This is a genomic window from Zestomonas insulae (assembly GCF_016901015.1).
Lineage (GTDB): Bacteria > Pseudomonadota > Gammaproteobacteria > Pseudomonadales > Pseudomonadaceae > Aquipseudomonas > Aquipseudomonas insulae.
In genome coordinates this window covers 1-919,687 of sequence record NZ_JAFEUP010000002.1, presented here as the reverse complement: position 1 = coordinate 919,687, position 919,687 = coordinate 1, and the positions used below count along the sequence as shown (strand labels likewise).

Below are 919,687 nucleotides of genomic sequence, written 5' to 3'. Positions count from 1 at the left end.
CCGTGCAGCTGTAGCGGTCGCCGCCTTTGCCGAGCAGAACGTGCGAATCGGCGCACGTGATTACCCCGACTGGCTGGTCCTGGAAGGCCGTCTCCGTCAGCGTTTGCGGCGTCTACTCAACGCCCCGGGCAGCGCCGACATCGCGCTGGTGAAGAACACCTCGGAGGCGCTGTCCTTCGTCGCCTTCGGACTCGATTGGCGCGCCGGCGACCAGATCGTCATCAGCAACGAGGAGTTCCCTTCCAACCGGGTCGTCTGGGAGGCCCTCAAGCCGCAAGGCGTGGAAGTCATCCAGGTCGCCCTGGATGGTGACGACCCGGAAGGCGCACTGCTCGCTGCTTGCGGCCCGAGAACCCGACTGATTTCGATTAGTGCCGTGCAATACGCCAGCGGCTTGCGCCTCGATCTCGAGCGCCTGGGCGCCGGCTGCCGCGCCCGCGACGTACTGTTCTGCGTCGACGCGATCCAGCAGTTGGGCGCCCTGCCGCTGGATGTCCAATCCTGCGATTGTGCCTTCGCGATGGCCGACGGCCACAAATGGATGCTCGGTCCGGAAGGCCTCGGGGTGTTCTATTGCCGCAGCGATCTGCGCGAGCAACTCACCCTGCATGAATACGGCTGGCACATGCTGGAGCACGCCGGCGACTACGACCGCGTCGACTGGAAACCGGCGCGCAGCGCCAAGCGATTCGAATGTGGCAGCCCGAACATGCTCGGTGCCGTCGCGCTGGAGGCCAGCCTGTCGCTGCTGGAGGACGTAGGCCTGAACAATGTGGAAAGCGCCCTGCACGAGCGTGTGCAATGGCTGCTCGACGGCCTCGACAAGCTCAACGGCATCAGTGTCGTCAGCGAGCGAAATGTGGCGCGGCGCGCGGGAATCCTGACCTTCCGCTTGGACGGCTGGGACAATCAGAAACTGTTCGAGAAGCTGAAAAGCGAGCAGATCGTCTGCGCCCAACGCGGCAAGGGCATCCGCTTTTCGCCGCACTTCTACACCGAATCGCGCGTCATCGACGAGACTTTGGCAGCGCTGAGCCAGCTCGCAACAAGATGAGCACTCAGCAGCGCGGCAGGTATTCCAAATCTGTTTAAAAAACCAACGGAATTGATCTGGACGGGCGCCAAACTTCACCAATACTCAAAGAACTGGCGTGCGACACCTCCCCCCAAGTGTCCCGCCAGCCAAGGTACCGTGGACTGCGTACCTTGATTTACTCCTAATGGTCTTGACCCGGATTCATCCCCCAGAACCCGGGTTTTTTTTATGCGCGATTTACCCGCGCCAGAGGGAAAAGCCGCTGGAAATTGGCGGTGGTCTGCGCTGCCAGGGTTTCGGTATCGACGCCGCGCAGCGTCGCAAGAAACTCGGCGACCTCATAAACATACTGCGGCAAATTGGGCTTGCCTCGATACGGAATCGGCGCGAGATAGGGAGAGTCAGTCTCGACCAGCAAGCGGTCGACGGGAATGCGCCGCGCGACGTCGCGCAGCTCATCGGCATTGCGGAAGGTCACGATGCCGGAAAGGGAAATGTAGAAGCCGAGGTCGAGGGCAGCCTTGGCCATCTCCCAATCCTCGGTAAAGCAATGCAATACCCCGGCCTGCGGCAGTGCCGCTTCGCGCAATAGCGCCAGTGTGTCGGCGCGGGCCGCTCGCGTGTGCACGATCACCGGCTTGGCGGTAAGACGCGCAGCCTCGAGGTGCAGGCGGAATGCCTCGCGCTGCAAGTCCGCGGCCTCCGGCTCGTAGTGGTAGTCGAGCCCGGTTTCCCCGATGGCCACCACGCGGGGATGCTCGAGCTCTCCCAGCAACCACTCCAGCGCCGGCGCCGCTCCCGGCTCGAGATCCAATGGATGGACCCCCACCGAGCAGTCCACATCGGCGTAACGATCAGCCAGCGCCTTGACTGCCGCAGCGTTGTCCGCGCTTACCCCAATACACAGGAAGTGGCCAACGCCGCGCGCCCGCGCCGCATCGAGGGCGGCGTCGAGTGAACCAGCGTGAGCGGAAAGGTCGAGGCGATCGAGGTGACAGTGGGAATCGACAAGCATGGCGAGGGACAGCGCTTACATCGTGTGGGTGGGGCGATCGGAGGTCAGTGCACCGGCCAGGTAGGTTTCGATTTTGTTGCGCGCGGTGTTGTCGCCATCATTGAACTGCACGCCAACGCCGGCAGCGCGGTTGCCTTGTGCGCCCTTCGGGGTGATCCACACGACCTTGCCGGCAACCGGAATCTTTTCCGGCTCTTCCATCAGGTTGAGCAGCATGAACACCTCGTCGCCCAACTTGTAGTTCTTGTTGGTCGGAATGAACAGACCACCGTTCTTGATGAAAGGCATGTAGGCGGCATAGAGCACGGACTTGTCCTTGATGGTCAAGGACAGAATCCCATTACGGGGGCCAAGATTGGGTGGCAGGCTCATGCGGCGTTCCTAGCTGACGATTCCAGTCCGATTCTAGCCTTGTCCAGGCAGGCTTGCCCACTTCACCAGCAGGGCTTCGAGAAGCAACACACGGTTGAGATTACCCTTCGCCAGCACTTTCTGGCGCTGTTCGAGCAACCAATCCTGCAACGCCAGCAACCGGGCCTGCTCGGACTTGTCGGCCAGATACTGCACGACCTTGCGCATATCCGCCGCACCGAGCCCTTGCTCGTCCTTGCTCAACTGGTAACGCAGCACCAGATGCGCCCATTCGCAGAACCAGTTAAACAGCAGCAGCAATGGAATGGCATTCCAGCCTTCCGCCAACTGACTGGGCCCCTGCTGCTGCTTCAGCAGCTTCTTCACGCCCTCAACGACCAGTGCGCGCTGCTCGCGTACGCCCTGCTCCTGCAAGCGCGCCGCAGACAGCGGTGAGCCGGCGGCAAGCGCCAGCAGCTCACCGCGCTCCTCGTCGCTCAAGCCTGGCAGCGCCTGCGCCAACCAACGCAGGCCGACGGCCTCGTCCGGCACCGGGCAAGCCAACTGCACGCAGCGACTCTTCACTGTCGGCAGCAGACGGCTGGGCTGGTGACTGATCAGCAACAGCACGGTATTACCGGCCGGCTCCTCGAGGCTCTTCAACAAGGCGTTGGCCGCATTCAGGTTCATCGCCTCGACGGGCTCGACGAGCACCAGCTTGCGCCCACTGAGCTGGGCGGTCTGAGTCACGAAGCCAACCAGATCACGCACCTGGTCGACCTTGATCGCCTTGTCGGCTTCCTCGGGCTCGAGAGCGAATGCGTCTGGGTGTGTGCCGGCGGCGAGCAGCAAGCAGGCCTTGCACTTGCCACAGGCCTCGAGATTCTGCGGGCTTCGGCAGAGCAACAGGGCCAGCAGGCGTTCGGCGAACGCGCGCTTACCAATGCCCGCGGGACCGTGCAGCAGGTACGCGTGGGCGTGCTGCTCACGTCCGGCCAGTTGCCGCCACAGCTCGTCCTGCCAGGGATAGGTATCAGCCACCGATACGCTCCAGCAGCTGCGGCAGCAACGCATCCAGCGCTTGCTGAACCTGGTCCAACGGTTGCGCAGCATCGATCACCCGGTAACGCTCCGGCGCCATGCTGACGCGACGCAGATAGCTCTGGCGCACCGCCTCGAAGAAGGTCCGCCCTTCCTGCTCGAAGCGATCGAGCCGGCCGCGCGCCGCTGCGCGTGACAGACCGATCTCCACCGGCAAATCGAAAACCAGCGTCAGGTCAGGCTGCAGCGAGCCTTGAACAAAGCGCTCGAGCTCAGCAATGCGCGCTTCTGGCAATCCTCTGCCACCGCCCTGATAGGCATAGGTGGCATCGGTAAAACGATCACAAAGCACCACAACTCCACGCTCCAAGGCCGGCCGGATCACCGCTGCCAAATGCTGGGCGCGCGCGGCGAACACCAGCAGCAGTTCGGCATCGGCAGCCATCACCTCGTCGCTCGGGGCCAGCAGCAGCTCACGAATGCGCTCGGCCAGCGGCGTGCCGCCAGGCTCGCGGGTGAGCAAGACTTCAACGCCCCGCTCACGCAGGCGCTCGGCCAGGTACTCGCGATTGGTGCTTTTGCCGGCACCTTCCGGGCCTTCCAGCGTGATAAACAAACCGGTCACTGGCTGTCCTTTTTCTCTGCGGCGTCCGGCAGCGGTGCCGGACTGGAACGATAATCGGCGCGTCGATTGAGCTGAAACTCGCGCACGGCGCGATTGTGCGCCTCGAGGTCGTCGGAAAACACATGGGAGCCATCGCCGCGCGCGACGAAATACAGGCTCTTGCCGGGCTCAGGATGGAGCGCCGCGTGGATCGCCTCACGGCCAACCAAGGCAATCGGCGTTGGCGGCATACCCGCGATGACATAGGTGTTGTAGGGCGTTGCTTCACGCAGGTGGGCGCGCGTCAGCTTGCCGTTGTAGCGCTCGCCGAGACCGTAGATCACCGTGGGATCAGTCTGCAGCAGCATGCCCAGCGCCAGACGCCGGACGAACACCCCGGCGATCTGCTGGCGCTCGGCCGGCACACCGGTTTCCTTTTCCACCAGCGAGGCCATGATCAAGGCCTGATACGGCTCGGCGTACGGCACGTTGTCGGCGCGTTGCGCCCATTCCTCCGCAAGGACTTCCTCAAGGCGGGTATAGGCCTGCTTGAGCAGCTCAAGATCGCTCATACCGCGTACGAAGCGGTAGGTGTCTGGGAAGAAGCGTCCCTCGGGATACAGGCCCGGGTGACCGAGACGTGCCATCAACTCAGCGTCGCTGACATCCTTGAGGGTCTGCTTGAGCTTTTCCTGCTTCGCCAGCACGGCGCGCACTTGGCGGAAGCTCCAGCCTTCGACGAGCGTCAGGCTGTATTGCACGACCTCACCGCGTCGCCACGACTCGATTAGGTCGATGGCACGCTGACCGGGCACCAGGCGATACTCGCCGCTATGCAGTGGCTGCGCAGAAAGATTGAAGCGCCAGTACAAGCGCAACCAGAAAGCGCCATGCAGCACGCCATCGGCTTCGAGGCGATTGAGCATTCCGCTAGGGGTGGCGCCGGCCGGAACATCCACCATGCGCTCTTCGGTGACGACCAACGTCTGCTGCAAGGCTTCGCGCTGCTGCCATGCAGCGAGGCCAACTAGCAATCCAGTCAACAGCAGGCCGGCTTCTAGCAATAGAAGCAATCTACGTATCACGACTCAATAGCCCAGATCGCGAATGATGCCCTGCAGTTTACGGGTGAGCGGTCCGACCGGCCAGTCGCGCGACGCCAAGGCCCGCACCGGCCAGATACCGAACAGGCTGTTGCACAGGAAAAGCTCGTCCGCAGCCAGCAGCTCCGCGTACTCGATGTCCCGCACCTGACACGAAATGCTCCGGGACACGGCACGCTCCAGCAGCTCGGCACGCATCACCCCCGCCACGCCGCAACGCGACAGATCGGCCGTTAGCAACACGCCATCTTTGACCAGAAAAAGATTGCTGAATACGCCCTCGATGACGCGTCCACTGGTGTCGCGCATCAGTCCTTCGCCATGCTCAGCATCCTGCCACTCGGCACGAGCCAGCACCTGCTCGAGGCGGTTGAGGTGCTTCATTCCCGCCAGCAGCGGCTGCTCGGCAAGGCGCGTCTGACAGGGAAACAGGCGCACACCTTGCGCGGCATGCTCTGGGGGATACGTCGGGAAAGCGCTGCTCTGCAGCAATCGCCGAGGCTGCTCGGTTGTGGTCGGCGCGTAGCCGCGCTGGCCATCGCCGCGCGTGACGATGAACTTGGCCACCCCATCGCCCACCGCCGCGGCAAAGCGCTGCAATTCAGCATCAAGCATTGCCAAGTCGCAAGAAATGCCGAGGCGCTGGCAACCATCGCTCAAGCGATGTAAGTGGCGGGACAACAGGGGCGCCCGCCCACTTCGCACGGCGATGGTCTCGAACAGACCATCGCCGTAGGCCAGGCCGCGGTCCTTGACGGAAAGTGCATCCGCCGGAATTCCGTCGACCCAGTTCAACATCAACCCTGGAACCGGCTGAACACCAGCGAGCCGTTGGTACCGCCAAAGCCAAAGGAGTTGGACAGCACCACATCGATGCTCCGCTCCTTGGCGCGGTGCGGGACGAAGTCCAGATCGCAGCCTTCATCGGGCTCGTCGAGGTTGATGGTCGGCGGCGCAATCTGATCGCGAATGGCCAGAACGCTGAAAATTGCCTCAACCGCGCCCGCTGCGCCAAGCAAGTGACCGGTCATCGACTTGGTCGAGCTGACCGACAGCTGATGCGCATGCGCGCCAAACACCGACTTGATCGCCGACGCTTCGGCCAGGTCACCGGCCAGTGTGGAGGTGCCATGGGCGTTGATGTAGTCGACCTGCTCCGGATTGAGCCCGGCATCGCGCACGGCATTCGCCATGCAGCGTGCAGCACCGGCGCCATCCTCGGGCGGCGAGGTCATGTGGAAGGCATCGCCGCTCATGCCGAAACCGACCAACTCGGCGTAAATCGTCGCGCCGCGGGCTTTCGCATGCTCCAGCTCTTCGAGCACCAAAGCGCCTGCGCCGTCGGACAGCACGAAACCGTCGCGCTGCTTGTCCCAAGGGCGACTGGCCAAGGTCGGCTCATCGTTGCGCGTCGACAGCGCACGGGCTGCCGCAAATCCACCAATGCCGAGACCGCAAGCGGCCATCTCGGCGCCGCCAGCGATCATCACGTCAGCTTCGCCGTAGGCAATGTTGCGCGCCGCCATACCGATGCAATGGGTGCCGGTGGTGCACGCAGTGGCGATGGCGTAATTCGGCCCCTGAATCCCCAGATGGATCGACAGGAAGCCGGAAATCATGTTGATGATCGAGCCAGGCACGAAGAACGGCGAGATGCGCCGTGGGCCTTGGTCGAACAAGACTTTGCAGTTGGTTTCGATATTGGTCAGGCCACCGATACCCGAGCCCATCGCGACACCGATACGTTCGCGATTGCCGTCGGAGACTTCCAGACCGGAATTGCGAATCGCCTGGAAGCTGGCAGCAAGGCCGTACTGAATAAACAGATCGAGCTTGCGTGCTTCTTTGGCAGAGAGATACTGCTCGACATCGAAGTCTTTGACCGAGCCACCAAAACGCGTGGCGTAGACAGAAAGGTCCATGTGCTCGATCGAGGCGATACCGCTACGACCTGCCAGAATCCCCTGCCAGCTGCTCGGTACATCGGTACCCAACGGCGATACCATGCCCAAACCAGTGACTACAACGCGTCTACGCGACACAGCACTCTCCTTCGTCTCAAGCTACTGCCATTTCATTGCACTTAAAGAAAAACCGCACGCCGGATAAGGGCAGTGCGGTTTTTCGAGTCGGAGACCGACGATTAAGTCTTATTGCGCGTGCGCAGTGACGTAATCGATAGCTTCCTGAACGGTGGTGATCTTCTCGGCTTGTTCGTCCGGAATCTCGGTCTCGAATTCCTCCTCGAGAGCCATCACCAGCTCGACGGTGTCAAGAGAGTCAGCACCCAGGTCTTCGACGAAGGAAGCACTGTTGGTTACTTCCTCTTCTTTAACGCCAAGCTGCTCAGCGACGATTTTCTTGACGCGTTCTTCGATGGTGCTCATACCTTGTTTTCACTCCTAATGAACAAATCCAGGCGGCTGGTCTGGGCTAAGTGTATAGAAAGGGTTTTCCGTATTTCAAGCTGAAAGCCCTGAGCCCTCTTCACCCATCCAACCATCTGTCTATAAATCGGTGCCACTTTATAACGGATTCTAGACAGCAGCTATGACAGCTTTCTGAAGACTCCGGTCACATTCAGCTCATGTACATTCCGCCGTTGACCGGAACGGTAGCGCCGGTGACGTAGGAAGCATCGTCCGAAGCCAGGAATGCGACCACCTTGGCGATCTCCTCGACCTGGCCCAAACGACCAAGCGGAATCTGGCTCTGCAGCGCCTCGCGCTGCGCTTCAGGCAGTTCGCGGGTCATATCGGTATCGATGAAGCCGGGGGCAACCGAGTTCACGGTGATTGCACGGGAACCGACTTCGCGCGCCAGCGCACGACTGAAACCCTCCAGTCCTGCCTTGGCTGCCGCATAATTGGTCTGCCCGGCGTTACCCATGGCACCGACCACCGAGCCGATGTTGATAATCCGCCCCCAACGCGCCTTCGTCATGCCGCGCAGTACGGCTTTAGACAGACGGTACAGACTATTCAGGTTGGTATTGATGACATCGAACCATTCGTCATCCTTCATGCGCAGCATCAGGTTGTCACGAGTGATGCCGGCGTTGTTCACCAGAATCAACGGCTGACCTAGCTGCTGCTGAATTTGCTCCAGGACGCTGGTTACCGATTCGTTGCTGCCGACATCCAGCATCAGGCCAGTGCCTTCAACACCTGCCGCCTTCAGCGTTCCAGCGATACGCGCCGCCCCCGCTTCAGTGGTGGCCGTCCCAATGACAGTGGCACCCTGGCGCCCCAACTCCAGAGCGATAGCCTGGCCAATACCACGGCTCGCGCCAGTGACCAGGGCAACTTTACCTTGCAGACTCATGCGATCTTCTCCTCGATTCAGGCCAACGCTGCACGCGTCGCGGCAAATGCATCCGGCGCATCCAGACTGTAAGTCTCGATACCTTTAACGCAGCGCTTATTCAGCCCCGACAGAACCTTGCCCGGCCCGCACTCGACCAAGGCGGTTGCGCCCCGCTCCGCGAGACAGACTACCGACTCAACCCAACGCACCGGACTATAAAGCTGCGCCAGCAGGTCGCGCTTGAGCGTGTCCAGATCAGCAACCACGGCGGCACTGACGTTCTGCACCAGCGGAATCTGCGGAACCTGCCAGGCCAAACTGGAAATAGCCTCAGCGAACTGCTCGGCCGCACCCTGCATCAGTGCGCAGTGCGACGGCACGCTGACCGGCAGCGGCATTGCGCGCTTGGCGCCGCGCGCCTTGCACGCTTCAACGGCGCGAGCGACGGCAGCGGCAGCGCCGGCGATCACCACCTGCCCCGGGGCATTGAAGTTGACCGCACTGACCACTTCACCCTGCGCCGCCTCGGCACAAGCGGCTCGCACGTCGTCGTCCTCGAGACCGAGGATGGCGGCCATACCGCCCTGCCCGGCCGGCACCGCCTGCTGCATCAACTGACCGCGCCGCTCCACCAGCTTCACTGCATCGGCAAAAGCCAGACTATCCGCTGCAACCAGTGCCGAGTACTCGCCAAGGCTATGACCGGCCAGCAGCGCGGGACGCGCGCCACCCTCTGCCAGCCAAAGACGCCACAGCGCCACGGAAGCAGTGAGAATTGCCGGTTGCGTCTTGTCGGTCTGGTTGAGCTGTTCTTCAGGCCCGCTCTGGGTCAGAGCCCACAGGTCATAGCCAAGTGCTTGGGAGGCTTCAGCGAACGTATCCAGGATGAGTTGATGCTGAGCACTCTGTTCGGCCAGCATGCCGAGCGACTGCGAACCCTGGCCGGGAAAGACGAATGCGAAAGATGCAGACATTGCAGAGATCCTTGAGGTCTGATCATCGGGAAACGCGCAGGCGAACCGCCCCGCGCAACAGACTGAGAGTTGGATGACCCACCGCACAAGGCGGTCACATCCTAGAGCAGAAGATGCTCCAAGCGTTCATGCAGGCGTTGAGGCATATCTTTCTCCACCTCAAGCAAGGCGCGCCGAATGGCGCTCAAGAAGCCATCCGCATCCGCAGAACCATGACTTTTCACCACGATGCCCTGTAAACCCAGAAAGCTCGCGCCGTTATGCCGAGACGGGGCCAGCTCGCCTTGTAAACGACGCAACAGCGGCAAGGCTAACGAGCCCGCCAGGCGAGAAGCCAGGCTCTGTTTGAACAGCGCCTCCATTTTCGCCGAGATCATACTGGCGAGGCCCTCGCTGGACTTCAGCAGGATATTGCCGACAAAGCCGTCACACACCACCACATCGGCCTCACCGCGGTAAAGACCATCCCCCTCGACATAGCCGATGTAGTTCAAGCCCTCGGCTTGCTGCAGCAGGCTGGCCGCCAGCTTGACCTGCTGATTACCCTTGATGTCTTCAACGCCGATGTTCAGCAAAGCCACTCGCGGACGTTCGATGCCCTGCAGTTCTGCAGCCACCGCGCCCATCACCGCAAACTGGTAGAGATGCTCGGCACTGCAATCGACGTTGGCCCCCAGATCAAGCAGATAGCAGGAGCCACGCTCCGTCGGAATGACCGTCACCATCGCCGGGCGATCGATCCCCGGCAGGGTTTTCAGCACATAACGCGAGAGCGCCATCAAGGCGCCGGTGTTGCCCGCACTGACGCAGGCATGCGCCTGACCGCTGCGCACCAAATCGAGCGCCACCCGCATCGAGGAATCGGGCTTGCCGCGCAGAACCTGCGCCGGACGCTCGTCCATGCCAATGGTTTCCGCGGCATGCACAATGCGCAGGCGCGACGGATCCACACCCGCATGCTGGGCCAGGATGGATTCAATAGAGGAGGATTGGCCGACAAGGACCAGGTGCAGCGAGGGGAATTCAGTCAGCGCAGGGATGCTGGCCGGAACAATGCAGCGGGGACCGAAGTCCCCACCCATTGCATCAATCGCGATGATCGGAGCGGACAAGGATTACTCGTCTGCGCCCTTGTCGATCACTTTACGACCGCGGTAAACGCCTTCAGGAGAAACATGGTGGCGCAGGTGCACTTCACCAGTGGTTTTCTCGACGGACAGTGCGTTGGCCGAGAGCGCGTCGTGGGAACGGCGCATGTCACGGGCAGAGCGGGATTTTTTGTTCTGCTGAACAGCCATAATCAATTAACTCCTAAACGTTTGGGTCACGCTTTAACTGTGCCAATACACTGAACGGGTTGGACCGTGTTACCTCGTCCTCGCTCGGCTCGGGCTCATCAAGTCCTACCGGCTGCTGGCAATCTTTTGGATCATGGAGTGGCACGATAGGCAAGGCTAGCAACAACTCATCCTCGACCAACCCCAGCAAGTCCAGGGGATCCTCGCCCACTTCCAGCACGTCATAGCCTTTCGGCACTGACTGGGTATTCGCACCCTCCCTCACCACGGCGTAATCACATTCGCTGTGGATCGGCAGAGTAACCAGCTCCAGGCAACGCTGACAAACCATCTTGACCTCAGCGTCGAGCGTGCTGCGGATTACGACCGCACCGCGCTCTTCGCGCTCGAAAACAAGCCGTGCACGAACGGCGCCGAGATTATCGGCAAGCGGGTCGCAGAATCGCGGCAAGTCAGCCAGCGGCACTTCGCCATTCAGCGTGGCGCCACGATCGGCCAACTTGCGGGGATCAACGTGAGGTGGAATCGGCCCATTCAACATAGGCGCGGCATTTTAGGGAGACACCCTGCCAGTGTCAAAGGAAATTCCCGCTACCCGCTACTCGGCCGCATCGCTAAAATCGCTCGCCAACCCCGAGGAGCGTGCCATGCAACCACTCATCCTTGCCTCCAGCTCGCCCTATCGTCGTGAACTGCTGAACCGGCTTCGCCTCCCTTTTACGTGCGCCACCCCCGATATCGACGAAACGCGCCATGCCGGAGAAAGCGCTCACAATCTGGTGCAACGCCTGGCCGAAGAAAAAGCCCGAGCACTGGCCACACAGTTCGACGACCACCTGATCATCGGCTCCGATCAAGTCGCAGTGATCAACGGTGAAATCCTCGGCAAGCCGCACAACCTGGAGCGCGCCGCACGCCAATTGCAGGCGGCAAGCAACTCCAGCGTGAGCTTCCTGACCGGCGTAGCCTTGCTCAACTCGAAAAACGGCACCTGCCAGGTCGATTACGTGCCCTTTACCGTGCACTTTCGTGCCCTGAGCCAGGCCGCGATTTTCCGCTACCTGGAGGCGGAACAACCGTTTGACTGTGCTGGCAGCTTCAAGGCAGAGGGCCTGGGCATTAGCCTGTTCCGCTCCACCGAAGGGCCGGACGCCACCAGCCTGATTGGCCTGCCACTGATTCGCCTGATCGACATGCTGTTGCAGGAGAATGTGCAAATCCCCTGACAAGCAACAAAAAAGCCCGATCAGATCGGGCTTCCTTTATTACGCCAAGTCAACCTTATCGCAGCACAGGCCCCTGGAACCCCGCCCACAGCGATAGACGCTCAGCCACACTGGCGCCGATTTTCTTAGCAAAACGGTCGAATGGCGACTCCTGCACAGTGAAGTCCACCAAGTCCTTGGCACCTACCACATCGCGCGCGACCGAACTGGCCGTGCCCAAGGCGTCAACCAGCCCCAGCTGCAGCGCCTGCTCGCCGGACCACACCAAGCCAGAGAAAAGCTCCGGATGCTCGGCATCCTTCAGCCGATCACCACGCCCCTGCTTGACACTGGCAATGAACTGCCGATGAGTAGTATCCAGCACGCCCTGCCAGAAGCGCGTCTCCTCCACCTTCGGCGGCTGGAAAGGATCCAGGAAGGCCTTGTGCTCGCCAGAGGTATATATCCGCCGATCGACACCCAGCTTATCCATCGTGCCGACGAAGCCAAAGGTCGCCGCCGTCACGCCGATCGAGCCGACCAGACTGGCCTTGTCCGCATAGATGGCGTCAGCAGCACTGGCAATGTAGTAAGCACCAGAGGCGCCCAAGTCGGTAATTACCGCATACAGCTTGATATCCGGATGCTCCGCGCGCAGACGACGAATTTCGTCATAGATATAGCCTGACTGCACCGGACTGCCGCCAGGACTATTGATTCGCAGCACCACACCCTTGGTGTGCTTGCTTTCGAACGCCTCACGCAGACTGGAAATAATATTGTCGGCGCTGGCCGCCTCTTTGTCGGCGATCATGCCGCGCACCTCGATCAGCGCCGTGTGATCCGCACCACGCGATGTGCCGCCCTGGATGTCGAAGCGCGGCGAGAACAGCGCGAGCGCAACGAATAGATAGAGGAATGTCAGCACCTTGAAGAAAATCCCCCAGCGCCTTGAGCGTCGCTGCTCCTGCACGCTGGCGAGCAGCACCTTCTCCAGCAACTGCCAGCTTTTTCCCTCGCCTTCCGCCTTCTCCGGCGCCTTCCATTCATTCGACACAGTCACCCACCTCCTCCGACAACCTAACCGCTCCCTGCCCAAGCCAGGCAGCCAGCTCACCAAATGACTCAATAGCCAAGCGCGGTTGCTCTTCACGCAACAGCCAAAGCGGCTGTGCGCCGTAGCCGACCGCCACCGCATCGACTCCGGCGTTGTGCGCCATGCGCAAGTCGAATACCGAATCACCAACCATCAACGCCTGATCCGGCGCGACACCGCAAGACGCCAGAATCTGGTGCAGCATCAAGGGATCCGGCTTACTCGCCGACTCATCCGCACAACGGGTTATATCAAAGAAGCCCTGCCAGTCGCGCCCAGCCAGCACCGCATCCAACCCACGCCGACTCTTGCCAGTGGCGACAGCCAACAGGTAGCCCGCCTCGCGAAACGCATCGAGCGCCTCGGCCACTCCGCAATATAGCGGGGAAGGCGTCGACTCAAGCACCAGGTAGCGCTCACTGTACAAGCGCCGGAAGCGCTCAATGCAGCGCAGATCCTGCAAATCTGGATACAGGCTGCTCACCGCCTCAGGCAGGCCCAGGCCGATAATGCCGCGAATCGCCGCGTCGTCACGCCACGGCAACTGGCAACCCTCCGCCGCGAAGCGCATCGAGTCGACGATGCGCTGAATCGAATCGACCAGCGTGCCATCCCAATCGAAGATCAGCAGCCGGTAATCACGCACCGAGACGCTCCAGCGTACCCGCCCACATGGCGTCCACCGGCGCCTCGAGCTGCAACTCCCCACCATCGGGCAGCGGCACTCTCAGCGAATATGCGTGAAGAAATAATCGCTTGCCGCCCAGCTCACGAACGTCACGGGTAAACAAGTCATCGCCGTACTTCGAATCACCGGCAATCGAGTGCCCCGCATGCTTGGCATGCACGCGAATCTGATGGGTGCGCCCGGTCACCGGACTAGCCTCAACCAGGGTCGCAAACTCCCCGAAACGCCGCAGCACCCGAAACAGCGTGAGCGCCTCTTTACCCTCAGGATTCACTTCCACCATGCGCTCGCCCGAACGCAGGTTGTTCTTCAGCAACGGCGCACTGACCCGCTTCTTCGAAGTTGGCCAATTGCCGCGAACCAGCGCCATGTAACGCTTGTCCACGCCACCTTCCCTGCGCAACGCTTCGTGCAGATGACGCAGCATGCTGCGCTTCTTGGCCACCATCAGCAGCCCCGAGGTATCGCGATCCAGGCGATGCACCAACTCCAGCTCCTTGGCATCCGGGCGCAACTGACGCAGCGCTTCGATCACCCCGAAACTCAACCCGCTACCGCCGTGCACCGCAACGCCGGTGGGCTTATTGATCACGATGAGCGCTTTATCTTCGTACACGATGGCCGCCTCGAGCCGCTCAAGCAGCCCCTGAGCAACCGGCGCCGGCTCATCACGCTCCGCCAGACGAAGTGGCGGCACACGCACAACATCGCCGGCCTGCAGCTTGTATTCAGGCTTGATGCGCCCCTTGTTCACCCGCACCTCGCCCTTGCGCAAGATGCGATAAATCAGGGTTCTCGGAACACCCTTGAGGCGAGCCAGGAGGAAATTATCGATTCGTTGGCCGGCATATTCCGGCGCAACCTCGAGCAATTGAACGCCGGAGGCTGGAGAGGCAGGTTCTGTCATCCATTCATCATAACAATTTTTTATTGAATTGAAGCACTTAATCAGAGCTGCTATAGTCGCCAACGCCGCCAAAAACGGCCCGGTTAACCGATGATTGCTATAGCCATCATTTCTGACCGAGAGCAAACGACATTCCAAGGACGTCAGGCCGTCCGACGGATCGCTCGCCGCACATAACGCGAACGTCCGAAACCCTGCCTTTGTTATGACGCGCGCCTCAGCCCTTTGGGCGACTGCGCTTATTGCCAACCCGCTGCGGATTCTGCGAGCGGCACCCGATTTTCAGCGATGCGTGTAGGGTGGAGATGCACAATTATCGGCATGCGTAGCACTGGCTTTTATAAGACGCTCACGCGTCCGCAACCGATGATTGATTCCTCCTCCTGACTGAGTGCTTCTGTCAACACAGCAACCAGGAGACGTCTGTCGCGACCCCGGCCCTGCTGGCCGACGTCGCTTGACACTGGAACGACTTACAACCGTTCCCGACGCACACCTGACACCGACCTGAGAGTCGTGTGTGCCGAACGCCGTTTCCGGCAGCCCGGAAACCGACGGTACTACATGAAAAGAATGCTAATTAACGCAACTCAACCCGAAGAGTTGCGTGTTGCCCTGGTAGACGGCCAGCGCCTCTACGACCTGGACATCGAGTCCGGTGCCCGTGAACAGAAAAAGGCCAACATCTACAAAGGGCGTATCACCCGCGTAGAACCCAGCCTTGAAGCCGCTTTCGTCGATTTCGGTTCCGAACGACATGGCTTCCTCCCCCTCAAAGAAATCTCCCGCGAATACTTCAAGAAGGCTCCCGAAGGCGGCCGCATCAACATCAAGGACGTCCTGAGCGAAGGCCAGGAAGTCATCGTTCAGGTCGAGAAAGAAGAACGTGGCAACAAGGGCGCAGCCCTGACCACCTTCATCAGCCTCGCCGGCCGCTACCTAGTGCTGATGCCGAACAACCCGCGCGCCGGCGGCATCTCCCGCCGCATCGAAGGCGAAGAGCGCAACGAACTGCGCGAAGCGCTGAACGGCCTGGTCGCCCCCGCCGACATGGGCCTGATCGTGCGCACCGCCGGCCTCGGCCGCTCAAGCGAAGAGATGCAGTGGGACCTGGATTACCTGCTGCAACTCTGGACTGCGATCAAAGAAGCCGCGCAGGATCGCGTCGCGCCGTTCCTGATCTATCAGGAAAGCAACGTCATCATCCGCGCCATTCGCGACTACCTGCGCCAGGACATCGGCGAAGTACTGGTCGACAGCGTCGAAGCCCAGGAAGAAGCCCTGAGCTTCATCCGCCAGGTGATGCCGCAGTACGCCAGCAAGATCAAGCTGTATGAAGACAGCGTGCCGCTGTTCAACCGCTTCCAGATCGAAAGCCAGATCGAAACTGCCTTCCAGCGCGAAGTGAAACTGCCTTCGGGCGGCTCCATCGTCATCGACCCGACCGAAGCCCTGGTGTCCATCGACATCAACTCGGCGCGCGCGACGAAAGGCAGCGACATCGAAGAAACCGCCCTGCAGACCAACCTGGAAGCGGCCGAAGAAATCGCCCGCCAGCTGCGCCTGCGTGACATCGGCGGCCTGATCGTCATCGACTTCATCGACATGACCCCGGCGAAGAACCAACGCGCCGTGGAAGAGAAAGTCCGCGAAGCACTGGAAGCCGACCGCGCCCGCGTGCAGGTCGGTCGTATCTCGCGCTTCGGTCTGCTGGAAATGTCCCGCCAGCGCCTGCGTCCGTCGCTGGGCGAAACCAGCGGCATCGTCTGCCCGCGCTGCAACGGCCAAGGCATCATCCGCGACGTCGAATCGCTGTCGCTGGCGATCCTGCGCCTGATCGAGGAAGAGGCGCTGAAAGAGCGCACCGCCGAAGTCCGCGCTCGCGTACCAATTCCGGTAGCCGCGTTCCTGCTCAACGAAAAACGCAACGCGATCACCAAGATCGAACTGCGCAGCCGTGCACGCATCGTCATCCTGCCGACCGACCACCTGGAAACGCCGCACTTCGAAGTCCAGCGTCTGCGCGACGACAGCCCGGAAGTGCTCACCGGTCAGTCCAGCTACGAGATGACCGCACCGGAAGCCGAAGAGGACCAACCGGTCAGCGCCACGCGCACCCTGGTTCGCCAGGAAGCCGCGATCAAAGCTGCACCGCGTACTACGCCGATGCAGCAAGCTCCGGTCAGCGAGGAAGCCGCACCGGTCAGCACCGCAGCCCCGCAACCGAGCCTGTTCAAGGGCCTGGTGAAGTCGCTGGTTAGCCTGTTTGCCAGCAACGAAGAGCCGAAGCCGGTCGTCGTCGAGAAGAAAGCGACAACTGAACGTCAGCCGCGCAGCGATGAGCGCCGCAACGGCCGTCAGCAGAACCGCAACCGCGGCGGTCGTCGCGATGAAGATCGCAAGCCGCGCGAAGAGCGTCAGCCGCGTGAAGCCCGCGAACCACGTGAGCCCCGCGAGCAGCGTGAAGTGCGCGAAGTGCGTGACGAGCAGCCACGCGAGCAGGTCCGCGAAGCACAGGAAAACCGTCGCGAGCGTCCGCCGCGCGAAGAGCGCAAGCCTCGCGAAGAGCGCAAGCCACGCGAGGAGCGCGTACGCGAACTGCGCGAGCCGCTCGACGCACAAGCACCCGCGGGTGAAGAGCGTGCCGAGCGCAAGCCGCGCGAAGAGCGTCAACCGCGTCCGCCGCGTGAAGAGCGCCAGCCGCGTCCAGTTGCCGAGCCAACCGAAGTCGATGCAGAAGCCCTGCCCAATGAAGAGCTGCTGAACGACGACGAGCAGGAAACCAGCGAAGGTGGCGAGCGCCCGCGTCGCCGCTCCCGCGGTCAGCGTCGTCGCAGCAACCGTCGTGAACGTCAGCGTGATGCCGATGGCAACCTGATCGAAGGTAGCGAAGACGGCACCGACGGCGAAGCCGAAGGTGGTGAAACCGTTACAGCGGCAGCCGTCGCCGCCGTGGTCGCCAGTGAAATTGTTGGCGAGCAATCGGCAGCCAAACCGGCCCCGCAAGCCACCGAAGCTGTTGAAGCTGTTGAAGCTGTTGAAGCTGTTGCCAGCATCGCCCCTGAAGCGCCAGCAGTCGAAGCTCCGGTCGCAGCCGAAGCCCCAGCATCCAGCGAAAGCGAAGTGCAGGCAGCAGTCGCTGCGCCGATCGAGATCGCCGTCGCACCCGCGGCGGAAGTGGAAAGCGTTGCCGTGGTAGAGGCGCCGACTGTGGACGCACCGATCGTCGCCGAGGCACCCGCCGCCCCGGCAGCTACTTCGAGCGGCCGTGCGCCGAACGACCCGCGCGAAGTGCGTCGCCGTCAGCGTGAAGAAGCCGAACGCCTGGCCCGCGAAGCCAGCCAGCCGGCAAACGTGGAAAGTACGCCAGCCCCGGTCGAACCGACCAGCGCGCCGGCAGTGGCTGCAGAGCCTGCTGTTGAAGCCGAAGCACCAGTTGCCGACGCTGCACCGCAGGAAGCGACTGTCGAAGCTGAAGTGCCGGCCAATGGGGAGTCCGCTGCCGAGGCTGCTGAAGAGCATGCCGACAAGGACGCGAGCAAGCCGCTGGTGTAACGCTTAGCTGCACAACGAAAAAGGGATGCGCAAGCATCCCTTTTTTTGTGGCCGGACTTTTTAGCTGCTGCCGCAGCAGCTCCAGCGGAACACTGGCGGCTAGAGTACGTTCGGCTCGATCTCCAAGCGCACGCCAAACCGTACCTCGATATCGGCCTGGATACGCTGTGCCAGCGCCAGCAGCTGTGCCCCACTGGCCGCCCCGTAGTTCACCAGAACCAATGCCTGCAACCGGTGCACACCTGCATCGCCATCCCGAAAGCCCTTCCAACCGGCCCGCTCGATCAGCCAACCGGCCGCCAGCTTGACCTGCCCTTCGCCTGCCGGATAGCTGACCAGGTCCGGATGCGCGGCGCGGATGCGCTCCGCCAGCACCACTGGCACCAGGGGATTCTTGAAGAAACTGCCAGCATTGCCGAGTTGCGCTGGATCTGGGAGCTTCTCGCTGCGAATCGCGCAGATGGCGCGACTGACATCGACGGCCGCCGGCGTCTTAATACCCTCAAACTGCAGACGCTGGCGTACCGGACCGTAGTCGAGGTGCAATCCGGCACTGCGGCTCAAGGCGAAGCGCACGCGCAGGATCAGCCAGCGCCCGGGCTGCTGCTTGAACAGGCTGTCGCGGTAAGCGAATCCGCATTCTTCGAGGGAAAAGTCGCGCAGTGTGCCGTCCTGGCGATCCAGCGCAGTCAAGCCAGCGAAGACATCCTTGATCTCCACGCCGTAGGCGCCAATGTTCTGCATCGGCGCCGCGCCAACGGTACCCGGAATCAAGCTGAGGTTTTCCAACCCCGCCAGGCCCTGAGCCAGGCTCCACAGCACAAAGGGGTGCCAAGCCTCCCCCGCCTCGGCCTCGACCAACACCCGATCGCCATCGTCACTGAGGATGCGCAGGCCAGAACTGGCCATACGCAGCACCAGCGCCTCGACATCCGCGGTCAGCAACAGGTTGCTGCCACCGCCGATCACCAGCAGCGGCAGACCACGCTGCTCGGCCAAAGCCAAGGCTTCACGGGCCTCGGCGTCGCTATGCGCCTCGGCGAACAGGCGCGCCGTAACGTCCACGCCAAAGGTATTGAAAGGCTTGAGCGAACGGTTCTCGTGCAGCTGCAGACTCACAGGCGCCCCTTGATCTCGAGCAGCAGCGCATCGCTGGCCTGCTCGATCAGATCCAGCACCTGCTCGAAACCATCAGCACCGCCGTAATAGGGGTCGGGCACCTCGTCCAGGGCCAACTGGTAGCGGCGCAGGAACAGATCAAGTTCGGCGCCGCCGGCCGGGCGCATGGCCTGCAAGCGTGCGAGGTTGTCGTGATCCATGGCGAGGATCAGGTCGAAGCGGGTGAAGTCGTCCACGCACACCTGGCGCGCGCGCAACACTGACAAGTCGTAGCCACGCGCCGCGGCCGCCTGCCGCGAGCGGCCGTCCGGCGCCTTGCCGACGTGCCAGTCGCCGGTACCGGCGGAGTCCACTGTCACCCGCGCCTCCAGACCGGCCGTCGCTAGGCGCTGGCGGAAAACACCTTCGGCGGTCGGCGAGCGACAGATATTGCCCATGCAGACGAACAGAACCTTCATCAGCCCCCCAGCAGGCGACGCACCCGCTCCAGGTCTTCCGGGGTATCGACACCGGCCGCCGGGGCTTCCAGCGCGTCGGCGACATGGATGCGCACGCCGTGCCACAGAGCCCGCAATTGCTCCAGGCATTCGGTGTCTTCCAGCCAGCACGGGCCCCAGGCGACGAAGTCGTGGAGGAAGCCCGCGCGGTAGGCATAGATGCCGATATGGCGGCGGTATGGCACGCCGGCAGGCAGTTCGTCGCGGCTCTTGGCGAAGGCATCCCGCGCCCAGGCCAGCGGCGCGCGGCTGAAGGTCAGGGCCAGGCCCGTCTTGTCCGAGACGACCTTGACGATATTCGGATTGAACAACGCCTGTACATCGCTGATCGGCTCGGCCAGCGTGGCGATGCCGGCCTGCGGGTGGGCCGCCAGATTGGCGGCGACCTGATCGATGATGCTCGGCGGAATCAGCGGCTCGTCGCCCTGTACGTTGACCACGATGACGTCAGCCGCCAGGCTCAGCTGACTGGCCACCTCGGCCAGACGATCGGTGCCAGAGTTGTGGTCGACGCGGGTCAGCAGCACCTCGGCGCCGAATGCCTGGCAGGCCTCGACGATGCGTGCGTCGTCGGTAGCGATGACCACGCGCTCGGCGTGGCTCTTGCGCGCCTGTTCCCAGACATGCTGGACCATTGGCTTGCCGGCGATATCCTGCAGCGGCTTGCCAGGCAGGCGGGTGGAGGCAAAACGTGCGGGAATGACGACGGTAAACGCCTGACTCATTTCTCCAGCCGCTCTTCTGCGCTCAAGCTGCGCGCCTCGCTCTCGAGCATCACCGGAATGCCGTCGCGGATCGGGAACGCCAGGCCGGCGCCCTTGCTGATCAGTTCGGTCTTGTCCTCGCTGAGCTTGAGCGGGCCCTTGGTGATCGGGCAGGCGAGGATATCAAGCAGTTTCAGGTCCATCGGAACATCCTTTGAGGTCGGGGCGCCCGGGAAGCAGGCGCGCCAGTTGCGCATCGAGCCAGGCGACAAAGGCCGGTGACGGGGCGGCGTCGACCGCCAGATACCACCAGTCCGGCGCAGCGAAGCTCCGGCACTTCACGGCATCCTTCTCGGTCATCACCAGCGGCAGCGCGGGAGCGAAGGTCAGCGACTGCCGACTGTACAGCGCATGGTCGGGAAAGGGGTGCGGCACAGGCCGCCAGTTTAGCGCTTCGAGCGTAGTGAAGAAACGCTGCGGGTTGCCGATGCCGGCGACCGCGTGCAGCGCCTGGCCGGGCGAGAAATGCCCGAGCGCCACGCGCTGATCGCTGGCCAGATTGACCAGTTCGCTGGGCTGCAGGCGGAAGGCAAAGCCACCTTCATCGTCCTTCGTGGCACCGTTGAACAGCAGGGCATCGACCTCCGCCAGTCGCTCGACTGGCTCGCGCAGCGGGCCGGCCGGCAGGCAGCGCCGATTACCTAGCCCTCGCGCGGCATCGATCAGCACCAGTTCCAGGTCACGGGCCAGCCGATAATGCTGCAGCCCGTCGTCACAGAGGATCAGGTCGAGCGGCTCGGCGGCGAGCAAGGCGCGCACGGCGCGGGGACGATCGGGGTCGATCATCAGCGGCACGCCGGTGCGTTGCACAATCAACAGCGGCTCATCACCGGCAACGGCGGCGGCCTGCTCGGCGGCGACGCGCCACGGCAAGTGCGGCGGCTGAGCGCCATAGCCGCGACTGACGACACCGACCTTGAGACCACGACGCCGACAATACTCGATCAGCCAGAGAATCAGCGGGGTTTTGCCCGTACCACCGACGGTGATGTTGCCCACCACCAGCACCGGCACAGGGGCACGGTAGATATCGCCCTCGCCCGCCAGGAAACGCAGGCGCTTGCGCTGCACCACCGCGCGATAGAGCAACTCCAGGGGACGAAGCAGGGTAAGCGCCGGATGCCCGGCGTACCAGGCCGCAAGCAGGCGGTCGGCGAAGGCCATCAGGGCGCCGCCTGGGCCTCGATGGTAGTGATGCGCAGGTGGCTGAAGCCGAGCTTGCCGGCAGCATCCATGGCGGTGACCACCGCCTGGTGGGCAGCCTTGCCGTCGGCGCTGATGGTCAGCGGCAGGCTGCTGTCACCTTCCGACTGCTTCTGCATGGCTGCCATCAGGGTCGTCAGATCGCTTTTCGCCAGGGTCTGGCCATTCAGGCTGTAGGTGCCATCGGCGCTGATCGCCACTTCCAGCTGCTTGAGCTCGGTCGCTTCGGCGGGTTCGCCACTGGCGGCCTCGGGCAGATCGATCTTCAACTGGGTCGGACGGCTGAAGCTGGTGGTGACCACGAAGAACAGCAGCAGCACGAAGATCACGTCGATCATCGAGGTCAGGTTGAGAAACACCTCTTCCCGGGCCACATTGCCCGCGCGGCGGCGGAATTTCACGCTTTGGTCACCTCGGTGAAATCGACCTCACGATCGCCCTGCACCACTTCGACCAGTTTGATTGCTTCCTGCTCCATGGCGATCACCAGCTCGTCGACTCGGCGCAGCAGGTAGCGATGGAAGAACACCGCCGGAATCGCCACGACCAGGCCGGCGGCAGTGGTGACCAGGGCCTTGCCGATACCGCCGGCGAGCATTGGCGCGTTGGCCATGCCGTTGCCCATGAAGCCACTGAAAATCTCGATCATGCCGATCACGGTACCGAGCAAGCCGAGCAGCGGCGCCATCGCGGCGATGGTGCCGAGCGCGTTGAGGTAGCGCTCCAGCTCGTGGATGACCCGGCTGGCGGCCTCCTCGATGCATTCCTTCATGATCTCGCGGCCATGCTTGGAGTTGGCCAAGCCGGCGGCCAGCACTTCGCCGAGCGGCGAGGACGCACGGATTTCCTTGAGCTTCTGCGCGCTCATCTGCTTGTCCTTGATCAGACGCCAAACTTGGCCAAGCAGGTGGGGTGGCGAGACGCGGCTGATGCGCAGCGTCCACAGGCGTTCAACGATGATGCCCATGGTGGCGATAGAGCAGAGGATGATCGGCAGCATCAACCAGCCACCCGCTTTAATCAGTTCCCACACGGCATTGATTCCCCTTGGAAAATTGGCGCCACTCTAGCATAGGGAATCGGCCCCGCCGACCGCCTCGGTTCTCATTTTTCCCGCCAGAATCGTGGCTCACTGCGCAGCCCGTGAATGCCGCCATGAGCACCCAGCTCCAGCTGCAAGGCGCCCTCCTCTACGCTGTCATGAATGGCGACGCCCAACGCCCGATAGCGGGCCAGCACCTGCGGGTGCGGATGACCGAAAGCATTGTGATTGCCCCGGGAAACCAGCACGGCGCGCGGCCGCACGGTCTTGAGGAATACTGCCGACGAGGAACTGCGGCTACCGTGGTGCGGCGCCAGCAACCAATCGGCCTGTACCGCGCGCTTGGCGTTGAGCAGCGCGCGTTCCGCGGCGGCGTCGATGTCGCCGGTGAGCAGCAAGCGTTCGCCATTGGCCTCGACGAGCAGTACGCAGCTGGCCGGATTACCCTCCGGCGCCTCGCGCCAACGCCAAGTAGTGAAGCGCACGCCATCCCAGCTCCACTGCGCATCGTCGACGCAGGGCGCCGCCTGCAACTCAGGCGCCAGCGCGCTCGCCTCGCCGCTCAGCACACGCCCGACCGCCAAGCCATGCTGCACCGCCAGCGCCCCGCCGGCATGATCGGAGTCCGCATGACTGATCAGCATCAGATCGAGACGAGAGACGCCGAGCGCGCGCAACGACGGCAGCACCACCCGCTCGCCGATATCGAATTCGCCATAACGCGGCCCGGCGTCATACAGCATCGCGTGGTTGCGGGTACGCAGCAGCACCGATAAGCCCTGCCCGACATCCAGCACCGTCACCGCCACGCGACTCACCGGCGGCGTCGGCGTTGGTGGGCAGAGCATCGGCAAGAGCAGCGCCAGCCCGAGGCCCCGCAGTGGCACGCCACTCGGCGCCAGCAACAGCGCAGCGCCTAGGGCTCCGAGCACGACCGCCCACCAGGGCAGCGCCGGGGCGCTCCATGCCGGTAGCCAGGCAGCAATCCCAGCCAGAAGGCGAAACAGCAGCTCCAGTGAACCGCCCGCCAGCCACAGCAGACCGTCCCCCAGACCGAACAACGGCAGGGCAAGGGTGCCGAGCAGGGCCAGCGGCACCGAGATGAAGCTCACCCAGGGCACCGCAATCAGGTTGGCCAGTGGTCCGCTGGCGCTGACCGGCAGGCCCAGCGCCAAGAGCATGGGCAACAGACCGATGGCCATGGTCCATTGCGCCCTGCCCCAGCTGCGCCACCAACTCCAGGCCCCCAGACGACCGGCGAACACCCAGGCGAGCACCGCCACCGCGGCGAACGACAGCCAGAAGCCGGCTTGCAGACTGGCCAGTGGCTCGGCGAGCAGCACCACATTGAGCGACAGCAGCCAGGGCAGCCAAACGCCCAGATGGCGAAAGCGCAGGCGCCAGAGCAGCACCATGGCGATCATCACGCAGGCGCGCCGCACCGGCACTTCGAAGCCGGCCAGCACGCCATAACCAAGCGCAGCGCTGAAGGCCAGCAGGCAGGCGCTCGGCAACCAGGGCAGCACGCGTGGCCACAGGCCGAGCCGGGCCAAACCGGCGACCAGCGCGTAGACCAGCGCCGCCAGCAGCGCCACGTGCTGACCGGAGATCACCATCAGATGCACCGTGCCGGTGTCCTGCAGCAGCCGCCAGTCGGCCCGCGACAGGCCTGAGTCATCGCCCAGCACCAGCGCTGCAATGGCACCCTGGCGATCGAAGGCGTCGACCGCGAGCAGCCGCTGGCGCAGCGCATCGCGCCAGGCGGCGGGACCGACCGCCGCGCTCAGCCGCTCACCGCGTTTGACCGTTCCGGTGGCGCCGATGCGCTGCGCAAGCAGCCAGGCCTCGTAGTCGAACGCTTGCGGATTGACCAGGCCACGCCCGCGCTTGAGCGTGACCGCGAGGCGCCAGCGCTCGCCGGCGTGCAGCGGTGGACCGCCATACCAGGACAGGCGCAGGCGCTGCGGCAGCTGCGCACGGCGCGCCGTGGCGTCTTCAAGCTGAAAGCGCACCACCCCATCGTCGCGCTCCGGCAGGCCACTGACCTGCCCCTCCAACCACAGCGTGCGACCGTCCAGCTCAGGCGCCAGGCGCGCATCCAGCGCCGACTGCGCGGACAGGCAAGCCCAGCACAAGCCGAACAGGAAGAACGCCAGCGGATAGCTGCGAAACGGCAGGCACATCAGGCCGAACACCGCCCCGGCGAACAACCAGCCGCCCGGCGGCAACTCCGGAAGAAACCGCAGGGCGAGCAGCCCCACAGCAAGCGCCAACATCCCTGTGCGCATGTGAACTCCTGACTCTGATCCTTGAGTCGGTAAGCGGGCACTTATTTGCTGTCACAAAGTGCCCGATGGTGCCGCCTACAATGCAGGGCATAATACCCGCGCTCCACGCCGACCGAGAATGTTCATGCCGCGACATCTGTTCAAGCGCTACATGCCCAATCCGCAAAGCATTCGCGAACACAAGTCGCTGCGCTTTCTCGGCACGCTGATGCACGACCCCAATCTGTGGCACCTCAACCGCCATTCGGTGGCGCGCGCGATGGCCATGGGCCTGTTCGCCGCGTTCGTGCCGATTCCCATGCAGATGCTGCTGGCCGCCAGCCTGGCCGTGCTGGTGCGCGGCAACCTGCCGATTTCCGTGGGCCTGGTCTGGCTGACCAACCCGATCACCATGCCGCCGGTGTTCTACTGCACCTACAAGCTCGGCGCCTGGATCATGCAGGTGCCGGCCGGGCAGATCGGCGAACAGGTCTGGCCGCGCATTGCGCACATCTTCGACGAGCCGTCGTGGGAACTGATTCAGGTGATGTGGAAGCCGATCCTCGAACCCTTTCTGGTCGGTTCACTGGTCTGCGGGGTGCTCGTCGGCGCCTGCGGCTATGTGCTGACCATGCTCTACTGGCGCTGGTGGGTGCAGCACAGCTGGGACAAACGGCGCGCCACCCGCAAGCAACGCGCCCAATGAGAAACGCCGCTGATTAGCGGCGTTTTCGTTTACTCATAGCGCAAGGCTTCCGCCGGCTGGATTTGCGCGGCCCGCCAGGACGGATACAAGGTGGCGAGGAAGCTCAGGCTCAGCGCCGCGCAACAGATCATCAGCACATCCGAGCCCTGCAGGTCGGAAGGCAGGTTGCTGATGAAGTACACGTCCGAGCTGAAGATATGCTGCCCGCTGACCCGCTCCAGCCAGCCGACCAGGCTGCTGACGTTGAGCGCCGCCAGCACGCCGAACACCGCGCCGAGGCTGGTGCCAATCACCCCGATGATCGAGCCCTGCACCACGAAGGTCGCCATGATCTGCCCCGGCGTGGCGCCGAGGGTGCGCAGGATGGCGATGTCCGCGCCCTTGTCGGCAACCACCATGATCAGCGTGGCGATGATGTTGAACGCCGCCACCGCGACGATCAGCAGCAACAGCAGGCCGATCATGGTCTTTTCCATCTTCATCGCACTGAACAGGCTGCCCTGGGTGTGCGTCCAGTCACTGGCCTGGTAGCCCTGCCCCAGCTCTGCGGCGATCGCGGTCGACACCTGCGGCGCCTGGTACAGGTCCTTGAGCGCCAGGCGCACGCTTTGCACGCGACCGTCCGGCAGACGCTGGATGCTCGCCGCGTCGGCGACGTGGATCAGCGCCAGGCTGCCATCCAGTTCGGCACCCACCTTGAACACGCCGACCACGGTCAGGCGCTGCATGCGCGGAGTGATACCGCCCGGCGCGCTGCTGACCTCGGGAATGATCAGGGTCAGCTTGTCGCCGACGTTGAGGCGGAAGCGCCGCGCGGTGATCTCGCCGAGTACCACCCCGAACTCGCCCGGCTTGAGGTCCTCCAGGCGGCCCTGAACGATGTGCTGGCCGATGATCGAGACCTTGGTCTCTTCCTGCGGATCGACGCCGTTGACCTGAATCGACTGCATCGCCCCTTTATAAGAGAGCATGCCGTCCAGTTCGGCGAACGGCACCGCCGCCAACACCTGCGCATGGCGCTGCGCGGCGGTGGCCACCGCCTGCCAGTCGTCCAGCGCCTGGCTATTGCTGACGGTCGCATGCGGCACCATGCCGAGGATGCGCGAGCTCATTTCCTTCTGGAAGCCGTTCATCACCGACAGCACCACGATCATCGCCAGCACGCCGAGCGCCAGGCCGATCATCGAGGTCAGCGAGATGAAGGAAATGAAGTGATTGCGCCGCTTGGCCCGCGTGTAGCGGCTGCCGATGAACAGCGAGAGGGGACGGAACATATCAGGCCGCCACCAGCTTGCCGTCTTCCAGGCGCAGGATGCGATCCATCTGCCCAGCCAGCTCGGGGGAGTGGGTCACCACCAGGAACGCGGTGTCCGACGAGCTGCTCAGCTCGCGCATCAGCTCCTGGATGCCCAGGGCGGTGTGGTGATCGAGGTTGCCGGTCGGCTCGTCGAGCAGTACCAGGCCGGGGCGGTTGACCAGCGCGCGGGCGATCGCCACGCGCTGGCGTTCGCCACCCGACAGCTCGGCCGGCTTGTGCTCCAGGCGATGACCGAGGCCGACCCGCTGCAGCAGCACCGCGGCACGCTCTCGCGCCTCGGGGATCGGCGTCTTGCCGATCAGCAGCGGCATGCACACGTTCTCCAGCGCGGTGAATTCTGGCAACAGGTGATGGAACTGATAGACGAAGCCGAGCTGGCGGTTGCGCAGCAGGCCGCGGGCCTTCTCGCTGAGCGCCGACAGCTGTTCGCCGGCCAGCCAGACGCTGCCCTGGCTCGGCGTGTCGAGGCCGCCGAGCATGTTGAGCAAGGTGCTCTTGCCGGAACCGGAGCTGCCGACGATGGCCACGCGCTCACCGGCGCACAGCTCCAGGTCGAGACCGTCCAGCACCACCACCGACTGCGGACCCTCGTCGTAGCTCTTGCCCAGGTTGCGGCAGCTCAGGACGACTTGCTTACTCATAACGTAACGCCTCCGCAGGCTGGGTGCGCGCGGCACGCCAGGCAGGATAGAGAGTGGCGAAGAAACTCAGGATCAGGGCCGCGGCGCAGACCAGCACGACGTCTTCGCTGCGCAGTTGCGACGGCAGGTAGTCGATGAAGTACACGTCGGCATTGAGGAACTTGATGCCCAGCAGGCGCTCCAGCGCGGCGATCCAGCTGCTGATGTTGAGCGCGGCGACGATCCCCGCCAGCGCGCCAAGCAGCGTGCCGATCACACCGATCACCGTGCCCTGGACCATGAAGATGCGCATGATCTGCGCCGGCGTGGCGCCGAGGGTGCGCAGGATGGCGATGTCACCCTTCTTGTCGGTGACCACCATGACCAGCGTGGAAATGATGTTGAACGCAGCGACCGCGACGATCAGCAGCAGCAACAGGCCGATCATGGTCTTTTCCATGCCGATGGCCTGGTACAGGTTGCCGTGCGAACGGGTCCAGTCGCGCGCGTAGTAATCATTGCTGCCCAGCCGCTGGGCCAGCTCCCAGGAGATGCGCGGCGCCTGGAACAGGTTGTCGAACTTGAGGCGCAGGCCCTGCACCTGCTCGGGCTTCCAGCGATGCAGGCGGGCGACGTCCTGCAGGTTGGCCATCGCCACGTAGCCGTCGATCTCGCCGGCGCCGACATGGAAGATGCCGACCACGGTGAAACGCTTGAGGCGCGGGAAGATGCCGGCCGGGGTCACCGCGACTTCCGGGGCGACGAAGGTGACCTTGTCGCCGATTCCGACGCCGAGCTTGCTGGCCGCCTTGTCGCCGATGACGATACCGAAGCCGCCGGCCTGCAGGGCGTCCAGGCCGCCCTCACGGAAGAAGCCGTCGATGATCGAGACCTTGCGCTCTTCGGCCGGATCGATGGCGTTGATGAGGATTTTCTGCACCTGGCCCTGGTTGGTCAGCAGGCCCTGCATCTGGGTGAACGGCGCCACCGCCACCACCTGCGGCTGCTTGCTCACCTTGGCGGCGAGGCTGCGCCAGTCGTCGATCGGCGTCGGCGATTCGATGGTGGCGTGCGGCACCATGCCGAGCACGCGGGTGCGCATCTCGTAGTCGAAGCCGTTCATCACCGACAGCACCACGATCATCACCAGCACGCCCAGGGCGAGGCCGACCATCGAAGTCAGGGAGATGAAGGAGACGAAGTGATTGCGGCGCTTGGCGCGCGTGTAGCGTGCACCAATGAAGATGGACAGCGGTCTGAACATAGAGGGATTCGATTCGCCGGCGAAAGAAGAAACGTCCTTGTGGCGGGGCTTGGCGAGCAGCCTTACACTCAGACCACCACTGCTGCCATGGGTTCGCCATGACGACACAAGACGAAGATGATCGCCGCGAATACTACCGGATCGACGACACGATCGCACTGGAATTCACCCAGCTGAGCGGTGCCGAAGCGACCGCCAGCGACGAGCTTCATGACGGCTCACCGCTGTTCAACCTGCTCAGCGAACTGCACGTGCTCGACTACGAGTCGCAGCACCTGCTGCGCCACATCAGCGAACGCGACCGCACCCTGGCCAGCTACCTGAAAGTCCTCAACAAGCGCACCGACCTGCTCGGCCAGGCGCTGGCGCAGAGCCTGCTCCGCGAAGTCGGCAGCCCACGTCCGGTGACCATGTCCGAAGGCGGGCTCAGCTTCGACCACCCCCAGGCGATCGCGGTCGGCAGCCACCTGGCGCTGAAGATGGTGCTAATGCCGCAAGCCCTCGGCCTGCTGTTGCGCGCGGTTGTGATCCATTGCCAAGCGCTGGACGACGGCGGCTATAACATCGGCACCGCATTCGAAGCCCTGAGCGACGCGCAACGCCAGCTGCTGGCCCGCCACATCCTGCAGAAGCAAGCGCTGCAGCGCCGTCAGGCCCGCCAGCAACCCTGAACGGAGACCGGCCATGCTGCCGCGCGCCCTGCTGCTCCTCGCGCTCCTCACCCCGCTGAGTACCCCGGCGGAGGTGCTCACCATCCCCGTCGGCCAGCAAGGCGACACCCACCAGCCACTGCCGGTGCGCGGCCAGACCCAGCGCGCCGTACTGGATCGCTTCGGCCTCGCCGACAAGGAACATCCCGCCGTCGGCAAGCCGCCGATCACCCGCTGGGACTACCGCGAATTCAGCGTCTATTTCGAAAGTGGTGTGGTGGTGGACAGTGTCCTGCATCATCAGCCACGCAACCCCATTCAACCGCCGGCCAGCGCGCCGCAACATGAGGAATCTCCGTGACGCAGATCTACGGCCATCGCGGCGCCAAGGGCGAAGCCCCGGAAAACACCCTGGTCAGCTTCCAGAAGTGCCTGGAGCGCGGCGTCCGCCGCTGCGAACTGGACCTGCACCTGTCTCGCGACGGCGAGCTGATGGTGCTGCATGACCCGACCCTGAAGCGCACCACCGGGCAGCGCGGCAAGGTCACCGAGCATGACGCGGCGGAACTGATCCAGTACGACGCCCGCCAGGGCGGGCCGGGCTGGCCACAGCCCTGCCGCATCCCGCGGCTGGCCGAGCTGTTCGAGAAATGCCCGTTCGAGCACTGGCAACTGGAGGTCAAGAGCGCCTCGCGCGACCGCGCTGCGCGTACCGTGCTGGCGATTCAGGACCTGGCCAACGAGTACGGGGTGATCGACAAGGTCACCGTCACCTCCAGCTCACGGGAAGTGCTGCGCGCGCTCAATCACCTGACCCCGCAATTGGCCCGCGGCCTGGTCGCGGAATACGCCTGGCTCGACCCATTGAAAGTTGCGCAGAGCTACGACTGCAGCCTGCTGGCGCTGAACTGGACGCTGTGCACCCCGGAGCGCCTGGTGAAGGCGCAGAAGCAGGGGCTGCATGTCTCGGTGTGGACGGTCAACGAACCGGCGCTGATGCGCCGGCTCGCCGATTTCGGCGCGGACAGCCTGATTACAGACTTTCCCGGTTTGGCCATCGCCACGCTCGGGAATCGCTGAAGAAATCCCCTCCGACCGGCTCAGGCCACCGGTCGGAGCCGCTCAAAAAAGCCGGTTGAGACCGTCGAACGCCGCCACCCGATAGGCTTCGGCCATGGTCGGGTAGTTGAAGGTGGTGCTGACAAAGTACTTCAGCGAATTCGCTTCGCCCTTCTGGTTCATGATCGCCTGGCCGATGTGGACGATCTCCGACGCCTGGTAGCCGAAGCAGTGCACGCCGAGGATTTCCAGGGTCTCGCGGTGGAACAGGATCTTCAACATGCCCACCGGTTCGTTGGATATCTGCGCCCGCGCCATGCCCTTGAAGAACGCCTTGCCCACTTCGTAGGGGATCTTCGCCTGGGTCAGCTCCTTCTCGTTCTTGCCGATCGAGCTGATCTCCGGAATGGTGTAGATGCCGGTCGGCACGTCGTCGACGAAGCGCCAGCTGTCGTTCTCGGCGATGTTGCCGGACGCCGAGCGGCCCTGGTCGTAGGCGGCGCTGGCCAGGCTCGGCCAGCCGATCACGTCGCCGGCGGCGTAGATGTTCGACACCGAGGTGCGGTAGTTGTGATCGGTCTCGATCTGCCCGCGGCTGTTGACCTTGATGCCGATGTTTTCCAGGCCGAGCTTGTCGGTATTACCGGTGCGCCCGTTGCACCAGAGCAGCGCGTCGGCCTTGATCTTCTTGCCCGACTTGAGGTGCAGGATCACCCCGTTGTCGATGCCCTCGATGCGCTCGTACTCCTCGTTGTGACGAATCAGCACGTTCTGGTTGCGCAGGTGATAGCTGAGTGCGTCGGAAATCTCGTCGTCGAGGAAGCTGAGCAGCTGGTCGCGGTTGTCGATCAGATCGACCAGCACGCCAAGACCGCTGAAGATCGACGCGTATTCACTGCCGATCACCCCGGCGCCGTAGATGATCAGCCGACGCGGGGTGTGCGTCAGGCTGAGGATGGTGTCGCTGTCGTAGACCCGCGGGTGGTTGAAGTCGACGTCCGCCGGACGGTAAGGGCGCGAACCGGTGGCGATGATGATGTGTTTGGCCACCAGTTTTTCCACCACGCCGTTCGGGCAGACCACTTCGATGGTCTGCTCGTCGGCGAAGCTGCCGGTGCCGAAGAACATGTCGATGCGGTTGTGCGCGTAGTAGCCGGTGCGCGAGGTGACCTGCTTGGCGATCACCCGCTCGGCACTCTTCAGCACGTCGGGGAAGGAGAACCAGCGCGGCTCGCCGATCTGGCGGAACAGCGGGTTGGTGTTGTACTGCATGATCTGCCGCACCGAGTGACGCAGCGCCTTGGACGGGATGGTGCCGAGGTGCGTGCAGTTGCCTCCGACCTCGCGGCGGCTGTCCACCACCGCCACCTTCAGACCGCTCTTCGACGCGTTCATCGCCGCGCCTTCGCCAGCTGGGCCCGAACCGAGCACCACCACATCGTAGTTGTAGACTGCCATGCTTACTCCTTCAGAACATGCCAGGGCACGCTGTCGCCCCCTGGCGTTGCCGCAGCGCCCGCTACGGCCAAAAAATCGGTAACGCCACCCAACCAACACTGCCGTGCAGCTTAGCCGTGACGCTCGGCGCTGCACATTAGCGCTTGGTCGTGGGGTAGGCGAATTTTGTCGGTACTACATGCCTCGCTCAGCGTGCCGTCGGCAACGCGTGAAAGGCTGTGCTCGCCTGCGCCTGGAAACCCTCGGCCTGCCGGCGAATGAACAAGGCGGCGATGCCCCGCTCTTCGGCGAACGCCAGACCGCGCTGGGCGCCGAGCACCATCAACAGGGTCGACAGGCCGTCGGCGCGCAACGCCGAACCATCGACCACGGTGACCGACGCCAGGTCGTGCTCGACCGGCGCGCCACTGCGTGGATCGAAGGTGTGCGAATAGCGCCGCCCGTCTGCGGTGAAGTACTTGCGGTAGTCGCCGGAGGTCGACACCCCGTAGCCATCCAGCTCGAGCACCCGCTCGGCTTCCAGGCGATCCTCGCGCGGCGTCTCGATCGCCACCCGCCACGACGAACCGTCCGGCTTGCGGCCGCGCACCTTGAGCTCACCGGTGATGTCCAGCAGGTAGCTGCGCAGGCCGAGCGCTTCGAGCTGAGCCGCGACTCGGTCGACTGTGTAGCCGGCGGCAATGCTGTCGAAGTCCAACTGCACCGCGGCGTCCTTGCAGAGCTGTGCACCATCGACGCGCAAATGCTGATGGCCGACCAGCCGGCGCACCTGTTCGATCTCCACCGTGCCCGGTACCCGCTCGCCGCGCGACTGCGGGCCAAAGCCCCAGAGGTTCATCAGCGGCTCGACGGTCAGGTCGAACGCCCCACCGCTGTCGTCCGACAGGCGCGTGCCAAAGCCCACCAACTCCTGCACCGGCACCGACATGGCCGCGCAAGCGCCGGCCGGCAGCGCATTGAAGCGCGCCACCCAGGAATCGCCACGGTAGGTGGACATCTGCCCATCCACCTCGGCAAGGATCGCCTCCAGTACCTGTTGCAGCTGCGCGCGCCCCGGTCCGCCAGGCTCGACGACGTACTTCAGCGAATAGCGGCTGCCCATGGTCGGGCCGCCGAACTCTTCGACGCGCGCACCGCAACCGGCCAGCAGCAACCCTGCCAGCACCGCCACGACGCTGCGCCCTATCCTGTGAATTCTCTTCAACACCTGACACCACAATGCAAAACGGGAGCCGAAGCTCCCGTTTTGTCGTACCGCGATTAGCGCGGGAAGGCCGGCGGATTGACCCCAGCCATGTCTTCCATCACGCGCACCACCTGGCAGCTATAACCGAACTCGTTGTCGTACCACACGTAGAGGACAACACGGTTGTCGTTACAGATGGTTGCTTCGGCGTCGACCACCCCGGCGTGGCGCGAGCCGACGAAGTCGGTGGACACCACTTCCTGGGAGGCAACGAAGTCGATCTGCTTCTGCAGGTCCGAGTGCATGGCCATCTGGCGCAGGTACTCGTTGATCTCTTCGCGGTTGGTGGCCTTTTCCAGGTTCAGGTTGAGGATGGCCATCGACACGTTCGGCGTCGGCACGCGAATCGCGTTGCCGGTCAGCTTGCCCTTCAGCACCGGCAGCGCCTTGGCGGCGGCAGTGGCGGCACCGGTCTCGGTGATCACCATGTTCAACGCGGCGCTGCGGCCACGACGGCTGCCCTTGTGGAAGTTGTCGATCAGGTTCTGGTCGTTGGTGTACGAGTGAACGGTTTCGACGTGGCCGTTGATGATGCCGTACTGATCATTGACCGCTTTCAGCACCGGCACGATGGCGTTGGTGGTGCAGGAAGCGGCGGAAATGATCTTGTCTTCAGCGGTAATTTCGCTGTGGTTGATGCCGTGCACGATGTTCTTCAGCGCGCCTTTGCCCGGTGCGGTCAACACCACACGGCTCACACCCGGGCACGCCAGGTGCTGGCCCAGGCCCTCGGCATCGCGCCATACGCCGGTGTTGTCGACCAGCAGGGCGTTCTTGATGCCGTACTGGGTGTAGTCCACTTCCTTCGGATCCTTGGCGTAGATCACCTGGATCAGGTTGCCGTTGGCCGTCAGGGTGTTGTTTTCCTCGTCAATGGTGATGGTGCCATTGAACTTGCCGTGCACCGAGTCGCGGCGCAGCAGGCTGGCGCGCTTGACCAGGTCGTTGCTGGCGCCTTTGCGGACGACGATGGCGCGCAGACGCAGGCCGTCGCCACCACCGGTTTTCTCGATCAGGATGCGCGCCAGCAGGCGGCCGATGCGGCCGAAACCGTACAGCACCACGTCGGTGCCTTCGCGGCCGGAACCGTTCTGCTTGCCGACCACGTCAGCCAGTTCGTCCTTGACGAACTGCTCGAGGCTGCGGCCGTTGCCGTCAGTCTTGAACTTGCTGGCCATCTTGCCCAGGTCGACCGAGGCGGCGCCGAGCTTCAGCTCGCTCATGGTCTTGAGGATCGGGAAGGTATCGTGCACCGAGAGGTCACCCTCGTCGGCGAGACGGTGACGGGCGAAGCGGTGGGCTTTCAGAATGTCGATCACCGAACGGTTGATCAGACCGCGGCCGTAGATCGAGGTCACCACGCTGTTGTTGCGGTAGAGCTGGCCGATCAGCGGAATCATCGCTTCCGCGAGCGCTTCACGATCGATCCACTCACCGAGACATTGGTCGGGCTTCTGAGTCACGGGCATTACCTTCCACATGTAGGGGGTGAAAAAAGGGGCTACATTATGCCGGCGCGTCGATACGGCGGCAATCCGCTGCGGCGTTAACACTGACAGCAGGTCATCCGGATAGTTACAATCCGCCCGGTCCACTTCCCCACCGGAGTCACGACCGACCGTGCCCGTACTGCGTCTACCGCCACTGCCGGCCAGCGCCGGCAGGCAGCACTGGGGCAATCTGCCCGGCGCCGCCCAGTCCCTCGCCATTGCCGAGGCCGCCAGCGCCGCCAAGCGCTTCACCCTGTTGCTCACTGCCGACAGCCAGAACGCCGAGCGTCTGGAGCAGGAGCTGCGCTTCTTCGCGCCCGATCTGCCGGTGCTGCACTTCCCGGACTGGGAAACCTTGCCCTACGACCTGTTCTCGCCGCACCAGGACATCATCTCCCAGCGTGTAGCGACCCTTTATCGCCTGCCGGAGATCCAGCACGGCGTGCTGGTGGTACCGATCACCACGGCCCTGCACCGCCTGGCGCCGACCCGCTTCCTGCTCGGTTCCAGCCTGGTGCTCGACGTCGGCCAGAAGCTCGACGTCGAACAGATGCGCCTGCGCCTGGAAGCGGCTGGCTACCGCTGCGTGGACACCGTCTACGAACATGGCGAGTTCGCCGTGCGCGGCGCACTGATCGACCTGTTCCCGATGGGTAGCGACCTGCCGTTCCGCATCGACCTGTTCGATGACGAGATCGAGACGCTGCGCACCTTCGACCCGGAATCCCAGCGCTCGATCGACAAGGTCGAATCGATCCGCCTGCTGCCGGCGCGCGAGTTCCCGCTCGACAAGAAGGCGGTCACCGACTTCCGCGGACGTTTCCGCGAGCGCTTCGACGTCGATTTCCGCCGCTGCCCGATCTACCAGGACCTCGCCTCCGGCATCACCCCGGCCGGCATCGAGTACTACCTGCCGCTGTTCTTCGAGGAAACCGCGACGCTGTTCGACTACCTGCCGCAAGACACCCAGGTGTTCTCGCTGCCGGGCATCGAGCAGGCCGCCGAACAGTTCTGGCACGACGCGCGCAATCGCTACGAAGACCGCCGCGTCGACCCCGAGCGCCCGCTGCTGCCGCCGACCGACGTGTTCCTGCCGGTCGAAGACTGCTTCGCCCGCCTCAAACAGTGGTCACGAGTTATCGTCAGCCAGGAGGACCTCGAACCCGGCGTCGGCCGTGAGCGTTTCACCGCCCGCGGCCTGCCTGACCTGGCGATCCAGGCCAAAGCCAGCGAGCCGCTAGCCGCACTGCGCCGCTTCATCGAGGAATTCCCCGGCAAGGTGCTGTTCAGCGCCGAATCCGCCGGGCGCCGCGAGGCGCTGCTGGAACTGCTCGCGCGCCTCAAGCTGAAACCACGTGAAGTCGGCGGCTGGCCGGAGTTCGTCGCCAGCGGCGAGCGCCTGGCGATCTGCATCGCCCCGCTGGACGAAGGCCTGCTGCTCGACGAGTTGGCGCTGATCGCGGAAAGTCCGCTGTTCGGCCAACGCGTGATGCAGCGCCGGCGCCGCGAGAAGGCCCGCGACGGCGGCGACAACGTCATCAAGAACCTCGCCGAGCTGCGCGAAGGCTCGCCGGTGGTGCACATCGACCATGGCGTCGGCCGCTACCTGGGCCTGATCACCCTGGAGATCGAAGGCCAGGCCGCCGAGTTCCTCGCCCTGCAATATGCCGAGGAAGCCAAGCTCTACGTGCCGGTCGCCAGCCTGCACCTGATCGCCCGCTACACCGGCAGCGACGACGCCCTGGCGCCGCTGCACCGGCTCGGCTCGGAAACCTGGCAGAAGGCCAAGCGCAAGGCCGCCGAGCAGGTGCGCGACGTCGCCGCCGAGCTGCTCGACGTCTACGCCCGCCGCGCCGCTCGCGAAGGCTTCGCCTTCACCGACCCGCGCGCCGATTACGAGACCTTCAGTGCCGGCTTCCCGTTCGAGGAAACCCCGGACCAGCAGACAGCCATCGAAGCGGTGCGCGACGACATGCTCGCCGCCAAGCCGATGGACCGCCTGATCTGCGGCGACGTCGGCTTCGGCAAAACCGAAGTGGCGATGCGCGCCGCGTTCATCGCCGTGCACAGCGGCAAGCAGGTCGCCGTGCTGGTGCCCACCACCCTGCTCGCCCAGCAGCACTACAACAGCTTCCGCGACCGCTTCGCCGACTGGCCGGTGCGCGTCGAGGTGATGAGCCGCTTCAAGACCGCCAAGGAAGTCGAGGCCGCGGTGCAGCAGCTGGCCGAGGGCAAGGTCGATATCGTCATCGGCACGCACAAGCTGCTGCAGGACGACGTCAAGTTCCAGAACCTTGGCCTGGTGATCATCGACGAAGAGCACCGCTTTGGCGTGCGCCAGAAGGAACAGCTGAAGGCGCTGCGCAGCGAAGTCGACATCCTCACCCTGACCGCCACGCCGATCCCGCGCACCCTGAACATGGCCGTGGCCGGCATGCGTGACTTGTCGATCATCGCCACCCCACCGGCGCGCCGGCTGTCGGTGCGCACCTTCGTCATGGAGTCGAACAAGCCGACCATCAAGGAGGCGCTGCTACGTGAGCTGCTGCGCGGCGGCCAGGTGTACTACCTGCACAACGATGTGAAGACCATCGAGAAGTGCGCCACCGACCTCGCCGAGCTGGTGCCGGAAGCGCGCATCGGCATCGGCCACGGGCAGATGCGCGAGCGCGAGCTCGAGCAGGTGATGAGCGACTTCTACCACAAGCGGTTCAACGTGCTGATCGCCTCGACCATCATCGAGACCGGCATCGACGTGCCGAGTGCTAACACCATCCTCATCGACCGCGCTGACAAGTTCGGCCTGGCCCAGCTGCACCAGTTGCGCGGCCGGGTCGGGCGCAGCCACCACCAAGCCTACGCCTACCTGCTCACCCCGCCGCGCAAGCAGATGACCGACGACGCGCAGAAGCGCCTGGAGGCCATCGCTAACGCCCAGGACCTCGGCGCCGGCTTCGTCCTCGCCACCCATGACCTGGAAATCCGCGGCGCCGGCGAACTGCTCGGCGAAGGCCAGAGCGGGCAGATCCAAGCGGTCGGCTTCACCCTCTATATGGAAATGCTGGAAAGGGCCGTGAAAGCCATCCAGAAAGGCGAGCAACCAAACCTCGAGCAGCCGCTCGGCGGCGGTCCGGAAATCAACCTGCGCGTGCCGGCGTTGATCCCCGAGGACTACCTGCCCGACGTGCACGCCCGGCTGATCCTCTACAAGCGCATCGCCAACGCGGTCGACGAAGACGCGCTGAAGGAGCTGCAGGTGGAGATGATCGACCGCTTCGGCCTGCTGCCGGAGGCGACCAAGAACCTGATGCGCCTGACCCTGCTCAAGCTGCACGCCGACAAGCTCGGCATCACCAAGGTCGATGCCGGGCCGCAGGGTGGTCGCGTCGAGTTCGCTGCCAACACCAGCGTCGACCCGCTGACCCTGATCAAGCTGATCCAGAGCCAGCCCAAGCGCTACAAATTCGAAGGCGCCACGCTGTTCCGCTTCCTGGTGCCAATGGAGCGCCCGGAAGAACGCTTCAATCACGTAGAGGCGTTCTTCGAGCGCCTCGCACTGCAATCTGCATAAAGGACTGACCCCATGCGCATCCTCCGACACGCGGCGCTGCTGCTCGCCCTCCTCGCTCCCGCCGCCTTCGCCGATGGCCAGTTCCAGGTCGAACTGATCGTGTTCCGCCAGGCCGGCGACACGGTGCCGGCCAGCCAACCGGCCCCGGACGACTGGGCGATGGGCGCGCAATCGATCGCCGGCAGCGAGCGCGGCACCGCGTTGAACGACGCCGCCGCCAAGCTCAGCCCGAACCAGGGTTATCAGGTGCTGCTGCACAAGGCCTGGACCCAGAACCTGTCGGCCACACCGAGCAAGGTGTCGCTGTCCACCGGCGACCAGCAGTTCGGCCACCACCCGGTGGAAGGCACAGTCACCCTCACCCAGGTGCGCTTCACCGATGCCACCGTCGAACTGTGGATCAACCAGTTCGACGACAACGGCCTGCTCACCGCCAGCGAACGGGTGAAGCAGACCGCGCGCCTGAAGAACGGCGAGCTGACCTACCTGGACCATTCCAACCTCGGCCTGCTGATCAAGATCGTGCCGCTGTAACCGGCCGATGGACGACCTGAGCACCTTCGTCGCTCGCCTGGGTGAGCTGCCCTGGCGCGAGGCGTTCGACGCCGCGACGCTGGAGCGCGGCGAAGGCTATGCCCGTGAAGGTCGTCCACGCTTGGTCGAGTTCCACGACGGCCAACTGGTCTCTAGCTGCCGCGGCTCCGGCGAGCAGTTCTACCGCCAGCGCATTCGCATGGGCGGCGCCGGTTCGCCGGTGATCGGCTTCTGCAGCTGCCCAGTGGGTTACAACTGCAAGCACGTCGCCGCCACCCTCCTGCACCTGGAGCAGGCGCCGACGCTGCACCGCCTGCCAAGCCGCCCGAGCGCACGCCGCATCGAACACGTGCAGCCGACGCCGGTGCTCAGCCTCGGCAGCCTGCTCTACAGCCAGTACGACCCGCGCAGCCGGCGCATGCTGCGCGTGCATCAGCACCGCGCCGGCCTGGCGTTCGACTATGACGGCGCGCGCGCCCATGGCCGCGCCAGCAGAAACGCCGCAGTGCAACACACCCTCGCTGGCGAGCCGGTCCAGATCACCCGCCAGCCACAGGTCGAGCAGACGCTGCGCGACACCCTGCAGCATTTCGGTTTCAGTGTCGCGCTGCGGCAGAGCCAGGCGCTGCCGCCGGATTCCGCGGAGATGTTCGAGCTGGGCAGCGACAACGCCTGGCTGCAGTTCGTCCAGCAACGCTTGCCGACCCTGCGCGCGCAGGGCTGGACGATCGAGATCAACCCCGGCTTCGCCTTCGACCTGACCCCGGTGGACAGCTGGTACGCGCAGATCGACGAAGCACCCGATCAGGACTGGTTCGACCTGGAACTGGGGATCATTGTCGACGGCCAGCGCATCAGCCTGCTGCCGGTGCTGCTGCGCCTGCTGCGCAGCAGTCCCGAGCTGCTCAGTGCGCAGCACCTGGCGCTGCGCGGCGATGACGAGACACTGCCGCTGCAGCTCGACGCCCAGCGCGCGGCAGACGGGCATCCCTTGCAGATCCTGCTGCCCTACGGGCGCCTCAAGCCGGTGCTGGCCACGCTCGGCGAGTTCTACCTGCGCGATCAGCCGATCGGCCCCAGCGTGCGCATTCCCGCCCCGGATGCCGCACGCCTCAACGGCCTGAGCGGCCTCGACCTGAGCTGGCAGGGCGGCCAGCGCCTGCGCGAGTACGCCCGCAAGCTGCGCGACAGCCCGCACACCCTGACCGCCGCCCCGGCTGGCCTGAATGCCGAGCTGCGCCGCTATCAGCAGGAAGGCCTGAGCTGGCTGCAGACCTTGCGCGAACTCGGTGCTGGCGGGGTGCTGGGCGACGACATGGGTCTGGGCAAGACCCTGCAGACCCTCGCTCACCTGCTCGTCGAGAAGCACGCCGGGCGCCTCGACCGCCCCGCCTTGGTGGTGATGCCGACCAGCCTGATTCCCAACTGGCAGGACGAAGCCGAACGCTTCACCCCGCAGTTACGCGTGCTGACCCTGCAAGGACCACAACGGCGCAAGGACTTCGCCCACCTGGCCGACTACGATCTGTTGCTGACCACCTACGCGCTGCTGCCGCGCGACCTCGAGCACCTGCAGCGGCAGCCGCTGCACGCGCTGATCCTCGACGAGGCGCAACACGTCAAGAATCCGGGCAGCAAGGCGGCCCACGCAGTACGCCAGCTGCACACACGGCAACGCCTGTGCCTGACCGGCACGCCGCTGGAAAATCACCTGGGTGAGCTGTGGGCGCTGTTCGATTTCCTCCTGCCCGGCTGGCTCGGCGACAGCCGTCAGTTCAGCCGCGATTACCGGGTGCCGATCGAGAAACTCGGTGACGCCGAGCGCCTGGCCCAGCTCAATACGCGGATCAAGCCGTTCCTGCTGCGCCGCAAGAAGGAAGACGTGGCCAAGGAGCTGCCGGCCAAGACCGAGATCGTCCACTGGGTCGAGCTCAGCGAAGCGCAGCGCGACCTCTACGAGACCGTGCGCCTGGCGATGGACCGCAAGGTTCGCGAAGAAATCGAGCGCAATGGCCTGGCGCGCAGCCAGATGGTGATCCTCGAAGCTCTACTGAAGCTGCGCCAGGTCTGCTGCGATCTGCGCCTGGTCAAGCAACAGTTGCCGGTGCGCCGCACGGGCAGTCATTCCAGCAAGCTCGACAGCCTGCTGGAGATGCTCGGCGAGCTGCGCGAGGAAGGCCGCCGGGTGCTGCTGTTCTCGCAGTTCACCTCGATGCTGGCGCTGATCGAAGAGGAACTGCAGCGCCGCGACTGGAGCTACGTGCAGATTACCGGGGCGACCCGCGACCGCCGCACGCCGGTGCAACGCTTCCAGAACGGCGAAGTGCCGCTGTTCCTGATCAGCCTTAAGGCCGGCGGCACCGGCCTCAACCTGACTGCCGCCGACACGGTGATCCACTACGACCCGTGGTGGAACCCCGCCGCCGAGCGCCAGGCCACCGACCGCGCCTACCGCATCGGCCAGGATCGCCCGGTGTTCGTCTACAAGATGATCGCCCGCGGCACGGTCGAGGAGAAAATCCACCAGCTGCAACAGCACAAGGCCGCGCTCAGCGCCGGCGTGCTGGAAAGTGGCCAGAAGGCCGACTGGCAGATTCTTCCGGAAGACATCGAGGCATTGTTCGCCGCCCAGCCTGGGGCGCCGGCGAAACGCCCCGAACCGCTCGCTTAAGCCGCCAGCACGCGGGCCAGCACCGCCTTGACCTGATCCATGCCGTCGCCGAGGGCACGCTCGATCTCGGCCATGGTGATCACCCCGGACGCCTTGCCGGCTGCCGGATTCACCACCAGCGACAGGCTGGCGTAGGGGAGTTCTAGCTCGCGGGCCAGCACCGCTTCGGGCATGCCGGTCATGCCGACGATGTCGCAGCCGTCGCGCTCCATCCGCACGATTTCCGCCACCGTCTCCAGGCGCGGCCCCTGGGTGCAGCCGTACACGCCCTGCCCGCTGTAGGCGCAGCCTTCGGCGGCCAGCGCGGCGATCAGCAGCTCGCGCAGGCGTGCGTCGTAGGGGTAGCTGAAATCGACATGAGTGACGTGATCCAGCTCGCCGGCGAAATAGGTGTGCTCACGCCCGGAGGTGTAATCGATGACTTGATCCGGCACGCAGAAATGCCCGGTGCCCATGGCTGGGTGGATGCCGCCAACGGCGTTGACCGCGAGAATCGCCTCGGCGCCGGAGTGCTTGAGCGCCCACAGGTTGGCGCGGTAGTTCACCTGGTGCGGCGGAATCCGGTGTGGGTGGCCGTGGCGGGCGACGAACAGCACCTCGCGGCCGGCATAGTCGCCGCGCAGCAAGGGTGCCGACGGAGCGCCGTAAGGGGTGTCGACGTTCAGCGCGGCGCTGATGGTCAGGCCTTCCAGCTGGGTCAGGCCGGTGCCGCCGATGATCGCGTAGACAGTCATGTAAGCTCCTCAGTCGATCAGTTGCGCAGTCCGCAGCTCGGCCACCGCGGCCGACCAGCGCGGATGCTGCCGGTATTCAGTAGAGGCGAAGCCCTGGCCGCGCATGCGCGCGAGACGCGCCGGCGGCTGCACACGCAGGCGCTGCAGGGCGCTCAGTGCCAGCTCCGCGGCGGCGCGGTCGTTGCACACCAGGCCCATGTCGCAACCGGCACCCAGCGCCGCCTCGATGCGGTTGGCGGCGTCACCGACCACATGGGCGCCAGCCATCGACAGGTCGTCGCTAAAGATCACCCCATCGAAGCCCAGTTCGCCGCGCAGGATGTCCTGCAGCCACCGCCGCGAGAAGCCGGCGGGCTGTGGGTCCACTTGCGGGTAGATGACATGCGCCGGCATCACCGCCGCGAGCTGCTGGCTCAAGCGCGCAAACGGCTGCAAGTCGGCTGCACGGATCTGCTCCAGGCTGCGCTCGTCGGTCGGGATCGCCACATGGGAGTCGGCTTCGGCCCAGCCGTGCCCAGGGAAATGTTTGCCGGTGGCGGCCATCCCCGCGGCGCTCATGCCGCGGATAAAAGCGCCGGCCAGCTGCGCGGCACGCTGTGCATCGCCCTCGAAGGCACGACTGCCAACCACTGCACTGCGCTGGTAATCGAGGTCGAGCACCGGCGCGAAGCTCAGGTCCAGACCTACCGCCAGCACCTCTGTAGCCATCAGCCAACCGCATTGCTCGGCGAGCCACTCGGCGTTGTCGTTGTCGGCGATCGCGCGCATCGCCGGCAGGCGCAGGAAGCCTTGGCGCAAGCGCTGCACGCGGCCACCTTCCTGGTCGACGGCCAGCAGCAGGTCCGGGCGTAGCGCGCGGATCGAAGCGGCCAGCTCGCGAACCTGGCGCGGGTGTTCGATGTTGCGGGCGAAGATGATCAGCCCGCCGACCTGCGGTTGACGAAGAATCTGCCGGTCTTCGGCGGACAGCCAGGTGCCGCCGATATCCAGCATCAGAGAGCCCTGCAGGCTTGCAGTCATAAACAATCCTTAAGCGAGTTCAGCCGTCGCCCACTGCGGACACGGCGCTTCATCGATCTGTACCGCGCAATGCGCGGGCACACGGGGAAAGAGTTCCAGCAGATCGGCGTTCCGCAGGCGGATACAGCCATGGGACAACGGCACGCCCAGAGGTTCACTGTCGGGGGTGCCGTGGAGATAGACGTAGCGACGGAAGGTATCCAGCGCGCCCAAACGGTTGCGGCCAGGCTCGCAACCACTGAGCCAGAGGATGCGGGTCAGAATCCAGTCGCGACCGGGAAACTGCTCGGCGAGCGCGGGGCTCCAGACTTCGCCGGTCCAGCGCCGCCCCCTGAGCACCGCGCCCTGGGGCAGGCCGTCGCCGATCTTCGCCCGCACCTGATGGCGGCCACGCGGCGTACAGCCGGAGCCGTTGCGCTCACCGGCGCCGTTCAAGGCAGTCGAGACTGGCAGACGCAGCAGCAGCTGACCATTGGCGAATCCGTAGAGGACCTGGTCAGCAATAGAGATATGCAGGAAATCGAGGGTACGCATGGGCGGCTAGCTTAGCCGAACGCGGCCAGCGCGCCCACTGCGCGAATGTCAGGCCTTGGCCGGCTGCAGCGCGGCCGACTTGGTCCGCGGCTTGAGCTGCGCCGCGGCCAGCGACTCATCGCTGAGTCCGCTTTCCGCGCGCATTGCGGCGGCAAGGAACGGCACCATCAGACGCATCACCTGCTCGATCGACGTGTTGACGCCGAAATCGGTCTCGGCGATCGCTCGTAGCGCCTTGATCCCGGACATGCTGAACGCCGCCGCACCGAGCATGAAGTGCACGCGCCAGAACAGCTCGATTGGCGGGATGCGCGGCGCAGCTTCCTGCACCAACAGCATGTAGCGACGGAACACTTTGCCGTAGACGTCTTCCAGGTAGCGCCGCAGGTGGCCCTGACTCTGACTGAACGCCAGCCCGAGCAGACGCATGAAGATCGACAGATCGTTGCCACTGCGCGGCTTCACCGCCAGCGCATGTTCGACGAGGATTTCCAGCAGCTCTTCGAGGCTTGCCTTCGGCTCAGGCTTGGCCTGGCGACGATCCAGCTCACGTTCGAGGCTGGCGCAGAACGGCCCAAGGAAGCGCGAGAACACCGCCTGGATCAGGGCCTTCTTGGAGCCGAAGTGATAGTTCACCGCCGCCAGATTGACCCCGGCCTTGCTGGTGATTAGACGCAAGGAGGTTTCAGCGAAACCCTTCTCTGCAAACAACTGTTCTGCTGCATCGAGAATCCGTTCGACGGTTTCTGACTGGGCCATGGCGAAAACTACCTAACAAACACTTGTTTGAAACATACGTATCGCTCTGCTGCCTTGTCAAGCAACGGCTTGGATTTTCAGCCCGACTTCTTATAGCCAAGACGCTGGCCGTCACTTTCAGGTAACAAGCCTGTCCGAAATGCCCGATCGCGCGAAGTCGCTTGCCACAGGACAATGACTGTATATAATCCCAGTCACTGTATAAAAAAACAGAGCCAAGCCATGCTAAAACTGACGCCGCGACAAGCCGAGATTCTCGCCTTCATCAAGCGCTGCCTGGAAGAAAACGGCTTTCCCCCGACCCGCGCAGAAATTGCGCAGGAGCTCGGCTTCAAATCGCCGAACGCCGCCGAGGAGCATTTGAAAGCCCTCGCGCGCAAAGGGGCGATCGAAATGACCCCGGGCGCATCACGCGGCATTCGCATCCCGAGCTTCGAGCCCAGCAACAGCAGCGACGAAGATGAAGGCCTACCAGTGATCGGCCGGGTCGCCGCAGGCGCCCCGATACTGGCACAAGCCCACGTGGAAGAAACCTGCCGGATCAACCCGGACTTCTTCCACCCTGCTGCTGATTTCCTGCTGCGCGTACGCGGCATGAGCATGAAGGACGTCGGCATCCTCGACGGCGACCTGCTGGCCGTTCACAGCATTCAGGAAGCGCGCAACGGCCAGATCGTAGTGGCGCGCCTCGATGACGAAGTCACCGTGAAGCGCTTCAAGCGCGAAGGCAACAAAGTCTGGCTGATCGCGGAAAACCCCGAGTTCGCCCCCATCGAAGTGGATCTGGAAACCGACAATCTCGTGATCGAAGGTTTGAGCGTCGGCGTCATTCGCCGCTAAAGGAGTTCCTATGCAGTTCCCGCAGTCTCTCAGCCGTACGCAACTTCCGCTTTTTGATGCGTTGCTCGCTCAACCGGCAGCTCTGATCGGTGAGGCGGCGGACCCCGTCTGGCTCGATGAGCCGGAAACATTCAGTGAACTGACACTGCGCGGCGCAGCCGGCAACCGGCTGCATCTGCTGGCGCCAATCCTGCGGGAACTCAGTGATAACCAGGATGCGCGCTGGCTGACGCTGATCGCGCCACCCAGCAGCGTGACGCAGGCATGGCTGCGCAAGGCGGGACTGAACCGCGAGCGCATCTTGATTCTGCAACCGCGCAAGGACCAATCCGCGCTGGAGCTAGCTTGTGAGGCCCTGCGCCTGGGCCGCAGCCACACCGTAGTCAGCTGGCTCCACCCGCTACACAGCCCCGCCCGTCAGCAGCTGGCCAGTGCGGCCAGCCTGGGTGAAGCCCAGAGCTTGAACATCAGCCTGGGTTGATCGAACCGCCGAGAGCTCGGCGCCCCTCGGCACATGGATGTGCCACCTTTATCAGCGCGGCATCCGTTCAGCGCTAGTGCAATACCCGCGGACCATCCTCGTCGCGCTCGAAATCACCCTCCGCCAAACGCCCCGCCATCTGAACACCGACGTTCAACATCGCCTTGGCGACCTCAACGTGATAGCCCTGCAGGAACGACTTTGCTTCGCCGGAAAACTCCAGCGTGACCAAGGTTTCTTCATCCTCGGCCCGACGCAAGGCGATGCGCCCGTCAGGTAATTCGATGATTTCAAGAAAAGAAGTAGGCATCAGAGACTCCAGAACAATGCCGAGAAGTGGAGCGAGCTCGAGGCAGGTCGAGCCGCAACGTCAAGCGACTCAGCACTCACTGAGTGATTCGCGGAAACGCAGAGCCAGGCTCTTCAGTTGTTGGCGCCAGTCTTCCAGTTCCTGACGGGCCAGAGCGGGCGGTTCGTCGACCAGGCTGACCGACTGAATCAGCGGCAGCGTCGGATCGACCTTGGCAGTTTTTGGCGCCTGTGGCGGCTGAAACAGCGCCGCGTAAGCCGTCAGCAACTGCGCCAGCCAAGTTGACGGCTGCTGCGCCAGTTCGACCAGCTCTGCCAGTTCGGGGCTAGGAGCCGACTCCAGCACAGATGGCGCCAGCAGCAACTCGGCACGCGGTGCGGCAGCCTGGGCGAGCCGATAGTACCCGGCGATTTCATGGCATAGGCCCAACAATGCGCCGTACAGATGGAACAGCGCTGCTTCGCGCTCGGCCTGCACCAGCGCCTGCGCATTCATCATGCGCCCCTCCTCCGCTTGCTGCCAGGCATTGAGCGCCAGGCCGGCGAAGAACAGCTTTTGATTCGTGCGGGTATAGAGTTCATGGGCCACTGCCGCGCCCTCCCAAGCAAATACGTAACTATACGCGTGCCGGCTCAGCCAGCCGGCACACGCTCATCCGATTGTGTTCAGCGCTTGTCTTCGACCTTCCAGGCGCCATTGGCGTAGAACGCCCGCCAGCCGGTGGGCTTGCCATCCACTTCGGACTGCACGTACTGCTCCTTGGTCTTGCGGCTGAAGCGGATTACCGCCGGGCGGCCGTCCGGATCCTTGCCCGGCGCTTCCAGCAGGAAGTGGTACTTCGGATCCAGCTCGGCCTTGTGCGGAATCAGCTCCAGCACCAGCGGCGCACGGGTTTCGCGATTCTTCGGGAACTGGCTGGCGGCGAGGAACAGGCCGGAGGCGCCGTCACGCAGCACGTAGGTATCATCGACCTTCTCGCACTTGAGCTCCGGCATCTTGATCGGATCGATCTTCGGTGGCGCCGCCTCACCGCTCTTCAGCAGTTTGCGGGTGTTCTTGCAGCCCGCATTGGTGCACCCGAAGAACTTGCCGAAGCGGCCGGTTTTCAGCTGCATCTCGCTGCCGCACTTATCGCATTCCAGGCTCGGCCCTTCGTAGCCTTTGATGCGGTACTGGCCCTGTTCGATCTCGTAGCCGGCGCAATCCGGGTTATTGCCGCAGATGTGCAGCTTGCGGGTCTCATCGAGCAGGTAAGCGTCCATCGCCGTGCTGCAGATCGGGCAGCGATGCTTGCCGAGCAGCACCAGCGACTCCGACTCACCCTCGTCGTCCGCGGCGATCTCGTCGCCGGGAATCAGGTTGATGGTCGCCTTGCAGCGCTCTTTCGGTGGCAACGCATAGCCGGAGCAACCGAGGAATACCCCGGTGGAGGCGGTACGGATCATCATCGGCCGGCCGCAGTCGCGGCAGGCGATGTTGGTCAGGGTCGGCTGGTTGGCACGCATGCCATCGTTGGCAGCTTCGGCCAGCTCGAGCTTCTTCTTGAAGTCGCCATAGAACTCGTCGAGCAGATGCTTCCACTCGCGCTCGCCCTGGGCGACGTCATCGAGGTGCTCTTCCATACCGGCGGTAAAGCCGTAGTCCATCAGGTTGGCGAAGCTCTCGTTGAGCCGCTCGGTGACGATGTCACCCATCTTTTCGGCATAGAAACGGCGGTTCTGCACGGCGACGTAGCCACGGTCCTGGATGGTCGAAATGATCGCCGCATAGGTGGACGGCCGGCCGATTCCGCGCTTCTCCAGCTCCTTGACCAGGCTGGCTTCGGAGTAGCGCGCCGGCGGCTTGGTGAAATGCTGGCTCGGGTCGAGCTTGAGCAGCTTCAGCGCTTCGCCTTCGGCCATGTCCGGCAGCACGTCGTCTTCGCCCGGCTTGCTCTGCTGCGGCAGGACACGGGTGTAACCGTCGAACTTGAGGATGCGGCCCTTGGCGCGCAGCTCGAAGGTGCCGGCCTTGACGCTGACGGTGGTCGACAGGTACTCCGCTGGCGGCATCTGGCAGGCCACGAATTGACGCCAGATCAGCTCGTACAGACGCTCGGCGTCGCGCTCCATGCCGGACAGCTGAGTCGGCTTGGTGTTGACGTCGGAGGGGCGAATCGCTTCGTGCGCCTCCTGGGCGCCCTCTTTGCTGGAATACACGATCGGCTTGGCCGGCAGATACTTCTTGCCGAACTCACCTTCGATGTAGGTGCGCGCCATCTCCACCGCATCCTGCGAGAGGTTGGTGGAGTCGGTACGCATATAAGTGATGTAGCCGGCCTCGTAGAGACGCTGCGCCATCATCATGGTCTTCTTCACGCCGAAGCCGAGGCGATTGCTCGCCGCTTGCTGCAGCGTCGAGGTGATGAACGGTGCCGACGGCTTGCTACTGGTCGGCTTGTCCTCGCGCTTGACCACGCTGTAGTTGGAAGCCTTGAGCTTCTCCAGCGCGGCAGTGGCCTGGGCTTCATTGAGCGGCTTGAAGGCTTCGCCATTCTCGCGAGCCACTTCGAAGCGCACGGTGGCGCTCTTCGCAGTGCCGAGGTCGGCATGCACTTCCCAATATTCTTCCGGCACGAAGGCGCGGATTTCCTTCTCACGCTCGACGACCAGCTTCACCGCGACCGACTGTACGCGACCGGCGGACAGGCCGCGGGCGATCTTCGACCACAGCAGCGGCGAGACCATATAGCCCACCACACGATCGAGGAAGCGCCGCGCCTGCTGGGCGTTGACCCGGTTGATATCCAGTTCGCCGGGCTGCGAGAAGGCCTCCTGGATGGCCTTCTTGGTGATTTCGTTGAACACCACGCGCTTGTAGCGGCTGTCATCGCCACCAATGGCTTCGCGCAGGTGCCAGGCGATGGCCTCCCCTTCGCGGTCCAAGTCGGTTGCGAGATAGATGGTGTCGGCATCCTTGGCCAGGCGACGCAGTTCGTCGATGACCTTTTCCTTGCCGGGCAGAATTTCGTACTTGGCCTTCCAGCCATTCTCCGGGTCGACGCCCATACGCGAGAACAGCTGGCGCTTAGCCTTCTCCTTAGGCGACAGGACCGGCGCTTCGGCCGCCGCGGCCTTGCCGCGCTTGGCGGGCTCCTTGGTGGCAGAACCCGATCCGCTGGTAGGCAGGTCACGGATGTGGCCGATGCTCGACTTCACCACGTACTGGTTGCCCAGGTACTTGTTGATGGTCTTGGCCTTGGCCGGGGATTCCACGATGACCAGCGATTTGCCCATGGAGAGGAAATTTCCTGAATTCGAGAGAAGAAAAAGGCGGGGCGCCTGAGCGGCACCGCTATATATAGTGGCGAGCAAGGCAAGGTCAAGGCTTGCCCCGAGCTCACGGACGCCCGAACAGCTCCGCTTCGGCCTGCACCAAAGCAAAGCGTGGAACGGGCTGGCCGTCCACTTCGACCGTTTCGCGGAACATGCTCAGCGGCCGCACCCACAGGCCGTACTCGCCGTACAGCGCCTGATAGACCACCAGCTCTTCCTCGGTTTCGGAATGATGCGCCGTGCCGATGACACGGTATTCCGGACCCTTGTAGTGGCGATAGAGACCTGGCTGCAGCGACATGAATGCTCCCGACGACCGACTGAAAAAAGAAAACCGGGGCACAAGGCCCCGGTTCGTTCCATCCCGATGCGTTAGACGCGTTCGAAGACGGTGGTGATGCCCTGGCCGAGGCCGACGCACATGGTGGACACCCCGAAGGTACCGCCATTCTGCTTCATTACGTTCAGCAGGGTGCCGGAAATACGCGCACCGGAGCAACCGAACGGGTGGCCCAGCGCAATCGCGCCACCGTGCAGGTTGACCTTCTCTTCCATCTTGTCGAGGAGTTTCAGGTCTTTCAGCACCGGCAGAGCCTGCGCCGCGAAGGCTTCGTTGAGCTCGACGAAATCGATGTCAGCCATGGTCAGACCGGCGCGCTTGAGCGCCTTCTGAGTGGACGGCACCGGGCCGTAGCCCATGATCGCCGGATCAACACCGGCCACCGCCATGGCACGCACCACGGCCATCGGCTGGATGCCGAGGTCCTGGGCGCGCTGGGCGCTCATCACGATCATGCAGGAAGCGCCGTCGGTGATCTGCGAGGAAGTACCTGCAGTCACGGTGCCGCCTTTCGGGTTAAACGCCGGCTTCAGGGCCGCCAGGCTCTCGACGGTGGTCTCCGGACGAATGGTTTCGTCGAAGTTGAACACCTTGAGGAAGCCGTTCTCGTCGTAGCCTTGCATCGGGATGATTTCATCCTTGAACTTGCCTTCGACGGTGGCCTTGTGAGCCAGACGATGCGAGCGCTCACCGAAGGCGTCCTGCGCCTCACGGGTGATGCCGTGCATCTTGCCGAGCATTTCGGCGGTCAGGCCCATCATGCCCGACGCCTTGGCGGCGTACAGGGACAGGTGCGGGTTCGGATCGACACCGTGCATCATGCCGACGTGGCCCATGTGCTCCACGCCACCGACCACGAAGACATCGCCGTTACCGGTCTGGATGGCTTGTACCGCGGTGTGCAACGCGCTCATCGACGAACCGCACAGGCGGCTGACGGTTTGACCGGCAGCGGTGTGTGGAATCTGGGTCATCAGCGACGCCATGCGTGCAATGTTCCAGCCTTGTTCCAGGGTCTGGTTAACGCAGCCCCAGATCACGTCTTCCACTTCAGCCGGGTCCAGCTTGGTATTGCGGGCCAGGACGCCACTGATCAGGTTCGCCGACATGGTCTCGGCACGGGTGTTGCGGTGCATGCCGCCCTTGGAACGACCCATCGGGGTACGACCGAAGTCGACAATGACTGCATCTCTAGGATTCAGGCTCATAAATTCACTCTCGCTCTGTTCGTTCCGCGATTAACCGAAAAACTTCTGGCCGTTTTTGGCCATTTCGCGAAGCTTGGCGGTCGGGTGGTACAGCCCGCCCAGATCGGCATATTTGTCAGCCAGGGCAACGAATTCGGCTACACCGATGCTGTCGATGTAACGCAGCGCACCACCACGGAAGGGCGGGAAGCCGATGCCGTAGATCAGGCCCATATCGGCCTCGGCAGCGGTTTCGACGATGCCGTCTTCCAGGCAACGGACGGTTTCCAGGCACAGCGGGATCATCATGAAGTTGATGATGTCCTCGTCGGTCACTTCGCGCTGCTCGGTGACGATCGACTTGAGCAGCTCGTAGGCCACCGGATCGGAGACCTTCTTCGGCTTGCCGCGCTTGTCCATCTCGTAGGCGTAGAAGCCTTTGCCGTTCTTCTGACCGAGGCGGTTGGCTTCGTACATCACGTCGACGGCAGTCTTGCCTTCCACGGCCATGCGGTCCGGGAAGCCTTCAGCCATCACGTCACGACCATGGTGACCGGTGTCAATACCGACCACGTCGGACAAGTACGCCGGGCCCATGGGCCAGCCGAACTTCTCCATCACCTTGTCGATGCGCACGAAGTCGACACCGAAGCCCAGCAGCTTGGAGAAGCCGCCGAAGTACGGGAACAGCACGCGGTTGACCAGGAAGCCCGGGCAATCGTTAACCACGATCGGGCTCTTGCCCATCTTCTTGGCGTAAGCCACGGTGGTGGCCACGGCCACTTCGCTGGACTTCTCGCCACGGATCACTTCCACCAGCGGCATCATATGCACCGGGTTGAAGAAGTGCATGCCGACGAAGTTTTCCGGACGCTTGAGGGCCTTGGCCAGCAGGCTGATGGAGATGGTGGAGGTGTTGGAGGCCAGGATGGCATCTTCCTTCACCACGCCTTCCACTTCAGCGAGCACGGCTTGCTTGACCTTCGGGTTCTCGACTACGGCCTCGACCACGATATCGACATTGCCGAAGTCGCCGTAGGACATGGTCGGACGGATGGCGTTGAGCGCAGCAGCCATCTTCTCCGGCTTCATGCGACCCTTCTCGACCATCTTACCGAGCAGCTTGGAGGCTTCGTTCAGACCCATTTGGATACCCTCTTCGCGGATATCCTTCATCATGATCGGCGTGCCTTTGGAGGCCGACTGGTAGGCGATACCGCCACCCATGATGCCGGCGCCGAGCACGGCGGCCAGTTTCACGTCTTTGGCGATCTCGTCGTGGTGCTTGGCCTTCTTCTTCAGCTCCTGGTCGTTCAGGAACAGGCCGACCAGGCTGGCAGCGACCGAGGTCTTGGCCAGTTTGACGAAGCCAGCTGCTTCCACTTCCAGCGCTTTATCGCGACCGAAGTTGGCGGCTTTCTGGATGGTCTTGATCGCTTCGACCGGGGCCGGATAGTTCGGGCCGGCCTGGCCAGCAACGAAACCTTTCGAGGTTTCGAAGGCCATCATCTGCTCGATGGCGTTGAGCTTGATTTTTTCCAGCTTCGGCTGACGCTTGGCCTTGTAATCCAGCTCGCCGGAGATGGCGCGCTTGACCAGGTCCAGGGCGGCTTCTTGCAGCTTGTCAGCCTTGACCACGGCGTCGACCGCACCCACTTTCAGGGCGGCATCGGCCTTGTTTTCTTTACCGGAGGCAATCCACTCGATGGCGTTATCGGTACCGATCACGCGCGGCAGACGCACGGTGCCACCGAAGCCCGGGTAGATGCCCAGTTTGACTTCCGGCAGACCGATCTTGGCGGTTTCCGCGATCACCCGGTAGTCGCCGGCCAGGCACATTTCGAAACCACCGCCGAGCGCGATGCCGTTGATCGCCACAACGGTCGGAACGCCGAGGTCTTCGAAGTCGCTGAAGATCTTGTTGGCTTCGAGGTTGCCGGCCACCAGCTCTTCATCGGAGAGCTTGAAGTTTTCGGTGAACTCGGTGATGTCGGCGCCGACGATGAACACGTCTTTCTTGCCGCTGGTGACGATCACGCCTTTGATCGAACCGTCGGCCTTGATGGCATCCACCGACTGGCGCAGATCGGCCAGGGTCAGACGGTTGAATTTGTTGACGGACTCACCCTTGAGGTCGAAATTCAATTCGACGATGCCACTTTCAAGAGCCTTAACCGTGATGGCTTTACCTTCGTAAATCATCAACTGATCTCCACGGTATGGAAGCTGAACAGTACACGTCAGACGCCTGAAGCGCCGGGTGTTCCCCGTCGCAGAGCCTTCGATGGCCCGGCACACCCGCCGACGCGATAGTCGGGTTACCGTTGAAAAAAACGTCTGCCACAGCGGCAAACAGTCATTTCATACGCCCGTTTGATTTGGGTGCGCACACCATCGGGGAAAAGCCGCGGAATGTCAATTGGCATCACCCGTTCTGATGAGGCGCAGCCGCTCAAGCGCCGTGCTACGCGGCAAAACCAGCACTCATCTATGAGCAGTTATAAATCCAAATGATGATGCTTATGGCCACTACCCAGGCATCGGCAGGATGTGATGCGCCGCACGCCTAGCCAAAGCACAGCGGCCTAGGTACATTCGTTCCAAACTCCGGATCGACGGATAACAACAAGACCCCAAAGGGGTATCAAGGAGTGCCACCCATGAACAGACGCCTGTCTGCCATTCTCTTGGCGAGCGTCCTTTCAACCCTGCACGTCAGTGCCTTTGCCGATTCCGCCGACAACCTCCTGAAGCTGCACCAAGTGCGCCTCGCCGCGCAGAAGACCCTTGGCGACTTCTATATGTACAACGGCATGGAAGGCGATCTGCGCTACGCCCACGCGATCGAAGCCTCACTGCAGCAAGCCGACGAATCCCTGAAGCAGATGAGCACCATGCCGGGCGAGTCGTCCCAGGCGCTCCACACGCAGCTGAATACTCAGTGGGCGGGCTACGAGTCGTCGCTCAAGACCCTGGTGGCGCAAATCAAGAACCAGGGCTTCCCCGATCTGCAGCCGATCGCCGACCTGGCTGCGCGCAACCAGACTCTGATCGACTTGAGCCAGGAGCTGTACAGCAAGATCCAACAGGAAAGCGGCGAGCAAGTCCCGCCCCTTACCCAGCAGAGCCGCGACCAGAGCGTGCTGATGCAGACCATTTCCGTGGACTACGCCTCGCGCAGCGCCTCGGTGGGCGGTTCGTTCTTCGGCGGTAACGAAGACGCGCGACCGATCGACGAACTGGTCAAGGAGTTCGCCGGCAAGCTGAACAGCATGGAAAGCGCGCCGCAGAACACTCCGCAGATCAAGCAAGGGCTGGAAAGTGTCAGCACCAAGTGGCGCTACATCGAAAAGTCCCTGCAGAACTACAATGAGAACAGCGTGCCGTTCCTGGTCAACAAGTACTCGGACAGCATCATCGACGGGCTGGAGGCGGTCGCCGCCCAATATGCCGTCGCCAAGCTGTAACACTTCGAATTGATTCCGGCCTGCCTGGCCAACTTGAGACCCGGTGATTGCACCGGGTTTTCTTTTTCAGGCCAGCGCGCGCAGCACTGCCGCGATGCGCTCCAGAGCTGCGCTGTCGCCGCGCTCGCCCCAGCACAAGGCGACCATCTGCCGGTTCGCCTCGACCTTGTAGACATCCGCCGGCAAGCCGGACAGCTGCTCGAGCAGCGCAGCGTCCGTGCACGGCTCCTGCCATTGATTGCGCCACTCGCCCGCCGCGACCTGCCAGTAGCTCCAGTCATCCGCGCGCCCCGGCCGGCGCGGCCGGACGTACTGCGCGCAGGGACTCGGCGGCTGCAGCGGCAGCCAGTGCGGCCAGTCCTGGCGCGCCAGGTGCATGGTCAGGCCCATCTTTCGGGCGGCAAGGCGGGTGTTCATCTGCTCACCCTGACGCCGCGAGGGACGCAGCCAGATCAGCGGGCTGAGCCCCGCGGCGAGCAGTAATACGATGATCCAGGCGGTCATAATTGATGTCTCTCACGTAAAACACTGCTGTCGACGGCCAAGATGGCCATACTTGGACTCAAACGAATCACCTCAGGAGGAGTTTCCATGACCTATCAGCACATTCTGGTTGCCATTGATCTGTCCGAGGAGTGCCACCCGGTGATGCTGCGCGCCCAGGCCCTGGCGCAAGCCAGTCATGCCCGACTGTCGCTGGTGCATGTGGTCGAACCGATGGCGATGGCCTTTGGCGGCGACGTGCCGATGGACCTGTCGATGCTCCAGCAACAGCAGTTTGACCAGGCACGCGAACGCTTGAACACCTTCGCCGGGCGCTACGACGAACTGACCGCCGACAACCGCCACCTGGTCTACGGCCAACCGCGCCAGGAGATTCACCGCCTCGCCTCCGAACAAGGCTGCGACCTGGTGGTGGTCGGCAGCCACGGCCGTCACGGCCTGGCCCTGCTGCTTGGCTCCACCGCCAACGACGTGCTGCATGGTGCGCCGTGCGATGTCCTCGCCGTGCGCCTGAAGAAACCGGAGTAGCCGCAAGCGGCGGGCTGCCCGCGGGTGGCCCGCCCTACTCCAGCGCGTCGCCGGCACTCATCACCAGCGGGCGGATCTTCTGCAGCTGGGTTTCCAGTGAATAGGTGATGCTCGACGACATCGAGAAAAACGTCAGGAACGCCTTGAGGTTGGAGTCGCCCTCACAGGTGTCGTGAATCCGCTGCCAGAACGCCTGGTTGACCAGCTGCAATTGCTGGAACGCACGCACCAGGCCCTTCAGATCCCAATCCGCTCGGCGCCCTTCGCGCAGGTTGAAGTACTGCCGCGACAGGTACAACGACACCGCGCGCAGCACGAACTCCTGATTGCTGGCGAACGGCAGGTGGTTCTGCGCCATCGGCTTGAGCTTGCCGAGCATCGGGCAGGCACTGGTCGCCATGATCACCCCGAGCAAAGCGCGCAGTCCCTCTTCCAGACCGGTTTCCTTGCTGTACTCGCGCTCCGGCGTACGCACCCAGAAGCGCGCCCGCTCGAAGGCCGGCAGGCCGCGGAAGTCCTCGATCACCCGATGCAGATCGACTGCCGCCGGGCAGTGACTGAACTGCTCGCGGCTCAGCGGGCAGTTGCTGCACTGCTGGTGTTCCAGGCGCGTCCAGGCCGGCGCCACAGCGATGCGCTCGCTGTCGTAGCCCCGCTCCAGCTCGATGCGGTAGTTGAACTCATAACCGCTATCGAGGCTGATGCGATACTCGATGGCCATCCCTGTCTCCTAATGTCAGTCGTCCAGCTCTGCCCAGCGTTCGAGCAGAGCATCCAGCTCTTGTTGTAGCTCCTGCAGACGCTGCAGGGCCGCGGCGGTTTCGTTGGCCGGGCGCTGATAGAAAGTCGGGCTGGCGACTTCCGCGTTCAGCGCGGCAAGTTTTTCTTCCTGCGCTTCGATCAGTCCGGGCAAAGCCTCCAGTTCGCGCTGCAGTTTGTAGCTGAGTTTCTTCTTCGCCGGGGCCGGCTCGGCGGCGGCCACCGGTGCCTTGGCCGACTCAGGGGTCGGCGCGATCATCTCGGCCTTGCCCGACTTGCTCTCGCCGACCCCCAGCAAGCGCGGCGAACCGCCCTGGCGCAGCCAATCCTGATAGCCACCGACGTACTCGCGCACCCGCCCTTCGCCCTCGAACACCAGTGTGCTGGTCACCACGTTGTCGAGGAAGGCCCGGTCGTGGCTGACCATTAATACTGTGCCCGGGAAGCTCAGCAACACCTCTTCGAGCAGTTCCAGGGTTTCCACATCGAGGTCGTTGGTCGGTTCGTCGAGTACCAGCAGGTTGGCCGGCTTGCTGAACAGCTTGGCGAGCAAGAGGCGTGCCCGCTCACCGCCGGACAGCGCCTTGACCGGCGTGCGCGCACGCTGCGGGCTGAACAGGAAGTCACCGAGGTAGCTGAGCACATGGCGGCTCTGGCCATCGATGGTGATGAAATCGCGGCCTTCGGCGACGTTGTCGATCACCGTCTTTTCCGGCTCGAGCTGGTGACGTAACTGGTCGAAATAGGCCACTTCCAGTCGCGTTCCGACTTCGATACTGCCTTCGGTGGGCTGCAGATCGCCGAGCAGCAGCTTGAGCAGCGTGGTCTTGCCGGTGCCGTTGGCGCCGAGCAGGCCTATGCGGTCGGAGCGCTGCAGCACCAGAGAGAAGTCGTCGATCAGCTTCGGTCCGCCTGGATGGGCGAAGCTGACCTGCTCGGCCACCATCACCTGCTTGCCGGACTTGTCCGCGGTTTCCAGCTGGATATTGGCCTTGCCCTGCCGCTCGCGGCGCTCGGCGCGCTCGGCACGCATCGCCTTCAGCGCACGCACACGGCCTTCGTTACGGGTCCGCCGGGCCTTGATGCCCTGACGAATCCACACCTCTTCCTGGGCCAGGCGCTTGTCGAACAGCGCGTTGGCGGTTTCTTCCGCCGCCAGTTGCTGCTCCTTGTGCACCAGGAAGCTGGCGTAGTCGCCGTTCCAGTCGATCAGCCCGCCGCGATCCAGCTCGAGGATGCGCGTGGCCAGGTTCTGCAGGAAGGAACGGTCGTGGGTGATGAACAGCACGGCGCCTTGGAAACCGAGCAGCGCCTCTTCCAGCCAGGCGATGGCGCCGATGTCGAGGTGGTTGGTCGGTTCGTCGAGCAGCAGCAGATCAGGTTCGGAGACCAGCGCCTGGGCCAGCAGCACGCGACGGCGCCAGCCACCGGACAGTTCGGCGAGGGTCTTGTCCGCCGGCAGCTGCAGGCGACTGAGGGTGCTGTCGACCAGCTGCTGCAGACGCCAGCCGTCGCGCGCCTCGAGGTCCTGCTGGACGTGCATGAGCTTGTCCAAGTCGGCGTCGGAGTGAATGTTCTGGCTCAGATGGTGGTACTCGGCGAGCAGCGCGCCGACCCCGGCCAGGCCTTCGGCGACCACGTCGAACACCGTCCGCTCGTCGGCGCGCGGCAATTCCTGCGGCAATTCGCCGATCTTCAGCCCAGGCGCACGCCAGATGTCGCCGTCGTCGGGCTGCTGATCACCCTTGACCAGCCGCAGCAGGCTGGACTTGCCGGTGCCGTTACGGCCGATGATGCAGACCCGCTCGCCACGGGCGATCTGCCAGGACACCTGATCCAGCAGGGGCATGGCGCCATAGGCCAGGGATACGTCGGTGAACTTGAGCAGGGTCATGAGGGGCCTCCGAAAACAGGGGGCGGATTCTACAGGAGTTGGGCAAGCGCCGGCGCGGCGCGCGCAGGGCATTTTTTCCTGATATTTCTGCGCCGGTGCGACGCTTCCTCCTGCTCCGGGCAACGGCTAAGCTAGGCGTCATTCGATGCCGGCACGCCGTGCATCTTCTAGTGTCTGCTATCCCGGAAGTGCTATGCGCGGTCGTCTGCTCTGCCTGTTGTCCTGCCTCGTGTTCCCCCTCGCTCATCTCAGCGCAGCTCAGGCCGCCAGCCTGCAGCAACAGCGGCTGTACTACACCGAAGCCAAGCGCGCCCTGGAAAAAGGCAATGCCGGCCCGTACCGGATGTACGCCCGCGCGCTCAGCGACTATCCACTGGAACCCTACCTGGCCTATGACGAGCTGACCGCGCGTCTGAAGTACGCCAGCAACGCCGAGATCGAGAAATTCCTCACCGAACATGGCGACCTGCCCCAGGCCAACTGGATGAAGCTGCGCTGGCTGCGCTGGCTGGCCGACCGCGGCGAGTGGCAGACCTTCGTCAATTATTACGATCCGAAGATGAACTTCACCGAGCTGGACTGCCTGTACGGCCAGTACCAGCTCACCCACGGCCAGGTCGGCGAAGGTAGCGCCACCGCCGAGAAGCTCTGGCTGGTCGGCAAGTCGCAGCCGGAATCTTGCGACGTGCTGTTCAACATGTGGGCGGCTCGCGGCCAGTTGACCGAAGAGAAGCGCTGGCAGCGCACCAAGCTCGCCGCGGAAGCGCGCAACTATGGGCTCGCCGGGCACCTGGCGAAGACCCTGCCGACCCTCTCCAGCCAGGGCCAGCTCATGGTCGACGTGGCGCAGAAGCCGCTGATGCTCACCCAGGTGAGCCGCTTCACCCCCGCCAGCCAGACCATGGCCGACGTGGTAGGCCTCGGCCTGCGCCGCCTGGCGCGCCAGGACCCGGACAAGGCCCTACAGCTGCTCGACGTGTACAGCAAGCGCCTGCCCTTCTCCACCGAGGAGAAGGTCGCCATCGCTCGGGAGATCGGCCTGACCCTGGCCAAGCGCTTCGACTCGCGCGCCCTGCCGCTGATGACCCAGTACGACCCGGGCCTGCGCGACAGCACCGTCACCGAGTGGCGCATGCGCCTGCTGCTGCGCCTCGGGCGCTGGAACGAGGCCTATCAGCTGAGCCTGAAACTGCCGCCCGAGCTGGCCAAGACTACCCGCTGGCGGTACTGGCAGGCGCGCAGCCTGCAGCTTGCGCAGCCCAACAGCCAGGAGCCGATCGCCCTGTACCGCTCGGTGGCCGCCGAGCGCGATTTCTACGGCTTCATGGCCGCCGACCAGATCAAGTCACCCTACCAGCTGAAGAACCAGCCGCTGGCACTCGACCCCAAGCTGATGCAGAAGGTGCGCAACACCGCCGGCATTCGTCGCGCCCTGGAGTTCTACGGCCGCGGCGAGATCGTCAACGCGCGGCGCGAGTGGTACCACGTCAGCCGCCTGTTCAGCCGCGACGAACTGGTCGCCCAGGCGCGCTTGGCCTACGACATGCAGTGGTACTTCCCGGCGATCCGCACCATCAGCCAGGCGCAGTACTGGGATGATCTCGATGTGCGCTTCCCGATGGCCTACCGCCCTGCCCTGCAACGCGAGGCGCGCACCCGCGGCCTGCATTCCAGCTGGGTATTCGCAATCACCCGCCAGGAAAGCGCGTTCATGGCCGACGCGCGCTCCGGCGCCGGTGCGCTGGGCCTGATGCAACTGATGCCGGCGACCGCCTCGCACACCGCGAAGAAATTCGGCATCTCCCTCGGCTCGCCGCAACAGGTGCTGGTGCCGGAGAAGAACATCCAGCTCGGCGCCGCCTACCTGAGCCAGGTGCATGGCCAGTTCAACGGCAACCGCGTGCTGGCGTCGGCCGCCTACAACGCCGGCCCGGGCCGTGTGCGCCAGTGGCTGCGTGGCTCCAACCATCTGTCCTACGACGTCTGGGTGGAAAGCATTCCGTTCGACGAAACCCGCCAGTACGTGCAGAACGTGCTGTCTTATGCGGTGATCTACGGCCAGAAGCTCAACGCGCCGCAACCGCTGGTGGAATGGCACGAGCGCTACTTCGACGACCAGTAACGAAAAAAGGCGCCCTACGGCGCCTTTTTTCATGGCCGCCGGCGTCTCACTCGAGCACTTCCACCGGCATGCCGACCTGCAGCTCGCCCTCGCCCTGATTGATCAGGTTCTGCCCGAAGAACACGTCGCCATCGCGCTCGCGATAGGTCTTCAGGGTAGTCAGCGGTTCACGGTCGGCACTCCGCTCGCCGGTGCGTGGATCGAGGGTGGTCAGGATGCAGCGGCTACAGCCCTTGACCACGCGGAACTCCAGATCGCCGATGCGGATGCGCTTCCAGCTGTCCTCGGCATAGGGCGCGCTGCCCTCGATCACCAGGTTGGGCCGGAAGCGCAGCATCTCCAGCGGCCGACCGACCCGCGTCGACAGATCATCAAGCGACGCCTGACCGATCAGCAGCAGCGGGAAGCCGTCGGCGAAACCGACCTTCTCGCCCGCCTCGGCATAGCCGGTATCGACCTGCCTGGCCCGCTCCAGCGGCACCTGCACCAGACGGAACGGCTTGCCGAGCAACTCGCTGAGCCAGGCCGCCGCTTCGTCGCCAGCATCCGGCACGCGCATGCTGTCGCTCCACACCGTCACCCCGCGCAGCTCGCTGTCAGCACCGGGCAACGCTACGTCCAGATTCGGCCGCCCCGGCGCCTGCAGCGTGAGGCCACCGCTGGCGTTCCAGTGCGCGGCGATTTGCGACATCTTGGGCAGCGCGCGCTGCGACTGGAAGCGTCCGCTGGCGGCATCCACCACCATCCAGCGGCGATCGCCGGCCAGACCGATGGCGTCGACGTGTGCCTGCTGCAGCGGCTCGGCGATGCCGGACTTGAGAGGAAAGCGGTACAGCGCGGAGAGTTTGAGCATGGCCTGCATCCTGCCGTGGCGGTCAAAAAACCGTTATACGGAAGCAGCCATGCCCAGCTCAAGCCCGAAGCGCGGAATGCGCAGCGGCGTTTGGCGAATTTCGCCCGGTGTGCGCCTCAGGCGTCGAGGGCCAGGCGCTCGCGGATCACGTCGACCAGCTTGTCGGGCTGGAACTTGGAGAGGAAGTTGTCGCAGCCGACCTTCTGCACCATGGCCTGGTTGAAGCTGCCGGACAGCGAGGTGTGCAGCACCACGTAGAGGTCGCGCAGACGCGGGTCGTTGCGGATTTCGGTGGTCAGCCGGTAGCCGTCCATTTCCGGCATTTCCGCGTCGGTGAACACCATCAGCAGCTTGTCGGTCATCTTCTCGCCGGCGTCGGCCCAGGCCTTGAGCATGTTCAGACCCTTCAGGCCGTCACTGGCGACATGCATCTTCAGCCCCAGCTGGGTCAGGGTATCGCGCAGCTGCGCCAGCGCCACACTGGAGTCGTCGACCAGCAGCACTTCGCGGCCACGGGCCTTGCCCAGCAGCGGGTCGTCCAGGCGTTCCTTGGAGATCTTCGCGTTGTACGGAACGATCTCGGCCAGCACCTTCTCCACGTCGATGATCTCGACCAACTGCTCCTCGACCTTGGTGATCGCGGTCAGGTAATGCTGGCGCCCGGCTCCGCCCGGTGGCGGCAGGATGGATTCCCAGTTGAGGTTGAGGATGCGATCGACGCCGCTGACCAGGAAGGCCTGCACCGAACGGTTGTACTCGGTGACGATGATAGTGCTGCGTTCATCGGCGACCTGCGGGCGCATGCCGATGGCGCGCGACAGGTCGATCACCGGCAGAGTCTGCCCGCGCAGGCTGACCACGCCGCAGACGAACGGGTGACGGTGCGGCATCAGGGTCAGCTTGGGCATGTGCAGGACTTCCTGCACCTTGAACACGTTGATAGCGAACAACTGGCGCCCGGCCAGGCGGAACATGAGAATTTCCAGCCGGTTCTCGCCCACCAGTTGGGTACGTTGGTCCACTGCGTCGAGAATACCGGCCATCGTTTACTCCTGGGCTGAAATGAGCTGCTGCGGGGGTTATCGGCAACCACCGACAAAGCTGAAGCGCCGCAGATAATGGCACAAAGACATCAACACACGGAATCATCCGACGCCGAGTAATGGCGAGTCCGGCGGCAGGTGCACGCGCAGCGCCGCGGGCCGCGCGCTGAAGCGCAGGTGCGAACTGCTCAGTGGCTCGCCATCCAAGTTGAGGTACAGGCCTTCCGGGGCATCCACCTCGAGCCACGGCAGGCGCGCGCGGATCGACACCGACTCCAGGCCGAGGATGCCGCCGGACAGCAGCGTGCGCAGCGTGCCGCCGACATCCTGGGCGGCCGGCACGATGCACAGGTCGAGCAGGCCGTCGTCGGCCAGCGCCTGCGGACACAGCAGATGGCCGCCACCGGCCTGGCGCCCGTTGCCGATGCCGAGGGCGAGAAACTCGCCTTCCCAGTCGAAGTCCGGCCCACTGAAGCGGCCGAACGAGGAATGCACTTCGGGGAAACGGGTCAGCCCGGTGAGCAGGTAGGCCGCGCCACCGAGCACCTTCTTCAGGTCCTCCGAGGTATTCGCGGTGACCATCGAGCCGAAGCCGCCGGTGGCCATGTTGAGGAACAGCTGGTCGCCCGCCTCGCCCAGATCGACCGGGCGCGGCGCCACGTCGAGCAGCGCTAGCGCCTCGCCGGGAATCAGCGGCACGCCGGCGGCGCGGGCGAAGTCGTTGGCGGTGCCCAGCGGCAGCAGCGCCAGGCTGGCCTCGGTGGTGCTCTGCGCGAGTGCCTCGGCCACGTCGCGCAAGGTGCCGTCGCCCCCGCCGGCGATCAGCGTCGGATAGCCGGCGGCCAGCGCCTCGTCCACCAGGCGCCTGGCGTCACCGGCCTCCCAGGTGAGGCTCACGGCCAGCTCCCAGCCAGAGTCGCGGCACGCCTGCACGGCGCTGCGCACCTCGTCGTTGAGCGCCTGCTTGCCGTGCAGAATCAACAATGCCCTGCGCTGCGCCATGCCCAATCCCCCTCGCCCGTGATTACCAGGGATAGACCACCGCGACGGGCGAATCGTTGCTGCGGATGCGCGCGCCAGTCGCCTATTGCGGATAGCCGGTGATGGCGCGAATGCTCTGGTAGAGGGGTTTCAGCTGCTTGTACATGCGCTGGTAGACCTCGCGATACAGCCGCTGATAGGTCTGCCGAGCCTGTGGATCGGGCTGGAACACACGGCCGACGCGGGTCATCGCGGCGATCGCGCTGGGGAAGTCGGCATGCAGGCCGAGGCCGACCGCGCAGGCGATGGCTGCGCCCAGCCCGGAGGTTTCGTAGGTGTGCGGCCGCTCGGCGGGCAGGCCGAAGATATCGGCGGTGAGCTGCATCGCCGCATCGCTCTGCGAACCGCCGCCCGATACGCGCAGACTGGTGACCCGGGTGCCCGAGCGCCTCTCGATGCGCTCCATACCCTGGCGCAGGGCGTAGGCCAGGCCCTCGAGAATCGCCCGATAGATGTGCGCGCGGGTGTGCACGTCGCCGAAGCCGATGATCGAGCCCTTGGCCTCCAGGCCTGGCTCGCGGATGCCCGGCGACCAGTACGGCTGCAGGGTCAGGCCCATCGAGCCGGGCGGCACGCTGTTGACCAGCTCGTCGAACAGCGCCTCCGGCTCGACGCCCAGCTCGGCGGCGCGCTGCATCTCGCGCAGGCCGAACTCCTGCTTGAACCAGCTGACCATCCAGAAGCCGCGGTAGATCATCACTTCGGTGTTGAAGTGATCGGGGATCGCCGCCGGGTAAGGCGGAATCAGCGGGATGGTTTCCAGGTAGCGCTTGCGCGTGGTGTTGATGGTCGCCGTGGTGCCGTACGACAGGCACGCGGTGCTCGGCTCCACGCCACCGGCGCCGAGCACTTCACAGGCCTTGTCGGCACCTGCGGCGATCAGCGGCAGGCCCTGCGGAATACCGGTGTGGTGGCTCGCCGCCGCGGAAATCTCGCCGAGCCTCTCGCCCGGCTTGTACAGCTCCGCCAGTTGCTCGCGGCGCACCGGCATCGCCTGCCATTTCCAGTCGCGCGGCGCGGCCCACTTCAGGCGCTTGTAGTCGAACGGCAGGTAGGCGACGCAGCTGGTCAACGAGTCGACGTAGCGATCGACCAGCCGGTGAGTCAGAAAGCCCGAGAGCATCAGCACCTTGTGGGTCTTGGCCCACACCTCGGGCTGGTGCTGGGCGATCCAGTTGACCTCGGCCTGGGCGCGAAAGTAATCGACCGTCGCCTCCTCGCCGATCGCCTTGAACAGCCAGCCCCACGGCCCCTTGATCTTGCCCTCGACCTCGGCGCGACGCTGGTCGAGCCAGAGCATCGCCGGGCGCAGCGGCTGGCCGCTGGCGTCGACGTTGATGATGGTGCCGCGCTGGGTGGTCAGCGCCACGCCCTTGATCCGACTGCGGTCGATGTCGACCTGTTGCCAGAGCAGCCGGCAGGCTTCGCCGAGGCTCTGCCAGTAGTACTCCGGGTCCTGCTCGGCCCAGCCGGGGTGCCGCGAGTAGTAGGCCTGCAACTCGACCTTGCCCTTGCCGATCAGGTTGCCGGCGAGGTCGAACAGCAGCGCTCGCACGCTCTGGGTGCCGTTGTCGATGGCCAGCAGGTAGCTTGTTTCGCTCACGTCGCGATCCTTGTTGTTATTCGTATCGCCAAACATCCATTCGATGGGTATCGCAAGCTCAACCCATCAACTGCCATCCGGCAGGCTGTAGCAGCTGCGCCACAACGCCAGATAGCGCTGCACCTCTTCTTCCCAGCGCACGTCATCCCAGCCCAGGCGGGCCTGGCAGAGTGCGCGGATGTGCGGCAGTTCGGCAGCGGCACCCTGCGCGAGGAGCAGGCCGATGCGCGTGCGGCGCAGCAGCAGATCATCCAGGTGCAGCACCAGCTCCTGTTCGGCGGCCAGCGCCAGCTCGGCCCACAGCGTGTCGCTGCCGCCGATGCAGGCATCACCCAGTTCTTCCAGCAAAGTGCGCAGGCGCACCAGCTGGCGACCATGACGACCGGCCAGGCGGCGTTGCTGCAGCAGTGGCAGGCCGGGCAGCTCGACGGCCGGCGGCGAGCGGAACACCACGCCGCCCTGATCGTCGACGCCGCACCCCAGCCACGGCGCGCAGGCGCGCAGCACTTCCAGGGCGAGCAGGCGAAAGGTGGTCAGCTTGCCGCCGGCCAGCGTTACGCAACCCGGCTCGATCCACAGCGCATGCTCACGCTTCTCGTCCGAGGGCTTGGTCCCCGCCGCGCCGTCACTGACCACCGGGCGCACGCCGGCCCAGGTCGACAGCACGTCGTCACGCTCGATATGTGCCGCGGGAAACTGCTGGGCACAGGCCGTCAGCAGGTAGTCGACCTCGGCCGCGCTGATCCGCGCGTCCTGGTCCAGCGTGTCGCGGTGATCGAGGTCGGTGGTGCCGATCACCGTGGCGCCTTCCCAGGGGAAGACGAACACTGGCCGGCCATCGGCCGCGTGCATGAAGCTGAAGGCATGCGCCAGCGGCAGGCGCCAACCCGGCAGCAGCAGGTGGCTGCCGCGCAGCGGGCGAATCTGCTCGGCTCCGCTCGCCTGGCGCAGGCGGTTGGCCCACGCACCGGTGGCCTGCGCCACCACGCGGCTGCGCAAGGTGAAGCGCTGACTGGACTCGACGTCCTCGGCGATCAGCCCGACCACCTGGCCGCTTTCGCGCAGCAACTCGACGACGCGCATGCCGTTGAGCGCCTCGCCGCCGTCGCCGCGCGCCTCATCGAGCACGCGCAGAACCAGCCGCGCATCGTCGGTCACCGCGTCGTAGAAGCGCGTGCCGCCGAGCAACTGCGCATCGTTGAGGCCCGGCGCCAGGTAGCGGAGCTGCTGCAGCGGGTAATACAGATGGTTGCGTTTGCCGGCCATCGCGTCGTACAGCGCGAGCAGCCCGCCGAACACCCGCGGGCCGGGAAAGCCGCCCTGGTAGTGAGCCATCACGAAGCTCAGTGGCTCGACCAGCCCCGGCGCCTCGCCGAGCAGACGCTGACGCTCGCGCACCGAATCGCGGGTCAGCCGCCACTGGCCCTTGGCGATGTAGCGCAGGCCGCCGTGGACCATCTTCGACGAACGGCTCGAGGTGCCCCAGGCGAAATCGCGCTGCTCCAGCAGCAGGCACTTCCAGCCGCGCCGCGCCGCCTCGCGGAGGATGCCGGCGCCGCTGATGCCACCGCCGATGACGATCAGGTCCCAATCGCGCGCGGCCAGTTCGGGCAGCGCGCACTCACGCCAGGCGGCGTTCCAGGTGCTCACGGTCAGTCCTGCAGCAGCACGCCAGGGTTGAGGCGGCCGTGCGGGTCGAAATGCCCGGCCAGCTGGCGCAACACCGCCATGCCCTGCTCACCCTTCTCCAGCGGCAGATACGCCGCGTGATCACGGCCGACGCCGTGCTGATGACTGATGGTGCCGCGGTTGCCGGCGATCACCTGGCTAGCAGCGTGCTTGAGCTGGCTCCAGCGCGCCAAGGTGCCGGCGTAGTCGGCGGCCGGGCGGAACACGTAGGTGGTGTAGATGCTCGAGCCCTCGCCGTAGACATGCGAGAGGTGGGTGAACACGTGCACGCGCTCGCCCTCTTCACGCAGGCCGTCGCGCAGGCTGGTCTCGACCTTGTTCAGCAGCGAGTCGACATTGCTCCAGTCGGTGGCGGTTTCCAGGGTGTCGACCACATAGCCGGCCTGCCACAGCGCCTCGCGCAGGTAAGGGAAACGGAAGCGTCCCTCCGCCCATTTCTTGCCCAGCAGGGTGCCGGTGAATACCCCGCCATGCCCCTTGAGCAGGCGTTTGGCCTGCTTCAGCGACGCAGCATTCTGCAGGCGGTTGCCGGTCACGCCGAAGGTCAGCATGCACTTGCCCTCACCGGCGCCACGCAGCGCCAGGTACTTCTCGAGCAGGGCGATCTGCCCCGGGTGCCCGGCCAATGCCAGTTGCGTGCGGGTTTCGATGGCGTTCGACAGGCGCGCCATGGACAGCGGCACGCGCGCCTGGGCCAGCTCGCGAATGGCCTGCAGCGCCTGCGCCCACGACGGCAGGAACACCGCGTAGAAGCGCTCGTCCTCGGCCAGCTGGCTGATCCGCACCTTGACCTCGGAAATCACCCCGAAGCGCCCTTCCGAGCCGAGCACTAGCTCGCGCAGGTCGGGGCCGGCGGCGGACGCCGGGAAGGTCGGCAGGGACAGCGTGCCGCTGAAGGTTTCCAGCTTGCCGCCGGCGAACAATTGCTCGATGCGCCCGTAGCGCAGCGACTGCTGACCACTGGAGCGACTGGCCACCCAGCCGCCGATGGTCGACAGCTCCCACGACTGCGGGAAGTGGCCGAGGGTATAGCCGTGCGCACGCAGCTGGCTTTCCACCTGCGGGCCGTTGGCGCCGGGGCCGAAAGTGGCCAGGCGGCTCTCTTCGTCGAGATCGAGCAGGCGATTCATGCGCTCCAGCGACAGGGTCAGCACCGCTTGGGCGCCGGCCTGCGGATTGATGTGGCCGGCCACCGAGGTGCCGCCGCCGTAGGGAATGACGATGACTTCCTGATCCACCGCCCAGGCCAGCAGCTCGCGAATCTGCGCGGCAGTTTCCGGAAAAGCCACGCCATCGGGGAACACCGCGAAGTTGCCTTCGCGCATTGCCAGCCAGTCCGGCAGGCTCTGGCCACGGGCGTGGCGCACGCGGGTCTCGGCGTCGGTACTGATCAGCGCATGGGCCGGCAGGCGCGAGGCCGGCACCTGCGCCAGCACGCTCGCCAGACTGGCATCCGCGAGGCGCCGGCCTTCACCGATCAGCTCCTGCAGAAATGCCGCGCCGTGCGCCGGCAATTCCATGCTCGTCGCCTCATCGCCCCAACCGTTCCAACGCCGCATGCCATTCTCCTGTGCATTTTTAGCTGCTTATACTAGCCAGCCGCCGACGCTGGTCACTGTCGGATCAGGACAGCGCGAGTTGCCAATCAAGACAGCGAATAACAAGAAGTCCGCCATGCACGCACTGGGTTACACCTCCGTTCCCGCCCTGCTCAAGTACCTGCGCCTGGCCGAGCGCCAAGGCCTCGATCTGGACGCCGCGCTGAGTGCCGCCGGGCTCAGCCGCGCCGACCTGCAGGACAACGGCAGTCGCCTGCCCAGCGAGGCGCACGAGAAGCTGCTCAACCATCTGCTGGCCGCCTCCGGTGATCCTCTGTTCGGCCTGCACGCCGCAGCGTTCGTGCAGCCCGGCTCGTGGAGCGTGCTCGGCTACATCACCATGAACTGTGCCACCCTCGGCGAAGCGATGAGCCGCATCGTGCCCTACGAAAAACTGGTCGGCGACATGGGCGTCAGCCGTCTGGAGGCGGCCGGTGATCACGTACGGCTGATCTGGACCTGTCGCCACCAGGCCGCCGACATCCGCCGGCACATGGTCGAGAACGTCCTCGCCTCCTGGCTGCTCTACGCACGCTGGATCGCCGACATGGACCACTCGCCTCGCGAAGTGTGGTTCGAGCATGCGCAGCCGGCGGGCACCACGCTGAACGACTACCAGGCGGTGTTCGGCTGCCCGGTGCACTTCGGCCAGCCGGTCAACGCCCTGCTGGTGCCGCTGGAATACCTGCAGGTGCCGCTGCGCCAGGCCGACCCCAATCTGCTGCGCACCCTCGAAGAGCACGCCCTGACGCTGATGGCCGGGCTGGACAACGACGAGCCGCTGCCGCTGCGGGTGAAGAACGCGCTGCGCCTGCTGCTCAAGGAAGGCCTGCCGCGCAAGGAGCGGGTAGCCGAACGTTTCAACATGACCGTGCGCACCCTGCAACGCCACCTGCAGCTGGCGGGCACCAGCTATCAGGAAATCCTCGACCAGCTGCGCCAGGAACTGGCCGAGCACTACCTCACTCGCAGCGAGCTGGCCGTGCAGGACATTGCCCAATACCTGGGCTTCACCGAATCGCGCTCGTTTCATCGCAGCTTCAAGAGCTGGACGGGGATGACCCCCGGCGAGTTCCGCGAAAGCCACAAAGGCTGAGCGTGGGAGCGGCCCACGGCCACCTCCCACGCCACACAAGCTGCGGATTACACCAACAGTTCGCTGAGCGGAATGAAATCGACCAGCTCGCCTTCCGCGAGGGTGCGACCTTCGCGCACTTCCACCAGGCCGTCGGCCCACGCCACACCGCGCAGCACGCCGGAGCTCTGGTTCTTGTAGAGCAGTGCGCGGCCCTGCTCGAAGCGCGCGCGCAGGAACTCGCGGCGGCTGCCCGGCTTGCTCCAGGCGAACCCCGCAGGCACCGGGAAACGCAGCGGTTCGACACTCTCCACGCCGAGACGGCGCAGCAAATACGGCCGCGCCAGCAGCGCGAAAGTGACCAGGGTCGACGCCGGATTGCCCGGTAGGCCGAGCAGCGGCACGCCTTGGTAGCGGCCGAAGGTCAGCGGCTTGCCCGGCTTGATCGCCAGTTTCCACAGCGCCAGCTCGCCGTCTTCGCGCAGTACCTGACCGAGAAAATCCGCCTCGCCGACCGACACGCCGCCGGTGGAGACGATCAGGTCCACCGCATTCAGCTCCGTGAGCCGCGCGCGGGTCAGGGCCAGGTCGTCCGGCAGGATGCCGCCATCCACCACCTCGCAGCCGAGCTGTTCGAGCCAGCTGCACAGCAGACGTCGATTGCTGTTGTAGATCTGCCCGGGGCCGAGCGGCTGACCGGGCTCGACCAGTTCGTCGCCGGTGGACAGCACCGCGACCCGCGGCCGGCGGACGACGCTCAGCTCTGCCGCGCCGAGGGTGGCGCAGAGGCCCAGCTCGACCGGACTCAAGCGCGTACCGGCGGCCAGTACCGTTTCACCCTGACGGGTTTCCTGGCCCTGCGGGCGCACGTGCTGGCCGGCGGTGAGGCGCTCGAGGAAGCGCACGCGGCCGTCGTCGAGCAGCTCGGCGTTCTCCTGCATCTCCACGCAATCGGCGCCCTCGGGCAGCGGGGCACCGGTGAAGATCCGCGCGCAAGTACCCGGCTCCAGCGGCGCGGGCGCCTGGCCGGCGAAGATGCGCTGGCTGACGCGCAGCGGCTCGTCCTGCCAATCCGCCAAGCGCAGGGCGTAGCCGTCCATGGCGCTGTTCGGCCACGGCGGCAGGTCGAGCTCGGCCACCAGGGGTTCCGCCAGCACGCGTCCACAGGCGGCGGCCAGCGGCAGGATTTCGCGTTCGCGGATCGGCGCCGCCTCGGCCAGCTGCAGCAGCCGCTCGAGCGCTGCCTCCAGCGGCATCAGGCCGGGATGCTCACAGCCACTCATCCACGCGACTCGCAGGGCGCTACCGGCTTGAGGTGGGCGACGAAATTGCACGGCCGATGGCGGGCATCCAGCTGCTCGGCGAGGATGCCGTCCCAACCGGTACGGCAGGCGTTGGTCGAGCCCGGCAGGCAGCACACCAGGGTGCCGTTGGCCAGGCCGGCGAGCGCCCGCGATTGAATGGTCGAGGTGCCGATATCCGGCACGGAAATCTGCCGGAACAGCTCGCCGAAACCATCGACCTGCTTGTCCAGCAGGCAGGCCACGGCTTCCGGGGTGCTGTCGCGGCCGGTGAAACCGGTGCCGCCAGTGATCAGCACGACCTGCACTTGCTCCTCGGCGATCCAGGCGGCGACCTGCGCGCGAATCTTGTACAGATCGTCCTTGAGCAGCACCCGCGCGGCGAGCGTGTGGCCGGCGGCGCTGAGGCGATCGACGAAGAGTTGGCCAGAGGTGTCGGTGTCCAGGGTACGGGTGTCGCTGACGGTCAGCACGGCGATGTTGAGCGGGACGAATTCCGCATCGGCCTTGTGGCTCATGATTGGGTGTCCGATTGTGGAGAAAGCAGGCCAGTGTTATATCACAGGCCCTCCCAGCCGGCTCCGGAGCCCGCCCCATGCCTAGCGCCACCGCCCTTCCCGCCTGCTCCGTGCTGCTCCTCGCCGGCGGTCGCGGACAGCGCGTCGGCGGTGCCGACAAGGGCTTGCTGGACTGGCACGGCCAACCGCTGATCGCCCATCTGCACGCCACCGTGCGGCCACTGACCGACGACCTGTTGATCTCCTGCAACCGCAACGCCGCACGCTACGCGCCCTATGCCGATCGCTTGGTGCACGACGCATGCGATGACTTTGCCGGCCCGCTGGCGGGCATTCGTGCTGGGCTGGCTGCGGCGAAGCATGACTGGCTGCTGGTGCTGCCGTGCGACGGGCCACGCGTCGATGTGGCGTTGATCGCCGCACTGCGCCATGCCGCGCAGACACAGCCACAGCAGGCCGTGATGGTGCGTCAGGGTGAGTACTGGCAGCCGCTGTTCAGCCTCTGGCCGCGCAGCGTTGCGCCAGCCCTGGAACAAGCCTGGCAGGCCGGCGAGCGCAGCCCGCAGCGAGTGCTTGTGGCGCAGGGCGTGACGCCGCTGGATTGCCCGCCGGACGACCCGCGTCTGGCCAACCTCAACACCCTGGCCTTGCTGGCTGACGAGGGTTCGGCGGACCGAGTCGCGGATCGACAGTGAACCCTGAAGACGTTTCTCCGTCAGATAAACGGTAAACATCCCGTTCTTAAGGAGACTAACGATGACTCAACGGATTCTTCTCGCGGCCCTGCTCGGGCTCGGTATCGGCACCCTGGCAGGCTGCTCGTCGCCTTCGGTGATTACCCTGAACGACGGTCGGGAAATCCAGACGGTCGATGCACCCAACTACGACGACGAAGCTGGTTTCTACGAGTTTGAACAGCTGGATGGCAAGCGCGCGCGGGTGAACAAGGATCAGGTCCGCACGGTCAAGGAACTCTGACAAACAGCGCCGGCGGAAGCCCTCCGCCGGCGCTGTTTAGCACGTTTTTTTTCGATCCGGCCGCGCTGCCCCGCACAAAAAAATCTACATAACCTCTTGTGCAACAAAAGTTTTTCGGTATTATTGTCGCCACTTCGGAGTGTAGCGCAGCTTGGTAGCGCGTCTCGTTCGGGACGAGAAGGTCGCAGGTTCGAATCCTGTCTCTCCGACCAAATTGAAAAACCCGCCTCAAGGCGGGTTTTTTATTGCCTGCGATTTTTCGCGGCACGCCGCTCACTGCAGGAAATTGGCCACCTGTTCGCCATCGAACGGCCAATCCAGCTCGGCGCCGGTGTCGCAGCGGCGCAGCACCGGAATGCGCAAACCGTAGCGCTCGACCGACTCTTCGTACTCCGCGATATCGATCAGCTCGACCAGCAGGCCATGCTCGACAAACGGCATCAGCAGCGCCTCAGCCACTTCACACAGATGACAACCGAGGGTGCCGAAAAGTTGGCATTCTGGGAGCATAAATCGACCTCTCAAGCGCAGAGGCCGCAGTTTAGCACCTGTCCACCGCCGCTCTACCCAGGTGGCCGCACTGTGCTTTGCTGAGTACGACGACCGGTTCGCGCCGTTCGCATGACGGGCGCAACACGCCAGGGAGATGCACCGTGTTCACCAACCTGCTGATCATCTTTTCCGCCTCGCTGGTGGTGATCGCCCTGTTTCGCCGCCTCAATCTCCCACCGGTGCTCGGCTACCTGTTCGTCGGCGTGCTGATCAACCCCGCCGCGCTGGGCTGGGTCAGCCACAGCGAAGACCTGCCGCGCATCGCCGAACTCGGCGTGGTGTTCCTGCTCTTCACCCTCGGCCTGGAGTTTTCCCTGCCGCGCATGCTGGCGCTGCGTAGCGTGGTGTTTGGGCTGGGCAGCCTGCAGGTGATCGCCTGCACCCTGCCGCTCGCCGCCCTGCTCTACTTCGTCTTCGACCTGCTGCCGGCAGCCGCGCTGCTGATCGGCGGCGGGCTGGCACTGTCATCGACGGCGATCGTCAGCAAGGAACTGACCAGCCTCGGCGAGGTGTTCAGCAAGCACGGGCAGAACGCGATCGGCGTGCTGATCTTCCAGGACCTGGTCGCCGTGCTGTTGCTGACCATGCTGCCGGCGCTGGCCGGCGGTGGCAGCGACAGCAGCTGGTACATGGCCCTCGGCGTGACCCTCGGCAAGACCGCCGTGCTGTTCGCCGGCCTGTTCCTCACCAGTCGCTGGTTGCTGCCGCGCCTGTTCCACGAAGTCGCCTCGGCGCGTTCGCCCGAGCTGTTCGTGCTGCTGGTGCTGGTCCTGGTGCTGATGACCGCGGCGCTGACCCACCTGCTCGGCCTGTCGCCGGCGCTCGGCGCCTTCCTCGCTGGCATGCTGCTCGGCGAGAGCCACTACCGTCATCAGATCGAGGCGGACATTCGCCCGTTTCGCGACATCCTGCTCGGCCTGTTCTTCGTTAGCGTCGGCATGCTCATCGACTTCCACCAGTTCCTCAGCGACGGCCTGCTGATCGCCGGCCTGACCCTGGCGCTGATGCTTACCAAGGGCGCAGTGGTCGCCCTGCTGGTGCACCTGCGCGGCGGCGATGCCAACAGCGCCTGGCGCACCGGCCTGGCGCTGGCCCAGGGTGGCGAGTTCTGCTTCGCACTGGTCACCCAGGCCGGCCAGGTGCGACTGCTGCCGGCCGAGGTCGGCGGGCTGCTGCTCGCCGCGACATTCTGCTCCATGGCGCTGACCCCGCTGCTGCTGCGCGCCGCGCCGAAGTTCGCGCGCTGGCTGCAGCGCCGCGACGCCAAGGACACGGTGCTCGAGGTCGCCGCCGCCAGCGAGGCACTCGATCAGCACGTGGTGATCTGCGGCTACGGGCGGGTCGGCCAGTCGATCGGGCGCTTTCTGCGCCGAGAGAAGATCGCCTACATCGCCCTCGATGACGACCCGGTGCGCGTGCAGGAAGCCGCCGCCGGCGAGAGCTGCGTGCACTACGGTGACTCGCGACGTGCCGATCTGCTCGAAGCGGTCGGCCTGGTGCGGGCACGCCTGCTGGTAGTGGCGGTCGACAACGCCCAGGCGACCCTGCGCATCGTCGAGCTGGCGCGCGAGCTGCACACCGCGCTGCCGATCCTCGTGCGCACCCGCGACGACAGCCACCTTGCCGCTTTACAGAAGGCCGGCGCCACCGAGGTGGTGCCCGAAGTGCTGGAGTCGAGCCTGATGCTGGCCTCCACCGCACTGGTCCTGCTCGGCCTGCCGCAAGCGCAGGTACAGGCGCAGATCGACGAGGTGCGACGTAATCGCTACAGCCTTCTGCACGGCTATTACCCGGGTGCACAGAGCGATCTGCTCAGCTCGCCGGACCAGCAGAAGGTGCTGCTGCACGCGGTCAACCTGAACGAAAACGCCTATGCCTGCGGCAAGCAACTCGACGAGTTGCAGCTGGAAGAACTCGGCGTGGAGGTGCAGGCCGTGCGCCGCGACGGCGAGGAAATGGTGGTGAGCGGCGCCGCGCAACTGCATCACGGCGATGCGGTGATTCTCTCCGGCCCGCTGGATGCCATCGAAAGCTGCGAAGCGCGCCTGCTGGCCGGGTTGCGCTGAGTCAGACGCCGGCGGCGGCGAGCAACTGCTCTGCGGCGGCCTTGGCCTCCAGAGCCTGGTTGCCGGGGCCCATGACATGTGCCATGGCCATCGCGCCTTCCATCAGAAACTGCAGCTGACGCGCCAGGCGCTCGGGCTGCGGCGCCTGCAAGCCCTCGAGGCAACGCAGGAAATGCGCTTCGGTCAGCGCCTTCTGCAAAGCCGCCTCGCGGTGAATCGAATGTTCGCGGTCATGGAATTCGGCCGCCGCATGGATGAACAGACAGCCGCAGAAATGCTCCTGGCTGATCATCTCGTGAATGCGGTCGAACACCGCCAGCAGCGCCTCCCGCGGCCCCAGCCCATGCAGGGTCTCACCCATGACCTCGAGCATGTGCAGACGGCGTTGCTCGAGCACCGCGACGATCAACTCGTCCTTCGACTTGAAGTGCTTGTACAGGGTCATCTTCGCCACGCCGGACTCCGCCAGGATCCGGTCGATGCCGGTAGCGTGGTAGCCCTCGCGGGAGAACAGCTCGAAAGCGGTCTGCACCAGTTGTTCGCGTTTGCTCGTTGCCATCTGTCCTCTCCTGAGCGGCGCATTATCCGCGTCCGGCTAGTACGGCTCAAACCTCGTTCCGGCCATTGTGCAGCTGAAAATGGACGTGACGGTTGAAATATACAGACTTGTCTGTCTAACATCCAGAAACGCTCAACCGCTATGGCCATGAGCGACCCGCAAGTGCGGCTCGGAGGCGACGATGCACAGTCCATTTCACCCCGGTGAACAAGCCATCCAGCGCCACGTCGGCGTGCGTGAGCAGATGGAAGCGGTCGGCCAGCGGGTGATCCGCGATTACATGCCGGATCAGCATCGGCAGTTCTTCGCCCAACTGCCGTGGCTGCTGGTCGGCAGCCAGGATCACGACGGCCAGCCACAGGCCTCGCTGCTGTGGGGCCAACCCGGGTTTGCCCACTCCCATGCGCCCGACCATTTGCGCATCGACGCCCTGGCGGAGCCCGACGACCCGCTGTACGCCAACCTGCGACCCGGCGCGCGTCTCGGCCTGCTCGGCATCGAGCTGCCGACCCGGCGCCGCAACCGCATGAATGGCGCGCTGCTGGAGCAGGACGACAGCGGCTTCAGCGTCGCGGTGCAGCAATCCTTCGGCAACTGCCCGAAGTACATCCAGATCCGCGACTGGCAGATCGAACACCGCGAGCCCGGACCGCTGGAAAGTGGCGTGGGCCTGGATCGACGCTGGCTGGAGCTGGTGCAGCGCAGCGACACCCTGTTCATCGCAAGCCAGCATGGCGACCCGCACAGCGGCGGCGTCGACATCTCGCATCGGGGCGGCGCGCCGGGCTTCGTCACGCTCGGCGCCGATCAGCGCCTGTGGCTGCCGGACTACAGCGGCAACCTGATGTTCAACACCCTCGGCAACCTGTTGCTCGACCCGCGCTGCGGCCTGCTCTGGGTGGACTTCGCCAGCGGCGACCTGCTGCAACTGGAGGCCCGCGCCGAACTCTACTGGCCGGACCAACTGACGGCAGTCGGCGTCACGCTGCCGGCTGGCACCGAGCGTCTGCTCGCGCTCAGCCCGGGCCGCTGGCGCCTGCGCCGCAACCGCTTGGCGTTGCGATTCGGCGCCCCACAACGCTCACCCTATCTGCCATAAGGACATCGCTAATGCGCCGGCTCCCACTCTTGTCATCCCTGGCCATGCTGGCCGTGTTCAGCCTCGACCTGCAGGCCGCCGAGCTGCGCTTCAGCCTGGTCAAGACGGCCGAGGCCGAAGCGCGCGAGGCCCTCACGGTCGAGGACGGCGCCTGGACCCGCGAGGTCAAGGTGACCCACGTCGCCGTGCTGATTGAGCACCACGCCGCCACCTTGCTGTTCGATACCGGCCTGGGCCGCCAGGTCGACAGCCAGTTCACCGAGATGCCCGCCTGGCTGCGCCCGCTGATGCAGTATGGGCCGGTCAGCCCGGCACGCGACCAGTTGGACAAGGACGGCATTCGCATCGATCGCATTCTGCTGTCGCATGCGCACTGGGATCACGCCTCAGGCTTGGTCGACTACCCGGAAGTGCCGGTGTGGGCGCCGTACGAAGAGATCGAGTTCGCCGAGATTTCCACCCCGCCGGCGATCCTGCCCAGTCAGTTCCAGCACCCGGTGAAGTGGCGACCGTTCGTCTACCAGCCCACCCCCTTCATGGGCTTCGACGAGAGTCTCGACATGTTCGGCGATTGCAGCGTTGTGCTGGTGCCGCTGAGCGGTCATACGCCCGGCTCGGTGGGCCTGTTCCTGACCCTCGCCGACGGCCGCAGGTTCTTCTTTACCGGCGACGCCAGCTGGCGCCTGTCCGGCTTCACCGGCCCGCACGAGAAGTTCTGGTTCAGCCGCAGGCTGGTCGACAACGACCGCGATGCCACGCGGCAACAGCTGGAGCGCGTCCACGATCTGCTGGCCAAGCAACCTGGCCTGACCGTGGTCCCGGCCCACGATGGCGAAGTGCAGGAAAAGCTGGGGTTCTACCCGCACTGGGTGGAGTGAGGGGTACGCAAAACTCCTGCCGACTAAGGTCTAAAAGCCACTTTGTTCATCCTGTGCTTTATTTCTGGGTGTAACAGTACGGTCACAAGCCGCCTGTCATACCCACGAGGAGAAAACACAATAATGAACACCTCCCCTCTAGCCCGTGCCGTGGCCTTCGCCACTCTCGGTGCCGGCGCGGTCCTCCCCAGTCTGGCCCATGCCGAGTTCATCAAGGACAGCAAGGGCACGCTCGAACTACGCAACTTCTACTTCAACCGTGACTTCCGCCAGGACACCCCGGTACCTGCCCAGTCGAAACAGGAAGAATGGGCGCAGGGCTTCATCATGCGTCTGGAATCCGGCTTTACCGAAGGTTCCATCGGCGTAGGCCTGGATGCACTGGGCCAACTGGGTCTGAAACTCGACTCCAGCCCCGACCGCACCGGCACCGGCCTGCTCAAACCGGACGCCCAGGCCGGCCAACCTGCCCACGACGAATACAGCGAGCTGGGCCTGACCGCCAAACTGCGCGCGTCGAAGAGCGTCCTCAAGCTCGGCACCCTGGCGCCGAAGCTGCCAGTCGTGCAGGCCAACGACACCCGCCTGCTACCGCAGACCTTCAGCGGCGGCTCGCTCAACTCGCTGGAGATCGACGGGCTGACCTTCGACGGTGGTCGCCTGCGCCAGTACAACCAGCGCAACTCCTCGGACTACGAGGACATGATCCTCAACAGCGCCGGGGGCCGACGCAACTTCACCGGCATCGCCGGGGTGACCGCAGACAACTTCGACTTCGCCGGCGCCACCTACAAGTGGAACGACAGCCTGAGCACCAGTTACCACTACGGTGCCCTCGACCAGTTCTACAAGCAGCACTACTTCGGCCTCATCCACGTGCTGCCGATTGCCGATAAGCAGACGCTGAAGTCCGACATTCGCTTTGCCCGCTCCACCGACGATGGCGACACCAACGTCGACAACAAAGCGCTCAACGCCATGTTCACCTATACCCTGGGCTTCAACGCCTTCGGCATCGGCTATCAGAAGATGAGTGGCGACACCGGCTTCGCCTACATCAACGGCACCGACCCGTACCTGGTGAACTACATCCAGATCGGCGACTTCGCCAACAAGGACGAGAAATCCTGGCAGGCCCGCTACGACTACAACTTCGCCGGCCTGGGCATTCCCGGCCTGACCTTCATGACCCGTTACGTGACCGGCGACAACGTCGACCTGATCACCACGCCAGGCGAGGGCAAGGAGTGGGAGCGCAACATGGACATCGCCTACGTGTTCCAGGACGGCCCGCTGAAAAACCTCGGGGTGAAATGGCGCAACGCGACAGTGCGCACCAACTTCACCAACGACCTCGACGAGAACCGTCTGATCGTCAGCTACACCATGCCGTTGTGGTAACTGGTCCGGCATGAAAAAGCCCGCCAATCGGCGGGCTTTTTCGTTGCGGCAGCCGCTTACTCGTGGCTCATCGCGCCGATTTTGTGGATCGACAGGTCGGCGCCGTAGTACTCCTGCTCCTGGCTCAGGCGGATGCCCACGGTCAGCTTGATCACCCCGTACACCAGGAAACCGCCGAGCAAGGCGACCAGTACGCCAAGGCCAGTGCCGATCAGCTGGCTGATCAGGCTCACCCCGCCGATCCCGCCCAGCGTCTGCTGGCCGAAGATGCCACAGGCGATGCCGCCCCACACGCCGCACAGGCCGTGCAGCGGCCACACGCCGAGCACATCGTCGACCTTCCACTTCACCTGGGTCGCGGTGAACGCCCAGACGAACAGCGCACCAGCCACCAGCCCGGTGGCGAGGGCGCCGATCGGGTGCATCAGGTCCGACCCGGCGCACACGGCAACCAAGCCGGCGAGCGGACCGTTGTGCAGGAACCCCGGGTCGTTGCGACCGACCAGCAGCGCGGCGACCGTGCCGCCGACCATCGCCAGCAGCGAGTTGACCGCCACCAGGCCGCTGATGCCGGCAATCGACTGGGCGCTCATCACGTTGAAGCCGAACCAGCCGACGATGAGAATCCACGAGCCCAGGGCGAGGAACGGGATGTTCGACGGCGCGAACGCCACCAGGCGCCCGTCGCGGTAACGGCCGTCACGCCGGCCGAGCAGCAGCACCGCGCCGAACGCCAGCCAGCCGCCCATGGCATGCACCACCACGGAACCCGCGAAATCATGGAAGCTGGCGCCGAAACGTTCGCTCAGCCAGCTCTGCAGGCCGAAGTTGCCGTTCCAGATCAGCCCCTCGAAGAACGGATAGACGAAGGCCACGATCAGCAAGGTCGCGCACAGCTGCGGGCCGAATTTCGCCCGCTCGGCGATGCCACCGGAGATGATCGCCGGAATCGCCGCGGCGAAGGTCAGCAGGAAGAAGAACTTCACCAGCGCATAACCGTGATCGGCGGTGAGCGCCGCGGCGGGTTGGAAGAAGGTCACCCCGTACGCAACCCAGTAGCCGACGAAGAAGTACGCCAGGGCCGACACGGCGAAGTCGGAGATGATCTTCGACAGGGCGTTGACCTGGTTCTTCAGGCGTACCGTGCCGACTTCGAGGAAGGCGAAACCGGCGTGCATCGCCAGCACCATCACCGCGCCGAGCAGGATGAACAGGGTATTGGAACCGTGGATCAGGTTCTCCACAGCGCTATTGATATCTTCCATCGCACAGGACTCCTGCGTTGGGAAAAGCACCAAAGAGAATCACACCCCGGCCTGGACGCACCATTTGAAGGCTCACGCGCACCGTGAGGAGCCACGCGAACGTTCCGAATTGGCGCACCGAGATAGACAGGAAGAAAAGAAGCTCTATGCTTTTCTTATATTTTTCAGTTACTTGTTTATATTTCGCGAACTGATCGGCGCCTAACAACCGCACAACCTCAGGGCAAACCAGCCGCTTTACGCACCAGCACAATGCAAGCGCTATACCAGCCGCCAACCGGCAGCAACAGGCGAGGAACCATCCTCAAGCCACTAGACTCATACCCTTGAATGCCCCACTGCATGGAGAGACCGCATGGCCCGCAAGACTGCGAACGAACAGGACACCCTCTTGGCCGAATTCAAGGCGCTGGTGAGTGAGACCGAAAAATTGCTGCAGGACTCCGCCGCGCTGGCCGGCGAGGAAGCCGATTCCCTGCGTCTGCAGGTCAACGACAGCCTGACCCGCGCCCGAGAAACCCTGCAGGACGCCGAAGAGGCGCTGCGCGGCCACGGCAAGGCCGCGCTCGCCGCGACCGAAGCCTATGTCGCCGAAAACCCCTGGCAGGCCCTCGGCCTGGCCGCCGGCATCGGCGTGCTCATCGGCCTGCTCGCCTCGCGTCGCTGATCATGAGTGAAGCTATGGAAAGCCAAGCTGCCGACGATCGCCACGGCGCCTCGCCGCGCCGCCTGGGCGCGGCCGTACTGGGGTTGCTGCACGATCACGTCGAACTGTTCGGCATCGAGTTGCAGGAACAGAAAGGCCGCAGCCTGCGCCTCCTGCTGTTCGCCGGCTTCTCGCTGATCTTCGGCCTGCTGCTGATCGTCGGCCTGTCCTCGGTGCTGATCGTCGCGCTGTGGGACACCGAGTACCGGATGCCGGCGATGATCGGCCTGTGCCTGCTCTACGCGATCGCCACCGGCTATTGCGCGGTGCGCCTGCACGCCGCGGTCACCGACGAATCCTCCCCCTTCAGCGCCACCCTGCAAGAGCTGGCGCGCGACCGTGAGCGCCTGCAGCCATGACCCCGCCCGAACTCCCCGCCCACGCCAGCCGCCAGGAGCTGCGCAAGGCGCTGATCCGTCTGCGCCTGGAGATGCATCGCCAGGAAATCCGCCACGAGACCCGCCAACTGCTGCAGCCGCTGCACAAGGCGCGCAGCTTCACCGGCAGCCTGCCGCGCAGCCTCGGCCTGGGCAGCGCACCAGCCTGGGGCATCGGCGCACTGGCAGCCCTCGGCCTGCTGACCCGCAAGCGTCGCGGCCTGGTGCGGCTGGTGCGCATCGGCACCCTGCTCTACCCACTGCTAATGGTGGCGTTGCGCCGTCCAGGCAGCCCGCCCAGCAACGAACCACCGGCAAAAATCTGAGCAACTGGCCACCTTTTTGCTAACGGCTTGAGCGGTCGGCCTTTGCGCCGCCGCTCAAGCCGTTCGTACGGCGATCTTCCGAAGCAAGTCAGCCAGTGCATGTTCCCACGGTTGGGAACAGCGACTTAAGGAGTCACCGTGATCGATGGGCAACCTCTTGCCTGTTTTCAGCCCTTCATCGATACCGCCACCGGCCTGATCGCCGGCGTCGAGGCGCTCGGCCGCCTGCGTCAGGCCGACGGCCAACTGCTCTCCGTCGGCCCATTGTTCGCCGACCCCAAGGTGCCGGGCACCGCGCTTCGCCGCCTCGACCGGCAGATTCGCGACGACGCCCTGCGACGCCTGCACGAGGCACCCGCCGACTGGTTTCTCAGCCTGAACATCTCGCCGCGTTGGATCGGCCGCCTGCGCCCCAATCAGCAGCTGCCGAGCCTCAAGCAATTGCAGCAGTGCGGCGTGCCTGCCGAGCGCGTGGTGTTCGAGATCACCGAGCTGGGCGGCGGCAGCTTGCGCCTGCCTGACGTTGTCGCGCGCTACCGTGAGGCCGGCGCGCGGATCGCCATCGACGACTTCGGCGCCGGCTACTCGCAGCTCGACCGCGTTCTGGCGCTGCAGCCGGACATCCTCAAGCTGGACATGCGCCTGTTCCAGGCCGCCGCGCGCGGTGGGCCAAGCAGCGAAGTGGTCAAGGCGCTGGCGCAGATGGCGGAAAAGACCGGCTGCTGGATCATCGCCGAAGGCGTGGAAACCGAGGCCGAGCTGAATTTCGCCCTGGAGTGCGGCGCGCGCTATGTGCAGGGCTATCTGTTCGCCAAGGCCGAACTGGAGTTCTTCGCCGCCGATGCCTTCGTGGCGCGCTTCGCCGCGCTGCGTGACCGCTACGTGCAGCAGAAACTCGCCGAACGCGCGCGCCTGATGAGCGTACGCCAGCAGCTCGCCGAACTGATGGGCAGCCTCAAACCCTGGGCCGAGCAAGGCGCTGTACGTGAGCTGCTGCCCGCGCCGAAGGGTTACCCGTGGCTGCTGCGCATCTACCAGTGCGACCGCAACGGTACGCAGATCAGTGCCAACCTCGACTGGCGCGACGACCGCTGGCAGGAGGACGACCGCTATTTGGGCCACAACTGGTCGTGGCGCCCGTACTTCTACCAGTTGCTCGCCGAAGGCTGGGACGAACGCCGCTTGATCCTCTCCAGTACCTACCGCGACGCAACCAGCAACCAGTACTGCCTGACCGCCGGACAGTTCATCGACAACGGCAAGCGCCTGCTGCTGGTGGACATCGACGCGGCCGGGCTGTAACTCGCTCGCTTAGCGTGCGATGCCGTCCGCATCGCTAGGCGCTGCGTCGGCGGCGGGCGCAATGGCGCTATCCAGATTGGCGACCATGGCGTCGACCGCCGCCGGATCGGCCTGGCGCACGTCGTCCAGGGTCGCCAGCTTCACTGCCGCCGCCTCACTGCCGCGACGCGCCGCCACGGCGTACCAGGCGTAGGACTCGAGCTCCGGCTGGATCGATGGAAAGCGCCCCTGCAGGAGGTTGTCGGCGTACTCGCTCATCGACGCCAGGTCACCCGCCAACGCGGCACGCTTGACCGCTTCGGCCTGCGCCTCGCTGTCGGCGACGCTGGGTAGGCCCGGCACCGTCTCGCTGGCGAACGGCTGCTCGACCACCACCGCCTCGGCCGTGGGTTGTGGCTGGCGCTGCGCCTGCAGGTAGATGCGCTCGGCCTGCACATCGCCGGCGCGGCTGGCGACGTCGAGCAGCTCGAGGCCGCGCTCGCGGTTATCCAGGCCCGGTGGGTAGACGTTGAGGTACAGCAGGCTCAGCTCACGCAATGCACGGTCGTTGCTGCGCGCGGCTTTTTCCATCAGCCGGTTGCCATACACCGTATCGCTCTGCACGCCCTTGCCCAGCAGGTAGTTCCAGGCCAGCACGCGGGTCGCTTCGGCGTGGCCCATGGCATCGGCGAGGCTGAGGTGCGACAGCGCGGCATCCAGATCGACCGGCACGCCTTCACCCACCTGGTAGATCCGCGCCAGCTGATAGTGCGCCTCACCGTTGCCGGACTCGGCGGCCTGCTGCAGCAGGCGCAGCATGCCCGCCTGGTCGCCGGCCTCCGCCGCGACGCGGGCCTTGTCCAGCAGGTCCTGGCCGGGTTTCGGCAGCCGTTGCACGTTGCGCGCCTGGCCCTGCACCTCGCTCGGGCTGGCCAGCGGCGCCAACCACACTTGCGGCGGCTCATAGCTGGCCACGCCGTACACCGGAGCTTCCGGCGGCGCGGGACGATTCGGTGCAACGACCGCGGGCTCACCGCGCAGCGGCTTGAAGTTGGAGGCGCAGCCGGTGCACAGCACGGCGGCGAACAGGCAGGACAGAACAGGCTTGAACATCATCGGGACCGGATAGCCACACACAAAAAAGCGCGCATAGCATCCCAGACCCCGCCCGCCCCGCCAACCCGCGGGGCGACGATCAGCCGGCTAGCGGCGTACCGCGTGCCACAGTTTTCCGACCCCAGTGACCAGCGCCAGCGCCACGGCGCCGGCCGCCACGCCGATCAGGGTGTTAAGCAGCGACGGAGCGATCCACTCGAGCGCCGGCCCCACTGCCGCCAGCGCTCCGGCCGCCTCGGCCGCCTCATCGATGCCATGGTGCAACGCCGCCACGCCGTGGGTGAGGATGCCGCCGCCAACCATGAACATCGCCACGGTGCCGACCACCGAGAGGGTTTTCATCAAATAGGGCGCGGCATGCAGGATGCCGTGGCCGAGGCTGCGCAGCAGCCCTCCTTTGCGGCTGAGGTAGAGGCCGCCGTCGTCCAGTTTGACGATGCCGGCCACGATGCCGTAAACGCCGATGGTCATCACCAGGGCAATCCCGGCCAGCACGATCACCTGCTGCAGAAACGGTGCATTGGCCACGGTGCCGAGGGTGATCGCGATGATCTCCGCCGACAGCACGAAGTCGGTGCGGATCGCGCCGCCGATCTTGTCCTTCTCTAGGGCCAGCAGGTCGACCGGCTCTGGGCTCGCGGCCAGTTCGGCGAGGGCCTCGGCCTCCCGATCGTGCTCGCCGTGCAGGAAGCGGTGCGCGAGCTTCTCGAAGCCCTCGTAACAGAGGAAAGCGCCACCGAACATCAGCAGCGGGGTCACCGCCCAGGGCGCCACGGCGCTGATCAGCAAGGCCGCCGGGACCAGAATCACCTTGTTGCGCAGCGAACCCTTGGCCACCGCCCAGACCACCGGCAGCTCGCGATCGGCATTCACCCCGGTGACCTGCTGGGCGTTGAGCGCCAGATCGTCGCCGAGTACCCCGGCGGTTTTCTTCGCCGCCACCTTGGTCATCAGGGAAACATCGTCGAGCACGCTGGCAATGTCGTCGATCAGCGCGAGCAGGCTGGTAGCCATGAAGAAGTCCTTGTCGTGAATGCCGCCAATAGCCTGACAACCTAGCAGTCTGCTGGCCACCGGCCAAGGCTTGCAGGCGCGCGGCCGAACCACCAAGCTAGGTAGCTATCGGCCACTGATTGGCGAGGACAGCCTTGGACTGGCACACCCTGCTCACCCGCGAACGCCTCGGCAAGCCGGTGCACAGCACCGACGAACTGGGCCGCAGCCCGTTCCACAAGGACCACGACCGCATCATCTTCTCCGGCGCCTTCCGCCGGCTGGGACGCAAGACCCAGGTGCATCCGGTCAGCAGCAACGACCACATCCACACGCGCCTGACCCACTCGCTGGAAGTCAGCTGCGTCGGACGTTCGCTGGGCATGCGTGTGGGCGAGATGCTCCGCGAGCAGCTGCCAGACTGGTGCGAGCCCGGCGACCTGGGCATGGTGGTGCAGTCCGCCTGCCTGGCCCACGACATCGGCAATCCGCCGTTCGGCCATTCCGGCGAAGACGCCATCCGCCACTGGTTCCAGCAGGCCGCCGGGCGCGGCTGGTTGGATGACATGAGCGATGCCGAGCGCGGCGATTTCCTCAACTTCGAAGGCAACGCCCAGGGCTTTCGCGTGCTCACCCAGCTCGAGTACCACCAGTTCGACGGCGGCATGCGGCTGACCTACGCGACCCTCGGCACCTACCTGAAGTACCCCTGGACCGCCCGCCACGCCGAAGCCCTCGGCTACAAGAAGCACAAGTTCGGCTGCTACCAGAACGAGCTGCCGCGCCTCGAGCAGATCGCCACCAAGCTCGGCCTGCCGCAGCTCGAGGAACAGCGCTGGGCGCGCCATCCGCTGGTCTACCTGATGGAGGCAGCGGATGACATCTGCTATGCGCTGATCGACCTCGAAGACGGCGTGGAAATGGAGCTGCTCGACTACGCCGAGGTCGAGGCATTGCTCTTCGACCTGGTCGGCGACGACCTGCCGGAGACCTACCGCCAGCTGGGCCCCAACGACTCGCGGCGGCGCAAACTGGCGATCCTGCGCGGCAAGGCCATCGAGCACCTGACCAATGCCGCCGCGCGCGCCTTCGTCGATCAGCAACCCGCGCTGCTGACCGGCAGCCTGGCGGGCGACCTGGTTGAGCACATGCACGGACCGGCCAAGCGCTGCGTATTGCGCGCCAAGGCCATGGCCCGCGAAAAAATCTTCCAGGACAAGCGCAAGACGCTGCACGAGATCGGCGCCTACACCACCTTGGAAATCCTCCTCAACGCCTTCTGCGGCGCGGCGCTGGAACAGCACGCCGGGCGCGGTCTGTCATTCAAGAACCGGCGCATCCTCGACCTACTGGCGCACTACGCGCCAGCACCGGAATGGCCGCTGTACCTGTCGTTCCTGCGCATGATCGACTTCATCGCCGGGATGACCGACAGCTACGCCACCGAGATGGCCCGGGAAATGACCGGCCGCTCGAGTCCGACCTAGCCCATGCGCCACGCCCTGAAGCAAGCTGTCAGTTGGCACGCCGGGCCGCCCGCCTGGGGCCCTGCGGTGGTCGCCCTGCTCGGTTGCGCCCTGCCCCTGCTGCTCGGCCTGTTCACTGACCACTCGGGCTTCCTGTGGGCGGCCACCGGCGCCTTCCAGGCCGCCCAGGCCAATGCCCTGCACCGTTTCGGCATGCTGCGCATGCTGATGCTCACCATCCTCGGCGCGCTGAGCGCCGGCCTGGGCTTCTGGGCTGCCGGTCATCCGCTGCTCAGCCTGGCGCTGTTCGCTGCGTTCGGTCTGCACCTGGCCTGGCTGCAGCGCTTCGGCAGCGAAGCCGGCAAGCTCGGCGTCGGCCTGGCGGTGTGCCTGGCCCTCGGCCAAGGCCAGTTCGGCATCGGCAACCTGCACAACCCCTACGCGGTGGGCATGCTGTTCATCCTCGGCGGGCTGTGGGTGATGCTCCTCGCCTTCGGTCTGCGCGGCGCGCACGGCCTGCGCATGTGGCCGCGCATGCCGCGCCTGATCGGCCTGTTCAAGGTGCTGCGCCGCCACGCCCGGCGCCTGCCGCGCCAGCAGTGGCGGGTCCATGCGCTGGGCTGCAGCCTGGCCTTCGCGTTGGCCGGCCTGATCATTCAGCTGGCGGCGTTGCCACGCGGCTATTGGCTGAGCCTGGCGGTGGTGGCGACCATGCAGATCGAGTTCCGCGGCAGCCTAGTGCGCGCCCTGCAGTCCGGCCTGGCCAGCCTGTGTGCGGCATTGCTGCTGATCGCCTTCGGCCACAGCCTGCAGAGTCCGCCGCTGATGGTGGCGACCATGCTGCCGCTGATCTTCTTCAGCCGCGCGTTCCAGGCCAACAACTACGGCCTGTTCGTCATGCAGAACACGCTGTGCTTCGTGCTGCTATCCGAGTGCCTGTCGCACGACTGGCACCTCGCCCAGGTGCGCCTGTTCAACAGCCTGCTCGGCGCCGCGCTGGCGATGTCGGTGGCCTTGGCGATGTACGGACTGCGTCAGCAGCTGAGCAAGCGGGCGCCGACGGAAAGCCCGCCCGAACACGGATAATTCGACGCGAAGCGAGGCCATCGCGGCGGCGCTTCGGGCATAATGCCGGCGAGTTCACGCCGCGGGTGCGGCGTTATTTCACTCGTCATCTTTTCCAGTTGCCTTCGGCCGAAGGATTTTTGCCAATGATCAAGACGCTTCGCCACTTCGCCCTCGCCGGCCTGCTCCTGCCCATCGCCCTTCCGACTTTCGCCGCCACCGCCACTTTGCCCGCCACCGTTCAGCAAGCGCTGAAGAAGAGCAAGATCGGCACCGATTCGCTGTCGCTGGTGACCATTCCGCTGACCGGCCCCGGCACCACCAACATCTTCAATGCCGACGTCTCGGTGAACCCGGCGTCGACCATGAAACTGATCACCACCTACGCCGCGCTGGAAATGCTCGGTCCGACCTACCAGTGGAAGACCGAGTTCTACGCCGACGGTCCGCTGAAGGACGGCGTGCTGCAGGGCAACCTCTACCTCAAGGGCGGTGGCGATCCCAAGCTCAATCTGGAGAAGCTCTGGCTGCTGATGCGCGACTTGCGCGCCAATGGTGTGCAGAAGATCACCGGCGACCTGGTGCTCGACCGCAGCCGCTTCGTCCAGCCGCAACTGCCGGTGTTCAACGATGACGGCAACGATGACAACAAGCCGTTCCTGGTCGGCCCCGACTCACTGCTGATCAACCTCAAGGCCGTGCGCATGATCACCCGCAACGACGGCGGCAAGGTCAGCGTGGCCATGGACCCGCCGCTGACCAACGTGCGCATCGACAACCAGGTCAAATCGCTGCCAGCGGCCAAATGCCCAGGCTGGCCGGACGTGCGCTTCAACCCGGTGACCCAGTACGACGGCACCACCCTGGTGGTGACCGGCAAGCTGGCGGCGGGCTGCAGCGCGCAGACCTACCTGTCGCTGCTCGACCACCCGGCTTACGCCGCCGGCGCAGTGCGTGGCATCTGGCAGGAACTGGGCGGCAGCATCGCCGGCAAGGACCGTCTCGGCGAAGTGCCGAAGACCGGCAAACTGCTGGCGCGTGCCTACTCGCCGGACCTGGTCGAGATCATCCGCGACATCAACAAGTACAGTAACAACACCATGGCCCGGCAGCTGTTCCTCAGCCTTGGCGCACAGTTCCGCACCTCGGCCGACGGCGACGATGCCAAAGCCGCGCAGCGGGTGATCCGTCAATGGCTGGCGAAGAAAGGCATCACCGCGCCGCACCTGGTGATGGAGAACGGCTCGGGCCTGTCGCGTGCCGAACGGGTCAGCGCGCGGGAGATGGCGACCATCCTGCAAGCCGCCTGGAAGAGCCCCTACGCGCCGGAGTTCATCAGCTCGCTGCCGCTGGTGGCGATGGACGGCACCATGCGCAAGCGCCTGAAGCGCACCCCGCTGGCCGGCGAGGCGCACATCAAGACCGGCACGCTGAACACCGTGCGCGCCATCGCCGGGTTCAGCCGCGACGTCAACGGCAACACCTGGGCGGTGGTGGCGATCCTCAACGATCAGAAGCCCTGGGGCGCCTCGTCGATCCTCGACCAGGTGCTGGTCGACCTGTATCGCCAGCCCAAGCAGGCCAGCGCCACCGCCCAGCGCTGAGCCCTGCGCCGATGAAAAAAGCCGCCTGATCAGGCGGCTTTTTTGTTTGCGGACAACGCTCGCGCTGCTACTTGGCGACGATGCGCCAGGCGCGGTGAATCTTCGGATTGCGCGCGAAGTCGGCATCGATGGTCTGCGGGCTGATCTCTTCCACTGTGTAACGCGCCGCCAGGCCCTCGTCGAACAGGAATTTGCGGAAGTTGTTGGAGAAGTACAGCACGCCGCCCTTGGCCAGGCGGGCCATGGCCAGATCGAGCAGTTGCACGTGGTCGCGCTGCACGTCGAACACCCCTTCCATGCGCTTGGAGTTGGAGAAGGTCGGCGGGTCGATGAAGATCAGGTCGTACTCCTCGCGGTCCGCCGCCAGCCACTCCATCACATCGCCCTGCTCCAGGCGCTGCTTGTCGGAGAAGCCGTTGAGCGCCAGGTTGCGCCGCGCCCAGTCGAGGTAGGTCTTCGACAGGTCGACGCTGGTGGTGCTGCGCGCACCGCCCTTGGCCGCATGCACGGTGGCCGTCGCGGTGTAGCAGTACAGGTTGAGGAAGCGCTTGCCGGCCGCCTCGCGCTGGATACGCAGGCGCAGCGGGCGGTGATCGAGGAACAGCCCGGTGTCGAGGTAGTCGGTCAGGTTGACCAGCAGCTTGGCACCGCCCTCGCTGACTTCCATGAACTGGCCCTGCGCCGCCTGGCGCTGGTACTGCTTGGTGCCGCTCTGCCGCTCACGACGCTTGACCACCACCTTGGCGGTGTCCACGCCGAGGGTCTGGGGAATCGCCGCCAGTGCATCGAGCAGGCGCGCCTGGGCCTTGTCCGGGTCGATCGAGCGCGGCGGCGCGTATTCCTGCACGTGCACCCAGTCGCCGTACAGGTCGACCGCCAGCGCGTACTCGGGCATGTCCGCATCGTACAGGCGATAGCACTGCACGCCCTCGCGGCGCGCCCACTTGCTCAGGGTCTTGAGGTTCTTCTGCAGACGGTTGGCGAACATCTGCCCGCCTTCACTGAGCCGTGCCAGCTCCCTGACCGGCGCCGCAGCCGGCGTCGGCGCGACCGGACGCTCGCCTTCGCTGTCGTTCGCTGCGCGGCGCTCGCCACGTTCGCCGGTGACGAACTGCTGCACCTGCACCTTGAACAGCAGCAGCTTGCACGGCAGCGCCCCGTTCCAGAAGGCGTACTGCTTGTGGCTGCGGATGCCCATGCGCTTGCCCAGTTCCGGCGCGCCGGTGAACACCGCGGCCTCCCAGTTCAGGCACGACTGGCGCAGCCGCTCGCCGAGGTTCTGGTAGAGATAGAGCAGACTGGCTTCGTCACCCAGGCGCTCGCCGTAGGGCGGGTTGCAGATGATCAGGCCGGTCTGGTTGCGATCCGGGCGCGGCTCGAAGGTCGCCAGCTCGCCCTGGTAGATCTTCACCCACTCGCTCAGCCCGGCGCGCTCGATGTTGTTGCGCGCCGGCTGGATCAGCCGCGGGTCCGCCTCGTAGCCGCGAATCCACAGCGGCGGCTTGGCCAGGCCGGCATCGGCGCGCGCCTCGGCGTCGGCGTGCAGGCGCTTCCACAGCGCCGGCACGTGACCGAGCCAGTTGGAGAAGCCCCAGCGCTCGCGCTTGAGGTTCGGCGCGATATCGGCGGCGATCATTGCCGCCTCGACGAGGAAGGTGCCGACCCCGCACATCGGGTCCGCCAGCGCCCCGCCTTCGGCGGCGATGCGCGGCCAACCGGCGCGGATCAGCACCGCGGCGGCAAGGTTTTCCTTCAGCGGCGCAGCGCCCTGCTGCAAGCGATAGCCACGCTGGTGCAGGCTGTGTCCGGCGAGGTCGAGAGACAGAATCGCCTCGCCGCGATCGAGGCGCAGGTGCACGCGCACATCGGGATTGATCTTGTCGATCGACGGCCGCTCGCCACTGTCACGGCGCAGCTTGTCGACGATCGCATCCTTGACCTTGAGCGCGCCGAAATGGGTGTTGTCGATGCCGGAGCCGTTGCCGCTGAACTCCACCGCGAGGCTGCCGCCCGGCGACAGGTGCTCCTGCCAGTCGACGGCGAGGATGTTGTCGTAGAGGTCGTTGGCGTTGCTCATGTTGAAGCGCTTGAGCACCAGCAGCACACGGTTGGCGAGGCGCGACCACAGGCACAGGCGGTAGGCGGTTTCTAGATCGGCGCTGCCGCGGATCGCTGCCGTGTGGGTATTCACCTGCTCCAGGCCGAGGCTGGCGGCCTCTTCGGCGAGCAGGGTTTCCAGGCCTTTCGGGCAGGTGAGGAAAAGTTCGTATTGGTCCGACATGCAGGCCTCGCGGCGTTGTGGCGCACCCTCGCGGGCACGACCTGGGTTGAACAGCTGCGGTCCATCCGCAGCTGCGCGACACGCGGGTGTCGCTCGCGCCACGTGGCCCTGAGGCCGTGTGGGGCGTATGCCGGAAACATCCCGTGACGTCTCCAGCGCGTTCGCCGCCATCCTGAACAACGGAGGCGATATTGGAATGATGACAAAAGGTCGCAGTTCACGCCCTTCGTCGGAACACTTCGCATTGCGCTCCAAGCCACGGAGCACGCTGCCATCACGCTGAAGCCCCCATACAGCGGACTCTAGGCGGGAAATGCCGGTTGCGGTATCGCCTTGCCTTATTGCCCCTATCCCCCAAACGTTACGTGCTTATGACAAATCGATCATTCCCACGGGGGGTGGCATTGGTTAGAACTCAACTCAGGCCTTCGGCGCAATGTCGTTGGCGATGGGCTGTAACGCCGGCAGCAGCCCCACTGGTAGTTACCATTGCTACCAGGCCTCATCCAGAGGCGAAGAGGACATAACAGTCAAACAGTAGAGGGCAACACCCTATGAGAAGACTTAAGCGTGATCCTTTAGAAAGAGCTTTTGTGCGCGGCTATCAATTCGGTCTGCACGGCAAATCCCGCGATCTCTGTCCTTTCACCTTACCGTCCGTACGCCAAGCCTGGATCAACGGCTGGCGGGAGGGTCGCGGCGACCAGTGGGACGGTCTGACAGGCACTGCTGGTATTCATCGACTCAACGAAATTAACGCTGTCGGTTAATAAAGGATCCCGACTTCTTTACCATGCGCGCCCCATCCGGGCGGCGGGCGAGAGCCCAGGGCTCCTTTGGGAGCCCTTTTTATTGCCTGCAACAAATCGAGCCAGTTGACGATCTCGCGAGCTAAGGTCAGCCACCTCTAGCGCCGCAGGAGCGCAGCAGGCTCAGCGCTTGCCCTGCAACGCGCCTATGGCATCCACTGCCTCGCGAATCAGCGTCGGGCCCTTGTAGATGAACCCCGAGTAAATCTGCACCAGGCTCGCCCCAGCGGCGATCTTCTCCGCCGCATGCGCGCCCTCGGTGACGCCGCCGGCGGCGATGATCGGCAGACGCCCGCCCAGCTCGCCCGCCAGCACCTTGACCGTGTGGGTGCTCTTGTCGCGCACCGGTGCGCCGGACAGACCACCCGCCTCGTCGCCAAACGGCAGGCCTTCGACGCCTTCGCGGCCGAGCGTGGTGTTGGTGGCGATCACCGCGTCCATGCCCGCTTCCACCAGCGCGGCAGCGACCTCGGCGATTTCCTCGTCGCTCATGTCCGGGGCGATCTTGATCGCCAGCGGCACGCGCTTGCCGTGCTGCGCGGCGAGGTCTTCCTGGCGCTGGCGCAGCGCTTCGAGCAGCTGCTTGAGCGAGTCACCGAACTGCAGGCTGCGCAGTCCCGGGGTGTTCGGTGAGCTGACGTTGACCGTGACGTAGCTGGCGTGGGCATAGACCTTATCCAGGCCGATCAGGTAGTCGTCCACCGCGCGCTCGACCGGCGTGTCGAAATTCTTACCGATGTTGATGCCCAGCACGCCCTTGTACTTGGCGGCCTGCACCCGTGCCAACAGGTGATCAACACCGTGGTTGTTGAAGCCCATGCGGTTGATGATCGCCTCGGCTTCCGGCAGGCGGAACAGACGCGGCTTGGGATTGCCCGGCTGCGGGCGCGGCGTCACGGTGCCGATCTCGATGAAGCCGAAGCCCAGCTGACCGAAGCCGTCGATGGCGTCGCCATTCTTGTCCAAGCCCGCGGCCAGGCCGACCGGGTTGGGGAACTCCAGGCCCATGACGTTCACCGGCAACGGGCGCGGGGTCTTGCACAGCAGACCGTTGAGCCCGAGTCGACCGCCGGCACCGATCAGGTCGATGGACAGTTCGTGGGAGGTTTCCGGGGAAAGTTGGAACAGCAGCGCGCGGGCCAGGTTGTACATGGTCAGGCTTAGCTCGGTAAGGACGAGGGGCGGCGATTATAGCCGCGCCGGCCCTGGCCAGGCGAGGCGCGCGACTCAGTCGAGACGCCGCAGGCTGAGCAGCGCGCCGCTGGCATCGAAGTCCAGGGCGAAACTGCCGTACACCCCGGCATGGCTGACGAAGGGCCGCAGGTGGTGCACCGGCAGGCTGACCCGTTGACCGTCGCGACTGCGCAGCAGGATGCGGTTGGCCTGGCCGCGATAGACCGCGTGCAGGCGCTCGGCAGGGACGGCGATATCCAGCAGCAGGCTGGCCATGGCAATACTCGTGAAACGGACCGCAGCCATACTGCCACAAACGCTCTAGCGCGGCGCTGACCGTGCAGCAATGGCGATCGTCTGCCACACTGGCACCCGAGTATCCGGAGTCCCCTTTTTTCATGAGCCTGTCCGAATCCCCGCTCAGTCTGTCGGCGCGCCTTGGCAATCTGGCCAAGCGCTTCGGCCTGGGCGGTCGGGGCACGCGGCAACTGCGCGAACGAGCGGCGGCCTTACGCCTGCCGTTTCCACCGCTGCCGGTGGTGCAGCCGAGCATCTGGTGGCGCAGCGGCCCGCAACTGCAGCGGCTGGTCGAGCTGCCGCGCGGCGCGCTGTCCGGGCCGGTGCAGGAAGACAAGGCCGATGCCCACGCATTGCTGATCCGCCTCGTCGTCCAGGAGCGCCGCAGCGTCGACAGCCTCGACCTGCGCCTGATCGACGGTCTCGCCGGCGGCCTGCGCCAGCCACCGTGCGCGCACTTGGAAGACTTCACCAGCACCGAAGCCTGCCGCAGCATCCGGATCATCAGCTACAAGGACTTCGTCAAGACCATCAGCCTGGCCCTGCCGCGCTTTCTGGCCGGCGAAGCCATCCAGTTGCTGGAGGCCGACTGGTTCGGCGAACGCCTGTTCTGGGACGGCGAGCAACACCACGAAGCCTTCGCCAGCGCCATCGTCTATGCCCGCCTGCGCGGGTTGGAAACCTCCCTGCCGGCGTCGATCACCCGTTACCGCTTGAGCAGCAGCGGCCTGGCCGAACTACGCGCGCAGTACCACGTGCTGGCGATGCCGGAACTGGCCTGGAGCGATCCGGCGTTCATGGGACTGCTGCTCGATAATGGCCTGCCCTATGCGCGGCTGTCGCTGCTGCAGAGCGGCGGCGCACCGGAAATCCTCCTGCTGCCACGCCGCCACGAAGACGCCAACGCGTTCGGCGACGGCCTGCGCCAGGCCGGCGCGCCAGACGTGACGGCGTTCCTGCAAAGCCTGCAACGACGCTGACCGCGGCCTGCGGGAGCGACGCTCCCGCAGGCCCTGCCCTCACGCCGCCGCGCTGGTGCGCGCCGGGCTCTGCGCCAAGTCAAGCAACTCGCGATTGGCCACCACGTAGATGGCGTAGTCGGTGCCGCTGGTGGCGCGCAACTCGTTGAGCATGGCGCGCCAGCGCTCGACCAGCGCCTTGTGCTGCTCCAGCCAGAACGCCACGCGTGCCTCGATCGCCTTCGGCCCGTCGACCATCTGCAGCACCGACACGGTGATCGCCCGTTGCTGCCAGTCCAGCTCGTCGCGGAAGCCTTCGCGGGCCATCGCCTGCCAGGGATTTTCCACCGGCAGGTTGGTGATCTGCTGCAGGTACCAGGTGAGGTCGAGGGTGTTGCCCACCGCGAAGTAAGCCTTGGCCACGTCGGCCGGCTCCTGCTTGGTGACGTCGGCGGCCTCGATAATCGGCAACAGGGTGTACAGGTGACTGACGCCGGCCACCATGCGCGCCAGCAGCTCCGGCACGCCAGCCTCGACGAAGCCCTGGTAGCGCCCCTGCCATTGCTCCAGCGTCGGCCCCTCGAGCAGCTCGTTGAGCTTGAGGCCAAGCGCCGCGACCTGCGGGCCGAAATGCGCGACATCGCGGCCGGCATTCTGGTCCTCGCGGCGGCTGCGCAGGAACCAGCGGGTGGCGCGCCGCCCGAGGCGCATCAGCTCTTCCATCAGCTGCAGCTGCACATCGGCCGGCACCTTGGAGTCGAGCGCCTCGATCTGCCGGAACCAGTGCGGCAGGTGGAAGATGTCGCGCACCACCACGTAGGCGCCGGCGACGTTGGCCGCGCTCTGCCCGGTGGACTCCTTGAGGCGCTGCACGAAGGTGATACCCATGTGGTTGACCAGGTCATTGGCGATCTGCGTGCTGACGATCTCGCGGCGCAGCCGGTGGCGACGCATCTGCTCGGCGTACTTCTGCACCAGCAGCGGCGGGAAGGCGGTTTCCATGTCGCGCAGCAGGTAGGCGTCGTCCGGCACCAGCGACTTGATCAGCGCTTCCTTGAGGTCGATCTTGCTGTAGGAGATCAGGACCGACAGCTCCGGACGGGTCAGCCCCTGGCCGTTGGCGGCGCGCTCGTTGAGCTCGTCGTCGGCCGGCAGGAACTCCAGCGCGCGGTCCAGCTTGCCGCGCCCTTCCAGGTCGCTCATCAGCCGCTTGTACTCGCCGATGCGCTCGCGCGCCCGGCGCTGCGCGAGGGACAGCGCCTGGGTCTGCTTGTAGTTGTTGCCGAGCACCAGGCCGCCGACCGCATCGGTCATCTCGGCCAGCAGCACGTTGCGCTGCTTGCCGGTCATGTCGCCGCCGGCGACGATCTCGTTGAGCAGGATTTTGATGTTCACCTCATGGTCGGAGCAGTCGACGCCGCCGGCGTTGTCGATGAAGTCGGTGTTGCTCGCTCCGCCGTTCAGGCCGTACTCGACCCGGCCGAGCTGGGTCATGCCGAGGTTGCCACCCTCGCCCACCACCTTGGCGCGCAGTTCGCGGCCATCCACACGCAGCGCGTCGTTGGCCTTGTCGCCAACATCGGCGTGGCTCTCGCGGCTGGATTTCACGTAGGTGCCGATGCCACCGTTCCAGATCAGATCGACCGGTGCCTTGAGCAGCGCATTGAGCAGCTCGGTGGGCGCCAGCTTGTCGGCCTGGATATCGAAGCGTTCCTGCATTTCCGGGCTGATGGCGATGCTCTTCGCGCTGCGCAGGAAGATGCCGCCGCCGGCGGAGATCAGCTTGCTGTCGTAGTCGGCCCAGCTCGAGCGCGGCAGGTTGAACAGGCGCTGGCGCTCGGCAAAACTCTTCGCCGGGTCCGGGTTGGGGTCGATGAAGATGTGCAGGTGGTTGAAGGCCGCGACCAGCTGCAGCTTGTCCGACAGCAGCAGGCCGTTGCCGAACACGTCGCCGGCCATGTCGCCGATGCCGATCACCGTGGTGTTGTCCTGCTGCACGTCGATGCCGCGCTCGCGGAAGTGGCGCTGCACCGAAACCCAAGCCCCCTTGGCGGTGATGCCCATGCCCTTGTGGTCGTAACCCGCCGAGCCGCCCGAGGCGAACGCGTCGCCGAGCCAGAAGCCGTATTCCAGGGCGATGCCGTTGGCGATGTCGGAGAAGGTCGCGGTGCCCTTGTCGGCAGCCACCACCAGGTAGGGATCGTCCGGGTCGTGGCGCACCACGTTCTCCGGCGCCACCACCTTGCCCTCCTTGAGGTTGTCGGTGATGTCGAGCAGGCCACTGATGAAGATGCGGTAGCAGGCGATCGCCTCGGCCTGAATCTCGTCGCGGCTGCCGCCCACCGGCAGGCGCCGTGGAATGAAGCCACCCTTGGCGCCAACCGGTACGATCACGGCGTTCTTCACCTGCTGCGCCTTGACCAGACCGAGCACTTCGGTGCGGAAGTCTTCCTCGCGGTCCGACCAGCGCAGCCCGCCGCGCGCCACGTCGCCGAAGCGCAGGTGCACGCCTTCGACGCGCGGGCTGTAGACGAAGATTTCGAACTTCGGCACCGGTTTGGGGATGTCCGGAATCGCCCGCGGATTGAGCTTGAAGCTGAAGTAACTCTTCGCCTGGCCGTCGGCCGCCGGCTGGTAGAAGTTGGTGCGCAGGGTCGCCTTGATCAGGTCAAGGTAGCGCCGCAGGATGCGGTCCTCGTTGAGCACCGCGACGTTGTCGAGGGCGACCAGAATCGCCTGCTCGAGCTTCTGCTGCTTATCGGCCAGATCGTCGGCGGCCAGCTTGCGCGCCAGGTAGAAGCGCGTCTTGAACAGGCGCACCAGCTCGCGGGCGATGTCCACGTGGTTGACCAGGGTGCTGGCGATGTAGCCGAGGTCGAAGCCCAGGCGAATCTGCTTGAGGTAGCGCGCATAGGCGCGCAGCAGGGCCACGTCGCGCCACGGCATCGCCGCGGTCAGCACCAGGCGGTTGAAGCCGTCGTTCTCGGCAGCGCCGCCAACGATCTGCACGAAGGCATCCTGGAAGGTGTCGTTGAGTTGCTGCAGGTCGACGTTCAGGCCTTCGGCGTAGGTGAAGGCGAAGTCGTGAATCCAGAATTCGCGGCCGTTGCGCTGCTGCAGGCGGTAGGGGAACTCACCGAGCACACGCAGGCCGAGGTTCTCGAGGATCGGCAGCACGTCGGACAACGCCAGCGGCGTGTCGGCGTGGTACAGCTTGCAGTGCAGCTGCTGGCCGTCGCTGGCCAGCGGCTGGTAGAAGCTCATCACCAGCGGCTTGTCGTCCGACAGGCTGAGCAGGTGCTTGAGGTCGACCACCGCCGACGGCGCGGAAAAGCGCTCGCGGTAGCCGGCCGGGAAACTCTTGGGAAAGTCCGCCAGCACCCGGTTGCCCTTGGCCTCGCCGAACGACTCGATGACTAGCCCGGCGTAATCGTCCTTCCACGAGCGGCAGGCCTGGATCACCTCGCGTTCGAGCTGCTGCGGATCGATGTCCAGCTTGGTCTTCGGGTCGACGCGCAGGATGAACTGCACGCGCGCCAGCAGCGACTCGGAGAAGTAGGTCCAGAACTCGCAATCGGTGGCGTGCAGGCGGTCGACCAGCACCTGCTGGATGCGCAGGCGCGTCTCGGTCGAGTACACGTCGCGCGGCACGTAGGCCAGCGCGTAGACGAAGCGGCCATAAGGGTCCATGCGCAGGAACAGGCGGATCTTGTTGCGCTCCTGGATCTGCACGATGGCCAGCGCGGTGCTGTACAGCTCGTCCACCGGGGTCTGGAACAGGTCGTCGCGCGGCAGCACGTCGAGCACCTTGACCAGCTCCTTGCCGAGGTGGCCCTGGGCGTTGAAGCCGGACCGTTTCTCCACTTCGGCGACCTTGCGCCGAATGAACGGAATCTCATGCACGCTCTGGCTGTACACCACCGAGGTATAGATGCCGAGGAAGCGGCACTCCTTGACCACCTTGCCCTTGGCGTCCAGTTCGCGGATCGAGACGAAATCCGGGTAGGCCGGACGATGCACGCGGCTGGGCATCGCGGCCTTGGCGAAGGACAACAGCATCGGTTCGCGCAGGTAGTTCACTGCGTAGGGCTCGATGTGCAGGTCACGGCTGGTCAGCCCGGTGCGCAGCAGTTTGGAGAGGCCGAGCAGCGAGGCTTCGTCGTACTGGATGTAGCCGCCATCGGCCTCGTCGTGGACAGTGAATTCTTCGTAGCCGAGGAAGGTGAAATGGTTGTCCAGCAGCCACTCGAGGAACACCTTGATCTCGGCAACCTCGGTCTTGTCGGCCTTCAGCTTGGCCTTGCCCAGCCAGGCCAGCAGCTCGCTGGCCTTGGCCTTCATCGGCAGGAAGTCGGCGACGGTCAGGCGCACTTCGCCGAGCACCTCCTGCAGGCCGCTTTCCAGCGCACGCAATTCGCCGACCACCCCGCAGCGGTCGATCTCCAGAAACATCATCGATTCCTGGCTGACGTCCTTGCCGGTGCTGCCCTTGGGCAAAACTTCCAGCAACTCGCCCTTGGCGTTGCGACGCACGCTCAGCACGCTGTTCTGCAGGGTATGGATGCTGTGACCGCGACGGTTCACCTCCATGCGTACCGAGTCGACCAGGAACGGGATGTCCGGGTGCAGCACCAGAATCGCGGTGTGCGTCGACTGCCAGCCGTGCTTCTCGTAATCCGGGTTGAACACCTGCACCTGCGGTTGCGTCGGGACGAAGCGCTCGAGCAGGCGCCAGGCCGCCAGCGTGCAGCCGACCAGGTCCGAGAGACGCCGCTCGGTGAGTTCGTCGAGCGCGACGATGCCGAAGAACTGTTCGGCGAACAACGCCACTTGTGGCAACGCCTGTTCGCTGACGTGCTGCGCCAGGGCCGCCTGCAGTTGGTGCTGGAAGTCGGCTTTGCTGGCTGCGGTGAAGAACGACATGCTGATACTCCGCTGGACTTGTTGTACGGGAGGCGCCCATGGCGCAGCCCGGCCTACGGCTTCCAAGCAGTCTAGGTGACCGCGGAACCACCCGTACGCGGGGCGACCAATGAGTCACGCACAGCTTAGCCACGCCCAATCGGCCGGGCTTGCTGCCCTGCGACATATTCGGTCAACCCCTCGAAGGAGTGGTTATGGCGCAAGGCCACTACAGCTGCTAGGGTGTCTGCCACCGGGGTGCCCGACTGGCGTCCCTGCCGGTGTACGGAAACCATGGCCCCTGCTCCTCTCCGCCGCGCGCTGATCTGCACGCACAAGAACCTGCTGGTAACCCTGCTCGGCGTGATCTTGCTCGGCCTGGCCGGGCTTTACGCGCGCGGCTGGCTGCCCTGGCTGCTGGTCGGCGGTCCGCTGGTCTATCTCGGTATCGGCCTGCCGCTGCTGGTCGGCCGCCGCGAACGCCTGCGTCGCGCCAGCGAACTGCACGCGCGCAGCCTGCGCGACTGGGGCTTCGCCGGTCGCGATCGCGACGGTCCGTGGCTCAACTACATCGACCATGCGCTGGTCTACGACTGCCCAGAGCTGCGCGGCCGCTACTTCTATGCCGAGTGGCTGGTGATTCACAACGGCCGGCTGATCATCAACCCCGGCGAAGCGCAGCCCGCGCTGGCCAGTCGTAGCGTGCGCTATGCCTTCGAGCGGTCGCGCACCTACGCCTGGGACGGCTGCTCGCCGAAGATCGTCTTCTACTGGCTGGCCCTGTTCGGCTCACCGGACTGGTGGGAACGGCGCACGCCGGTGCTGCGCATCCAGCATGGCCACCTACAGGCGGGCGAGGTGTTCTGGCCGCTGGCCCACCACGCCAGCCTGGTGCATGACGCGCTGTACCAGTACCTCCACGTCGTGCCCGTGAGCAAGCGCCAGGCCGACCGACTGTTCCAGCGCATGCTGCGCGAAGCCGGCATGCCCGCCTGGCTGGCCGCGCTCTACTTCCTCGCGGTACACCTGTTCGGCGCGCCGCACCTGCGCGGCCTGCGCAATCCCAACAGCGTGCTGCGCTGTCTCACGCCACTCCCCGGTAACCGCAGCAACGCGCGACAGGACAGCGGCGAGCGAACTGTGGCCGAGCCCTTAGTCGATCATCCGGCAATAGATTAAAGTAGGCGCCCCGGCAGCCCGTTCAGCCGGCCGCAGCCCACTTTCAGGAACGATCCGATGGAACACCGTGAAGCGCTCGTGAACTTGCGCACCTTCCTGGCCACCCAGATTCTCGGCCAGGAAAAGCTCATCGACCGCCTGTTGATCGCCCTTCTCGCCGACGGCCACCTGCTGGTCGAAGGTGCGCCCGGGCTGGCCAAGACCAAGGCGATCAAGGAGCTGGCCGAAGGCATCGACGCCGAATTCCACCGCATCCAGTTCACCCCCGACCTGCTGCCCGCGGACATCACCGGCACCGAGATCTACCGCCCGGAAACCGGCAGCTTCGTGTTCCAGCAGGGGCCGATCTTCCACAACCTGGTGCTGGCCGACGAGATCAACCGCGCGCCGGCCAAGGTGCAGTCGGCGCTGCTCGAGGCGATGGCCGAACGGCAGGTCTCGGTGGGCCGCTCGACCTACGACCTGTCGCCGCTGTTCATGGTCATGGCCACGCAGAACCCGATCGAACAGGAAGGCACCTACCCGCTGCCCGAGGCGCAGCTCGACCGCTTCCTGATGCACGTGAAGATCGGCTTCCCGGACGCTTCGGTGGAACGCAAGATTCTCCAGCAGGCGCGCGGCGATGCGCTGCACGGCGAGACCAAGCCCGAGCAGCGGGTCAGCCAGCAGGCGATCTTCGCCGCGCGCAAGGAAATCCTCGGCCTGTACATGGCCGATGCGGTGGAGGAATACCTGGTGCAGCTGGTCATGGCCACGCGCACGCCGGCCAAGTTCGACGCCGAACTCGCCGAATGGATCGCCTACGGCGCCAGCCCACGCGGCTCGATCGCCCTCGACCGCTGCGCCCGCGCGCATGCCTGGCTGGCCGGACGCGATTTCGTCAGCCCGGAAGACATCCAGGCCATGCTCTTCGATGTGCTGCGCCACCGCATCATCCTGTCGTTCGAGGCGGAAGCCGCCGGTATCGACCAGGACCGCGTGGTCCAGCGCGTGCTCGACGTGGTCGCGGTCGCCTGATGCGCGCGCCGACCGCAGCCCATTGAGCGTCCGCATGGACATCCTGCCCAGCCAGCCCGGTGTACGCAGCAACCTCGCCGAACTGATCGAGATGCGCCACCACGTCCGCGAGGTGCAGCTGTTCTCCACCCCCAGCCGGCGCAGCCCGCTGATCGGCCTGCACCACTCCAAGCTGCGCGGCCGCGGCGTGGACTTCGACCAGGTGCGCGTCTACCAGGCCGGCGACGACGTGCGCACCATCGACTGGCGCGTCACCGCGCGCACCCAGGAGCCGCACACCAAGCTGTTCCACGAGGAGCGCGAGCGACCGATCTTCATCATGGTCGAGCAGAGCCAGCGGCTGTTTTTCGGCAGCGGGCTGATGTTCAAGTCGGTGCTCGCCGCCCAGGTCGCGGCGCTGATCGGCTGGGCGGCGCTCGACCACAACGACCGGGTCGGCGGCCTGGTGTTCGGCGATGCCGAGCAGCACGAGATCAAACCGCGGCGCAGCAAACAGAGCCTGCTGCAGCTGCTCAACCGCCTGGTGCGCGCCAATCAGGCGCTGCACACCGAACTGCAAGCGAACCGCGAGGCCTTCGGCCAGGCCCTGCGCCGCGCGCGCGAGGTGCTGCGTCCTGGCAGCCTGGTGATCGTGGTGTGCGACGAACGCGCGCTGACCGAAAGCAGCGAGCAGCAGCTCAGCCTGCTCGCTCGGCACACCGACCTGGTGCTGTTTCCACTCTCCGACCCGCTCGACCATGCGCTGCCCGCCGCCGGGTTGCTCAACTTCGTCGAGCACGGCGCGCAGCTGGAGCTCGACACCCACGACAGCGACCTGCGCCAGACCTATCGCAGCCTGGCCGACACCCGCCAGGCGGCCTGGGTGCGCCTGGCGCAGAAGCTCGGCGTGCCGCTGCTGCCACTGAGCACGCAAAGCGCGCTGGTCGACCAGCTGCGCGACCACCTCAACACCTTCCATCCGCGGAAGCCGCAATGAACCCGCTCGACCGCCTGGAGCCACTGATCGCACCGCCTCCGATCGGCTGGTGGCCGCCCGCACCGGGCTGGTGGGTGCTGGCCGCGCTGTTGCCGCTACTCGCCTGGGCCGCCTGGTTCTGGCGACGTCGCCTGGCGCGGCGCCAGCAGCTGGCCGCCGCCGAGGCGCCGCTCGATCCGCAGCGCGCCGCAGCGCTGGAGGAACTGCAGCAACTGCGCAGGCCTTACGACGAGCCGGCCGGGCCCTGGCTGCAGCAGCTCAACGCGCTGCTCAAGCGCGTATGCCGCAGTCACTACCCGAACCATCCCTGCCACACGCTGAGCGGGCGCGCCTGGCTGGCGTTCCTCGACAGCCGCTGTCCGGCCGCCGGCCTGACGCGCTGGATGGTGCTGGTCGAGGGTACCTACAAACCGCAGTGCACCCTCGACGACAAAGCCGTCGACGGCCTGCAGCACGCCGTCGAAACCTGGATCCGCAAGCATGTTTGAGTTCGCCTGGCCGTGGATCTTCCTGCTCGCCCCGCTGCCCTGGCTGCTGCGCCTGCTGCTGCCGCCGGCGCCCAGCGGCGAGGCGGCACTCAAGGTCAGCTTCCTCGGCGAACTGGAGTCGCTCGCCGGCCGCCGTGCGCGCAGCCACCTGCCGGGCTGGCGCCAGCAGGCACCTTTCGTGCTGCTCTGGCTGCTGCTGCTGACGGCCGCCGCGCGTCCGGAATGGGTCGGTGAACCACAACCGGTACCGGCCAGCGGCCGCGACCTGCTGCTTGCGGTGGATGTCTCCGGCTCGATGGACTACGCCGACATGCAGTGGAAAGGCAGCGACGTGAGCCGCCTGACCCTGGTCCAGCACCTGCTCGGCGACTTCATCGAGGGTCGCCAGGGCGACCGCGTTGGGCTGATCCTGTTCGGCAGCCAGGCCTACCTGCAGGCGCCACTGACCTTCGACCGCCACACCGTGCGCGTCTGGCTCGACGAAGCGATGATCGGCATTGCCGGCAAGAACACCGCGATCGGCGACGCCATCGGCCTGGCGGTCAAACGCCTGCGCCAGCGCCCGGCGCAAAGCCGCGTGCTGGTGCTGGTGACCGACGGTGCCAGCAACGGCGGCGAGATCGAACCGCTAACCGCCGCGCGTCTGGCGGCAGAGGAGCAGATCAGGATCTACACCATCGGCATCGGCGCCGACCCCGAGCAGAGCGTCACCAGCGGCCTGTTCGGCCTCAACCCGAGCCTCGACCTGGACGAGGAGACCCTGCAGGCAATCGCCGAACAGACCGGCGGCGCGTACTTCCGCGCACGCAGTCAGCACGAGTTGCAGGCGATCGAAGTGGCGCTCGACCGCCTCGAGCCAGTCGACCAGAGCCCCACCCAGGCGCGTCCGGCCAAGGCGCTGTTCGCCTGGCCGCTGGCCGGCGCCCTGCTGCTCAGTCTGCTGCTCGCGGTCGACGGCGCCTGGCCGCATTGGCCGCGCCTGCTGCTCGAACGCCGCCCGCACTGGCTGCTGCGGAGGCGCCCATGAGCGCGCTCTGGCCCCACTGGCAACGCCCGTTCTGGCTGCTGCTGTTGCCGCTGCTGTGCTGGCTGCTGTGGCTGCTCTGGCACCGCCAGCGGCGCATCGGCCGCTGGCAGATGCTGCTGCCGCCGGCCTTCCACAGCGCATTGCTGCACGGCGGTGAAACGCGCAGCAATCGCCTGCCCTGGATCGCCCTCGGCCTCGCCTGGCTGCTAGGTCTGCTGGCACTGCTCGGGCCGAGCTGGCAACGCATGGAAATCGCCAGCCAGCAGCGCGCCGATCCGCTGGTGGTGCTGTTCGAACTGACCCCGCAGATGCTCGCCAGCGACGGCGCGCCGACCCGCCTGGAACAGGCTCGGCGCAAGCTGCTCGACCTGCTCGAGGCGCGCCGCGACGCGCAGACCGCGATCGTCGTGTACGCCGGTAGCGCACACACGCTGGTGCCGCTGTCCGACGACCTGGCCACCAGCCGCAACCTGCTGGAGGCGCTGAAGCCCTCGATCATGCCGGAGCCGGGCCAGCGTGCCGACCTGGCCGTGGAGAAGGCCGTGCAGTTGCTCGAACAGGGCGCCCAAGGCCACGGCCAGTTGCTGCTGCTCACTTCATCATTGAGCGACGCCGAGCGCGACGGCATCCGCAAGGCGCTGCACCGCCAGTCGGTGCCGCTGCACATCCTCGGCATCGGCACCGCTCAGGGCGCACCGATTGCCCAGGAGGACGGCGGCTTCCTCAAGGACGCCAGCGGCGCCATCCTGCTGCCGCGCCTGGACAGCGCTGGGCTGTCGCGCTTTGCCCGCGCCATGGGCGGGCGCTACGCGAGTGCGCGCCTGGACGAGCGCGACCTGCGCAGCCTAGGCCTGCTCGACGGCCCGCAGGCTCTGCGCGAGGGACAATCCACCCTGCTCTCCGGCTGGAGCGAACAGGGTCACTGGCTGCTCCTGCCGCTGCTGTTGTTGGCTGCCTGCGCCGGGCGGCGCGGTTGGCTGTTCTGTCTGCCGCTGTTGCTGCTGCAACCGCAACCCAGCCAGGCCTTCGAACTCAACGACCTCTGGCTGCGCGCCGATCAGCAAGGTCAGCGCCTACTGCAAGCGCAGCGCCCGGCGGAGGCCGCCGCGCACTTCGAGAATCCACAATGGCAAGGCCTGGCGCTATACCAGGCCGGCGACTTTGCCGGCGCCGCCCGCCGCTTCGCCCAGGGCGACAATGCCGCAGCGCACTACAATCGCGGCAATGCGCTAGCCAAGGCCGGCGAGCTGGACGCCGCCCTGGACGCCTACGAGCAGGCGCTGGAGCATCAGGCAGACCTGCCCCAGGCACTGCACAACAAAGCTCTGGTCGAGGAGCTGCTACGCCAGCGCGAACAGCAGCAACAAGCCGCGCAACAGGCTGAGCAAGCCGAGCCGCAGGCCGGTGAACCGCAACCCGGGGCTACCAGCGAAGGGCAAAGCGAGCCAGCACCGGCAACCAGCGAAACCGACTCGCAATCGGCCGAGGCATCGCCCGCGGAGTCCGCCAATCAATTGGCCAGCAGCGGCCAGCAAGCCGGCAGCGACACGCTGAGCGACGGCGACAACCGGGCCATCGCGCTCGACAATCAGCCGGCCCTGGACGGCGAACAACGCCAGGCCATGGAGCAATGGCTGCGACAGATCCCCGATGATCCGGCCGAACTGCTACGCCGCAAGTTCTGGCACGAACAACAACAGCGTCAGGAAAACACTCGATGATCCGCCTGCTCTGCGCCCTTGCTTTCTCGCTGCTGACCCTGGTGGCGCACGCAGCCAGCCTGACGGCGAGCGTCGACCGTGCGCGGCTCAGCGAAGGCGAAACGGTCGAGCTGACCCTGGAATCCGACGATCCCACGCAGTTCGGCAAACCTGACCTCTCGCCGCTGGACGCTGCCTTCGAGGTCCTCGGCACCCGGCAGATCAACCGCCTCAGCACCCGCGAAGGCCTGACCGCGGCAACCACCCGCTGGATCATCACCCTGCAACCGAAGCAGTACGGCACGGTGGTCATCCCGCAGCTGAGCCTCGGCGAACTGCACAGCCAGCCGATCAGCCTGCAGGTGCTCAAGGCCGGCAGCGAATCGGCGGGCAAGAAGGTCGCGCCGATCTTCATCGACGCCAGCCTCGATCAGGAAAGCGTCTACGTGCAGGCCCAGGTCGTGCTGACCCTGCGCATCTACCACTCGGTGTCGCTGTACGACGACAGCAGCCTGACTCCGCTGCAGATCGCCGATGCGCGCATCGAGCAGCTCGGTCAAGCGCGCACCTACGAGAAGGAAATCAATGGCGTGCGCCATGGCGTGATCGAGTTGCGCTACGCCATCTATCCGCAGCGCAGCGGCGAGCTGCAAATCCCTGCCCTGCTGTTCAGCGCCACCACCGTCGCGACCGGCCAGGCCGATGAGTTCCAGCCGTTCGGCCCGCGTCCGGGCAAGCTGGTCAAAGTGCGCTCGCCGAAGATTCCGCTGACGGTGAAGGCCAAGCCGGCCAGCTATCCGGCCGATGCACCGTGGCTGCCTGCCCGCGCGCTGAGCCTGGTGGAAACCTGGAGCCCGGAACCGAACCAGGTGCAGGTCGGCGACTCGCTGACCCGCAACCTGCTGGTCAAGGTCGACGGCCTGTCCAGTGCGCAGTTGCCCCCGCTGCCGGCCACCCAGGTCGACGGCCTGCGCCGCTATCCGGATCAGCCGCAGCTGAACAATCTGACCAGCGAGCGCGGCCTGGTGGGCAGCCGCGAGGAACGCGAGGCACTGGTGCCGGGACGCAGCGGACGTATCGAACTGCCGGAAGTGGAAGTGGCCTGGTGGAACACCCGCGAGGATCGTCTGGAGCGCGCGAGCATCCCGGCACGCACCCTCGAGGTGGCGGTCAATCCGGTGCTAGAGAGCGAATCCAGCACGGTCAGCCCCTCGGCCCCGGCCGTGGAGCGCGATGAGCAGTTGCTGTGGCCCTGGCAGCTGGCCTGCGCCGCCCTGGCACTGACTACCCTGCTCGGCTTCGGCCTGTGGTGGCGAGCCCGTCGCCAACCGGCGATCCGCCCCACCGCGCAGAGCGGCCCCAGCCCGCGCACGTTGCTCGACGACCTCAAGCGCGCCTGCCAGAGCAACGATACCCACGCGACCCGCCAGGCGCTCGACGCCTGGGCCCGTCAGCAGCCGGAGACGCTGGCCGACATGGCGGCGCGCTTCGTGCCGCTGTCCGATGCCCTGGACGGCCTGAACGGCGCGCTGTACAGCGAAAGCGGCCAGCAGTGGCAAGGCGACGAGCTCTGGCAGGCGATCCGCAACCTGCCCAGCACGCGACCGCACACCCCAATCGAGGACAACGCCAGCCTGCCGCCGCTGTATCCGCGCTGATTGCTGCCGTATAGCGTATCGCTACCCGCCCCAGTGCAGCTGCACATCGCTGGCGGAACGTAGACGCGCGCCCGGCCGGTCCAGGTGAAGCTGCCGAGCGCTTCGCTGCTCCCCCATCCGCGGGCACGGCGCACCGCTACCTTGCCAACGTCTCCGCTGCGACTCCAAGCTCGCGCCCTGCCCGCGCACCTGGACTGGGAGCACCAACCATCCCAGAACCCACCTCGCATTCACGATCACCGCTGCAACGCGTCGGCCGAACTGGCGCGCCAGTCGCTCCGCCTCCTCAAACCTGCAGGCATAAAAAAACCGCGGCCTGGGCCGCGGTTTTCTGGGTTGCCTGCGAGCTTAGTGAGCCAGCAGCGAACCGCCTTTCTTACCGGCCAGTTTCTCCGGTTTGATCAGGAAGCGCGCCAGTGCCGGCAGCAGCCACAGGGCACCGAACATGTTCAGCAGGAACATGAAGGTCAGCATCAGACCCATGTCGGCCTGGAACTTGATCGCCGAGAAGATCCAGGTCGCTACGCCGATGGCCAGGCACAGACCGGTGAACAGCACCGCACGACCGGTGGACTTCAGCGTCTCGTAGTAGGCCTCTTGCAGCGGCAGACCGGCACGCAGGAAGCTTTCCAGGCGACTGTAGATGTAGATGCCGTAGTCGACACCGATACCCACGCCCAGCGCCACCACCGGCAGCGTCGCCACCTTCACACCGATGCCGAGCGACGCCATCAGGGCGTTGGCCAGGATCGAGGTGAGGATCAGCGGCAGCACGATGCACACCGTCGCTGCCAGCGAGCGGAAGGTGATCAGGCACATGCCCGCCACGCAGAGGTAAACCAGGATCAGGATGGTCAGTTCGGACTTGGCGATCACGTCGTTGGTCGCCGCCTCGATGCCGGCGTTGCCCGCGGCGAGGATGAACTGCAGGTTGTCCTTGTTGTTCTCCGCGGCGAACTCTTCAACGGCCTTAACCGCACGCTTGAGCGTCGCAGCTTTGTGGTCGTTGAGGAACACCAGCACCGGCGCCAGCGAGCAGTCGGTGTTGAACAGGCCTTCGGCACGCGCGATGGAGTTGTTCAGCACGTCCTTGTTACGCGACAGCGCTTCCCACTTCAGGCTGCCTTCGTTCATGCCCTTGATCATCTGCTTGGAGACGGTGACCAGGGAGATGGCCGACTGCACACCTTCGGTGTTGTTCATCTTCCACATCAACTGGTCAATCGGTGCCATGACGTCGTAGGTCGAGCAACCTTCGGCCGTGGTCTTGACCATCACCACCAGCACGTCGGAGCTGGTCGAGTAGTTCTTGATGATGAAGTTGTTGTCCTGGTTGTAGCGCGAGTCCGGACGCAGCTCCGGCGCGCCCTGATCGAGGTCACCGACCTGCAGGTGCTGCTTCTGGTACCAGTAGGCACCCACACCACCAGCCAGCGCGATGACCACCGAGAGCGGCGCCACCACCGGATGGGCGAAGTTCGACAGCACGCGCCAGAACGGATGGTCGCGGACCGCGTCGCGCTTGCTGCGCTCGATGGCCTTCTTGCTGATACCGACGTAGGAAATCGCCACCGGCAGCAGGATCAGGTTCGTGAACACGATCACCGCCACACCGATGGATGCACCGATGGCCAGCTCGCGAATCACGCCGATGTCGATGATCAGCAGGGTGATGAAGCCCACGGCGTCGGCCAGAATCGCGATCATGCCCGGCAGGAACAGCTGACGGAACGTGCGGCGGGCGGCGGTCAGGGCGTTGTCGGCGTCGCTCGACTGCAGTGCGATACCGTTGATCTTCTGCACGCCATGGGAAATACCGATGGCGAAGATCAGGAACGGTACCAGCATCGAGTACGGGTCGAGACCGAAACCGATCAGGTGGATCAGACCGAGTTGCCAGATCACCGCCACCAGGGTGGTGATCAGTACCGCGATGGTGCTGCGGATACACCAGGTGAACAGGTACAGCGCCACCAGGGTGATCAGGAACGCCGCGCCGAAGAACGCCACCACCATGATCAGACCATCGATCAGGTCGCCGACTTTCTTGGCGAAACCGACGATGTGGATGTCGACGTTGGGGTTCTGAGCTTCGTACTTGTCGCGGATCTTCTCTTCCAGCTCATGGGAGAACTGGCGGTAGTCGAGTTTGAGCAGCTTGCCCTGGTCTTCCGGGTCCGGGTACACCTCGAGCAGCGGCACATCGACGATGCTCGACTTGAAGTTGTTCGCCACCAGGCGACCAATCTGGCCGGACTTCAGGATGTTGTTGCGCAGGTCGTTGAGGCTGGCCTCGGAACCGTCGTAAGTCTGCGGAATCACTTCGCCGCCGGAGAAACCTTCTTCGGTCACTTCGGTCCAGCGAATGCTCGGACTCCACAGCGACTTCAGACCGGAACGATCAACGCCAGGCACATAGAACACTTCGTCATGCACCTGACGCAGGGTTTCCATGTATTCCTTGGAGAAGATGTCGCCGTTCTTGGCTTCCACCGAAATACGGATGGTGTTGCCGCCCAGGTTAGCCAGGTCGTTCTTGTGCTCCATCATCTTCTCGATGAAGGGATGGTGCAGCGGAATCATCTTCTCGAAGCTGGTCGAGGGGCGAACCTGCATGGCTTGGTAGAACAGGAAAATACTGACCAACAGGCAGATCAGAATCACGACCGGCCGGTTGTTGAAGATCAGGCGCTCGAGGAACGTCGCCTTATCCTGGTGATGAGTTGTCATGGCTGTCATATCTCAAAAGACCCGGCGTTATTATTGTTGGCCCAACTCGGCACCTGTCGGCGCGGCGACTTGCACACCCGCCTGACCCACCAGAATCAGCTTGCCATCGTCAGCCGCAGTCACCGAGGACAGGGACAGGCGATCGGAGCGGTTCACCAGCGAGAAGGTTTGTCCGTCGTCGGTGCTCTTCAGCACGCTACCGCCATGCCCTACCAGGACGACGCTGCCGTCGCTCAGGTCGGTACCACCCGCCAGACCGTAATCCATCCCGCGGTTACCAGATTTCAGCGCCACTTTGTGCCAGCTGGTGCCGAAGTCGGTGGAACGGAACAGGTTGCCACGCAGACCATAGGCCAGCACGGTGTTGGCGGTTTGCGTGCCGGTGACACCGAACAGCGAGCCTTCGTACGGGCCCTTGACGGTTTCCCAGGTCTGCCCACCATCACGCGAGCGGAACATGCAGCCGGTTTCGCCGACGATGAACAGCCCGTCGCCCTTGATCGGCGCGATGGCGTTGAGGTGATAACCATCCGGGTTGTCCAGACGGTCAGAGACGTCTTCCCAGTTCTGGCCGCCATCAGTGGTGGCGAACAGCGCACCGTAGGAACCAACAACAAAGCCGTTGTTCTCGTCGGTGAAGGCTACGTCGAGGAACGGAGCGCCTTCTTCGCGCTCGATGTCGACCAACTGCTGCGTCCAGGTGGCACCGCCATCCTGGGTCACAAGGATCTGCGCATCGTGACCGACCGCCCAACCCTTCTTGTCGTTGACGAAGGTGACGGCGGTCAACAGCTGGCGAGTCGGTACGCGAGCTTGCGTCCAGTTCTTGCCTTCGTCGTCGGAGTAGATGATGTGACCACGCTCACCCACGGCAACCAGGCGCTTGCCGGCGTGCACGACGCCGAGCAACAGGCTGTGAACGGCCCGCGGCGATTCAATGGAATAGGTGATGGTCGATTTGGATTCGTCATCCGCCTGCACAGGGAGTGCGGCGCAAGCGAAGATGGACAACACACTGCACAGCGATAGCATTTTTGCGACCGGCGAGCGGAAATGGCGCGCCGGTGCTACTGAAGCGTGACCGGGTTGGGTGCGCCACAAGACGGGCTCACTCATAAACCTTCTCCCTTATTGTTATGGGTATGTGTCTCACTGGGACGCGCTATCCTAGCCAGCTTTGGAAATCGCTGACAATCAGACGGACGTTATGTTTTGTTAAGCATCGGCGTCGATCGTTACATTATCAGCGCCGCAAAAGCAAAAAAGCCGCTACATGGGTAGCGGCTTTTTGTTGCGCGTGACGCTTAGCGGGTACCGCGACGACGCAGCGCGGCCGGCTTGAAGTAGCCGTCATCCGGAATCGCCTGACTGAAGTCGATGGTGGTCGGCTCTTCGTTGTCCAGGTTCTGCACGTAGTAACGACGCGATTGCAGATCGTGGAACACGTCCAGCGCGGACCAGGTGGTCGGCAGCTCGTAGTAGTTCTTCAGGTAGGCCAGCGATACGCGCCACAGCTCGCCACGACCGTCGTACTGGTCGATGGCAGCGGCTTGCCAGCTGTCTTCGTCGAGGTACATGGTGCGCTTGGAGTAGATGTGGCGAGCGCCCGGCTTCAGGGTGCCTTCCACTACCCAGACGCGGTGCAGTTCGTTGCGGGTGAACGCCGGGTTCAGGTGACCGACTTTGAGCAGGTCCTTGTACTTCACGTCACCGCTGGAAACTTTGTAGTTGTTGTAAGGAATGTAGATTTCCTTCTTGCCAACCAGCTTCCAGTTGTAGCGATCCGGGGCACCGTTATACATGTCGGTGTCGTCGGCGGTACGCAGGCCATCGGCCGCGGCGATCGGGGTGTCATAGGCCAGGTTCGGCGCACGACGCACGCGACGCTGACCGGCGTTGTAACCCCACGCCTGACGCGGCTCCTTCACCTGATCCAGGGTCTCGTGAACCAGGGTCGCACCACCAGCCAGACGCGCCGGGCTCTTGGTGAAGGACAGGTAGTAGAACATGATGTTGTTCAGGTCAGCGAAGTTGCCCTTCGGCAGGTAGTACTTGAACAGTGCTTCCTGTTGCGAGGTCACCAGGCTGAAGTCACCGTTGCGCTGCACTGCCACTTCCGAGGCACGACGCACGATGTAGGTACCGCGGTAGCGCGCGATGTGGTTCCACACCGCCTCGACACCGTTCTGCGGAATCGGGAACGGAATTCCACCGTAGGCGTCGGCAAAGCCGTTACCGCCGTCCAGCAGCTTGGCAGTGGTGGCGTTCTTCACAGTGTTGTCATACACCCACTGCGGTGCCGAACCGGAGCGACGGCTCTGGTACACCGGCATCTGGTAGGTATCCGGATAGGCTTCGAACAGGGCGATCTGGCCAGGGGTCAGGTTGGCCTTGTATTGCGCCAGGTTGGCCTTGGTGATGGTGAACAGCGGCTTGTCGCCAGCGAACGGATCCGGATGGTGCTGGCCCGGGCCCTTGTACTCAGCCGGCGCCTTGGTGATACCACCAGTCCACTCAGGGATGGTGCCCGCGGCGTTAGCGGCTTTTTCTGCGCCGAACGGGGTCAGGGTGGTGCCCAGCTTGGCGGCTTCCGCCGGCGAAACCGACGCCAGCGCCTGGCCAGCGGCCAGAGTCAGCGCGATCGCTGCGCCCATCAGCGTGTGCTTTTTCAGCATTGCAAATCTCCGTGAGGATTCATCGGCCGGACGCCCGTGGGCATCCGGCACTTTCTAGTAATGGTTCGACTTAGAAGGAGTACTTGACGTTGACACCGACGTTGTCGCGATCACGCGCGCCGTTGTTCTCGCCGGCGCCGTAGAACTCGGTGTATTGCAGCTCGGCTTCCAGGCTGTTCAGGTAGCTGGCCTTGATACCCAGGGTGTAAGCCTTGCGGCCTTCGATGAAGTTGCCGAGCTGATAGGAGTTACCCGAGAAGTCATCCTTGTACACGGCGTACGGCGACAGGTTCACACCAGCGAACACGTCGTTCCAGGTACCCGAGAGCACCAGGGTGTAGCCGTAGGCGTTCTTGTTGACCTGATCGTCACGATTGTCGCGGTCGGGGTTGCCCGCATAGGAGTTATTTCCGCGGCCCGAGTAATAACGGTTCTTTCCGTTGAAATCGGTGTACTGCAGGTCACTGCCACGCAGATGCTCAGAAGCGAGTTCTGCTACGCCAAACAGCGAATCGAAGCTCAACGCCGGACCGAAGTTATAGATGGTGCCGATCGAGCTATTGAACATCTCGACGCGTTCATAGTTGTGGATCTCGTCGCCGAGGTGAACGCTCTGCCCACCGACATTGATGCCCCCCCCGCTGGCCAGTCGCGGCGCCTGTTGCAACAGATCACCCAGCAGGTCATTGGTGGTGGCGATGCCGATCGGCATGTTAGGACGGTAAGCCAGCTCACCGAATACCGAGGCATTGCCGACGGTGGTGTTGAAGCTGAAACCGTACATGCGGATGTCTTCGACATACTCGCGACGAGCGTTGACGGCGTTGGCGACGTCCATGGTGGCGAGGCCGCCAGCAGCGGTCAGGAAGTTACCGTATACCGCCGGGTTGTTGCATGGGGTACCAGGAGGAGTGGCCGCGGCGCACGCGCCCTGGGCAATGGCCGCGATATCGAGACCTTGGTAGGCCCCGAGATCAGCCGCAATAGTCGGCTCTTTAGCATGGTAATTAACGAAGTAGGCACCGAACTCCGTCGAGTTCAGTTCCTCGGCAATGTACTTGAAGTTGACGCCGAACTGGCCGTCGTTCTTGGCATTGATGTCTTGGCCAACAGAGGCAACCTTGATATTGCCATTGGCATCGACGTTGCGGCCGCCCTGCAGGCCGCCAGCATGTGCGGCACTTAGCCCCGGATAGAGGGCGCCAGCGGCAATCAGCGCCGGCTGAGTCGAATACGCGGTATTACCGCCATCAGCGAACAGATCCGTCTCGGAGAAGTAGGTACCGGCCGGATCGATGGCGGATTCTTTCCAGTTCCACTGGTAGAACGCTTCCATCGACAGGTTGTCGGTCAGACCCAGGCTGCCGCTGATAGCCTCAACCGGCACCAGCACTTCCTTCAGCTCAGAACCCGGCAGACGGAACTTGGCGGCGTCGATCGGATTGGTGGTGTTGACACCACCGCGGTAGAACACGCTCTCACCCCAGTTGAACACCTGGCTACCGACACGACCAGTCACCGGCATGTCAGCGACGTCCCAGTTGCCATATAGGTAGGCGTCGAGAATCTGCGCATCACGGCCGGCCTTGTGGCGGGTCTCGTGGGTGAAGCTATCGTCTTTCGGCGAATTCTGGCTCGGCTGAATCGGGCTGTTGTTGTCCAGGTAGTCGTTGCGCTTGTCCATGATCTGGGTGTCATAGAACGCGGTGCCGCGGACGAACATGCCGTAATTCTGGTAGGTCGCTTCCAGGTCGGAAGTGATCTTGTACACCTCGGAAACCAGGCCGGTATCGAAGTTGCGATTGCCGTCGTTGGTGTTGATGTCGTCGTTGTTCTTATCTTGACCCTGTACGCGCCACAGTTGGCCGTAGGACACGGTGGTGTCGATCGAACCGCTGACTTCGTTGTCGGCGAAGCTGAATTCCACCGCTTGCGCCTGAACGGCGACCAGCAGCGGCAGAATACCGGCCAGGGCGAAGCCTGCCTTGGACGGTGCGAAACGCATAGGACTGGTGGACTTGAATTCCATCGAGGCTTTACTCCAGGGACAGATCATTCTTCTTATTCGCAAGGCCGGTCGCCGGACTTGCAGTGCAGCCGCATGCTAGAGCGGCTTTGTTCGGCCGGAGGACCACCTCCAACACGCTGTTGCAATCCCCTTGGCGCTTATGCCTGCACCATTGCGGGGCTCAATCGGCGCTTGGCATTGCAACCAAGGTGCCAAAAGGCCATTTCCCTCGACATTTTTTCGGCGCCACGAAAACGACTATCACGCCCACTTTGTGACCGATCATTCACTGATCAATCCACGAAAACGAAACTGACCAATCGCCCAACTTGTCCTACAAGCTGGCGCGTTTTGTCACTCTTCCACCCAGCCCGGTATTCGGCTTGCGCAGATATAAGCCGCGCAGTCAAGCGCCCCAGCCCTATCCTAGGGCCAGGTACGAAATGAGAATTGGAGGGCTTATTCCAGGAAGTAACAAAAAAGTGTTACCGAGACACCTCGGTAACACTTCAAATTGCAGAACTGGTCTTAGGCTAGGCTTTTGCTGACCACTTCATAGACGTCGCTGGACAGCTCGCCGGAGGCAAGAATCCGCTCTAGTTCGGCCTTCATCAGCGCCTGACGGGCGGCATCGTACTTGCGCCAGCGGGTTAGCGGCGCCAACTGGCGCGAAGCGATCTGCGGGTTCAGCGCATTCAGGCTGATAACGATGTCGGCGAGGAAACGGTAGCCCGAGCCATCCATCTGGTGGAAGTTCACCAGGTTCTGACCGGCAAAGGCGCCAATCAGCGCACGCACCTTGTTCGGGTTCTTGATGCTGAACAGCGGATGCTCCATCAACTGCCGTACCCGTTCCAAGCCGCCAGGTAGAGCGCTCGCCGCCTGCACACTGAACCACTGATCCATGACCAGCGGGTTGTCCTTGAAGTGCTCGGCGAACGCCGTCAGCGCCTTATCGCGCTCTTCTGCGTGCGCAGAGTTGACCAGCACAGCCAGCGCGGTCAGCCGCTCGGTCATGTTGTCGCACGCGTCGAACTGCTCCAGGCAGGCGACTAATACTTCCGAGCGATGCGCGAGCATCAAATACGACAGCGCGATGTTCTGCAGGCTGCGGCGGGCGAAATGTCCGGCCTCGGCCACATAGGGCTGCTGACGAGACGCCTCGCGGTTGGCCTGGTAGCGCTTCCACAGCGGATCGAACAGCGCCTGGGCCAGCTCTGCACGGGCGAATTCGCGTGCTGCGTGAATGGCGTCGACGTCGGCCTCCTCGCTAATCTCAGTGAGGTAAGCCTCGCTTGGCAGCGACAGCATCTCGGCGACCATGGCCTGATCCAGCGCCTCGTCCTCCAGCACGCTGCGCAGTGCGGCGACCAGGCGCTGATCGAGCAACAGTGCTTCCCCGCGCTGCTGCTGGCCAATCAGCTCCTGCAGCACCTGCACCGCCAGTTGCTGGCCGGCCTCCCAGCGGTTGAAGCCGTCGGAGTCGTGCTGCATGAGGAACATCAGTTGGTCGCGGTCGTAAGGGAAGCTCAGCTTGACCGGTGCGGAGAAGCCCCGCAGCAGCGACGGCAGCGGCTTGGCAGCGAGCCCCTCGAAGGTGAAGGTCTGCTCCGCCTTGGTCACCGACAGCACGCGGGTTGTCCCCTGCGCGGTGTCTTCTCCTACGAGGCGCAACGGCAGGTCGGCGCCCTGCCCGTCCAACAGGCCCAGCTCCACCGGAATCACGAACGGTAGCTTCTCGCTCTGCCCTGGCGTCGCCGGGCAGCTCTGGCGGAAGGTCAGGCTGTAGGTGTTCGCCGCCGCGTCGTACTGCTCACTGACCGCCAGGCGCGGCGTACCGGCCTGGGTGTACCAGCGCTTGAACTGGGTGAGGTCGAGACCGCTGGCGTCTTCCATGGCCTTGACGAAGTCGTCGCAGGTCACGGCCTGGCCATCGTGGCGGGCGAAGTACAGGTCCGAGCCTTTGCGGAAGGTTTCCGCACCAAGCAGCGTGTGAATCATGCGCAGCACTTCGGCGCCCTTCTCGTAGACGGTCAGGGTGTAGAAGTTGGAAATCTCGATGAATGAATCCGGACGCACCGGATGGGCCATCGGGCCGGCATCTTCGGCGAACTGGTTGGTACGCAGGAAAGCCACGTCTTCAATGCGCTTGACCGTCCGCGAGTTCATGTCGGCGGAGAACTCGGCGTCGCGGAACACGGTGAAGCCTTCTTTCAGCGACAGCTGGAACCAGTCGCGACAGGTCACCCGGTTGCCCGACCAGTTGTGGAAGTACTCGTGGGCGACCACGCCTTCGACGCGCTGGTGCGCTGCGTCGGTGGCGGTCTCGGCCTTGGCCAGCACACAACTGGAGTTGAAGATGTTGAGACCCTTGTTCTCCATCGCACCCATGTTGAAGTCGTTGACCGCGACGATCATGAAGATGTCCAGGTCGTACTCGCGGCCGTAGACCTCCTCGTCCCACTTCATGGACTTCTTCAGGCTGTCCATGGCGTGCTGGCACTTGTCGATGTTTTCCGGTTCGACATAGATGCGCAGCGTCACCGGACGCTGACTCATGGTGGTGAAACTGTCTTCCACGCACCAGAGGTCGCCGGCGACCAGGGCGAACAGGTAGGCCGGCTTCTTGAACGGGTCTTCCCAGGTCGCCCAGTGCCGACCGCCCTCTTCCTGCCCGCTGGCCAGCAGGTTGCCGTTGGACAGCAGCACCGGGTACTTGTGCTGCTCGCCGCTGAGCGTGGTGGTGAACTTGCTCATCACGTCCGGGCGGTCGAGGTAATAGGTGATCTTGCGGAAGCCTTCGGCCTCGCACTGGGTGCAGAACATGCTGCCGGACTTGTACAAGCCTTCCAGCGCGGTATTGCTTTCCGGGTGGATGCGCACCGAGCTGTCGATCACGAAGCTCGCCACCTTCGGCTGCAGGGTCAGGTGACTGGCGCTCAGCTGGTAGTCGGCTGGGGTCAGCGCCACGTCGTCGAGCGCCAGCGCCAGCAATTCCAGCTGCTGGCCATCGAGCACCAGCGGCGGCAGCGTGCCCTTGTCGCCCGCGGCCTTCTCCGGATTGCGGCGCATCACCAGTTGCGCATGGACCAGGGTATGGTCCTCGAACAGTTCGAAGGTCAGGTGCGTCTCGTCGATCAGGTAATCGGGCGCCTGGTAGTCCTTCAGGTAGATCGTCTTCGGTTGTTCGGTGCGCATGGCTTGTGGCCCTTCTTCAGTGCGACACGGCGCCCATCACTGGTGGATGGCGAGTTGGTAGGCCGTGTACTTGCGGATATTGATGACGCCAGTATCGAACAACAGATACTGACCCTTGATGCCGAGCAGCGTGCCCTCGGCAATCGGATCCTTGTCCAGGTTGAAGCTGGTCAGTTTGGCCGGATAGGCCTCGACCGGGTAACGAATCTCGATGGGCTGCCCATCCGTCAGCGGCTGGATCGCCTGCAGCCCGAAGCGCTGCTGCAAGGCCTGCAAACCATCGGCGCAACGCTCGAACAACTGCTCGCGGATCGCCACGAGGTCCAGCGGTTCGGCGTCCCCCTTGAGCAGTGCGCGCCAGTTGGTGCGATCGGGCACCTGGCTGCGCAGCAAATCTTCGACCAGCCCGGATTGCTGGCGGGTGGCGACACGCAGGATCGGCAGCGCCTGGCTGGCACCCTGATCCAGCCAGCGCGTGGGAATCTGCGTGGCACGGGTGATGCCGACCTTGATCCCCGACGAATTGGCCAGGTAGACCACGTGATCGGTCATGCAGAATTGCTCGCCCCAACTCGGCTCGCGGCAGGTGCCCTGGTCGTAGTGGCAGCGTTCCGGGCTCATGATGCAAACGTCGCACTGCGCGAGCTTCTGCATGCAGGGGTAGCAATAGCCCTGGGCGAAGCTGGTCTTGGTGCGCCGCCCACAGTGGCTGCAGTGGATCGCACCGAGGTATTCCAGACGGATGCGCTGGCCGATCAGCGGATTGACCGGCAGCTGCTCGTCGCCCAAGCGAAAGGCGTACTGCACTGGAGCGTCGAGCTGGGTGGCCATCTTGCTCAACGCGCCGCGCGCCAGCTCGTTCATCAATGCAGGGTACCCGACGAGGTACTGAACAGCAGGTTCGGCACTGTCTCGGACTTCGAGCTGCATTCCTGCGGGCCCATGTAGCCGATGCGCTGGTCTTCCGGCAGGTTCTGCAGCTCCCAGGCGATCAGCGCCTGCAGCGACAGCTCCTTCTGTTCCTGGGTCAGCTTGCGACCGTCGGACCATTTGCCGATTTCCACCGCCAATTTGAGGCTTTCGTAGATATCGGGGGTGATGTTTTCGATCATTTCCAGAAAGGACAACATGCCAGCCTCCAAAAGCAAAGGTGCGCAGTTTAGCGGTGCAGACGGGCCAGCGCACCGCCCACCAGTCCAGTGGCACAGCCGATCAGCAGGCCGCCGACATGCGCACCGTTGGCAATCGCACCGAAGCCCAGGGCGGTAATCGCGCCCGACAGGCAGATCAGCAGCCAGATCAGCATCATCACCACCACGCCCTTGGGCAGGCGGTACGCCGGATTCGGCGCCAGCAGCTGGAAGATCCAGCAGTGGCCGAGCAAGCCGTAGAGCACCCCGGACAAACCGCCGAACAGCGACGGTCCACTCCAGCCGTACTGCACCACGTTCGACATCAGGGCGAAGGTCAGCGTCAGGCCGAGCAGCATCACGCCGCCCTGGCGGGCCTCGATACGCCGCCCGAGCTCCCAGTACCACATGGCATTCATCGCCAGGTGCAGGATGCCGAAGTGGATCAGCATCGGCGTGATCACCCGCCAATACTGACCGGCGGCCAGGCTCTCGCTCAGCGGGACAAAGCGGATGTAGTCGCCGTGGATGCTGAAGTCCTGAAAGCTCAACCAGCGAATCGTGGCGAAGTTCTCGCCGAGCAAGGTCACCGCGGCGACCACCAGGGTCAACAGCAGGATCAGCGCGGTGATCGGACTGTGCCGCAACTGGACCAGAAACCCGGTCGGCGCACTGGCTTTCTCCACCTGGAGGTCGGCCAGCTCACCTTGCGCATCGCCCTCCGGGTAGCGCTCGTAGAGCTGGCGCACCTGCCCGGCCAGGGCTTCGCCCGGCACCCAGAGGACCTGCTCGCCGCGCTCCTCGCTGACCCGATGTGGCACGCCGAGGCGCTGCAGCAGGGTGACGAAACCGCTCAGATCCTGTTGCGCCGGCAGGCGCAGCGCTTCGATGGCACTCATCGCAGCGCCTCCGGGCGATCCACGTCGACCCACACGAACTTGCGCGGGTCGAGACGGGTTTCCTGATCGAGCCGGTAAGCCACCAGCTTGCCGAACAGCACCGCACTGTAATCCAGGCAGGCCAGGTTCGGCCGGATCGGCGCCGGGCGCCCACTGCGCCAGTAATGCCCCACGAACAACATCGGCTCCTGCTCGCCATAACGCAGCAATTCGTTCTTCTCCGCATCGCTCAACGGGGTGCGCGCCACCCACTCCGGCAACGCGTCCGGTTGGAAGACGATATCGCCATAGGTTTGTGGGTCTTCTTCCCAGAACTTGGTACGGAACGAGCCGCGCGTGAAGCCATCGTCGCTGGTCAGGGTCAGACCATCCGGCAAGCGCATGTCGGTACCGCGCAACAGGCGGTTGATCACCCGCGAGGCGAAGCTGCCCGGCACCGCCGAGGCCTGGACGAAACTCTGGTCGATGCGCGCTTCGGGATAGGTCGAGCGCAGCGTGGCGATCAGTTCGCTGTCCCAGCAGGCATGCACCATGCGGAACCGCCCGGCATCGATGACCAGCGGCAACTCGTGGAACCACTGGAGGAAATCGCGCCAGTCCGCTGGATAGTCTTCGAACTGCTCGAGAGTCTGGCGAATCAGCCGCGCATGCCGCGGCGTGTGCTCGCGCACGAAGTGCTTGCCGCTGCCCGGTGCCGCCGGGGTGCTCCAGCCAAGCGCATAGAACTCGTGATTGCCCATGATGCACTGCGCCTGGCCGGCCTCGACCATGCCGTGCACCAGGTGCAGGGCCTCGCGCACTCGCGGGCCGCGATCGACGATGTCACCGAGGAACAGCGCCATGCGCTGCGGGTGGCGCCAGACGCCGCCCTGCTGCCGGTAGCCGAGCTGGTCGAGGAGACGCTGCAAGGTACGCGCACAGCCATGCACGTCGCCGATCAGGTCGTAGCTTCGCGCCGGATCGAGCATCAGTCGCTCCCGTTGCCCAGGCGACTGCCCCACCCCAGCTTGGTCCGACAGACTTCGTAATAGTTGTGGTCGAGCGGGTGGATCAGGCTGAGTTTCTGCGCCTTCTTGTTGACGGTGATGGTGTCGCCCGGCGCGCAGGTGAAGTGGTTCTGCCCGTCGCACGACACCAGCGGATAGATCTGCATGTCCTTGGCCACGACGATCTTCAGCTCGCTGTTGGCATCGACCACGATCGGCCGGCTCGACAGGGTGTGCGGGTACATCGGCACTACGACGATGGCATCCAGCTTGGGATGCATGATCGGCCCGCCGGCGGACAGCGAGTAGGCGGTCGAACCGGTCGGCGTGGCGACGATCAAGCCGTCGGCCTTCTGGCTGCAAACGAAATGGCCGTCGATGAACAACTCGAACTCGATCATCTTGGTCGACTTGCCGGGGTGCAGCACCACATCGTTCAGCGCGTCGCCCTGGCCGATCGCCTCGCCATGCCGGCGCACTTCCGCCTCGAGCAGGAAGCGGCTTTCCACCGAGTACTGGCCGTCGAGCACTTCGGCGACCTTGACCTCCAGTTCGTCCGGCAGGATGTCGGTGAGAAAGCCCAGGCTGCCGCGGTTGATGCCCAGCACTGGCACCTTGTGGCGCGCCAGCGCGCGGGCCGCACCGAGCAGGCTGCCGTCGCCGCCGACGACGATCACCAGGTCGCAGACCTCGCCGAGGTTACGCCGCGACGAGGTCTGCAGGCCGTGACCGGGCAGCGCTTCGGCGATGGTGTCCTCGAGGATCACATGCAGGTGCCGATCGAGCAGAAACTTCTTCAGACGGCGAATGGTATCGAGCGCCTGCGAACTGCCTAGCCGACCGATGACGCCGATATTGCGGAATTGCTCCATGGGAATCCTGCGCAGCTCTAGGACGGGATGTCGGAATTATGGGGGAAAGCCGGCAACAGCGGCAAACCAGCAGCCACACCCGCTATGCTCGCAGCATGACGCCCTTCAGCGCACTTGCCGACCTGCCCCTGCACCTGCGCCACCCGCAGGTGCGCGACCTTGCCTGGGTGCTGACCGCCCCGCCGCTGCTCGCCATCACGCCCAAACCGCAGCGCCACCCACTGCACGCCACAAGTTGGGCGCGCCAGCCGGGGCTGCTGGCCGACTGGCTGCGCGCCCTGGACGGCGACGCGCAGGCCCTGGAACGCTGGCTCGCCGAACACCCTGAACGGCGTCTCGGGCTCTACTACGAGCGTCTCTGGCAGTTCGCCGTGCAGGCGGCGCCGGATATCGAGGTGCTCGCCACCAACCTGCCGATCCGCCAGGAAGGCCATACCCTCGGCGAGTTGGACCTGCTACTGCGCGACGGCGAGGGCGTCCACCACATCGAGCTGGCGATCAAGCTCTATCTCGGCCTCGGCAGCCACGCGGCAGCCAACCCGCGCTACTGGCTCGGTCCCGGCAGCCACGACCGGCTCGATCTCAAGCTCACGCACTTGAGCGAACGTCAGCTGGCGCTATCGGCGCACCCGCAGGCGCAGGCGGCGCTCAGAGAAGTCGGCGCGACACAGGCCCGAGCTGCGCTGTGGATGGCTGGTTATTTGTTCTATGCCTGGCCGGAGCCGTGCGTCGTGCCGCCGATCGTCGATCCCCAGCATTTGCGCGGCCGCTGGCTACACCGGCACGCCTGGCCGGCCTATCAGGCCGCGCACGCCGGCCACTGGATGCCGCTGCCGCGGCCGGCCTGGCTGGCGCCGGCACGCCTCGAAGCAGGGCAACTGTGGGACGAAGCGCAGATCGCCAGTTGGCTGGAGGCGCTGGAGCCGCAAGCGCCAGCGCAACTGCTGGTGCGCCTCGAAGCCGACGGCGATGACTGGCGGGAAGCGGAGCGGCTGTTCCTGGTGCGCGACAGCTGGCCGCACTGATGCGGGCTACTCAGCGGCTACGGTCGACCCGCCCACCGGAGCGGGCCAGATAGCCGGCGCCGCTGTCGCACAGCAAGGCGTCGCGCTGCACCGCCGGCAATGCGTCGACGCCATCGCGCAGCACATAGCTGGTAAAGCCCTGCTGCGAGAGCAGGAAGGCCGCGCTGGCGCTGCGCTTGCCGCTGTCGCAGTAGCACAGGTAGGTACGCGCAGAATCCAGCAAGCGCGACTTCAGGCGCAGTAGGTGCAACGGCATGTTCAACGCCTCCAGGGCATGACCACGCTCGTACTCCTCCTGCAGGCGCACATCCAGCCACTGCGCTCCGTTGGAGAGCAGGCGAGCCGCCTCACCCAGCCCCACTTCGGCCACCACCGGCGCCTTGAGCAGGGCAAGGAAATCCTGGCGATCGAGGCGCATCACGCAACCCGCCTCGAGCAGGGTTACGCTGGCGTTACGCACACTGCCGGACAACAGCGCCTCCTCGCCGAAACAGGCGCCCATCTCCAGCTCCGCCAGCACTTGCCGATCGCCGTTGGCACCGCGCATCACCTGCGCACGGCCGCGACGGAGGAAATAGCAGCAGTCTCCAACCTCACCCTCGCGGACGACCGCCGCCCCCGCCGGCAACTCCATCGGCTGCAGACGTTCGAGCATGGCGCGGACATTTGCCGCCGGCACCTTGGCAAACAGCGGATTCTGCAGCAACGCCTCCAGCCAGCCATCACCATCGGCCTCCCCCGCCAGCTCCAGCAGCAGGTTGGCGCAGACTTGTCGCCAGGTCAGCAGACGGTCCAGCTCTGCGCTGTCGATCGCCAGCACGCTCGCATCGCTGAGCGCACGGACCTCGTGCTGGCGCGGCAGGCTGGGCGACAGCGGGTGACAGCTGGCGCGGCTGCCGGCCACAAGGCGAATCTCGCGGCCGTCGGCACTGCGCAGCAGCAACGTACCGGCCAGCAAGAAATAGCTGACCCGTGTCTGGTCTCCCAGACGACACAGCAACTGCCCGGCCAGCAGCGGCTGCGGCACCAACTGGCCGCGCAGTTCGCGCCACTGCTGCTCGGACAGTGCATCGAGCGGCGTCAAACCGCGCAGTTGCTCGAAACTCAGGGGGGCGCTCATCAACGGCTTGGCATCCCTACAGGACCCGGTGGCTCGCGCAGTGCTGCAAGCGATGCGGCACGGCCTTGCAGGCCCCCGGTGTGAACGAAGATCAATCGGCTACCGGCGGCAAAATAGCCGGCCTCAACATGCTGGCGCAATGCAATCAGCGCCTTGGCGGTGTACAGCGGCTCCAACGGCAGCTGCGCTTCGATCTCGGCCGCGCGCATGAACGCCACCAGCTCGGCGTCGACCTTGGCGAAACCACCACGACAGGCATCGATCAGCAGATAGCCCAGGTCGGGCCGCTCAGCCTCAGCCAGGACGGCGCGCACCTGCTCGACGACACCGTGGTCAGCAGGCACCGCCTGCGCGCCATACACCGGGTGTTGACCGTCTTCCGCCAGCACCAGCCCGGCCAGTGTGGTCCCGGTGCCGACGCCCATCCACCAGCCGTGATAGTCGTCCCAACCCAGCTCGCCGAGCTGGGCCTTGACCATGTCCAGCAAGGTCATGCAGCCCAGCGCGCCAAGCAGGCCGCCGCCACCTTCCGGCACTGGATGCAGTTGCGGATAGAGTTGCCCCCAAGGTACCCAGAAGTCAGCCTCATGACGTGCGCGATAACCGCCATAGCCCAACCAGTGCAGCTGCATACCGCAGGCCTGCAAATCGCTGACGGTGGGCGTGTCCTGGGGATTGCCACGGAGCAGGCCGACGGTAGGAAAGCCGAAGCGCCGACCGGCGGCGGCCAAGGCATGCAGATGATTGGAGTGCGCGCCGCCCAAGCTGATCAGCCCCTCGGCACCGCGCTCAGCCGCTTCACGCAGGTACTCGACGAGCTTGAACCACTTGTTGCCGGAAACCTGCGCATCGATCAGGTCCAGGCGCAGCACGGCGACCTCGATGCCGTACTGCTGCAACCATGCAAGCTTCAGCGACTGGAGCGGCGCCCACGGCGACCACTGGGGAACTACGAGCGGCAAGGTCTAGCTGACGGTGCGCAGGCGACTGGTGGTCTTGTGGCGTGCGCAGCAGTTGGAGTCGCCGAGAACGAAGCGGCTTGGCGCCTCCACCCGCTCGAGTGGTATGGCACAACGCTCGCCACCGGGCAGCGCCGCCTCGCACAGCGGACTCTGATAGTGCTCGAGCCACTGACGATACTGCTCTTCCGAGACGAAGCACTTGGCGGCGGCGTAGGCCAGCGGATTTTCCTGATAGCGCGCGACGTCCTGCAGCGGAATGGTCAGGTGCCCGGCACCCGGGTGATAGACCACGAAGACCACGCCGAGCCGCGCTAAGCGTTCGAGCACCTGATCACCACTTTGCCCGATCGACTCGTCGCGCTCGCGCTTGAGGCGCTCGAGCTCCTGCTGCATCTGGTTGTCCAGCTCGTTGCGGTAGGCCAGCTCGACATCGCGAATGGCAATTTGCTCGCGCAACTCAACCACCGCGGCGGCAATCTTCGCCTTCAGCTCGTTGTCGAACTGCGAACGCAAGATGTCGGCCTCGGCGCGGCTGTGGCGCTCGAGGGCGCGCAGTTGGTTGGTCATTTCCTCGCGATTTTTCTGGAAGCTGTCCGCCTGCTCGTTCAACTGCTGCTTGAGTGTGGCGTTCAGGCCCTCCTGCTGACGCAGGGTCTGGCGCAACGCATGGGTTTCCGCCAGCAGCGTTTTGCGCTGCTCCTCGCCGGCCAGCTTGAAGCGCGCCAGCTCCTCTTCGTGCTGCCGCCCAAGGCTGCTGATGCGCAGGCGCTGCTGCTTGATGAGTTGCGCGGTTTTCAGCCGGTGCTCCTGGTCCATCTTCGCGGCCAGTTGCTCAGCACCTTCCTTGGCCGGGTCCGGGGCATACCATTTGTCTTCGGAGGCGACCTGTAGGCGCTCCGGTGCGACCGCAGGGGCGCCCTCTTCCTCGACCAACAGGCCAAGCTGATTGCGCTTGACCGCATCGCGCAGCAAAACCAGATCATTCTGACCGGGCGCCAGATTCGGATCCCAGAGGTGCATCTGGTGCCAGGACACCGGGCATTGGCTGCGGCAGGCCAGCCGGATCGGCCCGGCGCCCATGTCGGGGCCGCGACCGGAGCGCTCGGCGAGGTGGCGCAGCGGGATGTTCCAGCCGCTGTCGGGGCGCCCGTCTTCATCGAAATCGAGGTAGAAGAACACCGCCGCGCGGACCATCAGGCGGGGGTTGATCAGCGCGTAGACCGCGCGCATCTGCTGATCGGCGAACTCGGGCATGTTGACGATGCCGTCGAGCAATGCCTCGAACTCGGGAAAGAGCATTTCTTTGCAGACACCGCGTTCAGTGAAGAACATCACGGCCTCTACCATCTGCGGCTTGTTCTGCATGCTCATCGAATCCCCTCCCCCGGCCGCCCTCATCTCGGAGTGCGGAAGCTGTCCAACGGCGGCGGATCAGGCGCCAGGCCGTGGTTGGGCTAAGTCTAGGGGAAAAAGGAAGGCGGGCAATGTGACTGGGTTGGCAGTCGCCCGCCGTGGCGCCTGAGTATCACCACGACGAGACGACGAACTGTGACGCGCTTGGAGGGAATCAGCGCGACTTGGCGGCGAGGAACGGCGCCAGGCGCCGACCCATTTCCTCGCCGAGCGCCTGCAGGCCGCTCATCGGGCGGACCATGACCTCGAACTCGACAATCTTGCCGGTCTCGTCGAAGCGAATCATGTCGATGCCTTTGAGCTCCCGCGACGCCACTTTGGCGCTGAACTCCAGGACCACGTTGAGCCCGTCTGCGGTTGCCAGCTCGCGATGATAGGTGAAGTCCTCGAACACCTGCAGCACGGTGTTGAGGATCAGGTTGACGGTCTGCCCACCGGGGTAGGCGGTATGCGCCATCGGCGAACGGAACACCGCCGCAGGGTCGAGCAGTTCCGGCAGCTTGCTCAGGTCACCGGCGGCGACCATGCGGTGCCATTGCGCCAGCGTTTCGGCTGCGGCCGGCTGCAGCAGCGAATTGATCGATGACATAGGAGTTCTCCTTGTTGTTCTGGCCATCAAAGACAACGCCCCGCACGAGGCGGGGCGTCGGGACTTCAGAGTTGCGCGGCGAGGCGTGAACCCTGGTTGATTGCGCGCTTGGCGTCGAGCTCGGCGGCCACGTCCGCGCCACCGATGAGGTGCACGTTCTGGCCGGCGGCGAGCAGCCCGTCATGCAGCTCGCGCAGCGGGTCCTGGCCGGCGCACACGACGATGGTGTCGACCGGCAGCACTTGCGGCTCGCCTTCGGCGACGCGGATATGCAGGCCAGCGTCGTCAACCTTGAGGTATTCGACCGAGTTGAGCATCTGCACGTCCTTGTTCTTCAAGCCAGTGCGATGGATCCAGCCGGTGGTCTTGCCCAGACCGTCGCCGACCTTGGACTTCTTGCGCTGCAGCAGGAACACCTCGCGGGCCGCCGGGTGCACTTGCGCCTTGATCCCGGCGATACCGCCACGGGCCTCCAGGCCGGTGTCGATGCCCCACTCCTTCCAGAACGCCTCGCGGCTCTGGCTGCTAGCTTCGCCCTGATGGGTGATGAACTCGGAGACGTCGAAACCGATGCCGCCGGCGCCGATCACCGCCACGCGCTGGCCGACCGGCTTGCGCTGCAGGATGGCGTCCAGGTAGCTGATCACCTTGCCGTGCTCGATCCCCGGGATGGCCGGCGTACGCGGCACGATGCCGGTGGCGAGGATGATCTCGTCGTAGCCGCCCTTGGCCAGCTCGTCGGCGCTCACGCGGGTGTTGAGGCGCACGTCGACGCCGGTGGTTTCCAGCTTGCGCTTGAAGTAGCGCAGGGTCTCGTAGAACTCTTCCTTGCCGGGCACACGCTTGGCGACGTTGAACTGCCCGCCGATCTCGCCGCTGGCATCGAACAACGTCACGCTGTGGCCACGCTCGGCGGCCACGGTGGCTGCGGACAGGCCCGCTGGGCCCGCGCCGACTACTGCGACTTTCTTCACTTGAGTGGTCGGGATGTAGTTCAGCTCGGTTTCATGGCAAGCGCGCGGATTGACCAGGCAGCTGGTCAGCTTGCCGCCGAAGGTGTGGTCCAGGCAGGCCTGGTTGCAGCCTATGCAAGTGTTGATCTCGTCGGCACGGCCTTCCGCGGCCTTGTTGACGAAGTCCGGGTCGGCGAGGAATGGGCGCGCCATCGACACCATGTCGGCGTCACCCTCGGCCAGCACCTGCTCGGCGACTTCCGGGGTGTTGATGCGGTTGGTGGTGATCAGCGGAATACCGATCTCCCCGCGCAGCTTGGCGGTGACCTTGGTGAAGGCCGCGCGCGGCACCTTGGTGGCGATGGTCGGAATACGCGCTTCGTGCCAGCCGATCCCGGTGTTGATGATGGTCGCACCGGCCTGCTCGATGGCCTTAGCCAGCAGGACGATTTCGTCCCAGGTGCTGCCACCTTCCACCAGATCGAGCATCGACAGGCGATAAATGATGATGAAGTTCGCGCCAACTGCCTCACGTACGCGGCGGACGATCTCCACCGGCAGGCGCATGCGGTTCTCGTAGCTTCCACCCCAGCGGTCGGTGCGCTGGTTGGTGTGCGCGGCGAGGAACTGGTTAATGAAATAGCCTTCCGACCCCATGATCTCGACGCCGTCGTACTCGGCTTGCTGAGCCAGCAAGGAGCAGGTGACGAAGTCCTGGATCTGCTTTTCGATGCCCTCTTCGTCCAGCTCCTTGGGCTTGAACGGGTTGATCGGTGCCTGGATCGCGCTCGGCGCCACCGATTTCGGGCTGTAGGCATAGCGCCCGGCGTGCAGGATCTGCATGCAGATCTTGCCGTCCGCCTCATGTACCGCGCGGGTGACGATCTTGTGCTTCTCCGCCTCTTCCGGCGTGGTCAGCTTGGCCGCGCCGGAATACACCCCGCCCTCGACGTTCGGTCCGATGCCGCCAGTGACCATCAGCCCCACGCCGCCCAGCGCGCGCTCGGCGAAGTAGGCCGCCATGCGCTCGAAGCCATCCGGCTTCTCTTCCAGACCGGTGTGCATCGAACCCATCAGGGTGCGGTTCTTCAGGGTGGTGAAGCCGAGGTCCAGGGGGGCAAGGAGGTGCGGATAGCGAGCGCTCATGGGGGAACTCCACAGCAAGCAGGTTTCACGGATTGCCGCCGCCTCGTGACGGGCGCGGTCAGTTATGGGGCAGACGATAGAGGCGCAACCGGACCCGCTCAATGATCCAAACTCACTAGTTACTGATCGAAAATTACAGCACCGCTTGGCAATCCTGACGCAGCCTCCTACCCTAGGCGTGAATTCGCCACGCAGCCCACCCATGCGCAAACTCCTTCGCACCCTGGCCCTGACAATCAGTCTCGCCATCCTCGCCAGCTATGCCCTGTGGACCGAGATGCGTCCGGTCGGCCATTACCTGTCGGACCTGCGCAGCGAGATCGCGCTCGATGAGGGCGAGAATGCCGACCACGGCAACCTACTGGGCATCCAGCCGGAGCTGTTCGCCGGCGACTACCAGAGTCGCGAACGCCTGGAGCTGAAACTCAACGCCTACCTGGAAAAGGCCCGCAGCGAAGGCCTGCTCAACGCCAAGACGGTAGTGGTGCTGCCAGAGCACGTCGGCACCTGGCTGGTCGCCGCCGGCGAGAAGGCCGAGGTCTATCAGGCCGCCAGCGTCAGCGAAGCGATGAGCTGGATGGCGATCAGCAACCCGCTGCGCCTGGCACGGGCCTGGTTGGCGGCGAAGGGTGACGATCGGCTGGCCGACGCGCTGTTCCGCATGAAGGCCAAGCGCATGGCACAGGACTACCAGCGGCTGTTCGGCGACCTGGCCAAGCGCTTCGGTGTCACCCTAGTCGCCGGCTCCATCGTGCTGCCCGAACCAAGCGTCGAGAATGGCCGCCTGCGTATCGGCAGCGGCCCGCTGTACAACATCAGCCTGGTGTTCGATGCCGACGGCCAGCCGCTCGGCCAACCGCAACGCAAGCTGTTCCCGATTCGCGACGAACAGGGTTTTACCGCCGCTGCGAGCGCCAACAATCTGCACGTCGTCGACACACCGGCCGGCCGCCTCGGCGTACTGATCTGCGCCGACAGCTGGTACCCCGCCGGGTATGCGGAGCTCGCCCGGCAAGGCGCGCAACTGCTCGCCGTGCCGGCCTTCCTGACCGGCAATGGCAACTGGAGCAAACCCTGGGGCGGCTACAACGGCGCGCCGACACCGGCGGATGTCACCCTGCACCCCGGCGAACTCAGCGAAGGCGAGGCCTGGCAGCGCCTGGCACTGGCCGGCCGCCTACCCGGCAGTGGCGCACAGGCGGGCATCACGGTGTTCATGCGCGGCCAGTTGTGGGACATGGGTAGCGACGGGCAGAGCCTGGTGGCCACGCCGACGCACCATCGCCTCGCCGCGGAAGGCCGCGGCGCGCGCCTGCTCAACCTGTGGCTGTAGCGTGATGAAACCCGCCCGCGTGCGCCTAGGCGATCTGGCGGTCGGCTTCATCGACAGCCTCGGCGACGCCGTGCGCAGCTACGCGCTCGATCCGCTGCCGCTGCTCGAGCAGTACGGCCTCGACGCTGCGCGCCTGGCCGAGCCACGCGCCCGCCTGTCGATTCCGCGCTACATGCGCCTCGGCCACGCGGCGATCCAGTTGACCGGCGATCCGGCGCTGGGCTTGCGCATCGGCGGCTTCAGCTCGATCAACCGTCTCGGCCTCGCCGGCGTCACCGCCCTGCAGGCGCCCACCGTGCGCGAGGCCGCACGCGCCCTGACCCGCTTCGAGCCACTCTATGCGCAGAACTACCGAGGTCAGTCGAGCCTCGAGGAAGATGCCCGCGGCGCTTGGCTGCGCTTCTATTCGATCAGCCCCTACAACGGCTATAACCGCTTCGTGGTCGATGCCGTCCTCGCCGCCTGGGCCTGCCAACTGAAGACGTTGAGCGGCGAGCAACTGCGCATCGAACGAGTGATGATCGAGTTTCCCGCGCCGAGCTATGCGGAACGCTATGGCGAGCTGTTCGGCTGCCCGGTGGAATTCGGCGCGCCCGCCAACCAGTTGCGCCTCGACCAGGCCAACCTCAGCCTGCGCAATCCGGGACACTGCCCGAGTACCTGGCGGCACCTGCTGCAGATCTGCGAAGCGGAACTGGTGCAGCTGACGCGTATCCGCAGCCTGCGCGAGCGCATCGTGCACCTGCTCGGCCCGCTGCTGCATGGCCGCGAGCCAGACCTCGAAGAAGTCGCCGCGCGCCTGCAGATGCCGACCTGGACCTTGCGCCGCAAGCTGACCGAGGAAGGCACGCAGTTCCGCAGCATCCTCAATGACACGCGGCGCGACCTGGCGATGGCCTACATCCGCGACACCGAACTGACCTTCGGCGAGATCGCCTACCTGCTCGGTTTCGCTTCGGCGGAAGCCTTCCAGCGCGCCTTCAAGCGCTGGAGCGGGCAGACGCCAGGCGAATTCCGCCGCATCCAGCGTCAGGCCGGCTGATCACATTTCGGTGGCGTCGTCCGCCACTTCGACGCTGTCCTGCTCGTCGGCATGAAAGTCGAGAAGTTCTTCCTGGTAGTCATCCATCGCATGTTCTCCTGCTCTGACGATTGGTCTGTAACAAAGACTATGCCAGGCAGGGTAAATATCCCGCATGAAGGAAAAATGTCGGGCAAAAAAAAGCCCCCAGATCTTGCGATCTGAGGGCTTTCGATATGGCGCAGCGGACGGGACTCGAACCCGCGACCCCCGGCGTGACAGGCCGGTATTCTAACCGACTGAACTACCGCTGCGCGTCGGTTGGACTTGCGTCCGGTGAAACCTGGAACATCTGGCAACTCGGCTTTCGCCTGGCGGCCTCACACCCCGAAAGGTGTGGAAATATGGCGCAGCGGACGGGACTCGAACCCGCGACCCCCGGCGTGACAGGCCGGTATTCTAACCGACTGAACTACCGCTGCGCGTCGGCCGGACTTTCGTCCGAAGCAAGGTTTGGTGGCTGATGACGGGATCGAACCGCCGACCCCCTGCGTGTGATGCAGGTGCTCTCCCAGCTGAGCTAATCAGCCTCGCCTTGCGAGGCGCGCAATTTACGCAGGGGCCCCTCCTAAGTCAACACCCTGCATGGAAATTTTCTAAAATCGGGTGTGACCCAGCACCATGATTGCGCCGACCAGGCGCACCCTGCCCCGGTACGGCGCACGAATCACGGATTGACGCGCAGGGTCAGCCGGGCGGCCACCTGACCGTCGTCGGCACGGTCCAGACCGGCCTCGTCGATGCGCACGCCCTGCCCCTCCAGGGCGGCGAACCAGCGCAGTAAACTGCCGAAGGGCGCCGGCTGTACGCTGACCTGTACGCCGCCATCCCCTTCGCCATCCAGTCGATCCACCGCCAGGCCCTGTTCGCTGGCGCTGGCGGTGACCAGGCCTTGCAGCTGCGCCGGATCGAGCGCCACCTGCGGGCGAGCCTTCACGTTGCGCACCAGCGGCGCCTGGGCCTGCAGATAAGCGCTCAGTTCACGCTGCTGCTCGAAATACTGCCGCGCCCCACTGCGCGCCTGCTCGGCCGGCCGCCAGAGCAGCAGGTAAAGCAGTACCAGCAGCACAAAGCCGCCGAGCAGCACCAGGGCCACCCGCTCGCGCGGCACCAGCCCCTGCCAGCGCTTGGCCAACGGTGAGTGCTCCAGGCGTGCCGCAAGCGGCGCGCTCAACCCCTTTATCGTCATCATCTAGCCTCCAATCACCAAGCGCGCACTGACACCGCCATCTTCCCGACTGGCCGACCCCAACTGCACCGCCAGCCCCGCCTCGAGCAGGCGCTGGCGCAAACGCTCCAGCGCGTCGAAGCCCGGCGCCTGCACCTGCAGGGCTAGATCGCCGCGGCTTTCACTGAAATCCAGCTGCTGCACGCGCACCTGCGCGCCGTCGGCAACCAGTGCGCCGACCGCCTGACCAAGCATACCGAGCAGGCGCCCCTGCCCTCCGCCACCGGTCTCGGCGAGGTGCTGATCGAACTGATGGCGCAGGTTGACCAGCCGCGTGTCGTCGGGGAACAGCTCGCGGTACAGGCTCGCGCTGGCCGCCGCGTAGCGGTCGCCTTCGCGTTGCAGGTGCCAGGCCTGAGCGAGATTGAAGCCCCACTGCAAGATCAACCACAGACCCAGCAGGCCAAGTACCGGCCGCCAACGTCGCCACGCCCCGCTCGCCTCGCGCACTGCGAACTCGGCCTGCGCCAGATCACAGCTGGGCCGCTGCGCCGCCAGCCAGGCATGGGCGTCGGCCAGCACCACCTGGGCGTCCACGCCCTGCAGCACCGGTTGATCGCGCGGGCCGCGTACCGTCTGCGGCGCCGGGCAGGCGGCTGCGATGGCGGGCCAATCCTCGCTGGCGAGTGCCAGGCGGGCGCTGCCTGCACCGCCGAGCAGCCAGCGCCCGTCCAGCCAGCAGAGCTGGCTGCCGTCTTCTGGCAGCAGGTCGGCATCCACCTGAATCGCCGCCGGCGGCCGATCACCACACAGCTCCAGCCACGCCTTGAGCCAGTCACGACGCACGGCGAACACCCGGCTGCGACCGTCAGGCAGCGTGCCGCCCAGCGCCAGATGGAACTGTTCGATGTCTTCGGCGAGCAGCTCTTCCACCGCAAATGGCAGCGCCTGACGCAGCCAGCGCGCCTTCTGCGTCGGCAGCGCAACGGCGCAGGCGGTGACCGCTTCGACCGGCACGATCAAGCGCCACGGCGCTGCCATCCGCGCCAACGCGCCGCTGAAGGTCGCTGTGCGCACCTGCCCCTCACTGATGTAATGCACGCCGAGTTCGGCCTCCACGGCGTGGCAGGCCGCTGGTGGCAGAAACACGCACCCCTGGCTCATGGCTCCTCCTTTTCCGCCGGTTGCGGCGGCAATCCTGATTGTCCGAGGTCGCGGCCAAGTACCCGCACTTTGCCCTCGCTGTCACGTTGCACCGTGCTGACCAACACCTGGCGGCGCTCGTCCAGGGCGACTTCGCAGATCACTTGAAAATAGTCGCTGCCGACCGCCAGCCCCTGCGCCTTCACGCCGAGCCCGGCCAGCGCTGGCTGCGCGAGAAACTCCTCGATCGACCGGTAGCCCTGTGCACCGCGCGCCGCGACCAGCTCCGCAGCAGCGCCGGCCGACAGGCCATCGGCCAGGGTCGAGAGCACCAGCGCACTGGCGGTGTTCACGTTCAGGCCCGCCGCTTCCGGCAGTGCACTCACATAGGGGCGCAGGCGCCGGTAGTCGCTCTCGCGCATACCCAGCAGCAGGCGCAATTCGGAAACATCGGCGATCGCACGGTTCGCCGCGCGGTAGGCCGGCTGCGCCAGCAGGTACTGATTGTCCTCGGCGCCTTCGCTGCCGGTCGGTTCTTCACCGGCATCCAGCCAGTCGACCAGCCGATCGGCGTAGGGCTGCTCAATCTCCAGCCGCAACAGCAGGCGGCGGAACTGCGCCACGGCCTGCACGTTGGCCTGGCGCTGGTGCAGCAGGCTGTTGAGGTTGAAGCGCCCGCTGGGGTCCTCGATGCGCACGCGCAGCTCGCCACCCTCCTCAAGGGCAAAGCTACTGAGCGGTTTCGCCCAGGCTTCGCCCAGGTGGTCCACCGGGCGGCGCGGGTCGCCCTGGCGCAGATCGCGAGCAAGCACCGCTTCGGCCAACCGCTCGCCGCCCAAAGCGTACTGCCAGGCCTGCCGCACGTTGAGTTGATTGGCACTGCTGCGGATGGCCAGTTGCTGGCGGGCGATCAGGCCGGCGCAGACCACCGTCACCACGGCCGCCACGAGCAGCACGGTGATCAACGCCACCCCGCGTTGACGGTTCATTGGGCAGCCTCCGGGCTAACCGCAGCGTCATCCGCCGCGCCCTCAACCTGCCCGTCGGCCGGCCCTTCGCCTTCGCCCGCCTGCTCGCCCACGGTCTCCGGCTTGGCGCCATCGGGCAGGCGCAGCAGCCGGCGCAGCTGGCCATAGCGGCGGTGCTCCAGGGTCAGCTCCACCGCTCGCGGCAGCTGCCGCAGATTGTCCTCACTGGTGCCTTCGCTGGGCGGCCAGCTGTCCAGCCAGCGGTTTTCCGCATCCAGGTAGCGCACGGAAAAGTGGATGACGCCGTCGAGCACCTGCTGCATCTGCGGCTGACTGTCCTGGGCCTGATCGAGCACCAGCCAGTAGCGCCTCTGCCACTGCTCGCCGCTCAGCTGCCAGCGCACCCGCTGCACCTGCGAACGCAATTGCCCGGTCGGGTTGCGCCAGCCGGCGCGAGTAAATTCCAGCTGCGCGCTATCGCCCGCCACGCCAGTCAGCGCCGGCAGCGACTCGCCGTTGCCGTCGCGTACCGGACGCGCCAACACCTGCAGCAGGTCGCGCTCGAACGCGCCGATCGCACGGGTCAGCTCACGCAGTTGTTGCTCCTGGACGCGAGTGGCGGCGTCGCTGCGCAGCACACTGTCGAGCATGCGATAGGTGGCCAGCGCCAGCAGGGCGAAGATCGCGATGGCGATCAGCAACTCCAGCAAGGTGAAGCCGCGCTGCCTCATGGTTGCCGCCCGAGAAAACCGCTCAGATGCACCACGGCGCGCTCGACGATGTCGCCGCCGCGTTCGCCCGCTGCAACCCAGATGGTCGCGCGGCGCATTTCCGGCTCGCTGGTCGCCTCGACCAGGCTACGCCACTGCCAGCGACGCCCGGCGAACTCCACCTGACCTTCGCTACGGCCATCCGCCGGTGGATTGGCCGCGAGCTGCAGTTCAGTGAGCTGGTTGTCGGCAATCCACATCGCCAGGGTCTTGTCTTCCAGGCGCGCGGCACCCTGCAGGCTGCGCGAACTGGCCGCCAGCACGCTGGCCGCGACCACAGCGAAGATCGCCAACGCCACCAGCACCTCGAGCAGCGTGAAGCCGCGCGCGCGCCTCAACTGGCACGTCCCGTGGCCAGCACTTCGACCTTGGGCAGACTAAAGCCGTCGCTGGACAACTGCAGCCGCAGGCCATCCCTGCGCCGTTCGACCAAGCGCAGGCGGAACGGACTGAATTCGCCACTGGAGAGAATCAACAATTGCGGCACCAGCGCGGCGGACTTCTTCTGCTCGCTGTCATCGGCCACCGGCCCTGGCAACGTCAGCGCCTGGCCATCCAGCTCGATGCTCAGTTCGGCCCACTCGGGCAAGCGGTGTTCGCGCTTGTCCAGCGGCTGCCAGGCGCCACTGCGCTCTTCGTAGCGCAGCACCTGATAGGCCTCCGGCGTCACCCACAAACCGTACTCGCGGTTATCCAGCACCGCCTCGTCGGCAAGCACGCCGAGCAGGCTGGCCAGCCGCTCGGCCTCGTTGTTCAACTCGCGCGCCGGCCCGGCCACCCCGGTGCTGAGCACCGCCAGGCCGGCGAGGCTACCGATGATCACCATGACCACCAGCAGCTCGATCAAGGTAAACCCCGCGGCGCGACGCATGCTGTTCAGAGGTCCCAGTTACCGATATCGGCGTCCAGCTCGCTGCCGCCTTCCTTGCCGTCGGCGCCGAACGAGTACAGGTCGAACGCACCTTTGCTGCCCGGTGCCAGGTACTGGTAAGGATTGCCCCACGGATCGACCGGGACCTTCTTCAGGTAGCCTTCCTTGTTCCAGTTCTTCGCCTGCGGATTGCCCGACGGTTTACGCACCAGCGCCTCCAGACCCTGCTGGGTGCTCGGGTAGACGTGGTTGTCCAGCTTGTACATGTCCAGCGCCGCGCTGACGCCCTTGATATCGCCCTTGGCGACGGTGACTTTGGCCTGATCCGGGCGGCTCATCACCTGCGGGACCACCAAGGCCGCGAGAATACCGAGGATGACCACCACTACCATGATTTCGATCAGCGTAAAGCCGCCTTGACGTCGTTTCACAGACTTACCCCACCAGTTGATTGAGAGAAAGAATCGGCAACAGGATGGCCAGCACGATGACCAGCACCACGGCGCCCATGAATACCAGCATGAAGGGCTCGAACAGGCCGACCAGCAGGGCCACCTGCGCGGCCAGGTCGCCTTCCTGGTTGCGTGCGGTGCGGGCCAACATCTGATCCAGTTCGCCGGAGCGCTCACCGCTGGCAATCATGTGCAGCATCATCGGCGGGAACTGGCCGCTGGCCTCCAGGGCGCGAGTCAGACTGCCGCCCTCGCGGACCTTCTGCGCGACCACCACAACGTGCGCGCGAATCACCCGGTTCGCAATCACCTCGGCGGCGATGCTCAGCGCCTCGACCAACGGCACGCCGCTGCGTGTGAGGATGGCCAGGGTCGAAACGAAGCGCGCGCAATCGGTGGCGCGGATCAACCGCCCCACCAGCGGCACATGCAGCAGGAAGCGGTGCCAGCGCAGACGCACGCCGTCGTCGCGCAACGCCTGGCGCAGACCCAGCACCGCCGCGACGATCAGCAAGAGCAGCAGCCAGCCCCAGTGCTTGACCAGGTCGCTGGTGGCGATCAGCACCCGGGTGAGCAGCGGCAAGGTCTGCCCCGAGTCGATGAACACCTTGACCACGTCAGGCACCACGTAGCCGAGCAGGAAGCCGACGATCAGCAGGGAGGTGACCATCAGGATCAGCGGATAGAGCAGCGCCAGCTGTACCTTCTGCCGCGACTGCTGGCGTTGCTCGGTGTAGTCGGCGAGCTGCTCGAGGACCGGACCCAGGTGACCGGCGTGCTCACCGGCCGCCACGGTGGCGCGGTACAGCTCGGGAAACGCGGCGGGAAACTCCTTGAGACTGGCGGCCAGGCTGTGGCCTTCCAACACCCGGGCGCGCACGGCCAGCAGCATCGACTGCACGCGCGGCGCACTGGCCTGTGCGGCCGCGGCGCGTACCGCTTCCTCGATCGGCAGGCCGGCTTGCACCAGGGTCGCCAACTGACGGGTCAGCAAGGCCAGATCGCGAGCCGACAAGCCGCGGGCAAAGTGGAAAACCCCACTGCTGACCGGCTCGCGGACCCGCGTAGGTTTCACTTCCAGCGGCGCCAGTTGGCGCTCGCGTAGCAACTGCCGCACCTGGCGCGCGCTATCGGCTTCCAGCACGCCTTTCTGCTGGCGCCCGGCGGGGTCCAGTGCAAGGTATTCGAAGGCGGCCATTTATTCTTCCCGTGTTACGCGCAGCACTTCTTCCAGCGTGGTCACGCCCTCCAGCACCTTGCGCCGCCCATCCTCGCGAATGCTCGGGCCATGGCTGCGCGCGTGGCGGGTCATTTCCTGCTCGCTGGCGGCGTTGTGGATCAGTGTGCGCATGCGATCGTCGAACACCACCAGCTCATAGATGCCGGTACGGCCGCGATAACCCTGCTGGTTGCACTGCGTGCAGCCCCGCGCGTGGTAGAGCTGCGGCGCCTCGTCGGGCGCCACGCCCAGCGTGCGGCACTCCGTCTCGCCGGCCACGTAGGCTTCACGGCAATGCGGGCAGAGCACACGGACCAGGCGCTGGGCCAGCACGCCGAGCAGCGACGAAGACAACAGGAACGGCTCGATACCCATGTCGACCAGCCGGGTGATCGCGCCGATCGCACTGTTGGTGTGCAGCGTCGACAGCACCAGGTGCCCGGTAAGCGAGGCCTGCACGGCGATTTCCGCGGTCTCGCGGTCGCGAATCTCGCCGACCATCACCACGTCCGGGTCCTGGCGCAGGATAGCGCGCAGGCCGCGTGCGAAGGTCATGTCGACCTTGGTGTTGACCTGGGTCTGGCCGATGCCTTCCAGGTGATACTCGATCGGGTCCTCGACGGTGAGGATGTTGCGCGTGCGGTCGTTGAGGCTGACCAGGCTGGCGTACAGGGTGGTGGTCTTGCCCGAGCCCGTCGGCCCGGTCACCAGCAGGATGCCGTGTGGCTTGCGCACGGTTTCTTCCATCAGTTCGCGGTCGCGCGCCGACATGCCGAGGTGCTGCAGGGACAGGCGCCCGGCCTGCTTGTCGAGCAGACGCAGCACCACGCGCTCACCGTTGGCCGACGGCAGCGTGGACACACGAATATCCACCTCGCGCCCACCGACCCGCAGGGAAATTCGCCCGTCCTGTGGCACGCGTTTCTCGGCGATATCGAGCTTGGCCATTACCTTGACCCGCGAGACCAGCAGTGCGGCCAACTCACGCTTCGGCTCGAGCACTTCGCGCAGGATGCCATCCACGCGAAACCGCACCACTAGGCGCCTCTCAAAGGTTTCCAAGTGGATATCGGAGGCGTTCTCCTTGATCGCCTCACCGAGAATCGCGTTGATCAGGCGAATGATAGGGGCGTCATCCTCCTGCTCGAGCAGGTCCTCGGTCTCCGGAATCTGCTCGGCCAGAGCCGCCAGATCGAGGCTGCCGCCAATGTCCTCGGCGAGCTGCATGGATGCCGAATCATGTTGGTAGGCCAGACCCAACGCACGCTCGAAGGCCTCCGCGGACAACGGTTGGAGCGGTAGACGACTGCCGACGAAGCGCTGGACTTCGGCCAAGGCGGTCAATTCCACCGTGGCGCGATGGGCCAGGCAGGTCCGCCCGGACTCGGTGACCAGGACCACACCATGGCGTTTGGCGAAACTGAAAGGCAATCGGCGCAGCGGCGCCTGGGAGAGCGGAACGATCATACGAAGCGACCTTCAAAGGGTAACCGTGGCAGCCTGCCAAGTTGTTCTTACAAGCTTAGGACCCGGTTCCGCATTTTTTGTTGTTATGCGTTGAGCAGCGTTTTTTTGCTGCGGGGTTATCTTTAACACAACGCTCTACGACGCACACCCACCCGAATTTTCAGTTGCTGGCTTGAGTCGCGCTGCTGCTATGATCTTTATCGGCCTTATTCACCCAATAACAAGAAAACATCATGGAGTGACACCCTTGGCCAACGCCCCCCGAACGCTCTCGATCCGGCGACACGCACCGCTGCTGCTTGGCGCGCTGCTGATCATCGCCATGAGCGTCAGCCTGGCCTGGCAAACCGCCGACTGGATTCGCCTGTTGCGCCACGCACCGACAGTGCAGAGCGCAGCACCGGCCACCCTCACCACGCGGGCACTCGAAAATCTGGACAGCCTGTTCGGCGCCAGCGGCCCGGCAAGCAGCGCGCCGCCGCCCTCGACCAACTTGCGCCTGACCTTGCGCGGCAGCTTCGTCAACGCCAATGCGCAACATTCCAGCGCCATTATTCAGCGCGAAGGCAGCAAGCCAGAACGTTTTATCGTGGGTTCGGAGATCGATTCAGGCGTGCGTCTGCACGGTGTCTACCGCGATCGCGTCGAGCTGGAGCGCGCGGGCCGCCTGGAAACCCTGACCTTCCCCACCCGGCGCAGTACGCCCCCCGCCGCGAGCGCGCCAACTGACAGCACTGCCGACGAGCTCTCTGCCCTGCAGGACGAAAACGCCGCAGAGCTGCGTGAACGCATGGAATCTCTCCGCCAGCAGATGGAAGCGGCCGGCACGCTGCCCGCCGAAGAAGCCCCTAGCGAAACGCCCCCAGAACCGCCTACGGAAAGCGATTGAACGATGCCAGCCCATTTCTCGCGCCTTACCTTCGCCCTCCTCGCCGCCGGCCTGCTCGCCACCCCGCTGGCCGCTTCCGCCGCCATCAATCCGGCGACAACGGGCAATAGCAGTACTCAGCAGGATGAACGCTGGACCATCAATCTGAAGGACGCGGATATTCGCGAGTTCGTTGATCAGGTCGCCGACATTTCCGGTGAAACCTTCATCGTCGACCCCAGGGTCAAGGGCCAGGTCAGCGTGGTGTCGAAAGCGCCGCTGTCGCTGACCGAGGTGTACCAGCTGTTTCTCTCGGTGATGGCGACCCACGGCTTCAGCGTGATCACCCAGGGCGGTCAGACGCGCATCGTGCCCAACGCCGAGGCAAAGGCCGAAGCCGGTGGTGGACGGCTGGGCGGGGAAACCATGGAAACCCGGCTGATCCAGGTGCAGCACACCCCGGTGACCGAGCTGATTCCGTTGATCCGCCCCCTGGTCCCGCAATACGGCCACCTCGCCGCCGTGACGACCGCCAACGCGCTGATCATCAGCGACCGTAGCGCGAACATTGCCCGCATCGAAACCCTGATCCGTCAGCTCGACCAGAAAAGCGATCACGACTACAGCGTCGTCGACCTCAAGTACGGCTGGGTCACCGACGTGGCTGACGCCCTGAACAGCGCTCAGGCGCGGGGGCAAACCAAGGGTGTCAGCGGCACCCAAGTGGTGGCCGACACGCGAACCAACCGCCTAATCCTCATCGGTCCACCGGCCGCGCGCGCCAAACTGGCTGGACTGGCCCGCTCGCTGGACACGCCGACCACGCGCTCCGCCAACACCCGCGTGATCCGCCTGCGCCACAACGACGCCAAGGCCCTGGCCGCCACGCTCAGCGAACTTTCCGAAGGTCTCAAGGCCCCGGAAGGCGAAGGCGCCGCGCCGGCCGGTGGCGGCCCCGGCAAGCCGCAGACACTGTTGATCCGCGCCGATGAAAGCCTTAACGCCCTGGTACTACTGGCCGAGCCGGACACCGTGGCAACGCTGGAAGAGATTGTCCGCCAGCTCGACGTGCCGCGCGCCCAGGTGATGGTCGAGGCAGCCATCGTCGAAGTCTCCGGCGATATCACCGACGCCCTAGGCGTGCAGTGGGCGGTCGATGCGCGCGGCAGCACCGGCGGGCTGGGTGGCGTGAACTTCGGCAATACCGGGCTCTCCATCGGCTCGGTACTGCAGGCCATCCAAGACGACCGCAATGACGTCGACAACCCGCTCCTCAACAACCTGCCCGATGGCGCCATCGTCGGCATCGGCACCGACAGCTTCGGCGCGCTGATCACCGCCTTGTCGGCCAACAGCAAGAGCAACCTGCTCTCCACACCGAGCCTACTGACCCTGGACAACCAGAAGGCCGAGATCCTGGTCGGCCAGAACGTGCCATTCCAGACCGGCTCGTTCACCACCACCACCGACGGCGCGAGCAACCCGTTCAACACCATCGAGCGCAAGGACATCGGCGTAACGCTCAAGGTCACTCCACACATCAACGATGGCGCCACCCTGCGCCTGGAGATCGAGCAGGAAATTTCCTCGATCGCCCCCAGCGCCACGCTGACCGCCCAGGCCGTCGATCTGATCACCAACAAGCGCTCGATCAAGAGCACGATCCTCGCCGAAGATGGCCAGGTCATCGTGCTCGGCGGCCTAATCCAGGACGATGTCACCCAGACCGATTCGAGGATTCCGCTGCTCGGTGATATCCCCTGGATCGGCCGGCTATTCCGCTCGACCAAGGACACCCATATCAAACGCAACCTGATGGTGTTCCTGCGTCCCAGCGTGATCCGCGATCGTGCTGGCCTGGCCGCGCTGTCCGGCAAGAAGTACGGAGACATTCGGGTCCTGGGCGGCGGTGACGACGAGCACCCGAGCATCCTGCCGGCCAATCCGCTGCAACTGTTCGATGGACGCGGCGCTCCGGCGGTCGATCTGCGCCAGAACTGAATTCGGCGCAAACAAAACAGGCGGCGAATCCCTCGGATTCCCGCCTGTTTTGTTATGTAGAAGCCGTGCGGCTTACTGGTAGATCATCTTCCGCGTCATGCCGCCGTCGACCAGGAACTCCTGACCGGTGACAAAGCCTGCGCAACCGGACAGCAGCCAGCCGACCAGCGCCGCCACATCCTCGACCGTGCCCACCCGCCCCGCCGGATGCTGCGCATGATCCTGCTCGCTGAGCGGATCGGCACGCCGCTCGCTGGGATCGCGCGCATCGATCCAGCCCGGACTCACGGCGTTGACGCGCACGTCGGGTCCGAGGCTGACTGCCAGTGCGTGGGTCAAGGCCAACAACCCGCCCTTGCTCGCCGCATACGCCTCGGTGTGCGCTTCGGACTGGTGACTGCGCGTCGAACAGATGTTGACGATGGCCCCACAGTGGGCGCGCAGATACGGCGTGCAGTACTTGGCCAGCAGCATCGGGCCAGTCAGATTGACCGCCAGGGTGCGCTGCCAGCGGCCCAGATCGAGGCTTTCCAGCGGAGAGTTGTGCGGGTCGGCGACCGCGGCATTGTTGATCAGCGCATCGAGCCGGCCGAACTGCCCCAGCACTTCTGCGACGGCGACGACCACCTGGCTTTCCTGCGCCACGTCCACGCCGACGAACCAGGCATTGGGGCCCAGCGCTTCAGCGACCTTCGAGCCACGACTGCGATCGACATCGGCCAGCACCACCTGCCAGCCTTCGACAATCAGCCAGGCCGCGATACCGAGGCCGATGCCATGCGCCGCCCCGGTGACCAACGCAACCTTGCCGTTGTTTGTCGGGGCACCCGTGAGCTGCAGATCGACCGTCGACTCCACCATCAGAGCGCTGCCAGTCCCCGGACCAGGTCGGCCTTGAGATCTTCCAGCTCTTCCAGGCCAACCGCGACGCGCACCAGGTTATCGGCGATGCCGGCCTTAGCCCGCTCTTCCGGCGACAGACGACCGTGCGAGGTGGTCGCCGGATGGGCGATGGTGGTTTTGGTGTCACCGAGGTTGGTGGTGATCGAAATCATCCGCGTCGCATCGATGAAGCGCCAGGCGCCAGCCTTGCCGCCCGCCACCTCGAAGCTGACCACCGCCCCGAACGCCGACTGCTGACGCTTGGCCAGCTCGTGCTGCGGATGGCTGGACAGCCCGGCGTAGTAGACCCGCTCGATGCCGGGCTGGCCTTCCAGCCACTCGGCCAGCGCCAGGGCGCTTGCGCTGTGCGCCTGCATGCGGATGCGCAGGGTTTCCAGACCTTTGAGGAACACCCAGGCGTTGAACGGACTCAGGGTCGGGCCGGCGGTACGGAGGAAGCCGACCACTTCCTGCATCTGCTTGCTGCGACCCGCCACCACGCCACCGAGGCAGCGCCCCTGGCCGTCGATGTATTTGGTTGCGGAGTGGATGACGATATCCGCACCGAGCTTCAGCGGCTGCTGCAGCGCCGGGGTGCAGAAGCAGTTGTCCACGGCCAGCAGCGCGCCCTGGGCATGCGCCACCTCGGCCAGCGCGGCGATATCCACCAGCTCGGCCAGCGGATTAGACGGCGACTCAACGAAGAACAGCTTGGTGTTGGGTTTGCACGCCGCACGCCAGCCGTCGACATCGGCGAGAGCCGGGTAGTCGACCTGCACGCCGAAGCGTTTGAGGTACTTCTCAAACAGGCTGATAGTTGAGCCGAACACGCTGCGCGAGACCAGTACGTGGTCGCCGGCGCTGCACAGGGCCATCACCGTGGCGAGAATCGCCGACATGCCCGAAGCGGTGGCCACCGCCTGCTCGGCGCCTTCCAGCGCCGCAATGCGCTCTTCGAAAGCCCGCACAGTGGGGTTGGTATAGCGCGAGTAGACGTTGCCCGGCACTTCGCCGGCGAAACGTGCCGCGGCATCGGCAGCCGTGCGGAACACGTAGCTGGAGGTGAAGAACAGCGGCTCGCCGTGCTCGCCCTCAGGCGTGCGCTGCTGGCCGGCGCGCACCGCGAGGGTGTCGAACGCGGCGCCTTCGAGGTCGCTGTCCAGCCGACCGGCATCCCATTCCTGACTCATCTCCCGCCCTCTTCAGTTGTTGTACAGGTCGATGATCGCGCTGACTGCCTGCGACTTGACCTTGCTGGCGTCGTTGCGCGCCTGCTCGATCTTGTTCAGGTAGGCCTCGTTGACATCGCCGGTGACGTAGTTGCCATCGAACACCGCGCAATCGAAATGCTCGATCTTGATCTTGCCGCCGCCAACCGCCTCGATCAGGTCCGGCAAGTCCTGGTAGACCAGCCAATCGGCGCCGATCAGCTCGCCCACTTCTTCGGTGGTACGGCCATGGGCGATCAGTTCGTGGGCGCTCGGCATGTCGATGCCATACACGTTGGGGTAGCGCACCGCTGGGGCCGCCGAGCAGAAGTAGACGTTCTTTGCGCCGGCCTCGCGGGCCATCTGGATGATCTGCTTGCAGGTGGTACCGCGCACGATGGAGTCGTCGACCAGCATCACGTTCTTGCCGCGGAATTCCAGCTCGATGGCGTTGAGCTTCTGCCGCACGGATTTCTTGCGCGCCGCTTGGCCCGGCATGATGAAGGTCCGGCCGATGTAGCGGTTCTTGACGAAGCCCTCGCGGAACTTCACGCCCAGTCGGTTGGCCAGCTCCAGCGCTGCGGTCCGGCTGGTATCGGGAATCGGGATCACCACGTCGATGTCGTGGTCGGGACGCTCGCGGAGGATCTTGTCGGCGAGCTTCTCGCCCATGCGCAGGCGCGCCTTGTACACCGAGATGCCGTCCATGATCGAATCCGGGCGCGCCAGGTAGACGTGCTCGAAGATGCACGGCGAGTACTGCGGATTGCGTGCGCACTGGCGGGTGTGCAGCTTGCCGTCTTCGGTGATGTACACCGCCTCGCCCGGCGCCAGGTCACGGATCAGCGTGAAGCCAAGCACGTCCAGCGACACGCTTTCCGAGGCGATCATGTACTCGACGCCCTCGTCGGTATGACGCTGACCGAACACGATCGGGCGAATGCCGAAGGGGTCGCGGAAACCGACGATGCCGTAGCCGGTGATCATCGCCACCACTGCGTAACCACCGAGGCAACGCTCATGCACGTCGCTGACCGCGGCGAACACGTCTTCCTCGGTCGGCTGCAACTTGCCGCGCTGCGCCAGCTCATGGGCGAACACGTTGAGCAGGACTTCGGAATCGGAGTTGGTGTTGACGTGGCGCAGGTCAGACTCGTAGATCTCCTTGGCCAGCTGCTCGACGTTGGTCAGGTTGCCGTTGTGCGCCAGTGTGATGCCATACGGTGAGTTGACGTAGAACGGCTGTGCCTCGGCGGAGCTTGAGGAGCCCGCGGTCGGGTAGCGCACGTGGCCGATGCCCATGTGCCCGACCAGGCGCTGCATGTGTCGTTGCTGGAACACATCGCGCACCAGACCGTTGTCCTTGCGCAGGAACAGGCGACCTTCGTGGCTGGTCACAATGCCGGCAGCGTCCTGGCCGCGATGCTGAAGGACGGTTAGCGCGTCATACAGCGCCTGATTGACGTTCGACTTACCGACGATACCGACGATGCCACACATGCGACGCAACCCCTGCTAGTAGTTCAGGCTAATGACGGGTGTCAGCGCTCGCTGCTGGAGCCAGCGCAACACCCCAACACAATGGCTTAACCGGGTATACCCAGGCCGCCATTCGAGAGCCAGCGACCGGTGAAGCTCAAAATGAGCGACTTCGACCAGTCGGCGACCATCAAGAAATGCGGCAGCAGTGTCGACTGCTGCCACCAGGAATCCTGCTGAACCGGTGCCAAGCTGAGCAGCCCCACGGCCACCACCACCAGCAAAGCACCGCGGGCGGCACCAAACACCATGCCCAGAAAGCGGTCTGTGCCGTCCAGGCCGGTGACCCGAATCAGCTCGCCAATGAGAAAGTTGACTAGCGCCCCCACCAGCAAGGTGACGACGAACAAGAGTACGCAGGCGGCGATTACGCGCGCCGACGGCGTTTCAATGAAATCGGCAAGGTGTTGCGCCAGCGCGCCACCAAACATCCAGGCTACGGCCCCGGCGACAATCCAGGTAACCAGCGATAGCGCTTCCTTGACGAAGCCGCGTCTCAAGCTGATCAGACTGGAAACCACGATGATGGCGATAATCGCCCAATCGAACCAGGTAAATGCCACGGCGCAGTCTACGAACGGGAAAGGCGCTGCATTTTAACAGACGCCCGCCCCTGGGGTAAGCCGCGCTCGGCAGTTAGGGCGCGACGAGGTTAGCTGCGCTCGGGCTGGAAACGCACGATGAAGCCGTTCAGCTTCTGTTGACGGTTGAGCTGGTCGCGCAAGCGGTCTGCCTCGGCACGCTCAATCACCGGCCCGACGAACACCCGGTTCATGCCGTCGGTGGTGCGGATATAGGCGTTGTAGCCCTTACTGCGCAGGGTCTTCTGCAGACTTTCCGCGCTGGCGCGATTTGACAGGCTTGCCAGCTGGATCGACCAACTGACCGGCAGGCTATTGGCATCCAGCCTGCTGGCCGGCGCGGATGGTGCTGCCGGCGCCTCGAAGGGCGGCACGACTACTGGGGCGGGAGTGGCCGCCGGAACTGGCTGCGGAGCCTGGGCTACCGGGGGCACGACCGGCTGCACCGGCGTCTCGCCCGCCTGCGACTCGGCAGGCACAGGCTCGTCGGGCAGCGGTTGCGGCTCCGGAACGATAACTGGATCCAGCTTGGCAACAGGAGCAGCAGGGGCTTGCGGCATCGGCGGCGCATCGACCACGACATGACGGGTCTCGTCCTGCCGTGACAGCAGCATCGGCAGGAAGATTACCGCCAAGGCCACCAGTACCAGCGCCCCCACGATGCGCTGTTTAAGCCCTTTATCCAGCAATGCCATCCTGCATGTCTCCCCTGGAATGGCGGGCCAGCCACTCCAAGGCCTCGGCCACGCAATAAAAAGAACCGAACAGCAGGATCTCATCTCCCGCCGCCGCATGCTCGCATTGTGCCACGAGCGCGGCCGCTACGCTGGAGTAGGCGGTCACGGAAGCACCCTGCTTGCGCAACGCAGCCTCCAATTCGGCAGCCGGCCGTGTGCGGCTGGTCGGCAGCGGCGCCACCGCCCAATCGCGCACCTGCGCGAGCAGCGGCTGGACAACCCCGCCCAGATCTTTGTCGGCGAGCAGGCCAAAGACCGCCAGACGCCGCGACGTGGACGCCAGGCGGCCGGCCAGATACTGAGCCGCATGGGGGTTGTGCCCCACATCCAGCAGCACGCTCAGCGGCTTACCTTTCCATACCAGCTGGCGGCGGTCCAGCCGCCCAGTGATTCGCGCCCCGACCAGCGCCTCGGCCAGCTCGTCAGCCCGCCACGGCAAATCCAGTAAGGCATAAGCCTGGAGGGCCAAGGCCGCGTTCTCCATCGGCAGGTCGAGCAGCGGCAGGTCATGCAACTGCACGAGCTGCCCCTGCCGATCATGACCGAACCAGTGCCAGCCGTTTTCAGTCATGGCCAGATCGTAATCACGCCCCCGCAGAAAGAACGGCGTGGCCAAGTTGGTAACCTGGGTCAAAAGGGATTGCGGCGGCTCAAGATCGCCGCAGAGAGCAGGTCGGCCTTGGCGCAGAATACCGGCCTTCTCGAACGCGACCGACTCTCGACTATCGCCAAGCCAATCCGCGTGATCCAGACCAATACTGGTGATCAGGGCCAGGTCAGCATCGATAAGGTTGACGGCATCCAGGCGACCGCCCAGCCCTACTTCCAAGATCGCGAAATCCAGCGCGGACCGCTCAAACAGCCAGAATGCCGCGAGCGTGCCCATTTCGAAGTAGGTCAGGGAAATCTCGCCGCGCGCGGCCTCGACCGCGGCAAACGCCTGACACAGCTCGTCGTCACCCATCTCACGGCCGTTGATGACGACACGCTCGTTGTAACGCAGCAGATGCGGGGAACTGTATACACCTACGGTGAGGCCCTGACGCTGCAGCAGGCTGGCAAGGAATGCACAGGTCGACCCCTTGCCGTTGGTGCCGGTCACGGTAATCACCCGTTTGGCGGGCCTCCCCAGACCGAGGCGCTGCGCTACTTCACGCGAACGCTCCAGCCCCATGTCGATGGCCGAGGGGTGCAACTGCTCTAGATAGCTCAGCCAATCGCCGAGGGACCTGGGCATCATGCGGCAGCGATCGGACTCGCCTGTCCCGTCAGCTTGGCCAGCACCTTGGCCAGGCGCTCGCTCAACTCGCGGCGATGCACGATCAGGTCGATTGCGCCATGCTCCAGCAGGAATTCGCTGCGCTGGAAGCCTTCCGGCAGTTTTTCGCGCACGGTCTGCTCAATCACGCGCGGCCCGGCGAAGCCGATCAGTGCCTTGGGTTCGGCGACAATCACATCGCCCAGCATGGCCAGGCTGGCCGACACGCCACCGTACACCGGATCGGTCAGCACCGAGATAAACGGCACGCCTTCCTCGCGCATGCGCGCCAGCACCGCCGAGGTCTTGGCCATCTGCATCAGCGAGATCAACGCTTCCTGCATGCGCGCACCACCTGAAGCCGCGAAGCAGATCAGCGGGCAGCGACGCTCCAGCGCCACATTGGCGGCACGCACGAAGCGCTCACCGACGATCGCACCCATCGAACCACCCATGAACTCGAACTCGAACGCACAGGTCACGACAGGCATGCCGTGCAAGGTGCCACCGATGGCCACCAGGGCATCCTTCTCGCCAGTCTGCTTCTGGGCCGCAGTCAGGCGATCCTTGTACTTTTTGCTATCACGAAACTTCAAGCGATCCACTGGCTCGAGGTCTGCACCAATCTCTTCGCGCCCCTCGCTATCGAGGAACATGTCCAGGCGCGCCCGGGCGCCGATGCGCATGTGGTAGTCGCACTTTGGGCAAACTTCGTAGTTCTTTTCCAGCTCAGGCTTGTAGAGCACTGCGTCGCAGGATGGGCACTTGCGCCAAAGCCCTTCGGGCACCGAGCTCTTCTTTACCTCGGAACGCATGATCGAGGGGATCAGCTTGTCTACCAGCCAGTTACTCATGCTCTCTTCTCCAAAGCTGTTGGTCAGGACATCTCGGCAGGTACCTGCCATCAGACATCCAGCTAGCGAAATCGTGTGCGCCGCGACGAAAAGATCGCCAACAGCAGCCACCTTGCGTCAAGACAGTTCGCTAGTGGACGGCAGCGGTGGATTTGCCGTCACACTTGCGCCTGTTTCACTTCGCGGATGAACGCACGGACCTTTCCGGCATCCTTGATGCCTTTGCTCGCCTCCACGCCGCCGCTGACGTCCACGGCATAGGGCTTTACCTGTTCGATCGCCTGCCGCACATTGGCCGCAGTCAGCCCACCAGCAAGAATGAGCGGACACTCCAGGTCGGCAGGCACCAAAGTCCAGTCAAAGGCTTCACCGGTGCCCCCCGGAACGCCGGGAACGAAGGTATCGAGCAAGATACCGGCTGCGCCGGCAAACTGACGCGCCTGCGCGGCGACATCGTCGCCGGCTTTCACCCGCAGCGCTTTGATATAGGGGCGATGATAGCCCTCGCAGTCTGCCGGCGACTCATCACCATGGAACTGCAGCAGGTCCAGCGGGACAGCACCGAGAATCTCGATCAACTCGGCGCGAGTAGCGTTGACGAAAAGACCGACAGTGGTGACGAACGGCGGCAATGCAGCGATGATCGCGCGCGCCTGTTGGACAGTGACCGCCCGCGGGCTTGGCGCATAGAACACGAAGCCGATGGCATCCGCGCCCGCCTCAGCAGCGAGCAGCGCGTCCTCGATCCGAGTGATCCCACAGATTTTGCTGCGAACAATCGACAACGCGGCGGCTCCTATCACGAAAGGCTTAGGATCTTAGCAAAAGCCCTATTGCACGTCAGCGGAGCAGTCTGGCAACCCGGACAGAAAATGCGGCCCCAGATAGCGCTCCGGCAGAACGAACTCTTCCGGGTACTCCACCTGCACCAGGTACAAGCCATAGGGATGCGCAGTAACGCCGCCCTCGCGTCGATCTCTCCCGTTCAGCACTGCCTCCGCCCAGCCCACAGGTTGCTCATCGGCGCCAATGGTCATCAGCACCCCGGCGATATTGCGCACCATGTGATGGAGGAAGGCTGTGGCACGGATATCCAGCACGATCAGCTTGCCGTGCGGAATGACATGCAAGTGGTGGATGTGCTTGATCGGTGACTTCGCCTGGCATTGGGTGGCGCGGAACGCGCTGAAGTCATGGGTACCCAGCAGACAACGACTGGCGTCGTGCATCCGCTGAACGCCCAGCGGCCGATGATTCCAGGTGACTTCCTGGCCCATATGCGCCGGCCGGATCAGGTCGTTGTAGATGACATAGCGATAGCGTCGCGCAACCGCCTTGAACCGCGCATGGAAGTGCGCGGGCATTAGCTGTGCCCAGGTCACACTGACGTCGTGGGGCAAGTTGGCGTTCGCCCCCATCACCCAGGCATTGAGCGGGCGCTGCACTTGCGTATCGAAATGCACGACTTGGCCGCTGGCATGCACACCGGCATCCGTACGCCCCGCACAAATCACGCTGACTGGCGAGGCCGCGACCTTGGACAGCGCCTCTTCCAACACTTGCTGAACGGACGACACACCCGAGGCCTGGCGCTGCCAGCCCCGATAGCGCGAGCCCTTGTACTCGACGCCTAATGCGACTCTGGAAAAGCCCGCGGCAGCCATTTCGGCTGCCGCGGGAGACACTACAACATCAGTCATGGATCTATGCGAGACGGGCGATCAACTCGCGCGCTTCCTGTTGTTGACCATCGTTACCCTCGGCAATCACTTCATCAAGGATGTCGCGGGCGCCTTCGGTATCACCCATATCGATGTAGGCTCGGGCAAGGTCGAGTTTGGTCGCGGTTTCATCAGTGCCCGACAGGAAGTCGAAGTCGTCCCCACCCTCGAGATCATCTTCAGCCACCAGCGTATCCGCGTGTGCCGCCTCGAAGGCCGGCATCGGCTCATCCAACTTGCCAAGTCCGGCACTGACTTCCTCCAGCTGAGCGGCAAAGCTATCCGCCTCCAGCGCAGAGGCCGGCAGATCGTCGTCCAGCGACAGATCGAAGTCAGCCGGCAGCTCTGCTGCGGCAGCCGACGGAGCTTCCGGCAATTCGAAGTCAAGATCAGCCAATTCCGCGGCCTTCGGCTCGACACTCAGCTCATCATCGAGACTCAGCAGGAACGAGTCGTCTTCTTGCGCCTGGGTAGGCTCGGCTTCAATGTCCAGACCGAAATCCGCCAGATCGTCACTAGCCGCAGCATCTGCCAGATCCAACTCGAAATCGGTGTCCGCGGCGCTTTCGGCCAGCACGGGAGCAGGCTCATCCAGATCAAAACCGATCAACGAGTCTTCCTCGGAAGCACTGGCGACCGCATCGCGATCCAGCTCTGCCTCCAGGTCATCGAGACTCAAATCAAAGGCATCATCCTGGGCTGGAGCCGGCACAGCGACGCTTGGCTCTTCATCAAAAGAAAGGTCGGCGAAATCGAGATCATCTGCCTGACTGGCAGACGCACTGGCTAGCCCCGCCACTCCTGCGGCGGTAGCCACAGTAGCCATCGAGGGATACCGGGCTTTCAGCTGCTCGACCTCCCCGGCAGCGCCGCCGATTTCGCGCAGTTCGCTTTCCTGGCGAGCGAAGCCGTCCCGATCACCCAACTCGGCCTGCACTTCCATCAGCTTGACGCGCAGGTCACTGCGGTGCGGCTCGTCATTGATCGCGTTCTGAAGCAATTCGGCGGCCTGATTGAAGCGACCATAGGCAATGTAGATATCCGCCTCGCCCAAGGCGTCGCTGGTTTGCGCAGTAACACGCTCGCCTGCGGATTGCGCGACGGGCTCCACCGACTCGATGTCGGTGAAATCCGACTCCGGCAGATCGAGCGTGGCGCCGAACCCATCGTCGTCCTGCTGGCTGGCCAGGCTGTTGTGCAGATCGCTCTCTTTCTGCGCATTGCGGCGCGATACCACCATCAACAGAATCAGCAGGGCGAGCAACGCACTACCACCGGCCACACCCAGGAACATCGGGTTGGCCATCACATCGTCAAGGAAGCCTGACTCAGGCTGTTCGACCACCACAGGCGCAGGAGCCGGTTCGGCTTGTTGAACTGGGGCAGTTTCAACTGGCGGCGCGGCAGGCGCTTCGGCCTGAGCAGCAGGTTGCGGAGTTTCCGTACTAGCAGCCGGAGTCGCCGGTGCAGTTTCTTCGCTGTAGTTGTAGTCCGGGGTGGCCGGTGCTTCTGCAGGCGCGGCAGCCTGAGGGGCTGGAGCCGGTTGCTCGGCGACCGGCGCAGCGGCGCTCGACGCAACCGGCGCGGCCTCCGCGGGTTTGACTTGCCCTTTGGCGGCCAGGTCAGCCTGCAGCTTGGCGAGCTGCTCGTCTTTCAACTGGATCAGACGCTGCAGCTTGTCGAGCTGGCCTTGCAGGTCGCCCATGCGACTTTTCAGCTCGTCGTTCTCGCGGCGCGTGGTGTCGAGACTTTCCTTGGTGACCGCAAGCTTTTCGTTCAGCGCTTTGGTGTCGCCAGAAGCGCCCTGGCTGCCTGCCTTGGTGGCGTCACCGGAAACCAGTTTCAGGCTGTCTTTGCTCTCGGCCTGCGCGGGGGCCGCTCCCGCGGCGGTACGCTTGGTGGCATCGAGCTGGCGCGCACTGCTGCCGGCCAGGCTGCGACCTTCGCGCCACGCCGAGTTCTGTGCGGCGACCTGAGCGATCGCCTCGGACTGCGAGCGGCTGGTGACTTGCTGGGCATCCGGCAGACGCAGCACCTGACCTTTTTTCAGGCGGTTGATGTTGCCGTCGACAAAGGCATCCGGATTCAGATCCTGGATGGCCAGCATGGTCTGATGGACGGAGCCAGAGGGACGAACACGCTCAGCGATCTGCCACAGGGTGTCGCTGGATGTGGTGCGGTATTCGTTGCCGTCCAGCGGTGCGCTGCTGGCAACCGGAGCAGCCTGGCGCACGACCGGAGCGCTGGCGACCGGCTGCGCCGGGCGAGTGACGGCAGGACGGGTTACCGGAGCGGCAACCGGCAACTGCGGTGCGGCCGCCGATGCAGTCTGCGGCGAATAGAGTGGCGGATCGAGCAACAAGGTGTATTCGCGCAAGAGGCGACCGCTTGGCCACAGCACTTCAACCAGGAAGTTCAGGTAGGGCTCGCGCACCGGCTTGGTGGACGTAACCCGGATGACACTCTTGCCGTTGGGCTTGAGGACGGGCGTGAACTTGAGGTCGGTGAGGAAGTACTGGCGATCGACACCAGCCTTGTTGAACTCTTCAGGTGAGGCGAGCTTCGGGATCAGCTCGTTCGAGGCCAGATCATTCACCTCGAGCAGGGTGATCTCGGCATCCAGCGGTTGGTTCAACGCCGACTTGAGTGTGACTTCCCCTAGTCCTAATGCGTGCGCCATACCGGAGGTGAATGCCGAAGCAGCCGCAATTGCCAGTACTAGTTTGCGTACCCGAACCATAGAGTTATCCCTTGTTTTATCTTTTTTTCTCGACGGGCGAGATGGCGTCAGTTGCTGCCGCTTCCGTCGTGTGACGGGTCCCCACCAGCAATCCGCTCAGTCAGTATTGCCAAGCTAGAAAATTTCTTCAAATTTCTAGATAAGTATCTTTTACAGATAGTGTTTTATCAATAATTCGCCCAACTGCACAGCGTTCAGCGCTGAGCCTTTCCGCACATTATCAGACGCAATCCACAAATTGAGTTCGGCATCATCGGTCAGCCCCGAGCGCAACCGTCCTACATATACCGCATCCTGCCCGACGGCATCACCGACAGCCGTCGGATAGTCGTCCGAGTCGACCAACTCCACCCCAGGCGCAGCTTCAAGTGCGGCCTGGACGGCCAGCAAATCGACGGCGGACACCAGCTCCAAGGTAACGCTCAGGCTATCGCCGAAGAAGACTGGCGCCTGAAGGCAGGTCGCCGAGACTTTCAACGCATCGTCAGCTAGCACGTGCCTTATATCGGCGGCGATCTGTAGTTCTGAACGGGTATGCCCGGTGCCCTGAATGGGCTCGGTGCGCGCCAACAGGTTGAAGGCGATCTGCCGGTCGAAGAAGCGAGGCTCCAGCGGGCGCATGTTGAGCAGCTCGGTGGTCTGGCGCGCCAACTCGGCTACACCCTCGCGCCCCGCGCCCGACACCGCCAAGCAAGCGGTGACACTGAGGCGCCGAACAGTCAGCAATGAACGCAACGGTGCGAGCACCACCGCCAAGGCAGTCGCGGTTGCATTCGGGCAAGCCACCTGAACCGGAACGGCGAGGCTCGCCAATACCTCGGCGTTGACCTCCGGCACGACGCGCGGCGCCTGGTCTGCCGGCAGCGCGCCACTCAGATCGATGACCGAACAACCGGCGGCCTGGGCGCGCGGCGCATAGCTGAGGGTAACCGCCTCCGCGGCCGCGAAGAACGCCAGCTGCACCTGGGAGAAATCGAACGCGTCGATGTCGCGAACCCGGACGTTCTTGCCCCGAAAGGGCAGCGACTGGCCTACCGACTCGCTACTGGCGAGCAGGTGCAGGTTCAGCAGGGGAAATTCACGCTCTTCGAGCAGCTGAACCAAAGTCTCACCGACGGTACCGGTGGCACCAATCACGGCGACATTGAATAACTTAGACATCGGGAGGCCTTACGCGAACTGCAGGAGGAGCGGCACTGTACCGCCCTCCTCTGCGCGCAGGCAATTTGGCGCCGACCATCTGTCGGCGCCAGGCGGGATCAACGCTCCAGCAGGATTCGCAGCATGCGGCGCAGCGGTTCGGCCGCACCCCACAGCAGCTGGTCACCGACGGTGAAGGCGCCGAGGTACTGCGAGCCCATGTTGAGTTTGCGCAGACGCCCCACTGGAACACTCAGGGTGCCGGTCACCGCAGTCGGCGTCAGCTCGCGCATGCTCAGCTCGCGCTGATTCGGCACCAGCTTGACCCACGGATTGTGCTGGCTGATCAGCCCTTCGATGTCGGAAATCGGCACGTCTTTGTTCAGCTTGATGGTCAGCGCCTGGCTGTGGCAGCGCATGGCGCCGATGCGCACGCACAGACCGTCGACCGGGATCGGGCTCTTGAAGCGACCGAGGATCTTGTTGGTCTCGGCCTGGCCCTTCCACTCTTCGCGGCTCTGGCCGTTCGGCAGTTCCTTGTCGATGTAGGGGATCAGGCTGCCAGCCAGCGGCACGCCAAACTGGTCGACCGGGAAGCTGTCGCCACGCATGGCTTCGGCGACCTTGCGATCGATGTCGAGGATGGCACTGGCCGGATTGGCCAGGTCGTCCGCCACCGCGCTGTTGATCGCGCCCATCTGCTTGATCAGCTCGCGCATGTTCTGCGCGCCCGCACCGGAGGCCGCCTGGTAAGTCATGGCGCTCATCCACTCGACCAGGCCGGCCTCGTAGAGACCACCCAGGGCCATCAGCATCAGGCTGACGGTGCAGTTGCCACCGATGTAGTTCTTCACGCCGCCGTCCAGCGACTGGTCGATGACCTTGCGGTTGACCGGGTCCAGCACGATCACCGCATCGTCGGCCATGCGCAGCGTCGATGCCGCATCGATCCAGTAGCCTTGCCAGCCGGCTTCGCGCAGCTTGGGGAAGACTTCGCTGGTGTAGTCGCCACCCTGGCAGGTAAGGATCACGTCGAGGCTTTTCAGCTCATCGATGCTGTAGGCGTCCTTCAGCGGAGCAATGTCCTTACCTACCGCCGGGCCTTGGCCACCGACGTTGGAAGTGGTGAAGAACACCGGCTCGATCAGGTCGAAATCCCGCTCCTCCAGCATTCGCTGCATGAGCACGGAACCGACCATGCCGCGCCAACCGATCAGACCTACACGTTTCATCGCAACTACACCTTTATTGGAATACCGATCCACCGCCGCAGCGGTGGGCCCGGAAGATTACAGATTACGCAAAGCGGCGACTACCGCATCGCCCATTTCACGGGTACCGACCTTGGTCTTGCCTTCCGACCAGATATCCCCGGTACGCAAGCCCTGATCGAGCACCAGGCTCACCGCTTTCTCGATGGCGTCGGCCGCCTCGGCCTGGGCGAAGCTGTAACGCAGCATCATCGAGACAGAGAGAATGGTCGCCAGCGGGTTGGCGATACCCTTGCCGGCGATATCTGGCGCCGAGCCGTGGCATGGCTCGTACATACCCTTGTTGTTGGCATCCAGCGACGCCGACGGCAGCATGCCGATGGAGCCAGTGAGCATGGAAGCCTCATCCGACAGAATGTCGCCGAACATGTTGTCGGTAACCATCACGTCGAACTGCTTGGGCGCACGCACCAGCTGCATCGCCGCGTTGTCGACGTACATGTGCGACAGCTCGACGTCCGGGTACTCCTTGGCCACCTCCTCCACCACCGCACGCCACAGCTGGCTGGACGCAAGCACGTTGGCCTTGTCCACCGAGCAAAGCTTCTTGCCGCGCAGGCGCGCCATGTCGAAGCCCACCTTGGCAATCCGGCGGATCTCGCTCTCGCTGTACGGCAGGGTGTCGTAGGCCATGCGCTCGCCGTTCTCCAGCACCTTGCTCTCGCGCGGCTGGCCGAAGTAGATGCCGCCGGTCAGTTCGCGGACGATCAGGATGTCCAGACCGGCAACCACTTCCGGCTTGAGGCTGGAAGCCTCGGCCAGTTGCGGGTAGAGAATCGCCGGACGCAGGTTGCCGAACAGGCCGAGCTGCGAACGGATCTTCAGCAGACCGCGCTCCGGACGGATCGCCGGGTCGATGGCGTCCCACTTCGGTCCGCCGACCGCACCGAGCAGCACGGCGTCGGCCGCCCGGGCGCGGGCCAGGGTCTCGTCGGCCAGCGGCACACCGTAGCGGTCGATGGCGGCGCCACCCAGGTCGTCATAGCTCAGCTCGAAGCCTAGCTGATACTTGTCATTGGCCAGCTCCAGCACCTTGACCGCCTCGGCCATGATTTCCGGGCCGATACCATCGCCAGGGAGAACCAGAATCTGCTTGCTCATGCTTTCCTCTCGTTAGACGCCCGTGGCGCCATGCAAATACTTAACGCTCGGCCCACAGCACCAGCACATCGGTGCTGAACGAGCCATCGGCGGCAATCTCAAAATACTCACGCACTTCTTCGCCCACTGCGCCCTGCAGCGCTCGAATGGCCGCGCGGAAGACCTCGGGCGTGCGCATCCGCTCGACCCAGGAGGTGAACTCCAGATGCAGGCGCTGACGGGCGTGGCTGGTCACCTGCAAGCCGGCATCGCCGACCAGCCGCAGCCATTCGGCGGCGGAGTAGTCGCGGACATGGCTGGTGTCGCGCAGCAGCTCGACGGCCTGCAAGTGACTGTCGAGCAGCGGCGAGCCCGGCGCAATCACATCGATGAACGCCGCCACGCCACCTGACTTCAGAACCCGGCGCACTTCACGCAGGGCCAGGCCGACATCGCTCCAGTGGTGCGCCGAATAGCGGCTGAAGACGAAATCGAAGCTGGCATCGGCGAACGGCAGGCGCTCGGCAGCGCCCTGCTCGGTGCGAATGTTGGCCAAGCCACGCTCGCCGGCCGCCGCAGCCACCACCGCGAGCATCTGCGCCGACAGGTCGTAAGCCACCACCTCGCCGACCAGCGGGGCGACATGAAAACTCACATGCCCGGCGCCACAGCCGAGATCCAGCACCCGTGCGGCGCCCTGCTTGGCCACCGAGGCCTGCAACTGGGCGAATTCAGCGCCCTGGGCGTGCACATTGCTGTTCAGGTACGCGCTGGCCTGTTCGCCGAACTGTACCTGGACGACCTGGGCATGGGACTTGTCGGTCATAGCGGTTTCCTTCATCGGTGACGCTGCACAGTGGCCAGCCGTAGCTGGCCCCGCGGCGTTACTTGATCGCCCCGAACAGCCACGGCTGGCTGCGCTGGTGCTGGCTCTCGAAGTCCTTGATCGCATCGGCGACCTGCAGGGTCAGGCCGATGTCGTCCAGGCCGTTGAGCAGGCAATGCTTGCGGAACGCGTCCACCTCGAAGTGGTACTGCTTGCCGTCCGGACGCGTCACGGTCTGCGCCTGCAGATCGACGGTCAGCTGATAGCCCTCGGTGGCCTCAGCCTGCGCGAACAGTTCGTCGACTTCCTGATCGTTCAGGATGATCGGCAGCAAGCCGTTCTTGAAGCTGTTGTTGAAGAAGATGTCGGCGAAGCTCGGCGCAATGATGGTGCGGAAGCCGTACTCTTCCAGCGCCCACGGCGCGTGCTCACGCGACGACCCGCAACCGAAGTTCTCGCGAGCCAGCAGCACGCTGGCACCCTGGTAGCGCGGGAAGTTCAGCACGAAGTCCTGGTTCACCGGGCGCTTGGAGTTGTCCTGGTTCGGCTGGCCGACATCCAGGTAGCGCCACTCGTCGAACAGGTTCGGGCCGAAGCCGCTGCGCTTGATCGACTTGAGGAACTGCTTGGGGATGATCTGGTCGGTGTCGACGTTGGCACGATCCAAAGGCGCGACCAGACCGGTGTGTTGGGTAAAGGCTTTCATGTTCGCTCTCCTCAGGCCTGGATCAGTTCACGCACGTCAACGAAACGGCCGGTGACGGCAGCGGCGGCCGCCATGGCCGGGCTGACCAGGTGGGTGCGCCCGCCGGCGCCCTGACGGCCTTCGAAGTTGCGGTTCGACGTCGAGGCGCAATGCTCGCCGCTTTCCAGGCGGTCCGGGTTCATCGCCAGGCACATCGAGCAGCCCGGCTCACGCCATTCAAAACCGGCCTCGATGAAGATCTTGTCCAGGCCTTCCTTCTCGGCCTGCGCCTTGACCAGGCCGGAGCCTGGCACCACCAGCGCCTGCTTGACGGTCGAGGCGACCTTGCGGCCCTTGGCCACTTCGGCGGCGGCGCGCAGGTCTTCGATCCGCGAGTTGGTGCAGGAGCCGATGAACACGCGGTCCAGCTGGATATCGGTGATCGCCTGGTTGGCGCTCAGGCCCATGTACTTGAGGGCGCGGACGATCGAGTCGCGCTTGACCGGATCGGCCTCGGCGGCCGGGTCCGGCACGTTCTGATCGACGGCCAGGACCATCTCCGGCGAGGTGCCCCAGCTGACCTGCGGCTTGATGTCTTCGGCCTTCAGCTCGATCACGGTGTCGAAGTGCGCATCGGCGTCGGAGACCAGATCACTCCACACCTCAACGGCCTTGGCCCAATCGGCGCCTTTCGGGGCGAACGGACGGCCTTCGACGTAAGCAATGGTCTTCTCGTCGACGGCAACCATGCCGACCCGCGCACCGGCCTCGATGGACATGTTGCAGATGGTCATGCGGCCTTCCATCGACAGCTCGCGAATCGCGCTGCCGGCGAACTCCAGGGCATGGCCGTTGCCACCAGCGGTGCCGATCTTGCCGATCACGGCCAGCACGATGTCCTTGGCAGTGACGCCGAACGGCAACTTGCCCTCGACGCGCACCTGCATGTTCTTCATTTTCTTGGCCACCAGGCACTGGGTGGCGAGCACGTGCTCGACCTCGGAAGTGCCAATGCCGTGCGCCAGCGCGCCGAACGCACCATGCGTCGAGGTGTGCGAATCGCCGCAGACCACGGTCATGCCTGGCAAGGTCGCACCCTGCTCCGGGCCGACCACGTGGACGATGCCCTGGCGCACGTCGTTCATCTTGAACTCGAGGATGCCGAAGTCGTCGCAGTTCTCGTCGAGGGTTTGCACCTGAATGCGCGACACCTCGTCGGCGATGGCTTCCAGGCCACCTTGGCGTTCGGCCTGGGTGGTCGGCACGTTGTGGTCCGGGGTAGCGATGTTGGCGTCGATGCGCCACGGCTTGCGGCCCGCCAGACGCAGCCCTTCGAACGCCTGCGGCGAGGTCACTTCATGGAGAATGTGACGGTCGATGTAGATCAGCGACGAACCATCGTCGCGACGCTTCACCTCGTGCATGTCCCAGAGCTTGTCGTACAGCGTTTTGCCGGCCATCAGATAACCCTCATCAGCGTCTTTCTATGCCCTTAAGGCTTGTGGGGATGATGCTATGTGCTTGCATTGAATAACTCAAATTCATATTTTTCATCCATTAGATAACCGACAGGAATTCGAGATGGACCTGGCCAACCTCAATGCTTTCATCGCAATCGCCGAAACCGGCAGCTTCTCGGAAGCCGCCGAGCGCCTGCATCTCACCCAGCCGGCGGTCAGCAAGCGCATCGCCGGCCTCGAGCAGCAGCTCAAGGTGCGCCTGTTCGATCGCCTGGGCCGCGAGGTGAGCCTCACCGAGTCGGGCCGCGCCCTGCTGCCGCGCGCCTACCAGATCCTCAATGTGCTGGACGACACGCGGCGCGCCCTGACCAACCTGACCGGCGAAGTAAGCGGTCGGCTGACCCTGGCGACCAGCCACCACATCGGCCTGCACCGCCTGCCGCCGCTGCTGCGCGCTTTCACCCGGGCGCATCCGCAGGTGGCGCTGGACATCCAGTTCCTCGATTCCGAAGTGGCCTATGAGGAAATCCTCCACGGCCGCGCCGAACTGGCGGTCATCACCCTCGCCCCGGAAACCCACACTCCGGTACTGGCGAGGGCGGTTTGGGACGATCCGCTGGACTTCGTCGCCGCGCCGGAACATCCGCTGGCGCGCAATGGCAGCGTGAGTCTGGCCGACATCGCCAGCCATCCGGCGGTGTTTCCCGGCGACCATACCTTCACCCACCACATCGTCCGCGGCCTGTTCGAGGCGGCCGGGCTGACGCCCAACATCGCCATGAGCACCAACTATCTGGAGACCATCAAGATGATGGTGTCCATCGGTCTGGCCTGGAGTGTGCTGCCGCGCACCATGCTCGACGACCAGGTAGTGCGCCTACCCGTATCGGGCATTCAGTTAACGCGCCAGCTCGGCTACATCTTGCACAGCGAACGAACGCTCTCGAATGCGGCCAAAGCCTTTATGCAACTGCTCGACGAACAACGCTTCGCTATTGCCTAGGCGGCGCGGCAGCGACTAAGGTGCGCCCCAAAACAACAATAAAAAAGGCCATTGCATGAACCCGCTTTGCCAGTATTGCGCGGGCCACGGAGTTCTCGCTCGCCGAGATTGCCGATGACCGACCGGACCCCGCCGCGCCCCCCGTTGTTTGTACCGCCGACCCTGGACGCGGTGGCCGTCGAGCAGCCATTGCAGGACTCCGCCAGCCTGCTCGCCGCCCTCGACGGCGCGGGCCTGGGCGCCTGGTCGTGGAGTGCCGGCGGCAATCGACTCAGCCTCTCCGATGGCGCCAAGGCGCTGCTCGGCCTCGACTCCTGCCAGCCGCTGACCCCGCACCTCAACTACTTCGACCTGATCCTGCCGGAAGACCGTGACGAATTCCGCCGGGTGGCGCAGACCGTACTCAGCAGCCCGGACGGCAATCATGTATTGCAACACCGCCTGCGCTGGCCGGACGGCAGTCTGCGCTGGCTGGAGGTCAGCGTCCTGGTCCAGCAGGATGTCGATGGTGAGCCCCGCCTGGTCGGCCTGCTGCGCGACATCACCGAACGCAAGGCGCGCCGGGAAGAGCTGCGCAGCAGCGAGGAGAAGTTCAGCAAGACCTTCTACAACAGCCCGGATGCGATCGTCATCACCGAACGAGAAAGCGGTCGCTTCGTCGACCTCAACCCGAGCTTTGAGCGGCGCTTCGGCTGGCAGCGCGACGAAGCCCTGCTGCAAACCTCGCAAAGCCTGGGCATCTGGGTCGACCCACTGGACCGCCAGCGCATGCTCGAACTGCTCAAGCACGACGGTCAGCTGCGCGCCATGGAAGCCCGCCTGCGCAGCCGCGATGGCCGGGTCAGCCTCAATCTGCTGTATGGCAGCGAAATCGAGCTGCACGGCCGCCCGTGCGTGGCCCTGACGGTGCGCGACATTACCCATTTGCGCGCGCAGGAGCAGGCGCTCAAGGACAGCCAGGAGCAATTGACCCTGGCCCTGGCCGCCGCCCACCTGGGCACCTGGGACCTGGACATCCCCAGCGAAACCCTTGAGCTCTCCGAGCATGCGGCAGCGCTGCACGGCATGCCACCCGGTCCCTTCTACGGCAAGATCGAGCTGTTCCTCGCCTACCTGCCGGACGATGACCGGGCGGCCATCGTGCGGATTTTCCGCGAGCTGATGAAAGGCCTGCGCAACGACTTCCGCTTCGTCTACCGCTCCCGGCAGAGCAACGGCGAAATCCGCTACCTGAAGACCACCGGCAAGGTCTACCACGACACTACCGGCCAGCCCGCCCGGCTAGTCGGTACGCTGGCCGACATCAGCGAGCAGGTGCAACGCGAGCAGCGCTTGAGCGCTTCCGAGGAGAAATTCGCCAGCCTGTTCCAGACCATTCCCTACCCGGTCTGCCTGGTACGGGCACGCGACAACACCTTTCTCGAGATCAACCCGAGCTTCACCGACACCTTCGGCTGGCACCCCGAGGAGGTCACCGGGCCCGACAGCAGCACGATCCAACTGATCGCCGATGCCGAGCAACGCCAGCGCCTGCCGCAGCTGCTGCTTGCCGAACCAAGGCTGGACAACATTGAGGTGCGCCTGCTGACCAAGGCCGGCGCCGTGCTGGTCTGCACCCTCTCCTGCCGCCACATCCTCGTCGATGGCGAAACCTGCATCACCATCACCTTCCGCAACATCACCGAGCAGAAGCGCGCGGAAGCCGAACTGCGCGCCAGCGAAGAAAAATTCGCCAAGGCGTTCCACAACAGCCCGGACGCCATCAGCATCACGGCACGCGATACCGGGCGCTACCTTGAGGTCAACGAAGGGTTCTGCCGGCTGACCGGCTACCAGATCGAGGAAGTGCTGGGCCGCACCCCCATGGAACTGAACATCTGGGGCTACGCCTTCGATCGCCAGGCGATGCTGAAGCGGCTCGATCAGGAGGGCCATATCCACCACCACGAAGTGTCGTTGTGCCACCGCGATGGCAGTGCGCGCCTCGTCGACGCCTCCATCGAGCCCCTAGACCTCAATGGCGAGCGCTGCCTGCTGCTCACCGCCCGCGATGTCGCCGAGCTCAAGCGCGCGCAGGAGCAGATCCAGCACCTCGCCTACCACGACCCGCTGACCAACCTGCCCAACCGCGCCTTGCTGATGGATCGGCTCACCCAGCAGATCGCCCTGATGCAGCGTCACGATCTGCGCGGCGCCCTGCTGTTCCTCGACCTCGACCGCTTCAAGCACATCAACGACTCGCTCGGCCATCCGACCGGCGACGCAGTACTGAAAATGGTCACGGCGCGCCTGGAAGCCAGCGTGCGCCTGGAAGACACCGTGGCTCGCCTCGGTGGCGACGAGTTCGTGATCCTGCTGTCCGGCCTTGAAGGCAAGCGCTCGCAGGTCACCCGTCACGCCCGCCAGGTGGCCGACAAGCTGCGCAAGCTGCTCGCCGAGCCGATGCTGCTCGACGGACATCGCCTGCAGGTCACGCCGAGCATCGGCATCGCGCTGATCCCCGACCACGGCGACACGCCGGCCGACCTGCTCAAGCGTGCCGACATCGCGCTGTATCGCGCCAAGGACTCCGGGCGCAACGCCATCCAGCTGTTCCGCACCAGCATGCAGGCCGCCGCCAGCGAACGCCTGCGCCTCGAGAACGAATTGCGCCAGGCCTTGCTGCGCGGCGAGTTCGAGCTGTTTTTCCAGCCCCAGGTGGATGCCCGCAGCGGCCAGGTCATCGGCGCCGAAGCCCTGCTGCGCTGGCAGCACCCGACCCTCGGCGCACAATCGCCGGCGCTGTTCATTCAGGTACTGGAGGACAGCGGCCTGATCCTGCCGGTCGGCGGCTGGGTGCTCAGCGAGGCCTGCAGGGCCTGCGAGCAACTGATCGCCGAGCAGCTGGTCGACGGTGATGATTTCAGCCTGTGCGTCAACATCAGCCCGCAGCAGTTCCGCCAGAGCAACTTCGTCGAGCAGGTCGCCGCCAGCCTGCGCGACAGCGGCCTGCCGAGAGCCATGCTGAAGCTGGAGATCACCGAAGGCATCGTCATTCACAACCTCGACGACACCATCGCCAAGATGCATCGCCTGAAGAAGCTCGGCGTCAGCTTCGCCATGGACGACTTCGGCACCGGCTACTCGTCGCTGACCTACCTCAAGCGGCTGCCGGTGGATGTGCTGAAGATCGACCAGTCGTTCGTCCGCGACGCCACCCATGACCCCAACGACGCGGAAATCGTCCGCGCCATCGTCGCCATGGCGCGCAGCCTGGGCCTGTCGATGATCGCCGAAGGCGTCGAGCAGCAGGAGCAGCTGGATTTCCTCCAGCAGCAGGGCTGCCACCTCTATCAGGGCTACCTGTACAGCCGCCCGCTGCCGCTGGCGGAGTTCCGCGCGCTGCTGGTCCACGCCAAGCAACGCCCGCAGTGACCCAGAAACCAACAGGGCGCCCGAAGGCGCCCTGTGGTGTGCATAGCCGCGGCTCAGTAATCGAGCGCCGGACGCTCGGTGCTGATGGGAATGCGCTTGGCCTTGGCCTCTTCCGGCACGATGCGCACCAGGTCGATGTTCAGCAGGCCATGCTGCAGCGCCGCGCCTTTGACTTCGATATGGTCGGCGAGGCGGAACGACAGCTTGAACGCGCGCTGGGCAATGCCCTGGTGCAGGAAGGTCACGCTGTCGCTGCCCTTGTCGCGCTTGGCACCGTTGACGGTCAGCACCCCGCGCTCGACCTGCAATTCCAGGTCATTGTCCTGGAAGCCGGCTGCCGCGATGACGATGCGGTAGCTGTCGTCGCCGTGCTTCTCGACGTTGTAGGGCGGGTAGGAACTGCCAGCTTCGCTACTGCGCAGGGCGGATTCGAACAGGTCGTTGAACCGGTCGAAACCGATGGACTGACGGAACAGCGGAGCCAGGGAAAGTACGTTACTCATGGAGCATCTCCTGAATTTCAGCGAGTGGTTAAGTGCGGGACCCGACTTCGGCATCCCGACACTCCCCTATCTGGAGACGCGTCGATAATTTTCAAGAGGACGGATTTTGCGCAACGGCGCAGGCGCCGACCGAACGTGTCGCTCACGCTAGCGCCAGGGGCGCCTCGTAGGTCACGCCGAGCAGGTGATCGATGAAGCTGCAGTCGTTCTCGCGGCGAATCGCCTCGAACAACTGCACCGCCTCGGGGTAGCTACGCGTCAGCAGCCCCACCCACTGCTTCAGGCGGCCTGGCGCATAGCGCGGCGACAGCTTGCCGCGCGCCTGCAGCCAGAAATCACGCAAGTACGGCAGCAGCTCGTTCCAGCTCATCGGCACCACCGTTTCGCCGGCCCGCGCGGCGGCAATCTGCCGCGCCAGGTCCGGCCGCGCAACCAGGCCGCGGCCGAGCATCACGTCGTCCACCCCACTGACTTCGCGGCAGCGTCGCCAGTCGTCCAGGGTCCACACCTCGCCATTGGCGATCACCGGCACGGCGACGGCCTCCTGCACGCGCGCCACCCACTCCCAGTGCGCCGGCGGCTTGTAGCCCTCGACCTTGGTCCGCGCGTGCACGACGATCTGCTGCGCGCCGCCTTCCGCCAGAGCCCGCGCGCAATCCAGGGCACCGTCCGGGCTGTCGAAGCCGAGGCGCATCTTGGCGGTCACCGGAATCGCCGCTGGCACGCTGCGCCGCACTTCGCGCACGATGGCGTGCAGCAGCTCCGGCTCCTTGAGCAGCACCGCACCGCCGCGCGACTTGTTCACCGTCTTCGCTGGGCAACCGAAGTTCAGGTCGATCACCGGCGCCCCGAGCTCGGCGGCGAAGGCCGCGTTGTCGCCCAGGCAGACCGGGTCGGAACCGAGGAACTGCACGCGCATCGGCGTTCCTGTCGCCGTGCGGGCGCCGTCGAACAGCTCGGGGGCGAGCTTCTGGTAGGTGGAAACCGGTAACAGGCGGCGCTCGCTGACGCGAATGAATTCGGTCACGCACCAGTCGATGCCGCCGACGCGGGTGAGCACGTCACGGAGGATTTCGTCGACCAGGCCTTCCATCGGCGCCAGGGCAATTTGCATGGGTCAGGGCTTCACGGGAAAAGGCGCGCAGTGTACGGCGATCGCCGGCGAAGCAAAAATCCGCGCACCGCGAGCTGCACCCCAGGCGACCAATGGCGGTCTACTGACCAGCCACTGAAGGAGACGCCCGATGCGCCTGCTGTTCGCCACGCTACTGCTGATCGCCACGACCACCAGCCACGCCGCTGCGCTCAACCCGCCACAGCCGGCACCGGCAGCCCAGGCCGAACTGGTGGTGACCCGACCGCGCGAGCTGCCGCTGAATGCCTGCGATGTCGGCCTGTTCGTGCAGAACCAGCTGGCCGCACGCCTGCACCCCGGCGACAGCATCAGCATCGCGGTGCCCAGTGGCGAGCTGGCCCTTGGAGTCGCGCAAGTCGGTTCGGCGTACTGCGCGGCCAGCCGCCAGCACATCCGCGGTCAGTCGACGCTGGTCGAACCCGGCGCCCGCCTGCATTACCTGATCGACGTCGACAGCGACGGCGTGTTTCTCGCGCCGACGCAATGATGCGTCACAGCTGTAGCGGATAGGGTTCGATCACCGCTGGCCCGTAGCCGTCGACGAACTCCTTGGGCATGCGCTTGGGCTTGCCGCTGGACAGCTCGATGCACACGAAAGTGGTCTGTGCACGCAGCAAGGTGGTGGCATCTGCCGGCCGCACCAGCTGGAACTGCCGGGTCATCTTCAGGCGATGGTCGGAGGCGACGATCCAGGTGCCGACTTGCAGCTCCTCGCCTTCGTAAGCGCTAGCCAGGTAGTCGATCTCGTGGCGCAGCACCGCCATCGCACGGTCCAGCGAGCGGTACATGGTCAGGTCGAGGCCGAGACTTTGCGAATGGCGCCAGGCGCAGCGTTCCATCCAGGTGACATAGGCGGCGTTGTTGGCGTGACCGAGGCCGTCGATATCCTCGGCGGCCACCTTGAGGTCGATGGTGAACGGATTGACCAGGTCCCAGCTCATGCGTGCGGCTCCAGGCTGTTGGCGAGTTCGCACGCTTCGGCGGCGAGCTGGGTGATCTGATCCCAGGCGCGAGCGCGGATCAGGTTGGCCGGTGCGACCCAGGTGCCGCCGACGCAGGCAACGTTGGGTAGGCGCAGGAAGGTCAGCAGGTTGTCCTGGGTGATGCCGCCGGTGGGGCAGAAGCGGATGCCGGTGAACGGTCCCTTGAAGCTCTTCAGCATCTTCACGCTGGCGTTGCCATTGGCCGGGAACAGCTTCAGCGAGCGATAGCCGTACTCCAGGGCCAGCAGCACCTCCGACGGGGTCATCACCCCCGGCAGATAGGGCAAGCCGGAATCCTCGGCGGCGGCAGCCAGGCGCTCGGTGCAGCCCGGGCTGACGGCAAACTGAGCCCCCGCCTCGCGCGCCTCGAGAAACTGCTCGGTATGAATCAGTGTGCCGGCGCCGACCAGCAGGTCGGGCAGTTCCTTGCGCACCGCCGCCAGGGCGTCCAAAGCGCGCGGCGTGCGCAGGGTCACCTCGAGCACCCGAACGCCGCCGGCGTGCAGCGCCCGGGCAAGGTCGAGGGCCAGGCTGATGTCCTCGATCACCAGCACCGGCAATACCGGGCGGGCCTGTTGCAGCACCACATCCATCGTCAGGCTCATATCGCGTTCCCCCTCATTCGTCCCGGCACAGACTCGTCGCCCCCTGATCGGCAGGCCCGACCAGGTGGCGCTGTGCGGCAAACAGTTCCAATCCATAACCTGCGGCAAGCGCCACCGGCGGCAACGCGGCGGTACGCGTCTGCAGCTCGGCGTCGCTCAACGCCACGCGCAGCAGCCCCTGCCGCGCATCGAGTTCGATCCAGTCGCCATCCCGCAACTTGGCCAGTACGCCACCGCGGGCCGCCTCCGGGGTCAGATGCAGCGCGCCAGGCACTTGCCCGGAGGCGCCGGACAAACGCCCGTCGGTGACCAGCGCGACGTGCTGGCCGGCCTGCTGCAGATTGGCCAGCAACGGCATCAGCTTGTGCAGCTCGGGCATGCCATTGGCGTGCGGGCCCTGGAAGCGCACCACGAGAATCAGATCGCCGATCAGCTCGCCGGCGGCGTAGGCGGCCTGAACCGCCGCTTCGCTGTCGAACACCCGCGCCGGCGCCTGCACGCGCCAATGCGCGGGGTCGACCGCCGAAGTCTTCAGCATGGCGCGGCCGAGGTTGCCCTGCAGCAGCACGAAGCCGCCATCGGCCACGAACGGCTCGCCGTGGCGGCGCACGATGTCGGGCGCCGGGCTCTGCGCCGGCAGCTCGCGCCAGGCCAACCGCTCACCGTCCAGCCACGGCTCGCGGGCATAGGCCTGCAGGCCCTCGCCAGCCGCAGTCGGCACTTCGGCGTGCAACAGGCCGGCGGCGAGCAGTTCGCGCAGGATCCACGCCGGACCACCGGCGGCCTGAAACTGGTTCACGTCGGCCGCACCGTTGGGGTAGACCCGTGCCAGCAGCGGCACCACCTGCGACAGCGCGGCAAAGTCCTCCCAGGTCAGCTCATAGCCCGCCGCACGTGCGATGGCCGGCAAGTGCAGGCCATGATTGGTCGAGCCACCGCTGGCCAACAAAGCCACCACGGCGTTGACCAGCACCCGCGCATCGACCTGCACGCCGAGCGGCAGGTAACGCTCACCTTGCTGGCTGTTGCGCGCCACCAGGCGCGCCGCCTCATCGGTCATGGCATCGCGCAGCGGCGTATGAGGGTGCACGAAGGCGCTGCCCGGGACATGCAGACCCATGGCTTCCATCAGCAGCTGGTTGGTGTTGGCGGTGCCGTAGAAGGTGCAGGTGCCGTCCTGGTGGTAGGCGGCCTGCTCGGCGGCCAGCAGCTCTTCGCGACTGACCTCGCCGCGCACGAAGCGCTGGCGGATGGCGGCCTTGTCCTTGTTGGCCAGACCTGAGTGCATGGGCCCGGCCGGGACAAACACCGCCGGCAGGTGACCGAAGGTCAGCGCGCCGATCAGCAAGCCGGGAACGATCTTGTCGCACACCCCGAGGTAGAGGCCGCCGTCGAAGATCGCATGGGTCAGGCCGATGGCGGTAGCCTGGGCAATCAGGTCACGGGAGAACAGCGACAGCTGCATCCCCGCCTCGCCCTGGGTGATGCCATCGCACATCGCCGGCACGCCAGCGGCGAACTGCGAGGTGGCCCCGGCGTGGGCCAGGGCGACCTTGAGCCGCTCGGGATAGTCGCGCAGCGGTGCGTGCGCGGAAAGCAGGTCGTTGTAGCTGGAGACAATGGCAATGTGCGGCGCGCCGCCCTGCTTCATGATCAGCCGCGCATCGTCGGGCTGCGCCGCCAGCGCGTGGGCCAGGTTGGAGCAGCTCAGCTTGCGCCGTGGCTCGCGCGCGGCGGCTGCCTGCAGGCGCTCAAGGTAGCGCGTGCGGCGCGCGGCGGAGCGTTGCTCCAGCGCGGCGGTGACCTGTTCGACAACGGGATGCAGCATGGCGATATCCGAATTGCGCTCAACCAGTCCCGTCAGTGTACCGGCTCAGGGCGCCCAATAAACCGTTAACGACGGTCCGGCGTTGTCCAGCAAGGCCTGCAGCGGCAACTCTCGACTACCCTGCGACGCGCTCAACGTCGCCTCCAGCAGCGCGCGCTTGGCATCGCCAAAGGCCAGCAGGCCCAGCCAGTCGCTGTCGCAGAGCATGCTCAGATTCAATGACAAACGTTGGTGCGGGGCGCTCGGTGCCATACCGACCAGCGCGCCGGCCGGCGTCGCCGGATCCAATGCCGCAGCGAGGTTCGGCATACCGGGAAACAGCGAGGCGAAATGGCCGTCTTCACCCATGCCGAGCAGCACGGCGTCGAAGCGCCGCCAGGTCTCCAACTGCTGCGCCCAGACCAGCGCAGCAGCCTCGGGCTGCGCGTCCTGGCGCGGGTCCAGGCAATGAGCGTGGGGCAAGCCCTGCTGGAGCAGGCGCCAGTTGCTGTGCGGATCGTCCGCCGCCACCCAGCGCTCATCGGTCGGGCTCAGGTCGATGCGCGGCCAATCCAGCGCCTGCTCGCGCAACAACGGCAGCAGCACCTGCGGGCTGCTGCCACCGGGCAGCAACAGACGTGCGCGCGGCCTGGCCGCCAGGGTTTGACGCAGCTGCTGGCCGAGGTCAGCAGCCAGATGCTGCACGCAGGAGTCTCGATCTGGAAAAGTCAGGAGGCGAGGCGAGAAGGTCATCACGAACGGCCAGGCAGACTAAGACGTGCAGCATGATGCGCCATTGCACCCGGCAGCCCAAGCAGCCGACACCAATGCATCGCGCAAAACAAAAAGGGCCATCCAAACTGGATGACCCTTCAGAGTCCTGCAGAGCAGGCAAAAATGGCGTCCCCTAGGGGACTCGAACCCCTGTTACCGCCGTGAAAGGGCGGTGTCCTAGGCCACTAGACGAAGGGGACGAAACCTTCGAAGAACAAGGCCAGCACTAGGGCTGGCCTTGAGTGGTATTTGGTGGAGCTAGACGGGATCGAACCGTCGACCTCTTGCATGCCATGCAAGCGCTCTCCCAGCTGAGCTATAGCCCCGAACTGCTTCGGCGTGCTCCAGTTTGCACTGGAGCTGCTGGAATATGGCGTCCCCTAGGGGACTCGAACCCCTGTTACCGCCGTGAAAGGGCGGTGTCCTAGGCCACTAGACGAAGGGGACGAAACCTTCAACCTTAAACGCGACCCACTTCAGTGAAGTGGTGGAGCTAGACGGGATCGAACCGTCGACCTCTTGCATGCCATGCAAGCGCTCTCCCAGCTGAGCTATAGCCCCGTCGCGAGGACGGGGCGCATATTAGGGGCGCCCCTCCAGGCTGTCAACAGAATTTTTCCACCACAGTGAAAAGAATTCGTCGTTAGAACAACCACTTACCGGGAAGCGGCCGGCAGGCCGCGACGACCGGCCAGGAAACTCACGGGATCGAAGCGTAGAGCTTTTCCCACTCTTTGGTCTCTTTCTTCGACACCCCACCCAGCAACTCGACCGCCTGACGCAGGCGGAAGCGCGACAGATCGGCGCCGAGGATTTCCATGGCGTCGAGTACCGACACCGAGCTGGCTTGCCCGGTGATGGCCGGGAAGATCAGCGGCATCACGTCGCGCAGCTTGAGCTCGAGGTGCTCAGCCACCGCCTGGATGCAGCCGGTGATGCGTTCCTTCTCCCACTGACGCAACGCCTCGAGCTTCCAGAGGATCAGTTGCAGCACCTGACGTACCTGCTCGGCACTGAGCTTCTTGTGCTCGAACAGCTTGGCGTCCGGCGCCACCCCGCCCATGAAGAAGAAGCTGGCCAGCGGCGCGATCTGGCTGAAGGTTTCCACCCGCCCCTGCACGTGTGGCGCGATCTGCATCAGGTGCTCGCGATTGAACGCCCACTTCTGCACTTCCGCGGCGAAACGCTCGACCGGCAGCTCGCGCAGCCATTGGCCGTTGAGCCAGGACAGCTTCTCCAGGTCGAAGATCGGCCCGCCGAGGGAAATCCGCGACAGGTCGAAATGCTCGATCATCTCGGCCAGGCTGAATTTCTCGCGCTCGTCCGGCATCGACCACCCCATGCGACCGAGGTAGTTGAGCATCGCCTCGGGCAGGAAGCCCATGTGCTTGTAGAAGGTGATCGAGGTCGGGTTCTTGCGCTTGGACAGCTTGCTCTTGTCCGGATTGCGCAGCAGCGGCATGTAGCACAGCACCGGCTGTTCCCAGCCGAAGTACTCGTAGAGCTTGATCAGCTTGGGCGCCGACGGCAGCCACTCCTCGCCGCGCAGGACGTGGGTGATACCCATCAGGTGGTCATCGACCACGTTGGCCAGGAAGTAGGTCGGCAGACCATCGGCCTTCATCAACACCTGCATGTCCATGCGATCCCAAGGGATCTCGACCGTGCCGCGCAGCATGTCCGGCACGGCGCAGACGCCCTCGCTCGGCACCTTCATGCGCACTACATAGGATTCGCCGGCGGCGATACGGCGCTGCGCGTCGGCCGGATCAAGGTGCAGGCAATGCCCGTCGTAACGCGGGGTTTCCTTGTTGGCCATCTGCTCGGCGCGCACCTGATCGAGGCGCTCGGCGGAGCAGAAGCAGGGGAACGCATGGCCCTTGCCGACCAACTCGTCGGAATACTGCTTGTAGATGGCGCCGCGCTCACTCTGCCGGTAGGGGCCGTGCGGGCCACCGACATCCGGGCCCTCGTCCCACTCGATGCCCAGCCAGCGCAGCGCATCATAAATCTGTTGCTCGGATTCACGGGTCGAACGCAGCTGATCGGTGTCTTCGATGCGCAGGATGAACTGGCCGCCGTGCTGCCGGGCGAAGCACAGGTTGAACAGGGCAATGTAGGCGGTGCCGACATGCGGATCGCCAGTCGGCGACGGCGCGATACGGGTACGAACGGTGGTCATCTGCAGGAATCTCGAATCAGCGGAGCGGTCAGAAAAGCGCGGGCGCGAAGGCCCGCGTCAAAGCGCCAATGTTAGCAGGCGGGCGGTTGCCGGCTCCAGCAACTGGCCCTCCTCCAGCGGCAGGTTGCCCATCAGGAAATCCAGGAAGGTTTTCACTTTCATCGCCTGAAAGCGTCGCGACGGGTACACCGCATGAATCTCGCCGACCGGCAGGCGCACCTGCGGCAGCACTTCGACCAACTCACCGGCGCGCACTCCGTACTCGCTGATCATCAGCGGCAGCGCGGCGATACCGGCGCCGGCCAGGGTGGCCTCGCGGGCGAAGGTGATGTTGTTGCAGGACAGCACCCGCTGGCAGGGCACGTTCTCACCCAGCAGCGGCCAGTAGCGCGGCGAATCCGAAGGCAACAGGATCGCGCGGTGCTTGGCCAGGTCCTCGACCGCCTCCGGCACGCCATGACTGGCCAGGTACTCGGGGCTGGCGCACAGGCGCCGGCGACTTTCGAACAGCTTGCGGGCAATCAAGGTGGAGTCCTGCGGCGGGCCGACCAGGATGGCGATATCGACGCCCTCCTCGACCGGATCGATATGCCGCGAAGTCAGCTCCACTTCGGCGGTGATCAGCGGGTATTGCCGCATGAACGCGCCCAGAACCTTGCCGAGGAACAACTGACCGAACTCGATCGGCGCGCTGATCCGCAACAGGCCGGACGGTTCCTGCTGCAACTGCATGACCGCCTGCTCGGCCTCGGCGAAATCCAGCATGATCTGCCGGCAGCGCTCGTAATACGCCTGCCCCACCTCGGTCAGGCGCAACTTGCGGGTGGTGCGATTGATCAGGCGCACGCCGAGGCGCTCCTCGAGCAACGCCAGACGCCGACTCACCGTGGACTTCTGCATACCCAGCGCCTGTGCCGCCAGTGTGAAGCTGTGGCACTCGACCACACGGGTAAAGACCAGTGCGTCATCCAGCCCCATGATTGTTCCTCATAAGCAACAAAGTTTCCGGAGTGTAGCGGCTACAGACTTGCAGGGAACACTGATAAATTCCCTTACACTTCTGCCCGAGTTTCGAGCCCCGCATGCCTGCCAAATTGCAACGCCGCCTGTTTCTTTTCCTGATTGCCCTCGGCCTGGTCATTGCCGCCTTGTTTGCCCACTGGCTGTTGGTCGGCCGCTTCGTCGAAACCACCGACAACGCCTACGTGCAGGGCGAGATCACCCGCCTGTCCAGCCAACTGAGTGCGCGCATCGATCAGGTACTGGTGCAGGACAACCAGCACGTGGAGAAAGGCGACCTGCTGGTGAAGCTCGAGGCCGATGACTTCCAGCTCGCCGTCGACCGCGCCCGCGCCAGCCTGGCCACGCGCGAAGCCGAGCGGGTGCAGGCTCAGAGCAAACTGACCCAGCAAGCCAGCCTGATCGCCGCCAGCCAGGCCGACGTCGCCGCCAGCCAGGCCACCCTCGGCCGCACCCAGCTCGACCTGTCGCGCGCGCAGACCCTGCGCAAGCCCGGCTACGTCTCGGAGGAGCGCGTTACCACCCTGGCCGCCGACAGCCACGTGGCCCGCTCGCGGGTGTCCAAGGCCGAGGCCGACCTGTCCGCCCAGCGCCAGCAGGTCGACACCCTGAATGCTGAACTCAAGCGCCTCGACGGGCAGATCGCCACCGCCCGCGCCGAGCTCGCTCAGGCCGAGCTGAACTTGTCGCGTACCGAAATCCGCGCGCCGATCAGCGGCATGGTCGGCCAGCGCGCGGCGCGCAACGGCCAGATTGTGCAGGCCGGCGCCTACCTGCTGTCGCTGGTGCCGGATCAGGACATCTGGGTGCAGGCCAACTTCAAGGAAACCCAGATTGGCAAGATGCAGCCCGGGCAGAAGGCCGAACTCGAATTCGACGCCTACCCCGACACCCCAATCGAAGGCCACGTGGAAAGCCTGTTCGCCGCCTCCGGCGCGCAGTTCAGCCTGCTGCCGCCGGACAACGCCACCGGCAACTTCACCAAGGTGGTGCAGCGCATTCCGGTCAAGCTGGTGTTCGCCGCGGACAACCCGCTGCAAGGCAAGATCCGCCCGGGCATGTCGGTAACCGTCAAAGTCGCCCTCGACTCCGCCAACCATGGCGGCTGATGCGCTGATCCGGCCCACCGCGGAGCCGACGCGCCGCGACTGGATCGCGGTGATGAGCATGATGCTCGGCGCCTTCATGGCGATCCTGGACATCCAGATCACCAACTCGTCGCTAAAGGACATCCAGGGTGCGCTGTCCGCCACCCTGGAAGAAGGCTCGTGGATCTCCACTTCCTACCTGGTGGCGGAGATCATCATGATCCCGATGGCCACCTGGTTGGCGCAGCTGCTCTCGGTGCGGCGCCTGGCGACCTGGGTGTCGTTCGGCTTCATCGTCTCCTCGCTGCTCTGCTCGATGGCCTGGAGCCTGGAAAGCATGATCGTGTTCCGCGCCCTGCAAGGCTTCACCGGCGGCGCACTGATCCCCCTCGCCTTCACCCTGACACTGATCAAGCTGCCCGAGCATCACCGTGCCAAGGGCATGGCGATGTTCGCCATGACCGCCACCTTCGCCCCCTCCATCGGCCCGACCCTGGGCGGTTGGCTGACCGAAAACTGGGGCTGGGAGTACATCTTCTACATCAACGTGCCGCCCGGCCTGCTGCTGATCGCCGGCCTGCTCTACGGCCTGGAGAAGAAGCCGCCGCACTGGGAGCTGCTGAAGAGCACCGACTACGCTGGGATCGTCACCCTGGCGATCGGCCTCGGCTGCCTGCAGGTGTTCCTCGAGGAAGGCCACCGCAAGGATTGGCTGGAGTCCAACCTGATCGTCGGCCTAGGCAGTATCTCCATCGCCGCGCTGACCCTCTTCGTGATCCTGCAGCTATCCCGACCGAACCCGCTGATCAATCTACGCATCCTGCGCAATCGCAACTTTGGCCTATCAAGCATCGCCAGCGCCGGCCTTGGCATGGGTCTGTATGGCTCGATCTATCTGGTGCCGTTGTACTTGGCACAGGTCCAGAACTACAACGCGCTGCAGATTGGCGAAGTGATCATGTGGGCAGGCGTGCCGCAGCTGTTCCTCATTCCGCTGATGCCCAAGCTGATGCAGATCGTCTCGCCCAAACTGCTCTGCGCTCTGGGGTTCGGCCTGTTCGGGCTGGCCAGCTTCTCCTCCGGCGTGCTCAGCCCAGACTTCGCCGGTGAGCAGTTCCATGTCGTGCAGCTGATCCGCGCGCTAGGCCAGCCGATGGTGATGGTCACCATCTCGCTGATCGCCACCGTCTACCTGCAGCCCGAGGACGCCGGCTCGGCGTCGAGCCTGTTCAACGTGCTGCGCAACCTCGGCGGCGCGGTCGGTATCGCCCTGCTGGCAACCCTGCTCGACAGCCGCGCCAAGGTGTATTTCGACTACCTGCGCGAAGCCGTGGTGCCGAGCAATCCGCAGGTGGCCGAGCGCCTGGCGTTGCTCACCGAGAAGTTCGGCAGCGACTCGGCCGCGCTCGGCAAGCTGAGCGAAACGGTGCATCAGCAGGCGATGATCATGGCCTACAATGATGCCTTCCATTTCGTCGGCATCGTGCTGGCCGTCAGCGTGCTTGCCATGCTGCTGACCCGCGCCCTGCCCGCCGGTGCCACCGGCAACGCCGACGCCCACTGAGTTCCACCGGCTGCGCCTGCGCAGCCGGTTTCGTTTCAGGCTTCCCATGACCGCCATTGCTTCCCGCCGCCGCACCCTGCTGATCGTCGGCGCCTTCGTCGTCATCTACATCGGCTGGGGCACCACCTACCTGGCCAACCATTTCCTCCTGCGCGAACTGCCGCCCTTCGTGATCGCCACCCTGCGCTTTCTCCTGGCCGGCAGCATCGCCCTGGGCTGGGCGCTGGCCAGCGGGCAAGCGCGTTTGAACCCGGGTGACGGGCGCAGCGCGCTGATCGGCAGCCTGTTGCTGATCGCCATCGGCCAGGGCGCCCTGCTGTATGCCAACCAGTACCTGCCCACCGGACTGCTGGCAATGCTCTACACCACCTTGCCGCTGTGGAGCGTGGCGCTGGAATGGCTGCTCGGCGATCGACCGCCGCTGTGGGTACTGTGCGGCCTGGCGCTCGCCTCGGCCGGCATCGTGTTGTTGATGAACAAGGGGCTGGGCAGCGCCGCCAGCGCCCAGCAGTGGTTCGCCGGCGCGCTGGTGGTGGCCGCCACACTGCTCTGGGCGATCGGCGCGTGGTGGATGAGTCGCCGCCCGCCGTTTGCCTCGCGCTGGATGGGCCTGAGCCTGCAGATGCTGATCGGCACCGCATTTCTGACCCTGTTCGGACTCCTGCACGGCGATTGGCACGGCGTGCAGCTCAGCGAGCTGTCGCTGCACGGCTGGCTGTGGCTGGCCTACCTGGTCCTGCCGGTCAGCCTAGGCGTCTATCCGGCGTACTTCTGGCTGCTGCGCGAGGTGCGGCCGAGCCTGGTGTCGACCTTCGCCTTCGTCAACCCGCTGGTGGCCCTGCTGCTCGGCTACCTGATCCTCGGCGAGACGCTCGGCACCACCGCGCTGCTGGCGTGCCTGGCGACCCTCACCGGGGTGACGCTGATCATCTTCGGCCGCCGCTGACCCTTGGGCGGTCACACCTGCAACAAGCGCTCGCGCAGGCCGTGGATTTCGTCGCGCACCTGGGCCGCCGCTTCGAACTCCAGGTCGCGGGCCAGCTGTATCATCTTCTCTTCGAGCTGACGGATGCGCTTGGTGATCTCGCTCGGCGAGCGCAGCTCGGAGTCGTAGCGACCGCTCTCCTCCGCCACCTTGGCCAGGCTCTTGCGCTTCCCGCTGCGCGAACCCGGCACCACGGCGCCTTCGAGGATATCGCGGACATCCTTCTTGACGCCCTTGGGCACAATGCCATGCGCCGCGTTGAAGGCGATCTGCTTGTTGCGCCGCCGCTCGGTCTCGCCGATCGCCCGCTCCATCGAGCCGGTCATGCGGTCGGCATAGAGAATCGCTTTGCCGTTGAGGTTGCGCGCAGCGCGGCCGATAGTCTGGATCAGGGAGCGCTCGGAGCGCAGGAAGCCTTCCTTGTCGGCGTCGAGGATCGCCACCAGCGCCACCTCGGGCATGTCCAACCCTTCGCGCAGCAGGTTGATGCCGACCAGCACGTCGAAGGTGCCGATGCGCAGGTCACGGATGATCTCGACGCGCTCGACCGTCTCGATGTCCGAGTGCAGGTAGCGCACCTTGACGCCGTGGTCGGCCAGGTAGTCGGTGAGATCTTCGGACATCCGTTTGGTCAGCGTGGTGACCAGCACGCGCTCCTCGACGGCCACGCGTTTGTGGATCTCCGACAGCAGGTCGTCGACCTGAGTGGTCGCTGGACGCACTTCGACATCAGGGTCGACCAGGCCGGTCGGGCGCACCACTTGCTCGATGACCCGCCCGGCGTGATCCGCCTCGTAAGGGCCGGGCGTCGCTGAGACGAAGATGGTCTGCGGGCTCGCCCCCTCCCACTCCTCGAACTTCAATGGCCGGTTGTCCAAGGCGGAAGGCAGGCGGAAGCCGTACTCGACCAGGGTTTCCTTGCGCGAACGGTCGCCTTTGAACATCGCGCCGATCTGCGGCACGGTGACGTGGGATTCGTCGATGACCAACAGCGACTCGTCCGGCAGGTAATCGTACAGGGTCGGCGGCGGCTCGCCCGGACCGCGTCCAGACAGATAGCGCGAGTAGTTTTCGATGCCGTTGCAGTAGCCCAGCTCGAGGATCATCTCCAGGTCGAAACGGGTGCGCTGCTCCAAGCGTTGTGCCTCGACCAGCCGGTTGTTGCTGCGCAGGTACTCCAGCCGCTCGGCCAGCTCCAGCTTGATCTGGTCCACCGCACCCAGCAGCGTCTCGCGCGGCGTGACGTAGTGGCTCTTCGGGTAGAAGGTGAAACGCGGCAGCTTGCGGATCACCTCACCAGTCAGCGGATCGAAGGCTGACAGGCTTTCCACCTCGTCGTCGAACAGTTCAACACGGATGGCTTCCAGCTCGGATTCCGCCGGAAAGACGTCGATCACATCGCCGCGCACGCGGAAACTGGCGCGGGCAAAGTCCATGTCGTTGCGGGTGTACTGCAGCTCGGTCAGGCGACGCAGCAGCGCACGCTGGTCCATTTTGTCGCCGCGGTCGATGTGCAGGACCATCTTCAGGTATTCCTCGGGACTACCCAGACCGTAGATGGAAGACACTGTGGCAACGACGATCGCATCTGGGCGCTCGATCAGCGCCTTGGTTGCGGACAGGCGCATCTGCTCGATATGGTCGTTGATCGAGGCATCCTTCTCGATGAAGGTGTCCGACGACGGCACGTAAGCTTCCGGCTGGTAGTAGTCGTAATAGGAAACGAAGTACTCCACCGCATTGTTCGGGAAGAATGTCTTGAACTCGCCATACAGCTGCGCCGCTAGGGTCTTGTTCGGCGCCAGCACCAGGGTTGGCCGCTGCACCTGGGCAATCACGTTGGCGATGCTGAATGTCTTGCCGGAGCCCGTCACGCCCAGCAGCGTTTGGTGCGACAGCCCCGCTTCCAAGCCTTCGACCATCTGCCGAATGGCCTCCGGCTGGTCGCCGGCAGGCTGGAAACGCGTGACAAGCTGGAACTCGGACATGACCTACCTCGGTATACGGCTGTGACGCACCCGCACAGACTACGTCAAAACCAGTGAACTGCGGGCATCGCTCAGCGGACAAAAGCGGCGCGACGCCTAGCTGAATTTCGCGCCGAAGGCCTGTATTTCAGGCGTTTCCACTGTCGCCGCCCACCCGCGGGGCCGTTATACTAGCGCCCCGTTTAGGTGCCCCCTAGCGCTTGCTCATGGGGACGCATGGCTTTCACCCTCACCTTCGAGCTGCCGCATCCATCATGAGTCTCTTCTCTGCCGTCGAAATGGCACCGCGCGACCCCATCCTCGGTCTCAACGAAGCGTTCAACGCCGACACCCGGACCACCAAGGTGAACCTCGGCGTCGGGGTCTACTACAACGAGGAAGGTCGCATTCCGCTGCTGCGCGCCGTGGCCGAAGCCGAAAAAGCCCGCATCGCCGCCCATGCGCCGCGCGGCTACCTGCCGATCGAGGGCATCGCAGCCTACGACCAGGCAGTGCAGAACCTGCTGTTCGGCGCCGACTCGGCGCTAATCACCGACAGTCGCGTGGTTACCGCCCAAGCCCTCGGCGGCACCGGCGCCCTGAAAATCGGTGCCGACTTCCTCAAGCGGCTGCTGCCTGACTCGGTGGTCGCCATCAGCGACCCGAGCTGGGAAAACCACCGCGCGCTGTTCGAGTCCGCCGGCTTCCCGGTGCACAACTATCGCTACTACGACGCCACCACCAACGGCGTGAACCGCGCCGGGCTGCTGGAAGATCTCAAGGCCCTGCCGCCGCGCTCCATCGTGGTCCTGCACGCTTGCTGCCACAACCCGACTGGCGTCGACCTGGAGCTGGACGACTGGAAAGCCATCCTCGAGGTCCTGCGCGAGCGCGAGCACGTGCCGTTCCTCGACATCGCCTACCAGGGTTTCGGTGACGGCATCGACCAGGACGCCAGCGCCGTGCGCCTGTTCGCCCAGTCCGGCCTGCAGTTCTTCGTCTCCAGCTCCTTCTCGAAGTCCTTCTCGCTGTATGGCGAGCGCGTCGGCGCGCTGTCCATCGTCACCGCCTCGAAGGAAGAAGCCGGGCGCGTGCTCTCGCAGATTAAGCGCGTGATCCGCACCAACTACTCCAACCCGCCGACACACGGGGCCACAGTCGTGGCCTCGGTACTCAACAGCCCCGAGTTGCGCGCCATGTGGGAGGCCGAACTGGCCGAAATGCGTGACCGCATTCGCGCCATGCGCCTGGCCATGGTCGAGCAGCTGGCAAGCCAAGGCGCCGCACGCGACTTCAGCTTCGTTGCCCGTCAGCGCGGCATGTTCTCCTACTCTGGCCTCAGCGCCGAGCAGGTCGAGCGCCTGAAGAACGAGTTCGGCATTTACGCTGTCGGTACCGGCCGCATCTGCGTCGCCGCGCTGAACACCCGCAACCTCGCAGCGGTGACCAGCGCAATCGCCCAGGTGCTGTAAAAAGCGATAAGGAGAAGTCGGCAGACGCTTGACTTCTCCTTTTTAATCAGTAGGATACGCATCGTTGTTCCGCGATAGCTCAGTCGGTAGAGCAAATGACTGTTAATCATTGGGTCCCTGGTTCGAGTCCAGGTCGCGGAGCCAAATTCAAAAGCCTCGGTTAATTCCGGGGCTTTTTCGTTTGCGCCAGATATCAGGCAAAGCTACTGCATGAAATGCAAAAGGCCGGTCCAAGACCGGCCTTTCTTCAGCAACGCTAACTAGCTCAGTTAATGCTCAGCTTCGCGCGATTCTTCTCCAGGGTCGCCGCACCAATCCCCTTGACCTCCAGCAGCTCGTCCACCGTCGCGAATGGGCCATTCGCCTCGCGATAGTCGACAATCGCTTTCGCCTTGACCGCTCCGATGCCGCTCAGCTCTTTCTGCAGCGTATCGGCATCGGCGGTATTCAGATTCACTGCATCTTCCACTGCCGGGGCAGCAGCCTCTTTAGCCGGTTTCGCGGCCGCTGCTACCGGCTTACTGGCTTGAGGTTTAGTGGTTTCAGCGGCGTTGACTGCTACGGAGACAGTAGCGAGAACGGCGAACAGAAGGGAAGAAACGTGTGCTTTAAGCATAGTGGAAATTCCATTTAGTTAAGTGATCGCGGCTCCATGTTCCGCGACCAACAACTTAACCGTAGAGTGGCACTAGCTTAAAGTTCGGCATCCTTGAATTTTGAACCACGTTGCAGATGCAACCAATCGACAATCTCCCCGGAGGGGGCATAACCACTGACCGCTTCCTGCATCAACTCTCGGACTTTCGGGTAGTCGTTCCCGCGAATAGCCTGATTCAAGAGGGCCAGCACCACCCTCATCCGCTCCCAAGGCAGGTACTCTTCGTCGGCGCGCATGATCATGCGATGCTCGGTACCCACCACGTTGTCGCCGATCAACAATTCCTCATAGAGCTTTTCACCATGGCGCAACCCCGTGAACTCAATGAGGATGTCGCCCAGCGGATTGCTCTCCGAGCGAACTGTCAGTCCGGAGAGATTAATCATCTTCTCGGCCAGCTCGGCGATCTTTACTGGCTGCCCCATATCCAAGACGAATACATCCCCACCCTGCCCCATTGAGCCGGCTTGAATTACCAACTGAGCCGCCTCAGGGATAGTCATGAAGTAGCGAGTGATACTTGGATGGGTAACCGTTACTGGACCACCACGCTTTATTTGTTTTCGGAACAAAGGGATAACCGAACCGGATGAACCCAACACATTGCCAAAGCGGACCATCGTAAAACGGGTCTTATTGACCTGATGGACTCCATCGGATTCACCAAACAACATTGGCGCCGGCTCGCGGCTGAGCGCTTGCAACACCATTTCCGCCAAACGCTTGGTGCTTCCCATGACATTGGCCGGTCGCACGGCCTTGTCTGTCGAAACCAGTACAAAATTCTCCACACCGGACCTAAGGGCGGCCTGCGCAGTATTCAGGGTGCCGAAGACGTTGTTAAGCACGCCTTCCGCAATATTTTGCTCGACCATGGGGACATGCTTGTAGGCCGCCGCATGGTAAACGGTCTTCACCTGCCAACCACGCATCACCTCAAGTAAACGCGCCGGGTTGCGAATCGAGCCAAGAATCGGGATGAGCTGAACCGGCAGCGATTCGCGCTCAACGCGCGCCTGCAATTCGTGGTGAATGCTGTAGAGATTGAACTCGCTGTGCTCGAAAAGAATAAGTGCACCTGGGCTGACAGCGACTATCTGACGGCACAGCTCTGCCCCGATAGACCCTCCCGCGCCTGTAACCATGACAACCTCACCGCGAATGCAGCGCTCGAATAGAGTCTGCTGCGGCGGCACCGAATCGCGACCCAGCAAGTCAGCAATATCAACTTCCTGGATATCCTCCACCTTTACTCGCCCACTCGCGAGATCCATGAATCCAGGCACGCTCCGGACATGCAGTGGGAATGGTTCCAAACACTCAAGTATCTCTCGTCGCCGCGCCCTTGAGACTGACGGCATGGCGAGCAAAATCTCCTGCGCCCCCGTCTCCGCGATCAAGTCCAAGACTTGAGAGGGCTTATATACTTTCAGCCCTGCAATCATCCGATTGACGATTCCCTCATCATCATCAATGAACGCAACCGGACTCATCGCCCTGCCTACACGCAAGGCAGCGACCAATTGATTCCCGGCAACTCCTGCACCGTAGATGGCTACTTTGGTCAAATGTTCGTCGCGCCGATCAGGCGAAGCGCTTAACCCCAAGCCATACCAATCCCCCCAGAAGTAATGCCGCATCAACAGCCGCAGCCCACCTATGAGCATTAAGCTCAACCACCAGTAGTTCAAGACCAGAGAGCGCGGGATCAACGCGGGCGCATCGCGATACCAATACACGACGAGGCCCAATAGTAGCGCTGACACGCTGATTGCTTTGGCGATGGTTACTAGAGCGTCATTGCCTACGTACCGCATGACTGCACGGTACAAACCAAATCTAATGAATAAGGGAATGGCGATTACTGGAGCAATGGCAAATAGCCAAGCATGCCCCTGGAACGGCTGAACCGAATCAACAGATCCCAAGCGCACGAAGAACGCCAGCCAAAGGGCTAACCATACAAGCACGGCATCGGCCGTGACTTGCAACAGACGCTTGTACTGCCGCGGCAATCCTAATAAGCGCTCACGCAACTTCATCCCTTTCCCACCTTTATTGGCGACGAACGCCACTTCGCCTTCAGGCTACCGCCTCCGCACCACCGGCATTTAGCCTTACCGCCAGCAAAATCAATGGAGCGTAGGCAACTAACAAACCCGCAAGACCATCCCCTCCCCACACCCCAACCCACAGAGCAATGGGGAGAAGCCAAATCAAATTGATGCCCGCGACAAGTAGTGTAACCGGCACGTGCCGCCCCAGACTGCGCGCGGCAAATTGATAAGCATGACTGCGATGCGCTTCAAGCACTCGCTCACCACGGAGCAGGCGGCGCAACAGCGTAACGGTGGCATCGACGATAAAGACCCCGAGGAGGATCAACCAGCACCAAAACAGCTGCGGTTCGATCGACGCTGCCTGCAGCGACAGAGCCCCCAGCAAGATGCCAAGAAAACCACTGCCTGCATCGCCCATAAATATTCTGGCCCGCGGAAAGTTCCAGCATAGAAATCCAGCTACCGATGACGCCAAAACCAAAGGCACCGCGCCGCACTTCCAAACCCCCAACAAGGCATACAACAGCGCGCCTCCTAGGCAGACACACAGCGCCTCAATACTGGCTAGCCCATCAATACCATCCATGAAATTGTAGAGGTTTAACATCCACACTAAGTACAGCGCACCCAGAACATAGCCAAACCAGCTCAAACTTACGTTAGTCCCAAATACATCGAACGACGGGAGCCCACCAGACCAAACCAATACCCATACCGCCCCAAGAAAGTGCCCGCACAAGCGCCAAGCAGGGGCAATATGGCGGTGATCATCCCAGAACCCGAGCGCCGCGACCCATGCTCCCCCCCCCAGGAGCGACCACATCCAGGGCCACGATAGCCAATCGGTTGCCGCCAAAGCAGGTAGGGCCGCTAAAAAAGTCAGCACAATGGCGACCCCACCACCTCTTGGCGTCGGGGTCACGTGTGAACTGCGCGCATTGGGGATATCCATTATTTGGCGAGCAAGAGAATAACGACGTAATGCTCCTGTCAGCATAAACGTCAAACCAGCAACAAACGGCAAACACCACCAGATGCTCATCTATTCTGGCTCTCTAAAAAATCAGCGACTGTTTCGCGCATCGCCTCATCGATACTTACTTTGGGTTGCCAGCCTAATAATTCTCGCGCCGCACTGATATCCACCTGCAGCGATCCACAAATTTTTCGCGAAATATCACGTCTACCCAATATCGAAGCCGCGGCATTTAACATCCAAACCGGCACCGGCACTAACAGCGCAGGCCTCCCAAGTGCGAACCCAATGCGCCGCAAAAGCTGAGTGGTCGAGAGGTCTTCACCGTCACTTACAAAAAAAGTGCGATTAGCCGCTGCGGGATGATCAATACACGTCACCATCAGATCCACCAAATTGTCCAGCGCGACCAAACTCCGCTTATTGTCAATCGCCCCGAATGGCAGCGGCAGACCGTGGTATACCCAACGAATCATACTGAGAAAGTTTGCTTTAACACCCCTCCCGTAGACCAGCGGAGGGCGGATGACAACAACTTCCAGCCCGGTCTCTGCGGACAACGCCTGTAAGCCAGACTCGGCCTCGAGCTTTGAAATTCCGTAAGGATCACAAGGACAGGTTGGTGAGTCGACGGTGTAAGGTGATCCCAACGCTGTAGCTTCGCCATTCGCCTTGACTGAGCTTATAAAGATGAAGCGGCGAACTCCCGCAGCAACTGCCTGCCGCGCTAAATTTAGAGTGCCCTCTGAGTTGATTTCACGGAAAGCAGCCACAGGGTCAACTGCCCCATCATCAAGAACATGCACTCGCGCAGCAGCATGCACTACGACGTCAACGTTATCGAGAGCCTCCGCCCAAGACACCGTCGGCTCAAGCCCCTTTACCTGGCAAAACTCCACACCCCCGGGATCCCCTATTGGAAGATGGCGCAGAGGCGCACGCACACTTAGCCCGGAAATAGTTATGACTCTTTCCAGAAACGCGCCACCAACAAAACCCGACCCTCCAGTGAGCAGCAATCGCACTATATGCGCCTTTCAAAAAGCTAAAAATAAAATAACAACCAGAGAACAACAAAACAAATAGAAAGTAGAAACATATAAAAACTAAAGAACCAGAAACCCAAAAGCCCCGGCCGCACAAACCCAATAAAACCATTCAATGAGAGAATCAAAGATAAAGTTTGAGAAAGTATTAGCTACACGAAGGGATAAAGTAACAATCGTGAACACCAAGCATAGTTAGCGCCGCCGTGTGCTCCAAACTAGTCTTCATTCACACGATCTCTTAGCTCTTTTCCAGGCTTGAAGTGCGGCACAAATTTCCCATCCAACCGCACCGATTCACCAGTCTTCGGATTCCGCCCAACGCGAGGCGCGCGGAAATGCAAAGAGAAGCTGCCAAAGCCGCGAATCTCGATACGATCCCCCGTGGCAAGCGCCTGCGACATCTGCTCCAGCATCGTCTTGATTGCAAGCTCCACATCTTTTGCGGACAGCTGCCCCTGGTGGATGACAATGCGTTCGATCAACTCCGACTTGGTCATGGTTTTCCCTTCTATTTCAAGCGGCTAGATCAGCTCAGCTATGGTTTTAGCATGATCGACGGGAGTTGAACAACCTAAAGTAGGGATACATTTCCAAGACGAAAAACGCCAGGCAAATAAAAAGGGCGACCAATGGTCGCCCTTTTTGAAGAGGATCAGGCGTTAGCCTTGATTCTCCATCTGTGCGCGAATCAGATCACCAATGGTGGTCGGACCGGTGCTTTCCACTTCCTGCTTGCGCAGGTGTTGCATGGCGTCTTTCTCGTCCTCAACGTCTTTCGACTTGACGGACAGGCTGATGACGCGGGATTTGCGGTCAACGCTGATGATCTTAGCTTCGACTTCGTCGCCAACCTTCAGCACATTGCGTGCGTCTTCGACGCGATCGCGGCTGATTTCGGAGGCCTTCAGTACGGCTTCGATGTCGTCGCCCAGGCTGATCACAGCGCCTTTAGCATCCACATCTTTCACAGTACCGCGAACGATCGAACCCTTGTCATTGAGGGACACATAGCTGGAGAACGGATCGTCTTCCAGCTGCTTGATGCCCAGGGAGATGCGCTCACGCTCCGGATCGACCGACAGGATGACCGTCTCCAGCTCGTCACCCTTCTTGAAGCGACGAACAGCTTCTTCGCCCGGCTCGTTCCAAGAAATGTCGGACAGGTGCACCAGACCGTCGATACCACCGTCCAAGCCGATGAAGATACCGAAATCGGTGATCGACTTGATGGTGCCGGAAATGCGGTCACCTTTGTTGAAGTGGCCGGAGAAATCTTCCCACGGGTTGGTCTTGCACTGCTTGATACCCAGGGAGATACGACGACGCTCTTCGTCGATGTCCAGAACCATGACTTCCACTTCGTCGCCAACCTGAACGACTTTCGACGGGTGGATGTTCTTGTTGGTCCAATCCATCTCGGAAACGTGCACCAGACCTTCCACACCCTCTTCCAGCTCGGCGAAGCAGCCGTAGTCGGTGAGGTTGGTAACGCGCGCCATGACACGGGTGCTTTCCGGGTAGCGAGCCTTGATGGCAACCCACGGATCTTCGCCCAGCTGTTTCAGACCCAGGGAAACGCGATTGCGCTCGCGGTCGTACTTCAGAACCTTGACATCGATCTCGTCACCAACGTTGACGATCTCCGAAGGATGCTTGATGCGCTTCCAAGCCATGTCGGTGATGTGCAGCAGGCCATCGACGCCGCCCAGATCAACGAATGCACCGTAGTCGGTAAGGTTCTTGACGATACCTTTGACTTGCTGGCCTTCCTGCAGGGATTCCAGCAGAGCCTCACGCTCGGCGCTGTTCTCTGCTTCCAGAACGCTACGGCGAGAAACCACCACGTTGTTGCGCTTCTGGTCGAGCTTGATGACTTTGAACTCGAGCTCTTTGCCTTCCAGGTGGGTGGTATCACGCACCGGACGCACATCGACCAGGGAGCCCGGCAGGAACGCACGAATGCCGTTCAGGTCGACGGTGAAACCGCCTTTGACCTTGCCATTGATAATGCCCTTGACCACTTCTTCAGCAGAGAACGCAGCTTCCAGAACAATCCAGGATTCCGCGCGCTTGGCTTTTTCGCGGGACAGCTTGGTTTCACCGAAGCCATCTTCAACCGCGTCCAGCGCAACGTGGACCTCATCACCGACCTTGATGGTCAGCTCGCCTTGTTCGTTGTAGAACTGCTCGAGCGGGATGACGCCTTCCGATTTCAGGCCGGCATGGACAGTAACCCAGTCACCATCGATATCAACAACCGTACCAGTGATGATGGCACCCGGCTGCATGTCGAGGGACTTTAGGCTTTCTTCAAAAAGTTCTGCAAAGCTTTCGCTCATTTTGATTCCTGAATTGATCAAGGGCGAGAATCCGCCCATCTGCCGCACTCCAGACTAATGCGGGGTCGTTTAAGTAAAAGAAGGCTTCGGGCTTTGCCTGGTATCCCGTAGGCCTACTTGGTCATCCGGCGAGGTCGCGATCAGCGACTTCACTCATGATGCATTCCAGCACCTGCTCGATCGACAGCTCGGTGGAATCGAGCTGAATTGCGTCAGGCGCCGGCTTGAGCGGAGCGACTGCGCGTTGCATGTCGCGCTCATCGCGCTCACGTATCTCGTCTAGCAGACTCGCAAGATTAACATCCTGCCCCTTACCCTTCAACTGCAGATAACGGCGGCGTGCGCGCTCTTCGGCGCTAGCCGTCAGGAATATCTTCAGCGGAGCGTCTGGAAACACAACGGTTCCCATGTCGCGCCCGTCCGCAACCAGCCCAGGCGCCTCTAGAAATGCACGCTGACGCTGCAGAAGCGCTTCCCGCACTGCCGGGAGTGCCGCGACTTGCGAAGCTCCGGCGCCCACCTGCTCGTTGCGAATGGCGTCGGTGACCTCTTCGCCCTCCAGGATAATGCTTTGCGACTGGCCTGGCCCCGCAGCAACAAACTGCACATCCAGATGGGCCGCCAGCAGCTTCAAGGCCTCTTCGTTGGTGAGGTCGACACCGTGATTGCGCGCGGCAAATGCCAACAGGCGATAAAGCGCGCCTGAATCGAGCAGGTTCCAGCCGAGCCGCTTGGCCAGCAGGCCGGCGACCGTGCCCTTGCCGGAACCGCTGGGGCCGTCAATGGCGATGACCGGAATCTGGATACTCATCACTGATCACCCTCAACGTGGACGCGAATACCGCTCTGGGTCGCCAGGCCAACGAAGTTGGGGAACGAGGTGGCGACGTTGGCGCAATCGTGGATGCGAATCGTCGCGCCAGCGCGCAAGGCCGCCACGGTGAACGACATGGCGATACGGTGATCACCATGACTCCAGACCTCACCGCCGCCAATCGGCCCGCCATCAATGATGATGCCGTCCGGAGTCGGCTCAGCCTTGACGCCCAGCGCGAGCAAGCCGTCCGCCATCACCTGAATGCGATCCGACTCCTTGACCCGCAGCTCCTCGGCACCACGCAGCACGGTGCGACCTTCGGCACAAGCCGCGGCGACGAACAGTACCGGGAACTCGTCGATCGCCAAGGGCACCAGATCCTCAGGAATGTCGATGCCCTTCAGTTTGGCTGAACGCACCCGAATGTCAGCCACCGGCTCACCACCGACTTCGCGCTGGTTTTCCAGGCTGATATTGGCACCCATCAGCTTGAGGATATCGATTACACCGGTACGAGTCGGGTTCACGCCGACGTGCTCGAGCAGCAGTTCGGAACCTTCGGCAATGCTCGCCGCGACCAGGAAGAACGCCGCAGAGGAAATGTCCGCCGGGACTTCGATATGAGTCGCGCTCAACTTGTGACCGGATTCGACCCGTGCAGTGTTGCCGTCCACTGCTACCGGATAACCGAAGCCCTGCAGCATGCGCTCGGTGTGGTCGCGGGTCGGCGCCGGCTCGCTCACCGCCGTTTCGCCGGCAGCGTACAGCCCCGCCAGCAACAGGCAGGATTTGACCTGGGCGCTGGCCATCGGCATCTCATAATTCATAGCGCTCAGCCGCTGACCACCCTTGATTTGCAGCGGCGGACGACCTTCCGGACCGGTTTCGATCACCGCGCCCATCTCGCGCAGCGGCTTGGCGACGCGATTCATCGGACGCTTGGACAGCGAAGCATCGCCAGTCAGCACGGTATCAAACGACTGCGCGGCGAGCAGGCCGCTGAGCAGGCGCATCGAGGTCCCGGAATTGCCCAGGTACAGTGGCCCGGGTGGCGCCTGCAGACCGTGCAGACCGACACCGTGGATGGTCACGCGACCGTGGTGCGGCCCCTCGATCACCACACCCATGTCGCGGAACGCCTGGAGCGTGGCCAGCGCGTCCTCGCCTTCGAGGAAGCCTTCCACCTCGGTGGTGCCTTCCGCCAGCGAGCCGAGCATGATCGAGCGGTGGGAAATGGACTTATCGCCCGGCACACGAATGCGCCCGGACAGGCTGCCGCCAGGATTGGCCAGGAAAATCAGATCGTTATTGTTCATAGCATCCACATAGGCCCGACGGGCCAGAATCTTGCTGAAATGCTCACGGGCGAAGCGAGCGCGGGTGAACACACCAAGCAGCCCATGCCCGTCCCCTGCGTCTACCGCGGCGCGCAGGGCGTCGAGGTCTTCGCGAAAAGCGTCCAAGGTACGCAGCACCGCCTGGCGATTGGCCAGGAAGATGTCGTGCCACATCACCGGATCGCTACCGGCGATCCGAGTGAAGTCCCGGAAACCGCCAGCGGCGTAGCGGAAAATTTCCAGATTCTCGCTGCGCTTGGCCAGCGAGTCGACCAGGCCGAAGGCCAGCAGGTGCGGCAGGTGACTGGTGGCAGCCAGCACTTCGTCATGGTGCTCGACGTCCATGTGCTCGACGTCCGCGCCCAAAGCACGCCACAGCTGGTCGACACAGGCCAGGGCCGTCGGGTCGGTAGCGGGCAATGGCGTCAGAATCACTTTGTGCCGGCGGAACAAGCCGGCCTTGGCCGCCTCCACCCCACTCTGCTCGGATCCGGCGATTGGATGGCCCGGCACGAAGCGCGCCGGCATATCGCCGAACGCCGCACGCGCAGCCTTCAACACGTTGCCTTTGGCGCTACCCACGTCGGTCAACACCACACCGGTGAGGTCGAGCTTGGCTAGCTCGGCCAGCACCTTTTCCATCGCCAGGATCGGCACCGCCAACTGAATGACATCGGCACCGACGCAAGCCGCCGAAAGCTCGGTCTCACAACGATCGACCACGCCCAACTCAACGGCCAAGCGGCGCGATTCGGTATCCAGGTCGACGCCAACCACCTCGCGGAACAGGCCTTTCTCGCGCAGCCCCTTGGCAAAGGACCCGCCGATCAGGCCGAGTCCCACCACCACCAGGCGACCCAAGGACGGACGGGCGATCACATCAACCACGAGCCAGCACCCGAGCCAAGGCTTCTAGGAAGCAGGCATTCTCGACCTGGGTGCCAATGGACACGCGCAGAAAAGTCGGCATGCCGTAGCCTGCCACCGGCCGCACGATTACGCCGGCCTGCAGCAGCGCCTGGTTGATCGGTGCGGCATCGCGCGCGAAATCCACGGCGATGAAATTGCCCTTGGAGGGAATCCAGCGCAGACCCAACATGCGGAAGCCCTGTTCGAGCTGGAGCATACCGGCGTCGTTGACGCGACGGCTTTCCGCCAGATAGTCGGCATCGTCCAGCGCAGCACCAGCAGCGGTTAGCGCCAGGCTGTTGACGTTGAACGGCTGGCGTACCCGATTGAGCACATCGGCGACTTGCGCAGAGGACAGCGCATAGCCCACGCGCAACCCCGCCAGCCCGTAAGCCTTGGAGAAGGTCCGCGACACCAGCAGGTTCGGGTATTGCGCCAGGTAATCGAGGCCGTCCGGCAACTCGTCGCCTTCGGCGTATTCGATGTAGGCCTCGTCCAGCACCACTAGCACGCGCTCGGGCACGTGAACAAGGAATTCGGCCAGCGCTTGCGGGCCGAACCAGGTACCGGTCGGATTGTTCGGGTTAGCAATGAACACCACGCGAGTCTGCTCGTCGATGGCGGCGAGCATGGCCTTGAGGTCATGTCCATAGTCTTTCGCCGGCACCACCTTGCCCTGCGCCCCAACCGCCTGGGTGGCGATCGGGTACACCGCGAAGGCGTGCTCGCTGAACACTGCATTCAGACCAGGCGCCAAGTAAGCTCGCGCAACCAGGTCGAGGATGTCGTTGGAGCCGTTGCCCAAGGTCACCTGGGCCGGCTGTACGCCACAGCGCGCGGCCAACTTGGCTTTGAGCTCAAAGCCGTTGCCATCCGGATAGCGGGTCAGTTCGTCCAACTCGACACGGATAGCCGCCAACGCCTTCGGGCTCGGCCCGAGCGGATTCTCGTTGCTGGCCAGCTTGACGATGCCCGCCGGGTCCAGATTCAACTCGCGCGCCAGCTCATCCACCGGCTTACCCGGCACGTAGGGCGACAGCTTTTGCACACCTGGCTGGGCCAGGGCGAGGAAATCGCAACTCATGTTCAGCTCCGCTGGGAGCTGGAAGCCGGCGTCCAGCTTCCGGCTTCCAGCTGCTGTTTTTAAAGCACCGCTTTCGGATACGAGCCCAGCATCTTCAGGGCCACGGCCTCGCTGTTGATCTTCTCCAGCACATCCTTGATCAACGGGTCCTTGTGATGCCCGACGAAGTCGATGAAGAACACGTAGGTCCATTTGCCGCTGCGCGACGGGCGGGTTTCGATGCGCGTCAGGTCGATACCGTTGGTGTGGAAAGGCACCAGCAGCTCATGCAGCGCGCCCGGCTTGTTGCGCATCGAGACGATGATCGAGGTCTTGTCGTCGCCGGTAGGCGGGACTTCCTGGCTACCGATGATGAGGAAGCGCGTGGAGTTGTCCGGGCGATCCTCGATTTTCTCGAAGAGTTTGGTCAGACCGTACAGGTTCGCCGCCATATCGCCGGCAATCGCCGCCGAGTTCCACTCGCTCTTCACTCGCTTGGCGGCGTCGGCGTTGCTGGAAACCGCCACACGCTCGACGTTCGGGTAATGCGCGTCCAGCCACTTGCGGCACTGCGCCAGCGACTGGGCATGGGAGTAGATGCGGGTGATCCGATCAGTCTTGGTGGTCTCGCCAACCAGCAGGTGATGGTGGATACGCAGCTCGACTTCGCCACAGATCACCATGTCGTGCTCGAGGAAGCTGTCCAGGGTGTGATTGACCGCACCCTCGGTGGAGTTTTCCACCGGCACCACGCCGAAGTTCACCGCACCGGCGGCCACTTCGCGGAACACTTCGTCGATCGCCGCCATCGGCGTGCTGATCACTGCATTACCGAAGTGCTTGACCGCGGCAGCCTGGGTAAAGGTTCCCTCGGGGCCGAGATAGGCGACCTTGAGCGGCTGCTCGAGGGCCAGGCAGGACGACATGATCTCGCGGAACAGCCGCGCCATCTCTTCGTTGTCCAGCGGCCCCTTGTTCAGCTCCATGATGTGCTTGAGCACCCAGGCTTCGCGCTCCGGCCGGTAGAACACCGGCTTCTCGCCTTCGGCCAGGGTCTGCATCTTCACTCGCGCGACGTCTTGAGCGCAGCGCGCGCGCTCGCTGATCAGTTCGAGGATCTTCTCGTCGAGGCCGTCGATGCGAACGCGCAGCGCCTTGAGCTGGTCCTGATCACTCATCAGCCGTGCTCCTTCTCGAACTCGGCCATGTAGGCCACCAGGGCTTCCACCGCATCGAGGCCGGTCGCGTTATAGATGGAGGCACGCATGCCGCCCACCGAACGATGACCCTTGAGGTTGAGCAGGCCGCGCGCCTCGGCGCCGGCGAGGAACGGCTTGTCGAGCTTCTCGTCGGCCAGGCGGAACGGCACGTTCATCCACGAGCGTGCGTTGATCGCGATCGGGTTGGTGTAGAAATCGCTGGCGTCGATGGCCTTGTACAGCAGGTCCTTCTTCGCCCGGTTGCGTTTCTCCATCGCCTCGACGCCGCCCTGCTCTTTCAGCCACTCGAAGACCAGGCCGGAGAGATACCAGGAATAGGTCGCCGGGGTGTTGTACATCGAGCCGTTATCGGCGGCGATCTTGTAGTTGAGCATGGTCGGGCAGACGCTGCGCGCACGGCCGAGCAGGTCGTCGCGAACTATAGCCACCACCAGGCCGCTCGGACCGATGTTCTTCTGCGCGCCAGCGTAGATTAGGCCGAACTGCGAGACATCGACCGGGCGCGAGAGGATGTCCGAGGACATGTCGACCACCAGCGGTACATCGCCCACCGACGGCGTCCAGTCGAACTGCAGACCACCGATGGTCTCGTTGCTGGCGTAGTGCAAGTAGGCGGCATCTTTCGATAGCTGCCACTCGTTCTGCCCGGGAATGGCGAAGTAGTCGTAGGGCTTGGCGCTGGCGGCGACGTTGACGTTGCCGTAGCGGCGCCCTTCCTCAATCGCCTTCTTCGACCAGATGCCGGTGTCGATGTAGTCGGCGACACCGTCTTCCGGCAGCAGATTGAGCGGGATTTCGGCGAACTGCTGACTGGCGCCACCCTGCAGGAACAGCACCTTGTAGTCATTCGGCACGTTCAGCAGGTCACGCAGGTCCTGCTCGGCCTTCTCGGCGATGGCCACGTACTCGTCGCTGCGGTGGCTCATCTCCATGACCGACAGGCCCTTGCCCTGCCAGTCGAGCATCTCGGCCTGGGCACGCTCCAGTACCGCGGTAGGAAGTGCGGCTGGGCCTGCGCAGAAATTATGGGCTCGCTTAGTCACGTCACTCTCACTCTTCGTTGCTTGGGGCTTCCGCAGCAGGGGCCTCATCGCCCTCCGCGGCTACCGCCACTTCGTTCAGCTCGGCGTCTTCGCCTTCCAGTTCGTCCTCGTCGACGCCGGATGGCTCCTGGACGCGCTCGAGGCCAACCAGGGTCTCGTCGGTCGCCAACTTGATCAGGGTCACACCCTGGGTGTTGCGACCCAGACTGGAGACCTCGTCGACACGGGTACGCACCAGGGTGCCCTGATCGGAGATCAGCATGATCTCCTCACCGTCCAGCACCTGGATTGCACCGACCAGTCGGCCATTGCGTTCGTTGCTGACCATGGCGATCACGCCCTGGCCGCCACGGCCGCGGCGCGGGAACTCGGCCATCGCCGTACGCTTGCCGTAGCCTCGCTCGGAGGCGGTGAGGATCTGCGCGCCGGCCTCGGGAATCAGCATGGAAATGATGTGCTGACCTTCCGGCAGGCGCATGCCGCGCACACCGCGGGCGTTACGACCCATGATGCGCACGTGCTTCTCTTTGAAGCGGATCACCTTGCCGCCATCGGAGAACATCATCACTTCGCGGGCGCCGTCGGTGACCGCCGCGGCGATCAGGGTGTCGCCTTCTTCCAGCTTCAGGGCGATAAGACCGACGCTGCGCGGCTTGCTGAACTGCACCAGCGGGGTCTTCTTCACCGTACCGTTGGCGGTGGCCATGAAGATGTAGGCGCCGGTCGGCTCATCTTGCTCGTCATCGGCGACGTCGGCGTCGCTGTCTTCGGCCGGCTCGGCCTCAACCACTTCGCCTTCGATCACTTGGCCGTCGATATCGTCCAGTTCGTCATCGGCGCCGGCGCTCTGTTGCAGCGCTTCCAGATCGACCTGCAGCATCGCGGTGATGCGCTCGCCGTCGGACAGCGGCAGCAGGTTGACCAGCGGCCGACCGCGCGCGGTGCGCGAGGCTTCGGGGATTTCGTAGGTTTTCAGCCAGTAGACCTTGCCCTTGCTGGAGAACAGCAACAGGGTGGCATGGCTGTTGGCAACCAGCAGGTGCTCGATGTAGTCCTCGTCCTTCACCCCGGTGGCCGACTTGCCGCGCCCGCCGCGACGCTGTGCCTGGTAGGCATGCAGCGGCTGGGATTTGGCGTAGCCGCCGTGGGAAATGGTGACGACACGCTCCTCTTCGGTGATCAGGTCGGCGATGGTCAGGTCGACCTGCGAGGCGACGATTTCGGTGCGACGCTTGTCGCCGAACTCGGCCTTGACCTTCTCCAGTTCCTCGCGAATCACTTCCATGAGGCGCTCAGGGCTAGTCAGGATGCGGATCAGCTCGCCGATCAGGGCGAGGATTTCCTGGTACTCGGCTAGCAGCTTCTCGTGCTCCAGACCGGTCAGGCGGTGCAGACGCAGGTCGAGGATCGCCTGGGCCTGTTCGGGCGACAGGTAGTACTTGCCATCACGCAGACCGAATTGCGGATCGAGGTCGTCCGGACGGCAGGCGTCAGCGCCAGCGCGCTCGACCATCGCCTGCACGGCGCTGGACTCCCAGCCGGTGGCGATCAGACGCTCCTTGGCCTCGGCCGGGGTCGGCGAGGTCTTGATCATCTCGATCACTGGATCAATGTTGGACAGCGCAACCGCCTGGCCTTCAAGGATGTGCCCACGCTCGCGCGCCTTGCGCAGCTCGTAGACGGTCCGCCGGGTCACCACTTCGCGGCGGTGACGGACGAACACCTCGAGCATGTCCTTGAGGTTCATGGTCTTCGGCTGGCCGTCGACCAGCGCCACCACGTTGATACCGAACACGCTCTGCAGCTGGGTCTGGGCGTAGAGGTTGTTGAGCACCACCTCGCCGACTTCGCCACGGCGCAGCTCGATGACCACGCGCATGCCGTCCTTGTCAGACTCGTCGCGCAGTTCGGTGATGCCTTCGATCTTCTTCTCTTTCACCAGCTCGGCGATCTTTTCGATCAGACGGGCCTTGTTCAGCTGATAAGGCAGCTCGGTGATGATGATCTGCTGACGATTGCCGCCCTTCTCCATGTCCTCGATTTCGGCACGAGCACGGATATAGATGCGGCCACGGCCGGTCCGGTAGGCCTCGATGATGCCGGCACGACCGTTGATGATCCCCGCGGTCGGGAAGTCCGGGCCGGGAATGTATTGCATCAGTTCATCGATGGTCAGCTCGGCGTTGTCGATTAGCGCCAGGCAGCCATCGATCACTTCGCCCAGGTTGTGCGGCGGAATGTTGGTGGCCATACCCACGGCGATACCGGACGAACCGTTGACCAGCAGGTTGGGAATCTTGGTCGGCATGACTGCCGGGATCTGCTCGGTGCCGTCGTAGTTGGGCACCCAGTCGACGGTTTCCTTGTCCAGGTCAGCCAGCAGCTCATGGGCCAGCTTGGCCATCCGCACTTCGGTGTATCGCATGGCCGCGGCGTTGTCGCCGTCCACCGAACCGAAGTTGCCCTGACCGTCGACCAGCATGTAGCGCAGCGAGAACGGCTGCGCCATCCGCACGATGGTGTCGTACACCGCAGTATCGCCGTGCGGGTGGTACTTACCGATCACGTCACCGACCACACGGGCCGACTTCTTGTAGGGCTTGTTCCAGTCGTTGCCCAGCTCGCTCATCGCGTAGAGCACCCGACGGTGCACGGGCTTCAGGCCATCGCGCGCGTCCGGCAGAGCACGCCCGACGATCACGCTCATCGCGTAGTCGAGGTAGGACTGCCGCAGTTCGTCTTCGATGTTGACCGGGAGGATTTCTTTGGCCAGTTCACCCATGAGAAGCCTGGTTCCTTTTTCTAGTGAAACGCCACGCCTTCCTTAATGGAGCGGAGCGCGCCGCTGAAGGCCTTTAGCCAGCAACGACTCACGACAAATCAAAGAGTTATGCCATGCATCGGCGCAGTCGTAAGAGGGCGATAGAAGCCCCCTTGAGAACTGCCGGAGATTACCACAAAGCCCGCCCCGCACCTACCCCGCCCAGCTGCCGCAATCGGGTTAGTGCAGGCGCTTGCGGCACATCAGCTGCGCCAGCTTGGCGGCATCGGGGCGCTCGACGATGCCGCGCTCGGTGACGATCACATCGATCAGGTCCGCCGGGGTGACGTCGAACACCGGATTGACCGCGGCAACCTCGGCCGCCACCCGACGCCCACCCATCTCCAGGAGCTCGCTGCCGGCGCGCTCCTCAATGGGAATGTCCTCACCGCTTTCCAGGCTCATGTCGATGGTCGAGCTAGGCGCCACGACCATGAAACGCACGCCGTGGTGCATGGCGCAGACCGCCAGCTGGTAGGTACCGATCTTGTTGGCCACATCGCCATTGGCGGTGATGCGGTCGGCGCCGACGATTACCCAGGTGATGCCCTGGGTCTTCATCAGGTGCGCAGCGGCCGAGTCGACGTTGAGGCTCACCGGCACGCCCTCGCCCGCCAGCTCCCAGGCGGTCAGCCGCGAACCCTGCAGCCAGGGCCGGGTCTCGTCGGCGTAGACCCGCTCGATCAGGCCATCGAGCCAGGCAGCCCGGATCACCCCCAGCGCGGTGCCGAAACCGCCGGTGGCCAGCGCCCCGGTGTTGCAATGGGTGAGGATGTTCTGCGGATTGCCTTGGTGCTTGCGGATCAGCTCGACGCCGTACTGCGCCATGGTCAGGTTGGCTTCGCGGTCGCTCTGGTGGATTTCCACCGCTTCGGCTTCCAGTGCCGCCAACGGGTCATCCTTGGCCTTCAAGCGGGCGAGGCGCTCACGCATGCGGTTCAGCGCCCAGAACAGGTTGACCGCCGTCGGCCGCGACTCGGCCAACCGGGTGAAGTCCTCTTCCAGCGCCGCGCGCCAGTCGCCACCGGCCGCCAGGCGCGCCCTGGCACCCAGCACCACGCCATATGCGGCGCTGATACCGATCGCCGGAGCGCCGCGCACGACCATGTCGTGAATCGCATCGGCGACTGCGGCCGCGGAATCGAACGCCAGCCAGCGCTCTTCCAGCGGCAACAGGCGCTGATCGAGCAGGTACAGGAAGCCGTCACGCCATTCGATGGCCTTGACCTTCTCCGCTGCCAACAACTGATCGCGCATGACCCACCCCCGAGCAACAAAAGCCGCGGATTATAGCGAGCCGCCCGTCCGGGCGCTCGGGTATACTGCCGCATCCGCCGAGATACCGCACTGGAAGCCGAAGATGTCCGACCTGTCCGCCCCCCTCGACCTGCTGCTGTTACCGACCTGGCTGGTGCCTGTCGAGCCGGCCGGGGTGGTCTGGAAGGACTATGCACTGGGCATCCGCGACGGGCGCATCGTGCTACTGGCGCCGCGCGAAGAGGCGATGCTGCACGCCACCAAGGAAATCCGCGAGCTGCCGGGTTGCCTGCTCAGCCCCGGCCTGATCAATGCCCACGGGCATGCCGCGATGAGCCTGTTCCGCGGCCTGGCCGACGATCTGCCGCTGATGACCTGGCTACAGGACCACATCTGGCCGGCCGAGGCGCGCTGGGTCGATGAAGAATTCGTCCGCGACGGCACCGAACTGGCCATCGCCGAACAGCTCAAGGGCGGCATCAGCTGCTTCTCGGACATGTACTTCTTCCCGGAAATCGCCAGCGAACTGGTGCACAAGAGCGGCATTCGCGCGCAGATGTGCATTCCAGTGCTGGACTTCCCCACCCCCGGCGCGCGTGACGCCGATGAGGCGCTGCGCAAGGGCCTCAAGCTGTTCGACGACCTCAAGCAGCACCCGCGCATCAAGGTAGCCTTCGGCCCGCACGCCCCCTACTCGGTGAGCGACGACAAGCTGGAAAGCGTGCGCATGCTGGCCGAGGAGCTGGATGCCGGCATTCATATGCACGTGCAGGAGACCGCCTTCGAGGTCCAGCAGAGCCTGGAGCTGCACGGCGTGCGGCCAATGGCCCGCCTCGCGCGCCTGGGCCTGCTCGGCCCGCGCTTCCAGGCCGTGCACATGACCCAGGTCGATGACGAGGACCTGGCCATGCTGGTGGAGAGCAACAGCAGCGTCATCCACTGCCCGGAATCCAACCTCAAGCTGGCCAGCGGCTTCTGCCCGGTGGAACGGCTGTGGAATGCCGGGGTCAATGTGGCAGTCGGCACCGATGGCGCGGCGAGCAACAACGACCTCGACCTGCTCGGCGAAACCCGCACTGCCGCGCTACTGGCCAAGGCCGTCGCCGGCTCGGCGACCGCCCTCGATGCCCATCGCGCACTGCGGATGGCCACCCTGAACGGCGCCCGCGCGCTCGGCCTGGACGAGCAGACCGGCTCGCTGGAGCTGGGTAAGCTCGCCGACCTGGTCGCCTTCGACCTGTCGCGCCTGGCCCAGCAACCTGTCTACGACCCGGTCTCGCAACTGATCTACGCCAGCAGCCGCGATTGCGTGCAGCACCTCTGGGTCGGCGGCAAGCAGCTACTCGACCACGGCCAACTGACCCGCCTGGACGAACAACGCATTCTGGCCACGGCCCGCAGCTGGGGCGAACGCATCGCCGCCGCGCGCGCCGCGGCCCACTGATTTCAGATTCACAGGAGTTGTCATGAGCAACGTCGATCACGCCGAAATCGCCAAATTCGAGGCCCTCGCCCATCGCTGGTGGGACCGCGAAAGCGAATTCAAACCGCTGCACGACATCAACCCGCTGCGCGTCAACTGGATCGACGAGCGAGCCAACCTGGCCGGCAAGAAGGTCCTCGACATCGGCTGCGGCGGCGGCATCCTCAGCGAGGCCATGGCCCAGCGTGGCGCCACGGTGACCGGCATCGACATGGGCGAGGCGCCGCTGGCCGTCGCCCAGCTGCACCAGCTGGAGTCCGGCGTGCAGGTCGAGTACCGGCAGATCACCGCCGAAGCCTTGGCCGACGAGCTGCCCGAGCAGTTCGACGTGGTCACTTGCCTGGAAATGCTCGAGCACGTGCCCGACCCCGCCTCGGTGATCGCTGCCTGCCATCGCCTGGTCAAGCCGGGCGGCCAGGTGTTCCTGTCGACCATCAACCGCAACCCCAAGGCCTATCTGTTCGCCATCGTCGGCGCCGAATACCTGATGCGCCTGCTGCCGCGCGGCACCCACGACTTCAAGAAGTTCATCCGCCCCTCCGAGCTGGGCAGCTGGTGCCGGCAGACCGGCCTGCAGGTGCAGGACATCATCGGCCTGACCTACAACCCGCTGACCAAGCACTACAAGCTGGCTGCCGATGTCGACGTCAACTACATGATCCATACGCTCAAGGAGGAGTGATGCGCCTGAGAGCCGTACTTTTCGACATGGACGGCACGCTGCTCGACAGCGCGCCGGACTTCATCGCCGTGGTCCAGGCCATGCGCAGCGACCGCGGCCTGCCGGCCCGCGATGAGCAGCTGATCCGTGACCACGTCTCCGGCGGCGCTCGCGCGATGGTTGCCATCGGCTTCGACATCGACCCAGAGCACGCCGAGTTCGAAGCGCTGCGCCTGGAATTCCTCGAGCGCTACCAGAGCCACTGCGCGGTGCTTACCCGGCCGTACGACGGCATCGCCGAGCTGCTCGAGGACATCGAGCAGGCCAAGCTGATCTGGGGCGTGGTGACCAATAAGCCGGTGCGCTACGCCGCGCCGATCATGCAGGAACTCGGGCTGACGCCACGCTCGGCGCTGCTGATCTGCCCGGACCACGTGCAAAAGGCCAAGCCGGACCCGGAAATGCTCGTGCTGGCCTGCAAGCAGCTCGACCTCGACCCGGCCAGCGTGCTGTTCGTCGGCGACGACCTGCGCGACATCGAGGCCGGCCGCGCCGCCGGCACGCGCACCGCGGCGGTCACCTACGGCTACATCCACCCGCAGGACAACCCGCGCAACTGGGGTGCCGACGTGGTGGTGAATCATCCGCTGGAGCTGCGCACCGTCCTCGACAGCGCACTGTGCTCCTGCTGACCACGATCTGTTTAAGAGAGAGTTTGTGATGTTCGACTACACCGCCCGCCCCGACCTGCTGCAAGGCCGCGTGATCCTGGTCACCGGCGCCGGGCGCGGCATCGGCGCAGCCGCCGCCAAGACCTTCGCCGCCCACGGCGCCACCGTGCTGCTGCTGGGCAAGACCGAAGAGAACCTCAACCAGGTGTATGACGCGATCGAGGCGGCCGGCCATCCGCAGCCGGTGGTCATCCCGTTTAACCTGGAAACCGCTCTGCCGCACCAGTACGACGAACTGGCAGCGACCATCGAAGACGCTTTCGGACGCCTCGACGGCCTGCTGCACAACGCCTCGATCATCGGCCCGCGCACGCCCATGGAACAGCTGTCCGGCGAGAATTTCATGCGCGTCATGCACATCAACGTCAACGCCATGTTCATGCTGACCAGCACCCTGCTGCCGCTGCTCAAGCTGTCGACGGATGCCTCGGTGGTGTTCACCTCCAGCAGCGTCGGTCGCAAGGGTCGCGCCTACTGGGGCGCCTACGGGGTGTCGAAGTTCGCCACCGAAGGCCTGATGCAGACCCTGGCCGACGAAATCGACGGTATCTGCGCCGTGCGCGCCAACAGCGTCAACCCCGGCGCCACCCGCACCAGCATGCGCGCCCACGCCTATCCGGCGGAAAACCCGGAGAACAACCCGCTGCCCGAGGCGATCATGCCGGTCTACCTGTACCTGATGGGTCCGGACAGCCAGGGCGTCAACGGCCAGGCCCTAGACGCGCAGTAACGTCAGAATCCTGCCGCTCACCCGAGCGGCAGGAATCGCGTCAGAAAGCCGACGATGCACCTGCCGCGACCGGCAAAGCCTTGCCTTCCCTTGCCAGTTTCCCGGCAATCGGCGTCGAAAACACGCCGACCATTACTAATAAACCACTGATATATATGGATTAATTTCCATTCCGAACGAAATGGCACGGAATTCGCTGTACACCAGTATCAGAGCGTTTCGCGCCAGAGGTTCAACAATCATGGTTCCCCCAAAGTCCAACACCATCGACTTCGACGCCGCCAAATTGCAGCGCCTTGGCTTTGCCGGGAAGCGCGGGCCGTCGTTGCGACCGCTGAGCCTCAACCAACTGCGCCAGCAGCTGAACCTGCAGCTGCAGACCAGCCTGGAACTGGAACGCATCCTGGAGCTGTTCTTCCGCGAGGTACAGCGCCTGATTCCATTGGCCGCCCTGTCCTACCAGCAGCCGGCCAGCGATCTGCGCCTGGAGCTGGGCGAGCGCGCCAGCCATTCGGCGAGCTACCACCTCAACCATGACGGCGAGTACCTCGGCGAACTGATCTTCCGCCGCAACCTGCGCTTCAGCGACGAGGAGCTCGGCCAGTTCGAGTCACTGCTCGGCACCCTCGTGTTCCCGCTGCGCAACGCCCTGCTGTACCGCACCGCGCTGCAGAGCGCCCTGCGCGACCCGCTGACCGGCACCGGCAACCGCATCGCCATGGAGCAGGCACTGCAGCGCGAAGTGGACCTGGCGCGCCGCAACCTCAACCCGCTGTCGCTGCTGATGCTCGACCTCGACCACTTCAAACAGATCAACGACACCCACGGCCACAGCGTCGGTGACGAGGCGCTCAAGGCAGTTGCCGTGGCGCTGAAGAGCCAGCTGCGCAACATCGACATGGTGTTCCGCTTCGGTGGCGAGGAGTTCCTCATCCTGCTGTCGAGCACCAGCCGCGAAGGCGCGGCGATGGTCGGCGAACGTCTGCGCCATGCGGTGCTCAGCCTGCAGTGCGCCGTGCAGGAGCGCCGCCTGGAGCTGTCGGTGAGCCTTGGCTGCGCCACCCTGCTGCCGGGCGAATCCGCCGACAGCCTGCTGCGTCGTGCCGACGGCGCGCTCTATGTGGCCAAACGCGAAGGGCGCAACCGCCTGACCATGGCCGGCTGAGTTTTCGCCAGGCAATAAAAAAGGGACTCAGTGAGTCCCTTTTTTATCGCCGGCTTACTCCGGCTTGCGCCCACGACCGAAGCCCGGGCGCTGCCCTTCGCCGGCTGGCGGACGACGCTTGGCCGGCGCCGGCTTGCGCGCCGGACGATCCGCCAGTTCGACACCAGGACGCACCGGCTTGCCAGTGCCGCGCTTCTTGCTGTCGTTCGGCCGCTCCGCGACCGGCGTGCCGCGCTTGCCGGCCGGGCGCGGAGCGCGCTCCGACGACTCGTCACGCGGTTTGCGGGCCGGACGATCGGCACCCTCATGCGGCTTGCGGGCTGGACGATCGCCGTCGCGCGGCTTGCGTGCCGGGCGCGCCGAGTCATCGCGCGGGGCGCGTGCAGGACGCTCACGCTCGCCTTCGCCACGCGGTGCCGAACCGTGTGCCGGGCGCAGCACGCGCTCCGGACGGGTCGCGCGACCAGCCGGCTTGGCCGGTTTGCCGGACTTGCGCTGCATGCGCTCGAGCTTGTCGCGGGCCTTTTCCGTCATCGGCGGCAGCGGCACGGCGGTCAGACCGACCTCGCCACTGAGGATGTCGACTTCGGACTGGCCCATCTCGCGCCAGCGCCCCATGCTCAGGTCGGAGGTGAGGAACACCGGGCCGAAGCGCACGCGCTTCAGGCGGCTGACCACCAGGCCCTGGGACTCCCACAGGCGACGCACTTCGCGGTTGCGGCCTTCCATCACCACGCAGTGGTACCAGTGGTTGAAGCCTTCACCGCCAGGCGCTTCCTGGATATCGGTGAAGCGCGCCGGGCCGTCTTCGAGCATCACGCCAGTCTTCAGGCGCTCCACCATCTCCTCGTCGACTTCGCCACGCACACGCACGGCGTATTCGCGGTCCATCTGGTAGGACGGGTGCATCAGGCGGTTGGCCAGTTCACCGTCGGTGGTGAACAGCAGCAGGCCGGTGGTGTTGATGTCCAGGCGACCGATGTTGATCCAGCGACCTTCGCGCAGCTTGGGCAGGCGGTCGAACACGGTCGGGCGACCTTCCGGATCGTCACGGGTGCAGATCTCGCCATCTGGCTTGTTGTAGATCAGTACGCGACGGGTGGCTTCGCTCTGCTCTTCGCGCTTGAGCAGACGGCCGTCGACGGAAATGGCGTCATGCAGATCGACGCGTTGGCCGAGGGTGGCGGCGACGCCATTGACCTTGACCCGGCCTTCGGTGATCCAGGCTTCGGCGTCGCGGCGCGAGGCCAGACCGATACGGGCAAGGACTTTCTGCAGTTTTTCGCCGCTGGGGCTGAATTCGGACTCACTCATCTGGGCACCTCCCGGTGTAAGCAATAGATGAAAGGGCGCGCATCATACGCGGATCGGCCGCGCACCGCACGGCTGCGTTGAGGCTAGTCGGTGGTGGCGGCTTTGCCCATCCGGGTCACTTGCGCTTGCGCCGGCCGATGGCATCAAGGCTCAGCAAGCGCAATGCCGCCTCAGCAAGGATGGCGCGGCGCGCCGGTTTGCCGAGTTTCTTCCAGGCTTTGATTTCCTGCCGGCTGCGCCCGCAGCCGACGCAGACCTCGTGGTGAAACGCGCAGACCTTGATGCACGGATCTTTGACGACACCCATCGTCCCCTCCCGCTACCGCCCCGGCGGCCCCAGTTCAGTGACGGGTCTCGTCGGGCAATTCGACGTCGGCCTCCTCGGGCTCGGTCGGCAAGTCGTCGAAATCGGTCTTCAGGTCCTGTTCCATGGCGTCCAGCTCGGCGAGCAGGCTGCTGAAACTGGTCTCACTGCCCGCTTCGGCCCCAGCTTCCTCGCCGAGACTGAGATCGGCCCGCGCCTGCAGCGCCTCGGGCACCGCCGCGTCGTCGTCGAAGGCCAGCACCGGCTCGGGCTCCAGCTCGCGCAGCGCGGCCAGCGGCGGCAGTTCATCGAGGCTCTTCAGGTTGAAATGGTCGAGGAACGCACGGGTGGTGGCGAACATCGCCGGCTTGCCCGGCACGTCGCGATATCCGACCACGCGAATCCACTCGCGTTCCTGCAGGGTCTTGACGATCTGGCTGTTGACCGCCACCCCGCGAATGTCCTCGATCTCGCCGCGAGTGATGGGCTGGCGATAGGCGATCAGCGCCAGGGTTTCCAGCATGGCGCGGGAGTAGCGCTGCGGGCGCTCCTCCCACAAGCGCCCGACCCAGGGCGCGAAGCGCTCGCGCACCTGCAGGCGATAGCCGTTGGCGACTTCCTTGAGTTCGAAGGCGCGCCCTTCGCAGGATTGCGCAAGAACCTCCAGGGCCGCCTTGAACACCTCAGGTCCGGGGCGCTCGCCTTCCTCGAACAGTTCGTAGAGGCGCTCCAGCGACTGCGGCTTGCCGGCGGCGAGGAGGATTGCCTCGAGCAGCGAGGCCAGTTCTTTGGGGTCCGTGAGGTTCATCATTCCACCCTTGCCCGCACGTGGATGGCCGCGAAAGGTTCATTCTGCACCAGCTCGGCGAGCGATTCCTTGATCAGTTCAAGCACCGCCATGAAGGTTACCACCACGCCCAAGCGGCCCTCTTCGGCGCGAAACAGCTCGACGAACGGCACGAAGCCGCCGCCCTTGAGGCGCTCCAGCACTTCGCTCATACGCTCGCGGGTGGACAGTGCCTCGCGCGTTACATGGTGGCTTTCGAACATGTCGGCGCGGCGCAGCACTTCGGCCATCGACAGCAGCAATTCTTCCAGGCTGACCTGCGGCAGCAGCTTGCGCGCCCGCGCCTGCGGCGCGTCGAGGCGCGGCACCTGGATGTCGCGGCCGACTCGTGGCAGCTCGTCGAGGTCTTCGGCTGCAGCCTTGTAGCGCTCGTACTCCTGCAGGCGACGGATCAGCTCGGCGCGCGGATCGTCCTCTTCTTCCTCGGCCTCGGCGGAACGCGGCAGCAGCATGCGCGACTTGATCTCGGCGAGCATCGCGGCCATCACCAGGTACTCGGCAGCCAGCTCTAGGCGCACCGACTTCATCAGTTCGACGTAGCCCATGTACTGCTTGGTGATCTCGGCCACGGGGATATCGAGGATGTCGATGTTCTGCTTCCGGATCAGGTACAGCAGCAGGTCGAGCGGCCCCTCGAACGCCTCGAGGAACACCTCCAGCGCATCCGGCGGGATGTACAGGTCGAGCGGCAGTGCGGTGACCGCCTGGCCGTAGACCAGGGCGAACGGCAGCTCCTGCTGAGCGCCAGCCTGGTCGGCGGAAGCCTCGTGCTCCTGCATGCAGTCCTCGTGCGCCATGGCGCCGTCGTATTAAGGAAGGAACCGGCCATTTGCCGGCATGGTCGAAGCGTTTAGAGCCACCTCGGCATTCTAATCGAGTTAAGGGAAGTGCTGCCGCAGGGCTCCGAACAAACTTGATCGGTAGAACGAGTCCATTGCGGACCCGAGGGAGAACCACATGAAAGTTCTGACGACGCTGTTCAGTGCCCTGCTCCTCCTTGTCAGCCTGGCTCAGGTGCCGGCTCAGGCGGCGATGATCGCCACCAATGACGTGGTCGCCAATCAGCAGGCTCAAGCCAACCGCGACAAAGTGCGCGACTTCCTCACACGCGCCAGCGTGCAGGAACAGCTCAGGGTCATGGGGGTGGATGCGGCACTGGCGAGGAGCCGGGTCGATTCACTGACCGCTCAGGAAGTCGCCAGCCTGGCCCAGCGCATCGACTCGCTGCCGGCCGGCGGCGCGCTGAGCACCACTGACGTGATCATTATCCTGCTGGTCGCCATCCTGGTCGCCATCGCCCTGTAAGCCGTTGCGCCCCGGACGCGCCTGCGCGGCGCGCCGGGGATTACACCAGTTCGGCGAACGGCGTCGGATCACCGCAGCCGACACGGAACACCTCGACCTCGTCGTCGACGAGGCCAATCACGGTCGAGGCTTCCAACCCGCCAAAGCCACCATCTATGATCAGGTCGACCTGATGCTCAAGCACCTGACGCATCTCGTAGGGATCGCTCATCGGCAGGCTCTCGCCGGGCAGAATCAGGCTGCTGCTGATCAGCGGCTCGTCGAGTTCGGCGAGCAGCGCCTGGGCGATCGGGTGCTGAGGTACGCGCAGACCGATGGTGCGGCGCTTCGGATGCAGCAGCATGCGCGGCACTTCGCGGGTGGCGTTGAGGATGAAGGTGTAAGGGCCGGGGGTGTAGGTCTTCAGCAGGCGGAACGCCACGGTATCGACCTTGGCGAACAGGCCGAGCTGCGACAGATCACGGCAGAGCAGCGTGAAGTTGTGCTTGTCATCGAGCTGGCGCAGGCGGCGGATGCGGTCCACCGCGCTCTTCTCGCCGATACGGCAGCCCACGGCATAGGAGGAGTCGGTCGGGTAGACGATCACCCCGCCGGCTTTGACGATCTCGACCGCCTGCTTGATCAGGCGCGCTTGCGGATTTTCCGGGTGGACCTGAAAGAACTGGCTCACATCAATTCCCTTTTCAGCGGGCAGCAAGAGTTCGGTGGCCATGGTCGAATCGCGTCCATAGCGGCGGCAAATCGTCCGGCAGCGGGCGGTACATGCCCAATTCAGACCAATCTCCCGGCGCATGAAAATCACTGCCGGCGGTGGCCAGCAGGCCGAATTCCCGCGCCAGGATGGCCAGGCTGCCGACTTGCTCCGCCGGCTGCATGCCGTTGACCACTTCCAGCGCGTGACCGCCCGCAGCTACGAAATCGGCGATCAGCTTGCGTCGTTTGCTGCGGGTGAAATCGTAATGCCACGCGTGCGCCAGGCTGATCCAGGCGCCCGCCTCCTTCAGCGTAGCAACCGCCTGTTCAAGTGTCGGCCAATGCTGCTTCACATCACCCAGCTTGCCGGCGCCCAACCACTTGCGGAACGCCTCGGCGCGGTCCCGCACATGACCGGCGCGCACCAGAAACTCCGCGAAGTGCGGCCGGGCCGGCGCGTTGGCACTGTCACCCAGCTCCTGCTGATAGGCGCGCGCACCTTCGAACGCGCCGGGCATGCCCTTGGCCTCGAGGCGCCGACCGATCTCTTCGGCGCGCTGCCAGCGGCCGTCATGCAACTCGCCGAGCGCCTGGCGTAGCGCCGGCGCGTCGGTGGCGAAGGCATAGCCGAGCACGTGGATGGTCGCCCCACCCCAGCCACAGGACAGCTCGACGCCGGTGATCAGCCGCATGTCCAACGCCTGGGCTGCGGCCTGCGCCTCGGCGAGGCCTTCGAGGGTGTCGTGATCGGTCAGGGCCAGCACCCGGACGCCACGTTCATGGGCGCGCGCGACCACGGCGGCGGGTGGCAAGGCCCCGTCCGATGCGGTGCTGTGGCAGTGCAGATCGACATGCATAGGGGCGGCTTTCGCGTTCAGGGTTGTTTGTTATTATGCCGGCACATCCCGTGCCTGGCTGCCACTGTGAAACAATTCGTCGACTTCATCCCGCTCATCCTGTTCTTCATCGTCTACAAACTCGATCCCCGCGCCGTTGAACTGGCTGACCACTCCTTTATGGTAGGCGGCATTTTCAGCGCCACCGCGATGCTGATCATCAGCTCCGTGGTGGTCTACGGTGCACTGTTCCTTTACCAGCGCCGCCTCGAGAAAGGCCAATGGCTGACCCTGGTCGCCTGCCTGGCCTTCGGCACCCTGACTCTCGTGTTCCACAACGAGACCTTCCTCAAGTGGAAGGCCCCGGTGGTCAGCTGGCTGTTCGCCCTGGCTTTCACCGCCAGCCACTTCATCGGCGACAAACCGCTGATCGAGCGCATCATGGGCCACGCCATCCAGTTGCCGCAGCCGATCTGGACGCGCCTGAACGTCGCCTGGGTCCTGTTCTTCCTGGTCAGTGGCGCCGCCAACCTGTTCGTCGCCTTCACCTTCCAGAGCATCTGGGTCGACTTCAAGGTGTTCGGCAGCCTGGCCATGACCCTGCTGTTCCTGCTCGGCCAGGGCATCTTCCTGGCCCGCCATATCCACGACGGCGAGACCGCGCCCTCCGCCAAATCCAAGGACTGACATGCTCTACGCCATCATCGCCACCGACGTCGCCAATTCCCTGGACAACCGCCTGGCCGCGCGCCCAGCGCACCTTGCCCGGCTCGAGCAACTGAAGAACGAAGGCCGCCTGGTGCTCGCCGGCCCGCACCCGGCAGTCGACAGCAACGACCCTGGCGCCGCCGGCTTCAGCGGCAGCCTGATCGTCGCCGAATTCGACTCGCTCGACGCCGCGCAGCGCTGGGCCGATGCCGACCCGTACCGCGCCGCCGGCGTGTACGCCGAGGTAGTGGTGAAGCCGTTCAAGAAAGTGCTGCCCTGATCCCCATTCAGCGATCCCGTTTGCGATAGTCGATAACCACCCGCAGGAAATAGGAGTTCCAATGCGTCACGGTATGTTGTCCCTGTTGTTCGCTACCCTGCTGATCGCTCCCGCCCTCAAGGCCGAAGAAACTGCGCCCACCGTCACGCCAGCGCTGGCGGACGACGGCCAACGCCTCGCCGCCCTGGAAGAACGCCTGGCGGACAGCGAGCGCCAACGCGCCGAACTCCACGAGCAACTGCAGAGCCAGAGCAGCGGCGAAGAGCGCGACGGCGCCCTGCTGACGCGTCTGCGCCAGGAGAACCAGCGCCTCAAGCTGCAGCTGAACAAGGCGCTCGCCGAGCAGCAACCGCAGTGGCTCGACGAGCAGCAGCAATGGTTTGCCGCCGGTGGCGGCGTGGCGCTGGTGGGTACGTTGTTCGGCGCGCTGCTGCGCGGACGGCGCAAGACCCGCCGCGAATGGTTGAACTGAATCGCCCATGAGCGACCTGCTGCTGATCGACGACGATTGCGAGCTGTGCGAGCTGCTGGTCGCCTGGCTGACCCAGGAGGGCTTCCGGGTCAGCGCCTGCCACGATGGTGTCGCCGCCCGCGCCGCCTTGGCCGCCTCCACCCCGGCGGCGGTGATCCTCGACGTGATGCTGCCCGACGGCAGCGGTCTGGAGCTGCTCAAGCAGCTGCGCAGCGAACACCCGGAGCTGCCGGTGCTGATGCTCTCGGCGCGCGGTGAGCCGCTGGATCGCATCATCGGCCTGGAGCTCGGCGCCGACGACTACCTGGCCAAACCCTGCGACCCGCGTGAGCTGACCGCGCGCCTGCGCGCCGTGCTGCGCCGCACCCAGCCGCCGGCCGCGTCCAGTCAGCTGGAGGTCGGCGACCTGTGCTTCAGCGCCGCCCGCGGCGTGGCGATCATCGGCGATCACGAAGTGCTGCTGACCCTCTCCGAAGGCCGCATCCTCGAAGCGCTGCTCAAGCAGCCCGGCGAGCCGCTGGACAAACAGGAGCTGGCGCAACTGGCGCTGGGCCGCAAGCTGACCCTGTACGATCGCAGCCTGGACATGCACGTCAGCAACCTGCGCAAGAAGATCGGCCCGCATCCCGACGGCCGCCCGCGCATCCTCGCCCTGCGCAGCCGCGGCTACTACTACAGCCGCTGAGCGGGGTAACGCTGGGTCAAGACGCACGCCGCGCGACTTTACCCAGGCTTTACCCTTGGCTGACTGCGCTTGACCTTGACCTCCCTAGACTGGGCTCATCCGGCAACTGGCCGGAATCGAGACAAGGAGATTCACATGCGCAAGACCCTTATCGCCGTACTGTTCGCCGCTACCCTGCCCGCCCTCGCCCTGGCCATGCCTGACGGTGGCCCGCGGCATGGCGGCGACCACGGCCCGCGCTTCTTCAAGTCACTGAACCTGACCGACCAGCAGCGTCAGGACATCCGCCAGCTGATGGGCGAACAGATGAAGAACCGCCACGACATCAACGAGAAGTACCTGGACAAGCTGCCCGCCGCCGAGAAGAAAGCCATGCAGGACGAGCTCAAGGCCCAGCATGACAAGACCCAGAGCGCCATCCGCGCCAAACTGACGCCGGAGCAGCAGAAGCAGTTCGACGAACTGCAGAAGAAGATGGAAGAGCGGCGTGCCGAGCGCGCCGAGTTCCAGGCCTGGAAAGCGCAGAAGGACAAGGCCCAGTAAGCGCCGCCCCGGTCCGTAACCACCCCGCCCGCCAGGCCACCACGCCTGGCGGGCTTTTGCCTGTTAAGGAGCCGCCGTGCGTTCATTGTTCTGGCGCATCTTCGCCAGCTTCTGGCTGGCCATCGCCCTGGTCGCCGGTCTGTCACTGCTGTTCGGTCACGCACTGAACCAGGACGGCTGGATCGTCGCGCGTCACCCGGCGCTCAAGTCGCTGCCCGAGCAGTGGGTCGAGGTCTATCGCGCGCAAGGCGGCCAGGCCGCCCAGGACCTGCTCGAGCAGCGCAAACGCAAGTTCCGCATCGACACCCAAGTCCTCGACGACAGCGGCGAGCCGCTGGTACGCGGCACCTTCCCGCCGCGTGCCGCCGCCTTCGAGGCGCGGCATGGCGAGCGCCTGCCGTGGCGTCGGCTGACCGAGGAATTCACCGGGCCGGACGGCGAGTCGTACCTGTTCATCTACCGCATCCCCTACCCCGAGCTCGCCGCCTGGCACCGCAGCAGCCTGCTGTGGCCGCTGGTCGCGCTGGGCATCGCGCTGGTGGTGCTGACCGTGTTCAGCCTCATGCTGACCCTGTCGATCACACGCCCGCTGGACCGCCTGCGCCGCGCGGTGCACGACCTCGGTCGTACCGCCTACCAGCAGAACAGCCTGGAGCGCCTGGCCCGCCGGCGTGACGAACTCGGCGTGCTGGCCGGCGACTTCAACCGCATGGGCCAGCGCCTGCAGGACCTGATCGGCAGCCAGCGCCAGCTACTGCGCGACGTGTCCCACGAGTTGCGCTCGCCACTGGCGCGCCTGCGCGTCGCCCTGGCGCTTGCCGAGCGGGCCGAACCGCGCGAGCGGGAGGTGCTGTGGCCGCGTCTAAGTCAGGAATGTGATCGCCTGGAAGCACTGATCGCCGAGATCCTCGCCCTCGCCCGCCTCGACGCCGACCCCGGCGCGCGCCAGCCGATCCAGCTGCGCGGCCTGCTCGAGCAACTGCGAGATGACGCCCTGCTGGTCGCCCCCGAGCAGGACATCCGCCTCAGCGGCGACGCCGACCTGGCCCTGCAGGGCTGGCCGGACATGCTTGGTAGGGCGCTCGACAACCTGCTGCGCAACGCGCTGCGCTTCAGCCCGCCCGGGCAGGCGGTGGAAATCGCCACCGGCAGCGAAGCCGGGGTGGCGGTGATCGAGGTACGCGACCACGGTCCGGGCGTCGCGGCAGATTATCTGGGTCAGCTCGGCGAACCGTTCTTCCGTGCCCCGCAGCAGAGCAAAGCGGGTCATGGCCTGGGCCTGGCCATCGCGCGTCGGGCGATCGAGCGGCACGGCGGTCGCTTGCTGCTGGACAACCATTCGGCGGGCGGCTTCGTCGCCCGCGTCGAACTGCCGGTCTAGCGCCCTCAGCCCCAGCTGGCGACGAAGTCCGCCGGATTCAGCTCCGGCGGCGTGCGCAACTCGCCGTCCACGCTGCCCAGGTACAGGAACGCGACAATCTGCTCGTGCGCGGCAAGCCCGAGGCCGTCGGCGACGAAACGGTCGTGCGCCATATCACCGGTGCGCCAGATCGCGCCCAGCCCCTGGGCGTGCGCGGCAAGCAGGATGCCGTGGGCGGCGCAGCTGGCCGCCAGCACCTGTTCGCTTTCCGGCACCTTGGGGCTGGCCTTCGGACTGGCGATGACCGCCACCAGCAAGGGCGCGCGCAACGGCATGTTGCGCGCCTTGGCCAGCGCTTCGGCGGGCGCCTGGGGATTCTTGTTCAGCACCGCCGCGGCGAACAGCTCACCCAGCCGCTCGCGCCCGGCGTCCTCGATGCAGAGGAAACGCCAGGGGCGCAGATAACCGTGATCCGGCGCGCGCAAGGCGGCGCGAAACAACACCTCGCGCTGCGCCGGCGACGGCGCCGGCGCCTGCAGGCGAGCCGTCGATACACGGTTGAGCAGAACGTCGAGTGCCTCCATGGGCCACCTCCTGAATCCGAAGAGGCGGCCATGATAGCCGATCAGGCGACCCTGTCCGGGCTCTCATCAGCGGCTGTTGCGGCGGGCTCAGGGCTGGCGCAATGCGCACACAAATCCCCTCCGCACGCCCGCCACCCAGCGCGCACAGTGCGGGCGCCAAACCGACCAATCCAGCGCGGTAGATGCGGCGCCGTGCCACCTCCTCTAAACTGCCGCCCATTCCGTCCACGAGCCCAACTTCATGGCCCTGCCGACTCTGCGCATCATCGGCTTCATCATCGGTATTTTCCTGATCACCCTCGCCATCAGCATGGTGGTGCCGATGGTGACCCTGCTGGTCTTCGACCGCGCCAGCGAACTCAACACCTTCCTCTGGTCGAGCCTGATCACCTTCATCGCCGGCTTGGCGCTGGTCGTCCCCGGTCGCCCGGAGCACGTACACCTGCGCCCGCGCGACATGTACATGCTGACCGTCAGCAGCTGGGTGACGGTGGGTGTGTTCGCCGCCCTGCCGTTCCTGCTAGCCCGCCACATGAGCTACACCGACGCGTTCTTCGAGAGCATGTCGGGGATCACCGCGACCGGCGCCACGGTGCTCTCGGGGCTGGACAACGCCTCGCCGGGCATCCTCATCTGGCGTTCGATGCTGCACTGGCTGGGGGGCATCGGCTTCATCGGCATGGCGGTGGCGATCCTGCCGATGCTGCGTATCGGTGGCATGCGCCTGTTCCAGACCGAGTCATCGGACCGCAGCGGCAACAAGATCATGCCGCGCTCGCACATGGTCGCGAAGTACATCGTCGCCACCTACGTCGGTATCACCCTGATCGCCACCCTGGCGTTCTGGTGGGCCGGGATGAGCCCGTTCGACGCGGCCAACCACGCCATGTCGGCGATCTCCACCGGCGGCTTCTCGACTTCCGACCAGTCGCTCGCCAAGTGGCAGCAACCGGCGGTGCACTGGGTCGCGGTGGTGGCGATGATCCTCGGCAGCCTGCCCTTCGCGCTGTACGTCGCCACGCTGCGCGGCAACCGCAAGGCGCTGATCCGCGACGCCCAGGTGCAGGGCATGCTCGGTCTGCTGGTGGTGACCTGGCTGGTGATGGGCACCTGGTACTGGGCCACCACCCAACTGCACTGGCTGGACGCCCTGCGCCACGTGGCGGTGAACGTCACCTCGGTGGTCACCACCACCGGCTTCGCCCTCGGCGACTACAGCCTGTGGGGCAACTTCTCGCTGATGATCTTCTTCTACCTCGGCTTCGTTGGCGGCTGCTCCGGCTCGACCGCTGGCGGGATCAAGATCTTCCGCTTCCAGGTCGCGTGGATCCTGCTCAAGGCCAGCCTGCAGCAGCTGATTCACCCGCGCTCGGTGATCAAGCAGAAGTACAACGGCCACCGCCTCGACGAAGAGATCGTCCGTTCGATCCTGGCCTTCTCGTTCTTCTTCACCGTGACCATCGCCGCCATCGCCCTCGGCCTGTCGCTGCTCGGCCTGGACTGGATCACCTCGCTGACCGGCGCCGCCAGCACGGTGTCCGGCGTCGGCCCGGGGCTCGGCGAGGTAATCGGCCCGGCCGGCAACTTCTCCAGCCTGCCGAACGCGGCCAAGTGGCTGCTGTGCGCCGGCATGCTGATCGGTCGCCTGGAGATCATCACCGTGCTGGTGCTGTTCATGCCGGCGTTCTGGCGCCACTGACCTCCCACTGCTGGCACAGAGAACGACCGTAGGAGCGGCCCATGGCCGCGAAGGCGCTTTCGCGGCCATGGGCCGCTCCTACAGCGTGAGATCTACAGCTGCGCGCGATACTCCCCCGGCGTGGTATCGAACCAGCGGCGGAAGGCGCGGAAGAAGTTGCTCGGATCCGCAAAGCCCAGCAGGTAGGAGATTTCCAGCAGGGTCAGGTTCGGCTGCGCCAGGTACTGCGCGGCCAGTTCGCGGCGCGTGTCGTCGAGCAACTGCTGGAAGCTGGTGCCCTCCTCCTGCAGCCGACGCTGCAGGGTACGCTGCGACAGGTGCAGCGCCTGTGCCACGGCATCGCGCTTGGGCTCACCCTGCGGCAGCAGCCGGCACAGCGTCTGCCGTGCCTGATGGGTCACCCGACTGCCGGAAAAGCGTGCCAGGTACTCGCCGGCAAAACGGTCGTGCAGTTGCGCCAGCGCCTCGTTGGCACTGGGCAGTGGCGCCTCGAGGTCGGCGCGCTCGAAGATCAGCGCGTAGTGCTCGGCATTGAAGCGCAGCGGCGCCTGGAACACTTGCCGATACGGCTCCAGATCAGCCGGCGGATCGCCCTGGAAACGCACTTCGCGTGGCCGCAGCGGCTTGCTGATCATCCAGCGGCAGAATGCCAGGGTATAAGCCATCGAGGCCTCGGCGCTCTGCCGTGCCGGCACCAGCCGATCACCGTGAATCGCCAGGATCAGGCCGTAGCCATCACCAACCGGGCGAAAGCTGAGGTCGGCGCCCTCGGCGACGATGCGCTGGTAGCGCACCAGGCGGGTGAAGCCTTCCTTCAGGTTGCGGCTGGACATCGCCGCATAGCCGACCACATGAAACGACGACGGGCGCACCACGCTGGCCATGTTCAGGCCGATCGCCGGGTTGCCGGAGAGCTGCACGGCGCGCTCCCACAGGCGGGTCATGCCGTCCTGCGGGAAGCGCGCATCGGCGTCGGTCAGCGCGGCATAGTCGAGGCCCAACTCGATAAACAGCGACTGGCAGTCGACACCACCCATTTCCAACGCGTGAACAATGCCCGAGGCCCAACTGGAGGATGTCGTACGTTCGCTCATGGCGCCTTCTTCTGACTACGAAACGGCTGCAGACGGCCCGCTCTTCGGCGGCGCATCAGGATACTAAACTGGCACCTAATGTCACTGGCCCGATGGGCCAGCGCCCCTATGCTGTCGTGAACACAATGACAGGAGGTGTGTGATGAGCACGCAAGCCGCCGATCGATTCCAGAGTTTCGCCGAGTTCTACCCGTATTACCTGCAGGAACACAGCAACCCGACCTGCCGCCGCCTGCACTACGCCGGCAGCCTGCTGGTCCTCGGCATCCTCGCCTACGCAGTGGTTACCCAGCAGTGGCTGTGGCTGCTGGCGCTGCCAATCGCCGGCTACGGCTTCGCCTGGGTCGGTCACTTCGTATTCGAGAAGAATCGCCCGGCCACCTTCAAGTACCCGTTCTATTCGCTGCTCGGCGACTGGGTCATGCTCAAGGATGCCTTCACCGGCCGCATCCCGTTCTAAGCCTCCCGACAATAAGAAAGAGAGAACGCCTGATGAACGCTCACGCCCGCTTCACCCACATGGAAGACGGCACCGCCGAGGACTGGGCCATCATTGCTCAGGATTTCGCCGCCTACGCCAAACAGCTGCCGGACCGCATCCTCACCCACCTCAAGCTGCTCGATGGCGACTTCGGCGGCTTCCCGGTGGATCGCCTGACCCATTCGCTGCAGACCGCCACCCGCGCGCACCGCGACGGTCGCGACGAGGAGTACGTGATCTGCGCGCTGCTCCACGACATCGGCGACACGCTCGGCTCGTTCAACCACCCGGACATCGCCGCGGCCATCCTCAAGCCGTTCGTCAGCCCCGAGTACCACTGGATGGTCGAGAAGCACGGCATCTTCCAGGGTTACTACTTCTTCCATCACCTGGGCATGGATCGGCACCTGCGCGAGCAGTTCAAGGACCACCCGCAGTACCTGGCGACCATCGAGTTCTGCGCCAAGTACGACGCGGCGGCCTTCGACCCGGAGTACGAGCACCTGCCGCTGGCGTTCTTCGAGCCGATGATGCGGCGCGTCTTCGCCCAGCCCAAGACTTCCATCTACAAGGCGGCGATGGAACAGGCCTGACCCAATACCCGTACCGGCGGCCCGCCTACTTGGCGGCCGCATTCAGGCTGGTTATGATCCCCGGCAGTCAGAATTCTGGCCTCGCCGCGACGGGGCCAGCCCGAGGTCGGACGAGGCGTCAGCCTCACCAGGGACAGTGCCCGCTCGATGAAGCCAACCAGCCCCACCCCGTCAAACGGCCTGCCCTCGTCGTCACTGCGCATGTACTACTCGCGCGCGCTGGCCTACCTGGCTACCGCGGCGACCCTCGCCGCCGGCACCTTCTCCCAGTATTTTGCCTACGACGTGCTCTGGCTGGTGCCCTACAGCCTGCTCTACCCGCATCTCGCCCACCAGATTGCTCTGCGCTTTCGCAACGACCACCCGCAGCAGGTGAAGACCGGGCTGCTGATCGTCGACGCCCTGCACGTCGGCGCCGGCGCGGTGCTGATGGGCCTTTCGGTGGTCCCCAGCCTGATGATGCTGCTGATCCTCACCTTCGCCGCGCTGATCGGCGGCAGCCTGCGCCTGCTCGGCGTGGTGCTGCTGACCGCGGGGAGCACCGCGCTGCTGCTCGGCAGCCTGCTGCAGCCGGAGCTGAAAGCCGCCACGCCAGTGCTGCCGGCGCTGGTCTGCATCCTGTTCAGCACCCTCTGCATCGGCACCACCGCCTATTACATGCACCAGCAGGGCTTGCGCCTGGCGCAGGCGCGCGGCGAGATCAAGCAGGAGCAGGAAAAGGCCGCGCGACTGGCGCGCAACCTGGCCAAGTACCTGTCGCCGCAGGTCTGGGAGATGATCTTCAGCGGCAAAAAGCACGTGCGCCTGGAAACCCAGCGCAAGAAGCTCACCGTGTTCTTCTCCGACATCAAGGGCTTTACCGAGCTGTCCGAGGAGCTGGAAGCCGAGGCGCTCACCGACCTGCTCAACAACTACCTGACGGAAATGTCGAAGATCGCCTTGAAGTACGGCGGCACCATCGACAAGTTCGTTGGCGACAGCGTCATGGTGTTCTTCGGCGACCCGAACACCCAGGGCGCCAAGAAGGATGCAGTGAACGCCGTGGCGATGGCCGTGGCGATGCGCAAGCACATGAAGGTGCTGCGCCAGCAATGGCGCGCCCAGGGCATCACCAAGCCGCTGGAAATCCGCATGGGCGTCAACACCGGCTATTGCACGGTGGGTAACTTCGGCGCCGACACGCGCATGGACTACACCATCATCGGTCGCGAGGTGAACCTCGCCAGCCGCCTGGAAAGCAATGCCGAGGCCGGCGAAATCCTCATCTCCCACGAGACCTATTCGCTGATCAAGGACGTGATCATGTGCCGCGACAAGGGCCAGATCACCGTCAAGGGCTTCTCCCGCCCGGTGCAGATCTATCACGTGGTCGACCTGCGCCGCGATCTGGGCGCCACTTCCAGCTACGTCGAGCACGAGTTGCCCGGCTTCTCCATGTACCTGGATACCAACGGCATCCAGAACTACGACAAGGAACGGGTCATCCAGGCACTCAACCAGGCCGCCGACAAGCTGCGCGACAAGATCATTCTCTGATCCGCCAGCTGGCGAACCACGCCTGCCCTGCTCTCGTAGGAGCGAATTCCTGTCCGCTCCGACAAGGGCGCGTATCCGTTGTAGGAGCGGCCCATGGCCGCGATGGAAGCCACGGCCCAGCGCACCCGCTCCTATGACCCGGATGTATCCGCGGAGACAACAGCTAGAGACTCACGCCACTTCCAACTCCGCCGGCAGCTTCGTCCGCGCCTGCGCCTCGGCCAGCCGATATAGCTCGATGCTGCCGTCGAGGTGCTCGATCAGCGCCGTGCAGGACTCCACCCAATCGCCGCAGTTGAGGTACTCCACCTCGCCGACCCGACGGATTTCCGCGTGGTGGATATGCCCGCAGACCACCCCGTCGAAGCCGCGCCGCACGCATTCGTGGGCGATCGCCTGTTCGAAGTCGCTGATGAAGTTCACCGCGGTCTTGACCCGGTGCTTGAGGTAGGCCGACAGCGACCAGTAGCCGTAGCCATAACGCTGCCGCCAGTGGTTCAGCCAGCGGTTGAGGGTCAGCGTCAGCTCGTAGGCCGAGTCGCCAAGGAACGCCAGCCAGCGGTGATAGCGGGTGATCACGTCGAACTGGTCGCCATGCACCACCAGCAGCCGGCGGCCGTCGGCGGTGCGGTGCTCGGCCTCGTCGACCAGCTGGATGTTGCCGAGCATCAGGCTGGAGTAGCGGCGCAGGAACTCGTCATGGTTGCCGGTGACGTAGATCACCTCGGTGCCGCGCTTGCTCATGGTCAGCAGGCGGCGGATCACGTTGGTGTGTGCCTGCGGCCAGTACACGCCGCTGCGCAGCCGCCAGCCGTCGATGATATCGCCGACCAGGTAGACCCGGTCGGTCTGGTAGCGCTTGAGGAAGGCCGCTAGGTGCTCGGCCTGGCAGTCGCGAGTGCCGAGGTGCACATCCGAGATCCACAGGGTCCGGACACGTTGCTTGCGGCCGGGCTTGGCCAGTTCTGCGCTTGTCATGGGGGCGTGCTCCCGCGGTTTTCGCCGAGCTTGCGGAAAGGTGGTGAAGTGTCGATGACGGCGCGGCGACAGACAGATGACAAGCCCACCCCCGCCGCAGGTAGACTGCCGCGATGCCCGAGGAGCCCGCCATGCACCCGATCCTGAGCCTGCGCTACTACGACCGCGACCAGATTGCCCACAGCCACGACCACGCCCAGCTGGTGTTCGGCCTGCGCGGCACGCTGGACTTCGAGATGGACGGCCACGGCAGCCTGGTGCAGCGCCATCGCCTGGCAGTGGTGCCGCCGACCACCCATCACACCTGCGAGAGCGCCCTGGGCGGCCACTGCCTGATCCTCGACGTGCCCGACGAAAGCTGGCTGCGCGACAACCTGGGGGCGCACCTGGACAGCGGCCGGCGGCTGATCGAGCACGCCACCACCACCGAGCTGGCGCCGGCGCAGATGCAGCTGGTCGACTGGCTCGCCGCCAGCCCCATCAACGACCCGGTCATCGCCCGCCAGGGCGCCGCCCTGCTGCTCGCCAGCCTCAGCGACGCGCAGCCCGGCGCAGTACCGAGTCACTTGCCACTGGCCCAGCTCGACGCCCATATCGACCGCCACGCCGGCCACCCGCTGCAGGTCGCCGACCTGGCCGGTCTGGCCGGGCTCTCGGTCGCGCGCTTCCACAGTCGTTTCTTAGCCGAAACCGGGCAGACGCCGATGGACTACGTGCGCCAGCACCGCCTGCAACTGGCCCTGCGCCTGCTGCGCGACACCTCGCTGGCCATCGGCGCGATCGCCGAGCGGGTCGGCTACGCCTCGCAGAGCGCCTTCACCGCCGCGCTGGTCCGCGAATACGGCGCCACGCCCCGTCACCTGCGCCGCGAGGCACGCGACAAAAGCCGCTAGTCCGGCGACAGACAAGCTTTCCGGGCGCCTCTAGACTGCACGCAACGGACCCGTCTGGAAGGCACCATGCAGTACATCGAGTGGCAGGACTTCGAGCGCGTCGAACTGCGCGTCGGCACCATCCTCAGTGCCCGCCCCAACGACAAGGCGATCAAGCCGGCCTACGTGCTGGAAGTCGACCTCGGCGAACAGGGCATCAAAACCTCCAGCGCCCAGCTCACCGCCCACTACGAAGCCGCCGAACTGGCCGGCCGGCAGGTGCTGTGCGTGTGCAACTTCGCGCCGAAACGCGTCGCCGGGGTGCGCTCGGAGGTGCTGGTGACCGGCATCTACGACGCCGACGGCAAGGTGGTGCTGGCCGGTTTCGACAAGCCGCTGCCCAACGGCGCACGCCTGGCCTGACGGCCTGCTGGGGCAGATCACCCGCCATGCCGTGTAAATCTGACGCGAGCACAAGCCGCAGTGCGACTGGACGACCGTCAACCGCCTCCAAGGACTCGACGTACCGATGCAAACTCGCCACGCCCTCCTCGCCATCCACCTCGGCGCCTTTCTGTTCGGCCTGACCGGCGTGCTCGGCAAACTGGCACAGACCACGCCGCTGATGATCACCTGCGGCCGCGCGCTGTTCGCCGTGCTCGCGCTGGGTCTGTTCGCCCGCCTGGTCGGCGGCAACAGCGGCCAGCGCCCCAATGCACGCGGACTCCTGCTGCTGGCGCTGGGCGGCCTGCTGCTCGGTGCGCACTGGCTGACCTTCTTCCACGCGGTGAAAATTTCCGGCGTGGCCATCGCCACCCTCGGTTTCGCGGCGTTCCCGGCCTTCACCCTGCTGTTGGAAAGCGCGCTGTTCCGCGAACGCCTGCACTGGCTGGAGTTCGTCGTGGTCGGTCTGGTCTGTCTGGGGCTGGCGCTGGTCACCCCGCACTTCGAGCTGGCCAGCGAGGCCACCCACGGGTTGATCTGGGCGGTGCTGTCCGGCCTGCTGTTCTCGCTGGTGTCGGTGCTCAACCGGTTCAGCACGCGTGGCGTCGATCCGGTGCAAGCGGCGCTGTGGCAGAACCTGACGATCGCCGCCTGCCTGCTGCCGTTCGCCGCGCCGGTCCTGCCGACGCTGAGCGCCCTGGACTGGCTGTGGATCGCGGTGCTGGGGGTGTTCTGCACCGGCTTGTCGCACAGCCTGTTCGTCGCCAGCCTGCGCGTACTGAAGGCGCGGACCACCTCGGTGATCCTCGCCCTCGAGCCGGTCTACGGCATCAGCATCGCCTGGGTGCTGTTCAACGAACAACCGACCCTGCGCATGCTGGCCGGTGGCGCCTTGATCATCTTCGCCATCGTGCTGTATTCACGGCATACGCCGACGACCAAGGCCGCCAGCAGCGTCTAGCCCTCTAACCGCTCGCCGAGCAGCCAGCGGCAATAGCGTTCGACACCCTGTTCCACGCGCAGGAACGGCTGCCGATAGCCGGCTTCGCGCAGCAGCTCGATGTCGGCCTGGGTGAAGCTCTGGTACTTGCCGCGCAGCGCCTCAGGAAACTCGCTGTACTCCAGCAGCCCCTGGGCGACCATCGCTTCGCGGCTCAGCGGCTGCAGGTCGTCCTGCGCGCGCAGGGCGTTGACCATGCTCACCGCCACGTCGTTGAACGGCTGCGCCACGCCGCTGCCGAGGTTGAAGATGCCCGAGCGCTGCGGCGCATCGAGGAAGTGCAGGTTGACCTTGACCACATCCTCTACGGAAACGAAGTCGCGGCGGTGTTCGCCGCCGGCGATGCCGTCGTAGTCGCCGAACAGGCTGACCTTGCCGCTGGCGCGGTACTGGTTGAAGCAGTGCAGCGCCACCGACGCCATGTGTCCCTTGTGCTGCTCGCGCGGCCCGTAGACGTTGAAGTAGCGCAGGCCGACGATCTGGCTGCGGGTCTGCGGCAGCAGGCGGCGGACCTTCTGGTCGAAGAGGAACTTCGAGTAGCCGTAGACGTTGAGCGGCTGCTCCAGCTCGCGGCGCTCTTGAAACACCTGGCCGCCGCCGTAGACCGCCGCCGACGAGGCGTACAGCAGCGGCACGCCGAGCGCCTGGCAGGCGTCGAGCAGCGTGCAGCTGTAGCGGTAGTTGTTGTCCATCATGAAGCGCCCGTCGCCCTCCATGGTGCTGGAGCAGGCGCCCTGGTGCAGCACCGCGCGGACCACGCCGAAACCGCCGCTGGCGAAGCGCTCGAGAAAGTCGCGCTTGTCGACGTAATCGCTGATTTCGCAGTCGACCAGGTTGCGGAATTTGTCACCGTCGGTGAGATCGTCCACCGCGACGATGTCGGTTTCGCCGCGCGCATTCAGCGCCTTGACGAGGTTGCTGCCGATGAAGCCGGCCGCACCGGTAACGATGATGCTCATGGCCTGTCCTGAAAGGTTTAAGTACCGATCAGGCTACGCCGCCCACGGCCGGCAACCTTGACCTGGAGCAACGCAGCGGCGCCGGACTACTCCGTTGGTCGGTCGTTGTGGCCGAGGTCGCGCTGCGGGTCGATGCGGTCGCGTACCCGCTGCTTGAGCACCTTGGCCTCCGGGAAGCCGCCGTCGGCCTTGCGCTCCCAGATCTGCACGCCGTCGCAGCTGATGTGGAACACCCCGCCGGTGCCCGGCGCCAGGCTGACCTTGCCGAGATCGTCGGCGAAGGTGCTGAGCAGCTCCTGCGCCAGCCAGGCTGCGCGCAGCAGCCATTGGCACTGGGTGCAGTAGGTGATGATGATCTCGGCTTTCGCGTTGGACATGGCAGCGGCTCTGGCATGGGGCTCGGACGCCTATAATAGCGCCGCCGACCGGCCGTATCCGCATCGTTCAAGGAAGCTTCATGCGTCGTCTGCTCTGTCTGTTGCTGCTCTGCCCCTTGCTCGCCCTCGCCGCACCGGAACGCCCGGGCGCCGGACCGAAGATCGGCCTGGTGCTGTCCGGCGGCGCCGCCCGCGGCCTGGCGCATATCGGTGTGCTCAAGGCGCTCGAGGAACAGGGCGTCCGAGTCGACGCCATCGCCGGCACCAGCATGGGCGCGGTGATCGGCGGGCTGTACGCCTCGGGCTACCGGGTCGAAGAGCTGGAACAGCTGGCGCTGAGCCTCGACTGGCAGCAGGCGCTGTCCGACGCACCGCCGCGCACCGACATTCCGTTCCGCCGCAAGCAGGACGACCGCGACTTTCTGGTTAAACAGAAGATCAGCTTCCGTGACGACGGCAGCCTCGGCCTGCCGCTCGGGGTGATCCAGGGCCAGAACCTCAACCTGCTGCTGGAAAGCCTGCTGGTGCACACCAGCGACGTCCGTGACTTCGATCGTCTGGCGATCCCCTTTCGCGCGGTGGCCACCGACATTGCCAGCGGCGACAAGGTGGTGTTCCGTCGAGGCCACCTGCCGCAGGCGATCCGCGCCAGCATGTCGATTCCCGCGGTGTTCGCGCCCACCGAGGTAGACGGCCGCCTGCTGGTGGACGGCGGCATGGTCGACAACATCCCCATCGACGTGGCCCGCGAGATGGGTGTCGACCGGGTCATCGCGGTGGACATCGGCACGCCGCTGCAGTCGCGTCGCGACCTGAAGACCGTGTTCAACGTGCTCAACCAGTCGATCACCCTGATGACCCGGCGCAACTCCGAGGCGCAGCTCGCCACCCTGCACGCCGACGACATCCTGGTGCAGCCGGCGCTGGCCGGCTATCCCGGCACCGACTTCGCCCATGTCCGCGAGATCATCGACGCCGGCTACCGGGCCACGCGGATTCTCGAGGCGCGCCTGGCCGAGCTGCGTCCCGAAGCGCTGCCAGCCAAGCTGAACGCCGCACGCGCCGCCGACGAGCGCGCGCCGGTGATCAGCGAGATCCGCGTGGAGAACAACTCCAAGGTCGGCGACGAAACCATCCGCCACTACATCCGCCAGCCGCTCGGTGAGCCGCTTGACCTCGACCGCCTGCAGGCCGACATGGGCACGCTGTACGGCCTCGACTACTTCGAGCAGGTGCAGTACCGCGTGGTCCACCAGGCCGACGGCAACGCCCTGGTGATCCGCGCGCGCGGCAAGCGCACCGGCACCGACTACCTGCGCCTGGGCCTCAACCTGTCCGACGACATGCGTGGCGAGAGCGTGTTCAACCTCGGCGCCAGCTACCGGGTCAACGGCATCAACCGGCTCGGCGCCGAGTGGCTGACGCGCGTGCAGCTGGGCGACCACCAGGAGCTGTACAGCGAGTTCTACCAGCCGCTCGACAGCGGCTCGCGCTACTTCGTCGCCCCCTACCTGTTCGGCGAGGCGCAGAACATCGACCTCACCGTGGACAACGACCCGATCGCCACCTACCGCCTGCAGCGCTACGGCTACGGCCTGAACGTCGGCCGGCAGATCGCCAACAACGGCGAAATCCGCTTTGGCATCGGCCAGGACTGGGGCGAGGCCGAAGTGCGCACCGGCGACCCGGCGCTGCCGAGCTTCAGCTTCACCGAGGGCTACTACCAGGCGCTGTATTCCTTCGACACGCTGGACAACGTCAACTTCCCGCGCAGCGGCGAGGACATCTCCCTCGACCTGCGCAAGTTCGACCAGTCGCTCGGCTCCGACGACAGTTATCGCCAGTGGCAACTGAAGCTGGACAAGGCGCTGAGCTTCGGGGTGAACAGCTGGGTGGTCGGCGGCCGCTACGGCCGCACGCTGGACACCGTCGAGGTGATCACCTCGAGCTTCGAACTGGGTGGCGCGCGCGAGCTGTCCGGCTTCCGCCAGGATGCCCTGGCCGGGCAGAACGTCAGCCTGGCACGGCTCATCTACTACCGCAGGCTGACGCCGGAAAGCGTGCTGCCGCTGGACTTCCCGCTGTACGTCGGCGGCAGCCTGGAGCGCGGGCGGATCTGGAACAACGACAACGAGTTCGACAGCGGCTACATAAACGCCGCGAGCATCTTCTTCGCCCTGGACACCCCGCTCGGCCCGCTCGACTTCAGCTACGGCCTCAACGATGCCAGCGAGCACGCGCTGTACCTGAACCTCGGCCAAACCTTCTAGCCGCAGACAGCACAACGCCGCCCGAAACGGCGGCGTTGTCGGTCACGCGTGACGGTCAGGCGATGCGCGCGAGCAAGGCGCGGGCTTCGCGCTGCTGCTCCGGGCTGCCGTCGCTGATCACTTCGTTGAGGATGTCGCAGGCGCCGTGCACGTTGCCCTGCTCGATGTAGGCCAAGGCCAGGTTGAGCTTGACCACGTTGTCGCGATCGCCGGCGAGGTGCGACAGGTCATTGCCGACCCGCCCCTGGCTCAGCTCGGGATCGTCGAACACGTCGAGGAACTCGGCGTCGAGCGTCTCGTCCAGCGGCGCGGCGTCGACCACCAAGCCGCCATCGAAACCCTCGAAGGACTGCAGCTCCTCGACATCCGGCAGCTCGTTGAGGTTGGAGCGAAAATCCGCATCCAGCTCCGGCAGCTCATCGGCGCGCGCCTTCTGCTTGGCCTTGAACGGGCTGACCAAGTCCCAGTCGGCATCCAGCGACAGCTCGTCGAGGTTAAGTTGGAAGTCTTCCGGCAGGACCGGCGCTTCCGCCACTTCGCTTGCCGCCACTGGCTCGTCGAGCAGCGCGGCCGGCGGCTCGCGCTCGTCGGTGGCGCTCGCCTCGGCGAGTTGCGGATAGCGCGCCTTGATCGGCTCGACCAGCTCCGCGGCGACGCCCAATCCGGATAGCACCACCAGTTGCCGAGCGAAGCCGCCGGCGTCGCCCATCTGCCCGAGTACATCGAGCAGGCGCAGTTGCACGTCGGTACGTTGCGGCTGCCGGTGCGCCAGCTTGCGCAGGATGCTCAGCGCCGCGCCGTAGCGGCCATAGGCGAGGTACAGCTCGGCGCCGTCCAGATCATCGCTGGGTGTGGTCACCGACCGGGCCGGCAATGGCGCCGCCTTGGCTTCGGCCAACACCTCGACCGCTGGCGGCAGCACTTCGGCCGCCGGGGCGACCGGCACTGGTTGCGCGGCGACCTGCCGATCGCGCCGATTGCGCAGGGTCAGCAGCGCCAGCAAGGCGGCGAGCAGCAGCACCAGCGCCGCACCGATCCAGGCCAGGCTGAAGCCCTGTTCGTTCTGCGTCTCCAGCGCGGGTGCCGGCGCCGGGGCCACGTTGTCGGCAGCCGGTGCAGCGGGCAGTACCGCCGCTGGCGGCGTCTCGACGCGCTCGCTGGAGGCCAGCTGTGCCTGCAGTGCGGCGAGTTGCTCGTCCTTGCTGCGCAGTTGCTGCTCGAGGGCATCGAGCTTCTGTTCCAGCTGAGCGACGCCCTGCTGCAGTTGCAGCTTCTCGGTAGCCTGGTTGTTCAACTCGACTTCGAGGCGCTGCTGCGCTTCGTTGAGCTGCTGCAGGCTCGGCCCTTCGTTGGCCGCGGCCGGCGTCGCCGGCAGCGGCTGGGCGGTGTCGACCGGAGGTGCCGCAGGCGCCAGCGCCGGGGCACTGACGCCGACCTCAGCCGGGGCCTGTGCGGCATCGGGCAGACGCAGGACCTTGCCGGCGATCAGCCGATGACTGTCGCCACCGATGAAGGCGTCGGGATTGAGCGCCTGGATGCCGCTCATCAATTCGGCTTGCGACTGACCGTTGCCGGCGGCCTGCACGCGGCGGGCAATCGACCACAGGCTGTCGCCACGCTGGACCTGGTACTGCTTGCCCTGCACCGCCGGCGGCGCGACACGGGCCACCGGGGCGCGGTTGACCCGTGGCGCCTGGCGCACGGGCTCGGCGACCGGTTGCGGCGCTGCCAGGGTGCGGTACGCGGTGGAGTCGGCCGGATCGAGCAGTAGCGTGTATTCACGCAGCAGGCTGCCACCCGGGCGGACCACTTCGACGATGAAATTCAGGTACGGCTCGCGTACCGGCTTGCTCGACACCACGCGAATGATGCTGCGACGGCCCTGCAGAATCGGCGTGAAACGCAGATCGCCAAGCGCGACGAAACGCTCTACACCTGCGCGCGCATACGCTTCCGGCGAGGCCAGGCGCACCGTCACTTCGTGGCTGGCGAGATCGCCGGGGGCGATGACCTGAATCTCTGCATTGAGCGGCTGGTTCAGTGCCGAGTGCAGGGTGATGTCGCCCAGGCCGATGGCTGAAGCCATGCTGGGATGCAACAAGGCGCCTGAGGCGAGTGTGAAGAGAAAATGACGAACCCGAGCCATGTGACCTCCCCGGTATTCCGGCTCGAACATCACGACCGCTCTATTCCCTTTGGGATTCCTTGAGCGGTCGAAAGCGACGCTGAAACGAATGACGGGGCGCGATCCTGGCACCCGGCTGCTGAAGAGTATGGATGTCAAACGCGCACCTTGCCGAAAAAGGCAATGTGCCATCACCCAACTATCAACATGATACGGGGTTTGGCCGCCGCTCAGTCAATAAACTGACAGCCCACTCGTCGGCCATTCGAAAGTGAGGAAAGCCACCCTCACTTGGCGCCAGATCCTCGACGCTCCAGATTGGCGAGGATTTGCGCGTGCACCGCCTGGCTGCGGCTCAGGTCTTCCGGGCTGATGCCGGAGAACAGCTCTTCGCGCAGTTGGGTGGAGATGGTCTCGATCTGCTCGATCAGCGGCTTGGCCTTGGGCCGCAGGCTGATCTTCTTCGCCCGCCGGTCTTCCTCCACAGCCTGGCGGCTGACCAGGCCCTGGGCTTCCAGGCCGTCAAGCAGACGGGCCAGGGTCGGCCCTTCGACGCCGACGCTCTGCGCCAACTCGCGCTGGGTCGGAGGCGCCTCGAAGCGGGACAGGTGCAGCAGCACCAGCCAACGGGCCTGGGACAGGCCGAGACCGACCAGACGCCGGTCGAGTTCGGCGCGCCATGCGCGGGAGATTTGCGACAACTGCATGGCGAAACGGTGTTTATCGAGGTGGGGCATAACGTGCATCAGGGCTCACGGCAAGGCTAATTATTAGTCAACTAACCATATCGTAAACGGCTAGGCAAGCCTTCACCACTTCACGTACTGGTCCTCGACGAACCCCCACAGGTTGTCGATGCTCACCGCCGGCCGGCCATGGGGGCGCAATTCACCACGGAAACGCCCGAAAATCTGCTTGAAGTTGCTCGCCATGATGCCCAGGTTCATGCGCTCCTGATGCAGCCCGTGCGCCTCGAAGCGCAGCTCGACCTGGCCGTCGAACGAGCGGATGGTCCAGGGCCGCAGCGGCTCGTCGCGGTCGAACTCGAATCGCACGGTATCGACCTTGAGCAATTCACCATCTAGCCAGAAACAGTTCTCGGTGAAGCTGGTTTCATTGACCCCGCAGGACAGATTGAGGCCAACCCGCAGCGCCCCCGCCTGCCCCGACAGGCACGCCCAGTTCCAGCAGGTTTCCGGGCGCATGTAGCCGGCCGACCAGTCGTGGTGAGCGAAGGCACCGAGCTCGGCCAGGTCGAACTCGCCCAGCTCGCTGGTGATCTGCCCGGTGCAGCGCACCCCGGCGACCTTCTGCGCATACACCCAGCCGTTGGTGGCGGTCGGCGTGTTGAGGCACATCGGCTGGAACGCCGGCTCGGCCTCGCTGAACTGTGCGTCGATGCGCGTCCCGTCGCGCAACTCAACCAGCAGGCGCTTGTCCGCACCGCGATTCTCCAGGCGCAGCAGGTTGCGCCCGCTGCGCAGTTCGCAGATGCCGTCATTGGGGCGCTGCGAGAAGTCGGTGCCGAAGCCCAGTGGCAACTTGAACTGATGCTCGAGCATGCGCCCGCTGGCTGGATGGAACAGGTAGACGAAGCCGATCCCGGCCAGGCTCAGGCTGGCCAGCGCGCAGCCTCCGATCAGTTGGTCACTGATCAGGCCGAAGTACTGGAACTGGTGGAAGCGCCGCCACTTGGCCAGGCGGCCGAGCGGTCGGCCCATCGGCGAGCGGAAATCGAAATCGCGGTAATTGATCTCGTCCGGGGCCTGCTCGAACAGACCGAAGTGCGGCTGGCCGTTGGCCTGGATCAGGCGCTGCATCAGGCCACCACCTGGTTGCGGCCGAACGCCTTGGCCTCGTACAGAGCGCGGTCGGCATGCGCGTACAGCTGGGCGAACTCGCCGCCGTCCGCCGGCTGTACGCTGGCCACGCCGATCGACAGGGTGACCATCTCGGCGGTATCGGAACGTTCATGGCGCAACTTCAGCGCCTCCAGTGCGGCGCGCAGTTCTTCGGCGCGCTGCAAGGCCTGTGGCTGGCTGATGTCGTAGAGCAGCACGGCGAACTCCTCGCCGCCCAGGCGCACCGCCATGTCCAGCGGCCGCCGGGCCGCGTCGGCAACCACCGCCCCGGCACGCCGCAGCACCGCGTCGCCGGCCTGGTGGCCATAGTGGTCGTTGTAGGCCTTAAAGTGGTCGATGTCGCAGAGCAGCAGCGCCAGGGGCAGGCTTTCCCGCTGCGCCTGGCGCCACAGGCGCTCCAGCTGGCGGTCGAAGCTGCGCCGATTGTGCAGGCCTGTCAGGGCGTCGTGATCGGCGAGAATGCGCATCAGGCGGACCACTAGAAAGTGCTCGCGCGACTTGTATTCCAGCAGGTAGCAACCGACCAGGCCCATCAGGTTGCCGAACAGCAGAAACAGTACGTTGTTGATCAGCCGCGGCAGCACCAGGCCGGCCAGCAACTCGAAGGCGACATAGCCGATCAGCACCACCACGGAACTGGCCAGCGCTTCGGTGAGGCGCAGACCAGCGAGGAAGTAGGCGACCATGCAGATCAGCAGCAGGCCTTCGTAGGGGTAGCTCGGGTCGACGGTGTGGGCGACCGCCACCACCGCGGCAGCGCCAAGACCGGGGGCGAGAATGCAGGTGACGCTGAGTGGCACCAGCAGATGAATGTGGCGGCGGATCAGCAGCAGCAGGCCGCAGGCCAGCAACAGGGCGAGTACACCGATACGAATGGCGAACATCCACCAGCGCTCGGTCGACGCCGGCACTAGGAAGAAATCCAGCACGGCGAAAGCCAGCCACACCAGCATGCCGGCGCACAGGGTCAGCCGCCGGAGGTCGAAGCTGTCCTCCAGCATGTAGCGGCGGTATTCCTGTTCCAGGGTGCGAACGAAACGCAGGCGGCGAAAGCCAATGGCGAGCTGGTCGGCATAGGGGTTGGGACGCACGTCGTCCAACCAGGCTTGATGTGTTGTCACGCTTACCTCTTCTTCTGGAGGCCTTTCGACACCATATCGTCTTGAGACGCTCGTCACAAGTTTGTCGTCAGCGTTTTGGCGTGCGCCGGATCACACCTCGAATTCGGACTGCAACGCCGCTCGCACGCAGTGCAGCACGCCCTCCGGCACGCGTCCGGCGAACATCTCGGCCAGCTCAGACGCCGGCGGCAGCTCGCCGTCGCCATCGAGGAAGGCTTCCTGGATTTCGCCGAGCAGTTCCTCTGGCAAGTCCAGCGCCTGCTCCAGCGACAGCTGCTGTTCGCCGATGGCCTCGGCCAGCAAGCTGTAGACATTCTTCTCGGTGCACTGCAGCTGGTTGGCGATCTGCGCCGGGGTCATGCCAGCACGGGCCAGGCTGACCAGTTCGTGGCGCAGGTCGGTGACCTGCTTGGGCGCCTCACCCGCCTCCGCGCCGTTGAGCACGTCGAGGAAGGCCGCGCCGTAGCGTTCCAGCTTGCGCGCGCCGACGCCACTGACCCGCGCCAGCTCAGACAGCGAGCGCGGCTGGCTGCGCAACATTTCCAGCAAGGTGGCGTCGGGGAAGATGACGTAGGGCGGCACCGCATGTTCTTCGGCCAGCTTGCGGCGCAGTGCGCGCAGCGCTTCCCACTGGTCGCGCTCCTCGCCACGCACCAACTGGCTGGCTGCGCTCTTCGACTGGCCCTTGCCGCCCTGCTGCGGCTTGAGATCGCGGCGCAGCTCCAGGCTGACCTCGCCGCGCAGCAGCGGCCGGCAGGCGTCGGTCAGGCGCAGGCCGCCGAAGCCTTCCAGATCGACATCCACCAGACCGCGTGCGACGAGCTGGCGGAACAGCGAGCGCCACTCCGTCTCGGCCAGCGCCTTGCCGACGCCGAACACCGACAGGTGCTGATGACCCAGCCCACGCACCTTCTCGTTGTCGCGGCCAAGCAGGATGTCCACCAAGTGGCCGACGCCATAGCGCTGGCCGCTGCGGTATATCGCCGACAGCGCCTGGCGCGCCGCCTCGGTGGCGTCCCAGGTCTGCAGCTCGTCGACGCAGGTGTCGCAATGCCCGCAGGGTTGCGGCAGCTCCTCGTCGAAATAGGCGAGCAGCGCCTGACGGCGACAGCTGACCAGCTCGCAGAGGGCGAGCATGGCGTCCAGCTTGTGCTGCTCGAGGCGCTTGTGGCGCTCGTCGCCTTCGGAGTTCTGCAGCATCTGCTTGAGGAAGATCACGTCCTGCAGGCCGTAAGCCATCCAGGCGTCCGCCGGCAGGCCGTCGCGGCCGGCGCGGCCGGTTTCCTGGTAATAGGCTTCCAGCGACTTGGGCAGGTCCAAGTGCGCGACGTAACGCACGTTGGGCTTGTCGATGCCCATGCCGAAGGCGATGGTGGCCACCATGATCAGTCCTTCCTCGTTGAGGAAGCGCTTCTGGTGATAGGCACGCAGCTCGCTGGCCAGCCCGGCGTGGTACGGCAGCGCCGGGAAGCCCTGTTCGCTGAGGTAGGCGGCGACCTCCTCGACCTTCTTGCGCGACAGGCAGTAGACGATGCCGGCGTCGCCCTTGCGCTCGGCGAGGAAGCCGAGCAGCTGCTTGCGCGGATTATCCTTGGGCACGATGCGGTAGAAGATGTTCGGCCGGTCGAAGCTCGACAGGAAGCGCTCGGCGTTCTGCAGGTGCAGGCGCTGGACGATCTCCTCGCGGGTGCGCATGTCCGCCGTGGCGGTCAGCGCGATGCGCGGCACGTCGGGGAACAGCTCGGCGAGCTGGCCCAGTTGCAGGTACTCGGGACGGAAGTCATGGCCCCACTGCGACACGCAGTGCGCCTCGTCGATGGCGAACAGGCCGATGTCCAGGCGCTGCAGGAAGGCCAGCATGCGCGGCTGTACCAGGCGCTCGGGCGCCAGATAGAGCAGCTTGATCTCGCCGCGGCGCAGACGCTCGGCGATTTCGCGCTGCTCGTCGGCGCTCTGCGTCGAATTCAACGCCACCGCGGCGACCCCCAGTTCGTCGAGGGTGGCGACCTGGTCGTCCATCAGCGCGATCAGCGGCGACACCACCACCGCCAGGCCATCACGCAGCAGCGCCGGGACCTGGAAGCACAGCGACTTGCCGCCGCCGGTCGGCATCAGCACCAGCGCGTCGCCGCCACTGGCCACGCGCTCGATGATCGCGCCCTGCTGGCCACGGAAACGGTCGTAGCCGAATACGTCCTTGAGGATGCGCAGCGCCGGTTCGAGCATGAAAACCCCGTGAATCGAAGGATCGGCGCCGCGGCAAGAGCCGTCGCCAGGAAAAGTCGCGCAGTATACGCGAGCCTCCCCCACCCGCGGCTGACGTCCATCGCGTTGCCACCGATCAGCCCTGGGCCAAGAATTTTCCCGCAACACGGGCGCTGGGCACGCTAACCGGGCTAAAATCCAGCCTTGTCATCTTCCCTCAAGGTAGCCGTACGATGTCCTTCGCCGAGCAATTGACCCGCCTGCAAGCTTTTCTCGATGCCGATGAGCTGCACGAGGAAGCCTTGGACTACATTGCCGCCCACGGCTACCTGACCGCGCTGTCGATCTGCCCGCAGCCGGTACCGGACCGCGAATGGATCGATGCGCTGTTCGCCGAGCCGCCGCACTACAGCGACGACACCCAGCGCGAAGCGGTGGAAAGCACCCTGGTGCAGCTCAAGGCGCACATCACCCGCCTGCTCGCCGCCGACGACGACCTCGAGCTGCCGTGCGACATCGACCTCGGTGACGATCCGGACGACTCCGACATCCGCGGCTGGTGCATCGGCTTCATGGAAGGCGTGTTCCTGCGCGAAGGCGTGTGGTTCGAGGACGCCGAAGACGAAGTCAGCGAGCTGCTGCTGCCGATCATGGTCGGTTCCGGCCTGTTCGACGAACAACCCGAGTTCAGCGACATCGCGCACAACCGCGAGCTGGCCGACGACATGGTCGACCAGATTCCGGAAGCACTGACCGCGCTGTTCCTGCTGTTCAACGCCCCGGAAGAGAAGCCTGCGCTGCTCAAGCCCCGTCACCACTGAGCCGATGAGCCGGACCCTGCGCCAGAGCCAGCACCGTAGCCTGCGCTATGTGCTGCTGGCGATCGGCTGGCTGAGCGTGGCGCTCGGCGTGATCGGCATTTTTCTGCCGGTGCTGCCCACCACGCCGTTCCTGCTCCTCGCCGCCGCCTGCTTTGCGCGCAGTTCCGAACGCTTCTACCGCTGGCTCACCGAGCATCCTCGGCTCGGCCCGTGGATCCGCGACTACCTCGATGGCAACGGCATCCCGCTCAAGGGCAAGGTTTACGCCATCGGCCTGATGTGGCTGAGCATCGGCTTTTCCTGCTACCTGGTGCAGCGCCCCTGGGCCCAGGCGTTCATGCTGACCAGCGCGGTGCTGGTCAGCGCCTACATCCTCAAGCAAAAAACCCTGCCCAGCCGCTGAATTCACCGCAAAGTAGTGGCGCATTGCCTAGACTTCTCGCATTCCCCGCAGAGGTTGGCGTATGCCCGCTCGGCAGCCCGCTCATGGACGACTCCGGCTCCCGCCAGGCCTGCGGCCCTGCGCGCTGCTCGTCCTTCTGGTAGCGCTGACGGCACTCAGTGCCGACTGGGATTTCACCCTCATCCTGCAGAACGCCGAAAAGCAGCACGGCAACCTCGGTGCTGCGCGCGAACGCATCCAGGCCTGGGGCCAACTGATCGACGCCAGTGTCGATTTGCCCGAGGCCGACAAGCTGAAGACCGTCAACGCCTTCTTCAATCGGCAACTGCGCTTCGTCGATGACAGCCGCAACTGGAGCCAGGCCGACTACTGGGCCACCCCGGTCGAGGCACTGATCAAGGCGGCCGGCGATTGCGAGGACTACTCGATCGCCAAGTACTTCACCCTGCGCCGTCTCGGCATCCCCGCCGAGAAGCTGCGCATCACCTACGTCAAGGCGCTGAAACAGAACCAGGCGCACATGGTGCTGACCTACTACGCCAGCCCGAGTGCCGAGCCGCTGGTGCTGGACAACCTGATCGGCGAAATCCGCCCCGCCTCGCAACGCAAGGATCTGCTGCCGGTGTACGCCTTCAACGCCGAAGGCCTGTACCTACCCGGCAGCTCGGGGAAGAAAAGCGATACCAAGAAACTCTCGCGCTGGCAGGACCTGCTGAAAAAGATGCGCGCTGAAGGCTTCGCCATTGGCGAGGGTTAGGAGGGAAGTATGTCTCTGCTCAAGCAACTGTTTATCGCCATCTGCCTGTTCATGGTGGTGGCGTTCACCGGCAGCTTCATTTCCGGGGTGGAAAACTCGCGCGAACAGCTGCGCGAACAGTTGCGCTCGCACGCCCAGGACGCGGCCACCGCGCTGGGCCTGTCGATGACACCGCACATCGACGACCCGGCGATGATCGAACTGATGGTCAGCTCGATCTTCGACAGCGGCTACTTCGCCACCATCCGCGTAGTGCGCATTCCCGGCGACGAGGTGATCGTCGAACGGCGCACCACCACCACGTCGGACAAGGTACCGCGCTGGTTCATCAAGCTGGTCAACCTGCAGCCGCAGGGCGGCGACGCGCTGATCATGCGCGGCTGGGAACAGGCCGCGCGGGTCGAAGTGCTCAGCCATCCGCAGTTCGCCCTCACCCGCCTGTGGGACAGTGCGATCGGCAGCCTGCTCTGGCTGCTCGCCTGCGGCCTGGTCAGCGCGGTACTCGGCGCCTGGCTGCTGCGCACCCAGCTGCGCCCGCTCGACAACATGGTGCAGCAGGCCCAGGCGATCAGCCGTCGCGAATTCTTCACCCTGCCCAAGGTGCCGCGCACGCCAGAGCTCAAGCGCGTGGTGCTGGCGATGAACCAGATGGTCGAGAAGCTCAAGACGCTGTTCGCCGAAGAAGCCTCGCGCAGCGAGAAACTGCGTGAGGAGGCCTACCAGGACAGCCTGACCGGGCTGGCCAATCGGCGCCTGTTCGACATCAGCCTGGCCAACCAACTGATCGCCAACGAGCAGAACACCGAAGGCTACCTGCTGCTGCTGCGCGTCAACGACCTCGGCGGACTCAACCAGCGCCTCGGCGGGCAGCGCACCGACGCGCTGATCAGCGCCATCGGCGAGCAGCTCAAGCGCCTGCTCGAGCCGGCCGAGCGCAGCGACTGGCTCGCCTCGCGCAGCCGCGGCGGCGAGTTCACCCTGCTCGCCCCCGGGCTGTCCGGCGAGGAAGCCGAGCGTCTGGCGCGGCAGCTGAGCGACGGCCTGGACAGCCTGCGCCAGACCGGCGCCAGCGACGTCACCCCGGTCGCCCACCTGGGCATCGCCGCGTTCCGCCCCGGCGAAGCGGCCGGCCAGGTGATCGGTCGCGCCGACCAGGCCCTGGCCCAGGCGCAGACTCACCCGGAACGCCCGTGGGAGCGTCTCGACGACTTCGCCAGCGCGCCGACCCAGGGGCTCAGCGACTGGCGCGGCTGGATCGACGATGCACTGAACAAGCGCCAGCTGCAGCTGTATTTCCAGCCGGTGATGACCTGCGCCGAGCAGCCCGAGCTGCTGCACTACAAGGTGCTCGCGCGGCTGCTCGATCCGCGGGGCGAAGCCATCGCCGCCGGCCGCTTCCTGCCGTGGATCGAACGCCTGGGCTGGGCCGCGCGCCTCGACCTCGCGATGCTCGAACACTGCCTGGCGCACCTCGCCCAGCACCCGCAGCCGCTGGCGCTGAGCCTGTCGTCCGCCACTGTGCATGACGCGGCGAGCTTCGGCCGCCTACTCGGCCTGCTCAAGGAGCACCCGCAGCTGGCCAGCCTGCTGATCCTCGAAGTCGACGAGCGCCACCTGCCACCGCCGGCCGAGCTGGAAAAACTCAGCCAGGCGATTCGCGACGCCGGCTTCGGCTTCGGCCTGCAGCACTTCGGCGGGCGTTTCAGCCTGATCGGCAACCTCACTCACCTCGGCCTGGCGTACTTGAAGGTGGATGGCACCTACATCCGTGCGATCGATCAGGAAGGCGACAAGCGCCTGTTCATCGAAGCGATGTTCCGCGCCACCAACAGCATCGACCTGCCGCTGATCGCCGAAATGGTGGAAACCCCCGGCGAGCTGGTGGCGCTGCGCGAGCTGGGCATCCATGGCGCAATGGGCCGCGCCATCGGCGCACCGGCGCCGTGGCCGACGGCGGACAGCTAAGCGCCGGTTTACCGCAGACCAAGCCGCTCAAGATCGGGGCTACAGAAAAACGAAACGCCGCATTAGCGGCGTTCGTTTTTCCGAGTATCCGTCAGACCGTGTCGACCTTCAGCGAGTGGTCATTCAGCATGTTGTTGATGATGGTCGCGCTGTCTCCGGCGGAGACGATGCCCCCGCTGTTCGGGGTAACCCCGTAGTGCGCGGCGAGGTCGACGCCCTGCAGCTCGATGTTCTGCACCTTCGGCCCGTCGGCGACCACGCTGGCACTGATCAGCGTGTTGCCGCCGGAGATGCTGAAGCTCAGCAGGTTATCCAGCGTGTCGACCAGGCTGCCCGACGGCACGCCGGAAAGCGCGCCCTGCAGCAGGTCGTGCAGGTTGAGCACATCCTTGTTGGCAGCATCGCTGGCCAGGGTGAAGTCGCTGATCACGTCATGTCCGGTGTCGCCGGCCAGCCACTTGAACACGTCGTTGCCGGCCCCGCCGCTGAGTTGGTCATCCCCCGCCCCGCCGATCAGCAGGTCGTTGCCGCCCTGGCCGAACAGCCAGTCGTTGCCGGCGCCGCCTTCCAGGGTGTCGTTACCGCCCGAATTGGCCACCGATGCGCCCAGTTGCTCGGCGTTGGTCTGCACGAAGCTCAGCAGTTGCGCCTGACTCGGCGCCACCCCGGCGTTCTGCGCGGTGAGGTAATCGACCAGCACCTGGTAGCCCGGCGTCGCGCTGCCATAGGCACCCGGCAGCCAGCTAGTGTTCAGCGAATCGCCGAAGATCAGGTCGTCACCGGCTGCGCCCACCAGATGGTCGTTGCCGAGGGTGGCCGGCACCGTGGTGGTGTGGCCCGGATCGAGCTCGGCGAACAGCGCGGTCGCGGTGGTGACGATGGTCGGTTCACCAATCGGCGCGGTTACCGACGAGCCGCCCTGCGAGTAGACCGCCGTACCGTGCGCATTGGTGTCGTCGAAGAAGCGCAGGATATCGGCGTTGACCCCGGTACCGATGCCGATGGCATGCACGTCGGCCCTGGCCATCAGCGTCGCCGCGTCGTCCAGCGCGTTGTTCACGTCGGCAAAGTTCACCGTGTCACCAGAGTTGGTGTTGCCGTTGTGCACGGTCGGGTTGCCGTCGGTGAGGAAGTACGCCAGGTTCTGGTAGTGATTGCCTTCGATACCGGCGAACCAGGCGTTGGCCTGCTGCAGCGCCGCCTCGTAGTTGGTCGAGCCCGTCGCCGTCAGCTTGTCGAGCGCATTGTTGGACTCGTCGAGCTTGGCCAGCACCTGCTCGGCGGTACCGGAAAGCAGCAGCACGGCCGAGGTATTGAAGCCGATCAGCGCCAGGTTGACGTGGCCATTGAAGCCCTCCAGACCGTTGACGAAGTTCTTCACCGCGGCCTTGAGCAGGTCGAGTCGGCTGGCGTAGCCGCCCTTGCCATCCGGGTCGTTGTCCATGCTGCCGGAGCGGTCGAGGATCAGCGCGATGTTGTAGTCCTTGCCGGGGATCACCCGGGTCTGGTTGCCACCCACATCGCCGATCAGCACGTCCTTGCCGTAGGTGCCGACGATGTCGCCGGCCTTGTCCGCATCGAACGGACTCGGCACGGTGTGCACCACCGTCGAACTGCCCTGGTCGTTGGCGTTGCTGCCGACCACCAGCACCGAAAGGTCGCTCTTCAGGCACAGCTCCAGGTTGGCGCTGGAGAGGTCGCCGTCGCCGTCCTGCACGGTGTAGGTGAACAGCTCGCTGAGCTTGCCATCGTCGTCGAACGGCAGGTTGGCATTGGCGGTGAAGCTGTACTCGCCGACCGGGTGACCGGCCACCGCCTTCAGCTGCACGGTCAGCGTGCCGTACTCGGTGACCAGGGTCAGCTTGCCGCCGCTGAAACTGGCGCTGAGCGCCCCGCTGCCACTGCCGCTGACCACGATGCCGCTGTCGCTGGCATTGAGGCTGTAGGTCTTGCCGTCGACTTCCACCGCAACGATCTTGTCGATGCCGTCGGCGCCGGCCACGTCGTTGCTGAGCAGGTTGCCGTGCACCTCGCCGCCGAGGTTGACCAGGCCGAGCAACGTGGTCGCCAGGTCGGCCGGCGAGCTGGTGATCGCGTCACCGCTGCTGGCGATCGGATTGAGGTTGGGCCAGTTGGACGACGAGGTCTCGATGCCGATCGAGTAGACCACCAGATTATTGGTGGCAGCATTGCCATCGCCATCAGCATTGCCGATGAAGGTGACCCACGGGTTGGTCAGCGCGCTGCCGGTGGTGCCGCGGTTCGGCTCGCCGTCGGAGATGAAGTACACGCGGTGCAGCTGGTCGCCGGTGTCCGGGCCGATGTCCGCCTGGATCTGCGTCTTGGCCAGAGCCAGCGCGGCCTGGTAGTTGGTGTACTGGTTGTCGCCCGAATACACCGCCAGCGTGTCGATCTTGGCCTGCAGCGCGGTGTAGCCGGCGTCGCTGGTCGAGTCGAACTGGTAGTCGCCGAGGTTGGCCGCGGCGGTGCCGAAGGTGATCAGGTTGACGTGCACCTGCGCACCGGACTGCGCGTAGGACTCGACCAGCTTGTCGACCGCCTCCTTCAACTTGCCGAGTTTGTCGCCGGCCATGCTGCCGGACAGGTCGAGCACCAGGGTGACGTTGACGGTCGGCGCGGTCTTGATGTCGATGCAGGCCGGCTTGTCGTCCTCGGCCTTGGGCGCGTCGTCGACGATGCGGATGTCCAGCGTCGCGTCGTCGGTCGAGCCGTTGGCGTCGGTGGCCAGCACGGTGAACTGCTTGTCGACGCCGGTGCCGCTGACCAGCGGGTTGTCGGTCAGCTGGTAAGTGTAGCTGAAGGTCTTGCTGGCCGCGTCGTAGGCGGTGATCTTCAGGGTGCCGACCGCATCGCTGAGGGTCAGCGGGGTGAAGGTGCCGTTGTTGAACACCACCTGGCCATTGACCGTCACACTGGCCAGGCCGTCCGGCGCGCTGACGCTAAAGCTGCCGTTCTGCAGCAGCGCACTCGGCTGCGGCGCGCTGCCATCGCCGAGGTTGGCCTCGTAGACGGTCACTTCGCCGCCCTGCACGTCCAGCCCATGCAGGGTCACCGGGTCGTCCTGGCCGGTGAGGTCGATGGTCAGCTTGGCAGTGGAGATGTCGCCGTCCTTGTCCTGCATGGTGTATTGCAGGCTGTGGCTGACCTGGCCGAGCAGCGCCAGGGTGTCCGGATCGGCGTTATTGAGCACGTACTTGTAGGTGCCGTTGGCGTTCAGAGTCAGCGTGCCGTAGCGGCTGAGCTCGGCGATTGCTGTGACATTCGCCGAGGCGTTCCAGCCGACGAACTGCTTGCCGCCGTCGGCGCCGGCCAGGTCATTGGTCAGCACGTTGCCGTTCACCGTGGTCGCGCTGCTGCCGGCGGTCAGGCTGGCATAGTCATCGACCGCTTGCGGGCCATCGTCCTTGAAGCTGAGCAGCTTGCTGATGTCCACCGAAGTCGAGGCGGAATCGCCGTCGTTGTCGGTAATCGTCCCAGTCAAGTGAATGACGTTGTCGTTGAGGGACTTGGCCTCGTCCGGATCGTTGGTCGGGTGGACGATGGCGCGCTTCTGATCGAGCGTCACCATGCCGGTGGCGGAGTCGATGCTGAGGCGGAACACCAGGGCGTTGCTATCCGCCGTGCGCCCTTCCACCGCAGTGCCGGCGGCGTTCAGCGAGAGCAGCACCTTCTGCCCGGTGGCGGTGTCGACCAGCCCGGAATCCACACCGTCGCTCGCCACGCCGAGCTTGTAGGTGAGGGATTTCGCTCCGTCGGCGCCGGCCTGGGCGATAAACACGCCGCTGAAGTCGTGCTGGGCATCGTCCAACAGGTTGCTCTCATCGACCTGCAACAGCCGGCCCCAGACCACGTTGACGCTGACGTCGTTGTAGTCGTAATCGGAGTTGTTGGTCTGGTCTTCCCAGTTCTGGTTGCCCGCCGCACTGGTGTCCTGCAGGTGTGCGCCGCCGGGATTCAGGCTGGCATCGCTGAACAGCACATTGGCGCCGTCCGCCCCCGTCAGCGGCGAGCCGCCTAGGAACGCTTGCCACTTGCCGCCGACCAGTTGGAAGGTCACGGTGTCCCCATTGTCCAGGCCGGCGTTCTGCGCCCCGTTGGGGATGATGAAGAAGCCCACCTGCTCCGGATCGAGACCGTCCAGGCTGGCACTGTCGCCGACATCCTGGTTGTGCACGTTGCTCCACAGCACCTTGCCGCTGACCGGCTCGCCATCCGCGCCCTTGATGTAGTAGCCGTAGCTGTTGCTGTAGCCGGCATCACTGCCCATGAAGGTGACCGAGGAATGCCCGTCGCCGAGGCCGCTGGCCTGGATGGTCGGTACATCGTCGTTGATGGTCACGCTGAGCGTGGCGCTGGCCTGGTCGTTGTCGCCATCGGTCACGGTGTAGCCGATCTTCAGGACGAAGTTGTTCTCGTCGTTACCCTTGGCATGCATGATCGGCTGCAGCAGTTCGACCGTGTAGGCGCCCGTCGCGGTGTCGGTGATCTGCACGCGGATCACCTCGCCACGCGCGGTGGACAGGGTCAGCGTGTGGGTCGCCGGATCCCACTGCGAATCGGTGACGTCCTCGGTGCCGAGCTTGTCCGGTCCGCTCAGTTCGATGGACTTGAAGCCATCGGCGCCGGCCTTGTAGCTCAAGGTGCCCTCGATCACGGTGTCTTCGCCCGGCACGTCGCCGAGCCCGGCGTTCGGAATGCCGTGAGCCAGCCCCTCGTCGTCCAGTTTGTCGGTGGCGGTGACGCTCTTGGCTGTGGGGATATCGTCCTGCACGTCGATCACGAAGTAGCCGGTGTCGAACAAGTCCTGCAACGGATCGCCGTCGCCATCGGTGGCGGTGATCAGCGTCGAGAAATCGATCGCCATGCCGTTGTCACCGAGCAGCTCGCCGTCGCCACCCTCGGGGTCCGGGTGGTCCAGTGGCCCGAGCAGCGTGAAGGAGTATCCGCCATCGGCGTTCACCGTCAGGGTGAAGACCGGATAGCCGTCGCCCAGCAGGTCACCGACATAGGCTGTCAGGGTGCTGCCCTCGACCTTGTAGTTCAGCTCCTGCTCACCGGAGGTCAGGTGCTGACCGATCAGGTTCTGCAACGCATCCGTTTCTTGGCTGAGGCCGAACTTGCCGGGGCCGTCGGCGCCGAAATGCACCATTGCGCTGAGCGCGCCGGGCCCGCCAACCACCGTGAGGCGCTGGCCAGGATCGTCGTTGCCCTCGTAGGGACTGTGCAGCGCATCTTCGTTGACGGTGCCGCCGACCGGGCAGTTGGGCGCCGCGGCCAGGGTCGGCACGTCGTCCTCGACGTCGATCACGAAGCTGCCGGCCGGGAAGCCGCCCTTGACCGGGTCGCCATCGCCATCCGTGGCCGTCAGCAGGCCGGAGAAATCGATGCCTTCACCGGTTGCCGAGTGATAGAACTCGCCGTCGTCGCCGTCCGTTTCCGGATGATCCAGCGGCCCGAGCAGCGTGAAGGTGAAGCTGCCGTCGGCGTTCACCACCAGCTTGAACACCGGGTAGGCACCGGCCTCAGTGCCGGACACCGACGCAGTCAGGGTGTTGCCGACCACGCTGTAGGTCAGCGCCTTGCCGCCGGAGGTGAGGTGCTGGTCGTTCAGCGTGCCCAGCGCCGCTGCGCTGCCGGATAGCCCGAAGCTGCCCGGACCATCGGCACCGAAGCTCACCAGGCTGTGCAGCGCACCCACGCCACCGACAACCTGCAACTGCTGGCCGGCGTCGTCATTGCCGTTGTACGGTGAATTCAGCGCGTCCTCGTTGACCACGCCGCGCACCGCCTCGAAGCCCTCGCCACACACCACCGGGGTGTCGTCGTCGACCCTGATGACCAGACTGCCGAGGCCCAGCGCGGTGTCGCCGTCGCCATCGGTGACCTGGTAGTTGAGGGTGAAGGTCACATCGTTTTCGTTCAGGCCCGGCGCGTGGCGCACTGCCGCCACCTGCTGCACCTCGTAGGCACCGGTGGCGCTGTCGAGGGTGACGCGGATGACCGTCGCGCCGCCCTGCTGGATCAGCAGCGCGCCTTCGTCGTCGACCACATAGCTGAAGCCCGCTGGCGCGCTACCCGGGGTCCAGGCGATGGTGCCGGGGCCGTCGGCGCCGAACTCATGGTTGAGCGTGCCAGTCGCGTTGACGGTGTCCGGATCGGCGTCGCCGGTGCCGCCCGGATTGCCGCCGTCTAGGGCGTCGTCGTCGAGGCGCACCTGCGGATTGCGGCCGACCAGCGGCATGTCGTCGACGATGTCGATGGTCAGGGTGCCAATCCCGGTATTGCCATTCTCATCGGTGACCAGGAACTGGAAGGTCTCGGTCGCCTGCTTGTTGTGGCCGTTGTCGCCGGTCGGGCTGCTGGCTGGCGAGGTCAGGGTGTAGGTGTAAGTGCCGTCCTCGTTCAGCTCCAGGTTGCCGTAGGTACCGCCAGCCGGGCTGATCAGGGTGAAGGTGTACTGGCCGACGCCACCGTTGCCGGTCAGCGTGCCGGTGGCAATTTCATCGGGACTGTTCGGATCGGTGCCGATGCTCAGCGCCGCCTCGCGGACGCAGGTGTCGGCCTGGGCGTCCACGCCACCGATCACCGTGATGCCGCCAACGTCGATGGTCAGCGTGGTGGTGCTCAGATCACCATCGGCATCGACGATGGTGTAGGTGAACACGTCCACCGCGCCTTCGCTCACGCTGTCGGCGGTGCTGTGGTAGCTGTAGCTGCCGTCGGCGTTGAGGATCAGGGTGCCGAAGCTGCCGACGATGCCGGTGCCGCCCAGGCCACCGCTGGCCGGGGTAAGCACGTCATTGCCGGCGCGCACGCCGACCACCGCGCTGGTACCCGGACCATCGGCGCCGAAACCGTCGGCCACCGAACCCAAGCCGTCGCCGAGCACCACGTTGCCTTCGACCGTGCCGCCTTCGACCACGGTCGCGGTATCCGCCTGCGCGGTGGGCGTGTCGTCGAAGATATTGATGGTCAGGGTGCCGATTCCGGTGTTGCCGTTGTCATCGGTCACCAGGAACTGGAAGGTTTCGGTCGCCTGCTGATTTTGGCCGTTGTCGCCGGTCGGCGTACTGGCCGTGCCGGTCAGGGTGTAGGTGTAGGTACCGTCCCCATTGAGCACCAGGTTGCCGTAGGTGCCGCTAGCGGCGCTGATCAGGCTGAAGGTGTAGCCACCCACGCCGCCATTGCCGGTCAGTGTGCCGCTGGCGGCTTCATCGGGGCTGTCCGGATCGGAACCGATGCTCAGCGCCGCTTCGCGCACGCTGGTATCAGCCTCGGCATCTACGCCGCCGATGATGGTGATGCCGCCGACGTCGATGGTCAGCGTGGTGGTGCTCAGGTCACCATCGGCGTCGACGATGGTGTAGGTGAACACGTCCACCGCGCCTTCGTTCGCCCCGTCGGCGGTGCTGTGGTAGCTGTAACTGCCGTCGGCATTGAGGATCAGGGTACCGAAGCTGCCGGCGATTCCCGCGCCGCCCAGGCCGCCACTGGCCGGGGTGCCGACGTCGCCGCCGGCGCGCACGCCGACCACCGCGCTGACGCCCGGACCATCGGCACCGAAGCGGTCGGCCACCGCGCCGACGCCATCGCCGAGCACCACATTGCCTTCGACCGTGCCGCCTTCGACCACGGTGGCGGTATCGGCCAGCGCGGTGGGTACGTCGTCGATGATTTCGATGGTGATCTGCGCCGGCAACGAGGTGGCGTTGGTGTCGGACACCGTCAGGGTGAACACGTCGATTTCCGCGCCCGGCCCGTCGGTGCTCGGCCCATTCAGCTCGTAGCTGTAGGTCGCCACGCCGGTGGCGGGGTTGTAGCTGAGCACCGTCAGGGTGCCGTGGGTGCCGGCGAAGGTGCTGCCGGCCAGCTCGGCGATGGCCACGGTGGTGCCGTTGATGGTCACCGAGACCAGGTCGCTCAGGCCGTCCGCATCGAACAGGCGGAAGCTGCCGCCGGTGAATTCGCTGTCGGCCGCCGCATCGCTGCCATCCGGGTTGAGCCCGGCCTCGAAGACGAAGGCCCGGTCGCCGCCGGCCTGCGGCGCGTCGTAGGTCACCTCGACCTGCGGCACGTTGTTGACCAGCAAGAGTTCAGGATTGAAATCATCCCCCACCAGGAACTCCGGCCCAGCGGCCAGTCCCTCGGTGGGGAAGCCGATATTCACATCGACCGCGCCGCCAATCTCACTGAGCAGCACGAAGGAGTGACCACCCCCAGCGCCCCCGCTACCACCACCACTGCCGCCCCCCGGACCGGCGGCGGTCGCCTCGGCCGCCTGGGTCGGGTCGACGCCCGCCTCGATGGCCGCCTGCAGCTTCTCGACGTCGGTGAGGTCCTGCTCGCTCGGCGTCGCCGGCGCCACGTCGGTCGGCGGCAAGGTCGCGTCCTGCGGGCCGGCGAGCAATTGCGGCGTCAGGGCCAGGCTGCTGTCGCGCCCCAGCGTGAGCTCACTGCCATTGCTGAGGTCGATGGCGATGGCGCCGGCTGCGCCGGTCACCAATTGCTCGCCTGCGAATACGCGATCACCTGGGTGGAGCAACCGGTTCGTTCCGTCGCTCGCTACCGCGTGGACCTCGCCGATTACCTGCCTGACGACACCGATCGAAGTAGCCATGGCTCCTTCCTCTCCTACTGCTGCCGAACTCTGCCGGCACACCTTCAAAAGGTCGGTTCACCCTTCAAAACCGCAGGCCCAGGAAGAAGGCAATGGAGTGGAAACAGGTGCTGCGTAAAGAAAAAACGTAACGCGCCATAAAACCGTCACGCCACCTACAACCCTGAAATCACACTCGATTCATCCCCGCCCTAACGCTCCAAATTCGTGCTCGACCACCTGTACGAATCACGAGACCGCCCTGAAATCGCGCAATAGCGGCTCCCTCCCGCTGAAGAATGTGCTGCTTCTCACAAAGGGCATAAGACTTTTTCGTCATAGGCGCAGTAACAATTTTTTCTTAGCCAGATCCCAAAGTTGTTCTTATCTCTGATGTTACGAATACGAAACACACAACAGCCAATAAAAGCCAAAAAATTGGCGACAGGAACCTAGGGCAATTAAACACGGAATGGAGAAGTACCATGCGCGCCTTGACCCCCCTATGCAGCGGAGTGCTGCTGACGTTGGCCTGCGCTTCTACACAAGCGATGACTCTTGCCGAAGCGATTCAAAGCACCGTCGACAATCACCCCCAGATCAGCGCCAGCGTGAACAACCGTCTGTCCGCCGATGAAGACATCAAGTTCGCCAGGGGTGGTTACCTGCCAACCGTCGATGTGCTGGCCGGCTACGGTCGTGAACGCAGCGACAACCCGGATACCCGGGCGCAAGGCAATCACCACAAGGAAACCCTGAACTACACCGACTCGCAGCTGCGCCTGCGGCAGATGCTGTTCGACGGTTTCAACACCCCCAACGAAGTGGGCCGCACCGAGCAGGTGGCCAACTCGCGCGCCTACTACATCCAAGGCACCTCGGAGACGCTGGCGCTGCGCACCGTGGAGGTCTACCTCGATGTGCTGAAGCGCCGCGAGATGGTGGCGCTGGCCAAGAACAACCTGCAGGCGCACACCCGCATCGGCGACCAGATCGGCCTGCGCAAGGATCGCGGCGTGGGCAGTGCGGCGGACCTCGACCAGTCCGATGCGCGTCTGGCCCTGGCGCAGAACAACCTGTACACCGAAGAGGTCAACCTCGCCGATGCCGAGGCCAGCTTCTACAGCGTGGTCGGGCGCATGCCCGATGAACTGGTCACCCCCGGCACCATCAAGGGCGAAATCCCCGCCGACCTGATCGGCGCCCGGCAATCGGTGATCGACAACAACCCGCTGCTGAAATCGGCACAGGCCGACGTGTATGCCGCCGAGAAGCAGTACGAAGTCGCCAAGTCGCCGTTCTATCCGCGCCTCGACGCCGAACTGTCGACCCACGCCAACGACGACGTGGGCGGCGAGGAAGGCCACGACACCGGTTGGCGCGCCGGTCTGGCGGTCAACTACAACCTGTTCAACGGCATGCGCGACAAGGCGCGGCTGGAGTCCTCGGCGCACCAGATCAACCAGGCGATGGACATCCGCAACAACGCCCTGCGTGAGATCAACGAGAACGTGATGCTGGCCTGGAACGCCATGGACAACGCCCGCAAGCAGACGCCCAAGGCGCGCGAGTACGCGGACTTCACCTCCCGGGTGCGCGAGGCCTATCAGCAGCAGTTCGGTCTCGGCCAGCGCACCTTGCTCGACCTGCTGGACAGCGAGAACGAACTGTTCACCGCCAACCGCCGCTACGTCGAAGTGCGCTATCTCGAAGAGTTCTCCATGTACCGCCTGCAGGCGGCCACCGGCGATCTGCTGCGCAAACAGGGCACGGTCCTGCCGGCCGAGGCTACCGCCTTGACCGAAGTGAAGAACCAGGCCCGCCTGCCGGAAATGAAGTAGGCCCAGCCGGCCCGCCGCTGGCGGGCCTTGCAGGCCGGGAGTACGCGAAGTGACAAGCATGGAACTGGCCGGTGCCAACGACCCCCGTTTGAGCCACGACGACCCGCTGCTGGACGGCCTGCTGATCCTCTGCCGCCTGCACGGCTGCGTCGCCAGTCGCAGCAGCCTGAGCGCCGGTCTGCCGCTGCCACAGCAACGCCTGAGCGCCGAGTTGCTGCCCCGCGCCGCCGCGCGGGCCGGCCTGCAGGCGCGCCTGCTGCGCCGCGAGCTGACCGCGATTTCTGCGCTCAACCTGCCGGTGTTGCTGCTGCTGCGCAACGGCCGCAGCGCGGTGCTGCGCCGCTGGAGCGACGACGGCCGCGCGCTGATCCTGCCCTGCGAGGCGGAAGGCGGCGAACAATGGGTGACACGCGACCAGCTGGCCGCCGAGTACAGCGGCCAGGCGCTGTTCGCCCGCCCCCGTCATGAGCTGGAAGACCTGCGCACCCCGCTGCTGCCGCGCGTGGAAGCCTGGTTCCGCGACACCCTGAAGCTGTCGCGCTGGCTGTACACCGACGCGCTCCTGGCCAGTCTGCTGATCAACCTGCTCGGCCTGCTGCTGCCGCTGTTCGTCATGCAGACCTACGACCGCGTGGTGCCCAACCAGGCGACCTCGACGCTGTGGGTGCTCGCCGTCGGCCTGCTGCTCGCCACCCTGTTCGAGCTGACCCTGCGCGTGCTGCGCGCCCACCTGCTCGACGTGGCCGGCAAGAAGACCGACGTGGTGCTCTCCGCCACGCTGTTCGAGCGCATCACCGGCATGGCCATGAAGGCGCGGCCGGCCAGCGTCGGCGGCTTCGCGCAAAGCATCCACGACTTCCAGGGGCTGCGCGAATTCCTCACCGCCGTGACCCTGACCAGCTTCATCGACCTGCCGTTCTCGCTGCTGATGATCGGCGTGATCGGTCTGCTCGGCGGCTGGATGGTGGCGATTCCGCTGCTCGCCTTCCCGCTCACGGTGATCTTCGCCGCGATCATCCAGACCCAGCTGCGCGACACCGTGGAGAAGAGCCTGGCGCTCGGCGCAGAACGCCAGGCGCTGCTGATCGAAACCCTCGGCGGCCTGGAAACCCTCAAGGCCTGCGGCGCGGAAAGCGAACGCCAGCACCAGTGGGAAAGCACCCACGGCGCGCTGACTCGCCTCGACAACCACGCGCGTTTTCTCTCCGCGCTGGCCACCAACGGCACGCTGTTCATCCAGCAGTTCGCCGGCATGGCCACGCTGGTCGCCGGGGTCTACGCGATCTTCGACGGCGCGCTGAGCGTCGGCGCGCTGGTCGCCTGCTACATGCTCGGCAGCCGCGTGCTCGCCCCGCTCGGGCAGATCGCCGGGCTGATCACCCGCTACCAGCAGGCGCAGCTCACCATGAAGAGCACCGACTCGCTGATGGCCCTGCCGCAGGAGCGCGAATCGCGCCAGCGGCCGCTGGAACGCACCCGCCTGCAGGGCGACCTGAACCTCACCCAGGTGACCTTCCACTACCCCGGCCAGGCCGCGCCGGCGCTAAACAACGTCAGCCTGCGCCTGCACGCCGGCGAACGAATCGGCATCGTCGGCCGCAGCGGCTCGGGCAAGAGCACCCTCGCCCGCCTGCTGATGGGTTTCTACGCCCCGGACGAAGGCCAGGTGCTGCTCGACAACCTCGACCTGCGGCAGATCGATGTCGCCGACCTGCGCAGCCAGATCGGCTACGTCGCCCACGACCTGCCGCTGCTGGCTGGCAGCCTGCGCGACAACCTGACCCTCGGCGCGCGCTACATCAACGATGCGCGGATGCTCGAAGTCGCCGAGCTGACCGGCGCCAGCGCGCTGGCCCGGCAACACCCGCAAGGCTTCAACCGGCCGCTCGGCGAGCGCGGCCAGCTGCTCTCCGGCGGCCAGCGCCAGGCCGTGCTGCTGGCCCGCGCGCTGCTGCTCGACCCGCCGATCCTGCTGCTCGACGAACCGACCAGCGCGATGGATTCCAGCAGCGAGGAAGCGCTGCGCGTGCGCCTGCAGGACTGGACCCTAGGCAAGACGCTGCTGCTGATCACCCACCGCGCCTCGATGCTCGCCCTGGTCGATCGCCTGCTGGTGCTGGACAACGGCCAAGTGATTGCCGACGGCCCGAAAGAGGATGTGCTGGAAGCGCTGCGCAAGGGGCACATCCGCCCCGTGGCGCCCTGAGGAGTACCCGTCATGTCCGTTTCGATGAGCGACTATTTCAGCCAGATGCGCCAGAACCGCCAGGACACCGAGTTCATGCCGGAAGTCGACGGCGCGATGCTCGAAGACACGCCTCGGCTGACCCGCATCACCGTCTGGGTGATCGCCGCGGTGCTGCTGGTGGCGCTGCTGTGGGCCAAGTTCGCGGTGCTCGAGGAAGTCACCACCGGCGAAGGTAAGGCGATTCCGTCGAGCAAGGTGCAGGTGATCCAGAACCTCGAAGGCGGCATCGTCACCGAAATCTTCGTCCGCGAAGGCCAGGTGGTCGACAAGGGCGCCCGGCTGATGCGCCTCGACGACACCCGCTTCCAGTCCAACAAGGGCGAGACCGAAGCCGACCGTCTGGCGCTGATCGCCCGCGTCGAGCGCCTCAGCGCCGAAGCCGAGGGCCGGCCGCTGCAGATGCCGACGGAAATCGAGCGCGATGCGCCGCAACTGGCCGCCGACGAAACCTCGTTGTACGACTCGCGCCAGCGCCGCCTGGAAAGCGAGCAGCGCACGCTCAACGAACAGCTGCGGCAGAAGACCCAGGAACTCGCCGAGTTCAAGTCCAAGGCCCAGCAGTACCGCTCCAGCCTCGGCCTGCTGCAGCAGGAGCTGAACATGTCCAGCCCGCTGGTGGGCACTGGTGCGATCTCCGAGGTGGAGATCATCCGTCTGCGGCGCAGCGCCGTGGAAGTGCGCGGCTCGCTGGACGCCACCACCCTGGCGATCCCGCGCGCCGAGTCGGCGGTAGCGGAGATTCGCAGCAAGATCGAGGAAAGCACCCTGGGCTTCCGCTCCGATGCTGCCAAGGAGCTCAACGAAACGCGCACCGAGTTGCAGAAGATCACCGCCACCAGCGTCGCCATCGAGGACCGGGTCAGCCGCACCACCGTGGTCTCGCCGGTGCGCGGGGTGATCAAGCAGCTCAAGGTCAACACCATCGGCGGCGTGGTGCAGCCGGGCAGCGACATGCTGGAAATCGTCCCGCTGGAGGACAACCTGCTGATCGAGGCCCGCGTGCGCCCGCAGGACGTCGCCTTCCTGCATCCCGGGCAGAGCGCCACGGTGAAGTTCACCGCCTATGACTACACCATCTACGGCGGGCTGAAGGCCAAGCTGGAGCTGATCGGCGCCGACACCGTGACCGACGACAAGGGCAACAGCTACTACCTGATCCAGGTGCGCACCGACAAAAGCCACCTCGGCACCGACGAGCACCCGCTGCTGATCATCCCCGGCATGGTCGCCAACGTGGGGATCATCACCGGCGAGAAGAGCGTGCTCGACTACCTGCTCAAGCCAGTGCTGAAGGCGCGCTGGGAGGCGTTGCGCGAGCGCTAGGTCTCAGCCCGACACCCTGCACGCGCATACGGCGGCAGCGCGCCGCCTTGACTAGCCTTGCCCGAGCAGGACCCGTCCGCGTACCGAAGTTCGAAAATGGTGCACGCCCTTCTCGCGCAAGGAGCACCCGCATGACCAGCAGACACGCCCCCTTCCACCCGATCATCTACGTGCGCGGCTACGCCATGACGCCCAGCGAGATCGATCAGACCAGCGCCGACCCGTTCTGCGGCTTCAACCTCGGCTCCACCGTGTACCGCGCCGTCGCCGAGAAGGATCGGCAACCGCGCAAGTTCATCTTCGAGTCGCCAGTGGTGCGTCTGGCTTCGGACTTCGGCTATCGCGACGTCTACGAGAACGGCCACGACATCCTCGACCCGGAATGGGCCGACGAGGCGCCGCCGCTGGCCAGTCGCTCGATCATCATCTACCGCTACTACGACGAGGCTTCACGATTGCTCGGCGTCGGCTCGGTGCCGAGCATCGAGACCTTCGCCAGCAAGCTCGGCGAGCTGATCCTCAAGGTGCGCGAGCTGGTCTGCGGCAATCCGGCCAACGGCATCGCAGCGGCCGATTTCCGCTGCTACCTGGTCGCCCACTCGATGGGTGGCCTGGTCTGTCGCGGCCTGCTGCAGAACGCCAAGCTGGACAAGAAAGGCGCGGCCAAGCTGGTCGACAAGTTCTTCACCTATGCCACCCCACACAACGGCATCGAACTGCTCGGCGCCAACACGCCGAGCTGGCTGAGCCTCTACGACATCAACAACTTCAACCGCGACAGCCTGGCGAAGTTTCTCGACCTCGCCGAGGTGTACAAGGCCACCGGCCGGGTCGACTGGCTGCCGGAGAGCCGTTTCCCCAGCGAGCGGGTGTTCTGCATGGTCGGCACCAACCGGCTGGATTACGAAGTCGCCCTCGGCCTGTCGCGCACTTTCGCCGGTCACGGCAGCGACGGCCTGGTGCGCATCGAGAACGCCACGCTGAACGGCCTCAACACCCAGGGCAAGCTGTGCGCCCCCTGCGCCAAGGCCTTCACCTACCGCGCGCATTCCGGCTTCTTCGGCATCGTCAACAGTGAAGAGGGCTACCAGAACCTGGTGCGTTTTCTGTTCGGCGACCTGCGTATCGACATCTGGCTGGACATCGATGACATCGCCCTGCCCGCCGAACTGCAGCAAGCCGAACAGGGCGGCCAGGCGATCAATGCCCTGTACCAGATCGAGCTACTGGCCGCGCCGCGCGGCAAGCTGTGGTTTCTCAGCCGGCGCACCAGCGAAGAGGATTCGGTGGCGTGCCTGGCGCACAAGGAGTGGAAGAGTGCGCCGAAGAAAAACGGCTCGCTGTACCTGTCGACCCTGGTGCTGGCGCGGCGTGCGCGGGTCAATCCGCGGCGGCCGTCGCTGGCCTGCAACCTGACCCTGAACGTGCGGGTGCCCGACTACGAGATCGAGCGGCGGTTGTGGGTCAACCAGCACTTCGAGGGCAGCTACCTGTTCCGCAACGCCGTGGTGCTCGACGTGGTGCCCGCGCAGAACGGCCAGGACTGGCAGATTCGCTACGCCTGGCAGGACCAGGGGGTCAGCCCGGCCAGCGAACCGCTCGACCCGCAGGCCCTGCGCAACGGCAAGCAGGTGGTGCGGATTCCCTTCTCCAGCGGCACTCGCCCGGGCATCACCGGCCAGCTGCGCCTGGTGCTTTCAGCGTGGAATCCCGATGCGCAGATGAGCGAATGAATGTGCTAGCGTGCCGTCCGAAATCTGACATGGAGTGCCATCATGGCCATTAGCAAAGACCAGTTGATCACCGACATCGCCGAAGCCACCGCCTCGACCAAGGCCAGCGTGCGCGCGGTTCTCGAGCAGCTGAGCGAGATCGTCGGCGACGCCCTGGAGAACGACGACGAAATCACCCTGCCGGGCATCGGCAAACTGAAGGTTTCTGAACGTCCCGCGCGTACCGGCCGCAATCCGCAGACCGGCAAGAGCATCGAGATCGCCGCGAAGAAGGTGGTGAAGTTCGTGCCGGCCAAGGCGCTCAGCGACTCGCTGAACTGATCGACTCGCCCGCCGCAACCACACGCTCGCGGCGCGCAGGCTTTTGCAGGAGCGCGGCCCCTGGCCGCGACCCGCGCTCGCGACCAAGGGCCGCTCTTACAGCCCGTAACCAGTCAGCAGGGCGAGAAACTCCGCCTCGTCGAGCACCTTGACGCCCAGCTCGCTGGCCTTGGCCAACTTCGAGCCGGCGCCCGGTCCCGCGACCACACAGGCAGTCTTGGCCGATACCGAGCCGGCCACCTTAGCGCCCAGGCCTTCGAGCTTCTCCTTGACCACATCGCGGCTCATCGCTTCCAGCGTGCCGGTCAGCACCCAGGTCTGCCCGGTCAGCGGCAAGCCTTCGACGACCTTCTTCTCGCTCGCCCAGTGCATGCCAAACGCCTGCAGCTGTTGCTCGATCGCTTCGGCGCGCGCCACCTGCTGCGGTTCGCTGAAAAACTCGCGCAGCGATTGCTTGGCCTTCTCGTTCAGCCCCTTCAGCACACTGAGCTCCAGCCAATCCCGGCTGAGGGCGATTACCCCGGCCAGGCTGCCAGCCTTCTCCGCCAGCTTCTGCGCACCGGTGGCGGCGATGAAGGGGATCTGCAGACGAGCGAGGAACTCGGCGAGCGTCACGCTGGCGGCGAACTCGGCGTGCACCTCACCCTCCTCCTGCAACTGCATGCCGCGCTCGCGCAGCTGGCTGATCACCGTGCGGTTGTGCGCGTCCTCGAAGAAGTTGTGAATCTCGTAAGCGACTTCCGCGCCGATGTCCGGCAAGTAGGTCAACACCTCGGGTAGCGCCTGGCTGACGCGCTCCAGCGAGCCGAGCGAGCGGGCCAGCACCTTGGCGGTTTCTTCGCCGACATCCGGAATGCCAAGGGCGTAGATGAAGCGCGCCAGCGCCGGCTGCTTGCTCGCCGCGATGGCGGCCAGCAGGTTACGGGTGGATAGGTCGGCAAAGCCTTCCAGCGCCACCACCTGTTCATAGGTCAGGGTGTAGAGGTCAGCCGGCGAGCCGATCAGCCCGGTGTCGACCAGCTGTTCGACGATCTTGTCACCAAGGCCGTCGATGTCCATGGCGCGCCGCGAGACGAAGTGGATGATCGCCTGCTTCAGCTGGGCGCCGCAGGCCAGGCGGCCGACGCAGCGATACACCGCGCCTTCGCTGACGCTTTCCTTGCCCTTGCTGCGCTTGATCAGCTGGGTGCGCTCGACCTGCGAGCCGCATACCGGGCATTGCTCGGGCACCTGCACCGGACGCGCATCGGCCGGACGCCGGTCGGCGACCACCGCCATGACCTGCGGGATCACATCGCCAGCGCGGCGGATGATCACCGTGTCGCCGATCATCACCCCCAGCCGCGCCACCTCGTCCATGTTGTGCAAGGTGGCGTTGGACACCGTGACCCCGGCCACCTGCACCGGCTTGAGCCGCGCCACTGGGGTCACCGCGCCAGTGCGGCCGACCTGGAACTCGACATCGAGCAGCTCGGTCAGCTCTTCGCTGGCCGGGAACTTGTGGGCGATGGCCCAGCGCGGTTCGCGGGCGCGGAAGCCCAGCTCGCGCTGCCAGGCCAGGTTGTTGACCTTGAACACCACGCCGTCGATTTCGTAAGCCAGCGACTGGCGACGCGCGCCGATGTCGCGGTAATACTCCAGGCAGTCCTCGACGCCCATCGCGCGCTTGAGTTCGCGACTGATCGGCAGGCCCCAGGACTTGAGCTTCTCGAGCAGGCCGACATGGGTCGGCGCCAACTCGCCGTCGACCCGGCCGACGCCGTAGCAGCAGAACTCCAGCGGCCGGCTGGCAGTGATCTTCGGATCGAGCTGACGCAGGCTGCCGGCCGCCGCGTTGCGCGGGTTGGCAAAGGTCTTGCCGCCGCTTTCCAGCTGCCGAGCGTTGAGCGCCTCGAAACCAGCCTTGGACATGAACACTTCACCGCGCACTTCGAGTACCGCTGGCCAGCCCTCGCCGTGCAGCTTCAGCGGAATATTGCGCACCGTGCGCACGTTGGCGCTGATGTCTTCGCCGGTGGTGCCATCGCCGCGCGTGGCGCCGCGCACCAGCTGGCCATGCTCGTAGAGCAGGCTGACCGCCAAGCCGTCGAGCTTGGGTTCGCAGCTGTACTCGACGCTGGCGCCGCCGCCGAACAGGTCGCCGGCCGGCAGCTCATCGGCCAGACCCTCACGCACCCGGCGATCGAACTCGCGCAGGTCGAGCTCCTCGAAGGCGTTGCCGAGGCTGAGCATCGGCACTTCGTGGCGGATCTGGCCGAATGCGGTCAGCGCCGCGCCCCCCACGCGCTGGGTCGGCGACTCCGCCGTGACCAGCTCGGGATGCGCGGCCTCCAGCGCCTTCAGCTCGTTGAACAGGCGGTCGTACTCGGCATCCGGCACGCTCGGCTCGTCCAGCACGTAGTAGCGGTAGTTGTGCGCGTCGAGCTCGCTGCGGAGTTGGGCGATGCGTGCGGCGGCCTGCGGGGTGGTGTCGCTCATGATGCGTCTCTCGGAAAACGAAAAGAGCAGCCTTGGCTGCTCTTTTACGGGGTCACTCTAGCCAAGCACTTCAGCGTTTCTGGGTGAGCAGCTTGCTGCGCTCGAACTCGACGATGCGCTGGCGGTAGTGCTCGATGGTCTGTGCGGTGAGCACGCTGCGATGGTCGTCCTTCAGTTCGCCATTCAGCTCGTGCGCCAGCTTGCGCGCGGCGGCGACCATCACGTCGAAGGCCTGCTTCGGATGGCGCGGGCCTGGCAGGCCGAGGAAGAAACTCACCGCACGGGTGCGGAAGTGGTCGATGTCATCGAGGTCGAAGGTCCCCGGCTTGACGCCGTTGGCCATGGAGAACAGCACCTCGCCGTTGCCGGCCATGCTTTCGTGGCGATGGAAGATGTCCATTTCGCCGAAGCGCAGGCCGCTTTCCAGAATGTTCTGCAGCAGCGCCGGGCCGCTGAAACCGTCGTCGTCGCGGGCCACCACGTTGATCACCAGCACCTCTTCGACCGGTGCCTGATCGACCGGCTCGATGACCGGTTCTTTCTTGGCCGCGCCTTTACGCTTTTTCGGCTCGTCTTCGACCGGGTTCAGCAGGGTCGGCGGCTCGTCGAGGCCGAGTCCGAGGTCGCCCTGCTGCGGCTCGACCTGCACGCCACGCCGGCGGTTCAGCTCGCGCGCACTCATGGCCGGCAGTTCTTCGGCATCGAGTTCGGGATTGTGTCGCGGTGTGATGCGCGAAGGGCCCAGCAGGTCCGGATCGTCGCCGTCATCCGGCAGGTTGGAGAAACTGTGGTCAAGCTTGAACTTGAGCTTGCCTTTGCCGCCGCGCATGCGGCGCCATCCGTCAAAGAGAATGCCGGCGATAACGATGATCCCGACGATGATCAGCCACTCGCGCAGACCGATATCCATGAATGCTCAACCCCTGAAAATGATGAAATGACCCAGGGCTTCCTCGCCCTTGTTAAACGCGGACAACTGTATGTTCTTACAGGTATTTTTCCGCTTATAAAATTGTTCGGCTAAAGCTAGCACGACGAACGGTAATTATGCACCGGGCCCTGCAATCGCGGAACCGTCGTGCTAGCACCAGCGCAGACCAAAATGCCCCGCGACGCAAATGTTTAGCTGAATCCAGCCGCTTCGCCGCGTCACGCGTCGACCATCGCCAACGCTTCCTCCACGTCCACCGTCACCAGCCGCGAGCAGCCGGGCTCATGCATGGTCACGCCCATCAACTGGTCGGCCATCTCCATGGCAATCTTGTTGTGGGTGATGTAGATGAACTGCACCTTCTCCGACATGTCCTTGACCAGCCGCGCGTAGCGGCCGACGTTGGCGTCGTCCAGTGGCGCATCGACTTCGTCGAGCATGCAGAACGGCGCCGGATTGAGCTGGAAGATGGCAAACACCAGGGCCAGCGCGGTCAGCGCCTTCTCGCCGCCCGAGAGCAGGTGGATGGTGCTGTTCTTCTTGCCCGGCGGGCGCGCCATGATCGTCACCCCGGTATCGAGTAGATCTTCGCCGGTAAGTTCCAGGTACGCGTTGCCGCCGCCGAAGACTTTCGGGAACAGCGCCTGCAGGCCGCTGTTGATCTGATCGAAGGTTTCCTTGAAGCGATTGCGGGTTTCCCGGTCGATCTTGCGGATGACGTTTTCCAGGGTCTCCAGCGCTTCCACCAGGTCGGCGTTCTGCGCGTCCAGGTAGCGTTTGCGCTCGCCCTGCTGCTGGTATTCCTCGATGGCCGCGAGGTTGATCGGGCCGAGCCGCTGGATGCGCGCGGCCATGCGCTCCAACTCCTCCTCCCAAGCCTGCTCGCTGGCCTCGGCCGGCAACGTGGCCAGTACGCCATGCAAGTCGTAGCCGTCCTCCAGCAGTTGATCCTGCTGCGCCTTGCGGCGCACCGAGAGGGTCTGCCAGTCCAGGCGCTGCTGCTCCAACTGGCCGCGCAGCAGTTGTGCCTGCTGCTCGGCCTGGCTGCGGCGCTTCTCGGCGTCGCGCAGCTCGCGGTCGGCATCTTCCAGCGCCAGGCGGGCCTGCTTCAGCTCGTCCTCGACGCCCATGCGCTTCTCGAGCAGCTCTTCGAGCTTCATGCGCAGCTCTTCCAGCGGTGCAGCGCCCTCCTCCAGGTTGAGGTTGAGCTGTTCGCGTCGCTCGTTGAGACGCTCGGCCTGCTGTTGCAGACGCTCGAGGGCCTGCCGGGTGGAATCGTGCTGGGCGCGGATCGAGCCCAACCGGACCGCCAGCTGATGGGCCTTGTCCTTGTGTTCGCGGGCCGCCTGGCGGACTTGGTCAAGCCGCTCGCGCAACTGATCGCGTTGCAACAGCAAGCGCTCGCGTTGCTCGGTGTCGATCGCCATGCTGTCGAGCGCCGCCTCGAGGACCAGGCGCGCCTCGCCGAGCTGCTCGACTTCCAGCGCGCGCTGCTCGTCCAGCTCGAGCAACTCTTCATCGAGGCGCCGACGGCGCAGGGTCAGCTGTTCGACCTTGGCCTGTCCGGCGGACAGCTGCGCCTTGAGTTCGCCTTGCCGGCGCGCTTCGTCCTGGGTGCGCCGGCGCTGCTGCTCGCGCGCGTCTTCCTGGGCACGCTGCTCGTCGCGCAGGGCAACCAGCTGCTCATCCAAGCCCGCCAGGGCGGCTTCGCGCTCCTCGCGCTCGGCGCCCAGTCGCTCCAGTTCCTGGCCGCGCGCCAACAGGCCGCTTTCCGCCTCGCTGGCGCGCCGCACGCGGAGGAAATTGCGCCCGACCCAGTAGCCATCGCGACTGATCAGGCTGTCGCCGTCGGCCAGTTGGGCACGACGTGCTAGAGCCTCGTCGAGGCTGTCCACCGGCTGCACGCGGGCCAGCCAGGGACGCAGATCGAGCGCCGAGTCGACCTTGTCGAGCAGGCTGCCCGGCACCCGGGCGCCGTCCGCCCCGGCTTGCACCAGACGCAAATCGCCTTGGGCGAAGCCGGACAGGTCGAGGCCACTGAAATCGTCGAGCAACACCGCTTGCAGATCGGCACCCAGCACGGTTTCCACCGCCAGCTCCCAACCCGGCTCGACGCGCAGGCCCTCGGCCAGGCGCGGGCGTTCGTGCAGTTGCTGCTCGCGCAGCCATTCACTGGCGCCCTTGCCGGGGTTCAGCGCGGCCTGCTGCAAGGCCTCCAGCGAGGCGAGCCGGCCGTTCAGGCGCTGCAGCTCGCCTTGCGCCTGCTGTTGGGTCTGAGTGGCTCGCTGCAGTTCGCCGCGCAGTTGTTCGAGGCGCTCGACCTGGGCCTGTTCGCTGGCGTGCAAGTCGTCGAGGGTGAGCTCGCTGACGGCGATCTGCTCGGCCAGCTCGAGAATCGCGGCATCCTCGGGGTCGGCGGCGAGCAACGCGCGCTCATCGGCCAGCCGGCGTTGGCGTTCAGCCAGGCGCTCCAGGCTCTGTTCGAGCTGCTGGATGCGCGTCTGCTGCACTTCGGCCTGGCGGCGCGGTTCGGCGGACTGCTGGTTGAAGCGATCCCACTGTTCCTGCCAGGCGTGCATGCCGCTGTCCGCTTCCTCCAACGCGGCGGCCGACTCCTCGGCGGCCTCGTTGACGATGGCGTGTTCCGGCTCGAGCATCGCCAACTCCTCGCCGAGCGTGGCGAGCAAGGTGCGGTCGTGGCCGAGGTGCGATTCGGTTTCCTGACGGGTGCGCTCGGCCTCGTTGAGGTCATCCTGCAACTGGCGCAGGCGCTGCTGACCGTGGTGGATGCTCTGCTCGACGCGGGCGATATCGCCGCCCACCGAGTAGAAGCGCCCCTGCACCTGGTTGAAGCGTTCGGACAGCTCGTGGTGGCCGTCGCGCAGGCGCTCGATGCTGGCGTCGGCGTTGCGCTGTTCGGCGATCAGCGCTTCGAAGGCCACTTCCTGGTCGCCGATGACTTTCTCGCGCAGCCCGGCCTGATCGTTCAGGGTGCGCCAGCGCAAGGCGGTCAGCTGCGCCTTGAGCTGGCGTTCCTCGGCCTTGTATTCCTGATACTTCTCCGCCGACTGCGCCTGGCGCGACAGGCGTTCGAGCTGGCGCTCCAGCTCTTCGCGCAGGTCGCTGAGGCGCGCCAGGTTCTCCTGGGTACGGCGGATGCGGCTCTCGGTCTCGCGGCGGCGCTCCTTGTACTTGGAGATGCCGGCCGCTTCCTCGATGTAGTTGCGCAGATCCTCGGGCTTGGCCTCGATCAGCTTGGAGATCATGCCCTGCTCGATGATCGAGTAGCTGCGCGGGCCGAGGCCGGTACCGAGGAAGATGTCGGTGATGTCGCGGCGCCGGCACTTCACGCCGTTGAGGAAGTAGGTGTTCTGGCTGTCGCGGGTCACCCTGCGGCGGATGGAGATTTCCGCGAAGCTGGCGTACTCGCCCCCCAGGCTGCCGTCGCTGTTGTCGAAGATCAGCTCGATGCTCGCGTGGGTCACCGGTTTGCGGGTGTTCGAGCCGTTGAAGATGACGTCGGTCATCGACTCGCCGCGGAGGTTCTTCGCCGAACTCTCGCCCATCACCCAGCGCACGGCGTCGATGATGTTGGACTTGCCGCAGCCGTTGGGACCGACCACCGCCGCCATGTTGCTCGGGAAGCTGACCGTGGTGGGATCGACGAAGGACTTGAAGCCCGCCAGCTTGATGCTCTTCAGACGCATGCGGGGCCCCTCACCGGTCGGCCAGGGCGGCCAGAACCATCTGGCAGTTGTGTTGGCTGTAGGCGGTGAGCACTTCGCGAATGCGCGCCGTGTCGCGGGCGATCACCGCGGCGAGCAGCGCGTCGAAGGCCTCGAGGAACTGGCCCATCTCGGTTTTGCGCCGCTCCAGCGCCAGGTGGTAGTTGCGGCTGACCGCCGGAATGAGGTTCTCCAGGGTTTCCTGCAGATAGGGGTTATCGGCGAACGGAAACGCCTGGCGCATCACCTCGAAGCTGTCGACGACGAAACGGTCGATGTCGTTGCGCGCGGCGTGTTCGGCCAGGCGGCGCTGCACGGCGCGCAGCGGGTCGAGGTCGGCGTCGCTGCGCCAGCGCTCGGCGACGTGGCGGGCGAGCAGGATGTACAGCTCGCCGACCAGTTCGTAGAGGCTCTTGATGTGATGCGGGGTGATTTCACTGACGTGGGCCCCGCGGCGCGGCGGGATCACCACCAGGTGGCGACGCTCGAGCAGTAGCAGCGCCTCGCGCACCGAACCGCGACTGACATTCAGCTCCTGAGTGACCTTCAGCTCCTGAATGCGCTCGCGTTCCTTCATCTCGCCGCGAATGATGCGCTCCGCAAGGTGATGGGCAATCTGTTCGACGAGGCTGTCCGGTGCCTTGAATGTCATGCTTTTCCTTGTTATTGGGAGGGCGCCAAGGCGGCAGTCTATCACCAGCCTAGAACCCGGAAAAAGCGACCGGACCGGAAGTGAAATTAACCGGGATTTGCCGCCCAGGACCGCGACAAAGTTTAGTGATCACTGAACCAAAGGTGCTGAGATTGCGATTTAACCGCTCTTGCCGGGCATGCAACCCTGCCAACGCCTGAGCCTCACGGCTCGCCACGAAGCTTCTCATGCGCGTTCCTATCGATTCCGCCACGCCTGTAGCATCCCGACCCTTTGCGGTCCCGGGCGCTGGCCGGCCCCGAGCGCGCCACCGCCTAGCCTCCACCGCCCTGCCCGTCGAACTGGCGTTCTGGGCGCTCTGGCACTGCCGTCACGCCCGTCCACCGGACGCTCTCCCGCACTGATCCATTGCTTTTGCTTCCGCCTCACCAATGAGGGCGGCCGGTCGTGCGTGCCTGCGGGCACTGGAGAAAATAACAACATGCAATTCGCCCACCCTGACGAAGCCCGCCAATTCCTCGCGGCGCATCCCGATATCGAAGCCTTCGAGCTGTTCATCCTCGACGCCAACGGCGTGCCGCGCGGCAAGCTGCTGCACCGCGACGAACTGCTCGCCGTCTACGAGAGCGGCCGGCCGCTGCCGAGCACCATCCTCGGCCTGACTATGCACGGCGAGGACGTCGAGAACTCCGGGCTGGTCTGGGAAGTCGGCGATATCGACTGCCGCGCCTATCCGCTGGCCGGCAGCCTGGTGTGCCTGCCTTGGCGACGCATGCCGACCGCCGCCGTGCAGGTCTGCATGCACCCCAGCGAAGGCCTGCCGGCCACTGTCGCCGACCCGCGCCACGTGCTGGTCAAGGTGATCGATGCGCTGAAGGCGGACGGCTTCCACCCGGTGATGGCCTGCGAACTGGAGTTCTACCTGCTCGACCAGCAGCGCGACGCCCAAGGCCGCCCGCAACCGGCCCTCGACGGCGACGGTGGCCGGCCACGCAGCACCCAGGTCTATGGCCTGCGCGAGCTGGAGCAGATCGAACCGTTCCTCGCCGACCTCTATGCCGCGTGCAAGGAACAAGGCATTCCGGCGCGCACGGCGATTTCCGAATACGCCCCGGGACAGGTGGAAATCACCCTGGAACACGGCGACGCCCTCGAGGCCATGGACCAGGCCGTGCGCTACAAGCGCCTGGTCAAGGGCGTGGCCAACCGGCATGGCATGCAGGCCTGCTTCATGGCCAAGCCGTTCGATCACCTGGCCGGCACCGGCATGCACATGCACGTCAGCCTGGCCGATGGCGAAGGCCGCAACCTGTTTGCCAGCGCCGACCCGGCCGGTACCCCGCTGCTGCGCCTGGCGGTCGGCGGCATGCTCGCGTCGCTGCTCGACTCGCTGCTGCTGTTCTGCCCCAACGCCAACTCCTACCGGCGCTTCCAGGCCAACAGCTACGCGCCACTGGCGCCGACCTGGGGCGTCGACAACCGCACCGTGAGCCTGCGCGTACCGGGCGGCCCGGCCAACACCCGGCACATCGAACACCGCATCTGCGGCGCCGACGCCAACCCCTATCTGGCCGCCGCGGCGATCCTCGCCGGCATCCACCGCGGCATCCGCGAGGAGCTCGACCCAGGCGCACCGGTGGAAGGCAACGGCTATGCCCAGGCCAAGGAATTCCTGCCGACCGACTGGCTGACCTCGCTGCGCGCCCTGGAAGCCTCGAGCTGGGCGCGCGAAACGCTGGGCGAGGATTTCCTCGGCGTCTACCTGGCCGTCAAGCGCGCAGAGTACCGCCAGTTCATGGCCGAAGTCGGCGAGCAGGATTGGCGCTGGTACCTGACCCAGGCGTGATGGGCTTCCAGTGCCCCGAGTGGGCCTACCCCTCACCCCAGCCCTCTCCCAGAGGGAGAGGGGGTAACCGGGGCCTGCCTGAAACATTGATTTTATTTTCAACCCCACGCCGCCCCCTCTCCCACCGGGAGAGGGTTGGGGTGAGGGGCGTAGACCAAGGAATAGCAATATGACCGCCGCACTCAAATCCGTCATCCCCGCCGCCGAGCGCTGCCCGTCCTACTACAGCGCCACGCTCAACGAGGAAACCAACTATCCGCGCCTGCAGGGGCGCATCAGCGTCGACATCGCCATCATCGGTGGCGGCTTCACCGGCGTGGCCAGCGCCGTGGAGCTGGCCGAGCGCGGCTACAAGGTCGCCATCGTCGAAGCCCACAAGATCGGCTGGGGCGCCACCGGGCGCAACGGCGGCCAGGTCACCGGCAGCCTGTCCGGCGACGAAGCGATGCGCAAACAGATGCGCGACAGCCTCGGCGACGAGGTCGACGACTTCATCTGGCACCTGCGCTGGCGCGGTCACGAGATCATCAAGGGCCGGGTGGAGAAGTACGGCATCCGCTGCGACCTCAAGCACGGCCACCTGCACGCGGCGATGAAGGCCAGCCACCTGGACGAACTGCGCGCCTCGCACGCCGAAGCGCAGCGCCGCGGCATGGGCGACGACGTCACCCTGCTCGACCGCGACGGCATGCGCGCTCACCTCGGCAGCGAGCTGTACCTCGGTGCGCTGAAGAACACCCGCAACATGCATCTGCACCCGCTCAACCTGTGCATCGGCGAGGCCAAGGCGGCGGCAAGCCTCGGCGCGCTGATCTTCGAGCACTCCGAAGTGCTGGAGATCGTTCACGGCGAGGCGCCCGCGGTGATCACCGCCGAGGGGCGCATCGACGCCAAGCAGGTGCTGCTGGCCGGCGACGTCTACCACAAGCTGGAAGCCAAGCAGCTCAAGGGCAAGATTTTCCCGGCGATGGGCGGCATCGTCACCACCGCGCCGCTCGGCGAGCTGGCCAAACAGATCAACCCGCTGGACCTGGCGGTGTACGACTGCCGCTTCGTGCTCGACTACTACCGGCTGACCGCCGACGGCCGCCTGCTGTTCGGCGGCGGCGCCAACTACTCGGGACGTGATTCGCGGGACATCGCCGGCGAACTGCGGCCGTGCATCGAACGCACCTTCCCGCAGCTCAAGGGCGTGCCGATCGAATTCCAGTGGAGCTGTGCGATGGGCATCGTGATGAACCGCATCCCGCAGCTCGGCAAGCTGTCCGGCAACGTCTGGTATTGCCAGGGCTACTCGGGCCACGGCATCGCCACCACCCACATCATGGGCGAGATCATGGCCAATGCGATGCACGGCGACCTCACCCAGTTCGACACCTTCGCCGCCTGTAAGCACATCAAGGTGCCGCTCGGCGACATCTTCGGCAACCCGATGCTGGCGGCGGGCATGTGGTACTACCAGCTGCTCGAGAAGTTGCGCTGAGCCGCGCGTAGCAGCGGCTTGCGTGCGTGCCGCCCACTGGACTCCCGCCTGCGCGGGAGCGACGGATGGGCGCGCGCTTCCCCCCTACCCCACAGCGTCATCCCCGCGCAGGCGGAGAGCCAGGCACGCCACGACTCAGCCCTGCCCCAACGCTGCCCACCCAGCCGATCCGTGCTCCACGTCGAACCTCGCCCCACACTCCCGCGCCTCGCCGCCAAGACAACCTGATCCGCCCGTCAAAACCCCGCTTCAACCCGTGCCGTTTAGCGCCACATCCCAGCGCTTAGCGGGCCCTGTGCCCCGCCAGGCACTACCCTTAAGACATGGCCCTGTTGCTTACCGGACTCATAACTTGAAGGCATGAGACTTGCTTGACTAAAGAGTCAAATATTTTGTTGACCCAAAAGTCAGTTTTCTCTAAATTCGTCTTCATACGAGCCCTCGTAAAAAACAATAAAGTGCCTGGAGGTCGCCTTGATCCAGTTTTTACTCAATCGGGAGCTGCGCACTGAGCATGCCCTCGATCCGAATGTCACGGTGCTGAACTACCTGCGCGAGCACCTCGGCAAACCAGGAACCAAAGAAGGCTGCGCTTCCGGCGACTGCGGCGCCTGCACCGTGGTAGTTGGCGAGTTGGACGGTGAGCGCATCCGCTACCGCACCCTCAACTCCTGCCTGACCTTCGTTTCCGCCCTGCACGGCAAACAGCTGATCACCGTCGAAGACCTCAAGCACAAAGGCCAACTGCACAGCGTGCAGCAGGCCATGGTCGACTGCCACGGCTCGCAGTGCGGCTTTTGCACTCCCGGCTTCGTCATGAGCCTGTTCGCCCTGCAAAAGAGTTCCGAGAGCTTCGACAAGGCCGACACCCTGGAAGCGCTGGCCGGCAACCTGTGCCGCTGCACCGGCTACCGCCCGATCATCGACGCCGCCGAGCAGGCCTGCTGCCAGAAGCAGCCGGACCAGTTCGACGCCAGCGAAGCGCAGACCGTCGCCCAACTGAAAGCCATCGCCCCGCGTGAAACCGCCGAGCTGAACAGCGGTGACAAGCGCTGCCTGCTGCCACTGACCGTTGCCGACCTTGCCGACCTGTATGCCGCCAACCCGGAAGCGCGCCTGCTCGCCGGTGGCACCGACCTGGCCCTGGAAGTCACCCAGTTCCACCGCGAACTGCCGGTGATGATCTACGTCGGCCACGTCGAGGAAATGAAGCGCGTCGAGGTCACCGCCAGCCACATCGAGATCGGTGCGGCCACCCCGCTGTCCGACTGCTTCGAAGCGCTGGCCGGCGAATACCCGGACTTCGGCGAGCTGCTGCACCGCTTCGCCTCGCTGCAGATCCGCAACCAGGGCACCCTCGGCGGCAACATCGGCAACGCCTCACCGATTGGTGACGCCCCGCCGCTGCTGATCGCCCTCGGCGCCGAGATCGTGCTGCGCCGCGGCAGCGACAGCCGCCGTCTGCTGCTGCAGGACTACTTCGTCGACTACAAGGTCACCGCCCGCCAGGAAGGCGAGTTCATCGAGAAGATCCTGGTGCCGCGCGCCGCCGCCAACCAGACCTTCCGCGCCTACAAGGTGTCGAAGCGCCTGGACGACGACATTTCCGCGGTGTGCGCCGCCTTCAGCCTGGTCATCGAAGCCGGCACCGTGCGCGAAGCGCGCGTCGCCTTCGGCGGCATGGCAGCAATTCCCAAGCGCGCCGCCGCCTGCGAAGCGGCGCTGGTCGGCGCCGCCTGGTACCCGGGCAGCATCGAACGCGCCTGCGACGCGCTGGCCAAGGACTTCACCCCGCTCAGCGACTTCCGCGCCAGCAAGGAATACCGCCTGCTGACCGCGCAGAACCTGCTGCGCAAGTTCTTCCTCGAACAACAGAGCCCTGCAGTCGAAACCCGGGTGACCGCCTATGTCTAACCATCTGCACATCAAATCGCAGGAAGAGCTGGCCGAACTGTTCCGCGCCGACATCACCACCGGCGTCGGCAAGAGCGTCAAGCACGAGAGCGCGCCGAAGCACGTCACCGGCGAAGCGGTGTACGTCGACGACCGCCTGGAGTTCCCCAACCAGCTGCACGTCTATGCGCGCATGAGCGACCGCGCCCACGCGCGCATCGTGAAGATCGATACCACGCCCTGCTACCAGTTCCCCGGGGTGGCCATCGCCATCACCAAGGACGACGTGCCCGGCCAGCTGGACATCGGCCCGGTGGTCGCCGGTGATCCGCTGCTCGCCGACGGCAAGGTCGAGTACGTCGGCCAGGTGGTCCTGGCGGTCGGCGCCGACAGCCTGGAAACCGCGCGCAAGGCGGCGATGGCGGCAATCGTCGAATACGAGGACCTCGAGCCGGTGCTCGACGTGGTCGATGCCTACCGCAAGAAGCACTACGTACTCGACCCGCACCAGCACAAGCGCGGCGACGCCAGCAGCGCGCTGGCAACAGCGCAGAACCGCCTGCAGGGCACCCTGCACATCGGTGGCCAGGAACACTTCTACCTGGAAACCCAGATCTCCTCGGTGATGCCCACCGAAGACGGCGGCATGATCATCTACACCTCGACGCAGAACGCCACCGAGGTGCAGAAACTGGTCGCCGAAGTGCTCGGCGTGCCGATGAACAAGATCGTCATCGATATGCGCCGCATGGGCGGCGGTTTCGGCGGCAAGGAAACCCAGGCCGCCGGCCCGGCCTGCCTGTGCGCAGTGATCGCCCACCTCACCGGGCGGCCGACCAAGATGCGCCTGCCGCGCATGGAAGACATGTCGATCACCGGCAAGCGCCACCCGTTCTACGTCGAGTACGACATCGGCTTCGACGATGACGGCCTGCTGCGCGGCATCGAGCTGCAACTGGCCGGCAACTGCGGCTACTCGCCGGACCTCTCCGGCTCGATCGTCGACCGCGCGATGTTCCACTCGGACAACGCCTACTTCCTCGAAAACGCCACCATCAACGGTCTGCGCTGCAAGACCAATACCGCCTCGAACACCGCCTACCGCGGCTTCGGCGGCCCGCAGGGGATGGTCGCCATCGAAGAGATCATGGACGTGATCGCCTGCCACATCGGCAAGGACCCGCTCGAGGTGCGCAAGCTCAACTACTACCGCAAGGACGAGCGCAACGTCACCCACTACTACCAGACCGTCGAGCACAACATGCTCGCCGAGATGACCGCCGAGCTGGAGGCGAGCTGCGACTACGCCAAGCGCCGCGAGGAAATCCGCGCGTTCAACGCCAACAGCCCGGTGCTGAAGAAAGGCCTGGCGATGACCCCGGTGAAATTCGGCATCAGCTTCACCGCCACCTTCCTCAACCAGGCCGGCGCGCTGATCCACGTCTACACCGACGGCAGCATCCACCTGAACCACGGCGGCACCGAGATGGGCCAGGGCCTGAACACCAAGGTGGCGCAGATCGTGGCGCAGGTGTTCAACGTCGACATCGAGCGCATCCAGATCACCGCGACCAACACCGACAAGGTGCCGAACACCTCGCCGACCGCCGCCTCGTCGGGCGCCGACCTCAACGGCATGGCGGCGAAGAACGCCGCCGAGACCATCAAGCAGCGCCTGGTCGACTTCCTCGTGCACCAGCACAAGGTCACCGAGGAAGACATCGAGTTCCGCAACAGCCAGGTGCGTGTGCGCGAGCGCTTCTTCTCCTTCGAGGAAGTGATCCAGCAGGCCTACTTCGGCCAGGTGTCGCTGTCGTCGACCGGCTTCTACCGCACGCCGAAGATCTTCTACGACCGCGACAAGGCGCGCGGCCGGCCGTTCTACTACTTCGCCTATGGCGTGGCCTGCTCGGAAGTGATCGTCGACACCCTGACCGGCGAGTACAAGATGCTGCGCAGCGACATCCTCCATGACGTCGGCGACTCGCTGAACCCGGCCATCGACATCGGCCAGGTGGAAGGCGCGTTCGTCCAGGGCATGGGCTGGCTGACCACCGAGGAACTGGTGTGGAACGCCAAGGGCAAGCTGATGACCAATGGCCCGGCCAGCTACAAGATCCCGGCCATCGCCGACATGCCGTTGGACCTGCGCGTGAAGCTGGTAGAGAACCGCAAGAACCCGGAACAGACGGTGTTCCATTCCAAGGCTGTCGGCGAGCCGCCGTTCATGCTCGGCATCGCGCCTTGGTGCGCGATCAAGGATGCAGTGGCCAGCCTCGCCGACTACCGCGTGCACCCGCAGATCGACGCCCCGGCCACCCCGGAGCGCGTGCTGTGGGGCGTCGAGCAGCTGCGCAAGTTGCAGCAGCAGACGGCCACGGAAGCGGTGGCTGCGGAAGTGGAAACGGTCTGAACCCTGGGCTGGGGGGGATGTGCAGAGCCACATCCACCCTACGCTCTGGATCCCCGCCTTCGCGGGGATGACGGGGAGGAAGCCCCAGCGTTCAACCGTCGTCCCCGCGAAGGCGGGGACCCAGCTAACCAGCAACAGCGCTGTACCTACTCGAACCGCGGTGCATAACAATGACAAGACACCCCGAACTGAACACCCGCCCCGCCGCGTCACCGCCGGTGCCGCTGCTGGAGCCCTCGTTGGCCAACTGGCGCCTGTCGCGTCCGGGCCAGACGTCGCCGACCTGGAGACTGAGCAAATGAGCTGGATCAGTGCCCTCGCCGAACTGCAGCAGCAGGGTGAAGCCTGCGTGCTGGTGACCATCATCGAGGAGCGCGGCTCCACGCCGCGCAACGCCGGCTCGAAGATGGTGGTCACCGCCGACCGGCTGTTCGAGACCATCGGCGGCGGCCACCTCGAGTACAAGGCGATGGAGATCGCCCGCGAGATGCTCAGCAACCGCAGCCAGGACACCCGCCTGGAGCGCTTCAGCCTCGGCGCCAGCCTCGGCCAGTGCTGTGGCGGCGCCACCGTGCTGCTGTTCGAGCCGATGGGCCAGCCGCAGGCGCAGATCGCCGTGTTCGGCGCCGGCCACGTCGGCCGCGCACTGGTGCCGCTGCTCGCCAGCCTGCCGTGCAAGGTGCGCTGGATCGATTCGCGGGAGAACGAGTTCCCAGCCCAGCTGCCGGCCGGCGTGCAGAAGGTGGTCAACGAGGAGGTGGTCGACGAGATCGACAGCATGCCGCCAGGCAGCTACTTCATCGTCATGACCCACAACCACCAGCTCGACCTCGAGCTGACCGCGGCGATCCTCAAGCGCAACGACTTTGCCTACTACGGCCTGATCGGCTCGCGCACCAAGCGCGTCAAGTTCGAGCATCGCCTGCGCGAGCGCGGTTTCCAGGCCGAGGTGGTGCAACGCATGCGCTGCCCGATGGGCATCGCCGAAGTCAAAGGCAAGCTGCCGATGGAGATCGCCGTGTCGATCGCCGGCGAAGTGATCGCCACCTACAACGCCACTTTCGGTCAAAAAGAGAGCGGCCAGGACACCAAGAAGGGCGAATCCACCGTCGCCAAGCTGCTGCCCGGCTCGCGCCGCGAGCAGGCCTGACCTACGCCGCTCCCGGTCATGGGAGAGGGGGTTGGGGCCGGGGGTTCGTTTGCCCACTCGCCCTCGCCCGAGCCCCCTCCCCCATGACCGGGAAGCACGCCTCCCAGCGAATATGAGACAGACATGACCAGCACTCTGAAAGCCTACCGCGCCGCCATCCTGCACAGCCTCGCCGACCCGGCCGAGGTCGGTGTCGAACAGTCCTATCAGTACTTCGACGACGGCGTGCTGCTGGTCGATGACGGCCGGGTGGTCGAGGTCGGCGCGGCCGAGCAGCTGCTGCCCAAGCTGGGCGGCGTCGAGGTGCGCGAGTACCGCAACGCGCTGATCACCCCCGGCTTCATCGACACCCACATCCACTACCCGCAGACCGGGATGATCGCCTCCTACGGCGAGCAGCTGCTCGACTGGCTGAACACCTATACCTTCCCCACCGAGCGACAGTTCGCCGACAAGGCGCACGCCGCCGACGTCGCCGGAATCTTCCTCAAGGAGCTGCTGCGCAACGGCACCACCACCGCGCTGGTGTTCGGCACCGTGCACAAGCAGTCGGTGGACGCCTTCTTCGAGGCCGCCGAGAAGCTCGACCTGCGGATGATCGCCGGCAAGGTGCTGATGGACCGCAACGCCCCGGACTACCTGACCGACACGCCGGAATCCGCCTACGCCGACAGCAAGGAGCTGATCGAACGCTGGCACGGCAAGGGCCGCCTGCACTACGCGGTGACCCCGCGCTTCGCGCCGACCAGCAGCCCCGAGCAACTGAGCCTGGCCGGCCAGCTGTTCGGCGAGTACCCGGACCTGTACATGCACACCCACCTGTCCGAGAACCGCGCGGAGATCGACTGGGTGAAGGCGCTGTTCCCCGAGCGCAGCGGCTACCTCGACGTCTACGACCACTACAAGCTGATCGGCCAGCGCGCGGTGTTCGCCCACGGCGTGCACCTGTGCGACGAGGAATGCCAGCGCCTCGCCGAAACCGGCTCGGCAATCGCCTTCTGCCCGACCTCCAACCTGTTCCTCGGCAGCGGCCTGTTCGACCTCGAGCGCCTGGAGAAGCACGGCGTGCGCGTCGGCCTGGGTACCGACGTGGGCGGCGGCACCAGCTTCAACCAACTGCAGTCGCTGAACGAGGCGTACAAGATCATGCAGCTGCAGGGCAAGAAGCTCGACCCGTTCAAGTCGCTGTACCTGGCGACCCTGGGCGGCGCCCGCGCCCTGTACCTGGACCACAAGATCGGCAACTTCGACGCCGGCAAGGACGCCGACTTCATCGTCCTCGACTACGACGCCACGCCGCTGCTCAGCTACCGCATGCAGCAGGCGAAGACCCTCGCCGAGCGCCTGTTCGCCCTGACCATCCTCGGCGACGACCGCACGGTGAAGGAAACCTTCGCCGCCGGCCGTTCGGTGCACCAGCGCGACTGAGCCACCCCGCGCCATCGCCGACACGCAAAAGCCCCGCTCAGCGGGGCTTTTTGTTGGTGGCGCGCAGCCTGTCGTCCGGTTTCCCGGCGCCGGATTGGTCAGCGACTAGGCTACGAGACATCAGACTTTAGTCTGATAGGCGGGGCGGTGCAGCGGGAAGAATCGCACCCTTGCCAAGAGGGACCTTTGCCCCTTTTTGCATGTGTCTCAGAGGCCAACCTCATGAACCAGCAACTACGCCCCCTGGCGCTCCTCTCTGCGCGCCCGTCTCGTCCCTTTGCCGTCCTCCGTGCGCCTGGTCTGCAGGCGCTGTTCGCGCTATCCCTGGCGGTGCTGACGCCAGCCGTCGAAGCCGCCAAATCCGATGGCTGCGAAGGCGGTGGCTTCACCGTGCAGTTTCCCAGCGGCGCCCGCAGCGGCGAGCAGAAAACCTCCGTGCCGGCCGCCGGCGTCGGCGCGAGCTTCCAGGTGATCGGCAAGTTCGTCACCTTCGAAGTGGATGCCGCGACCTTCGGCATTCGCAACTACACCTTCACCGGCGTGCCCAACTCCCTGGACCTGACCGGCGGCGTGCCCACCATGGTGTATGCCAGCAAGGCGCCCAACCACCGCGGCCTGACGCTGACCAGCGCGGTCAGCCTCGAGCTGGGCGAAGATGAAATCGAACTGGCGCGCACCGGCGCCGGCCTGAGCATGAAGATCCAGGCCAAGGATTGCGCCCAGGGCGGGGTGTTCCAGATGGAACCGGAACGCGGCGATGGCTCGGCCACCGACATCGTCCACGTGCTCGCCGACGGGGTGTTCTACTTCCAGAATCCGCGCTTCGACAATCCGCCGGCGCTGCCGCTGTGCGTGCCGCCGAACTTCAACAAGCAGTGCTACCCGGTGCCGGTGTCGCGACGGGTGAACTGGGGCAACGACCTGTCCAAACGCTTCGTCGGGCGTGACAGCGCGCAGGTGGCGACCAACCTGAACCAGTTCGGCGGGCTGTCCACCTGGCGGGTGGAAAGCGGCGGACGGATGGGCATGGTCACCGGCGAGGACGCCGTCGAGGTCGCCCCGCCACCGACCAACTGCACGCGCAAATGCCAGGCGCAGAATCGCGTGCGCGGCAAGTATCCAGTGCTAGGCTTTCCCTTCCCGATTCCGCTTGAGAGTCGGTTGACGCCCCGCCTGCCCTAACCCCGGAGCGGCAGGATGATCGGCCCCGCCAACACGGCCGGTCATCCGCCGAACAACCGATGAACCGCACCGCACGCCTCAGGTTCCAGATGCTCAGCCGCAGTTGCCGCGCCAGCACCACCCGCCAACTGCGCGCCCAGGCCGTCAGCGAGGCGGCCGTGCCAAGCGAACCCCTGCCGGAACACCCGCTACCGCTGGCCCGACGACTCGGCCTGCCGGGCGCGCCCCTCAGCGCGCGCGGCGGCAAGCTCGATCGCGACTGGACCTGAATCCACCCCTGAAAACGACAACGCCCCGCTAGGCGGGGCGTTGTTGGCAGCAGTCTGCGCTCAGCGATTGGCGGCGCTGCGCCCGGGCTTCTTCTTGGTCTGCAGCAGGTGCGAGAACACCGCGTGCAGGTCGTCCGAAGCGCTTTCCTCGTCGAGGTTGAGCTTGCTGTCGATGTGATCCATGTGATGCATCATCAGGTGCACCGCCTTGGTGGTATCGCGCGCCTCGATGGCGTCGAGCAGCTCGTTGTGTTCGTCGTAGGAGCAGTGCGAACGGCCGCCGCTCTCGTACTGGGCGATGATCAGCGAGGTCTGCGACACCAGGCTGCGCTGGAAGCTGATCAGCGGGGTGTTCTTCGCCGCTTCGGCGAGCTTCAGGTGGAATTCGCCAGAGAGGCGGATACCGGCGCCGCGATCGCCGCGCGAGAAGCTGTCCTGCTCGTCCTTGACCATCTGCCGCAGTTCGTTGATCTGCTCGGTGGTGGCGTGCTCGACGGCGAGTTCGGTGATGGCGCGTTCGACCATGCGCCGCGCGTAGAAAATCTGCCGGGCTTCCTCGACGCTCGGGCTGGCGACCACCGCACCGCGGTTCGGCCGCAGCAGCACCACGCCTTCGTGGGCCAGGCGCGACAGCGAGCGACGGATGATGGTGCGGCTGACGCCGAAGATCTCGCCCAACGCTTCTTCGCTCAGCTTGGTGCCGGGCGCCAGGCGCTGTTCGAGGATCACATCGAAGATATGGGCGTAGACGACGTCATCCTGAGTCCCGCTGCGATTGCTCTTGGCAGCGCGCGGTTGCTTCTTGAGAGGCTGCAATTCTTCGTTGTTCATTCTGGCTCGCGTCAAGGAAAGGTTCGGCGGTCAAGCGAGACTGTACTGCCTTTCGCCGGTCGGCTGGCAAGTGCCCGCGCAAGGCAGCGAAATAATGCTACTGGCATTGTACACAATTCAACCAATCCGCATACCACCCCGCCGTGTACCGGGCCGAACGGCCGACCTGGCCGTTCCAGCCACCTTCGAATCCTCAGTTTTTTTCCTTTCTATAACGCCATTTCATAGGCATTTTTTGACTTTAAGGACAGGAAAATACCGTGTGACGGCCCACGCCGACACCCGGCAGCGCCCTTTGCGGTTTTCGGGGAAAACTCCCATCTATCTGTTTTAAAAGCGTTTTATCGAAAGTTGTGGCTGTCGATTGTCGCGCAGAGTTCGCCGTGGGTTTTGCACACACCCGATAAGAGCATTATTTGCAACAGTGGAAACATTATTTGCTTTTTTTGTACACAAAAGCATAATCCGCTCGTGCACTTTCTGACCCTGGAGTCAACAACCAGAAGCGCACCACCACTTGCATCACCGACCTCGCATCCTGGGCCTCGGCGGCCTGCGGATACCGGGCGACCACAATAAAAAGCATGAGGAGATCCTCGCTGTGGAAAGCACCAAACAAGAACAACAACGTATCCCGCTCGCCCGCCCCGCCGGCACGGGTCTGCTTGAACGGCTGTTCAAGCTGAGCCAGCACGGCACCACCGTCAGAACCGAATTGGCCGCCGGTCTGACCACCTTCATCACCATGGCCTACATCATCTTCGTCAACCCGAACATCATGGCTGACGCCGGTATCGACCACGGCGCCGCCTTCGTCGCCACCTGCCTGGCCGCGGCGCTGGGCTGCTTCCTGATGGGGCTGTACGCCAACTGGCCGGTCGGCCTGGCGCCGGGCATGGGTCTCAACGCGTTCTTCACCTACACCGTGGTGAAGACCATGAACTACAGCTGGGAAATCGCCCTCGGCGCGGTGTTCCTGTCCGGCGTGCTGTTCATGGTGCTGACCTTCTCGCGCATCCGCGAATGGCTGCTCAACAGCATCCCCAGCAGCCTGCGCTTCGCCATGGGCGCTGGGGTCGGGCTATTCCTCGGGCTGATCGGCCTGAAGACCGCCGGCATCGTCGTTCCGCACCCGGCCACCCTGGTGCACGTCGGTGACCTCACCTCGCCCGGCCCGCTGCTCGCCGCGATCTGCTTCCTGATGATCGCCGTGCTGGAATACCGCCGCGTGTTCGGTGGCATCCTGATCAGCATCCTCACCGTCACCCTGATCGGCGTCGGCCTCGGCCTGGTGCAGTTCGGCGGGGTGTTCTCGATGCCGCCGAGCCTGGCCCCGACCTTCATGGCCATGGACATCAGCGGCGCCTTCAACGTGACCATGATCAGCGTGATCCTGGCCTTCCTGTTCGTGCACATGTTCGACACCGCCGGCACCCTGATGGGCGTTGCCCAGCGCGCGCAACTGGTCAAGGAAGACGGCCGCATCGAGAACCTGTCGAAAGCCATGAAGGCCGACAGCGCCTCCAGCGTGGTCGGTGGCATGCTCGGCGTACCGCCGGTGACCAGCTACGTGGAAAGCGCCGCGGGCGTCGCCGCCGGCGGCCGTACCGGCCTCACCGCTGTGGTGGTCGGCGTGCTGTTCATCGCCGCGATGTTCTTCGCCCCGCTGGCCGGCATGATCCCCGCCTACGCCACCGCTGGCGCGCTGATCTATGTCGCCATGCTGATGATGGGCGGCATGGCCCACATCGACTGGAACGAGCACACCGAGACCATCCCGGCGATCGTCACGGTGATCATGATGCCGCTGACCTTCTCGGTCGCCGACGGCATCGCCATGGGCTTCGTGACCTACGTGGCGATGAAGCTGTTCACCGGCAAGCGCAAAGACATCTCGGTAAGTTTGTATGCACTTTGCGCAATCTTTGTAGCCAAGTTTATCTTCCTGTAAGCTGAAGCTATACCCGAAAGGCCCGGCCGCGCTCAGTGGTCGGGCCTTTTTCATTTGCTTACGGAGACCACCATGAGCCTGGAAACCTGGCTGCTGTATTGCGCCGCCGCGCTGATCGTCATCCTGATTCCCGGCCCGCTGTCGTTGCTGATGATCAGCAACACGCTGAACTACGGCCTGCGCCGTTCCGCGCCCGGCTTCCTCGGTGGGGTGTCCGCCTCGGTGTGCCTGCTGAGCGCCTCGGCGCTCGGCCTCGGCGCCCTGCTGCTGGCTTCCGAACGGCTGTTCAGCGTGCTGAAGCTGCTCGGCGCGCTGTACCTGTTCTACCTCGCCTGGCAAAGCTGGCAGGACTCGCGCCGCGCCGCCAAGCCGGTGCAAGCCGAGGAGCAGCCGGTCAACCCCGGGTTCCGCAGCATGTTCTGGAAAGCCTTCGGCCTCGGCGCCAGCAACCCCAAGGACATCCTGTTCTTCGCCGCCTTCCTGCCGCAGTTCCTCAGCGCCGAACGCTCGCTGCTCGTCCAGTTGCTGATCCTGATCGCCACCTGGATCGTCCTCGATCTCGCCTGCAAGCTGTTCTACGGCCTCAGCGCCCAGGGCGCCGCGCGTTTCCTGCGCGCCGGCAAGGGCCAGGTATGGTTCAACCGCATCAGCGCTGGGCTGTTCGCCGGCGCGGGAACCGCGTCGTTGCTGAGCCGCTGATTGTCCATTCCGGTGGACGAAAGCCGGACGGCGTGAACAACGAACACCAGCTCACCAAAAATGTTAACGATGCAACGCGATCAGGCCCTGCGCGGCGGGCCGGGCAGGCGGACGCACCGGACCTAGATGTGGTACTCGATCGGCGGCGGCTCCGGCTTGGCCAGTTGCTGCAGAACCGGGGAACTGAGCCGGCCTTCGACCTGCGCCCCATCCGGCTTGGCCTGACGAACTGCGTTCGGCTTGCCCAGCCTGACCGCCTGCGGCAAGCACAGGTTCAGCGTGGCGCAAGTACCGAGACCGGACTGGCTCTGCAGTTCAAGAGTACCGCCCATGGCTTGCGCCAGACTGCGGCTCAGCGCCAATCCAAGGCCGGTGCCGCTGCGACCGATGCGCTGCGGATCAAGCCCCAGCCCGAACGGCTGAACTAGCAGGGGAATCTCGTCCTCGGTCATGCCGATACCGCTGTCGCTGATCTGCAGGCTGAGTTCGACATTGGCGTGGCCGCAGGGCACCGCCTGCAAGCGCACCTCTACCCGCCCGTAGTCGGTGAACTTGAGAGCGTTGTCGAGCAGGTTGTCGAGAATCTGCTCGAAGCGCTTCGGGTCGACCCAAACCTGCACCGGCAGCGTGAACTCGGGGCGATAGTCCAACTCCAGGTTACGTTGCCGTGCCCTGTCGGCATGACGCCCAATGCAGGCCGCAACCAGTGCACTGACATCTACCGGCTGTTCGTCGAGGGACAGCCGCCCCATTTCTAAACGCGCCAAGTCGCTCAGGTCGCTGCCCAGGCGCAGCAATTCAGCCACTGCCTGGCTGGCGACCCGCAAGGCCTCGCCGGCGCGCGGGCCAAGTTCCATATCCTGGAGAGCCAAGCGCAGCATGCTGGATACAACACTGAGCGGCGACTGCAATTCGCGGCCCATGCGTTCGAGGAAATGATTGCGCACCCGGCGGGCTGCCTCCGCCTGTAGGCACGCATCGCTGTACTGCAGCAATTCCTCCTCCCGCTCGGTGATGTCGAGCGCGCCGCAGATCATGCCGACCAGGGCGCCTTGGTCGTTGCGATAGGGCACACCCCAGTGCTGCATCATCCGGCGCTGGCCCTGGACATGCTGGGGCAGATCGAGCGAACACGCCTCGCCTCGGCAGAGCGACAGGGTGAAGCGGGTCTTGAACGCCGCCGCATCGTGTTCGTCGAGCCAGCCGAGCTCGTCCAGACGGCGCCCGCGTAGCCTTTCGAAAGGCTGCTTCAAGGACTCGCAGAATGTCTGGTTGGCGAACAGCAGGCGCCCGTCCAGATCGCAGACATACATCTGCGCCGGCATGCTATCGAGCATGCTGCGCAACAGACTGTCCTCCTCGGCGACTGGCATCACCGGCAGCGGCGCGGCGTTTCCCTCGTTGAGCAGCAGGCCACTGCTCCGCGCGATCTGGGCCAATTCGACCAGCGAGCCAGCGTGCAACTTATGCATCAAGCGCGTCTTGTAGGTACTTACCGTCTTGAAACTGATGGCCATCTCTTCGGCAATGGCCTGGTTGGACATGCCCTTGACCAGGTACTGCAGCACGGTGAACTCGCGTGCTGACAGCGGCTGGCGCTCCTCACCCGCCTCTGCTTCGCCATGGCTGAGCTCCAATACCTCCAGCGCCTCGCGTGGAAAATAACTGCGCCCCTGCAGCACCGCGCGCACAGCGCTGCGCAGTTCGAGCAGGTCGTCCTGCTTGCTGACGTAGCCGTCGGCACCGGCCTGCAGGCAGCGGGCAGCCAGCTGAGGGGTATCGCCGGCGGTATACACCAGCACCTTCAAGTTGCCGTCATGGCCCTTCAGCCGGCGGATCAGGTCCAGCCCGCCGAGCTGCGGAATGGCCAGATCGATGATCGCCAGATCAGGATGCATGTCGCGGCTCATGGTCAGCGCATCCAGGCCATTGTCCACCTTGCCGACCACTTCGTGGCCCGCCGCCTCCAACTTGAGACGCATGGCCCTACGAATGATCGGGTAACTGTCGACGATCAGAATCCGGCTCACCTTGGCCACCTCGTAGATTCGCTTGCCGCAATGTCACGATCGGCCAGAGGCCCGTGATTTCTGCGTTTCGAAGCGAGCATACCCACAAGTGCGACTGAAAAGCCGTCCACATAGTCAGCTTCGGATCACTCCTACATCAACTTGGGAAAACTCCTACAACGCACTGCCCCCGGCCTGTGGAAACTTAAGCTGCGGCCAGAATACGGCCGCCTCTTCCGTCCTCTGGAGGGCATGCCATGAGACTGCTGGTCATCGAAGAAAACGCATTCGCCAGTCACGACGTCCAGTTGCTGGCGAACGGGCTGGGCATCTTCTCGATCCACGTCCACGCCACGCTGGCACAGGCGCTAAAGGATGCCGAGCAACGCAACCTGGACTTCGACGTCGCCCTGCTCCACCAGGCAGAAGAGCCCTTCACCGACCTGCAGAACCTACACGCGCTGCACCACCGGCTGCGCGCCAGACATCTGCTGCTGATGGGGGTATACGGCGGCAAGCAGCGCGAAGGGCTGGTGCGGGCGGCGCGGCTCCGCCGGCTGCCGCTGCTCGACATCCTAGACCTGCCGCTGAGTCGCCCGCAGATGTTCCAGGCGCTGCAGCGCATTCCCGGCTTCATCCGCCATCTGGCGCACGACTGAGCCCGCAGCGTGAGACGGCGCCCACCCCTGGACGGCCAGACGCGCACCCGCCAGGCACACCGGGGCCTTGGCGAAGGCATCTCTATCCTGGCGGCTCTGGAGCTGAGTCTGTTGCTCGCCGGCCAACGGCGCTGGAGAGCCAGCGCCTTGCCTGAGGTCTAGTGGGTATGAATGGTGATGGTGGTGCGGCGGTTCGGTGCCAGGCACTGGATTACCGCAGGGGACTTCTTGCCGGGGCACTCGACCAGTGGGGCCGCCGCCCCAAGGCCGTCGATGCTGATCACTGATGCCGGCACCCCCTGCTCGATCAGGTACGACCGCACCGCCTTGGCGCGACTCCACGAGAGTGCCATGTTGTGCGCGTCGCTTCCGAAACGGTCGGTGTGACCCTCAATATCGATTGCCATCAGATCCATTTCATCCAGTTCATCAGCCAGGCGACTCAGGTCCCTCCCGCCCGCCGATCGCAGCTCCGCGCTGTTGAAGCCAAAGGTGGCATCGGCGGAGAGCATGATCTGCTTGACCCTCGGCTCATTCGCCGGCTCGGGTTCCAAACAGCTCTCTGGCTTGAAGAAGAACGAGCGGGCCAGCATCCCGTCGTCGAACAGGACCTTGTACTGACACACCTTGTCCGGTTGACCAAAACCCTGGCGGAACTTCAGCACGTAGTCCCATTCATGCACCCCTGCCAGTCCTTCCGAAAAGTGCGGAGGACCGATCAGCTCGAACAATTGGCGCTTGGTCATGCCCCCGTGGATCTTGTTCAGGTTTTCCAGGTTCACATAAGTGCCGTCGGCGCGGTTCGCGTCTTCGATGGGAGGGAAGACAGGATTGTCCGTCTCGCCCTGGCTATCGACCTTGCTGACCGTCGTGCCACACGCAGCCAGCATCACCATGGCGCAACCGACCAGCAGGCTCTGGCCGGTGGAGCGTTTGCTTTTCAACATGATTGCCTCGAAATATTCCAGATCGGTGGAAGGCCCGCTCTGCGCCGGACCTTTGCTCGGGAGCGAAGGATTACCACTGGTAGCCGACCCCCACCGCGGCACCGAAGTTGCCCTGTGTCGTGGTGCTGCCCTGCAGCTTGGTCACCCACTTGCCGTTGTCGGAGATCCGCGATACGCCAACCGCAACAGCGCCCTGGCCACGGTAGGTACCAAGCCCCGCAGCCGCCATGCTCGCCCCCGGAACATAGGGTTGCGGCAGACTGGCCATGGCCATGGCTCCAGCGATACCGGCGCTCAGGGTGTCGTCCTGCTCATCCAGATCGCGCTGCAGCGCGTTGTAACGCTGGTCCGTGTAGTTGTTGGCGTTGTTGGTGATGTCACCCACGCTCTGGTTGAGCTGCGCGACGTTCACTGCATCGGTATCCGCAGTGCCTTTAGCCACATGGGTGATCTGGCGCTCCGCACCGGCAGTACCTACCGATACGGTGTTGGCACGATCAGCCACCGAGTTGGCCCCGAGGGCAACCGAGTCCTTCGCCCTGGCGCTGGAGCCATTGCCCATCGCCACCGCGTTCTCACCCGCGGCTTCGGCCTTGGTCCCGACAGCCATGGCATTGTTGCCACTCGCCACAGCACCCGCACCGCCCGCAACTGAGTCACTGCCGGTAGGTGCCGGCTTCGGCAGATTGCTGGTGTTGTTCACCTGGAACATGCCGTCGGTGCCGTTCTTTATGTGGGTGACATCGCCCTCAATATTGCTGACCCGGCCATCAACGTTGGTTACCCGGCCATCAAGGTTGGTCACCGCTTCGTTGACTTCCGTGATCGAACTGTCGGTGTACTCGTTGGCCTGCGCCACGGCGCCGTCAAGCTGGCGCAGGTTGACCGCATCGGTTGCTTCCTTGGCATCGGCGACGTTGCTGATGGTCCGGGTCTCACCGGTTGCAGCATTCCCCACCGAGACAGTACCGACGGTGGCGTTGTCGACATTGGAGTACTTGCCGACATAGGTTTCCGCCCCACGACCACCATCGCTGGCGCCTTTGCCCAGGGCCACGCTGCCATCAGCCGTCGAGGTCGCCCCCTCCCCCATGGCCAGGGAGCCTTTGCCGGCAGCTTCGGCATCATTGCCCATGGCAACGGCGCCACTCCCACTGGCCTTGGCATTCGGGCCTACGGCGATGGAGTCGTCACCACTGGCAACCGAATCAGCCTTGCTCGATTTGGCATGGAAGTACTTGGTGCCGTTGTCGAAGACATTGGTGATGTTGGAGCCCAGTTGAGTAATGGCCTGGTTGGTCGCCCACAGTTGCGAGCCGTTCACCGCATCGGTGCTGGTCGCACTGATGCGGCCGGCGGCGAGGTTGCTGATGGTCCGCTCACGTCCCACCGAGCCCACGCTGACGGTGCTGGTCGGCGCGATGCCGGCAAATGCGTAGTCCACACCATTGATGGTGACCCCGGTGGTTGCCACTGCGGCAGCTGTCACCGAACCAGAACCCAGAGCAACGTCATCCTTGTGGTTGGCCTGCGCCTCACGGCCCAGGGCCAGGCTGCTTTCACCGATGGAGCTGGCGTTGTAGCCCACCGCGGTGCTGCCCTGCCCTTCGGCCGAGGAGTCGCTCTGCGCCAGACCGGCTTCGTTGGTCCGCGTATAACGGATGCCCACGCCATGGGCGTCGGTGTAAGTGACGCTGGTGTCGCCAGCGATGTTGGTGATGGTGTCGCCCAGGTTCGTGACGTTTTCATTTGTCTCGTTGAGCTGCGACATGTTCACCGCATCGCTGTCGGCTACACCGTTGGCCACGTTGGTGATGGTGGTGCCACCGGTATGGGTGACGCTGTCATAGGTGTCGCCACCTAGGGTGATGCTGTTGTGGGTGCTGTTGTCGTACATCACCGCATCGGCGACCGACGCAGTTGTGATGGCCTTGAGCTGAGCCACGTTGACGGCATCGGTATCATCCGCTCCGGCCGACAGGCCGGTGATGCGGCGGTGACCGACGTTCACTTCACCATTCGCGGTGCCGCCCACCAAGTAGGCTTCGTTACCCAGGGTGCTGCCATCCGCGACGGAGCCGGCGCCCAGGGCGACGCTGCCGTCGTGGCTAGCGATGGCGCCCATGCCGATGGCCACCGAGTCCACACCCGAGGCAACCGAGTCAGTGCCGGTGGAGTTGGCGTGGAAGTACTTGGTGCCGGTCTCGTAGATGTTGGTCACGCGGCCATCGAGGTTGCTGATGTTCGTGGTGTTGGCATCCACCTGCTGGTTGGTCTCGTGCAGCTGCGAACCGTTGATCGCGTCGGTGGACGTATCGCTGATCCAGCCATCCGCCACATTGGTCAGCACCTGCGCGGCGCCCGGCGCAGAGGCAGCGCCACCGGCCGCGATCAACGACAGCTGATCCGTTCCCGTGCGCTGCACCGGGCCGACCGTGCCGTTGTTGATGTTGTTGGTGACGTTGCTGATATCGGTGGTGTTCTGGTCCACCTGCTGGTTGGTGGCATACAGCTGCGAACCATTGATCGCGTCGGAGGAACCGGCGCCGATATCGCCGTCAGCCACGTTGGTGATTTTCTGCGGATCAGCCGTACCGTGGCTGGCATCGTAGGCGCCGAGCGCATCGTTCCACTGCAGTGCATCCTGCTGCAGGACAGTGATATCGCTGGTGTTCTGCGTCACACGAGCATCAATGTGGATGATGGCATCGCCAACGTTGTTCACCGTGACGTCGCCAACGTTGTAGGTTGGAGCAGTGATCGAACCGTCCGGGTTGACCACCGAACCGCCACCCATCGCGCTGGCTGTGGACTCGGCCAGGCTATACAACTGCGAACCGTTGATCGCATCGACGGAGGTCGAGTTAATCAAACCGTTTGCCACGTTGGTGATCTTCTTCGGATCAGCCGTACCGTGGCTGGCATCGTAGGCATCGAGCGCATCGTTCCACTGCAGGGCATCCTGCTGCAGGACGGTGATGTCGCTGGTGTTCTGCTCCACCTGCTGGTTGGTGGCATACAGCTGCGAACCATTGATCGCGTCGGAGGAGCCGGCGCTGATATCGCCATCAGCCACATTGGTGATTTTCTGGTTGCCTGCGTCGATACCATTGACGGTCACGCTCGGGCCGCCAGTAATGGCCAGGCCATTGGTGTCGAGGGTGGTATTGCCGGTGGTCACCGAGTCGAGCACGACGTTGTCGGCCATCAGCAGTTGCAGCTTGCCGTCGGCGTCCACTGCGGTCTTCAGGTTGTTACCCGAATAAGTGCCGGCCGTGGTACCTGCGCCTTCGATGGTGAAGGTATCGCCCAGCTTCTTGTCCGCCGAACCGGTATTACCGGCAAAAGTAATCGGGGTGTCCGCCAGGTCGTTCAACTGGTCGACGTTCACCGCGTCACCACCGTCCACGCCGGCGGCCACGTTCTTGATGCGGGTGCCGCCGAGCTTGGTGGTGCTGTCGTAGGTGTCGCCACCCAGGGTTACGCTGTTGTGGGTGCTGTTGTCATACATCACCGCGGCGTCGGTGGCGCCTTTCAACTGAGCGATGTTGACGGCATCGGTGTCGGCCCTGCCTGCGGCCACGCCGGTGATCTGGCGAGTCTTTCCACTGGCCGCATCGCCGATGCTGACGGCGCCCAGGGTGCTCTTCCAGGTAGCACTGGTGTCGATGGATGCCAGCTTCGTTAACGGGTCGTACCCCGCGATGCCGGCAGCGGTATTGGCCAGCGAGCCTGAGCCGAGGGCAACACCGCCGGTGACGGAAGCTGTCGCTGCGCTACCCAGGGCGATCGAGTTGACAGCTCCGCTCGAAGCCACCGCCGCGTTACCGATGGCAATGGCATTGGTAGCAGCCGTCTGTGCATTCGCATTGATACCAATGGCGAGAGTATTGGTCGCCGACGTTGTAGACTGATAGCCAATCGCGGCCGAATTGTCGCCGGCCGCATTCGATTTGTAGCCGATCGCAACCGCGCTGCCCTTGGACGCAGTGGCACCCGAACCCACTGCCGTACTGTAGGAGCCACTGGCAGTGGCCGTGTGACCCAATGCCAAAGCCGCAGGTCCACTCGCCGCGGCACTCACACCTACTGCCACTGTGTTGTTACTCGTCGCGGCGGCAGATGATCCGAGGGCCAACGCGTGGTCATTGGAAGCATTCGAATTCAGGCCAATGGCGATCATGTCGGTATGGGCTGGATTCACGCTCGACGCTACCGCGTTGTGCCCCACTGCAATGGTGTCGTTGTTGGTGGACTTCGCTGTATTCCCCACAGCGATGCCACTTTGACCCGTGGCGGTCGCGCCAATGCCAGCCGCCAATGCATTGATCCCGGTGGCACCGTCGTTGTTGTAGTTGCCGCCCTTGGTGCCGTTGTCGTTCACGCTGTAGTAATGGGTCGTTGCAGCTGTTACTGCATTTTTCAACTGAGCCACGTTCACGGCATCGGTATCCAGCGCGCCGGCAGCCAGATTCGTAATCTGGCGAGTCTTGTAGTTGGCGGAATCACCCACGCTGACAGCACCCAGACCACTCTTCCAGGCCGAGATGGCTTGGGTCGATGCAGCCTTGGTGATCGGGTCATAACCCGCCACGCCTGCGGCAATGTCAGCCACCGAAGACTTGCCCAATGCCACGCTGTCCGCCGCCGCGGCTTTGGTGTTAGTACCCAGCGCCATGGAGTAGTCGCCCAGGGCCTTGGCGTCGTAGCCGAAAGCGGCCGAACTCTGGCCGGTGGCTTTGGACAAGTATCCCGCGGCCAACGATCCTTTTTCCGCCAGGGCGGAGACGCCCAGCGCCGTTGAGTTTTGGTCCGTGCCAACGGCCCCGGCGCCCAGTGCCGTGGTATTCGCTGCATTGGCCTTGGCGCCGTAGCCCAAAGCGGTGGCGCCGGTGTCAACGGACTTGGCCCCATCACCTATGGCAATGCCTCCTGTGCCAGTCGATGCGACGGCCTGGTAGCCAATGGCGACACCGTAGGTGCTGCTCGCTTGCGTCGAGCGGCCAATCGCCACCGAGTTGTCGGCCGAGGCAGTCGCACCGTCACCAACGGCAATGGCCCCATCGCCAGATGCAACGCTGCGCCCTGCGGCGACGGACGATCCCCCGCTAGCAGTGGCCCTGTAACCCACAGCCGTGGAGCCGTTGGCGCTGGCCGTGGAGGACGGTCCGATGGCACTCGCGTTCGCGCTACCGGTAGCACTGCCACCATTGACGGAGGTATTACTGGCAACGCCGCCATCCAACGCAGGACTGCTGGTACCGGTCTCGGCGACCCAGGCATTGGCCGGCTCGACGGCCACCATGGCCGCCATCAGGGCACCGGTACGGCCCACGATCTTGAGCATCCGGCTGCTGCCAGCTTTGCCATCCGCCTTGGCAAATTCACATGCCACCATCCAGGCTCTTTGGCTCGCGCTCCAGACCAAACGGTAAATCTTGTTCATGACTATTCCTGGCCGGACCGCAAGGGGCCGGCTGTATTGCTTGCGTAATGGTTAATGGGGATTGGTTTGCAGCCTGGCGACGGTCCGCTCGAAGAGCGCTCGCTCGAAGAGCGCTCGCTCGACCAAATCGCGGAATTGCGGTAGCGCGCATGTCGCGTAGCGAGCTGTCAGGCAGGTTCTTGTCTGGCTCTTCGTAGACTCGTTTACCGCAACGCCACGAGCGCCCAGAGGCCCCGTGGTTCCTGCGTTTCGAGTCGAGCATATCGACAAGCACGACAGAAAAACCGTCCGTGCAGACAGCTTCGGAACACTCCTACGACAACTTGGGAAACTTCCTACAACGCACCGTTGGCGCGCGGGGGAAACTGCAGCTACGGCCGCTTTTCCGTGCTCTGGATGGCAGTCCATGAGGCGGCTGGTCATCGAAGAAGGCGCAGTCGCCAGCCACGTCCAGTTGCTGGCGAATGCTCTGGGCATCACATCCGCGCCACGCTAGCACTGGCGGATGCCGAGCAACGCGACCTGGACTTCGAGGTAGCCCTGCTCCATCAGGCAAGAGCCCTTCATGGACTGCATAACCTGCACACGCTGCATCAGCGGCGCGCGCCCGGCACCTACTGGTGATGGGGATATGCGCCGGCAAGCAGCGCGAGGCAGCGCCCGCTCCTGCATGACTCGGCGCCACACCTTTCGGAGTATTCCTACAGACGCCGGGGAGTAGTCCTACAGAACCGCCAGACCCGCTTGCCGAGACTGTCAGCAACGAAACCTTGCTGGTGTCTCAATCATGAAAAGCACCCCGCTGGAACAGTTCCGACGCAACAAACTGGCCCAAGCCGTGGCGCTGTCAGGCGCCACCTTGCTGGTGGTGTTCGGCACAACGCTTTCGCACGCGGCAACCATCAATGCCGGGCAGATCGTCACCGTACCGGGCTCGCACAGTACGCCGTGGAGTTTCCCGGATTCCCTGACGGTGGGCGATACGAGCAGCGGCACGCTAATCATCACCAGCGGCGGCAGCGTATCGAGTGGCTCGGGCTTTATCGGCCGCCGTATCAGCGGCACCGGCATGGTGACGGTGAGCGGAGCAGGATCGGAGTTCACCAGTGGTCCAGGGCTGTCCGTGGGCTTCGACGGTAACGGGACGCTGGCGATCCTCGACGGCGGCCACGTGACCAGTACGACCAACAGCTACATTGGCGTTTCACTCAACAGCATTGGCCTGGCGACGGTGAGTGGCGTGGACTCCCAGTGGAATACCAATGGGCTGCTGCGCGTCGGCCAGACGGGTAATGGCACGCTCGAGATTACCGACGGCGGAGTGGTGTCGAACACCCAGGGATATGTTGGCTATGAAACCGCCGGCACCGGCACGGTGTCGGTGAATGGCCCGGGGTCGCGCTGGAACAACAGCAGCGACCTGTCCGTGGGCACATCTGGCATCGGCACGCTGAACATTACGAACAGTGGGAGCGTTTCCGATACCGCCGGCATGATCGGTTCCACTGCGAACGGTCGGGGGGCGGTCACGGTCGATGGAGCCGGCTCCGCATGGACCAATTCCAGCACCCTCACGGTGGGTAACCTCGGCAACGGCGCGCTGACCCTTTCCAACGACGGTACCGCGAGTGCGGTGAGCGCCACGGTCGCCGCCAACAGCGGTTCGCGGGGCGTCATCAACATCGGCGCGGCGGCAACGGCCCCTGCGGCGGCGCCGGGCAAGCTGATCCTGACTGGTCCAACCCCGACCCTGACGCTGGGTGACGCCGGCTCGCTGGTTTTCAACCACACGGACAACAGCGGCAGTTACGCATTCACACCGGTCATCACCGGCCCGGGCAAGCTCGCAACCTACAGCGGCACCACGGTTCTGACGGGCGACAACAGCTATACCGGTGGCACGCATATCTCGGCGGGCACCCTGCAGCTTGGCAATGGCGGTACCACCGGCTCGATCGTCGGCAACGTGACGAACAACGGCACGCTGGCGTTCAAGCGCTCGAACACGATGACGGTTGGCGGCGCGATTTCCGGCTCCGGCGCGGTCCAGCAGCTCGGCACCGGCACGACCATGCTGACCGGCACCAACACCTACACCGGCGGGACAGCGATCCACAATGGCACGCTTGCCGTGGCCAACTCGGCGATCGACAGCATGAATAACCTGGGCTCAGGTGGGGTCCACCTCGCCGCAGGCGCCACTCTCGACGCCCATACCACGGGAGCGTTCACGTTCAGCAACGCCCTGACCGGATCAGGCGTGCTGAATGCGTCCAATGGCAACCAGGCGTTCTCCTTCACCACCGGGGCCGGAAGCGGCTTCAGCGGTACGGTGGCGCTGTCTGACAATACCTTCGACCTGTCGGGAAGCAATACCACGGCGCTGACCCATGCGACGCTGCGTACCGACAGCGGCAACGTGACGACGGTGGGCGATGGCGAACAGCAGATCGGTGGCCTGACGTTCAACGGTGGCACGGTGAAGTTCAATGCCAGATTGCCGGACCAGCAGCTAGCCTCGAGCACCATCACGACCAACACGCTGGACACCATCGGCACTGGTACAGTCAGCATTACCGTGCCGCAACCCTATGTGCCAAGCGCACCGGACACGCCTAACGCGCGCAATCTGCTGGTGCAGGACGACGCGAACATCGGGACGCAGCTGGTAAACGCCGCAAGCACCATAGGCACGGCTGGCGCCATCGTCCTGGTCGACCAGGATGGCCACGCGGTCTCGGACGCACGGTTGGTGGACATTGCCCAGGGCGGCGACACGGTGGCCAAGGCCACTTACGACTATCGCCTGAGCACCGCGCCGGGCGACGGCCTGTACGTCAACTACGGCCTGAAGCAGCTGGACCTGCAGGCCGGCCAGAGCCTGACGCTGGCTGAAGATACCGGCGCCACCGGTGCCGCGGCCGACATGTCGGCGAAGATCACCGGCAGCGGCAATCTGGCGATCGATGCCGGCGCGGGTCTGGTGTCGCTGTCGAATACCAGCAACGACTACTCCGGCGACACCACGGTCACGACGGGCATGCTGCGCACTGACGCGGACCATGCGCTGGGCCAGACCGATACGCTGCACATCGCCAGCACAGCAGCGGTAGGCCTGAACGGCACGACGCAAACCATCCAGCAACTCGATGGTCAGGCGGGTTCGACCCTGAACATCGATGGCGGTGCGCTGACTATCGCCAGTGGCGGCACCTCCGCGGGCAGTCTGAGCGGTTCGGGCCAGTTCAACCTGAATGGCGGCGTCCTGGACGTGCAGGGCCCCAACGCCGCCCTTTCGGCCAGCACCAGCATTGCCGCCGGGGCGAGCGCACGGCTGAACGACACCCTGGGTCTGGGCACGGGCGCCATCGCAGACGAAGGCACGCTGGAGCTCGATGGCGCCAGCGGCACACTGGCCAACGCGCTCAGCGGCATGGGTGAAGTGAATCTCGTCAACGGTGCGAACGTGACCGTGACCGGCGACAACGACGCCTTCGAGGGCCAGTTCGCCACGGCCGCCGGCACCACGCTGACCGTCGCGGAAGCCAAGCACCTGGGCCAAGCCAAGGTGGCTGACGCGGGCACGCTGGTGGTGAACGCCACGACCGACTGGACGCTGGGTAATGCGGTTTCCGGTAGCGGTGACCTGATCAAGCAGGGCAATGGCACGCTGACAGCGGGCGATGCGCTGAGCTACACCGGCAAGTCGGCGGTGGATGCGGGCACCCTGATCGTCGGCGATACCACTCGGCCGAACGTCACCCTGGGCGCTGCGGGTGCCGGTGAAGTCCGCGTGGCGCAAGGCGCGACACTGGCGGGCCTGGGCACGGTGAGCGGCCAGGTGGCGAACGCCGGCACGGTGGCGGCACTGAACGCGCTGGCGGGCCACAGCGCCGATCCGGCAGGTACTTTCACCCTGGGCAACGGCATGCTCAACAGCGGCACAGTGAACCTGGCGGGTAGCGAGGTGGGCAACGTACTGGTGGTCATGGGCGACTACGTGGGCAATGACGGCAAGGTGGTGATCAACACCGTCATGGGTGGGGACACCTCGTCCACCGATAAGCTGCTGATCGATGGCGGCCGGGCGTCTGGCAACACCGGGCTGGTGGTCAAGCACGCCGGTGGTGAAGGTGCGCAGACTACGCACGGCATCCGCGTGGTCGAAACGCGCAATGGCGGCACCACCGACGCAAGCGCCTTCGCGCTGGATGCGACCTCCGACGGCTACCGCCAGGGCGTAGGTTCGCTCGCAGCCGGTCCCTATGACTACCGCCTGGCGCGCGGGGGCAACGGCGGCGTGGCCGACGACTGGTACCTGGTCTCGCAAGGAGCCGACCAGCCAACCGATGACTGCACCAGCAGCCCAGCACTCTGCCCGACCCCGACCCCGAGCTTCCGTCCGGAAGTGGGCTCCTACCTCAACAACAAACTGGCGGCCAGCACCATGCAGTTTCATACGCTGCACGAGCGCCAGAGCCAGGCTCCCGGCCTGGTGGGCAAGAATCTGCAGGAGTCCAGCGACGCTAATGCCTGGATACGCGTGGTGGGGAAAACCAGCAGTCGCGAAGGCGCACTGAGCGCCAGCGACACGCAGTCCATGGTGCATCTGGGCAGCGATATCCTGCGCTTCAGCGACGGTGGCGAAGGCAGCATCCGCGTCGGTGCGATGGGCGCCTACGGTCGGAGCAGCAACCGGGCCGACAACGGCGCCCTCAGCTCGCGCGGCACCGTGGACGGTTACAGCCTAGGGGCCTATGCCACCTGGTATGGTCACCGCGACATTCAGTCGGGCCCGTATGCGGACAGCTGGGTGATGTACGGCAAGTTCGACAACAAGGTGAGCGGCCAGGGGCTGCCCACTGAACGCTACCAATCGAACAACCTGGCGACGTCGCTGGAAACCGGCTACTCGCTCCCGATCCATGAAACCGAGAGCATGAGGATGTACCTCGAGCCGCAAGGCCAGGTGATCGTGTCGAAGTTCCACGCGGACAACCACACAGAACGCAACGGCACGGTCGTATCGGGCCAGGCGGATACGAGCGTGACGACGCGCCTGGGCGTGCGCCTGCATGGTCTCGCGCTCGATGACACAGACATGAAGCAGATCCGCCCGTTCGCAGAAGTGAACTGGTGGCATGGCCCGGGATCGCAGACGGTGACGTTCGACGACATCGTCGTGCGCGACGGCCTGCCAACCAACTGGCTGGAAGGCAAGATTGGCCTGCAGGGCAACGTGACCAAGGCGGTGAGCCTATGGGGCAGCGTGGGTATTGAATCGGGAGACCATGAGTACACCGCGGGCGAGGCGCAGATCGGCGTCAAGTACAGCTGGTAACGCTCGTCTTAGCGTGGTGGTGAACAAGCCCCGGCTGATCCCCGGGGCCTTTTTTTTGTCGCAGCTCTCCCCGCAGCACATACACCGCGGCAGAGATACCGACGCCTGCCTGGCACTTCGGAGTACTCCTACAACCGTTCCGGAGTGATCTGACAGAACCGCCAGGCCCAAATGCCGAGACTGACAGCAACGAAACCTTACTGGTGTCTCGATCATGAAAAACAAAGCTCCCACTACCCTGTTGGAAAGATTCCGTAGCAACCAACTGGCCCAGGCCACCAGCCTGCTGCTGGCCAGTCTGGTCACCCTGCGTGTCGCCGAGGCGGAAGCCGACGAGGCGGTGGTCAGCGCCGATCCCGACGAGCAGAACCTGCCGTCACAGGCCAGCCTGGATCTCGGCCCGCAGGCGGCAGCGCCGCTGATGCGGGGTCGGCTCGGCGCCAATCCGCCGATCTACGTCAGCGGTGGTGGCACCGGCATCAGTGCCACGAGCGGAGCGCAGCGGTCGATCTCCGACACCAGCTTCATCTTCTCCGGCGCCAACGGCAAAGCGATCAACGCCAGCGGCATGGGCACGCAGGTGACTGCTGACAACATCACCATCACCGGTACAGCCAATCTTTACGGCAACAAATCAATCACGGTTGGCGACCATGCCATGGTCATGCTGTCCAACAGCCACATCGACGCCTACTCGCCTATCAACGTGACCCAAGACGGGCATCTGCAGGTCAGCGACTCAACCGTCGCAAGCACCGTGAATCTGGAGGGCAGTAACGCCAGCGCAGTCTTAACCGATACGCATCTGCAAGGTGCGCAGGGCGCGACCGTACTCTACGGCGCAAACTTTGACATGCAGGGCGGCCAAATCGACGCCAGCCTCCGCGGCATCCTTACCCTTGCCGGCCCTAGCGACAGTCAACAGACCCGCCTGAACGTCGAGAATGTCCAGATCGATGTCGAAAACCAGCCCAACAGCCGCGGCGTGGTCGGCCTCCTCCTGCAGGGCGTAACGCACAACACCGCGCTGCCGGCCGAAACGCCAAACCTGGTCACCACCGTCAAGGACAGCGAGATCCACACCCTCAATCACAGCGAAGGCAGCGAGAGCTGGGGGATCCATGCAAGCGGCAATTCGCTTCTGACCCTGGATAACAGCCGCGTCGAAGCGCACGCCACCGCCAATGCCGACCAAGCGATAGGCGCTGTTCTGATAGAGGACACGCAACTAGAAGCCCTCAATGGCAGCAGCATCGTCGGTCAGAACGCCGGGATTCAGATGCGTTTCCGCAACCAGGCAGTCGATGACAGCTTGCGCGTCAGCCTGGACGCCAGCAGCGTCACCGGCGAAACCGGTGCCGCGCTGCTCGCCACGCAATTCGCCAAGGCCGATGTGCTGGTCGCCAACGGCTCGACGCTAAGCGGCGGCAACGGCAACCTCCTGGAAGTGGAAGAGCAGTCCGAGGTCAATCTGACCGTCGATGCCAGCGACTTGCAGGGCAATATCGTCAGCGACCGTATACAAGCCGATCAGTACGTTGGCTGGGACTCTAACGGGGAGCCGATTTACCGCTCGTTCACCTCCACCGCCAACGTCACCCTGCAAAACGTCGCCCAGTGGACCGGTCAGGGCACCAACATCGACGCCATGGCCATCGACGCCAGCAGCCGCTGGAACATGACCGGCGACTCCAACGTCGCCAACCTGGCCACCCAAGGCACTGTGGCCTTCCAGCCCGGCGCTGCGTTCAAGACCCTCACCGTCGAGGGCGACCTGAGCGGCAGCGGCACGTTCGCCATGAATACCGACCTGGCCAGCGAACAGGGCGACCTGCTGAAAGTCCTCGGCAATACCAGTGGCGACCACAGCCTGTTCGTCGCCGACTCCGGACGCGAGCCGGGTGCCGCCAATGGTCAGCTCATGCTCGTCGACGCCAACGGCGGTGACGGCAGTTTCGCCCTCGCCGGCCGCCCTTACGTGGACGCCGGCGCGTTCCGCTACAGCCTGGAGCAGCAGGGCGACGATTGGTTCCTGCGCAATACCGCGCTGGTGCCGGTTGATCCGGTGAATCCTGTCGACCCGGTGAACCCAGTGAACCCCGTCGATCCGATCCAGCCGCCACATATCGACCCCCGCCCGGAAACCCTCTCCGACGGCGCCAACGCCGCCCTCGGCAACCAGTCGGCCACCGCTACCCTGTGGAATGCCGAGATGAACGCCCTGGTCAAACGCCTCGGCGAACTGCGCCTGGGTGAGGACAACGGCGGCGTGTGGGCACGCGGCATCGGCAAGACCTTCGTGGTCGACAACGGCAGCAGCCGCGGTTTCGACCAGGACGTGCACGGCATGGAAATCGGTGCCGACACCGCCATCCCGCTGGACAACGGCAAGCTCTATGTCGGCGGCATGGTCGGCGCGGCCAAGTCCACGCAGGACTACGGCGACGGCAGCCGCGGCGAAATCGACAGCAAACTGATCGGCGCCTACGCCACCTGGCTGGATGACGACGGTTACTACCTCGACAGCGTGGCCAAGTACAACCGCATGAACAACCAGGTGAAGACCCTGGCCAACACCGGCGAACAGGTCAAAGGCTCGTATGACACCGACGGCTACGGCGTCGACGTCGAAGCCGGCAAACACATCAAGCTGAAGGATGGCTGGTTCGTCGAGCCGCAAGCCGAACTGACCTACACCCACACCGACGGCGCCAACTACACCGCCAGCAACGGCCTGGAGGTCGATGCCAGCGATGCAGACTCGCTGCAAGGCCGGGTCGGCGCGCTGTTCGGCAAAACCCTCAAGCTCGATAGCGGCATGGCAGCGCAACCCTACGTCAAGGCGTCCTACGTGCATGAGTTCAAGGGCGACAGCACGGTCAAGGTCAACGGCTACGAGCTGGACAACCGAGTCGCCGGCTCGCGTACTGAAGTCGGGATCGGCGGCATCTTGCAAGTCAGCGAGAAGACCAAGGTCTCGCTGGATCTGGAACATGCCAAGGGCGGCCAGGTCGAGGAGCCCTGGGCAGTCAACCTCGGCGTGCGCTACCTCTGGTAGTTGAGCGCAGCACGAAAAGCCCCGGCCAACCGTCGGGGCTTTTTTATGGCCGCCATTACGGGCCCGGAGTTCAACCGGATTGGCGTCTCCGCTGAGGCAAACTCAGAAGATTCCTACAAGCGACTCGGATTAATCCTACAGAGACGCCGGCCCCATCTGCGCCACAGTACCTCCAGCAATTTGCGTGCACGCCCTGGAGGCACTGCCATGAGACTTCTGATCATCGAGAACAACCCGTTCATCAGCCATGACGCCCAGGTCAAGGCCAATGAACTGGGGGTCTATTCCCTGCAAATCTGCGACTCGGTCGAGGACGCGCAGCATCATGCGGCCCACAGCAGCCTGGGCTACGACCTGGCGCTGGTGCGTCAGGATGAAGACCCGTTCAGCGACCTGCTCAACCTCGAGGCGCTCTATCACAAGGGGCGGGCCGACCATGTGGCCTTGATGGGCAACTACAGCGCCCACCAACGCAAGGCGCTGATGCGTGCCGCGCTGGCGCGCAAGCTGCCGCTGCTGGCGATCATCCCCCTGCCGCTGAGCCAGGATGATCTATTCGACACCCTGCAACGAATTCCCGGCATCGCCCGCTTCGCCGCGCAAGACTGGTAGCACCCGCGCGACATCCAGCCAGTAGCCGTCAAGCGACTGCTGAACCTCTGCAAGGCCACCTCAGGCCGCAGTCCAAGCGGCCATGGGGGGCGTCCCGATCTGCGTTGAAACACTCCGCCCAGCGACGCCTCGCAGCGTCGCCTGGCATTCCCTCGCTCCTGCATCACGATCCGGCACGCGCCTTAGCGGCTTCGCTGGCGGCCGGCGCGTGCCTGAACATCCCTCCCCCCACCCCCGCTTTCGGACAACTCCTACATACAGCCCGGAGTAGTCCTACAGAATCGCCCCCGGCAACTCTTGAGACTGATGGCAACCCCCTTAAACGGAGAGCCGTCATGAAAAAGACCGCCTCGCTTCAGTTGACCTTGCTCCAGCAGATGCACCGCAACCACCTCGCCCAGGCCATCAGCCTGGTCCTGGCTGGCATGCTCAGCGGTGGTGTCCTCGCCGACACCACCGTGACCACCGCCGGCGACGCCGGCATCAGCACCTCCGGCAGCCACAGCGGCGAGACCATCAAGCAAGCCGCCACGCGCACCACCGGCATTGACGCCGGTGCCGGCACAGTCATCCAGTTCGACACCGGTCGCGTCGAGAGCAGCGCCATCAATGCCGCCCAGGCCAAAGACCAGATCGGCCTGCATGTGCACGACGGCGGCCAACTCGGCGCCATCGGCAGCCTGGTGATCCTCGAACCGAAAACGGTGGTCGGTGTGGTCTGCACAGCCAGCGACCTGACCGGCGTACTGGTCGAATCCGGCGGCAAACTGCAGCTACGCGACACCGATGTGGTGATCGGCGGCCTTGCCAAGGGCAACAACAACCGCGGCGTGGTGATTACCGGCTCCGGTTCCGAGCTGGACATGCACGGCGGCTCGGTCAGCACCTCGTCCTGGGGCGCGCCTGCCGTCACAGTCAACAACGGCGCTACCGCCACCCTCAGCGAGGGAACCAGCATCACCACCAGCGGTGCGCGCAGCGCCACCACCGCCGGCAGCCATGGCGTGGTGGTGAGCGGCGTCGGCAGCCAGCTCAGCGGCAACACGATCTCGGTCACCACCAGCGGCGCTTCGGCCTATGGCGTGCGGGTCGACGCCGGCGCCGCGGTCGAGCTGACCGACGCCAATGTCTCCACTGCCGGCGGTAACGGCCATGCGGTAATGGCCGATGGCACAGCCAGCCAAGTCGACCTGAAAGGCGGCTCACTCACCACCACCGGCAAAGGCTCGGTCGGTGCCTGGGCACGCAACGGCGCTACCATCAACCTGAGTGACACCGCGGTAAGCACCAGCGGTGCCGGGATCTCCACAGCCTCACCGGTCGATGGGGAAAAGACACTGAGCCTCAGTCATGGCCTGCTGGCCGGCGGCGCGGGCAGCACCATCAATGCCGACCACGTCGATCTGCAGATCGGCGCCGCCAGCGCCAGCGCGGCGCGCGCCGAAGATGGCGCGCGGATCAACCTGAGCGACAGCTCCGTAGCAGTCACTGCCGGCGCCAGCTCCACCGCCACCACCGCGGCCCTGCACGCCCAGAGCGGCGCGGTCATCGATGGCACTCGGTTGAGCGTGACTAGCAGCGGCGCCAACGTCGGCGGCGCCCGCGCCGAGGACGCAGGCAGCCAAGTGCAGTTGAAGGACAGCAACATAACCGTGCGCGGTGGCGGCAGCGTCGCCAACCCCGCCGCCGCGGCACGCGCCATGACCGGCGCCAGCCTGCTGATCGACAACAGCCTGCTCAGCAACGAAGGCCTGTACGGCCACGGCATCTCGGTGGAGGGCGCCGGTTCGCATGCCGACGTTAAGCGCTCCACGATCGGCGTCGGCGGCAATCGCTCGATCGGGTTGAACGTCACCGGCGGAGCCAGTGCCAAAGTCTCCGGCAGTAGCATCAGCGTCACCGCAGCTCCGGGCGCTGTCGGCCCGTTCGCCCCAGGCGTGCTCGTCGAGGGCGCCGGCTCCAACGTGGCGTTGAACGACAGCGATGTGCATACAACCCCGGGCTCCAGCCACGGTCTGCAAGCCACTAAAGACGCCGTGGCGACCATTAACTACGGCTCGATCACCACCGACGGCAACTATTCGGCGGGGATCAGTGCCGGTACTGCGACGGTCACCGCCAACAACGTCACCGTCACCACCCATGGCAACGACAACGCCATGGGCGTAGTGGCCAATGACAACGCGATCATCATCCTTAACGGCGGTTCGGTGACTACCACCGGCAATGGCTCGCCGACCCCGGGCAACCTGACCTTCCCGCATGCCCTGGCCTCGCGCAATCCGGGCGCACTGCTGATCGCCGACGGCACCAGTCTGCTGACCAGGGGCTCGCAAGCCTACGGTGCGGCCGTCGACGATGGCGGCAGCATGATCCTCAAGAATCTCTCGGTGAAAACCGAAGGGCAGTATTCACGTGGCCTGTACGCCGGTATCGGTTCGGCCAAACCCGGCAGCGTCAGCTTTACCGGCGACAACCTGACGGTCGAAACGCTCGGCGATTACGCTGCCGGCGCGCTCACCAGCCGCCAGTACAAGGCTGATACGGCGACGCTGGACCTGCGCAACTCGAGCATCCTCACCCATGGCGTGCAATCGCATGGTCTGCAGTCGGAGTCCGGCGCCGCGCTGACCGCCAAGGACAGCGTGGTGAGCACTTCCGGCCTCGGCGCTCTGGGCGCCATGGCCAACAACACGGCGACCATGAATCTCGACGTCGTCGGCATCAGCACCAGCGGCGACGCCGGCCACGGCGTGGTGGCGAAGAACGGTGGCAGCGTTACCGGCGGCGACGTGGTTGTCCACGCCAACGGCGATCAGGCCGCTGCGCTCTATGCGCAAGGCACCGACGCGCTGAAAGGCACGGTGAATCTCGATCGCGGCGTGCTCAACAACCGCGACGGCGCCACTATCGCCGTCGCCGGCGTCGCCGATATCGCCCTGAACAACACCATCGTCGGCGGCAGCGGCCAGTGGCTGAACGTCGACCGTGCGGTGGCGAGCAGCGGCACCAGCATTCCGGACATGGGCACCGGCCAGTGGCAAGGCGTCGGTCAGTCGTTCGCCAGTGACGGCAAGGCCAGCATCGATCTCGGCAACTCGCTGGTCACCGGCTCGGCACGCACCGCCACCGGCAGCAGTTCGGACGTGCGCATGCACGACACCAGCATCTGGCAGCTGACCGGCAATTCGAACCTCAGCCGCTTGAGCAACGACAGCAGCCTGATCAACTTCAGTGCGCCAGTGGCCGGCCAGTTCAAGAACCTGACGGTCAACGACTACCACGGCGCCAACGGCACCATCGCCCTGAACACCTACCTGTACAACGACGCCTCGCCCTCGGACCTGCTGGTGATCGACGGCGGCCAAGCCACCGGCAGCAGCAACCTGATGATCAAAAACGCTGGCGGCGCCGGTGCGCTGACCACCGGCAACGGCATCAAGGTGGTCGATGCGCTGAACGGCGGCACCACCGAGAGCAACGCATTCCGCCTGCTCAACCGCGTGATTGCCGGCCCGTACGAGTACACCCTGCACCGCTCGAGCCTGGACGACAGCAACGGCGAAGCCTGGTACCTGCGCTCGACCCAGGATGCGACGCCCGTGGACCCGACTGATCCGAGCGATCCGACTGATCCAGCCGAACGTAAATCGCCGAGCGAGCCGGTTCCGCAAGTACCCAACTACCGCCCGGAAACCTCGCTGTACAGCGGCATCCCGACCCAGGCCCTGCTCTACAGCCGCGCCATGGTCGACACCCTGCACGAACGGGTCGGCGAAGAGCGTCGGCGCGCCACGGTCGACCCGTTGCTCGACGAGGACGACAGTGAATTCGGTCCGTCGCTGGGCTGGGGCCGGCTGATCTACCGCACCGGCAAGGACTCCCGTGGCAGCTCGGACTATGACTACGACCTGCGTGCCTTCCAGGTCGGGGTCGACCTGTACCGCAGCGAAGACACCGACGGCAGCACCAACCAGGCCGGCCTGTCGCTGGGCATGGGCAAGGTCGACGGCGCCATCAAGCACACCAACGGCGCCTACGCCGGCGACGACGCACTGCGCGGCTACAGCCTCGGCGGTTACTGGACGCACTTCGGCCCGAGCGGCTGGTATCTGGACGGCGTGCTGCAGTTCCACCACTTCAGCGCCACCGCCAACCCGGACAGCGTCAACAAGGTGAAAACCCACGGCAATGGCGTGACCGCCTCGCTGGAAGCCGGCAAGCCGTTCGTGTTGAACCAGGAGAAGGAGATCTACATCGAGCCGCAGGCCCAGGTGATCTTCACCCGCATCAAGCTGCAGGACACCCATGACGACGCAGCCGACGTGCGCTTCGACGACGTCGACTCGCTGATCGGCCGCCTCGGCGTACGCATCGACCGCGACTGGTTCCGCACCGACGACAAAGGCGCAATCCATCGCACCAATGGCTGGGTACGCCCAAGCGTGTGGCACGAGTTCAAGGGCAAGCCGAAGACCGAGTTCTCCTCGGCCGATGGTTACATTCCCTTTGGCGTGGACATGAGCGGCACCTGGGGCGAGATCAACCTGGGCGTCGACTATGAGCACAGCGCCCGCACCACGTTTACCGGCTCGGTCGGTTACCAGAAGGCCTTCGATGGCGACAGCCGCAGCTACGAAGGAATGCTCGGCATCAAGATCAAATTCTGAGCCAGGGCCAGGCGGCCGCCGTTCAACAAAGGTTTGTTGGGCTGCGGCCGTCGGCGTATTTCACAGGGTCGCTTCAGCGGCGACGATCCGCACCACCGCCCGCGTACCGGCACCCAGTTCGCTGTGCAGCTCCAGGCTGCCCCCCATGGCCTCGGCCAGACGGCGACAGAGCGCCAGACCCAGCCCGGTATCGCCGCGCGCAATGCCGGCCTGATCGGGAATCAGGCTAAAGGGTTCGAACAGCAGCGACTGGTCCTCTGCAGCAATCCCCACCCCACTATCGATCACTTCCAGGGTCAGCTCGACTTGCGCCTTGCCCAGCGACTCGCTGCGCAGCGCCACGCTGACCTGGCCCTGCGGCGTGTACTTCAGCGCGTTGCCGAGCAGTTTGCGGAGAATCTGGGTGAAACGTCGCGCGTCCAGCCACACCCCGGCAATCTTCACGGCCGCGGCATCGAAGTGCAAGGCCAGTCCGCGCCGCTGCGCTTCAGCTTCGAACTCCTGCACGCACGCGCCGACCAACGCGCCGACGTCGGTAGCCTTCGGCTCGAGATTCAAGCGACCGCGCTCGAGGCTGACCAGATCGCCAAGGTCGGTGCTCAGCCGCAGCAGCCCCTGGGTAATCGCCTCCGCGCGCTCCAGCGACGCCTGGCCGCGCTCGCTGAGCGAGGCCTCGCCATGCAGCTGGCGCAGGTTGTTGCCCAGCGCACCCAGCGGCACGTAGAGGATCGAACCCAGCCGCTCGAGAAAATTGGTCTTGGCCCGATTACCCGCCTCGGCCTGCTGGCGCGCGTCACTGAGTTCCCGCAATTGCACTTCGCGCTCGGTGACATCCACGCCACCGCAGATCATGCCCAGCAGCTGACCATTGGCGTCGCGGTAGGGCACGCCCCAGTGCTGAGCCATGAGCGACTCGCCGCGCACGTCGAGGCGTAAATCCAGCATGTAGGGCTCCGCGCGGCGGAGAACCTCCAGGTAGCGCTCCTTGCTCAGCGACTTGCGGTCCTCACTGATCATGCCGACATCGGCGATGTGCCGACCGCGCATCATTTCCAGACTCAGCCCGGTGAACTCGCAGAACGCCTGATTGCAGAACAGCACATTGCCGTCCAGATCGCAGACGTAGGTGCGAAATGGCATCACATCGAGGATCTGTTGCAGCAGGCTGTCGCCGGCCGACGACTCCCGCGGCGCGGCTGGCTCACCATGGTCAGCCAGCAGGCCCTGGCGGCGGGCAATATCGGCCAGTTCGACCACCGAGCTGGCGTGCAGCTTTTGCAGCAGGCGCACCTTGTAGGTGCTCACCGTCTTGAAACTGATGGCCATCTGTTCGGCGATCGCCAGGTTGGACAGGCCGTTGACCAGGTGCTGCAGCACGCTGAACTCGCGCGGCGAAAGCTGCTGCCGATCGCCCTCGCCGGACGAGTCGACATGTCCATCGAGCTCCAGCAAGGCTTCGCGGGGGAAGTAGGTGCGTCCCTGCAACAGCGCGTGCAAGGCGGTGGACAGCTCATCCGGCTCGGTGCGCTTGCTGACAAAGCCATCGGCACCCGCCTGCATGCAGCGCGCCGCCATATAGCCGACATCGCCGTCGCTGTAGACGAGGATCTTCAGCGCCTGATTGAGCTTCTTCACCCGGCGGATCAGCTCCAGGCCGCCCAGCTGCGGAATGGCCAGGTCAAGCAGGATCAGGTCGGCGGCGGTCTCGCGGCACAGCCGCAGAGCGTCGCGGCCGTTGTCGGCCTCGCCCACTATCTCGTGCCCTGCCCCCTCCAGCTTGATGCGCATGGATCGGCGAATGATTGGATAACTGTCGACGAGAATGAACCGGCTCACGACGCTGCTCCTGTCCTGCAGAGATCTCCATTGCGCTAATAGCCTAGACCAGCGCGCCGGCAACCCCCGCCGCCTGGCCTCAGGCCCCGCCGCGCATGGCCCGCGCGTAACCCTCCGGGACGAAGCGCAGGGTCACCCCGAGCATCAGCACCACGCACACCGCGAGCAGTAGCCAGGAGGCCTGGAAATCGCCAGTCAGGTCGCGCAGCGCACCGGTGATGTAGGGAATGATCCCGGTGATGATGAAGCCGATGCCCTGCACGAAGGCCGCCAGACTGCCGGCCGCGCGCGGATCGGGCAGGTGATCGAGGGTCAGCGTCAGGCTCAGGGCGAAGCAGGCGCCGAGGCCGTAGCCGATCAATGCGACCCACAGCGCGGTGGCCTGCAGCGGTGCCAGCAACAGGCCGGCGAAGCCGCCGAGTTGAATCAGCAGGCACAGGCACAGCCAGGGCCGCCGGTCGAGGCTGCCACGAATCAGCAGCGGCACGCTGAGCGCGGCAAGCACCTGGAAGATGGTCATCAGGCCGATCAGCTGACCGCTGCCCTCGGCGCTCCAGCCGAGCTGGCGGTAATACAGCGGCAGCCAGGCGACCATGCTGGTGTAGCCACCGTTGATCAGGCCGAAGTACAGGGCCAGCAGCCAGGCGCGACGGCTGGCGAACCAGTGCTCGCCGACCGGAGCAGCGCTGTTCGGCTGCACTTCGCGCGGGCGCAGCCACCACCACAGCGCGATGCCCAGCAGCGCCGGAATGGCCCAGATGCCCAGGCCGCTCTGCCAGTGCTCGAAGCGCACCGCGACGATCGGCGCGAGCACCGCCGCGGTGCCGCCGCCGGCCATCAGCGAGGCGGAATACAGACCCATCGCCGACGGCACGCGGTCGGGGAACCAGCGTTTGATCACCCCCGGCACCAGCGCCTGGATGATCGCCACCCCGGTGCCGGCCAGCACCGCGCTGGCGATCAGCGCGACGCCGCTATCGAGCAACAGGCGCCAGACGCACGCCACGGCAATCGCCAGCAGGCCGCCGAGCATGCCGCGCGACTCGCCGAGCCAGCGCCCCAGCCACGGCAAGGCCAGGGCGAACAAGCCCATGCACAGCACCGGCAGCACGGTGATCAGCGACGCGCCCTGGAAGCCCAAGCCGGTAGCATCGCGGATTTCGGTAAGCAGCGGACCGACCGAGGTGAGGATCGGTCGCAGGTTGATGCCCAGGGCGACGATGACCAGCAGGCCGAGCCAGCCGACAGCGCCGGCCGGACGCTTGGCGTCAGTCATCCGCGATACCGTTGCCAGGCCTGGTACAGGCCCTCCTCGCCCTGCGGTCGCAGCGGGTGCAGCGGCAGCGACTGCTGCAGCGGCGGGCGGCTCATTTCCGCATAGACCCGCGCGGTGGACAGGCCGAACGGCTCGCCGTCGTCGTTGGAATAGGCGAAATACGCCGCCTGGATGCCGCACAGGTGCATAGCCGCCAGGCACATCGGGCACGGATGACCGCTGGCGTAGATCTCGCAACCGTCCAGGCGCGGGCTGTCGAGCAGCCGGCTGGCTTCGCGGATCGCCAGCAGCTCGGCGTGTGCGGTGGGGTCCTGGGTGCGGTGGATGGTGTTGACGGCGCGGGCGATGACCTGGCCGTCGCGGACCAGCACGGCGCCGAACGGGCGGCCACCGTCGGCGATATTGGCGCGTGCCAGGGCGATGGCTTCGCGCATGAAGTCTGCGGCTTGCATGAGTGCTCTCCTGCAATGATCCAGAGAGTTTGGAAAGTAGTCGGTGCAATACTGGCCGAGCTTTCGCTCCGCCCCTGTAGGAGCGAATTCATTCGCGATAGAACGGCCGCTCATGCTGCCAATCGCGAATAAATTCGCTCCTACAAAGGTGTACCGCCGGCACAACTGACCTGCCACGAATAAAAAAGCCCGCAGTGTGCGCGGGCAATGACTCTTCATGAGTCGGAGGGTAACGAGTCGGGAGACCTGCGCGGCGTCTAGCTGCCGCGGTAGGTGGAATAGCTGTACGGCGAAATCAGCAGCGGCACGTGGTAGTGCTCCTGGCCGGCGTCGATGCCGAAGCGCAGCACCACCACGTCGAGGAAGGCCGGGTTGGGCAGCGCGACGCCGCGGGCGCGGTAGTAGTCGCCGGCGTGGAAGTGCAGCTGGTAGACCCCGGAGCGGTAGGTGTCGCCCTGCAGGATCGGCGCGTCCAGGCGGCCGTCATGGTTGGTCAGCGCGGTGGCGACCAGTTCCTGTTGCGCGCCGTCGATGCGATACAGCTCGACCTTGATCTCGCTGCCGGGGCAGCCGTGCGCGGCATCCAGTACGTGAGTAGTTAAACGTCCCATGGCTTCAGGGCATCCGCATTCGACAAACGAACCCGGTGATGCCACACCTCCTCTAGTCGGTTGAATTCGGTGCGAGGCCGCTTGAAAGCCCCGGCGCAAAGCGAGCATAGCATGCTGTCGAGCGAATATAAGACATTTTTAAGACTAATTGTACACAATATTGCCGCCCTATTATGGCGCACCACCGGTCGGCATGACCCACTATGAATAGTCACCCGGATCAACAGGCACGGCGCTCCTGGCTCGCAGAACTGACCAAATGGGCAAGAAACTTGCTAAACCCTGATCTGCGGAAAAAGCGAAATTTTCGATTTACAAATCTCAACTCACTTTGTATACAATCACTCCATCGGATCGCCGCACACCTCTTCGACGGCCCCGGCGATCGCAACGAACATAAAAGGAACACCGCAGTGAGTTATCCCCGCGACCTGATCGGCTACGGCAACAACCCCCCCCATCCGCACTGGCCGGGCGACGCCCGCATTGCCCTGTCCTTCGTCCTCAACTACGAGGAAGGTGGCGAGCGTTGCGTGCTGCACGGCGACAAGGAATCCGAGGCGTTCCTCTCCGAGATGGTCGCGGCGCAACCGCTGCAGGGCGTGCGTCACATGAGCATGGAGTCGCTGTACGAGTACGGCAGCCGGGTCGGCGTGTGGCGCCTGCTCAAGCTGTTCCAGAAGCACAACATCCCGCTCACCGTGTTCGCCGTGGCCATGGCCGCGCAGCGCCACCCGGACGTGATCAAGGCGATGGTCGCCGCCGGCCACGAGATCTGCAGCCACGGCTACCGCTGGATCGACTACCAGTACATGGATGAGCAGCAGGAGCGCGAGCACATGCTCGAGGCGATCCGCATCCTCACCGAACTGACCGGCGAGCGCCCGGTCGGCTGGTACACCGGGCGCACCGGCCCGAACACCCGCCGCATCGTCATGGAGGAAGGTGGCTTCCTGTATGACTCGGACACCTACGACGACGACCTGCCCTACTGGGACCCGGCCAGCACGCCGGAAAAACCGCATCTGGTGATCCCCTACACCCTGGACACCAACGACATGCGCTTCACCCAGGTGCAGGGCTTCAACAAGGGCGACGACTTCTTCGAATACCTGAAGGACGCCTTCGATGTGCTGTACGCCGAAGGCGTCGAAGGCGCGCCGAAGATGCTCTCGATCGGCATGCACTGCCGCCTGCTCGGCCGTCCGGCTCGCCTGGCTTCGCTGGCGCGCTTCATCGAATACGTGCAGAGCCACGAGAAAGTCTGGATCGCCCGCCGCGACGACATCGCCCGCCACTGGCACGCCACCCACCCCTTCAAAGCGGAGAGCGCGAAATGAGCCGCTTCCAGACCCTGACCCCGTCCAGCCTGAGCCGCGATGCGTTCGTCGCCGCCTTCGCCGACATCTACGAGCATTCGCCGTGGGTCGCCGAACAGGCCTATGACCGTGGCGTCGACGATAGCCTGAATGACATCGACGGCCTGCATCAGCGCATGGCCGACATCCTGCTCAGTGCCAGCCACGCAGCACAGCTGGCACTGATCAACGCTCACCCGGATCTGGCCGGCAAGGCAGCCATCCGCGGTGAACTTACCGCCTCCTCAACCTCGGAGCAGGCCGGCGCGGGCATCCACGAGTGCACAGCCGAGGAATTCGCCCGCTTTACCGAACTCAACGATGCCTACAAGGCCAAGTTCGGCTTTCCTTTCATCAAGGCGGTGAAAGGCAGCAACCGGCACCAGATCCTGGCGGCCTTCGAGGAGCGCGTTCACAACTCCCCGGAGCAGGAATTCGCCACGGCCCTGGCCGAGATCAACAAGATCGCGCTGTTCCGTCTGCAGCAACTCTGACTGCACGCCGGCACCGCCCCTCCCACGCACGAGAAGAGTCCAATGAGAACCTACGCCGTACCTTTCGAGAAATACGTCAACCTCGCCGACGCCCGCCTCGGCACCAAGGCCATCTCCGTCACTGACGACTGGTTCGCCGACGTCAACCGGCTGTTCCAGCCGACCCCGGCTGTGTGGAAGGAGGGCGTGTTCGACGACAACGGCAAGTGGATGGACGGCTGGGAGTCGCGCCGCAAGCGCTTCGAAGGCTACGACAGCGCGGTGATCCGCCTCGGCGTGCCAGGCTCGATCAAAGGCGTGGACATCGACACCAGCTTCTTCACCGGCAACTTCCCGCCGTCGGCTTCGCTGGAAGCCTGCTTCGTCGCCGAAGGTGATCCGACCGACGCCACCGTGTGGACCGAAGTGCTGCCGGCCGTGACCCTGCAGGGCAACAATCACCACTACCACGAAATCAACAACGCGCAGGCTTTCACCCACCTGCGTTTCAACATCTACCCGGACGGCGGTGTCGCCCGTCTGCGCGTGTACGGCGTGCCGTTCCGCGACTGGAGCAGCATCGGCGACAACGAGCAGGTCGACCTGGCCGCCGCGCTGAACGGTGGCCGCGCGCTGGCCTGCTCCGACGAGCACTTCGGCCGCATGAGCAACATCCTCAACCCGGGCCGTGGCATCAACATGGGCGATGGCTGGGAAACCGCCCGCCGCCGCACCCCGGGTAACGACTGGGTGATCGTCGCCCTCGGCCATCCGGGCGAGATCGAACGCATCGTCGTCGACACCCTGCACTTCAAGGGCAACTACCCGGACAGCTGCTCGATCCAGGGCGCCTTCGTCAAAGGCGGCACCGACGCGCAGATCGAAACCCAGAGCCTGTTCTGGCGCGAACTGCTGCCGAGCCAGAAGCTGCAGATGCACGCCGAACACGAGTTCAGCGAGCAGATCGCCAAGCTCGGCCCGATCACCCACATCCGCCTGAACGTGTTCCCGGACGGTGGCGTCAGCCGTCTGCGCCTGTTCGGCAAGGTGGCGAAGTAAGCGCGTACTGACAGGTAGGAGCGACTTCAGTCGCGATGTTTTTCGCGAATGAATTCGCTCCTACAAAAGCGGTACCGAGGTCCTCTTCGCTAAACGGAGAGGCAGAAAAAACGAACGAACAAGCAGAACCCGCATGCGCAAACTGACCATCGAGCCTTTGAGCAAAGAAGCCTTCGCCCCCTTCGGTGACGTGATCGAAACCGACAACAGCGACTTCTTCATGATCAACAACGGTTCCACCCGCCGCTATCACAAGCTGGCCACGGTGGAGACCGCACAGGCCGAGGACAAGGCGATCATCAGCATCTTCCGCGCCGAAAAGCTCGAGATGCCGCTGACCATTCGCATGCTGGAGCGTCATCCGCTGGGCAGCCAGGCGTTCATTCCGCTGCTCGGCAACCCCTTTCTGGTCGTGGTCGCGCCGGTTGGCGATGCACCTGTGCCAGGTTTGGTCCGTGCCTTCCTCACCAATGGCAGGCAGGGCGTTAATTACCATCGCGGCGTTTGGCACCACCCGGTGCTGACGATCGAAAAGCGGGATGACTTCCTGGTGGTTGATCGCAGTGGTTCTGGCAACAACTGCGATGAGCATTTCTTTACCGAGAGCGATGTACTGCTCCTCGACCCCCACCAATAAGAGAAGACCCTGAAGCCGGCGTGTCGGCGACGGGTAAAGAGGAAACGGCTGTGGAAGCACATCTGACTGAGTGGCTGAATCTGGGTATCCGCTGGATTCACATGATCACGGGCATCGCCTGGATCGGCGCATCGTTCTATTTCGTCTGGCTGGAGAACAACCTCAATCGCAGCAACCCGCGCGAAGGGCTGTCCGGTGACCTTTGGGCGATCCACGGTGGCGGTATCTACCACCTGGAGAAGTACAAGCTGGCGCCGCCGAAGATGCCGGACAACCTGCACTGGTTCAAATGGGAGGCGTACTTCACCTGGATGTCGGGTGTCGCCCTGTTGATGGTGGTCTACTACCTCAACCCCAGCCTGTACCTGATCAAGCCCGGCGTTGAGCTGGCCGGCGGCGCTGCCGTGGCCATCGGCTTCGGTTCGCTGCTGATCGGCTGGCTGGTCTACGACCTGCTGTGCGACTCGCCGCTCGGCCAGAAACCCGCCCTGCTCGGCCTGGTGCTGTTCATCCTGATCATCCTCTCCTGCTGGGGCTATACGCACATCTTCAGCGGCCGTGGCGCGTACATCCACACCGGTGCGCTGATCGGCACCATCATGGTCGGCAACGTGTTCCGCATCATCATGCCGGCGCAGCGTGCGCTGGTTAAGGCGATCGAGACCAACACCACCCCCGACCCAGCGCTGCCGGCCAAGGGCCTGCTGCGTTCGCGCCACAACAACTACTTCACCCTGCCGGTGCTGTTCATCATGATCAGCAACCACTTCCCGAGCACCTACGGCAGTGAGTACAACTGGCTGATCCTCGCCGGTATCGCGATCCTCGCCGTGCTGGTCCGCCACTACTTCAACACCCGCCACGACAGCAACAAGTTCGCCTGGACCCTGCCGGCCGCCGCCGTCGGCATGCTCTGCCTGGCCTTCGTCACCGGCCCGAAACCGGTGGAAAGCAACCCGGCCGCTCAGGCCGCGCCGCAGTACCAGCCGCTGCCGGCGACCGCCGTGGGTGGCAAGACCGCCGCCCAGCTGAAAGCCGAGGAAGCCGCCAAGCCGGCTGCCGAAGCGCCGGCTCAAGCCCAGGCGCAGACTGGCGGTGCCGACTTCGAGAAGGTGCACAGCGTGATCCAAGAGCGCTGCGCGGTCTGCCATTCGGCCAAGCCGACCAGCCCGATGTTCAGCAGCGCGCCGGCCGGGGTGATGCTCGATACGCCGCAGCAGATCCAGCAACTGGCGCCGAAGATCCAGGCGCAGGCCGTGGCTTCGCAGATCATGCCGCTGGGCAACATCACACAGATGACCGCCGAAGAGCGTCAGCTGATCGGTCAGTGGATCGCCCAGGGCGCCCGCACCCAGTAACAGTCCCACGACTGGCAGGAGCTTTCCCCGGTCCGGCCAGATTTCAAAGCCCGCCTTGTGCGGGCTTTTTTTCGTCCGCACAAAACAACGCCGCGCCCTTCGGGAGGTGCGCGGCGTGTGATTGCGTAGGTTGGGTTGAGACGCGCAGCGACGATACCCAACGCTGCCGACCATCCGGCCACGTTGGATATCGGTAGGCGCCGCTAGCGCTGCAGAAAGCTCAGCAGATCGGCGTTGAGCTGGTCCTTGTGGGTGTCGGTCAGGCCATGCGGCGCGCCGGGGTAGACCACCAGCTTGGCGTCCTTGATCAGCTTGGCGGAGGCCAGCCCCGCCGCGCCGATCGGCACGATCTGGTCGTCGTCGCCGTGCAGCACCAGGGTCGGCACGTCGAACTTCTTCAGGTCCTCGGTGAAATCGGTTTCCGAGAACGCCTTGATGCAGTCGTAGGCACTCTTGTGCCCGGCCATCATGCCCTGCATCCAGAACGCGTCGATCATCCCCTGGGAGACCTTCGCGCCGTCGCGGTTGAAGCCGTAGAACGGCCCGCTGGCGATGTCCTTGTACAGCTGCGAACGGTCGGCCACCGAGCCGGCGCGGATGCCGTCGAACACTTCGATGGGCAGGCCGCCGGGGTTGGCGTCGGTCTTCAGCATCAACGGTGGCACGGCGGAAATCAGCCCGGCCTTGGCCACCCGTCCGGTGCCGTGGCGGCCAATGTAGCGCGCTACTTCGCCGCCGCCGGTGGAAAAGCCGAACAGCGCGGCGTTCCTCAGGTCGAGGTGCTCGATCAGCTCCGCCAGGTCGTCGGCGTAGGTATCCATCTCGTTGCCGTCCCACGGCTGGCTGGAGCGCCCGTGGCCACGGCGGTCGTGGGCAATTACGCGGTAGCCGTGGCCGGCCAGGAAGAACATCTGCGACTCCCAGCTATCGCCGTTCAACGGCCAGCCATGGCTGAAGACCACGGGCTGACCTTTGCCCCAGTCCTTGTAATAAATCTGGGTTCCATCGCGGGTGGTAATGGTGCTCATGAAGCGCTCTCCGTATGAATGGATAGGAATGGCAGTTCAGTGATGCAGGCGGGCCGGGGAAGCTGCGGCAAGACGCCGCGAACGTAACTTGAGCATCTGGTAGGTGAGACCGATGAGGAAGATCGCCACGGCGATCAGCAGCGCAGTCTGCACCGCCGGCGAGTCCGGCCCGTGCCCGATGGGGTCACCGGGCGGCACGCGGGACAGGGTTTCGTTGAGGCCAGGGATCATCAGCACGAAGTAGCTGAAGGTCATGCTGGCGACCTCCAGGTAGGGCCGGCCGTTGCCCAGCCAGGTCATTTGGTCGGCGTAGCGCCCGACCAGAATCGCCGCCAGGGCGACCAGGCCCAGCGCGTGGCCGACATTGAAGCCGCCGCTGCTGGACAGGCCGAACGAGGTGACCACCGAGGCGAGCATGCCGTACAGGTACCAGTTGCCCAGGCGCAGCGCCGGGGCGATGCGGCCGTCGCGACAGAAACCGTAGGCGCCGACGATCACCGGCAACAGGCTGAGCGCCGTATGAAGGATGCCGAGTGCGGACATGGCCTGCACCTCCTACAGTAATTCCGTCAGGGAGGCGCACAGCGCCCGCGGAAACACTCCCGAAGGCTCGCTGCAAGGGATGTGGACTACCGGCAAGACAGGCGCCCGCCGACCTATCCCCGGAGATTGCCCACCGGGAGAATTCTGATCGTAGTCGACAATTGGCCGCGCTACTGCCCGGCAACCGTACGCTCGTTCCATTTACTGCGAGAGATTTCCGGAGCCGCCCATGCAGCCCTATCAACCGCTGGCCTGCGAGCTGTACGACCACCTCGAAGTCGCCTGCCTGTATGGCTATCGGCTGAAGGTCGAGCTGACCGACGGCAGCACCCTCGAAGCCCAGGCGCTGACCACCCGCACCAATGCGGCGAAGGAAGAATTCCTCTGCCTGCGGGGCGCCGACGGCCCGCTGGAAATCCGCCTCGACCACTTGCTGGCAATCACCCCGCTGGACGCCGGCAGCCGCTTCGGCCGTGTCGAGCTGGGCGGTACGCGTTGCCCGAGCTGATCCCCCTACCCCAGGAGCCGCCGACCATGTCTGCACCTCGCTATTCCCGCGACCACACCGCCCTGCTGCTGGTCGATCCCTACAACGACTTCCTCAGTGAAGGCGGCAAGCTCAACGCGCGGGCCAAACCGGTGGCCGATGCGGTGAACACCCTGGCCAACCTGCGTGCGGTGGTGAGCGCGGTGCGCGCTGCGCAGCTGCAGATCTTCTACGTACCGCACCACCGCGCGCGCCCCGACGACTTCGCCGCGTGGAAGCACCCCAGCCCCTACCAGCTCGGCGCCAGCCGCGCGCAGGTGTTCGCCGTGGACAGCTGGGGTGGCGAATGGCACCCGAACTTCCAGCCGCAAGCCGGCGACGTGGTGGTGCAGGAACATTGGGGCGGCAGCGGCTTCGCCAACACCGACCTCGACCTGCAGCTCAAACAGCACGGCATCCAGCAGGTGATCCTGGTCGGCATGCTGGCCAACACCTGCATCGAGTCCACCGGCAAGTACGGCGCCGAGCTGGGCTACCACGTCACCCTGGTGCGCGACGCCACCGCCGCCTTCTCGCCGGAGGCCATGCACGCCGCCCACGAGATCAACGGGCCGACCTACGCCCACGCGATCCTCAGCAGCGCCGAACTGATCGCTGCGCTGCAAGGCTGAACCGCCATTCTGGCCGGCCAACCAGGCCGGCGAGGGGCGAAAGAACAGCGCGACCTGCCATGCTTTTGCCAGCAATCTTGTATACAAAAACAGTTTGAATCCACTACACATCCTGCGTATAAAGCTCAGCACCCCGCCGCGTCGCCCCGGTCAGCCATGGCTGCTCTGTGCCGGAGCGGCCACCACGACTGACAAGAACAACAATCGAGGTGCTGCATGTCCGAGGCTATCCCAGGCCGTCTCGCTCCATCGCCCGTGGATCAGCGCCTGCCGCTGCTGCAACTGCTGCTGGTTGGTTTCCAGCACGTCCTACTGATGTACGGTGGCGCCGTCGCTGTGCCGCTGATCGTCGGCCAGGCCGCCGGCCTGTCCCGCGAAGAAATCGCCTTCCTGATCAACGCCGACCTGCTGGTCGCCGGCATCGCCACCCTGGTGCAGTCGCTCGGCCTCGGGCCGATCGGCATCCGCATGCCGGTGATGATGGGCGCCAGCTTCGCCGCGGTCGGCAGCATGGTGGTGATGGCCGGCATGCCCGGCGTCGGCATCAACGGCATCTTCGGCGCGACCATCGCCGCCGGCCTGTTCGGCATGCTCATCGCTCCGTTCATGAGCCGCATCGTGCGCTTCTTCCCGCCGCTGGTGACCGGCACGGTGATCACCTCGATCGGCATGAGCCTGTTCCCGGTGGCGATCAACTGGGCCGGCGGCGGCAGCGAGGCCGGCAGCCACTACGGCGCCCCGGAATTCCTCATCCTCTCCTCGGTGGTGCTGCTCACCATCCTGCTGATCAGCCGCTTCATGACCGGCCTGTGGGTGAACATCTCGGTGCTGCTCGGCCTCGGTCTCGGCTACCTGCTGGCCGCCTGCTTCGGCATGGTCGACCTGGGCGGCATGGACAGCCGGCCATGGTTCGACGTGGTCACCCCGCTGCACTTCGGCGTGCCGGAATTCCACCTCGCGCCGGTGCTCGCCATGTGTCTGGTGGTGGTGATCATCTTCGTCGAGTCGACCGGCATGTTCCTCGCCCTCGGCAAGGTCACCGACACCGAGATCAGCCCGCAGCGCCTGCGCCGTGGCCTGCTCTGCGATGCCGGCGCGTCGTTCTTCGCCGGCTTCTTCAACACCTTCACCCACTCCTCGTTCGCCCAGAACATCGGCCTGGTGCAGATGACCGGCGTGCGCAGCCGCTACGTCACCGCCACCGCCGGGGTGCTGCTGATCGGCTTCAGCCTGGTGCCGAAGGTGGCCTTCCTGGTCGCCTCGATTCCACCGGCGGTGCTTGGCGGCGCCGGCATCGCCATGTTCGGCATGGTCGCCTCCAGCGGCATCCGCATCCTTCAGGAGGCCGACATCGGCGACCGCCGCAATCAGCTGCTGATCGCCGTGAGCATCGGCATGGGCATGGTCCCGGTGGTGCGTCCGGACTTCTTCGCCAACCTGCCGCACTGGCTGGAACCGATCACCCACAGCGGCATCGCCATGACCTCGATCTGGGCGGTGGCGCTGAACCTGCTGTTCAACATGTGCGGCCAGGACCGCCAGCACCTCTGCGGCAGCCACAGCCACTAAAGCGCCGCGCCACCGACAGTTGGTAAAGGCAGGGCGGGTCTATCCCGCCCTGGCTGTTTTCGTCGCTCCTCCTCGCGCTTCCCTGCCTGAATAAATGTGCACAATGCGCTAACAAATTGTTACCCATGCTGTGCACATATTGTTATAGTCGGTCCAACCTGACTTTCCGGACAACTTTTGACGTTGCCGGCGCTGCCCGTTCACGGCCAGCGGTAAGCCCACGACCGAATAACAACAAACGGCAGGCTGACAGATGACCCCACATGCATTGCGCGCACTCGCCCGCGCACCTGGCTATCGCAACCGCTCGCGTCGCGACTCCGGCCAATCGCTCTCCTCTCCGAATTCGTTGCTGCTGGTCCAGCCCATCTGACGCCTTGCGCCAGATGCGACGGACCGCGGCTGCGTTGTGTTTGCCCCACTCATAACAACACCAACCTGGAGATCCACTTCGATGAACCGTTTCGTGACCACCCTGATGTTGGCGGGCGGCCTGGCTTCCAGCGCGCAAGCGATGGCCGGCGACATGCTGCAATGGCAGGACAACAGCCTGACCTACCTGTACGGCGAGAACTTCCAGCGCATGAACTTCAACGATGAAGAGCAGCGCACCCAGACCACCTTCACCTTCGAACATGCCAGCGGCTGGGCGTGGGGCGACGTGTTCTACTTCCTCGACTACATCCGCGCCGACAACAGCCAGTACCGGGGCAGCTTCGACAACGGCACCTTCCGCCAGCACGAGAAGAACAGCTTCTACTACATGGAATTCTCGCCGCGCGTGAGCCTGTCCTGGCTGACCGGGCAGAACCTCGCCGCCGGCCCGATCAAGGACGTCAAAGCCGCCTTCACCCTGGAGAAAGGCGACGGCGGCCCCGGCACCGAGAACTACCTGTACGGCATCGGCCTGGACTGGAACGTACCGGGCTTCGCCTTCCTGCAGACCAACCTGTACCAGGTGAAGATCAACAACCAGGTGTTCTTCGCCGACAGCAACAGCAACGGCTACGCCACCCAGCTCACCGTCGCCGGCGCCTACCCGTTCGCCGTCGGCGATCAGGACTTCGTGGTCGACGGTTTCGTCGACTGGCGCTCGCCGTCGGACGAAGCCAACACCCAGACCTCGGTCGGCTCGTCGATCCAGATCAAGTGGGATGCCGGCAAGGAATTCTTCGGCGAAGGCCGCAAGCTGTACGTCGGCACCGAGCTGAACATGTGGCACAACAAGTACGGCGTGAAGCCGATCGACGGCTCCACCGACGGCTTCGATCAGACCGCGGTACAGGCGATCGTCAAGTACCACTTCTGATCGCACGGCGCGCGCCCTGCAGCACCGTCGGCCTGTACCGCGGGGCTGCAGGGCTTTAGCGCAGCGTCACTGCGCGCCGCGCACCCCGCGGCGCCGCACTCGGCTGGCGGATCAGCGCCGCCTGCCACTCGCCGGCGGTGAACGCATCGGCCGCCTGCAGCAACTGCACCTTGCCGGCCACCAGCGTGGCCACCGGCACCCCATCACGGAACAACAGGCGATTGCCGACCAGCGCCGGCACCTTGCTGCCGTTCAGCACGGTACCGAGCAGGTTGAGCGGATCGCTCGCCGACAGGCCGATCAACGTGCCATCCGCCGGGCGCTTGCGCACCTCGCGGAGCAGGCCGACCGCTTCCGGCAAGGCGAACTGCTCGCCGGACAGCCCGGCGACGAAGCGTCCGCCACGAATCTCGCCGCGCGCCTCCAGACGGTGATAGACCCGCAACAGCTCGCGCCAGGACGGCAGCCAGTCGGCCTCGCGTTCGAGCAGCCGCCAGCAGACCACGCCGTAGCGGCGCAGCAGGGTGCGCGCGATATGCTCCAGCGCCTCGGCCGGCACCCCGTCGCCCGCCTCCGCCTCGCCACGACTACGCAGCAGCGCCCAGCGTCCGGCGTCCTGCAGGCTGGTCAGCGCGGCCCGCGCACGCCGGTCGGTGCGGCTGCGCTTGGCCGCCGGCAGCAACAGCGAGCGCAGCCCGGCGAAGCTGTCGGCGTGCACAAGACCGAGACTGACCAGTTCGCCGAGGGCATCCTCCAGTTCGCTGCGCAGCAGGTGCGCATCGTCCATCAGCTCGTCGAAGAACAGCGCACCGTGGGTGAGCAGCGCCTGGCGCACGCGCTCGGCCCGGGGCGAAGGCTCGATGCTCGGCGCCGCACCCACGCAGCTGCGCCACAGCCCCAGACCGCGCCGCGGCAGCAGCACGATCGGCGTACTGCGCAGCGGCCCGCTGCTTGCGTGGTTGCGGCCTGAGGATGGCCGTCCAACTGGCCGTCCCGCGAGCCGACACCAGAGCAGGCGGCCGGCGCGGCACAGGTCGTCCAGCCAGGTGATGCCGTAGTCGGCCACCCGGCTCGGCAGGATCTCGCTCTCCCAGGCGCCGGCCGCCGCCTGGAAGCCCTCCAGCTGGCCGAGCACCCCGGCCAGCGCCTCGACCCCGCGCACCTGGCTGCTCGGCGCCACGCGCTGCCAGTCGAACAGAAAGCGCATGAAATCGGCACGCTCCACCGGTTCGATCTCGCGGCGCAGGCGCCGCACGGTGTAGCGGTGAATGCGCGCGAGCAGGTGGCGCTCGCACCACTCCTCCTCGCCCGCACCTGGCGTGAAGCGGCCGCGCAGCACATACCCTTCGCGCTCCAGGGCGAGCAAGGCGGACTGCACGCGTGGCGCCGCCAGCTGCAGGTCGGCGGCCAGGCGCGCCAATGGCAGCGGGCCGAAGCCGGACAGGCGCGCACGGACCACCTCGACCGCCGCCGCGTCGGCCTCCCAAGCCTGGTCGTAGCCGGCCGGCGCGCTGATCGTCGGCTGCGCCAGGGCTTCCGGCAGCAGCGCCTGCCACTGACTGAGGCGCTCGGCGGCCAGCCACAGCAGCGGGTGACCGTCCTGCTGCAGGCAGGCGGCACGCTTGCCCTTGGCCAGTTGCGCCAGCCATTCCGCCCAATCCGGTTGTGCGGCGGCTTCCGCCGGGGTGATGGCGGCCAGCGCCATCAACGCCTCGTGCATCTCGTCGAGGTTGCGCGCCTCCGGCCAGGCTTCCTCGGCCACCGCGACGATGGCCTCGGGGTCCAGCGCGCCGAGGTCGTCGCTCGCCGTCGGATCGCTCCAGCGCCGACTCTGCACCGCCTGGGTGCGTCGTTCTTCCAGCGGCGCGTCGTCGAGGTAGGCATAGGGCCGCGCGGTGAGGATTTCGCTGGCGAGCGCCGAGGGCGCCGGCAGGTCGCGGGCGAGCAGCTGTACCTCGCCACGTTCCATGCGCCGCAGCAGGGCCAGCCAGGCCTCGGCGTCCATCGCCTCGTGCAGGCAATCATCGAGGGTCTGCGCGACCAGCGGATGCTCGGGAATCTCGCGCTCGCCGACCAGGTTCTCCTGGCACGCCACCTGGTCGGGGAACACTGCCGCCAGCAGGTCCTCGCTGCGCATGCGCTGCAACTGCGGCGCCACTTTGCGGCCCGCCGAGAAGCGCGGCAGGGCCAGCGCGGTGGAAGCGTTCCAGCGCCAGCGCACGCCGAACAGCGGCGCATCGAGCAGCGCCTGGACCAGCACCTGCTCGGCGGTGTTCGAGTGCAGGTAGCGCCACACCTCGTCGAGCGGGAAGCTGTGGCTGGTGGACAGCGAGAGGATCAGCGCGTCCTCGGTAGCCGCCGCCTGCAATTCGAAGTTGAAGCTGCGGCAGAAACGCTTGCGCAGCGCCAGGCCCCAGGCCTTGTTGAGGCGGCTGCCGAACGGCGAATGGATGATCAGCTGCATGCCGCCGGACTCGTCGAAGAAGCGCTCCATCACCAACCGTCGCTGGGTTGGCAAGGCGCCCAGCGCGACGCGGGCGCGCGCCAGGTACTCGACGATCTGCTGCGCGGCCGGCTCGGCAAGGCCGAGGTCATCGGTGAGCCAGGCGATGGCGGCGGTCAGGTGCACGCCGTCCGCCAGCATCGTCTCCCCAGGGCCACGCGTAGGAGCGGATTCATCCGCGATCGGGGCGGCCTCAGCGCTGCCGGCATCGCGAATGAATTCGCTCCCACCTAGAGCGCTGTCCGCGCCCAATCGCTGTTCGATCTCCTCGCGCAAGCGCGCCACCCCGGCGGACAGCTCGTCGGTGCGCCCCGGCGCCTCGCCGAGCCAGAACGGAATGCTCGGCGGCATGCCATGGGCGTCCTCGACGCGCACCCGCCCCGGCTCGACGCGAAGGATGCGATAGGACTGGTTGCCGAGCTGGAACACGTCGCCAGCCAGGCTTTCCACGGCGAAGTCCTCGTTGACCGTGCCAATGCTTTGCCCCTGCGGCTCGAGCAGCACGCTGTAGTCGCCGGTCTCGGGGATGGTGCCGCCGGAGGTCAGTGCGGTCAGCCCGGCGCCACGCCGGCCACGCAGGCGGCGGTTCACCGCATCGCGGTGCAGGTAGGCGGCACGCACTCCGCGCCGACCGCTGTAGCCTTCGGCGAGGGTCTTGAGCAGCGCGTCGAAGCTCGTCCGCGGCAAGTCGGCGTAGGGCATGGCGCGGGTCAGCAGGCGGTACAGGGCGTCCTCTCCCCACTCCTGGCAGGCCACTTCGGCGACGATCTGCTGGGCCAGCACGTCGAGCGGCGCGCGGGGAATACGCAGCGCGTCCAGCTCGCCGCGCCGTACGCAATCGAGCAAGGCGGCGCACTCGATCAGGTCGTCGCGCGACTGCGGGAACAGGCGGCCCTTGGGCAACCCGCCGACGCTGTGTCCGGAACGCCCGACGCGCTGCAGGAAGCCGGCGATGCTGCGCGGCGAACCGAGCTGGCAGACCAGCTCGACGTCGCCGATGTCGATGCCCAGCTCCAGCGAGGCGGTGGCCACCAGCACCTGCAGCTCGCCGCGTTTGAGGCGCTGCTCGGCATCCAGGCGCAGCTCCTTGGCCAGGCTGCCGTGGTGCGCGGCGACCGCCGCCTCACCGAGGCGCTCGGACAGGTGGCGACTGGCGCGCTCGGCCAGCCGCCGGGTGTTGACGAACACCAGCGTGGTGCGGTGGCCGCGCACCAGCTCGGCGAGGCGGTCGTAGACGCTCTCCCAGGCCTGATTGCTCATCACCGCCTCGAGCGGCACCGGCGGCACCTCGATGGCCAGGTCGCGGGCCCGACTGTGGCCGATATCGATGATCGCGCAGTCGCGACTGCCGTGAATCGGCGTCTCCCGTGGCTCGGCGCTGGGCAGCTCGCCCTGGCGGCCCATGAGGAAGTCGGCAACGGCGTCGATCGGTTTCTGCGTGGCGGACAGGCCGATGCGCAGCAGCGAACGGCCGCACAACGCCTCCAGGCGCTCGGCGCTGAGCATCAGGTGGCTGCCGCGCTTGCTGCCGGCGATGGCGTGGATTTCGTCGACGATCAGGCTGCGGCAGTCCTTGAGCATTGCCCGCCCGGAGGCCGAACCGAGCAGCACGTACAGCGATTCCGGGGTGGTCACCAGGATGTGCGGCGCGCGCTTGCGCATCGCGCCGCGCTCGACCTGGCTGGTGTCGCCGGTGCGCACCGCGGTGCGGATGTCGACGTCGGGCAGGCCGAGGCGCTCGAGTTCGGCACGGATGCCGGCGAGCGGTTGCTCGAGGTTGATGCGAATGTCGTTGGACAGCGCCTTGAGCGGCGAGACATACACCACGCTGCAGCGATCCGGCAGCGCGCCGTTATGCGCCAGGCCCTCGTGGACCAGTTCGTCGATGGCGGCGAGAAAAGCCGTGAGGGTCTTGCCCGAGCCGGTCGGCGCGGCGACCAGGGTCGAGCGTCCGCTACGGATCGCCGGCCAGGCGGCGGCCTGGGCAGCGGTCGGCGAAGCGAAGCTGGCGTTGAACCAGGCGACAACCGCCGGATGGAAACCATCCAGGGCGGCGCCGAGATCGGGGGACGCGGAAGTCGGGGCCATGCTGCCCACTATGGTGCCGTGTGCAGCGGGTCTCAAGGCCGTTGATCAGGGGAGTCGCCTGCCCTCACCCTACGTGGGCCGCCCAACCCTCTCCCGGCGGGAGCAGGTCCGCGAAGTGCCTGACCTCGACACCAGTCCGGTCCCCTCTCCCCTTGGGAGAGGGCTAGGGTGAGGGGCGTACCGTTACTCGCCAATATCCTCATTCCACAGCTCCGGGCTGCGCGCAATGAAGGTGCGCATCAGCTCGACGCAGCGCGCGTCCTGCACCACCTCGACCTGCACGCCACGCGAACGCAACAGATCTTCCTCGCCGAGGAAGGTCTGGTTTTCGCCGACGATCACCTTGGGGATGCCGTACAGCAGGATCGCCCCGGAACACATCGAGCACGGCGACAAGGTGGTGTACAGCACGCTGTCGCGGTACACGCTGGCCGGCTGGCGCCCGGCGTTCTCCAGCGCGTCCATCTCGCCGTGCAGCGTGGCGCTGCCGTGCTGCACGCGGCGGTTGTGGCCGCGGCCGATGATCTTGCCTTGGTGCACCAGCACCGAGCCGATGGGAATGCCGCCCTCGTCCAGGCCTTGTTGCGCTTCATCGATGGCCGCCTGCAGAAATGCATCCATGGAGTCTCTCCGTTCGAGTGGGGCTGTGATCCGAATAGCGCTTAGAGCCGGTTTACGATCTTCTGAATTAGAGCCAGACAAGGCAAAAGGGGCCGAAAAAGCGCAGATTACGGCGTGTAAATGAGCATTTTTAGGCCACTTTTAACGCAGTATGGCCGCGAGTCAGGAGATCGTAGACCGGCTCTTGCGTTGCAAGGCGCACGCCAGCTCACGGCTGGGCGTTCGGCTGCTCCTTGGCGCGCTGGCGCTTGATGAAGTCGACCTTCCACTGCTCCATGCCGACGAACTCGGAGTTGATGTTTTCCTCGACGCGGTAACGGCTCTTGAGGGCAGCGAGCTCCTCCGGGTGTTCCTTGAGGAAACGGTCGAAGCGCTCGATCAGCTGCGGGTGCTTGAGCGTCGACAGGTGATAGGTGCCGCGGCTGTACGGCAGGCTGGAGTCGAACACCAGCGCGTTGGACGAACTGTTGCTGTAGTTGAGCGCGTGAATCGCCACCTCGACGTTGTAGTAGCCGCCGTCGGCCTGCTTCTTCAGCGTGGTCCGGATCATGTCGCGCAGGTCGCGGCTGTCGACGCGTGTCAGGTGCTGCGAGTCGATAGCCTCGCGGTACTGCTCCGGCGTCCAGCCGCCGACCACGGCGAGGCGCTTGAGGTGCTGGATTCCCTTGCCGCGCTGCAACGGCGCGACCAGCACACCGTCGATGAAGTCCGCGGTCGAGGTGCTGTAGACCACGGGTTTGCCGGCTTTCAGCTCCTTGGCCCAGTACGGGCTGTCGGGGTACTTGAGGTCGATGCGCCCGTCGAGCAACTCGCCGAGCAGGTGGCTTGGCTCGACCGGCTGGTAGCGCAGCTCGATGCCGGCATCGCGGGCGAAACGGTCGAGCAGTTCGCGAGCGAAGCCGCTGTAGCGGCCCTGCGCATCGACGCTGAAGTACGGCTCGAAATCGGCCTGCTCGACGCCGACCACATAGGTTTCGGCGTGGGCGATGCCGGGCAGCAGACTGGCGAGCAGGCAATACGGGAGGTAAGGCTTCACAGGACTCTCCATAGCGGGTGAATGCCACCCGGTAACACCTCGCGGGCGGCGGCGAATCCAATCAAGATTCGCGCCAGTTTCTGACTTATGGGACAGCTTTTTGCCAAAGCTGGCGTTTGCGCACAGATCGGCATGCGCAGCGCCGGGCGTTTATTGGGTTCCCGCCTGCGCGGGAATGACGCGGCTGGGGAGCTGCGTAGGAGAGAGGGAATGCCAGGTCCCTCGTCGTCCCCGCGCAGGCGGGGACCCAGTGGCGTGCAGCGTGCGCAGCGCAGTGATCAGCCCCACGCCCCGTTCTGGGTTCCCGCCTTCGCGGGAATGACGGGGTTCGGGGGCTGCGCAGGAGAGCGGGAATGCCGGCCCGGGCGATCACCGCCAGCGCTTTACTCGCCGCTCACCAGGCTATGCGCCAGGCTGTTGTGGCGCTCCAAGACGCGCGGCAGGTCGACGGTGACCAACTGGCCGTCGCTGACCACCACCCGGCCGTTGATCACGCTCCAGGCGACCTGGGCCGGCGCGCAGAACACCAGAGCCGCGAGCGGATCGTGCAGCGCGCCGGCGAAGGCGATCTGGTTCAGGTTGAAGGCCACGAAGTCGGCCGCCATGCCCGGCGCCAAAGCGCCGATGTCGTTGCGGTTGAGCACCTTAGCGCCGCCCAGGGTGGCGATTTCCAGCGCTTCGCGGGCGGTCATCGCGTCCGGGCCGAAGCCGACGCGCTGCAGCAGCAGGGCCTGGCGCACTTCGCCGATCATGGTCGCGCCGTCATTGGAGGCCGAGCCGTCGACGCCCAGGCCAACCGGCACGCCGGCGTCGCGCATCTTGCGCACCGGGGCGATCCCCGAAGCCAGGCGCATGTTCGAGCACGGGCAGTGGGCGACACCGGTGCCGGTGCGGGCGAACAGGTCGATGCCGTGCTGGTCGAGCTGCACGCAGTGGGCGTGCCACACGTCATGGCCGACCCAGCCGAGGTCTTCGGCGTACTCGGCCGGGGTCATGCCGAACTTCTCGCGGCTGTAGGCGATGTCGTTGACGTTCTCCGCCAAGTGGGTGTGCAGCGACACGCCGTACTGGCGCGCCAACACCGCGGCCTCGCGCATCAGGTCACGGCTCACCGAGAACGGCGAGCACGGCGCCACCACCACGCGCAGCATCGAGCCGTGGCTGGCATCGTGGTAGTCCTCGATCAGGCGCTGCGACTCCTTGAGGATGTCGGCTTCCTTCTCCACCACCGAATCCGGTGGCAGGCCACCCTGGCTGCGGCCGACGCTCATGCTGCCGCGCGCGGCGTGGAAGCGCATGCCGATTTCCTTGGCGGCGTGGATGCTGTCATCCAGTTTGCAGCCGTTCGGGTAGATGTACAGGTGGTCGCTGGAGGTGGTGCAGCCGGAGAGAATCAGTTCGGCCATCGCCGTCTGGGTCGACACCTCGATCATCTCCGGGGTCAGCCGCGCCCAGATCGGGTAGAGGTTGGTCAGCCAGTTGAACAGCTCGCCGTCCTGCGCCGCCGGCACCACGCGGGTGAGGCTCTGGTACATGTGGTGGTGGGTGTTGACCAGCCCAGGAATGACGATGTGCCCGGTCATGTCCAGCACCACGTCGGCGCTCTGCGGCAGCTCGTGGCTCGGGCCGACCTGCTTGATCAGGTTGTCCTCGATGTACAGGCCACCCTCTTTGATCTCGCGGCGACCGCCGTCCATGGTCACCAGCAGATCGGCGTTTTTCACCAGAAGCGTCTTAGCCATGCAAATAGTCCTCGGCCCCGGGGCGGGCGATGTTGTTGTCAAAGTTTAGAAGGCGAGACCGGCGTCATCGGGGCTGCTATGGCAAGGCGCGTCATCGAAGCGCAGCGCCCACTCCCGGCGGGCTTACTGCACTTCCCACATCCATGTGGGTCGCTGTACGACTAGTACGGCGAGATGGCGCAACGCCGCCAGAGCGGCTCCGAGGGCGTCGGTCAGCCGCCGGTCATGCTCATGAAGCGGACGACTTGCACTTGCTGGTCCGCTTCGAAGAAGTGCCGTTCGGGCTTCAGTCGCAGCGCCTCGATCAGCGCGCCGCGCAGCCGCTCACTGTCGCCGGGGTGGCGACGGATCAGCGCTTTGAGGTCGAGCGCGCCTTCATGGCCGAGGCAGAGCACCAGCTTGCCTTCGGCGGTGACGCGTACGCGGTTGCAGTCGCCGCAGAAGTTGCGGCTGTGCGGAGAGATGAAGCCGACCTGGGTGTCGCTGCCGAGCACCTGCCAGTAGCGCGACGGCCCGCCAGTGCGGTGGCTGCTCGGCAGCAGCTCGAAGCGCTGCGCCACCCGCTCGCGCACCTCGTCACTGGTGCACAGGGTGACCTTGCGTTCGTGGCTGGAGATGCTGCCCAGCGGCATCTCCTCGATGAAGCTGATGTCGATGCCCTGGGCGACTGCGAAGGCCACCAGGTCCTGCACTTCGTCGTCGTTGCGGCCCTTCTGCACCACGGTGTTCAGCTTGACGCGGCGGAACCCCGCGTGGCGTGCCACGGCGATGCCCTCGAGCACCTGGTCGAGGCGATCGCGGCGGGTGAAGGCGGCGAAGCGCTCGCGCTGCAGCGAGTCGAGGCTGATGTTCAGGCGGGTGACGCCGGCGGCGCGCAGGTCGGCAGCCATGTGCGCCAGCTGCGAGCCGTTGGTGGTGATCGCCAGGTCGTCCAGCTCGCTGCGCTGGCCAAGGCGGCCGAGCAGGCTGAGCAGGTTCTTGCGCACCAGCGGTTCGCCACCGGTGATGCGCAGGCGTTTGACGCCGAGGCCGATGAAGGCATCGGCCACGGTGTAGAGCTCTTCGAGGGAAAGTATCTGCGCCCGCGGGGCGAAGACCATGTCCTCGCTCATGCAGTAGGTGCAGCGAAAGTCGCAACGATCGGTGACCGACAGGCGCAGGTAGGTGATGCGCCGGCCATGCGGGTCGAGCAAAGCGTTGTCTTGCATCGTGGAATTCTGCCGCAGCACGCGCCGGAAGAGAGGCTTCGGCGGCATGGACGGATGGCCAATAAAAACAGAAAGCGATTTTTTTGTATACAGGTTTTCCGACCGATTTCCTGCCCACCGATCGCCTGCAAACCGCTGCGGAGCCGAGCGGACGCTTGCTTGAGCGCCGCGCAAAGCCGGTGCTACGATGCCCGACCGCCGTCGATCGCCCTGCGCGACGACGACAGATCTGGAGCCAAAGGGGCTTATGAGCAGCATACGCGAACGCAACAAACAACAAATCCTGCGCGCGGCCAGTGAAGAATTCGCCGACAAGGGCTTCGCAGCGACCAAGACCAGCGACATCGCGGCCAAGGCCGGCCTGCCCAAACCCAACGTCTACTACTACTTCAAGTCGAAAGAGAACCTCTACCGCGAGGTCCTCGAGAGCATCGTCGAGCCCTTGCTGGCGGCCTCCGCGCCGTTCAACGAAGGCAGCCATCCGCACCTGGTGCTGAAGGACTACATCCGCTCGAAGATCCGCATTTCCCGCGAACTGCCCTACGCCTCCAAGGTGTTCGCCAGCGAGATCATGCACGGCGCGCCGCACCTGACCGCCGAGCAGGCCGGCCAGCTCAACGCGCAAGCCAAGCACAACATCGACTGCATCCAGCGCTGGATCGATCAGGGCCTGATGGCCAAGGTCGACCCGCATCACCTGCTGTTCAGCATCTGGGCGGCGACCCAGACCTACGCCGATTTCGACTGGCAGATTTCCACGGTCACCGGCAAGGCCAAGCTCGACGACGCCGACTACGAGGCGGCCGCCGAGACCATTATTCGCCTGGTGCTGAAGGGATGCGAAGTGGTCGAGCCGGGTGCCAGCGAGCAGGTCAAAAGCGCCTGACCGCAGTGCTACACCGCTAAGAAGAAGCCCCGCCATGAGCGGGGCTTTTTAGTTACCAGTGGCCGTTGCCGTGACCGCGGCCACGACCGCCATAGCCGTCGCGACCATAGCCGCCGTTGTAGTAGTGCGCCGGTCCGTAATAGACCGGCACCGGACGGTAGTAGCGCGGCGGCGCGACGAACACCACCGGCGGGCGGTAGGCCGGATAGGCCTGGTAGTAGACCGGTTGCGGCGGCGGGTAATAGGCCGGCGGAGGTGGCGGATAGTAGGCTGGCGCCGGCGCATAAACGACCGGTGGCGGCGCAGGCTGGACATACACAGGTGCAGGGTTCGATCCGGCAACGATGGCTCCCCCGACCACGGCACCGACAACTGCGCCAATGGCGGCGGCATCGCTGTTGCTGTGGGCTGCCGCCTGGCCGGCAAGCACCAGTGAGCCGCACAGCAGGGCAAGTTGGGGAACACGGCTAAGCATGGCGCACCTCCTGAGATTCCGGCGCTATGCCGGTATCTATATGACAACCGGCCTAAGCGGATCGTAACGCCGCCAGGGTAAAGGTTATGTAAAAGGCGCCAGACGGTAGGCCCTGCTTTGCGGCCACAAAAAAAGGGGGCGATTGCTCGCCCCCTTTTCTACTTTCACCACAGCGAATTGCATGGGTGGCGCTACGCTCTACCCTCCTCCGCTCGGCCGTTACGCGGCCACTCCGGCGTCGGCCTTCAGGCCCGCCGATTCGACGCCGCTGATCGCGCACTGCTCGTCGATGTCCGAGGTGTCGCCGCTGATGCCGATGGCGCCGATCACTTCGCCCTGCGGATCGCGGATCAGCACGCCGCCCGGTGCCGGCACCAGGTTGCCGTCGGCCAGATTGTTCACCGCACCGATGAACGCCGGACGCTGCTGCGCGTCGGCGGCGATCAGGCGCGAGCCCTTGCCCAAGGCGACCGCGCCCCAGGCTTTGCCGATGGCGATCTGCGGTCGCAGCATGCTCGCTCCGTCCTCGCGCAACAGGCTGATCAGGTGGCCGCCGGCGTCGAGCACCGCGATGGTCAGCGGCGCCGCGCTCAACTCGCGGCCGGTGGCCTGGGCGCGCTGGGCGATGCGGGTGGCGGTTTCCAGATTCAACGTACTCATCGTTTTATGCCTCTTGTAGTGGATAAGAACTGTTGCGGCTCGCAAGGCGTCCGACTCTGGCAACCGGACGCAAGCCGTGCATGCGACCCACTATCCCACCTAAAACAAAAAACTCAATAGTCACATACAATTTTTGTTTTCTTTGTATACATACCTTCAGAATCGTTTGTAAAAAACCGCTGAAACCCCGATCAAACGGGCGTTTCAAAAGCCCTCACCCTGTCACGGAAAAATAGTTGACCGCCGAGTCGAGCCCTGCCTAGAATCCAGCCAAAGCAGTTTTGTATACAATCTCATAACAAAAGAGGCACAAGATTATGGCCAGAATGAGAGCAATCGAGGCAGCCGTCCTGGTGATGCGCCGCGAAGGCATCGACACCGCGTTCGGTATCCCAGGCGCGGCGATCAACCCGCTGTATGCCGCGCTGAAGAAAATCGGTGGCGTCGACCATGTCCTGGCCCGTCACGTCGAAGGCGCCTCGCACATGGCCGAGGGCTACACCCGCACCAACCCGGGCAATATCGGCGTGTGCATCGGCACCTCCGGCCCGGCCGGCACCGATATGGTCACCGGCCTGTACTCGGCCTCCGCCGACTCCATCCCGATCCTCTGCATCACCGGCCAGGCGCCGCGTGCACGCCTGCACAAGGAAGACTTCCAGGCCGTCGACATCACCAGCATCGTCAAGCCGGTGACCAAGTGGGCGACCACCGTGCTGGAGCCGGGCCAGGTGCCCTACGCGTTCCAGAAGGCCTTCTTCGAGATGCGCAGCGGCCGCCCCGGCCCGGTGCTGATCGACCTGCCGTTCGACGTGCAGATGGCCGAGATCGAGTTCGACATCGACGCCTACGAGCCGCTGCCGCTGAACAAGCCGAAGGCGACCCGCGCCCAGGCCGAGAAAGCCCTGGCCATGCTGAATGCCGCCGAGCGCCCGCTGATCGTTTCCGGTGGCGGGGTGATCAACGCCAACGCCTCGGACAAGCTGGTGGAATTCGCCGAGCTGACCGGCGTGCCGGTGATCCCGACCCTGATGGGCTGGGGCACCATCCCCGATGACCACAAGCTGATGGCCGGCATGTGCGGCCTGCAGACTTCGCACCGTTATGGCAACGCCACCCTGCTGGAGTCCGACCTGGTGTTCGGCGTCGGTAACCGCTGGGCCAACCGCCACACCGGTTCGGTGGACGTCTACACCGCCGGCCGCAAGTTCGTCCACGTGGACATCGAACCGACCCAGATCGGCCGCGTGTTCACCCCGGACCTGGGCATCGTTTCCGACGCCGGCGCCGCGCTGGACGCCTTCCTCGAAGTGGCCCGCGAGTGGAAAGCCGCCGGCAAGCTGAAGGACCGCAGCGCCTGGGTGGAAGCCTGCCGCGAGCGCAAGCGCACCCTGCAGCGCAAGACCCACTTCGACAACGTGCCGGTCAAACCGCAGCGCGTGTACGAGGAGATGAACGAGTTCTTCGGCAAGGACACCTGCTACGTCAGCACCATCGGTCTGTCGCAGATCGCCGGCGCGCAGTTCCTCCACGTCTACAAGCCGCGCCACTGGATCAACTGCGGCCAGGCCGGCCCGCTGGGCTGGACCGTGCCGGCGGCGCTGGGCGTGGTCAAGGCCGACCCGAGCCGTCAGGTGGTGGCGCTGTCCGGCGACTACGACTTCCAGTTCATGATTGAAGAACTGGCCGTCGGCGCGCAGTTCAACCTGCCGTACATCCACGTGCTGGTGAACAACTCGTACCTGGGCCTGATCCGTCAGGCGCAGCGCGGCTTCGACATCGACTACTGCGTGCAGCTGTCGTTCGACAACATCAACGCACCGGAGCTGAACGGCTATGGCGTCGACCACGTCGCGGTGGTCGAGGGCCTGGGTTGCAAGGCGATCCGCGTGACCGAGCCGAACGAAATCCAGGGCGCCCTCGCCCAGGCCAAGGAGCTGATGCAGAAGCATCGCGTGCCGGTGGTGGTCGAAGTGATCCTCGAGCGGGTCACCAACATCTCGATGGGCACCGAGATCAACGCGGTCAACGAGTTCGAAGAACTGGCCCTGACCGGCAAGGACGCACCGACGGCAATTTCGCTGCTGGATTGATCCCGCGGCTTTCTGGATCCCCACCTGCGCGGCGGCCCGCGCAGGGGGACCACGGAAGCCTCGTCGCCCTCGCGCAGGCGGGGGCCCAATCAACGATGTATTCCGGCCTTGCCGGGCTACGACAAAGGAGCATCCCATGCCCCGTTTCGCCGCCAACCTGTCCATGCTGTTCACCGAGGTGGACTTCCTGGCCCGTTTCGCCGCTGCCGCCGACGCCGGCTTCAGCGGTGTCGAATACCTGTTCCCCTACGATGTCCCGGCCGAGGAGATCAAGGCCCGACTGGTCGCCAACAACCTCGAGCAGGTGCTGTTCAACCTTCCTGCGGGCGATTGGTCGAAAGGTGAGCGCGGCATCGCCTGCCACCCGGACCGCGTCGCCGAATTCCGCGACGGCGTCGACAAGGCCATCGCCTACGCCCAGGTGCTCGGCAACCGCCAGATCAACTGCCTGGCCGGCATCCGCCCACAGGGGTACGACTGCGCGACCATCAAGCAGACCTTCGTCGACAACCTCAAGTACGCCGCCGGCAAGCTCGAGGCCGCCGGGATCAAGTTGGTCATGGAAATGATCAACACCCGCGACATCCCCGGCTTCTACCTGAACACCACCCAGCAGGCCCTGGAGATTCGCGAGGCAGTCGGCAGCGCCAACCTGTTCCTGCAGTACGACATCTACCACATGCAGATCATGGAAGGTGACCTGGCGCGCAGCCTGGAAAACAACCTGGCGGTGATCAACCACGTGCAGCTCGCCGACAACCCGGGCCGCAACGAGCCGGGCACCGGCGAGATCAACTACCGCTTCCTGTTCCAGCACCTCGACCGCATCGGTTACCAGGGCTGGGTCGGCTGCGAGTACAAGCCCCTGACCACCACCAGCGCCGGCCTCGGCTGGCTGAAAACCCATAACGCGATCTGAGGCTTGTTCATTGGATCCCCGCGTTCGCGGGGATGACGCAAGCCTCTCGATACCCGTCATCCCCGCGAATGCGGGGACCCAATAAAAACCCAGGAGACATTTCTCATGGCAAAAATCGGATTCATCGGCACCGGCATCATGGGCAAGCCCATGGCTCAGAACCTGCAGAAAGCCGGCCACACCCTGTTCCTCTCCGAACATCATGACCCGGCCCCGGCCGACCTGATCGCCGCCGGCGCCGTCGCCCTGGCCAACCCGAAAGAAGTCGCCCAGGAAGCCGAATTCATCATCGTCATGGTCCCGGACACCCCGCAGGTCGACGACGTGCTGTTCCGCAAGGACGGCGTGGCCGAAGGCGTGGGCGCCGGCAAGGTGGTGATCGACATGAGCTCGATCTCCCCCACCGCCACCAAGCAGTTCGCCGAGAAGGTCAAGGCCACCGGCGCCGCCTACCTGGACGCCCCGGTGTCCGGCGGTGAAGTCGGTGCCAAGGCCGCGACCCTGTCGATCATGGTCGGTGGCTGCCCGAACGCCTTCGAACGCGCCCTGCCGCTGTTCCAGGCGATGGGCAAGAACATCACCCGCGTCGGTGGCAACGGTGACGGCCAGACCGCCAAGGTCGCCAACCAGATCATCGTCGCCCTGAACATCCAGGCGGTCGCCGAAGCGCTGCTGTTCGCCGCCAAGAACGGCGCCGATCCGGCCAAGGTGCGCGAAGCGCTGATGGGCGGCTTCGCCGGCTCGAAGATCCTCGAAGTACATGGCGATCGCATGATCAAGGGCACCTTCGACCCGGGCTTCCGCATCAGCCTGCACCAGAAGGACCTCAACCTGGCGCTGGCCGGCGCCCGCGAGCTGGGCCTCAACCTGCCCAACACCGCCAACGCCCAGCAAGTGTTCAGCACCTGCGCGGCGATCGGTGGCAGCAACTGGGACCACTCGGCGCTGATCAAAGGCCTGGAGCACATGGCCAACTTCTCGATTCGCGAGGAGTAAGGCGGTTAATTGGGCCCCCGCATTCGCGGGGGTGACGGCCACCCCGTCATTCCCCTGCGCGGGCCGCCGCGCAGGCGGGAATCCAGTTCGACTGGCAGGTACGGCGAAGGGACTGTCTACCCCCAACGCCGTACCGACCGGCCCCGGTCACGAGCCGGGTGTTTCACACCGTGGGAAAGGCGTGGCGCAGCAAGGTCTGCCAGGTACTCCGGCACTTGGTCACGAGTCTCGGAAAGCTCGGATTGCCCGCCCCGCTACTCTCGCGGTACCCCTTTCGACCTCCCGGCCGGCGGTGTCACGGCCTGCCGGACGGGCTGGTCGATTCCAACCCTCAGCGCTTGCCAAGCCGAGCCCTGAGGATTGCAATCGGCCCATACACGCAAGAACAACACTGGAGCCTCCCATGTCCCTCGATCCGCAAGCCCTGCTCCGCGACCTGTTCGCCACCGCCATCGCCGCCGCCCATCCGCGTCAGGTACTCGCCGACCACCTGCCGGCCGACTGCAGCGGGCGGGTCATCGTCATCGGCGCCGGCAAGGCGGCCGCGGCGATGGCCGAGGTGATCGAGCGCGAGTGGCACGGCGAGATTTCCGGGCTGGTGGTGACCCGCTACGAGCACGGCGCCAACTGCCAGAAGATCGAAGTGGTGGAAGCCGCCCACCCGGTGCCGGACGACGCCGGCGAACGGGTCGCCCGCCGCGTGCTGGAACTGGTCAGCAACCTCAGCGAAAGCGATCGGGTGATCTTCCTGCTCTCCGGCGGCGGCTCGTCGCTGCTGGCCCTACCCGCCGAAGGCATCAGCCTCAAGGACAAGCAGGCGATCAACAAGGCGCTGCTGAAATCCGGGGCGACCATCGGCGAGATGAACTGCGTGCGCAAGCACCTCTCGGCGATCAAGGGCGGCCGCCTGGCCAAGGCCAGTTGGCCGGCCACCGTGTACACCTACGCGATTTCCGACGTGCCCGGCGACGAGGCCACGGTGATCGCCTCCGGCCCCACCGTGGCCGACCCGACCACCTCGGCCGAGGCACTGGCGATCCTCGCCCGCTACAGCATCGAGGTACCGGCGCACGTGCGCGCCTGGCTGCTCGACCCGCGCTCGGAGACGGTCAAGCCTGGCGATCCGTGCCTTTCGCGCAGCCACTTCCAGCTGATCGCCACGCCGCAGCAGGCGCTCGACGCCGCCGCCGCCAAGGTCCGCGCCGCCGGCCTGACGCCGCTGATCCTCGGCGACCTGGAAGGCGAATCGCGCGAAGTGGCCAAGGTGCACGCCGGCATCGCCAAGCAGATCGTCCTGCACGGCCAGCCGCTGGCGGCGCCCTGCGTGATCCTCTCCGGCGGCGAAACCACCGTCACCGTGCGCGGCAACGGCCGTGGCGGACGCAACGCCGAGTTCCTGCTCAGTCTCACCGACAGCCTCAAGGGTCTGCCGGGCGTCTGGGCGCTGGCCGGCGACACCGACGGCATCGACGGTTCCGAGGATAATGCCGGCGCCATCATGACCCCCGACAGCTATGCCCGCGCCGCGCGCCAGGGCCTGTCCGCCAGCGACGAACTGGACAACAACAACGGCTATGGCTACTTCGCCGCGCTCGATCAGCTGATCGTCAGCGGCCCGACCCGTACCAACGTCAACGACTTCCGCGCCATCCTGATCCTCGAGGTTCCTGCCAAATGACTCCCGACAAGAAAGTAAAAATCCTCGCCACCCTCGGCCCCGCGATCAAAGGCATCGACGACATCCGCCAGCTGGTCGAGGCCGGGGTCAACATCTTCCGTCTCAACTTCAGCCACGGCGAACACGCCGACCACGCGCTGCGCTACCAGTGGGTGCGCGAAGTCGAGCGTCAGCTGAACTACCCGATCGGCATCCTCATGGACCTGCAGGGGCCGAAGCTGCGCGTCGGCCGCTTCGCCGAGGGCAAGGTGCAGCTCGCCAAGGGCCAGGCCTTCCGCCTCGACCTCGACGCCACGCCGGGCGACGCCCAGCGCGTGAACCTGCCGCACCCGGAAATCATCGCCGCGCTGCAGCCGGGCATGAGCCTGCTGCTCGACGACGGCCGCCTGCGTTTCGAAGTGACCGCCAAGCATGCCGACGCCATCGACACCACGGTGATCGCCGGCGGCGAGCTGTCCGATCGCAAGGGCGTCAACGTGCCGGAAGCGGTGCTGCAGCTCTCCCCGCTGACCGCCAAGGATCGCCGCGACCTGGACTTCGGCCTTGAACTGGGCGTCGACTGGGTAGCGCTGTCCTTCGTACAGCGCCCCGAGGACATCGTCGAGGCGCGTGAGCTGATCCAGGGCAAGGCGTTCCTGATGGCGAAGATCGAGAAGCCATCGGCGGTGCAGCACCTGGAGGCGATCGCCGAGCTGTGCGACGCGATCATGGTGGCGCGCGGCGACCTCGGCGTCGAAGTGCCGGCGGAGAACGTGCCGCGCATCCAGAAGGACATCATCACCACCTGCCGCCGCCTTGGCCGCCCGGTGGTGGTCGCCACGCAGATGCTCGAATCGATGCGCTTCTCGCCGGCGCCGACCCGCGCCGAAGTCACCGACGTGGCCGCCGCCGTGGCCGAAGGCACCGACGCGGTGATGCTCTCGGCGGAGACCGCCTCGGGCGACTACCCGCTGGAAGCCGTGCAGATGATGAGCAAGATCATCCGCCAGATCGAGAACGGCCCGGATTACCAGGCCCAGCTCGACGTCGGCCGCCCGCAGGCCGAGGCCACCGCCTCCGACGCGATCAGCTGCGCGATCCGCCGGATCAGCGCGATCCTGCCGGTGGCGGCACTGGTCAACTACAGCGAGTCGGGTGCCTCCAGCCTGCGCGCGTCTCGCGAGCGGCCCACCGCGACCATCCTCAGCCTGACCCCGAGCCTGCACACCGCACGCCGCCTGACCGTGGCCTGGGGCATCTACTCGGTGGTCAATGCGCGGTTGAGCAAGGTCGAGGAAGTCAGCAGCACCGCGCTGGAAATTGCCCAGGCCCAGGGCCTGGCCAAGAAAGGCGACACCGTGGTGATCACCGCGGGCATCCCCTTCGGCCAGCCGGGCACCACCAACACGCTGCGCATCGAAACGCTGTCGTAACGCAGCTCGGTTGCTCGCGGATGAATCCGCTCCTACACAAGGCGCTCCCCCCCGCCTGTAGGAGCGAATTCATTCGCGATCATCGGTCCATGCCTACGGAATGATCCGTCCGACGGATTGCAACAGCTCAAACGCTCCCATCTGGCTTCGCGCCGGATTTCCAGGCGACCGGCTCCTCAACGGTCGCCTCTTTTTGCCGCTAGCGACCCATGACGCCCCTGCCTGATCGCCTCCTCCCCACCCTGCGCGCCCTGCTCAACGGCTGCAGCCAGATCTTCCTGCAACAGCACGCCCTGTGTGGCGCGCTGATCCTCGTCGCCATCGCCGTGGAGAACCTCGCGCTGCTGCCCGGCGCCCTGCTCGGCGCGCTGTCCGGGCTGCTGGTCGCCTGGCGTCTGGGCTATGGCGCCAGCGACCGCGACGCCGGCCTGTACGGCTACAACGCCACGCTGGTCGGCCTGCTGTTCGCCAGCCAGTTCCTCTGGTCGCTGCCGATGGCGGTGCTGCTGTGCGCCGCCGCGGCGCTGGCCACCGCTCTGCTGCATGCCCTGCTGCGCCGCGGCCGGCTGCGCGGCGGGCTGCCGGTGTACACCCTGCCCTTCGTGCTGTTCGGCTGGCTGAGCCTGGCCAGCGCCGAGCTGTTCGGCCTGGAGTCGCGCAGCGCCGCCGCGCAGGTCCTGCAGGGCGACGCACTGGGCCTCGGCGCCGCGCTGCTGCGCAGCATCGGTCAGGTGATCTTCCTCGGCTCGCCGCTGGCCGGCGCCTGCGTGCTGCTCGCGCTGCTGTTCGCCGGCTGGCGCTGCGCCGCCTGGGCGCTCGGTGCGGCCGCCGCGAGCCTGCTGATGGCGCTGAGCCTGGACGGCACCAGCACCAGCGCGCTGTTCGGCCTGGCCGGTTACAACGCGGTGCTGGTGGCCATCGCGCTGAGCCATCGGCGGATCTGGGCGCCGCTGCTCGGCATCCTGCTCAGCTGGCTACTGCAGCCCTGCTTCGGCGTGCTCGGGCTGCCGCCGCTGACCGCGCCGTTCATCCTCGCCTGCTGGCTGGTGCTCGCCGCCGGCCGCTCGCGCTGGTTGGCCCCGGCCGACGCCACGCTGCGTTCCTGACGCGCTACTGCGGGCCCTGCAGACGCGGGCTCCAGTCTTCCACCACACCGTTCTCCAGGCGCCGCGTCAGGGTGCGCCGCCAGGAGGCGGCGAGCGGCAAGGCCAGGCACTCGCGCAGCAGTTCAGTGTCGATGGTCGAGCTGAACAGCACCGCCGACAGGCGCGCCAGCGGCCACTCCGGCAACGGCCGCTCGAGGCGCTGCAACACGTCGCCGGCGCGCATCACACCGTTCTCGAGCACCCGGTAGTACCAGCCGGTGCGGCCGCTCTGCTGCACGCGCAGGGCCAGCTCCGGCACGCCGAAACGGTCGTTGAGCTTCCAGCACGGCATGCGCCCCTGGGACACCTCGAGCAATGCGCTGCCGGCGCGGATGCGGTCGCCGAGGCAGACGTCGTGCTCGGTCCAGCCCGAGGTGCTGAAGTTCTCGCCGAACGCCCCCGCTGTGCCCAGCAGCGCGTGCGCGCCCAGCTCGGCGGCCCAGGCGGCGTAGTGCTCGCGCGGATAGTGGTGGATGGCCTTGTCGATGCCGCCGTGCACGCGCAGGTCACCCTGCTCGTCGCCGGCCAGCCCGCTGCTGCTCACCGCGAGGGCCGCGTCGCGCGGCGTCTTGGCGATCGCACTGCGGGTCTCGGCACGCGTGTAGGCGACCGCGCGGCCGGTGAGCAATTGGTCGAGGACGATGCGCGCGCTCATCCGAGAGCCTGTTTAGGATTTTCTGGATTAGAGCCAGACAAGGAAAAAGCGGCCGAAAAAGCGCAGTTTACGAAGTGTAAATGAGCATTTTGAGGCCGCTTTTGACGCGGTCTGGCCGCGAGCCAGGAGATCGTAAACATGCTCTCAAGCCTCCTCTAACGGATGCGCATGCTCGCGGCAAATCAGTTCTGCCTCGGCGTGACTGAGCGGTTCGTGGGTCAGGCCGCAGAACGGCAGGCCGTCGACCGTCTGGTGGAAACGACAGGTGCGGCACAGGCCGAAGCTCGGCACGTCCTGATCACGCTGGACGTTGCGCAGCAGGTCGCCGAGCAGTTGCTCGAGCTGCTGCGCATCGGCGCCCATGCGTGCCGCCGCGGCGCTGAGAAACGCCGGCGGCATCACCGCGCCGAGCAGCGCGCGCGCCGCACCAGTCAGTTCCAGATGCACGCTGCGCTTGTCGCGCGCACTCGGCGCCTTGCTCAGCAGGCCCTTGCCCTCCAGCGCCTTGAGCGACTGCGACACCGTGCCCTTGGTCAGCCCGAGGTAGTCGGCGACCGCCAGCGGCGTGTTCGAGTAGCGGTTGCAGCGCGACAGGTAGAGCAGCGCGCTGAGTTGCACCGGCTGCAGATCGGCGAGCAGCGGATGTTGGCGGAACCACACGCGGGTTAGCGCGGAGAGGCGTTCCAGCAGGTCGAACAGCACGGCGGCACTCCGCAATCAATCAGAGCGATAAATAGTATCGAATAAAAACCATATTGACAAAGACCCGCCCGGGAGTAGCTTTACACACAGTTTCGATCCGATACCAACAGCAAGGAGATAGGCAGATGAAAGCCCGCACGTACGCCCTCGCCCTTGGCGCATTGCTCGCCAGCCAGTCCTGGGCCCATGACGCCGAAGGCATCCACAGCGCCAAGTCCGACAAGGCCGACGCCGCCTTCGACCTGGTCCACACCCGCGTCTTCAAGGACGGCAACGACCTGGTCTTCGAACAACTGGTCGACGGCCAGGCCGGCAGCCGCACGCCATCGCCCAAGGGCAGCTTCGCCCGCGCCGAGGTGTACAGCTACGTGTGGCCGACCAGCCTGGACAGCAGCGCGGTGGGCTTCGAGAAAGAATCCGGCATCCTCGCCCTGGCGCTGACCTCGCACCCGGACTTCGACGACACCCCGCAGCTCGACGAGAACCGCGACGGCAAGAAGGACAACGATGGCGGCCTGTGGCACTCGCACTGGGTGGTGCTGAGCAAGGACGCCAGTTGCGGACCGTCCGGCCTCAAGGTGCGCGACATTCCGGAAGGCGCCAAACCCAAGCTGCCGGCGACCTGGCCCGGCGCGCCGATCTACATCGACTCGCCCGGCTATGAGCTCAACGTCAAGGCCAACGCCGCGCAGATCCGCGTGCCGCTGGCGGCAGTCGGCTTCCCGGCCAGCTTCAACTACGACGGGGTGACCGCCGCGCTGCAGGTCAACGCCGACCTGCACAACCCGCTGCTGTGCGTCAGCAGTGTGTGGGACGTGGCATCCGGCGACCTGTCGCTGCCGGCCACCTGGAAACTCAAGGAGGACAAATGATGGACGTCAAAGTCTTCGATACCCACGTGCGCACCCGCGACGGTCGCTACCTGCACTTCGACGTGCTCACCCACGGCGGCGACGTCGAGCGCGCCACCGGCTTCGCCCGGCGCTTCCTCGCCGACCGGGGCCTGCAGGACGCCGACGTCGAGCAGAGCGAGTGCCTGTTCTGCCACAGCGAGTCGGCACCACCGGAGGTGGCTGCGGCCATCACGCAACAGGGCTACTTCATCATCCCGCTACAAGGCTGCTAGGAGGTTCTAATGAACAGTTACCGCCCCCTGAACTGCGATCTGCACGACTACCTGGAGATCGCCTGCATGCACGGCTACCGGTTGCGGGTCGAGCAGGTCAACGGCGCCAGCTTCGAGGCCCAGGCGCTGACCACCCGCACCGCGGCGAGCAAGGAGGAATTCTTCGTCCTCGAGACCGCCCAGGGCAGCACCGAAGTGCGCCTCGACGAGCTGCTCGCCATCACTCCGCTGAACCCCGGCGCCAGCTTCGGCCGGGTGGAACTCGCCGGCCAGTTCTGCGCGTTCTGATTGCACGGCCCGTCCCGGCTCCGCGCCGCGACGGGCCGTTTCCCTCGAACTGTCACTGTCTCATGCTATAGAACACTCATCGTCGTCCGCCGCGTGGGCCCATGTCTTCTCACCAGACGTCCCAGCCGATCAGCCTCCGCCAGGCCCTGCGTTTCTGGCTCAAGCTCGGCTTCATCAGCTTCGGCGGCCCGGCCGGGCAGATCGCCCTGATGCATCGAGAGCTGGTCGAGCAACGCCGCTGGATATCCGAGCGGCGCTTCCTGCACGCGCTGAACTTCTGCATGTTGCTGCCCGGCCCGGAGGCGCAACAGCTGGCCACCTACCTCGGCTGGCTGCTGCATCGCAGCTGGGGCGGCGTGCTGGCCGGTGCGCTGTTCGTGCTGCCGTCGCTGTTCATCCTTATCGGCCTGTCCTGGCTGTACATCGCCTTCGGCCACCTGCCGCTGCTCGCCGGCCTGTTCTACGGCATCAAGCCGGCGGTGACCGCCATCGTGCTGCAGGCCGCGCTGCGCATCGGCGGCCGGGTGCTGAAGAACGCCTGGCTGTGGGCCATCGCCGCCGCGGCATTCGTCGCCATCTTCGCCCTCGCGCTGCCCTTCCCGCTGATCGTGCTCGGCGCCGGGCTGCTCGGTTACCTCGGCGGACGCCTGGCCCCGCAGCAGTTCAGTCCCGGCGGCGGCCCGACGCTGACGAACGCCAGCTACGGCCCGGCGCTGATCGACGACGACACCCCACCGCCCGCGCACGCCCGCTTTCGCTGGCCGCGCCTGGCGCTTCTACTGCTGATCGGCGCCCTGCTGTGGTTGCTGCCGATGGGCCTGCTCACCGCGCTGTTCGGCTGGCAGGGCACGCTGACGCAGATGGCCTGGTTCTTCAGCAAGGCCGCGCTGCTCACCTTCGGCGGCGCCTACGCGGTGCTGCCCTACGTCTACCAGGGCGCGGTCGAGCACTACGGCTGGCTCACCCCAACGCAGATGATCGACGGCCTGGCCCTCGGCGAAACCACCCCCGGACCGCTGATCATGGTGGTGGCGTTCGTCGCCTTCGTCGGGGCCTACCTGCAACCGATGTTCGGCGCCGACCAGGCCTTCCTCGCCGGCGCGGTGGCGGCCGGGCTGGTCACCTGGTTCACCTTCCTGCCGTCGTTCCTGTTCATCCTCGCCGGCGGCCCGCTGGTGGAATCCACCCACGGCGAACTGCACTTCACCGCCCCACTCACCGCCATCACCGCCGCAGTGGTCGGGGTGATCGTCAACCTGGCGCTGTTCTTCGCCTACCACGTGCTCTGGCTACACGGCTTCGCCGGCAGCTTCGACTGGCCGTCGGCGCTGATCGCCCTGGGCGCGGCGGTGGCGTTGTTGCGCTTTAAGGTGGGGGTGGTGGCGGTGTTGCTACTGAGTGCGTTGGCGGGCTTGGTGGTTCGACTGTAGGTCGCCTGCAGAGGAACCCAGTGATCAATAGACAGACTGATGGCACATTGGTAGCGTCGACTGGCGACGCTGTACTTTGTCGCACTGGAGCTCGGCGTTTCTAGGCCGTGCAGTTGGCTGCCAATGTCGCATTTGCGGCGACTCTAACCAGCCAGACAAAGGCCTTTAGGGCGACAAGGAATGTTATGCGACACATGTGGCGGAAAACATTACCCCATATGTGTCGCCTACTTATAGTTAGAGCAAGGTATTTGATGAATTCGAAAACGAAATCAATGCTTATATTTATTGTTGCCGGTCCAATCATAGCAACAGTGCTTGGAAATGGCGGACACCCCATGGCGCTATTTCCCCCATACTTTTTTTCGCCATTATTATGAGCGCCCCTACGACTATATTAGCAGGAACTATTTTTAATATTACTTTAGCAGTGGCCGCAAAAATACCGTGCGTTTCTTATATCTGGTATGGCTCGGGAGCTTTAATGGGTGGAGCATCAGGCGCAATCGCAGCAAAGCTTACCATGTACTTCCCATTCGATAAAATGGACACCTCCAGCCATTATTTATTTTGCGGTGTTATTGGTGCAATTTGTGGAGCAATTTGCTGCATAAATGCTATTGACTTTGAACGGTGAGAAACTTCCTCTAACTAGTGGTTCAAGCCGTTCGCTTCGCTCACTCGGGACCGGCATAGCCGGCCCCTTAACCAAACGTCATGCACAAGGAAGGATCATGCGCACCATCAACATAATAATTATGCTCGGCATTACCGCCATAAGCGCACTACTGGGAACAATCTCGCTAATCACAGGTCTCAATAACTTCCCGAATAGCGTAGCTGCAACAGCAGCGCTAATTGGGCTTTTCATAATATCCATAGCTTACGCAATACTTTTACTTAGGGGCGCAACAAGAAGTAGCGGAGCACATCTTTTAGCTTTCCTATTGTACGCAGTAAGCGCTACCTCTGGGGTTGCCGCAAGCAGCAACATAGGTTTAATCCCGTACATCATGGAAAGCATGAAGCTTAATTTCACCTCAGCCTTAAGCTATGTTTTACCCATTCTTCCGATCTGCGCATCCATATCTATCGCGTCATATATAATTACGCACATATACATTCAACGCCAGAGCAAAAACCCCATGCAAGCCCCGAGCGCAAGCGCATAACAATGCGCTCAACTGACGCTCACTTCGTTCGCTGGACAGCCAAAAGCTGAACTTTTGGCTGTCCATTATCTTGATTGTTATGCTTCAAGGACAGATTATGGGCGAACTTTTATTACTTGCAGGCTTCCTCTTAATCTTCGGCTGGATTTGCTTTGTGTTCTTTACAAAGCGCGGCCGTGGACTGATGTTTGGTGCAAGATCGTCAAAACGTGGGATGGTGTGACAGGGAAGCGAAAAATTGTTACTGCACGAGTAAAGGTTCATGCGGTAAATGCAGCGCCCACTCTTCGCTTCGTCGGGCTAGAACTATCTGTGTCATCCATTGACGGCTATCAGATGGTTCCTATTTCGCTTCCCTCCCCCGAGGCGAAGCTTCTTGCTCAAATGCTCATCGAAGCAGCCAAGTATCGCGGCAGCGCAGTTGAAACATAGCACGGCACTCAAGTCGTTCGCTTCGCTCACTAGGACCGAGTGCCGCGGCCCATTAACCTGAACGTCAGACATCCCGATAAGAACGTATGTCCCTCACTCTTCTTTTACGCTGTAACAACTTGGACGAAACCCGCACGTTCTATCAGGCGGTGCTCTGCTTTGAGGTATTCGATACGCCAGGAACACTCACGGCCGAGAAGCACGACGGCAAACTCATCTTCACCGAACAAGACCTCTGGCAAAGCCAGCCGATGTGTTCCGGCACCCTCTACTTCACCGTTCCGGATGCGGACGGCTACTTCGCCTCGATCAAGGATGCAGTCACGGTCGCCTGGCCCATTCAGGACATGCCGTATGGCTCGCGAGAGTTCGGCATTCGCGACTGCAATGGCTATTACCTGGCGTTCCAACAGCAGGACTAGGCGTGCGCCGCCTGGCCGGAGAGGCGCACGCGGCAGTGGCGCCGGGACTAAACTGACGGCGTTTCCTGCAAGGGGAAACGCCCCGCTCCGTCCTTGTCAGCAAGCGCGTAGACGACCCGCCGGTACGCGCCCAGGCAAGCCCCGCGCGGCCACTCCACAGCAGTCCCGCCGGTGCATCCAGGACACTGCCGCACCGGCGCGTATCAGCAGGCGATTCACCGGCGCATCGCGTTTCCGCTGTCACCTTGTTGCACCGCCAAGCAGCGGCGCGCCCTGGGCGCCGGCTGCGGAGAGGAGGACAAGCAATGGATGAAGGCAAACTCAACGACTTCATGGGCAAGCTGGTTTCCGACATGGGTGGCGCGGCGATGCTCGCCAACATCATCCTCGGCGACGAACTGGGCCTGTACCGCGCGATGGCCGACAGCCGCGCCATCAGCCCCGAGGAACTGGCCGCCAAGACCGGCTGCAACGCCCGCCTGCTGCGCGAGTGGCTGAGCGCCCACGCGGCGTCCGGCTACATGGAGCACAGCGACGGCAAGTTCCGTCTGCCCGAGGAGCAGGCGCTGGCGCTGGCCATCGAGGATTCGCCGGTCTACGTGGCCGGTGGCGCGGTGGTGGTCGCGGCGCTGTTCCATGACAAGGACAAACTGGTCGCCGCCATGCGCGGCAACGGCGCGCTGGCCTGGGGCGATCACCACCCGTGCATGTTCAGCGGCACCGAGCGGTTCTTCCGCCCCGGTTACCGCACGCACCTGGTCGCCGAGTGGCTGCCAGCGCTGGACGGCGTGGTCGACAAGCTCAAGGCCGGCGCCAAGGTCGCCGATGTCGGCTGCGGCCACGGCGCCTCGACGGTGATCATGGCGCAGGCCTTCCCGGCTTCGCGCTTCGTCGGCTTCGACTACCACGCACCCTCCATCGACACCGCCACGCAGCGCGCCCAGGAAGGCCAGGTGGCCGAGCGGGTGAGCTTCGCCCAGGCCACGGCGAAGAACTACCCCGACAACGACTTCGACCTGGTCTGCTACTTCGACTGCCTGCACGACATGGGCGACCCGGTCGGTGCCGCGCGGCACGCCTACCAGTCGCTCAAGCCGGACGGCACGGTGCTGCTGGTCGAGCCGTTCGCCAATGACCAGCTGGACGACAACCAGACCCCGGTGGGTCGGCTGTTCTATGCCGCCTCGACGTTCATCTGCACGCCCAACTCGCTGTCCCAGGACGTCGGTCTGGGCCTCGGCGCGCAGGCTGGCGAAGCGCGCCTGCGTCAGGTATTCAGCGAGGCGGGGTTCAGCCGCTTCCGCCGCGCGGCGGAAACCCCGTTCAACCTGATCCTCGAAGCGCGCAAGTAGGTCTCAGCTGCTCGCCACTGGCGTTGTGCTGCGACGACGCCAGGGCAGGCTCCAGCCCTGCTGCATGCCGGCGGCGGCGAGCAGGATCGCTGCCACGCCGAGCCACTGCACCAGGCCCAGGCGATGGCCGAAGGCGAACCAGTCGACGAAGATCGCCGCGATCGGGTAGACGAACGACAGCGCGCCGGTCAGCGCCGCCGGCAGTTTCTGGATCGCGCTGTAGAGCAGCACGTACATCAGCCCGGTGTGCACGATGCCCAGGGTCAGCAGGCTCGACCAGGCGCCGGTGGTCTGCGGCAGGGTGGTCAGGTTGGCCCAGGGTGCCAGCAGCAGCGCGCCGGTAATTACCTGGATCAGCGCCAGCAGGTGCGGCGGCGTGCCGTCCAGGCGCTTGATGATCAGCGCGGCGATGGCGTACAGCAGCGCCGCGCCGAGGGCCAGGGCGATGCCGGCCAGGTAGTCGCTGCCACTCTGCCCCGGCTCGCCGTGGGCGCTGACGATGGCCAGCATGCCGACGAAGGCCACGCCGAGCCAGACCAGCTTCTGCACGGTGACTTTCTCGCCGAGGAACAGCGCGGCCAGGCCGACCAGCATGAACGGCTGGACGTTGTACACCGCGGTGCCGATGGCGATCGATGCCCGCGAGTAGGAGGCGAACAGCAGCACCCAGTTGCCGACGATGGCCACGCCGCTGAGCACCGCCAGGGCGAAGGTCGCGCGGGTCAGGATGCCCGGGCGCAGGAAGCCCAGCGCCGCGCAGATCAGCAGCAGGGTCAGCGCGCCAAACACGCAGCGCCAGAACACCACGTCGAGCACCGGCTGCCCGGACAGCAGCACCAGCCAGCCGATGGTGCCGCTGATCAGCATGGCGGCAACCATTTCCAGCGAACCGCGTTGCAGCGAATTGTTCATGACCCGCCCTCCTCTGTATGGGCAAAAGTATGCGCAGGCAGAGGAGTGCCGCTCCATGGCCAATCACAGGCTAAACTGGAGATGTGCCTTTACTATCCAGACATATTTCACACTTTGCCTAACGAGACAGCCATGACCGATGAAATCGACCAACTGCTGATCAGTGCGCTGATGGAAGACTCGCGGCGTTCGCTGAAGGCCCTCGCCCAGCTCAGCGGGCTGTCCTCGCCGAGCGTCGCCGAACGCCTGCGCAAGCTCGAAGAACGCGGCGTGCTCAAGGCCTACACCGTCGAGGTCGATCCCAAACACTTCGGCTATCTGCTTGAAGCCATCGTGCGGGTGCGCCCGCTACCCGGTCGGCTGCATGAGGTCGAACGACAGATCCAGGCGATTCCCGAGTTCACCGAATGCGACAAGGTGACCGGCGAGGACTGCTTCATCGCGCGGATGTGCGTGCGCTCAATGGAGCAGCTGGACGGCCTGCTCGACCGCCTCAACGATTACGCGGAAACCAACACCGCGATCGTCAAGAAATCCACGGTCAAGCGGCGCCTGCCGCCGATGGGCTGAACGCCGCCGCGCGGCGGGGGTCACAACCAGGGAGAGGGATGCCAGGTGCGTCCCCCACGACCTTCCGCCACGAAGGAGTACGTTCCATGGCTGCCCCTGTCACCCACTACAAGACTGCCGGACATCTGGCGTGCGGACGCCACGGCGACAACCTGGTCGCCACCCGCGAACTCAAGCGCGTGAAATGCCGCAACTGCCGCAACACCGAGGCCTTCAAGGAAGCCCGCCGCAACGAGCGCAACGCCGCACGACGCGCCGCGCGCCAGGCCAAGGCCAACGCGGCGCAAGCCACAGACTGGCGCTCAAGCTGGCGCCAGCGCCTGACCGACCTGCCCGGCCGTCAGCGTTTGCCACGCTGCTTCCCCGGCCAGCCCTACGTCTAGCAGGGCTGTTCAAGAACAGGCACCAGCTGCTCGCTCCGAGTCGCCAGTGAGCGCTCTGGATCCCCGCCTGCGCGGGGATGACGAGGCGGGAGGGCCATCGATAGCCGTAGCCCCGAGGCACGCGGGCAGCTTCATCGTTTCTCCCGCACGGCGCCACCCACCACCCCGTCATACCGGCACAGGCCGGTATCCAGTGGTCCGTTTCGGGCCACCAGCGAGCACGCTGGCCCCCGTCTGCCCGGGGATGACAAGGTGAGCAATCGGACGGCCGACCCTTGCAGTCGCGCGCCATGCAGGTCACCCTTACCTGTATATAAACCCAGCCCCAATTCGCCATGGCCGCCCCGCTCGACCCCAGCTTTTACTACCTGACCAACTTCCGCACCGCGCTGGCGTGGATCGACGCGCGCTATGCCGACCTGCTCAGCGCCGAGGAGCGCCAGTTCATCGACGCCTTCCACGGCCTCGTGCTGCCCGCGCAAGCGCTGCTGGTACGTCTGCTGATGCGCAAGGGTCCGCACTTTCGCGCCAGCAAACTGAGCTATGCGGAGATCGGCGCGATCGCCGAGGCCGCTGCGCCGTTGCTGGCGCTCGGCTGGCTACGCGACGACCAGCCGCTGGAGTTCGCCGAGCTGTTCGCGCTGCTGCGCAAGGACGAGCTGATCGCCGGCTTCCGCGACGCGCTGCCCTCGCCCGCATTGAAGAAGGCCGAGCTGTTCGAAGCCCTCGCCGCCCTGCACGAGCAGGCGCAGCCGTTCGCCGCCTGGTGCCCAGCGCTCGACGAGCCGCTGTATAGCCTGAGCGTCGGCGGCCTGTGCGACCGCCTGCGCCTGCTGTTCTTCGGCAACCTGCACCAGGACTGGTCGGAGTTCGTGCTCGCCGACCTCGGCATCTTCCGCTACGAGCAGGTGCCGTTCAGCGCCGATGCGCGCGGCTTCCGCAGCCGTGCCGACGTCGAGGCCTACCTGCACCTGTGGCAGTGCCGCGAGCAGTTCGCCCTCGGCCTGCCGGTCGCCGACGTGCTCGAGTTGCTCGCCGACTTCAGCAGCGACAACCCCTACCTGCAATCGCGCCACGCCAAGCTGCTGTTCCAGCTGGCCCAGCAGCTGGAGCGCGAAGGCGACGAACCGGCGGCACTGGCGCTGTACCGGCAGACGCCGTATGCCGGTTCACGGCAACGGCAGATTCGCGTGCTCGAACGCCTAGGCGGGTTCACCGAGGCGCATGCGCTGGCGTGCGCGGCCGCCGCGGCGCCGGAAAGCGACGCCGAAGCGCAGCTGGTCGAGCGCGCCCTGGTGCGCCTGCGTCGCCAGCTCGGCGAGCCGACGCCGCGTCGCCCGCGCCAGGCCGCCGCCGCGCGCCTCGACCTGAGCCTGCCGCGCCCGCCGGTGAGCGTCGAGTTCGCCGTGCAGGCGCACCTGCATGACGATGCGGCGCCGGTGCATTACGTGGAGAACACGCTGATCTGCAGCCTGTTCGGCCTGCTCTGCTGGGAGGCGATCTTCGCCCCGCTGCCGGGCGCGCTCTTCCATCCCTTCCACGCCGGGCCGGTCGACCTGCTCGCCCCGGACTTCCACACGCGCCGCGCCGCGCTGTTCGCCAACTGCCTGGCGCGCCTGGACAGTGACGCCTACGCGGAGGCGATCCGTCGCACCTACGCGGAGAAGCTCGGCACCGTCTCGCCGTTCGTGCACTGGGCGGTGCTCAGCGAGGAACTCCTCGAACAGGCCCTGCACTGCCTGCCGGCGGCGCACCTCAAGGCCTGGTTCCAGCGCCTGCTCGCCGACCTCAAGGCCAACCGCGCGGGGATGCCCGACCTGATCCAGTTCTACCCGGCCGAGCAGCGCTACCGGATGATCGAAGTGAAGGGCCCCGGCGATCGCCTGCAGGACAACCAGCGGCGCTGGCTGGCGTTCTGCGCCGAGCACGGCATGCCGGTGGAGGTCTGCTACGTGCAGTGGGACGATGAGCCTGCATGATCACCGGCAAAGAGGTGGCCAACGCCGCCTGAGCGGTTCAGATCAGCGCCAGTACCAGTAGCACCGCACACTCGCTCAACTCCACCAGAGCGCCGGCGGTATCGCCGGTGGTGCCGCCGAGACGCCGCAGCAGTGCGGCGCGCCACAGGGCGAACAGCAGCAGCGCGGTGCATAGCGCCAGCACGCCGCTCCAGCCGAGCAGCAGCATGGCTGCCACCTGCGCCACCAACACCCAGCGCAGCGCACGCCGTGGCAGATGCTCGGCGAGCGCCTGACCGAGGCCGCCAGCGCGCACGTACGGCGTGCTGAGGAACAGCAGCGGCAGCAGACAGCGCGCCACCCAGGGCGCCAGCAGCAGCGCCGACCAGTCGCCGCGCGGCAGCAGGGTGACCAGCGCGGCGAACTTGAGCAGCAGCAGCATGACCAGCACCACCACGGCGATCGGCCCGCTGCGAGGGTCTTTCATGATCGTCAGGGTGCGCTCGCGATCGCCGAAGCCGCCGACCCAGGCGTCCGCGGTGTCGGCCAGCCCATCCAGGTGCAGGGCGCCGCTGAACAGCACCCAGCCGGCCAGCAGCAGCGCCGCCTGCAGCAGCGGCGGCGCGCCGTGCAGGAGCAAGGCGAAGCCGACCAGCAGGCCGCCAAGCAGCAGGCCGACCGCCGGGTACCAGCACAACGAGCGGCCCATCTGCGCCGGCGTCGGCATCCCGGACAAACGCACCGGCAGACGCGAGAGGAACTGCACGGCGATCAACGCGGGAAGCAGCCAGGCCATCAGTCCGGCACCTCGGTGGTGGCCGGCAGGCTGAACAGCTCGCCATGACCGACCGCCACGCTAAGCAACTGCTCGCGCGGCAGGCCTTGCGCCTGCGCCAGCAACAGGCGCATCACCCCGCCGTGGCTGACCAGCAGCACCCGCCGCCCGGCGTGCTGCTGCGCCAGACGCTGCACCGCACTGCCGACCCGCGCGGCGAACTGCAGCAGCGGCTCGCCGTCGGGTGGTGTGTGGCCGTACGGGTCGGCCCAGAATTGCCCGAGCAGCTCGGCCTGCTCCTCCATCAGCGCGGCAGCGCTGCGCCCTTCCCAGGCGCCGAAATGCAGCTCGCGCAGATCGCTCTCCAACTGCAGCGGCACCGCCAGGCGCTCGGCCAACTCGGCGGCGAAGCGCGCGCAGCGCTGCAAAGGCGAGCTGACAATGACATCCCAGCTGCGCCCGGCCACTGCCGCGCGCATCTGCGCCCAGCCGACGGCGCTCAGCTCATCGTCGAGGCTGCCGCGAAACACGTTCCCCAGCGCGGTTTCGCCGTGGCGCAGCAGATCGAGCCTCATGCCGAACGCCCCGCCACGGCCGCTTCGGCGAAGGTCGCCATGTCGTTGTGCAGCTGGCAGGCCAGGCGCAGCAGCGGCACCGCCAGCGCCGCGCCACTGCCCTCGCCGAGGCGCAGGCCGAGCTCGAGCAGTGGCTCGCCGCCAAGCGCCGCGAGCAGCCGGCGATGGCCCGGCTCCGCGCCGCGATGGGCGAACAGCAGCCACTCGCGGCACGCCGGGTTGAGGCGTACCGCGCAGAGCGCTGCGACCGTGCAGATGAAGCCATCGACTAGCGCCGGTACGCCCTGCTGCGCACAGGCGACATAGGCGCCGGCCAGCGCGGCGAGCTCGAAGCCACCGAGGCAGCGCAGCACCTGCCAGGGGTCGTCGAAGTGCTCGGCGTGCAGCAGCAAGGCGCGCTCGATCACCGCCGCCTTGTGCTGCACGCCCTGCGGGTCGAGGCCGGTGCCCGGACCGACCAGCTCGTGCGCCGGGCAGCTGAGCAACGCACAGGCCACCGCGCTGGCCGCCGAAGTGTTGCCGATGCCCATCTCGCCGCCGATAAACAGCTCGGCGCCCGCCGCGTAAGCGCGGCCAACACTGTCGCGGCCGGCGGCCAGGGCGGCGTGCAGCTGTTCATCACGCAGCGCTGGCATACGGGCGAAGTTGGCGGTGCCGGCACCCAGCTGCAGGTGGCGCACGCCCGGCAGCGGCTCGAGCGGCAGCGCGCAGCCGAGGTCGATCACTTCCAGGGTCGCGCCCAGCTGACGGGCCAGCACGCTGATCGCCGCACCGCCGCCGACGAAATTGCGCAGCATCTGCACGGTGACCGCCTGCGGATAGGCCGACACGCCCTCCTCGACCACCCCGTGGTCGCCGGCGAACACGGCGATCCACGGCAGCTCCAGCTGCGGCCGGGGCGTGCCCTGCAACGCCGCGAGCTGCACCGCAACCTGCTCCAGCAGGCCCAGCGCACCGGCCGGTTTGGTCAACTGCGCCTGGCGCGCCAGCGCCGCCGCACGAACCTGCTGATCCGCGGCCCGGCAATCGTCCTGCCACCAGTTCGCGGCATTCATAGCGGCTGCCCCTTGAGCGTCATCGGCAAGCCGGCGACGGTGAACACCACGCGCTGGCAGCGTTCGGCGATGGCTTGGTGCAGCCAACCGGCCTCGTCGACGAAACGCCGACTCAGCGCACCGAGCGGGACCACGCCGAGGCCGGTTTCATTGCTGACCAGGATGATCCGCCCGGGCAGTGTGTCCAAGGTGCTCAGCAGCGCATCGCGCTCGGCGGCCAGGCGCGCCGCGTCTTCCAGCATCAGCAGGTTGGTCAGCCAGAGGGTCAGGCAATCGACCAGCAGACAGCGTTGCGGCGCCGCCTGCTCGCGCAGCACGCGGGCCAGTGCGATGGGCTCTTCGACCAGCGCCCACTCGGAGGGGCGCCGGCTGCGATGGGCGGCCACCCGCTCGGCCATTTCCAGGTCGAGCGGCTGGCTGGTGGCGATGTAGGTGACCGCCAGGCCGGACTCGCCGGCCAGCCTCTCGGCCAGGCGACTCTTGCCGGAGCGTGCGCCGCCGAGGATCAGTTCAAGCATGGGTGCTCCCCTCAAGGTCAGTGCTCCTCTCACGGTCAGCGCTCATAGCCCGCACCACTCGCGCAACCGCGCGGTGTCCAGATGTGCCTCCACCAGATCGGCGAGCCGCTCGATATCGCGCTCGCGCAACGCGTGGTAGTCGACCACCTGCACCTCGCGCAGGCCCGCCCAGCGCAACAGCGCGCTGCAGGCCGCGGGGGTCTCGAACAGGCCGTGCAGGTAGGTGCCGAGAATCTGCCCATCGGCGCTCTGCGCGCCGTCGCTACGGCCGTCGGCAAGCTGCACGGCGGGCTGCACCAGCGCCGCACCGCTACTGACCCCGGCATGGATCTCGTAGCCGCTGACCGGCGCGTCCTCCAGGCTGAGGCGGCCGCTGACGTTGCGCAGCTGCTTCTCGGCCTCCAGCACGGTGGCGAACTCCAGCAGACCCAGCCCCGGTGAGGAGCCGGCGGCGCCTTCCAGACCGAGCGGGTCGTCGATCGCCGTGCCGAGCATCTGCAGGCCGCCGCAGATGCCGAGCAGCTTGCCGCCGTAGCGCAGGTGGCGCTGCAGCGCGTCCTCCCAGCCCTGGGCGCGGAGGAACGCCAGGTCGGCACGCACGCTCTTCGAGCCGGGCAGGATGATCAGGTCGGCCGGCGGGATCGGCTGACCGGGGCCGACGAACTGCAGATCGACCTGCGGGTGCAGGCGCAGCGGGTCGAAATCGGTGTGGTTGCTGATGCGCGGCAGCACCGGCACCACCACCTTGAGCACGCGTTCGGCCTTGGCGCCCTGGCGCTGGTCGATGGCGTCCTCGGCTTCCAGGTGGAAATCCATCAGGTACGGCAGCACGCCGAGCACCGGTTTGCCGGTGCGCGCCTCCAGCCAATCGAGGCCGGGTTGCAGCAGGCCGATGTCGCCGCGGAAGCGGTTGATGACGAAGCCCACCACCCGCGCCTGCTCGCTTGGTGCGAGCAGCTCGAGGGTGCCGACCAGATGGGCGAACACACCGCCACGGTCGATGTCGGCGATCAGGATCACCGGGCAGTCGACCGCCTCGGCGAAGCCCATGTTGGCGATATCGCCGGCGCGCAGGTTGATCTCCGCCGGCGAGCCGGCACCCTCGACCATCACCACCGGGTACTGCGCGCTCAGCCGCGCGTGCGCGGTCAGCACCGCCTGCATCGCTACCTGCTTGTAGTCGTGGTAGGCGGCCGCCTCCATGCTGCTGATCGCCCGGCCGTGGATGATCACCTGCGCGCCGGTGTCGCTGTTCGGCTTGAGCAGCACCGGGTTCATGTCGGTGTGCGGCGCCAGGCCGGCGGCCTGCGCCTGCACCGCCTGGGCGCGGCCGATCTCGCCGCCGTCGGCAGTCACCGCGCTGTTCAGCGCCATGTTCTGCGGTTTGAACGGCACCACTGCGACGCCCTGGCGCTGCAGCCAGCGGCACAGGGCGACCACCAGGGTGCTCTTGCCCGCGTCGGAGGTGGTGCCTTGCACCATGAGTGTGGTCACTGTTCGGCCTCGGTTGTTGTAGGAGCGGATTTATCCGCGATCGCGGCATCGGCCTGAAAATCGGCGAGCGCCTGCTCCAGCCGCCGCCAGTCCGGCTCGCGCCCCGGCAGGCCAAAACGCAGGCTGGCCGGGCTGGCGAACTGGCGCACGAGGATGCCGCGCTGGGCGAGGAAATCGTGCAGCTGCGCGGCGCGTGGATCGGCGCACCACTGGAACAGCGCGGTGCCGCCGCTCGGCGCCCAGCCGTGGCGGCCGAGCAGCTCGGCCAGGCGCTGGCCCGCCGCTGCGGCACGCTGGCGCTGGACAAGTTGCGCGCCGCGGTCGCGCAGGCAGGCCTGGCCGACCACGCGGGTCGGCCCGCTGATCGTCCAGGGGCCGAGCTGTTCGGCGAGCTGCGCCAGGCGCAACGCACCGGCGACTACGAAACCCAGGCGCGCCCCGGCCAGGCCGAAGAACTTGCCGAACGAACGCAGCACAATCAGCTCGTCATCGGCGCTGGCCACCACGCTGTGCGCGGGGGTGACGTCGATGAACGCCTCGTCGACCACCAGCCAGCCACCGCGCTGGCGCAGTCGGGTGCGCCAGTCGAGCAGCAGCTCGGCCGGCAGCAGGCGGCCGGTGGGGTTGTTCGGATTGACCGCGACCAGCACGTCGAGGCTCGGCAGCGCGCGGGCTACCTCGGCATCGCTCAGCTCGACCACCTCGTGACCGGCCTGGCGCCAGGCGTGCGCGTGCTCGGCGTAACAAGGCGCCAGGACCCCCACCCGACCGCTGCGGCGCAGGCGCGGCAGCAGCTGGATCGCCGCCTGGGTGCCGGGTACCGGCAACACGCGCTCGACGCCGAAATAGCCGCAGGCCGCCGCCTCCAGGCCGTCGTCGGCCTCCGGCAGGCGCGCCCAGCTGCGGCTGTCCAGCGCCGGCACGGCGAACGGCCAGGGCGCGATTCCGGTGGACAGGTCGAGCCACTCCGCCACGGCAATGCCGTAGCGCTGCGCGGCCGCGTGCAGACGTCCGCCATGTTCAAGCATGCAGATAGCCCCCCACCGCCAGGATCAGCAACCACAGCCAGACGCCGCGCTGCACCAGCTCCAGCGCTTGGTCGATATGGCTAGGGTTGGCCGGCTCGCCTTCGCCGAGTGACGGCCGCGCGTGCAACTCGCCGTGATAGACCGCCGGCCCGCCCAGGCTCGCGCCCAGTGCGCCGGCGCCGGCGGCCATCACCGGGCCGGCATTGGGGCTGTCCCACTGCGGTGCCTGCAGACGCCAGCAGCGCAGCGCGCGGCGGGTGTCGCCAAGCAGCGCATAGGTCAGCGCCACCAGGCGCGCCGGCAGGTAGTTGAGCACGTCGTCGATGCGCGCCGCGGCCCAGCCGAAACGCTCGAAGCGCGCGTTGCGGTAGCCCCACATGGCATCCAAGGTGTTGCTCAGGCGATACAGCACCACGCCCGGCGCGCCGAGCACGGCGAACCAGAACAAGGCGGCGAGCACCGCGTCGCTGCCGTTCTCCAGCACCGACTCGGTGGCGGCGCGGGCCACTCCGCTTTCATCGAGTTCGGCGGTCTGCCGGCTGACCATGTAGCCGACGCGCTGCCGCGCCACTTCCAGCTCACCGGCGCGCAGCGCCTGGGCCACCGGCCGCGCGTGCTCACCGAGGCTGCGCAGGCCGAGCGCGGCGTACAGCGCCAGCGCCGCGACCAGCCAGCCGAGGTACGGCAGCTCGGCCAGCGCCCAGGCCAGCAGGGTCAGCGGCAGCACGGCGAGCAGCCAGGCCATCACCCCGTGGCTGCGCCAGCCGAGCGCGGCCGGACCCTCCGCCGCCTCATAGGGCCGATTGAAACGCTGCTCGAGGCGCGCCGCCAGGTTGCCGAAGGCCACCAGCGGATGCCAGCGGCGCGGCTCGCCGCATAGCGCGTCGAGCGCCACGCCGGCCACGGCCAGTAACGCCATGCTCATGTCGATGTTCCCCAATGGTTTTCGAACAACAGTTCCTGCAGCGGCCGCGGCGTCGCCCAGCGCTCCTCGACCAGCATCGGCTGCGGATAAAACTCGGTTACCGGGCCCAGGCACAACACCGCCTCGGCCTTGGCCCCGGCGGGCAGCCCGAGCAGCTCGCCGAGTGCGCGCGGCTCGAACAGCGACACCCAGCCCATGCCCAGGCCTTCGGCGCGCGCGGCCAGCCAGAGATTTTGAACGGCGCAGGCCAACGAGGCGAGGTCCATTTCCGGCAAGGTGCGGCGGCCGAACACATGCCGCTCGCGGTCGTCCATCAGCGCCACCACCAGCAGCTCGGCGCAGTCGCGGATGCCCTCGACCTTGAGGCGCATGAATGCGTCGCTGCGCTCGCCAAGCGCTGCGGCGGTGCGCAGCCGCTCCGCCTCGGCCAGCGTGTGGATGGCCTCGCGCAGCGCCGGCGCGGTGATACGGATGAAGCGCCAGGGTTGCATCAGGCCGACGCTGGGCGCCTGGTGCGCGGCTTCGAGCAGCCGTGCGAGCAGCTCCGGCGCCACCGTGCCGCCGGCGAAGTGGCGCATGTCGCGGCGTTCGGCGATGGCGCGATACACCGCCGCGCGCTCGGCGTCACTGAAGGCGTGCTCGGTCATGGGCGGAACAGCTCCGCCGCCGCCAGCGGATTGGACGGCAGGTAGAAGTGGATGTACGACGCGGTCAGCCGGCCCTGGCGGAACGCCGCCTCGGCGGTGCGCCGGTAATTCGGGCATTCGCCGTGGGCGAGCGGCGTCAGCGCCGAGTCCAGCGTCGAGTGGTGATAGGTATGGCCGCGCAGCCGCCCTTCCGGCAGTTCGACCTCTTGCAACGCCAAGGCTGCCACGCGCGGCTGCAGAGTGCCGCTGCCGGGCAGCAGGCCGAGCATGTCCGCGGACTGGCCGTGCTGGTCGGTCAGCCGTTCGAACAGGTAGAGCATGCCGCCGCATTCGGCATGGATCGGTTTGCCTACCGCGTGATGCGCGCGGATCGCCGTGGCCATCGGCTGGTTGCTGGCCAGGCTCGCCAGGTGCAGTTCCGGGTAGCCGCCGGGCAGGTACAGGCTGTCGACGGCCGGCAGCTCGTGGTCGGCCAGTGGCGAGAAGAAGCGCAGCTCGGCACCCAGAGCACGCAGCAGGTCGAGGTTGGCCTCATAGAGGAAGGCGAACGCGGCATCGCGGGCCACGCCGATGCGCACCCCGGCCAACACCGGCGGCAGCGGCGCGTCAGTCGGCGCGGCGAAGCGCACCGGCGCCGGCAACGTGGTATCGGCGCTGGCCGCCAGGGCATCGGCGGCGGCGTCCAGACGCGCGTCCAGATCCGCCAGCTCATTGGCCTGCACCAGACCGAGGTGGCGGCTCGGCAGCTCCACCGCGGCGCTGCGCGGCAAGGCGCCGAACCAGCGCAGCGATGGCGGCAGCGCGTCGCGGAGGATTTCGCCATGCCGCAGGCTGCCGACCTTGTTGCCGAGCACCCCGGCGAACGGCAGGTCGGCCTGGTAGCTGGCCAGACCGTGGGCCATGGCGCCGAAGGTCTGTGCCATGCCGGAACCGTCGATCGCCGCGAGCACCGGCACGCCGAAACGCCGTGCCAGATCGGCCGCCGACGGATTGCCGTCGAACAGGCCCATCACCCCTTCGATGAGGATCAGGTCGGCGCTGCCGGCCGCCTCCCAGAGCAGGCGCCGGCATTCCGCCTCGCCGATCATCCACAGGTCGAGCTGGTAGACCGGCAGGCCAGAGGCGCGGGCGAGAATCATCGGATCGAGGAAGTCCGGCCCGCACTTGAACACCCGCACCCGCCGCCCCTGGCGCGCATGCAGGCGCGCCAGCGCGGCGGTGACGGTGGTCTTGCCCTGGCCGGAAGCCGGGGCGGCGATCAGCAGGGCCGGACACTCGCGCGGCATCAGACCTCCGACTCCCGCTGCAGGCCCAGCCCGTTCCAGGCGCGCAGGCCGGTGTACAGCACCGCCGCCACGCCGACATACAGCGCCAGGTTGGCGAGGAAGCGCGGGTAGTAGTAGCCGATGCGCGGCAGAAAACCGGCCAGGGTCGGCTCCGGGTAGCGTCCGGAGAGGAAGTAGAAGCCGCCGCTGGACAGCAGGTGGCAGACCAACGCCGCCACCAGCACGCTCAAGGCCAGTCGCACCAGACTGCTCCAGTGCTCGCGGTGGCCGCGTGCGTACAGTCGCCCGCCGAGCCACAGCGCGCCGTAGGCCGGCACCAGCACCCAGTAGGCCGGCGATGTGCACCAGTCACCGACGGTGCCGACCGCGACCATGCTGAAGTCCAGCAGCGTGGCCTCGGCGAACAGCGCCGGGAACACCCAGCGCGGGCGCAGCCACACGCCGGCGAGGAAGAACACCGCCCAGGACGCGCTGGGCAGGTTGAGCGTGGCGAAGTGCTGACCGCGGGTGACCGCCATCAGCACGGCGAGGGCCAGGCCGAGGAGCAGTTGGCTGCGAGTAGAGAGCAGTGGCATGGGCGACTCCTTGGCTTACAGGGCCTGATAGCGCACGGTGAAGTACACCGCCTGGCCGGGCTGGTTGTAGCCGGCGGCGGTCTGGTAGTCGGCGTCGAACAGGTTGGCGACGCGGGTCTGCAGGCGCCATTCCGGGTTGAGCCGGTACTCGCCGCGCAGATCGAGGGTGGCGAAGCCGGCCAGCTCGGACTGGTTCTCCAGGTCGTCGTAGCTGGCGTCCTGGGCGCTGAGGCTGCCGCCGACGCTGAAGTCGCCGAAGGCCCGATCGAGGTCGAGGTTGAAGGTCTGGTCCGGGCGGCGGTTGAGGTCCTTGCCGTAGTAGGCGATGCCGTTCTTGCTGCGCTGCGAGCGGTTCTCCGCGTCGATCAGGCTGTAGCTGGCGTTCCACGCCCAGCCGAACAGCTCGCTGCCGAGCACCAGCTCGACGCCGCGAATGCGCGCCTCGTCGACACCCTCGGCCATGCTCACGGTCTTGCCGTTGACCTTGCTGGTCACCGTGGCGATCAGGTTGTCGATCTCGGTGCGGTAGGCGTTCGCCGCCCAGTGCCCCCAGCGGTGCTCGCCGCTTAGGCCGACTTCCAGACTCTTGGACTTCTCCGGCTGCAGGTCGGGGTTGCCGAAGTCCGGGTAGTACAGCTGGTTGAAGCTCGGTGCCTTGTAGGCGGTGCCGTAGTTGGCGGTGAAACGCAGCTCGTCGGTGAGCAGATAGCCCCAGCCGAGGTTGCCGGTGTCGTGGTTGCCGAACTGTTCATCGTCGTCGTGGCGCAGGCTGAGCTGCCAGTCCTGGCGGCCGAACTGGCCAAGGTACTGGACGAAGGCGCCGTGGTTGTCGCGCGAATCTTCGGCGTAACGGGTGCTGCTGTTGACCTCGTCACGCTGGAAGTCGGCGCCAAGGGTGAGCAGCTGGCCCTCGGCGAGGCTCAGGTCGTTCTGCCAGGACAACACGTCGCGGCGGCTGTCGAAGCGCGAGTAGAAGGCGCCGTCCTGATAAGCGTCGGACTTGTCCTCGCTGCGTCCGGCCTGCAGGGTGACCTGCCAGGGCTCGAGCGGGGCGAACCGCGCGCGGCTGCCGATGACCTTGGTCACGCCGTCGGCATTGGCGCCGAAGCCGGCGGTGCGTTTGCTGTTCACCGAGTCGTAGTCGTTGTGCGCCTTGGCCTGCAGCACATGGCCGTCCAGCTCGAGGCCGTTGGCGAAGCGGTAGCCGCCGTTCAGCGAACCGGACAGGTTGCGGTAGCCGTCGCTGTCGTCCTCGTAGCCGCTGACGCCGCGCGGCTTGACGTTGATGCCGTCGGTGTCCTGACCACTGACACCGAGGCTGTAGTGACCCTGGCCGTCCCCGCCACTGACCCCAGCGCTGCCTTCGTAGCTGTCGTGGGTGCCGTAGCCGGCCGAGGCGAACGGCTTGGCGCCCTGCCCGTCGCCCTTGCGGGTGAATATCTGGATCACCCCGCCAATGGCTTCCGAGCCGTACAGGCTGGAGCGCGGGCCGCGGACCACCTCGATGCGTTCGATCAGCTCGACCGGCAGGTCCTGCAGGGCGCTGCCGCCGCTGGTCACCGAGCCGGCCTTGATCCCGTCGATCAGCACCAGCACGTGGTTGGAGTTGGTGCCGCGCATGAACAGCGAGGTGGACTTGCCCGGCCCGCCGTTGTTGGCCAGCGAGATGCCGGGCACCCTGCGCAGCAGCTCCGGCACCGACTGGGCCTGGCTGCGCTCGATCTGCGCGCGGTCGATCACCGTGGTGGCGGCGAGGTTGTGTTGCGGCGTTTGCTCGACGCGGGCAGCGGTGACCACCTGCTCGTCGAGGGCGAATACGCGCTCGGCGGCGTGGCTGGATAGGGATGCGGAGAGGCCGCACAGCAATGCCGCTGTGGCCGTCAGAAGGGTCTTGCTCATTCGAGTTGTGTGCTCCGTCGCGCTCACCCGCACGACTCAGGCCGGGAAAAGCACACGAAGGACAGGCACGCACAGGAGCATCTCGCGACGGCCCGCACGCCAGACAACGCCCTCCGCGATGCTGTGGACTGCGACAGGCCGGTCTCCGGGCTTGCGAGTGGAACCCATGGGTTCCCCGATCGCGCCTTCCCGTGCGTGAGCACAGTGGCTGAATGCGATCGTCGACTCGCCTACCGTTGCGGGGGCAGCGCCGGAATTGTGCCGCGATCATCGCGGAACGCACCGGCTTCCCTGTTTCACCCTCTGGCCAATGGCCGGGGCACCTGTTGCAAGGCGCGCAGGTTAGTGGCTGAGGCGCGGAGCGTCAACGCGCAGCCGGCATGAACATGAGTGGTGCTCATGCCGCCTGCGTCTCAGCTGAGCTTGATTACCCAGCTCAGCGGCAGGGTGCGCATCAGCACGCCCATCAGGCTCCACGGCCAGCCCGGCACGCAGGCGTTGCCCGGCTCGCGCTCGATGCTGCGCACCAGGGCGCGGCAGCCGGTGGCCTCGTCGACGGCGAACGGCAGGTGCTTGGCGCCGGCGTTGAGGTCGGTACGGATGTACCCGGGGAACAGCGTGCTGACGCGAATCGGCGTGTGCAGCAGTTCGGCGCGGATGCCCTCGCCGAGGTGCGCCACTGCCGCCTTGCTCGCCGCGTAGGTGGTCAGGTGCTTGGGCAGGCCGCGCATCGCGCTCATCGAGGAGATGATCACCAGGTGGCCGGCGTTCTGCTGGCGGAAGATCTCCACCGCCGCCTCGCACTGCGCCAGTGCGGCGATGAAGTTGGTTTCCGCGGTGCGCTTGTTGGTCTCGAAGTGCCCGGTGCCGATGCGCCGCCCCTCGCCGATCCCGGCGTTGACCACGATGCGCTCGAGTTGGCCGAACAGCGCGGCGAACTCGCGGAACACGGCGAACACCTGTTCGTGGTCGTTGACGTCCAGCGCACGCACCTCGATACGCACGCCATGGCGCCCGCCGAGTTCCTCGCGCAGCGCCTCGAGGCGCTCGGTGCGCCGTGCACAGAGCGCCAGGTCGTAGCCGCGCGCGGCGAATTCGCGGGCCATGCCGGCACCCAGGCCGGAGCTCGCCCCGGTGATCAGGACAGTCTTGCGTGACGACATTTCGGTTCCTTTGTGTATTAGCGCCAGGTCAGCAGGTGCTGGGTATCGCCACGGAAGTGGCCGTGTTCGTTGAGGCTGAGCAGCATGCGCTCGCCGCGCGAAGTGGTCTGCACGCAGCTGACGCTGGCGTTGGCCAGGGTCCAGTTGACGCGCAGCGCCTTCTCGTCGCTGAGACCGAGCAGCGCCTGGGCGATCACCGAGATCACCCCGCCGGAGGTCACCACCAGATGGGGCTGCTCGCCGCGCGCCTCGCTGGCGACCTGCTCCAGCGCCTGCACGCAGCGACCCTGGAACTGCGCCCAGGATTCGTCGTAGTCGTGGTGCGCGCCAGCGGTCCAGCGCGCCATGGCGGCGCGGAACATCGCGGCGAAAGTTTCCCGCGGATTCGCGGCGCTGGCCAGGTCGGCGGACATCGCGCCGTGGTCGGCATAGCGCGGCTCGTGGCGGGCGATTACCTGCTGGTGGTCGAATTCGTTGAAGCCGGGCAGCGGCTCGCGCCCGGCCACCGCGCCGAGGCCTTCGAGCAGGCCTTCGGCGGTCTGCCGGTGACGGCGCATGCCGCCGGTCCACAGGGTGTCGACGGTTTCGCCGCGCGCCTTGAGCACCCGCCCGAGGTGGCGGGCCTGCTCTTCGCCGGTGCTGGACAGGCAGTCGTAGTCGGCGGCGCCGAAGGACGCCTGGCCGTGACGGACGAGGATGATGCGGGCCATGTTGAGCTCCTGCGCAAACGGTAGCGGACAGCGGCGCGGGCCGCTGCATTCTGGAATGCCGCGACTCTGGCGTGCCGGGCGCAGGCCGACAAGATCAATAAGTGGCCATGATCGTCGGCGATTCGCGACGCGGCGGCCGGGCTGCCATCAAAGCTAAACATTCACCTGCCAGGATGAGCCCGCTTCAGATCGACAGGATGCTCCCGTGAGCAACGCAATCCGTACCCTCCGCAAGACCCTCGACACCGTGGCCGCCAACAACGAGGCCGCTGCCATCGACGTGATGCGCGCCGCCGAACGCATCGCCGACGCCACCCTCAAGCAACAGCTGTTCGACGTGATCCACCGGATGAACGTCGACGCCGCCGAACTGCGCAGCGCCCGCGAACAGGTGGTCGAGAAGGAGCTGCGCCGTGCCTGAGCCCGACTACTCGTGGTGCGCCTCGCCGACGAAGGTCAGCGAGCTGAAGAAGCCCTCCTCGTCGATGTCCGGATCCCCCTTGACCGCCGCGTAACGCTCGGCGGCGATGATGTTGAGCCCGGCGTTGCGCACAATCACCGCCGCCCGACCATCGGCATCGGTGGTGGCGCTGACCGTATGCGGCGCGCTGCGGTAATCGCCGATCAACTCGACACCGACTGCCGGTTTGCCGTCCAGCAGTACCTGCACCGCTAGCGGCTTGCCGACGCCGACCCGCAGCGGATCGGTCTGCGGGACGATCTTCAGCCGCAGCTTGTCCAGCGCCGGCAGGTGCGCACCCTCGGCGTGGATCGCCAGGCTGTATTTGTAGGTGTGCAAAGCCTTAGTCGCGCCAGCTACCTGGCGGCGACCCTGGTTGACCCACTGGCCGTCTGCTGTCTGCGACCAGGCGCCATTGTCCAGCTCCACCGCGAGCACCGCCGGCGGCTTGAGCGGCGCCAGGCGAGCGTGGTCGGCGAGGCGTTCGACGGTTACCGGGATCAACTGGCCGGACTGCGCGTAGGCCCAGGCACCCCTGATCTTTTCGGCCTTGTAGGCGTCGTCCTCGGCGCCGTGCCCATAGATGACCTCGACGTGGCCACGGCGCTGCTCAGTCCACAGACCATGGGCCAGCACCGCGCCGGCGCCGAGGGTGGAAAACAGGCCGACGAGCAGCAGGGAAAGCGGTTTGTGCATGGGGAACTTCCTTGGTTTCACAGGTTTAGCGTCAGGCTGACGCTCAGGTTGCGCGGCTCACCGGGCATGACCCAGACACTGTTGTAGGCGCGCTCGTAGTAGTGGCGGTCGAACAGGTTGTTGAGGTTCAGGCCGAGCAGCAGCTCGTCGCTCAGCGGGTAATGGGCGAGCAGATCGACGGTGGTGTAGGCCGGCAGGCGGAAGTCGCTGCCGGCCTGGCCGGAGCGCTCGCCGACGTAGTGCACCGCCGCACCGAGGTCGGCGCCGTGCAGCGCACCATCCTGAAAGGCATACACCGCCATCAGGCTGCCGCTGTGGCGAGGGATACCCAGCAGGTCGCTGCCGATCGGCAGGGTGTTGTCCTCGGTCACTTCGGCATCGATGTAGGCGTAGGCGCCGATCAGCCGCACGGCGTCGTTCAGCTGGCCACTGAGCTGCAGGTCGAGACCACGGCTGCGCGCCTTGCCGGCGGCAATGCTGTCGCCGGGATTGGCCGGATCGGCGGTCAGCACATTTTTCTTGTCGATGTGGAACAGCGCGACGCTGGCGCCGAGCCGGCCACCGAGCAGGTCCAGCTTGATGCCAGTCTCGTAGCCGACACCCTCCTCCGGCTCGAACACCTGGCCCTGAGCGCCCATGCCGTTGGGCTTGAAGGAAGTGGAACCGTTGGCGAACAGGCCGACCTCCGGGGTCAGCTGGTAGAGCAAGCCGGCACGCTGGGTCAACGCGTCGTGGCGCTGCCGAGTACTGATGCCGCTGGCACGGTTCTGGGCGGTCTGCCGGTAATGCTCGAAACGCATCCCCAGCAACCCGCGCAGACGCTCGGTGAAGACGAGCTGATCCTGCAGGTTGAGCGCCTGGCTCTCGCTGCGCTCGAAGAAATCATTGGGCCGGGTCAGCGCCGGCTTGGCCTGGCCGTAGACCGGGGCGAAGACGTCGAGACCGTAGCCCAGCGAGGTCGCACTCTGCGGGTACTTCTGGCTGTTGCGGTAGTTCTCGTATTCGACGCCGGCGAGCAGTTCGTGGCTGATGCCGGCGGTGTCGAAGTAACCCAGCAGCTCGGCGCGGGTAATGCTGTCGTTCCACTCGAAATCGCGCTGGCGGTAGAAGCGCGAGACCTGGTGACCGGTCAGCGCCACCGTCTCCGAGCTGTTGCCATTCAGATGGCCCTGGTTGTAGTGACTGGCCAGCCGCAGCGTCCAGTCGCGGCTCAGGTCATGCTCGAGCGACAGCTGCAGCAGTTGGTTGTCGTTGCGGATCTGCCCATCGTTCGGCTCGCCGAGGTAGGTGCTGGGTGACACCGCGCCCATCTTGCCGCCCACTGCAGGGATGCCGCGATCGAACACCGACTCGGCGCGCGAGAACTCGGCGTCGAGCGTCAGTCGGGTGTCATCGCCGAGCTGCCAGCGCAGCGACGGGGTGACGACCTGGCGATCGGCCTCGACGTGATCGCGAAAGCTGTGGTTGTCCTCGACGGCGAGGATCACCCGCGACAGTACCCGGCCGTCGTCGCTCAGCGGCGTGTTGACGTCCAAGCTGCTGCGGTAGCGGTCCCAACGCCCGGCGCTGAGCTTCAACTGGCTGAAGGCCTCGGCCTGCGGCACCTTGCTGACAATATTCACCATGCCGCCCGGATCGCCGCGCCCGTAAAGGCTCGCGGCCGGTCCCTTGAGCACTTCCAGGCGCTCGATGCTGGCGACGTCCGGCGCGCTGTAGCTGCCGCGATTGATGGCGAATCCGTTGCGGTACAGCTCTCCGGTGGTAAAGCCGCGCACGCTGTAGTTGAGGAAGGTCAGCCCGCCGAAGTTGTTCTGCCGCGAGACGCCGCCGGCAAAGTCCAACGCGCGGTCGATGCGCGTCGCGTTCAGGTCCTCGATGACCTGCGCGGGCACCACCTCGACGCTCTGCGGCACGTCGCGGATGTCCGTGTCAGTGCGTGTCGCCGCCGCCGAACGGCTAGCCCTGTAACCGCGGATTTGCTCACCAGCCTCCTCCCCCATCGACTCGCCGATCACCGTCAGCGCGTCCAGTTCAACATTCCCTTCGGCGCCGGCAACAACCGGCGCACACGACCAGGCCAACCCGGTCAACCAGTAGCGAACGCTACGCATACCCACTCCTTGCATTCCTCGACTTTGGGTCGTACTGGGCTGCAGCGCGAGCAGGCACACGGCCCGTCCGGCCATGCGCGGTATCGACTTTTTAAATTGTTATCTTATAACATCTCTCTCAACAACCCCCGGAGCAAGAAATGCGGGACACGGATACAACACTTGAACAGCAGCGCGGCGCACGAAGCATTCGCGCGCCGGCCGATATCGAAAATGGAAGAGAGCCTAGCGTTAGCGGAGTGCGAGCTCGGCGACATCCGCGGTGTGGGCATCCCACTGCGCCGCCTCGAAGCGGTTACGGCCGCCCTCCTTGGCGCGATAGAGCAGCTTGTCCACCGCGGCAACGAAATCCAGCGCCTGCGCCGACGCCGTCGGCACGATGCTGCCCACCCCCAGGCTGACCGTGAGCAGCGGCGCCACCTGTGAGCGCGCATGCTGAATGCCCTGCTCGCGCACCAGCCGCCGGCAGCGTTCAGCCACCTGCGCGGCCGCGGCAGCGTCGGTCTCCGGCAGGATCAGCACGAACTCCTCGCCGCCGAAACGGCCGACGAAATCGCGTGGCCGACTGGCCGCCATACCCAGTGCCTGGCCGACGCTCTTCAGGCAATCGTCGCCCTGGATGTGCCCGTAGTGGTCGTTGTACTGCTTGAAGTAGTCGATATCGAGGAGGATCAGCGACAGCGGCTGCAGGCTGCGCTGGGCACTCGCCCATTCGACCTCCAGCACCCGGTCGAACATGCGCCGGTTGGCCACCCCGGTCAGGCCGTCCTTGTACGAATACTCTTCCAGCTGCTTCTGCAGATCGGCCAGGCGCTGCTCCGCCTGCTTGCGCTCGCTGATGTCGAACATGAAGCCGATCAGCGCCTCCACCTCACCGGCGGCATTGCGCACCACATGCACCACATCGCGAATCCACACGTACTCACCTGAGGCGGTCAGCGCCCGGTAGTCCGCCTCGTGGTCGGTGCCCGCCTGCGATTGCGACACGCAGAAGTTCACCACCGCCTCGCGGTCGTCCGGGTGCATGCGCTCGGCCCAGTCGTTGACGCCCACCCAACTGGACTGGCTCCAGCCGAGCAGCGCCTCGATCTGCGGGCCGATGTAGGCAAAGGTCATGCTCTGCCAGTCGATCTTCCAGGGAATCGCACGGGTCGATTCCAGCAGGGTTTTGTACACCGCGTCGGACGTTGCGATTCCATCTGGCATGACTGCGCCCCTGTGCTCGACTGCGCCGCACCACGCGGCAACGAAAAAGGCCCGCTTTACCGCGGGCCTTGGAAGGGTTGGTGGACCGAAGGAGGATCGAACTCCCGACCTCCGCATTGCGAACGCGGCGCTCTCCCAGCTGAGCTATCGGCCCGAACACGAGGAAAATTAGCCTGCCGCCGCACGCCGGACAAGCCCCTCAGCGCTTCCGACACAGGCTCAAGCCATCCCCCAGCGGCAGCAGCGACAAGTCGATGCGCGGGTCGCTGTGCAGTTTGCGGTTGAGCGCCTGGATCGCGCGGGTGTCCTCGCTGGTCGGCACCGCTTCGAGCACCCGGCCGCTCCACAGGGTGTTGTCGAACAAGATCAGGCCACCGGGACGAACCAGGGCCAGCGCTTGTTCGAGGTAGTGCAGGTAGTTGGCCTTGTCGGCGTCGATGAAGATTAGGTCGAAGAACTCCTCGGCGCCGTGGCTGCACAACCCCGCCAGGGTCTCCAGCGCCGGCGCCAAGCGCAGCTCGATGCGCTCCTCCATGCCGGCTTCGGCCCAGTAGCGCCTCGCGATGGCGTTGTACTCGCCGGGCAGGTCGCAGCAGATCATATGGCCGCCCTCGCCCATCGCCTCGGCCATGCACAGCGCGCTGTAGCCGGTGAAGGTGCCGACCTCGAGGAGCCGCCGCGCGCCGAGCAGCTTAACCAGCAAGGCCATGAACTGGCCCTGCTCCGGGGCGATCTGCCAGCGTGCCATCGGTAGCGCCTGGGTTTCCTCGCGCAGGCGCCGCAGCAGCGGCGATTCGCGCAAGGACACGTCGAGCAGGTAGTGGTACAGCGCGTCGTCAAGCTTGAGGGTCTGGCCGGTCATGGGCACACCTCGCGATCAGGGATGGCTGGCGAGGCTCGCCGGCGCCAGGATGCGCTTGGCGTCCAGATAGCTCTTTTGCCAGTAGGTGGTACTCAGGCTGTCCAGGCGCACCGTGCCGCCGGTGGACGGGGCGTGCACGAAGCGCCCTTCGCCGACATAGATGCCGGCATGGCTGACCTGGCCGCCGCCACTGGTGGCGAAGAACACCAGATCGCCCGCTAGCAGCGCATCGCGCGACACCCGCGGCGAACGCAGGGCCAGCAGTTCACGGGTCGAGCGCGGCAACTGCACGCCTGCCGCATCACGGTAGACGTAGCCGATCAGGCCACTGCAATCGAAGCCGGAATCTGGCGTGTTGCCGCCGTAGCGATAGGGCGTACCGACCAGGCCGAGGGCACGGAACAGCACATCTTCGGCGCTGCCATTGGCCTGCAAGGGCACGGTGTAGACAGGATTTTGCGGGGGAGGATTGCCAGCGCAGGCAGAGAGCAGCGCGACGAGGACCAGCAGGGTGAGGCGAGCCGGTAGACGCATGGGGCGGACAATCCTGTTCCGGAATGCGCCTTACTCTGCCGGCAGAGTGGGAAACGCGCAAGCCCGAGCGGGCTTACGCGCTGGGCGCCGTATCAGCGGTGGCTGACCGACGCCAGGGCCAGGGCGCGCTTGGCCTCGATGAAAGTGCGGCTCCAGTACTTGTCATCCAGGCTGTCGACCCGCACACCGCCACTGCGGCTGCTGGAGGAATGGATGAACTGGTCGTCGCCCAGGTAGATGCCGGCGTGGCTGACGCGACCGCGACCGCGGGTGCTGAAGAACAGCAGATCGCCCGGTTGCAGGTCCTTGCGCGCCACCAGCGGGGCATCAAGGTTGATCATTTCGCGGGTCGAGCGCGGCAGGCTCATGCCGGCTTCTTCCTTGAACAGGTAGCCGATGAAGCCGCTGCAGTCGAAACCGGTGTCCGCCGAGGTACCGCCGAAACGGTAACGAGTACCGACCAGCGACAGGCCGTGGGCCAGGATGCTGTCGGCGAAGCTGGGCAACTCGTAGGGCTTGGCCTGGGAAAAGTCCGGTAGCGGCTCTTCTTCCAGCGCGGCTTGCTGTTCCAGGGTGGCCGGCGGCGGCGCTGGATCATCCATACCGATGAATGCGCTCGGCGAATGGCCGGCGCAAGCCCCCAGAAGGAAGGTAAGTGCTAGTGGCACGAGGGGTGCGAAGCGCTTGAGCATGGGCACGACCGTGTCTGTAGTTCTTATGGAAGACGCGAATATGCCCGCTGGGAATGACGATTGCAAACTTTAATCGTGTCGAATGTGACCCAGTAGCTGCGACAAAATGTCTAACGCCCTTCCCTGCAGTCGGACGTCGACCAGGTCGCTGATATCGGTCATCGACGGGTTGATTTCCACCGTGAAACCACCGGCGGCGCGGGTGCGCAACAAGGGTTCGACGATGTAGGGAAAGCTCGCCGTGGTGCCGACGCTGAGCACCACCTCGAAGCCCTTGCGCAGCTCGGCGTACAGCTGGTCGATCGCCGCCTCGGGGAGCATTTCCTCGAACAAGACCACCGGCGGACGCAAGATGCCGCCACAGTCGGCACAGCGCGGCGGCAACGGGCGCTGCAGGTGAGCCGCCAGTTCAGCGCTCTCCGTGCCGCACGACTGGCAGTAGAGTGGCGCCAGCTGACCGTGAATCTCGATCAAGCGTTCGGCCGGGCTACCGGCGGCGCGGTGATAACCGTCGATGTTCTGGGTCAGTACCCAGCACTGCGGCTTGCGCCGCTGCAACTCGGCGATCGCCTGATGGCCGGCATTGGGCTGCGTACCGAGAGTCGCCTTGCCGAGTTCGGCGAGGTACTTCCAGCACAGCGCCGGGTCGCGCTGTAGCATCGGCCCGGACAAGGCTTCCTCAATCGGCAGCCCTTCGGCGGTCCGCCCGTTGTACAGGCCGCCCAGGCCGCGATAGGTCGGCAGGCCGGAGTCGGCGGAAACCCCAGCACCGGTAATGATCAGGATTCGCTCGGCCTGCTCGAGGGCGTGGGCGACACGGATGAGCTGCTGTTCCATCGATCCCCCGGTAGCGCGGTTCAGTGGTTGACGGTGTGCGCCAGCATGACCGACAGCTGGCACAGCGGACGCCCGCTCTCCTGATGCCACTGGTTGAACGCCGCTTGCACCAGCGCCAGGTCCTTGAGGCTGGTCGGCGCCTTGTCGATGATCTCCTGCGCCTTGAGCGCGGCGACCATGTCGTCGGTGGGAATAAAGGTGTCCTTGCCGACCATGCGCAGGAAACGCGGCGCGGACAAGCCGCCGAGCTGGCTGCCGCGCTTGGCCAGGAACTTCCACAGACCGACGATATCGGTGACCGGCCACTCGGCGATCAGCGCGCCGAAGCTGCCCTTCTCGCGCGCCACATCGAGGATGAACTGGGCATTGCGCGGCACGCTCTTGAGCTTGCCGAGGTGGCGGATCAAGCGTTCGTCGTGCATCAGCCGTTCGAGATGCTCGGCGCCCATCAGCACCACCTTTTCCGGGTCGAAACCGAAGAACACCTGCTCGAAGGCCGGCCACTTGGCATCCACCAGGCTGTGCTTGAGCCCGGCGCGGAACACGCGCAGGGCGATGGTCGACAGATAGCGGTCATCGCTGAGCGCGCGCAGCTCGGCGTCTGACTTCACCTGCGGCAGCCGTGCTTCCAGCGCCGCGCCCGAGCCGAAGCGGTTCAGGCAGTACTCATGCAGCCATTGATAGTCGCGCATCGATCCTTCGCCCTTTGCCGTCGTCGCTGATTACAGGTTCATCACATCGAGGAACCGCGGGGTGGCGTTGTCGTCGATGCGCAGGCTGGTGAAGTCAAACAGCTCGCGGTCGGCGAGCTGCGACGGCACCACGTTCTGCAGGGCGCGGAACATGATCTCGGTGCGCCCCGGCGACTTGCGCTCCCACTCCAGCAGCATTTCCTTGACCACCTGGCGCTGCAGGTTCTCCTGCGAGCCGCACAGGTTGCACGGAATGATCGGGAACTCCTTGAGCTCGGAGTACGCCTCGATGTCCTTCTCGCTGCAGTAGGCCAGTGGACGAATTACCACGTTGCGACCGTCGTCGGAGAGCAGCTTCGGCGGCATGGCCTTCAGCGTGCCGCCGTAGAACATATTGAGGAAGAAGGTTTCGAGGATGTCGTCGCGGTGGTGACCGAGCGCCATCTTGGTCGCGCCGATCTCGTCGGCGTAGGTGTACAGCGTGCCGCGGCGCAGGCGCGAGCACAGCGAGCAGGTGGTCTTGCCTTCCGGGATCTTTTCCTTGACCACCGAGTAGGTGTCTTTCTCGATGATGTGGTACGCCACGCCGAGCGCTTCCAGGTAGGCCGGCAGCACATGCTCCGGGAAGCCCGGCTGCTTCTGGTCCATGTTCACGGCCACGATCTCGAACTTGATCGGCGCGACCTTCTGCAGATAGAGCAGCACGTCGAGCATGGTGTAGCTGTCCTTGCCGCCGGACAGGCAGACCATGACCTTGTCGCCATCCTCGATCATGTTGAAGTCGGTGATGGCTTCGCCGGCCTGGCGACGAATACGTTTCTGCAGTTTGTTCTGGTTGACCGAAAGGGTGCCCATGGTGCGCTGGAGTCCGCGAGATGTGACGAAAGCCGATCATTTTACGCACAAAGCGGTTGCCGCCCCACCCCCGATGCTAGGCTCGGGCGATGAACAACGATTTCGATGGCGAGCTGGATCTCGCCGAGCAATTGCTCATTCTCTTGCGTGAGACGGTCGACGGCTGCAGCGAGCACCTGCTCATCCAGCGTCTGAAAAGCCGCCACTCCACACACATCCCGCACTTGCCGCTGACCGACAAGTTGGTGCTGTTCCGCACCCATTTCCTGGTGTTCAACGCGCTGTACCGGCTGCGCGATCAATTGTGGGCCCAGCAGAGCGGGCACCTGCAGATCGGCCCGCTGCATATCCAGCTGCTGCCCTACAGTCCGGGCGAAATGGCCTTGAGCGAGCATGATCCGCTGCGCGCGTACTACCTCGACCTGCGCAACCTGCGCGATACCCGCGAAGAAGACGTGGAGAAAATGCTCACCAGCTTCTGGACGCGGATGCAGGGCGGCGAGGAGAAACACGCCGCGCTAGAGCTGTTCGGCCTCGACACCAGCCGCAAGCTCGACCTCGGCACCATCAAGCACCGCTACCGGCAACTGGTCAGCGAGCACCACCCCGATCGCGGCGGCAGCACCGCCCGGCTGCAGTCGATCAACCTCGCGATGGAAATTCTCGAGCGCTATTACTCCTGAGTTTTAGAGAGCAATTCGCTCTAAAGCCACGGACGGCGCGGCCTCCAAGCCCATGCCATACTGCGACACACGGTCGCAGAGATTCGGCCCGTGCACCCGGCAGCGCTGACATGCGCCCCGGGCGCATCGCTGGGGGGCGATCGCATAACAAGAGGAGTGTTTGGCATGATCCATCACGTTCTGGGGCTTTTCACCCATCCCGACCAAGAGTGGCAAGAAATCCGTGGCGAAGAAGAATCCATCAGCCACATGTACCTGACCCACGTTCTCCTTCTCGCCGCGATTCCTGCGGTATCCGCCTACATCGGCACCACCCAGGTGGGCTGGACCATCGGCAACGGCGCGCCGGTGATGCTCACCGAAGGCAGCGCCATGGCCATGACCATCCTGTCCTACCTCGCCATGCTGGCCGGCGTGGCCGTGATGGGCGCGTTCATCCACTGGATGGCACGCACCTACGACGCCAGCCCGACCATGACCCAATGCGTGGTGTTCGCCGCGTACACCGCTACCCCGCTGTTCATCGGCGGCCTAGCGGCGTTGTACCCGAACCTGTGGTTGGCGATGGCGGTCGGTACGGCGGCGATCTGCTACACGGTGTACTTGCTGTATGTCGGCATCCCGACCTTCATGAACATACCCAAGGACGAAGGCTTCCTCTTCTCCAGTTCGGTCCTGGCCGTCGGCCTGGTCGTGCTGGTGGCGATGATTGCCCTGTCGGTGGTGTTGTGGGGTTCGGGCATCGGACCGATCTATCGCTACTGAACGCATGCCACGCAGGTTGCCTGACCTGCACCACCCTCACACAAGGCCGCCCACGGGCGGCCTTGTGCTGTCCGGGCCCGAGCGAAACATTGAACCCCTCGTCCGCTCCGCGGTTTCTAACCCTTAGGTAAACCGCTAGCACCCGCACACGACGAGGAGCTCTGCCATGAAGCCGCTATTGCTGACGCTGTTCACCAAGCCCGATCGCGCTTGGCACGACATCCGCCACACCGAAGAACAGCACCACCTGCACTACCTGGGGCACCTGCTGCTGTTCGCCCTGATTCCCGCCATCAGCCTGTACATCGGCAGCACCCTGGTCGGCTGGAGCCTGGCGGGCGACGAGACGGTCAAGCTCGGCTCGGCCAGCGCGCTGCAACTGAGCGTGCTGCTGTATGCCTACACGCTGCTCGGCGTGGCGCTGATGGGCGGGTTCCTGCGCTACCTCACCAGCCGGCTGGAGGCGCGCCCCAGCCTCAACGAGTGCATCGCCTTCATGGCCTACACCGCCATGCCGTACTTCGTCGCCGGCCTCGCGGCGCTGTATCCGATGCGCTGGCTGGCGGTCGTGGTGCTCGGCGCGGCCTCGGCCTACGCCACCTACCTACTGTTCATCGGCCTGCCGACCTTCCTGCGCCAGCGCCAGTCGGAGTCGTACTTCTACTTCGGCGCCACCTGGGGCGTCGGCATGCTGTTGCTGGTGACCTTCCTGGTCTCGGCGATCCTGGTGTGGAACTTCTACCTGATGCCCGACTACCAGCGCCTGACGCCCTGAGCCGGCGAACGGCGATTCAGGCCCGGCAGCGATACGGGCATAATGGCGCGCTCTGGAGTGCCCTATGCCCGAGTTGCTCAATGCCCGCGTCGAGGCCTGCTACCAGCAGGCCGAAGCCTTTTTCAAACGGCGTTTCCCGCGCCCCGAGGTCAGTTTTCAGCTGCGTGGCCAGAAGGCCGGCGTAGCCCACCTCACCGAGAACAAGCTGCGTTTCAACCCGCAGCTGTATCGGGAAAACAGTGAAGATTTCCTCAAGCAGACCGTCGCCCACGAAGTGGCGCACCTGATCGCTCACCAGCTGTTCGGCGCGAAGATCCAGCCGCACGGCGAGGAATGGCAGCTGATCATGCGTGGCGTCTATGAATTGCCGCCGCACCGCTGCCACAGCTATGACGTCAAACGCCGCCGGGTCAGCCGCTACATATACCTGTGCGCCTGCGCGGAAAACGACGAGTTCCCCTTCTCCGCCCAGCGTCACGCCCTGGTGGCCAAGGGGCGGCGCTACTACTGCCGGCGCTGCAAGACGACCCTGGTATTCAGCGGCCAGCAGCGGGTCGAGTAACCCGAGCCGCGCTGACTGACGTCGATCAGGCGATGACTTTCGCCGCCTTCAGCGTGGCGATCTGCTCGGTGCTGTAGCCCAAACCGTGCAAGACCTCCTCGCTATGCGCCCCGAGCGGCGCGCCGACATGCTGCGGTGCCGGCAGACCGGAGGAGAACTTGATCGGGCAGGCGATCTGCCGTTGCGCCGGCAGCCCCTCGCGCGGCACCTCGACCACCAGCTCGCGGGCCTTGAACTGCGGATGCTCGATCGCCTCGGCGAGGCCGAGCATCGGCTCCACGCAGGCATCCAGGCCGGCGAACAGCTCGCACCACTCGGCGAAATCGCGCAGTTCGAACTCGATCTGCAGCTCGCGCTTGAGCGCCGCCTGGTCTTCCGGCTTGCGCGACAGACCGCGCGCAGCCAGCTCGGGACGGCCCAGCGCGCTGCACAGCTGCTGCATGAACTGCGGCTCCAGGCTGCCGACCGACAACCAGCGCCCGTCGCGGCTGCGGTAATAGTCGTAGAAGCTGCCGCCGTTGAGGGTCTGGCTTTCCATCTGCGGCTCCTCGCCGCAGGCCAGATAACCGGCGCCACCCATGGCATGCAGGCTGAACGCGCAGTCGGTCATGCTGATGTCGATGTACTGCCCTTCGCCCGTCTGCTGGCGCTGGATCACGGCGGCCAGCAGACCCATCACCGCATGGAAGGAGCCACCGGCGATGTCCGCCACCTGCACGCCGAGCGGCAGAGGGCCGGTGTCGCGGCGGCCGGTCTGCGCGGCGACTCCGGACAGCGCCAGGTAGTTGATGTCATGCCCGGCGCGGTCCTTGTACGGGCCGGTCTGCCCGTAACCGGTAATCGACACGTAGATCAGCCGCGGGTTGATCGCCTTGAGCGCCTCGTAGCCGAGGCCCAGGCGCTCCATCACCCCCGGGCGGAACTGCTCGAGGACGATGTCGTAGTCGCCGAGCAGTTGCTTGACCACCTCGAGCGCCTCCGGGCGCTTGAGGTCGAGCGCGAGGCTGCGCTTGTTGCGGTTCAGGTAGGCGTGCGCCGTCGAGGCGCCGCCATCGTGCGGCGGCATCACCCGCAGCAGGTCCATGCGCGTCGGCGATTCGATGCGCAGCACCTCGGCACCCATGTCACCCAGCAACAGCGAGGCGAACGGACCGGGCAACAGGGTGGAGAAATCGAGAATCTTCAGGGACGACAGCGGGCCTTTCATTGCAACTCCTTCGGTCCAGTCATTGCCAGTGCAGCGGCTGGCGCACATCGAGGGCGGCCACCGCGTCGGCGAAGCGTGCTTCGAGCACGTTGCGGCGGATTTTCATGGTCGGCGTCATGCAGCCGTTGTCGATGGTCCAGGCGTCGCGCACCACCAGCAGGCTGCTGATCCGCTCGTGCGGCAACAGCCGCTCGTTGAGCGCGCCAAGTACCCCCAGCAAATCGCCGGCGACCTGCTCGCGGGCCGCCTCACGTGCCGACGGCGCCAGTTCGACCAGCGCCAATGGCTGATCCATGCCGCTGCCGATCAGGCAGACCTGCTCGATCCAGGTGCTCTTGGCCAGCTCGCCTTCGATCGGCGCCGGGGCGATGTACTTGCCCTTGCTGGTCTTGAAGATGTCTTTCAGGCGCCCGGTGATGGTCAGGTAGCCGCCGGCATCGATTTCGCCCTTGTCGCCGGTGTGCAGCCAGCCGTCGCGCAGGGTTTCGGCGGTCTTTTCCGGGTCGAGGTAGTAGCCGGTCATCAGCGCGCGACTACGGAACAGCACCTCGCCGCTGTCGTCGATGCGCAGTTCCAGGCCGGGCATCGGGCGGCCGACCGTGCCGAGGTGCACCTGGCCGGGCCGGTTGAAGGTGCCGTAGGCGAAGTTCTCGGTCATCCCGTAGCCCTCGCAGATGACCAGGCCGATGCGCTGGTACCACTCGAGCAGCGCACGGGGAATTGGTGCCGCACCGGACACCAGGATGCGCGCGCGGTCGAGGCCCAGACCACGGCGAATCTTGCGCGCCACCAGCCCGCCGACCAGCGGAATGCCCAGCAAGCGGTCCAGCTTGGCGGCCGGCAGTTTTTCCAGCACGCCCTGCTGGAAGCGCGTCCACAGCCGTGGCACGGCGAAGAACACCGTCGGGCGAACCTGGCGCAGGTCGTCGGCGAAGGTCTCCAGCGACTCGGCGAAGCTCACCGTGGCGCCGGCGCAGAGGCTCTCGAACTCGACCAGGAAGCGCTCGGCGGCGTGCGACAGCGGCAGGTAGGAGAAATACTGGTCGTCTTCGCCGATCTGCTGCTCGCCCACCGCGCCCTGCGCGGCGAACATCATCGCCCGCGCCGAGAGCATTACGCCCTTGGGCTGGCCGGTGGTGCCGGAGGTGTAGAGGATGCTGAGGATTTCCTCGGGCTGCTGCTCGTGGGCGACTACCAGCGGCGCGTGCTCGCGCAACAGCTCGTCCCAGTGGTACTGCGCCGGCAGCGTCGGATAGGGCATGGCAATGCGCTTGACCTCGGCGGGGATCGCCGAATCGAGCTTGTCCTGGCCGTCCAGCTTGCCGAGGAAGATCGCCTTGCACGCCGCGTGGCGCAGCACGTAGTCGATGCCGTCGGCCGACTGGGTCGGGTACAGCGGCACGCTGACCAGCCCGGCGAGCATGATCGCCAGATCGGCGACAAACCATTCCGCGCAATTCTTCGAGAACAGCGCCACCCGGTCACCCGGCTCGCAGCCCAGCGCGTGCATCGCGGTCGCCAAGCGCCGCGCCTGGTCGTCGACCTCGCGCCAGGTCAACGCATGCCAGACTCGCTCGCGCGGCTGGCGCAGCCAAACCGTATCGGGCTTCTGCGCCACCCACTGCGCAAAACGCTGCAACGGTAGTTGTTCAGTCATCGCTCAACCCTTCTTCTTGTTGTTGGGAGGGAACAGCATCGGGCGCGCGGCGCCCGTACCCTACTCTGCCTTCCTGAGCGGCGAAGACAAAGGCTCAGTGCGTAACGGAACGTTGCGCTAGTGCGCACGCGGATCAGAGCTTCATGCCGCGGCTGATGATCTCCTTCATGATCTCCGAGGTGCCGGCGAAGATGCGCTGGATGCGCGCGTTCGCGTACATCTTGCAGATCGGGTATTCCCACATGTAGCCCCAGCCGCCGTGCAGCTGCACGCCTTCATCGACCACCTTGCCAAGCAGTTCGGTGGTGAACAGCTTGGCCTCGGCGGCGACTTCCGGGGTGAGTTTCTTCTGGTTGTGGTCCATCACGCAGCGGTCGACGAACACCTGGGCGACGTCCACCTGGGTGCGCATCTCGGCCAGCTTGAAGCGGGTGTTCTGGAACTGCGCCACCGAGCGGCCAAAGGCCTGGCGCTCCTTGACGTAGTCGATGGTGGTCTGCAGCGCCGCCTCGGCGCCGGCCACCGCGCCGCAGGCGTTGGTCAGGCGTTCCTGGGCGAGCATGTTCATCAGGTAGAAGAAGCCGGCCTTGGCATCACCGAGCACGTTTTCCTTCGGCACCTTGACGTTGTTGAAGAACAGCTCGGCGGTGTCCTGGCTCTTCATGCCGAGCTTCTTCAGGTTGCGCCCACGCTCGAAGCCCTCCATGCCGCGCTCGACCAGGAACAAGCCCATGGCGTGCTTGTTCGACGGGTCGGTCTTCGCCGCGACGATCACCACGTCGGCCAGCAGACCGTTGGAGATGAACACCTTGGAGCCGTTGAGCAGGTAGTGGTCGCCCTTGTCCACGGCCGTAGCGCGCATGCCGGCCAGGTCGGAACCGGCGGCCGGTTCGGTCATCGCCACCGCGAGGATGGTCTCGCCACGGATAATTCCGGGGAGCAAACGAGCCTTCTGCTCGGCGTTGCCGTATTCGGCGATGTAAGGACCGCACAGCGCCGAGTGCAGCGGAATCATGAAGCCCGGCTCGTTGATGTTGGCCAGCTCCTCGCACATGACCTGCTCATAGCGGAAATCCTTGAGGCCCAGGCCGCCGTACTCCTCGTCCGCCCAAGGCAGCAGAAAGCCCATCTCGCCGGCCTTCTTCCACACCTCGCGATCGACCACGCCGGCCTCTTCCCAGGCCTCTTGATGCGGCACCACTTCCTTCTGCAGGAAACTGCGGAACGAGTCGCGGAACATGTCGTGTTCGGTTTCGAAGTGGATGCGTTGCATGGGGTGATCCTCGTGGATTTTTGTGCTCTCCGCAGGTTAAGCAGCCGCCCCCCCCCCTCTCAATGACGCATGCGCTCAGGATGCGTTGACGCATTCGCACAGCCGGAGGTGCGCCGTTACAACGACCGGGTTGTCCCTGCGCGGCGCGCTGACTACCATCGGGCGGCCCCGTCGACGAGCCCGAAGCCATGCGTGAACGCACCATCGCCAGCCATTTTGTCCGTGCCGCCCTGCGTGGCGCCGAGCGGCGCGGGCTGGACACCACGGCATTGCTGGCCGAACTCAACCTGCCGCCGGCGGTGCTCAACGAGCCGCGTGCGCGCATCGCCCCGGAGCAGTTCACCGCATTGATGCAGCGCGTGTGGGACGCCCTGGAAGACGAGTACATGGGCTTCGGTCGCGGCCGCAGCAAGCCCGGCACCTTCGCCATGGCCTGCTACACGCTGATCCATTGCCCGACCCTGGAGAAGGCCTGGGGCCGCGGCATGATGTTCTACGGGTTGTTCGAGGAAGCGCCGAAGCTCTCCCTGGAGCGCGACGGCGACAGCGTCTGGCTGCTGGTCGACGACAGCCGACTGAACGACCCCGACCATTTCCTCGTCGAGAGCCTGCTGCTGATCTGGCACCGCCTCGGCAGCTGGCTGATCGGCCAGCGCATCCGCCTGCTGGAAGCCGCCTTCAGTTACCCCGAACCGGCGCACAGCGGCGAATACGACCTGCTGTTCCCGGCGCCGCAGCGCTTTGCCGCCGGACGCACCGGCCTGCGCTTCCAGACCCGCTACCTGGACATGCCGCTGCTGCAGGACGAGCGCACGCTCAAGCAATTCCTCAAGAACTCGCCGGCCGACCTACTCGCCCGACCCGACGGTGGCGACAGCCTGACCAGCCAGATCCGCCGTCTGCTGGGGCGCGACTGCAATCAGTGGCCGGACCTCGACCACGTCGCCAGCCAGCTGCACACCAGCCCGCAGACCCTGCGCCGCCACCTGCGCGAGGAAGGCACCAGCTTCCAGGAGCTCAAGGACCATCTGCGCCGCGACCTGGCCATCTACCACCTCGGCCGCGACGGCCTGAGCCTGCAGGACATCGCCGAGCAGCTCGGTTTCTCCGAGGCCTCGGCCTTCCACCGCGCGTTCAAGAAATGGACCGGGCTGACCCCCGGCGCCTATCGCGCCCATCAGGACATCTAACTGCTCTGAGGCGAAGCGCCGTTGGTCGCCGACGCCACCCCGCGTTTTTGTCCTTATGAAATGCAGGGGCTAGGCTCAAGTCAGCCACATGGCTGGAGCCTGACCACCATGATTAGCGACGCTGGATATAAAGCAGACAAGGGCAAGGAAACCCGCCTGTTTCTCTTTCTCGTGATTTGCCTGTTTCCCTTGCTCTCCGTAGCCATCGTCGGTGGCTATGGGTTCCTCGTCTGGATGTACCAACTGGTCGTCGGCCCTCCCGGGCCGCCGGTGTAGGAGCGCCCGCATGCTCGCCCGACGCGCCTGGTTCAGGCGCCTCGGTGGTGCGCCCGTGGTACGCCGCCCGCCGTGGACTGCCAGTGATTTCACCGAACGCTGCACACGCTGCAACGCCTGCCTTGACGCCTGCCCGGAACAGGTGCTGATCGGCGGCGACGGCGGCTTCCCGCAGCTCGAGCTCAGCCACAGCGGCTGCTCGCTGTGCGGCGACTGCGCCAGCGTCTGCGAGGCCGGGGTATTCGACCTCTCCCGCGTCGCCTTTGCCTGGCACGCGCAGATCGACGCGCACTGCCTGGCGCTGGCCGGCATCCACTGCCGCAGCTGCGAGGACGCCTGCGCGGCGCGGGCGATCCGTTTCCAACTGCAGCTCGGCGGCCCCGCGCAACCGCAACTCGACCCGCTCGCCTGCACCGGCTGCGGCGCCTGCCTGGCGCCCTGCCCCAACCAGGCGATCCGCCTGATCGCCGAGGAACCCGCGCATGCCTGAACCCACGCAGATCGCCAGCCTGATCGTCCACACCCGCCCGGAGCACCTGCAGGCCGTGAAAGCCCAGCTGCGCCGCCTGCCGGGCCTGGAGCTGCATCAGGAAAGCCCGCTGGGCAAGCTGGTGGTGGTCCTCGAAGCCGAGCGGGAAAGCCAGATTCTCGACTGTGTGACCGCCATCCAGAGCCTGTCCGGCGTGCTCAACGCCAACCTGGTCTACCACGAAGTGCTCGAGGAGCCGGAGGCCGCGCACAGCAGCGCGTCCGTCCACGCTGGAGTAGCGCAACCATGAAGATGACCCGCCGTGAATTCGCCAAGGCCAACGCCGCCGCCATCGCCGCGGCGGCCGCCGGCCTGCCGATCCTCTCCACCGCCAGCAACCTGGTCACCGAGGCGGACATGACCCGCCTGGACTGGAACAAGGCGCCCTGCCGCTTCTGCGGCACCGGCTGCAGCGTGATGGTCGCCACCCGCGACGGCAAGGTGGTCGCCACCCACGGCGACATCAAGGCCGAGGTCAACCGCGGCATCAACTGCGTGAAGGGCTACTTCCTGTCGAAGATCATGTACGGCAGCGACCGCCTGACCCACCCGCTGCTGCGCATGAGCGGTGGCAAGTACGACAAGCAGGGCGAGTTCCAGCAGGTCAGCTGGGAGCAGGCCTTCGACATCATGGAGGAGAAGTTCAAGGCCGCGCTGAAGGCCAAGGGCCCGGAATCGGTGGGCATGTTCGGCTCCGGGCAATGGACGGTGTGGGAAGGCTACGCCGCCAACAAGCTGTTCAAGGCCGGTTTGCGCAGTAACAACATCGACCCCAACGCCCGGCATTGTATGGCCTCGGCGGTGATGGGCTTCATGCGCACCTTTGGCATGGACGAGCCGATGGGCTGCTACGACGACATCGAGGCCACCGACACCTTCGTGCTGTGGGGCTCGAACATGGCCGAGATGCACCCGGTGCTGTGGTCGCGGGTCACCGACCGGCGGCTTAGTGCGCCGCAGGTCAAGGTCGTGGTGCTGTCGACCTACGAGCACCGCAGCTTCGACCTCGCCGACATCCCCATGGTGTTCAAGCCGCAGACCGACCTGGTGATCCTCAACTACATCGCCAACCACATCATCCAGAGCGGCGCGGTGAACAAGGACTTCGTCGCCAAGCACACCAAGTTCGCCCACGGCGCCGAGGACATCGGCTACGGCCTGCGCCCCACCGACCCACTGGAGAAGAAGGCGAAGAACGCCGACAAGGCCAACACCTGGACGGACATCTCCTTCGACGAGTTCGCCGCCTTCGTCAAACCCTACACCCTGGAACGCGCCGCCAAGGAATCCGGGGTGCCGGCCGAACGCCTGAAGGCGCTGGCCGAGCTGTACGCCGATCCGAAGCGCAAGGTCATGTCGTTCTGGACCATGGGCTACAACCAGCACACCCGCGGGGTGTGGGCCAACAACCTGACCTACAACCTGCACCTGCTCACCGGCAAGATCAGCGAGCCGGGCAACAGCCCGTTTTCGCTGACCGGCCAGCCGTCGGCCTGCGGCACCGCCCGCGAGGTCGGCACCTTCGCCCACCGCCTGCCGGCCGACATGGTGGTGACCAACCCGAAGCACCGCGAGACGGCGGAGAAGATCTGGAAGCTGCCGCCCGGCACCATCCAGGAGAAGGTCGGTTTCCACGCCGTGCAGCAGAGCCGCATGCTCAAGGACGGCGTGCTCAACGTGTACTGGACGCAGGCCTGCAACAACATGCAGGCCGGGCCGAACATCATGCAGGAGACCCTGCCCGGCTGGCGCAACCCGGACAACTTCGTGATCGTCTCCGACGTCTACCCGACCGTCTCCGCGCAGGCCGCCGACCTGATCCTGCCAACCGCCATGTGGGTGGAAAAGGAAGGCGCCTACGGCAATGCCGAGCGGCGCACGCAGTTCTGGCACCAGCTGGTGAAAGCGCCGGGCGAGGCGAAGTCCGACCTCTGGCAGCTGGTGGAATTCTCCAAGCGCTTCACCACCGACGAGGTGTGGCCCGCCGAGCTGCTGGCCAAGGCCCCGGAGCTGAAGGGCAAGACCCTCTATGAGGTGCTCTACAAGAACGGCCAGGTCGATTCCGCGGCCAACGAGGAAATCGCCAAGGGCTACGCCAACGACGAGGCCGAGGCGTTCGGCTTCTATATCCAGAAGGGCCTGTTCGAGGAGTACGCGCGCTTCGGTCGCGGCCACGGCCACGACCTCGCGCCGTTCGACGCCTACCACGAGGCGCGCGGCCTGCGCTGGCCGGTGGTGGATGGCAAGGAAACCCGCTGGCGCTACCGCGAGGGCCACGACCCCTATGTGGTGGCCGGCAGCGAGGTGCAGTTCTATGGCTACCCGGACAAGAAGGCGATCATCTTCGCCCTGCCCTACGAGCCCCCGGCGGAGGCGCCGGACCAGGAATATCCGTTCTGGCTGTGCACCGGCCGGGTGCTCGAACACTGGCACACCGGCAGCATGACCGCGCGGGTGCCCGAGCTGTACAAGGCGGTGCCCGACGCGCTGGTGTACATGCACCCGGACGACGCCCGCGAGCTGAAGGTGCGCCGCGGCAGCGAAGTGAAGGTGATCAGCCGGCGTGGCGAAATCCGCGCACGGATCGAAACGCGCGGACGCAACAAACCGCCGCAGGGCCTGGTGTTCGTGCCGTTCTTCGACGCCAACAAGCTGATCAACAAGGTCACCCTGGACGCCACCGATCCGATCTCCAAGCAGACCGACTACAAGAAGTGCGCGGTCCGCATCGAACTGGTCAGCCTGGCCTGAGGAGCGCCGCCATGAACCGCATCTGCCTGCTCCTCACCGGCGCGCTGCTGTCGCTGCCGCTGCTCGCCGCCGATTACCCGCTGGACGCACCCGGCCCGGACGGCCGTCGCCCCGGCGGCCACCTCACCGAAAGCATGCCGGCACCACCGCTGGCCGACGAGGAAAACAAGGACATCAAACGCGAGCGCAACTACCCCGAGCAGCCGCCAACCATCCCGCACACCATTCGCGGCTACCGCATCGACACCAACAGCAACAAGTGCCTGTCCTGCCACAGCCGCGCGGCCAGCGCGCGCACCCAGGCGCCGATGATCAGCATCACCCACTACATGGACCGCGACGGCCAGGCGCTCGCCGCCGTGGCGCCGCGACGCTACTTCTGCGTGCAGTGCCACGTGCCGCAGAAAGACGTGAAGCCGCTGGTGGGCAACGTGTTCGAGGACATCGACACGATCCTGCAGCGCGACGCGGGCACCTCGACCGGCAACCCTTGAGGAGCGTGAGATGAAAGCATTGATCGCCTGGCTCCTCGGCTACTGGCAGGTGTTGCGCCGACCGAGCGTGCACTACAGCCTGGGCTTCCTGACCCTGATCGGCTTCGTCGCCGGGATCGTCTTCTGGGGCGGCTTCAACACCGCGCTGGAGGCCACCAACAGCGAGAAATTCTGCACTTCCTGCCATGAGATGCGCGACAACGTGTTCGTCGAACTGAAGGACACCATCCACTACAGCAACCGCTCCGGGGTACGCGCCACTTGCCCGGACTGCCACGTGCCGCACCAGTGGACCGACAAGATCGCGCGCAAGATGCAGGCCTCCAAGGAGGTCTGGGGCAAGATCTTCGGCACCATCAACACCCGCGAGAAGTTCGTCGAACACCGCCGCGAACTGGCCGAGCACGAATGGGCGCGGCTGAAGGCCAACGACTCGCTGGAATGCCGCAACTGCCACAACTTCGAGTTCATGGACTTCACCCGGCAGAGCCAGCGGGCCCGGCAGATGCACTCCACCGCGCTGGCCAGCGGCAAGGCGACCTGCATCGACTGCCACAAGGGCATCGCCCACCACCTGCCGGACATGAGCGGCGTGCCGGGCTGGAAATGACCCGCGGCGGGAAATCCGCGCGCGCTGGTCTACCCTTGTCGGTCCCGTCCGGAGGATTCGCCATGCGCCCGCTGCTCGCCCTGCTCCTGCTCGCCTGCGCCTTTAGCGCCCAGGCCGAAATCAAGACCCAAACCATTCCCTACCAGTCCGCCGACGGCACCAAGCTGATCGGCTACTACGCCTATGACGATGCCAAGGCCGGCAAACGCCCGGGCGTCATCGTCGTCCACGAATTCTGGGGCCTCAACGACTACGCCAAGCGCCGCGCCCGCGACCTCGCCGCGCTGGGCTACAGCGCGCTGGCCGTCGACATGTACGGCGACGGCAAGACCGCCGCGCATCCCAAGGAAGCCATGGCCTTCATGCAGGCCGCGCTGAAGGATGCCAAGGTCGCCGACGCGCGCTTCGCCGCCGGGGTCGAACTGCTCAAGGCGCAGCCGCAGACCGACCCGGCGAAGATCGCCGCGATTGGCTACTGCTTCGGCGGCCGCGTGGTGCTGGACATGGCCCGCCAGGGCATGCCGCTGCTCGGTGTGGCGAGCTTCCACGGCGTACTAGATACCAAGACTCCGGCCCAGCCTGGCGTGGTCAAGGCCAAGATCCTGGTCGAGCACGGCAGCGCCGACACCATCGTGCCGCCGGCGAGCGTCGCCGCCTTCAAGCAGGAAATGGACGCCGCCAAGGTCGACTACAAGTTCGTCGAGCAGCCCGGCGCCAAGCACAGCTTCACCAGCCCCGAGGCCGACATGCACAAGGACCATGGTCTCGACGTGGGCTACGACAAGAACGCCGACGAGAAATCCTGGGCCGACCTGCAGGCGTTCTTCGCCTCAATCTTCGGCTGAGCCGGCGGCGAATCTCAGGCAAAAAAAACGGGAGCCAATCGGCTCCCGCACTCAAACTGAGAAAACACCCGCCACCGACATCAGCAACGCTCTGGCGGCGGGATACAACCTCATCTGCACCTCAAACGAAGCGCGGCGCTAATCTGACACAAGCCCCCGCGGGCATCCGTTGCGCTTTGTTGGCGCTTTGCAAAGAAATGTAAACGCCGCGGCACGCTAGCCGCGCGGCGGCGCCATCGGCAGAATGCCCGCATGAATGCGCTGCCCGCCTGCTGCCCCGCCCTGCTCGACCATTGGCCGTTGCCCGTGCCGCTACCCGGTGCGCGACTGGTCAGCGCGACGTTCGATGCAGAGTTGCTGGCGCCGAGCGACTTCGCCGACTGCGGCCTCGCAGCACCAAAGGGTGCCGGTAAGCGCCAGGGCGAATTCCTCGCCGGGCGCCTGTGCGCTCGCGAGGCCTTGCACCTGCTCGGTCAACCGCCGCAATTCCCCGCGATAGGCGCCGACCGCGCGCCACAGTGGCCGGCCGGGGTGTGCGGCTCGATCACCCACAGCCATGGCTGGGCCGCCGCGGTGGTGGGTCAGCGCCAGGACTGGGCCGGACTCGGCCTGGACGTCGAGCGCCTGCTCAGCACCGAGCGCGCCGCGCGGCTGGCCGGGGAAATCCTCACTGCCAACGAACTCCAGCGCCTGCAGCGGCAACCCGCCGAGCAGCAGGCGCAACTGGTCACCCTAACCTTCTCGCTCAAGGAAAGCCTGTTCAAGGCGCTCTATCCGCTGGTGCTCAAGCGTTTCTATTTCGAGCACGCCGAACTACTGGAATGGTCGGCCGACGGCCAGGCGCGCCTGCGTCTGCTGCTCGACCTGTCGCCGACCTGGCGCACCGGTTGCGAACTGAGCGGGCAATTCAGCCTGTTCGACGGGCGCCTGCTCAGCCTGGTCGGCATTCCGACGGCTGACGCTTAAAGCCTGTTTCCGCCCACCTCGGCAGCACGGATCGCCCACGGCCACCTCACCTTCCGACCCGTGACCCCGGCGCAGGCCGGGGCCCAGAGGGCTTGCGGGCCATTCGGCGCGGGCAGCTGGATACCGGCCTGCGCCGGTATGACGGGCCTGCAAAAGGGGGCATCCAGAAAAACCGCGTCGCTTGCCGCGCCCACACAAAGAGCGCAAAACCGGCGCTTAGGACTCCAGAACAGGGGCGTCGCCGGAGGTCTGCTGGCGCGGCCAGATCAGGCTGAAGCGCGCGCCGCCGAGGCTCTCGCTGTCGCCGATCCAGGCCCGCCCGCCGTGCCAGTAGATGATCCGCCGCACGATCGACAGGCCCAGGCCATGCCCGCCGGAAGCCCGCGTGCGGCTGTTGTCCAGGCGTAGGAACGGGCGGAACAGCCGCTCACGCTCGCTTTCCGGCACGCCCGGACCATCGTCCTCGACATCCAGCCGGCAGCGCCGCACGCCGATCTGGTAGCTGAGGCGCACGCGAGACTCGGCGTGGCGCATGGCGTTGCTCAGCAGGTTCTGCAAGGCGCGGTGCAGGTAGCGGAACTCGCCCTCGACCACCGTGCTGCCGTCGGGGGCGGCGCGCATCTGCCCGCGCTCGACGCGGATGTTCGGGTAGAGCGGCGCCAACTCGATGATCACCTGGTCGATCAGTGCATCGAGGTCGACCTCCTGGAAGTCCAGCGCCGGCGCGCCCTGCTCCAGGCGCGCGTAGGTGAGCATCTCGTCGAGCAGCTTGTCGAGGTCCTGGATGTCGGCGTCCATGCCATCCATGTACTTGCGCCGCGCGGTCTCGGTCTCCGCGTCGCCGATCATCTCCAGACCGAAGCGCAGCCGCGCCACCGGGGTGCGCAGCTCATGGGACACCGCGCGGACCATCTCGCGCTGGATGGTCAGCGAACTTTGCAGGTGCTCGGCCATGGCATTGAAGGCGTCGGCCAGGCGGCCCACCGAGTCGGCATCACCGGAGGGCACCCGTGACTCCAGGCGGCCGCTGGCGATGCGCGTTGCCGCCCCTTCGAGGACCAGCAGGCGGCGCTCCAGGCGACGCACCAGCAGGTAGACGATCAGCCCGATCAGGCTCAGGCCGAGCACGCAGATCGGCCCGATCAGCTCCGGCGGGTAGGCATTCATCTGGTACAGCGGGCCGATTTCCAGCACCCAGGGCGTCGCGGTCACCCCGGAATAGACATTGATGGAGTCGCCGCCCTGGCCCAGGGCCATCACCGTATCGCCCTCGTCGATGCGGCGGCGCTGGTCGTCGTCGAGCTTGATGTTCTCCATGCGCACCAGGTGCAGGTCGAAGCCGAACTTCTGGTCTTCCTTGATCTGCGCCAGACGCGCCGGCTGCTCGGCGACCGGGAAGTGCACCAGTTCGTCGACCAGCAGGTACAACGTGGCGCGGGCCAGTTGCTCGCTGATCTGGCGGATTTCGCCGACCAGCACCACGCCCTCGCCGGCGCTGACCAGGCTGTAGACCTTGACCGAATGCGGGCCGGTCAGCTGGACCAGGACCTTGTTGCTGAACAGCTGGCCGCGCTCGCGGCTGTCCAGCGGCTGGTTCGCGATCGGCTGCAGTTTCAGCGGCACGCCGAGCAGACGCCCCCAGATCACCGCCGAGCGACGTCGTTCGACGTCACTCATGTGCTCCAGGTTGTGCGCCATCAGGCTGAAGGTGCCGCGCGCCAGGCGGTCGCGGTACTGATCGGAGCGCACCTCGTTGACCAGGTGCACAGTCAGCACGCCGAGCAGCGCGACCAGCACCAGCACGGCGAGCATGCCGCCGTAGATGCGCAGGAAGATCGAATTCATCGCGGGCCACCCTCTCTCTATATGGCCGGTCCGGGCCGTACGCCGCTCAGACCAGGCCTTCGGCCGCCTCGGCGACGAACAGGTAGCCCTTGCTGCGCACGGTCTTGATCAACCGCGGGTGCATCGGATCGTCACCGATCTTCGGCCTGATCCGCGAAATGCGCACGTCGATGGAGCGATCCTGGCCGTCGTATTCGATACCGCGCAGGGCGTTGAAGATTTCCTCGCGGGACAGGATGCGCCCGGCGTTGGAGGCCAGCAGCCAGAGCAGGTCGAATTCGGCGCTGGTCAGCTCGATGCTCTGCTCGCGCAGCCAGGCTTCGCGCATGGCGTTGTCGATCACCAGCGCGCCGAACTCCAGGCGCCGCTGGCCCTCGCCGCTGCCACCGGTCTCGGCCGCCTCGCTGCGCCGCAGCATGGCGCGGATGCGCGCCAGCAGCACGCGCGGGCGCACCGGCTTGCAGACATAGTCGTCGGCGCCCATCTCCAGGCCGAGCACCTGGTCCATGTCGTCGCTGCGCGCGGTGAGCATCAGGATCGGCCCGGCATAGCGGCCGCGTACCTTGCGACAGATGGCCAGGCCGTCTTCGCCCGGCAGCATCAGGTCGAGCACCACCAGGTCAGGCTGCTCGCGGAGGATACGTTCGGCCGCCCGCGCGCCGTCGGACTCGATGCTCACGCGCAAGCCGTTGCTCTCCAGGTACTCCTGGGTCAACGCGGCAAGGCGTTGGTCATCTTCGACGATCAGAATTTGCCAGGCTGTCTGCTCCACCACACTCTCTCCTGCACTGCACAGCGGCGGCATTGTATCAACGCCGGGCGGGACGTGACCGGGTGTTCACAAAAACCCCACATATAGTGTTCGCCTGGCATGCTCTGCGACGCCTGGCAAGGCCGAAATTTCGACCGCACATCCAACGACGAACGGCAGTAAGGGGGCAACCCCAGCAAGCACGGGCGTTCACGAAAGTTACCCCAAAGTAACCCACAGATTTATCCACAGGCTGGCTGAGAATGTCGGCTTGCCAACCCGGTAGCACCGCACTATCTTGTATCCCCATCGCGCCAGACACCTACATGTTGGGTTTTGGCTCACAATGAAACACAAGAAGAAGTTGCACCAACGGCTGGCAGAGAGCCCCGAAAATGTGCATAGAAAGTTTCGACATTCCGGCCTGGCGCTACCGCGCCGGCCACTACCCCGAGGAACGCGAGCGACGCGCCGGGGTGCAGCTTCACGGTAGGGCGGCGAACCCCGTTCCACCACTAGATGTAGTGCTGGCACAAATCCAGCAGCAGTGACTTGAGAGCCAGGGAAGTGCTTGAGTCGTGGCCTTTTCCTGACCTGCTTGTGTATTCCACGCGACCGGCCACCCAGCCGTGCGCATGGCGTTTTTGAGCGGAACGAAAGAAACGGCACCTCAAGTGTCCAGAGAATTCAATTAGAGAACACGGAGACCTCCATGCAGACCGAAACCACTCGCGAGAACCCGCAGGCAGGCGTGCCTCCGGTCGCTGACGCGGCCCAGGACCTGAACGCCACCGCCCCCGGTCAGCTGCGCGTGATCAAGCGCAACGGCACCGTGGTGCCGTACACCGATGACAAGATCACGGTAGCGATCACCAAAGCGTTCCTCGCAGTGGAAGGCGGCACCGCCGCCGCTTCGTCGCGCATCCACGACACCGTGGCGCGCCTGACCGAACAGGTCACCGCCACCTTCAAGCGTCGCATGCCCTCCGGCGGCACCATCCACATCGAAGAAATCCAGGACCAGGTCGAACTGGCCCTGATGCGCGCCGGCGAGCAGAAAGTCGCCCGTGACTACGTGATCTACCGCGAATCGCGCGCCCAGGTGCGTAAAGGCGGCGACAGCGAAGTCGCCCAGCCGCACCCGAGCATCCGCGTCACCAAGGCTGACGGCAGCCTCGCCCCGCTCGACATGGGCCGCCTGAACACCATCATCTCGGAAGCCTGCGAAGGCCTGGCCGAGGTCGACGGCGACCTGATCCAGCGCGACACCCTGAAGAACCTGTACGACGGCGTGGCCGAGAAGGACGTCAACACCGCGCTGGTGATGACCGCCCGTACCCTGGTCGAGCGCGAGCCGAACTACACCTACGTCACCGCCCGCCTGCTGATGGACACCCTGCGTGCCGAAGGCCTGGGCTTCCTCGGCGTAGCCGAGAGCGCCACCCACCACGAGATGGCCGAGCTGTACGCCCAAGCCCTGCCGGCGTACATCGAGAAAGGTGTCGAGTTCGAACTGCTGGACGCCAAGCTGAAATCCTTCGACCTGGAGAAACTGGGCAAGGCGATCAACCACGAGCGTGACCAGCAGTTCACCTACCTCGGCCTGCAGACCCTGTACGACCGTTACTTCATCCACAAGGACGGCATCCGCTTCGAACTGCCGCAGGTATTCTTCATGCGCGTGGCCATGGGCCTGGCCATCGAAGAGAAGCAGAAAGAAGACCGCGCCATCGAGTTCTACAACCTGCTGTCGTCCTTCGACTACATGAGCTCGACGCCGACCCTGTTCAACGCCGGCACCCTGCGTCCGCAGCTGTCCTCCTGCTACCTGACCACCGTGCCGGACGACCTGTCGGGCATCTACAGCGCGATCCACGACAACGCCATGCTGTCGAAATTCGCCGGCGGCCTGGGCAACGACTGGACCCCGGTGCGCGCACTGGGCTCCTACATCAAGGGCACCAACGGCAAATCCCAGGGCGTCGTGCCGTTCCTCAAAGTGGTGAACGACACCGCCGTTGCCGTAAACCAGGGTGGCAAGCGCAAGGGCGCGGTCTGCGCGTACCTCGAAACCTGGCACATGGACATCGAAGAGTTCATCGAGCTGCGCAAGAACACCGGTGACGACCGCCGCCGCACCCACGACATGAACACCGCGAACTGGATTCCGGACCTGTTCATGAAGCGCGTGTTCGACGATGGCCAGTGGACCCTGTTCTCGCCGAGCGAAGTGCCGGACCTGCACGACCTGACCGGCAAGGCCTTCGAAGAGCGCTACGAGTACTACGAAGCCATGGCCGGCTACGGCAAGATCAAGCTGCACAAGACCATCGCCGCCAAAGACCTGTGGCGCAAGATGCTCTCCATGCTGTTCGAAACCGGCCACCCGTGGCTGACCTTCAAAGACCCGTGCAACCTGCGCAGCCCGCAGCAGCACGTCGGCGTGGTCCACAGCTCGAACCTGTGCACCGAGATCACCCTGAACACCAACAAGGACGAGATCGCGGTGTGCAACCTGGGTTCGGTGAACCTGGTCAACCACATCGTCAATGGCAAGCTGGACCTGGCCAAGCTGGAGAAGACCGTCAAGACCGCGGTACGCATGCTCGATAACGTTATCGACATCAACTACTACTCGGTCCCGCAGGCGCAGAACTCCAACTTCAAGCACCGTCCGGTCGGCCTCGGCATCATGGGCTTCCAGGACGCGCTGTACCTGCAGCACATCGCCTACGGCTCCGACGCGGCCATCGAGTTCGCCGACAAGTCCATGGAAGCGGTCAGCTACTACGCCATCCAGGCTTCCTGCGACCTGGCCGACGAGCGCGGCAGCTACTCCACCTTCGACGGTTCGCTGTGGTCCAAAGGCATCCTGCCGCTGGATTCCCAGCAGATCCTCATCGAGGCGCGTGGCCAGAAGTACATCGACGTCGACCTGACCGAGTCCTTGGACTGGGCGCCGGTGCGTGCCCGTGTGCAGAAAGGCATCCGCAACTCGAACATCATGGCCATCGCGCCGACCGCGACCATCGCCAACATCACCGGCGTGTCGCAGTCGATCGAACCGACCTACCAGAACCTCTACGTGAAATCGAACCTCTCCGGCGAGTTCACCGTGATCAACCCGTACCTGGTGCGCGATCTGAAGAACCGCGGCCTGTGGGACTCGGTCATGGTCAACGACCTGAAGTACTACGACGGCTCCGTGCAGCAGATCGAGCGCATCCCGCAAGACCTGAAAGACCTGTACGCCACCGCCTTCGAAGTCGAGACCAAGTGGATCGTCGACGCCGCCAGCCGCCGTCAGAAGTGGATCGACCAGGCGCAGTCGCTGAACCTGTACATCGCCGGCGCTTCGGGCAAGAAGCTCGACGTGACCTACCGCATGGCCTGGTACCGTGGTCTGAAAACCACCTACTACCTCCGTGCCCTGGCCGCGACCAGCACCGAGAAGTCGACCATCACCACCGGCAAGCTCAACGCGGTGTCCAGCGGTGCGATCGACGAAGGCAACTTCGCCGCCGCAGCTGCCGAGCCGAAGCCGGCGCCGGTGCCGCAGGCCTGCTCCATCGATAACCCGGACTGCGAAGCCTGTCAGTGATAGGTGACGCACGAAGCTGAGCGGCGTGCGCGTTGTTGCCTGACTGATCGGACCCCATCACGTACAGCCGTACGCTCAGGGGCTCCGACCAGCCAGGCGCCTAGCGCCCCCTCGCTCAGCTTCGCGCTCGATTGGCACTACCGATCTGTTTTTACCCTCGCCCCTCTGGGGAGAGGGCTAGGGTGAGGGGCCAGCCTCTCCCCTGACGCACAACCCTCCCCTCTCCCGCTCGCGGGAGAGGGGCCGGGGAGAGGGCCAACTGCCCCACCCCGTTGCCACGCGCGCACTACGACATTTTGTGATTACCCGGCCGTGCAGTTCCGGCCCACACGACCAGACAGGAGAACCCCATGCTCAGCTGGGACGAATTCGATAAGGAAGACGGCGCCGACGCCGTTGTCGCCGCCAAGCCCGCCGCCGCGGTAGTCACCGCCGCCCTCGACAAGCTCGACGACGAAGCCGCCGGCTCCGTGGAAGAGGCGCGCGCCGTTTCCGCCAACGACTCCGAAGCGGTCGCCCGCGCCAAGCAGGCGCTGGACGCCCTCGACATCCAGGAAGGTCTGGACGACCTGGAAGGTGCCTCCGCGCGCGTGCACGTCGGCGACAAACAGATGATCAACGCCCGCGCCGACCTCAACCAGCTCGTACCCTTCAAGTACGACTGGGCCTGGCAGAAGTATCTGGATGGTTGCGCCAACCACTGGATGCCGCAGGAAGTGAACATGAACGCCGACATCGCTCTGTGGAAGAGCAAAGACGGCCTCAGCGAAGACGAGCGCCGCATCGTCATGCGCAACCTCGGCTTCTTCTCAACCGCCGACAGCCTGGTTGCCAACAACCTGGTACTCGCCGTGTACCGCCTGATCACCAACCCGGAGTGCCGCCAGTACATCCTGCGCCAGGCCTTCGAGGAAGCGATCCACACCCACGCCTACCAGTACTGCATCGAGTCGCTGGGCATGGATGAAGGCGAGATCTTCAACATGTACCACGAGATTCCGAGCGTCGCGAAGAAGGCGTCCTGGGGCCTCAAGTACACCCGTTCGATCTCCGACCCGGAATTCAAGACCGGCACCCCGGAAACCGACCGCCAGTTCCTGCGTAACCTGATCGCCTACTACTGCGTACTGGAAGGCATCTTCTTCTACTGCGGCTTCACCCAGATTCTCTCCATGGGCCGCCGCAACAAGATGACCGGCACCGCCGAGCAGTTCCAGTACATCCTCCGCGACGAGTCCATGCACCTCAACTTCGGCATCGACGTGATCAACCAGATCAAGATCGAAAACCCGCAGCTGTGGGACGCCCAGATGAAGGACGAAGCGACCCAGATGATCCTCCAGGGCACCCAACTGGAAATCGAATACGCACGCGACACCATGCCGCGCGGCGTGCTTGGCATGAACGCGGCGATGATGGAGGACTACCTCAAGTTCATCGCCAACCGCCGTCTGACTCAGATCGGCCTGAAAGAGGAATACCCGGGCGCGACCAACCCGTTCCCGTGGATGTCCGAAATCATGGACCTGAAGAAAGAGAAGAACTTCTTCGAGACCCGAGTGATTGAGTATCAGACTGGTGGAGCGTTGAGCTGGGATTGATTCCGGGTCACGTAGTTTTTCAACAAACACTGAAATCTTTTCACTGAATGTTGAAACGAACGCACCGAGACGGTGCGCAGCAGCTGCCTGGGGAGGCAGCTGCGCTAGCCATCTACGGCTGGCGTTAGCAACTGGGCAAGGCCATTAGCTCCAAAGGAATTGGGCAAAGGAAGTATGAAAAAGGGCCGGTGAGCATTTCTCACCGGCCCTTTATCATTGGCGGGTAATGCCGCTTTCGGCCAATAGCGGATTGATCGAACGTGCCTGAACTCGCCTTCTTGTGACGGTTCAAAATCTCTAGGAAATCTGGGGCAACTCAGATTGGGCGACTCGATACCAGTCGCGAGTGGATTTCAGTCCGAAATCTGTTCCGGAACGGTGCCGGCAGCGGGGTCTTGGATACACGCTTGCGGTTTTGACTGACGGAGTCGCGCTTGTCCACGCTGCCGCTGAGCCTGCTGCTTCGCGCGTAGTGCCTGAGCCGCCGTTACCAGGCCAACTGCCTGGCCGCTTAAATCCAAGCGCGGCGCATTCTCCGTCATGCTTGCCCAGTACCGACTTCCCCGACACCAGGTAGAGATGCCCAGCTTCAGCTGTTCGCTGGATATGCCAAGCAGTTCAAGGTGTTGCTCGGCATCTTTGAGAATGCCCTCCTTGAGCGGAACCTTGGGAGCCGGATTGACCGGGAAGGCCAATGGAAAGTGCTTCTGCAATCGCCAGATCGCTTCTACCGCAGGATCTTGCTCACGCGGCTTGGTTTGCGGTGAGGACTTCTGCTTGCGCTGCTTCGTGCTATCAGTCTTTACCTGCTCTTTTTCAGCTCGCAGGCGGTCGCGTAGCTCAGCTAGTTGCTCAAAACCCATGGTTCAGTTCGCAGCCTCAAGGTTGATTCGTGGCGCAAGGTTATCCCATGCAGTCCTTTGGAGCAGCCTGATCAGGCTGCGGCCCGACCAAGCGAAGTGATCGCGGCTCCCTGCCGCTCGCCGACGAGCAACGGAGCAGCGCGGCATGGGCAGTCCCAGACTGACTATGGATTAAGGCGTGCTTCTCGCCGGGAACGGAAGACCGGCGAGGAACGGACATGGATGCCCCCTAAGTTCCCATAATGAAACCTGTCCCCTACCCCTGTTCAAAATTGTCGACAAGCGACTACCGCGCAAGTTCTACTTCGGCCTACGGCTGCATGATCAAGTCATCATGCAGCGCGGAGCATTTCCGGAATAAACGCGAAGAAAAATAAAATGAACAAGAAAAACATCGCTTTGTTAGGTGGCGCTTTCGTCCTTGGCATTCTTTCGGGGTGTACTTCCGGCCCCTCCTTTGAAACCCCTTCAGGTCAAGCCGAGCTGGGCAATCCAGAGGCGCTCGTCTCCCTGGTTATGTCCGGTAGCATTGCCCCCGATGACTACCTGCCCGTTTATGAGGACGGCACTTTGGTAGCAAGGCCCCTTTGCTCGCTTTTCAAAAACCTTGGCGACACGCCGGGATATAACCTGCCGGGACATGACACTTCGGCTGCCATTGATTTTTTGCTTGAGCGAGACGCCGATGTAAATAAACCGTGTGCGATAAGCACCGACAACTCGGCCCATATGCGGATTGAACTGCCTCCGCCGCTGGAGTCGCTCTTCAAAATAGCCATGCTGCAAGAGATTCAGCTGGTACAGGGCGAGCAGCCCTATCAATCGCCTTCAGCAATCTACGCAGTCGCCGGCAAATTGATTCAGCGTGGCGCCACTGTGAATCCGCATTCATACCTGGGAATTAAGTTGGGTCTTGCAGAGCACGGTGTTGAGCGCATGCCCATTACCTTGGCCGTATTCCAAAACGTTGCAAAACGCGAAGCTTATCCAGCCGCAGAAGCCATGAGAGCTTCGGACGCAGAATATGCGGCCCAGCAGGAAGAAGAATCGAAGAACAGTTTATTCAGCGCAGAAAACATTGCTGGGATTGCCACCATTGCCTCGATGGCTGCCGACAATTATGCAGTGGCGCAAGCGATGAGCGACGCACAAGCAGTAAGCGCAGCCCTTCCACTGGCTCATGCCACGTCGCCTTCGAAGGCGGGTAGTGTGCCAAGCGCAAGCGCCACAACCATCATTGGCGCTGAAAACGTTAAGCCTAGTCCCCCCGAGCTATACACGAATAGCAGCCACACCGGCGGTGCCAATGTGTCTGACGCTCAAGCAGCACAACTGGGTGCCCAGTTAGCCGGCGTCTCCCTGAATTTCGCCGAGACCCACTCGCCTGTAAGCGCCGCCAGCATGCGACCGCACGAGACCGTGACTGAAGCTGCCACGCAACTCGCTAGCGCACCTGTTCAAGCGAACGCCCGGCCTTCTAGCAAGCTCATCATTCGGCAGTTAGGCAATGAGACGCCGCTAGCAGTCACGACAACGCTGCTGCCGGTCGACGAGTTCAGCTCTCCCATCTGCGGCAAGGTCTTCAAATGGCTTGGCAACTCAGATGAGGCATCGCTCAGCTTCTCCTGTGGCGACGGTGCCGTCGGCAAAGGCAGTTACGTGGATGGCAGTGAGCGCGGTGAGTTCGTTTGGGGCTACGCGCTGGAGGCCGATGGCAGCAAGGTGCGCGTGAAAACGTACGAAGAGTGGGAGGATCCAATGTTGCCTAAGTCGCAATTGCGCGCGGTACAGATTCTCTATCGCTACACCAGCGGCCCGAAAGAAGGGCAAAGCTACACCACGCTCACGGGGCCGCTGGAGAAAGGCGCGACGTATGGTTATTACATGTTCAGGGACTACTTCACGAATTAGTGGAGCACTTTCCACACCTAGCCCAATCGGGTACGGACTAAAGATTCGCCGTAGGGATTGTCCTCTTGCGGCCGGTAGCCTTCTCTCACGAACGAACGCTACCGGCCGATTCTGTTGAAAAAGTCGGCCTCGGTTACCACGGCGGAAAAGTTGGCGCCTGAGATTGAAATCCTAAAATTCGGCAGAGGATTGTGGGCCCAGATTTCACGTAGCGACGCGCAGAAAAGGTATTTTCATCGGTCACTATTGGGGCAGTTTGGGCAATGCGACTTTTTCAACAGAATCGGCCAATAGCGGATACCCAAATCGTCTACAAAAGTAGGCTCTTTTCACTAGTTAGAGGCACGTAGGACACCGCTCAAGAGAAAGGCCCAGGTGCGAACCTGGGCCTTTCTCTTTCCGGCAGCAGATGTCAGCTGCCTAGGCGTTGCACCGCTCCCGGGTCGATATCAGCATTGCCATTGCGGGCGCGCTCCTCGGCCAGGCGTGCGCCCTCGGCGGCGGTGAGCGTAAACAGTCGCTCCGGATCGCCGCTGCGCAGGTGCAGAGCAATCTTCTCGGTGCCCTCCACCACTTCAATGCTGCGCTGGCCGGCCGCCAGCCCCTCAACGATGCGCCGGGCGGCTTCCTCGGCGGGCATGCCGCTGTCGATATTGACGTCGGAGCGGCCGCGGCGAGCGCCGTCGCCGCCCAGCGCGTTGACCGCCACGCCGGTACGCACCGAGCCAGGCAGGATCACGCTGACGCGGATGCCATGGGCCTGTTCGACCTCGGCGCGCAGGGCTTCAAAGTAGCCGATTACAGCGTGCTTGGCCCCGCAGTAGCCGGTACGCAGCGGGGCGCCGACCTTGCCGGCCACCGAGCTGACCACTGCCAGTTGGCCGCCGCCCTGAGCGGCCAGGCGCGGCAGCAGCAGCTGAGTGAGGGCCACCGGTGCCAGGTAGTCGACTTCCATCAGCTCGCGGTACACCTCGAAGCGGGTATCCAGGGCTAGGCTGCGCTGGCTGACGCCGGCATTGTTGATCAGGCAGTCGATACGTCCCTGCCAGGCCCACGCCTGCTCGACTACCTGCGGCAGCGCGGCGTAGTCGGTGCTTTCGAAGGGAAGTACCAGGGCGCGTTGCGGCGCCTGCTCAGCGACGGCCTGCAGCGCAGCTTCGCGCCGGCCGGAGAGAATGACACGCGCGCCCTGTTGCAGCAGCAGGCGGGCCAGGGCCTCGCCAATGCCGGAGGATGCCCCGGTGATCCAGACCACTTGGTTGTCGAAAGCCATGTGCCACTCCTTCTCTTGGGTAGCCGCAGTCTAGTGCGCACCGCGTCACTCGCCCCATGGCCGCGCCGGCCAAGGCGCTGGCCCTGCGGCCACGAAATAGCCTGCAGGTTTCGGGTTGCTAGCTTTGCAGGAGGTTTGCGGCGTTCTGAGCTAGCACCACTCCGCCAGCCATGCCGAGGAACTAAGGCACTCCGGATTGCGTAGATTCTGGATGACCGGCATTAGCAGCCGAAAGTCGCCGTTAACGAAGGCTGCATCCGGCCAGTTGCGGACATACTCAGAGCCGCTTCAATATCTCATTACGCAGGGTTACGCCCGCGATACTGCGTCAGCAGGAATTCAGGAAGTCGAGCTACTGCCGTCATTGAAAAAATCATCACGAGCAACGCGTCCGAAATCGCTGAGATCCTGATCCTCATCGCTGAACATGAAGTTCACCATGCGCTCTCGTTTGAGGCCGGAAATCGTCCTGAAAAAGCAGGGCTCGCACAGATGGACCTCATAGCGCTCGCCATCGTGGGCCGAGCCATAACCCCAACTGGCGCGAAGAGTGCCGAACTGCAATCCATACCCTTCAACGCGTGTGCTGTCGCCACAAACGTCGCACAGAACATCACTGACCGATTCGGTCTGTTTCATAGCGGTGATCTTCATTGGCAATCTCCCACCTCGGTACATGTATGCCTTGGTTTATCCAGAACACGATACTCCTACTGAACCCTTCCTCGGTGGGGGGATGTGCTACCGCGAGTAGGTGCGGCTGGCGAATGTCCGTTTATGGCCGATTCTGTTGAAAAAGTAGCTGCTTCCCCATGCCGTCGGCAGAATTGCTCTGTCAGCGAGCGCGGGGGCGAACAGCATGATGGGACAGCTACCGAGTGGACAGCAGCGCCTGTTCTACTCGTTCAATCTGGAAGACCACGTTCCGCCCCAACACCTTTTACGTAGCATCGACCAGTGCCTGGATCTCAGCGATCTGCGTACAAACCTGACCGACTTCTACAGCCCCATCGGACGCCCCTCGATTGATCCGGAGTTGATGGTGCGCATGCTGGTCGTTGGCTACTGCTACGGCATCCGCTCCGAGCGACAGCTGTGCGAAGAGGTGCATTTAAACCTGACCTATCGCTGGTTCTGCCGGCTGGGTCTGGAAGACGAAGTACCCAATCACTCGACCTTCTCGAAGAATCGCCACGGCCGCTTCCGTGACAGCGGCCTGTTCCGCTGGTTGTTCAATGAGGTGCTGCGGCGCTGCATGGCGGCTGGCCTGGTCAAAGGTGAAGGTTTCGCTGTAGACACCAGCATCATCAAGGCGGATGCCAGCCGGCAACGTGGCGTGGCGGGAGATGAAGTCGATTGGCGTGATCCCGCGCTCAGCAACCGCGCTGTGCGCGAGTACCTTGAAGCCCTTGATGAAGAGGCGCTGGCTGAAACTCTTCCCAAGAAAGTCTCACTCACCGATCCGCTGTCCCGTTGGACTGCTGCGCCAGGCGGCCCGGCCTTCTTTGCCTACTCCACGAATTACCTGATCGATACTGAGCACGGCGTGATCATGGATGTGGAGGCGACTCCGGCGCACCGTACCGCCGAAGTCGATTCGACCAGGACGATGGTGGCGCGTGTCGAAGCGCAGTTCGACCTCACGCCGGAACGACTCATCGGTGATACCGCCTATGGCACTGCCCCGATGCTGGCCTGGATGGTCGAAGAAAAGAACATCGAACCGCATGTGCCGGTGTGGGACAAGACCGAGCGCAAGGACGACAGCCTATCCAGTAACGACTTCCACTGGAATCCAGAGGCCAATGAATACCGCTGCCCAGCCGGCAAACCGCTACGCAGCGAATGGCGCATCTTCACCCAGCAGAGATCGCGGGTGACCAAGGCCAACACCATCATCTACCGCTCCAGCCAAACCGACTGCGCCATCTGCCCACTGAAAACGAAGTGTTGCCCCAATACGCCGATCCGCAAGATCGTCCGCAGCATCCATGAGGCTGCCCGCGACGTGGCACGACGCATCGCCAATACGCCGGAATACCTTGTCTCTCGCTGCGAGCGAAAGAAGGTAGAGATGCTTTTCGCCCACCTCAAACGGATCATGAAACTCGACCGTTTGGCTTTTTCCCACGCTTTGGCCGCCGCTTCCGACTCCATCTGGTCGTCCAGTATCGAACCCATGAGGTGTTGGTTTTTCAGTAGTTTGCGGACGCTCGGCCGGCATAAGTGATTATCAGAGACCGAGAAAGCGGTCTGTACAAGAACCGATACGATTCTGCGGGCTCATATCAAAGCCGAAGGGCTACAACGTTTCGGGACTGCGCAACTGCGCCCGGTACCGACTGGGCGTGGTACCGGCCCATTCGCGAAAAGCTTTGACGAAGTTGGACGCTTCGGTAAAGCCCGAACGCTGGGCCACCAAGCCGATAGGCAAGTCGGTGGTCCGCAGCAACTGGCTGGCCATGTCGAACTTCACTTCCTTGAGGAGCTGACGAAAATGCAGATCCAAATCCTCCAAGCGGCGATTGAGGGTACGGGTGGACATATTGAAGTGGCTGGCCACTTCGTCGGCAGTGGGCGGTGCTTCGAGCAGATTGCGTAGGTGGCTACGAATGCGCTCGGGCAGCGAAATAGGCCGCAGGCTGCGTTGGCAGGCTTCTTCGCAGGCTTCCATGGCAGCGGGCAGGTAGGTGGGGCAGGAACCCACTAAGGGAATACGGGTGAGCTCACGGGCAACCAGAATCTGGCTGTGCTTTTGCGAGAAGCGCACCTTGTCGCCAAACAGCTCGCGAAAGGCTGTGCTGTCTTCGGGTTCGGGGTAATCGAATTCGACGAAGTAATCCAGTTCATGCAGTGGTCGCTCCAGACCGCGCGACAGGTTGTAAGCCAGCGATACCAGCCAGCTTTCCTGGTTGAAGTGGTAGTTGCTGCCCAAGGGGATCAGCTTGTTGGCGATCAGCGCCACGTAATTGGGGTGATCGACACGGCGCAGGTTGAACGCGCTACCGAGAATTTTCTGGTAACGGCGCATGATCTGGTAGCCGGTTTCCATGTCCGGCACACAGGACAGGGCCACCCCCAGTTCGGCCATATGGGCATGACGAATACGCTTGCCAAATTCGAAGCCCAGGCGAGGATTGCCGGTCAGTTGCAGGCCCCGGGCAATGATGATCGACAGCTGCTGGTAGCTGAACAGGTGCTGCGGTTGGGAAAAGTGCTCCAGTACCACGCCGGTGCCCTCGAACAGATCGTGGGCGCTCAGGCCTTGTTCGAGCAGCATTTGCACCAGTACGGCGGGCAGGTGTGGGGTGACCATCGGCGTGGTCATGGAGATATGACCTTCGAACGTTTCCATAGCGCGGCCCTTTTTGCTCGGTACGTTAACCATTGCTCCTCTGCCCGGCAACGCCGGATTGCTGATGGGGATAACACAAAATATCCGCCCCGACCGGACTAGCCAGGGCAGACAAAAGGGTGAGCGATCAACGCAACAGGTGCGAGCCACCGTCTACAAGGAACTCCGAGCCCGTGATATAGCCCGCTTCATCCGAGGCGAGAAAGGCAATTAGTGCCGCCGCATCGTTCGGCGTGCCAGCCTGGCCCAGCGGAATGCTGTTGGCGTAGCGCTGAATTGAGTCACGGGTGCTGGCGTCGCTGGTTTCCTGCAACTGGCGGGCGATATTGGCGATCATCTGTGTGGCGATCACACCGGGGTGCACCGAGTTACAGCGCACCTTGGCACCCTGGCTGCCGGCCAGCGCCACCGACTTGGTCAGCTGGGTGACCGCGCCTTTACTGGCGCCATAGGCAACGCTGTACAAGGTTGGGTAGTACGAGGCCAGCGAGGAGATATTGACGATCGAGCCACTGCCCTGCCCCTTCATCACCGGAAGCACTTCGCGGCAGCCGAGAAAGGTGCCGTCCAGGTTGATATGCATCACCCGCCGCCAGTCTTCCAGCGACGTGGCTTCCAGGCCGCCGGCATTCACCTTGCCTTCGATGCCGGCGCCATTGACCAGCACATGCACGCCGCCATGCCGGGCCACCACATCGGCGACCACCTGGCGCCATTGGCCTTCATCGGCCACATCCAGGCGCACATACTCCACGTCGCGGCTCAGCGCGGCGGTGGGTTCGCTGGCGATATCGGCGGCCACCACGGTGGCGCCACGTTGCTGCAACAGATTGGCCGTGGCCGCGCCGATGCCACCGGCGGCGCCGGTAATCAGCGCCACCTTGCCGGTAAATGAACCCATGGTTGTTCTCCTTGTTCGTTACACCAACTGCAACACGATCTTTCCGAAATGCTCGTTACGCTGCATGCGCTCCAGCGCCCGGGCGTAGTCGTCAAAGGCGAATACGGCATCCACCGGTAGCTTCAGTGCCCGCTTGGCAATGGCATCGCCCAGTGTGGTTTTGGCCGCCTGAATCACCTGCACGATCTCTAGCGGATTGCGGGTACGGAACGAGGCGCCGATATAGGTCAGACGCTTCATGTTGTGCAGGTCGAAATCAAAGTGCCCGCTCTCTCCGCCGAGGCGCCCGATATTGACGATGCGCCCGGCCACTTTGGTGGCGCGCATGGTGTCGTTGATCAGGTCGCCGGCGACGTGGTCGATCACCAGATCCACACCTTTGCCGCCCGTGGCATCCAGCACCTTCTGCACCCACTCGGGGTCGCGGGAATCCAGGGCCAGGTCGGCGCCGAATTCGCTTAAGCGTGCACGGCGCTCGGCATTGGTCGAGGTGCCGATCACCACGGTGGCACCCAGCTGTTTGGCCACTTGCAGCCCCATCAGGCCGACCGCGGTACTGGCGCCCTGAATCAGCACGCTCTGCCCCAATTTCAACTGACCGTTGCTGGCCAGGGCGTCGTGCATGGTCTGGATCGCTACCGGCAAGGTGGTCGCCTCGGCGTAGCTCATGCCCTCGGGAATCGGGTACATCACCCACTCGAAACCCAGGGTGTATTCAGCAAAAGCGCCCATGCCAGCCGACATCACCCGGTCGCCAACTTTCCAGGCCTTGACCCCTACCCCCAGCTCCACCACTTCACCGGCCCATTCCATGCCCATCGGCTGGTTGGCCTGGGCACTTTGAAAACCGTGGGTGGCGCCATTGAGCATCAGCAGATCGGCGCGGTTGAGGGAGCAGGCATGCACCTTGACCAGCACCTGATTGGCGCCGGGTTTGGGATTGTCGGTGTCGATAATCTGCGGGCCGTCGGCCCCATTGATCAGTGCGCGCATAGCGAATGTCCTTGAGTGATGTTGAAGGGAGCGCGGCCGAGTGAGGCCCCGGCCGCGCCTGCAGAAGACGAACTAGCCGACCTTGCGGATCGGGTCTTTGCCGTCCCAGTTCTGGGCAGCAGCCTTGATCAGTTCGAAGTACTTGCCCTTCTGCCCGCTGATATCGCTCAGCTCCACCACGGTGCCCGGATGCAGCTCGGTATCGAAATAGGAGAAACGCCCCTGGGGACCGCCGATCTGGCCTTCGTGGCCAACCTTGAGGCCAGCCTCGAGAGCCTTGTTGTAGACCTCGTCGTAGTTGGTCACCCAATAGGCCACGTGTTGCAGGCCTTCGTTACCGGCGTCGAGAAACTCCTTGTACATAGACGGTTCATCGTTGAGCTGCTGGATCAGTTCGATCTGCAGGTCGCCCGAGTTGGCCAGGGCGGCGCTGAACTGCATGCCGGAATCCACGCCGCGGTGACGGAAGTAGTCGGTCGGTACTTTTTCCACGTAAAACCACGGGCCAACGCCCAGCACATTGACCCAGTGGTCCATGGCGGCCTTGATGTCTTTGACCACGTAGCCGTTCTGCGCGACCTTGCCGAAAATCTTGCTCATCGTTGTGCTCCTGTCGGGGTTAGCGGGTGAGTTGGCCGTTGTTGTCGGCGTGCAACTTTTTCAGGTCGGCATCCAGCTCCACGCGGGTGGATTCGAGGAAGCGACTGACCATGTTGAAATACGAGCAGCAGAGGATCAGTTCGGTGGCCTGACGGCGGCCGTAGCGCTCCAGCAGCAGGGCCAAGGCCTCGTCACTGAGGCGCACATTCAGGGAGATTTCCTCTGCCACGCGACAGAGAAAACGGCCCTCTTCGTCGAGGCCAGTGACCGGGCCGTCGACGCCGATCTGGGCGATTTCGTCTGCAGTCACACCAACACGCTGGGCGATCAGCACATGCTGTTCCCACTCATAGCTGGAGTGGGTGACCTTGCCGATACGCAGGATGGCGATCTCGCGCTTGCGGGCATCGAACTGGCTGCCCATCAAAATAGAGGTGGCCAGCTGCACAAAACCCGGCAGGCTGGTGGGGGCATTGGCCAGCATGCGGAAGATATTGGCCTGGGGGAGCTGCTTGAGCAGTGCGGCAGTTTCCTTGGGCAGTTCCTGGTCGTCGGGCAGAGCAATGGTCAGGCTCATAACGGTTTTCCTGATAACGGTTTTGGGGGTTACGGGTGGGCTAAAGCCCGGTGATGCCGGAATCCACGGCCAGGTATTGGCCGGTCACATACACGCTTTCCGTGGACATGAAAAACAGCGAGGCATAGGCGATTTCCCAGGCCGTGCACTGGCGTTTGAACGGCAGTATTTCGCCGCTGCCGCGCGAATCGCGCCCGGCGCCGGCACTGCGGCCATTGGGGGTATCGACCAGGCCCGGCACCACCATGTTGCAGCGCAGATAGCGCCCTGCTCCGGCCCCGGCAAAGAAGCGCAGCAGGCCCATCAACGCGGCCTTGGTGGTGTCGTAGGCAATCATCTGCGAGCCGAATTTGAAGCCGGCCACCGACGAGGTAAGGATCAGCGAACCGCCGTTATCCATATGCTTGAGGGCCGCACGGCCGCAGAGCATGGCGCCGGTCTGGTTGATGGCCACCAGATGGTTCCATTCCTCCAGGCTGATATCCATGCCGACACGGCCGAAGGTGCCGACGTTGAACACCACGCCATCCAGCCCGCCAAGCGCCGTGCAGGTCGCTTCAAAAAGCACGTCCACCTGGTCGGGTTGCTGCACATCCACCGCCAGGGCCTGGGCCGTACCGCCTTCGGCACGGATCAGGCGCACGGTGTCTTCGGCGCTGGCCAGATTGACGTCGGCCACCGCCACGCTGGCGCCTTCACGGGCGTACAGCAGGCACATGGCGCGGCCGTTGCCGACCGGGTCGGTGGCGGCATCGAAGGTGCGCTGGCCGCCGCCGATCACCAGGATCTTGCGGCCCGTCAGGCGCCCACGGCCGGGGGCTTCGCCGCGTGACTCAGGGGCCAGCGGCAAGGCTTGCGGTTGGGTCATGGCGCAGTCCTCCGCTTAGCGCACACCGCTGGTACGCAGCGAGTTGGGGCTGAAGTTGGAGAATGGCGCCGACCAGTTGTATTCGGCCTTGGTGGTTTCTTCGTTGCGCAGGCCGGCGGTGAAATAGCGGCCGTTCTGCACGTCGTAGCAACTCTCGATGGGCATGGCCATGACCTTGATGTCGTACAGCTCGGTCAGGTAGGCCTCGGACAGGCGCCAGAAGTTGCCACGGCTGTCGTAGTGGTCGACCAGGGAAATCGCCCAGCTGTCCTCGTCGATATACATCTCGCGTTTGGCATACATATGCCGCTGGCCTTCTTTTAGCGTCGCCTCCAGCACCCAGACGCGGTGCAGCTCATAACGCACGTACTGTGGGTTGAGGTGGCCGGGCTTGATGATGTCGTCGTACTTCAGCGATGGGTCTTCGAGGGCGTAGTTGTTGTACGGAATGTAGAGCTCGCGCTTGCCGACGATCTTCCAGTTGTAGTGGTCGATGGCGCCGTTGAACATGGTGAAGTTGTCCGCCGTGTGCTGCGCGCCGCCGGTGGACGACGGGCCGTCATAGGCGATCTGCGGGGCGCGACGTACGCGACGCTGGCCGGCGTTGTAGCTCCACGCCGAGCGCGGTTCGGCCACCGGGTTGAAGGTGTCGTGGGTGACGAACACGTTCCCGGCGTAGATGGCCGGCGAGATATTGCGCAGCTTGTAGAACAGCGACAGGTTCTTGTTTTCCAGCTTGTCGTAGTCCGGCAGGTACGAGGCCACCTGGGCTTCCTGCAGCATGGCGTTGGGCGTGTAGCGACCATTGGCCTCGGGCACGGCGGTGATGGTCAGGCGGTGGTAGCCGGAACCCGATGGCCGCACCAGGTGGTTCCAGATCAGCTCGGCGCCGCTTTGCGGAATGGGAAAAGCCACGCCACGGAAGTAGTTCTGGATGCCATAACCGTCGGCAGTCAGTTGCGTGGTGGTGGCGTTTTTCCGGGTTTCGGCATAGATGTCGTCAGTCATCGCCAGGCTGCGATGGGTGGGATAGACGTTCATCTTGAAGCTCTGCGGGTAGCGCTTGAACATCGCCTGCTGGCCGACCGACAGCTTGTCTTTGTACTGCTCGACGTTGCTGGCATCGATCGTGAACAGCGGCTTTTCGTCCTTGAACGGATTGCTGCGGAAACCGCGCTCGTCGACGCTGCCGACGTTGCTGGCCAGGCCACCGGTCCAGGCCGGAATACTGCCGTCGGCATTGCCGGCGCGCTCGGCGCCGGTGGGGGTCAGTGTGCTGCCCAGTTGCGCGGCCTGATCGGCACTGACAGCGGCCATGGCATTGGCGCTTAGAAGCAGCAGGGCCACGCCGGCCCCGTGCAGCAGATGTTGGTAGTGATTCATGGGCAGGGTCCTTAGAAGTTGACGCCAAAGCTCAGCGCGACGAAATCGCGATCAACCTGGGTGTTGTATTTACCGTCGAAGTAGTTGGTGTACGACAGGCTCGCGGTGTAGAAGCTGCGCAGGTCGGCATCGACGCCGAGGCTGACCGCCTTGCTGCCCTCAATAAACGGCGAGATCGACGGGCCGTAGCCCTTCACGTCATGGGAAAAGGCCAGGGACGGACGCAGGTTCAGTTGCGGCAGTACATCGCGGTAATCGAGGGTGCCGCGCAGGCGATAACCCCAGGCGGTGGCGGTGGTGAAACCCTCGTCGTTGCAGTACTGCGGGTTGGTGGTGTTGGTGGAGGTGCGGCACAGCGCGTTGTCGGCCAGCACGCCTTGGCCAAAGGCACCGTCACGGCCAAAGCGCAGGCCGTATTTGTTGTCCAGCCCGCCGGTGTGCACGATCGCCGCTTCGCCAATCAGGATCAGCCGATCGGCACCGGCCACCTGGTTGAAGATATGCGTGGCGCCGCCTTGCAGCTGGGTCATTTCCTTGCGCTGGTAGCCGCTGATGGTCTGGTTGTTGGCCACCCCATACAGGCCGCTGCTGTACACCGGAGATACCGACGGCGTGCCGAGCATGGCCAGGGTCATATCGGTGCCGTTGATTTGCAGAGGCGCGTTGGGGCGGTAGGACAGCTCGCCCTGGATCGCCGTACCGGTGGCCAGGGTGGTGGCGAAGCTCAGGCCATACAGGCGGATATCTTCCGGGTAGTCGGCAAAGTACTTGGACGTGCCCAGGCGATAAGCGCCACCCAGGGCATTGGCCAGGCCGGAACAGGCCGCGCCGCTGACCCCGGCATTGGCGCACAGGTTGCCGGCAAAGCCGAAGTCGGCGGTATGCGGGCCGGTGATCATGCTGTAGTACGGCATGCGGCTGTGGTAGTTCATGAAATAGGCGGCGAACTCGGTGTCCAGCAGCAGCGAGTTCCAGCGCAGGGCCGCCCCCCACTGCCCGCTGTTGCGCGCATCGTTGTCGCCGGCGCGCTGAATGCGGATGCCTTCGGGCGTCAGGTCGATGCCTTCCGGGGTCAAGGCCGCCACCGCCGCCGGGTTGCCGGTGAGGTTGGCGCTGACGGTGTTGGCTTCGCAGCCATCGGCCATATTGTCGATGCCGAAGTAGGTGCCGCAGTTGTCCAGCACCACCTGTTTCCAGTCCAGTTGGTAGAACAGCTCCATCGAGGTGTTCTCGGTGAGGCTCTGGGTCAGGTAGAGCATTTCCACCGGAATCAGGCCTTCTTTCAGTTCTGAACCAGGGCGCCGCAGGGCGGAAATATCCACCGGGTTGATCGAGTTGATACCGCCACCGATAAAGGTGCTCTCGCCCCAGCTGACCACCTGTTTGCCCACGCGGAACGAGCCGGCCATATCGCCGACTTCGTAGTTGTAATAGGCAAACATATCCAGCAATTCCGCACCGGATGCCTGGGCGCCGCGCTTGCGGTTGCTGTCGTCGATGTCTTTGAACGGCCGGCTTTCATCCTTGAGTTCGAAGTCGTACCAGTACTTGCCACGGGCGAAAAAGCCGTAGTTCTGGTAGCGCAGTTCCAGGTCGTGCACGCCTTTGAAAATCTTCGAGAAAGTTTCGCCCTTCTTGAAGTTCAGGCGCCCGTCATCGCTGGTGGTGCTGCTGGCTTTGCCACCGTTGTTGGCGCCGATCAGGTGCTTGTCCGGCCCGCTGGCAGCCCAGCTGGCACCGATGGACAAGGAGGAGTCGAACTGCCCTTCCAGTTCGCCGTAGTTGAAGGTAAACGCGTTGGCTTTGCCGACCATTACCGAGCACAGGGCAAGGGTCAGTGCGCTGGCCTGAAAGCCGGCGGACTTGGCTGATAAATACATTTCACGCCTCATTATTTTTATTAGCGGAGATGAATCGCTACGCCCCGATCGTGATGCCGGTGGCTACGTAGTGGTGGCTAGCCTAAGCAGGCAGCGCGGGGAAAAATGGTGGTTCCACGCCAATTGATTGTGGTTTTTCGACAACCGTTCGAATTGGCGGCCTGGCGGCTGGCAGCGGCCAGGCTGGGGGTGGCATAACTGAAAGGGCGAAAACACGCCATGCAAAGCACGCATAAGCGTTGCTTCTGATGGTTTATATACGCCAGCAATAGTGCCGAGCGCGTGCCTGCTTCGGCCCTGCTGGTTTGGCGTCGCCGCCCTTGAACAGGTCCACTCATGAACAACAACAAAAAGACTGACTACCCCTCCCCCCTGCGCGCCTGGAGCATGGTGCTGATCCTGATGTGCGCGTACATCCTGTCGTTCGTTGATCGACAGATTCTCAGCCTGCTGGTGGAGCCGATCCGCCGCGACCTGCTGCTCAATGACACGCAGATCAGCCTGCTGATGGGCCTGGCCTTTGCGGTTTTCTACACCCTATGCGGCCTGCCGCTGGGCCGCGCGGCCGATTCACGTAGCCGACGCGGGCTGATCGCCCTGGGCATTCTGGTATGGAGTGCAGCCACCGCGTTTTGCGGCTTGGCGAAGAACTACTGGCACTTTCTGATCGGCCGTATCGGCGTGGGTGCCGGTGAAGCGGCACTCAACCCTGCCGCCTATTCGCTGATTGCCGACAGCTTTCCCGATGACCGCCGCGCCACCGCCATGAGCGTGTATGCCATGGGCGTGTACCTGGGTTCCGGGGTGGCTTATATGCTCGGCGCGCTGATCATCAAATTCGCCTCGGCACAGGGCGACCTGGTGCTACCGCTGCTCGGCGAAATCCGCCACTGGCAGCTGATCTTTATCATCCTCGGCGCCCTGGGCGTGGCCTTTACCCTGACCCTGCTGGCAATCAAGGAGCCGGTGCGCCGTGGCGTTGGCGCGGGTGTGGCGGTGCCGGTGAAAGACGTGGCGCGTTATCTGCGCAGCAACCGCAGCACCATCGTGCTGCACAACTTCGGTTTCGCCCTGCTGATGCTGGTGGGTTACGGCATGGGCGCCTGGGCGCCGACGTTCTTTATCCGCACCTACGGCTGGACGCCCACCGAGGTAGGGATGATCTACGGCACCATCGTGCTGGTGTTCGGTTGCATCGGCGTGGTGGCAGGCGGTCGCCTGGCCGATTATCTGCGCAAACGCGGCCACCGCGATGCGTCGATGCGCGTGGGATTTGTTGCCGCCCTGCTCGGCATTCCCTGCGCCTTTGCACCGCTCTCCCCCACGGCGGAAATTGCCGCGGCCCTGCAGATACCGGCGGTGCTGTTTATGAGCATGCCGATTGGCGTGGCAGCCGCCTCGCTGCAGGAAATCATGCCCAACTCGATGCGTGGCCAGGCCATTGCCTTGTATAGCCTGATTGCCAGCCTGATCGGCCTGGGGCTGGGGCCGACGGCGGTGGCGCTGATCACCGATTACGGCTTTGCCGACCCACTGGCGGTGCGTTACTCGATGGTGATCGTCAGCGTGCTGGGCCTGAGCTTCGGCGCCCTACTACTGGGCCGTGGCCTGGTGCATTTCCGCAAGACCCATGAGGACCTGGCCAGCTGGCGCCCGCCCGTCACAGCACCACTCGATATCGGCACCGCGCCGCTGACCCCCAATTTGGCCGAAAAGCATCACTAGCTGACGGAGCCGCACCATCGCCAACACGGTGCGGCCCTTACCATCGCCCTTCAAATAAAAACGACCGCGCCGGCGCCCTGCACCGCGCGTAAAAAAGCAGTACGCAAGGAGTCTGGATATGCCGATTGGTTACGAGCTTGAACCCAGCGGAATGTGGGACCGCTTCTACCGCTGGTTTGCCAAGGTGTCGTCGCGCTACGTCAACGGCGCCGATGAGTTGCCGCCAAAAGAAGCCCTGGCCGGCCACCTCGCCGCCCAACGCCTGGCCTATGACGCGGTGGTGCATGTGAGCAAGCAGTTGGTGGTCGGCATGACCGAGTTGGAAGCCGCCACCCTGCTGGAAAACTACCTCAAGGCACACGGCACCGAGCGCTACCTGCACCGCGCCTTTGCCTGGTTTGGCTCGCACTCGCGCTTCGATGAATACCAGTCCTACAGCGACTACCACCCCAGCGAGCGCGCCCTGCAACCGGAGCATGTGGTGATTCTCGATGTATCGCCGGTGGTGGACGGCTATATCGGCGACGTCGGCTACACCCTGTGCCTGCAACCCGATGCCGAGCTGGACAAGGCCAAAGACTTCCTCCTGCAACTGCGCGAAGACCTGCCAAAAATGTTCGCCAGCGAGCTGACTGCTGGCGAGATCTGGCTGCAGATCGACGAGCGGATCAAAAACGCCGGCTACGACAATGTGCACAGCAAATACCCGCATTGCGTGCTGGGCCATCGGGTGTTCCGGGTCAAACCCAAACAGGGCAAGCACCTGCGCATCGGCAATCGCTCGTTTGGCTGGTTCTCCCTGGAAACCAATATGGCCCTGATGAAGATGGGCCTCTCGGCTACCCTCACCCCCGAACATATCGGCCGCAAGCTCGGCCTGTGGGCCATTGAGCCGCATATCGGCTGGGCCGGCGGCGGCGCCAAGTTCGAAGAGATTCTGGTGGTCGAACCGACCCGCTGCTACTGGCTGGATGACAACGTACCCCACGTGCTGGAAGCCAAGGCCAAGCGCTGACGTGCCACGTATCGACCCTTGCAAACTGCTGGCCGTGGCGCTGCTGGGGCTGCTGATTGCGCTGTATTGCCTCAGCACCCCGCCGCGCCCCGCGCCAACCGACAGCCTTGGCCGTAATGGCGGAGACGTTCATGTCACTTAAGGTCCATCACCTCAACTGCGGCACCATGTGCCCGGCGTGCGAACGCCTGGTCAGCGGCCATGGCAGTTGGTCGCGCCCAGGCAAACTGGTGTGCCATTGCCTGCTGCTGGAAACCCCCGACTGCCTGGTGCTGGTGGACACCGGCATGGGCCTGCAGGACATCGCCGAACCGCGACGCCGTCTCGGCCTCACCTACCCGCCTCTGTTCAAACCGCTGCTGGCGCTGGAGGAAACCGCCATCCAGCAGATCCGTGCCCTGGGCCTCGACCCTCGGGATGTGCGGCATATCATCACCACCCACCTGGACCTCGACCATGCCGGCGGCCTGAGCGATTTCCCCTGGGCGCAGGTACATGTGCTGGAACCCGAGCTGAAGCAAATCCAGCAACCGGGTTTACGCGAACACCTGCGTTTTCGTCTGCCGCAGTTCAAGCACCGGCCCAACTGGGTGGTGCACCCGGAACGCGGCGAAAGCTGGTTCGGCCTGGACAGCATCCAGGCGATTGCCGAGCTGCGGGACCAGGTGCTGCTGGTGCCCCTGATCGGCCATACCAAAGGCCATACCGGCGTGGCGGTGAACACCGACTCGGGCTGGCTGCTGCATTGCGGCGATGCCTATTACCACCACAGCGAACTGACCGCCTCGCCCAATACGCCGGGCTTTCTGAAGTTCTTCGAAGTGCTGATCCAGGCCAAGCCAGCGGCGCGAATCGCCAATATCAAACGCCTGCGCCAATTGGCGGCCAACCACTCGGGCGAGATCGAGCTGTTCTGCGCCCACGACCCTGTAGAGCTGGCGCGCTATCACCGCCCTCAATAATAAGAAAGGACGCTCACTGTGCAAAACCATTACGACGTGCTGATCATCGGTGCCGGGCTGTCCGGCATCGGCATGGGCTGCCACCTGGTGCGCGAGTCGCCGCAACTGACCTACGCCATTATCGAACGCCGCCAGGCCATGGGCGGCACCTGGGATCTGTTCCGCTACCCCGGCATCCGCTCCGACGCCGATATGTTCAGCTTTGGCTACGGCTTCCGGCGCTGGGACAAACTCAAGACCCTGGCCGACGGCGCCTCGATTCGCCAGTACATTGCCGACACCGCGGCCGAGCATGGCGTGGACCACAACATCCATTACGGCCTGGCCAGCACCGAGGCCAACTGGTCCAGCACCGAGCGCCTGTGGACGCTGAAAACCCTCGATGAAAAAACCGGTGAAGTGCAGGTGTTCACCAGCCGCTTTGTGGTGTCGTGCGTGGGCTACTACAACTACGACAATGGCTACCTGCCGACCTTCCCCGGCAGCGAACGTTTTCAGGGCCAGATGATTCACCCGCAACACTGGCCCGAGAACCTCGACTACCGAAACAAGCGCATCGTCATCATCGGCAGCGGCGCCACCGCCGTTACCCTGGTGCCGGCCCTGGCACCCGAGGCCGCCCATGTGACCATGTTGCAGCGCTCGCCCAGCTACATCATTACTGTGCCGGGCTCGGACGCGCTGTCCGCCGTATTGCGCCATGTGCTGCCGATGCGCTGGGTGTCGGCGTTCGCGCGCAAACGCAATATTTGGCTGGCCCGCGCCATCTACAAGGCCGCACGACGTTGGCCAAACAAGGTGCGTGATTGGCTGCTGGCTAATGTGAAAAAGCAGGTCGGCGACGACATCGATATGCGCCACTTCACCCCCAGCTATATGCCCTGGGATGAGCGCCTGTGTGCGGTGCCCGATGGTGACCTGTTCAAGGTGCTGCGCAGTGGCAAGGCAGACGTAGTCACCGAGCATATTCAGACCTTTACCGAAACCGGCATCCGCCTGAAGTCCGGCCAGGAGCTGGAGGCCGATATCATCATCACCGCCACCGGCTTGCAGTTGCAGGCGCTCGGCGGTATGGAGCTGAAGGTCGACGGCCAGCGGCAGAACCTCGCCGAACGCATGACCTACAAAGGCGCCCTGGCCGAAGACATCCCCAACATGGCCTCGGTGTTTGGCTACACCAATGCCCCCTGGACGCTGAAAGCCGACCTGGTTTCCCACTACCTGTGCCGCCTTTACAACTACATGGGCGAGCACCACTTCGAGGTGTGCACCCCCAAGGCCCCGGAGGGTGAAAAAGAAGCCGGCAGCGTGATGAGCACCCTCGATTCCGGCTATGTAAAACGCAGTGCCAACCTGCTGCCACGCCAGGGTCGCCACCTGCCCTGGCGGGTACTTAACCACTATGAGCAGGACCGGGTGATGTACAAGCAACCGATTGCCGATGGGGTATTGGAGTTTTCGCCCATTTCGCGTCAAGCAACCGCGCCACGGAGCAATTCCCGCGCCACTGAAATCAGCTGAAGGAGCTGTCATGTCGATCAACCGTTTACTGATCATTCTGATCGTCGCCGGTTATGCCGTCGTCAATATCACCATGCAACTGGACTTCTTTGCCGGCCGCGACATCTTTGCCAAATACCAGGTGGCCAGCGATGCCGTGCAGGCCCTGCGCATCGCCCAAGAAGCGTATTACGCGAAAACCGCGTTTCTGCTGCTGTTGCTGATTCTGCTGACTTGTCGGGTATCGTTCGAACTAGGCTTCGGCCTGGCGTTTCTCACCTATGCCGTGCTGATGCTGGCGTTCTTCGGCCCGGGACGCTCTACCGGCATCTACTTGGCGGGGTCAGTGGCGTTGCTGGCCAGCTATCTCTGGGAGCGCTTAAGGAACAAGCAGCGCGGCAAGCTCAGCCCTCCGCTAGCGCGCTAAAACGAAATCACTGGCGGCGTACTTCTATCATCGGTAGTGGCTATCTGTTTCGGCAACGAAAGCAGCAACCGACGACGACAATAAGAACCGCCAGCGTGATGAAGGTCATGCTCATACCACGCTTCCTGCGGATCAAGTATTAAGACTCAGCTACGGCTCAGGAAGGACTAACACCAGGCGCGCCGCACCAAAACAGAAGGCAAGCGCGACTGGTGCTCCCTGACTTAACTCACGCCAGGCGGGATGCGTCGAAGTAGCCGCTGATTTGCTGAGCCAACATCAAATCGCCCTCGAGCTGGAGCTTGCCCCCCATGAATGCAGCCATTCCATCCAGATCACCTTTAAGCAGCGAGATCAGGTCTTCATCTGCCATGGTGAGGATGACATTTGCATCAGAGGCGGTACCGCTTTGAACGGTACATACGTCGTCGCTGATAGTGGCGAAAGCCGGCTCACTGATATTGAACTGGATGGTGCAGCGAACGCCTGATACAGCACCTTGGTTAAGGGCTGCGGGAAGGCGATGGAGAAATTCATTAGCACTCATTTGTTGTTAACTCCGCACGGTCATTGTCGTTGTGAAGGCACCCGCCGAAAGCTGTCCAATTGCAGCGCAGCGAAGTGCACCTGGGCAGCCGCCCGAACGGGGCTCCGACCTCGAATGGTAGTGAAGAGTCAACGCCGAGTATTGACCGAACCCGATCACTTATGACCCGGCAAAGAGACGCTCAAAAACGAGGCGTACGCAGGAGTAACAATGGACACCGAACGTGGGAACGAGCATTTCAGTGTTGCGGTACATTTTCTGCGACTGCTCACTAGCTACCTGGAGCAGCACGGTTGCGCGGCCCAGGAGCTACTCAGCCAGGCTGGGATTTCCCATGATTCGTTGTGCGACCCAAACGGTCGCATTCCCTTCGTTAGCTTTGATCACCTTTGCAAACTCGCTGCTGACGAACTGAACGACCCATTCCTGGGTTTGAAATTGGGCTTGAGTGTCCGCCCTGGTCATCTTGGCTCATACGGTTTTGCATTGATGGCGTGTTCCACTGGCCATGAGCTAATGCAACAGGCCGCGCGCTACTCCGTGTTGGCTATCGACGCAGGACACCACGTGGTCGAAATCCGAGGGGCCGAGTGCCTACGACACTGGCGTAGCAGCCTGCCTCACACGTTGCCGCTAGGAAGAATTCAAGACGAACTGAATCTGGCCACTTGGGTGACACTGGCACGCTGGTTCTACAACCGGCAAGACCTCCGTCCAAACTGGGTAGCGTTCCAGCATTCTCGGCCTGATGATACAAGTCCGTACGACAGGCTATTTCGCTGCCCAATAACGTTCGACGCTGCAGAAACCACCGTCGCTTTCGACGCGAACTACCTGCTAATGGATCTACCCCTGGCGGACGATAAGCTGCGACGCATCATGAATGACGTGTGCGAACAACTTCTCAAGCAGATGGGGGACGCGCTGGAGCCTTCCTGGTTGGCAATTGCCCGGCGCACCGTGTTGGACTCTTTCAGCAAAGGAGAGCCCAGCCTGCTGAAAGCGGCGAAGTCGGCGGGGCTAACCGAAGCCGAATTTAAAGAGCACCTCGCTCACCGCGGGCTGAGCTTTCGTCGCTTCGTCGATGAGCTACGCAGCTCCTTAGCAGTCGGATACGCCCGCGACCCAAGCTTGGGGCTGGTGGATATTGCTTATCTACTTGGGTTCTCCGAACAGAGCGCTTTTCAAAGGGCTTTCAAGCGCTGGACGAAGATGACTCCTGGCCAATATCGACGAAATCACTCCTCCTAACGGCTGGGCAATGCAACATCGCAGTGCCAGCTAGATGCCATCCACAAGGTCCGCTATTGGCCGATTCTGTTGAAAAAGTAGCTGCCCCACCCACGTCGCCGGCAGAATTGCTCTGTCAGCGAGCGTGGGGGCGATTCAAGTTCAACGCTGCCGTGACACCAATCGGAGCAGCGTCCCTCCTCAAAGAACTGATGACCATTTCCGCTTGAAGTCGAGTTGCTCGAAACGCTCGACCAAGAAGTCGATGAAGACACGGACCTTCATTGGTAAATGGTGCCGACTCTGGTAAGCAATGTTGATGGTCAGCGAGGGTAGCTCCCAGTCATCAAGTACTGGGACTAATCGACCTGCGACCACATCATCGAACACGATGTACATCGGAAGGATAAGAATCCCGAGACCGGCAAGTGCTGCCCTACGCAGCACTTGTCCATCGTCGCAGTCGAAGATGCTGTTCAGCTGGACTGATTGGCTTTCTCCACCCCGCTCCAGGTGTAGCTCATAGGGATTGTTAGCCAACGTGTAAACCATCATGTCGTGCTGCTTCAGATCTACTGGAGTCTTCGGCCTTCCGCGCCGCGCCAGATATCCGGGTGAAGCACAAAAGATCCGCCTCGTTTCCGCTAAAGGGCGCATAGCGATTCCGGAGGAAGGCTCGTGCTCCCGGGTACGAATTGCTACGTCGATTCCGGGGTTCTACCCCGTTCGCGTATCACCTGGAATTGGCGCTGCCTACATGGCGGCAAAGGCTGGAGCTGCACACCTGGTTAGGAGTGTGAGTATTCGCATTGGTTCCGACATCAATTCGCATGCCTAACCGACACTGATTCGCACGCAAAACCGACACAACACGGTTCTTCAAAACCGACAGCCATTCGCGCCCGTCGACACCTATTCGCACCCTCCGACAGCCATTCGCACGCCCCGACACCTATTCGCATCCTCCGACAGCCATTCGCACGCCCCGACACCTATTCGCATCCCTCCGACACCTATTCGCACACGCCGACAGTTCGCTTTGCCGACGCCCGGAGATATCCAGTCACTGACTCGCAGTTCCAAATGGCCTCTCGCTGATGACTGCTACCGGCCAATTGCAGTCGTTCGAGCCGCCGTGGCCAACGCCTGCTATGCAGCGAGGCGGTTCTTCACGTTGCCAACTCGACGCCCGAAAGCGGCGCCACAACGTTTGAAGTTAGGAACTGGCCGTAGGCAGATCTACCGAGGCCATCTCGGGCCTGTAAACTCCGTTAAAAAGGCGGATGCAGGGAGTGCAGATAATATGGCGAAGCAAGGCTCTGTAGGCCCCTCCAGAAGCGGCGACCAATTCCACTATCAATGGGCCGCCCGGCAATGCCTCGGGCTGCTTGCCGTGGCGGGTGGCCTGGTTGCGGTGGCGATCGAAGGCGCGTCACTGGACGAGGGGGATGCATCTACGAGCGCCGGCGACGAGGTCATTGACGTCGGCCTGTACTACGGGAGCGAGGACGTTATAGCGGCAAAGTCCATCCGCTATGTGCAGCTCAAACACTCGTCCAGGCAAGCGCAAGTTCCCTGGACGGCAAGCGGCCTCAAAGGAACCATCGAGGGTTTTGCAGCGCGTTTCGAGAAGTTGGAGGCGTCGCTTGGCCTGGACGTCCTGGCGAATAAGGTTCAGTTCATTTTTCTGACGAACAGGCCCATGGATGGAACTGTTCTTGAGGCGTTGGCCGATATCGCTGCGGGGGCGACAGCGCCGCGGCACCGTGAAATTGACGAGCTGCTGAAACGTTACGCGGCGTCAGCTGGCAGCAACGTACAGAGCTTCTTCTCCGCGTTCTCAGTTGAAGCTGGTGAGCCGGATCTATGGGAACAGCGCAATCTCCTAAGTCAGGACCTGAGCGCATACTTGTCCGAACCGGACACCGAGGCTGCGCTCCAGCTGAAGGAACTGGTCACCCGCCGGGCAACCGATGAGGGAGCGAAGGACCGCTCCGTCCGGCTCTACGACGTACTCCGCTCAATGCGGGTGACCGAAATCGATCTCCTGCCGGCGCCCTCGTTGATCTCGGAGCCGAAGCAGGTGCTTCCACGAGCGCAGCAGGCAGACATCCTGGCGACGCTGCTCACCGCACAACGCCCTGTTGTCATCCACGCAGACGGTGGCGTGGGCAAGTCAACTCTTTCTGCTCACCTGGCTCGTGCTATGCCTGCTGGGTCGGTGGCGGTCCTGTACGACTGTTTCGGTGACGGGACTTATCGCCAAGCCTTGAAGTATCGCCATCGGTACCGCGATGCCCTCGTCCAGATCGCGAACGAGCTTTCTGGACAGCAGCTTTGCCTGCCATTAATTCCGTCCGGCGGCACGGACCCCAAGCAGTTCATGTGGGCCTTCGTATCTCGGCTCAAGCAAGCCGTTGATCTTCTTAGAGCCCGCACGCCTCAGGCGAGCCTTTGTATCATCATCGACGCGGCCGACAACGCATACATGGCGGCACATGAGATCGGTGAGCGGGCCTTTGTTCATGACTTGATCAACACGGACATGCCCGACGGGGTGCGTTTGGCATTCACATGCCGATCACACCGGCAGAGCCACCTGGGAGCTCCCCTCGACGCCATCGTGATTAAGCTCGCGTCGTTCTCCAAGACTGAGACTGCGACACACCTACGGCTGAGCTATCCAGAGGCGACGGACGCGGAGGCTGCGGAATTCGCCTTTCTCAGCAGTGATAACCCCCGCGTTCAAGCACTGGCGATGGAGGGCACCCCGCCCATCGGTGACATGCTCAGGGCCCTGGGGCCAACGCCAACGACGGTTCAACTCGCGATTGGAGGCCTACTAACGAAAGCCATCGACAGGCTGAAAACCGAGTGGGGCCCGACAGAAGCGAATCAGATTGACCTCATCTGCAAGGGCCTCGCGGTGCTCCGGCCCCTGGTGCCCATTGCCATCTTGGCCCAGATCGCCGGCGTTCCAGAGAGCGCCGTCCGTACGTTTGCCACAGAGTTTGGGCGGCCGCTCTTCGTCAAAGACTCAGGTCTGCACTTTACGGACGAACCTGCAGAGACTTGGTTCAACGAAACGTATAAGCCCGATGCGGCCTCACTCGATGCATTTCTTTCAAAGCTGAAGCCGCTCGCGGCGACCAGCTCTTATGTGGCGGCGGCGCTGCCGCAGTTGCTGCTGTCGGCCGGCCGAATGGACGAGTTGATCGCGCTGGCGCTCTCAAATGAGAGCTTGCCCGAGCTCAACCCTCTCGAGCGAAGAGACGTCGAGCTGCAGCGATTGATGTTCGCGCTCAGAGCATGCTTGCAGCAGGGGCGATATGTTGCTGCCGCCAAGCTCGCGCTAAAGGTTGGCGGCGAGGTGGCCGGCGAGGCCCGCCAGAACACACTTATCCAGAATAACACTGACATTGCCAGCGTTCTGCTTGCGCCAGATCGCATCGAAGAAATGGTCTCCAGGCGCACGTTCGGCGGCGGATTCCTTGGCTCTCATCACGCCTATGAGGCGGCGCTGCTCGCCGGAAACGATGACCTCATCCCTGAGGCGAGAAGCAGGTTGCGCATGGCCTGGGATTCGTTGATCGCTTGGAGCAGGCTGCCACCCAAGCGCCGCAAGGAGGATGAGATTGACGACGCCGATATCGCCGAACTCGCTATCGGAGTCCTGAGATTGCAGGGCCCTGCTAAGGCTGCAGAATTCCTGAAATCATGGAATCCTAAATCCACCGTGTTGAGAACCACGAAACGCGTGGCCGCCCGACTTGCGGACGTCGGGGACTTCAAGGGAATCGATGCGCTCGCCGAGCACGCCGAGGGGAATGTTTGGATGATGCTGGGCCTAGCAACCGAATCGGCCCGGAACGCACATCTGTTACCGGCTGAGCCGCTGCGCCATCTGATGGGCATCTTGGTCGACCCTAAGGTCAAGTTACCCGAGGAAGATCACTCATGGAGGTCTAGGGGAAACGTACTAGACGGAGTCCGGTCTGCAATTACTCTCGCCCTCAGATGCCTCCCGCGCGACGATGCGACTTGGGCAGAGACGATACGCCGGTATTTGCCAAAAGATCCGCCTCACCAGCTCCATGACTTCGATGACGATCGAGCGGACTTCATCCGGGCCTACGCTTTGGAAGCCGCACTACGCGGAAAACGGATTGAGCTGATTGATCTGGCGCCCAAGGATGTTCGCCCTGAATTCGAGACGAAGGGCTCTCCCGTTAAGAGCCAACAAGCGTCTCAGCTACAGCAAGTGACTGGGGGTGTCCTCCCGTGGTTCATCTTGGCCGCTGAAATCGCTTGTGGCCGCCAGCCTCTCAAACTTGATCACGAAGTCGAGCTTGCGCTGAGACAGACGAAGTCTGCTTCGTCAAGTGACTACCAGCGGCGCTTCAATTTGGAGAAGACGGCTGCCATCGAGTGGGTACAGATTCTCCGCGATGCAGGTTCTGTTAAGCCTACTCAGATCGATGCACTACTGGGGTGGGTCGACAATAACGACCGCATCTACTCGAGCACTCTCACTCGAATGTGCCACATCGCCGCGCGAACCGCAGGGCTGGGTGACCTCTCACTGCAACTCAGTTCAAAGGCGTTCGATCAGCTCACGGCGTCGCGCAGCGATGCGGAGACACAGGTTGACGATCTTCAGGAGCTAGCGCGCGCCATCTTTTGCGTGAGCAGGTCGGAAGCGGCTGCCTATTTCGACAAGGCGATCGACATCGCCAGCAAGATCGGAGAGGAACACCTCTCTCGATGGACAACGTTCTTGGATCTCACGGACGCCGCGCATTGTCCGGGCCAGACCAGACCTCGGACCGCCTATCGACTAGCAAGGATTGCCGAACTCAGCTACGAGCATATGGCCCGAGACAAATACATGGACTGGGACAGATTGGTCGAGGGCTTGGTCGGCCTTTGCCCTTCATCCAGTCTCGCAATTCTGAGCCGCTGGCGGGATCGAGAGTTCGGCTTTGCTGGCGAACTATTTCCCGTCGCAATCTACAGTCTGATCGGCCGAGGACTCCTTCCAAAAAAGGCCGCGGTAGCCCTGAGTGGCACCGAGACGGGATGGAAGCGCGTCAGCGACATCAAAGCCGCCATCGAGGCGGAACCCGACAACAATCGGAAAAGATCAATCCTGCGGATCGCCTACCGATTCCTCCGTATCCAGTCCCACGAAACGCCTTCCTTGCGCGAACTTAAGGCTCTAGCCGACTCCGTGGCGATGTCGCTTCCTGATTTGGAAAGGCTGCTTCAGGCATCTGTGGCCAAACGAGCCAGTGAGTCAGTGACTGCTGCTCGAGCGTCCTGGTCGGGGCGTCGCAAAGAGGTGCAGGAGCCCGACTGGGATGCCATCTTCAACGACGTCGATCTCTGCGACGCAGCTGCGGTTCTCGCGGCACGGCAATCGCTCAAGAAAGTTGACGGTCGTTCGTACGTTCGCGAATTCTATGAGCAAGGCTGTCGGCGCGCGAAACTGTCGGAGATCGACGGATACCTCCGTGCAATCCAGTTGGACGACGAGTTCAGTGTGTTCAGCTTCATGGATGTCATCAGGCACCTCTCCGAGCCGAGCAAGAGGCTCCTGTCTGTCCGCAGCGAACTCAGAAAGGCAGCCCTTTTGCTGGCTGCAAGCGAACCTAACCGTGTGGGGCGCCGCGGTTGGGGTTCTAAGGGCCCATTTGATGGTCTCTATGCAGAGGGCATCATCGTGGAGAAGGACGTCGCGTCAGCTCGGATCAAGGGATACCTGTCGCAGCTCGACACACTTGATGAGAACGACTTGTTCCATCTGGTAGAGCCTCTCTCGCGGCACTTGACCAGCGACGAGGCCGATGAAGTGTTGAACTTCGGCTTTGACCTGCTTGAAGAAATTCTCGAAGGCGCGGACGGCGATGGCCCTTGGGACGAATCGCTCGCACCGTCATCCTCTTGCGAGGAAGCCTTAGCCGGCTACTTATGGGCGGGTCTGGCGCGCCCATCCACTTCGGAACGCTGGGAGCACGCCCACTGCATCCGCAACTGTCTTGAGCTCGACTGGCAATCTCTGTTGTCCGCACTGGCCACTCGCGCATTGAGCGCCGCCCCGCAGCCATTCGTTGACGGAGGCCTGGTTTTTTATGAGTGGCATGCCCGCCAATGGCTCTGCATTGCCTTGGCGCGGGGTGCCATGGACGCACCTCATGCCGTTGCTCCTTTTCTCGAGTTTCTTGACTCAGCCGTAAGGGAGCGACACGTCGTCATCCGGCACTTTGCCTCGGATACATTGAGGCGCCTGAACAAAGTTATTCCGCTGCCCTCGGATCTGCTTGCCATCGCAAACGCCGCAAACAGCTCTGCGCTTGCCACGGACGTCTATGCTCGTGGCGAGTGCAAGATTGTTGATGACGAGACCTTGGATGACGAAGCCACGGGCGAAGAAGAGAGGTACTCCTTCGGCGTCGACATCGGCCCCTATTGGTTCGCCCCGTTGGGCCGTGTCTTTGGTTTGAATCAGCAGTCGATCGAACAACGCGCACGGGCAGTCTTGCGTGGTCGCATGTCGCTAGGGTCTCGCCTTCGCATAGATGATCAGCGCTATAAACGCGGACTAATTCGATGGCAAGAGACAAACCACTCGCATGGAAGTATGCCCAGAGTTGAGGACTTAGTCGTCTACCAGTCCTATCACTCCATGATGTTCGTCGCTGGCCAGCTCTTGGAGACCAAGCTTGTACGTCGTCGCGCTGATGAGGAAGAGGATCCGTTCGGCGATTGGTTGAGAGGTCAGTTGCTCACTCGCGATGATGGCCGGTGGCTTGCGGACCGGCGCGATCCCGAGATCCTGAAGGCCGCCTCGTCGGGCAGCGATCGATCGGATGCTTCATGGTGTTGGCATGTCGATAGACAGTATCTGGATGACCAACTAACAACTGACGACGGTATGACGGCTCTCTGGGGGCATTGGACGACCACCGATGCGGTCAATGGTGAAACGGTGTCGATCAGGTCTGTACTCGTTCCGTCTTATCATGCGGCGGCCCTTCTAGCCGCTATGCAGACTAGCCCTAACCCAGGAGACATTTATCTTCCAGACGCGGATCACATCGACCATCGCGAGGAGGTTGATGATCCAGAGCTGAGGTTGCTCGGCTGGGTCAAGACGGAAAGCGACTCGTTGAGCCTTGACGAATATGACCCATGGGCTGGCAAGGTGGCCAACCCGGGCCCGCGGCCTTGTCAGGAAATCCTCAATGTCCTGAATCCGATGACGGATCCAGACGCGCGATCGTGGACGCTACCAGGCGGTGGTAGGGCTAGAAGCGAATCGTGGTCGCGCAGCACGGGCTACGGGGAGGAGCGCGATGTCCTGACCGGCACTCGGCTCAGCGCCGACGACAAGTTCATTCGCGCACTGTTGGATGGGCAACCGAGCACATCTCTGATCGTCTGCGTCAAGGTCCGCCGCAAGCCACCGAAAGACGAGACTGCCAGCGATGACTACTCCTTCTATAACTATCCCTACAACCGCTACTACTTGATCGGACACGATGGAATCACTAGATCGCTCTAAGGCTGTCATCGAGCTCGGCAAGCGGATCGTTGTCGGCTTGACGCTCGGCGACGATGTCACTGCCCAATGGATGGCGCACCTAGTAGCCGAGAAAATCTCCGCTGCCGAGGATGCGTCCGAAACCGCGCGCGATTCAGCGGTGGCGGAGTGCGTGGATGTCATCCTGAAACTCTGGGCACACCGGTACACATTGCCTCCGTACATGCGACCGCTGAGGGAGCTAAATCCTCTGCTGCGCACGCTCAACTCCTTGGGCGTGAATGAGGCAGATGAACTCAGGTTTTTCTCGCACCCGCCTAGCAGAGAAGAGCTTGAAGGTGCTACAGAGGACGAGAAGATGCTCTTCGAGTTCGCGATCGGCATCGATCACGCGGCCAGGGAGCTGATCCGTTGCGCACTCAGCGTTGCCGCCGAACGGTCAGTCAACGTGGTCAAGCCATGGCTAGAGGAGGTCGTCAAGGGCGGCTTGGAGGCAACAGTGGAAATGCGGGTCTCAAGATTCGTCGCAGAAGGCTTGCTGAAGCGCCAAAAAGAGGCAAATAAACAGGCCATGCTCAATCGAGCCGATAGGCTGGAGAGCTTTGCGAAAGTAGCTTTGTCTCTGGCCAGCGAGATGAGGGAGACGCTTCCGCAAGATACTGAGGAGGTGGATGACTGAGAAGAAAGGCTCCGCGATCCACTGAATAGCCCCGGATTCCCTAGAGACCTCCAAGCCTCATAATGAGGCCCACTAGGAGGTGCCATGAGCAACCAGCGTTTCCCCGAAGAATTCAAGATCGAAGCGGTCAGGCAGGTAACTGAGCGCGGTCTTCCCGTTGCCGAGGTAGCGGCCCGTCTGGGCATGTCTGCGCACAGCCTGTATGCGTGGATCAAGCGCTACAGCAAGCCAGAAGTCCAGCGTAAGCAAGAGGATGATCAGCAGGCCGAACTGCGTCGTCTGCGTGCCGAACTCAAGCGCGTCACTGAAGAGCGAGACATCCTAAAAAAGGCCGCCGCGTACTTTGCCAGGGAGTCCGGCTGAGGTACGCCTTCATCAGTCAGTTAGCAGCGAGCTACTCGATCCAGCGCCTCTGCCTGGCTCTGAACGTGCACCCCAGCGGTTACTACGCTTGGCGCGCCGAGCCCAAGTCGGCACGCGCCAAAGATGATCAGCGCCTGCTGGGTTTGATCAAGCACTCCTGGCTGGAGAGCGGTGGCGTCTATGGCTATCGCAAGATCCATGCAGACCTTCGCGAGCTGGGCGAGTGCTGCGGGCGGCATCGAGTGGCCAGGATGATGCGTGCAGAAGGATTGCGCTCGCAGACCGGCTACCGTCGGCGGCCTGGTCGTTATGGCGGCAAGCCTCCAATACCGGCGCCGAATCGACTGGAGCGGAAGTTCAATGTCAGCGAGCCGAACAGGGTGTGGGTCACCGACATAACGTACATCCGCACCTATGAAGGCTGGCTGTACTTGGCGGTGGTGCTCGACCTGTTCTCGCGGCAGGTCATTGGCTGGTCGATGAAGTCACGCATGAGTAGCGACCTGGCCATTGATGCACTGCTGATGGCCGTCTGGCGGCGCAAACCGAAGCAGGAAGTGATGATCCATTCCGACCAAGGCAGCCAGTTCAGCAGTTCGGATTGGCAGAGTTTTCTCAAGGCTAACCACTTGGTCGGCAGCATGAGTCGCCGTGGAAACTGTCATGACAATGCCGTGGCCGAAAGCTTCTTCCAGCTGCTCAAGCGTGAGCGGATCAAGCGAAGGATTTACGGCAACCGGGATGAGGCACGGAGCGATGTGTTCGATTACATCGAGATGTTTTACAACCCCAAGCGGCGACATGGTTTCACCGAGAAGCTGTCGTCGGTAGAGTTCGAGCGACGTTATTTTCTGAGGCAGGACGGTCTCTAGAAAAGCCGGGGCTATTCACTCACAACGAATGAAAAGCCACGCGTCGACGCTGCGCTACTACGAGGAGAAGGGGCTGATCCGCTCCATCGGCCGCAACGGGCTCAAGCGGGTGTTCAACGAATCAGTGATCCAGCGCCTGTCACTGATCGCCCTCGGTCGGGCGGCGGGCTTCTCGCTGGACGACATCGCCGGCATGCTCGCCGCCGACGGCCAGCTGAGCATCGACCGGACGCAACTGCAGGAGCGCGCCGAGCAACTGGATCGCACTATCAAACGGCTCAGCGCGGTGCGCGACGGCCTGCGTCATGCCGCCACCTGCCCCGCCGAAAGCCATCTTGACTGCCCCAAATTCCAGCAGCTGATGAACCTGGCCGCGCGCAGCGCCGCCAAGGAAAAAGCGCAGGCCCGGTGACGCCTCTGGGTTGATGATGGCCAGGCTAGAGCGTTGGCAGCAGGCTCGGCCAACCTTGCCGTGCGGCTGCGCAGACAAGACGCTGGCGCGCCGCACGGGTTAATCTCCGTCGCTGGAACAGCAGACCGGAGGTGCCGCATGCAGATCGAACACTTCACCATCGACGAACGCTTTTGCGGGCCGCCGAAGTCGGGCAACGGCGGTTACACCGCCGGGCGCATGGCCGCGCATCTGCTGGGCACGGTGGCCGCACGACTGAAGGCACCGCCACCCTTGGGCGTCGAGCTGCGCCTCGAGTCCAGCGCCAGCGAGGCACGCTTGTTCGACGGCACGACGCTGCTCGGCGAAGCCAAGCCGACCACCCTCGAGCTGACGCCGCCACCCTGCCCGCCCTACGCCGAGGCGGAAGCCGCGGTCGCCGGCTTCCCGGGTTTCACCACTCACAACTTCCCCGGTTGCTTCGTCTGCGGCCCGGAGCGTGCGGCGCATGACGGCCTGCGGATTTTCCCCGGCCCGCTGCACGGCACCACCACCCTGGCCGCGCCGTGGCTGCCGGACGCTTCGCTCGCCGACACCGCAGGCATCGTGAAGCCGGAGTTCATCTGGGCCGCGCTGGATTGCGCCGGCGCCTTCGCGCTCTACCCGATTCCCGACGGGCTGGCGATCGTGCTTGGCGAACTGGTGGTGTCGACCCTGGCCCCGCTCCAGGCGGACGAGCAATGCGTGGTACTCGGCTGGCCGCTGGGCAGCGAGGGGCGCAAGCGCTTCGCCGGCACCGCGCTGTACGGGGCCGACCAGCGCCTGGTGGCAGTGGCCCGCGCGGTGTGGGTCGAAGTGCCGGCGAGCAGCTGGAACTGAGTGCATAGCGGAGCGGGATTCACCCCTCCACCACTGCCGTTCAGCTAGCTGAGCTGATCGATCAGCACCGCGTTGGTGTACACCAGGCTGCCGTCGCTGGCGCGGTGGCCGACCAGGTGAAACTGCCCGCGGTGCTCCACGGTGCTCAGGTACACACGGAAGCGGCAGTCGCTCAGCGGGCCACAGTCCTCCGGCGGCACCAGGTGCAGCTCGGCGAGGTCCGCATCGATGGTCAGCTCCTTGCCGCCGCTCTCCTGCAAATGTTCTTCGGCGCGCTCCAGGCGCCGATGGTTGCCGCCACCGATGTCGAAGTGAAACTGCCCCATCGGCTGGGAACGCAAGGCGTTGTCGGGCTTGCACCAGCCTTCGATCGTCAGAGTGCTCATGGCACGCCTCCTCACGCACGACGCGATATCCGTCATCGATGGTTATAGAACCGATGCGCCACGCCTGGCGGGCGGACTGCCGAGCGGCAACCCGCGCAGAAGGTCCGGCTAAGGCGCGCCGAACACCGCCGTCCAGTAGATGCCGGCGTCGCTCTTCGGGTCGACCGCATAGGCGGCACCGACCTCGCTGAACTGCGGGCTCATCAGGTTGGCGCAGTGGCCGGGGCTGGCCAGCCAGCCGTCGACCACCTTGCGCGGGCTGTCGAGGCCGGCGGCGAGGTTCTCGCCGATCTGCGGGCCGCTGTAGCCGGCCAGTTCGGCGCGGTCGCTGGGGGTACGACCGTCGCGATCGCGGTGGTCGAAGTAATTGCCGTTGGCCATGGAGCGGCTGTGGCTCTCGGCGGTGCTGCCCAGCGTGGCATTCCAGGTCAGCGCCGGCGCGGCGGCGAAGGCTTGCCCGCCGCACTGGCGCGCCTGCGCCCGCGCGGCGTTGATCTGCTCGAGCACTTTCTGTCCTTCGGCCTGCCAATCGCCCAGACGCCCGGCCAGCAGCGGCCGCGCCAGGACAATGCGCCAGTCGCGGTCGGCGCGGCTGACGCCGATGTCGACGAACTGCGGATCGAGCACCACCTGGCAGAAGCTCTCGCGCACCGCGGTCATCGCCGACTGCGCATCGCGCGGGCCGGACAGGCTGATCGCCTGCACGTTGACCAGCGGATAGGCGGTGCTCGCCAGTTCGCGCTGCAGGTCCAGATCACCGCTGGCCGCCAGTACCAGGCGCGGATCGCTGGCCAGCGGCGGCAGTTCTGCGGAGGCCTGGCCGGCGCAGCGCTGCACCTGGCTACGGTAGGCGTTGATCGACTCGATCAGCTGCGCCTCGTCGGCGGCCAATGCGTCGTGGGCCGACAGCACGGCGAGCGCCACCCCGGCGAGCCGCACGGCGGATGAGATGCTGCGCATGGAGAACCTCCCTGGACCTGAATCGCCACATGATGCGTGATTCTGCCGGTTTTCTCGCCATTGCGGGCAAGCTCCACGCGTCAAACGTCGCCGCTGCGCAATCCTTGCAGCCGCTGCGGAACCTTTGCCGGCCGCCCCAGCCTAAGCCCCATCCGTCCCCTCACCATCGAGAACCACCATGCGCATCGCCGCCCGCCTGCTCCTGCTCTCCGCCGCCGCCCTGTCCCTGTCCGCCTGCTTCGAAGACAAGGCCTCGAGCGACCAGAGCAGCCTGTGCACCTACAACACCGACGCCCAGGCCGAGCGCTGCAAAGCCGGGCAGATGGCCTGGTTCCGCCCCGACGGCGACCAGTTGATCAGCGACCAACTGGCGCTGAGCGTGGCGGCGGCCTACTGCGACTTCAACCACCAGGTACTGGCGAACCGCGCCGGGGTGGTCTGCGTATTCACCGACCAGCGCCTCAGCGCGGTCAAGTAAGCCGCGGCCGGCTCAGCTCGCCGGGCTGAGCATGTCGATCTCGCGAATCTCGAAGTCGCGGCGCAGGTAGTCCATGCGCCGCGCGTGGAATTCGCGCATGTGCGGCAGCGCGCTGTGCACCGCCAGGTGCTCACGCGACTGCCAGACCTCGAAGAAGATGAACAGCGTCGGGTCTTCCCGATCGCGCAGCATGTGGTATTCGATGCAGCCCGCCTCGGACCGACTGGGTTCGACATAGGCACGAAACAGGCGCTCGAAGGCCTCGGCCTTCTCCGGTTTGGTGTGGGCGTGAAGGATGAAACCGTGCATGGGGTACTCTCCTGATAGCGGGGATTTACACCACCCTATCGCAAGAGCCATCCAATAATTCATGCCTTTCAGTCAAAAATCATTTGCCTCCGCGCGGCTGTTTCCACCCCTGAGCCATCGGTAGTCTGCCGCCATTCATTCTTGTGGAGGCTCCCATGAAAAAAGTTCTGCTCCTCAACGGCGGCAAGCGATTCGCCCATTCCGACGGCCGCTACAACAGCACCCTGCACGAAGCGGCCGCGGCGTTCTTCGACCGCGCCGGCTTCGACATCAAGACCACCGAGATCGACGCCGGCTACGACGTCGCCGAGGAAGTGCAGAAGATCCTCTGGGCCGACGTGGTGATCTACCAAATGCCCGGCTGGTGGATGGGCGCGCCATGGATCGTCAAGCAGTACCTCGACGAGGTGTTCACCGCCGGCCACGGCAGCCTCTACGCCAACGACGGGCGCACCCGTTCCGACGCCTCGCAGAAATACGGCAGCGGCGGCCTGATCCACGGCAAGCAGTACATGCTGTCGCTGACCTGGAACGCCCCGCAGCAGGCCTTCGACGACCCCACCGACTTCTTCGAGGCCAAGGGCGTGGACGCGGTGTACTTCCCCTTCCACAAGGCCAACCAGTTCCTCGGCATGAGCGCGCTGCCGACTTTCCTGTGCACCGACGTGATGAAGCAGCCGAACATCGAGGCCGACGTGGCCCGCTACCAGCAGCACCTGGCCAGCGTTTTCGGCCTGTAACCGCACGGCGTTTTGGCGCGGTTCGGCCCGCGCCGGCGACCCGAACAATCTGGCACTACCGTTCCACCTGAACTCGCCCTATGCTCCTCGGACAATAAAAAGAGGAGCGCGGCATGTTCGACATCCTGATCAAGAACGGCGTGTTTTTCGATGGCACCGGTGCCCCCGGCGCGCCACGCCACGTGGGCATCCGCCAGGGCCAGGTGGCGACGATCAGCGCCGAGCCGCTGGACGAAAGCGGCTGCGAGCGGATCATCGACGCCGCCGGCTGCTGGGTCACTCCCGGCTTCATCGACATGCACACCCACTACGACGCCGAACTGGTCGCCGCGCCCGCGCTCAAGGAATCGGTGCGCCACGGCGTGACCACCGTGATGATCGGCAGCTGCTCGATCAGCATGGTGCTCAGCGCCCCGGAAGACTGCTCCGACCTGTTCACCCGCGTCGAATCGGTGCCGCGCGAGCATGTGCTGCCGCTGCTGCAGGCGCGCAAGCACTGGCGCAGCGCCGACGAATACGTGGCCTTCCTGCGCCAGCATCCGCTGGGGCCGAACATCAGCTCCTTCCTCGGCCACTCCGACCTGCGCGTCGCCGTGCTCGGCCTGGCCCGCTCGGTAGATGCCGGGGTGACGCCCAGCGAAGCCGAGCTGCAGCGCATGGAGCAGCTGCTCGAAGAAGCCATGGACGCCGGGCTGATCGGCCTGTCGAGCATGACCAACCCGTGGGACAAGCTGGACGGCGACCGCCAGCGCTCCAAGTCACTGCCCTCGGTGTACAGCAGCTGGCGCGAGTACGCGCGTCTCAACCGTGTGCTGCGACGCCGCGGGCGCATCCACCAGGGCGCGCCGAACCTGGTGACCAAGCTCAACCTGTTCGCCTACCTGTGGGAAAGCATGGGCCTGTGGCGCAAGCCGCTGAAGACCACGCTGATCACCCTGATGGACGTGAAGACCGATCCCTGGCTGGCACGCATCCTCGGCCCACTGACCCGTTTCATCAACCGCGTGACCCGCGCCGACTTCCGCTGGCAGACCTTGCCGGTGCCCTTCGTCACCTACGCCGACGGCATGGAGTTCGTGGTCTTCGAGGAATTTCCCGCCGGTGAGGCGGCGCTGCACCTGGCCAGCCAGGACCTGCGCAGCGAACTGTTCCAGGACGAGAGCTACCGCCGCCAGTTCCGCCAGGAAGTCGACAAGCGCTTCGGCCCGCGCGTCTGGCACCGCGACTTCAACGACGCCTGGATCGTCCAGTGCCCGGACCCGAGCCTGGTCGGCCACAGCATCGGCGAACTGGCCAGCACGCGCGGCATGCACCCCGGCGATCTGTTCCTCGACCTGCTGGTGGAACACGGCAGCCGCCTGCGCTGGCGCACGCTGATCGCCAACCACCGCCCCGAAGTGGTGGAGAAGCTGGTCGCCGAACCAAGCACGCTGATCGGTTTCGCCGACTCCGGCGCGCACATCCGCAACATGGCCTTCTACAACTTTGGCGTGCGCCTGCTCAAACTGGTGCAGAACAGCATCCAGCGCGGCCAGCCGGCGATGCCGCTGGAAACCGCGATCTGGAGACTGACCGGCGAGCTGGGCAACTGGTTCAACGTCGACGCCGGGGTGCTGGCGGTCGGCAAGCGCGCCGACCTGGTGGTGATCGACCCGCAGCAGCTCGACGAGCGCCTGGCCGCCTATCACGAAGCGCCGATGGACGGCTTCGGCGAGCTGCAAAGGATGGTCAACCGCGGCGATGCGGTGCGCCAGGTGCTGATAAACGGCCGGCTGGCCTACGAGCACGGCGAGTTCGCCGCCGACCTCGGCGAGCAGCGCGGCTACGGGCAGTTCCTCCCGGCGCTCAACGCCTAGCGGCTCGCCCCTGGCGTCGGTGACTACGGCGCCAGGGGGAACTCGCCGGCGCCCGGCGCGGCCCAATGCTGTATCCCCGCAAGAGGAGCCAGCCATGGCCGACGACCGCGACGACGCACCGCTGGACGACGAAGCACCGGAGGGCGAGCTGATCGAGCACCTGCCCGACAAGGTGGTCGAGAACCTCGAGGAGGTTGCGCCGATTCCCGCCCCGCCGCCGGAAGAGCCCGAGCCAGACGCCTAGCGCCACACCTGGCGGCGCATTGCCGGCGAGGCCAGCTGATCATTTTCTGACCAACGGCCCCGCCGTTCGTCCCGGCACGCTTAACCTGCCGGCTCTCATGTCGATAATCCGGACGCGTGCTGACCATTCGTGATGACGAGTGCGTCTGCGAGCGGAGTCTCGATGCCGCCTGGATTCGCCCCGTGTCGGGCGTTGTGTGTTCGCGCCTTTCGGGATCGCCATGAAGAAGTCGTTGTTTGCCCGCCACCGCCGCCTGCTCGGCGTCGTTTCCCTTTGCCTCGCCCTCTCCGCTGCCGCGGGCTGGTACTGGCAGTCGAGCGAGGCCACTGTCGCCCCGCCCAGCGACGCCTCGGCGCGCATGCTCGCCGAATTGCAGCAGTCCACCGATGCCTGGACCGCGCAGCGCCGCGACCTTTCCACCCTGGTCGGCGACATGCGCGACGGCCGCATCGCCAGCGCGGCGCTGAGCGACGACGCGGTCTACGTGTCCACCCACGATGGCCAGCGCTACTGGCTCGCCGACCAGTCCGGACGCATCGGCGAGATGGTCCTGCGCGACTACGCCAGCGGCGGCCACGCGCTGTTCCCGGTGGCACTGTTCGACACCAGCGGCGAAGCGCCCTGGTACCACGCGCTGCTCAAGCAATGGCCGCTGTTCCTTTTGCTGCTGCTCGGCGGCGGCTTTGTCGCCTGGAAACTGCGTCCGCAGCAGGCACTGAAGCAGAGCACCGGCGTGCGCTTCGCCGACGTGATCGGCGCCGGCGAAGCCAAACTGGCGCTGCAGGACGTCACCGCCTACCTGCGCGACCCGGCCGCCTTCGCCACCCTCGGCGCACGGCCGCCCAAGGGCGTGCTGCTGACCGGCGAGCCGGGCACCGGCAAGACCCAGCTGGCCAAGGCGCTGGCCAGTGAGTGCGACGCGCACTTCATCCAGGTCACCGGCAGCGACTTCTCGTCGATGTACTTCGGAGTCGGCATCCACAAGGTCAAGTCGCTGTTCCGCACCGCGCGCAAGCATGCGCCGTGCATCATCTTCATCGACGAGATCGACGGTATCGGAAGGCGCGGCGAGCAGAGCCGCGCCAGCGACGCCGAGGGCAACCGCATCGTCAACCAGTTCCTCACCGAGCTGGACGGCTTCGCCGCCGACAGCGGCGTGCTGGTACTCGGCGCCACCAACTTCCCCAACTCGCTGGACCCGGCGCTGGTCCGCGAGGGGCGCTTCGACCGCAGCATCGCGGTGGGCCTGCCGAGCCTTGCCGAACGCGAGCAACTGTTCCGCCTGTACGCCGGCAAGATCACCGCGGCCGACGACGTCGACCATGCGCAGATGGCACGCAACAGCGTCGGCCTGACCCCGGCGGCGATCGCCTACATCGTCAACCACGCCGCGCTGCTCGCCGCGCGCAGCGGCGAGGCGCAGGTACGCATGAACCACTTCGCCGACGCGCTGGAAACCTGCCGCATTGGCGAGCAGCCGGTGGGCATGAGCATGCTCTCCGAGGTCGAACGCACGCGCATCGCCGTGCATGAGTCCGGCCACGCCATCGTCGCCGCCGCGCTCAACTGCGGGCGGGTGGAGAAGGTCACCATCCTGCCGCGCGGCCAGGCGCTGGGCGTGACCCTGGTGACGCCGGTGGAGGACAAGCGCCTGCATCTCGAATCCGAACTGCGTGCGCGCATCCAGATGCTGCTCGGCGGCCGCGTGGCCGAGCAGCTGCACTTCCACGAAGTCTCCTCCGGCGCCGGCCAGGATCTGCATGAGGCCAGCAAGCTGGCGCTGTCGATGGTCGGTGCGTTGGGCATGGGCCCGAAGGGTTCGCTGCTGAGCCTGCAGGCAGTGCGCGACGCACACCTCGACAGCGACCCGCGCGAGGCGCTGGAAGCCGCCGATCAGCTGCTGCTGCAACTCAACGCCGAATGCACCGCGCTGCTACAGCAGCTCAGGCCAGCCCTCGAGCAGCTCAGCGCGCGCCTCTTGGAGGAAGAAACCGTGGCCGGTGAAGAGGTGGTGGCCATCGTCACCCCGCTGCTCAGCGGCCTGCCCGCGCATGTCAGCCCGATCGCTGTGCGGCCCCGTCATCTGGAGCGAGTGGCGTTCGACGGCCACGACCCGTTGTTCGATCTCGTCGAAACCGACGAAGAGGACGACAGCGAACGACGTCCCGGCATGGTCTGACAGCGGCGCTTGGGCTAGGCTGTGCAGCTTCTTTGATTGGAGGAACACCCCATGGCCCGCGCCACTGCCCGTCACATCCTGGTTGCCACCGAAGACAAGTGCAACGAACTGAAAGCCGCAATCGAAGGCGGCGCCGACTTCGCCCAAGTGGCCAAGGACAACTCCAGCTGCCCGTCCAGCCGTGACGGCGGCAACCTCGGCTCGTTCGGCCCGGGGCAGATGGTCAAGGAGTTCGACAAGGTGGTGTTCAGCGCCCCGGTCGGCGTGGTCCAGGGTCCGGTGAAAACCCAGTTCGGCTATCACCTGGTCGAAGTCACCAGCCGCCAGGATTGATCGCCGCGCCTTCCTGCGCATCTGCGTGGGAAGGCCATCTCCCCGGCTAGCCGCTACCGCGCGGTTATCGCCAAGCTGAATAAACCTCCCCGCCGAAATACCCCCGCACCGCGCTAGCCGTGCCGCCCACGGGCATGCCCGACCAATGCCACCTGCCGCCGCCAAGCCCTGGTCTATTCTCCAGCTCCCATCGATAGGAAAGGAGGAGTTGCCATGAGCCTGTTCGGCAAGATTCTGAGTGCCCTCGGTTTCGGCGAAAAAGCCCATGCGACGGAAGCGGCACCACCGCCGTCGGCCCCCGAAGTGACCACGGCGCCCGCGCCTTCCGCGCCGACTCCAGTGACTGAAGTGGATGTGGTAGCCAAGCTGGAAGGTCTGGCGGCCAGCCACCCGGAGAAACTCAACTGGAAGACCTCCATCGTCGACCTGCTCAAGTTGCTCGGTCTCGACAGCAGCCTCGACGCGCGCAAGCAGTTGGCCGCCGAGCTGGGTTGCCCGGCGGACAAGATGGGCGATTCGGCGCAGATGAACATGTGGCTGCACAAGACCGTGCTGCAGAAGCTGGCGGCCAACGGCGGTAACGTGCCGGCCGAACTGCTGCACTGAACAACCAGCCGCCGCGGAGGCGCCAGCGCCTCCCGGCGATTACAACCCCGCCACGCCCTCAGGCGGCCACGCAGGTCGCCAGCCGCTCTGCCTTGCGCATCGCGTACTGCGCCAGCAGGCGCATCACGTAACCGATCTTGATCAGCGTCGGACCGAGGATCACTCCGCCGTGGGCGACCACTTGCTGGGGAATGCTCAACTGCAAATCGAGCAGGTAGGCGAACAGGATGCCGGCCAACGTCATCAGCGTGCCGACGATCAGTACATGGCTGGACAGGCGCAGGACGTTGTTCGGGCAGCTGAAGTAGTGGCTCATGACACGTTTCTCCAAGGGCGGGTAGGTGTTGCACTCGCCCTGGCTGTATCAGGAAGCGTGCCGCTTTTTGATGGCTTTAAAATCAATCACTTACAGCCACTCATGTGCTTTTGACCACATGCCAGCTGCAGTCACTCTGACTACACAAGTCATATCGACCACACCCGCAAGCAAGCCCGCTCGGCTAAACTGCGCCGCCCCGCCTTGCTGAAGATTTTGTCGATGTCCGCCACCACCCTGAGCATTTCCGCCGCCTGCCTGTTCGACCGCGAGGGTCGCCTGCTGCTGGTCCGCAAGCGCGGCACTCAGGCGTTCATGCTGCCCGGCGGCAAGGCCGAAGCCGGCGAGGATGCGCTCAGCGCCCTGCACCGCGAACTGGGTGAGGAGCTCAACCTGCGCCTGGCCGCCGACGCGCTGCGCCCGCTGGGCCGCTTCCACGCGCCGGCGGCCAACGAAGCGGATACCTGGATCGACGCCCAACTGTTCCAGGGCGAGCTGCATGAAGCAGTCAGCGCGGCGGCCGAACTGGAGGAACTGCGCTGGCTGCACCGTGACGACGTGCCGCCGGCGAGCCTCGCGCCGCTGCTGCGCGAGCACGTGCTGCCGCTGCTCTGGCCAAGCTGAACGCAGGTCCCCTCAACGCGCCGAGAAGCGCCGGTCGAGGCCCTGCAGGCGAAACTGTTCGACGACGAAGTCGATGAACAACCGGGTCTTCTGCGGCAGCTGCTTCTGTGCGGCGAAATGGATCGAGATCACCCCGGTGTCCACGTACCAGTCGGGCAGCACGCGAATCAGTCGGCCATCGGCGAGATACGGCAAGGCATGCGGCATCGCCACCAGGATGATGCCGAAGTCCATCAACGCGACATCGCACGCCGCTTCCGGGTCGTCGAGGAGGATCCGCGCGCGCAAATCGAGCGGGGTTTCCCGTCCATCGCCGCTCCGCAGCATCGCCGAACGGATGCGCCCGGTTTGCGGCGAGCGGATCAGGATGCCGTCGTGGCCGCTTAGGTCCTCCGGCTTCTGCGGTACGCCCCGCGCGGCCAGATAATTCGGCGACGCCAGCAACACCCGGTGCGCCGGCGCCAGTGCCCGCGCCACCACTCCCGGCGGCAGCTCGAAGCCGCCGCCGATGGCGGCGTCATAGCCTTCGGCGATCAGGTCCACCGGGCGGTTGTCGAAGCGCCAATCGGGCTGTACGTCGGGGTAGCGGGCCAGGAATTCCTTGAGCAGAGGCAGGATGTACAGACGCCCGAACGCGACCCCCATGCTGACCTTCAAGACCCCGGCGGGCTGGCCTTGGCGGCTGGCCAGGTTGGCCATCGCCACCTGAAGGATGTCCAGGCCACCGCCGGCTTCGCGCAGGAAATGCTCACCGGCCTCGGTCAACGACAGGCTCCGCGTGCTGCGCTGGAACAGCCGCACCTGCAGGCCGGCCTCCAGGCGCGCGACGTTCTTGCCCACCGCCGCGGGGGTCAGGCCGAGGCGCCGCGCCGCTGCGGCGAAGCTGCCCGCCTCCGCGCTGCGCACGAAACATTCGATGCAATTGAGGGTGTCCATTCACGGACTATAAACCAACATTATCGAAAGAAAGCCAGAAATACCGACTAATCAAAACACAATCCCGGGCAGATACTCGTTTCCACCAAACCCTTCCACCCCGGAGACGACCATGACTACCCCCACTTCCCTGCACGGCAAAGTTGCATTCATCCAAGGCGGTTCGCGCGGCATCGGCGCCGCCATCGCCCAACGCCTGGCCCGCGACGGCGCCGCCGTCGCCCTCACCTACAGCCAATCGGCGCAAGCCGCCGAAGCGCTGGTGAGCGCCATCGAAGCGGCCGGCGGCCGCGCCGTAGCGATCAAGGCCGACAGCGCCAATGCCGAAGCCATCCAGGGCGCCATCAGCCAGACCGTGGAAACCTTCGGCCGCCTCGACATCCTGGTGAACAACGCCGGCGTGCTGGCCATCGCGCCGATCGAAGAATTCAACCTCGACGACCTCGACCGCACTCTGGCCATCAACGTGCGCAGCGTGGTGGTCGCCAGCCAGGCCGCCGCGCGGCACCTCGGCGACGGCGGGCGGATCATCAACATCGGCAGCACCAACGCCGAGCGCATGCCCTTCGGCGGCGGCGCGGTGTACGCCATGAGCAAGTCGGCGCTGGTCGGTCTGACCAAGGGCCTGGCTCGCGACCTCGGCCCGCGCGGCATCACCGTCAACAACGTGCAGCCCGGCCCGGTGGACACCGAAATGAACCCGGACAGCGGCGAGTTCGCCGACGCGCTGAAGCAGCTGATGGCGCTGCCGCGCTATGGCAAGGCCGAGGAAATCGCCGCCTTCGTCAGCTTCCTGGCCAGCGCCGAAGCCGGCTACATCACCGGCGCCAGTCACCTGATCGACGGCGGCTTTTCCGCCTGATGTCAGGTGGCGCCGTAACCCGCTAGAATCTGCGTCCTAATTGTCCCGGGCCGGCCCGCACCGCGCCCGGGGTTGTCTAGTCCGCAGCCAGCGAGAGCACCGCCATGGGCGCCCAGTGGAAAGCCAAACCCAAAGAAGCCGCCGCCAATGCCCGAGGGAAGATCTTCGGCAAACTGGTGAAAGAGATCATGATCGCCGCGCGTAACGGCGCCGATCCGGACATGAACCCCAAGCTGCGCCTCGCCGTGCAGCAGGCCAAGAAGGCGTCCATGCCCAAGGACACCCTCGATCGCGCCATCAAGAAAGGCGCTGGCCTGAGCGGTGACATCGTTCACTACGAACGCACCCTGTACGAAGGCTTCGCCCCGCATCAGGTGCCGCTGATCGTCGAATGTCTGACCGACAACGTGAACCGCACCGTGGCGGAAATTCGCGTGCTGTTCCGCAAGGGCCAGCTCGGCGCGTCCGGCTCGGTGACCTGGGACTTCGACCACGTCGGCCTGATCGAAGCCGCCCCTGAAGGCGGTGCCGATCCGGAACTGGCCGCCATCGAAGCCGGTGCGCAGGATTTCGAACCGGCCGAGGAAGGCGCGACCCTGTTCATCACCGAACCGACCGACCTCGACGCGGTGAGCAAGGCGCTGCCCGAATTCGGTTTCACCGTGCAGTCGGCGCAGCTCGGCTACCGGCCGAAGAACCCGGTGAGCAACCTGACCGCCGAACAGCTGGAAGAAGTCGAAGCCTTCCTCGAGGCCATCGACAACCACGACGACGTGCAGAACGTCTACGTCGGCCTCGCCGGCTAAGCGCGCCCTCCGCCTCGCGCCGCGACTCCGGTCCGGCGCGAGCGCTCCTCTCCCGTCCCTTCATGCTCCGCCATCGGTCTCGCGAACAGTCGCCCGCTCGGCGACCAGCTATTCTTGAAACATTCATCCAATCCGGCTGCTGCAGCCAGGGAGGTGGAAATGGTCGAAACGCTGTCGCTCGTCACCACAACCACGTTCCGGAGGTGAATCATGAAAGGTCTCAATGCGCGCAAAGACGGCAAGAAAAAGCCGCTGAAATCCGCTCACGACAAACGCGCGGCCAAGCGCGCCAAACGCACCGGCGACAGCCTGTTAGGCAGTCACACGCCGACACCGTGAAACATCCCGCCCCGGCTTCAGCCGGGGCTTTCATTTCCACCCCGCGCCGCGCCATGCACATGGCTAGGCTGTGAGGAGCAGAACCCGCGACCCCGCAGCGGGTCGAACCCCGCACCAATCGCCGAGAATCTTGAAAGGAAGGCTCGATGGGAAAATGGATGCTGCTCACCCTGTCGCTATTGCTCGCCGGCTGTGCGTCGCACAGCTGCGATGATGAACCGCTCAGCGGCACGCCCTGCCGCGATGAACGACTGCTCCATCAGAACGACATGCTGCAGGCCAAGCTGCTGATCGCCAGTGGCGACCTGGAGAACTACGAGCTGGCCCGCGCCCTGCTCAATCGCGCTGCCGCCGATGACACCAGCGGCGAGGTGCCGTTCTATCAGGCAGTGCTGCTGATCCGCGAAGGACCTCAGGTCGATGAAGTCCTGCAACTGCTGGAGACCGCCGCCGGCCGGGGCCACCCGCACGCCACCGCACTGCTCTACAAGGTCTACGCCGAGCCCTACCTGATCAGCGAAGCCGACCCGATCCGCGCGCAAAGCTACCGCGCCGCCTACGCCGAACTGGATGTGGCGAAGAGCGGCTATCCCTCCTTCGAACAGGCGTTGCGGGTTGTCGACGGCCTGCTGGCCGCGCCGACCGCGGCGCAGGCCGTCGGCACACCCTGAACGCAAAGGCGCACTACACTGCTGTTGAGGTCAAAATTTGACCAAGGCTCCGGCGCTGTTTGGCCGGGGGTTCAATGGGAGTGGGGGGACTCCGGTGATAACCGATGGGAGGCAGGCCATGAACCGGCACTACTACATCAGTGACAACCTGGATGAACTCGAGAGTGTGGAGAACGAGTTGGAAGCCCGGGGCATCAGCACCGAGCAGATACACGTGCTGAGCGAGCGCGACGCCGAAGTGCAGCAGCACCATGTGCATGACGTACCGTCGTTTCTCAAGCGTGACGTGGTGAACAGCGGGCAATTGGGTGTCGCGGTGGGTGTGCTGCTGGCGGCGATCGTGCTGATCGGCGCCTACCTCACCGGTTTGACGCAAACTGCCGCCGGCTGGCTGCCGTTCATCTTCCTCGCCGTGGTGCTGGTCGGTTTCGCCACCTGGGAAGGCAGCCTGGTCGGTCTGCAGCGGCCGCACAATGCGTTCCGCCAGTTCGAAGGCAGTCTGCGCGAGGGCAAGCACGTGCTGTTCGTCGACGTGAAGCCCACCCAGGAAGCGCTGCTCGACCAAGTCACCAGCCTGCACCATCTGGAGCTGGCGGGTACTGGCAGTGCAGCGCCGGACTGGGCGGTGGCAATTGAACGCAAGTGGAACCAGTTCCGGCGTATGATGTGACACGGATCACGACCTGGCCGTTGCGTGCAACGTGCCAGGCCGACCGTACACCGCCGGGCAGAAATACCTAGGTAAATTAGCCGTCTGGGTGTAATGTGTCCGCACTGTGTTGCATGTGTCTCGATCCAACGGTTTCCTTACTCTTTGCACTCAGTCGTGGTCTGGGCTGTTCCAGCCGCGTTTACTTTGTTCAAGGAGCATCATCATGTCCGATCGTCAAACTGGCACCGTCAAGTGGTTCAACGATGAAAAAGGCTTCGGCTTCATCACCCCGGAAAACGGTCCTGACCTGTTCGTGCACTTCCGCTCGATCCAGAGCACTGGCTTCAAATCGCTGAAAGAAGGCCAAAAGGTCTCCTTCATCGCTGTTAAAGGCCAGAAAGGCATGCAAGCTGATGAGGTCCAGGTGATCTAATCACGCTGGCGCATCGAGAAAACCGGCCCTCGGGCCGGTTTTTTTCATTCTAGGGTTGCCGATTTCGGTGCCCAATTTGGAGAGGACGACTTCCATGCGTATCAAGGAATCCCACAGCAAGCCCAAGCCGCCACCGGCGGTGGAAACCCGTGAATCCATTGAGGCCCAGGTCGCCGCCTTCCTCAAATCCGGCGGTGAGATTCAGGAAATCGCCCGCGGCGTCAGTGGCCAGGTTTACACCCCCACCCGCCACATCACCCTCGGTAAGAAGTAACACCTCTCGCCGCCCAGCGCCGGAGTCTTCCGGCGTGCGGTGCGCGAATGCTCAAGCCCCCCGCTCCTCAGCACTCTCCCCCGGAAACGTCTTGTCTCCCGGATTCTTGCCCTGCGCCAATCGGTGTTCGATCACCGCATTCAGCTCCGCCCCAAACAGCAACACCGCCGCCGAAATGTAGAAGTACAGCAACAGCACGATGATCGCGCCGATGCTGCCGTACATGGCGTTGTAGTCGGCAAAGTTCTTCACGTAGTAACCGAACGCCAGCGTCGCGGCGATCCAGGCGATCACCGAGAAGATCGAGCCGGGCGTAATGAAACGAAACTTCTGCTTCACATCCGGGGCGACGAAGTACAACAGCGCCACCGCGACCATCATCAGCAGCACGATCAGCGGCCAGCGCAACCAAGTCCACAGCGTGACGACCACCTCTTCCAGGCCTACGTAGGCCGCCAGCCAGCCGGTTACCTGCGGACCGAGCACCATCAACGCCGCCACCGCCAACAGCATGCCGGCGAAGCCAAAGGTATAGATGATCGACAGCGGCAGCCGCTTCCACAGCGGGCGGCCCTCCGGTACGTCGTACGCAGCGTTCATCGCACTCATCGTCGAGCGCATGCCGGCCGATGCCGACCACAGCGCAATCAGAATCCCCACCGAAAGCAATCCACCCTCGCGCTGCTGCAGCTGGTCGACGATCGGGTTGATCATGTCCGCCGCCTGGCTCGGCAGGACGTACTGCACCTGCTCGCGCAACCAGGCAAAGAACTCCGGCAAGTGCAGGAAGCCCAGCAGGGCAATCAGAAACAGCACGAACGGGAACAGCGAGAACAGCATCTGGTAGGCCAGCGCCGAGGCATAGGTCGGCATCTCGTCATCGAGAAATTCGTGGAAGGTGGCTTTGAATATCTCCAGCGGCGCCAAATCGCGTACTGCCGACAACCCCATGCTCGCTCCTGCTCCGTTGCGCTGACCGTCCAGTTTGGAGCCAGGGATGGCGGACAGGTTCAGCCAATGCGACCACACATCTTCTGACACAGTTTTCGCCGGCACCTCCGCATATGCCGCTGGTCCATATCAAAGCGGTATTTCAGAATGATGTCAGACTGATAGTCAGCCCGGCCCGTTGGTCCGGTTCTTTGCGGATTCTCTCTGCCTTATCTCAGGAGTTCCTGTGCGTCATTCCAGCTCGCCTTTTCTCCAGCGTTGGGGCTCCCTGCTCGCTCTGGTAGCGCTGTTCTTGCTGCTACCGCTGCTCAGCCGTTTCTGGCTGGGCTGGTCGAATGGCTACGGCTATACCTCCGACCTGGCGATCGGCGGCTTGCTGGTCCTGCTGCTGCACAACCGCTCGCTGTGGCTCGGCGTGCCGGTGATGCTGCTGTGGGGCGTGCTGCTGCTGGGTAATGTGGAACTGGTCAGCGCGGTCAGCCGCATGCCGGAGCTGAGTGACCTGCAGTATCTGACCGATGCGCAATTCCTCAGTCACTCCACGGAAGGCGGCGGCATCAGTCACCCCGCCCTGCTGCTGGGCTTGGTCGCCTCCCTACTGCTGTGCCTCGCCTTCGGCTGGCGCCGTTCGTCGCTGCACCTTTCGAAGTACTGGTACGCACTGCCCGCGCTGCTGCTCGCCGGGCACGCCGCTAGCCAGTACTGGCAGCCGAGCGAATCCGATCAGTGGAAACAATTCAACCTGGCGCACAAGGTGCTGGCGGAAGGCCTCAGCGCTGCGCAATTCGCCGTGGAAGATCGCCTCAGCGCGGACGAACCGGAAGTGCCGCCGGACATCGCCGGCCTCACCCAGCTCGACCTCAACGGTGATCGCCTGCTGCCGGCCGGCAAGGCGCGCAACGTGCTGATCGTCACCCTGGAAGGCATCCCCGGCGCCTACATCGCGCGAAACCGCGAGGCGATCCGCAGCAGCTATCAAGAAAACCTGATGCCGCGCCTCAGCCAATGGGCAACGCGCAGCATGAGCACGCCGGACTATGTGCTGCACACCCACCAGACCATCCGCGGCCTGTACGCCATGCTCTGTGGCGACTACGACAAGCTCGACAGCGGCACGCCGAAGGGCGTGGAGATGCTCAACAACTCGCTGCGCAACCAGCAATGCCTGCCCGCGCAGCTCCACGAGCAGGGTTTCAGCACGCACTTCCTGCAGGGTGCCGGGCTGCGCTTCATGGCCAAAGACCAGATCATGCCGCACATCGGCTTCGACAAGACCCTCGGTCGCGACTGGTTCAAGAACAAGCCGTACCTTGAATTCCCCTGGGGCATGGACGACAAGGCCTACTTCGAGGGCGCACTGGGCTATGTCAAACAGCTGCGCCGGCAGAAGAAGCCGTGGATGCTGACCCTGCTCACCGTTGGCACCCACCAGCCCTACTCTGCGCCGGACGACTACCTGTCCCGCTACCCGAACGCCAAGCAGGCGGCCATCGGCTACCTCGACGACGCCGTGGCCGACTTCCTCGCCGGCCTGGAGAAACAGGGTGTGCTGAAAGACACCCTGGTCATCGTCACCTCGGATGAATCGCACGGCATCGACGATGTGCGGCTGGCGTCCGCGTGGGGCTTCAACCTGGTCTTCGCCCCCGAACAGGCGCAACTGCCGACGCTCAAGCAGGGGGTCTACGGGCATGTCGACCTGAGCGCCTCGGTGCTCGACTACTTCGGCTTCAGCGTGCCGTCCGGGCTGAGCGGACGCTCACTGTTCCGCAACTACGCCAGCGGCCGCGAGATCATCTCCTACACCAACGGCCTGCTGCGCGAGCACGACGGCAAAGGCAACCTGGTCGAGTGCGACTTCCAGCAGGTCTGCCGGCGCTACGCCAGCGACGGCTTCATCGCCGACAAGGCACGCTACCTGGGTCGCTTCGGCGGCAAGCAGGCGCGCCTGGTCAGCCAACGCGCGGCGCTGCTCGACCAGTCGTTGACGGGTGGCCAGGCCGGCCAGCACTACCAGTTCGCCAACAACGAGCGCATTCGCCTGCCAGCGGCGTTCGGCAACGACTGGGCAGACAACCTGATCGGCGCGCAGTACCTGGAACTGCCGAAAGGCACCCACACCCGGGTAACTCTGAAGATCCGCGCCCTGCGCCTGGACAAGCAAGGCGCCAGCCTGGCGCTGAAGACCAAGGAGTTCGACCGCGACGTCGCCGAGCTGGTCCCGGCGCTGCCGCCGCTCAAGCCCGGCAAAACCCTGGAAGTCAGCTTCGGCTTCGACAACCTGGAAACCCGCAAGGCGTTCTCCTTCCACCTGCTCGGCGCGGGACGCGGCACCATCGAGATCCGTGACTTCAGCGTGGTCACCGAGCCGCTGCTGGCCGCCGACCTGCTCGACCTTGAGCAGTCCGAGGAAAGCGCGGCGGCACGCCTGGTCGTACCGCAGACGCTCGATCCGCAACCGGTGTTCCCTGGCGCCGAACTGTAAGCGCCGCCCCCGCGGCGCGGCAGCTCAGCGCGCGCGCAGACCGACGCGCAACAGCTCGCCGTCCGCCGCATCGGTGAGCAGGTACAGGTAGCCGTCCGGCCCCAGGCGCACATCGCGAATGCGCTGATCGAGGTCTTCCAACAAGCGTTCCTCATGCACCACCCGATCGCCGTCGAGCTGCAGGCGAATAAGCGCCTGCTGCGCCAGTGCGCCGATGAACAGGCTGTGCTGCCACGCCGGGAAGCGCTGCCCGTCGTAGAAGGCCATGCCGCTGATCGCCGGCGACTTCTCCCAGACGTACTGCGCGGCCTCGGTGCCGGCCAGGCTCTTGCCCTTGGCTTCAGGGATCGGCAGCAGCGAATAGTTGATGCCATGGGTCGTCAGCGGCCAGCCGTAGTTCTTGCCGGCCTGCGGGATGTTCAGCTCATCGCCGCCACGCGGGCCGTGCTCGTGGGTCCACAATTGGCCACTCCATGGATTGAGCGCCGCGCCCTGCTGGTTGCGGTGGCCGTACGACCAGATTTCCGGGCGCACGCCTTGGCGGCCGATGAAGGGATTGTCCGGCGGCACGCTACCGTCCGGAAACAGGCGCACCACCTTGCCCTGCAGCTTGTCGAGGTCCTGCGCGGTGGGGCGCTGATTGTTCTCGCCTAGGGCGATGAACAGGTGCCCGCTTCGATCGAACACCAGCCGCGAGCCGAAATGGATGCCACTGGACAGCTTCGGCTGCTGGCGGAAGATCACCTGGAAATCCTCCAGCCGACCAAGGTCGTCAGCCAGTCTGCCGCGTCCCACCGCGGTGCCAGCAAGGCCATCCGCGCCGCCGCCTTCGGCAAAGGACAGGTAGACCAAACGATCGCGAGCAAAGTCCGGTGACAGCACCACGTCAAGCAGACCGCCCTGCCCCTTGGCGAACACCTGCGGCACGCCGCCCAGGGGCTTCGACAGCCGCCCGTCGGCGCCCACCACGCGCAAGCGCCCCGGCCGCTCGCTGACCAGCATGCGTCCGTCGGGCAGGAACGCCAGCGCCCAGGGATGCTCGAGATCACGGGCAACGACTTCGCTGGTCACCTCGCCGAGTTCACTGGGGTGCGTCCCCGGTGCCGCCTGCAATGCGCCGCCGAACAGCAGCGCCATCCCCCACCCAAGCCATTTCAGCATGCTGCCACTCCTCTTTCGCGTGGCCCAGAGTGTGGCCCAAGCGCCGCCTGCTCGACCGGCCGCAAGCGTTACCCGACGTGTCATCGGTCCGGTTGCCAGGCCAGCAAGCGCAGCGGCTTCAATACTGTGACGGTACTCATTCCCCCTGAACCTTTGCTTATAACTGCGGGTCGGTTGCAAGAGTGCCGCGCACAACGGGCTGGCACAGGAGATACCCATGAATCGCCAGGCCAGGCAGCTTTTTCCAGAGTCCGACGCCACGCTCAGCGCGCGACTGCAGCGGGTGCGCGCCACCAGCGAGGCGATCTGCGCGCCACTGACGGCGGAAGATCACGTGATCCAGAGCATGCCCGACGTCAGCCCGCCTAAGTGGCACCTGGCGCACGTCAGCTGGTTCTTCGAGGCCTTCCTGCTGCGACCCTACCTGCCCAACTACCGCACGCCAGAGCCGCTCTACGATCACCTGTTCAACTCCTACTACCAGACTCACGGCACGCCCTTCCCGCGCGCCGAGCGCGGCTTGCTGTCGCGCCCGACGGTCGCCGAGGTGCTGGCCTACCGCGCGCATGTCGACCGCTGCCTCGGCGAGCTGCTCGCCGCGCCACCGGCCGCGCACGCCGAGGAGATTGCACGACGCATCGAGCTCGGTATGCACCATGAGCAGCAGCATCAGGAACTGCTGCTGATGGACATCAAGCACATCCTCGCGCAGAACCCGCTGCGCCCCGCTTACCGCAGCGACCTGCCCGCACAGCCGTGCCGGCCGGCCGCCGAAGCGACCTGGCACGCCTACCCGAGCGGTCTCTACGAAATCGGCCACAGCGGCGCTGGGTTTGCCTTCGATTGCGAGCGACCGCGCCACCGGGTGTTCCTCGACGCGTTCCGCCTGGCCAGCCGTCCGGTGATCAACGGCGAGTACCTGGCGTTCATTCTGGACGGCGGTTATGCCCGCTCCGAGCTGTGGCTGGCCGATGGTTGGACCACCGTCGGCCAATGCGACTGGACGGCGCCGCTGTACTGGCGGCATGACGAAGACGGCTGGCACGAGCTGACCCTCGGCGGGCCTCGGCCGCTGGACCTGCACGCGCCGGTCTGTCACCTGAGTTTCTTCGAGGCCGACGCCTACGCCAGCTGGGCCGGCGCTCGGCTGCCCAGTGAAGCCGAGTGGGAAGTCGCCGCGCAGGACGCGCCGCTCTCCGGCAATTTCTACGACAGCGGCTTCCTGCAGCCGATCGCCGCCGACGTCACTGCCGAGCGCGAAGGCCCGCTGCAGCTGTTCGGCGATGTCTGGGAATGGACCGCCAGCGCCTACCGCCCCTACCCCGGCTTTCGCGCGCTACCCGGCAGCCTCGGCGAGTACAACGGCAAGTTCATGAGCGGCCAGATGGTCCTGCGCGGCGGTTGCTGCGCGACCCCCGCCGAACACATTCGCAGCACCTACCGCAATTTCTTCTACCCGCACATGCGCTGGCCGTTCACCGGCCTGCGCCTGGCCAGGGAGGCGTGAACATGCCGCACACCGTGCACTTCCACGACGAACAGCATCCCACCCTGCCATGCGCCAGCCTGCGCCAGACCACCCTGGACGGCTTTGCCACGGACCCCAAGTGGGCCTCGCCGAAGTTCTTCTACGATCGCCGCGGGTCGGAGCTGTTCGAGCAGATCTGCCAGCAACCGGAGTACTACCCGACGCGCACCGAAGAAGCCATCCTCGCCAGCGCCGCACACACCATCGCAGAGATCGCCGGGCACCAGGCCAACCTGGTCGAGCTGGGCAGCGGTGCCAGCCGCAAGGTGCGCCTGCTGCTTGAAGCGATGCACCCGGCCAGCTACCTGGGCATCGACATCTCCCAGGACTTCCTGCGCGACAGCACCGCTCGACTGGCCGACGACTACCCCTGGCTGGACGTGCACGCCGCCTGCGCCGACTTCTCGCAGCCGCTGCATTTGCCCGAAGGCTTCGACGGCGCGCACCCGCTGGCGTTCTTCCCGGGTTCGAGCATCGGCAACTTCACCCCCACCGAAGCCGCGGCCTTTCTCAGCAATTTGCACGAACTGCTGCCCAAACATGGCGGCTTGCTGATCGGTGTCGACCTGGTCAAGGACCGCCAGGTGCTGGAGGCGGCCTACAACGATGAAGCGGGGGTAACTGCAGCGTTCAACCTCAACCTGCTCGAGCGCATCCGCCGCGAGCTGGACAGCGACATCGATCCGAAACGCTTCGTCCACCATGCGTTCTTCAACGAGCGGGAGTCGCGCATCGAGATGCACCTGATCAGCCCGCAGGCGCAGCAGGTGCGCATCGAAAGCCAGCGGTTCAGCTTCGCCGCCGGGGAAAGCCTGCACACGGAGAATTCCTACAAGTACACCACCGCCAGCTTCTGCGACCTGGCCGGTACCGCTGGCTTCCGCTCGGTGGCCTGCTGGACCGACCCGCAGCGCCTGTTCAGCGTGCACTACCTGGAACGTGAGTAGCCCTGGGCCAGGAACGGCCCAGGGTGGATGCCTGCGCGCAGCGTGATGCTGCGCGTTTCGACCTAATCGCTGCGCACCGCCTGCTGCGCCAGCTCGTCGAAGACTTCCGGAACCAGGGCCGCCTCGCCCTGCGCGTCGAGCAGCTCGCGTGGGTGTTCGCTGCCGGGGTAGCTGGGGTCGATCAGCGCCAGCAATTGGGAGCCGCGTTCGGTGAGCACGAAGTTGTCGCCGGTGCCGCCTTCGCTTTCCGGACGCGATTCGATGAAGCCGCCGTTATAGAGCAAAGACTCGTAGTTGGTCGCTTCGGTCTTCAGGTGGTCGAGGTTGTCCACCGGCGCACCGGCGAGGTCACGCGCGGCGGCTTCCTCCTCGGCATAGGCGCGGGGGGCGAAGTGCTTGTCCGCCGAGTTCTGCACTTCGTGCAGTACGCGCGTCATCAGGTCCCAGTCGTAAACCATGTCGAACCTCCTGCAGCCAGAGCGGCCCCGTGAGCGGGGCCTACCTGACTACCGACCCGCCGCTGCGGCGGATGGTTCGAACAATCTGCCGGGGCGCGGCGACCTTACTCGGCGTCGGGCTTGCGACGCTTGAGCGGCGCCATGCCGTCGCCACTCACCAGGGCGGGCTTGTCGGCGTTCGGCCGCGGGCCGGACTTGCGCTTGGCAGGCGCCTTGGCAGCGCCTTTCTTGTCGAGCTTTTTCTTCTTGGTGCCGGCCGCCTTGCCAGACGCCTTGACCTTCTTCGGCCCCTGGTAGGTGCCCTTGTGTTCCTTGATCGTGCGCCGCTCGAAGGTCTGCTTGAGGTAGCGCTCGATGCTCGACATCAGGTTCCAGTCGGTGTGGCAGATCAGCGAGATCGCCAGACCTTCGCCACCGGCACGACCGGTACGACCGATGCGGTGCACGTAGTCGTCGCCGCTGCGCGGCATGTCGAAGTTGATCACCAGGTCGAGCCCTTCGACATCCAGCCCGCGCGCCGCCACGTCGGTGGCCACCAGCACCTTGTTGCCGCCCTGCTTGAGGCGCTCCATGGCCAGCTTGCGATCCTTCTGGTCCTTGTCGCCATGCAGCACGAAGGCCTTCACCCCTTTGGCGACCAGACGGCCGTACAGGCGGTCAGCGCCAACCCGGGTGTTGGTGAAGATGATCGCCTTGTTGTATTCCTCGTGCTCGAGCAGCCAGTGCACCAGCTGCTCCTTATGCCAGTCGTGATCGGCGGTGATGATCTGCTGACGGGTGCCTTCATTGAGCTGGCTGACGCTGTTCAGCTGCAGGTGCAGCGGATCCTTGAGCACCGAGGCGACCATCGCGCGCAGGCCGGCGCCACCGCTGGTGGCACTGAACAGCAGGGTCTGCTGGCGCTTGCTGCACAGCTCGGCGAGGCGCTGCACGGCCTCGGCGAAGCCCATGTCGAGCATGCGGTCGGCCTCGTCGAGCACCAGCACCTCGACGGCTTCCAAGTGCAGGGTGCCGGCTTCCAGGTGCTCGATCAGGCGCCCCGGGGTGCCGATCAGCACATCCGGCTCCTTGCGCATCATCGCCGCCTGCACCTTGAAGTCCTCGCCACCGGTGACCAAACCGCCCTTGAGGAAGGTGAACTGGGCGAACGCCTCGACCTGCTTGAGGGTCTGCTGCGCCAGTTCGCGGGTCGGCAGCAGGATCAGGGCGCGGGTGCGCACCTTGGGGCGGTCCTCGCCGAGCAGGCGATGCAGGATCGGGAGCACGAAGGCGGCGGTCTTGCCGCTGCCGGTCTGGGCGATAACCCGCAGGTCGCGTCCTTCCAGCGCCGGGGGAATGGCAGCCGCTTGCACGGGGGTGGGCTCGACGAATTTCAGCTCGGCCACAGCCTTCAGCAAGCGTTCATGAAGGGCGATTTGGTTAAACACGGGGTACCTCGAAACGAATCGGAACGAATTGGTGCATAGGTTACCGGTTGTCGGCATAAAAGACCGCTAATCTTGCTTTGAAGGGACTTCGGGTCTGAAATAACAGAATTCTGACGTCCATTTGCTTTTCGCCCCTAAAGCGTAAGCAAGCAGTTGATCTGACGCGGGAAACTTTTCGCTGTTGTTGTGGTCGAAGCATTGCGATCGCCGATCGCGATTCGGCTCCCGCTCCGGAGAAATCAGCATGAAACCAGCCTTGATCTACTACGTTGCGGCCAGTCTGGATGGCTACATCGCTCGGCCGGATGGCCGGGTTGACTGGATCCACTCGATAGAAGAAGGAGGCGAGGATTATGGCTACCACGATTTCTACTCCGGTATCGACGCCCTGCTGATGGGCCGAGTGACCTACGAGACCATCCTCAAGTACGCCGACAAATGGCCCTATCCGGGCAAGACCTGCGTGGTGCTGACCCGTTCGGCGCTGCCCGCGGCGACTTCCGACGTGCATGTCTGCCACTGGACGCCCACTGAGGCGCTGAACCGCCTCGGCGACATGGGCAGCAAGCGGGTCTGGCTGGTGGGCGGCGGTTCTTTGGCGGGTACCTGCTACACCGCCGGCTTGCTCGATGAGCTGGTGGTCAGCGTGATCCCGCACATGCTCGGCGCGGGCATCAAGATGTTCGCCACCGGCCTGGAGCGCGGCCTGACCCTGCAGACCCAGCGCAACTTCTCCACCGGCGTGGTGCAACTGCACTACCAGGTGCAGGGCGAAGCGGCCTGACCGCCACCCTCCCCGGCACGCAATCGACGGGCGGACGCTGAACCAGCGTCCGTCCGTGTCGTTTCTAGCGCTCGATCATGCCCTGGCGCGCCTGCTTGCGCAGCAGCCGCGCGCTGTCCCAACCGGTCAGCAGAATCGCCAGCCAGATCGGCAGATAGGTCCACAGCTGGCGCACATCGAACTGCTCGCCGAGTAGCAGCACGGCCACGCCGAACAGCAGGACCGGTTCGACATAACTGAGGATGCCGAACAAACCGAGCGGCAGCAGCCGGCTGGCAACCATCATCGCCACGAACGCCAGGGTGCCAAGCAAACCCAGGCCGGGCAGCAGCCACCACAGCTGCGGCGCCTGACTGAAGGCACCCTCCGGCGAATGCGCCCAGATCGCCCACACCGCGAGGGGCGCCAGCACCAGCATCTCGACGATGAAGCCGGACAGCGCATCCAGGCGCATCCAGCGGCGCAGCATGATGTAAGGCGGATAGCCCAGCGCAGTAGCCAGGGTCAGCCAGGAGAACGCGCGGGTCAGCCACAATTCGTGCAGCACGCCGAGCAGCGCCAGCAGCACGGCGACCAGCTGCAGCGGGCGCAAGCGTTCGCCATAGAACAGGCGACCGGCCAGCACCATCACCAGCGGCAGCAGGAAGTAGCCGAGCGACACCTCGAGCATGCGCCCCACCAGCGGCGCCCAGAGAAACAGCCCCCACTGGATGGCGATCAGTACTGCCGCCAACGGCACGGCGGCCAGCACCAGCGGCTCACGACGCAGGCGCTGCAGCGCCTCACGCAGCACCGGCCCCTGACGCAGCAGCGCCACCAGCAGCAACACCGCGGGAATCGACCAGAGCACGCGCTGGGCGAGAATCTGCACGCCATCCAGCGGCGCGAGATGGCGCACGTAGCCGGGCATCAGGGCGAACAGCACCGAGGCGACGACGGAGAACGCCACGCCGCGACCGGACAGCCTCACGGGCGCACCAGTCGACGGAAAAATGCGGAACAACGAGACATCGGTAACCTCACAGCGGGCGCTGACCTTACCCGAGCCTAGGCGCTTTCACCACGCGCCGGTCCGCGGCGGACGGGTTGCCCCATAAAAAAGTCCGGGCAACCAGGGGGATGGTTGTCCGGACGATGCGCCCAGGAGCCACAGGCGCGAGGAGAGTCAGCTTGCAGCGCGCGACTAACCGCCTGTTGCCAGGCGGGGCCGCGACGCTCGGTCAGGCGACTTCGGCAAGGCGCGCCTTGGCCTGCGCCAAACCTTTGTCGAAGAACTCGCCGCCCATGTTCAGGCCTTCGGCATGGATGAACTCGACATCGTGGATGCCGATGAAGGCCAGCGCGCGGCGCAGGTAGGGTTCCTGATGATCAAGGTTGCTGCCGGCGTAGATGCCGCCGCGGGTGGTCAGCACATAGGCGCGTTTGCCGGTGAGCAGACCCTGCGGGCCGGTCTCGGTGTACTTGAAGGTGACGCCGGCGCGCAGCACATGGTCGAGCCAGGCCTTGAGCGTGCTGGGGATCGAGAAGTTGTACATCGGCGCGGCCAGCACCAGCACGTCGGCGGCGAGCAGCTCGTCGGTCAGCAGGTTGGAGCGTGCCAGGGCGGCCTGCTCGTCGGCGCTGTGCTGATCGGCCGGCTTCATCCAGCCACCGAGAAGGGTTTCGTCGAGGTGAGGCACCGGGTTCTTGGCCAGATCGCGTACGGTGATTTGATCACTCGGGTGCGCGGCCTGCCACTGCACCAGGAATTCGTCGGTGAGCTGGCGGGAGATCGAGCCCTGCTGGCGGGCGCTGCTTTCAATCACGAGAAGGTTGGACATGTTGGCTGGCTCCATCGAGGGGTGAGGTGCGATTCGATGGGGTTAGCCTATTGATCTTCTGATCGATAAAAAAGCGTAAATAATCGCTGCAAAATATCGATTTATTAGATTTGTCTGGGAATTAAAAAGGCCCGGAGCGGCCAGCGCTGCGAGCCTTTCTGCCGATCACTCCTGCGGTTCGCAGGTCACCTTGATGCGCAGACGCAGGATGCTGTTGTTGAATTTGCTGGTCAGCGCGGCGTTCTCGCCCGGCTTCAGCGTGGCCCGACGAGTGCGCGGCGCCTCAGGGCCATTGCGGAACACCACCGTGCAAGCGGCGCTGGTACCGCCGTAGTTGTACAGGTTGAGCCCGCCGAGGTTGTAGTCGATTGCCTGCCCGGATGCGGACACTTCGGCGCCATTCATCTGCTTCTCGACTTCGACGGGATAGGTCGCGGCCAAGGCGGTCAACGGCAGCGCAGCAAACAACACACAGCACAACTTGTTCATGGCAGGTCTCCAACGAGGGAGGCCAGCTTAGGCGAACTGCCGGTCGAGCAAAAGCCTGCGGCCTGCCCTGTAACTGCCACAACGGCCGGCTCAAATGCCCTCCGCTCAAGCCGGATTGCAGGTCAGCTCGATGCGCATGCGGATGATCTGGCTCTTGAAGTTGCCGGTCAGCGTGGCGCTCTTTCCCGGCGCCAGGGTGACTTTGCGCACCCGCGGGGTATCCGGACCGATGTTGAACACCGCCTTGCACGCCGCCGCGTTGCTGCCGCGGTTGGTCAAGGCCATGACCCCGGAATTGAAGGTCAACGAAGTGGTTTCGTAGCTGACATCCACGCCATTCAACTGCGGCGTGACGTCGATGGGAAAGAACGCCGCCATCGCCGCTGCGCACGGCAACAACGCCAGGCCACACAGGAATCGTTTCATGATCGCTCTCCAGTGCGGCAACCAGGCTGTGACCAAGATCACTGCCGCTGCCGCCGTCCTAGCAGTGTAAGCCGCGTCGCCCGTGCCTGCCGGCGCCATTGCCCACCACGAACTATCGACGCGACTGCGATAAACCCGGCAAAAGCCCACAAATAGATTTGTTTCTTAGATATAGCCACCCTACTCTCTGAACCACAGATGGCCGCCGTCCCCCGCAGGGCGTTCGCCGCATCGAGCCAATGAGAGGAGCTGGCCCATGAAAGCCCCCCGCGTGACCCTGGACCAATGGCGCACCCTGCAGGCGGTGGTCGACCACGGCGGCTTCGCCCAGGCCGCCGAGACCCTGCACCGTTCGCAATCATCGGTCAGCTACACCGTGGCGCGCATGCAGGAGCAGCTCGGTGTGCCGCTGCTGCGTATTGACGGGCGCAAGGCCGTGCTCACCGAGGCTGGCGCGGTGCTGCTGCGCCGCTCGCGGCACCTGGTCAAGCAGGCCAGCCAACTGGAAGACCTGGCGCACCACATGGAGCAGGGCTGGGAAGCCGAGGTGCGCCTGGTGGTCGATGCCGCCTACCCGATTGCCCGCCTGGTCCGCGCACTGAGCGCCTTCATGCCGCAGAGTCGCGGCTGCCGGGTGCGGCTGCGCGAGGAGGTGCTGTCCGGCGTCGAGGAAGTGCTCCTCGAAGGCGTCGCCGACCTGGCGATCAGCAGCCTGAACATCGGCGGCTACCTGGGCGAGGAGCTCAGCACGGTAGAGTTCGTCGCAGTTGCCCATCCGCAGCACCCGCTGCACCTGCTGCAGCGCGAACTGACCTTCCAGGACCTGGAAAGCCACCTGCAGGTGGTGATCCGCGACTCCGGCCGCACCCAGCCGCGCGACGTCGGCTGGCTCGGCGCCGAGCAGCGCTGGACGGTGGGCAGCCTGGCCACCGCGGCGACCTTCGTCGGCAATGGCCTGGGCTTCGCCTGGCTGCCGCGCCACCTGATCGAACGCGAGCTGCGCGAGGGCCTGCTCAAGCCGCTGCCGATGGACAAGGGCGGTAACCGTCACCCACATTTCTACCTGTTCTCGAACAAGGACAAGACGCTGGGGCCGGCGACGCAGATTCTCGTCGACCTAATCAAGACCTTCGACAGCGCACCGTTGGATGCACCATTTGCCGCACCTCTGCCGACCACCTGATGCGCCACGGGGGCTCCCATGTCTTACTTCGATTACCAAGGTTGCCAGCTGCACTACGAGGAATACGGCCACGGCGCGCCACTGCTGCTGGTCCACGGCCTGGGCTCGAGCACGCTCGACTGGGAGTACCAGATCCCCGCGCTGAGCGCGCACTACCGGGTCATCGCCCTCGACGTGCGCGGCCACGGGCGCTCGGCCAAGCCGCGTGAACGTTACAGCATCGCCGGCTTCGCCGAAGACGTGGCGGCGCTGATCGAACACCTCCGCCTGGGCCCGGTGCACCTGGTCGGCATTTCCATGGGCGGGATGATCGGCTTCCAGGTGGGGGTCGACTTCCCGCAGCTGCTGAAGAGCCTGACCATCGTCAACAGCGGCCCCGAAGTGAAAGCCAGGAAGCCCGCCGACTACCTGATGATCGCCCAGCGCTGGACGCTGTCGCGGCTGCTCAGCCTGGAGCGGATCGGCAAGGGCCTCGGGGGTATCCTGTTTCCCAAGCCGGAGCAGGCCGAACTGCGCCGCAAGATCGAACAACGCTGGCCGCGCAACGACAAGCGCGCCTACAACGCCAGCCTCGACGCCATCATCGGCTGGGGCGTGCGGGAACACCTGGACCGCATCACCTGTCCTACGCTGGTGATCACGGCCGATCACGATTACACCCCGATCGCGATCAAGGAGGCCTACGTCAAGGAGCTGCCGAACGCCCGTCTGGTCGTGATCGCCGACTCCCGCCACGCCACCCCGCTCGACCAGCCGGAACGTTTCAACACCACCCTGCTCGACTTCCTCGCCGAAGTAGAGCGTCCCGAGAAGACCTAAAAAGAGCCTAACGATGCTGAAGAAAATCGCCCTCGCCGCTGCCTCCCTGCTGTTCGCCTGCCAGCTGTTCGCCGCCGGCAACCCGCACGTCCTGCTGACCACCAGCCAGGGCGAAATCGAAGTCGAACTGGACGCCGACAAGGCGCCGGGCACTGTGAAGAACTTCCTCGCCTACGTCGACGCCGGCCACTACGACAACACCATCTTCCACCGCGTGATCCCGGGCTTCATGGTCCAGGCCGGCGGCTACACCGCCGACATGGACGAAAAGAAAACCCAGGCGCCGATCAAGAACGAGGCCGACAATGGCCTGCACAACGTGCGCGGCACGCTGGCCATGGCGCGCACCCAGGTGGTCGACTCGGCCACCAGTCAGTTCTTCATCAACCAGAAGGACAACGCATTCCTCGACCACGGTGCCCGTGACTTCGGCTACGCGGTGTTCGGCAAGGTGGTACGCGGCATGGACGTGGTCGACAAGATCGCCCAGACCCCGACCACCATCCGCGCCGGCATGCGCGACGTGCCGGCCCAGCCGGTGCTGATCCTCTCGGCCAAGCGGCTGTGAGGGCTGGAGGGGCCGGGATGCACTCGGCCCCTCCGCGACCTTCCGCGGCACAGGAACCGCCGCTCACCGGCAGCCCGCTGCCGGTCGCTTTGCAGGACGTAATGCCATGCTCTTCCGCTACTTCGAACAACTGATCGACATCTTCCGCACCGACAGCGGCGAAATGCCGCCCACCCACGTCGGACGCTTCTATCTGCACTTCCTGCGACAGGTCTGGCCGAGCCTGCTGGCGCTGCTGGCCGTCGGCCTGGTAGTCGCACTGATCGAGGTGGCGCTGTTCAGCTTCCTCGGCCGGCTGATCGACCTGGCCAAGGACAGCGGTAGCGGCAGCGCGTTCTTCCGCGCCCACAGCGGCGAACTGATCTGGATGGCGGTGGTGGCGCTGCTGCTGCGCCCGCTGTTCAACGGCGTGCACGACCTACTGGTGCACCAGACCATCAACCCCGGCCTGCCAACCCTGGTGCGCTGGCAGAACCACAGCTATGTGCTCAAACAGAGCATGGGCTTCTTCCAGAACGACTTCGCCGGGCGCATCGCCCAACGCATCATGCACACCGGCAACTCGCTGCGTGACTCCTCGGTGCAGGCCATCGACTCGCTGTGGCACGTGGTGGTCTACGTGATCAGCAGCCTGGTGCTGTTCGCCGAGGCGGACTGGCGGCTGATCGTGCCGCTGCTGCTCTGGGTGATCGGCTACATCGCCGCGCTCGGCTACTTCGTGCCGCGGGTCAAGCAGCGCTCGGTGGTCGCCTCCGAGGCGCGCTCCAAGCTGATGGGGCGGATCGTCGACGGCTACACCAACATCACCACCCTCAAGCTGTTCGCCCACACCCGCCTGGAACAGGGCTATGCCCGCGAAGCGCTGCAGGATCTGACCGAGCAGAGCCAGCGCATCGGCCGGGTGGTGACCTCGATGGACTTCACCATCACCGTGATGAACGGCCTGCTGATCACCAGCACCACCGGCCTCGCCCTGTGGCTGTGGAGCGAGGGTCTGATCAGCGTCGGCGCGATCGCCCTGGCCACCAGCCTGGTGATCCGCATCAACGGCATGGCCGAGTGGATCATGTGGGTGGTCAACGGCATCTTCGAGAACATCGGCACGGTGCAGGACGGCATGCGCAGCATCGCCCAGCCGCACAGCGTGCTCGACCGCGAGGGCGCCCAGCCGTTGCAGGTGACACGCGGCGAGGTGCGTTTCGAAGACGTGCACTTCCACTACGGCAAGGGCAAAGGGGTGATCGAAGGCCTCGACCTGCACATCCGTGCCGGCGAGAAGATCGGCCTGATCGGCCCGTCCGGCGCCGGCAAGTCGACCCTGGTCAACCTGCTGTTGCGCCTTTACGACCTCGAACAGGGGCGCATCCTTATCGACGGCCAGGACATCGCCGAGGTCGGCCAGGAGAGCCTGCGTGCGCAAATCGGCATGGTCACGCAGGACACCTCGCTGCTGCACCGCTCGATCCGCGACAACCTGCGCTACGGCAAGCCCGACGCCAGCGACGCCGAACTGTGGGACGCGGCGCGCAAGGCGCGCGCCGACGGTTTCATCCCGCAACTGGCCGACGCCCAGGGCCGCAGGGGCTTCGACGCGCACGTCGGCGAGCGCGGCGTGAAGCTCTCCGGCGGCCAGCGCCAGCGCATCGCCATCGCCCGCGTGCTGCTCAAGGACGCGCCGATCCTGATTCTCGACGAAGCCACCTCGGCACTCGACTCCGAGGTCGAGGCGGCCATCCAGGAAAGTCTGGAAACGCTGATGCAGGGCAAGACGGTGATCGCCATCGCCCACCGCCTGTCCACCATCGCGCGCATGGATCGCCTAGTGGTGCTCGATCAGGGACGCATCGTCGAAAGCGGCAGCCACGCCCAGCTGCTCGCCCGCGGCGGCCTGTACGCGCGACTCTGGCAACACCAGACCGGCGGCTTCGTCGGCGTGGAATAGGACCGATCAGGCCTGCCGATACGGCAGCAACTCCTGCGCTTCCTCGGCGTAGGCGCGGATGCCGTCACGTTCCTCGTCGAGGAACTGGGCCACCGCCGTGCGCAGGCCGGGGTGGCTCAGGTAGTGCCAGGAGCGGGTGATCGACGGCTCGAAGCCGCGAATCAGCTTGTGCTCGCCCTGGGCGCCGGCATCGAAGCGACGCAGGCCGTAGGCGATGGCGTAGTCCATGCCCTGGTAGAAGCAGGTCTCGAAGTGCAGGCGGTCGAACTCGGCCAGACAGCCCCAGTAGCGGCCGTAGAAGGTCTCACCATCGACCAGGCTGAACGCCATCGCCACCGGCCGTGAGCCTTGCAGCGCGAGGACCACGCGGATCGACTCAGGCATGCGTTCGGCGAGCAGGCTGAAAAAGCTGCGCGTGAGGTACGGCAACTGACCGCGCACGTGGTAGGTATTGGCGTAGCAGGCATAGACGAAGTCCCACTCGGCCTCGCTGAGCTGATGCCCCGCGCGCCAGTCGAACTCGATGCCCTGTCCGGCGACCTGTTCGCGCTCCTTGCGCAGCTGCTTGCGCTTGCGCGACGCGAGACTGTCGAGGAAATCCTGAAAGTCGCGGTAGCCGCGGTTGTGCCAATGGAACTGGCAGCCGAGGCGCTCCAGCCAGCCGGCGCGCCCGTGCAGCAGGCTGTCGGCCAGCGGGTCGGTGAAGTTGATGTGCACCCCGGACAGGCCCTCATCGGCAAGCCCCGCCACCAGTTCGTCGAGCAGCGCGCCGGCGGCCTTCGGCAGGCCGAGCAGACGCGGGCCGCGCACCGGGCTGAACGGCACGGCACCGAGCAGCTTGGGGTAGTAGGCGATGCCGGCGCGGCGGCAGGCGTCTGCCCAGCCGTGGTCGAACACGTACTCGCCGTAGGAATGGCTCTTGCAGTAGGCCGGCAAGGCCGCCAGCAGCACGCCCTGGGCATCGATCAGCAGCCGGTGCGCCGGGCGCCAGCCACTGCGCCCGCCGACGCTGCCGCTCTCCTCCAGGCTGGCCAGGAAGGCATGGCGCAGGAACGGCTGGGCCTCCGGCAGCAAGGCATCCCAGGCCTGGGCCGGCAAGGCGGTCAGCGAGTCGAGAATCTGAATGGGCATGGCCAGCGTCCGATGAAGCAATGGCGCCCATCATAAGCTACGCGGCGACGCTGCCGAGCCGCAGCCACCAATGAAAAAGCCCCGCACGAGGCGGGGCAAAAGTTAGGAGCACTACGATGGGGTGGTGCTTAGAACACGTATTGCAGGCGCATCACGAAGCCGTCGCCATCATCATCACCGTTACGGTTGGTGATCTTGTCGGTCTGAGCCTTGGTGTACATACCACTGACCTTGACCGCTTCGTTGGCGTACCAGTTGACGCCCAGGTTGTGCACCTTGGCCTCGGTGTCGTCAGCCTCGCGGATGTAGTTGGTCGCGGTGACCGCAACACTGTTATCGGCCGAGATGTTGTCGTAGCGGTAGTAGACTTCCCACGCGCCGATCTGCTTGTTGGCCGGCTTGATCTTGTCGAACTTGCCGAGCTTGTAGTCACGCGCTTCGCCGGTCAGGGTGTAGGCGGCCTGCACGTAGTAACCGGTCGCCTCGAGGTCAGCCTGCGCACCAGCGGAATCGGTTTCACGCTTCATCCACTCACCCTGCAGGGAGAACGGACCGGTCGCCCAGGCGGCTTCCAGGCCCCAGGCACTGTCGTCGTCCCAGAACTGGGTGGCAGAGTTAGTGCCGGCAAAGATTGCCCGGTTGCCGTTCGGCGCGGCATCGTTACCGCCGGTGGTTTCCACGCCACGCATGCCCAGACGGGAGCGATAGCGCACGTCGGCAGCGGTCACGTCGTCCAAGCTGCGCTGGGCGAAGTTGGCGCCGAAGTGCAGAACGTTGCCCGGCTCGGCCATCGGCGCGACCACGGCACGTGCGTTGAACTGCTTGACGCTGTCGCCGTCGGCGTCGTTGATGTCCTTGGAGAAGGCGCCGGCCGAAACGTAGGCCCAGTTGCTGTAGGTGTAGGACGCCTGGGCACCCATGCCGTTCTGGTGGCCGTTGGTCCAGTCGATGATGTCGTAGAAGGCGTTACGCTCGAGAGCGGTCACCCACTTGGAGCTGGTGGCCTTCTCCAGACCGAACTCCGGGTCGAAGCGGCCGAACTTCAGCACCACCGGGTTGAAGCCGGTGTAAGAAATCGACGCTTCGTCGAAGTAGCCGTCGTCGGAACTGCCCGAGTTATGCGAGAAGTCGTAGTTGATCTGGTAGGCCCAGTCGGTGAACGCGATGCCACCGATTTCCAGGAAGGCGCGGCGGAAGTACGCGGCGTCGGCGCTGTTGCCGTTGCCGGTGTAGAAGCCGTCGAAACGGCTGTAGTCGGCCTGCAGGCGACCGCCCACTTTGAAACCGAAGGCCTTGTCAGTGGTAGCCACTTCCAGGCCACCCTTGGTCTTGATGACGATGTCGGTGCCGTCGGTGGTAACGGTACCAGCGAAAGCCTGGGCGGAAATGGCCAGGGCCAGGGCGCTGGCGGCAAAACCGGCGAAGTGCTTACGGATCATCGAAGGAATTCCCCTATTGGTCTTTAGCGTTAGAAAACACGCGGGCATCTGGGCCGTTGGTGTTGGAGGGGAATCTTGGCGGCGGGTTATTTCAGCGCGGTTGCTGATATATAAATGTTTTGTTACAGCGGAACTTTTTTACTCCGAAATGAAATAACGGAAAAGTCGCGGAATAGAGCCCTTGCGGCCCCATTCCAGGCTACGGCAGCAGCAGTTGCAGCTGGCTGGTGAACTGCCGGGGTTCGCCGGTCAGCGGATCGTCGAAGGCCAGCGCCCGCGCCAGCAATTGCAGCGGCCGGCTGTAGTCGTCGGCGGCCTCCGGCGCGTCGGTGAGCGTCGGGTAAAAGCCGTCGTAGCGTATCGGCGCACCCAGTGCGGCGAGGTGCACGCGCAACTGGTGCTTCTTGCCGGTCACCGGGTACAGCGCATAGCGCCACCACTCGGCGTGGCGCTCAAGCACCTCGATGCGAGTCAGGCTGTTGGCCTCGCCCGCCACTTCCTGCATGCGAAAGAACGGCTCGGCCGCGGCCAGGCGGGTGGCGCGCTGCAGCGGGAAGTCCAGCTCCGGCAGCGCCGGGGCGACCGCCTCGTAGGTCTTGTCGATGCGCCGCTCGCGGAACAGCGCTTGGTAGCGCGCGCGAGTGTCCGGGTTGGCGGAGAACAGCACCAGCCCGGCGGTCGCCCGGTCGATGCGGTGCAGCGGCACCAGGTGCGGATTGCCCAGTCGCCGGGTCAGGCGCGCCTGCAGGGTCTGTTCGACGTACTCGCCGGCCGGCATCACCGGCAGGAAATGCGGCTTGTCGGCGACGATCAGGTGCTCGTCGACATGCAGGATGCTTTCGACGAAGGGGATCGGCGTCTCGTTGGGCACTTCGCGGAAGTACTGCACGCGCAGGCCGACCTTATAGGGATGCTGTGCATCGATCGGCAGGCCGTCCGCACCGAGCACCTTGCCGCGCGCCATGCGCTGCAGCCAGACCTCGCGGGAGATCGCCGGGAAGTGCGCGCACAGGCAGTCCAGCACAGTGGCCCAGTCGCCGGACGGCAGGTGCAAGGTACTCGGGCGAACGGCGGGGGCAGTCGGCATGATGGCGGCAACAGCAACGGGCGAGGCGCCATTATGGCAAAGCCGCCCGGCCCCCGGCGAACCGACGGCGCGGCAGCCTCCGGCCACTCGGAAGGCGTTCACGAAATTTTCACCAACCCGGCCGCACTAATGAAGGCGCTGACGGACCAGCACCCCATCGAGGCCCATCCGCCGACTCGGAAAAGACGCAGAGCACAAGCGCTTTCCCGTGCTCCGGCGCGTGGGCCTTGTCCTGTCCGCGGCGCCAGGACGATTTCTGTTGAAGCCTTTCGGGTGCCCTTTGCACTATCTTGAATGGCATCGTCCCCGCCAGGAATCGCGCGATGTCCCGCGAGCTCAGTTTCCCCCCCGCTCAGCCCGACGATGCACTCCCCTCGCGTAGCACCCTGTGGCAGGCGCTGCGGCGCAGCCGTTCCGTGCACTTCGTCGTCGCCGCCACCCTGATCCTCGGCGTGACCATGGCCTTCGTCGGCCACCTGGTCGGCACGCGCATCGAACACGCGGCGGCGGCCAGCGCCGGGGAAGCGGCGGCGCTGTACATGGAAGCCTTCCTCGAACCCTATGTGCAGGAACTGGCCACCGACAACGAGCTGTCGCCGGCCAGCGTGCACGGCATCGATCGCCTGCATAACAGCACCTCGCTGAGCAAACACATCGTCTCGGTGAAGATCTGGAGCGCCGACGCGCGGATTCTCTACAGCAACGACAAGAGCCAGCTCAACCAAACCTTCCCGCATGAAGAAGTGGCGCGCGCCATGCGCGGCGAAATCGTCACGCGCCTCACGCCACTCGGCGACGACGAGAACCACTTCGAAGAGGACTTCGACCAGCCGCTCTACGAGACCTACGCGCCGCTGCGCCAGTTCGACACCGACCGCGTCCTCGCCGTCGGCGAGTTCTATGAGCAGAAACACGAAATCGAAACCCTGCAACAGGAAGTCTGGGCCGTGATCAGCGCGGCGACCCTGGCGATGCTGCTCCTGCTGTTCTACATCGTGCGCCGCGGCGACCTGATCATCGACCGCCAGCAAGTGGCGCTGCGCAAGCAGATGCAGGAGCAGGAACAACTGCACCGGCAGAACGCCTCGCTGCAGCAGAAAATCACCGCCGCCAACCACGAATTCGCGCGCATCGGCGAGCTGACCCAGCGGCGCCTCGGCGCCGACCTGCATGATGGCCCGGCGCAGCTGCTGACCCTGATCCTGCTGCGCCTCGACGAACTCAGCGAGTGGCGCCCGCAACCGCAGCCGGCGGCGGAGCTCGACGGCGACGACGCTCTGGAAACCATTCGCGGCGCCGCCAAGGATGCGCTGCGCCAGGTGCGCAACCTGTCCAGTGGCCTGGCGCTGCCGGAGCTCAACGACCTGTCGCTGACCGACGAGCTGATCCTCGCCGCGCATCGCCACCAGCAGCGCACGCAGAGCCAGGTGCTGCTGGATATCGCCGACCTGCCGGAACAGATGCCGCCGCTGCACAAGATCGCCCTGTACCGCTTCGTCGAGGAGTCGCTGAACAATGCCTTCCGGCATGCCGATGGGCAGGGTCAGCGGGTCAGTGCGCGCTGCAGCAACGGCCTGCTGACCGTCGAGGTGTGCGACAGCGGCCCGGGCTTCGACCCGGACACGCCGATCAACGGCACGCGCGGGCGCTCGCCGCTCGGGCTGGCCGGCATGCGTTATCGCATTGAGTCATTGGGTGGGTCGTTCAAGGTCGACAGCAGCCCGGGCAAGGGCACCCGGGTCAGCGTGCAGTTCGAGGTCTGATCAGCGCTCGCGCTCGTCACCGTCGGCCGCGTCGCTGCCGGCGATCAGCCCGCCAACGCTCGCCGCGCGCTGATTGGCCCAGTGCTGGCGCACCGCGGTGACCGCTTCGACGCGATTGCGCGCATGCAGCTTGGCCATCACGCTGCCCATGTGGTGCTTGACGGTCTTCTCGCTGAGGCCGAATTTCTCCGCCACCTCGCGATTGGTCAGGCCCTGCGCCACCTCGCGGATCACTTCTTCCTCGCGCGGGGTCAGCTCGACCTGACGGGCGCCGTCCTCCGCCGCGCGGCTCAGGCTGTTGAGCAGGCGATCGGCAATCTGCGGGGTGATGAACTGCTCGCCCTCGGCGACGTTGCGCACCGCCTGCACCAGCTCCGGACCGCTGACGCCCTTCAGCACATAGCCGTGGGCGCCCGACTCCAGCGCGGCGTACACGTCGTCTTCGGATTCCGACACGGTCAGCATGAGGATGCGCACCTGCGGCTGCGCCTCGGCAATCGCGCGCACCGCGGCGAAGGTATCGCCAGGCATGTTCACGTCCATCAGCAGCACGTCGGGCTGCTGTCGCTCGGCGATGGCCTGCGCGTCCTCTGCACAACCACCCTGCTCGACCACTTCGAAGCCCCTGACGCGGGCCAAGGTCGAGGCGACGCCCTGACGCAGCAGCGGGTGATCATCAACGATGCCGATCCGAATCTTGGAAGCCATACCGTCCTCGTTCATTGCCTGGCAGGCACGCGCTACGACTGGCGCGCCAGTTCCAGCAGTATGCAGGAGAATTGCCCAGCGTCTACCGCAGCTCCGCGCCGCCCCGCACGATGGCCTCTTCCGCAGTCAGCGCCGCCGGCAGACGCTCGTGGAGGAATTCCACCCAGGTCTTGATCTTCGCATCCAGGTACTGCCGCGAGGCGTACAGCGCATAGACGTTAAGGCGCTGCAGGCGGTAGTGCGGCAGCACGCGGAGCATGCTGCCGTCGCGCAGCCCGTCGACCGCCGAATACACCGGCAGCACGCCGATGCCCATGCCGCAGCGGATCGCCTCGGTCATGCCGTCGCCGACGTTGACCTGAAACGGCGAGTTGCCGAGGCTGAGCATCTCCTGACCGTAAGGGCCGTCGAACAGCCACTTGTCCAGCGCCATCACCGGACTGAGCAGGCGCAGGCAGTCGTGCTGGTTGAGGTCCTGCAGGTGCTTGGGCGTGCCGCGTTCGGCCAGGTAGGACGGCGAGGCGCACAGCACGCTGTAGGTCTGGCCGATCTGCCGCGACACCAGGCCGGAATCGGGCAGCTCGTTGGCCACCACCACCGCGACATCGAAACCCTCGTCGAGCAGGTCGGGCATGCGGTTGGCCATGGTCAGCTCGACCGACACCTCGGGGTATTGCTTGCGGTACTCGGCGATGGCGCGGATCACGTAGTGCTGACCGATGCCGGTCATCGAATGCACGCGCAAGCGCCCCGCCGGCCGCGCGTGGGCATCGCCGGCCTCGGCTTCGGCGTCATCGATATAGGCAATGATCTGCTCGCAGCGCTGCAGGTAGCGCTCGCCGACTTCGGTCAGCGCCAGACGTCGCGTGGTGCGGTTCAGCAGACGCGCGCGCAGCCGCGCTTCGAGCGCGGCGATACCGCGCGACACCTGCGCCACCGTGGTGTCCAACTGCTTGGCCGCGGCCGTGAAACTGCCGGTTTCCGCTACGCTGACAAAAGCGCGCATGGCTTGCAGAGTGTCCATGATTGGCCTCTCCAGGGAACATAAGCGGCGATTCTGGCACAGCAATCCCCGGGTATTTTTACAAATTCGACAATAAAGATTCGCAAAACGCCCTGCTTATGCCGACCCGTTCGAGTTCTTACAATCTGCCGGTAGCCGCCACTATTCTCGCGGCACCCCCACTCCTCTCCAGAGACCTCCGCGTGTCGCGAAAACTGAAGAACGGACTGATCTGCCTCGGGTCCTTTGCCATTTTTTCAATAATCGCCGGCTGTGTCAGCACGGGTGGGATTGCCCCGCACCAAGGCCACCTGGACCCCGCAACGCTGGCCACCGACAGCGCTATCCAGGCCGCCAACCGCGACGCCGGCTGGCCGCAGGAGCGCTGGTGGAGCGTATACGGCGACCCGCAGCTGGACGCCTGGATCGCCACCGCGCTGGACAACAGCCCGTCGCTCGCCGAAGCCTCGGCGCGCATCCGCCAGGCGATGGCGCTGGCCGGCGCGGCAGAAGCCGCCGAAGCCCCGCAGGTCAACGCCGAGGTCAAACTGCAGCGCCACAAGTGGCCGACCGACTTCTTCTACGGCCCTGGCGAACTGGCTGACACCACCACCTGGAACAACGAGGCCACGCTCGGCCTCAGCTATGCCCTCGACCTCTGGGGCCGCGATCGCAGCGACAGCGAGCGGGCCCGCAATGTCGCCTACATGGCCGCCGCCGAGGCGCGGGTGGCGCAGTTGGAGCTGGAAAGCAACATCGTGCGCACCTACGTGATGCTGTCGCTGCAGTACGCCGAGCTGGACATCGGCCACTCGATGCTCAAGCAGCAGCAGGAAATGCTCGAACTGGCGCAGCGCCGTCTGCGCGGCGGTATCGGCACCGATTTCGAGGTCAGCCAGGCGCAGGTGCCGATCCCGGAAACCCGGCGCAAGATCGACTCACTGGAAGAGGCCATCGCCCTCAACCGCAACCGCCTGTCTGCCCTCGCCGGCAAAGGCCCAGGCGCCGGGGCAAGCCTTCGCCGGCCACAGCTGAAGCTCGCCGCGGCCGCCGGCCTGCCCTCGCAGGTGCCGGCCGAACTGCTCGGCCGCCGCCCGGACGTGGTCGCCAGCCGCTGGAGGGTCGCCGCACTGGCCAAGGGCGTGGACGTGGCGCGCGCCGGCTTCTATCCGAACGTCGACCTGATGGCCAGCATCGGCTTCAACGCCGTCGGCGGCGGCATGCTCGAGTACCTGACCAAGAGCAAATTCAACTACTCGGTCGGCCCGGCGGTGACCCTGCCGATCTTCGATGGCGGCCGCCTGCGCGGCGAGCTGGGCGAATCCGCGGCGGCCTACGACGCAGCGGTTGCGCAGTACAACCAGACCCTGGTGAACGGCCTCAAGGACATCTCCGACCAACTGATCCGCATGCACTCCGCCGACCAGCAGGCGACCTTCGCCGCGCAATCGGTGCAAGCGGCAAGCACCGCCTACCAGTTGGCCAAGGAAGCATACGAGGGCGGACTGACCGACTACCTCAACGTGCTGCAGGCGCAGACCAGCCTGTTCCAGCAGCAGCTCACCGAACAGAAGGTCGCCGCCACCCGCCTGGCCGTGCATGCCGATCTGCTGGTGGCACTTGGCGGTGGCCTGATCGATCAGGGCGACAACCCCAAACCCGAGGCCCTTGCGCCGGAAACCGTGCGGGTCAAGGCGCCCGTCGATGAGTAAGCCGAGCGCCGGCGCGCCCGCCGCCCTGCCCGGCCTCGACGCCGTGCGCCGGGCGTTCTACGAATGGGCGCGCACCGACGGCACCACCTGGATCTACATCGCCAAGGTGCTGATCGCCGCGTTCCTGACCATGTGGCTAGCCATGCGCCTGGAGCTGCCGCAGCCGAGCACCGCCTGCGTCACCGTGTTCATCGTCATGCAGCCACAAAGCGGCCAGGTGTTCGCCAAGAGCTTCTACCGCCTGCTCGGCACGCTGATCGGGCTCAGCGTGATGATCGTGCTGATCGCCCTGTTCGCCCAGGAACGCGTGCTGTTCCTGCTCACCGCGGCGATCTGGATCGGCCTGTGCACCGCCGGCGCCGCGCGCTACCGCGACTTCCGCGCCTACGCCTGCGTGCTCGCCGGCTACACCGCCACGCTGATCGGCGTACCGGCCACCACCCACCCGGAAACCGCGTTCATGCAGGCGATCTGGCGGGTCATGGAAATCAGCCTGGGCATCGGCTGCGCCACCCTGATCAGCGCCGTGCTACTGCCGCAGACCACCACCGCGGCGCTGCGCAACGCGCTGTACGTGCGCTTCGGGACCTTCGTCGCCTTCATGTTCGACAGCCTCAACCTGAAGCTCGATCGGCGCGCCTTCGTCGCCGGCAACGTGCGCTTCGCCAGCGAGGCGGTCGGCCTGGAAGCGATGCGCACCGCCGGCGCCTTCGAAGACCCGCACACCCGCCTGCGCAGCCGCCGCCTGGCGCGCCTGAACAGCGAGTTCATGACCCTGACCACGCGCTTCCACGCCCTGCACCAGTTGCGCGAGCGCCTGCGCACCCACGGCCAGGAGCTGCTGCTGGCCAAGCTGCGGCCTTGCGTCGAGCCGCTCGAGGCGCTGCTCGTGCCGCTAAGCGAGCGACCGCTGACGGTGCCCGATGCCGAGCGCCTGGCACAGCACCTAGGCGGCCTGCGCGACGACCTGCGCAGCCGCATCCGCAGCGCGCGCCGCGAGCTCGGCGACGTGTCCGCCGACACCCTGCTGGACTTCGACAGCGCCGCCGAGCTGCTCTACCGGCTGGTCGACGACCTCTACAACTACGCGCAGACCCACGCCTCGCTCGGCGCCCACCACCACGAGCGCGAGCAGTGGGAACAGGAGTTCACCACCAAGGCCAACCCGCTCGCCGCCGCGGTGTCCGGCCTGCGCGCAGCCCTGGTGATCTTGCTGTTCGGCGCGTTCTGGATCTACAGCGCCTGGCCCAGCGGCGGCATGTTCGCCCTCAATGCGGTGGCGATCATGGCGCTGGTGTCGTCCTCGCCGAACCCGCCGCGCACCGCCATGCAGATGGCCCAGGGCACCGCGCTGGCGGCGATCTTCGGCATCTTCATCGGCCTGTTCGTGCTGCCGCGGATCGACGGCTTCGTGCTGCTCTGCCTGGTCATGGCGCCGGTCTTCGCCCTCGGCGCCTTCCTCAGCACCCGGCCGCGCTGGGCCGGGGTCGGCCCCGGCCTGCTGATCTTCTTCTGCGTCGGCTCGCTGCCGGCCAACCACACAGTGTTCGACCCGGCCGGGCTGTTCAACACCTACATCGCCATGCTGCTGTCGATGATCATCTCCGCCGCGGTAATCGCCGTGGTCCTGCCGCCCAACGCGCCGTGGATGTGGCGGCGCCTGGAGCGCGACCTGCGCCTGCGCATTCGCTACGCGGTCAGCGGGCCGATGCACAACCTGGTCACCGGCTTCGAGAGCGGCACCCGCGACCTGGTGGTGCAGGCCTACGGCCTGGCGGCGTCCAACCCCGAGGTGCAGCGCAACCTGCTGCGCTGGATGTTCCTGGTCCTCGAAGTCGGCCACGCGGTGATCGAACTGCGCCGCGACCAGGCCGATCTGCCCCACACGCCGGCGTACGCCGCCGACACCCCGTGGCGCCAGGCCAACCGCGCGCTCGGCCGCGCCCTGGTGCGCCTGTTCACCCAGCCGACGGCGGACAACCGGCTGCGCGCGGTGTGCGCCGTGCAACAGTCGATCGCCGCGGCGCAGGCGGCGGCCGAACCCTATGAGCTGCATTTCGAGCGCGCGCCGATCCGCCGGGTGCTGAGCTACCTGCACTTCATCCGCTCGTCGCTGCTCGATCCGCAATCGCCGCTGCCGCCGCTGCCGGCCGCGCCGGCGCCACTGCCCTCGCCACCCGAACCGGAACCCCGCCATGCCGCGTGAAATCGCCCTGCACGGGGTCTACCTGCCCACCGTGACCCTGCTGTTCCTGATCTGCCTGGTGCTGGTCTGGGGCCTCGACAGGCTGCTCGCCTGGGTCGGCCTGTACCGTTTCGTCTGGCACCCGTCGCTGTTCCGCGTGTGCCTGTTCGCCTGCCTGTACGGCGGCGCCGCCCTCTACGTCTATCGCTAAGAGTCCGATCATGACCCTCAAATCCGTCTTCAGCCTGTTGGCAACCCTGATCATCCTGGTGGCGGCCGTGCTGATCGGCCGCAACCTGTGGACCCACTACATGGACTCGCCGTGGACCCGCGACGGGCGGGTGCGCGCCGAGGTGATCAACGTCGCCGCCGACGTCTCCGGGCTGGTGGTGGCTGCGCCGGTGAAGGACAACCAGGCGGTGAAGAAAGGTGACCTGCTGCTGCAGATTGACCCCGAGCACTACCAGATCGCGGTCAAGCAGGCCGAGGCGGTGGTCGCCTCGCGCAAGGCCACCCTGGCGATGCGCCACGCCAACGCCAAGCGCCGCGCGGCCATGGACAACCGCGTGGTGTCGCGCGAAAGCCTGGACGACGCCAGCAACAACGCCGCGGTCGCCGAAGCCGACCTGCAGCAGGCCGAAGCCGCGCTGGAGTCGGCGCGCCTGAACCTGGCGCGCACCCGCGTGGTGGCGCCGGTCGATGGCTACGTGACCAACCTCAACGTGCACGCCGGCGACTACGCGCGAGCTGGCGAGGCCAAGCTGGCGGTGGTCGACCGCAACTCCTTCTGGGTCTACGGCTACTTCGAGGAAACCAAGCTGCCGCACCTGCGCGAAGGCGACCCGGTGGACATCCAGCTGATGAGCGGCCAGCACCTCAAGGGCCACGTCGAGAGCATCGCCCGCGCCATCTACGACCGCGACAACCCGCAGAGCCGCGAGCTGACCGCCGACGTCAACCCGACCTTCAACTGGGTACGCCTGGCGCAGCGCATCCCGGTGCGCATCCAGATCGACGAGGTGCCGGACGACGTGCGCCTGTCCGCCGGTATGACCGGCACGGTGATCGTCACCGCGCAGCGCGACGCCGCCAGCAACAACGCAGCGCCCCGTTGACCCAGGTCAAGCCACTCCAGCCCGCATAGGCCTAAAGTGGCTTCATCACAGGCCGTCTCCCTCTCCACACGGACCTGATGTTTCGGCCCTTCCCTGCAGCGTTCGCGCTGGCAATCGGGGAAGGGCCTTTTTCTTGCCGAGGTTCTCCATGCGCAGCCCTCTGTATGCCGTCGTCCGCGGCAGCCTAGTCATTCAGATTCTCCTCGGCCTGTGCGCCGGCATTGCCCTCGCCGTGTTCTGGCCCAACGCCGCGCTGAGTATCGGCCTGCTCGGCACGGTGTTCGTCACCGCGCTGAAGTCGGTCGCGCCGATCCTAGTGTTCGTGCTGGTCACCGCCGCCATTGCCAACCATCGCCAGGGCCAGCAAACCCACATCAAACCGATCCTGCTGCTCTATGCCATCGGCACCCTGGCCGCCGCCTGGGTCGCGGTGATCGGCAGTTTCCTGTTTCCCTCGCACCTGACGCTGGCCCAACCCACCGCCGAGCTGACGGCACCCGGCGGCATCGCCGAAGTGCTGAAGGCCTTGCTGCTGAGCGTGGTCGACAACCCGGTACGGGCGCTGATCGAGGCCAACTTCATCGGCATCCTGGCCTGGGCGATCGGCCTCGGCATCGCCTTCCGCCATGCCGGTGAGAGCACTCGCACGCTGCTCAACGACCTGGCCAGCGGCGTCTCGCTGATCGTCAAACTGGTGATCCGCTGCGCGCCGCTGGGCATCTTCGGCCTGGTCGCCGCCACCCTGGCCGAATCCGGACTCGGCGCTCTGCTCGGCTACCTGCACCTGCTCGCCGTGCTGCTCGGCTGCATGCTCTTCGTTGCCCTGGTGGTGAACCCGCTGATCGTGTTCTGGAGGCTTCGCCGCAACCCCTATCCGCTGGTGTTCACCTGCCTGCGCGAAAGCGGCATCACCGCGTTCTTCACCCGCAGCTCGGCGGCCAACATCCCGGTCAACCTGCAGCTCGCCGAGCGCCTCGGTCTGCACGAGGACACCTACTCGGTGTCGATTCCGCTCGGCGCGACGATCAACATGGCCGGCGCGGCGATCACCATCACCGTGCTGACCCTCGCCGCGGCGCACACCTTGGGCATTCAGATCGACCTGCTCAGCGCCCTGCTGCTCAGCGTGGTCGCCTCGATCAGCGCCGCCGGGGTGTCCGGCGTGGCCGGTGGTTCGCTGCTGCTGGTGCCGCTGGCCTGTGGGCTGTTCGGCATCTCCAGCGACATCGCCATGCAGGTGGTGGCAGTCGGCTTCATCATCGGCATCCTGCAGGATTCGGCGGAAACCGCGCTGAACTCCTCCACCGACGTGCTGTTCACCGCAGCCGGCTGCCTCAGCGGCGAGCTGGCCGAAGCGCCGCAGGAGCAATCGCGCGCCAGTATTTGAGACCTTGGTGCCAGCGCATACACTGTGCGAAATGGACCGCAGGTCGCGCCCAGTGACCTGCCTTGCGCTAGGAGTCTCGATGAACACCACCCGTTGGTTGCTGGCTGCGCTGTTGGCCGGCCCGACCTCGGCGGCCTGGGCCGCCACGATCGTCAAGTGCATCGACCGCAACGGCAACGTCACCTACACGCAGACCAGCTGCCCGCCCGAGCAGGCGCTGGACAAGGTGATGCAGATCCAGAACGACCGGCCGAGCGGCAGCGGGCCATCGGTGCCGCTGGCCACCCCGGCACCACCCAAACCGGAACTGCAGGAAGCGCCGCGCCAGCAGGTGCAGCCACCGCAGCAGGCGCCCGAGCCCTACGAAGAGGAAGAGGACGACTACGACGACGGCAGTTCGCGCAGCACCTACGACTCCTACGACCCCAACTACATCCCGCGCCCCCGGCCGCGTCCGCCCTATCCGGACCACCGACCGTACCCACCTTATCCGCCGTACCCGCCCTACCCACCGGTCTATCCGCCGGTGCAGCCGCCCATCGAGCCACCGGTGCAGCCGCAACCGCAGCCCAAGGGCGTCGGTGCGCCGCGCAACGCCACCAAGCACACCGGCCCGCAGCTCGACCGCTAGACCGCTAGACCGCACGTTGCGCAGGCACGGCGCACGCCGTGCCTGCGGCACTTCATTACAAATTGATCGTTCCGGCCCGGCGCAACTCGGGCTAGCCTAGGCACCCGTTCCCGCCAATGGATTGCGCCATGTCCGCCGACACTCCCCTCCCCTTCGAGCAGCAGCCCCTCAGTGCCACCGAGGTGCGCATCCTCGGCAGCCTGATCGAGAAGCAGGCGACCACCCCGGAAAGCTACCCGCTGACCCTCAACGCCCTGCTGCTCGCCTGCAACCAGAAGACCAGCCGCGAACCGGTGATGAACCTCGCCTCCGGCGCCGTCGGCCAGGCCCTGCGCGCCCTCGAGGAACGCCAGCTGGTGCGCCTGCAGATGGCCAGCCGCGCCGACCGCTGGGAACAGCGGGTCGACAAGAAACTCGAGCTGGCCCCGCCGCAACTGGCGCTGCTCGGCCTGTTGCTGCTGCGCGGCCCGCAGACCCTCGGCGAGCTGCTGACCCGCAGCAACCGGCTGTATGCCTTCGAGGATGTCGAGCAGGTCCAGCACCAGCTGGAACGCCTGATCAGCCGCGGCCTGGCGCTGCTGGTGCCACGCCAGAGCGGGCAGCGCGAGGATCGCTACCTGCACCTGCTGGGCAGCGCCGGTGATCGCGAGGAACTGATCGCCAGCCAGCGCAGCGATGCGCCGGCGGCGAGCGGCGGCAATGCGCAGTACGACGAGCGCCTGCAGGCCCTGGAAGCGCGGGTGGCGGAGCTGGAGGAAAAGCTGGCGCTGCTGGTCGGGAACTGAGAACGCCCGCAGCTGCCGACGCCAGCCTGCCTTGTAGGAGCAAATTCATTCGCGATCCCGACAGCGCGGAGTCGCCGGCATTCGCGGATTAATCCGCTCCTACAGCTCATCGCCGCCACCCGTCTCGGGCCGGCCTCAGGCCATCTACGTAATCGTCTTGCGGAAGCGTCGCAGCGCAGCGAGGAAGAACAGCGTGCCGATCGCCAGGATCGCCAGCAGCTGCGGCCAGACGATGGCGAGGTCGGCGCCACGGTAGAGGATCGCCTGCGCCAGACCGACGAAGTGGGTGGTCGGCGCCAGCCCACAAGTTGCCCCCTCACCCGAGCGCGCGAGGGGGCAAGAGGCGACCCGCGCTTAGCTGCGCGCCGGCAGCGGCACGCAGAGCATGTCGCGGCCGACTTCGCCGAGCAGGCTTTCCGCCACGCTGCCGAGCATCATCTTGCGGAACCCGGTGCGCCCGTGGGTGCCGATCACCACCAGGTCGGGATCGACGGCGACGATCGAGCGCTTGAGCTCGACCACGGCAAAACCTTCCTCGAGGTGGGTGCGCTCCGGCGGCACGCTCAGCTGCTGCTCGCGGAGGAAGCGCTGGAACTCCTCGCCGGCCTGCTCGCGGGCCTCGCGGCTGGCATGTGCGACCACCGCCGCCTCGGTCGGCGACATGAGCATCTGGCCCTTGGCGAAGGCTTCGAAGACATAAGTAGCGTGCAGTTCGCCGTCGCCCACCAGGCCCAGGGTGCGGGCGGTCTGCAAGGCATGCACGGAGCTGGCGGACAGGTCGCAGGCGAACAGCACGCGGCGGTACTGGTCCTCGCCGGCGCTGGCGACCCGCAGCACCGGCAGGCGGCTGCGGCGGATGATCCGCTCGGCGGTGGTGCCGCGAAAGATGTCGCGCAGCAGGCTGCGCCGCTGCATGCCCAGCACCAGCAGGGCGCAGCCGGTGCCGGCGGCCACCTCGTCGATGGTCTGCTCGACCGCGCCGCACTCGACCATCACCCGCGGCCGGCGTCCGGCGATCAGCGCCAGGCCTTCGACGCGGTCCTCGAGCAGCGCTCGGGCGTCGTGCAGTTGCCGCTCGATCAATGGCTGCGGCGCGTCGTCATCGATCACATGCAGCAGCGTCCACTCGCAGTCGAACTGCTTGGCGAGCAGCGCGGCGCGCTGCACGGCGAGATCGGAACGCGCGGAAAGGTCGGTGGCCACCAATAATCTGTTCATCGCACTGTCTCCATGGGCGTGGACTGATGCAGGCATTGCACCGCAGGCACTGCCGGCGGCCGTTGACCCAGATCAAGCCTGGACCCGCTCGGCGCGCTTACCGTGCAGTTCGCGGTGCCGAATCTGCCGTACCGCCGCGCCCCTTCCCGCAACCCGGAGGTGCACTATGCACGCCATCGTTTATCAGGGCCCCGGCGGCCCACGCCTGGAAGAACGCCCGCAACCGCAGCTGCAGCAGGCCACCGACGCCATCGTGCGGCTGCTCAAGACCACCATCTGCGGCACCGACCTGCACATCCTCAAGGGCGACGTGCCGACCTGCGAGCCGGGCCGCGTGCTCGGCCATGAAGGCGTCGGCATCGTCGAGAGCGTCGGCTCCGGCGTCTCGCGCTTCAAGCCGGGCGACCGCGTACTGATTTCCTGCATCACCGCCTGCGGGCGCTGCGATTACTGCAAGAAAGGCATGTACTCGCACTGCGCCGACGGCGGCTGGATTCTCGGCCACCGCATCGACGGCACTCAGGCCGAGTACGTGCGCATCCCGCATGCCGATGGCAGCCTGCATGCACTGCCGCCGGGGATTCCCGACGAGGCCATGGTGATGCTCAGCGACATCCTGCCGACCGGCTACGAATGCGGCGTGCTCAACGGCCAGGTCAGCCCCGGCGACGTGGTGGCGATCATCGGCGCCGGCCCGGTCGGCCTGGCCGCGCTGCTCACCGCGCAGTTCTACGCGCCGGCGGAAATCGTGGTGATCGACCTCGATGACCATCGCCTCGCCGTGGCCCGCCAGTTCGGCGCCACGCGGGTGCTCAACAGCGGCCGCGACAATGTCGCCGGAGAACTGCACAGCCTTACTGGCGGGCGCGGAGTCGACGTGGCCATCGAGGCGGTCGGGGTGCCGGCGACCTTCAGCCTGTGCGAACAGATCATCGGCGCCGGCGGGCATATCGCCGTGCTCGGCGTGCACGGGGTCAAGGTCGACCTGCACCTGGAGACGCTGTGGAGCCACAACATCACCCTGCGCACCGGCCTGGTGGACACCTTCACCACCCCGCAGCTGCTGAAGATGGTGCAGGCCGGCAAGCTCGACCCGCAGCAGATGATCACCCACCGCTTCGCCTTCGCCGAAGCGCTGCAGGCGTACGAAGTGTTCGGCCAGGCGGCCGACAGTCAGGCGCTGAAGGTGATTCTGGAGATGTGAGGCTTCAGGGCGCGCCACAAAGAGGCGGCCCGCGAAACTGTGGGAGCGAATTCATTCGCGATGACCGGCAACGCCCATCGCGGATAAATCCGCTCCTACATGGGCGAGTGACTCACCCACCGGGCGACCGTGGGGAACGGTCGCCGCGACGGGACGCAATCAGTGCTTGCGCAGGATCACGCTGCCGATCGAGTAACCGGCACCGAACGAGCTGAGCACGCCGAGGCTGCCGCTCGGCAGGTCGTCCTGGTGCTTGTGGAAGGCGATCACCGAGCCGGCCGAACTGGTGTTGGCGTAGGTGTCGAGGATCACCGGCGCCTCGTGCGGTTCGGCGTCGCGGCCGAGCAGCTTGCGGGCGATCAGCAGGTTCATGTTGAGGTTGGCCTGGTGCAGCCAGAAGCGCTTCACGTCGCTGACGTTCAACTGGTTCTCGGCCAGGTGCTCGCCGATCAGTTCGGCGACCATCGGGCAGACATCCTTGAACACCTTGCGGCCTTCCTGGACGAACAGCTTGTCGCGCTGGCCGATGCCCTCTTCCGCGGCGCGGTTGAGGAAGCCAAAGTTGTTGCGGATGTTGTTGGAGAACTGGGTCAGCAGCTTGGTGCCAACCACGTCCCACTGGTACTGCGAGGTCGCCTGGTCGGCGCGCTCGATGATCACCGCGGTGGCGGCGTCGCCGAAGATGAAGTGGCTGTCGCGGTCGCGGAAGTTCAGGTGACCGGTGCAGATTTCCGGGTTGACCATCAGCACGGCGCGCGCCTGGCCGGTTTGCACCGCGGCAGTGGCAGCCTGGATGCCGAAGGTCGCCGAGGAGCAGGCGACGTTCATGTCGTAGCCGAAGCCATTGATGCCCAGTGCGGCCTGCACTTCGATGGCCACCGCCGGGTAGGCGCGCTGCAGGTTGGAGCAGGCGACGATCACCCCGTCGATATCGGCGACGGTCTTGCCGGCGCGCTCGAGCGCCTGTTTCGCGGCGCCGACGGCCATCTCGCAGAGGATGCCCCACTCGTCGTTGGAGCGCTCGGCGATGCGCGGGACCATGCGCTGCGGGTCGAGGATGCCTTCCTTGTCGATGACGAAGCGGCTCTTGATGCCCGAAGCCTTCTCGATGAAGGGCGCGCTGGATTCGGTCAGCGCCTCGACCTCGCCGCGCTCGATGGCGGCGGCGTTGTCGGTATTGAATTGGCGGACGTAGGCATTAAAGGACTCGACCAGCTCTTCATTGGAAATGCTGTTTGCCGGGGTATACAGGCCGGTACCACTGATGACGACGTTATGCACGGTCGTTCCTCTCGAGAGGTTATTGATCGAATGGCGGCTATTGTGCCCCAAAACCGGCCAATTTCCCCATATCGAGAACGAACGTTCGTCCGACTAAATCGCCCTGCACGGCGCCGCCCGCTGGCCGCGCCGGCGTGCCAGCGGCCGCGCTCCGTCAGTACACGGAGAACTGGCGGAAATACTGGCGTTCGATGCGGTTGTAGGTGCCATTGCTGAGTATCACCGCCAGCGCCTGATTGAGCCGGGCTTTCAGCGCCTCGTCGCCCTTGCGCACCGCGATGCCCTGGCCGACGCCCATGTACTTCGGCGCCACCACCGCCCCGCCGACCCGGCCGAAGCCTTCGCCGCGCGGCGTGTCGAGGAAACTCATGTAGCCGGACACCGCGTCGTCGAGCACCAGGTTGACCTTGCCCTGGTACAGCGCATCGTAGGCTTCCTGCGCACTGTCAAAGCGCTCGATGGCGGCATATTTGGCGAACTTGTCTATGAGATAGCTGTCGTACACCGTACCGCGCTGCACCCCGATGCGCTTCCCGGAGACCCGCCGCGGGGTGATGAACACCTCGTTGATCTCGTCGTTCTTACCGAAGAAGTAGGTCGGCGTCTGGCTGTACTTGTCAGTGAAGTCGACCAGTTGCTGACGCTCGGCGGTGATCGACATCGACGCCAGGACCAGGTCGGACTTCTTCGCGTTGAGGGTCGGAATCAGGTCGTCGAACGGGAAGCGCACCAGCTCGCAATCGGTCTTCATCTGCGCGCACAGCGCGTTGGCGATGTCGACGTTGAAGCCCTTCAGCTTGCCGTCCTCGCCCACCTCCTCGAACGGTGGGAACGCCCCTTCCATCGCGACCTTGAGGGTCTCTGCCCGCAGCGGACCTGCCACCAATACACCCAGGGCCAAAAAGCCGATCCACCAACTGCGCATAGCTACTCCTCGATAAGTCATGGTCGCCATTGCCCGTGAGGGCCAGCGGCGAGCGGGCAAGCTTTGTCGCAGCGGCGGCAATTGTCCAGTCACGCCCGTCGCCGCCGGCAACGCCCGCGCTAGAGCGATGCAAAGGCAAGGCCAAGGTCGCTGAACGAGGGCGTCAGGCCGGCGCGGCGTAGGCCAGGCTGTGGGCGAGGATGATGCGGTTGCGGCCCTGGTGCTTGGCCTCGTACAGCGCGCGGTCGGCCTCCTGCAGCCACGCGGTGGCATCGGCGAGCTGTGCCGAATAACCGGCGATGCCGATGCTCAGGCTGACGCGCAGCTCCGGCGCCTGCTTGAAGCGCAGCGCCGCGACCTGATCGCGCAGGCGCTCGAGGATGTCACGGGCCAGGTCGGGGGAGGTGTTCGGCAGGCAGATGCAGAACTCGTCGCCACCATAGCGGCCGGCCAGGTCCTCGCTGCGCAGACAGGCGCGGATCTGTTCGCCGACGGTGAACAGCACGCTGTCGCCGGCGATGTGCCCGTGGCGGTCGTTGGTGGCCTTGAAGTGGTCGACGTCGATCAGCGCCAGGCTGGCGGTCTGCTGCAGGTAGCGACACTGCTCGAACTCCAGCTGCAGGCATTCCTTCCAGTAGCCGCGGTTGAACAGGCGGGTCAGGCTGTCGGTGCGACTGACCTCGCGCAGCGCCTTCTTGTGCTTGCCGAGCTGGATCGCCAGTTGGTAGAGCACCAGGCCGATGGTCATCGGGTGCACCACCAGCATCGGGATGCTCGCGTAGACCTGCTGCGGAGTGGTTTCCGGGGCGAAGCGCCAGCCCAGCAGCAAGGCCGCCACCGCCATGCCCAGCAGTTGCAGGAGAAATCCGCGCACCACGAAGCGCGCGCCGCCGGCCGCCGTGTTGTTCATCGCCAGCATCGACAGGAACATCACCGTGGGCAGCACGTTGTAGCCGATACAGGCGATCCAGAAACCGCCGAGCAGCGAGTCGAACAGCACATGGCGCTGCTCGGCGACGTAGGGCTGCCTGGCGGCAAAGGCCAAGCGGTAGGCGACGAACGGCCAGGCGTAGCAGTACAGCGCCAGCAGCAGCCACAGCCACAGTGGTTGGGCCTGGCCGAGCAGCACGCCGGCCACCGCGAAGGAGCCGACGCCCAGGCCGATCGCGCGCGGCAGGAAGGCCCGCCGCACGAACGACAACCCCGGTTTAGCCGCACCCCGCGCTCGGCGTTCACTCATGACCAGCCCCACCCCCGCCCTAGTCTGCGGGGACTATAGCCCAGCGCCATCATCGCCACCGCCGACATGCAGCCCACCAATCAGCCGCGCCGCCGCTGACCGACGCGCGGTCGCGCGCACTTCGGTATATCCTGCGCGCCTTTGCCGCCAGAGGATTACCAGGATGAAAGACGCACTCATCGAACTGATCGAGAAGATCAGCTCCGGCTGCCTGGGCGCCGAGGAAATCCAGCAGATCGCCGACGAAGCCGCGCAGGCCTACGCCGATCCCGCGGCGTTCCTCCAGGCCAACCCGGACATCAACTACGACGACAGCTTCCCCATCCCGCTCGGCGAATGGGTGGTGGTCGGCAGCCTGCCGGACATCGTGCTGTTCCAGGCCGACAGCCACGAGCAGCTGTTCGAGCAGATTCGCGCCTCGTTCGGCAGCGCGGTGAGCTTCGTGCTCAAGGCCAAGGACCTGCGCAAGGCCGAGCCGCTGGCCGCGCTGAAGCGCATTCAGGTGCAACTGAGCAGCCTCTACCCGGAAAAAGGCGGCTACGTGCTGGTCGACTTCAGCGAGCCGCTGGATGACGAACTGCAGGCCGTGCTGGTGTACAGCTGCGACCTGGAGCGAGTCCTGGCGCTGTGCGTGGAAATCGGCATCTACGCCGCGCCGGCCTACGAATCCCTGCTCGCCGCACAGGACGAGTAGCCTTTCCCCGCGCTGGAGATTGATGACATGGCCCTGCATACCTGGCTGATCTATTTCGTGGCAGTGCTCGGCCTGTCGCTGACCCCCGGCCCCAACGGCCTGCTGGCGCTGACCCACGGCGCGCTGTACGGCCACCGCCGCACGCTATGGACCATCGTCGGCGGCATCAGCGGTTTCGTCGCGTTGATGGCGCTGTCGATGTTCGGCATCGGCGCCCTGCTCAAGGCCTCGGCCCACGCGCTGATCGTGCTCAAGGTCGGCGGCGGGCTGTACCTGATCTGGCTCGGCATCCAGCTCTGGCGCGCCGAACCGATGAACCTGCAGCCCACCGAGCAGGCGCAGGCCAAGCCCGGCGCACACCTGCTCCGCCAGGGGTTCTTCTCCGCAGTGTCCAACCCCAAGGTGATTCTGTTCTACGGCGCCTTCCTGCCGCAGTTCCTCGATCCGGCCGGCAATCTGTGGCTGCAGTTCGCGGTGATGGCGGCAACTTTCGCGGTCACCGAGGGCCTCACCGAATACCTGCTGGCGCGCCTCGCGCACCGTGTGCGGCCCTGGCTGGAGCGCAGCGGCAAGGGCTTCAACCGCGCCTGCGGTGGCCTGTTCGGCCTGATGGGCGCAGCCCTGCCGCTGACCCGCTAATCACTGTGCCGGTTGTGGCGTGACCAGCGGCGTCTTGCCGTCCGAGAGCAGCCAGGCGACCAGCGTCGCCGGCGCGCTCTGGCTGGCGTTGCGGGTCACCCGGTGCAGCTGTCCCGGCGCCTCGTACCAGGCGTCGCCGGCCTGGTAGCGCTGCACCGGACCACCGTCCAGCGCCGACTCCACCTCACCGGACACCACCACCACGAACACCGGCCCAGGATGGCTGTGCGGCTTGGAGCTGGCGCCCGGGGCGAACTCGACGCGCAGTGCCTTGGCATTGGCACTCGGAGTGGCTGGCAGACTCGCCTCGGCCACCGGAGTGACCGTCTCGTCGCCCGCGCCGCCGTGGGCCAGGGCGACGCCACTGGCCAGGCTGAACAGTGCGGCGCACATCCACACGGAAGGACTGCGCATGCTCATTTCCCCGGCTGCATGGCGAAACCGACACCGAAGCGGTTCCAGGCGTTGATTGCGGCGATGGCGAAAGTCAGCTCGGCCAGCTCGCGCTCGTTGAACTGCGCGGCGACTTCGCGGTAGATCGCCTCGGGCGCATGTCGCTCGGCGACCAGGGTCAGGGTCTCGGTCCACAGCAGCGCGGCACGTTCGCGTTCGGTGAAGAACGGCGTTTCTTCCCAGGCATTGAGAGCGAAGATGCGCCGCGGCGTTTCTCCGAGCTTGAGCGCATCGGCGGTGTGCAGGTCGATGCAGTAGGCACAGCCGTTGAGCTGCGAGGCGCGAATCTTCACCAGTTCATGCAGCGATTTCTCCAGCGACGATTCGCCCAGGGCTTTCTCCAGGCCCAGCATGGCTTTGAAGGCGTGGGGGGCAGCTTCGGCGTATCTCAGGCGGGTGCTCATGGTCGTTCTCCGGTCGGTGGGGCCCGGCGCAGCGCCGGGGTTGGAGCTACTGTATTGCTCGCAGATATCGAGATAAATTGGCCTTTCCAGGAATCATTGGACGAGAATCCGCACAATGGCTTTCGACCGCTTTGAAGCGATGCGTGCGTTCTGCCGCATCGTCGAACTCGGTAGCTTCACCCGCGCCGCCGACGCCCTCGCGGTGCCGAAGACCACCATGTCCGGGCAGGTGGCGGCGCTGGAGAACCAGCTCGGCGCCAAGCTGCTGCACCGCACCACCCGACGCGTCTCGCCGACCACCGATGGCGCCGCCTACTACGAACGCGCCCGCGCCCTGCTCGACGACATGGACGAACTGGAATCCAGCGTATCCAGCAGTCGCGGCATCGTGCGTGGCCAGGTGCGGGTGGAGATGCCCTCGCCGGTCGGCCGCTTCCTGATCATCCCCGCGCTGCCCGATTTCGTCGCCCAGCACCCGGCAGTGCAGCTCGACATCGGCTGCAGCGAACGGGTCGTCGACCTGATCCAGGAAGGCGTGGACTGCGCCATCCGCGGCGGCCAGATCACCACCCCGGACCTGGTGTGCCGGCCGATCGGCCAGATGCGCTTCGCCCTCTGCGCCGCGCCCGCCTACCTGGCCGGCGCCGCACCGCTGCGCTCGCCCGCCGACCTCGCCGCGCACCGCTACCTGGCTTTCGTGTTTCCCGCCAGCGGCCGGCAGTTCCGCGCCGAGCTGCGCCGCGGCAGCGATTCCTTCGTCATCGAACAGCCGCCGGCGATGCGCTTCAACAGCGGCGGCGCCTACATCGCCGCGGCCGAGGCCGGGCTCGGGCTGGTCTCGGTGCCGCGCGCCGAAGCCGCGCCGCAGCTGGCCAGCGGTGCGCTGGTCGAGGTGCTGGCCGACTGGCGGTTGACGAGCATGCCGATGAGCCTGGTCTATCCCTATTCGCGGCATCTGTCGGCGCGGGTGCGCGCCTTCGTCGACTGGGCCGCCGTGGTGATGCGCACGCACCCGCTGTGGGCGCCCGACAGCCCGGGCGAAGCCGGGTAACATTCACCGCCCAGCCCCACGGACACTCATCATGGCCCGCGCCGCGCCGCCCGACCTCAGCCGCCCCGGCACGCCAGTGCGTGCAGTGGCGCGCAGCTACCCGCGCGGCTTGTACATCGAGCCGCACGAGCACGAGTGGGGCCAGCTGCTCTACGCGATGTCCGGGATCATGTGGGTGGAAACCCCGCACGAGGCGCTGCTGGTGCCGCCGCTGCGCGCGGTGTGGCTGCCGCCCGGCGTGCCGCATGCGGTACGGGTGGTCTCCGAGCTGGAAATGCGCAATATCTACCTGCAGCCCGAGCGCCTGCAGCCGCTGGCGGACACCACTCAGGTGCTGGAGGTCAGTCCGCTGCTGCGCGAGCTGATCGTCGCCCTGGTCGATCAGCAGGGCCGGCCGCAGGCCGACTACTACGACGGCCTCAGCCGCCTGACCCTGCTCGAGCTGCAGCGCGCGCGCCGCTCGCACCTGCGCGTGCCGTTGCCGGACAGCGCCGACCGCCGCCTGCTCGCCCTGTGCCAGGCGGTGATGGCGACGCCGAGCCTGGCGCTGTCGTTCGAGGAACATGCCGCGGCGGTCGGCGCCAGCGTGCGCACCCTCGCCCGGCTGTTCCAGACCCGCCTGGGCATGGGCTTCGCTGAGTGGCGCCGCCAGGTGCAGCTGGCCACCGCGGTCGCCGCGCTGATCCAGGGCACCCCGGTCGGGCGCATCGCCGATAGCCTCGGCTACCGCGCCAACAGCTTCAGCGACATGTTCCGCCGCGAACTCGGCGTTGCACCCTCCGACTATCTGGCCAGCCTCGCCGCCACGGATTGACCGGTATACGGAAGTCTTTGGCCGGTGTCTCTGCCGTTGCCCTTCTAGACTGACTCGCCTGAATCGCCGAGATCGTCGCCATGAGCTACCTGATTTCCCTCGCCGTCGGCCTCGCCGTGGGCCTGCTCTATCACCTGCTCGACGTGCGCTCGCCGGCGCCACCGGCGGTGGCGCTGGTCGGTCTGCTCGGCATGCAGCTCGGCGAACAGCTGCTGCCCTTCGGTCGCCAGTTGCTCAGCCACTGGCTGTCCTGATCCCCCCTCAACAAGGAGACACCCATGCGCGCCCTGCAATTCAACGCCACCGGCGACCTCGCCGCGCTGCACCTGGTCGAGCTGCCGACGCCGGTACCGACCACCGACGAGGTGCTGGTGGAGGTCCGCGCCGCCGGGCTCAACCCCAGCGACGTGAAGAACGTCCTCGGCCGCTTCCCCTACACCACCCTGCCGCGCGTGCCCGGCCGCGACTTCGCCGGGGTGGTGGTGCAAGGCCCGGCAGCGCTGCTCGGCCAGGAAGTCTGGGGCACCGGCAACCAGATCGGTTTCTCCCGCGACGGCAGCCATGCCAGCCACCTGTGCCTGCCGGCCAACGGCGTGGCGCGCAAACCGCAGTCGCTGAGCTTCGCCCAGGCCGCAGCCTGCGGGGTGCCCTACACCACCGCCTGGGATGCTCTGCAGCGCAGCCAGGTGCAGGCCGGCACACGCCTGCTGGTGGTCGGTGCCGGCGCGGTGGCGGCGGCGGCGATCAACCTGGCGGTGGCGCGCGGCGCCGAGGTGCTGGTCGCCGCGCGGCGCGCCGAGGTGCTGCAGGAGTACGAGCAGCGCGGCCTGCCCACGCTGTTGCTCGGCGAACCGGCGCATCTCGGCGGTCAGGTGGAGACCTACTTCCCTGGTGGCGCCGAGGTGATCTTCGACACCACCGGCTTCTGGCTGCCGGCCGCGGTGGCGGCGCTGGCCAGCTTCGGGTGCATCGCCTACATCGCCGCGCCGGTGGATGGCATGGTCCAGCTGCCGGCCCTGGCGCTGTACCGACGTGGCGGCATGCTGGTCGGGGTCAACACCCTGCTGTACAGCACCGCGGATTGCGCAGCGATGCTCGACGGCTTCGGCCAGCTGTTCGACCAGGGCAAGCTGCCGCTGCCTAGCGACCTGCAGGCCGTGCCGCTCAGCGAGGGTCCGACCTGCTACCGCGCGGTGCACGAGGGCAGCACCGCGAAGTTCATCCTCCAGCCCTGAGGCGCAGCGGCGCGCGTTTGCAGCGTCGGCGCGGAACGGTAAGCTGTCTAGCCTGCGGTGGCCCGGCGCATTCCAACGGGCCGCCTTCTCCTGCCGGCGCCGGCAGCCGCTCTCGGTCGAACGGAATCCGCATGCCCTTTCTGCTCATTGCGCTGTTGCTGTTGACCGGGACTGTCATGGCCGAGCAGCGTCCGCTGCGCTTCTCGATCAGCGACAGCTGGGCGATGCCGATGGTGCGCATCGAAGACGGCCGGGCCACTGGCGGCATTCTCTACGACCTGCAGACGCGCCTGGCGCAGAAGGTCGGCCGCCAGGCCGAGCAGCTGGTCAGGCCGCGCAAGCGCGTGCAGCAGATGCTCGCGCGCGGCGAGATCGACGTGCGCTGCTACGTCAACCCGGACTGGTTGCGCGAGTCGCACTACCAGTACATCTGGAGCGTGCCGTTCATGATGCACCGCGACATGCTGGTGGCGCCGACGCCGACCCAGGTGCGCCCGGAACAGCTGCACGATGAGGTGATCGGCACCGTGCTCGGCTTCAGCTACCCGCGCCTGGAGCCGCTGTTCGCCAGCGGCCAGCTGCAGCGCGACGACGCACGCACCCAGCTGCTGACGCTGAGCAAGTTGAGCGCCGGGCGCAATCACTACGCGGTGAGCAACGAGCTGGCGCTGGCCTGGTACAACCGCCAGCGGCCGTCCAGCGAGCCGCTGTACGCGGTAGAGCAGATTTCCGAGGACCTGGTCGCCTGCATCGTGCGCGACGAGCCGGATGTGCCGACCATGGCACTGCTACGCGCGCTGGTGCGGATGAAGCAGGACGGCGAGTTCGACGCCATCCTGGCCCGCTACCGCTGAACTACAGGTCCAGCTCGCCGCCGGCCAGCATGCACAGCGCGGTGAAATCGAGAATCTCGGTCTCCCGCCGCTCGATGCGCAGCAGGCCCTGCTTCTGCAGGCGCGAGAAGCTGCGCGAAACGGTTTCCACCGCCAGGCCCAGGTAATCGGCGATGTCGTGCCGCGACATGCTCAGGCGAAAGCGCAGCGCGGAGAAGCCGCGCTCGCGAAAGTGCGCGGACAGGTTGAGCAGGAACGCGGCGATCCGCGAATCGGCATTGAGCCGCGACAGCAGCAGCTTCATCTGCTGGTCCTCACGAATCTTCTGACTCATCAGCAGCATCATCTGGTGCGCCAGACCCGGCGTGCGCTCGGACAGTCGCTCCAGCTCGTCGAACGGAATGCGGCTGCACAGGGTTTTCTCCAGCGCCTGGGCGGACACCGGAAAGTGCCCTTCGCCGATGCCGGAGAAGCCGAAGATTTCCGTGGGAAAGTAGAAACCGGTGATCTTCTCCAGGCCCTGTTCACTGGTGGCGAAGGTCTTCACCGAGCCGGAGCGCACCAGGAACACGCTGTCGAACGGGTCGCCCTGGCGAAACAGGTACTCGCCGGCGTTGAGCAAACGCCCGGGTTTGATGATCGCTTCGAGTTCGTGGAAACGGTCCTCGCCGAGCGATGGCGGGGCCAGGCGGCAGTTGCGGCAATAGGGTTCCGGCGTGGTCACGTGGTTCATCAGGCTCCCCCAGAGAGCGTGCGCGCGCACGGTCCCGGTGCGACGCTTCTGCTATGACCTTAGCAACTGCTGCCGCAGATCACCCGCGCGGGCGCTGGCGCAACGGCTCGAGCAAGGCGCCCAGGCCGTTGTGGTCGATCTCATGCATCAGCGCCAGCAGGCGGCCCAACTCGCCCGCGGGAAAGCCTTCGCGGGCGAACCAGCCGAGGTAGTTGGCGGGCAGGTCGGCGATCAGCCGCCCCTTGTACTTGCCGAACGGCATGGCGCGGGTCAGCAGCAATTGCAGGTCTTCAGGCTTCACAACGGGTCTCGCGGCAGGTCAGGGCGTATCCGGGCGAATGGCGAAGCCGCCGGTGTTCTCGCTGACGATACGGAAGCGGTAATTCTCCCCCGCCGCCACCTGCACCGCCAGCTCGCGGTTCAGTCGGCCCTTGCCACACAAGGTTTCGTCCTGGGCATCGGCGGCGATGCCGACGATCCGATCACCCGCCGGCACCTGGAAGGTGGCGACTTCGCCGACGCCGATGCGCGCCGCCAGCTGCCGGTCGACGCGCACCTCGACGTAGCAGCCGCCGCCGAGGAAGCCGAGGTCGCGGTTGACGACGATCTCGCCGCCTGCCGCCTCGCTCTGCTGGAAGGCCAGCAGCCGCTCGCTCGGCACGGCTTGCACGCGATCCGGGTCGGCGCGGTACGACGAACAGCCGGCCAGCAACGTCAAAGACAAGAGGGTAACGATCGATCGCATGTCCAGCTCCTTGGGCGATGGGTCCAGGCAGTATTGGAGATACCTGCCCATCGCTCAAGTTTGCCGGCGCACGCGCTTCAGAACTCCAGGGTGCCGGACAGCTTGATCAGGCGCGGCTCGCCCTGGGTCAGGTAGCCGCCGAACGACGAGGCCCAGTATTCCTCGTCAGTCAGGTTCTCCACGTTGAGGCGTACCGTGACGTCGCGCGCCGCGGCCTGGAAGCTGTAGCGCGCGCCGACGTCGAAGCGGTTCCAGGTTGGGATGCTCAGGGTGTTGGCGGCATTCACCTCCTGGCCGCCGGTGCGCAGCATGCGTGCGTTGAGCGCCAGGCCGTCGAGGCCGGGCACGTCCCAGTCGGCCGAGGCGTTGAACTGGAAGCTCGGCACGCCGATCGCGTCGTTGCCGTCGTTGAGGCCGTCCTCGGTGTCCTCCAGCTCGGTGTCCATCACCGTCACCCCGCCGATCAGGCGCAGGCCGTTGAGCGGCTCACCGAACAGATTCAGCTCGACGCCCTTGTTGACCTGCTGGCCGTCGCGGACGAACACGTTGTCGGCATTGGTGAAGCCATCGGCCGGCTGCTCGATGCGGTACACCCCGAGCGTCGCGCCGTAGCTGCCCATATCGACCTTGACTCCGGCCTCGATCTGCTTGGTGCGCGCCGGCGAGAACACCTCGCCGACGTTGACCGTGTTGGCCGGCGCAGTCGGCCCCTGGGCCAGACCCTCGATGCGGTTGATGTAGAACGCCACGTGCTCCCAGGGTTTGAGGACGATGCCGTACACCGGGGTGGTGATCGACTCGTCGTACTTGGCGTTGCGCGCACCGTCGAAGCCCGGCACCCGCACGCCGTTGAAGCCGTCGTAGTTGTAGCCCTGCACCAGCAGCGACTGGCGACGCAGGCCGATGGTCACCAGCAGGCGATCGTCGCTGAAGCCGAGGGTGTCGGAAATCGCCGCGCTGCGTGTGGTGGTCTTGCCGGTCACCGCCGGATCATGGTCGTCGCCGCCGCGGAAGGTGCCCGGCAGGTTGGGCGGCGCCACGTCGACCGGGTCGTAGAGGTTGCTCGGCCGGGTACTGAGGTCGAAGTCGAAGGCGTTCTTCTGCTGCGCCCAGATACCGGCCAGGCCGAGGTTGATCTTGTGACTGACCGGCCCGGTCCAGGCCTCGCCGTTGAGCCCGGCCATCACCGAGGTGTTGTCCTCGTCGTGGGGAATGAACGAGCCGGACACCGCGGTGGTGCCGGCCTCGTCGAGCAGGCGCACGGTGGTGTAGCGGCCGACTTCGCGAGTGTGCTTGGCGCCACCCGCGGCGTACAGGGTCCAGTCGTCATTGAGGTCGTACTCGATGCGCGACATGCCAAAGGTGTCTTCCAGCTCGGTGAAGTTCCAGTCCGGCGCGTAGTTGGTGTCGGCGTCCGGGGCGTCGGGAATCGAGGTCAGCCCGGCACCGAGCTGGACGATGTTGCGCCCGCCGTTGACGCGCTGCTTCTGGTAGGCGAAATCGCCGGACCAGCGGAACGCATCGCCGCGGTAATCCAGGCCGATGGCGAACAGCTTGGTGCGCTGGGGCTCGTCGTCGACCGCCGTCTCGCCCTCGCGCTGGCCGAGGTTGAGGCGCGCGCCGAAGCGGCTGTCGGCGCCGAAGCGCTGGCCGAGGTCGAGGTGCTCGCCGACTCGGCCTTCGCCGCTGACGTCGAGGGTGAAGCGGCGAATCGGGTCGTCCTGGGCGCGTTTGGGCTGCAGGTTGATGCCGCCACCGATGCCCGAGCCGGTGGGGGTCACGCCGTTGATGAAGGCATTCGGCCCCTTGAACACCTCGACCCGCTCGAGCGCGTCGGTGGAGATGATCTGCCGCGGCAGCACGCCGTACAGGCCGTTGTAGGAAATGTCATCGGTGTTCACCGGAAAGCCGCGAATGACGAAGACCTGTGCGGCGTTGGCGAAGCCCGAGGCCTGGCGCACCGATGAATCGTTGAGCAGCACCTGACCGATGTCCTCGGCCTGCTGGTCCTCGATCAGCGCCTCGGTGTAGCTGCTCATGCTGAATGGCACATCCATGATGTCCTGGTTGCCCAGCACACCGAGCTGGCCGCCGCGGGCCACCTGGCCGCCCTGGTAGACCGGCGGCAGGGCGTTCTGGGCGCGCTGATCCTCGATGCGGGTTTCGCCGAGCACCACGGCGCCGGCCTGCCCCTCCGCTGCTTCCCGCTCGGCCTCGGGCGCCGCCTCGGCAGCCAGGCTCAGGGAACAGCACAACGCCAACCAGTTGAGACGCACGGGAACGGAATTAGCCATGTCGCAACCTCGCCAGAAAAGTTGGCCGGTTACCGGACACCTGTCTGACCCGCCGCCTTCCGGTCAGACCCGGCGCTCCAAATAGCAACCCCTTGCTGTTGCGGTGCCACCCTATTTGCGATGCAGTCGCATCAGCGTAGGTGGCTGTGCAAATTTTGGCCACTGCGCCGGCGCAGTTTGCGCACCACGAATCGCCATCTGCCTGTCATCGCCGCTTAACCCAGCCCGCCTACCCTCGGCTTGCTTGCCCATCGGCTGGGGCCAGGTATCGCCTGGCGGTAGTCCCGGAACGCTGCATTCCACTCCGAATAACGCCTTTGCACAGGGATTTCGCCCATGACCATTCGTACCCCGCTGGCTGTTTCCATCGCCCTCTCCGCCGCCCTGCTGGGCAGCGCGGTGCCCGCCTTTGCCGACAAATCCGCCGACAGCAAGAGCCTGCTCAACCGCCAGGCGCGCGGCGAGCTCAGTGAATTCGGCGGCGCCCGGCGCGTCACCGGTGATCTCACCGACGCCGTGCGTGCCTCGCTGTCCGAGCGCAAGGTGAAGAACGTCATCCTGCTGATCGGCGACGGCATGGGCGATTCGGAAATCACCCTGGCGCGCAACTACGCCGAGGGCGCCGGCGGCTACTTCAAGGGCATCGACGCCCTGCCGATCACCGGTCAGTACACCCACTACGCACTGCACAAGGACACCGGCCTGCCGGACTACGTAACCGACTCGGCGGCCTCCGGCACCGCCTGGGCCAGCGGCGTGAAGACCTACAACGGCGCCATCGGCGTGGACATCCACGAGCAGCCGCACGCCACCCTGCTGCAACTGGCCAAGCTGCGCGGCAAGGCCACCGGCAACGTCTCCACCGCCGAGCTGCAGGACGCCACCCCGGCCGTGCAGGTCGCCCACGTCACTGGCCGCAAGTGCTATGGCCCGGTGGCCACCAGCGCCCAGTGCCCGAGCAACGCCTTGGAGAACGGCGGCCGCGGCTCGATCACCGAACAGCTGCTCGACACCCGTCCGGACGTGACCCTCGGCGGCGGCGCGGCGACCTTCAAGGAAACCGCCAAGGCCGGCAAATGGCTCGGTAAGACCCTGCGCGACCAGGCCACGGCGCGCGGCTTCCAGGTCGTCGAGAACCTCAACGCGCTGAAACAGGTGCGCAGCGCCAACCAGAAGCAGCCGCTGCTCGGCCTGTTCGCCGCCGGCAACATGCCGGTGCGCTGGCTGGGCCCGAAGGCCAGCTACCACGGCAACCTCAACCAGCCTGCGGTGACCTGCCAGCCCAATCCGGAGCGGGTCAGCAGCCTGCCGAGCCTGGCCGAGATGACCGGCAAGGCCATCGAGTTGCTGAAGGACAACCGCAACGGTTTCTTCCTGCAGGTCGAAGGCGCCTCGATCGACAAGCAGGACCACGCCGCCAACCCGTGCGGGCAGATCGGTGAGACCGTCGACCTCGACGAAGCCGTGCAGAAGGCCCTGGCCTTCGCCAAGGCCGATGGCCACACGCTGGTCATTGTCACCGCCGACCACGCCCACACCAGCCAGATCGTCGCCCCGGAAACTTCGGCGCCCGGCCTGACACAGCTGCTCACCACCAAGGACGGCGCGCCGATGGCGGTCAGCTACGGCACCTCGGAAGGCGACTCGCAGGAACACACCGGCAGCCAGCTGCGCATCGCCGCCTATGGCCCGCGCGCGGCCAACGTCACCGGCCTGACCGACCAGACCGACCTGTTCTTCACCATCGTCAATGCGCTGGACCTGAAGTAAACGGACCGCGTGCCGCCCGCTCCCCACAAAGCGGGCGGCGCGCCGATGCGCGGCGAGTTGCTGCAGCGCAGCTCACCTAGACTCAACACAGATCGCCGAGCCCGGCGGATGCTCCGCCCCCTGCCATTGCCTCGCGCGCTCGATGTGCCGCCGCCCCGAGCCCTCCCCGGAGCGGACGATTCCGCCGGCGACGTCGTCGCGACTCGCCGCCCACGGCGCCCCTCTAGACCCGCTAGAGGCCCCGGAGGTATCCGATGAACACACTGCTGCTCCCGAGCGGGCTGCTCGCCTGCTTGCCGCTGATGGCCGCCGCCGAACTGCAACAGGACCTCAACGGCCTGGCCATCACCACCCTGCTCGGCGCCGCGCCGATCCACGCGGTGGAAGGCTCCGCCATCAGCCGCGGCGCCAGCCAGATCCTGCGCGTCACCAACCAGAGCGGGCAGACCGTCGAGTGCCGGGTGCAACCGGGACTGGCCGATGCCATGCGGCCGCTGGGCCGCAGCCTGACGCTGCCACCGGGTGATACCGCGACCCTGCTGGTCGACAGCCGCCCGATCGGCCGCGACACCGACGCCCGGCTGTTCTGCACCGCCGAAGACGAACGCCCCGGTTAGCCGGGCATGAAAAAGGGCGTGCCGGATGTCGGCACGCCCTTGCTCGGCAACTCCGCGCCAGCGCGCGTATCAGGCTCAGCCCTGGATGCGTTTGACCAGGCGCGCCTGGAGCTGCTCCAGTTCGCCGGCATCGGCGCGGTTGGTGGCGTGAATGCCGAGTTTCTCGCCGGCCATGCGCGGGATGATGTGCACGTGTATGTGGAACACCGTCTGCCCGGCCGGTGCGCCGTTGAACTGCGCCACCTGCACGCCGTCGGGCTGCAGCTCGTCGACGATCACCTGGGTGAGCTTCTGCACCGCGAGCATCATCTTGCTCAGGTTATCCGCGTCGATCTCCAGCAGGTTGCGTGCCTCGGCGCGCTTGGGGATCACCAGGGTGTGGCCGTAGGACTGCGGGAACAGGTCGAGAAAGGCCAGCACGTCGTCGTCTTCATACAGCTTGTAGCAAGGGGCATCGCCGCGAATGATCTGGGCGAAGATGTTCTGCGAATCGTAGTCGCCGTGCAGGCTCATGAAAGGACTCCACTTCCGGGTGATCGAGGGGGCAAACCATACCGGCTTCCGCCGGCGGGGAAAACGCCGGCGTGGCGGAACAGAGCGCCTGCCGGCCGCGGAACCAAGCCCTTGCGCTACTCCACCAGTTCGATGCGATCGGCGTGAATGACGATCAGGCCCTGCTTGAACAGGCCGCCGATAGCCTTCTTGAAGTTGCCCTTGCTGACCCCGAAGCGGTGGCTGATCTCCGCCGGCTCGCTCTTGTCGCTGACGAACAGCACCCCGTGGTTGTCGCGCAGCTGCTGGAGAATGCTCTCGCTCAGCGCGTCCGCGGCCTGGCGCCCGACCGGCTGCAGGCTCAGGCTGATCTTGCCGTCGGCGCGAACCTCGCGGATGTAGCCCTGGCCACGGAAGCCCAGGCGCAGCGGCTTGAACATCTCGTTCTTGTGCACCAGCGCCCAGTGCTGGTTGTCGAGGATCACCTTGACGCCCATCGGCGAGCGCTCGGCAGCGAGGAACTCCACCGCCTGACCGACCTTGTAGCTGTGCGGGGTCTTGTCCAGGTAACGGTCCAGCCGCGCGGTGGCGACGATGCGCTTGGTGTGCTTGTCCAGGTAGACGTGCACCACGCAGTAGTCGCCGACCTTCAGCTCGCGCTTCTCTTCGGAGAACGGCAGCAGCAGGTCCTTGGGCAGGCCCCAGTCGAGGAAGATGCCGAAGTTGTTGATCTCCGCGACCTTGAGGCTGGCGAACTCGCCGACCTGCACCTTGGGCTGTTCGGTGGTGGCGATCAGGCGGTCGTCGCTGTCGAGGTAGACGAACACGTTCAGCCAGTCCTCGACCTCGCTCGGCACGTCCTTGGGCACATACCGGTTGGGCAGCAGGATCTCGCCGTCCGGCCCGCCATCCAGGTACAAGCCGAAATCGGCCTCTTTGACCACCTGCAAACTGTTGTAACGCCCCACTAAAGCCATAATCGATCACCTCGTTGCGAGGTGGGGATTCTAGCCGAGATCGGCCCTCGCCACGCCGGCAAACACGACACGAACAGCGCACTGCGAGACGCTGACTGCACGCGGACCGCAACTGGCGATGGATGACAACTGTCTGGCCGCAGCCATTTGGTGAATAATCGCCTGTCCCTTGCCCGAGCCCGACCGATGACCAGCCCCCGCCCGAAAGACCCGCTGCACGGCATCACCCTCAAGGCCATCGTCGAAGCCCTGGTTGCCCACTACGGCTGGGAGCGCCTCGGCGAGCTGATCCCGATCCGCTGCTTCCAGAGCGAGCCGAGCGTCGAGTCGAGCCTGAAGTTCCTGCGCAAGACCCAATGGGCGCGGGAAAAGGTCGAAGGCCTGTACGTCGCCAAGGTCGCACCGAAACTCGCCAGCAAACCTGCCACGCCCTGACCCTCCCTGGAACGCCGCCCCATGTATCGTCGCCTGAGCCTCGCCCTGCTGATCTCGTTGTCCTTCGCCGCGCAGGCCAAGGTGGAAGTCCAAGCCGTCCAGCACGCGCGTCTCGGCCCGGTGCTGGCGGTCAAGGTCTCCGAAGACATCGCCCCCGGCGACTACGAAGCCCTGCTCAAGGGCCTGCGCGCCAACCCCGGCAAGTTCGCGCGCAAGGTCCTGCTGCTCGACACCATCGGCGGCAGCGTCGCCGAGGCCACGCGCATGGGCCGCCTGCTGCGCGAGTACAGCTTCGATGCACTGGTGCCGGAAGACGGCATCTGCCAGGGCAGCTGCATCTACCTGCTCGCCGCCGGCAAGAAGCGCACCGCGCGCGGCCCGGTCGGCCTGCACCGTCCGTATTTCCCGGGCGGCGATTCGGCACGCGACCTCGCCGGCGGCGGCGACGCGAGCCGCTACCTGCGTGAGATGGGCGTGGCGCCGAGCCTGGCGCAGGACATGCAGCAGATCGCACCGCAGAACATGCGCGCACTGTCGCAGGCCGACCTGACCCGCTACCGGCTCAACTGAGCCGACCCGCGGATTGGCTCGCAGCGCCCGCTTCCCCTAGTATTGCCGCCCCTTCGATCCCGCCGAGCGCGGCGCACCACGCTGCCGCCACAGGAACAGCATGAAACTCGCCCGTCTACGCGCCGATGTCCTGGCCGGACTCACCACGTCCTTCGCCCTGGTTCCCGAGTGCATCGCCTTCGCCCTGGTCGCCCACCTCAATCCGCTGATGGGCCTGTACGGCGCCTTCATCATCTGCACGCTGACCGCGCTGTTCGGCGGTCGGCCGGGGATGATCTCCGGCGCGGCCGGCTCGATGGCGGTGGTGATCGTCGCCCTGGTGGTGCAGCACGGCGCGCAGTACCTGCTCGCCACGGTGCTGCTCGGCGGCCTGCTGATGATCGCGTTCGGTGCGCTGCGCCTGGGCAAACTGGTGCGCATGGTGCCGCACCCGGTGATGCTCGGTTTCGTCAACGGCCTGGCCATTGTCATTGCCCTCGCCCAGCTCGAACATTTCAAGCAGGGCGACGCCTGGCTCGCCGGCACGCCGCTGTACTGGATGCTCGGCCTGGTCGCGCTGACCATGGCCGTCGTGTACCTGCTGCCGCGTCTGACCCGCGCGGTGCCGCCAGCGCTGGTGGCGATCCTTGGCGTCGGCCTGCTCACCTACGGCCTCGAGCTGCCGACCCGCACCCTCGGCGACATGGCGCACATCGCCGGTGGTCTGCCGAGTCTTGCCCTGCCGGACATCCCGTGGAGCCTCGACACGCTGCGCATCATTGCCCCCTATGCCGTGCTGATGGCCCTGGTCGGCCTGCTGGAAACCCTGCTGACCCTCAACCTCACCGACGAAATCACCCAGAGCCGTGGCCACACCAACCGCGAGTGCGTGGCGCTCGGCGCGGCGAACATTGCCTCCGGGCTGTGCGGCGGCATGGGCGGCTGCGCGATGATCGGCCAGACCATGATCAACCTCAGCTCAGGCGGTCGCGGGCGGCTCTCCGGGGTGGTCAGCGGGGTGATGATCCTGCTGTTCGTGCTGTTCTTGTCGCCGCTGATCGAGCGCATCCCGCTCGCCGCGCTGGTTGGGGTGATGTTCGTGGTCGCCCAGCAGACCTTTGCCTGGGCCTCGCTGCGGGTGGTCGGCAAGGTGCCGACCCATGACGCGCTGGTGATCGGCGCAGTAACGATCATCACCGTGTTCACCGACCTCGCCACCGCGGTGCTCTGCGGCATCGTCATCGCCGCGCTGAACTTCGCCTGGCAGCACGCCCGCGAGCTGTACGCCGACAGCGACCTGCAGGCCGACGGCAGCAAGCTGTACCGCCTGCACGGCACGCTGTTCTTCGCGTCCACCGCCCCGTTTCTCAGCCACTTCGAGGTGGCCGACGACCCCGCCCAGGTGACCCTCGATTGTCGCCACCTGAGCTTCGTCGACTACTCGGCGATCGCCGCGCTGAAAACCCTGCGCGAGCGCTACGCCCTGGCCGGCAAGCAGCTGCGCGTGGTGCACCTGTCGGAACGCTGCAAGCAACTGCTCAAGCGCGCGGGCATCCAGCACTAGAGCCGGGCGAACTTCTGCCGGTACTCCGCCGGCGTCAGCCCGGTCAGCTCCTTGAACATGCGCCGCAGGTTGGAATCGCTGCTGAAACCCAGCTCGGCGCTGATGCTGCTGACGGGCAGCGCCGTCAGGGTCAGACGTTCGCTCACCTGGTTCAGTTTGACCCGTCGGGCAAAGGTCGCGAGCGGCCGGCCGGTTTCGCTGCTGACCCGCCGCGCCAGGGTGCGTTCGGAGATGCCGAGCCGGCTCGCCAGCACCGCCACGCGGATCTGCTCGGCGGGTAGCTGCTCGATCAAGGCATGCAACTGGCGCAGCAGCGTGCCGGACTGTTCCATCAGGCTCGCGCCCTGAAACGCGGCGTGCGGCAACGCTGGTCGCGGCAGCACCATCAGCCGGGTGAGATCGCGAAAGATCGCGGCGCTGACCCGTCGCTCGATCAGCGCCTGGGCAATCGGCAGGTAGCCGTTCACCCCCGAGGCCGTGGCGGTCTTGGCGTTGAAAATGCAGTTCTGCTCGCTCTGCCAGTGCACCTTCGCGTGGCGCTGGCGCATGGTTTCCGCGAGCCACCAGGTCACCGTGGCCGGTTGGCCGTTCAACCGACCGGCTGCCGCGAGCAGGCAGACACCAGTGCAGTAACTCCACAGCTGCAGGCGCTTGCCAGCCTCCGCCAGGGCGCGCACCAGCGCCAGGTGCGCGTCGAGCAGCGCGTCCACCTGCGGCGCCGACTCCGCCCAGAAACCGGGCACCAACAAGGCGTCGAGTTCGACGCGCTCGAGACTGTCGGTGGCCAGCAAGCTCACCCCGTGGGCACAGGCAACCGGCCCCGCGTGCAGGGCGACATGGCGGGCCTCGAATAGCGTACGGCCGACGCGCCGATTGCTGGCATGCAGCAGGTCGGCGAAGGCGAACAGGCCCGCAGGCATGCAGTCGGGGTACAGCAGCAAACCGATGCGCAAGGGAGCAGCCATGGCTTAATCCGAATCAAATATGTCTGATCCTGCCATTATGGCCAGGCGCGCGGGTCCGCACCATGGGCACTCACTCAGAGGGCTTCCGATGAACATTCAGCAGATCCGCAATGCCACACTCATTCTCGAACTGGGCCCGCACCGCGTCCTCGTCGACCCGATGCTGGCGCGCAAGGATGCACTGCCGCCGCTGCGCCTGTTTGGCGCGCGGCAACGCAATCCGCTGGTCGAGCTTCCCGCCGAAGCCGACGCGGCGCTCGAGGGTGTCACCCATTGCCTGATTACCCATTGCCAGAAGGGCCACTTCGACCACCTCGATCGCGCGGCCATCCGCTGGCTGCGGAGCAAGCAGCTGCCGGTGATCTGTACACCTCACGATGCGCCGCACCTCGCCCGGCTCGGCCTGAACGTCCTGCCGCTCGGCGCGGACCACACGCAACCGGGTGAGTTTCTCGGCGGCCGTATTCGCACGGTGCGCTGCACCCATGGCTACGGCGTGGTTGGCCGGCTGATGGAGCACGGTGTCGGCTATCTGATCGAGCTGCCTGACGCGCCGAGCCTGTACCTGGCCGGCGATACCGTGCTGACGCCGACGATTCGCGAGTTCGTCTCGCGGCACCAGCCCGACGTCAGCGTGGTGCCGGCTGGCGGCGCGCGTTTCGACCTGGGCGGCGACATCATCATGGGTATCGACGAGGTCATCGAGTTCGTCCGCCTGTCGCGCGGCACTGTGGTGGCCAATCACCTGGAGGCCATCAGCCACTGCCCGGTGAGCCGTGCCGCACTCGCTGAAGCCGCGCGCCGAGCCGGTGTCGCGCAGCGTCTGCGCATTCCGGCGGACGGTGAAACGCTGAGCTTCGAGGTGCCGGTGGCGCGTCGCCACGCGGGGTGAGTCAGCCGCGCGCCCTCTCCGCCTAACGGCGCTGCAGGGCGTCCAGCCAGGCCGGATCGAAGCGGTTCTGTTCGACGTCGAGACCGCGCAGCAGCATCGCCTCGCGGTGCGCATCGATCTCGCGCACCTGCTGGCTGAGCTCGCTGGAGTTGCCGTCGAGCTGATGCATCTGGGTCAGGCCGAGGTGGTAGAAGCGCAGCAGCTTCATCGCATTGCTGTCGCCGGCGGCGACGCCAGCCTTCACCAGATGCATGACATTGGTGATGCGCATCAGGCTGCGCTTGAGCCGCCAGCCATAGGCGGCGGCCGCCATGATCGGCCGGTGCCACAGTTGCAGGCGTATCACGGCGATAGTCAGGCCCATGCCCAACAGCACGCCAAGCAGGTTCCATTTGAAGTTGGTGCCAGGCGCGCCGCCGAACAGCTGGGTGCTGGCGGTGGCGCAGAGCATGGCCAGCACCAGGAAGATGGCGATCACCACGAAGGCGCTGCGGCGGGTCTGCTGGCGATAGCGTTCGGGGCTGATGGGCTGGATTTCGAACATGCGGCGAGGTCTCGCGAGTGGGCGATAAAAAGGTCGCCACCATAGCGCCACTGGCCAAAACGGGACAGGCGAATCTGCCCGTTGGCGGCTAGTAAGGATAGTGAAAGTGCGGAAGCGCCAGGGTTAGCTTCGGTATTGTCCGAGACCTTGCGCCCGAGAAGATGGCGGCAAGCGCAAACCGCTGAAAAGAAAAGACCTGACCCGGATCGCCCGGGTCAGGTACAGGCTAGCGACTGATTGCGGAGGGCTTCAGACCGCTCGCGCCAGTTCGAAGCGATCGAGGTTCATCACCTTGGTCCAGGCGGCGACGAAGTCACGCACGAAGGTCTTCTCCGCGTCACGGCTGGCATACACCTCGGCCAGAGAGCGCAGCTGCGAGTTCGAGCCGAACACCAGGTCGACGATGGTCGCCTCGCTCTTCAGCTCGCCGCTCTTCGGATCGCGCCCTTCCAGCACGCCAGGGTTGGCGGCGGACTTCTGCCACTTGGTGTTCATGTCGAGCAGGCTGAGGAAGAAGTCGTTGCTGAGGGTTTCCGGACGCTTGGTGAAGCCCTCGCGGCGGGTGTGTCCGACGTTGGCATTCAGCGCCCGCAACCCGCCGACCAGCACGGTCATCTCCGGCGCGCTGAGAGTCAGCAAGTTGGCCTTGTCGACCAGCAAGGCGGCCGCGAGCTGTTCGTTGCCCTTGCGCAGGTAGTTGCGGAAGCCGTCGGCAATCGGTTCCAGCACGGCGAACGATTCCACGTCGGTCTGTTCCTGGGTGGCATCGGTGCGGCCCGGCGAGAACGGTACCTTCACGTCATGCCCGCCCTTACGCGCCGCTTCCTCGACCGCAGCCGAGCCGGCCAGCACGATCAGGTCGGCCAGCGAGACTTTCTTGCCACCGGCGGCGGACGCGTTGAACTCCTGCTGGATCGCTTCGAGCTTCTGCAGCACCTTCGCCAGTTGCGCCGGCTCGTTGACCTCCCAGTCCTTCTGCGGGGCCAGGCGAATGCGCGCACCGTTTGCCCCACCGCGCTTGTCGGTGCCGCGGAAGGTCGAGGCCGAGGCCCAGGCAGTGGTGACCAGTTGCTGGATGGTCAGCCCGGAGGCGAGCACCTTGGCTTTCAGCGCCGCGATGTCCTTGTCGTCGACCAGCGGGTGATCCACGGCGGGCACCGGGTCTTGCCAGATCAGCTCTTCCTTGGGCACGTACTTGCCCAGGTAGCGGCTGCGCGGGCCCATGTCGCGGTGGGTCAGTTTGAACCAGGCGCGGGCGAACGCATCGGCGAACTCGGCCGGGTTGTCCTTGAAGCGCCGGGAGATCTTCTCGTAGATCGGGTCCATGCGCATGGCCATGTCGGCGGTAGTCATCATCGGCGCGTGGCGCTTGCCGGGAATGTGCGCGTCCGGCACCAGGTTCTCCGCTGCCGGGTCCTTGGGCTTCCACTGGTTGGCGCCGGCCGGACTCTTGGTCAACTCCCACTCGTGACCGAACAGCGTCTCGAAGTAGCTGTGGTCCCAGGTGGTCGGCGTCGGCGTCCAGGCGCCCTCGATGCCGCTGGTGATCGCGTGGGCGCCCATGCCACTCTCGTAGCTGCTCTTCCAGCCGAGGCCGAGGTCTTCGATCTCGGCGCCTTCCGGCTCGCGCCCGACGTGGGTCGCGGGGCCGGCGCCATGTGCCTTGCCGAAGGTGTGGCCACCGGCGGTGAGGGCGACGGTTTCTTCATCGTTCATGGCCATGCGCTTGAAGGTCTCGCGCACGTCGCGCCCCGAGCCGATCGGGTCGGGATTGCCGTCCGGGCCTTCGGGGTTCACGTAGATCAGGCCCATCTGCACGGCGGCCAGCGGGTTTTCCAGTTGTCGGTCGCCGGAATAACGGCTGTTGGGTTTGTCACTGGTCGCCAGCCATTCGGTTTCCCCACCCCAGTACACGTCGTCCTGCGGCTCCCAGATATCCGGCCGACCACCGCCGAAGCCGAAGGTCTTGAAGCCCATCGACTCGAGCGCAACGTTACCGGCGAGGATCATCAGGTCGGCCCAGGAGAGTTTGCGGCCGTACTTCTGCTTGACCGGCCACAGCAGGCGGCGCGCCTTGTCGAGGTTGCCGTTGTCCGGCCAGCTGTTCAGCGGCGCAAAGCGCTGCTCGCCGGCCCCAGCACCGCCGCGACCGTCAGAGACCCGGTAGGTACCGGCGCTGTGCCAGGCCATGCGGATGAACAGTGGCCCGTAGTGACCGTAGTCGGCCGGCCACCAGGGTTGCGAGTCAGTCATCACCGCGTGCAAGTCCTGGATCACGGCGTCCAGGTCGAGCGAGTTGAATTCTTTGGCGTAGTCGAAGCCTTTTTCCATTGGGCTGGCCAATGGTGAGTGCATATGCAGCACCTTCAGGTTCAGCGCTTCGGGCCACCAGTTGGTGCTCGCGCCACCAGCCAGGTTGCGCTTGTGAGCGCCCGAGAATGGGCATGATTCAGCGGTCATGGTTATCTCCTCTCGTTCTTGTAGTTCACCTTACGACTCAATCCAGCTTGGACGCTGGGGACGGACCGTACAAATAGGTTTTGGAAATGAACCTGATAGTAGCCAGGGCATGTGAAGGCCATGTAACAGCGCGCCCCTGAGCAGGGGAGGCAGGCGCCTGCCGCGGGCTTGAGAAGCGTCAGCCGTAATGCCCGCACGATGTTGCGCGGCGTGGCGAGGCCCGGTCCTAACACATCCCGCGTGCTGACGCCCCATGCAATCAGAACGATGGACCGACCGGTTGATCGTCGCCGCACGGGTTCGTACACAACCCGACAGGAGGTCGCCCCTGCCCTTGACGTGCGGTGGCGTTTCCGGGAATCTATTTACATCGCATGCGATCTAGTCGTATGCGAACACAAGATATGACCTACCCCACTGTGAGAATTCGTCCCATGAGCAAGATCGAAAAAGTCCTGGTAACCGGCAAAACCCACACCACCGCCAGCAGCGCCGGCATCACCGCCCGTGGCCACGACGGCAGCCTGGACATCCAGCTCTCCTCGCCCTCCCTGGGTGCCGAGCCACTGCATGTGTTCTCCGCCGTCCAGCCGCACCCGACTGCGGAGCAACTGTTCGCCGGCGCCTGGTCGGCCTGCTACATCGCCGCCGTCGGCCTGGTGGCCAAGCAGATGAAGCTGACCCTGCCGGCCGATCTGGCGGTGGACATCGAAGTTGACCTGGGCCAGACCGGCTCGGCCTATTTCCTCCAGGCGCGCCTTACGCTGCGCGCACCGGGCCTGACCCATGACGTAGCGACCAACCTGGCCCACGCCGCCGATGAAATCTGCCCCTACTCGAAAGCCACCCGCGGCAACATCGAGGTGGCACTGAACGTCCTCACCGCGTGATCGACCCGCGCGGCCGGTGCGACGCTCGCCGTCGCAGCGGTCTCGTGGCCACTTTCGCAAGCGCCCGCCCCATCCCGGTGTGAAAACCGCGGTGGGGCGCCGTCGCGCAGGCCGCAGCATTCCGACACAATCGCATGCGAGGTATATTCCCCGCTTTGCCATCGCTAGGAGCCAGCCCGTGAAAGCCACCGACAAGGACGCACCCGAGCCTCTCAAGCTCGCCGACTTCCTGTGTTTTGCGGTCTATTCCGCGAACCTCGCCTTCGGCAAGGCCTACAAGCCGATGCTTGAGCGGCTCGGCCTGACCTACACGCAGTTCATCACCATCGTGGCGCTGTGGGAGACGGACAACCAGACCGTGGGCAGCCTGGGCGAAAAGCTGTTTCTCGAATCGAACACCCTCACGCCGATCCTCAAGAAGCTCGAGGCGATGGGTTATCTGGAACGCCAGCGCGACCCGGCGGACGAGCGTCAGGTGCGCATCAACCTGACCAAGAGTGGTCGGCAGCTACGCGAAGGCCATCCGGAGCTGAGCCTCGCCGACGCCACAGGCCTGGCGCCGGAGGAGTTTGGGCAGATGCAGAAGGCCATCGTCGCGCTGCGCAACAACCTCATCCGCTCGACGAAGTCGGCGGAGTAAGCACGCCAGCGCGCCGCAGCTACAGCGTCAGGCCTCGACGCTGCTCCACTGCTTGCTCATCCGCTTGTCCGACACCGCCAGCTTGGTGCCCAGTTGCTGGGCGAACAGCGATACGCGGTATTCCTCGAGCATCCAGCGATACAGCACCAGCTCCGCGGCGCGCTTGCCCTCCTGGGCATGCTTGGCGGCGCGCGCCTTGTACTGCTCCCAATAGCCGGTGAGTTCGCCGGTCCACACGCGGTCGCGCTGCAGCTGGGCGCCGACCTTGTCGAGGCGCTGGTCGATGGCCTTCAGGTAGCGCGGCACTTCCTTCAGCCACTCGCCGGGGGTTTCCCGGACGAAGCCCGGATAGACCAGGTTGGCGAGCTGCTGCTTGATGTCGTTGAGCGCCATGGCCTGGGCCAGGTCGATCTTGCCCTTGAAGCGCTTCTGCAGGCCGTGGGCAAGCTTGAGGATGTCCAGCACCAGCTTGGCCAGGCGCTCGGCGTGGGCGGTCCAGTCGCCGCGCTTCTGTTCGGCGAGGGTCGCCAGCGCAGCGCCGTCGCGTGGCAGCGGCGCGACGCCGTCGAGGATGCAGCTGTCCAGGCTGGCGAGGAGGATGTCCTCGACCAGCGCCTCGACGCGGCCCAGGTCGCGGTACAGCAGGCCGAGCTCGGTGAGCCCCGGCAGCTTGCCGCGCAGGAACTTGGCCTGTTCGCCGAGCTGTTGCAGCAACAGGCGCTGCAGCGCGCGGCGGTGCTGGAAGTCGGCTTCGGCCTGGGTCGGGAAGCGCCCCTCCTTGACCACTCCGCCCTCCTCCACCAGCGCCGGGAACACGGTCATGGAGAGTCCGGCGATCTTCTGCTGGGTCTTCTCGGCGACCTGGGCGAAGCCCTTGGCTTCCACCGCTTTCTGTTCCTTGGCCTGCTGCGGAATCGCCAAGGCAGCCTGGCTGGCCTCGTTGAAGCGTGCGGTGAGCTCGGCGAGGTCGCGGCCTTCGCCAAGGAACTTGCCGCGCGCGTCGACCACTTCAAGGTTCATCTTCAGGTGGTTTTCCAGCTGCACTTCGGCCTCGGCCCAGGCCTCCTCCGCCACCCGTGCGCCGGTCATGCGCTGCAGCTCGCGGCCCAGTGCCTCGCTCAGCGCGCCCTCGCCGAAGGTGATCTTGGCCAGCGCGGCGCCGACGAAGTCCGGCACCGGCACGAAGTTCTTGCGCAGCGCCTTGGGCAGGTTGCGCACCAGCGCCACGCACTTGGCTTCCAGCAGGCCGGGCACCAGCCACTGCAGGCGCTCGGCCGGCAATTGCGGCAGCAGCGGCGCCGGCACGCGCATGGTCACGCCGTCGCGCGGGTGGTTGGGCTCGAAGTGGTAGCTCAGCGGCAGTTGCAGCTCGCCGAGGCGCAGGCTGTCCGGGTACTGCGCGGCGGTGACTTCCTTGGCGTCGCGGGCGAGGACGTCTTCCTCGCGCATGATCAGCAGCTGCGGCTGCTGCTCGCCCTCGCGCTTGTACCAGCTCTCGAAGCTGGCGGTCTGGTAGATGTCCGCCGGCAGGCGCGCGTCGTAGATGGCGAACAGGGTTTCCTCGTCGGCGAGGATGTCGCGGCGGCGCGCCTTGGCTTCCAGCTCGTCGAGGCGCTCGAGCAGCTGGCGGTTGGCGCTCAGGCACTTGGCGCGGCTGTTGATCTCGCCACGCACCAGGCCCTCGCGGATAAACAGTTCGCGCGCCACCACCGGGTCCTGCGGACCGTAATGCACGGCGCGGCGGCCGACCACGATCAGCCCGTACAGGGTGACCTGCTCGAAGGCCACCACCTGGCCGCGCTTCTTCTCCCAGTGCGGTTCCAGGTAGTTGCGCTTGACCAGGTGCTCGGCCAGCGGCTCCAGCCAGTCCGGCTCGATCTTGGCGACCATCCGCGCGAACAGCTTGGTGGTCTCCACCAGCTCGGCGGCCATCACCCACTGTGGGCGCTTGCGGCCGATCACGCTGGACGGGTGCAGCCAGAAGCGCCGCTGGCGGGCGCCGAGGTAGTCGCCGTCTTCGGTCTTCTGGCCGATCTGGCTGAGCAAGCCGCTGAGGATCGCCTTGTGCACCGCGACATAGCTCTTGGCACGCTGCGCGGCCTCGCTGGCCTCGGCCTGCTCGCGGACGATGACGTTGACCTTGGTGTCGGTGGTCGGCTTGGCCTGCTGCGCGGCCTGGACCGTCTGGCCTGGCTTCGCGGAGCGGTCGCCCTTGTCGCGGGGATGGCCGCTGCCATCCGCCTTCCTGCCGCCCGACAGCTGCAGCTCGCGGGCAATCAGCACCAGCTGGCGGTGCGCGTCGCGCCATTCGCGCAGGCGCAGGTAGTTGAGGAAGTTCTTCTTGCACCAGTTGCGCAGCGGGTTGCTGCCCAGCTCCTGGCGTTTCTCCTCGAAGCCGCGCCACAGGTTGATCAGCGCGGCAAAGTCCGAGTCGACATCCTTCCACTGCGCGTGCGCCTGGTCGGCGGCCTGCTGGCGCTCCATCGGCCGTTCGCGCGGATCCTGCACGGACAGCGCGCTGGCGACGATCAGCACCTCGTCGAGGCTGCCGAGCTTGGCCGCCTCGAGAACCATGCGACCGAGACGCGGGTCGATCGGCAGGCGCGCCAGCTGGCGGCCAATCGGCGTCAGCTGGCTCTCGCGGTTGACCGCCGAGAGCTCCTGCAACAGGGTGAACCCGTCGCTGATCGCCTTGCCATCCGGCGGCTCGATGAACGGAAAATCGCCGATCTCGCCGAGGCGCAGATGGAGCATCTGCAGGATCACCGCGGCGAGGTTGGTGCGGAGAATTTCCGGGTCGGTGAACTCCGGACGACCGAGGAAATCCTCCTCGCTGTACAGGCGCACGCAGATACCCGGCTCGACCCGTCCGCAACGGCCCTTGCGCTGGTTGGCGCTGGCCTGCGAGACCGCCTCGATGGGCAGCCGCTGGACCTTGGCGCGGTAGCTGTAGCGGCTGATCCGCGCGGTGCCGCTGTCGATCACGTAGCGGATGCCGGGCACGGTCAGCGAGGTCTCGGCGACGTTGGTGGCGAGGACGATCTTGCGCCCGGCCATCGGCGCGAAAATCTTCTGCTGCTCGGCCGGGGTCAGCCGTGCGTACAGCGGCAGCACCTCGGTGAATTTCAGGTTGGCCTTGCGCAGCACTTCGGCGGCGTCGCGAATCTCCCGCTCGCCGGGCAGGAACACCAGCACATCGCCGGGGCGCTTGCCCTCGCTGCGCTCGAACGCCGCGATCTCATCCAGCGCGGCGAGAATGCCCTGGTCGACGGTGAGGTCGTCGAGCAGGCGCTCGCCCTCCTCGTCCACCTCGGCGGCCAGCGGGCGATACCAGGTGTCGACCGGGTAGGTGCGACCGGATACTTCGACGATTGGCGCTCCAGCGAAATGCGTGGAAAAGCGCTCCAGATCGATGGTCGCCGAGGTGATGATCACCTTCAGGTCCGGACGCCGTGGCAGCAGGGTCTTCAGGTAGCCGAGCAGGAAGTCGATGTTCAGCGAACGCTCGTGGGCCTCGTCGACGATGATCGTGTCGTACTTCTCGAGGAAGCGGTCGTGCTGGGTCTCGGCGAGCAGGATGCCGTCGGTCATCAGCTTGATCAGCGTGCTGTCCTTGCTCTGGTCCTCGAAGCGCACCTGATAGCCGACCAGCTCACCGAGCGGCGTGCCGATCTCCTCGGCGACCCGCGTGGCGACGCTGCGCGCCGCCAGGCGACGCGGCTGGGTGTGGCCGATCAGGCCGTGCTGGCCGCGGCCGAGCTCCAGGCAGATCTTCGGCAACTGGGTGGTCTTGCCCGAGCCGGTCTCGCCGGCAATCACCAGCACCTGATGCTTCTGCAGCGCGGCCTTGATCTCATCGCGCTTGGCGGCGATCGGCAGGGCATCGTCGTAGCGCATCGGCGGCACGCTCTGCCGGCGCGCCTCGACCTTGGCGCACGAGGCCTGGAAGCGCTCCAGCCACTGCGCCAGCTTCGCCTCGTCCGGCTGCGCCGAGTGCTTGTGCAGCTCGTGCAGTTGGCGACGCAGGCGATGACGGTCGGCGATCAGCGCACGGTCGAGGTTTTTCAGCAGGGAATCGAGGGAGGCGATATCGGTCATCGGGCAGGCGCGGGCATTCGGGAAAGGCCGCGATTGTCGCAGATTTGGCCGCCGCGCGGGCCGCGCTCAGCCTTCGAGGATAGCGACGTAGCGCGCGTGGGCGGTGAGCACCGGCTGCTCCGCGCAGCTCAACTGCACCGGCAGGTTGAGGCGCGCGCGGCCGCGGTTGCGCAACTGCTCGAGAAACGCCGGCCAGTCCTCGGGCAGCCGGGTGTCGGCGTAGAACTCGGCCGCCGCCGGGGCACGGTAGTTGCAGTCGAAGTGCTGGATCACCAGCGCGGCGTCCAGGCCTTCGCGCTGCAGCGCATCGAACAGCAGGGTCCAGCCGGCGGCGATGGCCAGGGTCGCCAGGCTGCCGCCGAACACCGTGTTGTGCGGGTTGCGATTCGGCGCGTGCGGCGCGCTCAGGCGCAGTTCGCCGAGCACGCTGGGCACCACGCGGATGGCCATCGCGGTGGTCAGCGGGATGTTGTCGTGCAGGTAGCGGGTCAGCGCCTCGGCGCGGGCGATGTCGGTGGCGGTCGGTTCGGTCATGGCGATCACGGCAGGGTCGGCGATGCCGTTATGGTAGGCGCGCCGGGCGATGCCGACCACGGCTTTCGCCGGCGAAACGGCGTGAACCGGCCGTTCAGTTCGCCGCGGTGGCCTGCGGTTCGATGCGCGTGTCGATGCTGGCGTCCACCGACATGCCGACGCGCAGGTGGCCGACCAGCGGCTGACCGGCGTCGAGGACGATCTTCACCGGGATGCGCTGCACCACCTTGGTGAAGTTGCCGGTGGCGTTGTCCGGGGCGACCGCGGCGAACGTCACGCCAGTGGCCGGGGCGATGCTCTCGACGTGGCCGCGCAGCACTTCACCGGGGAAGGTGTCGACGCCGACCTGCACCGGCTGGCCGGGGCGCACGTGGGTCAACTGGGTTTCCTGGAAGTTGGCCACCACATAGGCGCGCTCCAGCGGCACCACGGCGAGCAGCACGTCACCGGGTTTGACATAGGCGCCGGTGCGCAGCGCGCGGCGGCCGACCATGCCGTCCATCGGCGCATGCAATTCGGTGTGCGAAAGGTCCAGTTCGACGCGCGCCAGACTGGCCTTGGCGCGCTGCAGGGCAGCCTCGGCGGCATTGCGCTGGGCGACCAGCACGTCGGTCTGCTTGCGCACCGCGACCAGGCCGGCGCCCTGCTCGGTCTCGCGTGCCCGCGCGCTGTCGAAGCGGCTCTGCGCCTGCTGGGCGTTCTGTACCGTACCGGCGCCGCGGTCGACCAGCTGGCGATAACGCTGCAGCTCGTGCTCGGCGAACTGCACCTCGGCGCGATTGGCCTGCACCGAGGCGCCGGCCTGGGTGATCAGCGCCTGCTGGCGTTCGAGGGTGGCCTGCACGTTGGCCAGTTGCGCCTCGGCGCTGGCCACCTCGGCACGGGCGCCGTCGACCGCGGCGCGGTAGTCGCGGTCATCGATGCGCGCGAGCAGCTGGCCGGCCTGGACCCGCTGGTTGTCCTCGACCAGCACCTCGCTGAGGAAGCCGGAAACCTTCGGCGCGACCAGGGTGAAGTCGGCGCTGACGAAGGCGTCGTTGGTGCTTTGCGCGGTGGCGTCGCGCAGCAGGTGCCAGGCACCCCAGGCGGCCAGCGCGATGAACAGCGCCAGGGCGGTGAAGACGATTGGTTTGTGGGCGTGGCTGTCACTCATGGCAGCAGTCTCCGTGGGGGTCAGGCCGCGCGCGGCGGAAAGATCCGCGTGGGCACGAAGGCAATGGGCAGGATCAGCACGACCGCAAGCACGGCCATGTACAGGTAGAGGTCGGCGGAGGTCAGCACCAACGCTTGTCGGTGCAGGCGCGCGGTGAGGCCCGCACCGTCGAGCAGCGGGTTGTTGCCGAGGCGGTCGACCAACATGCTCGAGTGGAAATGCAGGCGCGCGGTGCTCAGCGCATCCAGCACGCCGCCGGCAAGCACCGCGGCGAAGCCCTTGACGGTGTTGAACCAGGCCGAGGCGAACGGCCCGTCCGCCGGCGCGATGCTGCCAGTGGAGAGCATCAGCAACGGCAACACGGCCATCGGCTGACCGAAGATCTGCAACAACTGGACGACCAGGAAGTCCTCGCGAACCCAGGCGGAGGTGAGGTGCGCGCCGAGCCAGCAGGCGGTCGCCAGCATGGCGAAACCACAGGCCAGCACCCAGCGGCAGTCGACCCAGCGCAGGTTGCACAGCGCCGCCACCAGCGGCAGCGCGAGGAGTTGCGGCAGCGCCACCACCAGCATCAGCGGCGCGGTCTGCAGCGGCCGGTAGGCCTGCACCTGAGCCAGGTAACTGGCCGGGATCTGCCCCGCCGCGAGGAGGATGAACAGCACGCCGCCGAGGGCAAACAGCGCGAAGCTGAGGTTGCGCAGCTTGAGCAGGCGCAGGTTGAAGAACGGCAGCGGATGGGTCCACTCGTTGAGCAGGAACAGGCCGAGCAGCAGGCTGCCGCCGCCGAGCAGCACACCGATCAACGGCGAGTCGAACCAGGCCAGCCGCTCGCCCTGGATCAGCCCGATGACCAGCATGGAGATGGCCGGAAAGCCGAGCAGCAAGCCGCGCCAGTTGAATTGGCGGAAGCGCTCGAGGCGCAGCGGGTCCTGCGGCAGGCCCCAGGCCACCGCGGCCATGGCCAGCAGGCAGAGTGGCAGGATCTGCCAGAACGCCCAGTGCCAGCCGACGAACTCCACCCAGAACGCCGCCAGCGGCGTGCCCAGGCTCGGTCCGAAGGTGGCGGTCAGCGCGTAGCTAGCCAGGCCGTAGAGCTTGATGTTGGCGGGCAGAAAGCGCAGCGCCACAGTCATCAGCATCGGCGGCAGCGCCCCGCCGGCCAGGCCCTGCAGGGCGCGCAGGAGCATCAGGCTGGCGAGGTTAGGCGCCAGCGGACAGAGCAGTCCAAGCAGCAGGAACGCGGCGATGGCGCAGAGGGTGAAACGGCGCAGCGAAAAGGTCACCGAGAACCACGGCGCGAAGGCCATCGCGCACACCGAGGGCGCCGCGTAGAGCGCCAGTAGCCAGGTGCCTTCGTCGTGGCCGATGCCCATCGCGCCACGGATGTCAGCCAGCGCGACCTTGGTGACGCTCTCGTTGAAACCGGCCACCAGCACCGCGAGCAGCACGCCGAGCAAGCCGACCACGATGCGCAGGCCGAACGGCGCGGCAAGCGGGCGCGCCGTTGCCGCGGCCGGTGCGGCTGGCAGGGTGAGCGCGGCGCTGCTCATCGGTGGGAGGCCCGCGACGCGGACGGTGACAGGGGCAACATGGACGGTTTCCGGAGTGCGGGACTAGGCGAAGTCTATGGCCCACCGGCAATGCCGAGAATTGCAATGTTCTTAATTAATGAGTGCACGAAACGCACTAGCCAAACGCTGCCGAGCGAACCGCTCAATCGAGCGGCAGGCCCTCCAGGCAGCACTGCTTGATCAACCCACGCAGCCAGCGGTGGGCGAAATCGTTGTCGAAGCGCGGGTGCCAGGACTGGCGCACCACCACGGTATCGAGCGGCAGCGGGATGTCGAAGGCGCGCAGCGGCAGGCCGAGGCTCTGACAGGTGCTCGCCACCAGGTCGGGCATCGGCAGGATCAGGTCGGAGTTGCGCAGCGCCAGCACCGCCGGGAAGAAACTCGGCGAGATCATCACCACGCGCCGCTCCAGGCCGAGCTCGGCCAACGCCTGGTCGATCGGCCCGCGCGCCAGGCCGCGCCGCGACACGCTGATCTGGTCGAAGGCGGCGAAGTGCGCGGGAGTGATCGGCGCGTCGAAGATCGGGTGGCCTTCGCGGGCCAGGCCGACGAAGCGGCTCTCGAACAGGCCCTGGGTCTTGAGCTCGGCGGTCTGCCGGGTGGACGCGCCGACGATCAGGTCGATGCGCCCGGCGCGCAGCGCGTCGTCATCGCCGTCGATTTCTGGGACGAAGCGCAGCACCACCCCGGGCGCCTGCTGGTGCACGCGCTCGAACAGGCGACCGCCGTAGCAGACCATGAAGATGTCGTTGGTGCGCACGTGGAACTGCCGCTCGAGGCTGGCCAGGTCGACCTCCGCCGAGCGGAAGAACCCGGTGGCCTGCTCGACCACCCCGCGCACCTGCTCGCGCAGCTCCAGCGCCCGCGGCGTGGGCACCAGGCCACGGCCGGCGCGCACCAGGATCGGGTCGCCGACCGCCTCGCGGATGCGCGTCAGCGTGCGGCTCATCGCCGGCGGGCTGAGGTGCATGCGCCGCGCGGCGCCGACCACACTGCCCTCGTCGAGGAGGATGTCCAGCGCGACCAGCAGGTTGAGGTCAGGTAGTTGCATCAGGCACAGCTCCCAGGGCGAACAGTTGCATTGCGTGCAACTGTAAAAGCCCACGACAGGGGCGTCGACCTAGAAGTCCTTGGATCGATAGACCTGCTCGCCGCCCAGCAGCGTCCACAGCACCTTGGCCTGGCCGATCTGGCTGGCCGGCAACCGGAAGATATCGCGATCCAGCACCAGCAGATCGGCCTGTTTGCCGACTTCCAGCGAGCCGGTGTCCTGCTCCTGGCGCAGGGTGTACGCCGCGCCCAGGGTGTAGGCGCGGATTGCCGCCTCCAGGTTGGGCAGACCGCGCACGCCGAGGCTCAGGGCGTTCTGCATGATGCCCAGCGGCGACAGCGGGTTCACATCCCAGTCGGAACTCAGGGTGACCCGCGCACCGCTGTCGTACAGCGCGCGCATGGGCAACATCTGCTCGGCGCGCGGGCCGATCAGCGGCCGGTTGTCCTTGAGGAAGGATGGCGTGAAGTAGCGGCTGGGCTGGAAGTCGGCGATCACGTCGAGCTGACGGAAACGTGGCAGGTCGGCCTGGTCGACCAGCTCGACATGGGTCAGCCGATGCCGCCCCGGCGTGGCCTGGGCGACGGCATCCAGGGCATCGCGCACCGCCTGGTCGCCAATGGTGTGGATGTGCAGGTCGAAGCCGGCCGCCGTCAGCTCACGGGCGTAGCGCTGCAGGCGCTCGGGAGTGAAGTAGTAGAGGCCGCGCGGATCGACGCCGGCCAGACTGTGCTGATAGGGCTGGCGCAGGCGCGCGGTGGTGTTGTGCACGATACCGTCGACATACAGCTTGATCTGGCTGATGTGCAGCAGGCTGTCGGCGGCGCCGGGGGCGTACAGGGCCTTGAGGTCGGCCAGTTGCTCGTCGTCATCCAGCTGCGGGTAGGCCCACAGGCCGAGCGTGGTACGCGCCTTGAGCCGATCCTCACGCGCCGCACGCTGCCAGGCCTCGAGATGGCCGCGGCGCCAGAACACCCGGGCATCGGCCACCGAGGTGATGCCGTTGCGCGCCAGCTGCTCCTGGCCATACAGCACGGCCTGGTAATACACCGCCTGCAACGCTTTCGAGGGCGGCAGGGCCTTGTCCATCACCAGGTCACCGGCGTTGTCGAGGACGATGCCGGTCGGCCTGCCCTGCTCGTCGCGCAGGATCACCCCGCCCTCGGGATTGCCCTCGAGCGCCTTGATGCCCGCCAGTTGCAGGGCCTTGCTGTTGAGCCAGTAGGAGTGCGAGGTCTCCTCCATGATCGCGATCGGCAGGTCAGCGGCGATCTCGTCGAGCAGCGCACGCGGACTGGCGCCGCTATCGAGCAAGGTGTGCAGGCTGAAACCGCTGCCCAGCAGCCACTCGCCGCGCGCCGCCTCAGCGCATTCGCCAATGGCCTCCAACCACTGCTCCAGAGAGCCGTCGGCCTCCAGTTGGCAGCCGCCCTGGGCCTCGGAAGAAGCATCGAGTACATGCGCGTGGCTGTCCTGGAAGCCCGGCAGCACCAGGCGTCCGTCGAGATCAACGAACTCGGTGTCCGCATCGGCGTGCTCTTCGACCTGGGCATCGCTGCCGACGGCGAGGATCTCGCCCTCCTCGCTGATGGCCAGGGCCTGGGCCCAGGGCTGCGCGGAGTTCACCGTGTAGATCCGGGCATTGTGCAGCACCAGGCTGGCAGCGGGCTCGGCAGCCTGCGCCAGGGGAGCCAGGAGCGCCGCGCAGAGCGGCAGACAGCGGAACATGGATCGGTCCTCAAGCACACAGCCATGCCCAGCCGGGTGGCAAGGCATGGCGTCAACGAGGGGGCTGATGGCCCCCGATGGAACAAGTAAAGCTCACCAACGGCTAGATCAGCCGCGGCATGTTCTTGGTCACGCAGTGAATGCCGCCACCGCCGCCGGCGATCGGGTCGATGTTGACCTGGACGATGGTGCGCCCCGGGTAGAGCTGGGTGAGCAAGTCTTTGCAGTATTTGTCCGCCGCGGCATCACCGAATTGCGGGGCGATCACCGCGCCGTTGATCGGCAGGTAGTTGATGTAGCCGGGGGCGAAGTCCGGGTTGTTCTGGCTGTACACGTTCTGGCGCGGCTTCAGCGGTGGCGGCAGGGTGTAGACCTGCAGCTTGTTGCCGTCGGCGTCGGTGGCGGCCTTGAGGATGTTCAGGTGGGTGCGCGTCACCGCGTAGTCGTAGGACTTGGGATCGTTGTCCAGGTTGGCGATGACCACACCCGGCTTGACGAAGCGCGCGTAGAAGTCGACGTGGGCGTCGGTGATGTCCTTGCCCTTGATGCCCGGCAGCCAGATGATCTTGCGCAGGCCGAGGTTGGCCTTCAGTTCGGCCTCGATCTGCGCCTTGCTCATGCCCGGGTTGCGGTTGCTGTTAACCCAGCAGCTCTCGGTCATGATCGCCGTGCCGTGGCCGTCCACCTCGATGCCGCCGCCCTCGCCGGTCAGCTGGCTGCTGATGTAGCTGGCATCCAGCTCATAGCTGAGTGCGTCGGCGACCAGCGTGTCGTTGCCGGCAGCCTGCTTGTTGCCCCAGCCGTTGAAGTTGAAGTCGACCAGGCCGCGCCCGCCCTGGCCGTCGAGGACGAAGCAGCCACCGTAGTCGCGTACCCAGATGTCGTTCAGCGGCATGGTGAGGAACTGGATATTGGTGGTGCCGCACTTGCTCTTCGCCTGGCTCAGCTGGTTGGCGCGGCACAGCACGGTAACCGGCTGGTACTTGGCGATGGTCTTGGCCAGCAGCGCCACGGTGTTGTTGACCGGTGTGGCCCAGTCCTCCCAGATCGACGCCGAGGCGGCGAAGGCGAGGAACACCCGCTCCTGCGCCTCGCCTTCATCCGGCATGTACCAACTGTTGGCCAGCGCCGCACGCACGCGCGGCGCGCTCACGCCCAGGCCCAGCGTAGCGACCGCACCCAGGCCGGCGGCCAGGCTCAGGTGTTTGATGAAATCACGACGTGTCGACATGGTGTGTCCCTCGGTGGTGGTGGGTGGAGCAACAACCCCCTCTCCCTCTGCCGGGAGAGGGAGCAAACCTAGAAGGTGCGGTTGACGCCGAGCACCAGGGTCGCCGAGCAGACATCGTCGAAGCCCATGTAGTTCGCGCACTCGCTGTCGCTGAGGTCGGTGTCGATGTAGCTGGCCGACCAGTTGAGGCTGAACAGCTCCTTGCTCACCTTGACCTGCCACTCGTGGTAGCTGTCGCGGGTGTCGCCTGCGTCATCGATGAGCAGCGGGTCCTTGAGGTCGACCTGGCCGTAGCGCAGATCCAGCGCCACCTCCGCCGGCAGCTGGGTGCCGTAGCCGACATAGCTGTACAGGTAGCTCTGGTCGCCGCCGAGGTTGTCCGAGTAATAAGCGCCGAGCTTGGCGCCGTAGACGGTCAGCAGGCTGAACACTTCGTCGTAGTTGAGCGCGCTCTGCCGCGGGTATTCGTAGCGGTAGTAGGCGGTGTCGAGGCTGACGTCATCGCTGATCTGCCAGTTGTAACCGGCGTAGTAGTCGAGCTCCTGGCGCGTCTTGCTGCCCAGGCCGAAGTCGACGTTGGAACTCCATACGCCGAGATACAGGCCACTGCTGTGGTTGAGGGTGGCCGAGCCCTGCAGCGCCGGGTCGTTCTGCGTCTGCGAGATGCCGCGGGTGCGGTAATCGCTGAACACCCCGGCATCCAGGTACAGGCTGAAGTCGTCGTTCAGCTCAATCGCCTGACTCAGCCCCCAGGGCGCGAGCAATGCGGTGGCCAGGGCGGCCGTGCGCAAGTGGTTCATCGGTGACTCCTTTCTTGTTGTTGTCGGATTCGCGGGCATGGCTACGCCGTAACGCCCGGCCGCGCGCGGCGGCGGGAGTCACAACGGCAGGCGACGGACGCCGCCGGCGCTCAATCGAGTGCGGTCTTGAACTTGGTCCAGGCGCGCATGCGCGCACGCATGTCGCGCTGCGGGATGTCCTTGCCGGCAATCAGCCGCTCGTAGGTGGCGTCGTCGACATAGATGTCCGGGTTGTTGCGCATGTCGGCATCGACGAGGGGCTTGGCCGTGGCACTGGAGGTCGGGTAGCCGGTGGCGTTGCTGATCGCCGCCATGTTCTCCGGGCGCATGACGAAGTTGATGAAGGCGTAGGCGTACTCCGGATGCTTGGCGTCCGCCGGGATGGCCATGGTGTCCATCCACACCGTGGTGCCCTCGCGCGGAATGCGGTACTGGAAGTCCGCCGGCTTGCCTGCCGACTGGGCGGCGCGCTGCGCCTGGGTGACGTCGCCGCTGTAGCCGAGCGACAGGCACAGGTTGCCGTTGACCAGGTCGGTGACCGGCTGCGACTGGAACTTGCGGATGTAGGGTTTGATCGACAGCAGCAAGTCGGTGGCCGCCTGCAGATCGTCCGGCTTGGCGCTGCGCGGATCGCGCTTCAGGTAGTGGAGCACCACGGCGAGCGTCTCATCCGGCGAGTCGATCACCGAAATACCGCAGTCGGCGAACTTCGTCGCGTTCTCCGGTTTGAACAGCAGGTCGAGGCTGTTCACCGGGGCATCGGCCATGCGCTGCTTGATCGCTTCGGCGTTGTAGGTGATGCCGATGCTGCCCCAGGTGTACGGCACGGTGGCGTGGCGTGAATAAGGGTACTGGGTCTGCAGACGCTGCAGGCCGGGTTCGATCTCGCTGAGGTGCTCGAGCTTTTTGGGGTCGAGTTTCTGCAGCGCACCGGCGCGCATCAGCCGCTCGGCCACGGTATCGCCAGGGAAGATCAGGTCGTAGCCGCTGTTGCCGGTCATCAGCTTGGCTTCCAGCGTTTCGCTGCCGTCCATCACGTCGTAGATCACCTTGATACCGGTTTCCTTGGTGAAGTTGGCGAGGGTGTCTTCGGCGAAATAGTCGGCCCAGTTGTACAGGCGCAGAGTCTTTTCCTCGACGGCAGCCGAGGCCTGGGTGCCGTACAGCGCCAGCGCAGCGATCAGCAGTGTGTTCTTGGCCTTCATGCTCAGACTCCTTGGTGATTCCAGCGCACATGGGTTTGCCGGCCGTCGAGGCCCAGCAGCGGGCCGTACATTTCCGGGCGGCGATCGCGGTAGATGCCCCAGGTCAGGCGTTCCTCGCGCATCGCCGCGAGGTCCAGCTCGCGCACCAGCACGCCGCTGCTGTCGCGGTCGGCCTCGGCGAGCAACTTGCCCTTGTGGTCGGTGATGAACGACGAGCCGTAGAAGCGCATCTGCAACGCCGGGTCGCCGGTCGCCACTTCGCGACCGATGCGGTTGGCGGCCACCACCGGAATGATGTTGGCGGCGGCATGGCCACGCTGGGTGAGCTGCCAGTGGTCACGCGAATCCAGCGCGGCGGCGCCCGGCTCGGAGCCGATGGCGGTGGGGAACAGCAGCACCTCGGCGCCCTGCAGGGCCAGGCAGCGTGCGGTTTCCGGGAACCACTGGTCCCAGCAGATGGCGACGCCGAGGCGGCCGAAGGCGCTGTCCCAGACGCGGAAGCCGCTGTCGCCGGGGCTGAAGTATTCCTTCTCCTGATAGCCGATGGCGTTGGGGATGTGGGTCTTGCGGTACACGCCGAGCAGCTGGCCGTCGGCATCGGCCAGCGCCAGCGAGTTGAAGTAGGCATTGCCAGCCTTCTCGAACCAGGACAGCGGCAGGACCACGCCGAGCTCCCCGGCCAGCGCGGCAAAGCGCTTGAGCACGCGGCTGTCGCGGTACTCCTCGGCGAGCGCCAGGTGCTCGTGGCGCTGCTCGATGCAGAAGTACGGGGTGGCGAACAGTTCCTGCAGCAGGATCACCTGCGCACCCTCGGCCGCGGCCTGGCGCACCAGACGCTCGGCCTGGTCGAGGTTGTCATCGAGGTTCCAGCTGCAGGCGAACTGGGTGGTGGCGACCTTGAGCATGCTCATCAGCTCCACACCGGCCAGGCCGGCTGTTGCTGGGTGATGCAGTGCACCCCGCCGCCACCGTGCGCCAGGTGGTTGATCTGTACCGGCACCACTTCGCGACCGGGGAACGCCAGGCGCAGGGTGGCCGCCGCTTCGTCGTCGGCGGCGATGCCGTAGGCCGGCATGATGATCGCGCCGTTGGCGATGTAGAAGTTGGTGTAGGAGGCGCAGAACACCTCGGCCTGGGTATCCACCGCCTCGCTGGCCTCGAACAGTTCGAGCATCTCGAAACGCCGTCCGCGCGCATCGGTGGCCAGCTCCAGGGCGCGACGGTTCTCGCGCGCCACCTCGGCATACACCGAGGACTGGTCGCGGGTGGCGTCGACCAGCAGCGCGCCGGGACGCACGAAGGCGCACACGCCATCGACGTGGCCATCGGTCATGTCGCCAGTGACATGGTCCGGATCGCCGGGCAGCCAGATGGTCTTCTTCACCCCGAGCAGACGGGCGAAAACCTCCTCAATCTCGGCCTTGCTCATCCCCGGGTTGCGGTTGGCATTCAGCAGCACCGACTCGGTGGTAATCAGCGTGCCATCGCCGTCGACATGGATCGCCCCGCCCTCGTTGCTCAGCGGCGTGCCGAAGCACTCCAGGCCGAGGCCGTTGAGGATGCGCCGCGCCAGGCCTTCGTCGAGGTCATGCTCGGACTTGCCGCCCCAGGCGTTGAAGCGCCAGCTGACCCCGGCCACGCCGCGCTGCGGGTGGCAGACGAAGCTCGGTCCGGAGTCGCGGCACCAGCTGTCGTTGACCGCCAGTTCGATCAGCTCGATGTTGGCGCCGCACAGTTCACGAGCGCGGAACACCGCCGAGTGATCGACCACCATTTTCACCGGCTCGAAGCGCGCAATGGCATTCGCCACGCGGGCGAAATCGACCTGCACCTCGGCGAGGGTCACCCCCCAACCGGATTCCCAGAGCGACTGATTGTGCGGCCAGACCATCCAGGTGGCGGCATGTGGAGCCCATTCGGCGGGCATGAACCAAGCGTTTTCGGGGGCTGCGCTGTGCTGCATACAAGTGCCTTCAGTTAAGTCATTGTTATCACTGAAAACCGCGAGTGCGGTGATGACTTGCATGCTAGGCCTGTGAAAACGCGGCAACAAACGATAGATTTTGCGCAATCCTGATTAGATGGGCTTATCGATCATGCTAAAACACTGGCCCCCTCTGAACGCCCTGCGCGGCTTCGAGGCCGCCGCCCGCCTGGGCAGCTTCCACAAGGCCGCCGAAGAGCTGCACCTCACCCAGTCGGCGATCAGCCAGCAGATCCGCAGCCTGGAAGGCTTCCTCGAACAGCCACTGTTCTTCCGCAGCGGGCGCAGCGTCAGCCTCACCGATGCCGGGCATGACCTGCTCAGCACCACCCAGTCGCTGCTGCAGCAGCTGGCCGTCGGCATCCGCCGCCTCGAGCAGTACCGCAAGCCCAACCAGCTGGTGGTCAACACCACCCCGGCCTTCGCCCGCCACTGGCTGGTGCCGCGCCTGGGCGAGTTCCACCGCCTGCACCCGGAAGTCGATCTGTGGCTGTTCACCACCGACGAGACGCCGGACATGGCCAGCCAGACCATCGACCTCGCCGTGCGTGACGACCTCAGCGCCCAGGCCGAATGCAGCTTCCGCGTGCTGCTGGAGGATCGCCTCTACCCGGCCTGCCACCCCAGCCTGCTGGACACCCCGGCGCAACAACGCACCACCTTGCACGGCGAACGGGAAATGGACTGGAGCCACTGGCAGGTGCAAGGCGGCGCGGCGATCGGTCAGCACAACCACGGCCTGAACTTCTCCGACCCCGGCCTGCTGCTGGACGCCGCCTGCCAGGGACTGGGCATCGCCCTGGTCAGCCAGTTGCTGGCCGAGCAGGCGCGCCGCGACGGCCTGCTGCAGCCGCTGGTGGAACAGACCATTCGCGGCCCCAAGTGGGCCTGGCTGATCCACCGCGACAGCGAACACAACAGCCTCACACGCAGCTTCAGCGCCTGGCTGGCGCAGGCGCTGCAGGCCGCTGCCTAAAAATCGCGGCATAAAAAAAGCCCCGCAGTGCGGGGCTCCTTTCGATCAGCGAAGCATCAGGCCTTGGCGGCGATCTTCTTCAGCTCTTCGTCACGCAGTTCACGGCGCAGGATCTTGCCGACGTTGGTGGTCGGCAGCGCGTCGCGGAACTCGACGGCCTTCGGCACCTTGTAGCCGGTGACGTTGGCGCGCATGTGCTCGAGCACCTGCTCCTTGGTCAGGTTGGCGCCCGGTTTGGCGACCACGAAGACCTTGATCACTTCGCCCGACTTCTCGTCCGGCACGCCGATGGCCGCGCACTGCAGCACGCCCGGCAGGGCAGCCAGCACGTCTTCCAGTTCGTTCGGATAGACGTTGAAGCCGGACACCAGAATCATGTCCTTCTTGCGGTCGACGATGCGCATGTAACCGTCTTCCTGGATCACCGCGATGTCGCCGGTCTTCAGCCAGCCATCGGCGCTGAGGACTTCGTCGGTGGCTTCCGGACGCTGCCAGTAGCCCTTCATCACTTGCGGACCCTTGACGCACAGTTCACCGATGGCGCCGAGCGGCAGGTCGTTGCCTTCGTCGTCGATGATCTTGCACTGGGTCGACGGCACCGGAATGCCGATGGTGCCGAGTTGGTTGTTCTGGAACGGGTTCACCGAGGCGACCGGGCTGGTTTCGGTCATGCCCCAGCCTTCGCAGATCGCGCAGCCGGTGACTGCCTGCCAGCGTTCGGCGGTGGCTTGCTGCAGCGCCATGCCGCCGGAGAAGGTGGCCTTCAGCGAGGAGAAGTCCAGCTTGCGGAAGTCTTCGTTGTTGCACAGGGCGACAAACAGGGTGTTCAGACCGACGAAGCCGGTGAACTTCCACTGCGACAGTTCCTTGACCGTGCCCGGCAGGTCGCGCGGGTTGGTGACCAGGATGTTGTGCGCGCCGATCAGCATCATCGCCATGCAATGGAAGGTGAAGGCGTAGATGTGGTACAGCGGCAACGGTGCGATGAGGATCTCGCTGCCCTCGTTGAGGTTGGCGCCCATCAGCTCCTTGCACTGCAGCATGTTCGCCACCAGGTTGCGATGGGTGAGCATCGCGCCCTTGGCCACGCCGGTGGTGCCGCCGGTGTACTGCAGCACGGCGATGTCGGCGGAGGCCGGGCTGGCCTCGCGCGGGCTACGGCCGCGGCCCTTGGCCATGGCGTCGGTGAACTTCACCGCCTGCGGCAGATGGTAGGCCGGCACCATCTTCTTCACGTACTTGACCACGCTGTTGACCAGCACGCGCTTGAAGGTCGGCAGCATGTCGCCGACTTCGGTGACGATCACGTGCTTGACGCCGGTCTTCGGCAGCACTTGCTCGGCCAGGTGAGCCATGTTGGCCAGGCACACCAGCGCCTTGGCGCCGGCGTCGTTGAACTGATGCTCCATCTCCCGCGCGGTGTACAGCGGGTTGGTGTTGACCACGATGAGGCCGGCACGCATGGCGCCGAACACCACGATCGGGTACTGGAGGATGTTGGGCATCTGCACGGCGATGCGGTCGCCGGGCTGGAGGTCGGTGTTCTGCTGCAGGTAGGCGGCGAACTCACCGGACAGCTTGTACAACTCGCCGTAGGTGATGGTCTTGCCCAGATTGCTGAAAGCAGGCTTGTCGGCAAACCGCTCGCAGGACAGTTTCAACACTGCCTGGACGTTGGCGAACTGGTCAGGGTTGATTTCGGCAGCAACCCCGGCGGGGTACTTGTCCTTCCAGAAGTTTTCGATCATGGAAGCCCACTCCTAAGCGACAGCTATTTCTTACCGCACGTTGGCGATTCGTTCTTGTGATAGTGGCGATTTCCGGCCGTTGAGACGGGAAAAAAGCGCGCCGAGAGTAGCAGCTTTGCCTAGGAGCGAATAGCACCAAGCAGCGCTGGCACGGTCAAAAAAAAGACCGAAAGCTGGGCTTTCGGTCATTTTTGGAGCAAACCTGCCGGATTGTCCGACAGGATTGCGTAGTGCACTGCGGGAGCACAGCCCCGCGTCTTCAGGCGATATCGCGCAGTTCGCGGCGCAGGATCTTGCCCACCGGCGACATCGGCAGCGCTTCCTTGAGGACGATCTGCTTGGGCACCTTGTAACCGGTGAAGTTTTCTTTGCAGTAGTGCTTCAGCTCGTCGACGGTCAGGCCGTGCTCGCGCGGCACCACGAACAGCTTGACCGCCTCGCCCGAACGCTCGTCCGGCACGCCGATGGCGGCACAGCTGGCGACCTTCGGATGAGCCATGACCACGTCTTCGATCTCGTTCGGGTAGACGTTGAAACCGGAGACGATGATCAGGTCCTTCTTGCGGTCGACGATGCTCACGTAGCCGTCGGTATCGATCACCGCGATGTCGCCGGTCTTCAGCCAGCCATCGGCATCCAGCACCTCGGCGGTGGCTTCCGGACGCTGCCAGTAGCCCTTCATCACCTGCGGGCCCTTGATGCACAGCTCGCCACGCTCACCGAGCGGCAGCTCGTTGCCGGCGTCATCGATGACCTTGAACGCGGTGCCCGGCACCGGCAGCCCGACGGTGCCCATGCGCCCCAGCGCGCCGCGCGGGTTGCTGCTGGCCACCGGCGAGGTTTCGGTGAGGCCGTAGCCTTCGCCGACGCTGCACCCGGTCACCCCTTCCCAGCGCTCGGCCACTGCTTTCACCAGCGCGGTGCCGCCGGAGTTGGTCAGCTTGAGGCTGGAGAAATCCAGGGTCTTGAATTCCGGGTGCTCCATCAGCGCGACGAACAGGGTGTTCAGGCCGAGGATCGAGGTGAAGCGCCACTTCTTCAGCTCGTTGATGAAGCCGGGAATGTCGCGCGGGTTGGTGATCAGCACGTTGAGGTTGCCGTTCACCATCATGCACATGCAGTTCATGGTGAAGGCATAGATGTGGTACAGCGGCAGCGGCGCGATGATGATCTCGCGACCGGCGTTCATCAGCGGCTTGCCGTCGTCGTCGACCTGCTGCAGGCAGGCCTCGACTTGCAGCATGTTGGCCACCAGGTTGCCGTGGGTGAGCATCGCGCCCTTGGCCACGCCGGTGGTGCCGCCGGTGTACTGCAGCACGGCGATGTCTTCGAGGCCGACCTTCACCGGCTTCAGCGCATGGCCACGACCCTGCTTGAGCGCGGCCTTGAACGACACGGCCTGCGGCAGGTGGTAAGGCCGCACCATCTTCTTCACATGCTTGACCGCGGCATTGATCAGCGGGCCCTTGAGGCCAGGCTGCAGGTCACCCATGCGCGCTTCGATGAGGTATTCGATCTCGGTATCCGGCAGCACTTCCTGCACCAGATGGCCGAACATATTGACGTAGACCAGCGCGCGCACGCCGGCGTCGGTGAACTGGTGGCGCATCTCCCGCGCGGTGTACAGCGGGTTGGTGTTGACCACCACCAGGCCGGCACGCATGGCGCCGAACACGGCAATCGGGTACTGGAGGATGTTGGGCATCTGCACGGCGATGCGGTCGCCGGGCTTGAGATCGGTGTGCTTCTGCAGGTAGGCGGCGAACGCAGCGGAGTGACGCTCCAGTTCGGCGTAGGTCAGCGTCACGCCCATGTTGCTGAACGCCGGGCGGTCGGCGAACTTCTTGCACGAGCGCTCGAACACCTCGACCACCGATTTGTAGGCGGTCAGATTCAGCTCGCTGGCCACGCCCGGAGCACGCTTATCGTTCCAGAATTCAGGTTGCATTGTTGTTATCCCATTGCCTGAAAAAGTGTCTGGCCCGCGCTTGCGGGACTCAGCGCAAGGTAGCAGCAATGCCTGGGTGCGCAAATACTGAGCACCGGTCCATAGACCTTGTGAATCTTTCACCCCGCCCGTGGAGTGATTGCGCTATATAGAAAGACGTCCCTGGCATAGCGAGCCCCCGATGTTGCGCAAGCCCAGTCTGTTGCTGGCACTGTTGATCCTGTCGCTGCTGAGTACCGCGCATGCGGCTGCGCTGCGTTTGGCTACCCTGGAATACCCACCCTACTGCTCTCAGGCCCTGCCCGGCGGTGGCAGCATTGTCGAACTGGTCACCCGCGCCTTCGCTACCCAGGGCCACCCGGTGCAGATCGACTTCATGCCCTGGGCGCGGGTGCGCGCCGAGCTGCACACCGGTCGCTATCAAGGCGCCCTGCCGCTATGGCCGCGGGAAATCAACGAGGAACGCCTGACCGCCTCGCGACCGCTGTTCTACAGCGAACTGGGCTTCTTCTCGCGCAGCGGTCAGCCGGTAAGTTTCACCACGCTCGACAACTTGAAAGGCCGCCGGGTCGGCCTGGTGCGTGGCTACGGCTATCCGCCGAGCCTGTTCAAACACGGCTTCATCGGGGAAGAGGCGGTCGACGACCTGACCAACCTGCGCAAGCTGGCCGGGCGGCGCTTCGACCTGGTGCTGCTGGAACGCGTGGTCGGTGCCTACCTGACCGCCCGCCATACCGAACTGCGCGGCCGCGTCGCCTGGCAGGAGCCGGCACTGGAGCGCATCCCGCTGCTGGTCGGCTTCCTCCCACCGAAGAACGGCGAGCCGGATTGGGCGGCGATCTTCGAACAAGGCCTGCGCGCGCTGCATGCTAGCGGCGACTACATGCGCATCCTGCAGAAGAACAGCGCCCAGCCCTGACCGGTCGGCGACCCGACGAAGCGGGCGCCTCCCACTCTTCTCGACTCGCACGGCGCCATGCACAATGCGCCGACCCCCGGCACAAGGAACCGCCATGCGCCACGATGATTTCTGGCTGACCTCGAGCGACGCCGCTCCCCTGTTCGTCAACTGTTGGCTCGGCGACAACACGCCGCGCGCAGTGCTGATGCTGTCGCACGGCATGGCCGAACACAGCGGCCGCTATGCCCGCTTCGCCGAGGCGCTGGTGAAGGCCGGCTTCGCGTTCTACGCCCACGACCAACGCGGCCACGGCAAGACCGCGCAGCGCGGCATTCTCGGCCACTACGCCGAACACAACGGCTGGCAGCGGGTGGTCGACGATCTGCACGACCTGCGCCAGCACATCCACCACCATCATCCGGACACGCCGATCTTCCTCGTCGGCCACAGCATGGGTAGCTACATCGGCCAGGCCTATCTGATGCAGCGCAGCGCCGAGGTGCAGGGCGCGATCCTCTCCGGCTCCAACTACCAGCCGGTCGGCCTGTACAAGGTGGCGGCGGGTGTCGCGCGTTTCGAGCGCTGGCGGCAGGGCCCGACCGGGCGCAGCGCGTTGATGGAATTTCTCTCGTTCGGCTCGTTCAACAAGACCTTCAAGCCCAACCGCACGCCGTTCGACTGGCTGAGCCGCGACCCGGCCGAAGTCGACAAGTACGTGAGCGATCCGCTGTGCGGCTTCCGTTGCACCAACCAGCTGTGGATCGACCTGCTCGAAGGCCTGCAACAGATCACCCCGAGCGCCGACCTGGGCAAGATCGCCCACGACCTGCCGGTGCTGGTGGTCGGTGGCGCGCGCGACCCGGTCAGCCAGGGCAAGCGCCTCAACGACCTCGCCGCCGCGCTGCAGGCCGGCGGCCTGCGCCAGGTCGAACTGAAGATCTACGCCGATGCCCGTCACGAACTGCTCAACGAAACCAACCGCGACGAAGTCAGCGCCTTTCTCATCGACTGGCTGGAACGCGCCCTCGCCCAGGTGCCCGCCGCGCCAGCCCAAGCCCTGGCCTGACCCCGCCCTTCAGCCGGTCGACAACAGACCGGCGCCGCGTACCGAAGGCTCCAGTTCGCCGATCTTCTCCAGCCGCGCCCGCACGATGTTGCGGCTGATGCCGAGCAGGCGGCCGGTCTGCAACTGGTTGCCGTGGCAGAAGCGGTAGGCGGTGCGAAAGATCGTCTCCTCAATGTGCTCGTAGAGCTCCGGCAGGTTCTTTTCGTACAGCGCAGCCAACGCCGCTTCCAGACTCGCCTCACTGGCCACCGGCAGCGAGGCGAGCGGCTCAGCGCGGCCGAGGCTTGGGCGCATGTCGGCGAGCTGCAGATCACCCGGCTGCACCTGCTGATTGCGGCACACCAGTAGCGCATGGTGAATGGCGTTCTCCAGCTCGCGAATGTTGCCTGGCCAGCTATGGGTCAGCAGTTTGCGCTCGGCCTCCGGACTCAGCGTGGCGCGCTGGTAGCCGAGGCGCTGGCAGTGTTCGTTCACGAAGAATTCGGCCAGCGGCAGGATGTCACCAGGCCGCTCACGCAGTGGCGGCAGGCGGATCGTAGCGACGTGCAGCCGGTAGAACAGGTCCTCACGGAAATGCCCGGCCACCACCGCGTCGGCGAGGTTGACGTTGGTCGCCGCGACCAGGCGCACGTCGATGGGGATCGGCGTGCGCGAACCGAGGCGCACCACTTCGCGCTCCTGCAGCACGCGCAGCAGCTTGACCTGCATGTTCAGCGGCAGGTCGCCGATCTCGTCGAGGAACAGCGTGCCGCCGTTGGCCGCCTCGAACCAGCCGGCCTTGCTGCTGGTCGCGCCGGTGAAGGCGCCCTTCTCGTGGCCGAACAGTTCGCTCTCCACCAGGCTTTCCGGGAAGGCGCCGCAGTTGACTGCCACGAAGGGTGCCTTGCTGCGCCGGCTGAGGTGATGGATATGCCGTGCCACCAACTCCTTGCCGGTGCCGGTCTCGCCGATGATCAACGCATTGGCCTCGCTCGGCGCCAGCCGCTCGATGCGATTGAGCAGCTCCTGCGAGCGCGGGTCCTTGAACACCAGAACGGTGGCACGGACCGACTTGGTCAGTTCACGAGCGTGGGGATGGGTGAGCAATGACATGTCGGCGAGTCCGTTTATGGCCAGATGAGCCGATAGTGCACGAATCTCTTATATATAAAAAATCATCAATATTCATTTGGTTATTCCTATAGGAGATAACCAGATTTTGCGGAAAGGCTGCTGCCCTGGCAGCAGTCGAGCAGCACCGGTTGCTGATTGAGCAGTAGCCCCGCGCGGCCTAGCGGCACCCATCTAACAAAATAAAATCGTTAAATATCAAACAGATAAAACAAAACAAACAGCCCATCAGCAACTCGGTACGGTTGTTGCGATAGCCCCAGTGCGCAGCTTTCAGCAGCCGCGCCGGATGCCCTGCGCCACAACCAGGACGCAGGCACCGCCAACACGACATTGCACGACGCCGCACTGAACTGCGACGTCCTGACCGAGCTAAGCAACTGGGGGCAACATGTTCAAACGCAGCACTCTTTCCACTGCCATCGCCTGGGCCTTGGGGGGCCTCGCCGGGGTCTACCTGACGGCAGGCCACGCCGCCGACGCGACGACGCCGGCAAAGGCTGCCGAGGAACAAACCACCGCGAGCAGCGCACCGACGCTGGCCAAAGTCACCGTCACCGCGCAGAAGCGCGAAGAGACCGTGCAGGAAGTGCCCACCTCGATCTCCGTACTGAGCGGCGACAAGGTGCGCGACACCTCGCTGCAATCGGCCAACGAAGTGACCCGCTTCATCCCCAACGCCTCCGCCGGCACCAGCGAAGGCCACGGCCGTCCGCGCTGGTGGATTCGCGGCCTGGGCACCGGTGACCAGGGCGCCAACACCGTCAGCCCGGTGGGCATCTACGTCGACGACGTGTACATCGCCAACATCAGCGCCACCGGCTTCCCGCTGTTCGACCAGGAACGCGTCGAAGTGCTGCGCGGCCCGCAAGGCACGCTGTGGGGCAAGAACACCACGGCCGGGGCGATCAACTTCATTTCGCGCAAACCGACCTTCGAGCAGTCCGGCTACTTCAAGGCCGGCATCGGCGACTACAACGACCGCGTGCTGGAAGGCGCGGTCGGCGACACCCTGGTCGACGAGCGCCTCGCCGCGCGCGTGGCGGTCCGCCACCAGGGCCGCGACGGCTACAGCGACAACCTGAATGACGGCAACGACAGCGGCACCATCGAAGACGACGCGGCGCGCCTGCAGTTCCTCGCGCGAATCAACGACGACCTCGACGCTACCCTTAACCTGCACGCCCGCAGCTACCACGACACCGGCGGCTACAGCACGGTCAGCTACGGCCTGCGCCCGAACGGCACCAACCAGTTCGGCTACTTCATCGACCCCGAGAAGGGCAAGGTGAACTACAACGCCAAGTACGAAACCGACATCGACCAGGCCGGCAGCAACCTCAACCTGGTCTGGCAGCTGGGCAGCCTGGAACTGACCTCGATCACCGCCTTCGAGCACTTCCAGCGCGAGAGCTGGAGCGACAGCGACAACACCCCGCTGGAACTGCAGCGCGGCTACGGCGACGTCGACGCCAAGCAGTGGTCGCAGGAATTCCGCCTGACCTCGCCGCGCGAGGACCGCCTGAACTGGGTGCTCGGCTTCCACTACTTCAACGAGGACCTGGACTCGGAAAGCGCCAACGCCGCGCTGACCAACCCCTACATCCCGCGCTCGTACAACAACACCACCTACAACCAGGGCACCGAGAGCTACGCACTGTTCGGCAGCACCACCTACAGCTTCACCGACGACTTCAACGTCACCGCCGGCCTGCGCTGGACCCGCGAAACCAAGGACATCGACTTCGTCCGCCGGCAGAACCAGGGCCAGGCCAACTTCAATGGCGCCGACTGGTGGAAGCTCGGCACCGTCAGCACCCCGCTGGTGGTCAACGCCACCCAGGACGAGAGCAACACCTGGAGCGACTACACCTACGACCTGACCCCCGAGTACCGCCTCTCCGACAACGCCCGGGTGTACTTCCGCTACGCCTACGGCTTCCGTTCCGGCGCTTACAACACCGGCGCAGTTAGCCAGGCCACCGTCGCCACGGTGGACCCGGAATACCTGACCTCCTACGAGCTGGGCTTCAAGTCGGAATGGTTCGACGGCCGCCTCAACGCCAACGCCGCGCTGTTCTACTACGACTACGAGGACATCCAGCTCAACATCGTGACCGCGGTGAACAACCAGACCGTCTCGCGCCTGGCCAACGGCGCCGAGGGCGAGGCCTACGGTGCCGAGTTCGAGCTGGAAGCCATCCCGGTGGAAAACCTGCACCTGAACTTCGCCCTCGGCCTGCTGCACACCGAGTTCACCGACTACACCTCGGGCAACGACGACTTCTCCGGCAACAAGTTCGTCCGCGCACCGAACGTCTCGGCGGTGATCGGCGCCGACTACCGCATCCCGCTGAATGTCGGCGGTGCGATCATCCTCGGCACCGACTGGAACACCCGCAGCCGCCAGTACTTCTTCTCCAACGACCAGAGCCAAAACATGCGTAGCGGCGGCTACACCCTGGGCAACGCACGGGTGACCTACGAGCTGCCCGGCGAGACCACCCGCGTCACCGCCTACGTGAACAACCTGACCGACAAGGAATACCGCAACCACACCCTGCCGGGCGGCTTCCAGACCGCCGCGGTGATGTTCGGCGATCCGCGCACCGTTGGCCTGTCCGTTACCACCGACTTTTGATCGACTGCCCGCGGCCTTCGCGCCGCGGGCCTCCCAGCGAGGTAATCGCCATGCACGCTTCTCCCCTCACCCGCCTGTTGCGCCGCCTGGCCCTGCTGCCGGCGGCTCTGCTGGCCGCCCAGGCGATCGCCGCCGAGGCGCCGCAGACCCTGCGCATCGCCACCGTGGCCTACGCCAACGCCGGGCAGATCACCTTCAACGGCCCGGCCTACGTGATGGACCGCGATCAATGGCTGCAGCAGGAACTGGCCAAGCGCAACGTCAAACTGGAATGGGTGCCGGCGGCCACCGCTTCGGTCGGCACCTTCGTCAATGAAGAGTTCGCCAACCAGCGCATCGACTTCGCTTTCTACGGCGACTTGCCGTCGATCATCGCCAACGCCTCCGGGGTGTCGACCAAGCTGATCGCCCCGGGCGGCAGCGGCAACAACGTCTACCTGGTGGTGCCGGCGAACTCCACCGCCAAGTCGATCGCCGACCTCAAGGGCAAGCGCATCGCCCTGCACCGCGGCCGGCCGTGGGAACTGTCGTTCGCCAAGTTGCTCGAATCCAACCACCTCGGCTTCAACGATTTCCGCATCTTCAACCTCAACCCGCAGGCCGGCGGCGCGGCGCTAAGCGCCGGGCGAGTGGATGCGTTCTTCACCTTGAGCGACGCCTTCCTGCTGGAAGACAAGCAGGTCGGCAAGATCATCTGGTCGAGCAAGCAGGCGCCGCGCGACTGGAAGATGCGCGCCGAACTGTGGGGCGCCAGCGAGTTCGTCGCCGCGCAGCCGGAGCTGACCCAACTGGTGGTCACCGCCTACCTGAAGGCCGCCTACTGGACCGCCCAGGACGCCAACAAGGACACCTACCAGGGCTACCTGTCGAAGTCCGGCCAGCCGCTCAGCGTGTTGCAGCGCGAAGTCGAAGGTGAGTCGTGGAGCAACCATTTCACCCCGCTCTACGACCAGGCGCTCAAGCAGCACTACGCCGACGGCATCGCCTACAGCCAGAAGGCCAAGCTGATTCGCGGCGAGGTCGACGTCAACGCGCTGCTCGAACCGAAGTTCGTCGAGCAGGGCTTGAAGGACCTGCAACTGCAGGACTACTGGAAAGACGTGCCGCACGACTTGGCGCAGCAGTAAGCGCAGCGACGTTGTCGCGGCCATGGGCCGCGCCTACGGACCGTGCATCGGTTGCACGGCTCCGTAGGATGGGTTGAGCCCGGCGATACCTATCACTCCGCGCGATGGGTATCACTTCGCTCAACCCATCCTACGAACCGCCCCCCAGCACAGGACTCGTAGGAGCGAATTCATTCGCGATCCGCGCTACCTCGCGGCTCCGCGCCGCCTGCTATCGCGGATAAATCCGCTCCTACCGTTCCGTCCCGTGCGCGCCTCCTTGTAGGAGCGGCCCATGGCCGCGAACGATTTCCTCGCGCCAGTTCTCGCGGTCACAGGCCGCTCCTACCGGTAATGCGAAGGGACTCGCCGCGCCGCGCCGGCTGATCTAGCATGCAGCTCCATCGGGGCGCCCACCTGCCGGTGCGCCCTTCACCCGCCGGAGCCTGCACCATGTCCCTGTCGATGTACCAAGCCTCCATCCCGACCTTCCGCCGTACCCTGACCAGCCTCGCCGCGATCCTCGCCAAGGGCGCCGCCCACGCCGAGGCCAAGCAGATCGACCCGAGCGTGTTCCTCAACGCGCGCCTGGCGCCGGACATGTTCCCGCTGGTGCGCCAGGTACAGATCGCCTCGGACGCCGCCAAGGGCGGCGCCGCGCGCCTGGCCGGCGTTGACGTGCCGAGCTACCCCGATGTGGAGACCAGCTTCGCCGAGTTGCAGGAGCGCATCGCCAAGACCCTGGCGTTCATCGACGGCCTCGACGCCGCCCAGTTCGAAGGCGCGGAAACCCGCAGCGTAACGCTCAAGCTGCGCGACCGCGAAGTGACCTTCAACGGCCAGGACTTCCTGTTCGGCTTCGCCGTGCCAAACCTGTACTTCCACCTCACCACCACCTACAACATCCTCCGCCACAACGGTGTGGAGCTGGGCAAGCGCGACTTCCTCGGCGCCTGATCGCGGCCTGTCCGGTGAAAAACGCTGCGCGGTTGGCCACCCGACAAATCAGCGACCCGTCCTGCGCGCTTGTGTAGGAGCGAATTCATTCGCGATTCTCGGTAGCCGCCATCGCGGATGAATCCGCTCCTACATGCAGACGTAGTTCTGCTTGCCCACCAGCCACAAAAAAGCCCTCGTCATGAGGGCTTTTTTGTGGGGAACGGAACGACGAGTCGTCCCATAACCGCGCCTCAGAAGTTGTAGGTGAGCTGCACCCCGTAGGTCCGTGGCGCCACATAGCCGGTGGGATACACGCCGCGCTGGTTGACGATCTGCGACAGCACCTTATTCGACTGATCGGTGACGTTCTTCACGAAGCCGGTCAGTTGCAGCTGGTTGTCCGGGGTGAAGTAGCTGATCCGCGCGTTGCCGTTCCAGTAGTCCCCAGTTTCCTGCACCGGGTCATCCTGCACTGTGGCGTTGTGGTAGATGTGGCTGCGGTACGACCAGTCGGTGCCGAGCAGCAGCTGGCCGAAGTCGCCGAGACGGATGCGGTAATCGGTGTCCAGGCGGAACGAGGTTTCCGGGGTGCGGTAGAAGTCGTTGCCGCTGGCATCCAGGGTGGTCGGCCCGACCGTGTAGACGAAGTCGGTGTACTCGCTTTTCAGCAGGCCGAGGCTCGCGGCCAGGCGCCAGTTCTCCAGCGGCAGCGCCTGCACTTCGAGCTCGACGCCCTTGACGTTGCCGTCCGACGAGCCGGCGGTGCTGGTGATGGTGGTGCCGGGCACCTGCTGCTGGATGTTCAGCTGCAGGTCCTTGATGTCGTAGTAGAACGCCGAGAGGTTGGCGGTCAAGCGCCCGTCCAGCCACGAGGTCTTCAGACCGACCTCGTAGTCGGTGAGAGTTTCCGGATCGGTCTCGATGATCTCGCCACGCACGATCGACTGGTTGAAGCCGCCGGAGCGGAAGCCGGTGGCGATGCGGATGTAGCCGAGGATGTCGTCGGTGAAGCGGTATTCCGGGGTGATGTCCCAGGTGGTCTTGGTCCAGCTCGCGTCGGTGCTCAGCTCCTGCGGCGCGACCACCCCGGAGCCGCGCACCGAGTTGATGCCACCGGGGCCGATGATCACGATGTTCTGGTTGCCGGCGGTGTCGGTGGCGGTCAGCGTGGTCTCGGTGATGTCCTTGGTTTCCCAGGTCTGGCGCAGGCCGAGGGTGACCGCCGCGCGGTCGGTGAAGCGGTACTTCACGTTGCCGAACAGTGCCCAGCTCTTCGCGTCCTGGTCCCACGAAGCCACCGAGAACTGCTCCTGGGTGTTGCCGCTGCGGTAGCGCAGGGTGTCGGTCGCCGAGTCGGCCTGCAGGTCGTAGTAGTAGGCGCCGGCGATCCAGCTCAAGGCACGGTCGGTCGGTGAGCTGAGGCGGATCTCCTGGGTGAACTGATCAGACGAGGTGTCGCCGTCCGAGGCGGTCTTGTCCAGCGTGCTGCCCGGCGGAATCTGCGGGTTCAGCCAGGTGTCGCCGTTGCCCTTGTTGAGACCGGTGATCGAGGTCAGGGTGTTCTCGCCCAGGTACCAGTTGAGCTTGAGGGTGCTGCCGTACCAGTTGTTCGAGCTGTTGGCCAAGGTGCTGAAGAAGTCGCTGGTGTTGTCCGGATCGTCGCCGTACGGCGGCAAGTAGGTGGTGCCGCCCTGGCTGATGCCGCCGCCGGGATTCGGCGTGGTCACGTTGTTCACGCTGGTGGCGCCGACGATGTAGTTCGGCGTGTTGCCGGTGTTCAACTTGCGCAGGTTGAGGATCAGCAGCGCGTCGAGGTTGTCGGTCAGGTTGCCGAGCAACTGGAAGCGCCCGTTGAAGTCCTCGAAGCGCGGCCCGGTGGTACCGGTGATCACGCTCTCCGCCCAGCCCTCGCCCTTCTCGTAGTAGATCGCCGCACGGCCTGCCAGCTTCTCCGGCACCAGCGTGCCGCCGACCGCCGCCTCGGTGAGGCGGCTGCCGTAATCGCCGACGCCGAGCTTGGTGTAGCCGTTGGTGTCGAAGGTCGGTTTGCGCGAGACGAAATGAATCGCCCCGCCGGTGTTGTTCTTGCCCCATAGGGTGCCCTGCGGGCCGCGCAGCACCTCGACGCGGTCGAGGTCGAACAGCGGGAAGCTCTGGTCGCCCTGCAGGCCGACCACCACTTCGTCGACATAGATGGCCAGTGGGCCTTCCTGGTTGGCGTTCGGGTCGTTGGTGCCGATGCCGCGCAGGAACCAGCGCGGCTTGCCGGAGCGTCCGCCGGTGTTGCCGCTCGACTGCGCGGACAGGTTCGGCGCCAGTCGCTCGATGTCCGACGAGGTGGTGATGTTCTTGTCGCGCACCGCTTCACCGGTCACCGCGGTGATCGGGATCGGCACGTCCTGGACCTTCTCGGCGCGCTTGGAGGCGGTCACCACCACGGTCTCCAGCTGGCCCTCCTGGTTGCCGTCCCGCTTGCCGGTCGGCGGCTCCGTGGCCCAGGCGCCACCGGCAATCAGGCCGGTGGCCAGACCGGTCAGGCAGGCGCGGGAGATCGCTGCCGCCAAGCGTTTGCGCGGCCAGAAAAAGTAAGTTGGCGAAGCGGTCGTTAATACAGCCGGAAGAGCGCGATACAACATCATTAGTTCCCTTTTAAGAATGCCAGATCTCTGCACGCAGGTTCATGACTTGCCGTCGAGAACAAAAGCGCAACAACTATGCCAGCCACTTAAAAGGTAAATAATTCAAACAACTTAGATAACAATTACAGCGTTGCAGCATTACAAATTCAAAAGCACTTTGCTGATCAACGAACACAAAACTGCTGGCCGATAGCTGCTCCGACAACAACCCGCCAAAAACCGCTCTACGCCTAGTGCCAAGCCTGACTTTGCGATGACTGCTGAGCCAGCAGCAGCCCGCCAGCAATGCTGCTCGCCACCCAGCAAATGCCTACTCAACAGGCAACTTTTCGACGTACTTAATTGCCGCCTAGCAAGCGCCAGCCACGCGATAAAAACACTTGCATATCAATAACCATCAGCACTTCGAGCGACAACTTCACCCGCTCATTACTGTCCTGCGAAGTTGCTGGCATGGAAGCTGCTCTTTCCGCCATGCCACCAATTCACCTACTTCGAGGGTCTTGTCATGCCATCCACTTCGGCACAACCCGTCCAGCTCTGGTACACCCGCTGCGGCGCCGCCACCGCTTCCGCCCTGGCGATCCGCAAGAACTGGCTGCAGGAAGAGTTCGCCCAGCCCGGCACCGTGCTGCACTCGCTGCGCGATTCGACCAGCCTGGAGGTGCGCAACTCGCACTACCACCACGGCCAGAGCGGCATGTTCCGCGAAGGCGGCAACATCCCGCCGATCTGGGCCAAGGGCAGCGGCCAGGACACCGTGGTACTCGGCATCACCTGGCTCGACGAGTACCAGGGCATCCTGGTGCGCGCCGACAGCGCCATCCATGACCTCGCCGACCTCAAGGGCAAGCGCCTGGGCATCCCGCTGCACAAGGGCGCGGTCATCGACTTCCAGCGCGGCGCGGCCCAGCACGGCTTCGCCACCGCCCTGTCGCTGGTCGGCCTGAGCACCGCCGACGCCATCCTGGTCGATCTCGAGGCGCCCAGCTACGACATGCACGACGGCCCGCGCCGCGAGCCCGAAGAGCGCCCCGACGTGGCCGTAGCAGCGCTCGAGCGTGGCGAGGTGGACGCCATCTTCATCCGCTTCGCGCGTGGCTACCGGGTCGCCCAGCAGCCGCACCTGCGCCAGTTGCTCAACCTCAACGAGCTGTCCGACCCGCTGCTGCGCGTCGGCAACGGCACGCCGCGGCCGATCACCGTCGACCGCGCGTTCCTGGAGAAACATCCCGAGGTGGTGGTGCGCTACCTCGCCGTGCTGCTGCGCACCGCCGAGTGGGCGGCGCACAACCGCAACGAAGTGGCCCAGCTGCTGCTGCCGGAAAGCCGCGGCGCCAACGTAGCCGACGTATTCGCCGCGCACGGTGCCGACGTGCACCTGTCGTTCACGCCCAAGCTGACCCAGGCCTACATCGACGGCCTGACCACCCAGAAGAACTTCCTGCGCGACTGGGGCTACCTCAAGCACGACTTCGACGTGAACGACTGGGTCGTCCACGAGCCACTGGCGCAGGCCCGCAAGCTGGTCGAGCAGGAGCGCGCGCAAGCCGCCGCCTGACCCTTCACATCCCCGAGGAACCTTGTCATGACCGATATCACCAACGACGCCGAGCTGGTCGCCTACATCGAACAGGCGCGCGCCGACGCCGTGCACGCCTTCGACACGCTGCGCGCCAACGGCACGCTGTCCGCCAGCCTGACCTTCCACATCTCGCACCGCATTCCGGGCACCGACCACTTGCTGGCGATCCGCTTCCCCGGCGGCCTGGCCCGCGACCAGGCGCCGAAGATCAGCGTGGCGTCGTTCGCCGAAAACAGCGGCTTGATCCTCCACGAGTCGCGCCTGGAAGCCGACACAGTGATCCATGTGCACACCGCCTGGCTGTCCGCCTGGTCGCTGGCGCACAAGGAGTTCCCGATCCTCTACGTCGCCGCCGCCCGCCACCTGCTGGCACGCACCATCCCCAACCATCTGGAGCGCACCCGCAGCGTGCTCGAGGTGATCGGCGAACGCCTCGACAAGCACCCCGAACTGGCCCCGCCACCGGCCCTGCTGGAGTCCAACGGCGGCGCCAACTTCTGGGGCAAGGGCATCCTCAAGACCTCGGAAACCATCCTGTTCGTCGAGGAAGCCGCGCGCTTCCAGGCCATCGCCGAGCAGATCGGCGGCGCCCAGGTGTACACCCCCGGCGCGCTAGAGCTGCAGTGGAAACGCACCGGTCTGCTGGAACAAGCCAAGAACTACGAAGGCTGAGCCTTCCCCGGGCCGAGGCCATCGTGGCCGCTGCCGTCACCCGTTGAGGACACCCTTCCGTGAGCGAACAAAAGCGCCAATTGGTGCTGAACATTTTTCTCCACCGCTTCGGCCACCATCCCGAGGCGTGGCGCCACCCGAGCTCCACCGACGACGGCCGGCCGAACCTGCACTGGTACATCGAGGCCGCCAAGCTGGCCGAACAGGCCAAGTTCCACACCTTCTTCATGGCCGACTTCATCGGCCGTTCCGGCGAGATCAACGCGCAGACCGGGCGCGCGGCGCCGAACTACCAGTTCGAGCCGTTCACCCTGCTCTCCGCGCTCGCCGCGGTGACCCGGCACATCGGCCTGGTGGCGACGGTCAACACCAACTTCGACCACCCTTACCACGTGGCGCGCAAGTTCGCCTCGCTCGACCACCTCTCCGGCGGGCGCGCCGGCTGGAACGTGGTGTCGTCGTTCGGCGCGCACACCGCGCAGAACTTCGGCATCCACCAGGAACCGACTCACGAGCAGCGCTACGCGCGCGCCGCCGAGTTCATCGAACTGACCAAGGCGCTGTGGGACAGCTGGGACGACGATGCCTTCGACCACCCGCGCCGCGACCTCGGGCAGTTCTACGACCCGCACGCCGCACACCCGGTGCGTCACCAGGGCGAGCACTTCGAGTCCGCCGGCCTGCTGGATTTCCCGCGGCCGTTGCAGGGCTACCCGGTGTTCGTCCAGGCCGGCAACTCAGAGACCGGCCGCGAGTTCGCCGCACGGGTTGCCGAGATGACCTATTGCTCGGCGCAGTCACTCGACGTGGCGCAAGCCTTCTACTGCGACGTGAAGGGCCGCATGGCCAAGTACGGGCGCGCCGAGGACCAGCTGAAGATCACCCCCGGCCTGTCGGTGGTGGTCGGCGAGTCCGATCAGGAAGCGCAGGACCGCTTCGGCGAGCTGCAGGAGCTGGTCGACATCAGCAACGTGTCGTTCGGCGGCTTCGACCTGTCCGGTTACCCGGTGGATGGCCCGCTGCCCGACCTGCCCTACCAGGAGGACGCCAACGGCAAGGGCCGCTTCCGCCAGCAGCTCGAACTGGCGCGCCGCGAGAACCTGTCGATCCGCCAACTGGTGCTGCGCTTCCGCGTCTCGCGCGGCCACCTGCAGGCCATCGGCTCGGTGAAGACCGTCGCCGACCTGATCGAGCAATGGTTCGTCGAACGCGGCGCGGACGGCTTCAACGTGGTGCCGCCGTACCTGCCGCAAGGCTTCGCGGACTTCACCCGCCTGGTGGTGCCGGAGCTGCAGCGACGCGGCATCTTTCGCACCGAGTACAGCGCCGGCACCTACCGCGACAACCTGGGCCTCGACCGCCCCACCAACCGCCGCGACCCGCGCAACGCCTGAGCCCTGCGGAGCGGCGCAGGCCGCTCCGCCCTCCCCTCAGCGGCCGCTCGGGCGGCACTGCTGCTCGATGGGTTCGCCTGCCAACTCCGTACGCGGAAACCACAACCGTAACCAACTGTCTGCTGACGCTTTACCTGCGAACCTCGAGTCCTGATCATCGCCGGCCGCAGATGGCATTGGGCCACGATTCATTCAACTGAATGACGCGCCGTTCCCGGCCGCTGCGTACGATCTCGATACCTACACTAGATTGCCCACGAGGGCGGCAGGGGAAATGACCAAGCAATTCATTCGGCTGGTAGCCGTAACTTTCGCACTCGGGCTGGCACTCACAGGCTGCAGCACCACCCCTTTCGTTCCGGCCAGTCAGCCTCAGTGGGCGATCAACAGCACGCTGAGCAAAGAGCAGATCTGGGGGCCCTATCGGGACTTGGCCGGGACGTCTTGGACCGCACCAGACCAGCACTCCCTGTCATATCGGTGGGTGGTACAGGACATGGTTCTGGCCGAAGAAATCCGCCATCCGTACTCGGGCCAGTTGCTTACCACGAACACGATCCTGCCAGGCTCGAGGCCTGGTGAGCTGACGTATTGGATTCCTGGCGGCGTGAAGTGGGACGGCAAAATGGAAGGGACGGACACCGCGACGTTTGCACTGAACGCCTTCGTCAAACACCCATTTCGCATTCAACGCACGAGCGCCGGAGCACTCGTGCGTGAGGGAGTGACACTGAGTGGGGATGTCGTAGCTAGCGTCGACTCCTCGGTGACGTTCACCTCTTCTGGCACTGCCCCAGCTGTCGCTTCAAGCGCGGCACCATCCACCATGGCTTCACCCTCCCGTCCTGCATCCACGCCTAGTGGAGTGAAGGCGCTCACCTACGGCGAGAAGACGGATGCCGTTCTCGATGCTCGGAGCCTGACGGCATGGCACGGCGCTCGCTATCACCTTTACTCGCTCCCGGCGCGCAAAGGCGAAAAGGTCGTTGTGGTCACCGAGTGTCACGTCTCTGAAAACTCCAACTGCTGGTACCTGAATACCGTCGGCGAAGAAGCCCTCATTGTCGGTTGGGATGACAAGATCCTCACACCGAAAGGCTCTGCTTACCTGTTCACTCTGGAAAGCGATTACGAGGTCATTCGAGTGGGCGGATACGACGATGTGGCCTACAAAATCTTCGCAGCGACCGGCGCAAGCGGAGACCAATTGTGGAGCGAGTACCGAACGGATCAGCAGGCATACGCTGAAGAAAAGGCCCGGCAAGCGCGGGAGGCTGAACGGCTAAGCGCAGAAAGCAGTTCGAACAACGCCGCCATGTTCAACGCCGTCATGACTGGCTTGAGCCAAGGTATGGCAGCAGGCGTTGCCGACGCGCAGGCGGCGCAGGCATCGCAAGACGCGTTGCTCAACAGCATTGCCTACACCGCCCAGGCGGCTCAGGCCCAACAGGCATATGCCGCCCAAGAAGCTGAAGCAGAAGAGACCTACGCGGAAGTCTCTTCCGACTCTTCAGATGAAGAAGCCCAACAAGATGCCACGGTTGCCGCCGCCCTCGCCCAGACTCAGCAGTTGGTCAGCGAAGGTGGTGGCGACCAAGCGACGCTTGCACAACTGGCAGAGGTGCAGCAGGGGCTGCAGCAGCGGCAAGCGCAGAGGAAGCAACAAGCCGGCACCAACAAGATTCTGCCCTCGAAAATTCAGCTGAGTACGGCAACCAACAGCATCACGCCGTCGGCGAATCTGCCGGATGCAGCACCCGCCGCGGACAATATGGCGCGAGGCAAGGTCCGCCTGTGCAATCGCCCGGGTGATGAAGGCCCCGCCCACTGGCCGACTTGCCCGCAGACTCGCGCCGAAGAGGTAGAGGCCAAGCGTCTGGCCGCTGCAGGTGGCAGCGGAGATGGGAAAGCTGAGTCCTCGCGCTCTTCATCCAAAAGCCGGAAAGGTTCAGGCTCGGGAAGTTCGGAAGGCTCAGGCGTTTCCGGCGGATCAGGAAGTGGATCGCAGAACTCGCCAGGCAAAGCCAGCACCAGCGACGACGAGACATTCGCGTGGTGCAACCAACCCATAGCGGGCAGGTTCAGGTGCTGGGGGCCAAACGCCAAAACTGGCACTTACGGAACGCTGAAGATCGCGCTAGACATAGCGGGTTGCCCGAAAGGCGAAGGGGATTCGCCCGCTGTTGGAGAGTCCACGTTCTTCCATTGCCATTCGAAGCTACCGCCGTGGCGCACAGGCGTACCTGAAAGCCATCCAGATTGGTAAGCGAAACAGCCCCGCCACTGCGGGGACTCAACTTTTTCTGCCACCAATGCACGAGAAAAGAACTGAAATGTAAAAAGGGGACGGATTTACTTTCATCTCTCTAAAGAAATAGATCTGTCCCCGCTCCGTGCGCACCCGCCGGGTAGTGAAGGGTCTACAGCGGCGCGGCATCCTCCGCACCGAGTACAGCGCCGACACCTACCGCGACAACCTCGGCCTCGACCGCCCCACCAACCGCCGCGACCCGCGCAACGCCTGAGCCCTGCGGAGCGGCGCAGACTGCTCCGCCCTCCCCTCAGCGTCCGACCGCTTTCGGCCGACTCTGTTGAAAAAGTAGCTGCCCCCCCACGTCGCCGACAGAATTACGCTGTTAGCGAGCGCGGGGGCGAACAGCATGATGGGACAGCTACCGAGTGGACAGCGGGCCCGGCCAGCTTCAGCATCGACCAGATCCAGTCCGATGTGGACAGGAAGATCGACGCGAATACGAAACAGCAGAAGCACTAATGCGACAACCCGGCGCCCGCCTCGTGCGGGCTCCTACTTCTGCGGAGCAATGTATTCACTGTCGAGGTTTACGGCTTCGCGACGGTTCCAGTGCCATTTTCTACCAAGCTTCCCCTCGGGGCACTGGTGGTCGGTCGGTGGCCGATCACGTGCAGCCCCGATTCTGGCCCGCTGAAGTAAACCTGCCACGGCTCGGCCGCTGAGGTGTTATGCAATAGCTTTGGGGTGTTCAGCTATTTGCGCCCAATCGGACCGCCCCTACGCTCCCTCTCGCAGCGAAATCTGTCCGCATCCCGACGGATTTCGGCAGCTTTCAGACGAGAGGAATCGAGGCATGATCCACGAGACAGCGGCCCAGCGCGTGGCCCGCGTGTTCGCCATCCAGCGCGAGGCGTTTGTGGCCCGACCGCAATCCTCGCTGGCCGAGCGCAAGGCCAAGCTGCGCGCACTACGCACCCAGATTCGGCGCTACCAGGACGCCATCGTCGTGGCGATGAGCGCCGATTTCGGCCACCGCTCCGCCGTCGACACTAAATTCCTCGATCTGATGGGCTGCGTTCTGCACATCAACCACACGCTCAAGCATTTGGGGCGTTGGATGAAGCCCAGCGCGCGGCCAACCGAGCTCCTGTTCAAGGGCAACAAGCTGTGGGTGGAGTACCAGCCCAAGGGCGTGGTGGGAGTCATCTCCGCCTGGAATTTTCCGGTCTATATCGGGATCGCCGGCCTCGCCAGCGCGCTCGCGGCGGGTAACCGGGTGATGCTCAAAATGTCCGAGTTCAATCCGCACACCAATGCGGTGCTCAAGCGCCTGCTGGCCGAGGTGTTCGACGAGGACGAAGTCGCGCTTGTCGGCGGCGAACTGGACGATCCCGGCCTGTTTTCGGCGCTGCCCTTCGATCACCTGGTGTTCACCGGCTCGCCGGGCGTCGGCCGCCTGGTGATGCGCGCCGCCGCTGCCCACCTGACGCCGGTGACCCTCGAACTGGGCGGCAAGTCGCCGGCGGTGGTGCTCGACGACTACAACCTGGTGGACGCCGCGCAGCGCATCGTCCATGGCAAGGGCACCAACTGCGGGCAGATCTGCATCGCCCCGGACTACGCGCTGGTGCCGCGCGCCCGCCTGGAGCCTTTCGTCGCCGCCCTGCGCGAGCGCTTCCAGGCGCTCTACGGCGCCCAGGCGGCGCGCAACGACGACTACACCTCGATCATCGACGAACGTCAGTTCCAGCGCCTGCAGGGACTGCTCGACGATGCCCGGGCCAAGGGCGCGCAGGTCACCGTGTGCGGCGACGTGCTGCCCGGGCACCGCCTGCCGCTGCACATCCTCACCGGGGTGACGGCGCAGATGCGCGTGATGCAGGAGGAAATCTTCGGCCCGCTGCTGCCGGTGCTCGCCTACGACCAGCTCAGCGAGGTGGTCGGCCACATCAACCGCGGTGAGCGGCCGCTGGCGCTGTATCTGTTCTCCACCGACACCCACGCGGTCGAGGGGATGCTCCGGCAGACCCACTCCGGCGGCGTCACCATCAACGACTGGGGCTGGCATGCGTTCAATCACGGCGCGCCGTTTGGCGGCGTCGGTAATTCCGGCATGGGCAACTACCATGGCGAGGAAGGCTTTCGCGAACTCAGCCACGCGCGCACGGTGTTCCAGCGGCGCACCTGGTTTCCCACCCAACTGTTCCATCCCCCCTACGGCCGCTGGCCGCAGAACCTCGCGCTGAAGCTCTACCTGGGTAGCGCCGATCCGAAAGTGAAGCCTTGAGGAAAACCGATATGAGTCAGCAGGTATTCGATTACGTAGTGGTCGGTGGCGGTTCAGGGGGCTGTCCGGTGGCGGCGCGCCTGAGCGAGGACGCCGAGGTCAGCGTATGCCTCCTCGAGGCCGGCGGCAGCGACAAGAAGGTCCTGATCCAGGCGCCGCCGGGCATTGTCGTGATGATGCGCGAAGGTTTTCACAATTGGTCCTTTGAAACCGTGCCGCAACCAGGGCTAGACGGCCGCAAGGGCTACCAGCCGCGTGGAAAGACGCTGGGTGGTTCGAGTTCGATCAACGGCATGGTCTATGTGCGGGGTCACCGCTGGGACTACGACCATTGGGCGGAGCTGGGCAATCCCGGCTGGAGCTACGACGAGGTACTGCCGTACTTCAAGAAGTCCGAGCATAACGAGCGCTTCGGTGAGAGCGAATTCCACGGCGCCGGTGGTCCGCTGAACGTTGCCGAGCTGCAGTCGCCAAGTCCGTTGTGCGAGGTGTTCATGGGCGCCGCCGAGGCGCAGGGCATTGCGCGCACGGACGACTACAACGGCCGCGAGCAAGACGGCAGTTTCCGCTACCAGGTCACCCAGAAAGACGGCGAGCGTTGCAGCGCAGCCAAGGGCTACCTGTGGCCGAATCTGGATCGCGGCAACCTGAAGCTCTTCCTCAATGCGCCGTTCCACAGCCTGATCTTCGAGGGCAAACGCTGCGTCGGCGTGCGGTACCACAACGGCAAGCAGGTCGAGGAGGTGCGGGCGCGCCGCGAGGTGATCCTCGCCGCTGGCGCCTTCGGAACGCCGCAGGCGCTGATGCTCTCAGGTATCGGCCCGGCCGAAGAACTGACACGGCTGGGTATTCCGCTGCGGGTGGACCTGCCCGGTGTCGGCCAGAACTTACAGGATCACATCGACTACACCGTGCCCTACAAGGCTAATCGCCCGCAGGGCTGCATCGGTCTCACCGTTGGCGGAGGCGTCAAGCTGGCAGCCGCTGCTGTGGAGTGGGCGAGCAAGCGCAGCGGCCTGCTGACCACCAACTTCGCCGAAGCCGGCGCCTTCTTGCGCTCCGATCCGGCACTGGACAAGCCCGACCTGCAGATGGTCTTCGTCACCGCCGTGGTCGACGATCATGGCCGCAAGCTGCACTGGGGCTACGGTTACAGCTGCCATATCGAAGTGCTGCGGCCGAAAAGCCGCGGCACCGTCACCCTGCGCAGCAGTGATCCGCTCGATGCCCCGGTGATTGACCCGCGTTTCTTCGAGCGGCGCGAGGACATCGACTTGCTGGTCAAGGCCGCGAAGACCCAGGCACGGATTCTCGAGTCCGAATATTTCACCCCATTCGAGCCGGAGCTCATCTACCCCGTCGACTGGAATGACGACCAGCAGATCGAGCAAGACATTCGCCGCCGTGCCGATACCCAGTACCACCCCGTCGGGACCTGCAAGATGGGCCCGGACAGCGACCCGCTGGCGGTAGTCGACGCGCGCCTGCGTGTGCGTGGCGTCGAGGGCCTGCGCATCGCCGACGCCTCGGTCATGCCGACCATTCCCGGCGGCAACACCAATGCGCCGACCATCATGATCGGCGAGAAGGCCGCCGCCATGCTCAGGGAGGATGCGCGCCGCGGTTGAACCCGCGAGCAGCGCGTCCCGCCGACGCGGGACGGCCACCCAGCAGTCAATAACTCCAACAAGAGAAGACTCGATGTATTACACCCAAGCATTGCACCGTGCCGTGCAGCAGCATCCCCAGCGCCTCGCCACCATCTTCGGCGAGCGCTGCCACACCTATGCCGAGTTCGGCGAGCGTGTCGCGCGCCTGGCCGCCGCACTGCAGGCGCTGGGTATGGCCAGTGGCGACCGCATCGCCATGCTGTCGCTCAACTCCGATCGCTATCTGGAGTACCTGTTTGCCGTGCCGTGGGGCGGCGGCGTGTTGAACCCGTGCAATACGCGCTGGTCCGCCGCCGAGATTCTCTATTCGCTGGACGATTCGGCATCCAGCATGCTGCTGGTCGATGACGCCTTCCTGCCGTTAGCCAAGGCGTTCATCGCCGACGCTTCGACCCTGCGCCAGGTGATCTACTGCGGCGAAGGCGACACCCCGGCGGGAATGCACAGCTACGAAGCGCTGATTGCCGACCACGCGCCGATGACCGACGTGGCGCGCCGCGGCGACGACCTGCTCGGGGTGTTCTACACCGGCGGCACCACCGGCTTTCCCAAGGGCGTGATGATCAGCCACAACGGCATGGGCTACTCGTCGCTGGCGTTGCATGCCGAGCTCGGGCCGACCCTGGCCGACGGCGTTTACCTGCATAGCGCGCCGATGTTCCACCTGGCGGACATGGCCGGCGGCAGCATGCACTGGCTCTGCGGCAATACCCACGCCGTGGTGCCGGCGTTCTCCGCCGAGGCAGTGATTGAGGTGATCGAGCGTCATCGGGTCACGCACACGCTGCTGGTACCGACGATGATCCAGTTGCTGGTGGATTCGCCGGCCCTGCAGGGGCGCGACCTGGCCAGTCTGAAGAGCGTGGTTTACGGCGCCTCGCCAATATCCGAGGCGGTGCTCGACCGCGCCTTCGGCAGGCTGCCGGGCGTCGAGTTCATGCAGGCCTACGGCATGACCGAGATGTCGCCAGTGGTTGCCGTCAACCCGGCCTGGACCCACCGCCCCGAGCATCGCGCCAGTGGCAAGCTGCGCTCCGCCGGGCGCGTTGGCCTGTGCAGTCAGGTGTGCATCGTCGACGCCGAAGGCAACGAGGTGCCGCGCGGCACCATTGGCGAAATCGTCGCGCGCGGGCCGAACATCATGCTGGGCTACTGGGGCAAGCCGGAGGCCACGGCAGACGCGATTCGTGACGGTTGGATGCAAACCGGCGATGGCGCCTACATGGACGAGGACGGCTTCATCTTCATCGTCGACCGGGTCAAGGACATGATTGTTACCGGCGGCGAGAACGTTTACTCGGTGGAAGTGGAGAACGTCGCGGTCAAGCATCCGGCCGTGCAACAGTGCGCGGTGATCGGTATTCCCGACGAGCGCTGGGGCGAACTGGTGCACGCCTGCGTGGTGCTCAAGCCGGGCATGACGCTGGAGCTGGAGGCGTTGATCGACCACTGCAAGCAGCACATCGCCAACTACAAATGCCCACGCAGCATGGAAGTGCTGGACAGCCTGCCCATCTCCGGCGCCGGCAAGATCATCAAGAACCCGCTGCGAGACAAGTTCTGGGCCGGCCGCGATCGCCGCGTTGGCTGAGGTTCGCAGCTCGTAGGATGGGTTGAGCGCAGCGATACCCATCAACCAGGCCGTGTGGGTATCGCTGCGCTCAACCCATCCTACGCATTGCTGGCGCCCTCGCCTCGGGCGAGGACGCCAGGCGAGGGCTTACAGCTGGCGGGCGATCAGGTCCTTCATCACCTCGTTGGCGCCGCCGTAGATCTTCTGCACCCGCGAGTCGACGAACAGCCGCGCGATCGGATACTCGTCCATGTAGCCGTAGCCGCCGAATAGCTGCAGCAGCTCATCGGTGACCTTGCACTGCATATCGGTGCACCACAGCTTGGCCATATAGGCGGCCTGGGCATCGAGTTTTCCGTCCAGCAGGCGCTGGATGCAGTCGTTGATGAAGGTGCGGCCGACGTGGGCAATGGTGGCGCATTCGGCCAATTTGAATTTGGTGTTCTGCAGATCGAACAGGCTCTGGCCGAACATCTTGCGGTCTTTGGTGTAATCGGTGGCCAGCTCCAGGGCCCGCTCGATGACCGCCACGGCGGGCGCCGCCAGCAGCAGGCGCTCGTAGGCCAGCTGGCTCATCAACTGAATGAAACCGTTGCCTTCCACCCGACCAAGCAGGTTGGCCACCGGTACGCGCACGCTGTCGAAGAACAGCTCGCAGGTGTCCGAGCCATGCAGGCCGATCTTCTTCAGCTTGTTAACGCTGAAGCCCTTGAGGTTCTCAGTCTCGACCACCACCAGCGAAATACCCTTGGCGCCATCGTCCGAGGTGCGCACGGCAACCACCACCAGATTGCCGCTGTAACCGTTGGTGATGAAGGTCTTGGATCCGTCGATTACATACTCGTCGCCTTCGCGGCGAGCACGGGTGCGCAGGGCCTTGAGGTCCGAGCCGCAACCCGGCTCGGTCATGGCGATTGCGGCGAAGAGTTCGCCGCTGGCCAGGCGCGGAATCCACTGCTGTTTTTGCTCCTCGTTGCCGTAGTCGAGTATGTAGTGGGAGGCAATGGAGTGCACGGCAGTGCTTGGCGGCAAGCCGGCGCGGCCGAGTTCTTCCACGGCGACCAACTGATAGGACAGCGGGGCGCCGGCGCCGCCGTATTCCTCACCGATCTCAGGTAACAGGAAGCCCATTGCCCCGAAGCCCTGCCAGACCTCGCGCGGGACGTGGCCCTGCTCGCGCCAGCGATCGTTGTGCGGGGTCATCTCGTTAGCGATGTAGCGACGCAGCTGGTCGCGGTAGGTCTCGATGTCCGAGTCCATCCAGGCATGTTGGTGCAGTTGGGGCAGCATAGGGTTCGATCTCCACGAATCATGTCGGCGCCACTGGGGAGGGGCGTGTCGTGGGCGAGCCTATGGCTTGTGCTGGCGCGCGCAAATAGCTATTTGCCGCAAAGCAATTGCCATCTACCTCAGGCGGTCAGAGGCCCTTGCGCACCTGCCCTGGCGGCTGGCCGGTCCAGCGCTTGAAGGCGCGCTGAAAGCTAGCGCTGTCGGCGAAGCCGAGCTCCTCGGCGAGCACCGGGATGGGCAGCTTGGTGGTCTGTAGGCGATAGATCGCCCAATCGCGGCGCAGGCTGTCGCGGATGTTCTGGAACGAGGCGCCTTCCTGGGCTAGGTGACGCTGCAACGAACTCGCCGAGCAATGCAGGGCGGCGCTGGTCTGCTCGAGGTCCGGCCAGGTCGCGTGGAGGGCGCGCTCCTCCTGCAGGTAGGCGCGCACCCGGTCGCCGACACGCGCCGGGATGGCAGGCACCAGCAGGTCGAGCAGCGACTTGTCCAGGTAGGCGTCAAGGTGGCTGCTGTCTCTGCGCACCGGGGCCTGCAGGGCTTGCGAATCGAACCAGACCGCCGAGTGGGGGGTGCTGAAGCGGACCTCGGTAGGGAAGATTTTCTGGTAGTCGCCGGCGTAGTCGGGGCGCGGAAACTGCAAGTCAACGCCCACCGGGCGCAGGTTTCCGCCCTCCAGCCAGGTCATGAAGCGCCACAGCTGGCGCAGAATCAGTTCATGAGCGAACTGCCGAGCCTGCATTTGTGGATTGCTGAAACGCAATTCGACCCGCACGCGGTGGCCGTCGTCCAGCAGCACGGGGTTGAGGTCGTCCTGCAGCAGTCGCAGCGTGTGGGTGAACTCGTACAGCCCGCCGACCAAGGTTCCGCCCGTCAGGGCCGAGCGCACCATCAGCGCGAAACTGCCGCGCCGCAGTTTGCGCGAGAACATCGCCACGCCTTCGTCGTCGAGCCCGGCAATGGTCCTGCGCAGCAGAGCGGCGTACTGGTCGACGGTGACGTGGTGATCGAGGTCTTGCGGCTGCTGCGGGTCGATGCCGGCCTCGCGCAGAAAGCCTTCAATCGCGTAGCCCTGCTCGCGGGCCGCAGCCAGCAGGGAGGAGACGAACACGGCGGCGAAGACAACGGGAGTAGGGGTCGACATTAGTGGATTCTGCAATGCATTTGCGGTGCTGGGACATTGGCGGGATTAAGGGCATCCCTAACATTAAGCCCACAACGCCCCGTGCTGACGCAACTCAATGCAGGAAGAGACCATGAGCCGCAATGTCTACGTGATCGGGGTCGGCATGATCCCATTCGTCAAGCCGGGTGCCAACGCACCGTACCCCGAGATGGCCGCTACTGCCCTGCGAACCGCCCTGGCCGATGCTGGCCTGGAATACGCCAGCATCGAGCAGGCCTACGTCGGCTACGTCTATGGCGATTCTACCGCGGGGCAGCGTGCGCTCTACGAAGTCGGCATGACCGGCATCCCGGTGGTAAACGTTAACAACAACTGCTCGACCGGCTCCAGCGCGCTGTACCTGGCCAACCAGGCAGTTCGGGGCGGCGCGGAATGCGTTTTGGCGCTGGGTTTCGAGCAGATGAATCCGGGCGCGCTGGGCACCCAGTTCGGTGACCGGCCGAGCCCATTCGAGCACTTCGACCGGCTCACTGACGAACTGGTCGGTAATGGAGACATCCCCTTCGCGTTGCGTTACTTCGGCGGCGCCGGCCAGGCGCACATGCGCGAGTTCGGCACCAAGTTGGAGACCTTCGCCAAGATCCGCGCCAAGGCCAGCCGCCACGCCGCGCACAATCCGATGGCGCTGTTCCGTAACGTGGTCAGCGCCGACGACGTAATGAACTCGCCAGTGATGTGGCCGGGGGTGATGACCCGCCTGATGGCCTGCCCGCCGACCTGCGGAGCCGGCGCGGCGATCCTCTGCTCAGAGGACTTCCTCAAACGCCATGGCATCCAGGGCGCGGTGCGCATCCGCGCGCAAGCCATGGTCACCGACACGCCGCAGGCCTTCGAGGCGCGCGACATGCGCGAAGTGGTCGGCTTCAGCATGGCGCGTAGCGCCGCGCAGCAGGTCTACGAGGCCGCCGGCGTCGGCCCGCAGGACATCCAGGTGGTCGAGTTGCATGACTGCTTCGCGCAGAACGAGCTGCTCAGTTACGAGTCGCTGGGCCTGTGCCCAGTGGGCGGCGCCGAGCGCTTCGTCGAGGACGGCGACAACACCTACGGCGGCAAATTCGTCACCAACCCCTCAGGCGGCCTGCTCTCCAAGGGCCACCCGCTGGGCGCCACCGGTCTCGCGCAGTGCACCGAGCTGGTCCAGCAACTGCGCGGCCAGTCTGGCGCCCGCCAAGTGGAAGGCGCACGCCTGGCCCTGCAACACAACCTCGGACTCGGCGGCGCTTGCGTCGTGACCCTGTACGAACGCCTCTGAGGAGCAACCCATGATCGACAAAAAGTGGATCGGCCACGAACTGGCCGCCACCACCATGACGCTTGAGCGCGGCCGGCTGTGCGCCTTCGCCCGGGCCATCGGTGAGACCGACCCGGTGTACACCGACCTCGCCGCCGCCAAGGACGCCGGCTACGCCGACCTGCCGGTGCCGCCGAGCTTTCTGTTCGGCGCCGAGCTGGACGCCGGCACCCTCGACCGCATGCTGGACGACCTGGACATCCCGATCGCCAAGATCCTCCACGGCGAGCAGAGCTTCACCTACCACAAGGCGCTGTGCGCCGGCGAAACGGTCATCGTGAAGTCGCGCATCGCCGACATCTTCGACAAGAAGAACGGCGCCCTGGAGTTCCTGGTGAAGACCTCGGAAGCCCGTAACGACAACGACGAACTGGTCGCCGAGCTGCGCACCGTACTCGTGGTCCGCCACTGATGGAGTTCTGCGCATGAGCAACGCATTGCAGAACGTGAAGGTCGGCGACCGCCTGCCGGAGCTGACCCTACCAGCGGTCAACCGCACCACCCTGGCGCTTTTCGGCTGCGCCTCGGGCGACCTCAATCCAATCCATCTCGACATCGACTTCGCGCGCAAGGCCGGCATGCCCGACGTGTTCGCTCACGGCATGTTGAGCATGGCCTGGCTCGGCCGCCTACTGACTCGCTGGGCGCCGCAGAGCCGACTTCGCAGCTTCGGCGTGCGCTTCCAGGGCATCACCCACCTGGGCCACATCATCACCTGCCAGGGGCGGGTGACCGAGATCGCCGAGGTCAATGGCGAGCGCTGCGCCCGTGTCGAAGTAGCCACGGTCAACCAGTACGGGCAGATCAAGATCGTCGGCGACGCGCTGGTCGCTCTGGGCTGATTCCCTGTTTCCGCATTTTCTAGGACTGACAAATGAGTAAGAAGCTCGACGGCAAAGTCGCCTTGATCACCGGTTCCGGGCGTGGCATCGGCCGCGCCATTGCGTTGAAACTCGCCGCCGATGGTGCCCGCGTGGTCGTCAACGACCTCGACGCCGCGCCGGCTGAAGACGTGGTCGCAGAAATCCGCGCCGCGGGCGGCGAGGCGGTGGCCTGCATCGGCAGCGTCTCCGCGCCGGACTTCGCCGAGCGCTTCGTCGGCACCGCGGTCGAGCACTACAAGGGCCTCGACATCATCGTCAACAACGCCGGCTACACCTGGGACAACGTGATCCAGAAGATGACCGATGAGCAGTGGTACGCGATGCTCGACGTGCACCTCACCGCTCCGTTCCGCATCCTGCGCGCCGCCCTGCCGGTGATCCGCAGCCTGGTCAAGGCCGAGCAGGAATCCGGCGTGCGCAACGTGCGCAAGGTGGTGAACATTTCCTCGGTCGCCGGCCTGTTCGGCAACGCCGGGCAGACCAATTACTCCACCGCAAAGGCCGGGATCACTGGGATGACCATGACCCTGGCCAAGGAGTGGGGGCGCCTGAACACCACCGTCAACTGTGTGGCCTACGGCTTCATCAAGACACGCCTGACAGAAGTCAGCGCCGACGGCAACGCCACCGCCAACATCGAAGGACGTGAGATCAAGGTCGGCGTCAATCCGGACTTGATGACCTCACTGGAGCGCACCATTCCGCTCGGTCGCGCCGGCACGCCGGAAGAGGCGGCGGGCTCGGTGTACATGTTCTGCATTCCGGAGGCCGACTATGTCAGCGGCCAAACGCTGCTGTGCAGCGGTGGGCTGACCGGGATCTGAGCCAGGCTTCCCACCGCATTGCTCATAACGCTCAACCACAGCAATTCAGCACCGAATGACGGAGAAGCCGGGGCCATGCGCGCTCGGCTGCGCCCATATTCGAGCTACCACGGGTCGCTGAAGGCACCCGAAATAACAACAAGGAGCAAAAATGAAAGACAAACGCAGCGGACTGTCGCGGCTGGTGCTGGCCGCATCACTCGCGGGTTTTTCGGCGCTGGCCGTGGCCGCGGACAAACCGAACATCCTGGTGATCTTCGGCGACGACATCGGCCAGACCAACATCAGCGCCTATGGCCAAGGCGTCGTCGGTTACGAGACGCCGAATATCGACCGCATCGCCAAGGAAGGCATGCTGTTCAGCGACTATTACGGCGAGAACAGTTGCACCGCCGGCCGCTCGACCTTCATTACCGGACAGGCTTCCTTGCGCACCGGCCTGACCAAGGTCGGTATGCCTGGCGCACCAGTGGGCCTGCAGGCGCGCGACGTCACCATGGCCCAGGCCCTCAAGGCACGCGGCTACGCTACCGGGCAGTTCGGCAAGAACCACCTCGGCGACCGTGATGAATATCTGCCGACCAACCACGGTTTCGACGAATTCTTTGGCAACCTCTACCACCTGAACGCCGAGGAAGAGCCCGAGCGCCCTTACTGGCCGAAGGATGACCCGGATTTCGTCAAGGCCGCTTCGCCGCGTGGCGTGATCCACTCCTACGCCGACGGCAAGATCGAGGACACCGGTGCGCTGACGTCCAAGCGCATGGAAACCATCGACGACGAAACCACCGCGGCGGCGCGGGCGTTCATCGAGAAGCAGGCCAAGGCCGACAAGCCGTTCTTCGTCTGGATGAACACCACGCGCATGCACCTGTTCACCCACGTCCGCCAGGCTCATCAGGGCCAGAGCGGCATGCCGGGTAACGAGTACGCCGACGGCATGCTCGAACACGACAGTGACGTCGGCAAACTGCTGAAGACCCTGGATGATCTGAAGATCGCCGACAACACCATCGTCGTCTATTCCACCGACAACGGGCCGAACCAGTTCTCCTGGCCGGACGCGGCGACCACGCCGTTCCGCAACGAGAAGAACTCCAACTGGGAGGGGGCTTTCCGCGTGCCGGCGATGATTCGCTGGCCGGGCAAGATTCAGGCCGGGGAAGTTGCCCGCGGGATGTTCTCCGGACTCGACTGGTTCCCCACGCTGCTGGCGGCGGCGGGTGATACCGATATCAAAGAGCGTCTGCTCAAAGGTGCCGACCTCGGCGGCAAGACCTACAAGGTGCACCTCGATGGCTACAACCAGCTGGACTACCTGACCGGCAAGACGAAAGAGAGCGCGCGCAAGGAGTTCTACTACTTCAACGACGACGGTGCACTGGTCGCCTCGCGCTTCGGCGACTGGAAGGCGGTGTTCTGCGAGCAGCGCAAGCCGGGCGGTTTCGAGGTATGGAGCGAGCCCTTCGTCTGCCTGCGCGTGCCGAAGATCTTCAACCTGCGCATGGACCCATACGAGCGTGCGGATGTGGTCTCCGATCAGTACTACGACTGGATGCTCAAGAATGTTTACCTGATCAACATCGCCAGCATGAAGGCTGCCCGGTTCCTGCAGACCTTCGTCGAGTACCCGCCGAGCCAACGCCCCGCCAGTTTCAGCATCGACCAGGTACGCAAGCGGGTCGATCAGCAGATCGAGGAAAAGATGCGGCAAGCGCAGTAGCGGGGTAAGGGGTGTCTGACTACCGACAGGCGCCTCCTCGTCCTGAACGTCCGCCCCGGCGCTTACCCGTTGTCGGTGCCGGCCGGGCGTTCCTTCTAGATCGCAGAGTCTTCCTCTCTCTCCCTCCAGCTACGAGCTGCCGCTCATGCGCCTTCGCAGATTACTTTGGGGACGTCCGAGGGCAGCCTCTGGCCGGTTAGCGCCCTTGCTCTGGCTAACCATCCTTGTCCTCCAGAACGCGGAGGACAAATCCATGAACTCCATTACCACCTGCAGTCATCAGCCCTGGAACAGTGGAGGGGCCGGCGGACAACCTATGCGGGGTTATGCGTCCTCCGGGACTAGCGATGATTGCGATAGCGTTGGGTCAAGGACTGCACGAGGGTGACGTAGGTTTGCGTCTCGGCGTAGGGCGGCACCCCGTTGTACTTGTCCACCGACAGTTCGCCAGCGTTGTAACCCGCCAAGGCCAAGGTCTGATTGCCGTTGAAGCGCTTGAGCAGCCAGGCCAGGTAGCGCACGCCGCCACGAATGTTCTGCCGCGCGTCGAACGGATCGTCCACGGCGAAGCGCTCGGCGGTGGCGGGCATCAGTTGCATCAGTCCCTGGGCGCCGGCGACGGAGATGGCGTTGGGGCGAAACGCCGATTCGGCATGGATCACCGCGCGGACCAGCGCCCGGTCGACACCGTAATGACCCGAAGCAGCTTCGATCTCCCGCCGATAGGAACGGGTGTCCAGGCGCAGTGAGGCGACCTTGAAGTCCTTCGGCGCCATGCACAGATAGCAGCCCTTGATGTAATAGAGATCCAGCACATCCACCCGTGCGGAAATCCCAACGGGGCGTCGACTGACGTACTGACGAACACCCTTGTGGACGAAGGTGTACACCCGCATCCGCCCTGCGCCTGGGTTGTCGTCCCTCACAAGCCTCGGCTGGGCCATTGCCTTGGCGCCGACGGCGCCGCCCGCCACGCCATCCACCCGGGTGCAGCGGGCGCTGGCGATGGTTTGGCTGTTGTAGCTGATGGTTCCGTCCCTGGCCTGGCACTTGAACATGGCGCTGGCGCACAGTGGCGCGACCAGCAAGGCCAGCCCGATGCAGCCAGGAAGGCTCTTGCGAGCCCATCGCCATGTTCTGGAACTCATCACATCGCTCCGCGCCGCAGGCGCCGATCAGGCCGGGGGCCTGGCCCGAGCAACCGGGAAGCACCCATTGGGGCTGCCGTTGCCGGCGGTAACCCCAAGCGAGCTTTGCGCACGCTCGCCGTGCTCCTGTTACTGACAGGACCCCAGGATTTCCCAGGCGCTGCCTTTGCAGGGCCCGGCCTGCGTGGCCCACCGTTGGTTATAGCCCGTGTAGCCGGCTTTGAAACCTGCTGTGACGGACGGGCTGCCGGCGCTCCCGCGTGACGCAGGCCTGAGTGCTCGGACGACGCGTCGTCCCGGCCTGTCAGGGCCGGGCGCACGTCTGATCCGCGGGTTACTATCGAGGCAACCTAAACGATATCGTCCACTACGCCGCCATCGACCCGTAACGCCGCGCCGCTGGTGGCGGACGCTTGGGTAGAGCAGACATAGACGACCATATTGGCCACCTCCTCGACAGTTGCCGCACGCTGGATCAAGGAGGTTGGGCGGTGCTGCATGACGAACTCGGCAGCGACAGCCTCCAGGGTTTTCCCGGATCTGACGCGCTCCTCGTCAAGCATATGGGCCAGCCCGTCTGACAAGGTCGGCCCAGGCAACACGCTATTGACGGTCACGCCGCTACCTGCGACGCGCTTGGCCAAGCCGCGAGACAACGACAGCTGCGCGGTCTTGGTTACTCCGTAATGAATCATGTCCGCCGGGATATTGAGGCCGGACTCCGACGAGATGAACACCACCCTGCCCCAACCGCGCTCGACCATGGCCGGCACTAATGCACGACTGAGCCGCACCCCCGACATCACGTTGGTCTGCCAATAGTTTTCCCAGCACGCATCATCGGTCTCGAAGAAATCGACCAGACCATAGATTCCGGCGTTGTTCACCAGAATATCTACCGCCGGCAACGCGGCGATCAGCGCGTCAACACCGTCCGCGTTGCTCAGATCAGCCACGGCCCCGCTCAAGCTGGCCTGCGGTAGCGCTTCGCGTATGCGCGCCAGGGCTTTCTGCACCGAACTGTCACTGCGGCCGTTGATGACCACGGTAGCGCCGGTGGCCGCCAGGCCTTGCGCGATGGCAAAACCGATGCCGCCTGTCGATGCAGTGACCAGGGCGGTTTTGCCAGTCAAATTGATATGCATGATTTGTCCCCTGCTAGCACCGGGTTCTGCCCGGCGGGTTGGTTTGGTCGCTGCAAAGCGTAGTAGCCCGCCGGCCTGTCCGTTGGCTGGCTACCCAAAGACCGCCACCGGGCAATTGGCGATGGAACGACCTGCAAAACCCCTGGCGCAGGCTGCAGTCCCTGGGGACCGGCCCCACCCGCATGGCCGGAGGCCGGACATAAAAAAGCCCAATCACCAGGATTGGGCGAAGCACACGATGAACCACAGCTTTCCAATCAATCACGGTATGCCGGCGCCCTTGTAGACCACCCCACCCTTCATCACCCAGCCAACCTTGGCGAAGCGCTTCACGTCGGCCAGCGGATCGCCATCCACGGCGATCAGGTCGGCGTACTTGCCGACTGCGATGCTGCCGATGTCCTGGTCGCGTTCGAGGAAGCGTGCGGCGTCGAGAGTCGCGGCGCGGACCGCCTGCAGCGGGGTCAGGCCGATCTCGACCAGCAACGGGAACTCCGAGGCGTTCTCGCCCGGAGGGCCGTCGGTGCCGTAGATGATCGGCACGCCGGCCTTGACCAGCTTCTGTGCGTTGCTCTGGTAGACCTCCAGCACCTTCTGCAGCTGCACCAGCGCCGCCGGCGAGGCGCCGACCGCCTTGGCGCGCGCCAGCGCGGTGCCGTACACCGACAGGGTCGGCACCACCACCTGATGCCGGTTGGCCTTGATCAGGCGAATGCCTTCGTCGTCGATCAGCGAGGCGTGCTCGATGGAGTCGACGCCGAGGCGTGCCGCCAGCTTCACGCCGTCGGTGGCGTGGGCGTGCACGGCGACCTTAACGCCGTAGCGGTGCGCGGTCTCGACCACCGCCCTCACCTCCTCCTCGGCGAACTGCGTGGTGGTCGGATCGGTGCCGCTGACGAAGCCGCCGGTGATACAGATCTTGATGAAGTCGGCGCCGTACTTGGCCTGCTCGCGCACCTTGCGCACAAAGCCTTCGGGGCTGTCGGCGACGCCCGGCGCGTCGACCGTCACGCCCGGCGCCAGGCGTGGTCCGCTGCAGTGCCCGCCGGTCACCGCCAGCAGGGTGCCGGCGTCGAGGATGCGCGGGCCGACCACATCGCCGTCGGCGATCGCGTCGCGCAGCGCCACCCCGGAGAAGCTCGGCCCCGCCCATGCTGCGCACGGTGGCCGCGCCCTTCAGCACGCCGCGCGCGACGCCGGCGTTGGGCCCGGCGCCGTTGGCGATGTGCACGTGGGCATCGATCAGCCCAGGCAGCGGCGCCCGTTCACCGAGGTCGATGACCTGTGCCCCGGCCGGCACCGGCAGCCTGCTCGGCGTTGCGCGCCAGCACCTGCGCACGCAGGGCATCGGCAGTGGGCGCGGCGAAGGCGCCGCTGGACAGGCCGAGCACGGCCACGGCTAGGCCCAAACGGCCTCTGGGGAGGAATGACATAGGTGGCTCCTTGCATGGATGCTTTTTGTAGGAAGAGGTACGGGAAGGAGGTCGGGCAGGCGAGGCAGGCATGACTGCGCCTGTCCCGAGACAACGAAACGCCGGTTAGCGGCGGAAAAAGATGGCGCCGCCGTCAGGGCGACGGCGGCGCGCGACGGGACTCAGGCCACGGCTTCGAGCAGCTTCTGCCCCTGCGGCCACAGGCCGGTCATCTTCCACTGCTGCTCGAGCACGCCGGGGCCGAACTCCTTGGAGCCGCCGAAGATCTCGGCCAGCCCCTGGAAGTAGGCGCCCTCCTCGATCAGCAGAATCAACTTGGAGGCCTGGATGATGCCGGTGCCCCAGAAGGTCGCCCCGCCGTTGGCTTCGAGGATCGCCGGGGTGTGCGGGTTGGCCTGGATCTGCTCGACGATGTAGTCGGCTTCCGGCTGGCGGCGGTCGATGTAGATCGGCAGCTCGCGCGCCAGGGTCACCCGTTGCGAGGCGGCATAGCGGATCGGCAGCACGCGGTGCGCGCTGGCCCAGCCGCCGAGGTACGGGGTGTGCACGTGGATCACCACGTTGACTTCCGGACGCTGCTGGAAGATCGCCGCGTAGCGCTTGCCATTGCCGCCGGCCTTGCTGCCGCTGAGCGGCGAGCTGCCGTCGATGCTCTCGTCGAGGGCCACCACGCCGTCGTAGCTGGCCACCACCGCGCGAATTTCCTGGTCGTCGGCCCACGGGCCTGGCGCGTGCAGGGCGATCACCAGTTCGCTGTCCGGCACGCGGACATAGGCCTGGTAGGTGTTGGTGGCGGTCAGCGTGCGGGTGTCCCTGAGTACGCGAAATGCCTTGGCGAAGTCGCGCTTGGCCTGGTCGAGCTGGCCGAGCAGTTGCGGAGTGAGGCTGGCGGTCATGGTCGAGCTCCTGTCTGGTAAGGGAAGCCACGCTCGGTTGCGCGGTTCTGCCGGGTCCTGAGCAGGACTTGTGCCAGCCAGTAAATCCCTTTTATTTCAACAGCTTGTAGAGATAGCTCAGCAACCTGCACGGCGCGGATAGCGATTCTGCTGCAGCCCCAGCAGCCGCTGCTGGCGAGGTGTTGCTGGATCAGCAATCGCCCCTCCAGCGAGCCCACCCACAACGCTGCAAGCCGCGCCAGACAAGGCTTACAGCCTTTCGGCACAGCCCTTGCTCCAGACCCTGCACCCCCAGCGCCGAGCCGCTGCGGATCTCTCAAGCAGCCACTGGAGCACCCTTCATGAGTACCGAATTCTTCTGGCGCCTGCCGCTCGGCAGCGACGGCCCGCAAATCGCCTCGGACAAGAACAACCGCGGCGTCGCCCAGTACCGGCCGGGCAACATCGCCCCCGGCCGCTTGCCGAATGGCGAGCCGGACGGCTTCACCTACATCGACTACGTCGCCCAGGTGGCCAAGGCCGCCGAGCTGGCCGGCTTCGAAGGCGCGTTGCTGCCGACCGGCCCCGAGCCGTGGATCGCCGCCGCGGCGCTGGCCCGCGAGACACGGCGGATCAAGTTCCTGATCGCCTTCCAGGCCACCTGGACGCTGCCGGCCTACGCCGCGCAGCAGGCGGCGATCCTGCAGAACCTCAGCCGCGGGCGCCTGGAGTGGAACATCATCACCGGCGGCAACCCGGCCAGTCAGCGCGCCAACGGCGACTTCCTCGAGCACGACAAGCGCTACCAGCGCACCGGCGAATTCCTCGACATCATCCAGGGCCTGTGGGCGAACGAGCAGTTCAGCTACCAGGGCGACATCTACCAGCTGGAGAACGGTTCGCTGCCGCTCGGCCTGCGCAACGAGCGCAAGCCCGGGGTGTACTTCTCCGGCTTCTCCGACCCGGCGCTGGACGTCGCCGCCAAGCACGCCGACGTCTACCTGAACTGGGCCGAGCCGGTCGACAAGCTCAAGCCGCACATCGATCGGGTCCGCGAGCTGGCCGCCAAGCAGGGCCGCGAGGTGCGCTTCGGCATCCGCATCGACCTGTTCGCCCGCGAGACCGAGGAAGCCGCGTGGAGCGAGCTGCGCCGCCAGTACGAGCGCATCGACGCCAAGACCAGCGCCTTCATCAAGCACTTCGCCACCGGTTCCGACTCGGTCGGCGCGGCGCGGCAGACCGCCTACCACCAGAACACCGACCGCTTCGATGACCTGATCATCGGCCCCAACCTGTTCGCCGGCTTCGGCAAGGCCAAGCCGGGGCCGACCATCGGCCTGGTCGGCAGCCACGAGAACGTCGCCGAGCGCCTCGCCGAGTACCGCGACGCCGGCTTCTCGACCTTCATCCTGGCCGGCAATCCGCACCTCGAAGAGGCCCTGCGCATCGGTCAGGAAGTGTTGCCTCTGGTGCACGCCAGCGCGCCGCAAAGCAACGGCCAACCCATCGCATCAACCGCCGCACTGAAAAGTGCCTGACCAGGAAGGAAATGAAGCATGAGCCAACAATTGGAAACGCTCTGGTACACCCGCTGCCCGGTACCGACCGGCCTCGGCATCGCCGTGCAGAAAGGCTGGCTGGAGGAAACCCTGGGCGCCCAGGGCACCGCCATCAAGTCACTGCGCGAGTCCGACAACCAGGCGGTGCGCGAGTCGCACTTCGACCACACCCTGCAGAACTCGGTACGCCACGGCGGCAACATCCCGGCCATCTGGGCGCGCGCCAGCGGCCGCGAGACGCGGGTGATCGGCCTGTCCTGGGCCGACGAGGTGCAGCTGATCCTCACCAACCCGGACAGCGGCATCAAATCCGCCAAGGACCTCAAGGGCCGCAAGTTCGGCCTGCCGAACTGGGCCAACGCGCAGATCGACTTCACCCGCGCACAGGCCATCCGCGGCCTGGAGAACGCGCTGAAACTCGACGGCCTGGAGGTCAAGGACGTCGAACTGGTCGACTACCTGCACGGCGGCACCTTCAGCGATGAAGCGGCGCAGACCGTCAACGGCATCTCCACTTTCGGCGGCCGCCGTCGCGGCGGGCAGAACGCCGAGCTGGTCGGCCTGCTGCGTGGCGAAGTCGACGCGATCTTCCTCAAGGGCGCCAGCGCCGCGCAGCTCGCTCAGCAGTTCGGCCTGCACACGGTGATCGACACCGGCTCGCACCCCGAGCCGCTGATCCGCGCCAACAACGGCACGCCGCGCACCCTGAGCGTCGACCTCAACCTGCTCGACCAGCACTTCGATGTGGCGGTCGGCATCCTCAGCTCGGTGCTGCGCGCCGAGGAATGGGCCTGGACCCACCCGGACGACACCCGCCGCTACCTGGCCCGCGAGACCAACAGCAGCGAGTACTGGGTCACCCAGGCCTACGGCGACGACGCCCACCAGCGCCTGCGCACCAACCTCGACGAGCGCTCGCAGCTGGCCCTGCAGGACTTCACCGACTTCCTGCAGCGCTGGAACTTCATCCCGCAGAGCTTCTCGGTCCGTGACTGGATCGACGCGCGGCCGCTGGAAGCCCTGCGCAGCGCGGTGGCCAAGCGCGCGGGTTGATTTCTCCCCTCGCCCTCCGGGAGAGGGAGACAAGGTCCGAATAGAACCGGCAACACCTTCCCCTCTCCCGGAGGGAGAGGGAACTAGATCGAGCAATCTCTGGAATTACGAGTTTTATGACCCACTCCCTCGATACCCTCTGGTACACCCACAGTCCGGTACCCACAGGGCTCGGCATCGCCGTCGAATCCGGCCGTTTGGCACAAGCCTTCCGCCCGTTCGGCACGCGCATCCAGGCACTGCGCGAATCCTCCGACCGCGAAGTGCGCGAGGCGCATTTCGACCACCACCTGCACAACTCGGTACGCCACGGTGGCAACATTCCGGCCGTTTGGGCCAAGGCCAGCGGCCGCGCCACGCGCGTGCTCGGCCTGTCGTGGAGCGACGAGGTGCAGCTGATCGTCACCACCGCCGACAGCGGGGTGAGCAGCATCCGTGATTTGAAGAACCGCCGTTTCGGCCTGCCCAAGTGGGCCAACGTGCAGATCGATTTCACCCGCGCCCAAGCCATCCGTGGCCTGGAAAACGCCCTCAAACTGGAAGGCCTGCAGGTTAGCGACGTCGAGCTGGTCGACTATCCCTACGGCGGCAGCTACAGCGACGAGCCGACCCGGCATATCCACGGCGCCCAGGTGACCTTGGGCGCCAGCCGCGCGCGCAAGCGCAACAACGAGCTGATCGGCCTGCTGCGCGGCGACATCGACGCGATCTTCCTCAAGGGCGCGCACGGTCTGCAGATCGCCGACGAGTTCGGCCTGCGCGTGGTCGCCGACATCGGCTCGCACCCCGATCCGCTGATCCGCGCCAACATCGGCACGCCGCGCACCCTGACCGTCGACCAGCAGCTGCTCGACAACCATTTCGAGGCGGCGGTGCTGATCCTCGATACCGTGCTGCGTGCCGAGCAGTGGGCCTGGGCGCATCCTGAAGAGACCCGCCGTTTCCTCGCCCGCGAACTGAACACCAGCGAGTACTGGGTGGCCAACGCCTACGGCGACGACGCGCACCTGCGCCTGCAGACCAACCTCGCCGAGCGCTCGATCGTCGCTCTGCAGGACCTCACCGATTTTCTCGAGCGCTGGGAATTCATCCCGCGCAGCTTCGATGTGCGCGCCTGGATCGAGCCGAGCCCCTTCGAGCAGTTGCTGGAGAAGGTCAATGTCGCAATCTGATTCCACGCGGCGACCCGCCGCCTTCCTCGCCAACTTCATGCTGCTCGCCGCGTTCAGCGGCGCGACCATCGGCATGGCGAAGATCATCACCACCCTGTACGCCATCGAGATCGGCGCCAACGCCATGCAGCTCGGCATCATCGCCGCCATGGAGTCGCTGGGCATGGTGCTGCTCACCCTGCCCGCTGGCTTCGTCATCGCCCGTTACGGCGCGCGCCGCGTGTACTTCCTCGCCAGCCTCGGGCCGATGCTGCTCAACCTGGCGATTCCGCTGTTCGGCGGCTGGGTCTGGCTGGCCGTGGCGCGCCTGTTGATCGGCCTGTGCATCCCGTTCCGCATCGTCGCCATGAACAGCGCGTTCCTGCGCCAGCTGAAACGCATCGGCAACGACAAGGCCGGCTGGTACCGCGGCTCGCTGACCCTCGGCATGGGCCTGCTCGGCCCGCTGCTGGGCAACTGGCTGAGCGGCAGCAGCGGCTTCACCTTCGGCTTCGTGGTGATCGGCCTGTGCTTCGGCCTGATGGCGGTGTACAGCCTGGGCTTCTGGGAGGGGGAGCAGATCGTCCCGGTTGACGCCGATGCGGCCGACGAACTGGGCGGCATCTTCGCCCAGGTCAAGGCCATGCTCGCACACGTCGAGATCGCCGAGAGCTGCCTGATCGAGCTGCTGTCCGGGGCCACCAACGCGCTGTTCGGCACCTTCATCATCCTGCTCGCCATGGACGTCGCCCAGCTGTCGCAGAACCAGGCGGTGAGCCTGGTGATGATCCAGGGCCTGGCCTCGGTGGTGGCGCTGTTCGGCTTCGGCTACCTGGTCGAGCGCAGCGGTCGTCGCTTCGCCTACATCGCCAGCCTGAGCGCCGCGCTGCTCGGCCTGCTGCTGCTCGGCAGCGCCCACGGCTACTGGCTGCTGGCCGCCGGCGGGGTGCTGCTGAGTGCGGCGGCGGCGCTGATCCACCTGGTCAACATGGCCCAGCTCGGCGAGCACAGCGTCGACAAAAGCAAGATCTCCGGGCTGTTCAACCTGGCCGGGATGCTCGGCGGCTTCTCCGGCGCGCTGCTCGGCGGGGTGATCAGCCAGCTGGTTGGGCTCGGCAACCTGTTCCTCTGCTGGATGCCGCTGGTACTGCTGGCCGCCCTGTTCTGCTGGCTGCGCAAGCAACGCCGGCTCCCATCCGCCGTCGCTCTGGAGGGCTAAGCATGCTCACCCTTTCCTTCAACCGCCTGAGCTGGCTGATCTCGCCGTTCGTCGTGCTGCTGGCCTGGGCGCTGGTGGCCAACGCCGGCTGGTTCCCCACCCAGTTGCTGGTGCCGCCGCAGCACGTCTACGAGGCGTTCGTCGAACTGCTCGGCAGCGGCGAGCTGCGCGAGCACCTGCAGAACAGCCTGTCGCGCCTGGCCATCGGCTTCTCCATCGGTGCGCTGGGCGGCCTGCTGTTCGGCACCGCGATGGCCCTGTCGAAGAACGTCGAGGCCTACTGCGCGCCGCTGTTCCATACCCTGCGGCAGATTCCGTCGATCGCGCTGATCCCGATGTTCATCCTGTTCTTCGGCGTCGAGGAGACCTTCAAGATCCTGATCGTCACCAAGGCGGCGTTTTTCCCGGTGGCCCTGGCCGCCAGCGAGGGCGTCAAGGGCATCCCGCGCAGCTACTTCGATGTCGCCAGCGTATACCGCCTGCCGCTGAGCAGCCTGCTCAAGGACGTGGCCTTCCCGGCCGCCGCGCCGCCGATCGTCACCGGCCTGCGCATCAGCCTCAGCCGCGCCTGGATGGTGCTGGTCGCCGCCGAGTTGCTGGCCGCCGACAGCGGCCTCGGGCAGATGATCGAGATGAGCCGGCAGATGATGCGCATCGACGTGGTGATGGTCGGCGTGCTGGTCACCGGACTGATCGGCTTCACCCTCGACTATGGCTTCCGCCTCCTGGAAAAACGTCTGTTCCGTTGGAAACCGCGCTCATGAGTACTGTCACGCGTTACCTCAAACCTCTGCGCGGCCTGCTGCTGCCGTTGCTGCTGGTCGCCGCCTGGGAGTTCGCCTCGCGGCAGGGCGCCAGCCATGCCTACGCCTTCGTCCCGCTCAGCCAGATCGGCGCCGGCCTCAGCGAGTTGCTGGCCAGCGGCGAGCTGTGGCTGAGCACCTGGGCGAGCCTGCAGCGCACTTGCCTGGGCCTGCTCTACGGGGTGCTCGCCGGCTTCGCGGTCGGCGCGCTGATGGCCCTGTCGAAGGTCGCCGAACGCCTGCTCGCGCCGCTCTACCACACCCTGCGCCAGGTACCGATCCTCGGCCTGATTCCGCTGTTGGCCCTGTGGTTCGGCAGCGGCGAGTTCTCCAAGGTGCTGATCGTCTCGCTGGCGGCCTTCTACCCGATGACCCTGAACACCTTCGAGGGCTTCAGCCACGTCGAGCTGCGCTACCGCGAAGTCGGTCGGGTCTACGCCCTGACCCCGCTGCAGCAGTTCACCCAGGTGCTGCTGCCCAGTGCGCTGCCGAGCCTGTCCAACGGCGTGCTGCACGCCCTGGCGTTCGCCTGGGTCAGCTCGGTCGGTTGCGAGCTGTTCCTGTCCACCGGCATGGGCCTCGGCAACCTGATGATGAACGCCGAAACCGGCTCGCGCATGGAAGTCGTAGTGATCGGCGTGCTGTGCATCGGCCTGCTCGGTTACGCCATGAACCAGGCATTTTCCCGCTTCAGCCGCCATCTGCTGCGCTGGCGCAATCTTCGTTAAAGGTGACCCGTGATGACTGCCATTCTTGACCAGCAATTGATCGGCGCCGTGGTGCGCCAACCCGGGGCCCTGCAGGTGCGCAACCTGAGCAAGCAGTACCGGATCGACGAGCAGCGCCTGCCGGTGCTGGAGAACATCGACCTGCAGGTGCTGCCGGGCGAGTTCGTCAGCATCGTCGGCGCCAGCGGCTGCGGCAAATCCTCGCTGCTGCGCCTGATCGTCGGCCTGGAGAGCGAGTACGACGGCGACATCCTGCTCGACGGCCAGCCCATCGCCGGCACCAGCCTGGAACGCGGCATCGTGTTCCAGGACCACCGGCTGTTCCCCTGGAAGACCGTCGAGGAGAACGTCGCCCTGGCACTGAAGAACCAGCGCCTCGGCAAGAAGGAAAAGGCCGAGCTAGTCGCCGAGCACCTCGCGCTGGTCAACCTGACCGGCTTCGAGAAGGCCTACCCGCACCAGCTCTCCGGCGGCATGGCGCAGCGCGCGGCGATCGCCCGGGCGCTGATCACCAAGCCCAAGGTGCTGCTGCTCGACGAACCGTTCGGCGCCCTCGACGCGCTGACCCGCGTGCATCTGCAGCGCGAGCTGCAGCGCATCTGGGTGCAGCAGCGCAGCACCATGATCATGGTCACCCACGACGTCGAGGAAGCGCTGTACCTCGGCGACCGGGTGGTGGTCATGGACGCCCGCCCGGGGCGCATCAAGCATGAGGTGCAGGTCGACCTGCCGCACCCGCGCGAGCGCCACTCGCCGCGTTTGCAGCAGCTGAAGAACGAGCTGCTCGCCGAGCTGACCGGCGCCTGAGCCCCCGCAACCCAAAAGCCCCCGGCCTTGTCAGCCGGGGGCTTGGTTTTTGCGCGGCGGAGCGTTGGAGCCGGGGCGGAGTTACCCGGGGCTGCCGGGCTGGTGTTGCAAGGTCGCCTGGGTGACGTTGCTGCCCGGTGGCACGCTGCGGGTCAGCCAGACGTTGCCGCCAATCGTCGAACCCTTGCCGAGGGTGATGCGCCCGAGGATGGTCGCGCCGGCGTAGATCACCACGTCGTCCTCGACGATCGGATGGCGCGCCTGGCCCTTGTGCAGCTGGCCGGTCTCGTCGGCGGTGAAGCGCTTGGCACCGAGGGTCACGGCCTGGTAGATGCGCACTCGGTTGCCGATCACTGCCGTCTCGCCGATCACCACGCCGGTGCCGTGGTCGATGAAGAAGCTGTGGCCGATCTGCGCGCCGGGGTGGATGTCGATGCCGGTCGCCGAGTGGGCGATCTCCGCGGCGATCCGCGCCAGCAGCGGCAGGCCGGCGCGGTACAGGTGATGGGCCAGGCGGTGGTGGATCACCGCGAGGATGCCGGGGTAGCAGAGCAGCACCTCGTCGACGCTGCGCGCCGCCGGATCGCCGGCGAAGGCGGCAATCACGTCGCTGTCCAGCAAACGGCGCAGGCCCGGCAAGGCGGCGGCGAAATCGCGGACGATCTGCACCGCCACCGCATCGCTGCCCGCCTCCACCTCGCCACGCTGGCGCGCGGCATAGCGCAACTCCAGGCGCGCCTGCTCGAGCAGGCTGTTCAGCGCGTTATCCAGGGTATGCCCGACATAGAAGTCCTCGCTCTCCTGGCGCAACCCGCTGGGCCCCAGACGCATCGGGAACAGCGCCCCGCACAGCGCTTCGAGAATGTTTTCCACGGCGGCGCGCGATGGCAGTTCACGACTGCCCAGCTCTCGCGCGCGACCGGTGCTGCTGCGCCATTCGGCGCGCGCCGCACGCAGCTGTTCGACGATCTGCTCGAGCTGCCAGTTGACCGGCTTGGTCACGGCATCCAGCGGGGTAGGCGTCAGGCCGTCGAGATCGGCCGAGAGTTTCTTGGACATACAGGCTCCTTGCCGGCCGCATGCAGGCGGTCCGCCCAGATCATTAAAGAACGTGCGCGCAGCACTGCACAGCGAGCTACCGCGTGACCGGCGTGGACACCGGGTGAGGCCGCGCCTTGTTGCCGGCCACTCTAGGCCGCTGACATATGCCAAATAAATAATTATTTCTTTTACTTACAAAACTTAATTGAATATATGAATTACCCGGCAAGACCGCTCCCCTTTCCGGCGGATCGCCGCGCTGTCGGCCGTGCTAGAGGCGTCGCATCGCTGCTGCGGGTTCGAAGCGTAAGAGAAGGAGTTAGCCCCCCGCTTCGGAGGAGGCTGGAGCGCGGCCAACTGTGGTACAAGACCCGGGCAATTTGCGGCGCGACGCTTCCGGCGGCGCGCCCACCGTCACCGTCTTACAAGAGAGAATCCGCATGCCGCAGATCACCAACGTTCCGTATGACAGCCTGGAAATCGGCCAGACCGCCAGCTACAGCAAGACCGTCGAAGAGCGCGACATCCAGCTGTTCGCCGCGCTGTCCGGCGACCACAACCCGGTGCACCTGGACGCCGAGTACGCCGCCGGCACGCCGTTCAAGGAGCGCATCGCCCACGGCATGTTCAGCGGTGCGCTGATCAGCGCGGCGGTCGCCAGCACCCTGCCGGGTCCGGGCACCATCTACATTGGCCAGACCATGAGCTTCACCCGTCCGGTGAAATTCGGCGACACCCTGACCGTGCGCCTGGAAATCCTCGAGAAGCTGCCGAAGTTCCGCGTCAAGATCGCCACCCGAGTGTTCAACCAGAACGACGAACTGGTGGTCGACGGCGCCGCGGAAATCCTCGCTCCGCGCAGCCTGCAGACTGTCACCACCGCCGAGCTGCCGCCGATCACCATCGGCTGATCGCAGCACCTGCAGCACAGGAGCGGCGCCCGTCCGCTCCTGCATTTACCCGCCTTTCGCGCAGGCAAAAAAAAGGGCGACCGAAGTCGCCCAAGTTGCCTTGCGTGCCCTGTGTGAAACGACTAGCTGTGTTTGTGCGAGTCGCTCCAGATGAAGTAGCCGACGCCGCCGAAAAACGCGCACATCAGCAGAACCGTACCGATACCTGCCAGAACTGCATGATCCATGAACATTTTCGCCCTCCTCATCGGTGTTCTTGATTCGATGGGTTCAAGGTACTCGCGATCGCCTTGGGGAAAATTGATCTGGATCAATAGTCGCCGCACTCCATTTGCGGGTGCGGCAGCCCGCCGCAGCTGATGGCGAGGCGGCCGATGATTCCTGTTCAACCGTTGCATGACGCCCGTGCAGGAACGGATTTATCCACGACCGGAGCTGCCGGCTATCGCGAATGAATTTGCGCCTACGGGATCGGGGGCTGGGCGCCACCTCAGTGGCGTGACCGTTGCACCGCGCCCTGTAGGAGCGGATTTATCCGCGATGGGCGCAGCCGACTAATTCGCCCCTAGCGGCTCGGCGGCGGGTGCGATGCGTCTTTATGAAGGGAATGAGGACTCGGCCAGCAGCGTGCCGGAAAGCAGCGTACTGACGTACGCCACGCCGGCGGCATCAGGAACGGCGGATCAGCGCTTCTTCGGCTTCTTGGCCTTCTTCTTCACCTTCGGCAGCGGCAAGGCACGCTCGAAGGCCTGGCGCATCTCGTCGAGGCGCTTGTCGTTGATGTCGTGGATGCGCTTGCCGCGCTCGGCGCTGAAATCGATCAGCTTGTCATCTGTGCTCATGCGGGCGACCGGATCAGGCGGAAGGTCAGGTTCAGACGGGGCGCGCAGGGGCTGCGCGTCTTCGCCACTTGATGCTGCCAATAATGCTGGGTTGCGCCGGCCATGACCAGCAGCGCGCCGTGCTCCAACTGCAGCGAATGCTCGATGCGCGTCGAGCCCTTGCGGCGCAGGTCGAAGCGCCGGGCGCCGCCGAGGTTGAGCGAGGCGACCAGCGGCTGCTCGCCGAGCTCGGGTTCGTCGTCGCTGTGCCAGCCCATCGAGTCCTGGCCATCGCGGTAATAGTTGAGCAGCGCGCCGTTGAGCGGCTGGCCGCACTCGGCTGCGACACGCCGGCGGATCTCAGTGAGCAGTGGGGTCCACGGCAGCGGCGTGTGGATCAGCCCGGAGTAGCGATAGCGCGCCTCTTGATCGCCGTACCAGGCGACCAGGCGCGGCACCGGGTAGTGGCGTCCGTGCAGGAACACCTGCGGCTGCTCCCAGGGGGTCTGCGCCAGCAACGCCTGCAGCCACTGGTCGGCCTCGGCGGCGGCAACCCAGCCGGGCAGGTAGCGCAACTCGGCATCGGCCAGGGTCAGCGGACACTCGGCGAACAGGCTCACGGCTCAGACCTCGACATCCACCCACAAGCCCGGGCGCGGCAGGTACTCGAGCAGGTCACGGTCCTCCTCGGCGACCTCGCCGGCGGCCAACTGCTCGGGGGTGTAGCGCTGGCGGCGGCGCTGCTGGTCGCGTTGGCGCTCCAGCTGGCGCTCGACCTCTTCCTGCGGGTCGCGCTGCTTGAGGCCGACGCCATCGCCGCCGGCCCCGGCTTGCGCGGGCGTCACCGGCGGCACGTCGGGACGCGGCTTGACCGGGTCCTGCTGCGCGGTGATCGGCGCCAGGCTGTGGGGGATGGGCGGCAACATGGCGGTTCATGCCTCCTGGCACGCTTCCTTTGGTCAGACTGTCGGCCGACGGCCCGTCGTCTTGAGGATGCGCTCGCTACACTTTTCCGACAAGACTCGCCGGCCCCGCCGTGCGGCTTTGGCCTGGGCCCGGTGATCCGTTACCATACGCGGCTTTTTCACCGGGGAGACAGGCATGGCGCAGTACGTACCAGGGCAACGCTGGATCAGTGACAGCGAGGCGGAGCTGGGGCTGGGGACCATCCTGACGCAGGATGACCGCATGCTCACCGTGCTCTATCCAGCGACCGGCGAGACCCGTCTGTACTCCCTGCGCAATGCCCCGCTGACCCGCGTGCGCTTCGCCCCGGGCGACGAGATCACCCATTTCGAAGGCTGGAAGATGGCCGTGCGCGAGGTCGAGGACATCGACGGCCTGCTGGTCTATCACGGCCTCAACGGCACGCACGCGCCGGTCACGCTGCCGGAAACCCAGCTGTCCAACTTCATCCAGTTCCGCCTGGCCAGCGACCGCCTGTTCGCCGGGCAGATCGACCCGCTGGCCTGGTTCACTCTGCGCTACCGCACCCTGGAGCACACCAGCCAGCAGTGGCAGTCGTCCCTCTGGGGCCTCGGCGGCGCGCGTGCGCAACCGATCGCCCACCAGCTGCACATCGCCCGCGAAGTTGCCGACCGCGCCGCGCCGCGCGTGCTGCTGGCCGACGAAGTGGGTCTGGGCAAGACCATCGAAGCCGGCCTGGTGATCCATCGCCAGCTGCTCTCCGGGCGCGCCAGCCGCGTGCTGATCCTGGTCCCGGAGAACCTCCAGCACCAGTGGCTGGTGGAAATGCGCCGGCGCTTCAACCTGCAGGTCGCGCTGTTCGATGCCGAGCGGTTTGCCGAGAGCGATGCCAGCAACCCGTTCGAGGACACCCAGTTGGCGCTGGTCGCCCTGGAGTGGCTGGTCGACGACGAGCGCGCGCAGGACGCGCTGTTCGCCGCCGGCTGGGACCTGCTGGTGGTCGACGAAGCGCACCACCTGGTCTGGCACCCGGAACAGGCCAGCCCGCAGTACCGTCTGGTCGAACAGCTCGCCGAGACCATCGCCGGCGTGCTGCTGCTCACCGCCACCCCCGAACAGCTCGGCCAGGACAGTCACTTCGCCCGACTGCGCCTGCTCGACCCGGCGCGCTTCCACGACCTCGAAGCGTTCCGCGCGGAAAGCGCCAACTACAAGCCGGTCGCCGAAGCGGTGCAGGAACTGCTCGACCAGGGCCGCCTCTCCGAGGCCGCCCACGCGACCATCGCCAAGTTCCTCGGCGCCGAGGGTGAAGCGCTGCTCGCTGCGGTCAGCGACGGTGACATCCAGGCTAGCGCGCGCCTGACCCGCGAGCTGATCGACCGCCACGGCACCGGCCGCCTGCTGTTCCGCAACACCCGCGCCGCCGTGCAGGGCTTCCCGGAACGCCAGATCCACCCCTACCCGCTGGCCAACCCGATCGAATACATGGAGCTGCCGCTTGGCGAACACGCCGAGCTGTATCCGGAAGTGCGCTATCAGGCGCAGGCCGACGACGGCGACGACGCGCGCTGGTGGCGCTTCGACCCGCGTGTCGACTGGCTGATCGACACCCTGAAGATGCTCAAGAAGTTCAAGGTGCTGGTGATCTGCGCCCACGCCGAGACTGCCATGGACCTGGAAGACGCCCTGCGCGTGCGCTCCGGCATCCCGGCCACGGTGTTCCACGAAGGCCTGAGCATCCTCGAGCGCGACCGCGCGGCGGCCTACTTCGCCGACGAAGAGTTCGGCGCGCAAGTGCTGATCTGCTCGGAAATCGGCAGCGAGGGGCGCAACTTCCAGTTCAGCCACCACTTGGTGCTGTTCGACCTGCCGACGCACCCGGACCTGCTCGAGCAGCGCATCGGCCGCCTCGACCGGATCGGCCAGAAGCACACCATCCAGCTGCACGTGCCGTACCTGGAAGGCAGCCCGCAGGAGCGCCTGTTCCAGTGGTACCACCATGCGCTGAATGCCTTCCTCAACACCTGCCCGACCGGCAACGCCCTGCAGCACCAGTTCGGCCCGCGCCTGCTGCCGCTGCTCGAGGAAGGCGACGACAGCAGCTGGAACCAACTGCTTGGCGAGGCCAAGGCCGAGCGCGAGCGCCTGGAAGGCGAACTGCACAGCGGTCGCGACCGCCTACTCGAACTCAACTCCGGCGGCGCCGGCGAAGGCGAAGCGCTGGTCGAGGCGATCGCCGAGCAGGATGACCTGTACGCCCTGCCGATCTACATGGAAGCGCTGTTCGACGCCTTCGGCATCGACAGCGAGGACCATTCGGAGAACGCGCTGATCCTGCGGCCCAGCGAGAAGATGCTCGACGCCAGCTTCCCGCTCGGCGACGACGAGGCGGTCACCGTCACCTACGACCGCGCCCAGGCGCTGTCGCGCGAGGACATGCAGTTCCTCACCTGGGAACACCCGATGGTGCAAGGCGGCATGGACCTGGTGCTGTCCGGCTCGATGGGCAACACCGCGGTGGCGCTGATCAAGAACAAGTCGCTGAAGCCTGGCACCGTGTTGCTCGAACTGCTGTTCGTGAGCGAGGTGGTGGCGCCGCGGCACCTACAACTCGGCCGCTACCTGCCGCCGGCGGCGCTGCGCAGCCTGCTCGATGCCAATGGCAACGACCTGGCCGCCAAGGTCGCCTTCGACAAGCTCAACGAGCAACTGGAAGCCGTGCCGCGCGCCAGCGCCAACAAGTTCGTACAGGCCCAGCGCGATCAGCTGACCGCGCAGATCAACGCCGCCGAAGCGAAGATCGCCCCGCGCCACGCTGAGCGCGTCGCTGAAGCCAAGCAACGCCTGGCCGCCGACCTCGACGAGGAGCTGGCGCGACTGAGCGCGCTGCAGGCGGTCAACCCGAGCGTCCGCGAAAGCGAGCTGGACACCGTGCGCAACCAGCGCGAGCAGGGCCTGGCCATGCTCGATAAGGCCGCGCTGCGTCTTGAGGCGATTCGGGTGATGGTCGCCGGCTAAGCGGGCTATCCCCCTAAAACAACAAGGCCCGCAGATGCGGGCCTTGTTGTTTCCAGCCTTAGACGATCAGGCCGTCGCCGCCATCCCCACGCGCATGCTCGTCGCATCGCGGCCGAAACTGCGCGAGGCCTGCAGCAGCGCCAGCATGGTCAGGAACATCGCCACCGGAATCAGGAACATCGCGCCGTGCAGACCGACCGCCTTGTGCGCCTCGGTCAGCGTGCTGGCACCTTCGGCGAGCATCGCCGCGTGCGCCGATTGGTCGGAGAGGAAGCCCACCACCAGCGGGCCCATGCCGCCGCCGAGCAGGTACAGGCCGGCGAAGAACAGCGCCATCGCGGTAGCGCGCAGGCGCGGCTCGATGACGTCCTGAATCGCCGTGTAGACGCAGGTGTAGAAGTTGTAGGAGAACAGCCAGCCGAAGCTGAAGATCGCCACGAACACCGCCACGTCACCCTTGTCGAGGGTCAGCGCAATGCCGGTGGCCAGCGCGGCGATCAGCATCGAACCCGCGCCGAGCAACAGGCGGCCGCGCTCAGAGCGCTGGTGCGCCTTGTCGGCGACCCAGCCGCCTAGGGTCAGGCCAATCAGCCCGGTGACCCCGACGATCAGCCCGGTGGCCACTGCGGCCTGGTCCAGCGGCATCAGGTAGTAGCGCTGCAGCATCGGCACCATGAACGAGTTGCAGGCGTAGGTGGCGAAGTTGAAGCACAGCCCGGCGACCACCAGCCACCAGAAGGTGCGCACCGCCAGCACCTTGCGCAGTGGCTTGTCCACCGCCACCGCGGAGACCTGCACGGTTTCCGCGGCGCCGCGCTGCGGGTCACGGATGAAGAACATGAACAGCGCGAGGATCAGCCCCGGCACCGCGGCGATGAAGAACGGCGCGCGCCAGGAGCCGAACGCCTCGACCATCGCGCCGATGGTGAAGTAGGCCAGCAGCAGGCCCAGCGGCAGGCCGAGCATGAAGATGCCCATGGCCCGAGCGCGCTTGTGCGCCGGGAACAGGTCGCCGATCAGCGAGTTGGCCGCCGGCGCGTAGCTGGCCTCGCCGATGCCGACACCCATGCGCACCAGCAGGAAGCTCCAGAAGTTCCAGGCCAGGCCGTTCACCGCGGTCAGCCCGCTCCACACCGCCAGGCCCCAGCCCATGATGCGGCTGCGCCGGCCGGTGTCGGCCATGCGCCCGAGCGGGATGCCGGCGATCGCGTAGATCACCGTGAAGGCGGTGCCGACCAGACCGATCTGCAGGTCGCTGAGGTGCCATTCGAGGCGGATCGGCTCGATGATGATTGCCGGGATGGTGCGGTCGAAGAAGTTGAACAGGTTGGCGAGAAACAGCAGGAACAGCACGCGCCAGGCGTTCGGAGCAACCGGGGTGTTGGACATCGGTGAAGTCTCTTCTTGTTATCACCATGCCGCCGAGCGGCACGCGGGGATGCTCAATCTAGAGCCATCGCACCGCCCTTGTCTGCCACCATTCAGGGGTGTGATGGCAGGCCACCACGGCTCGCTCAGCCGGCCAGCGCGGTGCGCCAGCGCGGCAGCCAGGCCAGGCTGGCCGCCGTGCCCTGCGCATCCGGCTTGTACTCCGCGCCCAGCCAGCCGGTGTAGCCGGCTTGCGCCAGCGCACGCAGCGCGGCGCTGAAATCGATCTCGCCGCTGCCCGGTGCGCCACGGCCGGGACAGTCGGCGAACTGCACATGACCGATGCGCCCGGCCAAGGTGGCAATCGCCGTGGGCAGGTCGAGACCCTGACGGGCCATGTGGTAGAGATCGAGCTGCGCGGCCAGGTTGGGATGATTGAGCGTGTCGAGCAGCTCGGCGAGTTGCTCCGGGGTGTTGATCAGGAAGCCGGGCATGTCCAGCGGGTTGATCGCCTCGACCACCACGCGGATGCCGAGCAGCAGGAACTCGTCGGCGGCCAGGCGCAGGTTGTCGGCCAGGGTGTGCAGCGCGTCGTCACGGGTGACGCCTTCGGCCAGGCGCCCGGGCAACACGTTGACGTAGCTCGGCCGCACCATCGCTGCGTAGGTCAGCGCCTCCTGCAGCGCCACTGCGAACTCCGCGCGCAGCCCCGGCACCCCGGCCAGGCCGGGACCGCCGCTCATCAGGTCGCCAGCCGGAACGTTGATCAGGTGCAGCGGCAGGCCGGCGGCCTCGAGTGCCTCCTTCAGGCGCAGCGCGGGCACCTCGAAGGGAAACTGGATCTCCACGCCGTCGAAGCCGGCGGCCGCCGCGGCGACGATGCGCTCGATCAGTGGCCGTTCGGTGAACAGCAGCGACAGGTTGGCGGCGATCTTCATGCCTGTTCCTCCCGGTAGAGTTGCACCAGGGTCGCCGGATCGCGGCCCAGATTGCCCTGACTGCCGTGCAAGCGCATCAGTTGCGCAGCCAGCCCGCTCATCGGCGTCGCCCGCCCCTGCTCGCGGGACAGTGTGACCGCGGTATCGAGGTCCTTGAGCAAGGTGCGCACGTGCCACTTGACCGGTTCGAAGCGGCTCTCGGCCATCTGCGGGGCAAGAATCTGCAGCGGCTTGGAGTCGGCGAAGCCACCGGCCAACGCCTCGGCGATCAGGCTCGCGTCGACCCCAGACTGCTCGGCCAGGGCCACCACTTCGGCGATCACCAGCGCATTGCAGGCGACGATCATCTGGTTGCACACCTTGGTCACCTGGCCAGCGCCCACCGCGCCCATATGGGTCACCCGCTGGCCGAGATGGGCCAAGATCGGGCGCACCCGTGTGAGGTCCTCGGCCTGACCACCGGCCATGATCGCCAGGCTGCCGGCCTCGGCGCCCGGCGTGCCGCCGGACACCGGGGTGTCCAGCCAACGCATGCCGCTGGCGGCCTCCAGGGCGGCGGCCATCTCTCGCGTGGCGGCCGGCTCCAGGCTGGAGAAATCCACCAGCAGCTGCCCCGCCTGCGCGCCGGCGGCAATGCCGTCGGTGCCGAACACCACCTCGCGCACCACCGCGGTGTCGGCCAGGCACAGCATCACCACGTCCGCCGCCTGGCACAGCTGCGCGGGCGTCGCCACCTGGCGCGCGCCGGCGGCCACCAGCGGCGCGCACTTGTCCGGCGAACGGTTCCACACGGTCAGCGGATAGCCGGCGGCAAGCAGGCGACGGCACATCGGCAGGCCCATCAGGCCGATGCCGGCGAAGGCGAGTGAGGGCAAAGCGGTGGTCATGCGGTACTCCACAACTGGACTTCAAACTGGGCTGGGCGCAGCGGCGTGCGCGGCAGCGGACGACAAGAATGCAACGGGCCCGCGCATGGCGGGCCCTGGACAGTACTCTGGAGGGTCAATCGCCGCGCAGCAGGCGGTCCAGATCGACCGGTTCGCCGGAATGCGCGTTGAGCTTCTCGCGGATGTCCTCGAACATCGCGTCGAACTCCTTGTGGCTGCGCACCACTGGCCCGAACTTCGGATGCAAACCGTGCTTGGCGGCGACGCGGGTGGCGACGCTGGCGAAGTTGAAGGCCGTGTCGCGGCGCAGTTCGAATTCTTCCTCGAACGGCTTGGCGTCGATTTCGCCGACCATGCGGAAGTGCATCACCGAGCCCTCGGCAGGGTCCTTGCGCACCTCGTAATAGAGGTCGATGGCGAAATCCTGCTGGCCCAGCCCCGGCAGGTTGGTGAGATGCAGATGACCCGGTTCAAACATGGCGACACTCCTGAAATCCTGAGTAAAGCGCAATCCGGCGCTGGACCTTGAAGAGGAACGCTGCGGGGAACGCTCCATCGAGTCTAGATCAGGCTGCTCAGTGCTGCGTCGGCGCGTCTTCACGCTCCTGGATCAGCACCCAGGGCGCCACCACCACCGCCCACAAAGCGGGATCGCGGGCCAGCAGATCCTCGGCGCGCGGCGCTTCGACCTTGCTCACCTGACCGCTCTGCAGCCAGCCCGCCAGCGTCTGCTGGTCGTTCTCCGCCAACGCCACGGCGACTGCAATCAGGTCCAACCCAGGCTCGACCCAGAGCAGCGCGCCACGGGCAAAAAAGGGTTGCAATTCTTGCCAGCCGATGCGGGCAGTTTCGCCAAGCAGCTTGGCATAGAGGGTGCTAGGGTTCTCTGTCATGACGGATTCGATCAGGCGTTGGGGACTACAAAAACGGGTCCGCCATGATACCGCCGTCTACGTCGCTGAATCGCCGTATTTCTGTACGTTTATTGCGATTTAGCGACACCAGCCCGGCCAGCCCATCCGCCTCGGCTTCCAAGCGCCGAAGTGGCACCCTACACTGTACCGGTACAGTTCCTGGGGTCTGTCCGGACGTATCCATGGGAGCCTGCCGCGCCTTGCGGCAGACAATAAAACTAAAGGGTTAGAGTGGAGCACATATGAACAAAACCATCCGCCGCACACTGCTATGCGCCGCCATCGCCACCATTGGCCTGACCGGCTGCTCGAAACAATCCGACACCGTGAAGATCGCTCTGGCCGGCCCGACCACTGGCGCCGTAGCCCAATATGGTGAAATGCAGTTCATCGGCGCCAAGATGGCCATCGAGCAGATCAACAAAGCCGGCGGCGTGAACGGCAAGCAGCTCGAAGGCGTGGTCTACGACGACGCGTGCGACCCGAAGCAAGCGGTTGCCGTGGCCAACAAGATCGTCAACGACAACATCAAGTTCGTGGTCGGTCACCTGTGCTCCAGCTCCACTCAGCCGGCTTCGGACATCTATGAAGACGACGGCATCCTGATGATCACCGCTGCCTCCACCAGCCCGGACATCACCAACCGCGGCTACAAGCTGGTGTTCCGCACCATCGGCCTGGACAGCATGCAGGGCCCGACCGCCGGCAACTACATCGCCGACGTGATCAAGCCGACCAACATCGCCGTGATCCACGACAAGCAGCAGTACGGTGAAGGCATCGCCACCGCCGTGAAGCAGACCGTGGAAGGCAAAGGCATCAAGGTTTCCGTGTTCGAAGGCCTGAACGCCGGCGACAAGGACTTCTCCGCCCTGATCGCCAAGCTCAAACAAGCCAACGTCGACTTCGTCTACTACGGCGGCTACCACCCGGAACTGGGCCTGCTGCTGCGCCAGGCCAAAGAGAAAGGCCTGAACGTCAAGTTCATGGGTCCGGAAGGTGTGGGTAACAAGGAAATCTCCGCCATCGCCGGCGAAGCTTCCGAAGGCCTGCTGGTCACCCTGCCGAAGTCGTTCGACCAGGATCCGAAGAACCAGGCGCTGGTCGAAGCCTTCAAGGCCAAGAACCAGGACCCGACCGGCCCGTTCGTATTCCCGGCCTACGCCGCAGTCCAGGTGATCGCCGAAGGCATCACCAAGGCTGGCGACACCGACACCAAGAAAGTCGCTGCCGCGCTGCGCGCCAACAGCTTCGAGACCCCGACCGGCACCCTGGCCTTCGACGACAAGGGTGACCTGAAGGACTTCACCTTCGTGGTCTACGAATGGCACCAGGACGGTACCAAGACCGCCGCGCAGTAATCCGCATGCAATGAACCCGAAACCCACTGGCCAGTTTGGCAGTGGGTTTTGTCTATCCGCGCTTTACGGGTCCTGCGCTGCGCCACAAGCGCTGTCATGCGCCAGGCTCGAGGAGTAGGCAAATGCCTGAACTCAATCACTACCTGCAGCTGTTGATCGACGGCTTGTCGGTGGGTAGCACCTACGCCCTGATCGCCATCGGCTACACCATGGTCTACGGCATCATCGGCATGATCAACTTCGCCCACGGCGAGGTGTACATGATCGGCTCCTACATCGCCTTCATCGCGATCGCCGGGCTGGCCATGCTGGGTATCCACAGCCTGCCGCTGATCATGATCGCCGCCTTCGTCGGCAGCATCATCGTCACCAGCGCTTACGGCTACAGCATCGAGCGCGTCGCCTACCGCCCCTTGCGCGGCGGCAACCGCCTGATTCCGCTGATCTCCGCGATCGGCATGTCCATCGTGTTGCAGAACACCGTGCTGCTCTCGCAGGACTCCAAGGGCAAAGCGATTCCCGACCCGATGCCCGGCGGCTTCGAACTGGTCGCAAACGGCGCCGTTTCGGTGTCCTACATGCAGGTGTTCATCTTCGTCATCACCTTCGTGGCGATGGCCGGCTTGACCTTGTTCATCTCCCGTTCGCGTCTCGGCCGCGCCTGCCGCGCCTGTGCCGAAGACATCAAGATGGCCAACCTGTTGGGCATCAACACCAACAACATCATCGCCCTGACCTTCGTCATCGGCGCCGCCCTGGCGGCTGTCGCGGCGGTGCTGATCAGCATGCGCTACGGCTTCATCAACCCCAACCTCGGCTTCCTCGCCGGCATCAAGGCGTTCACCGCCGCGGTGCTCGGTGGCATCGGCAGCATTCCGGGTGCCATGCTCGGCGGCCTGGTGCTGGGTGTGGCCGAAGCCTTCGGTGCCGACCTGTTCGGTGACCAGTACAAGGACGTGGTCGCCTTCGGCCTGCTGGTGCTCCTGCTGCTGTTCATGCCAACCGGCATCCTCGGTCGTCCGGAGGTTGAGAAGGTATGAACACGCCCATGCACAAACCTCTTAAGACCGCGTTTTTCAGCGCCCTGCTGGTGCTCGCGGTGGCCTATCCGGTGCTCGGTCTGAAGCTGTCCACTGTCGGCATCCGCCTGCAAGTCGAAGGCGCCAGCGCCAGCACCCTGGCGATCATCGCCGCGTGTGCGGTGCTGATGTTCATCTGGCAATTGTTCCGTGAGCGCATCACCGCCGCCTGGCGCGCCGGCCCTGGGCTGCCGCATGTCCCGGCCGGCGTCAGCTACCAGCTGACCCTGCCGTCGACCCAACGCTGGATCATCCTCGGCCTGATCGTCATCGCCCTCGCCTGGCCGTTCTTCGGCTCGCGCGGCGCAGTGGACATCGCCACCCTGGTGCTGATCTACGTGCTGCTCGGCCTCGGCCTGAACATCGTGGTGGGCCTCGCTGGCCTGCTCGACCTGGGCTACGTCGGCTTCTACGCGGTGGGCGCCTACAGCTACGCGCTGCTGTCGCACTACTACGGCCTGGGCTTCTGGGTGTGCCTGCCGATCGCCGGCCTGATGGCGGCGTTCTTCGGCTTCATCCTCGGCTTCCCGGTGCTGCGTCTGCGCGGCGACTACCTGGCGATCGTCACCCTCGGTTTCGGCGAGATCATCCGCATCCTGCTGCGCAACATGACCGACCTGACCGGTGGCCCCAACGGCATCAGCAACATCGACAAGCCCTCGCTGTTCGGCCTGAGCTTCGACCGTGTCGCGCCGGAGGGCATGCAGACCTTCCACGAGTTCTTCGGCCTGCCGTATGACTCGATCAACAAGGTGATCTTCCTCTACCTGATCGCCCTGCTGCTGGCCCTGGCTGCGCTGTACGTGATCAACCGCTTGATGCGCATGCCGATCGGCCGCGCCTGGGAAGCCCTGCGCGAGGACGAGATTGCCTGCCGCGCGCTGGGCCTCAACCCAACCATCATCAAGCTCTCCGCCTTCACCCTCGGTGCCTGCTTCGCCGGTTTTGCCGGCAGCTTCTTCGCCGCGCGCCAGGGCCTGATCACGCCGGAGTCGTTCACCTTCATCGAGTCGGCGATCATCCTCGCCATCGTCGTCGCCGGTGGCATGGGCTCGCAGCTGGGGGTGATCCTCGCCGCCATCGTGCTGACCCTGCTGCCGGAGCTGACCCGCGAATTCAGCGAGTACCGCATGCTGATCTTCGGCGCCTTGATGGTGCTGATGATGATCTGGCGTCCGCAGGGCCTGCTGCCCATGCAACGCCCGCACCTGGAGTTGAAACCATGAGCCGCCCGATTCTCGAAGTAAGCGGCCTGACCATGCGCTTCGGCGGCCTGCTGGCCGTCAACGGTGTGGCTCTGACCGTCCAGGAAAAGCAGGTGGTGTCGATGATCGGCCCGAACGGCGCCGGCAAGACCACCGTGTTCAACTGCCTGACCGGCTTCTACCAGCCGACCTCGGGCAGCATCGTGCTCGACGGCGAGGCGATTCAGGGCCTGCCCGGCCACAAGATCGCCCACAAGGGTGTGGTGCGGACCTTCCAGAACGTCCGTCTGTTCAAGGACATGACCGCGGTGGAGAACCTGCTGGTGGCGCAACATCGCCACCTCAACACCAACTTCTTCGCCGGCCTGTTCAAGACCCCGAACTATCGCAAGAGCGAACGCGCGGCCATGGAGCACGCGGCCTACTGGCTGGACAAGGTCAACCTGACCGAGTTCGCCAACCGCCCGGCCGGTACCCTCGCCTACGGCCAGCAACGCCGCCTGGAAATCGCCCGCTGCATGATGACCCGCCCGCGCCTGCTGATGCTCGACGAGCCAGCCGCCGGCCTCAACCCGCGCGAGACCGAGGACCTCAAGCAGCTGATCGGCATGCTGCGTGACGAGTACAACGTCACCGTGCTGCTGATCGAGCACGACATGAAGCTGGTGATGAGCATTTCCGACCATATCGTGGTGATCAACCAGGGCACGCCCCTGGCCGACGGGACCCCGGAGCAGATCCGTGGCAACCCGGAGGTGATCAAGGCCTACCTGGGAGAAGCCTGATGCTGTATTTCGACAAGGTTTCCACCTTCTACGGCAAGATCCAGGCGCTGCATGACGTCAGCCTGGAAGTTCGCCAGGGCGAGATCGTCACCCTGATCGGTGCCAACGGTGCCGGCAAGTCGACCCTGCTGATGACCCTGTGCGGCTCGCCGCGCGCGGCCAGCGGCAGCATCCGCTTCGAGGGCGAAGAGCTGGTCGGCCAGGATTCCTGCGACATCATGCGCAAGAGCATCGCCGTCGTGCCGGAAGGCCGCCGCGTGTTCGCCCGCCTGACGGTCGAGGAGAACCTGGCAATGGGTGCGTTCTTCAGCACCAAGGCCGAGAAGCAGGACATGCTCGACAAGGTCCTGCACCTGTTCCCGCGCCTCAAGGAGCGCTTCGAACAGCGCGCCGGCACCATGTCCGGCGGCGAGCAGCAGATGCTCGCCATCGGCCGTGCGCTGATGAGCAAGCCCAAGCTGCTGCTGCTCGACGAGCCTTCGCTGGGTCTGGCGCCGATCATCATCCAGCAGATCTTCGACATCATCGAACAGCTGCGCAAAGCCGGCGTCACCGTGTTCCTGGTCGAGCAGAACGCCAACCAGGCGCTCAAGCTGGCCGACCGTGCCTACGTGCTGGAAAACGGGCGGATCGTCATGCAGGGCAGCGGTGAAGCGCTGCTCAACGACCCCAAGGTGCGCGACGCCTACCTCGGCGGCTGACCGCCCTGCCCCACCGAAAAAACGGCCCCATGTGGGCCGTTTTTTTATGGGCGCCGAGCGGCCCGCTACAGCGGGCAGGGCTTGTGCAGCGCGTAGCTCTGCCCGTTCCAGCGCCACACCGGAAAGCAAGTTCCGGGGCCGCCGATCTCAATGTCCGGATAGCCCTGGTGCTTGGTGGTCAGCACGTTGTACATGCCGGGGAAGCCGAACTGGCCATGCCACTGGCCGTCGCGCCCCTTGATGTACAGCTCGAGCAGCACGCCGGCGCCACCGCCCAGGCAGATGCCGTGAATCTGGGTGAACACCTCGGGCTGGCCGTCCTGGTTGAGGTCGACCACTTCGGCGTCGTAATCCTGCGCCGCGCTGCAGCTCTCTTCGTAGTACTGGCCCTTGAGCGCGGTGAGCCGTCCACCGGTGGCTTCGCTGACCAGTTGGGCGTCGCTCGCCGCAGCCGCCCCGGCCAGAGTAGAGCTCGCCGCCAGCAGGCTGCCGGCGAGCAAACAGAGGTTCTGGCGCATCGGCGGGCCTCCCGTAGCGACGTCCGTTTCAGCGTAGTTCAGCGCGTGCCGCAGCCGAGGTCGGCGCATGCCTCCCGTCCGCCGGGGTCTGCAGCCGGCCACCGATGGTCTATTAGCAAATAGACGCTGTTGGATGATGCACACGCGGAGGAACCGCCATGGCCGACGAGCCGGGTGCGAAAAGCTGGTGGCAGACCCTGCCCGGCATGATCACCGCCACCGCCGGGCTGATCACCGCCGTCAGCGGCCTGCTGGTGGTGTTGTTCCAGCACGGCGTGCTGGGCGGCGCCGACAAGGCACCGCCCAGCGCACCACCGGTGGCGGTGGAGGCCAGCACGCCAGCGCCGAGTCGCACACCGGTAAGCGAGGCGCAGGCCCTGCTCAGCGGCCGCGACGGCAGCACGGTGAAGGTGCGCGCCGACAGCCTCAGCCACTGCATCAGCGTGCAGCACGGCTTCGATCTGCGCAGCGGCCAAAGCGTGGCGTTCGAGCGGATGCGTAGCTTCGCGGTGCTGGAGGCTGATCCCATGGGCGCCGCCGACGGCCGCGCCATCCTGCGCATCACCCTGCTCGACGGCACGGTGCTGGAGGACAGCATCGACGCCAACTGCGACCTGTTCGGCTACAACGCCAACGGCCGTTTCAGCACCACCTTCCAGCAGCTCAGGCAGGTGGACTTCCAGCGCTAGTGCGCTTCATCGGCGTAGCAGACCGGCGAACTGCCCGGTTGCTGGCGATCCAGCTCGTCCTCGAGGAACTCCGCCAGCACCGTGGCGTTGTTCAATTGCTCCTCGCGCGCGGCGAACAGCAGGGTCAGGGTGCCGCTGCGCGCCTTGTCGAGCAGCGGCCACCAGTGTTCCGGGTGCGCGGCCAGCTCGTTGCGGTAATGCAGGCGGAATTCCTCGAAACGCTCGGCTTCGTGGCAGAACGCCTTGCGCAGCGCGGCCGACGGCGCCAGCTCGCGCAGCCAGGCATCCAGGTGCAGGCTGTCCTTCTTGCAGCCACGCGGCCACAGGCGATCGACCAGCACCCGGTAGCCATCGCCAGCCGCCACCGCGGCATACACCCGCTTGCATTGAATCATCCGCGCCTCCGCCCTTGAGCTCCGCCGCCGCGCTGAGTAACGTGGCCGCTCCCGAATGGAGATGACCATGCGCGCCGCCCGTCCCTTATTGTTTGCCCTCTTGCCCCTGTTCGCCAGTTGCCAGGTGTTCAAACCAGAATCCACCTCGGCCACCGTCCTGCCGATCCGCCTGCAGGGCGAGCTGGTCATCAATGCCGGGCAGATGCTGTTCAAGCCCTGCGGCGAGCAACGTCAGCTGATCCTCGGTGACGACGGCAGCACCAGCCTCGCCCGCGACGCCGCCGGCCTGCTCGCCGACGGCCCCGGTCCGCTGTTCGCCGATCTGCGCGGCGTACCGGCGGCCAGCCAGGACGGCGGCAACGATGGCCGCCTGAGCGTGCAGCGGGTGTACCGCGTGCAGCGCGAAGGTCACGCCTGCAGCGACCCGGATTTCAAGCGCCTGGCGGTTCGCGCCAGCGGTCACGCGCCGGACTGGAGCGTCAGGGTCAGCCAGGGCGGCATGGTCCTCGAGCGCGCCGGTCAGGAGCCGCAGGCGCTGCCATTCGTCGAAGAGCAACTGCCGGAAGGCCGCCTGAACTTCAGCAGCGAAGCCAACGGCGAACGCCTCGAGCTGTGGGTCGCGCCGCAGCACTGCGTGGACGCCGCCAGCGGCGCGGTGCAGCACCTGAGCGCCGAGCTGCGCATCAACGGCCAGGTGCTGCGCGGCTGCGCCCACTACGGCGCCCAACGCGGCAGCTGAGGGTAAAGCCGCCCTCCTTCGGTCTGCCCGCCTAAGCTGAAGGCAGCAGTACCGAAGGAGAACTCCATGCTACGCATTGCCCTCAATGGTTACGGGCGCATCGGCCGCGCCCTGGTCCGCACCCTGTTCGAACGCGGTCTGGATCAGCAGATCCGCATCGAAGCCATCAATGACCTCGGCGACCCCGCCACCCTCGCCCACCTCACCCGCTTCGATTCGACCTTCGGCCGTTTCGCCGGAGCGGTCAGCCTTGACGCTGGCAAGTTGCAGATCAACGGCCAGTCGATTGCCCTGCTGCAGGAGCGCGATCCGGTCAACCTGCCCTGGGCGCACCTGGGCATCGACGTGGTGCTCGAATGCACCGGCAAGTTCAAGAAGCGCGCGCAGGTCGAGCAACACCTCACCGCCGGCGCCTTCCGCGTGCTGCTCGCCCATCCGCTGGACAGCGCCGACCTGACCGTGGTCTACGGCGTCAACCATGAGCTGTTGGGCAGCCAGCAGATCGTCTCCAACGCCTCTTGCACCACCAACTGCCTGGCACCGCTGGCCATGCTGCTGCACCGCGCGGTGGGCATCCGCCAGGGGGTGATCAATACCGTGCACGCCTACACCAACGACCAGAACCTGCTCGATAAGGCCCACCACGACCTCTACCGGTCACGCGCTGCCGCGCTGTCGATGATTCCCACCAGCACTGGCGCGGCGAAGAGCATCGGCCTGGTGCTGCCGGAACTGGCCGGACGCCTGGATGGCCTGGCGATCCGCGTACCGGTGCCGACCGTCTCGCTGCTCGACCTGAGCTTCACCGCCGAACGCCCGACCAGCCGCGAGGCGATCAACGACTGCCTGCGCCAGGGCGCGCAGACACTGCCGGCGGGGGTCATGGAGTGCAACGAGGTGCCGCTGGTGTCGAGCGATTTCGTCGGCTACCCGGTGTCCTGCGTAGTCGACCTCAACCACACCCGGGTGCAGGGCGATCTGGTCAAAGTGCTGGCCTGGTACGACAACGAATGGGCCTTCGCCAACCGCATGCTCGACGTGCTGCTGGCCTGGCTGAAACCCTGAGCCCGCTTAGTCCAGACCGACCTGCGGCAACTCGCCTGGTAGCGGCGCGCCATGCTCGGCGCAGGCCTCTATCGCATCGATCAGCGGCTGCAGCGCGTAGCCCTGGGCGCTCAACCAGCCGGCGTCGTAGTAGCTGGTGGCGTAGCGCTCGCCGCTGTCGCAGAGCAGCGAGACCATCGAGCCGCGCTCGCCGCGGCGCAGCATGCAGCGCCCGGCGAGGATCGCCCCGATCAGGTTGGTGCCGCTCGACGCGCCGACCCGTCGACCGAGACGCCGCGCCAGGTAGTGCATGGCCGCCAGCGACAGGGCGTCGGGCACCTTGACCATGGCGTCGATCACCTCCGGCACGAACGACGCCTCGACGCGCGGCCGGCCGATACCCTCGATGCCCGACCCGTAGTCCAGGGTCAGGCCTCGATCGCCGCTGACGTAGCTGTCGAAGAACACCGAGCGTTCGGCGTCGGCACACAGCACCCGAGTGTCGTGCTGGCGATAGCGCACGTAGCGACCGAGGGTGGCCAGCGTGCCACCGGTGCCCGGGCTGGAGATCAGCCAGGCCGGCACCGGATGCCGCTCGAAGCGCAGTTGCTGGAAGATGGACTCGGCGATGTTGTTATTGGCCCGCCAGTCGGTGGCTCGCTCGGCGTAGGTGAACTGGTCGAGGTAGTGGCCGCCGGTTTCGCGGGCCAGCCGCTCGGACTCGGCGTAGATCTGCGTCGGGTCCTGCACCAGGTGTGCCTGACCACCGTAGAAGGCGATCTGGGCAATCTTCTCCGGTGAAGTACTGGCCGGCACCACAGCGATGAACGGCAGGTTGAGCAGGCGCGCGAAGTAGGCCTCGGAGATCGCCGTCGAGCCGCTCGACGCCTCGATCACTGGCGCGCCCGGCTTGAGCCAGCCGTTGCACAGCGCATAGAGAAACAGCGAGCGCGCCAGGCGACGCTTGAGGCTGCCGGTGGGGTGGCTGGATTCGTCCTTGAGGTACAGCTCGATGCCCGGCACGCCGGCCAGCGGCAGGGGAATCAGGTGGGTGTCGGCGCTGCGCTGAAAGTCCGCCTCGATGATGCGGACCGCCTCACGCACCCACTGTCGCGTCGTGTTCATCGTCTGTCCTCAATCGAGAATGCCGGCCGGGGCCGGCGGTTGGCTGCGCCACTGACTGACCCCGACGCCGACGAATACCAGCCCCGCCGCCACCAGTTGCCAGCCGCTCAGGCGTTCACCGAGGAACAGCGCCGCGAGGACCAGGGTGAACACCGGAATCAGGTTGATGAAGCCCGACGCCTGGCTGGCCGGCAGGCGGCTGACGCCGAAGTTGTACAGACCGTAGGCGCCGACCGTGACGACGATGCCGAGGTAGATCACCGAGCCGAGCGCCAGCGGGCTCAGCTCACTCGGCAGCGGCGCGCTGACCCAGGCCACCGGGAGAAAGAACACGCTGCCGATGAAGGCCTGCATCGCGGTGAGGAAGAACGCCGAGTAGCGCGTGGTCAGGTGCTTGAGCGTCAAGGTGTAGCCGGTGGCGCAGAGCATGGCGACAAATTCGTAGAAGTTGCCTAGCAGCGGCTCGCTCGCATGTGCGTCACTTTCCCCGGCCAGGCTCAACCAGATCGCGCCGAGCACTGCGAGCAGGAAACCCGCCCAGGTGGTGCGCGCCACCCGCTCGTGCAGGAACAGGTAGGCGCCGACCGCGACCAGCAGCGGCAGCAACGCGGTGATCATCCCGGCCTGCGAGGCGCTGGTGCGCTGCAGCGCCAGGGCCTCGAAGATGAAGTACAGGCAGGGCTCGCACACCCCCAGGCCGAGCAGGTACTTCCAGTCGCCCGCGCGGTATTCGATGCGCCCGCGCCAGCGCCAGGCGAGCAGGAACACCAGGCTGCCGAGCGCCATGCGGCCGAAGATCACCCACATCGGCGGCATTTCCTGAAACGCCAGCTTCAGCGCGATGAACGAACTGCCCCACAGGGCCATGGCCAGAACCAGACATCCGAGGGCCAGGGCCCGTCCTTGCTGCTGCACGGTTGTTCTCCAAATCAATGCGAGCAGTATAGGAAGTCACCTCAGCGGCGACACAGGCACAGTGGCGCAGCAGAACTGTGCTGGCGGCATTCGGCGGGCAACAAAAAGCCGGCCCAGGGGCCGGCTTCTGTAGGCTGCGATCAGGTTCAGTGAGCGACGCGGCTGGTGCCGTTGACGGTCATGATGCGCACGCGCTCGCCGACGCGGAAGATTTCGTTCTCCTGCACTTCCTGCACATAGGCGCGCATGGTGCCGTCGTCTTCGCGCACGGTGATTTCCACGCCCTGGGTACGGGTGATGCCTTCCTCGGTCGCCGCGCCGAGCAGGCCGCCGGCTACCGCACCGATCACCGCTGCCACGGCACTGCCTTTACCGTGACCGATGGCGCTACCGCCGATACCGCCGACCACCGCACCGGCGCCAGCGCCGACCGGGGTTTTGGTGCCTTCGATCTTGACCGGACGCAGCGACTCGATGGTGCCCATGCGCACGGTTTGCACCTGACGGGCCTCATCGCGCGAATAGCTGTCACCGGTCAAGCTGGACTGACAGCCGCCCAGGACCGTGGCAACGGCGAGGACGGAGGCGGTCAAAATGATGGACTTACGCATTGCAGTTCTCCCGAAAGGACAGATACACCATTAGACCCCGGCGCCCCTCCTTCTGTCACGGTAGGCTGCGCGGGCAATTCTTGCCAGCACAGGCCCGTGCTAGGGTGTCGCCATGGACTACTTCATCGTTTTCATCACGACCGTCGCCGGCCTGTATTTCCACTGGTGGCTGTACGTGCGCATCAAGCGCTGGATGGATCGCGACCTCGCTCTGTCGCTGGCTGGCGGCGATGCGCACAAGCGCGCTTACATGTTGCAGCGCCTGCAGGAGGCCCAGGCCAGTGGCGTCAAACGCCGCGACCTGGCGCGCTGGCTGCAGCGCGCCGCCGACGAGTACGTGGCCTCCACCGCGCAGCAGCTCTAGCCGTTATCAGGGCGCCAGGCGCTCGCGCAGCCAGGTTTCGGCCTTCCGCCGGTAGTTGAGACGATCATGCAGACGGCTTGCCCGCCCCTGCCAGAACTCGATGCGCTCCGGCAGCAGGCGATAGCCGCCCCAGTGCGGCGGACAGTGCGGCGCCTGGTCGAGAAAGCGTTGTTCGGTATCGGCCAACAGGCCTTCCAGCTCGGCGCGATCGCGAATCACCCGGCTCTGCGGCGAGGCCCAGGCGCCCAGGCGGCTGCCCAGCGGACGGACCTGAAAGTAAGCATCCGACTCTTCCGCGGTGACCCGCTCCACCGCACCCTCGATGCGCACCTGACGCTCCAGCGCCGGCCAAAAGAAGGTCATCGCCGCATGGCCGGTCGCCGCCAGTTGCTCGCCCTTGGCGCTGTCGTAGTTGGTGAAGAAGGTAAAGCCACGTGCGTCGAGGCCCTTGAGCAGCAGCACCCGGCAATGCGGGCGGCCGTCGGCATCGACCGTGGCAAGCATCATGGCGTTGGGTTCGACCGGCAGTTGCTCGGTCTTCAAGGCATCGTCGAACCAATGCCGGAACAAGGCGAACGGCTCATCCGGCGCTTGGCTTTCGCTGAGGCCATCGCGGGTGTAGTCGCGGCGCATGTCGGCCAGGGACTGGGTCATCGCAGCACACTTCCTGTCGGACTGAATGACCCTAGCTTATCCAATCAGGCGCTATTTGGATTGACTTGACGCAAGCGCCGGCTCGGCAATCACCGGCTGGTTGTACTTGGCCAGCAGCGCCACCAGGGTGTTCTGCGGGGTCAGCACGACCTCCACGCGCCGGTTCAGCGCGCGGCCTTCCTTGCTGTCGTTGGCTGCCCGCGGCATGTCAGCACCCATGCCTTTGAGCATCAACCGATCGCGCTGCAGGCCGCTGAGGCGGAAGATCGCCGCCACCGCCTGGGCGCGCTGCTGGCTGAGCTCGCGGTTGCCCTTGGCATCGCCCGAGGTGTCGGCGTGGCCGAGCACCAGCACTGCGGTCTGCGGGTCACTTTCGAGCAGTTTGGCGACCTGGGTAATCGGACCCAGCGCCACCGGCAACAGCATGCCCGGACGACGTCCGACGTTGAACGAGGAATCCACCGGCGCGATGACCACCAGGATGTTGTCGCGCCGCTCGACTTCGAACTTGCTGCTCTTCAACGCCGCACGCAGGCGCGGCTCGTACTGGTCGAGCCAGGCTTGGGTGGCCGCCTGATCAATCTTCGCCGCCGGCTTTTCCGCCTTGTCGGCACCGAACGGCCACCACGAACGCCCGGCGTCGGCCTGCTCGGCCTTGCTGGCGGTACCGCTGGCCGCTTTGTCGTGGCTGAGGGTGCTGCAACCGGCGACGGTCATGCAGAGGACCAGGGTGGCGGTCTTGAGCAGTTTCGATGGCATGGCAGGGGCTCCGTCAGAGAATCGAACGCGGGCGCCAATGGTGGCACTTGGCTTCACGCAGTGCATTAAATTCTGGACGCAACCTCTTAATACACAAAGATTAATTAGACGTAACTGACGAATGGCTCAAGCCAGGCAGGCCTTAACCGCAACGGCCAGGCGCTGCGCGCGCGGGTCCATCAGCACATAGGGGCCGAGGGTGTTGGTGACGAAGCCGAACGCCACCTCGCGCTCCGGATCGGCAAAGCCGATCGAGCCGCCGGCGCCCGGATGGCCGAAGGCCTTGGGCCCCAGGCCGTAGGTGCCGTTGGCCACCTCCGGCTGGTCGAGCATGCAGCCCAGACCGAAGCGGGTGCGGGTGAGCAGGGTCAGGTCGTCGCCGACACTGTGCTCACGGGTCATCTCGTTGAGCAGCTCGGCCTCCAGCAGGCGGCCGTCGAGCAGGCCGCTGTAGAAGCCGGCCAGCGCCCGCGCGTTGCCATGTCCATTGGCCGCCGGCTGCTGCATGCGTCGCCACTCCGGCTTGTTGGTGCTGGTCATGATCGACGGCGGGTTGGCGAAAGCGCGTGTGGTCATTGAGGTCGGCTCGGTCATCATGGCCTTGATCAGGCGCTGCGCCGCGGCGTCGCCGAAGTTGCCCTTGCCGCGCGAGACATCCGAGACGCGGTGGAACTCGCTGTCGGCCAGGCCGACATGGAAGTCCAGCTCCAGCGGGCGCGCCGTGCGCGCGACGATCGACTCGCCCGGGCCGCGACCGTCGACCCGGCGCAACAGCTCGCCGACCAGCCAGCCGTAGGTGATCGCCGCATAGCCGTGGGCTTCGCCCGGCGTCCACCAAGGCTGTTCGGCGGCAAGTGCGGCGGTCATTGCCGACCAGTCGTACAGCGCCTCGGCCGGCAACAGTTCACGCAGCGCGGGCAAGCCAGCGCGGTGGCTGAGCAGCTGGCGCAGGGTCACGCGCTCCTTGCCGGAGGCGGCGAACTCGGGCCAGTAGCGCGCCACCGGCGCATCCAGTTCCAGCTTGCCCTCGCCGACCAGTTGCAGAGCCGCCACCGCGGCGAACGCCTTGGTGCAGGAGAACAGGTTAACCAGCGTGTCGCTCTGCCAGGCCTGCGCGCCCTCCTTGTCCGCACTGCCGGCCCACAGGTCGAGCACGGTCTCGCCGCCGACCTGCACGCACAGCGCGGCACCGCGTGCCTGTGGGTCATCGAACAGCGCAGCGAAGGCATCCTTCACCGCTTCGAACTGAAGATCGAAATAGCCCTGGATCTGCACGCCGTACTCCTGGTCGTGGGGAAGGATTTGCGATTGTCGCCGTGCCAGGCGCCGCCGTGCCCCTATCCGAGGAAGGGCGACGGCGCCGTGCGCGATGCGGGGGTTATGGCTTGGCCTTGTCGTTGGCTGGCGGCGTCGGGCTGGCTGGCGCCGGTGCAGCAGCACCGTCGGCCGGTTTCGCGGCCTGCTCCGCGGCGGCCTGCTTGGCGGCTGCGGCCGCGTTGGCGACCAGGGTCTTGCTGACGTCCAGGTTGGCCTTGCGCACTGCATCGACGAAGCCGGTGTACGGCAGGTCGGTGATGCTCACCAGGCCGAAGTGGCCGTTCTCGCCGTCCAGCAGGCGCCCGGTGGTTGGCTGGTCGAGGTACTGGAACCAGTGCGCCCCGACCACGATCGGCTCGGCCAGCGCCTGCTTGAGGTACTTGGCGTACGCCGGGCCGCGCTCCTCTTCCTTGTAGACCTCCTGCAGGCCACCCCAGAACGGGCCGCGATCGCGCGAGCCGAAGTGAAACTCGCCGATCAGCACCGGCTTGTCCAGCTGGCGCAGCGCGGCAAAGTCGTAACCCTGCTGCGGCTCGCGGGTATAGAAGTTGAAGCTCACCACATCGCAGTACTGGGCGCAGGAAGCCACGGCTTCCGGCGTCGAGCTGGCGAAGCGGCCGCCGAGCAGCATGTGGTTCGGTGAGTGCCATTTCAGCGAATCGGCGATGGTCTTGAAGTAGGTGTCGGCGAACAGTCGCTGGAAGCGCTGCATGTCCTCTTCGATGGCCGGATGCTCCGGGTTCGGCAGCGGCGCCTGGAAGCCCGGGTCTTCCATCAGCTCCCAGGCCGGCAGGTCGATGCCCCAGGCCGCCGACAGACCTTGCTGGTTGCGGTACTTGTCGCGCAGCTGTTTGAGGAACGCGCGCTTGGCCGGCACGTCGGTGGTCAGGCGCAGCGTGCCGTAGGCCAGCGCGTAACGCCCCTGGGCACCTTCGCCGGGGCCGGCCCAGGCCAGCTCGTTGTCGGCGAAGTAGCCGAGCAGCCACGGATCGTCGCGGTGATCGCGGGCCGCGATGGCGATGGCGCGCTCGGCGGCCATGGCGAAGCGCGGGTCGAACGGGTCGGGGATTCCGCCCCACCAGTCCAGGCCGGTGCTGATGGTGGAGTAGTCACCGCCGATCGACAGCGGAATGGTGTAGGGCATGCGCTTGAGCGGCGCCAGTTCGCTTTCGCTCCAGTTGCCCAGGGTGTTAAACCCCCAGGCCTGCAGACGATCGACGCTGTGCCGGGTCCAGCGCGCCATGTCGAACGTCGGATGCTTGCAGTTGGCCGAGGGGGCGACCTGCGGCTGCACCGCCACGGTCACTACCGGAGCCTTCGCGGGTTCATTGCTGGCTGGTTTGCTCGGTTCGCTCGGCGTGCTCGGCGTGCTCGCCGCGCTGGCAACTTCCGGGCAGGCCGGCTTGCCGTAGATGCGGCTGAGGTTGGCGCGGTAGTAGTCGTACCAGCGCCCGCGGTCGTAGGCGCGCCCCTTATTGGCGCCGGTGCCGCTGCGGCTGTCGCCGGAACCGTAGTAGGCGGCCAGCTCGTCACCTTCCTTGGGCAGGTCGAGGAACATGCCCTCGCGCCCTTCGACATAGGTCGCACCGTGGCCCGGGCTGACGGTGTTCACGCCGATCGAGAAGAAGCCGTGGCCCTCGGGCGTGACCAGGTACCAGCGGCCATCGCGTTTCTCGGTGCGGAAGAAATTGCTCGCTTCGAATTGCGGCCCGTCGAGCAGGCCGCCGTAGGTGTCGAGCTTCGGCTGCTCTTTCAGCCATTTGCCGAGCTGCGCCTGCTCCTTGGCGGCCGCGGCCTTGAGTTGTTCGGTGCTGTTGACCTTCTCCGGCCACTGCTGGCGGGTGGACTGGCCGAAACTGTCGACCAGCCCGGTGTACGCGGCCTGCTCGACGTCGTTGCCCTCGCGCACCGCGATGCGGCTGACCAGCAGGCTCTGCGCGGCTTGCGGGCGCTCCAGGGCGAGGCTCACGCCGACCACTTTGGCCGGGTCGAGCGCGCCTTCGACGGTGGTCGCCAGCAAGGTGCGCTTGCCCTTGAAGTTCCACGGCATCGGCGGCGCGGCACGCATGCCGTGGGCCAGCGGTGAGGTCGGCCAGAGTGGCACGATCACGTCCTGCGCCGGCCCGGCGGGCAGCGCCACGCGGCTGACCAGCACCTTGCCGTCGGCGCTCTCGACCTTGATCAGCAGCGTGATCGCCCAGTCCATCGCGCTTTGGATGCGCAAGTTCATCGCCCCGGCCTTCGACCAGTCCCACTGCCCGTTCGGAGGGGTGAGCTTCACGCTGGACAGGTCGCCGGCGTTGAAGGTGATGCGCCGCAGCGGCTCGCCATCGGCGGTGGTTTCCGCATTGACCTGCGGCAGCGCGGCGTTCTGCAGGCTGACCTGCGCGGCGTCGGTGGGCGTGACGAAATTGAACAGCTGCTGCTCGGCAGCACCGGCCCACAGCGGGGCTGCGCAGGCCAGGGCGATCAGGGCAGGCAGGGAACGGCGAATCATCTGGATTGAGCTCCTAGGGAACGCAGAAAGCGCCGCACTGGGCGCCTCCAAAAAAACCGACCAGAAGTAGACCACGGACCGGTGAAATGATGCCAAGCAGATTCATGCTATCTCGCGACGGAACGGCGGCAAGGCGTTGAGAATCGCCTTACCGTAGCGCTGGGTGACCACCCGGCGGTCGAGCAGCGTGATAGTGCCGCGGTCGGCCTCGGTGCGCAGCAGGCGGCCGCAGGCCTGCACCAGGCGCAGCGAGGCGTCGGGCACGGCGATCTCCATGAACGGGTTGCCGCCGCGCGCCTCGATCCACTCGGCCAGCGCCGCTTCCACCGGATCATCCGGCACGGCGAAGGGAATCTTGGCGATCACCACGTGCTCGCAATAGGCGCCCGGCAGGTCGACCCCTTCGGCGAAGCTGGCCAGGCCGAACAGCACGCTGGTCTCGCCGTCGTCGACCCGCGCCTTGTGCTTGTTCAGGGTCTCCTGCTTGGACAGGTTGCCCTGGATCAGCACGCGCTTGCGCCAGTCGCGGTCGAGGCCGTCGAACACGTCCTGCATCTGCTTGCGCGAGGAGAACAGCACCAGCGTGCCGCGCCCGCCGTCAACCAGCTGCGGCAGCTCGCGGATGATCGCCGCGGTGTGCGCCGCGGCGTCGCGTGGGTCAGCCTTGAGGTCGGGCACGCGCAGCACGCCGGCCTCGGCGTGGTGGAACGGGCTCGGCACCACGGCGGTGACCGCCGCCTTGGGCAGGCCGGCGCGCATCCGATAGCGGTCGAAGCTGTTCAGCGCGGTCAGCGTGGCCGAGGTCACCAGCGCGCCATAGGCGACGTTCCACAGGTTACGGCGCAGCGTCTCGGCGGCGAGGATCGGACTGGCGTTAACCTCGATGTCGAACAACGCACCGCTTTCCGCCAGAGTCAGCCAACGCGCCATCGGCGGGCTGTCCTGCGGGTCTTCGGTGGTGAACGCGGTCCACAGCTCCCAGTTGCCCTGGGCACGCGACAGCAGGCTGCCGAACAGCGGGTACCACTCCTCGGCCTGATGGCTGGCGATGCCCAGTCCACCCTCGCCGTCCATGGCCTGCTTGAGCAGCTCGGTCAGACGGGTGAAGACGTCGTTGAGCTTGGCGAAACCCTTCTTCAGCTCGATACCCAGCTCACGCAGGTGCTCCGGCACCAGCCCGCCGTCGAAGCGATGGCGCGGCCGCTCGCGGCCTTCCATGTCCTCGCCTGCCTTGAAGTCGGCAATCTGCTCGCAAGCGGTGAACATGAACTGCTGCTGGGTGCGCAGCTCGCGCGCCAGTTCCGGCACGCTCTCGATCAAGCGGCCGAGATCGCCCGGCAAAGGGTGCTGGGCGAGCAGCTTGGTGAGGTTCTTCTCCACCTGGCCCAGCCAGTCGGCGGTGCTGCGCAGGCGGGTGAAATGGGCGAAGTGGCCGATCGCCTTGTCCGGCAGGTGATGGCCTTCGTCGAACACGTACAGCGTCTCGCGCGGGTCGGGCAGCACGGCGCCACCACCGAGGGCCAGGTCGGCGAGGACCATGTCGTGGTTGGTGACAATCACGTCGACCTTGCCCATCCCCTCGCGGGCCTTATAGAAGGAGCACTGCTGGAAGTTCGGGCAATGGCGGTTGGTGCACTGGCTGTGATCGGTGGTCAGGCGCGCCCAATCGGCGTCTTCCAGGGCTTCCGGCCAGCTGTCGCGGTCACCGTCCCAGCGATTGCCGGCGAGCTTTTCGATCATCTGGGTGAACAGCTTCTGGCTCTGCTCATCGACGTCGATGCGAAAGCCTTCGTCGGCGAACAGCTGCGCCGTGGCGCTCTGCGCCTGGCCTTCCTGCAGCAGGCCATCGAGCTTGGACAGGCACAGATAGCGGCCGCGGCCCTTGGCCAGGGCGAAACTGAAGTTCAGCCCACTGTTGCGAATCAGGTCGGGCAGGTCCTTGTGGACGATCTGCTCTTGGAGGGCCACGGTCGCAGTGGCGATCACCAGGCGCTTGCCCGCCGCCTTCGCCGTGGGAATCGCCGCCAGGCTGTAGGCCACGGTTTTGCCGGTACCGGTACCGGCCTCGATGGCCACGACCGCCGGCTCACCGTCGCGATGCCCCTCGTCATTGCTCTTGATCGCGCCCAGTACCTTGGCCACTTCGGCGATCATCAGCCGCTGGCCATAGCGCGGCTTGAGGCTCTTGGCTTCGAGGAAGCGCGAATAGGCGCCCTGGATCTGGGACTTGAGTTCGGGGCTGAGCATGACGGCCTGCGGCGGGGAAAGCTGGATAAATTTTCAGTAGTTTAACCGGGCGGCTATGATAGCGCGCGTTCCCCCGACTGCCGACCGGAGATTGTTGATGCCCAGCCCCTACGCCTTCGTCTACGCCCTGCACCTGCTCGCCGCCTTGGTCTGGGTCGGCGGCATGTTCTTCGCCTGGATGATCCTTCGCCCCGCCGCCGTCAGCGCGTTGGACGCGCCGGCGCGCCTGCAGCTGTGGGCCGAAGTGTTTCGCCGCTTCTTCGTCTGGGTCTGGGTGGCGGTGCTGGTCCTGCCGTTCACCGGCGTCGGCATGCTGCACCTGCACTTCGGCGGTTTCGAACATCCGCCGCGTTACGTGCAGATGATGATCGGTCTGTACGTCGCCATGCTGGCGCTGTTTCTGCGCGTCCAGACCCTGCAACTGCCGGAACTGCGCCGCGCCATTGCCAGCCAGGACTGGCCAGCCGGCGGCGCGACGCTGGGACGCATTCGCCGGGTGGTCGGCTTCAATCTGCTGCTCGGGCTGCTGCTGGTCAGCGTGGTTGCCATCCGCCCGAGTTTCTGAAGCTCACTGCGGCGCGGCGGGGGCGAAACGCACCAACTTGAAGCTGCCTTCGCCACCTTGGGCACCGGCGTGACCAGCCTGGCCGGCACGCCCATCGCGTGCCCCTTCGGTGCGATACAGCAAGCAGCCCTTGCCGGAGCTACCACGCCCGCCCTGCCCGGCCATTCCGCCTTCACCACCTGCGCCGCCGTCCAGGCGGACCTTGACGCTGTCGGCGGGGAAGTCCGCCGGCACTTCCAAACGCACCTGACCGCCTGCCCCACCGGACTGCCCGTCGGCGCCGTTCTGCCCATCAGCCCCTCGCGCTACCTGGCCCCACAGGCACCCGCCAGCGTGCCCACTACCACCGTCAAGACCGGCAAAGCCGGGCGCCCCGACACCGCCGCGCACGTCCAGGGTCAAGTTGCTCAGGCTGGCCTGCTCCAGGCGGACGCTGAGGTTGCGTCCCGCTGTGGCCGGCTTCTGCGCAGTGCCCGTGGCACCCCGCGCGCTGATCTGACTGCCCGCCGCCAGTTCGGCATGCCGCGCCTCGAGGCGAAACTCCTCGGCACTGGGGGCGATGCCGATGCGCGCGTCCTGGCCGAGCAGCAGCTCGCCGACGCGTAGCTCATTCACCGTGCTGGGAATCAGCAGCGCGCCGGCATGGCCAACTTCCAGTCGATCGAGCACCAGCAAGCCGGTGGTAGCCGGCAGGCGTAACAGGGTGTGCGGCGCGACCACCACGGTAGCGTCGGCGCATGCCAGGGAACTGCAAAACAGGGCGAAGACGGCGAGGCTACGCATGGCTTACCTCCTCGGCGACGACAGGCTGCTCCACCGCTTCAGCTGGCGCGGCCTCGGGCAGGCTGAGCAGGTGCAGGATGCCAAACAGCATCACCCACAGGCGCTGTAGGGGGAGATTAGGATGGCCGGCAAGGCGCGCGGAGAACAGCATGAGCTCCAGCCCGTGCAGCAACAGCACGCTGGCCCCGAAGAGGTAGAGCATCCACGCGAACGGCTGAGCGAAGGGTTGAAACAGATTGACCAGCACCAGCAACCAGAACAGCAAGGCCACTGCCTTGCCCACGCCCAGAACGACTTTCATCCCCGCCCCCACTGATCTTGTTGTTAGCCCGCACCTTACCCGTTGGGCAGGCGCGAAACCAGCGTATCAGTCGAGACGGTGAGGCTTGGATCAAGAGCGGAAGAACAGGCGGGATATAGCCTGTTGCCGCGGCGCGGATGCGCCACGGCAACAGGTGAGGCGGGAGCTAGCGTTGAATCAGGATTTCCACGCGACGGTTCTGCGCGCGACCGCTATCGGTTGAGTTGTCGGCCACCGGCTGACTTTCACCGGCACCTTGCACCGACACGATGTTGGCCTGCGGCACACCCGAGCTGACCAGATAATCCGTCACCGATTGAGCTCGGCGCTCGGAGAGTTTCTGGTTGTAGGCATCGGAGCCGACGCTGTCGGTATGCCCGGTAATGGTCATACGGGCACTCGGCGCTTCATTTTTCAAACGCGAAGCGATGGTATCCAGCTTGGCTTTGTCGGCCGGATCGAGTTTGGCCGAGTCGAAGGCGAACAGCAGATCGTTGACCACGATGGTTTCTTCCTTGACCACCACGACCTCTTCGACCACTGCTTCGGCAACCGGCGGGCAGCCATTGGCGTCGACCGGGGTGTTCGGCGGTGTACCTGGGCACTTGTCGCGGCTATCCAGCACGCCGTCCCCATCCTCGTCACCATCGCCATGCACCCAGCAATAGGCCGCTGCGGTCGCACCACCAATCAGTGCACCCCAGCCTGCCCAGGTGCTGTTCTCGATTGAGCCCAGTCCTGCGCCGACCACACCACCTACCGCCGCGCACTTCGGCCAATCGGTCTTCTGCAGTCCCGCGCAACCGGCCAGAAGCGTACTGACTAGAATCAGGGGTAAAGCTGTCCTTGTAATGCTCATCTGCAAGTCTCCTCAGGGAATCGGCCGAAGACCGACGGTTTTCTGAGTAAAGACGGCGGTAATAAAAATCGCCAGCACTAGGCCATCTCTATACCGCACGCTAGTCTTTGCGCCCCTGATCGAGGATTTTCGATGACTGAAAGCTATTCCTCCCGCACGCCACAACAAGCCGTGGCCGCCCTGCTCGCGCGCTATGCCCCGCAACGCCTGCTGCAGGTGGGCGCGAGCGACCTACCGGCGCTGCAGGCCTTCTGTGAAGCGCACCCGGAGAGCCAGGTCGCCAAGGCGCCTGCCGGGCCGTTGCCGGCCGACCTAGCCGCGCAGCGTTTCGACCTCGCGGTGGTTGCCGACTGCCTCGAGCACCTGCCCAAGCGCACCGCGCTGGAGCTGCTGGGTGGCATTCGCAACCTCAACACCAGTCGCCTGGCGGTGCTGGTCGACCTGTCCGCGTGCGAATGGAAGGAAACCGATTTCTTCGCCCTCGCCTTACAAGCCAGCGAGCGCTTCCGCCGTGACCAACAGACCCTGACCCTGTTCACCTACGATCTGCACGAATACAAGCAGGTACCGGACTGGCTCAACGCCAAGTTCTGGGCCAACCCGCAGAACTTCGGAAAGTACTGGTGGTGACCATGGAACCGACCTGTCCCTGCGGAAGCGGCAAGCACCTGGATGAGTGCTGCGGTCGCTACCACGCCGGCACCCCAGCCCCCAGCGCCGAGCAACTGATGCGCTCGCGCTACAGCGCCTACGTGCTCGGCCTGACCGACTATCTGGTCAACACCACGCTGCCGGTGCAGCAATCCGCAGTCGACCGCGCCGCCATGGCAGCCTGGAGTGCGCAGAGCACCTGGCTGGGCCTCGAGGTCGAGAGTTCTGAAGTGCTGGGCGGCAAGCCCGAGCATGCGTTCGTCACCTTCACCGCACGCTGGCATGACGCCCAGGGCGAACACGCCCAGCACGAGCGCTCCGGCTTCGTGCAGCAGCAGGGGCACTGGTACTTCCTCGACCCCACGGTGCCGCTCAAGGCGGGACGCAACGATCCCTGCCCCTGCGCCAGCGGGCAGAAATTCAAGAAGTGCTGTGCGGGCTTTTTCTAGGAGCACCAAACAACAGGCCCGCTGATGCGGGCCTGTGCGTTACTGCTGCAGCTTCAGGTGCGAAGTGTCCGGCGGCGGCGCGGCAGGCGCCGGTTTGGCCTGGCCCATGTCGCTACCGACTGGCGCCAGGCTGAACTGCGACAGGTCGACCTGTGGCGCCTGCGGCTCGCCATGCGCGTCCTGCAGGTCGGCACCCAACGGGGCAATGCCGAAGTCGGGAGCGTCCACGTCGCTGAACGCCGCCATGTATTCGTCGCGCGGTGCCACCTGCAAGCGGCCCGGTGCGGCGGCTGGCGCAGGCTCGGCCGCTGGTGGCGGCGGCGCCAGCTCGACTTCCTCGATCTCGACTTGCAGCTCGATCACTTCGGCGCGGGCGCCAGCACGCTCCATCGCCGCGCGATACTTCTCCGCCGCCGCGGCATCGAGGTTGCTCTTGATGACGATGCGCCGCCCCGAGAACAACAAGGCAATGCGCTGGGCATCGGCCTGGAACAACTTGGCGAGATTGGCCCTGACCAGTTCCGGCGCGGCACCAGTCACCACCTGGCCGGAAAAAGCGATCTCGTAAAGACTCATGGTCACACTCCTGTCCCATTCAGGGCCCAGTATGGCGCAGCTTTTTTCTATCGAACAACATTGCAGCCGAGCAGTTGCTTGTTACACACTGCGGCAATCGAGTGGAGCAGTGGATATGTGGTTCCGGGCGCGAAACATAAGAATTATCAGCCTATTGATGGTTTTTGGCCTCATGATCGGCCTCGCAGGATGCTCAACCTTTTATTCAGGTTTCACGGACCCGGATGTCCGCCTCATTAAAGTTGATGTCGTCAGAGCAAAGCTGCTGGAGCAACGGTTCGTCCTGCGCTTCCGCATCGACAATCCCAACCCGTTCGCCCTCTCAGTGCGCGGGCTGAAGTATGCCGTCTCGCTGAACGAGATGAAGCTCACCGAGGGCGAATCCAACGTGAGCTTCAGCGTCCCGGCGTACGGTCATCACCAGTTCGACGTGCCGGTGCGCACCAACCTGTGGCGCCACGTCAAACCCATCGTCAAGTTGCTCGAATCCCCTGAACAACCGATCCGCTATCGCCTCGCCGGCGAGGTGAAGACCGGTTTCCTGTTTGGCCCGAGCGTGCACCTGAGTCGAAATGGCGAGATAATTCCCGGCGATTTCATTCCGGAGTAGTTTCACCATGACCCAGCAACCGCACGTCCACGGTCCCGATTGCGACCACGACCATGATCACCACGACCACGATCACGGCCATGTGCACGGCCCGCACTGCAATCACGGCCCGCAAGAGCCGGCACGCAACGCGCTGAAGGATGTCGGCCGCAACGATCCCTGCCCCTGCGGCAGCCAGAAGAAATACAAGAAGTGCCACGGCGCCTGACCACCGCCGTCACACCCCAAAGGCCCGCTTGATGCGGGCCTTTTGCTTGGTGCGCGATGAACGGTGGGGTGCCGGTGCGGTCGGCTGATCAGGGCTACCCTGAGCCTGCAGTTGGAATTTTCGGAGAGCGCGATGATCGACCTGTACTACTGGACCACACCCAACGGCCACAAGATCAGCCTGTTTCTCGAGGAAGCCGGGCTGCCCTACCGCCTGCACCCGATCAATATCAGCAAGAACGAGCAGTTCGCCCCCGACTACCTGAAGATCTCCCCGAACAACAAGATCCCGGCGATCGTCGACCCGCAGCCGGCCGACGGCGGCCCGCCGCTCGCACTGTTCGAGTCTGGGGCGATTCTCTTGTACCTGGCGGAGAAGACCGGACAATTCCTGCCCCACGACCTGCGTGGCCGCCAGGAAGCCCTGCAATGGCTGTTCTGGCAGATGGGCGGGCTCGGCCCGATGGCCGGACAGAACCACCACTTCAATCGCTTCGCCCCGGACAAGCTGCCCTACGCGATCAAGCGCTACGTCGACGAAACCGCCCGACTGTACGGCGTGCTCGACAAGCGTCTGGCTGACCGTGCGTTCGTCGCGGGCGAGCAGTACAGCATCGCCGACATGGCGATCTACCCGTGGATCGTGCCGCACCAGTGGCAGGAGCAGGACCTCGCCGACTTCCCCAACATCCAGCGCTGGTTCGCCGCAATCCAGGCCCGCCCGGCCACCGTGCGCGCCTATGCCCTGGTCGAGCAGGTCAATCCCGCCGCCGCCCGCAAATAAAGTTGCACTGCCGTCCGCCGCGGCTTGCGCCGCGGTGGTCGGCTCACTAACGTAGCGCCTGCCCAACGCCTAACGCTCATCCGCAGGAGCTGCACCCCATGGCCTCGCCAGCCCTTACCCGTTTCCTTCCCCGCTGCGTCGCAGCTGCCGCCCTGTTCGGCGCGCTCGGCCTGACCGGCTGCCAGAGTTGGCTGAACAGCCAATACGCCGACAGCCTGCCGCCGACTTCCGGCATCCAGCCGGTCAAGGGCCTGGCGCAGAGCGTCTCGATCCGTCGCAACGAGCTGGGCATGCCGTTGATCGAGACCAGCACCTTCCACGACGCGCTATTCAGCCTGGGCTACGTGCATGCCAGCGACCGCATCAGCCAGATGGTCGGCATGCGCCTGATGGCCGAGGGACGCCTGGCGGAAATGGTTGGGCCCGGGGTGCTGGAAATCGACCGTTTCATGCGCACGGTCAACCTGCGGCAGAACGCCGAAACCCTATACAAGAACGCCTCACCGCGCCTCAAGCAGTTCTTCGAGGTCTACGCCCGCGGCGTCAATGCCTACCTGTACCGCTACCGCGACAAGCTGCCGATGGACCTGGCTGAATCCGGCTACCGCCCGGCCTACTGGAAGCCGGAAGACTCGGTGCTGGTGTTCTGCCTGATGAACTTCGGCCTGGCGGTCAACCTGCAGGAGGAGATCGCCTCGCTGGTGCTGGCGCAGAAGGTCGGTGCCGACAAGCTGGCCTGGCTGACGCCGACCTACCCGGACGAACCGCTGCCGTTCGCCGAAGCGGATAAGCTCAAGGGCCTGGCCCTGAGCGGCCAGATTCAAGGGCTGAGCGCGGTCAACGCCGCCGCCAGCCAGATCGCCGACCTGGACATGCTCGGCGTCGCCGCCTCGAACAACTGGGCGATCGCCCCGCAGAAGAGCCGCAGCGGCAAGAGCCTGCTGGCCAACGACACCCACCTGCCGCTGTCGATGCCCTCGGCATGGAACTTCGTGCAGATTCGCGCGCCGCGCTTCCAGGCCGCCGGGGTCACCGTCGCCGGCGTGCCTGCCGTGGTGGCCGGCTACAACGGCAAGCTGGCGTGGGGCATGACCATGGTCATGGGCGACAACCAGGACCTGTTCCTCGAACAGGTCAAACGCCAGGGCAATCGCCTCTACTACCTGGCCGACGGCAAGTGGCTACCGGCCCGCGAGCGCCAGGAGACCTTCTTCGTCAAGGGCGGCCGGCCGCTGCGCGAAACCATCTACGAAACCCGCCACGGCCCGCTGCTGAACAGCGCACTGGGTGAGCGAAAGCACATGCTGCAGCCGCTGCAGCTCAGTTCCGGCTATGGCCTGGCGCTGCAGAGCGCGCCGGTCAATGACGACAAGACCCTCGATGCGTTCTTCAACCTGTCCCGCGCGCAGTCGGTGGACGCCGCCTTCGAGGCCAGCCGCGAGATTCGCGCCATCGCCCTGAACATGGTGTTCGCCGACGCCCAGCATATCGGCTGGCAAGTCACCGGACGCTACCCGAACCGTCGTGACGGCATCGGTCTGCTGCCCTCGCCGGGCTGGGATGGGCGCTACGACTGGGACGGCTTCGCCGACGCGATGCTCCACCCCTACGACCAGGACCCGCAGCAAGGCTGGCTGGGCACCGCCAACAACCGCACCGTGCCGAAGGGCTACGGCATGCAGTTGTCCAACTCCTGGTACTACCCGGAGCGCGGCGAGCGCATCGCCCAACTGGCCGGCAACGGCAAGCACGACGCGCGCAGCATGATGGCCATGCAGATGGACCAGACCTCGCCGTTCGTGGCCAAGCTGCAGGCGATGTTCGAAGCACCCGGCATGGCCCAGCCGCTGCAGAAGGCCATCGACGCGCTGCCGGCCACCGAGCGCGCCAAGGCTCGCGAAGCCTACGACCGGCTGCGCGCCTTCGACGGCCGCCTCGCCGCCACCTCGGCCGACGCCGCGCTGTACGCTGCGTTCCTCCACGAAAGCGCGCGACAGATCTTCCTCGACGAGCTCGGCCCGGACAACAGTCCGGCCTGGCAAGCCTTGGTGGAGACCGCCAACCTGTCCTACTCGGCGCAAGCCGACCACCTGCTCGGCCGCGAGGACAGCCCGTTCTGGGACGACCTGAGCACGCCGCAGAAGGAAGACAAGCCGGCGATCCTCGCCCGCAGCCTGGCCGCCGCGGTGAGCTTCGCCGAGAGCAAGTTGGGCAGCGACCGCAAGGCCTGGCAGTGGGGCAAGCTGCACACCTACAGCTGGACCACCGAAACCACGCAGATGGCGCCCTACATGAGCGCCAGCGACCGGGCCGGGATCAACACCATCAAGGACTACCTGGACCGCGGCCCGTACGCCGCCGGCGGCGACCACAGCACGCTCAACGTGTCGGCCTATCACTGGGGTCAGGACTTCGACACCTGGCTGATTCCGGCGATGCGCATCGTGGTTGATTTCGGCCAGGCCGAACCGATGCAAGGCATCAACAGCTCCGGCCAGTCCGGCAACCCGGCCAGTCCGCACTACGCCGACGGCATCCAGCCGTGGCTCAAGGGGCAGTACCAGAGCTTCCCGTTCCAGTCGCAGAACATCGACCGGGTCTATGGCAGCAAGCGTTTGACGCTGATCCCCGGCAAGTGAGCAAAGCCGGTCGTTCAGGGCGCCGACGCGCCCTTCGACCGGCCGCGGAAGAAATTTGCTGAACTTTAGCGACGCTGCAGGACTCACAACCCTGCATCGTTGATTAATACTCCAGGCGCCCCACGGGGCGCCTTTTTTTGTCTAGACCACCGGCGCCGGTGGCGGCTGATCCGGCACCGTGGGTTCACCCGGCTCCGTCGGCTCGGCCGGTTTGCCCGGCAGATCGGGGACATCCGGGTCTGGCTGTCCGGGAATTCCGCCAGAGATATGCAGCTGCGCCGCGCCAGCCTTCAGGTTCGATCTGACCATCCTTCACCTCCCATGCCCGGCCGCCAACCGGCCGCAGTGTTCACCAGTAGAGTGAGCGGGACGCCAGGGAATTCCAGGTACTTCGTCGGCCAGCTACGGTCAGCGAATCGCAGGCATGAAAAAGCCGGGCAGTGGCCCGGCTCGTTCAGCATGCAGCGCAATCAGGCTTTCGGCAGGGTCACGCCGGTCTGGCCCTGGTACTTGCCGCCGCGGTCTCGGTAAGACACTTCGCAGGCCTCGTCGGACTGCAGGAACAGCATCTGCGCCACGCCTTCATGGGCGTAGATCTTCGCCGGCAGGTTGGTGGTGTTGGAGAACTCCAGGGTTACATGGCCTTCCCACTCCGGCTCGAGCGGGGTGACGTTGACGATGATGCCACAGCGCGCGTAGGTGCTCTTGCCCAGGCAGATGGTCAGCACATCGCGCGGGATACGGAAGTACTCGACGGTGCGGGCCAGGGCAAAGGAGTTCGGCGGGATGATGCAGACGTCGCTGTTGATGTCGACGAAGCTCTTCTCGTCGAAGTTCTTCGGGTCGACCACCGCCGAGTGGATGTTGGTGAACACCTTGAATTCGGCGGCGCAACGCACGTCGTAGCCGTAGCTGGAGACGCCGTAGGAGATCACCCGGCTGTCGTCCGCGCCGCGCACCTGGCGCTCGACGAAGGGCTCGATCATGCCGTGCTCCAGGGCCATGCGGCGAATCCATTTATCCGATTTGATGCTCATGGCTGGTGTCGTCCTGAGTCGCGATTGGTGAAAAAGTGAGCGCGCATCTTACCGGGGTGACTGCCGACCGGCAAAGGTCGACGGTCACCCGCACCCGGCTCAGTCGTCGGAAACCATGATGGTCGGCATCGCCGGCGCGGCCTGCTCGCTGAGCGCGATGCGCGCCCCGACGGTACGCGCCATCTGCTGGTAGATCATGGCGATCTGGCTTTCCGGGTCGGCGATCGCAGTCGGCTTGCCGCCGTCGGCCTGCAGGCGGATGGCCATCGACAGCGGTAGCGAGGCCAGCAGGTCGACGCCGTACTGCGCGGCGAGCTTCTCACCACCGCCCTCACCGAACAGGTGCTCGGCATGCCCGCAGTTGGAGCAGATGTGCACGGCCATGTTTTCCACCACACCGAGCACCGGAATATTGACCTTACGGAACATCTCCACGCCCTTCTTGGCATCCAGCAGGGCCAGGTCCTGCGGCGTGGTGACGATCACGCTGCCGGCCACCGGGACCTTCTGCGCCAGGGTCAGCTGGATGTCACCAGTGCCCGGCGGCATATCGACCACCAGGTAGTCGAGATCGTCCCAGGCGGTCTGGGTGATCAGCTGCAACAGCGCACCGGAAACCATCGGCCCGCGCCACACCACCGGGGTGTTGTCGTCGGTGAGGAAGGCCATCGACATGACCTCCACGCCGTGCGCCTTGAGCGGCACGAACCACTTCTGGTCCTTGACCTGCGGCCGGGTGCCCTCGGGGATGCCGAACATGATGCCCTGGCTGGGGCCGTAGATGTCGGCGTCGAGGATGCCCACCTTGGCACCTTCACGGGCCAGCGCCAGCGCCAGGTTGGCAGCGGTGGTCGACTTGCCGACCCCGCCCTTGCCGGAGGCCACGGCGATCACGTTCTTCACGTTGGCCAGCGCCGGCACCTGGGCCTGCGCCTTGTGCGCCGCGATCACTGAGTCCACCTGCACCTGGGCGGCGCTCACGCCGTCGAGGTTCTCCAGGGCCATCTGCAGCATCTGCGCCCAGCCATTCTTGAACAGCGCGGCGGCGTAGCCCAGCTCCAGGCGCACGCGGACGCTGCCGCCCTGGATGTCGACTTCGCGCAGGCAGCCGGCGCTGACCGGGTCCTGGTTGTAATGAGGGTCGGTGAACTGGCGCAGGCAGGCTTCAACCGCTTCGCGGGTGATAGAGCTCATGGGGCGACTCCGAAAGGCTGAGCAAAACAGGTGGGCATGATACCAGCCGAGGCAGGCCGGCTCGTCGTGGCCGCGAATTTATTCGCCAACCCGCCCGCTCCTTCGCCCCACAAGTCACTCCTGTCAGGGCCGCCAGCGGCGCTGCGGATGAAAAAAAACCGCCGCGCCTATATAGTGGCCGACTTCCTTCGATTTCCCCGAACGGCCGATCACCATGTCCGAAGCCCGCAAGATTCTCGTTACCAGCGCCCTGCCCTATGCCAACGGTTCGATCCACCTCGGCCACATGCTCGAGTACATCCAGACCGACATGTGGGTGCGTTTCCAGAAGCTGCGCGGCAACCAGGCGATCTACGTGTGCGCGGACGACGCGCATGGCTCGGCGATCATGCTGCGTGCGGAAAAGGAAGGCATCACCCCGGAACAGCTGATCGCCAACGTGCAGGCCGAGCACACCGCCGACTTCGCCGATTTCCTGGTCGACTTCGACAACTACCACTCGACCCACGCCGAGGAAAACCGCGAGCTCTCCGCGGCCATCTACCTCAAGCTGCGTGACGCCGGCCACATCGCCACGCGCGCGGTGACCCAGTACTTCGACCCCGAGAAGGGCATGTTCCTCGCCGACCGCTTCATCAAGGGCACCTGCCCGAAATGCGCGGCCGAGGACCAGTACGGCGACAACTGCGAGAAATGCGGCGCCACCTACGAGCCGACCGAACTGAAGAACCCGCGCTCGGCGATCTCCGGCGCAGTGCCGGTGCTCAAGGAGTCCAAGCACTTCTTCTTCAAGCTGCCGGACTTCGAGGCCATGCTGAAAAGCTGGACTCGCAGCGGCACCCTGCAGGACGCGGTGGCCAACAAGATCGCCGAATGGCTGGATGGCGGCCTGCAGGAGTGGGACATCTCCCGCGACGCGCCGTACTTCGGCTTCGAGATTCCCGACGAGCCGGGCAAGTACTTCTACGTCTGGCTGGACGCGCCGATCGGCTACATGGCCAGCTTCAAGAACCTCTGCGCCAAGCGCCCGGAACTGGACTTCGACGCGTTCTGGGGCAAGGACTCGAGCGCCGAGCTGTACCACTTCATCGGCAAGGACATCGTCAACTTCCACGCGCTGTTCTGGCCGGCCATGCTCGAAGGGGCGGGCTTCCGCAAGCCGACCGCGGTCAACGTGCACGGCTACCTGACCGTCAACGGGCAGAAGATGTCCAAGTCGCGCGGTACCTTCATCAAGGCGCGCACCTACCTGGATCACCTCAACCCCGAGTACCTGCGCTACTACTACGCGGCCAAGCTCGGCCGTGGCGTCGATGACCTCGACCTGAACCTCGAGGACTTCGTGCAGAAGGTCAATTCCGACCTGGTCGGCAAGGTGGTCAACATCGCCAGCCGCTGCGCCGGCTTTATCCACAAGGGCAACGCTGGCGTGCTGGTACAGGCGAATCCTGAGCCCGAGCTGTGGGACGCCTTCCAGGCCGCCGCACCGAGCATTACCGAAGCCTACGAGGCGCGTGACTTCTCCCGCGCCATGCGCGAGATCATGGCCCTGGCCGACCGCGCCAACGCCTGGATCGCCGACAAGGCGCCGTGGGCGCTGAACAAGGTCGAAGGCAAGCAGGCCGAGGTGCAGGACATCTGCGCACTGGGCGTCAACCTGTTCCGCCAGCTGGTGATCCTGCTCAAGCCGGTGCTGCCGAACCTGGCGCGCGACGCCGAGGCATTCCTCAACGTCGCCCCGCTGAGCTGGAACGACCTGGCCACGCCGCTCGCCAACCACCAGTTGAACCCCTTCACCCCGCTGCTGACGCGCATCGAGCCGGCGAAGATCGAAGCGATGGTCGACGCTTCCAAGGAAGACCTGGCCGCCAGCGAAGCCGGCAACGCTCCTCAAGGCAACGGCGAGCTAACGAAAGACCCGCTGGCCGCCGAGATCAACTTCGACGCCTTCGCCGCGGTCGACCTGCGCATCGCGCTGATCGAGAAGGCCGAGTTCGTCGAAGGCGCCGACAAACTGCTGCGCCTGACCCTGGATATCGGCGACGCCAAGCGCAACGTGTTCTCCGGAATCAAGAGCGCCTACCCCGACCCGGCCAAGCTGCAAGGTCGCCTGACCCTCTACGTGGCCAACCTGGCGCCACGCAAGATGAAGTTCGGCGTTTCCGAAGGCATGGTCCTGGCCGCCGGCCCCGGTGGCGAGGAGATCTACCTGCTCGGCCCGGACAGCGGCGCCAAGCCGGGCCAGCGCGTCAAGTAACCCGGGCAGCGGGCGGCCGCACAGCGCCGCCCGCTTCGGCCGGATGGATGCCCAAGCGGGCATCCACCGGCTAGCCTTAACAGGTGTCCTCCCTCCCCGGCTTCGGTAGCGTCGATGACTGAACTCGCCCTGATCCTGGTCAGCTCGATCCTGGTCAACAACTTCGTGCTGGTGCAGTTCCTCGGCCTGTGCCCGTTCATGGGCGTGTCGCGCAAGATCGAAACGGCCATCGGCCTGTCGCTGGCCACCACCTTCGTGCTGACCCTGGCGGCGATGTGCAGCTACCTGGTCCAGCAGTACGTGCTCAAGCCGCTGGACCTCGAGTTCTTGCGCACCATCGCCTTCATCCTGGTGATCGCCGTGGTGGTGCAGTTCACCGAGATGGTGGTGAACAAGACCAGCCCGCTGCTGTACCGCGTGCTGGGCATCTTCCTGCCGCTGATCACCACCAACTGCATCGTCCTCGGCGTAGCGCTGCTCAACGCCAACAAGAGCGAGCTGAACTTCCTCACCGCCACCGTGCAGGGCTTTGCCGCCGGCCTCGGCTTCTCGCTGGTGCTGGTGCTGTTCGCCGCCATGCGCGAGCGCATCGCCATCGCCGACGTGCCCAAGCCGTTCCAGGGCGCGGCGATCGGCATGATCACCGCCGGTTTGATGTCGCTGGCGTTCATGGGCTTCTCCGGGTTGATCAAGCCATGAGCCTGATCCTCAGCGCGGTCCTTGTGGTGCTGGTGCTGTGCCTGCTGTGCGGCGCCGCGCTCGGCTATGCGGCGGTGCGCTTTCGCGTCGAGGGCAACCCGATCGCCGAACAGGTCAACGCGCTGCTGCCGCAGACCCAGTGCGGCCAGTGCGGCTATCCCGGCTGCAAGCCCTACTCCGAGGCGATCGCCGCCGGCGACAAGATCAACAAGTGCCCCCCCGGCGGCGCCGCGACCATCGCCGCGCTGGCCGACCTGCTCGACCTGGAGCCGGAGCCGCTGGACGCCGAGGGCGGCGAGGGCGGCGAGAAGCCGCCGCTGGTGGCCTTCATCCGCGAGGCCGAGTGCATCGGCTGCACCAAGTGCATCCAGGCCTGCCCGGTCGACGCCATCGTCGGCGCGGCGCGGCTGATGCACACGGTGATCGCCAGCGAATGCACCGGCTGCGACCTGTGCATCGAGCCCTGCCCGGTCGACTGCATCGACATGCTGCCGCTGGCCAGCGACCTGCGCAGCTGGAAGTGGCCGCAACCGGCGCGCCTGATCGCCACCGACCGGGAGCAGGCGGCATGACGGCCATGCAGCTGTGGGCGATGCCCGGTGGCATCCACCCGCCGATCAACAAGCGCCAGTCCACCGCGCTGCCGCTGCAGCGCCCGCCGCTGCCGCGGCGTCTGGTGCTGCCACTCAACCAGCACATCGGCGCACCGGCCGAACCGCTGGTGCAGGTTGGCGAGCGGGTCCTCAAGGGCCAGCTGCTGGCCGCCGCCAGCGGCTTCGTCAGCCTGGCGCTGCACGCGCCGACCTCGGGCACGGTCAGCTACATCGGCGCGCAGCCCTACCCGCACGTCTCCGGCCTGCCAGCGCCGGCCATCGTCATCGACAGCGACGGCCTCGACCAATGGTGCGAACTGCAGCCCTGCGCGGAGTTCCGCAGCCTGGCGCCCGGTGAGCTGCTCGCACGGATTCGCGGCGCCGGGATCAACGGCCTGGGCGGCGCCGGTTTCCCCACCGAGGTCAAACTCAGCGCGCGGCCGGCGGAGAAGATTCACACCCTGGTGATCAACGGCGCCGAATGCGAGCCGTACATCAGTGCCGACGACCTGCTGATGCGCGAACAGGCCGCCGAACTGCTCGGCGGCATCGACGTGCTCGCCCACCTGCTGCAACCGGAGCAGGTGCTGATCGGCATCGAGGATGACAAGCCCGAGGCCATCGCCGCGGTGCGCGCCGCGTTGGGCGAGCGGCCCTACCAGCTGCGCGAGTTCCCGACCAGGTACCCGTCCGGCGGCGAAAAGCAGCTGATCCAGATCCTCACCGGCGTCGAGGTACCGAGCGGCGGCCTGCCGGCGGACATCGGCATGCTCTGCCTGAACGTCGGCACCGCCGTGGCGGTATACCGCGCCGTGGTGCTCGGCCAGCCACTGATCTCGCGCATCGTCACCCTCACCGGCGCCGCGCTAGAGCGGCCGATGAACGTCGAGGCGCTGCTCGGCACTGCGGTCGCCGAGCTGCTCGAGTTCGCCGGCCTGCACCACGAGCGGCTGGACCGCCTGATCATGGGCGGCTCGATGATGGGCATAACCCTGCCGTCCAGCGACGTGCCGCTGATCAAGACCACCAACTGCCTGATCGCCGCCACCGCCGCCGAACTGCCCGCGCCGACGCCGGCGCTGCCGTGCATCCGCTGCGGCGATTGCGCCGAGGTCTGCCCGGCCAGCCTGCTACCGCAGCAACTGCACTTCTTCGCCCTCGGCGAAGAGCACGAGCAACTGCGCGCGCACAACCTGTTCGATTGCATCGAGTGCGGCGCCTGCGCCTATGTGTGCCCGTCGAGCATCCCGCTGGTGCAGTACTACCGCGCGGCCAAGGCGGAGATTCGCGAGCAGGAGCAGAAGCAGCTCAAGGCAGAACAGGCGCGGCAGCGCTTCGAATCGCGCCAGGAGCGCTTGCGCCGCGACGAGGAGCGCCGCGACAGCGAACGCCAGGCGCGTCTCGCGCGGGCCGAACGCGTCCGCGCGCCGGCCGAGGACACCGCCAGCGCGCCACCGACCGGCGACAACATCGCCCGCGTACAGGCGCAGAAGCCCGGACTCAGCGACGAGCAGAAGCGCCTGAAGATCGCCGCAAGCATGGCGCAGGTCGCCCTCAGCAAAGCCGAAAAACAGTTCGCCGTGCACGCCACGCCGGTGCTGCAGGCGCAGGTCGAGCAACTGCGCGAGGCGGCCAGCGCCGCGCAACAGGCACTCGACGCCATTCAGCCGGCCGCCGCCGCGATTCCGCCTGCGACCGGCAACGACGAGGCGGCGCGCAAGCAGGCGAAGATCCGCGGCGCCATGCTGCGCGTACAGTTGAAGAAGCTGGAAAGCGCCGCCGGTGCAACGCCCAGCGCGGAGCAGCAGGCGCAGCTGGAGGAGCTGCGCAGCGAATTGAGCGCGCTCGAAGCCGCCGCTGTCGTCGCGCCAACCTTGTCCCCGGCGGCGGACCATAGCGCGTTGAAGCGCGCCAAGATCGAGCTGGCGCTGAAGCGCGCCGAACTGAAGAAGGCCGAACAGGCCAACGCCCCGGCCGAAGAACTTGAGCCACTGCGCGCCGCGCTCAGCGCCGCCGAGCAGGCCCTGCATGCCGCCGAAGACGCGTCCGGCAAGCCCGCGCCAGTACTGGTGCGCACCGACAAGCGCCCGATCGACGAAATCACTAGGGCGCTGAAAACCGAACTGGCCTTCGCCCGCGCCGACCTGCGCAAACTCGAGCGCGACCCGCAGGCCGACGCCACAGCACTGCAGGCGGCGCAGACGCGGCTGGCCGAAGCCGAACATAAATTGCAGGAACATCAGAACGAACCCTAGGGTGGATCGAGCGCCGCTCAATCCACCCGCCAAACTCGCAACCTCGCAATCGCCCGGACCGGCACAGGCCATCCAGGCAACCAGCAACCCACCGGAGCCCCCATGGCCCTGCCCCGCATCACCTCGCCCCACACCACGGGGAGCAATCGCACCCAGCGCGTGATGCTGCAGGTGCTGCTCGCGGCAGCGCCCGGGGCCTTCGTGCTGTGCTGGCTGTACGGCTTCGGCACGCTGATCAACCTGCTCTGGGCCAGCGCCGTGGCGCTCGGTTGCGAAGCGGCGATGCTCAAGCTGCGCGGCCGGCCGGTGCAGTTCTTCCTGCGTGACGGCAGTGCGCTGGTCACCGCGGTGCTGCTGGCCCTGGCCCTGCCGCCCTACGCGCCCTGGTGGCTGACGCTGATCGCCACCGCCTTCGCCATCGTGTTCGGCAAGCAGCTGTACGGTGGCCTCGGACAGAACCCGTTCAACCCGGCGATGGTCGGCTACGTGGTGGCGCTGGTGTCCTTCCCGATGGCCATGAGCACCTGGCCGCAGGCGCAATTCGTCGGCCCCTGGGATGCCCTGCAGCAGATTCTCGGCATCACCAGCCTGCCGGACGGCTGGAGCCACGCCACCGCGCTGGATGCCCTGCAGCACAACCACAGCCTGACCATGGAGGAGCTGCGCAGCAGCAACCCGGCATTTGGCGGCTTCGGCGGCGCGGGCGCCGAATGGGTCAACCTGGCATTCCTCGCCGGCGGCCTGTACCTGCTGTATCGCAAGCTGTTCACCTGGCACGCGCCGGTCGGCATGCTCGCCGCGCTGGCGGTGCTGAGCCTGCTGTGCTGGAACGGCAACGGCTCGGACTCCAACGGCTCGCCGCTGTTTCACCTGCTCAGCGGTGCGACCATGCTCGGCGCGTTCTTCATCGTCACCGACCCGGTCAGCGGCGCGACCAGCAACCGCGGCCGGCTGATCTTTGGCGCCGGGGTCGGCATCCTGATCTACCTGATCCGTACCTGGGGCGGCTATCCGGACGGCGTGGCGTTCGCCGTGCTGCTGATGAACCTTGCCGCGCCGACCATCGACTATTACACGCGGCCGCGCACCTACGGCCACCGCAAGGCCGACCGCGGCTTCAAGATCGGGGAATGACCGTGCCCGTCACCGAGATCACTCGTTCGATGCTGAAAAACGCCCTGCTGCTCGGGCTGTTCGCCATCGTCACCGTGGGCCTGGTCGCCGTCACCCAGCAAGGCACCGCCACGCGCATCCAGCAGGCCGAACGCGACGCCCAGGGCCGCACCCTCGGCGAGATCCTGCCCGCCGGCAGCTATGACAACCACCTGCTCGACGACAGCGTGGAAGCCTTCGACCCCGAGCTGCTCGGCAAAGCCAAGCCGCTGCCCGCCTACGTCGCGACGCTGCGCGGCCAGCCGACCGCGGTGATCCTCCAGGTCACCGCGCCGAACGGCTACAGCGGCGCCATCCACCTGCTGGTCGGCGTGCTCGCCGATGGCCGGCTGGCCGGCGTGCGCGCGGTCAAACACAGCGAAACGCCGGGCCTCGGCGACCGCATCGAGCTGACCAAGAGCCCGTGGATGCACGGTTTCGACGGGCGCAGCCTGAGCGATCCTGGCGAGAGCGGCTGGGCGGTGAAGAAGGATGGCGGGCAGTTCGACCAGTTCGCCGGCGCCACCATCACCCCGCGTGCGGTGGTCAAGGCGGTGCAGCGCGCGCTGCAGTACTTCGACAAACATAAAGAGCAGCTGCTGGCGGCGAGGAGCGACACGCATGGCTAGTTTCCGCGAGATCGCCGTCAACGGCCTGTGGAAGAACAACCCGGGCCTGGTGCAACTGCTCGGTCTGTGCCCGCTGCTCGGCACCAGTAATTCGATGGTCAACGCACTCGGCCTGGGCCTCGCCACCACCCTGGTGCTGGCCTGCTCCAACGCCGCCGTGGCGCTAATCCGCCACAGCGTGCCGGACACTGTGCGCCTGCCGATCTTCGTCATGATCATCGCCGCGCTGACCACCTGCATCGAACTGCTGATGCGCGCCTACACCTACGAGCTGTACCAGATCCTCGGCATCTTCATCCCGCTGATCACCACCAACTGCATCATCCTCGGCCGCGCCGAGGCGTTCGCGGCGAAGAATGGCGTGCTGCACGCCGGCTTCGACGGCCTGATGATGGGCCTGGGCTTCGCCGCCGTGCTGCTGGTGCTCGGCAGCGCGCGCGAGCTGCTCGGCACCGGCGCGCTGCTGGGCAACATGCAGCTGCTGTTCGGCGCAGCCGCCGCCGACTGGCAGATCACCCTGTTCCCGCATTACCAGGGCTTTCTGCTGGCCATCCTGCCGCCCGGCGCGTTCCTCGTGCTCGGCCTGCTGATCGCCCTGAAGAACCATATCGACGAACTGGTCGCCGCCCGAGCCCCGCGCCCGGCCGACGACGCCGCGCCGGTGGCCAGCCGCCGCGTGCGGGTAACCGGAGTGATTGAGTGAACGCTGCCAAACGCCTGGAAATCTTCCGCCGCCTGCACGAGGACAATCCGGAACCACGCACCGAGCTGGACTACAGCACACCGTTCGAGCTGCTGATCGCGGTGATCCTCTCCGCCCAGGCCACCGACGTCGGCGTCAACAAGGCCACCGCCAAGCTCTATCCGGTCGCCAACACCCCGGAGGCGATCTACGCGCTGGGCGTCGACGGGCTGTCGGCCTATATCAAGACCATCGGCCTGTTCAACAGCAAGGCGAAGAACGTCATCGAGACCTGCCGGCTGCTCATCGAAAAACACGGCAGCCAGGTGCCGGACAACCGCGAGGACCTCGAGGCGTTGCCCGGGGTGGGCCGCAAGACCGCCAACGTGGTGCTCAACACCGCCTTCCGCCAGCCGGCCATGGCCGTGGACACACACATTTTCCGGGTCAGCAACCGCACCGGCATCGCCCCCGGCAAGACCGTGCTGGAGGTGGAGAAAAAGCTGCTCAAGTTCGTGCCCAAGGATTATCTACTGGATGCCCACCACTGGCTGATCCTGCATGGCCGCTATGTCTGCCAGGCGCGCAAACCGCGCTGTGGCAGCTGCCGGATCGAAGATCTGTGCGAGTACAAGAGCAAAACGTCGGACGATTGAGCGATTGATAAATTGTTGACCGATCGATTGAAAAAATCTTTTTTACCGGCCCAGCAATTGCCGATATAAGGTGCGCAAATGGCCCTGGTAGCCGGGAGTGCACATCATGAGTACTGGCAAAGAAGAGATCGAACTCGAAGACGACGTCACCGCAGACGACTCTGAGGATGCCGCCGTTGCCACCGTTGAAGTGGCAAAGACCAATCTGACAAAGCGCCGCATCATCGACAACCTGCTGGAAGAGCGTCGTCTCAACAAGCAGCTCGCCGAATACGATTTCGATCTGTGAGCATTGCGCTCAAGAAAAAGCCCCGCCAATGCGGGGCTTTTTTGTGCGCCGGAGCTCAGTCGCCACGAGTTGGCGAGAGCAACTCGATCTTGTAGCCGTCCGGGTCTTCAACGAACGCCAGGATGCTGCTGCCGTGCTTCATCGGCCCCGGCTCACGGGTGATCTTGCCGCCGCGCGCGCGGATGTCCTCGCAGGCCTTGTAGACGTCCGCCACTTCCAGGGCGATGTGGCCGTAGCCAGTGCCCAGTTCATAGCTGTCCACGCCCCAGTTGAAGGTCAGCTCGATCACGCTGTTGTGTGCCTCATCGCCGTAGCCGACGAAGGCCAGGGTGAACTGACCGTCCGGATAGTCCTTGCGGCGCAGCAGGGTCATGCCGAGCACTTCGGTGTAGAAGGCGATGGATTTATCCAGGTCGCCGACCCGCAGCATGGTATGCAGCAGTCTCATCTGATCTTCCTCATCGTTCGCCCTTTGCGGGCTTATAAAAGCAAACCCCGGCTCGTGGCCGGGGTTTGTCTGGCACGGGGCGTATAGCTTATCAGAACAGCTTGCGACCCTTGCCGGCCGCGATGCGCATGCGCAGCGCGTTGAGCTTGATGAAGCCTGCGGCGTCGGCCTGGTTGTAGGCGCCGCCGTCTTCCTCGAAGGTCGCGATGTTGGCGTCGAACAGCGAATCGTCGGACTTGCGACCGGTAACGATGACGTTGCCTTTGTACAGCTTCAGGCGCACCACACCGTTCACGTTGGTCTGCGAGGCATCGATCATCTGCTGTAGCATCAGACGCTCCGGGCTCCACCAGTAGCCGGTGTAGATCAGGCTGGCGTACTTCGGCATCAGCTCGTCTTTCAGGTGAGCGACTTCGCGGTCGAGGGTGATCGACTCGATGGCGCGGTGTGCACGCAGCATGATGGTGCCGCCGGGGGTCTCGTAGCAGCCGCGCGACTTCATGCCGACATAGCGGTTCTCGACGATGTCGAGACGGCCGATGCCGTTCTCACCGCCGATGCGGTTCAGCTCGGCCAGCACGGTGGCCGGGCTCATTTCCTTGCCGTCGATGGCAACGATGTCACCCTTGCGGAAGGTCAGCTCGATGTAGGTCGGGGTATCGGGAGCCTTCTCCGGGGAGACGGTCCACTTCCACATATCCTCTTCGTGCTCGGTCCAAGTGTCTTCCAGCACGCCGCCTTCATAGGAGATGTGCAGCAGGTTGGCGTCCATGGAGTACGGCGATTTCTTCTTGCCGTGGCGCTCGATCGGGATGGCGTGCTTCTCGGCGTAGTCCATCAGCTTCTCGCGGGACAGCAGCTCCCACTCACGCCACGGCGCGATCACTTTCACGCCCGGCTTCAGTGCGTAGGCGCCGAGTTCGAAGCGCACCTGGTCGTTGCCCTTGCCGGTGGCGCCGTGGGAGATGGCGTCGGCGCCGGTCTCGTTGGCGATTTCGATCAGGCGCTTGGCGATCAGCGGACGCGCGATGGAGGTACCCAGCAGGTACTCGCCTTCGTAGATGGTGTTGGCGCGAAACATCGGGTACACGAAGTCGCGAACGAATTCTTCGCGCAGGTCATCAATGTAGATTTCCTTGACGCCCATGGCCTTGGCCTTGGCACGGGCCGGCTCGACCTCCTCGCCTTGACCGAGGTCTGCGGTGAAAGTCACCACTTCGCAGTTATAGGTGTCTTGCAGCCACTTGAGGATCACCGAGGTGTCCAGGCCACCGGAATACGCCAGGACTACCTTCTTCACGTCCGCCATGCCATCAACTCCAGGGGGTGTTACCGAAAACCGGCGATTCTACTGGCCCTGAAAGCCAATTTACAGGGGCGCGACAGCTTGAGACGACGAGGCGACATATATTTGCAGCGCCGCGACGTCAGGAGGCGGAGGCGGTTTTGTTCGCCGGCGCGCTAGGGCTGGCTGGAGGAACGGCTGCCGGCGCGGCAGCCGGGGCCGGAGTGGGTGCCGGGACAGCCACCGGCGATGCGGTGGGAGCAGCTTCGGCGACGCGCGACAGGTGGACGGTCACTCGGCGGTTCTTCGCCCGGTTGGCCGTGCTGTTGTTGGCGACCAACGGGAACTGCTCGCCATAGAAGCGCACCACGATGCGCTCGGCCGGCACGCCATTGGCCTGGAAGTAATCCTGCACCGCCACCGCCCGCCGCCGCGACAGGTCGCGGTTGCTCAGCCGGCTGCCGCTGTTGTCGGAGTGGCCATCGAGCTCGATGTGATTGACGCTGGGGTCGGCCTGCAGGTACTGCAGGATGATGTCCAGCTGAGCCCGCGCCATGCCGTCCAGCGCCGTGCCGTTGTCGGGGAAACCGAGCTGCCGCTGCTTGACCTGGTCGAAATTGACCGGCAACAGCTTGCGCGTGCAGCCCAGATAGTCGTCGTAGGCCTTGGTGAATTTCACCGGCAACAGGCGCACTTCGAGGGTTTCGCCACCCTGCAAAGTTCGGTGACGGACTAGCGGACTGCGCCCGTCGAGCAAACCGCTGAGCAGGCGCCCGGCTTGCAGCTGGGAGCTGTTGAACGGCACCTCGCCGCCGCCGACACTGACCGCACCGAGGTTGATGTCGCCGCGCCCCGGCTGCCAGGGCGCGGCCGCCGCCAGCAGGGTCGCCGAGCCCGCCCCCATCCAGCGCTCACGCGCCTGCAAACGGAAGGTCGCTTGTTCGCCGGCACGGCGGACGAATTCGCCGACGCCGAAATCGGTGACGCTTTGCGAAAGCCGGCACTCGAACTGATCGCCCTCGACCTTCCATTCCGCCTGCTCCAGGCGGGTCTGAAAGGTGATGGCCTGCGCCGGCAAACACGCCAACAGGCTAAGCAGGACGAAACAACGCTGGCGCACGGCGAGCTCCACGGTAATACGGGTTCCTCTTGGTATCGGTCGCGCCAGGCAGAACTTGATAGCCGGTCGCCCAATCCCGTGGCTTGCGGGCGAAAATACGCCAACCGGCCGGAGGCCTTTTCCGGTAGCATTCAGCCACGTTTTACCCGCCTGGAACTCCCCATGTCCGACCGCTTGACCCTGCTGCGCCCCGACGATTGGCACATCCACCTGCGCGACGGCGCTGCGCTGACCCACACCGTCGCCGATGCCGCACGCAATTTCGGCCGCGCCATCATCATGCCCAATCTCGTGCCGCCGGTGCGCAACGCCGAGGAGGCCGACGCCTACCGCCAGCGCATCCTCGCCGCGCGTCCGGCTGGCAGCCGCTTCGAGCCGCTGATGGTGCTCTACCTCACCGACCGCACAAGCACCGATGAGGTGCGCGCCGCCAAGGCCAGCGGCTTCGTCCACGCTGCCAAGCTGTATCCAGCCGGCGCCACGACGAACTCCGATTCCGGCGTAACCAGCATCGACAAGATCTTCCCGGTGCTCGAAGCCATGGCGGAGGTAGGCTTGCCGTTGCTCGTTCACGGTGAGGTCACCCGCAGCGAGATCGATGTGTTCGACCGCGAGAAGGCCTTCATCGACGAGCACATGACCCGTGTCGTCGCGCGCTTCCCGACCTTGAAGGTGGTGTTCGAACACATCACCACCGCCGACGCCGCGCAGTTCGTCAAGGATGCCTCGGCCAACGTCGGCGCGACCATCACCGCCCACCACCTGCTGTACAACCGCAATCACATGTTGGTCGGCGGCATCCGCCCGCACTTCTATTGCCTGCCGATCCTCAAGCGCAACACCCACCAGGAAGCGCTGCTGGATGCCGCCACCAGCGGCAATCCGAAGTTCTTCCTCGGCACCGATTCGGCACCACATGCCCAGCACGCCAAGGAAGCCGCCTGCGGTTGCGCCGGTTGCTACACCGCCTATGCCGCCATCGAGCTGTATGCGGAAGCCTTCGAGCAGCGCAACGCGCTGGGCAAGCTGGAAGCCTTCGCCAGTCACCACGGCCCCGACTTCTACGGCCTGCCACGCAACCAGGAGCACATCACCCTGGTCCGCGAAGAATGGACCGCACCGGCCAGCCTGCCGCTGGGCGAACACAGCGTGATCCCGCTGCGCGCCGGTGAGAAATTGCGCTGGCGCCTACTGGAGGCCGCCCAGTGAGCGAAGAACAGTTCGACGACGAACTCGACGGAAGCCTGCCGTCCGGCCCGCGCCACCCGATGGCGGCGCGCTTTCGCGGCTACCTGCCGGTAGTGGTGGATGTCGAGACCGGCGGTTTCAACTGCGCCACCGACGCGCTGCTGGAAATCGCCGCGACCACCATCGGCATCGACGAGGGTGGATTCCTTTATCCGGACCATACGCATTTCTTCCGCGTCGAGCCGTTCGAAGGCGCCAACATCGAAGCCGCTGCGCTGGAGTTCACCGGGATCAAGCTCGATCACCCGCTGCGCATGGCGGTCAGCGAAGAGCACGCCTTGACCGAGATCTTCCGCGGCCTGCGCAAGTCGATCAAAGCTAACGGCTGCAAGCGCGCCATTCTGGTCGGCCACAACAGCAACTTCGACCTCGGCTTCCTGAATGCCGCGGTGGCGCGCACCGGCCTCAAGCGCAATCCGTTCCACCCCTTCTCCAGCTTCGATACCGCGACCCTCGCCGGCCTCGCCTACGGTCAAACCGTACTGGCCAAGGCCTGCCAGGCCGCCGGCATCGACTTCGATGGCCGCGAGGCGCACTCCGCCCGCTACGACACCGAGAAGACCGCCGAGCTGTTCTGCGGCATCGTCAACCGCTGGAAAGAGATGGGCGGCTGGATCGACGACGATTGATGAGCACGACAGCCGGCTAACAACCGGCTGTCGCCGCAAATGCGAAGCCACCCAATCTCGCTTTGACAAGCATTCTCATTAACATTAGTATCTTGCCCATCACGCCAATCCAGCTGTGTGGGTCCTTACATGTACGTCTGCCTCTGCCAAGGTGTCACCGACGGTCAAATCCGCGAAGCAATCTACGAAGGTTGCTGCAGCTATCGCGATGTCCGCGAGAACCTCGGCGTCGGGACCCAATGTGGTAAGTGCGCCTGCCTGGCCAAGCAAGTGGTCCGTGACACCCTTGGCGAACTGCAGAGCACCCAAGCGGCTCTCGCCTACCCCGCTGGATTTGTTGCCGCTTAAATTAGGCACCGATTACCCCAAAGCCGGACTCCAGTCCGGCTTTTTTGTGTCTAAAATTCAAGGATTTAGCGTCTAGACGCAGAACAAAAACATTCGTATTCAGATTAATTTTTACTTATTTTTCAATGATTTACGTTTGACAGCCCGAATAATCGATTCCACACTTCTGAAAATTCCCATTTCTTTGCGTGGCAGGAACGAACATGAAAGGCGACAAGAAAGTCATCCAGCATCTCAACAAGATCCTCGGAAACGAACTGGTCGCAATCAACCAGTACTTCCTGCATGCGCGCATGTATGAAGACTGGGGCCTGAAGAAACTCGGCGACCACGAGTACCACGAATCCATCGACGAGATGAAACACGCCGACAAGCTGACCAAGCGCATCCTGTTCCTCGAAGGCCTGCCGAATCTGCAGGACCTTGGCAAGCTGCACATCGGCGAGAACACCAAGGAAATGCTCAGCAGCGACCTCAAGCTGGAACTGAGCGCCGTGCCGGACCTGAAGGCCGCCATCGCCTACTGCGAGAGCGTCGGTGACTACGGTAGTCGCGACCTACTGGAAGAGATCCTCGAATCCGAGGAAGAGCACATCGACTGGCTAGAAACCCAGCTGGGCCTGATCGACAAGGTCGGCCTGGAGAATTACCTGCAGTCGCAGATGGAAGAGTAAAACCAGCGCCCACAAAAAAGCCCCGCATTGCGGGGCTTTTTCGTTAGCGTCGGGCGATCAGGCGCTGGCTTTCGCCGCAGCGTCCTTGATCAGGGCTTGCAGCTCACCCTTCTCGAACATCTCAACCATGATGTCGCTGCCGCCGACCAGCTCGCCGGCGACCCACAGCTGCGGGAAGGTCGGCCAGTTGGCGTACTTCGGCAGATTGGCGCGAATTTCCGGATTCTGCAGGATGTCGACGTAGGCGAACTTCTCGCCACAGCCCATTACCACCTGCGCAGCCTTGGCGGAAAAACCGCACTGCGGCGCATTCGGCGAGCCTTTCATGTACAGCAGAATGGTGTTGTTGGCGATCTGCTCTTTGATGGTTTCGATGATATCCACGGGGCACCTCGGCACTTAACTTCCCGACTCACCGGTCGGCACGATGGCGCGATTGTACAGCAAAGCCGTTCAATACGCGCAGCCACTCATACGCCCCGCTCACGCGGCCTCGACCTCCACCGGCACGCCGTTCAACGCCGCGTTGCCGGATACTGCGTCAAGGTGGCGCTCGTCGGTCAGGTCATTGGCACTGGCGCCCGGCTGCGCGGCGGCGATGGCCATGCGCACCCCCGGACGACCGTGCCCCCAGCCATGCGGCAGGCTGACCACACCGGGCATCATCTCGTCGCTGGCGGCCACTTCGACCTCGATCATCCCGACCCGCGAGCGGACCCTGACCAACTGCCCATCGCTCAGCCCGCGCCGCTGCAGATCGGCCGGATGCATCAGCAGCTGGTGCCGCGGCTTGCCTTTCACCAGACGGTGATAGTTGTGCATCCAGGAGTTGTTGCTGCGCACATGGCGGCGGCCAATCAGTACCAGCTGGCCGTCCTGCGGCAATGGCTGGACGGCCAGGCGCCGCAGGTCGGCGAGCAGCAGCGGCGGCGCCGCCTGGATGGTCTTGTCCGCGGTCTTCAGGCGTTCCGCCAGGTTGGTGCGCAACGGCCCGAGATCGAGGCCGTGCGGGTAGTCGCGCAGCGTCGCCAACGACAAGCGCTGCTCGCTGCGATCGCCGTAGGGGCCGAAGCGCAGGCCCATGTCGATCATCTGCTCCGGTGACATGGTGGGCTTCAGTTCGCCGCCAGTCCGCGCGGCGAACGCCTGGGCCAGGCCGACGAAGATTTCCCAGTCGTGCAGCGCGCCGGCCGGCTTGTCCAGCACCGCTTCATTGAAGCGGGTGACGTTGCGCACGGCGAACAGGTTGAAGGTGGTGTCGTAGTGATCATGCTCCAGCGGCGCGGTCGGCGGCAGGATCAGGTCGGCGTAGCGGGTGGTCTCATTGATGTACAGGTCGACGCTGAGCATGAACTCCAGGCCGTCCAGCGCCTGTTCCAACTGCCGACCGTTGGGGGTGGACAGCACCGGATTGCCGGCCACGGTGATCAGCGCGCGAATCTGCCCGTCGCCCGGGGTGAGCATCTCATCGGCGAGCGCCGCCACGGGCAGCTCGCCGCCGTACTCGGGCAAGCCGGAGACGCGGCTCTGCCAGCGGTTGAAGTGACCGCCCGAGGTGGTGGCGACTAGGTCCACCGCCGGCTGGGTGCAGACCACCCCACCCTCGCGGTCGAGGTTGCCGGTGACCAGGTTGATCAGCTGCACCAGCCACTGGCACAAAGTGCCGAAGGCCTGGGTGGAGACGCCCATGCGCCCGTAGCACACGGCCTTGTCAGCGCCGGCGAAGTCCCGCGCCAGCTGACGAATCTGCTCGGCCGGCACCCCACAGCGCTGGCTCATGGCCTCGGCGCTGAATTCTCCGATCGCCGCACGCACCTCGTCGAGGCCGGCCACTGGCAGCGTGGTGGCGCGGGTCAGGCCTTCGCTGAACAGGGTATTCAGCACACCGAGCAGCAACGCGGCGTCCTGCCCCGGACGGATAAAGATGTGCTGATCGGCGATGCCCGCAGTTTCGCTGCGCCGCGGATCGACCACCACCAGCTTGCCGCCGCGCGCCTTGATCGCCTTCAGACGCTTCTCCACGTCTGGCACGGTCATGATGCTGCCGTTGGAGGCCAGTGGGTTGCCGCCGAGGATCAGCATGAAGTCGGTGTGATCGATGTCAGGAATGGGGATCAGCAGGCCGTGGCCGTACATCAGGTGGCTGACCAGGTGGTGCGGTAGCTGGTCGACCGAGGTCGCCGAATAGCGGTTGCGGGTCTTCAGCTGGCCGAGGAAGTAGTTGCTGTGGGTCATCAGCCCGTAGTTGTGCACGCTCGGGTTGCCCTGGTACACGGCGACCGAGTTCTGCCCGTGACGGGCCTGGATGTCAGCAAGCTTTTCGGCGACCAGGGCGAACGCCTCGTCCCAGCCGATCGGCTGCCAGCTGTCGCCGCTGCGCCGCATCGGCTGGCGCAGCCGGTCGGGGTCATGCTGGATGTCCTGCAGGGCCACCGCTTTCGGGCAGATATGGCCGCGGCTGAAGCTATCCTGGGCATCGCCCTTGATCGACAGGATGCGCTGGCTGCCGTCGGCGTCACGCTCGGTTTCGATGGTCAGGCCGCAGATGGCCTCACACAGGTGGCATGCACGGTGGTGGAGGGTCTTGGTCATGGCCGGGCCTCTCATTCTTGTGGTTCGAGACGACCGGTCAGGTCGTCAAACCCTGACTATGGCGCCAGCCCGCCTTGCGCGCCAGAAGCGTTCGTCACATGAATCGCCTACCATCAGGCGAGCCAATCAGCGCGCGGGAAGGCATTGACGGCGGACAGGCGGCAATTTGCCTGGACGCGTCTTTTCCTTATAAGATCCCGACCTTCCCCCGTTTCGTCGCCCCCGCGCGGCCTCCAGCCGTGGCTTTTGTATTCTTTTCCGCAGCACGCCAAAGCCCGCCGATGTCAAAGGTTTGAATGATGAGCGCTAGACACTTCCTCTCGCTAATGGACTGCACGCCCCAGGAGCTGAATGGCCTGATTCGTCGCGGCATCGAGCTGAAGGACCTGCGCAACCGAGGCGCCCTGTACGAACCGCTGAAGAACCGCGTGCTGGGGATGATCTTCGAGAAGGCCTCGACCCGTACCCGCCTGTCCTTCGAGGCCGGCATGATCCAGCTCGGCGGCCAGGCGATCTTCCTCTCCCCGCGCGACACCCAGTTGGGGCGTGGCGAGCCGATCGCCGACTCGGCGATCGTCATGTCGCGCATGCTCGACGCCGTGATGATCCGCACCTACGCCCACAGCACCCTCACCGAGTTCGCCGCGCATTCGCGGGTCCCGGTGATCAATGGCCTGTCCGACGACCTGCACCCCTGCCAGCTGCTGGCCGACATGCAGACCTTCCTCGAGCACCGCGGCGCGATTCAGGGCAAGACCGTGGTGTGGATCGGCGACGGCAACAACATGTGCAACACCTATATCGAAGCGGCGATCCAGTTCGACTTCCAACTGCGCGTTGCCTGCCCGGCCGGCTACGAACCCAATGCCGCGCTGCTGGCCCAGGCCGGCGAGCGCGTGACCATCCTGCGCGACCCGCTCGAAGCGGTGCGTGGTGCACATCTGGTAAGCACCGACGTGTGGACTTCGATGGGCCAGGAAGAAGAAGCCGCCGCGCGCATGGCACTGTTCCGCCCCTACCAGGTGACCCGCGCCCTGCTCGACGCCGCCGCTGACGACGTGATCTTCCTGCATTGCCTGCCCGCCCATCGCGGCGAGGAAATCAGCGAAGACCTGCTCGACGACCCGCGCTCGCTGGCCTGGGACCAGGCGGAGAACCGCCTGCACGCGCAGAAAGCGCTGCTCGAACTGCTGGTCGAGCCGGCCTACCACCACGCATGAGCGAGCTACTGCTGAGCCTGCGCGACCTGGCGTGCGGCTACCGCGGACAACAGATCGTTCAGCAGCTCAACCTGCACCTCAACGCCGGCGACATTGGCTGCCTGCTTGGCCCGTCGGGCTGCGGCAAGACCACCACGCTGCGCGCCATCGCCGGTTTCGAGCCGGTGCAACAGGGCGAGATTCAGCTGGGCGGCGCGGTGATCTCCCGCGCCGGATTCACCCTGGCACCGGAGAAGCGCCGCATCGGCATGGTGTTCCAGGACTACGCGCTGTTCCCGCACCTCAGTGTGGCCGACAACGTCGCCTTCGGCATTCGCCAGCACCCGCAGCGCGAACGCATCACCGCCGAGCTGCTCGACCTGGTCAAGCTTGGCGCCCACGCGCGCCGCTACCCGCATGAGCTGTCCGGCGGCCAGCAGCAGCGCGTCGCCCTGGCCCGCGCGCTGGCGCCGCAGCCACAACTGCTGTTGCTCGACGAACCGTTCTCCAACCTCGATGGCGAACTGCGCCGGCGCCTCAGCCACGAGGTGCGTGACATCCTCAAGGCCCGTGGCACCAGCGCGATCCTGGTCACCCACGATCAGGAAGAAGCCTTTGCCGTCAGCGACCACGTCGGGGTGTTCAAGGACGGCCACCTGGAGCAGTGGGACACGCCCTACAACCTCTATCACGAGCCGCTGACGCCCTTCGTCGCCAGCTTCATCGGTCAGGGCTACTTCATTCGCGGCCAGCTGCTCGGCCCGGACGCGGTGCAGACCGAACTTGGCCCGATCCGCGGCAACCGCGCCTACACCTGGCCGACCGGCAGTGCGGTGGATGTGCTGCTGCGCCCGGATGACATCGTCCACGCGCCGGACAGCACCCTGCAGGCGAGGATCGTCGGCAAGACCTTCCTCGGCGCCGCTACTTTGTATCGTCTGCAGTTGCCGACCGGCACCCAGCTGGAATCGATCTTCCCCAGCCACGTCGACCACCCACCGGGTGCGCTGGTCGGCATCCGCGTCGCCGCCGACCATCTGGTGGTGTTCGCGGCCCAGGGCAGCGTGGCCGCGCACCTCGAGTTCGGCGATTCCGGCGTGCGCCGCACGCCCGGTGCGCCGGCCTGATGCCCCCGGGCGCTTGCTCTAGAGCGACTTGAGGCGGTCGCGCCCCTCTTCCTTGGCTTGATACAACGCCGCATCGGCGCGCTGCAGTGTGTCTTCCCAAGGCTCGTCGCCGCGGTAGGCACTGAGGCCGACCGAGAAGGTCAGCCGCAGCGCGCCGAAGCCTTCCCACAGCTTGTCGCGCAAGGCCTCCTGCAGACGCCCGACTAGGTGCTCGGCACCGGCGGTGTCGGTGCGCGACAGCAGCAGCAGGAATTCCTCGCCGCCCAGTCGAGCGATGAAATCGACGTCGCGCACGGTGTGGCGGAATAGCTCGGCCAACTGGCGCAGCACCGCATCGCCACCGGCGTGGCCGAAACGGTCGTTGACCGTCTTGAAGTAGTCGAGGTCGATCAGGCAGACCACGAAGCCGTACTGACCTCGGTCGGCCAGCGCCTTCTGCTGGGACATCAGCTCATTGGCGAAGCGGCGGTTGTACAGGCCGGTCAGCTCGTCGGTGATCGCCAGCTGCTGGATGCGCTCCAGCGCCTGATGCAAGTCGTGATTGCGCTGCTGCAAGACGTTGCGCAGGCTGCTCATCTCCAGCCCCAGCAGCGACACGCCGAGCACCAGCACGAAGAACTCCAGGGCCTGGATCAGCTCGACCCGCGGCTCGATGGCCGCGCCACGCCACCACAGCGCCGCCATCAGCACGGCATAGCACAGCAGGGTGAACAGGCCGACCCGCACGAAGCCGCCGAGACGCAGGCGGAAGGCGCCGAACATCATCACCACCAGCACCATCATCAAGAACAGCGCGCGCAGGTTCTCGACAAAATAGGCGCTGATGAACACCACGGCGATCGCCCAGCACATCTGCACCAGGGTCAGGCTGGGGTCGTGGAAACGCAGGTTGAGGTTGAGCCAGATACTCAGCAGGAACAGCACCCCGCTGGCCAGCACCACGAACGACAGCACCAGCATGCCGCCCAGGCTGAGCGACATGAACCCGGCGCCGAACAACAACCAGCAGAGCAGCAGATGCAGAATCGAGGCGGTGTAAGCCAGGAGGGTACGGCGCAGGCGCAGCAGTTGGTCGCGCGGGGGCAGCGTCATCGACAATCCTTTTCAATCAAACTGCCGGCAGTATAGACAGCCGCGCTGTCGCTCCCGTCCGGGGTCAGTCAAGCCAGAGTGTGCCGCTCGCGATGCGCACGGCATGTCCGGCGATCTTCACCCGATCACCCTCCAGGCTGCAATACAGCTCGCCACCACGCGCCGAGCACTGAAAGCCGTCGAGGCGCTGCTTGTCGAGCCGCGCCGCCCAGTAGGGGATCAGGCTGCAGTGCGTCGAGCCGGTCACCGGGTCCTCGTCGATGCCGATGCCCGGGGCGAAGTAGCGCGAGACGAAGTCATGCTGCTCGCCGGGCGCCGTGACGATCATGCCCAGCCAGGGCAGTGCCGCGACCTGCTTCAGGTCGGGTCGACAGGCGCGCACGCGCTGCTCGTCGGCAAGCACCACCATCAGTTCCTTGCCAGTGTCCAGCACCGCCTGCGGCGCCTCGCCAACCGCCTGCAGGATCGCCGCACTGGCTTCGATCGGCTGCGGCGGCAAGCAGGGGAAATCCAGCACCAGGCGCCCGCCCTCGCGGCTGACGCTGAGCGCACCGGATTGGCAGACGAACTCGAGTCGCTCGCCCGGCTCCTGATAGTGCTCGAACAGTACATAGGCGCTGGCCAGCGTGGCGTGGCCACACAGCGGTACTTCGCTGGTCGGGGTGAACCAGCGGATGTGCCAGCGCGCACCCTCCTTCACCACGAAGGCGGTTTCCGCCAGGTTGTGTTCCGCGGCGATGCGCTGCATCTGCGCCTCGTCCAGCCAGGCGTCGAGGCGATAGACCATCGCCGGATTGCCGCTGAACGGCCGCTGGGTGAACGCATCGATCTGGTGGAAATGCAGCTGCATGGCGACCTCGCGAAGGAAAAAAGTGTGCGCCCAGTATGCCGGCCGGCGCAGGCCGCCACCCGGCACAGTCAGGGGGCTTTCGTGGCGCTACAGTTCGCCGTCGCGCAGCCCGTAGCTGGCCAGCAGCACCCGCAGGCGACCGTTCTCGCGGTAGCGCTGCACGCCCGCCTCGAATAACGCCATGTAGCGCTGGCTGCTCGCCAGCTTGGGCGCAAAGGCCAGGTAGATCGGCACGTCTGGCGTGCGGCAGCCGGCGCGGCGCAGCACTGCAGGTGGCGCCCGCCGCGACAGGTAGCGGGCCATCACCCAGGTGTTCTCCAGGGTCGCATTGGCACGGCCGCGCAGCACCTTTTCGACGTTGATGCCCAGCGCCTGGTCGCCCGCGGCCGTCTGCACCCGTGTGTTGTCGTGCTCGTAGGCGTGGATGTAGCCGTTCAGTTCTTCGCCGTAGCTGTAGCCGTTGATCACCGCCAGGCTGATCGTCGCCAGCGATGCCAGGCCGTCGTAGCGCCAGTCCGTGCCCGGCTGGGTGTAGAAGCACATGCGCGAGATGGCTGGCGCGGTGGCGCTGAACAGGAAGTCCGGGGCGTCGTCGCGGCCGGCACCGATCAACGCATTGGCGCGGCCCTGGCGCACATCGAGAATCGCCCGCGCCCAGTTGACCGTCTGGTACTCAACGCGAATCCCCTCTTCGCCGAAGATCTGCTGCGCCAGCTCGACGAAGATGCCCGGTTTGGAGGCCTTCGCCGCGCAGTTGATCGGACACCAGACGTCGCCGGTAATGATCAAGGTCTCGCCCCAGGCCGGCGCTCCGCTCGCGGCCATCAGCAGCAGCGCTGCCCATCCGTTCCGAAACTTGCGCATCCTGCGTGACCTCTTCGTCGAACTCGTCTTTCAGGCGCCGCTGCGGACCCGCTGCACCGCATCCAGCCAGCCGGCATACAGCTTGTCGCGGTGCGCCTCGGCCATCCGCGGGGTGAAGCGTTGTTGACGATGCCAGTGACTGGCGATCTGCGCCAGGTCGGCATACAGACCGGCCTGCAGACCGGCCAGGTAGGCGACGCCGAGCGCCGTGGTCTCGGTGACCTCCGGGCGCTCCACCGGCACGCCGAGGATGTCGGCGAGGAACTGCATCACCCAGTTGTTCTCCACCATGCCGCCGTCGACCCGCAGCGCACTGGGCGCGGCGGCGCCGTCCTGGCGCATCGCCTCGAGCAGGTCGCAGGTCTGGTAGCACACCGACTGCAGGCCGGCGGTGACGATTTCCTTGATCCCGGTGTCGCGGGTCAGGCCGAAGATCGCCCCGCGCGCTTTGGGGTCCCAGTACGGCGCGCCAAGGCCGGTGAACGCCGGCACCAGGTAGACGCCACTGGCATCGCCGGTCTGCATCGCCAGCGCCTCGCTATCGCGCGCGTGGCTGATCAGCTTGATGCCGTCGCGCAGCCACTGCACCGCCGCGCCGGCGACGAAGATGCTGCCCTCCACCGCGTAGATGACTTCGCCGTTGAGGCGGTAGCCGACCGTGGTCAGTAGGCGGTTCTTCGAGGTCACCGGCTGGCGACCGGTGTTCTGGATCATGAAGCAGCCGGTGCCGTAGGTGCTCTTGACCATGCCGGCCTCGAAGCAGGCCTGGCCGATCAGCGCGGCCTGCTGATCGCCGGCCATGCCCAGCACCGGGATGCTCGCGCCGAGCAGCGTGGCCTCGGTGTGGCCGAACTCGGCGGCGCAGTCCATCACCTCCGGCAGCAGGCTGCGCGGGATGTCGAACAGCGCCAGCAGCTCGTCGTCCCACTGCTGGCTGTGGATGTTGAACAGCAGGGTGCGCGAGGCGTTGGTCGCGTCGGTACGGTGCGCCTGACCGCCGCTCAGGCGCCAGAGCAGGAAGCTGTCCACCGTGCCGAAGCGCAGTTCGCCGCGTTCGGCACGCTCACGGGCGCCGGGCACGTTGGCGAGAATCCAGCGCAGCTTGGTGGCGGAGAAATACGGGTCGATCAGCAGGCCGGTCTTGCTCGCTACCGCGGCCTCGTGGCCGGCGGCCTTGAGCTCGGCGCAGTAGTCGGCGGTACGCCGATCCTGCCAGACGATGGCCGGGTGGATCGGCGTGCCGGTCTGCGCATCCCACACCAGGGTGGTCTCGCGCTGGTTGGTGATGCCGATGGCGGCGATCTCGGCGGCGTTCAGCCCGCTCTGCTGCAGGGCCTCGCGACAGACCTTGAGGGTCGTCAGCCAGATTTCCTCGCCGTCATGCTCGACCCAGCCGTCTTTCGGGAAGTACTGCTTGAACTCCTGCTGCGCGCGCGCCACCGGCAGGCCCTGGGCGCTGAATACGATGGCGCGGGAACTGGTGGTGCCCTGGTCGATGGCGAGCAGGTACTGACTCATGCACTGGTCCTTGTGGTTGTGGCTCCTTGCCCGGCCGGGCAAGGAGAAAAGGCGACGTGGGTGGTCCGTGGCTTAAGCATGGCGGACCAATCGATCAGTCCCGTCCGATGGCGGCGAACTGCGCCTGGGTGTGCTGCGCCAGTACGCTGGCTGCCAGCTCCACTTCCAGACCACGGCGCCCGGCGCTGACGTAAATGGTCGGCTGCGCCTGGGCCGAGTCGTCGATGAAGGTGCGCAGACGTTTCTTCTGGCCCAGCGGGCTGATGCCGCCAAGCAGATAGCCGGTGGCGCGCTGCGCGGCCTGCGGGTCGGCCATGTCGGCCTTCTTCACCCCTGCGGCATGGGCCAGCGCCTTGAGGTCGAGGCTGCCGGCGACCGGCACCACCGCGACCAGCAACTCGCCCTTCTCGCTCGCCGCGAGCAGTGTCTTGAATACCCGCGCCGGCTCCAGACCGAGCTTTTCCGCCGCTTCCAGGCCGTAGGACGGCGCCTTGGGATCGTGGGTGTAGCTGTGCACGCGGTGCTCAGCCTTGGCTTTCTTCAGCAGATCGATGGCAGGCGTCATGTTCGATAGTGAAAATTAGATGACAATGCCGCCTTACCTTAGCCGTAATTGGCCAGCCGCAACAGCCTATAATCGTCGAAAAAACAGGAAGCCCGCATGGATCTCGCTCCCCGTCAGCAGCGCATTCTCGACCTCGCCCGCGAACGCGGCTACGTCAGCATCGACGAGCTGGCCCAGGCCTTCGCCGTCACCCCGCAGACCATCCGCCGCGACATCAACCTGCTGGCCGAACGCAGCCTGCTGCGGCGCACCCACGGCGGCGCGGCGAGCGAAGCCTCGAGCATCCACAACACCGCCTACGCCATGCGCGCCGGGCAGATGCGGGACGAGAAGCAGCGCATCGCCGAGGCGGTCGCCGCGCAGATTCCCGATCATGCCTCGCTGTTCATCAGCATCGGCACCACCACCGAGGCGATCGCCCGCGCGCTGCTCAACCACCGCGGCCTCAAGGTGATCACCAACAACCTGCACGTCGCTGCGCAGCTCAGCGCCAAGGCCGACTTCGAAGTGTTGATCGCCGGCGGCACGGTGCGCGACGACGGCGGCGTAGTCGGCCAGGCGGCGGTGGATTTCATCCAGCAGTTCAAGGTGGATTTCGCGCTGATCGGCATCAGCGGCATCGACGAGGACGGCAGCCTGCTCGACTTCGACTACCAGGAAGTGCGCGTTTCCCAGGCGATCATCCACAACGCGCGGCAGGTGTTGCTGGCCGCCGACTCCAGCAAGTTCGGCCGCAACGCGGTGGTACGCCTCGGCGCCGTCGAGCTGATTCACCAGCTGTTCACCGACAGCGCGCCGCCCTCCGCGCTGGCCCGTCGCCTGGCCGAGCAGAAGATTCAGCTGCATCTGGTCTGACGCTTTCCAGCTCGCCGATAAGGGCAGCGCCCGCCCACTGGGTCCCCGCCTGCGCGGGGACGACGGGGTGAAGGGTGACCCATCCTCGCTCCGTCATTCCCGCGTAGGCGGGAATCAATCGCTCGCTCGGCCTGAGCACCGACTGAACCCGCGCGAATCCCTATCGCTGCTATCACCCGACCACTGCCCAGGCGCAGGGCTGGCCAGTGCGCGTATTTCCCCCTACTATTTTCGGAAACGAACATATAAACGTTCACTTTCACTCCAAGGGGTCCGCGATGTCCGCCACGCCAACGCCCAGCGCACCGCTCGCCGAAGTCTACGATCTGGCCGTGATCGGCGGCGGTATCAACGGTGTGGGGATTGCCGCCGATGCGGCCGGGCGCGGGTTGTCTGTGTTCCTTTGCGAAAAGAATGACCTCGCGCAACACACCTCCTCGGCCAGCAGCAAGCTGATCCACGGTGGCTTGCGCTACCTCGAACATCACGAATTCCGCCTGGTGCGCGAATCGCTGGCCGAGCGCGAAGTGCTGCTGGCCAAGGCGCCGCACCTGGTACGACCGCTGCGCTTCATCCTGCCGCACCGCCCGCACCTGCGCCCAGCGTGGATGATCCGCGCCGGGCTGTTCCTCTATGACCACCTCGGCAAGCGCGAACAGCTGCCCGCCTCGCGCAGCCTGCGCTTCGGCATCGGCAGCCCGCTGAACAGCGAGATCCGTCGTGGCTTCGAGTATTCCGACTGCGCGGTGGACGACGCCCGCCTGGTGGTAGCCAACGCCATGGCCGCCCGCGAACTGGGCGCGCATGTGCACACCCGCACCCGCTGCGTCAGCGCACGGCGGCGCAAGGGCCTCTGGCACATCCATCTGGAGCGCGCCGACGGCAGCCTCTATTCGATTCGTGCACGGGTGCTGGTCAATGCCGCCGGCCCCTGGGTCGCCCGGCTGTTCGCCGAGGAACTGAAGCTGCCCTCGCCCTACGGCATCCGCCTGATCCAGGGCAGCCACATCATCGTGCCGCGCCTGCACGACGGCGAGCAGGCCTACATCCTGCAGAACGAGGACCGCCGCATCGTCTTCGTGATTCCCTATCTGGACCGCTTCAGCCTGATCGGCACCACCGACCGCGAGTTCCACGGCGACCCGGCTCAGGTGCGCATCAGCGACGAGGAAATCGACTACCTGCTGCAGGTGGTCAATGCCCACTTCAAGCACCGCGTGCAGCGCGCGGACATCCTGCACAGCTACGCCGGGGTGCGCCCACTGTGCGACGACGAGAACAGCGATCCGTCGGCGATGACCCGCGACTACACCCTGGACCTCAACGGCCAGCCCGGCGAAGCGCCGCTGCTGTCGGTGTTCGGCGGCAAGCTGACCACCTACCGCAAGCTCGCCGAAGCGGCGCTGGCCCAGCTCGCGCCATACTTCCCGACGCTGCGGCCGAACTGGACGGCCGACGTCGCGCTACCGGGTGGTGAGCAGTTGCGCGACCCGGCCGGGCTGGCCGAGGCGCTGTGCCAGCGCCTCGGCTGGCTCGATCAAGGTCTCGCCCGGCGCTGGGCGCACAGCTATGGCAGCCGCTGCTGGAAATTACTTGAAGGCGTGCAGCAGCCGAGCGATCTCGGCGACCACCTGGGCGGCGGCCTGTACACCCGCGAAGTGGATTACCTGTGCCGCCACGAGTGGGCCCAGGAGGCCGAGGACATCCTCTGGCGGCGCAGCAAACTCGGCCTGTTCCTCAGCCCCGGCCAGCAAGCGCGACTGCGCCAGTACCTGACCACCACACATCCCCCGCGGCCGGAGGATGTGCAGCCAGCCTAGCCTCAGGCGCGGCGCGGGTTGAGCAGGAAGTACGACAGCGCCGGAATCAGCAGCAGCGCACCGAGCATGTTCCACAGGAACATGAAGGTCAGCAGGATGCCCATGTCGGCCTGGAACTTGATCGGTGACCAGGCCCAGCAGATCACCCCGGCCGCCAGCGTGATGCCGACCAGCCCGACCACCCGCCCGGTGAACGCCACCGCCTTGCGATACGCCTCGGTCAGCGGCATGCCCTGCCGTTGGTAGTGCAGCTGCACGCTGAGCAGGTACAGCGCGTAGTCGACGCCAATACCGACACCCAAGGCGATCACCGGCAGGGTCGCGACCTTCACGCCGATACCCATCGCCACCATCAGCGCCTCGCAGAGAATCGAGGTGAGCACCAGCGGCAGCAATGCCACCACGGTCGCCCGCCAGCTGCGGAAGGTGATCAGGCAGAACACCGTCACCGCCAGGTAGACGTACAGCAGCATGGTGCGATTGGCCTCGCGGACCACGATATTGGTCGCCGCCTCGATGCCGGCGGTACCGGCGGCGAGCAGGAACTGGCGATCCTCGGTGCTGTTTTCCTTGGCGAACTTGTCGGCGATGGCCACCACTTCATCCAGGGTCGCCGCCTTGTGGTCCTTGAGGAAGGCGATCACCGGCATCACCGAGCAGTCGGTGTTGAACAGTTCCGGAGCGTTCACCGAGGCCTGCTGGGCGGCGTAGTTCAGCACGTTCTGGTTGCGCTGGATGCTGTTCAGCTTGGGATTGCCTTCGTAGGTGCCGGCGGTGATCTGCCGTACCGCGTTGACCAGCGAGGCGGTCGCCTGCACCCCCGGGTGCTGCTGCAGCTCCCAGGCCAGGCGATCGGCGAGCACCAGGGTCTGGTAGTTCAGGCAGCCTTCCGGCGGGGTCTTGATCATCACCGCGAACAGGTCGCTGGACAGCGCGTAGTGGCTGGTGATGTAGGCATTGTCACGGTTGTAGCGCGAGTCGGCGCGCAGCTCCGGCGCGCCGCTGTCGAGGTCGCCGATCTGCAGCTGCAGGCTGACCAGGAAGCCGCCAACCCCCAACAGCAGCGCCACCAGCAGCGTGCCGATCGCCCAGTTGCGGGTGGTGAAGCGGTCGAGCAGGTCCCACAGCTTGCCGAAACCGCGGTGCTCGGCGGCGCGGGTGTCGATGCGCAGCGCGCGCTCGGCGGCCTTGCGGCCGACGCCGACGTAGGACAGCGCCACCGGCATCAGCAGCAGCGAGGTGAAGATCAGCACCGCCACGCCGATGCTCGCGGTGATCGCCAGGTCCTGGATCACCGGGATGTCGATCAGCATCAGCACGGCGAAGCCCACCGCGTCGGCGAGCAGCGCGGTAACCCCGGCGAGGAACAGGCGGCGGAAGGTGTAGCGCGCGGCGATCAGCTTGTGGGTGCCGCGGGCGATGTCCTGCATGATGCCGTTCATCTTCTGCGCCGCGTGCGACACGCCGATAGCGAAGATCAGGAACGGTACCAGCACCGAATAGGGATCGATGGCGTAGCCCAGCCAGGCGACGATGCCCAGCTGCCAGACCACCGCGATCAGCGAGCAGCCGACCACCAGCAGGGTGCTGCGCACGCAGCGGGTGTACAGGTAGATGATCACCAGCGAAGTGGCCACCGCCAGGCCGAAGAACATCATCACCTGGATCAAACCGTCGATCAGGTCGCCGACCAGCTTGGCGAATCCGATCACCCGCACCTTGTACTTGCCGCTGCCCTCTTCGCCCGACTCACGCGCGGCGCGGTCGCCGGCGAATTCGATCTTGTCGCGCAGCTGCTCCTCGAGCAGTTGCGCGAACTTGTAGTAATCGAGACGCTGACCGCCGGCCGAAGCCTGGTCGAGCAGCGGCACGATTAGCATGGTCGATTTGAAATCGCTGGCCACCAGGCTGCCGACGATGCCGGCGCGGCCGATGTTCTGCCGCAGCTGCTCGATGTTCGCCGGGCTGCCCTGGTAGCTGTCGGGCATCACCGGGCCGCCCTGGAAGCCTTCCTCGGTGACTTCGGTCCAGCGCACCGCCGGGCTCCACAGCGACTTCATCCAGGCGCGGTCGACGCCTGGGGTGAGGAACAGCTCGTCGTTGACCTGCTTGAGCACCTCCAGGTACTCGGGGTCGAAGATGTCGCCCTGGGTGTTCTCCACCACCACGCGCACCGAGTTGCCGAGGCCGCGCAGCGACTTGCGGTTCTCCAGGAAATTCTGAATGTACGGCTGGCTCTGCGGAATCATCTTCTCGAAGCTGGGGCGCAGCTCCAGGCGGGTCGCCGCCATGTAACCGAGCATCACGGTGACCAGCGCCATCACCAGCATGAACATCAGGCGATGGTTGAACACCAGGCGCTCCAACCGGTTGCCGGAGCGGCGGTCGAAGTCCAGCAGTTCGCGGATCACCGGCATGGTGTCTTGTTTCAAATTGCCCATGTCAGGGTACTCGCTCTGATTTCTGGTTATTCAACGGGCAGCGTGCGCACGCCACGGCTGCCGACCAGCACCAGCGTGCCGTCGGCGGCCAGGGCGGCACCGGCTACCGGCGCTGGCGCCGGTTGCGGCACCAGTTGCAGCGGACCGTCGGCCTGGCTGGCCTGCAGCAGGTGACCGGCCTGGGTGAACAGCTGGTAGTCGCCATGTGCGCCGAGCAAGCCGGCGGTGATGCTGAGCTGCAGACCGGACGGCACTTGCTGCCAGGTGTAGCCGGCGTCGGTGCTGCGGTACACGTGGCCGCGCAGGCCGAAGACAATCACCTCGCCGGGCTGGCCGATCACGCCGAAATAGCTGCCCTGGTAGGGCGTGGGCATGGCAATGAAGCGCTCGAGGATGTCATCCCACTTGAGCAGCAGGCCCTGCTCGCCGGCGATGTACAGCGCATCGCCGGTCGAGGCGATGGCGTTCAGGTGGAAGTTCTGCGGGTTGTCGGTGCGGTCCTGGAACGGCGTCCAGCTCTGCCCGCCATCGGTGGTGCGCAGGATCAGGTTGAACACGCCGATCACGTAGCCGACCTGTTCGTTGGCAAACCACACGTCGAGCAGCGGCTTGTCGGCGCCCTCCTCGACCAGTCGCTGGCCTTCGGCGGCCAGCGCCGCCCATTGTTCTTTGCCCGGTTCGGCAGCGGCCAGGTCGCTGTAGTGCTTGAGCACCAGCGCGCCGATCTGCCGGCCATCGAGCTGCTTGGTCCAGGTTGCCCCGGCGTCGCTGCTGTGCAGCACCACGCCATCGTTACCCACTGCCCAGCCCTGCTGAGCCGAGGGGAAATGTACGGCGGTCAGATCGGAGCTGACCGGCACGACGGCCTGCTGCCAGGCTTGGCCGCCGCCATCGGAATAGAGAATGTGGCCACGCTGGCCCACGGCAACCAGGCGCTGCCCGGCACGTGCCAGGTCGAGCAACGGGCTGCGCTGCGCCAGCGCACTCGGCTTGGCCGGCAGGTCCAGCACGTCGACGTAGCCGGCCGCCTGGACGGCGCCCTGCGCAAACGCCAGGCACAGGCCCGCCGCCAACAGCAGACGCTTGTTGAATGAACACATAACGCGACCTCTTGAGAAAACCGCGCCGGGCGGCACTCGTTGGTGCAACCCGGCGTCGCCAGCGGGTGCCCGTACCAGGTGGTGCGGGCAGCCAATGAAGGGCGCTTAGCGGATGCCGGCGCCGGCGAGCGACTCGGCCGACCACTGGGCCTTGGTCAGCGGATCGATGTAGCGGATGCCACCGTACGGACCAACGATGCCGTTGATGTTGTACGAGTTGCCGACCATGTCGTAGACCATGAACGGCGTGGAGTCCGGTACCTGCTTGTCATAGCTCTGGCTGAGGAAGGCGAACGAACCACGGAACAGCTCACCGCGGGCGTCGTACTGGTCGGAGGCGAGAGCGACCCAGCTGTCCTCGTCGAGGTAGAAGCGGCGCTTGGCGTAGATGTGCCGTGCGCCGGCCTTCAACGTACCCTCGACGACCCACACGCGGTGTTTCTCCCAACGCACGTAGTCCGGCGCCAGGTGGTTCGGCGTGGTCAGCGTCTTCGGATCGGAGGCGTAGGTCAGCTTGTAGGTGTTGTAGGGAACGATCAGCTCCTGCTTGCCGACCAGTTTCCAGTCGAAGCGATCCAGCGCGCCGTTGAAGACGAACACGTCGTCGTAGGTGCCGGCACCGGCGGTACCCGGGTTCGGCGTGTCGTAGGCCAGGCTCGGCGCCAGTTTCACGCGGCGTTGACCGGGCAGGTACTGCCAGGCGCGGCGCGGCTGCTCGACCGCGTTGGCGGCGTCCTTGAGCATGATCGCCTCGCCGGCACGGCGCGCCGGGCCGGTGTAGTACAGCTTCATCTGGTAGTAGACGCCAGAGCTGTCGATCGGCTGGGCGAGGTTTTCGTAGATCGGGTAGTTGATGAACGCCTGACCGGTGGTGGCCAGGGTCGCCACGCCAGCGGAGTCAACGTTCCAGGAGTCGTACTTGGAGTTGATGGTCACGCCCTGGTAGCGCAGCAGGTGGTTCCACATCGCCTCGGCGCCGCTCTGCGGAATCGGGAACGGTACGCCCGGCAGCACGTTTTCGATCGCCAGACCGCCGTTCAGCGACTTGGCGCCGGTGGCGTTCTTCTGGCTGTTGTCGAGCACGGCCTGCGGCATCGCCACGGTGCGGTGGGTCGGGTAGACGTCGATGCGGAAGCTTGGGTAACGCTTGGCCAGCTCGGCGCTGGTGGCGGTCAGTTGGCCCTTGTACTTGTCGACGTTCTTGCCGTCGATGACCAGCTGCGGCTTCTCACCGGCAAACGGATCGGGACGCATGCTGTCGCCGGACTTGAAGCTGGCCGGCGCGGTGGTCAGACCGCCCTCGTAGGCGGGGATCGCGCCGTCGGCGCTGGCGCCTTTCTCGGCGCCGACCAGAGTCAGGCTGCTGCCCAGTTGTGCGGCCTGTGCCGGGTCAACGGCGGCGTGTGCGGTTCCGGCGAAGGCTACCACCAGGGAAGCCGCCATCAGAGTGGGTACGAATTTCATCTCGTAAATCTCCTGCCTGGGTGTTCCAGGCGCTGCGGTAATCAGAAGGTGGTCTTGAAAGTCAGGTAAACCGCGCCACGGTCTTCCGTGGTGGCGCCGCCGCCCGAGAAGGACGAATAGCCGCCGGCGTAGCAGGTGTAACGCTGCCCGGCGTCCAAAGCGTTAGGGGTGGAACCATCGGTCGAACCGTTGACGCATTTCTCGGCGTCACCGAAGGAGTCCACGTACTTGAGGTCGACGAAGTACTGGTTGTAGATCGCCGCGCCGACGCCCACCGCGTAGTTGCCGGTGTCTTCAGCGCCACCGGCAGCCACCGGGGAAACCCCGTCGATGCCGACGTTCACCGACATCGGCATGCTCAGGTCGACGCCCGGGAATACCTGGTACCAGGTCGGTGTGAAGTTGACCGCGACGCCCCAGTTGTCGCGAGTCGGCTGGTCGATACCGCGGTAGGTGCTCTTGCCCTTGTAGAGGGCTTCGTTCTTGCTATCGAGGCTCAGCAGGTTGCTGTAGTACACCTCGCCGAGCAGGCTGGCGGCGTCGAACAGCGGGGTGTCGCCGATCGCCATCAGGCCGTTGATGGTCCAGTGCAGGGTGTCGCCGGTGGCGCTGGCACTGTCGCCATCTTGCGGCACGTCGGTGATCACGCCGGTGCTCGGGGCACGTGCAGTCGGGAATGCACCCAGACCAGCGGCCAAACCAAGCGGACCCGGAGCACTGAGGAGTGCCGGAATGCTGGCCAGCGGCATGTGGTGACGCACGTTCAGGTCGCTACCGACGCTGACCCCGGCGAATTCCTTGGACAGGCTCAGGCCGTAGATGTCGATGTCGTCGCTGTAGGCGAAGTTGTAGCTGGTGCGGCCGACCGAATCGACCAGACGGCAGACTGGAACCAACTGCGGTGCCGGCGCCGACTGGCAGGAGGCGGGACCAGTAGCAACCGTCAGGCCACGGGCATCGAGCACGGCCTGCGGGAGGATGTCCGAGGTCTTGCGGTAGTAGAAGCCCAGGGTGCCATCCAGCCACTCCGGCGACCACTTGGCCATCAGGCCCCAGTCACCACGGTCTTCCGGCTCCAGATCATTGCCACGCACCACGTTGCTCAGTGCGTCGTTACCCAGCGGGCCGGCCGGGCGCGCGGTATGACCGAGCAGGAAGGATTGCGCGCCGAAGCCAACCAGGTCGGAGCTGCCGTAGTAGGTACCGGCTTCCGGCAGACGCGCGGCGTCCCAGCGGAAGAAGTACTGCGCGGCCAGGGTCAGTTCGGAGTTGACGGTAAAGGTGGTGGAAATCTGCTCGCGCGGCACGAACAGTTCCTTGGCCTCGGTGCCCGGCGACGCCGCCAGCTTGGCGAGGTCGAGGCCGGACTGGCCGTAGCTGATGGCATGCACCGGGTTGAGGAGGGTTTCGCCCCAGTAGACGTTGTGCTGGCCGGCCTTGACGCTGAACAGCGACTCGTCGCCGATCTCGGTGCTGTAGAACACGAAGGCATCGAGAATTTCGCCGGACGGACCGCTGTAGTAACGCTGCGCGTAGTTGCTCAGGTGGCGGTCACCGAAGCCGACGTTGTCGTTGGCGGTGAGTGCCCCCAGGGCGTGCGGGGCGACCAGACCACTGTTCGAGCCGTTGGTGTTGGCGAACGGGTTGGAATTGGAGCCGGTGTTGTCGTAGGCCTTGTCGTACCAGCTGGCGGCACTGACGCGGAAGCCCATGTTGTTCTGGTACACCACATCCAGCTCGGTCAGCAGGTCGATGCGGTTGGTGATGTTGGTGCCGGCCTTGCGGAAGTTGTAGTCGCCGTCGTTGTTGTTCGGCGTACCGAGCATGCGCTTGTCGGCACTTTCGGCGCGCACGCCGTAGTTGTACTTGACCGTGTTATCGAAACGCACCGCCCAGTCCGCGTCGTCCATGTGCAGCTCGACGGCATGCGCGGCGGGCAGCGACGCGGCCAGGATGGCCGACGCCAGCAAGCTGCGACGCAAAGGACCGAGGTTGTGATTCTTATTTTTATACATGCGTGTCTCCGCTGTTGTGTGTGTGGCTCTAACACCGGCTCGCATCCGTCAGGGCAACGGTGCGAGCCCTTGGTACTGCGGCTCAGGCCGCGACTGGCTACGGCGCGCTACGGCGCAACGTGCTGCCAGTCGTGCTGACCGAACCATCCAATTCGAGAATGAATTCCTCGGCCTGCGGCCATTCGCCGTAACCGGAGGCCGGGTTGAGGTGGCCGACCGCGCCGAGGTTGACCAGCTGGCTACCCCAGTCCTCGGCCATGTGGCAGGCGGCGTCGAAGCTGGCTAGGTGGTCGTTGGTGCTGGCGGCGATGATGCTCGGGAACGGCAGGCGCTTGGCCGGCAGCGGATCCCAGCCGTGGGCGCGCAGGCTTTCCGGAGTCGGGTAGCCTTCCGGCCAACTGGCTTGCAGGTCTGGCGGGGCGGCCAGCAGCGCGCCCTGGATCGGCCGGCGGTACACCGCGGCCCAGTGCGCCACCATCAGCACGCCGGCGCTGTGCGCGACCAGGATCACCGGGCCGTCGATCTGTTCCAGCTCGCGCTGAATGGCATCGACGCGGGCGGCGCAGCTGAGCTTGTCGTGCTCCAGCGGGGGCACCGAACGCACCTTGCTCAGCTTGGCTTCAAGCAGGGTTTGCCAGTGTTGCGGCACGTGCTCGCGCAGGCCGGGAACGATCAGCACAGTGGCATGGGTTTGCAGCTTGTCCACATCGACACCTTTACAGTTGCGACCGGCACTCGAGCTGGCCGGCTAGTCATTGCGGACCACAGTAAAGAGCGCCCACCCCCATCGCTTCACATTTCACGTCAGCCATTTTTCATTTGGTGACACGGCCTGCACGCATCGATGACGGCCGTGCCAAACGGCATGCCGAACAGTGCCTGAGCGCGTGCCCAAGGCGGCGCGCAGGCGGCATATCAGGCCGTCGTCGCGGGGTGAAATCGCCGAAAAAGACCGCCCCACTGCCGCGCTTCGCGTGCCGCCGCTCAGCTGTTCGCTGCTTGCCCGCTGCGCAACAGCGCCTGCAGCTGTTCCAGCGGCATCGGCCTGGCCAGCCAGTAACCCTGGCCGTGGTCGCAACCGGCGGCGCGCAGGCATTCGAGCTGCTCCACGGTTTCGATGCCCTCGGCGACCACGGTGATATCCAGGCTGGCCGCCACCTGCACCGCCGCCCGGACGATGGCCTGGTCGACCGCGTCGTTCGGCAGCCCGGCAATGAAACTGCGGTCGATCTTCAGCCGGTCGAAGGGCAATTGCTTGATCGAGCCGAGCGACGAATAGCCGGTGCCGAAGTCATCCATGCTGACCACCACGTCGCTGGCGCGCAGGCTGTTGATGATCTGCACCGCGTCGTCCAGGTTGCTCACCGCCACCCGCTCGGTGATCTCCAGTTCCAGCCGTGAACCGGGCAGGCCGGTGCGCGCCAGGCTGTCGCCGATCAGGCTGAGGAAGTCCTCGCGCAAAAAGGTCGAGCCACAGATGTTCACCGCCACCGGCACATCGAGCAGGCCGCTGCGGATCAGCGCCAGGTTGTCGCGGCAGGCGCGTTCCAGCACCCAGTGGGTGATCGCGCCGATCAGCCCGTACTCCTCGGCCAGGCCGATGAACTCAGTGGGCGACACCGCGCCGCGCTCACCGTCATGCCAGCGCAGCAGCGCCTCCATGCCCACCGGGCGCGGCTCCGCCTCGAGGGCGTACTGCAGCTGGTAGTGCAGCTGCAGGCGCTCCTCCTTCAACGCCTCGCGCAGCCGCTCGAGCATCAGCAGACGTGCCTCGGTGCGTCGCCGCAACGCCTGCTGGAACACCCGCACGCAATTGCCGCCGGCGGCCTTGGCCTGGTACATGGCCAGGTCGGCATCGTTGAGCAGGTGATCGAGGCCATGGCTCTCGCCCGGATACAAGCTGACCCCGACGCTCGCGCCGACGCTCAGGCTCAGGCCGTCGACCCGGAAGCGCGGCGCCAGGCACTTAATCAGCCGCTCACCGAGCTGCACCGACTCCTCGGCGCGCGCGCCGACTTCGGCGATCACCACGAACTCATCGCCGCCGACCCGCGCCAGCTGGTCGTTCTGCCGCAGCGCGCCACGCAGACGCCGCGCGACCTCGGCGAGCAGCCGGTCGCCGACCTGATGGTCGTGGCGGTCATTGACCTGCTTGAAGCCATCCAGATCGATAAAGAACACCGCCAGGCGCTGCCCCGTCGCGTCGCAGGCGCTGACCGCGCGCTGCAGGCGTTCGCGCAGCTGATGGCGGTTGAGGCAACCGGTCAGCGCATCGTAGGTGGCCAACTGAACCATGCGGTCATCCAGCGCACGGCGCTCGCTGATGTCGTGACAGATGCCGACGAACAGGCGCTGGCCACCCAGCTTCAGCGCGCCGACGCTCAGTTGCAGGGGGAAGCAGCTGCCATCCTTGCGCCGCCCCACCACCTCGCGGCGCGTACCGACCAGGTTGGCCGACCCGCCGCGGCGAAGGTTGGGCCGATAGCCGGTGCGCTGGCTGTAGTACGGCTCGGGCATCAGCACATTGATGTTCTGACCGAGCAGTTCGCTGCGGTCATAGCCGAAGGTATGCACCGCCGCCGGGTTGAGCTCGCGCACCTCGCCGTGCGCATCAATGACGATCATGCTGTCCACCGCAGTGTCGAACACCGCGCTGGCCAGTTCACCGAGGCCGAAATCCGGCTCGCGGTGCTTCGCTTGCGTATCCACGCGGCACCCCACTCAGGTATCGAAGCGCGCCACCAGCGCGTGCAGCGCATGGGCCGTGGCTTCCAGCTCGCCACCCAGGTGCGCGGAGCGGGCGGTGACCGCGGCGTTCTGCTCGGCGGCCGTGGAGATGTTGCTGATCTGCCGCGAGACGTCCTCGGCCACCACGTTCTGCTGCTCGGCGGCCGAGGCCATCTGCTCGGACATCTGATGGATGCGCTCGATGGCCACGGTGATCCCGCCCAGCGCCTGCTCGGTTTCGACCACCCGCGCGACGCCGGCGCGTGCCTCCTCGCTGCCCTGGTGGGCGATCTGCACCGCGCGCCCGGCGACGTCCTGCAGGCTGGCGATGATGCCCTGGATGGTGGTGGTGGATTCCTGGGTCTTCGACGCCAGGGCACGCACCTCGTCCGCCACCACGGCGAAGCCGCGACCCTGCTCACCGGCCCGCGCCGCTTCGATGGCGGCGTTGAGAGCCAGCAGGTTGGTCTGCTCGGCGATCGCGCGAATCATGTTGGCCGCCTGCTGGATCGACTGCGCTTCGCTGGCCAGACCGGCCACCGAGGCGCTGATGCCGTCCACCGTGTGCGCCAGTTTCTCCACCACCGCGCGGCTCTGTTGGGCCTGGCGCGTGCCATCGATGGACAGTTGATTGACCTGGCGCGCCTCCTCGGCGGTCTGCTGCACGTGCACGGCGACCTGGTTGATCGACGCCGCCATCTCGTGCATCGCGGTGGCCGCCATGTCTGCCTCGACGCGCTGCGCCTGCAGCGCCTGTTCGGCCTGCTGCACCAGCTGGCCGTTCTGCGACGCCTGGCTGGCGGTCCGCGTGGCGTAGTCGCCGAGCAGCCCCAGCGCGGTGCGAATCCGCGCGCCTTCGCTGATCATCGCCAGCTGCAGACGTGATACCGCGCCGGTGTCGTCGCTGTAGGTGCGCGCCACCAGCTCGCTGTCGAACGCCTTGGGCGCCGCCAGGGCGACCCGCCGCATGGCGCGCTTGACGAAGCGCATCGTCGCGGCGGTCTGCGCCAGCGACAACAGCACCGGCAGCGCCACGCCCCAGCCGCCCGCACCGGAGAGGTACAGCAGCGGGCCGAGCGTCGCACCGAGTAGCGGCAGCAACAGGAAGCGCGCCGCGACGCCAACGCGTTCGCCCAGCGAGGCTGCCGCGCGGCCCTGGTTCAACCGTGCGTACAGCGCGGTGGCGCGGCGCACCTGATCGGCGTCCGGCCTGACCCGCACCGACTCGTAACCGACCACCCGGCCGTTTTCGAGAATCGGCGTGACATAGGCATTCACCCAGTAGTGATCGCCGTTCTGGCAGCGGTTCTTGACGATACCCATCCAGCTCTTGCCGGCCTTGAGGTAGGCCCACATCTGCTCGAACACCGGAGCCGGCATGTCCGGGTGACGCACCAGGTTGTGCGGGCTGCCGATCAGCTGCTCGCGGGTGAAACCGCTGACGGCGATGAATTCGTCGTTGCAGTAGGTGATCTTGCCGGTGGTATCGGTGGTCGATACCAGGCGCTGATCGGCTGGATACAGGCACTCGCGCCCCGTGAGCGGCATGTTGATTCGCATCGTTACTCCCTGCGCGTAACCACGCGCGACTGCCTACGAAGATCACCTACCAGCTCCACCACCGGCGGCGTTGCACGGCCGCCGGGGCAGTTCGGTCCTGGCCCGGCGCAACCCTGTGCGGCCGGGCATCCCGGCCAGACGCACAGGTCGGCAGGATGCTCAGGAGTGTAAAAACGCCCCTCCCCCGCCGCTTCGCTTTAGCTGTCAGACACTTTTCATTTCGTGACCCAAGCTTGCTAAGCTGAGGGCTCAATTCGAGCCGCGCGGCCCCGCTGGAGCCGCCCATAAGCGAGCCACAAGATGACCGTGCAAGCCCGTTCCGCCGTGCTGACCAACTACCTGGAGGTGGCGAGCCACTTCGGGCTGAAATCCCACGCGCTGCTGTCCCAGGTCGGCCTGACCCAGGCCATGATCAGCGACCCCGAGCAGCGCATCCCGGTCTCGGCGGCGATCAGACTGATGGAAAACTCCGCGCAGCAGAGCGGTTGCGAGACCTTCGGCCTGCGCATGGCCGAGCTGCGCCAGCTCGCCGACTTCGGCGAGGTCAGCCTGCTGCTCAGCCATCAGCACAGCCTGCGCGATGCGCTGCAAGTCATCGTGCAGTACCGGCATCGGCTCAACGACTCGCTGGCCATCCATATCGAGGAAGCCGGCAGGACTGTGATCATTCGCGAGGAGCTGGTCAGCGACTATCCGACCCACAGCCGCCAGGCCACCGAGCTGGCGATCGGCGTGATGTACCGGTTCTGCGCCGCGCTGCTCGGCGCGCACTGGCAACCGATCAGCGCCAACTTCAGCCACGAGGCGCCCGCGGACCTCTCGGTGCATCGCCGGATGTTTTCCTGTGCGCTGGAGTTCGGCGCTGAGTTCAACGGCATCGTCTGCCCGGCGGCCAACCTGGACAGCACCAACCCGCTGGCCAATGCCGCCATGGCGCGCCACGCGCAGCGCTACCTGGACTCCATGCAGAATGCCGACGACCGCTCGCTGGCCCAGGACGTGCGCAAGGCCATCTACCTGCTGCTGCCGATGGGCCGCGCCACCATCGAGCAGATCGCCCAGGCGCAGGGCATGAACGTGCGCACCCTGCAGCGCCGTCTGGAGGAGGAAGGCGGGGTGACCTTCAGCGACCTGATCAACAGCGTGCGCCGCGAACTGGTGGTGCGCTACATGGAGAACCCCGGCTACTCGCTGGCGCGCATCGCCGACATGCTCGGCTATTCGCTGCCGAGCTCGTTCACCCGCTGGTTCATTTCGCAGTTCGGCATGCCGCCGGCCACCTGGCGCAGCCAGCACAACATCATCCCGCGCAAGAACAACTGAACCGGGCGCGACCGCTGCCCGCCCAGGCAGCGATCGCCAAGCGCCAGCTCAGTTGGCGTTGCTGGCGGTGCTCGGCACGTTCGCCTCGCCCGCCACGGTCAAGGCCAGCTCCTCGAGATCGGTGACCGCCCGGCCCAGATAGAACTCGGCGCCGCCATGGGTCTGGCTGGTGCTCTGCTGCAACTCGGCGCGCACGAAGTGGTAGCTGCTCTGGATCTTGCGCAGCTCGGCGAGGTGCGCGGGGTAGCGCGTCATCAGCGTGTCGAAGCGCTGCTCGATGCGCCGGTCGAGTGCCTGCAGGGCGTCGGTCGCCAGCGGCGTGCGGGTCTGCTCCGGCAACGGGTAATGGCGCAACTGGTAATCCAGCAGCAGGCTGGCCAGATCGCTGCTCTGCGCGTTGAGCGGCAGGCGCGCCTGGACCTCGGCCAGGGTCAGCGGGGCCTGCAGCTTGGCTGCCGCCTCGCGCAACTTCTGTTGCTCGGCGAGCAGTTGCTGGAGCAGCTGCGGATAGCGCTGGCGCTGGCTGCGCGGCAAGCCGTCGAGTTCGCGGAACAGCTGCTGCATGACCCGCAGCGGCTGTTCCAGTTCGGCCGGCTGACCGAGCTGGACGATGGTCGTGTCGAGGCTCTGCAGGTGGTAGAAGACCGCCGTCAGCGCGCGCGGATCGGGGTCGCGCTCCAGCGGCGTGAAGTACAGCAAGGCACTGGCACACAGCAGCTGGCTGCGGCTGTCCAGTTCACTCAACTGCTGGACACTGCGCCCATCCCCCCAGGCCAGCGTGCTCAACAGACTCAGCAGACACAGCAGCAATTTCGTTCGCATCTTCCCTATCCTCGCTTTTTGTTGTTATGGCGGGTGCTATGACGAATCGACTCGGTTGCTTCGGTTTACTCCCGCAGTGGTGAAACGCGTGGCGGCGACGCTGCGCAAGGCAGTCCGCCAGCCGGAATAAAAAAACGGTCGGCTGCCGAAACAGCCGCCGTAAAAATCCGGGGGCATCACACCCCGGAAAAGTGTCAACGCACCGCATGGAGTCACGGGCGTGTGACGCTTACCCCAGGATCTGGCAGCCAGTGGCGGCCTGCAGCTCCTCAAAACTCACGCCGGGGGCGATTTCCACCAGGCGCAGACCGTCCGCGGTGACATCCAGCACGGCCAGGTCACTGATGATCCGGTTGACCACGCCGACGCCGGTCAGCGGCAGGTCGCAACGCTCCAGGATCTTGTGCGCGCCGCCCTTGGCGCAGTGTTCCATCATCACCACCACGCGCTTGACGCCGGCCACCAGGTCCATGGCGCCGCCCATGCCCTTGACCATCTTGCCGGGGATCATCCAGTTGGCCAGGTCGCCCTGCTCCGACACCTGCATGGCGCCGAGCAGGGCCAGGTTGATGTGGCCGCCGCGGATCATCGCGAAGCTCTCGGCGCTGTCGAAGAAGCTGCTGCCCGGCAGCGTGGTGATGGTCTGCTTGCCGGCGTTGATCAGGTCGGCGTCGATCTCGTCTTCGCCGGGGAACGGGCCGATGCCGAGCAGGCCGTTCTCGCTCTGCAGCCAGACGTCCATGCCCTCGGGGATGTAGTTGGCCACCAGGGTCGGCAAGCCGATGCCGAGGTTGACGTAGAAACCGTCCTGCAGTTCCTGGGCGGCGCGTTGCGCCATCTCTTCACGGGTCCAAGCCATGATCAGTTCCTCACCGTGCGGACTTCGATACGTTTTTCCGGGCTCGGGTTGAGCACCAGGCGCTGGACGTAGATGCCCGGCAGGTGGATGTCGTCCGGCGCCAAATCGCCGATCTCGACGATCTCCTCGACCTCGGCGACGCACACCCGGCCGGCCTTGGCCGCCAGCGGATTGAAGTTGCGCGCGGTCTTGTTGAACATCAGGTTGCCGGCCTTGTCCGCCACCGCGCCCTTGATCAGCGCCAGGTCGGCGTTCAGCGCGCGTTCCATGACGTACCAGTGGCCGTCGAACTGGCGGGTTTCCTTGCCTTCGGCGATCAGCGTGCCGTAGCCGGTACGGGTGTAGAACGCCGGGATGCCGGCACCGCCGGCACGCAGCTTCTCGGCCAGGGTGCCCTGCGGGGTGAACTCCAGTTCCAGCTCGCCGGCCAGGTACTGGCGCTCGAATTCCTTGTTGCCGCCGACGTAGGAAGAAATCATCTTCTTGATCTGCCGGCTGTAGAGCAGCGGGCCGAGGCCGAAGTCATCCACGCCGCAGTTGTTGCTGATCACCGTGAAACCGCTCTTGCCGGTTTCCCGCAGCGCTTCAATGAGGCGCTCGGGGATGCCGCACAGGCCGAAGCCGCCGGAGGCGATGGTGATGCCGTCCTCGACGATGCCCGCCAGCGCGGCATGGGCATCGGGGTAGATCTTGTTCATGACAGTCCTCTGCTTGGATGGGGGCCGGGATCAGCGCTGCAGCACGTAGGTGCCGGGGGCGGCGCACAGCGGCGGGTATTGCGGCGAACCGAGCTGCTTGGGCGCCGCCTGAGTGGCGCCCGAACGCTCCTGAATCCACGCGCGCCAGTGCGGCCACCAGCTGCCGCTGTGGCGCTCGCCGGCGCCCTCCAGCCAGGCTTCGGGGTCGCTGGCACTGGCCGGGGCCGCGTAGAAATACGACTTGGGATTGCCCGGCGGGTTGACCAGGCTCTGCAGGTGACCGGCGTTGGAAAGCACGTAGGTGCTGTCCTCGCCGAACAGCCGGGCGGTGCCGTAGCAGCCCTGCCAGGGCGTGATGTGGTCGGTGGTGCCGCCGACCACATAGGCGCCGACCTTGACCTGACTCATGTCGATGGTCTCGCCGGCGATGCGCATCACCCCCGGATTGCTGTAGGGATTCAGGCGCATCAGATCGAGGTAGTCGGCGTGCAGCTGGGCCGGCAGCCGCGTGGTGTCGTTGTTCCAGGCGAGGATGTCGAACGCCGGCGGCTTGTTGCCGAGCAGGTAGTTGTTGACCCAGTAATTCCAGATCAGGTCATTGGGGCGCATCCAGGCGAACATGCGCGCCAGCTCCTGGCCGCTGAGCACACCCTTGCGCCGCGAGCTGGCCTTGGCCGCCCGCAGCGCGGCCGGGGTGGCGAACAATCCGAGGGTGGTGTCGTCGAGCGCCGCCGGCATGTCGAGGACGCACACCGCCCAGCTGGTATTGGCCACCTTGGCGCCCTCGCCGCGCGCCGCCAGCCAGCCCAGGTAGGCGGCCAGGGTGATGCCGCCCGAGCAGGAGCCCCACATGTTCACGTCGGCGCTGCCGGTGATCTGCCGCGCCACCTCGACTGCCTGATCGAGGCACAGCACGTAGTCGGACAGCCCCCAGTCGCGGTGCTTGGCAGTCGGGTTGCGCCAGCTGATGACGAACATCTGCACGCCGCTATCCTGGGTCCACTGGATCAGGCTCTTGTCCGGCGACAGGTCGATGGCGTAGTACTTGTTGATCTGCGGCGGCGACATCACCAGCGGCCGTGCATGCACGTTGGGCGTGGTCGGAGCGAACTGCAGCAGCTCGAACATCGCGTTGCGGAACACCACTTCGCCCTTGGCGTTGGCGACGTTCTCGCCGACCTTGAACGGCGCGCTGTCGACCTGTGCCGGCAGCCCGCGGTTGTGCAGCAGGTCGTGGGAGAACTGGCGTACGCCGCGCACCAGGTTCAGGCCGCCGGTATCGACCAGCTTGCGCAGCGCCACCGGGTTGGTCAGCAGCAGGTTGCTCGGCGCCAGCGCATCGCACAGCAGCGCGGCGATGAACTGCGCGCGGCCCTTGTCCAGCGGGTCGAGGTTGGCCTCGGCGATAAAGCGGTTGAGCTCCTGATTGCCGGCCAGGTAGCTCTGCATCAGCGCGCGAAGGAACACGTTGGACTGCCACGCCGGGTCGGCGAAGCGCTTGTCCTTGGCGTGCGGCGCCATGCTCGAGGTGCCCACGGCGATCTGCCGCAACTCGTTGAGGTAGCTGCCGACGTGCCGACCGGCCTTGAACGGCGTGCGGCCCACGGCCTTGAACAGCGAACCGGCAGCGCTGAGCAGATCGCTCGGGCGCACGCCCATCAACGGCGTGGCGGCCAGCGTATGGTTCAGCGCGCCGGCGGCCAGTTCGTGCTCCTGGACGTTGTCCACCGGTGCCGCCTCGGCGGGTTTACGCCGAGTGCTGCGCGCCTTCGCACGGGGCTTGCCGGCGCTGGCCGAAGGAGTGGTGGGGGACGCTTTACTCATAACAACTCTCTTGCTTGCAGCAGTGCATGCGAAGCGGCGACAGGCCGCTCACGCCGGTTCAACGAAGCGGATCAGAAGCCCCAGTGCAGCAACAGCAGCACCAGGGCGACGAGGAATACGGTTTCACCGACCATCAGCAGGATCGGCTTGATGCCCACCGCGGCCAGTTCCTTGATCTGGGTCTTCATGCCCAGGGCACTGATCGCCACCACCAGGCACCAGCGCGACAGCTCGTTGACCCCGCCCTGCACCACCGCCGGCACCCAGCCGGTGCTGTTCAGGCAGGCCAGGGCCAGGAAGCCGACGGCGAACATCGGCAGCAACGGCGGACGCTTGCCGGTGGTGTCGGCGCCCTGCAGGCGTGTAATGGTCGCCGCGGCGAGGATCACCGGCAGCAGCATCGCCACGCGCATCAGCTTGACCACGGTGGCGGTGTCACCGGTCTCGGTGGACATGCTGTAGCCGGCACCGACCACCTGGGCCACGTCGTGGATGGTAGCGCCGAGGAACACCCCGGCCTCCTGCGGTGATAGGGCGAACCAGTTGGCGATCATCGGGTAGACGATCATCGCCACGGTGGACAGCGCCGACACGCCGATCACGGTGAACAGCGTGGCGCGTTCCTTCTGCGGGTGGTTGGGCAGCGAGGCGGCCAGCGCCAGGGCCGCCGAAGCGCCGCAGATGGCGGTCGCGCCGCCGGTGAGCATGCCGAACAGGCGCTGGAAGCCCAGCGCCTTGGCCGCCACCACCGAAACCAGGATGGTCACCACCACCAGCGTGACCACCAGCGCCACCGGCTTCCAGCCGAGGCCGGCGATCTGCTCGAGGGTGATGCGCATGCCCAGCAGCGCCACGCCGATGCGCAGCACGCTGCGCGCGGTGAATTCGATGCCGGCCTTGCACTGGCCTTCGCCTGAAAGGAAGTTCAGCGCCATGCCGAGCAGCAGGGCGAACAGCATCACCGGTGCGCCGTAGTGCTCGGAGAGGAAGGTCGCGGCCGCGGCGACGATCAGGCTGACGGCGATGCCCGGCGCCAATTCGCGCGCGCGGCTTTGAATGCTGACAAGAGCGATGCTGCTCATGACGGGGATTCCTCGGAAGCAATGACAATGAACGTCTGGCCGTCGACCACTTCGACCGGATAACGGGCGACCTTGAGTTGGGTCGAGTTGAGCAGGTAGCCGGTCGCCAGGTTGAAGCGCAGGCCATGCGCGGCGCACTGGATCACCTGGCCCTCGAGGCGCCCGCCGCACAGCGAGGCGCCCTGGTGCGGACAGCTGTCGTTGATGGCATGCAGCTGGCCGCCGACGTTGAACAGCGCCAGGCTCTTGTCATCGAACTCGAACAGCGCGCGCTGCCCCACGGCCGGCACTTTCTCGGCCGGCACGGCAATGCGTCCGCTCATGCCGGCTGCCCCTGGGCGACGCCGAACGCCAGCGCCTCGCGCAGGGTGGCGAGCAACACGTCGGCCGGCTGCGCGCCGGACACCGCGAAGCGTCGGTCGATGACGAAGTACGGCACGCCGCTGGCCCCGCTGACCGCGCCGAAGAACGGCAGCGCATCGCCACGCAGGCAATCGACCACGATCGACGGGGCCAAGCCGCAGGACACGGCGATGGCCAGCAGCGTCGCGCGGTCGCCGAGGTCTTCGCCACGCTGGAAATAGGCGGCGAACAGGCGCTCCAGCAGCGCCTCGCACTGCGCCGGCGTGGCCACGGCGCTGGCGAGCTGCAGCAGGCGGTGGGCGTCGGCGGTGTTCGGCATGCGCTCGATGCCGACCAGGTTGATCTCCAACCCGGCTGCCGCCGCCGCTTGCTGCACCTGGGCCTGGCGCAGACGCACCGCCTCCGGGCTGCCCAGACGCTTGAGGTAGAACGCGGCAAAGGGTTCGCCCTGCGTCGGGATATTCGGCAGCAGCTGCACGCCCTGCCAGACCAGCTCAACCTGCACCTGCGGGTGGCTGCTGCGCAGCTGCGCCAGCGCGCGGTCCAGCTGGCGCTTGCCGATCAGGCACCAGGGGCAGATGAAATCGAAGGCCACTTCGATACGCAGCGTACGGTTCACGATTGCACCTCACAGGCCAGCGGGCCGACCTTCAATTCGCTAGGCGCGCCGCGCAGTTTCGCAACGTCGCGCAGGTAGTGGCGGCGGGCGTAGAAGAACACCAGCGCCGCGCCGATGCTGATCAGCGGCACCAGCTGGAACGCCGCCTGCAAGCCGATCACATCGGAGACCTTGCCGGTGATGAACGGGCCAGGGGCCAGACCGAGCAGGTTGTTGACCAGGGTCAGGGTGGCGAAGGCGGTGCCGTGTACCGAGTAGTGGGTCAGGTTGGCGACCATCGCGCCGGCCGGGCCGGTGGTGCCGGCGGCGATCAGCATGCCCAGGCCGATCAGCACCAGCTGGGCCGGGCCGACTGGCAGGGCGAAGGCCGCCGACAGCAGCAGGCAGCTACCCAGGCAGTAGGCGATGGCCAGGCTGACCTTGCGCTCGGCGTTCTGCCGGCACAGGCGGTCACTGAGCATGCCGCAGAGGATCATCCCGGCGCCGCTGCTCAGCACGATCAGCGCGGCGATGCCGGCGGCCTTGTCGGTGCCCATCGCGTAGTAGCGGTTCAGGTAGCTGGGCATCCAGACGATCACCGTGCCGCCAACAAACAGCTGCAGGCCGCTGCCGATATAGGTGGCGATCACCGAACGGCTGGAATACAGGGTGCGCAGCGGCCGCGCGGCGCTGTCGACGACCTTGCTGGCGGCGGTGGCGAAGCGCTTCGGCGAGGTGCGCGACTCCTTGACGATGATTGGATAGAGCACGGCGAGCAGCAGGCCGAACAGCGCCATGCCGGCGAACGCCCAGCGCCAGCCTAGGTGCGCGGCGAGCACACCGCCGATGGCCATGCCGAGCACCGAGCCGAACATGCCGCCGGCCATGAACGCGGCGGCCAGGGTGGCGCGCAGGTGTTTGGGGAATACCGAGAGCACCACGGCGATGCCGACGCTGCCGTAGGCGGCCTCGCCGACGCCGACCATGAAGCGCGCGATGAACATCTGCGGGTAGTCCTGCGCCAGGCCGCAGCCCAGGGTGGCCAGGCTCCACAGCAAGGCCATCAGGGCGAGGCTCTTGATCCGCCCGAAACGGTCGGCGAGCAGCGACAGCGGGAAGGTCAGCAGGCCGACCATCAGCGCGACGATGCCGCTGAGCAGGCCGAGCTGGCCGTCGGACAGTGCCCACTCGCTTTTCAGCAGCGGGAACACCGCGTTGAGCACCTGCCGCGACATGTAGTCGGAGAGCAAGAGGCCGAACGTCAGGGCGAAGACCACCCAGGCGTAGGTGCGCGGAATACCGACCGAGGTGTCGATATCATCATCCGCGGGGCTGTGGTGAAAGGCCATGTTGGCTCCTCGCTCTCTTCGAGCGCACTGCTGTAATGCTGATGGGGTGACAAACCAGCCTGTGAAAAAGCTCCGCCCCGCCCCTTGTGGGAGCGGGCTTGCCCGCGATTGCCGCGACCTGCATCGTGGCGCATGCGTGGCCACGGGCATGGCAGAAGCTTTTTCACAGCCTGTTCGTTGTCAGCCCCCTGCCTGGCAGGGGGCTGACGCCTGACTCAACCGCGCTGCGGCACACCTTTCTGGCCCGGCTTGCAGTTCGGCGTTATGCCGTTGGCCTGCCGGGTCTCTGCGACGCTGCCGTCAACTGCGGGTCAATCACTTGCGCAGGAAGCCCTGGTGACCACCCTTCGGATTCGGGGCGAAGCCGTTGGCGGCCAGGGTTTCTTCGACCGTGTTGTAGAAAACGCCGATCTTGAGGATCTCGCGCGCTTCCTTGCCGTTGGCGACCGGACGGCCGATTTCTTTGGCGATGCGCACCAACTGCTGGATCTGTTCGACGGAAGTCATCTTGCGCGAACGATCCTGGGTCCAAAGGTTGTCCTCGATACCGCAACGCACGTGCAGACCCATCGCCATGCCCATCAGGTTGATCGGCAGGGTGTTGAGCATGCTGCTTTCCACCGTCAGCATGGTGCCGTCGGGGATGGCGCGCAGGAAGTTGGCCATGCTGTAGATGTGCGGCTGGTCCATCCCACCGCCAATCGCCACCCAGTTGCACACCAGCGGCCCCTTGTAGACGCCGCGGCGGATCAGGCGCTCTACCGACTCGTAGCTGTTGATGTTGTAGAACTGGAAGGCGCTCTGGATGCCGGCGGCGCTCAGGCGGCGCACATGCTCCTCGATGAAGCCCGGGCCGGAAGGCACGATCATCTCGCGGTAGGCTTCGTAGGTATCGCCGCCCATGGACGTGCCGGCGTAGTCGCGCACATCCATCTGCTCGACGACGTTCATCTGCGTGGTGTTGACGGTCACCGTGACCTGGTCGGGCTTGGGATTCAGTTCGGCGAGCATGTGACGGGTGTCGTCATGCAGCCACTTCGCGGCTGCGCCGTCTTCCGGCGGTGCGAAGGAGATCGAGCCGCCGACCTGGATGACCATGTCCGGCACTGCCTCGCGCACGCCGGCAATCAGTTCGTTGAACTTGGACAGGCGCTTGGAGCCCTTGCCGTCCAGTTCACGCACGTGCAGGTGCAGTACGGAGGCGCCGGCTTCGTAGCAGTCAACAGCCTTCTGAATCTGTTCTTCCATGGTCACCGGAATGTCTTCCGGATAGTCGGAGGGGAACCATTCGGGGCCATAGGGGGCCACTGTGATGACGAGCTTGTCCTGGTTTTCAGGAAAGAGAGAACCGTCAAGGAAGTTCATGGTCGGGGGTCCTTTAGTCTGGTCTTGTAAAAGCTGCCCGAGCCGGAACGGGAGGAACCGACCCGAGCAAAACGGGGGCGATCAGAAAGTCTTGTCGCCAATGATCCCGGCGCGCTCCATCTTGCGATGGCACGCCGGGTAATCCATGACCGCGTAGTGCTGGGTACTGCGGTTGTCCCAGATCGCCACGCTGTTGGGTTTCCAGCGCCAGCGCACCTGGTACTCGGGGATGTACGCCTGGCTGATCAGGTAGCGCAGCAGGTCCGCCGCACCGGGGTTGGCGTCCTGGCCGAAACGCACCCGCTCCGGGGTGTGGTAGTTGCTGAAGTGGGTGGTGAAGGCGTTGACGAACAGCACCTTCTCGCCGGTTTCCGGGTGGGTGCGCACCACCGGGTGCTCGGCATCCGGGTACATGGCTTTCAGCGCCAGGCGCTTCTCGATCGGCATCGCCGCGCCGAAGCTGGCTTCGATGCTGTGCCGGGCGCGCAGGCCCTCGAGCTTGACCTTGATGTCGTCCGGCAGCTTCTCGTAGGCCAGCGCCATGTTCGCCCACATGGTGTCGCCGCCCACCGGCGGGCACTCGATGCAGCGCAGCACGCAACCCAGCGGCGGCGCGTCGCGCCAGGTGGCGTCGGTGTGCCAGGCGTTCTCGTAGCGATCGGCCGGCTGCTCGGGACTCTTGTAGATGCGCACCAGGCCCGGATGCTCCGGATCGCTACCGGCCACCGGATGGTCTTCCAGCTCGCCGAAGCGGCGCGCGAAGGCGACATGCTCGGCGCGGCTGAAATTCTGTTCGCGCAGGAACAGCACACGGTGCTTGAGCAGCTGGGCGCGGATCTCGGCGAACAGGCCATCGTCGTGGATGGCGTCGGCGAGGTTGACGCCGACCAGTTCGGCACCGATGGCGCAGCTCAGTTGTTCGACTTGCATGACTGCTACCTCCTCAGATGACGAAGATCGACGAGCCGGTGGTCTTGCGCGACTCCAGGTCGCGGTGCGCCTGCACGGCGTCCTGCAGCGCGTAGTGCTGGTTGATCTCGATCTTGATCCGCCCGCTGCCGACGTGGTCGAACAGCTCGCCGGCCAGCGCGGCCTTCTCGGCCGGGTCGGCGATGTAGTCGGCCAGCGCCGGACGGGTGAGGAACAGCGAGCCCTTCATCGCCAGCAGCACCGGATCGAACGGCGGGATCGGCCCCGACGCGGTGCCGACGCAGACCATCAGGCCGCGGCGCTTGAGCGAGTCGAGCGAGCCGGCGAAGGTGCTCTTGCCGACGCTGTCGAACACCACATTGACGCCGACGCCGTCGGTCAGCTCGCGCACCCGCTTGGCGACGTCTTCGTGGCTGTAGTTGATGGTGTGGTCGCAACCGTGGGCACGGGCGATCTCGGCCTTGGCGTCGCTGGACACCGTGCCGATCACGTTGAGGCCGAGCAGCTTGGCCCACTGCGCAACGATCAGGCCGACGCCACCGGCAGCGGCGTGCAGGAGGATGCTGTCGCCGGCCTTGAAGTCATAGATGCGGCGCATCAGGTACGACGAGGTCAGGCCGCGCATGGTCATCGCCGCGGCGGTCTCGAAGGCGATGGTGTCCGGCAGCTTGATCAGCGGCGCGGCCGGGATCAGGCGTTCGGTGCTGTAGGCGCCGAGGGTGTTGAGAAAACCGGTGTAGGTGACGCGATCGCCGACCGCCACGTTGGTCACGCCCTCGCCGACCGCCTGGACGACGCCGGCCGCCTCGACGCCCATGCCGTTGGGCAGTGGAATCGCGTAGGTGCCGTTACGGAAATAGGTGTCGGCGTAGTTCAACCCGACCGCCACATGACGAAGACGCACTTCGCCTGGGCCGGGATCGCCAACCTCGATGTCCTCATAACGAAGGACTTCGGGGCCCCCGGTTTCGTAGAAGCGTACGGCTTTGGCCATGTCTTATCTCCACTGTGCATGCTGGTTCGTGGCGCGAAGGCCCGTGGATTTGACTGTAAGCAGGCCCAGGCAGGCCCGCTTCACATCACGCGACAGTGGCTTTTCATTTCATGACAGACGCGGCGCCGCTCGGAAGCACGGGCGGACCGTTCAGAGGCGCGGAGGATGGCGCGCAGAGGGTGGCGCGGCCGAGCGGGAGCGGCCGCGCGTGGCTTACAGGGTGGCCAGCCCGACCGGGTGGCGATGGGCGGCCAGATAGGGCAGCACCGCCCCGAGCAGCGGCGCCTTGAACGCCGCCTGGAAGCGATGCGCCAGGCCGGGAATCAGGCGCAGCTGGCTGCCCTTGATGTGCGCGGCGACATGCACGCCGTGCATCACCGGCAACAGCGGATCAGCGGTGCCGTGCACCACCAGGGTCGGCACCTGCAGGCGTTCGAGCAGGGCCACGCGGCTGGGTTCGGCGAGGATGGCGAGCAACTGGCGCTGCACGCCCTCCGGGTTGAACGCGCGGTCGTAGGCGCTGCGGGCCTGGGCCAGCAGCTCGCGACGATCGTCGGCCACCGCCGGGCTGCCCAGTGCGGCGAGCAGGTCGGCCTGCTGCTCGATGGCCTGCGCGCGACTGTCCGCTTCACGGCGGGTCAGTAACGCCAGCAACGCGGGACTCGGCGCCGGCAGGCCCTGGGCGCCGGAGCTGGTCATCACCAGGGTCAGGCTGCTGACCCGCTGCGGCGCGAGATCGGCCAGGTGCTGGGCGATCATCCCGCCCATGCTGGCGCCAAGTACGTGGAAACGTTGAATGCCGAGGCGATCCATCAGCCCCAGCGCATCGCCGGCCATGTCGCGCAGGCCATAGGGCGCGCTGACCTCGAGGCCGAGGCGGTAGCGCAGGGCCTGGTAGGTCAGGTTGGCGCTCGGCGCCTGGCCCACCCAGGTGGACAGGCCGGCGTCGCGGTTGTCGAAACGGATCACTCGAAAGCCCTGCGCGCAGAGCGCCTGCACCACTTCGTCGGGCCAGTCGATCAGCTGGCCACCGATGCCCATCACCAGCAGCAGGGTCGGGTCCGCCACGCGACCGACGCTCTGGTAGGCCAGACGCACCTCGCCCACCTCGGCCATGGCGGTCGGTACCGCGGTGTCGCAACGATTCGCCGCCAAGGACGGCAGGCCGCACAACAGCGCGGCGAGCAAGACAAGAACGCGCATCGCAAGAATCCAGAATGCAAATCCCCAGTGGAGCAGGAGTTTGCGGACATTCGTTCGAGCGCGCTGCCACAGTTCGGTGACAGTTTGATGAAGGGCGCCGAACGGTCATGCGCCGGGCGAAATCGCCTGACCCTCACCCCAGCCCTCTCCCGCAGGGAGAGGGGGCCGTCGGCACAGCGAAAGCCCCGTAGGATGGGTCGAGCGCGCTGATACCCATCGAGCCGTTGCGATGGGTATCAGCGCGGCGCACCTCAATCCATCCTACGAGCTCGAAGGATCCCTCGATGGCTGTAAGAGCGGATTTACCCGCACCCCCGGCAGCGCCAAACGTCATCGCATCGCGAATGAATTCGCTCCTACATGGCGCTCAGGCCAACTGCGCGCGCAGCTGTCGCGCCGCCGCCACCATGTTCACCAGCGCCGCCTCGGTCTCTGCCCAGCCACGGGTCTTCAGGCCGCAGTCGGGGTTGATCCACAACCGCTCGGCGGGAATGCGCCGCGCCGCCTTGCTCAGCAGGCCGACCATCTCGGCAGTGTCCGGCACCCGTGGCGAGTGGATGTCGTAGACGCCCGGGCCGATCTCGTTGGGGTACTCGAAGGCCTCGAAGGCGTCGAGCAACTCCATGTCCGAGCGCGAGGTCTCGATGGTGATGACGTCGGCGTCCATCGCCGCGATCGACTCGATCACGTCGTTGAACTCGCTGTAGCACATGTGGGTGTGGATCTGCGTCTCGTCGCGCACGCCGCTGGCGCACAGGCGGAACGCCTCGGTGGCCCAGTTCAGGTACGCCTGCCAGTGGGCGCGGCGCAGCGGCAGGCCCTCGCGGAACGCTGCCTCGTCGATCTGCACAATCTTGATGCCGGCCGCCTCCAGGTCGACCACCTCGTCGCGAATTGCCAGGGCCAGCTGGCGCGCCTGCACCTCGCGGGACACGTCCTCACGCGGGAACGACCACATCAGCATGGTCACCGGGCCGGTCAGCATGCCCTTCATCACCTTGTCGGTAAGGCGCTGCGCGTAGGCGATCCAGTCCACGGTCATCGCCTGCGGGCGGCTCAGATCGCCGTAGATCACCGCCGGCTTCACGCAGCGCGAGCCGTAGCTCTGCACCCAGCCGAAGCGGGTGAACAGGTAGCCGTCGAGCTGCTCGGCGAAGTACTCGACCATGTCGTTGCGCTCGGCCTCGCCGTGCACCAGCACGTCCAGGCCGAGGCGCTCCTGCACTTCCACGGCGTGGCGAATCTCGGCGTGCATCGCCTCGGTGTACTCGGCCGTCGACAGCTTGCCCTGCTTGAAGGACTGCCGGGCCAGGCGGATCGCCGCGGTCTGCGGGAACGAGCCGATGGTGGTGGTGGGGAACGCCGGCAGATTCAACCGTGCGCGCTGCTGTTCGATGCGCTGGGCGAACGGCGACTGGCGCCGGCTGTGCTGCGGGCTGACCGCCGCCAGGCGCGTCTGCACCGCCGGCTTGTGGATGCGTGGCGAACCGGCCCGGCTTGCCTGCACGGCGCGGCTCGCGGCCAAGGCGGCATCGACGCTGCCCGGCGCGTTCAGGGCGGCGCCCAGGGTCGCGACTTCCCCACACTTCTGCTTGGCGAATGCCAGCCAGCTGTGCAGCTCGGCATCCAGTTGGTCTTCGCGCTCGAGGTCGACCGGGCTGTGCAGCAAAGAGCAGGACGGTGCCACCCACAGGTTGTTGCCGAAGCGCTGCTCGGCCTCACGCAGCTGCGCCAGCGCCTGGTCGAGGTCGCAGCGCCAGACGTTGCGGCCGTTGACCACGCCGAGCGACAGCACCTTGTAGCTGGGCAGGAGGTCGAGGACGATCGCCAACTGCTCCGGCGCGCGCACCAGGTCGATGTGCAGGCCGTCCACCGGCAGGCCGACGGCCAGGCCGAGGTTGTCTTCAAGGCCGCCGAAGTAGCTGGCCACCAGCTTCTTCAGCGGCGCGTGCTGGAGCAGGTGATAGGCGCGCTCGAAGGCATTCTTCCAAGCCTGCGGCAGGTCGAGGGCGAGGATTGGTTCGTCGATCTGCACCCACTCGACGCCCTGCGCGGCCAGGCGCCCAAGGATTTCGCCATACAGCGGCAGCAGGCGTTCGAGCAGCTCGAGCTTGTCGAACGCGTCGCCCTTGGCCTTGCCCAGCCACAGGTAGGTCAGCGGGCCGATCAGCACCGGCTTGACCCGGTGGCCGAGCGCGCGAGCTTCGGCGACTTCCTCGAACAGCTGTTCCCAGCTCAGCTGGAAACGCTGGTCGGCACTGAATTCGGGGACCAGGTAGTGGTAGTTGGTGTCGAACCACTTGGTCATCTCCTGGGCATGCGCGCCGCCACAGCAACTCTGCGTCACGCCGCGCGCCATGCCGAACAGGGTGTCGAGGCTCGGCTTGCCGCTGTGCGGACGGAAGCGCTCGGGGATCACGCCGAAGGTCAGCGAGTGGGTGAGCACCTGGTCGTACCAGGCGAAATCGCCGACCGGCAGCAGCTCGATGCCGGCGTCCTTCTGCAGCTGCCAATGCGCGGCACGCAGCTCGCGGCCAACCGCACGCAGCCCGGCCTCGTCGAGGCTGCCCTTCCAATAGGCTTCCAGCGCCTTCTTCAACTCGCGGTCGCGACCGATGCGCGGAAAGCCGAGGTTGTGTGCGAGTGCCATGGTCGATCTCCTTGTCTGTCGATAAGCGCCATTCTCGACACCCGCGCCAGCATGAGACAAACTCAACATATTCTTGTTGATCATCAGAACCGCTCACGTAGGAGCGAATTCATTCGCGATGGGCAACCGCGCAAATCGCGAATGAATTCGCTCCTACAAAGCGGGCATGTCCCACGTATTCCGAGGCCGCCATGTTGGAAATCCGCCACCTGAAAACCCTGCACGCCCTGCGCGAGGCCGACAGCCTGGTGGAAGCTGCCGAGCGCCTGCACCTCACCCAGTCCGCCCTCTCCCACCAGTTCAAGGAACTGGAGGAGCGTCTCGGCCTGCCGCTGTTCGTGCGCAAGACCAAGCCGGTGCGCTTCACCAGCGCCGGCCTGCGCCTGCTGCAACTGGCCGACAGCCTGCTGCCGCAACTGCGCACCGCGGAACGCGACATGGCGCGCCTGGCCGGCGGCACCGCCGGGCGATTGCACATGGCCATCGAATGCCACAGCTGCTTCCAGTGGCTGATGCCGACCATCGACCAGTTCCGCGACGCCTGGCCGGAAGTCGAGCTGGACCTCGCCTCGGGCTTCTCCTTCGCCCCGCTGCCGGCCCTGGCGCGCGGCGACCTCGACCTGGTGGTGACCTCCGACCCGGTCGACCTGCCCGGTATCACCTACGTGCCGTTGTTCACCTACGAGGCGCAGCTCGCCGTGGCCAACCAGCACCCGCTGGCCAACAAGCCGTATGTCGTACCGGACGACCTGGCCGGCGAAACGCTGATCACCTACCCGGTGGAACGCGACCGCCTGGACATCTTCACCCGTTTCCTCGAGCCGGCCGATGTCGAGCCCGCGCAGGTGCGCACCTCGGAGCTGACGGTGATGATGATGCAGTTGGTGGCCAGCGGCCGTGGCGTCTGCGGCCTGCCCAACTGGGCGATGCACGAGTACAGCGCGCGCGGCTATGTGACGGCCAAGCGGCTCGGCGACAAGGGTTTGTTCGCCACGCTCTACGCCGGCATTCGCGCCGACATGCTCGACGCGCCGTTCATGCGCGACTTTCTGCTGACCGCCAAGGACACCTCGTTCGCCACCCTGGAAGGGGTCAGTGCGGCGCGAGGCTGACCACGGTCCCGCTCAACATGAAGGCCGCCACCCAGACTCGGCGGCCTGGTCGATTTAGTTCTTCACACAGACGAACAGGCCGTTCCCCGACAAGCCATTCCACGGCACGATCTTTTCGTAGTCATGTTCAAAAACATGCACTTCGAAGTACGGCTGCAACAACGCTTGCAACTCAATAAAATCGACAGCCACCATGGGATGTTCATCTTCCCATGACTGTTTAACACCCTGTGTGATTTTCTCGATGCTCAGTCTCAGCGACTGTTTATCGCCATGCCCGCAATAGTTCCAGCCAGAACTGAAGGCAAACTGACTACCGTCATGTTCCACGGTATGTCGCGCGAATGAATTGTTATCTATCTGGTTTTTATCCACCGCATTGAAGCAGAACACGCCATTGTCTCTGAGGGCGTGGTGCACGCTGGCAATACAGGCTTTCAACCGGTCAATTGCACCGCTGTAATGGATGGAATACAGGAAACAGGTGATCAGATCGAGCGGCTCGGCCACTTGGAACGCGCACATATCCTGCAGGCTGAACTGCGCTTCAGGGCAACGCAATTGGGCCATGTCCAGCATCGGCTGATTAATGTCCAGCCCGCGGCTGTGGTAACCAAAGTCGATAAAGTGCCGAACATGCGGCCCGGTGCCACAGGCCAAATCCAGATGATCCTTGCCTGCACTACCAAAGAGCTGATGAAGTCTGCGCACACTATTGCTTTGCGCCTGATAGTCGATGTCGGCGCACATCAAATCGTAATAGCCGGATAGATCGGTATATAAAGCATTAGTGGACATAAAAGCTGGGCGACCAAAACGATAAATTCGGCAAATGGTATCGCGAGTAACCGTAGCGACGAAACGCAAGTGCCTGGCTGACCGAGGCATAGAACATCCGCAACCGGCGCCGACTGGCTAGGCTGATCTTTCCAGTCCAACGCTAAGCACCCGCGGAGCTCCCATGCCACTGATCACCCTCACCGTCCGCAAGCCCAAGTCCGCCGCTTTCAAGACCACCGTCCTCGACGCCGTGCATGCCGCCCTGGTGTCCTCGGGCGTGCCGCTCACCGACAAGTTCCAGCGCGTGCTGGAGCTCGATGCCGAGGACTTTCGCGTCGACCCCGGCTATCCCGACTTGCAGCGTGAGCGCGGCGAGGACTTCGTGCTGATCGAGATCCTCTGGTCGGTGGGGCGCAGCGCAAAGGTGAAGAAGAAGCTCCTCGACGAACTGATGAACACGCTGGCCAAGGCCAATTTCGACCCGGAACAGGTGATGGTCTGCTTCAAGGAAACCGCCTGGGAAAACTGGGCGTTCGGCGGCGGACGGCTGATCCATACCTGAGCGCCGCCCCCTGCGCTGGCCGCTCTGCCGCGCAGGGTTTAGGCTCTAACCGGCCAATGTCCGGCAAGGAGCCGCCATGAACCTGTCCCTGCTCAGCCGCTACGCGTTCTTTGCCGCCTGCGTGCTGTTCACCCTGCTCAGCCTGCCGTTTCTCGGCGCCCACGACTGGTTGTGGCCGCTGACCCTGCTCACCGGCGTGCTCAGCCTGGTCGGCGTCAACGACCTGCTGCAGACCCGTCAGGCGGTGCGCCGCAACTACCCGATCCTCGGCAACATCCGCTACCTGGTGGAAGGCATCCGCCCGGAGATTCGCCAGTACCTGCTGGAGGCCGACGGCGACATGCTGCCGTTCTCCCGCGCGCAGCGTTCGCTGGTGTATGCGCGGGCCAAGAACGAGAGCGCCGACAAGCCGTTCGGCACGCTGACCGACGTGTACCAGAACGGTTTCGAGTTCATCGGCCACTCGCTGCTGCCGGCCGACCACGCTGACCCCAGCACCTTCCGGGTGAGCATCGGCGGGCCGCAGTGCGCACAGCCCTACTCGGCGTCGGTGTTCAACATCTCGGCGATGAGCTTCGGCTCGCTCAGCGCCAATGCGATCCGTGCGCTCAACCAGGGCGCGCAGCTCGGCGGCTTCTACCACGACACCGGCGAGGGCAGCATCAGCCCCTACCACCGCGAGCACGGTGGCGACCTGGTGTGGGAGCTGGGCAGCGGCTACTTCGGTTGCCGCGACGACAACGGCCGCTTCGACCCCGCGCGCTTCGCCGCGCAGGCCGCGCAGCCGCAGGTGAAGATGATCGAGATCAAGCTCAGCCAGGGCGCCAAGCCGGGCCACGGCGGCATCCTGCCCAAGCACAAGGTCACCGAGGAGATCTCCCTGACCCGCGGCGTGCCGATGGGCGTGGACTGCATCTCGCCGGCACGGCACAGCGAGTTCGCCACGCCGCGCGAGCTGCTCGGCTTCATCGCCCGCTTGCGCGAGCTGTCCGGCGGCAAGCCGGTCGGCTTCAAGCTGTGCCTCGGCCACCCGTGGGAGTTCATGGGCATCGCCAAGGCCATGCTGGCGACCGGCATCCTCCCCGACTTCATCGTCGTCGACGGCAAGGAAGGCGGCACCGGCGCGGCGCCGCTGGAGTTCACCGACCACATCGGCGTGCCGCTGCGCGAGGGCCTGCTGTTTGTGCACAACACCCTGGTCGGCATCGGCCTGCGCGACAAGATCCGGATCGGCGCCAGCGGCAAGATCGTCAGCGCCTTCGACATCACCAGCGTGATGGCGCTGGGCGCCGACTGGGCCAACTCGGCGCGCGGCTTCATGTTCGCCATCGGCTGCATCCAGTCGCAGTCCTGCCACACCAACAAGTGCCCGACCGGCGTGGCCACCCAGGACCCGCTGCGCCAGCGCGCCCTGGTGGTGCCGGACAAGGCGCAGCGGGTGCACAACTTCCACCGCAACACCCTGCGCGCGCTGGCCGAGATGATCGCCGCCGCCGGGCTCAGCCACCCCGAGCAGATCGAGGCCAAGCACTTGGTGCGGCGCCTGTCGGCCAGCGAGATCAAGCTGTACTCGCAGCTGCACGTGTTCCTCGCCCCCGGCGAGCTGCTGAGTGGCGAGATCGCCGGCGAGTTCTACCGGCGCATGTGGTACATGGCGCAGGCCGACAGCTTCGATCCGGCGCCGATCGACTCCGTCGCCTGAACTAGAGTGAACGGGTCAGCTGCGCACGAGGACACCGCCATGCCACCGTTCATTCGCCTCCCCCTGCTGCTCTGCCTGCTCGGCAGCAGCCTGACCAGCTTCGCCGCCGACCGCGGCCTGCTGCAGGAGCGCATCCAGCAGCAGATGCAGGCGCACTTCAAGGCCATGGACAGCAATGGCGACGGGGCGATTTCCCGCGAGGAGTACCTGGCCCAGGCGGAGAAGCAGTTCCAGCACCTGGACAGCAATGGCGATGGCAAGGTCACTCCCGAAGAGATGGCCGCGCTGCGCGAACGCATGATGGAGCGCCGTCCGTCCGGGACGCCATGAACGACCGCCGGTCCTAAGTTTTTTGCGCTTCGAGTCGACATAGGTAGTAACCCGTTCGTGCGACGGGCCCGACACCTATAACAAGATTCGGAGTACCACCCGATGTCCAGCCTTCGTGCCATCAGTATCCGCCGTCGTTTGTGGCTGATTCTCATCGTCGCGCTCGTGATGTTCGTCCTGCAGGGCGGACTGATGCTGCGCCAGCTTTACGGCGACCTATACAACGGCAAGGTGGAGAAGACCCAGCACCTGGTGGAAAGCGCCATGGGCGTGCTGCAGTACTTCCAGGGCCTCGAACAGGCCGGCACGCTGACCCGCGAAGCCGCGCAGCAGCAGGCCATCGCGGCGATCCGCGGGCTGCGCTACGCGCAGGGCGACTACTTCTGGATCAACGACCTCGAGCCGCGCATGGTCATGCACCCGACCAACAGCAAGCTCGAAGGCCAACCGCTCGGCGACATCAAGGACCCGGACGGCAAGGCGCTGTTCAGCGAGATGGCACGCATCGCCAAGGCCCAGGGCAAGGGCTCGCTCGACTACCGCTGGCCGAAACCGGGCGCCAGCGATCCGGTGCCGAAGGTCTCCTACATCGCGCTGTTCGAGCCCTGGGGCTGGGTGCTCGGCTCGGGCATCTACATCGACGACATGGTCAGCGAGTTCCGCGCCCAGGCCGTGCAAGCCGCGGCCGTCGGCCTGCTGATCGTGCTGCTGATGGCGGCGCTGATCATGCTCATCACGCGCAGCATCACCCAGCCGCTGGATACCGTGGTGCGGGCCATGGCCGACATCGCCAGCGGCGAAGGCGACCTCACCCGCAGCCTGGAAACCCACGGCAGCGACGAGCTGACCGCACTGGGCGGCCACTTCAACGGTTTCACCGGCAAGCTGCGCCAGACCATCAGCCAGCTGCGCGACGCCACCAGCGAGCTCAAGCAGGCGGCCGGCAACCTCGGCGGCATCGCCACCGGCTCGCAGGACTCCAGCCAGCGCCAGTCGCAGCAGATGGAGCTGGTCGCCACGGCGATCAACGAAGTCACCTACGGCGTGCAGGACGTGGCGAAGAGCGCCGAACACGCCTCGGCGGAAGTGCGCCAGGCCGAAGAGCAGGCGCAGCAAGGCCAGCAGAACATCGACAGCAGCCTGCAGCAGATCGACCAGCTGTCCGCCAGCATCGATCAGGCAGTGCAGGTGATTCAGTCGCTGGCCGACGAAAGCACGCAGATCGGCAGCGTCCTCGAAGTGATCCGCTCGATCGCCGAACAGACCAACCTGCTGGCGCTGAACGCCGCCATCGAAGCGGCGCGTGCCGGTGAACAGGGCCGCGGCTTCGCCGTGGTGGCCGACGAGGTGCGCCTGCTCGCCCAGCGCACGCAGAAGTCGACGGCGGAAATCCAGACCATGATCGAGCGCCTGCAGGGCAACTCGGCGGCGGCGGTGAAGGTGATCAACGAGAGCAGCCGCAACTCGCAGCTGACCGTCGAGCAAGCCGGCCAGGCCGGCCAGAGCCTCGGCCAGATCGCCCAGGCGCTGCGCAACCTGACCGGCCTCAACGCCTCGATCGCCAGCGCCACGCTGCAGCAGTCGCACGTGGTCGAGGACATCAACCAGAACGTCACCAACGCCGCCAACCTGGCGCGCGAAAGCGCCGACGCGGCGATCTCCACCTCGGGCGCCAGCCAGCAGTTGGGCGCGTTGTCCGAGCAGCTGAGCCGCTTGATCGGGCAGTTCCGCGTGTAACTACGCCGAGGTCAACGCAGCGACAGCCACCGTGCCTGTCGTTGCGCTGCGCCGCCTAGACCATCTCCAGCGCTCGCTTGCGCGTCGGCGGCGGGTAAGCGGCGTCGAGCTGGGCGAGGTCGGCATCATCCAGGCGCAGCGCCGCCGCTTCGGCGTTCTGCCGCAGGTGCAGCGGGTCGACCGCCTTGGGAATCACGATCACTCCCGGCTGACGCAGCGCCCAGGCCAACGCCACCTGCGCCGCGCTCGCCGCGTGCTTCTCGGCCACTGCGAGCAGCGCCGGGTTGCGCAACAAGCGCCCAGCCTGGCCGATGGGACAGTAGGCCATCAGCGGCATGCCCTGCTGCTGTTGCCAGGGCAGCAAGTCGAACTCGATGCCCCGCGCTTCCGGGTTGTACAGCACCTGATTGGTCGCACAGGCCGGGGCCTGCAGTTCCTGCAGGTCATCCACATCGAAATTCGACACGCCCCAGCGGCGGATCTTGCCCTGCTCGCGCAGCCGCTCGAACGCCTCGACGGTGTCCGCCAGCGGATACTCGCCGCGCCAGTGCAGCAGGTACAGGTCGAGGTGGTCGGTGCCCAGGCGACGCAGGCTGCGCTCGCAGGCCGCCGGCACACCGCGCAGGCTGGCGTTGTGCGGATAGACCTTGCTGACCAGGAAGACCTGCTCGCGGCGACCCTGAATGGCTTCGCCGACCACCTCTTCGGCGCCACCCTCGGCGTACATCTCCGCGGTGTCGATCAGCTGCAGGCCGAGTTCGATGCCCTGCTGCAGCGCCGCCACTTCACGGCGCCGTGCCGACTGCTGCTCGCCCATGTGCCAGGTGCCCTGGCCGATCACCGGCACCTGGTTGCCGGCCAATTCCGTCGTGCGCATCGCCTACCTCGTCGTCGAGCCTGATCTTCTGGACTGGAGCCAAGAGTTCGTAAGCAGGCGCCTAGGAGCCTGAACCGGTGTCTTCCCACGGATCGTAGCTGCCGAAATTCCACAGGTGCCCTTCCAGATCACGGCAGCTGAAGCCACGGCCGCCGTAGTCCTCGTCGCGCACCTCGATGACGATCTCCGCGCCGGCCGCCTTGGCCCGCGCGTACAGCGCGTCGACCCGCTCGATCACCACGTAGATGCTCTGCGTGTTGCCGCCGGCCTGCTGCGGTTGGCGCATCAGTCGACCGTATTCCGACTGCGCGTTGGCCGAGCCGAGCATCAGCATGCCGTTGCCGCAGCACAGCTGGGCATGGGCGATGCCGCCCTGGTCATTGGGTACCACCAGGTGCTCGCTGAAGCCGAAGGTGCTCTGCAGCCAGGCGATAGCCGCCGGCGCGTCGCGGTATTGCAGGCAGGGAATCAGGTTGGTGCGGGTGGGTTTGGCGAAGTCGGACATCGGTGGGTCCTCGGGTCAGCTAGGCCGACGCCTCAGCGTAGCCGCTGCCGCGCCACTGCAGCAGGCACAGGCCGTGGCCGAACGGGTCGGCGAACAAGGCAATGCGATAGTCAGCCTCGTCGCGAATGGCCTGCTCGCAGCGCGCCCCGGCGGCCAGCGCGCGGGCGCAGGCGGCTTCCAGGTCGTCGACGATGAAGTCCAGGTGCAGCGGCGTCCAGTGCCGCCGGTAGTCGCGCTGCGTGCCTTCGCAGGGCACGCTGCCGGCGTCGCACTGCAGCAGGTACAGCGGGGCCGGGCCGCCGAGCAGCTCGGCAACACTGCCGCCAAACAGGCGCCGCGCCAGCTGCAGGTCGAAGGCGCGGGTGTAGAAGGCGATGGCGGCGTCGAGATCGGGGACGTCGAGGTTGAGCAGAAATCGCATGGCCCCTCCGGCAGCTGGGGCGGTGTCAGGCGCTAGCGCCGCGCGGAATCGAGCAACAGCAGCAGCGAGACCGGCTGTTCGCTGTCCGGGTGCAGCGGTTCCTGCAGCCATTGCAGGCGCCAGCCGGTGTCCTGCAGCAGGCTCAGCCAGGATTCGAGGGTGCGGAAGAACCACGGCATGGGCTCCTGGAAGCCCTCACCGAAGCCATCGAAGGTCTCGATGCGCCAGCCGTCCTGATAGGGGCCGGCGCCCCGCGCGCTCCACGGGTGCAGGGTCTGGATCAGCAGCGAACCACCCGGGGCGAGCAGCGTGTGCAGGGTCTCGAGGATGGGTGCCAGTGGTTCTTCGAGCAGGGCGAAGTTGCACACCAGCAGCTCGAAGCGGCCGAGCAGGTCGGCCTGGCTTTCCAGCTCGGCATAACCGCACACGCGGTACTGCGCCTTGCCCGCCGCCCGCGCCGCTTCGATCAACGGCGCCGAGGCATCCACGCCCACCGATTCGATGCCCTGCGCCGCCAAGCCGCGGCACAGCCAGCCTTCGCCGCAGCCGATATCGAGCACCCGGCGCGGCGCCATGGCCAGAGCGGCGCGCAGGATCGCGGCGTCGGTCACCAGGCGGCGGCTCTCGATGCGCTGCTCGCGAATCGCCGCGGCCCAGGCATCGGCATTGGCCTGCCAGCTGCGTTTGAGCTGCTCGCGATGATCGTGCTGCATGGCTTCCTGGCTCATGATCGGACACCACAAGAATTGAACGGATTCACACTCTGGACAATACGACCTTCCGCGCAGTCTAGGCCAGACCGAGAAACCGCTCAAAACCGTCTATCTGGCGCCTGAATCGGCCGACCCATGAAGTGAAAATGCCATCATTCAAAGACGGACCAAGCGCTCTCGACGGCGCATCGCGTAACACCTAAGCTTCCATCAGCGACACCCGAACGCGTAGCCAAGGCCAGAATTCATGGGCGCAATATGGCAGTCCGATGCAGCCAAGAAGGCTCTTCCATCGAGCAGTCCCGAACGTTTCCCCGCAACACCCAAACCCCGCCGTCGTTTCCGCCGTTATTTCTGGTTTACCGTGCTGCTTTTGCTGATTGCCGGCGGGCTGGCCGTTGCCTATGAACTGCGCACTGCCACCCTGCAATCGCGGGAAATCAGCCGCTATGCCGCCGGCCTGACCTACCAGCTGGAGCCCGGCCCGAGCGAGGCGATCCACTTCCCCGCCGCCGGCCCGTTCGACCAGCGCCTCGGCTACGCCGGCCTGCCGCGCATGCTCGCGCGCCTGGCCAAGCGCGATTATCTGGTGCTCGCCCAGACGCACTTCTCCCCCGCCCTGCTCGACTACAGCCAGCGCGGCTTCAACGTTCCCTATGCGGAGAAAACCCAGGCCGGCCTGGACATCGCCGATTGCCGTGGCGTGCCGCTGTACGGTTTCCGTTATCCGCAGCAGTTCTACCTCGATTTCGCCAGCATCCCGGCGCTGGCGGTGAACAGCCTGCTGTTCATCGAGAACCGCCACCTGCTCGACACCCAGGAGCCGCTGGCCAACCCGGCGGTGGACTGGCCGCGCTTCGTCATGGCGGCCTGGACCCAGGTCGGCAAACACCTCGATCTCGATGGCCAGTCCGCTGGCGGCAGCACCCTCGCCACCCAGGTCGAGAAGTACCGTCACTCGCCGGAAGGCCGCACCGGCTCGGCGGTGGAAAAACTCAAGCAGATGGCCTCGGCCAGCGTGCGCGCCTACCAGGGTGGGCCGCAGACCCTCGCTGCGCGCCAGCAGGTGGTGCGCGACTACCTCAACAGCGTGCCGCTCTCCGCCGCGCCCGGCCACGGTGAAGTGCACGGTCTGGCCGATGGCCTGCGCATCTGGTACGGCGCCGACTTCGCACAGGTCAACGCCGCACTGGCCGATGAACGCGCCGCCAACCTGCCAGCGCGCGGCCTGGCGCTGCGTCAGGTGCTGTCGCTGATGATTGCTCAGCGCCGGCCGTCGTATTACCTGGGGCGTGGCCGCGACGAGCTGAACCAGCTGACCGACAGCCACCTGCGCATCCTCGCCACCGGCGGGGTGATCGACCGGCCGCTGCGCGATGCCGCGCTGGCCAGCCAGCTGCGCTTCCGCGACCTGCAGCAGCAGCCGGCGCTGCAGGCGAACGAGATCAACAAGGGCATCAGCGTCGCCCGCAGTCGCTTGTCGGCGATGCTCGACCTGCCGCTGTACGACCTCGACCGCCTCGACCTGTCGGCCACCACCACGCTGAACGGCGAGCTGCAGCAGCAGGTCAGCCAGTACCTGCGCCAGCTCGCCGATCCGGCCTTCGCCGAGCAGATCGGCCTGTACGGCGAGCGCCTGCTGTCGCCGGAGAAGACCGCCGACGTCAACTACAGCTTCACCCTGTTCGAGCGCACCGCCGACGGCTCGCGAGTACGGGTGCAGACCGACAGCACGGTGCAGCCGTTCGACATCAACGAAGGCAGCAAGCTGGAGCTCGGCTCCACCGCCAAGCTGCGCGTCATGACCACCTACCTGGAAATCATCGCCGAGCTGCACCAGCGCTTCGGCGCGCTGAGCCCGGCCGAGCTGCGCAAGGTCGAGCTGCCGGAGCAGGACCGCCTGAGCCACTGGGCCATCGACTACCTGAGCGTGGCCAAGGACCGCAGCCTGCCGCCGATGCTTGAAGCGGCGCTGGAGCGCAAATACTCGGCCAGCCCCTATGAAGGCTTCTTCACCGGCGGCGGCATGCACCACTTCAACAACTTTCGCAAAGAGGACAACGGCCGCATCCCGACCTTGCACGAGGCGCTGCGCGAGTCGATCAACCTGCCGTTCATTCGCCTGATGCGCGACCTGGTGCGCTACAGCACCTACCAGGCGCCGAACAACAGCGCCGCGCTGCTCACCGACGACCGCGATCCGCGCCGTCAGGAGTACCTGGCACGCTTCGCCGACCGTGAGGGCACTGCCTTCCTGCAGCGCTTCTGGAACAAATACCGCGGCAAGAATGGCGCCGAGCGCCTGGAAACCTTCCTCGACGGCCTGCGCCCGACCGCCACGCGCCTCGCCGCAGTGCATCGCTACCTGATGCCGGAAGTCGACGAGCAGACCTTCGGCGCGTTCATCAACGCCCACCTGACCCACGAGAAGATCGGCGAGAAGCGCATCCACGAGCTGTACCTGAAGTACGGCCCGGGCAAGTTCGACCTGCCGGATCAGGGCTATATCGCCCGCGTCCACCCGCTGGAACTGTGGCTGCTCGGCTACCTGCAGCAGAACCCGCAGGCCAGCTTCCGCGACGCTGCGATAGCCAGCGAGTACGAGCGCCAGGAAGTCTACGGCTGGCTGTTCAAGAGCCGGCACAAGAGCGCGCGCGACAGCCGCATCCGCATCATGCTCGAGGTCGAGGCGTTCCTCGACATCCACCGCCGCTGGCAGCGCGTGGGCTATCCGTTCGACCACCTGGTGCCGTCGCTGGCCACCGCGATCGGCAGTTCCGGCGACCGCCCGGCCGCGCTCGCCGAGCTGATGGGCATCATCCAGAACGACGGCGTGCGGCTGCCCACCGTGCGCATCGACAGCCTGCATTTCGCCGCCGACACCCCCTACGAAACCCGCCTGGGCATCGACCCGGATCGCGCCGAGCGGGTACTGCCCTCGGAAGTCGCCGCGGCGCTGCGTGGCGCGCTCGCCCAGGTGGTGGAAAGCGGCACGGCACGGCGCCTGGCCGGCAGCTTCAGCCAGGCCGACGGCACCGCGCTGCCCATGGGCGGCAAGACCGGCACCGGCGACAACCGCGTCGAGACCGTGGCGCGCGGCGGTTGGGTGAAGAGTTCCAAGGCGATGAACCGCACCGCCACCTTCGTCTTCTACCTCGGCGACCACTACTACGGCACCCTCACCGCCTTCGTCCCCGGCCGCGCGGCGGAGAACTTCCGCTTCACCTCGGCGCTGCCGGTGCAGGTGCTCAAGGGCATGGCGCCGATCCTGCAGCCCTACCTGCAGGGCAGCAGCGGCGGACAGTGCCTGGCGACCCCGGCGGAGCAGCGCATCGGCCAGCGTTGAGGCGGCGCAGCGCGGGACGGATCGGGCACAATGGCCGCCGCCCCCTCCGTCGCCGAGACCGCCATGAGCGTGCAAACCTGGGAACTGCTGTCGTACATCGTCACCGTGGTGGCCCTGCCGTTCGCCATCACGGTGTTCCTCTTCGAGCAGCGCAAGGAGCGCGAGAACGAAGAAGAAGCCACCTGGCAGCAGATCTCCGACGCCTACATCGACTTCCTCGAAGTGGTGCTCGCCAACCCCGACCTGCGCCTGCGCAGCCAGCGCGCCACGCCCGACCTCAGCGACGAGCAGCGCGAACGCATGTGGGTGATCTTCGACATGCTCATCTCGCTGTTCGAGCGCGCCTACCTGCTGGTCTACGACGAGCGGATGGACGCCAAGAAGCGCCGCCGCTGGCACTCCTGGGAGGACTACATGCGCGAGTGGAGCCGCCGCGAGGACTTTCGCGCGCGCCTGCCGGAACTGCTGCGCGGCGAGGACCCGGGCTTCGCCGACTACCTGATCCGGCTGGCCGCGGAGGAAGCGCGGCGCCCGGCGGCAAACGGCGACGCGGCCGCTACTTGAGCCCGGCCACACCAGCGACGATCAGCGCCACGGCGACCAGCTTGCTCGCCGTCAGCGCCTCGCCCAACAGCAGCACACCGAGCAGCACGGTGCCCAACGTGCCGATCGCGGTCCAGATCGGGTAGGCGACGCTCACTGGAAGCTCGCGCATCGCCAAGGTCAGGAAGTAGATGCCAACCACTGCGGCGACCACCACCAGCAGGCTCGGCAGCGGCCGGCTGAAGCCCTCGGCGTACTTCATGCTCACCGCGAACAGCACCTCGAAGGCCGCCGCCAGCAGCAAGAACAACCAGGCCATCTCAGAAGCTCCCGGCCAGCTCGGCCAAGGCCCGCTCGGCGCGCGCATAGGAATCGGCGAACGACTGGCCGCCGTACTCGTCGTCCTCCACGGCAATCACCGTGATGTCGTCGATGCCGATAAACTCCAGCACCGTGCGCAGGTGCGTGTCGGCGTGGTTGCGTGCGGCGTGGATCGCCCCGGGGCCATAGCCGTGATCGCCGCGGGTGGTGACGATCAGTGCGCGCTTGCCGAGTGTCAGCGGCACGTAGGGGTTGTCCGGGCGCCCCGGATCGAAGTCGAAGGTGCGGCCGATGCGCACGATCTGGTCGACCCAGGCCTTTACCGCGCTGGGCAGGCCGAAGTTGTACATCGGCGTGGCGATCACCAGCCGGTCGGCTCCGAGCAGTTCATCGACCAGCTGATCGCTGAATGCCAGATCTGCGCGCATTGCCGCGTCGCGCTGCTCGGCGGGCTGGAAGGCGGCGGCGATCCACGCCTCGCTGATCGGCGGAATGGCGGCGCGGCCGACTTCGCGCGGGACGATCTGCCGACCACTGGCCTGGCGCGCCCAGTCCTGCAGGAAGGCGTCCACCAGACGCCGCGAATGCGACCGCTCACCACGTGGACTGCCCTGTACGGAAAGAATCTGGCTCATCTCATACTCCTTCTTCGTGCGTCTCGAGAAGTGCGCTTCGCTGACGCGAAACTCAGGAGCTAAGCTAGTTTTCAGCCCTACTTCGGACAAATGAGGATTAGTTCACCAAGGTGAATTGAACTCATCCATGGAGCCACGATGTTCGCCAATCTGCCCCTCACCGCGCTGCGCACCTTCGAGTCCGCCGCGCGCCTGTCTAGCTTCAAGGCCGCCGCCGAGGAACTGGCGGTGACCCCGACGGCGGTGTCGCACCAGATTCGCAGCCTGGAAAGCTGGCTCGGCGTCGCGCTGTTCGAGCGCCTGCCGCGCAGCGTGCGCCTGACCGCCTGCGGCGTGCGCCTGTTCGACAGCCTGCACGGCGCGCTGCTCGACGTGACGCAGACCCTCGACCAACTGCGCCCGCAACGCAGCGCCGGCAACCTGACCCTGTCGACCACCCCGGCATTCGCCGCACTGTGGCTGATCCCGCGCCTCGGCCGCTTCTACGCCACGCACCCGGAGATCAACCTGCGCCTGGACGCCACCACCGCGCTGGTCGACCTGCAGCAGGACGCCAGCGTCGACCTGGCGATCCGCTACGGCATCGGCCAGTACCCGAGCCTGCACAGCCAGTGCCTGCTCAACGAGTGCTTCGCCGTGTACGGCGCGCCGGCGCTGGTGGCCAGCCTCGGCGATGCGCTGCCGACCCTGATCACCCTGCGCTGGCGCAGCTCCGGGCTGTATGCCCTGGGGTGGCAGGCCTGGTGCGCGGCGGCCGGTACCGAGCACTGGCTGGTCGAGGCGCCGCAACGCGAGTACGACGAGGAGCACTATTCGCTGCAGGCAGCGATCGCCGGCCAGGGCCTGGTGCTGGCCAGTTCGATCCTGGTCTCGGAAAGCATCGCCAGTGGCCTGCTGGTGCAATACCGCCCGGAGATCAACGTACCCGGCGCCGGCTACTCGGCGATGTGCGTGCCCGGCCGCGAGCGCCATCCGCCGGTGAAGGCCTTTCTCGCATGGCTCGGCCGCGAGGTGGGATGAATTCGCTCCACCCAAATCGCGGGCAAAAAAAACCGGCCACGAGGGCCGGTCCAAACACAACGAGTCGCGGGGGAGAGTCCTGGAAGCGGGCATGGAGACGCCAGCTACCAGGCCGTCGGCCGCGGTGCGACTACGCCGCGGCTACGGTTGAGTCGATCAGATGTGCGCGTCCTGGTATTCCTTCTCCGCCACGTCGAAACGTTGCAGCATGGTCTGCGACGGACCGTTGCCGATGCGGCTGAAGATCAGGATGGCCAGGGTGGCGAGGATGAAGCCCGGGATGATCTCGTACAGACCCATGCCGATGTAGTTCTTCCACACGATGACGGTCACGGCACCGACCACCATGCCGGCCAGCGCGCCGTTGCGGGTCATGCCTTTCCACAGCAGGGACAGGATCACCACCGGACCAAACGCGGCACCGAAGCCCGCCCAGGCGTAGGACACCAGGCCGAGTACGCGGTTGTCTGGATTGGAAGCCAGGGCGATGGCGATCACCGCGACCAGCAGCACCATGGCACGACCGACCCAGACCAGCTCGGTCTGGCTGGCGTTCTTGCGCAGGAAGGCCTTGTAGAAGTCCTCGGTCAGGGCGCTGGAGCAGACCAGTAGCTGGCAGCTCAGGGTGCTCATGATCGCGGCGAGAATGGCCGACAGCAGCACACCGGCGACCCACGGATTGAACAGGATCTTCGCCAGCTCGATGAACACGCGCTCAGGGTTGGCGGTGACCGGACCGGCCTGCTCCGGGTGTGCGGAGAAGTAGGCGATACCGAAGAAGCCCACGGCCACGGCACCGGCCAGGCAGAGGATCATCCAGGTCATGGAGATGCGGCGGGCGGCGGTGATCGACTTCACCGAGTCGGCCGCCATGAAGCGTGCGAGGATGTGCGGCTGGCCGAAGTAGCCCAGACCCCAAGCCATCAGCGAGATCACGCCGACGAAGCTGGCGCCCTTGAGCATGTCGAAGTTGGTGAGGTCCTTGGCCTCGATGGCGGCGAAGGTTGGGTCGACACCACCGGTGGCGATCATCACCACGATCGGGGTGAGGATCAGCGCGAAGATCATCAGAGTGGCCTGAACGGTGTCGGTCCAGCTCACCGCGAGGAAACCGCCAACGAAGGTGTAGGCGATGGTCGCCGCCGCACCGGCCCACAGCGCGGTCTCGTAGGACAAGCCGAAGGTGCTTTCAAACAGGCGGGCACCAGCCACCACGCCGGAGGCGCAGTAGATGGTGAAGAACACCAGGATCACCACCGCCGAGAAGATGCGCAGGATGCGGCTGCTGTCTTCGAAGCGGTTGGTGAAGTAATCCGGCAGGGTCAGCGCGTTGCCGTTGTGCTCGGTCTGCACACGCAGACGGCCGGCGACGAACAGCCAGTTGAGGTAGGCACCGACGATCAGGCCGATGGCGATCCAGCTTTCCGAGATACCGGCGAGGTAGACGGCGCCGGGCAAGCCCATCAGCAGCCAGCCACTCATGTCGGAGGCGCCGGCGGACAGCGCCGTGACGAAGCTGCCGAGGCTGCGGCCACCGAGGATGTAGTCGGACAGGTCCTTGGTGCGCAGGTAGGCGGCAAGGCCGATCAGGACCATCGCGGCGATGTACACCACGAAGGTGATCAGCATGGGAGTGCTGGCAGTCATGGGGGGATTACCCTCTCAGTTTGTTGTTATCCACCGCGGCTGAATAAGGCGCGGCACGATTGGCAGTTACCCGCTTTTGGCGGAGCGAACAGCCCTTCCCACACGCGGGAAGGGTTTGCGGGCGGGAAGCACTGTCCCCACCCATCACCCCTCTGGCCCATGACGAAGGCCGAGGGTGTGAAAATCGATCGTCGTGCTGCTGAACGTATCCAACACAGAGCTGAGGCCCTGGCCCACCTCCAGGGCTCACACGCGGCCTGCGCTTCTATGCCTCTCCATCCCACCCGCCCTGCCGGTCGCCCGAGACCGCGAGCTAGAGTTGCATCCGCTGGGCAGCCCTGCATTCGGTCTAGCGCAAGTTGGCTCGGTCAACCAATACCGGTTCGGCCTAGCGCAAATAGCCGGCGCGGGGGATGGCGGAATTTAGTGCCTGGCGCCGGGGGGCTTCTTACAAAAAACTCTGAAGTTCTTGCAGAAAGCTGCGCAGGAAAGCTGGACGGGGCCGCGCCTCACTCGCCGTTGCGCAGGCGCTTCGGGGTCAGGCCGAGGTAGCGGCGCATGCTGGTGGTCAGCGCGCTCTGGCTGGAGAAACCGCACTCCTCGGCGATGCGCACCAGCGGCAGCTGGCTCTCGCGGAGCAGCCGCGAGGCGTGGTCGAGGCGGGTCTTGAGTAGATACTGGTGCGGCGTCAGGCCGACGCTGTCCTTGAACTGCGCATGGAAGTGGCTGGGACTCTGGCAGGCCACGTTGGCCAGTTCGGCGACGCTGATGCGCCGCGCCAGGTGCTCGGCGATATAGGCGTCCAGGCGCTCCAGATCGAGGCTCGCCGGCGCGCGGCGGGCGACGCTGCCGAACAGCCGCAGGTGCAGGGCGCGCAGCAGCACCCCGCCCAGCGCGCGGCCCAGTTGCGGGTCGCTGCCGTAGCGCGCCAGTTCAGCACCGGCGTAGCTGAGCAGTTGCTGGAAGTCGGCGTCCAGCGCCGGGTAGCGCGGGCTGTCGAACAGCCGGCCGAGCAGTTGCTGGTCTTCGCTGGAGTTGCCCTGCTCGTCCAGGTCAAGGATCAGCATACGGTTGTCGCCGACCCCGGCGAACTGGTGCTCGGCGTCGCCCGGCACCAGGCAGGCGCGCATCCGGCACACCTCGCCGCCACGGCCGTTGACCTCGAATTCCGCGCGCCCGGCCAACGACATCACCAGTTGGTGATGGTCGTGGGTGTGTTCCTGGGCGCGATCGTCGAGACGGACTAGGCGGGCGTTGAGCATGGCAGCGTCTGGTCAAATTTTGCGCACTTTACTGGAGCCGCGACCAATTTCCCAGCCGCAGCCGATCAACCGCGCGGGATTTTGCCGAGGGGGCGAACCATTGAAATCGCCACCGGTCGACCCATCTAGTCTGCATACCGCAAAAAAAGGTGCCGCATGAGCGACCAGGACAGTTCCCCCGAAATCATCCAAGACGATGCGCCGCGCTACCCCAAAGGCCTGACCCTGCACGCGCAGACCTTGCCGGAGCGGCTGTACGTCATCCCGATCCACAATCGCCCGTTCTTCCCGGCGCAGGTGCTGCCGGTGATCGTCAACGAAGAGCCCTGGGCCGAGACGCTGGAACGGGTGGCCAATACCGAGCACAAGACCCTGGCGCTGTTCTACCTCGACCAGCCGTTCACCGATGCCGCCAGCTTCGACACCGCCGCACTGCCGGAACACGGCACCCTGGTGCGCATTCATCGCGCCTCGCGGGAAGGCGGCAAGCTGCAGTTCGTCGCCCAGGGCCTGTCGCGGGTGCGTATTCGCGGCTGGTTGAGCCACAAGCCGCCGTACCTCGTGGAGGTCGACTACCCGCACGCCAAGGCAGAGCCGGGCGACGAGGTGAAGGCCTACGGTATGGCGCTGATCAACGCGATCAAGGAGTTGCTGCCGCTCAATCCGCTGTACAGCGAGGAGCTGAAGAACTACCTGAACCGCTTCAGCCCCAACGATCCGTCGCCGCTCACCGACTTCGCCGCCGCGCTGACCACCGCCCCCGGCGCCGAGCTGCAGGAGGTGCTGGACACCGTGCCGATGCTCAAGCGCATGGAGAAGGTGCTGCCGCTGCTGCGCAAGGAAGTCGAGGTGGCGCGCCTGCAAAGCGAGCTTTCCGCAGAAGTTAATCGCAAGATCGGCGAACATCAGCGCGAGTTCTTCCTCAAGGAACAGCTGAAGATCATTCAGCACGAACTCGGCATCACCAAGGACGACAAGAGCGCCGATGCCGACGAGTTCCGCGCCCGCCTGGCCGGCAAGACCCTGCCGCCACAGGCACAGAAGCGCCTCGACGAGGAGCTCAACAAGCTGTCGATCCTCGAGACCGGCTCACCGGAGTACGCGGTCACGCGCAATTACCTGGACTGGGCCACCGCGCTGCCGTGGGGCGTGTATGGACAGGACAAGCTCGACCTCAAGTACGCCCGCAAGGTGCTCGACCGCCACCATGCCGGGCTCGACGACATCAAGGAGCGCATCCTCGAATTCCTCGCCGTCGGCGCCTTCAAGGGCGAGATTGCCGGCTCCATCGTGCTGCTGGTCGGCCCGCCGGGCGTGGGCAAGACCAGCATTGGCAAGTCCATCGCCGAGTCGCTGGGCCGGCCGTTCTATCGCTTCAGCGTCGGCGGCATGCGCGACGAGGCGGAGATCAAGGGCCACCGGCGCACCTACATCGGCGCCCTGCCCGGTAAGCTGGTGCAGGCGCTGAAGGAAGTCGAGGTGATGAACCCGGTGATCATGCTCGACGAGATCGACAAGCTCGGCGCCAGTTACCAGGGCGATCCGGCCTCGGCGCTGCTGGAGACGCTCGATCCGGAGCAGAACGTCGAGTTCCTCGACCACTACCTGGACCTGCGCCTGGACCTGTCCAAGGTGCTGTTCGTCTGCACCGCCAACACCCTCGACTCGATTCCCGGGCCGCTGCTCGATCGCATGGAAACCATTCGTCTGTCCGGCTACATCGCCGAGGAGAAGCTGGCGATCGCCAAACGCCACCTGTGGCCCAAGCAACTGGCCAAGGCCGGGGTGCCCAAAGAACGCCTGTCGATCAGCGACAGCGCGCTGAAGGCGGTGATCGAAGGCTATGCCCGCGAAGCCGGCGTGCGCCAGTTGGAGAAACAGCTCGGCAAGCTGGTGCGCAAATCGGTGGTGCGCCTGCTCGAAGACCCGGAGCGCCTGGTGCGCATCGGCGCCAAGGACCTCGAGGGGTACCTGGGCATGCCGGTGTTCCGCAGCGAGCTGCTGCTGTCCGGGGTCGGAGTGATCACCGGCCTGGCCTGGACCAGCATGGGCGGTGCGACGCTGCCGATCGAGGCGACGCGCATCCATACCCTCAACCGCGGCTTCAAGCTGACCGGGCAACTCGGCGAGGTGATGAAGGAGTCGGCGGAGATCGCCTACAGCTACGTCAGCTCGCACCTCAAGCAGTTCAAGGGTGATCCGGGCTTCTTCGACCAGGCCTTCGTCCACCTGCACGTGCCGGAAGGCGCGACGCCCAAGGACGGCCCGAGTGCCGGGGTGACCATGGCCAGCGCGCTGCTTTCGCTGGCGCGCAACCAGGCGCCGAAGAAAGGCGTGGCGATGACCGGCGAGCTGACCCTGACCGGTCAGGTGCTGCCGATTGGCGGCGTACGCGAGAAGGTGATCGCCGCGCGGCGGCAGAAGATCTTCGAGCTGATCCTCCCGGAAGCCAACCGCGGCGACTTCGAGGAACTCCCCGACTACCTCAAGGAAGGCCTGACCGTGCACTTCGCCCGGCGTTTCAATGACGTCGCCAAGGTGCTGTTCACCTGATTGATCGGGAATGCTGCTCCCGCGCCAGGCGCGCGGGGGCAGCACAAGCCCCGGCAACCGGGCTATCCTGCGCGCTCGCCAACTGGAAAAGGACTCGCCCCGTGACCGTCGCTCGCCTGCTGTTGCCCCTCGGCCTTGGCCTGCTCGCCGCGTGCGCGCAACAACCCACCGCCACCGTGACCCTGGAAGAGGATCAGCAGAGTCGCTGCCCGCTGCAGCTGCAGAGTGGCCAGACCTTGGTGCTGAGCCTGCCGAGCAACCCCACCACCGGCTTCCGCTGGACCGTTACCGACGCCGCGCCACAGGTGCTGCGCAGCCTCGGTCCGGAGGTGTACAGCAACCCGGAAGACGCCGGCATGGTCGGCGGCGCCGGCGTATCGACCTGGCGCTTCCTCGCCAACATTCCGGGCGAGGGCCATCTGGTACTGGCCTACCAACGGCCGTGGGAAACCGATGTCGCACCGGAAAAGCGCTTCGACTGCCAGATCAGCGTGAAATGAACTAAGCCTGCGCGGCGTCAAATGTGCTTCGCTCTGGCACGCTGCGCCTGGGCGTCGACCAAGCTGCCGGGCATAGTGGCCACCTTTTTCGGCGAGGGATACGACGATGCGGTGGCTGATTCTGGCGGTTCTGGGCGCTGGCGCCTTTCTCTATGGCGTGGCAAACGGCCTCCCATGGCTGTGCCTGCTGAGCAAGCCGCTGCCGGTGATCGCCCTGCTGCTGTGGTTGCGCAGCGCGCCGGCTGACAGCTACCGCCGCTGGCTGAGCATCGGTCTGCTGCTGTCGCTGGCCGGCGACATGCTCCTGCAGTGGCCCGCCGACCTGTTCGTGTTCGGCCTCGGCGCCTTCCTGCTAGCCCACCTGGCCTACATGGTCGCCTACCTGAGCGATAACCGCCGCCTGGCCCCGCTCGCCCTGTTGCCCGCCGCGCTGGCCGGCGCAACGACCTTCAGCCTGCTTGTCAGCGCCGGCCTCGGCCCGCTATTGATCCCCGTGACGCTCTACGCGCTGACCATCAGTGCCATGCTCTGGCGGGCCCTGGCGCGCATCGGCACGCCAGGCATCAGCGCGCGCTCCGCCTGGCTGGCGGCGGTCGGTGCGGCGCTGTTTGTGCTTTCCGACAGCCTGATCGGCATCAACCGCTTCGTCAGCCCCTTCGCTGGCGCGCACTACGCGATCATCCTCACCTACTGGTTTGGCCAGTGGGGCATCGCCGCCTCGGCCTTCTCGCGCAGAGCGACGATCACATCCTGACAAGTAACTCCGGCAAAACCTCGGCGGATCGTCTATAGCAAGAAGAGGCCCGCGGAGAAAACAAGATGAGCAGGGGATTGCGCAGTCTGGGTGTGGTTGTCGCCAGTATTTTTCTTTCCGCCTGTGGCAGCCTGCTGCCAAGCGAACACGATGAAACTATCTCGCCGTTCGGCGACTACACGGACACGGAAATCCGCTATTCGCAAGCCGTTCCCGGCAAGACGAGTCGTGCAGAGTTGTTCAGCCTGGGCTTCGACCCACTGGCTCAGGGCAACGGCCGGATGCTGTCGTTTGTCGATATTCGTCTGATGTTCGTGCAGCCGAATATCCCCATCGACTACCTGCCGGATGGCCTGATCAAGTGCCTGGAAGCCAAGGACCGCTGCATCGGCTACGCCTTCGAGTTTTCCAAGACCGACACGCAGCGCGTGGGCAGTTTCTGGGCTGACGTGCTCAACTTCTCCAAGCAGCGCGAGGTCAAGGGCTGGTCGTTCCGCACCGTGTTCGTCCTGGTCGATGACGTGCTGGTGCACAAGGTCAGCAACGGCGAGCCGAACATCCGCAAGGTGCTAGTGAAGAAGAATCCGCTCGGGCCGATTCAGGGCGCCGGCGAGTTTTTCTCCGACCAGTTGAAGTGAGCGCAGTTTGGTTCGCCGCCGCTCTTGGCTAAAATGGCGGCCTTTTCGCCAGTTGCCGGATTCGCCGTGAGCCAAGACCCTGATCGCCTCTTCGCCCAACCCCTGGAACGGGTGCCCGACTTCGTGTTCAACGAAGCCGTGGTGCGGGTATTCCCGGACATGATCAAGCGCTCGGTGCCCGGCTACCCGACCATCGTCGAGAACATTGGCGTGCTGGCCGCGCAGTTCGCCCAACCGCACAGCGTGCTGTATGACCTCGGCAGCTCGCTCGGCGCCGTCACCCAGGCCCTGCGCCGCCACGTGCAGACCGCGGACTGCCGGGTGATCGCGGTGGACAACTCGGCGGCGATGGTCGAGCGCTGCAGCGAGTACCTGCATGCACAGGACGCGATGTTCCAGGAGTTGCTGCCGGCCGAAGTGATCGAAGCCGACATTCTCAGCCTGACGCTGCAGCCCACCTCGTTGGTGGCAATGAACTTCACCCTGCAGTTCATCCAGCCGGAACGCCGTCTGGAGCTGCTCAGCCGCATCCGCCAGGCCCTACTGCCGGGAGGCGCGCTGATCCTCTCGGAGAAGCTGCGCTTCGAGGACGACGAACAGCAGGCGTTGCTGACCGAGTTGCACATCGCCTTCAAGCGCGCCAACGGCTACAGCGAACTCGAGATTGCCCAGAAGCGCAACGCCATCGAAAACGTGATGAAGCCGGACAGCCTCGAGCAACACCGCGAACGCCTGCTCGCCGCCGGCTTCCGCAAAGTCGTGCCCTGGTTCCAGTGCCTGAACTTCGCCTCGCTGATCGCCCTGCCATGATCCCCAGACTCGACCTCGACGGCCTGCAAGCAGAGTTGGCCGGCACACCGCTGCAGGATTGGGCGGCCGACTTACCCGGCCAGCTCGACCGCAAATTTGCCGCCGGCCACGGCGACCTCGAACGCTGGGGCGCGGCGCTGGCCGCCCTGCCGGCGCTACAAGCCGAGCACGTCGAACTGGCCAAGAGCCTGAGCCTCGACGGCGCATGCAGCGACGCGACGCGCGCGCAGCTCAAGAGCGCCTTGCAGGGCCTGATTCCCTGGCGCAAAGGGCCCTTCGAGCTGTTCGGCGTGCATATCGACACCGAATGGCGTTCGGACTGGAAATGGACGCGCGTCGCGCCGCACCTCGACCTGGTCGGCAAGCGCGTGCTCGACGTCGGCTGCGGCAATGGCTACTACCTGTGGCGCATGCTCGGCGCGGGTGCAGGCAGCGTGGTCGGTGTCGATCCCAACTGGCTGTTCATGTGCCAGTTCCTCGCCCTCAAGCAGCTGCTCCCCGACCTGCCGGCCTGGCACCTGCCGCTGACCCTGGAGGAGCTGCCAGAACGCCTGGAAGGCTTCGACACGACGTTCTCGATGGGCGTTCTCTATCATCGCCGCTCGCCCATCGACCATCTGCTCGCCCTGAAAGATTGCCTGCGCAAAGGCGGCGAGCTGGTTCTAGAAACCCTGGTGGTCGAAGGCGACGCCCAGCAGGTGCTGGTACCGGAGGATCGTTACGCACAGATGCGCAACGTCTGGTTTCTACCATCAGTTCCGGCGCTGGAGCTGTGGCTGCGTCGCGCCGGCTTCGTCGATGTGCGCTGCGTCGATGTCAACCTGACCAGCGTCGACGAGCAGCGCAGCACCGAGTGGATGCGCTTCCAGTCGCTGCCCGACTTCCTCGATCCAAGCGACCACGGCCGCACTGTCGAAGGTCTGCCGGCACCGGCGCGGGCAGTACTGATCGCCAGCAAACCCTAGGGTGGGCGGGACCGCCTAGGGCGAGAAGCGTAGCGATGCCGCTGGCTATCGCGACCCTCCCCCTGCGGGTTCAGCCGCGTGCAGCCGCCGCGACGATCAGCGCCTTCATCTCCGCCACCGCCGTCTTGAAACCGACAAACAGCGCGTGGGCGACGATGGCGTGCCCGATGTTCAGCTCGTTGATCCCGGCGATCGCCGCCACGGGCTCGCTGTTGTGGTAGTGCAGGCCGTGACCGGCGTTGACGATCAGCCCATGGCTCAGGCCGCAGGCAACGCCGTCGCGAATCCGTGCCAATTCGCGGGCCGCTTCGGCCGGGTTGTGCGCCTCGGCATAACGCCCGGTGTGCAGTTCGATGGCCGGCGCACCGACGCGGCGCGACGCCTCGATCTGCTGCTCGTCGGCATCGATGAACAGCGACACCTCGCAACCGACCCGACTCAGGCGCTCGACCGCCGCGCGGATGCGCGCCTCCTGACCCAGCACGTCGAGACCGCCTTCGGTGGTCAGCTCGGCGCGATTTTCCGGCACCAGGCAGACATGCTCGGGGCGAATGCTCTCGGCAAACGCGAGCATCTCCTCGGTGACGCCAATCTCGAAGTTCATCCGCGTCTGCAGCGCCTCCTTGAAGCGGCGCACGTCGTGGTCCTGGATGTGCCGGCGATCCTCGCGCAGGTGCAGGGTGATACCGTCGGCGCCGGCCTCTTCGGCATCCAGAGCCGCCTTCAGCGGATCGGGATAGCGCGTGCCGCGCGCCTGGCGCAGGGTGGCGACGTGATCGATGTTCACGCCGAGCAGGATTCGATTGGCATCAGTCACGAGAAGACTCCTTGAGAGACATGAAGAGTTCGCGGCTGACCAGGGGCCGGCCGCCGAGATGCGGAGCGAGCGCCTGGCGCATTAGGCGCTTGGCCGCCGCCAGAGCACCACTGGCCGCCCAGTCGGCCTCGGCCAGGGCCAGCAGCTCGCGGCCATGAAACAGACCAGGCTGGAGCAGTTCGATGCGCTCCAGACCGGCATCCGGCAGCAAGCGGTACAAGCCGTCGGCGGCCACCGGCTCGCCATGCAGGTCGTGATCCAGGGCGAAACCATAGCCCAGCTCGTCCAGCAACCGCCATTCGAAGGCCCGCAACAGCGGTTCCAGCGGCCGGCCGGCGGCCAGCGCCTGCAGCGTCGCCGCGTAGTGATCGAACAGCAGCGGATGCGGGTCCTCCGCCGGTAACAGGCGGATCAGCAGTTCATTCAGGTAGAGACCACTGAACAGCGGCTCGCCGGTCAGCAGGTTGGGGATCCCGGCGCTTTCCAGGCGGGCGACGTTCTTCAGCTCGCCACGTCCGCGCAGTTCGATCTCAAGCAGCAGGAACGGTCTGGCCAGCGTGCCGGACTTACCCCGCGCATTGCGCAGGACGGCGCGCAGTCGCCCTTGCGGGGTAAAAAGATCGACCAGCGCGCTGCTTTCCCGGTAGGCCCGGCTGTGCAGGACAAACGCCGGCGCGGGGCTGGCCTGCATGCCTTAGAAGTCGTTGTAGCCCAGCGAACGCAAGGCGCGCTCGTCGTCGGACCAGCCGCCCTTCACCTTGACCCACAGGTTGAGCATGACCTTGGAGTCGAACAGCACTTCCATGTCCTTGCGCGCAGCGGTACCGATGCTTTTGATGCGCTCGCCCTTGTCGCCGATGATGATCTTCTTCTGACCATCGCGCTCGACCAGGATCAGCGCATGAATGTGCAGCAGACGGCCTTCTTGCTTGAATTCCTCGACCTCGACGGTGACCTGGTAGGGCAGCTCGGCACCGAGCTGGCGCATGACCTTCTCACGCACCATCTCCGCCGCCAGGAAGCGGCTGGAGCGGTCGGTGATCTGATCGTCCGGGTACATGTGCTCGCCTTCCGGCAGGCGCTCGGCCACCAGGCGCTCGAGGGTGTCGAGGTTGTGCAGCTGCAGCGCGGAGATCGGTACGATCTCCGCGTTCGGCAGCTGCTCCTGCAACCAGCCGAGGTGGGGAATCAGCTCGCCCTTGTCGTCGAGGCGGTCAGTCTTGTTCACTGCGAGCAGCACCGGGCAGCGCACATGCACGACGCGATCGAGGACCATCTGATCCTCTTCGGTCCAGCGCATGCGGTCGACGACGAACACCACCACGTCGACGTCCTTCAGCGCCGCCGACGCACTCTTGTTCATGTAGCGATTGAGCGCTTTCTCGCTGTGTTTGTGCAGGCCGGGTGTATCGACGTAGATGGCCTGCACGTTGCCCTCGGTCTTGATCCCTAGCATGTTGTGCCGCGTGGTTTGCGGTTTGCGCGAGGTGATCGCCAGCTTCTGGCCGAGGATGTGGTTCAGCAGGGTGGATTTGCCGACGTTGGGACGACCAACGATGGCCACATAGCCGCAGCGCGACACGGATGAATCAGTCATGGCCATTCTCCACGCCAAGGGCGATCAGAGCTGCGGTGGCGGCGACCTGCTCGGCGATACGCCGGCTGCCGCCCTGCCCCAGGGTCTTGTCGTTGAGCAATGCGATCTCGCACTCGACCACGAAGGTCCGGCAATGCGGTTCGCCCTGAATATCCAGCACGCTATAGCGTGGCAGTTCACAACCGCGCGACTGGAGAAACTCCTGCAGGCGGGTCTTCGGGTCCTTGTTGGTGTCGACCAGGGTCAGCCCGTCCAGCTCTCCCGTAAGCCAGGCCAGCACGCGCTCACGGGCCACATCCATCCCGGCGTCCAGGTAGATCGCCCCGATCAGTGCCTCGAGGGCATCGGCGAGGATCGACTCCCGCCGGTAGCCACCGCTTTTCAGCTCGCCCGAACCCAGGCGCAAGTATTCGCCCAGATCGAAGCCCCGCGCCAGGCGCGCCAGGGTCTCGCCCTTCACCAGCCGCGCACGCAAGCGCGACAGCTGCCCCTCGCGGGCCTGCGGAAAGCGCGAGAACAGCGCTTCGCCGGCCACGAAGTTGAGGATGGCATCGCCGAGGAACTCCAGACGCTCATTGTTGCGTCCGGCAAAACTGCGGTGGGTGAGCGCCAGGACCATCAGGTCCGGATTGCCGAAGGTATGGCCGAGTTGGCGCTCAAGGCGACTGAGGGGCAGGGATGAGCTCACGGCATGCGCACGCGGAATTCTTTGTCGAACCGTGCCACCAGATCGAGATTCTGGATCAGCGGCTCGCGTCGCTCATATTTGAGATGAGCACGGAACTCGTTGTTCTCGATTTTCACGTCCAACGCTTTCTCCATGTCCAGGTCACGAATGCCGTTGACCTCCATGCTCTTGCCGACTCGCGTGTAGAACTCGGGGATGGTGCGGATATCCGCCGCCTTGTCGGTTTCCACCGAGGTGATTGCCTTTTCCAAGGCCATGTAGTCCAGGTAATGCGGGAGCATCTTGAACACCGCACTGGCCACGAAGGCCACCACGGCCAACGCCATCAACCAGCCCAGCACCGACAAGCCCCGCTGCGAACGCGCAAATGCCATGATCGACCTCAATGTCTGTGTTATTGGAATAGCAGAAGCCAGCAGGAAAACTATATAGGCCGAGCGGTGCGTAGGTGAACAGCACCGCTGCCGACATAACTACGCAGTGGCTAGTGGATCACGCCAACCCGGGAGAAGTTAGGCACGCTGCGCAATTTCGGGTCCGGCCAACTGAGCCAGACGGCGAAGGCCTTGCCGACGATATTGCGGTCCGGGACCATGCCCAGCAGCTGCTTCGGAATCTTCGGGTCATTCCAGTAGCGGCTGTCGTTGGAGTTGTCGCGGTTGTCGCCCATCATGAAATAGTGCTCGGCAGGCACCTTCCACTCACGACCCGGCTCGATGCGGTAGCGACCCATTTCCTTGCGAATCTGGTGCTCGACAGCGCCCAACTTCTCCTTATACAGCACCGTGGTGCCCAGGCTGCCAGGCTCTTCACCGAGCATGGTCTCAGCCACCGACTGCCCGTTGATGAACAGCCGCTTGTCGGTGGTATAGCGAACGGTGTCACCCGGCAGGCCGATCACCCGCTTGATGTAGTTGATGTTCGGATCGCTCGGGTAGCGGAACACCATCACGTCACCACGTTGCGGATCGCCCACTTCGATCACCTTGGTATCGATCACCGGCAACCGGATGCCGTAGGCGAACTTGTTGACCAAGATGAAATCACCCACTTCCAGGGTCGGCTTCATCGAACCGGACGGAATCTGGAACGGCTCGACCAGGAACGAGCGCAGCACCAGCACGATGGCCAGCACCGGAAAGAACGACTTGCCGTATTCCACCAGCATCGGTTCTTTGTTCAGGCGCTCGATCACTGCGATGTCCGGCTCACCCACCTGCCCTTCGTAGGTGGCGATGGCGGCGCGCCGGCGCGGCGCCAGCAGGATCAGATCGATAAGCGCGAGCAGACCGCAGACGGCCACCGCGATGACCAGCAACAGAGGGAAATTGATCGACATGAGTCTTAGCTATCCACCTTGAGTACGGCGAGGAAGGCTTCCTGCGGAATTTCCACGCTGCCGACCTGTTTCATACGTTTCTTACCGGCCTTCTGCTTCTCCAGCAGCTTTTTCTTACGACTGACGTCGCCACCGTAGCATTTAGCCAGCACGTTCTTCCTGAGCGCTTTGACCGTGGTCCGCGCCACGATCTGCCCGCCGATTGCTGCCTGGATCGCCACGTCGAACATCTGCCGCGGGATCAGCTCTTTCATCTTCTCGGTCAGCGCGCGGCCTTTGTAGTGGGCTTTGTCGCGATGCACGATCAGCGCCAAGGCATCGACCTTCTCGCCGTTGATCAGCACATCCAGCTTGACCAGATTGGCACTTTCGAAACGATCGAAGCTGTAGTCCAGCGAGGCATAGCCACGGCTGACCGACTTCAGGCGGTCGAAGAAGTCCAGCACCACCTCGTTCATCGGCAGGTCGTAGCTGACCTGCACCTGGCTGCTGAGGAATTGCATGTCGCGCTGCACACCGCGCTTCTCGATGCACAGGGTGATGACGTTGCCCAGGTGCTCCTGCGGCACGAGGATGTTGGCGCGCACGATCGGCTCACGCATATCCTCGACCGACGACAGATCCGGCAGCTTGGACGGGTTATCGACGTAGATCGTCTCACCGTTCTTCATCACCACCTCGAACACCACGGTCGGTGCGGTGGTGATCAGGTCCAGGTCGTACTCGCGCTCCAGGCGCTCCTGGATGATCTCCATGTGCAGCATGCCGAGGAAGCCTATGCGGAAGCCAAAGCCGAGGGCCTCGGAACTCTCCGGCTCGTACTGCAACGCGGCATCGTTGAGGGTCAGCTTCTGCAGCGCTTCGCGGAAATCTTCAAAGTCATCGGAGCTGACCGGGAACAGGCCGGCATAGACCTGCGGCTTGACCCGCTGGAAGCCAGGCAGCACGTCGACGTCCGGGGTACTCGACAGGGTCAGGGTGTCGCCAACCGGGGCGCCATGAATGTCCTTGATACCGGCGATGATGAAGCCCACTTCGCCGGCCTTGAGGTCTTCGGTGGCGGTGTGCTTCGGGGTGAAGACGCCGACACTGTCCACCTGGTGAACCTTGCCAGTGGACTTGACCAGCACCTTGTCGCCTTTCTTGATGCGGCCATGACGCACGCGCACCAAGGAGACCACACCGAGGTAGTTGTCGAACCACGAGTCGATGATCAGCGCTTGCAGCGGGGCATCGATATCGCCGGTCGGTGCAGGGATTACCTCAACCAGACGCTCGAGCACTTCGTCGACGCCCATGCCGCTCTTGGCACTGCAGGCCACGGCGTCCGTGGCATCAATACCGATGATGTGCTCGATTTCGCCCTTGACCTTGTCCGGATCCGCCTGCGGCAGGTCCATCTTGTTCAGGACCGGCATGACCTCGAGGCCTTGCTCGATGGCCGTGTAGCAGTTGGCCACCGACTGCGCTTCCACCCCCTGACCGGCATCGACGACCAGCAAAGCACCCTCGCAGGCTGCCAGCGAGCGGCTGACTTCATAGGTGAAGTCGACGTGCCCGGGGGTGTCGATGAAGTTCAGCTGGTAGGTTTTGCCGTCGCGCGCCTTGTAGTACAGGGTCACGCTGTGCGCCTTGATGGTGATCCCGCGCTCGCGCTCGAGATCCATGGAATCCAGGACCTGGGCCTCCATTTCTCGTTCGCTGAGACCGCCACACATCTGAATGAAGCGATCGGCCAGCGTCGACTTGCCATGGTCGATATGGGCGATGATGGAGAAATTGCGGATATGACTCAGGTCACTCACGGATCGACACTCACAAAGGCCAGGAAGCAGGTTGCCACCGGAAAAATAGCCGGGGATTCTACCTGATCGACGGTCCGCCAGCCACCACCGATAGCCAGACGGCACGCATGAAAAAGGGCGGTCAAGACCGCCCTTTTTGCTTACCGCGCCGTCTATTCGGCCAGTTTGAAGGTAATGAAACTGGCTCGCCCCTCACGCAGCACGCGCATCGAAACCGAGCGATTCTTCGGCAGTGACTGGGCAACCTTGGTGAATTCCTGAATCGAATCGATGGCCTGATTGTTCAGGTGGGTGATCACATCGCCCGGACGCAGCCCGATCAGTGCGGCCGGTCCTTCCAGGACCTCCTTAATGACCACGCCGCCCTTGATGTCCAGCGCCTTCCGCTGCTCGGCGCTCAACTCGGCAACGGTGACGCCCAGGCGATTGCTGCTGCGTTCGGCGCCCGGCACACCACCGGCAACTTCTTCGTCGCCTTCGGCCGGCAGCGTACCCACCGTGACATCCAGGTTCTTGCGCGCACCTTCCCGAACGATCTCCATTGTCGCCTTGGCGCCAGGCTTCAGGCCGCCGACCAAATGCGGCAGATCCGCCGACATGACGATTGGCTGACCATTCAGGCTGAGGATCACGTCACCGACCTGCAGGCCGCTCTTGGCCGCCGGACCGTCTTCCATGATCTGCGCCACCAGCGCACCCGCCGGCTTGTCCAGGCCGAACGACTCGGCGAGGTCCTTGTTCACTTCCTGAATGACCACACCGAGCCAGCCGCGACTGACCTTGCCGTCCTTCTTCAGCTGATTCGACACATCCAGCGCCACGTCGATCGGAATGGCGAACGACAGACCCATAAAGCCGCCAGAGCGGGTGAAAATCTGCGAGTTGATGCCGACCACTTCGCCATTCAGGTTGAACAGCGGACCTCCAGAGTTACCGGGGTTGATCGCCACGTCGGTTTGAATGAACGGTACATAGCTCTCGTTGGGCAGGCTGCGACCCTTGGCGCTGACGATACCGGCGGTCACCGAGTGATCGAAGCCGAACGGCGAGCCAATGGCCAGCACCCACTCGCCGACTTTGAGGGCGTCCGACTTGCCGAGCTTGACCGTGGGCAGGTCCTTGCCTTCAACCTTGAGCAGCGCCACGTCGGTGCGCGGATCGGCGCCGATCAACTTGGCCTGCAGCTCGCTGCGATCGGACAGGCGCACGATGATTTCATCGGCGTCGGCCACCACATGGTTGTTGGTGAGGATGTAGCCGTCCGCCGAGATGATGAAGCCCGAGCCCAGCGACTGCGCCTCGCGCTGACGCCCACCGCCGCCCGGATTGCGCGGCCCCTGCGGCATGTTGCGCTCGAAGAACTCACGGAACATCGGCGGCAGCCCCTCCAGATCGGGCATCTGCGCACTCGATACGCGCTCTGGCACCTTCTGTCGCGTACTGATGTTCACCACCGCTGGCGCCGCCTGCTCTACCAAGGGGGTAAAGTCCGGCAGTTGAGCATTCGCCACCAAAGCCTGACCGAGCATTAGCAGCCCAGCCACTACAGACAAGCAGGATTTCAGTCTCACAGACATACCACTCCCCGTTATTTCGAGCGAAGTAGACTCACGGCAGGCCGGCCGACCCGGTGAGCAGCGCGCGCAGCACGATCGGCTGCGACGCTGGGTTATTCGCCAGGCGATGGCTGTGCCAGCGCACGACGAACGCGGCCAGGACGAGACCGCCCAAGCCGAAAAGAATAATCAGAGGTTCTGTCAGGGCCAAGCACTTTGCCAGTACGGCCGCACCGATCAGCGCCAACAACGGCAGCAGATAGACCAGGAGCGAGGCGCGCACCAGCAACTGCTCGTCCACGCCGATCACCACCGCATCACCCACTGCCAGACGGAGATCGCTGAGCGCGCGGACATGACCTCGGTCACGCCCGACACCCAGCTTGTCCAGCATGCCCTGGCCACAACCGGCGTTCGCCGCACAGGCGGAACAGGTGCTTTTACGCAAGGTCTCGACCCAGACTGCGCCGGACTCGACCCCAACCACCCGCCCGCTCTCTTCGATCATGGCGTGGCTTGTGCGACACCAGAGCGCATCGATAACGCCACCCGCTCGGCGGTCCCCATGGGGATCTCACCAACCACGGTGACCATCACGTCGCCATCTTTGGTCGACATGCGTTTGGAAACCGCCACGGTAGGACCGAGCTGGCTGCGCGCATCTTCGACTGCGGCGCCACGCAACGGCTCAAGGAATACGGAGAAACGCGCCAGCCCGTCGCCGTACATCAGGCAAGCCACCGGCTCTTTGGAAATGGCACTTTTGCGCTCGAGGACATTGTTCAGGCTGAAACCGGGCGGCAACCAATCCGATCGCCAGGCATCGGACTGCCCTTTCGCGGCCTCGACCACCTGCAGCGGCTTGCAGCCCGCGCCTGCTTTCAGCTCACTTTCATCCGGAGCCTTCAGCTCGACAGTGGAGAACTGGAAGCGCTCAAGCAGCTGCCCCTTCTCGTTGAGCAGCAACGATTTCAGCAACAGGCCGGTTTCGCGATCCAGATGCAGCTCGAAGCCATAGCGATGCTGATCACGCGGCATGACCGCCAACACCACGGCAGAACGCCCAGCCACACGGGACTCACCCATCAACCGCAAGTCATACCATTCCATCAGCTGCTTGGGATCGAAGGCACGCGCAGGCCATTCCTGCCCCGCTGCGACCTGATCCTCCAGCGCACCATTGACGCACTCGGCGCGCCCGTCCACCAGAGCGACTTCACGCGCCGCACCATCCAGCTGCAACAGCCGCTCGCGGACCTTGCCGGCCTCGTCGACGCGATGCCAGATCGCATGAGTGGAGAAGCTGCCGCTGCGCTGATAGATAAACGCGCCTTCAAAGTTCTGAGTGCGCTCCGCCTCGGTCATGCGGAGCAGCCAATCCTGAGCGTCGGCGGCGTGGACCGGCTGCACCAGCCAGCCACCGAGCAGAAAGGCAAGAGAAATGGCGCGCATGTTGTTCCTTACTTAGCGACCTTCCAGACTGGCGGCACGGGCATAAGGCAGCGCCCCTTCGGCGGCGTTACCGCTCATCGCGGCCTGCTGTGCATGCTGGCGCAGATAGGACGGCAGACGCTGCTCTTGCCAGGTCGGGCCACCCTGTACCGGGGCACTCATGGACGGCGCCGGAGCGGACTCCATGCCTTCACTGCTGTAGCCGGCCAAGACTGCCGAGCCTTGTACCGCCGGCGTCGTCACCGAAGACGGCACTTGCTGCGCCAGTTGCGGACCGGCAACGTCGCTCTGGTTGTAGAACCGCACACCCGCCAGGACCGCCAGGGTCACCGACGCGGCGATCGCGACACGGCTGAACAGACGCATCCGATGGCTGGCCTGCTGCGGGGTGGCTGCCACCTGGTGCGGCGCTTCGTTAGCCAGGGCCGCCGAGACGGAAGCAGCGATATCCAGACGCGGCTCCAGCAGCTCTTTATGCATGACCGCCCGGGCAATCTGAAAACGCGACCACTTGTCACGCAGCTCAGAATCGTCAACGGTGCTCAGCACACGGCGCAACTCCAATTCATCCGCTTCGTTATCCATCACCGCGGACAGCGATTCATGCAGGGCTTCACGACTCATGGCGTTCCTCTCTTGGCTTTCGCCGCTGTCTCAGGCTTCCTGCAACAAGGGCTGCAGGGTTTTATCAATGGCTTCGCGAGCCCGGAAGATGCGGGAGCGCACAGTACCGACCGGGCACTGCATGACGCTGGCGATATCCTCGTAACTCAACCCGTCGAACTCGCGCAGGGTCAGGGCCGTGCGCAAATCTTCAGGCAACTGCTGAATGGTGCGGTGGACCGCGCTTTCGATCTCGTCCCGCAGCACCAGTCGCTCGGGAGACTCGATGTCCTTGAGGGAGTGATCGCCCTCGTAGAACTCCGCATCTTCCGCACTCACATCACTGTCTGGCGGGCGACGGCCGCGCGACACCAGATGATTCTTCGCCGTGTTGATGGCGATACGGTACAGCCATGTATAGAAGGCACTGTCACCGCGAAAATTGGCCAGCGCGCGATAGGCCTTGATAAAGGCCTCCTGAGCAACGTCCTGGGCCTCATGGGCGTCGTGCACGAATCGCACTATCAACCCGAGAATCTTGTGCTGATACTTCAGCACCAACAGATCAAAGGCCCGCTTATCGCCACGCTGTACACGTTCGACCAGCTGCTGATCATCTTCCTGGGTTAGCATGAACTCTCCTCAATGGGCTCGGAGGGCTGCAGACCCGGCAAGTTGATCGCCTTGCCAGAATAGACTCGAGTCCCGCGCAAAAGTTCTCCCCCCAAGCAAAGCTTCCTGCAGATTACTTTCGACACCGCACGAAACAACGCAACACGGCCTCGCGGCAATGTTGCGTGAATAAATTCGTTTCTCTATGACAGCGCGACCACGGAAAAGATCGGTCGCCCTCGCCAGCAGAAGTCACCGAGCATCGCGATGACCTCTTATGGAACATCCTAGACCGGGAAAGTTCCGGAGTGCGGTTACTGTTATAAGCCACGCTATTGTGCCGCCGCCCCCCTCTATATACTAGGGACCGCTCTTCCGCGGGACTTCGGCATGAATCAACACTTTCAACATGACGTTCTGGTCATCGGCAGCGGTGCCGCCGGCCTGACGCTGGCCCTCACCCTCCCCTCCGAGCTGAGCATTGCCGTGCTGAGCAAAGGCGATCTGGCCAACGGCTCGACCTACTGGGCGCAAGGCGGGGTCGCCGCGGTGCTGGACGACACCGACACCGTCCAGTCGCATGTCGAAGACACGCTGAATGCCGGCGCCGGCCTGTGCCGCGAAGACGCCGTGCGCTTCACCGTCGAACACAGCCGCGAAGCCATCCAATGGCTGATCGACCAGGGCGTGCCGTTCACCCGCGATGAAAACACCTCCCCGGACGACGCCGGCTTCGAGTTCCACCTGACCCGCGAAGGCGGCCACAGCCATCGGCGCATCATCCATGCCGCCGACGCCACTGGCGCGGCAATCTTTAACACCCTGCTCGCCAAAGCCAAGCAGCGCCCGAACATCGAACTGCTGGAGCAGCGCGTCGCCGTCGACGTGATCACCGAGCGACGGCTCGGCCTGGACGGTGATCGCTGCCTGGGCGCCTATGTGCTCAATCGCACCAGCGGCCAGGTCGACACCTACCAGGCGCGCTTCGTGGTGCTCGCCTGCGGCGGCGCAGCCAAGGTCTACCTCTATACCAGCAATCCGGACGGCGCCTGCGGCGACGGCATCGCCATGGCCTGGCGCGCCGGCTGCCGGGTGGGCAACCTGGAGTTCAACCAGTTCCACCCGACCTGCCTGTATCACCCGCAGGCCAAGAGTTTCCTGATTACCGAAGCGCTGCGCGGCGAAGGCGCGCTGCTCAAGCTACCGAACGGTGAGCGCTTCATGCCGCGCTTCGACCCGCGCGCCGAACTGGCGCCGCGCGATATCGTCGCGCGCGCCATCGACCACGAAATGAAGCGCCTCGGTGTCGATTGCGTGTACCTGGACATCAGCCACAAGCCGGCAGACTTCATCAAAAGCCACTTCCCGACCGTCTACGAGCGTTGCCTGACGTTCGGCATCGACATCACCCGCCAGCCGATTCCGGTCGTCCCGGCGGCGCATTACACCTGTGGCGGAGTGGTCGTCGACCAGCACGGACGCACCGACGTTCCAGGCCTGTACGCCATCGGCGAGACCAGCTTCACCGGCCTGCACGGCGCCAACCGGATGGCCAGCAACTCGCTGCTGGAATGCTTCGTCTACGGCCGCTCGGCCGCGGCGGACATCGTCGCGCAGCTGCCGCAAGTGAGCATGCCCGGCGACCTACCCGGCTGGGATGCCAGCCAGGTGACCGACTCGGACGAGGACGTGATCATTGCGCACAACTGGGACGAGTTGCGGCGCTTCATGTGGGACTACGTTGGCATCGTGCGCACCGACAAGCGTCTGCTACGGGCCCGCCACCGCGCGCGCCTGCTGCTGCACGAGATCGACGAGTTCTACAGCAACTACAAGGTCAGCCGCGATTTGATCGAATTGCGCAACCTGGCCCAGGTCGCCTACCTGATGATCCGCTCGGCGCAGAAGCGCAAGGAATCACGCGGCCTGCACTACAGCCTCGACTATCCGGAGCTGCTGCCGGAAGCCACAGACACCATTCTCTCCCCGCACTGACCCGCAAGCTCACCACGGCGCCGACCAGCGCTGGCGGCTGAACTTCAGGCGCACCCGCAGGCGCCGGTGGCTATCCACCGGCAAGGCATCACGGGGAATGCACAGCGAGCGCACCCGCCGTTCGTCGCGCAAGCGGAAGCGCAGCACCACCAGCCAAGGCAGCGCCAGGCTATCGGGACGCAGCTGAACCGCTTGCCAGCCGTCGCGCGGACGCCAGAGCTGCCAACCGGCCCCGTCATGGCGCAAGCCACGAAACTGCCCGCTGTCGCGCAGCAGCACCTGCCGCGGTAACGTCCAGGCGGCGTGCGTCAGACACAGCGCCACGCCCAGAACAGCCAGCCAGATCGGCACTTGCGCAGCGAGCAGCGCTACCCAGGCCAACGCCTGCAGCGCGAGGTAGGCCGCCAACAGCAGCCGAGAGGGCTGCCAGCGGCACTCGAAGAGCTTACTTGGGTTGGACACGGTCCAGAATCATGCGAACCATGCGGCGCAGATCCGGATCTTCCGGCTCTTCACGCTGCATGAACCAGCCGAACATGTCCTGATCCTCGCAGCTCAGCAGCTTGCGATAGCGTTCCTGGTCGTCGGCAGGCAGGCTCGGATACACCTCGCGCACGAACGGCACGAGCAGCACGTCCAGCTCGAGCATGCCGCGCCGGCTGTGCCAGAAGAGTCGATTGAGTTCAGTTTGGTCAGCCATCGGCGGGCTCCTTCAAATAGAGCGGCAGTATACCGGCCCACTCACTCGCCGCCACCCGCTGACAAGCCGAGGGCCGCGGCTCTATGATGGCGCCCTAACTTTCTTCCAGCGATTGCCAATGGCCGACTCCGCATTCTTCTGCCCTCTGACTCACGAGGGCATTTTCGCCGTCCGCGGCCCCGAGGCCGCCAAGTTCCTCCAGGGTCAGCTGACCTGCAACCTCGATTACCTGAACGCCAGCCAGAGCAGTCTCGGCGCCCGCTGCACGTCCAAGGGCCGCATGCTGTCGAGCTTCCGCATCCTGCCGGAAGGCGACGGCTACCTGCTGGCGCTGGATGCGCCGCTGGTCGAGGCGCAGCTGGCCGACCTGAAGAAGTACGCGGTGTTCTCCAAATGCAGCCTGGCCAACGAAAGCGCCCAGTGGGTGCGCTTCGGTCTGAGCAGTGGCGATAGCGTGCTGCCGGGGCTCGGCCTCGAACTGCCGGCGGGTGACGGCACGATCACCCGCGCCAACGGCCTCCTGGCCATTCGTCTGAGCGATGGCCGCCTGGAGCTCTGGGCGCCCGCCGGCGAGGCCGAGTCCCTGCACCAGCGCCTGCAGGCGCAACTGCCGGAAGCACCGCTGAACGACTGGCTGTTTGGGCAGATTCGCGCCGGGATCGGCCAGGTCGTCGGCGCGACCCGCGAGCTGTTCATTCCGCAGATGCTCAATCTGCAGGCAGTCGGCGGCGTCAGCTTCAAGAAGGGCTGCTACACCGGCCAGGAAATCGTCGCGCGCATGCAGTACCTCGGCCGCCTCAAGCGCCGTCTATACCGCCTGAGCCTGAGCGAAGGCGATGCGCCGCTGCCGGCCACCGAACTGTTCTCTCCAGTGCACGGCAGCAGCGTCGGCGAGGTCGTCCTCGCGGCGCGCGGTGCGCAAGGTAGCGAGCTGCTGGCGGTGCTCCAGGAAGATGCCGTCAGCGACGGCCGCATCCACCTCGGCAGCGCCGAGGGGCCGCAGCTCGCCCTGCTTGACCTGCCGTACACGCTCGATCGCGATCGCGAAATCCAACGCTGACCCCCATTCGACCGAAGTCCCTATTAGAGATCGCCCATGAGCAAGCTCGCCGAAAAAGTACAAGAGGAACTGATCCAGGCCATCAACAACGATGAACTGGTGCTGCCGACCCTGCCGGAAGTGGCCCTGCGGGTGCGCGAGGCAGCGGAAGACCCGGATATCAGCATCCCGGCACTGAGCAAGGTGATCGGCAACGACGCGGCGCTGACCGCGCGCATCATCAAGGTGGTGAACAGCCCGCTGCTGCGCACCAACCGCGAGATCACCGACCTGCAGATGGCGATCAGCCGCCTGGGCATCAACTACACCTGCAACCTGGCCACCGGCCTGGCCATGGAGCAGATGTTCCAGGCCACGTCCGACGTAGTCGACCGCAAGATGCGCGAAGTGTGGAACAAGAGCACCGAAATTGCCGGCATCTGCCACGTACTGTGCAAAAGCTACACGCGCCTGATGCCCGACCAGGCGACCCTCGCCGGCCTGGTGCACCAGATCGGCGTGCTGCCGATCCTCACCTACGCCGAGGACCACAACGCCCTGCTGTCCGACTCGATCAGCCTCAACCACGTGATTGAGCAAATTCACCCGGTGATCGGCGACAAGATCCTGCGCGCCTGGGAATTCCCCGAGCAGATCACCCTGGTGCCCAGCCAGTACCTGGACTTCCAGCGCAACTCGGCCAAGGCCGATTACGTCGACATCGTCCAGGTGGCCACCCTGCAAAGCTACCAGGGCAGCGAGCACCCGCTCACCCAGCTCGACTGGAGCCAGGTGCCGGCGTTCGCCAAGCTGGGCATCGACCCGAGCCTCGACATGCACGCCGACGAAGACCTCTCCGCCGCCATGGAAGCGGCCATGAGCATGCTGCAGTAACAAAGAAGGCGTTTTGATATCAAGGAATTTGCCCCTAGACTGAAGCTGTCGGTCCCGGGGCAAATTGCATGCGTTCACTCCTCCTCCTGCTCAGCCTGCTGTATGGCGGTCTCGCACTGGCCGACGACATCCAGCTATCCAATGGTGACTGGCCGCCCTACCTCGGCGAACACCTGCCCCACCAGGGCGTCGCCTCGCGCATCATTAACGATGCCTTCGCCTCGCAAGGCATCGACGTACAGTGGAAGTTCTATCCCTGGGCCCGTGCGCTGCACCTGGCCGAGCGCGGCGAACTCGCCGGCAGCGCCGTCTGGCTGCGCAGCAAGGAACGCGAGGACCAGTTCTTCATCAGCGAGCCGGTGATCGACAGCCGCTACGTGCTGTTCTACCGCAAGGACCATCCGGTCGACTGGCGCAACGTCGACGACCTCGCCGGCCTGCGCATCGGCGCCACCAATGGCTACGACTACGGCGCCGCCTTCCAGCAGGCCGAAGCCGAGGGGCGCCTGCAGATCAGTCGGCAGACCAGCGACGAGCTGGGGCTGCGTCAACTGCTGGCCGGACGGATCGACGCCCTGCCCCTCGACCAGGTGGTCGCCTACGCCCTGCTCAACCAGCACTTCAGCGCCGCCGAGCGGGCGCAGATCGGCTTTCATCCGCAACCGCTGCGCAGCGACAGCCTGCACCTGCTGCTGTCGCGCCAGGTCGCCGGCAACGCCGAGCGCATGGCGCGCTTCAACCAGGGCCTGGCGCAACTGCGCAGCAGCGGGCGGGTCGCGCAGTACCTGCGGGAAGTCGAACAGTCGCTGTCGCTCGCCCCCTGAGCCGGCTCGACAGCACGTCGCCGTTTCACGCAAGCTCCGCGCACGGGCAATGCCCGGCAACCTCCCACCGGACTGGAGCAACAGAATGATTGGTTACGTGACACTCGGCGTTCGCGACATGGACAAGGCCAAGGCGTTTTATGGCGAACTACTCGCCGATCTGGGCGCCAAAGTGGTAGTGGACCTGGGCCGCCTCGCCCTGTACGGCGTCGCGCCGGGCCAGCCGATGTTCGGCATCTGCACCCCTTACGACGGTGCGCCGGCACAGGCGGGCAACGGCACCATGATCGCCCTGACTGCCGCATCCACCGAACAGGTCGACGCGCTGCATGCCAAGGCGCTGGCCCTCGGCGCCACCGACGAAGGTGCCCCGGGACACCGCATGCCGACTTTCTATGGCGCCTATGTGCGCGACCTGGACGGCAACAAACTGGCCTTCTTCAAGGGCAAGTAAGCGCTACCGCCGGCCGCGCCACCGCGCGACCGGCGCACCCACCGAGTCAGGAGGACCTGCGTGATACTTCGCATGCTGTTCCGCCCCCTCACCCTCCTGCTGCTCGCCCTGCTGCTCGCCCTGCTGCTCGCCGCCTGCAGCCGCATCGACCTCGCCTACCGCAACCTCGACCGCCTGAGCATGTGGTGGATCGACGACTACCTCGACCTCAACGCCGAACAGAAAGCCTGGCTGATGCCGCGTCTGCACGACGACCTCGACTGGCATTGCCGCACCGAACTGCCGCGTTACGTAGCCTGGCTGGATGCCCAGCGCGGTCTGGTGCAGCGCACGCCCCTGCAAGCAGACCAGATCGAATCCCAGTTCGACGCCCTCGACCGCGCGATGCAGGCGATCGCCGTGCGGATCACGCCGGGCAGCATCGAACTGCTGCGCGGCCTCGACTCGGCACAGGTCGCCGGCCTGGCCGAGCGCTTCGACGAAGATGTGCGCAAGTGGCGCCGCGAATACCTGATACCGACCCCGCAAGAGCAGATCGACAAACGCAGCGAATTGATGGAGAAGCGCCTGCGCCCGTGGTTCGGCACGCTCAGCGCGGCGCAGCGCCAGCGCGTGGCGGACTGGGCCCGCGAAGCCAATCCACGCACGCCGATCTGGTTGGCCAACCGCCGCCAACAGCAGCAGCACCTGCTGACACTGCTCGCCACGCGCTCGGCCGCGGACTTCCCGCAGCAACTGACCCTCCAGCTGCAGCAGCCGGAAAGCCGGTGGAGCGAAGACTACCGCCAGGCGTACCAGGCCAGCCGCCGCGACCTCGCGACGCTACTCGCTGACCTGGTGAACAGCGCCAGCGCCGAACAGCGCACGCGCCTGGTCGAACAGTTCGGCGAACTGCACGACGACCTGCAGAGCCTGGATTGCCAGCACTGAGCGCGACGCGAACTAGCCGACCAGCTCCGGCACCCGCCACTCGATCGGCGCCAGGTCGTGCTGCACGAGGAACTTGTTGGTGCGGCCGAAGTGGCCGTTGCCGATGAAACCACGGTGCGCCGACAGCGGCGACGGGTGCGGCGACTTGAGGATCAGGTGCTTGCTCGGGTCGATCAGGCGCGCCTTGCTCTGCGCGTGATTGCCCCACAACAGGAACACCAGATGCGCCTGGTGCTGACTGACCACTTCGATCACCCGGTCGGTGAACGGCTGCCAGCCGGCCGCCGCGTGCGAGCCGGCGTTGGCCTGCTCGACGGTCAGCGAGGTGTTGAGCAGCAGCACGCCCTGCTCCGCCCAGCTCTGCAGGTAGCCATGCGCCGGCGCGTCGATGTTCAGGTCGCGCTTGAGCTCCTTGTAGATGTTCTGCAGCGACGGCGGCACCGGCACCCCGGGCTGTACCGAGAAGCACAGGCCGTGGGCCTGACCAGGGCCGTGGTAGGGGTCCTGACCGATGATCACCACCTTAACCTGATGCAGCGGCGTGGAGTTCAGCGCATTGAAGATCAACGGCCCGGGCGGAAAGATCACCTTGCCGGCATTCTTCTCGCGCAGCAGGAAGGCCCGCAGCTCGTGCATGTAGGGCTTGGCGAACTCGTCGCGCAGCGCGTCTTTCCAGCCCGCTTCGAGCTTGATGTGGTCGTCGTTGGCAGTGGTCATGGCGCACCTGATTGGAAATGGCTGCGGCACCCTAGAAAAGCCCGCCGGCCTTGTCAATCGAGGCGTCGACGCGCGCCGTCTGATGCGCCGCCATCACCGTGGTCGATGCTGGTTGCCCGCGCGCGGCGCGCGGCGAATGCTGAGGTTTCACGCCCTGTCACGGAGCCCGGCACATGGACAGCCCCCGCACGATTACCCGCGAATTCCTCGAGCAGGCCCTGGAGAACTCGCCGTTCGCCCAGCTCATCGGCTTCCAGCTGACCGGCTTCGCGCCGGGCAAGATCAGCATGGAAGTGCTGCCGCGCCGCGAGCTGACCCAGCACCACGGCTACGTGCATGGCGCGGTGGTCGGATTCATGATCGACAGCGCTTGCGCCTGGGCCGCCGCCTCGCTGGTCGGCGACGTGGTCACCTCGGAGTACAAGGTCAACCTGCTGGCACCGGCGCTCGGCGATAAGCTGATCTGCCGCAGTGAGGTGATCAAGGCCGGGCAGCGCCAGGTAGTGACCCGCGCCGACGTGCTCGCCCTGCGCGACGGAGAGGAAAAGATCATCGCCACCGGTCTGGCCACCATCGCCCGGGTCTGAGCCGCGCTGCCGGAGCGGCGTGACAGTTCACCGCCCCGGCATGGTCATCCTGCGTTAGGCTGTACTCCGATACCCCCGACATCGGAGCCCGGCATGAGCAACGCCGTAGAACCCTACAAACCCGGCCTGTTCGACCTGACGCACAAGCTGACCGTGGAGAAGCACGGGCACACTGCCCTGCTGACCATCAACCACCCGCCCGCCAATACCTGGGATCGCGAATCGCTGATCGGTCTCAAGCAACTGATCCAGCACCTCAACCACGACGATGACGTCTACGCGCTAGTGATCACTGGCCAGGGCAACAAATTCTTCAGCGCCGGCGCCGACCTCAAGCTGTTCGCCGACGGCGATAAGGCCCGCGCCCGCGAAATGGCCCGCCGCTTCGGTGAGGCCTTCGAGGCACTGCGCGACTTCCGCGGCGTGTCGATTGCCGCGATCAACGGCTACGCCATGGGCGGCGGTCTGGAATGCGCGCTGGCCTGCGACATCCGCATCGCCGAGCGCCAAGCGCAGATGGCCTTGCCCGAGGCGGCGGTCGGCCTGCTGCCCTGCGCCGGCGGAACCCAGGCCCTGCCTTGGCTGATCGGTGAAGGCTGGGCCAAGCGCATGATTCTCTGCGGCGAGCGCGTCGATGCGGAAACCGCGCTGCGCATCGGCCTGATCGAGCAGGTGGTGGACAGCGGCGAAGCGCGCGGCCACGCCCTGCTGCTGGCCTCCAAGGTCGAGCGCCAGAGCCCGGTCGCAGTGCGCACCATCAAGCCGCTGATCCAGGGCGCCCGCGAGCGCGGCCCGAACAGTTGGTTGAACGAAGAGCGCGAACGCTTTGTCGATCTGTTCGACGCCGACGACACCCGCGAAGGGGTCACCGCCTTCCTGGAAAAACGCGACGCCCACTGGCGCAACAAATAAGCCACGCCGTGCAACGAGACCGATGATGAATGTGATTTTTACCGAACTGCCCGGCCAGCATGGCGCCCGTATCGGCATCGCCAGCCTGGATGCCGAACGCAGCCTGAATGCCCTGTCGCTGCCGATGATCGAGGCCCTCGACCGCCAACTGCGGGCCTGGGCCGACGACCCGGCGATCGTCTGCGTACTGCTCCGCGGCCATGGCCCGAAAGCCTTCTGCGCCGGCGGTGACGTGGTCAAGCTGGTCGAGGCCTGCCGTGCCCACCCCGGAGAAGCACCGCCGCTGGCTGGGCGCTTCTTCGCCGACGAATACCGCCTCGACCACCTGATCCACACCTATGCCAAGCCGCTGCTGTGCTGGGCGCACGGCTACGTGATGGGTGGCGGCATGGGCCTGATGCAAGGTGCCGGCATCCGCATCGTCACGCCGAGCAGCCGCCTGGCGATGCCGGAGATCAGTATCGGCCTGTACCCGGACGTCGGCGGCAGCTGGTTCCTCAGCCGCCTGCCGGGCAAGCTTGGCCTGTTCCTCGGCCTCACCGCCACCCAGCTCAACGCCCGCGACGCCCTCGATCTCGGCCTGGCCGACCGCTTCCTCCTCGACACCCAGCAGGAAGACCTGCTCGCCGGCCTGCAGCAACTGAACTGGCAGGAGCAGACCGCCGTGCAACTGAACAGCCTGCTGCAGGCGCTGGAGCACCAGGCCGTCGGCGAGCTGCCGGAGGCGCAGTTGCTGCCGCGCCGCGCACGGATCGATCAGCTGCTCGACACCGGCGACCTGCCCAGTGCCTGGCGCGCACTGACCGCACTGCAGGGCGACACCGATCCGCTGCTGGCCAAGGCGGCGAAGACCCTGGCCGCCGGCTGCCCGCTCACCGCCCACCTGGTCTGGGAACAGATTCGCCGGGCACGCCATCTGTCGCTCGCCGAGGTGTTCCGCCTGGAGTACGCGATGAGCCTGAACTGCTGCCGCCACCCGGAATTTCCCGAAGGCGTGCGCGCGCGCCTGATCGACAAGGACAACACACCGCACTGGCATTGGCCGGAAGTGGCGAACATCCCCAGCGCGGTGATCGAAGCGCACTTCCAGCCGGCCTGGAGCGGCGCACACCCGCTGGCCGCGCTGTAACGAACACCGGAGTGCCCTGACGTCGCACAAGGAGAACCGCATGACCAAGATCGCCTTCATCGGCCTCGGCCACATGGGTCTGCCGATGGCCCGCAACCTGCTCAAGGCCGGCTTCGAGCTGAGCGTCTACGACCTGGTGCCGGAGGTGGTCGCCGAGCTTGCCGCGGAAGGTGCGCGGGCCGCCAACGACACCCATGACGCGGTGCACGACGCCGAGGTGGTGGTCAGCATGTTGCCGGCCAGCCGCCATGTCGAAGGCTTGTACCTAGGCGATGACGGCCTGCTCGCCTACATCCGCCCGGGCAGCCTGGTGCTGGAGTGCTCAACCATCGCGCCGGACGCGGCGAAGAAGGTCCATCAGGCCGCCGCCGAGCTGGGCATCGAGCTGCTCGACGCGCCGGTCTCCGGCGGTACCGCCGGCGCTGCGGCAGGCACCCTGACCTTCATGGTCGGCGGTGACAACGCGGTGCTGGAGAAGGCCCGCCCGGTGTTCCAGGCGATGGGCAAGAACATCTTCCACGCTGGCCCGGCCGGCGCCGGCCAACTGGCCAAGGTGTGCAACAACCAGCTGCTCGCGGTGCAGATGATCGGCACCGCCGAGGCCATGGCGCTGGGTGTGGCCAACGGCCTGGACGCCAGCACGCTGGCCGAGATCATGCGGCAGAGTTCCGGGGGCAACTGGGTGCTGGAGCGCTACAACCCCTGGCCCGGAGTGATCGACACCACCCCGGCCTCGCACGGCTACGAAGGCGGTTTCATGAGCGAGCTGATGGCCAAGGACCTCGGCCTGGCCCAGCAAACCGCGCTGGCGAGCGGCAACAGCACACCAATGGGTGCGCTGGCGCTGCAACTGTATCGCCTGCTGCTGCGCCAGGGCCTCGGCCAGAAGGATTTCTCGGTGGTACAGCGCCTGTTCGGCGAGCCGGACAACAGCACCGGCTCGCCGTAACGCAGGCGATCAGCGCTCGCGCAGCGCCTCGGCGCGGGCGCGAATGATCGGCTTGAGGAGGTAGCTGAGGATGCTTTTCTTGCCGGTCATGATGTCCGCGGTGGCGACCATGCCGGGGATGATCAGCAGCGGCTTGTCGTCGCTGCCCAGGTGGCTTTTGCGGGTGCGCAGCTTGATCACGTAGAAGCTGTTGCCTTTCTCGTCGGTGACGGTGTCCGCACCGATCTGCTCCAGCTCGGCCTGCAGACCGCCATAGATGGTGAAGTCGTAGGCGGTGAACTTGACCATCGCCGGCTGCCCGGGACGCAGGAACGCGATGTCCTGCGGGCGGATGCGCGCCTCGACCAGCAAGGTGTCATCCAGCGGGACGATCTCCACCAGGTCGCTGCCCGGCTGGATCACCCCGCCGATGGTGTTGACCAGCAGCTGTTTGACGATGCCGCGCACCGGCGAGGTGACCAGTGTGCGGTTGACCCGATCCTCCAGCGCCTTGCCGGTGGCCTGCGCCTTGCTCAGGTCAGTGCGCGCCTCGTTCAGCTGGGTCAGTGCCTCGCTACGGAAGCGCGAGCGGGTTTCTGCAACCTTGCGTTCTACTTCCTTGATCGCCGACTCGGCACGCGGAATCGCCAGGCTGGTGGCGTCCAGCTGGCCACGGTTCTCCACCTCGGCACGCTTCAGACGCAGCAGCTCGACCTGCGACATCGCCCCCTGCGCGACCAGCGGCGCGGACATGGCGATCTCCTGGCGCAGCAGCTCGAGGCTGTTGCGGTACTGCGCCTGCTTGGAGGCAAACTCGCGCAGTTCCTGCTGTTTCTGGATCAGCTGCTCCTGCAGACCGGCCACTTCGTCGTTGAGCTGCTGCTGGCGGCTGTGGAACAACGCTTCCTCGCTGCTCGCCTGACTCGGCGCGGCAGCGCGCACATCCTCCGGGATGCTCAGTTCGCGGGCATCCACTTCGGCGCTCAGGCGCTCGACGCGCAACAGCATGGCCAGGCGGTCGGCGTCGGACTCGCCGACGTTCGACTGGAAGCGGGTCGGGTCGAGGCGCATCAGCGGCTCGCCGGCCTTCACCACCTGCCCCTCGTGAACGAAGATCTGCGAGACGATGCCACCTTCAAGGTTCTGCACCTTCTGCACCTTGGACGAGGGAATCGCCTTGCCCTCGCCACGGGTGACTTCGTCGATCTCGGCGAAATGCGCCCAGCCGACCAGAAACGCGGTGAAGCCGATCAGCGTCCAGATGGTCAGACGCACCACACGCGGCGCGTCTTCGACCAGGGCCTTGCTGACTTCCGGAAGCGGCTGGCCGCTGAGGTTGTCGCCGCCACGGAAATAGGTACGGATGCCGTGGCGGAACGCAGCGAATGGATTAAGCGACACTGATCTGCCCCTTCTTCAAGGCTTCCATGACCACGGCTTTCGGGCCGTCAGCGATGATCTTGCCCTTGTCGACGATCACCAGGCGATCGACCAGGGTGAGCATCGAGGCGCGGTGGGTCACCAGCAGCAAGGTGCGGTTGCCGATCACTTCATGCAGGCGCTGCTTGAGGCGCTCCTCACCGGCGTTGTCCATGGCACTGGTCGGTTCGTCGAACAGCAGGATCTGCGGATCGAGCAGCAGTGCGCGGGCCAGGGCGACGTTCTGCCGCTGGCCACCGGAGAGGTTCTGGCCACGCTCGCCGACTTGCAGCTCGTAGCCCTGCGGGTGCATCCGAACAAACTCGTGGACGCCGGCCAGCTCAGCGGCGCGCAGGGCGGTTTCGTCCTCGACGTAGCGCGCGCCGGCCACCAGATTGTCGCGCAGGGTGCCGCTGAACAGCTGGATGTCCTGCGGCACGTAGCCGATGTTGTGGCGCAGCTCGCTGACGTCGTACTGGCGCACGTCGACGCCATCGACCAGCAGGTGGCCGGCGTCGGCCTGGTGCAGACCGACGATCAGCTTGGCCAGCGAACTCTTGCCCGATCCGCTGCGCCCGATGATGCCGACCTTTTCACCCGGGCGAATGGCCAGGCTGACGTCGGTGAGCGCCGGGTTCTGCTGGTTCGGGTAGGTGAACTGCACCTCGCGCATCTCGATGGCACCACGCACGTGCTGGCGGGTCATTGGCCGCTCTTCGTCGCTGCGCTCCTGCGGCAGCTCCATCATCTGGTTGACCGAATGCATGGTCAGGCGCGCCTGCTGGTAGCGGGTGATCAACCCGGACAGCTGGGTCAGCGGCCCGAGCGCACGGCCGTTGAGCATGTAGCAGGCGATCAGCCCACCCATGCTGAGGTCGCCGGCGATGATCAGGTAGACGCCGCCGATGATCATGATCACCCCGGCCAGCTGCTGGATCATCAGGGTCAGGTTCATGGCCAGGCTGGACAGCACCTTTACCCGCAACTCGAGGCGACTGAGGGTGCCGATGGTCTGTTCCCAGAGGTACTGACGCTCGCTTTCGGCGTTGTTGACCTTGACCGCATCGAGGCCGGCGAGGGTTTCGATCAGGCTCGACTGGCGCTCGGCGGCCAGCGCCATGGTGCGGTTCATGGTGTCCACCAACGGCCGCTGCAGCAGCCAGCCGAGCAGCGCGGCGAGCGGGAAGGCCAACAGCGGCACGAATACCAAGGGCCCGCCGAGCAGGCCGATCACCAGCAGGATGATCAGGGTGAACGGCAGGTCGATCAGGCTGGTGAGCGTCAGCGAGGCGAGGAAGTCGCGCAGCGTCTGAAACTCATGGATGTTCTGCGCGAAGCTGCCGACGCGCGCCGGACGGAACTTCATGCTCATGCCGACGATGCGCTCGAACAGCGTCGCCGAGATGATCAGGTCAGTCTTCTTGCCGGCCAGGTCCAGGCACAGGCCGCGCATGGTCTTGAGCAGCAGGTCGAACAGGTAGGCGCCGGAAATGCCGATCGCCAGCACCCAGAGCGTCGAAGTCGCCTGATTGGGTACCACGCGGTCGTAGACGTTCATCACGAACAGTGGCGCCGCGAGGGCGATCAGGTTGATCAGCAGGCTGGCGGCCACCGCATCCACGTACAGCCAGCGCGAGCGCTTGAGCGTGTCGCGGAACCAGTGGCGCGCGCGCGGGATCATCTCGCCATGCTGTAGGTCGAATTTGTGCTGCGGCTGGGCGAAGAAGGTCTGCCCGGCGTAATCCTCGGCGAGCAGCTCACGCGCTACACGTACCTCGCCGCCGTCGCTTTCGCTGAGCAGCAGGCGCGCCTCGCCGTTGGTTTCCCAACCCAGCAACACCGCGCAGCGACCCTCCTTGAGGAGGATCAGCGCCGGCAGCGCGATGTTCGGAATCTGTTCGAGACGCCGTTGCAACAGGCGCCCCTGCAGGCCGGCGCGAGCCGCCGCACGAGGCAGCAGCTCGGCGCTCAGGCGCTGCTCGGGCAGCGGCAAGCCGCTGGTCAGCATCGCCCGGCTGGCCGGCTTTTGGTGCAGAACGCAGAGGGTCAGCAGACTATCCAGAAGCGGATCGTCCAGCTGCGCGCGTGGATCATGACTGAGGGGAGCTCGACGGACTTCTTGATCCACGCTGGGATACTCTCGCGTAAGGGGTACAACCAAATCAGTTCAGGCCAGGCAACTCGACCTGCGGCTTGAGGTCGTTGGACACCACCGAGGCCATCGGCGCAACCACGCCCTGGCTCTTCAGCAGCTCGCCCATGGTCGCCTTGATCCGGTACTGGGTAAACAGCTCGGTGTAGCGCACATCCACCGCGCGACGCGAAGCGGTGAACAGCTCGTTCTCGCTGTCCAGCAGGTCGAGCAGGGTACGCTCGCCGATGCTGAATTGCTTCAGGTAGGACTCACGCACGCGACCGCTGTAATCGACGTACTGCTCGGCGATCGGCAGTTGCTCGCGGGCGTTGGTCAGGGCATTCCAGGCCAGGCCCAGTTCTTCGTTGAGCTGGCGCAGGGCGTTGTTGCGGATGTCCAGCGCCTGGTTGGCCTGGTAGGACTTGGACTCCAGGTCGGCCTTGTTGCTGCCGCCGGCGAACAGGTTGTAGCGCATGCGCAGCATGGCTTGCCATTCGTTGGCATGGCCTTCTTCGCCATCCAGGTTGTTGTCGGCACCGCGCGACAGCTCGGCGTCGAAACGCGGGTAGAAGGTCGACTTGGCAGCTGCGTACTGCTTCTCGGCGGCGGCCACGTCGGATTCGGCGGAGCGCAGGATCGGGCTGTTGTCGATCAGCTGCTGGCGCGCGGCCTGCAGATTCTCCGGCAGTTGGCCCGGCAGGCCGGCCGGCTCGGCCAACTCGACCGGATCGCTGCCCACCACGCTGTAATAGGTGGTGCGCGCATCGGCGAGGTTGGTCTGTTCGGTGATCAGGTTGTTGCGGGCTTGGGCCAGACGCGCCTCGGCTTGCTCCTGGTCGGCCAGACGACCGACGCCGCGGCTGCTGCGCAGGCTGATCTGGTCGTAGATGCGCTGGTGGCTCTTCAGGTTTTCCTCGGCGAGACGGACCATTTCCTGGCGACGCAGTACGTCGATGTAGGCCTGGGCGACATCCAGCGCGGTGCGCTCGGAAGTGCCGAGCAGCGAGTAGGCGCGCGAGTTGACCGTCGCCTGCTGGCGTGCCACTTCGCTGGAGGTGGCAAAGCCGTCGAACACCATCTGCTGCAGACGCACGCTGGACTCGCCGCGGGTCAGGGTATTCCAGTGATCACCGGCACCGCGCGTGGTGGTGTTGTCGGAGCCTTCACGGCCATAGCCACCGAGCAGGTCGACCTGCGGCAGGTAGCCACCCTTGGCGGCCTTCAGTTGGTAGTCCGCGGCGAAACGGCTGTTGATGCCGGCCTGGATCTCAGGGTGCACTTCCAGCGCACGCTGCATGGCTTCGGAAAGCGTCTCGGCGTGAAGCGGAGCGCTGACGGCGAGAACGAACGGTAGGGCTGAAGCAAAGCGCAGACGCATGCGAGTGGCATCCTTATCAAGTTTTCTGGGACCAGTTCCGAGGCACCGAAAGCACCGTCAACGAGACCGCATCCGCTCCTGTTATCGGCAGGTAGAGAGCGTGACACAGGTCTCATAAAAAAATCACGACGGACTGGCAAATGGCAAAGTGACATTACCTGGATGATTGTTTAGGATGGCGATCGATAGGTCAATAGATTGGCATGTTCGCTATAGCAAATCGCTATATGCCATAAATTTGACGACGGTTTTCCACCACATAATTAAGGGAATGTCCGCGACTGCTCCGGCCCAGTGCCAGGCAAGCAAACAGTTGCGGAAAGCCAGGAGAGTCGCCCCATGAGCAGTGTCGTCGCCCTCGTAAAAAGCATCGTTGGACAAGTCGTAGCGATTTCTCCGGAGGGCGCGCGCCGCCTGCTGATCGAAGGCGATCGCATCTACCAAGGGGAGCAACTGGACACCGGCGCAGCCGGCATGGTCACCCTGCAGCTCCCGGACGGGCGCCTGGTCGACCTCGGCCGTGACACCCAGTGGAGCCACAGCGAGCTGCCCCAGCACGCCGCCGAGCAGCAGGCGCGCAGCAGCGAAGTGCCGAGCGCCGAGGAACTGCAGCAAGCCATCGCCGCGGGCGCCGACCCGACTCAACTGCTCGAAGCCACCGCCGCGGGTCCAGGCTCGGCCGGCGCCGGCAGTTCCGGCCCGGCGGGCGGCAGCCACAGCTTCGTGCTGCTCAGCGCCACTGGCGAGCGCGTCGAAGCCGAAGTCGGCTTCTCCACCAATGGCCTGGGCGAAGGCGGCAGCAGCGACGGCCAGACCGAGGACCCGCAGGTCAACCTCGCACCGGAATTCCTCGATGCCGCCGGCAACCCGACCAGCCAGTTCAACCTGAGCACCGATGAAGACACCCCGTTCGCCGGCACCTTCGTGGCCCGCGATGCCAACGGCGACCTCTACAGCTTCAGCGTCGACCGCGCGCCCGCCAATGGCCAGCTAACCCTCAACGCCGACGGCAGCTGGTCCTACGCCCCCAACCGCGACTACAACGGCGCGGACAGCTTCCAGGTGCAAGTCACCGACAGCCGCGGCGCGTCCAGCTCGCTGACCGTCAACCTCGGCGTAACCCCGGTCAACGATGCACCGGTCGCCACAGGCAGCTACACCGCGACCATCAACGACAGCACCGAACTCGACAGCTTCGCCAACATCACCGGCAAACTGCTCGCCAGCGACGTCGATGACAGCAACCTCACCTGGTCCGGCAGCGCCAAGGGCGCTTACGGCGAGCTGACCGTCAATGCCGACGGCAGCTACACCTATGTTGTCGATGCCGCTGCGGTCAACGCGCTGCCGGCTGGCGCGACGCCGAACGACACCTTCACCGTCACCGTCCGCGACCCATCCGGCGCGACCGACACCCGCGAAATCGTCATCGACCTCAAGGGCGCCAACGACACCGCGAGCATCAGCGGCAACGCGGCGGGCGGCGTGCAGGAAGACCAACTGGTCAGTGACGGCCAGCTCACCGCCAGCGGCAAGCTCGCGGTCAGCGACGTGGATGCCGGCCAGGCCGTGTTCCAGGCCGAGAGCAACGTCGGCGGCACCAACGGCTACGGCGTGTTCAGCATCGACGCCAGCGGCAACTGGAGCTTCACCGCCAACAACGCTCAGGCCGCCATCCAGGCGCTGGGCGTCGGTGAAAGCCTGACCGACAGCTTCACCGTCGTCAGCCAGGACGGCACCGCCTCGCAAGTGGTGACCGTGACCATCCTCGGCACCAACGACGCGCCAGTGGCCGTCGCCGACAGCGGCGCGGTCCGGGAAGACGCGACCCTGAATGTCTCGGCCAGCAATGGTGTGCTGGCCAACGACACTGACGCCGATGCCAACGACACGCTCAGCGTCGCCGAAGTCAACGGCAGCGCCGCCAACGTCGGCCACGCCATCAATGGCGCCTACGGCACCCTGACCCTGAATGCCAACGGCTCGTACACCTACATCGCCAACAACGCCGACCGCCTGGCCGCCGGCGCCAAGGCCACCGACAGCTTCACCTACACCGTCTCCGACGGTCAGGGCGGCACCAGCACCACCACCCTGCTGATCAACCTCACCGGCATCAACGACCGGCCGGTCGGCAACGACGACCGTTTCAGCGTCAACGAAGACGAAGTGCTCAAGCAGAACGTGCTGAGCAACGATAGCGACGTCGACAGCAGCGACACGCTCAGCGTCGTCAGCTTCGGCATCGGCCTGCCGATCATCAGCGCGGGCCAGTCGCTGACCATCCCCCTGGTCGGCAAGCTGTCGATCGCCGCCAACGGTGACCTGACCTTCACCCCGGCCGCCAACTACAACGGCCCGGTGCCGCCGATCACCTATGTGCTCAGCGACGGCAAGACGATCACCAGCGCCGACGTGCGCATCGAGATCAACGCGGTCAATGACGCCCCGGTCAACAGCGTGCCAGGTGCGCAGAGCCTCGCCGAAGACAGCAGCAAGACCTTCTCGATCCTGCGCGGCAATGCGATCAGCGTTGGCGACATCGACAGCAACACCCTGAGCACCACCCTCAAGGTCGAGCACGGCGTACTCACCCTCGGCCCGCTGTCCGGCGGCGTCGGTGTGACCACCAACCCCGACGGCAGCCTGACCCTGACCGGCAGCGCAACGGCGATCAACCTCGCTCTCAGTGGCCTGAAGTACACCCCGGCCGCCAACTTCAATGGCACCGACACGCTGAGCGTGACCACCAGCGACGGCGCCCTCACCGACACCGACGTGATCACCCTCAACGTCACCCCGGTCAACGATGCGCCGGTGGCCTTCGACGCCCAGGATGCGACGCAGGAAGACGCCGCAGTGCTCACCGGCCAGCTCAGCGCCAGCGACGTCGACGTTACCGACACGCTGACCTTCAGCGCCATCGGCAACCTGCCGGCCGGCTTCACCCTGAACGGCAACGGCAGCTGGTCGCTGGACCCGCGCGTCAATGCCTACCAAGCGCTCGCCGAGGGCGAGATCCAGACCCTGACCATTCAGTACCGGGTCAGCGACGGCAAGCTGAGCGACACCGGCACCCTGACCATCGTGGTCACCGGCACCAACGACGCGCCGATCGCCACCGATGCCAGCCGCGACGTTTTCGAAGACGGCTCGCTCACCGGCCAACTGGGCGCCAGCGACGTCGATCACGGCGCCGTGCTCACCTACACCGCGTCTCCGCAGAGCCTGCCGGCCGGCTTCAGCCTGAGCGCCAACGGCGCCTGGAGCTTCGACGCCAGCAACTCGGCCTACCAGAGCCTTGCTGCGGGCGAGACTCGCCAACTGGTTATCAACTTCACCGTCACCGACCAGTACAACGCCGCCGATACCGGCGTGCTGACCATCACCGTAACCGGCACCAACGACCTGCCGGTCGCCCGTGCCGACAGCGGCGCGGTCCGGGAAGACGCGACCCTCAACGTCTCCGCCAAGAACGGCGTGCTGGCCAACGACACTGATGTCGATACCACCGACACGCTCAGCGTCGCCGAAGTCAACGGCAGCGCCGCCAACGTCGGCCACGCCATCAATGGCGCCTACGGCACCCTGACCCTGAATGCCAACGGCTCCTACACCTACATCGCCAACAACGCCGACCGCCTGGCCGCCGGCGCCAAGGCCACCGACAGCTTCACCTACACCGTCTCCGACGGTCAGGGCGGCAGCAGCACTACCACCCTGCTGATCAACCTGACCGGCATCAACGACCGGCCGGTCGGCAACGACGACCGTTTCAGCGTCAACGAAGACGAAGTGCTCAAGCAGAACGTGCTGAGCAACGACAGCGACGTCGACAGCAGCGACACGCTCAGCGTGGTCAGCTTCGGGATCGGCCTGCCGATCATCAGCGCGGGCCAGTCGCTGACCATCCCCCTGGTCGGCAAACTGTCGATCGCCGCCAACGGCGACCTGACCTTCACTCCGAATGCCAACTACAACGGCCCGGTGCCGGCGATCACCTACGTGCTCAGCGACGGCAAGGTGCTCACCAGCGCCGAGGTGCGCATCGAGATCAACGCCGTCAACGACGCGCCAGGCAACAGCGTGCCGGGCGAACAGAGCCTCGCCGAAGACAGCAGCAAGACCTTCTCGATCCTGCGCGGCAACGCGATCAGCGTCGGCGATATCGACAGCAACACCCTGAGCACCACCCTCAAGGTCGAGCACGGCGTGCTCAATGTCGGCCCGCTGACTCCGGGCGTGACCATCAGCGGCGACGGTACCGGCACCCTGGTGCTGACCGGCAGCTCGGCGGCGATCAACCTCGCCCTCAGCGGCCTGAAGTACACCCCGGTCGCCGATTTCAACGGTGACGACACCCTGAGCGTCACCACCAGCGACGGCCAAATCGACCGCACCGACCTCATCACGCTGAATGTCACGCCGGTCAACGATGCGCCGACCGCTACCGCGATCGACCTGCATTCGATGGCGGAAGACGGCAGCCTGATCATCACCCAGGCACAACTGCTGGCCAGCGCCCACGACGTCGACGGCGATACCCTGCGCGCCGTGGACCTGACGGTCAGCTCCGGCCGAGGCAGCCTGACCGCGAATCCCGATGGCTCCTGGACCTTCAAGCCGGCCCAGGACTGGAGCGGCCCCGTCAGCTTCAGCTACGGCGTCAGCGACGGCACCGTTACCGTGGCGAACAGCGCCTCGCTGACCGTCACCCCGGTCAACGATGCGCCGACCATCAGCGCACCGGCCACCTCGACCATCGACGAGGACCACAGCCTGACCTTCACCGGCGCCAATGCCATCCGCATCGCCGACGTCGATGCCGGTACGGCCGCCCTGCGTTTCCACGTGCTGGTCAGCAACGGCACCCTGACCCTGGCTGATGGCACCACCACCAACGCGGCTGGCGCGCTGTCGTTCACCGGCAGCCTCGCCGCGATCAACGCCAAGCTCGAAGGCGCGGTGTTCACCCCGAACGCCAACTACTTTGGTCCGGCCAACATCGTGGTATCGGTCAACGACCTGGGTAACAGCGGCGCCGGCGGCGAACTGCGTGCCAGCCAGACCATCAAGGTCACCGTCAACGCGGTCGACGATCCGTCCGTGCTGATTGCCGACAGCGGCAGCAGCGACGAGGACCACGGCATCACCGGCAACGTGCTGAGCAACGACAGCGATGTCGACAACGTCCTCAGCGTGGCCACCTTCAGCATCGGTTCGACCGTGTACACCGCTGGGCAGGCCGCTACCCTCGCCGGCATCGGCGAACTGACGGTGCACGCCAACGGCAACTACAGCTTCACCCCGGACGCCAACTGGAACGGCAGCGTGCCGCAGGTCACCTACACGACCAACACCGGCTCCTCCAGCACGCTCGACCTGACGGTCAAGGCGATCAACGACGCGCCAACCATCAGCGCGCCGGCCACCTCGACCATCGACGAAGACCACAGCCTGACCTTCACCGGCGCCAATGCCATCCGTATCGCCGACGTCGATGCCGGCAACGCCGCGCTGCGCTTCCACGTGCAGGTCAGCAACGGCACCCTGACCCTGCTCGATGGCACCACCACCAACGCGGCTGGCGCGCTGTCGTTCACCGGCACCCTCGCGGCGATCAATGCCAAGCTCGAAGGCGCGGTGTTCACCCCGAATGCCAACTACTTTGGCCCGGCCAACATCGTGGTGTCGGTCAACGACTTCGGTAACACGGGCGAAGGCGGCGAACTGCGCGCCAGCCAGACCATCAAGGTCACCGTCAACTCGGTCAACGACGACCCGGTCGCGCTTGCCGACGCCAACGCGGTCAACGAAGGCGCCTCGGTGTCCCGCAATGCCGGCAACGGCGTGCTCGCCAACGACAGCGATGTCGACGGCGGCACCCTCAGCGTTTCCGCGGTCAACGGCAACGCGGCCAGCGTCGGCCACGCCATCAATGGCGCCTACGGCTCGCTGACCCTGAATGCCAATGGCTCGTACACCTACGTCGCCAACAACGCCGACCGCCTCGCCGCCGGCGCCAAGGCCACCGACAGCTTCACCTACACCGTCTCCGACGGCCAGGGCGGCAGCAGCACCACCACCCTGCTGATCAACCTCACCGGCATCAACGACCGTCCGGTCGGCAACGACGACCGCTTCAGCGTCAACGAAGACGAAGTGCTGCGCGACAACGTCATCACCAATGCCGACGGCAAGGACAGCGACGTGGATGTCGGCGACACGCTCAGCGTGCTCCGCTTCGGCATCGGTTTGCCGATCTACGCGGCCGGGCAGACCATGACCATTCCGCTGGTCGGCAAGCTGTCTATCGCCGCCAACGGTGACCTGACCTTCACCCCGAATGCCAACTACAACGGCCCGGTGCCGGCGATCACCTACGTGCTCAGCGACGGCAAGGTGATCACCAGCGCCGACGTGCACATCGAGATCAACGCGGTCAACGACGCCCCGGTCAACAACGTACCGGGCGCGCAAAGCGTCGACGAAGACAGCAGCAAGACCTTCTCGATCCTGCGCGGCAACGCGATCAGCGTCGGCGACATCGACAGCAACACCCTGAGCACCACCCTCAAGGTGGAGCACGGCGTGCTCAACCTCGGCCCGCTGTCTGGCGGCGTCAGCCTGACCACCAATGCCGACGGCAGCCTGACCCTGACCGGCAGCGCGTCGGCGATCAACCTCGCCCTCAGCGGCCTGAAGTACACCCCGGCCGCCAACTTCTTTGGCGACGACACCCTGAGCGTCACCACCAGCGACGGCCAGGCGAGCGACACCGACGTCATCCCGCTCAACGTCAGCGCAGTCAACGATGCGGCCCTAATCAGCGGCGACGACCTCGGCGCCGTCAGCGAGGACGGCACCCTCAGCGTTAGCGGTGCACTGGCCGTCTCTGACATCGACAGCCCGGCGCTGATCATTGCCGACAGCGTGACCGGGACCTACGGCGACTTCAGCATCAATGCCGCCGGCAACTGGACCTACACCCTGCGCAATGGCGACGCCAACGTGCAGGCCCTGACCAGCACCGCCCAGGAGCACGAATCCTTCACGGTCACCAGCGCCGACGGCACCACGCATCAGATCGTGATCACCGTCAACGGCGCCAATGAAGCGCCGACCGCTACCGTTAGTGCCGCCGCGGGCAACGAAGACAGCACCGGCATCCCGGTAACGCTCAGCGCCAGCGACGTCGACGGGACGATCATCAGCTTCACCCTGAGCTCGGTGCCTGAGCACGGCACCCTTTACTTCGGCGGCACCGCGCTGGCGAGTGGCGCAGTGATTACTGCTATCGCCGGTGGCGCCGCGCTGACCTTCGTGCCCGATGCCAACTGGAATGGCTCGACTGGCTTCGACTTCACCGTCACCGACAACGAAGGCGCCGTGTCGGCGAGCAACTCGCAGACCATCACGGTCAACCCGGTCAACGACCTGGCCAGCATCGATGGCGTCTACACCGGTGGAGTGACCGAAGACAGCGCGGTGGTCGACGGTAACCTGACCGCCTCCGGCAAGCTCAACGTCAGCGACGTCGATAGCGGCCAGGCAGAGTTCCAGCCGCAGAGCGCCGTGACCGGCAGCAATGGCTTCGGCAGCTTCAGCATCGATGCCAACGGCCACTGGAGCTACACCGCCGCCAATAGCCAGATCGCCATCCAGCAACTGGCGGCCGGCTCCAGCCTGACCGACAGCTTCACCGTCACCAGCCTCGATGGCAGCACCTCGCAGGTGATCACCGTCACGCTGAACGGCGCCAACGACGTGGCGGTCATCAGCGGTACCACCAGCGGCGGCGTGACCGAAGACACAGCGTTGGTCGGCGGCGAACTGCAGGCCTCCGGCAAGCTGGCGGTCACCGATGTCGACCTCGGCCAGGCGCAATTCCAGGCGTTGACGGAAGTCGCCGGTAGCCAGGGCTACGGCAATTTCAGCATCGATGCCGATGGTAACTGGACCTATCACGCCGACAACAGCCAGAGCGTGATCCAGCAGCTGGGCGTCGGCGAGTACCTCACCGACAGCTTCACCGTCGTCAGCAAGGACGGCTCCGCCAGCCAGGTGGTGACAGTCACCATCCACGGCAGCAACGACGATCCGATCGCCATCAACGACCCGGCCGGCGAAGCCTACAGCGTGGCACTGGGCAGCAAGTCCACCAGCGGTGCGGGTTGGAGCAGCCTGGACAGTCACGCGCAAGCAACCGGGTTTACCGCCCACAAGGCCGACGGCAGCGCCGGCACGCTCTACAACAGCGGCGGCTATCTGGGCGTCAGTGGTACCCCGCGCGCCAGCGGCGGCGTGCCCAACCAGATCGAGTACAACCCGGCCACCGGCAAGTCCGAGTCGCTGGGGTTGAACTTCACCGGCAACCTGAACAAGGCCACCTTCTCGGTCAGCAACCTGTACGGCAACGAAGACGGCGGCGAAAGCGGCCGCTGGGTCGCGCTGTACAACGGTGAAGTTGTCGCCACCGGCACCTTCCGTTTCACCGGCTCGACGCACAGCGGCGACATCGCCATCGACACCGGCAGCAGAGTATTCAACAGCATCCGCTTCGAAGCGCTGGGCACCAACAGCAGCACCGATGGCTCGGACTACTTCCTCACTGGCTTCAGCGGCAGCGGTCCGGCCGCAGCCAACGGCATCTACACCGTCGGTGAAAACAGCACACTGAACATCGCTGCTGCCAAGGGCGTACTCGCGAACGACAGCGATCGCGACGGCGACGACCTGCGCGTCTCGCTGATCAATAACCAGATCTTCACCGTCGGCACTGCGCTAGCACTGGCCAGCGGCGCGCTGCTGACCATGAACGCCGACGGCAGCTTCCGCTATGACACCAATGGCAAGTTCGACAGCCTGAAGGCCGGTCAAGTGAAGACCGACACCTTCCAGTACACCGTGTCGGACGGCCAGGGTGGCAGCGCAACAGCGACCGCTACGGTGACCATCATCGGCAGCAACGACGCGCCGCTGGCTGCTGCTCAAACCGCCACCACCAACGAGGACACTCCGTTCAATGGCCAGGTCGTCGCCTCCGATGCCGAAAGCGATGCGCTGACCTTCAAACTACTGACCGGCGCTCAACATGGCACTGTTACAGTCAATGCCAACGGCAGCTACCTCTATACACCGAGCAGCAACTACAACGGCCCGGACTCGTTCAAGGTACAGATCAGCGACGGCCAGGGCGGCATCACCGAGACCACCGTTGCCGTGACCGTGGTTGCGGTCAACGATGCGCCGACCGCCGCTGCCGATAGTGCCAGCACGCCGATCAACGTCACGCTGAGCAACATCAATGTGCTGGCGAACGACACCGACGTCGAGAACGATAAGCTGACTGTCACCGGCGCCTCCGTCGACCCGGCCAAGGGCAGCGTCAGCGTCAACACGGACGGCACGCTCAACTTCGTTCCGGGCAGCAATGTCACCGGCCCGGTGGAGATCAGCTACCAGATCAACGACGGCCAAACCGGCGGCACCGCCACCGGCACACTGACTGTCACGGTCGGTCCGAACACCGCTCCGGATGGCGCCGACAAGGCCATTAGCCTCAACGAGGACGGCCAGCACAGCTTCAGCGCCGGCGACTTCGGTTATCAGGACGCTGATGCCGGCCAGCAGCTCAAGGCCGTGCGCATCGATACCCTGCCGGGTGCCGGCAGTCTGACGCTCTCTGGCGACGCAGTTGCCCAAGGTCAGGTCATCGATGCTGCCGATCTCGGCAATCTGGTGTTCACCCCGGCCGCCAACGCCAACGGCAGCGGCTACGCCACCCTGACGTTCAGCGTGAAAGACAGCGCCGGCACCTTCGACACTGCGCCGAACACCTTGACCTTCAATGTCGCCGCAGTTGCCGACCCGGCGATCATCGCTGGGGACGACCGCGGTGCTGTGACGGAAGATGCCCATGTGGTTGGCGGCAAGCTGACCGACAGCGGCACGCTGACCATCAACGACCCGGATGCCGGCGAGGCAGGCTTCGTCGCCGGCGCAGGCACGCCGTCTGGCAGCGCGCTCGGCTCGCTGAGCATCGATGCCGGTGGCGAGTGGACCTACCAGGTCAACAACGCCGATGTGCAGTACCTAAAGCTGAACCAGACCCGCATCGAGAGCTTCACCGTCGAGAGCCTCGACGGCACCACGCACACCATCGAGGTCACCATTACCGGTACCAACGATGGCCCGGTGGCGAGCGGCAGCTACGCCGCCACCATTACCGACACGGCCGCTGCCGACAGCTTTGCCGACATCACCGGCACGCTGGTGGCCAGCGACGCCGATGACGGCAGTAATCTCACCTGGTCGGGTAGCGCCAAGGGTGCCTACGGCGAGCTGACCGTCAACGCCGACGGCAGTTACCGTTATGTGGTCGACGCCAATGCCGTGAACGCTCTTCCGGCCGATGCCGCGCAGACCGAATCGTTCACCGTCACGGTCCGCGACCCGTCCAATGCGTCGGACACCCGCACCATTGTCATCGACATCACGGGCGCCAACGACACCGCCAACATCAGCGGCGCCGCTGCCGGCAGCGTCGCCGAAGACACCAACGTCACCCTGGCTGGCAAGCTCAGCACCGGCGGGAAATTGAGTATCGCGGACCGCGACAGTGGCGAGGCGGCCTTCCAGCCGCAAACCAATGCCGCGGGTTCGAAGGGCTACGGCACCTTCAGCGTCGATGCCAGCGGCAACTGGACCTACACCGCGGACAACAGCCAACAAGCGATCCAAAAGCTTGGCGCAGGCAAGTCCCTGACCGACAGCTTTACCGTCACCAGCAAGGACGGCTCGGCTACTCAGGTAGTGACGGTCACGATCATCGGCACCAACGACGGTCCGCTGGCGCTCAACGATTCGGGCCTCGCGGGCCTCAAGGGCGAGTACTTCGCCTACCACGAGGGTGCAACTGCCGATGGCGGGAATCTGGAAAACCTATCCGTCGTCAGCAACTTCCTGAAGTCCAACAGCGCCGACGCCACCTTCGTGGCCAAGACCCTGAACTACGGGCAGATCAGTGGCGATCTCGGCGCTGACGGCAAGCTGCAAGCTTTCCTCGGCAGCGATGCCGGTTCGCTGAATGGAGTCGACCCGGAAAACAGCACCGATGCGATCATCCGCCTGTCCGGTGCCATCAAGCTGGATGCCGGGACCTACAACTTCCGCATCACCTCCGACGATGGCTACAGCATCCGCATCGATGGCGTCCTAGTTGCCCAAGTTCCCGACAAGCAGTCGACCAAGACCACCACCCACGACTCGTTCACCGTCGGCGCCGGCACCCACACCATCGAGATCATCTATTGGGATCAGGGTGGCGAAGCGGTCTTCCAGCCGGAGCTGCGCCTGGGCAGTGGCAGCTATCAGTCGCTTGGCAGCTACACGCTCACCCAATCGGTACTGCTGAGCACTCTCGAGGACACTCCGCTGACCATCGAACCGTCCGTCCTGCTGGCCAACGACAGCGATCCGGATGGCGACACGCTGAGCATCATTTCGGTGCAGGGCGCGACGAATGGAACCGTTGCTCTGGTGGATGGAAAAGTGGTGTTCACGCCCGCCAAGGATTTTGCCGGTCCGACGGGCAGCTTTACCTATACCGTCGCCGATCCGAGCGGAGCCATCAGCACCGCGACGGTCACCGTGCAGGTCGGCGCAGTCAACGATGCCCCCCGCGTTAGCCCTGTGGCGCTGGCCGGCGGTACCGAAGACGGCACCAGCGTGACCTTCACCAAGGCCCAACTGCTCGCCGGAGCGTCCGACGTCGAAGGCGACACCCTCAGCCTGGCGAATGTGAAGCTGGTGTCCGGCACCGGCCTCCTGAGCGTCAATGGCGCCGGCACCACCTGGACCTTCAAGCCGGCCCAGGATTGGAATGGCACCGTGAGCCTGTCGTACGACGTCAGCGACGGAAAAGGTGGTGTCACCAGCAACACCGCGTCGTTCAACGTCGCGGCGGTGGCCGACATCGTCGGCGACAGCTTCTCGATCGTCGAAGACACCAAGACCACCCTCAACGTGCTGAGCAACGACAGCTTCGAGAACAGCGCGCGCAGCATCACTGCAATCGACGGCAAGGCGATCGCCGCCGGCCAGACCCTCGACGTGACGCACGGCAAGGTGACCCTCAACGCCAACGGCAGCCTGTCGTTCGAGCCGGAGGCTAACTACAACGGCCCGACCAGCTTCACCTACTCGGTGACCTCCAACGGCGCGGTGGAAACCGCCACGGTTGCGCTGACCGTCACACCAGTGCACGACGCCAAACTGCCAAGCCTGTCGGTCAGCCCGGTCGGCCAGTGGACCTTCGACGAGAACAGCGGCGCCACCACCACCAAGAACGCCACCACCGGCCAGACCGGCACACTGCGCGATGACCAAAGCAGCTGGTTCGACAACAGCGCGCTGCCGGTATTGAGCAGCACTTCGCGCGCCGCCGGTGCCGGCCACTTCATCAGCCTCAACACTTCGTTGTACGACAGTGGCGACCGCATCGACCTGAGCAGTAGCGCCACCCAGGCCCTGCTGGGCAGTGCGACCATGACCTTCTGGGTGAAAACCAGTCAGGAAGGAGGAGAGAACGGCAACGGCAACTCCTGGGATCTGCCGAGCATCATCGGCAGCGAACAGAAGGATGACGGAAACGACATCCAGTGGGGCGCCATCAACAACAGCGGCAAGATCGGCCTGGGTCTAGGCAACGTCAACGGCGTGTACAGCACCACCGCGATCGATGACAACGTGTGGCACAACGTGGCAATCAGCCGCGACGCGTCCACAGGCCTGGTCAGCATCTACATCGACGGCAAGCTGGAAGCCACTGGCAGCCCGAGCGACAGCGATTTCACCGGCACCCTCAACCAGCTGACCTCGATCGGTGCGACCAACCGCTTCACCGGCAACGGTACCGCGCTGGACGACACACGCTACTTCAAGGGCTCGCTGGATGACCTGCGCATCTATGACCATGTGCTGAGCGCCGACCAGATCCAGGCGATCCGCTCGGTCGAGAATGGCTTCCAGGACAGCGCCATCGCCAACGATGGTGGCCCGCTGAAAGTCGCACTGGCCGGCACCGACTACACCGACCTGAGCGTCAGTGGTCTGGCCAAGGACATGGTGATCAGCGACGGTAACGGCCACAGCATCGTCTCCACCGGTGTCGACCACGTCATCGACCTCCACGGCTGGACGACCAGCACGCTGACCCTGAGCAACACCGGCATCGCCTCGGGCACCCTGGTGTTCACCGCGACCAATACGGTGAACGGCGACTCGAGCTCGAGCAGCGAGTACCTGCTGCTGGCCAACGGCACGTCCAAACTGGTCGACGGCAGCACCGGCAACGACACGCTCACCGGCACCAACGCCGCGGACTTGCTGCGCGGTGGTAACGGCAAGGACACCCTGCTCGGCGGTGACGGCGACGACATCCTTATCGGTGGCAAGGGCGACGACACCCTCACGGGCGGTGCTGGCGCCGACACCTTCATTTGGAAATCCGGCGACACCGGCAAAGACGTCATCAAGGACTTCAATGCCACGCAGGGCGATCGCATCGACCTCAGTGATCTGCTCCCAGATGCCGATGTCAACAACGTGCTCAGCTACCTCAAGGTGGATACCACCACGTCGACGCTGAAGATCAGCACCTCGGGCAACCTCAACGCTTCCGCCAGCAACGCCGACGTGACCATCGAACTGGGGAACAATGGCTCGGCGGCCGACCTGTCCAGCTACGGCGTCACCGCGGCGGACATCGCGAAATCGTTGATTGCCGGCGACCCGCATAACAAGGTCGACCACCACTGATCGTCACGTACCGGCGCTCGCCCAGGCGAGTGCCGGTACGTGGCCGATGTGGCAGCTTTTCGGAGGCGCCGCTGGCACACTGTGCCGGCCGCCGACCGTCATTCACTGAGGGAACCGCAATGTTCTATGTCCAGCGCGACAGCCAGGGCCACCTGATCCGCGTCGAACCCTCGTCCTTCGAGGGCGCCTCCGGCACCCTGCTACCGGACGATCACGAAGTGCAGGCCTGGCTCGCCAGTCAGGCCGCCGAAGATGGCCTGCTGCAGCTCAAGCAGAGCGATCTGGACATGATCCGAGTGCTCGAAGACTTGATCTCGGTGCTGATGACCAAAGGCGTCCTGCGCATCACCGACCTCCCCGCTGCGGCTCAGGCCAAACTGATGTCGCGGACCCAGGCGCGCGAAGCGCTGGGCGGCATCAGCCGCCTGATCAACGACGAGGAAACCGGGCTGATCTGAGGCCCGATTCCCTCAGCGCCACGCCGCTGGCGCGCCGAACAGTTGTCCCTGCACGCCCTGGATACCCATGGCGTCCAGCACCTCCAGCTCACCCTGAGTCTCCACCCGCTCCGCAATCAGCGGCAGATCAATGCTGTGCGCGGCGCGCTGCATGGCTTCGAGGAACAGGCGCTTGTCGCTTTCCGCGTCGATGGCGCGAATGAAGCTGCCGTCGACCTTCAGGTAGGCCAGACCGAGGCGGGCCAGGTTGCCGATCATGCTGAAGCGGCCGCCGAAGTGGGTGATGCTGAGGCTGAAGCCCAGGCTGCGCAGGCGCTGGGTGAGGCGCTCCAGTACCGCCTGCTCAGGCAGCTGGTCCTCCTCCAGTTCCAGCACCAGACGCGGGCCGAACTGGCGATGGCGTTGCAGCAGCTCGAACGCCTGCTCCAGTGCCGCCGCGTCGCGCAGCAACGCGCCGGACAGGTTCAGCGCCAGCACCTGGTCGTGACCGGCCAGCTGCTTCAGCACTTCTTCCAGCATCAGCACGTCGAGGCGCGCCGACCAACCGAAGCGCTCCAGCCAGGGTAGGAAGCGTCCGGCGGGCAGGCTTTCGCCACGCTCGCCCGGCAGGCGCGACAGCACCTTGTGGTGCAGCACCTGCTGCGGCGCACGACAGGCCACCACGGCCTGGAAATGCAGGACGAACTCCCGATTCTGCAAAGCCTGATCGAGGCGACGATGCCAGGCGTGGCTGTCGTCGCCGAGGCCGGCGCCGCTGCCCTGCTCGAGGCGCGCCCACTGCCGATCGGCCTGGCTTTCCGCCTTGGCCAGCGCCTCGTCGGCCAGCGACAGCACCTGCTGCGGCGCATCGCCAAAGCTGAACGGCACCAGGCCGATGTGCGCCACCGGCAGGCGATCGACCTCACCGGTCGCCGCCAACTGGGCCAGCGCGGCGTCCAGGCGCGCCGCCAGCAGCTCGGCCTCCTCGCCCATCATGCCCGCCGCCAGCACGGCGAACTCGCCACCGCGGCTGCGTGCCAGCAGCTGGCCGCCGCCAGTCAGGCGGGTCAGCTGCTCGGCGACCGCAGACAGCAGCCGATCGGTGCGCTGGCCGCCGAGACGCTGATTGAGGCCGGCCAGGTCGTTGATGCGTACCACCAGCAGGTGACCGCTACGGCTGTCTTCGTCGGCGAGGCGCGCCTGCAGCTGCATGTCGAAATAGCGCCGATTGCCGAGTCCGGTGAGGCTGTCGAGATAGGCCTCGTCGCGCAGCCGCTCGCTGCGCTGGGCCTGCTCCTGGAACAGCGCCTTGAGCTTCTCGACCATCTGGTTCATGGCCTGCACCACGCGGCGCAGCTCAGGGGTGCGTGGCAGTTCCGGCAGGCTGAGGAATTCGCGGCGGGCGATGGCGTGGGACTGCTCGACCATGTAATCCAGCGGGCGCAGCTGGCGACGCAGCAGCACCGCGCCGAGCAGCGCACTGGCCACCCCGCAGAGCAGCAGCCAGCCGAGACTGCCCAGCGCGCTGTTCCACAGGCGGGCGATGGCGAACATCGGGTGGCTGACCACCTCGACGCGCGCCGCCTGGGTCCAGCCGCTGCTGACGATGGCGTCGCCGCCGGCCGAAGCCAGACCGATCAGGGTGACGAACCACTGCGGCACCTGGGCCGCCTGCGCATCCGCCGGGCCGGTACGCTCGACGATCACCGCGCCACTGCGCAGGTCGATGACCCGGATGCTCTCGAAGTAGCCGCTGTCGAAGATCGAGCTGACCATCAACTCGACCATCGCCGGATCGTCGATGTTTGGCGTCAGCGACAGGCCCAGGGCGGTCGCCGCGTCCTGCGCATGCGAGCGCAGCTGGTTGACGTACTGCTCGCGCGAGCTTTCCAGGCCAACCATGAAACTGCCGCTGAAGGCGACGATCAGGAACAGGCAGATGGCAATCAACAATTGTCTGAACAGGGACATCTCGACTCCGCTATTCGCTCAGGGGAAAGCCTTCGGCCTTCATCTTTTTCAACAGGTCCTGCCAACGCGACAGCCGCTTGCTGTCCCCCGCCGGCTTGCTTTTGCCGCCGCTAGCCAGCCACAGCCCTTCGCCATTGAAGGCGTACACCGGCAGCAGGTCGTTGCGCTGGCTGGCCGGCAGGATGCTGCCGATCAGGTTGTCCAGCACCAACGGCACCGCGTCGGGTTTTTCGTAATAGGTCAGCACCATGTGCGCCTGATTGAGGCGCAGTGCCTTGACGTAGGTGATGCGCAGCTTGTCGGCCGGCACGCCCAGCTCGCGCAGGCTGAAGTACTTGCCGATCGCATAGTCCTCGCAGTCGCCGGCGCCCTTGAGCAGCGACTCGACCGGCGTCGCCCAGTAGTCGACCTGGCGCCAGATGCGTTGGTCGTCGCTGAAGCGCAACTGGGTATTGAAGAAGCGATTGACCGCCGTCAACTGTGCCGCCTCGCTGCCGCCCGCCTGTTCGGCGAGCAGCCGTTGCCAGGCGTCGATGCGGCGCAGGTTGTCGCCCTGCGGGCCGTACAGGCGTTCGATGCGCCGACCGATTTCAGCGAAGTCCCACGCCCCGAGCGCGCCGGAGAGCAGCGTCAGGCAGGCCAGCGTGGCCAGCGCAGCACGGCGCCAGTGAACGGTGGTGGAGGTTCGGGAACTGCTGATCCGCAATCGGACGCCCTGTTACGCACTGGCCGGATCACACTACGGTCCGGAACTCAGGGCGCAAATGGTGCGGGCTGGGCCGCGAAAAGACAATGGCACAATGAGATCACCCGGCCGCGCAACGCCGGTTCGGGTGATTGGGGGACGGCCGGGGCACGCCAGGGCGCCCGGCCGGAGGGGAACTCAGCGCAGGCTTTTCAGGTGCAGCACGCCAAACAGCAGCACCTGGACACGCTCCAGCCACGGCTTCGGCCGCAGCGCCAGACGGCGGTTGAACAGCAGCACTTCGCCAACATGCACCAGCAGCATGATGCCGGCCGCCGCCAGCAGCCAGCCGTGCAGCGGCGCGCTGAAGGGATAGATCACATTGAGCAGGGCAACCAGCCAGAACATGGCCAGCACGCCTTTGGCAAACGACAGGTGGTTCATGCAGCACTCCTTGGGGGGACAGATCGGCAGCCAGTGTGCCGGTTAAACCCGCGCGACTGTCCGCACTTTCGTTCGGGGCGCGCAGCCTGGGCCGCACAGGCCGGGCCTCGCAGGTCGGGCCGCGTAGGCTGGGCCGCTAAGGCCGGATCTCACAGAGCGACACGCACAGCTCGGGGCGCGCACCCAGCACGCCCCGAGCTGGCCGCGCGTCAGCTGTCCTGCTTGGGCGTGACGACATCGAACCAGAAGTCGAACTCGTCGAGCATGCCGAACAGTTTGCCCAGCAGCAGCGGGTTGCCGGAGGTCTTCAGCTTGCCCTGGGCGACCAGGCTCAGCGCCGAGACTTCCTTGAGCATCAGCCGGTTGAGGTCGGCGCGGTCGATGGTCACGGTCTGCCCGGCGTCTTCGCGCTGCACGCCCTTGATGTTGTTCAGGTGCGAGTTCTTCAGTTCCAGCAGGTACTTCTCGTTGATGTCCGGCAGCACCAGGTTGATCGCCAGCTCCTCACCGGCCGCCTTCTCGGCGTTCAGGCGCACGCCGATGAAGTCGAACACCAGCCCGGTGTCCATCGCCGCCAGGGCGCCAGCATTGGTCTTCGGCGTCGGCATGTTGCGCGGCACACCGTTGCGCAGCTCGCGGGCGGCGACCAGGTAGCTGTTGCGCCAGCCGGCGTTCTCCGCCTGGTAACCGAGCTGTTCCAGGGCGTCGGCCTGCAACTGACGCGCCGCCTGATTGCTCGGATCGGCGAACACCACCTTGTTGACCACTTCGACGACCCAGCGGTACTCGCCCTTGTCGAACGACTGCTGCGCCAGTTGCAGCACATGCTCGGCACCACCCATGTACTCGACGTACTTCTTCGCCGAGTCTTCCGGGCTGAGCGGGTCGAGGGTCGCTGGGTTGCCGTCGTAGTAGCCGAGGTACTTGTTCATCACCGCGCGCACGTTGTGGCTTACCGAACCGTGGTAGCCACGGTTGAACCACTCGTGGCCGAGCTCATCCGGCACGCTGAAGCGCTTGGAGATCTCGTTGATGGTCACGCCCTTGTTGGCCAGGTTCAGCGTGTGGTCGTTGAGGTAGCCGTACATGTCACGCTGCTTCTCCAGCGTGTTGACGATGTCCGTGTGGCCCCAGCGCGGCCAGTTGTGCGAGGCGAGCAGCACCTCGGCCTGCGTGCCGAAGCTATGCAGCGCCTCGTTGATGTACTTGCTCCAGGCCAGCGCATCGCGCACTTCGGCGCCGCGCAGGGTGTACAGGTTGTGCATGGTGCCGGTGACGTTCTCGGCGGCCAGCAGCGCCTTCTGTTGCGGCAGCCAGACGTTCATCTCGGCCGGCGACTCGGTGCCCGGGGTGTTCTGGAAGGTGACCGGTACGCCGTCGATGTCCATTTCCTCGCGCCCAGCCTTGATCAGCTTGGTCGGCGCGATCAGGCTCATCGGCCCACGCGCGGCGGACTTGCCGATGGCCATGTCGACCTGAGCCTGCGGACCTTTCTCCAAGTAGGTGCCGTACTGGAAGGAGCCGCGCCGGAACATCGCATTGCCGGCCAGCACGTTTTCCTTGATCGCCGCCTCCATGAAGCCGGCCGGCGCAATGATCGCCACCTCGCCCTTGTCCACCTGCTCCTGGCTGACCAGACCCTTCACCCCACCGAAGTGGTCGACGTGGGCGTGGGTATAGATGATCGCCTTGATCGGTTTCTGCCCGAGCTCCTGGCTGACCAGCGCGTAGGCCGCCTTGGCGGTGGCCGGGGTGATCAGCGTGTCGATGACGATCCAGCCGGTCTTGCCCTCGACGAAGGTGATGTTGGCCAGGTCGTAGCCGCGCACCTGATAGATGCCTTCGGCGGCCTTGTACAGCCCGGACTTGAGGTTGAGCTCGGCCTGGCGCTGAAGGCTCGGGTTGATCGACGCGTAAGCTTTGCCAGCGGTGAGGAAGTCATAACCGCCCAGCTCCCAGGCCACGCTGCCATCGTCGTTCTTGATCACCAGGTGGTCGGTACGCTTGATCAGCCCCCGCTCGGCCCGCTCGTAGTCGGCGCGGTCATTGAATGGCAGGCTGGCCTGGACCTGTTTCTGCGCTTCGACGGTGAAGCTGGTGGGCGGTTTCGGCGCAATGGCCTCAGCGGCCAGCAGCACGGGAGACAGGCCAGCCAAGACGGCGGCAACGGACAAACGGATCATCGACGGCTCCGGAGTTTGTTATTGGAGATAGAGTCGCTCGCACTATGGCGCAGGGCCTGCTAATAATTCCAATGCATTCCAATTCGATATCCGATGCAAATCACTCATGACAGACCTGCGCCAGCTCCGCCATTTCGTCGCCGTCGCCGAACACGGTCACTTCGCCCGTGCCGCGGCGGCGATCAACCTCAGCCAGCCGGCCCTCAGCCGCAGCATCCAGGCCCTGGAAGCCAACCTCGGCTGCAACCTGTTCGACCGTGGCGCACGCAACATCACCCTCACCGCCCACGGCCAACTCGTCCTCGAACACGCCCGGCGCCTGCTGGCCGGCAGCCGCGCGCTGCACAACGCGGTCAGCCAGCTGGGCAATCTGCAGGCCGGCGAGCTGCGCCTCGGCGCGGGCCCCTACCCGGCGGCGCGACTGATCCCCATCGCGCTCGGCGAACTGGCGCGGCGCTATCCCAAGGTGCGCGTGCAGCTGCTTATTGAAGACTGGGCAAGCCTGCGCCGCCGCCTGCTCAATGAGAACATCGAACTGTTCGTCGCCGACTGCCGCGAGCTGCGTGACGATCCGCTGCTCAGCGTGGAACCGCTGCGCGTGCGGCCCATGCTGTTCTTCTGCCGGCCGGGCCACCCGCTGCTGGCCCTCGCCGAACCAAGCGCCGCTGACATCGCCGCCTATTCGCTGGCCGCCACGCAGCTGCCCGAGGACGGCGCGCGGCGTCTGCAGGAGACATTGGGGCGCGAGCCGCTACCGGATATCCAGTGCGACAACTTCATGGTGCTCAAGGAGCTGGTGCGGCAGAGCGACGTGATCAGCTTCGCGCCAGAAGATGTGCTGACCTCGGCGCTGGTTGGCGGCGAGCTGGCCACCCTGCCACCACGCGAGGTGCTGCCTCGCAAGGGCTCGGCCTATGGTTTGGTCAGCCGCGCGGGGCACAGCCTGTCACCGGCGGCGCAGGCCCTGCGCGCGCTGATCTTCGCCGGCGACGTGGTGGCTCAGTAGCGCGGGCCGCCGCGGTAGCTGCCCGGCGGCGCCGAGCGCATGTCCTGACGATAGCCGGAGCCGTTGTGCTGGTAATGCTTCTGGGCGTTCTTCGGCGGCGCCACGTAGCGCGGCCGGTCATGCCCGCGCAGTTGCTGGTAGGGGTACACCCGCCCGTCCTGGCCGCGGTAGTAGCGCGGCTGGCCATGCCGCTGCTGATCGTAGCGACGCTGGTCGTAGCCACGGTTGTCATAGCGGCGGTTGTCGTAGCGCTGATCGCTGTAGTGGCGCTGCACGTTGTAGTTGCGCGGGTAGCTGTTGTAGCTGCGCGTCTCGAAATTCGAGCCATACAGCACCGGGCCGCCATACACCGGGTACACCGGCACGCTACGCACCTCGCTGTAGCGGCGCGGATAGGGGTCGTAGTCGTAGTAGTCGTAACTGGCACAGCCGCCGAGCAGCAGTGTCAGGCAGGTCAGCATCAGGGATCGGCAGTACATGGCGGCCTCCTTCGACCGCAGGGGAGTCGATGGCTGAGGCGTACAGGGCCATCTGCACAGTTTGACCCCGTTCCCGAGCGCCGGTGCCTGCCGCAGGTCCGGAACTTCCATTACCAGTTGTTTCATGCACCAGGATGGCGCGCCGCGCCTTCTTTTCGCGCGCAGCCAGCGCCGTCGTACTCCCGCATTACCCCACGCAACCGCCAGCCCGCGCGGTTTGCGCAAGTTGGCACGCCCTTCGCTATGGGACAGGTGTGCAGGATCACCCGGACGACCGGGTCGCGGCACCACAACATGCTAATGGCTGGCTAGGGTTCCGGCTCGTTCAGGCGAGTGACTGGTCCGAGAGCTGGCGACCTCCAGTGAGGTTACACGGCGGGACAAAAGCCCGGGAGAACGCGCCCTGACCAGTCAGGTGATGCCGCTCCTGCTGCCTTTTTCTCGAACTGGAGGTTCCTCATGCGTAAACCCCGTCTGTTCGCTTTAGCCGCCGCCGGCCTCGCCGCCGCCCTCAGCCTCTCCGCGCACGCCGAGCAGAAAGACAAATTCAACGTCTGCTGGACCATCTACGCCGGCTGGATGCCCTGGGAGTACGGCGCCAGCAAGGGCATCGTCGACAAGTGGGCGAAGAAGTACGGGATCGAGATCGAGGTCACCCAGCTCAACGACTACGTCGAGTCGATCAACCAGTACAGTGCCGGCCAGTTCGACGGCTGCACCATGACCAACATGGATGCGCTGACCATTCCGGCCGCCGGCGGCGTCGACTCCACCGCGCTGATCGTCGGCGACTTCTCCAACGGCAACGACGGCCTGGTGATCAAGGGCGAAGGCAAGAAACTCGCCGACCTGAAAGGCATGCCGATCAACCTGGTCGAGCTGTCCGTCTCCCACTACTTCCTCGCCCGCGCCTTGGAAAAGGCTGGTCTCAGCGAGAAGGACGTCAAGGTGGTGAACACCTCCGACGCCGACATCGCCAGCGCCTTCAACACCAGCGACGTGCAAGCCGCCGCCACCTGGAACCCGATGCTCGCCGAGATCAAGGCCAAGCCCGGCGTCAGCGAAGTGTTCGACTCCAGCAAGATCCCCGGCGAGATCATGGACATGATGGTGGTCAACACCGAGACCCTCAAAGACAACCCGGCGCTGGGCAAAGCCCTGACCGGCGCCTGGTTCGAAATCCTCGCCCTGATGAACAGCGGCAGCGCCGAAGGCCAGGCCGCCCTCGAGCACATGGCCAAGGCCTCCGGCACCGACCTCGCCGGCTTCCAGGCGCAGCTGGCCACCACCAAGCTGTTCTACACGCCGAAGGAAACCCTGGAGTTCGCCACCAGCCCGAAACTGCCGGCCACCATGACCAAGGTCGCCGAGTTCTCCTTCAGCCACGGCCTGCTCGGCGAAGGCGCGAAAGACGCCACCGCGGTGGGCATGAGCTTCGCCCGCGACGTGGTCACCGGCGACAAGAGCAACGTCAAGCTGCGCTTCGATCCGAGCTATGTGCAGCTGGCGGCCGAAGGAAAACTCTGAACTCCAGCTCAGCTAGATACCCGCTCCACGTTTATTGGGTCCCCGCCTTCGCGGGGACGACGCTGCCGACCAGGCAATCCCCGTCATCCCCGCGCAGGCGGGGATCCAGACACCAGCAACACGAGGTAGCCTCATGCGCCTGATCAACCGCCACCCGGATCGCCCCAGCCGCCTGCTGTTGCTGATCCTGCCGTTCGCCCTGCTGCTGTTCGTCTATTTCACGGGCTCGGCGGCGCGGCTGACGGAGAACCCCAACGACAAGCTGCTGCCCAGCGCCGCGCAGATGGCCGATGCCGTCGAACGCCTGGCCTTCACCGAGGACAAGCGCAGCGGCCAGTACCTGTTCTGGCAGGACACCGCGTCCAGCCTGACCCGCCTCGGCATCGGCCTGGGCGTCGCCGCCCTCGCCGGCCTGTGCCTGGGCCTGGCCTCGGGCACCTTGCCGCTGTTCGGCGCCCCGCTGTCGCCGCTACTCACCGTGTTGTCGATGATTCCGCCGCTGGCCGTGCTGCCGATCCTGTTCATCGTGTTCGGCCTCGGCGAGCTGTCCAAGGTGATGCTGATCGTCTTCGGCATCACCCCCTGCATCGCCCGCGACATCGAACAGCGTGCCCGGGAAATCCCCAAGGAAATCCTCATCAAGGCGCAGACCCTCGGCGCTAGCACCTGGACCCTGATCCTCCGCGTGGTGCTGCCGCAACTGCTGCCGCGCCTGCTGATCTCGCTGCGCCTGATGCTCGGCTCGGCCTGGCTGTACCTGATCGCCGCCGAAGCCATCGCCAGCACCGACGGCCTTGGCTATCGGATCTTCCTGGTGCGCCGCTACATGGCGATGGACGTGATCCTCCCCTACGTGGTGTGGATCACCCTGCTCGCCTGGCTGATGGACCTCGGCCTGCGCCGCGTCACCCAGCTGGCGTTCCCCTGGTACGAAGGAGCCAAGGCATGAGCACCGTGAAATCCGCCGGCGCCTTCATCCAAGTCAAAAACGTCTGGCAACAGTACGGCGACCAGACCGTGTTGGAGAACCTCAACCTGGACATCGCCGAGGGCGAGTTCTGCACCCTGGTCGGCGCGTCCGGCTGCGGCAAGTCGACCTTCCTGCGCCTGCTGCTCGGCCAGGAACGCGCCAGCCGCGGGCAGATCCTTCTCGATGGCCAGCCGCTGGCCGGCGAACCGGATGCCAGCCGCGGCGTGGTGTTCCAGCGCTACTCGGTGTTCCCGCACCTGACCGTGCTCGACAACGTGGCCATCGGCCTGGAGCTGCCGCGCTCGCCGCTGTTCGGCCGGCTGTTCGGCGCCGCCAAACGCGAGGCCCGCGAACAGGCCGCCGCGCTGCTGCAGAAAGTCGGCCTCGGCCACGCCCTGGACAAGTACCCGAGCGCGCTGTCCGGCGGCATGCAGCAGCGCCTGGCGATTGCCCAGGCGCTGATCACCAAGCCGCGCGTACTGCTCCTCGACGAACCGTTCGGTGCGCTCGACCCGGGCATCCGCAAGGACATGCACGAACTGCTGCTCGGCCTGTGGCACGAGACCCAGCTGACCGTGTTTATGGTCACCCACGACCTCTCCGAAGGCTTCAGCCTCGGCACGCGCATCCTGGTGTTCGACAAGCTGCGCCACGACCCGCACGCACCGAACGCCTATGGCGCGCGGATCACCTACGACATTCCCCTGAACAGCGACCGCCGCGCCGCGCGCGCCGCCGTCGACGCCCTGCCGGCGCATGTCACCGGCCACCTGCAACCTGCCTTTCAAGGAGCCTGAGCATGACGGCCTCTCTCGCCCTGCGCCCGACCCTGTATGAAGAAACCGTCCCCGGCGGCGGCCACACCTCGTTCGTCCTCAAGCGCGGCCAAGTGCTGCGCCTCACCGATCTGGAAGGCGGCGCCAACGTCAGCGTGCTGCTGCTCAGCGCCGAGGAAAAAAGCGAGCGCCTGAACCTGCCGGACACCCTCAAGTGCCAGCACACCGCCAAGCTCACCGAGGGCCACTGCCTGTACTCGGACATGGGCCGCGTGCTGGCGGCGATCACCGCCGATACCTGCGGCTGGCACGACAGCTTCGGCGGCGTGCTGAACGCCGCCGAAGTCGCCGAGAAGTACGGCGCCGGTCGCTACCAGGAACTGCGCAACGGCTACTTCCGCAACGGCGTGGACAACCTGCTGGTGGAAATGGGCAAGTGGAACCTCAACCTGCAGGACCTGCTGATGGCGCTGAACCTGTTCAGCAAGGTCAGCGTGGACCGCGACGGCTGCTTCCACTTCGAGCCGGGCAACTCCAAGGCCGGCGACTACGTCGAGCTGTACGCGCCGATGGACACCCTGGTGGTGCTCACCGCCCTGCAGCACCCCCTCGATCCCAACCCGCAGTACGCGCCGAAGCCGGTGCAGCTGACCTGGAGCCGCGTCGAGAGCGACGGCATCAGCATCCTCTGCCGCACCTCGCGCCCGGAAAACGGCCGCGGCTTCCACAACACCGAACGCCTGTTCATTTGATTGGGTCCCCGCCTTCGCGGGGATGACGACAGAACCCAGCAGACCGTCATTCCCGCGAAGGCGGGAACCCAATGAACAATCAGGAGAAAACTGCCGATGACCCTTACCGCCAGCGACAAACACCCCGAAGCCGCCGTGTATCGCCACGTGATCCCCGCCGGCGAGCCGTTCCTCTGCGAAGTGAAGGCCGGGCAAACCGTGCGCCTGCTCGACCTGGAAGGCAACCAGGCGGTCGACACCCTGTTCTACAGCGCCCGCAACCCGCGCGAGCGCTACGACCCGCAGCGCACCCTGCGCAAGCAGAACAACGTCTACCTGACCACCGGCACCGTCCTCTACTCCAACCTGGGCAACCCGCTGCTGACCATCAGCGCCGACACCTGCGGCCGCCACGACACCCTCGGCGGCGCCTGCGCGCAGGAGAGCAACACCGTGCGCTACGCCCTGGACAAGCGCTACATGCACAGCTGCCGCGACAACTTCCTGCGCGCCAGCCTGCACGACGGCCGCCTGGAGAAGCGCGACATCGGCGCCAACATCAACTTCTTCATGAACGTACCGGTCACCCCGGAAGGCGGCCTGACCTTCGAGGACGGCATCTCCGCGCCGGGCAAGTACGTCGAGCTGAAGGCACACATGGACGTCATCGTGCTGATCTCCAACTGCCCGCAGCTGAACAACCCGTGCAACGCCTACAACCCGACTCCGGCCGAGGTGCTGGTATGGGACTGAAGCGGCTGCGCGAGTGGTTGTTCCGGTTGTGCCAGAGCCGCTCGGGACAATGCCTACCCGCCTCCTCCCCTCTCCCACCGGGAGAGGGGCCGGGGGTGAGGGAGACCAGGCCAGACCGATAGCTGGGCCCCTCACCCCAGCCCTCTCCCAGAGGGCGAGGGGGCTAATCCGAGTAGCAACAACCCTCTCCCGAATGGAGAAGGGGAAAAGCCTTTCAGCCACGGACGACCGTGGTGCAGACGAATAAGACGGGACGGCCCGTCATCCCTTTCGAGGGTTCTGCAATGTTCGACAAACTCCTGATCGCCAACCGCGGCGCCATCGCCTGCCGCATCCTGCGTACCCTGCGCGCCCTCGACGTGCAGGGCGTGGCGGTGTACTCCGAAGCCGATGCCGCCAGCCTGCATATCCAGCAGGCCGACGAAGCCTTCAGCCTCGGCGAAGGCCCGGCCGCCGGCACCTATCTGATGGTCGACAAGATCCTCGCCGTGGCCAAGCAGACCGGCGCCACTGCCATCCACCCCGGTTACGGCTTCCTCTCCGAGAACGCCGCCTTCGCCGAAGCCTGCGAAGCGGCCGGCATCGCCTTCGTCGGTCCGACCCCGGAGCAGCTGCGCGTGTTCGGCCTCAAGCACACCGCCCGGGCGCTGGCCAAGCAGCACGGCGTGCCGATGCTGGAAGGCACCGAACTGCTGGAAAACCTCGCCGCCGCGCTGAAGGCCGGTGACGAGGTCGGCTACCCGGTGATGCTGAAGAGCACCGCCGGCGGTGGCGGCATCGGCATGCGCGTATGCCGCAGCGCCGAGGAGCTGTCGGACGCCTTCGAAGCGGTCAAGCGCCTCGGGCAGAACAACTTCAGCGACTCCGGCGTGTTCATCGAGAAGTACATCCAGCGCGCCCGCCACCTGGAAGTGCAGGTGTTCGGCGACGGCCAGGGCGAAGTGCTGGCCCTCGGCGTGCGCGACTGCTCGGTGCAGCGGCGCAACCAGAAGGTGCTGGAAGAAACCCCGGCACCGAACCTGCCAGCCGGCATGGCCGAGGAACTCTGCGCGGCGGCGATCAAGCTGGCCAAGGCGGTCAGCTACCGCAGCGCCGGCACCGTCGAATTCGTCTACGACAGTGAGGCCGAGCGCTTCTACTTCCTCGAAGTGAACACCCGCCTGCAGGTCGAACACGGCGTCACCGAACAGGTGTGGGGCGTCGACCTGGTGCGCTGGATGATCGAACTGGCGGCCGGCGATCTGGCTCCGCTCAGCGAACTGGGCAAAGACCTGAAGCCCTGCGGCCACGCCATCCAGGCCCGCCTGTACGCCGAAGACCCGGGCCGCGACTTCCAGCCGAGCCCGGGCCTGTTAACTGCCGTCGACTTCCCCAAGGCGGATGGCAAGGCGCTGCGCATCGACACCTGGGTCGAAGCCGGCTGCGAGATTCCGCCCTACTTCGACCCGATGATCGCCAAAGTCATCACCTGGGCGCCGAGCCGCGCCGAGGCCAGCGCCGCGCTGAGTCAGGCGCTGGCCGACTCGGTGCTGTACGGCGTGGAGTCCAACCGCGACTACCTGCGGCAGATTCTGGTCGACGTGCCGTTCGCCAGCGGCTCGCCGTGGACCCGCTGCCTGGAAGGCCTGGTGTATCAGGCCAACACCTTTGAAGTGCTGTCCGCCGGCACCCAGACCACCGTGCAGGACTACCCCGGCCGCCTCGGCTACTGGGCGGTCGGCGTGCCGCCGTCGGGGCCGATGGACGACCGCGCGCTGCGCCTGGGCAACCGCCTGCTCGGCAATGACGAAGGCGCCGCCGGCCTGGAAATCACCATGAGCGGGCCGACCCTGCGCTTCAACACCGCTGCGGTGGTGGCGGTCACCGGCGCGGCGATTCCGCTCAGCGTGGATGGCATCGCCCAACCGCTGAACACCGCGCTGGCGATCAAGGCCGGCAGCACGCTGAGCCTCGGCACCATCGCCGGCAGCGGCGCTCGCGCTTATCTGACCTTGCGCGGCGGCCTGCAGGTGCCGGATTACCTGGGTTCGAAAAGCACCTTCACCCTCGGCCAGTTCGGCGGCCACGGCGGCCGCGCGCTGCGGGCCGGCGACGTGCTGCACATTCCACCTCTCGGCGATACGAGCAGCGGCGCGCAACTGCCTGCCGCACTGTGCACCGCGCTGCCCGCGGTCCGCGAAATCCGCGTGATCTACGGCCCGCACGGCGCCCCGGAATACTTCACCCCGGCCTACATCGAGACCTTCTTCGCCACCGCCTGGGAAGTGCACTTCAACTCCAGCCGCACCGGCGTGCGGCTGATCGGTCCGAAACCGGAATGGGTGCGCGAGAGCGGCGGCGAAGCCGGCCTGCACCCGTCGAACATCCACGACAACCCCTACGCCATCGGCGCGGTGGACTTCACCGGCGACATGCCGGTGATCCTCGGCCCGGACGGCCCGAGCCTCGGCGGCTTCGTCTGCCCGGTGACCATCATCGAGGCCGACCTGTGGCAGCTCGGCCAGCTCAAGGCCGGCGACAAGGTGCGCTTCGTGCCGGTCAACATCGACACCGCTCGCGCCCTGGCCAAGGCGCGCAAGGCCGAGAGCCTGGCACTGGAACCCGTCGACGTGGCCTGGCGAGCGATCGGCCTGGAGCCGCCGGTGATCCTCGACATCGGCAGCCAGGACAAGCGCCTGGTCGCCCGCCTCTCCGGCGACACCCATCTGCTGCTGGAAATCGGCCAACCGGAACTCGACCTGGTGCTGCGCTTCCGTGGCCACGCGCTGATGCAGGCGCTGGAAGCCAAGCAGATCGCCGGGGTGATCGACCTGACCCCGGGCATCCGCTCGCTGCAGGTGCACTACCAGCCGGAAACCCTGTCGCTGGCCAACCTGCTGGCGCTGGTGATCGGCGAGTGGGACGCGGTGTGCAACGCCCAGGACCTCAAGGTGCCGTCGCGCATCGTCTACCTGCCGCTGTCCTGGGACGACCCGGCCTGCCAGCTGGCCATCGAGAAGTACATGACCACGGTGCGCAAGGACGCGCCCTGGTGCCCGAGCAACCTGGAGTTCATCCGCCGCATCAACGACCTGCCCAACCTCGACGAGGTGTACCGCACGGTATTCGACGCCAGCTATCTGGTGATGGGCCTCGGCGACGTCTACCTCGGCGCGCCGGTGGCCACCCCGCTGGACCCGCGCCATCGCCTGGTCACCACCAAGTACAACCCGGCGCGCACCTGGACCGCGGAGAACTCGGTGGGCATCGGCGGCGCCTACATGTGCGTGTATGGCATGGAAGGCCCCGGCGGCTACCAGTTCGTCGGCCGCACCCTGCAGATGTGGAACCGCTACCGCGCGGTCGCCGCGTTCGACGGCAAACCGTGGCTGCTGCGCTTCTTCGACCAGATCCGCTTCTACCCGGTGGGCGCCGACGAGCTGCTGCAGATTCGCCGCGACTTCCCGCTTGGTCGCTACGACCTGCGCATCGAACACAGCGAACTGGCGCTGGCCGACTACCAGCAGTTCCTCGCTGATGAAGCCGAGGGCATCGCCGCGTTCCGCGGCCAGCAGCAGGCGGCGTTCAACGCCGAGCGCGAACGCTGGATCGCCTCCGGCCAGGCGCACTTCGAGAGCGAGGAAGCGGTCGTCGAACTCGGCGAGGACGCCCCGCTGGCTGTCGGTCAGCACGCCATCGAGAGCCACATCGCCGGCAACCTCTGGCAGGTGCAGGTCGAGGCTGGCTGCGAGGTGAAGGCCGGCGACGTGCTGGTGATCCTCGAGTCGATGAAGATGGAAATCCCCCTCACCGCCCCGCGCGACGGCGTGGTCCGCGAAGTCCGCGTGCAACCCGGTTCGCCGGTGCGCGCCGGGCAGCGGGTGGTGGTACTGGAAGAAGCCTGAGCTGCTTTGCTCCCCTCTCCCGCCGACGGGAGAGGGCATGATCGAGCAAGCCTGACAGTCCGAGAAGGAAACTGAGCATGACCCACGAATTCGATCTGCGCCTGGATGCCCTGAAAGCCGCCTACCGCGATGGCCAGACCACTCCGCGCCAGCTGATCGCCGCGCTGCGCGACAAGGCCGCCGCGCTGAATCCCGACTACCACCTGTTTATCCACCTGTTGAGCCTGGAGGAGCTGGAGCCGTACCTGGCCGTACTCGACGGCCACAGCGTCGACAGCCTGCCGCTGTATGGCGTGCCGTTCGCCATCAAGGACAACATCGACCTGGCCGGCATTCCCACCACGGCGGGCTGCCCGGCCTTCGCCTACACCCCGGACAGCAGCGCCACCCTGGTCGCCCAACTGATCGCCCTCGGCGCCGTGCCGCTGGGCAAGGCCAACCTCGACCAGTTCGCCACCGGCCTCAACGGCACCCGCTCACCCTACGGCGCCTGCCCGAACTCGGTGCACCCGGACTATCCGTCCGGCGGCTCCAGCTCCGGCTCGTCGCTCGCCGTGGCGCTCGGCGTCGCCAGCTTCGCGCTGGGCACCGACACCGCCGGCTCCGGCCGGGTGCCGGCGGCTCTGAACAACCTGATCGGCCTGAAAGCCACCAAAGGGCTGATCTCCACCGCCGGCCTGGTGCCGGCCTGCCGCACCCTCGACTGCATCACCTACTTCACCGCCACCGCGCGCGAGGCCAGCCAACTGCTGGCACTGACCGCCAAGCGCGACCCGCGCGACGAATACAGCCGCAGCAACCCGTTGTGGAACGACGCCAGCGCCTTCGGCGCCCCGCGCAAAGGCTTCCGCTTCGGCGTGCCCAAGCAGCTGGAGTTCCTCGGCTGCACGGAAAGCCCGGCACTGTTCGCCGCGAGCATCGAGCAGCTCAAGGCGCTCGGTGGCGAGGCGGTGGAAATCGACTTCGCGCCGTTCCTCGAAGCCGCGCGTCTGCTCTACGAAGGCCCCTGGGTGGCCGAGCGCTACAGCCTCGCCGGTGAGCTGATCGAACAGCAGCCCGATGCCGTGCTGCCGGTGATCCGCGCCGTGCTGGAGAAGGCCCCAAGCGTCAGCGGCGTCGAGACCTTCCGCGCCCAATACCGTCTGCAGGCGCTGAAGATACTGTGCGACGCGATCCTCAGCGACCTCGACTGCGTGCTCACCCCGGCCTACCCGCGTCCGGTGACCCTGGCCGAGCTGGCCGCCGAACCGGTCAAGCGCAATTCGGATCTGGGCTACTACACCAACTTCATGAACATGCTCGACTACGCCGCCGTGGCGGTACCGGCCGGTTTCATGGCCAACGGCCTGCCCTGGGGTGTGACCCTGTTCGGCCGCGCCTTCACCGACCAGTACCTGCTCGGCCTGGCCGACGCGCTGCAGCGCCACACCAGCCTGCCACTCAGCGGCGCGCGCGCCCTGCAGCTCGCCGCTCCGGCGACGGTCGCGCGCAACGACATGGCCCGCGTGGTGGTGTGTGGCGCGCATCTGGACGGCCTGCCGCTCAACTGGCAACTGCGCCAGCGCGGCGGCCGACTGGTCGAGGCGACCCGCAGCTCGCCGGACTATCAGCTCTACGCGCTGGCCGGCGGCCCGCCGTTCCGCCCGGGCATGGTGCGCGTCAGCGAGGGTGGCGCGGCCATCGAGGTGGAGGTCTGGGAACTGCCGAGCGCCGAGCTGGGTTCGTTTCTGACCGGCATCCCGGCGCCACTGGGATTGGGCAAGGTACAGCTCGCCGATGGCCGTTGGGAGACCGGCTTCATCTGTGAGCCCTACGGCCTGGAGGGCGCAAAAGCCATTACCAATTTGGGTAGCTGGCGCGCCTACCTCGCCTCCCGCTGAATTACCGGGCCGTACCGCCCCCCCACCTCGGGCGGTTACCCTACTCGCGGCCCGCACTACGCTGCTGCGGACAACAATATGAGGTGGCAAGGCAGTATTTATGTCCGCACTCCTGAACCAGCTTCCAGCCAGTCTCAACCTGCTGCTGGTCGATGATCACAACCTTCTCCTCGACGGGCTGAGCCTCGTGCTCGGCTCGCTGGCGCCCGATCTGCGCATTCACAAGGCACAAACCGCCGAAGAGGCACGACAGCTCGTCGGAAAACAGGACTTCGACCTGATCCTGCTCGACCTGCGGCTGCCCGACGGTTCCGGGCTGGATTTGCTGCGTCGCTGGCAGCAAGAGGGACGGCTAACGCCGGTGGCAATCCTCAGCGCCACCGACGCCAGCCATGAGGTGCAGGCCGCCTACGCCGCTGGCGCGCGCGGCTTCATCTCGAAGAACTGTGGTGCCGAAGCGCTGCGCGACGCGGTCAGCCGCGTGCTGCTCGGCGAAGTGCTGCCCGGACCGGCCGCACGGTCCCACGGCCGCCTGACCCAGCGGCAGTTCGACATCCTGCTGCTGCTCGCCGAAGGCCTGCCGAACAAGCTGATCAGTCGCCGTCTGCACATCAGCCAGGACACCGTGAAGTTCCACCTCAAGGTGCTGTTCCAGGAACTCGGGGTGAACAACCGCACCGCCTGTGTCAGCGCGGCGCGGCAACTTGGGCTGCTGTAGTCGGTCGTTTGCCGATCTGCACGGCGAGGGCCTGCAGCAGACGTACCGGTAGGATCGGCTTGCCGAACAGCATGACGTTGGCGAGGGCACAGCGGTCGGCCAGCACCGAGCTGACGTCCGCAGTGATCAGCACGGCTGGCAGCTGCCGACCGATGCGCTGACGCACCGCCTCGATGACCTGCAGGCCATCCTCGCCATTGCCCAGGCGAAAATCGCTGATCAGCAACTGCGGGCTCGCCGCCGCCAACTGGAGCTCGGCTTCCGCCAGCGAGGCACAGGCGGTCACCGTGCAGCCCCAGCGGGTGAGCAGCCCACTCAAGGCCTCGCGGCTCGATTGGTCGTCCTCCACCAGCAAGACTCGTGCGTCGAGTCGCGCACCCGCCGGCACTGTCGGCAGCGTCGGATTTGCCGTATGCAATGGCTCGCAGAGCTTCAACTGCAGGGTGAAGCGCGCGCCCTCGCCGAGTGCCGAGGTCAGCGTCAGCGGGTGGCCGAGCAGGCTCGCCAGCTGACGGACGATCGCCAGCCCCAGCCCCAAGCCCCGCTCGCCGCCGGGTCGATTGCGTTCCAGCTGCTGGAACTCCTCGAAGGCCCGACTCTGCTCCTCGGGGCTGAAACCGCGACCGTCGTCGCCGACCTCCAGAGTGACCTCCCCGCCGGTCAACTCGGTGCGCAGCCAGACCCGTGTCGCGCGCGAATGGCGCAGCGCATTGGTGAGCAGGTTGCGCAGGATGCGCTCAAGCAACAGCGGGTCGCTGCGCACCCAGAGCTCTGACTCGCAGGTCAGCGTCAGCGCCAGCCCCTGCCGCGACGCTTCGGTGTTGGCCTCCGCCGCCAGTCGCTCGAGCAGCGGCCGTAAGGCCACCGGTTGCGGCTGGACCTGCACCACGCCCGGCAAGCTCAGGCTGGTGTAGTCGAGCAGCGATTGCAGCAGGCAGCCGAGTTGCTTGACCGAGGCCGACAGACGCCGGCTGATGTCGCCCATCTCGTCGTCCCCGGCGTGCTCCTGCAGATGCTCGGCGTACAACCCCATGGCGTTCAGCGGCTGGCGCAGGTCGTGGCCGACCGCCGCGAGCAGGCGCATGCGCCGCGCATCCTCTTCCTCGCGCTGGCGGGCGATGTCGAGCAGCGCGAATCGCAGCCAGGTAGTCCGCCGGCCATGATCGCGGCGATAGACGCTGAAGAAGCCGATGAGGGTGATGCACAGCAGTGTGGAGACCTGGTATTCCAGCTCGCTGCCGCCCTGCCCGTCGGGCATCAGGCCGAACACCACATACAGAATGCTCAGCAGCCAGGACGCGCAGATGATCTGCCGGAACGTCAGCTGCAAGACCATGTAGACCAGCATCAGCATGATCAGCATGCCGTCGACGAAGATACCCACGCCGTGCTGCGTGCCGACCCTGGCGACCGCCACCACCGTCAGCCCATAAAGCAGATAGGCGACGACATAGCCCAGCTCCACTCGGCCGGGATGATCGCGATGCAACTGGCAATACACCGCGGCCAGTGTGGAGACACCTATGCCTAGCAGGCGCAGCGGCAATATCGCCCGCGCCACCTCACCGGGCAGGGAGAGAAAATCCAGCAGGATCAGCAACCCGATGAACACCGGGACGCCAATCGCGTAGAGCAAGCGCCGGGTAGCGCTGGTCAGACGCTGGCGGCGATAGTCCACGTACACCGCCTCCAGCGCTGGGCTGAAGCGCAGATTACGATGTCCGCGCCGCTGTTGGCTCAGCAACGCCTGATGCCATGCTTCCTGGCTGTTCAACATGGACGGCTCCCCTGATAAAGAAACTGGAGTATGCCTGCCCGACCCGCACTGCCACATCACCCGCGGCGCCCATGGTGCGCACCGGCGAACCACGCTAGCATTGCGCCACCTTTCTGTTTGCTGGATGACTTCATGGCGCAGCGCTCCCTGCATAGCCCTCGGCTGTCCTTGCTCGTGTTGCTCTGCCTCCTCCTCGTCTGCGGTTTCCTCGCCACTTCGCTGGCCAGCTACTACGCCTCGCGCGACGCGATTCGCGACAGCATCGTCAACACCGAGCTGCCGCTGACCTCCGACACGGTCTACTCGGAAATCCAGAAGGACCTGATCCGCCCGGTACTGATCTCCTCGATGATGAGCCGCGACACCTTCGTGCGCGACTGGGTAATGAGCGGCGAGCAGGACGTCGGCCAGCTGACCCGCTACCTGCACGAGGTGCAGAACCACTACGGGGCGTTCACCAGCTTCTTCATCTCCGAACGCACCCACACCTACTACCAGGCCAAGGGCGTGCTCAAGCAGGTGCGCGAGGACGAACCGCGCGATGCCTGGTACTACCGCGTTCGCGCCATGCAGGAACCCTACGAGATCAATGTCGATCCGGACATGGCCAACCAGGACCGCCTGACCTTCTTCATCAACTACAAGGTGCTCGACTACGACGGCCAGTTCATCGGCGCCACCGGCGTCGGCCTGACCGTCGACGCGGTGGTCAAGCTGATCGACCAGTACCAGCGCAAGTACGACCGCAGCATCTACTTCGTCGACACCCAGGGCAAACTGACCCTGACTGGCGCCGAGGGTGGGCCGTTCGGCGCGCGGGTCGGCCAGTCGCTGCAGGACATCGCCGGCCTGGAAAGCCTGTTGCACAAGCTGCCGACCCCGCAGAGCGGCAGCTTCGAGTATCAGGAGCGCGACCGCGGGCACTTCCTCAACGTGCGCTTCATTCCCGAGCTGAACTGGTACCTGTTCGTCGACAAGCACGACCGCCAGGCCTTCGCCGGCATTCGTCACAGCCTCTACCTGAACCTGCTCGCCTGCCTGCTGATCACCGCGGTGGTGCTCGGCCTGGTCGGTCTGGCAGTGCGCCGCTACCAGCGCAACATCGAGGCGCTGGCCACCACCGACGCGCTGACCGAACTGCCCAACCGCCACGGCTTCGACCTGCTGGCGAGCCAGGCCCTGCGCGAAGCGCAGCGCAACCAGAACCCACTGAGTGCCTTGTTGATCGACCTCGACCACTTCAAGGTGCTCAACGACACCCACGGCCATCTCGCTGGTGATCAGGTGCTCCGCGGCTTCGCCAGCCTGCTGCGCAACAGCCTGCGGCAGTCCGACATCCTCTGCCGCTGGGGGGGCGAGGAGTTCATCGTGCTGCTCAAGGACACCGATCACCACGCCGCCTTCAAGCTCGCGGAAAAGCTGCGTCAGCAGATCGATGCCGCGCAGTTCGCCTACAACGGCGCGAATCTGCAGATTGCCACCAGCATCGGCATCACCGATCTGCGTCAAGACGACACCCTGCACAGCCTGATCCTGCGTGCCGACCACGCGCTGTACCGGGCCAAGCAGTCCGGGCGCAACCGCGTCTGCGTGGAACCGGCCGGGCACTGACCGGCCGGCTGGCGAGCCTTGCCTTCACGCCGGCCGCGCTGCACCCTGAGCGCCCTTGCCCCCGCATCCGTCGCCATGACCACCGTCGATCCCTCGCGCTGCCCGCTGTGCGGCCAATCCAACACCTGCACCCAGAGCGACCCGGCGCGCGCTGGCGAGGACTGCTGGTGCTTCACTGCCAAGATCGACCCCGCAGCATTGCAACGCATCCCGCCCGAACTGCGCCGCCGTGCCTGCCTGTGCCCGCGCTGCGCGCAGCTGTTGCCGCCGGAACAGGCAGACTGATGCGCCTCGATCGGCTGCTCGCCAACCTGCCGCACAGCAATCGCCGCGACGCCCGCCTGGCGCTAGCCGCCGGCCGCGTGCGGGTGGACGGGGCCACGGTGCGCGACGGCCTGCTGGAGATTCGCGAGTTTCACCGCGTCGAGCTCGACGCCGAGCTGCTGCAGGCCGGCAAGCCGGCTCGCTACTTCATGCTGCACAAGCCGGCCGGGGTGGTCAGCGCCACCGAGCATCCCGAGCACCGCACCGTGCTCGAGCTGCTCGACGAGCCGGACCGCCACGAACTGCACCTGGCCGGGCGCCTCGACCTGACCACCACCGGTCTGCTGCTGATCACCAACGACGGCCATTGGTCGCGGCGCCTGACCCTGCCGCAGAGCGAGAAGCCCAAGGTCTACTACGTCGAGACCGAGCAGGCGATCGACGCCGAGTATGTGGAGACCTTCGCCCGCGGCCTGTACTTCGCCTACGAGGACATCACCACGCGCCCCGCCGCGCTGGAGATCCTCGGCAGCCACAGCGCCCGCCTGACCCTCCTCGAAGGGCGCTACCACCAGGTCAAGCGCATGTTCGGCCACTTCCGCAACCGCGTGCTGCGCCTGCACCGCGAGCGCGTCGGCGCTCTCGAGCTCGGCGATCTGCCCGAAGGCAGCTACCGCGCGCTGAGCGCCGGCGAAATCGCCGCCTTCTAGTCCGCCCCCGCCTCATCCACAGGCAAGCGCTCTAGCACTGGCGTCGCCACGCATTTGCCTGGCGGCAAATCCGCTGACTAAGCTGCCAGGCAAGCTCACCCGACGGCGTCGTCCCGTTTCACCCTCCAGGAAGGTCCCGATGAAACAGTTGCTGGTCGCCCTGACCTTGATCTTTGCCACGCTCAGCGTCGCCTCGCCGCTGCAGGCGCCGACCACCGATGAGTTGCGCAGCCGCCTCAATGCGCTGAAGCCGGGGCAGTTCCTCTGGCTGCCGCAGGTTTCTCCGCAGGGCCCGGTCACCGTGGTGGTCAGCCTCACCGAGCAACGCGCCTACGTGTACCGCAACGGCGTCGCCATCGGGGTCAGCACGGTGAGCACCGGCAAGCACGGCCACGACACGCCGACCGGCGTCTTCACCATTCTGCAGAAGAGCGTCAACCACCACTCGGACCTCTACAACAGCGCGCCGATGCCCTACATGCAGCGCCTGACCTGGGACGGCATCGCCCTGCACGCCGGCAACCTGCCGGGCTACCCGGCCTCCCACGGCTGCGTGCGGATGCCCGCCGAGTTCGCCAAGAAGCTCTATGCGATCACCGGCTTCAGCACCACTACGGTGGTGATTTCCGACGTCAACAGCGCCCCGGTCGAGGTCTATCACCCCGGCCTGATCGCCCCGCTGGTGGGCAACGGCAAGGTCGAAGGCGCACCGCTGGTGGCCGGCGACTCCTACCTGAACGACCCGGGCGAGGCCAAGGGGCCGCTGTCGATCCTGATCAGCCGCGCCGACTTGCGCGCCTATGTGTTCCGCGGCGGCCAGTTGATCGGCGCCGCGCCGGTGGTGGCGCAGAGCGCCAGCCAGCGCCACGGCATGGCGGTGTTCTCGCTGCTGCAGAAGCCCACCGCCACCGAGTTCGACCCGGCGCCGCCGCTGCGCTGGTCGGCGGTGCAGCTGAGCAATCCGGAGTTCGGCAGCACCCCGCAGGACCAGCTCGGGCAGATCAGCGTCGACCCGGAATTCCTGCGCAAACTGCACCAGGCGATGGATGTCGGCACCACCCTGGCGATCACCGATTTGCGCTCTACCCAGGACACCCGCAGCGATGGTCACCTCACGGTAATCAGCACGGATGAGGCCGACAAGGTTGTGCCGTCGGTCAAGAAATGATCGGAATCTGTATAAATTTCAAGCACAATGCCGCGGCGGGTCCATAACCATAAAGACTGTGCAGGATTGGGGAATGATTGACCGATTGGGGGGAGCCTTGCGGCTCTGCGCGGCCAGTATTGGCCTGCTGGCGGCTGGCTGTGGCTGGCAAACTGCTCACGCTCAGGCGCTGCCCAGCGCCACAGAACTGCATCGCCTGGCGCCCAACGCCAGTCTCGACGCCTTGCGCCTGGCGCTGACCGCCTACGATTGCGCCAGCCAGGGTACCGCCCAGCAGCTGCTCACGGTGATCGACTATTCGCGGCCATCGCGCGACAAGCGCCTGTGGGTGTTCGACCTGAAGAGCAAGAAGCTGCTGTTCGAAGAGTGGGTCGCGCATGGCAAGAACAGCGGCGCCGACGTGCCGACTTCGTTCTCCAACCGGCCGAACAGCTACCAGTCGTCGATCGGCCTGTTCCACACCGGCCAGACCTACAGCGGCAAGCACGGCCGTTCGCTGCGCCTGCAGGGCATGGAACCGGGCTTCAACGACAACAGCATGTCGCGCGCCATTGTCATGCACGCCGCCGCCTACGCCGACCCCAAGGTCGTACCGGGCCTCGGCCGTCTCGGCCGCAGCCAGGGTTGCCCGGCCGTCCGCCCGGCGATCGCCGGCAAGCTGATCGAAACCCTCAAGCGCGGCAGCTACGTGTTCGCCTACTACCCGCAGAAAGACTGGCTGAAGAACTCGCGCTTCCTCAGCGCGCAGAGCTGCCCGCTGGCCGAGCAGACCCTCGCCAGCAAGTAAGATCGGCGGCGCCTTAGCGGCGCCCGCCGGCTACGCGCCATCCACCATGTCCAGCCAGGGCTGGATATCCACCTCGTCGATCTGCTCGCGACGCAGGAATTTCTCGCCGTACTCGCGGTACACCCCACTGCTGAGAAACAGGCGGAACAGCTGCGGGTCGACGTGCTGGTCGCGCGCCATGAAGCCGAGGATCTTCACCGACTCGGACAGCGTCTTCGGCGCCTTGTACGGCCGGTCGGCGGCGGTCAGCGCCTCGAAGATATCGGCGATCGCCATCACCCGCTCGGCGATGCTCATGTCGTCCTTGCCGAGGCGCCGCGGGTAGCCGGTGCCGTCCATCTTCTCGTGGTGGTTGCCGGCGATGGTCGGCACGCGCCGCAGGTGCTTGGGCAGCGGCAGGGTGTTGAGCATGATGATGGTCTGCACGATGTGCTCGTTGATCTTGAAGCGCTCTTCCTCGTTGAGCGTGCCACGGCGGATGCCGAGGTTGTACAGCTCGCCGTAGTTGTAGGCCTGCGCCGGCAGGCGCATGTCGAAGCCCCACAGGTTGCGCGGATCGTCCTTGGCCACCGGCGGCTTGCGCTCGCCCCACGGCACGATGTGTTCAGGGCGATCGGCGAGCAGCGGCTCGTCCACCGGCAGCAGCGGCACCGGCACCGCCGCCAGGCGCACCGACTCGTCATGGGACAGCCCCAGGCGGTCGTCGAAGTGCCGTTGCCAGCGCCGCGCACCGATCTGCTGCAGACGCGCGACGTCCTCGTCCTTCATGAATTCGCCGCCGATGTTGGCGTTGGCGACGAAGGCGAACTCCTCCTGCAGCTCGGCGCGCCGTCGCTCCAGGGTCAGCTGCAACGCCTCCTGATCACCGCCGCCGGCCAGCCCCTGCCAGTAGTCGATCTCGGCGTCGCGCCAGAGCACCTCGAAGCGGGTGCGCACCTCATGGATGCGGTTGTACAGGGTCTCCAGCTTGGTCGCCTTGTCGACCACGTACTCCGGGCTGGTGATCTTGCCGCAGTCGTGCAACCAGGCGGCGATGCGAAACTCGTACAGCTCGGCATCATTCATGGCGAAGTCGGCGTAGGGCCCGCTGTCGCTGGCCACCGCCTTGTCGAGCAGCATCTGCGCGAGCTGCGGTACACGCTCGCAGTGCCCGCCGGTGTAGGGGCTCTTGGCGTCGATGGCATCGGCGAGCAGCTTGATGATGGCGTCCAGCAAACGCTGCTGGGCCTCTATCAACTGGCGCGTCTCGATGGCCACCGCCGCCGCGCCGGACAGCTCCTCGACGAACTTGCGGAACGGCTGCTGCACTGTGCCACCGGCCTCGTGCTCGGGCGCCAGCTGCAGGACCAGGATGCCGAGCAGCTCATGGCTGCGATCATTCAATGCCACCGCCAGGTAGTGCGCATGGCTATCCAACGCCTGCGCCACCGCGGCGGCCAGATCCTCGTGGCTGCGCGCCACCAGTGACAGGGTCGGCGGGTAGCCGTTGCCCTGGCACTGCGCGGAAAGACGCAGGCTGTCGTCGTTTTCATCGGTCAGGTAGACCGCCCCGCCACTCGCGCCGCTGGCATCCACCAGGCGCTCCAGCACCCCGCCGAGCATGCGGTCCAGGCGCGTCTCGCGGCTCAGGTTGAGGGTGATGGCCTGGAAGTTGTGAATGGTCCGCGACATGCGCCCGATCACATGGCTGAGCTCGCGCACCTCGGTGACCCGCGAGCGGACGCCGACTTCGCGGCTGAAATCGAAGCCGGCCAGGGCGCGCACCTGATCGGCCAAGGCGCGCAGCGGCCGGCCGATGCGATGACCGACTGCCCAGCCGATGAGCAGCAGCAAAGCGATCAGCACCGCCGCCCAGCGCACCTGATCGACCAGCACCTGGCGCGCCCCGGCGAGTAGCTCGTTGGCCGGCACGGCGATCAGCACGCGCACATCCTGCCGGGCGAAGGTGGAAAGCGGCGCACGCATGCCGTACCACTCCGCACCATCTACGCGAAACTTGTACGGGGTCTCGCCAGCGGCCGACTCGCCGAACAACTGGGTCAGGCTGGCGACGCCCAGCTCGCCAATCTTCGACAGCCGCGGCCCGTCGTTGTCGGTGACCACCACCCGCTTGAGGTCCGGGTAGGCCACCACGCTGCCCTCGCCGTCGACCACCGCCATCTCGGTGCCGGCAGTCATGCGCAAGTCCTTCACCTCGCCGCCCAGGTCGTCCACCGAGGCGTCCATGCCGATCACCGCGGCCCCGCTGACACTGCGCTGGGCCAGCGTCAGACCGATCTGCCCGGTGGTGAAGAACACGTAGGGACGTGTCAGCACGGTCTCGGAGCGGGTAATCGCGTCCTGAAACCAGGGCCGGGTGCGCGGATCGAAGTGGTAGTCCGCCTTGAGCTCGGCCTTCAGCAGGGTCAGCTGGCGATCGAAGAAGCGCCATTCGCCGAGCATCGCCCCGCCCTCGCCCGCGGTGATGGTCTGCACCAGGAAGGCCGCCATGTCCGGCGCGGCGAAACGCTGTTTGAGCTCAGCACCACGCAGCCGCCGCACCAGCATGAACTCGCCGTTCGGATAGCCGACGTACACCGCACTGAGCATCTTGTTGGCATCCAGGCTCTCCACCAGCAGCGGCAAGCGCTCGAGGCGCTGCGGCAGGTTGTCGGCCTGGGCGACATCATCGTAGGTCAGCAGGCGGATCGAGCTTTGCGCCGGATCGATCAGCCGCCGCGCCCGTTCGTTGATGGTCTTGCCCAGCAGCTGCGCGGAATCCCCGGCGGCGGCGACCAGGGTCTGCTGGATGCCGCGATAGCCCTGATAGGCCAGCGCCGCCCCCAGCAGCAGGGTACTGAGCATGATCGAGATGGCGATCAGCACCTGCAACGAAATACCGCGTCCCACATTGTTCATGGCTGACGTCCTTGTTTGGCCAATTCGTAGTGATAGCCGCTGTTGAGCAGTTCATCCGCCGCCGGCTGCGGGGCATTGGCGCGCATGATCCCGGCCAGCCGCCCATCCAGGCGCATCGCCTCGATCAGCCGCAGCCACTGCGCCGCCTGCGGCGCGCTGAAGTGCGCGCGGGCCAGGACCAGGCCATGCGGGATCGCCGGCCCCGGGGCGACATCGACGAGACGATAGTTGAGCCGCTCTGCCGCCGGCACCGCGCCATCCAGGTTGAGGTCATGACCGATCAGCGCGCTGACCTCACCGCTCGCCAGCGCGCGAAAACGCGTCGCCTCGTCCGGGTACTCCGACACCCGTCCGGCCAAACGCAGGATGCGCACGCTGCTGTCCATAAAGGGGCCGTGCCGGTAGCTGGCGATAATGCCCAGTCGAGCGCCAGGCATTTGCACGAAATCGCTCATGCTGACGAGCTGCGGCGCCAGGCTGGCCGGCACGATCAGCTTGTTGCGCAGGTACAGATACGGCACGAAGTAGGCGAAGCGCTCACGCTCCGGCGTGGCGATGCCGCTGGTAGCCATGTCCAGGGTGCCAGCCTGCAAGGCACGCCAGATGTCGCTGCGCGGCATCACCGAGACCTCGAAGGCGCAGCCGCTGCGGCGCCGCAGTTCGGCCACCAGGTCGGGGTCGATGCCCTGAGCGTCGTGGTAGAACACCCGGTTCTCATAGAGCGCCAAACGGATCGGCCGATCGCAGCCATAACCATGCGCCACCTCGTCCGCCTGGACGGCAGCTAGCAGGCTACCCAGCAAGGGCACCAGCAGCCAATGCCAGCGGCGAAGAGGTGGCGCTGCGGAAGCGTTCATGCGCATGGTGCAATCCCTGTCGAGTAGGAGCGACAGCTTCCGGCCACTGCATTTTCGAGCTGTCAGACCCAGTGTAATCGGCACATGGAAATACGCCGGGCTTATGCCTTATTGATCCTTAAAAAGGCGTTGAAGCTTCTTGCGCGTCCAAGGGCACCCTGCTTAAATCAGCCCATAAGGTCAGAGTGTGACTTACAAGTCACCGGCGACCATCTAAGCGTTCCGCGGTTACCTGCGCTCTGCGCAAAACTGGATTCCCCTGCCTGGCAAAGCCCCCCACCCCGCCTCACCCGGCGGCGGCTGACGGAACGCTTTGCGGTCCTGACCGTTCGAGCCACATCCCAATAAAAACCTCCAGCCTGACATTAGCTCGTCATGTCCAGGCGCTTAGCTGACTGCCCATTAAGCCCGGTGAACGGTGATCCCGTCCGCCATGCCCAAACTGCGCCAGGAGGAAAACGACATGAGGCCAGAAACCGCGGTCGTTCACGTACACAGCCACAACGTACATACCGAGTTTTACTCCTGCCCGGCCGCCCGCAAGACCATCATTCTGGTCAACGGCTCGCTGGCAACCACCGCCTCATTCGCGCAGACGGTCAAGTACCTGCAACAGCAGTTCAACGTGGTGCTCTACGATCAGCCCTATGCCGGGCAGTCGAAAGCGCACAATCTCAACCAGCAGCCGATCAGCAAGGAAGACGAGGCCGAGATCCTCCTCGGTCTCATCGAGCACTTCCGGGTGAACTACCTGATGTCGTTCTCCTGGGGTGGCGTCGCCGCCCTGCTGGCCCTCGCCCAGCAACCGGCACGCATCGAGAAGGCGGTGATCAGCTCGTTCTCGCCGCTGCTCAACGACGCCATGCTCGACTACCTGGGCAAAGGTGTCGGCTACTTGCAAAGCTGCGACCGCGACGGCATCGGCCATCTGGTCAACGACACCATCGGCAAGCACCTGCCGTCGCTGTTCAAACGCTACAACCACCGCCACATCAGCAGCCTGGATCGTCACGAGTATCAACAGATGCACGCGCACATCCACAAGGTGGTCAACCTCGACAGCCACTGCCAGCTGGATTGCCTGGCCGGCATCGAGATCCCCCTGCTGTTCGTCAACGGTGATCGCGACGAGTACACCGCGCCGCAGGATGCCCGGCTATTCGCCCGCTACATCAATGACTGCCAGTTCGCCACCATCGACAACGCCGGGCACTTCCTGGACATGGAGCACAAAGGCGCCTGGCTGCAGATGCAGCACGCCCTGCTCGGTTTCCTGCAAACCGCCCCCAGCCGCAGCCGCGAACAACGGCAGCCGCTTGGCGAAATTCCGGCGATGGCAATGTGAGTGCGCGAAGACAGGCCCGGCCGTCCCGAGCGTCGCGCTCGGAGCGGGCTTCAATTCGCCCCGCCTTTCTGGTACAAAGTCACCCGCAAAGCGGGCGTCGTATAATGGCATTACCTGAGCTTCCCAAGCTCATGACGAGGGTTCGATTCCCTTCGCCCGCTCCAGAACCCAAATGACGAGGCCCTGTATCTACAGGGCCTCGTCATTTCTGGGGTTTGATGGTGCAGCAGTAGCGAAAGTAGGCCGTCGCGTCCGTTTTTGGCCTCAAGCAGCCGCTCGCTCAGGACATCTATCCACCGGCCCTGCCGCCCAGACACCAATGATCCAGCAGCAGTAATGCCCGCCGCAGCCGCTCGTGGCTGCACGAATCCGACGGCATTGTGGGGAGTGAGCCAAGCGCGCTACGCGGCCGACGCCACAACAATGCGGCCGTCGCTCGCTGACTGCCCCATAGCCCGGAGACGATCGGCATCCTTGAACATCGTGCCGATGGCACCGAGCAAGGCAAATGCCGCCTCCTCGGGCAACAGCTCGGCAATTCTCCCGAGTTCAAGCGCGAGGTTCTCGGTTCGATGCGCCATGTCGAACAGCTCTTTGCGCAATTGCTGCGTGGGTTGATTCAGTTCCATACCTCACCTCCAAATTGTGAGTTACCAGAATAGTCCCTTAGGCGCACCACTGACCCGACCGGCCCCTCATCTGCCCGATGCGCCGGTCAGGCCAATGGCGCGCGGGGAGTATGGTCAGCCAGTCAGGGAGCGCAATGGTGGCAAGATGACGCCTCGCCACCACAGCGAACAATCATCTCAGCGTTAGATGAAGGTCTGTCGCGATACGCCACGCGGCAGACGATTTCGGCCGGGCAATTGCTCCAAGCGCTTCTGCCACTCGGCGCGCGGGGTCAGGGCTGGGGTCGACTTGGCAACTTCAGCTGCAGCCGCCGCGGCCTTCTCTGCCTTTGCCGCAGCGCGTAGCTCGGCCAGGCTGGGGGTCTTGCGCGCAGGCGCATCCGCTTGCTTTTCAACGGTGCGAAGGCAGAGCTTGCAGGAAACCTGCACCATATCCTGGGTGCCGTTCAGGCTCGAACCCGTGCGTCCGCACGCAACATTCTCTGGCGACGTGAAGAAGTGAATAACCAACGTGTTGTCTCCGGCATTTTTCGGGCGCGGGATTCTACACAGTCAGTTTGCCAATGGGACAACTATCCGCGCAGCGGCCGTGGCTATCACGCTCCATCAGCGCCTTCATCCGGCCAGCCAAGTACAGGCCCGCACGCCGAAACGGCTGCGGACCTTTGGCTGGGCAGCGCTTAGCGTGCGTCGCTGGCCATCAGCTGCTTCGCCACGGCCTCGTAGGCCGGCAGCGAGGTGGGGTCCAGGTTGGCGTTCGCCGCCAGGGGGTGGGAGGCGAAGCGGGCGATGACCATCTCCGCCTTCGGGTCGATGTAGATGGCCTGACCGTGGATGCCGCGCGCCGAGTAGGCACCGTCCGCGTTGTGCAGGACCCACCACATGTTCCGGTAGCTGCCGCCCGGCAGTGTGGTGTAGCCGGCCTTGGCAAAGGCCGGTTTGTCGCCGCCGTTGCGGATGTCGGCGACCACCGCGGCCGGGACGATCTGCTGGCCATTGAAGCGGCCGTCGAGGCGCAGCATCTCGCCGAAGCGCGCCATGTCGCGCAACGACAGGTTGAGGCCGCCACCGGCAAAGCCGGTGCCGCTTTCGTCGACGGCCATATAGGCGTCCTGTTCGGCGCCCAGCTTGCTCCAGATGCGCTCCTGCAGGTTGGCCATGATCGATTGGCCGGTGACCCGCTGGATGATCCACGACAGCACGTCGGTGTTCACCGTCTTGTAGGCGAAGGCGTCGCCGTGCGCGCCTTCCGCCTGCACCTTCTGGAGGAACTCGTAGAGCGTCTTCGCCCCGTTGTAGCCGGCAGGACGCGGCAGCACATGGCCGGCGCGCGCGTACTCCCAGATTTCCGCCTTGGGGTCGGCGTAGTTTTCCGAGTAGTGGATGCCGGTGGTCATGTCCATCACCTGGCGCACCGTCGCATGACCGAAACCACTGTCCTTGAGCTCCGGCACGTAGCTGGCGACCTCGGCAGCCGGGTTCAGCCGGCCCTCGTCGACCAGCATCGCCGCCAGGGTGCCGACGAACGACTTGGTCACCGACATCGCCATGTGCTGGCCCTGCGCGCCGAGGGCGCCGAAGTAACGCTCGTAGACCACCTTGCCGCGGTGCAGCACGACGATCCCGTCGGTGTAGTTGGCGGCCAGCGACTGCCCCCAGGTCATCGGCTGCGTGCCGCCCAGCGGGGTGAACTGCACGCCGTCGAGGTCGCTGCGCTCGGCGCGCGGCAGCTCGCTCACCGCACCCTGGCCGCGCGCGATATTGGCGGTCGGCACCAGTTCGCGCTGATGGGAGAACGCCCAGCGGGTGTTGGGGAACTGCAGGTAGTTGGCGAAATTCACCTGTTTGTCCGCCGGCGGCGGGGTGCCCTGCATCAGGCCCAGGGTGATCGGGTCGGAGGCCTTGGCATCGGCGAATGTGGGGGTGCTGGCAGCCATCGCGGGGTGGTGACTCAACAGGCCCAGGGACAGCAGCGCCAGGCAGCGGATCGGGAATGCACGCATCGTTGATTTCCAGGTGATGTCGGCGGCCACGGCCGCCGAGCGAGCTCAGATGGGATAACGACTCGCAGGCAGCCGTGGGGCCACGGCATCGCCAGCCGCTGGCGGCTCGGCAACGGTGCGACGGACGCGGGTGCAGCGGAAAACGCGTGGCCGGCGGCATTGATGCCGGGCCTGAAGCTCAAGGCGATTGATCCCGCGCGTTGCATTGCTCTGTCCATAGGGCTGCTCGGAGAGTCGTTTTTGTTGTGGAGCGGCAACGTGAGCGACAACGCTCCCGACTGAGTATTGGGAGGCGGGGTGAAAAGGTCCAATGCATAAACTGTCAGCGATTGATGCAAAGCGCGCGATGCCAGCGCGGTGCCGCGGCACGCGCTGAGCGCTGGGTCGGCGCGCAGCGGCGGTGCCGAGCGGCAACGAAAACGGGCCCCGCAGGGCCCGTGGTGTTGATCGCGCTGGCGGTCAGGCGCGGTTGCGGAAGTAAGGAATGACCTTCTCGCCGATGTTCTTCAGGGTTTCCAGCTGTGCCCACTGCGGCACGGTGCCCATCTGGCAGATGAACAGGATTTCGTCGGCGCCGGCGTCGATCAGGCGTTGCACGTAGCCGATGCAGTCCTCGACCGTGCCGTAGGCGTGGTTGGGGTTCATCATCGCCATGGTCGGGTCGGAGAAGTCCACGGTCACCTCTTCCGAGGCGAAGCGCGACTTGATCACGCTCTGGCCGTTGCCGTCGACGAAGGTGTCGTCCTTCCACTTCTCCGGGTCCGGACGCTCGCCGCCGCCGTACCAGTAGCCGAGCGATTCCATGAAGTAGCGCTGGCCGCGGATGCCGATGCGGCGCGCGGTCTCGTTGTCGTCGAGGACGATGGCCGGGCACAGCGCGGCGATGTGGCGATTCGGGCGGAAGCCGACCTGTTGCTTCTCGTCACGGTTGTCCCAGGCCTCGTGGTACACGGCGACTTTCTTGGCGATTTCCTCCGGACCACCGAAGCCCAGCACCAGCGCGCCCATGCCACGGCCGCCGGCATTCTTCAGCGACTCGGTGTTGGTGCAGGCCAGGTACATCGGCGGATGCGGGTCCTGGTACGGCTTGGGGTGGATCGGCCGCTTGGGGATCTTCACGAAGTCGCCGTTATGCTCGATCTCGTCCTGCACGAACATCTTCGGGATCAGGTACATGGCTTCGTCGATCTGTGGCTGCAGGGTCGCCAGGTCATAGCCGAAGGTGCCGGCTTCCTGCTGGGTGCCGCCCTTGCCGACGCCGAAGTGCACGCGGCCCTTGGACAGCAGGTCGAGGGTGGCGATGCGCTCGGCGACCTTCACCGGGTGGTTCATCGCCGGCGGCAGGCAGACCACGCCGTGGCCGATGCCGATGCGTTCGGTCTTGCCGGCGACGAAGGCCAGCATGGTTTCCGGCGCGGACATGTGCGAGTAGTTGCTCAGCGCGGTGTGTTCCACGCACCAGAAGGTGTCGAAGCCGAGTTGGTCGGCGAGCACCGCCTGTTCGACGGTTTCATCGAAGATACGCCGGTCGCCGGCGCGGCTGGAGTCCACCGTCTGGGCTTCGTAAATCAGGGAGAATTTCATGGCTGGTCCTTGTTGTTCTTGACGGGTCGGTCGGCGGTCGCAACGGGCGCCTTGGGGTCATGTTCGGAGATCGCCGGAGGCCCCGAATCCCGCAAACGGACTACTCGAATCGAACTGTTTGCAGTGGCCGAAGGGCGGAAACGACGACGCCCGCGCAAGGGCGGGCGTCGGGTCATCAAGGTTGAAGCAGCGGGAGCGATCGGCCCCTCACCCCCGCCCTCTCCCGAGGGGAGAGGGAGTGATCGAGCCTCGACCGTGACACTGTGCGTCAATACAACACCGACCAATCCCCTCTCCCTTCGGGAGAGGGTTAGGGTGAGGGGCGGAGTCGACGGCTCCCCCGGATTTCATCCGGGCTACGTTCCTCTCATTCAAACTCCGCGCTGCCTGCCCTTGCCCTCTCCCCCGGCCCCTCTCCCATGAATGGGAGAGGGGTGACGAAGCCTGCAACACCGTAGGGAGAGGGCTAGGGTGAGGGACGGAGCCCGCTCAGAGGAAAAAGTCCGTCGAATCCAAGCCCATGCTCACCCCACCGAGGTTCCAGGCGTACTTGGCCGGGTTGTTGGCGACGTGCGCGCGGCCGGTGTGGATGTCGCGGAAGGCGCGGTTGATCGGGTGGCTCTTGAAGATGGTCGAGGCGCCGCTGTTGAACATCAGCTCGGCGGCGGCCTTGGCGCACTTGTCGGCGACCAGTGCCGAGTCGTAGCGCATCTTCACCCGCTCACTCATCTCCAGCGGCGCGCCGCTTTGCGCGCGCTGCAGCATCAGGTCGAAGTTGCGCAGCAGCACGGTCTTGCACTCGTCGACGCAGACCATCGCGCTGGCCAGGGCGTTCTGCGCGGCCGGGTCGGTGCCCATCTTGCGCCCGTCGTTGACCCCAACCCGCGCGCGGTTGTGCTCGATGAACAGGTCGACCGCGCCCTGCAGCGCACCGATCGCCGAGGACGACACGGCACGCACGAAAATCTGCCCGAACGGCAGGCGGAACAGCGGCGCAGTATTCACCGCGTTGCCCGGGCTGTTCTGCATGAAGCCGTCGATCGAGCGGTGCGTGCGGTACTCGGGGACGAAGGCGTTCTCCACCAGCACGTCGTGCGAGCCGGTGGCTTCCAGGCCCATGACGTTCCAGTTGTCGAGAATCTGGTAGTCGCTGCGCGGCACCAGGAAGGTCCGGTAGTCCGGCGCGCCGCCCGCCTCGGCCGGCGGCACCATGGCACCGAGGAACGCCCACTGGCAATGCTTGCTGCCCGAGGAGAAGCCCCAGCGCCCGGACAGGCGGAAGCCGCCGTCGACCCGTTCGACCTTGCCCACCGGCATATAGGAAGAGGAGATCAGCACGCTGGAGTCCTCGGCCCACACGTCCTGCGCGGCGCGGTCGTCGAACAGCGCCAGCTGCCAGTTGTGGATCGCCACCACGCCGAGCACCCAGGCCGACGACATGCAGCCTTCGGCGAGGGTCATCTGCACGTCGAAGAAGTCGCGCGGCTCCAGCTCGTAGCCGTCCCAGCGCGCCGGCTGGAGGATGCGGAAGAAGCCGGCGTCGTGGAAATCGCGAATGGTTTCCTCGGGCAGCTGGCCGTTCTGCGCGGCCTGGGCGGCGCGCTCGCGCAGGGTCGGCACCAGCTCACGGGCGCGTTGGCGCAGGCGCTGACGGATCAGGTCTTGGTCGAGCATCTTGTTGTTCTCCTTGGGTCACCCCGTCCGCCGGGGCGCGCGTGCAGCGGGGCGAGCAAGCGCCCCTACACGGGCATTCAAACAACCCGGAAAAGACCCGGCATCCTACAAACGGACCATGTCGGCGTCGGCCGCCGCGACTCGTAGGATGGGTGGAGCGAAGCGATACCCATCGATGGCCGGCATGGGTATCGCAAGCTCAACCCATCCTACGAACCTATGCGTCTCGCCCGTCCAGCGAGGCTGTGAACTGCCTAGTCCCCTCGGACGATGTTGGCGCTGGTGGGCGGCGCAAGAATCTGTCGCACTGCCAGCACAACCAGAGGGCCGTGCGATGAACGACAACAATCTGAAAGCCGAAATGCTCCAGGCCATGCGCCGCCTGGCCAAGTCGGTGACCATCATCACCACCAGCAACGGTCGCGAGCGTTTCGCCATGTCCGCCACCGCGGTCGACTCGCTGTCCACCGAGCCGCCGTCGCTGCTGATCTGCGTGAACAAGACCGCCTCGCTGCACGCGGTGCTGGAGGCCGGCGCGGATTTCTGCGTGAACATCCTCAGCCTCGAACAGGAAGAGCTGTCGCACCTGTGCAGCGGGCCGATCAAAGGCGAGGCGCGCTTCCAGCGCGGCAACTGGCTGAGCAGCGCCGATGGCATCCCCTATCTGGGCGACGCGCAGTCGGCGATCCTCTGCCGCCAGGACGGCCAGTTCAGCTACGGCACGCACAGCATCTTCATCGGTCGCATCCAGCAGATTCACAACAGCGCGGAAATCAGCCCGCTGGTCTACCTGGACGGCAGCTACACCACCACTGCCGCGCCCGCCCCGTCGCTCGCGGCCGCCGGCTGAGCACGCCTCATGGACGGCACTCAGGCTTTGCCGCCGCTGCGCGTGGAGCACGCCGACTCGCTCGCCTGGGCTGAGCGCTGCGAGTTGCTGGTGGTCGGCTTCGGCGCCGCCGGCGCCAGCGCGGCGATCGAGGCGGCTGGCCACGGCCTGCAGGTGCTCGCCGTCGACCGCTTCGCCGGTGGCGGCGCCAGCGCCTTGAGTGGCGGCGTAGTGTACGCCGGTGGCGGCACGCCCTACCAGCAGCAGGCCGGCTACGCCGACAGCAGCGCGGCGATGCACGCCTACCTGCGCAACGAAGTCGGCGAGGCGGTCAGCGAGGCCACCCTGCGCGACTTCTGCGAACGCAGTTGCGACCAGCTCGCCTGGCTGCAGCGCCAGGGCGTGCAGTTCGAGGCCAGCGTGCCGCCGCACAAGACCTCCTACCCGAGCGACCAGTACTACCTCTATTACTCCGGCAACGAGGCGGTGCCCGCCTATGCCGCACAGGCCGCCGCCGCGCCGCGCGGGCATCGCGCCAAGGGCCGCGGCATGTCCGGCGCGGCGCTGTTCGCCGCGCTGCACAACGCCGCACTGACCGCCGGCGTGCGCCTGCACGGGCAATGCACGGTGCGCCGCCTGGTGCTCGATGGCCGCGACCGGGTGCTCGGCGTCGAAGCCTGGCAACTGCCCGTTGGCAGCCGCGCCGCGCGCCAACATGCGCGCCTGGCACGCTGGGCCACGGCAATCCACATGTACGCCCCGGCGCTGGCCGAGCGGCTGCGCGTGAGGCTGCGTCGCCTCGAACAGCAGCACGCCGAGCGCCGCCTGATTCGCGCCGAACGTGGCGTGCTGCTCAGCGCCGGCGGCTTCATCTTCAACCGCGCGCTGGTCGCCCAGCACGCGCCGCACTACCTGGCCGGCCTGCCGCTCGGCGCCACTGGCTGCGACGGCAGCGGCATCGCCCTCGGCCAGAGCGCCGGCGGCGTGCCGACGCGGATGGACAAGGTCAGCGCCTGGCGCTTCATCAACCCGCCGCTGGCCTGGGCGCGCGGCCTGATCGTCAACGGTCAGGGCCGCCGCTACGCCAACGAAGAGGTGTACGGCGCCACCCTCGGCCACGCGATGGTCGAGGAACAGGGCGGCCGCGCCATCCTGATTCTCAACAAGGCATTGGTCCGCGAGGCGCTGCGCCAGGTCGGCCCCGGCAAGGTCTGGCAGTTCCAGCGCCTGCCGGTGCTGCTCAACCTGCTGTTCAACGCCAAGCGCGCGGCCAGCCCGGCCGCGCTGGCCGAACGCCTCGGCCTGCCGGCCGCCGCACTGGAAGCCAGCCTCGCCGCCTACAACCGCGGCGCACGTGGCGAGGAAGCCGATGCCTTCGGCAAGTCGCCGGCGATGCGCGCCGATCTCAGCCAAGGCCCCTGGTACGCCCTCGACCTGTCGTTCGACAGCCGTCTGTTCCCCTGCCCGGCGATCACCCTCGGCGGGCTGAAAGTCTGCGAGCGCAGCGGACGGGTGCTCGACCACGCCGGCGAACCGATCACCGGGCTGTACAGCGCCGGCCGCAACGCCGTGGGCATCGCCTCCAACCTGTACGTCTCCGGCCTGTCGCTGGCCGACTGCATCTACTCCGGCCGCCGCGCCGCCGCCCACCTGGCGACGCACGCGGCGACCGTTCCCCTGGAAACCGCCTGAAGGAAAACAAGCATGAATCGAGTACAAGGCAAGGTCTGCATCGTCACCGGCGCGGCCAGCGGCGTGGGCCGCGAGGACGCGCTGCTGCTGGCCAGCGAGGGCGCCAAAGTGGTGATCACCGACCTCAACGAGGAGGCCGGCCGTCAGGTCGCCGCGGAGATCGGCGCCAATGCGCTGTTCATCCGCCAGGACATCGCCAGCGAGGCCGACTGGCAGCACGTCATCAAGCTGACCCTGGAAACCTTCGGGCGCCTCGACGTGCTGGTCAACAACGCCGCCATCCTCGCCCTCGGCAGCATCGAGGACACCAGCCTGGAGCTGTGGCAGAAGGTCCAGCGGATCAACGCCGACGGCTACTTCCTCGGCTGCAAGTACGCCATCGGGGCGATGAAGGACAGCGGCGGCGGCTCGATCGTCAACATGTCCTCGGTCGCCGCACTGGGCGGTATGCCGGCGTTCTGCGCCTACTCGGCGTCCAAGGGCGCGGTGGCGGCGATGACCCGCTCGATCGCCCTGCACTGCAAGCAGCAGGGCTACCGCATCCGCGTCAACAGCGTGCACCCGGACGGCATCAACACGCCGATGACCCAGGCCCTGGCCGGCGGCCAGCCGATTCCCCAGGAAGCCCTGGACGCCGACCCGATGAACCGCATGTGCGCGCCGCGCGAGGTATCCAACGTGGTGCTGTTCCTCGCCAGCGACGAGTCGCGCTTCATCAACGGCGCGGAGATCCGCGTCGACAACGCCCAACTGATCAGCGGCATCTGAGCGGAGGTGGACATGGGCGCGCAGCACCTCCCGCAACCGCTCGCCGGCAGCCCGGCGAGCAACGCCTACCGCTTGCAGGTGGCGGCGGTGATCGACGAGACCGCCGACGCCCGCTCGCTGGTCCTGCAGGTGCCGGACGAGCTGCGCGACCGTTTCCGCTACAAGCCCGGGCAGTTCCTCAGCTTCCGGGTACCGGTGGCCGGCAAGCAGCTGACCCGCTGCTACTCGATGGCCAGCTCGCCGGATTGCGACGCGCTGCCCAAGGTCACGGTCAAGCGCGTCGCCGGCGGCCGCGTGTCGAACTGGATGAACGAGCAGGTGCAGGCCGGCGACTGGCTGGAGGTGCTGCCGCCGGCCGGGCATTTCTTTTTGAACGAGAGCCACCTCGACGCCGGCGACAACCAGCTCGTGCTGTTCGGCGGCGGCTCGGGCATCACCCCGGTGTTCTCCATCCTCAAGTCGGCGCTGCGCACCAGCGCGCGGCCGATCAAGCTGATCTACGCCAACCGCGACGAAGCCTCGGTGATCTTCAAGGACGAGCTGCGCGCGCTGGCCAAGGCGCACCCCGAACAGCTGGAAGTGGTGCACGTGCTCGACTCGCTGCACGGCTACCTGACCGGTGCCGAGGTGCGCCAGCTGGTGCGCGGGCATGCCGGCGCGGAGTACTTCATCTGCGGCCCGGCGCCGTTCATGGACACCGTGGAAGGCGCGCTGCTCGGCCTCGGCGAGGACGCCGCGCGCATCCACGTCGAGCGCTTCGTCTCACCGCCCGATCCCGACGAAGTGCAGGCCCAGGACGCCGCGGCGCGTGCCGCGGCAGCCGACTCGGCGTGCGAGGCGCTGCTCGTCGAACTCGACGGCGAGCAGCACGAGATCACCTGTCAGCCCGGCGACACCCTGCTGCAGAGCTGCAAGGCGGCCGGCCTCGACGTGCCGTTTTCCTGCGAGGAGGGTTTCTGCGGCGCCTGCATGTGCCAGGTCCGCGACGGCGCCACGCAACTGGCGCGCAACGATGTGCTCAGCGCCCAGGAGCTCGCCGACGGCTGGACCCTGGCCTGCCAGAGCCGCCCGTCCAGCGCGCGGGTACACCTGAAGTTCCCCGACTGAAACCCACGTCTTCCCTGTTTGCCCGGCCGCGGCCGGGCTTTTTAATGCCGATGCGTTTGTAGGATGGGTCGGGCCGCGTAGGTTGAGCGCCGCGATACCCATCTTTCTCCGCAGCATGGGCATCGCTGCGCTCAACCCATCCTACGAAGCTGGGCTCCCGCCTGCGCGGGAGCGACGGAAGGGCAGCCGCGTGGCCACACCTTCACCACTACCGTCCCCACCTCGATCTTCATTTCCATCTCAAGCACCAACACCAACACCAGCATCGGCATCGGCATCGGCATCGGCATCGGCCTCAGCGTCAGCGTCAGCGTCACCGACACAGTCAGAATCAGAATCAGAATCAGAGCCAGAGCCAGAGCCAGAGCCAGAGCCAGAGCCAGCCCTCAGCGTCACCCCTCACCCTCGCCCTCTCCCCCACCGTCATCCTCGCGAAGGCGAGGATCCAGTGAACGCGGATACCAGCGTTCAGCCCGTCGGCCCGCACTTGCCGGCTGGCTAGTCCCATCGGACGATCACCAGCGCTCGCCGGCTGGGTAGACTGCGCAGCAGACACTCGGCCCCACAATAACAAGAGGTTCGTTATGGCTCGTATGCTCAACAAGGTCGCCGTGATCACCGGCGCCGCATCCGGTATCGGTCTGGCCTGCGTGCGGCGCTTCGCCGCCGAAGGCGCCCAGGTGGTCGGTCTCGACCTCGGCGAACCGCCGGCCGAGGCGCTGCAGGGTCTCGACCCGGCGCCGCTGTTCCTGCGCCTGAACGTCACCGACGAAGCGCAGACCCAGGCGGTGATGGCCGAGGTGATCGCGCGCTTCGGGCGCATCGACGCGCTGGTCACCGCCGCCGGCATCGCCAGCCAGGGCAGCGTCACGCAGACCGACACCGCCAACTGGCAGCGCATGCTCGACATCCACCTGAACGGCTGCATGTTCGCCTGCAAGTACGCGCTGCCGCAGATGGTCGCCCAGCGCAGCGGCTCGATCATCACCTTCGGCTCGATCTTCGGCCTGCAGGGTTGCGACGGCAACGTCGCCTACAACGTCGCCAAGGGCGGCATCACCCAGCTGACCCGTTCGATGGCGATCGACTACGGCCACGCCAACGTGCGCGTCAACGGCCTGTGCCCGGGGCTGATCGACACGCCGATGACCACCATGGTCAAGGAGCACGCCGAGTTCCACGCCTACTTCGCCTCGCAGCACATGCTGTCGCGCGCCGGGCAGCCGGAGGAAGTGGCCAACGTCGCGCTGTTCCTCGCCTCCGACGAAGCCTCGTTCGTCAGCGGGCAGATGCTCGCGGTGGATGGCGGTTTCTCCGCCGGCCGCCGCTTCGCCCCGCCAGCCCTGTAAGTTCCGGGCCGGGCGCCCTGCCCGGCCCGTCTCCCCACCGCACTCATCCTCACGCCGAGGAGGCCCCATGTCGCCCGTGGAAACCGCCAGCACCATCCCGCAACTGCTCGCCGCCGCCGCCCGCCAGTACGGCGACGCGCCAGCCATCGAGGACGCCGCCTGGCGCGTCAGTTACCGCGAGCTCGACGCGCTGCGTCGCCAGGCCGCGCGCGCCCTGCTCGCCCTCGACGTGGCGCACGGCGAGCGGGTGGCGATCTGGGCGCCGAACATCTGGGAGTGGATCGTCGCCGCCACCGCGCTGCACAGCGTCGGTGCCGCGCTGGTGCCGCTGAACACGCGGATGAAGGGCAGCGAGGCGGCGTTCGTGTTGCGCGAGAGCGGCGCCAGCGTGCTGTTCGTGATCGGCGAATTCCTCGGCGTCGACTACCCGGCGCTGCTCGACGACGAAGAGCTGCCGGCGCTGCGCCAGCGCATCGCGCTGCGCGGCACGGCGCCCGGCTGCCTGAGCTGGGAGGCGTTCATCGCCCGCGCCGCCGAGGTCGCGCCGACCGCCCAGGCGGCACGCGAGGCGGCGGTCCACGGCGAGTGCATGTCCGACCTGCTGTTCACCTCCGGCACCACCGGCAAGCCCAAGGGCGTGATGACCCGCCACGCGCAGAACCTCCAGGTGGTGCGCGACTGGAGCGCGGTGGTCGGCCTGCAGCCGGGCGACCGTTACCTGATCGTCAATCCGTTCTTCCACTCGTTCGGCTACAAGGCCGGCTGGCTGGCGGCACTGATGCGCGGCTGCACCCTGCTGCCGCAACAGGTGTTCGACGTGCAGGCGGTGCTCGCCTGCGTGGCGCGCGAGCGGATCAACGTGCTGCCCGGCCCGCCGACGCTCTACCAATCGCTGCTCGCCGACCCGCAGCGCGGCGCCTTCGACCTGTCCTCGCTGCGCGTGGCGGTGACCGGCGCGGCGGCGATCCCGGTGGAGATGATCGGGCGCATGCGCGACGAGCTGGGCTTCAGCACCATCGTCACCGCCTACGGGCTCACCGAGAGCTGCGGCTTCGTCACCATCTGCCGCCCCGGCGACGCCCCGCAGCTGGTCGCCAGCACCAGCGGGCGCGCCATGCCGGGCGTCGAAGTGCGCTGCGTGGATGGCGCCGGCCAACCCGTGCCGGCCGGCCAGGCGGGCGAGATCGTGGTACGCGGTTACAACCTGATGCAGGGCTACTTCAACGACCCGCAGGCCACCGCCGAGACCATCGACGCCGACGGCTGGCTGCACACCGGCGACATCGGTGTGCTGGATGCCGACGGCTACCTGCGTATCACCGACCGCCTCAAGGACATGTTCATCACCGGCGGCTTCAACGTCTATCCGGCAGAGATCGAGCAGAGCCTGCTCGACTACCCGGGCGTCGCCCAGGCGGCGGTGATCGGCATCCCCGACGAACGCCTCGGCGAGGTAGCGATGGCCTTCCTGCTGCCGGCGCCGGGCCGGGTGCTCGACAGCGCCAGCGTGATCAGCTGGTGCCGCGAACACATGGCCAACTACAAAGTGCCGCGCCGCGTGCAGCTGCTCGAGGCGATGCCGCTGAACGCGGCGGGCAAGGTGACCAAGAACGTGTTGCGCGAGTGGGTCACGCGATAGGTCGTAGCTCGTAGGCTGGAAACCGTGCAGCGTTTTCCACCGGGTGACGATCAACGGGTTGGCCATCCACCAAAAGCCGGTGGATTTGAGAAGCGACATCCACCCTACGGTTTACATGTCTGAACTGATCTCGCCCCCTCCCGGAGGGAGAGGGGACTGGTCGGTGGCATAGCTATGCACAGTGGCTGTGCCAGGCCTCGCTAACCCCCTAACCCTCTCCCCTCGGGAGAGGGTTAGGGTGAGGGAATGGCGTCGAGGGTATCTCCGGACTTCATCCAGGTGCATCGGGTTGTAGATTGGCGTTGAGCGCAGCGATAGCCAACGAACGGTGCTGATGGGTATCGCTGCGTTCAACCCATCCTACGTCCGCTCCGCACACACCAGATCCGTAGGAGCGAATTCATTCGCGATCGGGATTAACCCTTGATCGCGAATGAATTCGCTCCTACCCCAAGCAGAACCTCATGCGCCGCACATCGCCGGCTCACGGTGGCCCCGCTCGGCCTTTCCTAACCCCTCACACCACCCGCGCCGGATGTGCCACGCGCGGCGCGCCGAGCATCTCGCGGTAGGACGGCGGCTGGCGCCCTTGCGCTTCGCTGATGCCGTAGCGCGGCGCCAGCTCGGCGCTGATCAAGGTCTGCCCGGACAGGCTCATTAGTTGCGGGTCGTTGAGCAGCGCGTGGATCACCCGGCCATTGAACTGCGGGGTCTCCGCCTGGGAGAGGAAGGCCTCGTACTGCTCGCCGTGATTGGCCCCGGCGATGCGCGTGCGTTCGGTCAGTTGCGGGCCGAGCCACAGCGACAGCGCCGCCACGCCGCTGCCCTCGAAGTCCACCGCCATGTCCGCGGCGAGCTTGTCGACCCCGGCCTTCTGCGCGCCGTAGGCCGGGCCGTGCATGTAGCAGGTGCCGCCGAACGACGAGGTGAAGCACACCAGGCCCTGCGCGCTGTTCAGCAGCAACGGCGCGGCGTGGTAGCTGGCGACGTAGGCCGAGCGCAGGCCGATGTCGAGAATGCGCACCAGCTCGAGCGGTTTGGCCCAGAACGGTCCCGGCTCGATCAGTTGCTCGTGGATGAACGCGGCGTTGTTGACCAGCAGATCGAGGCGGCCCTGCTCGCGTTCGATGCGGGCGAACAATGCCTGCACCTGGGCGTCGTCGGCGTGGTCACAGAACACCGGGATGCCGCGTCCGCCGGCGGCGTCGATGGCGGCCGCGGTGGCTTCCAGCGAGCCGTGCAGGGCCTGGCCGTAGAGGGTCGAGCCGCCCTGCGCGGCGGCGCGACCGGTGAGGTAGACGGTCATCCCGGCGGCGCCGAGCGCCTCGGCGATGCCCTGGCCGACGCCACGGCTGGCGCCGGTGACCACGGCGATCTGCGGTTGCGGTTGAGTCATGGAAGTTCCTCGCAAGTAAAAGCACGCCCTTCGCCCACGTGCGGGCGAGGGGCTAAGCGCGGCGTCGCAGCGGCCGCAGGTGATTGCGCTTAGACGGACAGCGCGGGACTGTCGGCGGCCTGCGCCACCGCACTCAGGCTGGCGAGGTGGTTGGCAGCCAGGTAGCCGAAGGTCATCGCCGGGCCGATGGTCGAGCCGGCGCCCGGGTAGGTGCGACCCATCATCGACGCCGCGCTGTTGCCGATGGCGTACAGCCCGGCGATCGGCTGACCGTCCTCGTGCAGCACGCGGGCATGCACGTCGGTCAGCAGGCCGCCCTTGGTGCCGATGTCGCCGGCGTCGACGCGCACCGCGTAGAACGGCGCCTTGGCCAGCGGCGCCAGGCACGGATTGGGCTGCACGTGCGGATCGCCGTAGTAGCGGTCGAACAGCGACTCGCCCTTGTGGAAGTCCTCGTCGCGGCCGCGCTCGGCCATCGGGTTGAAGCGCTGCACGCTGGCGACCAGGCCGGCGCCGTCGACGCCGATCTGCGCGGCCAGCGCCTCCAGGCTGTCGGCCTTGTGGAAGTAGCTGCGCAGCTGCTTGGGCACCTGCCAGTCGGGCTGTGCGTAGCCGGGCAGCAGCGCGCCGCAGGGATATTTGCGGCGGAACTCGGCGTCGAACACCATCCAGCACGGCACGCTGCGCGCGCCCTCGGCGTCGTGGGCGTACATGGCGTAGACGATGTCGGTGTAGGGCGCCGCCTCGTTGACGAAACGCTGGCCGGCCGAGTCGACCAGGATGCAGCCGGGCAAGGTGCGCTCGACGAACAGCGCGCGCTGTTTCTCCTCGCCTTCGACATGGGTGGTCGGCGCCCACCAGCTGTGGCCCATCAGCGCGGTCTGCGCGCCGAGCGCCTGGCCGGCTCGGATCGCGTCGCCGGTGTTGTACGGCGGTGTGGCGCTCCATTCGCTACGCGACGGCTGCGGGTGGTACTGGCTGCGCATCGCCTGGTTGCGCTCGAAACCACCGGCGCCGAGCACCACGCCACGACGCGCCTGGATACGCAACAGGCGCTCGCCCTGGCGCACTTCGGCACCCAGCACGCGGCCGCCGGCCTCGATCAGGCGCTCCAGCGGGCTGTCCAGCCACAGCGCCACCTCGCGGTCGAGCAGCGAGCGGCGCAGCGCGCCAACCAGCGCGTTGCCGAGGGTCAGGAAACGGTCGCGCGGCGAGCGCAGGCGGCCACCGAGGTCGCGCCAGTAGCGCCAGAAGATCTTCAGGGTCAGGCCCAGCCAGCCGGGGCGCCGGCACAGCAGCACCTGGGCCTCCTTCATGGTCATCGCCACGCGGCCCATCATCAGCGTGCCGGGCGACGGCGCGCGCATGCGGGCGAATTCCGCGCCGAGCAGACGCGCATCGAACGGACAGGGGTCCATCGAGCGGTAGCCAGGTTTGCCGCCGTCGACCTCCGGGTAGTAGTCGGCGTAGGCCGGCTGCGCCTCGAAGCGCACGCGGCTGTGCTGCGCCAGGTAGTCGACCATCTCGCGGCCGTGGGCGACGTAGGCCTCGATGCGCCCGTCGTCGATCTCGTCGTGGGTCACCTGGCGGATGTAGCGGATCGCCTCGGCCGGCGAATCCGCACCGCCGAGCGCGGCGATGCCGGAGTTGTCGGGGATCCAGATGCCGCCACCGGACACCGCCGAGGTGCCGCCGTAGCGGTCGCTCTTCTCCACCACCAGCACCTGCAGACCGAGGTCGTGGGCGCGTAGCGCGGCGGTCATCGCACCGGCGCCGGAACCCACCACCAGCACGTCGCAACTGTGATCCCAGGGGCTATCGGAAGGGGTCATCGGGCCTGCTCCTTTTTTATTGTTCGAGGCGAATGCAGGTCCCGCGAAGCACGCTTGCGACCCTGCGTTGGCGCGGATTGTTCGCCTCGTCCGGCCCCACAACATCGTCCGATGAGACTAGCGCCGCGGCCCCGCGCAGAGCGCTTCCGTCGGCCCGGCCGGCTCGTTCAAGTTCAGTAGTCTCTTCGGACGATGTTGCCCGTCCGCCGTGACCACATAGTCCCTCCCGCCTCATCCACCAACCCTTAGGTGTCGGTCCACGTGTGGCCGCACCACGACTCCCCGGAGAGGGACCCGATGATAAAAACAACAAGCGTCAACACTCGGAATTCGCTCGACCTGGCCGTGCGCCTCGCGGCGCTGGGCCTGCTCGGCAGCCTGTGCACGCCCACCCAGGCGCTGACCTTCACCCCCAACCCCGATCTCAAGGTCGACCTGGACACCACCCTCAGCTATGGCATGGCCTGGCGTACCGAAGGCCGCGACCACCAGCTCAGCGACAACGCGCGCAACCCCGACGGCAACGACGGTGACAACGCCTTCGACAAGGGCAGCCTGATCAACAACCGGGCGAGCTTCCTCAGCGAGGCGAACATCAGCTGGCAGGACAACTTCGGCGTGTTCGTACGGGCCACCGGCTTCTACGACTCGGTCTACGACCAGAGCAACGACAACGGCACCGGCACCTCCAACTGCCTGGCTGGCGGCCGCTGCAACCGCGCCAACGAGTTCTCCGACGACACCATCGACCAGCACCGCGACGACCTGCGCTTCCTCGACTACTACGCCTACGGCACCTGGGACCTCGCCGGTCACAACCTCAACGTGCGCGTTGGTGACCAGGTGGTGAGCTGGGGCGAGAGCCTGTTCTACCAGGGCATTTCCTCGGCACAGAGCCCGGTGGACGCGACCAAGTCGACCAGCCCGGGCGTCGAGGTCAAGGAGATCCTCCTGCCGGTCGGCCAGGTGTTCGCCCAGTTCAGCCTGACCGATGCTCTCAACCTGCAGGGCTACTACCAGTACGAATGGGAGAAGACCCAACTGTTCGGCGTCGGCAGCTACTTCTCGACCACCGACTACATCGACGAGGGCGGCTTCAACGATTCCACCGGCTTCGTCCGCCGCCTGCACGACGACACGCCGGGCGACAGCGGCCAGTACGGCGTGGCGATGACCTACACCGCCGAGTCGCTGAACAACACCGAGTTCGGTCTGTACTACTCGCGCTTCCACGCCAAGACGCCGACCCTGGATTTCGCCACCGAGCTGGGCAGCTACCGCGCGCGCTACTTCGACAACATCGACCAGTACGGCGCGAGCTTCGCCACCGTACTCGGCGACACCAGCTGGGCCGGTGAAGTCAGCTACCGCGACGGCCAGCCGGTGATGGTCGACAACGGTTTCGGCAGCGCGGTGCGCGGCCAGACCCTGCAGGCGCAGACCTCGCTGGTCCATGTGGTCGGCCCGACCTCGTTCGCCGACAACACCACCCTGGTCGGCGAGCTGGTCTACAACACCGTGCTCGACAACGACGCCTCCGCCCCGGTGCAGCTGTTCCCCGGCTTCAGCCTGCCGGGCACCGACAGCCTGGCCGCCGACCGCGACGCCTGGGGTTACACGGTGCAGGCCTCGTTCGATTACAACAACGTGTTCAGCGGTTGGGACATGAGCGTGCCGATCACCTACAGCACTGCCGCGCAACACGACAGTGCGCTGACCGGCTCGATCAACGACGGCCAGGGCGACGACCGCATGAGCGTCGGCACCACCTGGCGCTACCTCAGCAACTTCTCGGTCGAGGCGCTCTACAGCGCCTACCTCGGCAACCCCAACAACGCCTCGTTGGCCGACCGCGACAACGTCGCCCTGACCTTCAAGTACCGCTTCTGAAGCCCCCGATGGAGGAGCGCAGCATGTCCACGACCACTACCCCGCTGTACCGCACAGCCCTCGCCCTCACCCTGCTCGGCAGCAGCCTGGTCGCCCACGCCAAGGTCAGCGAAGCCGAGGCCGCGCGCCTTGGCCAGGACCTCACGCCGATGGGCGCCGAGAAGGCCGGCAATGCCGATGGCAGCATCCCGGCCTGGACCGGAAAATGGCGCGGCACCCCGCCGCAGGTCAAGTTCGGCGGCGCCGGTTCGCCCTACCCGGACCCCTACGCCGACGAGAAGCCGCTGTTCGTCATCACCGCCGAGAACATGGAGCAGTACGCCGCCAACCTCAGCGACGGCGAGAAGGCCCTGCTCAAGCGCTACCCGGCGACCTTCAAGATGCCGGTGTACGCGAGCCACCGCGACTTCCGCCTGGACGACGCCAGCGAGCAGAACATCAAGCGCAACGCGCTGAATGCCGAGCTCAGCGAAGGCGGCTATGGCACCACCAATGCCTGGGGCGCCTCGCCGTTCCCGATCCCGCAGAACGGCAACGAGCTGATGTTCAACCACACCATGCAGGGCCGCGCCGCCACCGAGGAGGCCGACTATGTACAGGTGGTCAACTACGCCGACGGCAACAAGGTGTTCGAGAAGGTCAACTACAAGATCTACTCGATCTGGTCGTCGCCCGACTACAACCTCGGCACCTCCGAAGGCATCCTCTCGCACTTCCTGCTGACCAACCTCGAGCCGGTGCGCAAGAAGGGCGAGATCGTCGTCGGCCACGAATACATCAACCCGGTCAGCCAGCCGCGCCAGGCCTGGCAGTACGCCCCCGGGCAGCGCCGCGTGCGCCGTGCACCGACCGTCGGCTACGACTCGCCGACCGGCGCCGGCGGCTTCCGCGTGTACGACGAGGACCGCCTGTTCAACGGCGCGGCCGATCGCTACGACTGGAAGATCGTCGGCAAGCGCGAGCTGTTCATCCCCTACCACAACTACAAGATCGACGAGCCCGAGGTGGGCCTCGACCAGCTGCTGTCGACCACCGGGCACATCAATCCGGAGTTCATGCGCTACGAGAAGCACCGCGTGTGGGTCCTCGAGGCCACCCTCAAGGCCAACGCCCGGCACATCTACGCCAAGCGGGTGATCTACCTCGACGAGGACACCTGGGCCGCCGCGCTGGCTGACAACTACGACAGCCGCGGGCAGTTCTGGCGCACCAACATGCAGACCTCGATCTACGCCTACGACCTGCAGCGCTTCCACGCCCGCCTGGGCATGTACCACGACCTGATCGCCGGTTCGTACATGGTCGATCGCCTGCTCGACGGCCAGAAGCCGGCGCTGCTCAACGCCAGCAAGTTCACCGCCAGCGACTTCACCCCAGGCAACCTGCGCAAGCTGGGCACCCGCTGAGCCCGCGCTCCCCGGCCCGCGCCGGGGAGCCGCCGTTCTGGCGTGTGGCGGCGTCCTGCCGCACGCCGGCAACCCCGTCCTGACAGCCTCGCGCTGCCGTTGTAGGCACCCATACCAACGCACGGAGCAACCTCGATGCACAAACTGTCAGCTGCCGCCCTCGCCCTTGCCAGCGCGGGCCTGTCCTTGAATGCCAACGCCCTGAACATCCTGCTCACCAACGACGACGGCTGCCGCGCCCCCGGCATCAACGCCGTGTACCAGGCGCTGGTCAGCCACGGCCACCAGGTCACCCTGGTCGGCCCGCTGAACGACAGCAGCGGAATCGGCGCCGCCAGCGTGGTCAACCCCGGCCAGGCCGTGGCGGTGACCAGCCTGGCGCCGGGCAAATTCTGCGTCGGCCCACCCGACGGCTACACCCCGCCGGCCGGCAAGACCTCGGCCATCGGCACGCCGGTGGACGCGGTCAACGTCGGTCTCGACCTGCTGCTCAAGGACAATCGTCCCGACCTGGTGGTTTCCGGCACCAACTTCGGTGACAACGTCGGCCCGCTGACGCAGATGTCCGGCACGGTCAACGCCGCGGTGCGCGCCATGTTCAAAGGCGTGCCGGCAGTGGCGGTGTCCACCGCGATCGACATGGAACTGTTCATGCGCGACCAGCAGGCCGGCTACCAGAAGACCCTCAACGCCATGGACGACACCGCCAACTTCGCCGCCAAGGTGATCGACAAGGCCGCCGCGGTCGGCGCCCAGGCGCAGCACGCCTGCCAACGCAGCAAGCACAAGCACAAGCCGGCCTGCGCGCTCAACGTGCTCGGCCTGCCGGGTACCACCGGGCTGAACATCAACTACCCGGCCCTGGAAGCCGCCGAGGTCAAGGGCGTCGCCTACGCACCGATCGGCGACTGGGGCACCGTCAACTTCGCCGCGCAACGCAGCGCCGACGGCACTGTACGCATCAACCTGGTCGCCCCACCAACCCCGACCGCCGCCCAGCAACAGGGCGACTCCTACCAACTGTGGCTCGGCAAGGCGGTAATCACCGTGATCGACGGCAACATGACCGCCGACGCCAAGCTGCAGGATCAGGTGCGTGGGATGATGCGCGGGATCAAGCCCTGAGGTTCACCGCTAGTCTTTGAGCCCGGCTTAGGCCGGGCTTTTTTGTCCGCGATGGAAAGGCAGTTGTAGGATGGGTTGAGGAGGCGATACCAATCGATTAGCACTGCATGGGTATCGTTTCACTCGACCCATCCTACGAACTGAACTAAGCCGACGCACGGAGCCTAGTGCGGCGCGAATGAATTGCTAGGTCACACTAGCGCGGATCACAAGACACGGCTCTTGGAGAATGCGCGGATCAGTGGACCAACCTGTGCGGAGAAGTGCGGCACCAACTAATGAGTAGACGCTGGACCTACATACAACTGCATTGGATTGAGTTGGATCAGGCAGGGCCAGCATAAAGGCCTCTGCGCCCAACTTGGCATCCGCGGTATGACTATCGCCCTTAGCCTTGCCGGATACGAAAGCCTCCCAGAGGAACAATCCGGAGCCGGCGGCAGAAAATGACTGCCAAGACAAGAAGGACTGCGCCGGCTGCGTCAGTTGCCGGCGAATCTCTTGAAGTACCCAGGCGACTTGTACTAAGCCGGTAGACAACGCGCCGCAGCCGGCTCCAGCGCTCCAGGGCCGGGAACCTTCGCCTGGGCGAGCGCTAGTGAGGGAAAGTTCATCGTCGACCAGCGGCAAGAACAGCGGGCACTCGAATCCTAGCGCCACCGGGGCGCCCGATTCCAAGGTGGTACGAACGTGACTCGCAAGAGTAGATGGCTTGTCTCCGCTCTCACCTTCGGACGACCACCAGCCAAAATTACCCTTTGCAACTGAACCCACGTCTGCACAAATGGTGACGAGATCGTTCATCTTGTTTGTGGCCTAACTGTTGGTTAAGGGGGCGGCATTAGCCAGTTCCAAGTGAGCGAAGCGAACAGATTTAACCACACAATTAGATTATGCCTCGCCGCCGTCATGAATTTCGAGCGCCATTGCCATGATCTCTCTGCATGTAATTATCTCTATGATGTGCTGACTAGCGGACACGGGGCTTTGATTAAACTTTGCGAGAGTATAATGCTCGCCTTTCGGGCCACTCAGGTGCAATGATCGGCCGGCGTAGCTTTCGATTTTCGCGTAGGCTCTAGAGTTGAAAGATCAACCTCCAACTGCCCCCAACTGAAAACGGCTTTCTGCATAGATACTTCAGGATTTTATTCTGTGTATTTATCAACACCGCCACAGGTCTCGCCAGCATTACTGTGTTCAAAGCAAAGACTACTGCGATTGCAAATTTAATACTGGCGAACTTTATCATCACCACAAGAAACAGCACAGAGCAATACACCTGAAACCATTTCCGTGAATTTATGGGAATCCTAATAATTCCTTCGGCTATTTGAATAGTCCAAAAACCAAGCTAACGAACAGGCAAAAGCGTAGCCTTTGACTGCCAAACTAACGAAGCTGGCAATAGTTGAACGCATTATTATGCGCGCACTATTGTGCTGCGCAATCGTTTCCCTGCCAGCGCCAACTTGAGATTATCCCGCCGCTTACCTCGAAGGTTGTCCGGCACCCCATGGTAATATTTTGCGCAGGCGTACCACCATAGCTTGTCGTTGTGGCGCTATTGGTGTATTGATTGTAATTCGTTGTATACGTCGGACTTGTTCCAGGAATATAAACTTGGCGAGAGCTTGAATAGGTTAGGTATTTCGCTCCACTTCCAGTGTCATATACCTGCTGGGGAGGACCCCAGCTACGTATAAGATCGCTTTCGGGAGAGCCAACCCAAGAAGCTAAAATAGCTTCATATTTGGCAGTAGTTGCACACCCTGAAAGAAATATAGCGCAGAGTGCGATGAACGGTCTTATTGTTCTCATGATGCCCCTATTGCTCGATTCATAACTATTAATAAACACCAAATGTCGCAAACAAACGCACCATTTGGTGGATAACATTCCCCATGCCCTTCACCGGGTCTACCTCCCCGCCCAGCGAAGGAGCACACCCGCACCAGCGTCAACGCTACTAATTTGCCATCACGCCGTCCACCTGGCAGTGCAACGATTAAATTCCTGCGCATAAGCTTTCGCCCGCAACAAAAAAGCCCGCTTTCCCCTCATTCGGGGAAAGCGGGCCAATGCCTGGCTCCGGGATGTAGCAAGGAAGACCTATCCGGCGACCGCCTCGGGGAACCCCTGCGGCTGATTCAACACACAGCGAATCCCGCCCGGCAGAACCATGCTCGCCACGCACAGGTTGCAGTGGTTGCACGGGCTGCGGAAATCGCTGGCGCCGGCCTGCACGTTTTGCAGCAGTTCTTAGGGTGGATGTCGCTTTGCACATCCACCACCCTAACGGCGACGCGTGCTCGTGGAGATTTAGGCGACCTCGCCCGCTTTTGCCTTGGCGGCTTTGGAACCCATCGGGGCGGCCTTCAGCGCCACGAATGCCGGATGTCGCGAGGCAAAGGTCTCGATCAACGCGAACGTCTGCTGCAGCGCCTGTTCTATCCGCTCGACATTCACCTCCTTTTTCGAGAACACATCGACCACGACCTTGTGGGCCTCGAAACAGGGAACGCCGGCAACGAATACCTGGAACTTGTAGCCAACCTCGGCACGGCGCTCGTCGGTGAAGAAGCCATTCTCGCCGTGCTCTTCCTTGTACGGGTAAGTCACCACAGACAGGCCGTTCTTGCGGAAGTTTTCCAGCTCCTTCTCGTGCGCGGCCACGCGCTCCGTCAACTGCACCCGGACACTGTCCGTGCGGAACTTGCAGATCAAAAAGGAAATCCCTGCGCCGACGATCAGAGACACTACTGCGACGATCAGTGTTTCAACTGGCATGTTCCATCCTTAGTGGCATGACGACTGTTGGTTGTGCTGCCAAACGCGCGAAACGCAAGGGGCGCGTTCGCGAGCAGCGCGGTCACGCTACTAATTTGCCATCACCCTGTCCACCGCGTCGTAGAGCCGCTCAGCTCTCTTGTCGAGGCTCTGCCGCTGGGCGCGCGTAACTCACCGTCAGCATTTCCCAGACATGCCCGTCGGGCTCGCTCCAGTAGAGGATGCGCCCTCCATGCAGGGTGTTGATCTGCCGGTCGATCGGGCCGTGCGGGGTGCTGCGGTAGGCGATGGCATGGCTGTTCAGGCGGGCGAGGATTGCATCGAATTCGGCGTCGCTGACGCGAAAGCAGTAGTGCTGGATGGTCAGCGGACCGTCGGCCTGATCGAAGTCGAGGGTCAGGCCAGGATTGACGTACACCGCGCTGAACGGGCCCAGGCCGGAGTCCGCCCAAGGTACGCCGAGCAGCGTCGCCAATAGCTTGGCTGAGGCGCGACGGTCACGGGCGGGGACCAGGGTATGGTCGAGTTCGATAGACATAGCGGCGCGCTGCACGGACCTCAGACGATGCCTTACCTGTGCAAGCGTAGACCCCGAGGTGGATGACGGTTTGCACCAAGGCGCCCGCCCTGCCCCGCCGTATCAGTCCGCGCTGTCGCTCGGTGTGAAGCTCCAGCGCGGGCTGAGCAACAGCACCACCAGGGAAACCACGACGATGGCCAGCGACAGCCAGAGGATGAGCGGCGCTTCGCCGATCCGCTCGGGGTAGATCTTCAGCACCGCGCCAAGGCCGACGGCGTTGCCGCCGGCGACCAGCACCGCGGCGGCGTAGTCGTGGAAACGGCGCGCCTTGTTCGCGCCGACCGCCCACTGCTGGTGGGTGTTGTAGCTCGGCAGGCGCTCATGGGCGTCGTCCAGGCGCTCCAGCGCCGACATGAAGCGACGCAGGTTGGTGATCGCCCGTTCGGCCTTGTAGTTGAGAAAGGCGAGGCACAGCGAGGCGACCGGAAAGCCCAGCAGCAGCCATTCGACCGGCACTGTGCCGCGGCCTTCGCTGGGCTTGAGGGCGACCAGCGCGGCGAGCAGGCTGACCACCAGGGTGACGTATAGGGCCAGGGCCTGTTGCCGCTGGTTGATACGCGCGTTGACTTCCTGGCTGGCGGCGATGAACCGGTAGTTGGCATCGACCGAAGGGATTTTGCTCATGCGCTGGATTCTCGCTGCGGGTGGCCGGGTCGCGTGCTCGGCAAGGCCACTCGGCTGGTTAAGTCTGTGGGCAGACGCTACTGAGTTGCCGGCGGCCTGTCCATTGGCGGAGCAATGCCTTCGCTGGGGCGCGCACTGGATCCCCGCCTGCGCGGGGATGACGAGTGCAGAGAGAGTTGTGTGGCGTGTGGCTTCCCCAGGAATGCCACGAGTGGCGGGCGCTACTGCGTGGCAGCCGAGGCCTGTGGGCTCCCCCGCTAAGGCGGGACCGTTTTACCGTCAGGCGGGCGCCGCCTCGGGAAAGCCCTGCGGCTGATTCAACACACAGCGAATGCCGCCCGGCAGAACCATGCTCGCCACGCACAGGTTGCAGTGGTTGCACGGGCTGCGGAAATCGCTGGCGCCGGCCTGCACCTTGTGCAGCAGGTCGGGGTCTTGCAGCAGGGCGCGGCCGAGGGTGGCGAACTCGAAGCCTTCGGCGAGCACCTGGCGCAGACCGTCGGCGCTGCTCACGCCGCCGAGGTAGGCCAGCGGTAGCCGCGTGGCCTGGCGCATCTGTCGGGCCAGGTCGAGGAAGTACAGTTCGCGGTACGGCATGTTCGGGAAGGCGGCGCCGCCGAACAGTTTCATCGCGGTGCGCTGCAGCGGGTTCTTCTCCAGGCGCACCATGGCCGGCAGCGGGCTGGCGCCGCGGAACAGGAACATCGGTGTGCGCAGCACCGAGCCGCCACTCATCACCAGCGCATCGAGGCCGGCGCGTTCGAGCAGCTGCGCGGCCTGGCAGGCTTCGTCGATGGCCAGCCCGCCGTCGAAGCCGTCGCTGAGGTTGAACTTGGCGAGGATCGGCACCGCCGGGCCCAGCGCGGCGCGCACTGCGGCGAGCACCTCGAGAGGAAAGCGCATGCGGTTCTGCAGCGAGCCGCCATAGGCGTCGCGACGTCGGTTGGTGGCCGGCGAGATGAACTGGCTGAGCAGGTAGCCGTGGCCCATGTGGATTTCCACCGCGTCGAAACCGGCGCGCCGCACCAGGGCGGCGGCGCGGGCGTACTCGGCGACCGTGCGGGCGATGTCGCCGGCCGTCATCGCACCGCTGAACGGCACCCCGGAAAACACCCCGTACTGGTTGATGCCGGCGTGCGGGCCCTTCGGTCGTGGCTGGGTCGCCGGTTTGGTGCGGCTGAAGCCGCCGCAATGCGACAGCTGCGCCGATACCGCGCCGCCCTCGGCATGCACCGCATCCGCGAGGCGCTGCAGCTGCGGGAAGATGCCCTCGTGCATCCACATCTGGTCGGCGAAGGTCAGGCCGTCCGGCGACACCCCGCAGTAGGCCACGGTGGTCAGGCCGACGCCGCCGCGCGCCATGCGCGCATGGTGGGCGATCAACTCGTCGCCAGGTACCCCGGCCGGGCACATGCCCTCGAAGGTGGCGGTCTTGATCACCCGGTTGCGCAGGGTCAGGCCGGCCAGCTGCACTGGAGCGAACAGCGGGGCGAGGTCGGGGCTCATCGGCTTGGCTCACTGCTGAAGGGAATGAATTCGGCGACTTCCAGCTCGAAGCCGGACACCGCCTTGTAGGGCACCGGGAAACTCAGCAGGCGCATGCGCCGCACGCCGAGGTCGCGGAGGATCTGCGCGCCGATGCCCAGGGTGCGTTGCGGGAACTGCGGCGCACGCGGCTTGCCACCGCGCTGGCGTAGCTGCTCGAGCAGCGCCTCGGGACTTTCCCGCTGCGCCAGGAGCACCACCACGCCATTGCCGGCGGCAGCGATGTGCGCCAGGGCGCGGTCGAGGTTCCATTGCGCCGGGGCACTGTTCGCCTCGCAGCCGAGCGCATCGCGCAGCGTCTCGATGGCCTGCACGCGCACCAGGGTTGGTGTATCCGCCGTGACGCGGCCCTTGACCAGCGCCAGGTGCAGCAGGCCCTGGTAGGCGTCCTGGTAGGTGAGCACCTGGAACTCGCCGTGGCGGGTCTGCAGCGGGTACTCGCCGGAGCGCTGGATGGTGCCCTCGTGGAGGATGCGGTAGTGGATCAGCTCGGCCAGGCTGCCGATGCGCAGGCCGTGGCGCGCGGCGAAGGCGTGCAGCGCGGCACCGCGCGCCAGTTCGCCGTCCTCGTCGAGGATGCTGACCAGGGTCGCCGCCGGTTGCAGGCCGGCCAGACGGGTCAGGTCGCAGGCTGCCTCGACGTGCCCGGCGCGCTGCATCACCCCGCCGGCCAGCGCCTGGACCGGGAAGATGTGCCCGGGCTGCACCAGGTCAGCCGGGCCGCTGGCCGGGTCGACCGCGACCTGCACCGAGCGCGCCCGGTCAGCGGCGGAGATGCCGGTGGACACCCCGGTGCGCGCCTCGATCGAGCGGGTGAAGCCCATGCCGTGCGGCGCCCGCGAGTTCGGCACCATCAGCTCAAGGCCCAGCGCGCGGCAGCGCTGCTCGGTCAGCGCCAGGCAAATCAGCCCGCGTGCCTGCACCGCCATGAAGGTGATCGCCGCCGCGTCGACCTGCTCGGCGGCCATCAGCAGCGCGCCTTCGCCGTCCTGTTCATCGTCGGTGATCACCACCATCTGCCCGACGCGGATCGCGTCGATCAGTTGCTGCGTCGTGTCGAACGGCATGCCCACTCCTCCGCTCAGTTGAGCGCGCTGCGCAGGTCGGCGGCAGCGCCGGCCAACGCTTCGCCGGCGCGGTCGACGAACGCCGCCATGCTGGCGAAGCCGTGGATCATCCCGGCGCAGCGCTGCAGGCGCACGCTGACCCCGGCGTCGCGCAGGCGCTGGGCGAACGCCTCGCCCTCGTCGCACAGCGGGTCGAACTCGGCGGTCAGCAGGGTGGTCGGCGGCAGGCCGGCGAGACTGTCCGCGCGCAGCGGCGAGGCGAGCGGATCGGCGATCTGCGCCGGGTCGCTCAAGTACTGCTGCCAGAACCACTGCATGGCGGCGCGGCTGAGGAAGTAGCCGTCGGCGAAGCGCTCGTAGGAGGCGCTGTCGCAGCCGCCATCGGTGACCGGGTAGAACAGGCACTGGTGGCTGATGCGCGGCCCGCCCTGACTGGCGGTCAGGCGGCTGACGGCGATCGCCAGGTTGGCCCCGGCGCTGTCGCCGGCCACGGCCAGGCGACTGGCGTCGACACCCAGCTCGGCGGCACGCTCGACCAGCGCGCAGGTGGCGCGGTAGCAGTCGTGCGGCGCTGCGGGGAACTTCGCCTCGGGGGCCAGCCGGTAGGCCACCGAGACCACCACCGCGCCGGTCTGCTCGGCCAGGCTGCGGCACAGGTTGTCGTGGGTATCCAGGGTGCCGATGACGAAGCCACCCCCGTGGAAGAACACCAGCAACGGCAGGTTCGCCTGCTCCAACGGGCGGTACAGGCGTGCATCGAGTTCGCCGGCGGCGCCGGCCACGCGCAGCTCGCGCACTTCGGCCATCACCGCGCCGGGCAGCGGCGGCATCATATGATCGGCAACCTGGCGGTAGCTGGCCGCGTCGAGCTGGCTGAAATCAGGTTGCGGCATACCGCTGAACTGGCTGAGTACGGCGGCGATCTGCGGATCAAGCGGCATGGTCTTCTCCTTCCATGGCGGCCATCTGAAATACCGGGTTGGTTTCTTCGAGGATGCTCTGCATGCGGCGCTCCAGCGCCGGCTTGAAGAACTTGTGCGGCAGCAGCCAGAAGCGCCGCTCGGCGATGCCAGCGAACACCTGCTCGGCCAGCTCGCGCGGCGCCATGCCGGCGCGAATGCCGCTGTCGAGTAGCGCATCGAGTTGGCTGGAAGCGCCATCGCGGGCCTGGTTGGAGGCCATGATCGCGCTGGCCACCGGGCCCGGGCAGAGCACCGACACCGATACCGGCGCACCGAGCATGGCCAGTTCGTAATGCAGGGTTTCCGAGAGCGCGACCACCGCCTGCTTGGTGACGTTGTAGGGGCCCATCAGCGGGCTGCTGACCAACCCGGCCAGCGACGCGGTGTTGATCACGTGCGCCGGGCGACCCTGCTGCAGGAGCAGCGGCACGAAGGCGCGGATGCCGTTGATCACCCCGTTGAGGTTGACCTCGAGCATGCGCTGCCACTGCGCCGCGCTGATCTCCCAGCACAGCCCGGTCTGCATCACCCCGGCGTTGTTGAACAGCAGGTCGACGCCACCGAAATGGTCGAGCGCGGTGTCGCGCAGGTAGTCGACCTGCGCCGGATCGCCGACATCGGCGATGCACGGCACCGCGGTGGCGCCGCCGGCGCGCAGTTCGCCGCACAGCGCATCGAGGCGTGCGCCGTCGACGTCGCTGAGCAGCAGGCGCAGGCCCTGCGCCGCGGCGTGCTCGGCCAGGCCGCGGCCAATTCCGCTGGCGGCTCCGGTGATGACCGCCACGCGGCCGGCTTGCTGATTCATCGCTGACTCCCGTTCTTGTTCTCGTGGCGCCAGTAGAGCCGCCCGCCTCGGCGCGGCCATCGTCCGTTCAGACGATGCCGCGCCGGCCAGGGTCGGCAGAATCCGGACCGTGAAAAGAGCTGTCCGCGGGCCTGCCTGACTCGTCGGACCACGCCGTGAGCCGCAACCGGAGAACAACAAGATGAGCACCCTGCACCGTATCGAAGCCAAACAACTGCCCGAGCGTTACGCCCGCGGCTGGCACTGCCTGGGCCTGGCCGCCGACTACCGCGACGGCAAGGCGCACCGTCTCGACGTGTTCGGCACCCGCCTGGTCGCCTTCCAGGGCGAAGACGGGCAGATCCACATCCTCGACGGCTACTGCCCGCACATGGGCGCCGACCTCAGCGAAGGCTGCGTGGAAGGCAACTCGCTGCGCTGCCCGTTCCACGAATGGCGCTGGGCGGCCAACGGCGTGTGCGACGACATCCCCTACGCCAAGCGCATCCCGCCGCGGGCCAAGATCAAGTCCTGGCCGGTGCTCGAGGAGAACCAGCTGCTGTTCGTGTGGAACGACCCGGAAGGCAATCCGCCGCTCGCCGAGCAGGACATCCCGCGCATCGACGCCTGCTTCGACGACAGCTGGGCGGCCTGGGCGATCGAGGAGATGGTCATCGAGACCAACTGCCGCGAGCTGGTCGACAACATTTCCGACATGGCGCACTTCGGCAGCGTGCACGGCGCGCCGCTGAGCGAATTCAGCAACGTCTTCGAGGGCCACACCGCGGCGCAGATCATGCGCGGCCGTAGCGCACGGCTGTCCGGTGATGCCGAGCTGTACACCGTGGCCACCTACTACGGCCCGGCCTACCAGATCACCGACATGACCGGCGCGATGGACGGCCAGACCATCCAGTCGATCCTGCTCAACAGTCATGTGCCGATCGACCAGAACAGCTTCACCCTGCGCTACGGCGTGCTGGTGAAGAAGATCCCAGGCCTCAGCGAGGAACAGAACCGCGCCATGGCCCAGGCCTATGTCGAGCAGGCGCGCGCGGCGTTCTACGAGGACGTAGCGATCTGGCGCAGCAAGACCCGCGTCGACAACCCGCTGCTGTGCGACGGCGACGGCCCGGTGTACCAGCTGCGCAAGTGGTACGAGCAGTTCTACCAGGATCTCGCTGAAGTGCCGGCCGAGGTCAGCGAGCGCAAGGAGTACCGCGTGCTGGGTGCCCAGCGCGCCGCCCAGCCGGCCTGACGCCGGCTGTCTAGCGCCAGCGAAGCGGCGTTGCCTGGGCCAGCAGGCAACGCTTATGCTCGCTGGCCGCGTTTCCATAACAACAACAGAGCGCAATTACCATGGCTCACCCCCTCAGTTTCGAGGCGTTCAGCGATGCGCTGGGCAGCCTGTACCAGGGCCCGTTGGAAAACGTGCCATGGGCGTCGTTTCTCAACCTGCTCAACCACACCCTGCAGAGCAAGTACGTCACCTTCATCCTGCGGCCGCCGAGCAGTCACGTCGACGGCCTGATGGTCAACACCAACGGCACCTCGGCCGAGGCGACCGCGTCGTACAACAAGCACTTCTACGCGCTCGACCCGTTCGTCGACCTGCCCAACCGCCAGGTGGTGTGCAACACCGAGTTCATTCCGCTGGCGGAGTGGACCGCCTCGGAGTTCTACAAGAACTTCCTCGAGCCGGTCGGCGTGTTGCACATCCTCGGCGCCGACATCCGCACCAGCGACGGCGCGCAGTGCCGCATTCGCATAAGCCGCGGCCCGGAGCAACCGTCCTTCACCCAGGCCGACAAGGACTTGCTGGCGCTGTTCGTGCCGCACCTCGAGCGCGCCGTGCAGCTGCACATCCGCCTCAACCGCATCGAGTCGGAGCGCAACCTGTACGCCGGCGCGGTCGACCAGATGGCGGTCGGCACCATCATCCTCGACGAGGAAGGCAAGGTGCTGCAGACCAACCAGGTCGCCGAGCGCCTGCTACAGGACAAGGACGGTCTGAAGCGCGTCGACGACGGCCTGCAGGTCGGCAACGCGCGTGACAACCAGGAGTTCCGCCGTCTGGTGAAGCAGGCGCTGCTGTCGCAGAAGAGCAGCAACCCCTCGGTGGTCGAGGCACTGCGCGTGCAGCGCCCGTCCGGCCGCGCCGACCTCGGCATCATCGTGCGTTCGGTGCCGCTGTCGGCGTGGAACGAGGGCAAACAGTGTCCGGCAGTGGCGATCTTCATCAGCGACCCGGAGCAGCAGTCCAGCGCGCCACAGGAAATCGTCCGCGCACTGTTCGACTTCACCCCAGCGGAAACCCAGCTGGCCATGCTGCTGGCCAACGGTCTGACCCTCGACGAAGCCTCCGAGGAACTGGGGATCAGCCGCAACACGGCGCGCGCGCACCTGCGCTCGACCTTCTCGAAGACCGGCGTGACCCGCCAGACCATGCTGGTGCGCCTGATCCTGCGCAGCGTGGCGACGCTCGGCTGACGGCCCCCCCACACCCTCACCGCACCACTCCCCTCGCCCGCTTTGCCGGAGCGGGGTCGGGGGCGGCTGCCAGGCCAACGCGGCGGTTATTGCCAGCCGCCAGAGGCCGATCGTCTACCCACGCAAATTGCTTGCGCACCAAGCGAAATGCCGCCCGTCGCCCTCCTGCTTTCGGGGGGGCGACTGCCCGCGCGTGGCGCTGTTATGGTTCAGGCACAACAACAAGATCGGGCCAGACACTCCCCCCAGGGCGTGCATCAGGCCGAATCGAGGTCCCCCATGCGCCACATCACTTTCGTTCTGCTCCTGTTCGTCTGCGCCGGCGCTTCCGCCGCCGTGATCCTGCAAAACCAGCCACCGCGTATCGTCACGCTGAACGCCTGCCCGAACGCCACCGGCAACTGCTACATCCCCTCGCCTTCGTTCAACCTGCGCTAAGCCGCTGGGTGGTAATCGCGTGACACGGACTGTCACCGCGTAGCATCGAATTCATTCGCGAAACGCTTGCGTGTGTCGCCTGCCGTGCTCGCGGATAAGCCCTCACCTAAAGGCGCTTGTAGCACCTGCCCAAAGCGACCAGCGGCTGGCCGCATAAACAGACTATGTCCCCGTTGCGTGCTGCAGTGTCTGACGAGCCGGACGCCCTGGATTCCCGCCTGCGCGGGAATGACGAGGAAGGCTCGGCCTGTGAACTCCGTCATTCCCGCGCAGGCGGGAATCCAGCAGGGCGCTGGGCAACCAGGCTGTGCGAGCGAGCTTTCTTGCCAGGAATACAGCCATAAAAAAGCCGGATACCCCGCAATTGGCGCAGAGGGATATCCGGCAAAAAGGGATGTGATGGAAGGTCGGAGCCGCCGCCTTGCCGCGGCCCCGCCAGTCTCAGGTCGGCAGTACCCCACGGGCGCGCGACAGGGTCAGCGCCAGGTCTTCGATCATGTCTTCCTGACCGCCCACGGTGCCGCGCTTGCCCAGTTCGACCAGCAGCTCGCGGGCCTGGATGCCGTACTTCTGCTCGGCGCGCTTGGCGAACAGCAGGAACGAGCTGTACACCCCGGCGTAGCCCAGGGTCAGCGCATCGCGGTCGACGCGGATCGGCTGATCCATCATCGGCACCACCAGGTCCTCGGCGACGTCCATGATCTGGTACAGGTCGATGCCGCTGCTCACGCCCATGCGCTCGAGCACCGCGACGAACACCTCCAGCGGCGTGTTGCCGGCACCGGCGCCGAGCCCCGCCACCGAACCGTCGATGCGCGCCGCGCCGGCTTCGATGGCGGCCAGCGAGTTGGCGATGGCCATGCCCATGTTGTGGTGGCCATGGAAACCGACTTCGGTACCGGCATTCAGCCCGGCACGCAGCACGCCGATCTTCTCGGTCACCTCATCGGGCAGCATGTAACCGGCCGAGTCGGTGCAGTAGATGCAGTTGGCGCCATAGCTCTCCATCAGCCGCGCCTGCGCGAGCAGCTGCTCGGCGCTGAGCATGTGCGCCATCATCAGGAAGCCGACGGTATCCAGGCCCATCTTCGCCGCCATGCCGATGTGCTGGCCGGAGACGTCCGCCTCGGTGCAGTGGGTGGCCACGCGAATGGTCGACACCCCGTGCTCGTGGGCCATCTTCAGGTGATCGACAGTGCCGATGCCCGGCAGCAGCAGCGCCGAGACCTTGGCCTGCTTCATCTTGGGAATCACCGCGGCGAAGTACTCCTCGTCGCTGTGCGCCGGGAAGCCGTAGTTCAGCGAGGCGCCGCCGAGGCCGTCGCCGTGGGTGATCTCGATCAGCGGCACGCCGGCGGCGTCGAGGCCGCTGGCGACCGCGACCATCTCGTCGAGGCTGATCTGATGGCGCTTGGCGTGCATGCCGTCGCGCAGGCTCATGTCGTGCAGGCGCACGCTCTTACCTTGCAGGTTCATTGGGCTTCTCCTTGGTTCGGTAGGAAAAGTCGCCGAGCGCAGGTGAGGCAAGGCAAGAGCAGGCGAAGACACGCAGTTTACGAGGTGTAAATGAGCAGTCTGAGCCTGTTCTTAACGCCGCATCACCAAAGCGCAGGCACTTTTCAGCGGGCAGGCAGTTGCAGAGCGCCCTTGTGGGCCTCTTCGGCGAACATCTCGGCGGTGCGCAGACCGGCGGCGGTCATGATGTCGAGGTTGCCGGCGGACTTCGGCAAGAAGTCGCCGAGGCCCTCGACCTCGATGAAGATCGACACCTTGCGGCCGTCGAACACCGGGCCGTTGATCAGCTTGTAGCCGGGCACGTAGCGCTGCACTTCCTTGACCATGTGCAGCACCGAGGCGCGAATCTCGTCCTGGTTCGGCTCGCCGGTGGTCAGGCAATGGATGGTGTCGCGCATCATCAGCGGCGGCTCGGCCGGGTTAATGACGATGATCGCCTTGCCACGCTGGGCGCCGCCAATCTGCTCCACCGCGCCGGCGGTGGTGCGGGTGAATTCGTCGATGTTCTGCCGGGTGCCCGGGCCGACCGAGCGCGACGACACGGTGGCGACGATCTCGCCGTATTCCACCGGCTGCACGCGCGACACCGCGGCGACCATCGGGATGGTCGCCTGGCCACCGCAGGTGACCATGTTGACGTTCATCGCCAGCGTTGCCGCGTGCTGCTTGAGGTTGACCGGCGGCACGCAGAACGGGCCGATGGCCGCCGGGGTGAGGTCGATCATGATCACCCCGAGCTCGTTGAGCTTGCGGCTGTTCTCGGCATGCACGTAGGCCGAGGTGGCGTCGAAGGCGATGCGGATGTCGTCGTCGAGCACGTGCGGCAGCAAGCCGTCGACGCCGGCGGCGGTGGTCTTGATGCCGAATTCCGCGGCGCGCTTGAGGCCCTCGGACTCCGGGTCGACGCCGGCCATCCACACCGGCTCGATCCATTCCGAGCGACGCATCTTGATCAGCAGGTCGGTGCCGATATTGCCCGGGCCGATGATGGCCGCCTTGAGTTTCTTGCTCATGGGAGCTCCTATGCGCAGAAGGACACCTGGGCGCTGCCCAGGCCGTCGATGGTCAGGTCGAAGCGGTCGCCGGCACGCGCCGGTTCCAGCGGCACCAGCGAGCCGGAGAGGATGATCTCGCCAGCCTTGAACGGGATGCCGAAGGCGCCGAGGGTGTTGGCCAGCCAGGCCACCGCGGTCAGCGGGTTGCCCTGCACCGCCGCGCCATAGCCTTCGCTGAGCGGCGCGCCGTTCTTGCGTACGCGCATGTGCAGGCTGGGCAGGTCCAGGCTGCGCGGGTCGACGCGCTCGGCGCCAAGGACGAACACCCCGCAGGAGGCGTTGTCGGCCACGGTGTCCTGGATGGCGATGTTCCAGTCGTGGATGCGCGAGTCGACGATCTCGAAGCAGGCCATCACGCACTCGGTGGCTGCCAGCACGTCGGCCTCGGTGACGCCCGGTCCGCACAGGTCATGCTTGAGCTGGAAGGCGATCTCGCCCTCGGCGCGCGGCTGGATCAGGCGGTTGGCGGACAGCGAAATCTCCGCGCCGTTGTCGAACCACATGTCGCGTGTGAGGAAGCCGAAGTCCGGCTGGTGCACGCCGAGCATGTCCTGGACGGCCTTGGAGGTGACGCCGATCTTCTTGCCGACGATGGCGCTGCCGCCGGCGACCCGGCGTTCCACGATCTGCCGCGAGATGTGGTAGGCGTCCTCGATGCTGATGGCCGGCCAACGCTCGGTCAGCGGCGCCAGGGTGCAACCCTGGCTGAGGGCCTGGAACAGTTCGTCGGCGTGCTGGCGACGCAGCGCTTCGCTCATGCCGCACGCTCCGCGAAGAATGCCAGGCACTCGCGATTGAACAGTGCGCGATGCTCGACCATCACCCAGTGCCCGCACTCGCTGAGCAGCACGAAGCGGATCTGCCGGCAGGCGTCCATCATGGTCTGCGCGCCGGAGGCCGGGCAGAACTTGTCGTTCATGCCCCAGAAACCGAGGATCGGGCACTGCAGCTCACCGAGCCGTGCGGCCAGGTTCGGCACCTGCATGCGGGTCAGCACGCAGAGCGGCTGCTGATTGACCACCGCGACGCGCTCGGCGACGGTCTCGTCGCTGATTTGGCTGGCATCGAACAGCTGCAGGCCGAGCAGGCGGCGCATGCCGGCGGCGTCCTTGAGCTCGCCGGCGGCGAACGCGGCGCCCATGCGCTGAATACCTTCCATCTGCAGGTAGTACTGCTCCTTGTCCATCAGCCCGCCGGGCGCCATCAGGACCAGCTTGCTCACTCGCTGCGGCTGGTCGAGGGCCAGCTTGATGGCGATCGCGCCGCCCAGCGAGTTGCCGACCAGCACGCAGCGGCCGATGTCCAGGGCATCGAGCAGGCCGCTCAGCGCGGCGACGAAGAACTCCAGGGTGTAGTCGGTTTCCGGTTTATCCGAGGCGCCGTAGCCGGGCAGGTCGGGGATGATCACGCGGTGGCCGGCGGCGGCGAATTCCGGGTAGTTCAGCTTGAAGTTGCTGTGCCCGCTGGCCCCCGGGCCGCTGCCGTGGATCAGCACCACCGGCTCGCCGGTGCCGCTGTCCAGGTAATGCAGGCGCAGGCCATCCTGCAGGGTGACGAAGTGTCCTTGCGGTTGCGCGGCCATGGGCAATCTCCTCGGCTCGTTGTTGTGCCGGGATTATTTCCACGCCGCGGCGCGGCAACATCGTCCGAGAGGACTACAGGGCGAGCACAGGAAATTCGTAGGATGGGTTGAGAAGCGCAGCGCCGATACCCATCGAGTCGCGGCGATGGGTATCGCTGCGCTCAACCCATCCTACGAAGCTTTTCCCGCGCAGCTGGATTCCCGCCTGCGCGGGAATGACGGATGCAATACACACTCTCCCCGCCCCCCGTCGTCCCGCGCAGGCGGGGACCAGGTGCGCCGCGTCCTAGTCCGCTCGGACGTAGGCAGGCCCGCGCCAGCGCCCTAGCCTCGCGCTCATCAGTAACCGACGCGCGAGGCGAGCATGCAAGACCCGATGGATTTCAGCGGCAAGGTGGTGCTGGTCACCGGCGGCGGCAAAGGTGTCGGCCGTGGCATCAGCCAGCGCTTTCTCGACTGCGGCGCGACCGTGGTGATCTGCGGTCGCCAGGCGCCGGACGAGCTGCCCGGCGATGCCGCACGGCGCGCCGAGTTCCTCGCCTGCGATGTGCGCGATCTCGAGCAGGCGCAGCAGCTGATCGACGCCATCGTCGCCCGCCACGGCCGCCTCGACGTGCTGATCAACAACGCCGGCGGCGCACCGCACGCCGAGGCGGCCAGCGCCTCGCCGCGCTTCTCCGAATCGATCATCCGCCTCAACCTGCTCGCCCCGCTGAACCTCTGCCAGTTCGCCAACCGGGTGATGCAGGGCCAGGCCGACGGCGGCGCGATCATCAACATCTGCAGCGTCAGCGCCACCCGCCCCTCGCCCGGCACCGCCGCCTACGGCGCGGCCAAGGCCGGGCTGCTCAACCTGAGTCGTTCGCTGGCGGTGGAGTGGGCGCCCAAGGTGCGGGTCAACGCGGTGACCGCCGGGCTGATCCTCACCGAGCAGGCCGAGTTGCACTATGGCGATGCCGCCGGGGTCGCGCGGGTTGCCGCCGGCATCCCCTTGCAACGTCTGGCCACACCTGCTGACATCGGCGACGCCTGCCTGTACCTGGCATCAAAGCTGGCCGCATACGTCAGCGGCGCGGATATCTGCGTACACGGCGGCGGCGAGCGCCCCGCCTTTCTCGACGCCGCCCAGGCCCACTGATGGAGACCCGCATGCCCGCGTTTGCCAGCCACAGCGTCACCCTCGCGCTCAGCCCGGCGGAGGCCTGGGCCAAGCTCAGCGACCTGAGCCTCGCTCCGCACTATGTGCCCGGCCTGACCGGCTGCCAGTTCCACCCCGGCCCGCGGCAGGGCCTCGGCGCCAGCCGTCGGGTGTTGCAGAAGCGCGGCCAGTGGCTGGATGAGAGCGTGATCGACTGGCAGGACGGCAGCGGCTTCCTGCTGCGCCTGCACCGCGGCGCGGAGGGCGCACCGATGCCGTTTCGCGAGGCGACTTTCCGTTACGCGCTGCAGGCCGAGGGCAAAGGCTGCCGACTGACCACGCGCATGGACTACCGCCTGCGCGGCGGACGGCTGGTCGAGTGGCTACTGGCCAAGGCCTTCGCCAAGGCGGTGCGGCAGATCACCGAGAACCTCAAGCTGTATTACGAAACGGGTGTGACGCAGAACGCTGAGTTCAAGGCATCGCAGTAAAGGCGGATAAGCAGGAGATGCTTTGTCAGGCTGGAGCACGGCGCTCAAGCCGGTCGATGTGCTTGGATTCCCGCCTGCGCGGGAATGACGGAGGAAAGGGACGAACCGTGGTGGGCCGCCACCATCAGGCGTCGGGTGGATGTCGCCTTTTCCATCCATCGGCCCGTGGCGGCTGGCCACTGCATGGAGCGCCACCAGTGGATGGCTACCCCGAAGAAAGCGCATCGCGGTTTTCCAGCCTACGCAGCTTGGACGCGCGGCCAATCGCAGCACGGCTCCCACCTCGGCATACGGCGTCCCACCCACCCCGTCGTCCCCGCGCAGGCGGGGACCCAGTGAACGACTCCGCCCAGACTAATTCAGCCGGCTGTACTCGGAATGCGCACGGAACGTCGTGGCGACGATCCGCCACTCGCCGCCGATGCGCCGATAGCGGTCCTGGTAGAAGCCGCCGAGCTGGCGGGTCGCGCCGCTTTCACCGTCGAGGTTGAAGTAGTACAGCGCCCAACGGCCCTCGGCCTGCTCGTCGTCGAGCAGTTGCAGCTCCGGGTTGGCGCCGTGGTGCAAATCGATGACCCGCGCCTGGCAGGCGAGCTGCTGGTACAGGGCGACGAAGCTGTCGCGGTCGCTGAAGCTGCCCAGCGGACCGTAGTCGATCAGCACGTCACCAGCCGCGAAGCAGGCGCGAATCGCTGCCACGTCCTTGAGGTCGCAGGCGTTCAGGTAACGGTGCTTGAGCTGGCGGATGGCTTCCAGCGCTTCCAGGCGGGCGAGGCGTTGCTCCAGGGTCATTCCGGACGGCGCTCCATGTTGTCCTCGTCCCAGTAGGCCTTCATCGAGCGGATGCGGCCGTCGGCGTCGAACTCCATCACGTCGATCACATGGATCGAGCAGGGCTGGCCGCCCCAGTCGAGGTCGACGCGAAACGGCATGGCCGCACTGCGGTTGCCGGCCACCCGCACCGGGCCGGTCAGTTCGGCGCGCGCGCTGCTGCGGCCGAGGCCGTCGCGGTAGAAGCGCGCGATCGCCTCGCTACCGACCAGCGGCGGCGTGCCCACCGGGTCCTCGACCACCGCGTCGGCGGCATACAGGGCAAGGATGCCGTCGATGTCGCCGGCATCCACCAGTTCCACGTAGCGCGCCATGCGCCGGCGAATCAGCAGCGCGTCCATCAGGCCACCGCCGACGGCGTGGCCGCGTCGAGTTGCCGAGACTGCCGCTGCAGCGTGACGCAACGCCCTTGCTTTGATGCACCCATGGGGTGTCCTCCTCGGCCTGTTGTAGTGCCGGGATTATTCCGAGGCCCCCAAAGAGCAACATCGTCCGACAGGACTACGCCCCGCGCCTACCTCGCCTCCGCATGCATGCCGTCGTGGGTATCCGCCGCCTTGCTGGCGGCCAGCGCCGCGCGGCTCTTCGCCCGCTCCGCCAGTTCCAGGTCCAGTTTCGCCAGGCGCTCGGCGGCGCCCGGGTTGAGGGCCGCGGCCCGCATGCGGTAGACCTCGTCGTCGCTGGCGCCGCGCTCGCGCATCTTGCTCACCGCCGCTTCCAGCTTGAGGATATGCAGCGGCGCCTCCTTGGCCTCACGCATTTCCGGCGACAGCGCCGCATCCAGCTTGGCCAGCTTGTCCTTCTGCTGCGCGGCGCTGAGCGTCTTGTCGTGCAGGACCTCCAGTCGTGCCAGCGCATCGGCGTTGTAGGCATCCTCGTCGCCAAACAAGGCTTGCGCTTCCCGCGGGCTGAAGAAACGCGCCCGCGTCTGTCGCATCGCCTCCATGCGCGCGCGCATGTCGTCCAGCGAATCACCGTGGCCCTGCAGCTGTTGCTCCGCCGCTACCAGCGCGCGCTTGTAGGCGAAGTAACGGCCCAGCAGACGCTTGGCTTCAGCAGCCGGTGCAGGCCTGAGGCGCTGGTCGAGCTCGCGCTCGATGGCCGCGCGGATCTCGTCGGGGTTCTTTTCGCCCACCGCCGTCAGGAAGTATTCGAACATCAGCCGCAGGCTGCCATCGACGACCAGCGTTTCGCCGTCGCTGCGTACATCGCCGTCGGGTTGGGTGCCGTCCAGCGAGGGGGCGAGGGCAAGCAAATCGGCCTGGGTAGGCGTTGCGCCGCCTTGGCGCAAGTAGCTCATTCCGAAAAAAACGGCGGCCATGACGGCCACCGTTCCAAGTCCTGCAAAAAGGGCTTTGGTCTTCTGCATGTCACCCTCTTGTTACAGGCCCGCGTTCTTCAGACGGTTGGCCTGCTGACGGTACAGCGTGACCGGGTTGGTCTCGAAGAGATTCACGATGCCCGCCGTGTGGTTGATGGCGTCCATGTGGTTCATGCGGTAGTCGTCGCGAATCACTTTGCCCAGGTGCTGGGCACAGCTGCTCACCAGTCCATCGTTGTCGGCGCCTTTGAACACCAGCGACACCAGGCCCAGCACCGGATCGATCGGGTCGGCGGCATTGGTGTAGGCCTGCGCGCCACCCCAGGAGTAGTACTTCACGCCATTGACCTGATAGGCGCCTTCACCGCACTCGGTGGTCGGGATGCCTTCCGGATGCGCGGCGTTGAATGCCATCGCGCCGGCGGTGCTCAGCGATTGCAGCGAGGCCGCGGAGTTCTGCGGCAGGCCGCCGTCGTTGGAGAGGATGCCGATCAACTGGGTGAGACCGTTGGCGATCGATTGCACGGCATCACCGGCGAGTCCCGGCGGGGTGATGCCGAGGATCGCGTCCACCGCTTCAGCCTTGCCGTTGGCGCCGTGCACGCTGGTCACCGAAGCCACCAGGTCCGGGCGTACCGAGGCGACATAACGCGCCGTCGGGCTGCCTTGGCTATGGCCGATCAGGTTGACCTTGGCCTTGCCGGTGGCGGCAAGGATTTGCTGGATCTGGATCAGCAGTTGCTCGCCACGCACTTCATGGCTGTTGGAGGCGGAGACTTGGGTCAGGTAGACATCGGCACCGTCGTAGGCGCGCAGCTGATCGGGGATGCCGTACCAGTAATCGAGCAGGCCGATCTTGTCGAAGCCGAGTGCGCCGTGGACCAGCACGATCGGGTACTTGGTTTTGGTGTAGCCGCACTGGCCGGTGAGGCTGAAGCAGGCGGCTTGCGCGGACAGCGGCAGGGCGGCACCGATGGTGGCGGCGGCGCTCAGGGTTGCGACGGCAAGGAGTTTGCCAACGTGCTTGTTCATTTCATTCCCTCAACTTTTTGTTTTTGTAATGTCTGGAATGCTGCGTGTGGTTGCGCGGTCTGCTCGTTGGTCACCTCCTTTCCGGAATTTCGGCTTGGCCGTCATCGCTGGAAAGTATTGGAAGCAAATTCAGACCCCCTACCCCCTCCAACCAGGGGGGGGGGCAAGAGCACGCCATCTGCGTCCTCACGCGCTGCGCCATAAAAAAACGGCAGCTTGCGAGGCTGCCGTTAGCGGTTTCATTGAGGTTGCCGAGCGACTTGGGCGTGGCTCGCCGAGTCTCTATCAGTCGCTCTACTTCAAGCGTTTGCCGGACTGGCAGGGCGACGTGATCGGCCCAGCCTCGACGCTGCCGAGCAGGCCGAAAACCTGGCTGACCACGTCGAGCTGGGCCATGCACCCAGCGCCGTTCATCGCTTTACCCAGATGGGGAGGCACCGCGCTTAGTGGAGTCGGCGCGGTGGCCTTGAGAGTCTTCAGACCACCTCGAACAGCGCCGCCGCACCCATGCCGCCGCCGATGCACATGCTCACCACCACGTAGCGCAGGCCGCGGCGTTTGCCCTCGAGCAGGGCGTGGCCAACCATCCGCGCGCCGGACATGCCGAACGGGTGGCCGATGGCGATTGCGCCGCCGTTGACGTTGAGGCGCTCGTCGGGGATGCCGAGGGTGTCGCGGCAATACAACACCTGGCAGGCGAACGCTTCGTTGATCTCCCACAGGCCAATGTGGTCGAGCTTCAGGCCGTGGCGCTTGAGCAGCTTGGGAATCGCGTAGACCGGGCCGATGCCCATCTCGTCGGCGTTGCAACCGGCCACCGCCAGGCCGCGGTAGATGCCCAGCGGCTCCAGGCCCTTCTGCTCGGCAAGCTTGGCGCTCATCAGCACCGAGGCCGAGGCGCCGTCGGACAACTGCGAAGCGTTGCCGGCGGTGATGTGCTTGCCCGCCGCGCTCCACTGGCCGCCCGGCCACACCGGGGCCAGTTCGCCGAGGCCGGCCAGGGTGGTGTCGGCGCGGTTGCATTCGTCGCGCTGCAGCGTCACCGCCTGGTAGCGGGTCTCGCCGCTCGCCTTGTCGAACAGCGCCTGGCGGGTGGTCAGCGGCGCCAGCTCGGCGTCGAACAGCCCGGCGCTCTGCGCCAGCGCGGTGCGCAACTGGCTGTGGTAGCTGTATTCATCCTGCGCGGCACGCGAGATGCCGTAGCGCTCGGCGACGATCTCGGCGGTCTCGAGCATCGCGATGTAGGCGGTCGGGTCCTGTTCCAGCACCGCCTGCGACTGGTTGCGGTAGCTGTTCTTGTGCTTGTTCTGCACCAGCGAGATGGATTCCAGGCCGCCGGCCACGGCGATATCGATCTCGTCGCAGATGATGCTCTTCGCCGCCCAGGCGATCGACATCAGCCCGGACGAGCACTGCCGCTCGATGGCCATGCCGGCCACGCTGGGCGGCAGGCCGCCGGCCACCGCACAGAGGCGGCCGAGGTTGTAGGCCTGGGTGCCCTGCTGGGCGGCGGCGCCGATGATCACGTCATCTACCTCGCCCGGCTCGATACCGGCGCGGCGCACCGCCTCGGCCACCACATGGCCGCCGAGCACCGGCGCCTCGGTGTCGTTGTAGGCGCCACGGAAGGCCTTGCCGATCGGCGTGCGGGCGGTGGAGACGATGACGGCTTCTTTCATTGCGAATTCCTCGACTGCGGTTGCTCGGTAGCCCGGAGGTGCTCCGGGGAAATGGCTGGGTAGGCTGTTGATTGGGTCCCCGCCTGCGCGGGGACGACGGGGGTGGCAGGTGGTCGGCATGTACCTTCAGATCGCTCAAGGCGAGAACACCCCCTTCCCTCGTCGTTCCCGCGCAGGCGGGAACCCAGAAGACTCACGGGAAGAGATACCGCCCCCTCACCCCTGCCCCTCTCCCAAGGGGAGAGGGGGAAAGAGCGGCATAGCGACTGACCCAGGTGCCAATCAGTCCCCTCTTCCTCAGGAGCGGGGCGCGCAGCCAGGGTTAGGGTGAGGGCAGAAGGTTGGCCAATCACTCAGCTCGGGTAATAGCGACTGATGGTGTCCACCACGCAGCCTGGGCGTTCCTCGCCGTCGATTTCGACGCTGACGCGGATGGTCGCCTGCACGCCGCCCTTCACTTCTTCCACCGCCACCAGCCGCGCACTGCCGCGCACCCGGCTGCCGACCTTGACCACGTTGGGGAAGCGCACCCGCTCGCAGCCGTAGTTGACGCCCATGCTGATGCCGCGCACCTCGACGATCTGCGGCAGGAACAGGTTGACCAGCGCCAGGGTCAGGTAGCCGTGGGCGATGCAGGTGCCGAACGGGCCGCTGGCGGCGCGCACCGGATCGACGTGAATCCACTGGTGGTCGCCGGTGGCTTCGGCGAACTGGTCGATGCGCGCCTGCTCGACGGTCAGCCAGTCGCTGTGGCCGAGTTCGCTGGCGACGTAGGCGAACAGCTCGAAGGGGTTGGCGAAAATCTGCGTCATGCTCAGGCCCTCTGGCTGGAGACCGACAGCACTTCGCCGGTCATGTACGAGCTGTAGTCGCTGGCCAGGAACATCATCACGTTGGCCACTTCCCAGACTTCCGCGGCGCGGCCGAACGCCTCGCCGCCGGCCAGGCGCTCGAGCAGTTCCTTCGGTGCGGACTTCTTGAGGAAATCGTGCAGGGCGATGCTCGGGCTCACCGCGTTGATGCGGATGCCGTGTTCGGCGGCCTCCACCGCCGCGCAGCGGGTCAGTGCCATCACCCCGGCCTTGGCCGCGGCGTAATGGCTCTGCTCCTTCTGCGCGCGCCAGCCGAGCACCGAGGCGTTGTTGACGATCACCCCCTGCTTCCGGCCGATCATGTGCGGCAGCATCGCCCGGGTCATGCGCATGGTGCCGGTGAGGGTGACGTCGAGCACCCGCAGCCACTCCTCGTCGGGCATCTCGATGAGCAGCCGCGAGCCGCCCAGCCCGGCGTTGTTGATCAGCACGTCGACGCCGTCCAGCGTGCGCTCGGCGGCGGCGATCAGCGCCTGCACCTGGGCCTCGTCGGCGACGTTGCACAGCTGGCCGTGGACCTCGCTCAGGCCGGTCTCGGCACGCAGCTTGTCGACCGCCTGGGCCAGGCGGCCCTCGTGGATGTCGCTGATCATCAGCGCGCGACAGCCTTCCTCGGCGGCGCGCTGGGCGGCGGCAAAACCGATGCCGGCGCCGGCGGCGGCGGTGATCAGCACCGACTTGCCGCGCAGCAGGCCGTGCCCGGGAACATAGGTGGGAATACTGCTCATGGTCTTCCTCGAATCAGGCGCGCACGCGCGGCTCGCGGGGCATGCCCAGGGCGCGCTCGGCGATGATGTTGCGTTGGATTTCGTTGGTGCCGCCGTAGATGGTGTCGGCGCGGCTGAACAGGAACATCGCCTGCAGGCGCCCCAGCTGGTAGGGCGCGCCGTCGAGCAGCTCGGCCTCGGCGCCGAGCACGTCCATCGCCAGCTTGCCCAGCTCGGCGTGCCAGCTCGACCAGCACAGCTTGTAGATCATCGCCTCGCGGCGCAGCGTGCCGTCCTGGCTGCCGGAGAGCATGCGCAGCGAGTTGTAGCGGAGGATGCGCAGGCCGCCCCAGGCCTGAGCCAGACGCTGGCGCAGCAGCGGGTCGTTGGCCGCGCCATTGGCCTTGGCGATGGCGATGATCTCGTCCAACTCGTTGTGGAACTGCATCTGCTGGCCAAGGGTCGACACCCCGCGCTCGAAGCCGAGCAACGCCATGGCGATCTTCCAGCCGTCGCCGGGCGCGCCGAGCAGGTTCGCCGCGTCGGTCTCGGCCTCGTCGAAAAACACCTCGTTGAACTCCGAGGTGCCGGTCAGCTGCTCGATCGGCCGCACCGTGATGCCGGCCTGGCGCATCGGCACCAGCAGGAACGACAGCCCCTGATGACCGACGCTGCCCGGCTCGGTGCGGGCGATGACGAAGCACCAGTCGGACTCGTGGGCCAGCGAGGTCCAGACCTTCTGCCCGCTGATCCGCCAGGTGCCGTTGACCAGGGTGGCGCGGGTCTTGACGTTGGCCAGGTCGGAACCGGCGCCCGGCTCGGAATAGCCCTGGCACCAGAACTCCGCGCCGCTGACGATGCCCGGCAGCAGGCGACGCTGCTGCTCGGGCGTGCCGAACGCGGCGATGGTCGGCCCGGCCAGGCCTTCGCCGATGTGGCCCATGCGCCCCGGCCCGCCGGCGCGCGCGTATTCCTCGTGGAAGATCACCTGCTGGCTGATCGACAGGCAGCGCCCGCCGTGCTCAGGCGCCCAGCCGACGCAGGTCCAGCCGCCGGCGGCGAGCTTGCGCTCCCAGGCTTTGCGCTGCTCGGGGAAACTGTGTTCGTCGCCCGGCCCGCCGCGAAAGCGCAGCTCGGCGAATTCGCCCGTCAGGTTGGCGGCCAGCCAGGCGGCCACCTCGGCGCGGAAGGCTTCGTCTTCGGCGGTGAAACTGATCCTCATGCCAGCTCTCCCAGCAGGTGCGCGGCGATGCGCTCGCGGTGCAGCGCCGGCGCGCCGAGGAACGCCTCGCTGGCGCGGGCGCGCTTGAAGTACAGGTGCGGGTCGTATTCCCAGGTGAAGCCGACCCCGCCGTGCAGCTGGATGGCCTCGGCGGCGCAGTGGAAGAACGCCTCCGAGCACTGCGCCTTGGCCAGCGCGGCGGCCAGCGGCAGCTCGCTGGCGACCTGCGGATCACCGCCGACGGCCAGCGCCTCCTCGGCGACGCAGGCCGCGTAGTAGGCCGCCGAACGCGCGCACTCGAGCTGCACCATCATGTCCGCGGCGCGGTGCTTGATGGCCTGGAAGCTGGCGATCGGCCGACCGAACTGCTGGCGTTCGGCGCAATAGGCGAGGGTCAGGTCGAGCGCCTGCTGGGCGCCGCCGACCTGCTCGGCGGCCAGCGCCACGCAGGCCAGGCGCAGCACCTGGTCGAGCAGCGGCGCGCCCTGCCCGGCCACGCCGAGCAGGCAGTCGGCGCCGACGTAGACCTGGCTGAACTGCAGCTCGGCGAGCTTGCGGGTCTGGTCGAGAGTCGCCTGCGGCGTGCGCTGGATGCCGGCGCTGCTGGCGTCCACGACGAACAGGCTGAGGCCCTGCGCGCCACGGCTACCCGGCGTGCGCGCGGCGACGATCAGCAGCCCGGCGCTGTGGCCGTCGACCACCTGGCGCAGGCGGCCGTCGAGCACGAAGCCGTCGCCTTCGGCGACGACGGTCATTTCCACCGCCGCGGCATCCCAGCGGCCGCCACCGATGTAACCGAGCGTGGCGGTCAGTTCGCCGGCGGCCAGGCGCGGCAGCCAGGCCTGCTTCTGCGCCTCGCTGCCGCCGAGCAGCAGCGCCGGCACGGCCAGGCAGGCGGTGGCGTAGAACGGTGAACAGAACAGCCGGCGGCCCATCTGTTCGAGGAGGATCGCCAGTTCGACGAAGCCCAGGCCGAGCCCGCCGTAGGCCTCGGGAATGTGGATGGCCGGCCAGTACAATTCGCCGCAGAGGCGCTGCCAGAGCGCGGCGTCGTAGCCGTCGGCACTGGCCATCGCGGCGCGTACGGCCGCGGAGTCGGCGACATCGGCGAGGAAGCTCTCGGCGGATGCGCGAATCATGTCCTGCTCGTCGCTGAACGCGAAATCCATGGGTACAAGCCTTCTGCTGCCGGGGCGGCAGGCCCCGTTGCCGGCAAGTCTGGCGGCAGGCGGCGGCGCGGGAATCGTCCGTGTGGACGAGGCGCCCGGCGCGCCGAGCGGTTTTTATAGCGGCACTCGAACAACCACCCAAGGACGACCGCCATGCGCCACCTGTTGCTGCTGCTCCTGCTCGCGTTGCTCAGCGCCTGCAGCGAACCGCCCGAGCCGACCCCGCTGGCCAGCGCCGGCGCAGCGCCGCTACTGCTCGGCCAACCGGCGACCGCGACGCCACTGCCCGGCCGCCTGCCGCGGAACCCGCACCTGGCCGCCAACGGCAACGGCTACATGCACGGCGACGGCTACAGCTCGGACAGCCATCCCGGCCCCGGCCCGCTCGGTCGCGCGATGCAGGTCGCCAGCCGCGACGGCAGCCGCAAGCCGGGCGGCATGTGCCCGATCCACACCTTCGATCGCGGTGGGCGCTTGGTGGTGCTGTGCGCCAACCTGCTGCAGTTCGAACTGCAGCTGCTCGAACCGCGCAGCCTCAAACTGCTGGCGCGCTACCCGCTGCCGGCACGGCCGTCGACCTTCCATGCGCTGATCACCCTCGACCCGGACAAGATCATGTCCGACTCGTCGGGCGCCTACTTCTACCTCGACAACCAGGACCGCGTGGTGATCGCCAACGCCGAGCAGCGCATCCAGCGCATCGCCCACCGCCAGGACGCCGAGGGCCAGTGGCGCTTCGAGCAGGTCGACGCCTGGGACCTCAGCACGCAGGTGCCGCACGACTGCGTGCGACCGAGCGCCTGGTTCCCCAGCGGCGAGTGCGACCCGATCACCGGGGTGATGCCCGACGAGGGTGGACTGATCTGGTGGTGGACCCGACGCGGCCGGCTCGGCACGCTGAACCCACAGGACGGCGCGGTGCACGGCACGCAGCTGGCCGGCGAGGAGATCCAGAACGGCGTGGCACTGGACGCCGCCGGCCTGTACCTGGTCTCCGACCATGCTATGTACCTGTTCGCCCTGGACGCCGCCGGTCAGCCGCAACAGGCCTGGCGCGAGGTCTACGACCGCGGCAGCGCGCGCAAGTCCGGCTCGCTCAGCCAGGGCAGCGGCACCACGCCGACGCTGCTCGGCGAGCGCTACGTGGCGATCACCGACAACGCCGATCGGCGCATCAACCTGCTGGTCTACCGCCGCGAACCGGGCTTCGCCGGCCAGCGCCTGATCTGCCAGTTGCCGCTGTTCGCCAACGACGCCTCGGCCACCGACAACTCGCTGATCGGCTGGGGCCGTTCGCTGATCGCCGAGAACAACCACGGCTACAGCAGCGCCTTTGCGCAGGAAGACTGGGGCGCGGTGAGCGGCGGGATCAGCCGCGTCGACTTGCGCGCCGACGAATCGGGCTGCGATCTGGTCTGGCATTCGCCGGAGCGCTCGCCGTCGGCGGTGCCCAAGCTCTCGGTGCAAAGCGGCCTGGCCTACTTCTACAGCTTCGAGCCGCAGGCCAATGGCGAGAACGCCTGGTACCTCACCGCGCTGGACTTCGCCAGCGGCGCGACACGCTTCAAGGCGCTCGCCGGGGTCGGTCAGGCGTTCGACAACAACTGGTCGCCGATCACCCTGGCGCCGGACGGCACCGCCTACGTCGGCACCTTCGGCGGCCTGGTGGCACTCTGGGACGCCGACTGAATGGCTCGCCCGCGAGTCCGCCAACGGCTGCTCGAAGCCGCCGCCGCGCTGCTCGCCGAACAGGGTGTCGGCGTGCTGACCACCCGTGCGGTGGCGCGGCGCGCGGCGGTCACCGAGGCCAGTCTGTTCAACAACTTCGGCGACAAGGCCGGGCTGCTGCGCGCGCTGCTGCTGGAGACCGGCGACGAGCACCCGGCGCTGCTCACCGCCCTCGCCGCCCCGGCCGAGCCGTTCGAAGCCTGGCTGGCCAGGCTGTTCGTCCACGCCCGCGCCTGGTTCCGCCGCGTGCTGCCGCTGGCCGGCGCGAGCCTCGCCAGCGCGCCGCCACGCCATGCCGATCCGCAGGGCCAGGCCAGCTACGCCGCGCACCGCGCGCTCAGCCAGCGCCTCGCCGAGTTGCAGCAACCCGACCCGGAGACGCTCGCCCTGCTGCTGCTCGGCGCCGCCATGCACACCACGCTCAGCGAGCTGACCCAGGGTGACCGCGCGTTGGCGGTCGACGAGCAGGCGCTGGCCCGGCGCGTGGCGCGCAGCCTGGCCAGGCGCTAGCGCGGCGCGCAGAGCGCCGCGGGCGCAGCTACCTTTTCCTCCAGGCCGGCGCGGAGGGCTACACCCCATGGGCTTCTACAGCGTGATCAGCGGCATCCTGTTTCTCGGCGCCTGCCAGGCTTTCCTGGTCGGCCTCGGCACGCCGCTGATGTGGCCGGCCGCGGTGCTGGTGATCACCGTGCTCAACGAGACGGTGGTGACCTCCGAGCTGGTCGAGCGCAAGACCCAGCCGGTCGATTACCGCATCGACATGAAGCTGCTCGACATGCTCACCTTCAGCCTGCTGACCTGGGCACTGTTGGTGCTCAACCCGACGATCAACGCGATGAACGTCGACGTCAGCGCCAGCCTGCCGGGGGTGGGCAAGCCACGCTATTTCTGGGCGCTGCTGTTGGTCTACTGGGGGCTGACCCTGGTGTGGAACATCCGCGCCGGGCAGTTCGACAAGTCGCTGTGGAAGACCTGGTTCCTCGGCTGGATGGGCGCGATGTGGCTGCCGCCGCTGCTGGCGTTGTTCATCCACTGGCGCGCCACCGATTTCCTCCACGCCACGCCCGCGCCCAGCCTGCTGATGCTGGCCGCGGTGGGCAGCTACCTGCTGAGCAAGATCTGGGCGGCGCGCTAGCCGGCGCGACCGCCGAGCAAATTGCGCTCGGCTTCGCCGCAATTCTTCTACGCTGAGACTGCCAGCCCGTGCGGTGTGAACCGCCTGGGCCAAGGTTTACCGAGTGCCCGGGCGCGCCCGCAGCGGCCATGGCGCATCTGAACCGTTCCGCTTTTTCCGCCAAAGGAGAAGCGTCATGTTTGCCTGTCGCTATCGCGCAGTCCTGTTCGCCATGTTGGCGCTGGCAGGCTGCAACAAGGAAGACCCACCGCCACCACCGGCCTCGGCCACCCCGGCCGCACCGCCGGCCAGCGCCGCTCCGGCAGCACCCCCGGCGCCCGCCACGCCCGCGCCACCCGCCGCGCCGCAGCGCGATGCGGTGTTCAGCGTCGAGGAGCTGGACCAGATGCTCGCCCCCCTGGCGCTCTACCCCGACTCGCTGCTCGCCCAGGTGCTGATGGCGACCACCTACCCCGGCAACGTCGCCGACGCGGTGGCCTGGTCCAAGGCGCACCCGGATGCCAATGGCGATGCCGCGGTGAAGCAGGTGGCCGACCAGCCCTGGGACCCGAGCGTGCAGTCGCTGGTGGCCTTCCCGCAGGTGCTGGCCACCCTCGGCCAGGACCCGGCCTGGGTGCAACGGGTCGGCGATGCCTTCCTCGCCCAGCCCGACGCGGTGATGGACTCGGTGCAGCGCCTGCGCCGCAAGGCCCAGGCCGCCGGCAACCTGGAGTCCAACCAGCAGCAGAAGGTCAGCGTCAAACCGGCCGCCGCGCCGGCGCCCGAGCCCGCCCCGGCGCCGCAGGGTGGCACCACCACCGTGGTGCAGCAGGCCGCGCCGGCGCAGACCATCGTCATCGAGCCGACCAACCCGCAGGTCGTCTACGTGCCCAGCTACAACCCGACCGTGGTGTACGGCACCTGGTCCTACCCGTCCTACCCGCCACCCTACTACCCGCCACCGCCGGCTTACCCGGTGGCCACCGCGCTGGCCGGCGGCCTGGCGTTCGGCGCCGGGATCGCCATCGCCAACTCGCTGTGGGGTGACTGCGACTGGAACAATCATGACGTCGACATCAACGTCAATCGCTACAACAACCTCAACGTCAACCGCCAGCTCAACGCCAATCAGCGCAACTGGAACCACAACCCGGTGTACCGCAACGGCGTGCCGTATCGCGATCAGGTCAGTCGTCAGCAGTTCGACCGACGCCTGCCCGGCAGCGAGCAGCGTAATGCCTTCCGTGGCGACGACCCGGCGCGCGCCGCCGAACGTGCGCGGGCGCGTGACAGCCTGACCCAGCGCGGCATCGCGGCGCCGGCCACCACCAACCGTGAAGCGCGGGATCGGGTGCAGAGCGCCGATCGTGAACGCGCCCGCGAGAACCTCCAGCAACGTGGTCTGGACGGCAGCGGCGCGCGTGACCGGGTGCAGAACGCCGACCGCGAGCGCGCCCGTGAGAACCTCCAGCAGCGTGGTCTGGATGGCGGCGGCGCGCGTGATCGGGTGCAGAGCGCCGATCGCGACCGCGCCCGGCAGACCCTCGAGCAGCGCACCGGCGAGCGCCCGGCGGCCAACAATCAGCAGGCGCGCCAGCGCGCCCAGAACGCCGCGCAGCAACGCCAGCAGGCGCCGCGCAATCAGCAGGCACGCCAACAGGTACGCCAGCAGCACGCCAGCACCCAGGGCGCGCGCAACAACGCCTTCGCCGGTGCGCGCAACCCGTCGCATACCCAGCTCGCGGCCAATCGCGGCCAAGTCAGTCGCCAGGCCGCCAGCCGGCCGCAGGCATCCCGCGCCGCCGCCAGCCGCCCCGTGCAACGCCCCGCGCACGCACCGCGCGGTGGTGGTGGCGGTGGTCGTCGGCGCTAACAGGAGACTCACCATGCAGATCGCTTTCCGTATGCTCGCTGCCGCGCTACTGCTGTTGGGTCTGGCCCAGGGCGCGCAGGCCCAGCAGGCCTTCGCCACCCCGGAGGCAGCCGCCGAGGCGTTTGTCGCTGCGCTCGGCAGTGAGAAGGCTGACGAAGCGGCGCTGGGCAAACTGCTCGGCACCGACTGGCGCAGTTACATCCCCACCGAAGGGGTCGAGCGCAAGGACGTCGACGCCTTCCTCGCCCTGTATAAGGAAAAACACAGCATCCAGACCGACCAGTCGGGGCGTGCGCACCTCGTGGCGGGCAACACGCCGTGGACCCTGCCGCTGCCGCTGGTCAAGGGCAAGCAGGGCTGGGCCTTCGACGCCAAGGCCGGCGGCGAGGAGATCCGCATCCGGCGCATCGGCCGCAACGAACTGGCCGCCGTCGAAGCGGTGCGCGCCTACCACGATGCGCAGATGGATTACGCCGAGGTCGACCGCAACGGCGATGGCGTCCTCGAGTACGCGCAGAAGTTCGTCAGCAGCGACGGTCAGTACGACGGTCTCTACTGGGCGGAGGAACCCGGCATCGAGGAAAGCCCGCTCGGCCCGCTGTTCGGCGATGCCCTGCCGGGTGATGACTGGCACGGCTACCACTACCGCATCCTCACCGCCCAGGGCCCCTCGGCGCCGGGCGGCGCCTACGACTACAAGATCGGCGAGCACATGAGCCGCGGGTTCGCGCTGATCGCCTGGCCGGCCAAGTACGGCGATAGCGGGGTGATGAGCTTCATGATCAGCCACGACGGCGAGGTGTTCCAGAAGGACCTCGGGCCGAACAGCAGCAAGCTGGCCGCGGCAATCAAGAGCTTCGATCCCGACAGCAGCTGGGAAGAAGTGCCGGACGACGACTCGGAGCCGGCCGCGCAGTGATTGCGGCTGGTGAGGTCCGGGCGCCGAGGCTGTTCTCGGCGCCAAGCGCGCCTGCATCGCGTTGTTGAGCTGACTGGACTGACCAACATGTCCCGCTACCTGCGCTTCTGCCTGATCAGCCTGCTCTGCCTGGCACTGCCGCTGACCGGCCTGGCGGGCGCGACGGCGGCTGCCCAGCCCTGCGCACCGCGGGTCGATGCCCCCACCGTGACGGCCGAGGCCGCGCATGACTGCTGCCTGGACCTGAGCTGCCTGTGTCGCGACGGCAAATCCTGCCCCGGCGGCAGCGACTGCAAGACCAGCAGCGCGGTGCTGGTGGCGTTCAGCAAGCCACCGATCATGCTGTTCAGCCCGATCACCCACACCGCCGTCAGCGGCAGCCTGCTGATCCCCGCCCCTTCGGGGCGCTGGCGACCACCCCGCACCTGACTCCCGCCCCGTATCACCGGCAGCCCTGCGCGGCGCCGGCGAGCCTGTCCGCGTCCTCTGCAACGCTCTTACCTCGGGAAAGGAGTCCACCTATGTACGCCATGTCCGCTTGGGCCCGCTACCTGCCCTGGCAGGAAGCCAGCCCGCCGGCGCCGGTCGAGCCGTTCAACTTGCTGCGTTGGTTCTCGCTGCTGAGCTTCTTCATCATCGGCCTGGTGGCCCTGGCGCTGGGCGCAGTCTCCACCCGCTTCCTGGTCAACGAGAGTCTCGAGCGCGACGCGATGCTCTCCGCGCAGTTCATCCAGACCCTGGCGCTCGGCGAAATTCGCCACCACGGTCTGAGTGGCATGGAAATCGGCGATGTGCTGCTGCCCTACCAGTACGGCATGCTCACCGCCGGCACCACGCGCAAGCGCGAGCGGGCCCGCTCGGAATTCCTCGATCACCTCTCGCACTTGCCCGACTCGCTGCTCGCGACCATCTACTCGCCGCAGCGGCGGGTCATCTGGTCCACCAATCCGGCCCTGATCGGCCAGCAGGTCGACGACGACAAGGCATTGGAAGCGGCGTTCATGGCCAAGGACCATGTCGCGGCGCGCTACAGCGAGGTGGAGCCGGGGCGCGTCGAGCAGAAGTTCCTGCGCGCGCCGAAGATGTTCTTCATCGAAAACTACATCCCGCTGCTCGACGACGAGGGCAACGTCCTGGCGATGGTGGAAATCTACAAGGAGCCGCTGGACCTGATCGAACGGGTCAACCGCGGCTACCAGCTGATCTGGCTGGCCACCGCGCTCGGCGGCCTGCTGATCTACTTCGGCCTCTACGGGCTGGTCCGCCGGGCCGCGCGACTGCTGACCTCGCAACAGAATCAACTGGTGGCCAACAAGACCTACACCGGGCTCGGCGAGATGTCTTCGGCGGTCGCCCACAGCCTGCGCAACCCGCTGGCGTCGATCCGTTCCAGCGCCGAGCTGGCGCAGATCATGGACGGCGCGGCGCTGCAGAAATGCCTGGCCGACATCATCACCCAGGTCGATCGCATGTCCACCTGGGTGCGAGCGCTGCTGCAGTGCCTGCGTCCGCTGGAAGGCGACGCGCAGCCGGTCGAGGCGATGGCACTGGTGCGCAGCACGCTCGGCGAGTTCGACCAGCAGCTCAAGCAGGCCAACATCCAGGTCGAACTCAGCGAGGCGCCGGTACCAGCGGTGCTCAGCCACCCGCTGCTGCTCGCCCAGGTGCTCAACAGCGTGATCGCCAACGCCATCGAGGCGATGAGCGGCGGCGGCCGCCTGAGTATCCAGGCGCTGCCGGACGCCGGCGGAGAATGGCTGCAGCTGCGCATCGACGACACCGGTCAGGGCATGAGCCGGCAGCAGGCGATGATGGCCTTCAAGTCGTTCTACACCACCAAGCAAGGCGGCCTGGGCATCGGTCTGATCATGGTGCGGCAGATCATGGAGCGCTTCGGCGGCGAAGTCAGCCTGACCAGCCGCGAGCAGGAAGGCACCCGGGTTTGCCTGCGCTTCCGCGTCGCCGGCGCGCGGCGCTGAGGCCCGCAGTGCCCTTGCAGCGACTCAGAACCACTGGTCGTTGCGCTTGCGCCGCACACGCAGCAGCGCCGGCAGGATCAGCCCGGCGAACAGCCCGGCACCGGCAATGCTGCCGCCGTAGACCATGTAGCGCATCAGCACCTGCTTGTTCTCGTCACCGAGCTGCGCCTGCACTTCGCGCAGTTCGGCGCGTGCCTGGCTGAGCTCGCTGTCCAGCGCGCCGCGCGCCGCCTGCAGCTCGTCGATCAGGGTCTTTCGCGCATCGAGGGTTTCCTGCATGCCCTGCACGCGGGTCTTCCAGCTGTCGTTGATGCCGTCCAGCTCGGCGCTCAGTTCGGCGACCTTCTGTTCCAGCTGCGGCAGGCGTTCGGTCTGGCCCGGCACGGCCTGCAGGTCGCGGCTGGGAATCCACACGGCATTGCCGTTCTCCGCGCGCACCTGGCTGTAATCCTCCTGGGTGCGCAGCAACTCGACCTTCTGCCCGGAACTCAGGGTGCCGACGATCCGGTAGCCGTCGGTCGGCCCGCTGCGCACATAGGTATTCAGGCTGTCGCTCACCCAGCGCGCGTTGCTGGCGGGCTCCTCGGCCTGTGCCAAAGCAGCGCTGGCCAGCAGGCCGCCGAGCAGGCAACTGGCGGCGAGAACACGAGACGAAAGCGGGAAGGCACAGGCGCGGAACTGACGGGATAGGGGCATGGGGGCAATCTTCACATGGCGGTCTAACGAAACCCCGGCGAACGGGCGCGATAACAATCGCCGGCCACGCGAAGTGCTACAGACAGGACGCGAGCGGGTGGAACAGGGGGAAAGCGCAGCCGCCGGGTGGCGAATAGCCATGCAAATCCACCCGGTGGGCCGACAGCAGAAAGACCGCTAACGAAGCGGCAGAGTTCATTCCCGGGCCATTCAATGGACCAGCGGTAACTGGCACAGTGGCCACGCCGCCGCAGCGCGGCTCAGAAGCGTTCCTTGACCAGCTTGAACGGATAGGCGACCGGCTTGTACTTGCCGATGCGACCGCGCTTGGGCAACTCCACCGCCTTGCCGCGGGTGAGGTCCTTGTAGGGAACCTGCTCCAAAAAATGACTGATGATGTTCAGGCGCACACGGCGTTTGTCTTCCGAGTGCGCCATGTACCAGGGCGCCCAGGAGGAATCCGAAGCGGCGAACATCTCGTCGCGAGCGCGGGTGTACTCGTCCCAGCGCGAATAGGACTTCAGGTCCATCGGCGACAGCTTCCACAGCTTGCGGCCGTCGTTGATGCGGTCCTGCAGGCGACGGGTCTGCTCCTCGGCGCTCACCTCCAGCCAGTACTTGATGAGGATGATCCCGGACTGGGTCATCATCTTTTCGAACAGAGGCACCACCGTCAGGAACTTGCGCGCTTGCTCGACAGTACAGAAGCCCATGACCCGCTCGACGCCGGCGCGGTTGTACCAACTGCGGTCGAAGATCACCACCTCGCCGGCCGCCGGCAAATGGCGGAGATAGCGCTGGGCATACATCTGCGTCTTCTCCCGCTCGGTCGGTGCCGGCAGCGCCACGACGCGGAACACCCGCGGGCTGACGCGCTCGGTCAGCGCCTTGATGGTCCCGCCCTTGCCGGCGCCATCGCGGCCCTCGAACAGCACGCAGACCTTCAGGCCTTTCTCCACCACCCACTGCTGCAGCTTGACCAGCTCCACATGCAGCCGTTTGAGCTCCTTCTCGTAGGCTTTGCGGTCGAGTTTTTCCACTGCTGCCTGCTTGTCACGCTTCTTGGCTGCCTTGGCCATGGCCGTGCTCCTCTGGAGGGTGTTCGAGCGCCGTTGCGAATGGGCAGGCGCCGCGTGCGTCGGGCAACCTGTCAGCCGAGTATGGTTGATCCCCTTCGACCTGCCAGCCGCACTCACTTGGCGGTATTGAGCGCCACCGCCGCCTGAATCAGTGCCTTGAATGCCTTCGCGTCGATCGACTCGCCTTCGTGCAGGTCAATGGCACGCCGCGTGTTGCCTTCCAGGCTGGCGTTGAACAGGCCGGTCGGATCGGCCAGGGCGGCGCCCTTGGCGAAGGTCAGCTTCACCGCGCTCTTGTAGGTCTCGCCGGTGCAGAGAATGCCGGCGTGCGACCACACCGGCACCCCGCGCCACTTCCATTCCTCGATCACCTCGGGGTCGGCCTGCTGGATCAGCGCGCGAATTCGCGCCAGCGTCGCGCCCCTCCAGTCGCCCAGCTCGTGAATGCGGGCGTCGATCAGTTGCGTGGCGGAGATAGCCTCTGCTGCTGCAGCCGAGGTGCCTTGGTCGGTCTTCATGCGGGTAGTCGTCCTGCTGCGTGGTCGTGGGTGCGACATTGGAGTATCGCCATCTTCCGGCTTCCTTCCAGCGCCCTCGATTGCCGGGCAACAAGGTCGCTGCGGGTGGCCGCGCTTCAGCCACCCAGAGCAATGATCGCGAGGATCAGCACAGTGCCCACCACGGCGGTCAAGGCGCCGCCCGCCCAGGCCGTGGCGCCGGAGTAACGCGCCAGTAGCCAGCCGGCGGCAAACAGCACCGCCACCGCCACCAGGTTGGACAGGCGAATCGCCAGCGCCGTCTCCTGTATGAGCAGAAAGGGAATGACCACCGGAAAGGTAGCCAGCACGACCAGCAAAAAAATGCCTAGCGCCGCCAGCACGTCATCCCCGCCCAATCGTGCATGCAGCGGTTCAGCGGAGTTGTCCAGCAGGCCCTGGCGCAGCTTTTCCAACCCTTCGGGGCCGGCCGCAGCCGCCATGCGCGCAGGGAGTGCATCGGCGATCAACGCCCGACCCTCCTCCGCGCTCGCGCCGGTCTGCAGGCGCCACAGCAGGTTGCGGTTGCGCGTGCGCTCGGTCCAGGTACGCAGCAGGTACATCACGGCGTCGGCGAGGCCCCAGGCCAGGTTGCAGCCGAACGCCGCGATCAGCATGGTTCGCGCTTCCTCTCGACCGGAGGTGGCCACACTCAACGCGCCGACGAAGGTCATCGCCATCAGCAGTCCGAAGATCACCTCGGTGACGCGATCGACGGGATCGAGAATCGGCTGTCGCGGTTGCTTGCTGGATAGGTCCATCGCACGCCTCGCTGAATCCGTTAATCGGTACTCCGCGCCGCGTGAGCGGCGCAGCTGCCGGCAGATTCGCCGGCAGCGGTCCTTAAGGATGGCTTAACTATACTGATCACGCGCGCCAGTTCAGGAGTACGGAGAGCCGCGGCAGGACACCGACCAGTTCAGGAGGATTGGCAATGATTCCGGCAAAGTTTGGCGAGAAACCCACCGTACTCATCGTGGATGACACCCCCGACAACCTGACCATTCTGGCCGACTTGCTGAAGATCCTTTATCGGGTCAAGGCTGCCCGCGACGGCGCCAAGGCGTTGCAGATCGCCGCCAGCGACGACAAGCCCGACCTGATTCTGCTCGACGTCATGATGCCCGGCATGTCCGGTTTCGAGGTGTGCCGGCAGCTCAAGGCGCAGCCGGAGACACGCGATATCCCGGTGATCTTCCTCACCACGCTGGGCGCCGCCGAGGATGAGCTGCGCGGTCTGGAACTCGGGGCGGTCGACTACATCACCAAACCGATCAACCCGCCCACGGTGCTGCTGCGGGTGGACAACCATCTGAAGCTCAAGGCCGCCAGCGACTTTCTGCGCGACCAGAATGGCTTTCTCGAACGCGAGGTGGCGCGTCGCACGCAGGAAGTGGTCGCCATCCAGGACGTGACCATTCAGGCGCTGGCATCCCTGGCAGAAACCCGTGACAACGAGACCGGCAACCACATCCGCCGCACCCAGTTCTACGTGCAGCTCCTTGCCGAACAGGTGAAGGAGCATCCGCGCTTTGCCGCCGAATTGGACTCGTACACCCGCAATCTGCTGTTCAAGTCCGCGCCGCTGCATGACATCGGCAAGATCGGGATTCCCGACAGCATCCTGCTCAAGCCCGGTCGGCTGACCGCGGAAGAGTTCGAGGTCATGAAGACCCACACCACGTTGGGACGCGACGCCTTGCAGCGCGCGGAAGATGGCCTCGGCATCGAGGTGCCCTTTCTGCGCCTCGCCAAGGAGATTGCCTACTCCCACCAGGAGAAGTGGGACGGCAGCGGTTACCCGGAGGGAAAAGCGGGCGAGGACATTCCCCTGTCGGCACGCCTGATGGCGGTGGCCGACGTGTACGACGCGCTGACCAGCCAGCGCGTCTACAAGCCGGGCATGCCACACGAGGATGCCGTGGCGCTCATCAGCGAACAGCGCGGCCGCCATTTCGACCCCGATCTCGTCGATGCCTTCCTGGCTATCCAGGAGGAGTTCGCGGCCATTGCCCGACGCTACACCGATGCCGCCCCGCCGCCCCTGCAACCGGAGAGTGCCCGCGCGCAGAACGCCTCGGCATGAAGCCGCGTCCATGAGTCCGCTGGCCATTTCTTGCCCTCCCAGCCTTCCTCAGGCAGACGAACCGCGATGAAGTCACCGCTTGAAGTGCTGCAGCGCCTGGCGCTGCGTCTGAAGCTGCTGCTCGGCTTCGCTGGCGTGCTGTTGCTGGCCCTGTTTCTCGGTCTGTACAGCCTCCGCGTGCAGTACCTGCAGAACCAGCAGCTCCACCAGATCTACTCCCAAGACCTGGTCGGTCTGGCGCACATTGACTCCGCGCGCGTAGCCCTGGCGCAGATGGGCGTGCAGTTGCGCCAGTCGGTCCTGGCCAGCGACGCCACCGAGCAGGCCGCGGCTCTACGGCAACTGCAGGAGTCCAGCCAGTTGCTGCGCAGCGAGATCGACCTGGCCCGCCCGCTGGTGTTCCGCGACGTCAATCAACAGAACCTGACCCGTTTCGAGATCGCCTTCGCCGGGTACCAGCAGCAAGTCGACGAAGTGCTGCAGCTGCAGACCCCAGGTCCCACCAGAAGCCCGCAAAGCGCGCAGCTCGCCGCCAGTGCGAAGATCGACTCGCCGCTGTTCCAGCGCGCCGGCGCGACGGCCAGTGAAGCGCTCGCACAGATGGCCAAGGCCAAGCGCGAGGGTGCCGACATTGGCTCGGCGCAAGCGGCGCGCAGGCTGGACCGCAGCGTACAGCTGACCATTTGGCTGCTGGTGATCGGCATGCCAGTCGGGATCGTCTTTGGCTACCTGATCAGCCTGTCGATCCGCCGGCCCGCCGAGGGACTACGCCAGGCACTGGAGGCGCTGAGCAGCGGAAAGCTGGACATCGTGGTGCCCTACCAGAACTACCCCAACGAAATCGGCGAACTCTCGCGGGCCCTGGTTTCACTGCAGTCCGAAGCCCAGCAGATGGCCGCCCAGCGCTGGCTAAAGACCCACGTGGCCGCTATCAGCGGCGACCTTCACTCGGCCCGCGGCTTCGCCGAGCTGGGTGACAGCTTCCTGTCCGCCGTTGCGCCGCTATTGGGCATCGGCAGTGCCACTGCCTATGGCTACGAGGAGAGCCAGGGACGTCTGACGCTGTTGAGCCAGTACGCCGCCGCCCCGCTGACCGCGCCGCAGCGTCACATCCGCCTGGGCGAAGGTCTGGTGGGGCAGTGCGCCACTGATCGGCGGGCGATCAGCCTGGATCAGTTGCCGGCCGACTACCTGCACATCACCTCCAGCCTGGGCGACGCCGCGCCACGCGCGGTGACCGCCCTGCCCTTGCTGCGCGGCGAGCGGCTGCTTGGGGTTATCGAGCTCGCCAGCTTCCGGCCCCTGACCGCCAGCCAGCAGAGCCTGCTCGACGAGCTGCTGCCGCTGCTGGCAATGAACGTGGAAATACTCGAGCGCACCGTGCATACCCACCAACTGCTCGACGAGACCCGCGCGCAGGCCGCGCAGATGGAGGCGCAGCAGCAGGTCATCCAGACCACCAAGGCCTGGTACCGGAGCATCATCGAGTCGGCTCCCGACGGCATGATGGTGGTGGACTCCAGCGGTACCATCATCCTCGCCAACCCCAAACTGGAGACGCTGTTCGGCTTCGGCAGCGGCGAGTTGATCGGCGTGCGCGTCGAGCAACTGGTCCCCGACCAGTCACGCATCCAGCACCAGACACTGCGCAGCCAGTACTTCGAGCAGGGCACCAGCCGGCAGATGGGCGGCAACGGCCTCGACCTGCAGGGCGTGCGCAAGGACGGTAGCCAGTTCTCCGTGGAAATCGGTCTGTCGCGTCTGCCGGAGCTGCAGGGCAAGGGCATCTGCGTGTGCGCCTCGGTCCGCGACATCAGCGAGCGCCGCGCGGTGGAGGCGGTCATCCAGGAAAGCGAAGAGCGCCTGCAGGACATCCTCGCGCGCAGCCCGGTGAGCGTCGCCTTCGCGACCCAGGGGCACATCCACTTTGCCAACCCGAAATTCGTCGAAACCTTCGGCTTGGGCGTCGGCGACCAGGTCCCGCAGCTGTACGTCAACCTGCTCGACCGAGAAGAGGTATGGATGCATCTGCAGGCCGGCGAACCGTTCTATGAGCGGGAAGTGCAGATGTATGACAGTCAGGGCCGCCCCCGCGAAATGCTCGCCACCTACATTCCGATGCACTACCACGGCGAGTTCGGCGCGCTCGGCTGGCTGGTCGACATCACCCAGCGCAAGGCCGCCGAGCGCACCATGCAGCGGGCCAAGGAGCTGGCCGAGGAAGCCACCCGGGCGAAGAGCCATTTCCTCGCCAACATGAGCCACGAAATCCGCACCCCGATGAATGTGATCATCGGCATGAGCGGCCTGGCGCTGAACACCGAGCTGGACCGCAAGCAGCGCAACTATGTGGAGAAGATCAACCGCTCCGCCGAGAACCTGCTGGGCATCATCAACGACATCCTCGACTTCTCGAAGATCGAGGCCGGGGCGATGGACATCGAAGCCATCGATTTCCGCCTCGAAGATGTGATGGAGCATTTCGCTAGCGTGGTGGGCTTCCGTGCCGAGGAGAAGCAGCTCGAGCTGCTGTTCCAGATCGACGGCGAGCTGCCGACCGCGCTGCTCGGCGACCCGCTGCGACTCGGTCAGGTCCTGCTCAACCTCGGTATCAATGCGGTCAAGTTCACCGATCACGGCGAAGTGGTGGTGGGCGTTGAGCAGGTGGACTCCGCCGAGCCCGACGTCGAGCTGCACTTCTGGGTCAAGGACACCGGCATCGGCATGACCGCGGAGCAGTGCGAGCGCATCTTCCAGTCGTTCATGCAGGCCGATGCCTCCACCTCGCGCAAATATGGCGGCACCGGCCTCGGCCTGGCGATTTCGCACAAGCTGGTGCAGCTGATGCACGGCAAAATCTGGGTCGAGAGCGAGCCCGGGCGCGGCTCCACCTTCCATTTCCACGCGCGCTTCGGGCGGGCGAAACAGGCGCAGCCGCGCCGCGCCTGGCGAGCCGCTGAGCTGCGGGACGTGCGCCTGCTGCTGGTCGATGACAACGCCTCGGCACGGGAGATTCTCGCCGCGATGACGCACAGCTTTGGGCTGCAGGTCGATGTGGCGCGCAGTGGCGAGGAGGCGCTGCACCTGCTGGGGGACGCCGAGCGGCAACAGCGGCCGTATCGACTGCTGCTGATCGACTGGAAGATGCCGGAAATGGACGGCATCGAGGCGCTGCGCAGGCTGCACGAGCACGCCTGCCAGCTGCCCGCCGTGATCATGGTCACCGCTTTCGGGCGTGAAGACGCCCTCGATGCGGCGCGTCTGCAGAACATCACGCTGGACGCCGTGCTGACCAAACCGGTGACGCCCTCCACCCTGCTGGAAGCGATCAATCAGGCGTTGGGCGCAACAATGCCCAGCGAGCCGCGCAGCCTCGAACGACATGGCCAGACCGAGGACGCCAAGTCGGCCATCGCCGGTAGCCGGATCCTGCTCGCCGAAGACAACCTCATGAACCAGGAACTGGCGGTAGAGCTGCTCAGCGATGCCGGCGTCGAGACGGTGGTGGTCGGCAACGGTCAGGAGGCACTGGACCTGCTGGCGGCCGATACGCGCTTCGACGGCATCCTGATGGACTGCCAGATGCCCCTGCTCGACGGTTACGACGCCACGCGGGCAATCCGCCTGCGGCCCGAACTGGCGGACATGCCGATCATCGCCATGACCGCCAACAACCTCGCCGGCGACCGCGAGCGCGCCCAGTCTGCCGGGATGAACGATCACATCGCCAAGCCGTTCAACCTGGACAGCATGTTCGCCACCCTGGCGCGCTGGATCAAACCGGCCAAGCGCCGCATCGTGGCGCCCGCCCCTGCCGCTAGCCACGCATCGACGCATCTGCCGGCATTGCCCGGCATCGACCAGCACAAAGGCCTGGCCATCTGCAGCGGTAAAGCGCCGCTCTATCATCGTTTGCTGCTGAAGTTTCGGCATGGCCAGCGCGACTTCGCCAGCCTGTTCGACGCCGCCCGGCACAGCGACGATCCGACCGCCGCGCAACGCGCCGCCCACAGCCTGCGCGGCGCCGCTGGCAACATCGGAGCAGGCGCCGTGGCCGCCGCCGCCGCGCGCCTGGAACACGCCTGCCGGCAGGCCGCCCCGGACGAACGCATCGACGCGGTGCTCGCCGAGGTGCTGGTCGACCTGGCCGAAGTCATTCAGGGGCTCGCCGCACTGGACAGCCCATCGCCGGCCATTGCGGCATCCGCCGCCGACGCGCCCAGCCAGTTGCCGGCCCTGCTCGACCGACTACGCCATTGCCTGGCGCAAAGCGATACCGTCGCGGAAGACATCATCTCGGAGATCCACGAGCAGTTTCGCGACCGGCCGGCACCGGGCGTCCTGCGCCACCTTGCGCAAGCCATCGAAGCCTTCGAGTTCGAGCGCGCCTTGCAGTTGTTGGAGCGCTGGCAAGCGGAAGGCCACGACGTCCGGCAATGACCGCTGGTTCTTAGACGCGCGGCCGATCACGGGCCATTCTTACCAAAGCCCCTGCTTATGCAGCACTTCGCAGCAGCGCGAGGAAGGTCTCGATGCTCACTTGGATGCTGGTCTTCGTCCCCGCCGCAATCGCCGTCGAGTTGCTCGCGGCGGAGCAACATCTACTGGTGTTTCTGGCCGCGGCGCTGGCCATCGTGCCGCTGGCCGGGTGGCTCGGACGGGCCACCGAACAGTTGGCGGAGCGCTCCGGAGAAGGTGTGGGCGGGCTGCTCAATGCCACGTTCGGCAATGCCACCGAGCTGATCATCGCCCTCAGCGCGATGCGCGCCGGCTTGCATGACGTGGTCAAGGCGTCCTTGGTTGGCTCGATCGTCGGCAACATCCTGCTGGTGCTCGGCGCGGCCATGCTCGCCGGCGGGCTGCGCCATCAGGAGCAGCAGTACAACGCCTCTGCAGCCCGCTCTCAGGCCACGCTGCTGACCCTGGCGACCATTGCCCTGATCCTCCCGGCCGCCTACAGCGCGGTGGTCGCATCCCGTGCGCCCGACGGTCTGCAGGCATTGAGCTTGTATATCTCGCTGCTGCTGTTGCTGGTGTACGGCCTGTTCCTGGTGTACTCGCTGGTGACCCACAAGAATCTATTTGCCGGCGACCCCAATGCCCCACATACGCCGCACGCAACGCCGCTCTGGTCAAAGGCCAAGGCGCTGCTGGTACTGGGCACAGCGACCGTGATGATCGCCTGGATCAGCGAGATCCTGGTTGGCGCTATCGAGCCCAGCGCGCACCAACTGGGCCTGAGCAATCTGTTCGTCGGGGTGTTCATCGTGGCGATTCTCGGCAATGCAGCCGAACACTCCTCGGCGATCTCGGCCGCCATGAAGAACCGCATGGACCTATCGTTGGCTATCGCCATCGGCTCCAGCGTGCAGGTAGCGCTGTTTGTCGCGCCGGTGTTGGTCCTGGCCAGCTACTTTGTCGGTGGCGTGCCCATGGACCTGGCCTTCTCCGGTGGCCTGGTGCTCAGCGTGCTGCTGGCGGTACTGATCACCGGCCAGGTCGCTGGCGATGGCCGCTCCGACTGGCTCAAGGGCGTACAGCTGCTCGCCGTGTACCTGATTTTGGGGCTTGCCTACTTCTTCACCCCGGATGTCTTGCCCTCCTGAACTTTCCTTCGCTCGCAGGCGCACTCGATGAACGTTCTCCCGCCGCCCCACCCTACCGAGCCTGGGCGTCTTTCACGCGCCGCCGGCCCCGCCGCGGTCGGCTGGCGGCGCTGGTTGCCGGGGCTACGAATGCTGCGTGAGTATCAGCCCGGCTGGCTACCCAAAGACCTGATGGCTGGGCTGGTGCTGACCACCATGCTGGTTCCGGTGGGCATCGCGTATGCCGAAGCGTCAGGTGTTCCGGGCATCTATGGCCTGTACGCCACCATCGTCCCGTTGCTGGCGTACGCCCTTTTCGGTCCCAGCCGTATCCTCGTGCTCGGCCCAGACTCAGCCCTGGCCGCGATCATCCTCGCCGTCGTGCTCCCGCTATCCGCTGGCGACCCGATGCGCGCCATCGCCCTGGCCAGCGCCATGGCGCTGGTCTCGGGGCTAGTCTGCATTGCTGCCGGCCTGGTGCGCCTGGGTTTCATCACCGAGCTACTGTCCAAACCCATTCGCTATGGCTACATGAACGGCATTGCCCTGACGGTGCTGATCAGCCAGACCCCCAAGCTGTTTGGTATTTCCATCGACAGCAGTGGGCCGCTGCGCGACGTCCTGAACCTCGGCCGAGCGCTGCTGGATGGCCAGGCCAACTGGGTGGCCTTCGGCGTGGGCGCCGGGACGCTGGCCCTGATCCTGCTGCTCAAGCACTTCGAGCGCGTCCCCGGCATTCTCATTGCCGTGGTGATGGCGACCCTGGTGGTGGGCAGCCTCGGTTTCGCCGGCAATCACGGCGTCAAGGTGCTCGGCGAGCTGCCGCAGGGGCTCCCGGCATTCGCGGTGCCCTGGTTGCAGCTGGCCGATCTGATGCCCGTGCTCGTCGGTGGCTTTGCCGTGGCCCTGGTGTCGTTCGCCGACACCAGCGTGCTGTCACGCATCTACGCTGCGAAGAACCAGGCGCATGTCGATCCCAATCAGGAGATGGTCGGCCTGGGCGTAGCGAATCTCGCGACGGGGTTGTTTCAGGGCTTTCCCATCAGCAGCAGCTCGTCACGCACCCCGGTGGCCGAGGCGGCCGGCTCCAGGACGCAGCTCACCGGGGTGTTCGGCGCGCTGGGCGTGTCGCTGTTGCTGCTGCTGGCGCCCAACCTGCTGCAGCATTTGCCCAACAGCGCCCTCGCCGCGGTGGTAATAGCCGCCGCCATTGGCCTGTTCGAGTTCACTGACCTGAAGCGCATCTACCGCATCCAGCAATGGGAGTTCTGGTTGTCGATGAGCTGTTTCGTCGGCGTAGCGGTACTCGGTGCGGTGCCGGGGATCGGGCTCGCGGTGGTAATCGCGGTAATCGAGTTTCTCTGGGACGGTTGGCGGCCGCATTACGCGGTACTCGGACGTGTCGACGGCATCCGCGGCTACCACGACATCTCGCGCTACCCCGACGCCCGCCGGGTACCCGGCCTGGTGCTGTTCCGCTGGGATGCTCCGTTGTTCTTCGCCAACGCCGAGCTGTTTCAGAACTGCGTACTGGAAGCCGTTAGGCAGTCACCGACGCCCGTACGCCGCATGGTGGTCGCCGCCGAGCCGGTCACCAGCGTGGACGTGACCTCGGCGGACATGCTCGTGGAATTGGAGCAGACCCTGAGGACCTCAGGCATCGAATTGCGCTTCGCCGAAATGAAAGACCCGGTCAAAGACAAACTCGAGCGGCTGGAGGTGCTGAAGCGCATCGGCGCCGACATCTTTTACCCGACACTCGGCGCCGCCGTGGATGCCTATCTGGAAGCGCATCAGATCGACTGGACGCCTTAGGCCCGGCTTGACGCCGCAGACTGGAGCCGTCGTTCCGCCACTGCCGCTTCGTCAGTTCCGCGCATAGCCGTCGACCTTGCTGCAGCCCCTCACCGCGGGCCAGACGCGCACCTCCCGCCAGCAAACTCAGCGCTTCGGCCGAAGCGCTCAGCCCCCCTCTCCGGCCCAACCGCGAACACGCGCCCCTCTTATACAGCTTCGCTGAAGCGATAACACAAAGCTCACCTCCAGGCTGCCCTGCGTCGATGCGCTCCCCTTCCAATCGACTATTGGAAATTTGGGTCAACACCTTATAAAGTCATGCCTTGGGTATATGCCTTAAATCAATTGCTGATGGCGGAGTATTCATAACACTTCTTGCGGCCTAAAAACCCCATTCTAGAGCGGTATTAATCCTTTTTAACCAAGACTGCGATTCCTCCTTTCACCAGCAAAATTGACTGTTTTCGCATGCTACTGTCACCGCTGCTTGACCCACATCCAAGGAGAGCCGTATGACAAAAACAACATGGCCCAAGGTGTTCCAGCGTCACGCCCTGGCTATCGCTGTCGCCACCGGGAGTGCCGCTCCGGCCTATGCCGTCAACTTCAATATTGGGGAGATCGAGGGGCAGTTCGATTCGTCGCTGTCGGTCGGCGCCAGCTGGTCCATGGCAGACCCGGACAACAAGCTGGTCGGCTCGGCCAACGTGGTGCCGGCCACCGGCAAGCGCGGCACCGGCTTCACCCAGACCAACGACGATGGCCGGCTGAACTTCAAGAAGGGCGAAACCTTCTCGAAGATCTTCAAGGGCATCCACGACCTCGAGCTGAAGTACGGCGACTTCGGCGTGTTCACCCGCGGCAAGTACTGGTACGACTTCGAACTGAAGGACGAAAGCCGGCTGTGGAAGGACATCGACGACCACGGCCGCAAGGAAGGCGCCAAATCGTCCGGCTTCCAGCTGCTGGATGCCTTCGCCTACTACAACTACACCGTTGCCGAGCAACCCGGCAGCGTGCGCCTGGGCAAGCAGGTGGTCAGCTGGGGTGAGAGCACTTTCATCGGCAACAGCATCAACTCGATCAACCCGATCGACGTCTCCGCTTTCCGCCGTCCCGGCGCGGAGATCAAGGAAGGCCTGATCCCGGTCAACATGTTCTACATGTCGCAGAGCCTGACCCAGGACCTCTCCGCCGAGGCCTTCTATCAGCTGGAGTGGGACCAGACCGTCATCGACAACTGCGGCACCTTCTTCTCCGGCACCGACGTGGCGGCCGATGGCTGCAACACCAACTACAACATCCTCGATGCCAACAGCATTGCCTTGTTGCGCGGCGCGCAGGCCAGCCCGCTGGGCGGTGTGCTGGCCGGGGTCACCGCCACGCCGGAAGGCCTGATGGTGCCGCGTGGCGGCGACCGCGATGCGCGCGACTCCGGTCAGTGGGGCCTGAGCCTGCGCTGGCTGGGCGACGACGTCGAATACGGCGCCTACGCGATGAACTATCACAGCCGCACGCCGATCGTCAGCGTGCAGAACGCCAACCGCGCCGGCATTCAGCAGGCCCTGGCGGCGGGCACCGCGTTTGGTGGCCTGACCACGGCGAATGGCAGCGCGGCGGCGCAGTTCGTGCTGCTCGGCCGCGGCAGCTACCTCCTCGAATACCCCGAGGACATCCGCCTCTACGGCCTGAGTTTCGCCACCACCCTGCCGACCGGCACCGCCTGGTCGGGTGAACTCAGCTACCGCCCGAACATGCCGCTGCAGACCAACACTTCCGACCTGACCCCGCGACTGGCAACCACCGTGGCTGGCGCACTGCCGACCGGCGGCGTGGCCGGCGCGCTGAATCAGGCCGGTCTCGTCTCGCATGGCTACAACCGCAAGGAAGTCACCCAGGCGCAGACCACCTTCACGCATTTCATCGATCAGGTCATGGGTGCGGAGCGCGTAACCCTGGTCGGCGAGGTGGGGGTGACCTATGTCGGTGGCATGACCGACGACGTCGGCAATCGCTATGGCCGCGATGCGGTGTTCGGCGTGCCGGAGAACGCCGCCGCGCAGCGCCAGTACGGCTCGCACGGCTTCTACACCTCGTCGTCCTGGGGCTACCGCGCGCGCGCCATCTGGGACTACACCGACGTGATCGCCGGGGTGAACCTCAAGCCCAACGTGGCCTGGTCGCACGACGTCGACGGCACCGGCCCGGTGTTCAACGAAGGCTCCAAAGCCGTCAGCGTCGGTCTGGATGCCGACTACTTGAACACCTACACCGCCAGCCTCAGTTACACCAACTTCTTTGATGGCGACTACAGCACCATCACTGACCGCGACTTCATCGCGCTCAGTTTCGGCGTGAATTTCTAAGGTCAGGGAGAACAATAAGATGACTATTCATATGCGCATGCTGCAGTGCAGCGCCCTGGCGCTGAGCCTGCTGGCCAGCAACGTGATGGCGGCGGTCAGCGCCGACCAGGTGGCCAAACTCGGCACCAGCCTGACACCGCTGGGCGGCGAGAAGGCCGGCAACGCCGACGGCAGCATCCCGGCCTGGGACGGCGGACTGTCGCAGACCGCCGCACCGGTGGATGCCAAAGGTTTCCTCGGTGATCCCTATGCCGGCGAGCAGCCGCTGTTCACCATCACCGCGCAGAACCTCGAGCAGTACAAGTCCAAGCTGGCGGTCGGCCAGATCGCGATGTTCAAGCGCTATCCGGACACCTACAAGATGCCGGTGTACGTGACCCACCGTTCGGCCGCCTTGCCGGAGCGGGTCTACCAGGCCGCCAAGCTGAGCGCGCAGAAGACCACCCTGCTGGAAGGCGGCAACGGCCTGAAGGACTTCGCCGACAGCCGCTACTACGCCTTCCCGATTCCGCAGAACGGTCTGGAAGTGGTGTGGAACCACATCACCCGTTACCGCGGCGGCAGCGTGCGGCGCATCATCGTGCAGGCCGCGCCGCAGACCAACGGCGCCTACTCGCTGGTCAACTTCGAGGACGAAGCCTCGTCACCGGAAAGCATCACCGACCTGCCGGCGAACAAGGCGGAGAACGCGCTGATCTTCTTCAAGCAGCGGGTGACCGCCCCGGCGCGCCTGGCCGGCAACGTGCTGCTGGTCCATGACTCGCTCGACCAGGTCAAGGAACCGCGCATGGCGTGGATCTACAACGCCGGTCAGCGCCGCGTGCGCCGCGCCCCGCAGGTCGCCTACGACGGCCCGGGCACTGCCTCCGACGGCCTGCGCACCTCCGACAACTTCGACATGTACAACGGCGCGCCGGACCGCTACGACTGGAAGCTGATCGGCAAGAAGGAGCTGTACATCCCCTACAACAACTTCCGCCTCGGCCTGCCGTCGGTGAAGTACAGCGAGATCATCAAGCCGGGGCACACCAACCAGGAACTCGCGCGCTACGAGCTGCACCGCGTCTGGGAGGTGGAGGCCACGCTGAAGAGCGGCGAGCGCAACATCTACGCCAAGCGGCGCTTCTACGTCGACGAGGACAGCTGGCAGATCGCGATGTCCGAGCACTACGACGGCCGCGGCCAACTGTGGCGCATCGGCCAGGCCATGCTGACCCAGCACTACCAGGCGCAGGCGCCGGCGTACGCCTTCGAGGCGCTGTACGACATCATCAGCGGTCGCTACCTGGCGATCGGCATGAACAACGAGGAAAAGCACGCCTTCGAGTTCGGCTTCAAATCGTCGATGTCGTCCTACACCCCGGCAGCGCTGCGCAGCACCGGTGTGCGCTGAGCCGCTGATTGCCTGCTGAATGGCGGCGCGCGTCAGCGCGCCGTATGACTGAAGCGGCAGGCCCGCGCCGGGAGTCCCCCTTCCCCGCGCGGGCCTGGTCTTGATGCCTGCGAGGCTGCCCATGCACGACAATGTTCGCGTCCTGCCGACGAGTGCCCGACTCCGCGCAGTCGAGCGTCCGCTGCCAAATCTTCCCAACCACCATGTGCCGCGCCAGCGCCTGGCCGAGCGGCTGCTGGCCAACGACCGACGCTTGACCCTGATCTGCGCGCCGGCCGGGTTCGGCAAGAGCGTGCTGCTCAATGAATGCGCTCGCCAGGTGGGACTCGGCACGCGCACCCTCTGGATCGACCTGCAGGGCCAGCCGCTGGAGCCGGCGGACCTGCTGGCGCGCCTGGCGGCGGCACTGCGCCTGCCGCATGGTGACGGGGAGCCGGGCAGTGAACTGCGCCAGATGCTGTCGCGCTATCCGCAACCGCTGTGGATCTTCCTCGACGACTTTCCCAGCGCGGTGAATCCCGCGCTGGACGATTGCCTTGCCCGCCTGCTGGAGCACTCGCCGCACACGCTGCGCTGGTGGATCAGCAGCCGCCGCCGACCGGCGTGGAACCTGCCGCGCCTGCGGCTGCAGAACGATGTGCAATGGGTCAGCGCCGATGACCTGCTGCTCAACGAGCGCGAGCTGAGCCAGCTGCTCAAGCAGTTCAAGTTCCAGCTGCCAGCCGAGCTGCAAACGCAGCTGCTGCGCTGCAGCGAAGGCTGGTTTGCCGGGGTCTGCCTGCTGTTGCTCGACTCGTCGATCGAACAGCTTGCCGCGCGCCTGGCGACGCCCTCGAAGCTGCTGCTCGACTACTTCGAGCGCGAGGTGCTGGCCGAGCTGCCGACGCCGTGCCGCCAGGCGCTGTTCACCCTGGCGCACATGCCGCGCTTCTCCACCGACCTGAGCCATCACCTGCTGGAGGGCGAGGCCGACGCGCAGATCGTCGCGGAGCTCTGCGCACGCCAGCTGTGCATCCGCGTACCGGACGAGCATGACGAGGGCTTTCGACTCTGGCAGCTGCTGGCAACCACACTCAAGCGTTTGCCCAGCGACCGCACCGCCCACCATGTGCACACCCTCGCCTGCCAGTGGTTCGCCGCACGCGGCGATTTCCGCGCCGCCGTGGAACACGCGCTGCTGGCCGGCCAGCCCGAGGTGGCGGCCAGCTACCTGCAGCGCTACGGCCACGGCCAGCTGCTGATCGGCCAGAGCGTGGCGCAGTTTCTCCAGTGGCGTAACGAACTACCCGCCAGCCTGCTGGCCAGCACCCCGAAGCTGATCATCATGCAGGCCTGGGCGTTGATTCTCTGCATGCGCCTCGACGAGGTCGACGCCTGCCTGGCGGACCTCGTGCAACTGCTGCCGCAGCCATCTGCGCACAAGCAGCGCCAGCTGCTGGCCCACTATCAGGCGGTGCTCGGCGTGCTGCACCGCCTGCGCGGCCTGGCCAGTGCCCGGCCGCACTGCGAGGCGGCGTTGGAGCACCTGAGCGAGACGACCTGGTCGTCGCGGATTCTCTGCCATCAAGCCCTGGCCCAGCAGGCCACCGCCGAGCTGGACCTCGCCCGCGGCCAGCAACACAGCGGCGAAGGCCTGCGCCTGGCCCGCGCGCACGGCAGCGTGCTGTTCGAGACGCTGCTCAGCGTCGATATCGTTCACCAGCTGATCATGCAGGGCGAAGGCGCGCGCGCGACGGAGCTGCTCGAACAGTCCCTGCAACTGCTGCTGGCCAACGAGCTGCACGGGCCGATTCGCGCGCGCCTGCAGTTGCTGCGCGGCGTGCTGCGGGCCAACGCCGGCGAAGCCGACATCGCGCGAGCGGCGTTCGAGCAAGGCGTGAGCGAGGCGGAGAGCTGCGGTGACGCCTACCTGCTGTTCGGCTACCTCGGCCTGGCCGAGCTGAGCGTCGATGAAGGCAAGCTGGATGGCGCGCAACGCCTGCTCGACCTGGCCGAGCAGCGGATGCGCCAGCTGCATGTGCCGGAATCGCAGTATCGCGACGCCCTGCAGCTGGCCCAGGGCGAGCTGTGGCTGGCCGAAGGACAACTGGAGCGCGCCGCGGCCATCGTTCAGGCGGTCTGCCAGCGCCTCGGCAACCAGCACTATCTGGTGCCGCACGGCTTCTACGATCTGCCACTGCGCGCACGCCTCAGCCAGGCGCGCGTCGAACTGGCCCTCGGAAATCTCGAGCTCGCCGGCCAGCAGCTGCACAGCCTCAAGCATGACTGCCTGCACAGCGGGCACTACAGCCTGGCCACCCAGGTGCAGCTGCATCTGGCCGAGACCCTAGAGATGGCCGGCGAGCACCCGCGGGCCGATGAGTGTTTGCTGGTGGCCCTCACCCAGGCGCAACAGCAGCAGCTGATCAAGCCGCTGCTGGCCCTGCAGCTGCGTCAGGCGCCCTGGCTGGAGGAGCTGTTTCTCCGCCATCCGGAGTTCGCCGCGCTGCGCCACCAGCTGCTGCGAGTAAGCAAGCAGTACCAGGGGGCTTCGCTGGTGATCGGTCCGGAGCTGAGCAAGCGCGAGCTGACGGTCCTCGACCTGGTCGCCAAGGGCTACTCCAACCTGGAGATCGCCGAGGCGCTGTACATCTCGGTGCATACCGTGAAGAGCCATGCGCGGCGCATCAACACCAAGCTCGGCGTGCATCGCCGCACCCAGGCGGTGGCCTGGGCGAAATCCGAAGGGCTGATCTAGCGCGCGCCACTGCGCCAGTTCGCGCCGGCCGCGCGGTGCGGTAGGCTTGCCTGCAAAGCCAAGGTCAATACCTTAGTACCGGTCAATGATTCGCAAGGTTGAGAGATGAAGCGCCAGAGCACTCGAGAGCAGATCCTGATCACCTGTCGCAAGCTGTTCAACGCCAAGGGCATCGCCGCGGTGACCACCGCGGCGATCGCCGAGGACGTCGGCATCAACGAAGGCAACCTCTACTACTACTTCAAGAAGAAAGCCGACATCGTCAATGCGCTGTTCGAGCAGTTCGCCGAGAAGCAGCTGCAGGTCGCCGCCGACGGGCAGAAGCTGCAGCTGTGGTTCCAGCTGATGTGGGAGTGGCGCTTCTTCTACCGCGACAGCATGTTCATCTTCACCCTGGAGCCGGCCCTGCGCCTGCAGCTGCGCGAGCTGTCCAACAAGGTGCAGGGCTACGGGCGCAGCAAGCTGCAGGAGATGGTCAGACTTGGACAGCTCAGGGCCAGCGAGGAGGAGCTGGAAATCCTGTTGGAGAACTGCTGGATCATTTCCACCTACTGGATCGAGTACCTGCAGTCGCGCCACGGCATCACCCGTGTGACCAAGAAGCACCTGGAGTGGGGCTACAAGCAGATGGCCTCGCTGTTCCACCCCTACCTGGTGCGCCCCGCCGCTGCCGGCGACTCAGCCAACTACCTGGCGGCCGCCGACTAGGCTGTGCACGGCGGCGTGAGACGACAGACTCACGCCGCATGCGCATTCAATCGCCGAGCGATTTGACGCCTTCGACGTAATCCATGCGCAGACGCATGAGGTACTGCATCAAGCGCGGCGATAAACGCTGCGCCAGCCAGCCCAGCCCGACCTCGCTGCGCGGCGAGACGCAGAACATCTTGCCCTTGGCCACATCCTCGAGCACATCACGGGCGACCTGTTCCGGCGCGGTGCCCTTCTTGGCGTAGTGGCTGACTGCATGGGCCTGGCGCGTCTCGGCATCGCTGCCGCGCACCTTGGTGCGCTTGATGATGTCCGTATCGATGGTGCCCGGGCAGAGGATAGTCAGGCCCACGGAGGTCCCATGCAGCTCGCTGGCCAATGACTGGGAAAGCCCGACCACCGCATGTTTGGAGGCGCAGTACGCCGCCATGCGCGGCATGGGGATCAGCCCTGCGCCCGACGCGGTGTTGATGATGTGGGCCGGGGTGTTCTGCGCGAGCATGCGCGGCAGGAAGGCATGGATGCCATGGATCACCCCCATGACATTGACCTCCATCACCCACCGCCAATCCGCCAGCTCGGTGTCGATCACCAGCCCCGCGTGACCCACGCCAGCATTGTTGAACAGCAGGTCGACCCGCCCTTCGCGGGCGAACACTTCATCGGCGAACGCCGCCAGCGCAGCGGCGTCAGTGACGTCCAGCGCGTAGGCCGTGGCGCCGTCGAGTTCGCTGGCCACCTGCTGCGCTGCCGCCAGGTTCACGTCGGTGCAGTAGACCCGGCTGCCCTGCGCGCTGAGGCCACGGGCAATCGCCCGACCGATGCCCGAACCGGCACCAGTGACGACCGCAATCTTGTTCTTGTAGTAGTGATGCAGATTGGCCAAGGGGCACGCTCCTGAACGGTCCTGCGCACCTCGGCAGCAGGCGCCTGGCTGGCGTGCCTGCCTCGACAATGCATGAGTGAGCAATCAGTCGTCAGGATGCCGTTGCATCGCTGCCGTACGTTTCGAAAATAAGGCCTTTACCTTATCAAGTCCACGCACAGGCGGCGGCATTCACGATGGTTAGAGCGGATCATTACCCAGGCCAGCGGGCAGCGCTGTCGGCACTGCTTTCACGACGCCAGAAACGCGCTGATCGTCGCTAGCACGGTGTCCGGATACTCGCGGTGCGGCACGTGTCCGCAATCGGCCAGGACCTGCAGAGTCGCCGGGCCAGACGCCAGCGCGGTGATGCGTTCGGGATGCCGGCGCGAGCCGTACTCGTCGTGATCCCCGTGCAGGCTCAGCAGCGGGCAGCGCACCTGGGCCAACTGCTCATCCAGACTCCAGCCACGGAAGGCCTCGGCGAGCCAGCTGTCGACCCACGCGCGCAGCACCCACTGGGCTTTCTCGCCGTGGTACTTCTTCAGCCGCTCCAGTTGGCCCGGCTCGGCAAACTGAACATCCGCCGCGCGAATGCTCGCGCGCATCTCGCTATCGACGAAGGCCTGCGCAGATTCGGTGATCAACGCCTGGCACGCCTGGGGATGCGCCGCCGCGCAACCCACCGCCATGCCGCCGCCAACGCTGTGGCCCATCACCACGAACTGCTCCAGGCCGAGTTGCTGGCACAGCGCGCGAAAGCTGCCGCTGGCTTCGTCCTGGATGAACGTCAGCGGCAACGTGCCGGGATAGGCGGCCGAGCGGCCGAAACCCAACCGGTCATAGGCGATGACCCGCCGCCCACAGTGCTGCGCCAATTGCTCGGGGAAGTCGCGCCACAGCGCCACGCAGCCCAGCGAGTCGTGGAGCAGCACGATAGGCGCGCCGCGCTCCTCGAGCGGGGTCCAGCTCTGCGCGAACAGCTGCCCGTGCGCTGTGTCGATCCAAAATGTTTGGCTAGAGACCTGCGGCATAGTGCCCTCTCCTACTGCGAACTCACCCACCACCCTCAGCCCCCCCAACCGCGCGGCGCTGGTTCGAGGTGCTGAATACGGCCACCGGTTGTTCAGTCTGTCGTGCGGCATGTGCCGGTTGCCGCCGATTTTATTCTCGTGGTCGCGCAGGCGCAGGCCTAAAAGCGCGGACGGTTCTGAGTGACTGTTTGGGCCATGAATTCAGCCGGCTAACGCGGCGCCTACGACGGTTCCAAGAACTTGCATGTGGTGCTTGACCTTAAAGTTGAGTTGAACGTTAGGGTTTCCGCGCCCGCCTCCCAAACCTATGAGTGGGGAGTGCAAAACGTGGGTTCCAGGGCAAGGACCTCATTACGACGCGGAGAACAAACAGACATGAAATTCACAACGGTTGCGGCAGCTGGAATTCTTCTGAATGCCATCGCCAGCTCTTCATGGGCAGCGGATGTGCCGGCCCCTCAACAGGCTGCGACCGCAACGACGCTCATCGCCGGCCATAGCGTTCCCGTCCTTGCGGGCGGGCTGTACGACCGCTTCCACTCCAATCCGCCACTCTCCGTCATCGCCTCCGAAGCGCCCGATGTCGACCTGGGATGGTTCAAGCAGCTCAAGAAGACCAAGGTCGATATAGGGTTCGAATCCTATTCGCCAAACTTCTATTACAAGAACAGCAAGGTGACGGCGGTCTTCACCGCAGACCTGCAAACACTGAGGTCATTGATCCCCGCCGAGGTGCTGGAACAGGTTCAACCGCTTCAGGTCTGGCCCGGCAGAGGCTTGGTCGCATTGACCGCCTATGCCTATGAATACTGCGACAACGACAGCTACAACGAGATCTCGTTGTCCATCGTTACCAACAAGCCTGGGAACGCCAACCTGGGGCCGGTCTCGCTGATTGGCCAGTCGATGTCGAAGGACTTCTGGGGCTACGTGCTCAAGCTCCCAGTCAACACGGAGCTCGCCAGGGTTAGAGGCGTGGTCGGCTACAACTTGCCCAAGTGGCTAACCGGGATCAACGTCCGGGAGAACGACAAATCGATTGTCTTCGAGATCGTTGACAGCCAAACCGGGCAAGTCGACGTCACCCTTGAGACGGAAAAGCTGAACGAGCTTTCCACCGAAGCTGAACTGGTCACCAACAGCTTCACCAACATCGACCACACCGGCGAACTGACTTACGGCTATGCCGTTTCACGCCAGTTGAGCCATGCCTCCAGTACCGACGAAGACTCGGTGAAACTGGGACTGCGCGATGGCAGCCTGTCCACGTACATCAAGGCCTTGGCGCTGGGCGAAATGATCAAATACGAATACGTACCGAATTTCCAAAGCGCGCTGTATGCCCCTGCGCCACTGCAATCGATGCTGGATAGCGAGTGACTTTCGATGCGGAAAAGGGGACGCGAGTCCCCGGTTCCCGCCTGCTAAGCAGTCAAAGGGTGCCCCCCTGCTGGTCAACAACGCGCGGCCGCTCTTTCATCCACCCCTAAGTCTGGCTGCGGCAGGCCAGCTTTGGCGGTTGGGCGCGGGTGGCGAACCAACAGAGGATCGAGCCGAGGCAAACCATGGCCGCCCCTTGCCAGAACGACAGCGAAAGCGGCGTGCTCAGCGACAGGGCCGCCAGTGCTGCGGAGAGGACCGGTATGAAGTACGCCGCGCCGGCGAGGATGGTGACGTTGCCGAGCAGGATGCCGACGTTCCACGCCGCGTAGCCAAAGCCCATCGCGGAGGCAGCCAGCGCCAGGTAAATCAGCGCGTGGAGACTGAAATCCATCGAGCCTCCACCGCCGACCAGGTACTTGGCCCACAGCGTCAACGCGGTGAGCATGAAGAACAGCGTGATGCCGTTCTTGCCGATGGCGATGCGGGTGGTCACCGTGCAGTACGTGGCCCAGATTACGGCGCCGGTGAAGGCGAGGCCGTAACTGAGCAGGTTGTCCTGGACGTTCGCAGGCATGCCGTCACGCAGTTGCAGATTGCCGCTAGGCGCCGCTATCGGCACAAGCGTGCATCCACAGCGATAGTGCGGCTCCTCTCCTCATCTGGCGCCCAGTGGTTAATCATTGGCACCGCCTGTCGACTCCCTCCCCGTCCGTTCTGGCATGTTTTCGTGCAACTGCCACATGGCAATCACGACAACGAGGGAAGGTGCGGCATGGCAACAAACGAACGTGACGGCGTAAGTCGCCGTAAATTCATCCGCAATGCGGGCGTGGTCGGCGCGGCAGGTGCGGCGGTAGCCGCTGGAGCGGTGTCGCTCGGCACGGCGGTGGCTGGTGAGAAGCGCGGCGCCAAGAACGTCGATTGCGACTACGACGTGGTGGTCATCGGGGGTGGCTTCGCCGGCGTGACCGCGGCGCGCGACAGCATGAAGAACGGCTATAAGACGCTGGTCCTCGAAGCGCGCAACCGTCTCGGCGGGCGCACCTTCAGCAGCGAGTTCGCCGGCCACAAGGTCGAGCTGGGCGGCACCTGGATTCACTGGACCCAGCCCTTCGTGTGGGCCGAAGTGCAGCGCTACGGGCTGAAGCTGAAAGAGACCCCCGAGCCGTTCGTGGAAGAGCAGCAGACCGTGCGCATCATCCACGAAGGCAAGGCGGTCGAGCCCAAGCTCGAGGAGCTGATCGGCATCTCCAAGGCGATCAAAGAGTACTTCGCCCACGCGCCCAAGCTGTGGGAGCGCCCCTACGACGCCAAGCACTCCTGGAAGGAGCTGCTCGCTGTCGATGCCATGAGTGGCGCCGATCGCTTCGCACAATTGAAGCTCACCCCACTGGAGCGCAGCTTCGTCGATGCCTACGTGTCCGGTATCGCGCATACCACCAGCGACCGTGCCTCCTACGCCGACGTGGCGCGCTGGTGGTCGCTTCCGGGCTGGAACATGACCGCATTCGTCGATGCGATAGGCCGCTACAGCTTCAAGGACGGCACCATCAGCCTGATTAACGCGATGGTCGACGACGGCAAGCCGGAGGTACGTCTATCCACGCCGGTGACCAAGGTTGAGGAGCAGGGCAAACGGGTGCTGATTACCACCCAGGGCGGCGAAACCATCAAGGCTGCCGCGGTGATCGTGGCGGTGCCGATGAACGTGCTGCCGCGCATCGCCTTCACTCCGGCGCTTGACCCCAAGCTGGTCGAGGCGGCCAAGGAAAAACACAGCGGCAGCGGCATCAAGGTGTTCATCCGTACCAAGGGCAAGCTGCCGGGCGACGGCAAGCGCATCGGCGTGGGCGGCTCCGAGCATCCACTGAACATCCTGGCGACCTACGCCAAGGCCGAGGACCACACCATCTTCGTCGGCTTCGGCGCCGACCCGGACAAGCTCGATATCCAGGACCGTGATGCCGTGCAGGCGGTGGTGAGTTCCTTCTACCCGGATCTCGAGGTCGAGGAGTGCTACGGCTATGAGTGGACCCTTGATCCGTACGCCAAGGGTACCTACTGCAGCTACAAGCCGAACTGGCTGGGCAAGTACTACGACCACTTCCAGAAGGACCGCGGCCGCGTGATCTTCGGCCAGGGTGACCATGGCGAAGGCTGGCGCGGCTTCATCGACGGTGCCATCGGCGCCGGTGGCCAGGCGGCAATGCGCACCCACAAGCTGCTGGGCTGATTGCTCCCTTGCCGGCGGCGCGCTGCGGCGCCCGCCGGTTTTTTTACGACTTCTGCTGGCGGAAAACGCTTGGTGTCATGCCGGTCCAGCGGCGGAACGCCCGGCTGAAAGCGCTGGCTCCGGTGTAGCCCAGTTGCTGGGCAATTTCGGTCAGGCCATTCGACGGCTGACGAACCAGTTCGATGGCCAGTGCCTGGCGTATCTCTGCGACCAATTCGACAAACTCCACTTCCAGCTCGTGCAATCGCCGCTGCAGAGTGCGCTTGCTCATGCACAGGTGCCGGGCGACCTGTTCGATGCCGATATTGCCGTCGCTCAGATTGGCTTCGATGACCAGGCCGATGCGGGTGGTCAGTTCGGTATCAGCCAGGCGCTGGCGGCGCTCCGCTTCAAGCCCTGGTAACAGCGCTCGGTGCAGGCGGGGATCGGCCGTCGTCAGGGGGGCGTCGAGTATCTTCCGGGGCCAGGCGATGACGTTGGTTGGCTGACCGAATCGCAGCGGACACGCGAACACCTCGCGGTGCAGGCTGATGTCCGCCGGCTGCGGATGGGCGAAGTCCACCCGCAGCGGGGCGAAACATTCGCCCGTGAGCTCGCGCAGCATGGCGTAGAGCGTGCCGACCGCGAACTCGGCGTCCTGGCGACGCTGACTGACGCTGGGGTCGGTGACCTGGTAGCTGATTTCCAGGCGGCCAGCATGCAGGCGCCAGTTCACCTCGCTGCCCTGGGCGTGTACCACGATGTAGCGGCTGGCGCAGTCGAGCATGGCGCGTACGTCGGGGGCGCTGCGCACCGCGTTGCCGACACCGCCCAGGAGGCTGTTGCTGACGCGCGCGCCGAGCAGGCCGAGCCCCATGCGCAGCCCCAGGTTGGGGTCGCTGCCTTGCGCAGCCGCTTCCAGTAAGCCGTTGTACTGGCGCAGGGGGATGGCCACATCCGGGCATTCAAGCACCGACTCGTCCAGGCCGACTTTCGCGAGGTAGGGACGGAAGAGGTCGCCGTGCCACTGCAGCAGCGCTTCGGCGTAGACGGTGTGCTTCAGACGGGACATGACGAGAGAGCTCCTGATCCGAGCGACTTGGTTGGCTGCTTAGCGATCCGGCATCGGCGCAGATCGGCGAGGTACGCGCATGGACCGTAACAAAGCAGGGTGCAGCGAGCCCCTCCCCTTTTGTCTGCGCAACGGTTGGGGCTGACGGGTCCAGGACGAAGCTGGCGGAGGTCTCGATCGGGGGTGATGCCCGCTCTCCCCCTGGGTTCACCCTCGCGTGTATCGCCGATAGGCGTCATTCGAAATTCGATTGGCGCTCAATGGATAATCTCTGGCGCAGACCAGCGTTCAGCGAATCTTGCGCAATGTCACCTTAGGTTCACCGCAATTACCTGCTGGAGAACCTCCACATGCCTTTCCTGACTCGCTCGCTGGCCGGCCTCTCGCTGCTGCTTCTGAGCCACGCCCTGCATGCCGCCGACTGCGACGCCAGCGCCGGCGAGAAAATCTTCCAGACCAAGTGCAGCGCCTGCCACGCCCTCGATAGCGAGCGCGTCGGTCCGCACCTCGCCGGCGTGGTCGGCCGGCCGATCGGTGCAGTGCCGGGCTTCGCCTATTCCGCCGATCTGGCCGCGGCCAGCAGTAGCAACTGGAGCCTCGAGCAACTCGATCGCTGGCTGACCGCCCCCGCAAAAATGTTCCCCGAGACGGCCATGGCCTTTGGTGGCCTGCGCAATCCCGGTGAGCGTCAGGCCGTGCTCTGTTTCCTCACACAGCACGGCTGATGCCAGGCCTGCGCTGCAGGCTCCAAGCCAGGCGGGACGCTCCCCGCCGATACGTGAAGCCACAATAAGGAAAACAATCTGTGCGTATCACTCCTCTCAAGCGCTGCCTGTTGGCAGCAGCCGTTGCGGCGGCGACAGCCCCGGTGGGCGCCGCCACCTTCGACCTCGGCGAACTCCACGGCCAGTTCGACTCGGCCCTCTCGATCGGTGCCAGCTGGGCCACCGCCGACGCCGAATCCAAGCTGATCGGCCTGGAAAACGGCGGCACCGGTTTTTCCACCTCCGGCGATGACGGCCGCTTGAACTTCAAGAAGGGCGAAACCTTCTCGAAGATCTTCAAGGGCCTGCATGACCTCGAGCTGAGCTACGGCGACACCCGTGCCTTCGTGCGCGGCAAGTACTGGTACGACTTCGAGCTCAAGGACGAGCACCGCCAGTTCAAGGAAATCAGCGACGAGGGTCGCGTGATGTCCTCGCGCTCCTCCGGCGCCGAGCTGCTCGATGCGTTCGTTGCCCAGCGCTACGAGCTGGCCGGCCACCCCGGCGAAGCGCGCCTGGGCAAGCAGGTGGTGAGTTGGGGCGAGAGCTTCTTCATCGGCAACTCGATCAACGCGATCAACCCGCTGGACGTCGCGGCGCTGATGCGCCCGGGCTCCGAGCTCAAGGAGGGGCTGATCCCGGTCAACATGTTCTATTTCTCGCAGAGCCTGACCGACAAGCTCAGCATGGAAGCCTTCTACCAGCTGCAATGGGAGCCCTACGCGTTGCCCAACTGCGGCACCTTCTTCGGCGTCGACCCGGTGGCCAAGGGCTGTACGCAAAACCTCAACGGCGGCCTCAACGACATCGCCGCGCTGGAGCCGATCGCCGCCAACGCCGGGCTGGGCTTCGACTTCCTCGATACGCGCATCAGCAACGAAGGCATCATTCTGCCGCGCGAGCCGGATAACGAAGCGCGCGACAGTGGCCAGTTCGGCCTGGCCCTGCGCTGGCTCGGCGAGAGCACCGAGTACGGCGCCTATTTCATCAATTACCACTCGCGCAAACCCAAATTCTCCTTGCGCACCGCCAGCGGCGTGGCCGACTTCGTGCAGAACGACCCGGCCTTCCTTGCCCTACCTGCGGACCAGCAGTTCGCCCTGGCGCTGGGCACCGCCGCCGGCAACACCCACTACTTTGTCGACTACCCCGAAGACATCCACCTGTACGGGGTGAGCTTCGCCACTGAGCTGCCCACCGGCACGGCGTGGAGCGGCGAGATCAGCTACCGGCCCAACGAGCCGTTGTCGATCAACACCGCCGACCTCTCCGGTGGTGCGCTCAACCCGGTGTTCGAGGCACTTACCGGCAGCACCTTCGAGCCGACCGTGCCGGCCGGGGAAAATCAGGTGATCCAGGGCTGGAAGCGCAAGGAAGTCACCCAGGCGCAGACCACCTTCCTGCATGTGTTCGACCCGCTGCTCGGCGCCACCTCGATGACCTTCGTGGCGGAAATCGGCGTCACCCACCTCGGCGGTCTGGAGGGGCTGAGCGAGCAGCGCTATGGCCGCGATTCGGTATTCGGCGACCTCAGCCAGGCTGGGCCGCACGGCTACTTCACCCAGACCTCCTGGGGTTACCGCACCTTTGCGGCGCTGAAGTACACCGACGTGTTCGCCGGCATCAACCTCACCCCGAACGTGGCCTGGTCGCATGACGTCGACGGCTACGGGCCGACCTTCAACGAGGGTGCCAAGGCCGTGAGCCTCGGTCTCGACGCCGACTACCGCAACACCTACACCGCCAGCCTCAGTTACACCGACTACTTCGGCGGCGACTTCAACACAGACGTTGACCGCGACAACCTGTCGCTCAGCTTCGGCATGAACTTCTGATGGAGCCTAAACGCATGAAAGCAGCATTGATCAAGGGCACCGCCCTGGCCCTGTCGCTGGTCGCCAGCGGCGCAATGGCCGCAGTGTCGCCCCAGGAAGCCGAGCAGCTCGGCACCACGCTCACGCCGATTGGCGCGCAGAAGGACGGTAACGCCGACGGCAGCATTCCGGCCTGGACCGGCGGGCTGCCGAAGAACGCCGGCGCGGTAGACGCCAAGGGTTTCCTGGCCGATCCGTTCGCCGGTGAGAAACCGCTGTTCGTCATCACTGCAGCCACTGCCGCGCAGTACAAGGACAAGCTGAGCACCGGCCAGCTGGCGATGTTCAAGCGCTACCCGGACAGCTACCGCATCCCGGTCTACCCGACCCATCGCACGGCGAGCATTCCGCCGGAGATCATGCAGCGGGTGAAGAACAGCGCGCTGCACACCCAGGCGATCAACGACGGCAACGGGCTGGCGAACTTCAGCGACAGCAATTTCTACGCCTTCCCGATTCCCAAGAGCGGTGTCGAGGTGCTGTGGAACCACGTCACCCGCTACCTGGGCGGCAGCTACAAGCGTGCCTTCATCCAGGCCACCCCGCAGGTGAGTGGCGCCTTCACGCCGGTGCGCTTCGAGGAGGAAATCATGTTCCCGCCGCAGGTTCCCGACCTGCCGGCCGATGAGAAGGACAACCTGCTGTACTACTACAAGCAGCGGGTCACCGCGCCGTCGCGCCTGGCCGGGACCGTGGCGCTGGTCCACGAGACCATCGACCAGGTCAAGGAGCCGCGTCGCGCCTGGGTCTACAACGCCGGTCAGCGCCGCGTGCGTCGGGCTCCGCAGCTGGCGTACGACGGTCCGGGTACCGCCTCCGACGGCCTGCGCACGGCGGACAACCTCGACCTGTTCAACGGTGCGCCGGATCGCTACGACTGGAAGCTGATCGGCAAGAAGGAGCTGTACATCCCGTACAACAGCTACCGCATGGAAGATCCGACGCTGAAGTACGCGGACATCATCACCGCCGGCCATCTCAACCCCGAGCACGCCCGCTACGAGCTGCACCGCGTCTGGGAAATCGAGGCGAACCTCAAACCCGGCCAGCGTCACGTCTACGCCACGCGCCACATGTACGTCGACGAGGACACCTGGCAGATCGCCGAGGTCGACCACTACGACCAGAAGGGCCAGCTGTGGCGCGTCGCCGAAGGTCATGCGCTGTACCGCTACGACCAGCAGGCCAGCTTCCACGCCGCGGAAACCCTGTACGACCTGACCTCCGGGCGCTACATGGTCGTCGGCCTACGCAACGAGGAGCCGCGCAACACCCAGTACGGTCTGACCGGCAAGAGCGTCGACTACACCCCGGCGGCCCTGCGCAGCGACGGTCTGCGCTAATCGTTGCAGCAACAGGTGGCCGCGAGGAACACCTCTGCGGTCACCTGCGTGCCTGACAGGACCTACGGCTGGCGGTACAGCAGGATTGGCTTGGTCTCGACGAGGTTGACCAGGCCAATCATCCCGGCCGAGCGCTAAGGCGGTTCATGCGCTAAGCGGCGCGGCTCCTCAGCTGGGGCCGCACCGGTATCTGCGCAAACCGGACGGATACGCACGCCCGCTGCTGGCCGTTAGCTGCCTCTCGCGAAGGCCAGCTATCGGCCAGAAGCTGCCAGTCATATTCGTCAAGAACGTCAGCTGCGATTCAAATTCAAGATTTTTAGCTGTATGTCTCTCTGCTTTGCAGAGTGCTTATCAGGGCAGCGAACAAGTTCAATAAAGCTCCCGCGCCAAGGGCAAGCTGAGGCGCAGAGTCGACTGGGAAAAGGTTAAATAGCAGCGTCATGATGACTGCGCCAGCAGTTTGCCCGAGCAAGCGAGCGGTACCCTGCATTCCCCCAGCCGTACCACTTCGGCTTATCGGAGCCGAGAGGAACATGTTGCGGTTATTGGCCACGTTAAATAGGCCGAAGCCGAGACCGCAGAGCATGGTCAGTGGCACAAGCATCATGAGGTTTTCCTGCAGTGGCAAAAGCGCAGCCCCCGTTAATCCTGTTGAAAGACAAATGCCACCTACTGAACAAAACCAGGCAGTCGACCATCGGTTTGAAAGACGGCCAGCCAGTGGAGCTATTAGCGCGACGGTTAAAGGCCAGGGGATCATGTAGAGGCCTATCATCAGCACCTCATGTCCAAGGCTGTGGTGAAGGTAGAAGGGCAGCGCTACGAGGCCTGCGGTCTGCCCAGCAAAGCAGAGCACCGAGGCAGTAACTGAAATACGGAATGAGTTAGACCTGAGCAGATCAAGCGGAATCAGTGGCGCTTCCTTCTGCCTTTCCCGCTTAACCAATTGCGTCAGTTGGATGGCAGAGATGGACAGCAACGCTACAGCCAGTGCTGGATACTCAGTGATGACTCCAGCGGCTATGACCAGCGATGCAAAGGTCCCGGCATTCAATGCAATGCTCAACAAATCAGCTTTACGCGCGGTGCCGTCCACAGCAGGTAGAGCGCGAGCCGCTAGCATCACCCAGAGCCCGAAGGGGAGCAGCACAGCAAACAGCCATGGCCAGTCTGCCACGCTGAGAATCGCTGCCCCCATTGCGGGGCCTGCTGCAGATGACAGGGCTACCGCAAGTGCATTCCAGCCGATAGCGGCGCCCAGTTTCTGGCTTGGCACTACTTGGCGAAGTAGTGCAATGGCGAGCGCCATGACTGCCGCACCTCCAAGCCCCTGCAGCAACCGCGCTGCGATAAGCCAAGACAGCGTCGGCGCCAGTGCGCACATCAGAGTCGCGAACATAAAGAGTGCCACTCCCCACCGGAATACCCGACGGTAGCCAAGGCTTTCACCCAGCGCTGCGCAGGGCAGCAAAGCCATCAGGAGCGCCGCCTGGTTAGCCGTGATGATCCAGATGGACAGCGCAGGTGTCACTTGCAGCGACTGGGCGATCGTTGGCAACGCCATGTTGGCCATCGCCGTGTTGAGCACCACCAGCACCATGGCGGCCAGCACTGAGCTGACGGCTGCCAGGTGCCTCGGTTTTGCGCTGACTGATCGCGCGTCAACAGCATGCTCCTCGGTAGCAGGGCCGAGCCTCATGATTTCAACAGTTCGGGAGCGCACTGATTAGCCGGAACCCAATCACTATCCTGCTCGATGTACCGTGTCAGCTTGCGGGCCTCTTTGTCCTCCTTCTTCAAATCCCGCTCGGTGAAGCGAAAGAGCAAAGCCGGCCCGCAAATGCAGTGCGTATCGTGAATATCACCCGGTAGATAGACCTGCGTTTGACCGGCGCTCACCCGCGTGGAACCGCGTTTTACCAGTTTCACCTGGCCATCCGGGGCCTGCACCTTGGCATAGGTGCCCATCTCTATTTCACCGTGCTGCACCGCGTAAATGACCCAGCCACGACCGTGATCATGAGGCGGCCGGTAGAGCCCTTCAGGCTCGGTGTGTGCCAGCAGTACAAATCCGTTTACCGGATCTCGATACATCTCCTGTTGAGCCAATGCCTGCTGGCGTAGGTCAGCCAACCATGGCTCGGTGACAGGCGTCTTCAATAGTTCATCCAGCTGCTGCTGGCAGCCTGCGACCACTTCAGAACTGAGCGGGCCCCAGATTGATTGGACACCCTCAACAAATCTGCTCAACGAGTTCATACATCATCTCCTCATCCACTTCGGTACGAATGTGCCGATGGAGGGAACTGTATGAAGCGTACAGGCATGGCGGAAGACGCACGGTTTGCACTTTATTGTTGCGTCTGACGCCATGTGTTAGATGGCTTGGGCTAACATCAGACTATGTCGACTACGGACCTTAATCTCCTCATCACCCTCGATGCAGTGCTCACTGAGGGCAGCGTCACGCTTGCGGCCAAACGCCTGCGGCTCAGCCCCTCGGCAATGAGCCGGGCACTTGCGCGGCTTAGAGAAACCACTGGTGATCCGCTTTTGGTTAGGGCGGGGCGTGGACTCGTCCCAACTCCCAGGGCGATCGAACTTCGTGATCGCGTCGGGCAGCTTGTTCGGGATGCGCAGGAAGTTTTGCGCCCAACCGAGCTTCTTGATCTGGAAAAACTCGACCGGACATTCGCGATCAGGACCAGTGAGGGTTTTGCTGAGAACTTTGGCCCGGCACTTATCGCGCGTATTGGGGAAATGGCCCCTGGAGTACGGCTGTTCTTTATGCAGAAGCCGGACAAAGACAGTAAGCCATTACGTGATGGAATCGTTGATCTCGAAACCGGTGTGATAGATCTGGCCTCTGCTCCCGAGCTGAGGGGCCAGTCTCTGTTCAGGGACAATTACGTTGGTGTTGTACGAGCCAAGCATCCACTAAGTCGCGGCACAATCACGCCGGAAAAGTATGCGGCGAGCATGCATATCTCCGTGTCGCGAGAAGGGATAGAAAAAGGCCCCATCGATGACGCGCTGCTGCCACTTGGATTGGAGCGAAAGATAGTCACGATCGTCGGTGGCTTTTCAACCGCGCTGGGGCTGGCCCGGGGATCGGACCTGATCGCCAGTGTTCCCGAGCGCCATACCGCTAGCTTGCGCGAGGGCATGCATAGTTTCCCGCTTCCTTTCCGTACTGCGGAGTTCAGCGTTTCATTGCTTTGGCATCCAAGATTCAGCGCTGATCCTGCTCATCGATGGCTTCGAAATCTGATCCTGGAGGTTTGCGGAAGGAGTGAGTAGGCGCGCTTACAGTGTGCCTACACCTCTAGTGAATTCGCTCGGCTTAGTACGACTCAGTCCGCTCCTGGCCGGTTAGCGACGACCTGGCTGTGGCCGTCGCTATGAATTGCATGGTCAAACCTCTGTCTGCTCCGCCATTTCCAAGGCGTCATCTACCTCGATCCCGAGATATCGAACGGTGCTCTCCAGCTTCGTATGGCCGAGCAGCAGTTGAACCGCCCTTAGGTTCTTTGTCCTGCGGTAAATCAGAGATGCTTTGGTGCGCCTCATTGTGTGAGTGCCATACATAGCCGGATCAAGGCCAATGGCTCGCACCCACGCTTTGACGATACGAGCGTATTGCCGAGTGGAGAGATGGTCGGAGGTATGTAGCCGACTTGGGAAAAGGCAGTCCTCGCTGCGTAGGTGTGCTTGGTGAATCCAGGTTTCCAAAGCAGCTCGGGTTTGCTCCGTGATTTCAAACTGCACTGGCCGCTGCGTTTTCTGCTGCATCACGATGGCGCGCGATGAAACGTGCTCACCATGAGCAACGTCGCGCACGCGGAGCTTGGTTAAATCGCAGGCTCTCAGCTTGCTATCGATGGCTAGATCGAAGAGTGCTAGATCCCGGGTGCTCTCGGCAATTTGGAGCCTTACCCGGATCGCCCAGATATCTCTCAGACGGAGTGGGGCCTTCTGCCCGACTAACTTCCCTTTGTTCCAGGGCTGATGGCTGTAGGTAGCAATGGTGTTCATGGATTTGTCCTCCGGGTACAGGAGGACAAGAATGGTTAGCTAGGGCTAGGGGCGCTAACCGGCCAGTAGCAGCCCCTGAAAGCAATGCAGGGATTGCGCAAGATCATTCGCCAATAGTCAAGTTTTGGCTCGCCAATGGCCAGGTTTACAACTGGCTTTTTGTATAGGTTTAGCGATGGAGCTTGCACCACAGACAGCACCTCCATCAGCCATGCCGAAAGGCGGCAGACCTGCAAACAACCTGAGTGAGACGCGAATGAACGCCCTTGTCGATATCCCTGCTGAGTTCCTGCAATGCCTGGAAGACCAGCGCGCCCATTTCGAGGCCAATCGCTATCCGGACGCGGCCCAGCGGGTGAGTGATCTCAAGGCGTTGGTGCGTTTGGTGGCAGACAACCGTGAAGCGCTGATTGAAGCAGTCAACAAGGACTACGGCTGCCGCTCGCGCTTTGAAACCACCTTTGCCGAAATTGCAGTCACCCTCGATGGTCTGCAAGCCACCATCAAGCAGGTGAAGAAGTGGATGAAGCCGCAAAAACGTCACGTCGACCCGATGCAGCTGCCCCTGGCCCGCGCCCGCCTGATTCCTCAGCCGATCGGCGTGGTTGGGGTCGTGGTGCCGTGGAACTTCCCGATTGCCATGGTCTTTCACCCGCTGACCTGCATTTTTGCTGCAGGAAACAGCGCGATGATCAAGATGTCGGAAAACTCCAATCATCTGGCGATGCTGCTGAAGGACCTGGCCCCACGTTATTTCCCGGCAGGCAAACTTGCCTTCTTCGAGGATGGTGGCGGCCGTGGCCCGGCCTTTACCTCGCTGCGTTTCGACCATATTTTCTTTACCGGTTCGCCGGCCACCGGTAAGGCGGTGATGGCCAGCGCTGCGCGCAATCTGACGCCGGTGACGCTGGAACTGGGCGGCAAGTCGCCCGCCGTGGTGGCGCCAGACTTCCCGATAGAGAAGGCCGCACAGCGCATCCTCTGGGCCAAGACCTTCAATGCCGGGCAAATCTGCACCAACGTCGACTACCTGTTCCTGCCCGAGCGCGAGGTCGGGGCCTTCGCCAAGGCGGCCAAGGCGTTCTGCGCCAAGCATTACCCGAACATCAACAATGGCGATTACACCGCAGTGATCGACCAGCGCTCCTATGACCGCCTGAGCGCGGCATTGGACGATGCCAAGGCCAAGGGTGCCACCTTGGTCAATCTGATCGAGGGGCAAAACCCTGATGCTGGCAAGCGGATCATGGCACCGACCCTGGTGCTGAATCCGACTGACGATATGGAGCTGATGCAGCGCGAGATCTTTGGCCCGATCCTGCCGATCAAGACTTACCGCACCCGCGAGGAAGTGGCCAGCTACATCAATGACCGCCCACGCCCACTGGCCTTCTATGCCTATACCAACGAGCGCAGCCTGGCGGACTGGTACATCTACAACACTCTGTCTGGCGGCGTGACCATCAACGACAGTCTGTTGCATGTCAGCGTGCACAGCTTGCCGTTTGGTGGCATCGGTAATAGTGGCATGGGCCATTACCACGGCTACGAAGGCTTCCTGACCTTCTCCAAGCTGCGCCCGGTGCTGTACCAGGGCCCGATCCGCGCGATCAACATGATGCTGCCGCCCTACGGCGCGAAAGTTGAAAAAATGCTCAACCTGATGATCCGCATGAAGAGCTGACGGCGACCGCCTCTTTGCATCATCAAAGGGGCAAGTCATCGGCTTGGGGCTCTGCACCATCTGCCTGTTTTCGCCATTGGCGTGGCGAGATGCCAGTCCATTGTCTAAAGGCGCGACTGAAGGCGGTGAGGTCGGCGAAGCCCAGGTTAAGCGCCAGGGTGGTCAAGTCGATGGAGCTGCTGCTGAGGTGGTGCTTGGCCAAGCGCAGGCGTGCCGACTTCAGCGTGGCCGCAAAACTGCTGTGCTGGGCCTGCAGGCGCTGCTGCAGACTGCGTGGATGCATCTCCACCAGCTTTGCCACCATGCTCAGATTGCACTCTCCGGTTGGCAGCAACGCGTCGATGGCGCTTTCCACTTGGCGGTCCAGGCTGATCGGCACCGTACGTTGCCAGCCCGTACGCCACTGCTGCGTCAGGTGATTGCGCCAGCGCTGATCAAGCGTAACCGGCTGGCTCAGCAGTGCGGCGGGATAGCTCAAGAAATTGCTCGACTGCTCATAGCGCAGCGGGCCGCGCAAGGCCTGCTGGTACGTGTTGCTGTGCGCTGGCTGTTGGATTTGCAGCCCGACCTCGAGAGGCGGTAAGTCGCCATCGTGGAGCTGCGCGATGCCACGAATGAACACGGCCAAGGTCAAGGCTTCGAGCTGAGCGCAATCCACCTCGGTGGCAAACAAGAACCCCAGGTGAATATCGAATCTCGAGGCGGAAGTGTCGACGTCGACGATCAGCCCGCGCGCATGGAAGTCCATGTTCTTCTGCAGCAACTGCAGCGCATCGCCCACCTGCGCCTGGATGCACAGATACGAGCCGAGCGCACCGAGCACATCCAGGCCCTGGCGGCTACCCAAGCGCACGCCGAAGTCCGGCGCCTTGCAACGCAACGCAGCGATGCGCAGCAAGTCAGCCATCGCCACATAAGGGATATACAGGTTGGGAGAGCGCATCACCGCCTGGCTCAAGCCCGCTTCACGCAGTAGCCGCTCCGGTTCCTGGCCAAGTTCACGCACCAGTTCGGAGAACCCGGTCAGCGAGCCACTGCGGACGAAATAGTTCATCGATCAATCACTCTTCAGCGCTCCGGTGCACAGCAAAAACTCGCTAATGGTCAAATTTACATTCGTTATTAGTCAAGTTTTTTGCTCCTCACTTGGCTATTTTTTGTAGCCCTGCACTTGCCTCAGGTGCGTTCGCCGGAGTCCATGACAATGACAACAAAACTTCCTATGGCATTGGTCGAATCCGTGTTCGGCCCGCGCCCCGATGGCGTATCCATTCCAGAGCCGCCCAGCTTCGACTCGATCGAGGACGAACGCCGTTACCGCAAAGAGCAACTCGCCGCCGGCTTCCGCCTGTTCGGCCGCTTCGGTTTTTCCGAGGGTGTCGCTGGGCACATCACCGTACGTGATCCGGAGCGCCCTGATGAATGGTTCTGGGTTAACCCGTTCGGCATGAGCTTCAGCCGTATCCGCGCCTCGGACTTGGTCATGGTCGACCACGCCGGCACAGTGATCCAGGGCAAACATGCGGTCAATCGCGCCGCCCTGGTGATCCATTCCCATGTACACGCCGCGCGTCCCGACGCCATTGCCGCCGCGCATGCGCACTCGTTGTACGGCAAGGCGTTCTCCAGCCTGGGCATCAAGCTCGCCCCCATTACCCAGGATGCCTGTGCCTTCTACGAGGACCACGGTCTGTACGACGACTTCGGCGGCGTAGCGACCGAAGACGACGAGGGCGAGCGCATAGGCCGGGCACTGGGGCAACACAAGGCCGTCATCCTGCAGAACCATGGGCATCTGACCGTGGGCCGAAGCGTCGCCGAAGCGATCTGGTGGTTCATCACCCTCGAGCGTTCCTGCCAGGCACAGTTGCTGGCCATGGCCGCTGGCACACCAAAGTTGATCCCTCACGAGACGGCCTTGCGTGTGCGTGCGCAGGTCGGTTCGCCTTATGCCGGCTGGTTCCAGGCGCGGCCACTGTGGGATCAGATCATCCACAGCGATCCTGACCTGTTCAATTGAACTGCCCCACAACAATAAGAAGGAAACAACGTCATGAATAACGATGCTTGGGACTACATCATTGTCGGTGGCGGGTCTGCCGGCTCGGTTCTGGCGAACCGTTTGAGTGAGCAGGCAAGCAATCGCGTGCTGCTGCTGGAAGCTGGCCCGAGCGGCCGCTGGAACCCCTTGGTGGCGATCCCGGCCGGCACCGTAGCGCTGATGAAGGACCGTAACTACAACTGGTTGTTCGAAACCGAACCGCAGCCAGAGCTGGGCAACCGCCGCCTGTTTCAACCGCGCGGGCGCTGCCTGGGTGGCTCCAGCAGTATCAACATGGCGGTCAATACCCGCGGCCAGCCGTGGGACTACGACGAGTGGGCGCGCCTGGGCAACCCCGGTTGGGGCTTTGCCGATGTGTTGCCGTTTTTCAAAAAGTCGGAAAACTTCGAGCCCGCCAGCAAGCCGGCTGACGCGCCGTTCCACGGCAAGGGCGGACCGCTGAATGTGGCGGAGCGGCGCTGGACCAGCATTTACGGCCATGCCTTTCTTGAAGCCTGCACCCAAGCCGGCTTGCCGCTGAGCAGCGACCCTAACGGCGCCGACCAGGAAGGCGCCTGCCTGCAGCGCACTTACCAGAAAGACGGCCGCCGCTGCAGCAACGCACGGGCCTACCTGGACCCGGCCCGCGACCGGGAAAACCTGCACATCATGACCGGCGCACACGCCACGCGCGTGCTGCTGGAGGATAAGCGTGCGGTAGGCGTGGAGTACCGACTCAACGGTACCCTGCGCCAGGCGCGGGCCAGCCGTGAAGTTATCCTCTGCGGCGGCGCTTTCCAGTCACCGCAGTTGCTGCTGCTCTCGGGTATCGGCCCGCGTGCCGAGCTGGAACAGCACGGCATCAAGGTTAACCATGAGCTCGAGGGCGTTGGGCAGAACCTGCAGGATCACCTCGCCGTGGTGGTCAACATGCGCACCCACTCCCGCGAAGGTATTTCCTTGCATCCCTCGTCACTGCTCCAGGCGGTCAAGGCTCTGGTGCAGTTTGTCTTCCGCCGCCGTGGCATGCTCACCAGCAACGTGATCGAGGCCGGGGCGTTCGTGCGCGCACTCCCGGAGGACAGCCTGCCCAACATGCAACTGCATTGTGCGCCGATCCTTTACCGCGACCACGGCCGCGACATGAAGCTGTCGACATCCGGTTACGGCTACTCGCTGGCGATCAACGATGGTCGCCCGCTCTCCCGCGGCCGGGTAGCCCTGCGCAGCAGCGACCCATTCGCGCCGCCCTTGATCGACCCCAACTACCTGAGCAACCCGCGCGACCTGCAGCGGATGGTTTTGGGCATCAAGCTGATCCGCAAGATCATCGCCCAGCCGTCGCTCGCGCCACATAACAAGGTCGAGGTGCATCCGGGGCCGTCGGTGCAGACCGATGAGCAGCTGGAAGCCTGGGTGCGGCAGAACGTCGAGACCGCCTACCACCCGGTGGGCAGCTGCAAGATGGGCCTGGCCAGCGATGCGCTGGCCGTGGTGGATGCGCGCCTGCGCGTGCATGGGATCGAGGGCTTGCGGGTGATCGACGCGTCGATCATGCCGACTCTGGTCAATGGCAATACCAACCAGCCGGTGACCATGATCGGCGAGAAAGGTGCCTGCATGATCCTTGAAGATGCTGCCGCCCTGCAGCCTGTGCTGTGCGACCAGAACGCCCCTCAGCCTGACGGGCGAGCAGAAGCCACAACAGCCCAACCGGTAGAGGCGGTAGTGATATGAGTGACCTCGATACCTGGCTGCCGCTCGACGGCCTCTATCGCTGGGAGCGCGAACTTCCCGATGCGGTGTACTTGACCCAACCATGCAGCGACAAGGTTACCGACTACACGTGGGCCGAGGTCGGCGAGCAGGTCCGGCGCATGGCCGCGCATCTGCGCTCGCTGGAGCTCTTGCCCGGCAGCCGCGTCGCGCTGATGTCAAAGAACTGCGCGCACTGGATCATGGCCGACCTGGCCATCTGGATGGCCGGTCACGTCAGCGTGCCCATCTACCCATCGCTCAACGGCGAGACGGTGCGCTACATCCTCGAGCACAGTGAAGCGCAGGTGCTGTTTCTCGGGCGCCTGGAAGAGGCTCTGGAAATGGCCTCGGGTATTGCGCACGAGCTGCCACTGGTTACCCTGCCGGGCGTATCCGCGCCGGACGGACACCCAGCCACCCAGGCCTGGGAGCACCTGATCGCCGCCACGCCGCCACTGCCGGGCAGCCCCCAGCGCCAGGCTGACGAGCTGGCAACGCTGGTCTACACCTCCGGCAGTACGGGCATGCCCAAGGGCGTGATGCTGTCCTTCGCTGCCGTCGGCACTGCGGGGCGCCACATTTTCAGCACCGTCGCCACCCTCGGCCCGCAGGATCGCATGCTGTCCTACCTGCCGCTGGCGCATGCCTTCGAGCGGGCGGTGGTCATGGCCAGCTCGCTGTGCCATGGCTTGCGGTTGTATTTCAATGAATCGCTGGCCACGTTTGCGACCGATATCAAACGTGCGCGTCCGACCCTGTTCCAGTCCGTGCCGCGACTGTGGATCAAGTTCCAACTCGGTGTGCTGCAGAAGCTGCCGCAGGAACAGTTGGATGCCCTGTTGGCCGAGCCAAGTACGGCCGTAGCGGTACGCAAACAGGTGCTCAGCCAGTTGGGGTTGGATGAAGTGCGCGTGGCCCTGACCGGCTCGGCACCGCTGCCGCCGAGCGTGCTGCAGTGGTATCACGACCTCGGGCTGGAAATGCTTGAAGGCTACGGGATGTCCGAGGACTTTGCCTATTCGCACATCTCGCAACCGGGGTGTCTGCGCGTCGGCTCAGTCGGCCATCCGCAGCTCGGCGTGACCCGCCGTATCGCGGAGAACGGCGAGATCCAGATCAAAAGCCCGACAAGCATGCAGGGCTACTACAAGGAGCCGGAGAAAACTGCCGATGCCATGACCGCCGACGGCTGGTTCAGAACCGGTGACATGGGCGAAATCGACGCAAGCGGGCGCCTGCGCATCACTGGCCGGCTCAAGGAGCTGTTCAAGACCGGCAAAGGCAAATACGTCGCACCGGTGCCGATCGAGAACAAGCTGGCCAACCATCCTCAGGTGGAGGTCGTGTGCGTGACCGGCAGCGGCCAGCCGCAACCGGTGGGCATCGTCATGCTGAGCGCCGCAGCCCTGAAACTGATGGATCAGCAGGCCGCGCGCCGCGATCTGGAAGGCGAGCTTGTGGCACTTCTGGACAGCGTCAACGCGACGCTCGACCCGCACGAGCGCCTGGATTTCCTGGTGGTTGTCGACGGGCAGTGGACCATCGCCAATGGCTTCCTGACGCCCACCATGAAGATCAAGCGGCACATCATCGAGAAGCGCTACGACCCGCAAATCGACAGCTGGGCACAACAGCGCCAGCGCGTCGTCTGGGAACGCAGCGGCACTTGAGCCCCAGCTTCAACCTCAACCAGAAAACCACCAGGCTGCAGCGCTGGGCTCGATCGAGCGCAGCGCTGAACGGTCGTTTTGGAGCACCTGATGAACTATCACTACGACAACCTGAGCCAGTTCGTGGGCAAGGAACTGGGCGTCTCGCCATGGGCCACCGTGGACCAGGAGCGCATCGACGCGTTTGCCCACTGCACAGGCGACCAGCAGTGGATTCACGTCGATGTGGAACGCTGCAAGAGCGAAAGCCCATTCGGCACCACCATCGGCCACGGTTTTCTCAACCTGTCGCTTATGGGCGGCTTGATGATGCAGATGGGCGCGATGCCCGCCGGTATCAGTCGCCTGGTGAATGCCGGGGTGAACAACGTTCGATTCAAGACGCCGGTGCGCGCCGGTACTCGCGTGCAGGCCCGGGTGACGGTCAAGTCGGCCGAGGCAAAAGGCGAAGGGCGCATCCTGCTGACGCTTTTGGGGCAGCTTGAGGTGGAAGGCGAAACGGAACCGGCGCTGACCGCCGAATGCGTGACCATGATCTTCCGCGCATCCTGAGCGATGTAGCCAGTCTGAAAGTGGCTACAACACAACACGTGCGTCAGGGGTGTTGGCGAAACCAGTCGACGGCCAGCTCGACCAACCGCTGCGGCTGCTCCAACTGCACCCAGTGCCCACATCCTTCGATGCTCTGATAGGCCCAGGAGGCATCGACATAACGCTGCGAGTCGCACATCTGGCCTTCAGTTAGATAGGTGTCATCGCTGCTCCAGATGCCCAAGGTCGGTCGCTGGCAACGCGGCCAGGAGCCCAACAGAACGGGCAGCAGATTCGCGCGGTACCAGCTCAATGCGGCGGTCAACCGCCCAGGGCGCTCCATCTGCGTGATGGTCGTCTGCAGGTCGCGACCGCTCCCCACCCAACGGCGCAAGCCGCCGCCACACAGTAGGTAGAGCTCGGCCAGGCCACGTAACTGGAACCACAGCACATACAGGCCTTTGCTTATCTTCTACTCCAACCCTGACCGCCCGTAGCTCTGCGGGTGCCCGACGGCAATACGGCAGTGTGAACCTAAGCGCTAGACAGGCTGGATAGGCTCTGATTTTGGAGATGCTCAATGACCGCTTCTGGCCAGAAGCAGACCTTTAGAGCACGAAAAACCTGCCCCCTTAGCCGACGAGGCTAGCCAAGACCGAATACACTTTGTGCCCGACTACTCTGGGCCATGAACATGGCTGCATCGAACAAGGAACTCGCCTCCATGGCCTCCCCGGACAAACAGCAAAAACGTGCCCAACGGGCCAAAGCCAAGGCCAAGCAGAACCGTTCGGGCAAAGCCAAGGCCAATGTCGTGCATCCGCTTCTGGCCAATCCACTGGTCAACGAGCCATTCGATGATGTCGAAATCGACCTGAGCACCTTCGACTTCAAGGACATTGAAGAGAACGGTTTCGACCCGGCGGACTTCGACGACTTGTTCCAGGCGATGAAGGTCGGCGAAGGCATCAGCCTGCTCGCGATGTGCCTGGTGTTCCTGCAGTACCCGGTGTTGGAACTGGTGGTCGCCGAGGAAGCGGAAGACGCTGCCGTCGATTTCATGATGGGCCTGCTGATCGTCTATCGCGGGATCTTCCACGATGAAGACGAAGACACAGCAGTGAGCTGGGTCGGCGGCGATGCCTTCCAGACTGCCTACAACGAAGCGTCGATGATCCTGCAGAAAAAGTACGCTCGCGGCACCTCAAACGCACGAGGTTGACCCCACGCCGAGCAGCCACTTGGGCATCCTGCGCAGCCGGCTGCGTGAGCGTTGCCCAGCTGATCGGCCAGCGCCGCGCGGCGCGGTTGCATTGCCTTCCTGTGATATACGTGACGACGATTTACGATATTAAATAGCCATGCCAAATACGACGGGAGCGCCTGGAGATTGCGCTTCCTCGGCTCTTGTCACTGGCTCCCCACTGGCGCGAACCCATGGTCACAACTGTCATCCTCGGCATGCTCTGCGTGCACCTGCTGTGTTTCTGCGTGATGTTCCTGCTGATCAGCACACGGCTGAATGGCAAGAAAATGGGCATGGAAGTCTTTGCGTTGGGCAACTTTCTGCTCGGGCTTGCTTACGTTCTGCAGTTGCTGGGTGGCCCTGCAGGCTGGGGGTTGATGAGTGTCGTCAACCACACGCTGACGCTCTGCGCACCCGTCGCTTACGTCCTGGGTGCGCTGCGGTTCTTCGATCGCCCAACTGCCGTGTGGCGCCCGCTGCTGGCCCTGGCAGGTGGCTACACAGCGGTACAGGTACTGGTGCAGTCGACACTCGGCAGTGAGGCCCGTCATGCGTTGCTGGCGGGTTCGTGCGCGTCGCTGTTCCTGGTCATGACTGTGGCTGCGCTCTATGCCGGGCGAACCGTGGCCAAGGACCTGCGCGCCGAGATGCTGGTGTTTGCCGTCTTGATCGCCGGCATCTGCGTCCTGAACGCCGCGAAGATGGTGATGATCCTTTCCGGTGGCATGGAAGCACTTGATCTGAACAGCAGCTTCCAGCGGACCTTTTACATCTACATGTCGTTCCTGGGCACCGTACTGCCCCCGTGCGCTGTCTGGCTGGTGCTGCGCCGCCTCACCGATGAACTGCGCAGCATGGCCGCCCATGACCCGCTGACCCGCTTGCTGAACCGGCGCGGGCTGACGGATGGACTGGATGCACACTTCCGCTCCCGAACCGCCGGGCCCGCGTACCTGCTGATCGTGGATATCGATCACTTCAAAAGCATAAACGACACCTACGGCCACAAGGTGGGGGATCTCGTGCTCTGCCATGTGGCCCAAGTCCTCAAGGCCACCGCCCGCCAAGGCGATCTGATCTGCCGACTGGGCGGCGAGGAGTTCGTTGTCATCAGCCTGGACACCGACAGGGCCGGCGCCCTGCAATTGGCAGAACGCACACGTGCGGCGATCGAACACAGCGAAGTGCCTGGTGCCGACTCGGCTCGACCGGTTCGCTGCACCGTCACCATCGGCGTCTCGGCGCACTTCACCAGTACGCAGGCGCTCGACGAGTCCATGCAGCAAGCGGATGCCGGGCTGTACCGCGGCAAAGCTTCAGGGCGCAATCGCGTCGAATCGGCTCACGCGTAATCGATCGAGTTCTCTCCGCGATCAGGCTCAGCCGGTCGTGACTGTCCGCAAGCGGCCAGTCAGCGATAGCCCGCGCCGAATCAAACCGCAGTAGAACGCTCAGGTCGGCTGGATGCGCCGCATCAACGCGGCCGTGCTGCGCGGCCAGCTCACGCGGCCGAACCACGCCCCACCGGCGATCGTCGCGGTGATGACCAGGCCATACACCACGAACGCCGCGCCCTGGGCAGCGAACACGTGCATCAGGTTGCCGCCCCAGTGCAGCGCCAGCCAGCCGCCCAGCCCCGCCACCAGCAGCCGTGCGAGGTTGCCCAGCACCGGCCAGAACAGGCGCCCCGCGCCTTGCGAGGCGAAATGCAGCACCTGACCCAGGCCGAAGAAGCCGTACAGGGGACCGACCACCTGCAGGTATTGCGTGCCAGCCTCGAGCATTACCGGCTCGGTGCCGAACAGCGTCAGCCAAGCGAGCGGGAAGAATGCGGCGGTCAGGCCGATCGTTTCGGTGATCGCAAAGGTGATCGCCGCGCCGACCCACGCGGCCTTCATGGCGCGCTCTCGATCACCGGCACCGATACAGGTGCCGACCATGGCCAGCAGCGGTGCGCCGAAGCCGAAGGCCAGCGGCACCAGCAGGTATTCGAGCCGCGCGGCGGTGCCGTAGCCGGCGATGGCGTCCGGGCCGAATTGCCCCGCCAGAGCCGTGGCGATGCCGATCGACAGGTTGGTGGCCACGGTCGCGATCAGGCCGACCAGGCCAATCCGCAGGATGTCGCGAAACAGCGGCCGGCGCAGCTGCACGCCGATCAGCTTCGGCTTGAGCAGGCTGCGTGGCGAGCGCAGGTACAGCCACAGCACCAGCGTGCCGCCGAGGTAGTACAGCAGCAGCGCCACCGCGCCACCGGCGATGCCCATGCCGGGCAGCGGCCCCCAGCCGAAGATCAGCAAGGGCGACAGCGGGATCAGCACCACGGCCCCGGCGACCGTTACGTTGGCGGGCACCGCCATGTTGCCGGTACCGCGGATCACCGCGGACAGCGCGTTGAACAGCCACACCAGCACCGCACCGGCGAATACCCAGTGCGAGTAGACCAGCGCCGCTTCCAGCGACGCCCCGCTGCCGCCCATTTGCGTGTACAGCCAGCGCCCGCCGAGCAGCAGCGCCAGGGTGAAGGCCAGGCCGAAACCGAGCGCGATGAGCAGCGCGTGCAACACCAGCGCATCGGCGTCTTCCCGGCGGCGCGCACCGACGGCGCGGGCGATCGACGAGGCGATGCCACCGCCTATCGCCCCGGCCGAGCTCATCTGCATCAGCATGACGATCGGAAACACCAGCGCCATGGCGGCCAACGCATCGCCGCCGAGTTTGCCGACGAAATAGGTTTCGATGAGGCCGACCGAGGCCTGCACGATCATGACCAGGACGTTGGGCGCCGCCAGTCGCAGGACGGTCGGCACGATGGGCGCCTCCAACAGCAGGCGGGTACGCGGATCAATGGCGGTCATGGCGGTCCCTGTGGATTTATTGGTGGGGAGGACCTCCATTGGAGTGGCGGCAACGCAATGAGTAAAATGAATTATTGAAATTCAATCTATGCAGGGCATACATATCGGTATACCGCGCCAATCCGGTAATGACTTGCAGCGGACTGAGTTGCTCAGGCGCTCGCGCAGCGCTTTACCTCTTCGCGCAACCACTGCAAACCCGGATCGGCATCGAAGCGGGAATGCCAGACCGCCGCCAGTTCGGGCGCCGGGAAGTCGACTGGCGGCTCGTGGCAGCTGAGCCCAAAGGTGGCGGCGAACGCCTCGGCGATCGGCCCCGGCAGGTTGCAGATGTAGCCGGTCTGCGAGGCGATCACCGGCATCGCCATGAAGTTCTGCACCAGCACACCGATGCGCCGCGCCATGCCTTGCGCCTGCAGCGTCTGGTCGATGATGTTGCCATCGCGTTGATGGGTTTCGATCATCACCTGCGGCCGCTCCAGGTACAGCTCCAGCGGGAAGCGCCCGGGGGCCAGGCCTTCGCGCTGCCAGATCAGGGTAAGCAACGAAACGGTGGTAACCGCCTCGTAACGCAGACCCGCGCCGAGCGTCATCGGGGTGCTGATGACCAGGTCGATCTCGCCGCTTTCCAGCAACGCTGCAACCGTATTGTTCGGCGGCAGCGGCACCACCTCGATCATCACCCCCGGTGCCTCACGGGCGATGTGCTGGGTCAGCCGCGGCAGGATCAGGAACTCGACGAAGTCGCCGGAGGCGATGCGGAACTTGCGCTGCGCCGCGGCCGGCACGAACGGCGCGGTGCCTTGCAGCACGTCGTCCAAGCGGGACAGCGCGTCGCGCACCGGACCGATCAGTTCGGCCGCGCGGGCGGTCGGCACCAGGCCGCCGCGACCGATCACGAACAGCTCGTCGCCCAGGCGCTCGCGCAGGCGACGCAGCGCATGGCTGACCGCCGACTGGCTGAGCGCCAGGCGCTCGCTGGCGCGGGTGACGTTCTGGGTTTCCCACAGCGTGGCGAAGACCACCAGCAGGTTGAGGTCGAGGGTTCTGGTATTAATATTATGCATTCCTGGAATGCTACATATTCACTTCCTTCATCGCAAAGGCTTTGTTGTAGTGACTCGACAGTTCCCCTGCGCGAGACCCCCTCCATGAACAACAAGAAACCCCTGCAGATGGGTTGGTTCATTCCAACCATTGGCGACACCACTGCCTTCAGCGATCCGAGCAAAAGCATTCCGCAGTCGCTCGAGCATTTCGAGCGGGTCGCCTTCGCCGCCGAACAGGCCGGCTTCGATTACGTACTGGTCCCCGTCACGCCCTTCTGCTGGGACGCCTGGGTGACTGCCTCGTTCGTCATCGCCCGTACCCAGAAGCTCAAGGCGCTGATCGCGGTGAAACCCGGCTTCATCCACCCGGTCGCCCAGGCCAAGATGTTCGCCACCTTCGACCAGCTGTCCAAGGGACGCATCTACATCAACCTGATCGCCGGTCTCAGCGAGAAGGATGCCTACGCCGAAGGGCAGATCGTCTCCAAGGAATCCCGCTACGAACAGCTCGAGGAAGAAGTCGAGCTGATGAAGCGCCTGTGGACCGAGGAAGGCGTGGAGTACAACGGCAAGTACCACCAGGCCCACGGCGCGAAAGTCATCCCCGCACCGTTCCAACAACCGCACCCACCGTTCTTCCTCGGCGGTGGTTCGGAGCACGCGGCGGAAATTTCCGCCAAGCACTCCGCCGTCCACCTGTTCTGGGGTGACTACCCGGAGCGCATCGCCGAGCAGATCAAGGAGATGCGCGAGCGCGCCGCCAAGTACGGCCGCGGCGAGGAGATCGAGTTCGCCATGCGCCTGCAGATCATCTGCCGGGAAACCGAAGAGGAAGCCTGGGCCGCGGCCGACACGCTGGTCAACGGCGCCGATCCGGCCTGGACCGAACAGGTCAAGACCATGATGGCCGAGTCCGTTGCCAACCAGCGGATGAAGGAACTCTCGAAAACCGTCGGCCGCAAGATGACCCCGCACCTGTGGACCGGCATCACCGAAGTGCGCCCGGGCGCCGGGATTGCCGTAGTCGGCAACCCGCAGCAGGTCGCCGACCAGTTGCTGGCGTTCGTCGATGCCGGTTGCACGGGCTTCTGCCTGTCCGGCTACCCGCACCATGAAGAAGCCGAGCGCTTCGGCCGTCTGGTCATGCCGCTGCTCAACCGCTAGCCACTCCGATCCAACAACAATCAACCGCCGCCGACCCGTCCGGTGGCGGGGGAGTACCCATCGATGAACGCTTCCTTCGACCCCAAGCAGTTCCGCCAGGCGCTCGGCGCCTTCACCACCGGCGTGACCATCGTCACCACCCGCGGCCCGGATGGCCAGGACTACGGGCTGACCGCCAACAGCTTCAACTCGGTGTCGATTGACCCGCCGATGGTGCTGTGGAGCATCAACAAGGATTCCTCGTCGGCGCACGCCTTCACCGAGGGTTCGCACTTCGCCGTGCACATCCTCGCCACCGATCAGGAGCCGCTGTCCAACCGCTTCGCCAAGAGCGGCGCGGACAAGTTTGCCGAGCTCGAACTGCAACGCGGCCCCAGCGAGATTCCGCTGCTGGATGGCTGCTCGGCGCGTTTCCAGTGCAAGACCACCTACCAGTACGAAGGTGGCGACCACATCATCCTGGTCGGTGAAGTGCTGGCGTTCGACCGCTTCGACAAAGCGCCGCTGGTGTTCCACAGCGGCGGCTACCGGCGCCTGGTGCCGCCCGCCCCGCGTGGCCAGGAAAGCGTGATCTACGGCGAAAACTGGTTGGGCTTCCTGCTCGGTCGCGCCTACTACCAGCTGCAACTGCCGATCCGCCAGCAACTCAAGACGATGGGCATGCAGGACAGTGACTTCGAGCTGCTCGGCATCCTCAGCTTCAGCGAAGGGCGAACCCTCGACGAGCTACGCCAACTGTTCGAATTCACCGGCAAGGCCTTGGTCGAGGAGCAACTGGCGACCTGGCTGGAGAACGACCTGCTGACCCTCGACGAGCAGCGCGTGCTGTTCACCGACAAGGGCCGCCAGCTGGCGATCCAGTGGCTGGCTTTCGCCAAGGCCGCCGAGATGAGTGCCCTGGAGGGGCTCTCCTACGACGAAGCGCAGCAACTCAAGCTGCTGATCGGTCGGGTCATCCAGCACACCGGTGCCGAGCTGCCGGCGCACTGGCGCAAGGAAAACATCTGGCAGGACAACAACCTCTGGCAACAGGCCGACGCCACTCCGGCAGCGCGCTGACGCAGCACCGCGGCGGCCTGGCCGCCGCACGGTCGCGATTACAACAACAAGCCCTTGAGGTGAACCGTCGATGTCCAGCACCACGACTATCCAGGCGCCGGTCACGTCCTGCGCCACGCAACGCTTGCCCAGCCGCAGCCGAGCCAACTATGCCCTCGGCGTGCTGCTGCTCGCCTACGTCTTCTCGATCATGGACCGCCAGGTGCTCAGCCTGCTGGTCGGACCGATCCAGCAGTCGCTACACGTCAACGACTCGTGGATGGGCCTGCTGCATGGCTTCACCTTCGCCGCCTTCTACTCGCTGGCCGGTCTGCCGATCGCCCGACTGATCGACCGCGGCAACCGGCGCCTGATCATCACCGTCGGCATCGGCCTGTGGTGCCTGGCCACCGCCGCCAGCGGCCTGGCCACCGAGTTCTGGCACCTGCTGCTGGCGCGCGTGGGCGTGGCGGTCGGCGAAGCGGTGCTGCTGCCGGGCGCCGTGTCGCTGATCAGCGACCTGTTCGTCCCGGAGAAGCGCGGCCGCGCCCTCGGCGTGTTTGGCGCCGGCGGCCCGGTCGGCGTTGGCGGCGGTCTGCTCGCCACCGGCCTGGTGCTCGGCTACTTCAACGCCCATCCGCTGACCTTGCCCTGGCTCGGCGAACTGGCGCCCTGGCAGACCACGCTGATGTCGGTCGGTCTGCCGGGACTGTTCATTCTGTTGCTGATGATCGGCGTGCCGGAGCCGCGCCTGGATCGCGCCGGACGGACGACGCCGACGTCGGTGGCGCCGAGTGTGCCCCTCGATCAGGTGGTGGCATTCCTGCGCGCCAACCGACGCACCTTCGTCACCATCCTCATCGGCATGGGCTGCTACAACGCCGCGGTGTACGGCGGCGGTGCCTGGGTGCCCAGTTACCTGGTCCGCGAGTTCGGCTGGAGTTATGCCAAGGCCGGCACAGTGATGGGACTGATCATGTGCGTCAGCGCGCCGCTCGGTGTGCTCGGCGCCAGCTGGCTGGGTGAGTACTGGCGCCGCCGCGGCGTGGCCAATGGCAACCTGCGTGTAGCGGTGCTCGCCAGCGTCCTGCTGCCGCTGTGCGCCACCCCAATGCTGCTGGCACCCAGCGCGCCTATCGCGCTGCCGTTCCTGGCCCTCTCCGCCGCCTTGTGGGTCTGCCTGTTCGGCGTCGGCCCCGCGCTGATCGTCGAAATAGCCCCCGCGCCGATGCGCGGGCAGTTCATCGCCCTGTTTACCGGCGTGCTCAATCTGCTCGGCGTCGGCGTCGGCCCGCTGGCGATCGGCCTGATCACCGACTACGTGCTGATCGACCCCGCCGCGATTGGCTACTCGATCCTGATCGTCACGCTGATCGCCTGCGTCCTCGCCTGCCCGCTGTTCCTTGGCGCCCGGCACAGCTTCCAGAAATCCTCCCAGCAGGCGCGCACGTGGCAGCCCGCTGCGACGGCCGCGCCTAGCCTTTCCAATTGACGAGAACACTCATGAACAGCATCCAAGGCAGCTGCCTGTGCGGCGGCATCCACTACTCCAGCCACCTCGCCCCGCTGACCACCGCGGTCTGCCATTGCCGCGACTGTCAGAAACAATCCGGCAGCGCCTTCTCGGTCAACGTGCTGGTGCCGGCCGAAGGCTTCCTGGTCGAGGGCGCAAGCCTCGGCTGCTACGCCAAGGCCGGCGGTAGCGGCCTGCCGGTCAAGCGCTTCTTCTGCACCAGCTGCGGCTCGGCGCTGTACACCGAAGTCGCCGCGATGCCGGGCGTCATGGTGGTCAAGGCCGGCACCCTCGCCCAACCGGCTAGCGCCACGCCGAGCCTGCACCTGTGGTGCGCTTCGGCGCAGCCCTGGGTGGCCATCGACCGCAGCCTGCCGTGCTTCGAGCAGGCGCCCACCGAGTGAAACCCTGCGACCCGGCTGACGGCCCGCCGCAGCCGGTCGCGCACGAGACGAGCACCATGATCAAAGACGCGCACTGCGCTGCCCCTGTCAGCGTCCCCCGGCAGCTGCTGGTTCGCCTGAAAACCCTCGGCCCCGGGTTGATGGTCAGCCTGGCAATCGCCATGGCATCGGCCTTCATCGCCGACCACTACGGCGGCCCGACGCTGCTCTATGCGCTGCTGTTCGGCATGACCTGCCATTTCCTCGTCGAGGATGGTCGCTGCCTGCCCGGCATCGAGTTCGCTTCGCGGACCATCCTGCGCCTCGGCGTGGCATTGCTGGGCGCGCGCATCACCCTCGAGCAAATTGGCTCGCTGGGCCTGGAAACTGTGCTCGCCGCCGTGCTGGCCGTGGCCGCAACCATCTGCGTCGGCTGGATCAGCGCGCGTCTGCTCGGCCAGCGTGCCGATTTCGGCGTACTCACCGGTGGCGCGGTGGCGATCTGCGGCGCTTCGGCAGCGTTGGCGATTTCCGCGGTGCTGCCCAAGCACGAGAACAGTGAGCGCGACACCCTGCTCACCGTGGTCGGCGTCACCGGCCTGTCGACCGTGGCGATGATCACCTACCCGATCCTCTGCAAGCTGCTCGGCCTCGGCCCCGAGCAGACCGGCATCTTCCTCGGCGGTACCATCCACGACGTGGCCCAGGTGGTCGGCGCCGGCTACATGATCTCGCCGGCCACCGGCGACATCGCCACGGTGGTCAAGCTGCTGCGCGTCGCCCTGCTGGTGCCGGCTGTGATCGTGGTGGCCTGGCTGTTCCGCCGCCAGCAGGCGGCCAGCCAGAGTGGCAGCGAGTGCCAACGGATTCCGATGGTGCCGGGCTTCCTACTCGCCTTCGTGGCGCTGGTGGCGATCAACAGCACCGGCGTGCTGCCACACAGCCTGACCGAAGGCATGGGCGATCTGTCGCGCAGCTGCCTGGTCATGGCCATCGCCGCACTGGGCGTGAAGACCTCGCTGCAGAAACTCGCCTCGGTTGGCTGGCGCCCGATCGCCCTGCTGGTCGGCGAGACGCTGTTCCTTGCCGTGCTGGTGATAGGCCTGCTTTACCTGGCTCGCTGAAGCGCCCCGGCTCTGCACCTGATTTTTCTTTGCCAATCCCCCAAACACCCCACCGGCCGTGACGCTGTCACGGTCGCGCAGGTGTGCATTCAAGCGATTGCAAAACTTGAGAGCGACTAGATGAAAACAACAAGAACTCTGATGCAAACCGGCGCCCTGGCGCTGTCGCTGCTGGCCACGACCGTGATGGCAAAGGTCTCTCCCGAGGAGGCCGCGCAGCTGGGCGATACGCTGACGCCAATCGGTGCAGTCAAGGCGGCGAACGCCGACGGCAGCATTCCGGCCTGGACCGGTGGCCTGCCGACCACGGCGGGCGCAGTGGACAGCAAGGGCTTCCTGAGTGACCCGTTTGCCAACGAGCAGCCGTTGTTCGTCATCACCGCAGCCACCGCCGACAAGTACCAGGACAAGCTGTCTGCCGGCCAACTGGCGCTGTTCAAGCGTTACCCGGAAAGCTACAAAATCCCGGTCTACCCCACCCATCGCACCGCTGCACTGCCGGCCGACATCTACGCGGTCATCAAGGCCAGCGCGGTCAAGACCGAAGAAGTGGATGGCGGCAACGGCCTGAGCGGGTTTGCCGATTCCCGTTACTACGCGTTCCCGGTGCCGAAAAACGGCATCGAAGTGCTGTGGAACCACATGACGCGCTATCGCGGCGGCAATCTCCATCGCCTGGCAACTCGCATGCAACCGCAGGCTGACGGGTCGTTCAGCATGATCCAACTGGAGGACGAGTTCTCCTTCCCCGGTAGCCTGCCTGACTTGGACAAGCGCAAAGCCGACAACATCCTCTTCTTCTTCATCCAGCGCGTGACCGCACCAGCCCGCCTCGCCGGCAACGCATTTCTGCTCCACGAAACCATCGATCAGGTGAAGGAGCCGCGCAACGCCTGGGCGTACAACGCCGGACAACGGCGTGTGCGACGTGCGCCGCAAGCAGCCTACGACAGCCCAGTCGCTGCCGCCGATGGCCTGGCCACCGCAGACAACTTCGACATGTTCAACGGCGCACCTGACCGCTACACCTGGCAACTGGTCGGCAAAAAGGAGCTGTACATCCCGTACAACAGCTACAAGCTCGACTCACCGGCCCTCAAGTACGCCGACATCATCAAGGCCGGCCATATCAACCAGGACCTGACGCGCTACGAACTGCACCGAGTCTGGGAGGTGGTGGCCACGGTCAAGCCAGGCGAACAGCACATCTACGCGACGCGCCATATGTACTTCGATGAGGACACCTGGCAACTGGCAGAAGTGGATCATTACGACGGACGCGGCCAACTGTGGCGCGTCGGCGAAGGGCATGCCCAGCAGTACTACCACAAGCAAGCACCCGGCTATACCGCCGAGGCCCTGTATGACCTGCAGTCCGGCCGCTATTCGGTATTCGGCCTGAAGAACGAAGAAAAACGCAGCATCGAATTCGGTGCCGTCACTGCGGCAAGCAACTACACCCCTGCCGCATTGCGCCAGGCGGGCATTCGCTAGTCTCGCAAGCCGAGTTGAGCGTGGTCTTTGGCGGCCATCCAGCCGCCTTTTTTCGTGACCGGTCACGCGGCTGTCTGGTCATGCCCTTCGCGGCACTGACGATGACAGAGCTCGCAGGCATCGCTTGGGTCCAGGACATTCAGCCATGACATCCACTGTCGAAGCCTTCTTCGATCCGCGCAGCAACAGCTTCAGCTACGTAGTCAGCGACCCGCACAGCGGATGCTGCGCGATAATCGACCCGGTGCTGGACTACGATCCGGCGGCCGGGCGCATCTTCCATGCCTGCGTCAACCGATTGATCGCCCATGTGTATGAACACGAGCTCAGCGTCCAGTGGGTGCTGGACACCCACGTGCATGCCGATCACCTGTCAGCCGCCGTGGTGGTCCAGCAGACGCTGGGCGGCCGGCTGGCGACTGGCGCCGAGATCACCACGGTGCAAGCAACTTTCGCCGAGCTATTCAACCTTGGCGACGAGTTCCCCCGCGACGGCAGCCAGTTCGACCGGCTGTTCGCCGATGGCGATAGCTTCCAGGTCGGCGGCCTGCCGGCCCGCGCCATCCATACACCAGGGCACACGCCAGGCTGCGTGAGCTACCTGATCGGTGATGCCGTGTTTGTCGGCGATGCGTTGCTGTTGCCGGACCACGGCACCGCGCGCTGCGATTTTCCCGGCGGCGACGCCCGCACGCTGTTTGCCTCGGCCCGCAAGCTGTTTGAACTGCCGGACCGCACGCGCCTGTTTGTCGGCCACGACTACCAGGCGTCCGGCGGCGACGCAGTGCACTGCGAAACGACTATCGGCGCGCAACGCCGGCACAACCTGCACGTGCGCGAGGGCGTTTGCGAAGAACAGTTCGTTCGCCTGCGCGCCGCGCGGGACGCAGACCTCAGCCTGCCGGTGCTGATGGTGCCCGCGATCCAGACCAACATCCGCGCCGGTCATCTGCCCACGGCGGGGAACCTCGACGGGGATTACCTGCCTCCCCCCAAGGCCCTGCGTTAACCTGGCGGCGCCGCTTCTGCGGCGTCGTCCAGATAGCGGATAAGCGCTGCCTCGAGCCGCTCGATCCCCGCCGCGAGCGCGTTGACCGGCGCCAACACACTGTTCCGTGCGGCGCCGGATCGACAAGCCGCCTCCAGCGCCTCGCACAAGGCCACCAGTTCGTCGGCGTTGAGCAGCCGCGCGCCGCCTTTGATCTTGTGCGCCTGTGCCGCCAGGGCAGGCCAGTCGCCGTCGTCGACAAGCTCAAGCGCCGTGGCAAGGTCCGCACGATTGGCGCGCAGGCTGCCCTGCAGCAACTCACGGGTGATCGTACGGTCGCCACCAGTCAGCGCATCCAGTGCGCCGAGGCGGCAAACCGCTGGCGGTACGACCGGCAACGCCAACGCTTCCAGCCGCTTGCGCAGCCGATCGAGGCTGACCGGTTTGAACAGGCAATCGTCCATGCCGGCCTGCTGACAACGCAGCAACTCCTCTGCCTGGGCGTTAGCGGTGCAACCGAAGATCGTGCAGGCCGGTTGCCCGCAGCCCTGTTCGAGCCTGCGCACTTCCTGCGCCAATGCGTAGCCGCTGAGGCGCGGCATGTTGCAATCGGTGATCAGCAGGTCGAAGTGTTCCTGGCGCCAGAGCTCCAGCGCCTGAGCACCGTCAGTCGCCGTCTGCGTGCGATGGCCGAGGTAGCCTAGCTGCTGGGCGAGCAGCAGCCGGTTGGGTGCATGATCATCAGCGATCAGCACGCTCAGCCGGCGCGGCGCGAGCGACGGCACGTCGGCTGGCGTCGTGTCCGCGGTGGCTGCAGGCAAGGCCGGCAAACGCGGAAAGGTCAGGTGTACCGTGACCTCGGTGCCCTGCCCCGGCTGGCTGCTGAGCTCAATGCGGCCGCCCATCATTTCCGCCAGCGCCCGGCAGATGGCCAAGCCCAGCCCGGTGCCGCCGCGCGATGCCTGTCCAGGCTCGCGCACCTGCATGAACGACTCGAACAGCAGCCGCTGCGCCGCCGCGCTGATACCGATGCCGCTGTCGCGCACCTGGACCTGCAGATGGAGGTTTTCGGCGTCGTCGGCATCGACGCGCAGCGCGACGCGCACGCCGCCCGTTTCGGTGAACTTGATCGCGTTACTGATCAGGTTGCCGAGAATCTGCTTGAAGCGCAGCGGGTCGATCAGCACGTCAGTGGCGGCCTCGGCCTGAACATCCAGCTCCAGGCCAAGCTGCTTGTCCCGCGCCAGGCCGGCAAACACTTTGACCACCGAGCTCGCCAGCTTGCCTGGATTGCCGCGCTCCGGCGCCAGGCTGAAGCGCCCGGCCTCGATCTTGGCGATGTCGAGGATGTCGCCGAGCAGCGCCAGCAGCGAGTTTGCCGACTCGTAGGCCACCTCGATCGGCTCGCGCTCCCAGACGCCCTCCTCTGCTCGACGCAAGGTCAGTTCGAGCATGCCGATCACCGCACTGATCGGCGTGCGTATCTCGTGGCTCATGGTGGCCAGGAAGGTGCTCTTCGCCTGGCTGGCCTGATCGGCCTGCTCCTTGGCGATCCGCAGCGCCTCGAGCAGACGATGCCGCTCGGTGACGTCGACCCAGCCACCGACCATGCCGGTCACCGCCCCGCTGGAATCCCGGTTCGGCACCAGCCAGGCATAGACCTCGATTGATCGCCCGCCGATCTGCAACTGCAGATCGGCGAACTGCGGCTGCTCCGAGGCCAGCGCGTCGAGATAGCGCTGCTGGTAGCGCTGCGCATCGGCCGGAGAAAACCAGTTCGCATCGACGATGCGTTTACCCAGCAGCTGCTCGCGGGTCGTCTGCAGCGCCTCGCACAAACTGCGGTTGGCGCTGACCAGGCGGCCCTCGCGGTCGCGCACATAGACCGGTTGCGGGATGCCATCGAACAGCGCTTGCTGGAAGGCCAACTGATCGCTGAGCGCGCGTTCGACCGCCTGGCGCTTGCGCACCTCGCGGCGCAGTCGCCAGTTCCAGACGAGGATCAGGGCCAGGGCTAGCACCCCAAGGGCGAACAGTCGGTAGTTGTGAATGCCGCGCCGCGCCCAGGGGTCCACCTCGGCCTCGACCGGCGCTGCGCTAGCGCTGATGCTGGACGCCAGGTTCGACACGCCGCTGCCTGTCGCCAATGCAGGGTTGGCCATGGTCGCGGAACTGGCCATCACGGCAACTGCAGCAAGCAGCGCGAGCAGCCAATGCCGCAAGGTGGAAGTCCGCATGCCACGTCCTCCCAGGGCGAGGTTCACAGGCTTTGCGCGTTGCGCTTGGCGAACTCGAGCAGGTCGACCAACGTGCGCGCCTTGAGCTTGAGCATCAGGCGCGTCTTGTAGGTGCTGACCGTCTTGTTGCTGATCAGCATCTCGTCGCCAATTTCCTTGTTGCTCAACCCGGAGGCCAGGTACTTGAGCACGGCGACCTCCCGGTCGGACAGGGACTGCAGCATCACCGAATCGTCGAACACCCCGTCGCTGAGACGCACCGAAAGCAGCGTGGCATCCGGGAAGTACTTGTTGCCGGCCAGCACCGCCTTGGCCGCTTCCGCCAGCTCACTGAGGTTGTTGCCCTTGGCGACGAACCCCGACGCCCCGGCCAACATGCAGCGGCTGGCGTAGATCGCCGGGCTCATCGAGGTCAGCACCAGAATCCGCGGGGCCGGCTGCAAGCTCTGCAGCCGCTGGATGACTTCCAGGCCGTCGAGCTTGGGAATGCCGATATCGAGCAGCACCAGCTCCGGACGCAGCTCGCGGGCCAGGCTCAGCGCCTCGACACCGTTGTCCGCTTCCCCAGCCACCGCGTAGCCGGCGCGCTCCAGCAACAGCCGCGCAGCGAAGCGGATCATCGGGTGATCGTCGACGATCAGCACCCGGCTCATCGCCAGGCTCCCCGGCGGGCCTGGTAGTGGCGGCGTAGTTGTGTAGTGAGAGCTTGCATGCCCTGAAGCGTAGAACGGCTGGCGCAGGCGGCAACAGCGCTCGGCGCGCGCTTCACGCAGAACGGCGAAGCAACGGCGCCGCGTTCGGAAATTTCCTACAAGCGCGCAGACGCTGCCTACAGAACGCTCTCGGCTGACCTGCAAACCTGTCGCCCTCAGTCACTGACGCTGCATGCGATGGGAGACAGCCATGAAACATCCGTTCCGCAAATCGCCGTTAGCCGTGGCCGTCGCCACGTTGTTTGCAGTACTCGCCTGTGAACCGGCTCGTGCGGCCAACCTGATGGTCGATGGTGGACAGCAGACCGTCAGCGGCCAGACCTTCGAGAGCGCGACCGAGGGTACCGTCAAGATCACCAATGGCGGGCGCCTTGAGGCCAATGATCTGAGCATTCACAACACCGGCAGTTGGGCGACCCACTACGGCATCTTTGTCGACAAGAACAGCCAGCTGGACGGAGACGGACTGCGGGTCACGTCCACCGGCGCCGCCAGTATCAGGATCAGCTCCGGCGCCAGCGCCAAGCTGAGGAACTCCGAAATTGGCAACGGCATCATGGTTCTGGATTCAAGCAGTAACCTCGACCTGAGCGACAGCAAGGTGTTCGGCGGCGTCGTGGTTTCTTCGCAAGGCGTCGCCAGTCTCGACAAGGTGATCATCGAAAACTCGGCGACCAACGGCGCCGGTGTCTCGGTCGCCAACGGCAGCCAGATGTCCGTCCGCAATAGCTCGCTGAGCGTCTCCGGGACCAACGGGGTCGGGATCAATGCCCAGACGGCCAGCGCCGCTGGGCAGAACAGCAAAGTCATTGCCGACAACGTTCAGATCGAGGTCGACGGCCTCAACGACGGCACGCGCGGGGGCACCCATGGCGTGTTCGCCCGCGCCGGCGGCATGGTGGAGATCAGCAACAGCCAGATCACCACCCGCAGCGCCGCGAGCAACGGCTTTACCGCCACGGGCAGCACGGCCTACTCGTCGACACCATCGACCATCACGGCGAAGAACGTGTCCGTCGAAACCACCGGCCAATCTTCACACGGCCTTGCCGTGGCCAGTGGTGCGCAAATCAGCCTGCAGGACAGTCAGGTCGAGGCCAAAGGCACCAACGCCCATGCCCTGCTGGCGACTGGCAAGGGCAGCAGCGGCCAGGACAACCAGGTCAGCCTGGCCAACAGCGATCTGTACGCCAGCCAGGCCAGTGTGATCCGCGCCGATGCGGCCCAGTTGGCGCTGCAGGTGACCGGCAGCAATATGAAGAGCAACACCGGCATGCTGCTGGATGCCATGAACAACAGTACCGTCACCCTGAACAGCGACGGGCCGACCCATCTCATCGGCGACATCCGTGCCGACGGTACCAGCCGGGTCGACCTGAGCATGAACGGTGACGGTCTCCTGAGCGGCAGCGTGAGCCACGGCGGGGCCTTCAGCCTGTCAGGACAGTCGGCGTGGCAGGTTACCGGCGACTCCGACGTCAGCGCGCTCGACTTGCACGACGGTCGGGTGGCCTTCGCGCCCGGGACGGCGTTCAAGACCCTGACCGTCGATGGCGACCTGAGCGGCAACGGCCAGTTCTTCATGAACACCGATCTGGCTGCCGAGCAGGGCGATCTGCTGAAGGTCAATGGCCAGGCGCTGGGACAGCACGAGCTGATCGTCGCAGACTCCGGCCACGAACCGAGCGCCAGCGGCCAGCAACTGATGCTGGTCGATACCGCCGGTGGCGACGGCCGCTTCAGCCTCTACGGCGAGCATGTCGACGCCGGCGCGTTCCGCTACACCCTCGAGCAGCAGGGCGACGATTGGTATCTGCGCAACACCGCGGCCGTGCCGGTGACGCCGATAGCACCCGTTGAGCCGCTCGAGCCGCAAGAGCCGGTAGCGCCAGGCACACCAGACCTTCCCTTGAACCCAGTTACACCGAGCACCCCGCTTGCACCCAAACCACAGCACCTGAGCACCGGCGCCAACGCCGCACTGGCCAACGTTGCGGCGACGCAGACCTTGTGGAGCGCGGAAATGAATGCACTGGCCAAGCGCCTGGGCGAACTGCGCATGGGCGATGACGACGGCGGCGTGTGGGTGCGCGGCATCCACAAGCGCTACGAGTTCGGCGAACACTCCAGCCGGGCCTTCGACCAGGATGTATCGGGCATGGAAGTCGGCGCCGACACGGCGATCCAGCTAAACGGCGGCAAGCTGTTCATCGGCGGCATGCTCGGCATGGCGCAATCGGATACCGACTTCGGCGAAGGCGCCAGTGGCAAGACCGACAGCAAGTTGGTCGGCACCTATGCCACCTATCTGCACGACAGCGGTTTCTACGTCGACGGAGTGTTGAAGTACAACCGCTTCGACAACGAGATCAAGTCGACCAGCAATCTCGGCGAGCGCGTCACCAGCAACTACGATGCCGACGGGATCGGCATGGACGTTGAAGTCGGCAAGCAGTTCAAGCTGCAGGATGGTTGGTTTGTCGAACCGCAACTGGAGCTGACCGCCACGCGCACCAGTAGCGACGCGTACACCGCCAGCAACGGCTTGCGGGTTGAACCCGGGGATGTCGACTCGCTGCAGAGCCGGGTCGGCACCCTGCTCGGGCGCAACCTAAAGCTGTCGAGCGGCCAACAGCTGCAGCCCTACGCCAAAGTCTCCTACGTGACCGAACACGGCAGCGACAGCGAGGTGACGGTGAACGATCACCGCCTGGACAACGCTCTGCCCGGCGACCGTACCGAACTGGGCGCGGGGGTGATCGTCCAGCTCAGCGCGAAACAGAAGGTGTACCTGGATATCGAGCACGCCAGCGGCGATGACCTCGAAGAGCCTTGGGCGGTGAACCTGGGTTACCGCCACCTCTGGTAGGTGTTGCCCCACGCGCTCCACCGCCAAGAGCGCCGGAACCACGGGGGACGGAGCTCGCTCAGCTCCGCTCCCGTCCGATGCGGACATCCGATTCCTACAAACCAAACAAGCAGCGACCGGGCCGTACCGAAAGGTCAGTGAGTTCTATTCAGGGATGCAGTCAGTTCAACGTCTATATTGAGACGACGATACCGACGCAGATTCATTTCCGCAGCCAGGCACTGGCGGAGAATCACCAGAACCTTTTCAGGAAGGCTGGGCATGGGTCACTTATTCGACGCGATTACTCTGGGGCTGCTGGCATTGCTGCCCTTGATCAACCCACCCACGACAGTGGCACTTTTCCTCGCGCTGTCCCAAGGACTCAGTCGCGAAGAAAAGAACCAGCAGGCGCTCCTGACGGCAGTTAACGTCTTTCTCATCATGATAATTACCTACTACGTAGGCGCATTGATCATGGATATCTTCAATATATCCATACCGGGATTGCGGATCGCGGGCGGCGGCATTCTGATAATAATTGGCGCACGAATGTTATTCCCTCAACCGCCACAGCCCTCTGTCGCTCGCAACGAGGCCGAGCGCGCCAGTTTCGCGTTCGTCCCGCTGGCCATGCCCAGCACGGCTGGGCCGGGGACTATTGCGTTGATCATCAGTGCGTCCTCGGCCCTCAAGCACAACACGACCTTTCCCGCGTGGGTCATACAAGTAGCGCCGCCATTAATCTTTCTGGCAACCGCATTAATACTCTGGGGTTGTTTGCGCGCTTCAGACTTGATCATGAAGGTCACTGGCCGATCAGGGATTGATGCGGTATCCCGCATCATGGGCTTCTTGCTCGTATGCATGGGCGTTCAATTCGCCATCAATGGCTCGCTGGAAATCGTGCAAACCCTCATCAACAACAACATTCAATTACTGCGAAATTCATAAACCCTGCAAAGCTGACTACTTACATACTTCCGCCAATTTCAAATATTTTTCCACTCGCTTGTCTTGTCGGTCATTCAGGTTGGGATATCCACGGCCAGAAGATACGACGACACATCCCTGAGCTCGGAGCAAAGGGTACTGCCTTGCTCTTTATCGCTTCAGATGTGGGGGATCGGCCGCTAGCAGACACGCCGAAGTGTCTGCCTTACTGCCTCCCGCATCAGCGCTTGGCCGCGCCCGCCTCTCCCCGCTCGCGCCACCCCGCGAGCATGCGCTGGGCGTTCTCCTCGCAGCCCATGCCTTCCGGCTTGCCCTCGATGCCGGCGATGACCTCCAGCAGTCGCGCGCGGTTGTGCGCCAGGCGCTGCTGCATGGCGTCGATCTCGGTGACCTTGCGCCGCAGGCTATCCAGCAGGCGGTCGTGGTTATCGCTGCGCTGGGCCGGGTCGGCCATCAGCTTGCGCATCTCCTCCAGGCTGAAGCCGGACTGCTGGCCACAGGCGATGACCTCCAGCGCATGCAGGGTCTGCTCGGAATAGTCGCGATAGCCATTGCCCAGGCGCTCGGCGCTGATCAGGCCGCTGGCTTCGTAGAAGCGGATGCGCGAGGCGGCCAGGCCGCTGCGCCGGGCGAGTTCGCCGATTTTCATTTTGTGGGGCTCCCCTATTGACCTTGAAGTTGACTTTAACCTTAGGCTCTACCACGACACAGCCCCCGTCGTCGTCCGGCCATACAAAACCGATGCACGGCGCCCACCTTCCGGAGAGCCCCATGTCGCCCTTTCAATCCCTGCAATTGCCCAATGGCGCTGTCATTCCCAACCGCATCGCCAAGGCGGCGATGGAAGAAAACCTCGCCAATCAGGACCAGACCCCCTCGGATCAGCTGCTGCGCCTCTACCAGGCCTGGGCCGAAGGCGGCGCCGGCCTGCTGCTGACCGGCAACGTGATGGTCGACGCGCGCGCCATGACCGGCCCGGGCGGTGTGGTGCTGGAAGAAGGCCAACGGCTGGAGCGCTTCCGCGACTGGGCGCGCATCGGCCGTGCGCAGGGCGCGCAGTTCTGGATGCAGATCAACCACCCCGGCCGGCAGATGCAGGCCAACCTCGGCCAGCCGACCGTGGCGCCATCCGCCGTAGCGCTGGATATGGGCGGGCTGTCGAAGCTGTTCCCGCTGCCCAAGGCGCTGGACGAGGCAGAGATCGCCACGCTGATCCAGCGCTTCGCGCGCACCGCAGTGCTGGCCGAGCAGGCCGGCTTCAGCGGCGTGCAGATACACGCCGCGCATGGCTACCTGCTCAGCCAGTTCCTGTCGCCGCTGAGCAATCGCCGTGAGGACCGCTGGGGCGGTTCACTGGAGAACCGCGCGCGCCTGTTGCTGGAGGTGGTGAAAGCGGTGCGTGCCCAGGTGTCGCCGGGCTTCTGCGTGGCGGTGAAGCTCAACTCGGCGGACTTCCAGCGCGGCGGCTTCGAGCCGAGCGACGCGCGCCAGGTGGTGCTCTGGCTCAACGAGCTGGCCGTGGATCTGGTCGAGTTGTCCGGCGGCAGCTACGAGGCGCCGGCCATGCAGGGCGATGCGCGGGACGGCCGCACCCTGGCTCGCGAAGCCTACTTCCTCGAGTTCGCCGAGGAGATCGCCGCCATCGCGCGCATGCCGGTGATGGTCACCGGCGGCATCCGCCGTCTGCCGGTGGTGGAACAGGTACTGGCCGGTGGCGTGGCGATGGCCGGCATCGCCACCGCACTGGCGGTCAACCCGGCGCTGCCAGGCCTCTGGCAAAGCGGCCAGGCCCAGGTCAGCGCCGAGCTGCCGCCGATCCGTTGGAAACGCAAGGCGCTGGCCGCGCTGGCCTACATGTCGTTGGTGAAGTTCCAGATGCGCCGCCTGGCACTTGGCAACCACCCTGCCCCGGACGCCTCGCCGTTGCGCGCCTTGCTGCTCGAGCAGTGGAAGACCCTGCGCCGCACCCGGCAGTACAAGCGCTTGATGAGCGGCCGGGCGGGCTGATGCCTTCGACGGGCGAATCGGGGCCCGTTCGGGCTCCCCGTGCCGCCCCTGCTGGCACAACGCACCAGCAGGGGATCGCGACGCTAGTCGAGACGCTTGACCGGCTGCGGCAGCCAACGGCCATCCAGGGCTTCGGCTTGCGGCCAGTAGAGGCGCAGGTTCATCGAGAACGGCCCCTTGGCCGGTGCCGGCAGCCAGTTGGATTCCTTGTCCTTGCCGGGTGACTCGCGCTGGATATACAGCTCCAGCGAACCGTCGGCACCGAACTGCAAGGGGTCGCGATCGCCGATGGCGTAGCGGTTGATGGGGTTCGCAGTGAACAGCTGACGCTCGTCATACAGGGTCAGCGACCAGAACGCCCGCACCGGAGGCAGCTGTTCCTTGGTGAAGCGCAGCACATAGCGCTGGTCACTGCGTAGCGGCTGACCCTCGGCGTCGGCGAACACGGTGGGATAGATGGCATCCTCGATGACGTTGGCGCCCAGCCCGGCATAGGCCACCCCGGCGCGATGCAGGTAGTCCGCGCCGTAGGTACCGATCGCCGTCATGTTGGTGCGCCAGCCATTGGCGGCAATCCCCGAGCTGCGGAAGGCCGCCTTGATCTGCGGCAGCGCCACGGCGGGAGCGGCATTCAATGCGTCCTGGACGATCTGCGGCGCCGCCGCGTAAGCGAAATCGCGGCCGGGTACGATGCCAATGCGCTTCAGACGATCGAGCATCGGGTAATCGTTGGCGTGCGGCGGATTGTCCTTCATCAACTCGGCAAACAATTCGAAGAACGCCGCGGCACTCATCTTGTCGACCTGCTCGGGTGGCGCGGTGCGGTCCTGCGTCGGATTCACACGGCCTTTCGGCGCCACGTAGTCGGTGCCGTGGGCACTCAGCGGATAGGCACGGATAGCGTTCTGGAACGCGTGCACCGCCTGGTAGTCCGCGGCACCATTGGTCTGCACCCGGCCGATCAGCAGACCGGCCGCGGTGGGGCTGCGGTACTCAGTGATCCCGGCCGGCAGACTGCCCTGCCACTTCGGTCCGACGATGGCGAATCGCTGCGCGGCATTGCCGGTCGTGCGCGTACCGGGTGCGGCGAACACATCGGTCCAGGCATCCAGCCAGGGCATCAGGTAATAGCGCCCGGCGGAGTCGGGAATCTCGACGAGCAGCGGCTCCTGGCTCACATCGAAACTCAACGCCGAGTACAGCGTGTCGGCATTGGGGCGCACCACCACGGTGAAGTTGGGGTCCGGGAAGGCGCGCGCATGCGCCAACTGGTTGACCGGCGCCATCAGTCCGGCGGGATGCTCGACATTGGTGGCGACGTTCTTGGTCACCTTCATGAGCACCAGGGGATAGGCGTAGACATACGCCTCACGGGCGATCTCTTTCGCTTCGTCGGCAGACAGCGGTTGCTGGGCCGATGCGGTAAACGGCAGCGCCAGCGCTAGCCCCAGGCTGGCGGCGGCAAATAGCTTGTTCATAGGGTTCTCCCAATTGCGGCAGTCCGCCGGCGCGGCGGACGCGAGATGAGTTCAGGCTCAGTTGACCTTGCGAATTGCCGGCGGCTGCCACGCGCCGCTGGTGACGGCCGGCAGTGGCGAGTACATGCGCAGCATCACCTGGAAGTTGTCGCCCGGCGCTGGCAGCCAGTTGGCTTCCTGACCCTTGCCGGGGGGGTGCTGCTGAATGCGGATTTCCAGTGCGCCATCGGCGCTACGCGTGAGCGCGTCATGGCTGCCGAGCGCGAAGCGACCGAGCGGGTTGGCGACCTGGAAGCCGTCCTTGTCGTACAGGGTCAGCGACCAGAACGCGTCGGCGGGTGGCAGCTGCCCGGCCTCGAAGCGCAGCACGTAACTGTGCTTGCCCGACAAGGGCTGGCCGTCGGCATCGGCGAAGGCGTTGGGGTAAATGGCGTCCTCCGGCAGATTGGCGCCGAGCCCGGCGAGAGCCACGACAGCGCGCCTGCGGTACTCGGTGCCATAGCTGCCGAGCGAGTTGCTCCAGTTCCAGCCGGCGTGGACCGTGCCGATGGAGGCGGTTCGCACCACCTGGCGCAGTTCCTCCTGCGCCGCTTGCGCGCTGGCATCGATGGCCTGCAATTGCGCGTTGCTGAAGGCACCCGTATCGAAGTCCTTGCCGGGCGCAATGCCCAGGCCGCGCATGCGGTGGAGGATCGGGTAGTCACTGGCGTGCGGCGGATACTTCTTGAGCAGCTCGGCGAAGCGCGTGAGCAGCTCGACGCCGCTCAACCGGTTGACCTGCTCCAGCGGCGGGGTGGTGTTGTCGACGTGCGCATCGACCGGCAGCCCGACCGGCGGCCGGTACTCACGCCCCCACTGGCTCAGCGGCACCAAGCGGTACTGGTCCTGAACCTGGTGCACCTTGGCGTAGTCGGCCGGGCCGTTGGTTTGCGTGCGCCCGAGGATCCAGAACACCGGCGTGGGCGCGCGGATCAGCTCCACGCCGTGCGGCAGCTCGCCGCTCCAGCCCGGCGCGGCCAGTGCGAAGTTGCCCGCCTTGCCGCCGGTGGTGCGTGTGCCGGGGACCGCGAACACATCGGTCCACATGTCCAGCATCGGCGTGAGGTAGTAGCGCCCGGCCGTATCGGGGACCGAGAAGATCACCGGTTCCTGGCTGACATCCACCCACGCCATGGAATACAGGGTGTCGAAGTTGAAGCGCACCACGTCCTTGGACCGGGCATCCGGATACTCGCGGTAGTGGGCAAACTGGTTGATGGGCGCGCGGCGCGGCGTGCTGACGGCGTCCGGCACATTGGTCATCTGCTGCCGGGTGATGTCCATCAGCACCAGCGGGTAGGCGTAGTGGTAGACGTCGCGCACCAGCGTGCGGAACTCGTCGGCGGGCTGTGCCTGGCTCGCCGCAGGCACGGGGTCAGCGGCCACCGCACTGGCCAGTGGACTCAGGGCCAAGCCGGCCACCAGCACGGCGCCAGACAGCAGCCCGCTCGCCCAAGGTGTATTTCGGTTGCTCATGCATGCTCCGGGGATGTTGTTCTTGTTCGCCGCCACGAGGCTAGGCCAGGCACGTGCAGCAAACTTGACAGTTCCGGACAAAAACCAAACCTTTCGCGACACCGTCCATGTGCGCTGCAGACAGGTAAAAACTTGACTAAACACGTCTGCAGGTTGTCAATTTGCGTCCACACCAACCGTCCGCGCGGTGCGCCCATCCGAGCCAACACGATGAACCCAGTCACCGATTTCGTCCGCGCTTCCGCGCTCCACGGGCTTGCCGAGTTCGCCGCCAGCAACAACCTGAGCGCGCAGGAACTGATCAAGTCGGTGGGGCTTCCGGAGGACGTGCTCGAGCACCCGGACAGCTTCATTCCCTACCGCAAGTTCGCCGCGTTGCTGGCCCTCGCCACTCAGAGTTCCGCCACCCCGCTGTTCGCGTTGCGGTTCGGCCTGCATCAGGGCGTCAGCTCGCTGGGACCGTTGCTGTACCTGATCCGCAATGCCGGTACGGTGGGCGCCGCGATCAACGAGCTGACCCAGTATTTCCACCTGCACGTGAGCGTCGCCCAGCTGCGCCTGGAGGTGGAAGGTGAGCACGCGCTGTTCCACTACGACCCGACCGAGGTCAAGGATGTTGTCAGCCATCGCCTGGTCGTGGAGCTGGTGGTCGGCGGCGCCATGCAGCTGATGCGCACCTTGCTCGGCAATCGCTGGCAGCCGCGCGCCCTGCTGCTGCAGTCCGCGCCACTGTGCGAGACGCAGGCGTACGCCCGCCTGATCGGTCTGACGCCGCAGTTCAATGCGGCGTGCAACGCCTGGCTGTTCGACGCCAAACTGCTCGAAACGCCACTGAGCTCTGGCGATCAGGAGCTGCACCGGCTGATCCAGCAGCATCTCGATGCGCTGGATCAGATTTCGATGCAGGAATTGCCGGCCTACGTGCGCCAGCTGCTGCGCAACTTGCTGCCCAGCGGCCGCGCCACCATGGAGCAGATCGCCGACTACATGGACCTGCATCCGCGCACCCTGCAGCGCTACCTGGCGGAGGAAGGCACGTCCTTCCAGGTGCTCCTCAACGAGACGCGGCAAGCCATGGCGCAGCGCTACCTGGGCGACTCGACCCTCAGCCTGACCCAGCTCGCCGCCATGCTCGGCTACTCGGAATTGAGCGCCTTCTCCCGCGCCTTCCAGCGCTGGTTCGGCTGCAGCCCGCGCGAGTGGCGCGCGCAGCAGCACCCGGCGAGCAAGTCCCGGCAACGCCTGCGCAGCCGCCTGCAGCGCCCGCGAACGCCGCAAGCCTGACCACTCAGGGGGTGAGTGCGGCCCTGGCAGCAGCGATGGCTTGCGGTTGCTCGAACGTCTCGATCCAGGCCATGACCCGCTCGACGTGCCCTTCCCAACCGGGCTCGCCCAGCAGCCAGTGGCCTTGCGCGGGATACTCGCGGTAGTCGAGTTGCTGGCCATACCAGCGCGCCATGCCGCGGCTCACCGCGCGCGGGATGATGCGATCCCGGCCGCCGGCCAGGGCCAGCATCGGGCAACTGACCCGCTCTTTCTGCACCCGGTTGGAGCGCGCCAGATTGAGCACGCCGAAGCCCACCTCGTAGGCGACCTTGCCGGACTCGGCGATCAGCAGCTTGCGGCAATCCTCCCGCGCAGCGGCCGGCAGCCGGTTGAAGACCAGGTAATCGGCTTCCCAGGCGGAGAGGCGAAAGGTCTTGCGCCACAGCGCCCACTTGGAAAAGTGCCGCACCAGACCCGGCAGCATCGCGGGCCGCAACGGAAATACCTGGCCAGGCGCCGCGCTGTTCACCAGCACCAGGCCGGCCAAGTCGAGACGCTGGGCCGCCAGCTGGCCGATCAGCCCACCGAGCGAATGACCGATCAGTACCGGTCGCTGCAGACCGCGCGCCACCTTGACCACGGCGTTGACGTACTGCTCCAGCGCGACCCGCGCCAGCAGGGTGTCCGAGCCATGTTCCTCGTGGCCCGGCAGGTCGAGCGCCACACAGTTGTAGCCGCGCGCGCGGAACATGGCCTCCCAGTCGCGCCACACGGTATGCCGCGACCACATGCCATGGATAAAAACGATGTCTGGTTTCACTTCCGGATCGTCCGCCAGCAATTCAAGAAAGTCCCCGTCGCGCAGCACGTTGTCATGCGCTTCTGAATTCCAGGCTCGGGTCTTCCAGCGATTGCTTGAGTAGCATCTCCTGGTCGCGCTCGAAGTTGTGCAGCACCCGCCAGGGCAGATTGCGCCCCTGCCGCGGCAAGGTGGCGGCAGCGCGCTGGATATAACCGGACTGCATCGAGCCAAGCACCGTCTCGTCGGCCTGCAGCTCGCCGGCCGGCGCGCGGGGCACCACCACGTTGAGGTTGTTCTGCTTCATGTGGTTGAACAGACGGCACAAGTAGCTGGCGGTCATGTCGGCCTTCAGCGTCCAGGGCGCGTTGGTGTAGCCGAACACATAGCCCAGGTTGGGAATGTCCTGCAGCATCGAGCCCTTGTAGGTCATCAGCTCGTTCAGGGCTTTCGCTTCGCCGTCGACCTGGATCGCCATGCCGCCACAGGTCTGCAACTGCAGGCCGGTCGCAGTGACGATGATGTCCGCTGGCAGTTCCTGTCCCGATTTCAGCTTGATGCCGGTCTCGGTGAAGCTGTCGATCTGGTCGGTGACCACCGACGCTTTGCCCGCCCGCAGCGCCTTGAACAGATCGGCGTCCGGCACCGCGCAGATTCGTTCGTCCCAGGGCTGATAGCGCGGGGTGAAATGGCGCATGTCGACCTGCTCGCCGAGTTGCTTGCGCACCCCGGACAACAGCCAGGAGCGTACCAATCCTGGCCAGCGCTTCGATGCCTTGTAGATGAAGCGCTGTATGACGATGTTGCGCTTGCGTGCCAGGGCAAACACCGCGCGCTTGGGCATGAAGTGCTGCAGTACCGCCGACAGTTTGTCGTAGCCCGGCACGCTGAACACGTAGCTGGGCGAGCGCTGCAGCATGGTCACATGCGCGGCGTCGTTCGCCATGGCCGGCACCAGGGTCACCGCAGTAGCGCCGCTGCCGATGACCACCACCTGTTTGCCACGATAGTCGAGGTCTTCCGGCCAGTGCTGCGGGTGCACGCGGGTACCCTGGAAGCGTGCTTCGCCAGGGAAACTGGGCAGGTAGCCTTGGTCGTAGTTGTAGTAGCCGGTGCAGCAGATCAGGTATCGGCAGGTCAGTGCGAGGGTCTTGCCGGTCGCGTCCTCCAGGCAGTTGACGGTCCAGCGCTGCGCCTGGCTGCACCAGGCGGCGTCAGTGGTCTTGAGGCCGAAGCGGACCATCTTGTCGACGCCGTACTCGCGCGCAGTTTCGGTCACGTAGCGGCGAATCGACGGCCCATCGGCGAGCACCTTGAGTTCGTGCCAGGGGCGGAACGAGTAGCCAAAACTGAACATGTCCGAATCGGAACGGATGCCCGGGTAACGGAACAGGTCCCAGGTGCCGCCAATGGCCTGGCGGCGCTCGATGATGCCGACCTTGGCGTTGGGCATTTCCACTGCCATGCGGCAGGCCGTACCGATCCCGGAAAGGCCGGCACCGATGATCAGGGCGTCATAGTGATTCTGCATGGAACACTCTCATGGCTCTTGTTCTGTGGGCCTCAGTATTGCCAAGTGCCGAGCAGCAAACCTGACTTATCCTGACTTCCAGTTGACATTTTACGACAGCGCAAATGAAGGCCTGCCCGAGGGCAGGCGCTGCGCGAAATGAGTGGGAGGGGCGGCCGCTCAGCACGTGGCGGGCGCCCCGTCGCAGCGCTCAGCGCACGCCGGCGGTGCGCAGCGCGGCCGGGGTGAAATCATTGCCCGACGCGGGCACGCCGAACTTCACCCAGCTCTTCTCCTCGTTGATCATGCCGTACACGCCATAGCGCCCCGAGGTCAGGTCGTAGAGCGCCTCGAAGGCGTACCACGGGGTCCGCGCGTGGTACTCCTGCATCAGCATCGACTGGCCGACGCGCCACAGCTGGCCACGGCCGTCGTACAGGTCGGAGGCGGCGATGTTCCAGGAGTCCTCGTCGATGTAGAAACGCCGCTTGGCGTAGACATGCCGCATGCCGGGCTTGAGCGTGCCCTCGACGACCCAGACGCGATGCAGCTCGTAGCGCGCCAGGTCCTGGTTGGTATGCCCCGCCTTGAGGATGTCGGCGTACTTCACCGCGGGCGAGGCCAGGCGGTAGTTGTTGTAGGGGATGTACATGTCCTTCTTGCCGACCAGGGTCCAGTCGTAGCGATCCGGCGCGCCGTTGTACATGTCGAAGTCATCCGAGGTGCGCGTACCGTCGGCGTTGCTGCCGGGGCTGTCATAGGCCACCTGGGGTGCCCGGCGCACGCGGCGCTGCCCCGGGTTGTACTGCCAGGCCATGCGCGCCTCCTTCACCTGATCGAGCGTGTCGTGCACCAGCAGCACGTTGCCGGCCAGGCGCGCCGGCGCCGAGGTGATCGACTTGAACATCAGCAGGGTGTTCGCCGCCTTGTCTTGCGGCAGATCCTGCATCAGGGCGGGAAACGCCACCTGGTCCTGGATGCGCACCAGGGTGTAGTCGCCATTGCGCTGTGGGAAGGCACTCGTCGAATCACGGAACAGGTTGCCGCCGCGATAGCGGGTGATGTGGTTCCACACGGCCTCCAAGCCGCTCTTGGGGATGGGGAAGGCCAACGTGCGCGACTCGGTGAAGCCCTTCAGGCCGTTGCCGCCTTCGACGAGGCTGACCTTCTCGGCGCTGATGCGTGCCGCCGCATACACCTCCTGCGGCATCGCCACGCTGCGATGGCTGGGGTAGACCGGCATCCGGAAGCTGTCGGCATAGCGTTTGAACATGGCCAACTGACCGTCACCGAGGCGATCCTTGTACTGATCGGCATTCGCCGCGGTGATCACGAACAGCGGCTGCTCGTTGGCGAAGGGGTCGGCGAGAAAGCCTTTGCCGTCCACCGCCGCGGCGTTCTGCGGCAGGCCGCCGGTCCACTCGGGAATAGTGCCGTCGGCATTGCCGGCACGCTCTGCGCCAACCGGCGTCAACGAGGTGCCGAGAGTGGCCAGTTCATCTGGAGAAACGGCCGCCGACACGCTGCCGGCCAGCAGGGACAGGGCGCAGGCCCCGAGGAATTTTGTCGTCGCTTTCATTGCTGAGGTTCTCGCGCGGCAGGTTAAAAGTTCACGCCCAGGCTGAGCGCCAGGAAGTCGCGATCGATCTGGTTGTTGTACTGGCCACCGAAGTAGTCGGTGTACGAGAGGCTGGCGGTGTAGACGCTGCGGTAGTCGGCATCCAGGCCCAGGCTGATGGCCTTGGCACCTTCGTTGAAGGTCGGGCCGTAACCGTCCACGTCATGCGCCCAGGCGAGGTTGGGCTTGAGGTTGATGCCCGCGAAGACGTCGCTGTACTCGAGGATGCCGCGCGCCCGGTAACCCCAGGAGGTGTTGGTGTAGAAGCCGTCGGCATTCGCCGCGCTGTAGGCGCCCACTTCGGTGATGCGGCCATAGCGCTGCTCGCTGCGGCTCTCCAGCCCACCGAGCTGGGTGACCCCGACCTCGCCCACCAGGGTCAGGCGATCGGCGCCCAGCACGCGCTCGAAGAAGTGCGTCAGGGTGGTCTGCGCCTGGGTCATTTCCTTGCGCTGGTAACCACTCAGGTCCGTGTTGGCGGTGGCCCGCGCACCGGCCGCGCCACCGGCCAGCGCGCCGCCGACCACGTAGAGCACCGGGGAGTTGGTCACATCGATGGCGTTGAAGGCCAGCGGCATGTTCGGCCGGTAGCTCAGTTCGCCGGTCCAGGCGGTGCCGCTCTCCAGGGTGGTCGCGAAGCTCGCGCCGTACAGGCGGATGTCTTCCGGGTACTCGAAGAAATAGCGGCTGTTGCCGAGCAGCGAGGTCTGCGCCAGATTGCCGGCGAGCCCGCCGGGCAAGGTCAGCGCGCGGCCGATCTCCGCCTGGCCGGGGGTGGTCATGCTGAGGTACGGGGTGCGGCTGTGGATGTTCATGGCATAGGCGCCGTATTCGGTCTCGTCGGCCAGCCAGCGCAACGCCAGGCCCCATTGCCCGCCGTCACGCGCATCGCGATCGCCGCCGCGCGGCACCACCAGGCCTTCCGGGCGCATCGTCACGCCCATCAGTCCAGCGAACGGCGTCAGGCCGTTGACCGCTGCCGGCAAGCCCACCGTGAAGTTGTCATCGCAGCCGTCGGCCACCGTGTCGGCGCCGAAGAAGGTGCCGCAGTTGTCGACCACCGTCTGTTGCCAGTCCAACTGGTAGAACATTTCCGCGGACAGGTCCTCGGTGAGGCCCTGCGAGAGCAGCAGCATGTTGACCGGAATCAGGCCTTCCTTGATCTCCGCGCCGGGGCGGCGAAACGCCGCCACGTCGACCGGGTTGATCGCGTTGATGCTGTTGCCGATGAAGGTGCTCTCGCCCCAGCTGACCACCTGTTTGCCCAACCGCCCGCTGCCCGGCAGGCTGCCGAGGGTGTAGTTGTGATAGATGAAGGCATCGAGCAACTCGGCGCCGGAGGACTGCGCGCCCTGCTTGCGGTTGTGGTCGTCGATGTCCTTGAACGGACGATGCTCGTCCTTGAGTTCGAAGTCGTACCAGTACTTGCCGCGCAGGAAGACCCCGGTATCGCCGTACTTCAGCTCCAGGTCGTGGAGACCCTTGAAGATCTTCGAGAAGGTTTCGCCCTTCTTGAAGTTCAGCCGGCCATCGTCGTTGGCCGTCGCGGCGGTCTTGCCGCCGTTGGTGGCACCGACCAGTTCCGGGTCGGCGTTGCGCATCGCCCAGCTGGCCCCGATGGACAGCGACGAGTCGAGTTGCCCCTCGAGTTCGCCGACGTTGAAGGTGACGGCCTGCACGCTGGGCGCAAGGCTGCCCAGGGCGATGGCCAGGGTGAGCAGACGAGGCTGGAAGAATCCGCGCCCTATTGTTGTTGTCATTCGACTCTCCGATGAGGTGGGGGGACGTGCCCTCACCTTAATCAGCCAGCCGATGCCTCCAAACAGACCAAGGTAGCGATCTGCAACCCACACCAAAGTCCTAGATCCCGCTTAAAACGGGGCTTTCCGCGCCCCCATAGATTGCGCGAATACATCACCACAGCGCGCTCGCGCTGCAACCCTGCTCAGGCAAACGCGGTTGACGACCGGCAAATCGCAGTCGCGATATGTCAAGTATTGGTCGTGAATTGTCCATGAAGCCTCATCGCTCTTGGCGATACTGCTGACGGTGGCACGCACCGGTGCGGCATGGGTCGGCCACGACCCGGCACATGCCGCACCGGTGCTCCCAAATGCCTGGATTTGCAGAGGTTGTCAGCATGCTTACCCCGCTTTCTGAAGCACCGTTCCGCGTCGCCCCTTGCGAGGTCAATGCCGCCCCTGCTCCGGCGCCCGGGCATGTCACCCGCGCCCATTTGCTGCGCCGGCTGCTGCGTAGCGAAAGCCGCCTGACGCTGACCTTCGCGCCCGCCGGTTTCGGCAAGAGCGCGCTGCATGGCGAGTGCGCCCGCCTGGCGCCCGCCGGCACGCGGGTGATCTGGCTGGAGCTGCTGGGGCACACACTGAGCCCGCAGGAACTGCTGGCGCGCATCGCCGCAGAAGTCGGCGGGGACCCCGAGAACGAATGCTCACCGGATAGCTTGGGCCGTTTGCTCGGCCGAGTGCGTCAGCCACTCTGGCTGATGCTCGACGACTATCCGCGGCAGCCCTGCGCAGAGCTGGATGCGCTTGTCGAAGACCTGCTCGAGCGCACCCCGGCCCATGTGCAATGGTGGATCTGTGGCCGACGCCGACCCGCCTGGAACCTGCCGCGGCTGATACTGCAGAACGCCGTGCAGGAGCTCAGCGCCGACGACCTGCGCTTCGACGCCGCGGCGCTGCAGAGCCTGCTGTGTGAGCAGCCAGCGCTCGTCGCCCAGGAGCTGAGGACGCGCTTACTGGAGCAATGTGCCGGCTGGCCGGCGCTGATCTGCCTGCTGCTGCGCGAGGCGACAGCCGACACCCTGGCCCAGCGTCTGGAGAGCGGAACGCCGTTGCTGCTGAACTACCTGCAACGCGAAGTGCGGCCTGAACAGGACGCGGGCAATGCCGAGCTGCTGGCGCTGCAGGCCCGTCATCCGCAGTGGTTTGCCGCGCGGCCAGCGCACCGTCCCACTTACGCACACCGGTCGCCGCCGGCACCGCGTTCGCTGTTGAGCAAACGCGAGCTGGCCATTTTGCGGCTCATCGCGGCGGGCCTTTCCAACCGGGAAATCGCCGATCAACTGTGCGTATCGACCCATACCATCAAGGGTCATGCCTGGAACATCAACAGCAAGCTCGGCACCGAGCGACGCACCCAGGCAGTGGCCCAGGCGCAACGGCAAGGCTTGCTCGGCTGAGCATCACCGCCGCTCGGCGTGGATTGCGCCGAGCAGCGAACACTGGCGAGCCCAGCTGCGCGCTACTGCCCATGCTCGACCTGCAACCGGGTGAAGTGCACCTCGGCGACTTCGCCATTGGCCGACTTGGCGGTCTGTGCATAGGCGCCTGCCTTGAAGTAGTAGGTCACCTCGCGCCAGGCGGGATCTTCGCGGTAGAAGTCGTGCTCGATGCGCTCGCCTTCGACCTCGACGCTCAAGCGCCCCTCGTTGACTTCAATCCGGTAGCTGAACGGGCGGTTGTCCACACGGGTCGCGAAGACATGGCTGATGTCGTCGTTGCTGCCCTTCGGCGACTGCTTGATCAACGCTTTGAGCTTGCCCTTCTCCCACTGCAGCTTGATCAGCGGGCGTGCGTCGAAGCCGTGGATCTGCCCGACGATGATCTTCTGCTCGCGCGGCGCCTGAATCACCTGGCAGGTCGCACTCAGCGCGTGATGCCCGCTGCCGCTCCAGTTCACGTTGTCGTCGCCAGGGTCGAGCACCTCGCGCAGCTCGGAGCGCGGGTAGCGGCTGTTCTCGGTCGTGCCGCCGCCCGCCGGAGCGACGAAGGCCATCGCGCCATCCGCGGTCAGGTGGAAATACTCCGACGAGTAGCTGGCGAGCTGCGCCGGCAGGATTTCGTTGGCATCCCGATCGGGCAGGGTCAGTTTCCATTGCGACAGGTCGTACTTCGTCCCCGGGGCCGGAGTCGGAGCCGCCACCTGCTGGGGACTTTGGCAGCCGGCCAGGGCCATCAGCGCGCCGAGCAGCACGCCAAGTGATGTCCATTGCATTGCGTATCTCCTCGATTCTGGCTGCAGACCGGCGCTAGCTCTCGGTGGGTTCCTGGCGGACGGTCTGCGCTGCCTCGTGCTTGTTCAGGTGCACCGGGCGCAGGTCCTCGATGCGGTAGCCGTCCTGGTAGGTACGCGAGCTGCGGCTGCGCACCAGGTGCGGGTAGTGACCGAACGGCAGCAGTCGATTGACCGCACCAACCAGCTTGAGCGCCGCGCTCACCAGCGCGCGGCGCCAGCCGGGCGCGTCGGGGAAGCCCACCGCGTCGAGGAAGTGCCTCGGCATCAGCGCACAGACCACCGGGCGTACCGCCGGGTGCAGGAACGCCGGCAACCAGTTGGCCATGATCCGCACCGTCGCCGTGGCGACCCGGTGGTTGGGCAGCGCATAGACGAAGTGCTGCGCCTCGTAGCGCCGGGTGAAGGCATCGAACTCAGCCTTGCTCGACGGGATGTCTTTGAGCCCCATACGCCGGCCGATCTCTGCCCAGAAATTGAACCAGGCACGCTGCTCGTGCGCGGTCATGCGCCGCCGGCCGTAGCGGTCGGTCCAGCGAATCGGGAACTCGATGAAGGTCCACAGCACGAACAGGAAATCATCGTTGGCAATCGCGTAGTGCGCGTGGGTCTGGTTCATGCGCGCCAGGGCCTGGCGGCCGACCTCGCCGTCCCAGCCCGACTCTATGAAATGGCCGATCAGCAGCGCGGTGTCGTCGTAGCGCTTCTGCCCGTACTTCTCGAACTCGCCGGTGCGATCCAGCAGGCGCGACACCGAGGCGCTGCCGTAGGTGTAGAACAGCGCCACTTCGAGGGCGCGCTTGAAGTCCCAGGAAAATTCGTAGATCGCCAGCAGGTGGACGATGCGCTGCACGTCGCGCTCGGCATCCAGGCTGGCGATCTCGCGGGCCACGGCCGGGTTGTGCAGCAGGCCGAGGCGCTTGTGATAGGTGGTGGTCATGGCTCACCTGTGGTTATGGACCAACTGTGGTTGCCGTTCTTCAGCCAGTGCCTGCGCCACGAAAGGCTCTGAGGAAGATAGGCGCTGCGCGCCAGCTTGCCCGGAAAACTGCCGCCTCCGCGCCGATCCGAAGCTGGGCAACCCGCCGCGAATAGCGACTAGGCTGTTTCTGGTTCGTCACTTCAGGAGGAAACGCTCATGGCCTTGCGCATCAACGATCCGGTCCCCGACTTCAGCGCCGACACCGACCAGGGGCCGATCCGGTTCCACGACTGGATCGGCGCCGACTGGGCGATTCTGTTCTCGCATCCGAAGGACTTCACCCCGGTGTGCACCACCGAGTTCGGCGCGGTGGCGAAACTCGCCGCTGAATGGGCCAAGCGCGGCACCAAGGTGATCGGCGTGTCGGTGGATGGCGCCGCCACCCACACCAAATGGAAAGGCGACATCGAAGGCTTCTGCGGTGCGCAGGCGGCGTTCCCGATCATCGCCGACGAAGGCCTGGCGGTGTCCAAGGCGTTCGACATGCTGCCCGCCGAGGCCTACCTGCCGGACGGCCGCACCGCCGCCGACACCGCCACGGTGCGCTCGGTGTTCATCATCGGCCCGGACAAGAAGCTCAAGCTGACCATGACCTACCCGATGTCGGTGGGGCGCAACTTCGGCGAAGTGCTGCGCGCGCTGGACGCCCTGCAGCTGACCTACAACGTGCCGCTGGCCACGCCCGCCGACTGGACGGTCGGCCAGGACGTGATCGTCGCCCTCGCCCTCAACGACGAGCAGGCGCGCGAGAAGTACGGTCAGCTCGACATCAAGCTGCCCTACCTGCGCACCATTCCCGCGCCCAAGTAGCTGCCCGCTCCAAGGCCGGGAGGCGCCGTCAGCCACCGGCCGTAACGAAGATGATGATCGGCCCGCACACCGCCAGCAGCACGTTGGAGATCGCGTAGCACACGGTGAAGCCGATCACCGGGGTGTTGCTACCGGACTGCTCGATGATCTTGTTCATCGAGGCCGCCTCGGTCTGCGCGCCGGCCAGCGCGCCGAACAGGATCATCGGGTGCAGGCGCAGCACGTAGCGGCCGAAGTACAGCGCCACCAGCGGCGGCAGCAAGGTCACCACCACGCCGGCGAGCAGCAGCGACCAGCCGTGCTCCTGCATCGCGGCAATCGCCGCCGGACCGGCCAGCAGACCGACCACCGCACCAAAGGCGGTCAGGCCGAACTCGGAGAACGCCCACTGCGCTGCCGGCGGCAAGGCGCCGATCTCTGGGTGGCGCGAGTTGTACCAGCCGATCACCAGCGCGGCGACCAGTACCCCGCCGCCGACGCCCAGCTCGACCGGGATCATGCCGATATGCGTGGAGAGCAGCCCGAGCAGCGCGCCGAGCACCATGCCCAGCGCATGCATGGCGATATCGCTCTTGTAGTTGCTTTCGCGGATGCGCCCCAGGCGTTCGGCCAGCGCCTCGACGCTGGCGCGGCGCCCGGTCAGGGAAATCACGTCGCCGCGGCGCAGCACGGTATGCGGCAGCAGCGGCAGGTCGTAGCCCTGACGGGTAATGCTGTTGATGAAGCAGCCCAGCCGTTCGCCACCGATCAACTGCCCCTTGATCATCTGGATGGTCTTGCCGGCGAACTGCGCCGCAGTCAGCACGATATCGACCTGACGGGTGGGGAAGGACAGCGATTCCGGGTGGTCGACTTCCGGCCCGACCCACTCGGGCAGCGTGCCGACCGCTTCGCGCAGCGCATAGACGCCGACGATATCGTCGGTCTGCAGCACCAGTTCGACGTCGCGTTCGAGCACCTGGCCATCGCGCACCACCCGCTCGACGCTCAGCGCGGGATGCAACTGCTCGAGGTCGGCGATACGCTTGCCATCCGCCGGCCCCAGCCTGGCGACCCGGTGCGCGCGCACCACGATGCGCGTGTAGGGCACGGTGATGGCGTCCTCGTTGCTGGCGATACCCAACTGCAGTTCCAGTTCGCGCGCGGCGCTGCGCAGGTCCACACCGAGCAGCTTGGGCGCGATGCTGCCGACGAAGACGATCAGGCCGATGGTGCCGAACAGGTAGGTGATCGCGTAGGCGATCGCCATGTGGCTGTTGAGCAGATCCTTGGCGGCCGGGTCGAGGTCCAGCTGGCTGATCGCGCTGCCGGCGGTGCCCATGATGGCCGTGTCAGTCAGCGCTCCGGCGCCCAGGCCGGCGGTGAAGCCTGCGTCGAAATGGAAGATTGCGTTCATCGCCAGGATCGCGCCCAGCGCAGTCGCGCAGAGCACCAGCGAGAGCAGCACCAGCTTGAGGGTGCCGCGATTGAGGCTGCCGAAGAATTCCGGCCCGCTCTTGAAGCCGACCGCGTAGATGAACAGCACGAAGAACACCGACTTGAGCGCCGGCGGCACTTCCAGCCCGACCTGCCCGATGATCAGGCCCATCAGCAGCGCGCCGGCCACCGAGCCGAGGTGAAAGCTGCCGAGGCGCACCCGGCCGATCAGCACACCCAGCGAGATCGCCAGGAAGATCGCGATCTCCGGTTCGGAACGCAGCGCATTAAGCAGAAATTCGAGCATTTATCTGACTCCCTGGGCCGGCGCACTGTTCATGAGTCATCGCGGCGCTGTTCGCCGACTTCTGCAGGTTGCACCGCCGGTGCCGCGTACCACTGCTCCTTGGGCACCGACTTTTCGTGCTGCGGGTCGAACACATAGTGTGGCGACATGATCTGCACGCCGTACTCGTTGAACACGTCCTGGATGTTGGCGTGCAGCATCGACAGCAGCACCGCGCGTGGGCGCGGCTGGCTGGGGATCGCCTGGGCAACCAGGCGGTATTCCGGGTAGTAGTCCGACAACGCGGTCTGGAACACCTGCGGGGCCGGATCGACGAGCACCCCCGGGGTGCGCCGGGCGGCCTCCAGCAGCATCGCCTCAACCTGCCGCCAGGGCGTGTCGTAACCAATGGTCACGGTGGTGTCGACCACATAGCCCGGCCCCTTCACGGTGCGCGAGTAGTTCTTGGTCACCGTGCCGGTGATCATCGAGTTGGGGATGGTCAGCATCTCGCCCAGACCGGTGCGAATCCGCGTGGTGAACATGCCCAGCTCAGTGACCGTGCCCTCGTACTCGCCGATGCGCACGAATTCGCCGGGGCGCAGGGTGTGCGTGTAGGTGAGGATCAGCCCGGCGGCGGCCTGGCCGACCACGCTGGAGGCACCCAGCGAGATCATCAGGCCGATCAGTACCGACAGGCCCTTGAACGCATCGGTGCCGGCCCCCGGCAGGTAGGGGTAGGCCATCGCCAGGGCGAACAGCCAGATCGCCAGCGAGGTGAGCCGCGTGGTCGGCTGCAGCGTCTCGTGGTTGAGCCAGCTGAGCGTGCCCGGCATCGCCATGCGCTTGAGGATGCGCCGACTGAAACTGCTGACCCCGCGTGCGATGAAGAAGATCGCCACGGCCACGCCGAGGCCGGGGATCGCCCCGACGATGCCGGCGACCAGGTAGCCGGCGACATCCACCAGGTAGCTGTTGAGGCTCTCGCCCCACGGCCGGGTGTAGGGAAAGCGCGACAGCACGAAGCTCAGCCACTCGTAGCTGAGCAGCAGCACCACCACCCAGTGCAGCAGCCACAGCAGGCGGTTGATCAGCGGGTAGAGGTTGCGTGCGTCGAATACTTCGGTCTGCCCGACCTTCAGCGCCCGCGCGTGACGCTGCATGACCAGCGGCAAGCGCTCGAGCACCTTGCGCCGCAGGTAGAACACGCCCCACAGCAGCGCGGCGTACAGCGCGGTGGCCGCCGCGACCGCCGCCGCGGCCACGAGGATAAAGCGCAGGCTGCGCGCCTCCTGGGTCTCCGCGACCACCTGGCGCAGCTTGCCGGCGGCGCCGTCGGCGGCCTGCTGCAGGGTGGCGTACTCGACGCCATCGACGTCCTTGGGCGAGACGAAGAACGCCCGGTGCGAGCCGAGCAGCACCATGTAACTGTCCTGGATCGGCTGGGCGTGGACTTCGAGCTCTTCGGTGCCGTCCAGCGCCTCACTGATCACCGCCTTTGCGCGCCTGGCGCGCAGCTCCGGAGTCTCGCCGGCCAGCGTGGCGCGAAACACCATGATGCTGCGGTTGGCGACCTTCAGTTCGGCGATCGCCACGCCCTGCTCCGCCGCGTCCCCGTTTGCCACCGAATCCGCGGCCCACAACCAGGCCGAGCCCAGCAACGCAAACCCTGCGACCATCCACACCAGCGCCCTGCTGCGCATCCCCGACTCCTTGCCCTAACGGTTTCAGACGGCGGCGCGCTGTTCACCACGCCCTACCCCCGTATCGCAGCGTAGTTCAGCGCCTCGGACCTCGTCGGCTGGACGGCGGCGCAACCTGCACTGGCGGCTCGCGGCTGACTGCACGAGTGCTCGGTACATGATCGGAGTCATGTACCCGTGCCGTTGGCGATGCGAATCTTCACTATCCTTGAGCAGACTCCGATCCGGCAGTGCGGCCCATGAAGCTCCCCCGAACCCTCCCGATCGGCCTGCGCGGCCTGATTCTGGCGTTTGCCCTGCTAGCCGCGCTGGCCACCCTGTGCAACAGCCTGGTGGTGGCCTACACGGTGCAGCGCGACGCGCTGATCCACTCGACCCTCGAAGCCAATCGCGCCTACGCGGCCAAGGTCGCCTCAAGCATTGGCGAGTTCCTGCGTGCGGCGCAGCAACGCTTGGCCTACAGCGAGCAGATCATTGCCCGCGACTTCGACAACCCCGCGCTGCTGCATGCCGAGGCCATGCGCCTGCAGGCGCAGGACGCCGACTTCAATGCGGTGGCCATCACCGACCCCAACGGCAAGGTGCTGCAGGCCTATCCCGACCACTTGAAGCTGCTCGGCAGCACCCTGCATTCCGAGGAGGTGCAGAAGGCCCTGCAGGAACGCCGGCCGATGATCAGCCATGCCTACACCACCACGGCCGGCAACATGGTGGTGTTCATTTCCCAGCCGGTGATCGACGACGCGGGGCACTTTCTCGGGGTCATCGGCGGTTCGGTGTTCCTGCGCAAGAAAAGCGCGCTGCATACGGTGATCACCAACCACTTCCATCGCGACGGCACCTACGCCTTCGTCGCCGATGAATACCGCCGCCTACTGCATCACCCTGATCCGACGCGCATTGGCGAAGTGCTGAGCTCGAGTGTCGCCGTCGATGCGGCCTTGCGTGGCGAAAGCGGTGCCATGGCCGTGGAAAATTCCCACGGCGAGCCGATGCTGGCCGGCTATGCGCCGGTCGCCGACGCGCACTGGGCGGTGGTCGCCCAGCAGCCGCGCGACCAGGCGCTGGCAACCCTGGGGCAATTGATGCGCAACATGGTCATCGGCCTGCTGCCGGCGAGCCTCGTCGGCCTGCTGCTGCTGTGGATCGGTGCGCTGCTGATCACCCGCCCGTTGCGGCAGCTGGCCAACGCAGCCACGCACCTGGCCAATCCAGACACCACCGCGCGGCTCGGGCTGATCAACGCCTGGTACACCGAGGCCGCGGCAATCCGCCAAACCCTGATCGCCAGCGTGCAGCTGCTGCAGCAGAAGCTCGGCCGCCTCCGCAATGAGGCACAGAGCGATGCCCTCACCGGCCTGGCCAATCGCCGCGCGATGGACAGCGAGCTGGCCGTGCTGGAACAGTCGGGGCGCCAGTACTCGGCACTGGCGCTGGACATCGATCACTTCAAGCGGGTCAACGACACCTTCGGCCACGACGCCGGTGATGTCGCGCTGAAGCAGGTGGCGAAGGTCATCCAGGACTGCTCGCGTACCGGCGACCTGGCCTGCCGCGCCGGCGGCGAAGAATTCATCCTGCTGCTGCCGGAAACCAGCCTGCCGATTGCGCGGGTGATCGCCGAGCGGATTCGCGCGACCATCGCCGCCACCGAAATCCCCACGGTCGGCACGCTGACCATCTCCATCGGCATCGCCTGCCACGGTGCGGACAGCCAGACAGCGGAGGTCATCCTCAAGCTCGCCGACGCGGCGCTGTACCGCGCCAAGGAGAGCGGCCGCAACCGCGTGGTGGCGGCCGACGACGCCTAGCGCCGCACGCCGCCGCGGCCGTCAGTGCGCCTCGTGCAGGTCGTCGTGCAGCAGGCCGAGAATCTGCCGCTTCATGCGGATGAATTCCGGCTCCATGACCACGTCGAGGTTGCGCGGGCGGTCGATCGGCACGTCGAGAATCTGCTTGATCCGCCCCGGCCGCGCGCCCATCACGTAGACGCGGTCGCCGAGCAGGATCGCCTCGTCGATGTCGTGGGTAACGAACACCACGGTCTTCTTGCTGTGCTCCCAGACGCGCAACAGCAGCTGCTGCATCTGCAGGCGGGTCTGGCTGTCGAGCGCGCCGAACGGCTCGTCCATCAGCAGGATCTGCGGGTCGTTGGCCAGCGCACGGGCGATCGCCACGCGCTGCATCATGCCGCCGGAGAGCTGCTTGGGGTAGTTCTCGGCGAACGCTTTGAGGCCCACCTCGTTGAGGTAGTACTCGACGATGTCCTTGCGCTCGGCGGCCGGCATGCCGCGGCGCTTGAGGCCGAACTCGATGTTCTCGCGCACCGTTAGCCAGGGGAACAGCGTGTAGCTCTGGAACACCATGCCACGGTCGGCGCCCGGCCCCTCGACCTTCTGGCCGCCGACGAAGATCGCCCCGTCGCTCGGCTCGGCGAGCCCCGCGGTGAGGTACAGCAGGCTCGACTTGCCGCAGCCGGACGGCCCGACGATCACCGCGAACTGCTGGTCCGGCACCTCGAACGACACCTTGTCCAGCGCGCTGAACACGCCGCCGTCGGGGGTGCGGTAACGCAGGCTGACCTCTTCGACCCGCAGGCGCGGCGCCGCGGTGGGGTGCGGTTGGGCGGCGACGCCGTCCTGTTTCATCATGGCTAGTGCGCCCATGCGGCAATCCTCAGTCGGAGCAGACGGAACAGTTGGTCGGTGATCAGCCCGAGCAGGCCGATGATGGCGATGGCGAGGAAGATCACGTCGACTTGGAAGCCGCGCATCGCCTTGAGGCTGATGTAGCCGAGGCCGCTGCTGGCGGCGACCAGCTCGGCGACCACCAGGTAGGTCCAGGCCCAGCCCATGGTCACCCGCAGGGTATCCAGCACGCCGGGCAGCGAGGCCGGGCCGAGCACGTGTAGGACCACGTCGCGGCGGGTCGCGCCGAGCGTGTAGCTGGCGTTGAGCAGGTCCTTGGCGACGCCCTTGGAGACGTCGGCGATCATCACCAGCTGCTGGAAGAACACGCCGAAGATGATCACCGTGACACGCTGCTCCAGGCCGATGCCGATCCACAGGATGAACAGCGGCACGAAGGAGGTCACCGGCAGGTAGCGGATGAAGTTGACCAGCGGCTCGATGAACGCCTGGACGATGCGAAAGCTGCCCATCAGCAGGCCCAGCGGCACCGCCACCAGCGACGAGACGATGAAGCCGATCAGCACCACCTCGATGCTCGCCCAGACATGCTTGCCCAGGGTGCCGTCACCGGCCAGACGCAGTCCGGCGGCGAGCACGTCGCCCGGGGTGGGCAGGAACATCGACGGCACCACGCCGCCATACGACAGGCCGGCCCACAGGCCGAGCACCAGCAACCAGCACAGGCTGCTGGCGCCGAGAATGAGTTGGCCGGGCAGCTCGACCTTGGGGGTCAGGCAGCGTTGCAGCCAGGATTTGCGCGTGGCCATGAAACCACCTCCACATCGACAACAGGAATGTCCGCCGCGCACCTCGCAGGGTGCGGCGGCGCAGGTATTTCGTGATTCCTCGAACCGGGGAAACGCTGAAAAGTCCATTTGTCGTCGCTCCCGCACAGGCGGGAGCCCAGATGCCACGACCCTTCTGGATTCCCGCCTGCGCGGGAACGACGGTTGCTCAGCATTTCACCAACAGCCGGAGGCCGGCCCGAAGAACACGCAGCCGCTCACCGCGGCGTCACGAAGCGCGGGTCGACCAGCTCGTCGTAGGCCACGTTGTAGGGTTTGCCCTGCAGGCTGGTCCAGGTGTCGTTGGCCAAGCTGATCAGCCCGGCGATGTCGCCCGGTTTACCCGGTGCGCCGAGCAGCTTCTCGCTCATCGCCTGGTCGTAGAACTTCACGCCCTTGGCCGCCTCGGCGAGGTCCTTGGGATCGGACAGGTAGCCGCCGACGCCCTTGGCCATGATCGCGTAGGCCTCCTGCGGGTGTTCCTGGGTGTACTTGACCGCCTTGTACAGGCCGCTGACCAGCGCCTTGACGTCGTCCGGCTGCTTGTCGATGACGTCGCAGGACAGCGCCACCACGTCGACGATCACCCCCGGCGTCTGAGTGCTGTCGACCAGTACCTTGCCCTGGCCCTTCTGGCGCACCATCGACAAATGCGGTTCCCAGGTCACCGCCGCCGGCACGCGCCCGGCGATGAACGCGGTGGCTGCGTCGTCGGCGGTCATGTTCTGGATTTCCAGGTCGCTCATCTGCATGCCCTTCTGCTTGAGCAGGTAGGACAACCAGAACTGCGACACCGAGCCTTCGTTGACCGCCACCGCCTTGCCCTTCAACTGGTCGAGGCTGCTCACCCCGTCGCCGACCAGCACGCCGTCGCCGCCGTGGCTTTCGTCCAGCGCGGCGACCGCCTTGAAGCAGAAATCCTTGGAGCGGTACTTGAGCACTTCGTCGATGGTCGAGGCCGAGCCGGACAGCTTGCCGGACGCCTGGGCCGCCATATACATGGCCGCTTCCTCGATCACGGTGAAGTCGACGTCGAGGCCCTGTTCCTTGAAGTAGCCGAGGTCGCGGGCCAGGTACAGGGTGCCGTAGCCGACCCAGGTGGTGTGGCCGATGGTCAGGCTGCCGGCCTGGGCCGTGGCAGCCATGCCTGCCGCCAGGGCGGTGCAGGCGAAGGTTCGGGCGATACGGTGGCGCAAGGTCTGGTTCATAGAGCACTCCCACAGCCGGATGGCTTTAGTTATTGAAATTGCGGGGCAGCGGGCCGAATTTCGGCCAAAGGAACTCCTGCGTGCCGGCCCGTGGGCCGGCGCGTTGTTGCTGACATGGCCCTCTGCGGGGCCCTGGGTTTCTAGCGCTTCGTCATTCCCGCGCAGGCGGGAATCCGGAAAGTCCGTGGCACCTGGGCTCCCGCCTGCGCGGGAGCGACAGTCAGTGGGTGCGTGGCCCTAGAGCAGGCCGAGATCACGCGCGGTGCGGTCCACCGCGCGCTTGGTCTTGTCCACCAGTTCGTCGAGCTCCGCGTGGCTGGCCACCAGCGCCGGGGCCATGATCATGCGGCCCTGGGTGGAGCGGATGATCAGCCCCTCGTCGAAGCCATAGGTGCGGCACGTCCAGGCGATATCGCCCTCGTTGGCGAAGCGCTTGCGGGTCGCCTTGTCCTCGGCGAACTGCAGCGCGGCGACCAGGCCGGCGCCCTGCACATCGCCGACCAGCGGGTGGTCGCTGAAGGTGTCGCGCAGCAGCTTCTGCAGATACGGGCCGGTGTCGTTCTTCACCCGGCTGACGATGCCTTCGTCGCGCAGCGCCTTGAGGTTGGCGATGGCCACCGCCGCCGCCACTGGGTGGCCGCCGTAGGTCAGGCCGTGGGCGAACACCCCGCCCTGCTGCACCAGCACCTCGGCCATGCGCTTGCTGAGCACCAGGCCGCCCATGGGGATGTAGCCGGAGGTGAGGCCCTTGGCGATGGTCAGGGTGTCCGGCTCGAAGCCGAAATGCTGGTGGGCGAACCACTCGCCGGTGCGGCCGAAGCCGCCGATCACTTCGTCGGCGCTGAGCAGCACGTCGTACTTGCGGCAGATGCGCTGAATCTCGGCCCAGTAGCTGGCCGGCGGGAAGATCATGCCGCCGGCACCCTGGAAGGGTTCGGCGACGAACGCGGCGACGTTCTCGGCACCGAGTTCGAGGATCTTGGTTTCCAGCTCGCGGGCCGCCTTGAGGCCGAACTCCTCTTCGGAGAGATCGCCACCTTCGGCGAAGTAGTACGGCTCACCGATGTGCGCGAAGTCCGGCAGCATGCCGCCCATTTCGTGCATGAAGCCCATGCCGCCGAGCGCGGTGCTGCCCAGGGTCGAGCCGTGGTAGCCGTTCCAGCGGCCAATCATGATCTTCTTCTGCGGCTGGCCGAGGATCTGCCAGTAGCGGCGCACGGTGCGGATCAGCACCTCGTTGGCCTCGGAACCGGAGTTGGTGTAGATCGCGTGGCTGTAGTGCGCCGGCAGCAGGCTGAACAGCAGCTCGGACAGCTCGATCACCCGCGGGTGGGTGGTGTGGAAGAACAGGTTGTAATACGCCAGCTCGGCGAGCTGCCGGCTGGCGGCGGCGTTCAGGTCCTCGCGGCCGTAGCCCAGCGCGGTGCACCACAGGCCGGACATGCCGTCGAGGTAGCGCTTGCCGTCGGTGTCCCAGAGGTTCAGGCCCTGGCCCTTGGCGATCACCAGGGCGCCCTTCTCGTTGAGCGCCTTCTGGTCGAGGAAGGCGTGGATGTGATGCGCCGCATCCAGCGCCTGGTAATCCTGAGTGGAACGGGTCGGGGTGATCTGGGCAGTCATCGCAAGGTCTCCTGGCATGCCGGTACGCAACTCAACGGAGCTGGAACCAGGTCGTTTTCAGCTGGGTGTATTTGTCGAAGGAGTGCAGCGACAGGTCGCGGCCGAAGCCGGACTGCTTGCCGCCGCCGAATGGCACGCTGACGTCGAGGGCGTCCACCGTGTTCACCGACACGGTGCCGACCTTGAGCGCGCGCGCCACCCGGTGGGCGCGGTTGAGGTCGTCGCTCCACAGCGAGGCGGCCAGGCCGTACACGCTGTCGTTGGCCAGGCGCACGGCTTCGTCTTCACTGTCGAAGGCGCTGACCGCCAGCACCGGGCCGAACACTTCCTCGCGGGCCAGGCGCATGTCGGCCTGCACGCCGCTGAAGATGGTCGGCTCGATGAAGTTGCTGGAGCCGTTGAAGTTCAGCTGGCGGCCGCCGCAGACGCACTGCACACCGGCCGCCTCGGCGCCGCGAATGAACTCGAGGACGCGCGCGGTCTGCCGCTCGTCGACGATCGCGCCGGCGCGGCTGGCCGGATTCAGCGGATCGCCCGGCTGCCAGTCGCGGGCCTTGGCCTGCAGGCGCTCGACGAACTCGTCGTGGATCGAACGCTCGACCAGCAAGCGCGAGTTGGCCGAGCAGACTTCGCCCTGGTTGAAGAAGATGCCGAAGGCGGCCTTCTCCGCCGCCAGATCGAGGTCCTGGCAGTCGGCGAACACCAGGTTGGCGCTCTTGCCGCCGCACTCCAGCCAGACCTGCTTGAGGTTGGACTGCGCCGAATAGCCCATGAAGAACTTGCCCACTTCGGTGGAGCCGGTGAACACCAGGCAGTCGACATCCGGGTGCAGGCCGAGCGCCTTGCCGGCCTGCTCGCCGAGGCCCGGCACGACGTTCAGCACGCCTTCCGGAATGCCCGCTTCGAGGGCCAGTTCGCCGAGACGCAACGCGGAGAACGGCGACTGCTCGGCGGGCTTGAGCACCACCGAGTTGCCGGCGGCCAGCGCCGGGGCGAGTTTCCAGGCGGCCATGTCGAGCGGGAAGTTCCACGGCACCACGGCGGCGACCACGCCCAGCGCTTCGCGGGTAATGGTGGCGAGCACGTTGGGCGCGCTCGGCGCCACCTGGTCATAGAGTTTGTCGAGGCTCTCGGCGTACCAGCGGAACACCCCGGCGGCGCCTGGCACGTCGATGCTCCAGGCATCCATCACCGGCTTGCCCATGTTCAGCGAATCGAGCAGGGCCAGTTCGTCGCGGTGGGCGAGGATCAGCTCGGCCAGCTTGAGCAGCACCTGCTTGCGTTCCGCCGGAGCACGGCGCGACCACACCCCGGCCTCGAACGAGCGCCGTGCGGCACGCACCGCGAGGTCGACCTCGGCAGTGCCACAGGCGGCGAGATTGGCCAGCAACTGGCCGGTGGCGGGGTTGCGTGCGGCGAAGGTGGCACCGGACTCGGCGCCGAGCGAACGCCCGTCGATGAGCGCGCGGTCGATGAAACGTTGCTGTTGGGCGCGTCGCTGCCAGTCGCTGAGTTCGTACACCGCTATCCCCTTGTCACCGGTTGAGTGGCTATTGCGAACCGATGGTGGCCCAAGCCGAGGGATAGGAAAAATATTAAAAATGTCATCGGGACATACGAAAAAGCTGGCTTGCAGCGCACCAGATTCGCGCAGCCTGCAGGCTTGTTGTGCAAGCCGGCGGCTCGGCGCGATAAACGCCGTGCTGCCCGCCCATGCGGCAACCGCCGTTGATCCGCGTGCAAGCCGCGTGCGGCCTGGCCCGCCGTAGTTCGCCAGTGAAGCCTGAAAAATCCGTCCAGCAGCGCCGACACGCCTGCGCAGTCGCGCCTAACTGAGGAAGCGACGCCTCATCCGGGTGCAGTGCGATGGCGGTATTGCGCGGAATTTCGTGGCCATTGGAGGACAGATTTTTCGCCGCCAGGCGCGGCGGCGTGGCCAGCGAGTACGCCTCTTGCAAGCGCGGGCACGCCTTGCCGGCGCACACGACCATGAAAAATGTCTTCGCTGGCGAACAAAATGCTCACCAGCACGCCCCGTCAACCCGGGCCAAACGCGCTATGGTGGGTCTCAAAAGATCGACCGAGGTTTGTCGTGGCTTCCTACACCCTGCGTCAATTGAAGTATTTCGTCACCACCGTCGAATGCGGCAGCGTCGCCGAGGCGTCGCGCAAGCTGTACATCGCCCAGCCGTCGATATCCACGGCGATCAAGGGCCTCGAAGAAAGCTTTGGCGTGCAGCTGTTCATCCGCCACCACGCCCAGGGCGTCTCGCTGACGCCCAGCGGCGCGCGCTTCTACCGCAAGGCCCAGGAACTGCTGCGCATGTCCAAGGAGTTCGAGCAGAACGCCCTGGCCGACAACGACGTGGTGGCCGGGCAGATCGACATCGGCTGCTTCGAGACGGTCGCTCCGCTGTACCTGCCGCGCCTGATTGCGGGCTTCCGCGAACGCTATCCCGGCGTGGAAATCCGCCTGCACGACGGCGAGCAGCAGGAGCTGGTGCAAGGCCTCACCGGCGGGCGCTTCGACCTGGCGATCTTCTACGAGCACGACCTCGATGGCACCATCGAAACCGAACCGCTGATGGCCCCGCAACGCCCCTACGCGCTGCTGCCGGAAGGCCACCGCTTCGCCGCCCAGGCCCAGGTGTCGCTGCGCGACCTGGCGCTGGAGCCGATGATCCTGCTCGACGTGCAACCCAGCCGCACCTACTTCGTGAGCATCTTCGAGGAGCTCGGCCTCAACCCGAACATTGTCTTCAGTTCACCGTCGATCGAGATGGTGCGCGGCATGGTCGGCCAGGGCTTCGGCTTCTCGGTGCTGGTCACCCGCCCGCACGGCAACACCACCTACGACGGCAAGCAGGTGGTGTGCCTGGACATCAGCGAAAACGTCACCGGCTCCGGCCTGGTCGCCGCCTGGCTGAAGCGCGCGCAACTGACCAAGCCGGCGCAGCTGTTCGTCGACTACTGCAAGGAGCAGCTGGCGCCGGCGGCACCGAGCGAGGGTTGAGGCATTCGGCGGTCGATGCGAATGGTTTGCTGGCTGAATGCGCGTCACACCCCTACCTCGCAAGTTCTGCCGCGCAACGCCAGCGGCCTGGCGTTCTGAGTTCTGAGTTCTGAGTTCTGAGTTCTGAGGATGCTCCCCACCTGGATTCCCGCCTACGCGGGAATGACGAGGCTATGCGGTATCTCACGTGTCCCAACCACTCCGTCATTCCCGCGTAGGCGGGAATCCAGAGCGGCGGGCACGGTGCCAGAGGCCACGATGTCATGACGTCATGCCCCACAACACCCGCACTTGTGCAGTCATCCCCCGCCCCAACCCACCCACGGTTATTCAAAATTTCGCCACTACCGTCACACCACTCAGCGTCGCTGCATCACACCCACCCCATCTTCCCCCAAACTCGTCCTCAGGAACCCCAGCGTCCAGGAAGGACCCACCATGCCCAAGCAGCCCGCCGTGTACCTGCTCGCCAGCCAGCGTAACGGCACGCTCTACATTGGCGTCACCGCCAATCTCCCCCGGCGCATCTGGGAGCACCGCAACGATTGCGTCGAAGGCTTCACCCAGCGCTATGGCGTGCACCAATTGGTCTACTACGAACTGCACGAGTCGATGCTCGCCGCCCTCACCCGCGAGAAGCAGCTGAAGAAGTGGCGACGGGAGTGGAAGCTGCGCTTAATCGAGGCGGGCAACCCCGGATGGCGGGATTTGTGGGCGGAGATCGTCGGATAAGTTGGGCACGGGCTGCGCCGACACAGCCAGGCCATTCGCTCGCGGGCCAACGCACACGTTGTTCGGCGGAACAGCTGGATTCCCGCCTTCGCGGGAATGACGGAGTGCTTGGCGACGCCAACGGAGTTCCCCCATGACCTCGTCATTCCCGCGCAGGCGGGAATCCAGGCCGGCAGCACCCGCGCCTCACTCAGCCATGCAGGCGCTAAGGCTCTACGCCACCCTACGCTACCGCAGCCCCGCTCGCCCACCACGAAATGACTACCCGCGCATCCACTCCCGCAACCGCACCAGCATGGCGCCGCACTGCGCCAGTTGGTCGAGACTGACGTACTCGTCCGGTTTGTGTCCCTGTTCCATGCTGCCGGGGCCGCAGATCACCGTGGCAATGCCGGCCTCGTCGAACAGCCCGCCCTCGGTGCCGAATGCCACCGTGGAAAAGTCCTGCGAGCCGCTGAGCAGCGCCAGCAGCTCGGCGGCCTCGCTGTGCGGATCGGTGAGCAGGCCGGGGTAGCTGGAAAGCGGGCTGAAGCGGATCGCCGTATCAGCCTGCACCGCGCGCATGTGCGGTAGCAGTTCGCGTTCGGCGTAGTCCTGCAGCTCGCCGGCCACCTGCCGCGGGTCGTCGGCCGGCAAGGCGCGGACTTCGAAGTCGAACTGGCATTCGGCGGGGACGATATTCAGCGCGCGACCGCCGCTGATCGTGCCGGTCTGCACCGTCGAGTACGGCGGGTCGAAGCGGGCGTCGTGACGCTCCGGGGCGGCCAGGCGCGCGCCGATCTCGCCGAGGCGACCGATCAGCCGCGCCGCGTACTCGATGGCATTGACCCCCTGCGGCGCATAGGCCGAATGGCAGGCCGCGCCGTGCACCTCGCAGCGCATCGCCAGCTTGCCCTTGTGGCCGAGCACCGGGCGCATCTCGGTGGGTTCGCCGATGATGCAGATCGCCGGCCGCTCCGGGCTGGCGCGCAGTTGCGCGACCAGGCTGCGCACGCCCAGGCAGCCGACCTCCTCGTCGTAGGAGATGGCGATGTGCAGCGGCAGGCGCAGCGGCTGGGCGAGGAAGCCCGGCACGGCGGCCAGCACGCAGGCGAGGTAGCCCTTCATGTCGGCGGTGCCGCGCCCGTACAGCTTGCCATCGCGCTCGCTGAGCTGGAATGGCGGCACGCTCCAGGCCTGGCCGTCGGCCGGCACCACGTCGCTGTGCCCGGAGAGCATCACCCCGCCCGGCCCGCTCGGGCCCAGCCGTGCGTAGAGGTTGGCCTTGCTGCGTTCGGCGTTGAACAGCAGCTGGCTGGCGATGCCCAGATTGGCCAGGTAGTCGCTGACGAACTCGATCAGCGCCAGGTTGGATTCGCGACTGGTGGTGTCGAAGGCGATCAGTTTTTCCAGCAGGTCGCGGCTGGTAGGCATGGCTGGGTCTCCGCTATGGGTGAGGTCCGATCCCTCATCCAGGCCCTCTCCCAGGAAGAGAGGGGGTTGGTCGAGACATAGGGGCGCTGGCTTACTCTGCCTACTCGTCGCCCGGCACGCCGTAACTCGGCGCCTGGGTGGGGTCGAGGGCGCGGGTGATGTAGTCCTGCATCTGCGGTCGGTAGGCCTGCCACAGCCCGGCGAGTTCGCCGATCGGGTCGTGCTCGGCCCAGTCGACGCGCAGATCGATGATCGGCCAGACCAGCTCGCCGACCACCTTGAGCGCCGCCGAATGCACCGGCCCGGCTTCGCCGCCGGCGGCCATCGCCGCCTGCATGGCCGCCAGCAGGCGTTCAGCCAGGCAGCCGCCGGCCTGTTCGAAGGCGCCGACCATGGCGTCGATCACCGCCGGCGCGGACAGCAGGTTGCCGGCCGCCACGCACTGTTCACCGGCCAGCGCATGGTGCAGACCGAGCGCGCCGCTGCCGGTGAAGTGCGCGGTGGCGCCGTGATGGTCGACCACCGTGACCTGGCGGAACTGGCTGTAGCCGTTGCTGCCGAGCGCCTTGTCCAGCGCCGCCGTCGGCGCCAAACCGGCTTCCAGCAGGTCGAGAATCTGCGGGCCGAGCGCCGGCAGGGTGATGTTCTGCGTGGCCACCGCGCCGACCCCGGCGCGCAGCCAGGGGCAACGCGCGCCGACGGCGATGCTCGAGGAGCTGATGGCGATGCCCAGCTGGCCGGTTTCGGCGCAGCGACCGACGATGGAAAAGGTCATGCTCACTCCTTGGAAACTGTCTGCGATCCACGGGTCCGGCACGACACCAGCGCCGTGCCCGAATCGTCTGGCTTACGGCTGCGCGTCGGGGATCACCGCGATCACGTCGATCTCCATCAGCCACTGCGGCTGGCCGAGCGCCGAGACCACCAGCCCGGTAGAGATCGGGAACACGCCCTTCAGCCACTTGCCGACTTCCTGGTAGACCGGCTCGCGGTAGCGCGGGTCGATCAGGTAGGTGGTGGTCTTGACGATATGGCTGAGGTCGCTGCCGGCCTCTTCGAGCAGTTGCTTGACGTTCTTCATCGCCTGCTCGGCCTGCGCGCGCGGGTCGCCGAGGCCGACCAGGTTGCCGTCGAAATCGGTGCCCACCTGGCCGCGCACATACACGGTGTTGCCGGCGCGCACCGCCTGGCACAGATCGTTGTCGAGGCTCTGGTTGGGGTAGGTGTCCTTGGTGTTGAACATGCGGATGCGGGTATGCGTAGGCATCAACTGGCTCCCAGAATGCTGAGTTTCGGAACGGCCGCCTCGGCGCGGGCGTCCTGCGCCGCGGCCTGGCGCTGCGCGGCATCGCGATAGGCGAGGTACTTGTGTTGCGTGGCGATGTGGTCGGCGATGTGTTTGGCGTCGTGCCACACGCCCCAGATGAAGGTCGAGCCGCGCCGCGACAGCCACGGCAGGCCGAGGAAGTACACGCCCGGTTCGCTGGACACGCCGCGCTGATGCTGCGGCTTGCCGTTGGCGTCGAAGGCGCCGACCTGCAACCAACTGAAGTCCACGGCGTAGCCGGTGGCCCAGATGATCGAGGTGACCCCGGCGGCGGCCAGGTCGAGCTCGAGCAGCGGATGGGTCACGCAGTCCGGATCAGGGAACTTGCGGCGCGCCTCCGGCTCTTCCGGCAGGTCCAGGCCGTTGCGGGCGATGTAGGCGTCCGCCGCGTCGAGCAGCTCCAGGTAGTTCTCGTCGCCGCGCGCCAGGTTGTCGGCCAGGTCGGCCTGGAAGCTCACTACGCCGTTGCTGAACGCCTTGGTCAGGCCGACCAGGGTCAGGCCCTGCTCGGCCAGGCCACGGAAATCGATGGTCTGCCCGCCGCGCGCGCCGCTGACCGCGATGGTCACGTGCTCCTTGCCCGGCTGCGCGGCCTCCATGTCCCACAGGCCGAGCACGCCGAGCCACCAGCAGAAATCGCGTCCGCGGTAGCTGCGCGGCGGCCGGTCGTGGGCGCCGACCGACAGGTACACCTGGCGGCCAGACCGTTGCAGTTCGTCGGCGATCTGCACCCCGGACGAACCGGCACCGACCACCAGCACGGCACCGGCCGGCAGCTGCTGCGGATTGCGGTAGGCGGCTGAGTGCAGCTGGGTGAGCGCGGTATCGTTCGGCGCGATCGGCGGGATCACCGGGCGCTGGAACGGCCCGGTGGCGGCGACCACGCGATTGGCGCGGATCACTCCTTCAGAAGTTTCCACGGTGAAGCCTGGGCGGTCGGCATTGCGCACCACGCGCTTGACCTCCACGCCGGTGCGGATCGGCGCGTTGAACTTGCGGGCATAGGCTTCGAAGTACGCGGCGACCTGCTCCTTGGGCGCGAAGGCGTCCGGATCGAGATCGAATTCCAGGCCCGGGAAGCGGTCGTGCCAGACCGGCCCGTTGGCCACCAGCGAATCCCAGCGCCCGGTGCGCCAGGCTTCGGCGATGCGGTTGCGCTCCAGCACCAGGTGCGGCACGCCGAGTTTGCTCAGGTGCTCGCTCATCGCCACGCCGGCCTGACCGGCGCCCACCACGAGCGTGTCTATGTCTTCAACGAGGCGGTCGTTGCACTTCGGAAACGCGGTTCGATTCAGGTCGGTCATGGCTTGCCTCTGATGCTGATCAGTTGCGGCTTTCGGTGTTGGCCGCATTCTGTTCAGAGCCAGAGATTCGCGAAATTATGTTTTTTGTAGTCGCTGACAAGGGAAAACCTGCACCCGCAGCAAGCGCGCGGCCCGCATGGCAGAGAGCCTGGCTCGCGGCCGGTGAATTTCACCCGCAGGAGAGAGGATTTTGCGCGGCGATTGGCCCGCCGCGCGGCAGGCGAGCGCGGCGCTTACAGCACTTCGATGCGGTCGCGGCCGTTCTCCTTGGCGCGGTACAGCGCACGGTCGACGCGGTGCAGCATGCTGTGCCGGCTTTCCTCGTCGCGGTACTGGGTGACGCCGAAGCTGGCAGTCTTGCACTGCACGGTGTCGAAGGCGAAAGCGTTGATGCGCTGCTGCAGGGTGCGCGCAGCCGCCTGCGCCTGGCGCTCGTCGATCTCCGGCAGGACGATGAGGAACTCCTCGCCACCCAGCCGGCCGACCTTGTCGACGCTGCGCACGTTGTCGCGCAGCAGCGCAGCGAACTGCTGCAGGACGCTGTCGCCGACGGTGTGGCCGTGGGTGTCGTTGACGCTCTTGAAGTGGTCGATATCCAGCAGGATCACCGAAAATGGCGTGCCATAGCGCTCGGCGCGGGCGATTTCGTCGGAGAAGAACTGGTCGATGCGCGCCCGGTTCCACAGCCCGGTCAGGCCGTCGACGCTGGCACTCAGGGCCAGCTGGCTCTGGTGCAGGAACATGGTCTTGTGCGCCTTCTCGAGCAGGAAGGCGCTGAGCAGGCCGAAGGAGAACGAGGCCAGTATCCACACCAGGTTGAGGCGCTGCAGGCCGGGCTCCAGCGAACTGACCAGGGTCACCGCGAGCAGCACGGCCGCCGAGGTCGAGGCGGTCAGCGTGGCCTGGCGCAGGGTCAGCCCGGAGACGGCGAAGGTCCACATCAGGTTCAGGTACATCTCCGGCGCGTAGTAGGCGAAATCGCCGTGCCGGCTGTTGAAGTACAGGTTCACCGCCACCGCGCCGATCGGTGCGCCGATCAGCAGGCCGAGCATCAGCCGATGCCAGCTGGTGCGGTAGCTGAGCAGGCCGACGCCGAGCAGCAGCGCCGGTACCAGCACGCCGTGCAGCGCCAGGCGCAGGCCCTGCTGGGCGCTGGCCGCCTGGTACTCGACGGCGGCGTAGACCAGGTAGAGCAGCATGGTGAGAAACGCGACGTAGCGAATCTGCGGAACCTTGGCCAGCTGGTACCAGGTGACGAATTCCGCGCGCAGCGTGGGCGACGATCCCTGCAGCGGATCCAACGACTGCGCCAGCGTCTTGATCAACGTCACCACACTGCACCCCTGTCAAATGGCCATCACGGCACAGGATACGCTGCCGGAGGACGTCGACGGAATGGGCTGACGCGCTGAATGTCGGCGCCGCTATCATCCACTCCGAACGCAGCGCGCCAGCGCCGCCAACGCCGGTCCCGCCGAACAGAGAGAAGCCATGGTCACCTGCTATCTGCGCTACGTGCTCGACCCCTGCAAGCTCAAGGAATTCGAGCACTACGGCAAACTGTGGATCCCCCTGGTGGAGCGCTTCGGCGGGCAGCACCACGGCTACTTCCTGCCGTCGGAAGGCGCCAACAACATCGCCCTGGCGCTGTTCAGCTTTCCCAGCCTCGCCGACTACGAGCGCTATCGCCAGCAGTCGCTGGCCGACCCGGAGTGCCAGGCGGCGTTCCGCTACGCCGAGGAAACCCGCTGCATCCTCAGCTACGAGCGCTCGTTCTTCCGCCCGGTGTTCGGCGGCGCGCCAGCGGCCACGCTGATCGACTGCTAGGCGCGCGGTCGGCGGCTCAGCTGCCGTAGACCTTCTGTGCCGGCACCGCTTCGGCGATCAGCTGCGCGACTGCCGCACCGATCTCCTCGGCCTGCCAGCGCCCGCCCTTGTCGCGCTCCGGGCCCTTGCGCCAGCCGTCGGCGATCGACAGCTTGCCGCCTTCCACCTCGAACAGCCGGCCGGTTACCGCCTGCGACTGCTCCGAGCCAAGCCAGACCAGCAGTGGCGCGACGTTCTCCGGGGCGAAGTAATCGAAGCCGTCCTCCGGCGCCTTCATCATCTCGGCGAACACCTGCTCGGTCATGCCGGTGCGCGCGGCCGGGGCCAGGGCGTTGGCGGTGATGCCGTAGCGCGCCAGCTCGGCGGCCTGCACCAGGGTCAGCGCGGCGATGCCGCCCTTGGCCGCGGCGTAGTTGGACTGGCCGATCGAGCCCTGCAGGCCGGCGCCGGAGCTGGTGTTGATGATCCGCGCCTGCACCTTGGCGCCGCCCTTGGCCTGTTCGCGCCAGTACTGCACGGCGTGGCTGGCGAGGCAGAAGTGGCCCTTGAGGTGCACCGCCATCACCGCGTCCCAGTCGGCTTCGGTGAGGCTGGCGAACATGCGGTCGCGGCAGATGCCGGCGTTGTTGACCAGCACATGCAGGTCGCCGAACGCCTCGACGGCGCTGCGCACGATCTCGCCGGCGGCGGCGTAGTGGGTGATGTCGCCGCTGTTGGCCAGCGCCGCACCACCCGCCGCCTGGATTTGCCCGACCACCGCCTCGGCGGCGGCACGGTTGATGTCGTTGACCACAACCTTGGCGCCCGCGGCGGCGAAGGCCAGCGCATAGGCCTTGCCCAGGCCGCCGCCGGCACCGGTGATGATGACGACGCGGTCGTTACAGATTGGCATGGGGGTACTCCGGTGGTTCGGGTTGTCGGTTATTGGGCCCCCGCGTTCGCGAGGGCGACGGTTCCGGGGAGTGCTCACGCGGCTCCGCTCGACGTCATTCCCGCGCACGCGGGAATCCAGTGAATGTCACAGCCGCTCGATGATCGTCACGTTGGCCTGGCCGCCGCCTTCGCACATGGTCTGCAGGCCGTAGCGGCCGCCGCTGCGTTCCAGCTCATGGAGCAGGCTGGTCATCAGTCGGGTGCCGGTGGCGCCGAGCGGGTGGCCGAGGGCGATGGCGCCGCCGTTGACGTTGGTCTGTGCGTGCGGATAGCCGGTCTCCTTGAGCCAAGCCATGGCCACCGAGGCGAAGGCCTCGTTGATCTCCACCCGGTCGATGTCTTCCAGCTTCATGCCGGCGCGCTTGAGCGCGTACTCGGTGGCCGGGATCGGCGCGGTGAGCATCCAGATCGGGTCTTCGGCGCGCACGCTGAGGTGATGGATGCGTGCCCGCGGGGTCAGGTTGTAACGCTTCAGCGCCGCCTCGGAGACGATCAGCATGGCGCTGGCGCCGTCGCAGGTCTGGCTGGACACCGCGGCGGTGACGCGGTCGCAGCCGAACAGGAAGTCCAGCTCGGCCATCTTCGCCAGGGTGGTCTGGCGTGGCGTTTCGTCATGCTCGACACCGGCCAGCGGGACGATCTCGCGGGCGAAGCGGCCCTCGGCGATGGCGCGCAGGGCGCGTTCGTGGGACTCCAGGGCGTAGGCCTCCAGCGCCGCGCGCGACAGCCCCCACTTCTCGGCGATCATCTGCGCCGAGCGGAACTGGGTCGGCGGCTGCGCGCCGTAGCGGCGCACCCAGCCTTCCGAGCCGGAGAACGGATCGGTGAAGCCGAGCGGCTCGGCGGCGGTCATCGCCGAGGAAATCGGAATCTGCGTCATGGTCTGCACGCCGCCGGCGACCACCACGTCCTGGGTGCCGCTCATCACCGCCTGGGCGGCAAAGTGCACGGCCTGCTGCGAGGAGCCGCACTGGCGGTCGATGGTGGTGCCGGGCACCGCGTCCGACAACCCGGCGGCCAGCCAGCAGGTGCGCGCGATGTCGCCGGCCAGCGGGCCGATGGTGTCGACGCAGCCGAAGATCACGTCGTCGTACTGGTCATCGGGAATGCCGTTGCGTTCGACCAGCGCGCGCAGCACGTGGGCGCCGAGGTCGGCGGCGTGGATCTGGCTGAGGCCACCCTTGCGCCGTCCGGTGGGGGTGCGCAGGGCGTCGACTATGTAGGCTTCGGGCATGTGTGGGCTCTCGAAAATGAAGATTCAGTGAACGGCCTTTCCCTCACCCCCGCCCCTCTCCCAGTGGGAGAGGGGAGACAAGCGGCGTACGCATGGGTCGGCAATTGCGCGCGCTGCCCCCTCTCCCACCGGGAGAGGGTTGGGGTGAGGGGCAAGTTGTCGGCCGGCGGTAGCGGTGGACGGCGACCCCGTGGAACCAACCAGTGGAGCGCCACCCGGTGGATCGCCACCCGGTGGATCGCCATCCGGTAGAAATCGCTTGGCGGTTCTCCACCCTACGGCGCTAAAAAGTCTGCCCGGCACCGGGCGTAATCACCCCACCAAACAGCGCCTCGCGAATCCGCGTCTTGTGCAGGCCGCGGTCGCCCCAGGCCTTGTCCAGCGCCCAGGCGCGTTTCATGAACAGGTGCAGGTCGACCTCCCAGGTGTAGCCCATGGCGCCGTGCGCCTGGATGGCGTTCTTCGCCGCCAGCAGGGCGGCTTCGGCGCAGGCCAGCTTGGCGTGGGAGACCAGCACCGGCGCCTGTGGCAAGTCGTGGGCGACCGCATAGGCGGCGTGGTACAGCGGGCCCTTGGCGAACTCGATCTGCACCGCGACGTTGGCCATCAGGTGCTTGACTGCCTGGAACGAGCCGACCGGCTTGCCGAACTGCTTGCGCTCAAAGGTGTAGTCGACAGCCAGGTCGACCATCCGCTTGGCCAGGCCGAGCAGTTGCGCGGCGGTGCCCAGCGCAGCGCGCTCGAAGGTCGCGGCCCACAGCGCGCGGCCTTGTGCGCCGCTGGCGACACAGGTGGCGGCGCTCGGCGTCCAGTCGACACGGAACAGCTGACGGCTGGGGTCGACCGACTCGTTGCGGGTCAGTTGCACGGCGTCGCGGCGCAGTGCGTGCACCTCGTCGCCGTGGCCGAGCAGCAGCAGGTCGGCGACGTGCGCATCGGCGACCAGCGCCGCGTCCGGCGCGCCGATGGCCAGCCGTGCGCGACCTTCGGCGACCGCGCTCAGCCACTCGTCACGCAGCGCGGCGTGCGCATCGTCCAGCGCGGCGAGCAGCGGCACGCCGACCAGCGCGGTGTCCAGCAGCGGTTCGGTCAGCCCGGCGTAACCGGCCTCCTGGGCGATCAGCACAAAGTCCAGGGCATTCAGGCCGAGGCCGCCCTGCCCCTCCGGCACGCACAGCGCCGGCAGGCCGAGGTCGACCAGCTCGCCCCACAGGGTGTCGCAGCGGCCGCTCGACAGCTGCCACAGCTCGCGGATGCGCTCGGGGGTCACCTCGTTGGTGAAGAAGCTGCGCACGCTGGCCTGAAACTGCAGCTGATCGTCGGTGAAATTGAAATTCATGGGGAACCTACCTGTTCGTCAGGCGCGCGGCATGCCGAGCATGCGTTCGGCGATGATGTTGCGTTGAATCTCGTTGGTGCCGGCGTAGATCGGCCCGGCCTGGGCGAACAGGAAACCGTCCAGCCAGCGCCCGACCTCGCCGGCGTCCGGCGCGTGCGGCAGCAGTTCGGCGCGCGCGCCGAGGATCGCCAGGGCAGTCTCGTGCATGCGCTGGTCGAGTTCGGACCAGAAGATCTTGTTGGTCGACGACTCCGCGCCGATCTTCTCGCCGCGACTGAGGCGCGAAGCGGTCATGTAGGTGTTCTGCGTGTAGGCCTCGGCGTCCAGCCAGGCGCGCATCACCGCCTCGCCGATGGCCGGGTCGCGGTCGGCGCTGGCGCGGTTGGCCTGGTACAGCTCGACCAGGCGCCGCGCGGTTTCCTGGAAGCGCGCTGGCGAGCGCAGCAGCAGGCCGCGCTCGAAGCCGGCGGTGGACATCGCCACGTGCCAGCCCTTGCCTTCACCGCCGAGGACGTTCTCCACCGGCACGCGCACCTCGTCGAAGAAGATTTCCGCGAAGCCCGGCAAACCGTCGAGCTGCGGGATCGGCCGTACGGTGATGCCCGGCGAATCGAGCGGCACGAGGATGAAAGTCAGGCCGTGGTGACGGCTCGACTGCGGGTCGGTGCGGAAGATGCCGAAGCACCAGTCGGCCCATACCGCGCGAGTCGACCAGGTCTTCTGACCGCTCAGCACATAGTGGTCACCGTCGCGCACCGCCTTCGAACGGATCGCCGCCAGGTCGGAACCGGCGCCCGGCTCGGACCAGCCCTGCGCCCAGATTTCCGCGCCGGTGGCCATCTGCGGCAGGAAGCGCGCCTTCTGTGCCTCGCTGCCGAACTCCATGAGCGTTGGGCCGAGCAGGAAGATGCCGTTCTGATTGACCCGTGCCGGGGCGCCGGCGCGGTAGTACTCCTCCTCGAAGATCAGCCACTCGATCAGGTCGCAGCCGCGCCCGCCGAGCTCGCGCGGCCAGGTCACCATGCCCCAGCGGCCTTCGTGCAGCTTGGCTTCCCAGGCGCGGTGCGCGGCGAAGCCCTCGGCGGTGTCGAACGAAGCCAGCGGCGTGCGCGGCACGTGCGCTTCCAGCCAGGCGCGCGCCTCGGCGCGGAAGGCCTGCTGGGCGGCGGTATAGGTCAGGTCCATGCGGGTCTCCGGTCAGCCGTTGAACTGCGCGCCGCGCTTCTCGACGAAGGCGTCGCGCGCTTCCTGGGAATCCGCCACGCGATAGGCTTCGAGGGTGAAGCCCTGCTCCCAGCGGTACTTGTCTTCGAGGTTGCCGTCCTCGATGCCGGTCAGCGCCTCCTTGGCCAGAGCGATCATCGCCGGGCTCTTGGCGGCGATCTGCGCGGCGATCTGCAGCGCCGCGTCGCGCAGCTGCTCGCGCGGCACCACGCGTTCCACCGCGCCGAGGCGGTAGGCCTCGGCGGCGTCGATCATTTCGCCGGTGAAGTACATGTGCCGCACCTTCTGCACCGGGAACAGGCGCTGCAGGTGCGCGCCGCCGCCCATTGCGCCGCGGTCGACCTCGGGCACGCCGAAGCGCGCGCAGTCGCTGGCGACCAGGATGTCCGCCGCGCCGCACAGGCCGATGCCGCCGCCGAGGACGAAGCCGTGCACGGCAATGACCACCGGTTTGGGGTTGCGGTGTACGGCCTTGAAGCTGTCGTAGTTGCCCTTGTTGACCGCGACGATCAGGTTGCCGTCGGCGGCCAGTTCCTTGATGTCGACCCCGGCGCAGAAGCCGCGGCCCTCGGCGCGGATGACGATGACCCGCACCGCCGGGTCCTGGCCGAGACTGTCCAGTTCGCGGGCGATGCTCGCCCAGCCGTGGCTGTTGAAGGCGTTCACCGGCGGGTGGTCGAAGACCAGCTCGGCGATGCCGTTGTCGATGCTGACGCGAAACGGTTGGCGCATGGGGAGTCCTCAGGAAACGGGGCGGCACAGGCCGGCGAGGCACTGCTCGGCCTGGGCCACGATGGTGGCGATGAGTTCGGCGCAGCCCGGCAGGCTGTCGATGCTGGCGGCGATCTGCCCGGCGGGCAGCACGCCCTCGGCCGGCTGGCCGTCGACCATGGCCTTCTGGATGACCATCGGCGCGTTGGCGGCCATCAGCGTCTGCGCGGCGCTGAGGCCGTCGCTGCCGCCGAGCTTGAGCGCGCTGCCGAGCAGCTGGGCGAGGCTGGAGCCGCTGTGCTTGCGGTAGGCCAGTGCACTGCGCAGGGCGAGCAGCAGGCGGCCGAGACCGCCGGCGCGCTCCAGGCGGTCGAGCAGTTCGTTGCGGATCATGCGTTGCGGCATGCCGTCGATCGCGCGGCTGACGATGATCGCCGCCGGATCGCCGACCGCCAGGTAGCGTTGCAGGGTGGCCGGCGGCACCGGGCTGTCGGCGCTCATCAGGAAGCGCGTGCCCATCGCGATGCCGGAAGCGCCCATGGCCAGCGCGGCGACCAGGCCGCGGCCATCCTTGAAGCCGCCGGCGGCGACCACCGGCACGTCGAGCGCATCGACCACCTGGCCGAGCAGGATCGCGGTGGGCACCGAGCCGGTATGCCCGCCGCCCTCGCCGCCCTGTATGGTCACCGCGTCGGCGCCCATCTCCACGGCCTTCACCGCGTGCTTGAGGGCGCCGACCGTGGGTAGGCAGACCACCCCGGCGTCCTTCAGGCGGGCGACCATCGCCTTGCCCGGCGAGCGGCTGTAGCTGACCGCGCGTATCCGGTGCTTGAGCACCAACTCGACGATCTCTGCCGCATTGCTCTGGTACATGTGGAAGTTGACCCCGAACGGCGCGCTGCTGAGCCGCTGGGTTTCGAGGATCGCCGCCTCCATGCGCGGCGGCTCGATGGTCGCCCCGGCGAGGAAGCCAAAGCCGCCGGCGTTGCCGGTGGCGGCCACCAGCCTCGGATCGGCGACCCAGCCCATGGCGGTCTGGATGATCGGGTAGCGGCAGCCGAGCAGCGCGGTCAGCCGGGTGTCGAGCGCACTGGCCATCAGACTTTGGCCTTGCGCTGCGAGTCGGCCATGGCCTTGGCGTCGTAGCCGCCGAGCTTGTCGCCGCTGACCAGTTCGTTGTGTGCGTGGGCGAAGTGGTGCAGGCCGAACACCATGTCCATGGTCGCGCGCTTGCCCATCAGGTCCTCGGCGTTGTTCACCGCCTGCTTGGTCAGCTGCAGGCCAAGGCGCGGCATCTGCGCCACTCGCTCGGCGATGTCGAGGGTCGCCTGCTCCAGCTCGGCGCGCGGCACCACGCGGTTGACCATGCCCATCTGCTGGGCGCGGGCGGCCGGCATGCGTTCACCGAGAAACAGGAACTCCTTGGCGATGCGCGGGTTGAGCTCATGCACGTGGGCGAAGTACTCGACACCGGGGATGCCCATGCGCACCACCGGGTCGGCGAAGTAGGCGTCATCGCTGGCGACGATCAGGTCGCAGACCCAGGCGAGCATCAGCCCGCCGGCGATGCAGGCGCCCTGGACCATGGCGATGGTCGGCTTGGGGATGTCGCGCCAGCGCCGGCACATGCCCAGGTAGACCTCCTGCTCGCGGGCATAGAGGAACTCGGCGCCGGGCTTGTTGACGTGGTCGTACCACAGGTGCGCGCGCTCGAAGCTCTGGTGCACGTCGCGGCCCGGCGTGCCGATGTCGTGGCCGGCGGAGAAGTGCTTGCCGGCGCCGCGCAGGACGATGACCTTGATCTCGTCGTCGTCCACCGCGCGACGGAACGCGGCGTCCAGCGCGTAGGTCATCCGCGAGTTCTGCGCGTTGTGGTAGTCGGGGCGGAGCATGGTGATCAGCGCCAGCGGGCCGCGGACCTCGTAGAGCACCACCTCGTCGTTGTCGCTGCTGTTGTTCTTGTTCTGGTCGCTCATGGCGGGTCCTCTGCGGCGCGCGGTTCAGCGCACGCCCGGCGGGTTGTCTTTGAGTTGGCTGGCGCGCAGGTTGTGCGGATCGAGCTCGGCGAGCAGCGCCAGCTGCGCGGCGGTCGGCGCGGCGGTGGTCGGGATGTCGGCCGGGATGTGCAGCGGGAAGCCGGTCTGCTCCTGCACCGCAGCGGCGCTCATCCCCGGGTGCAACGAACGGATGCGCACCTGGTGCTGCGGGCCCTGGAAGTCCATGACGCACAGATCGGTGACGATCAGGCGGATGTCGATCTCGTCGAGCGACCAGCCGCGCGCCAGGCGCGCCGGGTTGTAGCCGACCGAGGCGACCACATCGACCTCGCCGGCGACGAACACCCGACGGTTGTGCGCCGGCACCAGGAAGGAGTTGGCGTGGCTGATCGAGTTGCCGGGAAAGCCGCGCACACCGAGCATCTGCGTTTTCGGCTTGGCGTGGTCGCCGATGCAGGAGATGTTCGCCTGGCCGTAGCGGTCGATCTGCGTCGGGCCGACCAGCGCATGGCGGCGGCCGCTCCAGACGTTGTCGAAGATCCGCGAGAAGCCCATCCAGCTGTCGAGCTGGGGCCGGTAGGCACCGCGCGGGCCGATCGGCACCGGCTCGCCGACCATGTAGGCCTCGGAGTCGGTCATCATCAGCGCCGGGTTGCTGCTGCGCATCGCCAGCGAGGCGGCCAGGCGCTGCAGCACGCCGATGCCGGTGGCGAGCACCTCGCCGTCGGCGGCGAAGGCCTCGGCGGCGGCGCAGATCATCAGCTCGGCGAGGCTGTAGGGGGTATCACTCATGGGTCGATTCCTCAGAACACCGGCAGCGGCAGTTGGCGGATGGCGGCCAGGCCGCCGACGCGCTCCAGGTACTGCTCTTCGGTGCAGTCGATGAAGCGCTGGCGATAGTCCTGCCAGCCGTTCGGCTCACTGGCCGAGGCGTTGTAGGCCTTGAAGTGGCCGACGTCGAAGCCGTACAGCGGCGCGCACGACGAGGGATGGGCGCCGCCCGGCAGGTGCACCACGCCGGTGGTGCGGTTGCGCTCCCAGAACACCGCGCGAGCCTTCTCCGGGTGGGCATGCAGCCAGGCGCTGTCGACCAGTTCGTCGCAGCTCACATAGGCCTGCGCGGCGGCGCGCACGAACAGGTCGTCCATGTAGTGATCGGGGCCCTCGATCTGGCACACGCCGCGCGCATCGGCGCGGTCGACGTGCACCAGCGCGGCGTCCAGCTGGAGCGCCGGCATCGCCAGCCAGTCCTTGCCGTCGGCATAGGGCGAGGCGATCAGCTTGAGCTCGGGGTTGAGGCGCAGCACATCGGTGCCCAGGCCGACCGCGGTGGGAATGAACGGCACACGCATCGCCGCGGCGCGCAGGCCGAGCAACAGCATGCCCTCGTCGATCTCCATCACCTCGATGGCCGCCTCCTGGCGGGCCTTGCGGAAGTACGGTTCGAGCGGGATGAAATCCAGCGAGACGAAAGCGAACACCAGCTTCCTGACCTTGCCGGCGGCGCACAACATGCCGACGTCGGCGCCGCCGTAGGCGACGATGGTCAGGTCCTTGAGCTCGGAGCGGAGGATCTCGCGGATCAGCGCCATCGGCTTGCGCCGCGGGCCCCAGCCACCGATGCCGATGGTCATGCCGTCGCGCAGCTGGCCGACCACGTCGGCGGCGGTCATGCGCTTGTCCATCACTGTCTCCCCACGCTGAAGTCATGGCCCCAGTGGCTGACCACGGTGCTTTCGAACGCGGTGTGGCGCTGCCAGTCCATGACCTTGCCGCCGCTGCCGTACTCCAGGTCGAAGCCGCCCGGGGTCTGCATGTAGAAGGAGGTCATCTCGTCGTTGGTGTGCTTGCCGAGGGTCGCCGACAGCTTGACGCCGTGGGCCTGCACGCGGTCCAGCGCGCGGCCGACCTCGTCGAAGCTGTCCACCTCGACCATCAGGTGCACGCAGCCGGACGGAATCGGGCACTCGAACAGCGCCAGCGAGTGGTGCCGCGCGTTGTTGCAATGCAGGAAGTGGATGCGCTTCTCCGGCTCGGCCGGATCGGGGGTGAAGCGCACCTTCATCAGGTCGGAGAGGCCGAAGCCGAGCACCTTCTGGTAGAAGTCCAGGCAGCGGTCGAAGTTCGGCGCCGGCAGCACCGCGTGGCCCATGCCCAGCTCGCTGGTGACGAAGGCGTTGATGCCGACCGGCGAGATGAACCGCGCGAAGTCCTGGCGCGGGCCCCAGAACAGCTCGTGGCGATTGCCGTCCGGGTCCTGAAAACGTGCCAGCGCCTGCACCTGACGCTGCGCGGCCTCGGCGGCGCTACCGCGCTGCACCGGCACATCGGCCTGCTCCAGCTCGGCCAGCGCCTGCTCGAACGCCGCCGCGCCAGCCACTTCCCAGCCGCAGGCGCCGTAGCCGTCGCGCTCGGCGCGCTCGATCAGCAGGCGGTAGGGACGCTCGTCCATTTTCAGCAGCAGGGTGTTGGCGTCGCCGTCGACCGCCATCATGCCGAGCACGTCGGTGGCGTAGTGGCGCCATTGCGCCAGGTCGCGGGACAACACGGTGACGTAGCCCAGACCACGAATATCCATGGGTCGCTCTCCTCAGTTCGCACCACCGCCCCGATGCGAATGCCGGGGCGGGCTATGGAGAGCGATTTAAGCGGCTGGCCGGATGGGCAACATCGTCCGATGAGACTAGCGGGAAAGAGTGAACGGAGCGGCGCTCAGAGCCTGCATAGGATCTTCTGGATTAGTGCCACTTCTAACGCGGTATGGCCGCGAGCCAGGAGATCGTAGGCAGGCTCTCAGAACAGGTCGAGCTGGCCGCCAACCAGGGTACTGAAGTCGTCGTCGACGAACGGCAGGATGGCGTCGGCCACCGGCTGCAACTGGCGGGTCACGTAGTGGTCGTAGTCGATCGGCGCGCTGCGGGTTTCCAGCGGCTCGGGGCCGGCCACGGTGATCAGGTAGCTGATCCAGCCGCCATTCTGGTACTGCCGCGGCCGGCCCTGCTGCACGTTGTAGTCGTCGGCGATGCGCGCCGCGCGCACGTGCGGCGGCACGTTGCGCAGGTAGTCGCCGAGCTGGCGGCGCAGGCGTTTGCGGTAGATCAGCAGCGCATCGTGCTCGCCGCTCAGGGTGCGCCGCACGGTGTCGCGCACGTAGTCCTGGTACGGCTGGCGGTTGAAGATGCGCAGGTACAGCTCCTGCTGGAACTGTCGAGCCAGCGGCGACCAGTCGGTGCGCACGGTCTCCAGACCCTTGTAGATCATCTCCTCGCTGCCATCGGCGCGGCGCACCAGGCCGGCGTAGCGCTTCTTGCTGCCCTCCTCGGCGCCACGCACGGTGGGCATCAGGAAGCGCCGGTAGTGGGTCTCGAATTGCAGCTCCAGCGCGCTGTCGAGGCCGAACTCGCTGCGCAGTTGCTCGCGCCACCACTGGTTGACCCGCTGCACCAGTGCGCGACCGATGCGCGCGGCGTCCTCCTCGGCGTGCTCGCGGCCCAGCCAGACGAAGGTGGAATCGGTGTCGCCGTAGATCACCGCGTAGCCTTCGGCCTCGATCAGCGCGCGGGTGCGGCGCATGATCTCGTGGCCGCGCAGGGTGATCGACGAGGCCAGGCGGGTATCGAAGAAGCGGCAGCCGCTCGAACCGAGCACCCCGTAGAAGGCGTTCATGATGATCTTCAGCGCCTGCGAGAGCGGCGCGTCGTGCTCGCGCTTGGCCGTCTCGCGGCCCTGCCAGACACGCTCGACGATCGCCGGCAGGCAATGCTTGCTGCGCGAGAAGCGCGCGCCGCGAAAGCCCGGCACCGAGGTCGCGTCGTCCGGCGCGCGCAGGCCCTCGATCAGCCCGACCGGGTCGATCAGGAAGGTGCGGATGATCGACGGGTAGAGGCTCTTGTAGTCGAGCACCAGCACCGACTCGTAGAGCCCCGGCCGCGAATCCATGACGAAGCCGCCGGGGCTGGCCTGCGGCTGTTTGTCGCCGAGGTTCGGCGCAACGAAGCCCTGGCGGTGCATCAGCGGCAGGTACAGGTGCTCGAAGGCGGCCACCGACCCGCCGCTGCGGTCGGCGGGCAGGCCGGTGACCGTGGCGCGTTCGAGCAGGAAGGTGAGCAGTTCGGTCTTGGCGAAGATCCGCGTGACCAGCTCGCAGTCCTTGAGGTTGTAGCGCGCCAGGGCCGGCTTGTCCTCGGCGAACATGCGGTCGATCTCGTCCATGCGCTGGTACGGGTTGTCGATCGCCTTGCCCTCGCCGAGCAGGGTCTGCGCGACGTTCTCCAGGCTGAACGAGGGGAAGCTCCAGGTCGCCGAGCGCAGCGCCTCGATGCCGTCGATGATCAGCCGCCCGGCGGCCGCGGCGAAGTAGTGGCTGTTGCGGCTGCCGTGCTCGCGCCAGCCCATCTCGTCGCCGCCGCGGCCGAGGCGCAGCGGCACCTGCAGGCGTTGCGCGTGTTCCTGCAGCACGCGCAGGTCGAACTGCACCAGGTTCCAGCCGATGATCGCGTCGGGGTCGTGCTCGGCCAGCCAGGCATTCAGCCGCTCGAGCAGTTCGGCGCGGCTGGCGCAGTAGTCGAGGGCGAAATCGAGCGACGCGGCGCTGCCGTTGGCCGGGCCGAGCATGTATACCTGGCGCTGCCCGCAGCCTTCCAGGGCGATCGAGTACAGGTCGCCCTGCATGTTGGTTTCGATGTCGAGGGAGACCAGGCGCAGCGTCGGCCGGTAGTCCGCGGTCGGTTTGAGCTGAGCGTCGAGCAGCAGGCCGCTGGCATCCGCACGGCCGCCGAACAGCACCGGTGCGGTGATGAAGCGCTCCATCAGGAAGCGCTCCGGCGGGCGGATGTCGGCCTCGTAGACGTCCACCCCGGCCTCGCGCAGCTGCCTGGCCAGCTTGATCAGCTGGCGATGCTGGCGGCAGTACAGGCCGAGCACCGCGCGCTGGTGGAAATCGCGCAGCTCCAGGGCGCGCAGCTCGACGTCGCGCTCGCCACGCAGCAGCGCTTCGGCGCGCTCGCGCTGCTCGACAGGCAGGAAGGCCACCGAGGTCTGCAGCGGCAGGCGCACCTGGCGCGGGCCGGCGTCGGTCGCCAGCCAGAACTCGACCTGCGTGCCATCGGGGGTGTCGCGCCAGTGGCGGGTGAGGACGAACCCCTGCTGGAGGTCCGCTGTAGGATCGGGAAATGCGTTCACCCGGCGATTCTACCGCGCCGCGGCGGCCTGGCGCGGCTGTAGCACGGCGGGTATGGTGGGCCGATCCGCCCCACCGCCGCGCCGCAGGTCCCCGATGCCGCTCAGCCTTCGCCCCGAAACCCCGTCCGACCACGCCGCCATCGAGGCGCTGATCAGCGCCGCGTTCCTCGACGCGCCGCACACCAGTCACACCGAACAGCACATCGTCAACGGGCTGCGCGTGGCCGGGCAACTGTCACTGTCGCTGGTCGCGGAGGACGCCGGGCAACTGGTCGGGCATGTCGCCCTGTCGCCGGTGAGCATCGCCGACGGTGCGCCGGACTGGTACGGCCTCGGGCCGCTGGCCGTATTGCCGGCGCGCCAGGGCCAGGGCATCGGCGCGCAATTGATGCAGCAGGCACTGGCCGACCTGCGCCAACGCGGCGCCGCCGGCTGCGTGCTGCTCGGCGACCCGGCGTACTACCGGCGCTTCGGCTTTGTGGTGCGCCCCGATCTGCTGCTGCCCGGCGTACCGCCGGAGTACTTCCAGGCGCTGTCGTTCGACGGCCGCTGGCCCGCCGGCACGGTGCGCTACCACGCCGCCTTCGAAGCCTGAGGCCGCCGATGTCCAGCCCTACTCGCGCACTGCCGCAACCGACCCTGCAGGGCCGCCTGATCGAGCTGCGCCCGCTGCAGGACAGCGACGCGGCCGACTTGCTGCGCGCCGCGGCGGACGGCGAACTGTGGAAGCTGACGGTCACCGTGATCCCCGGTCCGGACACGGTCGAACAATACATCGCCACCGCCCTGGCCGGCCGCGACGCCGGCACGGTGCTGCCCTACGTCATCGTGCTGCGCGACAGCGGACGCATCGTCGGCAGCACGCGCTTCTGGAAGATCGACCCGGCCAACCGCAAGATGGAGATCGGCCACACCTGGCTGAGCCAGTCGGTGCAGCGTTCGGCGGTCAACACCGAGGCCAAGTACCTGCTGCTCCGCCACGCCTTCGAGGTGCTGCAGGCGGTGCGCGTGCAGTTCACCACCGACGAGCTGAACCTCCGCTCGCGGGCGGCGATCCTGCGCCTCGGCGCGCAGCAGGAAGGCATCGTCCGTCATGAGCGGATCATGCCGGACGGCCGCAAGCGCAACTCGGTGCGCTTCAGCATCATCGACCCCGAATGGCCGGCGGTGCGCCAGCACCTGCGCGAGCTGCTGGCGCGCTAACGCGGCGTGGGCAACGGCGCGGGCATCGGCAGCTGGGCGAACGGCACCGGCAGCGCCAGCTGACCGTCGGCCGGCAGGTTGTCGCGCACCGTGGCGAGCAGTTGGTCGATGTCGAGCAGGCGCAGCACCTGCGGCTGGCGCGGGTCGTTGCCGAAGAAATCTTCCCAGTGGCCAATTACCGCCAGGCGCGGCTGCAGGCGTTTGAGCAGCACCGCCGGGTAGCCCGGCGCCTCGCTCCACGAGCCGGCGCAGAGAATCGCCACATCGACCCGTTGGCTATCCGGCAACAGCGGCGGCAGACCGAGCGGCGGGCGGCTGGCGGCGTCCTGGTAGTGGATGCGGTAGCGCGGCCGGCCCTGTTCATCGAGCAGATCGACCAGCCAGGCCAGGGTCTGCCCCTCCGGCCACTGCCAGACCCAGCGCGGCAGCGCGTCGAGGTCGCCGTCGTAAGTGCCGGTGAGAAACTTCATGCCGAGCAGATGCGGGGCGTGCTCGGCCTTGATCGCCATGGCGCGCAGGTGCCGCTCCGGCGAGTAGAACCACTGCCCAGGCGTGGCGCCGACCGCCATGTGGCTTTCCGCATCGACGATGCGCGTCTTGGGCAACTTGGCGCCGGCGAGCAGATGGCCCATGGTCCGCGAGCCGTAGACCTTGGCCTGCGGCGCGCGGTGCTGCAGCAGCCAGGGCACGTCGAGCAGATGGTCGTAGTGGGCATGGCCGACCAGCAGCATGCTGACGTCCGTCGCCGGCGGCATCAGCGCGTCGATCTTCGCCGGGTCGGCGGCGACCCGCAGCGGCGGCTGGCCGAGCGTCGCCGGGTTGCTGAACGACGGCGCGAACAGCAGCGCCTCGCCGCGCCAACGCAGCAAGTAGCCGCCCACCCCGAGGTATTGCAGGCTCGGCGATCCCGCCACGCCGCCGCGTTCCAGTGGCAGCCCGGTGGGGTTCTGCGCACAACCGGCGAGCAGCAGCAGACACAACAGCATGAGCGGGCGCACGGGCGATCCTCCTTGATCCGAACCCTCAGGCTAGCGCGCCCGGCCGGCGGCGTCGCCGAACCTGCGATGGGTTGGCGGCGCGTACTACCGCCAGCGGCGGTTGAAATACCGCGCATTTCCTGCGAAAACGCCGCGCACGGCCAATCCAGGCCGACCGAATTCGAGAATGAGCGATGAGCAACGAACTGCAGGTGGTGGACATTCAACTGGGCGACGGCAAGGCAGTGGTCAAAGGCGCCTTGATCACCACCCAGTACAACGGCTTTCTCGAAGACGGCAGCAAGTTCGATTCCTCTTATGACCGCGGCAAACCGTTTCAGTGCGTGATCGGCACCGGCCGGGTGATCAAGGGTTGGGATCAGGGCCTGATGGGCATGAAAGTCGGCGGCAAACGCAGGCTGCTGGTGCCCGCGCACCTCGCCTACGGCGAACGCCAGGTCGGCGCCATCCCGCCGAACTCCAACCTGGTGTTCGAGATCGAATTGCTGGAAGTCCTCACCCGCGACGACTGAGCGCCGCCCGCCGCTCAGCCGCGCCGGTTGCGCAGCAGCTGGGTGGCGCCCTGCACCCGTTGGGTGTACCAGAACACCCGGCTGACCCCGCGGGTGATCGCCACATAGGCCAGGCGCAGGCTTTCGTCCTGCATCGCCTGGTCATAGCTGTTGCGGAAGAACCCCGACGCGGCATACAGCGCATTGCGCAGCGGGTGCGGTTCCGGCGTCAGGCAGTCGTCGACGATGATCGCCACCTCGGCCTGCAGACCCTTGGCACGATGGATGGTGTAGGCCTTGACCGGCAGGCGCTTGTCGAGCTGCGCCTGGACCGCCTGCAGCGTGTCGTTGCGCCGACTGAGCAGCAGCACCGCGGTGCGGTCGGCGCCCGCCCGCGTGGCGACATGCGCGCACTGCGCCTCGATCTGCGCGAGCAGCGCGGCCATCTGCGTCTTCACGTCGAAACGCGCCACCACCTGCACGCCGTGGTCGCCGGGCTGGCTGACCTTGACCGCCTGGCTGCTTTTGTCCTGCTTGAACGCCACGCCCTGCAGCACCGCTTCACCATCGCGGATCACCGCCTCGATGGAGCGGTAGTTGGTGGCCAGGGTCAGCACCGCGCTGTGCTTGCTGCGACCCTTGCCGGGGAAATGCCGGTCGAAGTCCATGAACAGCTCCGGCGAGCTGCCGCGCCAGCCGTAGATCGACTGCCAGTCATCGCCGATGGCCATCAGGCTGACCGCCTCGCCCTGGTGCGCCACTGCACGCTGCAGGGCCTGCAGCCACAGGACGATCTGCGGCGAGATGTCCTGGAACTCATCGATCAGCAGGTGACGGAACGGCTGCAGGGCCGCGGCCGGAATGCCGCTGTCCGGGCCGGCCAGTTGCTCGGTGAGGCGCTGGAAGGCGGCGTTGAAGGTCAGCAGGCCGCGCTCGGCCAGGGCGGCCTGGAAATAGCGCCAGAAGCTCACCAGTGCGGCGGCGAACTCGCGTTCGCGGCCGCCGCAGGTCAACGTCGACGCGGTCAGTCGGTCGACGCGCAGGCCGATGCTTTCGATGAACCCTGCCTGCGCGTAGAACGCCTCGCACAACGGCAGCGCGGCGAATTCGCCAGCCAGCTTGAAGGCGTCCAGCGGCGCCTTGCCCGGTCGCGCGCCCTCCTCCGGCACCGGCTGGCCAAGCAGTCGATGCACCTGCGCGCGGAACTCCGGCTCGGCGCTGTAACAGGCCTGGTAGGCCTGCTTGAGCAGGCGCTGCTGCGCCGGGCGCAAGCGGCCACCGGCCAGCGGGTTGTCCAGCTCGTCGCTGGCGCTGCGCTCGTCCAGTTGCTCGAACCAGGCCGGGTTGCCCAGCGCCGCCTTGGCCAGCACGCCCATCGCCGAATGGAAGGTGCGCACGCACTGGCGCGCCTGCGCGGCGTCGAACGGCAGCTGCCAGAAGGCCAGCACGCGCAGTAGTTGTTCGCGCAGTTGTGCGCAGGAGGCGTTGGTGAAGGAAATCACCGTCAGGCGCTCCGCCTCGATGCCCAGGTGGCAAAGCATGAACACCACGCGCAGCACCAGGGTGGTCGACTTGCCCGAGCCGGCACCGGCGAAGATCCGCGTGTGCGGGTGGCGCGCGAGGATCATCGCCCACTGCTCCTCTGAGGGAGCGCTAACCACCCCGGCGGTCACGGCCGCAGCGACCCGTTCGCGCATCGCCTGCACCTGCTGCGCCTCCACCGCCAGCGGCGCCGGCCCGTAGATGCCGACGCTCGACGATTTGGCGCCGCCGCGCGGCTTGCTGGCGGGCTTGCCCGCGCCGCGTGGCTTGGCAGCCGGCCCGGCGGTCTTGGTGCTGCGCTTGCGCGGTGCCGCAGGTACGGGCGCCGCGGCGTCACGCTCGGCGCGCAGGTAGGCGGTGGTATGGGGGAAGTAACGCTTCAATGCATCGGACAACAGCAGCTTGTAGCGTTTGACGGCGGCGAGCATCCCCAACCCCAGCGACTCAAAGATATCTCGTTGAATGATATGTGTTTTTCAACGGCGACTGGGAAGCGCGCGAGGAACGGTGCGTGGCAGCGCTCAGCTCCTGCGCGCGCTCATGGCCAGCTCGACCCAGGTCGGTGCGTGATCGCTGGCGTGCGGCAGGTCGCGCACCCAGCGGTCGACGCCGGCCGCGCGCAGGCGCTTCTTCAGGCCGGCACTGAGCAGCAGGTGGTCGATGCGCAGCCCGGCGTTGCGCGGCCAGTGCTCGCGGAAGTAATCCCAGAAGGTGTAGATCGCCTCGTCCGGATGCCGTTCGCGCAGCGCATCGACCCAGCCCTGGGCGAGCAGGCGCTGATAACAGGCGCGGCTTTCCGGCTGCAGCAGCGCATCCTTGTGCCAGGAGCGCGGGTTGTAGATGTCCAGATCGGTCGGCACCACGTTGTAGTCGCCGGCCAGCACCACCGGATGACCGCTGGCGTGCAGATCGGCGGCATGGGCGATCAGGCGTTCGAACCAGGCCAGCTTGTAGTCGAACTTGGGTCCTGGCTGCGGATTGCCGTTGGGCAGGTACAGGCAGCCGACGATCACCCCGTGCGCCGCCGCCTCGAGGTAGCGACTGTGGCTGTCCTGCGCATCGCCGGGCAGGCCACGGCGCACTTCCAGCGGCTGCATACCCTTGGCGAGGATCGCCACGCCGTTCCACGCCGCCTGGCCATGCCAGATCACCCCGTAACCGGCATCGCGGAGGGTGTCGGCGGGAAACTGCGCATCCGCGGTCTTCAGCTCCTGCAGGCAGACGATGTCCGGCGTCTCGCGCTGCAGCCACTCCAGCAGGATCGCCAGGCGCGCGCGCAGGCCGTTGACGTTGAAGGTGGCGATGCGCAGGGTGGTCACCGCTCGCTCCGCTACTCGCGGGTGATGCCGGTGATGGTCGCGCCGTAATGGCGCAGCAGGCGCTGCGCCGGCTCGTCGCCGCGGTCATCGCGGTCGCCGTATTCGCCGGGCTGCAGATTGGCCTGCGCCCACTCGAGCAGGTGCCGCGTCGCCTCCTCCATGCTCGGCTTGCGCGCCGCCTCGAGGCTGATCTGCTGGGTGCTGTCGTCTTTACTGAAGGTAATCGTCCATTGCGCCATCTGCCCGTCCTCCTGGTCCGCTGGCTACAGGCCCGCTGCCGGGCCTTACAGTTTTTGGAGTGCGCCGCGCGTTCAGGGTTCAGCTGTCCGCCCGACCGCCGGTGGCGGGGATGGGGCGCAGTCCCCCCACTACGGGTGGGATGATCCGGACGGGCTTTTTGGTTAACTCCTCGCCCGCCTTGGGCGCCGGCCGATTGCCGCGCCTTGCAGCCGATTTTCAGTGACTCACCCGCAGAGGCCCATCCGATGAGTGAATACCACGCCCCCCTTCGCGATATGCAGTTCGTCCTCAACGAGCTGGGCCACCTCGACCAGGTCGGCGCCCTGCCGGGCTGTGAGGAGATGGCACCGGAACTGGTCGAAGCGATCCTCGGCGAAGCCGGCAAGTTCGCCAGTGGCGTGCTGTCGCCCCTGAACATCGCCGGCGATCGCCAGGGCGCGCGCTGGGAAGACAGCCAGGTGTTCACCACCGAGGGCTGGCGCAAGGCCTACGCGCAGTTCGTCGAAGGCGGCTGGAACGCGCTGTCCTGCGAGCCGGAGTTCGGCGGCCAAGGCCTGCCACGCCTGGTCTCGGCGCTGGTCGAGGAAATGTGGAACGGCGCCAACGTGTCGTTCGGCCTGTGCCCGATGCTGACCCGCGGTGCCATCGAAGCCATCGAGCTGCGCGGCTCCGAGCACCTCAAGGACACGTACCTGCCGAAGATGGTCAGCGGCGAGTGGACCGGCACCATGAACCTCACCGAGCCGCAGGCCGGGTCGGACCTCGCCGCCGTGCGCAGCCGCGCCGAGCCGCAGGGCGACGGTACCTACAAGGTGTTCGGCCAAAAGATCTTCATCACCTACGGCGAGCATGACCTCACCGACAACATCGTCCACCTGGTGCTGGCACGCGTGCCCGGCGCTCCGGAAGGCGTGAAGGGCATTTCGCTGTTCGTCGTGCCGAAGTTCCTGGTCAATGCCGACGGCAGCCTCGGCGCGCGCAACGACGTGCGCTGCGTGTCGATCGAACACAAGCTCGGCATCCATGGCAGCCCGACCGCAGTGCTGGCCTTCGGCGACCAGGGCGGCGCCACCGGCTGGCTGGTCGGCGAAGAGAACCGCGGCCTGGAATACATGTTCATCATGATGAATGCCGCGCGCTTCTCGGTCGGCATCGAAGGCATCGGCCTCGGTGAGCGTGCCTACCAGCGCGCCGTCGCCTATGCCCGCGACCGCGTGCAAGGCAGCGAAGCTGGCGCCAAGAGCCGCGACAAGGTGGCGATCATCCGCCACCCGGATGTGCGTCGCATGCTGCTGTCGATGAAGTCGCGCACCGAAGCGATGCGCGCGCTGGCCTGCGAAGTCGCCGCGGCGATGGACGTCGCCCAGCGCCACGACGACGCCGCGCAGCGCCAGCAGGCGCAGGCCTTCGTCGACCTGATGATTCCGGTGATCAAGGGCTGCAGCACCGAGAACGCCATCGACATCGCCTCGCTCGGCGTGCAGGTGCACGGTGGCATGGGCTTCATCGAGGAAACCGGCGCCGCCCAGCACCTGCGCGACGCGCGGATCACCAGCATCTACGAAGGCACCACCGGCATCCAGGCCGCCGACCTGATCGGCCGCAAGATCGCCCGTGACCAGGGCCAGGCCATCGGCCTGGTGATCGAGCGCATGCGCGCCGTCGAGGCGCAGCTCGCTGCGACCGACCACGCCAGCCTGGGCCGCATCGGCGCGGCGCTCGGCCAGGGCATCGGCGCCCTGCAGCAGGCCGTGCAGTTCATCGTCGCCGAGTTCGACGGTGCGGTGGCCAAGGTATCGGTCGGCTCGGTGCCATTCCTCGAGCTGTTCGGCATCGTCGCCGGCGGCTGGCAGCTGGCGCGCAGCGCACTGGTCGCCGAGCTGCGCCTGCGCGAAGGCAGCGGCGACAGCGCGTTCTACCAGGCCAAGCTGCATACCGTGCAGTTCTACGCCGATCACCAGCTGGCGCGCGCCAGCGGCCTGGCCGCGACCGTGCTGCACGGCGGCGATGCCGCCCTGGCGATGGACGACGCGCAGTTCTGATCCCCCTCACAAGGTTGGTGGGCTGGGTGGCCCCCGACATTGTTATTCGGCCGTCCTCGTGACGGCCTTTTTTTTGCCCGGGCTCAGGGTTGCTCGACGACCAGGAAGGTCTTGCTGATCAGGCGGAACTTGGCGTGGCTGGAGCTGTGCAGGCACTCGAAGGCGACCATCTCGCGGCTGACGATCTGCGCCCCGGCGTCGCGCATGCGCTGGATGCCGGTGGCATGGCTGTAGGCGGTGCGCGAGGCGCAGGCGTCATCGACGACGAACACCTGCTTGCCCAGCGCGCACAGGTCGAGCACCGTCTGCAGCACGCAGACGTGGGTCTCCATGCCGCAGACGATGAGCTGCTCGCGGGCCAGCACGTCGGCCGGCAGGCAGTCGGCCGCGACGCAGGAAAAATGCCGCTTCTCCACCACCCGCGCGGCGGGCGCCACGGCGCTTAGCTCGGTGACAGTCGGCCCCAGGCCCTGCGGATACTGCTCGGAGATCACCACCGGCAGGTCCAGCTCGCCGGCCACCTGCAGCAACCAGCGAATGCGGGCCAGGGTGCCCGCCGGGTCGGTGACCGCCCCGATCAGGCGTTGCTGAACATCGACGACCAGCAGGGTCGCCTTGTGCGCGTCGATCAACATGCCAGTGCTCCACGTATGCTCACGCGACCACCATAGAACATCGGCGCTGGCACGTCCCGCCCGCGACGGATCACGCCGAAGAGCGATAGCGCCGCAGCCGCCGAGCTCCGAAGATGCGCAGGTGCCGGCCGTGGTGTGCGCCGCACCCACGGCTGCGCGAGCCTCACCTTGCGGCGCGCCCGGCTGATCGGTCATTCAAACAACAATGCGCCAGAGGGAATTGCCATGAAGAAACTGCTCCTCGCCATCCTCCTGCTGTTCGCCGTCGCTGCTGCCGGCCTGTACTTCTCGCCCACCGCGCTGCTCACCACCACGCAGTTCGTCGAGCGCCGCCTGGCCGGGCTATCCAGCCAGGACATCCAGGTCGGCGAGTTCAGCATTCGCTATTACGCCGGCGGCCCGGCGGACGGCGAAACCATCCTCATGCTCCACGGCTTCGGCGGCAACCGCGACACCTGGCTGCGCTTCGCCCGCCACTTCACCGATCGCTACCAGGTCATCGCCCTCGACCTGCCCGGCTTCGGCGAGAGCAGCAAACCGGAGGCCAGCTATGACGTCGCCAGCCAGGTCGAACGCCTGCACGCCCTGGTGCAGGCCCTGGGCATCCGCAAACTGCACTTGATCGGCAACTCCATGGGCGGCCATATCGCCGCGCTGTACAGCGCGCGCTATCCCGCCGAGGTGCTCAGCCTGGCGCTGCTCAATAACTCCGGCGTGACCGCGCCGACCCAGAGCGAGATGTTCCAGCGCGTGCAGCGCGGCGAGCCCAACCCGCTGGTGGTGCGCAAGCCGGAGGACTTCGACGTGCTGATGCACTTCGTGTTCGCCACCCCGCCGGAGATGCCGGGGCCGCTGAAGCGCCACTTCGCCGAGCAGTCGATGGCCAACCGCGACCACTACGACCGCATCTTCGCGCAGCTGCGCGCACACTACGTGCCGCTCGAGCCCGAGCTGCCGAAGATTCAGGCACCGACCCTGCTGCTGTGGGGCGACCAGGACCGCGTACTGGATGTGTCGAGCATCGCGGTGATGAAGCCGCTGCTCAAACAACCCAGCGTGGTGATCATGAAAGACTGCGGCCACGTGCCGATGCTCGAGCGTCCCGCCGAAACCGCCCAGCACTATCAGGACTTCCTCGACGCCAGCCGCGGCTGAGCCGATTAACGAGGGCTATGTACCTGGGTGCTGGCGGGTCCGGGAGGCGCTGGCGAATGCACCTGGATTCCCGCCTGCGCGGGAATGACGAGGATTACTAGGCTGCGCTGCGCCTCGGCGAATGTGGCCCCGCACAAACCGTCATTCCCGCGCAGGCGGGAATCCAGCACGACGCCAAGCACGCGCGAGGATCTAGGTCTAAAGGGGGCTCTCCCTCGAGATACAGCCAACAAAAAACCCGCTCAATGAGCGGGCTTTTCGCTTAACGCAGCGGATCGCTTAGATCAGTTTTTCCAGCTCCGGAACGATCTCGAACAGATCGCCGACCAGGCCGTAATCGGCAACCTGGAAGATCGGGGCTTCTTCGTCCTTGTTGATCGCCACGATCACCTTGGAGTCCTTCATACCGGCCAGGTGCTGGATCGCGCCGGAGATGCCGACGGCGATGTACAGCTGCGGGGCGACGATCTTGCCGGTCTGACCGACCTGCATGTCGTTCGGCACGAAGCCAGCGTCGACCGCGGCGCGCGAGGCACCGACGGCAGCGCCGAGCTTGTCGGCCAGGCTGTACAGGTACTTGAAGTTGTCACCGTTCTGCATGCCGCGACCGCCGGAAACGACGATCTTCGCTGCAGTCAGTTCCGGACGGTCGGACTTGGCCAGCTCTTCGCCGACGAAGCTCGACTTGCCAGCGTCGCCACCGGCGCTGACCGCTTCAACCGCGGCACTGCCACCTTCGGCGGCAACCGGGTCGAAACCGGTGGCACGCACGGTGATGACCTTGACTGCTGCCGAGGACTGCACGGTGGCAATCGCGTTACCGGCATAGATCGGGCGCTGGAAGGTGTCGGCGCCGATCACCGCGGTGATCTCGGAAATCTGGTCGACGTCCAGCTGCGCGGCGACGCGCGGCAGGATGTTCTTGCCGTTGCTGGTGGCAGCGGCCAGCACGTGGCTGTAACCCTTGCCCAGCTCGGCCACCAGCGGTGCGACGTTTTCCGGCAGTTGGTGGGCGAAGGCGGCGTTGTCGGCGACCAGCACCTTGGACACACCGGCGACTTTCGCCGCGGCTTCGGCCACGCCGCCGACGTTCTGGCCAGCGACCAGCACGACGATGTCGCCGCCGATCTTCTGTGCCGCGGCAACGGTGTTGAGGGTGGCAGCAGCCAGGGCGCCGTTGTTGTGCTCAGCGATTACCAGGATTGCCATCTCAGATCACCTTCGCTTCGTTCTTCAGTTTCTCGACCAGCTCGGCCACGGTCTTGACCTTGATGCCGGCGCTGCGGGCGGCCGGCGCTTCGACCTTGAGGGTCTTCACGGTCGAGGCAGTGGACACGCCCAGGGCGTCCGGGGTGACCACGTCGAGCGGCTTCTTCTTCGCTTTCATGATGTTCGGC

General features: G+C 65.6%; 795 protein-coding genes, 11 tRNA genes, 2 pseudogenes and 2 riboswitches (1 of these 810 cut by a window edge). Of the genes and pseudogenes, 367 read left to right on the top strand and 441 right to left on the bottom strand.

The features are described from left to right. Positions 1–1,054, top strand: partial view of an aminotransferase class V-fold PLP-dependent enzyme gene (locus tag JQX08_RS09845; RefSeq protein ID WP_205348184.1) — the 3' portion only. 80 nt of this gene lie to the left of the window's left edge; the window shows 1,054 of its 1,134 coding nt (coding positions 81–1,134); its start codon lies beyond the left edge, outside the window; its stop codon occupies positions 1,052–1,054. Positions 1,055–1,262: 208 nt separating this feature from the next. Here the strand turns inward: JQX08_RS09845 and JQX08_RS09840 are convergent, their stop codons facing one another. From JQX08_RS09840 to JQX08_RS09780, 13 genes are all read right to left on the bottom strand, one after another. Then, positions 1,263–2,051 carry a TatD family hydrolase gene (locus JQX08_RS09840; protein ID WP_205348183.1) on the bottom strand — a complete coding sequence of 263 codons (789 nt, stop codon included), beginning with the start codon at positions 2,049–2,051 and terminating at the stop codon, positions 1,263–1,265. Between the two features lie 15 nt (positions 2,052–2,066). Then, positions 2,067–2,423 (bottom strand): PilZ domain-containing protein, encoded by a 357-nt coding sequence (locus JQX08_RS09835; protein WP_205348182.1) that lies wholly within the window; start codon positions 2,421–2,423, stop codon positions 2,067–2,069. Between the two features lie 33 nt (positions 2,424–2,456). Continuing rightward, positions 2,457–3,443, bottom strand: coding sequence for a DNA polymerase III subunit delta' (locus tag JQX08_RS09830; RefSeq protein WP_205348181.1), 987 nt, complete (start codon positions 3,441–3,443; stop codon positions 2,457–2,459). Continuing rightward, positions 3,436–4,068, bottom strand: coding sequence for a dTMP kinase (gene tmk, locus JQX08_RS09825; RefSeq protein ID WP_205348180.1), 633 nt, complete (start codon positions 4,066–4,068; stop codon positions 3,436–3,438). Before tmk ends, JQX08_RS09830 begins: the two co-directional genes overlap by 8 nt. Then, complete coding sequence (gene mltG, locus JQX08_RS09820) at positions 4,065–5,132, bottom strand: endolytic transglycosylase MltG (RefSeq protein WP_205348179.1); 1,068 nt, start codon at positions 5,130–5,132, stop codon at positions 4,065–4,067. Before mltG ends, tmk begins: the two co-directional genes overlap by 4 nt. 3 nt (positions 5,133–5,135) lie before the next feature. Beyond that, entirely contained in the window at positions 5,136–5,948 is an 813-nt protein-coding gene (gene pabC / locus JQX08_RS09815; protein ID WP_205348178.1) for an aminodeoxychorismate lyase, read from the bottom strand. Beyond that, the gene (gene fabF / locus JQX08_RS09810; RefSeq protein WP_205348177.1) at positions 5,948–7,192 is read right to left on the bottom strand and encodes a beta-ketoacyl-ACP synthase II; all 1,245 of its coding nucleotides are present in this window, start codon (positions 7,190–7,192) and stop codon (positions 5,948–5,950) included. The genes pabC and fabF overlap by 1 nt, the downstream gene beginning before the upstream one ends. A 108-nt stretch (positions 7,193–7,300) precedes the next feature. After that, positions 7,301–7,537, bottom strand: a complete 237-nt coding sequence (gene acpP, locus JQX08_RS09805; RefSeq protein ID WP_003245177.1) for an acyl carrier protein — start codon at positions 7,535–7,537, stop codon at positions 7,301–7,303. Positions 7,538–7,730: 193 nt separating this feature from the next. Beyond that, complete coding sequence (fabG, locus tag JQX08_RS09800; RefSeq protein ID WP_205348176.1) at positions 7,731–8,474, bottom strand: 3-oxoacyl-ACP reductase FabG; 744 nt, start codon at positions 8,472–8,474, stop codon at positions 7,731–7,733. Between the two features lie 17 nt (positions 8,475–8,491). After that, on the bottom strand, positions 8,492–9,430 hold the full coding sequence (gene fabD / locus JQX08_RS09795) for an ACP S-malonyltransferase (protein WP_205348175.1): 939 nt from the start codon (positions 9,428–9,430) through the stop codon (positions 8,492–8,494). Between the two features lie 101 nt (positions 9,431–9,531). Then, positions 9,532–10,542, bottom strand: coding sequence for a phosphate acyltransferase PlsX (plsX, locus tag JQX08_RS09790; RefSeq protein ID WP_205348174.1), 1,011 nt, complete (start codon positions 10,540–10,542; stop codon positions 9,532–9,534). A gap of 3 nt (positions 10,543–10,545) precedes the next feature. After that, positions 10,546–10,728, bottom strand: a complete 183-nt coding sequence (rpmF, locus tag JQX08_RS09785; RefSeq protein ID WP_187671147.1) for a 50S ribosomal protein L32 — start codon at positions 10,726–10,728, stop codon at positions 10,546–10,548. Positions 10,729–10,741: 13 nt separating this feature from the next. Further along, positions 10,742–11,269: a YceD family protein gene (locus JQX08_RS09780; protein WP_205348173.1), complete on the bottom strand. Its 528-nt coding sequence runs from the start codon at positions 11,267–11,269 to the stop codon at positions 10,742–10,744. A 106-nt stretch (positions 11,270–11,375) separates the two neighbouring features. On the opposite strand from JQX08_RS09780, the gene JQX08_RS09775 reads away from it, so the two are divergent. Further along, on the top strand, positions 11,376–11,954 hold the full coding sequence (locus tag JQX08_RS09775; RefSeq protein ID WP_205348172.1) for a Maf family protein: 579 nt from the start codon (positions 11,376–11,378) through the stop codon (positions 11,952–11,954). A 55-nt stretch (positions 11,955–12,009) separates the two neighbouring features. Here JQX08_RS09775 and JQX08_RS09770 read toward each other — a convergent pair whose 3' ends face one another. From JQX08_RS09770 to rluC, 3 genes are read right to left on the bottom strand one after another with little or no spacing between them, the layout of a single operon-like run. After that, complete coding sequence (locus JQX08_RS09770; protein ID WP_205348171.1) at positions 12,010–12,990, bottom strand: S49 family peptidase; 981 nt, start codon at positions 12,988–12,990, stop codon at positions 12,010–12,012. After that, positions 12,980–13,675 (bottom strand): HAD-IA family hydrolase, encoded by a 696-nt coding sequence (locus JQX08_RS09765; RefSeq protein ID WP_205348170.1) that lies wholly within the window; start codon positions 13,673–13,675, stop codon positions 12,980–12,982. Before JQX08_RS09765 ends, JQX08_RS09770 begins: the two co-directional genes overlap by 11 nt. Then, positions 13,668–14,624 (bottom strand): 23S rRNA pseudouridine(955/2504/2580) synthase RluC, encoded by a 957-nt coding sequence (rluC, locus tag JQX08_RS09760; RefSeq protein WP_205348169.1) that lies wholly within the window; start codon positions 14,622–14,624, stop codon positions 13,668–13,670. Before rluC ends, JQX08_RS09765 begins: the two co-directional genes overlap by 8 nt. Positions 14,625–15,188: 564 nt before the next feature. On the opposite strand from rluC, the gene rne reads away from it, so the two are divergent. Continuing rightward, a complete protein-coding gene (gene rne / locus JQX08_RS09755; protein WP_205348168.1) occupies positions 15,189–18,179 on the top strand; it encodes a ribonuclease E in 2,991 nt (996 codons plus the stop codon). A gap of 99 nt (positions 18,180–18,278) precedes the next feature. Here rne and murB read toward each other — a convergent pair whose 3' ends face one another. From murB to JQX08_RS09715, 8 genes are all read right to left on the bottom strand, one after another. Next, on the bottom strand, positions 18,279–19,298 hold the full coding sequence (gene murB, locus JQX08_RS09750) for a UDP-N-acetylmuramate dehydrogenase (protein ID WP_205348167.1): 1,020 nt from the start codon (positions 19,296–19,298) through the stop codon (positions 18,279–18,281). After that, positions 19,295–19,756, bottom strand: coding sequence for a low molecular weight protein-tyrosine-phosphatase (locus JQX08_RS09745; protein ID WP_205348166.1), 462 nt, complete (start codon positions 19,754–19,756; stop codon positions 19,295–19,297). The genes murB and JQX08_RS09745 overlap by 4 nt, the downstream gene beginning before the upstream one ends. Continuing rightward, positions 19,756–20,520 carry a 3-deoxy-manno-octulosonate cytidylyltransferase gene (gene kdsB, locus JQX08_RS09740; protein WP_205348165.1) on the bottom strand — a complete coding sequence of 255 codons (765 nt, stop codon included), beginning with the start codon at positions 20,518–20,520 and terminating at the stop codon, positions 19,756–19,758. The genes JQX08_RS09745 and kdsB overlap by 1 nt, the downstream gene beginning before the upstream one ends. After that, positions 20,517–20,702 (bottom strand): Trm112 family protein, encoded by a 186-nt coding sequence (locus tag JQX08_RS09735; RefSeq protein WP_205348164.1) that lies wholly within the window; start codon positions 20,700–20,702, stop codon positions 20,517–20,519. Before JQX08_RS09735 ends, kdsB begins: the two co-directional genes overlap by 4 nt. Further along, the gene (gene lpxK, locus JQX08_RS09730; protein ID WP_205348163.1) at positions 20,683–21,723 is read right to left on the bottom strand and encodes a tetraacyldisaccharide 4'-kinase; all 1,041 of its coding nucleotides are present in this window, start codon (positions 21,721–21,723) and stop codon (positions 20,683–20,685) included. Before lpxK ends, JQX08_RS09735 begins: the two co-directional genes overlap by 20 nt. After that, the gene (locus JQX08_RS09725; protein ID WP_205348162.1) at positions 21,723–22,163 is read right to left on the bottom strand and encodes a biopolymer transporter ExbD; all 441 of its coding nucleotides are present in this window, start codon (positions 22,161–22,163) and stop codon (positions 21,723–21,725) included. Before JQX08_RS09725 ends, lpxK begins: the two co-directional genes overlap by 1 nt. Then, complete coding sequence (locus JQX08_RS09720) at positions 22,160–22,795, bottom strand: MotA/TolQ/ExbB proton channel family protein (RefSeq protein ID WP_205348161.1); 636 nt, start codon at positions 22,793–22,795, stop codon at positions 22,160–22,162. The genes JQX08_RS09725 and JQX08_RS09720 overlap by 4 nt, the downstream gene beginning before the upstream one ends. Before the next feature lie 71 nt (positions 22,796–22,866). Then, the gene (locus JQX08_RS09715) at positions 22,867–25,092 is read right to left on the bottom strand and encodes a DNA internalization-related competence protein ComEC/Rec2 (protein ID WP_205348160.1); all 2,226 of its coding nucleotides are present in this window, start codon (positions 25,090–25,092) and stop codon (positions 22,867–22,869) included. A gap of 124 nt (positions 25,093–25,216) precedes the next feature. Between JQX08_RS09715 and JQX08_RS09710 the strand changes: the two genes are divergently transcribed. After that, positions 25,217–25,777: a DUF2062 domain-containing protein gene (locus tag JQX08_RS09710; protein ID WP_205348159.1), complete on the top strand. Its 561-nt coding sequence runs from the start codon at positions 25,217–25,219 to the stop codon at positions 25,775–25,777. Positions 25,778–25,806: 29 nt separating this feature from the next. Here JQX08_RS09710 and JQX08_RS09705 read toward each other — a convergent pair whose 3' ends face one another. Genes JQX08_RS09705 through JQX08_RS09695 form a run of 3 tightly spaced genes read right to left on the bottom strand, consistent with a single transcriptional unit; the run spans position 25,807 to position 28,979 of the window. Beyond that, positions 25,807–27,051, bottom strand: coding sequence for a lipoprotein-releasing ABC transporter permease subunit (locus JQX08_RS09705; protein ID WP_205348158.1), 1,245 nt, complete (start codon positions 27,049–27,051; stop codon positions 25,807–25,809). 1 nt (position 27,052) lies between these two features. After that, positions 27,053–27,736 (bottom strand): lipoprotein-releasing ABC transporter ATP-binding protein LolD, encoded by a 684-nt coding sequence (gene lolD, locus JQX08_RS09700; RefSeq protein ID WP_205348157.1) that lies wholly within the window; start codon positions 27,734–27,736, stop codon positions 27,053–27,055. Continuing rightward, on the bottom strand, positions 27,729–28,979 hold the full coding sequence (locus tag JQX08_RS09695; protein ID WP_205348156.1) for a lipoprotein-releasing ABC transporter permease subunit: 1,251 nt from the start codon (positions 28,977–28,979) through the stop codon (positions 27,729–27,731). The genes lolD and JQX08_RS09695 overlap by 8 nt, the downstream gene beginning before the upstream one ends. A gap of 98 nt (positions 28,980–29,077) precedes the next feature. Between JQX08_RS09695 and JQX08_RS09690 the strand changes: the two genes are divergently transcribed. The 3 genes from JQX08_RS09690 to JQX08_RS09680 are packed head-to-tail and all read left to right on the top strand — an operon-like array spanning position 29,078 to position 30,709. Continuing rightward, positions 29,078–29,650 carry a PilZ domain-containing protein gene (locus JQX08_RS09690; protein ID WP_205348155.1) on the top strand — a complete coding sequence of 191 codons (573 nt, stop codon included), beginning with the start codon at positions 29,078–29,080 and terminating at the stop codon, positions 29,648–29,650. A 16-nt stretch (positions 29,651–29,666) separates the two neighbouring features. Further along, the gene (locus JQX08_RS09685) at positions 29,667–29,990 is read left to right on the top strand and encodes a phosphodiesterase (RefSeq protein ID WP_430472518.1); all 324 of its coding nucleotides are present in this window, start codon (positions 29,667–29,669) and stop codon (positions 29,988–29,990) included. Continuing rightward, positions 29,987–30,709: a glycerophosphodiester phosphodiesterase family protein gene (locus JQX08_RS09680; RefSeq protein ID WP_205348153.1), complete on the top strand. Its 723-nt coding sequence runs from the start codon at positions 29,987–29,989 to the stop codon at positions 30,707–30,709. The genes JQX08_RS09685 and JQX08_RS09680 overlap by 4 nt, the downstream gene beginning before the upstream one ends. Before the next feature lie 42 nt (positions 30,710–30,751). Here the strand turns inward: JQX08_RS09680 and sthA are convergent, their stop codons facing one another. From sthA to JQX08_RS09665, 3 genes are all read right to left on the bottom strand, one after another. Continuing rightward, positions 30,752–32,146, bottom strand: a complete 1,395-nt coding sequence (gene sthA / locus JQX08_RS09675; RefSeq protein ID WP_205348152.1) for a Si-specific NAD(P)(+) transhydrogenase — start codon at positions 32,144–32,146, stop codon at positions 30,752–30,754. Between the two features lie 187 nt (positions 32,147–32,333). Continuing rightward, positions 32,334–33,353 carry an FAD:protein FMN transferase gene (locus JQX08_RS09670; RefSeq protein WP_430472515.1) on the bottom strand — a complete coding sequence of 340 codons (1,020 nt, stop codon included), beginning with the start codon at positions 33,351–33,353 and terminating at the stop codon, positions 32,334–32,336. A gap of 53 nt (positions 33,354–33,406) precedes the next feature. Then, positions 33,407–34,873 carry a glyceraldehyde-3-phosphate dehydrogenase gene (locus tag JQX08_RS09665; RefSeq protein WP_205348151.1) on the bottom strand — a complete coding sequence of 489 codons (1,467 nt, stop codon included), beginning with the start codon at positions 34,871–34,873 and terminating at the stop codon, positions 33,407–33,409. A gap of 139 nt (positions 34,874–35,012) precedes the next feature. Between JQX08_RS09665 and mfd the strand changes: the two genes are divergently transcribed. From mfd to JQX08_RS09650, 3 genes are read left to right on the top strand one after another with little or no spacing between them, the layout of a single operon-like run. Then, complete coding sequence (gene mfd / locus JQX08_RS09660; protein WP_205348150.1) at positions 35,013–38,453, top strand: transcription-repair coupling factor; 3,441 nt, start codon at positions 35,013–35,015, stop codon at positions 38,451–38,453. A 12-nt stretch (positions 38,454–38,465) separates the two neighbouring features. Further along, positions 38,466–38,987 carry a CsiV family protein gene (locus JQX08_RS09655; protein WP_205348149.1) on the top strand — a complete coding sequence of 174 codons (522 nt, stop codon included), beginning with the start codon at positions 38,466–38,468 and terminating at the stop codon, positions 38,985–38,987. A gap of 7 nt (positions 38,988–38,994) precedes the next feature. After that, a complete protein-coding gene (locus JQX08_RS09650) occupies positions 38,995–41,658 on the top strand; it encodes a DEAD/DEAH box helicase (protein WP_205348148.1) in 2,664 nt (887 codons plus the stop codon). Here JQX08_RS09650 and JQX08_RS09645 read toward each other — a convergent pair. The 4 genes from JQX08_RS09645 to JQX08_RS09630 are packed head-to-tail and all read right to left on the bottom strand — an operon-like array spanning position 41,655 to position 44,705. Next, positions 41,655–42,392 carry an S-methyl-5'-thioinosine phosphorylase gene (locus JQX08_RS09645; protein ID WP_205348147.1) on the bottom strand — a complete coding sequence of 246 codons (738 nt, stop codon included), beginning with the start codon at positions 42,390–42,392 and terminating at the stop codon, positions 41,655–41,657. The genes JQX08_RS09650 and JQX08_RS09645 overlap by 4 nt on opposite strands. A gap of 9 nt (positions 42,393–42,401) precedes the next feature. Further along, on the bottom strand, positions 42,402–43,412 hold the full coding sequence (nagZ, locus tag JQX08_RS09640; RefSeq protein ID WP_430472514.1) for a beta-N-acetylhexosaminidase: 1,011 nt from the start codon (positions 43,410–43,412) through the stop codon (positions 42,402–42,404). A gap of 9 nt (positions 43,413–43,421) precedes the next feature. After that, a complete protein-coding gene (locus tag JQX08_RS09635; protein ID WP_205348146.1) occupies positions 43,422–43,946 on the bottom strand; it encodes a L,D-transpeptidase in 525 nt (174 codons plus the stop codon). A gap of 48 nt (positions 43,947–43,994) precedes the next feature. Continuing rightward, positions 43,995–44,705 carry a TetR/AcrR family transcriptional regulator gene (locus JQX08_RS09630; protein ID WP_205348145.1) on the bottom strand — a complete coding sequence of 237 codons (711 nt, stop codon included), beginning with the start codon at positions 44,703–44,705 and terminating at the stop codon, positions 43,995–43,997. A 222-nt stretch (positions 44,706–44,927) separates the two neighbouring features. Here JQX08_RS09630 and lexA point away from each other — a divergent pair, with 222 nt between their 5' ends. Together lexA and sulA are read left to right on the top strand one after the other, a co-directional pair. Further along, positions 44,928–45,545, top strand: coding sequence for a transcriptional repressor LexA (gene lexA / locus JQX08_RS09625; RefSeq protein ID WP_205348144.1), 618 nt, complete (start codon positions 44,928–44,930; stop codon positions 45,543–45,545). A 10-nt stretch (positions 45,546–45,555) separates the two neighbouring features. Then, positions 45,556–46,026, top strand: coding sequence for an SOS-induced cell division inhibitor SulA (gene sulA / locus JQX08_RS09620; RefSeq protein ID WP_205348143.1), 471 nt, complete (start codon positions 45,556–45,558; stop codon positions 46,024–46,026). 73 nt (positions 46,027–46,099) lie between these two features. Here sulA and JQX08_RS09615 read toward each other — a convergent pair whose 3' ends face one another. From JQX08_RS09615 to fadB, 6 genes are all read right to left on the bottom strand, one after another. Continuing rightward, entirely contained in the window at positions 46,100–46,336 is a 237-nt protein-coding gene (locus JQX08_RS09615) for a hypothetical protein (RefSeq protein WP_205348142.1), read from the bottom strand. 69 nt (positions 46,337–46,405) lie between these two features. Next, entirely contained in the window at positions 46,406–46,924 is a 519-nt protein-coding gene (locus tag JQX08_RS09610; protein WP_205348141.1) for a DUF6586 family protein, read from the bottom strand. Positions 46,925–47,001: 77 nt separating this feature from the next. Further along, a complete protein-coding gene (topA, locus tag JQX08_RS09605) occupies positions 47,002–49,611 on the bottom strand; it encodes a type I DNA topoisomerase (protein ID WP_205348140.1) in 2,610 nt (869 codons plus the stop codon). A gap of 103 nt (positions 49,612–49,714) precedes the next feature. Beyond that, the gene (locus tag JQX08_RS09600) at positions 49,715–49,951 is read right to left on the bottom strand and encodes a DUF1653 domain-containing protein (protein ID WP_205348139.1); all 237 of its coding nucleotides are present in this window, start codon (positions 49,949–49,951) and stop codon (positions 49,715–49,717) included. Positions 49,952–50,022: 71 nt separating this feature from the next. After that, positions 50,023–51,198, bottom strand: a complete 1,176-nt coding sequence (gene fadA / locus JQX08_RS09595) for an acetyl-CoA C-acyltransferase FadA (protein WP_205348138.1) — start codon at positions 51,196–51,198, stop codon at positions 50,023–50,025. Positions 51,199–51,228: 30 nt separating this feature from the next. Beyond that, positions 51,229–53,379 carry a fatty acid oxidation complex subunit alpha FadB gene (gene fadB / locus JQX08_RS09590; protein ID WP_205348137.1) on the bottom strand — a complete coding sequence of 717 codons (2,151 nt, stop codon included), beginning with the start codon at positions 53,377–53,379 and terminating at the stop codon, positions 51,229–51,231. Positions 53,380–53,837: 458 nt separating this feature from the next. Here fadB and JQX08_RS09585 point away from each other — a divergent pair, with 458 nt between their 5' ends. Next, complete coding sequence (locus tag JQX08_RS09585; RefSeq protein ID WP_205348136.1) at positions 53,838–54,644, top strand: hypothetical protein; 807 nt, start codon at positions 53,838–53,840, stop codon at positions 54,642–54,644. 66 nt (positions 54,645–54,710) lie between these two features. On the opposite strand, the gene JQX08_RS09580 is transcribed toward JQX08_RS09585, so the two are convergent. After that, positions 54,711–55,148 carry a hypothetical protein gene (locus tag JQX08_RS09580; RefSeq protein ID WP_205348135.1) on the bottom strand — a complete coding sequence of 146 codons (438 nt, stop codon included), beginning with the start codon at positions 55,146–55,148 and terminating at the stop codon, positions 54,711–54,713. Between the two features lie 87 nt (positions 55,149–55,235). On the opposite strand from JQX08_RS09580, the gene JQX08_RS09575 reads away from it, so the two are divergent. Beyond that, positions 55,236–55,676 carry a universal stress protein gene (locus tag JQX08_RS09575; protein WP_205348134.1) on the top strand — a complete coding sequence of 147 codons (441 nt, stop codon included), beginning with the start codon at positions 55,236–55,238 and terminating at the stop codon, positions 55,674–55,676. Between the two features lie 34 nt (positions 55,677–55,710). Here the strand turns inward: JQX08_RS09575 and JQX08_RS09570 are convergent, their stop codons facing one another. Both JQX08_RS09570 and JQX08_RS09565 read right to left on the bottom strand, forming a co-directional pair. Continuing rightward, the gene (locus tag JQX08_RS09570) at positions 55,711–56,397 is read right to left on the bottom strand and encodes a DUF6901 family protein (RefSeq protein ID WP_205348133.1); all 687 of its coding nucleotides are present in this window, start codon (positions 56,395–56,397) and stop codon (positions 55,711–55,713) included. Positions 56,398–56,412: 15 nt separating this feature from the next. Next, positions 56,413–58,329: an ATP-binding cassette domain-containing protein gene (locus JQX08_RS09565; RefSeq protein ID WP_205348132.1), complete on the bottom strand. Its 1,917-nt coding sequence runs from the start codon at positions 58,327–58,329 to the stop codon at positions 56,413–56,415. Positions 58,330–58,522: 193 nt separating this feature from the next. Between JQX08_RS09565 and JQX08_RS09560 the strand changes: the two genes are divergently transcribed. Next, positions 58,523–60,451, top strand: a complete 1,929-nt coding sequence (locus JQX08_RS09560; protein ID WP_205348131.1) for a transglycosylase SLT domain-containing protein — start codon at positions 58,523–58,525, stop codon at positions 60,449–60,451. A gap of 46 nt (positions 60,452–60,497) precedes the next feature. Here the strand turns inward: JQX08_RS09560 and JQX08_RS09555 are convergent, their stop codons facing one another. The 6 genes from JQX08_RS09555 to JQX08_RS09530 all read right to left on the bottom strand — a co-directional run bounded on the left by JQX08_RS09555 (position 60,498) and on the right by JQX08_RS09530 (position 68,239). Continuing rightward, positions 60,498–61,304, bottom strand: a complete 807-nt coding sequence (locus JQX08_RS09555; RefSeq protein ID WP_205348130.1) for an MOSC domain-containing protein — start codon at positions 61,302–61,304, stop codon at positions 60,498–60,500. 116 nt (positions 61,305–61,420) lie between these two features. Then, positions 61,421–62,347 carry a chemotaxis protein CheV gene (locus JQX08_RS09550; RefSeq protein ID WP_205348129.1) on the bottom strand — a complete coding sequence of 309 codons (927 nt, stop codon included), beginning with the start codon at positions 62,345–62,347 and terminating at the stop codon, positions 61,421–61,423. A 102-nt stretch (positions 62,348–62,449) separates the two neighbouring features. After that, positions 62,450–63,349: a lipid kinase YegS gene (yegS, locus tag JQX08_RS09545; RefSeq protein WP_205348128.1), complete on the bottom strand. Its 900-nt coding sequence runs from the start codon at positions 63,347–63,349 to the stop codon at positions 62,450–62,452. 82 nt (positions 63,350–63,431) lie between these two features. Next, the gene (locus tag JQX08_RS09540; protein ID WP_239482053.1) at positions 63,432–65,027 is read right to left on the bottom strand and encodes an FGGY-family carbohydrate kinase; all 1,596 of its coding nucleotides are present in this window, start codon (positions 65,025–65,027) and stop codon (positions 63,432–63,434) included. A 30-nt stretch (positions 65,028–65,057) separates the two neighbouring features. Continuing rightward, entirely contained in the window at positions 65,058–66,641 is a 1,584-nt protein-coding gene (locus JQX08_RS09535) for an FAD-dependent oxidoreductase (RefSeq protein WP_205348126.1), read from the bottom strand. Between the two features lie 2 nt (positions 66,642–66,643). After that, positions 66,644–68,239 (bottom strand): FAD-binding oxidoreductase, encoded by a 1,596-nt coding sequence (locus tag JQX08_RS09530; RefSeq protein WP_205348125.1) that lies wholly within the window; start codon positions 68,237–68,239, stop codon positions 66,644–66,646. A gap of 115 nt (positions 68,240–68,354) precedes the next feature. Here JQX08_RS09530 and gliR point away from each other — a divergent pair, with 115 nt between their 5' ends. Next, positions 68,355–69,374 carry an AraC family transcriptional regulator GliR gene (gene gliR, locus JQX08_RS09525; RefSeq protein WP_205348124.1) on the top strand — a complete coding sequence of 340 codons (1,020 nt, stop codon included), beginning with the start codon at positions 68,355–68,357 and terminating at the stop codon, positions 69,372–69,374. Between the two features lie 47 nt (positions 69,375–69,421). On the opposite strand, the gene JQX08_RS09520 is transcribed toward gliR, so the two are convergent. Further along, positions 69,422–70,636, bottom strand: coding sequence for a molybdopterin molybdotransferase MoeA (locus tag JQX08_RS09520; protein ID WP_205348123.1), 1,215 nt, complete (start codon positions 70,634–70,636; stop codon positions 69,422–69,424). Further along, positions 70,633–71,172: a molybdenum cofactor biosynthesis protein B gene (gene moaB / locus JQX08_RS09515; protein WP_205348122.1), complete on the bottom strand. Its 540-nt coding sequence runs from the start codon at positions 71,170–71,172 to the stop codon at positions 70,633–70,635. Before moaB ends, JQX08_RS09520 begins: the two co-directional genes overlap by 4 nt. Positions 71,173–71,249: 77 nt before the next feature. Here moaB and mobA point away from each other — a divergent pair, with 77 nt between their 5' ends. From mobA to JQX08_RS09500, 3 genes are all read left to right on the top strand, one after another. After that, positions 71,250–71,867: a molybdenum cofactor guanylyltransferase MobA gene (mobA, locus tag JQX08_RS09510; RefSeq protein ID WP_205348121.1), complete on the top strand. Its 618-nt coding sequence runs from the start codon at positions 71,250–71,252 to the stop codon at positions 71,865–71,867. A 61-nt stretch (positions 71,868–71,928) separates the two neighbouring features. Next, entirely contained in the window at positions 71,929–72,150 is a 222-nt protein-coding gene (locus JQX08_RS09505) for a YgdI/YgdR family lipoprotein (RefSeq protein ID WP_205348120.1), read from the top strand. Between the two features lie 135 nt (positions 72,151–72,285). After that, positions 72,286–72,362 (top strand) — tRNA-Pro (locus tag JQX08_RS09500). Positions 72,363–72,423: 61 nt separating this feature from the next. On the opposite strand, the gene JQX08_RS09495 is transcribed toward JQX08_RS09500, so the two are convergent. Next, positions 72,424–72,660 carry a glutaredoxin family protein gene (locus JQX08_RS09495; protein ID WP_205348119.1) on the bottom strand — a complete coding sequence of 79 codons (237 nt, stop codon included), beginning with the start codon at positions 72,658–72,660 and terminating at the stop codon, positions 72,424–72,426. A 143-nt stretch (positions 72,661–72,803) separates the two neighbouring features. Between JQX08_RS09495 and JQX08_RS09490 the strand changes: the two genes are divergently transcribed. Continuing rightward, complete coding sequence (locus tag JQX08_RS09490; RefSeq protein WP_205348118.1) at positions 72,804–74,768, top strand: monovalent cation:proton antiporter-2 (CPA2) family protein; 1,965 nt, start codon at positions 72,804–72,806, stop codon at positions 74,766–74,768. 1 nt (position 74,769) lies between these two features. On the opposite strand, the gene JQX08_RS09485 is transcribed toward JQX08_RS09490, so the two are convergent. After that, a complete protein-coding gene (locus JQX08_RS09485; RefSeq protein WP_205348117.1) occupies positions 74,770–75,327 on the bottom strand; it encodes a TetR/AcrR family transcriptional regulator in 558 nt (185 codons plus the stop codon). Between the two features lie 181 nt (positions 75,328–75,508). Between JQX08_RS09485 and JQX08_RS09480 the strand changes: the two genes are divergently transcribed. The 3 genes from JQX08_RS09480 to JQX08_RS09470 all read left to right on the top strand — a co-directional run bounded on the left by JQX08_RS09480 (position 75,509) and on the right by JQX08_RS09470 (position 78,705). After that, positions 75,509–76,426, top strand: coding sequence for a pyridoxamine 5'-phosphate oxidase family protein (locus JQX08_RS09480; protein WP_205348116.1), 918 nt, complete (start codon positions 75,509–75,511; stop codon positions 76,424–76,426). Between the two features lie 11 nt (positions 76,427–76,437). Next, a complete protein-coding gene (locus JQX08_RS09475; protein WP_205348115.1) occupies positions 76,438–77,304 on the top strand; it encodes an MBL fold metallo-hydrolase in 867 nt (288 codons plus the stop codon). 123 nt (positions 77,305–77,427) lie between these two features. After that, positions 77,428–78,705 carry an OprD family porin gene (locus tag JQX08_RS09470; RefSeq protein WP_205348114.1) on the top strand — a complete coding sequence of 426 codons (1,278 nt, stop codon included), beginning with the start codon at positions 77,428–77,430 and terminating at the stop codon, positions 78,703–78,705. Positions 78,706–78,761: 56 nt separating this feature from the next. Here JQX08_RS09470 and JQX08_RS09465 read toward each other — a convergent pair whose 3' ends face one another. Continuing rightward, the gene (locus JQX08_RS09465) at positions 78,762–79,970 is read right to left on the bottom strand and encodes an ammonium transporter (RefSeq protein WP_205348113.1); all 1,209 of its coding nucleotides are present in this window, start codon (positions 79,968–79,970) and stop codon (positions 78,762–78,764) included. A 355-nt stretch (positions 79,971–80,325) separates the two neighbouring features. On the opposite strand from JQX08_RS09465, the gene JQX08_RS09460 reads away from it, so the two are divergent. The 4 genes from JQX08_RS09460 (at position 80,326) to JQX08_RS09445 (ending at position 82,681) form a co-directional block, all read left to right on the top strand. Beyond that, positions 80,326–80,637, top strand: a complete 312-nt coding sequence (locus tag JQX08_RS09460; RefSeq protein WP_205348112.1) for an ElaB/YgaM/YqjD family protein — start codon at positions 80,326–80,328, stop codon at positions 80,635–80,637. Between the two features lie 2 nt (positions 80,638–80,639). After that, positions 80,640–81,035 (top strand): phage holin family protein, encoded by a 396-nt coding sequence (locus JQX08_RS09455; RefSeq protein WP_430472513.1) that lies wholly within the window; start codon positions 80,640–80,642, stop codon positions 81,033–81,035. Next, on the top strand, positions 81,032–81,379 hold the full coding sequence (locus tag JQX08_RS09450) for a hypothetical protein (RefSeq protein WP_205348110.1): 348 nt from the start codon (positions 81,032–81,034) through the stop codon (positions 81,377–81,379). The genes JQX08_RS09455 and JQX08_RS09450 overlap by 4 nt, the downstream gene beginning before the upstream one ends. A gap of 138 nt (positions 81,380–81,517) precedes the next feature. Then, positions 81,518–82,681: an EAL domain-containing protein gene (locus tag JQX08_RS09445; protein ID WP_205348109.1), complete on the top strand. Its 1,164-nt coding sequence runs from the start codon at positions 81,518–81,520 to the stop codon at positions 82,679–82,681. A gap of 9 nt (positions 82,682–82,690) precedes the next feature. On the opposite strand, the gene JQX08_RS09440 is transcribed toward JQX08_RS09445, so the two are convergent. Both JQX08_RS09440 and JQX08_RS09435 read right to left on the bottom strand, forming a co-directional pair. Continuing rightward, complete coding sequence (locus tag JQX08_RS09440) at positions 82,691–83,773, bottom strand: tetratricopeptide repeat protein (protein ID WP_205348108.1); 1,083 nt, start codon at positions 83,771–83,773, stop codon at positions 82,691–82,693. Between the two features lie 90 nt (positions 83,774–83,863). Further along, positions 83,864–84,790: a DUF808 domain-containing protein gene (locus JQX08_RS09435; protein ID WP_205348107.1), complete on the bottom strand. Its 927-nt coding sequence runs from the start codon at positions 84,788–84,790 to the stop codon at positions 83,864–83,866. Between the two features lie 134 nt (positions 84,791–84,924). On the opposite strand from JQX08_RS09435, the gene JQX08_RS09430 reads away from it, so the two are divergent. The 3 genes from JQX08_RS09430 (at position 84,925) to dacB (ending at position 88,904) form a co-directional block, all read left to right on the top strand. Continuing rightward, on the top strand, positions 84,925–86,256 hold the full coding sequence (locus tag JQX08_RS09430) for a deoxyguanosinetriphosphate triphosphohydrolase (RefSeq protein WP_205348106.1): 1,332 nt from the start codon (positions 84,925–84,927) through the stop codon (positions 86,254–86,256). A gap of 3 nt (positions 86,257–86,259) precedes the next feature. After that, positions 86,260–87,321, top strand: a complete 1,062-nt coding sequence (locus tag JQX08_RS09425) for an FUSC family protein (protein ID WP_205348105.1) — start codon at positions 86,260–86,262, stop codon at positions 87,319–87,321. Positions 87,322–87,446: 125 nt separating this feature from the next. Then, positions 87,447–88,904, top strand: coding sequence for a D-alanyl-D-alanine carboxypeptidase/D-alanyl-D-alanine endopeptidase (gene dacB / locus JQX08_RS09420; protein WP_205348104.1), 1,458 nt, complete (start codon positions 87,447–87,449; stop codon positions 88,902–88,904). A 67-nt stretch (positions 88,905–88,971) separates the two neighbouring features. On the opposite strand, the gene rlmKL is transcribed toward dacB, so the two are convergent. Next, positions 88,972–91,185 (bottom strand): bifunctional 23S rRNA (guanine(2069)-N(7))-methyltransferase RlmK/23S rRNA (guanine(2445)-N(2))-methyltransferase RlmL, encoded by a 2,214-nt coding sequence (gene rlmKL / locus JQX08_RS09415; RefSeq protein WP_205348103.1) that lies wholly within the window; start codon positions 91,183–91,185, stop codon positions 88,972–88,974. A 554-nt stretch (positions 91,186–91,739) separates the two neighbouring features. Between rlmKL and rmf the strand changes: the two genes are divergently transcribed. Further along, entirely contained in the window at positions 91,740–91,955 is a 216-nt protein-coding gene (gene rmf, locus JQX08_RS09410) for a ribosome modulation factor (RefSeq protein ID WP_205348102.1), read from the top strand. A 162-nt stretch (positions 91,956–92,117) separates the two neighbouring features. Here the strand turns inward: rmf and JQX08_RS09405 are convergent, their stop codons facing one another. Together JQX08_RS09405 and JQX08_RS09400 are read right to left on the bottom strand one after the other, a co-directional pair. Beyond that, positions 92,118–93,146 carry a quinone-dependent dihydroorotate dehydrogenase gene (locus JQX08_RS09405; protein WP_205348101.1) on the bottom strand — a complete coding sequence of 343 codons (1,029 nt, stop codon included), beginning with the start codon at positions 93,144–93,146 and terminating at the stop codon, positions 92,118–92,120. Positions 93,147–93,221: 75 nt separating this feature from the next. Beyond that, on the bottom strand, positions 93,222–93,443 hold the full coding sequence (locus JQX08_RS09400; protein WP_205348100.1) for a DUF2835 domain-containing protein: 222 nt from the start codon (positions 93,441–93,443) through the stop codon (positions 93,222–93,224). A 122-nt stretch (positions 93,444–93,565) separates the two neighbouring features. On the opposite strand from JQX08_RS09400, the gene JQX08_RS09395 reads away from it, so the two are divergent. Further along, a complete protein-coding gene (locus JQX08_RS09395; protein ID WP_205348099.1) occupies positions 93,566–94,444 on the top strand; it encodes a DUF6685 family protein in 879 nt (292 codons plus the stop codon). A gap of 39 nt (positions 94,445–94,483) precedes the next feature. Here JQX08_RS09395 and JQX08_RS09390 read toward each other — a convergent pair whose 3' ends face one another. Next, positions 94,484–99,346 carry an NAD-glutamate dehydrogenase gene (locus tag JQX08_RS09390; protein WP_205348098.1) on the bottom strand — a complete coding sequence of 1,621 codons (4,863 nt, stop codon included), beginning with the start codon at positions 99,344–99,346 and terminating at the stop codon, positions 94,484–94,486. A gap of 273 nt (positions 99,347–99,619) precedes the next feature. On the opposite strand from JQX08_RS09390, the gene JQX08_RS09385 reads away from it, so the two are divergent. From JQX08_RS09385 to JQX08_RS09355, 7 genes are read left to right on the top strand one after another with little or no spacing between them, the layout of a single operon-like run. Next, on the top strand, positions 99,620–100,504 hold the full coding sequence (locus tag JQX08_RS09385) for a DUF1353 domain-containing protein (protein ID WP_205348097.1): 885 nt from the start codon (positions 99,620–99,622) through the stop codon (positions 100,502–100,504). A gap of 57 nt (positions 100,505–100,561) precedes the next feature. Then, complete coding sequence (locus JQX08_RS09380) at positions 100,562–101,521, top strand: AAA family ATPase (protein WP_205348096.1); 960 nt, start codon at positions 100,562–100,564, stop codon at positions 101,519–101,521. Between the two features lie 34 nt (positions 101,522–101,555). Next, positions 101,556–102,497, top strand: a complete 942-nt coding sequence (locus JQX08_RS09375) for a DUF58 domain-containing protein (RefSeq protein WP_205348095.1) — start codon at positions 101,556–101,558, stop codon at positions 102,495–102,497. Next, entirely contained in the window at positions 102,494–102,985 is a 492-nt protein-coding gene (locus JQX08_RS09370; RefSeq protein ID WP_205348094.1) for a DUF4381 domain-containing protein, read from the top strand. The genes JQX08_RS09375 and JQX08_RS09370 overlap by 4 nt, the downstream gene beginning before the upstream one ends. Continuing rightward, positions 102,978–104,012 carry a vWA domain-containing protein gene (locus tag JQX08_RS09365; RefSeq protein WP_205348093.1) on the top strand — a complete coding sequence of 345 codons (1,035 nt, stop codon included), beginning with the start codon at positions 102,978–102,980 and terminating at the stop codon, positions 104,010–104,012. The genes JQX08_RS09370 and JQX08_RS09365 overlap by 8 nt, the downstream gene beginning before the upstream one ends. After that, the gene (locus JQX08_RS09360) at positions 104,009–105,733 is read left to right on the top strand and encodes a VWA domain-containing protein (RefSeq protein WP_205348092.1); all 1,725 of its coding nucleotides are present in this window, start codon (positions 104,009–104,011) and stop codon (positions 105,731–105,733) included. Before JQX08_RS09365 ends, JQX08_RS09360 begins: the two co-directional genes overlap by 4 nt. Further along, positions 105,730–107,370 carry a BatD family protein gene (locus tag JQX08_RS09355; RefSeq protein WP_205348091.1) on the top strand — a complete coding sequence of 547 codons (1,641 nt, stop codon included), beginning with the start codon at positions 105,730–105,732 and terminating at the stop codon, positions 107,368–107,370. Before JQX08_RS09360 ends, JQX08_RS09355 begins: the two co-directional genes overlap by 4 nt. A gap of 348 nt (positions 107,371–107,718) precedes the next feature. On the opposite strand, the gene JQX08_RS09350 is transcribed toward JQX08_RS09355, so the two are convergent. From JQX08_RS09350 to JQX08_RS09305, 10 genes are all read right to left on the bottom strand, one after another. Continuing rightward, positions 107,719–110,100 (bottom strand): efflux RND transporter permease subunit, encoded by a 2,382-nt coding sequence (locus JQX08_RS09350; RefSeq protein WP_430472512.1) that lies wholly within the window; start codon positions 110,098–110,100, stop codon positions 107,719–107,721. A 30-nt stretch (positions 110,101–110,130) separates the two neighbouring features. Further along, positions 110,131–111,216, bottom strand: a complete 1,086-nt coding sequence (locus JQX08_RS09345; RefSeq protein WP_205348089.1) for a WD40/YVTN/BNR-like repeat-containing protein — start codon at positions 111,214–111,216, stop codon at positions 110,131–110,133. 188 nt (positions 111,217–111,404) lie between these two features. Further along, on the bottom strand, positions 111,405–112,775 hold the full coding sequence (locus JQX08_RS09340; protein WP_205348088.1) for a DUF1329 domain-containing protein: 1,371 nt from the start codon (positions 112,773–112,775) through the stop codon (positions 111,405–111,407). A gap of 70 nt (positions 112,776–112,845) precedes the next feature. Continuing rightward, positions 112,846–114,804: a DUF1302 domain-containing protein gene (locus JQX08_RS09335; protein ID WP_205348087.1), complete on the bottom strand. Its 1,959-nt coding sequence runs from the start codon at positions 114,802–114,804 to the stop codon at positions 112,846–112,848. A 507-nt stretch (positions 114,805–115,311) separates the two neighbouring features. Next, complete coding sequence (gene pepN / locus JQX08_RS09330; RefSeq protein ID WP_205348086.1) at positions 115,312–117,981, bottom strand: aminopeptidase N; 2,670 nt, start codon at positions 117,979–117,981, stop codon at positions 115,312–115,314. A gap of 36 nt (positions 117,982–118,017) precedes the next feature. Then, on the bottom strand, positions 118,018–118,845 hold the full coding sequence (locus JQX08_RS09325) for a DUF2797 domain-containing protein (RefSeq protein WP_205348085.1): 828 nt from the start codon (positions 118,843–118,845) through the stop codon (positions 118,018–118,020). Next, complete coding sequence (locus tag JQX08_RS09320; RefSeq protein ID WP_205348084.1) at positions 118,845–119,111, bottom strand: YeaC family protein; 267 nt, start codon at positions 119,109–119,111, stop codon at positions 118,845–118,847. Before JQX08_RS09320 ends, JQX08_RS09325 begins: the two co-directional genes overlap by 1 nt. 29 nt (positions 119,112–119,140) lie before the next feature. Further along, the gene (locus JQX08_RS09315) at positions 119,141–120,010 is read right to left on the bottom strand and encodes a rhomboid family intramembrane serine protease (RefSeq protein ID WP_205348083.1); all 870 of its coding nucleotides are present in this window, start codon (positions 120,008–120,010) and stop codon (positions 119,141–119,143) included. Beyond that, the gene (locus JQX08_RS09310; protein WP_430472511.1) at positions 120,007–120,978 is read right to left on the bottom strand and encodes a metallophosphoesterase; all 972 of its coding nucleotides are present in this window, start codon (positions 120,976–120,978) and stop codon (positions 120,007–120,009) included. Before JQX08_RS09310 ends, JQX08_RS09315 begins: the two co-directional genes overlap by 4 nt. Continuing rightward, entirely contained in the window at positions 120,978–121,868 is an 891-nt protein-coding gene (locus JQX08_RS09305) for an NAD(+) kinase (RefSeq protein WP_205348082.1), read from the bottom strand. Before JQX08_RS09305 ends, JQX08_RS09310 begins: the two co-directional genes overlap by 1 nt. A 95-nt stretch (positions 121,869–121,963) precedes the next feature. Between JQX08_RS09305 and JQX08_RS09300 the strand changes: the two genes are divergently transcribed. Next, entirely contained in the window at positions 121,964–122,893 is a 930-nt protein-coding gene (locus tag JQX08_RS09300) for a DUF1853 family protein (protein ID WP_239482052.1), read from the top strand. A 10-nt stretch (positions 122,894–122,903) separates the two neighbouring features. Here the strand turns inward: JQX08_RS09300 and JQX08_RS09295 are convergent, their stop codons facing one another. The 5 genes from JQX08_RS09295 to JQX08_RS09275 form a co-directional block, all read right to left on the bottom strand. Beyond that, on the bottom strand, positions 122,904–124,013 hold the full coding sequence (locus JQX08_RS09295; protein WP_205348080.1) for a cyclic nucleotide-binding domain-containing protein: 1,110 nt from the start codon (positions 124,011–124,013) through the stop codon (positions 122,904–122,906). Next, on the bottom strand, positions 124,013–124,975 hold the full coding sequence (locus JQX08_RS09290; protein ID WP_205348079.1) for a 1-aminocyclopropane-1-carboxylate deaminase/D-cysteine desulfhydrase: 963 nt from the start codon (positions 124,973–124,975) through the stop codon (positions 124,013–124,015). The genes JQX08_RS09295 and JQX08_RS09290 overlap by 1 nt, the downstream gene beginning before the upstream one ends. Positions 124,976–124,978: 3 nt before the next feature. Then, positions 124,979–126,346: a chromosome partitioning protein ParA gene (locus JQX08_RS09285; protein WP_205348078.1), complete on the bottom strand. Its 1,368-nt coding sequence runs from the start codon at positions 126,344–126,346 to the stop codon at positions 124,979–124,981. Between the two features lie 196 nt (positions 126,347–126,542). Further along, positions 126,543–126,977, bottom strand: coding sequence for a nuclear transport factor 2 family protein (locus JQX08_RS09280; protein ID WP_205348077.1), 435 nt, complete (start codon positions 126,975–126,977; stop codon positions 126,543–126,545). Positions 126,978–127,042: 65 nt separating this feature from the next. Beyond that, complete coding sequence (locus tag JQX08_RS09275) at positions 127,043–129,076, bottom strand: NADPH-dependent 2,4-dienoyl-CoA reductase (RefSeq protein WP_205348076.1); 2,034 nt, start codon at positions 129,074–129,076, stop codon at positions 127,043–127,045. 202 nt (positions 129,077–129,278) lie between these two features. Between JQX08_RS09275 and JQX08_RS09270 the strand changes: the two genes are divergently transcribed. Continuing rightward, positions 129,279–130,409: a carbon-nitrogen hydrolase family protein gene (locus tag JQX08_RS09270; protein WP_205348075.1), complete on the top strand. Its 1,131-nt coding sequence runs from the start codon at positions 129,279–129,281 to the stop codon at positions 130,407–130,409. A gap of 4 nt (positions 130,410–130,413) precedes the next feature. Next, complete coding sequence (locus JQX08_RS09265) at positions 130,414–131,451, top strand: AraC family transcriptional regulator (RefSeq protein ID WP_205348074.1); 1,038 nt, start codon at positions 130,414–130,416, stop codon at positions 131,449–131,451. Between the two features lie 216 nt (positions 131,452–131,667). Here the strand turns inward: JQX08_RS09265 and JQX08_RS09260 are convergent. The 12 genes from JQX08_RS09260 to gspE form a co-directional block, all read right to left on the bottom strand. Beyond that, positions 131,668–131,744: transfer RNA gene (locus JQX08_RS09260), tRNA-Asp, on the bottom strand. 91 nt (positions 131,745–131,835) lie between these two features. After that, positions 131,836–131,912 (bottom strand) — tRNA-Asp (locus tag JQX08_RS09255). Positions 131,913–131,944: 32 nt separating this feature from the next. Beyond that, positions 131,945–132,020 (bottom strand) — tRNA-Val (locus JQX08_RS09250). A 137-nt stretch (positions 132,021–132,157) separates the two neighbouring features. Then, the gene (locus tag JQX08_RS09245) at positions 132,158–132,682 is read right to left on the bottom strand and encodes a type II secretion system protein M (RefSeq protein ID WP_205348073.1); all 525 of its coding nucleotides are present in this window, start codon (positions 132,680–132,682) and stop codon (positions 132,158–132,160) included. Further along, entirely contained in the window at positions 132,683–133,822 is a 1,140-nt protein-coding gene (gene gspL, locus JQX08_RS09240) for a type II secretion system protein GspL (protein ID WP_205348072.1), read from the bottom strand. Continuing rightward, complete coding sequence (gene gspK, locus JQX08_RS09235; RefSeq protein WP_205348071.1) at positions 133,819–134,790, bottom strand: type II secretion system minor pseudopilin GspK; 972 nt, start codon at positions 134,788–134,790, stop codon at positions 133,819–133,821. The genes gspL and gspK overlap by 4 nt, the downstream gene beginning before the upstream one ends. Further along, the gene (gene gspJ, locus JQX08_RS09230) at positions 134,787–135,500 is read right to left on the bottom strand and encodes a type II secretion system minor pseudopilin GspJ (RefSeq protein ID WP_205348070.1); all 714 of its coding nucleotides are present in this window, start codon (positions 135,498–135,500) and stop codon (positions 134,787–134,789) included. Before gspJ ends, gspK begins: the two co-directional genes overlap by 4 nt. Beyond that, positions 135,497–135,877: a type II secretion system minor pseudopilin GspI gene (gene gspI, locus JQX08_RS09225; protein WP_205348069.1), complete on the bottom strand. Its 381-nt coding sequence runs from the start codon at positions 135,875–135,877 to the stop codon at positions 135,497–135,499. Before gspI ends, gspJ begins: the two co-directional genes overlap by 4 nt. After that, a complete protein-coding gene (gene gspH / locus JQX08_RS09220; protein WP_205348068.1) occupies positions 135,874–136,410 on the bottom strand; it encodes a type II secretion system minor pseudopilin GspH in 537 nt (178 codons plus the stop codon). The genes gspI and gspH overlap by 4 nt, the downstream gene beginning before the upstream one ends. Positions 136,411–136,415: 5 nt before the next feature. Then, positions 136,416–136,862 carry a type II secretion system major pseudopilin GspG gene (gspG, locus tag JQX08_RS09215; protein WP_346727587.1) on the bottom strand — a complete coding sequence of 149 codons (447 nt, stop codon included), beginning with the start codon at positions 136,860–136,862 and terminating at the stop codon, positions 136,416–136,418. Then, on the bottom strand, positions 136,846–138,060 hold the full coding sequence (xcpS, locus tag JQX08_RS09210; protein ID WP_205348066.1) for a GspF family T2SS innner membrane protein variant XcpS: 1,215 nt from the start codon (positions 138,058–138,060) through the stop codon (positions 136,846–136,848). The genes gspG and xcpS overlap by 17 nt, the downstream gene beginning before the upstream one ends. Then, positions 138,061–139,548: a type II secretion system ATPase GspE gene (gspE, locus tag JQX08_RS09205; RefSeq protein WP_205348065.1), complete on the bottom strand. Its 1,488-nt coding sequence runs from the start codon at positions 139,546–139,548 to the stop codon at positions 138,061–138,063. Between the two features lie 247 nt (positions 139,549–139,795). Between gspE and JQX08_RS09200 the strand changes: the two genes are divergently transcribed. Continuing rightward, complete coding sequence (locus tag JQX08_RS09200) at positions 139,796–140,437, top strand: type II secretion system protein N (protein WP_239482051.1); 642 nt, start codon at positions 139,796–139,798, stop codon at positions 140,435–140,437. Between the two features lie 3 nt (positions 140,438–140,440). Next, complete coding sequence (gene gspD / locus JQX08_RS09195) at positions 140,441–142,417, top strand: type II secretion system secretin GspD (protein ID WP_205348063.1); 1,977 nt, start codon at positions 140,441–140,443, stop codon at positions 142,415–142,417. Positions 142,418–142,489: 72 nt separating this feature from the next. Here the strand turns inward: gspD and JQX08_RS09190 are convergent, their stop codons facing one another. The 16 genes from JQX08_RS09190 to leuC all read right to left on the bottom strand — a co-directional run bounded on the left by JQX08_RS09190 (position 142,490) and on the right by leuC (position 160,399). Further along, entirely contained in the window at positions 142,490–143,278 is a 789-nt protein-coding gene (locus tag JQX08_RS09190) for an SDR family oxidoreductase (protein WP_205348062.1), read from the bottom strand. Further along, on the bottom strand, positions 143,278–144,489 hold the full coding sequence (locus JQX08_RS09185; protein ID WP_205348061.1) for an O-succinylhomoserine sulfhydrylase: 1,212 nt from the start codon (positions 144,487–144,489) through the stop codon (positions 143,278–143,280). Before JQX08_RS09185 ends, JQX08_RS09190 begins: the two co-directional genes overlap by 1 nt. A gap of 12 nt (positions 144,490–144,501) precedes the next feature. Beyond that, the gene (purF, locus tag JQX08_RS09180; protein ID WP_205348060.1) at positions 144,502–146,007 is read right to left on the bottom strand and encodes an amidophosphoribosyltransferase; all 1,506 of its coding nucleotides are present in this window, start codon (positions 146,005–146,007) and stop codon (positions 144,502–144,504) included. A gap of 86 nt (positions 146,008–146,093) precedes the next feature. Further along, positions 146,094–146,609: a CvpA family protein gene (locus JQX08_RS09175; protein WP_205348059.1), complete on the bottom strand. Its 516-nt coding sequence runs from the start codon at positions 146,607–146,609 to the stop codon at positions 146,094–146,096. A gap of 89 nt (positions 146,610–146,698) precedes the next feature. Beyond that, on the bottom strand, positions 146,699–147,322 hold the full coding sequence (locus JQX08_RS09170) for an SPOR domain-containing protein (RefSeq protein WP_205348058.1): 624 nt from the start codon (positions 147,320–147,322) through the stop codon (positions 146,699–146,701). Then, entirely contained in the window at positions 147,306–148,604 is a 1,299-nt protein-coding gene (folC, locus tag JQX08_RS09165) for a bifunctional tetrahydrofolate synthase/dihydrofolate synthase (protein ID WP_205348057.1), read from the bottom strand. The genes JQX08_RS09170 and folC overlap by 17 nt, the downstream gene beginning before the upstream one ends. Further along, a complete protein-coding gene (gene accD / locus JQX08_RS09160; RefSeq protein ID WP_205348056.1) occupies positions 148,601–149,476 on the bottom strand; it encodes an acetyl-CoA carboxylase, carboxyltransferase subunit beta in 876 nt (291 codons plus the stop codon). The genes folC and accD overlap by 4 nt, the downstream gene beginning before the upstream one ends. 158 nt (positions 149,477–149,634) lie before the next feature. Then, on the bottom strand, positions 149,635–150,261 hold the full coding sequence (locus JQX08_RS09155) for a phosphoribosylanthranilate isomerase (protein ID WP_205348055.1): 627 nt from the start codon (positions 150,259–150,261) through the stop codon (positions 149,635–149,637). 45 nt (positions 150,262–150,306) lie between these two features. Then, positions 150,307–151,176: a tRNA pseudouridine(38-40) synthase TruA gene (truA, locus tag JQX08_RS09150; protein WP_205348054.1), complete on the bottom strand. Its 870-nt coding sequence runs from the start codon at positions 151,174–151,176 to the stop codon at positions 150,307–150,309. Positions 151,177–151,180: 4 nt separating this feature from the next. Then, on the bottom strand, positions 151,181–153,937 hold the full coding sequence (locus JQX08_RS09145) for a motility hub landmark protein FimV (protein WP_205348053.1): 2,757 nt from the start codon (positions 153,935–153,937) through the stop codon (positions 151,181–151,183). 150 nt (positions 153,938–154,087) lie between these two features. Continuing rightward, positions 154,088–155,098: an aspartate-semialdehyde dehydrogenase gene (locus tag JQX08_RS09140; protein ID WP_205348052.1), complete on the bottom strand. Its 1,011-nt coding sequence runs from the start codon at positions 155,096–155,098 to the stop codon at positions 154,088–154,090. 98 nt (positions 155,099–155,196) lie between these two features. Continuing rightward, the gene (gene asd, locus JQX08_RS09135) at positions 155,197–156,309 is read right to left on the bottom strand and encodes an aspartate-semialdehyde dehydrogenase (protein ID WP_205348051.1); all 1,113 of its coding nucleotides are present in this window, start codon (positions 156,307–156,309) and stop codon (positions 155,197–155,199) included. A 57-nt stretch (positions 156,310–156,366) separates the two neighbouring features. Beyond that, complete coding sequence (gene leuB / locus JQX08_RS09130; protein WP_205348050.1) at positions 156,367–157,449, bottom strand: 3-isopropylmalate dehydrogenase; 1,083 nt, start codon at positions 157,447–157,449, stop codon at positions 156,367–156,369. 40 nt (positions 157,450–157,489) lie between these two features. Further along, the gene (locus tag JQX08_RS09125; protein WP_205348049.1) at positions 157,490–158,254 is read right to left on the bottom strand and encodes a class I SAM-dependent methyltransferase; all 765 of its coding nucleotides are present in this window, start codon (positions 158,252–158,254) and stop codon (positions 157,490–157,492) included. A 58-nt stretch (positions 158,255–158,312) separates the two neighbouring features. Beyond that, positions 158,313–158,960 (bottom strand): 3-isopropylmalate dehydratase small subunit, encoded by a 648-nt coding sequence (gene leuD / locus JQX08_RS09120; protein WP_205348048.1) that lies wholly within the window; start codon positions 158,958–158,960, stop codon positions 158,313–158,315. 11 nt (positions 158,961–158,971) lie between these two features. Next, on the bottom strand, positions 158,972–160,399 hold the full coding sequence (gene leuC / locus JQX08_RS09115) for a 3-isopropylmalate dehydratase large subunit (RefSeq protein ID WP_205348047.1): 1,428 nt from the start codon (positions 160,397–160,399) through the stop codon (positions 158,972–158,974). 121 nt (positions 160,400–160,520) lie between these two features. Here leuC and JQX08_RS09110 point away from each other — a divergent pair, with 121 nt between their 5' ends. Together JQX08_RS09110 and JQX08_RS09105 are read left to right on the top strand one after the other, a co-directional pair. Further along, positions 160,521–161,402 carry a LysR family transcriptional regulator gene (locus tag JQX08_RS09110; protein WP_205348046.1) on the top strand — a complete coding sequence of 294 codons (882 nt, stop codon included), beginning with the start codon at positions 160,521–160,523 and terminating at the stop codon, positions 161,400–161,402. Positions 161,403–161,516: 114 nt separating this feature from the next. Continuing rightward, the gene (locus tag JQX08_RS09105; RefSeq protein WP_205348045.1) at positions 161,517–164,816 is read left to right on the top strand and encodes a sensor domain-containing protein; all 3,300 of its coding nucleotides are present in this window, start codon (positions 161,517–161,519) and stop codon (positions 164,814–164,816) included. A gap of 53 nt (positions 164,817–164,869) precedes the next feature. Here JQX08_RS09105 and JQX08_RS09100 read toward each other — a convergent pair whose 3' ends face one another. Together JQX08_RS09100 and JQX08_RS09095 are read right to left on the bottom strand one after the other, a co-directional pair. Further along, the gene (locus tag JQX08_RS09100) at positions 164,870–165,319 is read right to left on the bottom strand and encodes an Hsp20 family protein (RefSeq protein WP_205348044.1); all 450 of its coding nucleotides are present in this window, start codon (positions 165,317–165,319) and stop codon (positions 164,870–164,872) included. Positions 165,320–165,461: 142 nt separating this feature from the next. Then, entirely contained in the window at positions 165,462–166,433 is a 972-nt protein-coding gene (locus JQX08_RS09095; RefSeq protein ID WP_205348043.1) for a tRNA dihydrouridine synthase, read from the bottom strand. 130 nt (positions 166,434–166,563) lie between these two features. Between JQX08_RS09095 and JQX08_RS09090 the strand changes: the two genes are divergently transcribed. After that, entirely contained in the window at positions 166,564–166,941 is a 378-nt protein-coding gene (locus JQX08_RS09090; RefSeq protein ID WP_205348042.1) for a hypothetical protein, read from the top strand. A gap of 4 nt (positions 166,942–166,945) precedes the next feature. Here JQX08_RS09090 and JQX08_RS09085 read toward each other — a convergent pair whose 3' ends face one another. From JQX08_RS09085 to JQX08_RS09040, 10 genes are all read right to left on the bottom strand, one after another. Then, the gene (locus JQX08_RS09085) at positions 166,946–167,395 is read right to left on the bottom strand and encodes an acyl-CoA thioesterase (protein ID WP_205348041.1); all 450 of its coding nucleotides are present in this window, start codon (positions 167,393–167,395) and stop codon (positions 166,946–166,948) included. Then, positions 167,392–168,042, bottom strand: coding sequence for a bifunctional 4-hydroxy-2-oxoglutarate aldolase/2-dehydro-3-deoxy-phosphogluconate aldolase (locus JQX08_RS09080; protein ID WP_205348040.1), 651 nt, complete (start codon positions 168,040–168,042; stop codon positions 167,392–167,394). Before JQX08_RS09080 ends, JQX08_RS09085 begins: the two co-directional genes overlap by 4 nt. Before the next feature lie 13 nt (positions 168,043–168,055). Beyond that, positions 168,056–169,867 carry a phosphogluconate dehydratase gene (gene edd, locus JQX08_RS09075; RefSeq protein ID WP_205348209.1) on the bottom strand — a complete coding sequence of 604 codons (1,812 nt, stop codon included), beginning with the start codon at positions 169,865–169,867 and terminating at the stop codon, positions 168,056–168,058. Positions 169,868–169,915: 48 nt separating this feature from the next. Next, positions 169,916–170,602, bottom strand: coding sequence for a 6-phosphogluconolactonase (gene pgl, locus JQX08_RS09070; RefSeq protein ID WP_283246517.1), 687 nt, complete (start codon positions 170,600–170,602; stop codon positions 169,916–169,918). A 145-nt stretch (positions 170,603–170,747) separates the two neighbouring features. Further along, positions 170,748–170,823, bottom strand: a tRNA-Glu gene (locus JQX08_RS09065). A 50-nt stretch (positions 170,824–170,873) separates the two neighbouring features. Continuing rightward, positions 170,874–170,949, bottom strand: a tRNA-Ala gene (locus JQX08_RS09060). Positions 170,950–170,994: 45 nt separating this feature from the next. Then, positions 170,995–171,070 (bottom strand) — tRNA-Glu (locus JQX08_RS09055). 38 nt (positions 171,071–171,108) lie between these two features. Beyond that, positions 171,109–171,184, bottom strand: a tRNA-Ala gene (locus JQX08_RS09050). A 139-nt stretch (positions 171,185–171,323) separates the two neighbouring features. Then, complete coding sequence (gltX, locus tag JQX08_RS09045; protein WP_205348038.1) at positions 171,324–172,805, bottom strand: glutamate--tRNA ligase; 1,482 nt, start codon at positions 172,803–172,805, stop codon at positions 171,324–171,326. Positions 172,806–172,862: 57 nt separating this feature from the next. Next, positions 172,863–173,783 (bottom strand): LysR family transcriptional regulator, encoded by a 921-nt coding sequence (locus JQX08_RS09040; protein WP_205348037.1) that lies wholly within the window; start codon positions 173,781–173,783, stop codon positions 172,863–172,865. A gap of 104 nt (positions 173,784–173,887) precedes the next feature. Here JQX08_RS09040 and JQX08_RS09035 point away from each other — a divergent pair, with 104 nt between their 5' ends. Genes JQX08_RS09035 through JQX08_RS09025 form a run of 3 tightly spaced genes read left to right on the top strand, consistent with a single transcriptional unit; the run spans position 173,888 to position 177,423 of the window. After that, a complete protein-coding gene (locus JQX08_RS09035; protein ID WP_205348036.1) occupies positions 173,888–174,934 on the top strand; it encodes an HlyD family secretion protein in 1,047 nt (348 codons plus the stop codon). Then, positions 174,924–176,477, top strand: a complete 1,554-nt coding sequence (locus JQX08_RS09030; RefSeq protein ID WP_239482050.1) for an MDR family MFS transporter — start codon at positions 174,924–174,926, stop codon at positions 176,475–176,477. Before JQX08_RS09035 ends, JQX08_RS09030 begins: the two co-directional genes overlap by 11 nt. A gap of 46 nt (positions 176,478–176,523) precedes the next feature. After that, entirely contained in the window at positions 176,524–177,423 is a 900-nt protein-coding gene (locus JQX08_RS09025) for an EamA family transporter (protein WP_205348035.1), read from the top strand. Positions 177,424–177,434: 11 nt separating this feature from the next. On the opposite strand, the gene uvrB is transcribed toward JQX08_RS09025, so the two are convergent. Continuing rightward, entirely contained in the window at positions 177,435–179,450 is a 2,016-nt protein-coding gene (gene uvrB / locus JQX08_RS09020; protein WP_205348034.1) for an excinuclease ABC subunit UvrB, read from the bottom strand. Between the two features lie 254 nt (positions 179,451–179,704). Between uvrB and JQX08_RS09015 the strand changes: the two genes are divergently transcribed. Further along, on the top strand, positions 179,705–180,901 hold the full coding sequence (locus JQX08_RS09015; RefSeq protein ID WP_205348033.1) for an amino acid aminotransferase: 1,197 nt from the start codon (positions 179,705–179,707) through the stop codon (positions 180,899–180,901). 68 nt (positions 180,902–180,969) lie between these two features. Continuing rightward, positions 180,970–181,045 (top strand) — tRNA-Asn (locus tag JQX08_RS09010). A 121-nt stretch (positions 181,046–181,166) separates the two neighbouring features. On the opposite strand, the gene JQX08_RS09005 is transcribed toward JQX08_RS09010, so the two are convergent. The 13 genes from JQX08_RS09005 to mtnA form a co-directional block, all read right to left on the bottom strand. Next, positions 181,167–181,517, bottom strand: a complete 351-nt coding sequence (locus JQX08_RS09005; RefSeq protein WP_205348032.1) for a ComEA family DNA-binding protein — start codon at positions 181,515–181,517, stop codon at positions 181,167–181,169. A gap of 77 nt (positions 181,518–181,594) precedes the next feature. Continuing rightward, complete coding sequence (locus JQX08_RS09000; RefSeq protein WP_205348207.1) at positions 181,595–183,601, bottom strand: polysaccharide biosynthesis protein; 2,007 nt, start codon at positions 183,599–183,601, stop codon at positions 181,595–181,597. Between the two features lie 40 nt (positions 183,602–183,641). Next, entirely contained in the window at positions 183,642–184,661 is a 1,020-nt protein-coding gene (locus JQX08_RS08995; protein ID WP_205348031.1) for an MraY family glycosyltransferase, read from the bottom strand. Next, complete coding sequence (locus JQX08_RS08990; RefSeq protein ID WP_205348030.1) at positions 184,658–185,620, bottom strand: NAD-dependent epimerase/dehydratase family protein; 963 nt, start codon at positions 185,618–185,620, stop codon at positions 184,658–184,660. The genes JQX08_RS08995 and JQX08_RS08990 overlap by 4 nt, the downstream gene beginning before the upstream one ends. Positions 185,621–185,859: 239 nt before the next feature. After that, positions 185,860–186,141 carry an integration host factor subunit beta gene (gene ihfB, locus JQX08_RS08985; RefSeq protein WP_205348029.1) on the bottom strand — a complete coding sequence of 94 codons (282 nt, stop codon included), beginning with the start codon at positions 186,139–186,141 and terminating at the stop codon, positions 185,860–185,862. Positions 186,142–186,303: 162 nt separating this feature from the next. Continuing rightward, positions 186,304–187,983: a 30S ribosomal protein S1 gene (rpsA, locus tag JQX08_RS08980; RefSeq protein ID WP_205348028.1), complete on the bottom strand. Its 1,680-nt coding sequence runs from the start codon at positions 187,981–187,983 to the stop codon at positions 186,304–186,306. A 121-nt stretch (positions 187,984–188,104) separates the two neighbouring features. Continuing rightward, entirely contained in the window at positions 188,105–188,794 is a 690-nt protein-coding gene (gene cmk, locus JQX08_RS08975) for a (d)CMP kinase (protein WP_205348027.1), read from the bottom strand. Further along, positions 188,794–191,016, bottom strand: a complete 2,223-nt coding sequence (locus tag JQX08_RS08970; RefSeq protein WP_205348206.1) for a bifunctional prephenate dehydrogenase/3-phosphoshikimate 1-carboxyvinyltransferase — start codon at positions 191,014–191,016, stop codon at positions 188,794–188,796. The genes cmk and JQX08_RS08970 overlap by 1 nt, the downstream gene beginning before the upstream one ends. 1 nt (position 191,017) lies before the next feature. Then, positions 191,018–192,130, bottom strand: coding sequence for a histidinol-phosphate transaminase (gene hisC / locus JQX08_RS08965; protein ID WP_205348026.1), 1,113 nt, complete (start codon positions 192,128–192,130; stop codon positions 191,018–191,020). Between the two features lie 59 nt (positions 192,131–192,189). Continuing rightward, entirely contained in the window at positions 192,190–193,287 is a 1,098-nt protein-coding gene (pheA, locus tag JQX08_RS08960; RefSeq protein WP_205348025.1) for a prephenate dehydratase, read from the bottom strand. Further along, on the bottom strand, positions 193,287–194,372 hold the full coding sequence (gene serC, locus JQX08_RS08955; RefSeq protein WP_205348024.1) for a 3-phosphoserine/phosphohydroxythreonine transaminase: 1,086 nt from the start codon (positions 194,370–194,372) through the stop codon (positions 193,287–193,289). Before serC ends, pheA begins: the two co-directional genes overlap by 1 nt. Before the next feature lie 7 nt (positions 194,373–194,379). Further along, complete coding sequence (gene gyrA, locus JQX08_RS08950; RefSeq protein WP_205348023.1) at positions 194,380–197,154, bottom strand: DNA gyrase subunit A; 2,775 nt, start codon at positions 197,152–197,154, stop codon at positions 194,380–194,382. Between the two features lie 219 nt (positions 197,155–197,373). Next, positions 197,374–198,450 (bottom strand): S-methyl-5-thioribose-1-phosphate isomerase, encoded by a 1,077-nt coding sequence (mtnA, locus tag JQX08_RS08945; RefSeq protein ID WP_205348022.1) that lies wholly within the window; start codon positions 198,448–198,450, stop codon positions 197,374–197,376. Between the two features lie 103 nt (positions 198,451–198,553). Between mtnA and JQX08_RS08940 the strand changes: the two genes are divergently transcribed. The 5 genes from JQX08_RS08940 to JQX08_RS08920 all read left to right on the top strand — a co-directional run bounded on the left by JQX08_RS08940 (position 198,554) and on the right by JQX08_RS08920 (position 203,220). After that, entirely contained in the window at positions 198,554–199,894 is a 1,341-nt protein-coding gene (locus JQX08_RS08940) for a TRZ/ATZ family hydrolase (RefSeq protein ID WP_205348021.1), read from the top strand. 22 nt (positions 199,895–199,916) lie between these two features. After that, a complete protein-coding gene (gene ubiG, locus JQX08_RS08935; protein ID WP_205348020.1) occupies positions 199,917–200,615 on the top strand; it encodes a bifunctional 2-polyprenyl-6-hydroxyphenol methylase/3-demethylubiquinol 3-O-methyltransferase UbiG in 699 nt (232 codons plus the stop codon). Further along, the gene (gene mupP / locus JQX08_RS08930) at positions 200,615–201,286 is read left to right on the top strand and encodes an N-acetylmuramic acid 6-phosphate phosphatase MupP (protein WP_205348019.1); all 672 of its coding nucleotides are present in this window, start codon (positions 200,615–200,617) and stop codon (positions 201,284–201,286) included. The genes ubiG and mupP overlap by 1 nt, the downstream gene beginning before the upstream one ends. Before the next feature lie 28 nt (positions 201,287–201,314). Further along, positions 201,315–202,055: a YciK family oxidoreductase gene (locus JQX08_RS08925; protein ID WP_205348018.1), complete on the top strand. Its 741-nt coding sequence runs from the start codon at positions 201,315–201,317 to the stop codon at positions 202,053–202,055. Positions 202,056–202,296: 241 nt separating this feature from the next. Next, entirely contained in the window at positions 202,297–203,220 is a 924-nt protein-coding gene (locus JQX08_RS08920) for a GGDEF domain-containing protein (RefSeq protein ID WP_205348017.1), read from the top strand. A gap of 54 nt (positions 203,221–203,274) precedes the next feature. Here JQX08_RS08920 and rluB read toward each other — a convergent pair whose 3' ends face one another. The 4 genes from rluB to JQX08_RS08900 all read right to left on the bottom strand — a co-directional run bounded on the left by rluB (position 203,275) and on the right by JQX08_RS08900 (position 206,464). After that, positions 203,275–204,534, bottom strand: coding sequence for a 23S rRNA pseudouridine(2605) synthase RluB (gene rluB / locus JQX08_RS08915; RefSeq protein ID WP_205348016.1), 1,260 nt, complete (start codon positions 204,532–204,534; stop codon positions 203,275–203,277). Between the two features lie 115 nt (positions 204,535–204,649). Further along, positions 204,650–204,841 (bottom strand): DUF1289 domain-containing protein, encoded by a 192-nt coding sequence (locus tag JQX08_RS08910; protein WP_205348015.1) that lies wholly within the window; start codon positions 204,839–204,841, stop codon positions 204,650–204,652. A gap of 34 nt (positions 204,842–204,875) precedes the next feature. Then, entirely contained in the window at positions 204,876–205,646 is a 771-nt protein-coding gene (scpB, locus tag JQX08_RS08905; RefSeq protein WP_205348014.1) for an SMC-Scp complex subunit ScpB, read from the bottom strand. Further along, on the bottom strand, positions 205,646–206,464 hold the full coding sequence (locus tag JQX08_RS08900; protein WP_430472517.1) for a segregation and condensation protein A: 819 nt from the start codon (positions 206,462–206,464) through the stop codon (positions 205,646–205,648). Before JQX08_RS08900 ends, scpB begins: the two co-directional genes overlap by 1 nt. A 178-nt stretch (positions 206,465–206,642) precedes the next feature. Between JQX08_RS08900 and JQX08_RS08895 the strand changes: the two genes are divergently transcribed. Continuing rightward, positions 206,643–206,990 (top strand): PA2779 family protein, encoded by a 348-nt coding sequence (locus JQX08_RS08895; protein ID WP_205348013.1) that lies wholly within the window; start codon positions 206,643–206,645, stop codon positions 206,988–206,990. A gap of 40 nt (positions 206,991–207,030) precedes the next feature. Here JQX08_RS08895 and JQX08_RS08890 read toward each other — a convergent pair whose 3' ends face one another. Both JQX08_RS08890 and JQX08_RS08885 read right to left on the bottom strand, forming a co-directional pair. Then, positions 207,031–207,660: an L-threonylcarbamoyladenylate synthase gene (locus JQX08_RS08890; protein WP_205348012.1), complete on the bottom strand. Its 630-nt coding sequence runs from the start codon at positions 207,658–207,660 to the stop codon at positions 207,031–207,033. A 13-nt stretch (positions 207,661–207,673) separates the two neighbouring features. Then, a complete protein-coding gene (locus tag JQX08_RS08885) occupies positions 207,674–208,540 on the bottom strand; it encodes a PHP domain-containing protein (RefSeq protein WP_205348011.1) in 867 nt (288 codons plus the stop codon). A gap of 66 nt (positions 208,541–208,606) precedes the next feature. On the opposite strand from JQX08_RS08885, the gene JQX08_RS08880 reads away from it, so the two are divergent. From JQX08_RS08880 to JQX08_RS08855, 6 genes are all read left to right on the top strand, one after another. Continuing rightward, positions 208,607–209,206, top strand: coding sequence for a septation protein A (locus JQX08_RS08880; protein WP_205348010.1), 600 nt, complete (start codon positions 208,607–208,609; stop codon positions 209,204–209,206). Position 209,207: 1 nt separating this feature from the next. Then, positions 209,208–209,507 (top strand): YciI family protein, encoded by a 300-nt coding sequence (locus tag JQX08_RS08875; RefSeq protein WP_205348009.1) that lies wholly within the window; start codon positions 209,208–209,210, stop codon positions 209,505–209,507. 61 nt (positions 209,508–209,568) lie between these two features. Continuing rightward, a complete protein-coding gene (locus JQX08_RS08870) occupies positions 209,569–209,979 on the top strand; it encodes an SH3 domain-containing protein (protein WP_205348008.1) in 411 nt (136 codons plus the stop codon). A 7-nt stretch (positions 209,980–209,986) separates the two neighbouring features. Beyond that, positions 209,987–210,664, top strand: a complete 678-nt coding sequence (locus JQX08_RS08865; RefSeq protein WP_205348007.1) for a response regulator transcription factor — start codon at positions 209,987–209,989, stop codon at positions 210,662–210,664. Between the two features lie 135 nt (positions 210,665–210,799). Then, positions 210,800–211,207 (top strand): Spy/CpxP family protein refolding chaperone, encoded by a 408-nt coding sequence (locus JQX08_RS08860; protein WP_205348006.1) that lies wholly within the window; start codon positions 210,800–210,802, stop codon positions 211,205–211,207. A gap of 76 nt (positions 211,208–211,283) precedes the next feature. Continuing rightward, a complete protein-coding gene (locus tag JQX08_RS08855; protein WP_205348005.1) occupies positions 211,284–212,588 on the top strand; it encodes an ATP-binding protein in 1,305 nt (434 codons plus the stop codon). Between the two features lie 5 nt (positions 212,589–212,593). Here JQX08_RS08855 and JQX08_RS08850 read toward each other — a convergent pair whose 3' ends face one another. Next, positions 212,594–213,151: a nitroreductase family protein gene (locus JQX08_RS08850; protein ID WP_205348004.1), complete on the bottom strand. Its 558-nt coding sequence runs from the start codon at positions 213,149–213,151 to the stop codon at positions 212,594–212,596. Between the two features lie 241 nt (positions 213,152–213,392). Between JQX08_RS08850 and JQX08_RS08845 the strand changes: the two genes are divergently transcribed. Beyond that, positions 213,393–214,850, top strand: coding sequence for a TrkH family potassium uptake protein (locus tag JQX08_RS08845; RefSeq protein ID WP_205348003.1), 1,458 nt, complete (start codon positions 213,393–213,395; stop codon positions 214,848–214,850). Between the two features lie 92 nt (positions 214,851–214,942). Here JQX08_RS08845 and JQX08_RS08840 read toward each other — a convergent pair whose 3' ends face one another. Beyond that, the gene (locus JQX08_RS08840) at positions 214,943–215,944 is read right to left on the bottom strand and encodes an AraC family transcriptional regulator (protein ID WP_205348002.1); all 1,002 of its coding nucleotides are present in this window, start codon (positions 215,942–215,944) and stop codon (positions 214,943–214,945) included. Between the two features lie 142 nt (positions 215,945–216,086). On the opposite strand from JQX08_RS08840, the gene JQX08_RS08835 reads away from it, so the two are divergent. The 3 genes from JQX08_RS08835 to JQX08_RS08825 all read left to right on the top strand — a co-directional run bounded on the left by JQX08_RS08835 (position 216,087) and on the right by JQX08_RS08825 (position 218,554). Further along, positions 216,087–216,404 (top strand): Mpo1-like protein, encoded by a 318-nt coding sequence (locus JQX08_RS08835; RefSeq protein WP_205348001.1) that lies wholly within the window; start codon positions 216,087–216,089, stop codon positions 216,402–216,404. A 32-nt stretch (positions 216,405–216,436) separates the two neighbouring features. Then, the gene (locus JQX08_RS08830; RefSeq protein WP_205348000.1) at positions 216,437–217,018 is read left to right on the top strand and encodes an HD domain-containing protein; all 582 of its coding nucleotides are present in this window, start codon (positions 216,437–216,439) and stop codon (positions 217,016–217,018) included. Between the two features lie 147 nt (positions 217,019–217,165). After that, complete coding sequence (locus JQX08_RS08825; RefSeq protein WP_205347999.1) at positions 217,166–218,554, top strand: adenylate/guanylate cyclase domain-containing protein; 1,389 nt, start codon at positions 217,166–217,168, stop codon at positions 218,552–218,554. Positions 218,555–218,725: 171 nt separating this feature from the next. On the opposite strand, the gene JQX08_RS08820 is transcribed toward JQX08_RS08825, so the two are convergent. Then, complete coding sequence (locus JQX08_RS08820) at positions 218,726–219,532, bottom strand: UDP-2,3-diacylglucosamine diphosphatase (protein ID WP_205347998.1); 807 nt, start codon at positions 219,530–219,532, stop codon at positions 218,726–218,728. A gap of 131 nt (positions 219,533–219,663) precedes the next feature. Between JQX08_RS08820 and JQX08_RS08815 the strand changes: the two genes are divergently transcribed. From JQX08_RS08815 to JQX08_RS08805, 3 genes are all read left to right on the top strand, one after another. Beyond that, positions 219,664–220,425, top strand: coding sequence for an AraC family transcriptional regulator (locus tag JQX08_RS08815; RefSeq protein WP_205347997.1), 762 nt, complete (start codon positions 219,664–219,666; stop codon positions 220,423–220,425). 66 nt (positions 220,426–220,491) lie between these two features. Continuing rightward, positions 220,492–220,827, top strand: coding sequence for a tRNA-binding protein (locus JQX08_RS08810; protein ID WP_205347996.1), 336 nt, complete (start codon positions 220,492–220,494; stop codon positions 220,825–220,827). A gap of 106 nt (positions 220,828–220,933) precedes the next feature. Then, on the top strand, positions 220,934–221,809 hold the full coding sequence (locus JQX08_RS08805) for a DMT family transporter (RefSeq protein ID WP_205347995.1): 876 nt from the start codon (positions 220,934–220,936) through the stop codon (positions 221,807–221,809). Here the strand turns inward: JQX08_RS08805 and rfaD are convergent. Further along, positions 221,806–222,807: an ADP-glyceromanno-heptose 6-epimerase gene (rfaD, locus tag JQX08_RS08800; protein ID WP_205347994.1), complete on the bottom strand. Its 1,002-nt coding sequence runs from the start codon at positions 222,805–222,807 to the stop codon at positions 221,806–221,808. The genes JQX08_RS08805 and rfaD overlap by 4 nt on opposite strands. Before the next feature lie 86 nt (positions 222,808–222,893). Continuing rightward, positions 222,894–223,184, bottom strand: coding sequence for an Rdx family protein (locus tag JQX08_RS08795; RefSeq protein WP_205347993.1), 291 nt, complete (start codon positions 223,182–223,184; stop codon positions 222,894–222,896). A gap of 80 nt (positions 223,185–223,264) precedes the next feature. Here JQX08_RS08795 and JQX08_RS08790 point away from each other — a divergent pair, with 80 nt between their 5' ends. Beyond that, positions 223,265–225,454: a patatin-like phospholipase family protein gene (locus tag JQX08_RS08790; protein ID WP_205347992.1), complete on the top strand. Its 2,190-nt coding sequence runs from the start codon at positions 223,265–223,267 to the stop codon at positions 225,452–225,454. Between the two features lie 55 nt (positions 225,455–225,509). Here the strand turns inward: JQX08_RS08790 and JQX08_RS08785 are convergent, their stop codons facing one another. The 5 genes from JQX08_RS08785 to recQ all read right to left on the bottom strand — a co-directional run bounded on the left by JQX08_RS08785 (position 225,510) and on the right by recQ (position 232,788). Continuing rightward, positions 225,510–227,540: a motility hub landmark protein FimV gene (locus tag JQX08_RS08785; RefSeq protein WP_205347991.1), complete on the bottom strand. Its 2,031-nt coding sequence runs from the start codon at positions 227,538–227,540 to the stop codon at positions 225,510–225,512. A 326-nt stretch (positions 227,541–227,866) separates the two neighbouring features. Continuing rightward, positions 227,867–228,316, bottom strand: a complete 450-nt coding sequence (locus tag JQX08_RS08780; protein ID WP_205348204.1) for a MarR family transcriptional regulator — start codon at positions 228,314–228,316, stop codon at positions 227,867–227,869. Positions 228,317–228,388: 72 nt separating this feature from the next. Next, positions 228,389–229,399 (bottom strand): DUF2804 domain-containing protein, encoded by a 1,011-nt coding sequence (locus tag JQX08_RS08775; RefSeq protein WP_205347990.1) that lies wholly within the window; start codon positions 229,397–229,399, stop codon positions 228,389–228,391. Beyond that, the gene (locus tag JQX08_RS08770) at positions 229,399–230,562 is read right to left on the bottom strand and encodes a diguanylate cyclase domain-containing protein (RefSeq protein ID WP_205347989.1); all 1,164 of its coding nucleotides are present in this window, start codon (positions 230,560–230,562) and stop codon (positions 229,399–229,401) included. Before JQX08_RS08770 ends, JQX08_RS08775 begins: the two co-directional genes overlap by 1 nt. Before the next feature lie 90 nt (positions 230,563–230,652). Continuing rightward, entirely contained in the window at positions 230,653–232,788 is a 2,136-nt protein-coding gene (recQ, locus tag JQX08_RS08765) for a DNA helicase RecQ (RefSeq protein ID WP_205347988.1), read from the bottom strand. A 212-nt stretch (positions 232,789–233,000) separates the two neighbouring features. Here recQ and JQX08_RS08760 point away from each other — a divergent pair, with 212 nt between their 5' ends. The 4 genes from JQX08_RS08760 to lapD (JQX08_RS08745) all read left to right on the top strand — a co-directional run bounded on the left by JQX08_RS08760 (position 233,001) and on the right by lapD (JQX08_RS08745) (position 236,713). Beyond that, a complete protein-coding gene (locus JQX08_RS08760; protein ID WP_205347987.1) occupies positions 233,001–233,588 on the top strand; it encodes a UPF0149 family protein in 588 nt (195 codons plus the stop codon). 4 nt (positions 233,589–233,592) lie between these two features. Then, a complete protein-coding gene (locus JQX08_RS08755) occupies positions 233,593–233,991 on the top strand; it encodes a YbaN family protein (RefSeq protein WP_205347986.1) in 399 nt (132 codons plus the stop codon). Positions 233,992–234,052: 61 nt separating this feature from the next. After that, positions 234,053–234,748: a cysteine protease LapG gene (gene lapG / locus JQX08_RS08750; protein WP_205347985.1), complete on the top strand. Its 696-nt coding sequence runs from the start codon at positions 234,053–234,055 to the stop codon at positions 234,746–234,748. A gap of 9 nt (positions 234,749–234,757) precedes the next feature. After that, positions 234,758–236,713 (top strand): cyclic di-GMP receptor LapD, encoded by a 1,956-nt coding sequence (gene lapD / locus JQX08_RS08745; RefSeq protein WP_205347984.1) that lies wholly within the window; start codon positions 234,758–234,760, stop codon positions 236,711–236,713. A gap of 91 nt (positions 236,714–236,804) precedes the next feature. Here lapD (JQX08_RS08745) and JQX08_RS08740 read toward each other — a convergent pair whose 3' ends face one another. Continuing rightward, on the bottom strand, positions 236,805–245,351 hold the full coding sequence (locus JQX08_RS08740; protein ID WP_205347983.1) for a retention module-containing protein: 8,547 nt from the start codon (positions 245,349–245,351) through the stop codon (positions 236,805–236,807). 464 nt (positions 245,352–245,815) lie between these two features. Here JQX08_RS08740 and JQX08_RS08735 point away from each other — a divergent pair, with 464 nt between their 5' ends. The 5 genes from JQX08_RS08735 (at position 245,816) to JQX08_RS08715 (ending at position 252,796) form a co-directional block, all read left to right on the top strand. Next, on the top strand, positions 245,816–247,171 hold the full coding sequence (locus JQX08_RS08735) for a TolC family outer membrane protein (protein WP_205347982.1): 1,356 nt from the start codon (positions 245,816–245,818) through the stop codon (positions 247,169–247,171). A 49-nt stretch (positions 247,172–247,220) separates the two neighbouring features. Beyond that, on the top strand, positions 247,221–249,377 hold the full coding sequence (locus JQX08_RS08730; RefSeq protein WP_430472510.1) for a type I secretion system permease/ATPase: 2,157 nt from the start codon (positions 247,221–247,223) through the stop codon (positions 249,375–249,377). Positions 249,378–249,389: 12 nt separating this feature from the next. After that, the gene (locus JQX08_RS08725) at positions 249,390–250,742 is read left to right on the top strand and encodes an HlyD family type I secretion periplasmic adaptor subunit (RefSeq protein ID WP_205347980.1); all 1,353 of its coding nucleotides are present in this window, start codon (positions 249,390–249,392) and stop codon (positions 250,740–250,742) included. 131 nt (positions 250,743–250,873) lie between these two features. Next, positions 250,874–252,475 (top strand): esterase/lipase family protein, encoded by a 1,602-nt coding sequence (locus tag JQX08_RS08720; RefSeq protein ID WP_205347979.1) that lies wholly within the window; start codon positions 250,874–250,876, stop codon positions 252,473–252,475. 42 nt (positions 252,476–252,517) lie between these two features. Continuing rightward, positions 252,518–252,796, top strand: coding sequence for an HU family DNA-binding protein (locus JQX08_RS08715; protein WP_205347978.1), 279 nt, complete (start codon positions 252,518–252,520; stop codon positions 252,794–252,796). Positions 252,797–252,892: 96 nt separating this feature from the next. Here JQX08_RS08715 and ligA read toward each other — a convergent pair whose 3' ends face one another. The 4 genes from ligA to JQX08_RS08695 form a co-directional block, all read right to left on the bottom strand. After that, positions 252,893–255,274, bottom strand: a complete 2,382-nt coding sequence (gene ligA, locus JQX08_RS08710; RefSeq protein WP_205347977.1) for an NAD-dependent DNA ligase LigA — start codon at positions 255,272–255,274, stop codon at positions 252,893–252,895. A gap of 70 nt (positions 255,275–255,344) precedes the next feature. Next, positions 255,345–256,184, bottom strand: a complete 840-nt coding sequence (zipA, locus tag JQX08_RS08705) for a cell division protein ZipA (protein WP_205347976.1) — start codon at positions 256,182–256,184, stop codon at positions 255,345–255,347. A 239-nt stretch (positions 256,185–256,423) separates the two neighbouring features. Next, complete coding sequence (gene smc / locus JQX08_RS08700; RefSeq protein ID WP_205347975.1) at positions 256,424–259,912, bottom strand: chromosome segregation protein SMC; 3,489 nt, start codon at positions 259,910–259,912, stop codon at positions 256,424–256,426. A gap of 10 nt (positions 259,913–259,922) precedes the next feature. Continuing rightward, the gene (locus JQX08_RS08695; RefSeq protein ID WP_205347974.1) at positions 259,923–260,582 is read right to left on the bottom strand and encodes a GntR family transcriptional regulator; all 660 of its coding nucleotides are present in this window, start codon (positions 260,580–260,582) and stop codon (positions 259,923–259,925) included. 481 nt (positions 260,583–261,063) lie between these two features. On the opposite strand from JQX08_RS08695, the gene JQX08_RS08690 reads away from it, so the two are divergent. The 8 genes from JQX08_RS08690 to JQX08_RS08655 all read left to right on the top strand — a co-directional run bounded on the left by JQX08_RS08690 (position 261,064) and on the right by JQX08_RS08655 (position 272,246). After that, complete coding sequence (locus JQX08_RS08690; RefSeq protein ID WP_205347973.1) at positions 261,064–262,428, top strand: glutamine synthetase family protein; 1,365 nt, start codon at positions 261,064–261,066, stop codon at positions 262,426–262,428. A gap of 169 nt (positions 262,429–262,597) precedes the next feature. Beyond that, positions 262,598–263,911, top strand: a complete 1,314-nt coding sequence (locus JQX08_RS08685) for an NAD(P)/FAD-dependent oxidoreductase (protein ID WP_205347972.1) — start codon at positions 262,598–262,600, stop codon at positions 263,909–263,911. Positions 263,912–264,385: 474 nt separating this feature from the next. Next, entirely contained in the window at positions 264,386–265,825 is a 1,440-nt protein-coding gene (gene xdhA, locus JQX08_RS08680; protein ID WP_205347971.1) for a xanthine dehydrogenase small subunit, read from the top strand. Next, the gene (gene xdhB, locus JQX08_RS08675) at positions 265,818–268,217 is read left to right on the top strand and encodes a xanthine dehydrogenase molybdopterin binding subunit (RefSeq protein WP_205347970.1); all 2,400 of its coding nucleotides are present in this window, start codon (positions 265,818–265,820) and stop codon (positions 268,215–268,217) included. The genes xdhA and xdhB overlap by 8 nt, the downstream gene beginning before the upstream one ends. A gap of 298 nt (positions 268,218–268,515) precedes the next feature. Beyond that, positions 268,516–269,367, top strand: coding sequence for a xanthine dehydrogenase accessory protein XdhC (gene xdhC, locus JQX08_RS08670; RefSeq protein ID WP_205347969.1), 852 nt, complete (start codon positions 268,516–268,518; stop codon positions 269,365–269,367). 123 nt (positions 269,368–269,490) lie between these two features. Beyond that, complete coding sequence (guaD, locus tag JQX08_RS08665) at positions 269,491–270,795, top strand: guanine deaminase (RefSeq protein ID WP_205347968.1); 1,305 nt, start codon at positions 269,491–269,493, stop codon at positions 270,793–270,795. A gap of 222 nt (positions 270,796–271,017) precedes the next feature. Further along, positions 271,018–271,977: a hypothetical protein gene (locus JQX08_RS08660; RefSeq protein WP_205347967.1), complete on the top strand. Its 960-nt coding sequence runs from the start codon at positions 271,018–271,020 to the stop codon at positions 271,975–271,977. A 59-nt stretch (positions 271,978–272,036) separates the two neighbouring features. Continuing rightward, positions 272,037–272,246 (top strand): hypothetical protein, encoded by a 210-nt coding sequence (locus JQX08_RS08655; RefSeq protein WP_205347966.1) that lies wholly within the window; start codon positions 272,037–272,039, stop codon positions 272,244–272,246. Between the two features lie 60 nt (positions 272,247–272,306). Here JQX08_RS08655 and JQX08_RS08650 read toward each other — a convergent pair whose 3' ends face one another. Further along, positions 272,307–273,077, bottom strand: a complete 771-nt coding sequence (locus JQX08_RS08650; protein WP_205347965.1) for a GntR family transcriptional regulator — start codon at positions 273,075–273,077, stop codon at positions 272,307–272,309. Between the two features lie 601 nt (positions 273,078–273,678). On the opposite strand from JQX08_RS08650, the gene JQX08_RS08645 reads away from it, so the two are divergent. After that, complete coding sequence (locus JQX08_RS08645) at positions 273,679–275,028, top strand: solute carrier family 23 protein (RefSeq protein ID WP_205347964.1); 1,350 nt, start codon at positions 273,679–273,681, stop codon at positions 275,026–275,028. A 72-nt stretch (positions 275,029–275,100) separates the two neighbouring features. Then, complete coding sequence (locus JQX08_RS08640; RefSeq protein ID WP_205347963.1) at positions 275,101–275,727, top strand: LysE family translocator; 627 nt, start codon at positions 275,101–275,103, stop codon at positions 275,725–275,727. 122 nt (positions 275,728–275,849) lie between these two features. On the opposite strand, the gene JQX08_RS08635 is transcribed toward JQX08_RS08640, so the two are convergent. Continuing rightward, on the bottom strand, positions 275,850–277,766 hold the full coding sequence (locus JQX08_RS08635; protein WP_205347962.1) for an ATP-binding protein: 1,917 nt from the start codon (positions 277,764–277,766) through the stop codon (positions 275,850–275,852). Between the two features lie 227 nt (positions 277,767–277,993). On the opposite strand from JQX08_RS08635, the gene JQX08_RS08630 reads away from it, so the two are divergent. Beyond that, positions 277,994–278,395: a hypothetical protein gene (locus JQX08_RS08630; RefSeq protein ID WP_205347961.1), complete on the top strand. Its 402-nt coding sequence runs from the start codon at positions 277,994–277,996 to the stop codon at positions 278,393–278,395. 158 nt (positions 278,396–278,553) lie between these two features. Here JQX08_RS08630 and JQX08_RS08625 read toward each other — a convergent pair whose 3' ends face one another. Together JQX08_RS08625 and JQX08_RS08620 are read right to left on the bottom strand one after the other, a co-directional pair. Then, positions 278,554–279,342, bottom strand: coding sequence for an OmpA family protein (locus JQX08_RS08625; RefSeq protein ID WP_205347960.1), 789 nt, complete (start codon positions 279,340–279,342; stop codon positions 278,554–278,556). A gap of 70 nt (positions 279,343–279,412) precedes the next feature. Then, the gene (locus JQX08_RS08620) at positions 279,413–284,788 is read right to left on the bottom strand and encodes a YadA-like family protein (protein WP_205347959.1); all 5,376 of its coding nucleotides are present in this window, start codon (positions 284,786–284,788) and stop codon (positions 279,413–279,415) included. Between the two features lie 787 nt (positions 284,789–285,575). Between JQX08_RS08620 and JQX08_RS08615 the strand changes: the two genes are divergently transcribed. From JQX08_RS08615 to JQX08_RS08600, 4 genes are all read left to right on the top strand, one after another. After that, the gene (locus JQX08_RS08615) at positions 285,576–290,129 is read left to right on the top strand and encodes an autotransporter outer membrane beta-barrel domain-containing protein (RefSeq protein WP_205347958.1); all 4,554 of its coding nucleotides are present in this window, start codon (positions 285,576–285,578) and stop codon (positions 290,127–290,129) included. A 214-nt stretch (positions 290,130–290,343) separates the two neighbouring features. Then, positions 290,344–293,187: an autotransporter outer membrane beta-barrel domain-containing protein gene (locus JQX08_RS08610; RefSeq protein WP_205347957.1), complete on the top strand. Its 2,844-nt coding sequence runs from the start codon at positions 290,344–290,346 to the stop codon at positions 293,185–293,187. Positions 293,188–293,394: 207 nt separating this feature from the next. Next, complete coding sequence (locus JQX08_RS08605; RefSeq protein ID WP_205347956.1) at positions 293,395–293,799, top strand: hypothetical protein; 405 nt, start codon at positions 293,395–293,397, stop codon at positions 293,797–293,799. 335 nt (positions 293,800–294,134) lie between these two features. After that, a complete protein-coding gene (locus tag JQX08_RS08600; RefSeq protein ID WP_205347955.1) occupies positions 294,135–298,469 on the top strand; it encodes an autotransporter outer membrane beta-barrel domain-containing protein in 4,335 nt (1,444 codons plus the stop codon). 60 nt (positions 298,470–298,529) lie between these two features. Here the strand turns inward: JQX08_RS08600 and JQX08_RS08595 are convergent, their stop codons facing one another. From JQX08_RS08595 to uraH, 4 genes are all read right to left on the bottom strand, one after another. Continuing rightward, positions 298,530–300,305 (bottom strand): ATP-binding protein, encoded by a 1,776-nt coding sequence (locus JQX08_RS08595; protein ID WP_205347954.1) that lies wholly within the window; start codon positions 300,303–300,305, stop codon positions 298,530–298,532. A 79-nt stretch (positions 300,306–300,384) separates the two neighbouring features. Continuing rightward, positions 300,385–301,581, bottom strand: coding sequence for a CynX/NimT family MFS transporter (locus tag JQX08_RS08590; RefSeq protein ID WP_205347953.1), 1,197 nt, complete (start codon positions 301,579–301,581; stop codon positions 300,385–300,387). After that, entirely contained in the window at positions 301,578–302,033 is a 456-nt protein-coding gene (locus tag JQX08_RS08585; protein WP_205347952.1) for a nucleoside deaminase, read from the bottom strand. Before JQX08_RS08585 ends, JQX08_RS08590 begins: the two co-directional genes overlap by 4 nt. A 257-nt stretch (positions 302,034–302,290) precedes the next feature. Continuing rightward, positions 302,291–302,644, bottom strand: a complete 354-nt coding sequence (gene uraH, locus JQX08_RS08580) for a hydroxyisourate hydrolase (RefSeq protein WP_205347951.1) — start codon at positions 302,642–302,644, stop codon at positions 302,291–302,293. A 413-nt stretch (positions 302,645–303,057) separates the two neighbouring features. Between uraH and puuE the strand changes: the two genes are divergently transcribed. The 5 genes from puuE to JQX08_RS08555 all read left to right on the top strand — a co-directional run bounded on the left by puuE (position 303,058) and on the right by JQX08_RS08555 (position 307,529). Continuing rightward, positions 303,058–303,984: an allantoinase PuuE gene (gene puuE, locus JQX08_RS08575; RefSeq protein ID WP_205347950.1), complete on the top strand. Its 927-nt coding sequence runs from the start codon at positions 303,058–303,060 to the stop codon at positions 303,982–303,984. Next, positions 303,981–304,496 carry a 2-oxo-4-hydroxy-4-carboxy-5-ureidoimidazoline decarboxylase gene (gene uraD / locus JQX08_RS08570; protein WP_205347949.1) on the top strand — a complete coding sequence of 172 codons (516 nt, stop codon included), beginning with the start codon at positions 303,981–303,983 and terminating at the stop codon, positions 304,494–304,496. The genes puuE and uraD overlap by 4 nt, the downstream gene beginning before the upstream one ends. A 42-nt stretch (positions 304,497–304,538) precedes the next feature. After that, positions 304,539–305,534, top strand: a complete 996-nt coding sequence (gene alc, locus JQX08_RS08565) for an allantoicase (protein ID WP_205347948.1) — start codon at positions 304,539–304,541, stop codon at positions 305,532–305,534. 133 nt (positions 305,535–305,667) lie between these two features. After that, positions 305,668–306,171 carry an ureidoglycolate lyase gene (locus tag JQX08_RS08560; protein ID WP_205347947.1) on the top strand — a complete coding sequence of 168 codons (504 nt, stop codon included), beginning with the start codon at positions 305,668–305,670 and terminating at the stop codon, positions 306,169–306,171. A gap of 50 nt (positions 306,172–306,221) precedes the next feature. Next, positions 306,222–307,529 carry a urate hydroxylase PuuD gene (locus tag JQX08_RS08555; RefSeq protein ID WP_205347946.1) on the top strand — a complete coding sequence of 436 codons (1,308 nt, stop codon included), beginning with the start codon at positions 306,222–306,224 and terminating at the stop codon, positions 307,527–307,529. A gap of 203 nt (positions 307,530–307,732) precedes the next feature. On the opposite strand, the gene JQX08_RS08550 is transcribed toward JQX08_RS08555, so the two are convergent. Together JQX08_RS08550 and JQX08_RS08545 are read right to left on the bottom strand one after the other, a co-directional pair. After that, a complete protein-coding gene (locus JQX08_RS08550) occupies positions 307,733–308,557 on the bottom strand; it encodes an alpha/beta fold hydrolase (protein ID WP_205347945.1) in 825 nt (274 codons plus the stop codon). 36 nt (positions 308,558–308,593) lie between these two features. After that, entirely contained in the window at positions 308,594–309,100 is a 507-nt protein-coding gene (locus JQX08_RS08545) for a hypothetical protein (protein WP_205347944.1), read from the bottom strand. Between the two features lie 229 nt (positions 309,101–309,329). Between JQX08_RS08545 and JQX08_RS08540 the strand changes: the two genes are divergently transcribed. From JQX08_RS08540 to JQX08_RS08525, 4 genes are all read left to right on the top strand, one after another. Then, complete coding sequence (locus JQX08_RS08540) at positions 309,330–309,608, top strand: Rho-binding antiterminator (RefSeq protein WP_205347943.1); 279 nt, start codon at positions 309,330–309,332, stop codon at positions 309,606–309,608. A gap of 26 nt (positions 309,609–309,634) precedes the next feature. Continuing rightward, positions 309,635–310,258 (top strand): cysteine hydrolase family protein, encoded by a 624-nt coding sequence (locus JQX08_RS08535; RefSeq protein WP_205347942.1) that lies wholly within the window; start codon positions 309,635–309,637, stop codon positions 310,256–310,258. 216 nt (positions 310,259–310,474) lie between these two features. Further along, a complete protein-coding gene (locus JQX08_RS08530) occupies positions 310,475–311,827 on the top strand; it encodes a nucleobase:cation symporter-2 family protein (RefSeq protein ID WP_205347941.1) in 1,353 nt (450 codons plus the stop codon). Between the two features lie 454 nt (positions 311,828–312,281). Further along, positions 312,282–313,136 (top strand): outer membrane protein OmpK, encoded by an 855-nt coding sequence (locus JQX08_RS08525; protein WP_205347940.1) that lies wholly within the window; start codon positions 312,282–312,284, stop codon positions 313,134–313,136. A gap of 55 nt (positions 313,137–313,191) precedes the next feature. Here JQX08_RS08525 and JQX08_RS08520 read toward each other — a convergent pair whose 3' ends face one another. The 5 genes from JQX08_RS08520 to moaA all read right to left on the bottom strand — a co-directional run bounded on the left by JQX08_RS08520 (position 313,192) and on the right by moaA (position 322,334). After that, positions 313,192–317,727, bottom strand: a complete 4,536-nt coding sequence (locus JQX08_RS08520) for a DEAD/DEAH box helicase (protein ID WP_205347939.1) — start codon at positions 317,725–317,727, stop codon at positions 313,192–313,194. A gap of 183 nt (positions 317,728–317,910) precedes the next feature. Next, positions 317,911–318,348 (bottom strand): nucleoside deaminase, encoded by a 438-nt coding sequence (locus JQX08_RS08515; protein ID WP_205347938.1) that lies wholly within the window; start codon positions 318,346–318,348, stop codon positions 317,911–317,913. Positions 318,349–318,556: 208 nt separating this feature from the next. Continuing rightward, a complete protein-coding gene (locus tag JQX08_RS08510) occupies positions 318,557–319,384 on the bottom strand; it encodes a substrate-binding periplasmic protein (RefSeq protein WP_346727584.1) in 828 nt (275 codons plus the stop codon). A 383-nt stretch (positions 319,385–319,767) separates the two neighbouring features. Beyond that, positions 319,768–321,126: an 8-oxoguanine deaminase gene (locus tag JQX08_RS08505; RefSeq protein ID WP_205347936.1), complete on the bottom strand. Its 1,359-nt coding sequence runs from the start codon at positions 321,124–321,126 to the stop codon at positions 319,768–319,770. 212 nt (positions 321,127–321,338) lie between these two features. Further along, entirely contained in the window at positions 321,339–322,334 is a 996-nt protein-coding gene (gene moaA / locus JQX08_RS08500; protein WP_205347935.1) for a GTP 3',8-cyclase MoaA, read from the bottom strand. A 247-nt stretch (positions 322,335–322,581) separates the two neighbouring features. Between moaA and JQX08_RS08495 the strand changes: the two genes are divergently transcribed. Further along, positions 322,582–323,220: a TetR/AcrR family transcriptional regulator gene (locus JQX08_RS08495; protein ID WP_205347934.1), complete on the top strand. Its 639-nt coding sequence runs from the start codon at positions 322,582–322,584 to the stop codon at positions 323,218–323,220. Positions 323,221–323,272: 52 nt separating this feature from the next. Here JQX08_RS08495 and JQX08_RS08490 read toward each other — a convergent pair whose 3' ends face one another. Beyond that, complete coding sequence (locus JQX08_RS08490; protein ID WP_205347933.1) at positions 323,273–323,695, bottom strand: hypothetical protein; 423 nt, start codon at positions 323,693–323,695, stop codon at positions 323,273–323,275. 219 nt (positions 323,696–323,914) lie between these two features. Then, on the bottom strand, positions 323,915–324,355 hold the full coding sequence (locus JQX08_RS08485) for a GlcG/HbpS family heme-binding protein (RefSeq protein WP_205347932.1): 441 nt from the start codon (positions 324,353–324,355) through the stop codon (positions 323,915–323,917). Between the two features lie 317 nt (positions 324,356–324,672). Here JQX08_RS08485 and gcl point away from each other — a divergent pair, with 317 nt between their 5' ends. From gcl to JQX08_RS08455, 6 genes are all read left to right on the top strand, one after another. Next, complete coding sequence (gcl, locus tag JQX08_RS08480; protein WP_205347931.1) at positions 324,673–326,448, top strand: glyoxylate carboligase; 1,776 nt, start codon at positions 324,673–324,675, stop codon at positions 326,446–326,448. Between the two features lie 136 nt (positions 326,449–326,584). Next, positions 326,585–327,367: a hydroxypyruvate isomerase gene (hyi, locus tag JQX08_RS08475; protein WP_205347930.1), complete on the top strand. Its 783-nt coding sequence runs from the start codon at positions 326,585–326,587 to the stop codon at positions 327,365–327,367. A gap of 105 nt (positions 327,368–327,472) precedes the next feature. Continuing rightward, positions 327,473–328,363 (top strand): 2-hydroxy-3-oxopropionate reductase, encoded by an 891-nt coding sequence (locus tag JQX08_RS08470; RefSeq protein ID WP_205347929.1) that lies wholly within the window; start codon positions 327,473–327,475, stop codon positions 328,361–328,363. Positions 328,364–328,766: 403 nt separating this feature from the next. Next, the gene (locus JQX08_RS08465; protein WP_205347928.1) at positions 328,767–330,041 is read left to right on the top strand and encodes a glycerate kinase type-2 family protein; all 1,275 of its coding nucleotides are present in this window, start codon (positions 328,767–328,769) and stop codon (positions 330,039–330,041) included. Beyond that, complete coding sequence (gene pyk / locus JQX08_RS08460) at positions 330,038–331,453, top strand: pyruvate kinase (RefSeq protein WP_205347927.1); 1,416 nt, start codon at positions 330,038–330,040, stop codon at positions 331,451–331,453. Before JQX08_RS08465 ends, pyk begins: the two co-directional genes overlap by 4 nt. Before the next feature lie 209 nt (positions 331,454–331,662). Then, on the top strand, positions 331,663–332,559 hold the full coding sequence (locus JQX08_RS08455; protein ID WP_205347926.1) for an urea transporter: 897 nt from the start codon (positions 331,663–331,665) through the stop codon (positions 332,557–332,559). Between the two features lie 4 nt (positions 332,560–332,563). Here JQX08_RS08455 and JQX08_RS08450 read toward each other — a convergent pair whose 3' ends face one another. Continuing rightward, on the bottom strand, positions 332,564–333,253 hold the full coding sequence (locus tag JQX08_RS08450) for an MOSC domain-containing protein (RefSeq protein WP_205347925.1): 690 nt from the start codon (positions 333,251–333,253) through the stop codon (positions 332,564–332,566). A gap of 144 nt (positions 333,254–333,397) precedes the next feature. Continuing rightward, positions 333,398–333,955 carry a MarR family transcriptional regulator gene (locus tag JQX08_RS08445; protein WP_205347924.1) on the bottom strand — a complete coding sequence of 186 codons (558 nt, stop codon included), beginning with the start codon at positions 333,953–333,955 and terminating at the stop codon, positions 333,398–333,400. A 125-nt stretch (positions 333,956–334,080) separates the two neighbouring features. Between JQX08_RS08445 and JQX08_RS08440 the strand changes: the two genes are divergently transcribed. The 7 genes from JQX08_RS08440 (at position 334,081) to JQX08_RS08410 (ending at position 340,177) form a co-directional block, all read left to right on the top strand. Further along, positions 334,081–334,827: a hypothetical protein gene (locus tag JQX08_RS08440; protein ID WP_205347923.1), complete on the top strand. Its 747-nt coding sequence runs from the start codon at positions 334,081–334,083 to the stop codon at positions 334,825–334,827. Further along, positions 334,827–335,081: a DUF2024 family protein gene (locus JQX08_RS08435; protein ID WP_205348203.1), complete on the top strand. Its 255-nt coding sequence runs from the start codon at positions 334,827–334,829 to the stop codon at positions 335,079–335,081. The genes JQX08_RS08440 and JQX08_RS08435 overlap by 1 nt, the downstream gene beginning before the upstream one ends. Positions 335,082–335,090: 9 nt before the next feature. Next, positions 335,091–335,369: a Rho-binding antiterminator gene (locus JQX08_RS08430; protein ID WP_205347922.1), complete on the top strand. Its 279-nt coding sequence runs from the start codon at positions 335,091–335,093 to the stop codon at positions 335,367–335,369. 101 nt (positions 335,370–335,470) lie between these two features. Then, on the top strand, positions 335,471–336,799 hold the full coding sequence (chrA, locus tag JQX08_RS08425; protein WP_205347921.1) for a chromate efflux transporter: 1,329 nt from the start codon (positions 335,471–335,473) through the stop codon (positions 336,797–336,799). Between the two features lie 734 nt (positions 336,800–337,533). Beyond that, positions 337,534–337,971, top strand: coding sequence for a hypothetical protein (locus JQX08_RS08420; RefSeq protein ID WP_205347920.1), 438 nt, complete (start codon positions 337,534–337,536; stop codon positions 337,969–337,971). Positions 337,972–338,489: 518 nt separating this feature from the next. Then, positions 338,490–338,825, top strand: coding sequence for a VOC family protein (locus tag JQX08_RS08415; protein WP_205347919.1), 336 nt, complete (start codon positions 338,490–338,492; stop codon positions 338,823–338,825). 305 nt (positions 338,826–339,130) lie between these two features. Beyond that, the gene (locus tag JQX08_RS08410) at positions 339,131–340,177 is read left to right on the top strand and encodes a class I SAM-dependent methyltransferase (RefSeq protein ID WP_205347918.1); all 1,047 of its coding nucleotides are present in this window, start codon (positions 339,131–339,133) and stop codon (positions 340,175–340,177) included. Between the two features lie 3 nt (positions 340,178–340,180). Here the strand turns inward: JQX08_RS08410 and JQX08_RS08405 are convergent, their stop codons facing one another. After that, complete coding sequence (locus tag JQX08_RS08405) at positions 340,181–341,089, bottom strand: DMT family transporter (protein WP_205347917.1); 909 nt, start codon at positions 341,087–341,089, stop codon at positions 340,181–340,183. 132 nt (positions 341,090–341,221) lie between these two features. On the opposite strand from JQX08_RS08405, the gene JQX08_RS08400 reads away from it, so the two are divergent. From JQX08_RS08400 to JQX08_RS08390, 3 genes are all read left to right on the top strand, one after another. Continuing rightward, positions 341,222–341,659 (top strand): Lrp/AsnC family transcriptional regulator, encoded by a 438-nt coding sequence (locus JQX08_RS08400; RefSeq protein WP_205347916.1) that lies wholly within the window; start codon positions 341,222–341,224, stop codon positions 341,657–341,659. 86 nt (positions 341,660–341,745) lie between these two features. Further along, complete coding sequence (locus JQX08_RS08395) at positions 341,746–342,042, top strand: hypothetical protein (RefSeq protein WP_205347915.1); 297 nt, start codon at positions 341,746–341,748, stop codon at positions 342,040–342,042. Between the two features lie 335 nt (positions 342,043–342,377). Further along, positions 342,378–344,021 (top strand): VRR-NUC domain-containing protein, encoded by a 1,644-nt coding sequence (locus tag JQX08_RS08390; protein WP_205347914.1) that lies wholly within the window; start codon positions 342,378–342,380, stop codon positions 344,019–344,021. 37 nt (positions 344,022–344,058) lie between these two features. Here the strand turns inward: JQX08_RS08390 and JQX08_RS08385 are convergent, their stop codons facing one another. From JQX08_RS08385 to JQX08_RS08325, 13 genes are all read right to left on the bottom strand, one after another. Next, on the bottom strand, positions 344,059–344,796 hold the full coding sequence (locus JQX08_RS08385; protein ID WP_205347913.1) for an adenosylcobinamide-GDP ribazoletransferase: 738 nt from the start codon (positions 344,794–344,796) through the stop codon (positions 344,059–344,061). After that, the gene (locus JQX08_RS08380; protein WP_205347912.1) at positions 344,796–345,350 is read right to left on the bottom strand and encodes a histidine phosphatase family protein; all 555 of its coding nucleotides are present in this window, start codon (positions 345,348–345,350) and stop codon (positions 344,796–344,798) included. The genes JQX08_RS08385 and JQX08_RS08380 overlap by 1 nt, the downstream gene beginning before the upstream one ends. Beyond that, the gene (gene cobT, locus JQX08_RS08375; RefSeq protein WP_205347911.1) at positions 345,347–346,405 is read right to left on the bottom strand and encodes a nicotinate-nucleotide--dimethylbenzimidazole phosphoribosyltransferase; all 1,059 of its coding nucleotides are present in this window, start codon (positions 346,403–346,405) and stop codon (positions 345,347–345,349) included. Before cobT ends, JQX08_RS08380 begins: the two co-directional genes overlap by 4 nt. Continuing rightward, the gene (gene cobU, locus JQX08_RS08370; RefSeq protein WP_205347910.1) at positions 346,402–346,923 is read right to left on the bottom strand and encodes a bifunctional adenosylcobinamide kinase/adenosylcobinamide-phosphate guanylyltransferase; all 522 of its coding nucleotides are present in this window, start codon (positions 346,921–346,923) and stop codon (positions 346,402–346,404) included. The genes cobT and cobU overlap by 4 nt, the downstream gene beginning before the upstream one ends. 42 nt (positions 346,924–346,965) lie before the next feature. Continuing rightward, complete coding sequence (locus JQX08_RS08365) at positions 346,966–348,417, bottom strand: cobyric acid synthase (protein WP_430472509.1); 1,452 nt, start codon at positions 348,415–348,417, stop codon at positions 346,966–346,968. Next, positions 348,414–349,445, bottom strand: a complete 1,032-nt coding sequence (cobD, locus tag JQX08_RS08360) for a threonine-phosphate decarboxylase CobD (protein ID WP_205347909.1) — start codon at positions 349,443–349,445, stop codon at positions 348,414–348,416. The genes JQX08_RS08365 and cobD overlap by 4 nt, the downstream gene beginning before the upstream one ends. Next, the gene (gene cbiB / locus JQX08_RS08355) at positions 349,438–350,370 is read right to left on the bottom strand and encodes an adenosylcobinamide-phosphate synthase CbiB (RefSeq protein ID WP_205347908.1); all 933 of its coding nucleotides are present in this window, start codon (positions 350,368–350,370) and stop codon (positions 349,438–349,440) included. The genes cobD and cbiB overlap by 8 nt, the downstream gene beginning before the upstream one ends. Continuing rightward, positions 350,367–351,017: a 5,6-dimethylbenzimidazole synthase gene (gene bluB / locus JQX08_RS08350; protein WP_205347907.1), complete on the bottom strand. Its 651-nt coding sequence runs from the start codon at positions 351,015–351,017 to the stop codon at positions 350,367–350,369. The genes cbiB and bluB overlap by 4 nt, the downstream gene beginning before the upstream one ends. Further along, the gene (locus JQX08_RS08345) at positions 351,014–352,306 is read right to left on the bottom strand and encodes a cobyrinic acid a,c-diamide synthase CobB (RefSeq protein ID WP_430472516.1); all 1,293 of its coding nucleotides are present in this window, start codon (positions 352,304–352,306) and stop codon (positions 351,014–351,016) included. Before JQX08_RS08345 ends, bluB begins: the two co-directional genes overlap by 4 nt. Next, the gene (locus tag JQX08_RS08340) at positions 352,303–352,878 is read right to left on the bottom strand and encodes a hypothetical protein (RefSeq protein WP_205347905.1); all 576 of its coding nucleotides are present in this window, start codon (positions 352,876–352,878) and stop codon (positions 352,303–352,305) included. The genes JQX08_RS08345 and JQX08_RS08340 overlap by 4 nt, the downstream gene beginning before the upstream one ends. Before the next feature lie 15 nt (positions 352,879–352,893). Beyond that, entirely contained in the window at positions 352,894–354,777 is a 1,884-nt protein-coding gene (btuB, locus tag JQX08_RS08335) for a TonB-dependent vitamin B12 receptor (protein WP_205347904.1), read from the bottom strand. Positions 354,778–354,896: 119 nt separating this feature from the next. Continuing rightward, positions 354,897–355,119, bottom strand: a riboswitch (cobalamin riboswitch). A gap of 71 nt (positions 355,120–355,190) precedes the next feature. Next, a complete protein-coding gene (locus JQX08_RS08330) occupies positions 355,191–355,940 on the bottom strand; it encodes an SDR family oxidoreductase (protein WP_205347903.1) in 750 nt (249 codons plus the stop codon). A gap of 17 nt (positions 355,941–355,957) precedes the next feature. Continuing rightward, a complete protein-coding gene (locus tag JQX08_RS08325; RefSeq protein ID WP_205347902.1) occupies positions 355,958–356,650 on the bottom strand; it encodes a histidine phosphatase family protein in 693 nt (230 codons plus the stop codon). 205 nt (positions 356,651–356,855) lie between these two features. Here JQX08_RS08325 and JQX08_RS08320 point away from each other — a divergent pair, with 205 nt between their 5' ends. Next, positions 356,856–357,071, top strand: a complete 216-nt coding sequence (locus JQX08_RS08320; protein WP_205347901.1) for a hypothetical protein — start codon at positions 356,856–356,858, stop codon at positions 357,069–357,071. A 6-nt stretch (positions 357,072–357,077) separates the two neighbouring features. Here JQX08_RS08320 and JQX08_RS08315 read toward each other — a convergent pair whose 3' ends face one another. The 10 genes from JQX08_RS08315 to ttcA all read right to left on the bottom strand — a co-directional run bounded on the left by JQX08_RS08315 (position 357,078) and on the right by ttcA (position 365,595). Then, positions 357,078–357,806: a DUF4198 domain-containing protein gene (locus JQX08_RS08315; RefSeq protein ID WP_205347900.1), complete on the bottom strand. Its 729-nt coding sequence runs from the start codon at positions 357,804–357,806 to the stop codon at positions 357,078–357,080. Positions 357,807–357,823: 17 nt separating this feature from the next. Then, positions 357,824–359,917 (bottom strand): TonB-dependent siderophore receptor, encoded by a 2,094-nt coding sequence (locus tag JQX08_RS08310; RefSeq protein ID WP_205347899.1) that lies wholly within the window; start codon positions 359,915–359,917, stop codon positions 357,824–357,826. Between the two features lie 231 nt (positions 359,918–360,148). Further along, entirely contained in the window at positions 360,149–361,123 is a 975-nt protein-coding gene (locus tag JQX08_RS08305; protein ID WP_205347898.1) for a sensor domain-containing diguanylate cyclase, read from the bottom strand. A gap of 78 nt (positions 361,124–361,201) precedes the next feature. Then, positions 361,202–361,277 (bottom strand) — tRNA-Ala (locus tag JQX08_RS08300). A gap of 45 nt (positions 361,278–361,322) precedes the next feature. Further along, positions 361,323–361,985 (bottom strand): O-methyltransferase, encoded by a 663-nt coding sequence (locus tag JQX08_RS08295; RefSeq protein WP_205347897.1) that lies wholly within the window; start codon positions 361,983–361,985, stop codon positions 361,323–361,325. Between the two features lie 15 nt (positions 361,986–362,000). Further along, the gene (locus JQX08_RS08290; protein WP_204915833.1) at positions 362,001–362,519 is read right to left on the bottom strand and encodes a C40 family peptidase; all 519 of its coding nucleotides are present in this window, start codon (positions 362,517–362,519) and stop codon (positions 362,001–362,003) included. Between the two features lie 92 nt (positions 362,520–362,611). Beyond that, complete coding sequence (locus JQX08_RS08285; protein WP_204915831.1) at positions 362,612–363,211, bottom strand: C40 family peptidase; 600 nt, start codon at positions 363,209–363,211, stop codon at positions 362,612–362,614. 69 nt (positions 363,212–363,280) lie between these two features. Continuing rightward, positions 363,281–364,048 (bottom strand): NAD-dependent deacylase, encoded by a 768-nt coding sequence (locus JQX08_RS08280; protein WP_204915830.1) that lies wholly within the window; start codon positions 364,046–364,048, stop codon positions 363,281–363,283. A 20-nt stretch (positions 364,049–364,068) separates the two neighbouring features. After that, complete coding sequence (locus tag JQX08_RS08275; protein WP_204915828.1) at positions 364,069–364,740, bottom strand: DNA-3-methyladenine glycosylase I; 672 nt, start codon at positions 364,738–364,740, stop codon at positions 364,069–364,071. Between the two features lie 30 nt (positions 364,741–364,770). After that, positions 364,771–365,595, bottom strand: coding sequence for a tRNA 2-thiocytidine(32) synthetase TtcA (gene ttcA, locus JQX08_RS08270; protein WP_204915826.1), 825 nt, complete (start codon positions 365,593–365,595; stop codon positions 364,771–364,773). 89 nt (positions 365,596–365,684) lie between these two features. On the opposite strand from ttcA, the gene JQX08_RS08265 reads away from it, so the two are divergent. From JQX08_RS08265 to JQX08_RS08250, 4 genes are all read left to right on the top strand, one after another. Continuing rightward, positions 365,685–366,278 carry a DNA-J related domain-containing protein gene (locus JQX08_RS08265; RefSeq protein ID WP_204915824.1) on the top strand — a complete coding sequence of 198 codons (594 nt, stop codon included), beginning with the start codon at positions 365,685–365,687 and terminating at the stop codon, positions 366,276–366,278. A 165-nt stretch (positions 366,279–366,443) separates the two neighbouring features. Further along, entirely contained in the window at positions 366,444–367,043 is a 600-nt protein-coding gene (locus JQX08_RS08260) for a Yip1 family protein (RefSeq protein WP_204915823.1), read from the top strand. A 166-nt stretch (positions 367,044–367,209) separates the two neighbouring features. After that, positions 367,210–367,818: a Yip1 family protein gene (locus tag JQX08_RS08255; RefSeq protein WP_204915821.1), complete on the top strand. Its 609-nt coding sequence runs from the start codon at positions 367,210–367,212 to the stop codon at positions 367,816–367,818. 64 nt (positions 367,819–367,882) lie between these two features. Next, positions 367,883–368,380: a SprT family zinc-dependent metalloprotease gene (locus JQX08_RS08250; RefSeq protein ID WP_204915819.1), complete on the top strand. Its 498-nt coding sequence runs from the start codon at positions 367,883–367,885 to the stop codon at positions 368,378–368,380. A gap of 25 nt (positions 368,381–368,405) precedes the next feature. On the opposite strand, the gene JQX08_RS08245 is transcribed toward JQX08_RS08250, so the two are convergent. From JQX08_RS08245 to JQX08_RS08235, 3 genes are all read right to left on the bottom strand, one after another. Further along, positions 368,406–369,587: a CaiB/BaiF CoA transferase family protein gene (locus JQX08_RS08245; RefSeq protein ID WP_204915817.1), complete on the bottom strand. Its 1,182-nt coding sequence runs from the start codon at positions 369,585–369,587 to the stop codon at positions 368,406–368,408. 19 nt (positions 369,588–369,606) lie between these two features. Next, on the bottom strand, positions 369,607–371,244 hold the full coding sequence (locus JQX08_RS08240; protein WP_204915815.1) for an AMP-binding protein: 1,638 nt from the start codon (positions 371,242–371,244) through the stop codon (positions 369,607–369,609). 133 nt (positions 371,245–371,377) lie between these two features. Then, complete coding sequence (locus JQX08_RS08235; protein WP_204915813.1) at positions 371,378–372,517, bottom strand: acyl-CoA dehydrogenase family protein; 1,140 nt, start codon at positions 372,515–372,517, stop codon at positions 371,378–371,380. Between the two features lie 188 nt (positions 372,518–372,705). Here JQX08_RS08235 and JQX08_RS08230 point away from each other — a divergent pair, with 188 nt between their 5' ends. The 9 genes from JQX08_RS08230 to JQX08_RS08190 all read left to right on the top strand — a co-directional run bounded on the left by JQX08_RS08230 (position 372,706) and on the right by JQX08_RS08190 (position 380,178). Then, positions 372,706–373,707 carry an AraC family transcriptional regulator gene (locus JQX08_RS08230; protein ID WP_204915811.1) on the top strand — a complete coding sequence of 334 codons (1,002 nt, stop codon included), beginning with the start codon at positions 372,706–372,708 and terminating at the stop codon, positions 373,705–373,707. Positions 373,708–373,815: 108 nt separating this feature from the next. Further along, the gene (napE, locus tag JQX08_RS08225; RefSeq protein WP_204915809.1) at positions 373,816–373,983 is read left to right on the top strand and encodes a periplasmic nitrate reductase, NapE protein; all 168 of its coding nucleotides are present in this window, start codon (positions 373,816–373,818) and stop codon (positions 373,981–373,983) included. Positions 373,984–373,993: 10 nt separating this feature from the next. After that, positions 373,994–374,473, top strand: coding sequence for a ferredoxin-type protein NapF (locus tag JQX08_RS08220; RefSeq protein WP_204915808.1), 480 nt, complete (start codon positions 373,994–373,996; stop codon positions 374,471–374,473). Next, positions 374,466–374,762, top strand: a complete 297-nt coding sequence (locus JQX08_RS08215; RefSeq protein WP_204915806.1) for a chaperone NapD — start codon at positions 374,466–374,468, stop codon at positions 374,760–374,762. Before JQX08_RS08220 ends, JQX08_RS08215 begins: the two co-directional genes overlap by 8 nt. Continuing rightward, positions 374,759–377,263, top strand: a complete 2,505-nt coding sequence (gene napA / locus JQX08_RS08210; RefSeq protein WP_204915804.1) for a nitrate reductase catalytic subunit NapA — start codon at positions 374,759–374,761, stop codon at positions 377,261–377,263. Before JQX08_RS08215 ends, napA begins: the two co-directional genes overlap by 4 nt. An 11-nt stretch (positions 377,264–377,274) precedes the next feature. After that, positions 377,275–377,757: a nitrate reductase cytochrome c-type subunit gene (locus JQX08_RS08205; RefSeq protein ID WP_204915802.1), complete on the top strand. Its 483-nt coding sequence runs from the start codon at positions 377,275–377,277 to the stop codon at positions 377,755–377,757. A gap of 10 nt (positions 377,758–377,767) precedes the next feature. Next, positions 377,768–378,367 (top strand): cytochrome c3 family protein, encoded by a 600-nt coding sequence (locus tag JQX08_RS08200; RefSeq protein WP_204915801.1) that lies wholly within the window; start codon positions 377,768–377,770, stop codon positions 378,365–378,367. Positions 378,368–378,429: 62 nt separating this feature from the next. Continuing rightward, positions 378,430–379,212, top strand: coding sequence for a dienelactone hydrolase family protein (locus JQX08_RS08195; protein ID WP_204915800.1), 783 nt, complete (start codon positions 378,430–378,432; stop codon positions 379,210–379,212). Positions 379,213–379,464: 252 nt separating this feature from the next. Next, positions 379,465–380,178 carry a 4'-phosphopantetheinyl transferase family protein gene (locus JQX08_RS08190; protein ID WP_204915799.1) on the top strand — a complete coding sequence of 238 codons (714 nt, stop codon included), beginning with the start codon at positions 379,465–379,467 and terminating at the stop codon, positions 380,176–380,178. Between the two features lie 216 nt (positions 380,179–380,394). Here JQX08_RS08190 and JQX08_RS08185 read toward each other — a convergent pair whose 3' ends face one another. Beyond that, positions 380,395–382,023: an ATP-binding protein gene (locus JQX08_RS08185; protein ID WP_204915798.1), complete on the bottom strand. Its 1,629-nt coding sequence runs from the start codon at positions 382,021–382,023 to the stop codon at positions 380,395–380,397. Between the two features lie 46 nt (positions 382,024–382,069). Further along, positions 382,070–382,795 (bottom strand): winged helix-turn-helix domain-containing protein, encoded by a 726-nt coding sequence (locus JQX08_RS08180; RefSeq protein WP_204915797.1) that lies wholly within the window; start codon positions 382,793–382,795, stop codon positions 382,070–382,072. 691 nt (positions 382,796–383,486) lie between these two features. Between JQX08_RS08180 and JQX08_RS08175 the strand changes: the two genes are divergently transcribed. Next, positions 383,487–386,375 carry a ribonucleoside-diphosphate reductase subunit alpha gene (locus JQX08_RS08175; RefSeq protein ID WP_204915796.1) on the top strand — a complete coding sequence of 963 codons (2,889 nt, stop codon included), beginning with the start codon at positions 383,487–383,489 and terminating at the stop codon, positions 386,373–386,375. Positions 386,376–386,725: 350 nt separating this feature from the next. Further along, entirely contained in the window at positions 386,726–387,976 is a 1,251-nt protein-coding gene (locus JQX08_RS08170) for a ribonucleotide-diphosphate reductase subunit beta (protein ID WP_204915795.1), read from the top strand. A 353-nt stretch (positions 387,977–388,329) separates the two neighbouring features. Here JQX08_RS08170 and JQX08_RS08165 read toward each other — a convergent pair whose 3' ends face one another. Then, positions 388,330–388,839 (bottom strand): ProQ/FinO family protein, encoded by a 510-nt coding sequence (locus JQX08_RS08165; RefSeq protein ID WP_204915794.1) that lies wholly within the window; start codon positions 388,837–388,839, stop codon positions 388,330–388,332. A 378-nt stretch (positions 388,840–389,217) separates the two neighbouring features. Here JQX08_RS08165 and JQX08_RS08160 point away from each other — a divergent pair, with 378 nt between their 5' ends. Continuing rightward, on the top strand, positions 389,218–390,750 hold the full coding sequence (locus tag JQX08_RS08160) for a ribosomal eL19 family protein (RefSeq protein ID WP_204915793.1): 1,533 nt from the start codon (positions 389,218–389,220) through the stop codon (positions 390,748–390,750). A gap of 412 nt (positions 390,751–391,162) precedes the next feature. On the opposite strand, the gene JQX08_RS08155 is transcribed toward JQX08_RS08160, so the two are convergent. Both JQX08_RS08155 and JQX08_RS08150 read right to left on the bottom strand, forming a co-directional pair. Continuing rightward, positions 391,163–392,023, bottom strand: coding sequence for an SDR family NAD(P)-dependent oxidoreductase (locus JQX08_RS08155; protein ID WP_204915792.1), 861 nt, complete (start codon positions 392,021–392,023; stop codon positions 391,163–391,165). Positions 392,024–392,362: 339 nt separating this feature from the next. Further along, positions 392,363–392,677: a hypothetical protein gene (locus JQX08_RS08150; protein ID WP_204915791.1), complete on the bottom strand. Its 315-nt coding sequence runs from the start codon at positions 392,675–392,677 to the stop codon at positions 392,363–392,365. 205 nt (positions 392,678–392,882) lie between these two features. Here JQX08_RS08150 and JQX08_RS08145 point away from each other — a divergent pair, with 205 nt between their 5' ends. Next, entirely contained in the window at positions 392,883–394,253 is a 1,371-nt protein-coding gene (locus tag JQX08_RS08145; protein WP_430472508.1) for a transposase, read from the top strand. A 72-nt stretch (positions 394,254–394,325) separates the two neighbouring features. On the opposite strand, the gene JQX08_RS08140 is transcribed toward JQX08_RS08145, so the two are convergent. The 8 genes from JQX08_RS08140 to JQX08_RS08105 form a co-directional block, all read right to left on the bottom strand. Continuing rightward, positions 394,326–395,378 (bottom strand): helix-turn-helix domain-containing protein, encoded by a 1,053-nt coding sequence (locus JQX08_RS08140; protein WP_204915790.1) that lies wholly within the window; start codon positions 395,376–395,378, stop codon positions 394,326–394,328. A gap of 127 nt (positions 395,379–395,505) precedes the next feature. Beyond that, positions 395,506–396,279, bottom strand: a complete 774-nt coding sequence (locus JQX08_RS08135; RefSeq protein ID WP_204915789.1) for an SDR family NAD(P)-dependent oxidoreductase — start codon at positions 396,277–396,279, stop codon at positions 395,506–395,508. Positions 396,280–396,297: 18 nt separating this feature from the next. After that, positions 396,298–397,272: a quinone oxidoreductase family protein gene (locus JQX08_RS08130; RefSeq protein WP_204915788.1), complete on the bottom strand. Its 975-nt coding sequence runs from the start codon at positions 397,270–397,272 to the stop codon at positions 396,298–396,300. A gap of 72 nt (positions 397,273–397,344) precedes the next feature. Beyond that, the gene (locus JQX08_RS08125) at positions 397,345–397,872 is read right to left on the bottom strand and encodes a VOC family protein (RefSeq protein WP_204915787.1); all 528 of its coding nucleotides are present in this window, start codon (positions 397,870–397,872) and stop codon (positions 397,345–397,347) included. A gap of 19 nt (positions 397,873–397,891) precedes the next feature. Next, positions 397,892–398,449, bottom strand: coding sequence for a carboxymuconolactone decarboxylase family protein (locus JQX08_RS08120; protein WP_204915786.1), 558 nt, complete (start codon positions 398,447–398,449; stop codon positions 397,892–397,894). Positions 398,450–398,489: 40 nt separating this feature from the next. Continuing rightward, positions 398,490–399,317, bottom strand: a complete 828-nt coding sequence (locus tag JQX08_RS08115) for an SDR family NAD(P)-dependent oxidoreductase (protein WP_204915785.1) — start codon at positions 399,315–399,317, stop codon at positions 398,490–398,492. Between the two features lie 15 nt (positions 399,318–399,332). After that, complete coding sequence (locus JQX08_RS08110; RefSeq protein WP_204915784.1) at positions 399,333–400,700, bottom strand: DUF1329 domain-containing protein; 1,368 nt, start codon at positions 400,698–400,700, stop codon at positions 399,333–399,335. 11 nt (positions 400,701–400,711) lie between these two features. Continuing rightward, the gene (locus JQX08_RS08105) at positions 400,712–402,580 is read right to left on the bottom strand and encodes a DUF1302 domain-containing protein (RefSeq protein ID WP_204915783.1); all 1,869 of its coding nucleotides are present in this window, start codon (positions 402,578–402,580) and stop codon (positions 400,712–400,714) included. Positions 402,581–402,916: 336 nt separating this feature from the next. Between JQX08_RS08105 and JQX08_RS08100 the strand changes: the two genes are divergently transcribed. The 5 genes from JQX08_RS08100 (at position 402,917) to JQX08_RS08080 (ending at position 408,209) form a co-directional block, all read left to right on the top strand. Continuing rightward, the gene (locus JQX08_RS08100) at positions 402,917–404,305 is read left to right on the top strand and encodes a spinster family MFS transporter (protein ID WP_204915782.1); all 1,389 of its coding nucleotides are present in this window, start codon (positions 402,917–402,919) and stop codon (positions 404,303–404,305) included. A gap of 118 nt (positions 404,306–404,423) precedes the next feature. Continuing rightward, positions 404,424–405,320, top strand: a complete 897-nt coding sequence (locus JQX08_RS08095) for a M24 family metallopeptidase (protein ID WP_204915781.1) — start codon at positions 404,424–404,426, stop codon at positions 405,318–405,320. A 131-nt stretch (positions 405,321–405,451) separates the two neighbouring features. Further along, the gene (locus JQX08_RS08090) at positions 405,452–406,282 is read left to right on the top strand and encodes an MBL fold metallo-hydrolase (protein ID WP_204915780.1); all 831 of its coding nucleotides are present in this window, start codon (positions 405,452–405,454) and stop codon (positions 406,280–406,282) included. A gap of 18 nt (positions 406,283–406,300) precedes the next feature. Further along, positions 406,301–407,803 (top strand): NAD(P)-binding protein, encoded by a 1,503-nt coding sequence (locus JQX08_RS08085; protein ID WP_204915779.1) that lies wholly within the window; start codon positions 406,301–406,303, stop codon positions 407,801–407,803. Positions 407,804–407,813: 10 nt separating this feature from the next. After that, the gene (locus tag JQX08_RS08080) at positions 407,814–408,209 is read left to right on the top strand and encodes a hypothetical protein (RefSeq protein ID WP_204915778.1); all 396 of its coding nucleotides are present in this window, start codon (positions 407,814–407,816) and stop codon (positions 408,207–408,209) included. Positions 408,210–408,438: 229 nt separating this feature from the next. Here JQX08_RS08080 and JQX08_RS08075 read toward each other — a convergent pair whose 3' ends face one another. Beyond that, positions 408,439–408,756: an SCP2 sterol-binding domain-containing protein gene (locus JQX08_RS08075; protein ID WP_204915777.1), complete on the bottom strand. Its 318-nt coding sequence runs from the start codon at positions 408,754–408,756 to the stop codon at positions 408,439–408,441. 210 nt (positions 408,757–408,966) lie between these two features. Here JQX08_RS08075 and JQX08_RS08070 point away from each other — a divergent pair, with 210 nt between their 5' ends. Next, positions 408,967–410,007, top strand: a complete 1,041-nt coding sequence (locus JQX08_RS08070) for an AraC family transcriptional regulator (RefSeq protein WP_204915776.1) — start codon at positions 408,967–408,969, stop codon at positions 410,005–410,007. Between the two features lie 180 nt (positions 410,008–410,187). On the opposite strand, the gene JQX08_RS08065 is transcribed toward JQX08_RS08070, so the two are convergent. Beyond that, positions 410,188–410,682, bottom strand: a complete 495-nt coding sequence (locus JQX08_RS08065) for a substrate binding domain-containing protein (RefSeq protein WP_346727586.1) — start codon at positions 410,680–410,682, stop codon at positions 410,188–410,190. Between the two features lie 607 nt (positions 410,683–411,289). Between JQX08_RS08065 and avs3a the strand changes: the two genes are divergently transcribed. From avs3a to JQX08_RS08040, 5 genes are all read left to right on the top strand, one after another. Beyond that, a complete protein-coding gene (gene avs3a / locus JQX08_RS08060) occupies positions 411,290–417,550 on the top strand; it encodes an AVAST type 3 anti-phage nuclease/ATPase Avs3a (RefSeq protein ID WP_204915775.1) in 6,261 nt (2,086 codons plus the stop codon). Then, positions 417,528–418,208, top strand: coding sequence for an AVAST type 3 anti-phage protein Avs3b (gene avs3b, locus JQX08_RS08055; protein WP_204915774.1), 681 nt, complete (start codon positions 417,528–417,530; stop codon positions 418,206–418,208). Before avs3a ends, avs3b begins: the two co-directional genes overlap by 23 nt. An 84-nt stretch (positions 418,209–418,292) precedes the next feature. After that, positions 418,293–419,443, top strand: a protein-coding gene (locus JQX08_RS08050; protein WP_204915773.1) for an IS3 family transposase whose coding sequence is annotated in 2 segments (ribosomal slippage) — positions 418,293–418,536 and positions 418,536–419,443 — 1,152 coding nt in all. Because the reading frame shifts where the segments join, the coding sequence is not laid out codon by codon here. A gap of 28 nt (positions 419,444–419,471) precedes the next feature. Beyond that, positions 419,472–419,855 (top strand): helix-turn-helix domain-containing protein, encoded by a 384-nt coding sequence (locus tag JQX08_RS08045; protein WP_204915772.1) that lies wholly within the window; start codon positions 419,472–419,474, stop codon positions 419,853–419,855. A 138-nt stretch (positions 419,856–419,993) separates the two neighbouring features. Beyond that, entirely contained in the window at positions 419,994–420,713 is a 720-nt protein-coding gene (locus JQX08_RS08040) for a hypothetical protein (protein ID WP_204915771.1), read from the top strand. A gap of 44 nt (positions 420,714–420,757) precedes the next feature. Here the strand turns inward: JQX08_RS08040 and JQX08_RS08035 are convergent, their stop codons facing one another. Together JQX08_RS08035 and JQX08_RS08030 are read right to left on the bottom strand one after the other, a co-directional pair. After that, positions 420,758–421,099 carry a hypothetical protein gene (locus tag JQX08_RS08035; protein WP_204915770.1) on the bottom strand — a complete coding sequence of 114 codons (342 nt, stop codon included), beginning with the start codon at positions 421,097–421,099 and terminating at the stop codon, positions 420,758–420,760. Between the two features lie 108 nt (positions 421,100–421,207). Beyond that, positions 421,208–422,059 (bottom strand): CAP domain-containing protein, encoded by an 852-nt coding sequence (locus JQX08_RS08030; protein ID WP_204915769.1) that lies wholly within the window; start codon positions 422,057–422,059, stop codon positions 421,208–421,210. Positions 422,060–422,237: 178 nt separating this feature from the next. Between JQX08_RS08030 and JQX08_RS08025 the strand changes: the two genes are divergently transcribed. Continuing rightward, the gene (locus JQX08_RS08025) at positions 422,238–422,537 is read left to right on the top strand and encodes a hypothetical protein (RefSeq protein WP_204915768.1); all 300 of its coding nucleotides are present in this window, start codon (positions 422,238–422,240) and stop codon (positions 422,535–422,537) included. A 12-nt stretch (positions 422,538–422,549) separates the two neighbouring features. Here JQX08_RS08025 and JQX08_RS08020 read toward each other — a convergent pair whose 3' ends face one another. Then, positions 422,550–422,846, bottom strand: coding sequence for a putative quinol monooxygenase (locus tag JQX08_RS08020; protein ID WP_204915767.1), 297 nt, complete (start codon positions 422,844–422,846; stop codon positions 422,550–422,552). A 155-nt stretch (positions 422,847–423,001) separates the two neighbouring features. On the opposite strand from JQX08_RS08020, the gene mdaB reads away from it, so the two are divergent. The 6 genes from mdaB to JQX08_RS07990 all read left to right on the top strand — a co-directional run bounded on the left by mdaB (position 423,002) and on the right by JQX08_RS07990 (position 428,804). Next, positions 423,002–423,586: an NADPH:quinone oxidoreductase MdaB gene (gene mdaB, locus JQX08_RS08015; RefSeq protein ID WP_204915766.1), complete on the top strand. Its 585-nt coding sequence runs from the start codon at positions 423,002–423,004 to the stop codon at positions 423,584–423,586. 113 nt (positions 423,587–423,699) lie between these two features. Beyond that, complete coding sequence (locus JQX08_RS08010; RefSeq protein ID WP_204915765.1) at positions 423,700–425,442, top strand: N-acyl-D-amino-acid deacylase family protein; 1,743 nt, start codon at positions 423,700–423,702, stop codon at positions 425,440–425,442. A 94-nt stretch (positions 425,443–425,536) separates the two neighbouring features. Next, positions 425,537–425,686 carry a hypothetical protein gene (locus JQX08_RS08005; RefSeq protein ID WP_204915764.1) on the top strand — a complete coding sequence of 50 codons (150 nt, stop codon included), beginning with the start codon at positions 425,537–425,539 and terminating at the stop codon, positions 425,684–425,686. A gap of 220 nt (positions 425,687–425,906) precedes the next feature. Continuing rightward, the gene (locus JQX08_RS08000) at positions 425,907–427,865 is read left to right on the top strand and encodes an AAA family ATPase (protein WP_204915763.1); all 1,959 of its coding nucleotides are present in this window, start codon (positions 425,907–425,909) and stop codon (positions 427,863–427,865) included. A gap of 51 nt (positions 427,866–427,916) precedes the next feature. After that, entirely contained in the window at positions 427,917–428,198 is a 282-nt protein-coding gene (locus JQX08_RS07995) for a peptidylprolyl isomerase (protein ID WP_204915762.1), read from the top strand. Between the two features lie 213 nt (positions 428,199–428,411). Next, positions 428,412–428,804, top strand: coding sequence for a DUF3597 domain-containing protein (locus JQX08_RS07990; protein WP_204915761.1), 393 nt, complete (start codon positions 428,412–428,414; stop codon positions 428,802–428,804). 58 nt (positions 428,805–428,862) lie between these two features. On the opposite strand, the gene JQX08_RS07985 is transcribed toward JQX08_RS07990, so the two are convergent. After that, positions 428,863–429,120: a transmembrane sensor/regulator PpyR gene (locus JQX08_RS07985; protein WP_204915760.1), complete on the bottom strand. Its 258-nt coding sequence runs from the start codon at positions 429,118–429,120 to the stop codon at positions 428,863–428,865. A 222-nt stretch (positions 429,121–429,342) separates the two neighbouring features. Here JQX08_RS07985 and JQX08_RS07980 point away from each other — a divergent pair, with 222 nt between their 5' ends. Continuing rightward, entirely contained in the window at positions 429,343–429,744 is a 402-nt protein-coding gene (locus JQX08_RS07980) for an NUDIX hydrolase (protein ID WP_204915759.1), read from the top strand. Between the two features lie 12 nt (positions 429,745–429,756). Here JQX08_RS07980 and JQX08_RS07975 read toward each other — a convergent pair whose 3' ends face one another. Next, positions 429,757–430,680, bottom strand: coding sequence for a LysR family transcriptional regulator (locus tag JQX08_RS07975; protein ID WP_204915758.1), 924 nt, complete (start codon positions 430,678–430,680; stop codon positions 429,757–429,759). Positions 430,681–430,792: 112 nt separating this feature from the next. Here JQX08_RS07975 and JQX08_RS07970 point away from each other — a divergent pair, with 112 nt between their 5' ends. The 7 genes from JQX08_RS07970 (at position 430,793) to JQX08_RS07945 (ending at position 434,717) form a co-directional block, all read left to right on the top strand. Continuing rightward, the gene (locus tag JQX08_RS07970; RefSeq protein ID WP_204915757.1) at positions 430,793–431,542 is read left to right on the top strand and encodes a 3-oxoacyl-ACP reductase family protein; all 750 of its coding nucleotides are present in this window, start codon (positions 430,793–430,795) and stop codon (positions 431,540–431,542) included. A gap of 104 nt (positions 431,543–431,646) precedes the next feature. Beyond that, on the top strand, positions 431,647–432,348 hold the full coding sequence (locus tag JQX08_RS07965) for a YebC/PmpR family DNA-binding transcriptional regulator (RefSeq protein ID WP_204915756.1): 702 nt from the start codon (positions 431,647–431,649) through the stop codon (positions 432,346–432,348). A 210-nt stretch (positions 432,349–432,558) separates the two neighbouring features. Then, on the top strand, positions 432,559–432,687 hold the full coding sequence (locus tag JQX08_RS22365; protein WP_283246515.1) for a hypothetical protein: 129 nt from the start codon (positions 432,559–432,561) through the stop codon (positions 432,685–432,687). Positions 432,688–432,833: 146 nt separating this feature from the next. Beyond that, the gene (locus JQX08_RS07960) at positions 432,834–433,358 is read left to right on the top strand and encodes a hypothetical protein (RefSeq protein WP_204915755.1); all 525 of its coding nucleotides are present in this window, start codon (positions 432,834–432,836) and stop codon (positions 433,356–433,358) included. 118 nt (positions 433,359–433,476) lie between these two features. After that, a complete protein-coding gene (locus JQX08_RS07955; protein WP_204915754.1) occupies positions 433,477–434,028 on the top strand; it encodes a magnesium transporter in 552 nt (183 codons plus the stop codon). Positions 434,029–434,233: 205 nt separating this feature from the next. After that, positions 434,234–434,443 carry a cold-shock protein gene (locus JQX08_RS07950; protein WP_204915753.1) on the top strand — a complete coding sequence of 70 codons (210 nt, stop codon included), beginning with the start codon at positions 434,234–434,236 and terminating at the stop codon, positions 434,441–434,443. 94 nt (positions 434,444–434,537) lie between these two features. Continuing rightward, positions 434,538–434,717 (top strand): hypothetical protein, encoded by a 180-nt coding sequence (locus JQX08_RS07945; RefSeq protein WP_204915752.1) that lies wholly within the window; start codon positions 434,538–434,540, stop codon positions 434,715–434,717. A 51-nt stretch (positions 434,718–434,768) separates the two neighbouring features. Here JQX08_RS07945 and JQX08_RS07940 read toward each other — a convergent pair whose 3' ends face one another. Next, positions 434,769–435,668 carry a YihY/virulence factor BrkB family protein gene (locus JQX08_RS07940; protein WP_205348200.1) on the bottom strand — a complete coding sequence of 300 codons (900 nt, stop codon included), beginning with the start codon at positions 435,666–435,668 and terminating at the stop codon, positions 434,769–434,771. Between the two features lie 226 nt (positions 435,669–435,894). On the opposite strand from JQX08_RS07940, the gene JQX08_RS07935 reads away from it, so the two are divergent. Beyond that, positions 435,895–438,153, top strand: coding sequence for a sulfatase-like hydrolase/transferase (locus tag JQX08_RS07935; RefSeq protein ID WP_204915751.1), 2,259 nt, complete (start codon positions 435,895–435,897; stop codon positions 438,151–438,153). 24 nt (positions 438,154–438,177) lie between these two features. Here the strand turns inward: JQX08_RS07935 and JQX08_RS07930 are convergent, their stop codons facing one another. Next, on the bottom strand, positions 438,178–439,314 hold the full coding sequence (locus JQX08_RS07930) for a PQQ-dependent sugar dehydrogenase (RefSeq protein WP_430472507.1): 1,137 nt from the start codon (positions 439,312–439,314) through the stop codon (positions 438,178–438,180). 217 nt (positions 439,315–439,531) lie between these two features. Here JQX08_RS07930 and egtB point away from each other — a divergent pair, with 217 nt between their 5' ends. Then, complete coding sequence (gene egtB, locus JQX08_RS07925) at positions 439,532–440,821, top strand: ergothioneine biosynthesis protein EgtB (protein WP_204915750.1); 1,290 nt, start codon at positions 439,532–439,534, stop codon at positions 440,819–440,821. Positions 440,822–440,823: 2 nt separating this feature from the next. Beyond that, positions 440,824–441,789 (top strand): L-histidine N(alpha)-methyltransferase, encoded by a 966-nt coding sequence (egtD, locus tag JQX08_RS07920; RefSeq protein ID WP_204915749.1) that lies wholly within the window; start codon positions 440,824–440,826, stop codon positions 441,787–441,789. A gap of 62 nt (positions 441,790–441,851) precedes the next feature. Here egtD and JQX08_RS07915 read toward each other — a convergent pair whose 3' ends face one another. After that, on the bottom strand, positions 441,852–442,247 hold the full coding sequence (locus tag JQX08_RS07915) for a transcriptional regulator (protein WP_204915748.1): 396 nt from the start codon (positions 442,245–442,247) through the stop codon (positions 441,852–441,854). Positions 442,248–442,351: 104 nt separating this feature from the next. Then, a complete protein-coding gene (locus tag JQX08_RS07910; protein WP_204915747.1) occupies positions 442,352–443,674 on the bottom strand; it encodes a DEAD/DEAH box helicase in 1,323 nt (440 codons plus the stop codon). Positions 443,675–443,918: 244 nt separating this feature from the next. Here JQX08_RS07910 and JQX08_RS07905 point away from each other — a divergent pair, with 244 nt between their 5' ends. Further along, the gene (locus tag JQX08_RS07905) at positions 443,919–444,458 is read left to right on the top strand and encodes a dihydrofolate reductase family protein (RefSeq protein ID WP_204915746.1); all 540 of its coding nucleotides are present in this window, start codon (positions 443,919–443,921) and stop codon (positions 444,456–444,458) included. 64 nt (positions 444,459–444,522) lie between these two features. Here JQX08_RS07905 and rarD read toward each other — a convergent pair whose 3' ends face one another. From rarD to JQX08_RS07885, 4 genes are all read right to left on the bottom strand, one after another. Further along, positions 444,523–445,428: an EamA family transporter RarD gene (gene rarD, locus JQX08_RS07900; RefSeq protein WP_204915745.1), complete on the bottom strand. Its 906-nt coding sequence runs from the start codon at positions 445,426–445,428 to the stop codon at positions 444,523–444,525. A 250-nt stretch (positions 445,429–445,678) separates the two neighbouring features. Then, positions 445,679–446,278 (bottom strand): FMN-dependent NADH-azoreductase, encoded by a 600-nt coding sequence (locus JQX08_RS07895; RefSeq protein ID WP_204915744.1) that lies wholly within the window; start codon positions 446,276–446,278, stop codon positions 445,679–445,681. Between the two features lie 165 nt (positions 446,279–446,443). Continuing rightward, a complete protein-coding gene (locus JQX08_RS07890) occupies positions 446,444–446,767 on the bottom strand; it encodes a 3-phosphoglycerate kinase (protein WP_204915743.1) in 324 nt (107 codons plus the stop codon). Between the two features lie 105 nt (positions 446,768–446,872). Next, positions 446,873–447,193 carry a 3-phosphoglycerate kinase gene (locus JQX08_RS07885; RefSeq protein WP_204915742.1) on the bottom strand — a complete coding sequence of 107 codons (321 nt, stop codon included), beginning with the start codon at positions 447,191–447,193 and terminating at the stop codon, positions 446,873–446,875. Between the two features lie 256 nt (positions 447,194–447,449). Between JQX08_RS07885 and JQX08_RS07880 the strand changes: the two genes are divergently transcribed. The 4 genes from JQX08_RS07880 to JQX08_RS07865 all read left to right on the top strand — a co-directional run bounded on the left by JQX08_RS07880 (position 447,450) and on the right by JQX08_RS07865 (position 451,705). Continuing rightward, positions 447,450–448,376: a PA3225 family LysR-type transcriptional regulator gene (locus JQX08_RS07880; RefSeq protein ID WP_204915741.1), complete on the top strand. Its 927-nt coding sequence runs from the start codon at positions 447,450–447,452 to the stop codon at positions 448,374–448,376. Positions 448,377–448,394: 18 nt separating this feature from the next. Further along, entirely contained in the window at positions 448,395–449,195 is an 801-nt protein-coding gene (locus JQX08_RS07875; protein ID WP_204915740.1) for an alpha/beta fold hydrolase, read from the top strand. A gap of 13 nt (positions 449,196–449,208) precedes the next feature. After that, complete coding sequence (locus tag JQX08_RS07870) at positions 449,209–449,763, top strand: peptidylprolyl isomerase (RefSeq protein WP_204915739.1); 555 nt, start codon at positions 449,209–449,211, stop codon at positions 449,761–449,763. Positions 449,764–449,869: 106 nt separating this feature from the next. Further along, the gene (locus tag JQX08_RS07865) at positions 449,870–451,705 is read left to right on the top strand and encodes an ABC transporter ATP-binding protein (protein ID WP_204915738.1); all 1,836 of its coding nucleotides are present in this window, start codon (positions 449,870–449,872) and stop codon (positions 451,703–451,705) included. 6 nt (positions 451,706–451,711) lie between these two features. Here JQX08_RS07865 and JQX08_RS07860 read toward each other — a convergent pair whose 3' ends face one another. From JQX08_RS07860 to JQX08_RS07850, 3 genes are all read right to left on the bottom strand, one after another. Beyond that, positions 451,712–452,836 carry a GNAT family N-acetyltransferase gene (locus JQX08_RS07860; protein WP_204915737.1) on the bottom strand — a complete coding sequence of 375 codons (1,125 nt, stop codon included), beginning with the start codon at positions 452,834–452,836 and terminating at the stop codon, positions 451,712–451,714. A 128-nt stretch (positions 452,837–452,964) separates the two neighbouring features. After that, a complete protein-coding gene (locus tag JQX08_RS07855; RefSeq protein ID WP_204915736.1) occupies positions 452,965–454,275 on the bottom strand; it encodes an OprO/OprP family phosphate-selective porin in 1,311 nt (436 codons plus the stop codon). Positions 454,276–454,474: 199 nt separating this feature from the next. Continuing rightward, complete coding sequence (locus tag JQX08_RS07850; RefSeq protein WP_204915735.1) at positions 454,475–455,362, bottom strand: pseudouridine synthase; 888 nt, start codon at positions 455,360–455,362, stop codon at positions 454,475–454,477. 323 nt (positions 455,363–455,685) lie between these two features. Here JQX08_RS07850 and JQX08_RS07845 point away from each other — a divergent pair, with 323 nt between their 5' ends. Next, on the top strand, positions 455,686–457,125 hold the full coding sequence (locus tag JQX08_RS07845; RefSeq protein WP_239482045.1) for a sensor histidine kinase: 1,440 nt from the start codon (positions 455,686–455,688) through the stop codon (positions 457,123–457,125). On the opposite strand, the gene JQX08_RS07840 is transcribed toward JQX08_RS07845, so the two are convergent. Continuing rightward, entirely contained in the window at positions 457,126–457,833 is a 708-nt protein-coding gene (locus JQX08_RS07840) for a response regulator (RefSeq protein WP_204915734.1), read from the bottom strand. Positions 457,834–457,915: 82 nt separating this feature from the next. Further along, positions 457,916–458,857, bottom strand: coding sequence for a LysR family transcriptional regulator (locus tag JQX08_RS07835; protein WP_204915733.1), 942 nt, complete (start codon positions 458,855–458,857; stop codon positions 457,916–457,918). Between the two features lie 182 nt (positions 458,858–459,039). Here JQX08_RS07835 and JQX08_RS07830 point away from each other — a divergent pair, with 182 nt between their 5' ends. From JQX08_RS07830 to JQX08_RS07800, 7 genes are all read left to right on the top strand, one after another. Beyond that, a complete protein-coding gene (locus tag JQX08_RS07830; protein ID WP_346727583.1) occupies positions 459,040–460,548 on the top strand; it encodes an efflux transporter outer membrane subunit in 1,509 nt (502 codons plus the stop codon). After that, the gene (locus tag JQX08_RS07825) at positions 460,541–462,754 is read left to right on the top strand and encodes an FUSC family protein (protein ID WP_204915731.1); all 2,214 of its coding nucleotides are present in this window, start codon (positions 460,541–460,543) and stop codon (positions 462,752–462,754) included. Before JQX08_RS07830 ends, JQX08_RS07825 begins: the two co-directional genes overlap by 8 nt. Continuing rightward, a complete protein-coding gene (locus JQX08_RS07820; RefSeq protein ID WP_204915730.1) occupies positions 462,744–462,944 on the top strand; it encodes a DUF1656 domain-containing protein in 201 nt (66 codons plus the stop codon). The genes JQX08_RS07825 and JQX08_RS07820 overlap by 11 nt, the downstream gene beginning before the upstream one ends. A 10-nt stretch (positions 462,945–462,954) precedes the next feature. Then, the gene (locus tag JQX08_RS07815) at positions 462,955–463,848 is read left to right on the top strand and encodes an efflux RND transporter periplasmic adaptor subunit (protein ID WP_204915729.1); all 894 of its coding nucleotides are present in this window, start codon (positions 462,955–462,957) and stop codon (positions 463,846–463,848) included. Positions 463,849–463,996: 148 nt separating this feature from the next. Further along, positions 463,997–465,235 (top strand): serine/threonine transporter SstT, encoded by a 1,239-nt coding sequence (gene sstT, locus JQX08_RS07810; protein WP_204915728.1) that lies wholly within the window; start codon positions 463,997–463,999, stop codon positions 465,233–465,235. 79 nt (positions 465,236–465,314) lie between these two features. Further along, entirely contained in the window at positions 465,315–465,866 is a 552-nt protein-coding gene (locus JQX08_RS07805) for a DUF4124 domain-containing protein (RefSeq protein ID WP_204915727.1), read from the top strand. Between the two features lie 128 nt (positions 465,867–465,994). Further along, a complete protein-coding gene (locus tag JQX08_RS07800) occupies positions 465,995–466,651 on the top strand; it encodes a YceH family protein (protein ID WP_204915726.1) in 657 nt (218 codons plus the stop codon). Positions 466,652–467,005: 354 nt separating this feature from the next. On the opposite strand, the gene JQX08_RS07795 is transcribed toward JQX08_RS07800, so the two are convergent. Continuing rightward, a complete protein-coding gene (locus JQX08_RS07795; RefSeq protein WP_204915725.1) occupies positions 467,006–467,869 on the bottom strand; it encodes a universal stress protein in 864 nt (287 codons plus the stop codon). A 166-nt stretch (positions 467,870–468,035) separates the two neighbouring features. Between JQX08_RS07795 and JQX08_RS07790 the strand changes: the two genes are divergently transcribed. Beyond that, positions 468,036–469,073 carry a zinc-dependent alcohol dehydrogenase family protein gene (locus tag JQX08_RS07790; protein WP_204915724.1) on the top strand — a complete coding sequence of 346 codons (1,038 nt, stop codon included), beginning with the start codon at positions 468,036–468,038 and terminating at the stop codon, positions 469,071–469,073. Between the two features lie 159 nt (positions 469,074–469,232). Here JQX08_RS07790 and JQX08_RS07785 read toward each other — a convergent pair whose 3' ends face one another. From JQX08_RS07785 to JQX08_RS07775, 3 genes are all read right to left on the bottom strand, one after another. Beyond that, positions 469,233–470,354 carry a beta-ketoacyl-ACP synthase III gene (locus JQX08_RS07785; protein WP_204915723.1) on the bottom strand — a complete coding sequence of 374 codons (1,122 nt, stop codon included), beginning with the start codon at positions 470,352–470,354 and terminating at the stop codon, positions 469,233–469,235. 154 nt (positions 470,355–470,508) lie between these two features. Continuing rightward, positions 470,509–471,279: a transporter substrate-binding domain-containing protein gene (locus JQX08_RS07780; RefSeq protein ID WP_204915722.1), complete on the bottom strand. Its 771-nt coding sequence runs from the start codon at positions 471,277–471,279 to the stop codon at positions 470,509–470,511. A gap of 163 nt (positions 471,280–471,442) precedes the next feature. After that, a complete protein-coding gene (locus tag JQX08_RS07775; RefSeq protein ID WP_204915721.1) occupies positions 471,443–472,519 on the bottom strand; it encodes a diguanylate cyclase in 1,077 nt (358 codons plus the stop codon). A 163-nt stretch (positions 472,520–472,682) separates the two neighbouring features. Between JQX08_RS07775 and JQX08_RS07770 the strand changes: the two genes are divergently transcribed. Both JQX08_RS07770 and JQX08_RS07765 read left to right on the top strand, forming a co-directional pair. Then, the gene (locus JQX08_RS07770) at positions 472,683–473,213 is read left to right on the top strand and encodes a hypothetical protein (protein WP_204915720.1); all 531 of its coding nucleotides are present in this window, start codon (positions 472,683–472,685) and stop codon (positions 473,211–473,213) included. Between the two features lie 27 nt (positions 473,214–473,240). Beyond that, positions 473,241–473,852 (top strand): LysE family translocator, encoded by a 612-nt coding sequence (locus JQX08_RS07765; RefSeq protein ID WP_204915719.1) that lies wholly within the window; start codon positions 473,241–473,243, stop codon positions 473,850–473,852. Here JQX08_RS07765 and JQX08_RS07760 read toward each other — a convergent pair whose 3' ends face one another. Both JQX08_RS07760 and JQX08_RS07755 read right to left on the bottom strand, forming a co-directional pair. Next, positions 473,853–474,266: a cupin domain-containing protein gene (locus tag JQX08_RS07760; RefSeq protein WP_204915718.1), complete on the bottom strand. Its 414-nt coding sequence runs from the start codon at positions 474,264–474,266 to the stop codon at positions 473,853–473,855. Positions 474,267–474,268: 2 nt separating this feature from the next. Beyond that, a complete protein-coding gene (locus tag JQX08_RS07755) occupies positions 474,269–474,709 on the bottom strand; it encodes a carboxymuconolactone decarboxylase family protein (protein WP_204915717.1) in 441 nt (146 codons plus the stop codon). Positions 474,710–474,824: 115 nt separating this feature from the next. Here JQX08_RS07755 and JQX08_RS07750 point away from each other — a divergent pair, with 115 nt between their 5' ends. From JQX08_RS07750 to JQX08_RS07730, 5 genes are all read left to right on the top strand, one after another. Beyond that, on the top strand, positions 474,825–475,760 hold the full coding sequence (locus tag JQX08_RS07750) for a LysR family transcriptional regulator (RefSeq protein WP_204915716.1): 936 nt from the start codon (positions 474,825–474,827) through the stop codon (positions 475,758–475,760). A gap of 31 nt (positions 475,761–475,791) precedes the next feature. Beyond that, positions 475,792–476,574 carry an AraC family transcriptional regulator gene (locus JQX08_RS07745; protein WP_204915715.1) on the top strand — a complete coding sequence of 261 codons (783 nt, stop codon included), beginning with the start codon at positions 475,792–475,794 and terminating at the stop codon, positions 476,572–476,574. Between the two features lie 80 nt (positions 476,575–476,654). After that, positions 476,655–476,828: a DUF1427 family protein gene (locus JQX08_RS07740; RefSeq protein ID WP_204915714.1), complete on the top strand. Its 174-nt coding sequence runs from the start codon at positions 476,655–476,657 to the stop codon at positions 476,826–476,828. Between the two features lie 24 nt (positions 476,829–476,852). Beyond that, on the top strand, positions 476,853–477,809 hold the full coding sequence (locus JQX08_RS07735; RefSeq protein WP_204915713.1) for a quinone oxidoreductase family protein: 957 nt from the start codon (positions 476,853–476,855) through the stop codon (positions 477,807–477,809). 131 nt (positions 477,810–477,940) lie between these two features. Further along, a complete protein-coding gene (locus JQX08_RS07730; protein WP_204915712.1) occupies positions 477,941–478,663 on the top strand; it encodes a substrate-binding periplasmic protein in 723 nt (240 codons plus the stop codon). Between the two features lies 1 nt (position 478,664). On the opposite strand, the gene JQX08_RS07725 is transcribed toward JQX08_RS07730, so the two are convergent. The 4 genes from JQX08_RS07725 to JQX08_RS07710 form a co-directional block, all read right to left on the bottom strand. After that, positions 478,665–479,375 carry a helix-turn-helix domain-containing protein gene (locus JQX08_RS07725; RefSeq protein WP_204915711.1) on the bottom strand — a complete coding sequence of 237 codons (711 nt, stop codon included), beginning with the start codon at positions 479,373–479,375 and terminating at the stop codon, positions 478,665–478,667. A gap of 79 nt (positions 479,376–479,454) precedes the next feature. Continuing rightward, a complete protein-coding gene (locus JQX08_RS07720; protein ID WP_204915710.1) occupies positions 479,455–479,676 on the bottom strand; it encodes a putative quorum-sensing-regulated virulence factor in 222 nt (73 codons plus the stop codon). Between the two features lie 18 nt (positions 479,677–479,694). After that, positions 479,695–480,120 carry a 3-isopropylmalate dehydratase gene (locus JQX08_RS07715; RefSeq protein ID WP_204915709.1) on the bottom strand — a complete coding sequence of 142 codons (426 nt, stop codon included), beginning with the start codon at positions 480,118–480,120 and terminating at the stop codon, positions 479,695–479,697. A 77-nt stretch (positions 480,121–480,197) separates the two neighbouring features. Beyond that, a complete protein-coding gene (locus JQX08_RS07710; protein WP_204915708.1) occupies positions 480,198–482,414 on the bottom strand; it encodes a TonB-dependent receptor in 2,217 nt (738 codons plus the stop codon). 336 nt (positions 482,415–482,750) lie between these two features. Here JQX08_RS07710 and phoA point away from each other — a divergent pair, with 336 nt between their 5' ends. Continuing rightward, positions 482,751–484,184: an alkaline phosphatase gene (phoA, locus tag JQX08_RS07705; RefSeq protein ID WP_204915707.1), complete on the top strand. Its 1,434-nt coding sequence runs from the start codon at positions 482,751–482,753 to the stop codon at positions 484,182–484,184. Between the two features lie 254 nt (positions 484,185–484,438). Then, positions 484,439–484,801, top strand: a complete 363-nt coding sequence (locus tag JQX08_RS07700) for a hypothetical protein (RefSeq protein ID WP_204915706.1) — start codon at positions 484,439–484,441, stop codon at positions 484,799–484,801. A 75-nt stretch (positions 484,802–484,876) separates the two neighbouring features. Here JQX08_RS07700 and JQX08_RS07695 read toward each other — a convergent pair whose 3' ends face one another. Together JQX08_RS07695 and JQX08_RS07690 are read right to left on the bottom strand one after the other, a co-directional pair. After that, positions 484,877–485,314 (bottom strand): HIT family protein, encoded by a 438-nt coding sequence (locus tag JQX08_RS07695; protein ID WP_204915705.1) that lies wholly within the window; start codon positions 485,312–485,314, stop codon positions 484,877–484,879. 116 nt (positions 485,315–485,430) lie between these two features. Further along, positions 485,431–486,270 (bottom strand): CvfB family protein, encoded by an 840-nt coding sequence (locus tag JQX08_RS07690; protein WP_204915704.1) that lies wholly within the window; start codon positions 486,268–486,270, stop codon positions 485,431–485,433. A 186-nt stretch (positions 486,271–486,456) separates the two neighbouring features. Between JQX08_RS07690 and JQX08_RS07685 the strand changes: the two genes are divergently transcribed. From JQX08_RS07685 to JQX08_RS07675, 3 genes are all read left to right on the top strand, one after another. Further along, entirely contained in the window at positions 486,457–486,705 is a 249-nt protein-coding gene (locus JQX08_RS07685; protein ID WP_204915703.1) for a VF530 family protein, read from the top strand. Positions 486,706–486,726: 21 nt separating this feature from the next. Next, entirely contained in the window at positions 486,727–487,275 is a 549-nt protein-coding gene (locus JQX08_RS07680) for a COG3904 family protein (protein WP_204915702.1), read from the top strand. Positions 487,276–487,375: 100 nt separating this feature from the next. Next, positions 487,376–488,818, top strand: a complete 1,443-nt coding sequence (locus JQX08_RS07675; protein WP_204915701.1) for a SulP family inorganic anion transporter — start codon at positions 487,376–487,378, stop codon at positions 488,816–488,818. Here the strand turns inward: JQX08_RS07675 and JQX08_RS07670 are convergent. Continuing rightward, complete coding sequence (locus tag JQX08_RS07670; protein ID WP_204915700.1) at positions 488,815–489,783, bottom strand: GlxA family transcriptional regulator; 969 nt, start codon at positions 489,781–489,783, stop codon at positions 488,815–488,817. The genes JQX08_RS07675 and JQX08_RS07670 overlap by 4 nt on opposite strands. An 88-nt stretch (positions 489,784–489,871) precedes the next feature. On the opposite strand from JQX08_RS07670, the gene JQX08_RS07665 reads away from it, so the two are divergent. Further along, complete coding sequence (locus tag JQX08_RS07665; protein ID WP_204915699.1) at positions 489,872–490,675, top strand: MBL fold metallo-hydrolase; 804 nt, start codon at positions 489,872–489,874, stop codon at positions 490,673–490,675. A gap of 22 nt (positions 490,676–490,697) precedes the next feature. Here JQX08_RS07665 and JQX08_RS07660 read toward each other — a convergent pair whose 3' ends face one another. After that, complete coding sequence (locus tag JQX08_RS07660) at positions 490,698–491,219, bottom strand: DUF3087 domain-containing protein (RefSeq protein WP_204915698.1); 522 nt, start codon at positions 491,217–491,219, stop codon at positions 490,698–490,700. Positions 491,220–491,468: 249 nt separating this feature from the next. Continuing rightward, a complete protein-coding gene (katG, locus tag JQX08_RS07655) occupies positions 491,469–493,679 on the bottom strand; it encodes a catalase/peroxidase HPI (RefSeq protein WP_204915697.1) in 2,211 nt (736 codons plus the stop codon). A 434-nt stretch (positions 493,680–494,113) separates the two neighbouring features. On the opposite strand from katG, the gene JQX08_RS07650 reads away from it, so the two are divergent. Then, positions 494,114–494,569 carry an Ohr family peroxiredoxin gene (locus JQX08_RS07650; protein WP_204915696.1) on the top strand — a complete coding sequence of 152 codons (456 nt, stop codon included), beginning with the start codon at positions 494,114–494,116 and terminating at the stop codon, positions 494,567–494,569. Positions 494,570–494,747: 178 nt separating this feature from the next. Then, a complete protein-coding gene (locus JQX08_RS07645; protein WP_204915695.1) occupies positions 494,748–495,209 on the top strand; it encodes a transcriptional regulator, SarA/Rot family in 462 nt (153 codons plus the stop codon). 27 nt (positions 495,210–495,236) lie between these two features. Here JQX08_RS07645 and hrpA read toward each other — a convergent pair whose 3' ends face one another. From hrpA to JQX08_RS07590, 11 genes are all read right to left on the bottom strand, one after another. Continuing rightward, complete coding sequence (gene hrpA / locus JQX08_RS07640; RefSeq protein WP_204915694.1) at positions 495,237–499,307, bottom strand: ATP-dependent RNA helicase HrpA; 4,071 nt, start codon at positions 499,305–499,307, stop codon at positions 495,237–495,239. Between the two features lie 66 nt (positions 499,308–499,373). Then, positions 499,374–499,901 carry a YiiD C-terminal domain-containing protein gene (locus tag JQX08_RS07635; protein WP_346727582.1) on the bottom strand — a complete coding sequence of 176 codons (528 nt, stop codon included), beginning with the start codon at positions 499,899–499,901 and terminating at the stop codon, positions 499,374–499,376. 34 nt (positions 499,902–499,935) lie between these two features. Continuing rightward, positions 499,936–500,994 carry an HlyD family secretion protein gene (locus tag JQX08_RS07630; RefSeq protein WP_204915693.1) on the bottom strand — a complete coding sequence of 353 codons (1,059 nt, stop codon included), beginning with the start codon at positions 500,992–500,994 and terminating at the stop codon, positions 499,936–499,938. Positions 500,995–501,014: 20 nt separating this feature from the next. Next, positions 501,015–502,544 (bottom strand): MFS transporter, encoded by a 1,530-nt coding sequence (locus JQX08_RS07625; protein WP_204915692.1) that lies wholly within the window; start codon positions 502,542–502,544, stop codon positions 501,015–501,017. 163 nt (positions 502,545–502,707) lie between these two features. Further along, positions 502,708–503,616, bottom strand: coding sequence for a LysR family transcriptional regulator (locus tag JQX08_RS07620; RefSeq protein WP_204915691.1), 909 nt, complete (start codon positions 503,614–503,616; stop codon positions 502,708–502,710). 69 nt (positions 503,617–503,685) lie between these two features. Next, positions 503,686–505,344 (bottom strand): amidohydrolase, encoded by a 1,659-nt coding sequence (locus tag JQX08_RS07615; protein ID WP_204915690.1) that lies wholly within the window; start codon positions 505,342–505,344, stop codon positions 503,686–503,688. A gap of 103 nt (positions 505,345–505,447) precedes the next feature. Beyond that, positions 505,448–506,575, bottom strand: a complete 1,128-nt coding sequence (locus JQX08_RS07610; protein WP_204915689.1) for an agmatine deiminase family protein — start codon at positions 506,573–506,575, stop codon at positions 505,448–505,450. 68 nt (positions 506,576–506,643) lie between these two features. Further along, complete coding sequence (locus JQX08_RS07605) at positions 506,644–507,375, bottom strand: TorF family putative porin (protein ID WP_204915688.1); 732 nt, start codon at positions 507,373–507,375, stop codon at positions 506,644–506,646. A gap of 110 nt (positions 507,376–507,485) precedes the next feature. Next, the gene (locus tag JQX08_RS07600) at positions 507,486–508,580 is read right to left on the bottom strand and encodes an extracellular solute-binding protein (protein WP_204915687.1); all 1,095 of its coding nucleotides are present in this window, start codon (positions 508,578–508,580) and stop codon (positions 507,486–507,488) included. Between the two features lie 2 nt (positions 508,581–508,582). Further along, positions 508,583–509,491, bottom strand: a complete 909-nt coding sequence (gene aguB / locus JQX08_RS07595) for an N-carbamoylputrescine amidase (RefSeq protein WP_204915686.1) — start codon at positions 509,489–509,491, stop codon at positions 508,583–508,585. Then, positions 509,491–510,543: an agmatine deiminase family protein gene (locus JQX08_RS07590; RefSeq protein ID WP_204915685.1), complete on the bottom strand. Its 1,053-nt coding sequence runs from the start codon at positions 510,541–510,543 to the stop codon at positions 509,491–509,493. Before JQX08_RS07590 ends, aguB begins: the two co-directional genes overlap by 1 nt. 133 nt (positions 510,544–510,676) lie before the next feature. Between JQX08_RS07590 and JQX08_RS07585 the strand changes: the two genes are divergently transcribed. Continuing rightward, entirely contained in the window at positions 510,677–511,540 is an 864-nt protein-coding gene (locus JQX08_RS07585) for a LysR substrate-binding domain-containing protein (protein WP_204915684.1), read from the top strand. 56 nt (positions 511,541–511,596) lie between these two features. On the opposite strand, the gene fadD1 is transcribed toward JQX08_RS07585, so the two are convergent. Both fadD1 and fadD2 read right to left on the bottom strand, forming a co-directional pair. Then, the gene (fadD1, locus tag JQX08_RS07580) at positions 511,597–513,288 is read right to left on the bottom strand and encodes a long-chain-fatty-acid--CoA ligase FadD1 (protein ID WP_204915683.1); all 1,692 of its coding nucleotides are present in this window, start codon (positions 513,286–513,288) and stop codon (positions 511,597–511,599) included. Between the two features lie 259 nt (positions 513,289–513,547). Beyond that, a complete protein-coding gene (gene fadD2, locus JQX08_RS07575; RefSeq protein WP_204915682.1) occupies positions 513,548–515,236 on the bottom strand; it encodes a long-chain-fatty-acid--CoA ligase FadD2 in 1,689 nt (562 codons plus the stop codon). 181 nt (positions 515,237–515,417) lie between these two features. Here fadD2 and JQX08_RS07570 point away from each other — a divergent pair, with 181 nt between their 5' ends. Both JQX08_RS07570 and JQX08_RS07565 read left to right on the top strand, forming a co-directional pair. Next, positions 515,418–516,155: a substrate-binding periplasmic protein gene (locus tag JQX08_RS07570; RefSeq protein WP_204915681.1), complete on the top strand. Its 738-nt coding sequence runs from the start codon at positions 515,418–515,420 to the stop codon at positions 516,153–516,155. A 94-nt stretch (positions 516,156–516,249) separates the two neighbouring features. Continuing rightward, positions 516,250–517,203 (top strand): alpha/beta hydrolase, encoded by a 954-nt coding sequence (locus JQX08_RS07565; protein ID WP_204915680.1) that lies wholly within the window; start codon positions 516,250–516,252, stop codon positions 517,201–517,203. 9 nt (positions 517,204–517,212) lie between these two features. Here JQX08_RS07565 and JQX08_RS07560 read toward each other — a convergent pair whose 3' ends face one another. Further along, positions 517,213–518,295 carry a sigma-54 interaction domain-containing protein gene (locus JQX08_RS07560; protein WP_204915679.1) on the bottom strand — a complete coding sequence of 361 codons (1,083 nt, stop codon included), beginning with the start codon at positions 518,293–518,295 and terminating at the stop codon, positions 517,213–517,215. 409 nt (positions 518,296–518,704) lie between these two features. On the opposite strand from JQX08_RS07560, the gene JQX08_RS07555 reads away from it, so the two are divergent. From JQX08_RS07555 to JQX08_RS07545, 3 genes are all read left to right on the top strand, one after another. Continuing rightward, a complete protein-coding gene (locus JQX08_RS07555) occupies positions 518,705–520,954 on the top strand; it encodes a TonB-dependent receptor (RefSeq protein ID WP_204915678.1) in 2,250 nt (749 codons plus the stop codon). Positions 520,955–521,004: 50 nt separating this feature from the next. Then, positions 521,005–522,081 carry an ABC transporter substrate-binding protein gene (locus JQX08_RS07550; RefSeq protein ID WP_204915677.1) on the top strand — a complete coding sequence of 359 codons (1,077 nt, stop codon included), beginning with the start codon at positions 521,005–521,007 and terminating at the stop codon, positions 522,079–522,081. Positions 522,082–522,513: 432 nt separating this feature from the next. Then, entirely contained in the window at positions 522,514–523,017 is a 504-nt protein-coding gene (locus JQX08_RS07545; RefSeq protein ID WP_204915676.1) for a DUF1993 domain-containing protein, read from the top strand. A gap of 233 nt (positions 523,018–523,250) precedes the next feature. On the opposite strand, the gene JQX08_RS07540 is transcribed toward JQX08_RS07545, so the two are convergent. Continuing rightward, on the bottom strand, positions 523,251–525,563 hold the full coding sequence (locus tag JQX08_RS07540; RefSeq protein WP_204915675.1) for a TonB-dependent receptor: 2,313 nt from the start codon (positions 525,561–525,563) through the stop codon (positions 523,251–523,253). A 583-nt stretch (positions 525,564–526,146) separates the two neighbouring features. Between JQX08_RS07540 and JQX08_RS07535 the strand changes: the two genes are divergently transcribed. The 8 genes from JQX08_RS07535 (at position 526,147) to JQX08_RS07505 (ending at position 537,091) form a co-directional block, all read left to right on the top strand. Next, a complete protein-coding gene (locus JQX08_RS07535) occupies positions 526,147–527,199 on the top strand; it encodes an ABC transporter substrate-binding protein (protein WP_204915674.1) in 1,053 nt (350 codons plus the stop codon). 27 nt (positions 527,200–527,226) lie between these two features. Next, positions 527,227–527,895: a class II aldolase/adducin family protein gene (locus JQX08_RS07530; RefSeq protein ID WP_204915673.1), complete on the top strand. Its 669-nt coding sequence runs from the start codon at positions 527,227–527,229 to the stop codon at positions 527,893–527,895. A gap of 59 nt (positions 527,896–527,954) precedes the next feature. Further along, positions 527,955–529,289: an NtaA/DmoA family FMN-dependent monooxygenase gene (locus JQX08_RS07525; RefSeq protein WP_204915672.1), complete on the top strand. Its 1,335-nt coding sequence runs from the start codon at positions 527,955–527,957 to the stop codon at positions 529,287–529,289. Positions 529,290–529,563: 274 nt separating this feature from the next. After that, positions 529,564–531,555, top strand: coding sequence for a hypothetical protein (locus JQX08_RS07520; protein WP_204915671.1), 1,992 nt, complete (start codon positions 529,564–529,566; stop codon positions 531,553–531,555). 127 nt (positions 531,556–531,682) lie between these two features. Next, complete coding sequence (locus tag JQX08_RS22360; protein WP_283246514.1) at positions 531,683–531,814, top strand: hypothetical protein; 132 nt, start codon at positions 531,683–531,685, stop codon at positions 531,812–531,814. A gap of 582 nt (positions 531,815–532,396) precedes the next feature. Beyond that, on the top strand, positions 532,397–533,830 hold the full coding sequence (locus JQX08_RS07515) for a coniferyl aldehyde dehydrogenase (protein WP_204915670.1): 1,434 nt from the start codon (positions 532,397–532,399) through the stop codon (positions 533,828–533,830). 11 nt (positions 533,831–533,841) lie between these two features. Beyond that, a complete protein-coding gene (locus JQX08_RS07510; RefSeq protein WP_204915669.1) occupies positions 533,842–535,458 on the top strand; it encodes a GMC family oxidoreductase in 1,617 nt (538 codons plus the stop codon). A gap of 73 nt (positions 535,459–535,531) precedes the next feature. Continuing rightward, a complete protein-coding gene (locus JQX08_RS07505) occupies positions 535,532–537,091 on the top strand; it encodes a long-chain-fatty-acid--CoA ligase (protein ID WP_204915668.1) in 1,560 nt (519 codons plus the stop codon). Between the two features lie 129 nt (positions 537,092–537,220). On the opposite strand, the gene JQX08_RS07500 is transcribed toward JQX08_RS07505, so the two are convergent. Beyond that, complete coding sequence (locus JQX08_RS07500; RefSeq protein WP_204915667.1) at positions 537,221–538,363, bottom strand: acyl-CoA dehydrogenase family protein; 1,143 nt, start codon at positions 538,361–538,363, stop codon at positions 537,221–537,223. 127 nt (positions 538,364–538,490) lie between these two features. After that, positions 538,491–539,504, bottom strand: a complete 1,014-nt coding sequence (locus JQX08_RS07495) for an AraC family transcriptional regulator (protein WP_204915666.1) — start codon at positions 539,502–539,504, stop codon at positions 538,491–538,493. 112 nt (positions 539,505–539,616) lie between these two features. On the opposite strand from JQX08_RS07495, the gene JQX08_RS07490 reads away from it, so the two are divergent. From JQX08_RS07490 to JQX08_RS07470, 5 genes are all read left to right on the top strand, one after another. Beyond that, positions 539,617–540,798: a lipid-transfer protein gene (locus JQX08_RS07490; RefSeq protein WP_204915665.1), complete on the top strand. Its 1,182-nt coding sequence runs from the start codon at positions 539,617–539,619 to the stop codon at positions 540,796–540,798. Positions 540,799–540,808: 10 nt separating this feature from the next. Continuing rightward, positions 540,809–541,249: a MaoC family dehydratase N-terminal domain-containing protein gene (locus tag JQX08_RS07485; RefSeq protein ID WP_204915664.1), complete on the top strand. Its 441-nt coding sequence runs from the start codon at positions 540,809–540,811 to the stop codon at positions 541,247–541,249. 13 nt (positions 541,250–541,262) lie between these two features. Further along, positions 541,263–541,679 (top strand): MaoC family dehydratase, encoded by a 417-nt coding sequence (locus tag JQX08_RS07480; protein WP_204915663.1) that lies wholly within the window; start codon positions 541,263–541,265, stop codon positions 541,677–541,679. A gap of 32 nt (positions 541,680–541,711) precedes the next feature. Further along, positions 541,712–542,545 carry an SDR family NAD(P)-dependent oxidoreductase gene (locus JQX08_RS07475; protein WP_204915662.1) on the top strand — a complete coding sequence of 278 codons (834 nt, stop codon included), beginning with the start codon at positions 541,712–541,714 and terminating at the stop codon, positions 542,543–542,545. Positions 542,546–542,696: 151 nt separating this feature from the next. Beyond that, positions 542,697–544,268, top strand: coding sequence for an arylsulfatase (locus JQX08_RS07470; RefSeq protein WP_204915661.1), 1,572 nt, complete (start codon positions 542,697–542,699; stop codon positions 544,266–544,268). 341 nt (positions 544,269–544,609) lie between these two features. On the opposite strand, the gene JQX08_RS07465 is transcribed toward JQX08_RS07470, so the two are convergent. From JQX08_RS07465 to JQX08_RS07455, 3 genes are all read right to left on the bottom strand, one after another. Next, positions 544,610–545,416 (bottom strand): lytic transglycosylase domain-containing protein, encoded by an 807-nt coding sequence (locus JQX08_RS07465; protein ID WP_204915660.1) that lies wholly within the window; start codon positions 545,414–545,416, stop codon positions 544,610–544,612. 350 nt (positions 545,417–545,766) lie between these two features. Then, positions 545,767–546,561, bottom strand: coding sequence for an SDR family NAD(P)-dependent oxidoreductase (locus JQX08_RS07460; RefSeq protein ID WP_204915659.1), 795 nt, complete (start codon positions 546,559–546,561; stop codon positions 545,767–545,769). Positions 546,562–546,822: 261 nt separating this feature from the next. After that, on the bottom strand, positions 546,823–547,689 hold the full coding sequence (locus JQX08_RS07455; protein ID WP_204915658.1) for an amidohydrolase family protein: 867 nt from the start codon (positions 547,687–547,689) through the stop codon (positions 546,823–546,825). A gap of 149 nt (positions 547,690–547,838) precedes the next feature. Between JQX08_RS07455 and JQX08_RS22355 the strand changes: the two genes are divergently transcribed. After that, a complete protein-coding gene (locus tag JQX08_RS22355) occupies positions 547,839–547,964 on the top strand; it encodes a hypothetical protein (protein WP_283246513.1) in 126 nt (41 codons plus the stop codon). Between the two features lie 191 nt (positions 547,965–548,155). Here the strand turns inward: JQX08_RS22355 and JQX08_RS07450 are convergent, their stop codons facing one another. Continuing rightward, a complete protein-coding gene (locus tag JQX08_RS07450) occupies positions 548,156–548,890 on the bottom strand; it encodes a class II aldolase/adducin family protein (RefSeq protein WP_204915657.1) in 735 nt (244 codons plus the stop codon). Between the two features lie 341 nt (positions 548,891–549,231). Here JQX08_RS07450 and JQX08_RS07445 point away from each other — a divergent pair, with 341 nt between their 5' ends. The 7 genes from JQX08_RS07445 to JQX08_RS07415 all read left to right on the top strand — a co-directional run bounded on the left by JQX08_RS07445 (position 549,232) and on the right by JQX08_RS07415 (position 556,189). Further along, entirely contained in the window at positions 549,232–550,407 is a 1,176-nt protein-coding gene (locus tag JQX08_RS07445) for an LLM class flavin-dependent oxidoreductase (protein ID WP_204915656.1), read from the top strand. A gap of 18 nt (positions 550,408–550,425) precedes the next feature. Next, positions 550,426–551,481: an ABC transporter substrate-binding protein gene (locus JQX08_RS07440; protein ID WP_204915655.1), complete on the top strand. Its 1,056-nt coding sequence runs from the start codon at positions 550,426–550,428 to the stop codon at positions 551,479–551,481. 116 nt (positions 551,482–551,597) lie between these two features. Then, complete coding sequence (locus tag JQX08_RS07435) at positions 551,598–552,653, top strand: ABC transporter substrate-binding protein (protein WP_204915654.1); 1,056 nt, start codon at positions 551,598–551,600, stop codon at positions 552,651–552,653. Beyond that, positions 552,640–553,851, top strand: a complete 1,212-nt coding sequence (locus tag JQX08_RS07430; RefSeq protein WP_204915653.1) for an MFS transporter — start codon at positions 552,640–552,642, stop codon at positions 553,849–553,851. The genes JQX08_RS07435 and JQX08_RS07430 overlap by 14 nt, the downstream gene beginning before the upstream one ends. 2 nt (positions 553,852–553,853) lie before the next feature. Further along, on the top strand, positions 553,854–554,615 hold the full coding sequence (locus tag JQX08_RS07425; RefSeq protein WP_204915652.1) for an ABC transporter permease: 762 nt from the start codon (positions 553,854–553,856) through the stop codon (positions 554,613–554,615). Further along, the gene (locus JQX08_RS07420; protein ID WP_204915651.1) at positions 554,612–555,382 is read left to right on the top strand and encodes an ABC transporter permease; all 771 of its coding nucleotides are present in this window, start codon (positions 554,612–554,614) and stop codon (positions 555,380–555,382) included. The genes JQX08_RS07425 and JQX08_RS07420 overlap by 4 nt, the downstream gene beginning before the upstream one ends. A gap of 12 nt (positions 555,383–555,394) precedes the next feature. Further along, a complete protein-coding gene (locus JQX08_RS07415) occupies positions 555,395–556,189 on the top strand; it encodes an ABC transporter ATP-binding protein (protein ID WP_204915650.1) in 795 nt (264 codons plus the stop codon). Positions 556,190–556,270: 81 nt separating this feature from the next. On the opposite strand, the gene epsC is transcribed toward JQX08_RS07415, so the two are convergent. After that, complete coding sequence (gene epsC / locus JQX08_RS07410) at positions 556,271–557,248, bottom strand: serine O-acetyltransferase EpsC (protein WP_204915649.1); 978 nt, start codon at positions 557,246–557,248, stop codon at positions 556,271–556,273. Between the two features lie 422 nt (positions 557,249–557,670). Here epsC and JQX08_RS07405 point away from each other — a divergent pair, with 422 nt between their 5' ends. Continuing rightward, the gene (locus tag JQX08_RS07405) at positions 557,671–558,141 is read left to right on the top strand and encodes a MaoC family dehydratase (RefSeq protein WP_204915648.1); all 471 of its coding nucleotides are present in this window, start codon (positions 557,671–557,673) and stop codon (positions 558,139–558,141) included. 122 nt (positions 558,142–558,263) lie between these two features. On the opposite strand, the gene ccoM is transcribed toward JQX08_RS07405, so the two are convergent. From ccoM to JQX08_RS07390, 4 genes are all read right to left on the bottom strand, one after another. After that, positions 558,264–558,374: a cytochrome c oxidase subunit CcoM gene (ccoM, locus tag JQX08_RS22350; protein WP_283246512.1), complete on the bottom strand. Its 111-nt coding sequence runs from the start codon at positions 558,372–558,374 to the stop codon at positions 558,264–558,266. A 450-nt stretch (positions 558,375–558,824) separates the two neighbouring features. Further along, positions 558,825–558,983 (bottom strand): hypothetical protein, encoded by a 159-nt coding sequence (locus JQX08_RS07400; protein ID WP_204915647.1) that lies wholly within the window; start codon positions 558,981–558,983, stop codon positions 558,825–558,827. After that, on the bottom strand, positions 558,980–559,582 hold the full coding sequence (locus JQX08_RS07395) for an alpha-ketoglutarate-dependent dioxygenase AlkB (protein ID WP_204915646.1): 603 nt from the start codon (positions 559,580–559,582) through the stop codon (positions 558,980–558,982). Before JQX08_RS07395 ends, JQX08_RS07400 begins: the two co-directional genes overlap by 4 nt. 3 nt (positions 559,583–559,585) lie before the next feature. Next, positions 559,586–559,888: an aspartate-semialdehyde dehydrogenase gene (locus JQX08_RS07390; protein WP_204915645.1), complete on the bottom strand. Its 303-nt coding sequence runs from the start codon at positions 559,886–559,888 to the stop codon at positions 559,586–559,588. 175 nt (positions 559,889–560,063) lie between these two features. Between JQX08_RS07390 and rapA the strand changes: the two genes are divergently transcribed. Then, the gene (gene rapA / locus JQX08_RS07385; protein ID WP_204915644.1) at positions 560,064–562,907 is read left to right on the top strand and encodes an RNA polymerase-associated protein RapA; all 2,844 of its coding nucleotides are present in this window, start codon (positions 560,064–560,066) and stop codon (positions 562,905–562,907) included. 66 nt (positions 562,908–562,973) lie between these two features. Here rapA and JQX08_RS07380 read toward each other — a convergent pair whose 3' ends face one another. The 5 genes from JQX08_RS07380 to JQX08_RS07360 all read right to left on the bottom strand — a co-directional run bounded on the left by JQX08_RS07380 (position 562,974) and on the right by JQX08_RS07360 (position 566,993). Next, positions 562,974–564,296 carry a spinster family MFS transporter gene (locus tag JQX08_RS07380; protein WP_204915643.1) on the bottom strand — a complete coding sequence of 441 codons (1,323 nt, stop codon included), beginning with the start codon at positions 564,294–564,296 and terminating at the stop codon, positions 562,974–562,976. A gap of 125 nt (positions 564,297–564,421) precedes the next feature. Beyond that, on the bottom strand, positions 564,422–565,213 hold the full coding sequence (locus JQX08_RS07375; RefSeq protein WP_204915642.1) for a hydroxypyruvate isomerase family protein: 792 nt from the start codon (positions 565,211–565,213) through the stop codon (positions 564,422–564,424). Next, positions 565,210–566,100 (bottom strand): NAD(P)-dependent oxidoreductase, encoded by an 891-nt coding sequence (locus JQX08_RS07370; protein WP_204915641.1) that lies wholly within the window; start codon positions 566,098–566,100, stop codon positions 565,210–565,212. The genes JQX08_RS07375 and JQX08_RS07370 overlap by 4 nt, the downstream gene beginning before the upstream one ends. 115 nt (positions 566,101–566,215) lie before the next feature. Beyond that, a complete protein-coding gene (locus tag JQX08_RS07365) occupies positions 566,216–566,578 on the bottom strand; it encodes a DUF5064 family protein (RefSeq protein WP_204915640.1) in 363 nt (120 codons plus the stop codon). Positions 566,579–566,675: 97 nt separating this feature from the next. Beyond that, entirely contained in the window at positions 566,676–566,993 is a 318-nt protein-coding gene (locus JQX08_RS07360) for a DUF2288 domain-containing protein (RefSeq protein ID WP_204915639.1), read from the bottom strand. Between the two features lie 263 nt (positions 566,994–567,256). Between JQX08_RS07360 and JQX08_RS07355 the strand changes: the two genes are divergently transcribed. The 5 genes from JQX08_RS07355 (at position 567,257) to JQX08_RS07335 (ending at position 572,145) form a co-directional block, all read left to right on the top strand. After that, a complete protein-coding gene (locus tag JQX08_RS07355) occupies positions 567,257–568,375 on the top strand; it encodes a branched-chain amino acid ABC transporter substrate-binding protein (RefSeq protein ID WP_204915638.1) in 1,119 nt (372 codons plus the stop codon). Between the two features lie 122 nt (positions 568,376–568,497). Beyond that, positions 568,498–569,415, top strand: coding sequence for a high-affinity branched-chain amino acid ABC transporter permease LivH (gene livH / locus JQX08_RS07350; RefSeq protein ID WP_204915637.1), 918 nt, complete (start codon positions 568,498–568,500; stop codon positions 569,413–569,415). A gap of 8 nt (positions 569,416–569,423) precedes the next feature. Continuing rightward, positions 569,424–570,680 (top strand): high-affinity branched-chain amino acid ABC transporter permease LivM, encoded by a 1,257-nt coding sequence (locus tag JQX08_RS07345; RefSeq protein ID WP_204915636.1) that lies wholly within the window; start codon positions 569,424–569,426, stop codon positions 570,678–570,680. After that, complete coding sequence (livG, locus tag JQX08_RS07340; protein ID WP_204915635.1) at positions 570,677–571,444, top strand: high-affinity branched-chain amino acid ABC transporter ATP-binding protein LivG; 768 nt, start codon at positions 570,677–570,679, stop codon at positions 571,442–571,444. The genes JQX08_RS07345 and livG overlap by 4 nt, the downstream gene beginning before the upstream one ends. After that, positions 571,444–572,145: an ABC transporter ATP-binding protein gene (locus JQX08_RS07335; RefSeq protein ID WP_204915634.1), complete on the top strand. Its 702-nt coding sequence runs from the start codon at positions 571,444–571,446 to the stop codon at positions 572,143–572,145. The genes livG and JQX08_RS07335 overlap by 1 nt, the downstream gene beginning before the upstream one ends. Positions 572,146–572,210: 65 nt before the next feature. Here JQX08_RS07335 and JQX08_RS07330 read toward each other — a convergent pair whose 3' ends face one another. Further along, complete coding sequence (locus JQX08_RS07330; protein WP_204915633.1) at positions 572,211–572,663, bottom strand: hypothetical protein; 453 nt, start codon at positions 572,661–572,663, stop codon at positions 572,211–572,213. 158 nt (positions 572,664–572,821) lie between these two features. Between JQX08_RS07330 and JQX08_RS07325 the strand changes: the two genes are divergently transcribed. Continuing rightward, positions 572,822–573,352, top strand: a complete 531-nt coding sequence (locus JQX08_RS07325; RefSeq protein WP_204915632.1) for a hypothetical protein — start codon at positions 572,822–572,824, stop codon at positions 573,350–573,352. Here JQX08_RS07325 and JQX08_RS07320 read toward each other — a convergent pair. Continuing rightward, positions 573,349–573,747 carry a DUF488 domain-containing protein gene (locus tag JQX08_RS07320; protein ID WP_204915631.1) on the bottom strand — a complete coding sequence of 133 codons (399 nt, stop codon included), beginning with the start codon at positions 573,745–573,747 and terminating at the stop codon, positions 573,349–573,351. The two genes, JQX08_RS07325 and JQX08_RS07320, sit on opposite strands and share 4 nt — an antisense overlap. Before the next feature lie 67 nt (positions 573,748–573,814). Between JQX08_RS07320 and JQX08_RS07315 the strand changes: the two genes are divergently transcribed. Together JQX08_RS07315 and gap are read left to right on the top strand one after the other, a co-directional pair. Further along, positions 573,815–574,486, top strand: coding sequence for a COG3650 family protein (locus tag JQX08_RS07315; RefSeq protein ID WP_204915630.1), 672 nt, complete (start codon positions 573,815–573,817; stop codon positions 574,484–574,486). Positions 574,487–574,552: 66 nt separating this feature from the next. Beyond that, on the top strand, positions 574,553–575,551 hold the full coding sequence (gap, locus tag JQX08_RS07310) for a type I glyceraldehyde-3-phosphate dehydrogenase (RefSeq protein WP_204915629.1): 999 nt from the start codon (positions 574,553–574,555) through the stop codon (positions 575,549–575,551). A 6-nt stretch (positions 575,552–575,557) separates the two neighbouring features. Here gap and JQX08_RS07305 read toward each other — a convergent pair whose 3' ends face one another. The 3 genes from JQX08_RS07305 to JQX08_RS07295 form a co-directional block, all read right to left on the bottom strand. Continuing rightward, the gene (locus JQX08_RS07305; protein ID WP_204915628.1) at positions 575,558–576,655 is read right to left on the bottom strand and encodes a PLP-dependent cysteine synthase family protein; all 1,098 of its coding nucleotides are present in this window, start codon (positions 576,653–576,655) and stop codon (positions 575,558–575,560) included. Positions 576,656–576,664: 9 nt separating this feature from the next. Beyond that, the gene (locus tag JQX08_RS07300) at positions 576,665–577,570 is read right to left on the bottom strand and encodes a DMT family transporter (RefSeq protein ID WP_346727581.1); all 906 of its coding nucleotides are present in this window, start codon (positions 577,568–577,570) and stop codon (positions 576,665–576,667) included. Positions 577,571–577,716: 146 nt separating this feature from the next. Continuing rightward, complete coding sequence (locus JQX08_RS07295; protein ID WP_204915627.1) at positions 577,717–578,181, bottom strand: outer membrane lipoprotein; 465 nt, start codon at positions 578,179–578,181, stop codon at positions 577,717–577,719. A gap of 112 nt (positions 578,182–578,293) precedes the next feature. Here JQX08_RS07295 and JQX08_RS07290 point away from each other — a divergent pair, with 112 nt between their 5' ends. Then, positions 578,294–578,545 carry a hypothetical protein gene (locus JQX08_RS07290; RefSeq protein WP_204915626.1) on the top strand — a complete coding sequence of 84 codons (252 nt, stop codon included), beginning with the start codon at positions 578,294–578,296 and terminating at the stop codon, positions 578,543–578,545. Between the two features lie 6 nt (positions 578,546–578,551). Here the strand turns inward: JQX08_RS07290 and pdxH are convergent, their stop codons facing one another. The 5 genes and pseudogenes from pdxH to dinG all read right to left on the bottom strand — a co-directional run bounded on the left by pdxH (position 578,552) and on the right by dinG (position 586,019). Continuing rightward, positions 578,552–579,199: a pyridoxamine 5'-phosphate oxidase gene (pdxH, locus tag JQX08_RS07285; protein WP_204915625.1), complete on the bottom strand. Its 648-nt coding sequence runs from the start codon at positions 579,197–579,199 to the stop codon at positions 578,552–578,554. A 66-nt stretch (positions 579,200–579,265) separates the two neighbouring features. Continuing rightward, positions 579,266–579,958, bottom strand: a pseudogene (locus JQX08_RS07280) (OmpA family protein); the annotation flags it as partial. Between the two features lie 126 nt (positions 579,959–580,084). Next, a complete protein-coding gene (locus JQX08_RS07275; RefSeq protein ID WP_204915623.1) occupies positions 580,085–581,233 on the bottom strand; it encodes a serine hydrolase in 1,149 nt (382 codons plus the stop codon). 103 nt (positions 581,234–581,336) lie between these two features. After that, positions 581,337–583,772: a beta-agarase gene (locus JQX08_RS07270; protein ID WP_204915622.1), complete on the bottom strand. Its 2,436-nt coding sequence runs from the start codon at positions 583,770–583,772 to the stop codon at positions 581,337–581,339. A gap of 102 nt (positions 583,773–583,874) precedes the next feature. Continuing rightward, complete coding sequence (gene dinG / locus JQX08_RS07265; RefSeq protein WP_204915621.1) at positions 583,875–586,019, bottom strand: ATP-dependent DNA helicase DinG; 2,145 nt, start codon at positions 586,017–586,019, stop codon at positions 583,875–583,877. 97 nt (positions 586,020–586,116) lie between these two features. On the opposite strand from dinG, the gene JQX08_RS07260 reads away from it, so the two are divergent. After that, positions 586,117–586,584, top strand: a complete 468-nt coding sequence (locus JQX08_RS07260; protein ID WP_204915620.1) for a CopD family protein — start codon at positions 586,117–586,119, stop codon at positions 586,582–586,584. Positions 586,585–586,587: 3 nt separating this feature from the next. Here the strand turns inward: JQX08_RS07260 and JQX08_RS07255 are convergent, their stop codons facing one another. From JQX08_RS07255 to JQX08_RS07245, 3 genes are all read right to left on the bottom strand, one after another. Then, a complete protein-coding gene (locus tag JQX08_RS07255; RefSeq protein WP_204915619.1) occupies positions 586,588–587,367 on the bottom strand; it encodes a collagen-like protein in 780 nt (259 codons plus the stop codon). Beyond that, complete coding sequence (locus tag JQX08_RS07250; protein WP_204915618.1) at positions 587,360–587,668, bottom strand: DUF1145 domain-containing protein; 309 nt, start codon at positions 587,666–587,668, stop codon at positions 587,360–587,362. Before JQX08_RS07250 ends, JQX08_RS07255 begins: the two co-directional genes overlap by 8 nt. Before the next feature lie 166 nt (positions 587,669–587,834). Next, positions 587,835–588,527: a PA1041 family peptidoglycan-binding anchor lipoprotein gene (locus tag JQX08_RS07245; protein ID WP_204915617.1), complete on the bottom strand. Its 693-nt coding sequence runs from the start codon at positions 588,525–588,527 to the stop codon at positions 587,835–587,837. A 132-nt stretch (positions 588,528–588,659) separates the two neighbouring features. Between JQX08_RS07245 and JQX08_RS07240 the strand changes: the two genes are divergently transcribed. Beyond that, positions 588,660–589,157 (top strand): DUF6231 family protein, encoded by a 498-nt coding sequence (locus JQX08_RS07240; RefSeq protein WP_204915616.1) that lies wholly within the window; start codon positions 588,660–588,662, stop codon positions 589,155–589,157. 2 nt (positions 589,158–589,159) lie between these two features. Beyond that, positions 589,160–589,627: a YchJ family protein gene (locus tag JQX08_RS07235; protein WP_204915615.1), complete on the top strand. Its 468-nt coding sequence runs from the start codon at positions 589,160–589,162 to the stop codon at positions 589,625–589,627. 39 nt (positions 589,628–589,666) lie between these two features. On the opposite strand, the gene JQX08_RS07230 is transcribed toward JQX08_RS07235, so the two are convergent. Continuing rightward, the gene (locus JQX08_RS07230) at positions 589,667–590,203 is read right to left on the bottom strand and encodes a hypothetical protein (RefSeq protein ID WP_204915614.1); all 537 of its coding nucleotides are present in this window, start codon (positions 590,201–590,203) and stop codon (positions 589,667–589,669) included. 115 nt (positions 590,204–590,318) lie between these two features. Here JQX08_RS07230 and JQX08_RS07225 point away from each other — a divergent pair, with 115 nt between their 5' ends. From JQX08_RS07225 to JQX08_RS07210, 4 genes are all read left to right on the top strand, one after another. Further along, positions 590,319–590,813 (top strand): LEA/WHy family protein, encoded by a 495-nt coding sequence (locus JQX08_RS07225; RefSeq protein WP_205348195.1) that lies wholly within the window; start codon positions 590,319–590,321, stop codon positions 590,811–590,813. 7 nt (positions 590,814–590,820) lie between these two features. Beyond that, positions 590,821–591,021 carry an SEC-C metal-binding domain-containing protein gene (locus JQX08_RS07220; RefSeq protein ID WP_204915613.1) on the top strand — a complete coding sequence of 67 codons (201 nt, stop codon included), beginning with the start codon at positions 590,821–590,823 and terminating at the stop codon, positions 591,019–591,021. A 132-nt stretch (positions 591,022–591,153) separates the two neighbouring features. Next, a complete protein-coding gene (locus JQX08_RS07215; RefSeq protein ID WP_204915612.1) occupies positions 591,154–591,804 on the top strand; it encodes a glutathione binding-like protein in 651 nt (216 codons plus the stop codon). A gap of 98 nt (positions 591,805–591,902) precedes the next feature. Beyond that, on the top strand, positions 591,903–594,443 hold the full coding sequence (locus tag JQX08_RS07210; RefSeq protein ID WP_204915611.1) for a penicillin acylase family protein: 2,541 nt from the start codon (positions 591,903–591,905) through the stop codon (positions 594,441–594,443). A 141-nt stretch (positions 594,444–594,584) separates the two neighbouring features. On the opposite strand, the gene JQX08_RS07205 is transcribed toward JQX08_RS07210, so the two are convergent. The 3 genes from JQX08_RS07205 to apbC form a co-directional block, all read right to left on the bottom strand. After that, positions 594,585–594,752, bottom strand: coding sequence for a hypothetical protein (locus tag JQX08_RS07205; RefSeq protein WP_205348214.1), 168 nt, complete (start codon positions 594,750–594,752; stop codon positions 594,585–594,587). A 161-nt stretch (positions 594,753–594,913) separates the two neighbouring features. After that, positions 594,914–595,480, bottom strand: coding sequence for a dCTP deaminase (dcd, locus tag JQX08_RS07200; RefSeq protein WP_109936026.1), 567 nt, complete (start codon positions 595,478–595,480; stop codon positions 594,914–594,916). 99 nt (positions 595,481–595,579) lie between these two features. Beyond that, on the bottom strand, positions 595,580–596,674 hold the full coding sequence (apbC, locus tag JQX08_RS07195) for an iron-sulfur cluster carrier protein ApbC (RefSeq protein WP_204915610.1): 1,095 nt from the start codon (positions 596,672–596,674) through the stop codon (positions 595,580–595,582). Between the two features lie 214 nt (positions 596,675–596,888). Here apbC and metG point away from each other — a divergent pair, with 214 nt between their 5' ends. From metG to JQX08_RS07150, 9 genes are all read left to right on the top strand, one after another. Beyond that, positions 596,889–598,931 (top strand): methionine--tRNA ligase, encoded by a 2,043-nt coding sequence (gene metG / locus JQX08_RS07190; protein WP_204915609.1) that lies wholly within the window; start codon positions 596,889–596,891, stop codon positions 598,929–598,931. A gap of 114 nt (positions 598,932–599,045) precedes the next feature. After that, positions 599,046–599,630: an electron transport complex subunit RsxA gene (gene rsxA, locus JQX08_RS07185; RefSeq protein ID WP_204915608.1), complete on the top strand. Its 585-nt coding sequence runs from the start codon at positions 599,046–599,048 to the stop codon at positions 599,628–599,630. Beyond that, positions 599,627–600,202 carry an electron transport complex subunit RsxB gene (gene rsxB / locus JQX08_RS07180; protein WP_204915607.1) on the top strand — a complete coding sequence of 192 codons (576 nt, stop codon included), beginning with the start codon at positions 599,627–599,629 and terminating at the stop codon, positions 600,200–600,202. Before rsxA ends, rsxB begins: the two co-directional genes overlap by 4 nt. Continuing rightward, complete coding sequence (gene rsxC / locus JQX08_RS07175) at positions 600,199–602,478, top strand: electron transport complex subunit RsxC (protein WP_204915606.1); 2,280 nt, start codon at positions 600,199–600,201, stop codon at positions 602,476–602,478. The genes rsxB and rsxC overlap by 4 nt, the downstream gene beginning before the upstream one ends. Before the next feature lie 102 nt (positions 602,479–602,580). Next, positions 602,581–603,612 (top strand): electron transport complex subunit RsxD, encoded by a 1,032-nt coding sequence (gene rsxD, locus JQX08_RS07170; protein WP_204915605.1) that lies wholly within the window; start codon positions 602,581–602,583, stop codon positions 603,610–603,612. After that, on the top strand, positions 603,609–604,259 hold the full coding sequence (rsxG, locus tag JQX08_RS07165; protein ID WP_204915604.1) for an electron transport complex subunit RsxG: 651 nt from the start codon (positions 603,609–603,611) through the stop codon (positions 604,257–604,259). Before rsxD ends, rsxG begins: the two co-directional genes overlap by 4 nt. After that, positions 604,252–604,962 carry an electron transport complex subunit E gene (locus tag JQX08_RS07160; protein ID WP_204915603.1) on the top strand — a complete coding sequence of 237 codons (711 nt, stop codon included), beginning with the start codon at positions 604,252–604,254 and terminating at the stop codon, positions 604,960–604,962. Before rsxG ends, JQX08_RS07160 begins: the two co-directional genes overlap by 8 nt. Beyond that, complete coding sequence (gene nth / locus JQX08_RS07155; RefSeq protein ID WP_204915602.1) at positions 604,959–605,597, top strand: endonuclease III; 639 nt, start codon at positions 604,959–604,961, stop codon at positions 605,595–605,597. Before JQX08_RS07160 ends, nth begins: the two co-directional genes overlap by 4 nt. A 106-nt stretch (positions 605,598–605,703) precedes the next feature. After that, the gene (locus JQX08_RS07150) at positions 605,704–605,886 is read left to right on the top strand and encodes a PA3496 family putative envelope integrity protein (protein WP_204915601.1); all 183 of its coding nucleotides are present in this window, start codon (positions 605,704–605,706) and stop codon (positions 605,884–605,886) included. Between the two features lie 55 nt (positions 605,887–605,941). Here the strand turns inward: JQX08_RS07150 and gloA are convergent, their stop codons facing one another. The 3 genes from gloA to JQX08_RS07135 all read right to left on the bottom strand — a co-directional run bounded on the left by gloA (position 605,942) and on the right by JQX08_RS07135 (position 608,739). Continuing rightward, positions 605,942–606,334: a lactoylglutathione lyase gene (gene gloA, locus JQX08_RS07145; RefSeq protein ID WP_204915600.1), complete on the bottom strand. Its 393-nt coding sequence runs from the start codon at positions 606,332–606,334 to the stop codon at positions 605,942–605,944. Between the two features lie 91 nt (positions 606,335–606,425). After that, positions 606,426–607,643 (bottom strand): argininosuccinate synthase, encoded by a 1,218-nt coding sequence (locus JQX08_RS07140; protein ID WP_204915599.1) that lies wholly within the window; start codon positions 607,641–607,643, stop codon positions 606,426–606,428. 118 nt (positions 607,644–607,761) lie between these two features. Continuing rightward, on the bottom strand, positions 607,762–608,739 hold the full coding sequence (locus JQX08_RS07135; protein WP_204915598.1) for an OmpA family protein: 978 nt from the start codon (positions 608,737–608,739) through the stop codon (positions 607,762–607,764). 162 nt (positions 608,740–608,901) lie between these two features. Between JQX08_RS07135 and pyrC the strand changes: the two genes are divergently transcribed. The 4 genes from pyrC (at position 608,902) to bfr (ending at position 611,638) form a co-directional block, all read left to right on the top strand. Beyond that, complete coding sequence (gene pyrC, locus JQX08_RS07130; protein ID WP_204915597.1) at positions 608,902–609,948, top strand: dihydroorotase; 1,047 nt, start codon at positions 608,902–608,904, stop codon at positions 609,946–609,948. Beyond that, on the top strand, positions 609,945–610,616 hold the full coding sequence (rnt, locus tag JQX08_RS07125; RefSeq protein WP_204915596.1) for a ribonuclease T: 672 nt from the start codon (positions 609,945–609,947) through the stop codon (positions 610,614–610,616). The genes pyrC and rnt overlap by 4 nt, the downstream gene beginning before the upstream one ends. 129 nt (positions 610,617–610,745) lie before the next feature. Continuing rightward, complete coding sequence (locus JQX08_RS07120) at positions 610,746–610,964, top strand: bacterioferritin-associated ferredoxin (RefSeq protein ID WP_204915595.1); 219 nt, start codon at positions 610,746–610,748, stop codon at positions 610,962–610,964. Between the two features lie 203 nt (positions 610,965–611,167). Continuing rightward, positions 611,168–611,638: a bacterioferritin gene (bfr, locus tag JQX08_RS07115; protein WP_204915594.1), complete on the top strand. Its 471-nt coding sequence runs from the start codon at positions 611,168–611,170 to the stop codon at positions 611,636–611,638. Between the two features lie 57 nt (positions 611,639–611,695). Here bfr and grxD read toward each other — a convergent pair whose 3' ends face one another. Further along, positions 611,696–612,022 carry a Grx4 family monothiol glutaredoxin gene (gene grxD, locus JQX08_RS07110; RefSeq protein WP_204915593.1) on the bottom strand — a complete coding sequence of 109 codons (327 nt, stop codon included), beginning with the start codon at positions 612,020–612,022 and terminating at the stop codon, positions 611,696–611,698. Between the two features lie 99 nt (positions 612,023–612,121). Further along, a complete protein-coding gene (locus tag JQX08_RS07105) occupies positions 612,122–614,230 on the bottom strand; it encodes a molybdopterin oxidoreductase family protein (protein ID WP_204915592.1) in 2,109 nt (702 codons plus the stop codon). A gap of 299 nt (positions 614,231–614,529) precedes the next feature. Here JQX08_RS07105 and argF point away from each other — a divergent pair, with 299 nt between their 5' ends. Both argF and JQX08_RS07095 read left to right on the top strand, forming a co-directional pair. Beyond that, complete coding sequence (gene argF / locus JQX08_RS07100; protein ID WP_204915591.1) at positions 614,530–615,450, top strand: ornithine carbamoyltransferase; 921 nt, start codon at positions 614,530–614,532, stop codon at positions 615,448–615,450. Further along, positions 615,447–616,556: an ABC transporter ATP-binding protein gene (locus JQX08_RS07095; protein WP_204915590.1), complete on the top strand. Its 1,110-nt coding sequence runs from the start codon at positions 615,447–615,449 to the stop codon at positions 616,554–616,556. The genes argF and JQX08_RS07095 overlap by 4 nt, the downstream gene beginning before the upstream one ends. 18 nt (positions 616,557–616,574) lie before the next feature. On the opposite strand, the gene JQX08_RS07090 is transcribed toward JQX08_RS07095, so the two are convergent. The 5 genes from JQX08_RS07090 to ybaK form a co-directional block, all read right to left on the bottom strand. Continuing rightward, complete coding sequence (locus tag JQX08_RS07090; protein ID WP_204915589.1) at positions 616,575–617,648, bottom strand: GGDEF domain-containing protein; 1,074 nt, start codon at positions 617,646–617,648, stop codon at positions 616,575–616,577. Between the two features lie 64 nt (positions 617,649–617,712). Then, entirely contained in the window at positions 617,713–618,498 is a 786-nt protein-coding gene (locus JQX08_RS07085; RefSeq protein WP_204915588.1) for a PhzF family phenazine biosynthesis protein, read from the bottom strand. Positions 618,499–618,585: 87 nt separating this feature from the next. Further along, positions 618,586–619,362, bottom strand: coding sequence for a substrate-binding periplasmic protein (locus tag JQX08_RS07080; RefSeq protein WP_204915587.1), 777 nt, complete (start codon positions 619,360–619,362; stop codon positions 618,586–618,588). A 30-nt stretch (positions 619,363–619,392) separates the two neighbouring features. Continuing rightward, on the bottom strand, positions 619,393–620,880 hold the full coding sequence (gene glpK / locus JQX08_RS07075) for a glycerol kinase GlpK (protein ID WP_204915586.1): 1,488 nt from the start codon (positions 620,878–620,880) through the stop codon (positions 619,393–619,395). Between the two features lie 94 nt (positions 620,881–620,974). Continuing rightward, the gene (gene ybaK, locus JQX08_RS07070; RefSeq protein WP_204915585.1) at positions 620,975–621,445 is read right to left on the bottom strand and encodes a Cys-tRNA(Pro) deacylase; all 471 of its coding nucleotides are present in this window, start codon (positions 621,443–621,445) and stop codon (positions 620,975–620,977) included. A 96-nt stretch (positions 621,446–621,541) separates the two neighbouring features. Here ybaK and JQX08_RS07065 point away from each other — a divergent pair, with 96 nt between their 5' ends. Both JQX08_RS07065 and glpD read left to right on the top strand, forming a co-directional pair. Then, positions 621,542–622,300 carry a DeoR/GlpR family DNA-binding transcription regulator gene (locus tag JQX08_RS07065; protein ID WP_204915584.1) on the top strand — a complete coding sequence of 253 codons (759 nt, stop codon included), beginning with the start codon at positions 621,542–621,544 and terminating at the stop codon, positions 622,298–622,300. A gap of 278 nt (positions 622,301–622,578) precedes the next feature. Continuing rightward, on the top strand, positions 622,579–624,120 hold the full coding sequence (glpD, locus tag JQX08_RS07060; protein WP_204915583.1) for a glycerol-3-phosphate dehydrogenase: 1,542 nt from the start codon (positions 622,579–622,581) through the stop codon (positions 624,118–624,120). A 2-nt stretch (positions 624,121–624,122) separates the two neighbouring features. Here glpD and JQX08_RS07055 read toward each other — a convergent pair whose 3' ends face one another. From JQX08_RS07055 to JQX08_RS07025, 7 genes are all read right to left on the bottom strand, one after another. After that, positions 624,123–626,561, bottom strand: a complete 2,439-nt coding sequence (locus JQX08_RS07055; RefSeq protein WP_204915582.1) for an efflux RND transporter permease subunit — start codon at positions 626,559–626,561, stop codon at positions 624,123–624,125. A gap of 26 nt (positions 626,562–626,587) precedes the next feature. Then, positions 626,588–627,661: a WD40/YVTN/BNR-like repeat-containing protein gene (locus JQX08_RS07050; RefSeq protein WP_204915581.1), complete on the bottom strand. Its 1,074-nt coding sequence runs from the start codon at positions 627,659–627,661 to the stop codon at positions 626,588–626,590. Positions 627,662–627,766: 105 nt separating this feature from the next. Further along, positions 627,767–629,125 carry a DUF1329 domain-containing protein gene (locus tag JQX08_RS07045; protein ID WP_204915580.1) on the bottom strand — a complete coding sequence of 453 codons (1,359 nt, stop codon included), beginning with the start codon at positions 629,123–629,125 and terminating at the stop codon, positions 627,767–627,769. Between the two features lie 41 nt (positions 629,126–629,166). Continuing rightward, a complete protein-coding gene (locus tag JQX08_RS07040) occupies positions 629,167–631,140 on the bottom strand; it encodes a DUF1302 domain-containing protein (RefSeq protein WP_204915579.1) in 1,974 nt (657 codons plus the stop codon). A 97-nt stretch (positions 631,141–631,237) separates the two neighbouring features. Further along, the gene (locus tag JQX08_RS07035; protein WP_204915578.1) at positions 631,238–631,846 is read right to left on the bottom strand and encodes an alpha/beta hydrolase; all 609 of its coding nucleotides are present in this window, start codon (positions 631,844–631,846) and stop codon (positions 631,238–631,240) included. A gap of 278 nt (positions 631,847–632,124) precedes the next feature. After that, positions 632,125–633,849 (bottom strand): EAL domain-containing protein, encoded by a 1,725-nt coding sequence (locus tag JQX08_RS07030; RefSeq protein ID WP_204915577.1) that lies wholly within the window; start codon positions 633,847–633,849, stop codon positions 632,125–632,127. A 12-nt stretch (positions 633,850–633,861) separates the two neighbouring features. Further along, entirely contained in the window at positions 633,862–635,427 is a 1,566-nt protein-coding gene (locus JQX08_RS07025) for a methyl-accepting chemotaxis protein (RefSeq protein WP_204915576.1), read from the bottom strand. 300 nt (positions 635,428–635,727) lie between these two features. On the opposite strand from JQX08_RS07025, the gene JQX08_RS07020 reads away from it, so the two are divergent. After that, the gene (locus JQX08_RS07020) at positions 635,728–636,750 is read left to right on the top strand and encodes an AraC family transcriptional regulator (RefSeq protein ID WP_204915575.1); all 1,023 of its coding nucleotides are present in this window, start codon (positions 635,728–635,730) and stop codon (positions 636,748–636,750) included. A gap of 48 nt (positions 636,751–636,798) precedes the next feature. Here the strand turns inward: JQX08_RS07020 and JQX08_RS07015 are convergent, their stop codons facing one another. The 13 genes from JQX08_RS07015 to metE all read right to left on the bottom strand — a co-directional run bounded on the left by JQX08_RS07015 (position 636,799) and on the right by metE (position 651,487). Continuing rightward, positions 636,799–637,572, bottom strand: coding sequence for a hypothetical protein (locus JQX08_RS07015; RefSeq protein ID WP_204915574.1), 774 nt, complete (start codon positions 637,570–637,572; stop codon positions 636,799–636,801). A 229-nt stretch (positions 637,573–637,801) separates the two neighbouring features. Continuing rightward, on the bottom strand, positions 637,802–638,431 hold the full coding sequence (locus JQX08_RS07010) for a CoA transferase subunit B (protein WP_204915573.1): 630 nt from the start codon (positions 638,429–638,431) through the stop codon (positions 637,802–637,804). Between the two features lie 2 nt (positions 638,432–638,433). Beyond that, positions 638,434–639,129 (bottom strand): CoA transferase subunit A, encoded by a 696-nt coding sequence (locus tag JQX08_RS07005; RefSeq protein ID WP_204915572.1) that lies wholly within the window; start codon positions 639,127–639,129, stop codon positions 638,434–638,436. A 30-nt stretch (positions 639,130–639,159) separates the two neighbouring features. Then, a complete protein-coding gene (locus JQX08_RS07000; RefSeq protein ID WP_204915571.1) occupies positions 639,160–640,953 on the bottom strand; it encodes an alpha/beta fold hydrolase in 1,794 nt (597 codons plus the stop codon). Between the two features lie 71 nt (positions 640,954–641,024). Next, on the bottom strand, positions 641,025–642,035 hold the full coding sequence (locus JQX08_RS06995) for a YeiH family protein (protein WP_204915570.1): 1,011 nt from the start codon (positions 642,033–642,035) through the stop codon (positions 641,025–641,027). Then, positions 642,032–642,358, bottom strand: a complete 327-nt coding sequence (locus JQX08_RS06990; protein ID WP_204915569.1) for a Rieske (2Fe-2S) protein — start codon at positions 642,356–642,358, stop codon at positions 642,032–642,034. The genes JQX08_RS06995 and JQX08_RS06990 overlap by 4 nt, the downstream gene beginning before the upstream one ends. Further along, positions 642,355–643,017, bottom strand: a complete 663-nt coding sequence (locus JQX08_RS06985) for a DsbA family protein (protein WP_204915568.1) — start codon at positions 643,015–643,017, stop codon at positions 642,355–642,357. The genes JQX08_RS06990 and JQX08_RS06985 overlap by 4 nt, the downstream gene beginning before the upstream one ends. Beyond that, entirely contained in the window at positions 643,014–644,345 is a 1,332-nt protein-coding gene (locus tag JQX08_RS06980) for an MFS transporter (protein ID WP_204915567.1), read from the bottom strand. The genes JQX08_RS06985 and JQX08_RS06980 overlap by 4 nt, the downstream gene beginning before the upstream one ends. 315 nt (positions 644,346–644,660) lie before the next feature. Then, positions 644,661–645,710, bottom strand: coding sequence for a beta-keto acid cleavage family enzyme (locus tag JQX08_RS06975; protein ID WP_204915566.1), 1,050 nt, complete (start codon positions 645,708–645,710; stop codon positions 644,661–644,663). 81 nt (positions 645,711–645,791) lie between these two features. Beyond that, the gene (locus JQX08_RS06970; RefSeq protein WP_204915565.1) at positions 645,792–646,640 is read right to left on the bottom strand and encodes a TauD/TfdA dioxygenase family protein; all 849 of its coding nucleotides are present in this window, start codon (positions 646,638–646,640) and stop codon (positions 645,792–645,794) included. 13 nt (positions 646,641–646,653) lie between these two features. Continuing rightward, the gene (locus JQX08_RS06965; RefSeq protein WP_204915564.1) at positions 646,654–647,634 is read right to left on the bottom strand and encodes a quinone oxidoreductase family protein; all 981 of its coding nucleotides are present in this window, start codon (positions 647,632–647,634) and stop codon (positions 646,654–646,656) included. A 213-nt stretch (positions 647,635–647,847) separates the two neighbouring features. Further along, positions 647,848–648,837, bottom strand: coding sequence for an alpha/beta fold hydrolase (locus JQX08_RS06960; RefSeq protein WP_204915563.1), 990 nt, complete (start codon positions 648,835–648,837; stop codon positions 647,848–647,850). 367 nt (positions 648,838–649,204) lie between these two features. Further along, positions 649,205–651,487 (bottom strand): 5-methyltetrahydropteroyltriglutamate--homocysteine S-methyltransferase, encoded by a 2,283-nt coding sequence (gene metE, locus JQX08_RS06955; RefSeq protein ID WP_204915562.1) that lies wholly within the window; start codon positions 651,485–651,487, stop codon positions 649,205–649,207. 191 nt (positions 651,488–651,678) lie between these two features. Here metE and metR point away from each other — a divergent pair, with 191 nt between their 5' ends. Continuing rightward, positions 651,679–652,599: a transcriptional regulator MetR gene (metR, locus tag JQX08_RS06950; RefSeq protein WP_204915561.1), complete on the top strand. Its 921-nt coding sequence runs from the start codon at positions 651,679–651,681 to the stop codon at positions 652,597–652,599. Positions 652,600–652,653: 54 nt separating this feature from the next. Here metR and JQX08_RS06945 read toward each other — a convergent pair whose 3' ends face one another. Then, entirely contained in the window at positions 652,654–653,397 is a 744-nt protein-coding gene (locus JQX08_RS06945; protein ID WP_204915560.1) for a class I SAM-dependent DNA methyltransferase, read from the bottom strand. Between the two features lie 163 nt (positions 653,398–653,560). Between JQX08_RS06945 and JQX08_RS06940 the strand changes: the two genes are divergently transcribed. The 4 genes from JQX08_RS06940 to JQX08_RS06925 all read left to right on the top strand — a co-directional run bounded on the left by JQX08_RS06940 (position 653,561) and on the right by JQX08_RS06925 (position 657,710). Then, positions 653,561–653,941 (top strand): tautomerase family protein, encoded by a 381-nt coding sequence (locus JQX08_RS06940; RefSeq protein ID WP_204915559.1) that lies wholly within the window; start codon positions 653,561–653,563, stop codon positions 653,939–653,941. Positions 653,942–654,017: 76 nt separating this feature from the next. Beyond that, positions 654,018–655,643 carry an FMN-binding glutamate synthase family protein gene (locus JQX08_RS06935; RefSeq protein ID WP_204915558.1) on the top strand — a complete coding sequence of 542 codons (1,626 nt, stop codon included), beginning with the start codon at positions 654,018–654,020 and terminating at the stop codon, positions 655,641–655,643. 39 nt (positions 655,644–655,682) lie between these two features. Further along, a complete protein-coding gene (locus JQX08_RS06930) occupies positions 655,683–655,973 on the top strand; it encodes an EF-hand domain-containing protein (RefSeq protein ID WP_204915557.1) in 291 nt (96 codons plus the stop codon). Positions 655,974–656,075: 102 nt separating this feature from the next. After that, complete coding sequence (locus JQX08_RS06925) at positions 656,076–657,710, top strand: methyl-accepting chemotaxis protein (protein WP_204915556.1); 1,635 nt, start codon at positions 656,076–656,078, stop codon at positions 657,708–657,710. Between the two features lie 55 nt (positions 657,711–657,765). On the opposite strand, the gene JQX08_RS06920 is transcribed toward JQX08_RS06925, so the two are convergent. From JQX08_RS06920 to JQX08_RS06905, 4 genes are all read right to left on the bottom strand, one after another. Beyond that, positions 657,766–658,587 carry an aldo/keto reductase gene (locus JQX08_RS06920; RefSeq protein WP_204915555.1) on the bottom strand — a complete coding sequence of 274 codons (822 nt, stop codon included), beginning with the start codon at positions 658,585–658,587 and terminating at the stop codon, positions 657,766–657,768. A gap of 61 nt (positions 658,588–658,648) precedes the next feature. Next, positions 658,649–659,092: a VOC family protein gene (locus JQX08_RS06915; RefSeq protein ID WP_204915554.1), complete on the bottom strand. Its 444-nt coding sequence runs from the start codon at positions 659,090–659,092 to the stop codon at positions 658,649–658,651. Positions 659,093–659,111: 19 nt separating this feature from the next. Then, entirely contained in the window at positions 659,112–659,513 is a 402-nt protein-coding gene (locus tag JQX08_RS06910; protein WP_204915553.1) for a VOC family protein, read from the bottom strand. A gap of 32 nt (positions 659,514–659,545) precedes the next feature. Further along, positions 659,546–660,226, bottom strand: coding sequence for a class I SAM-dependent methyltransferase (locus tag JQX08_RS06905; protein WP_205348194.1), 681 nt, complete (start codon positions 660,224–660,226; stop codon positions 659,546–659,548). A gap of 247 nt (positions 660,227–660,473) precedes the next feature. Between JQX08_RS06905 and JQX08_RS06900 the strand changes: the two genes are divergently transcribed. Next, complete coding sequence (locus JQX08_RS06900; protein ID WP_204915552.1) at positions 660,474–663,572, top strand: transglycosylase domain-containing protein; 3,099 nt, start codon at positions 660,474–660,476, stop codon at positions 663,570–663,572. 30 nt (positions 663,573–663,602) lie between these two features. Next, complete coding sequence (locus JQX08_RS06895; protein ID WP_204915551.1) at positions 663,603–664,136, top strand: hypothetical protein; 534 nt, start codon at positions 663,603–663,605, stop codon at positions 664,134–664,136. Here the strand turns inward: JQX08_RS06895 and JQX08_RS06890 are convergent. Then, the gene (locus JQX08_RS06890; protein ID WP_204915550.1) at positions 664,129–664,434 is read right to left on the bottom strand and encodes a DMT family transporter; all 306 of its coding nucleotides are present in this window, start codon (positions 664,432–664,434) and stop codon (positions 664,129–664,131) included. The genes JQX08_RS06895 and JQX08_RS06890 overlap by 8 nt on opposite strands. Position 664,435: 1 nt before the next feature. Then, positions 664,436–665,071 (bottom strand): FMN-dependent NADH-azoreductase, encoded by a 636-nt coding sequence (locus JQX08_RS06885; RefSeq protein ID WP_204915549.1) that lies wholly within the window; start codon positions 665,069–665,071, stop codon positions 664,436–664,438. 138 nt (positions 665,072–665,209) lie between these two features. Here JQX08_RS06885 and JQX08_RS06880 point away from each other — a divergent pair, with 138 nt between their 5' ends. Next, complete coding sequence (locus tag JQX08_RS06880; protein ID WP_204915548.1) at positions 665,210–666,091, top strand: LysR substrate-binding domain-containing protein; 882 nt, start codon at positions 665,210–665,212, stop codon at positions 666,089–666,091. Positions 666,092–666,247: 156 nt separating this feature from the next. Here JQX08_RS06880 and putP read toward each other — a convergent pair whose 3' ends face one another. Then, positions 666,248–667,738: a sodium/proline symporter PutP gene (gene putP, locus JQX08_RS06875; RefSeq protein WP_204915547.1), complete on the bottom strand. Its 1,491-nt coding sequence runs from the start codon at positions 667,736–667,738 to the stop codon at positions 666,248–666,250. Positions 667,739–668,247: 509 nt separating this feature from the next. Continuing rightward, the gene (locus JQX08_RS06870; RefSeq protein WP_204915546.1) at positions 668,248–669,000 is read right to left on the bottom strand and encodes a helix-turn-helix domain-containing protein; all 753 of its coding nucleotides are present in this window, start codon (positions 668,998–669,000) and stop codon (positions 668,248–668,250) included. Positions 669,001–669,156: 156 nt separating this feature from the next. Here JQX08_RS06870 and lon point away from each other — a divergent pair, with 156 nt between their 5' ends. The 6 genes from lon (at position 669,157) to cmoB (ending at position 675,220) form a co-directional block, all read left to right on the top strand. Further along, a complete protein-coding gene (gene lon, locus JQX08_RS06865; RefSeq protein ID WP_204915545.1) occupies positions 669,157–671,553 on the top strand; it encodes an endopeptidase La in 2,397 nt (798 codons plus the stop codon). A 101-nt stretch (positions 671,554–671,654) separates the two neighbouring features. Beyond that, positions 671,655–672,053, top strand: coding sequence for a protease inhibitor I42 family protein (locus tag JQX08_RS06860; RefSeq protein ID WP_204915544.1), 399 nt, complete (start codon positions 671,655–671,657; stop codon positions 672,051–672,053). A 106-nt stretch (positions 672,054–672,159) separates the two neighbouring features. Beyond that, positions 672,160–672,807: a lysoplasmalogenase gene (locus JQX08_RS06855; protein ID WP_204915543.1), complete on the top strand. Its 648-nt coding sequence runs from the start codon at positions 672,160–672,162 to the stop codon at positions 672,805–672,807. 65 nt (positions 672,808–672,872) lie between these two features. Continuing rightward, positions 672,873–673,445: a hypothetical protein gene (locus JQX08_RS06850; RefSeq protein ID WP_204915542.1), complete on the top strand. Its 573-nt coding sequence runs from the start codon at positions 672,873–672,875 to the stop codon at positions 673,443–673,445. Positions 673,446–673,478: 33 nt separating this feature from the next. After that, positions 673,479–674,255, top strand: coding sequence for a carboxy-S-adenosyl-L-methionine synthase CmoA (gene cmoA / locus JQX08_RS06845; RefSeq protein ID WP_204915541.1), 777 nt, complete (start codon positions 673,479–673,481; stop codon positions 674,253–674,255). After that, entirely contained in the window at positions 674,252–675,220 is a 969-nt protein-coding gene (cmoB, locus tag JQX08_RS06840; RefSeq protein WP_204915540.1) for a tRNA 5-methoxyuridine(34)/uridine 5-oxyacetic acid(34) synthase CmoB, read from the top strand. The genes cmoA and cmoB overlap by 4 nt, the downstream gene beginning before the upstream one ends. Before the next feature lie 70 nt (positions 675,221–675,290). On the opposite strand, the gene pdxJ is transcribed toward cmoB, so the two are convergent. The 12 genes from pdxJ to rpoE all read right to left on the bottom strand — a co-directional run bounded on the left by pdxJ (position 675,291) and on the right by rpoE (position 685,710). After that, positions 675,291–676,037, bottom strand: coding sequence for a pyridoxine 5'-phosphate synthase (gene pdxJ / locus JQX08_RS06835; protein ID WP_204915539.1), 747 nt, complete (start codon positions 676,035–676,037; stop codon positions 675,291–675,293). Further along, the gene (gene recO, locus JQX08_RS06830) at positions 676,030–676,728 is read right to left on the bottom strand and encodes a DNA repair protein RecO (protein WP_204915538.1); all 699 of its coding nucleotides are present in this window, start codon (positions 676,726–676,728) and stop codon (positions 676,030–676,032) included. The genes pdxJ and recO overlap by 8 nt, the downstream gene beginning before the upstream one ends. Before the next feature lie 3 nt (positions 676,729–676,731). Further along, a complete protein-coding gene (gene era, locus JQX08_RS06825; protein WP_204915537.1) occupies positions 676,732–677,634 on the bottom strand; it encodes a GTPase Era in 903 nt (300 codons plus the stop codon). Beyond that, the gene (rnc, locus tag JQX08_RS06820) at positions 677,627–678,322 is read right to left on the bottom strand and encodes a ribonuclease III (RefSeq protein ID WP_346727579.1); all 696 of its coding nucleotides are present in this window, start codon (positions 678,320–678,322) and stop codon (positions 677,627–677,629) included. The genes era and rnc overlap by 8 nt, the downstream gene beginning before the upstream one ends. Beyond that, positions 678,319–678,696: a DUF4845 domain-containing protein gene (locus JQX08_RS06815; protein WP_204915536.1), complete on the bottom strand. Its 378-nt coding sequence runs from the start codon at positions 678,694–678,696 to the stop codon at positions 678,319–678,321. The genes rnc and JQX08_RS06815 overlap by 4 nt, the downstream gene beginning before the upstream one ends. 110 nt (positions 678,697–678,806) lie before the next feature. Then, positions 678,807–679,661, bottom strand: coding sequence for a signal peptidase I (lepB, locus tag JQX08_RS06810; RefSeq protein ID WP_204915535.1), 855 nt, complete (start codon positions 679,659–679,661; stop codon positions 678,807–678,809). A 5-nt stretch (positions 679,662–679,666) separates the two neighbouring features. Then, positions 679,667–681,466, bottom strand: coding sequence for a translation elongation factor 4 (gene lepA / locus JQX08_RS06805; RefSeq protein WP_204915534.1), 1,800 nt, complete (start codon positions 681,464–681,466; stop codon positions 679,667–679,669). Positions 681,467–681,618: 152 nt separating this feature from the next. After that, positions 681,619–683,043, bottom strand: coding sequence for a DegQ family serine endoprotease (locus JQX08_RS06800; RefSeq protein WP_204915533.1), 1,425 nt, complete (start codon positions 683,041–683,043; stop codon positions 681,619–681,621). A gap of 31 nt (positions 683,044–683,074) precedes the next feature. Further along, positions 683,075–683,530 carry a SoxR reducing system RseC family protein gene (locus JQX08_RS06795; RefSeq protein ID WP_204915532.1) on the bottom strand — a complete coding sequence of 152 codons (456 nt, stop codon included), beginning with the start codon at positions 683,528–683,530 and terminating at the stop codon, positions 683,075–683,077. After that, positions 683,527–684,474: a MucB/RseB C-terminal domain-containing protein gene (locus JQX08_RS06790; protein ID WP_204915531.1), complete on the bottom strand. Its 948-nt coding sequence runs from the start codon at positions 684,472–684,474 to the stop codon at positions 683,527–683,529. The genes JQX08_RS06795 and JQX08_RS06790 overlap by 4 nt, the downstream gene beginning before the upstream one ends. Positions 684,475–684,486: 12 nt before the next feature. Next, on the bottom strand, positions 684,487–685,098 hold the full coding sequence (locus JQX08_RS06785) for a sigma-E factor negative regulatory protein (RefSeq protein WP_204915530.1): 612 nt from the start codon (positions 685,096–685,098) through the stop codon (positions 684,487–684,489). A 30-nt stretch (positions 685,099–685,128) separates the two neighbouring features. After that, on the bottom strand, positions 685,129–685,710 hold the full coding sequence (gene rpoE, locus JQX08_RS06780) for an RNA polymerase sigma factor RpoE/AlgU (protein WP_204915529.1): 582 nt from the start codon (positions 685,708–685,710) through the stop codon (positions 685,129–685,131). Between the two features lie 369 nt (positions 685,711–686,079). On the opposite strand from rpoE, the gene nadB reads away from it, so the two are divergent. Further along, positions 686,080–687,684: an L-aspartate oxidase gene (gene nadB / locus JQX08_RS06775; RefSeq protein ID WP_204915528.1), complete on the top strand. Its 1,605-nt coding sequence runs from the start codon at positions 686,080–686,082 to the stop codon at positions 687,682–687,684. Between the two features lie 9 nt (positions 687,685–687,693). On the opposite strand, the gene JQX08_RS06770 is transcribed toward nadB, so the two are convergent. After that, positions 687,694–688,146 (bottom strand): protein YgfX, encoded by a 453-nt coding sequence (locus JQX08_RS06770; RefSeq protein WP_204915527.1) that lies wholly within the window; start codon positions 688,144–688,146, stop codon positions 687,694–687,696. Next, entirely contained in the window at positions 688,130–688,384 is a 255-nt protein-coding gene (locus JQX08_RS06765; protein WP_204915526.1) for an FAD assembly factor SdhE, read from the bottom strand. Before JQX08_RS06765 ends, JQX08_RS06770 begins: the two co-directional genes overlap by 17 nt. 118 nt (positions 688,385–688,502) lie before the next feature. On the opposite strand from JQX08_RS06765, the gene ygfZ reads away from it, so the two are divergent. The 5 genes from ygfZ to JQX08_RS06740 all read left to right on the top strand — a co-directional run bounded on the left by ygfZ (position 688,503) and on the right by JQX08_RS06740 (position 692,525). Continuing rightward, positions 688,503–689,444, top strand: coding sequence for a CAF17-like 4Fe-4S cluster assembly/insertion protein YgfZ (gene ygfZ / locus JQX08_RS06760; RefSeq protein WP_204915525.1), 942 nt, complete (start codon positions 688,503–688,505; stop codon positions 689,442–689,444). A 36-nt stretch (positions 689,445–689,480) separates the two neighbouring features. Further along, the gene (locus JQX08_RS06755; protein WP_204915524.1) at positions 689,481–690,317 is read left to right on the top strand and encodes an HDOD domain-containing protein; all 837 of its coding nucleotides are present in this window, start codon (positions 689,481–689,483) and stop codon (positions 690,315–690,317) included. A gap of 68 nt (positions 690,318–690,385) precedes the next feature. Next, positions 690,386–691,141, top strand: coding sequence for a substrate-binding periplasmic protein (locus JQX08_RS06750; protein WP_204915523.1), 756 nt, complete (start codon positions 690,386–690,388; stop codon positions 691,139–691,141). Between the two features lie 85 nt (positions 691,142–691,226). Further along, on the top strand, positions 691,227–691,595 hold the full coding sequence (locus tag JQX08_RS06745) for a VOC family protein (RefSeq protein WP_204915522.1): 369 nt from the start codon (positions 691,227–691,229) through the stop codon (positions 691,593–691,595). A 60-nt stretch (positions 691,596–691,655) separates the two neighbouring features. Then, a complete protein-coding gene (locus tag JQX08_RS06740) occupies positions 691,656–692,525 on the top strand; it encodes a DUF6279 family lipoprotein (protein WP_204915521.1) in 870 nt (289 codons plus the stop codon). A gap of 12 nt (positions 692,526–692,537) precedes the next feature. On the opposite strand, the gene ung is transcribed toward JQX08_RS06740, so the two are convergent. Further along, complete coding sequence (ung, locus tag JQX08_RS06735) at positions 692,538–693,242, bottom strand: uracil-DNA glycosylase (RefSeq protein ID WP_204915520.1); 705 nt, start codon at positions 693,240–693,242, stop codon at positions 692,538–692,540. A gap of 173 nt (positions 693,243–693,415) precedes the next feature. Here ung and JQX08_RS06730 point away from each other — a divergent pair, with 173 nt between their 5' ends. The 4 genes from JQX08_RS06730 to mmsB all read left to right on the top strand — a co-directional run bounded on the left by JQX08_RS06730 (position 693,416) and on the right by mmsB (position 696,819). Beyond that, complete coding sequence (locus JQX08_RS06730; protein ID WP_204915519.1) at positions 693,416–693,829, top strand: PaaI family thioesterase; 414 nt, start codon at positions 693,416–693,418, stop codon at positions 693,827–693,829. Between the two features lie 93 nt (positions 693,830–693,922). After that, the gene (locus JQX08_RS06725) at positions 693,923–694,741 is read left to right on the top strand and encodes an enoyl-CoA hydratase (RefSeq protein ID WP_204915518.1); all 819 of its coding nucleotides are present in this window, start codon (positions 693,923–693,925) and stop codon (positions 694,739–694,741) included. A gap of 25 nt (positions 694,742–694,766) precedes the next feature. After that, positions 694,767–695,870: an enoyl-CoA hydratase/isomerase family protein gene (locus JQX08_RS06720; RefSeq protein WP_204915517.1), complete on the top strand. Its 1,104-nt coding sequence runs from the start codon at positions 694,767–694,769 to the stop codon at positions 695,868–695,870. 16 nt (positions 695,871–695,886) lie between these two features. Next, positions 695,887–696,819, top strand: coding sequence for a 3-hydroxyisobutyrate dehydrogenase (gene mmsB / locus JQX08_RS06715; RefSeq protein ID WP_283246520.1), 933 nt, complete (start codon positions 695,887–695,889; stop codon positions 696,817–696,819). A 9-nt stretch (positions 696,820–696,828) separates the two neighbouring features. Here the strand turns inward: mmsB and JQX08_RS06710 are convergent, their stop codons facing one another. From JQX08_RS06710 to JQX08_RS06700, 3 genes are read right to left on the bottom strand one after another with little or no spacing between them, the layout of a single operon-like run. After that, on the bottom strand, positions 696,829–698,199 hold the full coding sequence (locus JQX08_RS06710; protein ID WP_204915515.1) for an HlyD family type I secretion periplasmic adaptor subunit: 1,371 nt from the start codon (positions 698,197–698,199) through the stop codon (positions 696,829–696,831). After that, positions 698,189–700,345, bottom strand: a complete 2,157-nt coding sequence (locus JQX08_RS06705) for a type I secretion system permease/ATPase (RefSeq protein WP_204915514.1) — start codon at positions 700,343–700,345, stop codon at positions 698,189–698,191. The genes JQX08_RS06710 and JQX08_RS06705 overlap by 11 nt, the downstream gene beginning before the upstream one ends. A gap of 34 nt (positions 700,346–700,379) precedes the next feature. Next, positions 700,380–701,729 (bottom strand): TolC family outer membrane protein, encoded by a 1,350-nt coding sequence (locus tag JQX08_RS06700; RefSeq protein ID WP_204915513.1) that lies wholly within the window; start codon positions 701,727–701,729, stop codon positions 700,380–700,382. A gap of 339 nt (positions 701,730–702,068) precedes the next feature. Between JQX08_RS06700 and JQX08_RS06695 the strand changes: the two genes are divergently transcribed. Next, positions 702,069–715,550 (top strand): retention module-containing protein, encoded by a 13,482-nt coding sequence (locus tag JQX08_RS06695; RefSeq protein ID WP_204915512.1) that lies wholly within the window; start codon positions 702,069–702,071, stop codon positions 715,548–715,550. A gap of 119 nt (positions 715,551–715,669) precedes the next feature. Further along, positions 715,670–716,008 (top strand): tryptophan synthase subunit beta, encoded by a 339-nt coding sequence (locus JQX08_RS06690; RefSeq protein WP_204915511.1) that lies wholly within the window; start codon positions 715,670–715,672, stop codon positions 716,006–716,008. Between the two features lie 12 nt (positions 716,009–716,020). Here JQX08_RS06690 and lapD (JQX08_RS06685) read toward each other — a convergent pair whose 3' ends face one another. The 4 genes from lapD (JQX08_RS06685) to JQX08_RS06670 all read right to left on the bottom strand — a co-directional run bounded on the left by lapD (JQX08_RS06685) (position 716,021) and on the right by JQX08_RS06670 (position 721,270). Continuing rightward, positions 716,021–717,958 (bottom strand): cyclic di-GMP receptor LapD, encoded by a 1,938-nt coding sequence (gene lapD / locus JQX08_RS06685; protein WP_204915510.1) that lies wholly within the window; start codon positions 717,956–717,958, stop codon positions 716,021–716,023. Positions 717,959–717,968: 10 nt separating this feature from the next. Next, a complete protein-coding gene (gene lapG / locus JQX08_RS06680; RefSeq protein WP_204915509.1) occupies positions 717,969–718,664 on the bottom strand; it encodes a cysteine protease LapG in 696 nt (231 codons plus the stop codon). Between the two features lie 177 nt (positions 718,665–718,841). Continuing rightward, entirely contained in the window at positions 718,842–719,087 is a 246-nt protein-coding gene (locus tag JQX08_RS06675; protein WP_204915508.1) for a DUF1145 domain-containing protein, read from the bottom strand. Between the two features lie 209 nt (positions 719,088–719,296). After that, entirely contained in the window at positions 719,297–721,270 is a 1,974-nt protein-coding gene (locus JQX08_RS06670; protein WP_204915507.1) for an alkyl/aryl-sulfatase, read from the bottom strand. Between the two features lie 106 nt (positions 721,271–721,376). Here JQX08_RS06670 and JQX08_RS06665 point away from each other — a divergent pair, with 106 nt between their 5' ends. Further along, positions 721,377–722,276, top strand: a complete 900-nt coding sequence (locus JQX08_RS06665; RefSeq protein WP_204915506.1) for a LysR family transcriptional regulator — start codon at positions 721,377–721,379, stop codon at positions 722,274–722,276. Here JQX08_RS06665 and JQX08_RS06660 read toward each other — a convergent pair. After that, positions 722,270–722,755: a hypothetical protein gene (locus tag JQX08_RS06660; protein WP_204915505.1), complete on the bottom strand. Its 486-nt coding sequence runs from the start codon at positions 722,753–722,755 to the stop codon at positions 722,270–722,272. The two genes, JQX08_RS06665 and JQX08_RS06660, sit on opposite strands and share 7 nt — an antisense overlap. A 297-nt stretch (positions 722,756–723,052) precedes the next feature. After that, positions 723,053–723,152: riboswitch (guanidine-I (ykkC/yxkD leader) on the top strand. A gap of 62 nt (positions 723,153–723,214) precedes the next feature. On the opposite strand from JQX08_RS06660, the gene JQX08_RS06655 reads away from it, so the two are divergent. From JQX08_RS06655 to JQX08_RS06620, 8 genes are all read left to right on the top strand, one after another. Continuing rightward, the gene (locus JQX08_RS06655; RefSeq protein ID WP_204915504.1) at positions 723,215–724,282 is read left to right on the top strand and encodes a putative urea ABC transporter substrate-binding protein; all 1,068 of its coding nucleotides are present in this window, start codon (positions 723,215–723,217) and stop codon (positions 724,280–724,282) included. A gap of 133 nt (positions 724,283–724,415) precedes the next feature. Beyond that, positions 724,416–725,231, top strand: a complete 816-nt coding sequence (locus tag JQX08_RS06650; RefSeq protein WP_204915503.1) for an ABC transporter permease — start codon at positions 724,416–724,418, stop codon at positions 725,229–725,231. Then, positions 725,228–726,049 (top strand): ABC transporter ATP-binding protein, encoded by an 822-nt coding sequence (locus tag JQX08_RS06645; RefSeq protein WP_204915502.1) that lies wholly within the window; start codon positions 725,228–725,230, stop codon positions 726,047–726,049. Before JQX08_RS06650 ends, JQX08_RS06645 begins: the two co-directional genes overlap by 4 nt. A gap of 2 nt (positions 726,050–726,051) precedes the next feature. Then, positions 726,052–726,780, top strand: a complete 729-nt coding sequence (locus JQX08_RS06640; RefSeq protein ID WP_204915501.1) for an urea amidolyase associated protein UAAP1 — start codon at positions 726,052–726,054, stop codon at positions 726,778–726,780. 96 nt (positions 726,781–726,876) lie between these two features. Next, positions 726,877–727,512 carry an urea amidolyase associated protein UAAP2 gene (locus JQX08_RS06635; RefSeq protein ID WP_204915500.1) on the top strand — a complete coding sequence of 212 codons (636 nt, stop codon included), beginning with the start codon at positions 726,877–726,879 and terminating at the stop codon, positions 727,510–727,512. Positions 727,513–727,796: 284 nt separating this feature from the next. Then, entirely contained in the window at positions 727,797–731,396 is a 3,600-nt protein-coding gene (gene uca, locus JQX08_RS06630; RefSeq protein ID WP_204915499.1) for an urea carboxylase, read from the top strand. A 77-nt stretch (positions 731,397–731,473) separates the two neighbouring features. Beyond that, on the top strand, positions 731,474–733,276 hold the full coding sequence (gene atzF / locus JQX08_RS06625) for an allophanate hydrolase (RefSeq protein WP_204915498.1): 1,803 nt from the start codon (positions 731,474–731,476) through the stop codon (positions 733,274–733,276). Between the two features lie 100 nt (positions 733,277–733,376). Continuing rightward, a complete protein-coding gene (locus JQX08_RS06620; RefSeq protein ID WP_204915497.1) occupies positions 733,377–733,994 on the top strand; it encodes a response regulator in 618 nt (205 codons plus the stop codon). On the opposite strand, the gene JQX08_RS06615 is transcribed toward JQX08_RS06620, so the two are convergent. Continuing rightward, on the bottom strand, positions 733,963–735,771 hold the full coding sequence (locus JQX08_RS06615) for a hybrid sensor histidine kinase/response regulator (RefSeq protein ID WP_204915496.1): 1,809 nt from the start codon (positions 735,769–735,771) through the stop codon (positions 733,963–733,965). The genes JQX08_RS06620 and JQX08_RS06615 overlap by 32 nt on opposite strands. Before the next feature lie 132 nt (positions 735,772–735,903). On the opposite strand from JQX08_RS06615, the gene JQX08_RS06610 reads away from it, so the two are divergent. The 5 genes from JQX08_RS06610 (at position 735,904) to JQX08_RS06590 (ending at position 740,311) form a co-directional block, all read left to right on the top strand. After that, positions 735,904–737,382 carry a sensor domain-containing diguanylate cyclase gene (locus tag JQX08_RS06610; RefSeq protein ID WP_204915495.1) on the top strand — a complete coding sequence of 493 codons (1,479 nt, stop codon included), beginning with the start codon at positions 735,904–735,906 and terminating at the stop codon, positions 737,380–737,382. A 75-nt stretch (positions 737,383–737,457) separates the two neighbouring features. Continuing rightward, the gene (locus JQX08_RS06605; protein ID WP_204915494.1) at positions 737,458–737,667 is read left to right on the top strand and encodes a cysteine-rich CWC family protein; all 210 of its coding nucleotides are present in this window, start codon (positions 737,458–737,460) and stop codon (positions 737,665–737,667) included. Then, positions 737,667–738,356, top strand: coding sequence for a pseudouridine synthase (locus JQX08_RS06600; RefSeq protein ID WP_204915493.1), 690 nt, complete (start codon positions 737,667–737,669; stop codon positions 738,354–738,356). Before JQX08_RS06605 ends, JQX08_RS06600 begins: the two co-directional genes overlap by 1 nt. 139 nt (positions 738,357–738,495) lie before the next feature. Continuing rightward, positions 738,496–739,524, top strand: a complete 1,029-nt coding sequence (locus JQX08_RS06595) for a L,D-transpeptidase (protein WP_204915492.1) — start codon at positions 738,496–738,498, stop codon at positions 739,522–739,524. A gap of 73 nt (positions 739,525–739,597) precedes the next feature. Beyond that, entirely contained in the window at positions 739,598–740,311 is a 714-nt protein-coding gene (locus JQX08_RS06590) for a murein L,D-transpeptidase catalytic domain family protein (protein WP_204915491.1), read from the top strand. Positions 740,312–740,341: 30 nt separating this feature from the next. Here the strand turns inward: JQX08_RS06590 and JQX08_RS06585 are convergent, their stop codons facing one another. Both JQX08_RS06585 and JQX08_RS06580 read right to left on the bottom strand, forming a co-directional pair. After that, positions 740,342–743,209, bottom strand: a complete 2,868-nt coding sequence (locus tag JQX08_RS06585; protein WP_204915490.1) for an HD domain-containing phosphohydrolase — start codon at positions 743,207–743,209, stop codon at positions 740,342–740,344. Next, on the bottom strand, positions 743,206–744,072 hold the full coding sequence (locus JQX08_RS06580) for a substrate-binding periplasmic protein (protein WP_204915489.1): 867 nt from the start codon (positions 744,070–744,072) through the stop codon (positions 743,206–743,208). Before JQX08_RS06580 ends, JQX08_RS06585 begins: the two co-directional genes overlap by 4 nt. Before the next feature lie 457 nt (positions 744,073–744,529). Here JQX08_RS06580 and JQX08_RS06575 point away from each other — a divergent pair, with 457 nt between their 5' ends. Further along, on the top strand, positions 744,530–745,411 hold the full coding sequence (locus JQX08_RS06575) for an alpha/beta fold hydrolase (protein WP_204915488.1): 882 nt from the start codon (positions 744,530–744,532) through the stop codon (positions 745,409–745,411). Between the two features lie 90 nt (positions 745,412–745,501). After that, positions 745,502–745,575: transfer RNA gene (locus JQX08_RS06570), tRNA-Gly, on the top strand. Between the two features lie 237 nt (positions 745,576–745,812). On the opposite strand, the gene JQX08_RS06565 is transcribed toward JQX08_RS06570, so the two are convergent. The 5 genes from JQX08_RS06565 to JQX08_RS06545 all read right to left on the bottom strand — a co-directional run bounded on the left by JQX08_RS06565 (position 745,813) and on the right by JQX08_RS06545 (position 751,301). Further along, positions 745,813–746,040 (bottom strand): hypothetical protein, encoded by a 228-nt coding sequence (locus tag JQX08_RS06565; protein ID WP_204915487.1) that lies wholly within the window; start codon positions 746,038–746,040, stop codon positions 745,813–745,815. A gap of 183 nt (positions 746,041–746,223) precedes the next feature. Next, a complete protein-coding gene (locus JQX08_RS06560; protein WP_204915486.1) occupies positions 746,224–746,550 on the bottom strand; it encodes a hypothetical protein in 327 nt (108 codons plus the stop codon). 170 nt (positions 746,551–746,720) lie between these two features. Next, positions 746,721–748,043 carry a serine hydrolase domain-containing protein gene (locus tag JQX08_RS06555; protein ID WP_204915485.1) on the bottom strand — a complete coding sequence of 441 codons (1,323 nt, stop codon included), beginning with the start codon at positions 748,041–748,043 and terminating at the stop codon, positions 746,721–746,723. Positions 748,044–748,502: 459 nt separating this feature from the next. Continuing rightward, positions 748,503–749,627: an LLM class flavin-dependent oxidoreductase gene (locus JQX08_RS06550; protein ID WP_204915484.1), complete on the bottom strand. Its 1,125-nt coding sequence runs from the start codon at positions 749,625–749,627 to the stop codon at positions 748,503–748,505. Between the two features lie 489 nt (positions 749,628–750,116). Next, positions 750,117–751,301, bottom strand: coding sequence for a flavin-dependent monooxygenase (locus JQX08_RS06545; protein WP_204915483.1), 1,185 nt, complete (start codon positions 751,299–751,301; stop codon positions 750,117–750,119). 334 nt (positions 751,302–751,635) lie between these two features. Here JQX08_RS06545 and JQX08_RS06540 point away from each other — a divergent pair, with 334 nt between their 5' ends. From JQX08_RS06540 to JQX08_RS06525, 4 genes are read left to right on the top strand one after another with little or no spacing between them, the layout of a single operon-like run. Then, positions 751,636–752,151, top strand: coding sequence for a flavin reductase family protein (locus JQX08_RS06540; RefSeq protein ID WP_204915482.1), 516 nt, complete (start codon positions 751,636–751,638; stop codon positions 752,149–752,151). Positions 752,152–752,160: 9 nt separating this feature from the next. Then, positions 752,161–753,822 (top strand): FAD-binding protein, encoded by a 1,662-nt coding sequence (locus JQX08_RS06535; RefSeq protein ID WP_204915481.1) that lies wholly within the window; start codon positions 752,161–752,163, stop codon positions 753,820–753,822. A gap of 12 nt (positions 753,823–753,834) precedes the next feature. After that, entirely contained in the window at positions 753,835–754,590 is a 756-nt protein-coding gene (locus JQX08_RS06530) for a glucose 1-dehydrogenase (protein ID WP_204915480.1), read from the top strand. Positions 754,591–754,602: 12 nt separating this feature from the next. Beyond that, on the top strand, positions 754,603–755,697 hold the full coding sequence (locus JQX08_RS06525) for a ferredoxin--NADP reductase (RefSeq protein WP_204915479.1): 1,095 nt from the start codon (positions 754,603–754,605) through the stop codon (positions 755,695–755,697). A 131-nt stretch (positions 755,698–755,828) separates the two neighbouring features. On the opposite strand, the gene JQX08_RS06520 is transcribed toward JQX08_RS06525, so the two are convergent. Continuing rightward, the gene (locus tag JQX08_RS06520) at positions 755,829–756,014 is read right to left on the bottom strand and encodes a hypothetical protein (protein ID WP_204915478.1); all 186 of its coding nucleotides are present in this window, start codon (positions 756,012–756,014) and stop codon (positions 755,829–755,831) included. Between the two features lie 267 nt (positions 756,015–756,281). Here JQX08_RS06520 and JQX08_RS06515 point away from each other — a divergent pair, with 267 nt between their 5' ends. Both JQX08_RS06515 and JQX08_RS06510 read left to right on the top strand, forming a co-directional pair. Continuing rightward, a complete protein-coding gene (locus tag JQX08_RS06515) occupies positions 756,282–757,046 on the top strand; it encodes an SDR family NAD(P)-dependent oxidoreductase (RefSeq protein WP_204915477.1) in 765 nt (254 codons plus the stop codon). Between the two features lie 67 nt (positions 757,047–757,113). Then, positions 757,114–758,685 carry a FadD3 family acyl-CoA ligase gene (locus JQX08_RS06510; RefSeq protein ID WP_204915476.1) on the top strand — a complete coding sequence of 524 codons (1,572 nt, stop codon included), beginning with the start codon at positions 757,114–757,116 and terminating at the stop codon, positions 758,683–758,685. Between the two features lie 517 nt (positions 758,686–759,202). Here JQX08_RS06510 and JQX08_RS06505 read toward each other — a convergent pair. Both JQX08_RS06505 and JQX08_RS06500 read right to left on the bottom strand, forming a co-directional pair. Further along, positions 759,203–760,081 carry an SDR family NAD(P)-dependent oxidoreductase gene (locus JQX08_RS06505; protein ID WP_204915475.1) on the bottom strand — a complete coding sequence of 293 codons (879 nt, stop codon included), beginning with the start codon at positions 760,079–760,081 and terminating at the stop codon, positions 759,203–759,205. 89 nt (positions 760,082–760,170) lie between these two features. After that, a complete protein-coding gene (locus JQX08_RS06500) occupies positions 760,171–761,913 on the bottom strand; it encodes an FAD-dependent oxidoreductase (protein WP_204915474.1) in 1,743 nt (580 codons plus the stop codon). A 297-nt stretch (positions 761,914–762,210) separates the two neighbouring features. On the opposite strand from JQX08_RS06500, the gene JQX08_RS06495 reads away from it, so the two are divergent. The 3 genes from JQX08_RS06495 to surE all read left to right on the top strand — a co-directional run bounded on the left by JQX08_RS06495 (position 762,211) and on the right by surE (position 766,334). Further along, entirely contained in the window at positions 762,211–763,803 is a 1,593-nt protein-coding gene (locus JQX08_RS06495; RefSeq protein ID WP_204915473.1) for a DUF1302 domain-containing protein, read from the top strand. A gap of 23 nt (positions 763,804–763,826) precedes the next feature. Further along, positions 763,827–765,209: a DUF1329 domain-containing protein gene (locus JQX08_RS06490; RefSeq protein ID WP_204915472.1), complete on the top strand. Its 1,383-nt coding sequence runs from the start codon at positions 763,827–763,829 to the stop codon at positions 765,207–765,209. A 135-nt stretch (positions 765,210–765,344) separates the two neighbouring features. Then, positions 765,345–766,334, top strand: coding sequence for a 5'/3'-nucleotidase SurE (gene surE, locus JQX08_RS06485; protein WP_204915471.1), 990 nt, complete (start codon positions 765,345–765,347; stop codon positions 766,332–766,334). A 2,322-nt stretch (positions 766,335–768,656) separates the two neighbouring features. Here surE and JQX08_RS06480 read toward each other — a convergent pair. From JQX08_RS06480 to JQX08_RS06450, 7 genes are all read right to left on the bottom strand, one after another. Beyond that, positions 768,657–769,124 (bottom strand): hypothetical protein, encoded by a 468-nt coding sequence (locus JQX08_RS06480; RefSeq protein ID WP_204915470.1) that lies wholly within the window; start codon positions 769,122–769,124, stop codon positions 768,657–768,659. 130 nt (positions 769,125–769,254) lie between these two features. Continuing rightward, positions 769,255–769,662, bottom strand: a complete 408-nt coding sequence (locus JQX08_RS06475) for a VOC family protein (RefSeq protein ID WP_204915469.1) — start codon at positions 769,660–769,662, stop codon at positions 769,255–769,257. Positions 769,663–769,764: 102 nt separating this feature from the next. Continuing rightward, positions 769,765–770,328, bottom strand: coding sequence for a hypothetical protein (locus tag JQX08_RS06470; protein WP_204915468.1), 564 nt, complete (start codon positions 770,326–770,328; stop codon positions 769,765–769,767). A 279-nt stretch (positions 770,329–770,607) separates the two neighbouring features. Then, a complete protein-coding gene (locus tag JQX08_RS06465; protein ID WP_204915467.1) occupies positions 770,608–771,834 on the bottom strand; it encodes an NADH:flavin oxidoreductase in 1,227 nt (408 codons plus the stop codon). Beyond that, positions 771,831–772,940 carry a 3,4-dihydroxy-2-butanone-4-phosphate synthase gene (locus JQX08_RS06460; RefSeq protein ID WP_204915466.1) on the bottom strand — a complete coding sequence of 370 codons (1,110 nt, stop codon included), beginning with the start codon at positions 772,938–772,940 and terminating at the stop codon, positions 771,831–771,833. Before JQX08_RS06460 ends, JQX08_RS06465 begins: the two co-directional genes overlap by 4 nt. A gap of 14 nt (positions 772,941–772,954) precedes the next feature. Further along, positions 772,955–773,881, bottom strand: a complete 927-nt coding sequence (locus tag JQX08_RS06455; RefSeq protein WP_204915465.1) for an alpha/beta hydrolase — start codon at positions 773,879–773,881, stop codon at positions 772,955–772,957. Beyond that, positions 773,871–774,707, bottom strand: a complete 837-nt coding sequence (locus JQX08_RS06450; RefSeq protein ID WP_204915464.1) for an SDR family NAD(P)-dependent oxidoreductase — start codon at positions 774,705–774,707, stop codon at positions 773,871–773,873. The genes JQX08_RS06455 and JQX08_RS06450 overlap by 11 nt, the downstream gene beginning before the upstream one ends. 181 nt (positions 774,708–774,888) lie before the next feature. Here JQX08_RS06450 and JQX08_RS06445 point away from each other — a divergent pair, with 181 nt between their 5' ends. The 3 genes from JQX08_RS06445 to JQX08_RS06435 all read left to right on the top strand — a co-directional run bounded on the left by JQX08_RS06445 (position 774,889) and on the right by JQX08_RS06435 (position 777,614). After that, a complete protein-coding gene (locus JQX08_RS06445) occupies positions 774,889–775,944 on the top strand; it encodes a 3-ketosteroid-9-alpha-monooxygenase, oxygenase component (protein ID WP_204915463.1) in 1,056 nt (351 codons plus the stop codon). Positions 775,945–776,045: 101 nt separating this feature from the next. Further along, a complete protein-coding gene (locus JQX08_RS06440; protein WP_204915462.1) occupies positions 776,046–777,176 on the top strand; it encodes a LuxR C-terminal-related transcriptional regulator in 1,131 nt (376 codons plus the stop codon). Between the two features lie 279 nt (positions 777,177–777,455). Further along, complete coding sequence (locus JQX08_RS06435; RefSeq protein ID WP_204915461.1) at positions 777,456–777,614, top strand: hypothetical protein; 159 nt, start codon at positions 777,456–777,458, stop codon at positions 777,612–777,614. Between the two features lie 441 nt (positions 777,615–778,055). Here JQX08_RS06435 and dmpG read toward each other — a convergent pair whose 3' ends face one another. From dmpG to JQX08_RS06415, 4 genes are all read right to left on the bottom strand, one after another. Continuing rightward, a complete protein-coding gene (gene dmpG / locus JQX08_RS06430) occupies positions 778,056–779,090 on the bottom strand; it encodes a 4-hydroxy-2-oxovalerate aldolase (protein ID WP_204915460.1) in 1,035 nt (344 codons plus the stop codon). Positions 779,091–779,233: 143 nt separating this feature from the next. Beyond that, on the bottom strand, positions 779,234–780,142 hold the full coding sequence (locus tag JQX08_RS06425) for an acetaldehyde dehydrogenase (acetylating) (protein WP_204915459.1): 909 nt from the start codon (positions 780,140–780,142) through the stop codon (positions 779,234–779,236). 8 nt (positions 780,143–780,150) lie between these two features. Beyond that, positions 780,151–780,942 (bottom strand): fumarylacetoacetate hydrolase family protein, encoded by a 792-nt coding sequence (locus tag JQX08_RS06420; RefSeq protein WP_204915458.1) that lies wholly within the window; start codon positions 780,940–780,942, stop codon positions 780,151–780,153. Then, positions 780,939–781,766, bottom strand: coding sequence for an alpha/beta fold hydrolase (locus JQX08_RS06415; RefSeq protein ID WP_204915457.1), 828 nt, complete (start codon positions 781,764–781,766; stop codon positions 780,939–780,941). Before JQX08_RS06415 ends, JQX08_RS06420 begins: the two co-directional genes overlap by 4 nt. Before the next feature lie 364 nt (positions 781,767–782,130). Here JQX08_RS06415 and JQX08_RS06410 point away from each other — a divergent pair, with 364 nt between their 5' ends. Then, complete coding sequence (locus JQX08_RS06410) at positions 782,131–782,904, top strand: SDR family oxidoreductase (protein ID WP_204915456.1); 774 nt, start codon at positions 782,131–782,133, stop codon at positions 782,902–782,904. 11 nt (positions 782,905–782,915) lie between these two features. Further along, positions 782,916–783,395 carry an SRPBCC family protein gene (locus JQX08_RS06405; RefSeq protein WP_204915455.1) on the top strand — a complete coding sequence of 160 codons (480 nt, stop codon included), beginning with the start codon at positions 782,916–782,918 and terminating at the stop codon, positions 783,393–783,395. 354 nt (positions 783,396–783,749) lie between these two features. Here JQX08_RS06405 and JQX08_RS06400 read toward each other — a convergent pair whose 3' ends face one another. The 9 genes from JQX08_RS06400 to JQX08_RS06360 all read right to left on the bottom strand — a co-directional run bounded on the left by JQX08_RS06400 (position 783,750) and on the right by JQX08_RS06360 (position 792,228). Next, complete coding sequence (locus JQX08_RS06400) at positions 783,750–784,187, bottom strand: nuclear transport factor 2 family protein (RefSeq protein WP_204915454.1); 438 nt, start codon at positions 784,185–784,187, stop codon at positions 783,750–783,752. Continuing rightward, positions 784,184–784,567: a steroid Delta-isomerase gene (locus tag JQX08_RS06395; protein ID WP_239482042.1), complete on the bottom strand. Its 384-nt coding sequence runs from the start codon at positions 784,565–784,567 to the stop codon at positions 784,184–784,186. Before JQX08_RS06395 ends, JQX08_RS06400 begins: the two co-directional genes overlap by 4 nt. Positions 784,568–784,740: 173 nt before the next feature. After that, positions 784,741–785,595 (bottom strand): lipase secretion chaperone, encoded by an 855-nt coding sequence (locus tag JQX08_RS06390; protein WP_204915453.1) that lies wholly within the window; start codon positions 785,593–785,595, stop codon positions 784,741–784,743. Between the two features lie 12 nt (positions 785,596–785,607). Next, positions 785,608–786,579 carry a lipase family alpha/beta hydrolase gene (locus JQX08_RS06385; protein WP_204915452.1) on the bottom strand — a complete coding sequence of 324 codons (972 nt, stop codon included), beginning with the start codon at positions 786,577–786,579 and terminating at the stop codon, positions 785,608–785,610. A 476-nt stretch (positions 786,580–787,055) separates the two neighbouring features. Next, positions 787,056–788,258 carry an acetyl-CoA C-acyltransferase gene (locus JQX08_RS06380; RefSeq protein WP_204915451.1) on the bottom strand — a complete coding sequence of 401 codons (1,203 nt, stop codon included), beginning with the start codon at positions 788,256–788,258 and terminating at the stop codon, positions 787,056–787,058. 353 nt (positions 788,259–788,611) lie between these two features. Further along, the gene (locus JQX08_RS06375) at positions 788,612–789,070 is read right to left on the bottom strand and encodes a MaoC family dehydratase (RefSeq protein WP_204915450.1); all 459 of its coding nucleotides are present in this window, start codon (positions 789,068–789,070) and stop codon (positions 788,612–788,614) included. A gap of 2 nt (positions 789,071–789,072) precedes the next feature. Next, a complete protein-coding gene (locus tag JQX08_RS06370) occupies positions 789,073–789,858 on the bottom strand; it encodes an SDR family oxidoreductase (RefSeq protein ID WP_204915449.1) in 786 nt (261 codons plus the stop codon). 13 nt (positions 789,859–789,871) lie between these two features. Next, positions 789,872–791,059, bottom strand: a complete 1,188-nt coding sequence (locus JQX08_RS06365; protein ID WP_204915448.1) for an acyl-CoA dehydrogenase family protein — start codon at positions 791,057–791,059, stop codon at positions 789,872–789,874. Continuing rightward, entirely contained in the window at positions 791,056–792,228 is a 1,173-nt protein-coding gene (locus tag JQX08_RS06360) for an acyl-CoA dehydrogenase family protein (RefSeq protein WP_204915447.1), read from the bottom strand. The genes JQX08_RS06365 and JQX08_RS06360 overlap by 4 nt, the downstream gene beginning before the upstream one ends. A 153-nt stretch (positions 792,229–792,381) precedes the next feature. Here JQX08_RS06360 and JQX08_RS06355 point away from each other — a divergent pair, with 153 nt between their 5' ends. The 7 genes from JQX08_RS06355 (at position 792,382) to JQX08_RS06325 (ending at position 799,841) form a co-directional block, all read left to right on the top strand. Then, positions 792,382–793,917: a hypothetical protein gene (locus tag JQX08_RS06355; protein ID WP_204915446.1), complete on the top strand. Its 1,536-nt coding sequence runs from the start codon at positions 792,382–792,384 to the stop codon at positions 793,915–793,917. After that, the gene (locus JQX08_RS06350) at positions 793,918–794,466 is read left to right on the top strand and encodes a TetR family transcriptional regulator (RefSeq protein ID WP_204915445.1); all 549 of its coding nucleotides are present in this window, start codon (positions 793,918–793,920) and stop codon (positions 794,464–794,466) included. Between the two features lie 67 nt (positions 794,467–794,533). After that, on the top strand, positions 794,534–795,091 hold the full coding sequence (locus JQX08_RS06345; RefSeq protein WP_204915444.1) for a hypothetical protein: 558 nt from the start codon (positions 794,534–794,536) through the stop codon (positions 795,089–795,091). Between the two features lie 175 nt (positions 795,092–795,266). Then, a complete protein-coding gene (locus tag JQX08_RS06340) occupies positions 795,267–796,943 on the top strand; it encodes a DUF3300 domain-containing protein (protein WP_204915443.1) in 1,677 nt (558 codons plus the stop codon). A gap of 13 nt (positions 796,944–796,956) precedes the next feature. Beyond that, positions 796,957–797,862: a DUF2950 domain-containing protein gene (locus JQX08_RS06335; protein ID WP_204915442.1), complete on the top strand. Its 906-nt coding sequence runs from the start codon at positions 796,957–796,959 to the stop codon at positions 797,860–797,862. Between the two features lie 87 nt (positions 797,863–797,949). Continuing rightward, on the top strand, positions 797,950–798,291 hold the full coding sequence (locus JQX08_RS06330; RefSeq protein WP_204915441.1) for a hypothetical protein: 342 nt from the start codon (positions 797,950–797,952) through the stop codon (positions 798,289–798,291). A 92-nt stretch (positions 798,292–798,383) separates the two neighbouring features. Continuing rightward, a complete protein-coding gene (locus JQX08_RS06325; protein WP_204915440.1) occupies positions 798,384–799,841 on the top strand; it encodes a sensor histidine kinase in 1,458 nt (485 codons plus the stop codon). A 24-nt stretch (positions 799,842–799,865) separates the two neighbouring features. Here the strand turns inward: JQX08_RS06325 and JQX08_RS06320 are convergent, their stop codons facing one another. The 4 genes from JQX08_RS06320 to JQX08_RS06305 all read right to left on the bottom strand — a co-directional run bounded on the left by JQX08_RS06320 (position 799,866) and on the right by JQX08_RS06305 (position 802,913). Next, the gene (locus tag JQX08_RS06320) at positions 799,866–800,537 is read right to left on the bottom strand and encodes a TIGR04211 family SH3 domain-containing protein (RefSeq protein ID WP_204915439.1); all 672 of its coding nucleotides are present in this window, start codon (positions 800,535–800,537) and stop codon (positions 799,866–799,868) included. A 260-nt stretch (positions 800,538–800,797) separates the two neighbouring features. Continuing rightward, a complete protein-coding gene (gene ppk2 / locus JQX08_RS06315) occupies positions 800,798–801,616 on the bottom strand; it encodes a polyphosphate kinase 2 (RefSeq protein WP_204915438.1) in 819 nt (272 codons plus the stop codon). A 113-nt stretch (positions 801,617–801,729) separates the two neighbouring features. Continuing rightward, positions 801,730–802,134: a DUF1801 domain-containing protein gene (locus JQX08_RS06310; protein ID WP_204915437.1), complete on the bottom strand. Its 405-nt coding sequence runs from the start codon at positions 802,132–802,134 to the stop codon at positions 801,730–801,732. Between the two features lie 116 nt (positions 802,135–802,250). Then, complete coding sequence (locus tag JQX08_RS06305; RefSeq protein ID WP_204915436.1) at positions 802,251–802,913, bottom strand: VIT1/CCC1 transporter family protein; 663 nt, start codon at positions 802,911–802,913, stop codon at positions 802,251–802,253. Between the two features lie 173 nt (positions 802,914–803,086). Here JQX08_RS06305 and JQX08_RS06300 point away from each other — a divergent pair, with 173 nt between their 5' ends. From JQX08_RS06300 to JQX08_RS06265, 8 genes are all read left to right on the top strand, one after another. After that, entirely contained in the window at positions 803,087–804,238 is a 1,152-nt protein-coding gene (locus JQX08_RS06300; protein WP_204915435.1) for a response regulator, read from the top strand. 66 nt (positions 804,239–804,304) lie between these two features. Then, positions 804,305–808,678 carry a response regulator gene (locus JQX08_RS06295; protein ID WP_204915434.1) on the top strand — a complete coding sequence of 1,458 codons (4,374 nt, stop codon included), beginning with the start codon at positions 804,305–804,307 and terminating at the stop codon, positions 808,676–808,678. Positions 808,679–808,770: 92 nt separating this feature from the next. Then, complete coding sequence (gene cax / locus JQX08_RS06290) at positions 808,771–809,844, top strand: calcium/proton exchanger (RefSeq protein WP_204915433.1); 1,074 nt, start codon at positions 808,771–808,773, stop codon at positions 809,842–809,844. Positions 809,845–809,871: 27 nt separating this feature from the next. Further along, positions 809,872–811,638, top strand: coding sequence for a SulP family inorganic anion transporter (locus JQX08_RS06285; RefSeq protein ID WP_204915432.1), 1,767 nt, complete (start codon positions 809,872–809,874; stop codon positions 811,636–811,638). A gap of 494 nt (positions 811,639–812,132) precedes the next feature. Next, the gene (locus JQX08_RS06280) at positions 812,133–813,986 is read left to right on the top strand and encodes a DUF1302 domain-containing protein (RefSeq protein WP_204915431.1); all 1,854 of its coding nucleotides are present in this window, start codon (positions 812,133–812,135) and stop codon (positions 813,984–813,986) included. A gap of 19 nt (positions 813,987–814,005) precedes the next feature. Then, a complete protein-coding gene (locus tag JQX08_RS06275) occupies positions 814,006–815,379 on the top strand; it encodes a DUF1329 domain-containing protein (protein ID WP_204915430.1) in 1,374 nt (457 codons plus the stop codon). Positions 815,380–815,500: 121 nt separating this feature from the next. After that, positions 815,501–818,116: a LuxR C-terminal-related transcriptional regulator gene (locus JQX08_RS22345; protein WP_283246511.1), complete on the top strand. Its 2,616-nt coding sequence runs from the start codon at positions 815,501–815,503 to the stop codon at positions 818,114–818,116. A gap of 105 nt (positions 818,117–818,221) precedes the next feature. Further along, the gene (locus JQX08_RS06265) at positions 818,222–818,824 is read left to right on the top strand and encodes a TetR/AcrR family transcriptional regulator (RefSeq protein ID WP_204915429.1); all 603 of its coding nucleotides are present in this window, start codon (positions 818,222–818,224) and stop codon (positions 818,822–818,824) included. A 46-nt stretch (positions 818,825–818,870) separates the two neighbouring features. Here JQX08_RS06265 and JQX08_RS06260 read toward each other — a convergent pair whose 3' ends face one another. Both JQX08_RS06260 and JQX08_RS06255 read right to left on the bottom strand, forming a co-directional pair. Continuing rightward, positions 818,871–819,713, bottom strand: coding sequence for an SDR family NAD(P)-dependent oxidoreductase (locus tag JQX08_RS06260; RefSeq protein ID WP_204915428.1), 843 nt, complete (start codon positions 819,711–819,713; stop codon positions 818,871–818,873). 230 nt (positions 819,714–819,943) lie between these two features. Then, a complete protein-coding gene (locus JQX08_RS06255; RefSeq protein WP_204915427.1) occupies positions 819,944–820,726 on the bottom strand; it encodes an alpha/beta fold hydrolase in 783 nt (260 codons plus the stop codon). Between the two features lie 375 nt (positions 820,727–821,101). On the opposite strand from JQX08_RS06255, the gene JQX08_RS06250 reads away from it, so the two are divergent. Next, a complete protein-coding gene (locus tag JQX08_RS06250; RefSeq protein WP_204915426.1) occupies positions 821,102–822,106 on the top strand; it encodes an acetoacetate decarboxylase (ADC) in 1,005 nt (334 codons plus the stop codon). Positions 822,107–822,212: 106 nt separating this feature from the next. Here the strand turns inward: JQX08_RS06250 and yddG are convergent, their stop codons facing one another. Then, the gene (gene yddG, locus JQX08_RS06245; protein WP_283246510.1) at positions 822,213–822,683 is read right to left on the bottom strand and encodes an aromatic amino acid DMT transporter YddG; all 471 of its coding nucleotides are present in this window, start codon (positions 822,681–822,683) and stop codon (positions 822,213–822,215) included. A gap of 198 nt (positions 822,684–822,881) precedes the next feature. Between yddG and JQX08_RS06240 the strand changes: the two genes are divergently transcribed. After that, complete coding sequence (locus JQX08_RS06240) at positions 822,882–824,342, top strand: flavin monoamine oxidase family protein (protein ID WP_204915425.1); 1,461 nt, start codon at positions 822,882–822,884, stop codon at positions 824,340–824,342. A 43-nt stretch (positions 824,343–824,385) separates the two neighbouring features. Here JQX08_RS06240 and qhpR read toward each other — a convergent pair whose 3' ends face one another. Further along, on the bottom strand, positions 824,386–825,393 hold the full coding sequence (gene qhpR, locus JQX08_RS06235) for an AraC-like transcriptional regulator QhpR (RefSeq protein WP_204915424.1): 1,008 nt from the start codon (positions 825,391–825,393) through the stop codon (positions 824,386–824,388). A gap of 350 nt (positions 825,394–825,743) precedes the next feature. On the opposite strand from qhpR, the gene JQX08_RS06230 reads away from it, so the two are divergent. The 3 genes from JQX08_RS06230 to JQX08_RS06220 all read left to right on the top strand — a co-directional run bounded on the left by JQX08_RS06230 (position 825,744) and on the right by JQX08_RS06220 (position 829,374). After that, positions 825,744–826,118, top strand: coding sequence for a c-type cytochrome (locus JQX08_RS06230; RefSeq protein ID WP_204915423.1), 375 nt, complete (start codon positions 825,744–825,746; stop codon positions 826,116–826,118). An 80-nt stretch (positions 826,119–826,198) separates the two neighbouring features. Next, positions 826,199–827,992, top strand: a complete 1,794-nt coding sequence (locus JQX08_RS06225; protein WP_204915422.1) for a DUF1302 family protein — start codon at positions 826,199–826,201, stop codon at positions 827,990–827,992. 14 nt (positions 827,993–828,006) lie between these two features. Beyond that, entirely contained in the window at positions 828,007–829,374 is a 1,368-nt protein-coding gene (locus tag JQX08_RS06220) for a DUF1329 domain-containing protein (protein WP_204915421.1), read from the top strand. 319 nt (positions 829,375–829,693) lie between these two features. Here JQX08_RS06220 and JQX08_RS06215 read toward each other — a convergent pair whose 3' ends face one another. Both JQX08_RS06215 and JQX08_RS06210 read right to left on the bottom strand, forming a co-directional pair. Then, positions 829,694–831,076 carry an MFS transporter gene (locus JQX08_RS06215; RefSeq protein WP_204915420.1) on the bottom strand — a complete coding sequence of 461 codons (1,383 nt, stop codon included), beginning with the start codon at positions 831,074–831,076 and terminating at the stop codon, positions 829,694–829,696. After that, positions 831,073–831,636: a hypothetical protein gene (locus tag JQX08_RS06210; RefSeq protein ID WP_204915419.1), complete on the bottom strand. Its 564-nt coding sequence runs from the start codon at positions 831,634–831,636 to the stop codon at positions 831,073–831,075. Before JQX08_RS06210 ends, JQX08_RS06215 begins: the two co-directional genes overlap by 4 nt. 144 nt (positions 831,637–831,780) lie before the next feature. Here JQX08_RS06210 and JQX08_RS06205 point away from each other — a divergent pair, with 144 nt between their 5' ends. Continuing rightward, positions 831,781–832,677: a LysR family transcriptional regulator gene (locus JQX08_RS06205; RefSeq protein WP_204915418.1), complete on the top strand. Its 897-nt coding sequence runs from the start codon at positions 831,781–831,783 to the stop codon at positions 832,675–832,677. Between the two features lie 114 nt (positions 832,678–832,791). Here JQX08_RS06205 and JQX08_RS06200 read toward each other — a convergent pair whose 3' ends face one another. After that, positions 832,792–833,412, bottom strand: coding sequence for a tyrosine-type recombinase/integrase (locus JQX08_RS06200; RefSeq protein WP_204915417.1), 621 nt, complete (start codon positions 833,410–833,412; stop codon positions 832,792–832,794). 256 nt (positions 833,413–833,668) lie between these two features. On the opposite strand from JQX08_RS06200, the gene JQX08_RS06195 reads away from it, so the two are divergent. Further along, the gene (locus tag JQX08_RS06195; RefSeq protein WP_204915416.1) at positions 833,669–835,096 is read left to right on the top strand and encodes a coniferyl aldehyde dehydrogenase; all 1,428 of its coding nucleotides are present in this window, start codon (positions 833,669–833,671) and stop codon (positions 835,094–835,096) included. A gap of 22 nt (positions 835,097–835,118) precedes the next feature. Here the strand turns inward: JQX08_RS06195 and JQX08_RS06190 are convergent, their stop codons facing one another. Continuing rightward, positions 835,119–836,150: an AraC family transcriptional regulator gene (locus JQX08_RS06190; protein ID WP_204915415.1), complete on the bottom strand. Its 1,032-nt coding sequence runs from the start codon at positions 836,148–836,150 to the stop codon at positions 835,119–835,121. Positions 836,151–836,318: 168 nt separating this feature from the next. Here JQX08_RS06190 and JQX08_RS06185 point away from each other — a divergent pair, with 168 nt between their 5' ends. From JQX08_RS06185 to JQX08_RS06170, 4 genes are all read left to right on the top strand, one after another. After that, a complete protein-coding gene (locus tag JQX08_RS06185) occupies positions 836,319–837,116 on the top strand; it encodes a class II aldolase/adducin family protein (RefSeq protein ID WP_204915414.1) in 798 nt (265 codons plus the stop codon). Between the two features lie 33 nt (positions 837,117–837,149). Next, positions 837,150–838,874 carry a GMC family oxidoreductase gene (locus JQX08_RS06180; RefSeq protein WP_204915413.1) on the top strand — a complete coding sequence of 575 codons (1,725 nt, stop codon included), beginning with the start codon at positions 837,150–837,152 and terminating at the stop codon, positions 838,872–838,874. Further along, positions 838,871–840,565, top strand: a complete 1,695-nt coding sequence (locus JQX08_RS06175; RefSeq protein WP_204915412.1) for an AMP-binding protein — start codon at positions 838,871–838,873, stop codon at positions 840,563–840,565. The genes JQX08_RS06180 and JQX08_RS06175 overlap by 4 nt, the downstream gene beginning before the upstream one ends. Positions 840,566–840,655: 90 nt before the next feature. Further along, complete coding sequence (locus JQX08_RS06170; RefSeq protein ID WP_204915411.1) at positions 840,656–841,117, top strand: MaoC family dehydratase; 462 nt, start codon at positions 840,656–840,658, stop codon at positions 841,115–841,117. A gap of 43 nt (positions 841,118–841,160) precedes the next feature. On the opposite strand, the gene JQX08_RS06165 is transcribed toward JQX08_RS06170, so the two are convergent. Beyond that, the gene (locus tag JQX08_RS06165) at positions 841,161–841,547 is read right to left on the bottom strand and encodes an alpha/beta fold hydrolase (RefSeq protein WP_204915410.1); all 387 of its coding nucleotides are present in this window, start codon (positions 841,545–841,547) and stop codon (positions 841,161–841,163) included. Positions 841,548–841,820: 273 nt separating this feature from the next. On the opposite strand from JQX08_RS06165, the gene JQX08_RS06160 reads away from it, so the two are divergent. After that, on the top strand, positions 841,821–842,318 hold the full coding sequence (locus JQX08_RS06160; RefSeq protein ID WP_205348190.1) for a hypothetical protein: 498 nt from the start codon (positions 841,821–841,823) through the stop codon (positions 842,316–842,318). Between the two features lie 215 nt (positions 842,319–842,533). Further along, entirely contained in the window at positions 842,534–843,694 is a 1,161-nt protein-coding gene (locus JQX08_RS06155; protein WP_204915409.1) for a GGDEF domain-containing protein, read from the top strand. A 99-nt stretch (positions 843,695–843,793) separates the two neighbouring features. Here the strand turns inward: JQX08_RS06155 and JQX08_RS06150 are convergent, their stop codons facing one another. Beyond that, the gene (locus JQX08_RS06150) at positions 843,794–845,197 is read right to left on the bottom strand and encodes an MATE family efflux transporter (RefSeq protein ID WP_204915408.1); all 1,404 of its coding nucleotides are present in this window, start codon (positions 845,195–845,197) and stop codon (positions 843,794–843,796) included. A gap of 152 nt (positions 845,198–845,349) precedes the next feature. Then, complete coding sequence (locus JQX08_RS06145; protein WP_204915407.1) at positions 845,350–846,264, bottom strand: LysR family transcriptional regulator; 915 nt, start codon at positions 846,262–846,264, stop codon at positions 845,350–845,352. An 84-nt stretch (positions 846,265–846,348) separates the two neighbouring features. Here JQX08_RS06145 and JQX08_RS06140 point away from each other — a divergent pair, with 84 nt between their 5' ends. The 7 genes from JQX08_RS06140 (at position 846,349) to JQX08_RS06110 (ending at position 853,971) form a co-directional block, all read left to right on the top strand. Beyond that, positions 846,349–847,410, top strand: coding sequence for an LLM class flavin-dependent oxidoreductase (locus JQX08_RS06140; RefSeq protein ID WP_204915406.1), 1,062 nt, complete (start codon positions 846,349–846,351; stop codon positions 847,408–847,410). Positions 847,411–847,473: 63 nt separating this feature from the next. Then, on the top strand, positions 847,474–848,469 hold the full coding sequence (locus JQX08_RS22190) for a flavin reductase family protein (protein WP_239482041.1): 996 nt from the start codon (positions 847,474–847,476) through the stop codon (positions 848,467–848,469). Between the two features lie 70 nt (positions 848,470–848,539). Further along, entirely contained in the window at positions 848,540–849,940 is a 1,401-nt protein-coding gene (locus JQX08_RS06130) for an MFS transporter (protein ID WP_204915405.1), read from the top strand. An 11-nt stretch (positions 849,941–849,951) separates the two neighbouring features. Next, positions 849,952–850,365, top strand: coding sequence for a GFA family protein (locus JQX08_RS06125; RefSeq protein WP_204915404.1), 414 nt, complete (start codon positions 849,952–849,954; stop codon positions 850,363–850,365). A 56-nt stretch (positions 850,366–850,421) separates the two neighbouring features. Beyond that, the gene (locus tag JQX08_RS06120; protein ID WP_204915403.1) at positions 850,422–851,468 is read left to right on the top strand and encodes a YeiH family protein; all 1,047 of its coding nucleotides are present in this window, start codon (positions 850,422–850,424) and stop codon (positions 851,466–851,468) included. Between the two features lie 120 nt (positions 851,469–851,588). Then, a complete protein-coding gene (locus JQX08_RS06115) occupies positions 851,589–852,962 on the top strand; it encodes a DUF1329 domain-containing protein (RefSeq protein ID WP_204915402.1) in 1,374 nt (457 codons plus the stop codon). A 145-nt stretch (positions 852,963–853,107) separates the two neighbouring features. Beyond that, complete coding sequence (locus JQX08_RS06110) at positions 853,108–853,971, top strand: MBL fold metallo-hydrolase (RefSeq protein WP_204915401.1); 864 nt, start codon at positions 853,108–853,110, stop codon at positions 853,969–853,971. On the opposite strand, the gene JQX08_RS06105 is transcribed toward JQX08_RS06110, so the two are convergent. Together JQX08_RS06105 and JQX08_RS06100 are read right to left on the bottom strand one after the other, a co-directional pair. Continuing rightward, positions 853,968–856,187, bottom strand: coding sequence for an ATP-binding protein (locus JQX08_RS06105; protein ID WP_204915400.1), 2,220 nt, complete (start codon positions 856,185–856,187; stop codon positions 853,968–853,970). The genes JQX08_RS06110 and JQX08_RS06105 overlap by 4 nt on opposite strands. 23 nt (positions 856,188–856,210) lie before the next feature. Then, a complete protein-coding gene (locus JQX08_RS06100; protein ID WP_204915399.1) occupies positions 856,211–856,840 on the bottom strand; it encodes a response regulator transcription factor in 630 nt (209 codons plus the stop codon). 250 nt (positions 856,841–857,090) lie between these two features. Here JQX08_RS06100 and JQX08_RS06095 point away from each other — a divergent pair, with 250 nt between their 5' ends. Further along, positions 857,091–859,769 (top strand): autotransporter outer membrane beta-barrel domain-containing protein, encoded by a 2,679-nt coding sequence (locus JQX08_RS06095; protein WP_204915398.1) that lies wholly within the window; start codon positions 857,091–857,093, stop codon positions 859,767–859,769. A 261-nt stretch (positions 859,770–860,030) separates the two neighbouring features. Further along, a complete protein-coding gene (locus JQX08_RS06090; RefSeq protein WP_204915397.1) occupies positions 860,031–860,702 on the top strand; it encodes a MarC family NAAT transporter in 672 nt (223 codons plus the stop codon). A gap of 220 nt (positions 860,703–860,922) precedes the next feature. Here JQX08_RS06090 and JQX08_RS06085 read toward each other — a convergent pair whose 3' ends face one another. Further along, positions 860,923–861,351 carry a MerR family transcriptional regulator gene (locus tag JQX08_RS06085; protein WP_204915396.1) on the bottom strand — a complete coding sequence of 143 codons (429 nt, stop codon included), beginning with the start codon at positions 861,349–861,351 and terminating at the stop codon, positions 860,923–860,925. Between the two features lie 122 nt (positions 861,352–861,473). Here JQX08_RS06085 and JQX08_RS06080 point away from each other — a divergent pair, with 122 nt between their 5' ends. Further along, a complete protein-coding gene (locus JQX08_RS06080) occupies positions 861,474–862,709 on the top strand; it encodes an NADH:flavin oxidoreductase/NADH oxidase family protein (protein WP_204915395.1) in 1,236 nt (411 codons plus the stop codon). 83 nt (positions 862,710–862,792) lie between these two features. Here JQX08_RS06080 and JQX08_RS06075 read toward each other — a convergent pair whose 3' ends face one another. Together JQX08_RS06075 and JQX08_RS06070 are read right to left on the bottom strand one after the other, a co-directional pair. Further along, complete coding sequence (locus JQX08_RS06075; protein WP_204915394.1) at positions 862,793–864,187, bottom strand: DUF1254 domain-containing protein; 1,395 nt, start codon at positions 864,185–864,187, stop codon at positions 862,793–862,795. A 57-nt stretch (positions 864,188–864,244) separates the two neighbouring features. Next, positions 864,245–865,702: a DUF1254 domain-containing protein gene (locus JQX08_RS06070; protein ID WP_204915393.1), complete on the bottom strand. Its 1,458-nt coding sequence runs from the start codon at positions 865,700–865,702 to the stop codon at positions 864,245–864,247. Positions 865,703–865,912: 210 nt separating this feature from the next. Between JQX08_RS06070 and JQX08_RS06065 the strand changes: the two genes are divergently transcribed. Next, positions 865,913–866,986 (top strand): AraC family transcriptional regulator, encoded by a 1,074-nt coding sequence (locus tag JQX08_RS06065; RefSeq protein WP_204915392.1) that lies wholly within the window; start codon positions 865,913–865,915, stop codon positions 866,984–866,986. 4 nt (positions 866,987–866,990) lie between these two features. On the opposite strand, the gene JQX08_RS06060 is transcribed toward JQX08_RS06065, so the two are convergent. The 4 genes from JQX08_RS06060 to JQX08_RS06045 form a co-directional block, all read right to left on the bottom strand. Beyond that, the gene (locus JQX08_RS06060) at positions 866,991–867,788 is read right to left on the bottom strand and encodes an alpha/beta fold hydrolase (protein ID WP_204915391.1); all 798 of its coding nucleotides are present in this window, start codon (positions 867,786–867,788) and stop codon (positions 866,991–866,993) included. A gap of 52 nt (positions 867,789–867,840) precedes the next feature. Then, the gene (locus tag JQX08_RS06055; RefSeq protein WP_204915390.1) at positions 867,841–869,298 is read right to left on the bottom strand and encodes a flavin-containing monooxygenase; all 1,458 of its coding nucleotides are present in this window, start codon (positions 869,296–869,298) and stop codon (positions 867,841–867,843) included. A 190-nt stretch (positions 869,299–869,488) separates the two neighbouring features. After that, the gene (locus JQX08_RS06050; RefSeq protein WP_204915389.1) at positions 869,489–870,856 is read right to left on the bottom strand and encodes a DUF1329 domain-containing protein; all 1,368 of its coding nucleotides are present in this window, start codon (positions 870,854–870,856) and stop codon (positions 869,489–869,491) included. Positions 870,857–870,879: 23 nt separating this feature from the next. Continuing rightward, the gene (locus JQX08_RS06045) at positions 870,880–872,655 is read right to left on the bottom strand and encodes a DUF1302 domain-containing protein (protein ID WP_204915388.1); all 1,776 of its coding nucleotides are present in this window, start codon (positions 872,653–872,655) and stop codon (positions 870,880–870,882) included. Positions 872,656–872,987: 332 nt separating this feature from the next. Here JQX08_RS06045 and JQX08_RS06040 point away from each other — a divergent pair, with 332 nt between their 5' ends. Then, positions 872,988–874,097, top strand: coding sequence for a LuxR C-terminal-related transcriptional regulator (locus tag JQX08_RS06040; protein WP_204915387.1), 1,110 nt, complete (start codon positions 872,988–872,990; stop codon positions 874,095–874,097). A gap of 62 nt (positions 874,098–874,159) precedes the next feature. Here the strand turns inward: JQX08_RS06040 and JQX08_RS06035 are convergent, their stop codons facing one another. After that, positions 874,160–874,912: a polysaccharide lyase family 7 protein gene (locus JQX08_RS06035; RefSeq protein WP_204915386.1), complete on the bottom strand. Its 753-nt coding sequence runs from the start codon at positions 874,910–874,912 to the stop codon at positions 874,160–874,162. 34 nt (positions 874,913–874,946) lie between these two features. After that, positions 874,947–875,870 (bottom strand): oxygenase MpaB family protein, encoded by a 924-nt coding sequence (locus JQX08_RS06030; protein WP_204915385.1) that lies wholly within the window; start codon positions 875,868–875,870, stop codon positions 874,947–874,949. 198 nt (positions 875,871–876,068) lie between these two features. Here JQX08_RS06030 and JQX08_RS06025 point away from each other — a divergent pair, with 198 nt between their 5' ends. Beyond that, a complete protein-coding gene (locus JQX08_RS06025) occupies positions 876,069–876,722 on the top strand; it encodes a peroxiredoxin (RefSeq protein ID WP_204915384.1) in 654 nt (217 codons plus the stop codon). 28 nt (positions 876,723–876,750) lie between these two features. Here JQX08_RS06025 and aspT read toward each other — a convergent pair whose 3' ends face one another. Both aspT and JQX08_RS06015 read right to left on the bottom strand, forming a co-directional pair. Beyond that, positions 876,751–878,445: an aspartate-alanine antiporter gene (aspT, locus tag JQX08_RS06020; protein WP_204915383.1), complete on the bottom strand. Its 1,695-nt coding sequence runs from the start codon at positions 878,443–878,445 to the stop codon at positions 876,751–876,753. A gap of 29 nt (positions 878,446–878,474) precedes the next feature. Next, entirely contained in the window at positions 878,475–880,127 is a 1,653-nt protein-coding gene (locus tag JQX08_RS06015) for a mechanosensitive ion channel family protein (protein ID WP_204915382.1), read from the bottom strand. 239 nt (positions 880,128–880,366) lie between these two features. On the opposite strand from JQX08_RS06015, the gene JQX08_RS06010 reads away from it, so the two are divergent. Then, positions 880,367–881,938 carry a sensor domain-containing diguanylate cyclase gene (locus JQX08_RS06010; protein ID WP_204915381.1) on the top strand — a complete coding sequence of 524 codons (1,572 nt, stop codon included), beginning with the start codon at positions 880,367–880,369 and terminating at the stop codon, positions 881,936–881,938. A 21-nt stretch (positions 881,939–881,959) separates the two neighbouring features. Here the strand turns inward: JQX08_RS06010 and JQX08_RS06005 are convergent, their stop codons facing one another. The 5 genes from JQX08_RS06005 to JQX08_RS05985 form a co-directional block, all read right to left on the bottom strand. Beyond that, the gene (locus JQX08_RS06005) at positions 881,960–882,793 is read right to left on the bottom strand and encodes an ABC transporter ATP-binding protein (RefSeq protein ID WP_204915380.1); all 834 of its coding nucleotides are present in this window, start codon (positions 882,791–882,793) and stop codon (positions 881,960–881,962) included. After that, a complete protein-coding gene (locus JQX08_RS06000; protein ID WP_204915379.1) occupies positions 882,781–883,584 on the bottom strand; it encodes an ABC transporter permease in 804 nt (267 codons plus the stop codon). The genes JQX08_RS06005 and JQX08_RS06000 overlap by 13 nt, the downstream gene beginning before the upstream one ends. A gap of 236 nt (positions 883,585–883,820) precedes the next feature. After that, positions 883,821–884,810, bottom strand: a complete 990-nt coding sequence (locus JQX08_RS05995; protein ID WP_204915378.1) for an ABC transporter substrate-binding protein — start codon at positions 884,808–884,810, stop codon at positions 883,821–883,823. Positions 884,811–885,047: 237 nt separating this feature from the next. Continuing rightward, entirely contained in the window at positions 885,048–886,430 is a 1,383-nt protein-coding gene (locus JQX08_RS05990) for an aspartate aminotransferase family protein (RefSeq protein ID WP_204915377.1), read from the bottom strand. A gap of 31 nt (positions 886,431–886,461) precedes the next feature. After that, positions 886,462–887,952 carry an aldehyde dehydrogenase family protein gene (locus tag JQX08_RS05985; protein WP_204915376.1) on the bottom strand — a complete coding sequence of 497 codons (1,491 nt, stop codon included), beginning with the start codon at positions 887,950–887,952 and terminating at the stop codon, positions 886,462–886,464. Between the two features lie 570 nt (positions 887,953–888,522). Between JQX08_RS05985 and JQX08_RS05980 the strand changes: the two genes are divergently transcribed. Both JQX08_RS05980 and JQX08_RS05975 read left to right on the top strand, forming a co-directional pair. Then, positions 888,523–889,443 (top strand): LysR substrate-binding domain-containing protein, encoded by a 921-nt coding sequence (locus JQX08_RS05980; RefSeq protein ID WP_204915375.1) that lies wholly within the window; start codon positions 888,523–888,525, stop codon positions 889,441–889,443. 438 nt (positions 889,444–889,881) lie between these two features. After that, entirely contained in the window at positions 889,882–890,175 is a 294-nt protein-coding gene (locus tag JQX08_RS05975; RefSeq protein ID WP_204915374.1) for a GIY-YIG nuclease family protein, read from the top strand. 261 nt (positions 890,176–890,436) lie between these two features. On the opposite strand, the gene argE is transcribed toward JQX08_RS05975, so the two are convergent. The 5 genes from argE to JQX08_RS05950 all read right to left on the bottom strand — a co-directional run bounded on the left by argE (position 890,437) and on the right by JQX08_RS05950 (position 895,550). Next, on the bottom strand, positions 890,437–891,588 hold the full coding sequence (argE, locus tag JQX08_RS05970; RefSeq protein WP_204915373.1) for an acetylornithine deacetylase: 1,152 nt from the start codon (positions 891,586–891,588) through the stop codon (positions 890,437–890,439). A 100-nt stretch (positions 891,589–891,688) separates the two neighbouring features. Next, positions 891,689–892,363 carry a DUF1028 domain-containing protein gene (locus tag JQX08_RS05965; protein WP_204915372.1) on the bottom strand — a complete coding sequence of 225 codons (675 nt, stop codon included), beginning with the start codon at positions 892,361–892,363 and terminating at the stop codon, positions 891,689–891,691. Between the two features lie 72 nt (positions 892,364–892,435). Next, positions 892,436–892,855, bottom strand: coding sequence for a RidA family protein (locus JQX08_RS05960; RefSeq protein ID WP_204915371.1), 420 nt, complete (start codon positions 892,853–892,855; stop codon positions 892,436–892,438). After that, positions 892,855–894,219, bottom strand: a complete 1,365-nt coding sequence (locus tag JQX08_RS05955) for a flavin-containing monooxygenase (protein WP_204915370.1) — start codon at positions 894,217–894,219, stop codon at positions 892,855–892,857. Before JQX08_RS05955 ends, JQX08_RS05960 begins: the two co-directional genes overlap by 1 nt. Positions 894,220–894,452: 233 nt before the next feature. Further along, positions 894,453–895,550, bottom strand: a complete 1,098-nt coding sequence (locus tag JQX08_RS05950) for a diguanylate cyclase (protein WP_204915369.1) — start codon at positions 895,548–895,550, stop codon at positions 894,453–894,455. 160 nt (positions 895,551–895,710) lie between these two features. Between JQX08_RS05950 and JQX08_RS05945 the strand changes: the two genes are divergently transcribed. Continuing rightward, the gene (locus JQX08_RS05945; protein ID WP_204915368.1) at positions 895,711–896,046 is read left to right on the top strand and encodes an NIPSNAP family protein; all 336 of its coding nucleotides are present in this window, start codon (positions 895,711–895,713) and stop codon (positions 896,044–896,046) included. 16 nt (positions 896,047–896,062) lie between these two features. Here the strand turns inward: JQX08_RS05945 and JQX08_RS05940 are convergent, their stop codons facing one another. The 11 genes from JQX08_RS05940 to JQX08_RS05890 form a co-directional block, all read right to left on the bottom strand. Further along, positions 896,063–896,938: an SDR family oxidoreductase gene (locus tag JQX08_RS05940; RefSeq protein ID WP_204915367.1), complete on the bottom strand. Its 876-nt coding sequence runs from the start codon at positions 896,936–896,938 to the stop codon at positions 896,063–896,065. A 126-nt stretch (positions 896,939–897,064) separates the two neighbouring features. Further along, positions 897,065–898,213 carry an acetyl-CoA C-acetyltransferase gene (locus JQX08_RS05935; protein ID WP_204915366.1) on the bottom strand — a complete coding sequence of 383 codons (1,149 nt, stop codon included), beginning with the start codon at positions 898,211–898,213 and terminating at the stop codon, positions 897,065–897,067. 283 nt (positions 898,214–898,496) lie between these two features. Beyond that, positions 898,497–899,552 (bottom strand): acyl-CoA dehydrogenase family protein, encoded by a 1,056-nt coding sequence (locus JQX08_RS05930; RefSeq protein ID WP_204915365.1) that lies wholly within the window; start codon positions 899,550–899,552, stop codon positions 898,497–898,499. 18 nt (positions 899,553–899,570) lie between these two features. Next, the gene (locus tag JQX08_RS05925; RefSeq protein ID WP_204915364.1) at positions 899,571–900,737 is read right to left on the bottom strand and encodes an acyl-CoA dehydrogenase family protein; all 1,167 of its coding nucleotides are present in this window, start codon (positions 900,735–900,737) and stop codon (positions 899,571–899,573) included. A gap of 12 nt (positions 900,738–900,749) precedes the next feature. Continuing rightward, a complete protein-coding gene (locus JQX08_RS05920; RefSeq protein ID WP_204915363.1) occupies positions 900,750–901,508 on the bottom strand; it encodes an enoyl-CoA hydratase family protein in 759 nt (252 codons plus the stop codon). A gap of 9 nt (positions 901,509–901,517) precedes the next feature. After that, positions 901,518–902,585: an NAD(P)H-dependent flavin oxidoreductase gene (locus JQX08_RS05915; protein ID WP_204915362.1), complete on the bottom strand. Its 1,068-nt coding sequence runs from the start codon at positions 902,583–902,585 to the stop codon at positions 901,518–901,520. Then, a complete protein-coding gene (locus tag JQX08_RS05910; protein ID WP_204915361.1) occupies positions 902,585–903,463 on the bottom strand; it encodes an enoyl-CoA hydratase in 879 nt (292 codons plus the stop codon). The genes JQX08_RS05915 and JQX08_RS05910 overlap by 1 nt, the downstream gene beginning before the upstream one ends. A 24-nt stretch (positions 903,464–903,487) precedes the next feature. Then, on the bottom strand, positions 903,488–904,276 hold the full coding sequence (locus JQX08_RS05905; protein WP_204915360.1) for a CoA-transferase subunit beta: 789 nt from the start codon (positions 904,274–904,276) through the stop codon (positions 903,488–903,490). Positions 904,277–904,287: 11 nt separating this feature from the next. Beyond that, entirely contained in the window at positions 904,288–905,169 is an 882-nt protein-coding gene (locus tag JQX08_RS05900) for a CoA transferase subunit A (RefSeq protein WP_204915359.1), read from the bottom strand. Further along, a complete protein-coding gene (locus JQX08_RS05895) occupies positions 905,169–906,062 on the bottom strand; it encodes a VOC family protein (protein ID WP_204915358.1) in 894 nt (297 codons plus the stop codon). Before JQX08_RS05895 ends, JQX08_RS05900 begins: the two co-directional genes overlap by 1 nt. A gap of 215 nt (positions 906,063–906,277) precedes the next feature. Beyond that, the gene (locus tag JQX08_RS05890) at positions 906,278–908,665 is read right to left on the bottom strand and encodes a DNA polymerase II (RefSeq protein ID WP_204915357.1); all 2,388 of its coding nucleotides are present in this window, start codon (positions 908,663–908,665) and stop codon (positions 906,278–906,280) included. Positions 908,666–908,759: 94 nt separating this feature from the next. Between JQX08_RS05890 and JQX08_RS05885 the strand changes: the two genes are divergently transcribed. Next, positions 908,760–909,260, top strand: a complete 501-nt coding sequence (locus JQX08_RS05885) for a GNAT family N-acetyltransferase (protein ID WP_204915356.1) — start codon at positions 908,760–908,762, stop codon at positions 909,258–909,260. A gap of 8 nt (positions 909,261–909,268) precedes the next feature. After that, the gene (locus JQX08_RS05880; protein WP_204915355.1) at positions 909,269–909,868 is read left to right on the top strand and encodes a GNAT family N-acetyltransferase; all 600 of its coding nucleotides are present in this window, start codon (positions 909,269–909,271) and stop codon (positions 909,866–909,868) included. Here the strand turns inward: JQX08_RS05880 and JQX08_RS05875 are convergent. Further along, positions 909,865–910,866 carry an MBL fold metallo-hydrolase gene (locus tag JQX08_RS05875; protein WP_346727578.1) on the bottom strand — a complete coding sequence of 334 codons (1,002 nt, stop codon included), beginning with the start codon at positions 910,864–910,866 and terminating at the stop codon, positions 909,865–909,867. The two genes, JQX08_RS05880 and JQX08_RS05875, sit on opposite strands and share 4 nt — an antisense overlap. A 173-nt stretch (positions 910,867–911,039) precedes the next feature. Between JQX08_RS05875 and JQX08_RS05870 the strand changes: the two genes are divergently transcribed. Next, a complete protein-coding gene (locus JQX08_RS05870) occupies positions 911,040–911,378 on the top strand; it encodes an FKBP-type peptidyl-prolyl cis-trans isomerase (protein ID WP_204915354.1) in 339 nt (112 codons plus the stop codon). Positions 911,379–911,392: 14 nt separating this feature from the next. Here JQX08_RS05870 and JQX08_RS05865 read toward each other — a convergent pair whose 3' ends face one another. The 3 genes from JQX08_RS05865 to JQX08_RS05855 form a co-directional block, all read right to left on the bottom strand. Beyond that, positions 911,393–913,327 carry a DEAD/DEAH box helicase gene (locus JQX08_RS05865; protein WP_204915353.1) on the bottom strand — a complete coding sequence of 645 codons (1,935 nt, stop codon included), beginning with the start codon at positions 913,325–913,327 and terminating at the stop codon, positions 911,393–911,395. Between the two features lie 93 nt (positions 913,328–913,420). Next, a complete protein-coding gene (locus tag JQX08_RS05860) occupies positions 913,421–914,218 on the bottom strand; it encodes an exodeoxyribonuclease III (RefSeq protein ID WP_204915352.1) in 798 nt (265 codons plus the stop codon). 11 nt (positions 914,219–914,229) lie between these two features. Beyond that, entirely contained in the window at positions 914,230–914,457 is a 228-nt protein-coding gene (locus JQX08_RS05855) for a hypothetical protein (protein WP_204915351.1), read from the bottom strand. A gap of 246 nt (positions 914,458–914,703) precedes the next feature. Here JQX08_RS05855 and JQX08_RS05850 point away from each other — a divergent pair, with 246 nt between their 5' ends. Next, positions 914,704–916,500 carry an acyl-CoA dehydrogenase C-terminal domain-containing protein gene (locus JQX08_RS05850; RefSeq protein ID WP_204915350.1) on the top strand — a complete coding sequence of 599 codons (1,797 nt, stop codon included), beginning with the start codon at positions 914,704–914,706 and terminating at the stop codon, positions 916,498–916,500. Positions 916,501–916,583: 83 nt separating this feature from the next. Here the strand turns inward: JQX08_RS05850 and JQX08_RS05845 are convergent, their stop codons facing one another. Next, positions 916,584–917,135: a hydrolase gene (locus JQX08_RS05845; protein WP_204915349.1), complete on the bottom strand. Its 552-nt coding sequence runs from the start codon at positions 917,133–917,135 to the stop codon at positions 916,584–916,586. A 225-nt stretch (positions 917,136–917,360) separates the two neighbouring features. Here JQX08_RS05845 and JQX08_RS05840 point away from each other — a divergent pair, with 225 nt between their 5' ends. Then, positions 917,361–918,290 (top strand): alpha/beta fold hydrolase, encoded by a 930-nt coding sequence (locus JQX08_RS05840; protein ID WP_204915348.1) that lies wholly within the window; start codon positions 917,361–917,363, stop codon positions 918,288–918,290. A 279-nt stretch (positions 918,291–918,569) separates the two neighbouring features. Here JQX08_RS05840 and JQX08_RS05835 read toward each other — a convergent pair whose 3' ends face one another. Together JQX08_RS05835 and JQX08_RS05830 are read right to left on the bottom strand one after the other, a co-directional pair. Beyond that, positions 918,570–919,499 carry an electron transfer flavoprotein subunit alpha/FixB family protein gene (locus tag JQX08_RS05835; RefSeq protein ID WP_204915347.1) on the bottom strand — a complete coding sequence of 310 codons (930 nt, stop codon included), beginning with the start codon at positions 919,497–919,499 and terminating at the stop codon, positions 918,570–918,572. Position 919,500: 1 nt separating this feature from the next. Further along, positions 919,501–919,687, bottom strand: a pseudogene (locus JQX08_RS05830) (electron transfer flavoprotein subunit beta/FixA family protein); the annotation flags it as partial.

Excerpts from the sequence above, each read along its gene's own strand:
- JQX08_RS06550 (WP_204915484.1), bottom strand. The coding sequence starts at position 749,627 with ATGAAATTCTCCCTGATTTACGAAGCCCAGACGGTGGACTCCAGCCGC.
- JQX08_RS06880 (WP_204915548.1), top strand. The coding sequence starts at position 665,210 with ATGTTCGCCAATCTGCCCCTCACCGCGCTGCGCACCTTCGAGTCCGCC.
- JQX08_RS06725 (WP_204915518.1), top strand. The coding sequence starts at position 693,923 with ATGAGCAACGCCGTAGAACCCTACAAACCCGGCCTGTTCGACCTGACG.
- JQX08_RS07675 (WP_204915701.1), top strand. The coding sequence starts at position 487,376 with ATGAAACTCGCCCGTCTACGCGCCGATGTCCTGGCCGGACTCACCACG.
- moaA (WP_205347935.1), bottom strand. The coding sequence starts at position 322,334 with ATGCAAGACAACGCTTTGCTCGACCCGCATGGCCGGCGCATCACCTAC.
- JQX08_RS08995 (WP_205348031.1), bottom strand. The coding sequence starts at position 184,661 with ATGAGCATCTGGTGGTGTTTGCCGTTTGTTGCTGGTTTGACGTTTATG.
- JQX08_RS08760 (WP_205347987.1), top strand. The coding sequence starts at position 233,001 with ATGTCCTTCGCCGAGCAATTGACCCGCCTGCAAGCTTTTCTCGATGCC.
- JQX08_RS06095 (WP_204915398.1), top strand. The coding sequence starts at position 857,091 with ATGAAACATCCGTTCCGCAAATCGCCGTTAGCCGTGGCCGTCGCCACG.
- JQX08_RS08920 (WP_205348017.1), top strand. The coding sequence starts at position 202,297 with ATGGTTCCCCCAAAGTCCAACACCATCGACTTCGACGCCGCCAAATTG.
- ihfB (WP_205348029.1), bottom strand. The coding sequence starts at position 186,141 with ATGACCAAGTCGGAGTTGATCGAACGCATTGTCATCCACCAGGGGCAG.
- JQX08_RS05870 (WP_204915354.1), top strand. The coding sequence starts at position 911,040 with ATGAGCAACGAACTGCAGGTGGTGGACATTCAACTGGGCGACGGCAAG.
- JQX08_RS07650 (WP_204915696.1), top strand. The coding sequence starts at position 494,114 with ATGAGCAAGATCGAAAAAGTCCTGGTAACCGGCAAAACCCACACCACC.
- ubiG (WP_205348020.1), top strand. The coding sequence starts at position 199,917 with ATGAGCAACGTCGATCACGCCGAAATCGCCAAATTCGAGGCCCTCGCC.
- leuD (WP_205348048.1), bottom strand. The coding sequence starts at position 158,960 with ATGAAAGCCTTTACCCAACACACCGGTCTGGTCGCGCCTTTGGATCGT.
- rne (WP_205348168.1), top strand. The coding sequence starts at position 15,189 with ATGAAAAGAATGCTAATTAACGCAACTCAACCCGAAGAGTTGCGTGTT.
- JQX08_RS09030 (WP_239482050.1), top strand. The coding sequence starts at position 174,924 with ATGGCGGCTGATGCGCTGATCCGGCCCACCGCGGAGCCGACGCGCCGC.
- recQ (WP_205347988.1), bottom strand. The coding sequence starts at position 232,788 with ATGCTCGAACCGGCGCTGCGCATCCTCAAGGACGTATTCGGCTACGAC.
- JQX08_RS09555 (WP_205348130.1), bottom strand. The coding sequence starts at position 61,304 with ATGCTCAAACTCTCCGCGCTGTACCGCTTTCCTCTCAAGTCCGGCATC.
- gliR (WP_205348124.1), top strand. The coding sequence starts at position 68,355 with ATGCACGCACTGGGTTACACCTCCGTTCCCGCCCTGCTCAAGTACCTG.
- JQX08_RS08865 (WP_205348007.1), top strand. The coding sequence starts at position 209,987 with ATGAGCGACCTGCTGCTGATCGACGACGATTGCGAGCTGTGCGAGCTG.
- JQX08_RS08140 (WP_204915790.1), bottom strand. The coding sequence starts at position 395,378 with ATGGAAACGTTCGAAGGTCATATCTCCATGACCACGCCGATGGTCACC.
- cobU (WP_205347910.1), bottom strand. The coding sequence starts at position 346,923 with ATGCTTGAACTGATCCTCGGCGGCGCACGCTCCGGCAAGAGTCGCCTG.
- JQX08_RS09185 (WP_205348061.1), bottom strand. The coding sequence starts at position 144,489 with ATGAGTCAGGAATGGGATGCCGGTCGGCTGGACAGCGACCTCGAAGGC.
- JQX08_RS06040 (WP_204915387.1), top strand. The coding sequence starts at position 872,988 with ATGCCGCACCGGTGCTCCCAAATGCCTGGATTTGCAGAGGTTGTCAGC.
- JQX08_RS07985 (WP_204915760.1), bottom strand. The coding sequence starts at position 429,120 with ATGAGCCACTACTTCAGCTGCCCGAACAACGTCCTGCGCCTGTCCAGC.
- JQX08_RS08200 (WP_204915801.1), top strand. The coding sequence starts at position 377,768 with ATGAAAGCATTGATCGCCTGGCTCCTCGGCTACTGGCAGGTGTTGCGC.
- JQX08_RS07010 (WP_204915573.1), bottom strand. The coding sequence starts at position 638,431 with ATGGCTTGGACCCGTGAAGAGATGGCGCAACGCGCCGCCCAGGAACTG.
- JQX08_RS07695 (WP_204915705.1), bottom strand. The coding sequence starts at position 485,314 with ATGAGCCTGCACGGCGACTACGATTCGCAGAACATCTTCGCCCAGATC.
- JQX08_RS06815 (WP_204915536.1), bottom strand. The coding sequence starts at position 678,696 with ATGGCATTTGCGCGTTCGCAGCGGGGCTTGTCGGTGCTGGGCTGGTTG.
- JQX08_RS05845 (WP_204915349.1), bottom strand. The coding sequence starts at position 917,135 with ATGTTGATCGACGCGCACAAGGCGACCCTGCTGGTCGTCGATGTTCAG.
- JQX08_RS08430 (WP_205347922.1), top strand. The coding sequence starts at position 335,091 with ATGAACAGTTACCGCCCCCTGAACTGCGATCTGCACGACTACCTGGAG.
- JQX08_RS07660 (WP_204915698.1), bottom strand. The coding sequence starts at position 491,219 with ATGTTCGAAATCCAGCCCATCAGCCCCGAACGCTATCGCCAGCAGACC.
- epsC (WP_204915649.1), bottom strand. The coding sequence starts at position 557,248 with ATGTCCAAGAAACTCTCGGCCGATCTCGACGGCCTGACGCCTACCCCG.
- JQX08_RS09565 (WP_205348132.1), bottom strand. The coding sequence starts at position 58,329 with ATGACCCTGCTCAAGTTCACCGACGTATCCCTGGCCTATGGCGCCATG.
- JQX08_RS07690 (WP_204915704.1), bottom strand. The coding sequence starts at position 486,270 with ATGGCTTTAGTGGGGCGTTACAACAGTTTGCAGGTGGTCAAAGAGGCC.
- JQX08_RS09475 (WP_205348115.1), top strand. The coding sequence starts at position 76,438 with ATGCGCCGGCTCCCACTCTTGTCATCCCTGGCCATGCTGGCCGTGTTC.
- JQX08_RS08900 (WP_430472517.1), bottom strand. The coding sequence starts at position 206,464 with ATGCAGGAGCACGAGGCTTCCGCCGACCAGGCTGGCGCTCAGCAGGAG.
- JQX08_RS08415 (WP_205347919.1), top strand. The coding sequence starts at position 338,490 with ATGTCCCTCACTCTTCTTTTACGCTGTAACAACTTGGACGAAACCCGC.
- JQX08_RS08540 (WP_205347943.1), top strand. The coding sequence starts at position 309,330 with ATGCAGCCCTATCAACCGCTGGCCTGCGAGCTGTACGACCACCTCGAA.
- JQX08_RS07610 (WP_204915689.1), bottom strand. The coding sequence starts at position 506,575 with ATGTCGACACGTCGTGATTTCATCAAACACCTGAGCCTGGCCGCCGGC.
- JQX08_RS07415 (WP_204915650.1), top strand. The coding sequence starts at position 555,395 with ATGACTGCCATTCTTGACCAGCAATTGATCGGCGCCGTGGTGCGCCAA.
- asd (WP_205348051.1), bottom strand. The coding sequence starts at position 156,309 with ATGAAACGTGTAGGTCTGATCGGTTGGCGCGGCATGGTCGGTTCCGTG.
- JQX08_RS07255 (WP_204915619.1), bottom strand. The coding sequence starts at position 587,367 with ATGCGTAGCCTCGCCGTCTTCGCCCTGTTTTGCAGTTCCCTGGCATGC.
- JQX08_RS06460 (WP_204915466.1), bottom strand. The coding sequence starts at position 772,940 with ATGCCGTTCGACACGACGCAGCAACTGATCGACGCGATCCGCGTCGGG.
- JQX08_RS08740 (WP_205347983.1), bottom strand. The coding sequence starts at position 245,351 with ATGGCTACTTCGATCGGTGTCGTCAGGCAGGTAATCGGCGAGGTCCAC.
- alc (WP_205347948.1), top strand. The coding sequence starts at position 304,539 with ATGAGAACCTACGCCGTACCTTTCGAGAAATACGTCAACCTCGCCGAC.
- JQX08_RS06155 (WP_204915409.1), top strand. The coding sequence starts at position 842,534 with ATGGTCACAACTGTCATCCTCGGCATGCTCTGCGTGCACCTGCTGTGT.
- gspL (WP_205348072.1), bottom strand. The coding sequence starts at position 133,822 with ATGAGCCAGGGGTGCGTGTTTCTGCCACCAGCGGCCTGCCACGCCGTG.
- JQX08_RS09775 (WP_205348172.1), top strand. The coding sequence starts at position 11,376 with ATGCAACCACTCATCCTTGCCTCCAGCTCGCCCTATCGTCGTGAACTG.
- JQX08_RS07860 (WP_204915737.1), bottom strand. The coding sequence starts at position 452,836 with ATGCCCATTCAGATTCTCGACTCGCTGACCGCCTTGCCGGCCCAGGCC.
- JQX08_RS08315 (WP_205347900.1), bottom strand. The coding sequence starts at position 357,806 with ATGCACAAACCGCTTTCCCTGCTGCTCGTCGGCCTGTTTTCCACCCTC.
- JQX08_RS09530 (WP_205348125.1), bottom strand. The coding sequence starts at position 68,239 with ATGCGGCGTTGGAACGGTTGGGGCGATGAGGCGACGAGCATGGAATTG.
- rpsA (WP_205348028.1), bottom strand. The coding sequence starts at position 187,983 with ATGAGCGAAAGCTTTGCAGAACTTTTTGAAGAAAGCCTAAAGTCCCTC.
- nagZ (WP_430472514.1), bottom strand. The coding sequence starts at position 43,412 with ATGACTGCAAGCCTGCAGGGCTCTCTGATGCTGGATATCGGCGGCACC.
- JQX08_RS08395 (WP_205347915.1), top strand. The coding sequence starts at position 341,746 with ATGGCTGCCCCTGTCACCCACTACAAGACTGCCGGACATCTGGCGTGC.
- JQX08_RS08110 (WP_204915784.1), bottom strand. The coding sequence starts at position 400,700 with ATGAATCACTACCAACATCTGCTGCACGGGGCCGGCGTGGCCCTGCTG.
- JQX08_RS07470 (WP_204915661.1), top strand. The coding sequence starts at position 542,697 with ATGAAAGACAAACGCAGCGGACTGTCGCGGCTGGTGCTGGCCGCATCA.
- xcpS (WP_205348066.1), bottom strand. The coding sequence starts at position 138,060 with ATGGCCGCCTTCGAATACCTTGCACTGGACCCCGCCGGGCGCCAGCAG.
- JQX08_RS08265 (WP_204915824.1), top strand. The coding sequence starts at position 365,685 with ATGAACAACGATTTCGATGGCGAGCTGGATCTCGCCGAGCAATTGCTC.
- JQX08_RS07745 (WP_204915715.1), top strand. The coding sequence starts at position 475,792 with ATGGCCCGCGCCGCGCCGCCCGACCTCAGCCGCCCCGGCACGCCAGTG.
- JQX08_RS06920 (WP_204915555.1), bottom strand. The coding sequence starts at position 658,587 with ATGCGCACGACGGAATTGGCCGGCAACCAGGTGCCGGTGATCGGCCAG.
- livH (WP_204915637.1), top strand. The coding sequence starts at position 568,498 with ATGCCTGAACTCAATCACTACCTGCAGCTGTTGATCGACGGCTTGTCG.
- JQX08_RS06510 (WP_204915476.1), top strand. The coding sequence starts at position 757,114 with ATGTCGCCCGTGGAAACCGCCAGCACCATCCCGCAACTGCTCGCCGCC.
- JQX08_RS06745 (WP_204915522.1), top strand. The coding sequence starts at position 691,227 with ATGATTGGTTACGTGACACTCGGCGTTCGCGACATGGACAAGGCCAAG.
- leuC (WP_205348047.1), bottom strand. The coding sequence starts at position 160,399 with ATGGCCGGCAAAACGCTGTACGACAAGCTCTGGGACATGCACGAGGTG.
- rsxC (WP_204915606.1), top strand. The coding sequence starts at position 600,199 with ATGACGGCCATGCAGCTGTGGGCGATGCCCGGTGGCATCCACCCGCCG.
- JQX08_RS09275 (WP_205348076.1), bottom strand. The coding sequence starts at position 129,076 with ATGAGCGCTCGCTATCCGCACCTCCTTGCCCCCCTGGACCTCGGCTTC.
- cmk (WP_205348027.1), bottom strand. The coding sequence starts at position 188,794 with ATGAGTATCCAGATTCCGGTCATCGCCATTGACGGCCCCAGCGGTTCC.
- uraD (WP_205347949.1), top strand. The coding sequence starts at position 303,981 with ATGAGCCGCTTCCAGACCCTGACCCCGTCCAGCCTGAGCCGCGATGCG.
- JQX08_RS06035 (WP_204915386.1), bottom strand. The coding sequence starts at position 874,912 with ATGCAATGGACATCACTTGGCGTGCTGCTCGGCGCGCTGATGGCCCTG.
- JQX08_RS08010 (WP_204915765.1), top strand. The coding sequence starts at position 423,700 with ATGTTCGACATCCTGATCAAGAACGGCGTGTTTTTCGATGGCACCGGT.
- JQX08_RS07040 (WP_204915579.1), bottom strand. The coding sequence starts at position 631,140 with ATGTATAAAAATAAGAATCACAACCTCGGTCCTTTGCGTCGCAGCTTG.
- gcl (WP_205347931.1), top strand. The coding sequence starts at position 324,673 with ATGGCCAGAATGAGAGCAATCGAGGCAGCCGTCCTGGTGATGCGCCGC.
- JQX08_RS07315 (WP_204915630.1), top strand. The coding sequence starts at position 573,815 with ATGCGCGCCGCCCGTCCCTTATTGTTTGCCCTCTTGCCCCTGTTCGCC.
- JQX08_RS06080 (WP_204915395.1), top strand. The coding sequence starts at position 861,474 with ATGTCGCCCTTTCAATCCCTGCAATTGCCCAATGGCGCTGTCATTCCC.
- JQX08_RS09465 (WP_205348113.1), bottom strand. The coding sequence starts at position 79,970 with ATGGAAGATATCAATAGCGCTGTGGAGAACCTGATCCACGGTTCCAAT.
- JQX08_RS06185 (WP_204915414.1), top strand. The coding sequence starts at position 836,319 with ATGGCATTGGTCGAATCCGTGTTCGGCCCGCGCCCCGATGGCGTATCC.
- JQX08_RS07380 (WP_204915643.1), bottom strand. The coding sequence starts at position 564,296 with ATGTCCAACACCCCGGTTGCTCCGAACGCCTGGCGCGTGCTGTTCCTG.
- pyrC (WP_204915597.1), top strand. The coding sequence starts at position 608,902 with ATGTCCGACCGCTTGACCCTGCTGCGCCCCGACGATTGGCACATCCAC.
- JQX08_RS07805 (WP_204915727.1), top strand. The coding sequence starts at position 465,315 with ATGAACACCACCCGTTGGTTGCTGGCTGCGCTGTTGGCCGGCCCGACC.
- aguB (WP_204915686.1), bottom strand. The coding sequence starts at position 509,491 with ATGAGCATGCTCAAGGTCGCCACCACCCAGTTCGCCTGCAGCTGGAAC.
- accD (WP_205348056.1), bottom strand. The coding sequence starts at position 149,476 with ATGAGTAACTGGCTGGTAGACAAGCTGATCCCCTCGATCATGCGTTCC.
- JQX08_RS06320 (WP_204915439.1), bottom strand. The coding sequence starts at position 800,537 with ATGCCCCTATCCCGTCAGTTCCGCGCCTGTGCCTTCCCGCTTTCGTCT.
- rluB (WP_205348016.1), bottom strand. The coding sequence starts at position 204,534 with ATGAGTGAGTCCGAATTCAGCCCCAGCGGCGAAAAACTGCAGAAAGTC.
- JQX08_RS07400 (WP_204915647.1), bottom strand. The coding sequence starts at position 558,983 with ATGAGCACAGATGACAAGCTGATCGATTTCAGCGCCGAGCGCGGCAAG.
- JQX08_RS06870 (WP_204915546.1), bottom strand. The coding sequence starts at position 669,000 with ATGCTCAACGCCCGCCTAGTCCGTCTCGACGATCGCGCCCAGGAACAC.
- apbC (WP_204915610.1), bottom strand. The coding sequence starts at position 596,674 with ATGAGCTCTATCACCCGCGAAGCGGTTGAAGCCTGCCTGCGCCAGTTC.
- JQX08_RS06120 (WP_204915403.1), top strand. The coding sequence starts at position 850,422 with ATGATCAAAGACGCGCACTGCGCTGCCCCTGTCAGCGTCCCCCGGCAG.
- JQX08_RS06695 (WP_204915512.1), top strand. The coding sequence starts at position 702,069 with ATGAGCAGTGTCGTCGCCCTCGTAAAAAGCATCGTTGGACAAGTCGTA.
- JQX08_RS07555 (WP_204915678.1), top strand. The coding sequence starts at position 518,705 with ATGTTCAAACGCAGCACTCTTTCCACTGCCATCGCCTGGGCCTTGGGG.
- JQX08_RS06595 (WP_204915492.1), top strand. The coding sequence starts at position 738,496 with ATGAAACAGTTGCTGGTCGCCCTGACCTTGATCTTTGCCACGCTCAGC.
- JQX08_RS06265 (WP_204915429.1), top strand. The coding sequence starts at position 818,222 with ATGAAGCGCCAGAGCACTCGAGAGCAGATCCTGATCACCTGTCGCAAG.
- JQX08_RS08690 (WP_205347973.1), top strand. The coding sequence starts at position 261,064 with ATGCAATTCGCCCACCCTGACGAAGCCCGCCAATTCCTCGCGGCGCAT.
- JQX08_RS09305 (WP_205348082.1), bottom strand. The coding sequence starts at position 121,868 with ATGGAGCAATTCCGCAATATCGGCGTCATCGGTCGGCTAGGCAGTTCG.
- btuB (WP_205347904.1), bottom strand. The coding sequence starts at position 354,777 with ATGAGCAAGACCCTTCTGACGGCCACAGCGGCATTGCTGTGCGGCCTC.
- rsxA (WP_204915608.1), top strand. The coding sequence starts at position 599,046 with ATGACTGAACTCGCCCTGATCCTGGTCAGCTCGATCCTGGTCAACAAC.
- JQX08_RS06070 (WP_204915393.1), bottom strand. The coding sequence starts at position 865,702 with ATGAGCAACCGAAATACACCTTGGGCGAGCGGGCTGCTGTCTGGCGCC.
- ygfZ (WP_204915525.1), top strand. The coding sequence starts at position 688,503 with ATGGCCGACTCCGCATTCTTCTGCCCTCTGACTCACGAGGGCATTTTC.
- JQX08_RS06590 (WP_204915491.1), top strand. The coding sequence starts at position 739,598 with ATGATTGACCGATTGGGGGGAGCCTTGCGGCTCTGCGCGGCCAGTATT.
- hyi (WP_205347930.1), top strand. The coding sequence starts at position 326,585 with ATGCCCCGTTTCGCCGCCAACCTGTCCATGCTGTTCACCGAGGTGGAC.
- JQX08_RS08810 (WP_205347996.1), top strand. The coding sequence starts at position 220,492 with ATGCAGTACATCGAGTGGCAGGACTTCGAGCGCGTCGAACTGCGCGTC.
- JQX08_RS09390 (WP_205348098.1), bottom strand. The coding sequence starts at position 99,346 with ATGTCGTTCTTCACCGCAGCCAGCAAAGCCGACTTCCAGCACCAACTG.
- JQX08_RS06310 (WP_204915437.1), bottom strand. The coding sequence starts at position 802,134 with ATGAAGACCGACCAAGGCACCTCGGCTGCAGCAGCAGAGGCTATCTCC.
- JQX08_RS09485 (WP_205348117.1), bottom strand. The coding sequence starts at position 75,327 with ATGGCAACGAGCAAACGCGAACAACTGGTGCAGACCGCTTTCGAGCTG.
- JQX08_RS07715 (WP_204915709.1), bottom strand. The coding sequence starts at position 480,120 with ATGCGATCGATCGTTACCCTCTTGTCTTTGACGTTGCTGGCCGGCTGT.
- JQX08_RS08380 (WP_205347912.1), bottom strand. The coding sequence starts at position 345,350 with ATGAGGCTCGATCTGCTGCGCCACGGCGAAACCGCGCTGGGGAACGTG.
- JQX08_RS08400 (WP_205347916.1), top strand. The coding sequence starts at position 341,222 with ATGACCGATGAAATCGACCAACTGCTGATCAGTGCGCTGATGGAAGAC.
- bluB (WP_205347907.1), bottom strand. The coding sequence starts at position 351,017 with ATGACCGAGCACGCCTTCAGTGACGCCGAGCGCGCGGCGGTGTATCGC.
- JQX08_RS07940 (WP_205348200.1), bottom strand. The coding sequence starts at position 435,668 with ATGGGGTTGTCGGCAGTACGCGATTTGGCGCCGCTGGAGATATTCAAA.
- gspK (WP_205348071.1), bottom strand. The coding sequence starts at position 134,790 with ATGAACCGTCAACGCGGGGTGGCGTTGATCACCGTGCTGCTCGTGGCG.
- JQX08_RS08895 (WP_205348013.1), top strand. The coding sequence starts at position 206,643 with ATGAAAGTTCTGACGACGCTGTTCAGTGCCCTGCTCCTCCTTGTCAGC.
- JQX08_RS06075 (WP_204915394.1), bottom strand. The coding sequence starts at position 864,187 with ATGAACAAGCTATTTGCCGCCGCCAGCCTGGGGCTAGCGCTGGCGCTG.
- JQX08_RS06340 (WP_204915443.1), top strand. The coding sequence starts at position 795,267 with ATGTTTGCCTGTCGCTATCGCGCAGTCCTGTTCGCCATGTTGGCGCTG.
- JQX08_RS07515 (WP_204915670.1), top strand. The coding sequence starts at position 532,397 with ATGATCCACGAGACAGCGGCCCAGCGCGTGGCCCGCGTGTTCGCCATC.
- JQX08_RS08325 (WP_205347902.1), bottom strand. The coding sequence starts at position 356,650 with ATGGCCCGCATCATCCTCGTCCGTCACGGCCAGGCGTCCTTCGGCGCC.
- JQX08_RS06030 (WP_204915385.1), bottom strand. The coding sequence starts at position 875,870 with ATGACCACCACCTATCACAAGCGCCTCGGCCTGCTGCACAACCCGGCC.
- JQX08_RS06515 (WP_204915477.1), top strand. The coding sequence starts at position 756,282 with ATGGCTCGTATGCTCAACAAGGTCGCCGTGATCACCGGCGCCGCATCC.
- JQX08_RS07215 (WP_204915612.1), top strand. The coding sequence starts at position 591,154 with ATGATCGACCTGTACTACTGGACCACACCCAACGGCCACAAGATCAGC.
- JQX08_RS08160 (WP_204915793.1), top strand. The coding sequence starts at position 389,218 with ATGAACAAGAAAAACATCGCTTTGTTAGGTGGCGCTTTCGTCCTTGGC.
- JQX08_RS07670 (WP_204915700.1), bottom strand. The coding sequence starts at position 489,783 with ATGGCTGCTCCCTTGCGCATCGGTTTGCTGCTGTACCCCGACTGCATG.
- JQX08_RS06240 (WP_204915425.1), top strand. The coding sequence starts at position 822,882 with ATGGCAACAAACGAACGTGACGGCGTAAGTCGCCGTAAATTCATCCGC.
- mobA (WP_205348121.1), top strand. The coding sequence starts at position 71,250 with ATGCCTAGCGCCACCGCCCTTCCCGCCTGCTCCGTGCTGCTCCTCGCC.
- JQX08_RS06910 (WP_204915553.1), bottom strand. The coding sequence starts at position 659,513 with ATGCGATTTCTGCTCAACCTCGACGTCCCCGATCTCGACGCCGCCATC.
- lepB (WP_204915535.1), bottom strand. The coding sequence starts at position 679,661 with ATGTCGATCAATTTCCCTCTGTTGCTGGTCATCGCGGTGGCCGTCTGC.
- JQX08_RS08220 (WP_204915808.1), top strand. The coding sequence starts at position 373,994 with ATGCTCGCCCGACGCGCCTGGTTCAGGCGCCTCGGTGGTGCGCCCGTG.
- gltX (WP_205348038.1), bottom strand. The coding sequence starts at position 172,805 with ATGACCACCGTTCGTACCCGTATCGCGCCGTCGCCGACTGGCGATCCG.
- JQX08_RS09360 (WP_205348092.1), top strand. The coding sequence starts at position 104,009 with ATGAGCGCGCTCTGGCCCCACTGGCAACGCCCGTTCTGGCTGCTGCTG.
- JQX08_RS06785 (WP_204915530.1), bottom strand. The coding sequence starts at position 685,098 with ATGAGTCGTGAAGCCCTGCATGAATCGCTGTCCGCGGTGATGGATAAC.
- JQX08_RS07770 (WP_204915720.1), top strand. The coding sequence starts at position 472,683 with ATGAAAGACGCACTCATCGAACTGATCGAGAAGATCAGCTCCGGCTGC.
- JQX08_RS07205 (WP_205348214.1), bottom strand. The coding sequence starts at position 594,752 with ATGGTCAGATCGAACCTGAAGGCTGGCGCGGCGCAGCTGCATATCTCT.
- JQX08_RS07740 (WP_204915714.1), top strand. The coding sequence starts at position 476,655 with ATGAGCTACCTGATTTCCCTCGCCGTCGGCCTCGCCGTGGGCCTGCTC.
- JQX08_RS08720 (WP_205347979.1), top strand. The coding sequence starts at position 250,874 with ATGACCAGCAGACACGCCCCCTTCCACCCGATCATCTACGTGCGCGGC.
- JQX08_RS07365 (WP_204915640.1), bottom strand. The coding sequence starts at position 566,578 with ATGTTTGAACCGGGTCATCTGCATCTCACCAACCTGCCGGGGCTGGGC.
- JQX08_RS07420 (WP_204915651.1), top strand. The coding sequence starts at position 554,612 with ATGAGTACTGTCACGCGTTACCTCAAACCTCTGCGCGGCCTGCTGCTG.
- JQX08_RS08455 (WP_205347926.1), top strand. The coding sequence starts at position 331,663 with ATGACGCCCCTGCCTGATCGCCTCCTCCCCACCCTGCGCGCCCTGCTC.
- JQX08_RS08115 (WP_204915785.1), bottom strand. The coding sequence starts at position 399,317 with ATGACCCAACCGCAAGCCTTGCCGCTGGCCCCTGAGTCACGCGGCGAA.
- JQX08_RS07725 (WP_204915711.1), bottom strand. The coding sequence starts at position 479,375 with ATGAACCACGTGACCACGCCGGAACCCTATTGCCGCAACTGCCGCCTG.
- JQX08_RS06170 (WP_204915411.1), top strand. The coding sequence starts at position 840,656 with ATGAACTATCACTACGACAACCTGAGCCAGTTCGTGGGCAAGGAACTG.
- fadD1 (WP_204915683.1), bottom strand. The coding sequence starts at position 513,288 with ATGATCGAAAACTTCTGGAAGGACAAGTACCCCGCCGGGGTTGCTGCC.
- JQX08_RS06200 (WP_204915417.1), bottom strand. The coding sequence starts at position 833,412 with ATGAACACCATTGCTACCTACAGCCATCAGCCCTGGAACAAAGGGAAG.
- JQX08_RS09090 (WP_205348042.1), top strand. The coding sequence starts at position 166,564 with ATGCGCCTGCTGTTCGCCACGCTACTGCTGATCGCCACGACCACCAGC.
- JQX08_RS06580 (WP_204915489.1), bottom strand. The coding sequence starts at position 744,072 with ATGCGCATGAACGCTTCCGCAGCGCCACCTCTTCGCCGCTGGCATTGG.
- hrpA (WP_204915694.1), bottom strand. The coding sequence starts at position 499,307 with ATGACCGATATCGCCTCCCTCGATTCCCTGCTGAAAAACCTCGACCGT.
- JQX08_RS08250 (WP_204915819.1), top strand. The coding sequence starts at position 367,883 with ATGCCCGAGTTGCTCAATGCCCGCGTCGAGGCCTGCTACCAGCAGGCC.
- JQX08_RS09270 (WP_205348075.1), top strand. The coding sequence starts at position 129,279 with ATGCGCAAACTCCTTCGCACCCTGGCCCTGACAATCAGTCTCGCCATC.
- JQX08_RS06585 (WP_204915490.1), bottom strand. The coding sequence starts at position 743,209 with ATGAACAATGTGGGACGCGGTATTTCGTTGCAGGTGCTGATCGCCATC.
- JQX08_RS06230 (WP_204915423.1), top strand. The coding sequence starts at position 825,744 with ATGCCTTTCCTGACTCGCTCGCTGGCCGGCCTCTCGCTGCTGCTTCTG.
- JQX08_RS09435 (WP_205348107.1), bottom strand. The coding sequence starts at position 84,790 with ATGGCTACCAGCCTGCTCGCGCTGATCGACGACATTGCCAGCGTGCTC.
- JQX08_RS06600 (WP_204915493.1), top strand. The coding sequence starts at position 737,667 with ATGCGCCTCGATCGGCTGCTCGCCAACCTGCCGCACAGCAATCGCCGC.
- rsxB (WP_204915607.1), top strand. The coding sequence starts at position 599,627 with ATGAGCCTGATCCTCAGCGCGGTCCTTGTGGTGCTGGTGCTGTGCCTG.
- JQX08_RS06450 (WP_204915464.1), bottom strand. The coding sequence starts at position 774,707 with ATGAATCAGCAAGCCGGCCGCGTGGCGGTCATCACCGGAGCCGCCAGC.
- JQX08_RS09560 (WP_205348131.1), top strand. The coding sequence starts at position 58,523 with ATGCGCGGTCGTCTGCTCTGCCTGTTGTCCTGCCTCGTGTTCCCCCTC.
- rlmKL (WP_205348103.1), bottom strand. The coding sequence starts at position 91,185 with ATGTCGGACCAATACGAACTTTTCCTCACCTGCCCGAAAGGCCTGGAA.
- JQX08_RS07335 (WP_204915634.1), top strand. The coding sequence starts at position 571,444 with ATGCTGTATTTCGACAAGGTTTCCACCTTCTACGGCAAGATCCAGGCG.
- JQX08_RS05935 (WP_204915366.1), bottom strand. The coding sequence starts at position 898,213 with ATGCCCGAAGCCTACATAGTCGACGCCCTGCGCACCCCCACCGGACGG.
- JQX08_RS09385 (WP_205348097.1), top strand. The coding sequence starts at position 99,620 with ATGGCCCCTGCTCCTCTCCGCCGCGCGCTGATCTGCACGCACAAGAAC.
- JQX08_RS08245 (WP_204915817.1), bottom strand. The coding sequence starts at position 369,587 with ATGAAAGGCCCGCTGTCGTCCCTGAAGATTCTCGATTTCTCCACCCTG.
- JQX08_RS09280 (WP_205348077.1), bottom strand. The coding sequence starts at position 126,977 with ATGTCATCGATCAATTCGCTGCTGCAGCCGGCCGCAGCCGAAACGCTG.
- JQX08_RS07345 (WP_204915636.1), top strand. The coding sequence starts at position 569,424 with ATGCACAAACCTCTTAAGACCGCGTTTTTCAGCGCCCTGCTGGTGCTC.
- gyrA (WP_205348023.1), bottom strand. The coding sequence starts at position 197,154 with ATGGGTGAACTGGCCAAAGAAATCCTCCCGGTCAACATCGAAGACGAA.
- JQX08_RS09355 (WP_205348091.1), top strand. The coding sequence starts at position 105,730 with ATGATCCGCCTGCTCTGCGCCCTTGCTTTCTCGCTGCTGACCCTGGTG.
- moaB (WP_205348122.1), bottom strand. The coding sequence starts at position 71,172 with ATGAGCCACAAGGCCGATGCGGAATTCGTCCCGCTCAACATCGCCGTG.
- JQX08_RS09105 (WP_205348045.1), top strand. The coding sequence starts at position 161,517 with ATGACCGACCGGACCCCGCCGCGCCCCCCGTTGTTTGTACCGCCGACC.
- smc (WP_205347975.1), bottom strand. The coding sequence starts at position 259,912 with ATGCGTCTGAAGAGCATCAAGCTGGCGGGCTTCAAGTCCTTCGTCGAT.
- JQX08_RS08150 (WP_204915791.1), bottom strand. The coding sequence starts at position 392,677 with ATGAAGATCACCGCTATGAAACAGACCGAATCGGTCAGTGATGTTCTG.
- JQX08_RS07605 (WP_204915688.1), bottom strand. The coding sequence starts at position 507,375 with ATGAACCACTTGCGCACGGCCGCCCTGGCCACCGCATTGCTCGCGCCC.
- JQX08_RS06380 (WP_204915451.1), bottom strand. The coding sequence starts at position 788,258 with ATGAAAGAAGCCGTCATCGTCTCCACCGCCCGCACGCCGATCGGCAAG.
- JQX08_RS06045 (WP_204915388.1), bottom strand. The coding sequence starts at position 872,655 with ATGACAACAACAATAGGGCGCGGATTCTTCCAGCCTCGTCTGCTCACC.
- JQX08_RS07105 (WP_204915592.1), bottom strand. The coding sequence starts at position 614,230 with ATGACCAAGACCCTCCACCACCGTGCATGCCACCTGTGTGAGGCCATC.
- JQX08_RS06130 (WP_204915405.1), top strand. The coding sequence starts at position 848,540 with ATGTCCAGCACCACGACTATCCAGGCGCCGGTCACGTCCTGCGCCACG.
- JQX08_RS09170 (WP_205348058.1), bottom strand. The coding sequence starts at position 147,322 with ATGGCATTGCTGGATAAAGGGCTTAAACAGCGCATCGTGGGGGCGCTG.
- JQX08_RS09370 (WP_205348094.1), top strand. The coding sequence starts at position 102,494 with ATGAACCCGCTCGACCGCCTGGAGCCACTGATCGCACCGCCTCCGATC.
- JQX08_RS06855 (WP_204915543.1), top strand. The coding sequence starts at position 672,160 with ATGCGGTGGCTGATTCTGGCGGTTCTGGGCGCTGGCGCCTTTCTCTAT.
- JQX08_RS09395 (WP_205348099.1), top strand. The coding sequence starts at position 93,566 with ATGAGCCTGTCCGAATCCCCGCTCAGTCTGTCGGCGCGCCTTGGCAAT.
- JQX08_RS06475 (WP_204915469.1), bottom strand. The coding sequence starts at position 769,662 with ATGTCTATCGAACTCGACCATACCCTGGTCCCCGCCCGTGACCGTCGC.
- JQX08_RS07930 (WP_430472507.1), bottom strand. The coding sequence starts at position 439,314 with ATGCTGAAATGGCTTGGGTGGGGGATGGCGCTGCTGTTCGGCGGCGCA.
- JQX08_RS08235 (WP_204915813.1), bottom strand. The coding sequence starts at position 372,517 with ATGCAACGCATCCACTTCGAAACCGAACACGACATGTTCCGCGACTCG.
- rapA (WP_204915644.1), top strand. The coding sequence starts at position 560,064 with ATGGCGCAGTACGTACCAGGGCAACGCTGGATCAGTGACAGCGAGGCG.
- JQX08_RS08195 (WP_204915800.1), top strand. The coding sequence starts at position 378,430 with ATGCGCCCGCTGCTCGCCCTGCTCCTGCTCGCCTGCGCCTTTAGCGCC.
- JQX08_RS07980 (WP_204915759.1), top strand. The coding sequence starts at position 429,343 with ATGTCCGCCACCACCCTGAGCATTTCCGCCGCCTGCCTGTTCGACCGC.
- JQX08_RS07250 (WP_204915618.1), bottom strand. The coding sequence starts at position 587,668 with ATGAAAGTCGTTCTGGGCGTGGGCAAGGCAGTGGCCTTGCTGTTCTGG.
- JQX08_RS08550 (WP_205347945.1), bottom strand. The coding sequence starts at position 308,557 with ATGAGCACCATTACCACCCGCGATGGAACCCAGATTTATTACAAGGAC.
- JQX08_RS06970 (WP_204915565.1), bottom strand. The coding sequence starts at position 646,640 with ATGCAAGTCGAACAACTGAGCTGCGCCATCGGTGCCGAACTGGTCGGC.
- JQX08_RS08610 (WP_205347957.1), top strand. The coding sequence starts at position 290,344 with ATGAAAAACAAAGCTCCCACTACCCTGTTGGAAAGATTCCGTAGCAAC.
- JQX08_RS05855 (WP_204915351.1), bottom strand. The coding sequence starts at position 914,457 with ATGGCGCAATGGACGATTACCTTCAGTAAAGACGACAGCACCCAGCAG.
- rpmF (WP_187671147.1), bottom strand. The coding sequence starts at position 10,728 with ATGGCTGTTCAGCAGAACAAAAAATCCCGCTCTGCCCGTGACATGCGC.
- JQX08_RS06615 (WP_204915496.1), bottom strand. The coding sequence starts at position 735,771 with ATGTTGAACAGCCAGGAAGCATGGCATCAGGCGTTGCTGAGCCAACAG.
- JQX08_RS09470 (WP_205348114.1), top strand. The coding sequence starts at position 77,428 with ATGAACACCTCCCCTCTAGCCCGTGCCGTGGCCTTCGCCACTCTCGGT.
- JQX08_RS08835 (WP_205348001.1), top strand. The coding sequence starts at position 216,087 with ATGAGCACGCAAGCCGCCGATCGATTCCAGAGTTTCGCCGAGTTCTAC.
- JQX08_RS08175 (WP_204915796.1), top strand. The coding sequence starts at position 383,487 with ATGCAGACCGAAACCACTCGCGAGAACCCGCAGGCAGGCGTGCCTCCG.
- JQX08_RS09380 (WP_205348096.1), top strand. The coding sequence starts at position 100,562 with ATGGAACACCGTGAAGCGCTCGTGAACTTGCGCACCTTCCTGGCCACC.
- JQX08_RS06900 (WP_204915552.1), top strand. The coding sequence starts at position 660,474 with ATGGGCGCAATATGGCAGTCCGATGCAGCCAAGAAGGCTCTTCCATCG.
- JQX08_RS06660 (WP_204915505.1), bottom strand. The coding sequence starts at position 722,755 with ATGTACTGCCGATCCCTGATGCTGACCTGCCTGACACTGCTGCTCGGC.
- JQX08_RS07330 (WP_204915633.1), bottom strand. The coding sequence starts at position 572,663 with ATGCGCCAGAACCTCTGTTTGCTCGCCGGCAGCCTGCTGGCGGCGAGC.
- JQX08_RS22190 (WP_239482041.1), top strand. The coding sequence starts at position 847,474 with ATGAACGCTTCCTTCGACCCCAAGCAGTTCCGCCAGGCGCTCGGCGCC.
- JQX08_RS06905 (WP_205348194.1), bottom strand. The coding sequence starts at position 660,226 with ATGCAGCACGATCATCGCGAGCAGCTCAAACGCAGCTGGCAGGCCAAT.
- JQX08_RS08660 (WP_205347967.1), top strand. The coding sequence starts at position 271,018 with ATGAACCAGCAACTACGCCCCCTGGCGCTCCTCTCTGCGCGCCCGTCT.
- fadB (WP_205348137.1), bottom strand. The coding sequence starts at position 53,379 with ATGATTTACGAAGGTAAAGCCATCACGGTTAAGGCTCTTGAAAGTGGC.
- JQX08_RS09655 (WP_205348149.1), top strand. The coding sequence starts at position 38,466 with ATGCGCATCCTCCGACACGCGGCGCTGCTGCTCGCCCTCCTCGCTCCC.
- JQX08_RS06360 (WP_204915447.1), bottom strand. The coding sequence starts at position 792,228 with ATGGATTTCGCGTTCAGCGACGAGCAGGACATGATTCGCGCATCCGCC.
- JQX08_RS07220 (WP_204915613.1), top strand. The coding sequence starts at position 590,821 with ATGACCCAGCAACCGCACGTCCACGGTCCCGATTGCGACCACGACCAT.
- JQX08_RS09635 (WP_205348146.1), bottom strand. The coding sequence starts at position 43,946 with ATGCGTACCCTCGATTTCCTGCATATCTCTATTGCTGACCAGGTCCTC.
- JQX08_RS08005 (WP_204915764.1), top strand. The coding sequence starts at position 425,537 with ATGGCCGACGACCGCGACGACGCACCGCTGGACGACGAAGCACCGGAG.
- JQX08_RS06100 (WP_204915399.1), bottom strand. The coding sequence starts at position 856,840 with ATGAGCCGGGTGCTGATCGTCGACGATCACCCGATGATCCGCTTCGCT.
- nadB (WP_204915528.1), top strand. The coding sequence starts at position 686,080 with ATGAATCAACACTTTCAACATGACGTTCTGGTCATCGGCAGCGGTGCC.
- JQX08_RS09320 (WP_205348084.1), bottom strand. The coding sequence starts at position 119,111 with ATGTTGTCCTTTCTGGAAATGATCGAAAACATCACCCCCGATATCTAC.
- JQX08_RS09040 (WP_205348037.1), bottom strand. The coding sequence starts at position 173,783 with ATGGGGCTGGATGACGCACTGGTCTTTACCCGTGTGGTCGAGTGCCAC.
- JQX08_RS09600 (WP_205348139.1), bottom strand. The coding sequence starts at position 49,951 with ATGTCGCTGCAGCCAGGTCTCTATCGCCACTACAAGGGTCCGGAATAC.
- JQX08_RS08385 (WP_205347913.1), bottom strand. The coding sequence starts at position 344,796 with ATGGCCTGGCTGCTTCCCGCGTTGATCGCCGTGCAGTTCCTCTCGCGT.
- aspT (WP_204915383.1), bottom strand. The coding sequence starts at position 878,445 with ATGCTCGAATTTCTGCTTAATGCGCTGCGTTCCGAACCGGAGATCGCG.
- lon (WP_204915545.1), top strand. The coding sequence starts at position 669,157 with ATGAGCGACCAGGACAGTTCCCCCGAAATCATCCAAGACGATGCGCCG.
- JQX08_RS07710 (WP_204915708.1), bottom strand. The coding sequence starts at position 482,414 with ATGGCTAATTCCGTTCCCGTGCGTCTCAACTGGTTGGCGTTGTGCTGT.
- JQX08_RS06015 (WP_204915382.1), bottom strand. The coding sequence starts at position 880,127 with ATGCGCAGCAGGGCGCTGGTGTGGATGGTCGCAGGGTTTGCGTTGCTG.
- JQX08_RS08190 (WP_204915799.1), top strand. The coding sequence starts at position 379,465 with ATGAATGCGCTGCCCGCCTGCTGCCCCGCCCTGCTCGACCATTGGCCG.
- JQX08_RS06415 (WP_204915457.1), bottom strand. The coding sequence starts at position 781,766 with ATGGCCGCGCAACCGCAAGGACACTTCGTCACCCTGCAGGATGGCCTG.
- purF (WP_205348060.1), bottom strand. The coding sequence starts at position 146,007 with ATGTGTGGCATCGTCGGTATCGTCGGTAAGTCGAACGTCAATCAGGCG.
- JQX08_RS08000 (WP_204915763.1), top strand. The coding sequence starts at position 425,907 with ATGAAGAAGTCGTTGTTTGCCCGCCACCGCCGCCTGCTCGGCGTCGTT.
- JQX08_RS08130 (WP_204915788.1), bottom strand. The coding sequence starts at position 397,272 with ATGCGCGCACTGATCAATGGGGCCGACGGCCCGCAGATTATCGACACC.
- JQX08_RS08410 (WP_205347918.1), top strand. The coding sequence starts at position 339,131 with ATGGATGAAGGCAAACTCAACGACTTCATGGGCAAGCTGGTTTCCGAC.
- JQX08_RS08560 (WP_205347947.1), top strand. The coding sequence starts at position 305,668 with ATGCGCAAACTGACCATCGAGCCTTTGAGCAAAGAAGCCTTCGCCCCC.
- JQX08_RS08870 (WP_205348008.1), top strand. The coding sequence starts at position 209,569 with ATGCGTCACGGTATGTTGTCCCTGTTGTTCGCTACCCTGCTGATCGCT.
- JQX08_RS07475 (WP_204915662.1), top strand. The coding sequence starts at position 541,712 with ATGAGTAAGAAGCTCGACGGCAAAGTCGCCTTGATCACCGGTTCCGGG.
- JQX08_RS08585 (WP_205347952.1), bottom strand. The coding sequence starts at position 302,033 with ATGCAAGCCGCAGACTTCATGCGCGAAGCCATCGCCCTGGCACGCGCC.
- JQX08_RS09520 (WP_205348123.1), bottom strand. The coding sequence starts at position 70,636 with ATGAGTGGCTGTGAGCATCCCGGCCTGATGCCGCTGGAGGCAGCGCTC.
- JQX08_RS08020 (WP_204915767.1), bottom strand. The coding sequence starts at position 422,846 with ATGCACGGTTTCATCCTTCACGCCCACACCAAACCGGAGAAGGCCGAG.
- JQX08_RS08255 (WP_204915821.1), top strand. The coding sequence starts at position 367,210 with ATGAAGCCGCTATTGCTGACGCTGTTCACCAAGCCCGATCGCGCTTGG.
- yegS (WP_205348128.1), bottom strand. The coding sequence starts at position 63,349 with ATGGCGCAGCGCAGGGCATTGTTGATTCTGCACGGCAAGCAGGCGCTC.
- JQX08_RS07490 (WP_204915665.1), top strand. The coding sequence starts at position 539,617 with ATGAGCCGCAATGTCTACGTGATCGGGGTCGGCATGATCCCATTCGTC.
- JQX08_RS06565 (WP_204915487.1), bottom strand. The coding sequence starts at position 746,040 with ATGGAACTGAATCAACCCACGCAGCAATTGCGCAAAGAGCTGTTCGAC.
- JQX08_RS09580 (WP_205348135.1), bottom strand. The coding sequence starts at position 55,148 with ATGACCGCCTGGATCATCGTATTACTGCTCGCCGCGGGGCTCAGCCCG.
- JQX08_RS08275 (WP_204915828.1), bottom strand. The coding sequence starts at position 364,740 with ATGCGCGACTATCAATGGCTGCATGAGTACTGCCTGAACCGCTTCGGC.
- JQX08_RS07245 (WP_204915617.1), bottom strand. The coding sequence starts at position 588,527 with ATGAGCATTACAAGGACAGCTTTACCCCTGATTCTAGTCAGTACGCTT.
- JQX08_RS07895 (WP_204915744.1), bottom strand. The coding sequence starts at position 446,278 with ATGTCCAACCTTCTCGTGATTGAAAGCAGCGCCCGCCAGCAGGGCTCG.
- JQX08_RS08605 (WP_205347956.1), top strand. The coding sequence starts at position 293,395 with ATGAGACTTCTGATCATCGAGAACAACCCGTTCATCAGCCATGACGCC.
- JQX08_RS07700 (WP_204915706.1), top strand. The coding sequence starts at position 484,439 with ATGAACACACTGCTGCTCCCGAGCGGGCTGCTCGCCTGCTTGCCGCTG.
- JQX08_RS06960 (WP_204915563.1), bottom strand. The coding sequence starts at position 648,837 with ATGCGCGTTCTTGTCTTGCTCGCCGCGCTGTTGTGCGGCCTGCCGTCC.
- fabG (WP_205348176.1), bottom strand. The coding sequence starts at position 8,474 with ATGAGTCTGCAAGGTAAAGTTGCCCTGGTCACTGGCGCGAGCCGTGGT.
- JQX08_RS06190 (WP_204915415.1), bottom strand. The coding sequence starts at position 836,150 with ATGAACTATTTCGTCCGCAGTGGCTCGCTGACCGGGTTCTCCGAACTG.
- JQX08_RS06050 (WP_204915389.1), bottom strand. The coding sequence starts at position 870,856 with ATGAAAGCGACGACAAAATTCCTCGGGGCCTGCGCCCTGTCCCTGCTG.
- JQX08_RS07960 (WP_204915755.1), top strand. The coding sequence starts at position 432,834 with ATGGGAAAATGGATGCTGCTCACCCTGTCGCTATTGCTCGCCGGCTGT.
- JQX08_RS09630 (WP_205348145.1), bottom strand. The coding sequence starts at position 44,705 with ATGGCCCAGTCAGAAACCGTCGAACGGATTCTCGATGCAGCAGAACAG.
- JQX08_RS05895 (WP_204915358.1), bottom strand. The coding sequence starts at position 906,062 with ATGGATATTCGTGGTCTGGGCTACGTCACCGTGTTGTCCCGCGACCTG.
- JQX08_RS08420 (WP_205347920.1), top strand. The coding sequence starts at position 337,534 with ATGCGCACCATCAACATAATAATTATGCTCGGCATTACCGCCATAAGC.
- JQX08_RS07230 (WP_204915614.1), bottom strand. The coding sequence starts at position 590,203 with ATGAGTCTTTACGAGATCGCTTTTTCCGGCCAGGTGGTGACTGGTGCC.
- JQX08_RS09495 (WP_205348119.1), bottom strand. The coding sequence starts at position 72,660 with ATGCTCCCAGAATGCCAACTTTTCGGCACCCTCGGTTGTCATCTGTGT.
- JQX08_RS08045 (WP_204915772.1), top strand. The coding sequence starts at position 419,472 with ATGAAAAGCCACGCGTCGACGCTGCGCTACTACGAGGAGAAGGGGCTG.
- JQX08_RS07370 (WP_204915641.1), bottom strand. The coding sequence starts at position 566,100 with ATGACCACCGCTTTGCCCTCACTCGCCTTCGCCGGCATCGGCCTGATG.
- cobT (WP_205347911.1), bottom strand. The coding sequence starts at position 346,405 with ATGAATGCCGCGAACTGGTGGCAGGACGATTGCCGGGCCGCGGATCAG.
- JQX08_RS07945 (WP_204915752.1), top strand. The coding sequence starts at position 434,538 with ATGCGTATCAAGGAATCCCACAGCAAGCCCAAGCCGCCACCGGCGGTG.
- JQX08_RS08295 (WP_205347897.1), bottom strand. The coding sequence starts at position 361,985 with ATGACCGGCCAGACCCTCAAGCTTGACGACGCGCTGTACCACTACCTG.
- JQX08_RS08155 (WP_204915792.1), bottom strand. The coding sequence starts at position 392,023 with ATGGCTTTCGACAACCAAGTGGTCTGGATCACCGGGGCATCCTCCGGC.
- pyk (WP_205347927.1), top strand. The coding sequence starts at position 330,038 with ATGACTCCCGACAAGAAAGTAAAAATCCTCGCCACCCTCGGCCCCGCG.
- ccoM (WP_283246512.1), bottom strand. The coding sequence starts at position 558,374 with ATGTTCATGGATCATGCAGTTCTGGCAGGTATCGGTACGGTTCTGCTG.
- JQX08_RS07875 (WP_204915740.1), top strand. The coding sequence starts at position 448,395 with ATGTCTTACTTCGATTACCAAGGTTGCCAGCTGCACTACGAGGAATAC.
- JQX08_RS07630 (WP_204915693.1), bottom strand. The coding sequence starts at position 500,994 with ATGAGTGACAGCCACGCCCACAAACCAATCGTCTTCACCGCCCTGGCG.
- JQX08_RS07855 (WP_204915736.1), bottom strand. The coding sequence starts at position 454,275 with ATGATCCGTAAGCACTTCGCCGGTTTTGCCGCCAGCGCCCTGGCCCTG.
- JQX08_RS06540 (WP_204915482.1), top strand. The coding sequence starts at position 751,636 with ATGAACGACAACAATCTGAAAGCCGAAATGCTCCAGGCCATGCGCCGC.
- JQX08_RS08145 (WP_430472508.1), top strand. The coding sequence starts at position 392,883 with ATGATGGGACAGCTACCGAGTGGACAGCAGCGCCTGTTCTACTCGTTC.
- JQX08_RS07600 (WP_204915687.1), bottom strand. The coding sequence starts at position 508,580 with ATGAAGGCCAAGAACACACTGCTGATCGCTGCGCTGGCGCTGTACGGC.
- JQX08_RS06930 (WP_204915557.1), top strand. The coding sequence starts at position 655,683 with ATGCCACCGTTCATTCGCCTCCCCCTGCTGCTCTGCCTGCTCGGCAGC.
- kdsB (WP_205348165.1), bottom strand. The coding sequence starts at position 20,520 with ATGAGTCAGGCGTTTACCGTCGTCATTCCCGCACGTTTTGCCTCCACC.
- rpoE (WP_204915529.1), bottom strand. The coding sequence starts at position 685,710 with ATGCTAACCCAGGAAGATGATCAGCAGCTGGTCGAACGTGTACAGCGT.
- JQX08_RS07870 (WP_204915739.1), top strand. The coding sequence starts at position 449,209 with ATGCTGAAGAAAATCGCCCTCGCCGCTGCCTCCCTGCTGTTCGCCTGC.
- JQX08_RS09705 (WP_205348158.1), bottom strand. The coding sequence starts at position 27,051 with ATGTTCCGTCCCCTCTCGCTGTTCATCGGCAGCCGCTACACGCGGGCC.
- JQX08_RS08925 (WP_205348018.1), top strand. The coding sequence starts at position 201,315 with ATGTTCGACTACACCGCCCGCCCCGACCTGCTGCAAGGCCGCGTGATC.
- JQX08_RS08230 (WP_204915811.1), top strand. The coding sequence starts at position 372,706 with ATGCGTGAACGCACCATCGCCAGCCATTTTGTCCGTGCCGCCCTGCGT.
- JQX08_RS05840 (WP_204915348.1), top strand. The coding sequence starts at position 917,361 with ATGAAGAAACTGCTCCTCGCCATCCTCCTGCTGTTCGCCGTCGCTGCT.
- JQX08_RS06965 (WP_204915564.1), bottom strand. The coding sequence starts at position 647,634 with ATGGCCAAAGCCGTACGCTTCTACGAAACCGGGGGCCCCGAAGTCCTT.
- atzF (WP_204915498.1), top strand. The coding sequence starts at position 731,474 with ATGACCCACGAATTCGATCTGCGCCTGGATGCCCTGAAAGCCGCCTAC.
- topA (WP_205348140.1), bottom strand. The coding sequence starts at position 49,611 with ATGGGCAAATCGCTGGTCATCGTGGAATCCCCGGCCAAGGCCAAGACC.
- JQX08_RS07990 (WP_204915761.1), top strand. The coding sequence starts at position 428,412 with ATGAGCCTGTTCGGCAAGATTCTGAGTGCCCTCGGTTTCGGCGAAAAA.
- JQX08_RS08755 (WP_205347986.1), top strand. The coding sequence starts at position 233,593 with ATGAGCCGGACCCTGCGCCAGAGCCAGCACCGTAGCCTGCGCTATGTG.
- lapD (WP_205347984.1), top strand. The coding sequence starts at position 234,758 with ATGTCTCTGCTCAAGCAACTGTTTATCGCCATCTGCCTGTTCATGGTG.
- JQX08_RS08515 (WP_205347938.1), bottom strand. The coding sequence starts at position 318,348 with ATGGATGCATTTCTGCAGGCGGCCATCGATGAAGCGCAACAAGGCCTG.
- JQX08_RS09035 (WP_205348036.1), top strand. The coding sequence starts at position 173,888 with ATGCCTGCCAAATTGCAACGCCGCCTGTTTCTTTTCCTGATTGCCCTC.
- JQX08_RS08615 (WP_205347958.1), top strand. The coding sequence starts at position 285,576 with ATGAAAAGCACCCCGCTGGAACAGTTCCGACGCAACAAACTGGCCCAA.
- JQX08_RS06470 (WP_204915468.1), bottom strand. The coding sequence starts at position 770,328 with ATGAGCAAAATCCCTTCGGTCGATGCCAACTACCGGTTCATCGCCGCC.
- JQX08_RS08100 (WP_204915782.1), top strand. The coding sequence starts at position 402,917 with ATGAACAACAACAAAAAGACTGACTACCCCTCCCCCCTGCGCGCCTGG.
- JQX08_RS22365 (WP_283246515.1), top strand. The coding sequence starts at position 432,559 with ATGAAAGGTCTCAATGCGCGCAAAGACGGCAAGAAAAAGCCGCTGAAA.
- JQX08_RS06285 (WP_204915432.1), top strand. The coding sequence starts at position 809,872 with ATGAACGTTCTCCCGCCGCCCCACCCTACCGAGCCTGGGCGTCTTTCA.
- mupP (WP_205348019.1), top strand. The coding sequence starts at position 200,615 with ATGCGCCTGAGAGCCGTACTTTTCGACATGGACGGCACGCTGCTCGAC.
- JQX08_RS08685 (WP_205347972.1), top strand. The coding sequence starts at position 262,598 with ATGACCGCCGCACTCAAATCCGTCATCCCCGCCGCCGAGCGCTGCCCG.
- JQX08_RS06640 (WP_204915501.1), top strand. The coding sequence starts at position 726,052 with ATGACGGCCTCTCTCGCCCTGCGCCCGACCCTGTATGAAGAAACCGTC.
- JQX08_RS07080 (WP_204915587.1), bottom strand. The coding sequence starts at position 619,362 with ATGCGCAAGTTTCGGAACGGATGGGCAGCGCTGCTGCTGATGGCCGCG.
- JQX08_RS06090 (WP_204915397.1), top strand. The coding sequence starts at position 860,031 with ATGGGTCACTTATTCGACGCGATTACTCTGGGGCTGCTGGCATTGCTG.
- JQX08_RS07510 (WP_204915669.1), top strand. The coding sequence starts at position 533,842 with ATGAGTCAGCAGGTATTCGATTACGTAGTGGTCGGTGGCGGTTCAGGG.
- JQX08_RS08815 (WP_205347997.1), top strand. The coding sequence starts at position 219,664 with ATGCACCCGATCCTGAGCCTGCGCTACTACGACCGCGACCAGATTGCC.
- JQX08_RS06000 (WP_204915379.1), bottom strand. The coding sequence starts at position 883,584 with ATGGCCACGCGCAAATCCTGGCTGCAACGCTGCCTGACCCCCAAGGTC.
- rsxG (WP_204915604.1), top strand. The coding sequence starts at position 603,609 with ATGACCGTGCCCGTCACCGAGATCACTCGTTCGATGCTGAAAAACGCC.
- JQX08_RS09125 (WP_205348049.1), bottom strand. The coding sequence starts at position 158,254 with ATGACCGACAAGTCCCATGCCCAGGTCGTCCAGGTACAGTTCGGCGAA.
- scpB (WP_205348014.1), bottom strand. The coding sequence starts at position 205,646 with ATGAACCTCACGGACCCCAAAGAACTGGCCTCGCTGCTCGAGGCAATC.
- egtD (WP_204915749.1), top strand. The coding sequence starts at position 440,824 with ATGCCGCACACCGTGCACTTCCACGACGAACAGCATCCCACCCTGCCA.
- JQX08_RS09000 (WP_205348207.1), bottom strand. The coding sequence starts at position 183,601 with ATGAAGTTGCGTGAGCGCTTATTAGGATTGCCGCGGCAGTACAAGCGT.
- JQX08_RS08820 (WP_205347998.1), bottom strand. The coding sequence starts at position 219,532 with ATGACAAGCGCAGAACTGGCCAAGCCCGGCCGCAAGCAACGTGTCCGG.
- ligA (WP_205347977.1), bottom strand. The coding sequence starts at position 255,274 with ATGAGCGACACCACCCCGCAGGCCGCCGCACGCATCGCCCAACTCCGC.
- JQX08_RS05915 (WP_204915362.1), bottom strand. The coding sequence starts at position 902,585 with ATGGCCAGTGCGCTCGACACCCGGCTGACCGCGCTGCTCGGCTGCCGC.
- putP (WP_204915547.1), bottom strand. The coding sequence starts at position 667,738 with ATGACTGCCAGCACTCCCATGCTGATCACCTTCGTGGTGTACATCGCC.
- JQX08_RS09015 (WP_205348033.1), top strand. The coding sequence starts at position 179,705 with ATGAGTCTCTTCTCTGCCGTCGAAATGGCACCGCGCGACCCCATCCTC.
- JQX08_RS08825 (WP_205347999.1), top strand. The coding sequence starts at position 217,166 with ATGAAGCCAACCAGCCCCACCCCGTCAAACGGCCTGCCCTCGTCGTCA.
- pgl (WP_283246517.1), bottom strand. The coding sequence starts at position 170,602 with ATGACCTTCTCGCCTCGCCTCCTGACTTTTCCAGATCGAGACTCCTGC.
- JQX08_RS07085 (WP_204915588.1), bottom strand. The coding sequence starts at position 618,498 with ATGCAGCTGCATTTCCACCAGATCGATGCGTTCACCCAGCGGCCGTTC.
- JQX08_RS06610 (WP_204915495.1), top strand. The coding sequence starts at position 735,904 with ATGGCGCAGCGCTCCCTGCATAGCCCTCGGCTGTCCTTGCTCGTGTTG.
- JQX08_RS08080 (WP_204915778.1), top strand. The coding sequence starts at position 407,814 with ATGTCGATCAACCGTTTACTGATCATTCTGATCGTCGCCGGTTATGCC.
- era (WP_204915537.1), bottom strand. The coding sequence starts at position 677,634 with ATGACTGATTCATCCGTGTCGCGCTGCGGCTATGTGGCCATCGTTGGT.
- JQX08_RS07355 (WP_204915638.1), top strand. The coding sequence starts at position 567,257 with ATGAACAAAACCATCCGCCGCACACTGCTATGCGCCGCCATCGCCACC.
- JQX08_RS06980 (WP_204915567.1), bottom strand. The coding sequence starts at position 644,345 with ATGGCCTTTCACCACAGCCCCGCGGATGATGATATCGACACCTCGGTC.
- JQX08_RS09190 (WP_205348062.1), bottom strand. The coding sequence starts at position 143,278 with ATGGTGGAGTCGACGGTCGATCTGCAGCTCACGGGTGCCCCGACAAAC.
- gloA (WP_204915600.1), bottom strand. The coding sequence starts at position 606,334 with ATGAGACTGCTGCATACCATGCTGCGGGTCGGCGACCTGGATAAATCC.
- JQX08_RS07450 (WP_204915657.1), bottom strand. The coding sequence starts at position 548,890 with ATGACCGCCAGCCTCACTCCGCAACTGCTCGGCCAGCTCGACCAGGCC.
- JQX08_RS07015 (WP_204915574.1), bottom strand. The coding sequence starts at position 637,572 with ATGCGAACGAAATTGCTGCTGTGTCTGCTGAGTCTGTTGAGCACGCTG.
- JQX08_RS06275 (WP_204915430.1), top strand. The coding sequence starts at position 814,006 with ATGACTATTCATATGCGCATGCTGCAGTGCAGCGCCCTGGCGCTGAGC.
- ttcA (WP_204915826.1), bottom strand. The coding sequence starts at position 365,595 with ATGGGCACCCTTTCGGTCAACCAGAACAAACTGCAGAAACGTATTCGT.
- JQX08_RS06800 (WP_204915533.1), bottom strand. The coding sequence starts at position 683,043 with ATGTCTGTGAGACTGAAATCCTGCTTGTCTGTAGTGGCTGGGCTGCTA.
- JQX08_RS05850 (WP_204915350.1), top strand. The coding sequence starts at position 914,704 with ATGAGTGAATACCACGCCCCCCTTCGCGATATGCAGTTCGTCCTCAAC.
- JQX08_RS08340 (WP_205347905.1), bottom strand. The coding sequence starts at position 352,878 with ATGCCACTGCTCTCTACTCGCAGCCAACTGCTCCTCGGCCTGGCCCTC.
- JQX08_RS07240 (WP_204915616.1), top strand. The coding sequence starts at position 588,660 with ATGACTGAAAGCTATTCCTCCCGCACGCCACAACAAGCCGTGGCCGCC.
- JQX08_RS08530 (WP_205347941.1), top strand. The coding sequence starts at position 310,475 with ATGTCCGAGGCTATCCCAGGCCGTCTCGCTCCATCGCCCGTGGATCAG.
- JQX08_RS07025 (WP_204915576.1), bottom strand. The coding sequence starts at position 635,427 with ATGCGAATCAACATGCCGCTCACGGGGCGCGAGTGCCTGTATCCAGCC.
- JQX08_RS06110 (WP_204915401.1), top strand. The coding sequence starts at position 853,108 with ATGACATCCACTGTCGAAGCCTTCTTCGATCCGCGCAGCAACAGCTTC.
- JQX08_RS06300 (WP_204915435.1), top strand. The coding sequence starts at position 803,087 with ATGATTCCGGCAAAGTTTGGCGAGAAACCCACCGTACTCATCGTGGAT.
- JQX08_RS07535 (WP_204915674.1), top strand. The coding sequence starts at position 526,147 with ATGCCATCCACTTCGGCACAACCCGTCCAGCTCTGGTACACCCGCTGC.
- JQX08_RS06410 (WP_204915456.1), top strand. The coding sequence starts at position 782,131 with ATGCAAGACCCGATGGATTTCAGCGGCAAGGTGGTGCTGGTCACCGGC.
- gspE (WP_205348065.1), bottom strand. The coding sequence starts at position 139,548 with ATGATCGTTCCGCTCTCCCAGGCGCCGCTGCGCCGATTGCCTTTCAGT.
- JQX08_RS08940 (WP_205348021.1), top strand. The coding sequence starts at position 198,554 with ATGTCCGACCTGTCCGCCCCCCTCGACCTGCTGCTGTTACCGACCTGG.
- rluC (WP_205348169.1), bottom strand. The coding sequence starts at position 14,624 with ATGACAGAACCTGCCTCTCCAGCCTCCGGCGTTCAATTGCTCGAGGTT.
- JQX08_RS09645 (WP_205348147.1), bottom strand. The coding sequence starts at position 42,392 with ATGACTGTCTACGCGATCATCGGCGGCACCGGCCTGACCCAGCTGGAA.
- JQX08_RS06915 (WP_204915554.1), bottom strand. The coding sequence starts at position 659,092 with ATGTCCGACTTCGCCAAACCCACCCGCACCAACCTGATTCCCTGCCTG.
- JQX08_RS05835 (WP_204915347.1), bottom strand. The coding sequence starts at position 919,499 with ATGGCAATCCTGGTAATCGCTGAGCACAACAACGGCGCCCTGGCTGCT.
- rfaD (WP_205347994.1), bottom strand. The coding sequence starts at position 222,807 with ATGAGCATCATCGTTACCGGTGCGGCCGGCTTCATCGGCAGCAACCTC.
- JQX08_RS09350 (WP_430472512.1), bottom strand. The coding sequence starts at position 110,100 with ATGACAACTCATCACCAGGATAAGGCGACGTTCCTCGAGCGCCTGATC.
- JQX08_RS08525 (WP_205347940.1), top strand. The coding sequence starts at position 312,282 with ATGAACCGTTTCGTGACCACCCTGATGTTGGCGGGCGGCCTGGCTTCC.
- JQX08_RS06125 (WP_204915404.1), top strand. The coding sequence starts at position 849,952 with ATGAACAGCATCCAAGGCAGCTGCCTGTGCGGCGGCATCCACTACTCC.
- JQX08_RS08215 (WP_204915806.1), top strand. The coding sequence starts at position 374,466 with ATGCCTGAACCCACGCAGATCGCCAGCCTGATCGTCCACACCCGCCCG.
- JQX08_RS07495 (WP_204915666.1), bottom strand. The coding sequence starts at position 539,504 with ATGTCGACCCCTACTCCCGTTGTCTTCGCCGCCGTGTTCGTCTCCTCC.
- JQX08_RS07065 (WP_204915584.1), top strand. The coding sequence starts at position 621,542 with ATGGATCTCGCTCCCCGTCAGCAGCGCATTCTCGACCTCGCCCGCGAA.
- JQX08_RS08205 (WP_204915802.1), top strand. The coding sequence starts at position 377,275 with ATGAACCGCATCTGCCTGCTCCTCACCGGCGCGCTGCTGTCGCTGCCG.
- JQX08_RS06115 (WP_204915402.1), top strand. The coding sequence starts at position 851,589 with ATGAAAACAACAAGAACTCTGATGCAAACCGGCGCCCTGGCGCTGTCG.
- JQX08_RS06885 (WP_204915549.1), bottom strand. The coding sequence starts at position 665,071 with ATGAGCCAGATTCTTTCCGTACAGGGCAGTCCACGTGGTGAGCGGTCG.
- JQX08_RS06145 (WP_204915407.1), bottom strand. The coding sequence starts at position 846,264 with ATGCATAATATTAATACCAGAACCCTCGACCTCAACCTGCTGGTGGTC.
- JQX08_RS07095 (WP_204915590.1), top strand. The coding sequence starts at position 615,447 with ATGAGCGAGCTACTGCTGAGCCTGCGCGACCTGGCGTGCGGCTACCGC.
- surE (WP_204915471.1), top strand. The coding sequence starts at position 765,345 with ATGCACAAACTGTCAGCTGCCGCCCTCGCCCTTGCCAGCGCGGGCCTG.
- JQX08_RS05940 (WP_204915367.1), bottom strand. The coding sequence starts at position 896,938 with ATGCCAATCTGTAACGACCGCGTCGTCATCATCACCGGTGCCGGCGGC.
- JQX08_RS05925 (WP_204915364.1), bottom strand. The coding sequence starts at position 900,737 with ATGGACCTGACCTATACCGCCGCCCAGCAGGCCTTCCGCGCCGAGGCG.
- ppk2 (WP_204915438.1), bottom strand. The coding sequence starts at position 801,616 with ATGGCCAAGGCAGCCAAGAAGCGTGACAAGCAGGCAGCAGTGGAAAAA.
- yddG (WP_283246510.1), bottom strand. The coding sequence starts at position 822,683 with ATGCCTGCGAACGTCCAGGACAACCTGCTCAGTTACGGCCTCGCCTTC.
- fadA (WP_205348138.1), bottom strand. The coding sequence starts at position 51,198 with ATGAGCCTGAATCCTAGAGATGCAGTCATTGTCGACTTCGGTCGTACC.
- mtnA (WP_205348022.1), bottom strand. The coding sequence starts at position 198,450 with ATGCGCGATCAGTTGTTGGCAGCGGAGAAGGTCAAGGCCATCGAATGG.
- JQX08_RS06305 (WP_204915436.1), bottom strand. The coding sequence starts at position 802,913 with ATGGACCTATCCAGCAAGCAACCGCGACAGCCGATTCTCGATCCCGTC.
- JQX08_RS07620 (WP_204915691.1), bottom strand. The coding sequence starts at position 503,616 with ATGCAACTACCTGACCTCAACCTGCTGGTCGCGCTGGACATCCTCCTC.
- JQX08_RS05965 (WP_204915372.1), bottom strand. The coding sequence starts at position 892,363 with ATGACCTTTTCCATCGTCGGTCGCTGCGCCGAAACCGGCCAGCTGGGC.
- JQX08_RS06445 (WP_204915463.1), top strand. The coding sequence starts at position 774,889 with ATGAGCACCCTGCACCGTATCGAAGCCAAACAACTGCCCGAGCGTTAC.
- JQX08_RS06990 (WP_204915569.1), bottom strand. The coding sequence starts at position 642,358 with ATGAGCGGACGCATTGCCGTGCCGGCCGAGAAAGTGCCGGCCGTGGGG.
- JQX08_RS08845 (WP_205348003.1), top strand. The coding sequence starts at position 213,393 with ATGGCCCTGCCGACTCTGCGCATCATCGGCTTCATCATCGGTATTTTC.
- JQX08_RS07120 (WP_204915595.1), top strand. The coding sequence starts at position 610,746 with ATGTACGTCTGCCTCTGCCAAGGTGTCACCGACGGTCAAATCCGCGAA.
- cax (WP_204915433.1), top strand. The coding sequence starts at position 808,771 with ATGCTCACTTGGATGCTGGTCTTCGTCCCCGCCGCAATCGCCGTCGAG.
- JQX08_RS09710 (WP_205348159.1), top strand. The coding sequence starts at position 25,217 with ATGCCGCGACATCTGTTCAAGCGCTACATGCCCAATCCGCAAAGCATT.
- JQX08_RS09265 (WP_205348074.1), top strand. The coding sequence starts at position 130,414 with ATGAAACCCGCCCGCGTGCGCCTAGGCGATCTGGCGGTCGGCTTCATC.
- JQX08_RS07850 (WP_204915735.1), bottom strand. The coding sequence starts at position 455,362 with ATGCCGACTGCCCCCGCCGTTCGCCCGAGTACCTTGCACCTGCCGTCC.
- JQX08_RS08910 (WP_205348015.1), bottom strand. The coding sequence starts at position 204,841 with ATGGGTGTCGTCAAAGATCCGTGCATCAAGGTCTGCGCGTTTCACCAC.
- JQX08_RS06375 (WP_204915450.1), bottom strand. The coding sequence starts at position 789,070 with ATGACGCAGATTTTCGCCAACCCCTTCGAGCTGTTCGCCTACGTCGCC.
- JQX08_RS07405 (WP_204915648.1), top strand. The coding sequence starts at position 557,671 with ATGCCGCAGATCACCAACGTTCCGTATGACAGCCTGGAAATCGGCCAG.
- JQX08_RS08625 (WP_205347960.1), bottom strand. The coding sequence starts at position 279,342 with ATGTTGAAAAGCAAACGCTCCACCGGCCAGAGCCTGCTGGTCGGTTGC.
- JQX08_RS09835 (WP_205348182.1), bottom strand. The coding sequence starts at position 2,423 with ATGAGCCTGCCACCCAATCTTGGCCCCCGTAATGGGATTCTGTCCTTG.
- JQX08_RS09145 (WP_205348053.1), bottom strand. The coding sequence starts at position 153,937 with ATGGTTCGGGTACGCAAACTAGTACTGGCAATTGCGGCTGCTTCGGCA.
- JQX08_RS08850 (WP_205348004.1), bottom strand. The coding sequence starts at position 213,151 with ATGGAGGCACTCGACGTTCTGCTCAACCGTGTATCGACGGCTCGCCTG.
- sstT (WP_204915728.1), top strand. The coding sequence starts at position 463,997 with ATGCGCAGCCCTCTGTATGCCGTCGTCCGCGGCAGCCTAGTCATTCAG.
- chrA (WP_205347921.1), top strand. The coding sequence starts at position 335,471 with ATGTCTTCTCACCAGACGTCCCAGCCGATCAGCCTCCGCCAGGCCCTG.
- JQX08_RS05995 (WP_204915378.1), bottom strand. The coding sequence starts at position 884,810 with ATGAACCAGACCTTGCGCCACCGTATCGCCCGAACCTTCGCCTGCACC.
- JQX08_RS07565 (WP_204915680.1), top strand. The coding sequence starts at position 516,250 with ATGCGCCACGATGATTTCTGGCTGACCTCGAGCGACGCCGCTCCCCTG.
- JQX08_RS06395 (WP_239482042.1), bottom strand. The coding sequence starts at position 784,567 with ATGGACGCGCTGCTGATTCGCCGGCGCATGGCGCGCTACGTGGAACTG.
- JQX08_RS07865 (WP_204915738.1), top strand. The coding sequence starts at position 449,870 with ATGCTCTTCCGCTACTTCGAACAACTGATCGACATCTTCCGCACCGAC.
- JQX08_RS07005 (WP_204915572.1), bottom strand. The coding sequence starts at position 639,129 with ATGAACAAGATCTACCCCGATGCCCATGCCGCGCTGGCGGGCATCGTC.
- JQX08_RS08390 (WP_205347914.1), top strand. The coding sequence starts at position 342,378 with ATGGCCGCCCCGCTCGACCCCAGCTTTTACTACCTGACCAACTTCCGC.
- JQX08_RS07585 (WP_204915684.1), top strand. The coding sequence starts at position 510,677 with ATGCTAAAACACTGGCCCCCTCTGAACGCCCTGCGCGGCTTCGAGGCC.
- JQX08_RS06935 (WP_204915558.1), top strand. The coding sequence starts at position 654,018 with ATGAACCTGTCCCTGCTCAGCCGCTACGCGTTCTTTGCCGCCTGCGTG.
- JQX08_RS07730 (WP_204915712.1), top strand. The coding sequence starts at position 477,941 with ATGCCCTTTCTGCTCATTGCGCTGTTGCTGTTGACCGGGACTGTCATG.
- lpxK (WP_205348163.1), bottom strand. The coding sequence starts at position 21,723 with ATGGCCTTCGCCGACCGCCTGCTTGCGGCCTGGTACGCCGGGCATCCG.
- guaD (WP_205347968.1), top strand. The coding sequence starts at position 269,491 with ATGACCAGCACTCTGAAAGCCTACCGCGCCGCCATCCTGCACAGCCTC.
- JQX08_RS09715 (WP_205348160.1), bottom strand. The coding sequence starts at position 25,092 with ATGCGCACAGGGATGTTGGCGCTTGCTGTGGGGCTGCTCGCCCTGCGG.
- JQX08_RS08885 (WP_205348011.1), bottom strand. The coding sequence starts at position 208,540 with ATGCATGTCGATCTGCACTGCCACAGCACCGCATCGGACGGGGCCTTG.
- glpD (WP_204915583.1), top strand. The coding sequence starts at position 622,579 with ATGTCCGCCACGCCAACGCCCAGCGCACCGCTCGCCGAAGTCTACGAT.
- JQX08_RS07950 (WP_204915753.1), top strand. The coding sequence starts at position 434,234 with ATGTCCGATCGTCAAACTGGCACCGTCAAGTGGTTCAACGATGAAAAA.
- JQX08_RS07815 (WP_204915729.1), top strand. The coding sequence starts at position 462,955 with ATGACCCTCAAATCCGTCTTCAGCCTGTTGGCAACCCTGATCATCCTG.
- JQX08_RS07965 (WP_204915756.1), top strand. The coding sequence starts at position 431,647 with ATGGGCGCCCAGTGGAAAGCCAAACCCAAAGAAGCCGCCGCCAATGCC.
- argF (WP_204915591.1), top strand. The coding sequence starts at position 614,530 with ATGAGCGCTAGACACTTCCTCTCGCTAATGGACTGCACGCCCCAGGAG.
- pabC (WP_205348178.1), bottom strand. The coding sequence starts at position 5,948 with ATGTTGAACTGGGTCGACGGAATTCCGGCGGATGCACTTTCCGTCAAG.
- JQX08_RS06505 (WP_204915475.1), bottom strand. The coding sequence starts at position 760,081 with ATGACTCAACCGCAACCGCAGATCGCCGTGGTCACCGGCGCCAGCCGT.
- qhpR (WP_204915424.1), bottom strand. The coding sequence starts at position 825,393 with ATGTCCCGTCTGAAGCACACCGTCTACGCCGAAGCGCTGCTGCAGTGG.
- JQX08_RS06620 (WP_204915497.1), top strand. The coding sequence starts at position 733,377 with ATGTCCGCACTCCTGAACCAGCTTCCAGCCAGTCTCAACCTGCTGCTG.
- JQX08_RS09615 (WP_205348142.1), bottom strand. The coding sequence starts at position 46,336 with ATGCCTACTTCTTTTCTTGAAATCATCGAATTACCTGACGGGCGCATC.
- JQX08_RS06330 (WP_204915441.1), top strand. The coding sequence starts at position 797,950 with ATGTCCCGCTACCTGCGCTTCTGCCTGATCAGCCTGCTCTGCCTGGCA.
- fadD2 (WP_204915682.1), bottom strand. The coding sequence starts at position 515,236 with ATGCAACCTGAATTCTGGAACGATAAGCGTGCTCCGGGCGTGGCCAGC.
- JQX08_RS06700 (WP_204915513.1), bottom strand. The coding sequence starts at position 701,729 with ATGCGTCTGCGCTTTGCTTCAGCCCTACCGTTCGTTCTCGCCGTCAGC.
- JQX08_RS07425 (WP_204915652.1), top strand. The coding sequence starts at position 553,854 with ATGCTCACCCTTTCCTTCAACCGCCTGAGCTGGCTGATCTCGCCGTTC.
- JQX08_RS08135 (WP_204915789.1), bottom strand. The coding sequence starts at position 396,279 with ATGGGTTCATTTACCGGCAAGGTGGCGCTGATTACCGGCGCCGCCGGT.
- JQX08_RS07520 (WP_204915671.1), top strand. The coding sequence starts at position 529,564 with ATGACCAAGCAATTCATTCGGCTGGTAGCCGTAACTTTCGCACTCGGG.
- JQX08_RS08735 (WP_205347982.1), top strand. The coding sequence starts at position 245,816 with ATGCGCGCCTTGACCCCCCTATGCAGCGGAGTGCTGCTGACGTTGGCC.
- JQX08_RS05930 (WP_204915365.1), bottom strand. The coding sequence starts at position 899,552 with ATGAATTTCAATTTCACCGACGATCAGCTGCAGTTTCAGGCCAGCGTG.
- JQX08_RS09695 (WP_205348156.1), bottom strand. The coding sequence starts at position 28,979 with ATGTTCAGACCGCTGTCCATCTTCATTGGTGCACGCTACACGCGCGCC.
- JQX08_RS08170 (WP_204915795.1), top strand. The coding sequence starts at position 386,726 with ATGCTCAGCTGGGACGAATTCGATAAGGAAGACGGCGCCGACGCCGTT.
- JQX08_RS09295 (WP_205348080.1), bottom strand. The coding sequence starts at position 124,013 with ATGAGCGCCCCCCTGAGTTTCGAGCAACTGCGCGGTTTGACGCCGCTC.
- JQX08_RS05880 (WP_204915355.1), top strand. The coding sequence starts at position 909,269 with ATGTCCAGCCCTACTCGCGCACTGCCGCAACCGACCCTGCAGGGCCGC.
- JQX08_RS06790 (WP_204915531.1), bottom strand. The coding sequence starts at position 684,474 with ATGCGCGCCATTTCTCTTGCCTTTCTGCTCGGTGGCTGGCTGGTGCAG.
- JQX08_RS08620 (WP_205347959.1), bottom strand. The coding sequence starts at position 284,788 with ATGAACAAGATTTACCGTTTGGTCTGGAGCGCGAGCCAAAGAGCCTGG.
- JQX08_RS09095 (WP_205348043.1), bottom strand. The coding sequence starts at position 166,433 with ATGCAAATTGCCCTGGCGCCGATGGAAGGCCTGGTCGACGAAATCCTC.
- JQX08_RS07970 (WP_204915757.1), top strand. The coding sequence starts at position 430,793 with ATGACTACCCCCACTTCCCTGCACGGCAAAGTTGCATTCATCCAAGGC.
- katG (WP_204915697.1), bottom strand. The coding sequence starts at position 493,679 with ATGACCGCTGAATCATGCCCATTCTCGGGCGCTCACAAGCGCAACCTG.
- JQX08_RS07545 (WP_204915676.1), top strand. The coding sequence starts at position 522,514 with ATGTCCCTGTCGATGTACCAAGCCTCCATCCCGACCTTCCGCCGTACC.
- glpK (WP_204915586.1), bottom strand. The coding sequence starts at position 620,880 with ATGAGTCAGTACCTGCTCGCCATCGACCAGGGCACCACCAGTTCCCGC.
- JQX08_RS06575 (WP_204915488.1), top strand. The coding sequence starts at position 744,530 with ATGAGGCCAGAAACCGCGGTCGTTCACGTACACAGCCACAACGTACAT.
- pdxH (WP_204915625.1), bottom strand. The coding sequence starts at position 579,199 with ATGACCCAGTCCCTGGCCGACATGCGCCGCGACTACACCCGCGATGGC.
- JQX08_RS06535 (WP_204915481.1), top strand. The coding sequence starts at position 752,161 with ATGGACGGCACTCAGGCTTTGCCGCCGCTGCGCGTGGAGCACGCCGAC.
- JQX08_RS06385 (WP_204915452.1), bottom strand. The coding sequence starts at position 786,579 with ATGAACAAGCACGTTGGCAAACTCCTTGCCGTCGCAACCCTGAGCGCC.
- JQX08_RS08630 (WP_205347961.1), top strand. The coding sequence starts at position 277,994 with ATGAGACTGCTGGTCATCGAAGAAAACGCATTCGCCAGTCACGACGTC.
- JQX08_RS09440 (WP_205348108.1), bottom strand. The coding sequence starts at position 83,773 with ATGTTCAAGCCTGTTCTGTCCTGCCTGTTCGCCGCCGTGCTGTGCACC.
- JQX08_RS06220 (WP_204915421.1), top strand. The coding sequence starts at position 828,007 with ATGAAAGCAGCATTGATCAAGGGCACCGCCCTGGCCCTGTCGCTGGTC.
- JQX08_RS07305 (WP_204915628.1), bottom strand. The coding sequence starts at position 576,655 with ATGAACACGACGCGACAGTGGGTGCGTGAGGCGGTCCGCATCATCGAG.
- JQX08_RS05975 (WP_204915374.1), top strand. The coding sequence starts at position 889,882 with ATGCCCAAGCAGCCCGCCGTGTACCTGCTCGCCAGCCAGCGTAACGGC.
- rsxD (WP_204915605.1), top strand. The coding sequence starts at position 602,581 with ATGGCCCTGCCCCGCATCACCTCGCCCCACACCACGGGGAGCAATCGC.
- JQX08_RS06055 (WP_204915390.1), bottom strand. The coding sequence starts at position 869,298 with ATGCAGAATCACTATGACGCCCTGATCATCGGTGCCGGCCTTTCCGGG.
- JQX08_RS08650 (WP_205347965.1), bottom strand. The coding sequence starts at position 273,077 with ATGAACAACGAAGAATTGCAGCCTCTCAAGAAGCAACCGCGCGCTGCC.
- JQX08_RS08070 (WP_204915776.1), top strand. The coding sequence starts at position 408,967 with ATGGACACCGAACGTGGGAACGAGCATTTCAGTGTTGCGGTACATTTT.
- JQX08_RS06890 (WP_204915550.1), bottom strand. The coding sequence starts at position 664,434 with ATGGCCTGGTTGTTCTTGCTGCTGGCGGCGGCCTTCGAGGTGCTGTTC.
- JQX08_RS06945 (WP_204915560.1), bottom strand. The coding sequence starts at position 653,397 with ATGTCCACTAATGCTTTATATACCGATCTATCCGGCTATTACGATTTG.
- lexA (WP_205348144.1), top strand. The coding sequence starts at position 44,928 with ATGCTAAAACTGACGCCGCGACAAGCCGAGATTCTCGCCTTCATCAAG.
- JQX08_RS06280 (WP_204915431.1), top strand. The coding sequence starts at position 812,133 with ATGACAAAAACAACATGGCCCAAGGTGTTCCAGCGTCACGCCCTGGCT.
- JQX08_RS09400 (WP_205348100.1), bottom strand. The coding sequence starts at position 93,443 with ATGGCCAGCCTGCTGCTGGATATCGCCGTCCCTGCCGAGCGCCTGCAC.
- bfr (WP_204915594.1), top strand. The coding sequence starts at position 611,168 with ATGAAAGGCGACAAGAAAGTCATCCAGCATCTCAACAAGATCCTCGGA.
- JQX08_RS09665 (WP_205348151.1), bottom strand. The coding sequence starts at position 34,873 with ATGTGGAAGGTAATGCCCGTGACTCAGAAGCCCGACCAATGTCTCGGT.
- JQX08_RS06160 (WP_205348190.1), top strand. The coding sequence starts at position 841,821 with ATGGCCTCCCCGGACAAACAGCAAAAACGTGCCCAACGGGCCAAAGCC.
- JQX08_RS07500 (WP_204915667.1), bottom strand. The coding sequence starts at position 538,363 with ATGCTGCCCCAACTGCACCAACATGCCTGGATGGACTCGGACATCGAG.
- JQX08_RS06255 (WP_204915427.1), bottom strand. The coding sequence starts at position 820,726 with ATGCCGCAGGTCTCTAGCCAAACATTTTGGATCGACACAGCGCACGGG.
- JQX08_RS07570 (WP_204915681.1), top strand. The coding sequence starts at position 515,418 with ATGTTGCGCAAGCCCAGTCTGTTGCTGGCACTGTTGATCCTGTCGCTG.
- JQX08_RS07825 (WP_204915731.1), top strand. The coding sequence starts at position 460,541 with ATGAGTAAGCCGAGCGCCGGCGCGCCCGCCGCCCTGCCCGGCCTCGAC.
- fabD (WP_205348175.1), bottom strand. The coding sequence starts at position 9,430 with ATGTCTGCATCTTTCGCATTCGTCTTTCCCGGCCAGGGTTCGCAGTCG.
- JQX08_RS08780 (WP_205348204.1), bottom strand. The coding sequence starts at position 228,316 with ATGCCCCACCTCGATAAACACCGTTTCGCCATGCAGTTGTCGCAAATC.
- JQX08_RS08655 (WP_205347966.1), top strand. The coding sequence starts at position 272,037 with ATGAACCGCACCGCACGCCTCAGGTTCCAGATGCTCAGCCGCAGTTGC.
- JQX08_RS08305 (WP_205347898.1), bottom strand. The coding sequence starts at position 361,123 with ATGCCAGATGGAATCGCAACGTCCGACGCGGTGTACAAAACCCTGCTG.
- JQX08_RS08260 (WP_204915823.1), top strand. The coding sequence starts at position 366,444 with ATGATCCATCACGTTCTGGGGCTTTTCACCCATCCCGACCAAGAGTGG.
- JQX08_RS06325 (WP_204915440.1), top strand. The coding sequence starts at position 798,384 with ATGTACGCCATGTCCGCTTGGGCCCGCTACCTGCCCTGGCAGGAAGCC.
- JQX08_RS08485 (WP_205347932.1), bottom strand. The coding sequence starts at position 324,355 with ATGAGTACGTTGAATCTGGAAACCGCCACCCGCATCGCCCAGCGCGCC.
- JQX08_RS07020 (WP_204915575.1), top strand. The coding sequence starts at position 635,728 with ATGACCGTGCAAGCCCGTTCCGCCGTGCTGACCAACTACCTGGAGGTG.
- JQX08_RS08715 (WP_205347978.1), top strand. The coding sequence starts at position 252,518 with ATGGCCATTAGCAAAGACCAGTTGATCACCGACATCGCCGAAGCCACC.
- JQX08_RS07780 (WP_204915722.1), bottom strand. The coding sequence starts at position 471,279 with ATGCGCAGTTGGTGGATCGGCTTTTTGGCCCTGGGTGTATTGGTGGCA.
- JQX08_RS06605 (WP_204915494.1), top strand. The coding sequence starts at position 737,458 with ATGACCACCGTCGATCCCTCGCGCTGCCCGCTGTGCGGCCAATCCAAC.
- JQX08_RS06405 (WP_204915455.1), top strand. The coding sequence starts at position 782,916 with ATGCCCGCGTTTGCCAGCCACAGCGTCACCCTCGCGCTCAGCCCGGCG.
- gspD (WP_205348063.1), top strand. The coding sequence starts at position 140,441 with ATGCCAGCCCATTTCTCGCGCCTTACCTTCGCCCTCCTCGCCGCCGGC.
- JQX08_RS06665 (WP_204915506.1), top strand. The coding sequence starts at position 721,377 with ATGACAGACCTGCGCCAGCTCCGCCATTTCGTCGCCGTCGCCGAACAC.
- JQX08_RS09140 (WP_205348052.1), bottom strand. The coding sequence starts at position 155,098 with ATGTCTAAGTTATTCAATGTCGCCGTGATTGGTGCCACCGGTACCGTC.
- JQX08_RS06925 (WP_204915556.1), top strand. The coding sequence starts at position 656,076 with ATGTCCAGCCTTCGTGCCATCAGTATCCGCCGTCGTTTGTGGCTGATT.
- JQX08_RS07390 (WP_204915645.1), bottom strand. The coding sequence starts at position 559,888 with ATGTTGCCGCCCATCCCCCACAGCCTGGCGCCGATCACCGCGCAGCAG.
- JQX08_RS07485 (WP_204915664.1), top strand. The coding sequence starts at position 540,809 with ATGATCGACAAAAAGTGGATCGGCCACGAACTGGCCGCCACCACCATG.
- JQX08_RS06655 (WP_204915504.1), top strand. The coding sequence starts at position 723,215 with ATGCGTAAACCCCGTCTGTTCGCTTTAGCCGCCGCCGGCCTCGCCGCC.
- JQX08_RS06390 (WP_204915453.1), bottom strand. The coding sequence starts at position 785,595 with ATGCAGAAGACCAAAGCCCTTTTTGCAGGACTTGGAACGGTGGCCGTC.
- JQX08_RS08185 (WP_204915798.1), bottom strand. The coding sequence starts at position 382,023 with ATGAATTCGATCTTCCTGCGCATCTACGGCGGCATGCTCGCCGTGCTG.
- JQX08_RS07460 (WP_204915659.1), bottom strand. The coding sequence starts at position 546,561 with ATGCATATCAATTTGACTGGCAAAACCGCCCTGGTCACTGCATCGACA.
- JQX08_RS07550 (WP_204915677.1), top strand. The coding sequence starts at position 521,005 with ATGCACGCTTCTCCCCTCACCCGCCTGTTGCGCCGCCTGGCCCTGCTG.
- ybaK (WP_204915585.1), bottom strand. The coding sequence starts at position 621,445 with ATGACGCCTGCCATCGATCTGCTGAAGAAAGCCAAGGCTGAGCACCGC.
- JQX08_RS06755 (WP_204915524.1), top strand. The coding sequence starts at position 689,481 with ATGAGCAAGCTCGCCGAAAAAGTACAAGAGGAACTGATCCAGGCCATC.
- JQX08_RS06180 (WP_204915413.1), top strand. The coding sequence starts at position 837,150 with ATGAATAACGATGCTTGGGACTACATCATTGTCGGTGGCGGGTCTGCC.
- JQX08_RS07995 (WP_204915762.1), top strand. The coding sequence starts at position 427,917 with ATGGCCCGCGCCACTGCCCGTCACATCCTGGTTGCCACCGAAGACAAG.
- JQX08_RS07885 (WP_204915742.1), bottom strand. The coding sequence starts at position 447,193 with ATGAAACGATTCCTGTGTGGCCTGGCGTTGTTGCCGTGCGCAGCGGCG.
- JQX08_RS07890 (WP_204915743.1), bottom strand. The coding sequence starts at position 446,767 with ATGAACAAGTTGTGCTGTGTGTTGTTTGCTGCGCTGCCGTTGACCGCC.
- JQX08_RS09480 (WP_205348116.1), top strand. The coding sequence starts at position 75,509 with ATGCACAGTCCATTTCACCCCGGTGAACAAGCCATCCAGCGCCACGTC.
- JQX08_RS08830 (WP_205348000.1), top strand. The coding sequence starts at position 216,437 with ATGAACGCTCACGCCCGCTTCACCCACATGGAAGACGGCACCGCCGAG.
- JQX08_RS22355 (WP_283246513.1), top strand. The coding sequence starts at position 547,839 with ATGACCTGTGCCCCGGCCGGCACCGGCAGCCTGCTCGGCGTTGCGCGC.
- leuB (WP_205348050.1), bottom strand. The coding sequence starts at position 157,449 with ATGAGCAAGCAGATTCTGGTTCTCCCTGGCGATGGTATCGGCCCGGAA.
- JQX08_RS07050 (WP_204915581.1), bottom strand. The coding sequence starts at position 627,661 with ATGTGTTCATTCAACAAGCGTCTGCTGTTGGCGGCGGGCCTGTGCCTG.
- JQX08_RS08470 (WP_205347929.1), top strand. The coding sequence starts at position 327,473 with ATGGCAAAAATCGGATTCATCGGCACCGGCATCATGGGCAAGCCCATG.
- dacB (WP_205348104.1), top strand. The coding sequence starts at position 87,447 with ATGATCAAGACGCTTCGCCACTTCGCCCTCGCCGGCCTGCTCCTGCCC.
- JQX08_RS07150 (WP_204915601.1), top strand. The coding sequence starts at position 605,704 with ATGAGTACTGGCAAAGAAGAGATCGAACTCGAAGACGACGTCACCGCA.
- JQX08_RS06545 (WP_204915483.1), bottom strand. The coding sequence starts at position 751,301 with ATGCTCGACCAAGACCTGATCCGTCAGCGCCTGCGCCAACGCGCCCGT.
- JQX08_RS06140 (WP_204915406.1), top strand. The coding sequence starts at position 846,349 with ATGAACAACAAGAAACCCCTGCAGATGGGTTGGTTCATTCCAACCATT.
- JQX08_RS05910 (WP_204915361.1), bottom strand. The coding sequence starts at position 903,463 with ATGAGCGACCAGAACAAGAACAACAGCAGCGACAACGACGAGGTGGTG.
- JQX08_RS08520 (WP_205347939.1), bottom strand. The coding sequence starts at position 317,727 with ATGGCCCCGACTTCCGCGTCCCCCGATCTCGGCGCCGCCCTGGATGGT.
- JQX08_RS09345 (WP_205348089.1), bottom strand. The coding sequence starts at position 111,216 with ATGAGTGAGCCCGTCTTGTGGCGCACCCAACCCGGTCACGCTTCAGTA.
- JQX08_RS08310 (WP_205347899.1), bottom strand. The coding sequence starts at position 359,917 with ATGCGTAGCGTTCGCTACTGGTTGACCGGGTTGGCCTGGTCGTGTGCG.
- cmoB (WP_204915540.1), top strand. The coding sequence starts at position 674,252 with ATGATCCCCAGACTCGACCTCGACGGCCTGCAAGCAGAGTTGGCCGGC.
- JQX08_RS09245 (WP_205348073.1), bottom strand. The coding sequence starts at position 132,682 with ATGATGACGATAAAGGGGTTGAGCGCGCCGCTTGCGGCACGCCTGGAG.
- JQX08_RS09690 (WP_205348155.1), top strand. The coding sequence starts at position 29,078 with ATGACGACACAAGACGAAGATGATCGCCGCGAATACTACCGGATCGAC.
- JQX08_RS08775 (WP_205347990.1), bottom strand. The coding sequence starts at position 229,399 with ATGCAGCGCCTGATCCAGGCCAACGGCCAGCCGCACTTCGGTCTGTTC.
- JQX08_RS09405 (WP_205348101.1), bottom strand. The coding sequence starts at position 93,146 with ATGTACAACCTGGCCCGCGCGCTGCTGTTCCAACTTTCCCCGGAAACC.
- JQX08_RS05945 (WP_204915368.1), top strand. The coding sequence starts at position 895,711 with ATGGTCACCTGCTATCTGCGCTACGTGCTCGACCCCTGCAAGCTCAAG.
- JQX08_RS09375 (WP_205348095.1), top strand. The coding sequence starts at position 101,556 with ATGGACATCCTGCCCAGCCAGCCCGGTGTACGCAGCAACCTCGCCGAA.
- gspH (WP_205348068.1), bottom strand. The coding sequence starts at position 136,410 with ATGCGTCGCGCCGCGGGGTTTACCTTGATCGAGCTGCTGGTGGTCATG.
- JQX08_RS06435 (WP_204915461.1), top strand. The coding sequence starts at position 777,456 with ATGCGCCACATCACTTTCGTTCTGCTCCTGTTCGTCTGCGCCGGCGCT.
- phoA (WP_204915707.1), top strand. The coding sequence starts at position 482,751 with ATGACCATTCGTACCCCGCTGGCTGTTTCCATCGCCCTCTCCGCCGCC.
- JQX08_RS08290 (WP_204915833.1), bottom strand. The coding sequence starts at position 362,519 with ATGCGTCTACCGGCTCGCCTCACCCTGCTGGTCCTCGTCGCGCTGCTC.
- JQX08_RS06335 (WP_204915442.1), top strand. The coding sequence starts at position 796,957 with ATGCAGATCGCTTTCCGTATGCTCGCTGCCGCGCTACTGCTGTTGGGT.
- JQX08_RS07225 (WP_205348195.1), top strand. The coding sequence starts at position 590,319 with ATGTGGTTCCGGGCGCGAAACATAAGAATTATCAGCCTATTGATGGTT.
- JQX08_RS05990 (WP_204915377.1), bottom strand. The coding sequence starts at position 886,430 with ATGACTGCCCAGATCACCCCGACCCGTTCCACTCAGGATTACCAGGCG.
- JQX08_RS08405 (WP_205347917.1), bottom strand. The coding sequence starts at position 341,089 with ATGAACAATTCGCTGCAACGCGGTTCGCTGGAAATGGTTGCCGCCATG.
- pheA (WP_205348025.1), bottom strand. The coding sequence starts at position 193,287 with ATGAGTGATCAGGACCAGCTCAAGGCGCTGCGCGTTCGCATCGACGGC.
- JQX08_RS09460 (WP_205348112.1), top strand. The coding sequence starts at position 80,326 with ATGGCCCGCAAGACTGCGAACGAACAGGACACCCTCTTGGCCGAATTC.
- JQX08_RS07140 (WP_204915599.1), bottom strand. The coding sequence starts at position 607,643 with ATGGCGGACGTGAAGAAGGTAGTCCTGGCGTATTCCGGTGGCCTGGAC.
- JQX08_RS08030 (WP_204915769.1), bottom strand. The coding sequence starts at position 422,059 with ATGCGCAGCATCTCATCCGCCGTGCGGCTCGCCGGGGTGGCGCTCGCC.
- JQX08_RS06365 (WP_204915448.1), bottom strand. The coding sequence starts at position 791,059 with ATGAGGATCAGTTTCACCGCCGAAGACGAAGCCTTCCGCGCCGAGGTG.
- JQX08_RS07530 (WP_204915673.1), top strand. The coding sequence starts at position 527,227 with ATGACCGATATCACCAACGACGCCGAGCTGGTCGCCTACATCGAACAG.
- JQX08_RS07560 (WP_204915679.1), bottom strand. The coding sequence starts at position 518,295 with ATGTCATTGCTCACCCATCCCCACGCTCGTGAACTGACCAAGTCGGTC.
- JQX08_RS07320 (WP_204915631.1), bottom strand. The coding sequence starts at position 573,747 with ATGATTCAATGCAAGCGGGTGTATGCCGCGGTGGCGGCTGGCGATGGC.
- JQX08_RS09585 (WP_205348136.1), top strand. The coding sequence starts at position 53,838 with ATGAACAGACGCCTGTCTGCCATTCTCTTGGCGAGCGTCCTTTCAACC.
- ung (WP_204915520.1), bottom strand. The coding sequence starts at position 693,242 with ATGACCACTGCCAACGACGACCACATCAAGCTCGAAGCGGGCTGGAAA.
- JQX08_RS09335 (WP_205348087.1), bottom strand. The coding sequence starts at position 114,804 with ATGGAATTCAAGTCCACCAGTCCTATGCGTTTCGCACCGTCCAAGGCA.
- sulA (WP_205348143.1), top strand. The coding sequence starts at position 45,556 with ATGCAGTTCCCGCAGTCTCTCAGCCGTACGCAACTTCCGCTTTTTGAT.
- JQX08_RS07905 (WP_204915746.1), top strand. The coding sequence starts at position 443,919 with ATGAAACCAGCCTTGATCTACTACGTTGCGGCCAGTCTGGATGGCTAC.
- JQX08_RS07045 (WP_204915580.1), bottom strand. The coding sequence starts at position 629,125 with ATGAAATTCGTACCCACTCTGATGGCGGCTTCCCTGGTGGTAGCCTTC.
- JQX08_RS08435 (WP_205348203.1), top strand. The coding sequence starts at position 334,827 with ATGGACGTCAAAGTCTTCGATACCCACGTGCGCACCCGCGACGGTCGC.
- xdhC (WP_205347969.1), top strand. The coding sequence starts at position 268,516 with ATGAGCTGGATCAGTGCCCTCGCCGAACTGCAGCAGCAGGGTGAAGCC.
- JQX08_RS07915 (WP_204915748.1), bottom strand. The coding sequence starts at position 442,247 with ATGGTTTACGACTGGGACCTGATGACGCGCGTACTGCACGAAGTGCAG.
- JQX08_RS06480 (WP_204915470.1), bottom strand. The coding sequence starts at position 769,124 with ATGCCAGTTGAAACACTGATCGTCGCAGTAGTGTCTCTGATCGTCGGC.
- JQX08_RS07235 (WP_204915615.1), top strand. The coding sequence starts at position 589,160 with ATGGAACCGACCTGTCCCTGCGGAAGCGGCAAGCACCTGGATGAGTGC.
- JQX08_RS09340 (WP_205348088.1), bottom strand. The coding sequence starts at position 112,775 with ATGCTGAAAAAGCACACGCTGATGGGCGCAGCGATCGCGCTGACTCTG.
- JQX08_RS05920 (WP_204915363.1), bottom strand. The coding sequence starts at position 901,508 with ATGCGCCAACCGTTTCGCGTCAGCATCGACAACGGCATCGCCGAGCTG.
- JQX08_RS07210 (WP_204915611.1), top strand. The coding sequence starts at position 591,903 with ATGGCCTCGCCAGCCCTTACCCGTTTCCTTCCCCGCTGCGTCGCAGCT.
- JQX08_RS06525 (WP_204915479.1), top strand. The coding sequence starts at position 754,603 with ATGGGCGCGCAGCACCTCCCGCAACCGCTCGCCGGCAGCCCGGCGAGC.
- JQX08_RS07435 (WP_204915654.1), top strand. The coding sequence starts at position 551,598 with ATGACCCACTCCCTCGATACCCTCTGGTACACCCACAGTCCGGTACCC.
- JQX08_RS06690 (WP_204915511.1), top strand. The coding sequence starts at position 715,670 with ATGTTCTATGTCCAGCGCGACAGCCAGGGCCACCTGATCCGCGTCGAA.
- JQX08_RS06650 (WP_204915503.1), top strand. The coding sequence starts at position 724,416 with ATGCGCCTGATCAACCGCCACCCGGATCGCCCCAGCCGCCTGCTGTTG.
- JQX08_RS08075 (WP_204915777.1), bottom strand. The coding sequence starts at position 408,756 with ATGAGTGCTAATGAATTTCTCCATCGCCTTCCCGCAGCCCTTAACCAA.
- acpP (WP_003245177.1), bottom strand. The coding sequence starts at position 7,537 with ATGAGCACCATCGAAGAACGCGTCAAGAAAATCGTCGCTGAGCAGCTT.
- JQX08_RS05900 (WP_204915359.1), bottom strand. The coding sequence starts at position 905,169 with ATGGACAAGCGCATGACCGCCGCCGACGTGGTCGGCCAGCTGCGCGAC.
- metE (WP_204915562.1), bottom strand. The coding sequence starts at position 651,487 with ATGGCACTCGCACACAACCTCGGCTTTCCGCGCATCGGTCGCGACCGC.
- metG (WP_204915609.1), top strand. The coding sequence starts at position 596,889 with ATGTCCGAAGCCCGCAAGATTCTCGTTACCAGCGCCCTGCCCTATGCC.
- JQX08_RS08795 (WP_205347993.1), bottom strand. The coding sequence starts at position 223,184 with ATGTCCAACGCGAAAGCCGAGATCATCATCACCTACTGCACCCAGTGC.
- JQX08_RS07835 (WP_204915733.1), bottom strand. The coding sequence starts at position 458,857 with ATGGACACTCTGCAAGCCATGCGCGCTTTTGTCAGCGTAGCGGAAACC.
- JQX08_RS08450 (WP_205347925.1), bottom strand. The coding sequence starts at position 333,253 with ATGAGCGCGCGCATCGTCCTCGACCAATTGCTCACCGGCCGCGCGGTC.
- JQX08_RS07775 (WP_204915721.1), bottom strand. The coding sequence starts at position 472,519 with ATGAGTGAACGCCGAGCGCGGGGTGCGGCTAAACCGGGGTTGTCGTTC.
- JQX08_RS06025 (WP_204915384.1), top strand. The coding sequence starts at position 876,069 with ATGGCCTTGCGCATCAACGATCCGGTCCCCGACTTCAGCGCCGACACC.
- JQX08_RS06215 (WP_204915420.1), bottom strand. The coding sequence starts at position 831,076 with ATGAGGCTCGGCCCTGCTACCGAGGAGCATGCTGTTGACGCGCGATCA.
- JQX08_RS07685 (WP_204915703.1), top strand. The coding sequence starts at position 486,457 with ATGACCAGCCCCCGCCCGAAAGACCCGCTGCACGGCATCACCCTCAAG.
- JQX08_RS08505 (WP_205347936.1), bottom strand. The coding sequence starts at position 321,126 with ATGGCTAAGACGCTTCTGGTGAAAAACGCCGATCTGCTGGTGACCATG.
- JQX08_RS09550 (WP_205348129.1), bottom strand. The coding sequence starts at position 62,347 with ATGGCCGGTATTCTCGACGCAGTGGACCAACGTACCCAACTGGTGGGC.
- JQX08_RS07090 (WP_204915589.1), bottom strand. The coding sequence starts at position 617,648 with ATGACGCTGCCCCCGCGCGACCAACTGCTGCGCCTGCGCCGTACCCTC.
- JQX08_RS08600 (WP_205347955.1), top strand. The coding sequence starts at position 294,135 with ATGAAAAAGACCGCCTCGCTTCAGTTGACCTTGCTCCAGCAGATGCAC.
- JQX08_RS07445 (WP_204915656.1), top strand. The coding sequence starts at position 549,232 with ATGAGTACCGAATTCTTCTGGCGCCTGCCGCTCGGCAGCGACGGCCCG.
- JQX08_RS09025 (WP_205348035.1), top strand. The coding sequence starts at position 176,524 with ATGACCGCCATTGCTTCCCGCCGCCGCACCCTGCTGATCGTCGGCGCC.
- metR (WP_204915561.1), top strand. The coding sequence starts at position 651,679 with ATGTTGGAAATCCGCCACCTGAAAACCCTGCACGCCCTGCGCGAGGCC.
- JQX08_RS08590 (WP_205347953.1), bottom strand. The coding sequence starts at position 301,581 with ATGACTGACGCCAAGCGTCCGGCCGGCGCTGTCGGCTGGCTCGGCCTG.
- JQX08_RS22345 (WP_283246511.1), top strand. The coding sequence starts at position 815,501 with ATGCACGACAATGTTCGCGTCCTGCCGACGAGTGCCCGACTCCGCGCA.
- JQX08_RS07955 (WP_204915754.1), top strand. The coding sequence starts at position 433,477 with ATGAACCGGCACTACTACATCAGTGACAACCTGGATGAACTCGAGAGT.
- JQX08_RS08035 (WP_204915770.1), bottom strand. The coding sequence starts at position 421,099 with ATGAGCACTCTGACGATCGAAGGCTGGTGCAAGCCCGACAACGCCTTG.
- JQX08_RS08280 (WP_204915830.1), bottom strand. The coding sequence starts at position 364,048 with ATGGAACAGCAGCTCATCCGTGTCGCCCACGCCCTCGAGCAGGCCGAG.
- JQX08_RS06420 (WP_204915458.1), bottom strand. The coding sequence starts at position 780,942 with ATGAGCGAAGCGCTGCGTCGCCAGCACGCCGACGAACTGTTCCAGGCC.
- JQX08_RS06250 (WP_204915426.1), top strand. The coding sequence starts at position 821,102 with ATGAAATTCACAACGGTTGCGGCAGCTGGAATTCTTCTGAATGCCATC.
- JQX08_RS06500 (WP_204915474.1), bottom strand. The coding sequence starts at position 761,913 with ATGACCCCTTCCGATAGCCCCTGGGATCACAGTTGCGACGTGCTGGTG.
- JQX08_RS08840 (WP_205348002.1), bottom strand. The coding sequence starts at position 215,944 with ATGAGCGAACGTACGACATCCTCCAGTTGGGCCTCGGGCATTGTTCAC.
- JQX08_RS07360 (WP_204915639.1), bottom strand. The coding sequence starts at position 566,993 with ATGACAGAGAACCCTAGCACCCTCTATGCCAAGCTGCTTGGCGAAACT.
- xdhB (WP_205347970.1), top strand. The coding sequence starts at position 265,818 with ATGTCTAACCATCTGCACATCAAATCGCAGGAAGAGCTGGCCGAACTG.
- JQX08_RS06355 (WP_204915446.1), top strand. The coding sequence starts at position 792,382 with ATGCGCCACCTGTTGCTGCTGCTCCTGCTCGCGTTGCTCAGCGCCTGC.
- JQX08_RS07760 (WP_204915718.1), bottom strand. The coding sequence starts at position 474,266 with ATGCGCAGTCCTTCCGTGTGGATGTGCGCCGCACTGTTCAGCCTGGCC.
- uraH (WP_205347951.1), bottom strand. The coding sequence starts at position 302,644 with ATGGGACGTTTAACTACTCACGTACTGGATGCCGCGCACGGCTGCCCC.
- JQX08_RS09455 (WP_430472513.1), top strand. The coding sequence starts at position 80,640 with ATGAGTGAAGCTATGGAAAGCCAAGCTGCCGACGATCGCCACGGCGCC.
- JQX08_RS08120 (WP_204915786.1), bottom strand. The coding sequence starts at position 398,449 with ATGAGCCTGACCATTGCTCTGCCCGACGACCAGGAACTGCCCAAGGAA.
- JQX08_RS06765 (WP_204915526.1), bottom strand. The coding sequence starts at position 688,384 with ATGGCTGACCAAACTGAACTCAATCGACTCTTCTGGCACAGCCGGCGC.
- JQX08_RS06675 (WP_204915508.1), bottom strand. The coding sequence starts at position 719,087 with ATGAACCACCTGTCGTTTGCCAAAGGCGTGCTGGCCATGTTCTGGCTG.
- JQX08_RS07625 (WP_204915692.1), bottom strand. The coding sequence starts at position 502,544 with ATGAGCAGCGCCGCGCTCACCCTGCCAGCCGCACCGGCCGCGGCAACG.
- JQX08_RS09425 (WP_205348105.1), top strand. The coding sequence starts at position 86,260 with ATGCGCCACGCCCTGAAGCAAGCTGTCAGTTGGCACGCCGGGCCGCCC.
- JQX08_RS09840 (WP_205348183.1), bottom strand. The coding sequence starts at position 2,051 with ATGCTTGTCGATTCCCACTGTCACCTCGATCGCCTCGACCTTTCCGCT.
- JQX08_RS07755 (WP_204915717.1), bottom strand. The coding sequence starts at position 474,709 with ATGAGCACCCGCCTGAGATACGCCGAAGCTGCCCCCCACGCCTTCAAA.
- JQX08_RS08805 (WP_205347995.1), top strand. The coding sequence starts at position 220,934 with ATGCAAACTCGCCACGCCCTCCTCGCCATCCACCTCGGCGCCTTTCTG.
- JQX08_RS08640 (WP_205347963.1), top strand. The coding sequence starts at position 275,101 with ATGAGCCTGGAAACCTGGCTGCTGTATTGCGCCGCCGCGCTGATCGTC.
- JQX08_RS08105 (WP_204915783.1), bottom strand. The coding sequence starts at position 402,580 with ATGTATTTATCAGCCAAGTCCGCCGGCTTTCAGGCCAGCGCACTGACC.
- JQX08_RS06645 (WP_204915502.1), top strand. The coding sequence starts at position 725,228 with ATGAGCACCGTGAAATCCGCCGGCGCCTTCATCCAAGTCAAAAACGTC.
- JQX08_RS07480 (WP_204915663.1), top strand. The coding sequence starts at position 541,263 with ATGAGCAACGCATTGCAGAACGTGAAGGTCGGCGACCGCCTGCCGGAG.
- JQX08_RS06175 (WP_204915412.1), top strand. The coding sequence starts at position 838,871 with ATGAGTGACCTCGATACCTGGCTGCCGCTCGACGGCCTCTATCGCTGG.
- JQX08_RS08875 (WP_205348009.1), top strand. The coding sequence starts at position 209,208 with ATGCTCTACGCCATCATCGCCACCGACGTCGCCAATTCCCTGGACAAC.
- JQX08_RS09080 (WP_205348040.1), bottom strand. The coding sequence starts at position 168,042 with ATGAGCCTGACGATGGATGTGGTGCTGCAACAGGCCCGCCCGGTATTG.
- gap (WP_204915629.1), top strand. The coding sequence starts at position 574,553 with ATGCTACGCATTGCCCTCAATGGTTACGGGCGCATCGGCCGCGCCCTG.
- JQX08_RS06530 (WP_204915480.1), top strand. The coding sequence starts at position 753,835 with ATGAATCGAGTACAAGGCAAGGTCTGCATCGTCACCGGCGCGGCCAGC.
- JQX08_RS06635 (WP_204915500.1), top strand. The coding sequence starts at position 726,877 with ATGACCCTTACCGCCAGCGACAAACACCCCGAAGCCGCCGTGTATCGC.
- JQX08_RS06795 (WP_204915532.1), bottom strand. The coding sequence starts at position 683,530 with ATGATCGAAGAGAGCGGGCGGGTGGTTGGGGTCGAGTCCGGCGCAGTC.
- uca (WP_204915499.1), top strand. The coding sequence starts at position 727,797 with ATGTTCGACAAACTCCTGATCGCCAACCGCGGCGCCATCGCCTGCCGC.
- JQX08_RS09365 (WP_205348093.1), top strand. The coding sequence starts at position 102,978 with ATGTTTGAGTTCGCCTGGCCGTGGATCTTCCTGCTCGCCCCGCTGCCC.
- JQX08_RS08490 (WP_205347933.1), bottom strand. The coding sequence starts at position 323,695 with ATGCTTAGCCGTGTTCCCCAACTTGCCCTGCTGTGCGGCTCACTGGTG.
- JQX08_RS08025 (WP_204915768.1), top strand. The coding sequence starts at position 422,238 with ATGCGCATCGCCGCCCGCCTGCTCCTGCTCTCCGCCGCCGCCCTGTCC.
- JQX08_RS07680 (WP_204915702.1), top strand. The coding sequence starts at position 486,727 with ATGTATCGTCGCCTGAGCCTCGCCCTGCTGATCTCGTTGTCCTTCGCC.
- JQX08_RS06005 (WP_204915380.1), bottom strand. The coding sequence starts at position 882,793 with ATGGGCGCACTAGCCATGATGAAACAGGACGGCGTCGCCGCCCAACCG.
- JQX08_RS07295 (WP_204915627.1), bottom strand. The coding sequence starts at position 578,181 with ATGCGTAAGTCCATCATTTTGACCGCCTCCGTCCTCGCCGTTGCCACG.
- JQX08_RS09310 (WP_430472511.1), bottom strand. The coding sequence starts at position 120,978 with ATGCTCGATCCGGCGCGAAGCTACGACCTGATCGGCGACGTGCATGGC.
- cbiB (WP_205347908.1), bottom strand. The coding sequence starts at position 350,370 with ATGAGCATGGCGTTACTGGCCGTGGCCGGCGTGGCGCTCGACGCGCTA.
- JQX08_RS05960 (WP_204915371.1), bottom strand. The coding sequence starts at position 892,855 with ATGCCTACGCATACCCGCATCCGCATGTTCAACACCAAGGACACCTAC.
- zipA (WP_205347976.1), bottom strand. The coding sequence starts at position 256,184 with ATGGATATCGGTCTGCGCGAGTGGCTGATCATCGTCGGGATCATCGTT.
- lolD (WP_205348157.1), bottom strand. The coding sequence starts at position 27,736 with ATGAGTAAGCAAGTCGTCCTGAGCTGCCGCAACCTGGGCAAGAGCTAC.
- JQX08_RS08165 (WP_204915794.1), bottom strand. The coding sequence starts at position 388,839 with ATGGGTTTTGAGCAACTAGCTGAGCTACGCGACCGCCTGCGAGCTGAA.
- JQX08_RS06205 (WP_204915418.1), top strand. The coding sequence starts at position 831,781 with ATGTCGACTACGGACCTTAATCTCCTCATCACCCTCGATGCAGTGCTC.
- JQX08_RS06065 (WP_204915392.1), top strand. The coding sequence starts at position 865,913 with ATGAACCCAGTCACCGATTTCGTCCGCGCTTCCGCGCTCCACGGGCTT.
- JQX08_RS07465 (WP_204915660.1), bottom strand. The coding sequence starts at position 545,416 with ATGAGTTCCAGAACATGGCGATGGGCTCGCAAGAGCCTTCCTGGCTGC.
- JQX08_RS06995 (WP_204915570.1), bottom strand. The coding sequence starts at position 642,035 with ATGAGCAGCATCGCTCTTGTCAGCATTCAAAGCCGCGCGCGCGAATTG.
- JQX08_RS06370 (WP_204915449.1), bottom strand. The coding sequence starts at position 789,858 with ATGAGCAGTATTCCCACCTATGTTCCCGGGCACGGCCTGCTGCGCGGC.
- JQX08_RS06345 (WP_204915444.1), top strand. The coding sequence starts at position 794,534 with ATGGGCTTCTACAGCGTGATCAGCGGCATCCTGTTTCTCGGCGCCTGC.
- pepN (WP_205348086.1), bottom strand. The coding sequence starts at position 117,981 with ATGCGCACCGAACAACCGAAGACGATCTACCTGAAGGACTACCAGGCG.
- lapD (WP_204915510.1), bottom strand. The coding sequence starts at position 717,958 with ATGTCCCTGTTCAGACAATTGTTGATTGCCATCTGCCTGTTCCTGATC.
- JQX08_RS06895 (WP_204915551.1), top strand. The coding sequence starts at position 663,603 with ATGGCCGCCGCCCCCTCCGTCGCCGAGACCGCCATGAGCGTGCAAACC.
- truA (WP_205348054.1), bottom strand. The coding sequence starts at position 151,176 with ATGACTGATGTTGTAGTGTCTCCCGCGGCAGCCGAAATGGCTGCCGCG.
- JQX08_RS08725 (WP_205347980.1), top strand. The coding sequence starts at position 249,390 with ATGTCCGTTTCGATGAGCGACTATTTCAGCCAGATGCGCCAGAACCGC.
- JQX08_RS05885 (WP_204915356.1), top strand. The coding sequence starts at position 908,760 with ATGCCGCTCAGCCTTCGCCCCGAAACCCCGTCCGACCACGCCGCCATC.
- JQX08_RS07055 (WP_204915582.1), bottom strand. The coding sequence starts at position 626,561 with ATGGGCAATTTGAAACAAGACACCATGCCGGTGATCCGCGAACTGCTG.
- JQX08_RS06465 (WP_204915467.1), bottom strand. The coding sequence starts at position 771,834 with ATGAGCCCCGACCTCGCCCCGCTGTTCGCTCCAGTGCAGCTGGCCGGC.
- JQX08_RS08790 (WP_205347992.1), top strand. The coding sequence starts at position 223,265 with ATGCGTCGTCTGCTCTGTCTGTTGCTGCTCTGCCCCTTGCTCGCCCTC.
- livG (WP_204915635.1), top strand. The coding sequence starts at position 570,677 with ATGAGCCGCCCGATTCTCGAAGTAAGCGGCCTGACCATGCGCTTCGGC.
- JQX08_RS07880 (WP_204915741.1), top strand. The coding sequence starts at position 447,450 with ATGAAAGCCCCCCGCGTGACCCTGGACCAATGGCGCACCCTGCAGGCG.
- JQX08_RS08860 (WP_205348006.1), top strand. The coding sequence starts at position 210,800 with ATGCGCAAGACCCTTATCGCCGTACTGTTCGCCGCTACCCTGCCCGCC.
- hisC (WP_205348026.1), bottom strand. The coding sequence starts at position 192,130 with ATGAGTTGCGATTTCCTCGCCCTGGCCCAGCCAGGTGTGCAAAAGCTG.
- JQX08_RS09450 (WP_205348110.1), top strand. The coding sequence starts at position 81,032 with ATGACCCCGCCCGAACTCCCCGCCCACGCCAGCCGCCAGGAGCTGCGC.
- JQX08_RS07270 (WP_204915622.1), bottom strand. The coding sequence starts at position 583,772 with ATGATTCGCCGTTCCCTGCCTGCCCTGATCGCCCTGGCCTGCGCAGCC.
- JQX08_RS09650 (WP_205348148.1), top strand. The coding sequence starts at position 38,995 with ATGGACGACCTGAGCACCTTCGTCGCTCGCCTGGGTGAGCTGCCCTGG.
- JQX08_RS06490 (WP_204915472.1), top strand. The coding sequence starts at position 763,827 with ATGTCCACGACCACTACCCCGCTGTACCGCACAGCCCTCGCCCTCACC.
- JQX08_RS09100 (WP_205348044.1), bottom strand. The coding sequence starts at position 165,319 with ATGAGTAACGTACTTTCCCTGGCTCCGCTGTTCCGTCAGTCCATCGGT.
- gspJ (WP_205348070.1), bottom strand. The coding sequence starts at position 135,500 with ATGAGGCAGCGCGGCTTCACCTTGCTGGAGTTGCTGATCGCCATCGCG.
- JQX08_RS06105 (WP_204915400.1), bottom strand. The coding sequence starts at position 856,187 with ATGCGGACTTCCACCTTGCGGCATTGGCTGCTCGCGCTGCTTGCTGCA.
- JQX08_RS06295 (WP_204915434.1), top strand. The coding sequence starts at position 804,305 with ATGAAGTCACCGCTTGAAGTGCTGCAGCGCCTGGCGCTGCGTCTGAAG.
- JQX08_RS06720 (WP_204915517.1), top strand. The coding sequence starts at position 694,767 with ATGAATGTGATTTTTACCGAACTGCCCGGCCAGCATGGCGCCCGTATC.
- JQX08_RS08090 (WP_204915780.1), top strand. The coding sequence starts at position 405,452 with ATGTCACTTAAGGTCCATCACCTCAACTGCGGCACCATGTGCCCGGCG.
- JQX08_RS08785 (WP_205347991.1), bottom strand. The coding sequence starts at position 227,540 with ATGGCTTCAGCCATCGGCCTGGGCGACATCACCCTGCACTCGGCACTG.
- JQX08_RS08535 (WP_205347942.1), top strand. The coding sequence starts at position 309,635 with ATGTCTGCACCTCGCTATTCCCGCGACCACACCGCCCTGCTGCTGGTC.
- JQX08_RS08125 (WP_204915787.1), bottom strand. The coding sequence starts at position 397,872 with ATGAGCAAGATTTTCGGCAAGGTCGCGCAGAACGGCTACGTGGTCAAA.
- JQX08_RS07160 (WP_204915603.1), top strand. The coding sequence starts at position 604,252 with ATGGCTAGTTTCCGCGAGATCGCCGTCAACGGCCTGTGGAAGAACAAC.
- JQX08_RS08440 (WP_205347923.1), top strand. The coding sequence starts at position 334,081 with ATGAAAGCCCGCACGTACGCCCTCGCCCTTGGCGCATTGCTCGCCAGC.
- napE (WP_204915809.1), top strand. The coding sequence starts at position 373,816 with ATGATTAGCGACGCTGGATATAAAGCAGACAAGGGCAAGGAAACCCGC.
- JQX08_RS07590 (WP_204915685.1), bottom strand. The coding sequence starts at position 510,543 with ATGCAGCACAGCGCAGCCCCCGAAAACGCTTGGTTCATGCCCGCCGAA.
- JQX08_RS07795 (WP_204915725.1), bottom strand. The coding sequence starts at position 467,869 with ATGAACAGATTATTGGTGGCCACCGACCTTTCCGCGCGTTCCGATCTC.
- JQX08_RS07790 (WP_204915724.1), top strand. The coding sequence starts at position 468,036 with ATGCACGCCATCGTTTATCAGGGCCCCGGCGGCCCACGCCTGGAAGAA.
- JQX08_RS09315 (WP_205348083.1), bottom strand. The coding sequence starts at position 120,010 with ATGAGTGCCATCGAAGCGCTGCGCCTGCCGGCGCAACAGGATCTGAGC.
- JQX08_RS07290 (WP_204915626.1), top strand. The coding sequence starts at position 578,294 with ATGGACTACTTCATCGTTTTCATCACGACCGTCGCCGGCCTGTATTTC.
- JQX08_RS07820 (WP_204915730.1), top strand. The coding sequence starts at position 462,744 with ATGCCGCGTGAAATCGCCCTGCACGGGGTCTACCTGCCCACCGTGACC.
- JQX08_RS08330 (WP_205347903.1), bottom strand. The coding sequence starts at position 355,940 with ATGTCGTCACGCAAGACTGTCCTGATCACCGGGGCGAGCTCCGGCCTG.
- JQX08_RS07665 (WP_204915699.1), top strand. The coding sequence starts at position 489,872 with ATGAACATTCAGCAGATCCGCAATGCCACACTCATTCTCGAACTGGGC.
- avs3a (WP_204915775.1), top strand. The coding sequence starts at position 411,290 with ATGGCGAAGCAAGGCTCTGTAGGCCCCTCCAGAAGCGGCGACCAATTC.
- sthA (WP_205348152.1), bottom strand. The coding sequence starts at position 32,146 with ATGGCAGTCTACAACTACGATGTGGTGGTGCTCGGTTCGGGCCCAGCT.
- JQX08_RS09110 (WP_205348046.1), top strand. The coding sequence starts at position 160,521 with ATGGACCTGGCCAACCTCAATGCTTTCATCGCAATCGCCGAAACCGGC.
- JQX08_RS08545 (WP_205347944.1), bottom strand. The coding sequence starts at position 309,100 with ATGTCCGCACTCGGCATCCTTCATACGGCGCTCAGCCTGTTGCCGGTG.
- rmf (WP_205348102.1), top strand. The coding sequence starts at position 91,740 with ATGAGAAGACTTAAGCGTGATCCTTTAGAAAGAGCTTTTGTGCGCGGC.
- JQX08_RS09570 (WP_205348133.1), bottom strand. The coding sequence starts at position 56,397 with ATGGCCATCGAGTATCGCATCAGCCTCGATAGCGGTTATGAGTTCAAC.
- JQX08_RS09005 (WP_205348032.1), bottom strand. The coding sequence starts at position 181,517 with ATGCTTAAAGCACACGTTTCTTCCCTTCTGTTCGCCGTTCTCGCTACT.
- JQX08_RS08040 (WP_204915771.1), top strand. The coding sequence starts at position 419,994 with ATGCAGATCGAACACTTCACCATCGACGAACGCTTTTGCGGGCCGCCG.
- JQX08_RS07260 (WP_204915620.1), top strand. The coding sequence starts at position 586,117 with ATGCCCAGCCCCTACGCCTTCGTCTACGCCCTGCACCTGCTCGCCGCC.
- JQX08_RS06975 (WP_204915566.1), bottom strand. The coding sequence starts at position 645,710 with ATGAACTTCCTTGACGGTTCTCTCTTTCCTGAAAACCAGGACAAGCTC.
- JQX08_RS06495 (WP_204915473.1), top strand. The coding sequence starts at position 762,211 with ATGATAAAAACAACAAGCGTCAACACTCGGAATTCGCTCGACCTGGCC.
- JQX08_RS08495 (WP_205347934.1), top strand. The coding sequence starts at position 322,582 with ATGAGCAGCATACGCGAACGCAACAAACAACAAATCCTGCGCGCGGCC.
- JQX08_RS06210 (WP_204915419.1), bottom strand. The coding sequence starts at position 831,636 with ATGAACTCGTTGAGCAGATTTGTTGAGGGTGTCCAATCAATCTGGGGC.
- JQX08_RS07845 (WP_239482045.1), top strand. The coding sequence starts at position 455,686 with ATGTCCCGCGAGCTCAGTTTCCCCCCCGCTCAGCCCGACGATGCACTC.
- JQX08_RS06085 (WP_204915396.1), bottom strand. The coding sequence starts at position 861,351 with ATGAAAATCGGCGAACTCGCCCGGCGCAGCGGCCTGGCCGCCTCGCGC.
- JQX08_RS05905 (WP_204915360.1), bottom strand. The coding sequence starts at position 904,276 with ATGAGTGATACCCCCTACAGCCTCGCCGAGCTGATGATCTGCGCCGCC.
- mdaB (WP_204915766.1), top strand. The coding sequence starts at position 423,002 with ATGAAAAAAGTTCTGCTCCTCAACGGCGGCAAGCGATTCGCCCATTCC.
- JQX08_RS07505 (WP_204915668.1), top strand. The coding sequence starts at position 535,532 with ATGTATTACACCCAAGCATTGCACCGTGCCGTGCAGCAGCATCCCCAG.
- JQX08_RS06425 (WP_204915459.1), bottom strand. The coding sequence starts at position 780,142 with ATGAGCAAGAAACTCAAGGCGGCCATCATCGGCCCGGGCAATATCGGC.
- JQX08_RS08285 (WP_204915831.1), bottom strand. The coding sequence starts at position 363,211 with ATGCTCAAGCGCTTCGCACCCCTCGTGCCACTAGCACTTACCTTCCTT.
- JQX08_RS07000 (WP_204915571.1), bottom strand. The coding sequence starts at position 640,953 with ATGAGTAAAGCGTCCCCCACCACTCCTTCGGCCAGCGCCGGCAAGCCC.
- JQX08_RS06150 (WP_204915408.1), bottom strand. The coding sequence starts at position 845,197 with ATGACCGCCATTGATCCGCGTACCCGCCTGCTGTTGGAGGCGCCCATC.
- JQX08_RS07975 (WP_204915758.1), bottom strand. The coding sequence starts at position 430,680 with ATGGACACCCTCAATTGCATCGAATGTTTCGTGCGCAGCGCGGAGGCG.
- JQX08_RS07440 (WP_204915655.1), top strand. The coding sequence starts at position 550,426 with ATGAGCCAACAATTGGAAACGCTCTGGTACACCCGCTGCCCGGTACCG.
- JQX08_RS09540 (WP_239482053.1), bottom strand. The coding sequence starts at position 65,027 with ATGTTTGGCGATACGAATAACAACAAGGATCGCGACGTGAGCGAAACA.
- JQX08_RS08695 (WP_205347974.1), bottom strand. The coding sequence starts at position 260,582 with ATGACATTCAAGGCACCGGACAGCCTCGTCGAACAGATTGCCCATCAC.
- JQX08_RS07430 (WP_204915653.1), top strand. The coding sequence starts at position 552,640 with ATGTCGCAATCTGATTCCACGCGGCGACCCGCCGCCTTCCTCGCCAAC.
- JQX08_RS07615 (WP_204915690.1), bottom strand. The coding sequence starts at position 505,344 with ATGTTCCGCTGTCTGCCGCTCTGCGCGGCGCTCCTGGCTCCCCTGGCG.
- JQX08_RS08465 (WP_205347928.1), top strand. The coding sequence starts at position 328,767 with ATGTCCCTCGATCCGCAAGCCCTGCTCCGCGACCTGTTCGCCACCGCC.
- JQX08_RS09575 (WP_205348134.1), top strand. The coding sequence starts at position 55,236 with ATGACCTATCAGCACATTCTGGTTGCCATTGATCTGTCCGAGGAGTGC.
- JQX08_RS06555 (WP_204915485.1), bottom strand. The coding sequence starts at position 748,043 with ATGCGTGCATTCCCGATCCGCTGCCTGGCGCTGCTGTCCCTGGGCCTG.
- JQX08_RS09780 (WP_205348173.1), bottom strand. The coding sequence starts at position 11,269 with ATGTTGAATGGGCCGATTCCACCTCACGTTGATCCCCGCAAGTTGGCC.
- JQX08_RS06940 (WP_204915559.1), top strand. The coding sequence starts at position 653,561 with ATGCCACTGATCACCCTCACCGTCCGCAAGCCCAAGTCCGCCGCTTTC.
- JQX08_RS09085 (WP_205348041.1), bottom strand. The coding sequence starts at position 167,395 with ATGAGCTGGGACCTGGTCAATCCGTTCACCATCGACCTCAAGGTGGCC.
- folC (WP_205348057.1), bottom strand. The coding sequence starts at position 148,604 with ATGATGCCCAGGTCCCTCGGCGATTGGCTGAGCTATCTAGAGCAGTTG.
- JQX08_RS09745 (WP_205348166.1), bottom strand. The coding sequence starts at position 19,756 with ATGAAGGTTCTGTTCGTCTGCATGGGCAATATCTGTCGCTCGCCGACC.
- JQX08_RS05865 (WP_204915353.1), bottom strand. The coding sequence starts at position 913,327 with ATGCTCGCCGCCGTCAAACGCTACAAGCTGCTGTTGTCCGATGCATTG.
- uvrB (WP_205348034.1), bottom strand. The coding sequence starts at position 179,450 with ATGTCCGAGTTCCAGCTTGTCACGCGTTTCCAGCCTGCCGGCGACCAG.
- JQX08_RS06850 (WP_204915542.1), top strand. The coding sequence starts at position 672,873 with ATGAGCAGGGGATTGCGCAGTCTGGGTGTGGTTGTCGCCAGTATTTTT.
- argE (WP_204915373.1), bottom strand. The coding sequence starts at position 891,588 with ATGCCTACCAGCCGCGACCTGCTGGAAAAACTGATCGCCTTCGACACC.
- cobD (WP_205347909.1), bottom strand. The coding sequence starts at position 349,445 with ATGCTTGAACATGGCGGACGTCTGCACGCGGCCGCGCAGCGCTACGGC.
- napA (WP_204915804.1), top strand. The coding sequence starts at position 374,759 with ATGAAGATGACCCGCCGTGAATTCGCCAAGGCCAACGCCGCCGCCATC.
- JQX08_RS06195 (WP_204915416.1), top strand. The coding sequence starts at position 833,669 with ATGAACGCCCTTGTCGATATCCCTGCTGAGTTCCTGCAATGCCTGGAA.
- JQX08_RS06730 (WP_204915519.1), top strand. The coding sequence starts at position 693,416 with ATGGACAGCCCCCGCACGATTACCCGCGAATTCCTCGAGCAGGCCCTG.
- JQX08_RS07765 (WP_204915719.1), top strand. The coding sequence starts at position 473,241 with ATGGCCCTGCATACCTGGCTGATCTATTTCGTGGCAGTGCTCGGCCTG.
- cmoA (WP_204915541.1), top strand. The coding sequence starts at position 673,479 with ATGGCGGCCTTTTCGCCAGTTGCCGGATTCGCCGTGAGCCAAGACCCT.
- JQX08_RS06750 (WP_204915523.1), top strand. The coding sequence starts at position 690,386 with ATGCGTTCACTCCTCCTCCTGCTCAGCCTGCTGTATGGCGGTCTCGCA.
- JQX08_RS06350 (WP_204915445.1), top strand. The coding sequence starts at position 793,918 with ATGGCTCGCCCGCGAGTCCGCCAACGGCTGCTCGAAGCCGCCGCCGCG.
- avs3b (WP_204915774.1), top strand. The coding sequence starts at position 417,528 with ATGGAATCACTAGATCGCTCTAAGGCTGTCATCGAGCTCGGCAAGCGG.
- JQX08_RS06400 (WP_204915454.1), bottom strand. The coding sequence starts at position 784,187 with ATGACCCTGGAGCAACGCCTCGCCCGCCTGGAAGCGCTGGAAGCCATC.
- JQX08_RS09325 (WP_205348085.1), bottom strand. The coding sequence starts at position 118,845 with ATGAACGAGCTGGCGCGCGGCGCGTTGAGCAAGATGGCCACCCAGCTC.
- dinG (WP_204915621.1), bottom strand. The coding sequence starts at position 586,019 with ATGCTCAGCCCCGAACTCAAGTCCCAGATCCAGGGCGCCTATTCGCGC.
- recO (WP_204915538.1), bottom strand. The coding sequence starts at position 676,728 with ATGCAGGCCAGCCCCGCGCCGGCGTTTGTCCTGCACAGCCGGGCCTAC.
- JQX08_RS08240 (WP_204915815.1), bottom strand. The coding sequence starts at position 371,244 with ATGACTGAACAACTACCGTTGCAGCGTTTTGCGCAGTGGGTGGCGCAG.
- JQX08_RS06455 (WP_204915465.1), bottom strand. The coding sequence starts at position 773,881 with ATGCCGCTTGATCCGCAGATCGCCGCCGTACTCAGCCAGTTCAGCGGT.
- dcd (WP_109936026.1), bottom strand. The coding sequence starts at position 595,480 with ATGAGCATCAAATCGGATAAATGGATTCGCCGCATGGCCCTGGAGCAC.
- JQX08_RS07800 (WP_204915726.1), top strand. The coding sequence starts at position 465,995 with ATGTCCGCCGACACTCCCCTCCCCTTCGAGCAGCAGCCCCTCAGTGCC.
- JQX08_RS07840 (WP_204915734.1), bottom strand. The coding sequence starts at position 457,833 with ATGGCTTCCAAGATTCGGATCGGCATCGTTGATGATCACCCGCTGCTG.
- dmpG (WP_204915460.1), bottom strand. The coding sequence starts at position 779,090 with ATGAACCTGCAAGGTAAGAGCGTGCGCCTGCACGACATGAGCCTGCGC.
- JQX08_RS05955 (WP_204915370.1), bottom strand. The coding sequence starts at position 894,219 with ATGACCGACCTGAATCGAACCGCGTTTCCGAAGTGCAACGACCGCCTC.
- JQX08_RS08095 (WP_204915781.1), top strand. The coding sequence starts at position 404,424 with ATGCCGATTGGTTACGAGCTTGAACCCAGCGGAATGTGGGACCGCTTC.
- egtB (WP_204915750.1), top strand. The coding sequence starts at position 439,532 with ATGAATCGCCAGGCCAGGCAGCTTTTTCCAGAGTCCGACGCCACGCTC.
- JQX08_RS09285 (WP_205348078.1), bottom strand. The coding sequence starts at position 126,346 with ATGAGCATGCAGAACAAGCCGCAGATGGTAGAGGCCGTGATGTTCTTC.
- lapG (WP_205347985.1), top strand. The coding sequence starts at position 234,053 with ATGCCCGCTCGGCAGCCCGCTCATGGACGACTCCGGCTCCCGCCAGGC.
- JQX08_RS06440 (WP_204915462.1), top strand. The coding sequence starts at position 776,046 with ATGGCTCACCCCCTCAGTTTCGAGGCGTTCAGCGATGCGCTGGGCAGC.
- JQX08_RS07325 (WP_204915632.1), top strand. The coding sequence starts at position 572,822 with ATGGCCGACGAGCCGGGTGCGAAAAGCTGGTGGCAGACCCTGCCCGGC.
- JQX08_RS07375 (WP_204915642.1), bottom strand. The coding sequence starts at position 565,213 with ATGAAGATCGCCGCCAACCTGTCGCTGCTGTTCACCGAACGGCCACTG.
- JQX08_RS07750 (WP_204915716.1), top strand. The coding sequence starts at position 474,825 with ATGGCTTTCGACCGCTTTGAAGCGATGCGTGCGTTCTGCCGCATCGTC.
- JQX08_RS06010 (WP_204915381.1), top strand. The coding sequence starts at position 880,367 with ATGAAGCTCCCCCGAACCCTCCCGATCGGCCTGCGCGGCCTGATTCTG.
- JQX08_RS09300 (WP_239482052.1), top strand. The coding sequence starts at position 121,964 with ATGACGCCCTTCAGCGCACTTGCCGACCTGCCCCTGCACCTGCGCCAC.
- JQX08_RS06670 (WP_204915507.1), bottom strand. The coding sequence starts at position 721,270 with ATGATCCGTTTGTCCGTTGCCGCCGTCTTGGCTGGCCTGTCTCCCGTG.
- JQX08_RS09505 (WP_205348120.1), top strand. The coding sequence starts at position 71,929 with ATGACTCAACGGATTCTTCTCGCGGCCCTGCTCGGGCTCGGTATCGGC.
- JQX08_RS09735 (WP_205348164.1), bottom strand. The coding sequence starts at position 20,702 with ATGGACCTGAAACTGCTTGATATCCTCGCCTGCCCGATCACCAAGGGC.
- JQX08_RS07735 (WP_204915713.1), top strand. The coding sequence starts at position 476,853 with ATGCGCGCCCTGCAATTCAACGCCACCGGCGACCTCGCCGCGCTGCAC.